Origin of the sequence: Sphingobacterium siyangense (assembly GCF_023277505.1) — a bacterium.
Lineage (GTDB): Bacteria > Bacteroidota > Bacteroidia > Sphingobacteriales > Sphingobacteriaceae > Sphingobacterium > Sphingobacterium siyangense.
On record NZ_CP080574.1, the window covers coordinates 1,670,676 to 2,593,421 of the forward strand.

Consider the following 922,746-nt stretch of genomic DNA (forward strand, 5'->3'; position numbering starts at 1 on the left):
AAATGAAATCAGGGTGAATTTTGTAGAAGATTTAATTGGTCATATTTCAACACACACACAGAAAATATTGCCACTGGACTTTGTTTACGGTTACGCTGATGAGGAGTTTGGAAAATATGATAGAGAAGTTGCGAAGAAAAATCTTAATGCTTTACTCGCAACAATCGCTAAATATTCTAGCCCTGAAGAGTTTCAGATTTCCTATACGATTAAAGATCATGGAGATTTAAAGAAAAATCTATTTATTCCTCTGGATGGGCAACAGAGGCTTACAACTCTGTTTTTGTTACACCTTTATGTAGCGTTAAAATTCCGTCCGGAGCAAATCTCACTACTGGAAGGGAAACTTACTTATAAAACCAGAAAATCTTCCGATGCTTTCCTTTCAAAATTGGTTGAAAATGCGAAATCTTTATCTCAAGAGCTCGCTATTGATGATGCTATTAAGGATGCAAGCTGGTTTTTAATTAGCTGGCTTAAAGATCCCACTGTTGAGGGGATGCTGGTTATGCTCCGGGAGATAGAAGATAGATTTGCTAGTCTGGAAAACAAAAATGAAAGTATCCAATTAGCATATGACAATTTATTTGTTTCTCCTAAAATTAAATTTGACTTTCTAGATCTGAATGAGCAGGGTATAACTGATGATATTTATTTGAAAATGAATTCAACAGGTAAGAGCTTGAGTGACTACGATAACTTTAAGTCATGGTTTGTAGGGAAAGTAGAGGCTCTCTTGGAGAAAAATAAATGTTTGAAAGAACAGTCTTGTTTTACCGATTGGAAGGATAAGTTAGATCAGGACTGGTACAATATCTTTTGGGAACACGATCAGCGTAGGTCGGATCAATTGATGTACAGTTTTATAAGAAGCGTTTTAAGTTATGCTATTGTTTTTTCAGATGAAGAAGAAAAAGATAAAAAATTAAAATTTGATAAATTAAACTCAGATACATTTTTGTCATTAAAATTTTTTGAAGAGAATGAATTAATAACTGAAGAAAATATATCTTTTCTGTTTAATTTACTGGAAGAGCTTGCTAATGAAAGCGAATCTTTGCTTGATATATCTGAACTATGGAATAGTACATTTACCAGTGAGGGAGAGTTTCGAAAGGTCGTAATTGATATACATGCTATCGAGTCTCTTTTACACAGAACCTTTATTTATGCTGCCTTTTTGTTAATGGTTCGCAGATCGTCTTTTAACAGACTGGAATTTAAAAAGTGGGTAAGAATATTTCGAAATATAGTTTATAATACCCGGATTGACGATTTTCCGAGATTTATACATTCAATTAAGGCTACGCATGACTTTCTATCAGGTGATCAACGACTTTACACTGATAATGAAAAATGGGTCGATTTTTTTTCAGAAAAACAGGTTAGAGAGGAGTTTCACAAATTTCAACTGGAAAACAATGATAACGAAACTATTGAAGCATTCGAAAAAGCTGAGGATCATTTTTATCTCTACGGTCAGATCGATTTTCTTATAAACTGGTCAAGAAACGAAAACGGGGAATTTGAACTTAATACGTTTCAAAGATTTCGGGAAAGATTTGAAAAATTGTTTTCGAAAGAGCATCTTGAAAGTAAGATTTTACAACAGGTTTTGTTAGTATTTGGTGATACGTGGATGCCAGATAAAGGGAGCTACAGATATTCCTTTTGTAAAAGTTCCTTTAATTCTGCAAGGGAGAGAGATGAAAACTGGCGTCAAGTTTTCAGTGACAAAGACTCTGGAATTCTAAATATATTAAATAGCAGTGAATGTGAAACTGAAGATTTAAAGGGTATTATTAGTACTCATATAAAAAACGTAAATGACTGGCGAAGATATATTTTAGAAGATGGATCGTTGATTGATCAATGTGGTCAGCGTCTGATCAATTGGTTAGGTGGTGGAAATTTTGTGCGATTACTTGATAAAACGAAGCTGAGCGGTTATCATACAGAATTGAGAACCTGGGTGTTGTTTAAAAAGCTCAAAGAGCGATTTGGTGACCATTTAGTTGAATACTCCTATGCTAATTCAGGTGAACGAGATTGTCGAATTTATTTTGTGACTTCTGGCTTTTTCCTCAGGTTTGATAGGCATTCAAGTTTATTCTGTTTTGAAATCTTAGATGAGGAAAATAACCAATATAACATCGTTGTGGAACCCGAAATAGAAAATGTGTATTTAGATTGTATTAGAGAATTTAATTTATATACTAAAGTTAATTTACCCGTAGAGGAGTAAGAACTAATTTAGTGATATGTATCATATCAGCTCCACAGCCGGATATAAAAATCCATCTGTGGAGATCTTATTTTTGAAGAATGGATAATTATTCCTCATAAAGTTCCCAATATAGATCATCAATAAAAGTGACAAACTCTTCACTGCTAAATATCTCTCGAAGATCCCCATCTTCGTCTTTAAGATAAAAGATTCCGTCTTTTTTTGTTACAGCATAATAGTTCATAGCCGCTTGAAAGGGATGTCCGAAATCATAAAATTTGCCTTCTTCAATGCAGACCTTATCAAGAACAGCATTTAAAAATAGTACGCGCGATTTGCGAAGCGTATCATTCATTTCTTCTATCACCTCGAGATAATATTTCGGCGTATTTAGCGATAGTATGTTAAAATCTTGCTTGAGTGGAGCTATATGGCCTGGATAGGAGTTTTGCTCGAAATTTTTGTTGATATGCTCTAGTTCTTGGCATAGATGATTTATTTCTTCTTTTGTCATTGTTAAAAATTACTTACATGGTAAGATAGGTTAAGTTATAAACTTAGTAAATCTTTTCTAAAATTAAAGAACCGGTTGTTCATAAGTGACCATCACCTATGCACATCCTTCGCACAGGTGGTGGATAATTTTGTCAAACAATTGCTGCTGGAGCGAACGTAAGTTTCTGTTCCGCAGCAATGATTTTAACACATTAAAAAGGCAAAATTATGAGACAGACAAAAGTTCACAACCTGATTATCTTGGACGAGAGTGGTTCCATGTCAAGCATCAAATCACAGGTGATTAGTGGTTTTAACCAGACGATCAACACCATCAGAGAAGCACAGCAAACTTTTTCTGATCAGGAGCATACGATTTCGATCATCAGCTTCAACGGCTTTGGTATCAAAATGCTCCATTTTTGCGATCCGGTAGCACAGGTTAGAGAGATCAATTCAAAACGTTATGCCCCAGCGGCAGCGACACCGCTCTATGACGCCATAGGATTTGCAGTCAGTAAGCTGAAACTGGTTGCCAGTCAGGACGAAAAATTTTACGTATTGGTTACCATTCTAACCGATGGTGAGGAAAATGCGTCGACAGAGTATTCTGCCCCCGCTATCCGGCAGATGATCGGGGAGCTCAGCGAATCCAATTGGACATTTACCTATATCGGCACCGATCACGATGTCTCCAAAGCCGCAGCTGACATAGCTGTAAAGAATAGCATCAGTTTTGAGAAAAATTGTGATGGCATTGAGACAATGTTCCGCGAAGAACGCAAAGTTCGGAAATCTATCTACCAGAAGATATTTGGTTAAGGAATATATTCTTTAAATATCCATTTAAATCGATGTTTTTTTAAGAAAATAAACATTACAGCACAAAAGATCAAAATAGTCTTACTATTTTGATCTTTTTATTTTTTATTGTGTGCCGATTGCAGCATCTTCGTATAGGAAAAGTGTCAAACAGAGTCCCGCAGCCATATGAAAGGAAATGAAGTAAACAAAGTCTTAAATACCATTATTGGATTTTATACCAGTAAGGGAGGTATAGATACCTCGGATTATTCGCTCACCCTCTATTTACTCTGCATTTTCAAAGATAAAATCGTAGATCATGGGGCAACCAAGGATGAAGTTGTTGCCAGACTATCTGCCGTGGAGACGTATGAGAATGGTCTTTATTCATTATTACCTTCTTTCTCTGTCGTCTCTGTTTTTGATACTGCTGAACTGAAATTTCTGTTGATGCAGTTTGAACAACTTCCAGGATCTTATTTCGAGTCGAATTTTGCTGAGCTATTCGAAACAATTTTTTTAACAATTACCGAATCCCTTTTTTATAAGAATCGAGGCAATATTTTACATCCTAAGATGGGGACATTAATATTGTCGACGGTCAATATCAATCCGTATGTTACCATCTATAATCCATTTGCAGGGAACGGGGATCTGATCCCGCTGATAGCGGATCATAAGAGATATTATGGACAGGAATACAGCGAAAAGCTTTGGCGCATTGCCCAGCTTCGTTTATATGTGTACAACAAATCGGACGAATTTATCTTACGGTGCGAAAACAGCTTGGACCATTGGCCGAGACGGGAGAAGTTTGATCTGTTGTTTTTAAATTTTACAGTCCCAAGCCAGTTTGAAGGAATAGATGAACATAGCTACGACCATGATGCCGAAACTTATTTTATAGATCTCGCAACCAATTCGATCAAGTTAAAGGGAAGAGCTATTATTTTGCTGAACAAGTCCTACATCATCAATCTCCTTGCTGATCCTGACGATGAGACTTTCTCTCGATTGATCTCACAAAATTATATTGAAAAGGTATTGCTCTTTCCATCAGGTGTATTCAGTCATACTGGCACCGAGGTTCTGGCGCTCGTTATCAACAAGCGTAAGATAGATGATCAGATTGCTATTGTGGATTTTAGAGAGGAGCTCAATGTTTACAAAAATCGAAGACAACAGGTTGACTGGAATAAAGTAGATATCGGACGCTATAAAGAGCAAAACCCATTAGGTCAAACTATCTGGGTCGACAATGGCGCATTGCTACGCAATCCGACGGCTTTGCTCGGTAATCACTTTTTTATAGAAAACCCAGAACTTGTATCACTGGCAGAGGTATTAGTTCCCACAACATTGCCTTTGGTCGATGATGATTTTCCCGAATATGTCATTCGTGTGTCTAACCTCGCAGGCAATAATATTTTCCCTTCAAAATTTGTTCCCGGCGTGATCGATAGACAACGTAACAGTTACTGTGTGGTTCGACGGGAAGGGTTGTTGCTTACCCTGCACGGCAGGCAGCTCCGCGCGAGCCATTTCAATGGTAGTTATACAAGCCTGCTTTCTCCCGTCATCTATCATTTCACCATTCAGCCGAAATCAAAATTTACCTATCGCTATCTGGTGGATGAACTGAAGCAGGATTATGTACTCAATCAGGTCAATGCTTTTTCGAGTTCATCGATGCACAAGCTTAGTCTTGAAAGCTTCTTGGCTATACGGATCCGAAAACCACGGTTGGAGAAGAGCCGTAATCTTTTTAAGCATCAAAAAGAAAGTTTTCTAACGAAAGAAATACAAATTGACGCAGCTGAACCACCTGATGACTTTGACGAATTCTACATTCTTGCCGACTCGCCTCCTCCTGGTAAAAAGCCTTCGGAGGAAGATCTCGCATTGAAAGAAAACAATGCTTTATTGCGCCACAAGATTGCTGGCTCCGTTTCCAATCTCGAGTTTTATGCGCAGAGCATCAAGGATATCCTGCAGCAGGGGATTAACAAGATCGTACCGGATCTATTCCAGACTAAGTCCAACGAAAAGCAGATTCTTAATCTAGGGCAATTGTTGGATCATCTGATGCTGGATGCCAAAAAGATCGGAAGAGAGCTGCGTAACCATACGCACGAATTTCAAGTGCACGAATACCACCTCTATGAGGTCAATTTGGTGGACTGGGTAGAAGAATATTTCAAAAGAGCCCAAAGCCTATATCCGAATATACAGATGAACCTACAGATCTCGGATGATATTTTCCAAGCGGATGTGGATGGCAAAATAACAAATTTGATTGTCAATGCCAACGAAGAGCTGCTGACGATCTTATTTGACAATATTTTCAGTAACATTCGCCAGCATGCCTTCAACTGGACGGAACTTGAAAACCGAAGGGTTGAATTACAGGTACGGCTCAATAATACCGACAATAAAGTGCTGGTTTATATTTCCAATACAGGCAAACCATTTCCAGCGAGCTTTAGCCTCACCGATTTTAAACAGCGCGGAGTCAAATTTGGTGAGACCAGTGGCAGTGGACTCGGTGGATATATTATTTCTACCATCATTGGTTACCTGAATGGCGATTGGTTTATCCTTGATGAGTCTAGTGACGAGGGATCAAAATATACAGATCTTGTGACGACCTTTGAAATATCCATACCCTATATTATTTAAGCTAAATATCTTATGGAAAATGTATATCGTGTATTTTGGGTGGATGATGAATGTGAACATCTGTTTAATATTCGCCAAAAGGCTATCGATGCTAATATAGAACTTGTGGCATTTACCAATTCCGAGGCGGCTATCCGTAATTTGGAACAACATTTTATGCATTATGACGCCGTCATTCTGGATGGGATATTTTACCAGAAGATAGGCGAGCAAGGCGACGTGACCAGTCAGGTCGGGTTGATGAAAGTCGTTGAAATACTGGACAGGATCAGCGTAAAGAAAAAGCTACCCTGGTACATTCTAACTGGGCAGGATAAGATCAAGCAAGATAACGACTTCCTTGATTCCAAAAATAAGCTAGGTGATATCTACGACAAGTTGGACGATCTACAGATTTTAGCCCTATTCAAACGATTGAAGGAAGACGCTGCCCTGCATATTGATACGCAGCTCAAGCATCGCTACGAAGCCGCATTCCAGATCTTCAATGAGATGCTCAGATTTGATGACTCGGTGCACCTCTTACAGATATTGCGATCATACCATTCCGATAAGACGGTTTTCTTCAATGAGTTTAATGCAATACGTACAATACTCGAACTGTTGGTCGACAAATTGAAGCACCTCCGGATTGTTTGCCCTAGCATACGTGAACTAAACAAAGTGGGGCTTTTTCTTAACAAACGCCATAGAGCCTATGAATATCATTGTGATATAGTTCACCCATTGATCGCTGAACTGTTTGTACAAACACTCAGAATAACGCAAGATGGATCCCATTATAATGAGGGGCTACAACTGCGGGTAATTGAATACACCAGCAATTATAAATCCAACTATCTGTCTACCTCCATTCTGAATAACCTGTTGGAGCTGTTGAGCTATTTTGGCAAGTACCTGTTTGAAAACCAGATCGTCGCGCACAATGAGCGCCGATGGACAAAGAAGAATCTTGTGGAGGGCATGATAACGATACTCCATGAGACCGGTGGGGCAACATTTGTGTCAACAGAACAAGCCGTGTATCATATACCTTATGGACTAGTACGTAAGCATCATTTGCAAGTAACTGATCGGGTTAGTGTACTGCTCAAGGAGCAAGATAACAAGATCAAAGATATCTTTAAGTAAAATCCGTTTTCAGCGTATAATTTTTTCCACTTTCCGGTGCATATCCAGTGCACCGATCCGTACTACTTTTGTTTCGACATCGGGTTAGAGCCTAGTGATGTTGGTTGTGCAAACAGTAAGTTTTGGTTCCCGCGCTTCCTTTTTTAACCGTTTAATTTTTGACCGCCACCGTGGGAATATGTGGCGTAACCGTATTGATTTATGAAAAGAAAAGTATTGATGTTTGCGACCGGTTTACTCTCCTGCATGATGAACCTAGCATTGGCACAGCACAAAGTAACCCTTTATTACGACGCCAATAACAAGGGGGTAGAATCTAAAAAGCAATGTACCTTCTACCGGGAAGTCAACTTCGATGATCAAAAAAAGCCGGTTGGCGAAATTCGGGATTATTGGAAAAATGGCAAACTACAGACCATTGCCACAGGTGCTTTGTATATTGATAAGAATGATGATGCCAATACGATATGGACGGGTAAAGTTGAGTTGTTTGATAAAAAAGAAAAAAGGATCGAAGAAATCAATTTTTCGGATTCAGGTTTAGCACACGGAACGAGTACAACATATGATGCAAAGGGACAACCCCTCACAGTGGCCGAATACGAAAATGGCCTGCCAGCGCACAATTGGTATATTAAATATCAAAAGGGAAGCCCTGTAAAAATATCCTACCTGAACCATTTGCCTTTGACCGCCCTAACTGAAGATAAAGTCATACATCCGTTGGTCGAGCGTAAAGTAATCTATGATGATGGTCGTGTGATTCAGTACTATTTCAATAATGGGGTATCTATTGCAGTACAGTTTACCGAAGAGAATCTATATGGAAAATACTATGCTAGTTATATCACTATTGAAAATGGAACGGACGAAGAGATCGTGCTCAATCCCGACAACTTTACGGTGGTGAGTCTCAAGGGGGGAAATGCCAAGAAAGAAGATATTATTCCCTATGCGAAGTATATGAAAAAAGTGAAGCGTAAGCAGGGCTGGAGTTCTTTCTTCAATGCGTTCGCCGAAGGACAGGCAGCCAGTCAGGCCGGATATTCGGCTTTGGCCTCATCAGGTGCGGTAGCTGCGGTAAACAATCGGGGAGGAGCGGCAGTTGCTTATGGCGAGCAGACATCGGTAGGTTATAGCGGAGCGGCTCAATATGCCGCCAATCAGCAAGCAAGGCAAAATGTACAGCAGTACGATAATGCGCAGTACAATATCCGTAATAGCATTTCGCAGGGATATCTAAAGATCAATACCGTAATGCCACATTCCAGAGTGATCGGCTATGTCAATGTCAAGAAATCAAAGATGGATGGCATGATCCTCAATATTCCAATCAGAGACAAGATCTATCAGTTTCAATGGTAACGAATATGTTATCATTGAATCGGTGACTACTAAATAAATATTTCTGTTTTTAGTGAATTAAATCTTAATTTGGCCTTCAGGATAATTATTGTGTTGTAGATTACATATTTTTCCTGAAGCCAGTTTTTGAAAGAACTATTATTGACTATTTTGATCGCGATTTTTTCATATTGAAGGCCTATGCCCAGAAAATCTGAATTTTTCTATCAAATTTATTTAATGTAATTAACTGGGATTGGAATGTAGATCATTTTATAACCTGTTAAATGCAAAAATATACGATTCAATGGCCACAAACAAACACGCTTTAATACGTTATAAATTGCTTGATAAATGTTTTTCCAATAAATGGAAGAGATATTTTATCGATGATCTTATTGCATATTGTACCGAGGAACTTACAACCTACGTTGGATCGGAAACCAAAGTATCTCGCCGCCAGCTTCTGGATGATATTACGTTTATGCGAAGCGAAGCAGGATATCAGGCTCCGATTGTTTCCATGAAAGAAGGAAAACGCGTGTTTTATCGTTACGATTCTACTGATTTCTCCATTCTTAAACAACCACTGAATGCCAGTGAACAGGAGCAGATACAACAGGCGTTGGAAACACTAGGCCGAATCAAGGGAATTCCACAATTGGAATGGCTGAATAGTGTCCAGGCAAAGCTAAGTTCGGGATTGAAACTCGATCAGCAACAAAAACCTGTGATCTCATTTGAAGAAAACGAATTTTTGAAAGGACTTGAACACCTCGAGCCACTTTATCAATTTATTATACACAAACGAATTTTGGATATTAAATATCAAGGATTCCGACAATTGGAACCGGTCGTGTACACTATTCATCCCTATTACCTTAAACAATACAATAACCGTTGGTTTTTATTCGGATTAAATGAGGGCAGTGGACAGATCCAGAATCTTGCGCTGGACCGTATCCAAGAAATAGCACAACTCGATTCGTTGCCTTATAAAAACTCAGCTATGGATTTTGACGATTATTTTTATGATATTGTTGGAGTAACCAATTCCGCTGAACGGGAAATCGAACAGGTAATTCTAAAATTTAGCATGGGCAGGCTACCCTATATATTATCTAAACCCATCCACGGATCACAGCGGTATAAAGACGGTGTGATTTATTTGAACCTCAGAATTAATAAAGAGTTGGAGAGTTTAGTATTATCTTTTGGTAGTGATGTTGAAGTTTTGGAACCTTCAACATTTAGACAGACAATAAAAGAAATTTTTGCCAATATTGGACAAATTTATAGCTAAACTCTTCAATATTTTTTGAATATGATAATTGTAAAAAGGAAAAGAGTCATGCACGCATGTGTAATGAGATAATCATAGACCGCTAAATAACTTTGTTTCTATTAAATATTTGTATTATGAAATTTATATTGTGCCTTCTTATGATAAGCGCTTTTCTAGCAGGCTGTAATCAAGAGCAGAAGGAAGGGAGCCAACAAAAAAGTAATGATGACCTTGCTATACAGCAAAATAATATTCAACCAGATCCTTATGAAAATTCTAGCTCCACTTATGGAAGTAACTCGACATCCAATGATGAGCCTGTAGCTAATAAAGATCCTCTGGCTCATTTGAGGCATGAGCCAGTTACGACAGAAGAAGAAATCCAAAACCTCGACGGTTCGACTACCATCCGTACTACAACAACCGATGGGGTGAATATCTCAACTTCTGAAAAGACCGTTACCGCAAATAGCTATGGCAGTAATTCATTGTCCAGTAGCGATAGATATGCCTTTGAAGAAGCTTACAATTATGCTCGCAAAGCCTATCGTGGACCAGATGATGTCGAAACAGCACAGAACTATTTAAAAAAAGCGATGAATTATTTCTCCGATGCAGAACGGTATGCGAACAATTTGCAATGTCAAAGAGCTGCCAGTAATACATCAGATGGATATTCATACGCTAAAAAAGGATATCATTCCGATTCGCCAGATGATATAGAATCATATGCAAAAAAGGCCATGAATTATGCAGAAACAGCTTTGAATGAATTGGAAGACTGTGCCTTGAAATTACAGCGTAAATAGAATTAATTCTAATTTGCAAAAATGTATCCGGTATAACTTCTGCACATTGAAAATTATAGTTAGAAAGAATATGAGTAAAGATATTAGAGTGTTTCCATCCCTTGGATATTTAAATAATACATTCGGGATTTTTAATGACCAAGATCTGGAATTAATATTACTTCGTGATGAGAAGGTAATTAAACCACTGCCCAGGAAGGCTGATGGCAATCAGTATTATTATTATAGACCTTCGAAACCGGGTTTATATCGAGTACAACGAGAGGATGGTGAATACTGTGATTTTGAGGTACGGGATTCCTATATTCTGGGGAGTTCCATTTATAAGTCTGCTTATCTATTTGATGACATACCTTTTATCTTTATTGTTAAAAAGGATCGCTGTATAATATACGATATTAACAATCCAACTAAGTTGGATTACTTTGAGTTTTCGCCTGATTCTTTAGTAAAATATTCAGATTCGAAATTGCTGGCAAAAATTAAGGATGACAATATGATTAGTCTTGCGGAATTATCTATTCCTTCATTCCGCTATAATCAATTGTATTCCGATCATCTTTTAATTTATGAAAATGAAAAAATACTTATCACCGAAGCTGATGATGTTATCCATGTGACACCATTGTCTGAAAATTTTAAAGAATATGAATATAGAGTCACTGGTGTTAAGCAATGCTCATTTCATTATGGAAAATATTTAGTGATAGAAGTATCTGACAAAGTTATCGTACAGAATATTGAGTCACCACATGATGAGTTAATCTTATCAAAAGATAGTTCTTTTGCAGTAAATTTAAAAGAAGGCTATTACATGTTAGCAGTCCAAGGTACAGTCCATATCCATACTTTTAGTGGCTATCATTTTTCCTTTGTACTTCCAGAAATATATTCTTTTAATCAAAATCTATATGAACAGCACAATAACTTTATTTTTTCGAAAGGTGAGATATGCCACGAGGAAAATTACAAACAAAGAGCAATTAACTATTTAAAGTCAAATACTTCAATCGGTCTTGGTGGGGAATTTAGCTTTCCGGTAGATCTATTGGTTAGAAAAGAAGGTGTCATAAAGATTGTACAGAGGGGGAACAACTGTAAAGTAATATTAACCATCAATGAAATTTATTTGAAATCCATATCTGGCAGAAAGACAAAACAGAGCAGTTTTTTAGACTCTAATGATATTCTTTGGCAATTTCAATTAAATGTCAATAAATCTGAACAAGACACAATATTATTGGCCGCTCAAAAAGAGGATTTGGAAGATATAGTTGAGATTTATTCGAATAAAAATTTGGTTATATGCTATGATCGGAATAAAAACCTTACGGAGATTTTTTGTCAGAACAAAAAAGTTGAAGAAATTGAATGTATAGAACAGCCTACTTTCTATAACAGACGTCATCTATTGGCCTTTAGAAATATAGATGGATCTTATCAGTTTTGTACGATAGGTAGAGAAAATGTGTTTTTTTACGCTAGTAATGATCATCCATTTAACTTTAGATATCTGGATCAATTTGCCAAAGTATTAAGTATTAGCAAAAATAATGTGTATAGTAGCATGATTGACATTAATGAAAAGAAGAGCTATGACATTGTTGATTTAGATAATTTAATGGGGAATTACGCTGCTGATAAAGCTGGGATGTTTACCCTGTCAGGAACCAAATTATATGGAAATTTCTTGATGAATGATGACGGTTTGATATATTCTATTAAAGATCATTGCGTTAAGTCAAGTATAATAAGTAATCAAGTGTTAGCCTCTGTAAGTAATTCACATCTAATATTAACATCTTCAGATCATGAGAATTATGTTTTATTTAGTTATAATATAAATGAACGTGTCTATTCCCGTATTGAATTAGTAGATGAAAAGATAAGTTTTGATAATAAGGATAGCAGATTGTTGCCAGGAGGAGAGAAGCTATTATTAAAGCGTAAAGATAGTGGCTGGTTACAGTTATACAATTTTCAAACCAATGAATACGAAGATTTTTTCGATGGTAATTTTGTTGAATTCTCGGATGATGGAAGTATCGTTGTGGAGGATCAGGAGACGAATAAGTTGATATTAGATCCATATACCTTTGCACGAGTTAAACCTACAAACTATCATTTTTATAAATTCAAAAGTCCCGATCAGAGATTTTCGACTGCATTAGCGACTGCGACGAGATATATAATACTATCGACCGGAGAATTCATTTCCAGAGAACAATATCAGAACATAGCGTCTGTTTTTAAGAAACATTATTACGAACAAGAAAGTAGATACCTTGATAGGATCAAAACGTATGGTGATGAATTGAGAAAAACATATTCACTTCCAAGTAACCATGTAATTCAAAAGCTTGATGATGTAGTACTACGATACCCAAGTATAGAAATCATTGATCACAGGAGAAATACTGTATTAGAAGTCCCAGTTTATGACTTGAATTACTATAATTATGCCGCATTCAGTTTTGATAATAAATATCTTGCGTATGTAGGCAAACCGGGTATACATAATGGTGGCTTTGGTATTGTAGAATTGGAGGAAATAGAAGGTAATATTGCAATCAAAGATAAACTATGGTATAGCTCTCCCGGTTATGCAACTTGGGTTTGTGGTATTTCAAAACTTGGCTTTTTTGCAACATATTCATCAGATACCAAGACGTATGTTTTAGATCTCAATAAACAGAATACTAACGATTCTAGCTTAAAATACATTGGACACGATTATAAAATTGGAGAAGCTCTGAACAAAGAGGTTACAGTCTTTCATGGAAGAAGTTACTTATGCTTCAACCATTCAGGTAATTTAATGGTTGCGTCTCAGAAAGGATATAGTTCAATAGCTAGAGGAGGTAGTGGTCATAAACACTCAGCGCTATTATTCGTGATCGATCTATTGGATAAGACGAAAAAACAGATGTCATTTTCCGAACATGCAGCGAGTGTTGTCAGTGCAGGCTTTAGTGCAGACGATACGAAGCTATTTTCAATTGATGCTGATGGAGTTATAATTGTAAGAAATTTATAATGTAATTTTTTGATTAAGTGTTTAAAAAAATTGGTATCAACACATTCTTGAAGTTTTTTTGTTTATAAAAACAATACAAATGAGAAATTAGAATGGAGGATCACCTGTGTACAGCCATCCCTCGTAGTTGTCTGAATTTTCCGGACAACTGCGAGGGATGGCAAAATTATGAAATTACTTACTTTAATCTGAAAGTCATTATCTAAGTAGGTTACCGGGTAAAGTGTTACCAGTCGCGACAATATTAAGTGAATATAGTACATCGTTTCTAGAGAAAAGTCCATTCAGGATATTACTTTTTACAGCATGTATTTACCACTGTTGTCAACTATAAAATTCGGATTTGCCTTGTCGAAGATTACTCCCAATTTCTTCATACTTGAAGTTACTTGTTTAATTAATTAACTTTTATTGTCATAAAGTTATTAATAGTTAAATATCATATACTAACCGTTAAGCCATACTTTTGATTATAAACTTATATGACTTCTTGCAGCAGCGCTGTAGGAATCGCCATCTATATTTAACTGTTAATCGTATGAAACAGCCGTTAGCAAACCAAAATCCGGTCTTGCAAGTCATTTTTAGTAATCAGCTTGAAACTCCCAAACTAGATGAGGCACTGTAAGAGTCCCAAAAAATCAAACAGCTTAAAACTGGACATAAATGTTTAGATTTAAGTAATAAAATGAAAAAAACACGTTTTACAGAAAGCCAGATTGTGCGAGCACTCAAAGAGGGCGAAGAAGGCAGAAAGACCGAAGACATCTGCCGTGAGCTGGAAATTAGCAAGGCCACATTTTATAACTGGAAGAGCCGTTACGGAGGCATGGAAGCCTCAGATGTCAAACGCCTAAAGGAACTTGAGGAAGAAAATGCACGTTTGAAAAAGATGTTTGCCGAACTGAGTATGAACCATGATATCCTAAAAGAAGTCATCACAAAAAAAGGTTGGGGCTCCGGCAGCAAAAACAGTTAACCCAGGAAATTGTCCTAGATCACGGTTTGAGTGTCACCGGAGCCTGTAAATTGACCGGTATGTGCCGTTCACAGTATTACTATGTTAGTAAGAAAGATGATAGTGCCGTTATAGCAGCATTAGATCAGCTGTCTTCCAAACATCCTGTATATGGATTTCGAAAACTATATGCCTACCTGCGCAGAGAAGGTAAGCCATGGAACCATAAAAAAGTATACAGGGTATATAAGCTGCTAAATATGAACAAGAAGCGACGTGGCAAACGTCGGCTACCTGCTCGGGAGAAACAACCTTTGGAACAACAGGTCAGCATTAATCAAAAATGGAGCATGGACTTTATGAGCGATAGCTTGGCCAGCGGAAACAGGTTTAGAACCTTTAATGTGATGGACGACTGTTCCCGTGAGATATTGTGCATCGAAATAGCTACTTCTATTTCTTCGTTAAGGGTAACTCGAACACTGGAACAAATCATAAACTGGCGGGGCAAACCGCTCTGTCTACGCGTAGATAATGGCCCCGAATTCACCAGTCATCATTTTGAGCTCTGGTGTAAAGACCAAGGCATCGCTATTCAATTTATCCAGCCCGGTAAGCCTATGCAGAACGGCTACATCGAACGGTTCAACCGAAGTTATCGCAAGGAAATTTTGGATGCTTATTTATTTTTCAGCTTGTCAGAAGTAAGAGAACATACCCAGGCGTGGATAGAAGAATATAATAACAACAGACCCCATGAAGGGCTTGGGAATCTCACACCAGCGGAATTATCAAAAAATATTAGACACCAACAACAAATAAATCAATTAGTAACGTAAATTAGAAAAGTCCAATCTCAGCTGTCGGAAAAATGGGGTACTTACAGCACTTCAATTATTAGATAATGAAGCCATTGTTGATTTTCAGGAATACATATTTGGAGATTCTATCATCAAATGACATTATCTTTATGGCAATAATATAACAGCTCGTTTTTCTTCCTGTTTTATAGGAGGTGAATTACCAGTATATTCTATTCCCGCACAGGTAGTAGTTATAGCTAACCCTGAGAGAATGGCATTCGTACCAAACTCTAAAAATGATTGGATTTTGAACATGTATACAGTGATTATTCAATAGACAAAAAGTTTTTGTGAAGTGGAGGGATTTATAAAACATTAAGTATGACAAACAGTGACGTTATAAATATGAAATTTTATGAAATAGGATTTCATATTTATGAAGTTTGGCATATTTTAGTGAAATAAATTCCGAAACCGAATGAAATATAACCTAAAAACTCCTTATATCAAGACTAATCAATAATGATAAAACTGATTAGCCTAGCTAATAGATAAGGTTAAAAGCTTATCTTTACCTCAAAATTGATAAAGAATAAATGAGGTTTATTGGAAATAAAGAATTAATAATTTCAGATATTAAAAATCTATTTGAAAAATTAGATTTACTTGATAAAGAGCTGACATTATTTGATGCTTTTTGTGGTACTGGAGCTGTTTCGGACTCTCTAAAAGATTCGTTCAATACTGTCTCAAATGACATGCTTAAATGGTGTACCATTTATACAAGAGGTCGGGTTTGTGCGAATAAGTGTACTTTTGAAAAATTAGCATTTGACCCTATATTATTTTTAAACACTAATAATAATATTATAAAAGGTTTTTTTTATCGTAATTATTCTCCAGCTGAATCTGAAAGGATGTATTTCACAATTGAAAATGCAGGAAGGATAGATTACTTTAGAGAAGTTATTGAAAATTGGAAAATAGACAATTTAATTACAGATGATGAATATGCGTATTTATTAGCATGTTTACTAGAATCAGTGTCTGTGGTTTCAAATACAGCTGGTGTATATGGTGCATTCCTCAAACATTGGGATTCTAGAGCATTAAAACCAATTGAATTCAAAAGAGTTCCTGCCAAAGATGTTCAACCCAAGAATACTGAATTTTCAAATTCCAGATTAGAGGATATTATTTCTGATATTGAATGTGATATTTTATATCTAGATCCACCATATACACAAAATCAATATGGTACTCAATATCATTTACTTGAAACTCTTATTTTGAATGATAATCCTAGTTTAAGCAAAATTACTGGCTCAAGACCCACAACTTCGATGAGGTCTGATTGGTCAAAAAACTATAAGTCTCATATTTTATTTGACAAAATATTGGCAAAAACAAAGGCTAAATATGTAGTTTTTAGTTATAGTAAAGATGGTTTTATGTCCAAAAGTTTTATTGAAGCTAGCATGAAACGCTACGGAAAGCCAGAAACATTTGTTTGTAAGAAATTAAACTATAAGAAATATACCAATTTTAAATCAAAGGAAGATAATGAGCATTTTGAATATTTGTTTTATATTGAAAAGAAATTAGTTGATCACATAAATTACGAATCTCCTCTTAATTACATTGGTAGTAAATCTAAAATGGCTTCTTTTATTAAGACAAATATGCCTCAGGGATTTAATAAGTTTATTGATGCTTTTGGTGGAGGATTTAATGTTGGGATTAACATAAATACTGATCATGTATTATATAACGATTTAAATCATTTTGTTTGTGGTCTTGTGGAATCTTTTAAAATAACTGATACATATCAATATATTCTTTATCTCAAGAAAATAATCAAAAAATTTGAACTCCAGGCTAAAAATGCTGAGAGTTATAATAAATTAAGAGATTATTATAATTCATTTCCAATTGCAAAACGAGATCCAAAGTTACTCTATAGCTTGATTTTATATGGATTTAATCAGCAAATTAGATTTAATGGAAATCATGATTTTAATAATCCTGTGGGAATGCGCTGGTTTAACGATAAAGTACTTGAAAAGATGATTAGTTTTTCAAGAGTGATCAAAGAAAAAAATGTATCTTTTGAAAGTAAAAATTATGAAGAATTAATTGGTGAAATAGATAATTTTACATTCACATATTTGGATCCACCGTATATGCTCACTAATGGATCTTATAATGATGGTAAAAGAGGTTTTTTGGGCTGGAATTCAATTACGGAAAATAAGTTATTTAACTTTGTCGATTGCTTAAGCTTGCAGCAGAAGCCATTTATGATTTCATATGTTTTAGAGCACAAAGGAGACTATAATTTACCATTAGATAAATGGGTTACCAAAAGAGGGTATAATGTTTTAAACGTTGATCCAATTCTTGGTAATAATAGAAAAGAAATATTAATTACAAATTATAATGCCGGCTATTTTCAAAATAAAGAGGAATTTTCAGAGATTAGAAATCACTTATGAAGATATCCTAAACAATGAAATTTTACTAGATATTTGTCAACGGCTTACTGGGCAAAGAGAGTTTGCTATTGAGTGGGATGATATTAGCTATAATAAAGGTCGTTTAGCAAAACTTGAATTTGAGGGGTGGATCCATTATATCTCATTCTCTTTTTCTGATATTGAAAATAGTGGTCGAAACTCGTATTTCCAAAGTTTTCCAACTGCATTAACTCAATATTTATTAGAAAGAAATCCTGATAAAAGTATTAATTTTTACTTTTTGCCATATCGCGGAAATATCGAAACAGTTTATTTTATTTTTATGTTTCGATTAATGAAAACAATAGGCATTAATTTTTTAAACCAAGATTTATATCTTACAGAGAATTATCATCGTTTTAATAGTATTTCGGATATTATTGTAAATAGAGATTTTAATAGAAAAAGAAACTCTGGTAATTGTTCAACATATGCCTCAATTGATGAAACTAATACACTTCAAATATTTGGAAAAACATATGGGGCTAACAAATATGAAACGATTCTTCTTTCATTAGCTTTCAATAATGTTTCACAATTGCCTATTGAAGTTTATGAGATTAGAGAAAGAAATTTATCTAGTTTACCTGAACCCGGTAGACGAATAATTATTGATTTAGGAATTAGAGTAATAACCTCTGATATAACTTTAGAAAGAAGCGAGTTTGTTACTAATGATAGTCTTAGATCACCTTCTTACTTATATAACTTGCTAGATAAGCTAGGATTTAAAAAGTGTTGTTTGTGTGATTGTGAAATACCTCAAATAATTCAAGGAGCACACATTTGGCCTGTTTCTAATATAAAGCAAGCCCAAGAAATTAATCTTGACAGAAAAATTGAACATGCTATTAATCGTGATAATGGATTATGGCTATGTAATAACCACCATAAACTTTTTGACTCAAATTTATTATTTATATCACCTGATGGTCGTTTAAAATACAAAACAAATATTGAAAGGAGTCATGAAATATACTTAAAAGCTGTTACAACTAATAGTCAAATATCAAATGGAATACTAACACCAACATTCCTAGAATACCTACAATTAAGGAACAGTAATTTAAATGAAGATCATTTTAGCTATATTGTAGATAGAGCCTAAACTTTAAATTATTATTAAAAACCAAACAAGCATAATATTGGAATTGTAACAATAATATTGATATTGGAAGCCTCCCAAAAACAGGTAAGGCTGACCTCTCCCCAAAAAACTGGAGCATTTAAAAGTATAGAATTCGGACTTGAATTACTAATTTTAAAAGGGAGGAAAAACGATGAAAAAATCAAAGTTTACCGAAGCACAGATTCCTTTGCGATCAAACAGTCCGAGACAGGTACCCGTATGGAAAAAGTCTGCAGAAAAATGGATATCAGCGAAGCTACGTTCTACAACTGGAAGAAGAAATACGGTGGCTTGGGGGTATCGGAGCTGCGTAAGCTCCGGCAATTGGAATAAGAAAATGCACAGCTGAAAAAGCTCGTGGCCGATCTTAGTCTGGACAAACAGATGATCCAGGATGTATTAAAAAAAAGTTTTAAAGCCTTCGCAGCGTAGAACCATGGTTACCGGACTCATTTCTGATTATCGAATTTCCCTACGCAGAGCGTGCGAGGTATCTCTGCTGAGCACCTCAGTTTGGTATTATAAACACCATAGACCAGATGACAGTCCATTACGCCTTCGCATAAAAAGCATTGCTGAAGCACGTTTCCGTTACGGCATAGAGCGGATCGTCGTTCTTTTGAAACGTGAAGGCTGGCGGGATAATCCAAAACGGATTTATCGAATTTATAAGGAAGAAGGCTTAAATCTACTGGTGAAAAGGCCCAGACGCTGTCGCGCCGCCGCTCATCGATCCGAGAGACTGGTTTTTTCCAATTTACATGACTGCTGGAGTATGGACTTTGTCGCTGATGCGCTGTTCTATTGCAGGAAAATCCGCGGCTTAACTATAGTGGATAACTATAGCCGTAAATGCCATGAAAACCAACAGATAATCCGTATATTGAATCATTCAATGGAAGTTTTCGGGACGAGTGCCTGAACGCGCATTGGTTCCTGTCATTGGAAGATGCGAAGGAAAAAATTGAAATCTGGAGGGAAGAGTACAACACCTTCAGACCCCACAGCTGTTTAGGGGATATGACACCTGAAATGTTTATCGAAAAACAGGTCAAAACAGCAGAATTTTCTACTTTAGAATACTCTTAAATTTGAGGAGAGGTCAATCGATTGGAATTATTTAGTTTTGGATATAGCTAGTTAGGGTGAGATTACACTATGACACAGTTGGTGTTACACTCCCGCTGGTATCGTTTGTTAATCCCAATGAGCAATCCCCAACACGTCATTTGAAACTTCTGAGAGCTTCCATGAGTGTTGAGGATTTATTTCAAATTTTCAATAAAATTTTTTATATACTCAGTTGTATTGTCATTCTTAATCACTTAAATAAAATTCTGAGCACTTCCATTTATCAAAATTATTCTTTCTTCCCCTTTATCTCTTTTTTTTGTTCTTCATAAACTAATTTATTCAATGACTGACTAAATGTAAAAATATTTACGACATTATAAATAATAAGAATACAACAATAATTGGTTAGTAAAATTGCTATTGTTAATAATATAGCATTAAATATTTCCACAAACCCATTTTCAGCTTTTAAATCAAGTTCAATAAAGAACTTAATTACTAAAAAAAATACTACTGTTGATACCAAAGTAAGGATTGCAAGTGCAAACAATGCAATACCATGTTGATAAAGCGAATATTTAGGAAGTTTTAAATTTGATTGTTCCCTTTCTAAATTTATTTTTATTCTATACCATTTTTCAATGGTACTTTTAAACACCCCGTAATTTAAGAATCCAACTACTAATGAATAAGCTGTCATCGTAAAACCACTAAAAGTAATAAATGCGGGTAAAAAAGTACCTATATATGCTTTTAAAATTGAGTAATAGCTATTATCGAAAAAAAAATTCTTAGTAAAAAAGAACACCGCATTGAAAATAATGATTAAAAATCCAGAAAAACAATATATCTTATTTTTATGTAATTTTCTTTCTGATATTATATTCCTCAAACCTTTAAAGGAGTTTTCAAATTCACTCATATTTTCATAATCTCCACTTCTTTAATGTTTGTTTGAGAATCGAAATAACTGGAAGCACATCCTTCTTTATCTGTAATGCGAATTCTTCAAATTTACTTTTTGTATTAACAACAACTTGATTGCCAAAATTATTCTCACCTGTGGCAACTAAATCTCCATTTTCTTTACTCAATTCTATTCCACCTTTAATTAACTGCGACTCCATATTTAAGGAATCATTCTTTTCCGCCTTAAACTCTCCTTTGTAAGTATTAGTATTTGCCTCTTTCAACAATAAATCCATGAATTGTTTTGCATCGTCTCCCAAATCATCATTTGTATAACTAACTGTTATTTCGATTTTTTTTAAAGATTCAAATTCATAAATTTTTTCAATTTCCTCTGTACTTTTAGCGATATCAATATTAAAAAATTCTGGTTTTTCATATATTTCTAAAAGCGCTTTTTCAAAAAAAAACGCTACCTGTTTAACAGTAACATTAGATTTAACTGGTAAAAAAAACCTATGTATTAATGGGACAAAATAAAAGGGAATTTGAATTGCATTAGGCTTATCAATAGAGTTAGGATCTCCGGGCTTTAGTTCTTTACTAATTGTATTATAATATTTGTCATTCTCGTCTTCGATCTTAAATTTAACGAATTCACCTGTAAATATATTAAAGCTACTTTGGCTTAATATTGAATATTCAACTCCTAGATCCTTTTTTGATAAATTTAATTTATCAAGTTTTTTTAAATCTAAGCCAAATTTAGTACCAATTTTTACATAAAAGCCATTGAGATTAAATACTTGCTCTATTAAATCAGAATAAAGCTTTTCTTTATCAACTTCATCTGAATGAATTTTTAAATTGATAATATAACATTTTAATTCATCGTATTCCTTTTTCTTAAATAGTGTATTGTTCATACTTTTCAGCTTTGATAGAAATTTTATTATTTATATAAATGATTACAGGTATATGGCATTCCGTTTCGGAATTTATACCATTAAGATACGCCAAACTTTATAAACATGAAACCCTATTTTATAAAATTTCATATTTATAGCTTCGCTGTTTGTCATATTAATGTTTTATAAATCCCTCCACTTCATAAAAGCACCCAAATCTTTTTAATAGTGCTACGCACCTATTAAAAATCTTCAAGGTTTTAGAGTTTGGCTCGCCTGCTATTCGCTCGGGCTGCGCTTTTGTCATATTTTTGATAGGCCTAGGTCACAAGCCCCTTTTTCAAAAATACCGTCAAGAAGCTTTGTCTATTTCATAGAGATCGTTGAATCGTGCTTCGCACTTTTCTTCGACGACCTTCGTTCAACTCGCAGGACGGCGAGCGATTAAAAAATAAAGAAATTCGAAACAAAAGTGAGACTCTTTGAGCAAAGAAGTAATTAATAGATTTTATAACTTTTCAATATGGCAAAAATGAAAAAAATGCTTTAAAGGTGCAAAAAAAGTCATCTTACTTACGTAAAACGGCTTTTTTGAAAGTGACCCCGCTGAGGCTCGAACTCAGGACCCACAGATTAAGAGTTTGTATTCCTTACTAAATCATTCCCCCTTCTTCTTAATTGGATACGCAGTTACAAATTTTTTAATCAATTCTCCTGTTTCTCTTCCCGTAGCTTTTTCGATAAGTATTAATTCATAAGGCTCAGGTAATCCACCATTGTAATAGATATCGGTTAACCTTTTCTTTTCAATTCCTGTTTTGTTCAAAATATAATCAAACATGTTCTTGCCTTGAACTTCAACTTCATCTCTCATGAAAATACCAAAGTTGGTTCTTTCTTCAATTTCTTCTCCAGTCTTTAGCTCTAAATTTCTATGTGTATATACGGCCTTGATAACATTTTCGATGATATCACCCGAGTATATAGCAATTTTATGGAAGGAGTGTACAGAAACACTTTTTCTCTGTTGATTTGTAATTTTACTAATTTCCCCCTTGGTCATATCAACCATCTTTGCAAAATTTTCAATTGGCAATCCAGATTCCGTTTTTCTTGCTAAAACATATTCTGCAAAATTTGCTATTTCTATAATTAGGAGTTCCTTCTCATCCATAATGTTAAAAATTTAATTGGTTTCCTTTATATTTATTTTGTTTTAATGGAAACCTATTCTTATATTTGTCTAGCGATTAGACAATAAGGCTATTAGCCATATTGAACGATGTTTTCTCGACCCACAAACGACTAAAATTCCATCGAGGGAACCGTTAAGATCGCCTCATGCTTAAAAAGTTTTACTACTTTTGTACATAAAGCATGTGGGTGGTCTTGCGTATACTTTAGATGGCTGAGTCAAAATGTCTCTCGAGACATAGACGAATGGGCTAGTCACCCGTGGGTCTAAAGTGCAAGCCACCCCTTGTATTTTATAAGGTGGTTTATACTTTCAGAGAAACGTTGTTCTTAAATAATCAAAAAATTATGAGAACGACATTTTTTAAATCCCTAACACACCGGTACCAGATCAAGGATCGACTTACTCGGTGTTCCGCTAAGCAACATTTCAAAAATTTAATCCGAGCGCCGGATTAGATGCAATTACAATACACAGTACGTAAGAGGGTAGGAGTCAAAAAAAACTGGCTCGGCAATGCCTGTTCAACAGAATAGCCAAATTCCCCTTTGCGTGTCTGCCACCGACCCAATACTTCAATATTTAAATAGAGAATAAAAGGCAATGAAGATGGCTTGTTCTAAATAATTGTTTGCACCATAAATTTAGGTAAACTTTTCTTCGAAGACAAATTTCTATCCCAAATATTGTTGTGATACAACAAAGGGTCGGTTCTTCCTATCATTGTGGATGTCCGTGACGAACATATATATAACCATTGACGAAAAGAGTAAAACGGCATTCTGAGGTTTAGTTAATAAATTTTTTAACAGTGTATCTGTATTGGGACTTTGGGCTCGATAGGGGAATGTTTTATCCTTTTTTCCAAAGAATCTATGCCGATATACGCCCTCAAAAGCCAAAAAAATGAAAGAGCTTTTAAAGAAACTAGTCGCCTTTGACCTGGCGATGTACGAGATCCATCATCTGGAGTATGATCCAGTAGCATGTATTAAAGATTTTTGGACTAAGTATGATATGGACAGTTGTCGTAATCATCTAGTAGAATTGCTTACGATTTATTTCGATCGAGAAAGGGGATTTAATCCTACTATCAGTACAGCGGATATACAAAGTTTCTCCGTCGCATTGTTTCGCATGGTAATGGCTTATTTTCTGATTCACTACAAAAAGATTAATCTGTCAGAGGTGGAAATTTCATTTCTCCGAAGCAACAGATTCATCGCTTGTGAACTCGAAAGTAGCAAGGAAATCTACGATTTTTTTTATCCGCTTTCTCAAAACCACTAATAAACTAAATAATGAATATCCTGAAATTTTTAGCCTTTTTAATGGGCTATATAACCTATATATTTCAAGTACCTGTGAAGCACTACTTAAGCACAGATATAGTACTAATTACGCAAAATTTGCGTAAGAAAATTAGACAAGGAAAAACGTACTTCAAAGGTACTTCGATCCTGCTAAAAAAGCGCTGTACGAATGGCGCTCAGAACCTTCTAAAAAAAGTAGATTCTTCGGGCAGCCTTCGGGTTTTGTTTGAGTATCCTTCGACAATGCGTCGTACCAGCGTCGCCTCATCTTCGGGAACGCTTCGACTGTTGTTCGACTGCGCTTCGGGTAGGAGTCGAAGCGTACTCGAAGCCCTGCCGAAGCCGAGTCGAAGAGCTCCCGAACATGTCTCGACCATGTCCCAAAGAAGTCTCGAAGCTGAGCCAAATGTCAGTCGACGAGCGGAAGAGGTATCACCTTCTTCGGACTTTTGCCTAACCAACTTCTCCCCGGCTTCTGCCTTTCATGCCATTGGCATCGAGTTTTCATCGGGATCTTATCGGGCTGCACCGATGAAAACCCGATGCGGACTCGATGAAAACCAGATGAAATGTAAAAATTCGGCAGGAATTACTCAAAAGATGGTCGAAGATTTTCAGCAGGTGGGAGATTTTAGATTGACGTATGGAGTAGAATCTGAACGATCTGTTTTAAGATTCTTTAAGTCGATCTGTAAGGCTTTTGTGTTTCGAGTCAACACTTTGCTTGGATTAATAGGTCCAGTTGTTCAGCGGGCTTTAAAATGTCTTCTATTCGATGCAGATTATAAGCGTGCCTATCGCATGGTATTGACATGCTTGTTTTTATGTTTAGTTTCTATGTTTAGTTTATCAGCTCAGACGCCTCGCAAGGACAGCGGGGCCGATGGGCTATCTCAGATCCGGGCGCTAAAGGCGGGCGATAAGATCCCGGATGCGGTATGGAACCAGCCGCTCGAACTCAATTATTTCAATGGGAAGAAGAAAAAAATCAAGTTCGCCGATCTGAAAGGGAAATTGATCTTGTTAGACTTCTGGTCAACAGGCTGCCCGAGCTGCATTGAAGGTATTCCGAAAATGGAATGGATACAAGAGCGTTTTACGGATAACATACAAGTCATAATGGTCAATAGTAAGCGGAATAAAGATACAGCAAAACGGATAAAGACTAGATTTGAGAAATTTAAAGCTGATTTTAATTTTACGCCTTCTTTACCCACAGTATTAGATGATACAGTGTTTACCGCTTTGTTTGCGCATAACACCCTGCCTGCATTGGCTGTGATTGATCCAAATGGTGCATTTATCGCCATGACCAGCTCGCATTCTTTGACGGACAAAAATATTCAGGCTTTGCTGGATGGAAATGCCGTGTTAAAGAACGAAGGCAATTATAAAAACCTCACTCGAAGTGCTGCTGAACCGCTATTGGATACTGTGGGGGTGCATTACATTTCTGCATTTGGGGGATATAGAAACCATTATTTGCCTGTTTACCCGAATCTGAATCATAAGAATGGGACAACGTTCCTTCAAATGGGCAATCAGAGTCTACAGTTTATGCTCTTTCAAGCCTATGGGCAGGCGCTCAAAGGATTCCGACAAAATGATCTGGTCATAGATGCTCGTCTCGGCAGACAGTTCAAAGAAAAGTTGTTGAATGTAAATAGCACCCAAAATAAGTATTGGTATCAGTTTTACACCGATGACTCGGTATCCCGCCCACAATTTGCGGATATTTTTTGTCGCGAATTTCAGAACTATTTTAAAATTGCTGTCGCGCGTAAAAGCGACAGCATCGAACTGTATAAAATACGATTCTCCGATAAGATCAAAACCATTCTTACCAGTGGAAAGGCTTCAATTGCACGGTTTCAAGGGATAGACGAAGAGGCTTTCTATCAGAATATTCCTATCGGTCTATTTCTGCAGAATCTCTTTTATGCTTTTGATCTTCCGACTGAACTAAAGGAGAAGGAAAATTTTAATATCGATATCACCATACCTGCTGGCTTTGTCCGGTGGACAGAACAAGAAAAGTTAACTTTTCTGAACGAAAGAGGGATAGTGTTTAGTGCTGTGAAAGAATACAGAACTTATCCTTTAGTTTATCCAATCTACTAGTCCGAAGTAATGAAAGTAGGATTATTAACGCTGCTATGCAGCGTAAGCATCTTGCTGGGCAAGGCTCAGCAGATGCAACGGATGGAGGTTAAAGGACGCGTACTAAATAGTACGGATAGATCTCCTGTGCCAAATGCCAATATTCGCGTGATGAATAAACAGCAGGTAACGCGTACTGATGGCAAGGGGCAGTTTGCTTTAATTGGTGTTGTCGATAGGGACTCGTTGGCAGTCAGTTCGGTGGGATATTACAGCCGCACCGTGGCCGGAGGTTATTTTAGAGATAATGCAGTGATATTGCTTCAAAAGGAAGAAAACTATTTGCAGGAGGTACAGGTAAATACCGGCTATCAGACGCTTCGGGCAAACGAAGTCACGGGGGCTATAAATGTAATTTCCCGAAAAATGTTGGATCAGCAGGTAGGGACCAATATCCTGCAGCGTCTTAACAATGTCGTTCCCGCTATTCGCTTTGACAATCAGCCGATCAAAAATGCTATGCAGCAGAAGCTAAATGTTTCTGTTCGGGGACTAAGTACCATTAACGGTAATCTTGATCCTTTAATTGTGCTGGATGGGTTTATCTATGAGGGTGATATTACCAACATAGACCCTGCGATGATTGAATCGGCTACGGTTTTGAAAGATGCTGCGGCGAGTGCTATATGGGGCGCCCGGGCAGGAAATGGTGTAATTGTACTGACCACCAAGAAAGGTATGATAGGTACAAATACCCGCAATAAAATTACGTTTGGAAGTACGATGATCGTTAAAGATCGCCCAAATCTGTCGCAGCTATATCAGGTTCCGAATGCTGATTTTATAGCTATTGAAAAGATGCTGTTCGATGGAGGACATTATGATGTTTTTCTACAATCATTTCCTTATGTAGCAATGACCCCCGTAATTGATATTTTGGACCGTACAAAAAATGGAAAGATTTCGTCATTGGATTCCACAGAGGCAATCAATAACCTTTTGGCGCAGGACGGTTTGAAGAATTATTCAGATGCTTTTTATAGATCACCGATGTCGATGCAGTATAACTTGCATATCGCCGGCGGCAATGCAAAAAACAGTTATGGGTTAGGATTAGGCTACACGAAAACAACAACTGAATTAGATAGCCGAAATAGAAAATGGAATCTGCTATTTTCAAATAGTTATCGTCCGATCGCAAACTTGCAGTTAGATCTGAATGTGAACTATACCGATCATAGGGATCAATCGGGGAGACCTGATTATTCCAGCCTGAGCTATGGTAGCAAATCGGTTCCCTATATGCAGTTCTTTGATAATGACGGTAAGGAAATATCGTTTGACGGGGATTTTAGAAGGTCGTATCTCGACCAGAATTTTGGTGCTAATTATTTAGACTGGTCTTACTATCCGCTATCGGAATATAACTATTCGAAGACTACCAAAAACTTGACCGAGCTCTTTGCATCGGCCGGTATATCTTATCAGATCTTGCCCTACCTCAAGTTAACCGCTTCAGGACAATATCAAAAGCAGGCTTCCAAGAGTGAGTTTTTAAGTGAAATGGAAAGTTATAGTGCTCGTCTGTTGATCAATAAATTTACACAGGTGGATCCGGTTACTGGAAAAGTAAGCTATCCGGTGCCGCGCGCTGGAATTAATAAAATTGGCGAAAGTGAGGGGCAGTCGTACACCGTGCGTAGTCAGCTCAATTTAGATAAACGATTGAGTGCGCATCACTTCATCGGCATCTTTGGTGCTGAGATGCGGCAGAATACACAGAGCGGAACAGTCTATACTGTGTATGGATACAATAGCATCCCCCTGACGTCGCAGGCTGTAGACTTTATAAACCTTTACCGCACCAGTCCCGATGCACTATTACAGACAATAGGGGGAAGTCCGGATTTCACAAAAACGGTCAATAGGTTTGTTTCGACATACATCAATTTTTCTGATATATGGAAGGAGAAATATGCCATTTCTTTCAGTTTTAGGCAGGATGGAGCCAATATATTTGGAGCCAATACAAATGATAAATGGTCACCCCTATGGTCTGTGGGTGGTTTTTGGGATCTCGGTAAAGAGCAGTTTATGGAGCTGTCTTGGTTGAATAATCTCAAGCTCAGAGCTACATTTGGTTACAGTGGTAACGTTGATCTGACCAGAACGCCCGAACCCATTGCAAATATTGAGACAGCCCGTTATACGAATTACCCCATGTTAAATATCCGAAACCTAAATGATCCTTCGCTCCGATGGGAGAAGGTCGGAACTTTCAATCTAGGACTGGATTATGCTTTACTTAAAAACCGGATCTCGGGCAGTGTTGACTATTATGTGAAAAATGGAAAAGACCTGTATGGTACCACAGATTATGATTATACAACCTGGGGAGCACAGGCAACAGTGGTCAAAAATGTCGGCGCCATGCGTGGTCATGGACTCGACCTCGCTTTGAATAGTATCAATACAATCAATAGGCTCAAATGGAGTACGAGTCTGGTATTAAGCCTGAATAAAAACAAAACGACCGCATATTATAGAAGCGTGAACCAAGGGCTCGGCAATTTTCTCGGCAATGGGAATGGCATCACGCCGATAGTAGGAAGACCTTTAAATGCAATAGCGGCTTATCGATGGGCTGGACTGAATGAACAGGGGCAGCCGCAGGGATACCTGAACGGTGAAGTCAGTACAGAATATCTCAAGATCAGAAATGCGTCCCTACAGAGCGCTTCGGATTCAGAAAGTATTGTCTTTATCGGCTCTTCCAAACCTCAGCTGTTTGGCAATCTCATCAATACCTTTGCGTGGAAAGCATTTTCGATGTCTTTTAACATGAGCTTTAAAGCTGATTATTATTTTCAAAAGCCGTCCACGTCTTACTACTCACTCTTCGAGCAGGGCGTGGCTTATCCCGATTTTGAAAATCGCTGGATGAAGCCTGGCGATGAAAAGCAGACCAGCATGCCTAAAATGGAATATCCGATAAATGATAATCTCAGTACATTTTATACCCAATCGGAAATTCATGTACTCAAAGGAGACCATATCCGCTTGGAATATATTAATGCCGCCTGGGAACATAGGCTACCCGGTAAGAACGAAATGAAATTTAGGCTGTATGGGAATATTGCTAACCTAGGTGTAATCTGGAGGACCAATAGGAAACATATTGATCCTGAATTTGCCTATCGTCTAACACCACCAAAAACATTTTCATTGGGAATTCAAATAGATTATTAAGAGATGAAAACAATAATTATAAGTATAACCCTGGGCTTTGCTACACTAATTTTCGGGGCTTGTGATAAATATTTAGATGTACAATCCAATAATAAATTGGTTGTACCCAAAGAACTGGATGACTTACAGAAACTTCTGGACAATGTACGTGTAATGAACAATAATTTTTGTTCACGTGGTGAAAAGGCCTGTGACGATTATTTTATTCCTGAGAGCAATTACAAAGCATTGAATGATGTGGAGAAGCTGGATTATATCTGGGAGGACTCCCAATATAATTTTTCCAACGATTGGTCGAGCATGTACAATGTTGTATATATAGCTAATCTCGTACTGGAGCGTCTTGATAAAATTGATAGAAATGAACAGAATGCTGCAAAATGGGACGGTATTAAAGGCGCTGCCCTATTTTTTCGTGCCAATAGTTATCTCAGTTTGTTATGGACCTATGCCAAGGCCTATGAGCAGAATACCGCTGAGACGGATCTAGGTATTGTTCTTCGGGAAACATCGGATTTTAATGTGAAATCCGTACGGGCCTCCGTGGATGATAGCTATAGAAAGGTGATCACAGATCTAGAAGCTTCGATTTCACTTTTGCCATTGGAATCGGATCATGTGGTACAGCCAAGTAAGCCAGCTGTATATGGGGTTTTGGCAAGAGCTTACCTTTCGATGCGTCAATATGATCTGGCATTAAAATATGTTGAGCTGTATTTGCAAGGGCGAAACGAGCTACTTGATTATAATAACAGCAATGAAGTGAAGTTGACGGCCTCTTTTCCCTTTAGTTTATTCAATAAAGAGACTACATTTTATATGGAACTGAAGGCAACGATATTGAGTAATGCGTATTCAAATATCGATTCTGCACTCTATCGCTCTTATGATTCCAATGACCTGCGAAAGCAAGCGTATTTTAAAGTGTTAAATAATGTAATCAATTTTAAAGGGCAGTACTCAGGAAGTGCGCTGTTATTTGGCGGCGTGGCTACAGATGAAATATACCTGATCCGGGCGGAGTGTCTGGCGCGAGCGGGCAAGTTGGTGGAAGCGCAAGCAGATCTTAATAAACTTTTGGCGACGCGATATAAAGCAGAAACCTATAAACCTTATCTTTTGACGGAGGCGAGGGAGGTGCTGAAAGTGATATTAAGCGAAAGACGGAAAGAGCTGGTCTATCGAGGGCTGAGGTGGATAGATATCAAACGATTAAATCTGGAAGGGCAGGAGATTGTTTTAAAAAGAGTAGTCGATGGGAAAGAATATAGGCTTGTGCCCAACGAAAACCGGTATGCATTACCTCTGCCGGCAGATATTGTGAGGATAGCAGGAATTCCTCAAAATCCACGTTAATTTACGATAATAGCGGCCCTGTATAGGGCCGCTATTAAATTAATGCAAGTCGAATCTCTAATTTCGATTAATCGGATTAAACTGCATAGGGTTAGACCCCGGCTCCAGCGATGGAATGTATCCAGAGCTGGTAGATGTCGCTTCGATCGCTATTTTGCTCGAGTCGAAAGATGTTCCAGAACTGTTAAGGTCTGTTGGATCAACCTGAACTGCACAAGCGAGCTCATCTTGGTTATTACAACTTTTGCCATTAGGAGATGTGCTCCATTGCGACAAATCTTCTACCTGTGTGGGATCTGTTGGAGTCCCATGAAAATAAACAGTTACAGGAGCTAAACTTTTTCCTGTATAAGCTTCAGCACCTTTAAATGCTGAGAATCCGATAATCATGGCTCCGCCTAATATCATGTAGCCATAATTGTTTAAAAATTTGGTTAGCATAATGCTACCCTCCTTTCTGTATTGCAAGCCAATAATTGATGAGTAAAGTTGTTGGCCTGCAAACTTTTGGTAAATAATTGTTGTCGGTAAGGTTCTGTGTACCGATCGTATCTGTATGCCAGGCTGCCTACTATAGGCCTACTGACGCTGTCATATACTGGAGCATGGTCTATGCTGTCTGGCATATACCAGATTTCATGTGTTGGTTTAATTGCTGCGTTTTTATAGTTTACAATTCCTGTTGCTAGAATAACCGTGAGAAAGAGGCCGACAGAAGTCTTGTTGCTTAAATTGCTTTGCTCGTGTAGCAAAACCTTACGGTTGAGTACTAATCCTGCTAGCGATAGACCAAGAATAACGAGATTAAAGATCAGATGCGCTGTCCAGGAGATATGACTGAGAAAGCTGGTACACATACACGGTTTCTTGTCATATACATCCAGGACGCCAAGGGCAATATAAATCGAAAATAAGGTGATCATGATAGTCGATGCTATCCAGCCCCAATGCTGTAGGCGGCGTGCAGGCAATCCAAGCAAAGCTCCGATGCTAATTTCCAGCAGCGGAAGCAGCCAAAAAAGTATTGGCGCAAGGATGCTAATGACCGGTTGTTGCTGCAGTGCAATATGAAATGCACTGAGCTGCCAGAGTTTTTCAATACCCACATAAACCCAAAAGAGGATCATCACCGCCCGAAGGACTTTATAAATCGTTGTATTGGTTTTGCTCGCTTCCATAGTTTTAATTATTTGTACAGCGTCACTTATTATTTTCTCCGCTGTTTTTTTCTTTCCAAAAACAGGGCGCCATACCTGTGCGCCCTGCTCGGGTACAGCGGCCTGCTACAGCGTCAACTTCTACCTTTCGTACGCTTCAAAACAAAGATAGATCGGATTTTAGCCGACTGCAGGGGTAGTAGATGGGGCATATTGAGCCAGCGAATACCCTTCTAAATAGCTGTATGAATGGGGGCGGGGAATTAGAGACGAAATAACTGCTATGGGCATGGCGGAGCAAAATAGCCGACAGAAATGATTTTAAACAAGATTTAAAACCTGATCAATTCTTTTAGCGCAGGGGTAACGTGGGAATACCCCTGCTTTTTAAAATTTGGATGTATTTTTATCCATTTAATTCGGGGAATTTTTCGTGCAATTCATTCAGCATCGTTTTCAATACTTTGCGTAGATGGACAGCAGCGGGAAATTCGCTGCCTCTATCCATCTTTGTGAGGCTGTGTATCGAAAGCAGTATGCCTTCCTTGGTTTTAACGAGTTTTGAAAATTCTTCCGCAGCTTCCTTTTTCTCGGACGAGCGCATGACTTTGGCCTTCACACATAAATGTAGCCAGAGTTTGAGCTCCTTGCCATTCAGATTGCTATGGATAAACCGATAGGGAACAGCACTGGATGACTTATCATCTGCCGTTTCCATTTCAATATACTGGCACATCAGCATGAGCAGCGTGCTGCGGTTGGGATCATAGGCAAAGCCCGGGATGGCGGAAAAATGCTGCGGATACCGCAATAGATTGTCGGTAGCGGCCGGGTCAGCTTCGTAGAACTCCTTCCAGCGATTTAAAAAGCCGATATGGTTAAAATTAAAATTGATCATCAAGATCAAAAAGCGGGAAGGCCAGTTTTTATGCTGACGCTCGTCCTGAGCCAGTTGCCTGAGTGCATCAATCAGCTGAACAAGGTAGTGCTGATGATGATATTGCAGGTAGGGTATTTTGCCCCGCTGGAAAAGGCTCTCAATGGCGGAATGCACTTCATCCAGATAAGCTTGGGGAATCTGTTTAAGCCTTAACCTCTCTAAGCTGTCTTCGAGGTGAAGATCTATATATTGCCTGATGCGTTTTTCATGATGCTGCGGTAGCGGTGTCAGAGGATTGATATCTTTCTTAAATAAAAATTCTACACTTTCCAGTAGTTCCTCCACCCGATGAAGCGCATTGAGTTCCTCAGAAATGGACCGATCGCAGCAGGTGTATAATACTTCATGCAGGCGAAGTAACTGCGTATGGTAGAGCTGTATGCCGCGGATCGCCTGATCGGCATGGGTATATTGCCGATGGAGGGCCAGGGCGTCGTTCAAATGTTCGGTACAGGCAGAAGCAATGGCTTCCAGTTGTTTGGTTCGGCTGGAAGGGCTGATATGGGCAAAGGTCTCTATTAAAAGCATCAGGGGATATAAGCTTGTGATCATTTGTACCTCCTTTTCATTTCTTTGTGATACCATGGCCAGCCATATACACCCGGATGCAGCGTCATGTTCAGCTTGCCGCCCTCTTTTGCCTGCTCAAAAGTCTTTGGATGTACCTCGACCGGAAATTGGTATTTCTCATCTTCATACGTAAATGACACCAATAATTCATGTATGTCGCAGCAGACTGGGCATTTCTGTACCACTTCGGCCTGAATATAGACTGCTTTGGGGCTATCGACATGTTTGCAATTGTTCATAATAAGGTTCATCCGGATATACCAGGTACAGGCAAGGAGCATCAGTGGAAATTGGAGGGCGTACAGCGTAATCAGGTTGGCACGTTTAAAGAAAATTAAATGGGCTACCGCACAGCTGCCAAGAGCGATAGGGAAGGCATGTTTAAATGCTGGCTTCAGCGGCTGCGAGCTGAGCAGCAGTTCATAGGGTAAGCGGTCATACACCGCTATACTGCAGATCTGAATACAAATAAAAAATAGAGCAAAAAGCTGGAGCACCACATGGTGGCTACGGATTTCCAAAAAAGGAATCAGCAGGACTAGGACACCGATACTATAAACCTTTAGGTAAAATGCCGACGCTAAAAAGGATCCATATACAGTCACCACGATCGCGATAAAAATCAGGATGTGATTTCGGCTGATCCGTCTGAAAAAATGCATGGGAGGTCTCATACGCAGGGCTGTTAAATCAATGATTTGATATCAAATTAAAATTACCTATAACGCATGCTATTTGGTTTGAATATTATCTTTATTTCAATAAGCGTATGTTTTTCGCATCGAACTCCCTTTTTCTGTAACGAAGCATTCATTTTATACAATAAAGAACGTGTTTATTAGCTAAAAAGGTGTGTTTCTGCGTATTTGGCAGGACACAAAAGGGTGGTTTATCGATCTGATGGTACTGTTTAAAAGAATTAATGGCTAAATTTAGTATATAGAAATTTTTTTAATAGGAGATTTTTGGAAAGCATTAGCCTCGCCTGCATTTATCTATCGATCAGTTCAAGGTTAATCGTTGAAATTAACAGTACATTATGGAAAGTAACCAACAGGTCAAGTATGCTAAAGATACGGAGATGCACGTATATTATCCAGATTTCATCTGGGTGTGGATCGCTTCGTTTCTTTTTGGCGGCATCTGTTGGTATATCGGTGCGGTAACAGCGCTGTCAGGTTGGTTTGATAGCAGACCACTGATTGTAAGTTATCTATTTAATGTAATTATCGCGGCATTGACACTCTTTTATATAAGATGGGGGATCAAGCTGTTGGACAAAAAGAAAAGCTGGCTGCTGCACATGGGCGATCGGCTGGGCACACAGTTCTTTTTCTGTGTACTGCTGCCAACCGTAGCCCTATTTGGTATCCTCAAGCCTGTTGCAGCACCTAAAAGTGAATGGATATGGCTGCCTTTATTGGTGATTTTTGTCTGTATACTGCTTTTTAATATGCTCTATATCACCTTTTTTTATTGGAGTATTTATCGGAAAAGGGAACGGTACCTGATCCGCTTGGAACGTACTTTACAAAGGCAGAATAGCATAGCTGTCAATGCGGATGCGCAAATTGAAGCACAAACTTTTGATTTGTATGATACTATAGATCCGGCATCGGCTGATGAGACCATCAAGGAAACAGATGCTGTGGAGGAAATCGATCTGACGCTGCTCAAATCGATAAATCCGGCACTGGAGGAGTTTGTGATCAACAACAAATACCTCACAAAAAAGATTATGTACACGGAGCTGGGGATATTTCTATTTGAGAAGACCAATAATACCCCTATCGTTAAGCTATACCTAAAAGAAGATATGGAAGATAGCAAAGGCTGTGAACAGCGTAGCCTGAACGAAATTGTGCGCGATACCCAGGGCTTTGTGCAGAAAATTGACCGGCATCACGCGATTCCATTGGACATGATCAAGGCCTGCTATCAAATAAAGGGCGGGCGGCTTCGGATCATTTTGCATGTACCGTTTGGTGCTATCGACAGTTTTGTGGTTTCGTCGACCATTTCCCGCAGGATAAAAGACTGGGTCATGCTGCAGGTACCTATTGAAAAAGAGAATACAATAAATAATAACCTTTAACAGATCGATTATGGAAAGCATGAAAAGCAATACTTGGAAATGCCGGGCCACTGGAAAGGTGGCATTTCCGTCCCGGATAGAGGCACAGTATGCGATGTTCTGTTTTAAATTACGTTCGCGTGTCAAAAATGTCACCAATGGTAAACGCATCAAACACCGGATGGGAAAACCGGCTTGCCGCAGAGCCTACTATTGCAGGCTCTGTAAAGGATACCATATCACCAAATGGAAAAGGGATGATTTTGAGCGTTATAAAAAAACGGTCATGACCTGGCATGTTTCGTCAAGCATAAGCGATTATTATTTGACAATCCTATAATTTACCCCAACCGTAATTCCCAAAGCCTGCACGCGATCATAATTTCTTCCCGATTGGAAAGGGATGAGGGAGTACATTTTGTAATTAGGCGACAGCAAGACAGCAAACTGTTGGGATAATGGAACCTTTGCGCCTAGTCCAATATGGAAACCTATGCCATGCTGCTTGTCTACATAACTATTTGCGTTCTGCTGGAAGTGTAACATCGGTCCCGCATTTGCGTAGAGATATTTCAAAAATTTTACCCTGGCATCTAAAGGGAATTCCCAAATAGAAAGTTCCGAGGAATATTGCATCCGCTCCACCGATGGATCGACTATTGCCGATGTTGTCGTGATGTTCTGATGGGAATAGCCCACACCTGCACCAAAAGACCATGTTTCATTATAGTGATAGCCTACGCGGAGCAATCCAGCGATATAATTCTTACTGTCGTCGCTACCGGCTCCCATAAGGCTTTTCCGAGGTCCAATAGTACTCTCAGCTAGGGGAGTAATAGAAAGTTCGATGTCATAACTGCCACTATTGTTTTGCTGCGCATAGAGGCCGGTTGCTGATAAAGTTAAAACGGAAAGAAATATCCTGGAAAGTAATTTGTTAAGCATATTGAATGTATGATGATAGATTTTATAATTGTTTTCTCTTTTTAATTGGCGCTAATTCTCACTAGAAATCTAACTGATAACGTGTAAAGCTTCCTTTTTCTGAATTAACAGTGGCGGCCTTGTCGAATTGTAAGGGGTTCGGTCCATTATAGCCTTGCCATTTTAATACAGATTCCATATCGGCAGGAATCGTTATCCTAACGATGGTATCCAAATCATGAGGGACAGGAGCGATAGAAAAACCAGTATTGGATTTCTCTGGACCATAGCTAACCGAAAGCATCTTCAAATCGAGCTTCTTGACATTTTTGAGATGCAACTCCATTTCACCCCTTTTAAAAAGCATTATTCGTTCATCGGTTGGCGTATCATATTTGAGCTCGTCCAAGTCATAATAAGCTACGCTTTGATAGGAATCTGGATGGTATGCATTAAGATAATAACCATTCTTTTTGACGCCAACTATAAAAAAGCCTTCTCGGGATAGGTATTTGCTGGCATCAAATCGAAAACTATATTTGCCTTTGGTATCTGTCTTTGTTTTCCCCAAACTTATAGATGGTTTAAGGAACGAACTGTAATATTGGAAAGAAATCCCTATTTCTACATCAGATAATAATTTGTTCGCAGGAGTATCCACAACAACTCCCGATAGTACAATACAATTCTGCGCACAGGTTGTGCCATCGCGCTCATCTTTTTCGCACCCAAATAGAAAGAATGGTAGGATAAAGAGCAACCATTGCCCTTTATTTACTTTTTGAAATATGTTCAGCATAATAATATAGAATAGGTCAGTAAGACGTATTAAAGGAAAATCAATAAAACTGCGCATTTCGTTAAAATAGGTCTTTTCATAATTTATTTTGATACTATACTATTGCCAACGGAAATAATATGCGTAATGCTACAAATTTAATAAATATAAGTTAATAGCTAACCCCGGATACTAAAAGCTGCAATTTGGTTACAAGTGATTGGGCATTTGCGAGAATAATGGCTCCCGATTGACCAATACATGATAAGCGATTGGAAAATTTATTGGAGCAGTGTAAAAGTTTTCCGCTTGTGTCACCTAGAAATCGAAAAATGAAATGATTGCTGGCCAGCTAAGGAATATTCTTTGAATTTTAATAAATTAGTAGGATGAGATATTTAATAGTCCTATTGTTAGGCTGGTTCACTTGTTATTCGGTCGCTGCACAAAACCAAGCGAAGGGAAATAGTGCCGGTAAAGATGAAAAGACCTATATATTGGTCGCTAATAAGATCAATACCGATTTTAATTACAAGTTACTGGATGATTTTGAGCAGTCTTTTTCAGCTTTGATCAAAGAAAACAACAGCCGCGAATTAGTATTTAATCCCATAAATGGCAAGTACCATTATTATAAGTTTATCGCCACCTATAAAGCAAGGGGTATCTCACCAGATAGCGATATGGCCAAGCCGGAGCAAACCTTCCACAATATCTTGATCATCAAAACAGATGACCAGCAAAAGATCGTAGATGGCTATCATTTTGTGCTGGAATGGAGCGAAAAGCCATTATCCTATCCATTATTTAGGATGAAAGCTGCCGATTTGCCCCTAAAAGAAGGCCTATCATTAAAGCAGCTGAACCTCAAAAGGGTGACCGATAATACGGATTTTGATAGCGATGGTAAGATCAAACTGTCGAGCTGGTAACGTTAAAAAAGAAGTTAAGAATATCTTTAGAACGATCTTATGGAACTGGATAGCCTTTATATTAGTATTCGAATAGAAAAATCGAGATTGAATGAGTTTTTTGCTTCTAAACCAATTTCCCCGAACAAAGATTGGTCGCAGTGGTGGGAGAGCCGGCAGATGTACAGCAAAACAACTTTGGAAATTATTCCTAGTTATTCACAGGCGCGCATTCGTGAAGTCTTCGATAATCTGCTCAAGGATCGATTTTATGGTGCAAAGGAGTATTACGATGAGGAAAAGCAACACTGGACATTCGCCGTACTGAACTTTAGTGAAAACTATCTTGAAATATTGCCGATGCTGGCTCTTTTAAAACAACTGGAGGGCTTTGTTTTGGAGGGGTATGCCCTGATTTTTGACTGGATGTGGGGTGGTGATACGGTGATGGCCTATGTTGACTTTACCGCGGGAAGTGCCTTGCTCGAAACGGTTACGGAATCTTATGCGGTCGAACTCAAACGATTTGAAGAAGCTAATCAAGGCTTACAATCGCTGGCTGAAGAGCTGGGGGCTGGCTAACAGCTAGTAGTGGCTGCATTCATGTGCAAATTATAACCAACTATCACCTTATTTTAACCTCTTTTAGTTAAGCTTTGTAATACTAAACTGGCTATTGTATATTTAATGTCATATTGACATTTATTTAAATCTAAATTGTTATGAAGCCAGTTCAATTTAAAGTTCCTGCCCCTCAGGATAAATCTATCTATATTCAAGAAGATGTACTGGATAAATTCTATCCGTATATGCATCGTCATGAGGAATATCAATTAATCTGGATTAAAGAAGGTATCGGCCAGCTACTCGTGGACGATAATGTACATGAGTTTCAGCCCGGCGACATTTTTCTATTGGGAACAAACCAGGCCCATGTGTTTAAAAGTTTCATCGCAGGAGTATCTGTGCGGTCTGTCTCACTATTTTTTAGCCCGAAAGGAGCACTGTCTACCATGGCCACCATGCCCGAACTTCGTAATCTGCTTGATTTTGTGCATAAATGCCAGCGGGGATTTAAGGTTCCGCCGAAACATCAGGGACAGGTATGCTATTATATTGAAATCCTGCAAAAGTCCGACTTTCTGGATCAGCTCGTCAATTTCTTTTATCTGTTAAAATCACTCAGCAAAGTATTCGCCGAATTGGAGCCGCTTTCTGGTGTTCAACTGGCCAAAAGGGAAATCTCCAAACCTTTCAGAATCGAAAAATTATGTAAATTTTTGGAAGAGCACTTTAAAGAGGATATCAGTTTGGATGAAATAGCCGAAAAGGCAAACCTTACGCCGCATGCCTTTTGCCGCTATTTTAAGAATTGCACCGGAAAAACTTTTGTCGCCTATTTAAATGAACTGCGTATCCGTGAAGCCTGTAAATTATTGGGTTTGGGTAGGCACGACTCGATCTCTTTAATCGCCTATGATGCCGGCTTTAATAGCATCACCAATTTCAACCGTGTGTTTCGAAGTATATTGGGGATATCGCCCAAAATATATGTGCGCAACTACCGAAATTATCTATACGATTAACAAACTTTTTAATCACTTTAGGCTATTTGATCCCATCTGGCAGAAGGTCGCTCAATTTCCTGCGCGATTTCGGCTCTGATTCAATTCCGTCTAACCATAACGGGGAAAATATTCCCGATAGGATTGGACGGAATTGCTGTTTTATGCACTATGCTGCAATCCTACAGCTCGCCAATAGGCCTCTTTTTCTTTTGTTAAAATGCTAGAATGAGTGGGTAAGATCTGACCGAAAACCGCTACTCCGAAGTACTAATTTTGTTACAGAAAGAAGAACTAATCAATTTTTTAACATGCTGTTACAGCCTTTTTTGCAAAAGGAATTCATTTATCCCAGGGATAGATGTGTCATTGACAGTATGCTAAACTGAACACCTGCTTAACGAAATTATGACTATGTATGAAAATCTTCCAAAAAAATGCTTAACGGGTATTTTTATGTTGCTGCTGTTGGTCTGTCAACAGCTATATGCGCAACACCAGAGAACGGTCACGGGGATCGTTAAAGACGAAAAAGGCATACCTTTGTCTGATCTGAGTATTTTAGAGAAAGGCATCCGCAATGCCACCAAAACAGATGCGGATGGAAAATTCAGCCTACCGCTTAAATCGGCAAATCCGACCTTGATTTTTAGTTACGTCGGTTATGTACGGCAGGAGAAACAGCTGCGTGCCGGCGAAAATACACTTCAGATAACGATGAAGGAAGATGGAACGGGGCTTGATGAGGTGGTCGTAATGGGCTATCAGGATGTGCAGCGGCGGAAGACGACAGGAGCTATTGCTACCGTAAAGGGGAAAGATTTTGAAAATACACCCTATGCAACCTTCGATGCCATGCTGCAGGGACGCGTGGCTGGTCTGACGGTGTTGAGTACTTCGGGCGAACCCGGTACCAATAACATTGTCAACATCCGTGGAACGAGCAACCTGGGGCTAGCAGACAACCAACTGCAGGCGCCCTTATATGTGATCGACAATATTATTTACGACGTGAGTGATATCCGGTCGGCTTACGGTAATGCAAGTCCTCTGCAGGCCATTAATCCCAACGACATCGAATCGGTTGATATCCTGAAAGATGCTTCGGCATCGGCTATTTATGGTGCCCGTGCTGCAAATGGGGTCATTATCATCAAAACCAAACGTCCGGCGCAGGGTAAACCCGAAATACGGATCTCGGCTTACAACGGAGTTTCCAGCCGTCCGGCAATGAAGCCCATCACCGTTGGTGCAGCCGAGCGCAGGCTGAAAATGAACTTGCTCTATCAGGGTGGATCGTACGACTGGTTCAATAATGGATCCATTAGCCCCATGTTAACAGATAGTTTAAATCCGGCCTTTAACAACAATACCGATTGGCAGGGGCTTTTTCTGCAGTCGGCCAACATCAACAATGTCAATGTGAGTATCGGTGCCACCATGGAGAAATTTTTATACCGTTTCTCGGCACAGCGTTATTATGAGCAGGGCGTAATGATGGGCTTTGAAAATGAAAACCTAACGCCGCGCCTGATGTTACAGGCTAACCCGACGGACAATTTCCAATTTGAAACAAATTTGTTCGCAGGTTTTACTAAAGCGAAACATGGTTCGGGTGACGATACAAAATATCCCTTTAGCACCTGGGGATTTCCTTCTTCTTTCTATCAGCTTACGGATGTAGACCAGCAGATCTATACGGGGCGCTACGATGGTTTGATGGATCGCGATAACTCCTTCAGCCTGAATGGAAACTTCGCGGGGACACTGAAGAAATTTCTGATCAATGGGCTGACCCTGCGCTCGCAGTTTTCGTTTAATGTCAATAATAATACACGCGATCTTTTTCGCCCCAAACTGCTTACGGGCTATAGAAACTTTGCACAGAATTGGGTGAACCAAAATAAGCGCTGGGAATGGGAAACCTATTTTAACTACATCAAGAGCATTCGCAATACCCATAATTTTAGTGCCGTTTTGGGTACTGGTATTGAACGCAATACGTCCAATGAAAATTATATGTATGGCTACAACGACAATGGAAATTATGTGAAAACCGTAACCGGTATCCCTTCCGGGCCTGATCTCTATGCAACGACTTCCATCAATGAGCGCTCGCGCGTATCGGTATTCGGTCGTTTTGGCTATGATTATAAGGACAAATACCTGCTTTCTGCAAGCTATAGGATGGACGCATCGTCGCGCTACAGCAAGGATAACCGCTGGGGTATTTTCCCATCCATATCTGCAGGCTGGGTGCTTTCGGAAGAACCGTTTTTCCAGGGAGTCAAAAACGCGATATCCTTTTTCAAAATAAGGGGTAGCTATGGTATTACGGGTCGTGATCCGGGCTCGTACTATGCGCGCTACACAGGACTGACTTTTGACGCATCTTATCCAGGGGCGGTGCTGGAAAATGGCATTGCTGGTTCGGTACTCTCGTATAACGGTAAGCCGACAGTATCTCCTAATTATGCGGCGGCGGCAACATCACCGACGATCCGATGGGAGCGTTCACCGCAGTTTAATGCCGGGTTCGATATGAACCTGCTGCACGACCGGGTTACGGTAACTGCTGATTTTTATGTGCGCGACTCCAAAGAGTTGGTATACGATCTGACGATGCCCGCTACTTCGGGATACAGCACGGTCTCCAACAATTTTATCAGTGTGAGAAACAGTGGTGTGGAAATGACGATTATCTCCCGAAATATGGCCCCTGGATCTGCTTTCCAGTGGACTACAAATTTCAATATGGCTTATAATAAAAATTATGTGACCAGCCTGCCTGACGGTGGAAAGGAAATACAAGTGGGACCACCCTGGATGCAACGCGCCCTGAATGTAGGCCAGCCTATTTTTCCATTCAAAGTATGGGATGTGGATGGCGTATATGCGACCAATGCTGACGTGCCTGTCGATCCATTGACGGGAAGAAGAATAGCGCACTTTAATCGATCGGTCCTTTATCAGGCTGGCGATCCGCGCAGAAGGGATGTCAATGGGGATTATGTGATCGACTATAACGATAAAATTGATATGGGAAATCCAAATCCCGACTTCGTGGGCGGTTTTATCAACCAATTTTCTTACAAGAATTTTAGCCTATCCACACTCGTGAGCTTTGTTTTCGGACGCTCTTTGTGGAATGGTTACCTGTCGGATAAATTACAGGATGCCGGTTCATCTGCCCTTTATTCGACCTGGGGTACCAATTCGGCTATTGCAGGCGATTTTAAACCCAGCGACTTCTGGATGAAAGACGGCGATCAGACCAAATACCCTACTTTGTTTCGCAATACGGTAGACAATTGGCACATCGCTAATAGTACTTTCGTGGAAAATGCCAGTTTTGTACGCCTGAAAAATATTCAGCTGAGCTACACATTCCCGCAGGCCATGATTAAGAAACTTAAGTTGAAAATGCTCCGCATTTATGGGGTCGTGGATAATGTGGCTGTTAAGTCCTGGTCTTCTGTGCCGGACCCTGAAGCAGTGGAAGCCAATGGTTATTCAACGGGCAACGGATATCCGATCCCGAAGAAATGGACAATAGGCTTGGATGTTACCTTTTAATCATGTCAGTTCCATCGGATAACGGTGGCTTAAAATTAGTTAGAGATGAAAAGAAAAATATTGTTTTTAATGCTGAGTGCTTTCATGTATCTCGCTTCAGGCTGCTCCAAGTTTCTGGACATTGAGCCTGTCAGTTCGGCAACCGACGAGAACTTCTGGAAAACGCAGGAAGATGCCAATAGCGCAACCAACGCCATGTATGCGCTGCTGCGCAAGGCCCTAAATCAAGGCAATGGGATGGCCTACTATGCCTATGGCGATTTGCTAACGGACGAAATTACTTCTTCGACCAACGCAGACTTTAATCCGATTGTCAATATGCAGCTCAATACGGCTGTAGCGGCTTCGGAAACCTGGCGGCCCGCGTATCAGCTGCGGCGCTATGATGTCTTCTATCAGGCCATAGACCAGGCCAACCGCGTGATCCAAAAGCTCCCTAAGATGGATGAAAATGCCTTTGACAATGTATCGACCAGGGATTACTATATCGGCGAAGCTTACTTTGTGCGTGCATTTGCCTATTTCTATATGGCGAGGGTATGGGGAACAGTGCCGATTATCACAGAATCTGTGGTGCCCATCAATGCTGTAAATCTCCCGGCAAGTAAAGAGAGTGATGTGCTGGATCAGAGCCAGGCCGATTTAACTAAAGCTTTGACTTTACTGAAATGGAGCAATATTGACCAAGATGATTTTGCCCTGCGTGCAAATACCGGAGCAGCGCTTGCCCTGCAGGCGCACCTGAGTGCATGGCGCGGCGAATATGCGGACTGCATCGAGGCGGCTAAATCGGTATTGGAAAGCGGCGAATATTCTTTTGTGGGAAGGGACAGTCTGAATTACCGCAGTATTTATCAGGGAAAATCCAATGAAGGTATTTTTGAGATTTCCCAAAATGGGGAAAACGAAGGTACAAACTCGGGGATAGGGTACTTCTCGCTAGCCGGGCCTTATTTTCGGACTTTAACAGATCCGATTCTAAGAATCAGTCAGGATTATATTAAAACGCTCTTTAAAGACAGTAACGACAAACGATTTAAAAGTGTGTTTGATATAGTTTATAACGGTAACTATGCGCTGTGTACGAAATATGCGAATGTTAAGTTTTCGAGTAATGCGTCAAATGCCAATGCGATATTTAAAAATAACATCATCATCTTTCGCTATTCTGATATTAAGCTGCTTATGGCAGAGGGATTGGCCGCAACAGGTAAAAATAGCTCCGCAGAAACCATCTTAAATGAAATCCGCACGCAAGCTGGACTGCCTGCCTACACAAATGAGGAACCGCTCATCGAGGCCATCTTTAGCGAAAGAGCGCGCGAGCTTTTTCTGGAAGGCCATCGCTATTACGATCTCGTGCGGTTGTATAAACACTTCAATGTCTATAAATTTCCGGAAGGCAAAATGAACCAGTCGCAATTTAATGCGAAGAAATACCTTTGGCCATTTGACCCATCGTTGTTGTCAACCAATCCGCTGCTGAATCAGACACCATACTGGGGAACCGTCAATATGTAAACCACTAAACCTGAAAAAAATGAAAACCTTATATCGATTTGCGTTGCTGCTGGCTTTTGGACTGACCGTGATCGGTTGCAAGAAAGCAGCTTATCTGACGGATGACGGCCTCCATACAGCCGAAGTCAATCTGTCTACTTACGATTACCTGGCGGCTCATCCCAATGGGATGTTTGATACCCTGCTGCTGGTGATTGACCATTTTAAACTCAAAGACGAAATCAACAAGGCGAAAACCTTTTGGGCGCCTTCGGATTATTCGGTCAACCGTTATTATAAGCAGAAGGCAGACTCGGTGAAGTATGTGGACGAAAATGCACAGTATTCTTTTGACCAGTTTCTCAACGAAATCCCTGTGGATTCGGTCAGGGCATACATCTACAACGATGCCCCTTACAATTTGGAAACGGCCAGTACAGCGTATACGACGATCAGCAATGCGTCCAATGTGGGTGGATTTTTCTATCATAGGCAAAAGCAGCCCAAAGCGGCCTGGTCTTCGCAGCCCGTTTATTATCTATATTATGTGAAAGTGCGTGGCGAGGCGGATCAGATCAGCCCTGACGGTATTGTTACGGTCAAAGAAGATGATCAGGCCGACATGCGTATATATTGTCAGACAACCGGGATTAAAACGGCTTCAGGAACCATGCTAAATGTATTGGCCAATACACATACGTTTATAGGCGATTTTGTGCCACGCTTCCTGACGGGGCCTAAAATCGTGGAAACCGGTTCTACGCTGACCTTTACATACGACCTGAGTATTAAATATGATGCAGCCGGTTATACAGGTACCACAGTGGACCTGCTGTTGCCACGTTTAGCGCGCTTTTATGGCGTGGAGAGCGGCGCAATATCCGCGCTGGTGGGTAAGGATATTACGTATTATGCTGTACAGCCCGATGGCAGCTTAAATGCAAACAGCACTGCCAACGCCCCCGGGCACTGGTTCGATACGAAAGGGCAAACCTGTTCATGGGGCACCGATGCACGCATTGTGTCTGAGCTGGCAACCTCAACGATGACCTTCAATATTCTGCAATATCCAGGGCAAACAACGGTGGGTAGTACCTATACGGTCCGCCAATCCCTCGTATACAAGTCGAAAACAAAGGGTGATTTGAATGCTGTTTTTGTATTCAACATTAAGATCAAATAAATTTTGAAACTAGCTGGATTGATTCCGCGGCAGTGCCGGATCAACCGGATAGCTTCATCACAAATGAAAAAATAAAACAGATGAAAAAACGAAGTTTTATAATCGGCTTAGCAGGTTTATCCCTATTGCTATTGGATTCCTGCAAGAGTGACCAAATAGGTTATTTAAGTGAAAATATACGCTATAATGTGGAGAATCTGCAAGTCAATCAGGGGACGGTGGTGTACACGGATGCCATTGTTGCCAATGGAAGCACAACCCCGCTGACCGTCAATCTGGTTGCGGTACGGAACAAGGAAACCGGCGAGCTCTCAACAGAATTTTCAAAAGAACATGAGATATCCACCTACCTTGCTGAAGTCACCTGGCGGGATACCACCCTGGATCTGTTGAAAGCGAAGATTGGCAAGGCCAAATATCCGCCGATGATGCTCAATGCGACCGGTGGTCGCGTGGGTTTTACACAGGCGACGCAATTTGTGACGCCGGGGCAGTACACGATCGATGTGGAGGTGAGCAATATCGCCGGACAGAAAAAATTTAATAATATACTGGACTTTAATGTTATCGGTGCCAAGAAGGAAGATATTTTATTTAAGTCGTGCACGAGTTCGGACTACGGTGCCGAATCTAATTTTTTGCCGTATACAGATTACGAGATCAGTGTAGAACATCAGGCTGAAGGGGAAAACAAAATTGTATATCAGTGGGAAGATAAAAACGGCAAGCCCTTCAATCCTAAAAAAGGCGAGATCATCAAGCGTGGCGACCGGCCGACATTCAAAAATTGGTCGCCTTACTATCCGGAGGAAGTTACCGATACGGGCTTGGTGTATCGCTATCCAGATGTTTCGGGGCTGGTGTATCCTATCATGAACGGTACGTATGTAGGCACAGAATTTTGGTCGGGGGATCCCATTTCTTATTACCGCATTGTGGGGACAGCGACTACGCTGGGGCGTAATCTCAATCCGGTATCGACCATCAAATTCTACAGAAGTGGTACCTACATCGTTCGCTTCCGTTTTTTGACCATCACACATAGTTGATCTCTACCTATTAAAAGCGCAAATGATGAAAAGTATAGTATTGCATAAAGTCCTGCTGATACTGGTTTCAGCACTTGTATTCCTTTCGCAGGGATGCAGCAAAAAAGTTGAACTTCCGGTCGAGGAAGAGGTCATCACGCCGCCCGTTACAGTGGGGACAGATTCTTTGAAGATTTATAAGCCAAAGGAATTTGAAGGGATGGATTATAACGATAAAGGGAGTAAATGGTCCTATTCGCGCAGCCGTCAGTCGGAGCATTTTATCGTGTTCTGGGGTGCAAGTTATGGGAAGAATGATCCCAATGCTGACACCGTCCCTGAAGAATACCGTGTCGATATTGATGATCTTTTGGCCAAGGCCGAACAGTTCTACGCATTGAACGTCGGCACGCTGAAGTTTGCAGAACGTAAAGTAAACCGATCCAATCTGGATAAGTATAAAATGATGATTTTTGTGCACTATACGACAGAATGGATGGCTTATGGTGGGGGGTACGACGATACGATCGGCGCATTGTGGATCAATCCGGCGACCTGTAAGCCAGTAGGTGCTGTGATTGCCCACGAGATCGGGCATAGTTTTCAATATCAGGTATTTGCCGATCTGAAAGGCGGACATGGATTTCGCTACGGTTTTGGCGGAACGAGCGGCAATGGGTTTTGGGAGCAGACAGCGCAATGGCAGGCCTACCAAACGTATCCCGCACAGGCATTTTCGGGCTCCGATTTTCCCGTCTATACCGAAAATTATCATCGCCATATTCATCACGAGAAATATCGTTATGCCAGCTATTTCATCCACTGGTATTGGACAAGTAAACATGGGATCGATATGATTGGCCGCATCTGGCGCGAAGCGTTAAAACCCGAAGATCCGGTGCAGGCCTATATGCGTATAACGGCTATCGATGTGAAACAATTCAACAATGAGATCTATGATGCGGCGACCCGGTTTGTGACCTGGGACCTGAACAGCATCCGGGATTATGGAAAGAATTATATCGGTAAGCTGACGACCAAATTTACGCGGCAATCCAACGGTAGTCTTCGCGTTGCCTATGATCGTTGTCCGGGTACTACGGGTTATAATGTGATTCCGCTGGACCTGCCGGCTGCAGGAACTAAGGTTTCGGTAGCTTTTAAAGGCCTACCAAATGCTGCCGGGTTCAATCAGGTGGATGCCAGCCGTGCCGGATGGCGCTATGGCTATGTAGCTTTATTGAAAGACGGCACGCGGGTATATGGTGACAGGACGGAGGGCACGGAGAATACGGTAGCGTTTACTGTTCCGGCCAATTGTAGCAACCTCTGGTTTGTTGTCGCTGGTGCCCCATCTATTTACCAGCCACATGCCTGGGATGATGACGACAGCAATGATGAGCAATGGCCTTACGAAATCAAAATTCAGGGTACAACGGCTACAGGATACAATGAGGTGAGCAGTCAGCCCAAAGATATCGCGTTGAATTATGACCTGAGCTTCCCGGCAGATGCCACAGGGTATTCGGGTGCGCAGGTAAGCGTCAATGCCGCTCAGCTAGGGGAGGCTTTGGCCATATCTTCGGCAGACCTGGCGGGTTTGATGAGCAGCGGGAAAATTAAGTTCTATGCCGTGGAACCAAATGGAAGTTTAAATCCCAACAATACGGCCACAGGTTACGGGCATTGGTTTACTGCAGCTGGGGCTGTCACCAATTGGGGCGCCAGTGCGGGCTTGTTTTCGGAATTTAACGCCAGTACGATAACGTTCTCCATCGGTCAATATCCGGGAGTTCTGGTAGCTGGAAAGAAATATACCATCAAGCAGGCACTGCTGTATACGTACGAAGGAACGAAAACCGTGCAGGCGACGTTTACATTTAATGTGAATATCAAATAAGAGCATGTTAAAACCACAAGATGAGGTGGTGGTTCATATGTTTATGTTTAGTTTAAGCCACGTCGGGAGATGTGGCTTTTTTGGTTTTTGTATTGTTGCTATTGTATCGATGCCTCTGGGCTCTGCGCTTAGCTGTGGTCATTCATCCCGAAAATCATACCGTTCGAATAAATTATTTAGGCAACCGCTGTTAGGCCTATACATTCGTATCAAATTAAAGAATACGAATAATGATCCGAAAATTAATCTATCTACAGTTGGCCACAATGCTGTTTGCTTGCCGTACCGCTTATGGGGAAACAGGCTGTTCGTTGCAGGATACCACCACCATTAAACCGATACGCTTGAATGAGGTACACGTGTCTGGACGGGTAAATCCCCTTAAAATCGCTCCCGGCAGGCTGACTTATCAGGTCGCTAAAGGCAGCGCCGGTTGTTCGGGTAGTGCGCTGGAGCTGTTGCGCAGAATGCCTGGTGTGAGCATTTTAGCAAATGGTAAGATCAGTTTAAACGGACAAGCGGGCATTCAATTGCTGGTCGACGGCAAAACAAATTTTATGGATGGCGAAAATCTGATCAATTTTTTGGCCTCCATGCCAGCCGCATCGCTCGATGTTGTCGAACTTATTACGCAACCAGATGCTACAATGGATGCCAATGGTGATGCCCGCTTTATCAATCTGAAACGGATCAACAGGACCGCCCCTGGCCTCAGTGTTTCTTTATCGACCAATGCCGAACAAGGGAAGTACAGCAGAACCTTCCAAAATAGCGCCGTGGCCGCCAACACCGCTAAGTTGGCGATGTCGCATACCTATTCTTATGGAGAAGGGACGGAATTAATTGATGTTAATTCGACCAGGTATATCAGCAAGGAGGGGGATAAGAGGGGCAATGCATTGCGATTGGATATGGACGCCGTTAGAGAGAGAAATTATCGAAATCATTATTACAACGGTACGCTCGATTATGCACCAAATGATCACGTGAAAATGGGGACTTATGTATTAATCAACAATCATGAGCGGACCAAACAGGAAGCTGTTCGTTCTAATTTCTTTAACAGCTCTTCACAGGTGGACTCCAGCATAGCAACAGGAAATGTGTTGGGGCATACCTTTAGGAACTTTAGTACCGGAGCCCATTTGACGGTTCAGTTTGGCGCTGGCTCCAAATGGGAAAATTATCTTGATCGGCAACAGTTTAACCAATCCGAAACCCAAGATCAACTGCTGGACAAATTTGGTGCTGATGGTTCAGTAACGGCCTTGCAGCAAAAACTCCGCGGTGAGACGGGAGGAAAGGTTACTATTACGACCGTGCAATCGAAATATATGCTCGACATCCGTCCAAATATGACGGCCTCTTTTGGTGGGAAATTGACGCAGGTTAATATGCGTACCAATTCATTTTATCAGCAAACTCATGACAACAGCTGGCAGGACCGCGCCGACCTGACCAATACATTCGGTCATGCGGAGCAGTTGAAAGCGCTATTTATACAGACGCGGTTTAGCCCTTCGGACCTCTTCCAAATCGATGTGGGGCTACGATTTGAGGATGCTGCATTTAAGAGCAGGACCGTCCATGATAAGGATACAGATTTTACCATGCTGAGATCCTATAAAAATTTGTTTCCGAACCTGACCGCGACCTATGCAATGGATGCGGAACAAAAGCTTTCGCTCAATTACCACAGGCGGGTCAATCGTCCCAATTTCAAAGACCTGAGCCCTTTTGTGGAGGTCAACGACCCCTATTTGTACGAGAAGGGAAACTCCGCATTGAAGCCCGAGTTTGTCCATACGACGGAACTGACCTGGTTGTTCAAAAACAGCTATTCGTTGCAGCTGCGCTATAACCTGCGGCAAAATGCGATCAGCAAGAGTTACAACCTGGACGAGCAAAGGCGGACTGTCGTTATGCCGATGAATCTGGAGCACGCATCCAATGTGGGGTTGCGGTTTAATGCAGCGAGTATTTCCCCCCTGAAAAAGTGGAACATACAGCTGAACGGGAACCTAAACTATACCTCTTTTGAATGGCGGACGGCAACTGATGTGCATCGCAACAGGCGGCTGGTTCCTTCTTTGCAGGTACGAAATACGGTAAGTCTGCCTTTTAAACTCAGTCTCGAGCTCAATGGCTTCTGGAATGGGGCTACTGCCGAGGGGCAGGCTACCATGGCTTCCCTCTGGTCTATGAATACTGCCGTACGCAAAACCATCTTGCAAGATAAATTAACTTTGTATATTTATGCCAATGACCTTTTCAGGACCAACAGGCCTAAAATAATTTTTAGCAGTGATGCTATGGAAGGGAAGTACAGGGAGTTGTACGACAGTAGAGCTATTGGGATCAACCTTTCATACCGATTACATCGCGGAATGAAAGGTAACCTAAAAAGCGATCGTACCAATGACCGATTGGAAGAAAATAGCCGGATTAATTACTGATATCATGAGAGCGAACATAGCAAAATTAAGCGTAAATCCTATACACTATCTAGGTCCGGCACTCTGGGGAATCGCTTCTTTCAATATTCTTCGTGTCGTGACAGATATAACCAAGAAAGATGAATTTTGGTCTGGCGGAATTAGGATCCATTCGGTTGGACTGCTTATCTCGGTGGTTTTTTGTTACGTCATAACACTGCTTTGGCGTCGGAGACTGGCGAGGATCTTTGCTGCAAAGCCCTCCATCAAACCAAATGTCGCAGTAGAGTATATCGTTGCTGTTGTACAAATCATGGGGATATTGAATCCAACGGTCTTCGTGTCCGAACGCCTGGGCTGGATCTATATGGGGGATGGTTATATTGATTACATCTTGGTTAATGCGATTTATGTTCCCTTGTTTCTGCTTTACTACATGTTTTTGCGGAACGAGCGCAGCGACAGGAATATGGCCGACAATCGCATCTATGTGGAGCAGATCAAAGCGGACAAGCTAAATACCGAATTGCAGTTATTGAAAAGTCAGTACCACCCGCATTTTCTCTTTAATGCGCTTAATACGGTCTATTTTCAAATTGATGAATCAAATACATTGGCAAAAAAAAGTGTCGAACAGCTTTCGGAACTGTTACGTTATCAGATTTATACGGTGGATGAAAAGGTATCGATGGAGCAGGAACTTGCATATTTAAAATCTTATATTGCGTTTCAGCAGCAGCGGTTGACAGCAAGATTGACCGTGCGCACAGACATTGACGTGGATTGGACAGACATCAGCATCTTTCCTTTGCTTTTTCAGCCTTTAATAGAAAATGCCTTTAAATATGTGCGCGGGCAGTACGAGATCGTAATCTGTCTCAAGCGTCGGGGTACTAACATATGCTTCAGCATTGCCAATAGCCTATCCGGAGCCGCGGCGGTTGAGGCGTCAATTCCCCGGGCTGAGGTAGCAGAGTCGGGGGCGGGACTTACCAATCTGAAAAAGAGATTGGCATTGCGCTATCCGCAGCGGCATACCTTGAATACGCATGCCGATACGAGGAATTTTTTTGCTGAGTTAATACTAGATTTATAATTGTTTATGAGAGAGATCAGATGTGCTATAGTGGACGATGAACCTTTTGCGCGCAAGGGAATCGCATCCTACATCGAGAAAATAGATTTTTTAAAACTTGTTGCGGAATGCGAAGATGCGATCGAGTTGAGCCAATATCTGCGTTTGCATCCCCTTGATCTTATCTTTCTTGATATTGAGATGCCCGAGATATCAGGCTTGGACTATATAGCGAGCCTGAGCAATCCGCCCAAGATAATCGTCGTCTCGGCGTATGAAAAATATGCATTGCGGGGGTATGAGCTGGACGTTGTCGATTATCTGTTAAAACCGGTGCCCTTCGAACGCTTCTTTAAGGCGGCCAATCGGGCATTTGATGTGCTCAGTAACGCTGCTCCATCTGCAGGTCTGTTGGCAACTTCTCCAGATGCGCATATTTTTCTGAAGGTGGACAAACAGTTAAAGAAGATTTTTCTGCACGATATCCTATTCGTGCAGAGTATGGGTAACTATGTGATCGTACAGACGATAGATTCGCAGGAAGTGACCTATTGCAGCCTACAGCAGATGATGAGTACGCTGCCAGCACACCAGTTTATCGCCTGCCATCGATCCTATCTTGTCAATAGGAATAGGATAGCAATCATAGAAGGGAATCAGTTACATGTTGGGGAATATAAAATTCCGATCGCCCGAAATTTAAGGGAGGACGTGATGACATCGATCTTAAATCGCAGTTGAGTGCGTACTGCAGTTTGATGATTATATCGGAATTTATAGACTTGTTGAAACAGATGAGCTGTTTTCAAAATAAAAGATTATAATATCTGGGTGTTCCACCGCTTTGAACAATGAGGTGCTGGAGAATTTAATCAGAAATTCCGCTCGCTAGGATGCAGTGCCCTAGCTTGAAGAGCGATCATCCTTGTTTCCAGGTTGCAGTCATAGTGAAGTTCTTTTTCTATCGTATCAGAGAGCACGTTGTTATGCAGCAGAACTTCTATGATATCTTTTCGGTGAAGTGCACAATTCATTTTGCTATACAGAACTTCAAGTGGTTTTTTACAGGATTTGGTTTTGTTTTCATTGAAAATATCTGTGTATATCCCTGCCAATCGCTCAATTTCGTGTTCATTTTTTGCCTTTTCGGCGATGTCGGTCAGTAGCTTCGAGTCGACACTTCTGTAATTAGAAATCAGCAATTCCAAATAGTCTATCAGATTTTTGGCAGTTTGTATTTTGTCCACGGCAAAATCTCTAATGGCTTTGCTTTTTAGATGTTTGAGTGCTTTAATGGCATTTTTAGCTATTCTGTTTTTGGCTGTTTCCTTTTGTTTAGCATAGTCTAAAATGAGTTGACTAGGGTAAGGAAATTTGTGAAAGTCAAAAATATCCAAAAGGCATTCAATTTTTGCCTGGTCTGTTTCTTTCAAAAGATGTTTTGCGATAGTGTTTATCTCTTCTTCTGTTAGCTTTCTCATTCTTGCAAAAGAAATACGGGCTTTACTATTTAAAACTTCATCAATGATGTCTTTGTATTTTTGGGGTTTTGTTCGCTGTGTATTCAGGCTTATTTCTGTCCGTTGTATGTTGTCAAGGTAAAGACGTATGAACTTATTGGTCCGGGCTTTCTTTTGAAGTTCTTCAGCAACCTGTATGTTTTGGTGTTCTGCTTGAAAATGCCGAATGATGCCATCGTCTTGCCAATCGTCAGGGTGTTGTTCAATGTATTTTCCAAATTTCTCGGCAACGTAAAATAAGCCATTTAGTCCGTCAAGTTCTAGTATTTCATAAGCGCCGGCCCAATCAGTGCCGGCGATCGGGTTGTTTAAAAAGCGGTCATAAATAGCTTGTTTTGCTTCGGTGTCATTTTGCTGCGCATAAAGTTTTGCCAGGGCAAACAAATGTGTCAAATTCCAGGTGTCATCCTGTTCCCTTGCCAAACCCTGCAAGACGGCTTTACGGATTTTGTCTTTTTGCTTTGAAATAGAAATAATATCAAAAATATAAGCTGCCCGGTCGCCTTCACATTGTCCGTCATAGGCGAAAATGTTTAATGCACCTTGTATAATTTGATTTGAAAAGTCAATTTTCTGATGCTCTTTTACGATCAGGTATGCTTCACCTGTTCCGCGTTTCAGGGCATGTAGAAATTGTCGTTTTAGGATTCTTAAATCGGGCATAATCGAAAGAATGGGGTTTAAACAACACTCAATGATAGGGGACGTGCCAGAATACTGCTTTTAATTTATCGATTATGATCTTCGGCAATGATTTCGTCGATATCATTAATAATACGGTTAATTGGTTTTGTAAAATAGCTCTGGGCCAGCTGTACCTTTTTTTCTTTCCCATTTTCATCCTTATAACGTGCGATCAGGGCGACGTTAATTGTGATAAAGCCATATTGTTTAAGCTTGTGGATACTAAAACCCTGTAGGCTCTCCAGCGGAATGGTCACTTCTTTACCCAAAAGTCCCTTACGTGTACGGATGTCCCTATTGTCCATATCAATGATAAAATAGGCTCTAAGCAGGGAAATCATCAAGATAACGACAATACCCAGCATCCACCATTTGAATGAGGAATCAGGCATTTTAATGAAACCTACTAGGGCCATAATGGAAAATATACCAACCAAAGGAACATAGGTTCCTAACTGGGGTTTCATTTTGTATTCATTTCCGTTTCTTTCGAAATTTTTCATGTGTTTATCTCTAATTTAGCTATATCAGTATTCTAATCTGCTGATGTGGTTATCTGGTATGTTAAATAATCGATTTAGAGAATATCATTATTGGGTGGTGCATTGCGCTAGATCTTCATTAAATGATTGTATTTTTTTAAGTCTCCAAGTAAATAAAGTTATAAATTTGCTTTAGAAAAAAAAAGGCCATAAAAACCACTACATTTTTTATTACGAGGTATCATTAACTGGGAAGAATGAATTCAGACAAAAAAATATGAAGGCATTTTATTTTATATTACTATTGCTAATTGTAAGTTGTACTTATCGTAGTGACCCAAATAGCTGTGAAGAAACTAAACAATATGCTGAAAGTTTCGAGGCTAATGTTGTTCTTTTAAAAAAAACTAAGATCAAGTATCAGGATTTTATCCTGGTTGGAGTTGATCCAACGACCAAGAGAGATACCGTACAATTGCTACCCGGTAGGTGGTTTTTTCAAGCGACTTCCTTTTGTGATTTAGGAGATACTATTGTTAAGCGGCAAGGGAGCGCATATAAACGCGCTATCTAATCGATACAAAAAATCAGATGCACGGATACTGATGGTATATATAAGGATACTGTATTGTTACGAACAAACTGTCGAAATTAGCTCGAGAAGAGAGCCAGATTTTCTATCAAAAGATGGGGTTCAAAAAGAGGGGATTAAAATAGTCGTTTTTTGGGGTTAAGCTCATTTATTGAACACTATAGTGTAATTAGGGCTTGATTGTATTCAAAATTAGTTGTCGGAAGTAATGAATCTGCAGTTAGAAGTGGAGCAGCAACTAGGTTTGCTGAAAAATTATTTTACCGATCAGGAATATAATGGGATGATCAAACAAAAGTTCCAATGGTACGTATTCATGTTGGTCTTTTTTCTGCTGGGCTGTTCCCAAGATCCTAATTTTGATAATACAGTGATGCGAGAATTTCAGCAATGTAAGTCAAATAATGGATGCATTCTGGATATGGAAAAAGCGTTTGATTTTGATTGGGACACCGTCTATTATTTTAGTGGAAAGTATTCTTTAGATGAAATAAATGAAATTTTAGGTTTTAACTTAAGGAGCTATACAGATGTTGGTGCCCGATTTATTTTTGTTTATAAGGGCAGGGATGTCTATTCTTATGAGTGGTTTCCGTCTTCTGACAATCTAAAAGAAAATGTATATATGCTAACAGATTTGGACTTGTTTAAGGTGGATCGGCATAATGCGAAATTTAGCATTGAAAAAATTGATCATAAAATTTTTGTTGAGCATTCTCCTTTTAGTAATGCAAGGGCCGAATTGTTGAAAATTAAAAATCAATAACTATGCTGATAGTGATAAGTTGATGTTGTGCTTTATTCGGATTACCTGATAAAGAAAAATACCAGAGCGAAAAGCTAATTATGAAAAACCTATTTAAAATTATAGCGTGCTTAGTCATCATTCTTCAGCTAATATTTTTGGTCGAAAAAGGCAATGATTTGATAAACTATGATGGATATTTAGGACTTCCAAAAGGTACCTACGGCTACCCCGTTCCATATCACAGTATAGTGTCAATATGCTGTCTAATCACATTATTTACTATAAATATGCTGATCTTAATAATTAAGAAGAGGCGTTTTTTTTATCATACCTCAATTGCGTTTACGACAATATATATGGTAATTATTGGATCTGATCTTTATTTGCATAGATACTCATATCCAGTCCTTTTTAAAGAAATCTTATGCGTTTCTTTAATAGCCTTGATTTTTACTTTATTGATCCCTAGATTTAACGATCTAAATGCAAAGTTAAATGTATATAAGCTAATCCTAATTCTAACGCTTACTTTTAGTATTTTGATGTTTTTGCTTTGGTTCCGAATTATAGGATAATATATCGCTATGATTATGGGGCTAGGTTTTATGATTCGGAGATATATCAGCTGTTTTAATTGCTTTTATATATAATATCATCTTTAGAATTGAATATTTTATCTTTTCCAGCAGAAGTTAAAGTGTAAGAGCTATCATTGTTGGTCGTGTAATATTTATAACTCGTATTCCATCGATCCTTTTTCCATTCTGCTCTTATAGGGTTGTTTCCGATAAGGGAATCTAGACTGCGAGGATAAGGCTTATCATCTTTTTTATAGCTTTCTAAAACTGCAGTAATTTCTGCACAATCACGGATTGTATATTTTTCTTTAAAATAGTTTTTAGTTGAAAGATATAAAGTAGTAAATATTATCATGCAGACAAATAAAACAATACCGGTTAAGCTGATAAGTCTTTTTATCGAATCAATATTAATCTTGATTGCTTTCCATTTTGCATATTTTGTTGAAACGATCAGGATTGCACCGAGAGCCATAAATAGTACATAAACAAGGCTGGGCCAAAGTCCAAAGAAGACCATTCCTATAGTTAAAACTAAGCCAATAGTGAACAGGATATTCCCTATTATAATTATTATTTTTTTTAATCTATTATCCATAGATACCCCGTTAAATATTCTCTTTTAGTTGAATTAAAAATAAAGGAAAATATTTGATTTTTTTCTTTAAATTCCTTAGCGGATGAGGCGTCTGTTAAGGAATAGATGTCGACCTATTAAGCATGGATAAAAAGCTGCTGTTGCAATTTCGGGACGCTAGATATCTTTTAGATAGTAGTAAAAAAGGTGTCGAGACAGATGTAGTTTGGTTGACAGTTTATAAAAAGTAAAAAGGTTATGAAATTTAAAGTTCGATTTCCAGCTCCTTATCAAGTTATCGATGTATATGATGATAACCTTGATGTCAACATTATTTTAGAGAATGATGAGGTTTATTTTGGAACATTGTTTACGTTGACTAATATCGATAAACTGATGGAGAAAAATCGTGAAATTTATTTTTGGTCTACAGATATGCTTATTGTAAAAGAGCTCTCTTACCGGGGGATTCATGCAGCTCTTCAAGCTATATTAAATGAGGGCTATTTTTTCTCCGTTTTCAGTAAGATAGGTGTGGTCAAGGATATTTATTCGCATTTGGAGTGGAAACATTTTTCGGATGTAGTATCGGAGATAAAGGCGCATTTCATTGAATGAAACTAATGAAACAAGGCCCAATGCTGATAGACGGGCTTTGCTATTTACTTCAGGTGGCCCTGTAAAAAAGAGGGTATTTATGTTTAATAATGATTTATCTACATTAACGCGGTAAAAGATGAAGAAAATTGTGCTAATAATTTTAAGTTTTTTTGTTTGCTTTATAGTTTATGGCCAAAGTAAGGACGAATATAAGAGAATGGTTGATACAGCAATTATATTACAAACAAAGTATCTTGATCAAAACCCATATAATGAAGATATTTATTTGATTGATGCCAATGATCGAGCATATTATCTTTCGTTGGATAATAAAAAGAATAAATTCAGCTCAATAGATGTAAATGATAAAAAAAATAAAGGCCGTTTAAAAAAAGGTATTCATGCTTGGAAGATTTTACCAATCCTAAATGGTAATAGATTGACCGTTAATATCGTTGACTTCCGTGTTAGATATAAAAATGATAATTACAGCTTTGCCAATACAGGAGGTGCTATCGTAATATTTGAATATCATTGTGCAACTGGAAAATGGGTACTTATGAAAACAACATGGTCGGGGATATAATCTTATCCTTACTTATATAAATATGAAATTAGAAGACCAAATTTTAGTCAATCGGTTTGGACAAGGTTTGATTGCAATTGATCAATTAACAACAGGTTTTAGATTACTTGAATTGATGACGAAAAAGAAATTTCTAAACGAACTTCTTTTTCTAATTATGCAGTCTAAACCGGAGGAAGGAGATATTGAACCCGCGATTATAAAAAGTGATTTAAAGTCCACTTTTATCCCCTGCGTTCTACTTAAAAAAGGGGTTGCAAACCATAATTTGAAAAAAATTATAAATCTGCCGGAATATGAGTTAACAAAGGCATTTGTGCTGCTTTTAAATTTATTTAAAGTAGCTTATGAGAGAAGATTTATTAATGAAAAAGATAATCCTCACAAATGGTGGTATTGGGATTTGTCTGATCATGAAAAGCTTGAGAGGGTAATGGTATCTTAAGGAAGAAGGGTATGACGTTGGGCTCGAATAAATCAGCCGAGGGTTATGTCTGTTCTATTAAAATTGGGAAAATAATGAGATTTATGAGAGGAAGCGCATTTATTTGCATGGTCGTCGTAATTTTTACAGTTTCTTGTAATAGTACCCCTAAAGATCATGTTTTGGCTGAGGCCGTAACAGTCAATAGTGATATGTTTGGTGCTTCGGATTACGCTATTGAAATACGAGAAGACTCCTCATATCGGGTAATTGATTATTCCCTAGGTCTTGATTCTGCTACGTTGGAATTAATCGATCCCACAGAAAATCCGCTATTGTTGGCAGAGAATACTATAACGGGTAGAACTAGAATAGATGGAAATACTTTCTTCTTTACTCCTGGTTTTAAACAGGTTAATAAGGCTTTATTACGAAATGGCTTTATGGATTTATATATAGGGGATAGTTTCTTCAGGAGACTACGGTTACAAAAAGGGAACACGTATAGTACAAATTATTTCGATCAAAAGAGGTTTCATGATTATGCAATTTTCAATGCTCCAAAGGATTCTGTTTTTGATAATAGTTATAATCTGAATCAAAGAGATTTAATTTTTATTGATTCTGTTCTAACATCAATTTTGAAAAATAAAGAGGGCAATAATGCATTTTACAAACAATTGAAAGTTTATAGTAATTCAGATAGTGTACTTGTTGACGTAAATATCTTCTTAAAGAATAATAAATCTCTTAAGGATTTTTTTAGGTACTATCCTATAATTTCTTTTGATTCGCCCACATATGAAGGTACCTATGGGAAATTAGAAATTAATCTTTCAAAACGCACTTTCTCCGAATTAATAATGTCTGATGACTTTTGATTTTTAAAATTCAAGGCGAATAAACTGTCAGACTAACATTGCTATTAAATTAAATGTCTGTAATATGGATTTTGAAGAAATAAATAGAATTTTGTTTTTTACATTAAATGATATTTGCCCGATTGGGACAAGTAGAATATCAATGATGTCAATAGATGATCGGTATGCGGGATACCCATTTCTACGTTTCAGATTTAAGGAAAAAGATAAAAATGATGTTATATATAGCAAAATCAGGGATGCTGTAAAAGATTTTAAAGGGCTATTGTCATGGGAAATGATAACCTTTAATGATGTGCCAAATTATTTAATTTTGCCTACTTATGTTTATAGTGAGGGAAGGCGAGCGAGCGGTGATTTAAATGAGCATTTAATAGCAAAATATGGAGAAAATTTATATCGAAAAATGATTGATCAAGCTATTGTTGATATTCCAAATTTAGCAAAGTCGATTAGAGATAAATTTCATGAACAATAATTGTATCGCGTGTAATTTGGAATGAATAATTTCGAATGTTAGCCCAAAAATTATCTTTTGGGCTAACTTTAAAAATGTTTAATCATTCATCTCATCATAATAGACATCCGTCTTGCTGAGGATCTGCTGTACCTGTTCGTACTGTTTTTTGCTAAGCCCTGTATCGTTCAAAAAGAAGAGACCGCTCCATTTTATTTTTTTGACAGAAGCCAAAAATGGTTCCCATTGCAGGGGATTATTCGTAAATGGTACAAACACCAGTTTGGGATTATTGTACAATGCGGCGGGGAAGCTTGTAAATTGATTGAAAGAAAAATTGGCCTTTTCTAGTTTTTTTAATGCAGCAATAGATTTTGGCAGTGTCGATAGCCCCGCATGTTCTATGCCGAGTTCTTTTAGTTCGGGCAACTGCTCAAATAGATCGGGCAGATCTGTCAGCTTGGTCTCACCTTTGTAATTGCCCGAAAGGTATAGGAAAGACAGCTTGTTCAAACTAAAAATTTCTTTGGGAAAAGTGCTGAACAGATTTCCGTTAAGCCCGAGCTGTTTTAAGTTTTTGAGTTGTGCAAAGGATGCCGGCAAACCCGTCAAGGGATTGTTGCAGTCGAATTCTTCCAACGCTGTCAGATTGGAAATACTTGCGGGAAGTACACTGAGATTATTTCTGCTTAACGCGATCTTTTTAAGTTTAGGATGGGCGGCTGTGATTTCAGGAAATGTGCTGATGTCTAGATTGCTAATTTCCAGTGACTCCATTTGATTGCCTTCGTCCATAATCTTTTGCAGGATTTCGCTGCTGAGCTTCTTTCCAGAGATGGAAGAACCCAGGAATAAGGTTTTTACCTGAGCTAGGTCTGTGCTTACCAATTCCTCCAGTTTCTCCAGATTGAATTCTTGCCCATCCGTCTTTTTGATGCGCACCTGATCTGCCGCCCGCATGGGCATGGATATTATAGCCGCAGGCATGCTTTCCGAAGTACCCGCCTGTTCGATCACCTTTGGTGGCTCGGGGATAGGTTTCACCACGGGTGGTGGGCCCTGTTTTTTCTTTTTCTTCTGCGCTGATACGCTTAACGTAAGTAAGGATAGACTGAATACGATAATATATTTTTTCATGTGTGTGCTTTGTCTTTTGTCGTTAAAGCAAAGATGCACATTTTAAGACTAGTCTTTTCTGTGGATTTATATCCGATCGCTTTGGCTTACGATTCGTCGCACCTGGATGAATAATGGTTTGGGTTTCGTTCTGAATCGTAAAAGCTCCCTGATAATTCAATAATCAGGGAGCTTATTGTTAAAGGGAGTAAGACCGTTTGTGAAATAGGCGCTGGGCTATTTCGTTTCGATCTTGTATACGTAAATCGGAATTTCTGGGTCTTTGACAGTGGGTAAAGACAGCTGTAGGCCATCTCTTCCTTGTGTCCATTTCACCTTTGAGGAATTGCCGAGAAGTGCTAAACTTTTGATGTCGAGGCTACTTTTTGCAAGCTCCGGGATGTCGATCGTAGCCGTTGAAGGACTACGCACAAAAAGATAAACACTTTTCCCTTTCTGCGTAAAGCGGTAGTCTGATACGATTTCTTTCGACGTTGCATCATTCACGGCATCTTTCATACTGGCTTTATCCTTTTCGGTTGCTTTATTGTCCGACGGCACGGTATGCAGCGCTTGTTTGACTCCGTTCCAGACCGTAGTACCGTAAATCGCTTCACCATTGGTCTTCATCCAGTGTCCAATGATGCGAAGATTTTCCTGACTTTCAACTGGCCAGGTACCATCTCCTTTGGGGCCTACATTGAGCAGCAGGTTGCCCCCCTTGCTCACGACTTCAATAAGGTTGCGGACCAGCAGCTCGGGGCTTTTCCATTCTGTGTCATGTCTATTGTAACCCCAGTTTTCACTCATCGTGATGCAGGCTTCCCAGTTCTTCCGTGTAGTAGAAACCAGCGACTGCTCAACAACAGCATAATCGCCAAGTCCATTGCCTATCCGGCTGTTGATGATACAATTGGGCTGAATGGAATGGATCAGATCTTTGATTTCCTGACTTTGTTTTTTGGTGATCAGCTCGGGAGTATCAAACCAGATAATGCCGATAGGACCGTATTGTGTCAGCAATTCGCGCAGCTGCGGTTTGACCTTGTTTTCCACGTATTTGTTGAGGTCTTTGGCATCTTCGTCGGGATAGTCCCAGGTATTGCTGCGCCCGGCTTTGGTAGGCCAGTTGGTAGGCACATCGGGGTTTTCCCAGTCGCGGCCAAGGGAATAATAGAAGCAGAGCTTGAGGCCATATTTCTTACAGGCCACCGCAAGCTCCTTCATCGGATCTTTTGCCCAAGGGGTGCGCTTGACGATATTATAGTCGCTGACTGCTGAGTTATACATCGCAAATCCATCATGGTGTTTGGCTGTGATCACCAGGTATTTCATGCCGGCATCGTGGGCTATCTGAGCCCAACGGTCGGCATCAAAGCCTGTTGGATTAAACTGATCGGCGATCTTTGCATAGGTCTTGACGGGTATGCGTTCGTAGAGCATAAAATGCTCGCCACCTTTGGTGGGATGGCCATTCCAGTCGCCCGCGGTCTGGGAATAGAGCCCCCAGTGCAGAAACAGACCAAATTTCCCGTCGGTAAACCAGGGAGTGGGCTGGCCCGACACTTTGAATGCCATTAAGGCGAATACCAGAGCCAGGAAGCTACTCGTGTTTCTTAAAAATAAGTTATGCATCGTATTTCCCAAGTTTTCTAACGGTTTTGTACTTTCATGGATGAAACCTTATCGTTAAAAGTCGAGAGATAGGAAGACGAAGAGGTGACAACAAGACTATCTCCCGTAAAATTGTTGCCGTTGTATAAAGTTACTTTAACATTGGCACCAACTTTAATAGAAGAGATGCTATTGTCTGTCACGCCTTTTGCTAATAAATCCGAAGTAGTATATTGCCCTTTGCCAAAGCTTCCTTTCACACCGGCATAGGACGCATTGGAATAGGTATACACCGAATCTTGATTGGTTGTCATGAGATCATTGACATAGTTAAATTCGTAAACATTAGAAGTTGTGTAGCCATTTTGCAATAATAATTTTAGCTTAAGTTCGTAAGGTGTATTGCCTTTGTAGTAAAGCTCATTCAGATCTATAGTCCCTTGGATGACTCCAGAGGAAACGGGGGCAAATTTCCAGGTAACTGCATTGTAATCTTTGTTGGCTCCTGTGCCTTCGTTGTTTACATTGGGATCCATATAAACCAATATCTCACTCACAGGCAAATTGGACGTATAATTTCCAGTAATAAAGATTTTTTGCTGACTGTTGTCAATGGCAAATTGAGGTTGTACCGAATATGTAGGTGCCTGATAAGGGCTAGCTGTCGTCACTGCAGGTTGAAAAACTTCATTTCTGTTGAGAATTGCTGCATCAGAGCCGGTTAGAAAAGTAGGCTGTCCCTTGCTAAAACTCACATTGCCGCTTCCCATCAATGATGTACCCAGTGTAGGTTCTTCACTGACATATTTAGCGCGGTTATGGGGTAAATTTAATCCATGGCCCAATTCATGTAACATGCCGCCGAGATAGTTTGAGCTAGGGTTTGGAATTCCATTGACAGACATGGAGGAATTATCTACTGCAAAGCAGTATTTCCCATAACCATAGAATGGTTGGCTGTTATCACCATCTGTTCTTGCTGGCAAAAGTACCAAATAGTGATTGTTGGATGAAAATTGGCTTGGATGGGCAGCTTTATATGTATTGATCTCATTTATAATTTTACCAGCGGATACGGCCGAGCTGTAGGGGTAGTCCGCTTGAGCTCCTGCGGCCGGAATTTCTATGATGTTAACTAGGCCTGCAGAATCTTTTGCCAGGCCCAGATAGCTGCTATAACCATAGCGACCCATCTCATTATGCAGCCAGTCCTGGAAATGGACAAATAGCTGGGATAACCGTGTTTTATAGTTAGGCAATGCTGGATTGTCTGTGGGTACAAACATGATTATATTGAGATTTACTGGATTAGTCACAAAGGTAAGGTTGGAAAGTGCGGTGTCTATGGCACCATTCGATGACGCTTTTAAACGTTGAGTTTCTGCTGCATTTTGCTCTACCAATGGCTTTGAACAGGCAAAAATAAGTGATAGGACCGCGGTGGACAATGCAAATCCTTTCATGATCTGCATCCGTCTTTTTGTTTGTTTTGTCATAATTTTTGAAGTAAATAATTTATAATTGTTAATGTATATTGGTGGCTATAGTAAAGATTATATTTTGGTTTACAGTGTTTTGTGTTTAAGTCAATCGTTTGCATAATTCGCGAAAACGTTTCAATTCATATATTTATTCAGAAGACTTGCGTGTTAGGATAGAGGCCTGTAATTCGATGTTCTGATATTGCGTTGTGATCTTGTGATCCGGACTGTCCAAAATTTTATTGAGAATAGCAAAAGCCTGAGATCCGATTTCACGCGAAGGCTGTACTACGCTTGATAATGAGGGTTGAAATATAGTTGTGTATTGAAAATTAGCAAAGCCTAGAAGAGCAATGCGCTCTGGTACAGTAATTCCGATTGCATGTAAAGCTTCTAACGTTAAATAGGTGAGCTGGTCGGATGCGGTAAAAATTGCCTCGGGCAAAGCTCTTGAATCAACGAGACCTGTGAGATGGTTTTTTAATTGATCCAGCACATCTACTCTTTTTCTATTCGTTTCTATCGACAGTAGATCATTTGAATTAAATGTGATGTCAAAATCCCGAAGACATTGAATATAACCACGCTGACGCTCTAGTGATGTGCCCCGCGATTGATTGGAAATAAATAGAATCTTCCTTTTGCCCTGATTGATTAACTGAGAAATCCCTTGGTAAACGACTTTGAAATTGTCTATTCCGATTTTATACGTGTTTATTTCGTAATTGGTTCGGTCAATAAGTACAATAGGTATACCTTTGTCAATTAATCGTTGAAGATACGTTAATGTCGTTTTATCGCCCGTTGCTGCAATCACGACGGCATCTGCTCCCTTTTTATATAACATTTCTAAATGTTTTAATTCAAGCCGGGGGTCGTCTACACTTTGCATAATGATTAGGTTGTAAGTCGTGTCTGACATCTCTCTTTCAATTCCTTCGAGAATCTGTGAGAAAAATGGATTGCCAATCGAAGGAACGATCATACCAATAATATTTGTTCGTCCCGTACGCAATAGTTTAGCGTATTGATTGGATTGATAACCATGCTCATCAGCAAATTTTTGAATTTCAACCTTCGTTATGGCACTGATTTCGTGACTATTTGAGAGCGCTTTAGAGACGGTGCCTATAGAGTATCCTAAAGCTTTGGCGATATCTTTTATAGTTATTTTTTTCATGTTGATGAATTGCCTTTTCGAAAAATCGGAATGGAGAAACTTCAAGTAAACATTGTTAATCGCTTTGATCCCTAGTATTTGTTGTCGGTTGCCTGTTTGACGTTTTTAGCTGTCATATTCCTTCGTCGATAAAACAAGACTATCAGGCAAAACTAAAAACGCCTGATAGTCTAAACTAAACACTAAACTAACAAATGGTCATCTCTTACCATTATTCTTTTGACTTGTTCATATGTCCGCTTTTATTTGGTTACATTGACAATATACCAAACATTGAGTTCGCCAGATCGTATGGTGATGGTATCCTTACCGACTGTTAAGCCGGTAACCAAGCCTGTATTACTATATGTTGCGATTTCTGGATGTTTGCTGGTATAGGTCGCCTCAGTGACGCTGCGGTTTCCCGGATTGACTGCAAGATTGATCTGAAGCGGCGTTCCGATTTTAACAGGAATCTGCATGAAACCTCCAGAAAGTACAGCTTCCCGAACAGTCAAGTTGTCTTTAATGGGCCCCAGGTCCTTTTTGCATGCGTTCAACCCCATAGTTACACATAGGAGGCTAATCGACAGGTAGATATATGCTTTAATTTTCATAATGTTATTTCTTTTTAATACGTATTATTTTGCACCCAGCCATCCCGGATTTTGAACCAGCTGATTACCATCTAAAGTCAGATCGTATAAAGGCAACGGCCAATAGTAGCGGTAGTCTGCCCATAAGGCGACACCATCAGCAATGTTGGCACTCCGCGGATAAGCGATGATAAATCCGTTATTATCTAAAAAGATGTCTTTATTGACTTCTTCTTTTAGGGCAATAACCGGTTTGGCGGTATGAGTACCGTCGTAGAGTTTTCCTTTTTCTGCTGTAAATTTCATACCCCGTAACGGAACCGTCATCAGGTTGCCGGCCTTCCATCGCATCAAGTCTTCATATCGACGGTCTTCCAGGACCATCTCGATACGGCGTTCCCTTCTTATTTCACGGATGATGGGGCTAACGGAATAATCAAGTTTTGCAGCATAGATTTCATCGAGCCTTGGATCGGCAGGGAGGTTGCCAAGCTCGAGTTTGCTGCTCGGATATTTCGCAAAGTCAAATCCCGCGCGTTGACGTAATAGATTGATTGTTTTATCTAGGTCGTTCTGCGTCAATGTACCTAAAATGGCTTTTGCTTCTGCTAACATCAGCAATACCTCTCCATAGCGGAATTCAATAGCCGTTTGTTGTCCGTTTGTTGTCGCTTCATTTTCGGTACGGTCACCCATCCAGTGCTTAATAGGTAAGTAACCGGTTACGGTGGTACCACCACTGACATTGTAAGATAGCCGAGGATAGGTGATGCCGTTTTTTTCGAGGCTGGTCGTCCCATCTGTTCGATTAAACAAGGAGCGATTTTCACCGGGATAATTAATGGTCTGTTTCAGACGTGGATCCCGGTTTTCGAGTTCAGACCAGAGGCCATCGTAACCTTTGAAAAGTGGGTTGGCAGTATAGCTGCCAGCGGATCCTGACGTATAGATCGGTTTACCGTCAATACACAGATATTCATCGATCAGGCCCCGTGTTGCACCTCCAGCAGGTCTTCCGCCCGAAATACTGTTGTTCTGATCCCAATAACGCTGCGTTGCGTGACCGACAACAGTGCCATCATAAACGCGGGCTAAGATAGCCTCTTTATTGCCGTCGGAATTTGGATCTTTCTTGAATGTAAACAATTTCCAGTAAGGAGTTTCACCCGTAGCATACAATTGATAGCGACCTGAGGCGATGATTTTTTCGCAAGCATCCACAGCTGCCTCCAAAAAAGGTTTTGCTGTGCTTTGTAGAGACAGCTCGTTGTGGTAGGTCCTAAAGGAGCCTTCGAAAAGGCCAATTCTCGCTTTTAAAAACAAGGCCATATCCTGATTGATACGTCCGTCTGGACGGCCAGTAATGCCTGCAAGACCTGTAATAGCAAGATCGATTGTCTTCATTAAAGAATCAGCAACCACTGTTCGCTTATCCCGAGGTTTGTAAAGGTCCTTGCTGTCGATATTGAGGTCGCTTGAAAACCAGGGCACATCTCCAAAAAGCATAAGCTTGCGGTAGTAATCCATCGACTTAAAAAAATAGGCCTCGCCCACATATTTGTTCAGTCTGCTGATGTCATTGTTGACGGCGGGCAAAGCATTGCTGTAGTTTTTGAGGAAATAATTTACCGAGCGTAGGTTTTCCCAGGTCCAGTCTACCGACGTACCTGCATTTGGTGGAATAAAGGTGTTGTCCATCATACTGCTGATATTGCCGTAGCGGACCATATTGTCGGTCATAAAGTCGGATGCCAACAAATGGCTGCCGCCGACAACATTGGGGTTTACTTTAGCATCGGCCCAGCCTGAACCGTGTCCTAGAATATAGCGGTTATAGAGATTATTGAGGTATAATGTCAACTCCGTTTCGGTATGTAAGGAGTTGTCCTTCGATAGATCGGTCTCGGGACTTAGCTGTAAAAATTTATCGTTACAAGATTGTGTCAGCAATAAGGAGGATGCTGCGGCAATGACGATTAATCTGGATATATTTTTTTTCATAGTAGTATTAGTTAGAAAACAATTTGGGCACCAAAAGCAATTGATCTCTTTTGTGGATAGTCTGCAGATATCTGGTCGACGTCAAAAATTGTAGGTATTTTTGTGAGCTCAAAAATGTTGTAACCGGCAAGCGTGAAACGCAGGCGCTCCACACCAAATCGTTTGGTCATCTCCTGCGGTAGGGTATAGCCCAATACCGCCTGTTTAAGTCTCAGATAAGCGCCATTGATCAAGTATCTGTCCTGGACATTGACCGAAGAACCGTACATTGGAAATTCAGCATCTGTGCGGTCTGGTGTCCAAGATCTCTCATACATCCATTTTGAGCCTGCTCCACCGCCCCAGTAAGAAGATAGTCCGGCCCAGATATCACGTTTCAGCACACCTTGGAACAAAAAGTCGAGATCGAAATGTTTATATTGGACATTTCCAGTGATACCAAATCGATAACGTGGTGTAGAGTTTCCAATAACGACCCGATCGCCTGGATTTGCCAAGGTGTTCAGTCCGGCATCTATCTTTCCATCAGGAATTCCCTCCGGTCCGCCAAGATCCTGGTACCAAATATAACCTGGATATAGCGTGCCCTGATAGGCCCCGTTGTAGATCCAGTTGCCATTGCTTGGATTACGACCTGCGAAATCACTTTCCTGTAGTATACCACCGGTACGGTAACCCCATATTTCGCCGATCGTTTTACCATCATACATCACCTCCCTGCCCGAAGAGTTGGTGATCATCATGCTGGTGTTGGCAGCGTAATGCTGTACTTTGGTGAGGTAGTCGGATAGGTTGAGGCCTACACGGTAGCGGAGGTCCGCATTGATCGTTTGCTTCCAAAGGAAAGAAAGTTCAAATCCTTTGGTTTCGAGTATACCTGAGTTTTCCAGTGGCGCAGCGGTTCCCAAAGTGGTTGGAAACGAGGCACTGCCATCGGTCAGGATATCGGTGGTCTTTCTATTGTAATATTCAAATGTTACATCGAGCCTGTTTTTGAGAAATGTTCCATCAAAACCGACGTTCCATGTTCTGGCTTTCTCAAACGTAAGGTATGGGGATACGAGTCCCGGAGGATCGATATAGACTATTTGCTGCCCGTTGATTAAGTAAGGCGCTTTGCCGGTATTCATGGTTGCCTGATAGGGATAGATGGATGAAGGCTGATTTCCTAATTTCCCCCAGCTTCCACGCAATTTGAGTTCGTTGAGCCAGCTCTTAGTTCCGGCCATAAAATTCTCCTGCGATATGCGCCAACCGGCAGAGAAGGATGGAAAAGTGACAAATCGGTCTTTTTCCGTAAACTTTGCACTTCCATCATAGCGGAGATTGCTCTCAACAAAGTACTTTTCTGCAAAGTTGTAACTGACACGCCCAAATAGTGCTCGTCCCGCAAGCGTGTAGGCATTTCGGGAGACCGTATGCAGAGATGGGTCCTCAGCGGCATCAGGGTTTTGTATATCTGGCGAGATCAACTTTCTGAATGTGTTCGTGATCTGATTATATTTTGTCTGCTCCTGATTGTAGCCGACTACAGTAGCGAAATTATGTTTCTCTGCCCAGGTTTTCTTATAATCAGCATAGATGTTGACCAGATATTTGTTGGTGTTATTATTGTCAAAATACGCTCTGTTTTCAGCCGCTTCGGCCTGTTGAGAGGTATACTGCCAGGAGTCTACGACTTGGTTGAATTTGGGACTGTATCGGCTCAAGCTATAGGACTGGGGCTGATAACTGAGGTCTGCCTTTAATTTCAGCGCATTCGGTATCAAGGTAAATTCGGGCGAAATCAACAAGGATACTCTTCTGTCCATGGACTGGTTGTTTGCACCATAGCTCAGCCAGGCAAGAATATTGTCTGTATAGGTATTGGGGAGCGGATCATTGGGACCGGTTTGGATAGGCATATTGATGTTTTTGTTCGTCTCACCCATCATAGCCGACCAGATGCTGCCTTTGCCCCCAACGATATAGGGGCTATTGAAATTTGTTTGGTCGAAACCTATTTTTCCAAAAACGCTGAACCAGTTATTCACTTTGGCGTTGATATTCATCAGGGCGTTATAGCGTTTCAGTTTATCGGTATTGATCTTGTACATACCCGATTGATTCTGCATACCACCCGAAATATAATAGTTAATGGACTCGGCTCCACCACTGAGGTTGAGCGTATGTTTTTGCATCGGCGTCCATTTTTTGACGGCTTCCTCAAATGGGTTAACGTTAGCTACCCAAATAATGCTGTTCCCTTCCTGATACCATGCATTTTCGGGAGTGGGATTGTCCATGTACTTTTGGATCATCTCCAGCTTTTTTTCATCGGAAGTACCTGGTTTGCCGTTGGTCCATAATGTCCTGTCCATGCCTGATTTTTGGATCTCATACGCGTTAAGGATATCAGGTAGCCCAGAGGGGGTATCAAAGTTGGAGTCGAAGTTGTAGGCGATCTTGCCTTTCTGATTGAATTCACCCCGCTTGGTACGTACCAGTATTACCCCATAGGCTGCTTTTGTACCATAGATTGCTGCAGCAGATGCATCTTTGATAAAAGACATGTCCATGATATCATTCGGGTTGAGCTGATTCAAGGCACCGGTAGAACTCTCTACGCCGTCTATAATCACCAAAGGGTCTCCGTTTACGGATTCGAATACTCCTGTATTGCCATTGTAATTCATGGAGGTACCACCCCGTAAGTTAAACCCAGGTGTGCTGTTTGGCGAACCATTTCCGAAGGTGATGTTTAGATTGGGAACAAGACCCTGTAAAGCCTGCCCGATATTGGCTACCGGTCGATTTTCAAAGGCCTCTTTGCCAACATGTGAAATGGCTCCTGTTAAGTTGACTTTCTTTTGTGTGCCGAATCCGACAACAACTACTTCCTCCAATGCACTGTCATTCTCCTCCAATGCTATTGTCAAAGCACTGGCTGTTGCACTGTTAAACCGCACAGTCTGTGGTTTGAAGGAAAGGTGCGAAATGGTCAGCGTACCTTCCGCCTGGACTGTTTGCAGGGAAAAGTTTCCTTTACTATCGGAAGAGGTCCTGCTGTTGCCGCCGTTGATGCTGATCGTTGCGTTTTCGATGGGCTTGCCATCTTTTTTTGCTACCAATTGCCCTTTGATGGTAGATTGCTGTTGCAGCGTTTGGGGCATACTCTTTGGCGCACTTGGCAATACAATAATATGGTTTTTGTGCATTTCAAACTGCAGGGGCAACTCGTCTGAAAGCTTTTTGAGAACGTTTTCCAGTTTTTGGTTGGAGACGTCTACATTTACCTGCTTGAGATCATTAAAGAGACTTTCGTCATAAAAGAAATGATATCCGGTCTGTTTTTTGATTTCTGTAAAGACCGATTTTAGATTTCCTTTATTGATATGCAGGGTAACCTGTTGGGCTTCGGTTTTACCGTAGACACCATAGGTAAATAGTAAACCCAGGAAAAGGGTGGCTTTCACCTTTTTGGAAAAGAGAGGTGCAAAGCTAGGTTCAGCCATTCGGTTCCCGAATAGGTAATCTTTACATTTGATAAAGTAATTCATATTTTCAGTAATAGGGTTGGTTTTTTGTTTAATTCACATATAGATGTTATTCAAGCACTGCCGAATAGAGTAATAGCAATGTTTGTTGGAGTAGGTAAATATTTAAATCATCTTTGGTCCTCCTTTGGTTTTTAAAAATTGGTTTATCTTTTTAGTTTTTGTTCTTTACGGTAACGGTTTTTCTGTCAATTTCAAATTCAAGGCCGGCCCCGCGTTTAATGAGTTCTAAGGCTTCGGCGAGGCTTACACTTCGGCTCATGCTCCCGCCAAACTTTTTCTTACTGATCGGTCCTTTGTAGATAACCTGGATATCATACCAGCGTGCCAGCTGTTCCATAATGTCCTGAATCTGGTCGTGTTCGAAATAGAAATAGCCATGTTGCCAGGCGGTTTCTTTTTCAATATTTGCCTGAGAGACGCGCATGGCGCTGCCGTCGAATTCGACTTTCTGTCCAGGTACGATTTGTTTGGTCGTATTATTTTTATTGGTCAGCTGGATACTTCCATTGATTAATGTGACATTGGAGGCCACATTGCTGTAGGCCGTCAGATTAAAGGCGGTCCCCAGTACTTTAATATCACCGTGTGTCGTGCTGACGATGAAGGGCCGATTTTTTTCGTGGGCCACTTCAAAGTAGGCTTCGCCCCGTAGTTCCACATTGCGGGTCGATTTACCAAAGGCCAAAGGATAGCTCAGCTCGGAAGCTGAATTGATCCAGACTTTGGTGCCATCGGGTAGGACCATCCGGTAGAAGCCCGATTCGGGTACTTTCAATGTGTTCTTTAGGCTTGCAAGTTCGGCCTGTCCGCTGTTTGGTTTGTAATGCAACTGGCCATCTACGATCTGAAGTTGTTCGCCATGCGTTTCCTCTATAGTCGTCTGCTTGTCAGAAAGAGCGACAGTTTTACCATTGGAGAGGGTAAGCGTGGCTTTCTGCCCGCCGGGTAATACATCGTTGTTATACCGATAGACTTGATCGGCGACAATTTGTTTGTCCTGAGGAGCAGAGTTTAGAAACCATGCGACACCTAAAAAGATGAGTAGGCTGGCTGCAAGACTTGCATAGATCTTTAGTTGGCGCATGCCGCGGGTATGTAATGGTCGTTTTGCTGGTTTGGCCGACGCATAGTGTAGTATCTTCGCTCTAGCCTGATCCAGGTCCAGTCTATCCCAGAACTCTGCATCGCTAGATCTGAGCCCCTGACTGGTATATCGTTCCCATTGTTCGCGTAGGGTCGGATCATCTTCAAAGATTTTTTGGAGAGCCTGCATATCTGCTTGACTCAATGTCCGGCTAAAGTGCTTGACTAAGAAATCTACGAGTATAAATTGGTGATCCATCATGTTGTTCAATTGGCTGTATAAAGAGAAGAGCCACGGGGGGCGCAAAAGGATGGAAGGAAAAAAAATAAAAATTATAAATAATTGTTATTCAGTGAGTAAAAATAACAAGAGGAGGAGTGCTCGTGCATCTAAACGTGATCTGAGAAGCTGTATCGCTCGTTTTTTCTGACTTTTGACGGTGTTGATGGAGATGGTCAGGTTGCCCGCAATTTCTTCGTTTGAGAGTTTGTCGAAGATGGCCATATGCAATACCTGTCTGCAGCCCTGAGGAAGTTGATGAATGGCTTCCATGAGCTGGTCTATGACTTCGGCCTGTATCATGGCATCCATGACTGTCTGCTCTTCGATCATATCTTTGTCAAGCTGATCGAAGTATTTACTTTTTATTTTTTCACTGCGGAAGTGTTTGAGGCAATTGTTTCGGATGGCAATGAAGAGATAACCTCGGCGTGTATTTTCATCATCGGGTAGGGTACTGCGTCCCTCGCAGAGCCCTGCGAAAAAGCTCTGAACAACATCTTCAGCCAAAGCTTCGTCGTGTAGGATATTGTTTGCAAAGAGACAAAGCTGTCGGTAGTATTGCTGAAAAAGAGATTCAATATCGTAAGGTAAAGCTATCTGCAAATTTTCCACCTTGTTTGATGATGTATAAAGAAATTGACATAACAGGAGCTCTGGGAGCACGGTATAAATATAGGGAAATATGCTTAGGTTTTGGATTTGAGGAAGGCAGCTGTTCTTATATTTCTTCGAAAACGTTTGAGTACCCGCTACTGTTCTGTTGCCGACATCGATCTGTTCCATAGGGAACGGCCATGATGTGGTAAAGTACCCTTTGTCTATCTGAAAAAGCGGCCTGCTCTTCGTAGATCGGCCGCTGTTTAGCTATCAAAGCTTTTTTTATCGGTATTTGTCTAGTGGCTTACGGGAACTGCTATTGCAGAGCTTTCTTTTTTTTATTAATTTTTTATATATAGAGTTAAATTCGTTGTGGTTTTTTGCCTGTATTTTATTAGCTTTATACATTCATTTTTGCTATTTAATTGTTCGCTTGGCCTCCCAATTCGATGTCTCTTGAATAGAAGAATTGAAACTTTTATCCAATTCTATAAATTATATCATAAGTTATTGCTAGTTAATTTTCATAGATAATGAATCATTTCAAGTTCCAATCTGCTGTATTCATATTTTTGTGTTGGGTGTTTGTTTACCCTGCAATAGCACAGCAGCAGACATTTCCGCAAAAAGAAGATTATTTACAGCTGCTGGAGCGCGCAGCAAAGGAAAATAAGCCGATGTTCTTGGTGGTTCATCAACGGGACGATCAGTTTATTCCTTTTAGAGGCTCTGTTTCAAAAAAAGCAAAAGATATCCTCAGTACGCAGTTTGTGTCGGGAATTGTTCAGGTGGATCGGGATGAATTTGACCATCCGTTGCAACGGGCTTTCTATTTGAACAAACCGATGTACCTTGTTACTGATAAAGATGGGATTCCTATTTTACGAATAGACAAGGCGGTTGATGGGGGAGATGAGCTGGAAAGACTCATAGACTCGGCAAATACGCTTGCAAAAGCTGAAACTCTCGGTAAGCTTATAGCAGAATATCGAAAGGGGATGCGTCAACAGTCCTTGTTGAGCAAAATACTTCGCTACAATCAGACATTTGATCAATATACAGACCAGCAGCTATTGAGTGACTATATAGCGCAGCTGACGATAGAGCAATTGAATAATTTTGAGACAGTTATATTTTTATTGAGCTGTGGCCCTGTATATAATAGTAAATCTTATTTACTGGCGCGTACCAATAACAAAATGGTGGATAGCCTCTATTCCTCTTTGCCATTGCCAGTTCGTAAAAAGATAAACAACAGGATTATACAGCGGACATTTCGGGAATCGCTCGACAAGAAAAACTTTTCTTTGGCCCAAGAAGTTGGTTATTTTGCCTATACGACATGGACGCCTAATTATTTGCGTGCATCTAATGCGCAAGCTTTTCATCCCTTGGAGTATAAGCGGCTTATGAAAGATAGCCTATCTTACATCCAGATGGCGCGGAACTATTACGATCAATCATTTTATCGGGTTGATCCTGATTCATTGTCCCGAATAGATTTTGCGCAGGATCGGCAGATCCAGTTTACACGAAACCGTCTTTTATTGGACAGTGCGCAAAACGCAGAATTCAAATCCCTAGTGGGGAAAGGGCGTAAATATTATCAGGATGACCAGGCAACTAATTTAAATTACGGTGCGCAACAGATCCTGGCTTTTGAAAAGAATAACCCGGAAGTTATATTTGATGCGATCCGTTGGCAAAAGAAAACAATAGAGCTCAAACCTGATGTGCCCGCATTCCGTTATACGATGGCTTTATTGTTGTATCGGGTTGGCTTTTATGCGCAGGCAGAAGAAGAACAACAGAGAGCTGTGAAATTATCGAAGTCAAATAAGCTCTATCAGGAGAAAATGAAGGCCGTATTGAAGCAGATGCAGTCCAGACTATTATGATCAAGGCTAATTTGGAGCGGGACCTGTATGTAAACGGATTGGAATGGTAAACTGCACACGTACAGGCATACCGTATTGATAACCCGGAGTCCATTTTTCGGCTTTCTTCAGTACTGCTATACCACTTGCTGCTGTTCCATAGCCGAGGTCATTAATCACTTCAAATTCATTTGCCAGACCATTTTTTTCAATGACAAAACTGATGAGAAGTTGTCCTGATACTTTTGCATTTAAAGCTTCTTTGGGATATTTATAATTGTGGGCAATAAAGATCATGAGGTTTTTTATCCCGCCAGGATATTCCGGTTGGACATCCCGCTGCGTATAGGGATGCACATTGCCCATACTATCTGTGCTGGTTCCTTTGCTTAATATGCCTTTTTCGTACCATTCCTCAAACTTATTTTTACCCTTTTTTAGAGTACCCTCCCAATGTCCTTGACGTAAACCATCGATATATTGGCCTTTTTCACTATTTATGCTGTCCTTAAATTCAAACTTGCCGTTTCCATTGACAATCTGTTGGCGGCCTGTTGAATCAGCATAATAGATTAGTCGGCTATGCTGGTCCTGAAAAAGAAATTCGTTGGGACTGGCTTCAGAACCGGAGAAAAATCTAATTTCTTTTAAAAGACCATTTTCGTAGTATCTTTTTAACGTATCGCTCAGTTTATTGTCTTTATATCCGGCTGATACCGCTAGGTTGCCATTGTTGTGATAACTTTCAATAATGCCTTCCAGATATAATCTTCGTGGATCAGCTACTTTGGTCCATCCATGTCTTTTTAAATTGCCATTTGGATAGTAATCGTTTACTTCGTAAAGTCCCAATTCATTTGCTGTTAACCGAATAATGTTCGTGTAAGCGGCTGAATCTTTTATAGCAGTAATACCACGATTTTTCTTCATATAAGTGACAATTGTTTCTTGCGCTTTTGCATGAATCACAAGGGCCGTAAAAAGGAGGAAAATAATGTATTTGTGTATATTTAAGGGATAATAGTGCATGATATGGTTAATTTTATTTAATCAAATATATATTTTTTAGGTGAAATAATCCGCAGCGTTGGACAAACTATTTCGAGTGGAATGATGTCCTCTAAGTAAAAGATTATGGATAAATCACCTATGCAGAAGATTGCACGAATTGGATTAGGAGCCTTTTTGGTGGTAGCCGGTATTGGACATCTGTCCTTCGCCCGCAAGGAATTTCAGGCTCAGGTGCCCGACTGGGTTCCGATCGCTAAAGATGATACGGTTGTATATTCCGGTATTGCGGAAATTGCTTTGGGTGCTGCACTGATTTTCGCGCCTGATAAACAGCGATCGAAAGTCGGAAAAATCGCAGCAGCGTTTTTTGCAGCTGTGTTTCCTGGAAATATTGCCCAATATAAAGACCATCGCGACGGCTTTGGATTGGATACGGATGGAAAGCGGCTTGCCCGTTTATTTTTTCAGCCTATATTGGTTGCATGGGCTTTGAAAAGTACATGCAAAAGTTGATCGGATGAAAACTGATGGAAACAAACTGATTTTTTGAGACACCAAACCTAAACGATCGACCCGATGGATGGCCGAGGAAAGAGCAGGTTTGTTCTTTATACCAAATTATACTTAATCACAATATTCAACCAATCTTTAGACAGTGCTTATTCAGTTTACACTGAGCAAGCACTGAATAAACGCTGTAACAAAGACTAATTTGGTCACTCTTCGATCCTGATTTTTAACACCTAAATATTAAATCTAACGGCTATTATTTTTCATTTTCTTCCTGTCCGTTTAAATAATTATATTCGCATCAAACATATAAAATAACTAACCTATAAAAGTACAGACCAGATGGAAGAAAAGAAATTAAATGAACTGAGCAATGAAGAGTTGTTGGTTCTCAAAAAGAAAGCTAAACCCACGAAAATAATCAATGCATCGATTATTGGCTTTTGTTTGGGGATCGCTGCCTACAGTGTATTCGTAGCCGGTTTAACCTGGCCTACAATTTTCCCATTAATATTGGCCATTTTGTTCTTTAAATATTTTGGGAAAAATGAGAAAGCACTGGATGCGGAGCTGAAAGCCCGAAATCTGAAATAGAAAAAGAAAACTATTGCAGCTGCGCTGTTGTTTATTTTAAAAAACAGCTTAAGATGAGAAGGGAACAAATAGAAGCATGGGTAGCGCAAGGTTACAATGTGCTGGAGCACAGGAAGCCCAAAGTTGTACAGGGCGATATCTGGTCGTATCTCAATCAGTGTGATGGCCATGGTACCGATGTATATGCGCTTTCTGAATTGCAGCAATGGTCGGATAGGGAACTTGCAGAAATGGAGCTGAAAAAATATGCCGATCAGTACGGACAGATGGGCGAGAAGCTGTTTCTGCGAAATGAAGCAATCCGAAATAAAGAATTTGATAAGTATGAAGCCTTCCTGTTGCTTTTTTTTCCGGACAGTGTCGAAAAAGAGCTGGAGGAAGCCCGGTTTTTGGCAGAGCGTGTGAAACGTGTTAGCAAGGAAGAAATGGAAAAATGGACGCTGGCCCACACAATCAATGTGCTTATATCTGATCTTCACTGCTTGGACTATGGATCCATTATGAGCGGGATGGTGATGCCATCCGAAGATGTGGTCACTTATACCGACGACGGGCTCAGTGATACCATTGATTGCCATGTTACGCCGATGGAGTTTTTCGCTCATACCAACCATGACTATTACTGGATCGATCCTGTCATAAGAAAATCCTAATGGAAGCCCTTATAAGAGCCTTTTAGGCTTACTTTTCATGCAGAATAAGGTAAAGCATCCCGATCGTGTTCGGGATGCTTTATTTTTTGAACTGTTTAAGCTACAATTTCTATCGAATTTCCCTCCGGATCAAGCACGACGCTTTCATAATAACCATCCCCCGTAGTACGGGGCTCGCTTTCGACGATATAACCATCCAACCGTAATTGCTCGGTCAAATCATCGACAGCATCCTTTCCACCGACGCTAATGGCCAGATGGGTATAGCCTTTGTTGAGGCTCCTATCAGCCGCGGCAGTAGTAATATCAATACGATTCATAATCTCCAAACGTGCGCCGGATTCGCGGAATTTAAGAAAATAGGATGAAAACCCTTTCTTCGGGTTATGGTACTTTTCTCCGCTTACAGTACCAAAGTATTTGGCGTAAAAAGCACGTGTTTTCTCAAGATCATCGACCCATAGGGCGAGGTGTTCTATTCGCATGGCAAATCTTTTTGTTTAATTATATTGCAATATTATGCAAATTTGCATAATATTGCAATATAAAATTTATCAGGTATGTTGAAAGAATCGATATTAAAGGCTAAGGTAGCGACACAGGTTATGTTTTTGGTATGTGGCCTCGCGTTATCAAGCTGGGCACCGATGGTACCTTTCGCCAAGGACCGTCTTGGTCTGAATGACGGAGAACTGGGGCTTTTACTGTTATGTTTGGGTGGTGGTGCACTATTAACGATGCCGCTTTCCGGATTTTTCATCGGGAAAGTTGGGAGCAGACAAGTGATTTTGATTTCAGGTTTGATAGCTGCCGTAGTGCTCCCTGTACTGTTGATGGTAACCAATAGCTATTTGATGGCCTGTGTTCTTTTTATATTTGGCTGCAGTATAGGTGGTATAGATGTGGCCATGAACGCACATGGTGTGCAGGTTCAAAATGCAATGGGTAAACCGATAATGTCATCTTTACATGGACTGTTCAGTGTAGGCGGGCTATTTGGATCGATCGGCTTGGGTTTTCTGATAAAGATGGGGTTAGTTCCTATTTATGCAGCCATTACTATAGCCATTCTTTTAATACTGCTACTGATCGTACAATATCGAAAGTTGCTGAGCTATCAAAAGGAAAAAGAAATCATTGTCCAGTTTTCCCACATTGATGAAACTCAGGTTTCAAAAAAAGGATTTCAATGGCTTAGGTGGAGTGTGCTGATACTTGGGCTGATGTGTTTCATTGCATTTTTGTCTGAGGGAGCGATGTTGGACTGGAGTGCGATTTTCTTGCGGGATCACAAAGGAGTATCTCCTGAGTTTACGGGAATTGGATATGCGGCCTTCTCCGTTGCGATGGCGGTCATGAGATTGCAGGGTGACCGATTAGTAAGTAAACTGAATAGTAAAGTTGTGGTGATAGGTGGTAGCTTATTGGCTTCATTGGGCATTTTGATCGTAGTGTGTAGTCCTTGGTTATCGCTAACGCTCATTGGATTTGTCCTTTTGGGACTGGGAGCCGCCAATATTGTTCCTGTATTTTTTAGCGAGGGTGGACGGATTGAAGGACTTTCGCCGACGGTAGCCATTCCGGTTATTTCAACAATGGGCTATGCCGGTCAGCTAGCGGGCCCCGCGCTTTTGGGGGCCATTGCGCAGCATTTTTCTTTGATCATTGCTTTCGAAACAATAGCTTTGCTTTTTCTAGTGGTAGCTCTTATCTATAAAATCAGAAAGTAATAGCATGTTAAAAGAAGAACGTTTTGAGATAATCCTCCGCGAATTAGCGGTCCGGAGGAAGGTGAAGTTTGAAGAGCTGGCGGTGTTGTTGGCGGTATCGGAAGATACTATCCGCCGTGATATAGACCTTCTCTATCGGAACGGCTTGCTTTCCAAGACCAGGGGTGGTGCTATACTGCGTGAAAAAGATCCGCTGACTTTCCAGGATAGGCAATCGTTTCTGACCAAAGAAAAAGACATTATTGCATTAAAAGTACAGCCGTTTCTGAAGGATGGTATGACCATTTTTGTGGATGGCGGCACCACGACATGGGCCGTAGTGAATGCGATGCCATTGGATATCCGGATTCGGATGGTTACAAATAATTTTTCCATCGTGCCGCTGCTCGAGAAGTTCAAAAATGTAGAACTTATTTTTTTGGGTGGTAATTTTGAACCCGATCTGGCTGTAACTTCAGGCATCACAACCTGTATGGAGGTTGCTAAGTATAATGCCGATATCTTTATCATGGGAACTTGTGCTGTAGATCCTGAGCTCGGCGTTTCCGCAGCGTCAGCTGCAGATGGCGAAACCAAAAAGATGATGGTTCAATGTGCAAAGAAAACAATAGCCTTAGCCAGCCAGAATAAGCTTTATCAAGGTGAACTGTTTAGGGTGTGTCCAATAGATTCGCTCACGGCATTGATCACCGACCTGGACTCAAATGATTCCGAATTGAATCTCTTTAGAAATATGGACCTGCAGATTGTCTAGCCAATTGACAGTGACAAATCTGACGAGATTTGGTAGATGATATAAAGCTTCCAAATAATAATATTAAAGTCTTCGCAGGTATTGATGACCTTTGTCTGTTTTAGTCTGGCAATAAAGTGGATAATAATAGGCTTTACTTATATTTCAAGTAATGCTATAATTGATCCTAAATAATGCGCCGCTGTTCGGCAGCAACTGTCAATGTTTGCTGCAGATCCACTACGTCGCCGATGATAATGATAGCTGGATGCCCTATCTGATGCTCCTTGCTTATTCTGACGAGATCTTTGACTTTGCAACGCACCTGTCTTTGTTGCGGCAAGCTTGCATGTTGTATAATTGCTGCGGCTGTTTCTCCTTTGCTGTGCAAAACATAGGTGCGTGCTATTTCATCGAGCTTACGCATTCCCATATAAATGACTACAGTAGATCTGCTCTGAACTGCCAGGGCCAGATCGGCAGATAGGGATCCGTCCTTTTTCATACCTGTTAATGCCCATACGCCTTCACTTACACCACGATGTGTCAGCGGAATATCATTGAGGCCGGCGCCTTGCATGCTGCTGATGCCCGGAATGTAGGTCATGTTAATTGATCTGTTTTGTACGGTAAGCCATTCTTCAAAGCCGCGCCCAAAAAGATAGGGATCGCCACCTTTAAGCCGTACCACTCTTTCGTATCTTTCGCAATAGTGAAGGATGAGCCTATTGATTTCTTCCTGGGGCACGTATTTTCCGTAAGGATGCTTGCCGACATAGTGTTTTAAACAGTTTTTATCTGCTATTTGAAGGATTTCTTTATTAATTAAGTTGTCATATAAGATCACTTGTGCATTTTCTATTGCTTTATAAGCTTTCAGGGTGAGTAATTCGGGGTCTCCAGGGCCAGATCCTACAATAAATAACGATGTTGTGCTTAATTTTTCCATGTTATTGTTGTTTTTGTTGTTGAATTATATGTAAATCTATTAAAAAATCTGATATAAATCATAAAAACTACAATTATTTATAGTTTTTTATTAAAAAAATATTACTAAAATCATATTTATTTTGATTTTTTAATTTTTTATTGCATAAATTAGTGTTGTTAAAATATTAAATTGAATTTTTATCATAAAAAATAGCAGTTATGGAAAGAAAAAAGGTTGTTATTGTTGGTAATGGTATGGTCGGTAATAAGTTTTGTGAAAAATTAAAGCAGAAAATAAACGATCTGGAAATAATTGTGTTTTCAGAAGAGCCGATACGAGCTTATGATCGTGTTCATTTGACAGATTACTTCAAAATTTCGTCTATTGACGAGCTTTTCTTGTTAAAAAATGAGTGGTATTTGGAAAATAATGTAAAAATTCATTTAGATGATCCAATTGTTGCTGTAAATCTATTAAAAAAAGAAGTGGAATCTCAAAAAGGTATCACAGTCAATTATGACTATCTGGTTTTTGCGACTGGTTCTGCTCCTTTTGTTCCACCAATTCCGGGCATTGAAAAGGAAGGGGTATTTCTATATCGTACCATCGAAGATCTGGATCTGATCAAAGCTTATGCGGCAAAAGCGAAGCGTGGTACAGTAATGGGCGGTGGACTTTTGGGACTCGAAGCTGCGAAAGCAATGGTGGATCTTGGTCTGGAAGAGACTGCCGTGATCGAATTTGCCCAACGCCTGATGCCGCGTCAAATTGATGATAGCGCCAGTATGTTGTTGCAAAACAAGTTGTCAGAACTGGGCTTGACCTGTTTATTGCAAAAGTCGACAAGCCAATTGCTGGGGGATGATCGCCTGACGGGGATTGCTTTTCAGGATGGTTCGTCGATAGAGACGGATTTATTGGTGATTTCAGCAGGTATACGTCCCCGTGATGAGCTGGCCAAGAAAATTGGACTGGATGTTGGTGAAAGGGGCGGAATATTGGTTAATGCGCAGATGCAGACTTCTGATCCTGTAGTTTATGCTATCGGTGAGTGTGCCTTAGTGAATGATATGATCTATGGTCTGGTAGCACCGGGCTATGAAATGGCTGAAATTGCGGCATCTCATATTGTGGGGGAAGAGAAATCCTTTAAGGGATTTGACATGAGCACCAAACTGAAACTGATGGGAGTTGATGTGGCTAGTTTTGGAGACGCTTTTATCAGCGAGCCTTATGCACGCACGATCTTATTGGAGGATCGTAATAAAGGTATTTATAAACGATTGAACGTAAGTAAAGATGGAACGCGTCTGCTGGGTGGGATACTTGTCGGGGAAGCGGCAAGTTACAACATGTTGCTTCAGATGGTTAATAATAGCCTGCCGTTGGCGGAACACCCTGAACTCCTTCTTTTTGGCCAGCAGAGCGAAAGTAAGTCGGCTTCTGCTGGTCTGGAGGCTCTTCCTGATGCGGCATTGATTTGCAGTTGCGAAGGTGTCACTAAAGCACAGATCTGTGATGCTGTGATAACTGGTCATTGTGAAAATGCAGATGCGGTAAAGAAATGTACCAAGGCTGGATCGGGATGTGGCGGCTGCGTGCCGATGGTCAAGGACCTGGTCAACTATACGATGAAACAGCAAGGGAAATATATCCGGAGTACCATCTGTGAACATTTCGATCTGAGCCGCCAGGAACTATATGACCTGATCAAGATCCATGAGCTGAAAAGTTACGATCATGTATTGGATGCGCTAGGCCGCGGACATGGCTGCGAAGTCTGTAAACCGTTGGTGTCTTCCTTGCTAGCGAGCCTTTGGAACGAAATGATTCTTGGCAAGGGTAATGATGTGGCTCAGGATAGTAATGACCGTTATTTGGCCAATATACAGAAGGGCGGGACCTATTCAGTTGTTCCGCGCATTCCGGGAGGTGAAATTACCCCAGATAAACTGATTGTTATCGGGGAAGTCGCTAAGAAGTACAGCCTATACACAAAAATTACGGGCGGACAGCGCATTGACCTATTTGGTGCACATCTCAATGATCTGCCGTTTATCTGGGAAGAACTTATTGCTGCCGGCTTTGAAAGCGGACATGCTTATGGCAAGGCACTACGGACTGTCAAAAGCTGTGTGGGCAGTACCTGGTGTCGGTTTGGGCTGCACGATAGTGTTTCTTTTGCGATACGGATAGAGGAACGTTACCGTGGTCTTCGTGCTCCACATAAGATAAAGTCGGCTGTTAGTGGTTGTATCCGCGAATGTGCCGAGGCGCAGAGTAAGGATTTTGGAATTATTGCGACGGAAAAAGGCTGGAACCTCTATGTGTGCGGTAATGGCGGAAGTAAGCCGCAGCATGCTTTGCTGCTTGCATCGGATATCGATAGTGAAACCTGTATCCGTTACATTGACCGTTTCCTGATGTTTTATATTCGCACTGCCGATCCGCTGACCCGGACTGCTACCTGGCTTAATAAAATGGAAGGTGGAATAGATTATTTAAGGAATGTCGTGGTAGAGGATGGCCTGGGTATGGGGGAGGCCTGGGAGCAGGATATGCAGCTGCTTGTCGATAGTTATCGCTGTGAATGGAAGGTAGCTGTAGAGAATCCGGAAATTCGCAAACGCTTTGTTCACTTTGTAAATGCACCCGAAGAGAAGGATGAAACTGTTCGCTTTGACAGTTTTCGCGGACAGAAAAAAGCTGCTGATTGGAACGTCAGTACTTATTAAATATATTAAATATAAAATCGCTAAACCTTTTAATTGAAATCATATGAATACGCAAATTGACATGAAATGGCTGAAGGCTTGTCGGATAGAAGATGCTATTGAAAATGGTGGAGTCTGTCTTAAATTGAATAACGAACAGGTGGCGCTGTTTTATTTCGCCCGCCGCAATGAGTGGTATGCCACACAAAATGAATGTCCGCACAAACGGCAGATGATTTTAAGCCGCGGCATGCTGGGCTCTTTGGGTGAAACGCCTAAAGTCGCCTGTCCGTTCCATAAGAAAACCTTTGCGTTGGATACAGGTGAATGTCTTTCGGGTGATGAATGTGCCATTAAGACTTATCCTGTGAAGGTGGAAAACGGAAGTGTTTTTATTGGGATGACTGCTTAGGAGAAATAAAAATAATTGAATCTAAAACCTTTTAAAACAAAAATACAATGGATTATATTAGCCCTAAAGAGGTAGCTGGTGCCATGATGAACACCGCTATCTACAAATCTTCGCTTCCGGTCAAAGATCTACTGATACGGGGAGCATTGTCAGGTGCCTTATTGGCAATTTCTGTTACACTCGCACTTTTGGCCACTTCGCAGACTGGATTGGGATTAGTCGGTGCATTCGTTTTTCCTGTAGGGTTTGTTATTATCGTCATCCTCGGTTTGGAATTGGTGACAGGCAGCTTCTCTCTCGTGCCTTTAGCCTGGTTTGAAGGTAAAATCAATTTTAAGGCTATGGCCAATAATTTATTCTGGGTTTTTCTAGGCAACTTGCTTGGGAGTGTCCTGTTTGCGATTTTATTTTGGGCAGCTAGTACAGAAACTGGACATTCGAGCCAGCTCGGAAACATCGAACAGAGCCTGATCCTGATCAGCGAAAAGAAAACGCTTGGATACAGCGCCCATGGTGCAGCAGGCTTGTTTTCGGCCTTTGTTAAAGCTATTTTGTGTAATTGGATGGTCTGTATGGGGGTGGTGATGTCCATGACTTCTAAGTCTACTCTTGGCAAAATACTGGCTGCAGGTATTCCGATCTTTATATTCTTTGCATTAGGCTATGAGCACGCAGTGGTCAATATGTTTGTGATTCCTGCCGGGATGATGTTCGGTGCAAAAGTGACTATCTCCGACTGGTGGCTGTGCAATCAGCTGATTGTAACAGCTGGAAATATTGTCGGCGGATTGCTGTTTACAGGGATGGCTATCTATTATACCTATCATCAAAAAGAAAGAGTGTCGACTTCACAAAACTAGATTTTTATGCATCAGATAAAACAATTATTCATGTTATTTCTATTGCTAGCTATTAGCATGGAGTCTTACAGTCAGGAAAAAACAGTCAAAGGGAGTTTGTTTGAGGGAATTGCCGTGGCAGGATATGCTGATCATGGTGCTTATATCAATTGTACTGGACCAGCGGTGAAATATATATTCAGCCCGAAAAGTTGCCTGTTGTTGGGTTTATTGCCGAGTTTAAAACTTAAAGAAGATAAGGTTGAAACAGGGAAGCCAAAGAATTCCTGGGTCACCCCGTCTCTAGGCTTTGGTCTGACGGCCGTATTCCGGCATATTGCTATTCAGCTGCCCGCATTTTACGCGGCGAAAACGGGTACTGCTGATGGCAAGTGGCGTTTGGGGGTCGGTTTAGGCTATAAATTTTAGTGTGATGTATTTTTAGGGAAGTATATGGATTGGGGAGTCGTTAGCCGTCTTAGACTGTTTCACTCCCCATATTTTCTTCCGAAAGATCATGCAAAAGCTGGAAGTTTTTAATAAAGATATTTTTTTTATCCATCGCTATCGCCTCTAGATCGATAAGTTCACCTAGCATGCGGTAGACGGTCTCGTAAGTAGTACCTACATAGGATGAAAGATCTTTTTTACTCAAGGTGAGACCGATATATCCGTCCATGTTTTCCTCGCCAAAAATACGGTAGAGTAACAATAAGCTCCAAGCAAGCCGGTTTTTAACAGGAAGCTGTGTCAGGTTGGTCATTTTTTGCTCAGAAAGATGTAGTTCGTCGGCAAAAAATAACATCAGCCGATAGCTCAATTCGGGATTTATGCGTAGCGTGGACAGAAAAAATGGCAGTTCCACGAAGCAGAGCTGCGTGACATCCAAGGTAGTTGCCGAAATGGGATAGACGGTTTGTTCAGTACTGATACCGCGATGGCCTACGATATCTCCCTTTTTTGCAAAACGAACAATGGTTTCCTTATCTCCAAGATTGCGGTGAACTTTGACAAGTCCAGACTGGACAAAATAAATACCCCGAACCGATTGCCCTTCGGTAATAAACTGCTCGCCTTTTTTCAATCTGATATTTGTTCGGTGCAGGTCGATTTGTCCAAGCCAGTCTTGTAGGACATAACGGCACATAAGGCAGGAGTGGTCGCAAGTATTTACTTTTTTCGATTTCATGAAGGCCTGATTCGTATAACGGACGGTGTGTTATCTGTCCAAAGTTATTATCTATTCGTTTAAATTCCTATTTTACCTTCTATAAAAACAGTATATCTTTTGATTTTAACTTATTAATGTGTGGAACTGGATGAAATTTTGCATCTCCATTATGGTTGGCATCTTGTTGATGCTGTCATTTGAAATCAGCATTTATTGTTTTCTTCGGTTTAGTGTAAAGACCAATAGTATGATGAAGCTAAGGATTTATTTAATTTTTGTTACTCTTTATTGTATGTTGACGCTGTTTTTATCCTGTGGTTCCAAAGAGAAACAGCGGGAAAAGGTATAATAAATTTAAAAATTCATCGAGAGAAAAAAATGAGGGTGATGAGTTTCTGTTAGTCCACCTTAAACCGTTTGGGATATTCGCCTGTGGTATCTAGGCTAAAAAAATCATCGAATTTTTCTTTAGGCGTATGGGCATAATAGTCGTTAAGTAGCCCTAAAAAACCTTCGAGGTTAGGTGCAATAACATTCCGGTCATTGTCTTTATTCCAGTATTCAATCAATTGACCTGCCTGTCCGGTAAAGATGCCACCTAGATCATAGCAGATATAACTTCCACCGCCGTTGTGGAATATAGGGATCCAACGTTCATTCCACCAGTTTTCGATTTCAAAGTCCATACCAATCATATTTGTCAATTCCTGCGCTGTATCCAGCGCCTCTTCTAGTGGGATGAAAGTCGAATTGTTAACAAAGGCTTCATAACTTGTATTGCGCTGCCCATTTTTCCAGCGATAGAGTGCTTTAAGATCATGAGGTATTTCAATATCATATTTCTGTTCAAGGGCCCTAAACTCTTCTGCCGATAACGGGGATTGTAGATCGGTATACAGTTCAGGTCTTAGATTTTGGATATAACTGTCTAATGTCGCTAGCGTCTGTTGCATAATCGTCGATTTTTGATGCATTCCTAAAGTTAGTCATAATTGGCTGAGTATGCGAATTATCATGTGCGCTAAGGATCGTAAGAAAAGTTAAAAATGTTAATAATTATTTAATGGGAATTAGTGTAAATTTATGTCAGCATAAAGCTGTAGCTATGTTCATCATTGGATAAAACGATAACGGATCTTCAAGTGTTATTTATGCAGGTATCCTTTTTATAATTTACTGAATACGGATGAAAAAGATCGAACTAGTCCCACTTGTTGGGATTCAAATTGAAGGTATTGGTCAGGTTAATCTCGGTGCGGGCCGTGCTGAAGTTCAAAATGTACTTGGTGCTCCTTCAGATGCGCTGGACGACCAATATTATTATGATGAACTCGAATTGAGACTTGATTTTAATGATCAGGGAACATTGGAATTTATAGAAAGCATCAATGGACCCTATCCAGAAAAAACTGAAATCAGTATCTATGGTGTTAATCCGTTTCAGGTCGAAGCGACCGAACTTGTAAGCATCCTGCGTGATAAAAATGCGGGTGAGGTTGATGATGCCGAAGCGGGATATTGCTATACATTTTTAAATAGCTCTGTTGGTGTCTGGAGACAGATTACTGAAGAGGATGTTCAGGAGGAGATTGAGGAAATCAAAGCCGATGGCGAATACGAAGACAATGCGGATATGCTGCTGGAGGACCTTAAAAAGTCAAAGTTCTTTTGGACGATTGGCATTGGCGTAGCGGGATATTACGCGGAATAAAGTAAGACGTGGAGCAGCTCAGTGCAGGTACCTACTACGGTGCTATAAATAGGAAATTTAATTCCAATGAACTACTTGTTTCAGATGCTATTTATACACTGGAAAAAGTGGACTGGCATTACCATGAAAACCCTTATTTCACGTTTATTTTGGAAGGGAATTTGCTTGAGGGGAGCAAAAAAGGGATTCATCATTGTACTGCTGGGGACCTGCTTTTTCATAATTGGCAAGACCCTCACTACAATAGAAAACCAGATGGCTGTACCCGGGGTTTTCATATTGAACTAAGTCCACACTGGCACTGGAACGAGATGGCGGCGCTGCATCTGCTGGAAGGCAATATGGATATTCATCTGCCGGAGGTAAGGCTGCTCTTCCATAAACTCTTTTGGGAATCTTTTGATCAGGATAATAGTTCGGGACTTGCAATGGACAGTTTGTTGTTACATGTGTTTTCTTTGTTGCATCGCGATCGGATAGTGAGCGAACGTAAAATTCCGCAATGGGTTTATACGTTGCGTGATTATTTGCGGGCGAATTTTAGCAGTGAGCTGAATCTGACGACTATCTCCCATACTGTCGATCTACATCCCGTTTATCTGTCCCGTGAATTTTCCCGGTATTTTGGTGTAACGATGGGTGATTATATCCGCAAATTGAAAGTGGAAAATGCGGTGCTGCTGCTGCGTGAACCGACTCTTTCGCTAACCGAAATAGGCTATCAATCAGGTTTTGCGGATCAAAGTCATTTTATACGTTGTTTTAAAAGTTTGTTTGGGTCCACACCTGGGGAATATCGCAACAAGATAAACGCTTAAAAAGTTAATTTCATTCTATTTTATTCATTTGGCTAATGCTATTTTTACACAAATAGACTGGAAAAAGCCTTATGAAATATCTTGCTTTATTTTTTTTATTCTGTTATCCGCTGTTGATTACTGCGCAACAACAATCGAAGCGGGATACTTTACAGGTTCACTTTGATCAGGAAATGCCTGGTGAAATTTTGTTCACAAGCTCGCGGGAGCGGTTGCAAAAAGAAGAGTTTATGCCTAATTATGTGCTCTCACCGAAAAGTGATCTGTTTTTTGCTATCAAACTTCAAAAGCCATTGCTCTATTATCAAAAGATCCTAGCGCCGAAGCTTACGGAGACCGAACTTTTTCAACAGGGTAATTTTCAGTTTACGTTATGGATAGATGGAAAAGTAATTTACAGAAGCAATTTATCTCCTGGCGCACCTCAGCAGGAGATACAGCAACAGGAGACGATCTTGAAACGTCCCCTGATCGATCAAATCAATGGACAGGGATCCTGGTCTGAATCTTTCTGGAATCGTTTTCTTTTTAATGGTGGTGAAAAGGCGTTAACGGATGGAAAACATCATCTTAAGATGGAAATCAGACCTTACGTAAATACTGATAATCTGGTTGTTGGTGGTATCATTGCAAGTGGTGAACTGCAGCTTTCTGTCAGCATGAACCCGGATATAAATCCGGATAAATATAGGCTACAGTTGCCGGAGTCTTATCCTGGGTTGAATTTATCAAAAGCAAAGTTTGACCGCCGTAGGATGCAGCAGCTAAAAGGAATGATTGAAGAGGGGATTTTTAAAAAGGTAAACGGAATTGTGGTATTGGAACATGGAAATCTGTTGATAGAAGAATATTTCAATGGTGAAAATAGGGATAGCCTGCATGATCCCCGGTCCGTCGGCAAAACCTTTGCATCGACTTTAACCGGGATGGCCATTGCGGATGGCTTTGTCAAGGACGAATATCAAACACTGGATCAATGCTATGATTTTACAAAATATCAACATCCTGATCCAGGTAAAAATAAAACAACCATTCGTGAATTGTTGACCATGAGTGCTGGCTTTGATGGTAACGATGAAGATCCCAATAGCCCCGGTAATGAGGAAAATATGTATCCTACAACAAATTGGGTAGACTTTACTTTAGATCTTCCTTTTCGAAAATCTCTGCAGCGACAATGGCATTATTTTACCGCCGGAGTCGTTGTATTGGGAGATCTGCTCCATAAACAAGTAGAAGGTGGATTGGAATCCTATGCAGACAAAAGACTGTTTGTTCCATTGGGAATACGGAAATACCGCTGGGAACACACCCCGCAAGGACTGCCAAATACTGCTGGTGGTATTCGTATGAATGCACTTGATTTTGCGAAGTACGGCCAGCTCTATAAGAACGGTGGGCGCTGGAATGGTAAGCAGATCCTTCCGCAAGCCTGGGTTCAAAAGAGCCTTTCGAAACAGCTTATGATTCCTAAAAGGGAGAAAGAATATTATGGTTATCTGTTTTGGAACAAGTGCTTTAATGTTGGAAATAAGGCGTATGAAGCATATTATTGTGCTGGCAATGGCGGGAATTACATTATTGTTATGAACGACATTCCATATGTGATCGTTATTACAGCTAGTGCCTATGGTCAAGCTTATGCGCATAGGCAGGTCGACCGGATCGTCAGCGAATTTTTGCTTCCAGCCTTAATTAATGCTGGTAATTGATCGCTTTACAAAGTAGCTTTTTTACTGAAACAGTTGCCTAAATTCCACGGGGCTTTGTTGGGTATTCTTTTTGAAGACCTTACTGAACGACTGTGGATGTTCGAACCCCAGTTCATAGGCGATTTCACTGATGGAGAGGGAACTTGTACTTAATCTTAATTTGGCATACTCGATCATTTTATGCTGAATATGCTGCTGGGTGTTTTGTTGTGTGTAGATACGCAGCAAACTGCCCAGATAGTTTGGTGATAAATTGAGCTGCTGCGCCAAAAAGCTGACGGTTGGTACGCCATGCTCCACAAGTATGTGTTGCTGAAACTGTGTTGACAGTATTTGCTCAAACTTGGTGACCAGCTCTTGGGTCGATCGTTTGCGAGTGATAAATTGACGCTCGTAAAATCGTTCGGCGTAAATCAGCAAGCGTTCAATCTGTTTGAGAATGAGTTCACGACTAAATTTATCGATATTAGACTGGTACTCTTTTTCGATATTCTGCAGAATATCGACAATGATGGCTTCTTCTTTGTCTGAAAGAAAAAGGGCTTCATTGACCTGATATTGGAAAAAATCGTAGGAGTGAATATGTTTTGCCAGTTCGCTGTTCCAAAGAAAATCAGGATGGATCAACAGGATCCAGCCGCTGGGTTGCGCCTGTACTTCCTGATTGATCTCCACTTTTAGAAATTGTAAGGGTGAGACAAAGGTGAGTATGCCCGAGTCGAAGTCGTAGTGCTGCTGTCCATAATTGAACCTGGCATTTACATTTCGCTTTAAACCGATCGAATAAAAATGTTGTATCCAATTCAATTTGCGATCATTCACAGGGTAATGTACTTGACTATAATCAACCAGGCTGATCAATGGATGTTCGGGTTTAGGTAGTCCGCAAAAGCTGTGGAATTCCGAAAGGGATTGAAAGCGAAATGTATTCTCCATGTTGTAAATTTACTGAATTTCTAATTTGATTATTGTGAAATATCCTTGGAAGCACCTTATGCTGAACTAAGCTGTTATACGGAATGCTCGAAACCTGTTGACACGGTATAACTTTTCCATTTTTCGATTTCTGCCCTAAGCATGTTGATCTTATTTTTGGCCAGTTCATACGCATCTTCGCCCATTAAAAAATGGACTGGAGGCTGCTCCAGCGTGCTAAGCTCGATTAATAGGGTTGCTGCTTTTTGGGGATCGTTTGCCTGATTCCCGTGGATCTGATGCAGATGGGTGGCTTCGTTTTCTCGGGCAGTTACATAAGCTGCGATCGGATTGGCTGCGGTATGTAAGGATCCTTCAGATAAAAAATCAGTTCTGAAATAGCCGGGATACACCAAGGTCGTGTGTACACCAAAAGGCTCCATTTCGACAGCGAGGGCTTCAGTAAAGCCTGCGACAGCAAATTTGGTGGAGCAATAAACACCAAAAGCTGGGTAATTTCCTGCGAGTCCGCCGATAGATGCTATATTGAAAATATGTCCCGATTGTTGGCGTCGCATATGGGGGGCGATATGCCGGATGGCATTAAGTGATCCAAAGACATTCACTTCAAAGTTGCGACGTGCTTCCAGGTCACTGAGCTCCTCTAGGGTTCCAGTTTGGCCATATCCGGCATTGTTGACCAGTACATCAATTCGTCCAAAATAATCAATGGCCGATAGTACTGCCCGGGCAACGTCTTTGTCATCGGTAATGTCTACTTCAAGCGGCAGAAAATTTTCCTGATCACCCATTTCATCTTCTAGGGCCTGTTTTGTTCGTGATGTGGCAACCACAAGATAACCTTGGGCGAGCAATTCTTTAACGAGACTGAGACCTAGCCCCTTGGAAGCGCCAGTGATGAACCATACCTTTTGTGATTTCATGTTTTTCTGTTTTTAAATAAATTGATGATACAAAGGTGGCCAATCGATCGATTTTGGATGTAGGCAGATCAACGGATCTTGTAGTCAGATCGTGGATGATAAACTCTTCAACGATCAAATATGCCTATTCAACGAAATTTCGCTTGCCTTTAGATCATTCTGCCGTACCTTTAAGACAGGAAAGAGTAATGGCGCAACGAATAAAATCAATTTATTATGGAAACTCAAGGTGCTTCTGCGGTAATAATACATCATATTTTGGATGGTAAAATTCTGGAATATGAAAAATGGCTTAACGAGATTACGCCGTTGACCAAACATGCAACAGGTTTCATTGATCTTCAGATCGTGAGGCCTATTCCTAAATTGACATTTGTCTATACAGTCATTATTCGTTTTGACACTGTAGAGAATCTACAAATGTGGTTAGAATCGGAGCAAAGAAAGCTATGGATCGAAAAAGCTGAGCCACTATTTCGTCGTCATGATCGCTATCAGATCCGGTCGGGTTTGGATTTTCTTTTTGAAGCCCCAGAGAATAGTGCAAAAATCCCTCCTCGCTGGAAACAATATCTTGTCACTTGGTCTGCTATTTATCCATTATCAATTTGTATACCCATGTTACTCGTGCCATTATTGCGCGCTTTAAATTTTCCCTTCAATCACTTTTCGGATGCACTCTTGATTTCTGGTACGATTGTGTTTTTGATGGTCTTTGTTGTCATGCCAAAATATACTAAGCTGATTTCTAAATGGCTAAATAAATAGTCTGAAGTTGACTGTGTTGAACGATAATTCTGTCTTTTCGAGGAATCCTAAATCTAAGAAATTTATGATGTATGAGGGGATACCTTAACATGATTTTGGATCGGAAATTCATTCCTCGAGGGGCTTCTGGAAAGTCAGATCTTTATCAAACCTGAAACTAAATAAAACAAATATTGCTGTTCAATACTTTACTTTATGTTATTACAGCTCATATAGATTGACTATTGAACTGAATTATCAAATAATGATTACATTTTAAAAACATTGCTATGTTAAAAAAAAATGATGTTGCCCCTGATTTTACCTTGTATGCGACCCCCGATCAGAAAATTAGCTTATCAGAATTCAAGGGGCATAATGTGATATTGGCATTTTACCCCGCAGATTGGAGTCCGGTATGCAGCGATCAGATGGCACTATATAATGAAATGCTCAAGTATTTTAAGAAATATGATGCCGAAATTATGGGTATTTCCGTTGACAGCAAATGGTGTCATATGGCGTTCGCTCAGTCCCGAAAACTACATTTTCCACTTCTAGCCGATTTTGAAGCTAAAGGAGATGTCGCCAAAAAATATGGTGTTTACGATGAAGAAGAAGGTGAGTGCAAGCGCGCACTCTTTGTAATTGATAAGGAAGGGGTTATCGCTTGGAGTTATCTATCTCCGACTGCGGTCAATCCAGGTGCAGACGGTATTATCGAAGCATTGGAGAATCTTAAATTAAAATAATTATGTCATTGAAACCGAAGGTCAGCAATGCTGACCATATATTGGGAAATGGCCAGGCCGATCTGACCATTGTTGAATATGGGGATTATCAATGTCCACATTGCGGTGCAGCCCATCCCATAATAAAAGAAATGATGGCCGAACTGGGAAGCCAGATCAGGTTTGTATTCCGCAATTTCCCACTTTCGGAAATGCATCCTTATGCTCAACCCGCAGCATTAGCGGCGGAGGCGGCGGCCTTGCAGGGAAAATTTTGGGAGATGCATGATGCCATTTTTGAAAACCAGAACTTGTTAAGTGCGAGATTACTGTTGGATATCGCCGAGCAACTGGATTTGGATATGTCGAAGTTCAAATCTGATATGCAGGACGAGGCGTTACAGGATCGGGTAGATGGCGATTTTGAAAGTGGTATGCTGAGTGGCGTTAATGGGACACCGACATTTTTTGTCAACGGACAGAAATTTGACGGTGGCGCGGAAGATCTGGTTCAAATATTAGGTGAAAACTGAATATATGATTACTATTTAAATACAGTTGAGCACACGGCGAGAAGCCTTTTGCAGGAAAATAGAACCTATCTTAAAAAACGGATGAACCGACTGTATAAATAACGATATATCGTTATTTATAAATTTACTTTTTGTTTTATAATGCGTTTAAATACAGTTATATATGTTTGTTGGACTATTAATTGCAATCCAATTAACATATCATGTAAATAATAAAATTCTTAAACTAATCATCATGGCAACATTCAAAGTTCAAGACGGAACAGAAATTTATTACAAAGACTGGGGAACAGGACAACCGATCGTATTTCATCATGGTTGGCCTCTATCCAGCGACGATTGGGACGCGCAGCTGATGTACTTCCTCGAAAAAGGGTACCGTGTGATCGCACACGATCGCCGGGGTCATGGTCGCTCGACACAGACGGCGACAGGAAATGAGATGGATACCTATGCGTCGGATATTGCACAATTGGTAGAAGCATTGGACTTAAAAGATGCCATCCATATTGGTCACTCAACAGGTGGTGGCGAGGTCGTCCGCTACATAACCAATCATGGTACTTCTCGGGTGTCAAAAGCTGTATTGATCAGTGCGGTTACCCCCACAATGGCTAAGAGTGCAACAAACCCTGATGGCGTACCTATGGAGGTCTTTGACGAAATAAGATTGAATACTGCAACACGTAGACAACAGTATTTTCAGGATTTTACCCTCGCTTTTTATGGTTATAACCGCGATGGAGCAAATGTACAACAAGGCGTGATGGATAACTGGTGGCGGCAAGGAATGATGGGCGGTATTAAGGCTCACTATGATTGTATCAAAGCTTTCTCTGAAACTGATTTTACGGAAGAACTTAAAAAAGTCGAGATTCCTGTCTTAGTATTGCATGGTGAAGATGATCAGATCGTACCGATTGATATAACGGGTAGAAGAGCTGCTGAGTTGGTCCAAAATGGCACTTTAATTACCTATCCTGGCTTTCCGCATGGAATGCCTACTACAGAAGCGGAGACCATCAATAAGGATATTTTGGATTTTATCGAGAAATAAGATTTCTGTTGATCTAAAAATAGTTTTTAAATAGTTGTATAAGCCATTTCCATAAACGGGAATGGCTTTTTTCATTTTATTCCTTGGAGTAAGAAAACTTTTTGCCAATGCCCAGCTTTTTCATTTTGGATTGAAGCGTTGTGGCTGGAATACCGAGTATGGTCGCCGCCCCATTTGGGCCAGAAATACGCGCTTTACAGTTGTGCAATACCCAAAGAATGTATTCTTTTTCAAAGTTTGCCAGGGTTTGTAGACGGAAATCCGGAACCTTGCTTTCTCCTACAAAATCAGCGTCAGGCAATAGCGCAATTTTTTTTATAGTTGAATCTTCAGTCAATAGAATCGAACGTGCAATAACATGTTCAAGTTCGCGAATATTGCCAGGCCAAGAATGTAGATGGAGGCGTTGCAATACCTTTTTACTCATTTGCTTAGGTGGTTTTTCTCCGGCATGTTTTAAGAGGAAGTGTTGGATTAAATGAGGGATATCTTCCCGTCGTTCACGAAGGGATGGAAGGGTAATTGGAAATGCACTGATCCGGTAATATAGATCGGATCGAAAGTTGCCGGCCTTCACTTCAGCTTGTAAGTCCTTGTGTGTGGCACAGATTATACGGACATCGATAGGAATATTTATATTTCCTCCCACGCGCTCAATTTCTTTTTCTTGCAACACACGGAGAAGTTTTGCCTGAAGTGTTAAAGGGAGATCCCCGATCTCGTCCAAAAAAAGTGTTCCGCCGTGGGCTTGTTCGAACTTGCCGATTTTACGCTTTACAGCACCGCTGAAACTACCTTTTTCATGTCCAAAAAGCTCACTTTCGATCAATGTGGGCGCAATAGCCGCGCAGTTGACTTTTATTAGGGGACGAGCCGATCTGAGTGAAAAATGATGTATAATTTGGGTTGCTACTTCTTTGCCAGTTCCGCTTTCACCTTGAATAAGCAGATTCATTTCTGATAGTGCTACCATTTTGAGCTGCGATTTTATGGCCTGTATCAGATTGCTTTCGCCAATCATCTGCGGCTCTGAGGCCTCTGATTTCTTACCATAACCCTCGTTCTGCTGGAGACTCTGAGGCTGTGCATTGAGCTGCGCTGGGCTGCTGGGCATGTTTGTTAAGGCTACATGTGTCGACCGTTCGTGCATCAGAATATTGCCGATGCTGATACCAAGCTGTGGGATAAAGTTGTTTATCCGATACTCAAGCTGAGGATCGATATGTTCCAGCCTTTTGTAGCCTAGACTTAAGATGGCCCAATAGTGGTCATGTACACGAAAAGCTTTGGATACAATTGTTTTATTTCCCTCTTGTACGGCAGAGATAAAGTTTGTCGGAAAGGATTTATCTGCTTTTAAAATTTCGCTGGCTCGGAATAGGGTTGGCTCAGCGGAAAGGATACATTCTTTAAAGAATGTATCTTTACAGCTACGTCTTTCTTCCTTGCCCGTTTTTGACTTATTTTTGGATTGAAAAAGAAGGCTATAATTAACTTCCTGATTATCCGCAATAAATAGCGAAAGCCAATTTTGTCCCAAAAAGATTTGGATTTCGTTTTGAAGCAAATCCAATGCGGCTAGGGTATGAATAGGAGCCATTTTCTGCTGAATAGCAATTTGAGCAAGCTGCTCTATTTCGCGTTGCTGGATGCGATTATAAATCGCTTGTGGATCTGATCCAACGGCTGTATGCTGCATGATGGTCATCTGCTATCTTGTTATCAATAAAAGTCGGATTTAATTCCGAATTTTTTCATTTTGCTATATAGACTGGATGAACTGATCTGTAAGATTTCTGTTGCTCCACCTGGGCCTGAAATTTTGCCCTTACATGATTCAAGTACACGCAAAATATGCTCTCGTTCAATTTCTTCAAGGGATGCTAATTTTTGAGATGAAAAATCTGAGATTTTACTTTCCAGGTGTTCAATAAATACCATGTCGTTGATGATAGGGTCTTTTGCAAGTAGAACCGTTCTTTCAATAAGATGCTGCATCTCCCGAATATTGCCCGGCCATGGATAAGCTTGCATATTGGCAAGTACATGAGCAGAAAAGGCTGTGACGTTTTTCTTGAGTTTCGTGGCGTAAAAGGCTAGAAAATAATTGGCCAACACCTCAATATCTCCAGTTCGCTCTCGAAGTGGCGGAATAGCAATTGGGAAGATGTTGAGCCGATAATATAGGTCCAGTCTAAAGTTGCCTAAGGCGACCTCCTGTTCCAGGTTGCGGTTAGTCGCCGCGATAATACGGACATTGATCTTGACCGGCAGCTCTCCACCTACACGGTCGATTTCTTGTTCTTGGAGCACACGGAGTAATTTGGTCTGCGCTTCTAACGGTAGTTCACCTATTTCGTCCAAAAAGATGGTTCCCCCGTCGGCAAGTTCAAATTTACCAATTCTTCTATTTTGCGCCCCTGTAAAGGCTCCTTTTTCATGACCAAATAATTCAGACTCCATAAGGGATAATGGTATGGCCGCACAATTGACTACAACCAAAGGCTGCTGATTGCGCAACGATAGCTGATGTAATGCCTGCGCAATCTTTTCTTTACCTGTGCCACTTTCGCCGAGGAGCAAGACGGAGGTGTCTGTAGGAGCAACCAATTCGACCTGTGAAAGTACCTCATTAAGGGCTGGGCTTGTACCGATGAGCTGATTTTTTAAGCTTCTGTTTTCAATGGACTTAATTTTCGGTTCCTCGGCTTTGTTTTCCGAATTGAGCCTTTCATTGGCAATATCGAGCATAATGAAAAGATCCTTTTCGCGAAATGGTTTTGTCAAAAAACCATAGGGCCTTGTCTCTTTAACTGCTTCTAAAATACCTTGGTTGGTATTGGCCGATATAAATAGGAATGGTAGCTCCAGCTTGTTCAGTTCGATAGCGAGGTCGATACCTGTTTCACTTCCCTTTAATAGGATATCGAGTAGGACCCAATTCGGTTTTGTTGTCGCGATAATTGTCTTGGCCTGCGACACAGAAGACGCTATACCGACGACCTCATAACCGTTTTTTTTGAGGATCATCCTGAGATCATTAGCGACGATAAATTCGTCTTCTACAATTAAGATCTTGTTTCCTTTTTGCATAAAATTCGTCTTAAATTTCGCCTTCTTTCTGTGAAAATTGAATAGTAATGAAAACACCTTGGTCAGATGTCAGTTTAAATTCCCCGTCAAGCTGGGAAGTTAGCCCTTGCATGAGATTCATGCCGAAGGAGTCACTATCACTACTGCTAAGATCTTTCTGTATTCCGATACCATTGTCGGCAATGCTGAGCAAGAGATCGTAAGGAGTAGCTTTGATTCGCCTGAAGCTGATAAAAACAGTTCCCTCCCTTTGAGCAAAAGCATGTTTGATTGCATTATTGATTGCTTCATTGAGAATAAGCCCAACTGGGACCGCCTGTGCAACATCCAGTGTAATCGGATCTACCTGAATCTCAAATTTAACTGATTTTTCGGATTGAAAGCTATCTTTGAGATATTCGGTCAGTTCCTGGATATACCATTTCATGTCAATGTGAGAAAGGTTGTCTGTTTGATATAGTTTTTGATGGATCAGAGACATCGCATGCATTCGATTTTGACTATTTTGAATTGCGCTGATGGCGTCTTCGTTTTCAAGATAAGCCGATTGTGTATTGAGCAGACTGATAATAATCTGCATGTTGTTTTTGACGCGATGGTGAATTTCTTTTAGTAGCCATTCTTTTTCAGCGATCAGCTGTTTTAGCTTTTCATTCTGGGCATTGATTTCTTCCTGTTTGAGCGTTAGTTTTGCATTACTTCTTTTTTTTATGGCATTTTGGATATACAAAAAGCCTGCGAAGATCAACAGGACAACGAAGCTGCCTATGAACACGTTTCGTATAATAGCCTCCCGTTCAAGCAGTGATTTTTGCAGCTGGCCTTTTTGTTTGAGGAGGACGATATCATGGTCTTTTTTTTCGGTATCATAATCTAGTTGTAATGCGGTAAGCTCCTTGGCCCGCTCTACACTGTTAATGGAATCGCTGATAGTTTTGAAAGCCGCCAAGTTTTTGAATGCGGATTTAAAATCACCGCGGGCGGAGTCGGCCAGATAATAGAGTTTCCGCAATTCGGAAGCACGGAGCAGACTGCTTTCTCTGGTCATTGATCGCTCTATTTCTTCGAGGTAAGGATACATCTGTTTGATCTGTCCATCTGCAAAAAGATAGCTAGCGATTCCAATCATCATGATATGCCTTTCCTGCCCAGTGATATTCCCGGTCTTGTAATAGGTTAAGAGTTCCTGATAATAGGGATAAGCTTTTTTTGTGTTTTTATTTCTTGTGTATAGCATGGTATACAGATAGGCATAGCGTATGGAATAGATATCGGACGCGTAATCTTTGGTGACATTATCAAGCAGATTCAGTGCATCTGAAACACGATTGAGACGCGATAGAATCGTCGCTAAATTGAGTGTGATCGTATGGATGCCATATCTGTCACCTTGACTTTTGGCGATTTCAAATGCCTTTTGATAATTTTCTAGGGCTTCTTTATTGGATTTGAGATCGTAATAGATCAATCCCACAATATTGTACACGGCAGCTAAATCATCTTTGGTTGTCGTTGTGTTTTCGTTTTCGACTACCCGACGGGCTTCGAGTGCATATTTTAAAGCTTCTTTGAGGCGCAGGAGCATCCGGAGATTGCCGGCAACGGACACAAGCTCCTGGCTGATATTTTTATCGCCGGTCTGTTTTTTTAATACAGCGGCTCGATGAGCAGTTGCTATGGCACCTTTATAATCCCCATAATTGGAAAGGAAGCTGGATTGTTCCATCAGGATTTTGGGCTCAAGTGATTTGTCACTTGTTTTTTTGGCTTGTTCTAACGCTTGCTGGAATAAGCTGGTCTTTTGATGAAAGTCCACATCTTTGATGTCGTTAGCCATAGACAGGTAAATCATGGCCGAGGCTTTAGCAAGCTGATGGGCGTTTGCAAAAAGTAAACTAGCCTTTTTCTGGCTTTTTGCAAGGTCAGGTTTACCCATTTCCTCTTGTATTCGGGCATCCAGAAGCATATTTAGCGCGGCTTCGGTTTTAAGGTTGACTGAGAGGTGCAGTTTTTGGGATGTTCCATTAAGCCATAAGGCACTGTCTAGGTCTTTTTTTGATTCACCTGGTTTTTCCAGATAACATTTAGCGGCTTCATAAAGTATACGAGCTTTTTGTCCGGGATCCTTTTCATGCGATATGCTGTCTAGCAGACGATGAATAGTCGTGTTGTCCTGACCGAATGTGTTAAAGATCGAAAGGATAAAAATGCTAAGTATTAGATAAATTCTCATTAAGGTGACATACGTTATAAGATAGAGCAAGCTATCTTTCTACTGGTAGCTTGCTCTATTTGCTTGATGCTTTTATCCTAATTATTGATCCTTGTCCTTCGAAAGGAAATAACAGACGAGCATCGCTATACCTGCAAATATAATAGAAGTTAATCCAAGTTGTTTACCAAAATAGGCTCCCGCCAAACATCCGATGAAAAAACCTGATAAGGTAATCAGCTGCTTCCCAAAGCTGACGTTGGTGTCTGGATTTTTGAATTTATTAGCGATAAGTACACAGAGGTCTAGAGACGCTTGGGTCACATTTCCGGTCATCATGGTTGTTGGCCCGTGAGTTGCTTTGGCAAATAGTTTTCCGAATGCATTTTGCATGCCCAAAGCGAATACGACGAGCATAACCAGGCTATACATCACGGTTTTGGAAGCCTCTACTGGAAGAACAATTGCCAGCAAACCTGCAATAACAAGTAATAGGGCTTCGACAAAGAGGACGGTATTTTTCTTATGGGAGCGTGAGGTAAGCCATCCGCCTGCCATCACTGCGGTGACGAATACAGGGAAGGTTGCTAATTTGATCCAGGCCGTGATATCTCCGCCATTGATAAGCTGATAGGCGAAGACGATAAAGTTCCCTGTCACATGGGCCGAGAATATTTTGTCAGCTGCGACAAAGGTAACAGTGTCACAATACCCCCCAACAAGTGTGAGAACAAGTGTCGTTATATGTGCTTTGTTTTGATTTTCCATGATTTTATGATAAATGCGCACGTAGCATCCAAGCCATTTTTTCGTGAGTTTCCAGAAGTCCTGTTGCGTAGTCGCTTGTTCCAATGTCCTTTAGTGCTACGGCAAAATGGTCGATGTTTTCGCGCAATGAAACAATAATGCTTTCGTGGTCCATTAATAATTCTTTGATATAAGCAGTACTGTCATTGCCTGACCTTTTCTGTTCGGTTAACTGTGTCAGCGCCAGAAACTGATTTAGGCTGGCAGGTGCATAATGCCCTAGGCTGCGGATGCGCTCAGCAAGACTGTCAATCAGCTCATCGAGTTCGTTGTACTGCGCTTCAAAAAAGATATGTTTGTTGTAAAAATCGGCTCCCTCAATGTTCCAATGTGCATTTCTCGTTTTCGTATAGAGCAGGTATTCATCGGCTAACAGTTTAGAAAGAATGTGTGCCGATTCAGCTAGATGATTTTCGTGTATTCCGATATGGGGTTTCATATGTTTATTTTGTGAGCAGTTGATAAATGTAATGATCGATTGAATAAGTTCCTGGGCCGGTGAGCAAGAGGAGCAAAAGGCATAGTGTGTACATAAATGGAATATCGCGCACTTCGCGTGAATCGTGACGATGGACGACAAAATAACCAACTGCGGTGACTCCTATTGTCGGTAGTAGCGCTAACCTTCCAAATAAGCCAAGTGCAATAAAAAAAGGAACAATAGTGTCTGCAAACTGGGCTACTGCGGCGTTTAGTTTTTCGGGTAGCTGCAAAGGATTTGGGATATGTTCAGGTTCAGCTTGTGGGCCTCTCTGAATTTTTTTGAGACCGTGCACGGTCAATAATTCCCAGGCAAATAGAACTCGAAAGATCAGTATGGCAATGTTATTGGCCGTATTGCCCAAATCGGTGTAAAAAAGTTTTTGAAGTATTTCCATCTTTCCAGTGTCTTAAAATGCAAAACATGAACAGCCTAGGGCTCCCCAGAATGCGGTGTAATTGTTTATCGCGATGTTACTCATTCGGGCTTGATTGTGATCGTGTGCATGTACCTGACAGCTGCCGCTACACAGATGGATGGAATTTACAATGCTACTTTGAGCTGTTGATGCAGTTGTACTGCTTTTTTGAGCTGTTTTCGAAACACTATAATAACCACCGTAGCTTTTTGTAGGTGACCAATCGGGTAGAATGGGGATCGGTGGGGGAGAGAAGGAACTGAAATCACCTTCCGCATAGACAATTTTGCCTGCTACGACAGTAAGTTCGGATTCGATCTCCTTAATAGCTTCATCTTCTACCGTAAAATAGTCATTGTTAAGTACCGTTAAATCAGCTAGCATTCCCACAGCAATATCTCCCTTTTTTTGTTGTTCTTGTGAAAACCAAGCACTGCCTTTGGTATAGAGCTGTAGCGCTGTCATGCGGTCAAGCTTGCTATCTTGGTATATCTGGAGTCCACCAACAGTTTTTCCTGCGGTAAGCCAGTACATGGACACCCAGGGATTGTAGCTGCTCACGCGGGTTGCATCGGATCCACCTCCTACAGGAACTTCCATGGCCAGCATTTTTTTGACAGGGGGTGTTTGTTCGGCCGCAGTAGCGCCATATCGATCTGCAAAATATTCACCTTGATAGGCCATGCGGCTTTGGATGGCAATACCACCACCTAGCGCTTTGGTTCGTTCAATATTACGTTCGTCTATTGTTTCGGCGTGGTCGAAAATCCAGGCCAATCCGTCAAACGGAATGTCGCGGTTGACTTTCTCAAATACATCCAAAAAGCGGCTGATACTTTCGTTGTATGTGGCATGTAATCTGAATGGCCATCGGTTACTCACGAGTAAGCGAACAACTTTTTCGAGTTCGGCTTCCATATTTTCACTGAGATCAGGTCTTGGCTGCAGAAAATCCTCAAAATCTGCTGCAGAAAAAACAAGCATTTCACCAGCGCCGTTGTGGCGGTACATGTCGTCGCCTTGGTGGAGAGGAACGCTGTCTATCCATTGCTGGAAATCTTCGTATTCGTGCTTGGGCTTTTGTGTAAAAAGGTTGTAGGCGATACGAACCGTAAGCTGGTCTTCGCTATGTAAATCACGGATGACTTTGTAGTCGTCGGGGTAGTTTTGAAAACCACCACCAGCATCGATAACGCTGGTAATTCCAAAGCGATTGAGTTCCTTCATGAAATGTCGGGTCGAATTAACCTGCTCTTCGTAGGGAAGTGTAGGTCCTTTTGCCAAGGTTGAATATAGGATCATGGCATTGGGCGATGCAATCAGCAATCCTGTGGGATTACCATGGCTGTCCCGTTCAATGGTTCCGCCTGGAGGAGCGGGTGTGTCTTTGGTGTAACCTACGGCACGCAGTGCCGCAGCATTTAGCAGTGCGCGGTCATAGAGATGAAGGATAAAAACGGGTGTATCGGGTGCTATGGCATTGATTTCAGCCAAAGTTGGCATACGACGTTCGGCAAATTGAAACTCGGACCAACCGCCCACTACGCGAACCCATTGGGGATGTGGCGTGCGGTCAACTTGCTCTTTGAGCATACGTAGTGCATCGGCTAATGATGGAACACCATCCCAGCGCAATTCAAGATTATAATTGAGTCCACCACGGATCAGGTGGATATGCGAATCGTTGATACCCGGTACAACACGTCTACCGCCTAGGTCAATCAATTTTGTCTGTGTGTTGGCAAGCTTAAGGACATCGCTATCCGAACCGATTGCAACAAATTTACCATCTTGGATCGCTACAGCAGTGACTGCTTCCTGGTTGTGGCCGAAATGGGTTATTTTTCCGTTATATAGAATAAGGTCTGCTTTCATCATCTGGTTTGTTTAATTGTTTAAGGAAGAAATCGCGTTTTTGATGCCTTCGCCAGCAGTTTCAAAAAATGCCGGTCCAGCTAATAACGTGATCTTGTTTAATACCGGTTGTTGATCCATATTTTTTTCGCCCAACCATTTTTGGGTTCTGAAGGCAGCGATACAACCGAGAACAACATTCTCTGCGACCAGAGCAGTCGGCGAATCCACACCCGCATCTTTGAGATCACTCGCAAAACTAAAATCTTTGACACCTAATCTAAGCGCTTCGCGCATGGCAACATGGGCTACATCCTTCATCAGTTCAGCATGGAAGTCCTCCCGTTTGCCAAGCCCAATCAACAACAGTTTTTTACTTGCGAGCGTGCCCTTTTGGCTTGGAGCTAAGAGGATGGTTTCAAGTGCATGTCCCTTAAATTTTCCTGTTTTACGTATTTCAGTTAACGTACCATGTAAAGCTTCATCTAAATGTACTAGACCATTCAATGCGGCAGGCAATGCCGGCGGGGAGATAAAGATATCGCCCTCGGTATATTCAAATACACAGGCTACCTGCAGATCACTTGCAGCAGCCGAAGGGCCTTGAACGAGACCTTCAATAGCAAGTCCATCGACATTTCCCCAGATGGTACTTGTGCCTATTGCTGTGGTTTTAATAGGAGCTGTCACCGTTGCTTGTGCATAGGATTGTATCGGAGTGACCGCCAGGGTGCCAAACAAGGCGATCAGTGCCCATTGACATGTTTTCTTTTGAAAGAGTCTCTTTATTGTTTTCATGATTTTAGAATTTAAAGGCGATCCTGCTATTGATGAAAATTCCATTTTTTGGTGTGCTAATGATGTCTTCAATGAAAGCGCCGGTTTTGAAATATTGAATACCTGTTACCAGCGACAATTGCTTACTGGCGGCGTAGGTAAAGTTGGCTAGATAAGCTGTGCCGATATAGCGTTTACGCGAAGCAGATCCAGGCAGGTTAAAAGATCCGCTTGGCCTGTATAAACCGTCTTGTAAGGTATGCCGCCAGTTGAAAACTACGTCAACCTGCATCTTGAGTTTGGGAAGAAGGTCTAGCGTGGCATAAGGGTGAATGTCAATCAAGTTGACGGGACCGATCTGTGGACTAAAACCGAAGTATCCGCCTTTGGGGTAAATGGGGTTGAAAGTTTGCAGATTGCCATCTCCAGCCTTTTTGTCCCCTGAAATATAGTCGTTACGTAGATTGATGGATGGTTTGAGTACCGTATTTTCAAAGAGGTAGCCGATATCGACGGAAGCAGTCCATGCCGATATCTTACCTTGGCCAAAAGATCCAAATTGATAAGCCCCTTCAAGGTTGTAAATAAATCCACCACCATATTTCCAGATCCGGGTTCCTATAGTATGGCGGGTTTCTTGTGCTATACCCTCCTCAAAAGCCGAACGATCGCGATAGATGCCGATGTAATATAAGTCGAGATTGGCCTGTTGAGGAATAATAAATTTACCGTAAGCTCCCCACAGGTTGACCTGTTTGGATGGTTTGTTATCAAATATGCCCGGTCTAATGGTATCTGCCGTCATGGCAAATGCTTCAATATTCACTTTACTGCTGTTGTAAGCTAGTTTTGCTCCGGTGAAATATCTTCTGGCATTTGGGCCTTCACCTACGGAAATTAAGCGGCCGGAGCCATAGTCAAGCTCCTGCCTGCCAAGGCGAATCAATACTGATTTATCATTTTGTTTGAACAGCGTTCCATCTATAAATAGGTTCTGTACATTCAATTGGTCTTCATCGATCTGGCGTGAACCATTTTTGCGGCCATGCTGCAGGGCTGAGCGAAGTTGAGTGAAAAGACGGAGACGCGTTCCGAAATGTAGATCGGCGTGAAGGCTATAGCGTTGCAGTAGAAAGTTGTTATGCCCAAGTTTTACACGTCCCCAGTCCTCATTGTTAAAATCGACATATTCCAACCGTGCCTCGCCACCCATCGAAAGCCATAATTTTCTGTCAGCAGTTAAAGGGCTATATTTGAGCTTTTGATAACCATGACGTGTACTGTCTGCGAGGGCGCTGTAATCTTCCTCGAAACGCATTAATTTGTAGGTTTGACCCTTGGAAAAATGCGGAAATAGGATGAGTATCGACAATACGACCACCGCTTGACGGATGTAGTTGAATATGGTCTGTTGCTGTTGCACGAGGTACGATTTTGAATGAGTATTTTTTTACAATTGAATTAACCGTGTTTTAGCATATTGTGGGCGTAATGAATCCCTAAGCCATAGCTGCCACCATGCTTTTTCATGAGATCTGTTACAGCCACATAGGTTTCCTGACGGGCCCAGTCGCGTTGTAATTCCAGAAGGTATTGTACAGCAGTGATCGGTTTTACACCCATATGAATCATTCGTTGCATAGCACGCTCATGTGCCTCTTGACTTACATCACCACAGGCATCGGCAATGACATAAACTTCATATCCCTCCGCTAGTGCAGATAAGGCTGGCCCAACAATACATACACCTGTCCATAGACCGGCCAGTACCAGTTTTTTCTTACCTGTGCCTGTTATGGCTTGATAAGCGGCCTCATCTTCCCAGGTATTCATACTGGTTCGGTCGATATAATCTGTACTGGCTTGTGGATAATATGTCTCAATTTCCGGAAAAACAGGACCTGAAAAGCTTTCTTCCGCGACTGTGGTTACGATGGTCGGCACATTGAAAATCTTGGAAGCACCGCAGATTACGGCGACATTATTACGGAGTTCTTCCATGGTAATGCTTTTTGTGGCAAATGCCATTTGGCCTTCGAAGTCGATCAATACCAATGCATGGTTGCTTGGCGACAATAGTTCTAGTGATGGTTTCATAAATATGAATTTTTTGTTGTTTGATAATTGTTGAGATTCAAATCTTTTACCTTTTTTCTTATTGTTTTGATTTTTAGTTTTCTATGGTGTTTTGTCGGTTTTTAAAATTGACGATATATCGTCAATTTGTTTTTCGTATTAAAATAATCTGATAAGTCAATGATCTATTCACCGCTTTGGAGTTGCTGTTATCCTTTAGAGATACCCAAAGCATTTGTTGTATACCCAAATTTAGGCGGGCTAATTTTGCTGTTCATTGAACTAGTTCAAGAAAGACAGGGAAAGAAAAAATGTACTAAACAATGGATCTTGCGGAATCCCTTCTCGGTCAATTAGTGTATTTCTGGATGATGAAAAATGGGACTTTAGGTTTTTGAATTGAATGGATTAACTTTTAGGTGTGTCAATACTTGTTTTTATGATTTATGTTATCTAAAAGATAAATTTTGATTATTTAATGGTATGCTAAACCTGTTTAGGTAGTAATGTTGTTGATATTAATTAAATATTTGTTAACATTACGGTAAATTATAAACCAAGTCAAAGCATCAACTTTGATGCAAAATTCTAAACCAGACTAAAAATGCAAAAAACATTACTAATCAGTATGGCATTGGGTCTCTCATACCCCACTTGGGCTAATGTAGAGCGCGATTATGTCAAATTGAATCAAGAGGTGCACAGTATTGCAGTTCAATCTACCGTGAAAGGGGTGGTAAAAGACAAAAACGGAACAACCTTGTCAGGAATTACCATTACCAATTTAACCAGCCAAAAAACAACCTCAACGAATGTAGCGGGTCAGTTCACGATTGAAGCCACTATAGGGCAAAGACTCAAATTGACAGGGATAGGCTACAGTGAAAAGATCGTCAGCGTGACGGGAGGGCAGATCGATATCATCATGGAATCCAAAGATACTGAACTGGAGGAAGTTGTGGTGGTCGGTTATGGTACGCAGAAAAAAGTGAATCTTACCGGTGCAGTAGACCAAGTGGGATCAGAAGCTTTTGAGGGACGTGTACTGGGTAATGCAAGCCAGATGCTCCAAGGTGTAATTCCTAACTTGAATGTAACCCCAGCAGATGGTAAGCCCAATCGGGCACCAAGTTTCAATATTCGTGGGACAACTTCCATTGGTCAGGGTGGAAGTGCACTTGTGCTTATCGATGGTGTCGAGGGTGACCTTTCGGCGATCAATCCCAATGATATTGAAAGTGTAACTACACTCAAAGATGCGGCTTCATCTGCGATTTACGGCTCCCGCGGTACCTTTGGGGTAGTTTTGGTTACAACGAAACGTGCCAAGTCCGGAAAAACTTCGATCAACTATTCAGGAAGTGGCTCCTTCCAAAAGCCTGTAACGTTGCCCAAATTCGTGACAGATGGTTACGAATATGCTTCGCATTTCTTTACAGCCTATAATGCCTGGAACAATTATTCTTCGATTCCGAGCAAGCTCAACAAGACACAGATCTTTACAACAGATTGGCTGGAAGAATTTAAGAGAAGAAAAGAACAGGGCATTACCGAACAGGTCACTGTCGACGATCAGGGTAATTATGTATACTACGGTAATGAAGATTATTACGGTACGTTGATCAAGGACAATACGTTTGTCCAGGATCACAACCTGTCCATCAGTGGCAATTCAGAAAAAATGGATTACTATATTTCTGGACGTGCTTACGACTACAATGGCCTGTACCGCTACAACAGTGATAAATATAAGACCTATAATACCCGTGCAAAAGCAGGACTTCAGGTCACCGACTGGTTACGGATAAGCAATAATATCGATTTTAATTATGCCAAATACAGAGACCCATCGACTGCTGGTGAAGGTGGAAATATCTGGCGCAATATTGCCGATGAGGGACACCCTTCTTCGCCGATCTTTAACCCTGATGGATCTATGAGCTTCTCTGCAGCCTATACAGTAGGGGATTTTATCTATGGTAAAAATGGTACGAATACGGCTAATCAGGATCTCCGCAATACAACTTCTTTCGAGACTAAGTTTTTCAACAATGCGTTCCGCATTAAAGGGGATCTGACTTTTAGAAATCGCGATTTTAATTCGGTAAGAGTCCGTGTGCCTGTTCCGTATAGCACACAGGAGGGAAAAATGTTGCGGTTGGAAACAAGTATGAACGACAATATTTATCAAGTAGACCAACGCTACCGTTACTTGTTTGGAAATCTCTACAGTGAATATGAACGCACAATAGGCGATCATTATTTTAAAGGTTTGCTCGGATACAATTATGAGCAGCGTACGTATAATTCAACCTATATTACCAAAACAGGTCTACTCAATGATGATGTTGAAAATATCAACCTGGCAGTAGGGCAGAATACCACAGCGACAGCGGGATATAACAAGTACCGTAATGTCGGGGTATTTATGCGTGCCAATTATATTTTCAAGGACCGTTACCTTTTTGAATTCAATGGCCGCTACGATGGTTCGTCCAAATTTCCGACAAACCAACGATGGGGATTATTCCCTTCCGCATCCGTGGGCTGGCGTATTTCTGAAGAGCCATTCTTCCAGGTGGACAAAAGAGCACTTTCTGATCTGAAGTTAAGAGCGTCCTATGGTTCATTGGGTAATGGTAATGTCGATCCGTATTCCTATTTGGATATTTACGAGATCAAGATTATGGATCGGGTATTGAACGGACAGAAGCCGGCATATACCTCGGTGCCTAAGGTGATCCCGGATAACTTAACTTGGGAAACAGCGCGCACGGCAAACTTAGGTCTTGATCTATCGTCTTTAAATGGAAAACTGACTTTTACGGGCGATATCTATCAACGCAAGACCTTAAATATGTATACCTTAGGTGTAGCTTTGCCTGACATCTTTGGTGCGGAGTCGCCGAAAGGAAACTATGCTGACATGACCACAAAAGGTTTTGAAGTGAGCCTGACTTATAAGGATAGATTCGATCTGAACGGTAGTCCTTTCAATTGGTCCGTAAGGGGTACTTTGGCTGATTATAGATCCAATATAGACCGTTACGAAAATAAGGAGGGTTTAATCAAAGATGGATCGTATTATGAAGGTCAGCGAATCGGCGAAATATGGGGCTATGTAACGCAGGGTTTATTTCAGAATCAGGCGGAGATTGATGGTGCCGCAAAACAAAAATTGATCAAATCGTCAAACAATGGTACAATATATCCAGGTGACGTACGTTTTGCGGATCTAAATGGAGATGGTGTAATCGATTATGGAAATAATACGATTTATAGCCATGGTGACAGAACTGTAATCGGTAATGCCGATCCACGATATATCTACAGTTTTAACCTTAATCTGGATTGGCAAGGTATTTATTTCTCATCTTTCTTCCAGGGGGTGGGTAAACAGAATTGGTACCCGAGCAATGAATCTATTTTTTGGGGACAATACAATCGACCTTACAACAACTTGCCGGAATGGCACCTCAACAATTATTGGACGGAAGAAAATCCAAACGGTTATTTTCCTCGCTATGCTGGGTACAATGAATCTATCAAAACAACGCCACAGACAAGATATCTTCAGAACGTTGCCTATATACGGATGAAAAATATACAGATCGGATATAGTTTTCCTAAATCTGTAACCAACAGGTTAAAAATTAGTAGTCTTCGGGCTGGACTTTCGGGCGAAAACTTATGGACCTGGTCGCCTCTTTACAAAAAAACGAAGGATCTCGATGTCGGTAATCTGGGCAAATCTGATCCGGAGATCGGAACGGGTTCTGGCGACGGATTTAACTATCCGATTATGAAGAGTGTTAGTTTTAATTTATCTATTGGCTTATAGTTTTTTATTATCATGAAAAAATTATTTTATATACCTATTGTTGCGCTTTTGTTCTCCTCCTGTGAACTAAACGAGCTGCCGAAGGCAGGTGCCACCGAGGAGGATATCTTCGGGAGCGAAAGTGGATTAAAAAATTACAGCAACTCATTCTATCGGAATATTACCTCTGGTAGTGACGCTTATAAAGGTGACGCTATGGCTGACTATTCGGCCGTAAATAGCCTCAATGATTTTATGGTCGGCGGCGCTTACAGTGCTGAGATCAGTTCGGGGTGGTCCTGGACTACCCTGCGTAATATCAACCAATTGATAGCTAAATGTAATAGTCCCAAATTGAGCGATGCCATCAAAAATAATTATATCGGCTTAGCCCGCTTTTTCAGAGCTTGGTTCTATTATGAGAAAGTAGTTCGTTTTGGCGATGTACCTTGGGTAGATCACCCTTTGGCGGTTGATGAGACGGATATTCTTAAAGCACCACGGGATTCGCGCGAAGTGGTCATGAAACACATCATGGAAGATCTGGACTTTGCCTACGCCAATATCACAAATACGGCGGGCGACGGTAGTACGGTTAATAAATGGACAGCACTGGGTTTGAAGACCCGAATCGCGCTGTTCGAAGGAACATTTCGTAAATACCAAAAGCTCAATTTGGCTACACAGCCGGAAGTATTTTTCCAGATGGCGGTAGACGCTAGCAAGATTTTAATGGAAAATGGTCCTTATGGGCTTAATATCTCCGCAGATCCTAAAACATCACAGCGACAGTTGTTTACCAGTAATACTCCAGTGACAAAAGAGGTTATGTTGGCCGTAACTTTCAGTAAAGATCTTGCGCTTTTGAACGACGCCAACTGGTGGTGGACATCTGCAACCTACGGTCCACGTTTAAGTTTGGTAAGGCCTTTTATCAATAGTTTTTTGAATGTTGACGGTACTCCTTATACGGATAGACCGAACTTTCAGACTGAGGAATTCTATGAGGAGTGTCAAAATCGCGACTTGCGCTTGGCGCAGTTGATCCGGACGCCAGGATATTCCCGTAATGGACAGCCTGCTCCCCCAAATTTTGCAAGTTTTACTTATACGGGGTATCAACCGATCAAGTATACTTTAGACGATCCCTATTACGACAATGGCGGTTACAATACTAATGCAGTTCCTTTAATGCGTTACGCTGAAATATTATTAAACTATGCTGAAGCGAAACAGGAACTAGGTACTTTCAATGATGCGGATTGGTCGAAAACTATTGGAGCATTACGTTCAAGGGCTGGAATAACAAGTGGAACGAATACACTGCCAACCAAAGTGGATACCTACTTGAAAAATACATTCTTCCCGGAAGTCAATAGCCCCGTGCTTTTAGAAATACGTCGTGAAAGACAGGTGGAATTAGCCCTGGAGGGTTTCCGTTTCAATGATTTGAAGCGATGGAAACTTGGACCGCTTATGGCAAATTTGCCTTGGACGGGAATTTATATCCCTGCTTTAGATAAGCTGATTGATATCGACCACAATGGAACTCCAGATGTTGTGTTCTATGATGGAAGTAAATCAGCTCCTTCGATAACTGTTCCTGCAGGAGTAGCCAAGGTGGCTATAGGGGGTAAAAGTACCAATTTCCAGACAATGACTTCGGACAATCACCTGGAATGGTTTAAAGCTGTGAAGCGTACTTGGGATGACAACAACAAGCAATACCTTTACCCAATTCCGTCTGCAGCGATTGTGCTGAACGGAAATCTGACACAAAACCCAGGTTGGAGTAAATAGGAATTTAACTTATTAGTCCCAATAAAAGAAGGCTCCTTGCATTGCAAGGAGCCTCTTTTTACTAATAAGGGTGTATTGTTCAGTTTGATGAAAGTTTTTTGGCTTGTTAGCGTCTTTCTTGGTAAACGCCGATTTCGTTTACGACCGCATGACCTTTTTCAGGTTTGATGCTGAAGCGTAATTTTTGTCCCAGTACTTCATCAAAGCGGAAGATCTTGATGCGGCCCTGTTGTACCGCTGTAACCGCGATAGGATGCCATTTTCCATCTTTCAGATAGGATAAGTTATACTGTGAAGGATTGTCTTTTCCTTCGGTAATAACAACACTATTGAAAGCTTTACTACGTTCAAAATCCAATTCATACCATACTTCATCTTTGACTGCCGGATTGGAGACCCAGGCACTACCAAAGTTATCGTCGTTGGCAAAATCCATAATGTTCATATCTTCGCTCCAGCTACTGTATGAAGGTACTTGTTTGGCCATATTGTGGTCGACTATTGGTGCCTGGTAACTTGGTAATGAGTTGTAGCTGGGTTTATTTTTGTATAATGTACCGATTGTCTTCAGTGCATCAAGCGCATTTTGATCCATCAGACCATCACTATTTGGTGCTACATTGAGCATAAAGTTGCAATACGCGTTGTTGTACGGAATTACAAATTTCTCGACCAATTCATTGACATTTTTAACTGGGGTGTTCGGAAACGATGTTTTCCAGAACCAATTTTGCTGTAAGGGAAGACAGGCCATTGCCGGCAATTTGTTATGCTCCTTGGAGATAAATTGACCCGCGCCTTGTTCGTACGATTTGATATCGGTGTAAAACAACGCATCACCGGGGTATTTTGCCGAATTGAGATCCATCAACAAACATTTCGGTTGGAGTGATTTGACAAGATAATAGATGTCATCGAAAGGAACATCATCGTACGAAATACGCGACCAAGGGGCGTCCCATCCATCAATGACCAAGGCGTCGATTTCTCCGTATTGGGTCAACAATTCCGTCAGCTGATCTTTGATCAATTGGATATGCGCTTTGGTAATGGTATGTGGACGTATGCCCTGATGCATATCCAAAATGGAATAATAAAGCATAACACGCAAACCATTTTTGCGGAAAGCATCCGTAAATTCTTTAACAACATCACGATGTAAAGGCGTGTTCATTACATTATAATCTGTTGTTTTGGTATTCCAGATCGGGAAGCCACTATGGTGCTTGGTGGTTAGGCAACCATAGCTCATATTCGCCGATTTGGCAGCTTTAGCCCATTGATCTGCGTTGAGCTTCGGAGATTTGAACAGTTCAAGTGCGGCGTTGGGATCGGACCAGTCTTGTTCCATAAAAGTTGGCATGCCATAATGGATGAACATACCGAATCCAAGATTGACAAAGTCGAGCTGACTCTGCTCAAGGACCTTCTTTGAAAAACCGGATTGTGCCAATAACGTGTTGCCCAGTAAAAGAAAAGATAGGCAGTAAAGTAGGGGCTGTAAAATTTTGGACATAATTTGCTAAGTTGTTATGTTGTAAAGATAGGTCAAGGTTGTGTTATTTAAGCCTAATGGAAACCTAACGAAAGCCTAATAAAAGCCTAATAGATATCTTGATTCGACAAATTGATGTTATTTTTAAACCATGAAGAGTACCGGCAAAAATATATATCCTTGGGCATTTGGAACAAGCTTCTTGATCTTGACGGGGTTGATCGGTTTTCTGATCTTCAATACGTATAAGCTTGAAGACAAGAATTATCAGATTGGACAGCTCAACCGGATCCAGAATGCTTATGGAGCTGTTATTATGGATGATAAGATATTCCCGGGGGGAGATGCCATATTCCAGACAACATTGGTACCCTGTTTGCCGAAATGGTATGAAAAAAAAATAAATAAGTCCGCAGACGCAGACCAGTACGGTAACCATTGTATGAATGGCTTTCTCGATCAGATGCGGAGGCAACAGTCGTTAGACCGTATTTTTCGTCGGATCGTACATCAGCAAGGGCTCGATACGACACTTGTTTACCTATTCCATTTTGATAAATTGGAAATATATAATGCAAGAGACCGTGCCTGGACGACTTTCTATGCGTTAGCAGCCGATGATTATGCAGGTCTAATTAGTGGCAAACTCAAGCGCGGAACAAATAATAATAGGGTATTCCAACTGTCTGTTAGTGACAAGAATCCTATTCCTTATCGTTTTACCTATAGCCTGTATGTTGATTATGAAAATAGGGACTGGCGTCTTGTCCAACGTATGGTGCCCGTGTTTTTACTCTCCTTAGCTTGTATTGTTGTGATCGTATTATTGAGTTATCGAACCTATCGTAATTGGATCAATCAACGTAAATTGGCGGACCTGAAAACGAGTTTTCTAAATCATATGCGCCATGAATTTAATACGCCACTGACGACAATTTTGATCAGTGCACATAGTTTGATCGATCGTGAAACAGGAAAAGACGATAAGGAGGTGGCACAACTTGGGCGCATCGTAGAAAGGCAAGCCAAACGACTTAAAGCTTATTTTGAACAGGTCATGGGATCTGTGGCATTACAGGAACAAGAGGCTAAAATTGTATCCGTTTCTATTGATCGGCTGACACAGCAAATATTGAAAGAACTTCATTTGCGCTACCGAGGTGAAATTGAAATTCAATATGAACCTTTAGCTGCCGATGTGGAGATGAGTCTTGATGAAGATTATTATTTTTCAATCTTAGATAACCTGGTATCCAATGCGATAAAATTTAACGATAATAGTAAGAAGACGATTCAGTTTAGCTGGGAGCAGCAAGGTCATCATTATAACCTCAAAATAGTGGATAATGGGGTTGGGATCGCTGTTGCAGATCAGGAAGTGATATTTACAGCATTTTATAGAGGGAAACTATCCGCTAATAAACCTGGACTAGGACTGGGGCTTTACTATGTCAAATCTTATTTGGACAGGCTGGGTTGGACGATCCGTGTAGCAGGCGGTAAGTCTGGTTCCGGTACAATTTTTTATATTTACATGAGTAATGTGGCATTCAATGGCAAAAGATAAGATTGACATCCTTTTGATTGAAGACGAACCTGATTTGGGCGAAGTTTTTTCACGTTATTTGCGATACAAAGGCTTTACGGTGCGCTGGGAAAGCACGGCGCAAGATGGCTGGGCGGCTTTTCAGTCCTGTGCCGTTAAATTACTAATTATTGATGTGCAGTTGCCCGATGGTAATGGTTTTGACCTGGCGCAACAAATGATACAATTGAATCCTGGGCAACCTATTTTCTTTTTGACAGCACTTCATGAACGCACATCGCGACTCAGAGGACTTAGTCTGGGTGCTGTTGATTACATTGCGAAACCTTTTGACATGGACGAAATACTGCTCAAGATTCGCAATTTATTGACCGTGGCAAATGCACCCGAAGTGCAGACGAATCCGGAAATCGAACTTGCTATCGGTTGTCTGTTGCTCAACATGGAACGCTATAGTCTGCGTGATGGAATGGGGAGCATACAAAAGCTCACAGTCCGTGAAGCTGAGTTGCTGCGGCATCTGGTCCTTCATAAAAATCTATTGGTCAATAAAAAAGATCTCCTGCTGCAGTTTTGGGGTAATACGGATTTTTTTAACGGTAAAAGCCTGGAGGTTTTTATCTCCCGACTTCGTAAATTGCTGCAGATGGATCGCAAACTTCAGATCGAAAGTATCTATGGAGCGGGTTATATTTTACACGAAAATGAAGGTGTTTAACGACCGGATCTAATTAAAGAAATACTATGCTATACGAAAATATTCTTAAAAATGTGTCCAAGTGCATTGCTTTGACAGCGGAAGAAACCGAACAGTTCACTGGTTTACTGACAGCAAAGAAGGTGCCCAAGAAAACGATGCTATTGGAGGAAGGGGAAATTTGTCAGTTTGAAGGATATCTTCAAAAAGGGTGTGTCCGGATTTATTATCTGGATGAAAATGGTTTTGAAGTAACGCTGGCATTTGCTGTCGAAGATTGGTGGATTAGTGATATTGCTTCATTTCATTATCATACACCATCTAGTTTATACATGGAAACATTAGAAGACAGTGAGTTTTTAATGTTAACACCAGAAACGAAAGAGAGATTATTAGAGACTGTTCCAAAATTTGAGCGGGTTTTTCGTATGTTGGTGCAACGTCGGCTCGCTGTTCTGCAAAATAGGCTGATCCATACAATGGCCAAACCAGCCGCCGATCGCTATCTGGAATTTATTGAACTATACCCGACTATTTCCCAAAGGGTACCGCAATACTATATTGCATCCTACTTGGGGGTTTCACCCGAATTTGTCAGTATTATACGTAAGCGGCTTGCTGCAAAGAAATAACAAGCAGTTCGAATGGCTCCATGTTGAAACACGTAGGTGATGACATGGGCCATTCGATTTAGAAAAAAGAAGGATGCTTTCCAAAAAGTGAATGTATTTATGCGTTGAGTTTTTCGGTAGCTTGATTTGAGCTGTGTACCAACTATATTTTGAGCTTTCGGACAACTAGACTTTGCAAAAGGTATGAGATATTTGCTACCTTTAGGCTGGGACTGATTTTAGCTATCGGTACCCATAATCGCAGAGCCGTTTAAAATAAATCGTATTGAGCATGGAAGAGAAAGATTTTGGGAATGCCTTTTTGTATTCCTGTTATGTCGAGAAAGCATTTGGGCACGAACAGTTCATTCCCGAACATGTCGTTTTTTTTCAGCTATCTGGTGAAACACATCTGGACCATCAGAAAGGAAAATTGGTGGCGACAGAAGGGCAGATTGTGGTTGCCCGTAGAAACCAACTGGCCAAAGCTTTTAAATATCCCGCGAAAAATAATATTTACAAATCTGTTTCAGTATTGCTGGGGGCTGATCGGCTGAAGCAATACGCGATGGACCATCACCTCAGTTCGGACAAAAAGTATCAGGGTGAGTCCAATGTTGTACTGGAAAGTAACCTGTTTATAAAAAGTTATTTTGAGTCATTGACCCCCTATGCGGAAGCCATCGACCGAGTGAGCCCGCAGATGGAAAATATCAAGATCTATGAATTGATCACCTTGTTGTTGGAAAGCTATCCACAGTTAAAAGACCTTCTTTTTGACTTTTCGGAGCCGCATAAGATTGATCTCGAGCAGTTTATGGTTAAAAACTATCGGTACAATGTGCCTTTAGAAAACTTTGCCAAACTAACTGGGCGGAGTTTAGCAAGCTTTAAACGTGATTTTGAGAAAATATTCCAGACCTCTCCCCGAAAATGGCTGCAAGAAAGACGTCTTTCTGAGGCTTATTATCTAATTGAAAATAAGCGACAAAAACCTGCAGATTTTTATCTTGATCTGGGTTTTGAAAACCTTTCTCATTTTTATGCTTCTTTCAAGGAGAAGTTTGGCATAACACCAGCGACTATCAATTCCGTTGCTTAACATTATTTCCGCCACCAGTAGCTAGGTGTTAAAGGGGGCTGATCGAGGTCGATGACCTGGCCGATCATGGGGGTAAGCATAGGCTGTTGTTGTCGTATTGCTTCCTTGGAAATACGTTCTAGAGGTTCATTCCAGGCATGATTGGCCAATACAAACTTGGACGAATGAACCGGAAACAGTAAGGAAGCTTTGAGATCATGTGCCGCTTGGACAACCTCCTCCGGCATCATGTGTATGTGTTTCCAACTGAGGTCGTATTGGCCATTCTCCAATATAGCCAGGTCAAAAGGGCCCAATTGATTACCTATCTCTTTGAAGTGGTTATCGTAGCCGCTGTCCCCGCCTAAATAGAGCCGCATGGAAGGTGTCTGGAGCGCATAGGATGCCCATAATGTGTTGGCAGTAAATATACTGCGGCCTGAAAAATGTCTGGCGGGCGCAACTGTTACACTGAAACCATCATCCAAGTTGATTTCGTCCCACCAATCTTTTTCGATGATCTGCTCAGGACGATATCCCCAATATTCAAGATGGGAGCCAACACCAAGGCCAACAATGACTTTTCCAACCCGGGGTTGTAGTGCCTTTAACGTCTTATAATCCATGTGATCATAATGGTCATGTGATATAAATAGATAGTCAATCGGCGGTAGAGCAGATACGGTAGAGACATCGGCTCCTTTAAACGCTTTTACACTTCCTGGAATAGGGGAAGCACTGCCACTAAGGACAGGATCGACGAGTATGTTCTTACCATCGAGACGAAGGAAATAAGAGGAGTGACCAAACCAAACAAGCCCATGAGGCTGACTTAACAACTTTTCCCAGTCGATATCCACTGTTGGTATAGTGTATTTGGGACTTGTTTCGTTCGAGCGCTTAAAAAAATAATCGTATAGGGCTACGGTCCAGGGCTGCGTGAGCTGTGGTGTAGGGCTGCTATTCTGGAATTTTCCGTCTTTAAACTGTTTCGATAGCTGTATGCGTTGAAGTCTTTCACCCGAGGGTCTTTTGCCGAATTGTGGATGCATCATATATAGTCCGATAAGAGCGATGAGAACTGCCAGTCCTAAGATTGTTCTTTTCAAAAATAGAAGCCACTTCTTCCTGTTGTTTCTTGTTGCCATCTGCATATTGTATAGCAACAAAGATAAGACTGCTGAGACAGATCTATTTTTGCTGATAGCTCAAATTTATGTGCTGTATGGCTCATTTCGGCGGATTCATCCGATCCACAATATAAAGAAAGTCTTAAAGCCCATAAAAATTCTTCTTTTACGCTCGGGAGTTGGTTGGATTATAGTTGGCTGGATATTAAAAAAAAGGGGGCTGTCCGATCTTTTTGGACGCCCCCTTTTTTTACCCTTTGTAAGGTTTTTTAGCGGCTTCGATGAGCTCTTTCATTTCTAATTTAATGTAATCTACATTTGGGGTAGATCCCGTAAGAAAATAACGTATATTTCCTTCCTTATCAATAATAAATTTTGCTGGAATTCCTTTGACTCCGAATTTCGCGGCCATAACTTCTCCGGTTTGTGGATCTTTTTGATCGTCATAGAGCACTTCAAAAGGATAATTATTCTTGGTGATAAAGGATATCACATTTTCCTTATAGTTCTTATCACGCTCCCAGGTATTCATGAATAAGAATTGTACATCCTTATCATCTGCATAAGAGTCCTGTGCTGCCTTCATTCCTGGGAATGAACGGATACATGGCTGACACCAAGTTGCCCAAAAATCCAATACCACAACTTTTCCCTTTAAACTGGCTAGGGATACTTTTTCGCCTTTAAGATTGAGTAATTCAAAATTAGGTGCAGGTTTAAAAGTTGCCATTTCTTTGATATGGTTGCGAATGTTTTGCGTTAACTCTATTTTTAAGGATGCATTAAAATTCTCGTAACCTTGAACAGATCCATTCAATTCAGTATATAATTTTTTAAGATCATTTTCGACCGCAAATTGTCCTTTAGCATATAACTTGGTGAGAATATTATATGCCTCAAGCTTTCTTCCTGTGCCCATTAAAGATTTGTAGTATACCATCGCTAGACCATCCGCTTGCTCTGGTGCTGCATTTAATGCATTTTCTATATAACCTAGTGCTTCTGTAAATTTTTTCTGTGAAACAAGTATATTGACATAAGCTGACATGGAGCTTGCATATCCCATGGCCGCAAACCGAGCCTTATTGTCTTTTTGATTCTCTGGAAGGGTTAAATAGTAATAACTATCATCCATAGCAGTTTTTAAGAGTGGTGCTGCAGTAGTCGTATCACCTGTCCTCAGGAGGATTTGACCAACAGGGATATATCCATTTCCGCGCCAGAATCGTTCTTTCATTTCTCCTAGATAATATATTGCTTTTTGTGCATTTCCATCGTTGGCAAAACTTTGTGCTAAATTAGCCAATACATAATCATAAGTCAGTGGTTCTTCCTTGAAGTTTTTAACTGGCCATTTTTTGATAAGGTCGTTATACGCTTTTTCTTTTTGTACTGGCGTACTTGCATTGTAAAAAATATCTGTGATAAAGGCATCACGGGTTAGTGATCCTTTTGGATATTTTTTCTTAGCCAGTACTTCTGCAGATGCCTGCAGATCTTCCTTCCCTAAAGAACGCAAAATGTTGATTGTAGTACGGTAGTCTTCTTCCGATTTATACGTCTTTAATTCGCTCATTAATACATTAGCAAGCGAATCCTTTTGTACCAACGTACCTTTTTCTATAATGGGGAGATACTGTTGGTATTTGTTTTTTGCTGGTTGTTGTGCAAAAGATGCTGTTAGCGAAAACACCAACGCAGCCGTTAAGATTTTTGTTTTCATTTTTTGTCTGTATGATTTTTTAAATTCATTAATCTTCGTATCCTGGATTCTGTGTCAGTTTATTGTTGATCAAAATCTGGGCTTGTGGAATAGGATACAAGACATCCGTGGCCTGCCAGTTTGATTTGATTGGAGACAATACAGCGGTAGCACGATCGGTCCGCTTGAGGTCGAGCCAACGATGGCCGAACTCACCGAAAAATTCGTGCAGGCGTTCCATTTCTATTGCAGATAGTAATTGTGTTTGGTTTAAGCTTGAATTAAGTCCTGCAAGTCCAGCGCGAGAACGGACAGCATCCACATCTGTTCGGGCTTCGGCAAGTTTTCCCAGTTTAGCCCTCGCTTCCGCGCGAATAAGATACTGCTCGGCTAAGCGAAGCATAATATGGTATTCGGAACCTGTTCCCGAGGATATTTTATATTTGGTTATGGCATAATAGATTTTGTTGGAGACCGTTTTTGAACTTGTCCAATTTGTTTTTCTTAAGTCAACCGTCGGAGATGTCTCAAAGCTATTATACACAGCGTCCGGTAGAGTGTAGCCGGGTGTAGCTGTAGCCGCGGTAATATAATTGGAGCCAAATGTCGTTACTCCCGTTTGATTGCCAAGTTGAAGAATAACCTCATTACTTGAGTTTACAAAATTTTTATCTGGTGTCGGCATGCCATAATCAGATGACTGTAATACTTTGGTCGCATAAGATTCGGCATTTTGATAATCCTTTTGGTAGAGATAAACTCTTGCCAATAGTGCGCTTGCAGCAGTTTTGTTAGCTCTTCCTCTCGGGCTTGCCGTTGCATCATAGGCCGTCGCCATCTTACTTTCCGCATCTTTTAGATCAGCAATAATCTGATCATATACTTGCTGTGCAGAAGTTCGCGGAAGAATTGCATCTTCAAAAGCGTGGAGGTCATCACGTAATTGCAATGGCACATCACCATAGAGGTTGACGAGATAGAAATAGGTATAAGCCCTAAAAAATTTCGCTTCGCCCAGGAGCTGATCTTTTACACTTGGGGTAAGGCTGGTGGATGCGTCGAGACCTGATATAGCATTGTTTGCATTCTTGATAAGTTGGTAGCAATTTGACCAGAAATTAGCGACATTCCCATTTGTGTTTAGCAGGTTATTGCTGGCGAATTCCGAGGTATTTGCATCAGCCGCATTGTATTGAAGGTCGTCTGCAGCGATTCCCGTATAAAAGGTTGAAGTCCCGGCAAGATTGATGCTTAATGTTGTGGTATACAATCCGCGTATGACACTATTTGCAGAAGCATCTGTGGAGAATGCTTCGCCAGCTACAACTTGTGTCGGTGGAGCGCCCAATTCCACAAATTTTTCGCAGGAGCTGGTCAAAAGAGTTCCACTGGTAATTGCTAATAATAGTATATTTTTATTGATGTTTAATTTCATGATCTCTAGTTTTAAAATTGACAGTTAAATCCAAATACAATCGTCCGCAATGGAGGCAATACCTGGGCAATCGTTCCAGTTCCTAAACCAGATGGACCGCCTTGCACGGTCGTTTCGGTATCCAGGACATATTTGTTCTTGGCCCAAGTAAAGAGATTTTGCCCTTGCATAAATACATTACAATTAGACATTTTTAATCTCGAAGTCCAGCTTTTGGGCAGGTTGTAAGATAAATTGACAGACCTCAATTTAATATAGGAAGCATCCCCATAGACAGCATCAGAGCTGGTATATTGATTATAAGAGTTGCTTAATGCAACTCCATCAGCTGAAGATGCCGGTACTGTCGGGATAATTGCTCCCGGGATATTGGTATTGCTGTTATTTGGTGTCCATCTGTCCAACCAGTAATCATTTTGGTTGAGCATAGCACCCGGTCTCGTGTTGAGGATTTTAGTTACTCCAAAGCGGTGGTTAAATTGAAAAAATACGCCGAGCTCGAAGCCTTTGTAGGAAAAAGTATTGTTAAATCCACCATAGAAAGGTGTACCTAAGTTAGCAACGTATCGGTCGTCGCCCGTTATAGCCCCATCGCCATTGCGGTCTTCGTATAACGCTCTTCCTGTTGTGGGGTCTACACCTTGATAGTGATACAAACGGACCATATTGAGCGGCTCACCAACTAGAAAGCTACTTGAATAAAATGTGTTTTCAATTCCAGGAAATTCGACAAGTTTGTTTTTATAAAACGTGAAATTAGCAGATGTTTTCCATGTAAAATTTTCATTTGTAATATTGGTGGTGTTCAACTCCAATTCCAAGCCTGTATTTTGGATCAATGCCGGTAGGTTTTCTTTGTAACTGTTGTAGCCCGTTTGAGTACTTAAAACTAAATCAGTTATCTGGTCAGAAGAACGATTTCTGAAAAAGTTTCCCGTAAACAAAATTCGATCTTTCAAGAAACCTAGATCTAAAGCAAACTCCAGTTTTTTGGTTGTTTCCCACTTGATATATTCATTTGGAAGTGTTCCAATATTCATGGAAGGATTATTCAGATATGCGGTTGTTGAAGAGTAGAGTGGAAGATAAAGGTAATTTGAAATTTGATCATTACCTGTAGTTCCATAGCTCGCTCTCAATTTACCAAAACTTAAAAACGTTAGATTATCTTGTATAAAATCCTCTTTTCCAAAGACCCATCCTAGCCCTATTGCTCCAAAATTTCCGAATCGGTTTTTAGGTCCAAAACGAGATGAGCCATCTCTTCTAAAAGTTCCATTAAACAAATATTTCTCTTTCCAGTCGTAATTTACTTTTCCGAATAGTGCATTGTATTTGTAATATACGAGGTTATTGCTGGCAGTGAATAATCCTGCGGCACTGAGCGAACCTAAAAGTGCATCGTTTGAATAATTAGAACCATTGGTTGTCTGTGAACGGGATGAATTTTGCTGAAAACTTGTTCCAATTAATGCCGTAAATTTACCTTCGCCGATACTTTTTACATAATCCAATGTCGGTTCAATAATCCAATTTTCGGCCTTTGTATTAGAGAAACTGGAAGATCCAAGCGGGTTGGAGACGGTGTTATTTAAGGAAGTAATTGGGCGTTGATTATTTTGGTTCAACTGTGTGATGGTATAGCCAAAATTTGCTTTTGCTGTCAGTCCAGGTAGAATTTTGTAACTCAGATTGGCGTTCGAGATCAGATTATTGGTATTACCAAAGTATTTCCGTTCGAGCAAGGCGATTGGGTTGTCAATAAAAGCTGATGACGGTAACCAATAGTATTTTCCATTGTCACCATAGATTGGATAATTGGGGGGCAAATTGTAGAGAGATGTGACATCAGAGGAAGGCATATCGGAATTGTCGTTGGCATAGCTAACTGATAAAGCGGCATTGAATTTTTTGTCAGAGGAGGTGTGATCCAAGTTTAACCGTGAGGTAAAGCGACTGTTTTTGCTATCTCCATAAAAAACAGTACTCTCGCGTCTATATCCCGAATTAAAGAAAAAACGGGTAGATTCGTTTCCACCAGACATATTCGCTTGAACGTCGGTAATATGTCCTTTGTTTCCAATCAGCATTTTCTGCCAATCTGTCGATTTGTTCTGATCCCATAACATAAGATCTGGAGCGTTATCGGCTGTAGGTGTAACTCCAGCATTAGCAAAAGCCTCTTTTCTTAGCGTGAGATATTGTTCTAGATTCAACATAGGGATAAAGTGGTTGACCTCGGTAAATCCGGTGTTAAAGTTTACACCAATGCGAGTACGACCTGCAGATCCTTTTTTTGTGGTGATCAATACGACACCATTTGCGCCCCGGCTACCATAGATCGCTGTAGCGTCGGCATCTTTCAAGACATCGATACGTTCAATATCCGCTGGATTAATCATGCTGAAGGGACTTAAGCCGCCTGAAGAAGCTGAGATACCAAATGAATTGAGGTTATCTGTTGCAGGTTGTCCGCCGTTAAAATTGGTAAATGGAACTCCATCAACCACGTATAGCGGTATTGAACCAGAGGTTGTTCCACTTAATGACGCTTGATTCCTAATCTGAATCTGAACAGCACTTCCGGGCACACCATTGTTTTGGGCGATCAATACACCGGACATTCTTCCCGATAGTGCGGCAAGGGGATTACTTACAGGTTGAGAGGTAATGTCCTTCGCTGTGATCGAAGCAACTGATCCCGTATTCAGTCTACGTGTTGTCGTACCGTAGCCAATAACAACCACTTCTTCTAAGCTTCCTTCTTCCGGTTTCAGTTTAATAGGAGTAGAATTGGCAATAAGCTGCTTTGCAGTGATATCAACCTTCTGATAACCAATAAAAGAAAAAGTAATAATGACATCGTCATTTGGAATACGCAGTCCCCATTGTCCATTGACATCCGTTGCGGTACTCGTTTGCATATTGCGGTATTCTGCTTTTTGCCAGTCCTTTATGATAACAGATACTCCTGCCAAAGGCGTTCCATTTTCATTGACTACTTGGCCCGCAATGTGTTGCTGATTCTCTTTTTTTTCTTTTATAGCGATAATGTCATTGTCCAATACTTCCCATGTTAGGTTGCTCCCGGCCAGAGACTGGGAAAGAAGATCTTTTACACTGATTTTCTTTCCAACAATATTGATTGTCGAGTTTGGGAGAGTCGATTTGCTAAAGAACATTTTGTATTTGCTCTTGTCATTGATTGTTTGAAATACATCTTCGAGTTTTCCTCCCTGGACGGAGACATCAATTTTTTCAGTTTGAGAATAGGCGAAGCTCTGTATATGCATGGCGCTAAGACAAATGAGCAGTAAAGCCAATCTCGACTCTTTTCTAAATTTGGGTTTTGTTTTGTTCATGTGAGTTATATAGGTTGATTGTTTTTAGAGTAGTTGTATTTGATTTTTCCCCGTTTTTTTAATTTGAAAGTAATTGACAGTTTGTAATGCTTTTAGGATATTTTCTAGTTGTTCGTTTTCGAATGTTGCTGAATAGCGTTGGTTAGCAACTGCTTTGTTTGTAATTTTAATTTCCACGCCATACATGCGTTCTAGTTTTAAGGCGATATCCAGTAATCTATCATCTTGAATGGTAATCCGATTTAATAACCATTCGGTTTCTAAAGCGGATCCGTCTTTTTCAGAGATGGAAAATGGCTGAATAGCTATTGCCATAGGAGCCGATGCGGTTTTAGTAGTTGTAGATGGGAATTCCTTTTCAACTCCATATACCTTTCTGATCACAAACTTTTCTTTGGGCTTTAATATAAATTTCTGATTGTCAGTTCCTTTTTTCCAGATGGATACTTTGCCACGTACCAAAGCTGTTTGGGCATTATTTTCTTCGGCATAATCGCGCACATTGAAAGCGGTTCCCAGTACGCTAATTTCCATTCTTGGTGTATGAATAAGGAAGGGCTTGGATGGATTTTTGGCGACATCGAAAAATGCTTCCCCAATCAAAGTAACTTCACGTGTGCTGGAATCTTTGAATGAGGCGGGATAGATTATTTTGCTCGAAGCATTAAGTGTAACTTTTGTACCATCTTCTAGAACAATTCGCTGCTGTTGTCCGTTTGTTAGCGTAATTTCTCGATTGTTTGGTTGCGCAATTTTGTAAAGATAAAGAGCTGTAAAAGCGATACAGAGGATAGCTGCAGCTGCTGCAATTCTAGGGAAATTGAATGTTTTCTGATTCCTCCGAGTCAGTTTCTTTATAATTCTGCCATGAATGCGTGCTTTGAGTGCTTTCTGTACATGATCGGGTAGTGTTTTGATTAAATTCGGTCGGGATGAAAATGAATCGAAAAAACGTTCCACGACGTCCATTTCTTCCGAATTGGCTTCGCCTTTTAAGTATTTGTCAATTAGCTTTTCGAGCTCTTGGTTAGGATATTGCATATGATTAGTACAATGTTCACTTAAATAGTGCCCCTAAAAAGAAAAAATGTACTAGTCTAAATTGGTGTTTATTTGTAATTTACTTATTTACAGTTGTATAAAATTATGAGTAGCGTCAAAAAATGTTGGATAACAAGTTTTTTTAATTTTTGAATTGATACTCCGAGGTGATTTTGAACTGTATTTTGGGAAGTTTCTGTCAAATCACTAATTTCTTTTGTGGTAAGTCCATCTAAGTATCTCATTTTAAAGATTTCTTTTCTTTTTTGTGGGAGATGGGCTACCCATTGTTCAATTAAAGATTTTAAATCCTTTTCGGCATACTGATCTCCTTCCAGAATTTCATAACTTCGATAAAGGTGATGATTTTCTTCGATAAGGATATTTCTGCGTTTGTTTTTCTTATAGGTTTCAAAGACTTTGTATTTCATGCATGCAATGAGGTAGGATTTCAGGTTGTGAATCTCTCTACTGGGACAGTGTTCCCAAAGTTCAATAAATACATCCTGAACAATCTCTTCACAGGAAGCTAAATCTTCGAGTCTTTTGTAAGATTCATCTAAAAGTAAAGACCAATATTTATCATACAAAATATTGAAAGCCTCTAAATCGCCTTCTCGGAGCCTAGCTAACAAGCTTGCATCATTATGAGCTGGATCTTTATCGTTTTTCATGATATGATAGTGTGAAGTTGAATTCCTTAGATTGGTAGGGTTGAGGAATGTAACTTTTTTTCAATATTACAGATTTTATTAAATAAGGTCAAGATCTGTACGTATTTTTTATTTTTTGTGTTTAATCTTTTGAAATTCATTAAACATTTGACATCATCATTTGGGCTTATATTCATAAGAAATTGGTTTTTGAGCCGTAATTAACTCAAAATTAGGTTGAATAAAATTAAAATAGAATTCACTTTTAATTTTTCGAATAAATAGTCAAAAGTACATTTGTTTTTGGATGAGTACTGAAATTTATCTTGTTTTATGCTTGCAGAGCCATAAAAAATTCGGTTTTTATTGTCAAGGTTTAATAATATTTTAAATTAATAAAAGACCCCTAATGTTCATTAAATTAGAAATGCGTGAACTGATTGAATCTGCAAAAAAAGAAAAAAAAGGATAGTTGTCAGGATAGCAACAGATTTTGCTAAATCGTATCTTCGAAGGAGAGGATAAACCAGCGAAGCCCCGATATGTACTTTCGGGGCTTCGTTGTATCGGGGCTTCGCTGTATAAGTCATCCAAGCAGGCCCCTTAATCCATCGGCTTAATTTGATCAGGATAGGGGATCTGCTGTCCCGTAGCTTTGTAGGTCGGCAACTGAGCCTTCCAAGTCCGGAGCTGATCAGAAAGTAATTTGCTGAGCTCGCTGGTTTTTCCTTTCATTTTTGGGGCAAGGTTGTTGAGTTCACCGATATCTTGCTGCAGGTTGTAAAGTTCAAGCTTCCCATTTTTCATGTCGTAAAGCAACTTATAATCTCCTTGTCTTATTGCCGAGAAAAAGTTGATTCCAGGGCCATCTGGCACTGTCCACTTGTTGGGGATATTCCATACCAATGGCCGGCTGTTCCAATTGTCGGACCTATTGCCTTCCATTAAGGGCAAAAGATTTTTTCCATCTGGTTTTTCCTGTACGAGCTGATAGTGATCTATTTTGGCTAAACTGAGAATCGTTGGAAAGAGATCTTCGACCATAACAGGGGTAGCATCTGTGCTTGCAGGGTGCTGCTTGGCCTGTTTGATCAACAGAGGAACCCGGATTCCACCTTCGTAAACCGACCCTTTCCCAGCTTTTAATGGTAGGTTCTGTGTATGGCTTGGTCCGGTGCGCATTGGGCTGAGGCTTAGTCCGCCATTGTCGCTAAGGAAAATAATGACGGTGTTATCGTATAGGTTTTTGTCTTTAAGAAATTGAACGATATCACCCATACTTTTGTCATAACCTTCGACCAGTGAAGCATAAGCTGCTTCAGTGGAATCTAAGCCGCGGTCGAGGTATTTTTGTACAAAACGTGGATCGGGTTGGATCGGGACATGCACCGCATAGTTGGAAAAATTAAGGAAAAAAGGCTCCTTACGGCGTATAGGTTCCTCCAGTGCCTTCAGCGCCTCCCGGGTTAAGGCTTCCGTTAGAAATGTGGATGTGCCATGATATTCCATAAGATCGGGAACCGCCTGATAACCTGCTTTGCCAGGAAGGTTACCGTAATTCTGCTCGCCATAGTAGTTTTGTGGGTGCCCGGCGGAGTGTCCTGCAATATTGACCATAAAACCCAAATTTAAAGGACTGGCACCAGGTGTTCCGGCAGATCCCCAATGTGCTTTACCTACATGAATGGTATAGTAACCATTCGCTTTAAGGATGCTTGGAAATGGAGTAGCATATATCGTATGTGGTATATTGGGCACAGGGCTTAGTCCGTTGATATTCCAATCCGGTGGATTCAACAATTCATCTTTGCTATCGGTCGGGGTGTCAGCCTTGGGATGGGTCCAATTGGTGACACGATGATGAGCAGCATTTAAACCGGTCAGAAAGCTCACCCGGGAAGGTGTGCACACCGGTGTTGCATACGCATTGGTAAATTTAATGGCTTCTTTGGCCAATGTTTCCAGATAGGGGGTATGAAACTTTTCGTTGATCGGCGTTTTGACCTTGTAAAATGGTTCGGACATGTCCTGCCAACCGAGGTCATCCACAAAAAACACGACAATATTGGGGCGTTCTGTTGTGGGACCAAGTTGTGCCTTGCTTTGGCTCTGCGCCTGCAGCAATAACCCCATATTTGTAAATAGGGTCGCTAATAGGATAAATTTGCTATTTTTCTTAGAAAGTATCATAAGCATTAAAAGTATGAATAATAGGTTGGCCAATGGCCTTATCTATTGTTAATTTAATTTGTGTACAGCGAATGGGGCCTTTCAATTGAATGATACATTTGTTACCAACGGACGAACCCGTAAATAGTGTTTGCCATCCCTGCTTTGTTTTCGCAGTAATGTGGAAAGCACGTATACGTTGTCCTTGATCAAGGCTTTCTTCAATCATTAACTGGGTAACAGCTTTCGCCTTTTTAAAGCGAATAAGCTCTTGTTTTGGGTCTAGATCCTTTATCGGACTACCATATTGACGTTTGATCTCACTTCCTAGTTCTTCTAATCGCCGCCGATCTATTTGCGGCACAAGCCCCAGGGTGTCGGGTGTAACTCCTAGGATCAAAGTTGCATTTCTGCCGACAGACTTTTGATACATATCCACAAGGTGGTTAAGAGAAAATACCGAATTTTCGTCATTTGGTTCCCAAAACCATTCGTGTCGACCGTTTGCTCCGCGGAGCGGGGCATCAGCCATTGCAGGCATAAAATAGGTTCCATCCGGATCACCGGTTTTTAAGAGTAAGAAATCGTTTGTGGAAATTGCCCTTGGACAACTCTCTCCTGCGCCGGTATAAGGAAAAGGAAACATAGACCAGCATGGATAATGTACTGTTCCAGACTCGGAACCGCCCCATCTTGCTTCTGCCAGTTCGTCGTTATGATAGAAAAGGCAATTAGGTTGATATTTTTTTACAATTGGGAGCACATTTGGAGCACCTTTCTCAGGGCTGCTGGCTCCACCATCAAACCAAATCTCAAACAGTGGACCGTACCATGTGCATAGCTCCTGTACCATTCCCTCGACCATTTTATTATAGTATTTTTGCCGTTCTATTTGCTGCTGTCCAGTACCGATTGCTTTAAAATCGTGAATACCAAGGTAAGCGTTCCAACGAATCCCTACATAAATACCTGGTTTTATCCCGTGTTTGATACAGGCTTTTATAAAATCACCAACAAGATCTTCTTTCCCGTTTTTCCACCCTAAAGCACTCGTGTTATAGGGATTGACTTTTGAGGGATAAAGGGCAAATCCAGTTTCATGAGTCGCGGTAATGAGTGCGAATTTAGCCCCGGCTAGTTTTGCGCTCAGCACCCATTGTTCGACATCCAGTTGTTGCGGCTGGAAAATGTGTATATCAGGAACCGGAACAATACGATTGGATTGCTGTTGATATGCCTTCCGGTCAAAGACATGCAGATCATAGTGAAAGATGATACCAAATTCGGCTCTCTGCCAAGCAAGCTGCTGTTTATTTGGGAGGGCGACAACTTGGGCATATATGCTTGGACAGGAAAGCCCAAGCATGATAATAAACAGCAATAAATCGTGGTATGGTTTAGTAACCCTCATTTTGCGTTAAATTTGGGTTTGCATCAATTTGTTGGAGCGGGATAGGATAAACGACCTGGTATTCTTTGGCTGCATAACCTCGCTCTTTGGCTGACTGGATAAATTTTCCATGTCGAATCAGGTCTTCGCGACGCAATCCTTCAGAAAAGAACTCTCGCCCACGTTCCGCCAGTAGAAAATCACGCAACAATAATTTGTTAGTATAGTCTGCTAATTTGAGCAAAGTTGTATTGGCACGTTGACGAACCTGATTGATGAGGTCGATACTCTCTTGATTAGGACCATTTAGCTCATTAAGTGCTTCAGCACGACTTAAAAGAACATCGGCATAACGTATGTAGACAATATCGTTACCCATATTTTCGCCCACACCGTTTGGATCTGGCCAGTATTTGAAGCTTCGTACATCATTGAGGGCTTTACCATTGTTATCCTCGAGCAATTCCACATTTTTACCAGAGATATCGGTATAGTTTCGTATGAGAAGTTCACGTCTTTTATCGTTCGATTCAAAGGTTTTGTAAAATGCACTATAGGTACGGAATTGTGCACCGAAATTGACCCAGTTGGTGAGAATAGGGTAGTTTGGCGGGAAAGCATGTGCCATGTAGTTATTTTGATAGCCTGCCTGCGCGATACAAGGTGCCCTAAAGATGTATTCTTTATTGCTTTCACCTTCAATGGCAAAAAGCCGTGGATAATTACTATACAGTTCATATTGATGAAGGTCTATAATTTCCTGAGTGACATCGGTCAGCTTTTTCCAATTTTTTTCTTTGAGATAAATCTTCATTAAATACCCAAGAGCGGCACCTTTTGTTGCCCTGCCTATTGGACTTTCTGTAAGCGGTAAATATTGTTTGGCAAATTCAAGGTCACTGATGATATAGTTGACAAAGACATCTCGGTCGGCTCTTTTGGCATTTTTTCCAATTTCTTCGATCTCTTGGGGACTGGCGCCGACGGGGATATCAATCAAGGGGGTAGGGCCGAATAAATTATAGAGGAAATAATAAGATGACGAGCGGATAAACTTGGCTTCGGCTTGTATTTTGTTGAGTTTGGCCGGGTCTAAGCCATTGAGCTGATTGGATAGAATGATAACCGAATTTGCACTGGCAATGGCTTTATACATTTTCTCCCAGAATGAATTTAAAAAACTATTATTGACAGACCAATTAAACTGGATAAATGGAGCGGCATCTTTTTCAAGGCCACCACCCGTTTCAAAGGCAATATCTGTGTTGAACTCATTCATCATATAGGTATAGTTACGATGATCATAAGCAATAATACGGGATTGCGCATAAGCTCCTGTAAGCAGTGCATCAATGCCAGTCTCATCGGCTAAGAATTTGTTGGGGTCGTATTCTGTATATACTTCTTCTTTCAAAAATGAATTGCAGCCTATCGTCGATAGGGACAGCAATAATATGGTGAGATATTTGAGTTTTAATGTTGTCATGTTAGTCGAATTTAGAGTGTAAGATTTAATCCCAATCGAATCGTGCGTGCTAAGGGGTAGCTATTGTAGCTCACTTTGGAAACGGCACTAGTTCCTGTCGCACTTGCGTCAGGATCATAACCTTTATATTTGGTCCAAGTTGCCAAATTCTCTAGTGCCAGAAATATATTGACGCGATTGACTGATTTTCCATTTTTCAATACCTCGTAGTTTAAATTGATATTTTTGAGTCTTAAAAACGATGCATCTCTTACAGTCATTGAATTGATAATATAGTCGCCACCATAGGCTGTAGGGTTTACGCCGCTCGGATATTGATTGGTTGGGTTTTCTGGTGTCCACCTATTCAGGTAGTATTCGGATAACCTGTTGCGATATTCGTTGGTAGGATAGAGGGTTTCGGTGATATTGGCGTCTAACATACTAATTCCGCCTACGTATTGAAGTAGGAAGTCCAGTGAAACATTTTTATACTTGAACGTATTGGAAAGGCTCAGATTGATGGAAGGGAAAGGTTTTCCTAAAATAGTTCGATCTTTTAAGTCTATTTTCCCATCTTGGTTCTGATCTTTAAAGCGAATATGCCCCGGCTTTGCTTCAGGTTGTGCTGAATTTTTTATCTCCGCATCGTTCTGAAATATTCCCTCCGTCTCATACCCATAGAAAGATAACATGGGTTGACCACGTTCTACAAGTTGATAGTTGGAGATAAAACTGGCAATAGATCCCGTAATAAGTTGTGGAATAAAATCTGGTAGCTCTTTGACTTCATTTTTTAGTAAGGCCAAATTAAATAGACTATTCCATTGCCATTGATCACGAATAATATTTTTACTGTTTAACTGAAAATCAATACCACGGTTTTCAACATTTCCAAAATTGACCATGTAATTGCTAAAGCCCACCACTGAAGAAATGGGTTTACTGAATAGTTGATCCTTAGTGTTACGTTTGTAAGCGTCGACAGACCCCGTAATTCGCCCACGCAGAAGCTCAAAATCTAATCCTAGATTTATTTCTTCCGTAGATTCCCACCGTAGATTTTTATTAGGTAGTCTCGCAGGGACAACACCCTGATAAATCTTATCACCAAAGACAGTATTTCCCGACGCGACCAAGGTGTTGATTGTTTGGTAATTGTCTATTCCTTGGTTTCCTAATCGTCCATATCCAAATCTCAGTTTAAGCGTCGTACCATTTTCTTTCAAATGGGAAAGAAAATCTTCATCCGTTAATTTCCAGGCAAAAGCTCCGGACGGAAAAAATGCAAACTTGTTTTCTTCCGAAAAGCGCGATGTACCATCTGAACGCAGAGAGGCTGTAATAAAATAACGATCGTTAAAATTATAATTGATACGGCCTAATACACCATTGAGTCTGTTTCGGCTTTTACTAGAACTTACATTGTCGCCTTTATCACCATCTCCACTCTGTAAAAGGTTGTAGGAAGTGACGTCAGATAAAAATTTCATTGAACTGGCTCCCACGCCTTCACTTTGAAACTCTTCAAATGTTGTTCCCAATAAGAAAGCCAATTGATGTTTTCCAATTTTTTTATTGTAGTTGAGTAAAAACTCGCCCAACCATTGGTGGCCACTTGACGCATTTTTTGAACCCAATCCGCCATTGGCAAGACCGTTTATGGTCGATCGGTCCGTATAACTGGAGTTCATCATGTTGGCGGTACTTCCGCCAACACGTAATGTTGCTGTAAAATCGGTAAAAGGTTTAATTTCTGCGGTAATCAATCCATAAAATGTATTGGAGATATTTCTATTCTCCTTACCATTGATTAGGGCCAGTGGATTGTCTAAAGCGATAAAATTATTAAGGTAGTATCGACCATGTTCATTGACGTATGCCGGTAGCGTGGGGTCAAATTGCAATGCGCTATTGAGCGGGCCTGCGGCTTCATTCACTCCATTGGATGTATAGATTGCTTGCTGGTTACCACGGGTATAATTTCCGTTTATATTGAATTTTATATAATCCTTTGGTCGAAATTCCAGATTTGTTCTGAAATTAATTTTAGCGTAGCCCGAGTTTTTTACTAGACCATCCTGGTTGAAATAATTTAGAGCGGTATAGAAATTACTCTTATCCCCACCGCCGGAAAAGCTAAGTTGATGATTCTGTACGACCGCATTTTTTCTAAATATTTCATTCTGCCAATTGGTTCCTTCTCCCATGTTGTTGATCTGGTCTTCCGTAAAAATGGCGTCTTTGTTTGCATCTTTTCGGATAGCATTCAGAACTTGCATGTATTGCTTTCCGTTAAGGACATCCAATTTTTTTGATACATTTTGAAACCCGATATAACTATCATATTTCGCTATAGCTGTGCCAGATTTTCCTTTTTTTGTTGTAATAAGCACTACACCGCTAGCCGCACGAGTACCATAAATAGCAGCTGCTGAGGCATCTTTTAAGATGTCTATTGATTCGATATCATCCGGACTTAAACTACTAGGGTCGATACCAGGTAGCCCATCTACCACAATCAGGGCATCATTACTACTGTTAATGGAACCTGCACCCCTGACCTGTATTTTGGTTCCTGCCCCAGGCGCCGAATTGGTTTGGCTGATGGTTACACCTGGTGCCTTACCATTGATCAACTGAAGGGCGTTGATATTGGATCCTTGTGTGAAATCCTTAGCTTGAACGGCAGAAATTGAACCTGTGAGGTCTGATTTTTTTTGAACACCATAGCCCACAACAACGACTTCTTCCATTTCATTGATTTGAGGCTCTAAAGTGATGACGAGCTGTTGGGACCGTTGGAAAGATATTGTTTTCTCTTTAAATCCAATAAAATTAATGCGAAGCTCACCACTGGGCGGAGTCTTGGCAAATTGAAAATCACCATGTTCGTCTGTCGCCACAGATCGTCCGGTGCCGACGAGCAGAATAGTGGCTCCGGCAATAGGCTTTCCAGTATTGTCTTTTAATTTGCCCCGAAGATCCTGTTGAAATGTGTTGTCTTTTCCAGCTGTGATTGAAGCAGAAGCATTGGGATGGATCAAAATTGCATTATTACGCACGCTATAGGTCAATTGCTGATCGGCTAGTAATATGCGTAGAGCTTCGGCTAAAGGCTTGTTGGTAATGCTGAGATTCATTTTTTTGTCTTCATCAATTTGTTGAGAATTGTAAAGAAAGTCTTTGCCACTCTGTTTTCTAATCTTTGTTAAAATAGATTTGAAGCTTTCCCCTTTCACATGTAGCGAAATGTTTTGTCCATAACTATTTGCACTGACATGGAACGTGGCTATTACTAGAAACAGGATAATCAGTTTCATAAAAATCATAGTTTTTACGATAATCCTGGTCGTAGGATATCGAAATGAATAAGAAGTTTTATACATTTGAACTGGATAAATTGATTAATAATTTTCGTTTTGTTGGTCGTTATCTAACTGCGGGAGTGTTGGAGCACTTCCGTTTTTTTATTTAAAGTTTATTTATTGGTTACATAAATGCCTCCTTCTTTTATGTTGAATCTCAGGTTGGAAACTTCCTCTAGATTTTTGAGTAGATCACTTAGATCATTGGTGCGTCGATAGGTTCCTGAAAATCTATCCTCGCTTTGTGAGTTGATCTTAATAAATTTAACATCATACCAGTCTCTAATTTGTTCGGTTAATTGATAAATATCCACATTCTCGAATTTAAAATAACCTTGCTGCCATGCCAGGATATCCGTTGTATCTATTTCGGTTTTTTTAGGTGTTGCAGTTTCTCCGTATGCTTGCTGCCCAGGAGAAAGGTGGATCACAGTCTTTGGACTACTAACCTTTACTTTCCCTTCCAGTAATGAAATCCTTTCTATACTATTTGGGTAACTTTGGATATTAAAATGTGTTCCCAGCACCTTGGTAGTATAATGTAAACCTTGTACAGAGAAGGGCTGTCGATCGAGATGAGTGACCTCAAAATACCCTTCGCCGACTAATTGTACCTGACGTTCCATTTCATTAAAGCTTCTCGGAAACGTAATCTGTGAATTGCTATTGATCCATACTTTTGAACCGTCAGGTAGAACAAGTGCTTGTGTTTGCCCTTTTTGGGTTTGAATAGTCAATTTCGTGTTGTTGGCTAAAACATGTTTGTCGTCTTGTCTAAAAACAAGAGTGCCTGCTGAATCCTTGACAATCCCATAGGTTTTGAACTCGGATTGCTTCAATGGGATGTTGTTGCCGTTAGTATTGTTGCTGGCGTAAATAAGACCGCTATGTTTTTTCAGAAAGATTTGATTTACTGTAGTGTCGTGTTGAGGGGTCTCATCCTTATTTTTGTCGGTAAGCGTAAATAAAAGTGCTGCAAGAGAAATTATACCAATGAAAATGGCTGCATAAGGGAGGAAGGTTTTCCAACGGCTATTTTTTATGGCACCGGTCTGATACGGGGTATCTTGAACTAAATGCGCGTGGATATTGGACCAAATCTTGTCTTTTTTATTTTTTTCTAGCGCGACTTCCTTGGAATATTTGAGGTAAAATTTGTCAAATTTAGCCAAAAGATCGGCACTAGGATTAGTGGTCAGTAGAACTATTAATTGTCGCTCCTGTTCTGGACTAAGCTTATTTTCGAGATAGTCTTTGACTAAGTTTTCAAACTCAGAATTGGTCATCATGATATTGGTCTTTATTATAAGAACAATATTGAGTTGGGCTAAGGACTAGTCGATGAAAAAAAAAGTAAAAAATAATAGGGGATAGATGATCGAAGAATCTCCTGGAGTACCCTTGAGTTCTTCTTTGATAAATTTTAAAGAAGACACCAAATGATTTTTTACGGTATTTGTCGAAATGGATAACTGTTGCGCTATTTCCTGATGTGATAGTCCCTCGAATCGACTCATACGAAATACGAGTTGCTGTTTTTTGGGTAGCTTTTGAACCAATTGTTCCAGTGCTTCGTTCACTTCTTTTTCCGCCAAAGGGTCTTGGTCAAAAATGCAATCATGAGATCCTTCGGAGCATAGGGGTTCGAAGAGGCTATGGTATCTTTTAAGCTGTTTGAGCCTATTGAAGCATTTATTTCGACTGATTACATAGATAAATGTTCGAATATTGCTGTCTATATCTATTTTTTCTCTTGAGTCCCAGAGCTGGAGAAAAGTATCCTGTACAATTTCTTCTGCAATGTGCTCATCCTTTAAAATATGAAGCGCAAATTGGTAAACCATTTGCGCATAGTTATCATAAAGTACCCTTAGGGCAATTTGATTACCCCGAGATAATTTGTGCAATATGGCAATGTTGTCTTTCAAATGCTGTTCTAAATGTTGTGTATAGCGTGCCTAGATAACCCGACTATTACACCTGGTTAGATGTTTGCTTTATTGAACGTAAGCTATTCTTTACGAAATTCGGCTGTTACGAACTTCGCAAAGAATATACTAAGATAGTAAAATCTCTATTGATCCAAGGTTTGTAAATCACTTTGTTTGCCATTTACCGTATTGTTTGAAATACTGCTATTTGCGACACGTTCAAAAAATAAGGGCTTTTTATTCCAATGAAAAGCAGGGTATTCCTTATTGGTCTTGATTTGGTTGTTGCGAAAGACCAATCCATTGACTGATTTGGCATAAAGAATAGGCTTATCGAAGGTTTCAAAGCGGTTGTCTTCGATGACGATATGGCTATGGAAGTATTTCTGCTGATTTTTTAAATCCGGAATTTCTGGATAGATCGATATAATCGCATTGGTAAATTGGAACATATTGGTCAAGGCATTGATGAAAGTATTGTTCCGGATGCGAATATCGTGACAGCTGCCAGTTTCATACCAACCATTGGCATCGCCACACAGGAGAATAGCTGTACCTGAAGTATGATCAAAGAGGTTGTTTTCTATCAGGGTCTTTTTGGGTGTACTGAATAAAGCACCTCGTGCTCTATTGTGGCGTACGGTATTGCCACTAAATAGTACACGTGGGGTCCACGTAAGGTTTTCGATGCCAATATCCATTTTTGTTGGGTCAATAGCAGGGTCCAAAGCATTACTTAAAGTAATCTTGAATTCGCGGATTGGATCTGAGGCTTTCTCGCGTAAAACGCTAATGGATTGGATCTTATTTTTTTTGTCCCAGAGTTCCATTGTACTGGATCGGATAAATTGGACCGTATCCCCCTGGTAGCCCCAGTCAAATCCGTAGGATTGATCGTGCATATAACGACCGATCAATGTTTTGTCATCTATTCGTTTGGTGATCTTCAGGTAGGTACCATGGATATTGATGGCATCATCCATCATATTTTCATAGAGTCCATTCTTCGATACAATGATGCCCTTGCAACCCGAAAAATGTGTTGCGTCAGCCTGAGCCGTAAAATAACGGGGATCCTGATCGCTGCGAAGTGCAATTCGGAAACCTTCCAATGTGATGTTGTCCGTTAATTGAGCTAACAAACCCATGCCTTCGGCGTAATGGACGGCGATATTTTCAAGTCGTATATTTTTTCCTTTATGGACAAATACGCCCGGGTTGGGACGAAATCCAGCGCGCATGGCAACGACGGTACCTGGTATAAGCTTGCTGTTCTTCCATTGCTGCGCTTGAATAATACCCGGAGAGAGCTCTTTCACTTTGGTTGTGCCTACGCGAATATCGCTTGTATTATAGACAATGCGTTTGGTCTTTTCTTCAAAGGCAATCCCCGATGTCGGTTTCAGTTGCCAACCTTCACCGGTATTGTAAAATATACTGTCTTTGATCGTATAGGTTACCCAAGGTGCAGTTTGATAAGTAATTGTACCGTTGATTGTATCGTTTTGTAAAATCTTGACCTGGCAGATCTGGGGACGCTCAAAATCGATGTGGATATTTTTCAAAGTGAGGTTTTTATTTTCAATCAATGCAATTGGTAACATGCGGCCATGATAGATAAAGTCTGATCCTTGTCCATCAATTGTGATATTGTCGCAATTTTCAAATGCCATACCTACGGTCTTGGGGTTGTCCTGATCGTGATTGGAGATGTAGTATTCGCGGATTATTGCCCCTTCTGGATGAAAGTCATAACGTCCCTTTTTGAATTTTAAAATAATAGGTTCTTTCTTGCCAATCTTGCTGAAGATGGATTGAATAGCTTTATTGACCAATGCAGTACTATTGTTGCCCATGTTGGGAACAACACCATAGGTGGAAAGATCGATAATCTTCGTTGCGGACTGCGCAAGGCAGTTAAAATACATGAATGGTAGGAGAAGGATAAGCAAATAAGGTTTTAGGATGTTCATGATGTCCTGCTATTGATAAATTGGTTTATATCGCACAATTTCCCTATGGGATTTGGCTTGTCGAATATAGGGATAATCGTTCAACATCCAAATTAAGTCGTGAAGCGTAGCGTTTTTTTTACGCATGTGAAAACATGGTTTTACTCATAAATGGAGGCAAAATACACGATGAAGAAGAAATTTGGTGTTAGGCAAAAGATCGCTACACCCCCTGAGGTAATAGTTGCAGAAATTTTAGATTTCTATTTAAAATTTTATATTTTTGAGATCAGGCTTAATCTAAATTGTGAAGAAAAAATCAAGACATCTTTTTCTGGTTTTATGGTTTGTACTGATCTGTCAGATTGGATCGGCGCAATATGGGTTAGAATTTGCCAGCCACAACATGGAAGCCGATAAGCGGACTAGCCTGCAGATCGGTACCAAGGAATCGATTTCTTTTCAACATAAACTGTCTGTTTCGTTCGATCTTTCCTTTTTGCCACTCCAACAGGATTATTTTGGTTATATCTTTCGACTGATTACGGATGATGGTGTCAATATCGATTTGATATACGATCGGCGGCTTGATCAGGACAAACATTTTAAATTGGTAGTGGGGGAGGACTTTACCCCGGTATCTTTCAATATCACAGCCTTACAGTTGTATTATAATTGGACGCCAATGCGCCTCGAGCTCGATATGGATAAAAAGGAGCTTTATTTTCAGGTTGGAACGGCCCGGTATTCCTATCGGCTCAATAAACAGTTTGCGCCTCAGTTTAAGCTCGTTTTTGGTGCAAATATGATGAAAAACTTCCAGACGATGGATGTTCCCCCCATGCGCTTAAAGGATATTCGAATTGCGGATAATAGCAAACTTAAATACTATTGGCCATTGAATGAGTCTTCAGGGACCAAGAGTTTAGATGAACAAAAAAAGAGTGCAGCGGAAATCGGTAATCCGATCTGGATCAAGCGGCAACGTAGTGAATGGAAAACACAGTCTTCTTTTACACTGGAAGGGCAAGCTAGTGTGGCCTTTGACAAAAATGAAGAAACACTGTTTTTTGTTGGAAATAAGCGTTTAATGATCAGTAAAATTGGTGGTAGTGATTTACGTTCGCAGGAATATGCCGATGGCAAGCTTTTGCTTGTCAATGGTAGCCAATCGCTTTTTGATCCGATCAAAAAGAACGTCCTGAATATCTCCATCGACCAAAAAATCGTTGCTGCTTATGATTCCACCAGTCGAACATGGAATAAACAATTTGATTTTCCTGCTGTAGGCACAAACTATTGGCTGTTCAACAAATATTTTAAGTCGTCCGACACGAGTATCTATATGATCGGGGGCTATGGACATTTTAAATACAAAGCGAGCGTATTGCGTTATCATCTGCCCACACAATCTTGGGATAGCATTCCTTTTACAGGTGATGAAATTTTTCCGCATTATCTTGCGGGAATGGGGCAGGGAAAGGATGGGGTATACCTGGCCGGTGGTTACGGCAGTTCCACAGGAGATCAAATGTTGAATCCCCGCATTTCAAATGATTTTCTTAAGCTTGATTTTAAAAACCACACGTCTCTAAAAGTTTACGAATTTTCATCTGCATTCGCTGATATGGTATGGGCCAATAGTCTGGTCGTTGAAGATAGTAGTGGACTGTTTTATGGATTGATTTTTCCGAACAATAAATTCAAAACACATTTACAACTGGTGGCAGGCAGCCTCAAAGGGACACAATACCAGTTTCTGGGGAGCAGTATACCCTTCGATTTTCATGACATCCGTTCTTTTGCCGATCTCTATTATGCGCCGAAATCTAAGTCCTTCGTTGCAGTTACCTTGTTTTATGATGATAAGACCGATTTGACTAAGGCAACGATTTATACTTTGCTGGCTCCCCCTTTACCGTCTGAACAGGGTATAATACCTTTGGCTAAGCCTGCGCTGCTTAAATACAGCCTTTATGCCCTCGCTGTAATGGGATTATCGCTCTTGATCTGGTGGTATCGAAAAAGAAGCAAGCAAAAAAAACAAACTATTTCCGTCATGGAAACTGATAAAATAGGAGAGCCGCACCTACAAGCAGCTCCCTTGAAGGAGACTGAACAAGATAAGAGCGGGCAATTGGTAGATCTTCCGCAACCCAAGAAAGTGGCCAAGGGATTTGAAACCCGACATGGCGCCGGAATCTACCTTTTCGGTGGCGACTTACAGATTGTGGATCTTGGTGGAAAAGAAATCACCAAGAAGTTTTCGCCATTGCTTAAAGAAATGCTGCTGATTTTTATTCTCTATACCGTACGATGGGAGCGGGGAATTAGCTCAGAGAAGCTGACTGAGCTATTTTGGTCCGATAAGAGCCAGTCCAGTGCGCGAAATAATCGATCAGTGAACATCGCCAAGCTCAATAGTTTACTCGAGCAATTGGGTGATTTTAGGGTGACCAAAAAAAGTGGTTACTGGTGCATTGAGCCAATGGATACAGTATATATCGATTACCTCCGCTTCAGCAGGATGGTATCCAATAAAAAATATTTTACAGAAACTGAAATTAGAGAATTACTCGATATAATTGACAAAGGTGGCTTCCTTTTCGAAGTGGACTATGAGTGGCTCGATAATTTTAAAAGTGAAATGTCTATTCTGGTGCTCACAACGTTGGGCAATTTTATTGAAAATCTGAATGTGCAGGATAATGCTGAACTGATTATTGAGATCTGCAATAAGATATTCTATTTTGATGAAATCAATGAGGAGGCGATGATTCATAAATGTCGTTCCTTGTTACAGCTGGGCTATCACAGCCTGGCCTTACAGTGCTATGAGAATTTCTGTCAGATCTACGCTCGTTTATATGGTGAAGCTTACCCCAAAAGTTTTAAAGACTGTCTAGATTAAGAAAAAATATTTAAAATTTTAATGTATTGATATACAGTTGTTAATGGTGTTTTTGGATGCCTGTTAATCTTCTGTTAATCTTCTATTATACCCCTCGCCAATATATTCGTTTTCATACTTAATAACCAATCAAATGAAAGCGAAAAATTATCTTCAACTCTTCCCTAGGGAATAGCGGTAATGGACTGTTTGTAGCAAACAGGTCCTCCCTAAATACATAAACCTAATACATAATTCAATAACCAATTTAAAACAATACATGAAAACAAACTTCATTTTTAATGAAAGGCCACTGCCGTGGAACAAGCTCCGTAGTTACCCTTGGCAGTGGGCATTGTCCTCGCTGCTGCTATTGTCTCCAATGGCAACCATCGCGCAGCAACAGCAGATCGAAGGTAAGGTGCAGACTTCAAAGGATAAGCCGATCGCTGGGGCTTCCATTACAGACCTCCGTACCGGGCATACCACATCGTCTGATGGTCAGGGACGCTTCAAGATTAGCGCATCGCCGGGAGATAAACTCGTGATCACTTTTGTCGGTTACCGCAAGACTGAAATGATCGTTGGGCAACAACGCCTCATGGATGTGTTGCTCAACGAAGATAATACAAGCTTGGAAGAGGTCGTGGTTGTGGGATATGGCACGCAGAAAAAGGCTTCGTTAACAGGGGCGATATCATCGGTGAACAATAAAGAAATCACAGTAACAAAAAATGAAAATGTGGTCAATATGTTAGCCGGTAAGATGCCCGGTGTCCGTATCAGCCAACAGTCGAGCCAACCGGGATCGTTTGAATCAAATATCGACATCCGCGGAATGGGTGAGCCCCTGATTGTGGTTGACGGAATCCCCCGTGATAAAGATTATCTGTCACGCATGGATGCCAATGAAATCGAAAGTGTATCCGTATTAAAGGATGCTTCAGCAGCTGTTTACGGTGTGCGCTCGGCGAATGGTGTTCTTTTGGTGACCACACGCCGGGGAAGCAATGAAGATGGAAACTTTGAAATAAACTATTCGTATAATCGTGCCTGGCAAAAGTTTCTTTATGTTCCCAATACGGTGGATGCCCTTGCCTATATGCAGCTTAAAAATGAACAGATAGGCCGCGATTTTAATAGTAATTATCCGGCGAAGATGCCTCATATTTTTGGACCGGCAGATTTTGAAGCGTATCAGAACGGCACAAAAAAGACATCCAATTATGTCGATGCGGCATTTGACAAAGTATCACCACAATATCAGCACAATCTTTCCATCAACGGTGGCGGCAAGAAAGTTAATTATTTCTTCAACCTGGGCCATATGGATCAGATGGGTGCTTACAAAAGCAAGAGTCTCAACTATAATCGCTGGAATTTTCGCTCCAACATTGATGCGCAGATCACAGATCGTCTGAAAGCGTCTTTGGATGTGGGCGGGTATGCCGATGAGACCAACCAACCACGTACGGATATCTGGGCCGTCTACAAACAGGCCTGGAGACAAAGACCTATTGTGCCGATCTATGTCAACGACAATCCCCTTTATCCGAATTTTGAGATGATCGATAACGAAAATCCGGTCGTGGTAACGGACTCCAAACAGACTGGCTATCGTAAATTTTTACGTAAGCAATTCAACGGTATTATCTCTTTAGACTATAAGGTACCCTTTGTGGAAGGCTTAAATGCGAAGGCAACCTATAATTATGATTTCAAGTACAGTGACAATACGGATTTCAAAAAGTCCTATTTTTTATATAGCTATACACCACCTGTCTATGATGGTAACGGCCAGATTATAACCCCTGAAAAGTATAATGCACATGAGAAAAATGCTCCTACGACCGTGAGGCGGAGTTCCTATCCGGATACGCATTCTCTGATGCAGTTCTCGTTGAATTATAACCGTCGTTTTGCCGAAAAACACCAGGTCTCCGGTTTGTTGCTTTTCGTCGAAGAATATAACAAATGGGATAGCTTCTATGCACAGCGGGAGATCATGGTCAATTCGGAATATCTATTTGCTGGTGAGGACAAGAACCAATTGGCAAATATGGAAGGTATTGGCGAACGTACAGCACGAGGTTTGGTCGGTAAGTTCAATTACGATTACTTAGGTAAATACATTGCCGAATTTAGTTTTCGTTATGATGGCTCATCTAAATTTCCAAAAGAATCACGCTGGGGATTTTTCCCGGCAGCCTCGGTGGGTTGGCGTATCAGCGAAGAAGGGTTTATTAAAAACAACTACAATTTTATCAATAACTTAAAAATAAGGGCATCCTATGGTAAGCTGGGGGATGACCGTTCGGCAGGTAATTACCCTTCAACCATCGTTGGTTATGCACTGGAACCCAATGAAACGGGGTGGATCTTTGGTGGAAACCTCGTGAATGGGGCCCTGCCTACTGCAATTCCCAACCCTAATCTCACTTGGTATACTTCCAAAACTGCTGACGTGGGTTTGGATATGGATCTATGGAACGGCAAGCTGGGCTTGACTTTTGATTATTTTAACCGTAATCGCTCAGGCCTTTTGGCGACAAGCCTTGACTTGATCCCTGGTACTGTTGGTGCCAACCTACCGCAGGAAAATCTGGAAAGCGATCGCACGTTCGGCTATGAGCTCTCTTTGACACATCGCAATAAGATCAATGATTTCAATTATTTTATTAATGCGCAGGTCTCTTCTACCAAGAGTCAATTTGTAAACCGCGTAGAATCAAAAGCGGGTAATTCGTATGACAACTGGCGTAACCGCTATTCTAATCGTAATAAGGATATCTGGTGGGGCAAGGAGTACGCCGGACAGTTTGGATCGTATGAACAGATTTATAACCACCCAACATTGGTAAGCAGCGGCACATTGCCTGGTGATTATTACTATCAGGACTGGAACGGCGATGGAGTGATCAACGATGCCGACAATCATCCTATTGCAACGTACAATATGCCTTTGGTCAACTATGGTTTTACGTTAGGAGGATCGTGGCGGGGTCTGGATCTAACGATGAATTTTCAGGGTGCTGCAAAAGTGTATGTACAATATAGTGAGGTACTGGCAGGACCACTGCAGTTTGACGGTGGTGCTTTGACGCAGTTTTTGGACCGTTGGAGACCAGTTGATGCCGGTGCCGATCTATTTAACCCAAGCACACAATGGCTTGCTGGATATTATCCTTCTACGGGCTCTGCCATGGCCGAAGGAACCCGGGCAGTTCAAAATGCCTCCTATCTGCGTCTGAAAACCTTAGAACTGGGTTATTCTCTCCCGCAACAATGGTTGAAGACACTAAAAATAAAAAATCTAAGGATCTATGCGAGTGCTTATAACCTGTTGACATGGACAGGTCTCAAATATACCGATCCCGAGCACCCAGGATCTGCCGGAGGTTCTTCATCGGGTGATATTGATGTGTACAAATATCCCATCAATAAAACCTACAACATTGGAGCATCCATTAAATTTTAATCTCAAAACGAACAAAACATGAAAAAATCAATCGCTATAGCAATCATTGGCCTTTTTCTGTGCTCGGGCATGCAATCCTGTAAAAAAATGGATCTGGATCCACTAGGGGTATTAGGTGAAGATGCGCTTTTTGGAAATGAGGCTGGAGCACGTAAATATGTCGCTGGAATGTACAGCTATCTACCCATAGAAGACTTTGTATATCATCCTGAAAGAGGATTTAGATGGGACAATTATTGGCAAAATTCGGAAACGCTTGCGGCCATGAGTGGCGAGATGACCGGACAATTTTGGGGGGTAGCTGGGGCACAGGGCTTTGGTTACTGGCCATATGATCGCATCCGGAATGTCAATACCCTGATTGCAGGCCTACCTAAATACAAAGCCAATTATACCGAGCAGGGGTACAACCAGATCTTTGGGGAAGCCCATTTCCTACGAGCTTTCTATTATTTTGCTTTGGTTAAGCGCTACGGTGGGGTACCTATTATAAAAGACGTGCAGGATCCAACAGCCGATAAAGAACAGCTCTTGGTTAGCAGAAATAAAGAATCTGAGGTTTATCATTTTATCAATGAAGACTTGCAGGTGGCTATTTCAATGATGTCTGGAAGCAGCGAACGTGGCCGCGCCAACAAATATGTGGCAGCAGCTCTACTTTCCCGCGCCATGTTGTATGCCGGTAGTATTGCTAAATATAGTTCGTATAGCAATCTCTCTGGCGATGCCACAGACAAGCAGTTGGTAGGTATCAAAAAGGAAGAAGCGGAATGGTTCTTCAAACAGGCTTATGATGCTGCAACAACCGTGCTGGCAGGACCGTACAGTCTGTACAATAAAAATGCACAGGATAAGGAACTCAACTACGTAAATTTGTTTTTGGACTTAGACAGCCCTGAGGATATTCTGATCAAGGAGTACAGTCTGACCGCACCGCACAACAACCGTCTCAAACATAGCTATGACGCTACGCATTTGCCCAATCCGACCTTTTCGAGTGACAATGAGTCTGCGGCATACCCCGTATTAAATGTCGTGGAGTTATTCGGTGAACTTCCAATCACTGATGCCGGTGGAAAACCAGTACGCTATACGGACCGTAAACAGCTGTATGCCGATTTGGAACCTCGTCAGCGGGCCACATTTTACTTCTCGGGAATGGAATTGCGCGAAGGCGCCGAAAGACGGAGTTTTGATATTCAGCGTGGACTCTATAAAACCTTTCCCGGTAAGGCTTCTGATGCACAGATGGGCGCGGGTACTGCGGCGATAAATAGCGAGTCAAATCGAATCTTGGCTGGCCCCAAGAATAGCCTGTTTGATTACAATGGTACGAAGATCAACATAACAGGCGAGCATGGCATGTGGAAAGATGGACATGCCAACAATACCCGAACTGGATTTTACATCCGTAAATACATTAACTATAAAATGTCTACCAAGGATGTGAAGTTATATAACAGTACACAACCCTGGAAGGTCTTTAGGCTCGCTGAGATACTTTTGAATAAGGCAGAAGCTGCTTATGAACTTGGCCTGATCAAAAATGATGATGCACTTAAACAGGAAGCATTTCAATACATCGCGCAGATCCGTAATCGTGCTGGTGCCAAGCCTTATCTCTATACAGCTGCTTCGGCAAACCTCTCCGGTAAATATGGTTATCCCTTGGATGGAAATCTGCAGTTTATACGTGAGGAGCGCGAACGTGAACTTTGCTTTGAAAATCACCATTGGTGGGATATGCGGAGATGGCGCATTGCAGATGTGGAACTCAACAACTTTGTACCCAATTCGCTGATGCCTTACCTTGTATTGGATGAACTGAAATATGCTCCGGGCGGCGAACGGATCAACTCCTTTATTTTTATTCGCGAAAAGGAACCTTGGAACAAGACGTTCAACTTTGAAAAGAAATGGTATTATGAACCTATTCCGGGTGGAGAACTGAACAAAAACCCTAATCTATATCCACAGAACCCTATTTACTAACCGAGCGGAAATGAGAACGATATATTTATTTACAGCATTGACAGGCTTGTTATTTTTAAATGCCTGTTCGAAAACAGATAATTACGATGGCCCGAATGCGAGTATGAAAGGGCAGGTCATTGATAAGGTAACGAATAAACCCTTCCTGACCGGACAGGGCGAATTTAGCATCCGTTTGCTAGAAACCAGTTGGAGCGACAATCCCGCACCGCAGGATATCGCCGTCAAGCAGGACGGATCGTATAACCATACAAAACTCTTTCAGGCAACGTATACGCTCCAGCCCTATGGTGGTGCATTTTGGCCAGCACAGAAGATCGAAGGTTACCAACTGGGTGCTAATGCAGAGCAAAACTTTGAGGTGACCCCCTACTTACAGATTAAAAATGTGAAGTGGACCCTAAAAGCCGAAAATAAACTGGAAATCTCCTGTACGCTTGCCGCACCTATTACGGGTGGATTGCCGCAAGTGATTGAGGTTCGCCCATTCCTGAGTCTGACACCATACTGTGGGGCTGGCAACCGTATTGATGCGTATTATAAGGATGAATATCGCGCATTGATCAATCAAAACTGGGAAAATATTGGCAATATGCAGACCGGAGAAGGGAAGGAAACTTACACGATCAAGGATATTCCATTGAAATCAGGGTACACCTATTATGTACGGATGGGTGCAAAAGTGCGCGACACCTACGAAAAATTCAATTATTCGGAAGTGGAGGTTATTAAAGTACCTTAAGTAAAGAATCTAAACAATAAGCGGGACTTGGTGCCCGCTACTACTACTCAATACTAAATAATTATTCGGATGAAACAATTTATTAAAGCAGGTTCCAGATGCCTATTGGGCATGACATTATTTTTTGCCACACACTTGCAGGCGCAAGATAATCCATTTATCAAACATATGTATACCGCAGACCCTTCGGCACGGGTATGGGCCGATGGCCGCCTGTATGTGTACGCTTCACATGATATTGCTCCGCCTCAAGGTTGCGATCTGATGGATCAGTATCATGTGTTTTCGACGGCGGATATGAAAACATGGACCGATCATGGCGAAATATTACGCGCCTCACAAGTCCCATGGGGTAGAAAAGAAGGTGGATTTATGTGGGCTCCGGATTGTGTCTATAAAAATGGTACTTATTATTTTTATTTTCCACACCCGAGTGGTACGGAGTGGAATAAGACCTGGAAAATAGGTGTAGCTACGAGTAAATCACCAGCAAAAGATTTTGTGGTACAGGGCTATGTAAAAGGTGCCGAAGCACTTATTGATCCGCACATCTTTATCGATGATAATGGACAGGCCTATTTTTATCAAGGGGGCGGTGGTGTCTGTAAAGCGGGTAAGCTCAAAGACAATATGATGGAGATTGATGGTGAATTGCAAAAGATGGAAGGTTTGGAAGATTTTCACGAAGCTTCATGGGTACACAAGTATAATGGGAAATATTATCTGTCCTATTCTGACAATCACGATGAGAACTGGAAAGATGGAGTAAAAGGAGATAACCGCATGCGCTATGCGGTAAGTGATAGCCCAATGGGACCATGGAAATCGATGGGCATCTATATGGATCCGACGAATAGCTATACAAACCATGGCTCCATTGTCAAGTTTAAAGGTAAATGGTACGCTTTTTACCATAACAGTGAATTGTCACAAAAAAATGGCGAATTCAACGATTGGCTTCGTTCCATCTGCGTAGACCGCTTGGAGTACAATAAGGACGGTAGTATCAAGAAGGTAAAGCAGACTGGATTATTGACAGGTCCCAAATAATCGATGGACACGAAGACGATATGTTGCCAAAAAAAATTAACTTTAGGGGCGGAACAACTGTTTCGCCCTTAAACCATCGAACACTTAATTGTTTAAAATGCTAACGAAGAATATCAAACGTAAAACCAATACATTGTTACGCACAATATGTTGCTGTTCTCTTCTTTCGGTCGGTATGCTAAAAGGTTTTTCCCAAGCTAAAATGACGAAAGATTATGTTGACTATGTCAATCCTTATATGGGAAACATCAGCCATTTATTGGTGCCAACCTACCCAACGGTCCACTTGCCAAACAGCCTTTTGCGCGTTTATCCTGAGCGGGGAGACTATACGTCAGACCGTCTGTTTGGTCTGCCGCTTATCGTTACCAGCCATCGTGGAAAATCGGCTTTCAATCTTAGTCCCATGATGAAATTGCCAAGCAGTTTGAAACCGGTACAACTGTATAGTTACGATCAGGAGGAAATACATCCGTATGCCTATTCGGTGCTATTGGATCAAGAGAATATTCAGGTAGACTATGCGCTGTCGCATCAGTCGGGGATGTATACCTTTACGTTTCCGACAACTTCGACAAAATACCTTCAGTTCAACTCACAGGAAGGGAAACTTCAATGGGATGGACAGGGACTTTCGGGGACACAGGATATTGGTAATGGTACGCACGTGTATATTTATGCTATTCCCGAATCCAAGCCTGTTGCGGTAAAGCGACTGCAAGGCCAACAACTGGAAAATGCAACAGAAACTGCCGGTAAGAATTCGTGTATGATATTGGAGTTTAATCAGGCAGGGACTAGCTTGCGCATGAAATATGGTGTTTCATTTATCGATGTCGCACAGGCAAAAGCCAATTTGAAACGTGAAATCAGCGATTTTGACCAAAAGAAGCTGGCTGAAAAAGGGCGTAAAATATGGAACGATGCTTTAGGTAAAATTGCTGTGGAAGACGACAATGAGTCCAATAAACATGTGTTTTATACCTCCTTATACCGCACCTACGAACGGCCAGTCAATATTTCTGAGGATGGACGTTATTATAGTGCGTTCGACGGTAAGGTACATCAGGACGAGGGCAAACCTTTTTTTACCGATGACTGGATCTGGGACTCCTACCGTGCACATCATCCATTGCGGGTACTGTTAGAGCCTGGCACAGAATCTTTGATCCTCAATTCTTTTGTCCGGATGTCTGAACAAATGGAGCAGCTTTGGTTGCCTACTTTTCCTGAGATTACCGGCGATAGTAGACGGATGAATTCCAATCATGGTGTAGCAACCTTGTTGGATGCTTACCGCAAAGGCGTGCGTAATTTTGATATCAAGAAAGCCTATCTGGCAGCAAAAGGTGCGATTACAGAAAAGACGCTGGCTCCTTGGTCGGGTAAAGCCGCGGGGAAATTAGACGAATTTTTTAAGGAGAAAGGCTATATTCCAGCATTGTACCCAGGTGAAAAAGAAACGATACCAGAAGTGAACGGTTTTGAACGGAGACAACCGGTCGCTGTAACCTTGGGTACCTCTTACGACTTATGGTGCTTGGCACAGCTTGCTCAAGAATTGGGTATTCAGGCTGATTATGATCTCTTTATGAAGCAATCTTTCAATTATCGAAATCTTTTCAACGAACAGACCAAATTTTTCCATCCCAAAGATGACAAGGGAAATTTCATCATGCCTTTTGATTATGTGTTTTCTGGCGGACAGGGAGCACGGGAGTATTATGGTGAAAATAATGCCTGGATCTATCGCTGGGATGTACAACACAACATTCCGGATCTGATCAAATTGATGGGGGGAAATGAATTGTTTGTCAAGTATCTCGATGAGATGTTTCAGCAGCCTTTGGGTCGGTCGAAATTTGATTTTTACGCACAGCTTCCAGATCATACAGGTAATGTTGGACAATTTTCCATGGCGAACGAGCCGGCTTTGCATATTCCTTATCTCTACAATTACGCCGGACAACCTTGGATGACACAGAAACGGATACATAAACTGATCGGTGAGTGGTTTAGAAACGATCTAATGGGGGTACCGGGTGATGAAGACGGTGGCGGGATGTCAGCTTTTGTGGTCTTTTCCCAAATGGGCTTCTATCCTGTAACACCAGGTCTGACTTCCTACCGCATCGGATCTCCATTTTTTCAGAAAGTGAGCATACAGCTTCCTAATGGCAAGTCTTTTGTAATTATCGGCAAGAATGCATCTGCAAAAAACAAATACATTCAATCGGCGAAATTAAATGGGCAGCCGCTGAACGTTCCACAGTTGACCCATGCCGATGTGCTGAAAGGTGGTACATTGGAATTTGTGATGGGGGATAGCGCAAATCGAAATTGGGGAAAGGGAAGCTAACAAAGCTTGCTTACCGGCATGTGTATGTCAGAAAGTAAAAAAGGTAAAAAGCGCTGTTGATCATCGATCAACAGCGCTTTTGTTTATGGATAGCTTTGTCCTATTGTCTATACGCGGTAGGATATTCGCCTTGCTTTAAATCGAATAACCAAAACTTTGATAAGCAGCTCAAATATGGATGCTCCCTTATTGAAACATATCGGGGGTAATCAAGACTGCTGTACCTTTTGTTCCATTCCGTTCGATCTGTTTACCTGCATAGCTGATACAGACCGGACCATTACTGCTGGGTAGGATTTCGGCTTTTTTAAGCTTACCGTTTTCCCATTGTATATTCACCGTACGATTACCTCTTGCTTTAAGTCCGGTTACGCTTCCCTGATCCATGTTGTGGCTTAAAGCGGGTAGCAGCTCGATCAGGTAATTGTTGTTTTTGTCCCTGACCTGGCTTTGCAGCAGCATTTCGGCAATCGCTGCGGTCGCGCCAAAGTTCCCGTCAATTTGGAAAGGTGGGTGATTATCGAACAGATTGGGCAGTGTCTTGTCACTGATCAGGTTATACAATAAGCGGTAGGCATGTTCTCCGTCATGCAATCTATTCCACATATTGATTTTCCAGGCTAGACTCCAACCTGTACCATGATCGCCCCGACTTAATAGCGTCTTTTTTGCAGCTTCGGCTAGTTCGGGCGTATTAACGATTGAAATCTGGTTGCTCGGATGCAAACCAAATAAATGTGAGGTATGCCTATGATTTACCTCTGTCTCTTTATAATCTTCGATCCATTCCATAATGCGGCCTGTTTCTTTGCTGATTTGTGTTGGAATAAGTTTGGTTAAGGCAGCTTGACAGCGTTGTCTGAAATCAGGATCGCAATCTAAGAGCTTTGTGGCTTCAACACAATTTTGCAGGAGGTCGCGGATAATCTGTGTATCCATGGTGGCACCGTAGGTAAAACTGGAAACTTCACCCGATGGTAGGATAAAACTATTCTCAGGGGAATGTGAAGGGTTGGTGGTCCAATAACCGGCAAATGATTTACCTTGGGGGATTTTGACCATAAAATCCAAAATAAATTCAGCCGCTCCTTTCATAATAGGATAAGCCTGGACTTTTAAAAATTCTCGGTCGCCAGTATAGTTATAATGTTCCCAGGGGTGCTGCGCCATCCAGGCCGATCCCATGGGCCAAATGCCCTGTACGCCATCGGCTGGAGCTGTGTAGCCCCAGGCATCGGTGAGATGATGTACCACCCAGCCTTTGGCTCCATAGAGCTTGCTTGCGGTACGCTCACCAAAAGGAATTAATGCCTTCGTCAGGTCAAATAGGGGCTTATGCAATTCAGAAAGATTGGTTACCTCGGCAGGCCAATAGTTCATTTGCAAATTAATATTGGTATGAAAATCAGCATTCCAAGGTGGATCCATCTGCCAAGCCCATAAGCCCTGCAAATTTGCCGGCATATGTCCTGGACGTGAACTGCTGATTAAAAGGTAACGACCAAACTGAAAGAATTTGTTGACTAAGGTATTAGGTATCTTTTGCAATTCTTTTGTCAACCGAATGAGTGAATCGGTGGGTAGTTTTGCGAGTTTATCTTGTTCTGGATCAGGAAGATTCAACTTGACCCGATTAAAATACTGTTGGTAATCTTCTATATGAGCTTGTTTTAACTGTTGATAATGCTGTTTGTTCAGGCTACTGATTACCTTGCGGCAGCTTGCAAGTGGATCAATATCCACCGGGGTTTGTGGATAGGCGATATGCTTCAATCCGGGATAATCCGTAGCAGCGGTGACGATGATGGTAATCTCATCTGCTCCGGTAATCGCTATGCGGCCGTCGGCATTGATAAGTTTACCGCCTTTAAGGATTACTTTTGCAATTGCGGCAAACTTTGTTCCGCGCTCATGGGCATGAGCAGATTGGCCAATCTGACCCTGAAGTAGCAATTGTGTGGGATCTGTCGGATCAGCCGTGCAACTGAAATCCTGGGCTCTTTTCCAGGTGAAGTTTAGATCGAGTGCCTGTTTCTTGTTTGCTGTATAATGGATGACCATCGCGTTGGCAGGAGCTGAAATGAATGACTCGCGAAAGAACTTGACGCCATTATACACGTAGCTTGTTTGTTGCAATGCACGCTCAAGATCAAGCGAGCGCATATACTGTTCAGCTTTAAGATGGGGCATATCAAACCATAGTTCGCCAAGCGACTGATAGGGTTTGATGTTTTTGGGTAAGCCCATCAAAGTTGTGTCTGCAAGGTCGATTGCTTCTTTATTTTTACCTTCAAAAAGAAGTTTTTGTATGCGGGGCAGATACATTTTCCCCTTGGGATTATTGGGATCCTGCGGATGACCGGCCCAAAGCGTACTTTCGTTCAGTTGGATGCGTTCATCGGCGACACCACCAAAAAACATAGCACCGAGCTGACCGTTACCGAGCGGTAGCGCTTCCTCCCAAACTCCTGCGGGGCGTGCATAGCATAACGTTAAAGGGCCTGCGGAAAGACTTGCTGCCGACTGAATCTGTGTGCGGTCTGTCCAGAATTGCGTGATCTTATGTTGCCGCTGACTAGATGGGGCATCTATTATTTTAGTGGACTGCTGTGCCTTAATTGTTGTTTTGCCCATCAGTAGCAGTGCGCAGTATAGGAGCGTTTTTATTTTCATCTTTTAGTTTCTTTTTGGTTGTTTTACGGGGACTGAGGTTTTGGTTTTTAGGTATTTGCTTGCCTGTCCGGTTAACCAAAGATAATGATCATTGGGAAGATTATCTTCAATACCGACAAATGAACCTGTTCCATTAAGTGGGACATCTTTTTGATGCAGTGTCTTGAATATGGCGGTACCTTCGTCGACTTCATCAAACATGGCGATGTAGAGCATTTGAGCACCAATTGAGAGGTTATACTGTAATTGTTTCCATAAGAAATTTCCGGAATCACGAGGGACAAAGGCACGTGAACTCCCAGTCATGTTCGTCCAGGAGAATCCAGGGAAGCAAAGTGGAGCATAATCGATTTGATGTTGTTTGCACCAGTCCATATCATCTTTGATCAGGGATTTGAACTGATCGAATCCGGCCTGATTATATCGACCAACAAACCAAGGCATAATGATATCTGATTTTTTGATGAGTTCATGCAAAAATGGATCGGATTCAGTATCCTGGCGTAATTCTCGCCAATAAGTCGGTACGCCAAGAAGTACGCTATAGCCGTTTTGTTTGAGGTAATTGACAATACGCTCGGCTGTTTTGAGATTATACTTGCGACCGTCGTTAAATCCGATACCCCAAACGGCAATCAGTGGTTTGCCATGATGAAAAAGATAGGTTTTGGCGCGATCACGCTTTTTGAGGTTCCATTCTTTTTCAAGGGCGGCTACATCGTCCATTAAGATTTTGTCGTCACCATCTTTAATGCCACTAAGGTCGTACATCACGCAGATTGCGCGGTCAAATTCATTGGCTGAATGAATAGCCGAAGTCAACACTGTGTTGAAGTGGTTGCGACCACTGGGGTTAGCGATCTCACCCACGAATCGTTGCATAAATACGCCATCGATTCCGTATTGTTGCATCCATTTAAAATGGAGGTTGACGGAAGAATAGTCATGTGCGCTATAGAGTTTAGCGGGCTTTCCCTCTTTTGTCATAAAAGGACTGTCATAGGTTATTTGATAGGCGCTGACGTCGGGCCAAAAATCGATATTTGTAGAACCGGGTTGGAATCCGTTTTTTCCACGGTAATGGTACCATCCGCGGTCTGCACCATCCGTAGGACTATTGAACCAGCCTTGGTAGCCGGCCATAACAAGGCCGCTATACGAGTCGTATTGTTTTTGTGCGAATAGTAAGCCTACCGAAAAAAGTAGACAGATGCCAAGAAGATGGAATTTGAGCGTTTTAGCTATCATATCGATTTATAATTAAGTTATGCCGCTAAATATCGATTAACCCAATTAATAGTCCATTAATAAAGTATTAATGGAACATATAAGTATTTGTTTTTAATATAACAACAGCGTTCCAGCTTGGATGCAGCCGGTTGCATTGTTTTCTATACTAAAAAAGTGACAAAGTGAATTTCAATAAATAGAAGTCAATCGATTGCGTTATTTACGCAATCGATTTCGTGACACCGTTGTTTTGTTCCCATAAAATATCCCTCTAATTTAACGGGCTGAACCAGTCAATCTAATACTAAACTGACAGACTCAATTTTACTAACTATTTAATTATGATTTCAAAATTTACAAGTAACCAAAAGGTAAGCCTGCTTGCTATTGCTCTTCTTGTTGCGTCTTCGCAAAGTTTGTGGGCCGCAGAAATGCCGATTGCATTTAAACATACAGCAAACAAGGCCGCTCAGAACCAAGTTACCGGGAAAGTAACCGCAGAAGATGGTCCTCTTGCGTCTGCGACTGTTTCGGTCAAAGGAACATCGGTATCGACATCTACAGATGCAAAGGGAACATTTGCAATTCGAGCTAAAGCTGGAGATATTTTGCTTGTTAGTAGCGTTGGCTACAAAACCAAAGAAGTGACAGTTACAGGAACGACCCTATCAATTCAGCTGGAAAGTAATAATGAGGCTTTGGAGGAAGTGGTCGTTGTGGGATTCGCTAAACAAAAGAAGGTAAATTTAACCGGTGCGGTACAAGCGATCACGTCAAAAGATCTACAGGATCGTCCGGTTACCAATGTATCTTCTGCGATCCAGGGTAAATTTTCGGGTGTAACGATTACCCAAAATTCAGGACAGCCCGGTAAAGACAACGGTACGATCCGTATTCGTGGGCTGGGTACCATCAATAATGCGAATCCGCTTGTTATTGTTGATGGAATAGAAAGCTCGATGAATAATATCAACCCCAACGATATTGAAAGTGTTTCGGTATTGAAAGACGGACCTAGTGCAGCAATTTACGGCTCTAAGGCTGCAAACGGGGTTATCTTGATTACGACCAAAAAGGGCGGTAGTGGCAAGCCGCAATTGAATTATACAGGCTATGCCGGTATTCAGGATCCAACACGTCTACCGGAATATATGAACTCTTATGACCATGCTGTTATCTTAAATGAGGCCCTTAAAAATGAAGGGAAGACACAGCGTTTTTCCCAGCAGGATCTTGAACTTTTCAAAAATGGATCTGATCCGGACGGTCATCCCAATACGGATTGGTTAGGACTGCTCTACAAGGGATCGGGCTTTCAACAATCGCATAATTTGCAAGTTACAGGTGGAACAGAAGATGTGCAATATATGGCTTCGGGAGGCTACTTAGGACAAAAAGGCGTTATCAAGGTAGCGAGCTCTGACCGTTATAATTTACGCACAAATGTTGGTGCAAAAGTATCTTCAAGACTTCGATTTGATCTAGGACTGGCGTATAATTATCAACGCATCACCGAACCCGTAAACCCCTATACCGGTGATATGGCGCAGATCTTTAGACAGGTAAACCGTATTCCTAGTTTTATTCCTTATAAATACAGCAATGGAGTATATGGTCGTGGTAGCGATGGTAACCCAATTGCATGGATGGATCTCGAAGCCAAGGATAATATGACCTATAAACATACACAGGTCAATTTCTCCGGTGAATTTCAGATTATGGATGGACTGAAGATCAAGCAGGTTGTAGGCTTTCAACCGATCGACAATATGTCTTCCAAATTTGTCAAAGACATCCAATACTACGCGCCAAATGGTGATTTGGGACCTAAACAAGGGGTGAATAATTTGACTGTTTATAACTTCCAATCTGAACGATTGACTTTTCAAACCTTGTTGACCTATGACAAAAAGATTGGTAACCATCAGATCAATGTTTTAGGCGGTTTTATGGATGAAACATTCCGTGCGGATTACTCCAGTGCTTATGCACAAGGTTTCTTAAATAATGATTTTTCGGAACTGAATTTGGGTAGCAAGGACGGAATGAAAGTCGATGGAGGAGCCAAAAAGCTAATATTACGCTCTTTCTTCGGTCGTATCAATTATGTGTTTGCAGATAAGTACCTATTGGAAGCCAATGTGAGACGTGATGGGACATCGCGATTCTTGGGAAGCAATCGTTGGAGTACATTCCCGTCGTTTTCAGCCGGCTGGCGTATTTCTCAGGAAGATTTCTTTAAAGAATCTTCTTTGTCCGATGTAATCTCAGAATTGAAATTAAGAGGCGGTTGGGGTAAACTAGGAAACCAACAATTAGCGGCAACATCAGACAATTCATATCCTTCTTCCGACGCTTATTATCCAGGCTTATTTACCATTTCTCCTGGTTATAACTATTCTTTTGGTGGTGAGATTAGTTCCGGTGGAGCCATTGTAGAGTCGGCAAACCCAATATTAAAATGGGAGTCAACGACAAGTACCAACATTGGTCTAGACCTGAACTTCAAAAATAATCTGGGCTTTGTATTTGAATACTTTGACCGTAAAACTGATGGGGTGTTGTTAAAACTGCCTGTATCGAACTTATATGGTCTTCCAGCGCCTTACCAAAATGCAGGAAAAGTGCAAAATAATGGGGTAGAGCTACAAGTCAACTATCAAAATAGTATCGGAGATTTCAAATATAGCATTGCCGCAAACGGTTCTTATATCAACAACCAGATTAAAAAATGGGCTAGTGACGAACCACAGGTCAATGGAACTTTCTATATCTATGAGCAGGGACGACCAATCCGTTCGTTTTATGGCTACGAAACTGCTGGAATCTATCGTTCGGACGAAGAGTATAAAAACAGTGGTATTCAAGGCGTGAACGGAACTGTAGGTGCTGGTGATATTATCTATAAAGATCAAAATGGCGATAAGAAAATAGATGGAAATGACCGTGTATATCTAGGTTCGCCCGATCCAAAATTTATCTTTGGTCTGACCTCCAATATGAGTTATAAAAACTTTGATCTGAGCCTATTCTTCCAAGGTGCGGCTAAAGTACAGGGATATCTTTGGGGCGAAGCCATTGGCGGGATCTCGGGATCGGATAAACCGACAACCATTTTTGCAGATCGTTTCAATGCAGAGACCAATCCAAACGGATCTATGCCGAGGGCGTTAACCAGTTGGTCACAAAATAGTCCTTCAGGCACTCCTTCCGATTTCTGGATCCAGAATGCAAGTTATGTCCGCTTGAAGAATATCACCTTCGGTTATACCTTACCAAAAACGTTTACGGATAGAATCGGTATTAAGGGGGCTAAAGTATACTATAGTGGACAAAATCTCTTGACTTTTACCGGATTTGCTAAAGGATTTGATCCAGAGGCTCCAGCGGATTCTAGAGGTAATTACTACCCCCAAGTGAAAACAAATGTGTTTGGTCTTAACGTAAACTTTTAATTGAAAATCATGAAACTTAGAAATATAACGATTGCATTGAGCGTAGCCACCTTACTGTTCTCTTGTCAAAAACTCGATCAGGAACCGTTGGATGCCTATAATGCCGATAATTTTTGGAAAACGGAAGCTGAAACCGATTTTGCTGTAACAGGTTTGTACAGCGGTACAAGGGGAAGCGACGGTAAGCTGGCCGAAGGATCTGCTTGGGAAGACGGTACCCAGATCTTTTACATGGACTGTACTTCGGATAACTCCAATAGTGATTTCCCTTGGGAAGGATTCCAGGCTTTAGGAAATGGCACCGCAACACCGACAAACGCTGGAAATGCAGAGGCACGCTATACGTACGAGCATATCCGTCGAGCCAATTACATCCTTGAAAATATTGAAAAATCGCCGGTTAATGCTGAAAAGAAGAAGCGGCTGACCGCCGAGGTACGCGTTATACGAGCATACAAGTATTTTGATATGGCAACCTTATTTGGGGGAGTACCTATCATTACGAAAACTTTGACGACAGAAAATTCGTTCGTACCTGCAAATACGCAAAAGGAAGTATTGGAATTTGTGGAAAAAGAATTGAAAGAAGCTGCTGCAGATTTGTCGTTTGCTAAGGGAGGCGGCCGTATGTCCAAAGGTGCTGCCCTTGGTTTATTGGCGCGCTGTTATGCTTTTGAGAAGAAATACCAGGATGTCATCAATACAACACAGGAGATCATTTCTTCGGCTAATTATAAATTATTCGATGATTATGCGACCTTATTTGAAGAGGCAAATGAAAATAACAGTGAGGTCATGATGAATATCGAATATTTGGTAAATATTCAAGGATATACTTCACTTGGTATTATGCTGCCCAATTCAATGGGGGGATGGGGGTCTATTGTACCAACACAGAGTCTGGTAGATGCTTACGAAACTGCCGATGGACAGACTATTGGCGAGTCAAAATCTTATGACCCTGCCAGTCCATATGAAAAAAGAGATCCACGCCTGGGCGCAACAATTGTTTACCCAGGAGCACTGTACAATGGTAAATATTTCGATCCATTAAATCCGAAATCGGAAGATTATCCATCTGGTCCAGATAATGCATCCAGCACAGCTTACAACTATAAAAAATATATCCAAAATCCGAGCAGTTATGCGAACATTTGGAACGTAGGTACCAACATTATTGTGATGCGTTATGCCGAAATGCTTTTGTTAAATGCGGAAGCAAAGATTGAATTGGGGATTATCGATAATACCGTATATGATAATATCGATCTAGTTCGCCAGCGCGCTAAGATGCCAAAAGTAGACAAAGCCGTATACAGTGGCCAGAGCAAACTGCGTGAATTGGTACGTCGTGAGCTGCGTGTAGAATTCGCCGGAGAAGGACGTCGTCGCTTTGATATTATTCGTTGGGGAATAGCCAAAGACGTAATGAATGGTCCTGTAAATGGCGCGCTGTCCAAAGGTACGGTGGATCCTAAAACAGGCAAGGTTACCTATACTTCGTTAACTGATCGTTTTTTCTCTGAAAATAGATCGTTCAAAGCTGGAAAAAATGAATTGTGGCCAATTCCACAAGCTGTCATCGATAATAGCAAAGGAACGTTGAAGCAAAATGTAGGGTATTAATTTTCTCCTGCTATATTTTTTACGAAGCAAGCAAGCAAGCAAGCAAGCAAGCAAGCAAGCAAGCAAGCAAGCAAGCAAGCAAGCAAGCAAGCAAGCAAGCAAGCAAGCAAGCAAGCAAGCAAGGCGGTTAAGTGTTATACTCACTTAACCGCCTTTTTATTGTCATGTTATATTTCTAATTTTTTTTGTGTAATTTTTTATGGAAAAAGAAAAAATGATCATCATATATTAAAATACGTCCTACTTTAGCGTAATACGCAGTAGATAGATCAATTATGAATTATATAAACTGAGATAAATGAGAAGTGTTCTATGCGCACTTGCGGTAACGATTATCTTAATCTTATCGTTTAATAAACTTGTTTATGATGATATGCCCGTAGCCAACGCTACGATAGTATTGACCGAAGTAAATCGTCATAAACAAGACGTCAAAAGTATCTTAATGACCGATAGTAATTTTTCGGATTTAAGTTTTTTTGATGCTATGCTAAAAAACAATAGAATCCTGATGTTGGGCGAAATGATGCACAATGATGGCGAAACTTTTAAAGCGAAAGCCAGGATCATTCGTTATCTCCACGAACAGCTGGATTATGATGTTGTTTTATATGAGGCAGGGCAGTATGATATGTGGATGATGAATGCACAGATGGATACCCTGATGGATAAGTCGCAGGAAAAAACGATCGGTGGTACTGGACTATTCGACTTCTGGTGGCAAAATCAGGAAAATCAGCCCCTCTTAACGTATTATAAAAAAACAAAATCAACAGAGCGTCCAATGATCCTCGGCGGATTTGATATCCAATTTTCAGGCAGGGGCTTATCAAATATACGCGTAAAATTATTGGAAGATTTCCTGCTTAAAAACGGGATAGATTCGACCAAATATCCGTTATTGAAAAAAAATAGCAACAGGCTGGAGTATCTAACTTATGAACCTTTTGCCAGTAAACGGCTCAATGCGAACGAAAAAAAACAGTTCCTGGCAGAACTGGATGAGTTGAACCGTAGGATCCTCAGCGGCGTAAAAGACTCGGAGCATCTGATCTATAGCCGATATCTGTCTGATATGAAGCACAACTTTGACAAATCTTGGCGCTATAAAACTGGGTCGATGCAGAGCATGCATTTTAGAGATTCACTGATGGCGGAAAATCTAACCTATCAGATCGATTCGCTTTACGCCGGCAAAAAGATTATCGTCTGGTGTGCCAATATCCATAGCTTTTCTGCGCCATACAATAAAGATTATCGGCCCCTCGGGACTTATCTAAAGCGTAAATACGGCGCTCAAGCGTATAGTCTGGATTTTACTTCCTATGGACGATATGATAAAACTGGCCGTGTTGTCGATAGAGTGGGTAAGTTGGCCGTGGAAAATGTATTTCATGCCACTAAATCACCCTATTTCTTTTTGGATCTTCGTCACTTGCCCAACAATAGCATGTTAAAACAACGTTTTAGTTCAGTCATTAATCAGGGGATTGATGAAGAAAGAAAATGGCACGAGTTTATCGATGGCATTTTCTATATCGATATCAATAAAGATCCAATTTACCGCTAACAGCATGGAAAGTATCTTAACACAACAACTTAGCTTTAAAATAGGCGCAAAAACAATCTTGGATAATATTAGCCTACAAGTCCCAAACAGGAGTATTTATGGATATCTCGGCCGAAACGGGGCGGGAAAATCCACAACAATCAAATTGCTTTTAGGTCTTTTGGAGGATCAGGCAGATACGATTTTTATTCAGGGAAATAGTCTAAAGGCACATCCCACAGGTGTTTATGCCAATGTTGGAAACTTGGTTGAGGCCCCATGCTATTATACGAAATTGACCGTTTTTGAAAATTTAAAGTACTTGGATATCATCCACAAAAAAGGCAACAAACGCATTGATGAAGTATTGGAAATGGTAGATCTTCATCGGGAAAAGAAGAAAAAAGCCAGTGCCCTGTCCATGGGGATGAAACAGCGGCTGGGAATAGCGATGGCGATTTTTCATGATCCGCAGTTGCTTATCCTGGACGAACCATTAAATGGTCTCGATCCACAGGGAATTGTCGAAATGCGCAATTTGTTTTGTCATCTCAACGAACAGGGAAAAACGATCTTTCTTTCGAGTCATATTTTGAGTGAGCTTGAAAAAATAGCGACACACATTGGTATCATTGAAGGTGGGAAAATGATTTTCCAGGGAACCAAACAGGAGCTGCTGGGACAGGTTGACCGAGAAGTGTACCTACGTACAGCCAGTCCCGAAGCAACAGCTTCGGTTTTGCGAAATAACGGGTTTTCTGGTGTTAAAACCGATGGAGAAAGCGTTGCCGTCACTATCGGCGATGATCTGCAATTTGGTCTTATGATCAAATCTTTGGTCGAAAAGCAGATTGATATTTATGGATTGGAATCCCGTAGTGCTGATCTTGAACAAATTTTTATAAACCTTATCACTCGTGTCAATGACTAATACATGCTATACCGCTTTCTTGTCGGAAAAGTACAAACTCCTACGCAATAGGGAGATTTTTGGGGTACTGATCGTCCCTATGGTGCTCGTTTTTGCGATTGCCGGTTATATTATTTATGATGTTATAGATTCAGGAGGGGCAGTGGCGGTTCCTAACCCTTGGAAACTTCTGCTTGGCAGATATGTTTTTCAGTTTTTTTACCTGCTCTATCCCATCCTTGTTGCTTTATTCGTCTATGCCTGTTGTGATGTCGAGTATAAGAATAATAATTATAAAATACTCTTTACCCTACCCATCAGTAAATCGAATATTTTCTTTTCCAAAGCCGTCTTTATCCTGTTGACCTTACTGTTTTCAATACTCTTTGCTTACGCTGCATTTCTGATCAGTGGTTATCTGCTCAGTCTGATTTACCCCGTACTGGGGTTTCAGAATTATGATTTTAGGGTCGTAATCTTTTATACGTTTTTGAAACTTTTTATTACGCTCTCAGCTATCGCTATGATTCAGCTTGCCCTGAGCCTATTGTTCAGAAGTTTTATCTACCCAATTGGAGTAGGCATGTTTATGTTGGTCTTTTCCGTGCTTGTCGCACAGAAAAGTTTTTCGGATTTTATCCCTTATACAGGTGCCTATAATGCGGTAATGAATATCTTATCTGAGAATGATTCCTTTGCACGGCTAGACTACAGCAACTTACTGATGCTCGTCATATTTCTATTGATCAGTTTTTACTTATTCAAGCGGAAAGGACAGTTTTAATTTGCAGGCGCACCTGATGGGCTATTTTTTGTCAAGTTCTTTTTTATAAGTACTCGGAGACTGGCCATATTTCTTTTTAAAGGCCGAAGCGAAATAGGATGCGGAGGAAAAACCGACACTGCTAAATATTTCGTTGATGTTTAGTCCTTCAGCCATAAGGCTTTTGGCTTTCTTTAATCTTCGTTCGATAATGTATTCATTGACGCTGCAGTCAAGTAACTGTTTGACTTTACGGTAGAGCTGCACGCGGGAGAGGTGAAGCTCGTTGGCAATGCCATCGACACTCAATCGCGGGTCTGATAATTTGGATTCGACAATCGCGGAAAAATTGTTCAGAAAACGTCTATCGTTATCATTGACCTGCTCCGCTTGAGCGCTATCAAACTGTTCCACATTGCTGCTGTATTTTTCTTTAAGCTGATGGCGTGACTGTAGGATGCTTGAAATCCGTGTCCGCAGTAATTCGGCATTGAATGGCTTAGTCATGTAGTCATCGGCCATCAATTTACTTCCTTCGAGCATCGTATCTTCATTGGCGAGTGCACTCAATAAGATGACGGGAATATGTGCGGTCTGATAAAATGCTTTGATGTCCTTTAGAATATCCAGACCGCTACCATCAGGAAGCATAATATCCGTAATGACTAGATCTGGAAAATGTGTCTTCAACATTCCATTGGCTTGTTGCACATCTTTTGCCAGGAAAAGATTGTAATCCCTTTCTAATAGGGAGCGGAGATAATCTCTGATTTCATCATTATCTTCGACGACCATAATACTTTTTGATTTGTTGGATCGAAAAGAAAGATTGTTGTCTACCATCTTTCGTGTTGCCTCCAATATGTCGTCTTGTTGAAACAGCGGTTTTTCTCCCTTGTCGAAATCGGCCAGTTCAGCAGGCTCGTAGTGACTATTTCCAATTGGCATACGTAGGGTGAATATCGATCCATGACCGGGTTTGCTACTCACAGTGATTTGGCCATGATGCAGTTCGATGATCTGTTTGGTGTAGGCGAGGCCGATTCCGGAGCCATTACGGCTACTGGCACCCTGATAAAAAGGATCAAAAATATGCTCAATATCACTTGGAGCAATCCCCAGGCCATTATCCAATACACGTAGATAGAAATAGTCTTTGAAATTGTTTTCTTCCAATATAATTTCAATTCTGCCACTTGCCGCCGTATGTTTGATCGCGTTGGACAATAAATTGGATAAGACCTGTTCCATGAGGTATTCGTCCATCCAAACCTCTTTCAAGCTTGTTTTGTTGACATAACTGACGGAGATCCTGTTTTTCTTAAACAAGGGTTTGAAACTACCTATTACCTGCTGAATAAATGGGTCAATGTAAACGATGGCCGCATGTAGCTTAATCTTGGATTTACTGATGCGATGGATATCAATGAGGTCGCTGACCAAACGTTGTAGTTTTTTTGCATTCCGTTTGATGCGCGACAACTGTTCTCTGACCTCTTCGCTAAGATCTTTTCGTAATTCAAGGTCCTCGATAGGCGCGATGATAAGGGTTAGCGGGGTTTTAAATTCATGCGAGATATTGGTGAAGAAATTATTTTTGATTTCTGCCGCTTGCTGAATTTGACTGTTCATCTCGACGATCTGTTTTTGTTGCGCAAGAATCTCGCTATTCTGGACTTCCAGATGTTTGTTCTTTTCCCAGTTGCTCCTGATCACGATAATAGAAATTCCCCCAAAGACAACAGCTAGCACCAAGCTAACGACCAATACATTAAGAACGGACTTTTGGCTTTGGTAAATCTTATTCTGTTCCGTAATAAACTCCTGCCTTTTGTCAATATCGAGCTGCTGTTGTTTTATTTTATCCGACTGCAGGGCAAGCAACTCCGCGTTGGTTTTATCGATGACAGAGGTTTCGAGTATATTCTCGCGGCGGTAGTTTTGGTGGTTGATGATAGCCAAGGCCGTTCGAATGGCTTCGGCCCCGCCAGTGGGGTAGAGTATGGAAGCAAACATTTTGCCCTGTATGATCTGTTCAAGGCCATTTCCGGGACCAGGAAGAGCATCAACACCAATGATCTTAATGTCCTTTTTGATCTGGGCTTCGTCCAATGCTTTTTTTACCCCCATGGCCATCTGATCATTGAATGTAAAGATAATATCACTCTGGCTCATGACGTTTATATGCTTACGCATTTCCAGATAGGCTTTATTTTTCTCCCAGCCCCCGTGAATGAGGCCGCTCACCTGAATCGCTGTGGCATCTCCAATTTGCTGGATAAAGCCTTTTTCACGCTCTATTGAAGCCGAGGTGCCCGATAGCCCTGTGACTAATCCGACCGAACCCTTTCCTTCTAAAATCGTGCGGCTATATTGACCGGCCAGTTTCCCGATGGCGAGATTGTCGGCGCCCACATAAGCATTATATTGGCCGGAGGAGGTCTTACGGTCTGTTACGATGACAGGTATATTGCGTTGGAATACAGAATCTACAATTGGCGTGAGTGGCTCGGCCTCATTTGGGGATACAATCAGAAGATCGATATCCTGTTTGACTAATTCGCGAATTTGATTGATCTGTACATTATTGTCGCCATGTGCGTCGCGATAAAGAAAGTCAATATCGGGATTGAAGGAAAGTTCCCTTTTCATTTCCTCGAGCATCGTTTGTCGCCAGGCATCGTTTCCGATACACTGCGAAAAAGCGATGACCTGCTTTTTCTTCCGGACCATTGGTTGACATCCACAAAAAAGAAGCAAGGTCAATAGGCCACTAAAAATGAAATATTTTCCCATGATTTTTTTCCCTTAAATATCCGAATATACATTATTTAGCTTTTTTTGGGTAACAGTGGTTGTGTTAGTGTATATTTTACACTAAAATAGGAGCCTTCAAAAATGTATCATTTTCTAAATTTTCTGTTTAAAAAGTGAAAGTTTTGAAAAGTAAAGTGAATGTAAGTGTTAGATTTTTAGTGTTTTAGTGTTTTTAAAAAAATGTTACATAAATAAATGTTTTTGCGAAGTCCAAATTTAAGTTAAGATGAAGCACGTGTTAAATTTGGATTAATCAATTATAGATCATCACATGAACAAAAACACGGTATTAGCTTGGTCCTTTGTAGTGGCTTTAGGCGGATTTTTATTTGGATTTGATACAGCGGTTATTTCGGGAGCAGAAAAGGCGGTTCAGGAGCACTGGCATTTAAGTGAGTTTCAGCATGGACTGACAATGGCCATCGCCTTGATAGGGACAGTTGTCGGCGCAGCATTAGGTGCACTGCCTTCCGATAAATTAGGCCGTAAAAATACCTTATTTGCTGTTGCAGCCCTTTACTTTATTTCAGCGATTGGTAGTGCACTGGCGAATGACTGGACGATATTTATTTTATTCCGCTTTTTGGGTGGCATAGGAGTTGGCGTCTCTTCGGTAACGGCACCAATCTATATATCAGAAATCTCCCCGGCAGCATCGCGAGGTAAGTTGGTAGGGCTTTTTCAATTCAACGTTGTATTAGGTATTTTGATAGCCTATTTGTCCAACTATTTTATCGGTCAGGTTGGCGAAGAGTCCTGGCGCTGGATGCTGGGGGTGCAGTGCTTTCCGTCGTTGTTATTCTTCTGTTTGATCTTCCTCATCCCGGAAAGTCCGAGATGGTTGCTGCTGCACCGAGGGAATTTGGCCGAGGCAACGCGGATTATGAAAAAAATTAATTCGGATGGTTACGAGCTGGAGATTTCAAAAATTCAGGAGTCCAAAAACAATTCCGCAGGAGAAGGCAAACTCTTCGTTCGCGAAAATGCCAAACCTATTTTATTGGCCTTTTGTTTTGCGCTGTTCAATCAAGTTTCAGGTATCAACGCGATTATATATTATGCGCCCCGCGTATTTGAAATGGCTGGTTTAGGCTCACAGAGTTCATTGCTTTCGACAGTTGGTATAGGGGTTGTCAATTTTATTTTTACGTTGCTGGCGATCAATTTCATCGATAAGGTGGGCAGAAGAAAATTAATGTTGGTGGGCTCGATCGGGCTGATTGTTTCATTGGCACTCGTTTCACATGCTTTTTATACCAACCAAACGACGGGTTTTGCGATCACAATCTATCTGATGAGTTTCATTGCCTTTTTCGCATTCTCGCAAGGTGCGGTGATTTGGGTATTTATTTCGGAAATTTTTCCGAACGACGTACGTGCCAAAGGGCAGACATTTGGTAGCTTGACACATTGGGTGATGGCGGCGATTATCACCTTTTGTTTCCCAGCCTTGACAGAAATGCTCGGTGGCGGGGGTACCTTCTTGATCTTTGCCCTATTTATGGTGCTGCAGCTTGTTTATGTGCTTAAGTTTATGCCGGAGACAAAAGGGAAATCATTGGAAGATCTTGGGCATACCATCAATCTACATTAGTCTTTAGCTGGACTACACCAATAGGTGTCGAAGTAGCCATGACGCGACTGGCGCCTATCGAAAGTTATTTAATCAAAGACAATGTGATAACATGTTGTGTGTATCTATTGTCAACATTGAATTTAAAGGGAAATATAATAATCAATTTGTTACTTGGTTTTTGGCGCTCGGCCGAAGCTTCGTATAAAAAGGAGAAAATATGAAAAACGGAGATAAATCAATACAGGGTATTTGTTTTGGCGAGGTTCTTTGGGACAATCTTCCTACAGGTAAAAAATTAGGCGGTGCGCCTTTGAATGTGGCTTATCACCTCAATAAATTGGGGGTTACGACGCGTATGCTAACGCGCATAGGGCGTGACGATAATGGTTACGAGTTGCGTAACGTATGTGAAGATCTGGGTATCCCGACCGATTTCTTCCAGTACGATGACCTGTTACCAACTTCAACAGTAGAGGTTTCGATCGATGCAAAACGCGACGTGCATTACGATATCGTTTATCCTGTAGCTTGGGATAGAATAGCGGTGGACAATGTTGTTCTTGAGGCAGTTGCAGCGGTGGATTTTTTGGTGTATGGTAGTCTAGCCTGTCGGGATGAAGTAAGTTTTCAAAGCTTGCTATTACTGCTGGAAAAAGCCCGCTTCCGGGTGATGGATGTCAACCTGCGTACACCTTATTTTGGTCCGGAAAAAATACATACACTGTTGGGCTACGCTGATTTTGTGAAAATGAATGCCGAGGAACTGCATGTTATTTCCGACTGGAATGGCGCAACGGATGCCTATACCGATCAGCAGCGTGTGGACTTGATCATGGAGCGTTTTGCAATTCAGGAGGCAATTGTAACCTATGGTGCAGATGGTGCGGTATATCATTATAAAAAAGACAATATCAGTTATCATTTTCCAGCCTTGAAAGTTCAGGTAGAAGATACCATCGGAAGTGGTGATTCTTTTTTGGCGGCTTTCCTGACCAAAAGGTTTCAGATGCAGGAAGGTGTTCAGCTGGAGGAAGTACTGGAATTTGCGGCCACCTTAAGTGGATTTGTGACACAGAGCCGGGGGGCTTGTCCTGAATATAACGATGAGGTCATCAATCGATTCCAATGGTTGCATCCGATCTTCAATGGAGCTCAGAAGCAACAGTAGGTAAACTGCTTCTTTACGAAGCAGTTTACCCGCTATCATAATCAAATAATCAATCTAAATCATTAACCATTTACTTATAACCAATTATGTTTACAAGACAGAAAGCAATGCTGCTCCCGTCTTTGGCACTTTTTTCTGTTGTCGCATTTGCGCAACAGACTGAAATCCGGGGAAGAATTACGGATAGTGGGACAGCAGCACCTATAGTAGGGGCATCTTTAGTGGTGAAGGGAACCACAATAGCCACCAAGACAAATGAAAAGGGAGAATTTGTCCTTCAGACTTCGGGCAATCAGGGTACATTGGAAATAAGCTATGTCGGCTATGCCTCCCAGACGATTGCTGTCGCAGGAAGAAAGTTCCTCGATATTCAGCTTGCACCTACCGAAAAAGGGCTCGATGAAGTGGTCGTTACAGGATATCAAACAGAACGGAAGAAGGATTTGACGGGTGCTGTGAGTGTTGTTAATGTTGCTGAGATGATGAAAGCTCCGGAAAATAACCCGATGAAAGCGCTGCAAGGACGGGTAGCTGGTATGACCGTAACTTCGGATGGTAGTCCGAGTGGAGCGGCAACAGTGCGTATGCGCGGAATCAGTTCCATCAACAGTAGTCAGGATCCCTTGTATGTCATTGATGGAACCCCCACACAGGGAGGAATGCATGAACTCAATTCGAATGATATCGAAAGTATTCAGGTTTTAAAGGACGCTTCTTCGGCGAGTATCTATGGCTCGCGCGCAGCGAATGGTGTTATTGTCATCACGACAAAAAAAGGAAAGATGGGTGCCCCTAAACTTACAGTAGACGCCTATGCCACCAGTACGCATTTTAATAATCGCATGAAAGTGCTGGATGCCCAACAATATGGTCGTGCATTGTGGCAGGCCACCATCAATAATGGCGGAAACCCCAACGGAAATAATATTGGTTATCAGTTTGAATGGAATAACGACGCAAATGGCGTACCTCAGCTCAATACTGTTTTTGTTTCCAAGTATATCGACCGTGAACATACCATGTACGCTTCCGATACCGATTGGTTTAAGGAAGTTTCAAAACCGGGATTGCAACAATCTTACAATGCGACATTAAGCTCCGGGACAGAAAAATCCAGTTCCTTTTTCTCCTTAGGTTATTTGCACAACAATGGGACACTCCGTTACACGGATTTCCAGCGGATATCTGCCCGGATGAATGCCGATTATAAATTGTTTGATGGACGCTTGGTGGTGGGCGAGAATTTTACGGTAAACAATACCGGTGAAGTGCAGGTACCGGGCGATGTGCTTGACCTTTCGTTAAAAGCATTGCCCATTATTCCTGTCCATACAGTAGATGGAATAGGATGGGGTGGACCAGCATTGGGAATGAACGACCGCCATAATCCCATGCGTGTACTTTATGATAACCGGAACAATAAATATAATTATTGGCGGTTGTTTGGAAATGCCTATGCGGATCTACAGCTTATAAAAGGTCTGCATGTCCGCACCAGTTACGGTTTGGACTATAGTAATTTTTACAAACGTAATTTGGAAGTATCCTATCGTTCGGGATTTATGAATAGCAGCCGGAGTGGGGTTAATATGGAACAGTCCCATGGAATGAAGTGGACTTGGTCCAATACGGCGACATATCGGAAACAGATTGATAAACATACCTTAGATGTGCTTGCCGGTATGGAAATGAACCGTCAGAATGATATCAATTTTAATGCCTATACTGCCGGAGATGGCGCCTTTGCCATAGAGACACCTGAGTATATGTGGCCAGGTGTGAGTACGGGCACAGCGGCAGTAGGCGGTGGCTCTACGGGATTCTCGCTGTTATCCTATTTTGGAAAGGCCAATTATTCCTATGATGACCGCTATCTAGCTTCCTTCACCGTGCGGCACGATGGTTCTTCCCGCTTCGGTAAAAATAACCGCTTTGCAACTTTCCCGGCGGTAACAGCGGGGTGGCGGATTTCGTCCGAGCGTTTTATGGCAAGTACGAAAAACTATATTTCGGACCTCAAGCTGCGTGTTGGATGGGGGCAGACAGGTAACCAAGGTATAGGTAATCTGGCTACCTATGCGCTTTTCGTTCCCGAATATGGTGTTGCTGATCCGACATGGAACATCGTGGATGGCACAGCATACGATCTCTCAGGCGCAGGAACGGGAAAATTACCGTCGGGATATCGCAAAATCCAAACAGAAAACAATGACCTGAAATGGGAAACCACAACGCAGACGAATATAGGCTTAGACTTTTCATTGTTTAATCAAAGTCTCTATGGTTCGATTGACTGGTATGTCAAAGCAACCAAAGATATGTTGATCAATCCAGCCTATATCGGTGTGGTTGGAGAGGGCGGTTACCGTTGGGCGAATGGTGCCTCCATGGAAAATAAAGGTTTGGACCTATCGGCTGGATATCGCAATAAAACATCGTTTGGACTGGATTATGATGTGATGGCTGTGTTCTCTACCTATAAAAACAAGGTGACACATTTGCCGGAAGCGGTAGAAAACTCCTATGGAGGTCGTCAGGGAGATAATATTATCGGCCGGCCGCTGGGATCATTCTATGGCTATGTCACCGACGGTATTTTTCAGAATCAGGACGAAGTGGATGCGCACGTCAATCAGACCGGTAAGGGGATAGGGCGTTTACGTTACGTCAACGTCTATGATGCGGACAAACAGATTACGGATATGGACCGTACCTGGATCGGTAGTCCACATCCTGATTTTTCCTATAGTCTCAATATTGTGCTGAAATATAAAGGGTTTGACCTGTCGGCATACTTTCAGGGGGTACAGGGGATAGATGTCGAAAACTGGCTGAAAAAACAAACAGACTTCTGGAGTGTGGATGACGTCAATTCCAACAAAGGCCTGCGGTTGCTGAATGCATGGACACCACAAAATCCAACGTCCACGATTCCGGCCTTACAAACGACAAACAACAATGACGAGGGCCGCCTGTCAAATTACTTTATCGAGAATGGATCTTATATGAAACTCCGGAATCTGTCTCTGGGCTATACCTTGCCAACAGCAACAGCCTCACGCCTGCGTATGAGCCGGCTAAGGATCTATGTCACAGGTCAGAACCTATTTACCGTTAAGTCAAAGAATTTTACAGGTGTAGATCCTGAAAATGTAGGTTGGGGGTATCCAATTCCAACGACCTGGACAGCTGGGGTAAATATTGGATTTTAAAAAGGGGAGAAATAAGGCTATACACTTATAAATAATTTATACGGATGAAAAAAATAACCACTAAAATAGCGATACTTATGGTTCTTGCTGGACTACTTCCAGGATGTACCAAATTTTTGGATCAAACACCCAATGGTGTACTGAGCTCCGATCAGGTTAAAGAGCCAGAACGATTATTGACAGCGACCTATGCCGCTTTGGGCAATGATCATTATGACGTCCCTTTTAGCTTATGGCCCTACGGTACGGTTCGGTCGGACGATGCTTATAAAGGCGGATCGGGGCCACAGGATATCCAGACCTTTCATTTTCTTGAGGTCTCAAATAACATTACAACCAATTTCGCGGAGTTGGATAAATTGTGGTTTCAGTTGTACGTTGCAATTTCGCGTGCCAATACAACAATCAAGACCGTACAGGAAATGGACAATTTCGATGGGAAAGAAGAAAAACTGGGTGAAGCACGCTTTCTTCGGGGGCATTTTTACTTTATGCTCAAGATCCTTTTCAAATATGTGCCTTATATCGATGAAAATGTACCAGTAGACAGCTATGAAACCGTATCGAATAGAGCTCTAAGCAACGATGCATTATGGCAAAAGATTGTGGCGGATTTTCAGTATGCGGTAGATCATCTTCCTGCTGTGCAAACGGAGGTCGGTCGGGCCAATCGTATCGCCGCTGCGGCTTATCTCGCCAAAGCCTACCTGTATAAGGGATACCGTCAAGACAATGCCGAACGTAATATGGTGACGGGTATCGATGCGGCAGATTTGGAAAAGGTTGTACAAAATACGGATATTGTGCTTTCATCGAACCATACGCTGGAAACCGACTTTGCATTTAACTTTTTGCCGGGCAAGTATGAAAATGGGACAGAAGCGCTCTTTTCAGTTCAATTTTCAAAAGATGACGGGACAAAATTTGGGCGTGTTAACTTTTCTGATGTACTATCTGTACCTATGGGGCTGGGCTGTTGTGATTTCAATAAACCGAGTCAAAGCCTTGTCAATGCGTTTCGCACAACGGGTAAAGGTCTACCTCTGGATAATTATAATGCGTTGAATAGCTTTAATACCTCCGAGAAGTACGACCCGAGGTTATTCCATACAGTTGCAATTCCGGGCTTACCGTACAAGTATAGTAGCAAAAGAACATACGAAGAAAGCTGGAATCGTAATCCGGCGGAGTATGCTGTTTACGCCTCGTTAAAAGAAAATGTTGATCCCGACTGTGATTGTTTTGTCCCCATGGTACCCTTCTATGCGAATACAAAGAATCGAATTGTATTGCGCTTTGCCGATGTGCTGTTGATGCGGGCAGAGGCGCTTATCGAGCTGCATCGTTCGATTGAAGCACTGCCATTGATCAATCAAGTGCGTACGCGCGCAAAAAATAGTACCTCACTTACGGGATATGCAAATGATAAAACGCTGATCGAAACGTACAAAAATGGAGATAATATTGTATGGACCGAAGAAAATGCCCGGAAGGCGTTACGTTGGGAAAGACGTTTGGAGCTTGCGATGGAAAATGGAAGATTCTTTGATCTGGTACGTTGGGGAATTGCAGACCAGGCCATGAATGCCTATTATGATGTAGAAAAGTCACGTCGATCTTATTATTCCTCGGCACATTTTACAGCAGATAGGAATGAATATCTGCCGATTCCCGAAGCACAGATCAGATTAAGTAAGTATCTGTACAAACAAAATCCAGGCTATTAAACAGGCATTTATTGTTGAACGATTAGTATAACCAATTATTCCAATGAACACATTAAATAATTATATAAAAGTAGGGATTACCATCCTGCTTATCGGGCTTCTCGCTGCCTGCAAGCGTGATGCGGATAGTACACTCAATTTGAGTGCAGATGTAGATGTACTTTCTTTCAAGGTCGGCAATACCATTGGGAAAGTAGATCAGGCAAAAGGTACCATTCTTGTTATGGTTCCTGAAGGTACAGATCTTTCGGCGGTGGCTCCGACAATTGAATTGCCCAGTAATGCAAAGGTTTCTCCAGCTTCAGGCATCGCCCAGAATTTTTCATTTTCTGGCACAACACCGATTACTTACCGCGTTTTTAATGGTAATCTATTTAATACCTACCAGGTAACCGTCAAAGAAATCAAAGCAGAAATAACGGCATTCCGCATCGGAGAAAAAGTAGGGATCATTGATCAGAAAAATAAAAGCATTAAAATTTACCTACCCCTGGGGACAGACCTAAAGAATCTATCACCTGCGATAGAATTTACAGCCGGAGCAAGCATAACGCCCAATCAGAGTGGGCCCGTAGATTTAAGTTCCCCCATAAAATACAGCCTTGCGTATATGGGGCAGACTTTCCAATACACGGTAACTGCCCTATTGGGTACAGAACCCAAACAAATCTTTATGATTTATAATGGTGAAACCAGCGTTCCACATTTCGACGGGTTAGGGGTGAGTACGGTAGATTCACCTTATCCCAATCCGAAAACCACTGGAATTAATGCAACACCCTTCTGTGCGTCTTTTGTACGGGACAATAAAACTGGTGAAGGCTGGCACGGTGGAGCGCTCTGGAATGCAAATAAAGTGACGATCAATCCGGCAGAATACGGGCGTTTCTCGATGATGGTATTGAAAGATGTAGCTGGTGATGTGCAATTGGAAATTCAATCGGATGGCGAACAGAATAAAGATTGGTTGCGTGCCAATTATTCGAAAGATCATGTCGGTGAGTGGCAAGAATTGGTTTTTCAGATTCCTGCCGGAAGAAAGGCTATCATTAACAATATACTGGTAATGCCACATGAGCATCCTAATGGACAGCCCGTGGCATTTCCTACCCAACGGATGTACTGGGACGAATTGAAGGCATTACCTAAAGAGTAATCGAATACAAACAAAACAAGTTATTATAAAAAGCAAAAATGATAGCTAATCCAGGGATTAATAGAAAGATTTAAATCATGAGACCAAAGATATATTTGCTTCCGACAGTATTCTTGCTAAGCTTGTTGACAAGTTGCAAGAATGGGGATGAGAGTTCGACAGGGCTGGATAGGCCCATGGAAATACTGCCTGTGGATAGTTCTACGGCTTGTATTTCGAGGCAGGAGGCGGGCCCCTATCAAAGGTTCTACAGACCCCAGCAGGGGTTTGTGGGCGATCCCATGCCTTACTACAATGCCAACGATAACAAGTTCTACTTGTTTTATCTGTATGAAAATGCCAACAGGCATCCGATTTATAGTACGCGGACAAGTGACTATGGAACATTTGAGGGCTATACCGAAGTCTTGTCGTCGGGTGCTGTGGGGAGTCAGGATGAATGGATCGGAACAGGAAGTTTTATTAAAAAAGGAACATTGTATTACTGTTTCTATACGGGGCATAACAATGTTTTTACGCCTGCGGAAAAGATTATGTTGGCTACGTCAACTGATTTAATGAATTGGACCAAGCAACCAGCAATGGCGCTGCAGGCTGCAGCGGGCTATGATCAAAATAATTTTCGTGATCCACAGGTTTATTGGGATGAAGGCCGCAATGCCTACGTCATGTTAGTCACGACACGAAAAGACGGAAAAGGAACGCTGGCACGTTATCAGTCGACAGATTTAAGCAGTTGGTCTATGATTGAACCGCTCGTTGCGACCACAGGGACAGTAGAGAAATATGGAATCGAAACAGATGCAGAACTATTGGAATGCCCGGATCTATTTAAAATGGGCAATAAATGGTATCTCTTGTTTTCGCGGATCAACCGGGATGAGCATCGCAAGACATTTTATCGTGTTGCGGATTCTCCGGATGGCCCTTGGACGATCTGTCGGGATAGCGAAGGACATCATGAAACCTTCGACGGACGCTATCTCTATGCGGGCAAAACGGCTAGCGACGGTACGACACGTTATCTTTCGGGATGGTGTTCAACCGGGCAAACAGTAAATAATAACAACGAACTGCCCTGGGCTGGAAATTTAATTTCACACCAGTTGGTTCAGGGAGCTTCAGGACGTTTATATCCTAAAATTCCGGAAGCCCTAAACAGTAAATTCAATAAGGAAGTCCCCTTTGAAAAACTGAGCAATGTTGGTCAAGTTTCCGAATCGAATAAAACCTATAGTTTGACAGCGCAATCGGGCGGAAGAAGTTATGCACAATTTAACCGGAACACTTCATCCGTGAAAGTGACAATGACCATTGATGCTTCCCAATCCAGCAAATTTGGTTTTTCATTTGGCGCATGTGATGATCCGACCGAAGTGTATAGCATTGCTTTTGATCTGACTTCATCCAATCGTTGGAATATGCCAGCACTGTTTATGAACAAGGAGGCACGCGATGGCGGCGGAAGCAAAACAGAACTCAATTTTACGCCACTTACAGTACCGACCAACCGGATTTTTAACGTGAAAATTATTATTGAAAAATCGATTGGTATCGTATATGTGAATGACCGTGTTGCTTTTACCAACCGGATCTATAAAATGGATCAAAACCCTTGGACTATTTTTGCGGATCAAGGAACAGTACAAGTGAATGGGTTGAAAATAGAAAAATCTTCCTAACAATTGAGACGATATTTGCCTATTGAAGCGAACAAGAACCTAATTAAAAATGTAAACAAAAGAAAAATGATAAAATTAAAGAAATACGGTGTTTTAATGCTCCTGCTAGGTGTTTTTGGTACAAGTCTGGCACAGACGGGACAGCATAAACAAGGAGATCCCGAAGAGAAGTATCGCCCACTTTACCATTTTACACCACAGCAGGGTTGGATGAACGATCCCAATGGACTGGTTTATCTGGACGGTAATTATCATCTTTTTTTTCAGCATAATCCCGAAAAACCCGTTTGGGGGCCTATGCATTGGGGCCATGCGATCAGTAAAGATTTAATCCATTGGGACGAGCAGAAGATCGCATTGTACCCCGATAGTTTGGGGACTATTTTCTCCGGTAGTGCTGTAATCGATAAAGATAACACGGCAGGTTTTGGAAAAGGTGCTATGGTCGCCATTTTTACCCATCACAATCATCAGGAAGAGGATCGAAAAACAGGATTGCATCAAAATCAAAGTTTGGCTTATAGTTTGGACAAGGGCCTTACCTGGACAAAGTATAAAGGCAATCCGGTATTGCCAAACCCTGGTATATGGGATTTCAGAGATCCAAAGGTGATGTGGCATGTGCATAGCCAGCGTTGGATTATGACCTTGGCTACAAAAGATTGTATTACTTTCTATTCTTCCAAAGATTTGAAAACATGGCAGAAGGAAAGTGAGTTTGGCAAAGAGGTGGGGGCCCATGGTGGTGTCTGGGAATGCCCTGATCTTATCCCCATGGATTACAAAGGAACTACAAAATGGGTTTTGTTGGTGAGCATCAATCCAGGTGGACCCAACGGTGGCTCGGTGACACAATATTTTGTGGGTGACTTTGATGGGCATCAGTTCCGAACAACGGATACTAAAATAAAGTGGTTGGATTGGGGACCCGATAACTATGCCGGCGTAACCTGGAGTAACCTAGGGGATAGGCAACTGATGATTGGCTGGATGAGCAACTGGCAATATGCCAATGTGGTTCCTACCACAAAATGGCGTTCTTCCTCAACCATACCCCGTGTTTTAACTTTAGGAAAAGTTGGACAGTCGTTCTACGTTGCGAGTACTGTGCCCAAAGAAATTGAAACCGCATTTCGTCCGCTAAAAAAATACCATGGCGGCGGAACGAAGGAAGTTTCATTCGAGCAACATCTCCCACAAGCGTACCGTTTGGACCTCAAGGATTTGAAGCGGCAGGCTTTTAAAGTCATCTTATCGAATGAATCTGGCGACGAATTGGTTATTGGGTATCGTGAAGACCAAAATGCCTATTATATCGATCGTTCTAAGTCCGGCGAAGTGTCTTTTAATGGAGAATTTCCAAAGACAGCTTTGGCACAAAGGCTGCTAAATAAGGGTGCACTTTCTTTCAGTTTGTATGTTGATGTGAGCTCTGTGGAACTTTTTGCAGACGAGGGGCTAACGGTAATGACCAGTTTATTTTTTCCGAACAAGCCGATAACCAAGCTGCGTATCGTGGGAGATAAAAAGTTGGAGTTTCAGGAAATCGGTATTTCTGCATTTAAGAGATAAGAGCTGGATTTTTGCCATTAAAGCGATCCTTGATAAGACAAGGATCGCTTTATGCTTCGCTACTTTGTCTTATTTTCGAGATGCAAGTGTGCTGGCGTTAGCGTGGGGAAAGTCCACGCAAAATGATTTTTTTTGTAAACTATTGGACGGTAAATTGAAAGATACGGATCAAATTTCGATGTATGATAAATATCCTTCATGGCCTCAAAGAGATTGGAGGGCCAAACTCCTGCTGTCCGGTCCAGGATGTCAACGTCCGGATTTTTAAACCAAGGCCATTCAGTTGGATGTTGATTGTAATAATATAAATAGTCAAGGGCCTGCGTGACCGATTTTCCGTCCTTCGTGGCGGTAAATAGGTTTTCTCCGGTGGCATTGTGTATGCACCACATGGAGGCTGTCAATGGTGCTAATGAAAAGTAGGTGTACCATAAACCTTTCTCACCCCGTTTTACTTCCTCAATAAGATGACCGTCAGCTGCGATCTTTTCAAAGAGATCAGCCTTGATTAAGGCTATTGTAAAAGAAAGCTCTTTTTGGTCATCAAGAAAGTTTGCCGAAAGTAGATTCGCAAACCTCGCCCAATCCGCAATATTATTGGATTTTTCGCGTAAGAAATGTGTCGCTTTTTGAAAGACATCGATGGTCCAGACCTTAAAATGATCATGATCTTTCTTCGCCCAAAGGGGATCGTTTTTAAGTAATTCGGCAGCAATCATCAATCCGGCTCCCGCATAAGAAAGCACAACTGGTCCGTCAAACTGACTGTATTTTTTATTGATTGTGGCCCAGGAGTTAATGAAATATAAGGCCTTGGATGCATATTTTTGCTCCCCGTTTAAGGTATAGACCAAGGCCGTACAATAGGCAGCAAAAGCATCCGCATGGAGCTTTTTTGCCATAGCACGTTGGCCTTCTTTATCGCTGTAAAAGCCGGGTACACTAAAATCTTCAACAGCATGATGGTCAGTCAATAAAAGAGAATCGGCCAGCCTAATCAACTGCGTGTATGCAGTATATACAGGTTCGGATTTTTTGTTGATTTGCGATTTCACATAATTGACCTGAGTAACTGGGTGCATTAAGGATTGCCCATGACCATGTGAAGGCCAAATAAATAGGCCGACTATAGACAAGGTCAATCCTATTTTTAAAAATTGAGTGGTTTGGGCCTGTAAGCCAAAAAATAGATATATGAAATTTTGCATGGTTCTAAATGGATACGTTTATCGATTGGTTTGATCGCTATGGGGGGATTAGCTACTGCAAATTAAGAAAAAAATAACATAAGTTTACTGGTGTTCAGAAATTTCATTTGAATTATTGCAGCGAAGTAATTAACTTCATGCCTAGAATAATCAATTATGGACATCAATCAAAATCTGCCTGAGAAGGAACTCTTGTGCCAACTCCATCATGGAGATATGCAGGCTTTTGATATCTTGTACCATCGTTATAGCCAGATTATCTATGCCAATATCCTTAAGTTTCTGAAAAATGAAACTAGTGCCGAAGATTTACTTCAGGATGTTTTTCTGCGTATCTGGGAAAATAGGTCAAAAATAGATCCTGAACAATCTTTTGCAGCATTTCTTTTTACCTGTTCGCGTAACATCACATTTAATTTCAAACGACGCCTGAAATTGGAGATGGAATCTGAAGTCCAACTCGCCTATGGTGCATTGGAATCTGAAAATACCATTGATAAGGTGCTCGATTCCAAGGAGGCCATGGTCCTGGTAGAAGACTTGTTGAGCAGATTGCCCAAACAACGCCAAAAAATATTTAGGTTATCTAAGCTTGAAGGTAAAAGCTATAAGGAGATTGCCGAAGAAATGGATATTTCTATTGCTACTGTTCGTGACCATATTGTTAAAGCAAATAAATTTATCCGACATGGTGCATTGCAAGACAATGGCTTCTCGGCCCTACTAATGATTCTGCTTCTGCATGCTGCAAATTAATTTTCTACATGCTGCAAATTATTTTTTTTCTGGAGCAGACCTTTATGCTACGAAGTGTGTATTTACTAGTAAAAATACAGCTCAGTGGAGACCAATAAATCTAAAATAGACCAATTACTTCAAAAATATAAAGAAGGGAACTGTTCGCTTGAAGAGATCGAATGGCTACAGCATGCGCTTTCTGCTACCGACATCGGGGATCAGGATGCCATCGATCAGGCTATAGTCACTAGTTTACTCCAGCCTTCTGCTGCAGGAAAAATGAGTGAATCCAGGCAAAAAATAGTGCTTGGAAATATCAAAAAGCAAATTCAGCAAGGCACAGAGGAGCGCGATAAACCTAAGTTTTCAATCGTTTGGCCCTATTGGGCTGCGGCGGCTTGCCTATTGCTCTTTATTTTTACAATGATATTCTGGCAGCAACAGACGAGTCCTGTTCAGGCAGACATTAACCTCGTTAGGCTGCAAGATACAACGGGTGTTGTTGTAAAGCCTGGTGGAAACAGTGCTACCCTTCGTTTAGCGAACGGCACACTTTTAGAACTCGATAAACAGGCATCGGGGATTGTGATGGGAGAAAGTATTACCTACGAAAATGGAAAATCTATCGCTGCTGCGGCATTAGATAAACAGGGGATGGCGGCAGATCCAAGTAAGGTTGTATTGGAGTTAGCCACTCCGCTAGGGGGGATATACCAGATTACTTTACCTGATGGCACAAAAGTATGGCTCAATGCGGGCTCTTCGCTAAAATATCCGATGAGCTTTGCAAAAAATGAACGAAGAGTTAGTTTGGAAGGCGAGGCCTTTTTTGAAGTGACGAAAGATAGCGCACGACCTTTCAAAGTGCTGAGTAAAGGACAGGAAATTGAGGTGCTCGGGACTGCCTTTAACGTCAATGCTTATCCCGATAATACCGTGATTAAAACGACTTTAGTCAATGGGAAGGTTAAATTATCGAACCATAAACGATATTCAGAAGCAATATACCTGCTACCAGGTCAGCAATCGACCAATTCCAATAACGGAAAAATACAACTCGCAAATGTGGATACAGCACCCTTTACCGCCTGGAAAGAAGGTTTGTTTTATTTTGACGAAACACCGCTTTCGGATGCACTGCAGCAGATTGGTCGCTGGTATAATGTCGAAGTGAAGTATAAAGGCGAGGTACCGCAAACACATTTCTATGGTCGTATAAAACGAAGCAAGCCGCTCCGCGACGTACTTGACGTATTGGAAGAAGGTGGGTTGCGTTTTGAGCTGAGCAAAAGCGATGAAAAGAATATCCTATATGTTAGACCGTTGTAATTAAAACCCTAAATAAAGATGAAAAAAGAAATGATCATGGATTCCACTTAATCCGGAAAAGGGTATAAGCAAAACAAAAAGGGCAGTGCTGGGGGGCACTGCCTTGAATTGGATGCATATACTTACAAGTGTTGCCCAAAGGCAAATTTTTGATAACCATTTATAAATAACATACAAACCGTACAAACATATGATTTTTTATCCATTTGTTAGGCTACACCCGTGGAGTTTAACTTTACGAAGTATACTGATTATGAAATTGATCGTACTCATTTCTTTACTGACCGCGATGCAGCTGTTTGCAGAGGGAAATGCGCAGACCATAAACTTAACCGCAAAGCACGTTACCTTAAATCAGGTGATGCGTGATATCCAAAAACAGAGTGGTGTTAATTTTTTCTTAACTGGCAAGTCATTGGCTCAGGCACGTTTGTCAGTCAATATACAGCATGCCAAATTGGAAGATGCATTAAATGCTATCGTAGCACCTTTGGATCTGGAGTGGATCAAAAAAGATGAGGTGATCGTGATAAAACCCAAAAGAAATCCGCCAAATACCGAACGCAAAGAAGTCCAGCAGCGGAGCATTGCTGGTAAAGTCGTTAATGGTAAAGGACAAGTCCTGGTAGGAACCACCATTACAGTGAAGGGAGCTAATATTTCCACGGTCACGGACCAGGATGGAAGGTTTACAATTCAGTTACCAACGCCAAATGGCACTTTGGTATTTTCAAACGTAGGCTATCAACGTTTGGAAAAAAGTGTCACTGGAAATGATGAATTAACCATTGTACTTCAGGAGGAGGTAAGTGGTCTGGATGAGGTGGTCGTCGTAGGGTATGGAAGCCAGAAACGCGCAAATGTAATTGGTGCCGTGTCAACCGTGAACGGCAGTTCGGTAGAGAATAGGTCAACCTCCACACTTAGCTCTTCATTGGCTGGACTCGCGGCGGGCGTTAACGTACAGGCCACAACGGGAAAACCAGGTGCAGACGGTGCTAGTATACTGATTCGTGGAAAAGGAACTTTAAACAATACGTCTCCCTTGGTTGTGATCGATGGTATTGTCGGATCTATGGATGCAGTTAATCCCAATGATGTGGAGTCAATTTCGATTTTAAAAGATGCGGCAACAGCAGCGATCTATGGATCCTTGGGGTCGAATGGCGTTATCTTAATTACGACAAAAAAGGGAGCCAAGGGAAAAAATAATGTGTCTTATACGGGAATGGTTTCGCTGTTGCGCCCCAATAATGTACCCGAATTTATTACCGATTACGCACAACATATGCGCCTTGTTAATGAAGGCTTCAAAAATTTAGGGCAAGCGGCTGTTTATACCGATGCAACAATCAACCTCTGGGAAGAAGCGAAGAAAAATCCAACAGGGTTAACAGAATTTGGTATTCCCAATGAAGTCGCTTATCCAAATACCAATTGGGGCGATGTGCTTTTTGGACAACGCAAACTTTTACAAAATCACAATCTTTCTCTAAATGGTGGCAGTGAGCATACGCAATACCTCTTTTCAGTGGGCTATTTCAACAATCCGGGGACGATGCCCGAAACTGGAGCAGACAAGATACGTCTGCGTATTAACTTACAGTCTAAAGTTGCCAAGTTTTTAACTGTGGGTACCCAGACCTTTGGCGATATGCAGAATTTGAGTGTCGCCGATGTGGTCACAGCATATTCTTACCTGACCCAAACCGTGCCAGGAGTTTATCCTTTCTACAACGGGGTCTATGGTTTCCCGGCTGCGGCCGAAGAATCGGCTACTGCAAACAATGCCCTGGCTTTTCTAAATGGGATGGGTGGAAAGAACCAGGTCAATCGATTCAATACCACAATATTTGCGAAGTTAAATCTCATGAAAGGCTTGGAGTTTGAATCCAGGGTAAATTATAACCATGCCTATACCGAAACGAATTCGCATCAGGTGCCTTATGAGAAATGGAATTTTGCAACCAACAAATTAAGTACTGCGGCGCTGTCTGCGGGACAAATAACCACCCAGTATGGGTTAACCAAGAGCTACAATGTGATCGTTGATAATGTATTGCGTTATTCAGGATCTTTTGGTAAACACGATGTGGGCGGCATCTTGGGGTATAATGAACAGTATTTTAACCAATATAATATCGGAGCGGCCAAACTTGGGCTTGTGCATCCAGACCTGACAACATTTAATTCGGCGACGACAATGAGTTCCATTACCGGTGATGAGCTTGACTACGGTTTGCGGTCCTTTTTTGGTCGTGCAAATTATGCTTACGCTAATAAATACCTTGCGGAAGCGGTGGTACGGTACGATGGGTCATCTCGATTTGGAACCGCCAAACGCTGGGGGCTCTTTCCGGCATTCTCTGCGGGATGGCGTATTTCGGAAGAATCTTTTATGAGTCCACTTAAATCTTTTGTGAATGATTTGCGAATAAGGGCCTCGTGGGGGAAAACCGGAAATAATGCCTCTCCGGGTAATTACGATCATCTTCCCTCGTATAGTACGGTAAACTATTCATTCAATAATCAGGCTGTTCGTGGTTTGGCACAGACTAAACTAGGAAACGATCTTTTACACTGGGAAACGACCACAACAACAAATGTAGGTTTTACAGCCACGGCATTGAAAAATAAATTAACGGTCGAATTTGATGCCTACCGTGCTTATACCGATGGAATCTTATATGTTCCGACCATTCCGGCGACAACTGGAACTGCTACTGCAGCAACCATGAATATTGCCGAAGTTAGCAAGCGGGGGATTGAATTGACGCTGGGATACCAAAATAAAATCAACGGTTTTAACTATGGAATTTCGGCCAACTTTGCCTACAATACCAATCGGGTGGAAAAATATAAAGGAGCATTGTCGGAGGGCTATGTAACGGATGCGGCGGGTAATCGTGTTTACCAGTCCAATATCGGTATGGTTTCCAACGGTGTCAACCAGCGTATTTTAGAAGGGCACGAAATCAATGAATTTTACTTGTACAATGTATACCGAGGTTCGGGAAGCCATTTTTTAGCGGATGGTTCTGTCGATAAAAATGGAGGGCCACGCGACGGTATGATCCGGACGGAACAGGATATGGAATGGTTGAAGGCTATGGTCGCTGCTGGCTATTCATTTCAGCCTGCCGATGGCATAGACCCTACCAAGATATGGTATGGTGACTTGATCTATTCGGATATGAACGATGATGGTATCTACGGGAACGTCTATGATCAAAAGTTTATGGGCAAAAGAGAAACTCCAGCATTCAATTACGGCCTCAGTATCAATATGGCCTATAAAGGATTTGATGCATCCATGATTTGGTCGGCTTCTTCAGGTATGTCGTATTACTGGAATGAACTCTATCTCAATTCATCCATCGTTGCGCAGGGAAAATCGGTACCGGCATTGGTCGCAAATGACCATTACTATTATAATGCCGCAAATCCTTCCGATCCCAACAACCGGATAGCTGGTTATTATCCACGCTTAAAAGGAGTGACAGATGCACAGAATGGACGTACCAGTGATTATTATTTGTATAACGCTTCTTTTGTGAAACTACGTAACCTACAATTGGGTTATTCGCTTCCAGAAAGCTTGGCAAACCGTCTATCAATTGCAAAATTACGGATCTATTTAGCGGGTGAAAACTTGCTGACATTTACGAAATATCCTGGTTTAGATCCTGAGATAGGTTCAACAACAAATTACCCTTCAATGCGGCAATATTCACTGGGTTTGAATCTTACCTTTTAATTCGAATGACAATGAAAATGATGAAAAAAATAATAGCAATTGTATTGCTAACAAGTATATTGGGTTGCAAAAAAGATCTTTTGGATACCTCCCCATATTCATCGGTCTCCACCGCAACGATGTGGACAACCGACAATTTAACTGATTTAGGGATTGCGGGGATCTATAGTTCCTTTCGACTCTTAATGGGGCATAGCGGACTGATCTCACCTTATGAACTTTATCAGTTTGACCGTTTCTCCTATACTGGGCAGGCACGTTTTGATGAACCCTTATTGACAGGTACCATCACCGCCGGCGATCCATTATTTGTGAATGTTTGGAAGATTCAATATGAAGGTATTCAACGAGCAAACGATGCCTTAAAGAATATTCCCCTAAAGTCACCTTCTACAGCAGAAAAGAAAGCGAAATATATTGCGGAAGCTAAATTTCTACGTGCTTACTTTTATTTTCGGCTCAATCAGCTTTACAAAGGGGTACCCATCTACCTTGAGCCGTTTACTGCAGCCGAAGCCGTCAAAGGACGTAGTTCGGAAGATGATGTCTGGAATCAAATCCTAGCTGATTTGAACGATTGTATCGCAGAAACTAATTTTCCTGATCGTTATCCTGCGGGGAATGCGAATTATGGACATGCAACAAAGGCAGCAGCTTATGCCTTACGGGGTAAAGTTTATCTTTATCGAAAAGATTGGACAAAAGCTTCGGCAGATTTTCAAAAAGTAAAAGATGCTGGCCACTCACTCTTCGGAGATTATAAAGCTTTGTTTAAAGAAGCTAATGAACAGTGTCCTGAGATGATTTTTTCTATTCAGCATCGGAGTGAATCAGGCTATGGAAATAATATGCAATTGTTTTGTGGCTGGCCCTCGGTCTATTCGCGTGGCTGGAATTATTACATGCCTTCACCACATTTGGTCGATCTCTATGAAAATAATGATGGTTCTAAGTTTGAATGGGATAAAATTATTCCAGGATACAGTAGTTTAACCGAAAATGAAAGGGAGGTGTTTTTTCTGCGCAACAATCTCACGGAGGCCGAGAAAGCTGCTGCAACGTTGAGAGGTGCAAAGATGAGTCTTTACCTACCGCAAGGCAATGAGGAGCGTATAAAAAAAGCCTATGAAAATCGTGATCCCCGTTTGCAGGCCAATGTCGTGACGCCTTATTCGACTTTTAGGGGTGCCTATAATTTTACGAATGTTGAAAGTCTTCAATTTATGCGCTGGCCATTTCGCGGGCAGGCACAGGTAGACGGCGATATTCAGAGCGATACACAGATCAATTTCTTCTATTTCTATCGAAAATTTGTCGCTGAAGGAGTCAATGAGATTGTGGATCGCAATTATGGTCCTATCGATTTTCCGATTTTCCGCTATGCTGATATTTTATTGATGTGGGCCGAGGCCTTGAATGAAGAGGGCAAACTAAATGAAGCTATAGCAAAAGTTAACGAAGTTCGTCAGCGTGCAGGTGTAGCACTTTTAAATGCTAATGCTTCAACTGCCGTCGGTGGGAAGGAAGACTTACGCCTGCGTATTCGTAATGAACGTCGGGTTGAGTTCCCGAATGAGGGAATCAATTACTTTGACGAATTGCGCTGGGGAACCTGGAAAGAGAAGGTGTTTCAAGCAGGCAATGGACGTAAGCAGGTTTGGGGGACAAATGTTGGGAATTATAGCTATAAGGGTGACTTTTTGAACGTATGGCCTATCCCGACCTCAGAAATACAGATGAACGTAAACCTGGTGCAGAACCCAGGTTGGATCGATTAGTTTTATGGATATAAAATGAACCTAAACATGATTTTTTTTAGATATAGCCTATACTTTATTTATTTTTTGAGCCTTTTTCATCCTTTTTTTCTACGTGCGGATACAAGCGATATGGTAAAAAAAGGATTTGATTTGGCTCAGCGACAGTACGCTTTGTTGTATAAAGATCATAGCGATCTGCGTAAGTATCCACGATCGGCAGATCCCAAGGGGAAAACAACTTTTACTGATATCCGGGACTGGACGGGTGGTTTTTGGCCAGGCTGCCTTTGGTATGTCTTTGAGTATACCGGCGAGGATCAGTGGCGGGACGCTGCACTAAAATGGACGAATTCATTGTGCCAAAATCAATATAATACACAGCACCATGATATTGGTTTCGTGATGAACTGCAGTTATGGAAATGCCTATCGGTTAACTGGTGATACTACATTCAAATCAATTTTAATCCAGAGCGCCAAATCGCTATTGACACGTTTCAATCCGAAGGTTGGTGCAATTAAGTCTTGGGATACCTTTTCCTCTTGGGATGGTAAACATACGTATGAATTCCCTGTCATTATCGACAACATGATGAATTTGGAACTTCTTTTTTTAGCTTCCAAATTATCTGGGGATTCTGTTTATCGTAATGCCGCTATTCGACATGCAGAAACGACGCTGAAAAATCAATATCGCGCAGATTACAGTTCTTATCATGTGGTTACCTATGACCCCAATACCGGTGCTGTATTGAGCCGGGAAACGGCACAGGGGTTTTCGGACAATTCAGCTTGGGCTAGAGGGCAAGCCTGGGGATTGTATGGGTTTGTCGTGATGTACCGTGAAACGAAGGACCCTAAGTTTTTACAGGCTGCACTAAAAATGGCAGAGTTCTATATAAAGCATCCGCGCCTGCCTCAAGATAAGGTGCCACAATGGGACTTCGATGTAAATCAAGCTGGATTTGTCCCAAACTGGAATTATCGCAAAGCAGATTTTGAGACTATTCCACGGGATGCGTCGGCAGCAGCGGTTACTGCTTCGGCATTGCTGGAACTGGTTGACTACATGGGAACTGGACAACAGCAGGAATATTTGGATGTTGCCGAAACGATCTTGCGTTCATTGGGGTCACCGCAGTACTCCAGTGAGGTCGGAGCAAATGGTTTGTTTGTGCTGAAGCATAGTGTGGGCAGTATTCCGCATAAAGGGGAGATTGACGTCCCGCTAGTGTACGCAGATTATTATTATCTAGAAGCATTAATGCGCTGGAATAAGCGAAACTATCAGCGTGCGCAATTGATGAACGAATGGCAGGAGATGAATAGACAGAAGGCAAAAGCATTAAAAGATTTTCAGCGGCAGAAATTTGGTCTATTTATCCATTGGGGACTGTATGCTATTCCAGCTGGGATGTGGAATGGGCAAAAAATGGAAGATTTGGGTAGTCCGAGTGTTGCTGAATGGATTCAACTGGTTGCAAAAATTCCTCGGTCTACTTATGCAAAATTGGCGGATCAATTCTCCCCGCAATCTTTTGATGCCGATAAAATTGTTAAAATGGCCAAGGGTGCAGGGATGAAGTATCTTGTTGTGACGAGTAAACATCACGACGGATTTGCCCTATATGGTTCAACGGTTAGTTCATTCAATAGCAAACAGGCTACGCCCTTTAAACGCGACATCATTCAGGAACTTTATGATGCTTGTCTTCGGCATAAACTCGATTTTGGTATCTATTATTCACAGAATATCGACTGGCGGGATGGTAGCGACGGGCAATATGCGGTAACAAAGGCACAGCATGATCTTGTTCATGCCAAAACCGATGCTTTCGGTGTCAATCTTTGGGATCCCAGCGAAAATTCTTTCGCTTCGTATCTCAACGAAAAAGCAATTCCTCAGGTAAAGGAAATTTTGACGCGGTTTAAACAGTTGAAATATATCTGGTTTGATATGCCGGGATTGATGACTGCAGAACAGAGCTTTCGGTTCTATAAAACTGTGTATGATTGTAATCCACGTGTTATTGTCTCCGAGCGAATTGGCAATGGTATGGGCGATTATGCCATTCCTGGGGATAATCGGATTCCTGACTCTTCTGAGCGTTTTACCAGACCTTGGGAAGCCATTGGAACATTCAACCATTCCTGGGGCTATAAATCTTATGACCACGATTGGAAAAATGTGGATGAATTAAGGTATTGGCTCCTTGAAATTGTCAGTAAAGGAGGAAATTATATGCTTAATATTGGTCCAGATGCACAAGGAAATGTAGCCACACCGGTAAAGAAAAATCTTGCTATCTTAGGGAAATGGTTGCGGCGCAATGCCGAAGCGGTTTATGGGACATCGCCTTGGACCATTTCGCATGAGGGACCAACAACAGTTCGGATAACAGATACCGAGCAACGGGAAAGGGAAGGATTTAAAGTATCTTTTACAGCCTTGGATTTTTGGTTTACACAGAAGAATGATTTTGTATATGCGATGGCTCTTGTAGTACCCAAAGATGGAATCGTCAACGTACAGTCCCTGAACCAAAATATGGCTAAAGTGAAATCAGTGGAAATTCTAGGGTTTGGTCGGATCGATTTCCAGCAGGATAACCATGGATTGCAATTGAAATTACCCAAGAAGATACAAAACAGCAGCTTGGGCTATGCGCTAAAAATAAAACTAAGCTAATCCCGCTATTAGCTTTATCAATTATAACGATGTTGAATCTATTATTAAAAACAAAAAAAATACGCTTTTTGCCATTATTGCTCTGCTTTAGTATATGGTATGTGCAAGCGGTTGGACAAAAAAAAACGGATAATTTTCGCTGGGACGATGGACAAAAAGTACTTTTTTTAGGCAATAGCATTACTTACGCGGGGCAATATGTCGCTATGACAGAAAGTCTATTCCTGAGCAGTCACCCGAAAAGGAAACCTCAGTTTATTAATTCGGGCTTACCAAGTGAGACCGTTTCTGGACTCAGTGAACCGAATCATGCCGATGGAAAATTTCCACGCCCCTGTCTATTTGATCGACTGGACAATGTGCTTGATAAAATAAAACCTGAGGTTGTTTTTGTTTGTTACGGTATGAATGACGGCATTTATCTCCCTTTTGATGTTATCCGTTTTGAAGCCTATAAAAATGGAATTATCCGTTTGCACAAACGTTTGGTCGATCAGGGCGTCAAACGCATCCTATGGATGACACCTCCAGTGCATGATGATCCGCAGCTTCGGCTCAATGGCTACAATAAAGTATTGGATCGTTATGCCGAATGGCTTATCGGCTATGCCAAGATGCAGTCCTGGGAAATCATAGACCTGCATTTTCCCATGCGTCGTTACTTGGAAGCTAAGATCGAGAAAGACGCTCAGTTTAAACTGGCCGCAGATGGGGTGCACCCCGGAGAGTTGGGGCATTGGCTAATGGCTAAGGAAATAGTACAGCACCTGATGCCTGATTTCCCGATTGAAAGCGCATGGGATGACAATTTGCGCAGTCAACCAAAACTTCGCCAGTTATATACGCTTGTTTTGAAAAGGCAGACGATGATGAAAGACGCATGGCTCACCTATACAGGTCATAAACGACCTGGACTATCCAAGGGAATTCCAGTAGAAGATGCAAGCAAAGCATATGCTGTTATTCAGGATGAAATTAAAGCGTTGGGTTTCTGATCGGCGATAGCTTGCAATCCGAATAAATGAACTTTTATGTATAAATCTATATCATGATGAAAATCAATTTTTTTAAATGGAAATGTGCAGCAGCTGTGGGAATGTTGCTGTGTATGACCGATGTTGCTATTTCACAGACCAAATCGCCACCGTATGAAGGTGTTGCAGGTTGGCAGGAGACGCAAGATAAACGTATGGAATGGTTTAAAGAGGCCCGTTTTGGGTTATTTATCCATTGGGGATTGTACAGTGCTGCAGGTGGTTCTTTTGAAGGGAAACAATATCCACAACATTATGCCGAATGGATACAAACCTGGGGGAAAATTCCCAGTAAGCAGTATGCCGAAGTACTGAAACCAAAATTTACTTTAGGTTCTTTTGACCCAAAGTCCTGGGCACGCCTTGCGAAAAAAACGGGAATGAAGTATATGGTACTGACCTCCCGACACCACGAAGGCTTTAGCCTGTTCAATAGCCAGCAACCTTATGCTTTGAAAAATGATGTTACGGGTACGGCAAATTTATCGCCGAAAGGAAGAGATCTTTACCGCGAAATTATGGATGCTTTCCGTCAGGAGGGAATGAAAGTAGGAGCTTATTATTCGCTCTTGGATTGGCAGCATCCCGATTCTTATGAAGCTTTTCAGCTGAACCCGAATGTGAATAAGCATCAGCCAGATCATGAACGTTACAAAGCCTATCTCTATGGGCAAATCAAGGAACTTGCACAAAACTATGGGCGGCTGGACGTGCTGTGGCCCGATTTCAGCAGTAAACAGCATGAGGGGGAAGCCTGGGGGACAAAGCATATTTTGACAGACCTGATCAAATGGCAGCCTAATATTATTATCAATAATCGATTTTGGAACGGACTCGAAAATAAGAACGGTGATATCGGAACTCCCGAAAAATATATTCCACCAACAGGTTTGCCGGGTATGTACTGGGAGGTAAGCCATACCATGAATGAAAGTTATGGGTATAGCGCCCATGACCAAAATTGGAAAAGCTTTCCCAAGATCATGCAATTATTTGTGGAAACGGTGAGTAAAGGGGGAAATTTCCTGTTAAATGTCGGACCCGATGGTGACGGAGCCATTCCTGAACCTGCGGTGCGGATTATGGAGCAAATCGGGGAATGGATGAAGGTCAATGGCGAATCTATTTACGGTACCACCGCGAGTCCTTTCCAAGCCTTGGATTGGGGGTATTGTACCCAAAAAAATGGGAAGCTGTATCTGCATGTTTTTGATCGTCCGGCCGATGGAAAAATAAATCTGCCCATCAAAAATAAAGTGACGGCTGTCTACGCCCTAGCTTCACCTAAAATGAACTTAAAATCCACTTTAGAAAACGGAAGACCAGCAATTCCTGTCGATATCTTCGACAATAAGAAAGGACCGAAGGTTATTGTGGTCGAAATCCAGGGAAAGCCAATTGTTGAGGAAAGCCTGACCCAAACACAGGCAGATGGACGTATCGTGATGAACGCAAATAATGCAAAATTACAGGAAGGAAAGGGATTAAAAATTATTGGTGCACATACCCATGATCCAAACCGCCCGAACGCCATTGGTCAATGGAAAGACCTTGCGGATAAAGTTTTTTGGGATATCAAAATTCAAAAACCAGGGAAGTATCGTGTGCTCGTCAATTATCTGGCGAATAGCAAGCAGCACGGAAAAATTGTACTCTCGATACTCGGGCAGCAGATCCAGTGGACATTCGTAGCTGAAAAAGAAGCTAAATTTAAGGAAGTGGCTATGGGGATCATTGAGGTATCCCAGCAAGTAATTGGTGAGCCCAGTACCAAGGTGATTTTGCAGGCTACAGCCATCGAAGGCGATACTTTGCCCGAGATTGCTTCGATTACTTTGGTTCCTATACAAGAATAAACTATCTTTAAGAAAACCTGAACAAATCATCCATACATAAACCATTTTGCCGCCAAGAAACGGATAAATACGTATAAGGCAAGCAGAAAAATAAACTATCCATAAAGAATGAAAAGAAGAGAATTTATAGCCAAGGGAATTGTATCCTCTTTGGCTTTTACAATTGTCCCGCGCGTTGTGTTGGGAGGCAATGGATTTCTTGCGCCAAGTGATCGTATCAATCTTGGATTTATTGGTGTCGGAAAACAATCCTATACCTTGATGAATGGCCTCAATCGCTGCAAGGAAATTGCAAGTCTGGCTGCCTGTGATGTAGACCGTAATAAGTTGGCAGCATTTATTGCTGCGACAACGAAAAAACAAACGGAATTGTCAAAAGCACAGACCGACATCAAGGCCTATCATCATTATCGGGAACTATTGGATCGGAAAGATATTGATGCTGTTGTCATTGCTACACCCGATCATTGGCATGCGCAGATTGCAGTTGATGCGGCTAAAGCTGGTAAAGATATTTATTGTGAGAAACCCCTTGCATTGACCATTGCCGAAGGTCGTGCAATGGTCGATGCAACCCGAAAATATAAACGTGTATTTCAGACGGGCAGCATGCAGCGTTCTTCCTATAATTTTAGACAGGCAGCAGAACTGGTTCTCAATGGCTATATCGGCAAAATCGAGGAAATCAATGTTTCTGTGGGCGAACCGGTCAAACAATGTGACCTTCCCTCCATGCCAGCCCCCGATTATCTCGATTGGGATATGTGGGTAGGACCTTCACCATATCGGGGTTATAATCCGATATTAAGCCCACCTTTAGAGGACGATAAATGGGCTTGGTGGCGTGGTTACCGCGATTTTGGTGGCGGTTACATCACCGATTGGGGTGCACATATGTTTGACATCGTGCAATGGGCCTTGGGTATGGATGAATCGGGCCCTGTTCAGTTTAATCCACCCAAGGAGGCCAACAGCAATAGCGGGCTCTCGTTTAGCTATGCCAATGGCGTTCGCGTAAACCATGTGCAGTGGGGAGTACATAATGCGATCCAATTTATCGGTGAAAAAGGTAAGATTGAAGTAAGCCGGGAATTTATCCGATCGAACCCGGAAAATTTGGCAAATCTTAAACTGACTGCTTCTGATCGTCGTTTGTATTATAGTGATAATCACTATCAGGACTGGGTTGATGCGATCAAAAAAAGAAGTAAGCCTATCTGTGATGTTGAAATAGGTCACCGGACGAGCTCAGTGTGCAATGCCATCAATATTGCGTATGAACTTCAAAAGGATTTAAAATGGAATCCACAAAAAGAACAGTTCGACAATGACTATGCTAATCTCATGCGCAGTCGCCCTTATCGCGGGGAATGGGATTTTAGAAAGTTCTAGTCTTTAATATAAGTTTTCGATACAGACCTGACAAGAATTTTTTGTCAGGTCTGTATGTTTATTGATCAATATATCTACAACAATTTAATCCCGAAAGACCCTGTTTTTGGCAGTAACAGGGTGTGGAAATCGAATCGCCTACTTGATAAGTTTGAGCTCCTATTTTCTTATAGTCAACTTCGTTATTTACTCGTTTTATAAACGGAATTTACTCGGAGCTTAGTCGGTATTTATTCGTTCACAACCGAAGAAGCACCGAAGAAGCACCGAGCAAGTACCGAAGAAGCACCGAATAAGTATCGAATAAAGTTATAATGTCTTATACTGAAATAGGTTTACATTTACCGAACAGATTACTATATAGATTTTACATCCTATTTTTTCTACTGGATTTGGTTGTCATTGTCCGTTTTCTGACTGTTATCGGTTGTCCTTTCCCTAACCACAGTTTCCCTAGTTTTGCTGCGGAACTTTTTTGACTCAGCGTTACGTCTTTGAAACATTTTGGGAACTTTTTGGTTCTGCAATTGCTGATGTGCCTGCTGGGGAGACATCATATTGCAGGACATATGTGGCCTAAAATGATTGTATATATTGACTGCCTTGACCAGCTGTGCAAGTGCCGTTTTGTAGTCTGGAAAGGTCTCAGCCATGCGATATTCGCTTTTTAGGATGCCATTTAGCCTTTCTGCCACGGCATTGTCGTACGGGCTTCCGGATTGTGTCATGCTTATTGTAATCCTATTTTCCTGCAATATAGTGACATAATTTGTACTGCAATACTGGATGCCGCGATCGGAGTGGTGGGTCAGATCGCTCTGTGGATACATTCTATGTGATATTGCCATCCTGAGCGCTGATATACAGGCCTGTGCTGTTGGCCTGTGCGTAAGTTTGTAGCCCACGATCTTTCGGGAATAGGCATCTGTGACCAGGCACAGGTAGATCCATTTGTCCCGGATGCGGATGTAGGTGATGTCACTTACCCATATCTGCTCGGGACGCAGGGCCTGCCTGCGCTGCACAAGGTCGGGCCACTTTTTGAAACGGTGGTCGGACTGGGTGGTGATGGCATACCTGCGTTTGCATTTGACCAAAAGGTCATTTTCGCGCAACAGTCTGAAGAAAGCGTCCCTTCCCAGTCCAACCATCGCACTACCCATTTCTTTGACCAATATGCTGCGGAGTTTAAGGGTACCCATGCGATGGGAGTCCTTCCGAATTTCACGTACCCGCGCCAGCACAAGCCCGCTGCGAACGGAGTATTCCTGTTCTCTGCCCATATATTTATAGTAGGATTGCCTTGTTCTGCCAAATAGTCCACAAAGTCTGGAGACCGAAACATTCTGGTAACACGACTTCATTTCTTGGACGATTTGGCCCCAGACTTTTTTACAAAATCAGCCCCATGGAGCTCCTCCGCTTTTTTGATCAACATCTCCAGGGCAGTAATTTTGAGGTTCGCCTGGAAGAGTTCATCCCTGAGATCCTGCTCATTTTTCACCCCAGTGTCTTCTGGCTCAACAGTCTGGGAAACTTCCAGCTCCAGATTGTTTTCCCACTGCTGGTACCATTTCATAAAATACCGCGGAGTGGCTTCCCCCGGAAGATTGTACTTCTGGGCAAGTTGCGAATAACTCAGCTTGCCCGCAAGGTATTCTCTGGAAACGAGGATCTTGAAGCTATCACTGTAAACTTGCTGTCCCCCTGATTTACGTTTTGTCATACGCTTTTTCATAATATTAAATTTAAGATTTTAATATTCGGTTTTTGTAAACCTTTTTCAGGAATGGACATAACTAAACCCGAAAAAGGTATCAAGTAAAACTAATTTTTTGACAGGCCGAAATTGGCATTCGAAGTTGCTACGAATCAGTCCTATTTAATCGAAATTGCTCCTGTTGTGACAAGTGATTTCAAGAACTTACCGGCAGGTAGGTATTTCTTCAATTAGGATGAAGAAGCTGCTTTTGAAATATTCAAATTGACGATTAAAGGGAAAGACGATATATTGGGCTTGATTTCATTTGAAAGAATCCCAAAGGAGATGCGGATCCATGTGAGGTTATTAACCGCATCAATAGAAAATGTAGGGGCAGCTAAAATTGCAGATTGAGGAGTACTTGAACTCCGGTGAAAGTGATATGGAACATCAGTTTACGTCATTTTTAAATGTCTATATAGATCAACGAAACAATGGCACATCAAGATGAGTGGCGAGAAGAACTTGAAAAGAAAATTTGCTATTCTGGACAGATAATTGCTTTATTTGTATCCAACAATTATTACATTCGAACAGCAAAGGGAATCTTGATATGTCGCAATTAACAATAGTAGATCTGGCCAAAAAACTCGGCTTGTCAAAATCGACCGTTTCCCGTGCATTTCGGGATAACGTGGACATTAATCCAGCGACAAAAGCTCGGATTTTGGCTATGGCCGAAGAAATCGGTTTTTCGCCAAATGTTTATGCGAGTAGTCTAAAGGCAAATAAAAGTCTGACGATTGCGATTATTATTCCCGAATTTGGTAATAAATTTTTCTCGCAAGCCATCAAAGGAATTGAGGCTGTGGCGCGCTCCAAGGGTTATCATACCTTGATTTATGTGACGGATCATCAGGTGCAAAATGAAGCCTCAATCGTACGTTCACTAGCCAATGGACGGGTGGATGGCGTTATCATTTCGGCTTCGGGTGAGGGTAAAGACCATTCGCATTTACAACTTTTGGCAGAGCGCGGCATTCCGGTCATGTTTTTTGACCGTGCATACGACGATTGGAAGGGGGGGTATATTACGGGTAATGACTTTGATTCAGCTTACCTGGCAACCAAACACCTGATCGATAATGCCTGTAAACGGATCGCTTACCTTGCGATTAATCCGAATGTCTCTATTGGTAAGGTGCGTAAGGATGGCTACGAAAAGGCGCTGCAGGAAGTGGGGATTCCGATCAGACCAGCGCTTATTTTGGATACGGTCAATGATGCTGATCAGAATATGAAAGATATCGCCGACTTGATCGAACAGGAGAAACCCGATGCCATATTTGCCTCGGTAGAACGTCTTGCTATTTCGAGTATACGGGTGGCCAAACAGCTCGAAATTCGTATTCCTGAAGATCTTAAAATCATTTGCTTTTCTTGTTTGGATATCGCCGATCTAATTGACCCGGCACTGAGCGTAGTGAAACAACCAGCCTATGAAATGGGGCAATTAGTAACAAAATACCTATTGGATAAGATGGAAGATCCCGAAAATACTAAGTTTGCTAATTCGGTTTACCTTGATTCCCAGCTTATTTTTCAAAAATCTAGCCTGAAATAAGAAAAAAAATATTTGTTTTTTGTAATCCCATTATTTAGCTTTGATTACTTTCGGGAACATTCCCGAAAGTATTTAAATAATCAATTTGTATAAAATATTGGATAGGGGAATCCAGCAATCGCCATAAGCGATTTCTTTTTACCTTGATTTCGGGAACGTTCCCAATTTCAGATTCCAAGTAAAGCTAATTATCGATGGGGAAGCATATCTCTCGTTTAATAGGGTATCTCTGGGTGATTGTCCTATTATCATCATGTGCAAATAAGAAAGATATCGTGGATGTCGAGCAACCTCCTGTTATAGAACAGCAGGGATCTGGTTTGCTCAATCTTTCCGACCCATTTATCTACTGGGATCAGGAAATTACTATTCAATTTGATTTTTCGAAAGGAAATGCGGCTTTAAAAGGAAGCACTACCGACCTGTACCTACACACCGGGTTGATTCCTGTCAATGGGGGCAGCTGGCAACATGTAGCAACAGATTGGTCTAAAAATGATAATGCCTATAAACTTAAATTTGTTTCTGCTGGTTTATATTCATTCACATTTACCCCCTCCAAATTTTTTAACCTGACTAATGGCGGAGAATTTGGTCAGATGGCACTTTTAGTCCGCAATGGTGATGGGTCGCTGGTCCAACGAAACAAAAATAATTCAGATCTATTTCTTCCTCTTGTAACGAGCAATACACAGGCCATTCGTTTTGTTTCGCCTACGCTGCAACCCACAGATCCAATTACCCTGGAACAGATGTACACCGTTGGGGATAATCTGAAGCTAAAAGTACAGGCAACGCAGTCCGGGAAAATCAGTATCTGGGATAATGGTTTATTGCTTGCTGAATCTTCTGCGGTACCGTCATTAGAAAAATCGCTCAGCCTACAGAGCAATGGCCTGCACGAGCTTGAAGCACGTCTTGAGGCCGGGGGTAAAATATATTCCAGTAAAGCCCAGTTATTTGTGGAGTCAAAACCTACCATCGCCGCACTCCCGATCGGCATCAATCCAAACGGAACAACGATAAACAGGGAAAAAGGGGAGGTCAGTTTTGCGCTCACAGCGCCATTAAAAACGAGTGTGTATGTCTTGGGCGATTTTAATAACTATAAAGCGTTACCAGCCTATGCGATGAGCCAGACACCAGATGGCAAAACCTGGTGGGTTACCGTATCGAATCTGGATTTCTCTAAAAAACAGACTTATCAGTTTTTGGTGGACGGTCAGCTGAATATCGCCGACCCCTATGCTGAGCTGATTCTTGATCCGCAAAACGACGCGGCACTCGGACTGACCGCGGCGGCTGTACCCACTTATCCCGCTGCTGCGCAGGGAGTAGTTGGTGTATTGGATCTCCCAGCCAAGTCTTACTCATGGAAAACCACGCTATTTAATAAGCCAGCTCAAGGTGATTTAGTTATTTACGAACTCTTGGTCCGTGATTTTATCAAACAACATCAATATACCACATTGAAAGACTCTTTGTCTTATTTAAAACGGCTGGGTGTAAATGCGGTAGAGCTTATGCCTGTACAGGAATCGGAGGGGAATTCGACCTGGGGTTATAATCCTTCTTTCCACCGCGCTTTGGATAAATATTATGGTTTGAAAAATGACTTGAAAGCCTACGTAGATGCTTGTCATGAAAATGGTATTGCCGTGATTTTGGATGTTGTTTTTAATCATGCTTTTGGTCAATCCCCGCTAGTACAGCTTTATTTTGAGCAGGGCAACGTAGCTGGCAATAGCCCTTGGTTCAATACGGTTGCCACGCATCCGTTCAATGTTGGCTTCGACTTTAACCATGAAAGTAGCTATACACAGACTTTTGTTAAGGATGTTTTGACCTATTGGATGCAGGAGTACAAGATTGATGGGTTCCGATTTGACTTGTCTAAAGGGTTTACACAGAAAAATTCGGGTACCTCAGAAAGTGATTTAAGTGCATGGAATGCTTACGATGCGTCACGTGTGGCTATCTTGAAGCAATACCAGCAGCATATTCGCAGCATCGATCCCTCGTGTTATATTATTCTCGAACATCTTGGCGGAGATCAGGAAGAGGCCGAACTTGCGCAATCGGGGATGTTGCTATGGAACAACATGAATGCGGTCTTCAATGAGGCCGCAATGGGCTGGAATGCCAACAACGGCTCGGATTTAGGCAGATTATTCCCTTCGGGCCATGGCATGACACAACCTTCGTTTGTGTCTTATATGGAAAGTCATGACGAACAGCGGCTGCTGTTCAAATGCCTGAATTACGGCAATTCGTCAGGTAGTTATAACATCAAGAACCTCAGCACGGCATTAAAACGTATGGAACAGGCCGCCGTGTTTTTATTGGCTTCGCCCGGGCCTAAGATGATCTGGCAGTTTGGTGAATACGGCTATGATGTATCTATCGATGAAAATGGACGCACAGGCGAAAAACCATTGTTGTGGAGTTATCTACAACAAGATGATCGCAAAAAACTCTTTGAGACCTACGCCAAACTCACGCGTTTCAAAACCAAAAATAGCATTTTCCAAAACGGGACGATTATGACATCGGCTATGAAAGATGCCGTTAAATATTTTGTTCTCGAAAAGGAGGGACAACAAGTAGGGGTACTTGGCAATTTTGGTGTAGAAAGTGTGGACTTTGCCTTGCCAGCAGCGTTGCAGGGGCAGTGGGTCGATAATTTTACAGGAAAAGAGCTCAATTGGTCTGGCCAGTCAAAATTGAGTCTCCTACCCGGGCAGTACCAATTGATAAGCAAAACAAAACTAAATAAATAAACAGTTATTTTATGAACAAACAGCTATCACGTCCATTTTGGGCTCTGAGCATGCTACTCGGTGTAAGTGCTTCGGCATTTGCGCAACAGGCAACGCTAAAAGGGCGAGTAATGGACCAGAAGGGGAGTTCCTTGGTCGGTGCTACACTGCGCTTCGAGGATATTCAAAAATCACTGTCTACCAATGCGAATGGGGATTTTAGCTTGGATAGACTACAAACAGGGAAATTACGTCTGAAAGTAAGTATGGTCGGATACGCGACCCTGGATACCTTGATCCAGGTCAACGATGGACATCAGCCGTTAAACCTTTACCTTAAATCCAATACCAGTGCACTGGAAGAGGTTGTGGTGATTGGTTATGGTACACAAAAGAAAAGTGATCTGACGGGTTCAATCAGCACAGTATCTGCAAAAGATTTTCAAAAAGGACAGATCTCCTCGCCGGAGCAACTCATTATGGGGAAAGTTCCAGGCGTACAGATTACAACAAGTGGTGGGCAGCCGGGTGCAGGAAGCACCATCCGTATCCGTACCGGAGCTTCATTGAACGCCAGTAACGATCCGTTAATTGTCGTAGATGGAATTCCATTGGCAGGTGGTTCTGTATCTGGGGTAGCTAACCCATTAAGTTTGATTAACCCAAATGATATCGAGACATTTACAATCTTGAAAGATGCCAATGCAACAGCCATCTATGGTTCGCGGGCGTCGAATGGGGTTATTTTGATCACGACAAAAAAAGGCAGTCGCTCAGGAACACAGATCAACTTCTCTACACAGAATTCATTGGCTACCGTAGCCAATAAAGTAAAGTTGCTCAACGCCGATCAAATCCGCGATTATGTCAATACAAATGGTAGTGATGCCATGAAAAAGTTGTTGGGAACAGCAAATACCGACTGGCAGGATGTGATTTATGGCAATGCATTTACAACGGATAATAACGTTAACATTGCTTCCAAAGCGGGCAATATGCCTTACCGTATATCTGCGGGCTATATGAACCAGGATGGGGTATTGAAAAATGATAACTTAAAACGAACTACTGCTGCATTGGCATTAACGCCAAAATTTCTGGATAACCATCTTTCATTGGATGTAAATGTCCGTGGTACCTGGTCAAAATCGAAATTTGCGACGCAAGACGCAATCGGAGCTGCCATTCAGTTCGACCCGACCCAACCTGTCTATGTGGATGATAAAAATAGTTTTGGCGGATATTATGAATGGATTCAAGGGGAGAAACCTAATCCCAATGCACCACGAAATCCTTTAGCCTTATTGGATTTACGCAAAGATAATGGCGATGTGTTTAGAAGTATCGGCAATGCAAAGGTGGATTATAGTTTTCATTTCCTGCCGGAGCTGCATGCCAACTTAAACGTGGGATACGATCTGGCGCGTTCGAAAGGGAACACATTTACACCAGCGATAGCTGCACGTAATTTTAATGAAGGGGGTGAAAGAACCCAATATAAAACCGATATCAACAATAAAACGCTGGAGTTTTATTTAAAGTATGATAAGGAATTACCTACAATCAAAAGTACGATAGACGCGACGTTGGGCTATGGCTACTATAAAAATAGCAGTAAGGTTTATAATTTTAACCGTACAAATGCGGAAGGTGATAAGATCCTAAATGAGCCAACGCGACCTTTTGATAAACCCGAAAACCTGTTGATCTCTTATTATGGGCGTCTGATTTATACCTATGACAACCGGTATGTTCTGTCGGGAACCTTGCGGTCGGATGGTTCTTCCCGTTTTAGTCCTGATAACCGTTGGGGATATTTTCCTTCTGTCGGATTCACCTGGCGCGCCAAAAATGAAGGCTTTTTAAAAGATATAGCTGCAGTGTCCGAACTGAAGCTCCGTTTAAGTTATGGAAAAACCGGGCAGCAAGATGGCATCGCCAACTACTCTTATTTGCCTAATTATACCATCAGCGGCAACGAGTCGATGTATCGCTTTGGTGATGAATACTACTATTTAAATTCACCTGTGGCCTACGATAAAGACATTCGTTGGGAAAATACAACAACCTATAATGCCGGAGTTGATTTTGGCTTTAGCAACAATCGGGTCTATGGTAGCGTGGATTATTACTCGAAAAAGACCAAAGACCTGCTCAGCACGATTCCCGTTCCTGTAGGCTCTAACTTTAGCAATTTCCTGTTGACCAACGTGGGTAACATGGAAAACCAGGGGCTGGAGTTTAATGTACACTTCGTCCCGCTAAAAACGGATAATTCGACCTTGGACATCGGTTTTAACCTAACTTATAATAAGAGTAAAGTAACCAATCTGACACAGAGTGATGATCCGAACTTTATTGTAGAGACCGGTGGTATCCGTGGTGGTACAGGCGGAAATATCCAGGCGCATAAGGTTAATTTCATGCCAAACAGTTTCAATGTTTTCCAACAGGTATATGATGAACAGGGGCATCCTGTCGAAGGTGTCTATGTTGACCGTAATGGAGATGGCGTTATCAGCGATAACGATCGCTATTTGTATAAATCACCGTTACCGAAATATCTTTTGGGTTTTACGGCGGCATACAGCTATAAAAAATGGTCGGCAACAACGGTATTGCGCGCAAATCTGGATAATTATGTCTACGACAATGTTTCCTCTAATTTGGGAAGCGGGGCAAATATCAACGATCAGGCCGTTTTGGTGATCAATAATGCACCTGTGGATTTCTTTAATACCAATTTTCTGCTCAAACAGCTAAGAAGTGATTACTACATCAAGAACGCTTCGTTTTTGAAAATGGATAATGTCAACCTGAGTTATAACCTTGGAAAATTTATCCGGAATAGTAACGCTTCAATGTCGATTTCTGCAACTGTACAAAATGTATTTACGATCACCAATTATAAAGGTGTTGACCCCGAGATATCGAACGGTATAGACGATCGCTTTTATCCGAGGCCAAGGACTTATGTATTGGGTGTAAATGTGAGTTTTTAAACGATATAACAATGAAAAAATTAAATAAATATATAGGTGTATGCTTGCTGGCTATAGCACTGAGCAGCTGCCATAAGGATTTGGATCTAAAACCGACCAACGACGTAACTGCAGATGTAGCCTACAGTGATTTTAAAGGCTATACCTCGTCTTTCGCAAGATTATATGGATCATTGACCTTAACCAGTACATCGGGGCCGAATAATTCTGATCTGGGAGGATTGGATGCCGGTACATCGGATTTTTTACGCCTCTTTTGGAACGCACAGGAACTTACGACCGATGAGGCCGCCTGTGCCTGGCTCAATGATTCGGGGATTAGCGGACTGGATTACCTCGATTTTGACGATAGCAATCCCATGCTCCGTGGTCTTTATACCCGCTGTGTCTATAGTGCCACACTTGTCAATGAATTTTTAAGAGAAAGTACAGATGCTAAATTGGCCGAACGCGGTATTTCAGATACCGATAAAAAAGAAATCGCTTATTATCGTGCCGAAGCAAGATTCTTACGTGCTTATAATTATTGGGTGCTGCTTGATTTGTTTGGAAATCCACCATTTGTAACCGAAGAAACTCCTGTCGGAAAAGTGTCGCCGCCCCAGATCAAACGACCTGAACTTTTTGCGTATGTAGAGAAAGAGCTGTTGGAAGTTGCAGGCCAGCTAAAAGGTGCCAAACAGAATGTATATGGTCGTGTCGATCAAGTTGCGGCATGGGGGCTGTTGGCTCGTTTATACCTCAATGCGGAAGTTTACCTGGGTGCTGGAAATAAGAAATATACCGAAGCGATTACATATGCAGAAAAAGTACTGAACTCGGGCTATAGTTTGGGGACAAATTATCGGGAGCTCTTTTACGCGGATAATGATGTGAACAACCCTGAATTTATTTTCTATCTGCCTTATGATGGTACCAAAACACAGAGCAAGGGTGGTACAACTTATCTGATCAATGCAGCTATTGACGCAACCATGGATCCCACTTCTTTCGGTGTACCCGGCGGCGGTTGGGCCGGAAATCGGACACGTGACAATATCGCAACGATTTTCGGAGACTACAGCGGAGCAACGGACAAGAGGGCAATGTTTCACTTAAATACAAGCGTTAAAATTGAAGATATCGCTGTCTATAAGCAAGGGCTGGCGGTTACCAAATTCCGCAATGTGAACAAGGACGGAAAAACTGCTCCTCCGGCAGCTGAAGGTTTCGTTGCTTCGGTGGATTTCCCGTTGATCCGTCTGGCAGAGATGAACTTGATCTATGCTGAGGCTACATTGCGTGGCGGCTCTGGCGGCAGCTTGGCCAAGGCGCTGGACTATGTCAATAAACTGCGTGTACGTGCCTATGGAAACAACAGTGGGAACTTAACGAATCTTTCTTTGGATGATATTCTCAATGAGCGTGTGAAAGAATTATACTGGGAAGGATTTAGACGTTCGGATTTAATCCGCTATGGCAAATTTACGGGTGATAATTACCTCTGGCCTTTTAAAGGTGGTGTACTTGCAGGTCAGGCCGTTGCGGGGTATAGGACGCTGTTCCCACTTCCTGCTTCGGATATTATTGCGAACTCCAATCTTGTACAGAATCCGGGCTATAATTAATCAGCATCGGACAGGAAGAACGGCGAGTCTCTTCCGGTCAATGTAGCCTTACCTGTAATAAGACAATTGTTGACAGATGAAACCGGGCAATATCTATTGTTCGACGCATTGGCGAATGGTCAGTTACCCGGGCTTTCATCAGCTATTGAAAACAAAAATTAAACAGATGAAAATTAGACACTATATCGGAATCATGCTGCTATTTATCGTGGCGTTCCAAAGTTGTAAAAAAGACGAGACGCGCGCTATATTGGCTAGCGGGGAGAGCATAAAGCCGGCGACTTTAAGCCTCGATAAAACGAATGTAACCTTGTCAAAAGATAACGCAAAGGATACGGTACTGCACCTTAATATGATTCAGCCTGACTTTGGTTTTCAGGCCGCAGTAACCAACGTCCTACAGTTTGGACTCAAAGGAGATAATTTTAAAACAGTAAAAGAGGTTGTCATTCCCAACGGCCGGACACGCCTTGGATTTACAGGCTATGAATTGAACGGCTATTTACTTTCTCTTGGTGTGCCGACGGGAACGGCTTCGGACTTTGATGTACGCCTCAAGTCGAGTATCAATACTAAAATTACGGTGGTGTTTTCTGCGTTAGCTAGTCTTAAAGCAATCCCTTTTGCTTCGACCAGCTATTTGTACGTTCCGGGAGCTTATCAGGGATGGGATCCGGCCACTGCTGAATCAATAGTCTCCCCAACAAGCAACGGCATCTATACGGGCATTATCTCCTTTCCGGAAGCGAATTCGGAATTTAAGATAACGACAGAGCGCAATTGGGCAAATTCCTATGGACAGACTGCAGATGGTAAACTAGCTTTTAATGGCGGTGGAAATATAAAAGCTCCACGTGCAGGAAATCTGGAAATAGAAGTCAATACGACGGCAAATACCATTTCATTTAAAGATCACAATTGGGGCATTATTGGTAGCGCCACGCCAAAGGGCTGGGATGCCGATACGGATATGAAATTCGACAATGCCAATCAGGTATGGAAGCTCACAGTGAGCTTAACTGCAGGCGAGATCAAATTCCGTAAAAACCACGATTGGGGAACAAATTTCGGCGGAGCTAACGGCAGTCTGATTGCCGGCGGGGCCAATATCGCGGTTGCGAATGCCGGTACGTATGATATCGTCGTGGATTTCAATGCAAATACATATACGTTGACAAAGAAATAAAAAACGATGTTTAAACTAAATAAAAAGATTACCACAGTATTCGTGGCACTAATGGTGTTTGGATGGAGCCCCCTAATGGGGCAATCCATCCAACGTGTAGAACCCCTAAACTGGTGGGTAGGAATGGAAAATCCGACTTTGCAGCTTGTCGTCTATGGACCTCAGATAGGGAAAAGCGAGGTACAGGTGGAGGATAAAGGGATAGAACTTGTCAAAGTCAATCGCGTAGAAAATCCCAACTACCTCTTTTTGGATGTCAAGGTGGCTGCTTCGGCCAAACCAGGATGGTCAACTTTTACGTTTAGTCAGGGAAAGAAAAAACTAACCTATCGTTATGAGTTGAAGCAAAGGGATCAAAAAGTAAAAGCACAGGGTGTGAACAATGCCGATTTGATCTACCTGATTATGCCCGATCGTTTTGCCAATGGAAATAGAGAAAATGATCAGGTGAAAGGCATGTTGGATATGAGTTTAAACCGAGACTCGATGTATCTGCGTCATGGCGGTGATCTGGAAGGCATTATCGGAAAGCTGGATTACCTACAAGATCTTGGGGTGACATCCTTGTGGCTGACTCCTGTGTTGACCAATGACATGCCCCAGGCTTCATATCATGGTTATGCCAACACCGAAACCTATCATATTGATCCCCGTTTTGGTAGCAACGATACCTATGTCCAATTGGGTGAACAGCTGCATAAACGTCAGATGAAACTGATTTTTGATGTGGTGCCCAATCATATCGGAAGTTATCATTGGACGGTAAAAGACAAGCCGATGGCCGACTGGCTCAATGAATGGCCTACCTATACGCAGACATCTTACAAAGACCAGGCAGTTTTTGATCCTTATGCCTCGGCAGATGACAAAAAGAAAATGGTCAAAGGCTGGTTTGTTCCCACAATGCCCGATATGAACGAACAAAACCCATACGTTCAAAATTATCTGACCCAAAGCCATATCTGGTGGATAGAGACTGCGGCAATAGATGGATTCCGAATTGATACCTATCCGTACAATGATCTTGATTTTATGGCCAAATGGACAGATCGCATTCTGCAGGAGTATCGAAAATTCACCTTTTTTGGTGAAACATGGGTACATGGTGTGGGGAACCAGGCCTATTTTCTGGGTGGAAAACGAGTTGGTCAGGAGGTCGATTCCAAGCTGATGGGTGTGACGGATTTTCAGCTTAATTATGCCATAGGTGATGCACTCAACCAAAAGACAGAATGGACCGCCGGAGCCAATAAATTGTATTCAACCCTCGCTTCAGACTTTCTGTACCCACATCCCGAGCAAAATGTGCTTTTTTTGGATAACCACGATAAAGATCGTTTTTTCTCCGTTGTCGGTGAAAATGTGCAGAAATATAAATCGGCAATGGCTTGGCTTATGACAACAAGGGGCATCCCACAATTGTACTACGGGGCTGAAATTCTGATGAAGAATTTCTCAAATCCAGATGGTTTATTACGGGAAGACTTTCAGGGTGGTTTCGCGGGTGACAAACTGAACAAGTTTACCGCAGGCGGAAGGACTAAGGCAGAGCAGGATATGTGGACTTTTGTTCAAACGCTAGCCAATTATCGTAAACGACATGCTGTATTACAAACTGGTAAAACGATGCAGTATGTGCCCGAAGATGGTGTGTATGTGTATTTCCGCTACAACGAGCAACAGACGGTTATGGTCGTGATGAATTGCAATGATTCGACGAAAGAGATCAAACTGGATCGTTTTAAGGAAAGAAACAGCAGGGTCAGATCCTATGTTGATATTATCCAAAAACAGGAAACCGCTCCAGCTGACAATACCTTGAAACTGGAAGCTTATGAGACTAAAGTTTTGGAGCTTAAGTTTTAATACAATTTAAAATTCTATAGAATTCATTTTTCAATGATTAATTATACTACTGTAAAAGCCGTAATATTTGATTTGGACGGTGTGTTGGTGGATACGGCAATCTACCATTTTCAAGCTTGGCATAGATTGGCCGAAGACTTGGGCTATTCGTTTTCCATTGTTGACAATGAGCAGCTGAAAGGTGTCAGCCGGATCGAATCCCTGGAGCTTATTTTAAAATGGGCCGGGGTGGAAAAGTCCGAAGCTGAAAAAGCGGATTTACTGGTGCTTAAAAACCAATGGTACCTGGAGTTGATTGAACAGCTGAGTCCTGACCACTTGCTTTCGGGTAGTTTGGAACTTTTGAAAAAACTACAGCAAAAAGGAATTAAGATTGGACTTGGTTCGGCCAGCAAGAATGCAATGGGTATCCTTGAAAAAACCGGAATTATACCCTATTTCGATGCGCTGATCGATGGGAATGTAGTGCAGCTTTCTAAACCCAACCCGGAAGTTTTCCTTAAGGGGGCCGAGGTGCTGGAGATTGCGCCGGCCCACTGCCTGGTGCTGGAAGATGCACAGGCTGGAATCGATGCAGCACGGGCAGCCGGTATGCAGGTAATAGGTATAGGCCTGAAAGAACATCTCAGGGGAGCGGATTTGGTCGTAGCAGATTTAGGGACCTTAGTCGATAAATTTTAAAATTTAGGAGAAATTCAATAGCGGAAAGCATGCTGTAGATGGTATCGGTAAATAGGGCAATCATTTATTTGCCTTCGATTCCGAGCATGCGGTGAAAAAAATAAAAAGATGAAAACATATATCAAACATAACCCTTGGCAAATTATCGAAGATACATTTCGCCCCGAACATAATGAATTTTCGGAAAGTATCTTCGCTATTGGTAATGGTCGGATGGGACAGAGGGCTAATTTTGAAGAACAATTCAGCGGGAAATCTTTGCAAGGGTCGTATTTGGCCGGTATTTATTATCCGGACAAAACACGTGTAGGCTGGTGGAAAAATGGCTATCCGGAATATTTTGCCAAGGTCATCAATTCCATCGATTGGATAGGCCTGGATATTCTGGTCAATGGGCAAGTGTTAGATCTGAATAAAGTTACGGTCAAATCTTTTGAACGCCGACTGGATATGCAGCATGGCGTTTTATACCGCAGTTTTGCCGTGGAAATGCCAGACGGAGCACAGCTTAAGGTAGAAGCAAGCCGGATGTATCATCTGTTTGCTTCCGAAACAGCTTCATTGCAGTACAACATCCAGGCGCTTTCTGGTCCAATTACATTGGAGATCAGGTCGCAGTTAAATGCTGAAGTCGTTAATCGTGATAGTAACTATGACGAGCAATTTTGGGAAAGTACAGCGCAGGGTAGGGATGGTGAAAGTACCTTTGTGGTGGCGCGCACCAAGAAAACGGGGTTTGAAGTCTATGCCATGCTTACAACGAGCGTAACTGGTCCAACAGCGGTCGTGGAAGTGCACGATACCGTCGCAAGTCCGGGCTGTATGACAGAGATCTATCAGACAGATCTTGCTGAATCTCAAATTTGTCGTGTTGAGAAGCGCGTTGCCATTGTCACCTCGCAGAATCACCTGCAAGCTCAGCTAAAAGAAGCTGCTTCGGTTAATCTACACCAATTGAATGGGCTGAGTTATGAGCAGTTAAAGGCTCAACAGGCAGCAGCCTGGCAAGCGATCTGGGCAGAAAGTGATATTGAAATTAGTGGTGATGTCGCAGCACAGCAGGCAATACGCTACAATATTTTCCAGCTTAACCAGACTTATACCGGCGAAGATGAGCGCCTCAATATTGGCCCTAAAGGTTTTACAGGTGAAAAATATGGTGGTGTCACGTATTGGGATACCGAAGCATATTGTATTCCATTTTACCTGGCAACACAGTCACCAAAGATTGCCCGTAATTTGTTGATTTATCGTCATCAGCAATTGGAAAAGGCAATCGAAAATGCGGCTAAACTCGGCTTTAATCGGGGCGCAGCACTCTATCCCATGGTTACGATTAATGGTGAGGAATGCCATAATGAATGGGAGATTACCTTTGAGGAGATTCATCGCAATGGAGCCATAGCATTTGCAATCTATAACTATGTCCGTTATACCGGAGATCAGGATTACATCTGGTCGCACGGATTGGAAGTTTTGGTTGCGATAAGCCGATTCTGGGCACAGCGTGTCAATTGGAGTGCCGAACGCCAGCAATATGTGATGTTGGGCGTGACGGGACCAAACGAGTATGAAAACAACGTGAACAACAATTGGTATACCAATCGGATTGCATCCTGGTGCCTGGAATATACACTGGACTGTTTAAACAAGCTGGCGCAGCTAAGCTCCAACAATGCTGACGCACTGAACACGAAGTTGGCCGTAGCATCGGAAGAACAACAAAAATGGCAGCACATTGTCGATAATATGTATTATCCTTTTGATGCGCAACGGAATGTATATTTGCAGCAAGATGGCTTTTTGGACAAAGAGCTGATTCCTGTGGCAGAACTTGATCCATCGCATCGCCCTATTAACCAGCATTGGAGTTGGGATAGGATTCTGCGTTCCTGTTATATCAAACAGGCCGATGTATTGCAAGGTTTTTACTTCCTTGAGGATCAATTTGACCTGGAGACCCTAGGTCGACATTATGAATTCTATGAGCCTTTTACGGTGCATGAAAGTTCGCTCTCTCCCTGCGTACATGCGATACTGGCCGCTAAATTGAACAAGCCGGAAAAAGCGTATGAATTCTATCTGCGCACCTCACGTTTGGATCTGGACGATTATAATAACGATACCGAAGACGGTTTACATATTACGTCGATGGCGGGTACCTGGATGACAATCGTAGAGGGCTTCGCAGGAATGCGGATTAAGGACGGGCAATTGTATTTAAATCCGATGTTGCCCAAAGAATGGGAAGGCTATAAATTCCGGGTGTTATTTCGTGGAGCGACTTTACTGATTGCAGTAGATGCCGATGGCTATACGATCGAAAATGTCAGTGATACTGCAGTCCATATCCAGACGGTAACCGAAGCTTTCGTGCTGCCTGGGCAAAGCAAAAAACAGGTGCTTCAGCTGAGATAAACCCTAGTTTTCAGCAGTGAAAGAACCTCTTATGCTGCTGAAAATAGGGGTTAAATGGTAATTAAATTGTATTTTGTCTTAAATTTTTATAGCCTATTATGGGAAATAAACCTGAATTAAGCATTAGCCAGGTCATCAATATGAGTTTTGGATTTCTGGGGATACAAATGGGTTTTGCTCTGCAAAATGGCAACGCCTCCCGTATTCTCCAAACATTTGGTGCCGATGTGGAGCATCTTTCACTTTTTTGGCTTGCTGCTCCTATTACGGGGATGATTGTACAGCCAATTATAGGCCATTATAGTGATCGAACCTGGAATAGATTGGGCCGGCGGCGACCTTATATTTTGGTGGGGGCGCTGTTGACTACCCTGACTTTATTTTTAATGCCCAATGCGGCATTATTGACAACATTATTGGCGCCACTTTGGATCGGTGCAGGCTTATTGATGTTTATGGATGCTTCCATCAATGTGACGATGGAGCCCTTTCGGGCGCTGATCGGTGACAATCTGCCGAGCAGTCAGCGGAGTTTGGGCTTCTCGGTACAGACCTTTTTAATCGGGATTGGCGCTGTTCTTGGCTCGCTACTTCCCTTTATGTTGACGAAGTATTTTCATGTAGCAGGGACTTCTGAAGCCGGGCAGGTACCGAGTAATGTTATCTACTCCTTTTATGTAGGCGGTTTTGTCCTGCTTCTAACAGTGTTATGGTCTGTGTTCAAAACAAAAGAGTACTCACCAACAGCGCTTCAGACTTTTTCGGATGCGGTTGCTATTGAACAGGATGCGGCACCAAAGTTTGGTTTGCGTTCTATCTTTAGTGATATCGGTAAGATGCCAGTGATCATGCGCAAATTGGGCTGGGTCCAGTTTTTCTCCTGGTTTGCCCTTTTTATGATGTGGGTGTATACAACTCCTGCTATTGCTGATTCGGTTTTTTACCTGCGGGAAGGAAATCGGCAGGATCTTTATATGGAGGCTGCCAATTGGGTAGGCGTGCTTTTTGGTATTTACAATGGAGTCTCGGCCTTGTATGCCTTGTTTATTCCGCGGATAGCTAAACATTTTGGGCGTGGAAAAACGCATGCTCTTGGGCTTTCCATTGGTGGGCTTTCGTTAATTTCATTATTTCTGATCAAAGATGCCAATCTACTGATTCTTCCTATGATCGGTATTGGTATCGCTTGGGGAAGCATTTTGGCAATGCCTTATGCAATTTTGAGCGATCATTTGCCTACGGGTAAAATGGGAGTTTATATGGGGCTATTTAATTTTTTCATTACCCTACCTCAGATTGTGTGTGGATTTTTTGGCGGAATGATCATCAAATATTTTTTTCATAGCCAATCCATTTACGGCTTGTTGTTGGCCGGCATATTTATGTTGCTGGCGGCATTCTTTGTTCCAAAGCGTAAGAATTAAGTGCGTGCCATTATCGTAGACGTAGGCTAAACCTTCTACGTCTACGTGTTTTTGCCTCGCTCGGGTTCCTCAATTGGATTTTCTTGGTCCCTTCTATTTGTCCCCGATTCTTTCTTTACCTAGGGACGGTTTCTATCTTTATCAGTGCCGATATTCTTTCGGCATCTCGGCAACAGTTTTTACGCCATTGGAATAATCTTTTTCCTGGTACTAGAACTGGTGTTCATCACTTGCTGTTTTCAAGAATATAGCTGCTTGGCGACATGCCATAGTGCTTATGAAAGTCCCTTGAAAAATTGGATTGTACGGTATAACCGACCATCGTTGATACCTGGGTGATGTTATATTCTTTTTGGGTGAGTAGTTCTGCCGCCTTTTTCAACCGTGAAATATTGATCAATTCATTGGGTGTGAGGTCGGAGAGTCCTTTGATTTTACGGTAAAGGGTTGGACGGCTCATATGCATCAATTTGGCCAGTTCATCCACATTGAGATCTATCGTTGAAATATTCTCATAAATAACCGTATTCAGCTGACTGATAAAATCTTTGTCGGGTGCTGAAACGTTAATATCCATTAAGTTGGAATTGGAAGAATTGGTCAGGTAATTCTTGATAATTTTACGGTTTTTGAGGATGTTGCGTATCTGTACCATGAGGAATTCAAGCGAAAAAGGTTTTTCGATATAGGCATCGGCACCATTTTTTAATCCCTGAATTTTTGAATCCAGCGCATTTTTTGCCGTTAGAAAAATAACGGGAATATGGCTATACAGAATATCTGTTTTGATGCGTTTGCATAGCGCCAGACCATCCATAATGGGCATCATTATATCTGTTAGTACAAGTTGTACATTCTCTTGGTCTAATATTTCAAGGGCCTCGGCACCATTCCCTGCCCGTAGAACAGTGTAGCTGGTTTTCAATTCTTTATTGAGGTAGGCCAGTATTTCTTTATTGTCCTCGACGAGCAGAATCACCGGCTTTTCTTCCTCCTGTTCATCGGATTTATCATGCAATACATGATCGTCGTTATCTTCCTGAAAAGATTTGATGTCGAGCGATTGTTCTTGAAAAATTGGGATCGATAGCAGGAAGATATTGCGGTTTTCCTCCAGATGTACAAGAGATAAGTTTCCTTGGTGCAATTCGACCAAGGAGCGGGATAAAGGAAGGCCAATGCCCGTCCCCGTATCTTTATCGGATTCATTTAAGCGATAAAATGGTTCAAATATTTTCTCTCTTTTATCAAAGGGAATGAGCTCACCATCATTCTTAAACTCGATATTGAACATAATATCATCGCTATTAAAAGGGAGGAGTTTGACATAGACTTCTTGATCCGCATATTTGATAGCGTTGTGGATCAGGTTGGTAAAGATTTTTCGAAGGGCTTCTTCATCCACATAAGCCGTGAGACTGATACGCGGGAGACTGAGGTCATAGTGCAACTGTTTATCTTTTGCAAAATAATTTAAATCGTGAAATACTTCGGATAGGAGTGCGTTGATATCCGTTTTAGTAAAAATAAGGCTCATATTGTTAGTTTCTGCTTTTCTAAAATCCAGTAATTGGTTGGTGAGGCGAATTAATCGCGCCGTGTTTTTTTCAATCAGCGCAAGGTCTTTGGCTGTGTCGCGATCGGTAAATTTATGGTTATTGATTATTTTCTCGAGGGGCATTTTGATCAGCGTGAGTGGCGTACGAATTTCGTGGGCCAGGTTGGTGAAGAATTCCAGCTTGAGGTTATATATTTCCTGTTCTTTTTTTCGTTCATAACTATCCATCTTTTGGGCGTTGTTGGCCTTTATAAGGAGAAAGTAATACCGTAATACGAGCAGTGCAATGGTGCCGAAGCTCAAAAAATAAAGGAAGTATGCCCAACCTGACTGCCACCAGGGTGGCGAAACGATGATGAGCAGTTTTTTTTCATCCGGATTCCAGACGCTGTTGTTATTTGCACCTCTGAACTTAAACGTATAAGTGCCCGGAGGAAGTTTATTGTAATAGATTTTTTGATTGCCTGTAATATCGGTCCAGTCTTTATCGTAACCTTCCATGATATAACGATAAGGATTGCTCTTTGGGGAAACAAAGCTCAAGGCGGCGATATTGAAGCTAATATTGGAATTGTCGTAGGTCAGTCGGATCTCTTCTGATAGGGAGATGGATTCTTTCAGTATGCCATTTTCACGAACCGGTACGCTCACATTGTTAATCTGAATGCCGCTGATGAATATAGGTGGAATAAAGCTGTTCTTAATGGATTTTGTCGGGTTGAAGCTTACCATCCCTTTGATAGTCCCGAAATATAAAGTCCCGTCGCTATCTTTATAAGCCGAATTATAATTAAACTGATCTGCGGGAAGCCCGTCTCTCGATGTATAGATGACCCTTCGAGGGACACCTTCATCCAGTCTGACCAGTCCACCTCCGGTAGATATCCAGATGCTCCTGTTGTCGTCTTCTAGGACCTTGAATACCTGATTGGAAGGTAAACCGGATTCGGTCAGATAATTGGTGAAGCGCCCATCGCGACGGTATTTTGAGAGGCCGCTTTCGGTGCAAAACCACAAGTTATTTTTACTGTCTTCAAATAGACCGTTGACGTAATTATTGACAAGTGTATTTTGTTTACCTTGTTCGGATAACAGATGCTGAATTTCTCCCGAACTGCGGTTATATTGGTAGACTCCACTACCGTAGGTGTTGATCCAAAGTATACCATATTCATCTTCATAAATGCCTTGTATCCATGCGGTAATTGGAAGGAGGTCAAAACTGTCGCTATTTTTGTTGTAGCGGTATAGTGCGCGGTCTGTCCCGACAAACATGCTGTTGTCTTTAGACTTATAGAGGCATACGGCAAAGCTGCTTTGTAAGGGGCCTTTGCCGATACGGTCATAGTGTTTTTTTAGTTTTCCGGTTTTTACGTCGAGAATGTCTAGTCCATGTGTTGTGGAGCCTACCCAAAGATCGTCGCCGATTGTTGCCAGGCCATGAACATTGTTATGCGCTATACTTCCTTTTTTTCCATTGGCAAGGAAATGCTGAATCTGTTGTGTTTGAGCATCTATTTTGTTCAGGCCGCCATCTTCTGTTCCTATCCAGAAATTTCCATAGCGATCTTTTTTGATATCGTGTACAATATTGCCTGATAGGGCCGATTTTCCGAACCCGGATAGATACTTTTTGAAATTGTCGAATTGGTTGCTGTATTGGTTAAAGCCGCCGAAAAATGTTCCAAACCAGATATTGTCTTCACGGTCCCGATAGAAATTCAGGACAGCATTGTCAGATATGGCAAATGGATTGAGCAGATCTTTTTTGATGTGCTGGCTCTGACCCGTGTGAATATCATAGGTATATATTCCAGTTTCTGTTCCGATCCAGTATATCGACTCCGTCTGTTGAATAATACAGTTTGCCTGGATGACTTTATTGGGGTAATGATTTGCAAATAGATTTTTTAACCGGCCATTTTTGAAATCAAACAAATAAGCCGAATTGATTGTCCCAACCATCAATAGGGAATCATTGATGGCGTAAACGGTTTTTGTATTTGCCAATGCTTTTCGATCGATCTTTTTAAGGTCAACTTCGACAAATTTGCTCGTATTTACCTGGTACCGTTGTATGGTACTGTTATTGTCCGTTGTCCACAACCCGCCTTTCTTGCTGCTGGTAATCGCTACAATGGTATTTTTGTTCTGATCAAATGGAATTATTTCTGTTGTATAAGAATTATAGCGATAAAGTTTTCCGTTCGAAAGCAGCCAGATAAAACCGGCGTATTCGTGTATGGCATTTACTTCACCGATTGGTACTCCCCTGAATGGTGTAAAATTTTCTTTAATAGGATCGTAACAATAGGTACCGCGTGTGGTTCCCACCCATAGTATTCCTTTGCTGTCTGTGAGAATACTTAAAATGGACGAACTTCCGATACTTGTAGAGTCTGAAGCATTGTGTCTAAATATCTTAAATTGATTGCCATCAAAGCGATTGAGGCCATTCCTTGTCCCTAACCATAGAAAACCCTGAACATCCTGTGTAATACATTTGACCGTGCTATTGGAGAGACCGTCGTGGGTTTGATAATTTTTAAAATAGATCGATTGTGCCTGCACGCTAATACATGCTAGCAAGATATATAAAAGGAGTATGGTGGTTATTCTTTTCAAAACTGATTACGTTGAACTAAAAATAGTCAATTAAAAGATAAAAAAGAGTTTTACTGATACGCTTTGATATAAAATTGAGACGCTCTGATTGGACTAGCTACAAGGATTTACGCATTTTTATAAAACAATAATAACCAAATATAAACGTATGTTTCGCCCTAGAATTATGACAGGTAAGTCCTGTATCCTTGTTTTTCAGTTTGTTAGGTTTTTGTTTTTACATGTGAGACATGATGTTCACGATGCTTTGGTTTTGAATTTTGGCTTTAAAGTCCTTGATACCGAGCGCTACGTCTTTGCCATTATTGGGGAAGGCTATACGCATTTCAAAAGGGCTTTGGAGCAAAAAAAATACCATTAAAATCACTTAGTATCATTTGTGTATCCTAGATGCATGATATAAAAATCAATTAAACCACCAATCAAAAAGCGTATGAAAAATAAACTACTTGCACAATGCGTAATGACGCTTACATTTTTGCTTGTATCTTTTATTGTAGTTGCCCAGACGAAAGTCTTGAAGGGAAAGGTTGTAGATGAGACTCAAGGTCCATTGGCAGGAGCTACAATTAAGGTAAAAGGGGGAACCGCGGCTACAACAACAGACACGGAAGGTTCCTTTACATTTACTGTTCCCAGTGAAGCGAAAACGCTGGAAGTATCCTTTATTGGATACACTTTAAAAGAAGTACCCATTGTGGGAAACGATATCACCGTAGCGCTGGCACCTAGTGCCGGTCAGGGTCTAGATGAGGTCGTTGTGATCGGTTATGGTACCGCCCGTAAAAAAGATCTCACGGGGTCTATGGTCACTATTGGAGCGAAAAACTTCAATAAGGGGATCATGACGAGTCCCGATCAATTAATACAAGGAAAGACACCAGGGGTTATGGTGATTAATAATACGGGGCAACCTGGCGGATCAACCACAGTACGTATCCGTGGAAACTCATCGATCCGTGCCAGTAACAACCCATTATTTGTGCTGGATGGTGTGCCTATGTCGGGTAATTCGCCTCTGCCTGAAGGAAGAGGAGGCTTTTCTTCCGACAGAGGAAATCCTTTGACTTACTTGAATCCGGGTGACATTGCTAGTATGGACATCCTTAAAGATGCATCGGCTACGGCAATTTATGGTTCACGTGGGGCAAATGGCGTTGTCATTATTTCGACGAAAAGAGGTAAAGTAGGGCAGCCCGAGGTTTCTGTAGGAGCCTCTGCAGGTGTTTCGACCATGCGGGAATATCCGGATGTGTTAGATGCTGCTCGATTTAGAGAAGCGTTGAAATATTATACACCATCTGAAGTCGCAAATGCTGATTTTGGTGGCAATGAGGATGCCTTTAAAGCGATCACAAGAAAAGCGATCACGCAAAATTACTATGCTGATGTAGCTGGCGGAACCGAGTATGGTAAGTATCGCCTTTCAGGTGGATATTTAAACCAAAACGGTATTATTCGTGGATCACAGCTGAAGAAATACACAGCCAATTTTAACGGGAATTTCCGTTTTCTGGAAAACAAACGATTGGGATTGGATTTTGCAGTCTTTTTGACGCAAATGGATAATAAATACGCACCGATCAATGCGATGGTAGGTTCGGAAGGAAATGTGATTTCCCAAGCCTTACAATGGAATCCGACACGACCATTACGGGACGATCAAGGCAATTTAACCTTTGTCAGTTCAACTACGCGAAACCCATTGACAAGTATTGATGCCTTTAAAGATTTAGCGACAACAAATACCATGGTAATCAACTTGGCGCCATACTATAAAATTACAGACGATTTGGAATATCGCTTTATCTATAGTGCAATGCGACAAACTGGAAACCGTGAAGGGATGTACCGCGCAGGACTTATTGATCCTTCAGCTGTGAACAATGAGCAGGCCTTTATTTCCAATAACGGAGAAACCAACTTGCAAATGACGCATATGCTCTCTTACAATAAACAAATCAATTCAGATTGGAGTGTCAATGCGGTAGCAGGTTACGAGTATTTGGATTATAACTACAACAACAACATTTCCTTTGGCGGTGGATTTCGTTATATGGGACTAGATTATTTTGACTATCTACAATATACACCTGTTTCCACGCGTGAAATATCGTCGTATAGAAGTCCAACCAACCAGTTGCAATCACTTTTCTTGCGTGGCGGATTCAATTACTTGGATCGCTACTTATTGACTGCAACAGTAAGAAGGGATGGCTCGACGAAATTTGGTTCAAACAACAAATACGCCATGTTCCCTTCATTGGCCGTAGCCTGGAATGTGAATCAGGAAGAGTTTTTGAAATCTACCGGTATTTTTGATCAGTTGAAAGTAAGGGTAGGCTGGGGAAAAACAGGTAACCAAGAATTCCCATCTGGGGCATCGTTAAATAGATTGGTTTTTGGTAACCAAAGTGTAAGCCAGGCAAACTATGGTAATCCTGATTTGAAATGGGAGACTTCGACCACGATCAATGCAGGTATTGATTTTGGAATTTGGGGTAACCGTCTGTATGGATCCATTGATTATTTTAATAAGAAGACCACAGATGCACTATTTGAGCAAACTCTTGCACAGCCAGCTCCAGCAGGGCGTATCTGGGTAAATTTGGATGGCGAGATTGTCAATAAAGGGGTAGAGGTCGCGTTGACCGGTACAATTATTAAAAATGACAATTGGACTTGGGATTTGACAGGTAATGCAACTTTCCTGAAAAACAGTGTAAGCGGTCTAGTGGGCTATTACGAAACAGGGGCATTGCGTGGACAAGGTTTTTCAGGTGTATTGGGACAACGTATGGTAAATGGGCAACCATTGAATGTTTGGTACCTGGCCGATTACCAAGGTATTGATCCGCAGACAGGCATGAGCATGTATCGCGGACAGGATGGTAGTATCAGTACGGCCAACGACCCTGCAATTAATAAATTCTATATGCACAGTCCAAATCCGACGACTTTATTGGGTATTTCTACCAACGTAAATTACAAACAGTTTTCTTTGGCTGCCAATATGAATGGTGCTTTTGGACATTATCTATTCAATAATACGGCCGCGACGACTTTGGGATTGAGTAATCTATCATCACGTAATATCGGTTCAGCATTCTTTAATACAGCTGTAAAAGAGTCTACTTCCAATTCGGCTGCGCCTTCGACGCGATTCCTTGAAAAAGGTGATTATCTAAAAATGGCCAATCTTACTTTAAGCTATCGTGTTGGAAATGTAGGTAGAACACTTAAGAATTTAAATGTATCCCTTACTGGACAGAATCTTTTCATCATCACGAAGTATACAGGATTTGATCCTGAGGTGAATACAGATGGTGCAACAAATGGTATTCCTTCGTTGGGTATCGAATATTTACCCTATCCACCGGCAAGAAATATCCTATTGGGGGTTAACTTCTCACTTTAAGCGTATACTGTAGATCATTAGATAATAAAAAGAGGAGAGCATCACGATGGATTTAAACGTATTAGTGAATGAATAAAAATGAATAAATCTGATCGCCTCATTACGAATGAAACACCAAAGGCAGTATGAATGCCTTACAGTCAAAATGGATGAATAAATAATCAAATTTAGACGGATGAAAAAGATGAAATTAAGAACTTTATTATATATCGGAATAATTGGCTCCATTGTAACAAGTACATTTTCTTGTACGAAACTAAAGGAGGAATTTAAAGGAGAATTAGAGGAAGGGACATCCAATGTGGATCCTGGAAGCTTGTTGATCACAGCTTACAATTCATTGAATACCCCTTATCAGCAGGAACAGCGCTGGGTGATGCAGGAAATATCAACGGACGCAGCCATGGCCCCTACACGGGGTGGCGACTGGGATGATAATGGTATGCATCGTGCGATCCATTTACATACCTGGAATGCAGATAATGGCTACATGAATAATACTTTTGTCAGTTTGGGTACAGCCATCTATAATGCGGGCAATGTGTTGCGGTATAATCCGAGTGCGCAGCAAGGCGCTGAAGCGAAGTTTATTCGTGCGTTGGTCATGTTTGATATGTTGGATCTCTATGGCGTAGTACCCGTTCGGGAAGGAGCCTCTTTTGAAGATTTTAGAATCGCACCAGAGGTGTTGCAGCCACAGGCGGCTATTGACTATATGGTGAAGGATCTCAACGAAATTATAGCGAGTTTGCCTGCAAACGGGCCGAGAGCGGCATATGTAGCCAATAAAAATGCGGCGAAAGCATTATTGATGAAGATTTATTTGAATAAGGGAACATTTTTAAATAGACAAGCTCCTTCTTTTGCTGCCGAGGATATGAATAAGGTAGTGACCTTAGCCAAAGAAATTACCGCTTCGGGATCCTATACGATTTCTGCGAAGGGCAAATACTTTGATAATTTTGCGCCGGATAACGACGAGAAGTCTACTGAAAATATTTTCACTTTATACAATAAAAATGGAGATAGAGGTGGAAATGTGGACCGTACCTGGAATACCGTTGCTCACTATAATATGAATCCAGGGGGTTGGAATGGCTGGTGTACCTTATCAGACTATTACGATAAATTTTCGGATACTGATGAGAGAAGGGGAATTTATTATAATTATCCAGCTGATACGACTTCTAACAGAACAAAAGAATTCAAACGTCAAAATGTTGGTTTTTTTGCTGGACAGCAATACAATTGGAGTACAAACAAACCTTTAATGGCGCGGAACCCAGCGAATGCGCCTTTGGTCTTTACGCGTGAAGTGACCATCCGTACCTCGGGTGCAACCCTGGAAACAGCTGGTATCCGTCCAATGAAGTATGCTTTTGATTATGCCGTCACTGGCCAACGAAACAACGACTGGGTTGTATTTCGTTATGCCGACGTATTGCTGATGCAAGCAGAGGCTATTCTGAGAGGTGGAACAGGAACAGCAACAGAGGCACTCGGTTTGGTCAATACTATTCGGACGAACCGTGGTGTTAATAACTTGACGGCATTGACGCTCGATAATTTATTGGATGAGCGTGCTCGCGAGTTATATTGGGAAGGCTGGAGAAGACAGGATTTGATTCGTTTTGGTAAATTTTTATTGGCCTGGCAAGAAAAGGCTGCGGATGCCGATCCCAAAACATTGGTTTATCCAATCCCGAGCCAACAGATTGCCGTCAATCCAAATTTGAAGCAAAATACGGGTTATTAATTTGCTGTATAAGGATCAGTAAAACAAGCAACTTCAAGAAGTTCGTTTTATTTTGAAAGGTATTTAGCTGATAGGAACTTACTCTTATCAGCTAAATACCTTCTTTTTTTGAAACAATTCGTTTCTTACAATTCGTTTCTTTTGACCGGAAAGAACCCGTAGTTTACTTTCACGACGGTTGGTTCTTGTGAGACCAAAAAGCTTTTAGGAAAGAAGGTGCTTAAAATAGAGATAGAAGCAATTGCTCTATTGAAAATATTGTCTTGTTTTTTTGATAAAAAATAATCACTTTAGAGGTGGATAACTAGCCAAAAAGCATGGGTCATTTTGATGGATCAAATTGAAATTCTGTCAGATACCAATTTCGATGTTCTTTGTGAAAAGGATAACAGCATTGAAACAAGACTATCTAAATGTAGATTATGATTAATAAAATCCTACAGCGGGCACCTACTAACGAAAAAGAGTTTTTTTTAGCTTATCGTTATTGGTACAGGAAATTATACTATTTTCTGTATCAGAAGACCCAATGTTCGAATCTTGCTGAAGATGTCGTCCAACAGACTTTTTTAATTGTTTGGGAACGCAAAAATAATGCGAATCAGCAAATCCAATTCAGTACCCAGCTCTTCCAAATTGCGCGCACAAAATTGATTGATGAATTGCGCCGGCGTGCATTGAATAGAAAATATGTAGCGTTTGAGAAACCATTTGTACTGACCCAATATGAAGATCTTGAACGACAAATTGCCTATAAAGGAGAGTTAGAATACGTAAAAGAGCTGATTACACAAATGCCTTTTATGCGGCAACAGGTGTTTTATCTTCATAAAATTGAAGAATTGAGTTATAAAGAAATTGCCGTCAAATTGTCCATCTCCCCGAAGACTGTAGAAAACCACGTTAGCATTGGCCTGAAATTTATTAAAAAATTTTTTAAGTTGTCTTAGGGGACAAGCCCATCACTATGCGTATAACAGTTATATACCTATCCCGCTAAAAGGATAGAAACTGTTATGAATCGCAAATCCTTATTAAATAAATTCCTGGCGAATGAATGTTCTGCTGAGGAAGCGAAACTTGTGTTCACCTGGCTGAATGACGATCCGACATTATTGGACGATCTCATTTCGGAAGATGATTGGGTATCCTATATCAATCAGGAAAATAAGTCAAAACGTGGTGGCGATAGCCTGTTGAGAATTATTACTGTATTTGTTCTGTTTGGTTTCCTGTTCGTTTTATCCAATCTTTTGAGCACATCAACCGATAAACCTATACAAACAGCAAGCTTCATTCATGAAATTTACTACAACCCTTCTGCTCAGCCTAAAGAAATTATTGCAGCAGACAATTCAATTTTAACCTTGGAACCCGGTGCACTGATTCAGCTAGGTATAAAACCGGATCTTGATTTTCGGCGGGTTAAACTATTCAGTGGAAGAGTCAATTTTAAAGTAGCAAAGGATCCTTCAAAACCTTTCATCGTCGAAAGCGGCACGTTGATGACCACAGCGCTGGGAACAGAATTCATTGTGGATTATAATGCGGCAGTTGAACATGTTTTGATCCGATTATTTGAGGGGAAAGTTCGCGTTGAATCTATAGAACCGTCCGTAGTAGAGACAAACATTTTGAAACCTGGCCAACAGATTTATTTTGGCGGGGCGAACAAGATGCTTGTTTCAAATTTCAGAGGTACGCCAAAAATGAGCGCGAGGGAAAGTCTACCAGCCCAGCTTATGCTTTCCGCGACGGAAAAACAATACCGCAATCCGGCAACAATTCACCAGAGCGCCAATTGGCTCCAATTGGAAGAAACCGCTGTATCTGATATTATTCAATATATCAATCATGAGCTTGATGTACCTATATCCTATGATTCATTAATCGTTAAAAACTATCGGATAAAGGGGCGGTTTAGCAAGAATCCAACAATGGATCTGAAAGACAAAACGGATCTTGCGGCGTCTATTCTGCAGTTGATTGTTGAGGTGAATCCGTTTATTCTTGAAAAACAACATAATACATATATACTCAAACCTAAAAAATAGAATCATGGTAAATTTCAACTTAACCAAGAAACCATTTTTTATTTTTCTTGTCTTGACACTGTTATCTTTTCGATGTCTAGCGGGAACAATAAATGGTGTAATCAAAAACTCGTCGGGGCAACGGCTGGCAGGGGTAAGTATAATTTTGAAAAATCCCGGCAGCAGTTTTTCAACAGCAGCCTCGAGTGCGAGTGATGGGAGTTTTCGTTTTGCTGATGTACCGAATGGAAAGGGGTATGAACTGACTTTTTCATACATCGGGTATCAAAGCTATGTAGAACGAAATGTGCAGGTTTCCGCTGATGGAGCCACCACTCTTTCCATTATTTTGGAGGATCAGGTGAATCAGCTAGAAGATGTTGTCGTGATCGGATACGGTAAACAAAAGAAAAGCGATCTGACAGGTGCCATTGCATCGCTTTCCAGCAACGAACTAACGAAAGGAGGAGCGGTGAGCAATGTAGGGCAGGCCCTACAGGGTAAAGCATCCGGTGTCGTTGTAACCCAGAATTCAAAGGCCCCGGGTGGTAGCACGTCTATTCGGATTCGCGGAACCAATTCGATTAGTGGAAGTAATGATCCACTCTATGTGATCGATGGATTTCCAACAAATAATGGAATCAACATCAATCCTGATGATATTGCTTCCATGGATATCTTAAAGGATGCTTCGGCAACGGCTATCTACGGTTCCAGAGGTGCCAATGGTGTTATTATCATTACCACAAAACGTGGACTTACGGATAAAAACAACATTACCTATAGTGGCTATGTGGGGACACAGAAGCCGATTATACCGTTCACCTTTCTCGACGGTAAGCAATATATGAATCTTGCCAATGCACTTTATAAGGAGATTCAGGGGCAAGAAAATCAGGAATATGCAGTCTACACCAAATCACAGCTCGAGTCTGATGTCAATACGGATTGGGTAAAGGAGACCATGCGGAACGGTATTTTGCAAAACCATAATTTACAGTTTTCCGGAGGTGGTGAGAAAACCAAAGTGTTGACGAGCATAGGTTATTTTGATCAAAAGGGTGTTTTGAAGACGACAGACTTTAATCGTATTTCGGGACGTATCAACGTGGATCAAAAGGTAAACGATTATATCCGCACTGGGGCGAGCCTATCCGCGCAACGGGAAAAATCGAATATGCAGGTGTATGACGGAAATATCCTGAATTCAAATGTTTTATACAGCATATTGACCTATGATCCGACGGTACCTGTTTACAATGCAGACGGTAGTTTTGGAAGACCTCCAGGAGGGCAGGGGGATAATCCCTTGGCCAACCTGATGTCACGGATCAATGATGTGCAAAGGGACAAGTTGAATGGAAATATTTTTCTTGAGGTAAATCCGATCAAGGAACTGACCTTGCGCATGGATGCAGGAACAGAAATAACACATGATCAATTGGGCAGTTATCTGACTCGAGACTCTTATCAGGGTGGGATAGATGATGGTGTGGCAAGTCAGGCCGATTATAATGAAACCCATAACCTGATTGATTTTTATGCTACCTATGCAAAGGTGTTTAATGAGAAACACAATTTGAGTGTGATGGGGGGCTATTCGTATGAGAAATACGTGCGCAACAATAAGGGGATCAATGTGAAAGGTTTTTCAACGGATCTGCTGGAATACAATAATTTAGGAATGGCCTCTAGTATTACGGGAGTAAATTCTGCTAAAGCAGAGAACTTGGTCATCTCTTTTTTCGGGCGGGTAAATTACGCCTATGCTGATAAGTACCTGTTGACTGCAACCTTACGTCGTGATGGATCATCGCGCTTTAGTCCCAACCATCGTTGGGGAACCTTTCCTTCAGCAGCTTTTGCATGGAAGGTCAACAATGAGGATTTCATGAAAGAGCAGCAGTTATTTTCGGATCTAAAATTTAGGTTGGGTTATGGACAGACGGGTAATGATCGCGTTGCGGATTATGCTTCTTATGGATTGATGGATAATGGGCACTATACGTTTGATGGTGTGACCAATTCGGGTGGCGTTAAACAAAACCCAACTTATCCTGAAAACGATAAATTAAAATGGGAATCCACGACGCAATATAACGTCGGACTTGATTTTTCATTTTTTAAGAATCGATTAGCCTTTACCGTAGATGCCTATTATAAGAAAACCAATGATCTTTTGATTAAGAGTATATTGCCTTATTACACCGGATATACCTCCGGACAGCGCAATCTAGGTACGATGAATAACAAAGGGTTGGAGTTTTCGGTAACCAGTAAGAATATGACAGGAGCGTTTACCTGGGAGACAAAATTGAATTTAACGATGAACCGCAATAAGGTGTCAAGCTTGGGTGGAGAGCCTGAACAATTGTTGACTTCGTCAAAACCAATGGGTAATGTTTCTGAAGAAGCTTATTCGGTTATTCGTGTCGGGGAATCGTTGGGCTCTTTATTTGGCTATAGATACCTGGGGGTTATTCAACAAGGAGAAAACTATGCGCCACAGCCAAATTCTAAACCTGGCGATCCGAAGTTCGCGGATGTGAACGGCGATGGTACAATCAATTCAGCGGACCGGACGATCATCGGTCGTGGTTATCCGAAGTTCAATTTTGGTATGACCAATACATTCGCGTATCAAAACTTTGATCTGACGGCCTTCATTTATGGGAATGTCGGAAACAATCTGCTCAATATGACACGTATGAATTTGGAGTGGAAACGTACCACAGAAGCTTTAAATAGATGGACTCCGACAAACACCAATACGGAGATTCCAAGAAACGGATTTTACTACATGAACTATGGTGGCTATATCAATGACCATTTTATTGAGAATGCTTCTTTTTTGCGGCTGCGTAATCTGACACTGGGTTATACCATTCCATTGAAAACAAAAGCGGTTCAATCGATACGGGTATATGGTATGGCGGAAAACTTATTTACGATTAGCAATTATTCTGGATGGGATCCTGAGGTGGATACCAAGGGATATGAAAATGATGCGCTGGTTAAAAATAGAGCTGGAAATAATCAGAGTGCCAATGCTGGGGTAGGTCTGGATTTTAATTCATATCCTTCGATGCGCTCGTTTACTTTTGGTGTAAGTGCAACATTTTAATAGCTAATATCTAAATCAGAAATGACATGAAGACGTTTAAAAATAATATAAAATATATCTTGGGAATGGCGGGTTTGGCCGCTGTTTTGGGACTCAGCTTGAATAGCTGTACCAAGCTTGACCCTAAATTATACAGTGATCTGACGACAAAAAATGCCTACTCAACAGAGAGTGATATCAATGCTGCCCTGACGGGTGTCTATACGAGTTTATCGCCTTATCCGGGGGATGCCTATTTATACTATGCGGGTTATTTGGTGATGATCACCGATTACGCAACGGATATAGGCTTTTCTACAGCGGCAGGTGATCCTACACGGATGAGTAACTTTACATATGATGATAATAACAGGTATTTTAAATTTAATTATCAGAATATGTACCAGGTGATCAGCAATGCCAATATGTTGATTGATCGTATTGAGAGTGTAACTATTCCCGACGATCGCAAGAAGAAAATTATCGCACAGGCCAGGTTCTTGCGGTCATTATCTTATATGGATCTTACAGATGCCTGGGGACCGGTACCACTGATAACGACAGTCAAGAATCCGACGGAAAGCTACAATGAACCCTTGGTTGCTGTAGAGAAAATTGATGCACAGATTGCTGAAGATTGTCAGTATGCAATCGATAATTTGCCGGAGAAATGGTCGGACGAACTGGGTATTGGCCGTGCTACAAAAGGCGCTGCGTTGACCTTAATGGGAAAGATGTATATGCGTTCGCACAATTATGAAAAAGCAAAAACGTATATCGATCAGGTTTTAGCGTTACGTGATAAAGGTGTATACACGCTGAATCCAGATTTTAAGAAGGAGTGGTCCGACAATAATAAAATGGATATGGGGCTGATATTTGGCATCTTGCATGAGCCTACATTAAATGGAGGCGAGATTACCAATCACTTTGGTCCGACTGACAACCCTGAAGTACCGGATAGATGGCAGTACTATGGTGTTTCCCTTGATTTTTGGCGAAAATATAGTGATCTCGATCCGCGTAAAAAGTTTTTCTATTATAATTACACCGGAAAGGCTGCACGGGACAAAAATACAAAGTATGGATTTTTTTACATGTTGCCTGCTAAAGGACAGACTACTCCGCCAAGTGATACCGTAAAATTCCTGCAAAATGTTGCGACGAAAAAGTATTCTTATGATATGGTCAATAACTCCTATCTGGATGGGCGCACGATTCAGGTTCTCCGTTTGGCGGATGTTATTTTATGCAAGGCTGAGATTGAAAATGCACTGAACGGACCCGCGGCAGCATTGCCTTATATCAATGAAGTCCGGAAGAGAGCTAGGGCACCTGAATATGGTAAGCATCCTGATTTCCCTAGTCCTGCAAGTAAGGAGGCAATGATTGATGCGCTTGTTGACGAACGTGGTTTTGAGCTTGTCTTTGAATACAAAAGACGTCAGGATCTGATCCGCCTGGGCCGCTATGAAAAAGTAAGCAATGCATATTTGAAAGGCCGCGGACTGAAAGAAAATGTCACTGAAGCCATGCGCTATTTCCCTTATCCATTGGAAGAAGCACGTTTGCATCAAGAAATGACGACGGCTAATCCATCGCGATTGCCTAAATAACCCAAACTAAAGCGCATTATAGTCGGTAATGCGCTTTGTTTGATAGACCAGTGGAATTGAAATTATTTACAGATGAAACCAATTAAAGCAATTATTGCACTGATTGTGGTGGCTATAGCAGTATTTGCTGCTTACTATTATTATGCACATCAGGTTGACATTGAAAATATTGAGGTGAGCTCACCCAATAATTTGCCGCTCAACGCTGCTATTCAGGTGAAACTAAATAAGGCAGAAGCCGTGTATGTGGAGTATTGGAAGGAGGGGGATAAACAGTCTTATAAAACAACTGTTTCAAATGCTGCTGTTCAGCATAACATTCCGTTAATGACGCTTGAACCAAATACAAGCTATAAATTTAGGGTTATCATAGACCGGATTATTCCCATAAAATCCAGCGAACAATCTTTTAAAACAAGAGCGCAATCGCCATGGATGGTGCACGACTGGATCAAGGCCGATCATCCACATGATGAAAAGGCCCTAGGTAATGGTATGGTATTATTATGTTATCGCGGATTTCCGGGCTACATGGCCATGGTGGACGGCAAGGGGACGATTCGTTGGTATTGGCAGGACGAAAAGCTGGGCGTGCGTCTTGCCTCTTTGACCCCAAGGGGTACTATCCTTGCCTTATTGGCTCCAGCGAGTAAAGATGAATTCAACAAACCCAATCAGCCAAGCAAGAAATCGACCAATGCAAGTTATTATTTAAGAAGTGGTCGTATCGGATTTGTCGGTGGGACTGTACTTGTTGAAATTGATCTTACGGGTAAAGAAATAGCACGTATCGATTTGGATAAAAAAGGGATCATCATGCACCATGATGTGCAGATGGATCACAATAATAATATTGTCGGTATCGTGCGGGATTTTAGGATCGACGATCGGCCCAACCATCCAAAAGATACCCTTTGGGGCGATGCTATTTTGACGATGGATATAAAAGGTAATATCTTGAAGAAATGGTCTCCCTGGGAAAAATGGGATATTCAGCAGGATAAAAAATTAGACAGCCTGAAGCATGACCGATTTCATTTTAATACCATTTCCTTCGATCGTGACAACAATTATTTGACTTCTTCACCAATTGAAAATCAGGTCTGGAAAATTGATGCTAAAACTGGTGATATTCTCTGGAAATTGGGAAAGGGTGGCGATTATAAATTAAAGGACCAGGAACTATTTTATTTCCAGCATGCACCGCATATCACAAAAACTGGTGAGCTGTTGCTTTTTGACAATGGTGATTTTTCTCCGCGTGACAGCACAACAGCCAATAAGCAATCACGGGCGATCGCTTTTAGGCTTGATCAAAAGAATAAAACGGCAACAGTAGCTTATGCGGCCCCAATTCCGAAAAAGCAGTTTACAGCAAGAATGGGCAGTGCCTATGAACTGGATAATGGTAATTTACTGCAGACTAGCTCGAAAACAGGTAGTGTACTGGTGACGGATAAATCGGGAAAAGTTCTTTGGGAATTAAACGCTTATTTTATTCCGTATCGCGCTATTTATGTGCCTGAGGAAACCTGGCATAAATACAGGCAAAACTAAGTTAAGATGTTAGGAATAAAACTTAATTTTAGTCCTCTTATTGACCAATAAAAGTAGCTGCACTACGGACTCATGTTGGGGAAGCAGTGCAGCTTGTAAATCGTATCAGGCTTATGGAAAAGCTTGGTAAAGACAAAAATATTTTGAATAAATACTATTCGCATGAAAAAAAGAACAGCCTCTTATAAGCTGGCAATTATCCTTGCCGTATCCTTATGCACAAACTCGGCCCGGGCGCAATTGACCTATCCTCCGGAAACACAAAAGTGGGATGCGGACCAGCTGGGTAATCATCGAGCAGTGCTGCAGGTAAACACGGATCAGAAGGAGGTGCAGGTTACTATTCCGTGGCGAAATCGCTGGGTTGAGGCAAATCAGCAAGTTATTATCGTCGACAGCGTCAGCAATAAGCAAATCGCACCCAGCTCTTATCTTTGGATGAATACGGAATCTGGTGGACTACGGTTTAAGCCGATTTCCGGGAAGGGCGTTTACTATGTCTATTATTTACCGTATCAGATGGGTGGCCGCAGCCGCAATTATCCGGATGCAATTTATCTTAAAAATGCCGTTTCAGCACCAGCGAAAGTAGCACAGCATGCGGCAGGGAACTCAAAAGGAGTTACTGTTGCACGCTTTGATGCCGTAGATAAATACAATAGTAACGATCCGATGGAACTGATCGCGAGTGCCGAAGAAGTGCGAGGCTTTGTGAACAGAAATGCGAATGCCGCTTATTATCTTTTTCCTGAATTGCGGGAGTTTCCGATTAAAATGGAAAGCAATCTTCCGCAACGCTGGCTTATGAAAGGTAAAGCCATGACTAAGTTGCAGGGCACAGGGCAGAAAGGTGAATTTTATGCATTTCAACTCGGGTTATGGTCTCCAAAGCAGGACCTCCATGAAATCCAAATTTCATTCTCGGATTTTAAAGCAAGTGATGGGGCTATTATTCCCGCGAATAGCCTGAATTGTATCAATACCCAAGGTACGGATTATACCGGAAAAGCAATGGCACTCCAGGTTGATATACCAAAAGATAAGGTTCAGGCCCTGTGGTGTGGTATACAGATTCCGGAGGTCACTGCAAGCGGAACTTACCATGGCGTGGTTACCGTAAAGCCAAAAAATGCGGTAGCGAAACAGGTCAATGTGGAAATAAGGGTTTCAGATGCTTCAGGTGATGTATCCGGTGTTGATCAACCTTGGAAAATGACGCGATTACCATGGCTCAATTCGACATTGGCTCAAAAAAATACAGTGGTCGCGCCTTATACAGCTATTGAATTAAAAGCAGATTCTACTTTGCATATTTTAGGCCGCGAGGTGACACTCCATGCGAGTGGTTTTCCAAAACAGATCAGTACGTTTTTTACGCCCGAATTGACTGAAATATCATCCAAGGCGAATAATCTCTTATTTGAACCGCTTCATTTTCATTTTTATAGTGCTTCAGACGGAAAGGAAATTCAACTTAAACCAAGCGGGATCCGATTTGAAACCAAAAGTGACGGTGAATATAGTTGGACGGCCAAAAATGAGTCTTCCGATCTGACAATGGAAGTAGAGGGTAAATTGGAATTTGATGGTTATATGCATTATGTGGTCAAGCTGACGGCGCTAAAGGACCTGTCATTAAAAGATGCCACGATGCATATCCCGATGATGCCCGATAAGACGGATTATTTTATGGGACTTGGGCAAAAGGGAGGAAAGAGGCCCGAACAGCTTACCTGGAAATGGGATGTAGCCCATAAAAATCAGGATGGTGGTTGGATAGGTGCTGTAGATGCCGGACTCCAGTTTTCACTCCGTGACGAGCATTATTCTCGGCCGCTCAATACGAATTTTTATCTTCAAAAGCCACTTGTGCTGCCACAGTCCTGGGGTAATGAAAATAAAGGGGGAATTGATATTGGCCTGAAAGGAAAATCGGTTTTGGTCAATAGTTACAGCGGAGCCCGTGAACTCAAAAAAGGCGATGTGCTTTATTTCAATTTTAACCTGCTAATTACCCCTTTTCACCCGATCAATACGGAAGCGCAATGGAATGAACGGTATTACCATGCCTATAAACCCGTTGATTCTGTTGTTGCAAGTGGATCTAATGTCATCAATATCCATCATGGAAATGAAATAAATCCATATATCAATTATCCGTTTATTGCGACAAAAGAAATGAAGCAATATATCGATCAGGCACATGATAAGGGGTTAAAGGTCAAGATCTACAATACCGTTCGTGAGGTTTCAAATCGGGTTTATGAGCTCTATCCATTGCGTAGCCTGGGCACTGAGGTGTTTTCACCTGGAAAAGGAGGCGGATATTCCTGGTTGCAGGAGCATGTGGGTAAAAATTATATCGCTGCATGGTATGTTCCCCAATTTAAAGACGCGGCTATTATCAATAGCGGAATGAATAGATGGCACAATTATTACGTGGAAGGCATGAATTGGCTGGTATATCATATCGGTATCGATGGGATTTATTTGGATGATGTTGCCTTCGATCGGGTAACCATGAAAAGAATAAAACGTGTACTGACAAAAAATGGCAAACCTGGTCTGATCGATTTGCATTCGGCAAATCAATATAATAAAAGTGATGGATTCAATAATAGCGCGAATCTGTATCTGGAGCATTTTCCGTACATCAATAGATTATGGTTTGGTGAATACTTTGACTACGAGAATAACCAACCCGATTTTTTCCTTACCGAGGTGAGCGGCATTCCGTTTGGTTTAATGGGTGAAATGCTACAGGATGGTGGAAATCCTTGGCGGGGTATGCTCTATGGCATGACCAATAGGATGCCTTACCAAAAATTGACACCTGCTGATCTATGGAGAGCGTGGGATCAATTTGGCATCAAAGGGAGTAAAATGATAGGTTATTGGTCGCCAAATATTCCTGTTAAAACCGATCATGATAAAGTTCTTACAACTGTTTATAGCCGTGCGGGCAAGGCAATGGTAGCTATCGCTAGCTGGGCGGATGGTGATGTGGATGTAAAATTGGCCATTGACTGGGAAAAATTGGGGATTGATTCTGGAAATGCAAAATTATCCGCACCATTAATTCCTAATTTTCAAAAGGGAGCGCAGTATAAATTAGGCGATGCGATTCCGGTAGAAAAGAATAAAGGACTTTTGTTGATTATTGAATAGCAGTACGATATTGCTACAAGGTGCAATTTATCATAGGCTTTTTGTTGATGCAAAGATGCAAATAACCTATGATAGATTCATTTATGTTGAAATTCGGTGAAGTAAAGGCTTACATGACGGATTTAATCAGATCGGACAAATCAACGATTTGGGGAATGCCATTAAAATTGTGAAATTTTTAAATTAAAATGCCAATGAAAAAGTGGATTATGTTATGGGCAATGGGCAGCTGTGTGCTCGGAGTTTTTGCACAGCATCCGGCAAAGGTTTCTGAGCTTAAGAAACGTTATGTAACCTATCCCTTTACGGATCCGGATCCCATAGCTTCAGCTCAAAAGTTGTATCCTTATTTCCGCTTTGACGGTTTTACAAATACGGCTATTGAAAAGGACTGGAAAACCGTTATCCTGGAAAACGATTATATTCGGGTACAGGTGATGCCAGAGATCGGTGGGAAAATTTGGTCGGCCTATGATAAGGTCAATAAGCGGGACTATATTTACAACAATGGCGTTGTGAAATTTAGGGATATTGCCATGCGGGGACCATGGACGAGTGGTGGTATCGAAGCTAATTATGGTATTATTGGACACACGCCCAATACGTCTACACCGGTCGATTACCTTACGCAGGAAAATGCGGATGGAAGCGTAAGTTGCTTTATCCACGCTTATGATATGCTGAGCCGTAGTAACTGGACCTTGGAGATCCGATTAGAAAAAGACAAAGGTTATTTTTCTACACGCTCCTTTTGGTATAATGCCAATGCGGTTGAACAACCTTATTATACCTGGATGAATCTGGGTGTTGCTGCGGGACAAGATCTGAAGTTTTTGTATCCCGGAAATCAATATATCGGTCATGATGGGGATGCGCATGCCTGGCCTATCGATAGCCAGGGACGGGATCTTTCTAACTATAGCGACAATGCTTTTGGCAGTTCTAAATCATATCATGTATTGGGCGCGCATAGTAATGCTTTCGGGGTTTACTATACAGATCATAATTATGGAATGGCCCGTTATGCCCTCCGTGAAGATAAATTAGGGAAAAAGATATTTCTTTGGTCGCAGGCTGGAGATGGCAAGATCTGGGAAAATTTACTGACTGATCAGAGTGGGCAATATGTGGAAATCCAAAGTGGACGCCTGTTCAATCAAAATGTTCCTTCCAGCAGCCAGACCCCCTTTAAACAACTTGGATTTGCTCCTTATCAAAGTGACAGTTGGACGGAATACTGGATGCCATTTTCAGGGATAGGAAAACCGAAGGAGATACAACTGTCAGCAGCAATTCAGATAAAACGTGAGAACAATAAGCTATTATTGGATCTTGATCCAAAGCGACCTTTAAAAGATAGTATATATGTGCTTGATAGCATAGGTACTGTATTAAATCGAAGTTTTATTGAAGCCCAATTGGGCGAACCTACCAAATTATCCTTGATGGTAGCAACCGACTCAAGACCTCGCTATCTGAAATTGGGACAGGATTATTTTAATCTCAGAACGGATACATCTTGGTCAAAACTGAATAGACCTACTGTAATTTCAACGGAAGTAAGCTTAGATACGGGGCAGACCAAATTATTGGAGATACGTGATCTCATTCGCTTTAGGCAATATACGCTTGCGGAAGTAAAATTAAAGGAACTGATCCAGCATGGCGCTACTTCGCAGACCTACCTTGAAATGGCCAAACTGGCCTGGTTTAAAATGGAATATCAGCAATGTTATGCCTATGCCCGGCAAGCATTGTCTATGGATACTTATGAAGCACAGGCAAATTATTACTATGGTTTGGCAGCGATTAAGCTAAAAAAAGATAACGATGCTTTAGATGGTTTTGAAGTCGCTTCATTAAATCCAACTTGGCGAAGTGCTTCCTTTGTGCAAATGGCCAAATATTACTATCGGATTAAACAATATGAACGTGCAGGGGATTATATCGCAAAAGCTGTGGTTGCCAATCCGCTAAATATAGATGCCTTGCAGATGGACGTGTTGGTTCAGCACAAAAAAGGAGCTGTAACAGATCGTCTTTCCCGTCAGACAATTCTCCAATATGATCCGTTTAATGCCTTTCTCCAATTTGAGGAAAAGAAGACATTTTCATCCCGGCAAGAGTTTGCCGCTGAAAAGCTGATGGAACTGGCGATATGGTATGCTGATCTTGGAGAGTTTGAATCGGCCACCGATCTACTCCGCTCGGGACAGAAGAATACGGAAGCTTTAATTTGGCTAGCTTGGCTGACACGATCGAATAAGTCGATCAGTCAGGAATGGTTAAATCAGGCAACGCAAAGTAAGCCAGCTTTTGTCTTCCCATTTCGAGAAGAAAGTAACCAGGTATTCCAATGGGCAAAAGAGAACAGTAAAAGTTGGACGATCGATTATCTGACTGCACTATTGTATCGTTTCAGGAATCAACCTCAAAAAGCAAGAGAAATTTTGTCGGCAGTAGCACAGGAGCCAACAGATTTTGCCGCCTATTATGCGCTGAAATCAAGTTTGCAAGATACGAGCCGTATAGATCTGGCGGTACAGATGATGCAGCAGGCAACCTTGATGGAACCACAAGAATGGCGATATGGGCTACATTTGGTGGAGCTCCTAAACAATAGTCAGTCTTATAAAGAAGCGCTTAAGGTGAGTACAGCATATCATCGCAAATTTCCGAAGAATTATATACTAACCTTGGCACAGGTACGTACATTGTTATTGGGGAAAGAATACGTGCGTGCTGAGAAAGAATTGGAAGAGGTGACTATACTTCCATTTGAAGGCGCAACTGAAGGCCATCGGTATTATGTACAGACCAAATTAATGTTGGCCTACCAATTTATCCTTGAAAAGAAATATAAAGAGGCAAAGTTGAAAATTGCGGAATCGAGATTATGGCCTATGAATTTGGGCGTTGGGGAGCCTTATGCCGATGAAAAAAATGAAATATTGGCCGACTGGCTTGAACTGCATTTGCAGCAAGGGAATAATCAGGGAAATCCAGATCTTTTGAAAAAAATTGCCCAGCGTAAACCTTCAAAAAACAGGTATGAACTGATGCTTCGAAAACTTGCAGAAGAACAATTAAAGCTGTCGAAAGGGGAAGGATCTGCCGCGAAGAAGGATGATTTAAAAGGAATGATTCCTTCGGATCAAGATCTTTTCATGCAGATTAAAGAAGGAACCCTTGTAAGTTATTGGCCTGTATTGATCCGAAAAATCTATTTTGAACAGGATCAACGGTTATTCTGATTCGTTGATTATTTAGCCCGTATCTGGTGATAATAATAAAAAGTGGTTGCTTTTGCGACCACTTTTAGTAGGATGTCCTGGACTATTCTAATCCTAAACGGATAGCCTGTTCGACTGGAGTATATCCTTCTGTGGAATCCGAGATTGCCAATTCCCCCCTCAACAGCAAGGGCGGTTGTGCCATAAATTTAGGCAGAGTTCCACTGTGTGGTTGAGCTGAATGGACTAGAAACGGATGGCAAAGATAAACTGTACCTGCTTTACCCGTTGCATACACCTCTTTCCTTTTGGGCAGCTCGTCCAACTTATTCGCAAGCTGCATAAATGAAAGACCAAACTCTCCCTCCTTCGCTAAGAGCTTTGCCACATCGATGTGAGAACCTTCATATATGATCGTAGGCGCATCATTTTCGCTTACGTCCGAATACAACACAAGCATTAATAAGGCTCGACCCTTTGATTTGACATTGACGCGCCACTCAAAATAATTGTTCGGGTCATGGCCAGCGAAACTTGCGTCGACGTGCTTACCCGTATCATTTGGTTTCTGGATAGATGGAAACCTTATAGGGAACGTACCCACATTTCGACAGGGGATCCACCTGTCTTTACCCACCAATTGATCAAAAATTAAATGTATTTTTTTTGTATTTAATGATTCGATAAAAGGTGGTTGAGTATACATACCCAAGCGTATAACTGGTTCGGTCCAAGTTTGCGGATTAGACCTTTCACAGGGAAGGTCATTCCATAGGATATCTAAAACTGCATCCGCTGTTTCTTTTGAAAATGCATTTTCAATGCGAACAAAGCCACTAAGAATGAACTGCTCTATTTCCTTTTTACTTAGTATTTCTGACATAATTCTTCTGATATATAACCTATTTAGGGACAATAATTGCGTATTGACCTATTTGTTTAGATAATGAATAAAATTTTAAAATAGAAATCTACGCTATGTGGATAGTACACAGCGCCTTGCTTAAGAACTAAGCTGAAAAAGGATATTATAACATTACCGTCATTTTCATAGTGCAAATGTAAAGAATTAATTTGAGATCGAAACACATCATACAGGCCGAGTAGTAGGTTTTGTTCCGGCTTAGATACAAAAAAGCTCTAACGGTCGTTAGAGCTTCTCTCGTCGGGATGGCCGGATTTGAACCGACGACCTCCAGCACCCCATGCTGGCGCGATACCGGGCTACGCTACATCCCGTTTATTCCAATTTGATCAAAAGTCCTATTTAAATAGGACGATTAGCTGGAATAATTTTTTGGTAGGGCTAAAATAATAATTATTGACAAAAAATAAAATGTAAATACGAAAAAACGCCATCCGATTTAGAATGGCGTTTTTCTTCGCTAATAGATGCTGATTAGAACTTGTAACCGACCATAATGCCGATTGTTTTATTTTTTGCGTCTAAGGTCTTGTCGATACTCGTAAAACCATGGCTGTAATAAGCATCTAATGTAAGGTGACTGATATCTACACCGATACCGACTCTACCATCAAATGAAAATTTCTTATAATCGGTATTTGCGCTGGACTTCACTGTTTTTACATCATAGTTTAACTGCGGCCCCAATAGCCCACGGAGGTTGAAGTCGCCATTTTCCAAAAATTTATAACCGACCTGTAATGGTAGATTTATTTGATAGAATTTAGGTGTTTTCTGTACATTTTCGAAGGTATATTCTTTACGCAACAGACTGGCACCGATTCCGGGCTGGAAGAAAATGCGATCTCCAATACGGGCAAATCCTGCTACAGATACGCCGACTTTGCCATTATTATCTTTGACAGACTTGTTGCCAAAGGAACTCATATGATAGTTGCTTCCGACCTGTAAACCATAAGTGATATCTTGCGCTTGTGTAGTACCTGCAATTCCTAATAATGTCAATCCCAACAGGGCTACTTTGAATGTTGTTTTCATTGTCAAATTATTTTTTGTGATCAATTGTATGTTGTTCTTTCCTTTATGACAATGGAAAATCCATATACCCTTAGAAAAAAAATATTTTATAAAATAGATGGCTTACCTTTAGTCGTCACAAAAGCCTTTTTATAAAGTTTTTTGGGTAAATATCATTGGCCGATGGGAGGATGTCATGTACTCGCCTGAGCATCTATACGAAAAGAATTACGAATAGGTATAAATAAGGGATTTGAAATTATATGGCGGATGTATCGAAGTTGATATTAAAAAAAGTGAAAAATTTGTAAGGGTAATAGTCTATTGGGGTGTCTTACTAATAAAGTGGATTATTTAAACAATAAGACAGATTTGATCAATGTCGGAAAATAAAGAAAAGAATTTTGAGCAGCTTTTTCGGGCGCACTACAAAGAGTTACATCGTTATGCCTACCGGTATCTAGGCGATAGTGATGTGGCGGAAGAGGTTGTGCAACAGGTGTTTTTGCGGCTTTGGGAACGCGATTGGGAGGAGCAGATACATACTTCATTAAAAGCGTATTTATATCGGGCTATTTATAATGAAAGTATGAATGTGCTGAAAAAAGAGCAACGTAAGCTAAAATATCAATCCCACGAACTGCATAGGCAGGATTTTGTACCTGCGGTTGATGAAAGTACGCGGGATTTGGACGAAAAGCTACAGGTCGCATTGGCGGAATTACCTGAAAAAAGCCGGACGGTCTTTGAGTTAAGCCGTTTTCAGGAAATGAAATATAAGGATATCGCAGTAACCCTGGATCTGTCGATTAAAACTGTTGAGGGACATATGAGCAAGGCATTGAAGCATTTGCGTATCGAACTTATGGATTATTTAACATTGATTATTTGCTTTCTTATCTATACGCTATGAATAAGGAACTGTTAGAAAGATATATCATTGGCGAGACCAATGAAGTAGAGAATATCATGATACACGATTGGTTAGAAGAAGACGCTAACAATAAGGAGGAGTACATAAAAATGAAAAAAATGTGGGATAGTTTGCCCAAACCCCTGGATGTTCCTGATGTGAACGTAGATAAGGCTTGGGCTGACTTCAAAGTTGTGCGAGATAAAAGAGCGGCAGAAGCTGCGGTAATCCCCCCAAAAAAGACTTCTGTAATTCAATGGAGCTGGTGGTTAGCAGCCAGTATCTTGGTCTTTTGTGCTGTAGGATTCTATGTGTTTGATCAATCTCATCGTGAGGAAATGTTTCTTTCGAGTATGGAGCAAGTGCGCCAAGATTCCCTACCTGATGGTTCGGTAGTTACCTTAAATAAAAATACGGAGCTGGCTTATTCAAGCAGGTGGACCAATAATAATAGAAATGTGGCATTGAAAAGAGGGGAAGTGTTTTTCCAGGTCCACAAGGATAAAAAACATCCCTTTGTCATTGAGACAGGGAAAACCAAAATTACGGTATTGGGCACCAGCTTTAATGTGCGCCGAACATCCGATGCGACGGAAGTTATTGTTGCTATAGGATTGGTTAAAGTCGGTTATGCAAAAAAGGAAGTCTTTTTGCGACCACAACAAATGATTACAATCCGGGATAGTGATACAATAAAAGTAGGAAAGGAACCTGTCAAGGATCAGTTTTATAAATATTATGTGGATCGTGTGTTTGATTTTGAGAATACCCCATTGCAGCGTGTTGTTGAGTTGCTAAATCAAGCTTATGCGTATAAGATTATTATTGACCATCCTGCTGATCAGAAATTATTATTGACAGCAAAATTCGAACAAAATAGTTTAACTGAAATTTTGAAAGTCATTTCTAGCACATTTGGATTAAACGTAAATGTGAAAGACAGAGAGATTCATCTGACGAGGTGAGCCAACAGATAGATATATTTTCAGAACAAAATTGTATAGAAAACAACATGATACTATTTTTTATAAAGAGGGTAGAGCTTTATCTCTTAATTTTAATGCTGTGTTCGTTCCATTTGGGAAGGGCACAGCAAAAGCTCGCTGCAACGATTCAAATACCAGCCTTTCCAGAGACTACTGTAGGTGAAGTTTTTCGTTTGTTGAAGGAGCAGCAGGATGTATTGTTCTCCTTTAATGGAAATATCCTACAGACAGACAGTGTGATTCATACTAAAGCCTTCAAAGGGAATTTGTATGATTATCTGGATCGGATTTTGGGCAAGGAATATAGTTTTAAAGAACTTGGACGGCATATTATTATTCAATATACACCTCAGCGGATGTCGGTGGAGTTTGAAGTGAAGACACCTAATAAAAACAAAGTTGTTATAGCGGGGTATATCAAAAATATTCGGACTAATAATCCGATTTCCAATGCCAGTATCTTTGATCGAAGTGCTTTATTGTCTACGTTGACGGACCGAAATGGCTACTTTGAGCTGGACGTAAAGAAAAAAAGTAATCTCATTGCAGTGAACGTTAGTAAGGAGGCTTTTCGGGACACCAGTGTTATGGTGATTTTTCCGATAGAAGCGCAAATTGGCGATAAGAAGAAGCGTGAATATGGCTATTTTGAAGGGTATGAAGAAGATCATGGTCTTTATCGATCTTTTTGGGGACGGGTATTTCTGTCTCCTGCCCAAAAGATCCAAAGTATGAATTTGGGCGGGATGTTTTTGTATAGCCCATACCAAATTTCGATGACACCGGGATTAAGTACACATGGTTTTATACAATCGCAAATTGTGAATAAATTTTCCATAAACATTATTGGTGGATCTACTGCGGGGGTAAAAGGTATTGAGCTTGGTGGCGTATTTAATATTAATCAATATGATATGCAAGGCTTGCAAATGGGCGGTGTTTTCAATGCCGTTGGGGGAAGTGTGCGTGGTGTACAACTTGCCGGTGTAGGAAACCGTGTGTTCGGAGAAATGAAAGGTTTGCAAGTGGCAGGCGTCTTCAATGGTGTAGGAGGAAATGTAAGTGGGGTACAGATCGCCGGTGTGGGAAACCATGTTTCCGGGGAAGTGAAAGGTCTGCAAATAGCGGGTGTTTTTAACAAAGCGGATACGGTTAGAGGTGTTCAAATCGCTGGTGTTGTAAATTTAGCCAATGAGGCTCCAGGAACGACACAGCTTGCTAGCATACTTAACAATAGCGAATCGACTGTTGGAAGTCAATTAGCAGGCATCGCTAATAAAGCTAAAAAAGTAAGCGGAGTTCAGGTGGCAGGTATCGTTAATATTGCCGATAGTAGTGATTATCCCATTGGTCTGCTTAATTTTATTAAAAATGGTGAGAAGAGTCTTTCAGTAGCGGTCAATGAGGATAGCTATCTCGGATTACAATTTCGTTCAGGTGGTCGTGTACTCTATAGTATATTATCGATCAATAGGGCACTCGATGGCAACAGACCGGATAAATATGCCTTTGAAGCAGGTTTAGGAGCAGTATTGATCAATAGGACCAAGTTTAGTCTGCGTACGGAAATAGCTACACGTAATTATCTGACAGAGAAATTTAAAAGCCTGGATAATCATCAGTCCTCGCTGCGGGTAATTCCGGCGTTTAAACTAAGTGAGCGCATGTCTATATTTGTGGCTCCCAGCTTGAACTATGCGGAAAGAGACGAGAATTCAATTTATGGTGGTAGTACATTGTGGAAAGCTTGGCGGAGAGACCGTACCCGAAATACGTTTTATGGAGGTGGAATGGCAGGTCTTATGCTAAAATTATAAAACTAAAAACTATTTGGCAATAGCATTGTTCTATAGATAGCTTTTAAACATTTAACATTTTACGTAAACGCCCTATATCAATCTGATAGCGGGCGTTTATCTTTGTATAGCTGAGAAAGAACAGTGTTTAAGCAACTGTCGCAGTCTTTAATACATTGCGGTAAGGATAAGAATGGAAGATGTGTCTACGGGCAAATCGACCTAAAGAATCTGCGTTGACAAATTTAATATAGTCATTCCGCTGAACACCGAAATATTCATATTGACTGCCGTCGTGAAAAGTGATTGTCAATATTTGTGCTTTCCAGTCAATATCCTGAATGCCAGAATTGGTAATTGTCTCCGTGTAGATCGGCAACTGTTGCTCTAATGTTTCTGGACAGATGCTTACCAGGAAATGGTAGGCTTCAATCATTTCCACACTTTTTTGCTCTGCAGCCAAACGACCTTCTTCATCATTGACAAATTTATCTGGATGACATTCTTTCATGATTGTCCGGTAGGTAGATTTTAGGGTTTTAAGATCCACAGATTTCTCTACGTTAAGTAACTTCCGGTAGTCGGCAATTTTTTTCATGGCGGCAAAGATATGCTTAATAATCAGATTATTCGTTATGAAATATGAAAAAAACTTATTTCTTCAACAAGGTTTTTACATAGAGCTGTTCGACCTTCTCTCTAGCCCAAGGTGTTTTCCTTAAGAAAGTTAGGGAGGATTTGACGCTCGGATTCTCATTGAAGCAACGGATGGATATGCGTTGTCCCAACTCTTCCCAACCATAATACTCCACTAAATATTCAATGATCGTGTCGAGCCTTTTTCCGTGTAATGGATTATTAATTTGTTCTTGCATGTCGTAAAGATAATAATCTTCAAATTATGGATTGCGCTAATTTTTATGGTTTGGATGAAAATGGAGCTGAATCTCGTGTGTATTAATCTTCTTTAAGTTGTGTTGCCAGCTTTTCTAGTTCTAAATTGAGCTGTTCGTCCCAAATTGCCCCAGTGGCATCCAGTTTCCCTTTGACTCCTTGTATCAGCAGATTTCGTTTTTCATCAATTTGAGCGCCCAGTCCCTGCAGGATACGTTGTAGTTCGATATGCGCTGTTTCGCCTTGCGCAGCAGCGGTAATGATACTAACGGGTTTATCGGTGAAAACCGTGGTTGCGGCGCACCATTCAAGTAGATTTTTTAATCCACTGGGTACACTGAAAATATATTCAGGGCTACTGATCAATACCAAATCGGCATCGTTGATTACCTGACGAAGTGCAATAATTTCGATTGGTGGATGGGTCTGGCTTTCTTCAGGATCAAAATGAGGCAGTTCTTTAAGACGGTCAAATAGCGTGAAATGGATATTGGCACTAATCTCCTGTTGGAGGTGACTTACAATATGATGATTGGATGAATGTGCACTGGCGCTACCTACAATGGCAAAAATAGTTTTCATGTGAGTTTAAATCTAGTCAACGGCTGTATACTGCTGTTGTGTTTTTACTTTTTATATCCTTAATGAAGGAACTAAATTACAATATTCAATTCAAACGATTTACTTTGTTCTTCGGTTCAATGTAATTTTTCGTTTCTTTCTCCTTTTACCGATTAAGTTTATACTTTTGGAACTGAGGACTTATATTAGCTTTTTTCGGATTATATGCTTTATTATGAGAAATAAAATGGGGTACCGCTTATTGTGGGAACGTATTCGTACAGGAGACGAGACGGCTTTCTTTGATCTATACGCGGCGCTCTATCAAGAGCTTGTCAATTTTGGAATACGCACTTGTGGCGACAGTGACTTGGCAAGTGAAGCAACCGATCAGGTATTTGTTAAAATTTGGGAGAAAAGAGAACAGCTAGATCGGGTAGAAAATGTACAGTCCTATCTCATTACTTTTTTAAAAAGACGTATTCTGCGTCTACTGGAGAAACAACATAAAATCAATACAGCCCTTCAAAATGTGAAAGCTGAAGATGATTGGGTGGAGATGCCCTATGAGGAGTTTGTCATCAAAGTACAGACGAATGAAATTATACAGATCCGTTTGAAGGAGGCGTTGGAGAAGTTGTCTTTTCGTCAGAAACAGCTGGTGAATCTGAAGTTTTTTGAGGGCTATTCCTATGAAAAAATAGCTGAAACAACGCAGATGTCCGTGAAAACTGCCTACAATACACTTTATGATGCTTTAAAGATTCTGAGGGAGGAATTAAAAGATATCTAAGTTTTGTGTCTGGCTTTTTATTTTAAGCCTTCAATAATAACATGCTCGTACGATGTTTGCAAAAGTAGGTGTGTTGATATTTTTTATTTAAAATAATTGATTGATTTTCAGTTGTTTGAAAAATAATTTAAATTTTCCTTAGGAAAAAGCCATGCTTTAGGGCACTATAGAGTAAATACTCAAAAGAATGAGCCAAAAAGATTATAAACAGTTAGAAGATTTTTTGATTGATGATACTTTTCAGAAGTATTGTTCGGGAGAAGATAAAAACTGTATTCTATACTGGCAACAATATAGCCTGAATCATCCAGAACAAGCGGAGACGATTCTGAAAGCCAAACGCCTATTTCAACTCTTGGTTGGTAACCGTAGACCTGTGAATGAGCAATTGGAAAAATTGAAGACAGATCTGCAGAATGCTCCAGTAGAACATCGCGTGTCCTATCGGTTTAACTGGCCTAAATGGGCAGCCATTGCCGCTGTATTTGTCGCTTTGGTATCGGGCGGTATCTGGTATTATGCTCAACCGGGCAAAGTTGATACGACATTACCAATAAGCGCAATTGGCCAGGTCTATCAAACAAAAAATGGTGAAAAAAAGACCTTCGAATTAAGTGACGGAAGTACAGTGACATTAAACTCTGCGAGTAAACTGGAGTTATCGGCAGATTTCAATCAGGAATTGCGTGTGGTGCGGCTTGCGGGTGAAGGTTATTTTCAGGTGGCCAAGAATAAGGAAAAACCTTTTGTGGTACAAGCATCTGATTTTGATATCAAGGTCCTGGGAACAACATTTAATGTGAAGAGTTATTCCGATGAACCTACAGCAGAAGCACTGCTTGTAGAAGGTTCGATTGAAATGACGAGCAAAGGACAGCGTGAAAATTCTGTGGTCATCAAGCCGAATCAAAAAATCACGATCTTTAAGAATCAAGCTGAAATAGCAGTCGCTCGTAAAACCAATAAACCAACCGCGAGCAAATTACCGATTAAGGAGATTGCCATAGAGAACATCCCTACAATAGAATCCAATACAGCTGAAATACCAGATATTGCATGGCGTGAAAATAGGTTAGAAATCGTGGACCAAGATTTTGAATCGCTTCGCCGGACATTAGAACGCTGGTATGATGTGGATATCCAAATCCAAAATGATCAATTAAAACAATACCGTTTTACGGCAACTTTTAGTAGGGAGAATATTGCTCAGGTACTGAGTGCTTTACAGAGCGTTGAACCTTTTAAATTTAATGTATATGGGAGAAAAATAACTATATCAGAAAAGTAAAAAGGATGGTGGACCAACACCATCCTTCATTGAAAAAATGATTAACCAAAAGCAGCAACATTGGGGCGTGCTGCTTAATATTAATTTTAACCAACACTAAAATATGATTAAAAATTGCTTATTGCAAATGCGCAATGGATATATTGTGCATTTTAGATTCATTATCCGGATGAAACTAGCCTTAATTATGACTACGTGTGCTGTTATGAATGTTTCGGCAAATGTATTTTCCCAACAAAAAGTCTCCTTGGATGTCCAAAAAACAAAACTGAGCAAGGTACTTAAAATGATCGAAGAGCAAAGTGATTATTACTTTGTTTATAATTCGACGAATGAAAATTTAAATAAAGAAGTGTCAGTCAATGCGAATAATACCAAGGTATTGGATGTGTTGGCTAAGCTTTTCAATAAAAGTGGATTGGTTTATTCCGTTTCTAAGGAAGGTCTTGTGGTTGTCAGTCAACAGCAGCAGGTGGCTGTCGCAGGTGTCGTCACTGACGATAAAGGCAATCCCTTAGCTGGTGCTACGGTACGTGTTAAGGGAACCGCGGTAGGACGTGCAACAGATATCAATGGACGCTTTATGATCGATGCGGCAACGGGAAACACCTTAATTATTTCTTTTGCAGGTTACACTTCGCAAGAAGTGGCCGTAACCAAAGAGGGTGATCTGAAAATTGTTTTATTGGAAGATAATCGGATGCTCAATGAGGTCGTTGTGACGGCATTGGGTATGAAGAAAGAGAAGCGCTCATTGGGGTATTCTGTTACGCAGGTTGCCGGTGAATCGCTAACCACAGCCCGTGAAAATAATGTGATGAATTCACTCGTAGGAAAGGTGGCCGGGTTGGATATCAGTTCTACTTCTGGCGGTGCCGGAGCTGCGTCCAATGTGACCATCCGCGGGGTATCGAGTTTGAATCAGACAAATCAACCATTATACGTAATTAACGGTATTCCTATGGAAAGTAAGCCGGTAGGTATCGGAAACGCCAATTCCAAAGGAAACTCAGGGAGCCAATGGGATAATGCACCCGATCTTGGCGATGCAATCGGCAATATCAACCCAGACGATATTGAAAGTATTTCGGTATTGAAAGGTGCTGCAGCATCTGCATTATATGGTTCAAGAGCCAAGGCAGGGGTTATCCTTATTACAACAAAATCAGGAAAAGGCAATTCGATCGATTTTAATAGTAACCTTGTTGCCGAGCAAATTATAGACAACACGAATTGGCAAACAGTCTATGGTCAGGGGGCAAACGGTGAGAAGCCAACGACCCAAGCAGGCGCAGCCCAAGTGGGAGGTTCAAGCTGGGGAGCTAAATTAGATGGAACACCCGTCGTACAATTCGATGGCGCATCAAGACCTTATTCATTACAAAAGGGAAATTTAGATCGGTTTTACCGCACTGGTTCGACATGGACTAATACATTAGCGTTAAATAAATCATTTGATGGAGGCTCTATTCGTCTGTCAGGGACAGATGTCAATAACAGATCTGTTGTTCCAAATTCGGGACTGAAAAGACAGTCGTTTAATTTGGTTGGACTTTTTGAGCCACTCAGAGGTTTGACGATTGATGCACGCTATAATATGATTCTGGAGCAAGTCAAAAATCGTCCAATGGTTTCTGACGGTGCTGGAAATGCCAATTACAACGTCATGTTTTTGCCAACGAGCATCAATGTAAACGATTTGAAGCCATGGAAAGATGACAATGGAAAAGAAATCCTTTATAATTCGGGGAATGTGTATGCAACCAACCCTTGGTTTGCAGCAAATGAGTTTATCAATAATACGAACCGGGATCGTTCGATCGCTTCCGTAACAGCAAAGTATACCATGGGTAATGGTTTGTTTGTTCAGGGAAGGGCAGGAAGAGATGGTTATACCGATCATTATAAGAATGTTGTTCCTTCTGGCACCGGCTATTATGAGAATGGTAAAATTGCAGAGCAAGAAACTAAATTTGCAGATATTAATGCCGATGTTTTGGTCGGTAAGTCATTCACTTTCGGAGATTATACCCTTACACCTAATCTTGGAGCGAGTTACCGAAATACTAAAATCAGACAGACGACCAATTTAGGTACCGACTTCGCGATATTTGGTGTGTATAATATTTTGAACGCAAAAAATAAGTCGGTAGCGTATCTCGAAAGTGAATCGGAGACACAGTCTACTTATGGTACCTTAGAATTTGCTTATAAAGATATAGCTTATTTGACTGGTAGTTTACGCTCTGACTGGTTTTCTACCTTAGCCACACCTGGAGTAGATAATAAATTAAACTCTGTTTATCCCGCAATCTCGGGTTCATTTATCTTTTCAGAATATCTAAAACCATCATGGTTGAGTTTTGGAAAGTTGAGAGCAGGTTTTGCTCAGGTAGGACAGGCAACAGATCCTTATCAAACCTTGTTAACCTATAATTTTAGAAGTGAGGTACTTAACGGACAACCTTTAGGGGTTATTAACAATGTGAATATTCCGAACTCTTCTTTAAAAGCTTCTACAGCAACAGAGTTGGAAATCGGAACGGAGTTGCGTCTTTTTAATGATCGTGTAAATTTGGATCTAACATGGTATAACAAAAAGTCGAAAGATGAGATTTCCTTTATCACAACGCCTTCCGCAAGCGGATATGCTGGTGCCGTACTCAATGCCGGTAAAATGCAAAATAAGGGATTTGAAGCATTGATTTCAGCCACAGTTGTCAAAACGGAAGATTTTAAATGGGTATCCTCATTGAATGGTTCTTACAACGACAATAAAGTGATTTCATTGGCTGAAGGAATGGACGAGCAGACGGTAGCGACTTCGCGTTCGGGTGTAGGTTACTTAATGAATAAAGTTGGTATGCCTGCTTTTCAGATCATGGCTTTCGATTATAAATACGATAGTAATGGTGAGATCGTAAAATTGGCCGATGGTTCTCCTGACCGGGGTGAGTTAAAGTCCTACGGTTCGGCAATGAATAAATGGTTTGCTGGCTGGAACAATGAGTTTAGCTACAAAAGGTTCAATTTTTCTTTCTTGGTTGATGGAAAATGGGGAGGAAAGCTTTTCTCGGGAACAGATTACTACGGTTATATTTTTGGATTACATCAGGAAACTGTGGCTGATCGTGAAAGCTTGGGCAGAACAGCTTCTACTTATTATACCAATACGGCAAATAATGTATCTAAGATATTTGTAAACAGCGCTGATTTTGTAAAATTGAGACAGGTCGTTATGGGCTATACTTTCCCATCCAATCTATTTAATAACAAAGTTAAGTCGATTACAGTAAGTGCTGTAGCGCGCAATCTCTGGACGATCATGAAGAAAACAAATAACATAGATCCAGAGTCGAGCTATAATGCAACTTTCCCGGGCCTAGAGCTTGGAGGTGTACCAGCTGTACGTACTTACGGTGTTAATTTAAGTGTTAAATTCTAATTGCAAACAATCATGAAAAGATATATTAAACCGGTAGTTATTAGTTTAATGGCAGCGACATTATTTATGGAAAGTAGCTGTACAAAAGATTTTGATAAGATAAATACAGATCCAGTTGCTTATGGTAAAGAAAATTGGGATCCAAATTATACATTGAGCTCTGCACAATTATTTTATACAGGAAGTTTTGATTTTGCATACGATACATGGCGTGGAAATCTAATTTACTCGTCGACAATGATGCAGGGTCTATCGACTGTAGTGAGTTATTGGGCCGGCGATAAATATATGCTGAATGAAAGCTATACCGCGGCGTATTGGGGTACGGGTACAGTTGGAGCCTATATTGAGCAGGTTCGTAATATTGTGGATGTGGTTGAGTTTACAAAAGACAAACCAAAATATGCAAATCTGTACAATGTCGCACGTATTTGGAAAGCTTTAATTTTTGCTCGCTTAACTGATTTGTATGGTGATGTCCCCTATTCGGAGGCGGGACTGGGGTTTTATACCAAAGTTTATAAACCGAAGTATGATAAGCAGCAGGACATCTATAACGATTTGCTAAAGGAACTTGAAACGGCTACTGCAGCATTAAAGGATGATGGTGATAAAGTCACTGGTGATGTTATTTATAAAGGTGATATTGCGAAATGGCGTAAATTTGGCAATTCTCTGCTCTTACGAACAGCGATGCGTTTGGTTAAAGTAGACGAATCTAAAGCGAAGGAATATGTACAGAAGGCTGTGGGTAAGACAATGGACAGTAATGCCGACAATGCATTTATTTTACATGATGAATCAGGATCTAGGGTTACTCAGAATAGAAATAGCCAGGTTTTATTGGGCGATGGTGGCCAAGAGAATTATTATGTAAAATGGTCTAAAACATTTATTGACTATCTAAAAAGCAATAATGATCCGAGGTTGCAAAAGGTTGCTGTTACAAAACTATATTTATCAGAAAAGGACAAAACACAGAACGGGAGTTTTATCACAGATCCAACCAAGCAAAAGGGGATGCCGAATGGAAAAGATTTGGGATCAAATGCACAGTATAACATTAGTAGCGACCCAAGTTATACGACATTTGCAGAATATTCTTCGCCCAATCCTAATATGATCAAGCGGACCGGTGCGACATTTATTTTGACCTATGGTGAATCCGAGTTGCTGTTGGCTGAGGCAGCCCAACGTTGGGGAATAGGTGGTAGTGCAAGCGATCATTATAAAAAAGGTGTGAAGGCAAGCATTACCTATCTGAATCAGTATGATGGTTCTTTGACAATAAGTGATGCAGATGCTGAGACTTATTTGGCTGCGAATCCATATAATGCTGCTGATGCCTTAAAACAGATCAATACCCAATACTGGGCACATACGATAACGATGATGGATTTTTATGAAACTTGGAGCAACTGGCGCAGAAGTGGGTATCCGGCGTTAACTCCTGTGAATTATCCAGGAAATGCTACTTCGGGGACTATTCCTAGAAGATTCCCTTATCCTTCTACTGAAGCGGCTATCAATGGCGAAAACTACAGAGCGGCTTCAGCCGCAGTACCTGGCGGAGATAAGTTGTCTGGTCGAGTTTGGTGGGATAAATAATTACAATGGTTTGTTTTTGATTGAGGCTGAACTTTCGTAGTTTGGCCTCTTTAAACCTTTTATAAAATATGATAAACCTAAAAAATCAACTGCTATTTGCGATTGCGATTTCCTGTCTTGTTTTTTCCTGTAAAAATACTACCGAAAAGAAAGATGTGGATGCAGTAAAAGCCAAGTCCTTGACCGGTACCTATAAGCTTATTGAAAGCAAAACAATCAAAGGGAAAGATACGGTGACTGCTTTTACGGACACGAGCAAAACCGAAATGTTTAAAATGTTCAATGATGACCATTTTTCCTTTTTTAACCACGATAAGGAAAAAGGTAAAGGTAAGGAACCGTTGTTTGTCGCAGGTGGGGGGACCTATTCTTTTGATGGTGTCAACTATCAAGAAAGATTACAATATTGTTCAATGCGCGATTGGGAAAGTAATAAGTTTGATTTTCAACTTACTTTAAAAGGAGATACATTGGTTCAGACAGGTGAGGAAAACTTACCTGAATTGGGAGTTAAACATACCATTGTGGAGACCTATCTAAAAGTTAAATAATCGATAATCTTATACCTGGAGTTTTAAAATCCTTATTAAGTTTATTTTATTAATGCAGACACTCAAGTTCATTCTTGAGTGTTTTTTGTTGAAAGGAGGCCCTTTAATGGGCTTTTGTGCATTTTTAGAATTATTTTAGAAAAAAAATAAAATTATATTGCAACATTTTCAGCAGAGCCCCGACTACATAGTAGAAACATAAGAATTAACAGTATTAATTTTAGAACGTGCAAAATCAGCTTAGCGATAAAGATTTATTAGCGATGTGCCAAACGGGCAATGAGTCTGGATTTGCACAGCTCTATCATCGGTATGCAAAAAAGATTTTTAATTCTATTTATCGGATTTTGTCCAATCAGGAAGAAAGTGAAGATATTTTACAGGAAACCTTTGTTGACTTTTTTTCAAGATCAGATAAATGGCATTTAGTTCTCAGTGTGGAAGCCTGGTTGAGAAGGATGGGGGTGAATAAGGCAATCTCACTGTTACGGAAGAATAAGCAATATTTTACGCCGGTGGATGATTTGGAAATTAAGGATGATGGCGAAGACGAATTGCTGGAAAAAGAATGGCGTGAATGTCGTTTGACAGATTTAGAGCATGTGATCGATCAATTGACAGGCGTACCTAAGATGGTTGTTAATCTTTACCTGTTTGAAAACATGAGCCATGATGAGGTTGCGGAAACATTGGGGATGACAGCGGTTGCTGTACGTAGTCAATATCACCGTGCTAAAAAGAAAATTTACGAAGAATTGAAGGAAAGGTATAATTATGCGGGATAATTTAAAAGATTTTGTGAACGCTAATCGGGAGGCATTTGATCAAAGAGAACCTTCGGCTGACTTATGGAATAAAATAAGACCACAAGTAGTTCCCCCTGTTCAGGAAAGAAAGATTAAGCCTTTATGGAAGTGGGCTAGTATTGCGGCAGCAGCTCTGTTAGTTGGGACAGCAACTTTTATTGCTTTTAATCAACAACGAGCAATAGAAGTAGAGAAGCCTGTGGCTGCGGTACATCCTATTACTATTCCGGAAAAAGAAGACAATGCAAAAGCAGTTGATGCTGAGGTGATGGGAATTCATACTGGTACCCAAGAGGCTTCAGCTCCCGTTAAGGCAATCGCCGGTATCGAAAGCAAAGGAAAACAATTGGCAAAAGTAAGCGTATCGGAAACTGCTCATCGTGAAATGGAAGAGAAAATGGATTACGTTCAGATGCTTCAGGATTCGAGTTCCGCAAGCACGCGTTTAAGTGCTGTCTTGGCGATGAAAGATGGGGGTAAGTTAGATCCGAATAGTGTGGGAGCTTTGGAAAAGACAGCTGTGTCAGATCAAAGTAGTAATGTCCGCATGGCTGCAATCGAAACCATATTAAGTGGACTTAGTCCAGAAGAACGTCAGCAGAAAGTTCAGGACTTCTTTGTGGAGCAAAATGACCCCACTTTACAAATGGAACTGATGCAAATGATGGCTCAACAGGAGGATCCGACGATGAAAGCAACAACAAAAGAAAAATTAAATGAAATTGTGGAAGATCCATTTACCCTGAAATTTGTGAAGGAGCAAGCATATGCGGTATTATTAAATCAATAATAGGATATATTAAGGTAGAAGTCAGATTGTGTAGGTTAATCTATGAAAAAGCTTAAAATGCATTATTTGACAAATAATGAAGATAAATTAAAACGAAATGAAAAAGATAAGGATAATGATGATTGGGGTCGCACTGATCTTTGCAAGTGTATTGCAGGCCCAAGTAAATGAAACTGTAGAAAGTGTGGCTGCGCCAAAGCCTCCTAATCCTCCTAAAAAGGCTAGAGCGGTTTCAGGAGTTGTTGTTAGTAATACTAATAATTTTACATACAGTTCTGCCGGATTCGGCCGTAAAAAGGGACCGAAAAACTGGAAAGAAATTAAAGTGCCCAACTTGGGGAATAAACTTTTACTAAAATTGGATAATGTTTATATTGAAGGTTATAAGGGAAACGATGTGCTGATTACAGCCAAGGTAGAGGAAAGTGAAGAAAATGACCGTGCAAAAGGCCTACGTGTGATCAATGGCTCGGGATTATCGGATAATTCAGGACTTGGTATGAACATCAAAACAGAAGGTGGAGTGACTGAAATAAGTATGGTTGGGATGCCCTTAGAAGATTCTATTCGTATCAAGATACCAATGGATTTACCTGTGACGATCAAAGGAGGGCGTGGGGCTATGTTTAATGCTGGAGTTATCGAATTAAAAGATATCCGGGCTGAGGTTGAAGTTGCTAGTACGATAGGCGACGTGAATTTATTGAATGTTACCGGGCCGATCAATGTAAAGGTTTCACAGGGAGATGTTACAGCCAAATTTGTTCAACCTGTCAAAGGACCGATTTCTTTAGTCGCTGCCATGGGCGCCGTAGATGTTGCCTTCCCAAAGAATTTCGGCGCTAATGTGGATGTAAAATCTGCTATGGGGAATATCTATGCTGCGGACGAATTTCAATTCGAAAAACCTGCCGAGGAAGCCAAATCAACTCCGATGGGTAACGCCGTGAAAGGCAAAATGAATGGTGGTGGACAGGATGTTATTTTAAAAACATCCATGGGAGATATCTATATAAGAACACAGAAATAATATATATAATAACATAGAAATAATAAAAAAAATAGCCTGTTATAAACAACAGGCTATTTTTTTAGTTCCATGCGGACGAGGTATTGATCATTCTCATCTTCATACAAAATTTGTACAACCCAACCCAGTTCGTGCGAAATTTTGATCAATAAATCCTGGTCTAAATAGAGCCATTTGAAAAGATTTCCTCGAGTCCCTTTGTACTCATACTGGTATTGAATTTCCCCAAAATAATGCGCTGGTTTTTTGATGTTGTAATCTTTGTACAAATAACTGATGTCTGAAGAGTCAAAAATCAGTTGGCCATTTTCAGTCAGTAACTCTTTACTATGCTGTAATAGTTTTCGAAAACCATCTACGTCACCGGCAAGACCTATTCCGTTCATTAAAAACAATAGCGTATCATATTTTTGGCCTTCGAATTTATAGAAATCTTCGCAGATAATATGTTGTACCCCGCGTTGTTGCATAATATGGCAAGCGGTTTGCGAGAGTTCCAGTGCATCTACTTCAAAACCTTTTTCTTGGAGATACAGGCTATGGCTGCCAACTCCTGCTCCAACATCCAGTACACGTCCATCACATAAGGATAGTCCAATAAATTCCAGTTCAGGAAAATCATCGGGTTCCCGAAAGAAAATCTCAACGGGCATTTCATCTTGGTCGCCATAACTTGTATGGAGTATTAAAGGGAACTTTTCTTCTTGATGTACAAAGTAATCATCTAAGGCCTCACCGTATACATCTCTATGCATTGTCATCATCAATCATTAATACTTTTTTTGCAATATATATGGAGTCCTCATCTCCTGTATGTTTCATTGGTTCGTCAGATAGCTTAATGACCGGGGTCCATTGATCATCTTCTGGTAAAGCGTCAGTCATCTTAATGACGATATTCATGGGTTTGAGCCCCACATCATTGGTGAAATTGGTGCCAACGCCAAAGGAATGCAATATTTTTCCCTCACAGTAGCTCGCGATTCTTTCGACCTTCTCATAGTCTAGGCCATCCGAGAATATGATTGTCTTTGAGAGGGGATTGATTCCATTTTTATTATAGTGTGCAATAACCTTATCTGTAAATTCAAGCGGGTCGCCGCTATCGTGGCGGACTCCATCAAATAATTTGGTTAACTTTTTGTCAAATTGCTGAAAGAAAACTTCCGTAGTATAGGTGTCCGATAGTGCTATTCCGAGGTCACCTCGGTAGACATCAGACCAATGTTCAAGACCAAGTAGATTGGCCATTTTATAACCGTATTTGGCGGCGTGAAACATAAACCATTCATGGGCGTGTGTGCCAATTGGTTTCGTCTCATATTTCATTGCCAAATGTACATTGCTGGTACCTATAAATGTTTTTTCGCCATATTGCTTCAGTGTGCGAACGACCATATCATGGACTTCATAAGAATGACGTCTGCGGGTGCCAAAATCAGCAATTGTGATATTGAGTTTTTTATATTTTTCGATTTTATCTTTGGCTGTGGCGATTACTTCTGCATCCGAGGCACGTTGTAGACCTTGGGATTCATAAAAAAGTTCACATATGAGCGACATCAACGGAACCTCCCAAAGAATAGTACGGTACCAGTACCCTTCGATAATGACTTCAAGGTCGGGGCCATCCTGGAATATTTTGATCTCTTCGGGATCGTAGCGATAACCTTGAAGAAAGTCAAAATAGGTTGGGTCTATATAAGGACATGTTCTAGCAAAAAATGCCTTTTCTGCTTTTGTTAACTTCAAATTAGCCATCTCATTGACGGCTTCCTTCAGGAGCACGTCAAAACCATCGGGAAATTTATGATGTCCGCGGTTAATAAAATGATAACGTGCCTTGGCCTTTGGAAACAACTTAACCACAGCATGCTGCATGGTGAATTTGTAAAAGTCATTATCTAATATAGAGGTAAATGAAGCCATCTTTATCGATCTGTTTTTTTGTTTGAAGCGGTAAATTTACTAATTAACGTGAAAATGTATGGATTGTTCATGATAAATATAAAAAGACATGCATATAAATAAAAGGCGGATAAAATTTTTCATTTTACCCGCCAGATATGAATTATTATTTTACTCGGCTGTCATTATCTTGTTCTAGATCTTTCTGATCCTTGTGAAGAACGTCCAGAGCTACGTTCACCGGAGCTTTCTGAAGACCTTGATCGCGATACGGACGATGAATTGTCTGTATTTGATCTACTTCTTGTGTTTTCGTAGCTCCGATTTTGAGTTGGTTGCGATACCGGTTGGCTCGAACGGGTTCTGCTGCCATCATAATTTCCATTTCGTTGTGGCGTTGTTGTCGGTTGAACTACTCGTGGAGGCACAGTCTGATTAGAGCTGCTTGCATTTGACCGCGAACGTGAATTATAATCTGCGTTTCTATTGTAGTCTGTACTTCTGCCGTTTACAACACCATTATTATCAACGGAGCCATTTTGTCTATTTCTACTGGTAGATGTAGGGTTGTTATTGTTTGAAGCATCCGATTGGCGACCTGATCGTGTTCTAAAATCATAGTTATTCGAATTAGGTTGTGTACCGTTCGTATTTCTATTTACAGTTCCATTGTCGCTGCTTCTCGTATTATTATTTGAACTACGACTCGAGCCACCGCTGTTGGCATCATTACGAGACCTTACAGAAGCATTTCCACTGTTATCGATATATAACTCACGACTTCCTGATCTTGAATCGATGTTGTCTCGATTGCTGATAACACGATTGGTACGATCTGAAATCTCACTATTGTTATTACGTGTTCGGGTAGATGCATCCACGACATTTGTAGGGCGTGCAGAAGATCTTGTATTACGGTCTACATTTGGACGGTACATACTGATTTCATTACTACGATTGCTGCTACTGCGGGCAGATCCAGGTCGATCGGCATTTGCGATTCTATTAACTGTTACGCTTCTTCCTGTCGAACGTTCGATGTCAGATCTTCGAGGGCCACCAACATAATAGTTGTTGTTAATTATCGTTGTATTGTTGATAATGGTGGTTCTGTTATAGATATTATTGTAATTTCTTCGATTAACATAATATCTATCCATATCCCTATTCATAAAGTGATTGACTCCCACAAATGTCCAAAAGTTCATTGGAATATTAACAGATACATTTATACTCATGCCCGGGCCCATTGGTGCCCAACCGTAGTAGTCGTTACTTTGACGCCAATTTACCCATGCTGGCCCCCATTCATAGTCAGGAACCCATCCCCATCCATAACGGTCATTGTAGTTCCAGCGACCATAGTGAAATGGAGCCCAACCCCAGTCATAGTTGGATACCCAGGTATTACCATAGTCGGTCATTGTCCAATAACCATTGGTTGCATAAGGCTGGAAGTTCGGGCCAACGTCCGGAATCCAGACATAACCATAATTGGGATCATTAACCCATTGTCCGTAAGGGGAGAGTTGATCATAGAACATCTGGAACGAAACTCCAGCATTGTTATAATTGTTATAACCATTATATCCACCCCGTTGGGCCATCGAAGTCGCGCAACTTGAAAAAGAAGCGATACCTATAAAACCAAGTACCCAATATTTTATGTTGCCTAAATTTTTCATGACTGTAATATTTAAAAGTGTGACAAAACTCTATTGTATTGTCTTTGTTATTATGACAGCATAACGTATAAAATGGTTTAATCGGTACACTGGAAATCTGATTTTTTTTATATAAAAGTCAAATTGATGATCTTTTTACATAAACGACAATTTTAGATACATATTTTTTATTTACCTTTACCGCTCGAATTGCTACGTGTTTGTTCAGCATAAGACGTGTTTTATGACACATTAATTTGAAATAGACATCATTTAAATGGCTAAAAAACTTCAGACTTTTTTTCTAGAATTCGCAAACATTCACCGTTTTTTGCTACGGTTTTGGCGCGAATTGGTAACTCCACCATATGAATTTAAAGAAATTGTCCGCCAGTGCTATGAAATAGGCTACAAATCTTTGCCTTTGATCAGTTTAACGGGGTTTATTGTTGGATTTGTCTTTACAAAACAATCGCGTCCTTCTTTGGAAGAATTCGGGGCGACTTCGATGTTGCCTTCGCTTATTTCGATTGCTATTGTTCGTGCTCTTGCACCGCTGGTGACAGCTTTAATAGCTTCGGGTAAAGTGGGCTCGCAAATCGGTGCGGAACTAAGTTCGATGAATGTCACGGAGCAAATCGATGCCATGGAAGTTTCGGGAACTAATCCATATAAGTATCTTATTGTAAGTAGAATATTAGCTACAACTATTGGGATTCCTGTACTATGTTTTTATGTAGCGGGTATAGGTCTTTTAGGCGGTTACCTAAGTATGATGAGTAAAGACGACTTAAGCTTTTTGAGTTTTTTTACGCAAGTATTTGAGACGATAGCATTTAAGGATTTAGGTGCTATGGTTTTGCGTGCGGTTATATTTGGTTTTACTATTGGAGCTGTAAGTTGTTATTGCGGTTATTTTTCTTCAAAGGGGACTGAAGGTGTGGGTAAGGCAGCCAATGCTGCCGTTGTAGCTTCGATGTTCCTTGTATTTATTGAGGAAATAATTATTGTTCAAGTTTTATCGTTCTTTGGATAGCGAGCTATGGAAAAGATTAAATCAACCATCGACCATTCGAAGCCGGTCATTGAAATTAGGGATGTTAGCAAGTCTTTCGGTGATAATCACGTCCTACGTGGTGTTAACCTGGATTTATATAAAGAAGAAAATCTCGTTGTGCTTGGGCGTTCTGGAACGGGGAAATCAGTGTTGATCAAATTGATTTCGGGTTTATTAAGACCGGATGAGGGGACGATCAATGTTTTGGGAGAGTCAGTTCTTGAATTAAATGATCGCGAACTGCGTGAATTACGCTTAAAAATAGGGTTTTCTTTTCAGAATAGTGCGCTTTATGATAGTATGACTGTGCGCGAAAATTTGGAATTTCCATTGGTTCGAAATAAACGGAACTTAACACGTTCGGAGATCAACTACGCTGTAGAAGAGGTTTTGGATGGAGTAGGGCTTTCGCAAGCTATCAATCAGATGCCATCGGAGTTGTCGGGTGGACAACGTAAACGAATTGGTATTGCGCGCACACTGATTCTTAGACCTGAAATCATGATGTACGATGAACCAACAGCAGGACTAGATCCGATCACTTGTTTGGAGATTAATGGATTGATTAATGAGGTTCAGGAGAGGTATAAAACAGCATCAATTATTATTACGCATGATTTAGCTTGTGCGAAAGAGGTGGGAGACCGTATTGTAATGTTGTTGGATGGCAAGTTTGAAAGACAGGGGTCTTTTGAAGAGATTTTTGATACAGATGACGCACGTGTAAGAGCGTTTTATAATTATAATTTTATTCTATAATATACATGAGTAAGGCAGAAAATAAAAGAGCAATCATTGTCGGTATTTTTGTTTTTTTAGGCGTATTGATTCTTTTAGCGGGTATTTTTATTTTGGGTAGCCAGCAAAAGAAATTTACTAGAAATATCGAAATTACGACTTCATTTCCCGATGTCGCTGGATTGAAAGTGGGAAGTAATGTGTGGTTTTCTGGGGTTAAGGTAGGGATCATTAAGAATATACATTTTAAAAGTGTGCAGGATGTTGAGGTGGTTTTGACAATCGAGGAGAAATCTGCCGAATATATTCGTAAAGATGCCGTAACAAAATTGGGCTCGGATGGTTTGATTGGGAACAAGATCGTAGTGATTTCTGGAGGGTCGCAAAATGCGCCAACAGTGGAGACAGGTGATTTCTTGCGTTCGGCGAAGACTGCGGACATGGAAGCAATGATGGAAACATTGCAGGTAAATAATGAAAACTTAGCAAAGATTACTACTGACTTTGTAGAAATATCCCGTGGATTGGCGGACGGAAAAGGAATGGTTGGAGCGATGTTGACCGATACTTCTATGGTTAATACATTGCGTGCTACATTATTGTCAATCAGTGCTGCAATGAATAATGCGAATAAAGCATCTGCTAATTTGGTTACCTTGACAAACTCTTTAAATAGCAATAAGGGCTTGATTCATGATTTAACGACTGATACCGCTATATTCTCTAACCTGCGTCAGTCTGCAGCGCAGTTGCAAGGAGTTTCTCAGACAGCAAATGCATTGATAAACAATTTGAATAATGCTTCAAGTCGATTGAATGATAAAGATAATGCGGTGGGTGTGTTATTGAATGACCCGGCATCGGCAAATCAAATAAAATCGGCAATTAATAATTTAAATTCGAGCACATCCAAACTGGACGAGAATATGGAGGCATTGCAGCATAATTTCTTGTTGCGTGGTTTCTTTAAAAAGAAGATGAAGGAGAATGCGAAAAAAGCTGAGTTGCTTAAAGCGGACACTGCAAAATAAGTTGTGTTAAAAAAGAACATAAGGAAAGGCTGTACGCTTGCGTAGGGCCTTTTTTAATAAATAATAGCACCATTATGGGATCCAACTGAACAGGTCTTAATACTGTATAGCATTTGGATAACCCTTTTAGATTTGAAAGAAATGAATCACAGCGAAATAACCGATAAAGACGTCATTTACGAAGACAATCATCTCATCGCTATAAATAAGAAAGCCGGGGATATTGTGCAGGTGGATGAAACAGGAGACCTATCTTTAGAAGATATGGTGAAAGTATATTTGAAAAAGAAATATGATAAGCCAAATGAAGCATTTGTCGGTGTTATTCATCGATTAGATAGACCTGTTAGTGGTATGATTTTGTTCGCCAAAACAAGCAAGGCGTTAGAGCGAATGAATAAATTTTTTCAGGATAGACATGTGAAAAAGACCTATTTGGCAATCGTTAGACAGCGTCCGCGAAAAACTGAGGGGAAACTTATCAATTGGCTGGTTCGGAATAGACAAACAAGGGTAACAAAGGCCTTTCCACGCGAGGTGAAAGGCGGAAGTTATGCCGAGTTGGATTATACATTGGTGGGTGAGTTGAATGGATTCTATTTGCTGCGCGTAGAGCCTTTAACAGGTCGTACACATCAGATTCGTGCGCAACTTGCAGCGATGGGATGTCCTATTGTTGGTGATAATAAGTATGGATATCCAAGAGGTAGTTCTTTGGGTAGTATTTGTTTACATTCTCGTTCATTGGCCTTTACGCATCCAATAAAAAAGGATAGGATGGAATTGATCGCTTCTTTGCCGAAAGATGGCTTCTGGGATAAATTTGAATCTTTGGCACGCTAATCGTTAAAATTTCAGTACCTTTGTGCTATGAAATGGTTTAAATATTTACTCCTAATATTTACCTTAAGCTGCTCGGCTGTGTCTGTTTCGTACGGACAGTGTGCGATGTGTACATTGAACGCTGAGAATTCTACGAAGGAAGGAAATATGCAGGGAAGAGGTCTGAATGACGGTATTTTGTTTCTATTGGTAATACCTTATCTAGCCGCGGCGGGCCTTGGTTATTTATGGTATAAAAAATACCGCAAGAAGAACCCTGTAACAAAGAAATTTTTAAACGAAATAAAATAGATTCTTAATGCCCACATCCAAATTCCATGCAATGATACATTCCAAATGTCCGAAGTGTCATATTGGTAATGTATTTGTAGGAAAGGTATACAGTTTACACAAGCAGCATATGAATGATACTTGCCCTTATTGTGGTGTCAAGTACGAGGTTGAGCCGGGGTATTTCTATGCTGCCATGTATGTGAGTTATGCTTTGTCTGTCGCTGAGATTGTTACTGTATCTGTTGCTATCGCAATTTTGACAGGAAGCGAGTCTCCTTGGTCTTATCTGATTGGTCTAGCTGTAACCATTTTGGTCTTCGCACCTTTTAATTTTAGATATGCCCGTTTGATTTTACTTCATTTTTTAACGCCAAAAATCAGTTATGATCCGCGCTATGAATTGGCGGCAGAGATAGGTGAAAAGAATAATAAGAACCTTGAAGAAGATGGTAACGATATTAATGAAATAAAAAAATAAAAGAGCTCCACAGAGCTCTTTTATTTTTTTAGATACTTCATGGTACTGTCGAAAAGGAACACCTTGTCTTTATATACTTCCGAAATGAGTTGTTGTAATGGAATTAGATGCACTTGCTGAAAATCTGCTATATGGTCTTCTGTAGGGAGTATAACCTGAATGCAGTAGGTCATACCTTCGTGTGGAGACTGTAGCATTTCCAGAAAATGCACTTGAAATTTTTGGGATTGCACGATATTATCCTGAATCCATGAAACGACCTCTTGATGGATTGTTTCTTCTGCTATAACGGAGACATTGTATAAAAACATATGCAAAAATACGCTATTTTTCTGCGATAAAAAAGATTCTAAAGGACAGAACCGAGATAAGTTTGAATATTACATTTAATTACTATATCTTGTAAAAATAAGGTTGCATTTCATGCAATTCCGTATTTAATTGCAATATTTGGAATAAATGATAAGGATGTATTTGGGATTATGAGGATGAAATTTTGGATAGGTTTGTTTTTTTCTGCCATGATCATGTTGGGGTGTCAACGACATAGTGTTGATCTTATTCCAATTAATCAATTTTTTTCTACACCTGAAAAATCAAATTTTAAGATTTCTCCAAATGGTCGATTCATAGCTTACATTGGCTTAGATAATCATTGCAAAAATATCTATTTAATAGATTTGATCAATAAGGATAGTTCCAAACAGCTTACTTATCAAAATGATATTAACGTAAAATCCTTCGCTTGGAACAATGATTCAAAAATTTCTTTTTTGACGGAACAATCTTCGCAGGACAGTTTACGTTTATATGCTGTGGACATCAACACAGAAAAGATTTGGCCATTGATTAAACCGGTACGAGGTCGGTTTCGATGGATTCATGCTATGGCGACGGGAGGTGATAGTTTTATAGCGGGAATCAACGATAGAGACTCTTCTTTTTTTGACCTTTATCGTATCTATTTAGATGGGAGGCCTCGGGAATTGGTTTTACAGAATCCGGGAAATATGAGCTCCTGGGTTATATCCAATGATGGGCAGGTACGATTGGCTGTGGCCAACGATTCTGTACAGCAATCTGTGCTCTATAGAAGCTCAGAAAAAGAACCATTTAAAGAGATTATACGATGTGATGTTGAAAGTAGTTTTTCTCCACTGGGTTATAAGGATAGTTCAAATGCCATCATTTATGCTTTATCCAATATAGACCGGGATAAACTGGCCTTGGTAAGTTATGATTTAGTAAATCAAAGAGAGCTGGGCGAGCTATATAGTCATAAGGATGTTGACGTGAGCCCTGGGGGGTATTTCACTGAACAGAATAAGCTGTTATTTGTCAATTATAGCACATCAAGACAGAACAGACATTTTTTTGATGAGGCTACCAAAAAGAAATATGATCAATTGTCGAAGCAGATTGATGGCTTTGAGTTTCAGGTATTGAATACTGATATTTCGGGGAACAAGGTCATTATCAAAACCTATACGGACGTAAATCCGGGCGGGATTTATTTTTATGATTTTTCGACTCAAAAATTAACGAAGCTAACAGATAATAATTCCGATCTAAAAGACAAAGAACTTTCTCCAAATGAGTATATCACTTATACCGCGAGAGATGGTATTCAGATTTCGGGTTATTTAACTTATCCCATTCATTCCAATCGCAAAAATCTGCCTATGGTTGTATTGCCCCATGATGGACCTAACGGACGGGAAGTTTGGGGATTCGATAACGAAGCGCAGTTTCTGGCGAACAGGGGCTATCTGGTTTTTCAGATGAACTATAGGGGATCGACCGGTTTCGGTAAGAAGTTTTGGACTGCGGGATTTAAGGAATGGGGTGGGAAGATTCAGGATGATATTACTGATGGGGTGAAATGGTTGATTAAAGAAGGAATTGCTGATCGGGAACGTGTCGCTATTGTAGGGAAAGGTTTCGGAGGCTATTCGGCGCTACACGCTGCTTGTTTTAATTCTGATCTTTATAAATGTGCCGTGTCTTATTCCGGCTATACCAATCTGTTCACTTACTTTAGAGATATACCGCCATATTTTAAATCGTATGTGCAGAAAATGTATCAAGTAGTTGGGAATCCGATTCGGGAGGCTGAGCTATTTAAAAATATTTCACCTGTATTTCATTCGGATAAAGTAAAGATACCGGTGCTATTGGTACAGGGAGGAAAGGATAGGTTTAGTTCGGTAACAGATGCAAATCAATTTGTACAGAAATTAAAGAATAATAATATTCCCGTACAATACATCCTAAAAGAGGACGAGGATAGAACTTTTAAACGGGACGAGAATGTCTTTGGGTACTATAATGAGTTGGAGCGGTTTTTGGCGAAATATCTTGTAGACTAAGGGCAGGAGATTATGAAAGCAGAGAAATATAGCTATCGAAAAAACTACGGATTATTGTTGATGTTTTTCATCGTGATTAGTGGTCTGTATATATTTGCCCTTTTTCTTTCGCGTAGTTATACAGAATCGCATATTAAGAACGAATTTACCAATCGAAAATCGGAGATATTTGATCAAACCTTAGTCCCTTTCAATGATTTTTTTCAGAATAGAATTCCTGAAGTATCTTTTTATCAAGGTTTTTTGGATTCAGTCCAGGCGGGAAAATATGCATATAGTATATTAAGTTCCTACCCATTCGTTAGAGAAATTGGTTTTTTTGATTTACAATTTAATAATGATCATAATTTGAACTATGGTTTTATTGTTAATAACCTTAGAATTCAACCGAAAACCATTACTTTTTTTACCGTTTCCAGGTCTGGCCTGAACAAAAATACGATTCGGGATCGTGGGCAGATGGGCTTGCATTCCGAAGAGATTAATAATATTGGTGTGAAGCTGGCAACTTATATTGATAAATTGCAACCGAATGCCAAGCTTTCTGATAAGGATATCCTGAAGGTTTTTTATACCATAAGACCTGGACAGATTACCTATCTGAATATTCCAAGGGTCAACGACTTAATAGTCTATAAGTCCATTATGGAAGGTAATTTGGATCATACTGTCGGATATGAACAGGATATGTTCAATTTTCAGATTGACCCAATGTATCTGGAAGTAAAAAATAGTTATTCAAATCTTTATGAGAAAGTAGAAATAGTCCCACTGGTTGGTGCTCCGATCACGCCGGAAAATGACGAGATTTCAACGGAGATGCCGTTACCTGGAGCCTTAGCAGACTACAAACTTCTTTTTAGGTCGAGTAAAAGTTTTCTGTCAAAAGAGATAAATCGCAGTTTTTGGCCGGTATTGGGAGGGGTATCCCTGATTTATATTATTTTGATTGCAATATTATATTTAATTTATAGAAATTTAGAAATTAACGGAAGACTTTTTAAATTGCAGTACGATTTCATCAATAATCTTACCCACGAGTTTAAGACGCCTGTGAGTGTTATTAAAATTGCTGGAAATAATATTAAGAGTGCGCAGGTACTCTCTGATGAAGAACGGAAAATGTATGGAAATATATTGGATCAGGAGGCAGACCGATTAAATAACTTGATGAATAAGCTGTTGTCTTTTAGTCAGATCGAAAATAAAACCATAAAATTAAATAAAGAAGAAGTTGATTTGGAGGAATTTACCGAAAATCTAGTAGCTTCGTCAAGAATAAAATATGCGGATTTCAAGATTAGCACAAAAATTGATGTAAGAACATCAATGCTTGCGGATCCGGTACTGTTAAGTAGTGTGTTTCAAAATATGATCGATAATGCCTATAAATATTCGAAAGCGGGGCATAAAATCTTAGATATTGCGATACAACAAAACAAGAAGAATTTTGTTATCACTTTTAAGGATGAAGGAATAGGTATTGAGAAGGCAGAGTTTAACAACATCTTCAAAAAGTTTTATAGAATAAAAAGTCAATATAATCAGCAAGGAAGTATCGGTTTGGGCTTGGCTTTCTGTAAAGAAATTACCGAATTTATAGGTGGTGATATTACAGTAAAAAGTCAATTGGGACAGGGGACCACCTTTACCTTGGTATTTCCGGTTTAAAAAATAAATTTAAATATGAATAAAGACATCACTGTTGCTGTTATTGAAGATGATGAGAACTTACGGTTCTTGGTAAAACATCGATTGGAATCCGAAGGCTATCAGGTCATTCAAAGTGGAAATGGGAATGAAGCGGAAAGTTTGATCTTGGAAAAGAGACCCGATGTGGTTTTGTTGGATTGGATGCTTCCAGGAAAAGAAGGCAACGAAATCTGTGAAGATGTCCGTAAAGCCGGATTTGAGAATATCATTATCATGATGACAGCGAAGTCTCAAGATGTGGACAAAATTGAAGCCTATAGCTTTGGTGTGACTGATTACATTAGTAAGCCATTCAATATGGATGTGCTTATTGCTATGATCGATAATAAGGTGAAATTTTTCTTGCCTAAGAACAGTCCCGAAGTATATAAATTTGGCCAAACGGAACATCATCCGAATATTCATTCCTTAATACGTGACGGAAGGAAAGTTGAGTTGACCATTTTGGAAAACCGAATTTTGCTTCATTTTTTACAAAACTTAGGCCGGGAGATTACACGCGAGGAGTTAATGGAGGTTGTCTGGGGTTATAGCTCAAATGTCAACACACGTACGTTGGATATGCATGTGGTTCGTTTAAGGAAAAAGATCGAAACAAATCCAGATAAGCCACATTATCTACAAACAGTTCGGGGGCTGGGGTATAAATTTGTTGATGAGGAAGAGATTTAATTTTATTTAACGGGTAAGAATTTGTTTTGTTGAAAACAATTATTATCTTCGTATAGATTCAAAGCAAGACCATGTTTCCTGACGAGGGAAATATGGTCTTGTTTCTTTTTTAAAAAGTAGAAAATAAGAAAAAAGATAAAATTATGGCAGAAGTAACTTATTTTACGGAAGAAGGATTGCGTAAGCTTAAAGAAGAATTGGCTTATCTGAAGACGGAAGGAAGGTCTAAAATTGCCAATGCTATTGCAGAGGCTAGAGACAAAGGAGATTTGTCAGAAAATGCAGAGTATGATGCTGCTAAAGAAGCTCAGGGGCTTCATGAAGCTAAAATTGCCAATTTGGAGAATACATTGGCTACAGCACGTTTAATTGATGAGTCCAAATTGGATACATCTAAAGTTTTGGCCTTATCGATTGTTAAGATCAAGAACAAGAAGAATGGTGCTGAAATGACTTATCAATTGGTGGCGGAGTCAGAAGCAGATTTGAAGTCGGGCAAGATTTCAGTTAAATCTCCTATTGCCCAGGGTTTGTTGGGAAAATCGAAAGGTGATACAGCTGTTATTGAAGTGCCTGCCGGTAAAATTGAATTCGAGATCGTAGAGATTTCAAGATAATATATGTCGGTTATGTGCGGTATGCCATAACCGCACATCCACAAATTAACTTTATATTAAGAAGGTCGTGATATAGTAATCGCGACCTTTTTTGTTTATATTTGTTGGCAGTAGAAAAACAGGGTGTGATAAAACTGCAGTTAAATTTTTAATTGTTAACATACCGAAGGCTTTGCATTTTAAAGTCTGTTTTTTGCTAATTATTGTTTAAAAGATTTATTCCAAGATTAGAATAATATGTCGACAATTTTTTCAAAAATCGTTGCTGGGGAGATCCCAGCTTACAAAGTTGCAGAAAGTAATGATTTTCTAGCTTTTTTGGATATCAGTCCATTGGCTAAGGGGCACGTTCTTGTGATCCCTAAGAAAGAGACCGATTACATTTTTGATATAGAAGATGATGAATATATGGCGCTTTGGGTCTTTGCTAAGATTGTTGCTCAAGGTATTAAAAAGGTAATTCCCTGTGTAAAAGTCGGTGTTGCAGTTGTTGGTTTAGAAGTGGCTCACGCACATATACATTTGGTGCCTATTAATAAAATTAGTGATTTAAACTTTGCTGGACCTAAATTGAGCTTGGCAGAGGACGAACTTCATGAAATTGCGACTACTATTCGCGAGTCTATCGTCAGTATAACTGCTCAAAATCAATAATTAGAAAGGATTATATTACACTTGATTTACGTTCGTTTTTTAGAAGAATGCTATATTTGTACCTTGTTGTTTCAAATTTGTACAGAGATAAGCGTGGGAGTTGTTCTAAAAAAGGAACGCAACATTGATTTTTACTAAAGGTTATGCATGAACTCTTGTTGTCATTTCAACAATTATTAAACCCGGAGGAACTATTGAGTTCAGGAGGGTTTTATTTGGTTATCTTAATTGTATTTGCTGAGACGGGCCTATTTTTTGGATTTTTTCTACCTGGGGATTATTTATTATTTCTTGCAGGATTATTTTGCGCGCTAAATAAAATTGACGTTAATATATACACGCTTTGTTTGGGCTTGTTTATAGCGGGAGTGTTAGGGAATTTTACAGGGTATTGGTTTGGTTATCGAGCGGGGCCGATGCTGTTTAAGCGAAAAGATAGTTTCATCTTTAAGCGAAAATATGTGGTCATGGCCGAAGAATTTTATCATAAATATGGTGGAACTGCTTTAATTATAGGAAGATTTGTTCCAATAGTTCGTACTTTTGCACCTATCTTTGCAGGTGTTGTAAAATTAGACTTTAAGAAGTTCGTTCTGTATAATGTTGCCGGAGCTGCCATTTGGGTACTTGTGTTGACCCTGTCTGGATATTTCCTTGGTATTGAGTTCCCTTGGATTATACATTATGTAGAATATGTTGTCGTTGGTATGATTGTGATCGCATTTTTACCAATTGCAATAACGTTGTTAAAAAAGCGTATAAAAGATAAAAGAAACAAACAAAATATACAGTAAAATAAAAAATGAGTAAACAAAACCCTTGGCACATGGTTTCTCCAGGTGAGAATGTTCCAAATGCCGTAAATGCTATCATTGAGATTACAAACGGATCCAAAGGAAAGTATGAATTAGACAAAGAAACTGGTTTGTTGCTTTTGGACAGAGTAATGAGTTCATCTGTCGTTTATCCTGCCAATTATGGTTTTATCCCACAGACTTATTGCGATGACAAAGATCCTTTGGATATTTTGGTCATTTGTTCAGTGGATATTTTACCATTAACATTGGTTGAAGCACAGGTCATTGGTGTGATGAATATGGTTGATGGTGGAGAACAAGATGATAAAATTATTGCGGTAGCTAAAAATGATCCCGTTTTTAATTACATTAAAGATATTGATCAGTTACCTCCGCATACCATGAAGGAGATTGTACAGTTCTTTGAGAGTTATAAAGCACTTGAAAAGAAGCATGTCATTGTTGAGGGTGTAAAAGGACGTGAAGAAGCACAAAGAATCTTGATCGAGGCTATCGATTTGTACAAAAAAGAATTTGTTAACAAATAACCCCAAGCATGGCGCTCGATATATTTTGGACATTGTTTTTAGTATTGGCCAACGGCTTTTTTGTCGCGGCAGAATTTGCTATTGTCAAGGTCCGAGTCTCCCAAATTGAAGTTCAGGCAAAAACAGGTAGCAAAGTTGCTACAATAGCCAAAAGTATAACGGAGCATTTGGATGGTTATTTGGCCGCTACACAATTGGGTATTACACTTTCTTCACTGGCCTTAGGTTGGGTAGGAGAGGCTGTAATGACCCAAATTGTGCAGGGGGTATTAGGTTTTTTCGGTGTTGAATTGACAGGTACAATCGCGACGAATGCAGGTCATGTATTGGCTTTTACGATTATTACCGTGTTACACATTGTATTTGGAGAGCTCGCTCCTAAATCAATTGCGATTCAAAAACCTGTTGCAACAACAATGAAAATTGCGGTTCCACTGCAATTTTTCTACTTTATCTTTAGACCATTTATTTGGATTTTAAATGGTTTCGCTAATTTTCTGTTGAAGATTTTAGGATTTGAAGTTACTAAAGGGGAATCTGCGCACTCTTCTGAAGAGTTGCAATATCTTTTGGATAAAGGTAAAGAGTCTGGTGCTTTGGATATTTCTGAGCACGAGTTGATCAAAAATGTATTTGATTTTAACGAACGTATCGTTAAGAATATTATGGTACCTCGTACCAAAATTGTGGCTGTGGAGGTCACGGCTGATGCCTCTGAGCTGATAGAAACCATGACTGAAGAAGGGTACTCTCGTCTGCCAATTTATGAGGATAATATTGATCAAATCGTTGGTATTGTCCATACGAAAGATATTTTACCCCTCTTAGCTAAAGGAAAAGAGGTTGTCATGAGAAATATCATGCGCAAACCTTATTTCATTCCTGAGACGAAGAAGATCAATGATCTAATGGCTGAGTTCCAGCAAAAGCGTCTACAGTTAGCGATTGTATTGGATGAATTTGGTGGAACTGCGGGTATGGTTACCCTGGAAGATATTGTTGAGGAACTTGTTGGTGAGATTCAGGATGAATACGATGAGGAAACTCCAGTTGTCGAACGTATTTCGGAAACGGAATATATGGTCGATGCAGGAGCTAGTATTCATGATGTGAATGAATTTCTCCCGATAGAATTACCCGAGAGTCAGGATTACGATACGATGTCGGGTCTGGTGAGCGAAATCTTTGATAAGATACCTGAAGTCGGTGAGCGTAAAGAAGAATATGGTTACGTATTCACTATTATCCGTAAGGCTCAGCAGAACATAGAGTTTGTCAAATTGGAATTGGTCGAATCGGCCGATGATGATACAGAAGAATAAAACAATAACGAAAGTACATGCAGTTATTTTTTACACCGGATTTAAACCCTTCATTAGAAAATTTTATCCTTAGTGAAGAAGAAAGTAAACATGCTATTCGTGTGCTTCGTATGGATACTGGTGATCGTTTACATCTCATAGACGGTCGCGGTGGTTTGTACGAAGCTCAAATTATTGACCCTCATCCCAAACGTACTGTTCTCACGATCTTAACTGTTGAGGAGGAGTTTCAGCGGCCAAAATATCATTTGCATATTGCTGTTGGTCCAACGAAGAATATTGATCGCATCGAATGGTTTTTGGAAAAGGCGACTGAGGTTGGAATTCAAGAAATAACTCCAGTTATCTGTGAGCATTCTGAGCGAAAAGAGGTGAAATTAGATCGTCTAAATAAGGTGGTTGTTGCAGCGATGAAACAATCGTTGAAAGCCTATCTTCCGAAGCTAAATCCAGCAGTATCGTTTAAACAGTTTTTGAGGGAAATCCCAACAGAAGGTGTTCAAAAGGCAATTGCACACTGTGTTGACGCTGAAAAGAAGTATTTAAACCAGGTTTTGGAGCCTGCCCAGCATTATATTATCCTCATTGGTCCGGAAGGAGATTTCTCTGAAGAGGAAATTGATTTGGCACTACAGATGGGGTTTCATCCGATTTCGTTGGGAGAAGCGCGTTTAAGAACCGAAACGGCTGCTTTAGCAGCTTGTATGGAAGTTTCCCTGCTGAATAGAGGGTAGGGGATAAAAGACGGACCCTGGCCCACTAAATGGGCTGTGAGAGATCTGCAAAGCCCATTTAATGGTTTAATAATAGACGCTAGTTTATTTTATTGGTTCTGCATCTACAATCTGGATTTCAGCATTTCCTTTAAGCGGATCTTTGGTAAAGATCATTTTCCCTTTTAATTTAATCGGATCTTCAGAGAATTTTATTGCATTGCCCTTTAATGTTACTTCAACCATTGGTGGTATTCCGTTGGATCCACAGAATTGGCATTGCATCACGGGTAATACAGACATCATAAAGTTTTTATGATTACGACCACTATGAAGAGGAACCATATAACCTGGTAATTCAACAATTTTATTTTCAAGCGCTTTAAGTTCCTTTGGGTAGAAAGGCGTATATACTTTCTTTGCTCCATTATAAGTTACTTTATAAGCCATTTTATCAATTGCTTCCCAAGTTTTGTTCATCATAGGTGTATGATCGGGAACATCCGGATTATTGCCTATTTGGGCTTGGGACTGTATGGTACAGAATAATATAAATAAGAATACTGTCAGTGTTTTTTTCATGTGTTATGCTATTGTTATGTATCGAATGTTATGTATCGAGAAGCTGTTCGAATGTATTTTCCGTTTTCCTGCCTAAAGGATAAGCTGCTCTTCTTATTGCGATCTTTTGTCGTTGTGTAATCTTAGTTAAACTTATTTATTTGATAGTGTTCCAGAAATACTTGTCCTGTAGGCCTTGATCGCCGGAATAAGTGCTGCGAAGATACCTATTAGACAAGCAACAAACAAGAAAATCAGTTCTTTCGGATGAAGTGTAAAGGCCTCTATAAAATCGGCGCTTTGACTTGTCTGATTACTGATATAGTAAAGCGCTAGATGTGCCATTATAAGCCCAATTAACCCACCAAGAATCGTAATGATTAGTCCTTCAAGGAGCACAATGGCAAAGAGTTTTCCTTTGGAGGCTCCAAGCGTACGCATGATGGCAAGGTCATATTTGCGTTGCTTTAATGCGTTATATAAATTAATAAAGACGCTTAAACCTGCAATAAACATAATTACATAAGCGAGTATCGATAAAGAATCTATCCCTACGCCTAATAACGCGAATAGACGAGTGCTTTCCATGGCGGGAGATGCGGCCTGCATGTCTGTTTGCTGATCAATGAATTTTGGCAAAATTCCGATCGCTGCAGGGGATTGATATTTTAGTAGAATGGCGGTTATTTCCAATCCATTCTGTTTTACCATGTCGGCACCTATTGACTTCACAAACATGCCTTCCTCTGCGTGCTCATGATGGTCTTCCTGCTCCTGATGCCCTTTTTCGTTCGTTTGGGCTGGAGCAGATGAATTTTCTGCTATATCTTCACCATGATGGTGCAGATGTGCTTTGAGGGTTTCCTCCCGGTCTTCTTGGCGTTCGCGTAATTCTTTCTCTACTGCTGTTTCTTGATGCTCATGTTTATGTGCAATGCCATGTACATCCCAAACACTTTCTAAGTTGGTTAGTATTAAGTTATCGGTAACGTTATTGTTATGTTTTAGAATACCAACAATGGTAAACGGATGTTCGTCATGATGATGTCCATCTTTGCTCAAGCCATGTGAACTATGGATCTGATCGCCAATTTTGAGCTGTTGTTTTTTTGCAACTTGATCACCAATGACTACTTCAAAATTATTTTGCCAGATACGGCCTTCAATTATTGCTGTTTCATAAATCGCTAAGAAAGATGAATCTGTTCCAACAATGCGATGGCCTTTGAAATTGTCGCCTAAAGATAGGGGCACTGCAAGCTGAACAAGGGGATTTTGGCGTAATGATTCCAGTTCGTCCAGTGGGATATTGCCGGTTGGATTGTCAATATGATAAATACTTGACAAGATCAATTGAAGGGGGCTTCCCTTGGCTCCAACAACCAAATCAATATTTTTACTGTTATTGTCAAGCTGCTTTTCAAAAGTTTCTCCGGTAATTGAAAGCACGGCAAGGATGGAAATTCCAAACGCCGTTAACAGAATGCTTAGAAAGACCGAGCCAAACTGCCTACTTAAATTTTTCCAAACCAATTGTATCGTGTTCATAACAAATTCTAAAAACTAAGGGTGACGCGTAAATTAAAGTAAAACAATTATTTTAAAAGGTACATTTTGGAGAACTGATCTTTTATTCTCTTGTCGTGTGTTGTTATCAATAAAGTCGATCCTGCAGTGTCAGCTATCGATAATAATAGTTCTAATACCCTGTAGGTATTGTTGTCATCTAGAGCGGCAGTTGGCTCGTCAGCAATAAGTAGAGCTGGTTTATTGATGATGCTGCGTGCAATAGCAGCACGTTGTAATTGGCCGCGACTCAATTCGTTCGGGTAGGCATCACTTTTTTGATCTAATTGCAGTTGCGTCAATATGAAATGTATTGCATTAAGGTCTATTCTTTTCCCTGCTAAAGACTGTGCCAACTTGATGTTTTCCAAAAGTGTTAAATTTCTTAGGAGGTGGGCTTCTTGGAATATAAATCCGATATATTGCGCACGAAACTGATCCAATTTGCTGTTTGATAATAAGGATAGGTCTTGGTTATTTATTTTGACCAGACCTGTCTCTGGTCGTGACAAACCTCCTAATATATTAAGTAACGTTGTTTTTCCAGAACCCGAATCTCCTAATAACAGCGTATGCTGACCTTTCTCGATGTGAATATCTGGAAATTCAATTGGCGTTGAATTAGGATACTGAAATGATAACTGTGTAGTCGATACGATTGGAGTGCTCATGAGGATCAGAAATTGAAAATATATTCAAACTTAGATAAATTGCTTTTTATATGCAATATAATTGCAATTATATTGCATATAAAAAGCAATTTACTGCAGTGAGTTAACAGTTGGCAATGGAAGATGATCGGTCTCTCTCAACTAGCAGTACCACTTATCTATATAAGGCCGTAAATGGCATTCATTAAAGTGTAATTTATAAAAATAACCTTATTGTGTTAATAAATTAAGTGCTTAATAATTTTATTACACTTCTTTAATATGTTGTCCCATTAAGGGGAGGAAATATTCGTATAAATTGGATAAACAGCTGTTTTTTGCTGAAAATCAAGAAAAATAGGAGGTGAGTAACATTAAATTAACAACTGATTGATGTAATGGTAATTTGTTGTTAATGTTAATCTAATATTCTGCTAATAGATTTGCAGAAACAAAAAACAAATAAATTGAAACCACAATTACAACTTAAAGGAATCGCTGCTGCCATGACGCTTGTAGTAGCTGCATCAACAACAGTTTATGCACAAAGTAGTGGGAAGTTAATGGGGACTATTACTAACAGTAAAACTGGTGAAACAATCACCGGAGTAACTGTTCGTATTTTAGGAACATCAAGAGGTGGAAGCTCTGATGTATCTGGAAAATACAGTATTCCAGCTTTACCGGCAGGTAAATATACTGTAGAATATATTTATATTGGTTACTCGAGGAAGCAAGTTACCGAGGTTGAGATTAAAGCGAATGATTTGACCAATTTGGATATCGTTCTTGATAATTCGGAAGGACAGGTGTTAGATCAAGTTGTGGTTACAGGATCTTTTAAGAAAGAATCTATTGGTGCATTATATTCGCAACAAAAAAATAGTGCATTGATTTCTGATGGTATTTCAAGTGAGCAGATTAGAAGATCGCCAGATAAAAATACATCCGAAGCATTACGTCGTGTCAGTGGTACGACAATTCAAGATAATAAGTTTGTCATCGTTCGCGGTTTGAGTGATCGTTATAACGTTGCTATGATGGACGGCTCGGTACTACCAAGTACAGAAGCCAATCGTCGCGCATTTTCATTTGATATTATTCCTTCGAATCTTATTGATAAAATAACGATCTCAAAAACAGCTACTCCAGATTTACCAGCAGATTTTGCAGGGGGAGCTGTACAGATTACAACAAAAGATATTCCTGATCAAAACTTCGTTTCTTTTGGTTTAGGCTATGGTTATAACACAGCCTCAACTTTTAAAGACTTTTTGCAAACCAAGAAGAATTTTCAAAACTATCTTGGTTTTGATGATGGATCTAGTCAGTTGGCCAAGAATTACCCTTCGCGAGAAGCATTCGCTGCTGGTTTATCGCAAAAGTGGCAACGTTTAACCATGAAATCATTGTCGAATGATTTTTCAGTTGAAAATAAGAAGGCGCTTCCCTCCCAAGCTTATCAATTTTCTTTGGGTCGAGTAAAGCAATATGAGAATAACAATAAGTTTGGGGCACTATTTTCTGTAAACTACCGAAATTCCCAAAATATTTTATCAAATATTGAACGTAAGTGGTATCAGTATGATTATAAAGATAATCAATATAAGTTTACAACGAATTTGGGAGCAATGGCTAATTTCGGTTATTCTTTTGGAAAGAATAAAATCTCTTGGAAGAACTTGTACAATCGAAATTATGATAACGTATATACTGAGCGGACAGGAACACATCTTGGAACGACATCAGTAAATAAATTCTATGCTTTTGATATTTTGCAAAAATCATTGTTCAAATCAACACTGGAAGGAGATCACGTACTTTCTGATCTAAATGATAGAATTAAATGGACAGCATCCTATAGCAACATTAAAAACAATCAACCGAATCAGATGAAAATCAATTATGCAAAAGCGATTGACAAAGAAAATGATTCTACAGTTCCTTATTTGGCCAACATTACAAGCCCTAGTAAAGAGAATACGCGTTTGTTTTCTGATCTTAATGAAAATGTTTTCTCTGGAGAGTTAAACTATGCTAGACCAATGAATTTTCTATCTGCACCAAGTACATTGAAAGTTGGTGCTGGAGCAAATTATCGTCATCGTGATTTTGATGCACGTTTTGTTGGACTGGTCTTAGATGTAATTAAGATGGATTCAAAATTAGCTGACCAAATACGTGAACTTTCTCCAGATAAAATATTTGCTGCAGATTTGATCGATAAAAACTATTTTAAATACGATGAAATTCAAATGCCTGGTGATTTCTATACAGCAAAATCAATGACAGGATTTGGCTACGCCATGATGGACCAAAAGTTTATGGATAAGTTTCGCGTAGTGTATGGCTTGCGTGTTGAAAACTATAATGTTCAAATTGACACAGACAAAAAGGACGTTGATGATACAAAATTAGACTTTTTGCCTTCAATTAATATGACTTATAGTTTAAATAGTAAAACAAATCTTAGAGCTTCCTATTATAGAACAATTGCTCGTCCAGAGTTACGAGAATTAGCACCATTTAGTTTTTATGATTACGAGCAATTTGGAACTATTTCAGGGAATACAAAACTAAAAAGAAGCGCGATCAATAATGCGGATTTGAGATTTGAAATATATCCTAAGGCTGGCGAAATCTTTTCTATCTCTGCATTCTATAAACAGTTTACAGATGCTATTGAAGCATCTCGCTATGATGTGAATTCGACAGTTGATGTTTCCTATTTCAATACACCAAAAGCAACATTATATGGAGCTGAGTTAGAGGCAAGAAAGAAATTGGATTTTATCAATGAAAATAAATTGTTTTCTAACACAACTGCATATTTAAATCTTTCTTATGTGCATTCGAAGGTGACTAATCCAACTGATCAAGATTATAAAGAGAAAACTCGACCTATGGTTGGACAATCTCCCTATACGATCAATGCGGGATTGCAGCATAGCGCATTGGATAATAAATTGAATGTCAATGTCCTTTTTAACCGTATTGGTAAGCGGATAGCACAAGCAGGAGGAATTACCTTTGCGAGTGCTTACGAAGCACCTCGTAATGTATTAGATGCACAAGTTGGCTACAAATTGATGAAGAATAAAGCGGAGGTAAAGGTTAATTTGGGTGATATTTTGAATAATCCTGTAAACGTATATTTTGATAATGAAGCTAAGGAAATTCTATATCGCTATAAGACCGGCGGAAATTATTCAGTATCATTTAATTATACATTTTAGTAGTAATATAAACTTAATATTACTTTAAATGTAAAGACATACTTAAAGTGTTTTTTTGTATCAAGATTTTAAAGCTTAAAAAATGAAAAAAAGATTTTTATTCTTCTCACTAGCAGCGTTATTATTTGCTGGAGCATGTAAGGAAACAACAATTACGGATGAAGGTGGCGGTACTGAAACTCCAACAAATCCTGAAAATCAAAATGTCGTAGAGATCTCAGGTGAGATAACAACTAATACAACTTGGACATCAGATAAAATCTATGTTTTAAAAGGTTTCGTATATGTAAGTAATGGCGCCACTTTAACAATTGAACCTGGAACTATTATTAAAGGTGATAAAGCTTCAAAAGCTACATTAACAATTACGAGGGGGGCTAAAATTAATGCAATAGGAACAGCAGACAAACCAATTGTATTTACATCTAATTTGGCGGCTGGAGCTCGTTCCCAAGGAGATTGGGGCGGAGTAATCCTTTTAGGCAAGGCTCCTGTTAACCAAGGTACAGATGTTAAGATCGAAGGTGGTCTTGCCGCACCAATAGGCAAGGAAGAAAAAAATTATATTTATTATGGAGGAACTGATGCTGCAGACAACTCAGGAACTTTAAAATATGTTCGTATTGAGTTTGCTGGTATTGCGTATTCTGTAGACAATGAAATTAATGGATTAACAATGGGCGGTGTTGGAAATGGTACAACATTGGAATATATCCAAGTCTACCGTTCAGGTGATGATGCATTTGAATGGTTCGGTGGTACAGTAAATGCAAAACATCTTTTGGCCGTAGGTACTTGGGATGATGATTTTGATACAGATTTTGGGTATTCTGGTAATGTCCAATTTGCATTAGCACAACGTGTACCTACAGTTGCAGATCAGTCGGGTTCGAATGGATATGAATCTGATAATAATGCTACAGGAACAGTTCAAACGCCAAAAACATCAGCAGTATTTTCTAATGTAACTGTTCTTGGTCCTATTCAAAAAGCTGGTGGATCTTTTAATGCAAATTATCAACATGGTGCACAAATTCGTAGAAATTCCTCTATTAGCATCTTAAATTCTGTTATATCAGGTTTCCCGTTAGCAGGTCTGTATATCGATGATACAAAGGTTGCTGTAGCTAATTCAACTTCAAATAACTTTCTAACTGGCTCTGCTGTGTTTGAAAATAACTTGGTATACGGTTCTAAAGATGCAGATTTGAAAGTTAGTTCAACGGACAACGCTGCCGCTATATCAACACTTATAAGGGCGAAGAATGTTTTCGATAATAGTAAATATGCTTCTGAGTTGTTCGTAGCACCTTATAATTTTGGTTCAGATTTCTCTAATACAAGTGCTACTCCAGATTTTAAAGTTTTATCAGGATCTGCAGCTGCTAGTGGTGCGATTTTTACCAACGCTAAGGTTTCGGGAAGTTTCTTCGAGAAAGTGGCCTATAAAGGTGCTTTTGGCACGACAGATTGGACAAGTGGTTGGGCTCATTATGATCCACAGAACTTGGCATATACAACTCCTGGGCAAGTAAAATAATTATAGTTTAGTTAAATAGATAGAAAATCCTGCCTTGTGCGGGATTTTTTTTGTAGCATATATGTTAAATAATTCGTTATTGAAAATAATAAACTAAACTTTAAAATATGAAAAGAACGATCTATCTAGTGGTACTAAGTGTTACCTTACTATTTGTTGCCTGTAAGAAATCAGATGATAAAACTGATTCAGAAACTAAAGGTCTTCATGTAGAAATAAAAGGAATTTCTGGCTGGTGGGGTGAATTTGTAAATATCAGTGTAGATCAAAATAAGACAGAAGTAAAATATGCTCCGGGAACTACTGGTGATACTCAAACTGTAAAAGATAAAAGTTATAAGACAAGTGAAGACACGTTTAGAAAGTTGTCCTCTTATGTCGAAACCTATAACTTAATGGAGGCTAAAATTCAGGAATGCGCACGTTGTGCAGATGGAACAGATTATGTGATCACAATAAAATCTAGTGGGAAGGCAAATACGGTAACCATTGCAGCATACCGAACCGATGGTAAATACGCCGATGTGCTTGATTTTATAAACAAGCTTTAGATCAAACAAAAGCGCTGTGGAGGATTAATTCTTCTTCTGCAAAATGACGATTTTCACCTAGATTCTGTGATATAAAGCGAATGTGAAACCTCGATATAATGTGATACTATCTCGGCTCGTAGTGATAAACAATCTGGTAGGACTGATTTTTAAGCTCCTCAGACAATTGACCTATATCTAGCGTTTGCGCTTGTGGTGTAGGTTCACAGACAGAATAATATTTTCCATTGTACAAAATAGCATCACCGATAGGATGTTCAAATTGGACGGCCATCGTTACATGAGTGGGATAGAGCAGGGTGATCATAGGAAGATTGTAGATTTCCTTTACCAGATAAAAAAACAGGGCAACACGGTCATCACAGTCACTGTATTTATTCAATAGCGTTTGTTCTGCAGAAAGGCGCTTTTCGGATCCGAAATTCTCTTCGTCATTTTCGTATAAGAATGCATATCGCGTAAACCGCATTAAATAATCGACACCTTCCTGCTGATTTTTTCCTTTTAAATTTTCCTTGAGCGCAGGAATCAGTGATTGATAAGTCTCTTTGCTAAGTGGAATATTGAAATAAGTTTCAAAATCTACGCCAGGATAATTTTTAAAAAGATCACTGATATCTTCATTCAACTTGACATTAAAATGGTAGGCTTTATGACCATAATTGAACTCAATTTGCTTCTCCTTATAATTTGCTGGTACAAAATCAGGTAATTTTGTGATTTTATAGCTAAAATCTCCAACGGCTTCTGGTACTTTGATTTTAACGGGAATATAGGTGTCTGCGCGTTGAAAGAGCTTTCCATAGTCATGGAAGTTTAAACAGGTGTATTTCTTGCCATCAATTTCAAAAAAAGGAATATCAGAGATATCTTCTTTGTTCTGAATGAAAAATATGATCTGATTATTACCCACAGCCAAGCGGGCATCATAACCAGATTTACACATTAAAAACCATTTATATAAAGTATAGCGTGTATAATTTTCAGCTTTCGGGGCAATCTGCTGTGCGGTGCGGCGAATCAGCTGATAATAGACCCAATCATTCAAATGATGTTCATCTTTGTATTCGAGCAAACTGTTTACAAGTTGTATGTAATCGGTTTGATCAGCTATTTGATAGAATTTTTGTACATGAGCTATCGTTAAGCTGTCTTTGAATGGAATATTAAAGGAGGGGGGGACATCAATAGACACTTTCCCATCATAAAAATCGAAATCATGATGTTGCGCCCAGAGCTGCTGTGAAGCACAGGTTAACCAAATGAGTATGGTCAAAAACATTCGATATATTTCCCTTAATTTCAATTATTAACAATTTGATAACATTGTAGTAATATAAAATTAATGATAAAATTTGCTTTTTTTGTGCATTGAAGGAATTATTATTAAAAAATTACAATCTATTTTTAGGTTTTAGATTCTCCTTTTTCATTTTTAAAATCCGTATCTTCGTGCAATGGATAATTTTATTGTTTCTGCACGTAAATACCGCCCGATTACCTTTGATTCGGTTGTAGGTCAGCAACACATTACTGGTACCTTAAAGAATGCGATACACAACAATCAGTTGGCGCAGGCATTTTTGTTTTGTGGTCCCCGCGGTGTGGGGAAAACTACCTGTGCACGTATTTTAGCTAAAACAATAAATTGTGAAAATATCTTAGCAGGCACCGAACCTTGTGGCACATGTGATAGCTGTAAGTCTTTCCAAAATGGAAATTCTTTCAGTATTCATGAACTGGATGCTGCATCCAATAATTCCGTAGATGATATCCGCAACCTGATTGATCAAGTACGCATACCACCACAGGCTGGAAAATATAAAATCTATATCATAGATGAGGTGCATATGCTTTCTCAAGCGGCTTTCAATGCTTTTTTGAAGACATTGGAGGAACCTCCTTCCTATGCTATCTTTATCCTGGCGACCACTGAAAAACATAAGATTTTACCAACGATTCTTTCGCGCTGTCAGATTTTTGATTTTAACCGGATCAAAGTGGAAGATATGGCCAGTCATTTGGCCCGTATCGCTGACAGGGAAGGTATTGCTTATGATCAGGACGGATTACATATCATTGCCCAAAAGGCCGATGGTGGCCTTCGGGATGCCTTGTCGATGTTCGATCAGATCGTCAGTTTTTCCAATAAAAATGTCACCTATCAAGCTGTAATCGATAATTTGAATATCTTGGATTACGATTATTATTTTAAGCTAACGGATGCTATTTTAACGGAGGATGCAGCACAAACTTTATTGATTTTCAATGAGATTTTAAATCACGGGTTTGATGGCAGTCATTTCATAGCCGGTCTGTCTGCGCATTTTAGAAATTTGCTGGTTGCTAAAGAGCCAACTACGCTAAAATTATTGGAAGTCAGTGATAGTATTCGTCAAAAGTATCTGCAGCAGTCCCAAAAAGCTTCTCCAGGATTTTTGTTATCTGCATTGAATATTTCCAATCAATGTGAGATCAACTATAAAACAAGTAAAAATCAACGCCTGCAAGTTGAACTTTCACTCCTCAAGACATGTCATATCGCAAGTGCGATTAAATTGAGCCAGCTTGGATCCGTACAGATTCCTTCGGCAACCGAGGGCGTAAAAAAAAAACTTCCTGAGCCAGTAGTTGGACAAGCGCAACAAACCTCGGTAGTCCCTACTCCGCAAGCGACTTCTCCAGCGAATGCTCCTGTCGTTGAAAATCCTGTGACACCGCGTTCGCAAGCTAACCCCGTAAATTACCAGGCTTCCGAGACTAAGGAAGAGGTGAAAAAAGATCCTATTTCCAACGTGCCTCCTAAAGTAAAAAAAGGCGGATGGGGAGCATCTACTGCAGCAATTATTCCGTCTTTGCCGGATTTGAATACCATATACGATAACAATGCGGTTGCCAAAGAAGGTGATGAGCCAGAATTAATACGTGGAAGCGAACAACGTGATGTTTCATTCGGTCAATTTATTGCTGTTTGGAACAGTTATGCTGAACAGCTGAAAGCGGAAAACAAGATTAACTTGTATACCATGATGACGGCTATGCAACCGCGGTTAAATGGGGTATTGATTGAAATTGATGTCGAAAATGGTGTTCAGATGGATGTATTGCAAAGTGCAAAGGTTGATGTGCTGAACTACTTACGTGTGAAACTCCAGAATTTTTCGCTGGATCTGCAGGGGGTGATGATGGAACATACGATTTCACGCAAACCCTATACTTCCCAGGAGAAGTATCAAGCAATGGTCAACAAAAACCCGCTTTTAGATACTTTGCGGAAGGAGTTTAACTTGGGGCTAAGCTAATTCAAACACGCTAGTTGTTTTTTATTTTTGTACATTTGCAAACTCTTCCATGAAGAGGGAAATATTTAGTATTTATTATGCAAGGAAATTTTCAGAGACGTGATCGCGACCACGGGGAAAGACGTGAAGTGAATCAGATGGTATTTGGTATTCGTGCTGTCATCGAAGCAATCGATAGTGGTAAAGAGATCGAGTCATTATTTATACAACGCGGTTTGAGCGGCAGTTTGATTCTAGAATTGAAAGCCTTGTTAAAGGAACATAATATCGCTTCTCAACAGGTGCCAATTGAAAAATTAAACCGCATAACACGTAAAAATCATCAAGGTGTAATTGCGGTTATTTCTCCAATTACCTATCATGATATAGAAGAACTTCTCCCTCAGATTTATGAAAAAGGTGAAACTCCTTTACTTCTGATGTTGGATGGAGTGACAGATGTGCGCAATTTGGGTGCTATTGCACGTACAGCGGAATGTTCTGGAGTACATGCCATCATTGTCCCTAAAAAGGGCTCAGCTGAGGTTAACCCTGATGCCATTAAAACATCTGCTGGAGCACTCTATAAAATCCCTGTCTGTCGCCATGATAGCTTGTCCAAAGTTGGTAAATTTTTGATTGATTCAGGTGTGCAGTTAGTTGCCAGTACAGAAAAAACAACCTCGAGCATTTACGATGTGGATTATACAGCTCCAACCTGTGTAATTATGGGGGCAGAGGACGTTGGTGTTTCCAATGACCTAATTCGTATTGCCGACCACCTGGCCAAGATACCAATGTACGGTGAAATAGGTTCGTTAAATGTATCTGTGTCGGCCGCAGTAGTGATCTATGAAGCGATTCGTCAACGGATTGTTAAAAAATAAAGAATATAATTTAGTTGATTACAAAAAGCCTTTGTTTTTGACAAAGGCTTTTTTGTAGACTAGTTTTGATAAATATCTTCAATCTCTTGTTCGTATTTTTGCAAGATAACTTTTCTTTTCATTTTTAACGTCGGTGTCAATTCACCGGTTTCAACGGTCATTTCGTCGGGGACTATGATGAACTTCTTGATCTGTTCCCAGCTGCCAAAATTTTGATTAATACGGTTGAGTTCCGATCCCATTTTCTGTTTCAGTTCTAGGCTATTTAGAAAATCTAGTCTAGAAAGATTGGCAAGGGCGGGAAAAGCACTTCTTGACCATTCTAGAAGATTATTATAGTTGGGAACAATCAACGCCGCAGGAAATTTGCGGCCTTCTCCAAGTACCATAGCCTGTTCGATAAATGAAGATTCGACCAGTTTAGATTCGATCTGCTGCGGAACGATATATTTTCCTCCAGAAGTCTTGAACATCTCTTTCTTTCGGTCTATAATTTTAAGAAATTTACCGTCTACCCATTGGCCAATGTCCCCAGTATAAAGCCAGCCATCCTTGATCGCTTCTGCTGTTGCCTCTGGATTTTTATAATAGCCAATCATATTATTCTCGCCTTTAGTCAATATTTCTCCATCGTTAGCAAGCTTTATTTCGATATTAATTAACGGTAAGCCTACAGTACCAATTTTCATACCTCGTTTATAGCAATTTACAGCGATACATGGTCCCGCCTCAGTGAGGCCATAACCTTCATATATTGGAATCCCTGCTGCCATATACAGACGGATTAATCTTTCCTGTAAAGCAGCACTCCCGGAGGCAATCCCTTTGATGTCACCACCTAATGCTTCGCGCCATTTTGAAAAAACTAATTTACGGGCAATGTTCAGTTGAAAGTCATACCACCATGTACGTCCCTCCAGTTTGTATTGTTCGCCGACGCTCAAGGACCAGAAGAATAGCTTACGCTTGACTCCTGTTAATTGCTCTCCTGTAGCCATAATCTTCTCATAAACTTTCTCCAATACACGAGGTACAGCGGAAAAAATATGTGGTTTAACGGATTTAAAATCTTCACCTATCGTATCCATCGATTGAGCAAAGAAGATTGTCAAACCTTTGTACATATATACATATTGGAATACGCGTTCATAGGCATGACAAACTGGAAGAAAGGAGAGGGCACGATCACCCCGTTCGACAGGAAAGGAATATTCACTACTCAACGTATCTGCCAATAAATTTTTATGAGACAACATAACACCTTTGGGATTTCCTGTTGTGCCAGAGGTGTAAATGATGGATGCCAATGTATCGGTTTTTATACCATCACGTAGTTGGTTTAGCGTTTCATCTGTAATGATCTCGCCCTTGGAAACGAAGTCATGCCAATGGTTTAGACCATCCTCTTTGTCTAGACTGTAAATAGCATTTAGTTGCGGACAATTATCTTGTATCGTTAATATCTTTGTGTATAGTGTCTTTGAACTAACAATACACTTCCTGATTTCGGCATGATTGAAGATATACGTGTAATCTAAGGTTGAAATATTAGGGTAGATGGCGACTACTACAGCTCCAATTTGTTGAATGGCAAAATCAAGGATATTCCACTCGATGCGGTTCTCACTAATTAATGCTACTTTCTCTCCAGGCTGAACGCCTAATGCGATCAAACCTTTAGATGTCTCGTTGATCTGTTCAATAAATTGAGTATTGCTTACTTGTACCCATTCGTTATCTTTTCTGAAAGAAAACATTGGGAAATCCGGGGCAATACTATATTGCAGGTATGCTAAATCAAATAATCTTGTTGCTACTATTGGCATGTTAGAAGTCCAGTTCGTATAATACAGCTAATTTACGCTTTTTTATAGAGACTATTATATTGGCAGGAGATATTAGTGCCTGTACTGTTAGGAGAGGGAAAATAAAAGAAAAGACTCTGGCATCTCAAGCTGATCGCTTTTGTGCCAGAGTCTTTAACTCTTATGCTAAGTACTAATAATTAGTATTTGCTTTTTGATTCTTTACGTTTTCCAGAGAAATCACGGAAGCCACCGCCATTGCTGCTACGCTCACCACGATCACGACGCTCACCACTGAATCCGCCTTCACGTCTTCCGCTGCGTTCGCCGCCACCATATCCACCTTCACGTCTTCCACCGCGATCACCACCACGGTATCCACCTTCACGTCTTCCGCCACGATCACCACCACGGCTTCTTCCGCCACGGTCGCTACGACCTTCACCTCTTGCTTCACCAGATACTTCGATACGTACTTGACGACCGTTGTAATCTACACCTTGGAATCCTTGGAATACTTTTTCTACTTCTGCATCTTGAACTTCGAAGAATGTGAACACGCCTTTCAAATCAATTTTACCGATTGATTTTCCTGAAATATTCGCATTGTTACAGATGAAGCCCAACATATCTCCACGAGAGAATTCGTCTACTGAACCTAAATTCATAAATAAACGCGTGTAGCCTTTTGAACCTTCACGTGAACGACCATCACGTCTATCACCGCGGTCTTCACGACCACCGTCACGCGCTTCGATATTTAAATCAGGTGCATTTTTGTAATAATCCAAGAAACGGTTGAACTCAAGAGAAGCGAATCTTTTGATGATATCTTCTTTTGAAAGTGACTCCAAATTTTCCATAATTGCAGGCAAGAATGGGCTGATTTGTTCGTCGTTTACTTCAACATTTTCAATCTTTTTAACGATAGAAAATAATTGTTTTTCGCAAACTTCAGCACCTTGAGGTACTTGTTTTTTCTCAAAAGGCTTACCGATGATCTTTTCAAGATGACGGATTTTGCTTAGTTCTTTTACGTTTACCAAAGAAAGTGAAATACCAGTTTTACCTGCACGGGCTGTACGGCCTGAACGGTGTGTATAGTTTTCTGTTTCATCAGGTAAAGAGAAGTTAATAACGTGAGTTACATCACTTACATCAATACCACGAGCGGCTACGTCTGTTGCGATCAACAATTGTAAACTACGGTCACGGTAACGTTTCATTACTTTATCACGTTGTTGTTGTGATAAGTCACCATGTAATGAATCTGCATTGTAACCATCTTTAATCAACGCTTCAGCGATATCCTGTGTTTCGATTTTTGTACGACAAAATACGATACCAAAGATATCAGGGTTTGAATCCACAATACGTTTGAACGCAGCATATTTATCTTTTGCTTTGATCAAATAATAGTGGTGTTCAATGTTGGCATTACCGGTGTTTTTTGTACCTACAGTAAGCTCAACTGGATCGGTCATATAATTCTTTGCGATACGACGTACCTCAGAAGGCATTGTCGCCGAAAATAACCAAGTTTTTTTCTCGTCAGGAGTTTCTGACAAAATGTTGTTGATGTCTTCTTTGAAGCCCATATTGAGCATCTCATCCGCTTCATCCAATACAACATATTTTACATTTGAAAAATCAATCGCATTTCTGCCGATGATATCCAACATACGACCTGGGGTCGCTACTACAATTTGCACTCCACGTCTAATTTGACGTAGCTGGTCTGAGATATTTGCACCTCCATATACAGCAACAACATGTACGTTGTCAACGTATTTAGCAAATTTTTCTAAATCTTTTGAGATTTGTAAACATAATTCCCGAGTAGGGCAAAGGATTAATGCCTGTGGGTGTTTTTGAGAAAAGTCTAATTGCTCTAATAATGGAAGACCAAATGCCGCGGTCTTTCCTGTGCCAGTTTGGGCTAATCCGACAAAATCGTCGTTACCAGTCAATAAAACAGGAATGGCTTTTTCCTGAATTTCAGAAGGTTTTTCGAAACCTAATTCTGAGATGGCATTAACAACTTCCTCACGGATTCCCAGTTCTAAAAATGGGTTCATGAAATATTTTATACAATAGGCACTATTGCCTAAGGCGTTGCAAAGGTAAGAATAATATTGGAATAAACAAATAATTTAAATAATTGATTTTTAAGGGAATCTGATTCTTTTATACCAGGTGATAATAAATTGAGCGCTGTTATATAGATTTAGCTCACTTTGAAAAGTATTATTTCGAATGTGAAACTATTTTATATACCTACAGTTTCTTTATTCATTTATTAATAGAAACTTAATATCTCAACCTTAATTTTGGTATTAGCATGAATCAAGGACCAGTTGTACATCAGCGTTGGCTACAAGCTATTAAAGAGTTTAACGATACTTCTGCTTATGAGGAATTGTATCGCTATTGCTGGAAAGATCTTTATCAGCACGCTGCCCGTCGGATCCTAGACCGACAGGATGTGGAGGATATTCTACAGGAACTGTTTGTCCAATTTTGGGAAAGGCGGCATACAATCGACATCCAAATGAATCTTCCAGCCTATTTGAAAGGGATGCTCAAATATAAAATTATAGATTTCTTTAATTCCAATAAGGCCAAAGACAGATTGTTGGAGCACTGGAGTAAACATATATTCGACTATGTGCAGCAACATCCAGAGGATCTCAACACGTATTTAGCCCTTGAGAAGTTGTTGGAGGAAGAGCTGGAAATTATGCCACAGAATATGCGGCAAGCGCTTTTATTAAAATGGGAACATTTATCCATTCGAGAGATAGCCATGCGTACGGGGCTGTCTGAGCAAACGGTCAAAAATAATCTTACGGAAGCATCCAAACGACTACGGAAAGCTATTTTGGGCTATCAACATGTTCAAAACGGTAGTTTTAGCCTTCTTTTGGTCTTTATGATAGACGAGCTCGCTAAGTAGCTTACCCACCTTGCCATATTCCTATTTTCTGAACTTTGATCCTTTAACAATTCTTTCATACAACATTAACTATTTCTTGAAGTACTTTGGGGCTTTTTTGCAGACTTGTATATAAACAGCAGGCATAAAAAGTGAAAAGAAGAATTTTTGAATCCTTAATCTATAGATACCAGCATAATAATGCGAACAAGGCTGAGAGGTCCCTGATTGATCGCTGGTATGATACGCTTGATCGGGAAGAACTTTCTGAAGGGGAGATAGATGAGGTTCGATTATGGAATAATATACAGCAACGTATTGGAAGTACTGCGTCTAAAAAATCAGTGGGTCGGAGCATAATCTACTGGAGCGGAGCGGTTGCGGCAAGTCTACTGTTATGTGTTGGCGTTTTATTTTGGACAAAACAGCATGATCTGAATTTCTCCCAAAGAGAAGCGAATTTAAAACCCGGTTACCGGATTTTTGAAACAGGGGCCTCACAACGTAAGCGGATATTTTTGGCCGACGGATCAACCGTTGTAATGAACGCATATTCCAAAATTAAATTGGATACCATCTCTTACAATAGGCGTGATCGAGTTGTGGAACTTATGGCTGGAGAGGCCTATTTTGAGATCAAGAAAGATTCCTCAAAAGCTTTTGTGGTGAATGCCCGACAAATACAGACAAGGGTGCTGGGGACCTCCTTTACCGTGAAAAACTATGCGGAATTGGATGAGATATCGGTGTCCGTATTTACAGGTAAAGTGCAGGTTACTGCCAATAACAATCCGCTGGGTGTACTGACCCGTGGCGAACAGATCCGTTATACCAAAAATAACCACAATAGTCATCAGGAGACTTTTGATCTGACGACACGGAATAGCTGGATTGAGGGAAGAGTTTATCTTAAGCAAAGCAGTTTTGCAGAATTGGCACTGGCGGTCAAAAGTATCTATGATGTGGATATTAAAACTGACGATCAGCGGATTGCCCAACAACGGTATAGTATGCCGATATCAAAGCAGCTGTCCTGGACGGCAACCCTGGAAAGTATCAAAGCAATTCATCACAACAAATCAAGGAAGGAGGGCAGGATAGTGCATATTTACTAATTCGGGAATAAAAAAAGAGAGCTGACGACGGCCATCGTCAACTCTGCATCATGTACCATTTGGAGATGGTATAAATAACATATACAACAACTTAAGAGATATTATATACGCATACAAATTTATGAAATTTAAGCAATACGTTACGCAAAACGATATTAAGTTTATGATAAGGACATCGTTGGTAGGTCTATTTCTTTCGATCGTGTCGGCCGAAATGCTCTTAGCTTCGGGCGCATACGGGCAGTTACTCGATAAAAAGATTACAGTTTCTTTTAGTGAATCTAATATTCCGGCGGCTTTCGAACGTTTGGAATCCCAAAATATACATATCGCTTTCGATGCAGCGAAATATAATCTGGCAGAGAAAAAGGTAAATGCCAAAATTTTTAAAAGTAATAGTGTCCGCGATGTCATGCGTTATCTGCTCAGGGAGACTGACCTAATGGCTCAAGACAACAGTGTCTATATTACATTAGTCGAAAAACCGGTACAGCAGAATGGGTATATTTCAGGTAAAGTTATTGATGATCGCGGTCAGCCTTTGGCTAATGCCAGCATCAAACTGATCGGTACCAATAAATCAACACAGAGCGGTATCGATGGGAGCTATCTTTTGAATGCTGAACCGGGAACCTACATATTGGAAGTCAGTTACCTCTCTTACCAGACCCAACGTATTGAAGGGGTCAAAATACAGTCCGGACAACGGACAGGGTTAAACATTGCTATGAAGACGCAGGTAAATGCGCTAGAGACGGCAGTTGTCAATGTATCGTTTAAAAAAGCTTCCGTAGCAGGTCTGTATGCGGCGCAAAAAAATGCAGCGTCGGTGACGGACGGAATATCCGCCGAACAGATCGCGCGTACACCGGACAATGATATGGGGCAGGTTTTAAAACGTGTTACCGGATTGACCACTGTTAATAACCGGAACGTCATTGTGCGGGGGATGTCCGACCGCTACAATCAGGCCATGTTGGACGGTGTGGTGATTCCGAGTACTTCGCAGAATAGACGGGATTTTTCCTTTGATATTATACCGACAGAAATGGTGAGCTCGGTGGTGGTCAATAAAACGGCAACACCGGATGTATCCGCTGAATTTTCGGGCGGACAGGTTTCGGTGAATACGATTGATATTCCCGATAAGGATTTTATGACAATACAATATGGGATTGGTGGTAATTCCCGCACAACTGGCAAAGACTTTTATCGGCTGGGGGAGCGGAAAGCATCGGAATTTTTTGGTTTTAATCATTCTTCTTCAAAACAACCTGAGGGGATATTGCCTTGGTATTGGAATGGTGAAGCCCGACGTCTGGATGCCCCCCCTGGGTATGTACTGGACGATCCAAAGTTAAATGAAGAATTTTTAATGCCGGGTTCAGATGTCAAGTATAATGACATTGATGCAATATCCCAATCTAAACAGGTCAATGCAGACGCTATGAAACTATATCGTTATAAAGCCAATCCCAACCAAAATTTTCGGTTTGCATTGGGGCGACGATATAATCTTTCAAATGGATTATTGTTTGGTTTCTCTGCTTCTGCGAATATTCGAAATGAACAAAATATTGTAGCCTTCAATAATGTGAGAGGATCCGCTATTAATGGAGCACACTATATTGACAGTACAGGAGTCGGTTTAAATGGAGCGGGTACTTCTTATCGTTTTAATAGTAGTAGTGGGTTAGTTGCGAATTTTGGGTTACAAGGGCAGGATTTTAAGCTCGCATTCAAAAATATATATGCCCGTACTTATAACAACTCCTATAATGAAAATATTCGAGCGGCCTTTGCAGACCTAAGTAATGCTCCAACAAAAAATCAGTATCAGCTGCCTGAAGCAATGTCTTTACAACAGCATCAATTAAGCGGCGAATATAAATTGCCTTGGAAAATTAAAGCGGAAGGCATGTTTGCCTATAATAAAATCAAACAACAGATTTTAGATGAGCGGAAATTGAGATATAGATTGACTACTGTATTCGATGATCAACATCTATTTCAGACTCCAAATTTGTTAAATCTTTCAGGATGGTCAAATTCATCTGTGCTGGGAAAAGATTCCCGTATGTGGACACAGATCAATGAGGATGATTATAATTGGGCAATGGCATTTTCCCGCATTTTTGGAGAAGGACGATCTGTCAGTACTTTGGTTAAAGTTGGTTATCAGGGCTGGTCTAAGAAGCGAGATTTATCCATATTTCGTTTGTTGCCTTTTACGCGTTCCTATATGCCTAATGATCCGTCAACCGCAGCGCCTGCTATCGAAGCGCCTTATGATGTGTTGTTTTCGTCGGAAAATATTGGCAACGGCATTGGTCAGGCTTATTATTATCCCGAGCTTATTGGCGGAAATGTATATGACGGAAGTATGCAATCGCACGGAGGATATTTTATGTTGGATCAGAAATTATGGAATAAATTGCGCTTGGTGTATGGTGTTCGTGCTGAATATTATAACCTAAAAAATCGTCAGGACGAAATGTTTAGAAAACAGAATGGTGATCCGAATGATGACAAAAATAAATTTATAGCATATAAATTGCTTGTGCGTGAAAATAATTGGAAATTTTTACCATCCATTAATGCCACTTATAGTGTTACTAATACCTTTAATGTTCGAGGTAGCTATTCAAAAACTGCAATCCGTCCAGATTTTCGAGAAACAGGTTTTTTTGGATTTTATGACTTTGAACTGGATGCGATTATTTCAGGGGATAATGTGGAATCGACCTTTATTGATAATGTAGATCTGCGGTTGGAATGGTACCCAAGTCCGGGAGAAATTATATCATTAACGGGATTTTATAAATATCTGGATAAACCCATTGAACTGGTCGAAGATGAATCATTTACGGGTGGGGCCTATTATGTCTTTAATAATATGGAATCTGCTAAAAATAATGGGTTAGAATTTGAAATTCGTAAAAATTTAAGTTTTATAGGTGATAAAGATTGGTTAACAAATTTTTTTATCTCAGCGAATGCAACGCTTTTAAGCTCCAAAGTAAATGTATTGAGTTCGTGGAAGTATAAGATTGTTGACGGAAAGGAGTTGCCTGAGCGGATTAAAGATCGTTCTCCCGGTCAGGATCGTCCTTTGATCGGTCAATCACCATGGTTGTTGAATTTGGGAATTGGCTATTGGGGAAATTCATTCGGAACGACGGTTAGTTATAACCATAGAGGATACAGAACGAATATTACTTCCATTGATCCCAATAGAGTGGAATATGAATTAGCGCCTAAGCAACTGGACCTGCAGATATATAAACGTTTTCTCAACAATAAATTAGAAGCTAAGTTGAATATGGCGAACCTATTAGATGATTGGACTCGCTATTATCAGAATACAGAGGGATACAGTGTCGGAAATGAAAATGGAATTTATACAATCAAAAAATTTAAAGGGGACAATAGATACAATAAAGCTGATGGGGATATTATAACCTATCGAAAAAAAGATGGAAGAAGATTTAATCTTTCATTGACATACAATTTTTAATAAGATAAAACTATCTGCGCGAGGCAGTTTCATATCACTCCTCAATAATGTACATAAGTTCCGGGTTTGTCCAAGTCGCACAACAGGGAAGTAAAATAGAAAAATACAGAAAACGGGTGATTGAAAACAACTATGCAACCTTATGAAATGCTATCCCATAGGGATGCATAGTCTAAAAAATGATCTTGTGATGGCAAAACTAGTAATTATTTAACACAAAATGAAAAAAATCTTAACAGTAGCAAGCGTATGCGCAATCGCATTGGCTTCTTGTAACAAAGACAACGTAGGACCTAATTCAGATTTGAATGCTGGTTTGCCAAACAAACCTCAGGCAACGATTCCAACAGATGCTGCCGGTATTATTACTAAAACTACGCTTTCTGCAGATACCGTATGGAAAATTGATGGAGTTGCTTTCGTAAAACCGGGTGCGACATTGACGATTCAAGCGGGTACTTACATTACTTCTGGTGTAACTAAAGCATACGATGACCAAATCACCGGAATAACTCAAAATATCAAAGGCGTTTTGGTTGTACCTAAAACAGCGAAATTAATCGCTAACGGTACTGCTTCAGCACCAATCGTATTCACTTCTCCAAATGCGGCAGGATCTCGTAACCCTGGTGATTTCGGAGGTGTCGTCTTGTTGGGTAGCGCAACTACCAATCAAGCTGCCACACGGAGAATCGAAGGGATTCCTCAACCTGTGGGTGTAGATGTTACTTATGGAGGTACAAACGCTGCAGATAATTCAGGCTCATTGAAATATGTACGTATTGAATTTGCGGGTTACAACTTAACTGCTGATAATGAGATCAACGGACTAACTTTAGGTGGTGTTGGTACTGGTACCACCTTGGAAAATATTCAGGTATCTTGGGGTAAAGATGATGGTTTCGAGTTCTTTGGCGGTACTGTAAATGCGAAATACCTGGTAGCCTTATCGAATGATGATGATGACTTTGATTTCGATCATGGATACACCGGAACAATTCAGTATGCCTTATCATTAAAGGATCCTAATTCAACAAATAGCACATCAAGTGGTAGTTCGGATTCAAACGGTTTGGAATCGGATAACGAAGGTACAGCGCCATATGCAGCGACACCAAAGACTCGCCCAGTACTGAAAAATTTTACATTCTTGGGAATTAAGGATGCTACTGTAGCTGGTACAAAACTGAAATTTGGTAACCGTTGGAGAAGAGCTTCACAGTATGATATTCAAAATTCGATTATCGCTGGTTATGCAACAGGTGCAGCATTTCAGGATGGTGCAACAGGTACTTTTACAGGTAATGTTGTACATGCTTATACTGCGGCATTCAGTGGTGCTACACCAACAGGAAACCAAACAAATGTGTCAACAGATGCAACGACATATTTGAATTTAGCAGGAGCTGGAAATATTTTTTATCCAACAACATCTACATTTAATCCTGCTTTTTTAAGACCATTGTCAACTTCACCTGCATATGGTGATGGAAGTACAACTTATAAAGGTGCATTCCATCCGACAACTGCTCCTTGGACTGCAAACTGGACTCAATTTGCTCCAAAAACTTATTAATATTGATTATTTAATTGAGTGAGCCATACAATGGCTCACTTCTTTATCCTTTATAGATGATTAAAAATTTATTTCTCTGTTTTATAGCCCTTTGGATTGGATCCCTATTGTCTTCCTGTCAAAAAGGTGAACCTATTGTAGAAACTGAAGAACTGGCCCGGATTGCTTTTAGATCTTATAGCACTGCGTCGGTGGATGTAAAAAGAGTAACGATAGATGGAAAAGTTGCTAATCCAAGCGATGCTAATTTTATTTTTATACGAAATAAAGATGCCGATTCTTCATCGGTCGTTGCATATAATAGTAATGATCAGGTCGTCCTAGAGCAACGGCTTCCGCTCAAATCAGGATTAAATACCTTTGGTGTACATAGTAAAAGTCCCATTGATCCGTCACTCGTTGTTGGGCCAAATCCCTTAGGAGATAATGTCGAATCGATTCCGGGTGTGAGGCAAGTAAAGATCTTAAATTATAATAAAACAATTTCACCTAATGGTGAGCCAATTCGATTGGCGGTTTATCAAGGTAAGCCTGTCTATGATGAAAGTTGGGGAATGGATATGGTCAAGTATGACGAAAATCCAATCCTGATTACCGACTTGATATCAGATAAAATTCCCGAAGAATTTATCAAAATACCGATTGACGCTACTTTTGTGCCAAAGGCGCAAGTATTAGATAAGGATTTAAAACCGATCCTTATAGATGGACAAAAAGTCTTTTTGTTTTTTAATTTTTCGGTAGATATCGGTATTGTATATCTCCCTCAAAAAGAATCCGATGCATATTTTGATGTTGATGCATTCTCAGAAATTGGAGGGATAGGCTATGGTTTGGATAATATCTGGCTACAGAAATAAAACTCATTACAAAACAAACACAGATACCCGTCAACACTTACATCAATGGTAAACCATTAATTCAAAAAAATAGTCATTATGAAAGGCATCAATGCTATAAAACATCGCAATTTATTCGCTATCTCCCTGAGAATTCAGGGAGATGTAGATCAGTCTGTTGATGCGGCTGCGCTGCTAGCCTTAAGGAATGAAATGGCGGAGCTGAATGAACTTTATCGGCAATATTTGGAAAAGTTGCAGCAGCTGGAAGACATCGTACAGGACTATGAATCGAAGGAGCGAACCATTCGTTCGGAAATCTTGTCGCCTTCTCTTCGCAAATTAGCCAAAAATGGACAGACTGGAGCCGATCTACGTATGATCATCACCTCGTTAAATTCTTGTGCACACTGATAAAATTATTTTTCGGTCTTATCCTGTGTACTCACTTCGATAGGTATTACCTGATAAGTACTTCCTCTATATTTGGGGGATAAAATGTTCGTCTTTTCTGTTGTATTGATAGTGCCCTTGACTCTGGTGTTTTTATCACTAATTGTTCGTAACACTTCCCGGATCAATGGATCTCTGGTGTCACCTATTGGGGTCAAAGGTAAAAAGGCAAACTCGTCGATCTTGGTAGAAGGAGTAATCCCGTTGCTATAATCTCCCTGTCCCATTTTATTGTATATTTTATAGATCATGGGAATCAAATGCCAAGCACGTTCAGTGCCATGAATTTCCTCAGGTGTAGATAGCGTTGTCGATGCCATGTCTTTTCCATAGGTTTTATCGCCAACCTGTACAACCTGTACATAGGGATGTAATCCATTAATTAACATTTCGGACGCGGATGCCGTGTTTGGTCCTGTGAGTATATAAATTCTTTTTAAATGTAAACCTTGTTTTAAAACATCTTTTGCTGAAAATGAATAGCCATCGGGCTGACCTTGCAGTGCTGCTGCGAAGCTGTCTTCTCTATTTTTGATGTTTTTGTTGCCTTGGTATTTGGCAAAAATGTCGTTTTCCTTGATGTCTGCCAATAAGAGTGCGCAAAATGAGGCGAAAGCAACCTGTCCACCGGGGTTATAACGTAAATCGACAATAAGTTCTTGTACCTGCTGGGACTTGAAATTTTGGACCGCTTCCAATAATGAATATGCCCCACTAAAGTCAAATTGACTTAAAAATATATAGCCTACCGTGGGGGAGGAGGAGATGAGTTTAGCGGTATAGAGGACAGGCTGGGAAATATAGGAAGAAGGCAGATGAAAGATTTTGCCATCGTTTCGCGTCAAATGCATTGCCGGTAAAATCAAGGATTTGCTTAGTAGCGATTTCAGGTTGCTGTGGTCGATAGGCTCGTTGTTGATGTGGCTTATGCTGTCTCCCCGTTTGAGTCCCATTAAATCTCCTTCGCTGAAGGGAACAATCTGGGTGATCAGTTGGATGGTTTTACCTGTTGTTTGGAGTTGTACCATATCAAATCCAAAAGTATTTGTTAGCGTATTTCCATAGGTATCACTATTTAGGGTTTGTAAGATAGTGGAAAAATGATCTTCGGGGTATAGGATATTTTTGAAAAATAAATCTGGACTTTGTTGGTAATCTTGGGTTGATCCAATTTTATCATTCCAGTAGTAATAGCGTTTCATTTGGTCTAATGCCCACTGGTTGATGGTTTCATTTGAGCCGGGTTCGTGAAGTGGTGGATCCTTTTCACAAGAGGAAAAGATCAACGAAAAGAAAGCCAATACAAGAGCATGGGGTCTACGCATTTTTTAAATTTTGCTTTATTAAAAATACGTGTTATGTTGTTTGTTCGGAAGTTATCTTTTTGTTGCTCAAATGTTTATTTACTTTAAATAGGGTGATCTTTTTACGTTTACCTTATCAAAGAATAAGATTTCGATAAGAAAAGGAGTAATAAAAAAGGCATCACGTGAAGTGATGCCTTTGGCTTGTATAAATCAAAGAATATCGATTAATAAAGCGTGAACTCTACGCGACGGTTTTGTTGACGACCATCAGCGGTTTTGTTTGATGCGATCGGTTGGTCAGGGCCATAACCTGTCGCTTCAATACGTGATGCATTAGCACCTTGAGATACTAAATAGGCTTTTACCGATTCAGCGCGTTCTTTTGATAAACGCATGTTCAATTCACGTGAACCTGTATTATCGGTGTGACCAGCTAGTTTTAAGCTAAAATTTTTCTCGATTAACAGTTCGGCTACTTTATTTAATGTCGCGTATGACGTAGGACGTATGGTTGCTTTTCCTAAATCGAATTCCAGGTTTTTGATTGCGTCAGCAACAACTTTCCGGTCAGCCTCTGTTACAACAACCTTCTCAACCACTCTTGTTTCGTTTTTAACAACAATTGGACATCCTGCACCGTCTACCTGAACACCTGAAGGTGTGCCTGGGCATTTGTCATATTTGTTAGCTACACCATCACCATCATCATCTTTCAGGTCACTGTTTAGGCCATCCAATTGATTTTGTAGTGCTTGGTTTTTAGCATTTAAAGCATCATTTTGTGCTTTAAGATCATCATATTTCAATGTGTAGTCGTTAACTAAGGTCGCTACTGGATTTGAATTGTTCAAAGCTGGTTTGCTACCATTACCCAATGCAAATTCTAAACCACCATGGATGTAAGTAAACAAGTCATTCTTATATTGACCACCTTGAATACCGTCAAAGTTTTGGTTAACCCAATTTAACTGATAACCCAACTCGAAGTTGATCCCTTTGGCAACAGCAAATTTAAGTCCCATGTCCAATGGTACGTAAATTTTGGAAATGCCATCCGCTTCTTGGGAAGTTGTTCCTGTCGTCAACGTAGTTTTGCTGTTCATCACACCAACACCTATTGATGCATAAGGTTTGATGAAACTGTTAAAGAATCTCCAGTTGGTATTGGCTGCTTGGAACTCTCCAGATAAGGCTAGTGACCAAGGGGTCTTTGCCTCGAATGACTGATCTGCTGTTTTCGTTAAGAAAGCACCTCCTGTTTTACCTCCGAAATAACTTCCTTTAATACCGAACGAAGGAGAAATTTGTTTTTTAATATAGGCACTGTAACCAAGGTTCCATGCCAAGTCTTCATAACCTGCACGATTGAAACCAGCAATATTGGTTTGATTAGTCACCCCTGCACCGATACCAATAGACCATGTTCTGTATTGCGTAACCGGACCAAATGGTGTTGTTCCTTCAATGGATGATCCCTTCGCATTTTGGGCAATTGCATTATTGGCAAATAAGCCCGCTGATGCTAGAGCAAATACTAATTGTAATTTTAGTTTCATATAATTTGTGTTTGTATAAACCGATGCAAAAGTAATAAGTTATAAATTAAATTCACTATAGGTTTGTAGTTGAAATATGACATTTGGTAAATAAAAAGGTGTTTCTGTTTAAAAAACACCTTTTTATTAGTGTAATTTGTTAGTTATTAATAAAGTGTAAATTCAACACGGCGATTCTGTTGACGGCCCGCTGCGTTTTTATTGGATGCAATCGGTTGGTCTGGACCATATCCAGTTGCTTCGATGCGCGACGCGTTAGCACCCTGAGATACTAAATATGCTTTTACAGACTCTGCACGCTCTTTAGATAAACGCATATTTAATTCACGTGAACCTGTATTGTCGGTGTGACCTGCGAGTTTTAAACTAAAATTCTTCTCGATCAATAATGCAGCAACTTTATTCAATGTTGCATACGAAGTGGAGCGAATCGTTGCTTTACCTAAATCGAATTCTAAGTTTTTGATCGCTTCAGCAACAACTTTTCGATCGGCTTCAGTAACCACTACTTTTTCAACAACTTTGGTCTCGTTTTTTACAACAATTGGACAACCTGATCCATCCACTTGCACACCTGAAGGTGTACCTGGACATTTATCATATTTATTGGCCACACCGTCACCGTCGTCATCTTTTAGATCATTGTTTAGACCATCCAATTGACCTTGCAAAGCTTGGTTTTTAGCATTCAATGCGTCATTTTGAGCTTTCAGATCATCGTATTTTACGGTATAGTCATTCACAAGGGTTGCTACAGGATTTGAATTATTCAACGCAGGTTTGCTGCTGCTGCCTAAGGCAAACTCTAAGCCGGCATGTGCGTAAGTAAATAAGTCATTTTTATATTGTTGATCAACTGTTCTATTGTCAAATCTTTGGTTTGCCCAATTCAATTGGTATCCCAATTCAAAGTTAATACCTTTGGCAACAGCGAATTTCAAACCAAAATCTGCGGGAACATAGATCTTAGAATAAGAATCTCCATATTCACCTTTGTTACCACCAGCGATTGCAGCAGTTTCAGCATTCATTACCCCAACACCAATCGATGCATAAGGTTTAATAAAACTGTTGAAAAATCTCCAATTCGTGTTGGCCGCTAAAAACTCACCAGATAAGGCAACTGACCAAGGAGTTTTGGTTTCGAATCCAGTTTGCTTGTCGCTGTTATCATAACCAGCTGTCTTTCCGCCAAAATAAGTTGCTTTTAATCCGAATGATGGCGAGATTTGTTTCTTGATATAAGCACTATATCCTAAATTCCAGTCTAGTTTGTCATAACCACCATTGTTAAACTTGGCGATATTCTGCAAACTTGTTACACCGGCCCCTACACCGATAGACCAGGTTCTATATTGTGTTGCCGAACCTAATGGAGTTGTGCCTTCGATTGATGCTTCTTTTGTGCTTTGCGCAAAGGATGCGGTGGATAAAATTCCTGCCGCAACAAGTAATCCTGATTTTTTAAGGCTAATTTTCATAATGCGTGTTTGTAAAATTATCTACTATAATACTGTTGTTAAATTAACTCACTGAACACTCTTGCAATAAATTTGCCAAAAATTATTTGGTTACTCTACACGCCCAAAAAAGTTTGGCACCTCAATTTCAAAAGCCAGATGCTTAACAATATTTTCAGTAAAAATGTTTTGGAAAAAAGTTTTTCTGCTTTTTGTGATCAAAATAACATCGACATCTTCATCCCGGATAATCGTATGAATGCCGTTAGCGATATTCTCTCGAGCACCGGCAAAATAACTTGGCGACTTGATGATATAGGAAATATCCTCGATGCCGGTCTCAGCAATGATCTGTTCAATCCAATTTTCAAGTTTTTCTCCTAATGCATTGATATCTAGGTTGTTTTTGTTGATGTGGATAAGCTGTAAATGGAAATTTTTCCCATATAATGGTATCGCTTGTTTAAGCACTTCAAGTTCACCGGGTTTGAAATTTGTCAATAGAGCGATGTTGTCATTTTTGAATTTTGTCACGTTTTTCGGGATGGCCAGAACAGGGATCTTCGACTCTTTAATGACATCATATGTATTGCTTCCAATCAATACAGATTCAAGTCCGGTCACTCCTTTTGTACCCATAATCACCGTTTGATAGACCTCTTTTATCTCTTGTTTATCCAGTGTTTCAGCCAAAATACCGTTGGCAAATAAGGTAGAAATTTTAAGCGAAGGATATTCCTGTAGAAGTTCAGCTACAAGTTTTTCCATCTGACGGCGAGCTTCTCCCTCGCTGGGGTCTACTAAATGCTTCGCATTTGCAAATTTGTTGATATGCGAAGTGAACGAATGAAAGAGTGTAATCTCATCATTTGTTGTCGTCGCGATTTGAGCTGCATAAAATGCGGCAACTCGTGCGTTTTCGGAATAATCTACTGGTATTAATAGTTTAGACATGGCTATAAGGTTATGCTTTAGTAAAAAATATTGGAACTAAGGGATGACTAAATAATGCTTTTGCAACGGAACGCGTAAAAACACGTTCAAAGAACGATTTCCTCGATCGTGTCACCAGTAATATTTTAATCTTTTCCTCATGGATCATCTCATTAATCACTTCCGGAACCGTATCTAAGTCCTCAATGTCGCCTTGTATTGAATCCACTTCTATAGCAATATTGGTCACACCAATATATTTTTTGATCTTATATTTCCATACTTCAAGCTTGTCTTCGATTCTGTTTTCTGATGAATGATCGTAATGAACATGCATAAGTTTTAGTTCAAAGTCTTTGCCGATGATGTTGACAAAATCTTGGACGGTCTGGACCTCTTCTTCTTTAAAATTAGACAGTAAGCCAACTTTGTCAATAGGTGTAAAGGACGCTTCAGTGGGGATGGCCAAGACAGGTATTTTGGCTTTTTTGCTAATGACATAGGTCGTGCTGCCAATAAGTTGGCTATCGTCATTGGTGATGCCTTTAGTCCCCATGATGACAAAATCGAATCGACTAGGAGTGGCGAGCTCCGGTAGTGTTTCTGTAATCATACCGCGCTCACATTGGGTGGTTATTTCAAACGCAGGATGCTTTAATTTTATTGATTCTGCCAGATTTTTAATAAGGATATCAGCTTTGAATGTTGGAGAATTAGTCTCATTACGGCCATTTTCGTCCTCAAACACAGCAGAAGCCGAAGTATAATTGTGGTAAAGATGGATAGAATACCCCTTTTCGAGGGCAAGGTCCACTGCGTAATTTACAGCATTATTAGAATGAGCCGAAAAATCTACCGGTAGTAGAATGTTTTTTTTCATTAGAAGGAATTTAATCTACAAAATCTAATCTTATTTATTTTGCATTTAGGGAATGTGCGTGAAAGTGTACTCGATTCCCTATTTTACTATCAAATGTAATAAAACAAATGTAATTGTGAATGACCTTAAGTCAAATAGTTTTTGTTGTTTTACGTGTTGAATTTGACGCGCTTTAGACAAATATGAATAACTAATAACAGTTTTAAAATGTTGTATTTAATATCAGTTTGTGATTTCTGTCACATCTAAAATAAGTGTACCCTAATTGTCTGTATGTTATCTCCTGATTTTTTTGTTTGAAAAGTCAATATTGATTTTTGGTCGTTTAGAGAAAACAGTCGTTTCAAGGTCAATATATGGAATTCTACATTGCATAACCTACCAATTTTGAGTAAGTTTGCACATATTTTTAGATAATTAAATGACAAGTAGAGAAATTCGTCAAGCCTTTCTGGACTTTTTTAAAAGTAAAGGGCATCAGATAGTACCTTCAGCACCAGTAGTTGTAAAAAATGACCCGACATTAATGTTTACCAATGCGGGGATGAATCAATTCAAAGATTTGTTTCTTGGTGAAGCACCCATCAAATTTCCGCGTGTTGCCGATACGCAACGTTGTTTGCGTGTTTCCGGAAAGCACAATGATTTGGAAGAAGTCGGGATCGATACCTACCACCATACGTTGTTTGAGATGTTGGGAAATTGGAGCTTTGGTGATTACTTTAAGAAAGAAGCTATTGCTTGGGCTTGGGAGCTGTTGACAGAAGTTTATAAATTAGACAAAGATCGTTTATACGTCACTATTTTTGAGGGGGATGCAAAAGAAGGCTTAGAACGTGATATGGAAGCTTTCGATTTCTGGAAAGAATGGATTGGTGAAGATAGAATTCTCCTTGGTAACAAAAAAGATAATTTCTGGGAAATGGGCGAGACAGGGCCTTGTGGACCTTGTTCCGAAATCCATTTCGATATGCGTAGTCCGGAAGAGCGCGTACAGACTTCAGGGCAGAGTTTGGTCAACGCAGACCACCCTCAAGTAATTGAGATCTGGAACCTTGTCTTCATGCAATTTAATCGGTTGAAAGATGGTTCACTTCAGTCATTACCAGCTAAACATGTGGATACGGGAATGGGCTTTGAGCGTTTGGTGCGATGTATACAGGGGAAGACCTCCAATTATGATACAGATGTATTTACGCCTACCATTGATTTTATTGCTGAGAAGTCAGGTATAAAATACGGTATAGATGAAAAGTCTGATATTGCCATGCGGGTAGTGTCTGATCATATTCGTGCGGTTAGTTTTGCAATTTCCGATGGTCAACTGCCATCCAACAATAAAGCTGGCTACGTGATCCGTCGTATTTTACGTCGTGCAGTACGTTATGCGTATACATTTTTAGGTTTTAAGGCTCCTTTTATCAATGAACTTGTACCTGTATTGGCAGCTCAGTTCGCCGGAGTATTTGACGAATTGATCCAGCAGCAGGATTTTGTGCAGAAAGTAATCTTGGAAGAGGAGGTTTCATTCTTAAGAACGTTGTCTACGGGCGTCCAACGTTTTGAAAATTATGTGGAGGACCACACCGTAATTAATGGGGATTTTGCTTTTGAATTATACGATACTTATGGATTCCCGATCGATTTGACGGAATTGCTAGCGCGCGAAAAAGGTTTAACAGTTGATATGGAAGGTTTCAACCAAGCTCTTCAAATTCAGAAAGATCGTTCTCGTGCTGCCACTGCTATAGATACGGGTGATTGGGTTGTGGTAAATGATGATGATGGATTTGAATTTGTAGGCTATGATACGTTAACTGCCGTTACTGAAGTTATTAAATACCGTAAAGTTGTTGCGAAAAATAAAGAGCAATTCCAATTGGTGCTTTCTGTTAGTCCTTTTTATGCCGAAGGTGGTGGCCAGGTCGGCGACTCTGGAGAATTGGTTTCCGAAGAAACTGGAGAAAAGATTTATATCACAGATACGAAAAAGGAAAACGGTCTATTTGTACATTTTACAAACAAATTGCCGCTGGAATTGAAAGGAACATTTGTTGCGCAGGTCGATAAAACTAAAAGAATCGATACTGAAAACAATCACTCCGCAACACATTTGCTGCATGCTGCACTTAAGCAGGTGTTGGGAAGTCACGTGAATCAAAAGGGATCATTGGTCAACGCTGATATTTTGCGCTTTGATATCTCTCATTTTGCAAAAATGACAGAAGAAGAGATCAAACAGGTGGAAGATATTGTCAATGCCAAAATTCGTGAAAATATTCCATTGAAGGAGGAACGAAATGTACCTTATCAACAAGCATTGGATTCGGGCGTAACAGCACTATTTGGTGAGAAGTATGGCGATTTTGTTCGTGTAATCACCTTCGAGGATCAATATTCTAAAGAATTGTGCGGTGGTACACATGTTAAAGCAACGGGGCAAATAGGTTTTTTCAAAATTGTTTCTGAATCTGCTGTAGCAGCTGGTGTACGTCGTATAGAAGCGATCACTGGAACTCGCTCTGCAGCTGTTATACGCGAGCATTTCGAATTGGTTCACCACCTGAAAGAGCTCATGAATAATCCGAAAGATTTTGTTTCTGCACTGGGTAAAATCATCGATGAGAATGGTGCTTTGAAAAAAGAGGTAGAGAAAAGTATTACAGAAAAATCCTTAGCGTTAAAGTCAGATCTGGAAGCAAAGATCCAGCAGGTCGGCGAGATTAATTTCTTGTCCACAATCGTCGATCTACCGAGTGCAGAGGCGGTGAAAACCTTGGCTTATGCGGTAAAGGGGGCTGTTAATAACTTGTTCCTGGTGATCGGTGCTGAATTTGATGGTAAGCCAAGTTTGACCGTTGTCATATCAGACGAATTGGCCAAAGAAAAAGGGTTGAACGCAAGTAATATTGTGCGTGATTTGGCTAAGGATATCCAAGGTGGCGGCGGTGGTCAGCCGTTCTTCGCAACAGCTGGAGGTAAGAACCCAGCCGGATTAAAAGGTGCAATTGAGCGAGCAATAGATTTCTTGAAATAAATTTTAGGGGTAGTTGAACAGGCTACTTAGCTGAACTAGGATGTAAATAGATGATTTTATTTCCTAAATATACAATACGAAACCATCAGATTTATTCGACTTCTTCCTTGGAAGATCCGAATAAATCTGATCGTTTTCACGATTCTTTAAGCTGCGACATGTAGCGTGAATCAAACAGAGCAAAGCCATTTGCGTAATTGGGAATAGGTACTTAACAAATAAAAATAAACGGATGAAAAAGGCAGTTTTTTTAGCAGTAGGGATCGTTGGTTTGATGATGGGTTGCCAAAATAAAGAACAGTTTACCATCGCTGGAAATGTCGAAAATCCTGGCAATATCAAAGTTATTTCATTGTATGAAGGTGATACCAAGCTGGATTCTATGTTTTTTGGCGATAATAACAAATTTCAGTTTGTACGACCTGCTAGCCAATCCAGATTGTTGTCCTTGCGTGTCGGTAAAAATCGGTACGATTTAATTGCTTCTCCGGGGGAGACAATTACATTTAAGACAGATTTGCATAAAGATGTAAATGATTACCAGGTTGATGGTTCTGAATTGTCAAAGACTATACAGCCTTTTGCCAAAGAGCGAAATTATCGCGATTATCTACAGGACTCATTGCAGACGGTGTTTTCAAAGCTAACGGCCAATTCCACAGCAGCTGAGATCGAAAAGATTCGTGCTGAATATAAATCAAAGTTTGCAGCAGAATTGCGTGCATATACAAAAAAAGCAGTCGATTTCTCGAATAAGCACAATGATCTTGCAGGTTTTTATGCAATCTCTACCTTAGATCCTGAAGTAGCCGAAAATGAAATCATTACCTATGCAGATAAAATAAAAAATGAATTTACGGAGAACAGATATGTAACACAGTTTAAAGAGGAGACCCAAAAACTGAAAAAAATGGCAATTGGGCAACCTGCTCCTGAGTTGACTTCTTTTACACCATCAAACAAAGAAGTTAAATTATCGAGTTTTAAAGGGAAATATACTTTGGTGGATTTTTGGGCTTCATGGTGTATGCCCTGTCGCCAGGAAAACCCTAATCTCGTTAGGTTGTACAATACCTATCATGGTAAAGGCTTTGATATACTCTCCGTTTCATTTGATGATAATCCTGGTTCCTGGATGCGTGCTATCGAAGATGACAAGTTAACTTGGACACATGTGTCAGATTTGAAGGCTTGGAGCTCACCGGTTGTCATTGATTACCGTGTGAAAGCCTTGCCTACCTCATACATTCTCGATCCGAACGGCATTATTATAGCAAAGAACTTGCGTGGAGAGGAGCTGGAGGCATTTTTGAAGAAAACAATTAAGTAATCAATGTGTTATTGTTAAATATTATATTACTTAATAATTTGGTAACATTAGATTAACTGATTGTTATCATTTTGTTTATAATTTAGCAAAAAAAATAAGACAAATGAGTTCTTCGAAACAAAAGATTTTAATTGTTGATGACGAAAAGGATATCTTGGATTTAATTGCATTCAACTTAAATCGTGAAGGTTATCAGGTCTCTACAGCGCAAAATGGGGAAGAGGCAATCAACGTTGCTAAACAAGTAAATCCTGATCTTATCATCTTGGATGTGATGATGCCAAAGATGGACGGAATTGAAGCTTGTCGCATCATGCGCGCAATGCCTGAATTCAAAAGTACATTCATGGTATTTTTGACTGCTAGAAGCGAAGAGTATTCGGAGATCGCAGGATTTCATGTCGGTGCAGACGACTATATAGCAAAGCCAATTAAGCCGCGTGCTTTAATGAGCCGCATCAATGCTATCTTAAGAAGAAATGCTTCCGAAGAGTCAGATGCCTCTGTTCAGGATAAAATTGAAATTGCCGACTTGGTCATTGATCGAGATTCTTTCTTGGTATATAAAGGGGAACAAAAGATCGTTCTAGCAAAGAAAGAGTTTGAACTATTGTATTTATTGGCATCAAAACCGAACAAGGTGTTTACACGCGAACAGATCTTAAAGAGTATTTGGGAAGATTCTGTTGTGGTAACCAATCGTACAATTGACGTCCATATCCGCAAGCTGCGCGAAAAGATAGGTGACGATTATGTAACCACTGTAAAAGGAGTAGGATACAAATTCGATAAAGAATAAAAAAAGAGGCTAAAGCCTCTTTTTTTATGCGATTAACTTTCCGGAGTTGAGATTTAATGCAATTCGTTTTGCGCCAAATCTAGACAAATACGAGTAGGATATTTCAAATTTGACATAGGAGGAAGGAGAGAATTTAAGGAAAAATTTGTCCTCCATATAGGCAACTCTTTATCGAGATAACTTGATATCACCACAACAAATCTTTACTTTTGACCTAAAGCAAAGTAAAAATTTCAACATGTCATCTATTCTTATAAAATCTGCGCAACTTGTCAATGAAGGTAAAGTTGAGGTTGCTGATGTATATATCAGCAATGGTCGAATCGAAATGATTGCTCAGGAAATTAATCATCCTGCTGATCGGGAAATAAATGCTGAGGGGCTACACTTGCTACCTGGACTTATTGATGACCAGGTTCACTTTAGAGAACCCGGTTTAACTTATAAAGCGGATATATGGCATGAGAGTCGCGCCGCAGTTGCCGGTGGGACAACCTCCTTTATGGAAATGCCTAACACTGTTCCTAATACGTTGACCCAACAATTGCTTCAAGATAAATATGATATAGCGGCAAAAAATGCGCTGGCCAATTATTCATTCTTTATGGGGGCAGCTAATGATAATCTTGAGGAGGTACTTAAAACGAATCCAAGAAATGTCTGTGGTATAAAAGTTTTTATGGGCTCCTCTACTGGCAATATGCTGGTTGATAATGAAAAAGCGTTGGAAGGTATTTTTGCGAATGCTCCGACCTTGGTGGCTACGCACTGTGAAGATGAGGCAACGATAAAGGCGAATTTGGCCCTATTTAAGGAAAAATATGGCGAGGATGGATTAAAAATTGAGATGCATCCATTGATTCGTTCCGAGGAAGCTTGTTATTTGTCTTCGTCGAAAGCTGTCGAGCTGGCAAAAAAGCACAATACACGCTTGCATATCCTTCATATCTCAACCGCCAAAGAAATTGCATTATTTAATAATGATATTCCACTAAAGGATAAAAAAATAACTGCTGAAGCCTGTATTCATCACCTTTGGTTTTCGGATCAGGATTATGCCTCAAAAGGTAATTTTATCAAATGGAACCCAGCGGTAAAAACTGCCAATGATCGCGATCAGATTTTAAAAGCTGTACTGGATGGACATATCGATGTGATAGCGACAGATCACGCTCCGCATACAATTGAGGAGAAATCTCAACCCTATACTTCAGCACCAAGTGGAGGGCCTCTTGTACAACATGCGTTGCAAGCCTTGTTAGATATGGTCAAAGCAGGAAAAATGACCCTGGAACAATTAGTGCAAAAATCTGCGCACAATACGGCTACATTGTTTCAAATCGAAGATAGAGGATACATTCGTGAGGGATATTGGGCGGATCTTGTGTTGGTCGATCTCAATAAACCTTATACGGTATCGAAAGCGAATATCCTGTCGAAATGTGGCTGGTCACCATTTGAGGGGCACACGTTTAGTTCAACGATTGAACATACTCTCGTATCAGGTAAACTTGCTTTCTCCAACGGACAACTTATTGAAAAGGGTGCTGGTGAACGTCTGTTGTTCAACCGATAGTATTTAGCAATGGAAAAAAGAGCCTTTCTAAAATCGATTGCTTTAAGCGTGTTGTCTATTCCTGTACTGGGAATGGGGCAGCCAACCAGAGATAGAGACGAATTGTACGGTCAGGCTGTTTTGCTTGCAACGAGGTTAAAATTGGGGGATACCATAGGTTTAATAACGCCCGCAGGTGTATTGGATGATGAAGAATCAATTAGTATTGCACGTGAGATATTTGAGACCTTAGGTTTTAAAGTAAAAGAAGGTAAACATATACGCAGCCGCTACGGTAATTTGGCCGGTACAGATCAGGAGCGTATTGCAGACATTCATGATATGTTTGCAGACAAGACCGTCAAAGCGATTGTTTGCATCAGAGGAGGTTCGGGTACATCACGTCTTTTAGATCGATTAGATTACAGACTGATCGCCAATAACCCCAAAATTTTATTGGGATATTCAGATATAACAGCATTAATTTTGGCATTATATGCCAAGACAGGGCTTATAACGTTTCATGGTGCAGTGGGTATCAGTACCTGGACTAAGAAGCTTGCAGAGGCTTTCAATGCCCAATTTGTAGCCAATCAGCCAGCAATATTTGAAAACCCCAAGTCCAAAGGTGATAGCATTGTGCAGACCAAAGACCGAATTGCCACAATTCATCCTGGTATAGTAGATGGGGTATTGCTGGGTGGAAATATGACCGTGTTGACCGGCTTATGTGGTTCACCTTATCTGCCAGATTTTAACGATAAAATTCTTTTTCTTGAAGAGGTCGACGAAGATATGGAACGTGTTGACCGTATGTTCTGTCAATTGAAAAATGCGGGTGTACTGGGTGCGATTAAGGGTTTTATTTTTGGCAAGTGCACCAATTGTAAACCATCCGGTGGCTATGGATCCGTAACACTTGACCAATTGTTCAATGATTATATCAAACCGTTAAAAATACCTGCTTATACAGGGGCTGTCGTTGGGCATATTGCCGAACAGTTTATTTTGCCCGTAGGAGCAAAAGTCCGTGTAGATGCTTCGCAAGGAACGATTGCTTTAATGGAGCCTGCATTAAAAGATTAATATGAAATTAGTAAAAGTTGATTTCATCAAAGCCTTTTCTTTATATGAAGAAAAGGCTTTGATGCATAGAAGATTTAAACATGCTGATATTTTACCGTTATTAGAAAATATCCGGAGCTATGGACGTTTCACTGTAGCGGAAATTGGGAAGTCCACTGAAGATCGTTCGATCTTTCGACTACAATACGGACAAGGGCCAATCAAGATACTTTTATGGTCACAAATGCATGGTGATGAACCTACGGCGACAATGGCCCTGTTTGATCTATTTAATTTTTTCAACGGGAAAAATGATGATTTTGATGCCTTTAGAGATGACATCGCATCAAAAATGACCCTATATTTTATTCCGATGCTAAATCCTGATGGAACCGAAAGGTTTCAGCGTAGGACAGCCATGGATGTGGATATGAACAGAGATGCAAGGGCAGCAGCAACAGTGGAAGGAGCCTTATTGAAGGCGCAAGCCATGTTGCTAAAACCTGATTTTGCTTTTAACCTGCATAACCAAAACAATTACTACAACATTCCCGGAACAAATACGCCAGTGACAATTTCCTTATTGGCGCCTGCTTATGACTATGCGCGGAGTATCAATAAAACTCGGGGAGATGCGATGCGGGTGATTGTCGGAATAAACAAGATCCTTCAGGAATTTGTTCCAAATGCAGTGGCAAAGTATGACGATGAGCATACACCGCGCGGTTTCGGTGATAATTTTCAAAAATGGGGCGCCAGGACGATTTTAATTGAATCAGGAGCTTATGTTGGTGATACCGAAAAAATGCTGGTCCGAAAATATAATTTCGTGGCTTTGTTAAAAGCATTTGAGGAAATTGCTGACCAATCCTTTAAACAGCATTCGATTACCGATTACGATGCAATTCCCTTCAATGATGAAAAGCTCCATGATGTGTTGCTGAGAAATTTGACCATTGAGCGGAGTGGAAAAACATTGCTTGTCGATGTTGCCATTCGGCAGAATGAAAAGACAATTGGATCAGACTATTACGTAGAGGGTATTGTTGAAGATATTGGCGATCTGCAAGATTTTTATGGTTATGTAGATATTGATGTTGCAGGAATGGAGTTTGGCCCAGCCAAGATGTATATGGAGCCATTTGCTTCGTTGGCAGATTTAGATGATGCCGTCGTGATGGGATTACTTGAAAAAGGCTATGCCGCTGTTATGATTGAAAATGTGATCCCGGGAGAAGTTTTGCATAACCTTCCAATTCGTGTATTAACTAAAAAAGCTATAGAATTTTCACAACAATTAGCTCTCGGAGCTCAGGCGGATTTTTTCCTTCGGAAAGAAGGTAAGATCATTTACGCCGTAGTTAATGGTTGGGTGGTCGATTTGAAAAAACCAAGGCAACAGCAGTATAAAAATCAGATAAGTTAGGAATGCTTAATATAGCTCAAAAAAGAAAAAAGGTCACAGCATAGGCTGTGACCTTTTTTCTTTTTTGAGACTACTAGTAGCCGGTATTCTGTTGATTTGCTATAGCTGGGTTTGCATTCATCTCATCCAGTGAAATAGGAAGAATGGTTTTAAAGAAGGTTCTATCGATCGTTTTTTGTCTATTTGTTGTGCTTATATTTCCTAAATCATCGTCAAAAGTTATCGATTTGTTCCAGCGCATCATATCAAAGAAGCGATGACCTTCTCCAAGGAGCTCTTTGCTTCTCTCATCGGCAATCATATCTAAAGTAATCGTGCCTGAGGTCGCGACATCTAATTTTGGAGAACGTTGGCGTATTGCATTCAGGTAATTTGCTGCAAGGACCTTGTCAGGAGATGATTTTAGTAGAGCAGCTTCAGCAGCGATAAGATATACTTCGGACAAACGGATGACCTTAATATTGACAGCGGTACTATTTGCTGTTGAATTTTTATCACCGGCAAGCGTGGTGCTACCGCTATATTTATAAACCGCTCCTAAATGGGTGGTGCCGACTTCATCATACGCCATAACACCCCATCTGACATCTGTCTCGTCTTTCTTAAGTTTGGCCAAGAATGGATCTGCGGCTATAAAGTTTCCCAATATGGCTGTACTGCCATGTCCTTTTCTGCGGAACATCGCACCCAGTGAACTAGTCCCTGCATCAGCTTCATTCGGATAAACACCCAATTCTAGAATAGATTCAGTTCCAAACATACCTGTCCAGGATTTTACCCAGTTTTCATTGCTATACAATGTGTAGACTTTGGAGTCTATGACTTCCTGTGCTGATTTTAACGAGTTATCATAATCATTCATATAGAGGTACACACGAGCTTGCAGTGCTTTATTGGCGAAAAAACTGAAATATCCATCCGATTTGGATTTTGGCAATAAGCTTTCTGCATCCTTTAGATCCTGTACTATTTGTTTGTAGTTTTCCTCAACGGAGATACGTTTTTCCTGCGTACTATATTCGAGGACTTTTGTCACATTAGGAATACCAAGGGCAGATTTTTCCATGTTGTAGGGTTTGCCATACAACCTGACAAGATCAAAATTGATGAGGGCTCTTGCGGTCAATGCTTGTCCTTTATACGTATTAAAATTTTCTGTCGAACCGGCAGCGATTAGTTTATCGATATTTGTCAAAAGATTATTGATCTGCACGAGTGTATGAAACCCTTGTGTCCAGATGCCTGAATAGGGATTGGAAGAGGCGGAATGATTGAATACATAAAGATAGTCATAACCGCGGCCTTGGGATGCAATCGTAAAGTCACCCCCTTTGGCATCAGCATAGAGCGGAAAATTTCGTCCATAGTAGGCCACATTTGCCATTTTACTCATTAATCCATTCATAATAACCTTTGCGTCAGCAGCAGTTTGGATGGAGGTATTGGAGTCCCCCATATTGGTCGGTGTGACATCCAAAAAATTGCTACAAGAGCTGATTGCTAATGATATTGTTATGCACGAGGCAATAAAAAGCTTTTTCATAATACTGTTTTTTTTCGTTAAAAACTAAATTCAACACCGAAAGTGTACGTTTTTGCCAATGGTGTTTCCCAGCCCCGCGTACCAAATTGGTTAACTTCTGGATCCATATACTTGTATTTCGAAACAGTCAATAAATTGCTTCCATTGAAAAATACCCTTGCATTGGAGATGCCAGCTCGTTTTAAAAATTCATTTGGTAATCTATAGCTCAACGAAATGTTCTTTAATCTAAGATATGACGCGTCAAACAGTTGTCTACTGCTGATCTGGTTCACATCTTCCAGATCTCTTCCAGTAACCATTGGGTAAGTTCCTTCCGTATTTGAAGGTGACCAGCTATTTTCTGTAAAATAAGCGGCATGAATTCGTTCCCAATAATAGCCGTCATCGGCAACATCTTTGGATGTCGCATCATAAAGTTTGCCGCCAATTTTATAAGCAAAGTTCAATCCCAATGAAAAGTTTTTATAATCGATGTCAGAATTTATACCGCCATATAGTTTAGGATTAGCATTTCCGATGATGGTTTGTTTAGCTTTTTTGTAATCATAACTTGCAGCTTTTCCGTTGAACAAAAAATCGCCATCAGTACCATCGTTAGTATACCAGACGTTTTTGCCATTGGTTTGATCGGTACCAGCCCATTCTAAACCAAAGAATGATAAAGACGATTCTCCTTCACGATAAATAAATCGAGCTCTATCGTCTCCACCTGTGGGATCATACCAGACGATATCACGTCCACCATATAATTTTGTAATCTTGGATTTGATGATTGCTGCATTTGCACTTAATGTCCATTTCCAATTTTCATTTTTAACAATATCTGAGCCCAGTTCAATCTCTATACCTTTATTGTTCATTTCGCCAACATTTCGCAATATGGAACCGAAACCGGTAATTGTCGAGATCGGAACATTCTGTAAAAGATCCTTCGAGTCTCTGTTAAAATATTCAATTGTACCGAATAGTTTATTGTGGAACAGACCAAATTCCAAAGCGATGTTTGTGGAGTAATTTTTCTCCCAAGCTACATCCGGATTGCCTAAATTATTAAGCCCACCACCTGGCTGCGTCATATATTTGTTGGAATAACTTGTTAAATTGCGCCAAGCAAAAAGATCCGTAGGTAATGTTCCATTTACCCCATAGGAACCTCTAATTCTTAGGTTATTGATTTCCTCGATCTGTTTAATAAAAGATTCCTTGGCTAAATTCCAGGAAGCTGCTAAAGACCAAAAGTTGCCCCAACGAGGACCTGGTGCCAAGCGGGATGAACCGTCCCTTCTAAAAGATGCTGAGGCAAAATAACGTTCATCGTAGTTATATTCCGCCCGCGATAGTACAGACATCATATTATTGCCCCAGGAATAGGCCGACGCATCCAATATACCTGCAGTGGCGACGGTATGAAGTGATGAGGATGGTAAATCTTTACCTGTAGCACGGATAAAATCAGTCGTGTTTTTTTCAGCTTCGAAACCAGCTAATAACCCAATATTATGCAAGCCAAAGCTCTTGTTGTAATTGGCTGTTGTGGATGATACCAATTTTTCAATAGACGTAGACACCTCTGTGACCCGGCCATTGTCTGCCATACCGTTATAATGTTTAGCGCTATAATAGATATGATCTTTGACCTCGGTTCTGTCATAGGAGAAAATGGTCTTCAATGTAAGTTCAGGTAACAGCTTTAATGATAAAGATTCTATAGCTGATAATTTGCTTGTTTTCGAAGAGTTTTCCCATTCCTTGTTGTAATACAATGGATTATAAGCGAGACTGCCATAACGAGCTGTATATTCGTTACCTGTTTTATAATCAGTTGGCCAATACATCTGCCATAATAAATTACTCGCTTGATACAGGTAATTTGTTCCTGTATTCCTGGTGTCATTCATCCCGATAAGCTTGTTTTTAGCGTAGTTGACGTTTGAGCCAAATTCAAGATATTTGCCAATCTTTTGTGTTAAATTAATCCGACCATTGATTCTGTCGAAGTTATTCTCAATAATCCTGCTTTTGTCTTGCGTGTATCCTAAAGACGCATAGTAATTGGTTTTTTCTGTTGCTCCGCTTACCGAGATATCGTTGCTGTTGAATATCCCGGTTCTAAACAATGCTTTGTTCCAGTCATAATACTTACCATCTCGATTCTCTACACCATCTGTTTTTCCTGAGATATGTACGTTTTCCCATTGTGAGGTTCCATCCGTGCTGAATTGATAGCCATGAATACCAAAACCATAAGAAGAAGTTGGTTTACCGTAATTTGCCGAATTTGGATTCCAGTCCAAAGAATTTAAGCGGAATAAGGTGTTTTTATTCGCCTGTTCAGCCGTTTGACCAGCTGCTATTCTAGAGTCGTATAAAACACTATAAAGCATATTGATTTGATCCTGTACCGAAGCAGGTTCATTATTTTTGGTTGCCCAGGAAGGACTAATGCCGATAGAGGACTTGACATTGATCTTCGGATCTCCGTTTTTTCCCTTTTTTGTGGTGATGATGATGACACCATTTGCCGCGCGGGACCCATAAAGGGATGAGGCGGCAGCATCCTTAAGCACAGAAATAGATTCGATATCGCTGGGATTTAATGTGCTCATGACGTTGTTGGTATTGACAATATAGTCGCCCATCTGTCCGACACTACCCGAAATGACTGGAACACCGTCAATGACATAGAGTGGCTCATTCGACGCGTTCATGGATCCTATGCCTCGAATGCGTATAGCTGAAGTTGCACCTGCCTGACCAGATCCATTTGACATTTGCAGACCTGCAACACGGCCAGTAAGAGCTTTTTCAAAAGAAGTGACAGGTTGTTTATCAATGGCATCTGATTTTACTTGTGCTGCCGAACCTGTATAGGTACTCTTTTTAGCCGTTCCATAGGCAACGACAATGACTTCGTCCAATGCCTGCTCATCACTGTTGAGTGAAATACTGATGGTTTTGCGGCCATTGACCTGCACTTCTTGTGGTTGATAGCCTACGGCAGATATACTTAAGGTTGCGTTGGTGTTTGCGTTTAGCGTAAACAGGCCATTTTCATTTGTTGAGGTTCCTTGGTTAGCGCCTTTTACATTTATTGTAACTCCGCTAATTGGTTTTCCGTTGATGTCCGTTATCTTACCAGCAATTTGGATCTGTTGTGCATATAAAGACTGCATCGAACTACAGGCTATGAGACACAACGTTGTGAGCACATGTTGTTTCATAAAAGTGTGAATTGATTAATTTAGTTGTTAATATTTTGGTGCTGTCGAGTGTTGGTCAAACTTGCGATAGCAATTCAGTGCAATCTTTTCTTTAAGAAAAAAACATTGCACTGAATATAGGGTTATTTTCTTACAATTCCAATTCCCGGACGGTCGGGGAGAAGGCAACTGCCATTTACCACGGTCATGCCGTCGTAGATATCATTTCCAATTAATAAAGCACCGTCTAGATCTGCCCAGTCTGTTAATGGTGCAAGTTGTGCAGCTGCACTGATCGCGCAGGAAGTTTCGGTCATACAGCCGATCATAACTTTCATTTCCAAAGAACGAGCAAGTTCTGCCATTTGTTTAGCTTCACGCATGCCCGTGCATTTCATCAGTTTGATGTTGATCCCCGAGTATACACCCTTTAATGCCGGAACATCCACAAGGCGTTGGCATCCTTCATCGGCAATAGTAGGGATAGGACTATGCTCAGTAAGCCAGGCGTTGTCGTCTATCTGCTCCTTGGGCATCGGTTGTTCCAAGAAAGAAACATTTCTTTCTGCAAGCCAGTGTGCCATTTCCAAAGCCTCTTCACGCGTTTTCCAACCTTGATTGACATCGGCACACAAAGGACGATCGGTAACCTGACGGATGGTGTCTATGATCATTTTATCCGTATCAAGACCCAGTTTCACCTTTAAAATTTTAAACTGATCAGCTTCGGCGACTTTTTGGCGGATCATTTCTTCTGTATCGATTCCGATGGTGTAGGACGTCGGTGGGATAAGGTCAGGATTTAATCCCCATATCTTATAATAGGGTTGATTCATAATTTTACCAAGGATATCATGTAGAGCAATATCAATGGAGGCTTTTGCAGCCGTGTTTTTCAAAGCAAGCTGATCGATATAATGCAGGAGCTCTTCGGTTTGAAAAGGAGAGTTGAAGCCTGTCAGATCAATCTGACTGAGGAATGATAAGACACTTTCCTGCGATTCGCCTAGATAGGGTGGCATACTCGCTTCACCATAACCGATAATGCCATCATACTCTAGTTCGGTCAATACAACCGGTGTTGTGCTTCGGCTAAAGGAAGCTACTGTAAAGACATGGCGCAAAGTTAGCGTGTAAGGTCTAAATCTCAATTTAAAGGCCCCAAAATCTTTACTAATCCATTCAGATTGATTGCTCATCGCTATGTTTATTTATTGTTGTAATAATTGCTTTCGACGACTTTCTGTATTGCGCTATCGTGGGTCCCGAGGTAACGGCGTGCAGCAACCACGGTTCGGGTTTGGAAATCATCGTAGTTTGCAGCGTCCTTAAGCATACTGTTGATCCGGACTAATCCAGCAGCGTGAATAAAAGTTCCATTGCCGATATAGAGTGCAACATGTGTTACACGCGCATTAGGATTGCTGTTTTTGCCTGCCGCAAAGAACAGTAAGTCTGCCGGTTTTAGATTTTTGAGTGCTTTCTCAGGGTCGAAATGTCCTTCTTGATCTAAAATGTCGATTTTTTCACCTGCGAGTACTTGTTGCGATGCATCTCTCGGAATCACGAAGCCGTTCATGAAAAAGCTTGTTTTGGTAAAACCGCTGCAGTCTACACCTTTCACCGATGTTCCCCCCCATAAATAGGGCAGGCCCAACATTGTTTTTGCACTGGCGATAATATTTTCCGCCGTAGGCTGGCGCGTTTCAAACCAATTTTTTAAGGTGAGACTTTCTGATTTTTTAATATAACCTAAACGTCCATCCGGATATGCTATTTCATAAAAGTTGCCTTTCTGTCCTTTTAACTGAAGGATGTCACCATATACGAGATCAGACACTCGTTGGCTTTTTTCATTGGGTTCAGAATATGATTTTCCAAACTCCGCTGTATAGATAACTTTTTCTGCTTGCCGCCAATTTGTCAGCATGGTTTTGTCCATCGCTTCAATGGACGAACTTGGTACCCATGCTATATAGCCGTCCGGCGTGCGGACACGGTAGTCACCGCTCTTTTTCTGCAGAAGATCCACTTGCGTTCCCAATAAAACCTGGCTGGTCAGCTCCGCAGCATTATCTGGAAAAGTGCGCATATTTGCAACGGAGAGTCTGATGACTCCAGTAGTTTTTTCACCTACACTTGCATCAGGCAAGAGCTGTACTTGAATATTGGCTGATATATCTTTTGCCTTTTGCTCCAAAACGAACTTAGCATCTTTTTCAGTTGTTTCAAGCACATATTGGTTCTGTGCGATATCCGCTTTTTGGATTGCTACGATCTTGGTTCTTTTATCGGGAGCGAATTCACGTTTTACGTTTTCTTGCAACTCTTTGATCTTGAAATAAGTCGTGGAATCTAGCTGCTGCGCCTGACTGCTTTCAACACCTATAAGGCTTGCATAAGCTAAAATAGCGAATTTAAGAGTGTTTTTCATGCGAATTAGTTTGTTTCTAAAGATAGGATTAATTCATAATATAAGTCAATTTTTATTGTCGATTTTTAAGTGATTTTGATGTTATGTTGCTAAAAAACGAATGTTTGGGTTTAATTTTAATTAAATTATCTAATTGCTAAAACCATTTTGTAATATTGCTTATTGATTGTGAAGTCAATATCCTTCTTCAGTTTAACACGAAGCTGTAAAAATGTGGAACAGCATTTTCCTGCGTATATCGATGAAGTAGATTGGGGATGTGACGTAAGGTCGTGCAATACACTAGAAAGAAAGCGATGCCTTTGTGCAGTCAATGATGAAAATTTTTTGTATTCGGTAGACTGAAGGCAATTTTAATGATTGTTTTTTGCTGGATTAATCAATAGCGATAGTTTTATAAAATATTAATAAGGAAATGAGTTCAAGACGTGATTTTATTAGACAAGGTTTGATTGCTGCGACGGCAATGGGGACATTGACAGCATTTGATGCGAAAGGATTGACGATTGCAGCAAAGGGCAGTGTTAAAAAATATCCTATTGTAATTTCAACTTGGGACTTTGGGATCGCAGCAAATAAAGCCGCTTGGGAAATATTGTCCAAAGGAGGCAAGGCATTGGACGCGGTGGAACAAGGTGTGCGTGTGCCCGAGGCCGATCTCAAAAATATGACAGTTGGTAAAGGTGGTTATCCAGATCGCGATGGTCACGTCACACTTGATGCTTGTATCATGGATGCGGATGGTAATTGTGGTGCTGTTGCTGGAATGGAAAAAATTGGACATCCAATATCAGTAGCGCGGATGGTCATGGAAAAAACACCCCACGTGATGCTGGTAGGCGAAGGCGCATTGCAATTTGCGTTAGAAAATGGTTTTAAGGAAGAAAATCTACTGACCCCAGAAGGTGAAAAAGCGTGGAAGGAATGGTTGAAGGAGAAAAAATACAAACCTGTAGCCAATATTGAAAACCAATCTTTTGCAGCAGAACGTTTGCCGGGAAACCAATATAACCACGATACGATCGGTATGCTGGCATTGGATGCCAATGGGAACATTTCTGGAGCTTGTACAACCAGTGGTATGGCTTTCAAGATGCATGGTCGGGTAGGAGATAGCCCTATTATTGGAGCCGGACTTTATGTCGATAATGAAGTGGGCGGAGCTACATCGACCGGAGTTGGCGAAGAAGTCATACGGAATGTAGGTAGTTTCTTGGTTGTCGAATTGATGCGTCAGGGTTATTCTCCGGAAGATGCCTGTAAGGAAGCCGTTATGCGTATCGTGAAGAAGAAACCTGCTATTGCGAAGGAAATTCAAGTGGGATTCTTAGCAATAAATAAAAAAGGTGAATATGGTGCTTATGCGCTGCAACAAGGTTTTTCCTATGCGGTTTGTGATAGTAAACAACAAGATTTATTGATCAAAGGAAAACACTACTATTAGTAAAATAGGGTGAGCGGGGTGCGAGTATTTCATTCTCAGGTGGTGAGTAGAACGTAAACTGATATTTTTCGTGATGATAGCAGGGTATATCATTTCCGATTAATAATTATATTTGTCTAAACATTTTTCGCCGTAGCTATTAAGTCGGCTATAATGTTTGAAAAAAGTAAGTTTAAAATACGTAAGATTATAAAAAGTATGAAAGCAACATTTGGAGGAGGATGTTTTTGGTGTACAGAAGTTATTTTCCAAAACACGGAAGGGGTAACATCGGTATTGCCTGGTTATATGGGAGGGCATGTAGATAAGCCAACTTATGAGCAGGTCTGTACGGGTACAACTGATCATGTTGAGGTTGTCGAGCTAGAATATGACGAAGAGCTGGTGAACTATGAAGACCTATTGAAAATCTTTTTTAAGACACATAACCCGACGACATTAAACCGTCAAGGTAACGACGTGGGGACGCAGTATAGATCAGTTGTTTTTTATCATAATGAAGAACAGGAGATCTTAGCGCAGAATTTTATCGACGAATTGGAAAATGAGGATGTTTATGAGGACGCTATTGTCACAACGGTAGAACCAGCTGTGACATTTTGGTTAGCAGAAGATTATCATCATAATTATTTTAATGATCATCCTGAAAATCCATTTTGTTCAGTAGTCATTGCTCCAAAACTTCAAAAATTCCTAAAAGAATTTAAAGCTTAAAGGACAATACTTAAGGTGTTGTATCCTACACAAAAAAGGCTCGAATATTTATTCGAGCCTTTTTTGTGTATTGAATACGAGTTAGAACATTTCCATCTGTCCTTTATCGTCGATTTGGATGTCATTTGGATTAGTGATTTCCAATTTGATATCGTCATTTTTATCGGTTGACTCTACCTCCTTCTCCTTCACGGAACTGTCCACCGCCGTTATGGTACTATCAACCGTTGTTTCTGTGATATCAGTACTCGTTTCGGCTGCTTTTTCTTTACCTTTTTGACTTAAATCTTCATCCGCTGTTGTTAGCGTAACCGATTTTACGGTATGGAAAGACAGGCGGTTTCCTTGTGCTTTTATTCCTTTTACGTCAATAATTTCAGTCAAAGGCTGATCAAGAGTTTCTTCCGTTTGGGATTTACCTTTTAAAATCTCCAATTTGACCATCGGTTCAGCCGCATTACTCATCAATACCAATTTAGATCCTGCATCTTCATTAATAAAGGAAATGCGTTTTCCAATAGGTTGATCGTCAAATTTAAAACGTTTGACAAAGTACGTTCCGCTCTTGCCGTCCTGATGCACAACTGTATAGATATGGTCTGGATAGTATTTTTCGATCCGGATCATTTTCTCGTCAAAGTGGTTGCTTAGATCAAAGTTTGATAATTCGTAGCTACCATCTGAAAGCACCACCAATATCTTATCATCACCGTCGAATTCACCAAGGTATTGGCCACGCTCATCAGCGTTCAAACGTTTCATGATGGTGTCATACCATATTTTTCGTCCTGCCAGCGTGGAGACACCGGAACTTTTAAAGCTGATTTTTTTGACGGGGTATTTCGATACAATATTTCCTTGTGAAGCACGGCCCTTGATTGCAATCTCGGCAAAGTCCATGTCAAAATTTAGCTTGCGCAACTTTGTGTGCGGTTTAAGCTGTATGTTGACTACTTCTGCTTCACCGTTTGGATTGGCTGTGAAATACAGGATTTTAGATCCTTTGGAACCTTTGGATACATCATATTCCTTATCCCGTGTGACACCTACCACAGAGAAACGTTTGATGTAACTGGTGCCAGTTTCGCCTTCTTTGTAGATTGCGTTATAGATTGTACGTTCATCACCTTTTTTGAAAACAGCAACATGGATAATTCCTTTTCCAACGAATACTTTATCCTGGATTTTACTAACAACATATTTGCCATCCTCGCGGAATACAATAATGTCATCGATATCCGAGCAGTCGCATACAAACTCATCTTTCTTCATGCCTGAGCCAATAAATCCTTCCTCACGATTGACATATAGTTTGGCATTTGCTAGGGCAACTTGGGTCGCTTCTACTTTATCGAATATACGCAGTTCGGTTTTACGCTCGCGGTCTTTACTATATTTCTCACGCAATTTCTCAAACCATGCAATGGCATATTCTGTCAATTGACGTAGATGACGCTTGACTTCCTTGATCTCATTTTCGAGTGTTTTCATCATTTCGTCCGCTTTTTTAACGTCGAAACGTGTAATACTACTCATTGGTTTATCGATCAATTTTTTGTAATCTTCTGGTCGTATCTCACGATAAAATTGATCGAAGAAAGGTTCAAACAAACGATTCAGAACCTGCACCACGACCTCAAAGTCACCTGCATTTTCATAATCCGGATGTTTGTACATCCCCTCTTGAATAAATATTTTTAATAAACTACTGAAGAAGATTTTTTCTTGAAGATCGTTTAAGCGAATCTCCAATTCTCGTTTCAATAAATTTTTTGTGTTTATTGTGTTTTCCGTTAGAATGTCATTGACACTCATAAAGTGAGGTTTCTCATCTTTGATAACACAAGTGTTAGGTGAGATAGAGACTTCACAGGCGGTAAAGGCATATAAAGCATCAATCGTTACATCAGGAGAAATTCCAGGAGCCAAATGCACAATGATCTCTACATTTCCTGCTGTATTGTCCTCGATTTTTTTGATCTTAATTTTTCCCTTATCGTTTGCTGTAACCACACTTTCAATCAGACCGCCCGTCGTAGTTCCAAATGGAATTTCTGTAATTGCGAGCGTCTTTTTGTCGCGTTCTTCAATTTTCGCACGTACGCGGATTTTACCGCCACGTTGACCCTCATTATAATTTGAAACGTCGGCCATACCACCCGTAGGGAAGTCTGGGAAGATATTCGGACGTTCACCGTTTAATACCTGAATAGATCCGTCAATTAACTCAATGAAATTGTGCGGCATAATCTTGGTTGCTAAACCAACAGCAATACCTTCGGCACCTTGAGCCAATAATAATGGAAATTTTACCGGAAGTGTGACAGGTTCGCGATTCCGTCCATCATAACTCAATTGCCACTCAGTTGTTTCGGGATTGAAGACAACGTCGTTTGCAAATTTGGATAATCTTCCCTCGATGTACCGTGGAGCAGCAGCAGAGTCGCCCGTAATTGGGAAGCCCCAGTTACCTTGACAGTCAATCAGGAGATCCTTTTGGCCCAATTGTACCATGGCATCACCGATAGAAGCATCACCATGTGGGTGATATTTCATCGTGTTACCAATGACATTGGCAGCTTTATTATATCGTCCATCATCCATTTCCTTCAAGGAATGGAGGATACGACGTTGTACGGGTTTCAAACCGTCATTGATATGTGGAACGGCTCTGTCCAAGATAACATAGGATGCATAGTCCAAAAACCAGTTTTCGTATAGTCCTGATAAAGGTATCGTCTGACTTCCGTTTTCTGTTTTTCCTGATCCCAGCTCTTCTTGATTATCTTCCGTTGGGAAGTTCGTTTCGTCACTCATTTACTCAGCAATAGATTAAATTGTACAATACAGAAATGTTCGAAATAATATTTTATTCGAACGTGTAAAAATACAAAACCATTTTGTTTTATCCCAGTGAAACTATGAAAAGTTAAAAAAATTAGTTTTTAAAACTAATATAATTAGTTTGTTGATTGGTCAATGGCTAGATCATACCAATAACACGGAATATTCCATAGATCGAAATGAAATTCTTCAGTTACCTGAAATCCTACTTTTTCCAAGACATGCCTTGATCCCAGGTTTGCTGTATGCGTGATGGCATGTACTTCAAAATGGGTCAGCTGTTCGCTGTAATATTGCATGCAGGCTAGTGCGGCTTCTGTCGCATAGCCTTTTCCCCAAGATTCCTTTCTGAAACGATAACCAAGGTCTAAAAATCCAATACGTCCGTTCTCCAATTCGTCAATATACTTAAATCCCGTCCAGCCTATCCATTGATTGCTTGATTTCTCAATGACCCCTAGACGGCCTATACCGTATTTTTCATATTGTTGCTGAATATGCGCGATGGCTTTTTTCATTTCTTCAACAGATTGAACAGGTTCGTTATTCAAAAAGGTATGAACCTCCGGCTGTGAATCCATTGCGAAAAAATAAGCTGCATCATCCATCTGTATTGGACGGATAATTAAACGTTCAGTTTCCAGTATAGGTAAGTGTTTTTCCATAGTGTTTATCTCAAGTGTTACGGCATGCTAAAGCCACAATTTATCGATATCTTTTTGTAGTATTTTTTCTTTCATTTCCTCTTCAAAGTCGCCGAACTGCTCTTTTTTTACAGATTTACTAATTCTGCCATTTTCGAGTACCAAGATTTCATCGCAGGTATCTTTTAGCGTGGAAAAGATATGGGACGAAATCAGGATCGTTTTACCCATCGCTTTTAAACGAAGAATAATCTCCGTAAGAATAATACTACTTTGTAGATCGATGCCATTAAAAGGTTCGTCAAGGATATAATAATTATTGTCCTGAAGTAAAGTAGCTGTCAGGGCAAGTTTTTTTTTCATTCCCGTGGAATAGGCGCTCGCATACTCCTTTAAGGGCAACTCGAAAATATTTCTCTCACTGAGGTTTTTGATCTGTTTACCGCGTGCATCCGTCAGTAGATAAATATACTCTTCGCCGGTGAGCTTTGAAAGGAAATACGGATCCGAGGTGAGGTAACCTAAATTGTTTTTCAGCGGTTCTAAATCAGATTTTAAACTTCCCGAGGCGGTTTCTAGTCCAGCAATACAACGAAACAGCGTTGTCTTTCCAGCGCCATTTTCACCGACGATACCATATACTTTTCCGCTATCAAAGAGGTAAGTAACCTCGTGGAGTACTTGATGCTGTCCAAAGGACTTATTGATATTCGTAAGCTCGATCATAAGTGATTTTTTAGATTGTTGATTGCTTTGATATAATAAAAAGGCAAGAGCGCTAGAATCAAAGGGTAAAAGCTAAAACAAAGTGCCAAAGCAAAACCTTCGGGGAAATTGATCTCCCGTGGGTAAGCGACGTATTTCAATGTGATTGCAAAAGGAAGTAAAAGTAATATTCCGCCCAATACAATACAGGCATTAAATAAATCCGATGGAAAGATGACAACATACAGAAAAAGAAGGGGCAGTACCAAGAGCAGACACTGAAAAATTCCCCTTTTAAACTTTCGCATCAGAAAGACTGTTGGTGTATGATGGTGATTCCAGAGGTAAAAAATAGGCTCCGGCAATTGATAATAGAAAACGCAGGTGAGCGCAATGCAAACGACGCAAAATAAAACAAGATTGGAATTGGCTACATAAAAACCGATTCCAGCCAATAGATATACTACAAGCAAAAGCAAGTAGCTCCGTCGGAACCCGATGATAAATTCAAAAGGTTTTTTTGTAAAAGGTGTTGGAATAGATTTTCCGAAAGCCCTAAACGTCAAAAATGTAAAAACAACAGCCAAAGTAATTAATAACAATGCATAGGGCCATTGGCTGTGGAGAAAAAGAATGACGAAGGACGGCAGCGTCAATAGGGCATTCTCTACTATTCTGATCTGATGAAAATCTCGTTTACTGTATGTGTTTTTGAGAAAATCATTTCTATTTTTTTCAGTGAGGAGAAAAAGCAGTTGAAAATTGCCTAGTATCACGGCATAACAGCCAAAAATAGGGTATTGAAACAAAAAGTAATAGATCAAATAGCATAACCCAAACAACAGGAAATATGCGATCGGAACGGGTAGTCCTGTAGCCTTGATATGGCGAGCTAGTAATCTGTATTGAAGCTTTAAATAATTGCTTACCATGATAATCAAACTTAGATAAATTACCTTTTATATGCAATATATTGCATACTATTTCTAAAACCTGTTACTTGGGTGCCTGTTCAGGCATATCGTTCGTGGATTCTATTCCGATAAGCGTGTAGGGTTAATATTTTGAAGAAAGGGAACAAGGAAGCGATGATTTTTAGACGCAACAAAGGGATATTAAATGGAGTCCAGATTCTCCATTTAGACAATGCTTGTTCAGTGCTTGTTCAGTGATTGTTCAGTGCTTGCTCAGTGTAGACTGAATCAGCACTGATTGATCACTGTCTAAACATTAAATAAAAATTGATATTAGCTCCTTCTTGGTAGACGTATGTGTCCGTTTTAATATTTATCTTGATTATCCCAGCAATAAGGCTGCTATCGGGAAATCAACGATGCAATTCAACCCCAAAATCAAATAGCTATATTTTAAATCGAACGCAGACTAGCGGGCTTGTGCTTTCTCTGCCAGCTCAGCATATAGGTCAGCGCCAGTAGCAAAACTACCGCATTGGCATACATAATGACTGGAATCCGAAGGATAACATCACTATAGTATAATCCAGCAAGCAGTGCGCCAAGCCCTATTCCAGCTTCAAGTGAGATATACATGGTTGCTACTGCCTTACCCCGATGTTCAGGTAGGCTAAGGTCGATCGTCCAGGCATTGACGGCAGGGGAGAGTATACCTGTGCCCACACCATAGATACTTGCGCCGATCATCATTCCAATGAAACTATTGCCCAAACCGATAGCAACGAGTGCAATAGCAATAATGACCAATCCGACAACAATGACCTTAGGTCTTCCATAACGGTCGGAAACTTTGCCCGATACGAAACGTATCAGCACCGATGCGATTGTAAATGCCAGAAAAAATAGTCCTTTATTTTTAAGTCCCAGGTATTCACTCCAATCGGGAATTAAAGTTAAAATGACCCCATAGGCGGTATAAGATAAAAACGTGACGATTCCAGCTGGAAGGGCACGCCATTCAATAATATCCTTGCGGTTTATTTTGAGCATGGAAAGATTGAATTTTTCTTTTTTCGCCAGTGTTTCTTTCATGTTAATGACGATAAGAATAGACAGAAGTGCCATGAAAGAAGAACAATAAAACATAACATTGATACCAAAGGCCTCGAAAATGGCACTCCCAATTGCTGGGCCAACAGCTGTACCGACGCTAAAAGCCAGTCCATGCATGCCAAGAGCCTCACCCCATCTTTTTTGAGGAACCAGATCGGCGACATACGCAGAAGTTGAGGTAGGTTTAAAACCGGTGGAAAAACCATGTATCAATCGTAAGAATAGGAAGCCCGCGACTGATGTTAAAATGGGATAAAGAAAACCACAGATGAAACAGACGATAGATCCAATTGCCATGACCGGTACACGTCCCCACCGATCGGTCAATTTACCACTAAAAGGCCGCGAAATTCCAGCAGTCAAAGTAAACAATGCTATGATTAGCCCTTTGTACTCCGCACCCCCCAAACTGCTCAGATAATTGGGTAGTTCTGGGATAATCATATTGAAACTGGAAGAAAATAGGAGCGAGCTTAAGCAAAGTAAAATAAATTGTAACGTATAGATGGATTTCTGTTCAGCGGGCATGGTGTAATTTTATCGTGTGTGAATATTCAAAAAAGAACATGGATAGCGGTATCGATCCGTCTTTCAATTGAACTGTTCAAATGTACAGTTTTTGGAGCGATTAAGCTTTTTCTTTTGACAAAAATTAATCGAATCTTTTAAACGAATAGAAAAATGTCGCGACGGGGCTTTTTCTCTATTAAAATTGATATTTTTGATGAAGATCAGAGTTTAAATATGGAAGGGTATATCCAGCCACCTTTCATACCGACTTGGGCTTTGCCGTGGCAGAAACTGAAGATTTGGAAGGAAACAGGATTGGATTACATCAAAAGCTCTAAGCGAAGCATCAAATAGAATCTGTTTTAGGTCAGTTTTTGTCTGGAAATCTCACTACAGAAGATCGTTGTTGCTACGGCTACATTCAATGATTCGGCTTGCCCTAGGCGAGGTATAGTGACAGCTTGATCGATCAAAGCTATTATTTCGTCGCTGATGCCATTTCCTTCGTTACCCATAACAATTAGCCCCTCTTTAGCCCATACAGTCTGATAAATGGATTGACCATCAAGCAGGGCGCCATATACTTTCAATCCAGTAGCCGGAATAAAATCAGTTAAATCAGTATAGTGGATCTGCAGTCTTGCCAATGAGCCCATAGTTGCTTGCACTACTTTAGGATTGTAGGCGTCTACAGTGCCAATGGAACAGATAATATGTTCGATTCCAAACCACTCCGCCGTGCGGATAATTGTCCCAAGATTGCCTGGATCCTGCACATCATCGAGTACAAGGCTAAACTTATTTTTTAAATTACTTGGAACAATTTTTTGCTGTAAAGGAAGTTTGACCAAAGCGAGTATACCTTGTGGCGATTTCAGTGCACTAATCTTTTGGAATTCAGTTTCCGTTAGTTCATGGGATTTTATATTATGCGAGATTTTACCCACTTTTGTGTTGGCGTCGTCCGTGTAGAAAATAGACTCAACCTCATAACTTGATGAAATAAATTCCATCACGGATTTTATACCCTCAACGATAAACAGGCCGTGTTGTTTTCTATACTTTTTATTTTGTAGAGACGTTATTAGACTGATTTGCGCTTTTGACAACATTTTTATTGATGATTAAGTATACTCGTTTTATCGGATTTGCAAGTATAACGCTTTTAGTGTTATTTTTTGCATCATGCCGGTCTTCAAAATATCTTGACGATGACCAAGCTCTGGTTACAAAAGTACAGATTTCTGGTGTCACCCCTGCATTGAAAGAATCATCCGAAACGTATATTTCCAATCAAATAAGACCTAATTCAAGGGTAAATCTATTTATTTACAATACGTTCAATACTAAAAACGGACGCTATAAAACCAAGAAAATTAGGAATGTCGGCGAACCACCTCACTTGCTGGATTCGGCAATGGTAGATTTGTCTGCCAATCAAATCCGGCGTTTTCTATTTTCAAAAGGTTACTTTAAAGCTAAGGTCGAACCTACGATTTCAGTTTCCAAAAAGCGAGCACATATCGATTTTAAAGTGGATGAAGGTGTTCCTTATCAAGTTAGAAATATAGATCGAAAATTTGAGGATGAAGATATAAAGGCAATATTTGAACGGGAGGTACTTCCTAAAACTTCCGTAAAATCCAATACCCAGTACGATGCCGCAAAGTTGCTCGATGAGCGGGAGAAACTTTATGTTTCGATGCGTAACAATGGGTATTACGATTATGTAAGGCAATATATGCGTGCTGGGGTCGATTCAACTATCGATGGACCTTTGATCGACTTGAAAATTAATGTCGAAAATCCATCTGACTCTACGATACATAAAAAGTATCAAATAGACAGTGTTTATATGACGATAAGGAATTATGGAACAATGTCGAAGAAGGAGCCACGTCGTATCCTAGATTCTGCAAAACGCCTTTTATTTGTTGATGAAACGAATAGTTTCAGATGGAAACCTTTGGAACGTTATATGTATTTACGCTCAGGTCAGTACTATTCCTTGCGGGAGGAAAATAAATCCTATGACCGATTGTACGAGATGAATGGTTTTCGTTCTGTCAAAATGCAGTTTGTCAAAAAAGATTCCAATAAACTCGATGTGCACTATGATTTCGTTCCAAGACCTCGTATGGGAAACCAGATAGAGGGGGAGTATACTTTTAGTTCAGGTATGAGCGGCTTCAATATTGGAAATACATTCTCACAACGTAATATCTTTGGTGGTTCGGAGCAATTGGAAGTGAAATTACGTTATGGCGTATTGTTTGATCCGCGTTTAGCAGGAGGGCTTTCCAGCAAAATATTCAATAACGATTTTCAAGCGGGCGTAAATTTGGTTATTCCTCGTCTGATGGTACCCTTTCATATTAACCCAGGGGGGAAGTTTGGTTTGCCCAAAACGACCTACTCGATGACATTGCAGTTGTTCGATCAAGATAAAACCTATTCAAACCGCTATTTTATCACATCGCTGAATTACTCTTGGTATGAAACAGAAAATAAGTACCATAGTTTTACGCCTATCGTTTTGGAGTATCGGGATGGACGCTTGGATTCCAATTTTCGGAACAAGCTTGTACAGGAAGGCTACCAGCTGTATGTACGTAGCAACGATCGCCAGTATTTTGGTTTAGGAACACAATATACCTTTATCCTGAATGGCAAGAAATTGAATAGCAAGGAGGATTTTCAATATTTCAGAGGAACATTGGACGTGAGTGGAAACGTGCTGGACCTTATTAGCTCCTTGGCAAAATTGCCGAAGAATGCTGACGGTGAGAAAAAAATATTTGGTGTGCCCTTTCTTCAATACGCCAAGACAGAATTTGATTATCGTTTATACCGAAATCTTGGTGGAAATAGGCAGTTTGTCTTCCGTTTTAATCCAGGGATAGCGATTCCTTATGGTAATAACTCTAAACTGTTGATTTTTGAAAAGAGCTTTTATAGTGGGGGGATGAATGGTATACGCGCTTGGCAGGCGCGTACCCTGGGACCAGGTGCCTATAACCGGCAGAGTCTTAGTGAGGATTTGCGTTTAAACCTGCGTAATTTGGATCAGTTGGGGGAGATTAAGCTGGAAGCGAATGCGGAGTATCGATTCAGATTACTTAATAACTTCCTGGGCGCGAAGATGAATGGAGCGACATTTGTGGATATGGGAAATGTTTGGCGACTGAAGAAGGATGAAGAACTAAATCCGGGTGGAGAGTTTAAATTCAATAAATTCCTTGGGCAAGTCGCCATCGGTACCGGTTTCGGACTTCGTTTCGATTCGGACTATTTTGTGATTCGCTTAGATGCCGGGCTTAAACTAAAAGATCCACAATTCTCAGGTGCTGATCAATGGGTTATCAAGCACTTCTTTGATTCCAAGGAATTTAAGGCTCAATATTATGAAACCCATAGACCCGACAGATACAATTTTATTCAATACAATTTTGGAATCGGTATGCCGTTCTAATGTACAATCGTTTTGTTATGATTTACTTTGATCACATCAATTGATAGGATTTCCCGAGAGATCGTGTTGTCAACCGATGAGATTTTTGAGACTTGAAAATATAGATTCAAAAATTTTACTCAAGTCTAAACCCTGTGAATGGTTGAATAAAAAGAAAACTATAGCCAGTGCGATCGCTGTCATAATCACTTTTTTAAACATGTAAGCTATTCCTAATACAATGGCCGGGATAATCAAAAACATCAATCCGCTAATGGCAAAAGGAGAGAGTCCGCTATCGCTCTTATAGATATAAAATAAGCGACCTTTGGAAGTTTGTTGATTCTTATGGCTAAAGAATACAAATGTTGATGACTCAATTTTCTGATTAGGGACAGCGACACCCTCATGAAATTGTAGTGCTTGCGAGAAACCATTGATTGTAAATAGGTAATTGCCATGGATGTTTTCATTGGTGTTTCCTAGCGAATCCAATGCAACTACAGCCAATTTTCCATTTTTGGAGAGGTTTTCTTTTACGATAAAGTTTTGGATATTTTGCTCTTGAGCAGCCGCCCAAAAAGGTATCAGTAATAGAAAAAATATAATCTTTTTCATCGTTTTATTTTTATTCAACTCGCTATTTCCCTTTTTAGGGCCTATTTCCGTAGCGTCAATATCGTTTGGAAGATCAGTAGCATTAATATGCTGAATCCGATTTCCTTGAAATGAGACTGCAATTTTAGGGATTTTAATTTTCTTTTGAAAATCTTTAACTATACGAATGTTGAAACCTTTGTAAATACGCTCGAGGGTTTTTCATTATTCCTCAGAAGAAGGTACGATCTCCTGCTTCAGTTAATCCTACTTTTATTTTCTTCTATGGGTAAATTAAGTATTATCCTCCTTGGGTAAAGCATACGAATTGCTTTTATCTGTGTCGTTTGTTAATATCATATTTTGGAAATATCTAATATCAGGCTCCCCCAAAAACTTGTTTATTTTTCCCATCGTTTGATCATCGCACCAGTTACCGTTCTGATCTTGGACTTGTAGTACCCATTTATAAGGTCGTTTGTTGTTGGAAAATTCCTTTATCCTAATAACCCCAAATAAGGCATAGGTAATCTGATTTAACATTTCATCTATTTCCTCTTCTGTATTATCATAATGCCAATGGAAGTGGTCAAAAAAGAGCATATTTTCTCTTACGTCAATACATAATGTAATATCAAAACCCTGAGTGGGAGTGCCTAATATTTGAAGTTCGTTCGCGTTTGGTCTTCGGTATGAGATTTCAGGGTGTTTTGTTAGTTCATCTATAATTAAATCGATAATATTTTGGTCCATCGTAATGTTGGATTATTCACTTATAAAATAGGCTAATTTCCAGAAAAATTTAGTTCTTTGAAAGTTCTTGGATCAATTGCAATTTCACTGCGTCATTTAGAACACCTTTTGGATCATCAATAGTTATTTTTCCAAGGATATCTTTCTTGACGGAAGCCCGATTTCCTTTATTGTCACTCGCATCATAATTTCCTAAAATATCCTTTCTAACTGAAACTCGATTTCCGCTATTGTCTTCAATCGTTTTACCACCTAGAATATCAGTTCTCACTGTGGTACGTTGACCATCACTATTTTCGATAGTGCGATTATCAAGAATATCTTTTGTTATCCGGCTTGAATTACCTTTGTTGTCTCGAATTTCCAGATTGCCGAAGATATCTTTCGATATCGTTGAGCTATTGCCTTGATTATCTCGGATGTCGAGACCTCCAGAAATATTTTTTGATACAGTTTTTACATTTCCTTTTTCATCACGTGTTTCTAAATTACCGTGTATATTTTTTAAAACTGTAGATGAACTTCTGTCTAGATCGGGGATATCAAAATCGCCGCTGCTATTTTTTCTGATAGTAGTTTTATCTCCATCCTCATCTTTTACGACAATATTTCCTGAAAAATCTTCTTTTATGGTCAGTTTAATACCACTCTTATTGACAGTTGTATATTCACCCAGGCTACCCCGTCTAAATTTAATGGTATTTCTCCATGTGTCTGAAAGAATAACTTCTCCCCAGCTATCGGTTTCTATTTTTATAGAGTTTTTATCTAGCCCATCTGAAATTGCCATTTTAATCATGTACTTTTTTATATTGTTAGAAGGGGGATCGGACCATATTCGGGTATACTCTTCCGCTGTTGAAATTTTGGCTTCTGACGTTAAAGTAACTAATAGTAGTGAAAAACTGAATAAGAAATATATACGCATGATCTGTCTGTGATTTAATGTCAATATACGTTTTTTTCGCTACTTTCGTTATATTTAAACAGTAAGCGAAATAATTGATATTACAGTTATAAATAATGTTTAAGCACTTAAAATACATAGACGGTACATCGGATAAATTTTGGGAAATACAAACTTCGGGAGCAACCCATACAATCACCTACGGACGGAACGGAACCGCTGGGCAAAGTAAAAGTAAAACCTTTGATTCCGAGGAAGCCTGTCTAAAGGATGCTGAAAAACTAATTGCGGAGAAGACTAAAAAAGGCTATTCTGAAGATGGTGCTGTAGATGCAGATAGCAAGGAAAAAGGATCCGCTGTTTGACAGCCAACGGCTGCCAGCCAGTTATTGAATTAGTCTAAGATCTCTTCGTATGTCAATGTATTTTTATGATTGGATACACAGATTTTTATAAATGTTGGAGTGATGCCTTTGCCATTTGGACGATACATGGAATAGGTATAGGAATCATTGTCATGATAATTGGCGCGTAGCGTGTCACCTTCATATCTGTCTACCGCAGAGCTATGAACTTCTATTCTTTCATCCATTTTGTCACTCCAAGTTCGTTGATTGATAAAAGATTGTTTGTCTTTTTCGGAAATAGATAGTTCAAATTGATGTGTGTAATCTCTTAAGCCACCACTTTGATTGGAAATAATTTTAAAATCATCGTTTAGCGTGATATGGTGTTCGCTGAGTAGTTGTCTTGCATCAGATTTAGAGAATAATAGATCATCAAATAGTAGGTATAGCGTGAGCATAAGAAAAGGCAATATTAAAACAATCGAGACGATAGTTCCCAACTTTTTACGGCCAGATTTTTTTAGAATCCAGTACATTAAATAGATGAATAGGCCTGGAATGCCAAACCATATCAAAAAAATTAGCGCATATAGCGTATACATTTGTTAATCGTTATAATCCTAAAGCTCCTAATCCACTAATAATGTCTAAGTAGATTTGTGGTATATGTACATTCCCAATATTGTTACGGGTGATATCAGTAATACCAGCATGCGAGATACCCTGAGAAGCATGTATATGTTTAAAGTTGGCTCCCCACATTGCACTTTCTAATGGGACCATCCCATCATTTTTACCTGCCAGTCCCGTTAGGTATTTAAAACTCAATGCGTACAATAAATCATCCTGTGGCTTATTCATTGTCGAAGCAAAGCTCTGATAAAATACATTGTCCATATTGGGGTTGAGCTGGTTGAAAGCACGCATTTTTTTTACACTGAGATCTCGGATTAATTCGATTGGGGCGGGAGATTGCCCTCCAAATAAAAAAGAAATACGTTGGATCAGTTTTTTTGTAACAGAATCCCCGGATAGATGTTTTTCTATTAGATAATCTGCTATTGGTGTTCCGAAGTGTGGCGTGGTTATTGTGCTTAAGGAGGCCACCATTTGATGGCCTTTTAGCGTTGAAATAAAATAGCGAGCGTCGATCCCACCTTTAGAATGCGCGATGAGATTAAATTTAGTGACACCTGTTTTTTCTGCAAGATCTGACAGATTTCTTTTCAGCATCTGTGCATTGTTAGCAACGGTGCCCCATCCATCGGTCTTACCATAAAAAAATGAAATATTGTTTTTTTTGAAAGTCTTGGGAATCCTGCCCCAAAACAAACTACTATCTCCAGCTGCAGTACCATGGATCAATATAATAGGATATCTTAATTTAAAGGCATTCATTGGTTTTTTTATACGTTTTAATCCATCCAATAGATTTTTTAAATTAGCTTTATCGCATTTATAAAAATATCTGTTTTCCTTGCACCATGTTTAATCTGTTCAAAATGATTCCAGGTTTCTTCGTTACCATTGTCATATTATCCTTTCTTTAAACCAGATAAATAATTGTCAGCTATTTTCATTTACTTTTCTTCTTGTCAGTGAAGTTAGCCAAACTTTATGATAGAATAAAAGTAAATTCTCGCGTATCTCCTATTCTGTTGATTTTAAAAAGGAACTGAAATTTAAAAGTATAGAAAAGAATCATTTTAGCTAATAATTCTTGAATAGGGTAATTAAATTTGATGTGCAGGGAATTATTTGCTAAAATAATTAGTATTTAAATTATTTATAGTTATCTTTGTATTATTCATTTACAGAGGTAATACCAAGAAAATAAACAATTATGTTGTCCGATCAAACTTTAGTATCCGATATAAAGGCAATTATTGTGCAGTCCAAGGAAAATGCTGTGCGTGCTGTCGATCATCAACGCACATTAATGTACTGGCACATAGGTAAACGTATTTTTGAGCAGGAACAGCAAGGTAAAGATAGGGCCGATTATGGGAAATATCTGACCCAATATCTTGCTAAGGCCTTGGAACCTGAATTTGGGAGTGGATTCTCGCGAAGGCAAATTGAATTGTTCCGGCAGTTTTACCGGGTATTTCCAATTGCGAACGCACTGCGTTCGCAATTGAGCTGGACGCAATATCGATTGTTAATGCGACTTGACTTGGACGAACAAAGAGAATTCTATACGGCTGAAACAATCAAAAATAACTGGACATCACGACAGCTCGAAAGACAAGTTTTTAGTAATTTATACGAACGCCTGTTGCTTAGCAACGATAAAGAAAGTGTGTTGGCTGTAGCGAAAAAGGAAAAGATGCCTTCCGATGCGAAGGAGATTATCAAAGATCCGATGGTGCTGGAATTTTTGGGTTTGAAACGGGAAAGCGCTTACTATGAGAAAGATCTTGAGGGCGCCATTATTGCCCATCTTCAAGAGTTCTTATTAGAATTAGGGAATGGCTTTTCATTTGTCGCTAGACAAAAACGTATTCATATCGAAGGCGATGAGTTTTTTGTTGATTTGGTCTTTTACAACCGTTTGTTGCAAAGTTTTGTGATCATTGAGATTAAGACCCATAAATTAACGCATCAAGACATCGGTCAGCTGCAAATGTATGTCAATTACTACGATCGTATCGAAAAGCTCCCGCATGAACATCCGACGGTTGGCATCTTACTATGTGCGAGTAAAAACGATGCGGTCGTCAAATTTACGCTCCCTGAGGGACAAAAACAGATTGTTGCCAGTCAATACGACCTTTACCTGCCTACAGAGCAACAGTTGCTGGATGAGGTGAATAAAGAGTTGAATAGTTTTGTAGGTAAAAGTGACGCTGAGTAGAACTTTCAAGCGTTTATATGGCGCCATTTAAGGGAATTTTAAACGCGCTAAACCGAGTTAATTTATAAGCATTGGGAGATGAAAGCCCTGAGTTTCCGCTTTTTTCATTTTTATTTTTCTAACATAGATTATTTTGTACATTTGTATCGAATAAAATCGAAATTGAAATGGCAGAAACTGTACAACCAAGAGGTCCAAAGACAACTGATAATAATGCGAACCAAACTCATTACTACAAAACATTGGTAGTAGCGATCGCTTTAGGTTTAATAGGTACATTTATCCGTTTTGTACCGGATGTATGTGCGGCAATGGGTCAACAAACTTTTTTGTTTTCCGCAATAGCTAACATCTCCATGATCGTAGGTGCACTTATCGCATTCAAAACCGTTTTCGGAATTTTGGGATTTGGAAAAAACCGTGACTAATTAAAAGTCAACACTAAGATATTTGAAAGCCCCAGTTTACTGGGGCTTTTATATTTTAATCCTTTTTTCTAACTCAGTTCATCGTGGACGATCCCGTCCCGTTATGCTTCCATGATCTACAAGATACAAAAAAAGGCCTCACGATAGTGAGGCCTTTTTTTGTATGATTATCGCAGACTATGCGAAAAGTGACCAAGTAGACCAAGGAATACGAGCAAGCATCAAGATCAAACCGATGATATAGAAAATAACAACCGTTTGGTTTGCTTTTCTGGCATTTTCAATCTTTTTAGCTTTAGAGTAACCAATTGTGATCAATACAATAGCAATGATCATAGTTAATGGGTGTTCGATGATTTTAAAACGTAATGTCGGATCTTTCATTACGGCGCCAGAGATCATCGATGGATACTTTAAATAAAAGAATAAGATCAATCCCACCAATAATTGAATATGCGATGCGATAAAACCCAATAAAGCAATTTTACGGTTGTACGGTTTGTTGCCTAAATAGTTTGATAGGGTGATCACGATCGATATCACCAGGGCTAGCAATAATACAATTGCTATAGTCGAGTGTAAGTGTAACATAAAAGCTCTCTTTAATTATTTCCTAAGTTAGCAAAGATAAAAATATAATGAATGTATTTGTCAAAAATCATTGTTCTAGCAGAAATACCTCCGCTATTGGATTGAATAAGTACATGCGTTTGCTGTTCAATTCCATGCACTTATAGCGTTTTCTTATCTTTTCAATGCGTTGAAATGAACGACCATTTTTTAGTTTAAAGAAATGGCCATCCTCCAAAGATTCCACCGTAAGGGCACTGGTTTTGACGGTATCGTATGATTTTAAGGTGCGAAACAGGTGAAGGTCCGTGCAGCTTGAAGCCGCGGGGTTTTCCATGTAGCGATGAATGGCACTGCTAATATCGATTGGAAAAATATTTAATTTAAGGAAGGGCTCCATCAGTTCCTTGAAATTATTTTTCCACTCAGTACCATGTGGCTTGACACGATGCTGGTGTTTGTTCCAGGTTTGTAAATGGGCAAATTCATGGATCGTCGTAATCAGAAATGAATAGGAATTTAAGTCATGGTTGACTGAGATGCGGTGTGGGCTTCCTTTAAACGGTGCACGGTAATCTCCCAGTTTGGTACTCCTTGAACGAGAGATCTTAAATAAGCAGCGGGTATGATTAATCCAGTTGGATATAATCGGCGCAGCTTCTTCAGGCATGTATTTTTTAAGCGTAGCACTATAATCTTGCATGCCATAAAAATAGGGATTTATTCATGTCAATAGTGCTAAATGAGAACATTCTTTTGTCAAAAATAAAAGCAGTTTACTAAAAATAGTAGTTTTTAATTTGGAAAAATGATATTATTTTTAGTATTTAGTACCTAAGAATATTAAAAGTGGGCATGTTATTAAAGCAGAGTAGCTGTTTTTTTAAATAAAATATATTGAAATCGCCTGAGTTTTAGGTAAATTACCTACAGAAAGGTTCATGAAACATAGGATCCGATTGAGGAACGGTATTTCCTCTAAACTGTAATTAGACCTTCAAGAATATGCTAGATACCTTACATATTAGAAATTATGCGCTCATCAACGAATTGGAAATCCAATTTGATAAAGGTTTGAATATGATTACCGGTGAAACCGGTGCCGGTAAATCTATTATCATGGGAGCATTATCGTTGATCTTAGGAAATAGAGCAGAAGGCAAGCATTTTTTCGACCCAACCAAGAAATGTGTGATTGAAGGGGAATTTAAAATTGGTTCTTACCAGCTACTTCGTTTTTTTGAGGAAAATGATCTCGATTACGCGGACCATACGATTATTCGAAGAGAGATATCTCCCGATGGTAAATCCCGGGCATTTATTAATGATTCTCCCGTCACCCTGGCTATCCTTAAAGCTTTAGGCGAGCAGTTGATTGATGTGCATTCTCAACATGCAACATTGCAGATTAATACAGAAGATTTTCAGTTTTTGGTAGTGGATAGTGTAGCAGGCTCTTTCGGACTGAAGCAAAGCTATCGAGAGAGCTTCTTCGCTTATAAGAAAGCAAAAAAAGAACTCGAAGAATTTAAGGATCTGGTAAAAAAAGCTGCAATAGAACAGGATTATTTTCAGTTTCAATTTGATGAACTTGACGCCGCCCGATTGGTCGCAGATGAACAGGGACAACTCGAAGTACAACAGCGGCAGTTGGAAAATGCAGAAGATATCAAACGTGCACTAACTGGGGCATCAAATCTATTGGAAAATGAAGATACGGCAGTTTTAAGCCGTTTAAAAGAGACGATGAGCCAGGTGGAAGGCATTGCCTCATTTCTGCCTGAGGCTGCAGATTTGGCTGCACGATTAAAGAGCACATGGATTGAGCTGAAGGATGTCGCAGCAGAGCTGAGCTCTCTTGAGGAGGATACCCAAATCGACGAAGGTACTTTATTGGAAATAAATGAGCGCTTGAGTTTATTGTATTCCTTACAGAAAAAACATCATGTGGACTCCGTTGAGGAGCTGATCAAATTACGTGATGATCTTGAATCCAAACTGTTTGCTATAAATTCTTCGGATGAGCAATTGGAGCGATTGGAAAAAGAGGTTGTGGCTAAATTAGCCATTGCCCAGAAAAACGCAAAGGAACTATCAGCAGCCAGAAGAAAGGTACTGGAGATGATCGCAAAGGATGTGCAAGCGACCTTGTCAAATGTAGGTATGCCGAATGCACGACTTCAAATTAATCTGGAACCATTAAAGGAAGGGGATATGCGGGAATCGGGGATGGATTCAATACAGTTTTTATTTTCGGCCAATAAAGGACAGGCATTGCAATCCATTCATAAGGTTGCATCGGGAGGAGAGCTTTCTCGTGTTATGTTGGCCATTAAATCCTTAGTTGCTAAAACTTCTGCATTACCTACTATTATTTTTGATGAGATCGATACAGGAATCTCTGGAGAGGTTGCGCTACGCGTAGGAGAGGTGATGGAAAGTCTTGCTGAGAATATGCAGGTTATTGCTATTTCCCATTTACCGCAAATTGCCGCTAAAGGTGCTGCGCATTATAAAGTATATAAGGAAGACAAAGCCAACCGAACCATATCTAACATTGTTCGTTTAGATCAAGAGGGGAGAGTCAAGGAAATCGCTCAGATGCTTAGTGGGGCCAATCCCACAGATGCAGCATTGGAACATGCGGAGTTGTTACTGAAAGGATAGTTAACATAAAAAAATGCCCCAAAAAGAATTCAACTTTTGAGGCATTTTAATTTTTCACGATCTTTTTACTAGTTTCCTATAGTGGCATCTGTTAAAACAACTTTAACGATCATATTGTCCGGTGCAGCTGGAGCTCCCCCACTTACGTCGTTAGCGTAAATACGTACGACGCCAATAGAATAGTTGTACGAAAACTGATATCCATATAGTTCTGAAGGAATCGCTTCATATCTATCAGGAGTAGCGTCCACATTTATGGCCACGCTAACATGACCGTCTTCATAATAACGTTTATCTAAATCTTTGATGGCGATATCTTTTCTATAAGTATTAGTACCCTCTTTGACCCATTCAGTTGATTTTACGGGAAATACATAACTTGTGCCGTCTAAAACGTTCACTTCTTGAGTAATATATTCCTTCTTACAAGAAGAAAATGAAACCAGGGCTGCGGTTCCAATTAATGCTGCGAATAAAAGTCTTTTCATATTGTTTGTGTTATTTGTGATAATTTTTTTATTATAGGACGATAAAATAGTGCGAAAGTTTAACGCCAAATTCATATACAACAAAAAATGCACCATAAAGGTGCATTTTATTGAAATTATTTTTAAAGATGGCTGAAGCTTACTTCTCAGCTGTATCTTTTGAAGACTTAGAATCTGAGCTAGAAACCTCAATATCTTTGGTTTCAGGATTAATGCTCACGGTCAAAACTGAACCAGTTTGCACATTTCCTTTGAGGATCTCTTCTGCAATCGGATCTTCAAGATATTTTTGGATTGCTCGTTTTAATGGACGTGCACCAAAATTACTGTCATAACCTTTGTCTGCGATGAAATCTTTTGCCTCATCGGTTAAATTGATGGTATAACCCAAATCAGCGATACGTTTGAACAATGACCTTAATTCAATATCAATGATTTTGAAGATATTCTCTTTTGTCAATGAGTTGAATACAATCACATCATCGATACGGTTCAAAAATTCAGGAGCGAAAGCTCTTTTCAAAGCGGTTTCAATAACTCCACGTGAATGCGCATCAGATTGTTGTGATTTTGCTGCAGTGGTGAAACCAACACCCTGACCAAATTCCTTCAATTGGCGTGCCCCAATATTTGAAGTCATAATGATTATGGTATTTCTGAAATCTACTTTACGGCCCAAACTATCTGTCAATTGGCCTTCGTCCAACACCTGTAACATGAGATTAAATACATCCGGGTGAGCTTTCTCAATCTCATCCAATAAGACAACCGCATAAGGTTTACGACGTACTTTTTCAGTCAATTGACCACCTTCTTCATAACCAACATATCCTGGAGGCGCTCCAACAAGGCGAGATACCGCAAATTTCTCCATGTATTCGCTCATGTCAATTTGGATCAGTGCATCTTCTGTATCAAACATAAATCGCGCTAATTCTTTAGCCAACTCTGTTTTACCAACCCCAGTAGGACCCAAGAAGATAAATGACCCGATTGGTTTTTTAGGATCCTTCAAGCCCGCACGTGTACGTTGAATAGCTTTCACCAATTTACCTACAGCGTCATCTTGACCAATGATTCTTCCCTTCATCAACTCAGCCATATTCAACAGTTTTTGACTGTCTGTTTGACTAACACGTTGTACTGGAATACCTGTCATCATGGCCACTACTTCAGCAACATTTTCTTCTGAAACAGTATAGCGTTTAGATTTTGTCTCTTCTTCCCAAGCGATTTTTTCTTTCTCGAGCTCTTCGATCAATTTTTTCTCCGTATCACGCAATTTGGCAGCCTCTTCGTATTTTTGACTACGAACGACTTTGTTCTTTTCCAATTTGACCTCTTCAATTTTATTTTCAATGTCAATAATGGACTGCGGTACATGAATATTGTTTAAGTGCACGCGAGAGCCTGCCTCATCCAAAGCATCAATAGCCTTATCTGGTAAGAATCTGTCTGTAATATAACGTGTTGTTAATGACACACAGGCTTCGATCGCTTCGGGAGTGTAGGTCACATTGTGGTGATCCTCATATTTCTCCTTGATACGATTCAATATCTCAACCGTTTCATCATGCGTTGCCGGCTCAATTGTTACCCGTTGGAAACGACGGTCCAAAGCACCATCTTTTTCAATGTATTGACGATATTCGTCCAATGTGGTTGCACCAATACATTGGATTTCTCCTCTTGCCAAGGCTGGTTTGAACATATTGGAAGCATCTAACGATCCTGAAGCGCCACCTGCACCAACGATGGTGTGAATCTCATCGATAAATAAGATGACATCCGGTGATTTCTCCAGTTCATTCATGACCGCTTTCATACGTTCTTCAAATTGACCTCGGTATTTTGTTCCAGCAACCAATGAAGCCAGATCCAATGTGACTACACGCTTATTGAATAATACACGTGATACCTTGCGTTGAACAATACGAAGAGCAAGTCCCTCCGCAATAGCTGATTTACCAACTCCCGGTTCACCGATCAACAAAGGATTGTTCTTCTTGCGTCGGGATAAAATTTGAGATACACGCTCAATTTCTTTTTCGCGACCCACAATAGGATCCAATTTACCCTCTTCGGCAGCTTTGGTCAAATCACGGCCAAAGTTGTCCAATACCGGAGTTTTGGATTTGATATCCGAAACTTTTTTAGGTTGGATATATTGATCATCCTCAGCAAAATCATCGTCGCCGGTAGGAGAGCCCGGAGCTTCATCCTTGATGGTCGTTCTATTTTGCTCAACTTCAGATTTGAAGATGTCGTAAGTCACATTGTATTGTTGTAAAATCTGAGAAGCAATATTATCTTCATCTCGTAAGATAGCCAATAATAGATGCTCCGTTCCGATGATGTCCGATTTGAATATTTTAGCTTCCAAATAAGTGATCTTCAAAACTTTTTCAGCCTGTTTTGTTAATGGCATATTGCCAATAGGAGCGCGTGAAACCGATGCCCCCTTCACTGCGTCCTCCACAGATTGACGTAGTGCTGTCGTGTCAATGCCTATGTTTTTAAGGATCTTTATCGCCATACCATCGCCTTCACGAATCAATCCGAGCAATAAATGCTCCGTTCCTATATAATCGTGACGCAATCTCAAAGCTTCCTCTCTACTGTACGATATGACATCCTTTACGCGCGGTGAAAATTTTGCTTCCATTGAATACCTTTCTGTTTTATATTAAGGATATATAAATGTAGTAAATTCTGCATTTCAAACCTTAAAATTATTTTAAATAATGTCATCAACAATTAAGCCATGACCGTTATACGTCCAAAATGTCAGTATAAAAGATTACATTTGTATGTTAATATAATAAGAGTTTTCGAATTTTTTTAAATTTTATGTCAGACGAGAAGATCATTTTTTCGATGGCGGGTGTCAACAAAATCTATCCGCCTCAAAAACAAGTGTTAAAAAATATCTATTTATCTTTTTTCTATGGCGCGAAGATCGGCGTGATCGGTTTAAACGGATCAGGTAAATCTTCCCTATTAAAAATTATCGCTGGATTGGATAAGTCCTACCAAGGCGAGGTGGTGTTCTCCCCAGGTTACTCTGTGGGTTATTTAGCACAAGAACCTCAATTGGATCTTGAAAAGACTGTTCTTGAAGTCGTTCAGGAAGGTGTCGCTGAAATTACAGCCATCTTACAGGAATACGAAGAAATCAACGAAAAATTTGGCTTGCCAGAGGTGTATGAAAATGCCGATGAGATGGACAAATTGTTGGCTAGACAAGGGGAACTTCAGGATATCATTGATGCCACTAACGCTTGGGAAATCGATTCGAAATTGGAAAGAGCAATGGATGCTTTACGTTGCCCCGAACCAGATGCGAAGATTGTCAATTTGTCAGGTGGCGAGCGCAGACGTGTAGCATTATGTCGCTTATTGTTGCAGGAACCTGATGTATTACTCCTAGATGAGCCGACCAACCACTTGGACGCCGAGTCGATTGATTGGTTAGAACAACATTTAAAACAATATAAAGGAACGGTCATTGCCGTTACCCACGACCGTTATTTCTTGGATAATGTAGCTGGATGGATTCTTGAATTGGATCGCGGAGAGGGTATTCCTTGGAAAGGAAATTATTCTTCTTGGTTAGATCAAAAAGCAAAACGCTTGGCACAGGAAGAAAAACAGGAAACCAAACGTCAAAAAACCTTGGAACGTGAGCTGGAATGGGTGCGTATGGCACCGAAAGCACGCCACGCCAAATCGAAAGCTCGTTTGCATAACTATGAAAAATTAGCTTCTGAGGAAACGAAAGAACGCGAAGAAAAATTGGAATTGTTTATTCCACCGGGACCACGTTTAGGTAATTCGGTCATTGAGGCAACTAATATTTCCAAAGCGTATGGCGATCGTATCTTGTTTGAAAACTTGAGTTTCATGTTGCCGCCTGCGGGTATCGTAGGGATTATTGGACCCAACGGTGCGGGTAAAACAACCTTATTCCGTCTGATTACAGGTCAGGAAACACCTGACACGGGTTCGTTCAAGGTCGGAGAAACAGTAAAATTGGGTTACGTAGACCAAATGCACCACGACCTCGATCCTGAAAAATCGGTTTGGGAAAATATTACGGGTGGCAGCGACAATATGATGCTGGGCAATCGCTCGGTAAACTCAAGAGCTTACGTTTCCAAATTTAATTTTAACGGTGCTGATCAACAAAAGAAAGTAGGTGTACTTTCTGGTGGAGAACGTAACCGTGTTCACTTGGCTATTACACTCAAAGAAGGCTCAAATGTGCTCTTACTTGATGAGCCGACCAATGATATTGATGTAAATACCTTACGGGCACTGGAAGAAGGCTTGGAGAATTTCGGTGGTTGTGCCGTTGTGATCTCCCACGATAGATGGTTCCTGGATCGTATCTGTACACATATCCTTGCTTTTGAAGGGGATTCACAGGTTTATTTCTTTGAAGGTAACTACACTGAATATGAAGAAAACCGTAAAAAACGTGTTGGTGACGTGACACCGCACCGTATTAAATACAAGAAACTGGTAAAATAAGCAACGATCATGGACGGTGGAAGGCTTTTAGCTGCTATAATAGATCACGCTATTGATGGAATAATTACCATAGACAACAGGGGGAATGTGGAAAGCATTAACCCTGCTGCCTTGGAATTGTTCGGTTATCAGGCTGAAGAAGTGATCGGACACAATATCTCCATGTTAATGCCTGAACCTGATCGTGGTAATCACGATGGTTATCTGCATAATTACCAAACCACAGGTCACAAGAAAATTATCGGAATCGGCCGTGAAGTGATGGGCTTAAAGAAAAATGGAGAAACATTTCCATTCCGCTTGGCAGTCAGTGAGGTTTGGTTAAAAGATAAGAATATCTTTACCGGCTTTATTCACGATTTATCGCGTGAGAAAGCTGCCGAGGATATGCTCAAGCAACATGCAGCCGAACTTGAACATAAAGTCAGTGAGCGTACACGCGACCTGATCTCTCTGGTATCTGAACTTGAAAAAGCGAAAGCAGAAGTCTCAAAGTCTTTGGAAAAAGAAATTGAACTTAACCAGCTGAAATCACGGTTTGTGTCCATGGCCTCGCATGAGTTCCGGACACCTTTAAGCTCGGTTCAGCTTTCGGCTTCTCTGATTGAAAAGTATTCCGAACGACCGGATGATAAGGCTAATATCATTAAACATACCAATAAAATTAAAAGTGCAGTTCAATTGCTCACAAGTATCCTGAACGACTTTCTGTCACTTGAAAAATTGGAAGCGGGTATTGTTGTGATGAATAAGAAGTACATCAATCTCGTTGAGCTGGCAGAAGAGATCACCGAAGAAATGCAATTGATCTGTAAGAAAAATCAGCATATTGTATACCAACATACCGGAGAAATTGGGCATTTCACCCTAGATCCAAATTTGTTGAAAAATGCATTGGTCAACTTAATCTCCAACGCGATCAAATATTCCGGAGAAGATACCTTGATCGAATTCACAACTTGTATCGACGACGAAGGCTGCTTAATATCCGTGAAAGACAATGGTATTGGTATACCCGAGGAAGATCAGGTACATTTGTTTGAGCCTTTTTTTAGAGCACATAATACAGGTAATATCCCTGGTACAGGATTAGGTTTGAATATTGTAAAACGATACATCGAATTGATGGCGGGGCAGATGGAATTTGAATCGGAAGTACACAAAGGAACTTCATTCAGAGTAAGCTTTAAATAAAGGTGAACTTGCAGATTCGCATAACTGAATAAATAATTGCAGATGAGAAATAAAAAGACAATTCTAATTATTGAAGATAATATCGATATCCGAGAAGGGACTACCGAAATATTGGAGTTGACAGGAAGGTATGATGTCATTACAGCCGAAAATGGGCGCGTTGGCGTCGACCTGGCGACAAGACATATTCCTGATTTGATTCTCTGTGATATCATGATGCCTGAATTGGATGGTTACGGAGTCTTATTTATGTTAAGCAAAATTGAGAGTACAACCAAAATTCCGTTCATTTTTCTGACTGCCAAAGCGGAACGCGCAGATATGCGCAAAGCGATGGAAATGGGGGCGGATGATTATTTGACGAAACCTTTTGATGATGTTGAATTGATGAATGCAATAGATGTTCGCCTCAAAAGACATGAGCAGCTTGCAGCAGATATCCCTCAGGAAGAAGATTTGAGTTTGAGCGCCGAAGAGCAGGTATTGTTGCTAAAAGAGCTAATTGCCAATTCACGGGTGAAAACAGTGAAGAAAAAACAGTCTATTTATGAAAAAGATGATTCGCCAACGTACGTCTATTTTGTGAAATCTGGTCAGGTGCGCAGCTTTAAGTCCTATAAAGATGGACGTGAGCTGTCTACGGGGATTTTTATTAAAGGAAATTACTTTGGTTATGCCTCGATTTTGCTGAATGATAATTATGAAGACTACGCCGAAGCTGTTGAACAAAGTGAAATTGTATTGATTCCAAAGGATAGTTTTTTGGAGCTGTTATGGAAAAAACCTGCAATAGCCAGTAAATTTATAAAGCTTCTTTCTGTCGATTTACGGGAAAAAGAAGAGCAATTGCTGGGTTTTGCCTATCATTCTGTCCGCAAGCGTGTCGCCAATGCGTTGATTAGCGTTGCTGAAAAAAGTGGAGTTAATATCAATGAGGCTGATGCATGCTCAATTGATGTGACACGAGACGGCCTAGCTTCAATTGCAGGGACAGCCAATGAAACTGTTTCCCGTATGCTCTCCGACTTTAAAGAAGAAAAACTGATTTCGAAAGAAAAAGGGAAGATATACATCAATTCTATCAAGAACCTGCGGGATGTGAAGCAGTAGCGATCAGCAGCTAAGATTTAAAAATCAATTTACTAAAAAAGGCGTGTTCAGTTTTTCTGAACACGCTTTTTTTCTGATAGCCTATGTTTACTGATTTGTGTCTTTTCATTAAAGTATCAATGCGAGTTCGCTATGCCGTTTTATTGAACTAGTTTGGTTTCATTGGTTTCAATGAACGTATAGTACGCGATTATTGGCCATATAATAGCTTTCGGTTGACTTTTACAGCTGTTGATGTTAGCGAAATCATGCAAGTTTTTGTGAATTGTGATAAATATCATTTTAAGGTGTGGTGCTATATCATCTTTTTGCCCATATGCATGATTTACTTTTGTTCTTAGGATAAACCTTAATTGGTGATTGTAGAATCAGAATGAAAGTAGTAGTATATAATGTAAGGTCATTTGAAAAAGAGTTTTGGGCATTGGCAAATGCCAAACAACATGATTTGACTTTGATTTCAAATGGATTAAATGCGGAGACACAGAATTACGCGCGTGGAAAAGATGCGGTAGTTATTTCCGTGAGCGATATGTTGGACGAGAGCATGCTACTTAATTTAAAAGGGTTAGGGATCAATAAGATTATGACCCGCAGTAAGGATACTGCTCATATCGATCTGGTAAAGGCTGGAGATTTGAATATTCAGATTGCCAATGCGCCATTTGAAGATCAGAGTCCAAAAGGACTGGCAGAGCAGACGGTCCGGAATCTCAACTTATGGGGATTAGAAAAATGTGTGGGTAAAGCTTGTTGTTGTCTAAACGACTGTGCTAAAAAAATAAAATAAAATGATTACATCGCAGGTTACAATGGAAGAATTGGTGCAAAAATATAATGTTGCCGCACCGCGCTATACAAGCTATCCTACTGTTCCCTTTTGGGATAATGAAGCATTTTCCCGGGCAGCTTGGACTAATCAAGTCTACCAAACTTTCCAGCAGTCGAAAGAAAAAGGTATCAGCTTATATATTCACCTTCCTTTTTGTGAAAGCCTATGTACGTATTGTGGTTGCAATACGCGCATTACAAAAAACCATCGCGTTGAAGAACCTTATATTGCCGCTCTTTTGAAAGAATGGGAAATGTATGTCGCTTTATTTAAGGGAGAAAGACCGTTATTGGCGGAAATACATTTGGGTGGTGGTACTCCGACCTTTTTCCATCCGGATAATTTGAAGGTACTGATTGAGGGGATCCTTAAACACGCAGACCTGGCTCCTGACCGTTCATTCTCTTTTGAAGCTCACCCTGCTAATACAACCGTCACACATTTAGAAACCTTATTTGACTTGGGGTTTCGGCGCTTGAGCCTGGGAATACAGGATTTTGATCCACTTGTGCAGTTTGTGATCAACCGACATCAAACATCGGCGGAAGTGAAAGAAGTGATGCTGAATGCGCGGAAAATTGGATTTGAGTCGATCAACTTCGATTTGATCTATGGATTGCCTAAGCAAACATTGGCTTCGGTGGAAGATACGATCCAAAAAGCGATGCTGCTCGGTCCAGACCGGATCTCTTTCTATAGCTATGCCCACGTGCCTTGGATAAAACCCGGTCAACGGCATTATACTGAAGCAGATCTACCTCATGGCGCAGCCAAACTCGCCTTGTATAACCTTGGAAAAAAAATGATTTTGGCCCATGGCTATGAAGATGTCGGTATGGATCATTTTGCGAAAAGAGAGGACGAGTTATTTGTCGCTTTTCAACAAGAAAGATTACATCGCAATTTTATGGGGTATGCCGATCGATTTAGTCCCTTGTTAATCGGTATCGGAGTCTCTTCGATCAGCGATGCCTGGGGGGCTTTTGCTCAAAATGTGAAGACCGTAGAAGAATACCATAAACTTATTGATGCGGGGGTATTGCCCGTTATAAAAGGACATATACTCAACGAGGAGGATCTTCTTGTAAGGCGTTATATCCTCGATATGATGTGTAAAGGCAAAGTGCAGTTGCCGACAGGTGCGCCGTTGAATGAGCAGATTATCGACGAATTGTCTGAACTTGTTGCAGATGGTTTAGTCTCCATTACCGGCGACCTAATTCAATGTACTGCTATTGGACGCTCTTTTTTAAGAAATATCTGTATGGCCTTTGATCAGCGATTATTGCGTTCAAAAGCACAAAATCAATTATTTAGTCAGGCAATTTAGAACGAAGGTATGGCAGAGCTAAGGGATGAAATACAACTTGCAGAAAAATGTTTCCATTGCGGCGATAAAATTGAGGAAACGGGTTATCAGCTCGATCATCACGATTTTTGCTGTCTGGGGTGTCAGACCGTTTACCAAGTCCTGAACGATAGTGGTATGCAGCAATATTATCGCTATAATCAGCACCCGGGTAAATCAAATAAATCCAAGCAAGAAGATTTTTCTTATCTGGATGAACCACAGATTGCCGATAAATTAGTGGATTATAAAGATGATAAGATGACCATCATCACCTTTTATATTCCGGCTATTCACTGTAGCTCTTGTATCTGGTTGCTGGAAAATTTATATAAACTCAATCCCAATGTACTGCAGTCGCGCGTGGACTTTATGAAGAAACAAGCGAGCATTACATTCAATCACAATGGGCTGCCATTGAAAGACCTGGTTTATCTTTTGGTCCATATCGGTTATGACCCTAAAATCACTTTGCAGGATGTTGTAAAGGAAGGGAATAGAAATAATCTGAATCCTTTGGTCGCAAAAATTGCTGTTGCCGGTTTCTGTTTTGGAAATTCTATGTTATTCAGTTTCCCTGATTATTTTGGAATGGGGAGTTTTGAAAAGGAATATGCCAATTTCTTTGGTTATATAAACCTTGCCTTTGGTCTCCCTGTTTTATTGTATTGTGCGTCGGATTATTTCAAATCGGCCTATTGGAGTCTGAAACAAAAGCGGTTGAATCTGGATGTGCCATTAGCTCTGGGAATCCTCGTGTTATTTTTGCGTTCCGCGTTTGAGGTGATCACGCAGACAGGAGCTGGTTTTACGGATACACTCTGTAGTCTTGTATTTTTTATATTGATCGGAAAATGGGTACAACAACGTACCTATTATCACATCTCATTTGAACGGGATTACCGGAGTTATTTTCCGGTGGCTGTAACAGTATTGACCGAATCGGGGGATAAACCTGTACAATTAGCTGACGTTCATATAGGTGACCGTATCTTGGTTCGGAACAATGAAATTATACCGGCCGATGCTATGCTTTTAAAAGGTGATGCTGCGATAGATTTTAGCTTTGTAACGGGAGAATCAAGTCCGGTCAGTAAGACCTTAGGCGAAATTATCTATGCCGGCGGACGCCAGACGGGGGAAGCGATAGAACTTGAAGTGGTCAAACCGATTTCACAGTCCTATTTGACCAAATTATGGAATAATGAGAATTATAAAGATTACGACAAACATTTTCAGACTTTTGTCAACTTTATAAGTAAATATTTTACTGTTGTTTTATTGGCTATTGCACTATTGGCTGCCTTATTTTGGGCCGTTGATGGGAGTGCAAGCCGGGCTTGGGGAGCTTTTACGGCGGTATTAATTATTGCATGTCCATGTGCGTTGGCGTTGAGCTCTCCATTTACCCTTTCTGCAGCGCTAAGTATTTTTGATCGAAATAAGTTCTATGTGAAAAATACGGCTGCTATTGAGCAGATGGCGAGGATTGATACTCTGGTGTTCGATAAAACTGGCACAATATCGTCGCCTAAAGCAACCTCAATTTATTTTGAAGGTAGCCTTTCGGCAGTTGACAAAAAGCTACTGAATGCGGTATGTAGAAACTCTAGCCATCCGTTGAGCCGTGAAATCGTCAAGTGGCTGAATGTCTCTTCTGCTATTTCGATACAGGATTTTAAGGAATTTCCGGGAAAGGGGATGCAGGCTAATGTAAGTGGTAAGGAAATTAAAATCGGTAGTGCTAACTTTTTGAATATCGGTAATATTAAAACAGATGGTTCTGTGGTTTTTATTCGTATAGGTGAGGAGTTAAAGGGGTATTTTACCATGGAGCAATCCTGGAGGGATGGCCTTTCGGCTTTGATTGAAGAATTTAAAGTCGAATACGACCTTCATTTAATCTCAGGGGATAACGATAGACGTCTGGATGCACTCCAGTTAATTTTTCCCTCGAATGCAAGTTTGCTTTTTAATCAATCACCAATGGAAAAACTGGAAACCATTCAAAATTTTCAGGTAGCAGGAAAGCATGTCTGCATGATTGGTGATGGCCTTAATGATGCGGGGGCATTGCGTAAAGCAGATTTGGGCATCGCCGTGAGTGATGATATCAATAACTTCTCTCCCGGCTGCGATGCGATACTGGATGGGGAGTCATTTTCAAAAATGCCGGATTTCTTTGCTTTTAGCAAAGATGCGGTGAAAGTAATACATATGAGCTTTGGTATATCTCTTTTATATAATGTAATTGGATTGAGCTTTGCCGTGCAAGGTATTATGTCGCCGTTATTTGCGGCGATTCTAATGCCAATAAGTACGGTAACGATCATCTCCTTTACAAGTCTCATGACGAGGTGGTATGCCAAACGCCGTAAACTCTAGTTGTTATGGAAATAATGTATATTTTGATCGGTTGTAGTGTTTTGTTGGCTTTGGTTTTCCTATGTGCTTTTTTCTGGGCAAATAAAACCGGTCAGCATAACGATACCTATACACCTTCTATACGGATTCTGTTTGATGATGAAACGACAGAAGGGGAAGATAAAGAAGGTGACGTAACTAAAACGTTATCGTAATTAAATCAATTACTTTTTTTTGTAATTAAGGTTATTATCAATAAAATTGGGGGTAAATACCAATTTGAAATAAAAATACATGCATAATAATCCATTTTCATTAAAAGATAAGGTAGTTGTAATTACGGGAGGTACAGGGATTTTAGGCGAAGCATTTGTTGAGGCTTTGGCCGAGGCAGAAGCCAAAGTCGCAATCCTTGGACGTAATGGACAAATCGGAGCGGAGCGTGTCCAGCAGGTAGAGTCTGTTGGTGGCGAAGCTATATTTATTGAAGTTGACATCATGAACGAACAGGATGTCACTCGGGCGAAAGATGAAGTTTTGCAAAAGTGGGGTAGGATAGACGCTTTAGTAAACGCCGTTGGAGGCAACATTCCAGGTGCAACAATTGGTGCCGATCAAGATTTATTTGCGAGCAATATTCAGGATACCATTAAAGCAATAGAGCTTAATTTGTATGGTACAATGATTCCTACGCATATTATTGGTCGTGTGATTGCTGAAAGCGGAAAAGGTGTCATCATCAATATATCTTCTCTTACAGCCAGTCGTCCTTTTACACGTGTTTTGGGCTATACTGTTGCAAAACACGGTATCGATGGGTATACAAAATGGATGGCCACCGAACTCGCTCAGCGTTATGGTGATCAAGTTCGTGTCAATGCAATCGCTCCCGGTGTATTCTTAACCAAACAAAACAAAAACTTATTGATCAATCCAGACGGTACTTATAGCGACCGTACCAAACGTATTCTTAACGGAACTCCCTATAACCGTTTGGGTGACCCTCGTGAGTTAAAAGGAACTTTAATCTATCTATTGAGCGATGCATCGGCCTTTGTGACAGGGGAGACGGTTTTTGTCGATGGTGGTTTTAATGCATGGTGTGGCGTTTAATTAAACTTTAAGATGAGAAAATTAGAACAAACCTGGCGTTGGTATGGTCCCAATGACCCGGTATCTTTACAAGATATCAAACAGGCTGGAGCTACTGGTATTGTTACGGCATTACATCATATTCCACACGGTGAGGTATGGCCACTTGCCGATATTCAAGAAAGAAAACGCATTATAGAAGATGCTGGCCTTACTTGGTCTGTTGTGGAAAGTGTGACAGTACACGAGGAGATTAAGACAAAAGGTGCTAGGGTCGATGAATACCTCCAGAAATATAATGAGACTTTAACCAATCTTGCACAATGCGGCATCAAAACAATTTGTTATAATTTTATGCCGGTGCTGGACTGGACACGTACACAATTGGATTTAACCATGGCGGATGGTTCAAAAGCATTGTATTTTGACTGGATTGATTTGGCACTGTTTGATATTTTTATATTGAAACGTGATGAGGCACAGACAGCGTATCCAGAGGATGTTGTTAAACGTGCGACTTTACGATTTGATGAAATTTCCGAACAGCAAAAAGAAGAATTGGCAAATGTTGTCTTAATGGGGATCCCCGGAGAGAAAAATGTGGAATTGGATGCCTTAAAGGCGAGCATTGATACCTATAAACATATTGGGAAAGATGGTTTACGCGATAATTTGGTTTATTTCCTTCAGGGAATTGCGGCAACTTGTGAGGAGAACGGTATATGTATGACCATTCATCCCGATGATCCACCGTATCCTATTTTAGGTTTGCCCCGCATCGCCAGTAATGGTGCAGATTTCGATTATTTTTTGAATGCGGTTCCACAACGATTTAATGGTGTCTGCTTTTGTACAGGATCTTTGGGGGCCAGTCAGACAAACGATCTGCCGGCTATCTTAGAAAATATTAAAGGACGGGTAAACTTTGTTCACTTACGGAATGTGAGGAAAGATGCGATCGGAAGCTTTTATGAGGCAGACCATTTGGATGGGGATGTCAATATGTATAAAATCATGAAAATCCTGGTTGCTGAAAATCAATTGCGATCAACAGCGATCCCATTCAGACCAGATCACGGCCATCAGATGCTGGATGATCTGAATAAAGTAACAAATCCAGGGTATTCTGCCATTGGAAGATTGAGAGGGCTTGCGGAATTACGGGGCCTAGAGTATGGTATTGTTGGTGAATGATACCAATAATTCGGGCGAAGATTAGAGATTATGACCTGTAATAGAGGTCGCATAAAGACAGTCGGGAAATAGGAGAGCTAACTTCTTATTTCCCGACTGTTTTGTTTTAAGTATGTCGGCGAGATTATAATCAAAAGAATTATAAGGAAGATTTGCGAATGATGAGCTGTGTTGGAAGCTCAATCGTTTCAAATTCATGTATTGGTCTTGTTTGGTTAATGGTGGCGATTAATTTATTTGTCGCCAGTTCCCCAATTTCTGTTGCCGGTTGTACAATTGTGGATAGTGCCGGATTTAAGGAAGCTGCTATCTGTGTGTTTGAAAAACCAATAACCGCGACCTCGGAAGGGACTTGAATCTGAAGCTCAGCCAAAATACCTAGTGTTCGAGTTGTAATAACATCCGTAGCACCGAAAATTGCATCTATACTTTTATGTTCAAGATATTCTTTGCGCAAAATCTCCCGAATTGTTTCGTCTATATCGGTGGTATTATTAAAACTACATTCGATATAATGTCTAGTATCAAAAGGAATCCCCGCATCTGATAAAGCAGATTTGAAGCCATTTAATCGTTCGGCTGCCACACCTAAGTTCTTTCCGGTGATATGCAAAATATTCTTTTTACCTTGTTCGATGAGATGCTTTGTGGCATTATATGAACCCTGGAAATTATTGACACCAACCTTGAATGTGTCGAGCTGGTGATTGATACGATCAAAAATAACGACGGGGATCTGCGATTTTATCAATGCTTTTAGCTCTTCAATATTTGAATCGGAAGAAACCGGAGATATCATTAAGCCATCAATACCGCGCATGCGTAAGACGTCAATACAATTTTTTTCGATCCGTTCGTCTTCCCGGCTTTGCATGAAAATAACGTCATAGACCGTCTGTTGAGAGGCTATTTGAATTCCATCGAGGATTTGTGAAACGAATGTATTGCTAATGTTGGATACAATAACCCCTATTGTATTGGATTTTCCTATTTTTAAGCTCCGTGCCAACTTATTTGGGTGGAAATTATGCTTTTTGGCATATTCCTGAACCATCTTTTTAGTCGCTTCACTTATTTCGTAGCTGTCTGATAATGCTTTGGAAACCGTCGAAACAGAAATATTGAGTGCCAACGCTATATCTTTCAGGGTAGTTCTGCTCATCGCTCTGGTGGTTATTTTAAGAAGATAAATCTACATAAAAAAATGTATAAATGCGTTTTTATCTTCATAATTAGCCATTATCTATGGTCGGTTGGGATTTAGTCAATGGATTTGATTGGCAGGATTTCCTGTGTGTTTTTGAGATAATTTTTATCTTGGAGCTTTTCCGGCACTCCTTTTTTTCTGAAATCCCCTTTTTATCCTTTTTCCAATCCCTCTTCAATGCAAGACGAAGGCTAGCTGGGGATGGGTAGCGAATGAAAAGCAACTTCAAAAGTTCTAATAGATGAGGTAATAGAAAGAAATTAGTAACTAGAAAAAAAGGTTTCCCTAGCTACTAATTTTCTGAGGTAGTTGTCCTATCTTTCTTTATATAAAGAATATAGAAAAAAATTGAGCCTGAAATGACGTATGGTATAAGTGGTGATAAATCAGCAAATTTCAATTGATGAGTGTCTCTATAGATATGAGTTATATCATTGACCCCTAAACCTAAAAAAAACAGGCATACTACAAAAGCGATAAAGATTACCTTTTTATTTATTTTGAACATATCATTATAATTTATCGACAAGCTTCTCCCCATTGAGCACTTGCATATATAAATCCTACAGCACCATACCAGCTCCAACGACAGAAGCTCCACTAGCAGCTAATCCAACAAAAGCTAAGGCAAGGCCAACAGATGCACCAGCACATGATGATAAAAAGCTTTTTGTCAATTTGTTATTTGATGCTGATTTAACAAATATATTTTTTCTCTTAAAGATAAAAATTCTGGGTGAACTTCTGCAGTATATGTTAATGCTAAAAATACACTTTCGTATTTACTGTATATTCCGTTCTCTTTTAAAATACCACTGTATTTATTGAGTGTTTGTTGTGGAGCCGCAGAATAATAAAGTTCATTGGATAAATTAATAAATATTTCTTTTTCCTTCTCGTTTATCACATTATTTTGAGAAAGAATATTGATAATATCAGTACTATTTGTTTTTGTTGATATTTCTTCTAAAAGATTGATTCTATCTTGTTGTATAGAAGATGAGATATTTTTATTCGCTTGTATAGCTAGATCTATTGTAGATAAGTTATTGCTTTTACTTTTTAAGGCTATGATGTTTTGAATATTTGAATTCATCGAAGTCCTCAAAGCACTAGATAGTTCAATTTTGCTGCTACCTTCATTTAAAACATTGGGCTGTTTACTACAAGATGTTGAAATACTACACAATTGTGTATAAAAATAAGATAAATCAAAGTAAGACGAAGGATAGCCGGGATATGGGAAGCGAATGAAAAGTTTTTCGGCTTATGTATCCTATGCTAGTCCGAGTGTTTGTTGTTTTTTGGTTATTCTTTGTTATTTCTAGGGCAGGGGGTCGGATCCAGTTCGACTTGTTTTCGGCTGCGGTGCGACTCATGTTTGACTCTGAAAGAGCCTGGACAGGGTTTAGATAGGTCTTAGGTTCGCCCTGTGAGCAAGGTGTGTCTATCGTGAGCGGGTTCTGTCTCCATGTCGGGGTCGGACGGAACACGGACTCAACACGGACAAAACACGGAGTCAGTGCAAATCTTCCCCGAACATGGCACGAAGCCGACGGGGAGAGCGGAACAGGAGGTTCCCGCAGACCCTGCGCGGCAGCCGGAGGCCTACCTCCGAGCAGACCCCTAGTTACCCTCTCGATAAAAATAATTCTGAACTTCTTATTCTTTAGTTTAGCTTTTGTTTATACTTAGCTTAGCATTAAGTTAGGTTTTGATTAGCTTATACCTATACTATACCTAAACTAACCCTAACTAAACCCTAAACTAACCCTAAGTAAACAGGTAAGAAAGTGTTGCTTATGTTTGCCCCTGCCGCCGGTGCTGAAATCCCTCCGTTAAACCTCGGGGGAGCCCATTTCACGGTACCTTGGACTTCCCTGTCCCCATTTCGGGTGCAGGATCAGCTGTTTTTCGCCTCCCTCTGCAGCTTCCGTCGCTAAAATGAAAAAGAATCTCGCACCGTTACAGGTAGTTAGGGACAAAATGAAATAAATAAGAACAAAAGGCTTGGAAGTCTGCCCGAAAACTCCCTATCTTTGCACCACTCCGCAAGGGAGGGACGGTTACCCCGAAAGAGGGAATCATGAAAAAAGAAGGGTTTAAGAGAAGCCTGGCAGGATCAAAAATCCCGCCCGGTTTAAGTTTAAACGCGGAAATCGAAAAAAGGGAAAAGAAAAAAAACTTCAAAAAGTTTTTGGAAGTTCAGAAAAGATTTCTACCTTTGCAGTCCCAACGGAAACGAAGGGAAAAACAAAAAAAGAAAAAGACGGCGCAATGCCATCGGAATATAGCGGATACGGAAGTTGAAGCGACAAAAGTTCTTTAAGAAAACACAATCATGTAAGCGTGACGAGTAGACAAACGAAAGTCATGAACAAATTCAAGTAATTCGTTCAATTCGATCCAAGATCAGAGATATAAAAAAAGAATTCTGATTATTATAAATAGTTGGAATCAAAAACTTCATTTTACAATGGAGAGTTTGATCCTGGCTCAGGATGAACGCTAGCGGCAGGCCTAATACATGCAAGTCGGACGGGATCCATCGGAGAGCTTGCTCGAAGATGGTGAGAGTGGCGCACGGGTGCGTAACGCGTGAGCAACCTACCTCTATCAGGGGGATAGCCTCTCGAAAGAGAGATTAACACCGCATAATATAATTTCCCGGCATCGAGGAATTATTAAATATTTATAGGATAGAGATGGGCTCGCGTGACATTAGCTAGTTGGTAGGGTAACGGCTTACCAAGGCGACGATGTCTAGGGGCTCTGAGAGGAGAATCCCCCACACTGGTACTGAGACACGGACCAGACTCCTACGGGAGGCAGCAGTAAGGAATATTGGTCAATGGGCGGAAGCCTGAACCAGCCATGCCGCGTGCAGGAAGACTGCCCTATGGGTTGTAAACTGCTTTTGTCCAGGAATAAACCTAGATACGTGTATCTAGCTGAATGTACTGGAAGAATAAGGATCGGCTAACTCCGTGCCAGCAGCCGCGGTAATACGGAGGATCCGAGCGTTATCCGGATTTATTGGGTTTAAAGGGTGCGTAGGCGGCCTATTAAGTCAGGGGTGAAATACGGTGGCTCAACCATCGCAGTGCCTTTGATACTGATGGGCTTGAATCCATTTGAAGTGGGCGGAATAAGACAAGTAGCGGTGAAATGCATAGATATGTCTTAGAACTCCGATTGCGAAGGCAGCTCACTAAGCTGGTATTGACGCTGATGCACGAAAGCGTGGGGATCGAACAGGATTAGATACCCTGGTAGTCCACGCCCTAAACGATGATAACTCGATGTTGGCGATAGACAGCCAGCGTCCCAGCGAAAGCGTTAAGTTATCCACCTGGGGAGTACGCCCGCAAGGGTGAAACTCAAAGGAATTGACGGGGGCCCGCACAAGCGGAGGAGCATGTGGTTTAATTCGATGATACGCGAGGAACCTTACCCGGGCTTGAAAGTTAGTGAAGAGTGCAGAGACGCACTCGTCCTTCGGGACACGAAACTAGGTGCTGCATGGCTGTCGTCAGCTCGTGCCGTGAGGTGTTGGGTTAAGTCCCGCAACGAGCGCAACCCCTATGTTTAGTTGCCAGCATTTAAGGTGGGGACTCTAAACAGACTGCCTGTGCAAACAGAGAGGAAGGTGGGGACGACGTCAAGTCATCATGGCCCTTACGTCCGGGGCTACACACGTGCTACAATGGATGGTACAGCGGGCAGCTACATAGCAATATGATGCTAATCTCTAAAAGCCATTCACAGTTCGGATTGGGGTCTGCAACTCGACCCCATGAAGTTGGATTCGCTAGTAATCGCGTATCAGCAATGACGCGGTGAATACGTTCCCGGGCCTTGTACACACCGCCCGTCAAGCCATGAAAGTTGGGGGTACCTAAAGCATGTTACCGAAAGGAGCGTGTTAGGGTAAAACCGATAATTGGGGCTAAGTCGTAACAAGGTAGCCGTACCGGAAGGTGCGGCTGGAATACCTCCTTTCTAGAGTATCGAAGATCGGTGCTCGTCACGTTACATATGATTGCAAGAAGAAAAAACATCAGAAGAAAGTGCCCGCCCCGAAAGGAGCAGGACCGAGAGAAAGAGATGAACAAGATAAGCTAGTCCCGTAGCTCAGTTGGTTAGAGCACTACACTGATAATGTAGGGGTCAGCAGTTCAAATCTGCTCGGGACTACGAAAAAAAGAGGGGAATTAGCTCAGCTGGCTAGAGCACCTGCCTTGCACGCAGGGGGTCAACGGTTCGAATCCGTTATTCTCCACATCACCGGTGAAGTGTATAGCGATATACTTCAGGATACCGGAAAAAGAGTTCTTTGACATATTGAAAGAGAAAAAAAATTACAAGAGAAGACAACAGTATAGAGACAATACGTGTATGTGTTTGAAGTAAGGGAGAGGCCCTCGGTGAATGCCGAACGATCCCGAACCTAGCATACGGGTATATATATCAAAAGCAGCCGCATAGTAGCAAAAGGCTATGCCGGTGAAGAAAGTAAATAAGGGCACACGGGGGATGCCTAGGCTCTCAGAGGCGAAGAAGGACGTGATAAGCTGCGATAAGCTTTGGGGATTGGCAAATGCGACTTGATCCAGAGATTTCCGAATGGGGCAACCTGACTATTTGAAGAATAGTCGTATAAAACGCGAACGCGCTGAACTGAAACATCTAAGTAGGCGTAGGAGAAGAAAATAACAATGATTTCCCAAGTAGTGGCGAGCGAACGGGAAAGAGCCCAAACCGATCATGTTACGGCATGGTCGGGGTTGTAGGACCACGAGATTGTACAGCGCTATGAACTGGAAGCAGGTGGGAAACTGCGCGACAAGGGTGAGAGCCCCGTACAGGTAAAGAATGTTGACATAGTGGTATCCTGAGTACCGCGGGACCGGAGAAATCCTGTGGGAATCCACCAGCACCATCTGGTAAGGCTAAATACTCCTGAGAGACCGATAGTGAACCAGTACCGTGAGGGAAAGGTGAAAAGAACCCCGAACAGGGGAGTGAAAAGAACCTGAAACCGTGTGCTTACAAGCGGTTGGAGCAGGCAGGTCCTGTGACAGCGTGCCTTTTGCATAATGAGCCTACGAGTTACTCTTGTCTGGCAAGGTTAAGTCCTTCAGGGACGCAGCCGAAGCGAAAGCGAGTCTTAATAGGGCGCATAGTCAGATGAGGTAGACGCGAAACCTTGTGATCTACCCTTGGGCAGGTTGAAGTTGCAGTAACATGTAATGGAGGACCGAACCGATAAACGTTGAAAAGTTTCCGGATGACCTGAGGGTAGGGGTGAAAGGCCAATCAAACTGGGAAATAGCTCGTACTCCCCGAAATGTTTTTAGGAACAGCGTCGGCGTAGAGTTTGATAGAGGTAGAGCTACCGATTGGGTGCGGGGGAGTCAAATCCTACCAAATCCAGACGAACTCCGAATGCTATCAAATATAGCCGGCAGTGAGGCTTTGGGTGCTAAGGTCCAAGGCCGAGAGGGAAAGAACCCAGACCATCAGCTAAGGTCCCCAAATTCGTTCTAAGTTGAACTAACGAGGTCCGGTTGCCCAGACAGCTAGGATGTTGGCTTGGAAGCAGCCATTCATTTAAAGAGTGCGTAACAGCTCACTAGTCGAGCGGCCGGGCGTGGATAATAAACGGGCATCAAGAACGGTACCGAAGCTATGGATTTGCATTGAAAGATATGCATCTGGTAGGGGAGCATTCCATCGCCGGGGAAGCAGTTTGGCAATGAACTGTGGAGGTTATGGAAAAGCAAATGTAGGCATAAGTAACGATAAGGCGGGTGAGAAACCCGCCCACCGAAAGACCAAGGTTTCCTGATCAACGTTAATCGGATCAGGGTCAGTCGGGACCTAAGGCGCACCCGAAGGGGGCAAGCCGATGGACAACTGGTTAATATTCCAGTACTCTTCATAACTGCGATGTGGTGACGGAGTAGTGACACTGCCGCGAACTGACGGAATAGTTCGTTGAAAGGCGTAGGTATAGGGACGGTAGGCAAATCCGCCGACCCTGCTGAAACCCAATAGTACAGCAAAGCTCCGGTGGCGCTGATAGAGCAGGTAAACAGACTTCCAAGAAAACCCGCTAAGCTTCAGGTTATGAAGACCCGTACCGCAAACCGACACAGGTGGTCGAGGAGAGAATCCTAAGGTGCTCGAGTGAGTCATGGCTAAGGAACTCGGCAAAATGGCCCTGTAACTTCGGGAGAAGGGGCGCTGTCTCGTAAGAGCAGCCGCAGTGAAAAGGCCCAGGCGACTGTTTAACAAAAACATATGGCTTTGCAAAATCGCAAGATGAAGTATAAGGCCTGACACCTGCCCGGTGCTGGAAGGTTAAGAGGGGATGTCATCGCAAGAGAAGCATTGAATCGAAGCCCCAGTAAACGGCGGCCGTAACTATAACGGTCCTAAGGTAGCGAAATTCCTTGTCGGGTAAGTTCCGACCTGCACGAATGGTGTAACGATCTGGGCGCTGTCTCAGCCATGAGCTCGGTGAAATTGTGGTATCGGTGAAGACGCCGATTACCCGCAACGGGACGGAAAGACCCCATGCACCTTCACTATAGCTTAACATTGAGATTGGGTACAGGATGTGTAGGATAGGCGGGAGATGTTGAAGTGGCTTCGCCAGGAGTCATGGAATCAACCTTGAAATACCGCCCTTTCTGTATTCGGTTTCTAACTCCCTTATGGGGAGGACATTGTTTGGTGGGTAGTTTGACTGGGGTGGTCGCCTCCAAAAAGGTAACGGAGGCTTTCAAAGGTAAGCTCAGTACGCTTGGTAACCGTACGTGGAGTGCAATGGCATAAGCTTGCTTGACTGTGAGACCGACAAGTCGAACAGGGTCGAAAGACGGACATAGTGATCCGGTGGTTCTGTATGGAAGGGCCATCGCTCAAAGGATAAAAGGTACGCTGGGGATAACAGGCTGATCTCCCCCAAGAGCTCATATCGACGGGGAGGTTTGGCACCTCGATGTCGGCTCGTCACATCCTGGGGCTGGAGAAGGTCCCAAGGGTTGGGCTGTTCGCCCATTAAAGTGGCACGCGAGCTGGGTTCAGAACGTCGCGAGACAGTTCGGTCCCTATCTGTTGTGGGCGTTGGAAGTTTGAGTGGATCTGACCTTAGTACGAGAGGACCGGGTTGGACAGACCTCTGGTGAACCTGTTATGCCGCCAGGTGTACGGCAGGGTAGCTACGTCTGGAATAGATAAGCGCTGAAAGCATCTAAGTGCGAAACTAGCCACGAGATGAGACTTCCTTATAGGGTCGTAGAAGATGACTACGTTGATAGGCCATAGGTGTAAAGGTTGAGAGACCAAAGCCAAGTGGTACTAATAGCCCGAAGCTTTCTCAAGCAGACAGACACTGTTGTCTTCCTCTTTAATTTTTAAGAAACAAACAGGAAACGAACCTCTTTCAATACATATGTCATTTGGCATGAATCACATGATAAGAATATCATAGATCATCCAATAAAGATTTTTAGGTGCCTATATCGGCGGTGTCTACCTCTTCCCATTCCGAACAGAGCAGTCAAGCCCGCCAGAGCCGATGGTATTGCCGTAACAGGTGGGAGAGTAGGTCGGTGCCTTTTTTTACACGGAAGCCCTTGCTGGAAACAGTCAAGGGCTTCTTTCGTTTGGATACTTCCGTATTTCGCTGTACAGGCCATTGCCTATCCTCCGCCTATCGGTTATCGCAGCACAGGACCGTCGGTGAGCCCGGCCATCGGTAGCTGTTCCGCAAACGGTAGCAGTCCTGCAATCTGCACTGACCGTGTCAAATCCTATTACTTTTTACCTGTATGCTATAGCTGCATATCAATTGGCCTTGCAGTAGCTACTTGTAATGCTATATATGCTATTCGGTTGGGAAGTATACAGGTAAAATGGTACCAGTCATAGCAGGAGCAGGCGGTCATGCAGTCATCACTGTGCTCCGCTGCTATGCTGCACTGTCGTAGCCAAGGGGTATTACAAAACTCAGGCTGAGCCCATATTCTTTTAATAAGTGGCTTTTCTACAGTGGTTAACTAAATTATGCTATAACAGTACACAGAAGCCAGTTCAAGCTAATCCCACCACTAATCTGTTACGAATCTTTAACTCCCTTGCTACCGGCGAATAGTGAAATAAGTCTGCAGATTAAGGTTTGCTACTTTGATGAGGTTTGATGCGCTATAGTTACAATTCATTTCGTGCCGATAGTCTCGATGTTTGTGGAATAAATTCGTGTGTATGGGACAGTGATTTTAACTCATATTGCCATTGAAACAGGGTATTAAACTGCAGGAAATGTGACTGCGGTCACTATTGATGTCTGATTTAATTGTAAAAAGTATCTTTCAAGATCTCTATTTTCCCTAAGTCATTTACAACCAATGGTCGAAATTGCTAACTAACCCTTTTAATCGGTTAATAAAAAAGTGACGTACATCACTTTTGTACGCATTGTCCATCATTAGATTGTCATAAATTGCTGCTTATTTTTGAATCAGAATCAACAATTTAAGTAATGCAGTTAGAGCAATTTAATTACGACAACAAGATTGTCAGGAATTTCGGAATCGCTACCATTATTTGGGGGATAGTTGGTATGACCATAGGATTGCTTGTGGCAACGCAGCTTGTTTGGCCCCAGATGAACTTTGGATTGCAATTTACAACATTTGGCCGTGTACGTCCTGTGCATACCAATGCGGTGATTTTTGCTTTCGTAGGTAATGGTATTTTTATGGGAGTGTATTACTCCTTACAGCGGGTGCTTAAAGCAAGAATGTTCAGTGATGCTTTGAGTAAGCTCCATTTTTGGGGTTGGCAATTAATTATTGTTGCCTCGGCTATTACACTCCCACTCGGTCTTACTTCAAGCCATGAGTATGCCGAAATGGAATGGCCTATTGATATCGCAATTACCCTCATTTGGGTCGTATTCGGAATCAATATGTTCGGTACTATTATCAAACGACGCGAACGTCACATGTATGTCGCTGTTTGGTTCTATATTGCCACATTTGTTACAGTAGCGGTATTACATATTGTTAACTCCATCCAATTACCTGTAGCTGGATGGAAAAGCTATTATGTCTACAAAGGCGTACAGGATGCGCTGGTACAATGGTGGTATGGTCACAATGCAGTTGCTTTTTTCTTGACAACTCCTTATTTGGGAATGATGTATTATTTCCTTCCTAAGATGGCCAACCGTCCAGTTTACTCTTACAAGTTAAGTATTCTTCACTTTTGGTCTTTAATCTTTATTTATATCTGGGCAGGTCCTCACCATTTGCTCTATACGGCGCTACCTGGTTGGGTACAGTCTTTAGGGGTTGTATTCTCCATTATGTTGATTGCTCCGAGTTGGGGCGGTATGATCAATGGCTTGTTGACCTTACGTGGTGCCTGGGATAAGGTGCGGACAGAGCCTATGTTAAAATTCATGGTCGTGGCCCTTACTTGTTATGGTATGGCGACTTTCGAAGGCCCTATGCTATCTTTAAAGCAGGTGAATGCAATTGCTCACTTTACCGACTGGATCGTAGCACACGTACACGTAGGTGCATTGGGATGGAACGGCTTTATGACATTCGGTATTCTGTACTGGTTGATACCACGTATTTATAAAACGGAGTTATATTCTAAAAAATTGGCATCAACGCACTTTTGGATAGGTACCTTGGGTATTTTGTTCTATGCGATCCCGATGTATTGGGCAGCTGTAGTACAAGGCTTGATGTGGAAAGAATTTACACCGGAAGGGGTTTTGAAATATCCCAACTTCCTTGCGACAACATTGGAAATTTTGCCAATGCACATGATGCGTGCACTAGGTGGTGCACTTTATCTATCGGGCGTGTTCCTAATGACGTTCAACTTGATCAAAACTATGCAAAAAGGGAAGCTTTTGGCCAATGAGCCTGCAGAAGCTCCTGCATTATTGCCGGTTCAAGTAAACGAACAGTCTCAACACCGTCGCCTTGAACGTAAGCCAATTTTATTTATGGTACTGGCTCTTATTGCGATCCTCATCGGGGGTATGGTGGAGATGGTGCCGACTTTTACAATTTCTAAAAACGTTCCAACGATTGCGAGTGTAAAACCTTATACAGCATTGGAACTGCAGGGAAGGGATCTCTACGTGAGAGAAGGTTGTGTAAACTGTCACACGCAAACTATTCGTCCATTTAGATCCGAAACTGCCCGTTACGGAGAGTATAGTAAGGCGGGAGAGTTTGTTTACGATACACCGTTTTTATGGGGTTCGAAGCGGACGGGACCAGATCTGCATCGAATCGGTGGAAAATACCCAAATAAATGGCACTTTGATCACCTGTTGGATCCGACGATTACCTCGCCAGGAAGTATTATGCCAACATATCCTTGGTTGATCGATCAGAAGCTAGATAATTCTATTCTGCAAGATAAAATGAAAGCGTTACGGAAATTGGGAATTCCCTATACCGATGCGGAAATTGAACATGCTGAGCAGGATCTTACCAAACAGGCACAAAAAATTGCTGATGATCTAAAACAAAATCAAGTGAATGTGTTAGCTGACCGTGAGATTGTAGCTGTAATTGCATACTTACAGCGATTAGGAACAGATATAAAAGCAGCTCCAAAAGTAGCTGATAATGTTAACGCAAATCAATAAAGCCATGTTTAAGCAAATAACAAATCTAAACGGCAGTGAGCTTTATCTAATTGCATCACTTTGGATCTTCTTGGTGTTCTTCATTTCAGTAGCAATAATGTTGTTTCGAATGAAAAAAGACTATGTTACTTATATGAAGGAATTGCCTTTGGAAGAAGATGAAACAGAAAAGGAACTGAATCATTCACCTGAAAGTCTATAATATATGAGTTTATTATTGGATACTGCACCAGCTACCGCAGAAGTTGTTCAATCTACGATAGGATTCGGTACAGATAATTTATACACAGATATCTTAATTGTTGTATTGATCGTTGTGATGCTGGCTCTTCTTGCTTCGGCATTGATGGTCAATCGCGCGATGAAATCCATCATTAAGATTACCATGCCTGAATTGGCCAAGGAGGAAAAACTCAAAAAGGCGGCGAATAAGGGCTGGATGAAAAGGTCGTGGAACAAGATCATGGGGATCAGACCGATTTCAGAAGAAAAGGATATTGTTATAGACCATGAGTATGATGGTATCCGCGAATTGGATAATCCGATTCCGATCTGGTTTAATTTTCTTTTTTATGGAACGATTTTTTTCGGCCTTGTTTACTTATTTGTTTATCAGGTGTCGGGCATCGGAATGAACCAGGACCAGGAGTATGAACATGAGATGGTCGTTGCCGAGAAAGAGCGTCAGGCTTATCTTACTGCTTCTGCGAGCAATGTAGACGAAAGTAGCGTGGAGTTTCAGCCGGAAATGGCAGCTGATGGAAAAGCGATCTTTACCGCAAACTGTGTCGCTTGCCACGGTGGTAGTGGCGAGGGAGGCATCGGACCTAACTTGACCGATAAGTTTTGGCTTCATGGTGGCGAGATTAAAGATATCTTCAAAACCATTAAGTATGGTGTTCCTGATAAAGGAATGGTGCCATGGGAACAAACCTTAAGTCCTGCACAAATTGCACAGGTTGCCAGTTATATTATCACCTTAAGGGATACACACCCCGCTAATCCAAAAGCTCCGCAAGGTGAAGAGGTAACCTATGGCGGTGGCCAGGCTGCAAGTGGAGAGAAGCCGGCGGATGAGAGCAAAGCCGATCAGGCTGAAACAGAAAAAAAAGCAGAGTAGTAAATTGAAATAGCAATGAGTACAGTAGTCGTGAATAATGCCAATAACGGTGGATCTAAGTCAAAAAAAAGACAATGGATTTATGCCAAAAAACCGCAGGGAGAGCTTTACAAAAAGAGACAGTGGGTTGGGTATTCACTACTGCTGTTCTTGTTTGTAGTTCCTTTTATCAAAATAAATGGTGAACCGTTTCTCATGTTCAACATTATTGAGCGAAAGTTTTCCATCTTAGGAAATCTGTTCTATCCACAGGATCTCTACATATTCGTATTCGGCATGTTAATCGTGATGGTATGTGTGGTTTTGTTTACTGTTGTCTTTGGACGGGTATGGTGCGGATGGACTTGCCCCCAGACCATTTTTTTGGAATTAATATTTAGACGAATTGAATATTGGATCGAAGGTGATTGGCAACAACAAAAGAAATTGGATGCTGGACCCAATACGGATCAAAAACAATTGAAAAAGTTTTTGAAACATGGTATATTCCTGATCATATCATTTTTCATTTCAAATATCTTTTTGTCTTATATCATCGGTGTTGATGCACTGATGAAGATTGTCACTGATCCATTGGACCAACATATCGGTGGATTGATCTCAATAATCATCTTTACATTGGTTTTCTATGGTGTGTTTGCGTACGTCAGGGAGATTGTATGTATTGCAATTTGCCCTTATGGCAGATTGCAGGGCGTACTCCTCGATGACCAAAGTATCACTGTTGCATATGATCATGGACGTGGAGAGCCAAGAGGAAAACAGCAAAAGGATGCAATGACGACACATGGAGATTGTGTAGACTGCAAACTCTGTGTACATGTATGCCCCACAGGAATTGATATTCGAAATGGTCTGCAATTAGAATGTGTAAGCTGTACGGCCTGTATTGATGCCTGTGATGCTGTCATGGACAAAATTGGAAAGCCTAAAAAGTTAATTGGCTTTTATCCAATGGGTGAGATTGAAGGAACACTGAAGAAAAAAAGCAATACGAGGGCAATAGCCTATTCTATCGTGTTGGTTGCATTAATGTCGGTCTTTAGTTTTCTGTTGTTCAATCGTTCTCAGGTGGATGGAAGATTGCTTCGGGCAAAGGGAAGCACCTACCAGCTTCGTGATGATAAGACAATAAGCAACCTGTATTCTTTGGAATTGATTAATAAGTCTGGTAAAGAAATGCCTTTTAAATTGGTCTGTGATGATCCGCGTTTAACGATTCAACTGGTCAATCCTATTCAAAAATTGAGTAAAGATGGGCATGCGACACTGAGCTTTTTTCTAATTATCGCGAATAAGGATGTGGAGACCTATAAAAGTAATGTAAAATTAGCTATCTATTCGGGAGATAAGAAAGTGGAAAGTTTAACAACCACTTTTATTGCGCCTCCGGGTATGAATTAAAATGAAAAACAATGAATTGGGGTACAAAGATTTTTTTAACCTTGGCGGTATTTATGTTGTGTATAGTCGGAGCAGGAATATACATGGTGAGTCACGATTCGGATAGTCTGGAAGAAGATGACTATTACGAGCAGGGACTGAATTATGATCAAGCTTACGATAAAAAGCAAAATGTATTGATTATGAAGGAATCACCGACGATAGAAATCAGGCAAGATACCTTGTATATTCATTTTGTCTCCAAAGTAAATAAAGGGAAATTGCTGTTTCGAAAACCTTCGGATAACCGATTGGATAAAGAATTACCATTTCAGACAACCAGTAATTTATATACACTGCCCATTTCCACGTTCGATAAAGGAATGTGGAATTTGTATATTGACTGGAAGAGTGTAGGTAAAGATTTTTTGTTTGAAGAGCATATTTTATTTTAGGGAAATGAGCTATACCTATTTTGCATTTTTCATGGGATTGTTTGGAAGCATACATTGTGCGGTAATGTGTGGTCCATTAATTTTTGCTATTGAAGGAAGGCAGGGTTTTGGTTGGAACGTTTTTTTAAATAAAATACTGTATCAATCCGGAAGGGTACTGACTTATGGTTGTTTAGGACTTTTACTCGGTACGATCGGAACATTTGCGCAGATTCAAGGTTGGCAGCGAAGTTTGAGCTGGGCCACAGGTATTATTTTGATCGGAATTGCTTTATTCCAGCTTATTGGTAAGCATAATCGGAAAATCGCTAGCTGGCAGACGAAGGCTGTGCAGCCAATTGTACGCTTATTATCGAAATGGCTCTATAAACCGGGGGGGAGTTTTATTGCTGGCGTACTGAATGGCTTATTGCCCTGTGGTATGGTCTACATGGCACTCATGTCGTCCATAAATGCAGACAGTCCACAGCAAAGTTTCTTTTTTATGTTGTGTTTTGGCTTAGGAACTATCCCGCTGTTGTTTGCGTTTTCTTTTCTGGGAAATTTCTCCAGATCTTTCAAAATCGGATTTTCGAAATGGGTTCCCTTTCTCTATTTCTTATTGGGAATTTGGTTTATACTCCGGGGTGCCAATTTAGACATTCCTTATTTAAGTCCATTCATTCATGTCGATGGTGCAATAAACTGTGTTTAACGACAAACAATATGTCGATGCTAAGTATTATATTTCCTCAATAAATAAATTTCTCAATAAGCAGAGGAGAGATCGATAAATTACTTATATATGCTAGGCAATTAAATTGCATATAAAAGGTAATTTATCTAAGTTTGGTAAAACCCTTAGCAAACAATATGGAGGTACTTCATCATATTTTACAGATTGCATTAACATACTATTGGATCCCCTTACTCATCCTTTATATTGGTGTAATCGGAACGATCCTGATCGAAAACCGTAACCCTTCCAAGACCATTGCCTGGATTATGGTCATTGTTTTCTTACCTGTCATTGGATTACTCAGTTACTATTTCTTTGGACAAAAATTTAAAAAGGTCAAAAGAATGAAACGTGTGTATCGTGAGCAGTCCAAAAAACTCATGGATGCCTGGCGTAAGGAATCTGAAATTATGGAGGAACATATCGATACCTTAAACGAGCGAATCGGTAGTTTGGCCATGGTATACCGCTATCTTAAAAATCAAAAGATCTCTACATTTTCCCTCAACAACGATGTAACCCTGTTTATCAATGGGGAAGAAAAGTTTCCGGTACTTATTGATCGTCTTAAAGCTGCGCAGCATTCCATTCACATGGAATATTATATCTGGGACATGGATGAAATAGGGCAGGAGATCTTACATATTCTAGAAGAAAAAGCAAAAGCTGGGGTCACCGTACGTCTGATATTGGATAGTTTTGGTTCTCCTGATGTAATTAAATATTTACGGAGGCATAAACCCGATTTTGTGTTTCAAGCTTTCCTTCCAGTAACCTTTAGTTCCTTGGCGAATAGCAACTACCGAAATCACCGCAAGATAGCGGTGATCGATGGGAAAATAGGTTTTGTCGGCGGAATCAATATTTCAGATCGGTATATCAATAATGGAAAAAATGAGGTTTATTGGCGGGATACAGCTATGATGGTTGTCGGCGCGGCTGTAAATACGTTGCAAATCCAGTTTTGGAACAGCTGGAACCAGACAGATGGGGAATCGTTTGAATTGGGCCGAGGTTATTTAAACCGATTTCCTCTTACCGATGAAGATGCGAGTGGAGTAGGATTTACAGCCAGTGATCCTGGATCGCCAGCGCCTTTCAATATGGAAGCAATTATTGCCGGTATCAACGAAGCAAAAGAATATGTACAGTTGTGTACGCCATATTTTATTCCCAGCGATCAATTGACGACCGCTTTAATGCTCGCGGTATCTTCAGGAGTCCGTGTGGACTTGATGTTGCCGGCCCGGTCTGATTCGTTTTTTGTACAGCACGCCTCATTCTCGTTTATAAAACCACTGTTGGAAAGAGGAGTCAACGTATACCTTTATACAAAGGGATTTCTGCATGCCAAAACCATCTGTATTGATGGGAAGCTTGCCTATATCGGTACGACAAACTTAGATATCAGAAGTTTTTACATCAATTTTGAAATCTCGGGAATTGTCTCGGATAAAGCGCTTTGCGACCGTCTTAATGCGCAATTTTTGGCTGATATTGAGGCCTCAGATCTGATTACAATCCGAAAATGGATGCAACGAAGCCGCTGGAAAAGAGGAGTTGATTCCATCTGTAGGCTTTTGGCTCCATTGCTTTAAATTACCTTTAAAGAGTCGGTAATGACCCTATGGATAGGTATAATAAATGTTAAAAATACCCCAATGAGGTTGGTCTTTGCTCAAAATTGAATATATTTAGCTATTCATTTTTTATTCTAAGACTTTCAATGAAGCACATAAAACTATTGATTTAATTAACGACATTTTAATATATTTGAACCGCTTTAAACATGTTTTAAGGCGGTTTTTTTATTTCCTTTCAATTTGATGACGTATGATTTTACAGCAATAAATAAATCTAAATCATTGTTCAATTTATATTACACCAATAGAATAAAGGAGCTGATCGATAACAATTTGACAGTGTTGGAAGTTGAAATTTATCTTACAAAAGAAGAGGTTGAAGAGTTGGATTTTACTAAGCCAATCTATGTGGAAAATGAAGATGGTAATACATACTTTAAGCTACTAGAGGTGAACTATAGTAACAATACCTTACTATCAAAGTGCAAATTGCAGAAGATTATTATTTAATATATATTTACAGGATGAAAAAATCTTTATTATTACTGTTACTTATGTTAGGGCTGACGACAACCATACTAACAAGTTGTGAGGGGGATAAAGACCCTTACCAATATGAACATACTATTAAAAAAGGATATTCCAAGGAAGAACTTATTGCCAATCTAGAGGGAGCTTATAAGGAAATATATGGGAAAGATTTTTTGTACGAATTGGAAAAAATTCAGAACAACAAAAATGAAACATATAGAATTAGTGTAAAACCAGACGGTCTTATAGATTTTAATTTTGAAAGTGGTAAATTAAATAATTATCTCTTGATTCGAAATGATAATAAACGTCTTGATTGGATGTTCAATATAATAAAAGGTGTCGAAGCTACAAAAGCTGAATATTAAAATACATAATACCGTACATATTACCTACCAGAGTATGTACAATGATGGCTATCCAATTGGGTAGCTTTTTTGTTTCCACCCTTTGCCACGGAGCCAATAATTATCTAAAAAATTATGGCTATTAAAGGCAATTCAAATAAAGAAGAAATAGTATTAGGCGTATCTGTCGATGTTGAGGAAGCGCAAAAAAGGGTGAAAGTTTTAGAAAAAAACTTGATGCTCTTCAAGGGATCAAATTAAAAGTCAAAACTTCGAGATGAGCAACGCACAACTAAAGACCCTTTACGTTTACAGCAACTAGCTAACGAAACTAAGAGCCTAACGTTACAAATATCTGCAATGGAGGATGGATATAAGGACGAGGATGAGTTGTATTCCCTATCAGTGAGTAACCAGCAAAATAGTGAAGAGTTCGCCACTAAAGAATTGTTTGATGAGTTGGTGCTTATCAACCGTCAAATAATGTTAAAAAATGAATTGTTGAATAATATAAAATGGAAATAATTATATTTGGAATATGACTGCAATTGAACATGAAACTCTGATTTTTGATAAACTCAAGAGTGTAGTGAACCAAAAGGAATTTATTGAAACACTAGAGAATCAACTCATCTTAATCAATAGTACTAAAGATGCTGTAACGCAAATTTCTAATCTAGGTAATGAAGTTATTAATGACTTGGAGAATAAACTAGAAAAAAAGACTAGTGCAAAAGAAATCGCTAAAGAGGTGTATAATGAATTATTTATTAATAATACGAAAGTGAGAGCCGAGAATTTAGGTCAAAGCGAAAAGGAAATTAAGTTTAATTTGAAACTTCAAAAACAATACGCTAAAAAAAGTGGGCTGAAATATTAAGGACACAATTTAGGATACATTGAATAATTAAATCACTAATAATTAGATGCTTAAGTTAAATACTGTAAAACTGTTGACTTTATCGATAGGACTGTTAGGAATGGGGAAGGCTTATGCCCAGACGACACCTACGTTGCCTATTAATACGATCGTAGAACGAGTTCAGAAATATTTTCAGGTCTACCCAGTTGAAAAGGTACATTTACATTTCGATAAACCATATTATGCGGTGGGGGATACCCTCTGGTTTTCGACCTATTTATCCCGCAATTTGGCCGAATATGAGCCGAGTAAAATAGCTTATGTGGAAGTACTGAACAGTCGTGATTCCCTGATTCAGACACTAAAAATTCCATTGGATAAAGGGGTAGGAAATGGGCAGATTGTACTTGATCCTCAATTTATGTCGCAGGACAATTATCGATTTAGGGCTTACACAAAATGGATGGCCAACTTTGATAATGCCTACTTCTTTAATAAAGTGGTGCCAATCGGTGATGTTATCAATAAGAAATTGATTACAAACATTGAATTTCAAAATAACATTGGTGGCAATAAAACCCAAGCTGTCATACAGTTCCGCGATCGTACGGGAAAACCGATGATCAATTCAAAAATCAATTGGGAGTTTGTCTCGGGATGGGAAACGTTCGACAAGGGTAAAGGTGAGACGGATGGTCTAGGGAAAGTAACGATAAATTTGTCTGCAAAGGAAAAAGCAAATTTGGAGAAAGGACAACTGAAGATTAGCATTCAGGAGAATAAAAATGAAAAACCTTTGTCTAGTTCTTTCTTGCTCAAAAATGCCTTATGGGATGCAGACGTGCAATTCTTTCCTGAAGGGGGAGATATTATCGCCGGATTGGCAAAAAAAGTGGCATTTAAAGCCCTCGGATCCGATGGGAAAGGGCTAAAGGTAAAAGGAAGTATTTTAGATTCAAAGGGCAAGTCTGTAGCGGAGTTTGCGGACTTCGGAACTGGAATGGGCTATTTTTCTCTTCTGCCGCTCGCGGGAGAAAATTATCAAGCTGTTGTGAAGTTTGAGAATGGACAGGAACGCAAATACAAATTGCCGGCTGTTGTCAATGACAAGGCAAATGTTGTTTTTGTAAAACAGGATGCTACGAATGCTGAGTTTGCCGTGGTAACCAGTGAAGAGAATTTTTCAAAAAACCAAGGGCAATCCTATTATGTTTTGGTTCAGTCGAATGGACATCTCTGTTTTGGCGCGCAGGTGAATTTGAAATCTTCATCCGCATTGGTCAATATTCCGAAAGAGCGTTTACCAAATGGTATTGTCCAGGTTACCTTATTGAGTCCTGACGGAAAGCCTATCAGTGAACGCTTGGCATTTGTTCAAAGCGAAAAGCTTTTAAATATTCAGGTTACCAGCGATAAGCAAAGTTATAAGGCTAAAGACTTGGTCAATCTTAAACTTGCTGTAGACAACAATGGGCAGAAGTTCCCGGGAAGCTATTCAGTAGCTGTAATAGACGAATCCAAAGTTCCCTATAATGATCAGGCAGATCTATCGATTGTGAGCAACTTTTTGTTGACTTCGGACCTCAAAGGAAATGTAGAGAACCCAAATTCATATTTTGATGAAAAAAATCCCAATCGGGATAAAGCTTTGGATGCTTTATTAATGACGCAGGGATTTCGCCGATTTGACTACCCGACGCTCATAGCGGAGAAGTTGCCGCAGATCAGTTTTCTTCCTGAACAGGGAATCGAATTGTCCGGTATCCTGCGGATGAATACGGGACGTCCTTATCCAAACGGTGGATTACTTTTGACGATACCTTCCCGCAACATTAAGAAGGATGTGTATACAGATCAAAATGGACGTTTCGCCTTTAAGGATCTTGTGTTCCCGGATTCGTCCAAAGTAACGGTTAATGCCCGATCGAATGACAATTACCGAAGCTTGGTTATCAATATGGACCAGAGCTTTTACCCCGAGATCGATAAGAATAATGGCTATAAGAGTTATTTTGTACCTAATATAGACCAGGCTTTTGCTCCTTATTTGGCGAATAGCCGAAAAGAGTATCGAAAATCGATTCTCTTGGATGAGGTCGAAGTGACGGCTGTAGTGAAGAAAGTAATCACCAATAAAGATTTCCCTTCTATTTCGGGACTGTCCATGCCGGAACACCGTATTGAACCCGAACGTTTGACCGGTTGTAACGTGTTGACTATGTGTCTTCAAACGGTATTGACGGGCATTACCTATGATCCACAGACATTGAAATATTATGTTTCTCGTGATTATAATGCGGGTGGGCGTACACCTGTTCAATTCTTTCTGAACGGTATGGCTATTGATGAGCCCGGATTGAATAGCATCAATGTCGCCGATATCGAAGGTATCGAAATCTTCTTACGTGATGAATTGGGTACAGTCTCCAGAATGTATCAAAATAATGGTGTTGTGTCAATCTATACGAAGAAAGTGGAAGCGAAGAAACCACGGATGTCATTGAGTGAGATTGAAAGCTTATTGCCTAAATCAAATGTAATCGATATGTATCCATTGGGGTATATTAAAGAGCGGAAGTTCTATGTTCCGAAATATGATACGCCGGAAAGAAAGGCTGCAAACGATTTGAGAACGACCATTTACTGGAATCCTAAAGTCTCGATCACAGAGACCGGGGAGGCGGCTATTCAGTTTTATAATGCCGACGGAAATGGAAATTACAAGGTAATCGTCGAGGGAATGGATCAAACAGGGAATATTGGCCGTAAGGTAATAAACTACGGTGTTCAGCCTTAAACCTTGTATATAGGAGTTGATCAAAAAAAGAACGCTGTTCTCAGTCAAAGAGAGCAGCGTTCTTTTTTTATTAAAAAAACACCTCCTTGATGGGCAAGGAGGTGCTAACTAACCAATTATAAACCTAAATTATGAAAAGTATTTTGTCGCTATTAATAGCGCTAATCTTCTTATTTATAAAGTATATTTCAAATCTTATGCCAAATAGTTTTTATAGCACTTTTGGCAGATTTTTAGTTGACTTTTTTGATCAGGCTATTTATTCAAATGGAAATAACAGGGTCTACAACGTGGTTCATAAGCGTCTTTTTCACCTAAAAGTACGGTTTCCGTATCCTTGGTCAGGCGATAGGAATAATTCGCTGGAGCGCCACATTGCATGCAAACCGCATGTACTTTCGTAACGTGTTCGGCTACTGCCATTAGATTGGGAATTGGGCCAAATGGTTGCCCTTGAAAATCCATATCGAGCCCGGCAACAATTACCCGGATACCACTATTTGCCAATTTGACACACACCTCTGTCAAACCGTCATCAAAAAATTGTGCCTCATCGATTCCGACAACTTGGGTAGATGAACTCAAAAGTAGGATCGCTGAAGAATGATCAACGGGTGTTGACGGGATGCTATTACTATCGTGAGAAACGACCAACTTTTCATCGTATCGTTTGTCAACAGATGGTTTAAAGATTTCGACATTCAAACGTGCATATTGTGCTCGTTTGAGCCTGCGAATCAATTCTTCTGTCTTGCCTGAGAACATCGAGCCACAGACAATTTCAATGCTACCATATTGAGCGGGGCGCAAAGCCAAATTATGTTCGGAAAAAAGCATTTGATTAATTTAATTTTGTCGGAAGGTCTGCAAATAAGGTGATTTTTGTAAAATGACCTCCCATTATATTCTGTTTTTGACACTGCTAATATCAGAATTAAATATTAAATTTGGGTAGCAAAAAAGTGAACGTAAATCCAAATATTTCTAAATCAAAGGATTGAGTTTTCCACTTTTCGGTCGGTTGAAGGTATAAGTATTATAAATGATTAATTGGTGATTTCAAATAGAACTATGGGTACTAAAGAGGAAATTTTTAATAAGATAGGCGATTTATTACAGGATTTAAATGGACAGTATTTAAGCTTGTCAGAGCAGGGGAGTTTGTCCGAAATTAACGAATTAGTAACACTGGAAGCGAAAGCACAGGCTGTAGCGGCTTACATAACTTTACTCAAGACCAAGGCTGTTCTTCAGGAAGGTCAATCGCAGCATGCTTTAAGTAATGCAGCCTTGGACAGTAAGAAGATTGCTTTCAACGATTATTTTACCCCACCTTCTACCATTAGAACATCAGCGCAGCAAGTTGTTGCTGAACAGCCCCAAAAAGAGGTTCAAGAAGCTCAACCAGTTGAAGATTTCAGCCGTGAAAATGAAGAAGCGATCGTGGAGGAAAAAGAGACCCCATTTGTCTTTGAAAGTGAACCTGTAAAATCGAAAGAGCCAGAAACTCCATTTGTTTCTGAAAGTGAACCTTTACAATCGGAGGAGCCTAGTCCTGCAATTGCTGAACCTGTCGGTCCGCCAGTTGTTGCAACTCCGCCGGTTTTTGAAGCTGCTCCAGTGGAGGAATTAGCTTATCAGGCAGAAAAGGAAGTTAAAGCGCAAGTTGAAGAACCTACTGTCTTCGTTACAGAAGTAATCGAAGAACCAAAAGAGGTCGTTATTGAACAGCCGCAAGAAGTTCTTATTCAGGAGGAAATCAATACGGTCATTGAGGAAGCTCCAGCGAGACCATTGACCTTAAATGAAATTATCTCTCAACAGAAACAAGCTGGTGTACAGAATCGTGTTTATCAGGTGAATCAATCTGGACAGAGCGATAAACTCACGGATATTAAAGCAGGGATAAGTTTAAATGATAAGCTCTTATTTATTAAGGATTTGTTTAATGGGTATAGTTTAGCATATAGTGAGGCTGTCGAATTGTTGAATAGGTTTACAAGCTACGCGGAAGCGGATGCATTTTTGCAGACAAATTATGCTATTAAAAATAAATGGGCAGATAAGCCGCATACCGTTGAAAAATTATACAATGTCCTGCGCAGAAGATATAACTAAAATTATAAAACATAAAAAACAGCTCTCGTTCTACCGGAGCTGTTTTTTTATGCCAATATTTTGGTTCTTTAGCTTAGTTGAAATTGTAGCCAATCGTTCCCTTCATGACCATAAACGAAATACTTTGGTTGAAGAATTTCGGCTAAGGATTCGAGTTCGCTCAAATAATTGTATCCGGGAATTTGTGCAAATTGTTCACTGGTCATAATAAAGACCTGATCAAGCTCGATAGCTTTGGATGAAGCGATAGCTGCCGTATTCAACAATTGTGGAATTTGGATAAATGTCTGTTCCCCATTGCCGATGACGATGATTTTATCGGCATCATGTTCTGTCGTAACTGGAATACCACCTGCAATTTTTATGGCTTCCTGCAGATAGGCAGAACGGTTTATTTCAAGGGGCTGTATTTGGTCCAGCACCAGTACTTTGGGCCTGTCAGTGGCCGAAATAAACTTAAGCTTGTGGATTAGAATACTTGTTTCGTCTTCAATTTTTTCAACCAGTTCAACTGTTTTATCGATGGCATCGAGATCAGTCCCGATACGTTTGATATAGGAGATCATATCATCGATGTCGACAAGTTGAGGGCGATCTGAAATCAATGTGTCGTAGGTTTCAGCTGGAATAGCTGCCGGATTTAGGTCCAACTGGTCCAAAATATGGGCGACTAGTTTTTCTTGATTGCTTTGCATGGTGCAAAAATACAAAACCTTCATGACTTCGAAGACACCAAGCGCAATGAAAGCGAACTGAAGGTTCTTTCTGGTCAATAAGACCAGTCACTTTCAGAAAAAAAGGAGGCATTGGCGAAAGTAAATTAGCAATAGTAGGTATGCGCAGATTTTTGTAAATTGGCCTGAAATAAATGATATAAATATGTTTGACAAATTATTTCAAGCCCAGCAAAAGGCGGAGGAAATCAAGAAAAGATTGGATTCAATTTCTGTGTCTGGTGAAGTGGAAGGTGGTTTAATCCGTGTGGTAGCGACAGCAAACAAAGAGATAAAAGAGGTTACCATCGATCCTGTATTTTTATCAAACGCAGATAAGGAAGAATTGGAGGAGTTGCTTGTGGTTGCTCTGAATAAGGCAATTGCTCAAGCTGAGAATATCAGCCAGGCTGAAATGCAGGCAGCAAGCAAGGATATGTTGGGTGGACTAGGAGGACTAAGCGGATTATTTAATCAATAGCGATATTATCATGAAAGCAACTTATTACGGACAATCATGTGTGGAGTTTGATTTTGACGGAACGAAGGTTCTTTTAGATCCATTTGTTACGTATAATCCACTTGCAAAAGAAATCGATGTAAATACAATTAAACCGGATTATATCTTTTTAAGTCATGGACATCAGGACCATGTGGCAGATATGGCGACGATTCAAAAAAACAGCGGTGCCACTGTTTTAGCGATTGTTGAAACGGCAGGCTGGGTGAGAAGACAGGGAGTACCTGATGATAAAGTTATCGAGTTTAACTTGGGCGGAACGGTTCAACTACCTTTTGGTTCGGTAAAGATGGTATATGCCGCACATACCAATAGTACACCTGATGGTCAATACGGTGGGTTTCCTGTAGGTTTTGTCTTTAATGTAAAAGGCAAGCGAATTTATTTTGCTGGAGATACGGCATTAACCATGGAAATGAAATTGCTGGCAGACATGAAGCTGGATTGGGCATTTTTGCCTATTGGTGGGCATTATACAATGGATGTGGATGATGCAATTAAAGCCGCTGAATTTGTGAATTGTGCTCGGGTAGTTGGGATTCATTACGATTCATTTCCGCCAATAACGATCGATAAACAACAAGCTTTGGATAAATTCCAAAATGAGGATATTTCATTGTCATTGCCGGAAATCGGTTCAACATTTGAGTTATAAACAATACAACAAAAAGCCGAGCTAGCTCGGCTTTTTGTTGTATTGTTTTCTTGATTTTATGCAGATCTGCGTTGTGTTCATTAAGATATGACAATCTTTTTAAGATCTTCCAGGCTGAAAAGAGGGATATCGATGATTTTATTCTTCAGGATTTGTTCTTTGTTTTCTTCAAAATAGAACAGCTTCCATTCCCCATTTTTATATTCTAAACTACTGAGATTTTCAATCCAGTCCCCTGAGTTCATATAGGTGCAGGTTCCTTTTCGCGTTATAACTTCTTTGATTTGAGGTTGATGGATGTGTCCACAGATAACGAAGTCGTAATTTTTTTCAATCGCTAGTTCAGTAGCTGTATGTTCAAAATCCGATATATACGTGACGGCCTTTTTAACCGAGTTTTTGATCTTTTTAGAAAGAGAATATTTCTCCTTACCCATTTTATCTAGGCAGTAATTAATGATATTATTGAGCTGTATAAGTTTGTCATAGCCCCATCCACCCAGCTTGGCCAACCATTTAGAATGATGAATGGATGCGTCGAAAACGTCCCCATGAAAGATCCAAACTTTTTGATTATTGAGTGAGAGAAGGAGTTTATTGCTCAGCTTGATATTACCTAATTTTAGATCGGTAAATTTTCGCAGCATTTCATCGTGATTGCCCGTGATGTAATGCACCTCTGTGCCCGAAGAGCTCATGTCAATGATTTTTTTGATGACTTTGAGATGTTCCTGTGGGAAATAACTTTTTTTAAATTGCCAAATGTCTACGATGTCTCCATTGAGTATCAGTATTTTGGGAGATACGGATTCTAGGTAAAGTAAAAGCTCTTTAGCTCTACTACCGTAGGTACCTAGGTGTAAATCTGAGATTACAAGTATATCAAGGCTTCTTTTCATTTGCAATAAATTTGTTTATTCATCTATGTCTACAAAGATGTCTCAACCTTTGTTGATTTTGTTGTTTGCCCCGCTGTTGAGGACTATAGTTCACCTTTGACGGATTTGCCTGAAATGAATCGATCATGAGCGGTCTATTTTACCGTTTTTTGTATTATTGCATGCCACGATTTTTCATTCAATAAATCTGTTATCTTCTTTTACAAAAAAAGGATACTTTTATTTTGTACCGATGAAATTCCTGTTATTAAATCATTAAAATGTCTTGTAAAACGGTATGAATTAGTTTATTGGAAATTAATATTAGCGGGGGATTTTCATGGAGGAGAAGACCATAAAGTCAAGAGAGTGGGGGAAGAGCAACAAAAAAAGGTATCCAATTTTATTGAATACCTTTCATTATGTTAAAGATTATTTTTCTTTTTTATTTGGCAGTTGCTGCCGCTCTATCGATGTGGAATTGTACTAAATCGTCGATAGGAGAACGTAAGATCTTGCCTACTTTCATTCCATATTGCTCAGCTTTTTCAGCCAAAACATTTCTGAAATTATAACCTACCGAACCGATACAGTTGAAAGTATAGCTTTGATAATTAGGGTATTTGCTAACAAGATTTCTGAAAAATGCTTCAAAAGCTTCATCAACGATATTACGTGTATATTCGATATTTACGTTGTTGTCATAAACAAATTTGCTAAAGCTAGCACAAAAACGATTTGGCATAGGTTTGGTATAAACCGCGTCCATAATTTCGTCTTTTGTCATTTTATACGTGTTATAGAATACTTCTTTAACATCTTTAGGCATCAAATTACGAACATAGTCTGCCAATAATTTTTTACCAATATAACTACCAGAACCTTCATCACCTAAAATGTAAGCACCTGAGTCGATGTTTAATGTGATTTCTTTGCCGTCATAGAGACAAGAGTTTGTTCCTGTTCCTAAGATTGCAGCAAACCCGGCTTGAGTTCCTAATAATGCTCTTGCTGCTGCAAGAAGATCGTGTCCTACTTCAACTTCAGCTGTAGTAAATACTTGTTTTAAGGCATCAACTACAATTTGTGCTTTTTCCTTGTTATGAACACCTGCACCATAATAGTTTACTTCTGAGATTTTTTCAAAAGGTAAATCTTGCGGTAGTCCTTTTTTTAGGGAGTTTACAATGTATTCACTATCAACAAAATAAGGGTTATATCCTTCTGTGTTGAAGTAGATTTTTTTATTCGAATCGTCTAACAAACACCAGTTTGTTTTTGTTGATCCCCCGTCAGCAATGATTATCATTATTGAGTAGTTTTAATTGTGTTTATCGTTATAAAATGAGTAATCAATTCATTAATCAATTCCCCGAAAATACATTTTTTAATTTTAAATATCATAATTTATCCACGTATTTTTCAAAAAATAAATTTTTGTACTTTGGTGACTATATAAAAAAACTGGCTTAACGATATTGTTAAGCCAGTTTTTGAGCTGTGTAATAAAATTGTTTAAATAGTGTACTATTTACAATTAGTGAGGGGTATTAATGGCCCCCTTCAGCCTCTATTTCGTCAATATTGATTCCTTGTTTTGTTAATATTCCCTTAACAAATATCGCAAAGAAAACAACATAACAAAATCCGATTAACGGTAGAATATACGAGTTATGGATGCCGATAATATCCGCTAATTTTCCTTGAATCGGAGGAAGAACTCCACCACCAAGAATCATCATGACAAGAAATGCCGAACCTTGAGCGGTATATTTACCTAAACCTACAATCGATAAACTGAAAATCGAGGACCACATAATTGAACATGCAAGACCGCCTGATAAGAAAGCGTAGATTGCGATAGTACCCGATGAGAATAGGCCAATTAACATCGCTATGATTCCAAATAATCCGAAAATAATCAATGTACGAGCAGGTTTTTCTTTACTTAGATAGAATGCTACAATTTGAAGAAGAATACATACTACGTAATAATAGAGATGTGACATTTCAAATCCTGCAAGCGTATTTACTCCGATGATAATGGAGAATGCAATCAGAGGAACGATAATTAATAATCCATTTTTAGCCGATTTACTCAAGTTAAAGGCTGTAATTGCACCGGCCCAACGACCAATCATCATACTCCCCCAATACATAGATACATAAGGTGTAATTTGCGATGATTGCAAATGACCAAATTCCTTCAATGTCAATAATTCCCCGAGGTTACTACCGATAGCAACTTCGATACCGACATAGATAAATAGGGCGAGCATACCCAAAGCCAATTGTGGATATTTCATCGCACCCCAGCCTTCTGGATTTTTTTGTGCACTCTTATTGGAGAACAATAAACCGCCGATCACAACGACCAATGCTCCGGCCAACCATAGCATACGTTGCATTTCGAGTGGTTTGGCAACTTCTTTAATGTGCAATTTGAGTTGGTCAATCTGAACCTGATCTGTTAAACTTGAAACCTGCTTATGTAACTGCTCTACCTGCAAGGCTAAATCGCTCTTATAGCTTAGAAAAACCGGTGTGAACATACCAAAAAGTAGTACGGTCATAATGATCAATGTACGTAAAGCTTTATTAGCCTTTTCCATTGGTTCATCACTAATGCCGGCAGGGACTTTTTTACTGAAATTAAATAATGCTGCAGCAAGTAGGAACAATAGACCAACACCTATGTAAAGATAAACCACCTTGTTTAGAGGAAGGTTGGCGATCTCGGAGTCAGAAATAGGCTCAAAAGTTCCGAATAAGGAAAATCCGATAACAAGAGGTCCTATTGTTGTACCAAATGAGTTGATACCACCACCTAGGTTAACACGGGAAGCACCTGTTTTTGGATCGCCCAATAAAACGGCAAATGGATTTGCTGCAGTCTGTTGTAATGAAAAACCAAGGGCTACAACGAATAGTCCCAACAACATACCAACATACAAGTTTACTTCGACAGCAACAATCATGGCTGCTGCACCCAAGGCCGAGAAAAGTAAACCGTAAACGATACTCTTTTTATATCCCCATTTTCCAACCAGGTCCTTTCCTCCGATTGAACTGAAGATAAATAGTAACAATGCACCAATATAATAGGCTGTATAAAAAGCAAAGTCTATTAACTGGGATTGAAACTGGTCTAAATGAAAGTAATTTTTGCAGAACGGTATAAAAACACTGTTCCCTGCCGCAATGAACCCCCAAAAGAAAAACACAATAATCAATGTGTAGAGTGCGGGGTAATTGGTTTTAGTTTGTTGCTGTTCCATATAAGGGATCTAAAAACTTAAATTTTGAAAGGTACGAACTTATGAAAAAAAATATAAAATTCAATCTAAAAATGTTGTTAAATCGTTTTACTAGCTACAATAGTAAATATTTTTTTTGAAATATTTTGAAATAACAAAATTTGTTTTTTTCTTTGTCTAGGTTCTCAATATTTAATCCACTTCGGGTTTAAAAGAAATCATTAAGTTCTTCATCACATTTAATCATGGAAACTTGTTTAAGTGTGTAATCAGAATTCAGAAAAAAGCTCAAAAAAAAATCCAAAAATCATACACAACACATTAATGGATATTAACGAATTAAACGCTAAACTCGTATCGGAATTGCGCGAGATTGCTAAGTTGATCGGTATCGCAGATGCTGATAAATTGCGTAAACAAGAATTAATCGAAAGAATTAGCAATACTGGTGGGGAAGAGGAAGCAGCTCCAGCGCCAGCTGAAAAAGCAGCTAAAGTAGAGGAAGATAACCAGGAACATGCTGAACGTACACGTAAACGTGTGCGGACCGTAAAGACTGCGGAACCTGTCACGGTAAGAAAACGTGAAGTTTCTGAGCAAGACGAAACCCCGGTTGCAACCGAAGACGCACCATCAGCAGATAAAGGTCCCCAACCTGAAAAAGCAACACAAACTCCTAAAGCAGAAAACACTTCTTCAAGTACAGATTTCGATAATGTGATCGTTAATGAGGGTGTATTGGAGATTATGCCTGATGGTTACGGCTTCTTACGTTCATCAGATTACAACTATTTGACTTCTCCTGATGATATTTATGTATCACAATCTCAGATCAAATTATTTGGTTTGAAAACTGGTGATACGGTACGTGGTAGTATTCGTCCTCCTAAAGAGGGTGAAAAATACTTTCCTTTGGTAAGGGTTGAAGCTATCAATGGGCAAAATCCTGCTGAGGTACGGGATCGTGTGCCATTTGATTATTTGACACCATTATTCCCTGATGAGCGTTTAAATTTGGATATGGGTGTTGGAAACTATTCGACACGTATCATGGATTTATTCACGCCAATAGGTAAAGGTCAACGTGGGTTAATCGTTGCTCAACCGAAAACGGGTAAAACAAACTTGTTGAAAGAGGTTGCAAATGCTATTGCAAAGAATCACCCAGAAGTTTATTTGATTATCTTATTAATTGATGAGCGTCCTGAGGAGGTTACTGATATGGCGAGAAGTGTGCGCGCTGAAGTTGTTTCTTCAACATTTGATGAGCCGGCTGACCGCCACGTGAAAATCGCTAATATCGTGCTTGAGAAAGCGAAACGTATGGTAGAGTGTGGACATGATGTCGTTATTTTGTTAGACTCAATCACAAGATTGGCTCGTGCATATAACACAGTTGCGCCTGCGTCAGGTAAAATTTTGTCAGGTGGTGTGGACGCTAACGCTTTACATAAGCCAAAACGTTTCTTTGGTGCTGCCCGGAATATCGAAAACGGTGGTTCATTGACAATTTTAGCAACAGCATTAACAGATACAGGTTCTAAAATGGATGAAGTTATCTTTGAAGAATTCAAAGGTACAGGTAATATGGAATTACAGTTGGATCGTAAGTTGGCGAACAAACGTATCTTCCCTGCGATCGATATCACAGCTTCCAGTACACGTCGCGATGATCTATTGACTGACAAAGAAACATTACAACGTATTTGGGTACTTCGTAATCACTTATCTGATATGAATTCTACAGAGGCCATGGAATTTTTACAAGGTCAATTGCGTGGAACTAAATCAAATGAAGAATTTTTGATCAGTATGAATGGGTAATCCCATCAAATTTTGATATTTTAGCCATCATTTTTAATCGAATGATGGCTTTTTTTATAAAATAGATCCTGTAAATGAAAAAACATATCCCAAATCTACTGACTTGCCTAAATTTATTTAGTGGCTGTATCGCTGTATTGATGGCATTGCAAGGCAATATTCAAGTGGTTACTATTTGTGTTTTTGCGTCCGGGATATTCGATTTTTTTGACGGAATGGTGGCGCGGCTTCTTCATGTTAAATCACCAATCGGAAAAGAGCTTGATTCGTTGGCCGATATGGTCAGTTTCGGGTTTTTACCTGGGACAATCATGTTTACCCTATTGACAAAGGTATTTCCTGATGGCTCTCTGTTGCCTTATCTAGGGTTTATCATTACTGTTTTCTCGGCCTTACGTTTAGCAAAGTTCAACCTGGATGAGCGTCAAACTTCTGATTTCATTGGCTTGAATACGCCAATGAATACATTTTATGTACTTTCACTGCCTTATATTGCAGACAAGTACCCGCAATTGGTTTTAAATCCGATTGTATTAATCGTTAGTATTCTTCTAACCAGTTATCTATTGGTGAGTGAAATTAGGTTGTTTTCGATGAAATTTAGTTCGATGGACTGGAAAACGAATAAGTTTCGCTTTATATTTTTGATCATGACGTTGATCTTGTTTGTTGTTGGTCAATTTATGGCTTTACCGATTATTTTAGTTTTATATTTCCTATTATCGGCATTGCATTTCAATAAAAAAAACGATCTGGTTTAGATCGTTTTTTCATATTGTTCCAATTCAAACAGGAGCTCTTTCATTTCGATATCTATAATATCGAAGGTGGCCTGAAGGCCCTCGAGAGACTCTTCATATTTTGCATTGGTCTCTAATTCCTCAAATTTTTCTTTTAAGTGAAAGGCACCGATATAGTCCATTGTCGGTTTGATATGATGGGCTGTATCACCAATCTTTTGAAGATCACCTTCAGCTACCGCTTGTCGGAGCTTGTCGAGATCCACAGGTGTTTGGATAAGATACATGGATACAAATTGTTTGATTAATTCGTGGTTGTCAAACATGTTTTGGCGGATCAGTTCAATGTCGATATGGTTCATCGTCGCTAATTTTCTTTACGGGTAAGTCGTCTTTGCATTTATCCATTAAATATACGTTATTTTTTTTGTAAACGGGATGGATATAGCCCGGAGCTATTTCTACCAATGGTTCGAGTGTGAACCTCCGTTCGGCGATATAAGGGTGTGGAATCTGCAGTGCGGGCAAGTCGATGATTTCCTGATTAAAGTAGAGTATATCGATGTCAATTACTCTTTCACCCCATTTTTTTATACGGATACGTCCTAATTCCTGTTCGATATGTTGTGTTAGATTTAAACATGCCAAAGGCTGTAACTCGGACGCTACTAAAACGACCTGATTCAAAAAGGCTGGTTGGTCCTCGACTCCCCAGGCCGCTGTTTCATAAATCGAAGAAACTTCAATAATTTCTCCAACGCGTGTTTCAAGTTGTTTTCTCGCTAGATCAAGCTGTTGAAAACGGTCTCCGAGGTTAGTGCCCAAAAGTATATAAATCTTATTCATAATGCTAAATTAAGCTTTTGGGGAACTTAGTTGTTTGAATTTCGGCTATTTCTTTGGATTTAGGGTATTGATGATCTTTGGATAGGTAGATTTCTTTCAGGCTAGGCTCCTTAATTTCGCGAATAAAATGTGGTGTAGATGAAATAAAAGACTGGGTGAATAAAAAATATTGCCTTACCTTTAGTGAAAAATAGGTCTTTCTCTTGGAAGATATCTTATGGATCGGATTTAATTACAAAATATGAAATCATTTTTTAAGTACGTACTGGCAACAATTACGGGGATTGTGATCTCTTTTGTTGTGTTGTTTATTGTTTTGATGGGGATAATTGGGGCGATTATCAGCTCGGCGTCCTCTGATCAGGAGATTGTTGTTAAAAGCAACTCGGTTTTATACCTATCTTTTGATTATGATATTACAGAGCGAAGTGAAGCGAATCCTTTGGGTAGTCTCAATCTTCCAGGTTATTCTACTAAAAATATTGGGTTGGACGATATTTTGGCGAGGATCAAGTATGCAGCTACGGATGGGAATATTAAAGGGGTCTATTTAGATGCTAGTCATATCGGAGTTGGTTTTGCGAGCTTAAAGGAAGTCAGGGACGAACTTTTGGCCTTTAAGAAAACCGGGAAATTTGTTGTTGCTTATAATGCCGGGTATGACCAAAAGGCCTATTATGTAGCGAGCACCGCCGATAAAGTATATGTTAATCCACAAGGCACGATTGATTTCAGAGGCTTGGCAAGTTCTACTATGTTCTATAAAGACCTCTTGGATAAGGTTGGAGTAGAGATGCAGATTGTGAAGGTGGGTACATTTAAAAGTGCCGTTGAACCTTACTTTTTGAATAAAATGAGTGATCCCAATCGTTTGCAGGTAACATCATATTTGGGAAGTATATATAATACTTTTATTAATGAAATAGCAGCGAGCAGAAATATTGCTGCCGATTCATTACGGGCTATAGCAAATGACTATCGCGTTCGGGATGCGGACGATGCGGTAAAATATAAGCTTGCGGATGCCAAGCTGTATAAAGACGAACTTTTGTCAGACTTGAGAAAACGTTTGAAAATTTCGGAAAAAGATGAAATATCGTTTGTCTCCTTATTGGATTATAATAAAAAGATAAAAGACGATGCGAGTGGATCTGAAGTTGCGGTTCTTTATGCTGCCGGAGAAATTGTTGACGGTGAAGGAACGGGACCTGGCCAAATCGGCGGTGATAAATTCTCCCGCGAACTACGAAAATTAAGAGAAGACGATGCGGTTAAAGCTGTTGTTTTGCGCGTCAATTCACCCGGTGGATCTGCTTTGGCTTCAGATATTATTTGGCGGGAGGTTATCTTGACCAAGAAAGTGAAGCCTGTCATTGTTTCCATGGGAGATTTAGCTGCATCGGGGGGGTATTATATCTCAGCGGCAGCGGATTCGATATTTGCCGAACCTACTACGATTACAGGATCTATTGGCGTATTTGGCGTGATTCCTAATTTCCAAAATCTGATGAACAATAAGATTGGAGTACATTACGATGGTGTAAAAACGGGTAAGTTTGCCGATTTGATGACTTCTTTTGATCGCCCGTTGACAGCGGAAGAAAGGGATATCATCCAGCGGGAAGTTGATAAAGTATATGGTACATTTACGAAAGTTGTTGCAGACGGCCGTAAATTATCCATTGCTGATGTTGATAGTATTGGGCAGGGAAGAGTTTGGACCGGTGCGCAAGGACTGAATAATAAATTGGTTGACCGTCTCGGAAACTTGGATGCCGCTATTCAGGCTGCCGCTAAAAAGGCCAACTTAAGCAAATACAAAGTGTCCCAGTATCCGGAGAAAGAAGATCCTTTTACCTCAATATTGAATAATTCAAAAGAAAAAGTACAAGTTTGGGTTGCAAAAGAGCAAATGGGCGAATACTATCGTTATTTTGATGTCATGAAAAAAGCTACTGCACAGACGGGTGTGCAGGCGAGATTGCCTTATAGCGTTGAGATTCACTAGCAATTGATTCGCAAAGCGAGTCCAATCGTCGGATGGTTGTAGATTATTATGATTTATGACGATGTAGGTAATTCTTACGTTGTGTGACGAGTAGTTCGATCCAAGGTAAGAATTGCCATTAATAAATAATTATTTCTAATGAAAGCAAATGCTTTTTTTTATATTTAGCTGTTCGTTTGACAAAACGACCTAATCCCAAATCAATAAAGTTACATAATGAAAACAGTAGACGATTTAAATTTTGCAGGTAAAAAAGCCTTGGTACGTGTGGATTTCAACGTGCCTTTGGATGAAAATTTCAATATTACGGATGATAATCGTATCCAGGGAGCGGCTCCAACAATAAAGAAGATTTTGAATGATGGTGGAAGCGTGATATTGATGTCCCACTTAGGAAGGCCAAAAGATGGTCCTACTGATAAGTATTCATTAAAACATATTGTTGCTCATCTTTCACAGGTTTTAGGTACTGATGTTCAGTTTGCCAATGACTGTATCGGCACGGAGGCTGTAGAAAAGGCTGCAGCTTTACAAGCTGGCCAGGTTTTATTGCTAGAAAACCTTCGCTTCTATAAAGAAGAAGAAAAGGGAGATGTTGAGTTTGCAGAAAAGTTGTCAAAATTAGGTGATATCTATGTAAACGATGCTTTCGGCACAGCGCACAGGGCTCATGCTTCGACAGCAATTGTTGCACAATTTTTCCCGGGAGCTAAATATAGCGGTTACTTGATGGCAGCAGAAGTTGGAAATGCGGAGAAAGTATTGAATAATCCGGTTAGACCTTTTACAGCAATCATGGGTGGTGCAAAAGTTTCTGATAAAATTCAGTTAATTGAGGCCTTATTGGATAAAGTTGATAATCTTTTGATCGGTGGAGGCATGGCTTATACGTTTATCAAAGCTAGAGGCGGTGAAATTGGTCAATCATTGGTTGAAATCGATAAACTTGATTTAGCGAATGAGTTGGTAAAAAAAGCGAAGGAAAAAGGTGTAAACCTGGTTATTCCTACGGATGCTCAGATTGCAGATGCATTTTCAAACGATGCCAATGTGTATGATGGACCAAATGATAAAATTCCTGCAGATTTGCAAGGTCTTGATATCGGACAGGAGTCTGCAGCAAATTTCGCAGCGATCATCAAAAATTCTAAGACAGTTCTTTGGAATGGTCCGATGGGTGTTTTTGAATTTGATACCTTTGCGAAGGGTACCAAAGCTGTTGCTGATGCTGTTGTGGAAGCAACGAAGAATGGTGCATTCTCTTTAATAGGGGGTGGTGATTCAGCTGCTGCGGTAAGTAAATTTGGTATGTCTGAGGATGTAAGTTACGTCAGTACCGGTGGTGGTGCGCTTTTGGAATACATGGAAGGAAAAGTTCTTCCAGGTGTGAAGGCACTTGAAGATTAATATAAATCAAATTTTAGGTAAAGGGATGACGGAACGTTGTCCCTTTTTTGTTTAAAAAATGCTGTATCGCGCGGTGAACTATTGATGTAATGTCAGATTAAATCAATTATCTGTTAAATGTTTGTGTAGTACTGGTGAGTTTTTATTGTATTTGCTAAATTTATCATGACGTGGTTATATATGCAGATATTGATGGATGCTAATAAAAGTAAAGAAAAAGGTAATTCTGGTTTTTTTTCGGTATTGACGTATAATGTCGCGGGTTTGCCCGGGATTATTTCTTCTGCGATTACAGGTAGAAGTAGAAGTATTGCTGAAATTGGAAAGAAGATCAATCCTTTTGATATTGTTAATGTACAGGAGGATTTCAATTATAATAGAAGTTTATATTGGGGTGGGAATTCACATCCCTATCGCACGAAAACCAAGGGACGTGTTCCCTTTGGTGATGGTCTCAATACCTTGTCTCATTTTCCAATGACCGATGTTGTTCGCGTGCCCTGGAAGAAACGTACGGGAGCAGATTTTCTAACACCGAAGGGCTTTACCTTAGTTCAGATAGAAATCGTTCCTGAAGTCTGGTTGGATGTTTATAACGTTCATGCGAATGCGCAGAATAGCAGGAAAGCTTCAAGCGCACGTCGGGATAATCTCAATCAGTTACGTGATTATATCGGAGAACATTCGAGCGATAAGCCGCTTATTGTCATGGGTGATTTTAATGCACATTATAGTTTTTGTGATGATAACCTGCATGATTTTATGGATTCCACAGCTTTGGTTGACAGCTGGGTTGAGCTCGAAAATGGAGGTTTAGTGCCAGAGGTGCGACATGAGTTTAAGCCTCCACATATGTTGTCTATCGGTAATCAAAGCGAATCTATCGATAAGATTCTTTACCGGAGCAGCAGTCACCTAAGTCTTGCTGCCCGGGATTATAATATAGAAAATAACCTATTCACCAATATGAAAGGGCTGCCTCTGTCGGATCATTATGCCTTGGCACTGAATTTTAACTGGGCTATTCATCCCTAATAAGTGTAGTTTAAACTGAATGTTGGAACAACACGTTGCGTTGCCGTGTTGTCATTGATATAGGTGGCCTTAACGACGAATTCGAAATCTGGAAGAGGGTATCTGAATGCATTGAAATCAAGCGATAGATAGGCTCCAAAACTTTTTGGTGAAATCTCCCTGTGTTTGTGTATGTTTTGATAATCGGCAAATATTCCACCTTTTACGCGTTTAATATAAGCTAAGGATCCTAAACCAAGGTCGGGATAAGCTATGGGGAAACGATAGTTGACCAATAACGTATTTTTTATTTTTTCATATTTGTAGTAGCTAAATCCACTCACTAAAGGGATATCGTTGATATATTGATAAATTCCTGATCCTGTTTGGGCGCTCAGTCTGATTTGAAAGCCGTGATTGCTCATGAATCCAGGTAGATAAAATACTGTTCGTGCTGATAAAATTTCACCTTTTGCATTGTTTTCGAAGGGGGTATGCCGATAGGTGACGCTAAAATTTTGCCCCCATCTTGGGTAGAGATCCATACTGGCCATACGCGCATTGCGATTGAGGTAAAGCTGGTATGTTAATGGAAATGCAGTCTCGTAATTAAAGTTTTTGACATCTGTTCGGCTAAGATCATAGCGCCTTAGATAAGCTGTTGCGAGGTTGAATCCAGTGGAATAGACGTAGTCTCTTCTGTAAAAGGAGAGTGGGATGGAGATCTGTGAGGATATATAATGCTCGCGCCAGTCGAAACGGATGCTACTGTCCGGTTTATTGGGGATGCTTGCTGCTGCGATTTGCCCTCTGTTTTCATAACGTAGTGAGAATTTTGGGAAGTACTTGTTGTAGGTCAGTTCTGCCGAGTATACTCCTTTTCGAATGTCGGTGTCATATTCATATCCCAGTGCAATTTGTGTGGTGTTTAAGATATTGTTTGATAACCAGAAGACGCCGGGTTTAAAATTGTCGAAGCTTTCAAAATTGCTGCTACTTAGCGAAAGACTATGAAAATTGAAGGTTCTACCTAGTCCACGATAGGGAACAATTTGGTAGTGTTGGCTAGTATCAACTGAGACTGAAGCGATATTTTTTACGCTGTCTTTCATTAGTGCTGTGCTATAGTAATGCGAAAAATAATCTGTTTCGGGACGGATATCAAATGTTGTGTCTATGGATGTTTGGGCGATTTTGTAGCCATTGTATTGGTAATCGTTGAAGAATAATTGCCTTGTGTCCTTGTCGTAAAAAGGGTTGAACGCGCCAAACTGTGCCTTTGTCAGCAGCTGTTTTTTACCAGATAAGAGATCAATAGTGTAGATATTATCGATACCATTGAAGTTAGCTTTTGTGATAATCTTCATACCTGAAAGGTATTGCGGTCTTTCATATTGTTGGTTACCCCATGGTGTCAGGTTGGTGATTTTGTTATTATTCAGGTCAATTTCACATAATGCGGTTCCATATTGGGATAATCGTATACCTATTATTTTATCTCCTTGGGGGTTGAAAGCTGGGTGTTGGAGCTGTTCGGCATTACCTATTTTAATCCGTTTGATGATACTGTTGTTTTTAAGGTTTATAAGCGTCAGATAGCTGTCGTTGGATAAATCTACCTCAACACAGGCGATGGTTTCGTCTAGTGGGCTAAAAATAGGTGAATAATATCTCGTCTGTTTGCTGAGCTGGTTAATTTTCCCTGTTTTGAGATTCATGATATTGATGACGCTGTATGTTCTCTTGTTGAAACGCGGATCTTTATGCAGCTCATCCCATAAGATGTAATTGCTGTTTACGTCAAAATGTGGCGTCAACTGTATGCCGGTTTTGACGAGCCTATTTTCTGTGTTTGTTGCCGTATCATAGGTGTAAATTGCATTGGTCTTTTGTGGATTCTGTTTAATAAAATAGATCAGACCATTCTTGTGTTTCGGCAATAAATTACTGTTGTAATAATTGTTGTTTTTTTTGTTTATTTCTGTGTACTTCTGGTATTGATAATCGCTTGTTTTTTTATTCCATATGGCATCTAAATTTGCTATTGTTTTCTTGTATAAATAGGCACTATTTCCACCTATTTTTTTCTTTAAAACGCGATTGATATTATAGGGGTATAGCGGTTTTTTGTTAAGCTCTGAAAAGAGGTCGGCTTCATAATTCGAGGGTAATTCTGATTTTAAAGTGGAGGTCATCAGATAGCCGATTGTATAGTAACTCGGGACAATATCTTTATAGGATCCCAGTAAATATTTATTAAAACTATAGTTGTGATTCGATTGAAAGTTTGCTTTGATTGGCATTTCAAAAGCGGGTAATCTTCCTCTTCCTCCCTCCGAATATATCGTTTCTGTTAGCGTTGCATCCCCTTCGAAATACCAAGAAGGGACGGTCAGTCCATAGTAGGCTAGGGCTAATTGTTCAAAAAATGGAGCGCGTAGTTTGCCTGTCAATTTGTCAAATTGACTTACGTGTCTTGACTCATGCAGGATCAAATTGGGTAGCCAGGTCTGATTGTCTGGCTCTGCTCCGGCGGTGCTGTACAGTTCAGATTTACGTGGAGACAACTGTACAAAACCATTCGTTTGTAGATTCGTGTTATGGATAATGAATGGAATTTTCCGTGGTGTTATTTTGTAGTTTCTAGAAGTTGTACGCAGCGATCGGTTAACCTGGTCAGCTAGGGTAGGGGCCTTGCTCTTCATTTCTTCGGGGAAAATAAGTTGAAAATTCTTCGTTTCAATCTTATACCATTTTTGGCTTAAAGGGGCTTGGCTGTCTTCAAAAAATTGAGCCGAACTTTTTTGTGAATATATTATTAATGACAATAATGATAATGTATTGATAATTATGTTTTTATGTCTCATTAATTTCTGTATATCGTGTGTTTGCTATTTTTTTTAGTTTTATTATTCCTGTTTATATGAATTTTAGGTTCTGTTTTAAATTGTTTTTTCTTTGAATATTAGGTCTTTATGTTTTTTATGTTTTGCTTTTTTTATCCTGTTTTTTCTTTAAAATAACCTGATAATAATGGGTTGTTCTGAAAAAATGCGCTATATTGAACAGGTTAAAGCATACGGCGAATATACTTAAATAATTGGCGATTCTAAGACTGTGTTTGGAAAATTTGTTTGCTTTTTTTGTATAAAAATCTGACGACCGTGGGTTGTTGCTTTTGGGGGCGCTGTTGGTGAGTTGGGTGTCGTCTGATTTATTTTATTCGATAAAAAAATGGATCGGTGATTAGACGATAAATTTCGTCGTCTTTCTTTTGTCTAGACCTGTTGAAGTTATTGGCGAGAACGGTTTTCTCTTTAATTTTTGTTGATGACAAACTGTCTTGTTTTTGATTTGAGCATTGAACGTTGTGCGGGGGTATTTATCCCAATTACAGCGACAGGCAGCAGGTTTTTATTATTTATTTTTTTATGCAGAATTTACTTTAAAAAAGCGATTTTTGTAACATATAAATTTTGTGTAGATGTAGGATTTTTAAATTGATAGGAGATATGGAAGAACTGGAAATGCAGGTGAATCAAATAGAGCAATTGATAGCAAGTGGAGATCTTGTTGGGCTGGAAGAATTTTTGAATGAATTAAATATTTCAGAAGTAGAGGAGCTGATTGATGAGTTGCCCGAACATGGCTCACTATTTATTGAATCATTAAATTTGAATCGCGCAGTTAACGTTTTTCGTATTCTGGATTTTCCTACTCAAAACAGGATTTTTAAGAAGCTTTCTAAAGCGAAAATTAGCGCACTAATTAACGAGTTACCCCCCGACGATCGGACTTCTTTTTTTTCAGAAATGAAGGACGATATTAAGCATTTAATTTTACTATTACCACCCAAAGATCGTGTTGAAGCATTGGCGTTGTTGGGCTATCCAGAAGATAGCGTTGGGCGTCTAATGACCCCCGATTATATTACCGTAAAAGAGCACTGGAGTATTGAACGAATATTGGGACATATTAGACGTTATGGCAGAGATTCGGAGACGATAGATGTACTCTATGTGATTGATGGAAATGGGAAGCTGGTAGATGATATTCGGATTAAAGATGTGCTGATGGCGGAGCCAGATAGAGTCGTTGGCGAACTGATCGATCATCGTCTGATTTCGCTTAATGCTTACGATCCCCAGGAGGAAGCAATCAACATCTTCCGGATGAATAACCGAGTGGCCTTGCCTGTTGTCGACGAACAGGGGGTTATGTTGGGGATAGTGACTGTCGATGATATTCTTTGGGTAGCAAACGAGGAGTACACGGAAGATATGCAGCGTATCGGGGGAACGGAGGCTTTGGACGAGCCTTACCTGGATGTGTCTATTAAGAACTTGGTCAAGAAAAGAGCTGGTTGGCTTATTGTGCTTTTTTTGGGGCAACTTTTGACCGCTACAGTTATTGAGCACTTCGAGGAGCAAATGGCAAGTGCGATTATGTTGTTTGCGCTGATGCCTGTTATTATTTCCAGTGGTGGGAATAGCGGTTCGCAAGCGTCAACATTAATTATTCAGGCGATGGCCTTGGGGGAAGTTACCTTGGGGGACTGGTGGCGTGTGATGCGAAGAGAGATTCTGTCGGGTTTACTGCTGGGACTTATTTTGGGAGCGCTGGGTTTTATAAGGATTATGGCATGGCAGTCTTTTGCGCATAGCTATGGTGAGTATTGGGTGTTGGTTGCATTGGTTATTTCTTTGTCCTTGGTGGGTGTTGTCCTCTGGGGGTCGTTGACGGGGTCTATGTTGCCTTTTGTTATGAAACGGCTTGGGGCCGACCCTGCGAGTTCTTCAGCGCCTTTTGTGTCGACATTAGTCGATGTAACAGGTTTGCTGATTTATTTTAGTGTAGCGACGCTTATTTTGAAAGGCGTGCTACTATAATCGTACTGAATTTACAATATTGCCATTGATCAGCTAATAACTATTGAAGGTAAAAGAAGGATAATGTTGGTTTAAGTGCTGAAAAGGGGATTTTGTGGAGCAGTATGAAAAATAAAAATAAATTATTCTAATTGGAATTTAGGAAGTTGTAAAAAATGTGCTCAAAAAATTTGTAGTATTCTAATAATCTTCCGATACTTGCATCACGGAAACGCGATAGGGTCTCCGGAAAAATTGAAAAACACTCCTGAATAGCTCAGCAGGTTAGAGCATCTGACTGTTAATCAGAGGGTCGCTGGTTCGAGCCCAGCTTCAGGAGCAGTTTAATAACTTACATAACCGGGGTTTTTAAAATATTCAATTTTTCATTCCTGAATAGCTCAGCCGGTTAGAGCATCTGACTGTTAATCAGAGGGTCGCTGGTTCGAGCCCAGCTTCAGGAGCAACAATGCAAATATTTTATTTGCAAATAAAATTAAAATGTACTACTTTTGTACACTCTATGAGAAAGGAATTTCTCGAAAAATAAATTCCTGAATAGCTCAGCAGGTTAGAGCATCTGACTGTTAATCAGAGGGTCGCTGGTTCGAGCCCAGCTTCAGGAGCAATATTGAAACCGGCTTTACGCCGGTTTTTTTGTTTACCATGCTTATTAAAAAACTATGAGTTTAGTAATTATTGGTACGGTGGCTTTCGATACAATAGAAACACCGTTCGGTAAAACTGACAAAATTCTGGGTGGTGCCGGTACATTTGCTAGTCTGGCGGCATCATATCTATGTGATCAAATCAAATTGGTCAGTGTTGTTGGGGAGGATTTTGGAAATGACAATCTCGATCTTATCAGGAACCGTGGTATAGATGTTACGGGTGTCCAGGTGATTACTGGTGGGCAAACTTTTTCTTGGTCAGGCAGATATCATAACGATATGAATAGCCGTGATACCCTGGCGACAGACTTAAATGTATTGGCTGATTTTGATCCAATTATTCCTGAAAGTTATCAGGATTGTGAGTATCTTCTCTTGGGTAATCTTACACCTCAAATACAATTAACAACGTTGGAGCGCTTGGTACACAAACCTAAGCTTGTGGTTCTGGATACGATGAACTACTGGATGAATGTTGCCATGGATGACCTAAGAAAGGTTCTTCTAAAGGTTGATGTGTTAGCCATCAATGATTCAGAGGCGAGACAGCTATCGGGAGAGTATTCTCTGGTTAAAGCTGCAAAAGTCATTTTAGCAATGGGACCTAAATATTTAATTATCAAAAAAGGTGAACACGGTGCGCTTCTTTTTGGAGAGAATCAGATTTTTTCTGCGCCAGCTCTACCATTAGCAGATGTGTTTGATCCAACGGGCGCGGGGGATTCCTTTGCGGGAGGTTTCATTGGCTATCTTGCCAAAGTAAAAAGTATAAACTTTACAAATATGAAGAATGCGTTGATTTTTGGTTCTGCGCTAGCTTCATTCTGTGTAGAGAAATTTGGAACAGATCGTTTGGTTGATCTTACCGAAGAGGACATACAAAAGCGTTTGAATGCTTTTGTTGCCCTATCTCAGTTTAATTTATAATCATTGATCTTTCAGTTTTCCGACGATCTGAAATTTTGAAAATACAGATGCTGAATGAGGGGCTTCTTGGAGCTCCTCAGTTAGATCTTGTCCGGCCCAATGCTCGTAATGCATCCCGTCTTTCCACAGTCTACTTTCTCCGACATCATAGATAAATCCGCGATAGGCAACCCAGATCTGTGGTTTGTCCTGACCATTACGTAAAGCCAGTTGGCTTTTGCTGTATTCCGATAATTCTTCTGCCATTCGTAATTGTAAAAAGGCGAAGATAGAAAAACTAGGCTACTTTATATGCCGATAGTGATCTTTTCATTAATTTTCTAGCGACATGTATTCTTGTTTTTACCGTTCCGATAGGGATATTTAAATGTTCAGATATCTCGTGGTATTTAAACCCTTCAAAGTACAGTGAAAATGGGATGTAGTATTCTTCGGAAAGACTAGATAAAGCTTCATGGATGTCTTCCATTACAAATTTGCTTTCGCCCTGATTTGAGGAGGCGGATAATAGGAGGTTAGAGTTAGAAATATCCTCGTCTTTCGTAATGAAAGAATTGGTTTTCACAATACGTCTATAGTTATTAATAAACGTATTTTTCATGATGGTGTAAAGCCATCCTTTCAAATTGGTTCCTTCTTTGAAATTTTTAAAATAGGTCACAGCTTTCAGGATAGTGTCCTGAACGAGATCGTTGGCATCTTCGTAATCACTGGTAAAATTTCTGGCGTAGAGTTTTAATGAGTCCGATTGCTCAATAACCATGGTGTCAAATTCATTCTTTGTCATAGCTTAATGAATTATAACTGTTCTTTTTACAAAACAGTACGTTTATAAAATGCGGTTCATTAAGTATGAGGCAAATAATGCGCCAAAAATAGCAAAATTAGATTTGTTAATATAATTTTAAGATTATTTTAAGCAGAGCAAACGTTTGCGCAGGCTAACTTTAAGTAAATAAAATTAGCTCAAAGTGATGTTTTACTAAAGTGAAGCCTGTTTTTCTTTCACTTTCAGATTTAAAAAAAATATTTTTACTTTTTTTAAATCTTTACAGTAAATTAACTTCACGCTCCAGCTTAATGCCAAATTTGTTGGCTACATCACTTATGATTTGTTCCGATAGATTATAAATTTCCTGTCCTGTAGCGTTTTGTCTATTTATTAGTACAAGTGCCTGATTTTTCCATACACCTGCTTGTCCATATTCTTTTCCTTTCCAACCGCATTGTTCTATTAACCATCCAGCAGCCAATTTTGTTTCATTATTAGGCATTGGATAATGCGGTATTGTGGGGTATTCTTTCTGAAGAGGCTCAAAAGTCGATGCTGTAACTACGGGGTTCTTAAAGAAACTTCCGGCATTTCCCACTGTACTTGGGTCAGGGAGCTTTTCTACACGGATTTTGGAGACAATGGTTGCGATATCGGCAATACTTGGGTTCGTTATATTTTCTTTAGCGAGTTCGGCTTCTATTGCACCATAAGTTGTATTGATATGAGCTGTTCGGCTAAGCTTATAGGTTACCTGGGTAATGATAAACCGTCCTTTATGAGCTGTTTTAAAGATGCTGTCACGGTAGGAGAAATTGCAATCTTCTTTTTTGAATGTGGCAAAGTTGCCGGTATGCGTATCGAAAGCCTGACATTCGTGAAAGACATACATTAACTCCGCACCATAGGCACCGATGTTTTGCACGGGTGAAGCCCCGACAGTGCCGGGAATCAGGGCCATGTTTTCAATGCCAGCGTAATTATGTTCGATACAGTACCAAACGAAGTCATTCCAGATCTCTCCAGCTTGCGCTGTGACATAGACATCGTCGCCATCTAACTTTGCTTGTATACCCTTGCTGTTCATTCGAATAATATATCCTTCGAATGCTTTGGTGAAAAGGACATTGCTACCAGCTCCAAGAACAAAAAAGTTCTCTTTAAAAATATCATTTTTAAAAATTTCGGTCAATGTTTCATTGTCATTCACTTCGATTAGAAAATTTGTCTTTTCTTCGATTCCAAACGTATTGAAAGCTTTTAAAGATATATTCGATTGAATGTTTAATTTCATATTGACTTTAGTTTTCAGAAATTCAAAAAAATCAGCTATCTTTAGCATGATAATCGGTAAAGATAGTATAAACCGTTTATTTAACGATAAAAAATATAAGTTTAATGGGTAATGCAGATGTAAAAAGAATCAAAATTCTAGAAGCTGCGACGAGGCGCTTTGCACATTTTGGAATGGCTAAGACAACGATGTCGGAAATAGCCAAAGATCTCAATTTCTCAAAAGCATTGCTGTATTATTATTTTCCCGATAAGAATAGCTTATATTCTGCAGTTTTCGAATACGTTATTGATAAAATGATCGAGGATATCGAGGATGTCATTGCGCAGGGAGGCGACTTTGAGGAGATCATGATGTATTCTATTGATATGCGGGTCAAGATTATCAATCAATATTATAATTTATTTGAATACACCATGAAGATGGTGAAAGAGCTTCCGGATGAGTTGGAGCAGGTGTTCAAAGAATCTTATCTACGTGAAGTAGAAATTATTGAGAAGATTCTCAATATTGGTATCGATGCTGGGGAGATACAGGTTGAAGATATCAATGAAACTGCGCGGATTCTTCTGTATTCACTATTCGGTATGCGTATGGGCATATTAAAGGATATGAAAAACATGTTGTTCCCAACAAAAGAAGAATTCGATCATATTCTCAGTTTACAGAAGAAAATGATGAAAATCTTCTTAAATGGTTTACGTTTTCAAGTCGTTAAATAAGTGTTGAGCGAACATGTTCGATAATCTGTTTGGCATGAATTCGTGAATTTTCAATAAACCAAAGGTGGGTATTTAAGCCACCACAAACGACGCCTGCCAAATAAATCCCGGCTATATTTGTTTCCATTGTTTCTTCATTATGGCTAGGAATGCAAGGTGCCTCTTGGGGAATATCAATTCCGATCTTTTTCAAAAAATCAAAATTCGGGCGATAGCCGGTTAAAGCCAGTACAAAATCATTATCGAGTTCGACGATACCGTTTGGTGTTTGGATATGTGCAGTAGTTGGAGTAACTTCTGTTAAGTGGCTATTATAATACACATCGATTTCACCAGCAGCAATTCGATTTTCAATATCAGGTTTAACCCAATATTTTACCCGACGGCTGATTTCGCTACCACGGATCACCAAAGAAACTTGCGCTCCTTTTCGGTAGGTTTCAAGCGCTGCATCAATGGATGAATTACTGGCGCCGACAACGATCACCTTCTGGCTGCTATAATAATGTGGATCATCGTAGTAATGCCTAACTTTGGGAAGTTCTTCGCCCGGGATATTGAGCAACATCGGTATGTCATAAAAACCTGTGGCGATGATGACTTTTTTGGTCAGGTACATGCTTTTGTTGCTACTGACCAGGAACTCCGTATCCTCTTTCTTAATTTCCAGTACTTCTTCAAAAAGATGGGTATTCAGTGCGAACTTTTGCTGTATACGTCGGTAATATTCCAAAGCCTCCATGCGTTTTGGCTTGGGGTTGGTTGTGACAAAGGGAATATCACCTATTTCTAATCTTTCGGAAGAAGAGAAGAAGGTCATATTTTGGGGGTAATTATACAGTGAGTTGACTAAACAGCCTTTTTCAAGAATAAGATAGCTTAAATTTGCTTCTTTGGCTTCTAAGGCGCAAGCTAAGCCAATTGGCCCGCCGCCAACTATAATCAGGTCGTACCGTGTTATCGTATCGCTCATGGTATAAATGTCGAGAATTTTAAAGAATAAATCAGCTTAAAGCTTTAGACAGTTCAATTTCTGACATTGCTGTGCTTTTAGCATGAAGGTCCTGAACTATTTTATGCAGGTCCTGCGCAATTTTATTGAGAAAGTCCAGCTGTTCGGTCAATAGCTGCCCATCAACCGAACTGACATCTGTATTATCAAATTGGTCGTTGGGAATTTCGATCGCCAAAGGAATAAATGCATTGACGCTATCGTCAGAATGTAGCAGTTGAATGGACTGCTCCAAGGAGCTTAATATTTTTCGGATCGTCCGGACATGGTCCTTATTGATATAATTATTGTCCATTTCGTCGAGATGGTTCATTAATGTCACCGAAAAAGAAGCTAAAATATGGTTGAATATGACGAATTTATTGACTTCCTTACTATATTTTTGACGTTTCTTGGGTTCGGTAAGCATGCGCTGGAACGTCGAACCCATATTGGCCGTTTCGACGTAGACTGCCTTGCGGGTTAGTTTGTAATCCGTGATGGAAGGCGCTTGGCCTGCAATTTCTTTCAATGCCTGAAAGATGTAATTGTAGTTGGCAATGAGTAGCTTTCGCATGGACTCTTTGACTTGCATGCTTTCCCAGTTTGGGAAAATAATATAACTGGATAAGAATGCAATCATGCCTCCGATAAAGGTGTCCAATATGCGTTCCTTCGTGACGTCCAGGGTATTGGCGCTGACGAAGCTCAGCATTATTAATACATAGGGTGTCATAAAAAGTACGGCAATAACATAGTTGACGCGGAATAAACTATATGCCGTCAGAAAAAAGAATACCAAGAGAACAAATAGTATAGTTGGGTCATGGATGGTTAACAGGATGAGGGCTCCGATGAGGCCACCTATCGTTGTGCCGATGAGACGCTGGATATTTCTCTCCTTTGTGAGTCCGAAGCCAGGTTTTAGGATAACCATGATGGTGAGGAGGATCCAATATACATTATTGGTGATATTGGTGACCTCAAACACGTAATAGGTGACCGACATGACAATCGCCATACGGCAGGCATGTCGAAAGATGGTGGATTTTAGGGTAAGATTTTCGCGGAACTTTTTAAAATCAATTGCAGAGCTTTGAACAAAGCGTTTTGCGTCATCAATTTCTTTTCGTTTGACATCGTCAGGTTGTAGATGCGAGTAACCATAGATATTTTTAATCCGGCGAACCAGGTCACGCAAATTAATCAACACCTTGCGTAAAGCAAATGTACTATATTGTTGATTTTTATCCAGTTGATCGATTTTAGTGTGAAGACGACTGAGATCCGAGTCGAAATCATACAGTGGTTTTGGCTGTGTATTTGTATTAAGCTGATAGGCTAAATTGTCAAGCTCATTGGTATATTTTAAAATCACATTTTTGAAATCTTCCAAGATTCCTGTAGGTCCAAAGCGTTCGCTGATGGTATTGTAATCATAGTGCGCCGCCATACTTTGCTCAAAGAGATCGACGATATCGTTGAAAACGAGGGTTAAATAACGTCCTACCTTTGTGGTGTCTTTTATCGATCGTTTACTTTGAAACAATACATCCCGTAGGTTTTCCTGATGCTGATTGACTTCAACTTGTTTGTCGATCAGTTTGAGGTAGTTTTTATCATTATCAATTTTAGCATCGTAAAAATTAGCTTTTAGCCGGATGTAATCAGCAACATAGCGAATTGTTTCTGATAGTTCCTGTTCGGCCAGCCTGTAAGGACGTGCTTGGGTGATGGAAAGACTAATGGCGATATACCATAAACCACCTAAAGTATAGAAACCTAAATAGTTGATGGCCTCTGCAAGAGGGTAGTGAATCTGCACATGGATCAACATCATCAGGATGCACATGAGACCTACGTTGGCGGCTCTTCCATTGAAAACCGCAAACATGGCAAATATAAAGCAGGCTACGCCGATAAAAATTGCTAATAGATATACATTTTGATTGACTATATTGGTTAAAATAAAAGTTAAAGTAGTTAATATCGCACCCGCAATCATTCCTTTCCTTCTATGGCTAGGGGCACCGGGGGTATCCGATAAGCCTACTAAAAGCGCTCCCAGAGAGACAATGGTTCCATTGGTAAATTGCCCGATGGTTGCAAAGATCAGGACAGGCACGATACATCCGATGGTAATTCGGAGTCCATCTGCAAAATATTGGCTATAGAAAAAACTTTTTATTTCTTGTGTCTGTTTCATAATGTGTATAGTACAAACTTAGATAAATTGCTTTTCATATTAAAAACAATTGTTCTGCTATGTTTGCTCTTTTTTGTACGGATGATAGCGATATAGCTGGTTGGTTTCTGTCTGACCAAGAAAGGTTCATTTTGTAGCCGGGATTTATGAACTAAGGGATCGACACTGGTCGTTTCCATATTGTACTATGTTAATGTGTTAAAAATGAAAAATTACTAAAATTTGTTAGTATGTTTTTAAAATTTTAATTGTTTTTTTGATTAATTTATATTTTTTTATTTGTTTAGCTATAATATTGTTATATTTGGAGCCATAGGGTAATTTCAGAGACATTACAAAATTCAAGAGTCACCTAAACTCTCTTGACCACTTTCAAAGATTTAAATATGAAGCAAAGTAAAAATGAAGCCGTCTTTCAGGACGAGGTATTGACACGCTTTGAGCTTTTCAAAAGTTTGTTTTTAACATTGCCATTTCAACGTGTTAAAGATACCGGTACTTTATTACCATTTTTTGCAAAGCAATGTGAAAAGGGTGTGGATCAGCATTTAACTCCTGATGAGATCATAAAGAGTTTCTTCGATCAGCATGAGGAATTTTCTTCGGAAGAGCAACGTATTGATTTGTTATTTCGATTTGTTCAATATATAGAGCGTCAGGTTGTTTTATTTGATGCGATCGAAGACTCGTCATTTCAGATGGTGGGTCGTGGCGATGATGAAAATGTCTTAGGGGCATTAATTAAAAACGCCGAAGGTAGCGAAGATATGCGCCGTAAGATTGTGTCAAAATTGAAGGATTTTTCTGTACGTCTTGTATTGACTGCACATCCTACTCAATTTTATCCGGGACCGGTATTGGGTATTATCAACGACCTGATCGATGCAATCAAGACCAACGATATTCATAGTATTCACCTGCTGTTACAGCAATTGGGGAAAACGCCTTTCATCAATAAAAATAAACCGACTCCAGTTGATGAGGCAGCGAGCTTAGCTTGGTTTTTGGAAAACGTGTTTTATAAAGTGGCATCGGAGATTCAGTCGTTCATTGATGATGAATTGGATGTCGATACCGAAGAGGTAAAACAATTGATTGAGCTTGGTTTTTGGCCGGGGGGTGACCGAGACGGGAATCCTAACGTAAGTGTTGATAGCACCAAGAAAGTTGCCGCATTGCTACGTACTATCTTATTTAGATGTTACTATAGAGATTTCCGTATCGTTAGACGACGCATCACATTTAGAGGTGTGGAGGAGTATATGGAAAATCTGCAGACATTGTTCTACGAAAATAGTTTTAACCCGGTCGAACATCCTGCTGACGAAACCGATAATATCATCACGAATCTAAAAGCAATCAAAAATGTTTTGGAGGAATATCACAACGGGCTTTTTGTAGAGATCGTTGATGATCTACTCCGTAAAGTGATGACTTTTGGTTGTTTCTTTACCACATTGGATATCAGACAAGACAGCCGCATATTACGTGAGGCTACCAATTATCTGATTCAGCACAACCAGGAAAAGACTGGAATGCCATTGGATTATCTGGAGCTTAGTGAAAGTGATAAGCAAAAAGCATTAAAATTCAAAGAACTTGACTTAACGGTGGGAGAGGATGCGGATCCGTTAACGAAAGATACTTCGGGCGTGATAAAATTATTAAAGGAGATTCAACGTTCCGGTTCTGAGCGAGCTGCACAACGCTTTATCATCAGTAATTGCCAGCAAGCAAGTGATATTTTGGGACTGCGTCAATTATTTTTATGGTCTGGATGGAAGAAGGATGCTTTAACGATCGATTTTGTGCCCTTGTTTGAGACCGTTGATGACTTGACGAGAGCAGCGGACGTGATGAAAACCTTGTACAGTAATAAGGAGTACAAGGCACATTTGAAACGAAGAGGAAACAAACAGACGATTATGTTGGGTTATTCTGATAGTACCAAAGACGGTGGATATCTGATGGCGAACTGGTCGATCTATCGTGCAAAAATCGAACTTACGGCGATATCACGCGAATACGATGTTGATTTGGTATTTTTTGATGGTCGCGGTGGGCCTCCAGCACGTGGTGGTGGTAAAACGCAACGTTTTTATGCATCTATGGGTAAGGAGATTGCCAACGATCATATTCAATTGACGATTCAGGGACAAACAATCAGTAGCCAGTACGGATCTTTAGATACAGCGCGGTTTAATATTGAGCAACTTTTGCATGCCGGCATTATTTCAGATTTAAAACAACGTGTGGGCGATACTTTAACCAAACATCAACAGGAGATCATTGATAAGCTAGCTGAGTTGAGTCACCATAAGTTTATGGATCTACGCACGAATGAATTGTTTTTACCATATTTGGAGACGATGTCGCCATTGAAAGCGTTATCCTCGATCAATATTTCAAGTAGACCTGTAAAACGTAACTCAGGCCGTGAATTGCGACTGGAAGATTTGCGGGCGATTAGTTTTGTAACTTCATGGAGCCAGTTGAAGCAAAATATTCCCGGATTTTATGGTGTCGGAACAGCATTGCAATGGGCTGAAAAAAATAACCTCTGGAAGGACGTACAGCAATTATATGTTTCATCGGGATTTTTCCAGACATTGATCGACAACTGTATGATGTCGATGACAAAGTCAAACTTTGATATTACAGCATATATGAAAGATGATCCTATTTATGGTGATTTTTGGAAAACTTTATATGCCGAGTACCAGATAACAAAAGAATATTTGTTAAAATTGAGCGGAACCTCAAAATTGATGGAGAACTATCCTGTGGATCGTGAGTCTATTTTAGCGCGCGAGGGAATTGTATTACCGTTATTGGTTATACAGCATTTTGCGATTCGTGCATTGAATTCGGATCAGCTGACTGATGCACAACGTGAAGATTATTCGAAGTTAATAGCGCGTACAATCTTTGGCGTGGTGAATGCCGGAAGAAATGTTGCGTAATTTTTCTTTCTTTTCACGGATAGGGTTTCGGAGAACATATATTTTATCTACTTTTGTATAGTTAACAAAATTGATATGAAGATTAATAAGTTATTTATTGTTGCGGCTTGTGCGGGTACATTATTTGCATCTTGTGGTCAAACAGCTGCAGATAGACAGCGTCAATACTCTAATGCATCCTTAGCGGATGGTGATGCCTTTGCAATGATTAAATTCGTTGGCGAAAATGGAAACTATTTGGTAAATCTTGCCGATGTAGCTGCAAAACAATCTACCTCAGCAGAGGTGAAAAATGTAGCTGCAAAGATTAAAGAAGCTTACGCAACAGTGTTGCCAGAATTAGACAATTTAGCAAAAGAATTGCATGTTGGCGATGCGCAACGTGGTGTACCTGCATTTCAAGTTCCGGCTTCAATTGGTTCGGACAGTACAGCGGCATTCAACGATAAAGCATTTTTAGCACTAGTGGTTGAAAAACAAGGTGAGATCAATACAAGATTGTCTCATGAAGAACACAATACAAACAAAGACGTTATCCACCTTTCAGAAGAGTCTTTGAAAAAAGTGGAAGAGATCTATAAGTTAGCTGGTGGTAAAGTTGAAGAACACCATCACTAAGAAATAAGGTAAATAGAAGGAAAGGAGTATTCATTAAAATGAATATTCCTTTTTTTATGAGTTTTTTGCTGGCAATAATGGATTTTCTGTATGGAATTGAACCAGGTACTTCATTTCGATAGGATGTGCTACCTGTATCCTGAGTCGGTTGATTGTCAGCGAGATGAATTTATCGGGAAATGAGGTCATATTTTTGATCAAACCGGAATTTTAGTTGTTATAAGACTATATCAGGTGTTTTATGCGCAAGAATTCCTTGTAATAATCGTTTGTTATTTGTTAAATTAATGATAACTTAACATTTGTATAACATAGTTTTTAATAACTGTGTTTATTTTAGCGTAATTTAATGAAATCGTATATAAAGTGAGATACGCCGCAATAGATATAGGCTCCAATGCAGTCCGTCTTTTGATAGCTGACATTATAGGACAGAAAGATCAATATAATTTTAAGAAAAATACACTGTTACGTGTTCCACTCCGTTTGGGAGATGATGCGTTTATTCATCAGGAAATTTCACCAAGGAAAGCCGAGAGTTTGATCAAAACGATGAAGGCTTTTCGGGAGTTGATGGATGTGTATCACGTGGAGGATTATATGGCCTGTGCGACGTCGGCCATGCGTGATGCACGAAATGGGGCCGACATTGTTGCGGAAGTCAAGAAAAATGGTATAAACATCGATATTATCGAAGGGGCAAAAGAGGCTGAGATTATTTATAATAGTCATTGGGATAATAAGATGGAGAAAGATAAAGTTTATCTTTACATTGATGTTGGTGGTGGTAGTACTGAATTATCGTTATTCGCCAATGGTGTCTTGGTAAACTCTAGATCTTTCAACTTAGGGACGATCCGTATTTTGGACAATCAGGATAAGACAGAAACCTGGGATGAATTGAAAGAATGGGTGCGAAGCAATACGCACATGTATAAGCAAGTGGTTGGGATCGGTACTGGCGGAAATATTAATAAGCTTGCGCGTCTTTCCAATGAAAAATTGGATAAACCATTATCTTATGCCAAATTGAAAGCGGTATATGAGCATTTATCTTCCTTTTCTTTGAAAGAGCGTATTATTTTATTGGGTTTGAACGAAGATCGTGCGGATGTAATTATACCAGCAAGTGAGATTTTCCTGACGATTATGAAGCACGGCCGCCTAAAACAAATCATTGTTCCACGGGTTGGACTTGTCGACGGTGTAATTAGAACCTTGATCAATAGGAATTTAGTAAAATAATGCTGTAAAAAGCGATTTTCGACTTGTAAAAGAGCGAAAAATCTTTATTTTTGTGATACCAAAGGTGAATATGAGCCCAGGTGGCGAAATTGGTAGACGCACCATCTTGAGGGGGTGGCGCTCGCATGGGCGTGGCAGTTCGAATCTGCTCCTGGGCACTTAAGGAGACACTAGTCAATAGTAGTCTCCTTTTTTTATGAACAAAAATATATCTCACATCCAAGGCATATGATAAATTTGATAATAATAAAGCATTATTGGTTTATTTGGATAAAAATTTACACCGGGGCCGGTTCGAAGTTTATGGACCTAGTCTTATAAGAAGCTATTCTATAATTTATTCGTGGTATTTATCTTGTATAGATAGGTTTTCCGGGAAACCAATTAGCGCCATTACCACCACAGGTAAATAGAAAATAGAGTAGGATAACGATATAGGCGAGTATAGTAATGCGCCAAATGATGTGTAAGCCGCGAGAGCCTTTATCGCTTTGTTTTCTTTTTTTGTACCTTATCTTTCTGCTTTCTCTATTATTTTCCATTTTCTTATAAAAAGCAATATTTACGGTTCGCTATTCTAATTTTTTAACCCCATTTGCGCTAGTATATTTGGGCATTGTTAACGAATTTGTCCGATGCTGTAATAATTGGGCCGCTGAACTGTAGTTTATTTTGAATCAGACCCCTAAAAATACAAATAATGCTGGAGACATACAATGTATAAAAATAAGACTCGCTGTAATGATTAACCTATACAGTACAAACAGTCGTATTGCAAATAATAGACTATCAACCACGAATAATGAAGGGGCTATAGCAAATAATAAATCACCGTAAAATTAGTTAAAGACGTTTCTATTTTTACTTCCATAAAATAATGGCCTGCTTCAAAAGCATGTCATAGTTTAACAAAAAAATAGAAACAATGAAAAAATTAATGATGAGTTTGATGGCGGTTGCGCTGCTATCTACAGTGGCTTCTGCAAAGACAACAGAAAAGGCTCCAAAAGAAAATGTCAATGTTAAAACGACGACTTACCGCCTTCCTAAAACGAACACCCTCGCGAAGGTCACCGAAGAGGTCAAAGAAAGTAAGGGCCAATTAACGCATTGTGTTTTTGTATTGAGTTTTTATGACTATGATACGGCACAATTGGTCGGTACACATACTTCAGACACCTATACGAGTGGTGGTTGTGGATCGTTCTTTAGAGCGTGTAGAGCTTTTTGGGGTGTTTAATGCAGTCGCTCGCTCTTGATTTCAACCAGCTGAGAGGCTTCTGCATTTTCACGGTGTTACAAAAGATTAATTCTAAGCGGGGTGAAAATCCCCGCTTTTTTTGTTTTGGACTGATGAAAAAAAATGTTACCTTCGATTATTATATTTAATTTATCAGATAAAAAAGCACACGTGATCCCTGTTTTTAATGATAACAGAATTTGAAACCGAAGAACTTCAATATGCACACTAGAAATTTTTTACTTCTTCTTAGCTCACTGATATGGCTAAGTTGTACAAAAGATCCCATCGAGCCAACGATAGAGCCCCCAGAAGTGGTCCCCACGGATACCACCAAAAATAAACCAACCGTCCCTACAGATAAGTACGAAATTCGAAAAGTAGAGTTTCAGATGAATAAACTGTTCGCCGATGACTATATTGATGAAAAGGTTTTTCTGGGTGGACTTTGGAGCCTCAAAGATACCCTTGATGGTCCGCGACTAGAAAGCCTGGAAACAAAAGCAAAAAAAGTTAAATTCCATTTTTTGTCTTACAACGATTTCTCCGTAGATATGGGGTTCTTTGAACCAAGCTATGCGAATGGCCTTGCTTATGCCAATAAGTTCGAAAAATCGAAACAGGCGAGCAGCATAAATTTCTCCTCTAGCACTTTTGAAGATTACGCCGAAATACAGGGATTTCTTGGTAATTCGAAGGATGTAAAGAAGGCCTTATCCCTTGTGAGACATGCCGACTCGACGACGATCAGTAAACCCAATAGTATGCTTCGGATAGGCAATGTCAATAAGCTTACAATTTATATTGATCACACGGAATATTTTGACGCCTACCCCGAATCGGAGGTTGCGGTTTTAACTAAAGCCGGCTATTCTCCTTATGTGCTTGCTTCGGTGACTTATGGTACTCATATGATTCTGATGGGAGAAACTGATTCAACACGGGCAAGACTCAATACAGCGATAGACAAAATATTGGAAAAGCAAGCACTGGATGATATAGATACCAAAGTCCTCGATTGCAGTAATTTGCTGATCTACTATCGTGGTGGCGGGAAGAACAGTTTTATTCAGTATCCAAAAGGAGCCCAGGCTATTGGGACAGCACTCCGCGATATGCTCCTTTATGTGAGCCAGACTGAAAATATCTTTAATTATCCACTTACTTATGACTTCATGAGTCTGAAGGACTATAGTACCTTAAAGTATTATAATATATTCGATATTAGGGTTAAAAAACAACAGTAAACGAGCAAAAGAAGGCATCCGTTAAATACAAAAACGGCATCTAAATCTAGATGCCGTTTTTGTATTTAACCGACAAGCTGCTGACCTGTGTATTGATATCGCAAAGCTATTCAATACCTAGGGGTATTTTACTTATTCCGTTTCACTAATTTCCTTTAGCAGTTGCAAAGCATCTGGCCAAGCCTCATTAAAGTAATCGATGTATTCGTCGTTTGTATCGACATCTACTTTCAATTCAGTATATCCATCGATTGCTGTAAATGAATAGTTTTCTAATGCTCCTGCCCAATCTTCGACGGCCGGTCCGGATAAAATTTCCTGGCCCTTATCTAAGATGCCAAGGTGGCGAATAGATACATATGAATTTGGAATATATTCAGCAATCTCTGCTACCATTCCGCCTTTTTCACCATTTTCATTGACGCCGGTAAAATGAATTCTTTGTCCCTTTTCCCAAACGCCTTCGAAATCAGAACTCGGATTGAACGCACTGGTCCATTGTTTGTACGTTTCTTTATCGAGCATTGTTTTAAAAACTCGCGACACAGGAGCATCAATCTTAATTTGATAGGTCAATTTTTTCATCTTTCTATTGTTTTGGAAAATTGGGATCGGCTTTTATTTCAGCGATCTGTTTGGTATGACGTGCACAATGTGCAGCAATAAACATCAGGGCTTGGTAACCATCAATTGGACCGGTTGGGGAGTCGCTGACATGATTTCTAAGATCTTCCGCATCAGCTTTTTTGATATAATCAAGTACTGGCTGACGCGCGGCATTGAAATCAGCGAGTGCCGTTTTCACATTTTTATAAATGCCCTCTGGTTGGAGTTCCTTGGGGGCCTGATATTTGTGACTCCTGTCTGTGAGTGCATTCTTGAGATTGTCGTCGGTCATCTTGATCTCTTTCCGCCTTTCAGGTTGTGGATCTTGATCCAGACCTTTTTTTGCCATGTCAAATATCATTCGTTCTGAACGAATGATATGTTCAAGGCATTGACTGATAGACCATTTGTCAGGCGCTGGTTTAAATTGGAGCTGCGCTTCGCTTAACCCCGCAACCTGCTTTTCAAGTTCTGCAGTTGTTTGATTAAAGTATTGTAATAGCGAGTCGGTTCCCACATAATTACGTTTTAAGGCCTGTTTTTTTAATATCAGTGCAATGTTTTGGTTCTTTTGCTCGAGCAATAATCGTGATTTAGCTGACAATGGAGCTAAGGAAGCAGTTGCTATACTTGCAATTGCTATCATGTTCATAATTAGATTCATAGTTTAATGCGTATTAAAATCGTAAAAATAAATGTCACTACTTCTTTACAATTATAACACATTTTTGTTTTCTATATCTTTCCATAAGGCAAGAAAAGGCGGGAGGGCAGGCTCCCTAACAAGAAGGTCATAATTCCTTAGATAGTGGCATCAAGTGCTGGATAAGTGACGTATTGTATGATAAGTGTTTTTTATACATTTATTAAAATAAAACCTTATCTTTAACAGCATAACTAACCTACTATTTGAGTTAATCTATGTTAAATCACAATTATACGCGCTATTTTAGACGTTTACCATTAAAACCTTATGTTTTAGTATGTATCGTGTCTTTATTGGGCACAATTGCTGTAGCACAGCAGACATCGGTATCTAGTCCTGATGGAACTTTGATCGTTAAGTTGGATATAAAAAACGGCAATCTATTTTATAAGGTTGAACTGGAAGGGAAAACGATGTTGGAAGCTTCTCCGCTTGGGCTACAAAGCAAGACGATAAATTTAAGTGATAATTTACATCCAATAGCAGAAAAAAGAGCTGAAATTTCGACTAATTATAACGAATCAAAAATCAAACGCAGTCAGGTAGCGTATAAAGCGAATGAATTGCGTTATTTGTTGGAGAATGCTTCAAAGCAACAGATTGAGGTTACTTTCCGTGTTAGCAACAACAATATTGCCTTCCGATATTATGTGCCTCAGGTAGGCGAGCCGGCCAACTTTGCATTAATAAAGGAGGAGAGTGGCTTTAAATTTCCACTTATTACAACAACATTTTTAACAGCCCAAGCTTCCCCGATGATAGGCTGGATGAAAACAAAACCAAGTTATGAAGAGGAGTATCAGGCAGATCAGGCCTTAGGGGTACCTTCGAAGTATGGTGTTGGATATACTTTTCCTGCGCTCTTTCATGTTGGGGATCGTGGATGGGTACTTATTTCGGAAACGGGTGTATCAAGTGCTTATTGTGCATCCAAGTTAAGCGAAGGCACCAAGGACGGTCTTTATAGTATTGCTTTCCCGGAAGAAGGGGAGAACAATGGCATTGGACGTGCAGCTCCCACAATTTCATTACCCGGTTATACACCTTGGCGTACACTGACTATCGGGAGCAATCTAAAACCCATTGTGGAGACGACCATTCCTTTCGATGTTGTTGAGCCGCAATATCCGGCGTCGAAGGAATACGAATTCGGACGGGCAACGTGGAGTTGGCTGGAATGGCAGGATGGTAGTATTAATTTTGAAGACCAAAAGAAGTTTATTGATCTGTCAGCTTCAATGGGGTATGAATTTGTATTGATCGACAATTGGTGGGATACTAAGATCGGCCATGAAAAAATTGAACAATTGGTGGCTTATGGAAAGGAGCGGGGCGTAGGTATTTGCCTGTGGTATAATTCGAACGGATTCTGGAACGACGCACCGCAAACCCCAAAAAATAAAATGAATACTTCGATCGCACGTAAAGCCGAGATGCAATGGATGCAGCGTGTGGGCATTAAAGGAATCAAAGTTGATTTTTTTGGAGGTGATAAACAGGAAACACTTAAGCTTTACGAAGATATTCTTTCGGATGCAAATGATTATGGATTAACAGTTATATTTCATGGATGTACTTTACCGCGGGGTTGGGAGCGTATGTATCCGAATTTCGTGGGTAGCGAAGCTGTATTGGCCTCCGAAAACTTGATTTTCACACAACATGCAAATGATACAGAGGCCTTTAATGCGACTTTACACCCATTTATTCGCAATGCCGTGGCGGCAATGGATTTTGGTCCGGTTTTGCTGAACAAACGTCATAACCGTGAGAATAACGGTGGTACTATTCGCAAAACGACAGAAACATTTCAATTGGCAACCGCGATTTTATTTCAGACTCCAGTGCAAAATTTTGGATTAACACCCAATAATTTACAGGAAATGCCAGCCCATGTGATTGATTTTATGAAACAGGTACCTACAACCTGGGATGAAACAATTTTTATTGATGGTTATCCAGGTAAATATGTCATACTTGCCCGGAGAAAGAGTGATACATGGTATATAGCGGGTATAAATGCCGAGGGCAAAGAAAAGACAGTATCGGTGAATTTGCCCATGTTGAGTACGGATGCGGTACAGCTTATCGACGATAACATCGCCCGGGAATCAAAACAGAAACAAATTCGACTTTCCAAAACAAAGACCATCAAATTGACATTACAACCGGATGGCGCAGTTGTTTTAATCGGAAAATAAATAACAGCGCTCTTCTGACGAACTGAATCGTTCTTGATTAACTCAGTTAATCAAGACTAAGTGAATCCCCCATGACTAGTGGAAACTTTTTCAAAGCTTCCACTAGTCAGGACGAAGAGTTCGGATTTCTAGGATCTTGTGACTTGTAGATCCTGCCCCAGCCTTAATTTTTAGTTCTATTTTGGTTTTCCCTGTACCATCATTGGGAAGCTGTATACGGATTGTTTTAATGGTTGACTTCTCATCCTTGTCTTCCAGTGTGCTGATGGTTTTACCATCGACCATAACCTCCGTTACCCTTGATGAGTTGTCTGCCAACAATTTGATTGCTATCAGTTGGGTCTCGGGCGTTACTTTCATTACATAACTAAACCAGTCTTTTGTATCGCGCCAGCGTGTATCGCCGAATGCCCCAGCATTGCTATTTTGCTCGCGAAAAAAGTGATCTGATTCCGGTTGTTGCTCTCCAGCGACGACCTTATCGACTGTTTTGGCAGCTAGCGCCAAGCTTTCTATTTCATCACTGTTCATTTTCTCCTGTAACGCCTGTAGTTCCTTTTCTGTTGCTTGAGGCCAATAGATCATATAACGGGAATCATGAATACCGAAAAAGGGTTCTAGTTCCATTTGAATACCTTTTTTTCCCAAATAAAGATCTGAGAGCGTAAAGTGTAGGAGCTTTGATGCTATTGGTTTTACAAGTGCCGGAATATTGTTCGGCTCAGCTTTAAGAATTGGGAGATCACGTAAAGGGATTTGTTTTCCCGATGCAATGTGCCCCATTCGGCTGTCATCGGCCTGAAGTCCCAAAAGATCTTCCTGTCCAGTACGGGCACCCAAAACAAGAGGTCCATATAAAATACTATAATAATTACTTTTATCAGGCAACTGCTCAGTATGTATCCCCATAGGCAATTCAAGACTGACGATATCCCCCTTTCGCCATGTACGTTTGATTTGGATATGCTCATTCGTTGAACTGAAATTGTGGTAAGGCTTTCCATTGATCAACACATGTGGAGCTGCGGTCAGCCAGTTGGGTTTACGAATAAACAAGCTGAATGAAGTTGGTTTTTTGGGGTTGATTCGAATGCTTGTTTTGGCTTCTGTCGGAAAGTTCGTTTCTTGAATGACTTCGGTGTTTTTCTCTTTCCAGTCCAAGCGTGAAGGAATAAACAAATTGACGAATAAGTCATTGTTGCGTTGTGCATAGATCATTTCACCATATTTGGCGTGGTTTTCCATCCCTGATCCAACGCAGCACCACATACTTGTCTGTGTTTGTGAATAAACGCGATAATGCCCCGGACGGATTTGTGTGAAATAAACTAATCCACCATGTTCGGGATGTTGTGTCGATAAGATGTGGTTGTAAAGAGCACGTTCATAAAAATCGAGGTATTTTCCTTGCGGATCAGTTTGGTAGAGCATTTTTGTGAGCCGTAACATATTGTACGTATTGCAGGTTTCAGGTCCCTCAATGCTGTATAACATTTTTGAAAAATCGTCTGTTGGGTTAAAATGCTCACTCACACTATTTCCACCAATGGCAATCGAGCGATGTTCGACAACATTATCCCAAAAGTACCGAACAGCCTCAGCCCATTTTTCGTTGTGGGAAAGGTCGGCGATGCGTTTAAAACCGAGAACTTTTGGAATTTGTGTATTTGCGTGCAATCCTGTTAAATGATCTTGATGCGCTAATAAGGGCTCAAGTATGGATTGATGACTGAATTTACGAGCCAGCTCGAGATAAGTTGGGTTTTGGGTAATTGCAGCGACATCAGCAAAGGTTTCGTTCAGTCCACCGTGTTCACTTCGTAACATCTCCTGTATTTGAGCTTCGGAAAGCTGGTCAACCAACTTAAGCGCCCAATCAGTCATCTGAATAAGCATGTCTTTCGCAGATTCATTGCCTGTCAACAAGTAGGCATCTCGCAGGCCAGCATAGGTTTTATGTATATTATATAGCGGTACCCATTTTCCATTCAGGTTAAAGCTACCGGCGTTGATCCGGCCCTGTTGAATCTCTGTCCAAGTAATTTTACCCCCAGGTACCCCGCCAATGTATCCGTTTGCATTTGCTTCCTGACAACGTTTCAAGTTGGCCAGCATGTAATCCAGGCGGTCCTTGATGCGAAGATCTCCTGTAGCGGCATACATATGAGCAAGCGCAGATAGATAATGACCTCCGATATGGCCATCTAATCCTGTATTTTCCCAATTGGTATAAGAGTCTTTTTTAAGCGGTAAATTGGCTTCGCGTAAAAATGGAGCCAACAATCGGTCCGGGTCCATTTCCAATAAATAAGTGATGTCCAGGTCTTCAGCATGTTTAAAAACACCAGGTAACAACCTTACATCTCTTAAATCGAAATAATTTAATTGAGGAGTTGTTTGAGCAGATAGCGCCAGACTAAATAAGCTTAAAAGAGCACTGTGCAAAAATTTGTTTTTGAAGATCATATGGACTGAAATTATCATTTGTTATTAACAAGATCTGATGAGCTTGTCTGGTTAGCCGTTATGTATAAAAAAGACCGGTAAATCAAAGATATTAAATGTGTTATTTATTTTAAGTGTTTTTTTTACATTTATCTATGCGAGAGAAAAAGGATGGATAGTTTTAAGTTGTATTTGTCTGATAGTTAGTGTTTTGCTTATTTTTTGTTTAGGAAGGTAAAATCCTGGCCTGCTGATAAGATCGCTATAAAAAAGAGCTGATCCGTTTATTTTTAGCTATACTTGTATATGAATAAAATTAATAGTATTGTTATTTTTTGCGCTTCCAGTTTAGGGAATTCGGCCGTATATGAAGAGCAAGCCTCCTATGTGGGAAAGGTTTTGGCTGAATACGGTATCCGTTTGGTTTATGGTGGTGGAAGGGTTGGCCTAATGGGGGCTGTTGCGAATGGAGCTCTTGCGCACGGAGGTGAAGTAATAGGTGTGATTCCCGATTTTTTGAATTCGAAAGAAAGAGAGCATAGGGGTGTAACCAAACTGATTACTGTAGATACCATGCATGATCGTAAACGAATTATGAGCGATTATGCCGAAGGGGTTATTGCGCTGCCGGGCGGTTTTGGTACATTGGAAGAACTTTTTGAAATGATTACATGGGCTCAATTGGGTTTACATAAAAAGCCAGTTGGTTTATTAAACATCAATGGATTTTATAATCATCTAATTCAATTTATTGATCACATGGTCGAAGAGGGGCTTCTTAAGCAGGAAAATCGAGCAATGCTATTGGTCGCTGATACGATTGAAGAGCTGATCGAGAAGATGCAACAGTATGAAGCACCACTGGTTCCAAAATGGATTGAGAAGGATGAAATTTAGGACTTCAATAAATTCTTATGTCATCTTAATCCCGCTCTTAATTTATGACTAATAGCATTCTTATCGCTTTTTAATTTCGATTTAGAGATTTGTAACAGAATTTCTTATTCCTCCATATGTTACAATCTCGGTTTTTTTAGCCTGTATTTTTATCGTTTCTCCGTTTGGGCTTATTGCTCAAACAGTATCTCAGGATACCATGAAATCGTTCAGAATTGACGAAGTCGAAATTAGTTCGAAGTATTATAAAAGATATAATCCGAAACAACTGTCGGAAGCATTGTGGCTAAAAGCCTCATTGTTAAATATACCACAGCATATTCAAGTGGTGAACAGCGAGATTTTTAGGGATCAAGCGGTACTCAACCTCAATGAAAGTGCTACCCGGAACAGCAGTGGTACATTTCGTGAGGCACTGCACAATGGTATATCTCCAGATATCTATTCCCGTGCCGGCGATATCAGCGCGCAGCGTAATGGTGTTGATATGCGTCCACTGGGAAAAGGGCCTAAATATCATTTTTTTTCAATGGTTAATTTTTGAACAACATTTTGGAAGAAATGAACAACAATCAATCGAATTAGAGGTGATACCTTTGTTATGGCTAGATGTTAGAGTTGTTTGATCAGCATAAATACAGCGCTGATCTTCGATTCGGGGGAATCCCCTATATTTTAACCGGCTTTGGGATTCCTCTAATTTAAGCGTGGACAGGAGATATTCTTCTCCCTACACAAAAGGCCCGATCGTATGATCGGGCCTCTTTTATTTCGTAATTAATGTAATTTACAATTGATTTGCTCGGGCAGTAATTTCCGCAATGTCCAAAACCTCAATCTCTGATTCTTTTTCTTTTATTTTTACGCCATCTTTTAACATCGTCATATAGAAAGGACATGCTGCAGCGACAACTTGAGGCTGTGCATCGATGACTTCTTCGATACGTTCGATGTTAATGTCTTTTGCTCCAGGCTCTGGTTCTTTGAATATTTGTCCGCCCCCAGCACCACAGCAAAGTCCATTGCTCTTACAACTTATAGGCTTAATGGTAAAGAAAAGGCGGACAGAATTATAAATCTATTGTAATGAGCTATCGAATGACCACTTATGAGATAAAGCACGTGCTATCTAACGCGACTAGAAAGATGCTTTTAGGTTTGTTACTTAGTTGAATGGCTGGAAATAAATATCATTTTTTTTCAATGGTTAATTTTTGAACAACATTTTAGAAGAAATGAACAACAATCAATCGAATTAGAGGTGATACCTTTGTTATGGCTAGATGTTAGAGTTGTTTGATCAGCATAAATACAGCGCTGATCTTCGATTCGGGGGAATCCCCTATATTTTAACCGGCTTTGGGATTCCCCTAATTTAAGCGTGGACAGGAGATATTCTTCTCCCTACACAAAAGGCCCGATCGTATGATCGGGCCTCTTTTATTTCGTAATTAATGTAATTTACAATTGATTTGCTCGGGCAGTTATTTCCGCAATGTCCAACACCTCAATCTCTGATTCTTTTTCTTTTATTTTTACGCCATCTTTTAACATCGTCATATAGAAAGGACATGCTGCAGCGACAACTTGAGGCTGTTCATCGATGACTTCTTCGATATGTTCGATGTTAATGTCTTTTGCTCTAGGCTCTGGTTCTTTGAATATTTGTCCGCCCCCAGCACCACAGCAAAGTCCATTGCTCTTACAACTTATAGGCTTAATGGTAAAGAAAAGGCGGACAGAATTATAAATCTATTGTAATGAGCTATCGAATGACCACTTATGAGATAAAGCACGTGCTATCTAACGCGACTAGAAAGATGCTTTTAGGTTTGTTACTTAGTTGAATGGCTGGAAATAAATATCATTTTTTTTCAATGGTTAATTTTTGAACAACATTTTAGAAGAAATGAACAACAATCAATCGAATTAGAGGTGATACCTTTGTTATGGCTAGATGTTAGAGTTGTTTGATCAGCATAAATACAGCGCTGATCTTCGATTCGGGGGAATCCCCTATATTTTAACCGGCTTTGGGATTCCCCTAATTTAAGCGTGGACAGGAGATATTCTTCTCCCTACACAAAAGGCCCGATCGTATGATCGGGCCTCTTTTATTTCGTAATTAATGTAATTTACAATTGATTTGCTCGGGCAGTTATTTCCGCAATGTCCAACACCTCAATCTCTGATTCTTTTTCTTTTATTTTTACGCCATCTTTTAACATCGTCATACAGAAAGGACATGCTGCAGCGACAACTTGAGGCTTTGCATCGATGACTTCTTCGATACGTTCGATGTTAATGTCTTTTGCTCCGGGCTCTGGTTCTTTGAACATTTGTCCGCCCCCAGCACCGCAGCAAAGTCCATTGCTCTTACAACGTTTCAGTTCGATCAACTGGGCATCCAAGCTTTCCAATACTTTTCTCGGTGCCTCATAGACCTCATTTGCACGGCCAAGATAACAGGGATCATGATAGGTTATCTTCTTTCCTTTGAATACGTTGTTATCCGCTGGTTTTAATTTTCCTTCATCGATCAGGTTTTGGATCAATTGTGTATGATGAATGACCTCATAGTTGCCACCTAGGGATGGATACTCATTTTTCAAAGTATTGAAACAGTGTGGGCAAGCCGTTACTATTTTTTTGATTTCATAGCCATTGAGTACTTCGATGTTCATCATGGCCTGCATTTGAAATAGAAATTCGTTTCCACTTCTTTTCGCAGGATCGCCCGTACAACTTTCTTCTGTACCTAAGATGGCATATTTTAAACCGACATGTTGTAATATTCTGCAGATATCGCGCGTAATTTTCTGTGCACGTTCGTCAAAACTCCCTGCACAACCTACCCAAAATAGTATATCAGGAGTTTCTCCTTTGGCCAACAGTTCTGCAACTGTGGGAACTTTTAATTCATTTTCCATCATAAAACTATTGTTGTTGAGTCCAATTGGCGCGGTCCAATTGCGCATATTTCCATGGGGCACCATTGTTCTCAATATTTCCAAACATATTATTTATACTCGCAGGAGCTTGTGATTCTTCCATAACAGCAAAGCGGCGTAGCTCAATAATAATATCCAAAGGATTAATATTGACCGGGCATTGTTCTACACATGCATTACAGCTGGTACAGGCCCATAACTCTTCTCGACTGATGTAAGTGTCAATGAGAGATTTTCCGTCATCCTGAAAGCTTCCATTTGTTTTGATATTCGTACCAACTTCAGTGAGTCGATCCCGTGTATCCATGATGATTTTTCGTGGGGACAGCAGCTTTCCCGTTATATTTGCGGGGCAAGAAGATGTACAACGTCCACATTCAGTACAGGTATATGCATCCAATAGGCTCTTCCAGGTTAAATCCTGGACATCTTTGGCTCCAAAACGTGCATTTGCATCTGCTGGAGGCGGGGTGAAACTCGGATCAAGCATTGCCTTAACCTCATTGGTCACAGCTGGCATATTGGATAGTTTGCCTTTCGCGTTCAGATTAGAAAAATAGGTGTTCGGAAAAGCCAAAATAATATGCAGGTGCTTGGAATAGGGGAGGTAGTTCAAGAAGGCAAGTACACCTAGGATATGAAACCACCAACAAGACCGCTCTATTAAAAATAAGGCCTCCGTCGAAGTAGGAAGGTACGGAAGAAGATAATGGCTTACTGGAAAGGAACCTACCGATTTAAAATGTGCAAAGCCATAGAGTTGCAATTTAAGATCAGAAGCGTTCATCAGCAGGAAAGCCGACATTAAAAGAATCTCTGTGATTAAAATAATATTTGCATCCGTCTTGGGCCAATGTTTCAATTCCGCGCTATTTAAGCGAGCTACTTTAGCGATATTTCTCCGAATTAAAAAGATGACACAGGATACCAGTACACCCAGCGCAAGCCACTCAAATGCCCCAATCAGAAAATTATAAAAACTCCCTAAAAATGAAAAGATACGATGTGTACCAAAAAGCCCGTCTATGACAATCTCCAACATCTCAATATTGATGATGACAAATCCAAGGTATACAAATAAATGTAGGACTGCGGGGAAAATTCGCTTAAACATTTTCTTTTGTCCAAAGGCGACGAGGAGCATCATTTTCCAACGCTCCGCGGATCTGTCCGAACGATCTGTCGGTCTGCCTAGCTTGATATTACGATAAATCTGTTGTGCATTTTTGCTAAAAAGAAACAATGCTACAGCGAAACAAACCGCAAATATTAGTTGACCTATCATATGCTTGTATCTTGGTTATAAACAAATATACTATATTATTTTGTTATGCTAACATAGTAAAAATAAATCGAAAATGAGGACCTAACACGATAAATTATTGGAAATTTTTAATGGTGAATTTAGGCTGTAATGAAAAACGTCCAAGAAGGAAATATTTCTTCTTGGACGTTTTCTTTAGTTGTATCTGAGAGACTACAGCTCAACATCAGAAAATGTCTGTTCTAATATTTTACGCATCGTTTTCTGAATCCGTTCTTTTCCTGCTTCGGTATTTACATCAATACCACAAAATGTACTACCTGTAGATTTTGCCTGAAGGCTCAAATAATAAATTGAACTGACTAAAATCGCTAATGTCGCTCTAAGGTCGTTTTCGGAGTTTTCGAATTTTGAATCGACATGCTTAAATAGTTCTTCGCCGAGCAATTCTCTTCTTTCGGCTATATTTTTAAGCGCTTTTGTCTTTTCGCCCAGTCCCCAATGGATAACTTTTTGTTTCGTCTTATCCTTCAAAAAAGTGTTAAATTGAGATTTAAGCAATTCTTCTATCAAGGAAATGCTGATGGAGCCCGGGTTTGTGATCATTTGTTCCAATACGCCCTTGTCTCCGATTTGCCAAAAATCTTTTTGTGTTAGGTAAGCTTCCACCAGTTGATCGAGACCGCCAAAATAATTCCATATTAATGCTTTGTTCAGTCCACATTCCAAAGCAATATTAGGCCCATTCAATGCATGGTATCCTTTTTTCTGAATTACCTTTCCGACAGCAGCGATCATTCGCGCCTTGGTGCGTTCCTTGTCGCGAATAGGACCGGAAGTTACCTTTCTTTCTTTTTTAGGATTATCCTCAATTACTTTCTTTTTCATGCGAATAAAATCATTTTAACGACGAAGCGTTCCTGGGTACCTTATATTCGTCAGTTAATGAACAAATTTGGGACCATGAAGTTTTCATTAGGGTAGATATGTTTGTTTTCCGAACCAATATCTACAATTTAGCTGGTAAATGCAAGAAAATCAAGCAGCAGATTTTTATTTACACTATAATTTGACTGATTCGATAAGCTTTTGAGTTTACCTTATTCTTTTGGCTGTAGAACTAGAACGTATTTGGTGCTGTCGGCGCTGTACGCTGATTGCGATTCACTTGCCATTGGGAAAATAGATAGGCAATAAAAAAGGGATTATCGATATCGATAATCCCTTTTTTATTGCCTTGCCTACTGGTTTATTTTCTTGCTGGAGCAGCAGGAGCAGCTGTAGCTGAAATACCTAATTTTGTTTTAACAGCAGCAGTTAAGTCTTCTCCACCTTGGAAATAAGGAATATTTGTACTAGAAATATCAAATACATAAGCCATGCCTTTTTCTTTAGAAACAGCATTTACAGCTTCACCAACTTTTCTGTGTATAGGTGCAATTAATTCTTCTTCTTTTTTGTTTAAGTCTTCTTGAGCAGCTTGTTGTGCTGTCTGAATACGCGCTTGGATATCTTGTAATTCTTGACCTATTTTGTTGATTTCTGGATCAACAGTTTCTTTATTTGCTTCACTTCTGTTACGCAATTTATCGTTTGCATCTTTTTGTTTTGTTTGATAGATGGTAACCATATCTTGAATTTCTTTGGTTTTACCATCGCTCAATGTTTTCAACTGCCCTTCAGCTGCTTTAAATTCAGATGTAGACTGAATAATTTCAGCAAAATTGATATGACCAATTTTTTGCTGCGCATTTGCGAATTGAGTTGAGAAAAATACTGCCACTAAAGCAACCGCACCCTTTAATAAATTTTTCATGCTTTTCATTTTAATCTAATGAGCCATCTTTATGGCAATCTTTTAGTTTTCTAATTAATTACTACTATTACTATTTGTGTCCACAATGATAATAAACTCCCGCTTAGTTTGCAAGACTCGGATTGGGTTTATATCCTAATTTTGTAATGACATCATTACTTTTATTCAATTTTGGATTGGCATAGAGAAAAGTAGACTCATTGCCCTTGTCCATAATAAAATCAATTCCCTGCGCCGAAGCAACATCTTGGATAGCTTTTGCTACACGGTCTTGAATAGGCTTCATCAATTGAGTACGTCTTTTAAAGAGGTCGCCTTCAAATCCAAACTTTTGTTTTTGATAGTCTTTTACTTCTTTTTCTCTTGTCACGATTTCATCCTCACGGCGACGACGCATATCTTCATTTAATAAGACCTGGTCCTTTTGATAAGCCTGATATAGTTTTTCAATCTCAGCATATTTCTGATCCACTTCTTCCTGCCATTGCTTAGAAAGGTCATCTAACTGTTTCTGTGCAGTCGTATATTCAGGAATATGTTTTAGGATATATTCTGAATCAGCATATGCAAGTTGTTGGGCAAATGTCGCTGTAGCACTAACGACTACAAAAGCTATAACTAACAATATTTTTTTCATATTTCCTGTAAGTTTTTATAGACTATACTTTTTATTATTTAACACTAATTTACCTTATGACTTCGGATAATCCCAAAAGTTTAATTCGAGAAAACCGCTCTACGTAAATTTACGGCTCAAAAATAAGAAAAAAGAAGCAATCTAACAGATATTTCTCGGGTTTAACACTATTTAACTTGTTGAAGAATGCTCCAATGCTAGTTGCCTGAGTGCTGTTTATGGCTTCTTTTTTCGGTGATCATAACCGCACTCAATATAAGAAATTTATAAGATATATAGGGTTATTTGGCATTTAATCCGATCGGGTGGAAATGAAAGAAAAATGCATGATTTACTGGAAAATAATCTTAAAACAAAAAAGCTATCTACAATTTCTTGCGATAGCTTTTTATTCTATTTCGATAGGATTGGATCAACAAAGATTAGAATCCACCCATATTTTGCATGATACTAAATGTAAAGTTTTGTTTCCATGTACTGCTCGGTAAACCCGGGATAGGGTCGAATGCATGGCCGTAATCTATTCCTAGCATACCGAAGATCGGTAAGAAGATACGGGCACCAACACCTGCAGAACGACGTACTTTAAATGGATTGTATTCGGTGAACTTGTTCCAGGTATTTGCCGCTTCAGCGAAAGCCAATACGTACACTGTTGCCTGATCATTTAACATCACCGGGTGACGTAATTCCATTTGATATTTCGTATAGATTGGACTACCTGAATTTCGTGCCACATTCACATTCTGTGTTCCTTCAGGAATGATTACACCATTTGCATAACCACGTAATGCAACAATTTCAGATCCTTGTAGGTAATCAAACCCTTGCATACCATCCCCACCGACTTTGAAACGCTCGAAAGTTGATATTTCAGTTTTGCTGGAGTATTTACCCAAGAAACCAAATTGAGCTTGTGCTTTGAAAACAAGTTTTCCCGCAATTTTTGCATACCATTGCGAGTCAAATTTCCATTTGTGGTACTCTGTCCAACGGTAGCGTTCCTGAGCCGAACCATTTTTATAATCAATGTTGTTGAACAATGAATATGGAGGCGTCAATTGCACCGAGAATTTGATGTTTGAACCCGAAGTAGGATAGATAGGAGCATCGATCGAATTACGGCTAAACTCTTGCGTCAAGTTGATGTTATAGGCTGTACCATTATCAAATAGGAAGTAATTTCCATAATTCTGAAGCTTATAACGTTGGAATGACAAGGAAGTATTTGCCTGGAACCAGTTGTCTGGCCATTGTAAGCGTTTACCTAATGTTGCGGTAATACCAGTCATCCAAATACGGTTCAACTCGGAATCCTTAACAATTTGCTCGCCAGTATAGTAGTTAAACCCACCATATGATGAACTCGAAGTATAGGCGCTCAAACCAAAATAAATTGGTTTTTTACCACCTAACCAAGGCTCGGAGAAAGAGAAACTATACGATTGATAACGTTTACCCGAAGTTTGACCACGGACACTCAACTTCTGTCCATCTCCACGTGGTAGCGGTTTCCAGGAACTTTTGTCAAAGAAATTGCTGGTAGAGAAGTTGTTAAATGTTAAACCTAAGGTACCGATGATCTGACCGGCACCATAACCACCCGAAAGTTCGACCTGATCCGAAGGTTTCTCAGTAACATTATAAACAATGTCCACTGTACCATCCGCATAATTTAGATTTGTCGGTACTGGGTTTGTCTTTTGCTCATCAAAATTTCCCAACTGCGCAATCTCACGCACACTGCGCATAATTTGTTCTTTTGAGAATTTTTGACCAGGTTTTGTATAAATAGAACGTAATACAACACGGTCGTTGGTTACATCATTACCTTTAACAATAACGTTATTGATGGTATATTGAGCACCTTCATATACACGTAAATTCAAATCGATGGTATCGTTGTAAATACGCGTTTGTTCGGGGTCTACTGAGAACGTAAGATAACCATCGTTCATATAGATTGAAGAGATGTCATCACTATTTTTTGTAGGACCCATCAATTTTGCTGTTAATTTTTCTTCCGAAAAAACATCACCACGTTTGATACCTAAAATTTTATTTAGTAAGGTGTCAGAATACTTCGCATTACCTGTCCAAACAATATTACCTACATAATATTTAGGACCTTCATAGATGTCAAAATTAACCAACACATTTTTTTCACCCTCGCGAATAACCGTATCTTTCAAGAGCGTCGCATCACGATAGCCTTTGGCTGCCATTTTCTTGATTAGGTTTTCTTTACCTTCTTTGTATTTTTCTTCCTTGAATTTTCCAGGACCGAAAATACGGTACCACATTTTTTGCTTGATTGGCTTGGCCATTTTTCTCAATTCTTTTTGAGAAAAATGTTCATTCCCTGTAAAAGTCATTTTTTTGACTCTTACCTTATGTTTTTTATCCACATCGGCAATAAGTATTTCATTATTAGCCTGTGCCGAGTCTTTCACTGTTTTTAGGGTGATCTCCGGATATAAAAAAGCTTTTTCTTTTAAGAACCTTTGGATTGTAGCACGTGTGGTGTTCATCAAGTTTTCGTTGACAATCTTACCAGTGTTGCTATTTAAACGTTTGCGAACTTCTTCGGTCTGGCTTTTACTTAGACCGTTGATATCAATACGAGTTAAACGAGGACGTTCTACTACACGGATGGTCAAAAATATATTTTCACCTTCAATTTTATCTGCCCATAATTCGACATCATCAAAGAGGCCTTGAGCCATCATATCCTTCACTACTTTTGCAGTCGCCTCACTTGGAACTTCCAAATATTGACCTACTGACAATTTAGAGATCGTAATTAATACATTTTTATCTAAAAATTGTGTTCCAGTTATATCAATAGCACTAATTACATAGTTTTTAGGATTGAGATAGCTGATTTTTTCTGGGTCATTTAAATTGAAAGCACCTTTGTCTTGTCCGTAGACAAGCTGCATTGATGAGAGACCAAAAAATAGTATTACGGGTAGTATACGCTTCATTTATCTATAATTATTGGCGCTAAAGTACACCAATCGTTTGTTAATTTTTGTTAATTAAGAAAATTTAACCAGCTTGCTTTTTTTCAAATCAGTTGTCAAATTTAATAAAATCTTTATAACTGTTCACTTGTTTTTCCAAACCTTCTTTCGCGTTGCTGATAATCGACGATGGATTTAAATAAATCTTCTTTCGTAAACTCAGGCCACATCTTATCTAGGAAGCATAATTCTGAATAGGCAATTTGCCAAAGTAGGAAGTTACTTATTCTCAATTCTCCGCTGGTACGTATCAGAAGGTCAGGATCGGGTAGATTTTGTGTATAGAGGTTTGCAGCGAATAATTCATCGTTAATTTCGTCTGCATTGAGTTTTCCATCTTTTACTTGTTGGGCTAGATTTCGGGCAGCGTCCACAATTTCTTGTCGGGAACTGTAGCTCAAAGCCAATGTCAATGTACAGTGTGTATTTTCTTTCGTTGCTTCAATGGTTTCCTGCAGCTTTCTTTGTGCATTTGAGGGTAATTTGGTGATATCACCAATAACATTCAAGCGGACGCCATTCTCCTGAAAAGTTTTGATTTCTTTTTTAAGGGAAGTAACCAATAGTTCCATCAGTGCCATCACCTCAAGTTTAGGTCGATTCCAGTTTTCTGCAGAAAATGCATAAAGTGTCAGAAATTTAATATTGGCTTTTACACATCCTTCTAATGCTTCTCGTACCGCTTTTACACCATTTTGATGCCCAAATACACGAAGTTTCCCCTTCTGCTTTGCCCAACGGCCATTGCCATCCATGATGATGGCTATATGCTGTGGCAATTTAATAGTATCTATCTGATCTAAAAAACTCATTTTTGCTGTTTTCAATAAAATTAACACCTTAGCCATAAATGCTATTTTGGCGTTTTAAAACCTATTTTTGGTTTCCTGTATTGCTATCAATGATTATTGTTTGTTTAACGCACTTTTCATTGATTAATTATTGCACCTGGATTTCTATTATGGATATTCTTATTCCGTCTTCCTTTATTTCTTCCAAATATCGATTTTTAATTGGAAATTCAGAAGTACAATATGTAGAAAGATTGTTTGAAACATCTTCATCTAGCAGATTATCTCTTTTCCTGCGTGCAAAGCGAGGCTGTGCGAAGCTATTAATAGCCTAATAGTTTCTGACATCGATACCCCAAAGTAATTTTTCCCGCAGCGTGCTGAAAAAGCTTTCATGCGGGAGCCTAATGAGATTAATGGTAAATGGAGCCTGTTTAATGGTTAATTTTACAGATGTATCAATGGATTCGTTTTTGGAATCACAGCTAAGGATGTATTGATTGCTTCGACTCTCTATTTCCAATTCAAGGGTAAACTGATTTGAGATGACAATGGGTCTCACATTGAGGTTGTGCGGAGAGATGGGGGTAATGACAAAATTGCCGCTTTCTGGCATAATAATAGGTCCGCCGCAACTCAATGAATAGGCTGTGGATCCGGTAGGTGTAGCGATAATTAGTCCATCTGCCCAGTATGAATTCAGTAGTTCGCCATTGATGCGTGCATTGACCGTAATCATGGCCGAGCTGTCATAACGAAATACGGTAATATCATTGAGCGCATAGTGATTGCCTTGGAACAAATTAACCTGTTCAGATTCAACAGAGAGCAACACGCGCTTCTGTATCGTAAAACGTTGGTTCAGTATAGCGTCGATAGCATCCTCAAAATCATTTTTATTGATGGAAGCTAAAAAACCGAGGCGTCCAAAGTTTATCCCTGCAATTGGAATTCCGGAGTCTTTAATCAAGGAAACAGCAGATAACATGGTTCCATCTCCGCCCAGACTCAACATAATGTCAATATCGTCTTTGATTTCTTGATAGGTATTGTATGTTGAGAAATTAAAGGCACATTCAAATTGTGACAGCAGAAATTCATGAAATGGATCATAGACCCAGATCTCAATATTTTTATCGACAAGATATTCAAATAAGTGTTTCACATGTGGTATAACAGAGGGCTGAAACTCTCTTCCATATATTGCGATTCTCATATTGTTTTCAATTTATGGGGCAAAGATGAGAAAAAACTAATCCTAATCAAATGTTAATATAATTCATAAGCTGCTGATAACGGTCGGCAGTGTCGTCAAATGCAGCTATGGTATTATGGGTTTCAAGAACTAAATAGTTGTGTCTTAGGAATGAATTCAGTAATGCATTAATGTTTGACTTGTCGACTTTAAGGGTAACTTCAATATGGTCACTTTCCAAATTTATTTTGGTCGCACAATTAAGTATTCTGCAATTGTCACTTTCAACAAGGTGCGCAATCTGTGAAAGTGAAAAATCATGTAAGCCAATTGCCAACACAATAATAGCCCCAGATTCATTTTGCGATTGAATTGAACTTATTGCCTTTAATATATCTAATTGCGTTGACACACCAATATATTTGTTGTCTTGATCTAAAACAGGAATGATTGTACTATTATATACAGTTATCATCACCAAGGCATCGTAGGGGTGTTGATTAAACTTCAGCTGTATGGGGGCTGTATTTATTTTTATGGATGAAAGGGGAGCGTCTTCATCTTCCGCATCCAATAAGATGGTTTCATTAACCAGGCCAATATAGTCGTCACCATTTAAAACGACTAATTCTTTACAAAGCATATCTTGCAGCTTCTCTAGCGCTTGTTGTATTGAATCAGCATTTTGAATACTGAAATCAGCATTTGAAAGAAATTGACTTATTAGCATACTCAAACTTAATAAAAAAAGTAGGTGAAAAGAAATTTTACAGATCAGATTTATGCTTAATTCATTGATTGCTTGTAATACCTAAAATACGAAGAACAGCGAAAGATTACATAATTGCAAATAAGTACAATTTTAAAGTTTAAAATTGTACTTTTATTACCATTCTGTTATTATTTTTGTCAACGAATTGGAATAGGCATAAAACGGGGGCCTAAATGGAGGAGAAGTATTTTTAATTGGAACAGTAAGATTGATGATCACAGGCGAGAGTAAAAAGTTTATTGATATACGTGAAGTTATTCACAAAAAAAATGCGGGGCTTGCTAAATGGATTCCGTCTTTTTTACTTAATTATTTAAAAAGGACAATTCATGAAGACGAGATAAATGATATTATGACGCGCTTTGCAGATCTTCAAGGCTTGGATTTTGTTGATGCATTGATCAACGATCTGGATGTCAAGGTCAATTTGTATGGGGCAGAAAATATTCCCGTATCCGATCCGGTTATTTTTGCGTCCAATCACCCTTTGGGAGGATTGGACGGTATTGCATTTATGCACGCTATAGGTAAGTATAGACGCGATGTGAAGTTCTTGGTTAATGATATTCTTTTAAATATAGGTAATTTGAGGCCTTTGTTTGTCGGTGTCAATAAGTTAGGGGGGCAAGGGAAACAGGCGATCTCTGCGATTGAGGAGGCCTATGGAGCGGACGATGCGCTACTGGTATTTCCTGCAGGTTTGGTTTCCAGAAAACAAAACGATGGTCGTATAGAAGACCTCGAATGGAAAAAAAGTTTTATTAGCAAATCAAAAAAATATAAAAAAGATGTCATTCCGGTGTTGATTGACGGTAAAAACTCTAAGTTTTTTTATAATTTTGCAAGGCTTAGACAGAAATTGGGTCTCAAGGTAAACATTGAAATGTTATATTTACCGGATGAAATGTTTGCCCAACGCGGACATACCGTCAATATTATAATAGGAGAAAGAATCCCTTATACAGCGTTTGATCAATCAAAAAACGAAAAAACTTGGGCTGAGGAAGTGAAAAGAAGGGTTTATGGATTGGCTCAAGAAAAATAGAATTTATGCAAGAAATTATACCTCCAGTTGATAGAGAATTATTGAAGACCGAATTGAATAAAGACGTCTTCTTACGATATACCAACAATGGAAATAACGAGATATATTTAATCAACTATCATAATTCGCCAAATGTCATGCGTGAAATTGGGCGTTTGCGAGAGTTGACTTTTCGTGGAGCAGGGGGAGGTACAGGACTTTCAATTGATATCGATGAAAATGATACATGCGAAGATTGTTACGATCAGTTGATCGCATGGAATCCCGAAGATGAAGAAGTGGTTGCCGGTTATCGGGTAATCAAATGTGCTGAGGCTGGTGAAGTAAATGGTATACCCAATTTATCGACAGCACATTATTTTCAGTTTTCCGAATTGTTCACGAACGAATATCTACCTTACACCATAGAATTGGGAAGATCGTTTGTACAACCTAAATACCAACCGGCCATCGACAATAGAAAAGGAATTTTTTCTTTGGACAATCTTTGGGACGGTTTAGGGGCTTTGGTGATGCTTAACCCTGAAATTAAATACCTCTTTGGTAAAGTGACCATGTATCCACATTACAATAAAGATGCACGGGATATGTTGCTTTATTTTATGGATTACTATTTTCCTGATCATGATAAATTGGTGCTTCCTCTTCCGGAATTGGAAATCAAAAATGATTACGAACGTTTTGTAGGGGTGTTTGATGGACTGGATTATAAAGAAGGATATAAGGTGTTAAATAGTCATGTGAGAGCATTAGGCGAGAATATTCCACCGTTGATAAATACCTATATGAACCTATCGCCTACGATGAAATCATTTGGCACTGCGCGTAATGACGAGTTTGGTACGGTAGAAGAAAAAGGTATACTGATTGTAATTGATGATGTGTATCCTGTGAAAAAGGAGCGTCATATGAATACGTTTGATCGGGATCGTGAATACGGTCATAGAAAACCCAAGCGTGGATAACAAAATAAAGGGGGATTCGATTATTGAATCCCCCTTTATTTTGTAGGCACAGCGACCTTGATTAGGCCGGTTTTATACAAGTATAAAATGCAAAGGCTAAAATGGCGCCCAAGATCGGTCCTAGGATTGGAATCCAGGCATAAGACCAGTCGGAGCTTCCTTTTCCTTTGATTGGCCAAAGGGCATGAAATAAGCGCGGCCCCAAATCCCGGGCTGGATTGATGGCATATCCCGTAGTTCCACCCAGCGAGAGGCCGATCGCCCATACGAGAAATGCGACGGGTATAGCACCAAGAGAGCCCATGCCAATTGGAGCTGTTTTTCCGTCGACGGTCACATCTTGTCCTGTTATGAAGAAAATGACAAAAATCAAAACAAAGGTTCCAATAATTTCACTTGCCAGATTTGTTGACGTATTACGAATGTTGGGTATCGTCGCGAAAACACCAAGTTTGGTGGTTGGGTCTGCCGTTGCATCGAAATGGTCTTTGTGCATGATGTAGGTTAACATGGCGCCACAGAAACCACCGGCAATTTGCGCGAGAATATAGCCGGGTACTTCCATCCAAGGGAGACCATGATTGAGAGCGACGGCAATGGTTACCGCAGGATTGAGGTGGGCTCCGGTATAGGGGCCAGCAAATACAACACCGACATAGACTGCAAGTGCCCATGCGGTGGTGATTACAATCCATCCTCCATTTTCTCCCTTTGTTCCTTTCAAGATAACGTTGGCCACAACCCCATTACCTAAAAGAAGGAGGAGGGTTGTGCCGATAAATTCTGCTAAATAATGGTTCATGCTTGTTGGTTAGTTTTCCGTCCAGTACTGTAATGCTTTGACACCCTTGGTCCAGAGCTTAATGATCTTTTTTGTTTGCTCTTCTTGCTCTGCTTCAGGTTCAAATATACGATCCTGTGCCCAAAACTTTGATATCTCGTCCTCATTTTTCCAGAATCCCACGGCCAGCCCTGCGAGGTATGCTGCCCCCAAAGCTGTAGTTTCTGTGATTTTAGGGCGTACAACTTTGCTGTTAAGTACATTGGCTTGAATCTGCATGAGTAGGTTATTTGCCGTTGCGCCGCCATCTACACGTAGTTCTTTGATCGGTATGCCACTATCCGCTTCCATGGCCTGCAGTACATCACGTGTCTGGAGGGAGATTGCCTCTAGTGAGGCGCGTGCTATATGCCCATTGGTGGTTGCACGCGTCAGGCCAAATAGCGTCCCTTGTGCACGGGCATTCCAGTACGGCGCTCCTAGTCCAGCAAAGGTAGGGATGAATGTGAGGCCGCCGTTATCCTTCTCTGTAAGTGCTAATTGCTCTACGTCCGCCGATTTGTAGATGATGTTGAGATTGTCGCGTAGCCATTGGACCAGTGCGCCACCGATAAAGATGCTTCCCTCCAGGGCATATTCTGTTTTCCCGTTGATTTTCCAGGCGACAGTAGTTAAAAGATTGTTTTTTGAACGGATTGGTTTATCACCGATGTTCATTAACATAAAGCATCCTGTACCATAGGTGTTTTTGACCATTCCTTTTTCAATACATTGCTGTCCGAAAAGTGCTGCCTGCTGGTCGCCGGCAATTCCTGCAATCTTGACTTTGTGTGCAAAAATGGTTGTCCGGGATTCTCCATATACTTCACTGCTTTCTTTTACTTCGGGCAGCATAGCAGCGGGGATGTCAAATAATTCGAGTAGCTCCTTATCCCATTCCATGCTATGGATGTTAAAGAGTAAGGTGCGGGAAGCGTTCGTTACATCTGTGATGTGTGCATCGCCACGCGTGAGGTTCCAGACGAGCCAAGTGTCTATGGTTCCACAGATTAATTCCCCGTTTTGTGCTTTTTCCCGTGCACCCTCCACGTTATCCAGAATCCATTTTATTTTGGTTGCAGAAAAATAGGGGTCTAATATCAGACCTGTTTTCTCCTGGATTAGCTCATGTTTTCCGGAGCTACGTAACTCGTCGCAATAATCTGCGGTGCGTTTATCTTGCCATACAATGGCATTGTAAATGGGCCTTCCTGTTTCTTTGTCCCAAACGACCACAGTTTCGCGTTGATTGGTAATACCAATGGCGGCAATATTTTTGCCGTTTAATCCTGCCTTTGTGGTTGCTTCCGCTGTGACACCTGCCTGCGTTGACCAGATTTCATGTGGATCATGTTCGACCCATCCCGGTTGTGGGAATATTTGTGTAAATTCCTTCTGGGCAACGGAGACTATATTTCTGTCCTTATCAAAAATTATAGCCCTGGAGCTAGTGGTGCCTTGATCCATTGCCAAGATGTATTGTTGTTCCATAATTGAGTAATTGAGTATTGCTGGTTATTTTTTTGTATTACTTTAAGATATAATTTTTTGCAACTTTTTGAAAATGCGCTATTTGATCATTTTGCCAATTTTGATCTTTTTCCAGCTCCTGTGCGAGTATTTTTGCGACTTCAGGAGCAGCTTCAATTGCAGCTTTCGCATCAAGAAATAGTATCCGTACTCGACGGGATAGGACATCTTCCACAGTTCTGGCAAGTTCATTGCGTGCCGCCCAAACAACTTCAGCCTTTTTGAATTCAAGATGTGCTATTAATTTTTCGTTCCATTCCGGATTTTCCTGCGCCAATGCGTTGATCGCTTCTTGGTCGGCGCCATAAATATACATATGATTGCTTCTGTCTGATGTCGGAATGGCGCTATAAATCTTTTGAGTGGTAGACCGGCTTTCTTTTTGTGGTAAACAACCGATTTTTATCGCTTTGTCGATGGTGTCTTGGCCCATTCGACGGAATGTTGTCCACTTTCCACCCGTTAAAGTAAGTAATTTGGAGTCGCTGACGATAACCTTGTGGCTTCGTGAGATCTCTTTGGTTTTGTTGGAGTTGCCTGTAGGAGCTGCTAGCGGACGTAGGCCGGCGAATACGGCCAATGCATCCGCTCTTGTTGGTTGTTTTGTCAGGTAGCGTCCCGCAGTTTTCAGAATAAAATCGATCTCCTGCTCCAAAGCTACCGGTTCAAGGCTATGCTCGTCTATTGGTGTGTCCGTTGTTCCCACAATGACCCGATTGTGCCAGGGTACCAGGAAAAGGACCCGTCCATCATCCGTTTTTGGAATCATAATGGCATCGTCGCCAGGAAGAAACGATTTATCAAATACCAGGTGAACCCCTTGGCTGGGGCGTACCATTTGTTTTGCTTCCGGTCTGTCCATTTTTAGGATGTCATCGACAAATATTCCTGTAGCATTGATAATAGCCTTGCCTTGTATGGTGAAAACTTCCCCCGTTTCGGTATCATTAGCGATGACACCATTTATTCGTCCATCGCTGTCTTTGGTGAGGTTATTGACTCTTACGTAATTCAGCGCGACGCCGCCCATTTGTATACAGGTTTGCGCAACGTTGAGCGCAAGTCTTGAGTCGTCAAATTGTCCGTCTTGATAAACCACGCCGCCATATAGCCCTTTAGGTCTAACGGTGCTTATGCGGTTAAGGGTTTCTTCTTTGTTAATATGAATGGATTTTCCCAAGCTTAATTTACCTGCCAGCAGGTCATATATTTTCATTCCTATGGTATAGAATGGGCCATCGAACCAACTGTAATTGGGGATGATAAAGGACTGGTTTTTGACAAGATGGGGAGCGTTTTTTTGAAGTAGACCTCTTTCGTGAAGCGCTTCTTTAACCAGGGCGATGTCGCCCTGAGCCAAGTAACGTACACCACCGTGAACAAGCTTCGTTGCTTTGCTCGAAGTTCCTTTTGCAAAATCAACCTGCTCCAACAAAATTGTTTTGAACCCTCGGCTTAAGGCATCTAATGCAACACCCAATCCGCTGGCACCGCCACCTATGACGATAACATCCCATGCGCTCGTATCTCTTATTTTTTCTATCAGTTTTGACCTTTTGAATTCTTGGTGTTTCATTTTGTTTCGTTTTGGATTTTTGTAGTGAATCTTCTGTACTTGTTTTACTACTTCCTTTATACTAAGTTATGCTATATTTGTTGAATTTTAAAGGAAATTAAATAATATTTATGTTAAGGTAAGGTGTTTGTTTTTGTTTTGTTTTGTTTTTATTTTAGCAAAAGAAAGTCTTTGTGGTTTTTACCAGTGCCAGGATATGGGGCATCAATAGGTTATTTTTTTACTTCTCCCCAATGGAGTTGTCTTTAATATTGACTGTATTCTGACCGCCTAAGCTAATGTGTGTACGACTTAATCGCGTTTTTATAAATCCGCTGAAATAAGGTCTGTTGTGATCTTGGGTGTTTTTTTTCATGGTCAATAGCTATATAATGTTTAACCATTATGTGCTGCTTATGTTTTGGTTTGGGAAAATGATTTTGTAATTTTAGATCACTATTTAATTTATTTATGATGAGAAATATAAGATTATTACTGTGTGGAGCTATTGTGTTTTTTGGGGCGGTACTCGTACAGTCCAAAGCGTTCTCACAGCAGCTTACTACAGCTCAGGATGTTTCAAAGCCTTACAATCCAGACGCTAATGCACAGAATGATATTGATCAACTATTGGTTCAGGCAAAGAAAGAAAAGAAAAATATCATCATCCAGGCTGGTGGGAATTGGTGTGTCTGGTGTTTACGGTTTAATGATTATATCCATAATACGGCGAGTGTCGACAAGTTGTTAAAGAGTCATTTCCTCTATTATCACCTCAATTATTCAAAAGAGAATAAAAATGAGGCTGTGTTTCAAAAATATGCTCCTGAAGGGAATAAACTAGGTTATCCATTTTTTATTGTTTTGGATAGAAATGGAAAAACATTGCATGTACAGGAGAGTGGCAGCCTGGAAAAAGGGAAGGGCTATGATGAAGAAAAAGTGCTTAATTTCTTTAAAGCTTGGGTCGCAAAATAGCAATTGTCGACTTCGGGATTTCTAGCTGCGCTAAAGAAGAAATACCCCGCACTTCTTTCCTGCATGGCGATATAACATAATCTGAAGGATTAGTACCTCTGCTTCGTACCTGCTTCGTACCTGCTTCGGACGATCAACAGATCTTGTACAAATGTTGTACAACTATTGAACAGTCTCTGAACAGAAAAAGTCTGCACAGTACTTGGTCAACAGCTGTAGCCGAATTGGGGAGCTCCGAACGTGGTCCGAAGCAGGTACGAACACAATACGAATAAAAGCCAGCTGCCGTGGCCATTGTCTTATACTGAAATAGGTTTACATTTACCGAACAGATTACTATATAGATTTTACATCCTATTTTTTCTACTGGATTTGGTTGTCATTGTCCGTTTTCTGACTGTTATCGGTTGTCCTTTCCCTAACCACAGTTTCCCTAGTTTTGCTGCGGAACTTTTTTGACTCAGCGTTACGTCTTTGAAACATTTTGGGAACTTTTTGGTTCTGCAATTGCTGATGTGCCTGCTGGGGAGACATCATATTGCAGGACATATGTGGCCTAAAATGATTGTATATATTGACTGCCTTGACCAGCTGTGCAAGTGCCGTTTTGTAGTCTGGAAAGGTCTCAGCCATGCGATATTCGCTTTTTAGGATGCCATTTAGCCTTTCTGCCACGGCATTGTCGTACGGGCTTCCGGATTGTGTCATGCTTATTGTAATCCTATTTTCCTGCAATATAGTGACATAATTTGTACTGCAATACTGGATGCCGCGATCGGAGTGGTGGGTCAGATCGCTCTGTGGATACATTCTATGTGATATTGCCATCCTGAGCGCTGATATACAGGCCTGTGCTGTTGGCCTGTGCGTAAGTTTGTAGCCCACGATCTTTCGGGAATAGGCATCTGTGACCAGGCACAGGTAGATCCATTTGTCCCGGATGCGGATGTAGGTGATGTCACTTACCCATATCTGCTCGGGACGCAGGGCCTGCCTGCGCTGCACAAGGTCGGGCCACTTTTTGAAACGGTGGTCGGACTGGGTGGTGATGGCATACCTGCGTTTGCATTTGACCAAAAGGTCATTTTCGCGCAACAGTCTGAAGAAAGCGTCCCTTCCCAGTCCAACCATCGCACTACCCATTTCTTTGACCAATATGCTGCGGAGTTTAAGGGTACCCATGCGATGGGAGTCCTTCCGAATTTCACGTACCCGCGCCAGCACAAGCCCGCTGCGAACGGAGTATTCCTGTTCTCTGCCCATATATTTATAGTAGGATTGCCTTGTTCTGCCAAATAGTCCACAAAGTCTGGAGACCGAAACATTCTGGTAACACGACTTCATTTCTTGGACGATTTGGCCCCAGACTTTTTTACAAAATCAGCCCCATGGAGCTCCTCCGCTTTTTTGATCAACATCTCCAGGGCAGTAATTTTGAGGTTCGCCTGGAAGAGTTCATCCCTGAGATCCTGCTCATTTTTCACCCCAGTGTCTTCTGGCTCAACAGTCTGGGAAACTTCCAGCTCAAGATTGTTTTCCCACTGCTGGTACCATTTCATAAAATACCGCGGAGTGGCTTCCCCCGGAAGATTGTACTTCTGGGCAAGTTGCGAATAACTCAGCTTGCCCGCAAGGTATTCTCTGGAAACGAGGATCTTGAAGCTATCACTGTAAACTTGCTGTCCCCCTGATTTACGTTTTGTCATACGCTTTTTCATAATATTAAATTTAAGATTTTAATATTCGGTTTTTGTAAACCTTTTTCAGGAATGGACACATGTTCAGCATCGTTTGCGTCGTCTCCTTAACGATGTTGTCTTTGTCTGTGGTTTTGGCTTTAATTTACGTCCGATTGTAAATAATGAGGGATAGGCTGAAAATAAAAAGGTCTCGTTCCTACGATCGAGACCTTTTATATGGGCTTAAAACCATTCTTTTTCTACAAGGATATTGTAATCCCGCAGTTAAAAAGAGGTCTTGCTCCTGTAGAATATCTTATTGATAGCCTAATAATTTCATGACTTGTTTGGAGTTTTGCTCCTCACCAAACACCTCATAGTTGAATGTTTCATCTCTATTGCGGCGTACAAGCACATGTTTGGGTGAAGGGAGTAAGCAGTGGTGGATTCCACCATATCCGCTTAATACATCTTGATATGCTCCTGTATGAAAGAAGCCCAAGTATTGTACCTTACGGGTCTTCGGCATAAATACCGAGTTCATGTGTGCCTCCTGATTGTAGTAATCCTGTCCATCGCATGTGATTCCACCTAAATTGACGCGTTCATATTCTGAATCCCAGTTATTGATCGGCAATAGAATATATTTTTGATTCAATGCCCATACATCCGGTAAATTTGTAATGAATGAACCGTCAATCATAAACCAACGTTCGCGATCGTTTTGTTGCTTGCGTCCCAAGACTTTATAGAGAATACCTGATGCTTCAGCAACAGTATATTTGCCAAATTCAGTAATAATATCTGGTTCCATTACCTCATGGTGCGCACAGATTTGTTTGATACGATTGACAATCTCATTGACCATATACTCGTAATCAAAGTCGTGTACCAGTGAATCCTTAAATGGCATTCCACCACCGATATCTAGGGTATCTAAATCCGGATTTACTTTCTTGAATTTACAATATAAAGTAACGTATTTCTCTAATTCGTTCCAGTAATACGGGGTGTCCGAGATACCTGAATTAATGAAAAAGTGAAGTAACTTTACTTTAAAGTTTGGATTGTCGGCGATCTTGTTGTTATAGAATTCAACGACGTCTTCTTGGCGAATCCCTAGGCGAGATGTATAGAATTGAGAATCTGGCTGCTCCTCGGAAGCAACACGGATACCTAAAGCACAAGGCTCATCCAATTCGATTTCATCATCATAAAGGTTAAACTCCTCTTTGTTATCCAGTACCGGTATAATGTTTTTATATCCGTCGTGGATCATATCGACAATATATTGTTTGTACTGGTAGGTTTTGAATCCATTACAGATCACTGTAATATCTTTCGTTACTGTGCCCTGTCTTTCCAATGAATCGATCATCGGCATATCAAATGCAGATGAAGTTTCCAGGTGGATATCATTTTTCAAAGCTTCCTCTACGATGTGCTTGAAATGGGATGATTTGGTACAATAACAATATTTGTAAGATCCGCGATAGTTGTGTTTCAGAATTGCGGTCTGAAAGAGGATTTTCGCTTGCTGAATTTTTTTGCTGACGATAGGCAAATAGGTAAAACGTAACGGCGTACCGTACGTTTCTATCATTTCCATTAAATTCAAATCGTGGAAATACAATTCGTCGTCGATGATTTCGAATCCGTCTTGCGGAAAACCAACACTTAAGTCAAGAAATTCCTGATAGCTCTGCATTTTTTATTATTTTTGCAAAGATATACTTTAATGGTGAATACCTAAATAAGGAATGTTATTTATTTCCAATTCACTATCAGGAAGTTGTAAAAATTACAAAATCATTAAATGGCAAATTCTATTCAAAAGCGACTTGTTGAAGTCACTGTACAAGCAGTAAAAGAGCTTTACAATGCAGATATTTTAGAAAATCAAATTGCTTTACAAGCTACCCGAAAGGAGTTTGAAGGACAAATTACAATCGTAACTTTTCCCGTAACGCGCTTTTCGAAATCTTCTCCGGAACAAACCGGAAAGGAAATCGGTGCATATTTGCAACAGCATATTGCTGAAATATCGGATTTCAATGTGATAAAAGGCTTTTTGAATATTGTTCTTTCCGATGCTTACTGGATCACGTTGTTGAATCAGACCATAACGGCGAAGGACTTTGGTGTATTTCCTGCGAATGGAAAAAAACTGATGGTTGAATATTCTTCTCCAAATACCAATAAACCGCTGCATTTGGGACATATCCGTAATAATTTATTAGGATATTCTGTTGCGGAAATCCTAAAAGCTTATGGTTATGATGTGATCAAAGCAAATTTGGTGAACGATCGCGGTATCCATATTTGTAAGTCGATGTTGGCTTGGCAAAAATTTGGTAACGGTGAGACTCCCGAGTCTACTGGACTTAAAGGAGACCACCTTGTCGGAAAATATTACGTTGTCTTTGACAAAGCATATAAACAGGAAATCGAGGCATTGAAGGCTGAAGGGCAGACCGAAGATGAGGCAAAGAAAAATGCACCTTTGATGAAGGAGGCACAAGCGATGTTGCAACAATGGGAAGCAGGTAATGAAGAGGTGATCTCCCTTTGGAAAACCATGAACAGCTGGGTGTACGCCGGGTTTGAAAGGACCTACAAACAATTAGGCGTCGATTTCGATAAATACTACTATGAATCCAATACATACTTGCTGGGTAAAGATATTATTCAGGAAGGTTTAGATAAAGGGGTTTTCTTTAAAAAAGAGGATAACTCCGTATGGATTGATCTAACAGACGAAGGATTGGATCAGAAGCTTGTGCTTCGTGGCGACGGTACTTCTGTCTATATTACACAAGATTTGGGGACAGCACAATTGAAATATGATGAATTCAAAATGAATGATTCTATTTATGTTGTCGGTAACGAACAGGATTACCATTTCAAGGTATTGTTCTTAATCTTAAAAAAACTTGGTAAAGCTTGGGCCGATGGATTGTTCCATTTATCGTATGGGATGGTCGATCTTCCTTCAGGTAAAATGAAATCACGGGAGGGAACAGTTGTTGATGCGGATGATTTAATGGCTGAGATGCTTAAAACCGCTCAAGAACGTACTGAGGAGCTTGGCAAGACTGAAGGATTGGACGAGGAATCAAAAGCCGTTCTTTACGATACAATTGGAATGGGCGCACTTAAATATTTTCTATTGAAGGTGGATCCTAAAAAACGTCTCTTGTTTGATCCAAATGAATCTGTCGATTTTCAAGGTCATACCGGACCGTTTATTCAATACACACATGCCCGTATCAAATCTGTTTTGAGTAAGGCTGAATTCGATTTTGACAGTGCTGTGTCTGTGCCGGCGACGATTTCCTCTTACGAACGTGATTTAATTCAACAACTGGGTGCATTTCCGGAGATTATTGAAGCTTCTGCGCAAGAGTTCAGTCCCGCACAATTGGCAAATTACATCTATGAGGTAGCCAAGTTTTATAATAAATTCTATCATGAAGAAACCATCTTGAAAGCGGAAGATCATGATGTGAAAAACTTTAGATTGCACCTTTCAGCTTCTGCGGCAAAGGTTATTGCCAAAGGGATGAACTTATTGGGTATTCGGGTACCTGAAAGAATGTAATGCTATGAAGAAAATTCGCGTAGGACTTATTGGCTTTGGAATTTCAGGTCAGGTTTTTCACGCTCCCGTGATGCGTTCAATAGCTGAGCTGGATCTTGTTAAAGTGACCGCTCGGAAAGCAGATCAACAAAGTTTGCTAAAGGAACGCTATCCACAGGCAGAAATAGCTTTGTCTGCGGATGATATTTTTAATGATGTAACCATTGATTTAGTCGTGATTGCAACTTCCAATGAAATGCATTATCCTTTCGCAAAACGTGCACTGGAAGCCGGAAAACACGTTGTCGTAGAAAAACCCTTTACCAATAGCGTAGAGCAGGCCGATGAGCTTATCGCTCTGGCTAAGGAGAAAAATCTGATCTTGGCACCTTACCATAATTTAAGGTTCAACTCAGACTATCGGACCCTGGAGAAAGTGGTCAAAAGTGGAAGGTTGGGACGGATTGTCAATTTGGAATCCCGGTTTGATCGTTTTCGTAATTATTTGCGACCTAACGCATGGCGAGAGGAAAATTTACCGGGTTCGGGCATATTTTATGACCTGGGACCACATCTCATCGACCAGGCTTTGCAGTTATTTGGAAAGCCAGATGCTGTCTTTGCCGATTTGGCTGTCCAACGAGATCATGCCAAAACCATTGACAATTTCGACTGCCTATTGTACTATGATAATTTGAGGGTATCCCTAAAAGGGTCTATGCTTGCAAAAGAACCCACAGCACGTTATCGTGTCTTTGGAATGAACGGAAATTTTGTAAAATATGGTGTCGACCCACAGGAAGCTTTACTGCGTGATGGCAAATTTCCTGATGAGGATCCAACCTGGGGACAAGAAGACCCAAGTCTATACGGCAAGCTCAATATTGTTGAACAGGGGAATGACATTGAAGAAATGGTTCCTTCTGAAATAGGTTCTTATCCTGATTTTTATCAGAACGTTGCGGATAGTATATTGGGCAAAACTACCTTGATCGCGTCGGCAGAGCAGGCACGCGATGTCATTAAGATTATTGAATTGGGATATCAGAGTCAATTGGAACGAAGAGTTGTTTCTGTTGAAAATACATTGATTGCTTATTAGATTGTTGCTGTGAGTATACTATACGATGCTATCATTATTGGGGGCGGAGCCTGTGGTTTGATGTGTGCAGCCCAAGCAGGGCTGATTGGAAAGAAGACCTTGGTGCTTGAACGAAACGATAAGGTCGGCGCGAAGATCTTGATTTCCGGAGGTGGACGCTGTAATTATACAAATATCGGTAATAGTCCCGCCAATTTCATTTCTGAAAATCCAGATTTTTTACATGGTATATTCAAACAATGGACAGTGGATGATACCATTACATTTTTTGAACAATATGGTATTGTAGGGCATGAAAAAACACTGGGCCAGTTGTTTCCAGAGACCAATAAAGCAAAAGATATCGTTGCTGTATTTTCAAAAATTTTATACGAGACAGGGCAGGATATTGCATTGAATACCTTGGTGAAATCGGTAGAAAAAAACGATAAGGACTTTGTGGTGACGGTAGAAAATGCAAAAGGTGAGTCCCGATATCATGCACATAAAGTTGTTATTTCTTCCGGTGGGCTTCCGGTCCAAAAACTCGGCGCTTCGGACTTTGGATTACGCTTAGCCAAACAATTTGGTTTGCATGTCGTCGGTACAGCCCCTGCATTGGTCCCTTTGACAATAACTGGAAAAGATGCTGATTGGTATAGTTCTTTGGCTGGAAATTCGGTGTTCTCGAAAGTTTCTGTTGCCGGAATGTCTTTTGAAGAGAATATTCTCTTTACACACTGGGGATTAAGCGGACCTGCAATTCTTCAGATATCAAGTTATTGGAGACCTGGACAGGAGATTAAGATTGATCTACTGCCTAATTTTAATTTAGATAATCTGATTAAACAGGAGCGGCAATACGGCGGGAAACGACTTGTTTCACAATTGCTAAACGATTATTTCAGCAGAAAATTGGTCGATGCTCTTGGAAAATTTCTAGCATTGGATACCAAAATTGCCTCACTTAGTAAAGCTGATGCGAAAATGATTGTCGATACTATCCATCGCTTCAAGGTAAAACCTGCGGGAGATAAGGGGTATGATAAAGCGGAGGTTATGCGTGGAGGAGTTTCAACGGAAGAACTACACCCCAAGACCTTAATGTCTAAAAAAGTTGAAGGCCTTTATTTTGGAGGGGAGACTGTTGATATTACGGGATGGCTTGGCGGTTATAATTTCCAATGGGCTTGGGCTAGCGGTTATGCCATCGCCCAAGATATTTAGGCATTTTGGAGAGGTAGCGAGAGGGCTTGAATTTTACTTTTTATCGACAGATTTCTCAGCATAGAGTTGTGTCGCAGCAGCCAAGCGCTGTTTTATTCTCGTTTGTAAATTTCTTGGGGAGAGTACTTTAATGGATTCGCCAAAACCTAAAATTTCTCTTTCCAGTTCAAAGTTAAGTACAACATCGATACGAATTAAGATTGAACCATCCTCCTTTTTGTCTAAAATCTGCTGTGACGCATGTAAGGGTTTTGTTGCTACATAAGGTGCATTTTTTGCATTGACTTGCAATATCACCCGGTGTCCGCGGTCCTTTTGTGTCTTCGTTACGCCTATGGTATCCGAAAAGTAACGTTCGAAATCGACCCCTGTATATTCCCTGTATGAATTTTTACCCATTTCCTCAATGGCATTGATCCGATCGAGCGCTAGTGTCATCAATCCTTCACTCTTTTTATGGTGACCAATTAGAAACCATCGATTACGATATTCTTTTAAGAGATAGGGGGAGAAAATAAGATCCTGCTGTTGTGTTGCTTTGAACGATTGGTAGCTGATCAGGAGTGGCGTTTTTTCACGAATGGCTTGATGCAGTGGACTGATAAAAGAAAGGCCTTTTAGCAGATTGTTGCTTTCCATTTGTATAATAGAAGGTGAATTGTCCTTTTTTGTATGGATGCTATCTTCAAGTCGTGCGACGATATCGCTCATTTCATCAAAGCTGGAGAAACCGCTCACATGCTTAAGTACCTCTACAGCCTCCTTCATTTTTTGCATGTCACCGACGGAAATCGGTGAATTGCTAATGCTATAGTTGGGATCTTCATAGGTGTAGAATTTGCGGTGCGAGACGACAATAGGGGCATTGTAGCCGAGCTTATTGCTACGCATGAGTTGAATATCACCTTGTATGGTGCGTTTACTTATCCCATTTTTGATTCCTTCAAATTCATAGAGTGCATCGGAAACCTTTTCCATAAGATCTTCCAAGGTCCATTTCCGATGTCGTAAACGAAGACAATGGTCAATCGTTTTATAACGTATAAGAGCTAGTTTATTGAGTGCCATGCTTTTTTTTGATAGATTGAAAATACAAAAACTTTCTTTATCTGCGCAAGGTAATTGCGTAGATTTTTATGCCTGTGATTCAAAATGAATGGTCTTTTCGAAATTGAAAAGAAATTCGGGTTTATCCGAGTAAAATAGCTACTTTTGCGCAGAAGCAAACTGGTTCTATCGCTGCTCTTTTTTGGGAGGAGAGGAAAGTCCGGGCAACATAGAGCAACACGCTTCCTAACGGGAAGGCTGCTATGAAAATAGTAGACAGAAAGTGCCACAGAAAATATACCGCTTTTCGGAGTAAGGGTGAAAACGTAAGGTAAGAGCTTACGGTCTTATATGGTGACATATATTACGGTAAACCTCGTGTGTTGAAAGACCAAATAGGTTGCGAAATTCGAAGGCTGCTCGTCTTCTTTCAATTTATTGGAATTCGTAATGGGTAGGTTGATTGAGTTTGTCAGCGATGGCAAATCTAGATAAATGATAGAAATTCCACTTCGGTGGTCTACAGAACCCGGCTTACAAGGTTTGCTTCTTTTTCGCTAATTGCCAAAAAAACATTATATTGATTCCCATAATTGAAAAAATAGCATAACTCTCGATTTATGAGTACAATTTTAATCATTGATGATGAGCGCGCCATCAGAAGTTCGTTGCGTGATATCTTGGAATATGAAGATTATACGATTTTGGATGTCGACAATGGTCGGGATGGATTAGATATTTTAAAAAAGGAAAAAATAGATCTTGTCCTTTGTGATATCAAAATGAATACGATGGATGGGATGGAAGTTTTGGCGGAAGCACACCAAAGCAGCCCGGATATTCCGTTTATTATGATCTCCGGACATGGTACGATTGAAACAGCTGTTGAAGCAGCGAAAAAAGGAGCATTTGACTTTTTAGAAAAACCGCTGGACCTGAATAGATTATTGATCACGGTTCGTAATGCACTGGATAAAAGTTCTCTAGTCACAGAAACCAAGGTCCTGAAACGAAAAGTTAGCAGCTCGAAAACAAAAGATATACTGGGTGAATCGGGGGCCATCAAACGTATTAAGGAAACAATTGACCGAGTTGCACCAACAGAAGCCCGTGTATTGATTACCGGGGCGAATGGCTCGGGAAAGGAATTGGTTGCACGCTGGTTACATGAAAAGTCAAATCGTGGACAAGGCCCATTGATCGAAGTGAACTGTGCCGCAATACCTTCTGAATTAATCGAATCAGAATTATTCGGGCATGAAAAAGGATCCTTCACGTCGGCTATTAAACAACGTATCGGGAAGTTTGAACAAGCTAGCGGTGGAACATTGTTCTTGGATGAGATCGGTGATATGAGCCTTTCAGCGCAAGCTAAAGTGCTAAGGGCATTACAAGAGCATAAAATCACGCGAGTGGGGGGCGACAAAGAAATTGACGTCAATGTCAGGGTAGTAGCTGCGACCAATAAGGATTTATTGAAAGAGATAGAAGATGGTAATTTCAGAATGGACTTGTATCACCGTCTATCTGTCATATTGATCCATGTGCCAGCGTTAACTGATCGTGTCGATGACATTCCTTTATTGTCCACAAACTTCTGTGAAGAGATCTGTATGGAATACGGGATACCTGTAAAGGAAATTACTACTGCTGCAATGCGGGAATTGAGTCATCTTCCTTGGACAGGTAATATTCGGGAATTGCGCAATATGATTGAACGTTTAATCATTTTGAGCGACAGGTCGATTACCGATAAAGATGTTGTTGCCTTTGCTAATCCTTCCCGCGAACCTGTGAATGGCATAGCTCATGAAAAAGGTACAGCAAATTACGGATTGGATATGGACTCCTTTGATTCGTTTCAAGATTATAAGGACCATGCGGAGAAAGAATTTATAAAATATAAATTGGAAAAGAATAATTGGAACGTCTCCAAGACGGCCGATGATCTTGATATTCAACGTAGTCACCTGTATAGTAAAATAGAGAAGTTCGGTCTAAAAAGGGATTAACCGTTTAGTGAAATTTTAGTCTAGCAGCTGTGAGCGAAAATTGCAGTTCGCTTGGACAAAGCGATAAAAAAAAGAGATTCCTTAAGAAATCTCTTTTTTTTATCGTCGTCAACCCCTCAACCGGGTTACAATTCTTGTGTTTTTAAAATGGCCTTTATATTGGCAACTGATATTTCTGTATAATTATTTATATAATCATTACTTGCAGGTAATTCTTCTTTTTTATGGGTTGAAAGTACGGCGACAACTTTCATTTCAGCATTTTTCGCCGCGGTAATACCCGAAAAAGAATCTTCAAAAACAATACAGCGGTCAACAGAAATTTGCAGATTCTCTGCAGATTTTAGGTAAACCTCAGGATGTGGCTTATGGAGTTTTACATCTTCGCTGCTTAGTGTGGAAGAGAATAAATGACGTATGTTCAATTCATCCAAAATTAAGTCCATATTCTCTCGGGGAGCAGATGTCGCCACAGCAAGCTTAAAACCGTTATTTTTTAATTCCGTTAGAAACTCAATTAAGCCCTTAATAGGGGCAACGTGTTCTTTATAGATCACTCTAAAAAGCTGCTCTTTTTCAAATTCAAGCGTTCGCAGTTCCTCAGGGGATATCGGACGCTGAAAGAAATGCTGCATAATGTAACTATTATGCTTACCATACATATGCTGCTCAAATTCCTCTTCTGTAGCCTGTTGTACATTGTGGTTTTTAAAAAAAGCTCTAAAAGCTTCCGCATGGAAAGGGTTGGTGTGGCTTATGACACCGTCCATGTCAAATATCGCTGCGTATTCTGTCATTGAGCTAATATACAATAATTGCCTTATTTGATCGATTTTACTCATTCATATTCTGGTAAATATTTTCTTCCGACTAGAGAAAGCTGAGATTAAAGCGTCCCTTGTCGCAGCTGCTTACCTCATTATGAAATTGGAAAAAGTCTTCATAAGTATTGGCAGGATAGCTGCCTTCAAATAGTTCCAGTTTTCTGTAGGTGAATAGTTTATTGTCTTTTATTTCTGACCTAAATTCATACTTTCCAAATGGTTTCTCAATAATTTTCTTTTCAGGAGTTATGTTTTTGAGCATATTTTCCGGGAGGGCAATGCTAATGCTATCGATATCAGCGTAACCTCTTTCAATGAAAATATCTTCGGTTCTATTTCTACTTTCTGCAATATTGGAATGTGTGTTGAATAAATTAGGCTGGATCAAAAGTTTATTACCATTTTTCACAGCGTAGTTTTTGATAAAAATATTCAGGTTCTCCTCAATAAATGGATTTTCCTCCTTGTGTTCAATATAGTTTACCTGATTGAAATTGATATTGTCGATATTGTAATATTCTGTGAGAAGCTTATTCTTATCATTATTGCTGGCTAAAAGCACGTCCATATGGTTCTCGTATTGAGTTCCATAGAACTTGGTGTTTAGGGTGCCCTGAATGCTTCCGTCTTCCGAAAGTTTTAGGTCGGCATGGCGAAGTTGGAGGTTGGTCGAGTTAATGTATTTCGGTGTATGCATGATAACTCCACCATTTTCCGTGCAGGCGACAACATCTCGATCGTCGGTAAAGTCGCTAAGAAAGCCAAATGGAAGGTTTTGGCTGGTGCATTCCAGCCAGGTTGTATCGTTTTTAAATGGAATACATAAAATGACGTGATTTCCGTCCTGGGCATTTGCAAAGGTTTTGTGAAAACTTTCTTTGCGTCTGCCTGCTTCGACAATACAGTAATAGGAAGGGATATTGACGGCCGACAACATGCTTCGCATGTAATTCGCCAGTGCTTTACAATCACCGTAGCCCAAGCGGTCTACCTCAGAAGCCGGAAATGGTTCTAAGCCTCCAATGCCGATTTGAATACTGATGTAACGTGTGTTTTTTTGTAAATAATTGTATAGAATCTTTGCTTTGTCTTTATCTGAGCTGGCGTCTTTTGTTAATGCTATAAATTTTTGTTTAGACGCTTCCGTCAAATCTTCTTTTTTGTTCAACAGGCTATTGGATACCCATTGGCCAAATTCTTTCCAATCCCCGAAATTTCCAGTCTTACCATAATAAATAAAATTTTTGGGAACGATGAGTACATTTATTCTTTTCAGGTTAGGATTGGGGCTATAAGATTCATCCTTTTTTGCAGCGATCTGTTCAGTATTCCATGTCTTACTTTCAGTCTTGTCATTTTTCTCTTCTTTGATACTTCCTTTATAGTTCGTTGTTTCAATTCGGCATTCAGTGCCAATTGGTGCAATAAATTGAAAGCTGCTTTTCTCTACGGATACATTATTTGAGACCTCAGGAGTCCAAGATGGAATGATCAAGTTTTGTTTACTTCTAACTTCGTATTGGTATTCGACGGTATAGGGATAGCTGTGATAGTCAGGTACATATAATTTTACCCGAGAATCTGCAAACATCGTACTGTTGTCCACAGCGCTAATATCTTTGAAATCTTTCGTTGCAATTTTCTTTTGCAATATCCCCATTTCGTTATAGATGGCGCCCTTAAGGCTTTTGATTTCGCTAGATTTATTATAATAGACCGGAAGTGAAGCATAGCGGTCCCCATTTTTATTGTAAACTGTGATAGCACACGTTATGGTTGTGATGACCTGTTCGGGAGACTTCATTTCTACCACGGTTTTATCATTGCGTACAGTTGCTACTGCTCTGCTCTTTAATGCACTTGGAATATTGGCTACGTCGTAGTTATCTTGTCCAATTGCGAGGATCGGAAGCAGGATGTATAGTAAGTTGATGAATACGATTTTCATTTTTTACCGATTAATTTTATGTCTAGCTTTTGTTGTTGAATAATACGTGAATACAATTCTTTGAGTGAAAAATATTCATCGACCGAAAAGATGGGTTTGTTAAACGCGAGGCTCTGTAGTATTTCAAGTTGATTGCCATTGACCTGCGTTACATATCTATATTTTGCAGTTGACTCCGGGAGTGCTAACGATGCATTCTGAGGCTTCTCAGCAATTTCATAATGATCAGGAATGGTCAATTTAACGGAGTACAATGTTTTGGATTTAAAACCCATATCAACCGGATAAGTTCTTTCCTGTGCTTTAAATGGATTATAGGAAATCCTGTCAATAATATTGGGGGTCAATAATAATAGGTCTTGTCCCATCTGTTTGGTGACATCTACGATGACATCAAATTCCTCTATTAATAGCTGATCAATTTCTTCTAGGTTTTGGATACTCGATTTTGTTAAAGTTACATTGGGCATTTCTTCGTCCAGTTTTTCCCAGTATTCCTCCAAAGAATTGAATTTGGCGATATGTTGGCGTTTTAAAAAGGCTTTGTTACCCCTGCTACTTATGGTGAGTTTTCCCTTAATTTTAGCTTGTTCATCTAAAGCTCCCTCCAATAGATAGCTTACATCGGAAGATTCTTCTACTGTAAGCGGAAACCAGTCTGAGCTCTTTTTGGAGTAGATAATTCTTCCTCGTTCATTTAGACATTGTAAGGGCAGCTCTCCAAAAGGTAAGTATGAATTGGAGGCATCAAGTTTATATTTTACGCCATCTACGTCTACGCAAGCGATGACATAGTCGAAGTCAGATAATACGGGAAATAAGGCATTGGGAGTCCCATTCCGTCGTGTTGAAAGAATAATAGGGTAGGCCTCCAGATCTGCCGCTAATAGCGCGGTTACTAACGCTAAATTGATGTCGCCAATATTGCCGGTTCGTTTTTCCAAAGCTTTTTCAATGCCAGATTCAGCATATTTGCCTAAGTAGTTATTCCATTTTATTTGTTTGTTGATATAGTTATAGATCTTCTTTGCTTTTTCTAATTTGGTGTCAGTAGGAGATACAATCGTTGCTAAATTGGCTTTGAATAAGTCTGTTTTTTTTAATTGACCTCCAAAAGCCTTTTCATTCATGAGGTCTGTATCTACGTCTTTCCAGGTTTTGCTAAATGTCTTCTTGCTCCCTGTACTCGGATAAAAGATTGATTCAAGCTCATAATAGATCGCAGATTTGAAATTGGTTGGCGAAGTCATGTAGTCCTCTTCAACAAATGCCGGAATGTTCTTCATTGTATAGGTCAATTTTGAACAATCCATTCGCAGTCCATCCAGGAAAATATATTCTTTCAATGCTTCGGCTTTTTGATCGGTAAGCTTGTACGGACCACGTAAAACTACATTGTAGGCGAAAGAAGCAGGAATAATAGCGATATATTGGCTTTGTATTTTGGGAATATCATCTTGAAATTCCCATGTCTTGAAATTAAATAAATCCTGCTCTAGTGTCCGATAGGACACTTCAATAATAGAGCCTTCTTTAATATTTGGAAGGGTGAATTTATTAAGGTCCAGATAGGCCGAGTAATTTTCCCTGAAAACTTTCTTATTTTCAAGCTCCGTTTTCTCTATTCTGCCATTTTCTAAGTTATATGTAACAGCTTTGAGTTCGTCAAAATAGTCTCGTATATAACTTCCGCGTTTATACGAGGGAATTTCAAAATTAGCTTTTTTAAACCCTTCTTTGTTATTGATCCGGATAAGTACATGGTATTCATGTTGAAGTTTTATACGATTATCATAATCATCAACAAAAACAGAACTCCGTCCAAACTCATTGAGCACGATTGCATTGGCATTACTATCCAGGTCTGTTTTCGAGAAATCCGAAATAGAAACTTTACCAAAGTCAAAAGTTTGGGCTATACTATTTGTATAAATAGAAAATATTAAAAATAGCGTTAAAAACTGGCGCATAACTATAGGTGTAATAATTCACGAATATAAGTTTTTAGCCAAAATTAAACGATACTTCAGAATAATTATTTGTCTAGTTGCAAAAGATTATTAATAATTTCGGTGATGGTATCGATATCTTCACCATCTTCCAGCATAGAGAATGCAAGATAGGTGGCATAGATTTCAGGACTGAATTTTACGTGCTTATCAGCGATAAACCGATCGATCTGCTCTTCATTGCATTCAAAATGAATACTTTGTAGTTCGTTGAAAAGATTGGTTGAAATGGTCTGATGGTTTTCACCACAGGCAAATCCTGCAATAATATGGAATAGAAACTTATCGGTTATTTCGTCATCTTCCCTTTTGAACATCGCACGAATATGCTTATAATCGAATTTAGTTTTTGCGCTATTCACAATAGTGTCCCAAATCTGATATTCTGCTTTTGTCTCCATAGCTCGCTTTAAATTTATATTGGTATAACCAATATAGCAAAAATAATTTGATTTTTGGCAAGGATAATGAAACTTATTGGCCTACTCAAAGGAGCTACAATAAGCGGATTATCTGTAGGTATAAAATTCAGCAGATCGTCAGGTAAAGGACGGGGATGTCAATCATGATGAAGAACTTAGGCTTGTAATAAAGTGAAAACAATTTCGCCTAAGAAGCAGCCTAATATAACGCCAAATAGAATCGACAAAATCACTTTTAACCATACTGGGCTTGTTGCTAAAATTAGTTTCATGCCGCAAAATTGCTTTAAAAATATACTGGAATGAAGACTTTTCTCTTATTTAAAGCTAGCTGTGGCGATACAATGACATGAATTTTTGGCTTTGTGGTATGATAATTGAAAATTAATAGTTGAATTCGATTTTTTTAGTAATTTAAGTCGGAAAATGAAATTGTTGAAATAGCCTGATTTATAATTATGATAACACGAATAGTATTGACAATTGCTCTATTTACGATAACAAAAGTTGGACTTGGCCAACAGGTGAATATTGATAAAATTCGAAAAGAATATGCGGAGGCCGTGAAGGACGAAGATCTATGTGAACATAATTTGGAGGTGCTGACGGAAGGTGCCAAATCACCGACCGAGAAAGTATACCTGGCCGCTTATCAAATACTTCTAGCGAAACATATCGGCAATCCTTTTAAGAAAGTTGGGCAGTTCAAAGAGGGCAAAAAGCATTTGGAACAAGTGATTAAGGAAAATCCAAATCATATTGAAGCACGGTTTATACGTTGGAGCGTACAGGTGCATGCGCCTTCTTTTTTGGGATATAACAATAATATCCTTGAGGATAAAAATTTCCTTGTTAAAAATCTTTATAAATTACCCAATGAAGAGGCTAAATCAATTATTTATAATTATCTCAAAGGCGCAAATCCCTATCTTAAAGGTGGGCAAGTATTTAGCGCTACAGAGCTGAAGGAGCTAGCCCAATAGGACGTTAAAGGTTGTTAATTTGACAAGACTGTGGGGTATTTTGGCTAGAATATTGCGTATCTTGTTCTATGAATTAATTCAACATCTACAAAAAGAGTATATCATGAAGAATTTAGTTTTTCCAATGACTGTATTAACGGCCAGTTTGTTTGTTATCGGATGTGGTGTCAGCAAAAAGCAATATGCTGGTTTACAGTCCGACTATAGTAAATTACAAACGGAGCACAGTCAATTGACCAAACAATATCAGGATGGACAGCTTCAATTGGCTGAAGGTCGGACACGGATCAAGAGTTTAGAAGATCAGTTGGCCTCCGAACGACAAAATAATGCGGATCTCCGATCGGCTTATGCTGCTTTGCAGAAATCGCTAGATAACAGTATTAATCAGAATTCACAGGGAAATATTAATATTTCCAAGTTGGTTGATGAAATTAACGCTTCAAATAAATATATTAAGCATCTCGTTGAGACGAAAAACAAATCCGATTCCTTGAATCTGGTATTGACCAATAATTTGACAAGATCGCTTAGCCGTGAGGAATTGCAGGAAGTTGATGTACAGGTATTAAAAGGGGTAGTTTATATCTCACTTGCTGATAATATGCTTTACAAATCCGGTAGCTATGAAATTAATGATAGAGCCGATCAGACATTAAGTAAAATTGCGAAAATTATCCAGGATTACAGAGATTATGAGGTATTGATTGAAGGTAATACCGATACCGATCCAATTTCTAAACCTAATATTCGGAATAACTGGGATTTAAGTACCTTACGGGCTTCTTCTGTGGTGCAGGCTTTACAAAATAAATATGGTGTGGATCCTAAACGCTTAACTGCAGGTGGTAGGGGAGAATATAATCCAATTGCAGATAATACGACCGCGCTAGGTAAGCAACGGAATAGAAGAACGCAGATTATTATCACCCCTAAATTGGATCAATTTATGGAGTTGATTGATAAGGCTCCGGAGGCTACTGAGGTACCATCGGCACAATAGATTTTAATGAGGTAAATAAAAAATCCTTTCCGTTTTCGGAAAGGATTTTTTTATTATCCAAAGAATTTAGTCGGGTCAAAACCGTGCTCTTTCAACACATCATCTGGTACACCATTCCAGACTCCAGGTTTATTTCCGGCATAGCCGATATCTTTCACACCCATTTCACTCGTGTAAAACCCTGAGGAAGTCAGATTGCGCATCAATGAAAAGAAGGCGGCACCTTGTTTCATTTCCGGTTTTGCCAAATCAGGGTAGGCAATATCATCTACCAATGCAAGTTGATCTTTTGTGCCGCATTTGATAAATACTGTTCCGTAACGCTTTTTGGACTGGAGGTCGAGCCAACGAAGTCCGCCGCGCATAGGGATTTTATTATCAGGCAAATCTTTTACGATAAATTCGATGAAATCGGGCACTCCCGCTTCCGAAGCACTTCCTGAAATGTTATCCTTAGGAATAATAATATCTGCCAAAACAGTGATTGTAGCCATTTCATGTTCGTCAAAAAACTTTTCGGCATATAATTGTTCCGTGCGTTCGTACTCAAAATCCTGGACTCCAGGTAATTTTTTGCTATTGTCTGCTACTGCATTTTTAGCATCTTTTGAATTGCAAGCTGCGGTTAAAAGACCAGATCCAGCTGCAATTAATCCTAATGCTCTTAATGATTCTCTTCTATTCATGGCTTTTAACCGTTTAATTTTTTCTTTTCTTGAAGGATATATTCTGCTGTCCGCATTGATAAGGCGAGTATTGTCCAGGTCAGATTTTTGTCACCTTGTTGTACAAATGGTCCCGCATCCACGACGTAGAGATTTTTACAATCGTGCGCTTGTCCCCATTTGTTCAAAACAGAGGTTTTAGGGTCATTTCCCATTCTTGTGGTACCACCTTCATGAATAATTTTTCCGGGAGCTTCCAGTCCATACAATGTATCTGCTCCTGGTATTTTAGAAGTAATTACAGCGCCCATTTCGTGCATAATAGACTGAAATGTCTCTTGCATATGTTTGGCTTGTGCTATTTCTTCATTAGCCCATTTGTAGTTGAAACGTAGCACAGGAATTCCAAATTTGTCGACTTTATCGGGATCAATTTCACAGTAATTGTCTTTTCTTGCCAATGCCGTTCCCCGGCCTGCCATACCTACATTTGCACCATAATAGCTACGGAAATCTTCTTTTAATGCAGTACCATAACCGCCTTTGGCTTTTGACTTCCCATCCGAATTTTTCGCAAGGTCATTAACTTTCGGTACCCAATTCAAAAATCCATAAGAGGGCATATGTAAACCACCACCATATTCGATGTGGTAACCTCTTGGGAAATTCAACTTGGCATTATCTTCCCACCATGGTGAATAAATATGGACACTTCCAACACCATCCTCATTATAACGCTTCCGGTCAAGTAATTGTGGTAAAAAGCCCGATAAACTGGCCCCTGTAGAATCGTGGAGATATTTTCCGACTAAGCCGCTGCTATTACCGACACCCCCAGGATGCGATTTTGATTTGGAATTTAACATGATCCGCGCGCTTTCACAGGCACTAGCACCCAAAATAACGGTTTTCCCTTTAACGGTATATTCCTGCAAATCCTTGGTGTTTACATAAGAAACACCAATTGCAATTCCTTCATCATTTGTAATGACTTCTCTTACCATTGCATTGTCTATTACCTTTAGGTTACCTGTTTTCATCGCTGGAATAACCAGACAAGAAGAAGAAGAAAAGTCCCCATAAACTTTACATGCACGACCACATTGGCCACAGTAGAAACAGGTACCTCGATCTTTAATATCTTTTGATACTTCGGTTAGCACGGCTCCTCTTCCGGGAATCACTGGAACTCCAGCTTTTTTTGCACCTTTTGCAATATATAATTCGTTTAAGCGTGGCTTAGGTGGTTTCATAAAAATACCATCGGGTTCGTTATGAATACCTTCTGCCGTGCCATATATTCCGATCATTCGATCTACACGGTCATAAAATGGCTTAACTTCTTCATAAGTGATAGGCCATTCGTCTGTTACTCCATCCTTTGGCTTGAAATCGTCAGGTCCCATGCGCAATGAAATTCGACCCCAGTGGTTGGTTCTGCCGCCCAGCATACGTGCTCTAAACCATTCAAATTCAGTTCCCGCTACCTTGCTGTAGGGTTCACCTTCGATTTGCCAGCCACCGAAGGCGGCGTCAAAATCCCCGAATGGTCTTGTGGTACCGGCACCTCTTCTTGGAGATTCCCAAGGCCAGCGTAGTTGTAACGAATCTTTTGCTGGGTCATAAAAAGGACCTGCTTCCAGCATCAATACTTTAAGCCCCGCATGTGCAAGTATATAACCTGCCATACCACCACCTGCGCCGGAACCAACTACGATGGCGTCAAATAATTCGGGATTTTCTTTAATTTGATAATCTGACATAATTAAATGAAGTAATTAATTGAGAGGCCTGTGCGATACATCTGCCCTAAGGCTGCTATGTAAATGAGAAGGTTCAATTAATTTAATGGTTATTGTTTCATGTTTAAAATCATCGTGAATATATCGATAAAAATTCTTTTTTTTTAATTTAATTTATCGATTTAGCAGATTTTAAATAAAGAATATGGGATTGTTACAAAAAATACCGTGTTTTATTAAAATTTTATGGAGGGCAGTCATTGAATACTGCGTTTATTCCGTTGCAACGAAATAAACGCAGTTGTCATTTACAGGTCTTTTAGTTTGATGACTTTGTTGATATGGATTTCCTGTAGAAAGACCGCATCATGTGAAATGACGAGTAGCGTACCTTTATAAAGCTGAATCGCTCTGGTTAGAATCCGGATATTTTGAAGATCTAAATTGTTTGTTGGTTCATCAAGAATAATTAAATCTGGAGACTGTTGATGAATGGTGAGGCAACATAATATCAGACGCATTTTTTCACCACCACTCAATAGTTGGCAGGGCTTGTCCCAATCGTCTTTTCCAAATAAGAACCGATTAAGCCTAATTTTGATCTCATGTTCAGGTAGTGCGTCGCTATTAAATTGCTGGGCCTGCTCATAAATACTTAGATGCGAAGACAAAATGGAGTATGTTTGATCTAAATAGATCGAACGAAATGATTGACGTTCAATTTTTCCTTGTACAGGTGTCAATTGGCCGAGTAGAAGTCTGACCAATGTCGTTTTACCAGATCCATTCTGTCCTTGTAGTGCGATACGATCTCCACTGAATAATTGAAAGTTGATATTAGCTGGCCAGAGCCCTTGCGAGTTATACTTGAAATTGACATTTTCGACTTTGACCATACTCTTTCCGGTTGGAAAGGCACTGTTTCCTAAATCTATTTTAATCTCATCCAGTGCAGATTGCGAACCTCGGAGTTCCTGTAGATCGGATTTGATATCTCCAATTTTGTCCTGATGCACACTTTTTATTTTGGCGGTACTTTTTTCAGCATTGTTGCGCAGTGTATTCATCATGATGCGCGCTACACCTGCCTTTTCCTGTTTTTTTTGACCGCGGTTGTTTAATCTATTTTGGCGTTCGATTGTTTCTCTTTCTTTCTCCTTTGCAATTTTGATCGCCCTTTCCTTGTGATGAATATCTTGTTGTAACGCATGGCGCTCGGTCTCTTTTTGAGTTTCGTAAAAGGCATAATTTCCCCCATACCGCTTGATACCTTTTGGGGTCATTTCGGCCATGTCATCCAATAAATTAAGTAAGGTTCTATCGTGGCTAACAATAATCACTGTGTTTTTGCTTGATTGAATCCAATCGTATAGTAGTGTTTTGCTATCCATATCCAAATGGTTGCTGGGTTCATCAAGAAGAATAAGTTCGGCTCGGTGAATGTGGATTCCGGCCAATAAGACTTTTGTTTTTTGTCCACCACTAAGGGACGACATCTTCTGTGTCAACTGGATATCGGGCAGATCCCATTGCTCGAAAGCTTCTTGGCTGCGTTCCTCCAAGGTCCAATCATCTTGAAGTCTATTGAAATTTTCTTCAGACGCATCGCCAGCTAATATGGCGTGGAGTGCATTTAATTTTTCGGCAATGCCAAGTGCTTCGGCGACTGTCTTATCCTCAAATTGTCCCACAACTTGAGGGACATAATAGGTGCTGGTACTGACTTGTACGCTGCCACTGGAAGGTGATAGTTCTTTGGCAATCAGTCGCAATAAAGTTGATTTACCAACACCATTGTGGCCGATGAGCGCTATTTTCTCTTGCGCATTGATGTGTAGATTTATGTTCCCAAACAATAAATCTTTATTCGGATGTATATAAGAAAGTTGTTGTAATGAAAGCATGTTGAAATTCTTTAAATGTTAGAAAAGACCATTTGGACAGGTATTGTCAATGGATGGTATTTATTTCGTTCTAAAGAATTTTAATCTTACATGCAGTTTTAAGGATGTTGAGAGAAGCAAATATAGTGTTTTTATTTTGATGACGGGAAAGTTTTTGAGGAATAGTCAAATTGTTTATTTTTCTACTATTTGCTTCGGACAAATTGTACTTTTGAAAAAACGAATATTGTGAATAGAGTTCTCCTTATAGATGACGAAGAGAAACTTCGGAAATTGATGGCCAAAATTATTAGCCTGGAAGGTTTTGATGTGATTGAAGCTGCTGATATTAAATCGGGGTTGAAAAAGCTTGAAGTCAGTGATGTAGACGTTGTACTTTGTGATGTCAAACTGCCTGACGGTAATGGGGTAGAAACGGCCAAATTAATTAAAGAACGGTATCCAATTGTAGAGATTATTCTATTGACAGCATACGGGAATATCCCGGACGGTGTTCGGGCGATAAAAAATGGTGCTTTTGAATATATTACCAAAGGAGATGATAATAATCGCATTATACCCCTACTTTATAAAGCCAGTGAAAAGGTTGCATTGGCAAGAAGGGTACAACAGTTAGAAAAGCGATTAGGAGATAAACTTTCTTTCGATAAAATTATTGGAAAATCTAATGCAATAAAGGCTGCCATTGGCATGGCACAAAAAGTTGCCGTTACAAATACAACGGTCTTGCTAACAGGCGAGACTGGTACCGGTAAGGAGGTTTTTGCACAGGCAATCCATCAGGCGAGTTCCAGGAGAGCGCGTAGTTTTGTGGCCATTAACTGTGCCGCATTTACAAAAGATCTGCTGGAAAACGAGCTGTTTGGTCATAAATCCGGTGCCTTTACCGGTGCTACTAAAGATCAGCGGGGTTTGTTTGAAGAGGCACATTTGGGGACTATTTTTCTGGATGAAGTCGGGGAGATGGCCGTGGAACTTCAGGCCAAAATTCTTCGCGTTTTGGAAACCGGCGAGTTTTTAAAAGTTGGGGACTCCAAACCAACGAAAGTGGATGTACGTATCATAGCCGCGACCAACAGAAATCTCGAAACCGAAATTGCATCTGACCATTTCAGGAGTGATCTATTTTATAGGTTGTCTGTTTTCACGATTGAATTGCCCCCACTGCGTGAGCGTATTGAAGATATAGCAACTTTGGCACAATACTACGCAGATATTTTTGCTTTAAAATCCAACTTGAAACCTTTGCGGATGACCCCTGAGTTTGTGCAGGCATTGGAAAATAACCTATGGCGGGGAAATATCCGTGAACTGAAGAATGTGATTGAACGCAGTGTGATTTTGAGTGAGGGTGGCATATTAGGTGTTGAGGGCCTTCCTTTTGGTGAACGTGAGTATAGAGAAGGGGCAAGCGTCTTATCAAACTTTTCAATGTCCAATATGGAGAGGCAACATATACAACGTGTATTGAAACATACGAATGGAAATAAAGCTGAAGCTGCTCGATTGTTAGAAATCGGCATAGCTACCTTGTATCGAAAAATTGAAGAATATAAAATCCAATGAAACTTAAAGCAAAGCTGACATTTGGGGTAGGATTTTTATTTTTTATGATCTTACTGCTTGCAATAGTGAGTGGGTATTATGTTTATCGATTAAAAAAAGATACCAATAATATTTTAGTCGACAATTATAATACGCTGCATTATTCCAGAAATATGCTGTTGGCCTTGGAAGATCTTCATAAGAATGGGAAGAGCATGGCGCTATTTGAACATAATTTGAGCCTCCAAAAGCGCAATGTAACTGAGCCTGGAGAACGGGCGGTGACCGAACGTGTAGATCATCACTTTTTGAGTTTAAAGAAAAAGGTGAAAGATACCACAATTGCTGCTGACTTACACAAAGATATATTTCAGCTAATGTATCTTAATATGCAGGCAATTGAAAACAAAAATAATATCGCCAATGCAACAGCTGAAAAAGCTATTTTGGCGATCTCCATTGTGGGTGCGATCTGTTTTATGATTGCGTTTGTATTACTTGTCAATCTCCCCCTAGCGATTGCTGGTCCAATTGTACAATTAACCGATAGTATTAAACAGATTGCTGCTGGGAATTATAAAAGGAGACTTCATTTTAAGCGGAAGGATGAATTTGGAGAAGTGGCGCAATCGTTCAATACAATGGCTCAAAAACTCGAGGAATATACGGAAAGTAAATTGGGTAAGATCTTGCAGCATAAAAAGAGAATTGAAGCGCTTATTGATAATATGCATGATGCCGTTATAGGGACAGATGAGGAAAAAAGAGTGCTCTTTGCAAATGAACCCGCTTGTTTGCTCTCGGGGTTAAAACACGCAGAATTTGAAGGGCAAAAATTAGTGGAAATAGCTTCTTCCAATGATTTGATTCGTAAGCTTCTCGATAGGATCAACGCTTTAAACCAGCAATCCGAGCATCTTGGTTTGGTTCAGATCTTTGCCTATGGAAAAGATAACTACTTTGAACTGGAGGTTATCGACATTAATGTTGTACCAACGGGAGAGGAGAGTTCGCAGTTTATTGGACAATTTATTTTGTTGAAGAACGTGACAAGTTTTAAGGAACGTGATGTCGCAAAAACAAATTTTATTGGAACGGTATCTCATGAACTGAAGACACCAATCGCATCAATACGCATGGGGATCCAATTGCTCGAGAATAAGCGGATTGGAGAGTTGAATGAAGAACAAAAAGACTTGCTTGAAGGAATTGCTGATGATACAGAGCGGCTTCTGAAAATTACGGGAGAACTTTTGGATATTGCACAAGTGGAGAGCGGTACCATTCAGATGAAGCTGAATCCGGCGACAATCGGACCGATTATAGATTATGCCCTTTTAGCCAATCGTTCAATGCTTGACCAAAAGAAAATCCAACTACAGGTTGAACTGGAAGAGGAACTGCCGATGGTTTTTATTGATAACGAGAAGACCGCATGGGTATTGACGAATCTACTGTCCAATGCAATTCGTTATTCCGATGAAGGGGGGGGGATTTGTCTTGCTGTCAAAAGAATGGGCGCCAGGGTGCTTTTGCGTGTTGAAGATCAGGGACAAGGAATCCCGGTACAATATTTAGCGAAGATTTTTGATCGGTATTTCCGTGTTCCAGGGGATACAAAGGAAGGAACAGGCTTGGGGTTAAGCATAAGCAAGGAATTTATCGAAAGCATGGGGGGAGAGATTGATGTGCAAAGTGTTTTTGGTACTGGAAGTGCATTTTTCGTTTACCTTCCTATTGCACCACCTAAACAATCCACTTAAAAAAAGGAAGAGCACCATGAAAAGCTCTTCCTTTTTTGCTTTACGAGAGATTGAAAGATCCTGCAGCTTGCTACGCAGAGGCTGCAGGATCGGCACCCGCTAAAGTTTTATTTCATTGTCATCGATAAGTTTTGCATCACGTGTATTTTTTTGTACTGCGATAGCTGAAAAAATACTCAATGAGAAGGACATTGCATAGAATCCTTTTTCACTTAACAGCAGATCCGCGTTCCATAGTCCTACAGTTAATAGCACGACGGCAGCAATTGTTGCAAACCAGCTTAAACCATAGTACAATTCGGTAACAGCTAGTCCTTCTGCTTTATCTCTTACACTTTTTTGAACAGAGATAACCGCAAATAGCGCAAATAGTAAAATTGTAAAATAATACCCTTTTTCATTTAATGCCATTGTTGCATTCCATAAGCCTACACAATAGCCTACGGTACCAACCAATAACGCAGTCCATGAGGCTCCAATAAATGCTCCTGTTGGTTTAAATGGGTTTCTTTTGTCTAAATTTCTTTCAGCCTTTTTTTCTTCAATCATGTTTTTTAGCGGTTCCATAATTTTCTTGTTTTAGTTTTAATTTGTTGTTGTTTTATGATTCAAATATCGATAGGAACTAATTATTTTAAAACTTGAATTTATAATAATACTGACGATATAATTTTGTTTAATATATTTGTTTAATTCTAAATTTAAGCTATGGCGGACGCGATATCGGATCTACTATTATTATTGAATAAAGATGATATTAGGGATTTTAAAACCTTTTTGAAACAAAAGAATAAGCGAAATGATGTGAAAAATATCAAGTTACTTGAGATTATAGAAACTGATGATATAAATAAGCTAAAAAAGTTATATGATCCCATTAAAAACCGGGATGCTTATCACGCATTGAGGAAAAGGCTTCATGATAGTCTTTTGTTTTTTCTTTCAAATAAGGTTTTTGAACGAGACAACAGTGAAGCCCACGAAGCGTTGAGATTATTTGTTGTGGGTCGTTTTCTATTGGAAAGTCAGTTCATTAAGATTGGATTCAAATGCCTTCAACGGGCTGAGGACAAGGCTCTTGTTCTGGATCAGTTTAGTTTGCTGAACGAAATCTTGCAAATCAGACTACAATATGCACATTTAGATTTGAATGTCAATTTGGAATTGCTTATCGATCGTTTTACCGAAAATCAGCAAAAACTGCAGCAAGAAGCAAAATTTCAGATTGCTTATGCGCTATTGCGCTCAGCATTGCAGGATATTCATTTGAAAGCAAAAATAATTGATATCAATAAGTTGATTTTGAGTGTGCTGAGTAAATACAGTATTTCTTTGGATGATCTCTTATCATTTAAATCACTCTATCAACTTCTGTATATTGCAAATGAGTATGCCGCAATACATCAAAACTATACACTGGTTCGTTCTTTTTTAAAAACAGCAGATAATTTTTTGATGAAGTACGATGAACAATCAGCGCATCAGCTATTTTACTATCTTCATATTTTGTATTATCTGGCCAATTTTAATTTGAGGAACGGATTCTTTAATGAGAGCATCGGGTATTTAGAACGCTTGAATGAAGTTTTATCTCAAGGAAATACGGTTTTTCGAGTCCAGTTTCAGCTGCGGTGCCATTTGTTGATGGCATTGAATTTCCATTACCTTGGCGATGGAGTAAAAGGTCTTTCCGTGTTAAGGGCAGGGATTAAACAAGCCTCACCAAAATCAAGTGAGGTTGATCTTGCGGATCTACAGTTGTGTTTGGTGATGTTTTTAACGCAATTTGAAGATAAAACAGCATTGATTGAACTTCGACAGTTGATTCGAACAGATGCTTGGTACGAGAAGAAAATGGGCATGTTGTGGACGATTCGGAAGAGTCTGCTTGAAATTCTGATCCATATTCAATTCGATCACATCGATTTGGCAACCTTGAAATTAAAAAGCTTTGTCGGTAGGTATAAAAAATACTTGCTGAATGTCAAGGAAAACAGAGTGATTGATTTTGCCAAATTGGTAGAGAAATATCTTTTAAATCCAGCAGTTATTCAAGGGAAATCCTTTCGGGCAGCTGTTCAAACTATGGCGGAGGACAAAGAAAATAAAGATTTATTTATTATGGGATTTATTGCTTGGTTGAAAGCTCTTAGTGTATCTCAAAGTCCGTATCAGGTTTTATTGAATTTGATCAAAGAAGATAGCCGGCGATCAATAATGAAGGTGATCAATAATAAATATGTAAGACGATTTGTTTCTTTGAAGAGTCAATCAAGTTCTGTAGTCTTTTGTAGAATTCGACGTTTACCATAGGACAGCCTTCACTGAGACATACTGGATCTACTTGTTCATCGTAAGGCATGCGGTCATATTTGTGTAGAACGATGTTTCTAGCATATGCATTGCTATTGGAGCTATCTAAGCCATATAATTTATATGCTTTTCCAAATTTACCGTTATACGAGCTGCCGATAGCGTAACTACCTAGCGATGTCGCATGAGAGTTATCCGTATTACTAAATTGCAAAAGATTCTTTTTTCCGGTTTCGGAGCCGGATCCATGTGCCACTAGCCCTTGATCTAGAATCCGATCTGTTTTTAGATCTACGACAAAAAAACGATTTCTTCCCGATGGTCTTTTCATATCCAAGAGAAAGGATATGTCACTATTATACTTTTTGTTGTTTATGATGCGTTTTTTTACGTTCTTTATTGCCATCGTATAGCGAAAGGCGTCTGAAGGAGTATTTTCTTCCTTATCAACAACGGCTAAAAGCGTGTTTTTTTGAATGGTTTTGTATGTGATAAGGCCAATTCCAAGGATAATAACCAAAAGAATGATTTTATTCATGTAAATAAAGCATATTTTATAAAGTACTTTTATTGAAACTTATGTCTGCTGTTCGAGAGACCTATTCTATTTGTTTATAAAATCGTTCGAAGGTTTTCCAGTATTTATCTTTGTAGATGCTATAATCAATTTGGAGATTGTCCCTGTATTCTTCGATTAATCGATCAATCGTGCGTGAGGCTTTTCGGAATTCTGTACAAGCCAAGTAAATTTCCCTGAGGTTATCGGCAGTTTCTCTTCCGATATTAAGAAATCCAATATCATTTGGAAGACTGTCCATTAATTCTTCTTCAAATTTATCCATTAAATCGTAAGTCTCCTGATCGGGCATGCCATTGGTTGCTGTTCCGTCATAATTAATCTTTAATGTAACTATCCAAGGGTGAGAAGCTTTTCCGTCCCAGTCTAATAACGTCGTATTGATGATAGCAAAGATAGGTAAGTCGTTCTCCAGGATACCCTCAAAAGCAGTGTATGTGTCATCTGCGGCCCGGTGCCTAACGTCGGTATATTTTTCCACAAATTCCTTTTCCCGCCAGATCAAATAGTCTTTTAATTTAAGTAGAGGAATAAGCTCTTCTGTTGCAAGCTCTTTTGAGGTTACATTCAAGTTATCTATGGCTATGATCGAGTTCAATTCACCAATGTAATTGTCGAGAAATATTTCTATCCCATGGGAAATATTGGCTTTGTTCTCTTCCGTAAAATCGGGGTGAACAATAACAATATCGACTTCATCCGGATGGTATTTATGTTGAATGGGGTAAAAAAACATATCCTTGATGTCAAAAGTGAATCCATACATCGTGATTTTGAATTTTTCCATATCCGCAATAGCGGGTTTTAATGCAGTAAATTTCCAATGCGCTAATGCTGGAGCAGAAGCAATCAGATGCTCCACGAACGCAACGTTTTTGATGACACCATCTGGGGTAACTACAAGTTCTGCAGTGTCATCATCGTACATTCCCGTTAAGAAATAAAGTTCCTTGCGAAGAGCATCGATCTTCGGCGAAAGTTTGCTGAAAAAATTCTGATCAATTTGTTCTCCAGTCTTGACGATTTGAAAAAATGCGTGTTCGTTTTTTGTAAACCAATCCCAAAAATCCGCTATACTGTCCTTTTTATTTTCTTTTTTACCAAAAATATTGTTCAAAAATCCCATAATTAATAGCTGTTTGATTGAATCATCAAAGTGCGTATCTGTTACTTAAAGCGTTTTTATAACCACAGAGGATTAAATGATCCGAATGAAACAATCATGAATACCTCTGTTCCTAAATTTAATTATATAATTATAATCCGGCAAGGGAATTTAAGTTTAAAAATAATTGGACAAACAATTGCGTATGGAGTTTGTTAGGATTATTGTTGAATTATAAATTAAAATTGGTCTTATGAAATTTAGCAAATTAACATTTTGTCTATTGGCAACTACAGTTGTGCTTTCCTTTACGGCTTGCAAATCAGGCTTATCTGATGAGAAGTTGGAAGAAAAGATCGAAAATGCACTTACCGGTCGTAAAACCGTGGACGTCGACGTTAAAAAAGGGGAAGTTATCTTAAGTGGCACGGTTGCTTCCGAAGAAGAAAAGCAACAAGTGGAGTCTATTGCTAAAACAGCAGGCGATAAGGACATCAAGTCTATTCAAAACAATATTATCGTTAGCGCCCCAGTGTCGTCGACTCCAGCTCCTATTGAGGTATCCAATAATGATGCGGTGCTTGGAGCAGCAGTGAATACGTTTATGAAGGATTTTCCTACGGTACAGGCAAGTGTAAAGGATGGTGTGATCGCTGTTACAGGTACTTTGGAGCAGCCTAAGATAATCACCTTAAAACAAGGTTTGGATAACTTAAATCCAAAAAAAGTGGATCTAAGCGGTATTGTTGTCAAAAAATAAAATAGTGAAATTATGTCATTGCAGGAAAAATATAAGGTTCTTTTAGATACGGCACAATCTTCAGGTGTAAATGACCTGAACTACGCCGAAATGGATGGAGTATTGCAAATTCGTGGTACAGCACCAACAGCAGATGTGAAAAATAAGCTCTGGGAAATCTACGGTAATATAGATCCTAATTTCCAAACCGGAGATGTGGTGTTAAATGTAGATGTGGCTACGGAAGTGCCCGGAAGCCAGGTGAAAGTTATAACAGAAAATAGCAATTTGAACATTAGAAAAGGCCCTGGTACAGACCAGCCTATCGTCGGAAAAGCAGCTAAAGGAGAAATCATCACATTGATTAGTAAGGCTAATGATCAATGGTGGTTGGTCAGAACCAAAGATAATGAAGAAGGGTATTGTTATGCACAATATTTAGAGTCTGTTTAGTTCTCGAATGTTCTCGCATGATGGGTACAAGTACCAATTGGCTTTGAAAAAAGGGGAGTTATGCATAAATAACTCCCCTTTTTTCATTTCACGATTAAGCTTGTCTGTTCTGTAATATGGAGGTACTACAGCATCTATCGTATTGGGGAATTATTTGGAAAATCAACCGAATTTTAATTTTTGGTGTAATAATTGTATTACTATGATTGCAACAATTTTATTACATTATGTCGAAATCACGTTTTATCATATCATTATGCTTGTGTTTAGCTGTTCAGTTGGGAGTTGCGCAAGAGTATGTTCGCTTGGACAAAGATCGTTATCAATTGCATTTGTCGGAATATCCAAAAGATACAATCCGGGTACTTGAAAAAGGTAAAGAAACGAAGTTGAAACAGGGTAAATATATTCTGCAAAAGAATCAATTTATGGGACTTTCCAATGCATTTATTACGATTAATCAGGATGGCATCGTCGATGGTGATTTTAAAATTGAAAAAGATGGGCGTACCGGTGATGTTATCGTAAGACATGGTGTATTGCAGCAAATGACTGTGAAATCTGCTGCATTGCCAGACTTTCAATATACCATAACGGATAGTTCAAGTGTGCAGCGCAATTTTAAGAATGGGAAAATCAGTCAGGAAAAAACGGTATTCTACCGAGCTGCAAATAGTGGTAAAAAAGTGACAAAAGTCTTCTTTGATAATTACTATACGGTTGAGAATGATTTTGACCATACCCGAGCTGACTACCGATTAGACAATACCTTAATGTACAGCGCCAAATTGAATTGTGGTGGGCAGATACAGGAATCAAAGTCATTTGATGCCAATGGTCAATTACTAAAACATACCTATCGGAAAGCTAAAATTGATTACACTGATCTGTATCAGAATAATAATCTCGTTGAGCGGAAATATAACCTTAATAACTGCTTTTACCATGAGTATTTTAAGAATTCATTGTTAGTGCAAAAGGTCGTGGAGAAAAAGGATAAAGGGAATACAGAAAAGTATGTTTATAATGGAGCCGGAAAATTGATAAATAAAAATACCGGCGGATAATTTAAAAATGCATCTTGAATCAAGTATGGATGCCAATATTTTTGCATTTTAAAAATATAGCACTACCTTTGTCAAGCAATGAAGAAAATGAACAACATATTACGTCTTCCATTTTTCTTTAATTATTATCGCCCGATAATCGTTCGGGACCCCTATGCCTATTAAATTAAGAAATTCAAATTATTATTTATAGCTAAGCCCGAACATAACGTTCGGGCTTTTTTTATTTTATATAACATCATGTTAAAAGAGTTAGAAGAAAATATCGAAATTATTTTACCGAAGGAGGGGCTTGCATCGAAGTTGAAGGAGTCTGAAGAAAAGAACCGACCATTGATTATAAAACTTGGTTTTGATCCAACAGCACCGGATCTTCATTTAGGGCACGCTGTAGTGTTAAAGAAACTACGCCAGTTTCAGCAGCTGGGGCACGAAGTCGTGATTCTCGTTGGTAGTTTTACAGCTCGGATCGGTGATCCTACAGGAAAAAATAAAGCCCGTAAACCTTTATGTCAGGATGCGATAGCGCACAATGCGGCAACTTACATTGCGCAACTGTCTAAAATTATTGATGTTTCAAAAGCGAAAGTTGTTTTTAATGGAGACTGGTTGGATCAACTAAATTTTACAGAAGTTATCCAGCTGGTATCGAAAGTAACCGTCGCTCAATTGATGCAGCGGCATGATTTTAATAAACGTTTTAACGAAAACCAATCAATAGCCATGCATGAATTGCTTTACCCGATATTGCAGGGCTTTGACTCTGTACATGTCAATAGTGATATTGAAATGGGGGGAACGGACCAACTGTTTAATTGCGCGATGGGCCGGCAGCTACAGGAATCTTTTGGACAGGATCCACAAATAGTACTGTGTATGCCCTTGTTGCGCGGGCTGGACGGAAAAGAAAAAATGAGCAAATCATTAAACAATACGATCGGTCTTTTGGATGAACCGAATGAAATGTTTGGTAAAACCATGTCTATTCCTGATCATTTAATTCCAGAATATATTGGCTTGACAACTGATTTCAATCAGGAAACCAAACTTGGCATGAAGACCCGTATTGAAATGGGCGAAAATCCAATGGAAATTAAGAAACTTATTGCACATAATCTAGTTGCTCAATACCATGGCGACGAGTTTGCGGCCAGTGCGGTTGATTTTTTTGTGAAGCAGTTTCAGAGCAAGAAATTAGAAGAAAAGGCTTTTGAGGAGGTGTCGGGTCAAACATTGCGCGAACAGTTTGGTGAACAGATTAAACTGGTCGATCTATGTCATTTCCTAAAGGGGGCAACAAAGTCGGCGATGCGAAGATTGATTATAGGCGGTGCAGTGCAGATCGATTCAATAAAACAGCTGAATCCGGAGCTGATGCTTGATTTGAATACTTGTTTTAAAATTAAATTAGGTAAAAGGGCTTATTTTAGAGTTATCTAGTAAGGTTTGTGAGGGTATACTTTTTTAATGTTTTGCTAAAAGTAGTAAAATAACATCGTGGTCCTTTCTTAAACCATAAATAATTTCTACCTTCATATAGGAGTCTCATACTTTATTTTCATACCAATTATAGATGGAAACATATAATAATATTGTTTTGGAGCGGTTGCCCAAACATTTGAAACGCTATGTAGTAGCCCAACGATATGAACGTTATACCGCGCTGGATCAAGCATTGTGGCGTTATGTCATGCGTCAGAATTATTCTTTCTTGAAAGATGTAGCCTACTACCCTTATATTCCGGGATTGAAGAAAGCAGGATTATCCATCGCGACCATCCCGAACCTACAGGACATGAACGATAGTCTAAAATTAATTGGCTGGGGGGCTGTGACTGTGGATGGATTTATTCCGCCGGCTGCTTTTATGGAATTTCAGGCGCACCGCGTACTAGTTATTGCTGCAGACATACGTCAATTGGAACATATCGAATATACACCGGCACCAGATATTATTCACGAATCTTCAGGACATGCACCTATAATCGGTGAGCCAGATTACGCTACATATTTGCAGTACTTTGGGGAGGTTGGTACGAAAGCACTTTCTTCGGGCAAAGATTTTGAACTCTACGAAGCTATTCGCCACCTATCTATTTTAAAAGAACACGCTACAACAACGGCGGCTGAGTTGGCGGAAGCAGAGAAAAATTTGCAGATCATTCAAGATAATATGGGCGAGCCTTCGGAGATGGCATTGTTGAGCAGGTTGCATTGGTGGACTGTGGAATACGGACTTATTGGAGATCTTCATAACCCCAAAATTTATGGAGCTGGTTTACTGTCTTCTATTGGAGAAAGCGCAAGCTGCATGCAGGAAGATGTGCCTAAGTTGGCGTATGGTTTAAATGCAATCGAATATCCTTATGATATTACCAAACCACAACCACAGCTATTTGTTACACCGGATTTTGAACACCTAAAGCTCGTATTGGATAAATTTGCTGATACCATGGCTTTTCGCGTAGGGGGCAAACAGAGCCTTGACAAGGCAATAGACTGTAGAGCTGTTTGCACTGTGGAATATAGTTCCGGTTTGCAGGTGTCGGGCGTTTTTAAGCTGGCCAACGCAGATAAAAATCTCTCTTATATTCAAACACATGGACCTACAGCTTTGGCGGTAGCAGGTAAACAGCTTGAAGGCCACGGTATCATTTATCATAGCGAAGGGTTTGGCTCCCCTGTAGGACACTTGCGCGGTGCAGATAGTGACTTAGCCGATTTTGATGAAGCAACATTGATTCAATATGTTGTAGTGGAAGGGCAGCAGTGTTCGTTAAACTTTGCTTCAGGGATTATTGTATCGGGAATTGTTCAAAAGATTGTACGTCAATTTGGCAAGATTGTTTTGATTTCATTTATAGGATGCGAGGTATACCGTAGCGATAGGGAAGAGGTGTATTTTAAACCTGAATGGGGAACATACGATATGGCTGTCGGAGCGGAAATAGTATCTGTATTTGCAGGCGCTGCGGATAAAGATGCCTATGATGCGCTGGAGGAGCATTTGGATAAGGATCTATCTTCAATACCTGCCGAAACGGAAGATGTAAAACTAGTGAATTGTCATGCTGCGATACGGAATTTGCGGGACAACGGTTTTGATCAGAAAGTATGGCTGGAGATTTTCAGTCAATTGGGACCGGAAAATGCAGATCATTGGTTAGGTTTGGTTGAATTATTTGAAATTGCCCAGGCTAATGATGGAGGGGAATTAACTACTCAGGCCGAACAGAGGCTCTTGGAATTTATTATCCGATATCCAAATTTGAAAAAACTGATTGATGATGGATTGCGTGTTGCTAAGGAGGAAGATTTAAATAACCACTAAAAAGTATTATATGTGAAATTGGCTGTAAAAAAGGCGATATAAAAAAAGAGAGCTATTAAATCTATGTAGAGCTCTCCTTTTTTACTGTCTATTTAAGCTATGCCTGCAAAAGTATTTGCCAGGCTTCATTAAGTTTGCCCGCGTCTAATAGTTGGGCAGCATATTCGTGAATTTTTTGTGTGAACTTTGATGGGCTGTCTTCAAAGTTTAGCTTCAGATAGTTGAAGTACTTATCTTCTTGCTGTGGGTCTTTTAATGTTGGTCGTGTTTCTACGTTGGCCAGCAACCCCAGGTGATTTCCGGTTAATACATTCGAAAATCTAATTTTTTCTGGAAGTTGGTCTATGCCAATTCCCAGGTTACGGAGGGGCTTCGGTACAATAAATAAGTTTTCGTCGGTTACACGACAATACCAATCACCACCGAGCCGGGCTACCAGATCCAAATCTTTTTGTTGAATGGTATTGTTCTTGCCCAACAAGTGTTTATGGACATGCATATAGAGGATCTCGGCAATAACGAGATTTCCAGCTCCTGGCTCATCGCTTAATGCGACAACCTCTCTGACCCGACATTCCAGCTGGACTGGGGATTCGGCTACACGAGGTGGTGCGACTCGAATAGAGGGAATAGGCGTAAAACCCGACTTATCAAATTCATTTATTTCCTTGCCATATTCGGTACTGGCAAGTGATTGTTGCTGGACCATATCGTAGTTAACAATATTGATGACAACTTCATTAACCTCCTGTATATTATCCAATGTATGTTTGGTACTACCATCACGCATGCGTCGCAAGGGAGAGAAAACACAGATTGGCGGCTGATGGGACATCAGGTTAAAATAGCTGAAGGGGCTTAAATTTATGTTTCCATTGCTATCGATCGTGCTTGCAAAGCAAATTGGCCGCGGTGCAACAGCATACTTAATTAAATTATCTATAATAGCTTTGTCTTTAACAGATTCAAAGGTGATGGTTTCAAAGGAAGAGGTCATATCCGTAGATTTATGAATGGTATAATACAATAGAATTGGAAAGTTTTCCGAGCGCCGTGATTTCTAATTCAATCTCATCGCCAAGGTCGAGCCATTGGTCTTTATGATTAGGATCCGCTATGCGTGCTGTACCATTGAGCTCAAGAAAGCAGCCTGTTCCGACTGTCCCAGAACCGATTATATCACCAGGGGAAATTTGTACACCATAGGAAACACGTTCAATAATTTCTGCAAAAGTCCAGTGCATACTCGCAAAATTACCCGCTGAGACTTGCGTGCCGTTTACTTTACAAGTCATATTGAGCTCATAACAGTCGCCAATATGTCCTGCTGCAGGTTGAACCTTATAAGGTTCCAATTCATCCTTTGTCACCAAGTAAGGTCCAATTGCTGTTGCAAAATCTTTGCCCTTGGCAGGGCCCAAACTCAATTTCATTTCCTCCATTTGGAGTTTTCTGGCACTAAAATCATTCATAATCATATAGCCAGCAATATACTCATCTGCCTGAGCGGCGGGGATATTGATTCCTGGTTTGTTGATGACTATTGCAATTTCTAGTTCGAAATCCAGTTGATTTAAATGTAGGGGCATGCATTGAACGGGACCAGGTCCCTGTATGGACTGATGGTTGGAGAAATAAAAAACGGGAAATTCATCAAATTCAGGGATCATAGCTAATCCGCGGTTTCTTCTCGAGGTTGCGACATGCTGTCGAAAAGCGTAAGCATCACGAAAAGATGTTGGCTGTGGCACGGGGGCGATGAGTTGGATATCGTCTAGTAGACGATAGGGCCTGTTCATAGCTCCTTGACGCAAAGCTGTTTCAAAGATTTGTAGCTGATTCATGGTCTCTTCGCCACCTTTGAGGAAGTCCGACATCGTTGTGGGAAGGTTTTGATCGATGACTGAGCAACTATAAAAGCGGTCGTCTATAACAATGCCCAATTCTTGTTGACCATTTTTAGTGCTAGTGACAATTCTCATATATGAAGTGTTCTATTTGGTTATTCAATGTTGTTAGCATTCGACACAAATATATTGTATAAGATTTGAAAAAAATATTTCTTCTCTTGAAAATAGAAAAATATTCTTACCTTTATTAAAGCATTATAAACTATAAAAAATGATCAATCGTGGTGTACATCGCTTTGCGTCCTCCATGCCCTATGTTGCTTTTAATAAAGCAATCATAGCTGATATCGTTTTTGCACAATACTAATCTTCTCTTTTACTACTTGCCGATAGTTCTATTGGCAATTTGGATATTCATTTAATTTTATAACCGTTTAAATCGTAGAATTATGCCATTTTATGTTAAACAAGGGCAAATTCCAATGCAGCGACATACTGTTTTTAGAAAGCCCGATAACACGCTTTATGCCGAGGAATTAGTATCCACACATGGTTTTTCCAGTCTTTATTCCTTAGTGTACCATTGTCATCCACCCACACTCGTTAAACAAATAAGAGAGCCTTATGATGTGTCTCCCCGGATTGCCCGCGACAAACATCTTAAACATACCAGTCTGAAGGGATTTCAGGTACAGGCAAAAGATGACTACCTCGAAAGCAGGACACCTGTGTTGGTTAATCAGGACTTACATATATCCTTAGCAGCTCCCCGTCGGTCGATGGATGACTATTTTTATAAAAATAGCCAGGCAGATGAGATTGTCTTCATCCATCAGGGGATGGGGAAACTCAAGACTGGATATGGGAGTATCCCCTTCAAGTATGGAGATTATTTGGTAATCCCCCGAGGAACGATTTATCAAATGGAATTTGAACAGGAAGATAATCGACTGTTTATTGTTGAATCATTCTCTCCCGTACGTACGCCCAAACGTTATCGCAATGAATTTGGTCAATTGATGGAACATGCGCCCTTTTTTGAGCGGGACATTCGGGTACCTCAAAATTTGGAAACTTTTGATGAACTGGGTGACTTTGAAGTGAAGATCAAGAAGCAAGGGATGATTTATCCGTATGTTTATGGGAGCCATCCATTTGATTTTGTTGGTTGGGATGGCTATCATTTTCCATGGGCATTTTCGATTCATGATTTCATGCCGATAACAGGTAAATTGCATCAACCGCCACCCATTCACCAGACCTTTGAAACAGATAATTTTGTATTATGCAGTTTTTGCCCTCGTATGTATGATTATCATCCTCATTCGATTCCAGCACCATATAACCATAGTAATGTAGATTCAGATGAAGTCCTATATTATGTGGATGGCGATTTTATGAGTCGAAAATCCGTGGAAAGGGGACAGATAACGTTACATCCAGGTGGTATACCGCATGGACCTCATCCAGGGACGGTGGAAAAAAGCATTGGGCAAGTGAAAACCGAGGAGCTGGCCGTGATGATCGATCCTTTTCGACCACTGATGTTGACCCAAGAAGCACTCGATATAGAAGATCCAGATTATTATAAATCTTGGATGAGTTAGGAAAAATAAAAGAATAACCTTTATATAAATTATGGCAAATACATTTGCAGAAAAGATTGCCCAAGCGCAAGATTTTCTACCTATTAATGGCACAGATTATATTGAATTTTATGTTGGCAATGCCAAACAGGCCGCACATTATTACAAAACAGCTTTTGGTTTCCAGTCGGATGCGTATGCCGGACCGGAAACAGGCGTTCGAGACCGGGTATCTTACGTGTTAAAACAAAATAAAATACGTTTAGTGCTTACCACAGCGTTGAAATCTGACCACCCTATAACAGAACATGTTAAAAAACATGGTGATGGTGTCAAAATATTGGCTCTTTGGGTAGATGATGCACGAAAATCATTTGAAGAAACAACAAATAGAGGGGCGAAAGTCTATCAGGAACCACAATTTCTGAAGGATGAAAATGGGGAAGTTTGGACCGCAGGAATTTATACCTATGGCGAAACGGTCCACATGTTTGTTGAACGCCGCAATTATGCTGGTCCATTTATGCCAGGATATGAAAAATGGAAAAGCGATTACAATCCAACGGAAACTGGACTGCTTTATGTTGATCATTGTGTGGGTAATGTTGGATGGAATAAGATGAATGAAACCGTAAAATGGTATCAGGATGTGATGGGGTTTGTCAATATTTTATCTTTTGATGACAAGCAAATTAATACAGAATATTCGGCTTTGATGAGTAAAGTGATGAGCAATGGAAATGGTTTTGTTAAGTTTCCAATTAATGAGCCTGCCGAAGGAAAGAAAAAATCGCAGATAGAAGAATACCTTGAATTTTATGAGGGTGAAGGTGTTCAGCATGCGGCTCTAGCAACCAAAGATATTGTGGCCACCGTGCGGGAACTTAAAGCAAGGGGAGTAGAATTTTTGGGTGCTCCTCCCGAAGCATATTACGATATGTTGCCTGAACGAGTTGGAAAAATTGATGAAGAGATACGGATCATCCAAGAACTGGGTATTCTAGTTGATCGTGATGAAGAAGGTTATTTGCTGCAAATTTTTACAAAACCGGTAGAGGATAGACCGACTCTATTTTATGAAATCATCCAACGTAAGGGGGCACAAAGTTTTGGCGCAGGAAATTTTAAGGCTCTTTTTGAAGCAATAGAACGTGAACAAGAACGCCGAGGAAACTTATAGGAGTATGGAAGGGATGAAGGAATTATTGCGGGCTTTTGAGCACAAAAGTCCGGAAATTGTTTTCGAATGGAAAGATAGTGAAACTGATGCCAGGGGATGGATTGTTATCAATTCCTTACGTGGAGGTGCTGCTGGCGGGGGTACCCGAATGCGGGCTGGATTGGATAGGCATGAGGTAGAATCTTTGGCAAAAACAATGGAGGTCAAATTTACGGTATCTGGCCCTGCAATAGGGGGGGCAAAATCTGGAATTGATTTCGACCCACATGACCCAAGGAAAAATGAAGTTTTAGAACGTTGGTTTAAAGTTGTCACACCGCTATTGAAAAACTATTATGGGACAGGTGGAGATTTGAATATCGATGAAATTCATGATGTAATCCCGTTGACGGAAGAATATGGACTATGGCATCCACAAGAAGGCATTTTGAATGGTCACTTTAAGGTGAATGAAAGCAATCGTATTCATCAAATTGGACAATTGCGTTATGGGGTTTCCAAAGTATTGGAAGATAGCTCCTACAGCCCGGATCTGAAGCGCAAGTACAAAGTGGCAGATATGATCACGGGATATGGCGTGTCAGAGTCAATTCGTCATTATTATGAACTTTTTGGCGAAAATTGCTTTGGGAAGCGAGCGGTAATTCAAGGTTGGGGTAATGTTGCTGCCGCAGCGGCATTTTATCTGTCTAAACTTGGTGTAAAAATAGTTGGTATAATTGATCGAGTCGGCGGACTGATCAATCCGGAAGGATTTGAAGAGGAAGATATTACCCGTTTGTTTTTAGAGCGCAAAGGCAATGAGCTTTGTTCTCCGGATCTGATTCCTTTTGATCAGATACAGAAAGAAATATGGAGCCTGGAAACGGATATTTTTGTGCCTGCTGCGGCCTCCCGCTTAGTGTCAAAAGATCAGATCCAGCACATGATAAATCATGGGCTTGAGGTGATCGCTTCAGGTGCCAATGTGCCATTTGCAGATCAAGAAATATTTTATGGGCCTGTTATGGAGTTCGCAGATCAGCATGTTGCGGTCATACCTGACTTTATTGCGAATTGTGGTATGGCGAGAGTATTTGCTTATTTAATGCAACGTAATATCGAAATTAGTGATGAAGCAATTTTTTCGGATGTTTCCAGTGTGATTTTTGAAGCATTAAAGAAAATTAGGACCGTTTCTTCTAAAAAGACACATATATCATCGAGAGCATATGAAATTGCATTAAAACAGTTGGTGGAAACCGGTAACGAACAACAAGAGGCTAAACTCTAATTTATTTCTGCTATAATGCTATAAAAAAAACACTTGAAGCGGGGAACTTCAAGTGTTTTTAACTAACCAATTATTAACCTAAATTTATGAATGCTTAAAACAATGCAATACCTATGCCAAAACTTATTTTCCTAGCATGAACATATTGTCATTTTTTTGTTATTAAAATTTCTGCCTGAAATTTGATTTTTTGAAGTTTTGTTGAAAGATCAAAACGGGGTAGACTAAAAACAAATTTCATTGTATAGTTTTCAAATACTGGTCCGCTTGATGATTTTTTTTGTTTTTTATTTTCCTTAAAGTGCTGATAAACAAAAACTCCCGAAGCGGGGAGCAACAGGAGTTTTCCTAACCAATTATTAACCTAAATTTATGAAAAGTACCTATATAACGTAGTAAGTTCAAGAAATGTTTCAACTGATTGGAGTTTTTTTTACTTTTTAACATTTTTTGACTATTTGCTATTGATTTCCAATAAAATATACTACTATTTATTTTGTTTTCTTTTTAGGGGAAATAAAAAACCTGTTAGCGGGGACTAACAGGTTTTTTATAAACTAACTAAATTATTAACCTAAATTTATGAAACTACTTAACAATATTCAACAAAGATGCCAATGTACTAAATCCGTTAGCTGTTTAACGATTTTTAACAGCCTCGTTTCGGATAAGAAGGGGAGCCCCTAATTCTCAAGACAATCCAGTTAATTTTCAAACCTTTTGTTGCTCATAAGCGTTTATCTAAACAAAAAGGTCAGCAATCAATGCTGTCTATTTGACGTAAACTGTTTAAAAAAAGGTACATGTCTTTAACATATCGCTATCAATTTGAAAATTACGATAGCCCATTTTGGGCTTTTGCCATTCATGATGGCCATCAGGTCGATGCGCATTTGATGCCCTACATAAATATTTCAGACGAGGAACGATTACGCGAAGAGGATCCTTATACGGCTATTTTGGCTGAATTACCCTGTAATCGATTTGTATCTGGAACTTCCAGGTTTCAACTGGATCTTAATCGAAAACGAGAAGATGCTATTTATCTTACACCTGAGCAAGCTTGGGGGATGCGGGTATGGCGAACAGATCTACCCAATGAGCTAAAAGATCAGCTGTATGCAGCCTATGATAGCATATATGAGGAAATAAGCCAAGCAATTCAGCACACGATTGATCATTATGGCTATTTTATCGTGTATGATATTCATAGTTATAATATGCGTCGCGGGGGGGCTGAAACTAGTTTAAATAATGAAACCGACCCTCAGATTAATATTGGGACGCAACATAATCACAAAAAATGGCGAACGCTGACTGATCAGGTTTTGGAAGCACTACGGACTGGAAAAGATGGACAAGTTTACGACGTCCGTGAGAATGTCAAGTTTAAGGGCGGATTCCTTTCTGCGTATTTGAATGATAAGTTTGGTGATAAAGGCTGTATTTTTTCTGTCGAATTTCGGAAAGACTTTATGGACGAATGGACTGGGGAAGTATATCCACAAAAGCTTCAGGAGTATAAACAACTTCTCTTACACAGCATTGGAACACTGGAAAATTATTTTGCCTATGAAAGATAATGCGAAACAACTTGCTGGCATTTTAAAAATGATCAAAAATAAGGAGGTTTTCCACGTACAGATTCCGCCAAAAAACAAACTGGTATTTAATCAAGTTGTTCCTTATCTGTTTTTATACAGACAGTTTTTTAGTCAAGATCCTATGCTGGCAGAGTTGGTTAAATCAGAACCAGCTTACTTTAGGGTAAGAGATCCACAGATGAATGTTTCTGAATGGATCGCTCCAATCCTCAATCAACTTGTCGAAGAGTTTGGTGCCTGTTTGATTATTGAGGCTTGGGCAGCAGATTCCGCACAGGAGGAAGATATTCAAATTCATATTGCGCGGAAAAATGTACAGGCTATCGCTCAGTATCTAGGTAAGCAACTGACAACAGAGGAATCGATTTCCAAAGTGGAGATACTGACAGATTCCAAAACAAATGCAACGCAAAGTTTATCCCCTTCGAGTGTACAGTTGGATAATCTGAACACCAATATATTTTACATGGGGCTGGAGATAAAACCGAAATACCTTTTAGGGGTAGATCAGCAAATTTTACCGATCGATCTGCGTCATTTCCGTGAAGCCATATCCAGGAGTCTGTCGAAAACATTCTTTGAATTCATACGTATACATACCTTATCTAAACCTACGGCATTTAAAATAAGCCAGCCTAAAAAGATGCTTCCTTTAGCTTGGGAGATTGATCAGAAGTTAGCGCGGGAAAGTCAACGATTTGATTTTTTATTATTGGTTACACCAACAAATTCTTACGATGCCTGGCAGCAATTTAAGAAGGGGAATTACCGAAAAACTCCTGTGTTTCGATATAGGCCCATGCCTATTGATCCAGATATTATCAAGAGAAACCTCTATAACTTGCATATCGAAGATTTATTTGATCCTTCCATTGCTTATTTGTTTCGTGATAAACGCAAGGAGCTTGATCAGATGATGACCATGTTGAGTGAGCGGGGAAAAGAAGGATTTTTGTTGGGCAGTATGCAGGTTTTTGGTACTGTCAATGAAAAATTGTTGGAAAAGGCTCAGGCAATTTTGACCATTACGACAACGGATCGAGAAGTGAGAACGAAAGAAGAGGAAATTGTCTATGCCGAAGAGTTCGCTAAGCTCGCCCAGGAAGAATTGGATTATCTGAAAAACCAAGATCCAAGCTTTGGCACCACAGTGCGGCTACGGGATGATATTTATGGCGTGATGGTAAATCAAGGCGTACTCAATATAAGTAAGCAGTATAGTTTGCCAAGGAATAGGGTAAAGGCATTGATTCAACATGAGGTCGGTACACATATTGTTACTTACTATAATGGGAAGCAACAGCCGTTCAGTCTCTTTAGATTAGGGGTTCCCGGTTATGAAAAACTGCAGGAAGGCCTCGCTGTACTTGCTGAGTATTTGGTGGGGGGCCTGACAAATAATAGACTACGTATTCTGGCAGGCAGAGTTATCGCTGTCCATCATATGCAGCAGGGCGGTTCATTTATTGATACATTTTCAGTATTGGTAGACAAGTACCAATTTTTGACCGAAACAGCTTTTCAAATGACAATGCGGGTCTATCGAAGTGGTGGGCTTACCAAAGATGCATTATACTTGAGTGGTTTAATCGAATTGACTAATTATATCAAGAGCGGGCGAGATCTATCCCTGTTGACGATGGGTAAAATCCGCGAAGATTATATCCCAATCGTTGAAGAACTCATGTTAAAGGGTGTCTTGAAGGCTCCAGTCCTGACACCAAGGTATCTAATGGACCCATACAAGGATGCCTTGTTACAGCTCAAAAAAAGTAATGGAATATTTCAAATGATTCAGTAATCAGATATTTTATATGAAGATAGCATTCGTGATCAACCAAACCCATAAAGAAACTGCTCGTTTCACGACGACTGTTTTGGCATTGAAAGCCCATCAAATGGGACATGAAATTTATTATATTGGCTTGGCCGATTTCTACTATGAGTCGGCCCATATTGCCGCCCATGTGCGAAAAGTGCTCCCTGATCAGATGCTTACTTCTACCAATAGCCTCATGGAAGTATTGCGCGCGACAGAAAAAACGAAGATGATGTTGGAAGAAATGGATGTGGTCTGGCTACGATTTGATCCAGTCCTGGATATGGTTAGCCGACCTTGGGCTGCTGCTTCAGCCCTACAATTTGCCGCTCTACTAAAAGAAAAAGGTGTATTGGTTATCAATGATCCCGATAGCCTTAGTCGGGCCAGTAATAAGTTGTATCTCGAGGGATTTGATGAATCTATTCGACCTAAAACAATTGTAACCCGAAACTATGCCGATGTCATTGAATTTTTTGAACAACAGAATAAGCTTATTATTTTGAAACCCTTAAAGGGGTCCGGCGGTAAAAACGTGTTTTTAATCAATAAGGATAATCAGCAAAACCTCAAACAAACTGTAGAGGCTATTGCCCGAGATGGTTATGTAATTGGCCAGGAATATCTTCCGGAAGCTGCCCGCGGTGATATTAGATTCTTTTTACTAAATGGAGAGCCTATTTCGATCAATGGAAAATATGCTGCTGTTCATCGCGTGCAACAAGGTGATGAGATTCGGAGCAATGTGCATCAAGGCGCAAAGACCCAAGCAGCTATTATTTCACCGGAGTTATTGCTTATGGTCGATAAGATCCGGAATAAATTAGTTCAAGACGGAATGTATTTTGTCGGTTTGGATGTGGTGGGAGATCGTATTATGGAAATCAACGTATTTAGTCCGGGTGCATTATGCCAGACGGAAGAAATTGTAAAAGAGGATTTTTCGGCGCTTATTATTGAAAAATTAGCGGAGAAAGTTGCTTTCAGAAAACGAGGTTGATGACAGTTGTATCGATGAAAATTGATGTTGTTGAAATCGCTACGGGAGTGCTAAGCTAGATGATTTGCGGTAATTATGAATTTGAAATGAATTACAGGAATTAAATTCTTGTTATTTTTGAAAAAAGAAAAATATGCTGATTATCGATTCTCCATCCCGCAACGCCTATTTTAACATCGCTTCAGAGGAGTATTTATTGGGTAAATTTCCTGAAGAGGATATTTTTTTACTCTATGTAAATGACCCTTCAATTATCGTGGGTAAATTTCAGAATACCTTGTCCGAAATCAATCTTGATTATGTCAACGAGCATCAGATTAAGGTTGTGCGACGAATGTCTGGCGGTGGTGCTGTTTATCATGATGCTGGAAACTTAAATTTTTCTTTTCATACCTTATTGGGAAATCATGATTTTATGGATTTTTCTACCTTTACACAGCCGATTGTACATATTTTGAACAAATTGGATATCCCTGCAAAATTAGAAGGAAGAAATGACCTCCTGGTAGATGGGAAGAAGTTTAGTGGAAATGCCAAGCTTGCAAAAAATGGGAAGATGATTCAACATGGTACGATATTGATTGATTCGCAGATGCAGGTATTAAGCGATGCTTTAAAGGTCAATCCATTGAAGTTTGTAGATAAGGCTGTAAAATCGAATCGCGCACGTGTCACAAACTTAATTGAATATCTACCTGCTGGTTTTACGACTGGAGATTTTAAGGAATTGTTGATTGAAGAAATAAAACGTGAGAATCCGGCAGCCAAAATGATTGAGTTTACCGCTTCGGATATTAAAAATATAGAAAAATTGGTTGAAGAGAAGTATGAAACATGGGATTGGAACTTCGGTTTTTCACCAAATTATAACTTTAAAAAAGCAATTAAGATCCCTGCGGGATTCATCGAGTTGCATTTGGATGTACATAAAGGATACATTGAACGGGCTAAAATTTTCGGTGATTTTTTTGCATCCCGATCAATTCATGAACTTGAAAATTTATTGATTGGTGAAAAGCATGAAGTAGGAGAGATTGATACCTTACTGAAATCAATTGATTTGACGACGTATTTTGGAAAAGTTGAACCCGCAGAAATTCTTACTTTGTTTAAATAGAAAATGTAGTACTGCCCTATACGGGTGTTAATTAATAAATATATGCCTTGGAATCCAGCTATATACAATCAATTTAAAGATGTCCGTTTTAAACCGTTTTATGATTTATCTGAACTAATTACTACCGATAAAATGGAACATGCCGTCGATTTAGGTTGCGGTACAGGTGAACAGACAGCTATCTTAAGCGAACAATTCTCTCAAGCGACCTTTCTTGGGATAGATTCTTCTGCGGAAATGCTTTCTAAAAGCCATAAGTTGGAAACGGAACGTCTGAAATTTAGGCAAAGTTCCGTTGAGAACTTCATTGCAGAGCCAAAAACCTGGGATCTTATATTCAGTAATGCTGCTTTACAATGGCTGGAAGATCATCAGGCTCTTTTCCCTCAAATTATTTCTAAGCTTAATGTTGGCGGGCAATTGGCGATACAAATGCCTTATCAGCCCGAAAATATACTCAATAAAATTCTATTTGAATTGGCGACGGAAGAACCCTATCGATCCTATTTAAGGGGCTGGAATAGGCCTTCTTCGGTATTGGATATGGATACTTATGCGCAATTGTTATTTGATAATGGCCTGGATCAATTAAACCTTTCTCTTCGTGTATATCCGCTCATTGCTGCTGATGCAGACATGCTTTACAATTTTATCGCTGGGTCTGCTTTGATTCCTTACATGGAACAATTGGAGGAAGATAAGAAGTCTGTGTTTGTAACTGAATTTAAAACACGTATCGAAAAACATTTCACTAAATTTCCAGCGATCTATTCTTTCAAGCGCATTTTATTATATGGGCGTAAAGGGTAATTCACATATCGATCAAATCGGACCAATGGGCAGCTGTGATCGTAGCCAGGTCTGTTGGGGCTAAAATAATCTGAAGCCCCCTTTTTCCTGCGCTTACCGAAATCGCTGTCTCCAATTGTGCGGCCTCTTCAATAAAGGTTGGGAACTGTTTTTTCATGCCAATAGGTGAACAGCCACCACGAATATAGCCGGTCACCGTTAAAAGGTCTTTCATTGGGAGCATTTCGCAGTTTTTATTCCCAGAGGCCTTCGCTATTTTTTTAAGGTCGAGCTGTGCGTTTCCGGGAATTACGGCAACAATATAAGGATCTTTGTTGCCTTTTAAGACCAGGGTTTTATAAAGCGTTTCGGGTGACAAACCTAGGGTTTCGGCGACATGCTCAGCACTGACGTCCTGTTCGTCTACCTCATATGCTCTGAGTTCATACTTAATTTTTGCTGTGTCCAACAGCCGAACAGCATTTGTTTTACTCGACATACCCTAGCCTTGTTTTTTCTTATTAAAATAGGTCGTTATGGCATCTAGCGCGTATGCATTCAAACAGTTGCTTGCCTGCAAACCACCCTTTTGCGCCACCAATACACCATATTGCATATCGTGCAATCCCTCTGTACGATGGGCATCGGGATTGATGGAAAGTAAAACTCCTTTCTCTACTGCATAACGGTGCCATCTCCAATCCAGATCTAATCGTAAAGGATTTGCATTTATCTCAATGACAACGCCATTTGCCGCACAAGCATCGATTACCCGTTTAAAATCTAAGGGATATCCGGCTCTACTTAATAATAGTCTTCCTGTTGGATGGCCTAAGATTGTTGTATACGGATTTTCGATCGCTTTGATTAGTCTTGTTGTGGCTTTGTCTTCGTCCATTTTCAGATTGGAGTGTACGGAGGCGACAACGAAGTCAAACTTAGCCAACACCTCATCGGGATAGTCTAATGAACCGTCAGCTAGAATATCAGATTCAATTCCCCTGAAAATCTTGAATGGAGCCAATTTTTCGTTTAATGTCGCAATCTCATTCCACTGCTGCTCCAATCGCTCAATGGAGAGGCCGTTGGCATAAACTGCCGTTCGCGAGTGATCGCATATACCCAAATATTCTAGCCCCAGGACATCTTTACAATGTAATGCCATTTGCTCGAGGCTATGTACGCCGTCACTATAGGTGGAGTGATTGTGGAGTGTTCCCCTGAGATCTTTGTATTGAATCAGCTTTGGCAGTGAATGCGTTTGAGCCTGCACTATTTCATTCAACCCCTCTCGTAATTCGGGTTCAATATAATCTAAACCCAAGTTACGGTAAATGGCCTCTTCACTGGAAAGTGAAGGAAGATCCGGTAGAATATTAAATAGAAGATCGAGATGTGCAGTGGATCCAGTACTAAGAACCAGGTCGCGATAAAAATCATTGATATTACTACTGAATACTTTGAAAGTAAACCCCAATTCATCGGTCAGTTCTATGGAGTTTTCTGTTTTTTCCACTAAAGTAAATCCATCGAGGAATTTTTCGACGTTGTCTATACTTTCCGATATTAAAAGATCTACGGTACTCAAAACCTCGCATTTTCTTCTGAAATCTCCTGTATATGACAGCAGCGAAGAAGGGAAATGCAATTTCAATTCGTTGAAAAATTTTTCTGCCAGTGGAAGTACTTTTGCATATAAAAACCATCCCTTGTTGGAAATAGAAAACTCAATGGATTTTTTGATGTCTTCCTGCGTTTTAAGACCAAACCCTTTTGCTTCTACGAGACGGTTTTCATTACAGGCGTAAAGTAATTCGCCCACACTTTCAATCTCGAGTTCTTTCCAGATAATTTGAATCTTTTTAGGGCCAAGGCCCTTAATATTTAACATTTCAATAATACCGGATGGTGTGTTTTCAATAAGATCCTCAAGCTCTTTGAAAGTTCCTGTAGCGGCAACTTCTTTGGCTTTTTCAGCCGTACTTTTTCCTATTCCTGGCTGTGCACTCAAATCTTCAAGACTGGCCTCTTCAATACGGAAAGGTAGCTTGTCCAACTTAAAAGAGGCACTTGCAATGGATTTTGTTCGAAAAGGATTTTCGTTGTGAAGCTCCATCAATTGGCTACATAATTTGAAAATTTTTGAGATCGCTTTATTGTCCATCGTATTTGAATTGTTAAGCTACAAATATCTTAAATTTTAGGTCAAAATAACAATTCAAATACGGATATTATAGCGTTAAATAATGTAAAAAAGCTACTTTAAATGCCTGTTTTTCTCTATTTCTTGAAATTAACAACAAAGTGACAAATGCATGTGTGCTTAACCAAACATTTTGGCTATGTTTGCCGTTTTTGGGTGTTAAAATTGTGGTTATTTTGAGCATATCTTATAAAAACAACCCTATTAAATAGTAAAATATCATGATAGCAGACATTAGTGACAAAGAAATCAGTGGGCTTTATAAAACAGGTATTATTCAACAAACTGCTTATTGGTCTGCAGTAAAAAAAATGCAAGGTATACAATCCAAGGCATTTAATTTTAAATCCAAACAATCCGATCTGTATGTTGGGGTCGAAGACGATACCTATTTTATCGGCGATCTATTAATTATCATACAAGCCATAGATCAGGAACATAGCATTGCCTATGTACCTTATGGGCCTGAGATTGAACCTTCAGATGAAAACCAGGGCTATTTTTTAGAACAGTTATCGGAGAGCTTACGTTCCCATCTGCCACCAAATTGTATAATGATACGCTATGATCTATCTTGGGAATCACATTGGGCTAAAGAGGATGATTGTTATGATCTTCATGGTAACTGGCTAGGGGTACCGGAGAAACGTATTCAGGAAATGCGCTTTAATTTTAATACAGAAAACTGGAACTTTCATAAAGCCAATACAGATATACTGCCTTCCAATACTATTTTTATGGATCTTAGAAAGGGTGAGGATATGTTGCTTGGAAATATGAAATCTAAGACGAGATATAATATCAATTTAGCAGAGCGAAAAGGAGTACGTGTGCGTTCGCTGGGGCTTGAAAGTTTGGCGGTTTGGTATGAGCTTTATCGGCAGACAGCTCTTCGAAACAACTTTTTTTTACATGATATAAGCTATTTTAAGATCGTTCTTTCTGCAAGGGCAAGTGATACATTATCTCCCGCAGATGTATATCTTTTAGTAGCCGAAGTGGATAACCAGCCTTTGGCCGCTATGTTTTTGGTAATTGCGGCAAATCGGGGGACTTATCTATATGGAGCTTCTGCTTCCGAAAATCGTAATTATATGGCGACATACGCTTTGCAATGGCGTGCGATGCAGCTTGCGAAAGAAAAAGGCTGTACGGAATATGATTTTTTTGGAGTATCGCCACAGGCAGATCCTTCACACCCTTTATATGGCCTTTATCGTTTCAAAACAGGATTTGGTGGTGAAATCTACCATCGTATGGGCTGTTGGGATTATCCCTTGGACAATAGGAAATATCAGTACTATGCGTCAATGGAGTTTAAAAACCAGCGCTATCATTTAAGTTAGAAATTAGAAGACCTCACCCAAGGTGAGCCTAACGCCGCGGTGATTCTTACTGATACCATAGTCGATTCCAATGTTGGTGCCCGAGTTTTTGTTAAATTTAATTCGTGCACCAGCACCAGTGCCGACGTTCCAGTCTTCGAACATGGAATTCTTTGGTCCGTTTAATGTGGTAAAGTTCATAAATGCAACAAATCCAAATAAGCCATTTTGGGTGATATCACGACGATATTCCGTTTCTAAATAGTAAAGTGATTTGCCACGAAAGCGGCTGACTGGAAAGCCTCTTCCCGAACTATTGTATGGATCCCATCCTAAATTCGGAAGATCAAGATAGGGCGCTTTACTATTAAATACCGTCCAGAAGAAACTCCTTATGGCAATCATATTTTGGCGATTTCTGTCTTGGGTAAGCCTATGGTATCGTCTAACTTCGAGAAATAGCGATTTCCAGTTCTGATCGCTTCCTAAAAATGTCGGATTTACACGGAACTGTAAATTGGCATAGTTACCCGACCAGGTATTGATCGAATTGGCGCGCGTATCGTAAATTAAATTGAAGCTGACTCCTGAAGACATGGTATTGTCTTTTAAATCTGTTCCATAAGGGTAGGAAGTGTAGTCTTCGAGCTTGGTATTGCTCGTAGACTTAATATTCATTCTATAATCCAGGTCATAACCAATGCCCATAAAAAGGCCTCCATGAATTCTTTTTAATGCATGTTGGTATAAACGAAAGTAGGTGTAATCTAAATTAATCTGCTGATCACCATGATGCTCTTTGCCAATTCCCCAAGTTTCGTGCGGATATTTTAGTAGACGGATATCCCCATCAATCACCCATGTATTCTCTTTTAACCAGATGTAAGAACGGATTGGCAGGCCAAATCGTTTTCCAAAATTTGTGTAGGGCGTAAATGTCATTTTGGACATATAGGTATCGGAACGATCTCCTAAATAAAAGCCTGCGGTTGTACTTGTAATTAAAGCATGCCCTCCTCCAGGAACATTTGTTGAAAAGGGTAAAAAGGAAAAATAGATTTTCTTTCCTGTACTATCGACTGTTTGGGGTGGCTTGATATGTAATATTTCTTTTCCAATATCAATCAGGTCCCGTTGTTTACTTGTATCAGCGAGATGTTTGGTAGTTTCTATTTCATTGACGGGACGTTGTGCATATGCAGTATCGGCAAGTACAAGTAGAACCATCAAAATAGAACATTTAATATAAAAAATATATGCGCTATCGTAGTGTGTCATGAAAGAATGCAATCTAGCAGGAAATAGATAGAATAACAATATTCAAACCAATAATTTATTCATTCTGTCACGTTTTGGCTATAAAGAGAATTGATTGGAAATTTCATTCGCCTAGAAAAAAATATCATTTACCGATTTTAATGTAATGTTAATCTAAATGTAATGAAATCAATATATGCGTTGTCTTAACTTTGAATCAGAAAATAAATAAAAAAAGTACGCAACAAATTTATATAGTAAGCGACAATAAAATAAGAAAATATACTAATACATTATAAAATTGAAAAAGATATGAAAACTTTAGTAAAAACATTTGTAGCAGCGGCAATGATTGCAATCTCTACTTGCTCAATGGCTTCAGTTAAACCAGAAGAACGCAATTTAATTACTGCTGATTTAGCCATCGATGAATACGTTGGAGCAATGACCGAAGGTCAGGTAGCTAATTTGGACAAGCTTTTTACAGCTGATTTTGACCAGAAAATTTGCGGTAAACAAGATTTGAAACATAGCCGTCATGAGATGATTGAATTTTTGAAAAAACAAAAAGGAATCAAGATGAACTGCAGAACAACAACACAGATCGTTGAAGAATTACCTGATTATGCAATAGCGAAAGTTACGATGCAATTTGATGGTTTTGCTAAAACAGATCTGATCACACTTGTTAAAGAAAACGGAACCTGGAAAATTTCTAAATCTGTAAACTCTTATAAATAAGAATTTGCTGTCAAAATTGGTCGATTAAAAATAAAAAAAGGGTACTTAAGTACCCTTTTTTTGTGGAGCATATCAGATTCGAACTGATCACCTCTTCACTGCCAGCGAAGCGCTCTAGCCAAATGAGCTAATGCCCCTGCTTTATTTGGTGTCGCTAAGATAGTACTTTTTTGGATAAACTAAGCCTCTTTTTTATTTTTCTACTGTTTTTTGTAGATCTGTTATCTAGTTGCTTTTTTTTGACGATCTAAATGCATTATAATCAATGGTTTTATCTATTTGGTTCCTTAAAGATATTTTTATCCTATTGAAAAACAAGAGAGTTTACAGGCGTACTGGAGGATATGAACAATGTATTAGTGTCCTCCTGTAAGCAGCGCTTCGGTTCGCTTTATCTGACCTTTATCTTTCCAGGCATCGTGCCCAGGAATAACCATATTAATTTCGGGATATTTTGCCAATAACCTCGCTAGGGATGGCTTCCAGGATTTTATATCCCCATCTGCCGTAAATCCTAGATCTTGGGCTTCGGAGCTTTTTATAAAACAACCACCGTCTAGGATCTTATATTTGGGAAACCAGACAACAACATTGTCCATGGAGTGTCCGGCACCAAAAAAGTTCAAAACAAAAGATTGTCCGCCGACGCTGTAGGTTTTATTGGTGGAAACAAGATGAGTGGCCTGGGCTTTGTGATTTGTTTTTAGCAGTTCGTTCGTCATTTTTGTTGCATAGGTTGGAATTCCAATGCGGTTGTAATAAGCAAAGCCACCTGCCCGGTCTTCGTGCCAGTGTGTCGCGTAAACAGCAATGACGGGTAAATTATGTTTCTGTTTGATACTGTCCAATAAGGGTTGATATTGTGTGGAATCCCATGGTGTATCAAAAAGGATAACGCCTTTTTTTGTAATTAGGTATACCGCATTGGCAGCATATTTGGTCCCTTCAAATGTATTAAAGGTCGTGTAAAGATACAGTTGCGGATTTATCTTCTCTATTAAAAGAGGCTTTTCTTGCGCTTGTAGAGATGGGGAAAGACCGAGTAAACCAATGCTCAGGCATACACCAGCAAATGTTGCGCGAATATGAGGAGAAAGAAGTGAGATCATATTTTTGAATGTTATTGCATTAACGTTAGAGCAAAATGATTATTATTTTTTCAAGACCTTATTAATACATTTTTTAGGTAGACTGAACAAAGTCTTCGCGATAAGGAGTGAACGAATCGATCAGTTCTCCTTCTTCAAGACATTCACATCCATGAATCAATTGTGAATAAATGATACAAGAGTCGCCTGCAGTTAGGATGCTTTCGACACCATCAATATGGTATCGGAATTTTCCCGCACTCACATAAGAAATCTGTGTGTGGGGGTGTTGATGAAGTGTACCGATGGCCCCTTTTTTAAAACGAACTTTCATGAGCATGAGTTCATCATTAAAAACGAGTATTTTTCGCATAACGCCTTCGCCCAGGTCTGTCCATTGCTGCTCGCTGTCGTGTAAGAATATTTCGCTCATCTAATTGTTGATTTATGGATGTTTTGATTGGAAAACGCTCTCTTTCCCAATTATAGTAAAAAAATACGAATTTACGGCCAGATCCATTGCTTCTTTTGAAGCATATCAATTTGCTTTATAAAATTTGACAAAAGATGGGATGAATTAAAAACCAAATGGTCCAAATACGTAAAAAAACAGTTATTTTGTGCTTGAGCAATATGTATATTACACGATGAATTATTTCGACGAGCTTATTACTTTATTACAAGAAGAGCAGCAATTTGATCGATTACAACATGAAAACTTGTTGTTGAAAAGTAGTTTGAATGAACGAAGAATGCAAGGTGTCACCTGGTTTCCGATTCAGATAACAGATACGGAGCTCGGAAGAGGAGACTATTTGTCCGTTAATTTAAATCGAACAAATCATTATGAGGTCGAACATAAGTTTCGCTTTGGTATGCCAGTTTGTCTGTTCTCAAATCACGATCCCGACCGAGATCGAATAGAGGGCATCATATCTTCGATCAATAGGGATGGGATGCGAATTTCATTTCGTGTCGATGAACTTCCAGAATGGAGCAGAAGAGGAAAGCTTGGTGTTGATTTGTTATTTGATGAGTATTCCTATCGGCAGATGTTCAATGCATTGGAGAAAGGAAAGGAATTGAGCCGTGATGCAAAGCAAGGTGGTTTTGTGAGAAGATTAATCGGTGAAGAGGTGATTCCAACTGAATCTATTGGAAAATTCTTTGAGCATCCCAACTTAAATACAGGGCAAAATAAAGCCATCCAACAGCTATTGGAAGCAAGTACTGTGGCTCTTTTGCATGGGCCGCCGGGGACAGGGAAAACAACAACATTGGTTCAGGCCGTGAGCGCATTGCTAAAACAATACAACAAGCAAGTATTGGTTGTTGCGCCGAGCAATACGGCCGTTGATCTGTTAACCGAACGTTTAGACGCTGCTGGAATTGCAGTAACAAGAATAGGAAACCCTGTTAAGGTTTCGGAACATCTTCAAGAGTTGACACTCGATGCAAAGATTGATCGACATCCCGCAAATAAGGATATTAAAACACTTCAAAAACAAGTGCGGACGTATACAGAGATGGCTCAAAAATATAAACGTAATTTTGGGAAGGCTGAGCGGGAGCAAAGAAAAGCATTGTTTGATGAGGCCCATCGAATCAGAAAAGATGTCGATAAGATTCAAGATTTTATCAGTGCAGATGTTTTGGATAAATCGCAGGTAATCACTGCAACTTTGGTTGGATCGAATCATGAGGTTATTCGCAATCGTAGCTATGAAACAGTCATTATTGATGAGGCCGCACAAGCATTGGAGCCTGCTTGCTGGATACCGATATTAAAGGCACATCGGCTTGTTTTGGCCGGTGATCACAATCAATTACCTCCAACAGTAAAATCTAGTAGGGTATCTCACCATGGCCTGAGCCATACATTATTCGAAAAATTGGTGGACCATAATCCGCAATTAGTTTCTTTGTTAGATGTGCAGTATCGCATGAATGAACAAATTATGGAATACCCGTCCGCAGCCTTGTATAATGGTTTGTTGAGAGCAGATAGTACAGTGGCACAGTGGAGCTTAGCAGTGGATACCGAACCGGTCTTATTTATCGATACAGCGGGAGCGGGGTTTGAAGAAACGGAAAGTGACGGCGCAATCTTCAATATTGGAGAAGCTCATTTTATTAAAGCCCATCTGAACGACCATATTGGGGCTTGGAAAGCTTCCTTGAGCCTAAATGAAAGCCTGAGCATCGGGGTGATTGCACCTTATCGAAAGCAGGCCACTTTATTGAAGGAGATATTGGATGGGGAAGAAGCGCTACGACCTTTTAACGACTTGATTAAAATACAGACAATAGACAGTTTTCAAGGACAGGAGAAGGATGTTATTTATATCAGTTTGACAAGAAGTAACGCTGAACAGCAGATTGGTTTTTTGTCTGATGTTCGCCGGATGAATGTGGCAATGACTAGGGCTAAGAAGAAATTGGTTGTTATTGGAGATAGTGCTACAATAGGTTCACATCCGTTTTACCGAGAATTTATTGCCTATACCGAGTCGATAGGGCACTATCATAGTGTGTGGGAATGGGATATTTCAGCAATAACGTAAGAGGCCACTTCATAGGAAGTGGCCTCTTACGTTATTGCTGAAACTTACTGACTAGATTGATTCCTGTAATCTCTCCTTATTAAGAAGTGAACTTCATCCAATCTGTGTTATCGTCATAGTTCATAAGTGGTTCGGCATTATTATTATTTGATAATTGGCCTACCAACATATAAATATCCATGCTCACGTGTTGACGTGTTATTTCTGTCATCTTATCATTGAAGCCGGCGTTGTTAATTTGTAAAACATACTGAAAACAAATGACGCGGGCGATTATCTTTCCAAGTGTAACCAGTTCACGTTGTTTCGGCTGTAGCGGAAAGTCAAAATTCAAGATTGATGAGAAAAATGGTGCTGCAAATTCAGTTGAGCTATATTTTTTTAGGAAAGACAATAAGTTGCTTTCTTTGGTTTTGCGCATAAGTTTACCGATCGCTTCAGCAACTTGAGAATAAAGCATTTCATTTGACCCCTCAAAGATTTGAAAAGGTCTACTGTCTATGAGGCCACGACCGGCAACATGGTCTAACCTGTAGCCATTAGCACCGGATAATTGCACACATATTTGCGCGGCTTCATGCATTAAGTCTGTCACAAATGCTTTCACACTATTGGCATCTACACTATAGGCCGAAAGGTCATTATGGATAGAGCTGATCGAGACACTGTATGAACACATTGCAGAACACAAGGTAAAGGCAGCCTGTATGCGCGACAACTGAAATTTAACAGCGTCTAATTCATTTAAACTAATACCCGCTACACGACGTTCGGAACAATGTGTCATGGCCTCATCCAACATCCGTTTTATAAAACCCATGCCCATTCCAGGGAACTGTAATCTGCTGCGGTGGAGGGTATCTAACATCAATTTAATTCCTGTACTTTCCGGGTTTAGTTTGTGATCAGCGGGTACATTAATGTCGATGTTGTTCACACCATAAGGAATCGCATACAGCCCAAGGCTATTGTATTTCTTTGTAACAACAATCTTTTGTTCTTCGACGGCATTTTCTGTGACAAAGAAATCTATATCCCGCACCAGTTCTCCATTTTCATTTTTCTTGCGTGCTGTCACGAGCCAAAAGTCTGCAGCTCCAGTAAGACCTTGCCAGTGTTTTTCACCTTTTATATAGTACTTATCGTCCTTTTGTTCGTAAGATGTTCGCATATTGAGTGCGTCACTGCCGTAAGCCTGTTCGGTAATCATTAATCCTCCCATTGCCTGGTTTTCCAAAAATTGATGGAATACCCGCTCTTGAAGTAAGGTGTTGCCGTATTTGGCAAAAGGTTCCAAAAATAGCGCAATATTAATCCCGAAGATTAGCGATAAAGATAGTGATTCATAAGAAGCAGCTGCCAGTACACCCAAACATTCTTTTACATGAAGTCCCCGGCCACCGTGGTGTTCTGGGATAGCAACCGACAAGGGTTGCATTTTCATGATCTCAGCTAAAAACTCAGGCGGTAGCCCACGCGTTAAACTGAGCGAGTTATAATCATACTCTTTATTAAATAAGCTTGATAGCCTAGTTTTAAAATCCGCAATAAACAAATCGAAATCTTGGGTTATATTGTTGTGTTCTGAAACCTTAAGCATCTTTAAATATGTAATTAAATGATGGAACAATGTAAATCGAAACATGAAGAAGAACTGCCCGTTGACCAAAAAATTCTCTTTTGCTTCAATCACTTACACAAAAATAACTCCAATCAATTTGATTCTCTTGTGTACTTCAGTATAAAAGATAGGACAAATCGTGCATATTGAAAACCTAAGTTGCTCTGTTTCGATAAGAAGTAGGAGAAACGCCAACTATTTTTTTGAAAAGCCGTGAGAAATAAGAGGGATCAGAAAAATCCAATTCATAACAGATATCTGCAATGCTTTTAGTGGATTCAAACAATAGAAATTGACTGTGCATAATCAGCACTTCAAGAATGAGTTCCTTCGACGATTTTTTGAATACAGAAAATACGCACCGATTAAGGTAGTTTGTAGATACCGCGAGTTTATCCGCGTAGAATGAAATATTTTTTTGCTTTTTGAAGTTTTTGTGCACAAGCTGTTTGAACATCATAGCAATTTCCTGTCTCCGATTGAGCGCTAGGTTGGATGAAGATAGCTTGATAATTTTTAGAATTGCAGATTTTAATAAATTTTCAAATAGTTCTTTATAAGGTAATTCCGAAAGCAATTCATCATAAAGTAATCTGAAAAGCTCTTGAAGATCGCTGCTGTCTCGCGCCGTTAAGTTCAGTAAGGGTGAGATATTAAAGATATTCAAAATCTCCTGTTCCCGGAATATGGAAGTCATTGCATTGTCGTTTATTAAAACGCAATGGCCTTTCGCAGATTTATCGACCGACTTTATTGTTGAGATATTGCCGTAATTGCTGATAAGAATTGCTGGAGCTGTTACGACATATTCCTTAGCTCCAATTTGATGTTTAAAATAACCCTCAGTGATATGAACGAGCAGGTTATAGCCCAAGAAAATAGGTGGGGTAGGGAATTTAATATAAGGAGCGATTTCACTGAGCTGGAATATCTTGATCGGCGATTGCTGGTAGCGAAGATGCTCCAAACTACCTGTCATAAAACGATCTACAAATTCACCCGCATTTACCTGCTTTTCCATTATCAATTATTATTATAAAATTTAGTATGCCACAGCTTCTGAATGTCATCTATTGTTTCATGTGCAAATCATGCTCCCAATAATATTCCAAAGGTAGCTGGATAAAACTTGTTTATCAATTTTAACAAATGATTTGCTAAAATAAAGCTTTATCCTTAGTTTAGTTTTTGCAATCAGATAAATAGCCTGATGCTCAGGGGCTATATTTTAATATTATAAACCAAATGAATATGAAACTAGTGCTCATTTCTATCTTGACTCTATTCCTGTTCAGAAATGTAACTGCACAGATCTCGTTGAATTATTGTAATGATCGTATACAAACTGGAGCAGAACAAACCGAGCGTTATCTTCCTTATTTAATGAATAAACGTATTGCAATATTGGGAAATCCATCTACGGTTATTAAAGGGAGACACCTTGTTGATAGTCTACTCGCGCGCGGGGTTCAGATTGTGAGAATTTTTGGACCTGAGCACGGATTTCGAGGCAATGCAAGTAATGGAACTGAAGTGGGGGACGAAATCGATCCGACAACCAAAATTCCTATTGTCTCTTTATACGGGAATAAGAAAAAGCCAACAGCGAAGGATCTAAAAGATATCGATCTGTTTATTTATGATGTGCAGGATATGGGGGTGAGATTTTATACTAACATTAATACCCTTCGGGATATTATGGAAGCTTGCGCCGAAAATGATAAGGAGCTCTTGATCTTAGACAGGCCCAATCCCAATGCCTATCTAATTGATGGTCCTATTTTGGAGGAAGAATATAAGTCGGGTATTGGGCAATTCCCTGTGCCTATTGCGCATGGGATGACTACAGCTGAATTTGCCCAGATGATCAATGGAGAAGGTTGGATGAATACTAAAAAGAAGTGTAAATTGAAGATTATTCCTGTAACAGATTATGATCATAGTATGCTTTATAAGTTACCAGTCAATCCTTCGCCCAATTTAAATACGGAACAAAGCATACTCTTATATCCAAGTACCTGCCTCTTCGAAGGTGTGAAAGTAAATCATGGCAGAGGCACCGATTATCCCTTTGTTGTGATCGGTAGTCCAATCTATAAGGGTATATATGACTTCTCATTTGTTCCCGTCAGTAAAAAAGGGATGAGTGAATCGCCACTGTTTATGAATGAAGAATGTTATGGAATAGACCTGCGTAAATATGATCTGCAGCAGCTTGTCAATAGCAAAAAAATAAACCTATCCTGGATGATAGCGCTTTATCGGAATTCTCCGGAAAAAGACAAGTTTTTTGATCAATCATTTTCGAAACAGATTGGCAGTATCGAAAAGCTCGTGGGCGTAGGTTTATTTCGCAAGCAAATTGAAGCCGGTGTTTCGGAAGAAGAAATCCGAAAAAGCTGGGAGCCGGGCCTAAGTAATTATAGAAAGACTAGGGAAAAATACCTTATCTATCAATAATATAACCTGAATAAAAGTAAATCGATGTTTGGACTAAAATATGATTGGCGCCCAATTATTATCCTATTTATTGCAGTGGGATGTTTTTGTCAATTACGGGCGCAGCAGCTGGCTAAAGGCCTAGATCGCCAAAATTATACAGCACAATCCAACATTAGGTTAAATCCCGCGTTGAAATGGAAATTCAAAACAAAGGGAAGGTTGTTTTCTTCGCCCGTCGTTTGGAAGGATATCGTTTTTGTCGGGTCTTGCGACAGTAATCTTTACGCATTGAATAAAACGAGCGGTAATATACTTTGGAAGTATAAAACTACCGGTGAAATTCGGTCGACTGTTGCCATTGATGGCGGAACAGTGTATTTTTTAAGCACTGATGGCTACTTGTATGCCCTGGATGTCCAAACAGGTCGAAAATTATGGCAGTTTTCAACCGATGGTGAAAAGAGTTATGATGTATGGGACTATTTCCTCTCATCTCCTGCGGTTGCAGATGATGTAGTTTATTTTGGGTCTGGAGATCATCATGTTTATGCCGTAGATGCTAAATCGGGAAAACTTGTTTGGAAATTCCTGACTGGAGGTATTGTGCATGCAGCCCCAACGTTGACAAAACAGCGTGTTTTCATTGGTAGTTTTGATGGTTATTTTTATTGTTTGAAAAAAGATGGTACCCTTCATTGGAAGTTTAAAACGGTTGGCGAACGTTATTTTCCAAAAGGCGAGATTCAGTTCCATGCAGCAGTCGCCGACAGTACAGTCTATTTTGGTGCTCGTGACTTTAATGTATATGCGCTTAATACCGCGAATGGAAGTGGTTTTTGGGTATATCATCAACCAGGGAGCTGGACGAGTGTTCCTAGTATTTTTGACGATAAGCTTGTCGTAACCATGTCGGATTCCTATAGTATACTTGTTTTAAATAGAATGGACGGTGTGAAAATAACTGAACCTAAAGTACCTTTAAATACATTTAGCAGTGCCTCTATCGTAGGTAATGAGGCTTTTTTTGGAACGCTGGATGGTGTAATTTATAGATTGGATATAAAAAACGGAGAAGTTGTGCCTGTTTTTCAAACGGAGTCGAGTAAAAAGAACAGGCCGTTGTTTATAAATGATGAAAATGTGCTCCGCGCTGATCTGCAACAAAAATATGAGGATGATATTACAAGACTGTTTGCAGACTACCAGCAGATGGGAAGTATCTTTTCAACAATATGGATTGATGAAAATCGGCTTTATTTTAGTTCCGCTGATGGTGCCATCTATGCATTGGAATAGTAAGTACGCGCTATTTACAAATCGTAGCAGGGCTTACTTTCTCAAAATTTTTTCCATGGATCTACCTTTGGCCAGTTCATCAATTAATTTATCGAGATAACGAACCTTCTGAACCAGCTGATCTTCAATATCCTCAATGCGATAGCCACAGATTACACCAGAGATCTTTGAAACATTCGGGTTTAAGCAAGGTGCTTCTTTAAAGAAATGTTCAAAGTCAATTTTATCGTCAATCGTTTGCTGTAACGATATGGGGTTATAGCCGGTAAGCCAGAAAATGATTTCGTCGACCTCTTCTTTTGTGCGTCCTTTTCTTTCGGCCTTTTGTATATAAAGCGGGTATACACCAGCAAATGACATGCGATATATTCTTGTATTATCCATTTTTACATGTTGATTTTATTAAAGGTATTCATTTTGAATGAAAATAGAAACAAAGGATAGTTGGCTAAATTAAGCAGGATCATTGCTAATTGCTGCTACGTAACTATAAAATTTACTTAGCAATTTCTTTAATAATAATATAAATTATAATTCTATCTTTATGTGATACAAAATTATTGAAAGATTAGATATGGATTTGAGGTATATTCGAAATAACATACATATTAAAGAAGAGGATCAACAACGTATCAAAGACTTTCCTGTGCTGATAGGAGGGTGTGGAATAGGTAGTTACATCGCAGAGTGCTTACTGCGTATGGGTTTCGAAAATTTGACAATTGCCGATGGAGATGTTGTCGAATTGACAAATCTAAACAGACAAAATTACACAAACAAGGATATTGGTATTAAGAAAGTATTTGCTTTGCAGGAACGTTTACATTCAATTAACCCACAAGCCAAAATAACCGTGTTTTCTGAATTTATTAACAAAGATAATCTATATAATATCGATATTAACCATAAGGTTGCTATTAATGCGTTGGATTTTTCTTCTGATATTCCTTTTGTTTTTGACCAGTATATGGCAGAGAGAAATATACCGGTAGTACATCCTTATAATTTGGGCTGGGCAGGATTTTTAACAGTTCTTCCACCTGAAGGTCTTAATTTACATTCATTAGAAAAGGCTCACAAGACATTTGAATTAAATGTCGGTAAATTTATTGTAGACAGTTTAAAAACAAAGGGTATAGAAACGAAATGGTTTGAGGAATTTTTGGTAGAATATGGTAAAATAGCGCTGAAGTCTTCTCCTCCGCAGTTATCATTGGGTCTGTATTTATTATCGGGAATGGTTAATCATATCGTATTTAATTTAGCGACATCTAAACCTGTAAAATTCTTTCCAGATTCCTATTATTTATCAATGATTAGTTGAACTTAATATAATTGAAAAAAATATTCGTTCCATTACACTTTTGTGTAGTAAATTTGTCTCTGTGGGAATTTAAACGAAAAGTCTTTATTTTTATAATTGCATATCGAATAACATTTGCATGAACTGGACGCCTGAAAATTATTATTTTACCAAGCTTAATAAAAACGAACTTCCTGAACTTATTCATTTTTATTTAGTAACGACTCAGCAGCATTACAAACTGGATAGTTATTCCGAAGAGGAATATGCGTTCGACTTTGAGTCATTGATAGGAGAGGATCAGATTTTTTTTGATCGTTCCATTTATTATGTGCTTCGAAGTAAGCTTGATGACTGTATTCAGGCATCCATTAGAATTACATTTTGGGATAAGGAAACGAGTTTGCCGATTCAGAAATTATTTGATATCGAGACAGAAAGTTTGTTAATTCCGCATGTAAAGAATTTTTGGCACATTGGGCGTTTCGTAATTTCTGGAAAGATAATAGGTAATCGGATCAATATTCTGAAAAAGATGCTTTTTGACGCATTTTATGGCCCTTATAGCCTTGGTAGCGGACTAGTCATTGCGGAATGTGATCGAAAGGTGGTAAATACGCTTCGAAAATTAGAAATAGAATCTTTTGAACTTGGTGATCCAATTATCTACCTCTATTCTGAGACATTACCGATCTATATTAAATCAGAATGGCTGGACACTTTTATTGAGAAAAATAAATATTCCCAATTTAGTATGGGAAACCAGGTTGATATTCAAAAATTTGTTGAGATGTCTAAACTAATGCTGTTATGTTCAAAAAATAGTGAATAACATTAGAAAAGAGATAGTTCAATTGCTAATGCTGTAGCTTCTGTAATGCTTTTAACTTTCAGTTTTGAAAATATTTGTTTTTTATGAAATTTTACTGTATCAATTGATACATAAAGTCGATCTGCTATTTGATCCATAGTAAGACCCTGTGCGGAAAAAAGAAGAATATCCTTTTCACGGGGTTTCAATTTAATGCGAGGAGTTTCTACCCAAATATCTTTATCCAAATCATATTCAAACTGTTTCCCATCCTCATCAGATTTAAATCTAATGTTTCCCGAGTTTGCATGTGAAGATATAGAAACCAAGCAGAGCGCGATCCAGGGGTTAGAAAATTTATCCAGGAGCAGAGGTTTTAGTTTATGGTTTACTAATAGTGGTTTATTTCCAGGTTGTTTTAAATGAAAATCGTAAGATATCGAGAATTTTAAGCGATCTTCGGCATCCAAATCTCCAAAAAAGTCAAAACCAACGTCGTTGATCTTTTTTAGTAAATGTAAATCGCTCTCAGGGACATTATTCACATAGTGGTAATAGCCTTCCCGCATGACTTCCGCAGGAGTGCTTCCACACAAAAAGATTGGGTTATCAGAAACAAATAAAAAGCTTTTCTTTGAATAGTCAATTAAATATATACTTTGGTAGGTTAACCTGCTTAAGGATTTGGCAAAATTTATAAAGGCTTCGACAATCTCATAATCATCTTTGCTAAAGTCGTCTTTAACTTGTACCGGCTTGAAAAAATCTTCAATCTTAATTTTCATAGTGTAAATTACAAAGATGATCCGCAATCGCTTTTGAATACCACGTAAAATCGATGTTGTCCTGGCGTGCAAGTTACAAAAATAAGGGCATAATCTCAATTTATACGCTAGTAATAGGCTTTTTTACGTTCCTATCCTTACTTTGTAATCATCGTCAACGTTAATAGTTGAACTTGTTTAAAATATTAAATCTCTATCCAGCAATGAAATAAGTTTCTACACAAATGTGTAGAATATTGTTTATAATGATAATACAAAAGATAATACTCTTATCTTTAAGGTCTCAAAGCAAATAATTGTATAAATATAACTTATTAGATCCAAATAGCCAATAGTAATTATTGCTTTACTTGAGTTTTGACAAAGTTTTAATCCTAGAATAATGAACTCTAGGTAAATTATTGCCATGTGCACCCTTTTATTAAGCTTTTTTATCATAAATAATCTGTAGAAACACTTTTCTAAGTAAAGACAATTTTTCCACCGAAAACTAGGAAACAGGATCGATATGGCGCAAACTACAAATTGACCTAACTTTCCTATCCAAGAATCAAAACCTTTCATTTTTCCAGCTTGTGTCAATTAGATTCAGTTCATTTTTTTTCTTTCAGTATGTATATACATTTTAATTTTATTCATTTGATATTTGTTTTTTTTGTAGTAATATTGTGCTTAAAGTTTTGCTTTTAAACGTTTTTTTAGATTATTAATGTATGTACAATGTGATGTGTTTTGTGAATTGTTTCGTGCATTTTATGAGGAAAGCAACTGATGTAATTAAAAATTATAAAATCTGATACTTATGAAATTACGTTTCTCACTTTCTTTTGCCACCGGTCTGTTGTTCATGTGTGTTCAGTCTGTTGTTGGTCAGGAGCACGCAATTTGGCAATTGGGGAATTCAGACGGTTCAAGCAGCGAATTTGCCTTGTCCCCGAATGGATATAAGAAATTTTTGGAACATGATTTTGGTTATGAAGACAATGCGTTTATCATCGGTCAATCTTCTTTAACAAAGGATTTACCCTATGTATTGCCCGGTCCGGCCAATGAATGGGGCGGGACTGGAGGAACCTCTGGTCTGAGAACACATTTTTTAAATCTATACTATGTGTTAAACAATAGTATAAAAAATGGTCAGTGCATACTCCAGGTTAAATTGGCCAATAGTGACCCTAAAAATAAACCTACACTACAGATCGCAATCAATGGCAAGCCCTATAATTTTGAGGTGGAGCGGGGAGAAGGAAATGGTGAGCCACTAGAGAATCCTTTAAAATCTGGAAATTCTACGATAAATATACCATTACCAGCTGATCTCATTAAGAAAGGCGGAAATCAGATTACCATGACTGTCATAAAGGGAGGTTGGGTTGAATTTGATTCCTTTAAACTGCTTGGTCCACAGCAAGTAAAGTTAATAGCCAATCGTTCTGTAATTGTTAAAAATGTACAGCAAGCTGAATTTGAGATCTTAAATGCAGGGAAACCCGTCCAAAATATGTTGGTTGATCTCTTGAAATTGAAAGATGATGAACAGTTGAAAGTAGTCTTAGATGGAAAGAAAATTTATGAGAAAACACATGAAAAAGGTGCAGCGAAATTGGAAATACCAATGCCTTATGTCGCTAAGGATATATGGAGTAAGTATGAAATTTATTGTAATGGACAATTAATACAGTCTTCAACGATCAAACGGGGCCCAAAAAGACTAGGTGGAGTTTCAGATTATGTGAACACGATGATGGGTGCAGCACATTCCAGATGGATGATAGCCCCGGGACCATGGATGCCTTTTGGCATGGTAAAGATAAGTCCAGATAACCAAAATATTGGCTGGCAGGCAGGTTATGAACCTTCTATCGAATCTATTGGTACATTTAGCCATATTCACGAATGGACAATGGCTGGATTGGGTACATTTCCGACAGCAGGTCAATTGAAAACTCGGGTCGGAGATCAGTACAGTACAAATTCAGGATATCGATCAGCAATAGATAAAACCAGCGAAAAGGCTCCATTGGGATATTATGCTGTTCATCTCCTTGATCACGATATCGACGTAAAATTGACGGCTGGTACACGTTCCAGTTTTCAAAAATATACCTATCATAAGTCGGACACAGGACGTATCATGATTGATCTCAAGGTTAACGGAGAATATGATTATAAAATTAAAGATTTCTCGCTGAAAAAGGTTTCTGACTATAAGGTTGTGGGATACAGTAATCAATTATCTGAAAACGTTTGGTCCACGGATGCAAAACAGGATTATGTCGTATACTTTGTGATGGAGTTTGATAAACCTATCATAAACTATGGTACATGGCATAATGATAGGTTGACTGAACGGGTTGATTTGGTTGCTGATAGCGCTCAATTTGCGGGAATGTACGTGGAATTTGATGTGCATAAAGATAAGGCTGTACAACTGCGCACAGGGATTTCTTATGTGAGCTTAGCGAATGCAGAGGAGAATCTAAAAACGGAACTGTCGGAGCCATTCGGATGGTCCATTGATCGGGCTGTGGAAAATCAACATAAAGTTTGGGATGAACTTTTAAGTAGATTGACGATAAAGTCTTCAGACTATTTTGAAAAAGAGAAATTCTATACCAATATGTATCGCACTTTGGCAAGCCGAAACACATTTAGTGATGTGAATGGCCAATGGAGGTCTTCGGATGAAGTGATACGAACTTTAGCCCATAAAGGGGATCTCGCTTTAGGTTGTGATGCTTTCTGGAATACCTTTTGGAATTTAAATCAGTTTTGGAACTTGGTTACGCCGGAATGGTCCAATAAATGGGTTAGATCGCAACTTGCGATGTATGACGCAAATGGCTGGTTGGCGAAAGGGCCGGCTGGAATGGAGTATATTCCCGTCATGGTTGCTGAACATGAAATACCGTTAATTGTCGGGGCATACCAGATGGGGATTAGAGACTACGATACTGAAAAGGCATTTGAAGCTGTTAAAAAAATGCAGACAACAAGTCCATTGAAATTTGAAGGTGGTTTTGCAGGTAACAGGGATTTGGATGTCTATTTAAAATATAAGTACGTTCCTTATGATTTGGGCCGGTTTTCCAATTCAATGGAATATAGTTTTGACGACTGGACAGTTGGGCAGTTCGCAAAATCGTTAGGAAAGGAGCAGGAGTACAACTATTTTAATGATCGCGGAAACTGGTGGAGAAACGCGATAGATGTCAGTAGTGGCTATGCCCGGATGAAGGATTCAAAAGGAGAATGGTATAAAGATTTTGATCCTTTTAAATCGGGAGCTAACCATCATTATGTAGAAGGAAATGCATGGCAACTGACTTTTTTTGTGCCACAGGATATTCCTGGGTTAGTTAAAATGATCGGACAGGATGTGTTTTTAAAACGATTGGAATGGGGATTTCCAGAAAGTGAAAAATGGCGCTATAATGGCCCTAATGATCAATATTGGGATTATCCTGTTGTTCAGGGAAATCAGCAATCAATGCATTTTGCCTATATTTTTAATTGGTTGAATAAGCCCTGGTTGACACAAAAATGGAGCCGCTCTATAGGTGAGCGCTATTATGGCCAAGGGGTTTCGAATGCTTATCTCGGCGATGAAGACCAGGGGCAAATGAGTGCTTGGTATATCATGAATGCTATTGGTTTATTTCAGATAGATGGCGGAACAAGGGTCAAACCAATTTATGAAATAGGAAGCCCACTTTTTGAGGAGGTTAAGATTAGATTGGATGGTAAATATGGAAGAGGTGAACAGTTTATTATCAAAGCGAAAAATGCGAATAAGAAAAATATATATGTGCAACGCGCAACGTTAAATGGAAAACCGCTCAATACCTTTTATTTTGATGCTTCCGAATTGCTAAAAGGAGGGGAGCTTGTCTTGGAAATGGGCGCTACACCGAATAAACAATGGGGACTGTATCAATAAAAAATATGTTTACTGCTGGATTAAAATAGAGCGAGTTGAACTATAACAATGATTTGTTAAAATTTGGTTAAACTAAGAGGCCTGATATAAGAAACTCGTTTTTGATGACGTTATATCAGTAGTTTCATAATTTAGGTTAATAATTGGTTAGTTAGTAAAAGCCTGAAGTTCCCCACTTCAGGCTTTTGTTGTTATTGACAATCATAAATCTCTTTGCTTAACATGTATAGTTTTGCTAAATCCTATTAACAAACGTAAAATCATCGATATAACCATTTATAAGATTTGTAAATCTTTGCGATTATCTGTAGTATTGTAGGTACACGCTAAAATGCGCGGCCTATGGTGTTTGCTTGAATGAAAGCAATTAACAATGTCGTCTATCAAGATTATATGATCAAATCTATTCGTTTTTTACTTTTAGGATTATTTCTTTGGGAGAACGTTTCTGCCCAAAAGCTTCCTACAGACTATGTCAACCCGTTTATCGGTACCAGCAATTATGGAACAACTAATCCGGGTGCTCAGGTTCCCAACGGCTTGATGAATGTTTCTCCGTTTAATGTAATGGGATCATCACTTAATGCATTTGATAAGGATGCAAGATGGTGGTCTACTCCATATGAACATAGCAACAGTTATTTTACAGGTTTTTCTCATGTTAATTTAAGTGGGGTAGGATGTCCAGACATGGGAAGTCTGTTGTTGATGCCAACCTCAGGTAAATTAGAGGTTGATTATCATCAATATGGAAGTACCTATACGCAGGAGGTTGCCCATCCGGGGTATTATAGCAATGTGTTAAAGAAATATGGTATCAAGACCGAAGTTTCAGCGACAACCCGTGTAGGTGTTTCTAAATTTACTTTTCCAAAAGGACAGGCAAATATCCTGCTTAATTTGGGCGAAGGTTTAACAAATGAAACAGGAGCAACAGTTCGTTATGTAAGTGATACCGAAATAGAAGGTTCTAAATTGTTGGGCTCCTTCTGTTACACGAACAATCAGGCTGTTTATCCAATCTTCTTTGTTATGCGTGTCAATAAAAAACCGTCAAAAAGAGGATATTGGAAATTCCAGCGTGCCGGAGAGAAATGGGAAAACGATTGGAATAAAGATGCCGGAAAATATAAAATTTTTACGGACTATACCGATCAGCTTTCCGGCGACGATCTTGGCGCATATTTTAGTTTTGATGTCAAAGAAAATGAAAGCTTAGAAGTACAGCTTGCCGTATCATTTGTGAGCGTTGAGAATGCACGTAAAAATCTAGATGCTGAGCAAGCAGACTTTAGCTTTGAAAAAACACAAAAGAATGCAGCTTCGCTTTGGAACAATGCATTGTCAAAGATACAGGTAGAAGGTGGTACAGAGGACCAAAAAACAGTGTTCTATACGGCATTATATCATGCTATGATTCATCCAAATATCTTGCAGGATGTAAACGGAGAATATCCGGCAATGGAAAGTCGGAAAACACTTGTTGCAGATCACAATCGTTACACCGTGTTTTCGCTATGGGATACGTACCGAAATGTTCAGCCTTTAATGTCACTGGTTTATCCCGATAAGCAGGTGGGCATGATACGTTCCATGATCGATATTTATAAGGAAAGTGGTTGGATGCCCAAATGGGAGTTGTATAGCCGAGAAAGCTATACCATGGATGGCGATCCGGCAGTTCCAGTGATCGTTGATGCATGGATGAAAGGCATTCGGGATTTTGACGTTAATACAGCTTATGAAGCGTTTCTGAAATCGGCTATGACTACGGACTCCACGAATAAAATTAGACCAGACAATGCGGACTATGTGAAGTATGGGTATGTTCCACTGCGCGATTCATTCGATAATTCGGTATCTCATGCCATTGAATATTATGTTGCAGATTGGAATCTAGCGCAGTTGGCCGGTTCATTGGGGAAAACCAAAGATGCCCAGCTTTTTGCAAAGCGAGCACAGGGATATAAACATTATTATTCTTCGGAGTATGGGACTTTTAGACCTATTCTTCCTAACGGCGAGTTTTTAAGTCCGTTTAGCCCATTGATGGGGGCCAATTTTGAACCTAATCATGGTTTCCATGAGGGTAACGCTTGGAACTATAGCTTTGCCATTCCATTTGATATCCCTGGTTTGGTGAAATTAATGGGCGGAAAGCAAAAATTTGTGGATAGACTGCAGGCAACGTTTGATAAAGGGTATTTTGATGTTACCAACGAACCAGATATGCTGTATCCACATGTGTTTTCAGAAATCAAAGGAGAAGAATGGCGTACCCAGAAGCTAGTCAAAGAAATTTTAGAAAAGCATTTTACGAACAGCCCTGGGGGGATACCGGGAAATGACGATACTGGAACAATGTCTACATGGGCTTTAATGAACATGATTGGAATCTATCCTTTTTGTCCAGGTAGACCAGATTATACCGTTGTAACACCTGTATTCGACAAAGTGACCATCCAACTCGATAAGAAATATTATCCAAACGGCGACAAAGTGACGATAAGACGTCAAAGAGAGGGTGCTAGTGATTATATCAAAAAGATCGTTATCGATGGAAAACCATTCAATGGATTTAAAATCAACCATCAAACTTTGGTCAACAGTAAAGATATTCTAATCGTTACTGGAAATAGATAATTAGGCAAACTAAATTGAAAAACTGATCTACACGATGAAATATATTAATTATGCGGTCTGTGCAGGCCTTTTGTCCTTAATTGGTTGCGCTTCACTAAAAAACTCCAATGAGACTTCTTATGTAGGATATGTAAATCCTTTTATCGGAACGGATTTTACGGGCAATACGTATCCTGGAGCACAGTCGCCTTTTGGGATGGTGCAGCTCAGCCCAGATAATGGACTACCCGGCTGGGACCGTATTTCCGGATACTTTTATCCCGACAGTACGATTTCCGGCTTTAGCCATACACATCTAAGTGGAACTGGTGCCGGTGACTTGTACGACATATCTTTTATGCCGGTTACCTTACCATATCATGAAGCCGCGGCTCCCTTAGGTATACATTCCAAATTTTCGCATAAAGACGAAAAGGCTCACGCCGGATACTATCAGGTAAAACTTATTGATTACGATATAAATGTGGAGCTGACAGCAACGGCACGCTGCGGTATTCAACGTTATACCTTTCCAAAAGCTGAGTCTGCTGTATTTTTAGACTTAAAGAAAGCAATGAATTGGGATGCTACCACGGATTCGCACATCGAAGTGATTGATTCTGTCACTATTCGTGGTTATCGTTTTTCGGAGGGCTGGGCAAGAGGCCAACGCGTTTATTTTGAAACTCGGTTTTCTAAGCCTTTTATGGCCGTTCATATCGATAGTTCAGCAATATTATCCAGCGCTGATACAACGGCAAAAAGTGCAAAACGAATTGGTACAGCATTCAAAGCACGTTTTGATTTCAAGACAGCAGCTGGAGAACAAGTGACTTTAAGTACGGCCCTTTCGGGTGTTAGTATGGAAGGCGCTTCCAAGAACTTAAAAGCAGAAGTTCCAAAAGATGACTTTGATTATTATTTAAAGGAGGCCGAGCAAAATTGGGATCATGAATTGGGTAGGGTAGCGATCGAGACCAAAGACAAAGAGGAGCAGGTTAAGTTCTATACAGCGTTATATCATTCCATGTTAGCACCGACGATTTTCGGTGATGTTGATGGTGCGTATATGGGGGCTGACCGGAAGGTACATCAGGCCGAAGGTTGGACTAATTATAGCACATTCTCACTTTGGGACACTTATAGAGCTTCGCATCCATTATTTACGTATATCGACCCTAGTCGAGTAAATGATATGATTAAATCCTTCATCGCCTTTTATGAACAGCACGGCAGATTACCGGTATGGAATATTTATGGGAGTGAAACGGATATGATGATTGGGAATCATGCTATTCCTGTCATTGTAGATGCATATTTAAAAGGAATCGGTGATTTTGATGCATCAAAAGCGTTAGAAGCTTGTGTTGCCACAGCTAATATTGACAATTACCGGGGCATAGGTCTGTATAAAAAGCTAGGCTATGTGCCTTATGATGTCAAAGATGAATACAATGCCGAGAACTGGTCCCTATCAAGAACGCTTGAATATGCCTATGACGATCATTGCATCGCAATGATGGCCGATAAGATGGGAAAGAAAGAGATTGCGGGAACATTTTTTGCAAGAGCTCAAAATTATAAAAATGTATATAATCCGGCTACTTCATTTATGCAACCTCGAGATAGCCATGGTAAGTTTATTACCCCATTTGATGCGGAGGAATATAGTGCGCATATTTGTGAAAGTAATGCATGGCAATATTTTTGGTCTGTGCAACATGATATCCCTGGATTGATTAAACTCGTTGGTGGACAAGAGCGCTTTGGACAGAAGTTAGATAGCATGTTTACATTTCATCCTTCTGACACCAGCAAACTGCCAATTTTTAGTACAGGAATGATTGGACAGTATGCGCATGGTAACGAGCCAAGCCATCATGCACTCTATTTATTTAATGCGGTTGGACAGCCTTGGAAAACGCAGCAATATGCAGCGGAGGTAATGAACAAGCTTTACTTGAATACACCTTCTGGATTAAGTGGAAATGATGACTGCGGGCAGATGTCGGCTTGGTATGTATTCAGCTCATTGGGATTTTATCCTGTAGATCCCATAAGTGGAAAATACGAAATCGGTACACCTTTATTTGAAAAAGCTGAATTGAAGTTGTCCAATGGAAAGAAATTTACCGTGAAAGCTAACCATGTCAGTAAATCCAATATTTATATACAAGCCATTACGATCGATGGTAGGCCTCTTGAAACAAGTTATATCACACATGAACAAATTATGTCTGGAGCGACATTGGTGCTAGAAATGGGCGAAAAACCGGGACCGGTATGGTACAAAAATAAATAGGATCAATAGGTCTATAGGGCTTCTTAAGTGAAGCCTTCAAATAATTAAGAGAAGCCTCCAAATGAATATTTAATTATTTTGGGGGCTTTTTTATTTTGCCGGCATAATTAAGCTTTTGTAAAAGTATGTCGTGCTACACCATGTTCCATTCGGGAAGAGCGCATAATTTGGGATATCTCCGACTATCGTCCAGCCACATTTTTGATACATAATATAAGCCGGGCTATCGGTTACAGTATCTAGTACCAGTAGTGTCTTATTTAGATCAATCGCTATATTTTCAATGTGTTGAAGTAAATTTTGTGCAATACCCATTCTTCGAAATTCAGTATGGACTAACATTTTGGCTACATCTGCACGATGTGTCTGATTTGGTGGGAGGTCGATTTGCAGTTGAACAGTGCCTGCGATTCGATTTGTAAAAGTATTTTTAGCGACAATTAATACTGTTTTCTGTAGTTTGACTTTGTTCAGTACCTCAGTCCAAAATTTCCTTGCCTGCTCAACTGTTAGATCTTCCATAAAACCTACGGAGGCGCCTCCTTGGACAATATTAAATGTCAGGTCTACTAGTTCGGAAATTAAGTTAATGCTAGATTCTTTGACTTCTTCGATGACAAAATCTGTATGGGAAATAGGGGAGGAACTCATGTGTTTGATTGGGGACGAGATATAGAATAGATATTGATAGCGATGTTATGTAAGAAAAGACATTCTGGTAATGATCGGCTTGGCTCTTCTGGTGAGAATCATATTTAAGAATCGTTACTCGTTGCGGGTGAATGCAAAATAGATGACATATAGCCAGCCAAGTATTCCATGAATTAAAGCCCAGAGTAGGGATTTATTGCGATCCCATGAGGTGACAACGGCAATTACAGAGCCGAGTCCAATACCCGATTATGTGATCGTCTGTGTCGTTGATTTACTAATCTCTTGACCAAATGCGATATCCGCGATGAAAATAAAGAATACGAATAATGAGAGGTGTTTCATGACGAATTTATTGAGCTCCTCTTATTTTGAGTTCTTCATTGATTTCTTTTATTCTTTTAAAATTCAGAATAACAATGGGAGATAAGGCGAAAGGAATGGCCATCAGTGCACTGAATCCTTTGCTAATTGAGGTGTAAATTCCCATACCTAATAGGATAAAAAGCATGGTTGTTAGCATCCAAGTAATTACCAAAGCAGTTTTTTTGTTGGTTTGAAGCTCTTCGTCAGTCATTCCGTTTAAAGGTCTATTATTCATATTTCGGTGGTTTATAGTCTCTAAGTTCCGTAATTCTTTTTAAGAAACAAAGTTTTCTGCGTTAAATGATGTGTGAATCTTGTTAAATATAACGTTTTTCTTGTTTTTCTTAAAAAAAGATTAATCAAATGGCTAATATAGTAGGTTTTGAAGGAGCTTTTTTCTTAATAACACAGCATAAGGTGATTATTATGGATTCCATTTTTTAAAAGAGCAACTTTCTCAACTTTCTGGGTAACGAACAGTTTGTGTAAAGTAGGTATAAGCGTATTGTTTTGAGCAAGTGGATTGTGCGGAAAATAACGAATCTTAAAACAAAGACCACGAATATTAAACGAGACGGAAATACTGTTTTAAAAAGCTGTTATTTGTGAAAAAAATCAAGAAATGAGAATGCTAGCTTTAATCTTTATGCTATTTACCATGTGTTCCTGTAGGGGTAATTTGGAATCGGGGTACAACGAGAAAATGGCTAAGCTCTTTCATAGCTGTCGAGAAAAAATGGATGAGAGCTATGGAAAATTGCTGGAAGGGGAATATGATGTCGATAAATCAGACTATTCCTATCACATGAAATTGAATGAGGCACGTGCTTTGAGTAGTTACATAAAAGGAATAAAATGCGAAGCTTCTCAATTGAAATACAGTAAAACTGCCGAAAGTTTTCACATCGCTACAATTGGTTATATGACGGAGATCGTTGATGGATATGGTGTTTTATTAATTAAATATATTGATGAACAGAAAAAAGGGACTCGGAAAAGTCTGTTGCGGGAGATTACTGATGAAAAAGAGAAAATTGCAGCCTTAGCTGAGTCGTGTTTAGGACATCAAATAGCCTTCTTGAATCGAGCTGGAATAAAAGTAGATAGTCAAAAAGGAAAGTAGTTGAAATATATTTTAATTTTATAACAATGTTAACACTAAAAAATAAGTGGTATTTGCTTATCATTTTACCTATGATGGCATTGTCCTGTAAGAGCAAAATAGCTGCGCATCAGCCAATACCCCCGTATTCATTGGCTGATACTGTGAAACCCGATTGGTATCGCGAATCCTATGGTCAGGTTGTGATGATCGACAATGATTTTGTGACTCAGAAAAACGGCAGTTATTTAATAGATCTTCCTTTGCAGATCGTGCCAGATTCAACTTACATTTTCTTTTTGAGTACTAGAATTCCAGTGGAGTTACTAAAAAGGTCAACTGAATTCTATCCCGATCTTCAACATTTTGTACTGATTGTCCCCGATTGGAAGTATTATGATGAGGTCGCCAAAGAAGCCTCGAAAAACGGAATGTGTATAGAACCTGCGACGACCAATTTTTATTATTCCATAAAAAGAGAGGATGGTGCGGTTAAAGTCGACAGTATCCGGCTTTCTGGTGAAGATAACGCGAGGTTTGATTTTGTTAAACCAATTTCACCTAAAGGCATGCTTACCGTTTATCGAAGAGAAAGTTACGGATCGGTTTGTTGCCCGCGTGACCCCAAGTGGGATAACGTCGATAAAGATGAGCTCTTTATACGTGAGTTTGAACACCGCAGTCACCTGAACGTGACCAAAGGGAGGTATGTGCAGATGGAAGGGAAAGAAGGCGAAAAAAGTATCTATTATACTTTACCAGGATTATCTTCAGCACAGCGATTGGAATTTTTAGCAGATAAATATACGGAATGGGGGGGCAATAAAGATATGGAGGCAAAGACGTTTATGCCACAGTTATTTACACCGCAAATTGTACCTATGGTAACCGAAGGTTTTAACAAAATGAAAGAATTACCATAAAGTTAGCGATACCGAAATTTGAATGTCTCCATAACAATACGCTATTTTTAAATGGAGATAAAGCTATTCTGTTAGCTTTATCTCGAACATTTTATCCCAGTTTTTACCGGTAACAAAGAAAGTGTTTGATCTTTTATTGTAGGCGATACCATTTAATACATCTAAATCCACATGTTGTGTTACATGTTCACGTAATTTAGATAGATCGACTAAAGCCTCCACTGCACCTGTTTTAGGGTCGATCCGTCCAATGACATCCTCCATAAAGAAATTTGCATAGATTTTTCCTTTTACCCATTCCAGTTCATTGATTTGATCCACCATGGCTGTGTTCGTTGCTGCACGGATATAATCCATTTTTGAGAAGTCATTTGGATTCAGCGTATAGATATAATCAGAACCATTGGACATGTATAAGTTTTTACCGTCAGAAGTTAAACCCCAGCCTTCCATTGGCTGAAAGTAAGGAAGTGTTTTAATAACAGAAAGGCTATTTATATCATATAGGTAGGCTAGATTGTTTTTATAAGTCAACTGATATAATTTTCCATTTAGGACGGTGGCACCTTCGCCAAAAATTGAATCGTCCAATTCAATTTTTTTGGTGGGTTGACCCGTTTTTGGATTAACAATACGAACACTCGATTTACCCTTATTTCCGCTCGGACCAACCCCATTCCCGGTACTTTCGATCAAATTATCCCCGTAGAACTCCAATCCCTGTGTGAAAGCTTTGATATCATGGGGGGAAATATTCACAATGCTATAGCTTAGCAAAAGCGGAGGAGTGGACGCGAATAGATCGATGTTGACTGAATTTTCTTCTCGTTTTCCAGCACTAAATACGACAGCTTTAATAATCTGCTTGCCAAATTTCTCCTGTTTTAATGAATAACGGAAAGGTTCATTTCCGATTACTTGACCAATCTTTTTATCGTTTATAGTGTAAATAACAGAGTCTATTTTGGACGTTTTTTCGCTGTCCATCTTTAAAATCAGATCCTCGCCCTGTGTATAGCTCTGTTTGATGTTGTTAAAGGTAAATGTCGGATTTTCATCGGCATATTCGGGCTGAGAGCTTGAAGTTGTATTTGTATTGTTACTTTTATTTCCGGTACAACTGCCCAAAATGGTGCCAATAACGAAAAAAATGAGGTAAGATTTTTTGTGCATTGATAGAGGGTGCTTGATTAATTATCCGCTAATAAACTAGAAAACGAGTTGAGTATACATAGCTGTTGCTGTAATACTCGTTTCTCAAACTTAGATAAATTGTTTTTTATATGCAATTTAATTGCTGATCAATACAAAAGATAATTTGTCTGTGAAAGAAAAAAATGAACAATTACATGCTAGCCGATTGTTATAAAGGTATGGAAAGATTATATTTTACTGGAACGAGCGGTATCCTTTTGCCTTACAAGAATAAAAGCTACTATCCTGAGGAGTTTCAGGATAAAAGTCGATTGGCTGTATATAGCTTATTATTTAATTCATTGGAAGTAAACAGTTCTTTTTATAAAATCCCCAGAGAAGAAACCGTCAGAAGATGGTCCGAAGAAACGACCGATGACTTTCGTTTTACGTTTAAACTATGGAAAGGAATTACACATCAAAAAGAACTCAAATTTGATCCACAGGATGTCGCTAGATTTCTATCCGTTATTGACGCTGTCGGCCAAAAGAAAGGGTGTTTGCTCATACAATTACCACCATCTTTTAAATTTGCTTCTATTGGATTGCTTGCTGAATTGCTGGATTGTATTGCTCAGGACAAGAGAAGTGAAGGGTGGCCGATCTGTGTAGAATTTAGGGATCCAGTTTGGTATAGGGAAGAAACTTCTGAACTTTTAAAATCTTATAATATGAATCTGGTTATTCATGATAAGAATATGCAAGGTATGCGTCTTCAATACGCAGATGCAAATGCAAACATAATCTATATGCGATTCCATGGCCCAAATGGTGACTATAAAGGAAGCTATACGGACAACATATTGTTTGAATACAGCACCTATATTAACGACTGGATTGCAGAGGGAAAAGAAGTCTATACTTATTTTAATAATACAATCGGAGCGGCACTTTCTAATCTGAATACATTAGCCAAGTATATCACAGCGCGCAAAATATCTCCTGCTTAAAAACTGTCTTTTTTAAAGTGCACTGCCACGGATATATTCCGTTCCCATGTAGCCGTCCCAGCCTTCATGTTCACGCATAATCCGCTGATAAGCTGCGGTCAATGCCTGAACCTTCGTAAATAAGGGAATACCTCTCCGGATGCAGTCGTGATCAGCGTAAGTCCCGGCATTATCGTACCATTGTAGCCACGCAAGTAATTCCTGTCTCTTCATAAGCGTTAATCTATCGAATAGCGTCTTATCTTTTAAACTCATGAGCTGATAACGCCAATCCTTGCGATGCGATTCCATGGCTAGAATTTTTGGAAGCTGATGCGCTATGATCTGTTTAATAAGAGATTCCATAATTTGAAATTTTAGTTGTTAAAGATGAGTTGTGCATGTGTATTCGAAAAGTCATTATATCTTCTTTTCATGTGGATACGCAGGATTTCTTTATGTATATACGCGACAGCCTTTAATTTGGAAAGCTGCTGCACGCCATTTTCAATACATTTGCGATCTGTATAGTTTCCTTTTGGATCATGCCATTGCAGCCAATCAAGGAGTATTTCTCTTTCTAGTTTCTCGAGTCTCTGATGTAAGCCGACTAATTCACTTTCCCGAAGTTGTTCTCGCCAGTCAGACCAGATCGGACCTGACACTATACCTCGTTTCTCTTTGAACTTGTTTTCCATATTTTACGTCGAATTTGAAGATCTAAAATTTGTTAGATGACTAGCTTACTGATAATAGCATTGCCAAGTTTACTTTTCATAAATAGCTCAATTTGTTTCAGCAATTCTGGACTTACTTCGGAGACTCTTTCTAAATCTCGTATAAACCACTTCTGAATAACAGGCGTTTGTTTGGAACTTTGGTCAAATTTTACGACTTCAGCCCGTGATGATTTTCCTGTAGGATCATAGTATGACCACAGTACAATGAAAATCGTATTCGGATCTTCATCGGGATAAGGAGTATGAAAGCGAACGATGTCACCTACGTGTAATTCCTTATTGTCATATGCTGCGCTGTGTTCCATAAAAGCGTTGTCTAAAACTGATATTCAAATATACTAAAAATATTAGTATTAAAAAGTTTTTGCTAAAAATTTTATACTTTATCTAAGAGGCCGTTGTTTTTTATAATTGGAGGCATGTCTCGGTGATTTGTTCTTTTACTTCGATTTTATTTTTTTTATTAAGTTGAATTTCAGTATCTTATCTTGTGACTGAGGAAAGTGGACAAATATAAAGGGGAACTATTTGAAGGGAATTTTGTTAAGGCTGCGCATGGGATAATACCTAGGTAAAAAGTAGATGTGTTAGCGCGAGTTTTATGCTTCAGCACGTCACTTATTGTAACATTCTTTTCAAAATTTCGGTAATTTGACTTTAAAGACATAATATGGCAACTCTACCTTATCAATTCCTTTATTCCATTGCGGGTCTTTAAAGAGCTGAGCACAGGAGAAATAAAGGTATCCATCTCCGCTGATGCCCATAGAATCGGGCCAAAGTATTCGGGAGTCCTGTACCAGGGTATTCACATTTCCATCAGGATTTAAATACTTAATACTATAATCTATTGACGATGTTAGGTAAATATTTCCAACGCTATCTGCGAGTAAGCCATGTGTAATTCCGACTTCCCCTTTGTCTTCTACTTTTTCTTCCAATTCTTGATCCGTCAGCCTTGCGTCCGCTAAAAATTCTGTTGCAATACAATACAGATGGGTTTGATTGATCGGTTTGAAATATAGATATTTAAAATCGTGACTTATTGCTATGCCATTCACGTTGGAAGAAAATGGTTTTCCATTATCATTACGCATATCATTACCGTTATAGCTTAATATTACTTCAGGATCAGCCAGCGTAAAACGGCTTCCAGTTAAAGCCTTTCTAGTCTGTCCAGTTTTGAGGTCTAAAATAATGATGGCCGCTTGGCCGGGATCGGAGAGATAGGCTAAATTTCGCTTCTGGTCAATGCGCATATCATTTAGACCTGATTTGGTTTTATCAAGGTCACCGAAACGATAAATATGTTCAATTTTGTTTTTTTTTGTATCGATTTTTAACAATTTAAATTGGCCTTGAGTTGATTTTTCATCTTTTCCAAAAATTGATCCGGCAGAAGATGGTTTAGAATCCAATACCCAGAGATTGTCCTCGGTATCGACAAATATATCCTGGACATTTACAAAGTGGGAATTCTCTTTTCCTTTTAAATTCCATTCTTCATTTGGATAAGGAACAGGTTTTCCATTGATGATTTCAGTAAGTGCATACTGATAATTTTTCGCTTGTTTTGGGAAGGAAACAAATAGTCGATTGTTGGAGGTAACGCTCACACCGATCGGACGGTACGGACCTAAGGCTGCTGCGACCTCCAGTTTCGGGGCTGTAGTATTATTGACTTGTGCCAGCATAGTGAGAAAAAAGATGTGACAGAATAAAAAACTTAATATGAGCCGTGTTCGCATATTCTTGTTATAATTTAACCTAACTATATTGCTTTTGACTGTTCCCACTAAGTAATAAAGGGGGATTTTTAGCTTCCATAAAGAGACCGCGCTCTTATAGAAGAACCTTCTATTCTCAATTATTGTTTGTCCTTTTCTCCAAATAATACTTTTTTACACTGATCAGCATGTCGTGCGACTAATGCCGATACGAATCCACGTGGATTTAATTTTCTGAGCGACTAGAAAAGTTGGGATTGGTCTCGGTGATTAAAAGTTGGTGATTTACGAACAAATTTCTCGTAAAAGCTTTTCAACTTCCTGTGCATGTGTCACCGTCATAAAATGTCCCGCCCCCTTAATGATAAAGTTGGGCTTTACATTTTTGATGGGGATAATACGATCGCTACTACCGTGTACATGAATTAAATTGTCCGGAACCGAATTGTTTTTCCATTGTAGAATTTGATGTATTGCCCAGGCCATAAAGATTGGATCTGTATCCTTTAGGATTTGTTTTAGCAGTAAAGAATCTTCTTTGCAGCCTATACCAAAAAAATAATCCGAAAGAAAGCTATGGGTCTTGAGCAATGAATTAGGGACAAATACGTTCAGCTTGAGTCTACCCGCCAATCGATACAGTACAGGTAATTCATACCGTCCTTTGGCCGAAGCTAGCAGAATAACTCGTTGAACAGTTATAATTTTGGCAATTTCCATTGCAAGCATTCCTCCGAAAGAAAGCCCAATGAGGATGGGTTGCGCTGCGGTAATTTTAGCAGATATTCTTTTTGCATAAATAGATAATGGTTCATTGGGGCTTGGTGTAATCCAATCCAGATAGGTTATATCAAGCGAGCCAAAGTCTATCTTGCTGAATACACGTTGATCTACACCCAATCCGCTGATGACATATATTTTGCTTGCGGTGATTTTCATTTAATCAAGTGTTTGTATCCATTTGTGGAGACAAGTTACTGAATTATCGCTATAAAACAGGGGCAAAAAATTGATTCGAAAATCAATTTTTTGCCCCTGTTTATAATATTGAATAACGCAATTTTAATCCACCTAATTGCGCCGGCTTACTAAGATAAGCTCGCCAAGCTCTTAGCTTCAAAAGTAGACAGTTCGTCGTATTTTTCGGCTTGCACTTTCTTCACCCAATTGGGGTCTTGTAAGATGGCCCTGCCTACTGCTACAAGGTCAAAATCGCCACGTTCATAACGACGAACCAGTTCGTCCAGTGAAGCGGGAGAGGACTTGAATTCAGAATTTGTAAATACTTCACCAAAGTCTTTGTCAAGACCTACAGATCCAACCGTGATTGTGGGCTGTCCTGAAATCTTTTTGAGCCATCCAGCAAAATTTAAGTCACTGCCTTCAAATTCCGGCTCCCAATAACGACGTTGGCTTCCATGAAAAATGTCGACACCGGCATCCGTCAATGGTAGGATCCAATCTTCCATCGCTGTAGGGGTAGGGGCTAGCTTGGCTGTATAGTCCTGCTGTTTCCATTGTGATAAACGTAGAATAATCACAAAATCAGGTCCGACCGCTTTTCGCATTGCTTTTACGACCTCAACAGCGAATTTGGAACGCTCCTTAATTGTTTTTCCACCAAATTCGTCTGTTCTGTGGTTCATTCCTTCCCAGAAAAATTGGTCGATCAGATAACCATGTGCCCCATGGATTTCAAAAGCATCAAAACCGAGGTCTTTTGCAGATTTTGCAGCGTCAGCGTAAGCCTGTATTGTAGCCTCTATATCCGCTAATGTCATTGTATCTGGGCTTTCAAACGCAGCAGGCGGAGTCCATTGCATTGGGGTATAACCAACATGCCATAGCTGAGGGGCTATTTTTCCTCCTTTTTCGTGCACAGCATCGACGATATTTTTCCAGCCGCCCAATGCTTGGTCACCGTAAAAGTTTGGAATATCCTTTAAATTCTTTGATGAAGGTCTTTCAATAACTGTACCTTCCGTCAAAATTAAACCGACATCCCCCGCGGCACGACGCTCGTAATAACCCGCTACAGCGCTGTCGGGAACCCCATCCTTAGAAAATGCTCGCGTCATTGGCGCCATTACAAAGCGGTTTTTGAGTGTTAAGTTTTTGTACTCAAATGGATTAAAAAGTGTTTGTATGCTCATTTTTCTTGTTTTAAATCGTGAATCTTCACAAAGATATTTTAAATAGTGTATATTTGTAACTATTATTGGTATAAACTAGTTACCTTTGCGTAACTATTTTGAATATATTCAAATGAAAAGGACTGAATTTAAAAGTTGTTCCTGCGCCATGCAGCGTTCTATGGCAATTTTAGGTACCCGATGGAAGCCCGTGATTATCTATACTTTGCGCGATCGAAAAGCCCGATTTGGCCAATTGGATGCGCTTATCGAAAACATTTCTCGGAAAGTCCTGACCAGTTCATTAAAAGAATTGGAAGAGGATGGTGTAATTTTGAGAGAAGAGTACAGGGAGCTTCCGCCACGTGTAGAGTATTCTTTGACAGAAAAAGGCAAGGCATTAATACCTATTATGTGCCAATTGGCAAAATGGAATGAAGCCTACTATCAAGAGCCTGTGTCAACAGAATTGATCGCGTAGAAATTACAATCTAAATACATATATCTTGCGTAGCATTTACGCCAATCGCTGCCGGATGGAATAGTATCGTGTCAACCGGTTTGGCCTGTACGTTTTCTATCGCTTGCCAGCGCAGGATTGTTGATCACAATAAATGAAATTTTCATATTTATTTAAAATTTAAGTAATATTGAATTGTGAAAAACAAGGTAAACCAAGAATTTAACCAACGCAAGTCATGTTATTTTATTCCAAAGATGGGACTTCCTTCTTTAATCGCAAAGGTGGACCGATGGAGCGTCTCACATTTTATGTAGACCCTCGGGAACCCAATACGCAAATCACTGTTCAAAGTCCTTTTGAGTCTTCCCTGATACAAGGCGGGAAACTACAGGTAGCCTATAAGCAGTATCAAGACTATCTAAAGCTCTTATGAGAAGAAGCTCATGGTTCAGCAATCTAAAAGAACTGATCTGTATCAAGCAAAAAATCGTGATGAAAGTGCACTCAACCAAATTGGGCTAGAAATAGACAAGATCGAAACAGAGCGTAAGAAGGCACAACGAAATTTTATAGTCAATAATCCAGACAATTACTTCAGTTTATTGGCCTTGCAGGAAGTTGCCGGCTACGATGATAATGTGGTTACCACTGAACCTATGTTTTTCAATTTGTCATCAAGATTAAGGCAGACAGCAATCGGGAAAAAATTAGAAGCAGATATTCAACTGGCAAAAAAGCTAGGAATTGGACAGCCAGCTTTAGACTTTGCACAAGTAACTCCTGAAGGTAAAGAGTTAAAACCCTCAGATTTTAAAGGTAAATACCTGCTATAGGATTTTTGTGCGTCATGGTGTGGTCCTTGCCGTGCTGAGAACCCTAATTTGGTTAAAGCTTATCAAAAGTTTAAAGGATCAAGATTTGAGATACTGGGTGTTTCACTAGATAAACCCGGGAAGAAAGATAACTGGATGAAAGCAATTGAACAAGATGAATTAACCTGGCCTCAGGTGTCGGACCTGAATGGCTGGCAAAATCAAGCCGCTCAATTGTACGGTATTCAGGCTATCTCGCAAAATTACCTCATCTCTCCCGAAGGTAAGATTGTTGGAATCAACTTAAAAGGAGTAAAGTTGATAGAGAAACTCGAAGAGCTTCTTAAATAAATTTTAAGGAGGGGCAAATCGCCCCTCCTTAATTATGAACCTTTAATAGCTGCTATCGCTATGGGGTCAGTTTTCTGTTATAGCGCTGCTCTTTGGGGGACTAAGGTAAGAGCTTGCAGCTTATTCGCCATTTCTCTGCTATTCCGTTGGTGTTTCTCTGCTATTTCTTTGGTGTTTTTCTGCCGTTTCTCTGCCGTTTCTTCGCTATTCCTTTGGGATTGCTAGGGGGCTGATTCGCTTCTTCTTTGCTATTTCTTTGTCGTTTTATTGGTGTTTTATTGGTGTTTCTTTGCTTTCAAAGCAAAGAAAAGGTAAGCAAAAAGTAAATAATATGCAAAGTAATATGTACTCAATGCATCGGCATAAGTTATGCAGAATGCACGAAAAGGCAAATAGATTTTTAGCGGAATGCCACTAGGAGGAAATCTGTTGCTTAAAATCCGCTATTTTTTCCTTCAGACTATTGAGGTGTTCGGGACTGATTACGCCATTATCCTGATCAAAATTTTCGTAAAATTTGGGAAGCGAAAATGTTTCTTTAATGATTGCTCCAAACTGCGGGAAAAATTTCTGCGCTTCGGCCATCACATTTCCACCACCATAACCTCCTGGTGAAGTTGTCATAAGCAACATGGGTTTATCCTGGAAAACTTTAACATTTATTCTAGATGCCCAGTCAAATACATTTTTAAATGCTACGCTATAGGAGCGATTATTCTCGGCGAGGGAGCAAATGATCATGTCACTGGAGGCTATATGATCGAGGAAAAGCTGTGCTTCCTGTGGGAATCCATTCTTTTCTAGGTCTACAGAAAAGACAGGCATGTTATAGTCATTCAGGTCGATCAAATTAATCTCGTGCCCCTCGAAGCTTTTAAGTACAAATTTGACCAATTGTTTGTTAATTGATGTGGAAGAATTACTCCCAGCGAATGCAAATATTTTCATGTTTTATCCTTTATGATTATCGGTTACTTAAATTTAGTCAATTTTATAATGAAAAATCCAATTCAAGAAATAGAAACCACTCACCATTATTTTAATTTCGCGACTCCATTCCGATCCTGAGGTAACACATCGAGTAGCGAGAAAGAAAGGGGTGTACAGTTATCAATTGTATTGTTCGCGGAAAAAACTATTTGCACTGTCTACTTTTAGGGGATTTTTCATAAACCAATTTGTAAAATCAGTCCATTTTTCTTCATTATTTGCTAGCCATTTCTCGAAACGGTCTTCATCTCCTTTCATCAATATCCAATGATTGTATGCTTCACTATAACCTAGATCGATGATTTTCTTTTGATAATTGAATAGAACATTTGGAAATATCTTGTCGTGTTTATTTTTGAAGTAGTTGTTTATGAAGTTGGTCCTTATCGTGTCAAGCGTATTGATATTTATTGAATTTAAACCAATCATTGACAACGCTAATGTCGTCTCGTAAACTCCAATACCAAAAGGTAACTTTATTTGGTTGGGATCGGCTGCTGGCCCTTCCTGGATAAACGCATTTTTACTGAAGCTGACTGAAATTCCAGTGTCGCCTTTAAATTTAATCTGGTTATTGTACTGATTATAAATAAGCTCACTTATTTCGGCTGTTCTTTTGCTATTTCGTTCTAAATTCATAAATATCTCACCGTAAATCATTCCCCAAACTTTTTCATCCGAAATACAGAATAACTTTGATGCCCAATAGTAATTGGAAGAAAATCCCGGATCTACCTGAATCCCCTTTTCATAAAAGCCTAATGCCTTTTCCAAATCTCCTTTTACTCTTTGGATTGCCCCCATCTCCAAATAGAGGTGACCTGATTTAGGAAACAATTTTAATCCACTCTCGTAGATGCCCACTGCGCTATCACTTTCGCCAAGCATATCATAGGCATTTCCCAGCAGTTGATATACCCTATCATTAACAGTCTTTTCATTTTTAATGTTTTCCAGGAACTTTATTGTGCTTTTATAATCTTTTTTTAGATAATAGGCATAACCAAGCTCATAAGGGTATGTGATATTGGCTGGATCGAGATTTTGGGCTTCCTTCAGTAATAGGATACTTTCATCCACTTTTCCGCTGTCCATGAGTTGAATGGCTTCCTTTCCCTTTAAAGAAGCTTTTTCACGATTTTTTTCTTGCCCAAAAACGGTTTGCCCAATGAAAAAGAAGAAAACGAAGCTAATATATCCAATATTGTTTTTCATTTTTATTATTGAGTTAAAGGATTGAATTCTTATTTCAGAACGTATTATTTGTGATAATGGAGCCATAGATCTTAAAAAACTAAACCAATTCCGATTTAAAAATAGCGTATAATGGGATATCGTAATAGCGGCCGTCTTTCTTTAGATGTTGTTTTAACAGGGCCTCTTTTTTCATTCCTATTTTTTCCATGACTTTTCCCGATGCTGGATTATGAGGGAAGTAGGTCGCAAAGATTTTGTTAAAGTTTAATTCTTTAAATCCAAAATCAATGATTGCTTTTGCAGCTTCAGTGACATAACCTTTATTCCAGTAAGGAATAGCTATCCAGTATCCCAACTCAGCCTTATCCGAGCCTTCATCATGCAGACCAATAGCTCCGATCAGTTTTTTATCTTTATTTCGAATAGCAAAAGTGAATCCTTTACGATTGGCAAATGCTTCTTCCGCTAATTTAAGCCAGTATTCAGCATCCTCCTTTCGGTAAGGATAGGGGATATTTGATGTGAAGTCCGAATAGACCTTGTCTTGCAGATAGTCTACAATCTGCGGAATATCAGTCGGGTCTATTGCGTTAAGAATAAGTCGTTCTGTCTCTAATTGTGGGAAATCTTTCATCTGATTAAATCTTCAGTATGGCTAAAATGAAATTAGGGGTTACTTAGTTTTTATAAATGTAAGGAAGTTTTACGAGATTCTTTTCCTTATATTTTTTCGGGTGTAATAACTATAAATTCCAGTAATTGCGATTAAGATCAAAGTTATCAATAGGCCTATATATACATTGAAGAACATATGGACCAGTGTAAAACCAATGAGTCCAATTAGGCTTTCTAAAAAAGCTTCCTTTATACGGGACGGAGGATTTGAGTTCTCAAGGTATCTGGTATACTCTTCTACACTTGGTCGATCGGTATCGGTCCAATCAAAATGCGATAGTTCTACAGAGGGGACCCAAATTGCTTGGACATATTCTAGCATGGCAACTTCGCCAGAAGAAAAGGTGCAGAGAACAGGATAGCGGCAAAGTGCCGGACTTTTATGGCCTTGTTGCGTCATCTCTAAGGGCCTTCCGACAAGGATATCTATACTTAGCTCTTCCCTGATTTTGAGCGACAAATTTGCTTTCGTTGGCAGGTGGGACTCGGTTATGCGACCAGGAAATTCCCACTTTAAGGCATGCTTCACCGATGGCGGGCGCTTACAAATGAGTACCTTATCGTCCTTCCTTATAATCGCACAAGTCAAATAATGCATAACGGTTTAAAGATAGACATTAGGAACTAGATTCTTTACTTTCAATTTGATGACTTTCAAACAGCTCGATGCGGCCTTCAATAATCAACAAATAAAAGTTTTCAAAACAATCCTGATAGATCTTTTGTTCCAATGATTTTATTTCTTCAAAGAGACGTTCCTTCGCTACTGCAGCGTAACATAGCTCATTTTTTGATGTTGTCATCGTTTCTTGGCAGGGGGTGTCGTGAAACTGTTTGTACAGGTCGCCTAAATCTGAAATGTCTTCACTACGGTGGTAGGAGGGATGAAACCATACCCAAAAGTCTTCTTGATTTTTATAGGGATGCGGTAATAATTGAACGCATGTATTTCTGAATAGATCTCCCGGATGCTTTTTATAACGGAAATGAGTGGCTGTGGTCTTTAAACTATTCATAAAGTTAATTTGTTTGTAGGTTTACAAAAAATAATTCAAGAATAAAGATGTCATCTTAAATATAGGTATTTTTTTTAGTATTAAAAATTTACAGTTGACGTTAGCGCTAATTAGATCGCGATAGGATACAGAATACCACAGTCACAAAGCTGCACTCGAGCTGTTCCGCTAAAAAATGTAAATCGTATTCATTTTATGTTATCATCCCCAGAGCATTTTGATGAGAACGGATATTGTGAATACGAATAATCCGATATAGAATATATTTGTCCCATGTTTTCTGTCATGATCCGAATAGGAAAATATCCGTTCGCCATTCGGTAGGCTCTTTTTGGAACTAAACAGCATATACCCGATTGCAATTCCTAAAAGTCCACCTAGAAGGGCTGAAATATAGCCGAAAATAACCCAATACTTCTGCTGCGGTTCCGGTTCCCGTAGTTGCATGAGTCGCTCCTGTTTCAAAAGATTAAGCTTTTCCTGATCAATCTCTTTCCCTCTTTTTAATAAAATTTCTCTAGCCAGTGCGTAGTCTAATTTGTTCCATTCATCGGATTTTTGAAGAATTTCTAAGAGCTCTTCGTCGGAAAACTGATACAGGTAATGGTCGTCTTCAACCAAAGGGAGAGACTGCATTTCCTGCTCTTCTAAAATAGATTCTGCATTTGCGAAATTGGCAGGGTCTATTTGAACCTCATATTGATATCCAACCGTGTTTCCAGAAAATGTAATATCCACGGGGGGGACATTATCTGCCAACCGCGTTGTTACACCTTTTTCCGAAAGTAGTTTATGACATTCTTGAGCTTCTTCTAAACTAGAGAACCTTTTTAACACGATATATGTATCCATGTGATCAATTATTTTTTAATACCTGTATTTATGATCATTTGACAGTCCAATGCTGTGTGCAATCTTGGCTATTTGCCTTAACACCGCAAAATAGGACGTGAATGTGTAAATAGCGGATTAATTATGTAGTGTCTTTTTTGAATAAAGTTAATAAAGCTGGTTTGATACTTTTCAGCTTAAAGATAGTAAAATCAAATTCTATTTTATAGAAACAACAATAGAATCCCAGCTATAAGATGAAGAAACATTTGATTCATCACATTTTTGGTGGTATTCGTCACATTTTTCCGTTTTATGTTTTCATTTCAATTAATATTGCCTCATCAAAACCAATAACATGAAACTGAAAGACGTAAGAAAAATAGAATTTTGGATGGCAACTGTCGTATTTGTCGCTGTTGTTTATGCTTTGCTTGTTGATACAAACAATCGGGATGATAGCGGTATGCATAACTATTTCCTTCACCAAAAAATAAGCTACTCCTATTTCTTTAACTTTTTTGTGCCAAATTTTATCATTGATTTGCTTCTATATGTGATGTTTCTCCTTTTAAATTTTGTCCTTATTCCTTCCCTCATCAACAGAAAACGGGAGCTGCTGAATTATTCATTACTAGCTGCTTTGATCTTGGTATCCGGACTGATTTTAGGTGTATGCCGGACCTATAGCCACGCCTACGAATTGAAGGATTATGACAGTATTCAAAGAAGCTATAATAGTATATTTTTTAAGGCTTTTGCGCAAGCTATTTTATTAACAATTATAATTTCTTTATACACCTGTGCGCAATATCTGATCAGCTATTTGCTTAAAAGCAAGGCAGAAAATCTGACCCTGCAAAAGCAGCTAAAAATGGATTTATCCTTTGGAATTGGTTGCTGGTTTATTGGATTGTTTTTTTTGATTACATCGCGATCCCATTCACAACTTTCGGTATTATGGACTTTGGTTGTGTTGTCTGCAGTCGGTATTGTAATCTATTCCTTATACTATTTGTTGCCAAAATTACAGGAAAAACAGAAGAAATTCCGTGATTTCTTCTGGACTATCTTTGCTATTAGCTTGATTTCAGTCCTGCCATTAAGTGTGCCGGCGCTATTTTTCTTTAATCAGACAAACGAAGTGATCTTTATAGTTGCTATGTTTCATTTACCCACGCAATTATTGGTTAGCATTCCGCTGTCCTGGTTTCTCTTTAAAAAACGTCTCATGCGTCAAAACGAAATAGCCTCCCTACGCACGGAGCTCGGGCAGTCGGATGCGAATCTGACCTTTCTAAAATCTCAAATAAATCCACATTTTTTATTTAATGCCTTAAATACATTGTATGGCACGGCCCTGCAGGAAAATGCAGAACGGACGGGGGAGGGAATTCAACGCTTGGGTGATATGATGCGGTTTATGCTACATGAAAATACACAAGATAAGATTTCGTTGATGCGTGAAGTTGAATATTTGAATAATTACATCGCCTTACAAACGCTCCGGACTTCAATGTCAGACAAGATTACCCTTATAACCGAAATAGAAGAACAGTTTGAAAATTATGACATTACACCTATGTTGCTTATCCCTTTCGTTGAGAATGCATTTAAGCATGGGATAAGCCTTCAGAAATCGTCTTATATTAAAATCTCTTTGCAAGTGCGGGACCAAGTCCTGTTTTTCGATGTAAGCAATAGCATTAATCCAAAAAGTGATAACGATCCCGAAAAACTAAAAAGCGGCGTAGGCTTGGAAAATGTAAGACAACGCCTGTCATTACTGTATAGAGATCGGCATGGATTGATGATACATGAAAATGCCAATGAGTTTTTTGTCCATTTAACATTACATCTTTAGATCAGGATAGTTCCACTATTTTTCAATCCATTATTTATCTGATTTATTGGTTCCTTAATTAACAGCAATGAAAAAAATACTTGTTTTTTTGCTTATGACCTTGTTTTGTCTAAGCAGTCATGCTCAGTTTAAATTGAGTGGTAAGATTTGGAATTATGATCCAAACAAGACATTGGAAATCAATATTCCTCTTGTTTTCGGTTTTTATAAAGAAAATTCGCAACGGGTAACCGTTGCCGGCGATGGTACATTTGAGGTCGTGCTGCCAGTAACAGCTCGAAAATCCGCGACACTAATTTACAGCGGTGTAGTTCAAACCTTGTTATTAAGCCCTGGTAAGAATCTTATCGCCAATTTAACGGATAGTACGATCGTATTTGTAGCCGGTAGTGCTTTAACAGAAAATAAAACTATTCAGCAAATAAAACTGGATGAAGTGCCGTTTTTTATGAAAGCCCCAGCCTTAAACAATCTTGCTAAACGCTCTTTGGCTGAATTGAGACAGCAGCTGTTAATTCCCTTTTTTTCAGATTGCAATCAAATGAATGAAGTGATCCAAACTACTTCATTGCCCAGCCAACTAAAAGACTATATCCGTACTGAGCTTTACGCGCAAAGAATTAACCATCTGAACGATTTTGCCCGTGTAGCTGAATTGCCAAAACCGACCTCAGATAGTTTAGTGCTAGAGCTGTTTGGAAAAGTATCGATTAATTTACAGGATGATTTTGGAGGCCCCTCTTTCTATTCTTTCCTTGACAATTACCTGCGTTATTTGGAAACGAAAGCATTTGGTAAGATTCGGTCGGAGAAGATCCCTTCAAGCGAGCCGATCCCTTATTTCGGTATAAGCCTAGACAGTGCAAATAGATTAATGAATAGCTATAGTAAAGATTATTGGCGGTTGATTGGTGCTTTAAATAATTTTCCCAAAACTATCGTCGAAAAATACAATTTTCAGCAACTGGTCAATCTATATCATGACAGGGACTTACCGCATTTAAAAGCATTGGCGGGAGCACATTGGAAGATATTTCCAACGGATAAGCATAGGCCGCTCGTTGAACGCTATATTGCCGATCTTGACTCTCTTTTGATAGCGAATAAACAGAACAAACAGATCCGGTTGATTGAGGATGATCGACCTATTTCATCGATCTACGACCTGATTGCTAAATTGAAGGGTAAAGTGGTCTATTTGGATGTTTGGGGTACCTGGTGCGGTCCTTGTAAATTTGAATTGAAATATACACCTGAACTGAAGAAAAGATACATGGATAAAGATATTGCCTTCGTTTATTTGGATATGGATGAAGACCATCGTGATCAGGACTGGAAAGACTTTATACGCGTCAACAATTTAACCGGAATCCATATACGTAAAAATAGGAAACAGATTGAGCCCTTTTGGAAGGAATTACTGCTAAATGCAAAAGACAAAGCCGAATATTATCCGCAATATTTTATATTTGATAAAACAGGAAAATTAGTTGTAGAAAAGGCTCTTCGACCAAGTAATGGAAAACAACTGTATGACCAAATAGATCAGATTTTAAATCAATAATTGTTATGATAGCCATCGCGATAGATGATGAACCTGTGGCATTGCAGGTTATTGAACACCATATAGCTAAAGTCCCTTTTATTGAATTAAAAAGTACATTTACGGATGCGTTTATGGCGATTGATTATCTCCAGAAGGAGCAGGTGGACCTTATCTTTTTAGATATAAAAATGCCCGATATTTCAGGCATAGAGTTTCTGCGGAGTTTGAATACTTCGCCAATGGTGATTTTTACGACGGCTTATTCTGAGCATGCGCTATTGAGTTTCGAGCTCGATGCCATCGATTACTTGCTTAAACCATTTTCTATGAGCAGGTTTTTGAAAGCCTGCAACAAGGCGAACGAATTGTATAGCCTTCGGGCAAAAAAGCTACAGCATAACAAAGACTATCTGTTCGTGAAAGATGGCTATGAACATGTTAAAGTTGAAATTGATCGTATCCTTTATATTGAAGCATCAGGTAATTACACCCAGATACATTTGAGCGATAAATGTATTAGCTCCAGAATTACCATTAGCGAGCTGCTGGAACTGCTCCCGAAGAACGAATTTGTTCGTTGCCATAGAGCATTTATCGTCGCACGAAGTAAAATGATTAAGTTCGACAAAACCCAAATTTGGGTAACAGACCGGGTTATTCCCATTGGAACAACGTATACTGAATTGAAATTATATTAATGCTAAATACGCATTTTTTGATAAGTCAGGGCTGATTAGAAAGTAGGGAAGGGGTTGCGCTGTCAAAAGGTTAAGGGAACGTGTTTATGTTTTTAAGATAAATTTAATACTTTTGTAGCAATAGATCATTAGTGTTGTCAATTTTTAAAATTTAAAGTCATGTAATGCATTGTCGATATTTAGGAAGAAAGTAAACAACGGGATGTACCCGATTTGTTTATCCTATACCTATATCTTCAATTTTTTAGTATGGATTTAAATTTTAAAAATGGAATCAACAAAATATGGTCGTACCTATCATTTCCCATTTTCGCCAGGGACAAGCAGCGACGATCGTTTTAATCAACATTATTGGAAGGATATACAATCTTTCCATAAACTGTTATTTACAGAAAAATTAGACGGTGAAAATAATTGCCTTTCACGGCGTGGAGTATTTGCACGATCCCATGCAGCTCCAACCACGTCGCCATGGACGGCTCAGCTTCGGGAGCATTGGTCTAGATTAAAAAACGATCTGGATGATTTAGAGTTTTTTGGTGAAAATCTTTATGCTGTGCATTCTATCGAATATGTGCAACTTGAGCACTATTATTATGTTTTTGCTGCTCGAATTAAAGATCAGTGGCTTTCATGGGAAGAAGTTACTTTTTATGCCAGTTTATTTGATTTTCCTACTGTACCTGTTTTAAAACTCGAAATTGTAAAGGATTTGACTGAGTTGGAACTTCGGCGTTCAGTCGAAAATTTGGCCATGCAGTCTTCTATATTCGGATCGTTTGACCCTAAAACTGAAGAAGCATGTACGATGGAAGGGTTAGTCTGCAGGAATGCTGATGCATATGCCGTCAGCGAATTCCAGCACAATGTTTTTAAATATGTTAGAAAAGGGCATGTGCAGACCGACGAACATTGGACAAAATCATGGCGAAGAACAAAAATGATTTGGGAAAGGAGGGATTTCTAATGGAATGGACAATAGCATTAAATAAGAATTGGTCGGCTTTAGAGAAGCAATTTTCTTGGGTCAGGGATATGGAACAGGTACAACAAGACCCTTTACATCATGCCGAAGGGAATGTTGCGATTCATACCCAAATGGTATTACAGCAGCTGGAAGCATTGCCTGAATACCGGAATCTGGATTACCAAAAGCAGGAGCTCCTCTGGGCTTCCGCTTTATTGCATGATGTCGAGAAGAGATCGACGACAATTGTCGCTGCAGATGGTCGTATCAGCTCTCCAAATCATGCTAAAAGAGGAGCGCAGACCACACGGGAGATTTTATTTCGTGATGTGGAGACCCCTTTTGCATTACGGGAGGAAATTGTCGCATTGGTACGCTATCATGGATTGCCATTGTGGTTGATGGAAAAAGTCGACCCAATGAAGAGCGCCTTGGAGGCGTCACTGAGTGTCAATATGGGTCAGCTTAAGTTGTTGGCCGAAGCAGATGCTAAAGGAAGGTACTGTGCCGATTTGGATGCTTTGCTCTACGCATTGGATATGTTCGAACTGTATAGTAAAGAGATTGGCTGCTGGGATGCCACGCGTTCTTTTTTGTCTGAAAATGCACGATTTACATATTTTAATGGAAACAATAGTTATGTTGATTATGTGCCTTTTGATACATTCAAATCCACGGTGACTGTACTTTCAGGTTTGCCGGGAATGGGCAAAGATTATCAGATTTTAGCCATGAATACCGACCTTCCTGTTATTAGTTTGGATGACATCAGACGCAAATATCGCATTGATCCTACTGATAAAAAGAGAAACGGATGGGTTGTACAGGAAGCAAAAGAGCAGGCAAAAAAATACTTACGCTGTGGACAGGATTTTATCTGGAATGCCACCAATATAACTTCCCAGATGCGAAAACAATTGATCGATCTTTTCGTAAGCTATCAAGCTTATGTGAAATTGTTGTACGTTGAAAAACCCTATAAGATTTGGCGCGCGCAGAATAGCGATAGGGAGTACCCACTGCCAGAAGTTGTCTTGGATAAAATGTTTCATAATTTGGAAGTTCCGCAGTTGACAGAGGCGCATGAGGTTCACTACATTACGGCATAGCGGATGCTTTTAAGTAGGGGGTATTTAAGCAGGACTGTGCTGCATCTTTGATTGATTTTGCGAATCAGCCCACTTATTTGGATAGGGGGCTGATTTTTTTATATAGTACCTTTTTTCGGAGAGAGAGGCAATTTTTAGCTACTTTTTCAATCGCTGTAGCAACATAGATAAAAGCTCCTTTTCCTTGATATCGATGACATCCATGTCGATCCAAAAAGATGCAGGTTTTGTTGATAGATTGCGGTCAATAAAGCTTAATAAATAAATTAGACCGCTTGTTTTTTCTTTTTTTAACGATGAAAGGTCATTTAATTTTATAAAAATAGAATTTGTCCGATATAAACCAGTAACAAAATAATCGATATCCGTCCAAGGGATTTGCTGCGGTTTCAAAACGCTGTTGTTTAGTAATGTATGCTCATCTATCGTGAGTGCGGCCTCTCCTCTTCGATAGCGGTTCAGCTGTTGTAGTCGAAGATAAAAAACCGTTGCCGCAACGAGTATCCATATCGTCGAGGTTAGCTTAAAAATGAGATCATAGTATAACCAAGCATGCAACCCAATGACTGCTGGAAGAAAACATAGCAGCATGCTGATGATAATTTTTCCTTTGCTAAAATTAATTTTGATCATTGCTTTCTCTTTTTTCAAAAAGTACAAACTCCGCAAAAAATGGAGGCTGCCATTTTCATCATAGCTCCAATCTGTTAATCATATTATTGGAGCGCCTGTTATAAAGATAGGGGGTAAAGGCCATTGAAACTATTCCGATTTATGATTCGTGCTTATTCGTATTACTTGAATTTATCTTGCCATCCCTTCCGTATTGCGCTTAATTGAAATGGTACCGCGTGTCTTTTTTTTGATAAAAGGAATGAGTAGCTTTGTTTGTATAATAAAGTGATGGACTGTTGGAAAAACTTAAAGAACATTTAAAGAAATTTATCGATGTCGATCCGATCGAATTAGAAGAAATATTGCTTTACTTTAAGACGAAAACGGTCGCGAAAAAAGAAAATATACTGGAGGAGGGCCAAGTGTGCAGATACCATTTTTTTGTATTGAAAGGTATTCTCCGTAAATTCTTTGTTAATGAAAAGGGAGTGGAACAAACGACTGAATTCGCAATAGAAAATTGGTGGATTACAGACAATATGGCTTTCGAACATAAGCTTGTTACGTCATTTTACATTCAGGCCGTAGAGACTTCAGATTTAGTTTATATCAGTCAAGAAAATCAAGAGAAATTGGTTGCTGCATTTCCGATCATGGAGCGTTATTTTCGCTTTGTCTATCAAAGGGCTTATGCTGCTGCGCAAATGCGGGTTAAATATCTATTCTCTAAATCTAAAGAGGAATTCTACCATGATATGCTCCGTAAATATCCTCAGTTTGTAAAACGTGTTCCGCAATACCTGATTGCTTCATATCTGGGATTTACTCCAGAATATTTAAGTGAAATCCGTAAAAAAATACTTCCCTGAATCTGCTGCTATAATCTCGTTGCAATTGAAGGTTAGTAGCATTGGTCCGAATCTGCAATGCGAAAAGGGCTAATTTGAAATTCAAGTTTGTGTTCTTTTGCATAGTCTTGTGCCAATTTTTCGAATTTTTCCATTGCCTTATTCTCAGAAGCAGCAAAACAGTGCAGGTTTAATTCCAAAGGTTTCTCTGAGGTGGCAGGATCGATACGCAATTGTTCAACTTCGGAGAGGACAACAGCAAAAGAAGTTTTACAGATTTCAACTTCTAGATACGGCCCCATTAATTGAGATGAAATGCTATAATAAGAATCGTTATTTTGGATTTCTTCCTGAAAGGGGTCTAAATAGGTCGTAACAATAGATCGATAACCATATTTAGCATTACCAAAAAAGTGATCAATATATTCCTGTGCTTTTTCATATGTTGAGAAGACACCTTCCAGATTGGTGAATAAATCTGGATCTTCTTTTACTTCTTTTGAAACTACTGTATATACCTTAATGGGGTTGGTTGTCATATTTTGTATGCTACTGTTTGTACATTAAGTAAAAGTAAGTTTTTCTGCAAAAAAACTAATTTAGACTTTTATCTATGAGCGATTCTAAGATAAAATCCTCGTTTTAAAATAAAAAATTTCCTTTGTTAATTTGTAGCCTGTTTAGAGCAGGTGTTTGTGCTTTAAAGTTGTATATAATTTTCGTATTCTCCAAATTTTTTACTGATTGTTTTTATTTGCTTTTCTAAAATAATACGAATTGAACATATAATCCTATTCTCGAGCTCGCTTTATTACCAACGTGTTACCAAGCTCCTCCTGCAAGTAGTCTGGGCCTAGGTTAAGTCTACTTTTTTAGCTGATTTCAATGTGGAGCCACCTTGTTTACACGGTTGGGGCAGGGCGATGTTGGACAAGGGCAATAAACCAATTGCTTCTGACGCCGAATGATGAAAACCTGTTTTGACAAACTCATCAGAAATATGCTGTTGTTCCCAAGTCGTATTTTTTCATTTGACTGGACATAGACAATGCATGCGATCTTTGTTTTTCTTGCTAAGGAAAACTTCTCGGTCATTTCGGTCTTGTGTCTAATTAAGTGTGTGTTATTTATTTCGTTAAATTAAATTTATTTAAATTTAAAAGATAGTGAAATTATAATTGAAAAAGATGTCATTTTGTGTCAAAACTATGCTCTTTTGTCTCAATTTATTTTTAAATTTTATTTGCTTTAAAAGCCTGTTGAGGGCTTTTTTTGTTCGTATAATGTTTTTTTTGGACTTAAGTAGCACCTGTCCTCTTTCTCTTGTCGGAATCCAGCGATTTGTTTTTTATAGTCATTCAAACGTTTTCGTAAATAAATGGATTAAAAAGATTTGATTGTATTTTCTTAATTAATACTATTGTTTTGTGTTAATTAAATAATAACCAATTGATATTAACGACTAAAAGGCCTTGTTTTTGGGCTTTTTATAGTTTTATTTATTAATAACCAATAAATCTTAATCTATGAGAAAATTTAATCGTTTGATTTTCGTTAGTTTTTCTTTTTTGTGTATGCTATTGCTGTCTACAGGAATTGTTTATTCACAGGGAACTGGAAAAGAACTAAAGGGTATCGTCAAAACAAATGATGGGCGTTTTTTGGAGAAAGTTACCGTTTTGGTAAAGGGAACTTCAACGGGTACATTAACAGATAGCTACGGTCGCTTTAGTTTAAAATTGCAGCAAAGTACTGCTAAAGTTACTTTAAGTTTTACCCATACGGGATACTCGTCCAAGGAACTTGACGTAGAAGTGGGTAGGGAAATAGAGATCACCCTTTCTGAATCTACTGAGAATCTAGATGAAGTCGTCGTTATTGGATACGGAACTGCCAAACGTAAGGATGTGACGGGCGCAATTGTTTCGGTGCAGACCGAAAAGCTTGAAAAGGAAGCGCCCAGGTCTGTTCAGGATCTATTAAGGGGGAATGCCGCCGGCTTAATCATTGGCCAGGGTAATTCTGCTAAAGGGGATGCTAGCCTACAGGTAAGGGGAAAAGGAACATTAAAGGCGGGAAGTAGCCCATTAAATGTCGTGGATGGCGTTATATTCGATGGAACATTTGCAGATCTTAATCCCAATGATATTCAGTCTATTGATGTTTTGAAAGATGCGAGTGCTACTGCTGTGTACGGTGCAAAGGCCGCCAACGGTGTTATCTTAATAACGACAAAAAAAGGGAAAAAAGGGAAGCCGAGCATTACTTTCAATGGAAATTTTGGTATGGTTGAAAGCGCAGGGATGCCACGCGTAATGACCGCTGATGAGTTTTTGAAATATCGCTATGACTTTGAAGTAGGCCGAAGAACCGCCGACTATCTTAAAGCGCACCCCGAAATGTTTGTGGACCCAAGACTGCTCAGTGGAACCAATCAGTTGGACTGGTATAATTACGATCAAAAGACCCCCGTTACAAATGTAACAGAGGATCAGTTGATTAGGTCTTGGCTTTCTCGATTGGAGCTAAAGACTCCGGAAATTGAAAATTACATGAACAATAAGATTACGGATTGGCAGGATTTGGTTTTTCAAAAGGGGATCCAGCAGGATTATACTGTTGCAATATCGAATAGTAGTGAGAATGCTAACTATTATTTTTCCTTAAACCATGTTGACCGGGAGGGAGTAGTGGTCGGAAGTCGGTTTAAAAATTTCAGAACACGACTAAATCTCGAAACTAAAATTACATCCTATCTAAAAGTCGGGGCGAATACAAACTTTGCAGTTCGAAATGAGGGCTTTCTAAAATCCGATTGGAAACAGTCTGCGGTGATTTCTCCCTTTGGATCAAATAATCTTGATGATCCTTCCAGTATCTATCAAAGACTGCCGACAGGCGATGTTACTCCGGTAAACCCGTTCTTTGATAATCAATTTAGGGATCGAAAGGATCATTATAACACTTTGAATTCGAGTCTGTATGGTGTAATTACCTTGCCCTTTGGAATTGAATTACAGTCCAATTTTACACCTTCTTTCAGTTGGCGGGAGTATTATAATCATGATTCGTCAAAAAATCCTGAATGGAAAGCGAGAGGTGGAAGTAGCGAAAGAACTTTTAAAAAAGTATATAATTGGCAGCTAGATAACGTGCTACGTTGGAAGCGACGTTTTGATGTACATAATTTTGAAGTGACCCTATTACAAAATGCGGAGAAAGGGCAGTCTTGGGAAACTAAAGCCAAAACTTCACAATTTGTACCATCAGATGTGCTTGGTTGGCATCGATTACAGGCCGGTACAATTCCATTGAACGAAAGCGAAGACACCTATCAAACCGGAGATGCCTTAATGGCTCGCTTGTTTTATTCCTTTAAAGATCGTTATATGTTGACAGCTTCTGTGCGACGTGATGGGTATTCAGCCTTTGGCGCTCAAAATCCAAGAGCAACCTTTCCAGCCTTGGCTTTTGCCTGGGATTTTACAGCAGAAGATTTTATGAAAAATACCAAATCCTGGTTGGATTATGGCAAGCTACGGCTTTCTTGGGGAAGAAATGGTAATCGTGATATTGAGCGCTACGAAGCTCTTTCCGACATGACCTCTGGGTTACATCCCTATATTGATGCGAGTGGAAACCTGTATCTTTCATCTCAGTTATATGTGAATAGAATGGCCAATTTGGGCTTAAAATGGGAGAGTAAAAGTTCGTATAATGCCGGTTTGGACTTTTCAATCTTCCATGGCCGTCTGAGTGGTGCACTGGATTTTTATACGGCAACAACCCAGGATTTATTGGTAGATCGTGCATTGCCAGAAATTATCGGATTTAGCAGTGTTGCTGCCAATCTTGGTGAGCTCTCAAATAAAGGTTTTGATATTTCCTTGAATAGTAACATCATGAATAGGGGCGATTTTAGTTGGAATGCTACGGCGATCTTTATGTTGAATCGGAGAAAAATCGTGAAGTTGTATGGCGATATGGTGGACGTAAAAGATAGTGAGGGAAATATCGTCGGCCAAAAGGAAGCGGACGATGTTAAAAATAGATGGTTTATTGGACAGGATCCCGACCGGATATGGGCTTACAAACGAAATGGCATCTGGCAATTAGGGGAAGAGGAAATGGCAGCAAAATACGGCAACCAACCTGGCGATTTTAAATATATAGATCAAAATGGAGATGGGGTCTTAACGGATGCCGATCGTGTATTTCAGGGGTATACAACACCGCGTTTTCGCTGGTCGTTTCGAAATGAATTGCGTTATAAAGAGCTGAGTTTTTCATTTTTAATTTATTCCAATTGGGGGCATTATGGGGACTTTAACCAGGCAGCAAACAATAGTAATTTTGCGGATCGCAGTACGGACTATGCGCTAGATCGCTGGACGCCAGATAATCCGATCAACGATTATGCGCGTATTGGATCAAAAAATAATGGTACAAACTATGTCAACATGTCCTTTATGCGTTTGGACAATATGGTGCTTTCCTATAATCTGCCGAAATCATTGTTGCAATCGTTAAGAATCCAGCAGCTTCGTATTTCAGCTTCCGTTAGAAATGTAGCCTATTTGACAAAAGATTTTAAATTTGGCGACCCCGAAAGAAGCTGGAAAAGTGACGCATTGGCAGATGTAGGTGACCCAGCTCCCCGTACCTATAATCTTAGTTTAAACCTTACCCTTTAATTTTTAGATCATGAAATTGAAAAAAAATATAATATTTAGTTTATGTATTGGTTCAATGGCTGTTTTTACATTTTCTTGTAGTAAGGATTGGCTTAAACCGAAACCTTTGTCTTTCTATGAACCTGATGTTGCACTAGCCGATGCGCAGGGTATGTACTCCGCTTTAACGGCCTGTGAAAGAAATATGCGGCATGAATTTTTTGACGATGCTGCACCAATTTTGACCGAGATTATTCAATCTGAAGTAGCCGTAGAAGGTACGACAGATAAAGCTGGTCCACAAATGGATATGGATATTGCACTGCTTCCCGATGCAGACCTCAATCACAACGATAAAACTAAAGTCGGTTGGTATTGGTACGAGGGATTTAAGGGGGTAAAATATGCCAATCTTATTATTTCAAGAATAGATGCAGGAACTTTTAAAGACCAAAATGAAAAAAACGCGATTTTAGGAGCTGCTTATTTTCAACGTGCCTATCGTTATTTTAAATTGGTGCACCAGTTCGGTGATGTGCCCTTCATTGACAAAGAGATAAATGAACCAAAATATGATTTCTATAGTTACGATCGTTGGAGCATTCTCGAAAAATTACGTAAAGATCTGGAATTTGCCTACCAATGGGTACCCGAAAAAGTAGATCGTGGACGTACCTCCAAATCTGCTTGTGGTATATTGTTGATGAAGGTATGCATGGCTTTGGCAGATTTTGATCGGGCAATCGCTATTGGAAAAGAAATTGTCGCTATTCATCCACTTATGAAAAGCAGATTTACGGTGAATAAAAGTAAACCAAATACCAATCTGATGTTTGATCTTCATAGTGTTGAGGCAAAATTAGATGGGGCCAATACCGAAGGTTTAATGTATGTAGTTTCTTATCCTGGAGTTGATGGCTCTGCACGCATAAGAACAATGCGTAATGGCGTTCCTTTCTGGAACAACGGCGGTATAAAAACACCGGACGGAAAAACGGGGACAGGCCTATCATTAGCAGCGGATGAAACTGATCTTTCATTGGATTTAAATAAGAACTATGGTCGTGGTATAGGACGATTGCGTCCAACTTGGTATTTTACAAATCAGATTTGGAGATCTGGGAAAGAAGATAATGATTTGCGGGGGATTTTTAATCGGGATAGTTGGAGAAAGATGGAAGATTTGAAATATAATGAGCCCAACTTAAAAAAGACCGGCAATCCCTGGTATGGAAAAAATCTGGTTAAACCGGCAGGGATGAGTGTTGAGGATTCAATTCGTCTATGGTTCTCTTGGCCGCATTATAAATTATTTGTACCGGACCCATTGCAAACACAATGGGAGGGCGGGGAAACTCCATGGTATATTTATCGTTCTGCGGAAGTCTATTTATTGTTGGCAGAAAGTTACTATTGGAAAAATGATCTTGGTCAGGCTGCCATTGCCATTAACGAAGTCCGTCAACGCGCCGGTGCGTCACAGCTGACAGCAGGCGAAATCAATATCGGTGAGCTATTAGATGAGCGTGCACGTGAGTTGTATTATGAAGAAAACAGGCATATTGAGCTTGTAAGGATTGCCTATATTTACGCAAAAACCCGAAAACCATGTGAAATATTTGGTGGCCGTGTTTATGATTTAAAACAGATTAGTGGTCCAGGAGGAACGAATGCGAATATTAAACAAGCTGGAGTTAATTTCTGGTACGATAGAGTGGTTGCAAAAAGTAATTTCTATAACAAAGGGGTCAAACATAAATGGGCCGAATATAAAATTAGTGTGCACCATATCTTATGGCCTGTGCCTGCCAATGCAATTAATACAAATATCAAAGGTGTTATCAATCAAAATATAGGTTATCCGGGAGCCGAGAAAAATAAAACGCCGTTATTGGTTGAAGATAAGTAACAAGTGTTTTCAAACGTTTTCGTAAATAAATCACATCATTTGATTCATTTCACTTATATTAATTAATATCTTGTTTTATTAAGTCAATTGAATCAATAGCCAATAAGTAAATGGGGGCCGAGTTGGCTTGAAAGTGAAGTGTAGTATCGTCTCCTGGCTTTCGCTAGTATGGTCTCTAACTTGTTATGATTGACAAACCAATGATGAATAAATAAACCGGGTCGATAGACTCAAGATCAAATTTTACAATGAAAAGAAATACACTATTTAAATCTGTTGTGATGGCAGCGATCGTTAGCAATGCTGTATTATCGTATGCCCAGACAGATAAAAGTAATGAGAAAGGTTGGACAAACCTTTTTGATGGAAAAACGCTGAATGGCTGGAAATCCGTCGGAGGAAAAGCTCCCTATTCTATTGAAGGTGATGCTATTGTCGGCAGAATGACAAAAGGTACGCCCAATTCTTTTTTGATCACTGAAAAAGAATATGGTGATTTCATATTGGAACTGGATGTTAAACTTGAAGGCAACGAAACAAACTCAGGTATTCAGACACGGAGCCATCTTGATCCAAAGGCTAATGATGGGCGCGGACGCGTATATGGAAGGCAAGTTGAAATAGACCCCTCTTCACGTGCATGGACGGGTGGAATCTATGATGAGGCGCGTCGTGGATGGATTTATCCACTCGATTTAAATGAAAATGCTAAAAAAGCCTATAAAGTAGAGGAATTCAATCATATTCGAATTGAAGCCATTGGTGATGAACTGCGTACTTGGATCAATGATATTCCTGTAGCTTATGTCGTTGATACGATCGATAGGTCTGGTTTTATCGGCTTGCAGGTGCATGGTATTCCACCTAAACTGGACGGAAAGAAAGTGTACTTTAAGAATATTAAAATAAAAACAACCGACCTCAAATCAAAAGGTTTTCCAAAAGACCTTTATATCGTGAACTTGAAGCCAAATGACTTGACTGATGCTGAAAAGAAGAAGGGTGTTAAGCTTTTGTTTGACGGTAAAACCAATAAGGGCTGGCGGAGTATACATGGCGATAAATTTCCGGAACGTGGCTGGGAAGTTAAGGATGGACAAATGACTGTTCTGAAATCCGACGGTGGAGAATCAACCAATGGTGGTGATATCGTCACAAAAGATAAATACGCTGTGTTTGATCTTTCATTTGAATTTAAGCTTAGTCCGGGAGCAAATAGTGGTGTTAAGTATTTTGTGACTTTAAAAGAAAAATCAAAAGGATCCGCTATTGGTTTGGAATATCAAGTACTGGATGATGCTTTACACCCTGATGCGAAATTGGGACGAGACGGAAATCGTACATTGGCATCGCTTTACGATCTCATCACATCCAATCGTGACGAGCGTGCGCGCAGACCCATCGGTGAGTGGAATAGAGGTAGAGTTGTGGTCACAGCAGATAACAAAGTGGAACATTATTTAAATGGAATTAAGATGTTGTCTTATGAGCGGGGCTCCAAAGCGTTTAAAGATTTGGTTCAGATCAGCAAATATAAAGATTGGGAGAACTTTGGGGAAGCTAAGGAAGGCTTTATTCTTTTGCAGGATCATGGTGATCGGGTTTCTTTTCGCAGTATAAAAATCAATACACCCAATTAAGCTTATCTCTTATGAATCATTATTTATCGCGCAGAAGCTTTGTTAAACAGTCTGTTATCGCTGCAGGAGCGGTTATGCTATCCAATAGTGTATTGGGAAATGTCAGTTTGGCTAAACCAAATGAGCGTGTCAACTTAGCTTGTGTAGGCTTAGGAAATAGGGCCGCAGAAATCATTAAAGAGCTGTATAAAACAGGACTCTGTAATATTGTCGCGCTATGTGATGTAGATCTTGGCGCGAAACATACACAGGAAATTTTGGGCTTGTTTCCTGATGCACCTAAGTTTAAGGATTTTAGAGTGATGTTTGACAAAATGGGAAATCAGATCGATGCTGTAAGTGTCGGAACTCCCGATTTCTCACACTTTGCCATAACAATGCTTGCACTGGACTTGGGTAAACATGTTTACGTGGAAAAACCAATGGCGAGAACATTCCTTGAAGTTGAACTGATGGCAAATAAAGCTCGGAAAAACCCTAAACTTGCTACCCAAATGGGAAATCAAGGGCACTCCGAAGCAAATTACTTTCAGTTTAAAGCCTGGAAAGATGCCGGTATTATTAAGGATGTGACGCGCATCGATGCGCACATGAATATGCCGCGTAGATGGCATGGCTGGGATGTGAATATGAAGGGTTTTCCTGCCGCTGAAATGGTGCCCGAAACATTAGATTGGGATCTTTGGCAAATGCAGACCATAGGCCATAATTATAATAAGGATTTTGTGAATGGTCAATGGCGCTGTTGGTATGATTTTGGAATGGGGGCATTGGGTGATTGGGGTGCACATATATTGGATACAGCGCATGAATTTTTAGATTTGGGGCTGCCTACAGAAGTGTCCGCTGTGAAGCTCGATGGGTATAATTCCTATTTTTTCCCCATGTCTTCGACCTTGAAATTTCATTTTCCAAAAAGGAAAAAGATGCCAGCAGTAGATATCAATTGGTATGATGGACTGGATAATTTGCCACCTATACCGGAAGGCTACGGTGTATCCGGACTGGATCCTAATATTCCTGCACCAAGTACAGGGAAATTGGAACCCGCCAAATTAAATCCTGGGAAAATTATCTATAGCAAGGATTTGATATTTAAAGGTGGTTCTCATGCTAGTACCTTGCAGATTATTCCAGCAGCGAAAGCCAAGGAAATGGAGTCTCGGTTACCGGAAGTGCCACAATCACCGTCAAATCACTTTGCTAATTTCTTAAAAGGTTGTAAAGGTGAAGAAAAGACCCGCTCGGCTTTTGAAATTGCAGGTCCTCTGAGCCAAGTATTTTGTTTGGGTGTAATTGCACAACGCTTAAACAGTAAATTGATCTTGAATACACAGACAAAAGAAGTGACTAATGATAAGTTTGCCAATGCACTCTTAGCTGGACCTCCACCTGCGAGAGGCTGGGAGCAGTATTATAAGATGTAATGCACCAGTAACTGGGCATAGAAAGTAAAGGGCAATGTGAACATTGCCCTTTTTGTTTTTGAAATGAAAAGTCTTTCCTGAAATATACGATTTGCTTGCTCATTATATAAAAGAGTTGGAAAGAGCATGATAATCCCAAACAAATTGAGACAAATCAGCGCTATTTTGATCAGCCCTAGTAGAGTGTAATTCTCTTCCCTTAGGTATATTTGTGATGCAGCAATTCAATTTTTTAAACCTTAACGTCATGTATAAAGTATCCCTGCTCTTTATAGGCATCGTAGCATTGATCCTTAATGCCAATGGTCAAAATTCATCAACCCAATCTTTTCAGGCAACCCATCGGTATCTTAAAATTCCAATTAAAAATGGTGCTCCCAAACGTCATGTGGAGGTATGGCTGGGAAATGATAAAGTAAGGTGGTTTGATGCCGAACTGGCTGATAGTACCTATGATTGGATAGCCTATCTTGATATGGGGAAGTGGAAGGGACAGCAGCTTAAGGTGGTGGCAAATACATCAGACAAAGAAATTCCTTTGTTTAATCCTATTGCACAGAGTGATACCGATGATAACGATAAGGTCTATGCTGAAGACCGGAGGGGACAATTTCATTTTTCGGCCAAGAGAGGTTGGTTGAACGATCCGAATGGTCTGGTCTTTTTTAATGGACAATATCACTTATTTTTTCAACATAATCCCTATGGAACCAATTGGGGCAATATGCATTGGGGGCATGCCGTGTCCTCCGATCTGTTACATTGGAAGGAATTGGGAGAGGCTTTATATCCAGACGAATCTGGCGTCATGTTTAGCGGTGGAGCTGTCGTGGATAGTAACAATACCGCTGGTTTTGGAAAAAATGGTGTAACAAGCCCTATGATCCTGTTTTATACGGCTGCGGAAAAATCATGGGGGCAGGGTTTGGCATATAGTCTGGACGGTCAGAAATTTGAGAAAATGCCAAACCATATTTTGGATAAAATAACAGCAGGAAACCGAGATCCGAAGGTAATTTGGCATGCCCCCTCAAAGCAATGGGTACTTGTACTTTATGTTGAAGAGGACCAGGAACAACACACGATGCAGATTTTTACCTCAAAGGATTTGAAAATGTGGACATTTGCGAGCAAAATAAAAGGCGGGCGGGGTAATGACCGTTATTTATTTGAGTGTCCCGAATTCTTTGAATTAGCGGTAGACGGTAACCCGAACAATAAAAAATGGGTTTTGACGGGGGCTAATAGCCAATATGCGATCGGAGAGTTTGATGGAAAATCTTTTCATCCTGAAATCGAGCGCCTGTTTAGTCAATATGGTCGTGATTATTATGCCGCGCAAACTTTTAGCAATGAACCGAAGAAGCGACGTATTGAAATCGGCTGGTGGCGCACACATACAAATCAAGGGAACTCCGCTTTTAATCAATCCATGAGTATTCCAATGGAACTCAATTTGAAAAGTACGGAAAAGGGTATTCGCCTTTTTCGGGAGCCGGTGACAGAATTGCAAAAATTAAGAAAAGAAAAACTCAGCATCAGCCGAAAGAAAATTAGTTCGAACGATTCAAGTTTGTTTCAGCAGTTCAACGCTGAAATTGCTGAATTGGATTTGGTCATCGATCCACAACAAGCCAAAAATATTCAGATCAATGTGAGGGGCTTGGCAATTAATTATAACGTTTCGACCGAAGAGCTCCTTGTTGATAATGTAAGGGCCCAGGTACCGCTGCGAAATAAAAAACTCGCATTGAAGTTGCTTGTCGATCGGACAGGACTCGAGCTTTTCGCACAAAATGGCGAAGTTTATATGCCCATAAATTATAATTTTGATCGGAATAATTTAACTTATGAACTCGTCACTTTTAATGGTGAAGCCGTATTGGAATCTGCTGACCTCTATGCGCTTGACAGTATATGGTTTAAATAAGACTTTTATGATATAGCGATAATGGAGAGACTGTTTTTGTTAATTCGTTAGGATGATAAAAATTGTGCTGGAAGACTATATTTTTTTGTTCATTTATAAAAAAAAAGGTTTTCAAACGGGGAGAATGAAAACCTTAAATAACCAATTATAAACCTAAATTATGATGATACAAAGATAAGTGTATTTCCTACACTATGCAAATTTATTTTAAAAAATAATTTAATCTTCTTTAAACAAGCTATTGGAAGTACCTATTTTTATAGGAGTAAACTGTATTTTTTAACGAAAACGGACTGTTCGCTGTATTCTTTTTGCACGCTTTGGCTTCGTGGACTTTAAAAAGCATCAGTTGTAGACAATTAGCTATTTTAGAAACATGGAAAATTTAGAAGTATGGATGCGTGGACCTATTGAAGGGATTCCCGCTCTTCTCCAACCTGTTGCTCATGCACTCTTGCAAGTTGATGAGGATATTTTAAAGTATACTAAGCAGCTGTCCTCAGCGCATCTCTGGACAAAACCGGGGGGCAATGCCAGTATAGGTTTTCACCTGCAACATATTCGTGGGGTGATCGATCGCATGTTTACTTATGCCGAAAATAAACCCTTGTCGGATGAGCAATTTGACGACCTCTATAAGGAAGGTATAGAAAATAGCGATGTGAGCGTAACAGCGCTTGTAGAAAACTTACACCGACAGATTCAGCAATCCGTGCAAAAACTAGCGTTAATTGATCCGGAAACCTTGACGGAAGTGCGTTTTTTGGGTAGAAAACGGATCCCTACGACCTTGATTGGTTTGTTGTTCCACGCTGCTGAGCATGCACAGCGCCATGTTGGCCAATTACTGGTAACGGCACGATGTATCAATTAAAAACAAACTATATTTTTGTCCGCTAGACGTTATGATTTTTGAACTTGTTGTAACTTTTCTCCCCATTTCCCAAGTTCTTGAATAATTGGTTTGAGTTCATAACCCAGCGCAGTCAGCTCATAGAGTACACGTGCCGGTACCTCTGCATATACAGTACGTTTTATAATGTTATCCTCTTCCAGCTTTCGCAATTGTAGGGTGAGCATACGCTCAGTGATACCAGGTAAACATTTTTTGATTTCAGAATAACGTAGCGCGCCATTGATGAGATAACAACAAATGGCTAGCGCCCATTGACCGCCAATCACATTAGCGGCAAAGACTTCGGGGCAATTACGCTCAAGTTGCTTTTTATTTGAAAAGTTAGTGGAACTCGTCTTGATTTTAGTCATACGCACATTTTTTATAGTACCTAACATTGGGTTACGGATAGGGCAAAATAAGAATTATGTCGCTACTTTTAAATCACAGTCATGTCGTTTATTAAAATTGCCGCAATGAATTGGCTAGACCTGGTGACTTGTGCATAGATACATAAATAAAAATATGAAAACATTAATAGTCGTTATTCACCCTAATTTTGCCACCTCCCTCGTGAATAAAAGTTGGGTTGAGGCATTGGAAAACCAATCCGATCGTTATGATATCCATCAGTTGCACCAAGTCTATGTGGATGGTAAAATTGATGTCGTGGCAGAACAGCAGATGATGGAGAAATATGATAAAATTGTATTTCAATTCCCCTTTTATTGGTTTAACTGTCCGCCTTTTTTTAAGCAGTGGTTGGATGAGGTGCTTACCTACGGGTGGGCTTACGGTAAAAAAAGTGGGTATAAACTGGAAGGAAAGAAAATCGCATTAGCGATTTCGGCTGGGATTGACGAGCAGGAGTATGGGGTTACGGGTAAGTATAAATATAGCATAGAGCAATTAACAAGTCCGTTTGAAATTACTTTTGACTATGTTAAAGCGAATTATCAAAAGCCTTTCGTCTTTTACGGAATAGAAAAAGAGTCATCCAAAGAATGGATAGCGCAAAGTGTTTCGCAGTATCTCAGTTTTTTGGAGCAGTTTTAGTCCATAAATATGAAGGCAAAATTATCGTTATTGGCGAATCCTTCAAAAAGATGTTTACCTAGAAAGCATCCTTTTCAGGATGCTTTCTCTTTTTGTTCTAGCGTGTTGTATAACCACCATTGGCAAATATTGTCTGCCCCGTTATCCACCAGCCATCGGTGACCAAAAACTCCACCAAGGGGGCAATGTCTTTTATGTCTGTTAGTCCGCCCAATGCTGATGCAGATTTGTGGTAGGCAACAGCATCCTCGCTTTCCTGTCCGTAGAAAAAAGGCGTATCCATTGGCCCCGGGGCCACAGCTGTAACCGAGATTCCTCGTTCACCAAATTCTTTTGATGCAGCTCTGGTAAAATGCTCTACTGGAGCCTTCAGTCCTTCATAAGTAGAGTATAATCCTGTATAGGCTGCCAATAATGAGGTTACAATAGTACAGATTTTGCCATTTGCATTCAGTTTTTTACCCGCTTCCCGAATAAAAAAATAGGCAACTTTTGAATTGATATCGCTCATGCTGTCATATTCTTCGACTGTGGTATCCACAATTGGCTTTTTCAAGACTTTACCAACGGTATTTATTGCAATATCTACACCACCAAACTGTTCAATAGCAACATCAAAAAGTTTCGTGATATGTTCAATTTTGGTCAGGTCAGCTTGGACTAATATTGCTTCTGCACCTGCGGATTTTACCGCTTCCAGTGTTTGATCAGCGTCTGCTTTGGTGTTCTCACTGTTGTAATGGATCACCAGTTTTGCCCCTTTAGCTGCAAAATCCCGACTTAATAATCCACCAAGATTTTTTGCACCTCCTGCAATGAGGATAATTTTTCCTTTTACATCATTTCTTGCCATAATAATTTAAATTTTGATTATAGCAAATTTCACAAATGTTAAGGGCTCCGTTATGGTGAACTTTTCGCTTTTTGCAATTGACGAAATTGTGAAGGGGACATGCCCTCATATTTTTTGAAAAATTTGGTGAAGTTGGAAGGGTCATAGGTCAGCCTTTGTGCGATCTCCGATATGGTTAACTCGTTATTAGCGAGTAGGCTCTTGGTGCAGGTCAATATTTTTTGTACATAAAAATGACAAGGGTGATTCCCTGACGTTTCCTGTATTATCTTGATGAGATGCTTTTGTGAGATACAAAGTATGTTTGCGATGTCCTGAAGCTCCAGCATTTCTATACTGACTCCGCTGATCAATTCCGCCAGATGACGATCCAGTAACTCAAAATATTGTATCGTAATTTCTTCACGTCTTTTCTTATTGGGAGGCAATACTGTATTCATCTTAATCTTTTTCGAGTTGTTAGGTTAAATATAACCAATTTGGACTATACGAAATAGTTTATCCAAAATAGATTCGTGTTGATTGGATGTATGTCTAAAAATTAGCTTAGAGGATTTATGGAGAAGGGGGCTGTGGATTACCGGACGATTAAATTGTAAATTCGTATACTTGTAGAATTCCGGGAGGAATTCGCAATTTTTATAATCCCGCATAAAAATAAACAGCGTATAATATGCAGATACTTTTAGTAGAGGACGATCGCCGGATTAGCAGCTTTGTGGTGAAAGGTCTGGAAGAAATGGGGCATCAGGTCATTTTAGTTGAATCTGCGGAATCTGCACGTGAATGGATCAATGCAGATTCTTTGGATATTATTGTACTTGATATCATGTTGCCCGGAATTGATGGTATCCAGTTTACGAAGATGGTCAGGTATCGAAAAAATCATATTCCGATATTGATTTTGAGCGCCTTAGGGGAGATTGAAGATAAGGTCGAGGCCTTGGAAAGTGGTGCCGATGACTATCTCGTCAAGCCGTTTTCCTTTAAGGAATTGGTGAGTCGTATCAAAGCCCTGGTACGCCGGGACAATTATAAAAACGTGCCAAAGGACAGTAGCGTAGAAATTCGTGATTTAAAAGTGGATCTTGAACGTTATGAAGTTCATAAGAATGGTAAAAATGTCGATCTCTCTCCTAAAGAATTTAAACTATTTAAGTATCTGATCGAAAATCGAAATAAGACGCTTTCACGGACTGCAATCTTGCAGGCCGTTTGGGGAATCGATTTTGATAACAGCACCAATGTCGTCGATGTGTACGTTTCTTATCTAAGAGGCAAGGTTGATGAAGGGAGCGATACTTCCATTATCAAAACGGTGAAAGGAGTCGGTTATATGCTTACAACGGACTGACAATGAATTTAAAAATTCGGCTTACACTCTTTTCTACGCTGGTATTCACCATTATTTTTGGGCTTGCAACGCTAGTCATCTACTGGATATTTTATAATTCCTCGGAACGACATCTGATCAGTTCCCTCGAAAAAAATGCGAAAATAGCTGGTATATATTACCTCGAGGCAGATGAGCAGAGCCCACTAAAGCATTTGGAATCTAAAAATCAATATGAAAGCCTGGTTAAACGTGCCATGGTAGCAGTTTATAACGCCGAAGGAAAAGTAAGTTATGGCGGTATGCGTTTTGATAGTCAAATTAATAAGGATTTGCTGAGCCAGCTGAAATCAGACAAAACGATTTATTTTAAAACAGAAGATAGCTTTTATTTTGGTTTGTATTATCCAGACAATCAGGGCGATTTTTTTGTGTTTGTCAAAGAGTCGAGCGCAGATTTTGATCATCAGTTGAATCGTTTGCTCATTACGCTTGTCTTTGTTTTTCTCGTTGCATTGATCAGTATTGCCTTGCTGTCCGTTTGGCTGAGTAAATATGCTTATCTCCCCATTCGTAAAGTGATCCAAGAAATTCAGCATAAGGATTTAAGCACGATTCAGGAGCCCCTGACGACTATAAAAACGAAGGACGAACTACAAGATCTTATTGAAAGTTATAATGCGCTCCTACGTCGGATCAGCGAAAATATGATTATTAGAAAGAACTTTGTCAGCTATGTTTCACACGAGTTTCGAACACCTTTGGCGGGAATCCTGGGCTCAATGGAGGTCTTCGGTACAAAGGTCAGAAGTGAAGAAGAATATCATGAATTGGCCGAAACCATTACTGAGCATGTGAATTTTCTGAATCAGCTTATTGGTAATTTTCTATTGCTGACCGAAGATCAGGCCCTGAAACGTTCACTGGAAACCTTTCGCATAGACGAGATCGTATGGGATCTTGTACCTAAGTTTTCGAGATCATTTGCCGTGCCCTTGAAAGTCGATATACAGGTCGATGAACCGCGATACTTTAATTTTCGGGGCAATAAGATGCTCGTCAGTCTGTCTATTTCCAATTTAATCGAAAATGCACTTAAATATGCAAATGGGCAGGAAGTTCTTGTCCGAATGACAGGTGTAAATGGCAGGCTGTCTTTGCAAATCATAGACCATGGTATTGGTATCCCACAAGCCGAGCTGGAGTCTGTGAAACAGACTTTCTATCGTGGATCAAATGTTGGTAAAGTTAAGGGCAGCGGCATCGGTCTCTCTTTTGCGCAGATTGTATTTAAGGATCAAGGGGTAGACTTTGATATTCGTTCAAATGATCTAGGTACAACGGTATCGCTATTATTCCCCCAGTTCTAATCATTTTCTAATCCCTTCTAATCAAACTTTAATTTAACCTAAAGTTGCCTGTAATCCCTGTCATTTAGTTTTGTGGAAATTCAAAATTAAGTGAGAAAACTACGTATTACATTATTTTTACTTCTTGGCCTGAATAGCAAGCTATTTTCGCAGGAGGCGGTTGAAAACCGTTTGCGAAAGGCGGAGATCGAGCAGATATTCCTTACCCATAACCTGACCTTAATGGCGCAGCGTTTTCATATGCAGCAAGCCGAAGCTGCTGTGCTTCAGGCAAAGTTGTGGCCCAATCCAACGATTTCCATCTCCGAAGTCAATCTTTGGAAAAACCCTTCCAGCGAATCCTTTCCAGCGCTGATCGGAAATTACGGTAAGTATCAGCAGGTGGCGATCGAGCTGGAACAGACCATCGAAATGGCTGGCAAACGAAAAAAGAGAGTGCAATTGCAGCTTCTCGAAAAAGAAAATGCCCAGCTTCAATTTGAGGAATTGCTGCGGAACCTAAAATATGATCTCCGGAGCCAATGTCTCGAATTACAGATTCTGCAGGAAAAGGAGAAGTTATACAATAGTCAGGTGGATATCTTTCAGACGTTGGCAAAATCATACCAAAATCAGTGGAAAGAAGGCAATGTAAGTGAGATGGACTACCTCAGGATTCAAAGCGAGTCTATCGCATTTGGTAACAAACTGAATGAAATCCAACAGGAAAAAATTACAAAAATGAATGAGGTTGCGCGCTATCTCGGAGACAAAGGGACCGCACTCACTATATCAGATACGATCGGCATTCTGCATTTTCTCCAGGGAAAAAAACAAGAATGGAAAATGATGGCGCTCGACAATCGCAGCGACTATAAGATCATCCATAACGAATTGAAGAAAAGTGATGCTCAGCTGAAAATAGAAAAGGCCGAACGTATACCAGATTTGCAGGTCTCCATGAATTACGACCGTGGTGGAAATATCATGCGCGATTTTATAGGGCTGGGGGTTGCTATGGATCTTCCTCTATTTAACCGGAACCAGGGGAATATCAAAATCGCTAAGCTGGAACTTGAGAAAAATAAAGTGGAAATCGAGCAATTTCGTATCGACATCGAACGGGAGATCGACTTCCTTTCGGAGCGGCTTAGCAACCTTGAAACGAGTTTGAAGACAACGGATATCGGCTTTGATGGTAAATTGGACGTAGCGCTAGAACGCTATGTGCGCAATTTCCAACAACGGAGACTGACCATCGTTGAATTTATAGATTTTATCAATAATTATATGGAAAACAAAGAATCAATATTGGAACGCAGGGCGAAATATCTTCAGTATAAGGAGGAACTGATGTACTTGATCGGAAAGGATATTTTCTCATGAAAAGTAATTTTTTAACGCCATTGACACTGCTGTCTATTTGTTTAGTGTGGAGCTGTCAGCCGGCGAAAAATGAAGAGCAGCCTATTCCAGCTGCTAAAGGCTTTTGTCTTAGCGCCGACTTTAAAAACCAAATTAAAATTGATTCGATACAGAAGCGAACAGTATTTGAACAGATCGCTTTAAATGGGGTCATTCAATACGATCAGGATGAACTTGCAGCGCTAAAGAGCCCTATACCTGGTATCGTGCAGTCTGTTTCGGTCAAGATGGGCGATTATGTAGAAAAAGGACAGATTCTGGTATCGCTTAAAGGTACCTCGGTCAATGATTTAGGAAAGGAACTGCGGGAACTTGAAAATAGCAAGCGGTTGACGGAGAGTAAATTGCTTAACCTGCGTAGCCTGCTGAAAGATGGTATGGCTTCCCAGCGGGAGCTGGAAGAGATGGAAAGTGAATTGAAAGCCGTGCAGATTGGAATCCGCCATGTGAAAGCGAACATGAGTTTGCTGAATGGCTCCTCGGAAAATGGTGTGTTTTACATCCGTGCGCCCAAAGCTGGCTATATCGTAGATAAAAAGGTGAGTCCTGGTATGACTGTTGGCGATGACGCCGATTTGCTGTCGGTCAGTAAGCTGAATGAGGTATGGGTTTCGGTCAATATCTATGCAAATAATTTACCTTTTGTCAAAAACGGGGCTCCTGTCAAGATCACTACACTGGCTTATAAAGGTGAAACTTTTGACGGTTATATTGATCAGGTCGCCAACTTCTTTGATCCGGAAGAACGTGTGGTCAAAGCGCGCGTGAAGTTGTTGAATAAAGACCTGAGATTGAAGCCAGGCATGAGCGTGGATGTGCTGGTCGAAAAGGCCGTTTCGGGACAGGAAGAGCGTATGCTGGCAATTCCGAAAGATGCCATTATCCTCCATAACAATCAGAATTTCGTTGTACGCTATAAAAATGACTGTGACCTGTCGGTTAAAGCTGTTGATATTGTCGCTGAGAATGAAACATACGCTTTTGTCAAATCTGGTGTAGTCGAGGGAGATCAGGTGCTGACGGAGAATGAGCTGATCGTATTTGATGAACTGATAAATAGATAGGATGAAGAAAGTTGTACAAAATATTGTTTCATTCTCATTGAAACATTCCTTGGTCGTCCTGTTTTTTACGCTGGCATTATTGTTCGGCGGGATATATGCCTACCTCCATACACCGATTGAGGCTTTCCCCGATGTGACCAACACACGGGTCAGGATTATCACACAGTGGCCCGGGCGCAGTGCTGAAGAAATAGAAAAGTTCGTTACACTGCCTGTTACCAAAGAAATGAATACCATTCCAAAGAAAACGGATGTTCGTTCCATCTCCTTGTTTGGGTTATCTGTTGTAACGATTCAATTTGAGGATGGGGTAGCGGATTTCTATGCGCAGCAATATGCGGGTAATAAGATGCGCTCCATTGATTTACCGGAAGGTGCTGAAAGCTCCATCGAACCACCATCTGGTGCGACAGGAGAAATTTTTCGTTATGTTATCAAGAGTAATCTTCCGATCAAGGAAGTCTCCGCTATTCAGGATTGGGTGATTGAACGGGAGCTTGTCGGTGTGCCCGGCGTGGCGGATGTCGTCAGTTTCGGGGGCGAGGAAAAGATCTACGAAATAAAGATCAATCCAACAGAATTGGCCAATTATAACCTATCGCCACTGGATGTTTATGAAGCCGTTTCGCGTTCGAATATCAATGTGGGGGGCGATGTGATCCAAAAAGGAAATCAGGCTTATGTTGTACGTGGGGTAGGCCTATTGGATAAGATTGACGATATCGGTAATATTTTGATCAAGGTGGTCGGCAATACACCGATTTTAGTCAAGCATGTTGCAGAAATAGAATTAGGCGCAAAACCGCGACTCGGACAGGTGGGACTCAACCAGGAAGATGATCTTGTCCAGGGAATCGTCATTATGCTCAGGGGAGAAAATCCATCTGCAGTTGTGACAAAGTTAAAAGAAAAAATAGCGGAGCTGAATGAACGTATTTTACCTGCAAATGTGAAGATTGAACCCGTTATTGATCGCACAAAACTGGTAAATAATACCGTGCATACGGTTTCCAAAAACCTGATAGAAGGGGTTCTTCTGGTTTCGATTATTGTCTTTATCTTTTTAAACAACTGGAAGACAACCTTTATCGTTGCATCGGTGATCCCATTGGCCTTCCTATTTGCGATTATTTGTTTGAAAATACAGGGGCTCCCTGCAAATTTGATTTCCATGGGGGCATTGGACTTTGGATTGTTGCTCGAAGGAACGCTGGTCATCGTGGAGACTGTTTTTGTCTCTTTGGAAAAAGAGGCTCATCGGCTCGGGACGGAACGCTTTAATAAAATCTCCAAACTAGGGATCATTAAGAAAAGTGCCGGCTCTGTAGCAGGCTATATCTTTTTTGCCCTATTGATCTTGATTGTCGCATTGACTCCGATTTTCTCTTTTCAAAAGGTGGAAGGAAAGATGTTCTCACCATTGGCCTTTACGCTCGGCTATGCCTTGTTGGGGTCCTTGATCCTGAGTTTGACCTATGTGCCCGCGATGTGTAAATACTTATTGAAAAAGAATATCAAAGAAGATGAGAATAAGATCACTAAGGTCAGCCGCAATGCCATTTTTAAAGGTTTTAGGAAAGCTTTCGACCATCCAAAATGGACATTGTCGATTTTTATTGCTGCTTTGCTCGTCTGTATTTTTCGGTTTAGCCATTATGGCTCAGAGTTTCTTCCGAAACTGAATGAAGGTGCAATTTATGTCCGCGCAACCTTACCCAATAGTGTCAACCTAGAAGAATCTGTGAAGCTGACCAAAACCATGAAAGCAAAATTGATGAAGCAGTTTGACGAGATTGATTTTATCATGACGCAAACAGGCCGCCCCAATGATGGTACAGATCCAACCGGTTTTTTCAATATTGAATTCAATATTGAATTGAAGCCCGAAGGTGAGTGGAAAAGAAAACTGTCAAAAGAGAAATTGATTGGTCAGATGCGGGATAGTCTACAGACTTTTCCGGGAATAAATTTTGGTTTTAGCCAGCCGATCCAGGATAATGTAGAGGAGTATGTAGCCGGAGTAAAAAGTCCGCTGGTCATCAAAATTTTTGGTGAGAATTTACAAGATTTAGAAAATAAAGCCAATAAGTTTGCCGAATCACTTAAAAAGGTGAACGGTATTACGGACATCAATGTTTTCAAAAATATCGGTTTGCCTGAACTAAGGATTCAGCTGCATGATTCGAAAATGGCCAAATATGGTGTTTCGACCAAGGATGTGCAATCTGTGATCGAAATGACTATTGGCGGGCAATCTGTGACACATTTCTATGAAAACGAGCGCATCTTTGATGTACGTCTCCGCTTCCAAAAATCGTATCGTGACAATCCTGAGAAGATCGGAAATATCATCATTCCCACGATGAATGATCAAAAAGTACCACTACGGGAGATCGCAACAATAGATTATCATACCGGTCCGGCATTTATTTACAGAGAGGGCAATTCCCGTTATATCGGTGTTGGCTTCAACATTGAAGGGCGGGATTTGGGAAGTACAATTGCCGATGCAAAAAAACAGATAGAAAAAGATATTAAACTGCCCAAATCTTATAAGGTCGTGTGGGCCGGAGAATTCGAAAGTAAAGAACGGGCTACAAAACAGCTGATGAATGTTGTGCCAATTTCTCTTATTTTGATTTTACTCTTGTTGTATGCCAATTTTGGCAACGTCAAAGATACGTTGATTTCTTCGCTGACACTGGCATTTGCATTTATAGGCGGTTTTGTATCGCTGTGGGTTACTGGGACGACATTTGGAATTTCGGCAGGTATCGGATTTATTATTCTCTTTGGTGTAGCCACGATTGACGGCATTGTTTTAATAGGGATAATGAAAGAAAATCTGTTGAATAAAATGAGCTTGAAACCCGCTATTTATGAAGCTGTAAAAAGCCGGATCAGACCCATCCTAATGATTGCGTTAATGGGGGCAATGGGGTTATTGCCGGCCGCACTTTCAAACGGAATGGGATCTGAAATCCAAAAACCCTTGGCTATTATGATTGTCGGCGGATTGATTATTTGTATGATTCTATCGTTTTCCGTACTGCCAATTGTTTTTTACTTCTCTTATAAAAAGGAGAACCGCGATTAGTTACCCATTTTTAATTATTATATACGATACAAAGGTTGCCTGTCAGACAGTGCAGCCTTTGTTATTTCTAATCTGCAGCTATACATTCCATAATAGCTGTCAAAATTTTACGCCGATAAACATGTATATATATCTTTTACATGCTATTTTTTGTAAATCTTGTTATAAATGTTGAACTTACATTTAAGTTACTGAAGTCAAATTTCAACTTTAAAGGCACTAATCTGAAGTTTTGCTGAAATAAGTTATAAATCTGTATTTAAAATTAGAAAGCCATTCTTCCGCTTCTTCATGAGTTGTATTTACTAGAAAAGGTCAATATTAGGTCAGTGTTGATTAATTCATAAGAAGATTGACCTCGCTATTCCAAATAGATTTGTGATAAAGAAATATTAAAATAATACGCTATGGCACAATTTAAATGGGAAGGAATTTATCCTGCAATGTTATCACCATTTGATGAAAATGGAAATTTGGATTTTGATATGTTTGGTAAAAACATTGAAGCACAATTGGATGGAGGTGTTCACGGTTTGATTATCGCTGGATCATTGGGTGAAGCAAGTGTTTTGAGTACGGAAGAAAAGTATGATTTATTGACATATGCGTTGAAGGTTGTCGCTGGGCGTGTACCGGTGTTGTTGAATATTGCAGAAAATACAACTGCTGCAGCGATCAAAGTGGCTCAAACGAGTGAAGAATTGGGCGCAGACGGTTTGATGTTATTGCCACCGATGCGCTATAGAGCTGATGATAGAGAAGCCGTCGCTTATTTTCGTGCTGTTGCACAAAGCACCAAATTGCCAATCTTAATCTATAACAACCCTGTTGACTATAGTACTTATGTGTCGCTAGATATGTTTGAGGAACTCTTATTGGAACCAAATATACAGGCAGTGAAAGAGTCTACACGAGATTTAACAAATATCACGCGTTTGAAAAATCGTTTTGGTGATCGATTAAAGATTATGGCTGGCGTAGATACCTTAGGACTCGAGTCTTTGATGTTAGGAGCTGATGGTTTAGTTGCTGGACTGGTCGACGCATTTCCAAGAGAAACTGTGGCCATGTACGATCTTGTAAAGGCTGGTGATTACAGCAAAGCTGTAGAAATATACCGTTGGTTTATGCCTTTATTGGAATTGGATATTCATCCTAAGTTGGTCCAATATATTAAATTGGCAGCGACAGCCGAAGGAATTTCAACACCTTATACACGCGCTCCCAGATTGCCATTGATCGGCGAGGAAGAACAACGCGTTAAAAAAATTATTGCAGATTCAATCGCAACTAGACCACAATTATAGGAAATTTTCTGAACTTTCTGGACGAAAGTTCAGAAAATTTCCTTTTTAGGACCGGGTAAAAATAGGCGAAAAGGACCTTCTTATTATATGTAAAGCCGCAAGGAATGAAGATATCGGGAAGGTTTTTATTGATTTTTGAAGATAGATACTTACAAAAAAACAAAAGGAATGGATAGAAACGAAAATGAGATTGATTACGTCGTAAAACAGGCGGAGGCTGGGTTTCAGTTTCTTCAAAAAACTGATGTAATTGACAGGGCGGAATTGATGTATGCCATTGCCGCTGAAATTGAGGCATTGGGAGACGTCCTGATTGAAACGGCCCATCTGGAAACGGCCCTTCCTTTGGGAAGACTGCAAGGTGAAAAAGCGAGAACGGTCAATCAGTGGCGTCGATATGCCGATGCTGTGCGAACTGGTTTATACAGTGAAGCACGCATTGATCGAGACCCAAATGGTCAATTTGATTTACGGAAGTATAATAAAGGGCTTGGTCCTGTTGTGGTTTTTGGCGCAAGTAATTTCCCTTTTGCTTTTTCAACAGCAGGCGGAGATACAGCCAGTGCCATTGGTGCGGGCTGTTCAGTTATCGTAAAAGCGCATCCCGCTCATCTTAAAACCTCGCAATTAATGGCTGACGCTATTGATCGGGCGATTTCAAAACAAGGAGCTCCAACTGGGGTTTTTAATCATGTGCTGTCGGATTCATTTGCTGCTGGACAACAATTGGTCCGCCACAGATTCGTAAAAGCAGTCGCATTTACAGGTTCTTTCCGTGGTGGGAAAGCTTTATTTGACCTGGGCCAGTCAAGACCTGATCCTATTCCTGTATTTGCCGAAATGGGGAGCGTAAATCCGGTTTTTCTTTTACCGGACTACCTAGCTAGCAATCTGGAACCTTTTGCTAAGCAGTATATTGCCTCATTGCTTTTAGGTGTTGGTCAATTTTGTACCAATCCAGGTGTTTTAGTAAGTATCGGCGGCGAACAGCTGGATCTACTTAAAGCGGCGTTGAAGAAGGAACTTCAAGCTGCGGCTACCGGCAAAATGCTGCACGCAGGAATATTGGAGAGCTATAACCGTTTAAAAGGGGAAATGGTACAATACGATGGTGTCAGTATATTGGAAGAAGGGCAGGATAATACAGGGCAAGATTTTGCGCAGGCCCTGCTTGCTGAGGCGGAAGCAAGCCAGGTTTTGGCTAATCCTAAGTTATTGGAAGAGGTTTTTGGACCTTTTGGGCTAATTATATCTTGTGCGGACCTCAATGAAATGAAAAATGTAATGGAGCAGCTCGAAGGACAGATAACCATCACTTTTGCGGCATCGGCGCAGGATATCCGCGAATGCCAGGCACTCTTTTCAATTGCACAGGACAAATGCGGAAGGCTTTTGTTTCAGGGTATGCCAACAGGGGTTGAAGTACAGTATGCTATGCAGCATGGCGGACCTTATCCGGCAACCACAGATGCGCGTTTCACTTCTGTAGGGCCCGACGCAGTAAAGCGTTTTATTCGCCCCATTAGTTTTCAAAATTGGCCAAATGAATTTTTGCCTAAAGAACTGCAGGACGGAAACCCACTACAAATTGACCGTTTGGTCAACCAGCAATGGACTAAAGCATGATAGAAACAAATGACCATATAAACAAGTGATCAGAAATGAAGAAGACTTTTTTTTGTATTGATTCGCATACCTGTGGATGTCCCGTGCGATTGGTGGCAGGAGGAGCCCCATTATTACAGGGGAATTCCATGATGGAGCGCAGGTTGCATTTTATACGTGAGTACGATTGGATCCGTATGGGATTGATGTTTGAACCAAGAGGGCATGACATGATGAGCGGCAGTATGCTTTATCCGCCCTTTGATCCGCAAAATGATATTGGTGTCCTTTACATTGAAACCAGCGGCTGCCTGCCGATGTGTGGACATGGAACGATCGGTACGGTGACGATTGCCATTGAGGAGGGGCTCGTTCAACCTAAAGTTCCCGGAAAATTAAGGTTGGAAACTCCGGCTGGACTTGTACATATCGATTATGTTCAAGAGGGACCTAAGGTGAAAAGCGTAAAGCTTACCAACGTCAAGTCATTTTTATATGCTGAAGCCTTAACGGTCGATTGCCCGGATCTAGGCAACATCAGCGTTGACGTTGCCTACGGTGGAAACTTTTACGGCATTATTGACCCGCAGACTAATTTTCAAGATATCAGTTCCTATTCAGCCAGCCAGCTCATTCATTATGGAAAAATAATCCGGCAGCTGCTGAACGAAAAATATTCTTTTGTTCATCCCGAAGATGCTAATATACATGGATTGACTCACATCCAATGGACAGGGGATCCTAAACTCCCCAACTCGTCGGGACGCAATGCGGTACTGGTTGGCGACAATGCATTGGATCGTTCACCATGCGGTACAGGAACTTCGGCCCGTATGGCGCAATGGTATGCTAAAGGGAAACTCAAGAAAGGGATGGAGTTTGTACATGAAAGTTACATCGGTTCACAATTTACCGGTAAAATTGAAGCTGAAACAACCTTCGATGGTAAACCGGCCATTGTCCCATCCATCGAAGGCTGGGCACGGATAACAGGTTATAATACCATTTTTTTGGATGATGAGGATCCTTATTTTGGCGGTTTTCAGGTGATTTAATAGTTCAGGTGATTTAAAAAATTAATAAGAGAAGAGCAACGTGAAAGAAAATAATAGAGGTACGGTTGTCGTCGTTGGTGCAGGAATTGCAGGACTTGCCTCCGCCTATTACCTTGTAAGAGACGGATGGGATGTGAAAATCCTCGAAAAAAATACCTTGGACAATAACTGTTCTTATGGCAATGCCGGCATGATTGTCCCCAGTCATTTTACGCCCTTGGCTGCCCCCGGTATTGTAGCGCAGGGGATAAAGTGGATGTTCAATAGTAAAAGCCCTTTTTATGTACGGCCTTCGCTCAATCCACGAATGATCAATTGGGGATTGAAGTTTTTAAAACATGCTAATCGCTCACACGTAGAACAGCATGCGACTGCAATACGTGATTTGAATCTCTACAGCAGCAGATTATATGATGAATTGGCGCAGGAAGAAGGGTTTGATTTTGAACTGAAGCAGAACGGGATCCTGATGATGTATAAATCCAAGGAACTGAAGCATGAAGAAATTGAATTGGCTCATCGTGCTCAGGATCTTGGACTTGATGTCGATATTCTGGAGGGAAATGCCGTTCAAGAGCTGGAACCTAATCTGAAGCTGGATGTTTTAGGTGCTATACTTTATCGCTGTGACGGAAAATTATATCCACCAAAGTTAATGCGGCAATTGATTCAATATTTGAAAGCTGCAGGGGTCGCTTTTTTCGAAGAAACTGAGGTCAGTAAATTTATAACAGCCGGAAATAAGGTGAAAGAGGCGGTCAGCAACAAAGGAAGTTTTCAGGCGGATGCTTTTGTCTTGACTGGTGGCGCTTATTTGCCGCAGCTCACATCAAAGTTGCACGTAAATACGCCGCTTATGCCAGGAAAAGGGTATTCTTTTATGTATCAGCCCGAGAAAGAGAACACATTGAATCATGCGGCATTATTACTGGAGGCTCGTGTTGCTGTAACACCCATGAACGGCCAGATCAGATTCAGTGGAACGATGGAATTGGGACCAGCAAATGACAAAATTTATGAAAATCGTGTCCGCGGAATTGTAGAATCCATCCCAAAATATTATCCGGAATTGAAGGTTGATTATCCGAGCGAAAAAATATGGTATGGTTACAGACCCTGCTCGCCTGATGGATTGCCCTATCTGGGAAGATTGAAAAAATTTGAAAATGTCCTAGTTGCCGGTGGGGGTGGTATGATGGGCTTGAGCTTGGGCCCTGCCTATGGGAAAGTTGTTGCAGATTTATTGGCAGGACAGAAAATAGAGTCTGAAATCACTGGTTTTAGGCCTGATCGTTTCGACTGATAAAATTATGATATAAACCAACACCCGAATTATGAATCGTTCTTTTTCTTTTAAAGCCCCCAAAACCTTGTTTTATGGACTACTCTTTCTATTCCCCGTTTCCATGTATGCACAAAAGATGAAATTATACGACCATACAACCCCTATAGAGCCTTATATTGTACAATATGGGCATGATGTTGAGGCGATCAACTATTTTTATGGCCCTATGCCCAAAGGCTGGGGTAATCAGCAGGCTGCCGCTTCGCCCGAACAAGTAGCACGTCTCCAGCGTTTGGATAACGAATATTTGAATAAGCTGGACAAGTTCCCCTATGAAGAACTCGAAACATCGGGGCAGGTCGATTTTATCTTATTGAAGCGCAAATTAAAAAGTGATCTCCTTTCATTGAAAGAAGATGAGTCGAATTACAACCGCTTATCCGTGTATTTACCTTTCGCACAGCGAATTTTTGCACTTGAAAAGGAACGCCGTAGGGGGAAGCGTCTGGCAGGAGAAGATGTTGCGAAAGAGCTGACGCTTGTTGCCGGTGAAATCGATCGGTCAATAGCTGCTCTACAGGAAAAGACCAATATTCCTTATTCAGATGTTAACTTTCTGGTTGCCTTATTAAATTCACTGGACTTAAGGATCACCAGCACCTTCGATTTTTATAATGGATACGACCCTGAATTTACATGGTGGGTACCCACCATATTTCAGCAAGTGAAAAGCAAGCTCTCGGATTATAAGGACAAATTGGCTGCAAAAAGTGATTGGAAAGTGTTTGATGACGGTAGTCAGATTGCTGGTTGGCCTATTGGGGAAAAAGAGATAAACCGAAGACTCAAAGCAGAAATGATCAGTTATACCGCTGCCGATCTTTTAAAATTGGCCGATCAGGAGTTTAAATGGTGTGAGGCCGAGTTATTGAAAGCGAGCCGTGAAATGGGGTTCGGCGATGATTGGCGGGCTGCACAGGAAAAGGTTAAAAACTCCTACGTACCCATTGGACAACAGCCGGAGCTCATCATGAGATTGTATAACGATGCGCAGCAATTTATTGAACAAAATAAACTCATGAATATTCCTGAGCTGGCAGACGAGACTTGGGGTATGATCATGATGACACCTGAACGGCAGCGGGTCAACCCTTTTTTTACAGGCGGACGGGAAATTAGCATATCCTATCCGACAAACACGATGGATCAGCAGGCGAAATTGATGAGTATGCGTGGCAATAATCCTTATTTCTCCCGTGGGACAGTCCAGCATGAATTGATTCCTGGTCATCATCTGCAATATTTTATGAATAGGCGTTACAAGCCTTACCGCGAAGAGGCATTTAATACGCCATTTTGGACGGAAGGATGGACATTGTACTGGGAACTGCTGTTGTATAGCAAGGGATTTGCAAAAACTCCAGAGGAGCGGATCGGGATGTTATTTTGGCGCATGCACCGCTGTGCAAGAATAACCTTTAGTATTAAATTTCATTTAGGGGAGTGGACGCCGCAGCAATGCATAGATTACCTGGTAAACCGCGTGGGATTTGAGTCGGCTAATGCGCATGGTGAAGTAAAGAGATCGTTTGAAGGTTCCTATGATCCTTTATATCAGTTGGCCTATCTCGTAGGCGGCTTGCAATTGATGCGGATCAAAGAGGAGGTCGTAGATCAAGGGAAAATGTCATTTGCGGAATTCCATGACCGTGTGATCAAAGAAAATTATCTGCCGATGGAAATGTTGAGAGCGATTATCAAGGGCGAGAAGTTAAAGCCCGATTACGAGACAAATTGGAAGTTTTATCATTTTAATAACTAGGTGTTTATGAGTGAGTCGAAACAAGCTTTTCAAAAGTCCCTCGGGTTGCTGGATGCCACTATGCTGGTGGTTGGAAGTATGATCGGTTCTGGGATTTTTATTGTATCTGCGGATATCGCTCGTAACACGGGTTCTGCGGGTTGGATGATGGTGGTATGGCTGATATGTGGTTTTATGACATTGACTGCAGCGTTGAGCTATGGTGAATTGAGTGCGATGTTTCCAAAGGCAGGAGGGCAATACATCTACCTTCGGGAGGCTTATGGGCCTGTGTTGAGTTTTGTATTTGGCTGGACATTTTTTGCCGTTATACAAACTGCGACAATAGCTGCTGTGGGGGTTGCTTTTGCGAAATTTACAGCCTATCTCTTCCCTTTTATGGATGAAGATGTTTACCTGCTAGAATGGTCAGATTATCGGGTATCGGCAGCGCAGCTGCTGGCAATTGCCGTCATTATTGTATTAACCTATATTAATTCAAGAGGCGTAAATAGCGGAAAGCGTGTACAGACATCCATCACATTGATCAAGATCGGGAGTCTGTTGCTCTTGTTGCTCTTTGGCTTCCTGGCTTTGAAACATGAAGTTTGGACTTGGAACTGGGACAATATATCACTTTGGTCAATGCGCCGTTTAAATACGGATGGAACGTACGCATCTTATGATGGATTTTCAGCAATGGGCGCTTTTTCTGCGGCTATGGTCGGTGCGCTCTTCAGCAGCGATTCCTGGCACTCATCTTCCGCAGTAGCCGGCGAAATTAAAAATCCACAACGTAATATCGGCTTGAGTCTTGCATTAGGGACTTTACTGGTTACCGTAATCTATCTTCTGACTAATTTGATGTACACCGGCATATTGCCTTTGGAAGCTATGGTCAATGCACCAAAAGATCGTGTAGCCATGAGTGTCGCTCAAGAAGTTTTTGGCCCATTTGGGATAACTATTATAGCTATTATGATCATGATCAGCACCTTTGGCTGTAATAATGGGATCATCCTGGCAGGAGCGAGGGTGTATTATTCGATGGCCAAAGATGGTTTGTTTTTTAAAAGGGCAGGTAAGCTCAATGCGCATGCGGTACCTGCCTGGGCACTCTGGATACAATGTGTCGCTGCGTCAATATGGTGTTTAAGCGGAAAATATGGTGATTTATTGGACATGATTACCTGTGTGGTCGTTATATTTTATGTACTCGCGATTGCGGGTATTATTCGTCTCCGTATCACACGTCCAGATTTGAACAGACCCTATAAAGCATTTGGCTATCCTTTTCTTCCCATTCTTTATATTCTGATGGGACTTGCCTTTATTGGGTTGATGGTGATTTTCAAACCCAATTATACCTGGCCGGGCATTATCATTGCACTATTGGGTATCCCTATCTATTATTTAATCAATCCTAAGCGAAGAAAGCATGAAGTTTCTTAGTACAGCGGTTTTGTTGTTGTCGGCACAGTTTCTGTTTGGTCAGGGAACTTTGGCAGATTATACACGTGCACAAAACTTAAAAAAACAATTGACCAACAAAATTGAAAATCTGCCCGGCCAGTTTTATTGGAATGATAAGGGAGATCTCTTTTGGTATGATCGAAATACGTTGCAGGGAAAAGAGTATATTTTGGTCAATCCCCAGGCAAAAACAAAAGAACAGCTGTTCGATCTGACGAAAGTATTTTCGTTAGTGGATGAAAAACTGGGGCGGAAAATCGAAAATCGTGTTATTTCCAATGATCAGATAAAATTGCTGGACCAGGATCAAGTGTCGCTCGATATCGCGGGCTACCTGTGGATCTGGAACCGCCGTTCCTCGCAATTAAGCCAGGGCGCTGCAAGTGGAAATAAAGAACGAAATATGCGATATTGGGGGCAGCGTGAGCAGGGAAATGCCTATCGGGAAGTCGAATCTCCAGATAAAAAATATGTGGCATTTATCCGCAATAATAATGTATTCCTGGCAAAAAAGGGAAATACAAACGAGGCGCGACAAATTACCTTGGATGGCAACACGGCAAATTATTATAGCAATGATATTCAATGGGCACCAGATAGTCGTAAGCTGGCTACAGTAAAAACTCAAAAAATAGAGATCAGGCAACTGACGCTTATTGAATCTTCTCCCAAAGATCAGCTGCAGCCTAAAATTCAGACACGCGATTACGTGAAGCCCGGAGATGAGCTTGCGCAAAAACTACCCATTTTATATGATCTTGAAAAAGACCGACTGTCGGTGTTTGATGCTGCGCTCATACCAAATCAATTTTACCTTTCGGATCTTTCCTGGCGCGATGACAGCAGAGCATTTACCTTCGAGTATAACAAACGGGGGCATCAAGTCTATGGCGTTATGCAGATGGATGCAAATAGCGGTACCTCGAGTTTTCTGATTCAGGAGCAGAATAAGACCTTTATTGATTATAGCGGTAAGAAATACCGGGAGGATCTGGCCGATGGAAAGGAGATTGTATGGGCCTCTGAGCGTGATGGATGGAACCACCTGTATCTCTATGATGGAATTACTGGTAAAGTAAAGAACCAGATAACGAAAGGAAACTGGGTTGTTCGGAAAGTTGTGCATGTTGATGCTGAAAAACGAACGGTTATTTTCGAAGGCAGCGGAGTGAATGCTGCAGAAGATCCCTATTTGGTCCACTATTACGCTATCGGTTTAGACGGAAAGGGCTTAAAACTGCTGACCGAAGAAAATGCAAATCATCAAGCTTTTTTCAATAAAGACTATTCGCAGTTTGTGGATACGTATTCCCGGGTCGATCAGCCGCCAATTTCAGTATTGCGCGACAAAAATGGCGGTATTATCATGGAGTTGGAGAAAACAAACAGTAGTCTGCTCGAAACTACAGGGTGGCGTGCACCGGAGGTTTTTAAAGCCAAGGGACGTGATGGCGCAACGGATATCTGGGGGATTATTATTCGGCCGACGAATTTTGATCCCGCTAAAAGCTACCCTGTCATCGAATACATTTATGCGGGACCGCATAGTTCTTTCGTACCAAAATCATTTTACAGCAACCCGAGCGGGATGTATGAACTCGCTGAATTGGGCTTTATTGTGGTGCAGATCGACGGGATGGGGACCTCAAATCGTTCGAAGGCTTTCCATGATGTCTGTTGGAAAAACCTGAAAGATGCGGGCTTTCCGGATCGAATTGCCTGGATGCAGGCCGCGTCAAAACACTATAAATACATGGATACCGGCAGGGTAGGGATCTATGGCACATCTGCTGGGGGGCAAAGTTCAACCGGAGCGCTGTTATTCCATCCCGAGTTTTATAAAGTTGGCGTTTCCTCCTGTGGTTGTCACGATAACCGAATGGATAAAATATGGTGGAACGAGCAATGGATGGGCTGGCCTGTCGGTCCTGAATATGCGGCTAGCTCCAATATTGAAAATGCCGCTAAGCTGGAAGGAAATCTTTTGCTGATTGTTGGAGAACTTGATGACAATGTGGATCCTTCATCCACTTTCCAATTGGTTGATGCTTTGATCAAAGCGCGTAAGAATCATGATTTTATCATGGTTCCTGGAATGGGGCATTCTTCCGGGGGAGATTATGGTGAACGAAAAAGAAGGGACTATTTTGTAAAACATCTTCTTGGCGTAGATCCGCCTGCCTGGAATCAGTATTGATCTTTTATCGGAACAATGATCCGCTAATGTAGGCCTATTACCTGTTTTTCCTGAAAGTGTCTGATCGTATTGGTCAGAAAGAACTTTCTGCTTCTACTGCTGTTAGTGTCTGCGAAGCCATAGAGGTTTTATTCCAAATGGGGAATATATATGAAACGATAAGAACGGTTCAAAAATACAGCGCCCCGGAAAGTAAATTGCTTTCTGGGGCGCTGTGTTTATTTCATGTTGGTAACATTGAAGCTGTTTTTATTCGACCAATACGCCGACATAATAGTTAAACGTATCAATATCGATATTCTCTTTCGTTAAACCGGCTACTTTAATCGGTCTGAAACGTTGGTCCAACTGGATAAGTTCTCTTTTTTGACCTTTTACGCCAATATGTATGGGCATATGGAAGCCTTTGACTTCGCTGATCCAGCGGCCTAATATTCTGCCTGAAGGATCTTGTTTGATTTCTAGTGTAGGAATGGCAGCATGTTTTACATACTGTTCAAACACTTTCAACAGGTCTAGACCGGACTGCTGGCTTACGTAGTTGACAATATCATTATAATCGACTTGTTGATGATAAAACTTGCTGTTTAATCCGCGGAGAATATTCCGCCACTTTTCATCATTGTCGATCATCGTACGGATCATGTTAAGCATAACACCGCCCTTGGGATACATATCCCCAGATCCTTCTTTATTTACGTGGTAGGGGCCCTGGATGGGGCTATCATTTTGGATCCCGCTCCGGATACCATGGGTGTAAGCCTGGCTGGCTTCCTTACCATAGAAATAGTCGATAAATAAGCCTTCGGAATAATTAGTGAAGCTTTCGTGAATCCACATATCGGCCAGATCAGCTGAAGTAATATTGTTGCCAAACCATTCGTGACCAGATTCGTGGACCACAATAAAATCCCATTTATGTCCCCAGCCGGTTCCAGACGCATCCCCGCCGCGATAGCCATTCTGGTAATGGTTACCGTAGGCGATGGCACTCTGGTGTTCCATGCCGGTATGGTAGGTTTCAACAAGCTTATAGCCATCTTCATAGAATGGATATGGACCAAACCAATGTTCAAAGGCTTCTAAGGTCTGTTTGGCGTTTTTTTGAAGATGGGCTTTTTTTTCTGCCGTATCGTTTTCGCGCAAAATATAGTAGTCTATATCCAATGGTCCTTTTTCACCTTTGTATTTTTCCTTGAAATGAACGTAGTCGCCGATGTTGATGGCGACATTGTAGTTGTTGATCGGATTGGCAACTTTCCAGTGATATTTGGTGTAACCATCCTTCATCTTTTCTACCTTGACCAAACGTCCATTGGATACATTCATCACCTCTTTTGGGACAGCGATCGAAATCAGCATACTATCCACTTCATCGGATTGATGGTCTTTGTTTGGCCACCAGACACTCGCACCCATACCCTGGCAGGCCGTGGCCACCCATGGCTTTCCATTGCTATCTTTTTTCCAGTCAAAGCCGCCGTCCCAGGGAGCTTTGACCGCTTCTGTAGGATGGCCTTCGTAATATACCGTAAACTCTTCCTGTATTCCTTTCTTGATAGTTGCAGGAAATTCGACAAAGACAGCATTGTGTTCTCTGGTAAAGGAAAGTTCTTTCCCCTTATATACGACTTTGTCTACGTTGAGATTTGCAAAAAGATCAAATTGCAGGCGATTAAAATCAGTTGTGGCCTTGAAACGGAAAAGGTTTGAACCCGAAATAAACTTATTGTCTATATCTACCTTAACATCCAAATGATAGTATTGGATATCGTAGCAGGTTCGCAGCGGCGACAGGTATCCGCGCAGTGAATCCGCTCTTGTGAATTCATTTTTTTCTTTCATCAGCTGGGCCGCCGATTGCTGTATGCCTGCGGTCAGCAGACCACAGGTTCCCAATGCATATAATAATATTCTTTTCATCTGTAAATGATAACTATTCGGTCTATCTTCCACCCGGAGGGCAATGTAATTTTAGATAGTTTGTAAATAATGTTTTTAAATGCTCATGCGTACCTTGTCCCTCGCTGATCGAATGGCTGCGGTTGGGGTAAGACATCAACTGGAACTGCACATTATTTTTGATCAGTTCATTGATCAGGACTTCTGCATTTTGATAATGCACATTGTCGTCTCCGGTTCCATGGATATAGAGTAAATTACCTTTGATGTTTTTTGCATATTTCAGCGGAGAGCCGTTTTCAAAGTCTGCAAGATTTTCTTGGGGGAGGCCCATGTAGCGTTCCTGGTATACGTTGTCGTAAAGTAACTGATTTGCTACAGCTGCAATAGCAATACCCGTTTTATAGATTTGAGGATATTGTCCCAGTAGGTTAAGCGTGCTTGATCCGCCACCGCTCCAGCCCCAGACGGCCACACGTGAACTGTCGACAAAAGGCCATTTCAGGATTTCTTGTGTTGCCGAAGCCTGGTCGCGAATATTGAGCTGCCCGATATTGCGGTAGATGCTTTTTCGCCACAAGCTGCCTTTAGGAGCAGGAGTTCCGCGATTATCCAAAGAAATATAAATGTAGCCATCCTGCGCCATATTTCCTTTATATAAACTGTTATAACCTGCACCAAAATTGTCTAATACAGTTTGTGATGCTGGTTCGCCGTAGACCATAAAGACGACAGGATACTTTTTATTGGGATCGAAATCAAGTGGTTTTACCATCCAGCCGTCTAACTCAATACCGTCGGTTGTTTTAACTTTAAAAAACTCGGCAATACCATCGCTGACTTTTTTTTCACGTTTAAAATCAAAGTCTACGAGTACTTTGTGTGTTGGTAACTCAATAACGGCATTGTGTTTTAAGGTTGCCCGGTTGCTAAAGCTGAAGATGGCAATTTTACCGTCTTTTGAAATATCATAATCGCAGGTGCCTTCGTATGAGGCCGGGGTCAGTCTTTTTGGAATTCCGCCTTTCGTTGATACACTATACAGATACTTCTGCGTTGCATTGCTTGGAGAGGCGGTAAAATAAATCGTTTCATTTTTCGGATCGAAAAAGTCAAGATTGATCATATCATAGTCCGCTTTCATAACCAGCTTCTCGTTGCCCGATAAATCAATCTGATAGATTTTGCGCCATCCGTCCTTTTCCGAGACCCAGATGAAGGCCTTGCCACCTTGAACCCAGTCCCATCCCGAAGGATCGTTGTTGTTCCATCGTGCTTTGATATCAATCCACGAGTCGCTTTGCTCCTGATGTATGTTTTGCGCTTTATTATCGGAGAGAGCGACGGTATAGATTTTGCTCTCATTCTGTTTTCTGTTGAGTTGCTCTAAGATAACCTGCTTGCTATCAAGACACCATTCCATGCGAGGGATATAGTGCTGGTTGGGATCTCCCGGGATATTCAGCATGGTATTTTTTCCAGTGGCGATTTCATAGGTCCATATCGAACAGGCACTCGGCGATTGTCCAACTTTAGGATACTCTACAGGAATGGTATAGGAGTAGAGACTATCTGTATTGTTGATCATCAGAAAATTACGGATGTTGCGGGCATCAAGCTTCCAATAAGCAATGGAAGTACCGTCCGGCGACCAGCGGAAACCATCTTTACAGCCAAATTCTTCCTCGTAAACCCAATCGAAAGTACCATTGATTAAACGGTCTGTTCCATCTTTGGTAACGGAAACGATGCTGCCACTGGTGAGATCTTCCACGTAAACATTATGGTCGGCTTTATTGACGTAGGCGACCTTATCTGCTTGCGGGTTAAACTTCGCAAACATCAGTTGTGATGCCGGGAATTTTTGGCCTAGTTGCTGCAGCTGATTGGTCTTTTTGTTGTAAACCCAATAATCGCCTCTTGTATTCTCGCGCCATACTCTTTTGCTATTGGTATAGATCAAAATAAGCTCCTTGTTTTTGGAAATGGAAAAATTTTCGACTTTCAAGGCTGCTGTTGCGCCTTTCGGAATAAGCGATTGCTGTGAAAGGAAGATGGAGCGCACCCCATTTTTGGGGTTGACCATTTCTATTCCCTTGTCGGAAAATTCATAATATTGATCACCATGATCTGTCCAGAGTCGCTGCGCAAAAAGGGAAGCTGGAACCTGAAAAATCAGTATTAGAATAATAAAGATCGACTGTTTAATGCTGTTCATTTGTTTATCTGTTTGAGTTACCCCAAAAGAATTTAAGTTTACTTTTTGGGTTTATCATTATGTGAGTTGTTCGTTAATTAATCAATTGGATTGTCTTTGAGTTGATAGATCTCCTGAATCTCGCGTTCAAGGTATTTTCCTAAACGACGGTATCCATCTGTTTCAATAAGATAATTATCTTCAATACGAACCCCGCCGAAATCGAGATGTTTTTTTAAGAAATCATAATTGATAAAGTCCCTGTGTAAATTTTGCTGTTCCCAAAGCTGCGTTAATTCAGGAATAATATAGATGCCGGGTTCAACGGTTAGCACGTTGCCAGCCTCCAATTTCTTACCTAGCCGCAGCGATTTGATTCCAAAAGTCTCGGTATCTTTTGGCTCAGCTTCAGTATAGCCAACATATTGTTCACCAAGATCCTCCATATCATGCACATCAAGACCGAGCATATGGCCTAGTCCACATTGAAAGAAAAGCGCATGCGCGTGATTCATGACCGCATCCTGTGCGTTGCCTTTCATGAAGCCGGTTTGTATAAGTCCGTCTACAAGCGCTTCACAGGCTTTTAAATGTATTTCTTTAAAACGTATTCCGGATGTCAGCAGCTGCTCTGCAGATTTAAACGCATGTAAGACAATCTGGTAAATTTCCTCCTGTAAAGCCGTAAAACGTTTTCCTACGGGAAAGGTTCTGGTCAGGTCCGAAGCATAGCCCATGGCCGTTTCTACGCCCGAATCATTGAGCAGGAGATCACCTTCATAAAGCTGGTGAAATTGCATATGATTGTGCAAAATTTCACCCCGTTTTGTGACTATCGGCGGATAGGAGAAGGAGGTTCCTTGATCTTGCGCAAAATGTTGCATGGCATTGCTGATCTGATATTCGTAAAGATCAGGTTTTGTCATTCGCATAGCAATGCGGTGCATATCAACAGCAATATCTACGGCTTTTTCTAATTCGATAATTTCTTCTGCCGTTTTGATACTTCTCTGGGCAACGACAGCTTTAATCAAAGCCACAGAGGGCTGGAGCTGATTTGCAGGACGGCCGGTTAGCTGCTCAAGTAATAACTTATTATGCGACTGATAAGGAGGAAGGTAGTGAACATCTTCCTGTTTTCCTTTGTTAAGATAGTCGAAGAGTTGATTGAAAGGCAGGATTTTGCTGATACCCGAAAGGTCAGCCTTTTCAGCTAAAGTCTGCTGTTGGCCCATCCACACAATATCGTCAATGGTCATTTCATCACCAAATAGTATGGTCTCGTTTTTTTCAGTGTCCAATACAGCCGCCAAACGTGGGCTTTTGATACCGATATAATATAAAAAGCTACTGTCTTGACGGAAGGGATAGGTATTGTGCTCAAAATTGATCGGATTTTCAATGCTGCCTAGCAAAAGAATTTTGCCAGTTGTGATCTTTGATAACAGATTATTTCGGCGATTAAGATATATTTCTTTTTTGAACATAAGTTTTGGGAATTATTTGAAGTTGGATTGTCTACTTAGGTGCCTATTGTCTGATACGAATATCGTAAAATTTATGTGCTTCAAAATGATTTATTTAAAAGGTCTCTCTTTAATGTGTAGTGTTTGTTCTTGTTACAAATGATATGCTTTTCGTTTTTACACTAATAAGGATCAAAAACGAAATTTAATAAAGTTCAATCTTTCTATTGAATAATAATTATCACAATTTATCAAAGTCTAATTGTATTTTAACCCATTTTTTCACTATAAATGGATTTTTTTTGTGAATTCTCAGTTTTGTGTGGAGTATTATTAAAGGATTATTAAATATTGTCGAATTCTAAACATATTTTGGTATAGTATTTTTATGTTTTATTTGAAAGTAGTGTTGTTGCTTTGGAGTTGTTATATTTATGTTAACTAAGCAGTAACATAAACTAAACAAACCTATGAAAACGCTCCAATTTAATGTGCCGACCATGCGAGGACAAAGTCTGACAATACAAGAAGATGTTTTAGAAACTTTTTATCCTCATTTTCATCGACATCAAGAAGCTCAATTAATGTGGATAAAACAAGGTAAGGGAGTTTTGATTGTGGAAGATACCTTACATCCTTTTAAAGAAAATGATATTTTCTTTTTGGGGGCGAATCAACCACATGTATTTAAGTCAGCCTCCCAGGACGGGTTTTCAAATGAATCTCGCTCTGTTTCCATTTTTTTCGACCCAAATGGAAAGCTTAAATCCCTATTTTCTTTGGAGGAATTTGAATCGCTGAATCAGTTTATTTATAATAACGCGAGAGGGTTTAAGGTCCCCGATTCATATTTTCCCCAAATAGCAGAGCGGGTTTGTTTATTAAAATCTGCGGACCAAATGGACAAATTGATGCATTTTTTCTATCTATTGCGATCTTTGGCAAATATATCCCGCGAAACAGAGGCACTCTGTAATGAGAGAGTAGAGGTGATTTTTGATGGAATTCATGCTTCAAATCGAATTAATATTATCTGTAACTATATCCGGGAACATTATCGGGATGAACTTACCTTGGAAGATGTTGCTGACCATGCCAATCTTACGCCACAGGCATTTTGTCGATATTTTAAAAAGCATTGCGGTGTTACCTTTGTCACCTACCTCAATAGAATAAGAGTCAAGGAGGTTTGTAACCAGTTAAATGAGGATCACTTGGATAGCGTTTCTTTTATTGCCTACAACTGTGGGTTCAATAGCATCACTAATTTTAATCGGGTTTTTAAACAAATCGTAGGCTGCAACCCGAAAGAGTACGTGCAGCAGTATAAACAAACACTTTACTCTGTTATTTAGTATAGGAAATTCCAATGAGGGTTTAGGCCTGGCAATAAAGTGGAACAGGGCTACTACCGATTTGGAAGCTGTTAAAGTGAAAGATCTGGTTTGCAGCGAGGCAACTTCGGTTGTCTCGCTGTTTTTTATAGCCCTTAAATCGCATCAGGAAATCGATATTTTGTTTACTACATTTTGAATTCAAATGTGCGTTTAAGACAGTTAGAATGTCTTCTCTTGTTGCCGACCAATAGTGGATCCCGTTCCATACACTGCAGACCTTTTGCAGGTAGCTAACTACCAGTTAACTCCACGACCAAGCTTAGGAATACCAAAGAGATCTGTAACATGCAAGAATGGTAGGACTGAATTAATATAATTTTTTCGACGCAACTATGAATCAAATAGGTACTAATTTATCTCTTTTGACAGTGCTTGTTCAGTGCTCGTTCAGTGCTCGTTCAGTGCTTGTTCAGTGATGACTCAGTGTAGACTGAATAATCAATGACTAATCACTGTCTAAAAATTGATTGAAAATTGTGAATAGTTATACGTTGGTATACGTATGTATCTGCTCTAGTGTTTATCTTAATTATCTATAAGCACAGGACCGTGGCAATGGTTAAAAAGACGGTATCTTTTATTCCACGGAATATGCTCTCCAGTTTGCTGTTCTCGTAATGCGAGGAAGCGGGATTAAGCTCATCTAAATACATGTGAGATTGTTGTCTAGCGATCTACTTCCAAAAATAAGGTTAAAGTACTTCGGGTATCAACAAGGACGGTGATCCAAAAAAGCAGACATACAAATAGCATTGGACGAAAAAATGGGCATAAAAAAAGGTTTTCAAACGGGGAGAATGAAAACCTTAAATAACCAATTATAAACCTAAATTATGATAGTACAAAGATAGTGTGTTTATTACACTTTGTCAAGAGTTATTTCAAAAAAAATTAAATCTTTTTGAAAATGATACTCGAATTGTGCCCGCCGAAACCAAAAGCATTGCTCATTGCGGTCTGAACTGTTTTTTCCAGCGGTTGATTGACGACAATGTGAATTCCCTCGGGAATCTCGGGATCGATATTTTCGATATTAATTGTTGCCGGAAGTACATTATTGTTGATGGATTTTATGGCAATGATCGCTTCGATAGCGCCGGCTGCCCCAAGTAAATGTCCTGTCATTGATTTTGTAGAACTGACCCATAGATTATTTAGATTTCCAAAAGCTCGTTGTACGGCTTTAAGTTCGGCGATATCTCCAACTGGCGTTGAAGTCGCGTGGAGATTTAAATAGTCGAGCTCATCGGTATTAATTTTAGCCTCCTCCAAAGCCAGAGACATGGCTTTTGCTGCGGCTATCCCTTCGGGATGGGGTGAGGTCATATGGTAAGCATCTGCGGTCATCGAAGCTCCGACAAGCTCCGCATAAATTTTTGCGCCTCTTTGCTTGGCATGTTCGTATTCTTCCAAGATGAGTGCTCCGGCTCCCTCACCCATAACAAAACCATCACGATCACGGTCAAAGGGTCTGCTTGCAGTCTGGGGGCTATCATGCCGGCTCGACATGGCTTTCATGGCAGAAAAGCCGCCAACTGAAGCCGGGGTAATGGGGGCTTCGGAACCGCCGCTTATAAAGACTTTGGCTTTGCCGAGCCTAATGTAATTAAAAGCGTCCATAAAGGCCGTATTGGATGTGGCGCAAGCCGATACGGTGGTGTAATTGATTCCTTTTAAACCATACTTCATTGAAATCATGCCAGAAGCCATATTGACGATAAGTCTAGGAACAAAGAAAGGGCTGAATCTTGGTTTGTAATCTCCTGTTACGTAGCCTTCTACCTCTTTTTCGAAAGTTTCCATACCGCCCTGGCCAACACCCCAGATGACACCGATATCAAATGGATCTATAGCATCGAGATCTAGTCCCGAATCTTCCATTGCTTGCGCTGCACTGTATAAAGCATATTGCGTAAAGAGATCACTTCTTTTAATCTCATTTCTATCTAAGTATTTTTCAGGTTGAAAGTGTTTAATTTCACTTGCAATCTGTGTTCGAAACAACGAAGCATCAAAACGGCTAATAACCGTTGTGTGGTTTTCGCCCCGCAAAATGTTATCCCAGAATATGTCTATGTTTTCTCCCAGCGGGTTAATTGTTCCCATGCCAGTTATTACAACTCTTTTCATCTCTTTTTATTTTAATATAAACTTATAAATATACCAATTGGTATTTGTTTTTGTAAAAAAAATTAAGCCGTGATCTCCCGATCCACCATTTCCTTCATTTTATCCAATACAATGGCAAGATCTTTTCCTCTGCCTGAAATCTTGGAAAGCAAGATTCCGCCTTCGACCATCGCCATAAAGGTGATGGCATAATTTTCAGCAGAAATATGCTGTTTAAATTCGCCGTTGGCAACTCCTTCTTCAAGAATTAGGATTAGCCGCTGCCTCCAAAGGTCAAACGAACGTCTGACTTTGGGGGTTAAAAAAGATAGCGAATCATCGGCCTCTACGGCCGCATTCATCATCGGACAGCCTCCTGAAGCTGCGATGTTTTTGAAATTATCTTTGTAAAAATCAAAAAAAGACAATAGCTTCTTTAAGGATGTTTTTTGTTGAGTAATCTGTTGATTAACAGCTTCTGATATTTTTCTGCTCTGATAGGTGTAGACATGGGTAGCTAGGTCATCTTTGTCTTTGAAATTACCATAAATACTTCCTTTTGTTAAGCCTGTTGCGGTAGTGATGTCCGAGAGCGAAGTTGCAAAGTAGCCTTTTTTATTAAAGATGGGCGCAGTCTTTTCAATGATATATTGTCGTGTCTGTTCTGCTTTTGACATGTAATTCCTGTTCTTTTAATGCAAATATAAAAAATACTTTTTGGTATATTAATAATTTCTGCAGGAATGCCTTAGAAATCGGTTTTATTTCGCCTTTGAAATGCGATAGGTACAGCGGGGGGCATTTTCGATGATGTATTCTGTTCTACAGATACGATATGCCGGACCGATGAGTTGCTGAAAATTATTCAGTTCTGAACGGCAAAATCCCTGACATTCGGTTGCTGCTGCACATATCGGACAATGATTTTCAATGAGAAGATAATCGTCAGCCTCTTTTTTCCATTCTGCCATATAACCTTCCTCCGTTCTTTTTGCGGCTATAACTTCAAGTTTTTTTTCGATGGATTCAATATCCGATAGTGCGTCAGTATATTTTTGATATACTTTAGACTCCCGATCACTGATAAGTAGATCCAAAGCATTCTCGCCAAGCACTTGTTTAATCGACTGCAACAATTGTACTGTAATGTCGGCGTGACTATCTGGAAATCGTGCAATGCCCTGCGGTGACAGACTGTAATAAGTCGAAGGGCGGCCTATACCTTCGCTCCGGGCATTGGAGACGATCAGGTTTTGATTCGCGAGGTTCAATAAATGTTTACGGGCCCCTTCTTTTGTTATAGCCAACTCTGTTGCAATCAAAGCTGCAGTGGCTTCTCGGCGCATTTTTAATAACATTAATATTCGATCAGCTGGATTCTTCTGCATTTGACAATAAAAAAGTTGTTTTATAGAACATCAGCAAAGATAGTGTTTTTATTTTTTGTTCTAAAATGTATTTAAAACATAGGTTTATTCTTTTTGATCTAATTTTATGACTTTAATAAAACAACTTTTTAGTTGTTTTATTAAAGTTGATTCTCTAGTTTTGACTTATCATAAAAACAATAAAACTATGCACAAATTTCAATTACCCCAGTTGGGATATGCCTATTCGGCGCTTGAACCATATTTTGATCGCGAGACCATGACGATTCATCATCAAAAGCATCATCAAGCTTATGTTGACAATCTAAATAAGGCATTGGAAGGAACAGCAAGCGAAGCTGACGATCTATTGGATATATTAACAAGCGTAAGTAAATATGGCCCAGCAGTCCGCAATAACGGCGGCGGTCACTTTAACCATACGCTATTTTGGGAAATTTTATCGCCCAATCCAAAAACGGTCCCCACAGGGAAGTTAGCCGATGAGATAAACGCCGCCTTTGGTTCTTTGGAAGAGCTCAAAGCCAAGATCAAAAATGCTGGACTTGGGCAGTTTGGTTCGGGCTGGTCTTGGCTGTATGTAAAACATTCTGGTGCCTTAGCTATCGTAGCTACTCCCAATCAGGATAATCCGTTGATGGATACACAATCGATCGGCAGAGGTTTCCCTATTTTGGGGGTCGATGTTTGGGAGCATGCGTATTATTTGAAATATCAAAATAAAAGAGCCGATTATTTGGATGCATTTTGGTCGCTTTTGGATTGGTCTGTTGTTGAACAAAAATACGATGCTGTGATTGCAGGTTTGGTTTGATATGTTTATCAATAAAGTTGAAAACACGGGTATATTGGCTTTAGATCTAATTGATTTTAAGACCGATCTTGCTATCCTAAGTTTTGACATCAAAACATTGTTGTATAAGGAAGCAATCGTTAAAGAAAAAGAATTCAGAGAAGCTTTGGCGGCGGTGGACTGGTCTGCTTTTCGAAATAAGGCGGTTGCCATTAGCTGTTCTGTGGACGCAATTATCCCGCCTTGGGTCTATATGGCCCTGGCGGAAAAACTTCATCCTGTTGCAGCGTATTACGATTTTAAGGCGATGGAGGATTTGGAAATAGACCTATGGATGCAGGCTTTACAAGCGATAGATTTGTCGCATTTTCAGCAGCAAAAAGTTGTCATAAGGGCCCGTCCTAATATTCCGGCGTCACTTTATATGTTAGCGACAGAACGATTGATTCCTATTGTCCAGACGTTGATGTATGGTGAGGTTGGTATGCCAAAAGTTGTTTTTAAAAAAGGGAAAGTATAATGAAAGCATTAATATTCAATGGTGCCTTGGAAAGAAGGCAAGAATCTACATCGGGAAAATTGTCACACTATTTTTCCGACCAACTGAACCAAAGGGGGGTTGAAAATACTATTTTTAATTTGGCTGATAGCGGAATACCCTTATTTGATTTGAGTCTCAATCGGGTGCCCAATGCGGTCAAGATTATGAATAACTTATTTCTTGAGGCAGATATACATTTTTGGTTGTCTCCGCTTTATCATGGAAGTATTCCCGGTGTCATGAAAAATTGTTTGGATTGGCTTGAAGTCAGTGCTAAAAATAAACCGGCTTACCTGACGGATAAACATATCGGACTGGTTTGTTGGGCCGATGGTGTGCATGCACTACAGGGTATTAATGCAATGGATGCTATCGCGAAGTCGCTCCGCGCCTGGACATTGCCCTTTAGTGTGCCCATCATGAAATCTGGGCTTTTTGAGTCCGACAATCCAAATGTGCTGTCTTCGGCTTACCAGTGTAAGCTGGACTTGCTGATCGATATTGCTACGAAAAAGAGTAGTGAATCTCGTTGATAAAAAGGCCTCTCGGTAATTCGAGAGGCTTTTTTATCAACGAGAGATGTTTTAGCCTATATTTAAATAGATTAGCCAAACCCTATATGGAAAATTAATTTCAAAAAAGTAGAAGAATATCTTTAGCAATTCATCGCGGAGATATATCTTTGTTTTTTGGACCCGCCATTTGATTACGCGGTTTTCCGACCTATATTTTCTATTGTCGACTTTGAAGAAGCCTCATCGACGGCAAATTTAGAGGTAGAGAGAAGTCTTTGACCACCATAAGACTTTCTTGTTACATATTATGAAACCATTGGCTGAAAAGGCCCCATTTAGTTTAATTGTTTAAATGATTAAGATATTGGATTAATGATGTTTCAGTTGAAAGAGTTAACGAAGATAATTGCCTTTTTTATAGCATACTTTACTGTACATGTTGTAGCTGCACAGAGTTTTTTGCCATTGGATGAAAATAAATATCGATCTGACGCGGAAAAGTTATTGCTGTCGAGTTCGGAGGACAGTGTGAAAGCAATGCAGCATTTTTATTTGGCAGATTACTATAGATTTAGAGATACGACCAAATTTTGGGATCATATGCAACAGGGGGAGCGGTTAGCCAAACCGTTCAGGAGCTTACAGGCGATGGGGGCACTTTACAAAAGCTTTTATTATGGGCAATTTCTGGATAGTAAAAATGCAGGAGTTGAAGCCCAACGATGTGTAGACCTCCTTGGAAATGCACAAAAGCCTTTTCAGCAGGGGCTTTTGGCCAAAGCTTGGTATAATCTAGGCTTAATTCGATTTCCTAAAAAAGGATTTGCTGATTTTCTGGATATCCTTAACGGGAAGTGTCTGCCTTATGCGAAAGCACATGATCCCATCATGGAAGGTAGTATAAATACGATGATCGGCATGACGTTTATGTCGTCCAATCAGCTTGCAAAAGCTGATGAATACCATCAATCGGCCATAAAACAGCTCGAGCAGCAACCGCCGAGTGCTGCACTTGTGGTGGCTTATCTCAATACAGTCAGTAATTATTGCTATCAGGTGAAATCCAAAGAAGCAAGAGTACTGTTGGACAAAGTCAAACAGCTCCTGAACGATTACCCGAATTCTTCTCAATTACCCAACTACTATTACAATGAAGCGCTTTATTTTACCACAAAGCAACAGACTGATGAAGCCCTTCGCCTGTTGGATATCGGTTTGGATTGGTCGGTGAAAATGAACAATTGGAAATTATTTCAGATGATGCGGTTCAGAAAGTTTAATGTGTATCTCTTGCAGAAAAAATATGCTGATGCTAAACTGCAGTTGGAGGAAATCGTGAAAAATGGATTATTAACGCGAGATCTTTACAACAGTAAAATTGTGTACAGTCAACTGGCGGGTGTGAATGAGCTAATGGGTAATTATCAGGATGCGCTGAAGATGTCCAATATGGCAAATAAACTATCCGATAGCATTCAGAAGGTCCAATTGCTGGAAAAAATGAATGAGATGGAGACAAAATATAAGACCGTTGAAAAAGAAAAAGAAATTTTGAATCTACGCGCAGAAAAGGAGCGTAACCAATTTCGGATTTTTCTCGTTTTGGGTATCGCCGTTTTGCTTTTTTGTATTGTGCTTTTTATTGCTTTTTTCTATCGAAAACAACGGAAGCTCAATACACAGATTCAGCTCAACCACGAAATCGTGTTGGACAAATTGGAAAAGGAAAAACAGCTGCAAATTTCGGAATCGATGCTCAAGGGGGAGGAGCAGGAACGTCAGCGTATTGCCCAAGATTTGCATGATAGCATAGGTGGTATGTTGACCGGTTTAAAATTTAAGATTGCCGGCGATGTAGCAAAGAGTACACTCTTGACGGATGAAGTGCCGCAGAAGTTGAATGATATTTTAGGCGAAGTAAGGCGGATATCCCATAATCTAATGCCCGAATCGTTGCGTCAGTTTGGATTGATAGCAGCATTGGAGCAATTGTGTATGGCAATGAAAAATAGTCATGTTTCGATCCAATTTGAAAACTACGAACCTGAATTGAAGGTGGATTTTCAAAAAGGATTGGCCATATATCGAATTGTTCAAGAGGCTATTTCAAATGCGCTAAAGTATGCAAACGCAGATGCAATTATCGTTCAGGTAAGTAAATCGGACGAAGTACTGCATATCCTCGTTGAGGATAATGGCAAAGGCTTTGATTCCGCTGTGTTAAATTATGGATTGGGTTTAAATAATATGGTCAATCGGGTGAAATGGATCAATGGATCAATTGATATTCAGAGTAAGCTTGGATCCGGAACTCAAATCGAAATTGGTGTTACTGTTTAAAATAGGCTGAGTCATGAAGATAATTGCAGTGTTAGACGATCATCCTTTATTGTTGGAAGGTGTTGCCTCTTTTCTCAATAATCAGGATGGGTATCTTGTATATCCCTTTTTGGAAGAGATTGCGTTAATTGAATTTTTAAAGGTCACGAAAGCGGATCTGTTGTTGCTGGATATGCAACTTTTGAATACCAGTGGAGTGGAGGTATGTGTGCGGGTAAGGAAGTTGTTCCCTATGACCCCTATTGTCGCATTAAGTAACTTGGCAGATGGCAATCTCATTTTTCAGTTTATGCAGGCTGGTGGAAATGGCTATATCTTAAAGGATGTTAGCAACGAAGAATTTCTGGGCTGTGTACAGCTCGGACTGGACGGCAAAGAAGCAATTTGTGATCGGGCGAAAGAACTTTATCGTGGTGCAATTGCTACGATCAGCAGTTTGCCCAGGCTTACACAGCGTGAAAAAGAGATTTTGACGTTGATCTCCAATGGACTTACCACGAACCAAATCGCCGAGCAGTTATTTTTAAGTCCAGTTACTGTGGAGACGCATCGGCGCAATCTCCTGACTAAATTTAAAGTTAAAAATATGATTGAACTTGTACAGCTTGCGATGAAACATAAGTTGTTGGGACTCGAATAGAGACCGCTCTTAGTGTTCACCGTAACCGACGTCATCAAGCTTACCTTTGAAGACCCTAAATTGGATAATAAAATATGCAACCACCAGAATTGCTGCAAACATAAACCAGCCTAAACCTACTGAAAGACCATATTCGTGCGCTGCTGCATTTTGAATCGTCAAGGAAGGATTGACCTCATTCGTTGAAGGCAATAATATAGGGAACATGGAAGCAACGGTCGTGGCAAAGCTCCCCAATATGAACAGGGATGAAAATAGGAAGCCAATACCATCTTTCTTAAAGGTCTTAATCCAAAATTGTCCAACTAATCCAACGGCAGCAATCAAAGGAAATATCCACAGCCAATAATGATTTTGAAGATTGTTTAAGGAGATGGGTTTCACATAATGCCATACATAGGCCGATAGTAGGACGAGAATAAGCAAGACAACGTTGAGTTTAAAAACAATATTCTTTAATCTGGTATTTAGTGTGCTGGATGTTTTCAGAATGACCCAGCCTGCGCCGTGGATTGTTAATGTAACGACGGCAACTAAACCTAATATGATGGTGAACCAGTCTATAATGCCTTGATGTTGGGCTAATGGGTCAAATGTCGGATTCCAAAGTGCTAAAAAGAAATAATGTGGCTCTTGGGTCGATACACCATTTTCTACCATACCTAGGTTTACTCCGCGAACGACATTGCCTAGGGCAGCGCCAAAGAAAAGTGCCAGCAACAGGCTTGCTAGACCAAAAGCTTTATCCCATAAAGCCTCCCAAAGCCGATGGTGAACCTGACCTCTGAGTTCAAGACTTATCGCTCTAAAAATGAGCAGCCATAATACAAGCATGAGCGGTAAGTAAAATCCACTGAAAGAGGAGGCATAAAGTGTTGGAAAAGCAAAGAACAGGACACCGCCGGAAGCGATGAGCCAGACTTCATTGGCATCCCAAAACGGCCCAATCGCGTTAGTAACAGCTTTTTTCTCCTGTTCGGTTTTAGCAAAGAATAGATGGACAATTCCCGCCCCAAAATCGTACCCATCGAGTACGATATAAATTCCCAGCATGAAAGTTAATACGATAAACCAGAATATTTCCATAGCTAATTAGGTTAATGCAACTGTCATTTCAGGACCTTTTCTAATGATCTTCAAGACTAACATCAGAAATAACAAACCCAAAAGAATGTATAAACCGACGAAGCCGAGAAAGGTAAATAATGTATTTCCAGAAGATACGGTAGGTGATACACCGTCTACCATGCGCATGAGATTATAAACTAGCCAAGGTTGTCGTCCCAGTTCCGCCGTATACCAGCCAGCAGTATTCGCGATGTAGGGGAAAGGAATCATAAACATAATGATCCACAACAACCATTTCGTTTGATACAACCTGTTCCGCCAGAGCAGTAGTGCTCCAAGGACCATAATACCAATGAATATGGTACCCAAACCTACCATGATGTGGTAACTGTAATACAGTCCGGGCACGTTGGTTGGATGTAAGGACTGGTCAAATTCATTTAATCCCTTAATTTCTGCATCCCAGCGCTGGTAGGTCAGGAAGCTCAATACATTCGGTACGGCTATCTTATTGTCCAATTTTTTGTTTTCCATGTCCGGTTGACCGATCAGAATAATCTCTGATCCGCCTTTCTCAGTTTTGAAAATTCCCTCCATGCCAGCAAAGGCTGCTGGCTGATATTTGACTACGTTTTTGGCTGCAAGGTCTCCTGTAGGAAACGCCAGCATAACGGAGGAAATAGCGCCAAAAATAACACCGCTTTTAACGAATATCTTTCCAAACTTACTATGCCTGTCACTTAACAGATAGAAGGCTCCAATAGAAGCAACGAAAAACGAGCTGGTCACCAATGAAGCGGCTTGATTATGTAGATAAGATGGCCATAACCATGGATTACTGAATAATGCACTAAAATTGTTCAGTACAAATTTGCCATTTTCAAGAATCTCATACCCAACAGGATGCTGCATCCAGGAATGCGTGGCGATAATCAGGAAACCACTGGCCCAAGATCCAATAAAGACCATGAGTCCAGATAAAAAATGGAGCTTATGCCCCAGCAACTTTTCTCCAAAAAGAAACATCCCCAGAAATGAAGATTCCAGGAAAAAGGAAAACATACCTTCCATGGCTAAGGTCTGTCCGATAATACCACCGGTAAGTTCAGAAAATTTGGCCCAGTTAGTACCAAACTGAAATTCCATGGGAATGCCTGTCACAACGCCCATGGTGAAATTAAGCGCAAAGATTTTCATCCAAAACTTGGAAGCATGGTTGTAGTCTTCATTTTTTGTTTGCAGAAATTTCCATTTGAAATAGACGATCATTAAGGATAAACCCATGGTCAATTGAGGGAATAAATAATGGAATGTAATTGTAAATGCGAACTGAAGTCGATTATAGAGAATCATATCTTCCATGTAGCCGAAGTTTTGGTTAAAAGACAGTTAAATATAGCCATTTTATTTGCGTATATATCCATGAAACTGTTTTATTTTTTGATAAAATAACTGGTTTTTTATTGTTTTCTGTCCTAAGTGTAAAATCTGAAACTCAACACAAGGCATCCACCGCAGTAATCTCTTTTTTATCTTATCTTCGTCCGAATTTAAGATAACGGTGGAAGGGTAGAAGAGCATTAGGGAAATGAAGAAAGTGCTAATTTTGATGGGTGTTTTATTGATCCCCATACTTTTTATTATACTGAATAATACGGGCCGGGGAACAGTCGCTAAAGATAATATTGTGTTTCGGGATAAATTATCTGATTACAATTTATTCAAGGGCAAAATTGCTGATCTTGTTCCAAATGACCAGGGGGTCTCTTATGAATTAGCTTCGGCCCTATTTACAGACTATACCGATAAAAAGCGTGTCATCTTTCTTCCTAAGGGAGGAAAAATGATCGCCACAGACGATGGTTTGCCCAGCTTCCCCGATGGTACCATCATTGCCAAAACTTTTTTTTATCCTCCGAGAGATGCGGTAGGGGACTCGAGACAGCGGCTGCTTGAAACGCGGCTTTTGATTCATAAAGACGGACAGTGGAACGCAGCTACCTATCAATGGAATGCGGCCCAAGAGGAAGCTTTTCTGTTGATGGACAGTGCTTCCGTGCATGTCTCCTTTTTGGACAACAAAGGTGTTGAGCGACAAACAAATTATATTATTCCTTCCCGAAAGGATTGTATGGCATGCCATCGACAAGGAAATCATTTGCTCCCGATAGGTCCGAAGATCAGAAATCTAAACCGTATAATCGTTCACGATCGTGACAGCATCCAGCAACTGGTCCGGTTGACCCAGATGGAGGCTCTTGATCTGAAATCGTTCAAAGTTTCCAATAGTTTGCCCGGTTATGAGGATATTGGTCAATCGACTGCAAATCGTGCCCGAGCTTATCTCGAGATCAATTGCGCCCATTGTCACAACCCTAAAGGAACGGCCTATATGACCATGCTGGATCTGAGGTATGAAAGCCCGTTGAATGAAACTGGGATTTGGTTAAAACAAGCTAAGATTATTGGACGGATGTCTACATTGGGAGAGATGCATATGCCTCAAAAGGGGACTACTGTACTTCATGATGAAGGAATACTGCTGATTAAAACTTATTTAAAAACACTACAATAGAAGCTTATTGCTTATCCCTATCGACAATCTTTTAAGCCTGCCAGCTCGCTTTTATAGCCCCGCTGCATATCCTATTTATTTCTTTTAATAAAATCTATAGAATTAGTAGATTATATTAAAATTACTTCTATATTTGTGAGAAGATAACAGGTCGCGAATGAAAACATGTATTACTTTTCAGCGTGGCGAATTAACACATTATTATGGAACATATCAATATTAGTAAAAGCACATTTTTCGTAAGTATTACTGCAAAGTCTTTGAAGGCTAAATCCCCAGATGTAAGAAAGATGCGAATGTGCCATATAGGATAATTTCCCTTATCTTTTCTCAAACTGACAGCAGGGGAGGCGCTCGCTTCCCCCCATGTCTTCAAAATAAAAACAAGTTTTCGATTGGCGTTGGCACTTGTTCGTATTCACCATTAACACTTTATCTATGAAAAATCTTAGGGTACTCCGGTATTCTACCTTGTCGCTATGTTTACTATTATCTGGCGTTGGGCATCAGGTATATGCGCAAACAGATGTCAGACCGATTATCAATGCATCCTTATCGGGATATGTATATGATAGTCAGCTTAAACAACCTCTTGAAGGCGTAACCATTCAACTCGAAGCCGTAACTCACGTTGTTACAACAGATCAAAAAGGTTTTTTTCAAATTGTAACGGGACAGAAATTACCCTTTTCGATTACACTCTCGCGCATTGGTTACAAAAAAAAGACCGTGTTAGTTGCCGAATCTCCCACGAAAATAGAATTGGATCCAGTTACACAGGACCTTGATGAGGTGGTCGTTGTTGGCTATGGCACACAGAAAAAAATCTCATTGACCAATTCAATCGCCAGTATTGATGGTGATAAACTGACGAAAAGACCGGTTTCGAATACCCAGCAAGCTTTACAGGGCCTGCTGCCAGGGGTAACCGTACAGGACCTTGGTGGAAAACCAGGGCAATCGGCGGCCAATATTCGAATCAGAGGATTGACTACATTTAATACCAACTCGAGCAGCACCAGTGGCTACGATCTCAGCAAGAATAATGCTTTGGTCATCGTGGATGGAATTGAACAACCCTGGTCCAAGTTAAACCCCAATGATATCGCCTCAATTTCAGTCCTAAAGGATGCGGCTTCCACGGCGATATATGGATCGCGCGCGACCAATGGTGTAATTATTGTGACCACCAAAAGTGCAAAATCTGGACATGTTGTGATTGATTATAATGGTTATTACGCTTTACAGAAATCAATTAATAAGCCCAAGCAAATGGATGCTGTATCCTACCTCCAATTGCAACAGGACGCCTACCGTAATGCGGGACTGGCGGTGCCAGCACGATTTAGTGATGAATCGATTACGGCTTACCAAACGGCGACGGATCGTGAAAAATATCCTTTACCAAATACCTGGTTTGACACGTTGTTGAAAACGGCTCCTCAACAAGACCATGCCTTGTCATTCACTGGTGGAAATGAGATCCTGCGCTCTAGATTGGCCGTTCGTTATAACAAGCAGGATGGTATTATTGAGCATTATGGTGCTGAATTGGCGGATATCCGGCTAAACAACGATTACAAAGCAACCTCTTGGCTTAATTTTACGGGAAGTATAAACTACCGATATAGCAAAGCCGCCGAGCCCGGACGTGATCCGATCAATAATTTTCTCCATGGCTCGATGTGGGTGGTGCCTAAATATGATGATGGTACCTACGGATTAAGTACGCAAGGAAATAATCCTTTAATGTTGATTGAAAAAAGTGGTTTTAAAAAGGTAAATGAAAACTACCTAAGCTCCATCGTTAAAACAGACATTCAATTAGTGAAAAATTTGTTGTTTACTTCCCAATTTGGTGTTAGGGTAAACTTCAACAACAGCAAAACCTTTTTGAACGCTTTTGACAATAAAGACCGAAATACAGGGATAGTAAAGAGTTTTCCGATCAATTCGTTAACCGAAATTCGTGATAATAGCAGCGAGTATACATGGAACAACCTGTTGACCTATCAGTTGACGACCGGGCCAAATCATATCAAGGCATTAGCTGGGTATTCACAGATTCACAATTACCAAAATTATCTTACGGCCTATCGCGAACGATTCTACAACAATGACATTACCTCTATTGGACAGGGGGCTGACGACGCTACAAAAAATAATAGCGGTTATGATGTGCAGTATGGCTTGCGTTCTTTTTTTGGTCGGATAAACTACGATTGGAGGGGCAAGTACCTGCTTGAAGTGAATGGCCGCTATGATGGTTCATCCCGTTTTACGGGAGACAAACAATACGGTTTTTTCCCTTCGGCATCAGCTGGATGGCTACTATCCAAGGAAGAGTTTTGGAAACCCATAGGGAATTGGTTGAACGAATTCAAGTTGCGTGCTTCCTGGGGAAAGACGGGAAACCAATCTGTCGACTTGTATAGTTATTATTCGGCCTTAATTGCAGCAGGATATGATTTTGGGGGTAAATCTGTACAGGGGTATCGGCTGGACAGTTATGCCAATCAGCAATTGGGTTGGGAGTCTACGACACAGTATGACTTGGGTTTGGATGCCGCTTTCCTAAACAATCGCTTGACGTTTACCTTGGATTATTATAACAAGGTTACCGACGATATTTTACTGAATCTGGATATTCCTGCCGTTTTGGGATTAAAACCTTCACCCCAAAATGCTGGTACGGTACTGAATCGTGGCTGGGAATTTAGTGCAAATTATCAGAAAAGACCAAGCGCTCCTGGGGCTTTTGCTTATCAATTAAATGCAAATTTTAGTATCAACCATAATGAAGTAACAGATTTAAAAGGTACAGGACCCTATATCGCGGGGTCGGATATCGACCCAAGGTATATCATTGCCAAAGGGCTACCTATCAATACCCTTTGGGGATATAAGACCGACGGTATCTTCCAGTCTGCGGAGGAAATTAAAGCTTACGGTGCTACGTATGCCACCAATACGAAGCCTGGAGATGTGAAATATGTGGATTTGAATGGCGACGGTATAATCAATGCAAATGACATGGCCGCTATCGGAAATTCCTTTCCCAAATATACCTTTGGAATTAATGGGAGTTTCAGTTTTAAAAATTTTGATCTTGATCTCCTTTTTCAAGGAGCAGCGAAAGTCGATACGCGTTTGTCGGGAGCTTTGGCAGAAATGGGTAATCAGGAAGGATTTACACATGAAATATTTACAGGCAATTATTGGACACCGACACATACCGATGCACGCTTTCCGCGTGTGGTCAAATATGATTTGCGCAATGTCGCAACGTCGGACCGTTTAGTGGTCAATGGTTCTTATCTGCGTTTGAAAAATATACAGGTTGGGTATACAATACCCCTAGAGGCAATCGGAAAGACAGCAATCAACAAACTACGGGTATACCTATCGGCGACAAATTTATGGACAATTTCAAAATTGAATGAATGGAATTTGGATCCCGAAGCGGAATCTGGACGGGCAGTATATTATCCGCAAACTGGACTTTATACACTGGGCGTGAATTTGACCCTGTAGTGTGATTGTTACTATACTATTTAATTGAAAACTCATGAATTTTTACAAATATCTATATCAAAAAGGAAACTGGATTTTCAGTTTCGGACTGTTTTCGCTTATGCTGATGGGCTGTGATAAGAATCTGTTGGATGCCGTGCCAACTGATCGCCTGTCGGAAAATATATTTTGGAAGAGCCAAGCCGATGCGGAGCTTGCTGTAAATGCGCTCTACAATGATCTTGATGGAGCAGAAATCTTCTATTCGGATGCATTGACGGACATAGCGCATGTCAATCAGCCTTTCGCTGTGGATGCGTATATCGAGCTTGGTACTTATGACGCTTCAAGCTCCCGATTGTACAATACCTGGAGTAACGCCTATAAAGGAATCGGGGCGGCCAATTATTTTTTGGCGAATGTTGGTAAGATCGAGGGCAGCCGGGATGAAACCCTAATCGCCAGATTTATCGGCGAAGCTCGTGTGTTAAGAGCCTATCAATATATCAAATTGGCCTATTTATTTGGCGGGGTACCTTTGGTAAAAGCGCCGCTGACTTTGGAAGAGGGAAGGGCGGTACAACGCGCTGACCTTAAAGAAATTTACGATTTTATTGACACCGAATTGGAACTGGCCGCGGCAAGTTTGCCTGAAAGCTACTCCAGTAACGATATCGGGCGCATAACCCGTTGGGCCGCATTGGGCCTGAAAGCACGGTCAGATTTATATGCAGGACGATTTGCAGCAGCAGCAAAAGACGCAAAAACAATTATCGATAGCAAACGATTCGAGCTTTACCCCCTGTATGCAAATCTCTTTACGTATGCGGCTGAAAATAACAAAGAGGTGCTGTTGGATAAGCAATTTCTGGAAAATATATACACACAAAGTGTTTTTAACCTCTTAGCCCCCTATAGCCAGCAAAATGGGCAGAGTACCTATGTGCCTACCAAAGCCTTGACAGATAGTTACGAGACTTCCGGTGGGTTGGTAATTACGGATGCCAATAGTGGTTATGATCCCAAAAATCCCTCTGAAAATCGCGACCCGAGGCTTGCTTTGTCAATTTTTTTGGATGGCGATCCGCTTCCAAATGGAGCTATTTTTCATCCTGCACCCAATAGTGGGACTGCTGATGCTGTGGGGAGTACTTATATTGCTTCCACAACAGGTTTCAATATAAAGAAATATATCGATAAAAAAGATTTGGCAAACCCCTCAAAAAGTGGGTTGAATATCATGCTACTGCGTTATGCCGAAATATTATTGACCTATGCGGAAGCAAAGATTGAGCTCGGCGAAATTGATGGCAGTGTTTACGATGCCATTAACCAAATTAGAAATTCACGCACTGATGTAAAACTTCCAATAATAAGTAATCAAGTAAATCAGGAACAACTTCGCCAGTTGGTTCGTCGCGAGCGTACAGTGGAACTGGCATTTGAGGGTTTACATCTCGCGGATATAAGACGATGGAAAACGGCCGAAAAGGTTGTTCCTGGTAAAGTGTATGGCATCACGTATCAAAATAACAACGGAGAGGCAGTTGTCGTTGAAGCAGCCTCGGAAAGCCGTGTTTTTGATGCGAAAAAGCATTATCTCTGGCCCATTCCACAACGGGAAATTAACCTCAATCCGAATCTAAAACAGAATTCAAATTGGTAAAAATTGTTATCTTGTGGCACGATTCCAATTAACTCATGCAAATATGATGCGATACACTAAACTTATGACCTCTATGGCTTTATTTTTACTGGTGGCTTTTGCCAATGCCCAGCAAAAAAAGCCTAATATTATCTTGATTCTGACCGATGATCTTGGTTATAGCGACATTGGTTGTTATGGAAGTCCGAATATCTCAACCCCTTTTTTGGACTCGATCGCCAGTAAGGGCGTGAGAGCAACAAACTTTATGGTTTCTACGCCCTCGTGTACACCGTCAAGAGCTTCTTTATTAACCGGAAGATATGCTTCACGTGATAATCTTCCCGCACCGATCGGTCCAGGCTCCAATTTAGGCCTGCCTGACGATGAGGAAACGATTGCCGAATTATTAAAAAAGGTAGGCTATAGAACTGCGTTAATCGGGAAGTGGCATTTAGGGGATAAACAGACTTACCATCATCCTAATCAACAAGGCTTCGATTCTTTTTATGGCATGCTGTATAGCCATGATTATCGCGATCCTTATGTAAAAACAGACTCTGTCATTAAGATCTTTAGGAATCGGAAACCTGAAGTCGTTGCGCCTGATGATTCGGACCTGAGCTCACTTTATCACAAAGAAACAGTGAAGTTCATAGAAGACCAAGATAAAGATCATCCATTCTTTTTATACTATGCGCATAATTTCCCGCATCTTCCTTTGGCATTTGCCAACAAAAAGAACCGATTTGCAGATCAGCAAAATGCAGGCCCACTTGGTGCGGTGATGCAGGAGTTAGATCATAATTTTTCGGAGCTCTGGAAAATGGTTGAGCGAAAAGGCCTTGCCGATAATACCATTTTGATTTTTTCAAGCGATAATGGCCCCTGGATATCCTATCCATCGCGGATGTCTGACGATCATGCCACAAAAAATTGGCATGTGGGTACTGCTGGAGTCTTCAAAGGTTCGAAAGCCGAAACAACAGAAGGTGGTGTCCGTGTACCTTTCATTGTTTATGGCAAAGGCTATGCACAAGAAGGAAAAGTTATTCGGCAGGCAATTAGCAACTTGGATGTATTGCCTACGATAGCCAAATGGACTGGTGCATCCTTGCCGAAGAAATCCATTGATGGCCAAGCGATCGATTCTTTGTTGAATGGGAAATCGGAAGATTTAAAAACAGCACACAGACCGATATTTTTGGTGAATTATGGACATGTTGAGGCTGTTCGGTCAGGCGACTGGAAGTATCGGCGGATAGCAGCCGGAGTCAATCAGATTTCGGGCAAACCCTATGATGCTATTGAAGAATTACATAACATTGCCTGGGATCCGAGCGAAAGAACCAATATTTTAAAGGATTATCCAGAAAAAGCGGCGGAATTGCGCGTATTGTTTGAAAGCTTTGATGGGAATATGAAATAGGTAGGCGTAACGACAGCCTAACATAAACAAGGCGGACCTTATTTCCTAAGGTCCGCCTTGTTTTTTATACAGTTGCAATAGATTTAAAGCAATTCAAATTCTTTTTCTTTGACATCGCGACTGTTCGGACCAATATAGACTTTGAAATTCCCTGGTTCGGCAACATAATTGAGGTTGTTGTCGAAGAATTTAAGATCGTCTACTTTGATGTTAAAGTTTACGGTTTTTTGTTCTCCTTTTTTGAGAAATATTTTTTGAAACCCTTTTAATTCTTTTACGGGACGAGTGACAGAGCCAACTAAGTCCTGGATATAGAGTTGCACCGTTTCTTCCGCATCATAATTTCCGGTATTACTGATGTCGATACTTGCTTGAAGAGTACCTTTATCGTCGATTGTGTTGCGGTCAAGACGGATGTCACTATAGGTAAAAGTTGTATAACTTAATCCGTAACCAAAAGGGTAGAGCGGGGAATTGCTTACATCCAGGTAATTTGATTTGAATTTTTCAAAATCACCCGAGTTTCCATAAGGTCTGCCGGTATTTTTGTGTGCATAATAGATCGGAATCTGACCAACATTGCGTGGGAAAGTGGCCGTAATCTTTCCTGAAGGAACGACATCCCCAAATAAAACATCGGCTACTGCTTTTCCTGTTTCCGTTCCGCCAAACCAAACGTTTAATATTGCGGGTACGTGAGCATCTTCCCAGGTGAGCGTTAGCGGCCTACCTGTAAACAATACCAGTACAACTGGTTTTCCTGTTGCTAATAGTGCTTTTAACAGATTTTGTTGATTTTTCGGAATATCCAGTTCTGAGCGACTGGAGCTTTCACCTGACATTTCAGACGCTTCACCAAGTGCGGCCACAACGACGTCGGATTGTTGGGCAACTTTCAGGGCATCAGCAATGATCTCTTCTTCTTTTCGGGAATCGCGTGCGATGGTACGGCCGAACATGGTTGCGTGGTTTTGGTAAATCGGATCCTCCAACAGATTACTTCCGAGATGGGTGAGAATATTTACTTTGTTGCCTAACACGGCCTTCATTCCCTCAACTAAAGAGGCTGTTTTGTCCAATTCAGCACTGACACTCCAGGTTCCGGGCATATTTGGACCTGAATTGGCTAATGGGCCAATGACAGCAACTGTTCCTGTTTTTTTTAATGGAAGCACTTGGTTTTCGTTTTTCAACAAAACAAATGACTTTGCTGCAATTTCCCGGGCTTTGGCATGATTGGCAGCCGATCCGATCACAGTTTTTGCCCGTTTTTCGTCACAATAGCGATAAGGATCGTCAAATAAGCCTAATTTATACTTGGCCTCCAAAACAAAACGGCAAGCCCTGTCAATATCTGCAATCTTGACTTTTCCAGCATCCAAAGATTTTTTTAGTGTTGTCAGAAATCCTTCACCGACCATATCCATATCAACCCCAGCATTGAGGCTTAAGGCAGAAACCTGCTGGAGGTCACCGAGGCCGTGTGCCGTTAATTCGTTTACCGCAGTGTAATCGGTTACGACCAATCCTTTAAAGCCCCATTGCTTCCGTAAGACATCAGTCATTAACCATTTGTTTGCCGACGCAGGGACACCATTGATATCGTTAAAAGAAGTCATAATACTTCCCGCTCCAGCGTCTATAGCCGCTTTGTAAGGCGGTAAATATTCATTGTACATGCGGTGGAGGCTCATATCTGTGCTATTGTAATCACGGCCACCTTCAGCGGCACCATATAAGGCAAAATGTTTAACACAGGCCATCATGGTGTTGTGTGCTGCCAGGTTATCCCCTTGGAAGCCATGAACGATAGCTTCGGCTACCCGAGAGCTTAGATAGGTATCTTCACCTGCACCTTCGGAAATACGGCCCCAGCGTGGATCGCGCGAGATATCTACCATGGGCGAAAATGCCCAATTAATTCCATCGGCGGTCGCTTCTTCGGCTGCTATACGTGCAGATTGTTGAATCAAGTTCATGTCCCAGGTAGCGGCAAGACCTAAAGGAATTGGGAACACCGTACGATACCCGTGAATAACATCCATCCCAAAAATGATGGGTATTTTTAACCGGGATTGCTTGATCGCTATTTCCTGTGTTTTGCGGATTTTCGCTGGTGTACTCATGCTGAAAATCCCACCGATTTGACCATTTTTAATTTTCGCTTCTACACCGGTGGATACCGTGGTTCCAGTGGTCGCTTCACCACCGGTTACCAAGTTAAGTTGTCCAATCTTTTCGTCGACAGTCATCTTAGCCATAAGCTGATTAATGAACGTGTCCATTTTCTGATTGGATTGCGCTGGACTTGTATGCCAGGCGAGCAATGCAAGAAGGAAAGTACCTACTACTTTTTTCATCGTATTATTTTTTTGTGCGCATGGATTTTGCTTCCCTCGCTACATGGTAAGTTTATGTAAAGCGCTCAAGATGACTCTTGAAGCTCTTTTATGGGATGTCCTGTTGTTTTCGTGGAAGGAACCATTCTCAACGTGTGACGGATTGAAAATGATTCCACAGACCACTATTTTAAATAAGGACTTGTAAAACCGAGTTTTTTTAGTCCTTGTTGAATTTCTGGGGCCTGCATAAATAGCTCCCAGATTTTGCCTGTTCTATAGTTTTCGATCATGACAATAATAGGCCCCTGATCGATGGCTAGATAACGTTGTGGATACCAATTTGCCGTTTCACTGTAGGCATCATAGTAGCCATATTTACCCCAGACTTTATTGCCGAGTTGTTTGTCTAGGTATTGTGCAAACTGAATGCTTTCATGCGGTGTGTAAGGCATGGATGACAAAGCTGCTGTCGGCGAGATCACGCCAGGGTCGTTGTCTGGGTGATGTGCATCGTAGCCGTTAATGGAATAGCTGGCCGTCCAGCCCCAGCCTTTATCCGAACCGTAACCTTTATAACCTTTTGGGTTTAGATCTGCATAAGCCAAATTTATCTTGGCATGGTTGCTTGTCGCTTCCCAATAATCTGCATATTGGTCTTTTAATCCTTTGGGACTCAATCCTAAATAGGAGTAATGTTCCCAGAATAGCGGCCCCACTTCACCTTCTTTGGCATTGTGCTTGAGTACGAGTGGAATATCGTATTTTTTAGCGGAGCTTTTAATTGCACCAGATCTTGCCCAACCCTCATGATACACTTGTGGTGCAATAGGGTAGGTAGGAGAGGAGGCTGCTAAAATATAGGTAATCAAACATTCGTCGTATCCTCTGACGGGGTGATTTTGCTGGAAGTTAAATTTAGGACTCCAATGCCAATAAATAACATTTTGTCCATTTGTGTAATGATTCCAATTGATTTCTTTCCATAGTTTATCTGCTTTTTGGGCAACGAGTTGGGCAGAATCACCTTTGTCTTTTAGATATTCCCGAATGGCGATTAGGCCTTGGGCTAAGAATGCTGTTTCAACGATGTCACCGCCATTATCTTTTTCACTAAAGGGTTTCGCTGTACCCAGTTCTCCATCGTACCAGTGTGCCCAGGCTCCTTTAAACCGTTCGATTTTGCCTAGATAATCCATGATGTGATCCAGCTTTTGAACACCTTGTTCCTGACTGATAAACCCACGTTCCATGGCGACAATCATACCCATGAGCCCGAAGCCACTACCACCTATGGTCACGACATTACGGTCATTTTGAGGGTAAACACCATCCATATGGATGCGTTCCCTGGCGAGACCGGAAGTAGGTTCGGCACCTTCCCAAAAATATTGAAATGTATGTTGCTGAATAGTTGTTAATAGCGAATCTTCATTGATTTTGCTTCCATCGGTTGAATCAATCTTTGAGGGACTGTCTGGACTGCTGTTAGTAGCGTTTTGGCACGAACTGCTGAGAATAAGCGCCAAAGCTATACCGCTAAGTGCTGGATATGCTATTCGTTTTCTCATGGATATGTTGTTTAATTCTTAAAAAAATGTTCAAACGACCTATGGTCGTTTGAACGGAGTTATTTTACTTATATAGTTACCAACCGGTATTTTGCGGCATTTCTGGTGTTTGGATACGTTGATTTTCCGGAATTGGAAAAAGCATCATTTTATCCTGGAACGTTTTTCCATTGGCTGCCATGGCAGTTTTTCCCTGTTTTGTACGAATTAAATCAAACCAGCGGTCATGCTCAAAAGCTAATTCAAGACGTCTTTCTTTCCAGATCAACTGGCGGAGCTGTGCTTGGTCGGTTGTCGTTACATTGGCTAATTTTACGCGTGTACGTACCATATTCAATGCATTCAGTGCTTCGCTGCTATTGCCAACCTCATTCGCAGCTTCGGCTAGGATAAGATAAATTTCACCTAGACGGAGATAACGTACGTTCTTATCACCATCAGCGGCACCTCCATTTGCAGACGAATACGCTTTTTCATTATACATGGGATTTTCTACACCATTGTCAATAAGGCGGCCATCGTACAGGGTTTCGCCTCTGAAAATAATCGTTGCATCGCGACGGATATTGTCTTTTTCGGCATTGAAGGCATCCAGTAAGTTTTGGCTTGGGATATTAAAACCCCAGCCTAAGTTGACCGCTCCTCCACGAGGAGCCTGTACTTGACTATATTGTTGGATACCATGCGCGATAGAGGTACCCCTTGCTTGAAATTCAAATAATGATTCGGGACCATTTTCCCCCGCTAAGCGCCAAATTGTTGCATAATCTGGTTCGAGACTGTATCCTCCAGATGTGATGACAGTTTTCGCCATATCAGCAGCTTGTTGCCATTTGCTTTGATACAAATAGACTTTTGACATTAATCCTTGTGCAGCACCTTTGGTTGCTCTACCTAAGTCTTTTGCAGCATAAGCAGATTTGACTGGAAGATTGTCGATAGCAAATTGTAAATCAGCTTCAATATAAGCGTAAACCTCAGCTGCGGGTTCTCTTTTTATTAAATCACGTTCTTGAATAGGAACATCACCCCATCCACGCACAAGATAGAAGTAGTTCAATGCACGTAGAAAACGGGCTTCGGCAATCAATCTGTTTTTATAAGCTTCGTCTGTCAATCCAAATTTTTCCGTGTATTCAATAGCTTGCGTAGCCCGCCCAATGGATTTATACCAACGTGTCCACATGGAAAGAAAGGAACCTGTTGTTGAAGTGTAAGTCAACTCGTCTAAACTTAGTTTATCACCACCGGCATCTGTAGCTGAACTACCTTTATCCGCATTATCGGAAAGCATGTCCGTGATACCAATGTAAGAGAAAGAATAATCCCAGTCAGTAAACATTCCATATACACCATTGACAAATTGCTCGGGTGTGTAGATTTCTTCACTGTCTTCGGCTTCAACATATTCTTTAGAAGGTACATCTAAGAAGTTGTTGTCTTTGCAGCCTTGTAATGCAATGCCCCCACTAAGAAGAATTGCTATATAAAGTTTGTTAATTTTCATTGTCTTCAAAACTAAGGTGATTAAAATTGCATGTTAAGTCCAAATAAGAAATTACGTGTCGTTGGATAAGCCGAAAGCTCAATACCAGAAGTTAAATTTGGACTACCGTCGCCTGCAAGTTCAGGAGAGAAACCACTATAATTCGTAAATATAAATGGATTCTGTGCAGTAACATATAATCTTAGTTTAGATCTCGAGCTATATAAGTTGTTGAAAGTGTATCCTACGGTGATATTATTGATACGGAAATAAGCGCCCGATTCAAGGAAATAACTCGAAGCCCAATATGCTCTTTCTGCACCAGGATGCTCATTGGTTGAACCTGCGCCAGTCCAGCGATTTTCAAAAGTTGACAACGCGATATTCTCACCCGCATTGGAACGAACACTATTTAGACCATTGTAAACCTTATTGCCTGCAACACCATATCCAGAGACATTAAAATCAATAGCTTTGTAATTAACACCAACATTGATACCATATGTTGAAGTCGGTAAAAATGATCCAAAGAAAACCTTGTCGCGGGAATCGATGACACCATCTTCATTTTGATCCTTGTACTTCAGATAGCCAGGTTTTGCCGCGCCAAACGATGGGTAATTTTTTACATCTTCAGCGTCTTGAAAGACACCATTTGCTTCAAACATCCACCAGCCATAGATCGGTTGTCCGACACGGAGTTGTTTGGTAATCTCCCCATTATTTAAACTACCTCCAGTAGCACGGTCATAGGCAGGAACCACTTCTGTTACTTTGTTTTTGTTGTAGGCATAATTGACGCCGACGGTATAACTGAATTCAGGATTAATGCTTTTGTTCCAATTTAAAGCTACTTCAACTCCTTGATTCAGCACTTTGGCACCATGCGCATAGAAATTTTTCTCTGAAGGAGAAGTGTAAGTTGGCGTTACATCAAGAATAGTATTGGTATTCAGCTTATGATAGTAGTCAATGGATCCTGAAAGCTGATTGTTTAGAAATGCAAAGTCTACGCCAGCGCCTGTTTCTCTGGTTACTTCCCAGGTTAGATTCACGGCAGGAGTGCCATAAGCACTACCATACACCATATTCTGTTCAGGACCGAAAACGTAGTTATAATTTGAACTTTCTGGACTTGTTAAAATTGTGGATACATTTAACGGGATATCTTGGTTACCTAATTTACCCCAGTTTCCGCGCACTTTCAATAAATTAATCCAGCTGGCATCTTTCATAAAGCTTTCATTGGTTACCGTCCAGCCTAATCCCACCGATGGGAAGGTACCCCAATATTTTCCTGTATTACGGAAAACACTTGATCCATCTCTACGCAATGTTGCCGTTAAATAATATTTGCTATCGTAATTGTACTGTAATCGTCCGAAATAAGAAGCTAAGGCCCTCGGAGTATAAGACGTTTGCAGCGCAACAATACCATAATTGGTTGTTCCTTTTGCAAGATTAATATTCCAGTATTGTTCTTGTTCAGGCACATTATAACCCGTTTGGCTGCTCATGCTGTTAATGTCGTATTTCTCACGTGACATCCCCACAACCGCCTCAATATGATGCTTGTCAAAATTCTTGTTGAAGGTTAAGAAATTCTCGATAGACCAACGGAATTGTTCCAGATTTTCATATTTCAGACTATTGTCTACATAGTCAAGGGCTTTTGGATTGTTTTCCTTTAATTTGATGAAATCAGATTCATTCAATAACGTATTTGCATTTAACCATTGATCTTTTACATTATTAAAAATCCGTTGTTTCGAATAAAATTTATTCCCGCCAATACGCGAATTGATTTTCAGATAATCGGTTATTTTGAATTCTCCCTCAAAACTTCCCTGTAGGCGGAGCGTATTTGTTCTTTCATTTTGACGTAAAACCTCATATACTGGATTTCCAATGGAATTTAGGTTTCCGATGGCTTGCCCAGGAGCTGCCTCAATACCGGCAACACCAGTTGTTGTATTTACACGACCTAAACCGTAACGGCCATTATCAAACATCACGGGAGCCAGCGGTGACTGACGATAAGCCGTGGTGAAAGCACTATAGGGCTTGGGCGTTGCGTTTGTTAATGTAAGATTTAAATTTTGACTGAACTTTAGGCGATTGTTTAAAAATTTATATACGTTGTTATTGCGTATGGTATTTCTTACAAATTTGGAGCCATCAAGAATACCATTTTCGGTATAATTGTTTGCGGATACGAAGTAATCAACTTTATCAGTTCCGCCAGAAATATTAACGGCATTATTAAATACAGAACCTGTACGTAATAATTCGTCATACCAATCTGTATTATATTTTTGATTCTCTGCTAAACGGTACGATCCATTGGTCGAGGTTAGGTATTCATTTGCAAATGTTCTAAACTGGTCAGCGTTTGCCATTTTCACACGATTGAGGACATTTTTTATACCTGCAAAGCTTTCATAATTGATGTTTGTCGTCCCCGTTTTACCTTTCTTCGTGGTCACGATAATAACACCATTTGCAGCCCGAAGACCGTAAATAGATGCAGAGGATGCATCCTTCAAAACATCCATAGATTCAATATCTGATGGATTGATATTATTAATATCTGTTTGTGCAATTCCGTCGACAATATAGAGTGGATTCCGTCCTGATAATGCCGTTCCTAAGCCCCTGATAATTACATTAGGTGAGGAACCGGGGGCTTCATTTGCAATAATATTGATACCTGCGGCTTTACCTTGGATGGATTGCATCGCTGACATGGCAGGTTGCTTCGTGATATCAGATGATTTCAAGGAGCTGATCGATCCCGTCAGATCCGCTTTCTTTTGTGTACCATAACCGATAACCACAACCTCTTCTAATGCTTGGTTTTGATTTTCTAAGAATACATTGAGTTGCGTTTGATTGCCAATGTAGACGGTTTGTGTGCGATAACCCAGAAAGTTAAAGACCAATGAGTCGGTTGGAGAGGCGTTGATTTGAAATTTCCCCGTTGCATCGGTTTTTGTAGCTACTGCTTTCCCTTTAATACTGATGGTGACGCCTGGCATGGAGATCATGCTTGAGCCATCTTTGACCACTCCTTGTATGGAAGTTTGTCCATAGGCAACAGATACGACCATGGATGTCAAAAATAATGCGGATAGATTCCTCATATCGTTAATTTTTGGTGTTTGTTTAAAATACGTTGGTTATTTCCCTGAAGCAAATATGTTGATGTAGTACAACTTTGCCAAAATTTAACATTTTCACATCACTACTACATGAAATTTTAGCTTGCTCAGCTTACCTTTTTTTGTATTTTATGTTTTTGATAGTCAGTTTTTTAGATTGTATTTTTAAACGAAATAACACGAGCTTTAGTGTGTTTTATACACTAAAGTTCGTGTGTGGTAATGATGTAGTGTTTGTGATGGGAATTTAACGTTCCATCAGGAATTCAGAGAGGTTTTTGTCTGTGGGAATGCCTAACTTTTTACGTAATCGATAGCGTCTAATCTCGACACCGCGCGTACTAATGTTAAGTAATGAGGCAATTTCCTTACTTGACATATTGAGCCTTAAATAGGCACATAGTTTAAGATCATTGGGGACAAGATCAGGAAACTCTTGTTTCAATTTCTTGAAAAAATTTTCATGAGATTCGTTAAAGCTTCTTTCAAAAATATGCCAGTCACGATCGTCATTATGGGCATCATCGATGAGCTTGTTTATTTTTTTCAATTCATCCGAACTCAGTTTGTTGCCATCAGCATCTTTAAGCTGTTTAAGTTCGTCGTGTAAATTGTTCAACATCTCATTTTTGTAAACGATATTGAGTGCCGCATTGGCCAGTTCTTTATTTTTTAATTGAAGCTGATCTTCTAATTGCTGGTTTTTAAGTTTGATCCAGTCCTTTTCTTTTTGCTCGGTTTCGCGTTCCAAGGCAATCTTTTTCTCTTCTAACCATTTTCGCCGTATTTGAAACTGACGCTTACGCTCCCGCTGAAGACTAAATATATATGCTAAATAGATGAGTGTTATCAGCACCAGTGTATAAAATACCTTTGCCCACCAAGAAAGGTACCATGGATACCGAATAGTAAAGGAAAACGTTTGAATTTCCGAAACCAAGCCCATATTGTCCTTCGCCCTTATTTTAATTTGAAATTTTCCATAAGGTAGATTCGTGAAATCTTGATAGGCAGTTTCACTCCATTCGGACCAATTGTCCGAGTAACCTTCGAGATAATATTGGTATTGAATCGGTGAAGACGAATAATATGGACTTGAAAAGCTAATTCTAAGATTATTGTCCGATGACGATAGTTTAAACGCTGAATCTGGAATAATAATCTGTCCTGTTGTCAAGTTGACGAGTTGTGCTATTTGTGGAAGTGGCAACCGATATTTTTGCGATTTATCGGAATGACGATAGATCGCAAATCCATCATCTAAACCGATGAGATAGTATTGGTTTTCAATAGAGAGGATGTTTTCATAGTTATTCATCATTCGATCCTGTAAGGGACTGAGCAGATTGGAGTCAATATGAAGTTTGCCCTTACTGTCAAAATCTACTTTAGCAATTTTTGTCTTCTGAATAAACCAGTAGCTGTTTGTATTGATCGGTATGACCTTATTTGAATTTTTATAGGTGCCTAACGCTGTGTTTAATTCATCGGCATAGCTGAATCTTTTTACAATATTGTCGAACTGGAGAAATCCGCTGTCCGTCGCAAATACAAGATTATTTTCTAATGTATAAATCCCTGTAAATTGCCTCTTTGAAGCGATACTGTCCTGTTTGGAGGAAAATAAAATATTTGCCTGTTGGAAATTCGCATCAAATCCGAGCAGTTGTATCTGTCCCCAATCGCCAATCCAAAAGGTATGGTTATCTTTTTGCGCCAAAAATCGAACTGGTTCTTTAACGCCCGCGAATTGCTGTACGAACTGGAGTTTAATGCCATCGAAAGTGAATTTCGAAAGGCCTGTATAGTTGCCTTGAAGGATGTTTTTCGTACCAAATATAGGCTTGAATATCCAGCCGCCAGTGATCTGTGAAATCTTCTCAAGTCGCCCATTAACCAATTTGAAGGTTCCATCATTATGTCCACAAATCAACTCATCACCAAATAGCGCTAATGTCCAAACCTGACCATTAGAATTTGGAATCTGGGAGAAATTCAATGAATTATAATTGTTTAATCCTTTCCATTCACTTGAAAATAATCCCTTATTGGTTCCAAGATAGATTTTTCCCTGATAGATAATTGATGTATAAACCGTCCCAATTTTTCCGACAAAATCTGTGTAAAATGATAAAGGGGAGTTAATTTCAATGCGGTCTATACCATTATCCAGTCCCACCCAGATATTCTTCTGATTGTCCTTCACAATACTGAGTACGGTATTGTTTTGGAGACCATTGTTTTTATTGATATGCTGAATGACCTGACCATTTTTATTGATGACAATAACACCGTTTTGGATGGTGCCAAAAGCGTATTGTCCGTCATAGAGGTATAAGCCATTGTTGATTTGTGATTGGCTCAAGAGCTGGTTTGCCGGAACAGGCCAGGGTAGGATGGAACCATCGGCTTTCATCAGGTAAAGACCGTTTCGCGAAGTGGCAATAAGCGAGGTCGTTGCGTCGAAAGGTAAGATGGCAAGTACATTTTTATCTTTCAAGACATCTTTTCCTTTTAAAGGGATAAGTTTATCCTGTTTAAATTCATGCAGACCACTTGGCAGCTGTTCGAAAAATAACTTGTTATCGAGCTGATGCGGAAATAAAAAGGGTTCACCTTTGGCGGTTAGCTGCCGTATACGATTGTTTTCCCAAATATAAGATTTGGAAAATGTATGAAAAAATACCCGTTGGTCCTCAACAATGATTTTCCAGATTTCTTCGTTTGGAAAATAGGTCTTGTCCTGCACAAGTTTACAGAGACTATGATAGGTCAAGTTTCCGAAAGGTTTGGAAGTCCAATAGCCAAATTCACCTCTTCCGCCTGTATAAATTTTTCCGTCTTTACCAATCGCAACACTTCGGACTGTTGAATGATTTGGCAGCGGAAAGATACGCCAGTATTGTCCATCAAATTGTAACAGCCCCTCGGTATTTGCACTGTAAATGCGACCATCTTTATCGACTGCCAAAGACCAGTTCTGATTTCCAGCCTTGTATTGGTCTTTTTTGTATTGTTTTACAAAAGGTGTTCCTGTAGGTATGATTGTCTGGCAATAGCCAGGGTGCATTAAAAAAAATAAAATGCTGCAAAACCAAAAGATATAGATGTTACTATATTTTTTTGTTATCATCGACTCCCTCACTTTAAACTGATTTTGGGGACAATATATCGATTTTATCGCAGAATTGATAATCTCCCTCGGCGTACGGAGTTCTGGGAGCTCCGACAGATCGCCTTCTTATTTTGGAGCTGAACCGATGGAACCATTTAATCGTGTTGAAAATCAGGAATGAAGCTATTTATTCCACCTATTTGAACAAAAAATACTCCTTTTGCTGTGAACGATTTTTGATATTTGAGTTCATTTACTTCGTTAAATAACCAAATAAACCAAAACAACTATGATAACACCGATAACCAAAACGGTAGGGAAGGGGTTACTTTTATTTTCGTTGATGAGCATGTCTGCACCAGTGGTGCTTGCCCAATCGCAAATAAAGATATCTGGAAAAGTAAGCTCCTCAACAGGCGAGCCTCTTGCGGGGGTTACAGTACAGATAAAGGGGGTGAAAAACGGCACTGTAACCGATGGGGCCGGCAATTATCAAATTCTTGCGCGAGATATTGATGTCCTGATATTTTCGCTTGTAGGCAAAGAGAAGGCTGAAGTCCAGGTCAATAAGAAAGATCACATTAATCTCGTTCTCCAGGAGTCCAGTAGCCTGATTGATGAAGTGGTTGTCGTAGGCTATGGTACCCAGAAAAAAAGTAATTTAACCGGTGCTGTTGCCGCTGTCGATGGAAAGGTGCTTAACAAACGTATCGCTACAAATCCAACACAATTACTTCAAGGTCGCATGCCCGGCCTTCGTGTTACGCAAGGATCAGGAGAAGCAGGGAATGAAAATGTGAATCTCCAAGTAAGGGGATTGGGTTCCTACGGCGCCTCTTCCGCTCCACTGGTTATCGTAGATGGTATCCCCGGGAGTTTGGAAAATTTAAATCCTCAAGCAATCGAGAATATCACTGTATTAAAAGATGCTGCATCGGCTGCTATCTATGGGGCAAGAGCAGCAAATGGTGTTATTCTCGTAACGACAAAACAGGGTAAAGCTGGAAAAACACAACTGAGCTACGATTATAATGTCGGAATTACCAAAGCCTCAGCTCTTCCAGACCTCGTGTATAATTCCGTCGATTATATGAACCTGTATAATCAGGCAAATAAAAACTCCGGTGTCACAAATCCAAATGCTTCTTTTAGCCAGGAGATGATTGATGCCTACAAAAATGCAACAGATAAAAAATTATATCCCGATTTTAACTGGTTGGATGCTGTCTTTAGAACAGTCCCGGTACAGACGCACAATTTAAGCTTAAGCGGTGGTGCCGGAGGAACAAATTACAACGTTATTTTGGGCTACGTCAATCAGCCTGATATTATGATCGGGACTTCTTTTAAAAAGTATAATCTACAGCTTAACCTAGGCTCTAAAATCAATGAACGGATAAGTTTTGGTTCAAGCATTACCTTGAATTATGGCGATCGGAAATACCCTAGAAATGGTAGTGAAGATCAGTTTTTGTCTACCATTAGTCAATCACCACTTTATGGACCTGTATTACCAGATGGTAGTGGTCGTTATACGTCCAGGGCATATCCTTTTCAGTCTCCAAATAAAAACCCTGTTGCAGTTGCTGAAAATGCATTTACAAGACTGAACAATTATTTTATGCAAGGCAATATTTTTTTAAATGTGAAAATATTGGATGGGCTGGATTGGAAGACTAGCGGCGGGTTGACCTATGGCTTTACAAAAAACTATACCAACAAACCTGTGATTAATCAATACATGTGGTTCGCCAAACCCGATGATCTACCCGCCAGACAACTTGATGTGGGTGGTCAAGGGCTAGAAGTAACGGACGACAACAATGTGTACCCGGTGGGCTATACACAATTGACTTACGATAAGTCTTTTGGAAATCATAACATGAAAGTACTGGCAGGAACCCAGGCAGAATATAATAAAACACAAAAATTGTTCGGAAGTAGGTTGCAATTTCCCAACAATGATTTGCTTGAGCTTGATGGTGGCGGAGCTGGCCAACAGTCTAATAGCGGTGTAACCAATGAATGGGCATTAAGGTCTTACTATGGTCGATTAAACTATGACTACAAAGGCAAGTATCTACTGGAAGGTAATGCGCGTTACGACGCCTCTTCACGTTTTCCTGAAAATAGAAAATGGGCATTTTTCCCTTCATTATCCGGAGGTTGGAAAGTTTCAGACGAGACGTTTTATGGGCCTAAATTGAAAGAAGTTGTTAATGAACTAAAATTAAGAGCCTCTATTGGAACACTGGGTAATCAGAATATTGGTAACTATCCTTATCAGATTGTTTACAATTCTTCTTTTGCTTATCCTTTTGATGAAACACTCCAACAGGGGGCTCGCCAGGTAGCCATGGCTAATGACAGGATCAAATGGGAGAGTACCAAAGTCCTGGATTTTGGTGTGGACTTCGGGCTATGGAACAACAAATTGACCGCTTCTTTCGATTGGTATAACAAAGTAACATCAGATATTTTATCCGCATCTACGGCTTTCCCTTCTTATATTGGGCTGACTGCACCGACCGTAAATTATGGTGAATTGCGTAACAGAGGTATAGAGCTCGGTCTTCAGTACCGTGATAAAATTGGAGAGGTATCGCTGACCCTCAATGGAAATATTCAGGCCAATCGCAATAAGGTGATGAAATATGGAGCCGAACGTATCTCGGGCAATACCATTATCCGGGAAGGTTTACCTTATGGTAGTTTTTATCTTTTGGAGAACACGGGGATATTCCGTTCGAAGGAAGAGGTGGCAGCCTCTTCGGTGCAACAGATTCCAGCACAACCGGGTTATCTGAAATTTGCCGATGTAAATGGCGATAAAGTTGTGGACAATAATGATCGTATTGTCGTGCCGGGCGCTTATCCAGATTTCGATTATTCCTTTAATGCGACGGCTGTTTGGAAGAATTTTGATTTTACAGCCTTTTTCTTCGGTTCTCAGGGACAAAAAATATTTGTAAGTGAGTGGGGAATAGTTCCTTTCAGGCAAGGTGGTACGTTCACCCGCGACTGGATGGACGCTTGGACTCCAGAAAACCCCAATGCATCGCTTCCAATAGTTGGTGCTGAAAATACCCCTGCCGCAAATAACGTACGGACTGCATCGACTTTCTTTTTAAAAGATGGATCGTTCCTGCGTCTTAAAAATATTCAGGTAGGCTATTCTATTCCACAGAGCACCTTGTCCAAAGCTGGTATTTCTGGCCTTCGCATCTATTTTGCGGCGGATAACCTGGTCACATTCTCCAAGTTCCCCGGTTTAGATCCCGAACGTGGCGTTTCATCAAGCGGTGGTGCAACTTCAGGGCGTTATGTGACTCATCCTCAGAATAAAGTATTCGCATTTGGAGCGAGCATCACATTCTAATCTAGTGGTAACTAAAAAAAATTAAAGATGAAAAATAGTGTAAAAAAAACATATCTATACCTAAGCTTAGCTGCCCTAGCTTCACTAGGTAGTTGTACAAAAGATTTTTTAAATAAAAACCCAACGGATAAAATTTCGGAATCAACCTTTTGGAAAACGCAGACTGATGCTGATTTGGCACTATCGGGCTGTTATGAATTTCTTTGCCGAGGATACAATTCGACGTCTTCATCCAATGCACGCGGTGGTTGGGGTGGAGCAAGTATGTTTTGGGATGGGCTTTCAGACGATGCCTTTGTGTCCAGTACCTCCAATAACTTCAATATTATTTCGCGATCTGGAATCTCCTCGACAACAGGCGGAATGCAATCTGAGGGGTATGAGATTTCGTATCAGGCCATTGCTGCATGTAATAAATTGATTGCCAATATTGACCGCATTACAAGCATGAGCCAGCAGGACCGTGACCGATATAAAGCAGAGGCTCGTTTTATCCGGGCCCATTACTACTTTTTGTTGACCAATCTGTACGGTGATGTGCCATTGACTTTAGAACCCCTAGGTATGGACGATGCGAGTATTCGGTTGGGTAGAACACCTAAAACCAACGTTATCGAAGCGATTTTAGCAGATTTAGATTACGCGAGTGAAAAACTGCCAAATACAGGATATAAGGGGCATGCTGTGAGGGGAGCTGCATTAGGCTACAAAACAAAGGTGTTGTTGACTTCAAAAAAATGGGCCGAGGCAGCGGCAACAGCGAAGATTGTTATGGATGAAAACAAGTTTTCGATCTATCAGGGTGGTTACCGTGATCTGTTCCGAAAACCTGGACAAAATAACAATCCCGAAATCATGTTCTCCGCTCGATTTTTACCGCCCAATATGTATAGCCCAGCAGATATGATGTATTCTTATCTGAAGACAATACAACCGTTGGGGTATCTGGTGGATTCTTATTATGCCATCGATGGAAAAGATATTAAGGAATCGACGGTTTACGATGCTAAAAATCCTTACGAAAATAGAGATCCACGGTTGAAGTCGACAATCATGTACCGCGGTGTATGGAGAGGTACCACTACATCTTCAGCTTTTGATCCGGTTGCCGAAGGGGTTTTGGGTGGTTTTTTACCGAGAAAATATATCAACGAATCGAAATGGCCAACCAGTTACGCGACACAAAGTGATCAGGATTGGGTATTCTTACGTTATGCAGATATTTTATTGATGTACGCAGAAGCGAAAAATGAAAGTGCCGGGCCTGATCAGACAGCTGTAGACGCGTTGAATAAGGTAAGATCCAGGGCTGATGTGAAAATGCCGCTCTTAGAGTTTAGCGGTTCCTTGACAAAAAATGAATTCCGCGATATTATCCGTCATGAACGGAGGATTGAATTGGCTTTGGAAGGGCAACGTTATTTTGACTTGAAACGCTGGGGGATGATCAAAGAGGTGATGGATAAAACCAAGGATCCCGATGGAGCTTCACGGTTATTCATGGCAAGAGATACCTTATGGCCAGTACCTCAATCTGAGGTAGATATGGCCAAAAGTTTAGGCAATGACAATTTTAAGCAAACACCAGGTTTCTAAATTAAGAAAAAGAAAAATTCAGGTATGAAAGCTATATATAATATGTTCTTGTCAATTGTCCTCATCATGGTGATAGGTAGGGGATCATTGACTGGGCAAGTGAACCGCTTGCCCGATAGTGTACGCATGAAATGGTGGGAGGAAGCCCGGTTTGGCATGTTTATCCATTGGGGAGTATATGCGCAGTTTGGCGGCGTTTATAAGGGGCACGAACAGGCACGTGGTGGAGCAGAATGGATTATGAACCGCTCTAAAATTCCGGTTGATGAATATCAGGCGATGGCAAAGCAATTTAACCCCACGCAGTATAATGCAGACGAATGGGTACGCATGGCGAAAGATGCCGGGATGAAATATTTGATTATCACGGCCAAACACCACGATGGTTTTGCGCTCTTTGAAACAACAGCGAGTAAGTGGAATATGGTGGATGCGACGCCCTACGGTAAAGATGTTTTGAAACCTTTGGCCGAAGCCTGCCGAAAATATGGCCTGAAACTTGGCTTTTATTACTCACAGGCACAGGATTGGAATAACCCTGGTGGATCGGCTGCTCGTAAATTAATGCGAGAAGGCTGGCCTAATCCAGATTCAACCCGCATAGATGATTACACACTAGCACATCATGGCCATTGGGATCCCAAACAAGAAACAGCGAGTTTTAGTGACTATATCAAAAACGTATCTGTGCCTCAGGTCAAAGAATTGTTGAGTAACTATGGGGATATTGCTGTGCTATGGTGGGATACACCAACCAATATGACCGACGAAGCCGCAAATATGCTTCAGGACCAATTGGCATTACAACCCAATATTATCACAAATGATCGATTGAAACGGCCTAATTTCCCCGGCGATACCAAAACGCCGGAGCAAAAAATTCCAGATTGGAGTGAACTCGAAGGCAAACATTGGGAAACTTGTATGACCATGAATGGCACTTGGGGCTACCGCACATCAGATCATAAATGGAAGTCTGCCGAAACCTTGATCCGCAATCTCGTTGATATTGCTTCCAAAGGTGGAAATTACTTGTTGAACGTTGGTCCAAAACCCGATGGATCCTTTCCACAGGAGAGTATAGAACGTTTGGCTGTAATTGGCAAATGGATGAAAGCCAATAGTGAAGCAGTCTACGCGACCAAGAGTAGTCCTTTACAGCCATTTGAATGGGGGAGATGTACCATGAAGGAAGATGGAAAGCGGACTTATTTGTATGTCTCTGTATTTGACTGGCCAAAAAATGGCATAGTCGAACTTCCGATTGAAAATAAAGTTTTAAAAGCTAGTCTTTTAGCCAATAATCAAGTGTTAAAGGTAAAATCGAATGCCAATGGTATTCAGATTGCCGTGCCTGAGCAGCCCATTGATGCTGTTGCTACAGTGATTAAGATCGAAGTGGCTGGCAAATTTAAGCGCGAAAAAGGGCCCCGAGCAAAGAACATGAAAACTGGAGCTTTGGACGAGTAAGGCCAATAAGATGAAAAGCAGATACTAAAATAGCATAATGAAGAAAAGTAGATTGAATAAAATAGTTGCGTTGTTGTTGACTTTTGGAGTTGCTCAGCTCCACGCTCAGGAAGTTAAGCGGATTGATCAAGGCTGGGATTTCTTAAAGAGCGATCTGGGGGGAATCTGGGAAGCTGTAAGACCGGTGGGAGCCGGTAATCCCGAGTCTGTTCCACTTTGGGAGCAGATAAATCTGCCGCACTGTTATAATGCGCTGGACGCTGTTGATCCAGCTATCAATTATTATCAGGGACCAAGCTGGTACAGAAAATCGCTGGAGATCGATAACCCCTATTTAAATGGTCACACCCTTCTTCATTTTGAAGGAGCCGGACAAAAGACAGCTGTTTATATCCATACAATTAAAGTTGGGGAGCACGTTGGCGGATACGACGAATGGACTGTGGACATTACAGATGCCGTTGAAAAGTTTAAAAAAACAGCTGCTTTTAAAAAACAGTTTAAGGGCAAAATACCGCTTTCAATTCGTGTGGATAATTCACGTGATCTCGAAATGATCCCTTCTGATCTGTCTGATTTTAACGTCTATGGAGGTATTTACAGACATCTAAACCTCAAATATGTTCCGCAGACAGCTTTGGAGCGTGTGTTTGTTGAGGCGTCGGTAGGGGCCGATGGTAAGCAGGGAGTGGTCAACGTCCGCGGACGGTTGATGCCATTTTCGGCTCAGACAAATTTTGAAGTCGAAACGCAGCTCTATGACCCCGCTGGAAAAATCGTGCAAACCCAGCAACCACAGGTAAATAGGGGGACGTTGAATCTTGAATTTGGACAATTCCTGGTCAAGAAGCCACAGCTTTGGAGTCCTGATCAACCGGCTTTATACCGTTTAGTTACGACAATCAAAAGCAATGGACAAGTATTTAAAGAAGAGAGTGTCTTTGGCTTTAGACATGTAGCGTTTAAAGAAAAAGGTCCTTTTCTGCTGAACGGGAAAAGGCTTTTGCTTCGTGGTACCCATCGTCATGAAGACCATGCCGGCGTTGCTGCAGCAATGACTGATGATCAGATTCTACAAGAGATGACCCTGATGAAAGAGATGGGCGTAAACTTTATACGCTTGGGACATTATCAGCAGAGTCGTAAAGTGCTTGAGGCCTGTGATAGTCTAGGCATTTTGGTTTGGGAAGAGATTCCATGGTGCAGAGGTGGATTAGGTGGGGAGGTCTATCAACTTCAGGGAAAACGGATGTTAACCAATATGATTGAACAGCATTATAATCATCCGTCGGTCATTATCTGGGGGCTTGGTAATGAAAATGATTGGCCCGGTGATTTTACGGAGTTTGATCAGGCAAAGATAAGGGCTTATATGAGTGAACTCAATGATTTAGCTCATCAATTGGACCCGAGTCGGAAAACAGCAATACGACGTTGTGATTTCTGTAAAGATATTGTTGATGTTTATTCGCCTTCTATTTGGGCGGGTTGGTATAGAGGTGTTTATACCGACTATAAAACAGCGTCCGAAGAAGAAATGAAAAAGGTAAAACATTTCCTTCATGTGGAGTGGGGCGGGGATAGTCATGCAAGACGACATGCAGAAGACCCTGATCGCGCTTTAGCTAAAATCAAAGGTGATGGCACAACAGATGAACGGGCAGGCGATGCGTCGCTCATTGGTGGTGCAGCACGGGTTTCTAAAGATGGCGATTGGAGTGAAAGCTACATCTGTAATCTCATCGATTGGCACTTAAAGGAACAAGAAACAATACCTTGGCTCACGGGAACAGCCTATTGGCCATTTAAAGATTTTTCAACTCCGGTACGGCCAGACAATCCTGTGCCTTATGTCAATCAGAAGGGTGTTGTTGAACGGGATTTTACCAAAAAAGAATCGTACTACGTATTCCAGTCGTATTGGACAGCGAAACCAATGCTGCATATTTATGGCCATACTTGGCCGATCCGTTGGGGTGAAAAAGAGGAGTCGAAAATGATAAAGGTATATTCCAATGCCAGTGAGGTTGAGCTTTTTGTCAATGGAGAAAGTCAAGGATTAAAGAAAAGGAATAGCCAAGATTTTCCAGCGGCAGGTTTGCGCTGGATGGTGAAACTGAACGAAGGAAACAATCAGATTAAAGCTGTCGCGAAAAACGGACGGGAAATTCTAGTGGATGAAATTGAACAGCAATATCAGACAAAAAAATGGGGTAAACCTGCCAAATTACTTGTCGAACAGATTGCTGCGGAAGGCGAAGTAATCACTGTGCAAGCCCAAATTGTGGACGATACCAATACCCCCTGTCTCGATGCAAAGGACTGGATCTATTTTGGTTCAACCGGCGATGGTCAGTTGATCGTTGATCAAGGCACTTCTACGGGGTCGAAAAAAGTACAGGCCTACAATGGTCGTGCATTGATTAAACTTCGACTGCCTTCGGGAACAGCCGTGGTATCAGGCAGGATGGAAGGATCAAAGAGTACCTTGTTAACAATAGAAAAATAGTACAAGATGTTAAAAGCAACGAATCATTTGAACTTCTTTTTACTGCTTGGCCTCCTGGGGACGATTGCTCCATGCCGTGCACAAAGCAATTCGCCGCAGCTGAAGCTTTGGTATAATCAGCCGGCCTCACTGTGGGAAGAAGCACTGCCACTTGGAAATGGCACAACAGGAGCGATGGTCTTTGGAGGGCTAAGTAAAGATCGGTTTCAAATTAACGATAATACGCTGTGGTCGGGTGAACCCGATGCGGGCAATAATCCAAACGGCCCGCAGGTTTTACCCCAGGTGCGACAAGCCATCTTTGCTGGAAAATATGAGGACGCAGCAGTTCTTTGGAAGAAAATGCAAGGACCTTATTCTGCTCGGTATCTACCCATGGGCGATTTATGGTTGGATTTTCATCAGGACGAAAAAAAGGTCAAAGATTATAAACGGGAGCTGGATCTTGAACGAGCGATCAATCAGGTGAGCTATTCGTATCAAGGTGTTCGATACCAAAGGGAAAGTTTTGTCAGCTTTCCGGATAAAGCATTGGTGGTTCGATTGAAAGCGGACAAGAAAAAATCAATTACCTTGGATCTTTCTTTGACCAGTAAGCTCCGATATAGCGTTTCGACCCAAGGGGATAATCAACTGACCCTTCAGGGTAAGGCGCCGAGTTTTGTCGCCAATAGGGATTATGAACCCCAACAGGTGCTGTACGATAGTGTTGGCGGAAAAGGGATGACCTTCGCGATGCAGGTCAGTGTAAAAACTACCGGTGGTGTGGTGAAAAAAGAGCAGGATAAACTTAAAATTATAGGCGCTGATGAGGTGATTTTATTTTTGACAGAAGCGACAAGTTTTAACGGTTTTGATAAGTCTCCGAGTCAGGAAGGTAAAGATGCCACACTGCTCGCAAAAAACCGCATGAATACGGTCTCCAAAAAGAATTTTCATACCTTACTTGCAAACCATCAAAGGGATTATCAAACGCTCTTCAATCGTGTAGCCTTTAAGCTGACCGGTACCTCTGCACATGATAAATTACCTACAGACCAGCGTGTCATGCAGTTTTCCAAAGGAACGGCCGATTTGGGACTTCTGACGCTGTATTATCATTTTGGACGCTACTTATTGATTGCCAGTTCCAGACAAGGAGGAAGGCCTGCAAATTTACAGGGGATCTGGAATGATCATGTGCAGCCACCGTGGGGAAGTAATTATACGACCAATATCAATACAGAAATGAATTATTGGCTTGCGGAAAATACCAATCTTGCAGAATGTCATCAGCCTTTGTTTGATTTTATCGATGAGCTGGCGATCAACGGGGCTAAAACAGCATCGGTAAATTATCATATCGATAAGGGCTGGGTTGTGCATCATAATTCCGATCTATGGGCTAAAACCTCCCCTCCGGGCGGATATGATTGGGATCCCAAAGGAATGCCACGCTGGTCGGCATGGCCTATGGCAGGTGCCTGGTTGAGCACACATCTATGGGAACACTATCGTTTTACGGGTGACAAAACTTTCTTGAAGGAGAAGGCCTACCCATTGATGAAAGGGGCGGCCCAATTTATGCTGCAATGGCTGATTGCTGATCCTGGAAATAAATATCTCGTGACCAATCCTTCCACTTCACCTGAAAATACAATTAAAATAGCAGGTAAAGAATATCAATTGACTATGGCCTCTACCATGGATATGGCGATCATTCGTGAGCTTTTTACAGCTGTTATTCGTTCATGTACGATATTGAGTATTGATCCTGAATTTAAATCGGCTCTAGAAGAAGCGAAGGAAAAGCTTTATCCCTATCAGGTGGGCCAATACGGACAATTACAAGAGTGGTTTAAAGATTGGGATGATCCAAAAGATCAGCATCGGCATATTTCCCACTTATTTGGTTTATACCCGGGCAATCAGATCAGCCTTGCGGAAAACAAGGCTTTGGCTGCGGCCGCCAAGCGTTCATTGCTTTTAAGGGGCGATGTCAGTACCGGCTGGTCGATGGCTTGGAAGACAAATTGGTGGGCGAGGCTTCAGGATGGAAATCATGCCTATAAAATCCTCAAGGATGCCTTAAATTTTATCGATCCTAAATTGGATCGTGCTCAGATGAGCGGTGGTGGAGCCTATCCGAATTTATTTGATGCACACCCACCTTTTCAGATTGACGGTAATTTTGGAGCCACGGCCGGAATGACTGAAATGTTGCTGCAGAGTCACGATGGTGCTGTTCATTTATTGCCGGCTCTGCCTGATGAATGGTCTGCTGGGACGATTAAAGGGATTAAGGCCAGGGGGAACTTTACCGTAGACATTGCCTGGAAAAATAACGTATTGACCGAAGCAATGATCGTATCCAATATTGGAGGTGTTTGTCGTTTGCGTACACCTTTACCCGTTAAAGTTGTCGGCATCGAATCAGATCAGGCAGTTGTCACAGACAATACGCTATTATATAAACCGGAACAACTACCGTATACGATCGCTGATCCGTCCAAATTGCCATCGTTAGCAGCTACGAAAACGTTCGAAGTTCAATTTGAGACCATAAAAGGTAAACGGTATCGTATTGTTCCGCTATAGATCAAAATACAGGAAAAATGAAATCTAAATCAATTGTTCGCATTATGGGCTGTCTTCTCGGGATCGCAATTTCCCCCTTATTTTTGAAGGCAAAAATTAAGGAAGGTGTTTTTGAGCAGGAGATCATCCAGACGCTGCGTCCTGTTATCCTAAAGCAGTCCAAATGGGCGATGAAGCAGAAACCATTGACGGTGACAGCATATAGCGCGGTCCGGAGTGCCGGGGGTATTCATGATTTTTATTCTGAAGGCGATTATTGGTGGCCCGATCCCAAAGATCCAGCTGCGCCCTATATCCAACGGGATGGGATGACTAATCCGGCCAATTTCGTTGAACATCGTAAAGCAATGATCCGCTTCAGCCGAATCGTGGGTGCACTGGCCTCAGCCTATCGTTTGAATCCGGATAAAAAATATGTACAGCAGGCACTTCGTCATTTAAAGGCTTGGTTCGTTGATGCAGAAACGATGATGAATCCGAATCTTCTTTATGCACAGGCTATACAAGGGCGTTTTACAGGGCGCGGAATAGGCATTATTGATACCATTCATCTGATGGAAGTTGCACAGGGCGTAAAGATATTTGAAAACGACCCCAATTTTCCACAGGCAGCCAAGGATGCCATACATCGCTGGTTTGCGGCCTATTTACGCTGGCTTACAACGCATCAATATGGTATTGATGAAATGAATGCCGCCAACAACCATGGTACATGTTGGGTGATGCAGGTAGCCGCATTTTCGAGTTTAGTGCAAGACACTGTATTACTCAATACATGTGCAGATCGTTATGCGCATGTGCTGCTGCCGAATCAAATGGAAGCTAATGGAAGCTTCCCGAGAGAATTGCAGCGGACAAAACCTTATGGATACGCGTTGTTTAATCTGGATGCGATGACCATGATCTGCCAGATTTTGTCCAAGACCAATACCTCCCTTTGGCAGTATACATTGTCTGATGGGCGGACCATAAAAACGGGGATTGATTTTATGGTCCCCTATATTGCCGCTAAAGAAAAATGGCCTTATCAGCAAGATGTCATGTATTGGGATCAATGGCCAATTGCACATCCGGCACTTGTCTTTTCGGCAGTGGCTTTTCAGAATAAAGACTATCTGCAGCTTTGGGAAAAGCTTGATCATGCACCCGAACAAGAAGAGGTTATTCGAAATTTACCGATTCGCAACCCAATGATATGGCTTTGATTTTCCTAGCCCCCTTATAAAATAACTTAACCGTTTCACCTTAAAAACCTACAGATAACATGAATGTTAATGCTACGTCTTTGCGAAGATATACCCTCTTTTTGCGCTTTCGAAATTTAAAAAGGTCATCTATTGCCAAAGCACTCTTTTTGACTGGAATTTTGTGTGCTTTTCAACATGTTGAGGCACAGAGTACAAAGCAGCTGCAAAAAGCTTGGGGGCTTGCAGATCAACAAGCTCAGCTAATTTATAAAGAATTGCAGCTCTTGAAAAAAAGTGATTCATCCTTGGTATCGCCACGTACGCTTTCCTCAGATAACGAACTTGTTGCCGTGAAAAGGGGGGACTGGACCAGTGGTTTTTTTCCTGGCGTCCTGTGGTATCTCTACGAAAAATCGGGAAAACAAAAATGGAAGGATCTTGCTTCAGAAACGACAAGGTCGATCGAAGCGGAGCAATTTAATGGAAAGACCCATGATATGGGCTTTAAGATCTACTGTAGTGTAGGAAACGGTTATCGGTTAACCGCAAATCCACAGTATCGGGAGGTGCTTGTTCAGGCAGCCAAAACGCTGGCAACCCGCTTCAATCCGACAGTCGGCTGTATACGTTCGTGGGATCACAATAGCCACCGCTGGGATTTTCCGGTCATCATCGATAATATGCTCAATCTAGAATTGCTGTTTGAAGCAGCCAAACTTACGGGAGATTCTACTTATTATCATATTGCGGTGAGCCACGCCAATACAACGCTAAAAAATCATTTTAGGCCAGATTACAGCACCTACCATGTAATAGACTACAATCCGAAAACAGGAGCTGTGCAGCATAAAAACACCCATCAGGGCTTAAGTGATGAATCGACATGGTCGCGGGGAGAGGCCTGGGCACTGTATGGCTATACGATGTGTTACAGAGAAACAGGAGATCCGAAATATCTGCAGCAAGCCGAAAAAGTTGCGCATTGGCTGTTTGCACATCCCAATATGCCGAAAGACCTGATCCCTTATTGGGATTTCGATGCGCCTCATATTCCAAATGAACCAAGGGATGTGTCGGCAGCGACAGTCATAGCGTCGGGGCTGTTGGAATTAAGCACGTATAGCAACCAAGGGAAAGATTATCGTGCAAAAGCGCAGACCATATTGGCGAACCTGATAGACAATTACATGTCGCCGCCAAATAAAAGTAAAGGTTTTATATTATTACACAGTACAGGATCGAAACCTTCCAATACTGAAGTGGATAAACCCTTGAGTTATGCCGATTATTATTTTTTGGAAGCACTGCATCGGCAAGAAGATCTACAGTCCGGAAAAGTTCAATCGGATCTGGTCCGGAAAAATCCAGCGGGACAACTGATCTATTTTCCAGATGCACAGGGAAACGTAATCCCCGACTTTAGCCATGTGGGCTATCATCAAGGTGATCAAAAGCTGCCCAATGTTCCTGTTGTGATTACTGTAAAACCCAGCGTAAATGGCGATGATCAACAAATTATACAACAAGCCATCGATGCTGTATCTGCAAAACCACTTGATAAAAATGGTTTTAGAGGTGCTATTTTGTTAAAAAAAGGCCTGTACAATATACCTGGAAGCCTGGAAATTCATGCCAGCGGTGTCGTGTTGAGAGGGGAGGGTGATGCAATAGGGCAAACCCTGCTTAAAGCCACAGGCCAGCACCAACGCAGCTTATTGAAGATTTCGGGTACGGGCAGCTATTCAGTGGACCAAGCTAGAAAACAGTTTGTTAAGAATGGGTATGGACCTGTAGGGGCTAAATATGTCCTAATCGATCATGCGAAGGAAAGGAAAGTGGGCGAGCACGTACTGCTCTCGTATGAGATGAACGACGCCTGGATCGAAGCGCTTCGAATGAACCAAATTGAAAAAAGAGAAGGGACGAAACAATGGACAGCGCAGGAATATAAGCTAAATTTTGAACGTACTATTTTGGCCATTAAAGGTGACTCCGTATTTTTTGATAATCCCTTGGTGATGGCGATTGATCCGAGGTATGGAAAAGTGGCTGTCATTCCTTACACCTTTGACGGACGTATAAGTGAAGTTGGAATCGAAAATATAGGTTTCGAATCCGATTTTGTAAGTGATGAAGACGAAAACCACGGCTGGATTGCAATTGATATGGATAAAATAGCGAATGGTTGGGTGCGCAATATCACCGCACGTTATTTTGGCTATGCAGCGGTGAGCCTTGGCGCTTTTGCCAAACAGATTACAGTAATGAAGTCGCGGTGTCTGGATGGAAAATCTCAAATTACAGGTGGCCGAAGGTATTCATTCAATAATGACGGTCAGCTTAATTTATTTAAAGAACTTTATACCACGGAAGGACGCCATGATTACGTAACAGGGGCTAGGACCCTCGGTCCAAACGTTTTTAGCCTTTCTAGCGCGGAGCGAACACATGCGGATATCGGTCCACATCATCGATGGGCTGTTGGCACCTTATACGATCAAATCGTAACGGATGGTGAAATTAATGTTCAAGACCGGGGTAACTGGGGAAGTGGACATGGCTGGGCCGGGGTGACACAAGTCTTATGGAATTGTACGGTCAAAAGTGCTGCAGTACAACAGCCCTGGGCTTCCGGACAAAATTTTGCCATAGGAGTAAAGGGAGAAAAAGTAGCTGGAAGATTGAAAAATAGAAATGCTGGTTACTGGGAAAATCAAAACAGCATAATGTCGATCAGCTCACTTTATGAGCAACAATTAAAAGATCGATTAAAGTGATTCTTGTTCGTGTTTATTCAATGGAATGATTATTTTTATCATCCATTTCAATTATATACCTTATGATGCCATTACGTGTTTTTATGCGCTGTTTTTGCTGTGCGTTAGCTTTAATTTCTGTTTTGCATGCGCAGGAAAAAAACTATCGTTTTTTACACTTGGATGTCAACGAAGGTTTGTCTCAAGGCAGCGTTTTCGCTATAGCCCAAGATCATTTGGGTTTTATGTGGATCGGTACCCGTGATGGCTTAAATAAATACGACGCCCGAAAGTTTACGATTTATCGCAGTAATCCGCAAGATAGCCTTTCCTTAGAGCACAACTTTATTCAAGCAATTACGGAAGATAACAAAAGGCGGCTTTGGATAGGGACAATGACAGGTCTGAATTTATACAATCGAGAATCAGACAATTTTATCCGTATACCATTACCTACGGTAGAGAGTAGCAGTGGGAAAATGGATGTCAACGTTCACCAGATTTTTCAGGATTCCAATGGAAAGATTTGGATTGCGACAAATATAGGCTTGTATAAGATTAAAGAGGGCCGGCATCCTGAAGCGGAATTGGTCTTCAATGAGATTACCGTTGAAAGAAGCCAGGAAAAAGAATACTATCGTAATTTTCGAACCATGTATGAGGATCGCCGCAAGCGATTATGGTTTTGTACTGATGATGCCATTGTACTCATGCAAGCCGCATCGAAAGATGGAAATAGCTTAAAGGTGCTAAGGACTTACTTCAAAGAGAAATCGGTAGATAATAAGATTAATCAACGGTTTCAGGCTGTTTTGGAGGTTAGTCCAGGTATATTTTGGGTAGGTACAAAATATAATGGTATTCGGATTATCAATGAGAATACAGACGAAATATCCTCGTTAACCGAAGAGGGCAATCATACAGGTTTGGCCAATCAAGATGTGCGGTCCTTAAAAAAAACAGATGATGGAAAGATTTGGATTGGAACATTCAATGGCCTATATGTTTATCAAAACGGAAAATTGCTTTTTATCCAGGCAGACGATGGAAATCCCAATAGCTTAAGCAATAATTCCATTCGCCCTATATTTCAAGATAAGCGGGGGTCTATTTGGATTGGAACCTATTTTGGAGGGGTTAATATTTATGACAAGGATATTCCTAATTTTCAGAATTTTACCCATCAATCTAAGCGCAATAGCCTAAGTTACAATGTGGTGAGTGCATTTGTTGAAAATGCTATGGGAGAACTTATGATTGGAACTGAGGGGGGCGGACTGAATTATTTTAATCGGCATACGAATTCGTTTTATAGTGAACGTCACGATAAAAATAACCTGAATGGATTAAGTCATAATAATGTGAAGTCTATCTGTTTGGATAGGGAAGGGAATTTATGGGTGGGTACTTATGATGGTGGGTTGAATTTAAGGCGAAAGGGGCAGCAAGGCTATGAACATTTTCGTTTCGATCCCAATGTAAGTAATGGCCTGGCAAATAATAATGTGTATGCGATCTTAGAGGATCGTAATGGCGATATTTGGATTGGTACTTTCGGCGGAGGACTACAGGTACTTCGTAAAAACCAGAAAGTAGGAACTTTCCAGACATTTAACGTTGCAAGAAAGCAGTTGAGTTCCAATATGGTGCGCACTTTACTAGAGGATTCAAAAGGTAATCTATGGATTGGTACTTCAAATGGTTTAAATCTAAAATTAGCGGGGACCAATAAATTTGTTTCCTTTCTAAATGACAAGAAAGATTCCCTTTCAATTAGCGGAAATGATATTGTGAGTATCCATGAAGATCGGAAAGGACATATTTGGATCGGTACGTATATGGGCGGGCTGAATCTTTATCTTCCAGAGAAGAAAGCGTTCAAAAGGTTTAATGAGCGAAACGGATTACCGATCAACAATGTTTTTGCTATTCTAAGTGATCTGAAAAACAAATTGTGGTTGAGCACAAATACGGGGATTTCTTGTTTCGATCCCCTATCTGGTCATGTGCGAACCTATACGAAGATCGATGGTCTTCCTGGTAACGAATATATTCAAAATGCAGCAGCAATGTTGCGGGATGGAAAACTTGCCTTTGGAAGCTTCTCGGGCTTCACCCTATTTAATCCGGATAGTTTAAGTGTCAATAATTATATTCCCCCCATTCAGTTTACGGAGTTGAAATTATTCAATAAAACAGTTCTTCCGGGCCTCGATGGTGTTATCCCTAAAGATATATCCATGATGGATGAATTAACTCTTGATCACAATCAAAATGTTTTTAGTTTGGAATTCAGTGTATTGAATTATGTTCATCCGGAGAAAAATCAATATGCTTATTATCTAAAAGGCTTTGACCAAGACTGGAATTATGTGAGCAATCCCGTGGCTACTTATACCAATTTAGACCCCGGTACTTACGAGCTTTGGGTAAAAGGGGCCAACAACGACGGGGTATGGAACGAAAAGGCAACGGTTTTGAAGATTAAAGTGCTGCCAGCGCCATGGAGGACATGGTGGGCTTATAGCGGCTATTTTCTTCTTTTTGCTGCGGCCAGTTTTTTGGTTATCCGATTTTTCCACGGTAGAAACAAATTGAAACAAGACCTTTTGATTCGGAAAATAGATTCGGAAAAACAGGAGGAGCTTCATGAAGCAAAACTGAATTTCTTTACCAATATCTCCCATGAATTCCGTACGCCATTGTCATTAATTATTGGACCGTTAAATCAATTAAAAGACGATCGCTCGCTTTCAGCATATGCACAGGAGCACCTCGGTTATGCAACAAGAAATGCGGATCGCTTGATGAATCTGGTTAATCAGCTGCTTGATTTCAGAAAACATGAAGGCGGAAAGATGAAATTGTTTTGCCAAAAGGTTCATGTTGCTGCGTATTTGGAAAACATTCGCCAGAATTTTTACTTTATTGCCGAGAAAAATAATATTCAGTTTTTCCTGGATAATAGGGTAAGCCCTGATTATGTTGGAGGTTTTGATCCGGAGCAATTTGAAAAAGTCCTTGTCAATTTGATTTATAATGCGTTTAAATTTACGGACAAGGGGGGTAAAATAAAGATACAGGTTGAGCTAGAAGGAGAAGGCGAGTTGGAGAAACTGCTTGTTTCCGTTTGGGATTCTGGGCGTGGAATCCCAGCCAAAGATATACCATTTGTATTTGAACAATTTTATCAGGCCAATGCAAAAGGCCTATCGGCTACAAATGGCGGAATAGGTTTGGCACTCTGTCGTTCGATCATACATTTGCACGGCGGAAACCTCACTGTTGAAAGTAATATGGCACAGGAGCCTGCAGAATTCAATACGGTATTTCGGATCAGCCTGCCACAGGAGAATGTCCGCATCGAAGAGCTCATGGTTTTGGACGGTACTGCAGCCACAGTATGCTCAGACTCTTTAGATGCCGATATGCCACATGTGGGTGCTACAAAAACAGAAATAGAGCCTTCTGTATCGGATGAAGATAAGCCAATCATACTTGTTGCCGAGGACAATGTGGAGCTTCGTTGTTTTCTATGTGAAAACTTACGAAAAAAATATATTGTTTTAGAAGCTAATGATGGTATTGAGGCGCTGGAATTGGTACAAGCAAGACAGCCCGATATTATCATTTCAGATGTAACGATGCCCAACTGTGATGGAATCACACTTTTGCAGCAGATTAAAAACGATAGTAGTTCAAATCATATTCCTGTGATTCTTTTGACAGCCCGTACAGCTGATCCTTATATCACAGAGGCGTTTGAAATCGGTACAGATGATTACATTACCAAGCCCTTCAGTATGCCACATCTCATTCAGAAAATTTCAAATATCATACAGACGCGGAAACGATTGGAGGAAAAATTTGTACAGAATTATCTTCTTGGAGCACAGGGAACAGATCTGCCCGAAAGAACTCGTTTCTTGGATCAGGTATTGAAGGTTGTCGAAGAAAATCTGGGCTGTGAAGATTTTGGAGTGCAGGATCTTACAAAAGCCATCGGCGTGAGCCGCTCTGTTTTGTACCGCAAGATTAAGCAGCAAACAGGACTGAATTTGGTTGAATTTATTAATATGGTACGTCTTAAGAAAGCAGCCTATATTTTAGTGAACGATACTGGTTTGAGTATCAGTGAAGTGGCTTATCAGGTCGGGTTCAATGATCCAAAGTATTTTAGCAAAACATTTAAGAAATTCTATAAGGAGAGTCCACGTACCTATGTTGAAAAATTCGGTATCAAGGAAAGCAGCAATTAAAAAATAAGCAAAGGTCTTCCTAATTTGGTAAGCATAAGCAGCCCTAAAAGCAGACCGAAGTTTTTTTTGCAGGCAAAAAAAAAGGTTTTCAAACGGGGAGAATGAAAACCTTCAATAACCAATTATAAACCTAAATTATGATGCTACAAATATAGTTGTTTTTAATACTATTTTAAAAATAATTCACCTTTTAAAAACTGTTTTGTGGCTGGTCAGCTACAGGCTGTTGTTGCGCTGTCGCTGGAAGAACCAGCGCATAGCTTATACGCTTTTGACCAGCTTATGAATAACGTATAAAATGGTCAATCCCAACAGCGCAAATATGCCATAACCTAATCCAATTTGAAACTGCGAAGAAGGGTTTACCAAGCTTACGGTGATGTAACTGAGTGAAGAAGTAAGGAGGTAGGTAATTCCGCCAACCAATCCACCGGCAATACCTGCCGACAATGGAAACCTACCTAAACAGTAGCTGAAATAATTGTTAAAAATAAATCCTGCAGTGCAATGTACGGCAAATGCGAAAAATGTTAATGTATATAAGTTTGACAGGTAAGGTGAAACGATCAGCATACAGACAATCAGACTGATCTGAATAAAATTGGCGATTCTCAACTTTGGAACCAAGGCTCTTTTAATAAGGGCTTTACCAATAAAACCACCACACATCCAAGCTAAGCCCATAATAAGTGAGGTATAGCCGGTTGTAATCGCACTATATCCCAGTTGATGTTCAATAAAAAAAGGACCACTGAGATTGTAGAACATGACGAGACCGTAGGATATGCCGCACATGAGTATACCGAACGTAAAATCGTTGCTTTTAAGCATCATTTTAAATTCGCCGATCAGGTAGTTGATATGGAGTGGTTTTTTCTGTTTGATTGTTTCGCCGGAAAAGATCAGTTCAAGGATGAAAAGTACGGCACTGTAAACGGCCAGAACCATAAAGTTAGAACGCCAACCAAATTGTGTTTGGAGGTAGCCGCCAATAAAAGGAGCGACAATCGGCCCGATCGACCAGACGATGGTCATAATGCTGAGGTAGTGTTTGCGCTGCTCGCCTTCATAGACATCCACAAAATAGGCTCGTTTTGATATGACCACAAATGCCGATAAGATTCCCTGAAGGATGCGCATCAGGTAAATAACCCAAATATCTTGCGTGCTTGCTGTGATCCAGAAACTGACAATGAAAAGGAAAAGAGATATCAGGTTGATGCGATATCTTCCCCAAGCGTCAACTAATGCTCCTGTAAAGAACTGAGCAACACCATAGCTGATTAGAAAAAGCGAAAGTGTTAACTGGATTTTGCTTTCGTTCAAGCCAAGCTCCTGGGCCATTTGTGGCATTGACGGAAGATAAATGTCGGTGGCAAGTCCCGTAATCGGAACAAGTGCAAATGCTAGTATCGTCGGGATAAAAGATTGCTGTGGTTTAGTGTTTTTTTCCATCCTTTAATTTTTTAAATTACCCGTCTCTATGGACGTTTACGTTGCCAGCCACTTTTTCTCTTTGGCCCTGTAAATATGATGTCGACAAAAGTAGCTTCATTGCCTGTTTCGAAAGATATAGAATTCAAACAAATTATTGTGAAAATCAAACAGACTTATTGCGGAAGGCTAAAGGTGGTACACCAGCATGTTTTTTGAAATAATTACTGAAGTTCGCCGGTTCTTCAAAACCTAAGGCATAAGCGATTTCATTGATGTTCCAGCTGCTATGTTGAAGGAGTGCCTTTGCTTCCTGTGTGATGCGCAGTGCGATGAGTTCTTGCGTAGTTTTTCCTGTATTTTGTTTCAAAGCCCTGTTTAGCGAATTGACATGGATGTTGAGCTGTTGCGCGTAATCCGTTGCATTTTTAAAACGAAGTAAATTTTCGGTGTCAATCGGAAATTGGCGTTCCAAGAGTTCTAGGAAAAGATGGGAAATACGCTGATTTGCGTTTTGGTAAGGTGATATGCCCTCATTTGGCGCTAGTTTTAACGTTTCTAAAACGAGTAATTGTAACTGATTACGGATAATTTCATATTTAAACGAAAAATCAGATCGTAGTTCCGTATTCATACGCTGAAAAATGTGATCGAAAAGATCGACCTGCTCTTCCGTTAAGAAATAGACGGGACTACCACTCGGGTTGAAAAAATGACTTTCGAGAATGTTATGGTTATAATGTTTGTCTTCCTGAATGAACTTTTGTGTAAAAAGACAGAACCATCCCTTTTGATCAGGATTGTCTGTTTCCCAAGAGTAGGGAACGAGTGGACTTGAAAATACAAGTGCGGGACGGTCAATAGGGATCCACTGATCACCATAGTGCAATTGACCCTGGCCGATCATGAGGGATATTTTGAAGTAATCTTTTCTATTGTAAGGTGATTTTAAGGGACAATGCTCACGTGAAAATAAGTTAAAATGAGAAATTTGTTCGGGCGAGGAGCCAATTGGGTAATTGGATTCTCGAAATACCCGTTGATAGAAATCAATAATATTTTCGGAAGTTGTCATGATGCAAAGTTATAAAAATCAAACATTTCATGTTGGATACTGTTTCTCTTAGTCGGTCATTGATTCGTAAAATATGAATTGGAACAAAAAGAAAGGTCCCATCACGTCGTCAGCCATGACTAGCCCGAGTGATGAGACCTTATAAAAGGAAGCGATTATTAGGATCTCGATTTTAAAAATTCCTTGACAAATTCATCGTCGTTTAAGTCTGGGTAGTCTTTATATACACGATCAATTTCTTCTTGCTGTCCGATGGATAGATTTTCGTCGGGGTTTAGACACCAGATACCCTTCATCAGACCTTGTCTGCGGAGCACCTCATGTAAGCCTGGTATACAGCCATGGAATGCATTTGCTGGGTCAAAAAAAGCTGCATTACTGTCTGTTACAGCAATCGCTTTGCTTAGGAGGTGACTCGCATGAAGGTTATTGGGGTCCTGTTTGTATGTTTTTATTTCCTGAAGGAGTTCAACAGCTTTTGCCGTCCAAACAGCCCAGTGGCCTAATAGTCCGCCTTTAAATTCTATGGCGACGTTTTCTCCCGCTACAGGGAAATTATACACGCTCATCAGATCGTTGACAATATTGTCATCATTGCCCGTGTACATGGCAATTTGATTTCGCCGGCTGGAGTTGGCTATAGCACGCATAACGTCTAATGTCTGGTAGCGGTTGAACGACGCACATTTGATAGCGACGACGTTGTCGATTTCGGCAAACTGCTGCCAAAAGGAATAGGAGAAAATACGGCCACCAACGGCGGGTTGAAGATAGAATCCAAAGACAGGAATAATGGCTGCTATTGCTCTGACTCGATCTAATATCGCATTTTCAGTCCAGCTCTGCAGGCCGCCCATACTCAAAAGTCCGATATCATAACCGTATTTAAGTGCAGTTGTTGCCTCCTGTGCCGCTTGATCTGTGGCACCGCAGATGCCTGCAATTTTGATAAATGGTCGTTGGAGTTCCGCTTTCTCGACTTCTTCGCTAGCCCATCTCAATACAGTTTCAAAAAGGTTGATCTCGGGGTCACGGATTTCGAATTGGGTTGAATGTACAGCTACGGCGATTCCGCCGGCTCCACTGGCTATGTAATATTGAGTCAGGAGCCGTTGATGTGCCTCGTCAATGCTGCGGTCCTCATTTAAGGCAAGGGGGTGTGCCGGAATTACCGTCCCTTCCCAAAGCAACTGTTGTAATTTGTTGTCTAAAGTTTTCATTAGAATTTTCCTTTTCGTTCTTGAAAATGCGTGTCCTTATTCCATAGTTCGCCGCCTTGGGTCAACCATTTGGCTGTAATGTCTATCGCTTCGCGTATGGTTGTTTTCGGATAGCCAAACAAACGATGGCATTCGGACGCATTGTTGAGTAAAGCGGTTCCGGCGGGTTCATTTACAAATATTGGCCTTGTGTTGAAATGCTCGGCAAACCGCTCTGCGATCCATCGTGTAGAAAGGATTTCAGGTCCCGTGACATTCAGTATTTTGGCTGGAGACTGACAGTGCAGTAATGATCTTAAGGCAATTTCGTTGGCATCTCCCTGCCAGATAACGTTGACGTTTTCGGTTGTCAAATCTATTGGGAGCTGCCCTTTGACCGATTTGGCAATTTCTACGAGCACACCGTAGCGAAAATCCACCGCATAATTCAATCGGTAGATCAGGGTAGGTGTACCGTTTTTCTTCGAAAAATACTCGAATATACGCTCTCTCCCCAAACAGGATTGCGCGTATTCGCCGACAGGCTCCGGAGTTCTTTCCTCAGAAACGCCGCCATTGCTTATCGGTACAAATGGAAGTACGTTACCCGAAGAAAAAGCAACAATGTTGGAATCTTGAAAATGAGAAGCCACCATTCCGGGAAGATAGGTATTCATCGCCCAGGTAAAATCTTCATTTCCCGTGGTGCCGAATTTATGTCCTGCGAGGTAAATGACATTCGGAACCTGCGGGATCTTTTTGAGTTCTTCCTCATTCAGTAGGTCACAGGCGATTGTCTTTATGCCTAGATCCTCCAGTTCCTGCTGAAGTTCCTTGGTTGAAAAACGCGAAACACCAATGACCTTTTTGTCTATTCCTGCAGCTTGAATAGCCCGCATGGCTAGCTTTGCCATGCTTGGCCCCATTTTTCCGCCAATACCTAGGAAAAGGATATCACCTTGTATCTTTTTTATATCTTCAATTAGATCTAATGATGGTGCAAGCAGCTGCTGTTCCAATTCCGCTAAATTGTTATGGTCCATGTCTGAATTATTTGATTAAATTATAGAGATTACTAAAAGCAAGAAAAACGAGTAATATGAGTCCGAGTATAGCCCATAATCGCGTTAAGGGGCTGTTTCTGAGCGTACCCATAATTTCTTTGTCGTTCGCGATCAGAAAGAGGATAATACCAATAAAGGGAACTAAAAAAATGGTGATGCTTTGCGCAAAAACAATAAGCTCCAAGGGAAGATTTCCGAAGATAAGCGCGATGGCAGATCCAAAAATCATGACCAAAGAAATAAAGAGTTTCACTTTAGGGTGATTGAGATCGTTGCCGAAGCCAAAGGTGTCACCCAGTAAGGATCCGCCTAATACGGCATTGCCGATCAAGGAGGAAAAGGAGGCACCGAAGAGACCGATAAAAAAGAGGTGTGAAGCATAGGTTCCCAAAAGCGGTTCCAATGCACGGCCCATCTCAGCGGCAGAATTTAACTTGATCCCTTGGGGATGAAGCGTATTTGCCGCACAGACCATAACGGCTGCGCTCATGATGCCAAGAATAATAATGCCTATTCGGCTGCCGATTATCTGTCGTTCTGTACGCTGTTTGTTGACCGATAATTTTCTTCTTGATTGAACAAGATAACTTTGATAAAATGCACCCACAATCGAAAAGCAAGAAGCCGTAAAAGCAATTATTAAGCCTACTGATGAAGGAGGGATGCTGGGAATAAAACCTGAGAAAAAGTCCTGTGCGGGTGTCTTTATCATAATCGCGGTGGAAAGAAAGGCAAATAACATCAGGATGATAAGTCCAAGCATAAGCTTTTCCAATAGCGCGTAGAAAGACTTGAAGAACAACAGTAGGATACCGATGACATTAAAAACGATGATCCATATTTTGGGGTTTGTCCCCGTGGCTTCCGAAACGGAAATAGAGACACCTGTTGCATTCCCCGATTGAAAACAGGTTGCAACGAGGAAAATTCCGAGGCCAATGATGATGGACGTTGTTTTACCAAATTTCTGGCGAATTAAAACAAGTAAAGATTCGTCTCTCGCGATACCGATACGTGCCGCCATATTGGTGAAAACCATCATAAAAAAGATGGCGACGACGACAACCCATAATAGAGAGAAGCCATAGTCTGCACCCATTTTTGATGTGATGGTCATTTTGCTGGGCCCGAAAACCAGGGCGGCGGTAATGATGCCGGGACCCAAGATGGATAGCCAACTTTTCAATAAAGAGGGTTTTGGCTCGAGGTTATTTTCCATGATATTTATCGTAATGAGGTTAAATGCTGTTGGTTGATTTTAGGAGCAGAATTTCCAAAGTGTGTGCGGATATAATTGGTGATTTCAATGACCTCTTCATTTTTCAGGAATGAAAAAGATGGCATTGCACTTTCGTATTTGACTTTGTTTATTGTTTTGTCTTTCAGTCCATGGAGGATAACCTGCAAGAGAGGTGCTGGGTCGCCTTTGACAAGAGATGAATTGGCTAATGGAGGAAAGGTATTTGTAAGTCCTTTTCCATCTGCTTTATGACAAGATGCGCAATAGGCTTCGTATAATGCCTGACCACTTTTGGCAGGGGAGTTGGCCATGTTGGCTGCAAGGGGTTTAATCATTGGTGCAGAAGCTTTATCGGTAATACGGAGACGGTAGATAACATCGTCATCGGGTTTTGGAAATCCCTTTTGCGGATTCCAGTCACGGTTGCTCGAACAGAAATAAATGTCTCCATTGGGTAAGGTTAATACCGATCTTAGCCGGCCAAGTTGATCTTTGAATAGGATCTTCTCATCGACGATCTGTTGACCATCGGCGGATAATTTTAGGATACGTAAAGACTGATTTTTTAAAGTCGCGAGCAATAGACTATGTTGCCATTCAGGGATAACATTTGAACCGTAATACGCCATTCCGGATGGTGCAACGACTGGGGTCCACGATTTAATGGGCTCCTGTCTTGGGGAGTTTTTGGCAATAGCTTTTTCCTTTTCCGTGTCAATCATACCTTCGATCTGCGGCCAGCCATAATTTTTTAGAGGTTGGATCAGGTTGATTTCGTCCTCGATGGCATCGCCATGTTCGGAGGTGTAAATTAAGCCTTTTGGATCATGGGTAAGTCCCTGCATGTTCCGAAATCCCCATGCATAGACATAGCTATTTGCAATTGGATTGTCTTTTGGGATGCTCCCGTCGAGATTGAGGCGTAAGATTTTGCCATTTAATGAGGTGCTGTCTTGTGCAAAGGTATCACTTGCGGCATCTCCTGTAGCCCAATACACTTTTTTGTCTGTCGAAACAATAACCCTGGAACCGTTGTGTCCCGTGTTTCCAGGAATCTGTAAAAGCAATTTTGGGTTTGACAACGTGCCTGTCGTATTATAATCGTAACGATATAAATTAGAGAAAATGAGACTGTCCTTTTTGCTGGTGTAAGAAAGGTAAAGATAGGCCTGTTGCTGTTCGGGTTGATACAGCGCCATTCCCAACAGTCCCAACGTGCGCTGGTGGTAAACGTCGGTGAGGCTGTCCACCAAAGTAACAGCTTTTGTTTTTGTATCCAGTCTTCGTATACTTCCTCCGATTTCAGAAAACAGAATGGCATCGTTGATCCGGTCATATTGTAAATCCCATGGCACATGGAGTTTTGTAGCTTCTTTTGATAGCGATAGTATGCTGTGCTCCAGTTGGATGTTATTTATTGGCTTACTTTCTCTTTCCGTCTCGGAAGAACAGGAGGATAGTAGCGGGACCAGCGATACAAGCCAAATATAGGTTTGTTTTTTCATATAGGATCTACGGTTATTCCTTTGATTTATTTGGTTAGTCAAATGTAGTTGAATAAAAATAAATATACAAAAAATAAGTAAAATTGTATACAAAAATATTTTATCAGCCTAAAGTAAATACGATTTAGTTTATAATTACACAGCTAAAAGAGCGGTGTTTTGGAATTGTAAAGAATGTGTTAGCCACCCTATTTTTGTAAAAAAGTAAAAAAAATATTGAATTGTATACAAAAAATATATATTATTGTATTCACTATGATAATTAAGGAAATGCAATTTAGACCATATTAGGGTCGAGTGTTATGTTTCCTGAAAAAATACCAATAAACTAAAGAGCTTATAAATCATTTATTTAACCACTTTAACCTGAGTATTCATGATACTAAAGCAGATTAAAATCCGGGATGTAATAAACAGGAGTTGCCTTTTGGTGGGGCTACCTTTTATTTCGATGGCTGCATTGGCAAATGTACCTTCTTCCCTTAACAATGGAAAGATTCCGATCTCGGATGTTTTAAACCCTTCGTCGGGTTTAGCTAAATTTCAGCAGCAGCTTGTCGGGCAGGTGCTGGACGCCAAAGGGCAGCCACTGTCCGGTGTGGAAGTGCGTAACCTTAAAAATGCAACTGTTACCGTTACGGATCAAGAAGGTCGTTTTAAATTAACGGGGTCCGTTTCAGATCAGATTCAATTTCGGTTAATCGGTTTTAATACAAAAGTGGTGTCGGGGAAAGATGTGCAGGCTTTGGTGCTTGATGCGAGCGAAAATGCACTGGATGAGGTTGTTGTGGTGGGGTATGGTAAGCAGAAAAAAGGCAACTTGACCGGTGCTGTGGCCAGTGTTAATTTTGATCAATCGACCTCGAGTCGGGGTCTTTCCAATGCCTCGCAGGCATTGCAAGGTGTTATTCCTGGTTTGGCCGTAAGTCAAAACTCCGGAATGGCCGGAAATAATGCAGCGGATCTTTTGATCCGGGGATTGGGGACGGTCAACAGTGCTGGACCGCTGATCGTGGTCGATGGAATGCCCGATGTCAATATGAACCGTGTAAATGTGAATGATATTGAAAGTGTGACCGTACTAAAAGATGCTTCTTCCGCTGCAGTATACGGTTCCAGAGCGGCCAATGGGGTTGTATTGATCACGACAAAGTCTGGTAAAAGAAACAGTAGGACGGCTATTTCCTTTAGTGCCAACAAATCGCTGGTGAAACCTACCCGCTCTTTTGATTTTGTCAATAATTATGCGAAAGCAATGACGGCTACTCAAAGGGCACAAGCCTATAATACGGCCGCATCTGCATTCAATTTTAAGAATGGAACCATCGACGAATGGTTGGCTTTAAGTATGATCGACCCAAGATTATATCCAAGTACCGATTGGTGGGATGTTATTCTCCGCAATGGTCAAAGTGGGAATTATAATGTTTCCATTAATGGAGGAACTGAAAATAATAATTACTATTTCTCTGTCGGTATGCTGGATGAGAAGGGGATACAGATCAATAATGATTTTAAACGTTATAACGCTGCATTTAACTTCGAAACAAAAGTAACCAATACCATCGGTGCTGGGGTGCGGTTCTCCGGAAACTGGTCCGATTACCGTTATAACTACGAAGACGGTATGACTGCCAACTCGACAAGTGGGATGGACCTGTTTACCTCACCAGCAGGTATATTGCCTTATGATCCTATTACCGGTTTTTATGGCGGTGCAATGTCTTACAATGAAAGTCCGCAGGCCAATAATATCTATGCCGATTACATGACGCGCAACCAAAACCACATGAATCAAAAGCAGGCTTTGGTGAATGGTTATTTAAACTGGAAGCCATTTAAAGGATTTGAGGCTAAAGTGGATTATGCCCTAAATTATGATACGCGTTTTCAATGGAAGGCAGATATGCCGACAAAATTATATAACATCCGGACGGGATTGTCTATCCGGGATCTTGTACCGACAAATGATGGGATATATAATACAGACCGGAACAATTACAAAACCCAGCTGAATTTCAAATTGAGTTACGATCATAAGTTTGGCGCTAACCATGATTTCTCTGCTTTGGCCGTGTATTCAGAAGAATATTGGAATAATCGTGTTTTAGCAGGTAGTCGCTTAGATCGTTTGCACCCTAGTCTACATGAAATTGATGGCGCTTCTGAAGACGTGCAAAATGTGTCGGGATCATCATCGGCAGAAGGTTTGCGTTCTTATATTGGACGATTAAATTATACGGCCTTCGGAAAGTATATGTTTGAAGGGAACTTCCGGGTAGATGGTTCTTCACGTTTCTTGCCGGGTGATCAATATGGTTTTTTCCCGTCTGCGGCAGTGGGCTGGCGGATCTCAGACGAGGTATTTATGTCGGCATTTAAGGAAAAGATCAGGATGAGTTCGGCCAAATTTAGAGCTTCTTATGGTTCTTTGGGAAATAATAGTGGTGTCGGATTGTATGAGCAGAAGCAATCTTTGGTCTCTAGTCCTTATTATTTGATTGACAATAGTACAGGGACAGGGTCTGTTGTCAAAGGGTTGATCAATAAGAAACTGATCAACTATGACCTTACTTGGGAAAAGACACGCGTGTTTAATTTGGGTTTGGATCTTGGATTCTTTAAAAATAAACTGACTGCGGAGCTGGATTATTACGAAAGAAAGACGATCGGTATGAACAGGCCTTCGGATGTATCTATGCATCTGACGGGTTTATTCACTGCCCCCCGACGTAATATTGGTGATATGATGAATAAAGGGCTGGAAGCAAATGTTACCTGGAATGACCGAAAGGGAGATGTGGGTTACATGTTGAACTTTAATGTTGGGTATAACAAGAACAAGCTGCTGTCCTGGAATGAGCAGTTGCAAAGAGGTTCGGTATTTATTAATATGCCTTATAATTTTATCTATGCTTTCGAATCGTTGGGCATTGCTCAGTCTTGGGAGGATGTCTATAATGCTGTTCCTCAGGGCGCTTCTCCGGGAGATATTTTGTTGAAAGATGTCAATGGTGATGGCAAATTGGATGCGAATGACCGTGTGGCATATCCAGCTTATCAACTGGGTAGACCAAAGGTGAATTACGGATTTAGAGGTTCGGTGGACTACAAAGGTTTTGATTTTTCTTTCCTGTTGCAGGCTGCCACAGGAAGAAAGGAATTTTGGATGAACAAAGCGAATTCAAACTTTTTAGGAACGGCAAATCAGGCTATAACTGAGGACCAGTGGAATAATATGTGGAGCCTGGACAATCGCGATGCTGATTATCCTAAGCTGCTTCCAAGTACATTAGGATCAACGAGTCCAAATGCGTATTTGAGCACATTTTGGCTGCAAAACATGTCTTATTTAAGGGTGAAAAATCTGCAGCTTGGCTATACTTTTAAGAAAGAATTACTGATGAAGCTGGGTATCCAGAAGTTACGTGTATTTGGTTCGGTCGATAATTTAGCGGTATTGACGAGCTTTAAAGGCTTAGATCCGGAGAAAAGTACCTATACCAATGATGCTTATCCGATGACGAAGAGTTTTGTGGTTGGACTGAATGTAGACTTATAATATTTGAACTTATGAAATCGATATATAACATATTGTTTATTTCTTCTTTGCTGCTTCTTGGTTTGTCCGCGTGCCGCAAAGATTTGTTGAATCAGAATCCAACAACAACGCCAAGCTCCGAAACGTTCTGGGTGGACGAAAATGACGCGCTTGCTGCGTTAATGGCGAACTATTCCATATTTAGGCCTTGTTTTGATCGCGACTATCATTTTGATGGACATGGAGATTTCCTTAAAATGTACAATACTGGTGCGGCGCCTATTTCATTAACGGTCAATAGTCCGATGAATTATGGCTCCGGTGCATCGGCAATGTATAGAGCATTGTATGGATCTATATTCAGTTCTAACTTTGTGATCGAAAATACCAATGCGCGTTTGTTGCCCGTAGCAAAAACTGATGCTGTAAAACAAACCCTGGAAACTATCGTGGCGGAGGCCAAGTTGTTGCGCGCCATTGCATACTTTAGATTGATTTCCCTATGGGGTGATGTGCCTTATTTTTATAAATCGGCGCCAGCTCCCATAGAGGCTGATACGGTGCGGAGAATGCCTATTGCACAGCTGAAGGATTCTATTATGGCTGATTTGAACTATGCGGTGGACAAATTGCCCAACAAGGGGTCTGCAATTGGTCGTGCCGGTAAGCCTGCTGCATTGGCCTTTCGTGGTAAGTTTCAACTGTATTGGGGTTCGTGGAAGAAAAATGGATGGCCTGAATTGGATGGATTTGTACAATCTGCTGCAGAGGCTAAAACGGCATATACTGCGGCCGCTGCGGATTTTAAACGTGTGATCAATGATTTTGGAATCAAAATGTTTAGAAATGGTGATCCGGGTCAATGGGGTGAATTGGGGAAGGCTGATGTGCTCCCAAATTATTACTACATGTTTATACCTTCTACGGGCAACTTGAGCCAAGATGAGGAAATGGTCATGGTACTGACGCATGGTGGTGTGGGAACAAAACAAAGTGAGGAATACCAGCGGGTATGGACGGGGCCATTGGTGTCTTTAGGACAGAATCAGGCGATTCCGCGCTATGAATTGGCCGACCGTTACCAATCTACCATTACGGGAGATTTCTTGCCAAAGATGGTTCAGCTAGATCCAGTGAAAAATCCTGCAGCACGTACTACGGCAAATTCAGCGGTGAACCCTGAATCGTACCGAAATCGCGATTATCGCATGAAAGCGACTTTGTTGTGGGATTACGAATTGATTATGAGTATGAGCCCTACGGAGACCACAGGTTATATTCCCTTTGTCTACAAAACTTGGGGAGCTGCGGTGACAGTCAACGGTGTCTCCTACAAAACTTCCTTTACCGATAATACCACAAATCTCTCGGGATTGCAATCGCGTAAATTTGTGCGCAATTATGGTGGTGTGGCGCGTAGTGATGGAAATTACAATTGGCCTTTGATGCGCATTGCTGACGTATACCTGATGTATGCTGAAGCAACCAATGAGATTGGTGGTCCACAGGCGGATGCAATTGATTTGGTTAATAAGGTTAGGCGTCGTGGTAACCTACCTGCACTTGCTGGAGCTAAAACCTCGTCTCGTGATGCATTTTTTGATGCCATCGAGCAGGAAAGAATTGTTGAGTTGTTTGGCGAAGGACAGCGCGCATTTGACTTGAGGAGATGGCGTAAACTGGAAACGGTGTTTGGCAAACCTTATGGTGATGGAAAATGGTTCCAGGATAGTTTTGGAAATAATTGGGAACGCTTTTTCTTCAATGAGTCTGAATTGACTTATCAAAAGTGTTATATCTATCAAATTCCGGAAACAGAACGTTCGCGGAATCCGAATTTAACACAAAATATACCTTGGAAATAATATGGTAACACTTGACTGTAATAAAATGAAATATACATTATTTTTAATCGGTATGCTGTTCGTTAGCTTGTCCGGTTGTAAGGATGATTATCCAATGGATGAGGATGGTTTGTTGATCACGACCAGGTCGGAATGTTATGTCAGTAGCTTTGAGCTGTTGGGCGCCGACTTTCAGACGGTGCGTACCAAAGCTGCGTTGGTAGATACCGTTGAACAAACCATAAAGGTGGAGGTGCTCTTTGGTACCGATTTGAAAAATCTATACCCACAGTTTTCTCTGGTCACCGATGCGGTTTTAGATCCCAAAATTTTAGGAAAAGAAGATTTTTCCAATTTGGATACGCCACGTGAATGGACTGTCGTGTCTGGAAATAGAAAGGTTCGTAAGACGTATAAAGTTTATTTGACAGTACAAAAATAAGTAAGCTGATGAAAACAAATTATTTAAAAATAGGGCTGTTGTCCATCGGATTTGGGCTCTTGTTGTTCGGTTCTTGTAAAGAAGAAGCTTATGAAATTCCAAAAGCAAAAGATGGTTTGCAAAACGATATTATTAAGCGCTCTTTAGGGCCAAATGTGGTTGGGGCTACCATAGACTTTGCATATGCTGCGGCGATTTTGCCAGATCAGGGGAAGCTTACATCCATTTCTGTAGAAGCCAGTATTGCCGGTGATGAAGGTACCATGCTTGAAAACAAGTCGTACTATACCAGTAGTACAGGGACAGATGTAGGTGTTGTCGTTGGTGATCCTGCGATTATAAATGGGAATAGTATGGAAGTGAAATTTACGAAAGATACCTCCGCTTCAACGCTGCGTTATAGCTACAAAATACCGGCAGTAGCAAAAGGTAAATCGGTCACTTTTACGTTCAGGGCGAGGTCCAGTAATGGACAGGAAATTGCCTTGAAGACCGAAGCTTATGCGGTTCGTAATATGGATATGGCCTTGGACCTGATCGGGAAAGACGGCGAGGCCTGCTTTTTTTCTGTGGCCGACTTAAAATGGTATACCGCTACCGAAGCGGCAGCAAACCCGGATAAGATTGATTTGGTCTATTTGTATCGGGCGTTGCCAACGGTGACTTACGCACATTCTTTGGTTGCTCCCACGACGGATGCCAGTTATTTGCCGAGCTTCACCTTACCTGCGGGACTGACAAATAAAACGAAGATCGTGAAGGCTTGGACGGTGCGCGATCAACAATTGGCGCGATTGCAATACAGTGTATTTGTGGACGATGTGGATTTGAAAGATAAATCGTTCGTAGATGCGCCAGATTTTGCGATTAATTTAAAAGCTGAATCGGGAATATGGCTGCAAACGGCTGATGGTAAATACAATGCTTATGTATTTGTCAATAGCGTAAATAATACGACAAAAGAAATGAAGATCAGTGTAAAAAGGCTGCAAGTAAAATAAAGATATGGGTGCAAGGATATGGCTAAAAGTTAAAGGTACTATGCTGGGGATCGCTTTTATGGCGATCCTTGGAACGTCCTATGGGCAGCAGGCAAAGGTTACTTCGATAAAAGGAAATGGACAGCGCCTGCAGGTGCAGGTGGATGTTCCGACGGCTGGTGTCTATACCTTGGTTTCTGAAGGTGAGGTTACCGATTTGGATAAAATTAAGGCGGCAGATAAAACAGGTATGATGACGCTGTATGCGATGATTGATGTTCGCGCTGCACGATCGACGAAACGGATCGTATTTGACAGCTTTAAAGGTGCGAAGCAAGATCTTGGTAAATTTTATTTTGAGAAAGGGAAGCAGACGGTCGGTATGCAATTGCCAGCTTATTTTAAGATTAAAGCTGTTTCGATCAATGCCTTTGTACCTCCGGTTGCGCCAGCTGCAGCAGAAAATTATAAACCAAAGATTGTTCCTCCTACAGGTCACCCGAGGCTATGGGTTAATAAAGAATCATTGCCGGTCGTTAAGGGGCGGTTGGAAGAAGCGGAGCATCTGGAAGCTTGGGGGAAAGTGAAAACACTTGCGCAACAACCTGTTCAATTTATTTTTGATCCGAATAAGGAAATGTTTTACGACGAAAAGCTCGAGCGTGCGATTGAATCAAAAGCGTTTTATTACCTCATGTCCGGTGACGAAAAAATAGGCAGGGAGGCAGTCAGGCTGGCCGATCAATACTTGACGATGTTGGAGTTCGGGAATGTTTCCTATGGTGATATTACACGCGAGTTGGGGCGTGCAATTTATACGGGTGCACTGGTGTATGACTGGTGTTATGCATTATTGGATGTGCACCTTAAGACCAGTCTGCATAAAAATATGATGCGTCTGGCGCAAGATATGGAAATTGGCTGGCCTCCCTTTTTTGGTATCGAAAGTATTATCAATGGGCATGGCAATGAGGCGCAGGTGTCGCGCGATCTGCTGGCAATGAGTATTGCTTTATATGACGAGGATCCGGTACCTTACAAGTATACTTCGTATTCTATTTTGGAAGAGTTGGTGCCCATGCGCAAGTTTGAGTATCAGTCTCCGCGCCATAATCAAGGTGTTGATTACGGTGGCTATCGCTTTGGGTGGGAAATGCATGGAGCCTGGTTGTATTATCGCATGCTCGGTTATCCGGTTTTTGACGATAATATCAAGAATATGCCCTATTATTGGCTGTATATGCGCACGCCTGACGGAAAAATGTTACGCGACGGCGATATGTTCAATGTAAAGTACAACAGTAGTGCTGATTTTTATTGGAAAAATCCACAGACCATGCTGCTTTGTTATGCCTATTCAGGCAATCCGGTAATTAAGGCTGAGTTTGTCAAGCAGGGCGGTTTGCCCGACAATCCAATCTTGTTTCTCCTCTTGGATGATCCAAAATTGAAGCCTGATTTTGACCGTGAGAAAATGCCGTTGACGAAAGATTTTGGACCTATTTTAGGGTCTATGGTTGCCCGGACAGGGTGGAGCGAAGAGAACGGAAGTTCCGATGTGGTTGCAGAAATTAAGGGGGGCGGTTATCATTTCGGCAATCATCAGCATGCCGATGCAGGTGCACTGCAGATTTATCATCATGGTATTCAGGTTGGTGATCTTGGGCTGTATCTTTCGTATGGTTCCCCTTATGATTTTAACTTTAATAAGCGGTCGGTTGCGCACAGTATGCTGTTGGTGCGTGATCCTGCGGAACCGCTTTTATTCAGGACCAAAACAAACGATGGTGGGACTCGGTTTAGCCAGCGTTTTCCGCGCACGGTTGACGAGGTGTTAAATGATTCCTGGTACCATACCGGAGGGATCAGGGCATCCGCATTTGGTAACGATCCCATTCAGCCGAGCTATAGCTATTTCAATATGGATCTAACGGCGGCATATACGGCTAAAGTAAAATCCTATGCAAAAAGTTTCCTGTTTTTGAATTTGAAAAGAAAGGATGTGCCTGCTGTCATTGTCTTATTGGATGAGCTTAAGACCAATGATAAGAAATTCGAACCCTATTGGCAGATCAATACGCTTGAAAAGCCTGTACGAAGTGGAACAGGTTTTGTGTTGAGCAGTAAATTTAAAAACGCAGCCGGTTCTACTTATGTTGATTTGCTGAAGCCACAGTTAAAAGAGTGTGCGGTGAAGTTGTATTCGGGTGATTCGACTGCTTTTGTTTTTGGTGAACTTTATCAGGTCAAGTCTCCATGGCCAGAAGCTAGGGGAACACGGATTATGGTTTCACCCAAGCAGGAAAGTGATCAGGCCAGTTACGCTTCGGTTTTTCAGATGACGGAGAGTGGTTCTTCAAAATTACCGGTGTATTCGGAGGAAAAGGCGAATTATTACCTCATAAGAGTGGCTGATCGTTTACTGGTGGTGGCCAAACCAAATCAATATCTTGATGAGCCCATTGAATTTGTGGTACCGGGAGATCAACAGTATGAAGTTGTTGTGGTCGGTTTGAAAGATGGTTTCTGGAATATGAAAAGTTCATTAAAAAATAGTAGCTTTAATATAAATGTCCTGAAAGGGAATCATACAACCAGTTGGAAATCTAAAGCCGAAACTATTTATTTGTCGCCGGGAAGACAGTATGGAGCCCAAGAGGGAAAGATTAATTAAAGAATACATTGTTTAAATTTTTTTAATGATTTTGTATTCTTATTTTTGCATAAAATTGTATACAATATGAAAGAGGATTCGCTTGCCTATAAAGTTTATTTAGAAGTACGTAAGAAAATTTTGTCTAGTCAGCTGGCTGGCGGGGCAAGATTGGTGGAGAGTGCTTGGGCGGATAAGATGGCGGTGAGTAGAGTGGCTGTTCGTGAGGCTTTTATGCGTTTAGCAGGGGAGAGTCTGGTTGAGTTTGGTGAAAAAGGTGGCTGCTTTGTGAAGAAAATGACGGTCGAAGATGTGAAGGACATTCGTGAGTTGCGTGAGCTGTTGGAGATAGGTGCATTAAAGATTCTGTTTTCAAAGAAAAGTAAAGAGCTTATCGAAGATTTGGAACTGATCTGCAACGATTTTTCCGACATGGTCAGTAAAGGCTATTATGGTGGTGCTTGCGAGGCGGATGTTCGTTTTCATGAGCGGATTATTGAGGGAACTTGCAATTCAAGGTTGATTGCTATTTACAAGAATAGTAACATCCCCTTATTCCATATGAAGCTTGGGGCTATTATGGGGCAGATGGAAGATTACCTGGATACGGAGAAGGAGCATCGCGCTATTGTTGATGCGCTGAAAGCGGATGACTGGAATAAAGCTTATACCACCTTGGTTCATCATTTGGATCGGGGCGAGCAAGAAGCCTTGGAACTGGTTTAATGTTTTTTTGATTTTTATAAAGGGTCTATTGTTTACAATAGACCCTTTTTTGTGCTGTCCCACTGCAACAATTGCCCTTTTTCAGCTTCTGTAATCATAAGTCCCTGAATGCCTTTTGGGTCTAAAGCACAATTTGTTGGATTCTTCCCCGGCGTAGGTATTTTCTCGATCGTCTTGTTTTTGGTGTCAATGGATAGGATATGTTGCGATCCATAAATCGCTGCAAAAAGATAATTGTCGTTCGTGAGAGCTATGCCGTCCGGGCCGATACTACCGCCTGTTTCTATGAATTTTTCGATGTTTTCTACCTGTTGTGTCAAGCTGTTCCAGTGCATTTTCCAGATCCATTTTGTGCCTGTTTCAGCGACAAAAAGCGTACGGTTGTCTGCTGCAAAGGCCAATCCGTTTGGGTAAAAAAGGCCTGTGTGGATCTTCGTAAGCGCACCATGTTTATGTAGACAGCAGATGTAGCCTGTGCCATCTTCCAGGTCACTTCCAGGGCAGGAAAATAGGAGGTTCTCTTCGGTATCAAAACATAAGTCGTTGGGCATTTTTAATGGCTTCCCTGCGATTTCCGTGACTATTGTCGTCGTGGTTTTGTTGAAGGGATCATAGCAACGGATGCTGTTTTGTTTTGAGTCGCAAAACCATATTATGCCGTTTTTGTCGATTGCAATTCCGTTGGGATGTCCATTCACAGCTATTCTGCTATACTGATTGTCTTTGTAATAGATCAAGTTTCCTGCTTCTTTCTCCACAAGCCATAGGCCACCCTCCCGGTCGAAAGCGGGGCCTTCTGGAAAAAGAAGTCCTTCAATGAGAATATTCATTTTTAAAAATTTTAAAATTTATTTTAAATGTATACAAAAATATTGTAATTTGGTATACATAAAATAAGGTATATTAAAATACAAATTATTGATGACTGCGACATGTGTGGCGGTGATCGTCCAATTATAACAATAACAAATAGCAAAACTTTTAATAGGCATGCAAGAAAATGAAAAATCAGCCGCGATACTGCGGGAGAATGCAAGATGGATACCTGGTGGAGTGGTATCGTTAAATCGGAAGTCAGATCCGAATATCTGCTTCGTCAAAGGGAATGGTAGTTTGGTCGAAGATATTGACGGGAACAGCTACATCGATTATCAGGCTGGATTTGCAGCATCCTTTCTGGGGCATAATGATCCTGATGTGAACGCCGCAGTGTTACAGACATTGCAGGAGCAGCAGGTATTGATGGGGGCTGGGCCAACGTTACTGGAAGGTGAGTTTGCGGAGCTTTTTTGTCAGTCCGTTCCTTCGGTGGAGAGCGTTCAGATTACAACGACAGGGTCGGAAGCGACCTACCATGCGATCCGTATTGCCCGTGCAGTAACAGGGCGTGATCATGTGATTGTTATGCAGGGGGGCTACAATGGCTGGCATAACGATGTGGCCTGCAATGTGATCAGTCAGCGTGCAGATGTTGGCTCATATCAAAGCCCGGGGGAATATCCATTCGATTCATTAAGTGCTGGTGTTCCCAAAAATCACAGCGATTTAGTACACATTGTCAACTACAACGATTTGGAAAGTGTGCTGTATGTGGTTCAAAAATACGATGTTGCCTGTATTTTGTTGGAGCCTATTCTTCAGAATATCGGTATTGTAAAGCCAAAGGAAGGTTACCTGGAAGGCTTACGCAAGATGGCTGACGAGCATGGATTTCTGTTGATCTTTGATGAAGTGAAAACTGGATTTAGACATGCGCTGGGGGGCTATCAGTCGATCTGTGGTATTCAGCCGGATCTTTCAACTTTCGGAAAGGCGGTTGCAAACGGCTACCCATTGGGTGTTATTGCAGGCAAGAAAAAATATATGGATTACTTTGTGGATCCTGATAAGTCGAAGCGGGTGATGATTGCCGGTACTTTTAATGCCTTTCCTTTAACGACGGCGGCGGCGATAGCAACATTGAAAAAATTAGGCAGCTCTGAGCATCGAGTTTATGAGCACGTAGAAGCACTTGGTGCGCGTTTGGAGCAGGGATATAACGAAATATTTCCTAAATTAGGGGTACCATTTTATGTCGCACGTCAAGGATCTGCCTTCTGTACATATTTTATGGACCATGCGCCAGTCAATTTTCATGATATTTTGGATAACCACAACTTTGAACTGGATACCCAATATCGTAAAAAGCTTATTAAAGAAGGGATTTTCAATTTCCCGGCACCAATTAAACAAGGAAGTATCTCCTTTGCGCATACGGAGGATGATATAGACAGAACGTTGGAGGCAACTGAACGCGTAATAAAAAGTTTGTAAACCCTAACTATGAAAATAACCGCTATTGAAACCTTTGTGTGCCATGCGCGCATGCGAAATTGGATTTTTGTCAAAATTATTACCGATCAGCCCGGACTTTGGGGCTGGGGCGAAGCCACCTTGGAATGGCATACGCAAAGTGTGGTCGGAGCAATCAAAGATATTTCTCAATTGTTGATCGGTGAAGATCCGCGTCGTATTGAATATCTGTGGCAGATGATGTATAGACAACACTTCTGGCATGGAAACGGGATCGTTCGTGGTACGGCCATCAGTGGTATCGACATCGCCTTATGGGATATTCTAGGTAAAATTCACAATGTCCCTTGTCACGAGTTGTGGGGAGGCCGTGTGCGTGATTATATCCGTTTGTATTGTCATTTAGGTGGAGGTCGCATGGAGGATTTTTATGAGACTGCTCCGGATGATGCCAAACGATTTGGTGATCTTGCGCTAAAAGCTGTTGATGAGGGGTTTACCGCTTTTAAATCGATGGCTGTCCCAGAGACCATGTCGTTGGAAGGTCTTCGTCCAATTAAATATGCTGAAGCTTGCGTGAAGGCGATGCGTGACGCTGTCGGCGACGATATCGATATTATGGTGGATTGCCATGCACGGCCAAGCCCACGTATGGGGATGCAATTTGCGAAAGCATTGGAGCCTTATGGCCTGTATTTCTTTGAAGAGCCATGTTGGCCAGAGTCCATGGAAGATATTGCCTTGATTCAACGGGCGGTGACGACACCTATAGCTTCAGGCGAACGTTTGATCGGAGTGCATGCATTTCGGGATATGCTCGAGAAGCGGGCAGTGAGTGTGATTCAACCTGATATTACCCATTGTGGCGGTCTCTCTGAAGCGCGTAAGATCGCAGCTTTGGCTGATGCTTACCGTGTCTCTATGGCGCCACATAACCCTCAGGGACCTGTGAGTACGGCCGCCTCCATTGAGCTGGGATTTGCAACACCATCCTATATTATTTGCGAAAGTGTGCATAAGGACGTTGAATGGCGCCAGGACGTGGTTACCGAAGGGTTTACAGTTCAAGAGAAAGGACGCATTGTTCTGCCGAATAAGCGCGCCGGTTTGGGTATTGAAATCAATGAAGAAGAGGTAAAGAAGCATCCTTTTCAACAGGAAATTTTGCAGCGAACCTTCTATAAAGACGGTAGTGTAGGGGATTGGTAGTCTAAAAATAGCGATAATGGAGGAATATAAGAATAAAGTCGTATTGATCAGTGGGGGACTTGGTGATATCGGAAGGGCTATGGCTGAAGCATTTTTGAACCAGCAGGCAATTGTATGCATCTCGGATCGGTTTGAACCACAGGCGGCGAGAGCGCAGTGGTCCTTGTTGGATGATGCTGGAGCACGTTTGTTTTATGATCAGGTCGATGTTGCAGACGCCAGACAGGTTGACGCCTGGGTACAACGCATAAGGCAGGAGTTGGGCGCAATATCCATCTGTATCGCGAATGCCGCATGTGTCACTATTAAAGACTTCAGCACGTTAAGCAATGCCGAATGGAAGAATGAAATGGCCGTTAATCTCGACGGTTCATTCTTCCTGGCGAATGCCTGTGCGAAGTCATTTGTGGAGACTGAGCTTGCGGGCTCGATCATTTTTATGGGTAGCTGGGCTGCACATGCCGTACATCAAAATTTACCGGCCTATAGTGTCTCGAAGGCGGGCCTGCGTATGCTTTGCCAGGCCATGGCTCTTGAATATGCAGCGTACGGAATTCGTGTCAACGAAATTGCACCAGGCTATGTCAATGCCGGGTTGAGTAAAGTGGTCTGGTCATCAAACGCCGAACTTCAAATGAAAGCAAAGGCTGTGGTGCCACTTGGCCAGATTATAGAAGCAGAAGAGGTTGCTAAACAGGTGCTATGGATCTGTTCGGACAATTGTAAACATATGACTGGTACCGCAATTGTGATGGATGGTGGACTGTCTTTGATTAGACCTTAACGTATGAAACAGAAAGACCTCTTGAAAGAAACGGCGGGTAGTTTGTACGGACGATTTGGACTTAGCCAATGTGATATTACTCCACCGATCGGCATCTATTCCCGTAATTGGGGGGCGGCTGCATTTGACCAGGGAACGGCTGTTCATCAACCTTTGATGATGCATTGTCTATATATGCAATCCTGCGATGGCTTGCCTGCAATCCTGCTAACCGCTGATTTAGGCTGGTGGAAAAATGCAGCTGATGAACAAAATTTACGATTAGCATTGCTCAGTCATTTTAATCTGGCTGAATCGCAGCTGATTTTTGCGCTATCGCATACCCATGCGGGGCCTAGCATCTGTTCGACAGATGCAGCGCAACCTGGAGGTGAACTGATTTTGCCGTACCTTGAATTCCTCAAACAACAGGCGATATCTTGTGTTGAAATGGCACAAAGTGGTTTATTTAAGGGGAGTCTAACCTGGAACTATGGTGTATGTGATTTGGCAAGCAACCGCGATCTGGAAGTGGATTCTCATTATCTGATTGGTTACAATCCATTGAAAGAAGCAGATACAACCTTGTTGGTCGGACGGCTGTATGATGAAACTGAAAGCTTAAAAGCGGTTATTTGTAATTATGCCTGCCACCCAACCAGCTTTGCTCACGAGAACGATCTGCTCTCACCCGATTTTGTGGGCGAAATGCGAAATACAGTAGAGCGCTCCTTATCCGTGCCTTGTCTTTTTTTACAGGGCGCGTCAGGTGATTTAGCTCCACGGAGACAATATGTAAAGGATCCAGCACTGGTGGAAGCCAACGGAAAGCAGTTGGGTTATGCTGTTCTCGCGACGCTGGCCCAGGAACAGCATGGTCATAAAAACTGGGTTTTTAAGGAATCCCTGATTTCGGGGGCTCCACTGGCCTGTTGGGGATTTCGGGAACAGACTGCTTCAATCGATCTTAAGCAAAGGGTATTATCCGTCAAAGTGCCTTACAAAAAGCTGCCTAGTCCCGAAGCAATTTTGAGTGAATACGAACGCTGTACGGATCGTGTTATGAAAGATCGCCTTTGGCGGAAATATAATACCCGTAAATCCATTGGAGATCAACAAGAAGCTATTATTCCGGTGTGGATCTGGAAAATGGGAGATGCCGTGTTGGTGGCGCAGGCCAATGAAGCCTATTCCTGTTATCAAATTGAAGTGAGAGCCCAATTTCCAGATCATACGATCGTTTTTATCAATATCGCGAATGGCTATGTGGGGTATCTCGCACCGAAGGAGCTTTATGATAAGGATATTTATGCCGTGTGGCAGAGCCCCTATGCCAGCGGCGGTCTTGAAATACTTATTGAACAAACTAAATTAGGAATTCAAACATTATTGACCGATGAAACTCGATTGGATTGATGTCGTTATTTTTGCCGTATATATTATTGGTATAGTGGTATTGGGCTTATACGCTTCGAAAAAAAACTCCGCCTCTAAGCGGGATTATTTTCTTGCGGGTGATAAGCTGCCCTGGTGGATGATTGGCGGAAGTATCATCGCCGCAAATATCAGTAGCCATCATCTCGTTGGCGCTATGGGGGCTGCTTATAGTCGCGGTTTTGTCGCGATTACCCTGGAATGGGGAGCGATTCTAATCGGTTTTAATGCATTATTATGGATATTTCTCCCTTTTTATATCCGCAATGGTTTCTATACGATTCCTGAATACCTCGAAAAAAGATATGGCAACGCTACCCGCGTGTTGTACGCTATTTTGATCCTGTTTACCTATGTTTTTGTGGAGATTGGGGCCGTTCTTTATTTGGGCGGTCTGTCGTTGCACGCTTTATTCGGCATTCCTATTTTATACAGTATTTTTGGAATGGCAATTTTGACCGGTTTATATACCGTTTTAGGCGGTCTAAAAGCGGTGATATGGACGGAAATGGTACAGCTTGTCATTTTGGTGCTGGGCGGAATAGTATTAACTTTTGCCACCATTGATGCGGCAGGAGGTTTTCAGTCTGTGGTAGAATCCTCCAAGGATTGGAAAATGTTTTATCCCGCATCTGATCCTGACTTTCCCTGGACCATGTATTTAGGCGGACTGTTGTGTATCAGCGTGTTTTATTGTGCTACGAACCAATTTATTGTGCAGCGCGTATTGGCGGCAAAAAATGAATGGCATGGGCGCATGGGTGTCATCTTTGGTGACTATCTTAAATTTTTGGTTCCCTTGATTATTACTATTCCGGCATTGGTGGCTCCAAAATTCCTGCCGCATCTCGATCAGCCCGATTTACTGTTTGCGACACTCGTGGAAACCTTATTGCCCAAAGGTCTGGTTGGTTTGGTGATGGCAGGGTTAATTTCGGCTATCATGTCCCATATTTCAGGAGCGATCAATTCCTGTACAACGATTCTGACCGTCGATATCTATAGCCAGTATATTAATAAAAATGCAAGTGACTACGAAGCAGTCCGTTTTGGTAAGCGCGCCGGAGTCGCTATTATCGTGCTCGGAATCATGAGTGCGGTTGTACTGATCAGTTATTCGGATAAACCAGTTTTCCTTTATTTGATGAATCTATACGGTCTTTTTACACCAGGCATTGCAACGATGTTTTTAATGGGGGTTTTTTGGAAAAGAACCACATCGCAGGGTGCTTTGACAGCAGGTTTACTGACAATTCCCCTTTCTTTACTTTTGGAATATGCCTTACCTGAAATGCCATTTTTTAATAGAACAGGTATTGTATTCTGGACTTGTATGATTGCTTGCGCCGTGGTCAGTTTGTTGACACCTGCGGTCTCAGAAGCAAGGTTAAAAAATCTTGTGTTGACGGGCGATTCTTTTCAGGTGCCGGATCAAGATAAAGCCGCTTACCGTGGATTTCGAAATCCGACCTTATGGTGGATAATTATAACGGTGTTGGTGCTCTATTTTTATGTACGTTATTTTTAGCTTAACTTGTTGAAGTGTTAAACTTTTAAAACTTATCCAGATGATCGAGCCAATACTGAAAGAATTAAATACCAAGATAGAGAACATTTTTCCGAAAATCGTTGCAATACGCCGACATATCCATCAGCATCCTGAATTGTCTTTCCAAGAATACGAGACAAGTGCCTATATTCAGCAACAACTCGGAGAATTGGGTATACCATTTGAGATTGTCGCTCAAACAGGTGTTGTGGCTGTGCTGACCGGTCAAAAATCGGCAAGTGATGATATTGTGGTATTACGGGCCGATATTGATGCTTTACCGATAGACGAGCAAAATGATGTGGGATATAAATCGAAGAATAGTGGTGTCATGCATGCTTGTGGCCATGATTTTCATACGGCTAATCTATTGGGGGCAGCATCTATATTAAATGATTATAAAACGGAGTTTTCCGGTAAAATTGTTTTGCTATTTCAGCCTGCTGAGGAAAAGATTCCTGGCGGAGCGATTCAGGTTTTGGAATCCGGGATTCTGGAATCTTTCGGTGGAACGATTAAAGCTGTGCTGGGTTTACATGTAAGTCCCCGTGTTTCTGTAGGAAAAGTCGGTTTACGTTCCGGGCGATTTATGGCCTCGAGCGACGAGTTCTATTTTACCATTAAGGGACGCGGTGGCCATGCTGCGGAGCCACATCGGGCTGTTGATCCCATTATGATCGGCGCGCAGTTACTCACCACCTTACAGCAAGTTGTCAGTCGGAAAGCCAACCCTGATGTACCATCTGTATTGACCTTTGGTCGTTTTATTGGAGATGGCGCGGCCAATGTTATTCCCGAGGAAGTCAAATTAGCCGGAACATTTCGTACAATGGATGAGGTGTGGCGCAAGGAGGCGCTGGAAATGGTTGCTGAAATAGCGGCGACGCTTCCCGTATCGCTTGGTGCAAAGGTAGAAGTTGAAGTCCGGCATGGTTATCCCGCGCTTTATAATGATCCCGCGTTAACGCAAAAAGTCAAAACTATTATCGCGGAGACGATGGGGAATAGTGTGCCACAAGATCTCGAAATCTGGATGGCGGCCGAGGATTTTGCTTATTATTCTTATCGTTATCCCGCCTTGTTTATGTTGATAGGCACAAATAATGACGATTCTGCCACACAATATGGTCTTCATAATCCACAGTTCAATCTGGATGAAAAGGCTTTCGAAACATCAATCGCTGTTTTAGTCAATGCAGCTATTTCCCTTTTGAATGAATCAAATGAATAGAAAAAAATTCTTGATGTCCTCCTTTGCATTTGGATTATCCTATGCCGTTAATGCGAATAATAAGGTGTTCTCAGAGCATGATAACGTAAAAAAGATAGGGATCATTGGGCTAGATATTACACACGCTGTTGCTTTTACAAGAGCGATTAATACGGCTGCTAGCAATCATCCCTACGGAAAATACAGGGTTGTTGCGGCTTATCCCTACGGAAGCAAAACAATTCCCTTAAGTATCGAGCGTATTCCGAAAATTACAGCGGAAGTGCAGCAGCTCGGTGTTTCGATTGTATCAAGTATTGCCGAGCTATTGAAAAAAGTAAACTATGTGTTTTTGGAGACAAATGATGGAAATCTTCATCTGGAGCAGGCACTTCAAGTAATCGAAGCTAAAAAACCTTTATTTATCGATAAACCAATAGCGAATTCCTATAAGGACGCTTTCCAAATTTTTCAATCAGCAAAAAACTACGATTGCCCTGTTTTTTCATCAAGCTCCTTGCGTTATATTACCGGTCTTCAGGAGTTGGATAGGACTAAGGTAATAGGCGCAGATGTCTATTGTCCGGCAGTAACGGAACCTTCGCATAAGGATCTGTATTGGTATGGCATCCATGGGGTCGAAATGTTATTTGCATTGATGGGACCGGGATGCCGCTCGGTAAAGACTATTCAGGAACAGGGTACCTCGTTTTATGTTGGAGAGTGGGCGGATGGAAGAATTGCCTCACTTCGGGGCATTCGCGAGGGAAAGGATGATTTTGGCGGTACGGTTTTTTTGAAAGATCAGATTGTCCATTTGGGACAATTTATGGGATACGGTCCATTGTTGGATAAGATCCTTCCGTTTTTCGAAACGGGTGTAAGTCCGGTTGACGAAAAGGAAACCCTGGCAATATGCGCATTTATAGATGCAGCCGAAGAAAGTAAATTAAATGGCGGAAATGTTGTTCAGCTTCAAAAATAGCGGGCGAGCCTGTTTAATAATTACTCTTCACCGTAATCAACAATGGACTATTAAAAATTGAGGCGGGTGATATGACCGTTTCATTCAGCGGAACGCTGTTACCATAACGCTCTTTCAGCTTAGCTTTCACTTCGGGGCTGCTTAAATCAAAATCTTTCAGTTTCTCAAGTTTCCCAACTTCGATGCCTGCTCCACGCTGGTATATTTTCCAGATCAATTCCGAGCAATAGATCTTATCGTCTGACCATTCGAATGTCGCGTCGTAATTTTTGCCGATAAAATCTTTGCCGATTGCTTTCATTTTGGCCAGTTTCGAATTGGTCAGTACCTGGTCTGCATTTTTGAGGCGTTTGACCGCGTAATGCTGCTTTTCGCCACGCACAATCCAGTGTTCTAACTTAGTTACAGTTACGGGCTGTACGGCTTCCAGTACATAAGGTTTACCGTTCTCATAAAAAATAATCCCACAATGGGAATACGGAGAACGCGTTGCTAATTGGATGGCCTTGCATTGCGGTGAAATAGAAGACTGAAAGATCATATCGCCATCGTTGAACTGGGGTAGTTTTGAATTAGCTTTCGATTGCTTGGGAACCACTGGCTTTTTTTGCCCATGAACTGGCAGTGTCAGCGCCGCGAAGATCAGAAGATAACTAACAAGAGATATCAGGTAAATAAGTGTCTTTTTCATTGTTTTATTTATGATTTACTGAAATAGTTTAATGATTTTCTTTGATTTGCTCCTTTCGGCGAGTTGAAAAGCAGATAATACGTCGGATTCATATTGATATACTTTCTCCGTGGTGGCACCTTTTTGCAAAAGATAATCTATGGCAATGTTGTTTTTCATTAAGATCGCTTTTCCAAGTAATGTACATTGTGTGAAGCTATAATCCGCTTTAACTTCATCTATACCCAGACGGTTCAGACTATTTAAAGAGGTTTTACGGATAAAATCCATATCGTTTTTTTCTATTGCCGCCTTCAGTACTTCGAAATCATCGACTTGTCTGTTTCTCGTCAGAAATAAGTGATGAAATTGTTTGGCAATAGCATACTGATCCTTTTCTAAAATCCGATGAATGGCATTGCTGCTAAATTCCTCTACCGTGGAAAATCCATGCAGATGACTAAAAAATAAAAGTATATTTTCAAAAGGGAGCTTGGTTGCCTCCAGCTGCGTTAGGCCGCCCAAATCGTTCGTGTCGAATAAGTTCTCCATGTGTCTGAGGCTGTCCAAAGCGATGAATTGAAATTCAGGTTGGTAGTCTGCGAGCCAATTGGAGGATTTGGATATGACAAAGTTGTTATCAGTAACCCTATAGTTGATGGCGGTAGCCGGTTCGGCATAGTTGATTATTGTTATTGTGCTATCTGATAGTTCATAATATTTTGAACGAAGATGCTCTGCCGTTGCGGTCGGGAAAAGTCTGTTGAGATCGATCTGTATAGCGTATACGCCCATCGTGTCCACAGGCAAATTATAACAAAGCGTCCCTTGGTCCGTAATGTAAAAAGGTAGTCTGTTTCCTGGCTGCTGTTGTGACTGAAAAGAGATCTTGTTTTGATATGCAAACAACGATGTTGCAAGACCGGCTAGTAAGTAAAGAAGGCAAAGACCTGTTTTTAACCCTAAGCGATTCATTGGATAAAATGTTAGCATGACTAATCGTGGTATTGTTCTAAAAACTGATTGATCTGATTGGTTAATCCAAACGATTCGGTTTCCAATAAATTGATCTCAGCTTGTATCTCAAGTGTAGTCGGCGATAAAGTTTGTTTTTGGTAGACCTGAATGTCCAGTTCCAAAACCGCTAATTGTAATGCTAGGAGCTGTTTACCTTCTGTCGTATGGAGTTGTAGTTCATTAAAAGCATGTTTTAATCGTTCCAATTCAGCGATTGATTTTTGGATGTCATTTTCATCGGCCTTGCCAAAGTTTGGATAGGCTTCTCCCAGCGTACGAAAAGCATCGAGGTATTCTTCCTCGGACATTTCATAAATATTCGAATAGAGCATATTGTACGCATCAATGGCGTCATAGGTATCCGCATCCATTAAGTCTTCGCGATAGTCCTCGACCAATTGTTTGATGTCTTGAGATTCAATCTGTAAAATTGACTCAATATCCTGTTTGATAAGATTGGCTAATTCCATGCTTTATGCTTAAGTAATTCAAATTCTTTGCTAGCACATTTGTGGGCTGACAAAGAATTTTGTGACTTTGGTATAGACAAAGATCATGTTTTATCGCAAAATTTCAATCCCTATAATCAGCTAATTTTTATTGGAATTGTCTCTCAGCGGTTTTTTATCACCTGAACATCTCCTATAGGCCTGTGTAGTCAATATTTCCATCACATTTTTTTGTCTTGTCGGACGTGTTTTTCTTTCTGCCCGTTAATCAAACAAAGAGCGGGAAGCCGTCGTACCAAAAAGGGATCAGAGCGATATCAAATTCGACATTTTTACATTGTTTGTTCAGTGCTTGTTCAGTGATCGTTCAGTGCTTGTTCAGTGATGACTCAGTGTAGACTGTATAATCAGTGACTAATGACTGTCTAAATACTGATTAAAAATTGTTTTTAGATATGACTTGATATCCATATGTTTCGATTTAATACTTATCTTGATCAGCTATACGCTAATCAGGAAATCAGTTTCATGTTTACTATTTAGAAATGGGGGATGAATTTTTCGCTACGCTGTTTTATTTAAATTATTTTACTGATATACAGTGTTATATGTATTTTTGTTTGATTTTATGAGTAAAAAGTACTCAATATATTTTGCAAGCTTAAATTTAATCTTCATATTTGTTGAGTAAAAAGTACTCAATAGTAGAAAGCAAAATTAAAAGCTATGATTGTATTAAATAAGCATCAGATAGTCACAGAGCAATTTCCAAATGGGGAGACAAAAGTGAAAGATTTTGATCAGTTGATCTTAAAGAACAATCTCATTGAATTTACTTATCAGGAGGATGGAGATTTAATCCGCTTGCTTTTTGTCAAAAAGCGATTGGATGAAATACCTACCGAATCTTGCAGATTACTGATCCGTTATATGCCCTATAGCCGTATGGATCGCAAAATTGAAGGTGATTTGTTTACATTGAAATATGTGTCGGAGTTTATCAATAGTTTGCAATTTGATGCAGTATCTGTTGTCGAGCCGCATTCCAATGTGACGCTGGAGCTACTGGCGAACAGTGTAGGGATTTATCCGGCATTGGACTGGTTGCCACAATTAATGGAAAAACTTGAGTTTTCGGAATCAGATCGGATTGTTTTTCCGGATAAAGGAGCTGCCGCACGTTACATCAACAGCGGCTATGAAAATAGCTGTATTTTTGAGAAAAAGCGGAATCCACAAACAGGCCGGATCGAAGGGATGGAACTTAAGGCCGGAGATATTCCGCTCGGCGCAAAATGTATTATTGTCGATGACCTGTGTTCGGCAGGGGGAACATTTCTTTGGGCAGGGAAAATATTGAAAGAAATGGGAGCCAGTGCAGTCTATCTTTTGGTCACGCATTGCGAACCCCGAATTTTTAAAGGGAACCTGCTGGATGATGATTCACCGATAACCAATGTCTTTACCACCAATTCTATGATGGATACCAAGCACCCCAAAATAAATTATATCAACTTAACGACTGAAAGCTATGTTTAAATCAATGAGCATGAATCCAATACTTTGGACAGATGGTTATAAATTGTGCCATAAGGATCAATACCCTGCACATACGCAATGGGTTTATGAGACTTGGACGCCGCGCATGTCCCGCATAGAAGGCATTAGTCATGTTGTATTTTTTGGATTGCAGGGGGCCTTGGCCGAAATCACGAATTCATTTGATGCAAACTTTTTTGCTCAACCGGAAGAGGAGGTCGTGGCGGCTTACGAAGAGGCAATAGCAGCTGTTTTTGAAAATACAAACACGAAGTTCGCATCGATGCATGAATCGAAACATATTCGCGATCTACATCGACTGGGGTACCTTCCAATCAAAGTAAATGCTTTGCCTGAAGGCAGCCTGGTGCCTATTGGCGTGCCAATGTTTACCATTGAAAATACACATCCCAATTTTTTCTGGCTTCCGGGTTATCTGGAAACACAATTATCGGCCTATATCTGGTCACCGATGACAGCAGCGACAATTGCAGATCGCTATAAAAGATTATTGACGGGTTTTGCCGAGAAAACGGGCGACGTCAATAAAGTCTTTACCCAAGCCGGTGATTTTTCCATGCGTGGCATGGGCTCTCCTGAAACGGCTTATCGTACAGCTGGGGGGCATCTGTTGAGCTTCGGTGTCTCAGCTACGCTTTCCGTTAGGGAGTATCTGAAATCCTACTATCATGCAAAAAGTGATGTAATGATGTATACCCCGTCTACGGAGCACAGTGTGATGTGTTCTTATGGTGAGGATGAAGTGGAAGCATTTCGGCATCTGATCACCAAGGTATACCCAAGTGGAAATATTTCCATTGTGTCGGATACATATGACCTCTGGAATGTAGTTGACAACGTATTGCCGAAACTGAAAGATCTTATTATGGCTAGGGAAGGAAAAGTTGTTATTCGCCCCGATAGTGGCGATCCTGTAAAAATTATCTGTGGTGATGTGGCATCTGATCGCAGTACCGTTCGGAAAGGTATCGTCGAACGTTTATTTGAACTTTTTGGCGGTACAACCAACAGCAAGGGATTTAAGGAGCTGGATCCACATATCGGAGTGGTTTATGGTGATTCCATTACAGTGGATAGAGCCGATAAAATATGTCAAGGTTTGCTCGATAAGGGCTTTGCTTCCACCAATACCATATTGGGAATAGGCTCTTATACCTATCAATATGTTACACGCGATACTTTTGGTTTTGCGTTAAAAGGAACTGCCGAAATTGTCAATGGAGAATTTAAAGCAATTCAGAAACGTCCGGCTACAGATACCGGAAACTTTAAGAAGTCACAAAAGGGTATGGTGGCTGTGGTATTCGAAAATGATGAATTTCGTTTAATAGATAACCTGAATCCAAAAACTATAGCTGAACTGGAAAGTAGAAACCTACTCCAAACCTGTTATTTGGATGGTGAATTTACACACACAACGCGTTTTGAAGAAATAAGGAATAGATTGAAAACTGAAACAATTCGAGTATATGGAAAATAGCGTAAACAAACCGTTTTTCATCCAGGATGAAAACGTTGCACAGTATGCACAATTGATGGCATCCTGGATTGCTCAGCAAGTGAAATCTGCAGGCCGTCAGGGACTTGTATTGGGAATGAGCGGTGGTATCGACTGCAGTGTTGTGGCCTGCTTATGCCGTCTGGCACAAGTAGATGTTCACTTGGTCATGATGCCCTATGGCAGCGATATGAATAATAGTAAAAGTCATCAGCATGCGATGGAGCTTATTCAGAAGTTTGATTTTCCGTTTCATGTGTTTGACATTCAGTCTGCTGTGGATGCGTTGGCAATTCATCAAGAACAATTTGTCGCGGAAGCCACAGCCGCTAACCGCGCCTTGAGCCTTGCAAATATTCGCCCACGTGTTCGCATGACATATTTGTATCAGTTTGCGCAACTGGGCAGCAGATTTGTTATTGGTACGGGGAATATGGCCGAAGCTACGGTAGGTTATTTTACGAAATGGGGCGACGGCGCCTACGATCTGAATCCGTTGGCAATGGTTACCAAACAGGAAGTATATACCTTGGCAAAATACCTGGGCGTACCCGAATCTATTCAGTATAAAAGTCCGTCTGCCGGCCTTTGGGAAGGACAGACAGATGAAGATGAACTGGGAATGACTTATGCGCAAATCGATGGGTTTATTTTGAAAGGTACATCGGGCAACCCGGTTATAGATGAACTTATTCGTAAACGTATACAACAATCTGCGCACAAGTTTGCAGCAGTGCCTACGTTCAAGGGTTAATTTTAACTAGTTACGGCAATTGGCTAGTTATGGCAATCGACGCAAGCACTTCATAGCAGCTAACAAGAGACAAAAACTATGCTTTAATGAAGATGATTTTTAATTGGAGGAAAAGTTTAATGGCCTCATCGTTTTGCGTAATAAATGCGGCGTTGAAATAAATATTGATGAAAGAAAATGAATAGCATGATAACACCATTTGATCAGATTGTCGATGTGCAGCATATTGCCAGCGGCAAAAGGGATAATATACCGGCAATGCTGGCATTGGCAGAAAAGGAGCAGGTCAGGCCTGCAGCTTCGGACCTGAAACGGACGCTGCTTTTGGCAATAGATGTTCAGAACGATTTTATGGAATCTATTGGGAGTCTTGCGGTCAATGGTTCCAAAGCAGATGTTCAGCGTCTAACACAATGGATGTACCGTAATTTGGGCTCGCTGACACAAGTGATGTGCAGTCTTGATTGTCATTCGATGATGCAGATTTTCCATGCCGATTGGTGGCTAGATACGGAAGGAAATCATCCGGAGCCATTTACCATCATTCGCTATGCTGATGTCCGCGATGGTATCTGGCGTGCTGTGAATGGCCATACAGCCTTAGCGCTGGATTATCTTCAGCATTTGGAAGCTGAGGGAAAAAAACAATTGTGTATCTGGCCATATCACTGTTTGGAGGGGACCTCTGGCGCACAGCTTGAGAGTCAATTTACGAATATGCTCTATTTTCATAGTGCTGTGCGTCAGGTAAAACCAGTCTTGGTTTACAAAGGACAGGATCCGAATACGGAAATGTATGGTATTATTAAAGCCGAATATGATGGTCATAAATTCGTAAACCATGCTGTACTTGAAGCAATACGGGCACACGATGCCATTTATATCGCGGGAGAGGCATCAAGCCATTGCGTATTGGCTTCGGCGGTGCAGATTTTGGAGTATTTTGAACATGATCGGTCCATCACCTCCCGTATTACCTTATTGATAGACTGCATGTCGCCGATTGCCGGATTTGAAGAGCAAACCTTCCTGCAGTTTGATGCTTTAAAAGAAAAATATGGGATACAGATCAAATTGTCAACCGAAGTAAATTTGTAGTACATGGCAAGCTCAGCAAAAAAATATGTATATGAATATCCGAGGCCTGCAGTAACGGTTGACTGTGTGATTTTCGGTTTTGATAAAAACCAGCTTAAGGTATTATTGACCAAACGTGCAATAGAACCTTTCTTGGGAAAATGGGCTTTTCCAGGTGGTTTTATTCAGGAAGAAGAAACCGCCGACGACTGTGCGCTTCGTAAACTGCAGGAGGAGGCCGGTCTCAAGGATATTTTCCTTGAACAGCTTTATACATTTTCAGACTTAGCGCGTGATCCGCGCGGAAGAGTGATCAGCATTGCTTATTATGCGCTTGTCAAGCCTGAAACGTATATTTTGGAAGCGGGTGCGGATATTGAAGCTGTAAAATGGTTTGGCATTGCTGAAAATAAAGACCTCGCTTTTGACCATAAACAGATCTTGAATACCGCCATCGAAAGGCTCAAAGGGAAAATACGTTATCAGCCGATCGGTTTTGAGCTTCTGCCCGAACAGTTTACCTTGCCCGATTTGCACAATTTGTATGAAACTGTTTTGCAACGGTCAATTGACCGTGGGAATTTTCGAAAAAAAATCCTCAGCATGGGTTTATTGATCGACCACAGCGATAAGCAGAAAGATCGGCGTGCCAGGGCTGCGAAAATTTATAGTTTTGACAGGGTAAAATATAAAGAACTTACTGAATCGGGGTTTTATTTTGAAGTATAAGTAGAACAGGTGGAGCAGGCAGAAATGAAATAATTCGTATAAGGTCATTTATTAATAATCGGGATTGTTTTATTCTCCTGATCTGTTGCTATTCGTGAATACCAACGAAATCAAGCCGGTGCTAACCCTGAAAATCACCACAATCATGTACTTCAAATTGATCGATCAAAGATTTCTGGGTGTAGTATTTTGCGATACGTTTATTCTTTAGCAACAACGAATCCCCCTTGATTTGTAATTCGAAAATAGGCTCTTTCTCTACTCGCTTGAAGATAAATTCATTGTGCTGGGTCTTTATGATTAGGCCTGTGTCGTTGCTGATAGCGGTAAATTCTTTAATCTGATAGATTTCATTGGAATCACAGACATTGACCAAAAGCAGCTGTTTTTTATTTATTTTGATTTCTGCAAGATCACAGGCATAACATATTCCTGAAAATTCGATACCATATTTCTTGAAACTATTTTTGCTCTCCGGCTGAAGAATATCAATCGGATAGAGCTGATTAAAAAGAGCCAGGTCATCATTGGGTGTGGATTTCATCGCCTCCTTTTTCTGTAAAGTGTCTATACTGGCTGGGGTACTAACTGCAATGGCTGTTTTTTGAGCCTCATTCTTTTGTTGGCAGCTAAAAAGCAATGCTATACAGGGTAGAAAAATAGTTTTTATAGTGAACTTCATGGTTGTTTTAGGTTAGTTGTACTTTTTTGAAATTGGTTATACATGTTTTTTATTCGATCTCGACCCATTTTTTTTCGAAATAGATCGTGCATACCGGTATATCGGTCGAATCGATGAATTTAGCTTGCACAAAATCACCCTTTGTGTCCACATATTTTAGTTTTGAGCCTTTACTGTCTAAGCCAGAGGTATCGTAATATGCACCCAGTTTGAGTTGAAATGGATTGTGTTCCACATCGTTGGTAAAGATGGAAAATAAAAGTAGTTTTTTTGAGCCTATATCTGCCTGCTCATAGCCAAAGAAGCGATGGTCTAAACGTATATTCGAATGTAGGCGTATGATGCTGTCTTGAGAAGCTAGGTTTACATAAGCTGTGGTGACTTCATCAGATTCCAGTACACTTTGCGCATTGGCATGGTCAATGCTATCCAGTTTGGCGTGTTTTGGCAATGCGGTGTCTTTTAAGACGGTATCTTTGACTGGTCTTTCCGTCGTTTTTGCGGGTGCTAGGTGTGCTTCCTGTGGCTTTGATTTTTCCTGACAGGCAATTTGCAATGAAAGAAGTATCAATGCGCCGATATAATAACTGTATTTGACATGATTCATTGTTCTTTCCGTTACAAAATCCAAACCAAAGTTGCCTAAAATAGGCTGAGAAAAAAATCCCTGTTTTCCGCTAATCGAAAAAATCGATAAATACGGTATTTTTACAGCATTCGCATGATTCTTGTCATATGGAATGGATTACTGCGATATAACGACAAACAGAAAAATTCGCGCATGGCACATCGTATTTATATCTATAATGTAAATCTCAAGACCAAAGAAACATATCCTTCTTATCTGGCCGAATGGAATTATGAAATTCCTTTCCTGATGCTACCTTTATTTTCCGCCAATATCCGGTCCAAAGGCAGCCAGCTTTATGCAAACAAGGAAGATGGGATCGCACGACTGCGCTATTTTTATGCGTTGTTGGCTGATAGGTATCAATTGCATTATAAAAAAATATATTTTGAGCCTGTCAATAGGATGTTTGAATTTTTGGAGGCTTTGCCTTTCGATACTTTTCAAATCGATGGACGCGATGTTTTTACCATGAATGAAGAAAATGGCGCGGAGCAGGCCAAAGATTGGGTGGCGGAAATAAGAATGAAGGCCGCTTTGTATGAACAAGCGGTCGAAGAACAGTCCTTAGATCCGCTGGACCCGCTTGTGAAAGAGTCTGGTTATACTTCATTTTTAGATGCTCTTCAAACCGATTGGATTGATTATGGCTTGGGCTTATGGGCAGAAGAGGTGTTGAAAGGACCAGGAACGGAAGTTTTTGAATTAGAGGGAAAGCAAGGATTAAAAAATGCTAAAGGTGATATTTTGCTTGACGCGATTTATGATGAGATATTTGAATTCAACGATCAGGGGATTGCGGTAGTTCAATCAAATGGACAATATGGTTATATCAATGCTAGCGGCGCTGAGCTGCTGTCCTGTCAATATAGCGACGCTTTCGATGCGCGGCATATCAATGGTAACAATTACGCTGAAGTAGAAGTGGCAGGAAAACGTGGGGTACTGCATATAGATGCCAAACAGCTGAGCATACCTGCAATCTATGATGAACTCGACTGGATCGCCTATGGATTTATAAACGCAAGACAAGGGGATAGCCACAGTCTCCTTTCGGCTGAAGGACGATTGATTATTTCAGATCCTGCACCCGAGCCGTTTATGTATGACTATAACAAGCTGTTCTATAACCGGCAAAAAGGAACGATAAAAAGGAAATATTACCGAATGGACGGTCAGTATTTAGGGACTTTTCTGGAAGGTAGTCTGGAGCCGCTAGCCAATGGATATTTTTGGATTAAACCCAATAAGCTACAGCCCAAAATTGCCGTCATTCAACCCGATGGTAATATTTTGGATGAAGGAATTGATCGGATTATAGTCTTGGATGGCTATCAAAGTATTGCCTATCTCAAAAATAAAAGATGGCAGATTTACTCGCTTGAACAGGGGGTATTTCGACTGATGGATAGCCTGATAGATAAAGTAGCTGTAGATAGCATACAGCAATACCGCAAAGATATTTTTGTCGTAAGCTGTGTTCAAGGACAGGGGATTTATGATGCTCATCGGGGGGAATGGTTACTTGAACCTGCTATTACCCATCAGAAAATCGAACATTGCTTTTTGGATTTTATGCGCATACACTGTCCTGTGGGAATGCGCTATTTCGATACGAAGCTTAACTTTTGCAGTGAGCTTTACGATTATATTTGTTCGCCTTTTCATTATCCAGCACCTGAGGCAATCTCAGGCGAACTCCTGTTGCTTTTTAAGGGAGAGAAGATCTTTCATCTCGACCTAAACCGGAATGTGATAGAGATACCCGAAACAGCATTCGGGCATTTATATACAGAACGTTATCAGCTACAGGGGCGTGATCAAAGCTATTTTGTGCAGTTTTATCAAGTCTGGACGAAACGCAAGGGTGATGGATATGAACAGTATTTCGATAATGAAACACTGCTTGAAAGGGGGAAGAAGCTCGATGCTGAAGGGAAGGTCTCCGAAGCCATTCGGCTGCTCAAAATCGCGGCCGATCGGGGCAGTGCAGACTGCCAATATTTCCTTGGAAATATATATACAGATGCAGGCTACGATGGAATGGATATCGCAAAGGGAAAGTTCTTCTATGAACAGGCAATGGCGCAGAACCATGCTCAGGCATGGAATAACTGGGCCTTTCTATATGCGACAGCGCATGGTGTTGAATTGGATATTTCGAAGGCCTTAAAAGGGTATCAGCAAGCTGTTGCGCTTGGAGAGGCGCAAGCCATGACCAACTTAGGGAATTGGTATTACGAAGGAGCCTATGTGGAACAGGACTATGCCTTAGCCTTAGATTACTTTAAACAAGCTGAAAAAGCGGGTATCCCCAACGATGCGCAAATGGCAGAAATCTATTATCAAAAACAAGATTACGCGAACTTATTGCGTTATTTAAAAAGGGATACCACAAATCAATTTGCCGCTATTTATTATGGGATTTTGTATGAGGAAGGACTGGGCGTTAAACAAAGTTTGCCAAAAGCGATCCGTTACTATGAGCAAGCCAATGAAGAAAACGTGTATGCCTATGCTGTCAATCGTTTGCTGCAGCTGTATGCTGCGCATGGAGCTGCAGCAAACGTGGATAAATACGAGTTTTGGTTAAATTTTGCTAAAGAAAATGCTGTTGAAATTGATCAATAGTAAGAGAATTATTATCGCATAGAAAATGGCTCATCGCATATATATTTACAATACAGATAAGAAGGATCAAGATTACTTTCCGCATTATTTAGGGGAATGGAACTATGTGATTCCGCCGCTTTTTTTACCCTTATTTGCTGCTAATCCGAAGGCAAAAGGTACCTTAGTTTATTCCGAAAAGGAGCCTGGAATCCGTAAGCTTCGCGCTTTTTATGATTTGCTCATTCGTGAATATAGGTTAAATTCAGATGCGTTGGCCATGGCAGCTATCGGGAAACTGTTCGATTTTTTGGACGGTTTGCCCTTTGATTACTTCCAGCTGAACGCGAGTGATGTATTTAACATGAGCGATGTTAAACATAGTCAACAGGCAAAAGATTTTGCATTTGAAGTCTATGAGAAGAATTTGCCCTATGAAAAAGCAATCGAAAAACAGTCCATAGCTGAGCTCGAATCTATTTTGCTTCCCGCTGGTTATACTTCTTTTTTAGCGATGCTCGAGCTGGAATGGGGCAACTATGGCTTGGGCTGGTGGAATAGCGAAGCGATTGATAGTCTGGATAATCAATTTTTTGAAGACCAGGGGCTTTGGGGGATACGCAATGCAAAAGGGGAGGTGAAGGTCGAAGCAAGCTATCAGGAAATTGGTGATTTTGACTATGAAGGGATCGCTGTCATAAAGAAAAATGACCTGTTCGGTTATTTGAATAGGGGCGGAGAAGAAACTATTCCCTGTATTTATTCATCGGCAGCACCAGCCCAATATGGAGTTGGATCAACCGTTGGTAAGGTGAGCTTAGCTAAAAAATACGGATTGATCAACGTCGGGAACGGAGAAATAATCATACCACTTGAATATGATGAACTCGAAGATTTTGCTTTCGGTTATTACCAGGGAAAGAAAGATCAGCAATACTACATTATCGACGCCCAAGGTCAGTTCTTCAATGTTTTTGGTACAGACAAGCCGTTTGACATAGATTATGATGGATTTATCTATCAAGATATTCCCGAAAATAAACTGCGTCATTATTATTCCAGCAGAGGCATTTTACTTGGTGCTTTTGCCAGTGGTACACTGAGCGAACTGCTGTTTGATTTTTATGCGGTCAATTTGAATAGCAAAAAGAAAAAATCTGTTTTGTCTCCCGATGGAACTTTCTTGGTCAAAGATGTTGATATACTCAATGCTGGAAACGGTCGAGCTGCATTGTTCTTTGCCAATTCCGGTAGCATTCGTTTGTTTGATCTGGAAGCCCGGGCCTATGTACTGCAAGACTTGGTAATGCAATCCATTCAAGGGGGGACTGATTTCGGTAATGGTGCCTGGGATTGCTATATCATCGAAACAGCTGCCGGAAGTGGGATCTATCAGGCCGCTGAAAAGGCCTGGCTGATCCCGATCTCAACGCACTATGTGAAGATTGTTTATGCTGCGGTGATGGATTATTTTATTCTGAAAGACCATGCGGGAAGATATTACTATTTTGACGCAGTGCAAAGGGCCGTCAGCTCCGCCTATGATTATGTCTGTGCAAGCGTTAATCACTATCAGGATCTGATGTTATTGCAAGGTGACCGCTTGTATAAAAAAGGCTACGATGGTGTGGAAGTAATTCAGGAAGAACAATATGGCCAATTTCTGAAGAAGCTGGATCAATTGTCAGGAGAAGATTTTGATGTATGTAGTCGTTTTTTTGAACGACGGAAGACTGCAAAGGGCGATAATTTTGAATCCAGCTATGATAGTTATACCTTGTATCATATGGCCTTAGACTGCTACCGGCAGGGCGATGTTGAAAAGGCGATGCGCTATTTTACCTTTTCTGCCGACCAGGGAAATGAAAGCAGCATGCATGAACTTGGGAATATCTTTACGGATACCGATAGCGAAGACAATCGTTTTTTAGATTTGGACAGGGGAATTCAATATTATGAACAGGCCGCCCAAAAAGAATATGCCCCTGCCTGGAATGCAATTGGCTACCTCTTTCAGTATGGAATCGGCTATAACAAAGACTTGAAAAAGTCATTTGATGCTTACATGAAAGGAGCCGAGTTGGGGAATGGCTATGCTTTGTCCAATTTAGGTTACTTTTATTCAAGTGGGATCTATGTTGAAGAAGATCTGGAAAAAGCCCTCACTTATTATCAGAAAGCGGAATTAAAATTAGTTGAAAACAACAGCAATATGGCCTCTATCTATTACAGTTTGGAAGATTACGATCGTCTATTGGTTTACTTGAAAAGAGATAAGGAAAATAGTTATTCCAATATTTATTATGGATTGCTCTATGATCAGGGACTGAAATTTAAAAAGGACAGTAAAAAAGCGATCCACTATTTTGAGCGTGCCAATGACTACGGCGTTTACGAAAGTGCCACAGCGCGCTTATTGGATTATTACAAGAATGATCCTACATTTAGAAATCAGGAAAAATTTGTCCATTGGTTAGGTTTTGCAAAAATCAATGAACTGGATATCGAACAGGATTTATTGCAATGGGATAATCAGTCCGATGATTCAAATGCAAGTTCTTCCTTTTTTAGTAAACTATTTAAAAAGAAAAAGTAAATCATGTTATCATCAGCAAATATAGATTTTAGTGGCATTCTGATCGACTTGATCATGATTGTTTTTTTTGGATTTGGAACGATTTATACGTTAACGGTAGGTATTGTTCATATCGTAAAGAAAAAAACACGAACCGCGGGGTATTATTTTCTGTCGTTTTTTCTGTCGGGTTTTATTGGACTCCTGATTGCAGGATTGCTAGCCTTTTTTTGGGCGATGTCATTGTCGTAAAGTGAAGGCAATAAAGTGAATTTAGCACAATGATCTTTTGACTGGCAGTCAAAAGATCATTGTGCTATGTAATTCCATCAATGGTTTTTGGCGTTGACAATATGCATGAGGTGGTGGTTACAATGCCATGCATACAGGCCTATATTGACCTTTAAAGAAATTAGTCTTTTGGTAACGGGGTGAATAAAACCCCTTTCAAGTTGTTCGGCTGAAAGGCTTTTCAGCAGTATGACCCAACGTTCATGTAGACCTTCAAGCAATTTTACCGAACTTTCTATGGGAATTATTTTGGCGTCGGGAAGTTCGGCCCACAATTTTTCTTCATATAATTTGATGGTTGGATCTTCTTCCGTTAGGGCCAATTTGAACCGGACAAAGCTATTCATATGGCTGTCGGCACAATGGTGAACGACCTGACGTATAGTCCATCCGTCAGGACGGTAACGCTTCTCTAGCGCACTGTCCGTAAGGTCGCCGACTTCGGATTTTAACCGAGCCGGAAAATCTGCAATTGTCTTGATCCAGTCATTCAACAGGGAGCTGTCAATTACATCGGGTATCGCGAAACGACCTATGGGGTATCTGAGTTTTTCTAATTCATGTTGCATAACCTAAAATTACTTAAAATAGATGCAAGGTTCCTAATCTTTATGTTCATGTTTTCGATGAATATTTTTTTTCGATACGTTCTTGTGCAAGCTGTAATTTGGATGCGATAAAGAATTGTGTTAATTTCGGCAAAAATGCTAATATCAATGATCCTCCCGTTTTTGTGGAGGATCATTGATATTAGCATATAAAAGCACAAGAAATGAAAAGTCTAAAAGAACTGATTGATACAAGTAATTCGGGATGGAAGCTGGTTGAGGGCTGGTTGAAGGAAGCGACAAATTCATATGAAGTGCTTCCTCAAAACCCTAAGCGGGCTGATGAGGAACTTTTAAGGGCACAAATTACGACGAAATCTCCGATGGGGGCCATTATTCATCAAAGCGGTGGTATACTGATCGATGGTGGCTGGTTGCGAATTTTAGGCTCCGGTTCGCCAAAGCTGAACCGCGGAATTATGGAGTGGAATAAGGGCAAAAGTTTTGACAAGGAAGGCGAAAAAGGAGGATTTCTTCTTATAGCTGACGATGTTTTGGGTGGTTATTTTGCCATCAATGCCGGCGCTCTGGGAGATGCTATTGGACAGGTCTATTATTTTGCTCAAGATACCTTGCAATGGGAAAGTTTGGAATGTGGCTATTCGGACTTTGTTTTTTGGGCTTTGAAAGGGGATATCAGACAGTTTTATGAAACATTTAAATGGAAAGACTGGAGTGAAGACGTCAAATCGTTGAATGGTAATCAAGTTTTTTCGTTTTATCCTTTTCTATGGACTGAAGAAGCACGGGATTTTCGTAAAGTAGATCGCAAGCCAATGGCAATCGATGAGAACTACCATTTTACGATGGAATTTGCTGGCAGACGCTAATCGTTATTTTAATACGACAAACCCTTCAGCTTAATGCTTTAATAGGGTGATAGGACAATATGTATATTGTCCTATCACCCTATTAAAGCGAGAAAAATAACCCTGAATAAGATTTAAACGGATTTATTTTGAAGGCTAAAGCTAACTTCATTCAGTTTGATCAGTTGTATTTGTATTCCTTCTGCAAGACCAAGCTGCGTAGCGGCTTCTTTTCCCAGTTTAAGTACATGAAATCCTCTGCCTCGGTAGGTAAAATTGCATTCATATTCTCCGGCATTGATCATAATCCTTAATTTTTGGGATTTAGTGGGAAATAAAGGTTTAAATTCTTTTGTAATCCTTATTTGCGATTTCTTAACGTCATCTGCAGTAATCTTGTTGCCCTCCGAAGGAAAAAGCATGTTTGTCGGTGGTGTCTGTACTGCGGAGGCTTGGGACTCGGCGTTTTGCTCCTGAATTTCCTGAGCTTTTGGAGACTCATTTTGTATCGGTTCAGAACTTGTTTTATCCTGACGTTTCTTCTCTTGGCGCCCTTTCTTTCTATTGTTTTGATTTGCAGTTTTTGCCGCAGTTTCTGTAGGAGGTACGGAAGGAGTAGGAGTAGAAGGAGTTTTGTGCTCGGTTTCCGCTGCTGTAGCCAGACTAGTCATTGCTAAAGGCCGTTTAATGATATTGCGGATGTAGTAGTGTTTTATGCGCGATTTGTCGGTGTTCCGCTCTTCAATTTCAAAATCTTCCCTGTAGGCTTTAAAAAGGTGGGACATCTTGTCGTATCCGTAATTTCGCGCATCAAAATCAGGTTTCCTTTTATTGAAAAGACTTCCGATTTCACCTAGGAAAGCCCAGCCATTTTCATCAGCTGTATCATCGACAGTGTCTTTTAAAAGTTCCAGGGTTTCTTCATCTAGTACTGCTATACTTGCCGGGTTTTCAACCGGGGCAGGTTTGGGTTGATTTTGCTGTTTTTTCTTTGTGACTGTTTCTTTCTTTTGATTTTTCTCGAAAATTTCCACATAGATAAACTTGTCACAGGAGGCGATAAAAGGCTTAGGTGTCTTTTTCTCACCAATACCGATTACGAGTTTGCCTGATTCCCGGAGGCGCGTGGCCAAGCGGGTGAAGTCGCTGTCGCTCGATACAATACAAAATCCGTCCACTCTGTCCGAATGCAGAATATCCATGGCGTCAATAATTAATGCGGAATCAGTAGAATTTTTGCCTTGGGTATAACTGTATTGTTGTATGGGGGTAATCGCGTGGGTAAGAAGTTTGTCCTTCCATTTTTCAACATAAGGGTTGGTCCAGTCTCCGTAGATGCGTTTGATGGTTGGAATCCCGTATCTTTTGACTTCATTCAAAATCTCTTCGATCTTTCGATAAGATACATTATCCGCATCGATTAGTATTGCGATTTGCAAATCCCCATGTTCTGCCATATATGTTTAGATTATTTTTTCAATATTTGAACTCTTTTCTATTCGTGTGACCTTTCTGATCTGAATATATTCGTTAAAAATACAGTATTGTTAAAGAATTTCTTGAATTTTTTAGAATTAATTTGAATGCTATTTTTTTAGAACATGCGATCAGCTGCTTTTGTTTGGGTGTAGGGGGGGATTTATTATGTTTGTGGAGCGGTGAAATGATTTGAGGGACGGTGAAAATAAAAAAAGGTTTTCAAACGGGGAGAATGAAAACCTTAAATAACCAATTATAAACCTAAATTATGATGATACAAAGATAGTGTAAATATTACACCTGTGCAACTATTCATTACTATTTTTTTAAACGTTCTGAATTTTGTAGCTGTTCAGCTACAAGTTGCCTGTAGCTGTGCTGAAACTAGTCCATCATGAAGCTCGAAGGTCTATATTTCATCACAGCATAAAAGCTATTGGTGAACGCTTGTACGCTTTTATAACCGACTTTATATGCAATTTGGGAGATGGTGAATTGTTTTGTGCTAAGAAGTTCCAAACTCTTGATAATGCGGAGTAACTGCTGATATTTCGCAAGTGTCATTCCGGTTTCCTTTTTAAAAAGGCGCTCAATAGTTCGGAGCGAAAGATTGGACAATAGGGCGATCTCGTCTAAGGTGCAGGCTTCTGTGTAATGGTCATGGAGGTGATTTAAGACGGCTTGAAGTCTATTTTCCTGAGGAAGGGTGATCCCAAGTTGGAGCAATTGTGCGGCGAAATAGGGGAGTTCATGGAGTAAAGCACCCAGGAAAACTTTTTCATGTTTATCTTCTTCAATCAATTTCGACCATTTTTCACAATACAAAATCATTTCCCGTAATACTTTAGGCGCCGAAAATAGCTGCACCTGACTGAAAAACAACTGGTCTTGTGCGCTGTCGAATTGTGGAGTATCAAAAAAAAGCACCATAAGCTTGATGCGCTCAGAGTGGGAGTTGGTCTTATGTAATGCACCAGAGGGAATCCAGGCAACGTGATTTTGGGGGAGTAAATACATTTTTCCTGCGACGGTAAGGTATTGGAAACCCTGTTCGACATAAATCAACTGGCCTTTGCGATGACTGTGCAGCTCGTTGTCGTGTATCCAGTTTTCTTCAAACCAGACAAAGGTTGATTTCTGGATGCGTTCAATTGTCAATGTATGATTTGTTTGATCCATGTCGTTTTAAATTAAATTAATGGCAAATTTAATTAAAATTTCAGGTATATCTTTGCAGGCGATCATTACATGTATAGCGCGATTTTATTATGAAAGAAAATATAAAAGTATCCACAGCTGTTTCTTGGACCTGGTTATCCATATTGGTTGTTGTTATGGTCTCAACCAATCTGCGGTCGCCAATTACAGCCGTTGGCCCGGTACTGGGGCAAATCAGTGAAGATTTACAATTAAATAGTTTTCAAAGCAGCCTATTGACGGCAATTCCCCTTTTTATGTTTGCGAGCTGTTCTGTCGCAGTAAGTCGATATTCGCATAAACTGGGCATGCATCGTTTTTTATTGTTTGGTTTAATGCTGTTGAGTGTAGGGATTGTGCTTCGGGTCTGGGGCAATATGCCAACGCTGTTTGTGGGATCTTTTTTAATTGGACTTGGGATCTGTGTGGGCAATGTCGTTACACCTGGCTATATAAAAACCAGTTTTCCAAAGCAGATTGGGCTGATGACAGGGATTTTTGCGGTAGCAATGAACCTGACTGCGGCTTTTGCTTCGGGTTTTAGTTTACGATTGGGTGAATGGACTGGTCTTGGGTGGCAAGGCTCACTGGGTGTTTGGGTGATTTTAGCCTTGTTATCACTTATAGTTGTTTTTTTTGATGGTTTAGGCCGAAAGAAGGCTCCAGGTATTACTGAAAATAGACAAGCGACAAGTGGAATCGGGTATATCTTTAGGTCAAGATTGGCCTGGTATATCAGCCTATTCATGGGTATTCAGTCCCTGATTTACTACAGCTTGATTTCTTGGTTGCCCAACGTATTGGTCGATTATGGTATGCCAAAGGAGGATACGGGCTGGTTGCTGTTTTTGATCCAAATTGCCATGATTCCCATTATGTTCATTGGACCTATTTTGGCTCATCGGATGAAGGATCAACGTTTAATGGCAACTGCTGTTGCGATAGGCATGCTTGGAAGTATCTTTATATTTTGGCATTACAAGCTTCAGGGAATTTATGTTGCCGCCGTATTGTTGGGACTTTCCAATGGACTGTCTTTCAGTTTGTCTATTCTCTTCTTTACCCTGCGGGCTAGATCAACGGCAAATGCAATCAAAATATCGGGCATGGCGCAGTCTGTTGGCTATTTTATTGCGGCTTTTGGTCCGCCGGTCTTTGGTAGGCTGCACGAAATAGATGCTACCTGGAATTACTCGTTCTACTTTTTGGCGGGGAGTATCGTACTTTTATTATTTGCGGGATGGAAGGCCGGAGAAGCTACGTATGTAGCGGAAGATTAAAGATAAGGCTACATCAGGCATAGGTGTTTAGCTGATGTAGCCTTATTCAATTAGCTTTTAAGCGCTGGCTTTCGAATTGACCTGTTAATCTTTGAGGACAGAAAATTCGATGTATGTGGCATTGTTCACATCGTGAAAAATACGTTGGGTAGCTTTACGGAAGTCAGCTTTGGTGGCTGTATAAGACGGTAAAAATACCTGTGGATTTCGTTCTGCCAACGGAAACCATGAGTTTTGTACCTGAACCATAATGCGATGTCCTTTTTTGAAGGTATGCGCAACGTCTGGCATTTCAAAATTAACCTTTTCGACCATACCTGGAGTCAAGGCCTGTGCTTTATCAAAACCATTTCGGTATTTCCCCGCCATGATCTCACCACGTACCATCATTTGATATCCAGCCATTGTTTTTCCTTGATAACTTGCAGCATCGTTCGGGTATACATCAATCAGTTTGACAACATAGTCCGCGTCTGTTCCTGTTGAGGAGACTTTGAGGAAGTTTTTGATTGGGCCTACTATCGTCAGATCCTCCGTCAACGGTTCCGTTTGATAAACCATGACATCAGGGCGACTAGCTGCGAAACGCTGATCATCTACCATATACTCCCGTGTTCGGTTTTGAATTAACCCACCTTGATGCGGAACAGGTTTATTAGGGTCTGTTACATATTCATCCCAGGAATCTGTACGTTGAACTTTGTCAAATCCAAGTTTCCCCTGAGGTTGGAAGTATAGTTTTTTTGTCTCTACATTTTTTGGCGGCCATTGTTCGAAATGTTTCCATTCGTTGCTGCCTGAGACAAAAATGTTAGCTTCGGAAGGGGCGAAGTTTCCTTCATCTTTTAGGTAATATTTGAAAAACGGTTGTTCAAATTGCTCCTGATAAGTAATACTGGTTTTTTTCTCAAATTGGATATCACCTAAATAGTTTCCTTCTGCACGAACCCAGCCGCCATGATACCAAGGTCCCGCGACTAAAATCGAGTTGTTTTTTTTGCTTTTATCCTCAATCGATTGGTAAGTCTTAAATGTTCCATAAGCATCTTCCGCGTCAAAGAAACCACCAACCACCATCACAGCTGGTTTTACCTCCTGTAAAGAATTGGTGATCACACGCGATTTCCAAAAATCATCATAGTCGGGATGTTTAAACAGGTCATTCCAAAATTGTACGGAGTCACCAAAATACTTTTCTTTGAGTTCCCGCGCTGTTCCTGCTTCTGCAAAAAAGTTATATTTATCGGCTTCTTTGATCTGAATTTTGCCCTTAAATTGATCCGGTGTAATGGGTTTTGGACGAGGGACACCAAAGGTTGACATGAATGTAAATGCATCCTGAAGAAACAATACGCCATTATGGTGGAAGTCGTCGCCGATAAACCAGTCTGTTACGGGAGCCTGTGGGGAGACTGCCTTCAAGCTCGGGTGTGTTTTGACCAATCCGACGGTAGAATAGAAGCCTGGATAGGAAATCCCATAGAGCCCGGCTTTGCCATTATAGTTTTTGAGATTTTTCTGTAACCATTCAAGCGCATCATAGGTATCCGTACTTTCATCGATTGCTTTTTTATCTTTGCTGTAGGTGGTCGGACGAATATCTTCAAAATCACCTTCGCTCATCCACTTGCCACGGACATCCTGATAAACGAAAATATAACCTTCACGCATCATTTGGGGAAAGTTTCCCAAGCTTTTTTTGTATTCGTTCTGCCCATAAGGAGAAACCGTGTAGGGTGTTCTATTGAGTAAAACTGGATATTTCTTGGATTTGTCTTTTGGACTGTAGATCGCAGTAAATAATTTCTTCCCATCTCGCATGGGAATTGCTACTTCGGTCTTTTCATAATGATCTCTAACATAAGCCGAGTCGGCAGCTGTTTGAGCATGTAACTGGCTTGCGCTTAAAAGCGCTAAAGTTAGGCACGAAATTGTATTTTTCATTCAGATAATTATTTGTTCAGTACATTCTTTGGTGTAAATTATAATTTTACACTTGGGTTCATTTTTTGCAATGCTATGGATACTCTTATGCACCTTGGGCGCTATGCGATACAGTTAAATTTGTCATCGCGTTATCGTTTGGCAGACCATTTCTCCAGCTACAATGAGCGGATCAACAGCTGCAGGTTTATAAATTGAACGATAGATTCATTGCGTGTATTTAGATTTTAGGCTAAAGTTAGTGCTACTAAAACCATTTTCCAATTTTATTGTCATATTTATAGCGAATAGAAAAAGAAAAATTGACCAATTTTTGAGAAAGAAAAACTTTTTTTGGATTGAATTTGGATTAGTTTTCGAATCTTAATATATTGAGTAAAATTAAGGAGAATTATTTTTTGGGTTAACAGCTTTAGCTAAAAACGTTAAATTTCAATCAGATGGATTAGTAGAACACTAAATAATAATTCATTTTCAGATTATTTTTTTAGGTTTCGAATGGGGTTTGTATTGGTATTTGTCACGATTTTATAAATTAAGTGGGCAGTGGTATGAAATATGTTTTTTTAAGCTAATTTTAAGAATTATTTTATCATAATACATCAATTAAATAACAATTTAAGTATATAGAATTAATATGGGACAACAAGTGAAAGATGCCAATGGAAAATTGGGTATTCTTATTCCGGGATTAGGTGCTGTGGCTACAACATTAATCGCTGGTGTGGCATCTATAAACAAAGGTTTTTCAAAACCAATCGGATCTGTTTCTCAATTGAGCAGAATCCGTCTGGGTAAACGCACTGAGAACAGAAATCCATTAATTAAAGATTTCGTCCCTTTAGCAAAATTGGAAGATGTTGTTTTTGGTGGATGGGACGTATATGAGGATAACGTATACGAGGCTGCATCAAATGCACAGGTATTGGAGCAAGGCCAATTGGATGCTGTTAAGGCTGAATTGGAGGCAATCCAACCGATGAAGGCTGTGTTTGACCGTAATTTTGTGAAAAATTTGGACGGAACGCACATCAAATCTGAAAAAACTCGCCGTGAATTGGCAGATGCCGTACAACGTGATATTCGTGAATTTAAAGAGAAAAACGGATTAGACCGTGTTGTATTGGTATGGTGTGGATCTACTGAGCGTTATATTGAAACAAACGAAGCTTTTTCAACTTTAGCTAAATTAGAGGAAGCATTAGACAATGATGATCAACGTATTCCACCAAGTATGATCTATTGTTATGCGGCATTGAAAGAGGGAGCTCCTTATGTAAATGGTGCACCAAATTTAACATGTGACGTTCCTGCTATTGTTGAGTTGGCGCATGAAAACGGTGTGGCAATTGCAGGTAAAGATTTTAAAACAGGTCAAACATTGATGAAAACAATTGTGGCACCTGGTCTTCAAGCGAGAGCTTTGGGTGTTGAAGGTTGGTTTTCGACGAATATCTTAGGTAACCGGGATGGATTAGTATTAGATGATCCTGAAAATTTCAAAACAAAAGAGGTCTCTAAATTATCGGTATTGGAAGAAATTCTGGATGCGAAAAAGAACCCTGAGTTATACGGTGATCTTTATCATAAAGTACGTATCAACTATTATCCTCCACACGGCGATAATAAAGAATCTTGGGATAACATCGATATCTTCGGTTGGTTGGGTTACAAAATGCAGATTAAGATCAATTTCTTGTGTCGCGATTCAATTTTAGCTGCTCCGGTTGCGTTGGATTTGGCTTTGTTTATTGATTTGGCTCAACGTGCGGGTATGTCTGGTATTCAAGAGTGGTTATCATTTTACTTGAAATCTCCTCAAACCGCTCCGGGATTACCTCCTGAACACGATATCTTCAAACAATTGATGAAATTGCAAAATACATTGCGCCACATTATGGGTGAAGATTTAATCACACATTTGGGATTGGATTATTACCAGGAGCTAGTAGATAGTATTCAATAAATTACCTTAATAAGAGAGGGGAAACAATTGTTTAAAAACAATTTTTCCCCTTTTTCTTCAAAATCCTTACGATATTGAAGATTTGTGATATAACCCTCTGTAGACTTTTGCGCTTACGAACGCTGAGATAGTGACGGGGGTTTTGCTTTTTTATAAATGATTTTATTTTGCAATTAAAAGAAATGGAATTTGCAATTATAGCGGCGGGAGAAGGTTCTCGATTGCGAAAAGAGGGATTTAATTTACCGAAACCCTTGCTACCATTACATGGAGTTCCATTAATTGAGCGATTGATTCGCGTGTTTGTTAAAGAAGGGGCGCAAAGAGTTCATGTTATCATCAATAAACAATCTCCGGAACTGAAATTGTTTTTGGAAAAAACAACGTTTGAATTACCTATTGTACTTATAGAGGAAGATACTGCAAGTTCATTGCATAGTTTTGCCTTGCTTGTCAAAAATAACCCCGATTGGTCGTCCTGTTGTCTGACAACAACAGATACGGTTTTTAGACCACATGAATTTCATGCCTATTTGGAGGCATTCCAGCAACATCAACATGCCGATGCTTTTATGGCAGTCACTCCTTTTGTCGACGATGAGAGTCCGCTCTATGTGAACACAAATTCACAGCTTCGGGTGGAAGCTTTTCTGGATACAGCGACCGCAGAAACGAAGTATGTTTCTGGCGGAATTTATTGCTTCCGAAAAGCAGCTATGGATTGTGCATTAAGCTCCGTTGAAGCCGGTAATTCCAGAATGCGTAATTTTCAGCGTGCTTTATTGAAAAACGATTTACAAGTAGAAGCATTTGTATTTGACAAGGTGGTCGATATTGATCATTTAAAAGATCGTGTCGTCGCGGAACAATTTTTGAGTGAGGAGGTTAGTTAGTAAAATGAGCGATATGATTTCTATTTTAGGCGTAACTCGAAAAAATCGCTTTTCACCCAACCATGTGGGGAATGATGCCGCTATATTTAATGAAGTAGTTTTAAAACTGACTGAAAAAGGTGCTTCGGTGGAGGTGTGTAATGAAGATGAATTTTTGTCTTCATCATCCCTGAAGCAGGATAATATTCTGACTATGGGGAGAACAAAGACTTTAGTGAAAAAGTTGCAATCTCTTCAAAATAATGGGATCAATGTCTTGAATTCAGGATTTGGAATTGAAAATTGCTTTCGGAAAAACATGACCCTTAAGCTTTTAGAAGGTGGAGTTCCTTATCCGAAGAGTATCGTGATCTCTACCGTTGCAGATATCCAATCTATTTTTGAAAAACTGAAAGGAAAGGGTGTATGGATCAAACGTGGCGATTTTCATGCGATTCATAAGGAAGATGTTACCTTTGCTGCAAGTCTGAAAGAAGCGCAACATATCTTGAATGAATATGCACTTCGTGGGATTAAAGAGGCTGTAATTTCTGAACATCTTGCCGGAGACTTACTCAAGTTTTATGCAGTGCGGGGAACGGATTTTTTCTTTTATTTCTACCCATATGAACACAATCATCACAAATATGATTTGTATGAACAAATTAATGACGAGGTAGTGCATTTTCCTTTTGATCTCGACAATCTAAAAGAAGTTGCCAATCGTGCTGCGGAAGTCCTGGATGTACATATCTATGGCGGCGATGTGATTATTGATGCAAATGGAGACTTCCATATTATTGACTTAAACGACTGGCCAAGTTTTGCGCCATGTCGGGCAGAGGCTGCTGAGGCCATTGCTCAAATGGTTTACCATAAATTTACTGAAAAGAACCACAATGCAGAAAGAACAAGTTAATGTAATCGAAGAAGATAATTTGAGTGCATTCGAACAATCTTTAAAATCTAATGATACAGAAGAGCGAATTGATATTTGGTTTTATCGACCTATAGGTTATCGTATCGCGCAAGTCTGTGCCAAAATTGGTATTACACCCAACGCTGTGACAATTATTAGTATTTTCTTTGGCGTTGCGGCGGGTATTTTATTCTATTACCCTGCATTATGGATTAATGTGATTGGCATGCTTTTATTGGTTTTTGCCAATTCTTTAGATAGTGCCGATGGACAGCTGGCAAGAATGACAGACAATAAAAGTCGCTTTGGTCGTATCTTGGATGGTTTTGCCGGAGATTTTTGGTTTGCTTCTATTCATATTGCGATCTGTTTACGCAGTATTAATGAAGGATGGCCACAATGGCTATGGGTATTCTGTGTACTTGCAGGTGTATCGCATATGCTTCAGTCGGCAATGGCTGACTATTATCGTAATGTACATTTGTATTTTATAAAAGGTAAAGCTGGAAGTGAGCTGGACAATACACGTGATTTGAAAGTTGACTATGATGCCTTGTCTTGGCGCAAGAATTTTTTCAGCAAATTTGTGCTGAATGGCTACATGGGCTATACACGTAACCAGGAAAAGCTTTCTCCAAAACTGCAAAAGCTGCTGCATATTGTGAAGAGTCGTTATAAAGATGAATTGCCAAAACAATTGATGGTCGACTTTAGAACTCAAAATAAACCATTGATGAAGTATACAAATATTGTACAGTTCAATACAAGGGTGATTTTCCTATTTGTTTGGTTGTTTATCGGTCAGCCTTGGATTTACTTTTTCTTTGACATGTTTGTCCTAAATCCGATATTGATATACATGTGTAACCGACAAGAAAAAGTAAGCGGTTATTTTGTTGATAAATTAACAAATGATCCAACCTATGGGTAGTAAGATCTATAAAGTACTCTTTATGCTAATCGGTATAGGTACACTGGCCTATATGATTCAAGCAATGGGAATTGATGAGATTTGGAACAACCTCGAAAAAATAGGCTGGTGGTTTTTGCCCGTCCTCGGTAGCTGGGCAGTACTCTACTGGATGAACGCAATGGCATTTAAGGCAATTATTCAGGAACCCGAATTGCCACAGACGGACGTACCCTTTTGGAAGGTCTTACAGTTGACAATATCGGGGTATGCCATTAATTATATAACGCCATTTGTGGCGTTAGGTGGTGAGCCTTATCGTATCATGGAGCTTAAAAACTATGTCGGTGGTTCAAAGGCAGGTTCTTCCGTGCTGTTATACGGTGTCATGCACATTTTGTCGCATATTTTATTTTGGGTCGCTTCTGTTTTTCTAATTCTTTGGTTCGTACCGGCAAGTACAATGGTTGATGTGGCCTGTGCTGTGATTTTTGTGATGGCTATCATTTGTACTTGGCTATTTACGAAATTTTATAAGAAGGGAATTACAGTTTCACTATTGAAGGCTTTGTCTAAACTACCTTTGGTAGGCAAAAAAGTTGGTCATTTACTGGAGACGAAGTATGAAACGTTGAATGACGTCGATCAGCAGGTGAAAAACCTCTTTCAAAATCGTCGCGATCGCTTCTATACGGCCCTTTTTTGGGAATTTGTCGCACGTGTTGTGGGCTGTTTTGAGATTTATTTTATTGGTTTAGCCTTAGATATCAATATTGATTTTATTGATGCTATGATCATTAGCTCGGGATCTTCTTTATTTGCCAATCTTGTTTTTTTCTTTCCAATGCAATTGGGAACGCGGGAAGGTGGATTAGCAATGGCTGTGATGAGTATAGGATTGCCTGCGAAAGTCGGTATTTTTATGGGTGTTGTGACACGAATTAGGGAAATTGTCTGGATTATGATCGGTTTGGGGTGGATGAGTTTAGTAAAAAAGAAATAACATGAATAAGTTTAATATTAAAGGGATTATTTTTGATTATGGTGGAACCTTAGACACTAACGGGGGCCACTGGGGAGCTGTTATCTGGTCGGGTTATGAAAAATATCAGGTTCCTGTAAATTTGAACGCTTTTCAGGAGGCCTATACCTACGCGGAACGTCAGATGGCTTTACAGCCTATCATTAAGCCGCAGTTTAATTTTTTAGAAGTACTTGAGGCAAAGCTCAATGTACAATTTGATTATCTTATTGCTGCAGGGTACGACCTAGATCGCTCATTAGCTCATAAAATAGCCTTTGACGGTTATTCGCTGGCAAAGAATACCGTTGAGGAGGTAAAACCACTGTTAAATTCACTTCATGTAAAATATCCAATTGTCATGGTGTCCAATTTTTATGGTAATTTAAAATCAGTACTTGACGATTTTGGTATCCTGCCTTATTTTCAGTCTGTTGTGGAGTCTGCTGTCGTTGGTGTACGCAAACCTGATCCTGCAATTTATGCTTTAGGTGTGACTGAAATAGGTCTTCCTGCGCAAGAGGTATTGGTTGTGGGTGATTCCTATAGTAAAGATATGGTACCTGCCAAAGCCGTTGGCTGCCAGACCTTATGGTTGAAAGGGCAGACTTGGGGCGAGGATAAATTGCAAGATACTTCAGCTGCAGACCAACAATTTACAAGTATCTTTGATTTAATCGACTTTGTTTAAATAAAGATTCTGACGAAATTCTTTAGGCGAGATTCCAACATTTCGCTTAAAGAATTTACCAAAAAAGGATTGATCCGAGAAGTGCAATTTCATCGCAATTTCTCCGATGGAAAGCCCCTGGCAAAGTAACGATTTTGCTTCCTCCACTAAGACGTTCTGAATAAGTTCTATTGCTGATTTTCCGGTTAGTTCTTTCGTAATTACGGATAGGTGTTTTGCTGTGATACCAAGTTCCATCGCATAAAATTGCACCATGTGTTCTTTATGAAACGACTTTTTTAGGAGCAAATGGAAATTGGCAAGTATCTCTCTTTTTCGAGAGGGAATAGCTGGTGTATTTCGCATATTTTGGCTTCCTAGACGGGCTATTTCGCAAAATAATATTTCCGTTAATGACTTTATGATCTGATTCTTGAAAAGATAGCTAGCCCCTTGTCGATCGTAATGAATAAACTGTTTAAATAAGTTGGATAAGTTCGTCGAATCTTGGTTCGATAGCGACCAGATGTAGCTGTCATTTAAGGCAAGAGACTTCTTGGTGACCTCGAAGAAATCCTCCTGAAAATCCAGTTTGAAGCTAAAATCCAGCGTAAAGAAAATCAAATAAACCTCACAATCCCAAGATTTGACGACCGAAGAGCCATTAACTCGCGAAGAAGGATTGGTCAACAATAGATGATTTTGAGCAACTTGTACCCGTTCATTATTAATGATGAAGGAAGTTTCACCTTTTTTTATTAAACAGAGCGAATAGAGCTCACCTTTTGATAAAATGTGCTGCTGCTCGGAACTAAAGACGGGTTTTGATTTGTTGCCTTTAAAATGAAAGACATAAAAGCCCTTGTGTTCAATGGAAGTTTCCTTTACAGACATGTTTATTTTACGATAAAATCAAAATAGGTTTTACGATAGGGTTCATCTTGCAAGGTGTAATGCCACCATTCCTTATCATAAGCTTTAAAGCCAAATTTAGCCATCGCTTCTTTTAAGATCTTTCGGTTCTCTTTCTGTTGGGCTGTCAGATTCGCGTACTGATGATGTGAGACTGCGCCGAAAAAATCAAAAGGTCCACCCATGTCAATCTCTTTTTGATCTTTTAAGCTAATGAGCGTTAGATCTACTGTACTGCCCCGGCTGTGGCCCGATTTGGAGGCAATAAAGCCTAGATTGAACAAATTTTTCTTATTGATAAGCGGGTAGAATTCTTTTTTTGCGATCGTATCATTGGTGTTTAAGGACCATGTTTTAAAGTTGTCAACAGCACGTTGCGGGCGGTAGGCGTCGAATATTTTCAAGCCAAGACCTTTTTTATTTAAATGGTTCTCGACCTGCTGTAGTGCTAGCGCTGCGCGTTTAGTTAAAATAGCGACTGGTTTTTCATAACCTTTAATCGGCCTTCCGGTGAAGTTGTGACTGCCGAAATAACGCATTTCTAAGCTTATCGTGGGGATAATGTCCTTGACGTATACAAAATCTGAAGGCATGATCTTTTCCTGCCCACGGAGGCAAAGTGTGAAAAGGCTTAAGCCACATGTAAGACACAAGTTGAATTTCATGGAATGAAGATACAACTTGTGTCTTAATTAATATAATAAAAACGGTGATTCTCGTCTGTATCAATAGGTATAAAACCCAGTTGGGTTTATTGAGCAATTTGCTACCAGTCCGATAGACATGCGCTTAGTGATCAGCTAATTTTTTTTTCAGATAATTGTATATTTCTATCTGTGAACGACATGGTGCCTCTTTATTCTCGACGTAATGATTGCTCAGGGAATTATTGAGTATCCGCGCTTTGACATTATCTTTGAGCTGGATTTGAAGCATTTCTTTTAAATCCTCCTTGATTTTTTTACTTGTTATTTTTACTGCGGCTTCGATACGATGATCCAAGTTTCTTGTCATCCAGTCCGCTGAGGAAATAAATAGTTGCTCTCGACCAGCATTATAAAAATACATCACACGTGCATGCTCCAAATATTCATCTACGATTGAAATGGCGTTCATTTGCAATTTAAACGTTTTTTGATTTGTTGCACAGTAGATTCCCCGGATAATAAGATCTATTTTGACACCAGCTGTTGCTGCGTCATAGAGCTTTTTAATCATCTCTTTATCGCTGAGCGAATTTACCTTGACAATGATGTATGCTTTTCGGCCAGCCTTTGCTTCGGTAATTTCCTGGTCGATGTAGTGTAGAAGTTCTCTACGCATATCCGTTGGGCATATCAAAAGGCTTTTGCAATTTTTGATAATTTCAGCCGGATTTGATTTGGGACGTCTTAGGTAATTGAAAACCTTATTTATATCGGCAATAACGTCCCTATTACTCGTTAAGAGGCAATAGTCTCCGTATAATTTCGCCGTTTTTTCGTTGATATTTCCTGTGCTGACAAAACCATATTGGATCGTTTTCATCCCAATACGTTTTTTTATCACACATAGTTTTGCATGGACCTTTTTATTTGGGATACCGGTAAGTACTTTAATGCCTTCGAGTTCAAGTTTCTCTTTCCAGTCCAAATTGTTTTCTTCATCAAATCTTGCACGAAGTTCAAGCATCACAGTGACTTCCTTTCCATTGCGGGCTGCATTAATCAAGGCATTTGCAATTTTGGAATTGGAAGCTAAGCGATATGCTGTAATTTGGATCGTTTTTACATCGGGATCCATTGCTGCTTCCCGAAGTAAATCGATGATCGGTCTAAACTCATGATATGGAAAGGAGAGCAGCACATCTTTTTTTAATATAGTATCCGTTACACGTTCGTAGTTTTTGAAATAAGGATGTGGAAAGGAGGTTCGTTCCAAGGGCTGATTGTAGGATTTAAACACATTGGGAAAATCCATGAAGTGTTTGAAGTTGTGTATTTTTTGTCCTGGAATGATGCTGTCTTTTTTTGAAAGGTTAAGTTTCTTGATCAGGAATTCTACCAATTTATGGTCCATCTCTTGATCAAAAATAAACCGGGTCGGTTTACCTTTTCTTCTGTTTTTTACCCCTTTGCTTATCTTCTCAACCAGCGTCGTGTTGATATCATTGTCAATGTCAAATTCGGCGTCTTTTGTTACTTTAAAGACATGTGCATTGAATACATCAAAACCGAAATAGGAAAATATTAATGGAAGATTAAACTTGATAACATCCTCCAAAAGTATAATATGCTTTTCATCTTTTGGCGAAGGTAATTGTACGAAGCGTCCATTTTGACTGGTCGGGATTTCGATGAGTGCAAATTTGGTTTCATACTGCCATTCCTGTTTTCCCATGGCAATACCCAAGTAAAGGCTCTTATCCCGAATATAGGGCATAGGTCTTACATCGTCCAATATCAAAGGAATGACGTTCGATTCCACCTCATCCTGATAATAGTCGCTCACAAACTTTTGTTGTTCGGGATTCAGTTCCTCACTGGTCTTAATATAGACATTCTGTTTGGCCATATCTTTTTGGATACGATTCCACGTACTATCAAATTTCTTTTGCTGCTTGATTACCCGGATATTGAGCTCTTCCAATATGAGCTGTGGGTCTTCGTAGAAGGATTGGTTGGCACTTTTGTCTTTCAGGTCTATAGCCCGTTTTAGACCTGCAACACGTACACGGAAAAATTCATCGAGGTTATTGGAAAATATACCTAAAAATTTGATTCTTAAGGGTAAAGGGACAGTCTCGTCCGCAGCTTCCTGAAGTACTCTGCCATTAAAGCTCAACCAACTAACGTCTCTAGGAATAAATTTTTTCGCCATAGCTAAATATACGTAAATTTAAAAAGCAAAACTATAGCTCTACAGGGGATAATCGAACTTTTTTGTGTTAAAGAATTATTAAGTTATTTTTTGTTCATGTGTGTAGATCGTAGTTTTAAAGGTGCATTTTTGCCACTGCTCTTCTTCTCTGGAAATAACCGCTACAAGGTGTTGCACTGCATGGTAAAAAAAATCCCCCAAAGGTCTATTCAGACTTTGAGGGATATGTCATTATGTTTGGTTTCGTCTATTTCTTCTTTCCGTACTTTTTGGAAATTTGAATCGCTTTGTATTTCGTCGTGTCAAAATGTGGCGTGTCAATTGACAAGCTTGTCGGATAAGGAGCACTTCGATCGAAGAAATACACGGTTGTTGTACTTCCGTAATCATTAACAGGCATTAAATCAAGACAGGCAGAATAATCCGCATTCAACAGGTCGCCTACAGTAACGGCATAAATGCGTATGATACCACCTTTATTTTGTTCATTTCTGACGAAAGCGACTTCCTTAAAACCTCCCGGTAGATCTTCAATACTTTTTTGATTGAAGCTATCTTTTAAAATAAAACCCAACAGCACTAAAATCGGTATGACCAAAAGCCATAGCCTTTTATTCTTCTTCATTAAAAATACTTAAATTGTAATTGTTATACCTAATAATTTGTAAAACTCTTTTAAAATTGCCTGGTGTCCTGGCCAAGCAGGAGAGGTGACCAAATTGCCGTCTACCACCGCTTGATCCGCAGGGATGTTTTTCCATGTGCCGCCCGCTAGTTCAATGTCGGGACCCACAGCAACATAAGCTGTCAATGTGCGACCTGCGAGTACTTTTGCAGCTGTCAGTACTTGGATGCCATGACATATTGCTGCCACAGGTTTATTGTGCTCAAAGAAGTGTCTCGTAATTTCCAAAACACGTTTGTTGAGTCGAATATATTCTGCCGATCGTCCTCCAGCAATATATAAACCGTCATAATCTTCGACATTGACCTGGTCGAAATCTTTATTGATTGCGAAATTGTGCCCGCGCAGTTCTTTATACGTCTGGTCACCAGTGAAATCATGCACTGCTGTGGGAACTACATCTCCGCTTTTGCGGTCCGGAGCAATTGCATCTACCGTTAATCCTATTGAACCCATTGCTTGAAATGGAACCATTGCTTCGTAATCTTCTACAAAGTCTCCTACAAGTAGTAATATTTTTTTTGCCATATCAAAAAACCTCTTTTAATAGGTTTTCAATTTACATATTAAAAGAGGTATTCGCAACGATTATTTGTTAATCTTTTGTTAACCTTGCACGGATAATTTTTCGGCAAGCGCACGTTTTGTTTTACGTACTTTAGCTTCTAATTGACTTCTTAAAGTGGGATCGATAATACCTTTACCTTCTTCAAAGTTTTTGTGGAATTCAGGAAGAGAGAAGGAGTCTAATATATCGGCGCCATCCCAAGTTATCCGGTTCACTGCGGTGTTCAATACCGTGGCACCTCCCATCGGACCAGGTGCAGTAGCCAATAAGAAAACAGGCTTGCCATTGAATAATTTGCGGTTAGGAATACGCGAAACCCAGTCAACAATATTTTTGTAAGCTGTAGTATATGACCCATTGTGTTCGGCCAAAGAAATCAAAAGGAAATCTGCTGCGTCCATTTTAGCAGCAAAGTCATGCGCCAATTGTGGAATGCCCAACTCAACTTCTTTGTCGTAAGAATAGATAGGCATTTCAAAATGGTTTAAGTCTAGCAATTCGATGATATCGTCTGCTTCTTTATAGTATTTGGAAGTACTTGTGACGAATGTTTTGTTGATTGAATTTTTGTTGCTTGTTCCTGCAAATGCTAATATTTTCATCTTTATATCATTAATTTATGAGGTGTTGAATAGGGGCAAAACTACCCCATACTGACCTCGTTGTTACCTTTAGAAAATCATGATTTTCGCATGTTTTCGCTATGTTTTATTTTAAAATCTGGTCAAACTTACGATATAATTGCTGAATAAATGTCAATCAAATGTCTCTGTACGGCGTTCTAGCGTATTTATTGATGTAGATCAATAAAATTGAAACGTTCGTACATACCAAGCAGGCCTGTAAGTCCGCCAGTATGAATAACTAGCACCTGATCTGCGGGGGTAAAGTAGTCCTTTTTGATCAGATCATCTACGGCATAAAGTAATTTGCCGGTATAGGTGGGTTCAATCATGATTCCTGTAGCCGCTATAAAATGCTGAACAAAGGCGAGTAAGTCTGTATTGGATTTTGCATAACCACCAAAATGATAATCAAGATGTAAAATAGGAGGGGTGATGTCGGGGTAAAGTTGATCGACTTCCTCCTGAATAAAACCTCCATTTTTTAAAACAGGTATGCCGTGTACGCGGGTAAATAGATCTCGTTTTTCTATCGCATTGGCTATTCCAGCTAATGTTGTTCCTGTGCCGCAGGCGGTAAAAATATGCTGGTATTCATGTTGGAGTTCATCAACGAGTTCGGAGCAACCTTTTGCTCCTAGCATGCCGTAACCACCCTCGTGTATATAGAACGTCGTTGGATTCTGACCAAAATAGGTGTTGTATAAATTTTCTTTATCTCGGTAAGATTCGCGGTCGACGTAAATGAGCTGCATCCCAAAAAGGCGGCACATTGCTAAAACAGGGTTGTTAACCCCTTCTTCACCTCGAACAAAAGCGGTTGTTTTAAACTTAAAGGTAGCTCCGGCGCAAGCGGTAGCTAAAAGATGGTTGCTCCATGCTCCGCCAAATGTAACAAGATGATTTTTCTGAAGCTGCAGCGCTTCTTCCAGATTATATTTTAACTTTCGCCATTTATTGCCTGAAATAAACGGATGTATGAGGTCATCGCGCTTAAGTGTTACTTTAATATGCTTCTTCTCCCAGGCTGGGAGGCACAATTCAGTTTCGGGGCTATGGATTTTGAAGGGCAACATAACATTAAATGAAAACAAATTTAACGAAAATTGTTTCATTTGGTTTATTTTTGTAGCATGACAGAACAAATTGGATCGCAAGATCAGGAAGAACAAGAATTATTTGAGCATCTACGTATTGAGGTGGATAAGGGACAAGCATTACTCCGCATTGACAAATACCTGATGAACAGGGTGGAAAATGCGACGCGGAGCAAAATTCAGCATGCTATTGAAGCAGGTTCTGTCATGGTTAACGGTAAGGAGATCAAGGCGAGCTATAAGGTTAGACCTGATGATGTGATTACATTGGTGCTACCTGATCCACCACGGGATAACGAAGTTTATCCAGAAAACATTCCATTGGATATCAAATACGAGGATGACGACGTGCTGATTGTGAATAAAGAGGCGGGTATGGTCGTGCATCCAGGATATAATAATTATACGGGAACCTTGGTAAATGCATTAACGTATCATATCCAGCAGCTGCCGCAGTTACCAGGAAACTCCGATCGCCCAGGTTTAGTGCATCGAATCGATAAAGACACTTCCGGACTATTGGTTATTGCTAAAAATGAAAAATCAATGGCCTTTTTGGCAAAACAGTTTTTCGATCACAGCATTACCCGTAAATATATTGCATTAGTTTGGGGTGATTTAAAGGAGGACGGAACAATTACAGGTTATATTGGACGTCATCTAAAAGACAGACGCATCATGGCGATGTATGATGGTGAAGACAAAGGGCGTTGGTCAGTGACACATTACAGCGTTTTGGAGCGATTGGGCTATGTTACTTTAATTGAATGTCAGTTAGAAACAGGGCGTACACACCAAATTCGTACGCATATGCAGTCTATTGGTCATCCGCTATTTAATGATGCAATGTATGGTGGAGATAAGATTTTAAAAGGTACCGTGTTTTCAAAGTACAAGCAGTTTGTGGATAACTGTTTTTCATTACTGCCGCGACAAGCACTTCATGCGCAGGTATTGGGATTTATCCATCCTACGACAAAAGAAAATATGTATTTCGAGGTACCATTTCCAGAAGATTTTCGTTTAGCTTTAGAAAAGTGGCGCGGATATGCGGCAAATTCAATGGCTATAGAAAATGATTAAAATTTAGAACAAAATTGAGATGCCAACAAACTATATCAATTTCAATGGCAGTGTAGTGCCGGAAGATCAGGAAATATTTAGCATTGAGAATAGAGGTTTCCGTTATGGGGATGGATTATTCGAAACGATGCTGTATAAGGATGGTGATATCCGCTTTCTAAATTTTCATGTCGAGCGTTTACAGAAAGGAATGGAGTTGATTCATTTGGATGATGCGAATCTATTCGATGAATTTTTTATTCGTTCGAGATCCGAAGAATTAATCCGTAAAAACAATATGTTGGGGCAGCAGGTTCGTATCCGATTGATCGTGTTTAGATCTGGAGGCGGATTGTATAGTCCAACGACTAATAAACCTGGTTTTGTTTTGCAGGTGCAGCGCATAGAACCTAATCTTCGCGATAAGAAGGTCGGTTTGATTGTAGGACTTTACAATGAATTCAAAAAACCGTATAGCGATCTTTCAAAGATTAAATCTTTAAATGCGCAGATTTACGTGTTAGCTGGCATCTATAAAAAGAAAATGGCTTTTGATGATGTATTGATTCTAAATCAGGAAGGCTATCTATGTGAATCCTTGATTTCAAATATCTTTGTCTATTATGAAAAGGTACTTTATACACCAGCGTTATCCGAAGGATGTATTGAAGGAGTAATGCGCCGGGTAGTCATGGACATGGCACAGGATGAAGGTATAGAGGTGGTTGAGGCACAGATAAGCCCCGAAATCATGAAACGGGCGGATGAGATTTTCTGTACCAATGCTGTACAGGGCGTACAATGGGTAATGGGCTATAAGCAAAAGCGCTATTTCAATAAGATATCGCGGATCTTGCAGGAAAAATTACAACATTGGAACTATGACGTCAGTGATGAACAGGACTAGAATAATTTGATTATACATACAAAAGGTCAGGATTTAATCCTGACCTTTTGTATGTATAATTCGCTCAGCCCATTGCTCAAAGGCATTTTTAAAGCTGCGAAGAAAATCTTTGGTTTTTTGTGATTCAATAGCCCCGTTGGGTCCAATACATGTTGTTATATTGCCCAAATAAGCTTCGGGTTGCTGCATGGTTAAGACATTGACGAAGACCAGCGATTGACGTAAATGGTGGTTGGCGCCAAAGCCACCGTAAACTCCCGTTGATGAAGAAATTATTGCGCCAGGTTTACCATCCCATTTATTTTTTCCATAGGGTCTTGAACCCACGTCAATCGCATTTTTTAAAACTGCAGGAATGGAACGATTATACTCTGCAGTAATAAAAAGTACAGCATCTAGGGACGCGACCTCTTTCCGAAATCGCACGTAGTTCGGAGGAGGATTTCCTACATCGTCAAAGTCCTGATTATATAAGGGAAGCTCGCTGATATCGATTATGCGATAGCCAAATTTAGATTCCTCTTGCTCAAGAATAAACTGCGCAATTTTTTTGTTGTAAGATTCCTTTCGTAAGCTACCAACCAATATTCCTACGTTATATATACTCATTGTGATTAGTTCATTAAAGTCTGTATGATCTGAACAATTGATCCTATTAAAAAGTTTGCGGTTTTTTATCAATCATATCGTAATTAACCTGTTTAAAATGAGGTTCTTATTGCTGTGTTAACAAAAATTAACATTTGAACATTAATCTTTTGCACACTGTTTGTTGTCGTATTGTAAAGAAGAAATTACAAACTAGAGGGAGGAGCTACTTATGAAAAAATTGTTTTACGCGGCGGCGATTATTGCAGGCCTTTTTACAGCGGGAGCTGCACAAGCGCAAGTCAGTATTAGTGTCAATATTGGGAGTCAGCCAAGCTGGGGGCCAGCAGGGTATGATTATGCCCGCTATTATTATATTCCAGAATACAATATGTATTACGATGTACCAGCGAGATGTTACGTTTATTATGATAATGGCGGCTGGATAAGAAGAGCAAGTTTACCGAGGAGATATAGACATTACGATTTTTATCGGGCTCATAAAGTGGTTATTAACGATCGCACACCATGGCATCACCACGATCGGTATAGAAGCCGTTATGGCGGTTACCGTGGAAGACAAGTATCTATCCGTGACAACCACCACGGTGGTAGCGGGTATTCATTTGCCAGCGAGCGTAGGGTAAGGCGTGAACATTCATGGGGAGAAAGCCGTCGATACGATAGGGGAAATGGACATGGCAATAACCAGGGGCATGGAAACGGACATGGGCGTGGTAAGGGTCACGGAGGAAGACATAGAGATTAATCGAGTAGTTGAATAACATGATAAAAAAGGAATCTATATACATATAGGTTCCTTTTTTTTGGCCAGAAATAACACGTTGTTTGCATTCGTAGCTTTGGGTGCTTGCAGAATCATAAAGCTTTTAGTGTACATGCACAATAAATTAAATAACATAACAGCTTGATTAATGAAAAATATATTAATTTTGCGCTACACGGGACTGAGATCAGCTTATTTTAGGTGATTTTGAGTTTATGGGAAATAATTGTAATGTGTAAGTTAATTTTTGTGATGAGAAAACTGGTTAATTCGGGTGTTGTATGGGTAGGGTTAAGTATATCTATTTTTGGATTTTACTCCTGTAATCAAAGTGGGACAAATAAGGTGCAAAATGTGGGAGCTGTTGACTCTATGCCGCCAAAAAAGGATAGTTTGCTTGCTGTACAAGATTCGATAAGTAAAGTGGATTCGCTGCGTAAAGACACCATTACAAAAATGGAAGAAAATGTGGACTACAAAGGGACTAAAGATACGACCGTATTGTTGACTGATACTGTCTCTCCACGTTATATTTATCTCACTTTTGACGATGGCCCACTGAATGGAAGCCAGCACCTTGATTCCATTGCGACAGCGAAAGGCATCAAAATTAATGCTTTTCTGATTGGCAATCATGATAAAATGAGTAAAAAATTACACAGTTTTACAGAACGTTATAAGAATAATCCTTTAGTGGATTGTTACAACCACAGTTACTGGCATGCGCACAATAAATACAGTACTTTCTATTCGAATCCGCAGACGGCTTTTGAAGATTTTGAACTTGCTGAGCAATCGCTGGGATTAACACATAAAATAGTTCGCTTGCCGGGACGAAATATCTGGTATATCGGAGACCGTAAAAAGGTTGATTTGAAAAGTGGGGCTTCGACTGCCGAGTTACTACACCAGAATGGTTACAAAGTAATTGGTTGGGATTGTGAGTGGAAAATAAATGGTGTTACAGGGAAGCCAGACCTATCGGTGAATCAGTTGTATACCCAAATGAAGAATTTACTCCGTAAAGGTACCTCTTATACGAAAAACAATGTTGTGCTATTGACACATGACAATATGTATCAAACGAAAAAAGGACAGCGGTTGTTATCGGATTTGATCGATAGTCTTAAACAACATCCAAACTATCGTTTTGAATTTGTACGGAATTATCCGCAATAGTGATAGCTATCTCTCTAAATAATAAAGGCTTAAACAGGAGTGAACCCAAGTTTAAGCCTTTATTATTTAGACGAAAAGTCTAGTTTAATTTTGTTTACGGAGATATTTGGTCAGTATAACGATTGTTTGACCTTCAATCTTTCCTTCAATTTGTTCGATATTGTCTGCTACTAGTCGAATATTCTTAACCACGGTGCCTAAAGTCGCTTTTAAGGAGGAACCTTTCACGTCAAGCGTTTTTGTCAGAACAACAGTATCGCCCTCCAACAGTCGTTGCCCGATGCTATCTTCATGAAAAGAAACATAGCCATCATTTTCATGATCTCCAGTTTTCTTAGCTTCCAATAGTGTTTCATCGTCGAGATAGAGGATATCCAGTGCTTCAGACGCCCAGCCTTCATTTTTTAATCGGTTTAACATACGCCAGCATACAATTTGCACCGATGGATTTTCGGACCACATCGCATTTGGAAGGAATTTCCAGTCGTCTGGATTTAATTGCTCCGTTTTGTTGAGCTGATTGACCAATGTTTCTGAAATCAGTAAAGTATTGTCCAAATTTGATGTTATTTCCGGTGGTAATGTGTAGGCAATTAAAGTAGCATCTTCGCCTGTCAGCTCACATTTCCCGCCAGCTCTCGCTTGTAATTGTTCTTCTAATTTCATGTCAGTTTTTTTGAAAGCCCAAACTTAGCCAAATTTGCTTTGATGTGCAATGACGAATATCACGACTTAAGGAAATAATTCCCGTTTTTACTCTTATAAAGCATTGTTTTTGCTTATGACTTTCATTTGTTTGCCGGTAAATTTATTTATGGGATGCGGGCTATGAGGTAAAGTGAAGTAGATTTTTTCTTCAAATAAATTTACTTCATGTAGAACATTGGTACCGAATTTGTGTTTAACCAACATTAGAAAAGATTATTAACTGTAATATAGAAATACTATGAAATGGCAAGGAGGCAAGCAAAGTGGTAATTTTGAGGACCGTCGTGGAATGTCGGGGGGAGGAAAAATTGCTTTAGGAGGAATTGGTGGAATTATTGTTTTGGTCATTGGATTTTTGATGGGTGGAGATCCGATGCAACTCTTACAGCAAGCCCAAAATATGGGGGTGCAAACTGAACAGTCGGGACAGCCGCGTGAGTTAAATCCGGAGGAAAAAAGACTAACTGAATTTTCATTAACTGTGCTTCAGAGTACCGAGGATGTTTGGGCAAAGCTCTTTAAAGAGCAGATGCAGAAAAATTATACTCCTACAACACTCGTATTTTACGATGGGGGAACACAAACGGATGGTTGTGGTATGGGGCAGGCTTCTTACGGACCTTTTTATTGTCCGGGTGATCAAAAGATTTACCTGGATCTGAGCTTTAGTAAAGAACTGTCGGATAAATTCGGTGCAAAAGGAGAGTTTGCCATGGCGTATGTAATTGCGCATGAAGTCGGACATCATATCCAACAATTGGTGGGATTATTGCCAAAGACCAATCAAGCCCGTGGGAAACTGAGCGAGCGTGAAAATAACAGGATCTCCGTTATGACCGAGCTGCAAGCGGATTTTTATGCTGGTGTATGGGCGCATTACATCAATGAATTAACCGATATAAAAATTGATTATAATGATATAATGGACGGGATGAAAGCTGCAGCTGCTGTTGGTGATGATAAATTACAGACTGAAGCACAGGGCTATGCTGTTCCTGAGTCATTTACGCATGGTACATCCGCGCAACGTATGGAATGGTTTAAAAAAGGATATGATTCGGGGGATATGCGATCGGGCAATACCTTTGAAGATTCGAGTCTGAAATAAGGATCGTAATTCGAATGAAAAAACACCTGGCCCTGCATCATGTCCGGGTGTTTTTTTGTGGTATAGGCAATTTGCCTTTAGGGAACCAAGCCGTTTGGCAAATGCCGCGCTGGTCATATCAGATCATTACTGAACCAACAGATTACAACCACGAATATCACTTTGGTCAAAACGTCCCAATATTTCAAAAGAGCCGTCCTGATATACTTTACCTAAATCTTGGGTGGCTATAAATGAACAGGAGTAGCGATTGGCGAGGTCGATTACATTGATGCCGCCAGTTTTATTCAACGGAATCAGGCTTAAAGGATCATTAGTATCTCGGATCAGGATTTTCATCCATTTGGGAAGATAGAATATTCCCTGACCTGAAGAGTAGCCTTGTGAGAGTAATTCTGTCATGCCATATTCAGAATGGATACCATGCACAGAAAAGGCTTCTTCCAGGAGTTTATGGATTTCCTGTTTCACCATTTCCTTACGCTTACCTTTCATTCCGCCGGTTTCCATAATGATCAGTTCAGGAAATTCAAAGGCATATTGTTCAATGAAGTCGAGTAGGGCATACGTTACGCCAAAGAGGATGGTCTTTGTGCCTTTATTTTTGAGTTTAATAAGTGTATCGTAAAGCTCTTGGTGGTTATAGAGAAAATAATTGCTTTCCGGTTGCTCACTTTGCTTCATGAGATCATCAATCATATAGATCAGCGACGAACCACTTCGCTCTAGGTAGGATGGGAGCAATGCAAGGACGGCGATGTTGCCGAGCGGACCATAAAAACTTTCGAAAATCTTCCGAAAAGTTCGCTCATATATACTTCGGTCAGCGACCAGATGTTTTGAGGTGACCATACCTGTTGTACCCGAACTCGAGAATACGATTTCAGCCTCCATCCCTTCAGCAATAACCTGTTGGGTCTTAAAAAATTCGATGGGCATGAAAGGAATATCGGTATAGTGCTGAATAAGGTGTTTTTCTCGTCCAAGGAGCCTGATATAGTCACGATAAACTTTGCAATGCTGGCTTTGGAATTGGTAGGTATCTAAACAATGCTGATTAAAATCATCCTCGGTTTTAATGTCAAAAAAATCCTTCCAGTTCGTCATAGCATTTAAAAATTTGATGGACAAAATTAACTAAAATTTGGAAAAGAAAACCGTTAATTGTGGCGTGCATAGGTGTTTCGTAGAAATAGATCAGGATAGGCCGTGAAATAGAACTAGAGAACAGGCTTAGGTCAAGTTTTCTTAACTCAACCTAAGCCTGTTTATTTTATAACATACCACCATCAACGGGAAGAACCTGTCCGGTTACGTATGCTGATAAATCAGATGCTAAATAAAGACATGCATTGGCAACGTCTTCTGGTTCGCCAGCACGTTTCAAAGGAATTCCGGCTTCCCATCCAGCCACAACTTTAGGATCCAGTACGTCAGTCATTTCGGTACGTATAAAACCTGGAGCAACTACGTTTGCACGGATATTACGAGAACCTAATTCTTTAGCGATAGATTTTGTGAACCCGATAATACCAGCTTTTGATGCGGCATAATTTGCCTGACCAGCATTTCCTTGAACTCCAACAACTGAAGACATATTGATAAATGAACCTTTACGGTTTTTCATCATAATTTTCGAAGCGGCTTTTGTAACGTTAAAGACAGATTTTAAGTTGACATTTAATACATCATCCCAATTCTCTTCGGTCATACGCATTAACAAGCCGTCTTTTGTGATACCGGCATTATTTACAACGATATCTAATCCTCCAAAATCGGCAACGATCGCGTTGATTAATTGTTCTGCTTCTTCGAATTTTGAAGCGTCAGAGCGATAACCAATCACTTTGGTGCCGAAAGCCTGAAGCTCCTGTTCCAGTGCCTGTCCTTTTTCGACAGAAGAAAGATATGTAAAAGCGACGTTAGCACCATGTTGTGCAAACACTTCCGCAATTTTCCTTCCGATTCCTTTTGATGCTCCTGTTACTAAAGCAATTTTTCCTTCAAGTATTTTCATCTGTATAAGTTATTTGTTCTTCAATTATGCACACTTAGGCATTTATGTCCATTTTCCACGCGCTGTCTTTCTCTCACAGCCCGTCTGTTACTGGAATTCAATACGAAACATGAACTCGTTTCCATTTGGTTTATCTTGGTTATGGCACAGTGCTTATGTTTTTTCGATGCCGTCGTATTAGCGAATAAATGATCTTGTTTTTTAGCTATTGTGTACACTAATGCCTTTCGATGTTCTGCAAAAATGTTAAAACTATATTATAACACAAAATCTTTCGATAAATAACGGTTTAAAATAGAAAAACATTGTGTGCTGACCTTGTGTTTATCTTGGAGTGGAGGAGTATTTTCAGGAAGCAATTTTAGAATTTTACGGTAAGCGATCGCTCACTTAGGATTATTTTAATAAATCAATGGTATTTTTGAATAAGTGGTTCTAAAAAGTACAGTTTTTTGACAAAAGACTTGGACGTTTACCAAAAACTATATTAAATTTGCATCAATCACAAAAACATGAGCAAAAAATCAAATAAAGAAGTTGACGTTGTTCTGATCGGCGCCGGTATTATGAGTGCTACTTTGGGTACTCTAATCAATGAATTAAGCCCAGACGTTAATATTGAAATTCTTGAGCGTTTGGATGTTGTGGCTGCTGAAAGTTCTGACGCTTGGAATAATGCTGGCACGGGTCACTCTGCCTTATGCGAGTTAAATTATACCCCCGAACAGAAAGATGGTTCTGTAAAGATTGATAAAGCAGTTAAAATTGCTGAGCAATTTGAAGTGTCTAAGCAATTTTGGTCCTACCTCGTTGATAAAGGCATTATTGCCCAACCTGAAAATTTTATCCGTAGTATTCCACACATGAGTGCGGTTTTTGGTGAAAAAGATGCTAAATTCCTAAAGACAAGATGGGAAACATTGACGACCCAAAACTTGTTCAAAGGGATGGAGTATACCGAAGATACGGCATTGTTGAAATCGTGGATTCCATTGATGATGGAAGGACGCGAGGCCGACGAAAAAATCGCTGCAACAAAAATGGATCTGGGCACTGATGTTAATTTTGGGTCGTTGACACGTGATTTGATCGCTAATCTCGAAAATAAAGAAAATATTTCGATCTCCTTAAACCATGAAGTAATCGACATCGAACGTGAAGACGATGGCCGTTGGGAAGTGGAGGTCAAAGATTTAAAGACAGGAACAAAGAGAGAAATAAAAGCAAAGTTTGTATTTATTGGGGCCGGGGGCCACTCGTTGTTGTTGTTGGAAAAATCTGGAATACCCGAAGCGAAAGGCTATGGCGGATTTCCTGTAGGGGGCCAATGGCTACGTTGTGTAAATGAAGAGATCATTAATACACATCATGCGAAAGTGTATGGAAAAGCTTCTGTTGGAGCTCCTCCAATGTCTGTACCGCACTTAGATACACGTTATATTGATGGCAAACAAGCGTTATTGTTTGGACCATATGCAGGTTTCTCAACTAAATTCTTAAAACAAGGGTCTTACTTCGATTTACCTGCTTCTATCAAATTGTCCAATATCCGCCCGATGTTATCAGCCGGACTTGACAACTTACCTTTGACGAAGTATCTTATTACTGAAGTCATGAAGTCACCAAAAGATAAACTAGAGTCTTTAAAACAATTTATGCCTACAGCTAAATTGGAGGACTGGGTTATCGAGAAAGCAGGACAACGTGTTCAGGTCATCAAGAAAGATGAGAAGAAAGGTGGAATTTTAGAATTTGGTACAGAGGTCGTTTCTAGTGCAGATGGTTCTATTGCTGCGCTATTAGGAGCTTCTCCTGGAGCTTCGACTTCAGTTGCTATCATGATCAGCCTATTGAAGAGATGTTTCCCTGAACGTGCGAAATCAGATGAATACCGTAAAAAACTACGTGAAATGATTCCTTCACACGGGAAATCATTGAACGATGATGCGCAACTATGTAAAGAAACGCGTACGCGTACGCACAAAGCGTTGAAATTGATTGATATAGAATAATCAATTCGACAGAAAATATACTTATGGGGTGCTTGGAATGACCATGGTCATTCTCGGCTGAGATTATACCCAATAAAAGCGATTGTACCTCCTTGTACGATCGCTTTTATATACCTGATCCAGGTAATGCTGGCGTAGGGATTTAATTTCAATAAAAACGTCCGTTTTTCTCCCATAGGTTTATTATGAATTACACGAAATAATAAACAAGGCGATGACTTCTGAAACAATTTTCGAAGCTTTTATAAAACAGATTCAACAGGCCACCATCGCGGAATGGCTAGGGGTATCCTTTGGTGTTTTACAGGTTTGGTTTTCCCGGCAAAATAAATCGATCAATTACATTTTTGGGATTATTGGTATCTTAATTTCTGTTTACGTATTATTCCATGCGAAACTATATGCAGAAATATTACTACATCTCTATTATTTGGTCATGAGCATCTATGGCTGGATCTATTGGAAATATAGTAGCGATGTTGCAGCTCCCATAACGCATTGTGAGCCGAAAGAATGGTGGATAGTAGGGGGAATCTGCGCTCTCGGTTTTCTGTTGTTTTATTTCGGATTGGTCCATTTAACGGATTCTGATGTACCGCTTTGGGACTCTGCAGTTTCCTGTACAGCTTGGGCAGGGATGTGGTTATTGGCAAAACGGAAGATAGAAAATTGGATATTGTTGAATATCAGTAATCTGATGGCAATTCCTTTACTGATCCATAAAGGGTTATTTCTTTATTCGGGCTTGACTTTGTTTTTATTTGTTATGGCATTTAGTGGATATTTTAATTGGAGGAGAATAATAAGTGAAGAAAGATATGCAACTCAGTAGCGAAGATATCGCCATTCTGAAAGATAATCAGGCTAAGGGAATCCATCAGAAAACATTGTCGGATGGACAACTGGACCTTATTTTTCTTCGGAAATGGTTTAAGATTTGGGTTCCACCTGCATTGGGTGGATTGGGGTTAAGTCTACCTGAAGGGCTCAATTTATTGGCTGATCTAGCTTATTGGGATGGGGGATTAGCTTGGACAGTAACGTTATGCTCAGGAGCAAATCTCTTTGTCGGTTTTATTGATCCGGTTTTAGGAGATCAGATTTTCAAAACGGATCGGGTTTGTTTTGGCGGCAGTGGACAGGCATCAGGTACAGCTACACGTGAAGGTGAACATTATCGGCTCCGCGGTTTTTGGAGATATGCTACTGGAGCTCCTCATTTAACCCATTTTACCTTAAATGCTGCAATTCAGGAGGCAGGAAAACCCTTGTTGGACGAAAAAGGTGAACCACTGATAAAATCATTTTTTGTGGATCGTGACCATGTACTGGTGCATTACGACTGGGATACATTTGGATTGGAGGCTACAGCTTCGCATTCCTTTTCGCTGGAAGACATACTCGTTGATGGTAGGCAGTCTTTTGAGATTGATGCGGCAAAAAGTACACGTAGCGAGCTGTTGTATCAATATCCCTTTATGCCTTTTGCGGAATTGACTTTACTGGCCAACTTTACGGGAATGTATAAGCGCTTTTTGGATTTAATCGAAAAACTATTTGTGTTAAAAAGCAATCAATCCAAATGGGAGAAGACTGAAAGTAAAGAAGCATTTAGGGTACTCGATGACTTTCAGCAAGATTATGTTAATCGGAGGGAAGCAATAATGAATTTGGCCGCTCGTTCTTGGGTAAATCTTCATGATGGCAATGATAATGCAGCAATTTATGAACAGATAGGGATACAAAGTCGAGATTTTGTGGAATCTATCTTGACAAATACAATAAGACTCTATCCACATACCGGAATTTCGGGGGCCGCCATTGATCATGAAATCAATATAATCTTCCGGAATATTTTTACGGCTTCGCAGCATAAGTTACTACAGAAGAGTTTATAACAAAAAAGACTATCATTTGATAGTCTTTTTTGTTATAAAAGAACGTGTAGATCGCCAGACTTGGTTAGAAGTTTTGCTACCGTAAATAATTTCTTGTCTTGTTGCTTGAAATAACCAATTGTATGCATAAGAGAAGTTTGTGTTTGATTAAAAGTTTATTTGTAATATTATTGTTTAATTTTTTTTGTCAGGTGCTAATGGCACAGCAACGGCTTACACTTTTAAAATCAATTTTTCAGGAGCTTAAAAATAATTCAATCCATAAGAATAAGATAAATTGGTCCAATATGGATCTTATTACTATTAGGTTGCCATATATACTTAGATTGGGCAATACCTGCATATCATATTTTTGAGATCGTTTGCGTAGAAAATATAAAGTAATACGTGAATAAAAAGCTACTTTTAGGTAGTAACCAAATTTTCAAAAAGAGAGGGGTAAATCTAATCTTCATTATGATAAAATTTAGTGGTTCGTGGATATTTTTATTAGCGGTAGTATTCGCTTATATACCCACCGTTCTAGGTCAGGAAAGTTTTAGATTGGATCATTTTGGCGGAGATAAAGGTCTTTCTCATGGTAATCTGACAGGACTATTGAAGGATAAGGATGGTTTTATCTGGATTGGCACATGGAACGGAATTAACCGGTACGATGGTCAGCATTTCAAAACCTATAATTCTACAGAATCCAAGAAGTATGATGTCGCAAGTCGTCGAGTTATTCAGATGATCGATGGTAATAAAAACGACATCTGGTTTCTTACTTATGATATGAAACTTTATCGTTTTGACAAGGCTACCGAAGAGTTTTGTTCGATATCGGAAAAGGTGGAAGCTACACAAAAAAAATCAGTACAGTTTAACAAAATTTTAGCAATTGATGCACAATCTATATGGGTAGGCAGCACAGACGACGGTTTATTTTGTATAGATACGAAAAGTGAAAATTCTGACTATTCAATCTTTAGCTCAGACAATAAAGCTGTAGATAATCATCTATCGTCAAATCAATTGACTTTCTTCCATAGGAATGTCGAAGGACAGGTATGGATTGGGACAAAAGATGGTCTTCATTTGCTTCAATTATCTTCAAAAAAAGGGAATAAGCCACATGTTATTCAATCTTTTGAATTGACTTCAAATGGTATCTTTAAGATTGCTGAATCTTCTGATTTCATGTTTTTTTCTACCGAAAAAAACAACCTTTTGGTGTATAATAAACAAGGGCGGAACTTGCAGAAGTTATCGGTAACAAAAGGACGGATCAATGAAATGCGTATGTCACGCGATCAAAAGCAGCTTTTCCTGTCGACCTCCTTGGGTGAACTTATTGCATTTGATGTCGTAAGGCATACAATACAGAAACTATATCAATTTCGAACTAGCCTTACTGGAATTTATGAAGATAGTAAGCGACGATTGTGGCTTGAACCAGAAGGAAATGGCGTGGTCCTGCTGAATTTGAACGATCTTAAAAGCAACTATTTTAGTTCTCCTTTCTTTAAAAAGAGTTCAACCGTGAGTTTTAAATGTTTTGAGGATGCATCGCAAAGAGTCTGGATCAGTATGCGAGGGGGCGGATTCGGTTTTTTTGATGAACAGAATGCCCAGCTCAGCTTTTCTTTCAAATCAATCAATGGTCAACAGATAGACTTTCCACGCTTTGTCCATGATATTCTATATGACCCTGCTGGTGTAATTTGGTTTGCCGTAGAGGGGGAGGGAATGGCACGGATAGTCTTTTACAATAAAGGGGTGTCATTCCAACCTTTTGGTAACGAAGAGGTGAAAGCAACGGACCCTGAAGTTCGTAGCCTTCTATTTGATCAGTTGGGAAGGTTTTGGGTTGGCAAAAAATTGGGCCGCATATCAGTTTTTGATCAGGGGAAAATTTTGCCAATTTCTTTTAGTGGCGTGGATTCAGAAGCACTTTCGTCAGTCTATAGTCTACTGGAGGATCGTAAAGGAACAATGTGGATGGGCACTAAGAAGCATGGGCTGTTAAAGGCTGTACCACAAAATAAGGAGCGAACTTCATATAGACTTGAACAATTTAATACGATAAACAAAAAATTAATTAGCAACCAAGTTTATTCGTTATTGCAGGATAAACAGGGGGCTATTTGGATAGGAACTTATGGAGCGGGTTTACTTCGAGCTACTGAAACTAATGGAGTAACGAAATTTGAACAAATAGCATTGCATAAATCTGGTTTGCGGAAGGATGTATTTAACAGAGTTCGGCAATTAACTCTCGATGATAAGGGAATGGTTTGGGTAGCGACAACCCATGGTGTTCTAGTTGTTAATCCAATCAATAAAAAGGATAATTTTTATTTTGTGTATTATGATGGAGATCATATTGGCGATAATGATGTGCAATATCTGTACAAAGATCATTATGGAGCCATGTGGATATGTACGTCAGGGGGGGGATTGACAAAATGCAGTGGCGATCCTTTTAATGCTCTTCGATTTGAACATTATACCGCCAACGAAGGACTTTTTAATGATTATGTTTTAAGTTGTATCTCAGATGAAGAACATAACCTTTGGTTAGCAACAGAAGGTGGATTGTCGAAGTTTGATCGTCAAAAAAAGAGGTTCGTAAATTTTAATGCAAGTGACGGTTTTGGTAATATGCGATTTTCAGAAAAGACGGTAGTACAGAGAAAGCAAGGAGTGATTTTTTTTGGTACAACAAAAGGAGTACTTTGTCTCGACACCAAAGCCTTTCAACAGAAATACAGCAAACCGAATCTTCTGCTGACTGGACTTTTGATTAACAATAAGGAATTTGTAATTAATAGCCAAAAAAAAGGACAACAAGTCGGAGTACAATATACTGATCGGCTTATATTAAACCATAATCAAAATAACCTATCTTTTGATGTAACAGTTTCGGATCCGCGTTATATGCACCCTAATTTTCAATATCGTATAAGACAGATTGATACTAGCTGGCATCTTAATAACCAGATTACACGCATTACCTACACCAATTTAAATCCCGGCGATTACACCCTTGAGATAAGGGGGGAAGATGATCTTTATGAAGGAATCCCTTATAGAAAGGTTGAATTTATGATTAATCCACCATGGTGGAAGACACATATGGCATATATAGTCTACGGTTTTTTGATTCTCGGGATTTCCTATGCAGTTTTTAAAATATGTCTGCAAATGATACATTTAAAACAGAAAGTACTTCTCGAACAGCATCTTGGTGCACTTAAAATGGAGTTTTTTACTAATATTTCTCATGAATTGCGAACACCATTGACACTTATTATAAGCCCGGTCAAGAAATTGATACGTGAAGAGACCGATTCAAAAAAAAAGGTATATATGGATATTATTCATCGGAATGCTGCGCGAATGGAGCTTTTTGTCAATCAATTGTTAGACTTGCGAAAGGTACAGGAAAGTAAGCATCAATTGCATCTTACGCAATTCGACATCGTGGTGTTGATCTCTGACGTATTGTTCGCGTTTATTGCATCTGCCGAAGCAAAACAGGTGAATCTTAAATTTGTTACAGCTTTTAAAGAACTGATTGTTCAACTAGATCAGACGAAAATTGAGATAATCCTTTTCAACTTGTTGTCAAATGCACTCAATTATGCACCCGAAGGAAGTAGCGTGGAAATCCAGTTAAACCTGGAGCAAGAGAAAATGTATATCCATATCATTGATGAGGGACCTGGGGTTCCAAGTGCAACAATGCCTTATATTTTTGAATTATTTTACACAGAAAATAACCCTAAAGTGCATAAAAGAAAAGGTACGGGAGTAGGCTTAGCGCTTTCAAAAGAATTTACATTATTACACGACGGAAACATTTATGCAAAAAACAGGGAAACCCAAGGACTCCATGTTAGCGTTGAAATTCCAATTCACAATAATGCAAATGTACCGCAAAATGTTCAAGAATTCCGTAATTTTAATTCTTTTGACCTTCCTCCGTATTCCGATCCCAATAAGCATAGCATGGTATCTTTCGATACAGACAAAAATGAAACTTTATTGTTAGTTGAAGACAATGCGGATTTACGAATATTTTTAAAGGGGCAATTAGACGCTCATTATCACGTTGAAATAGCTACAAACGGTAAAGAAGGGTTGGAAAAGATTCACTCCATGATGCCTGATTTTATATTAAGCGATCTGATGATGCCAGTAATGGATGGCATTGAAATGTTGAAAGAAGTTCGGCGGGATGCGCGGGTTTGCCATATTCCTTTTGTGTTGTTGAGTGCTAAACACGCTGTTGAAACGCAAATTGAAGGATTGCATTATGGCGCTGATTATTATATCACAAAGCCATTCGAACCTGCTTTTCTATTAACAGCTATTCATAATTTACTTCAAAAAAGAAGATCCTATTTTAAACAGGTTACTGAGCGGAATGCTCCTGTAATTCAGGTATCAGAAGTTCAAATTGACGACAAGGATAAGAAATTCTTGGATACGGTAGTTGAGGTGGTGGAACAGCATATGAACCAATCTGACTTTAATATTGATTTGATTGCCGGACAGCTGAATTTGGCCCGCAATACCTTTTACAAAAAATTTAAGAGCCTGACAAATATAGCTCCAGTTGAATTCGTTCGGGAGTTGCGCCTGAAAAAGGCTAAATTATATTTTGATGCGGGGCTGGAAAACGTATCCGATGTAGCTTATCGCGTAGGATTTAATAATCCCAAATATTTCAGTACTAGTTTCAAGGAAATGTTCGGGATCTCTCCAAAAGAATATACTATGCGAAATAAAAATAAATCATCTTTATCATAATTTTTAAATATAAATCACTGATAATTAATTTTTTATAAAAATTAAACCTTTTTTGTCAATTATTGAACCTTTAATTTGTTGTGCTCCATTAGCTTTGATTATTGCTGACGACAGTCTTGCAAACTTAATGTTAAACGAACCAATTATAGACTTCTAATGATTAGACAAATTCTTGTATCTATTCTATTGACCTATGTTCAATTTTGTAGTCCCTTTTTTTGCTGTGCCAGCATAATTAAAACGATAGCACTAGAGGGAGGTCACAATGTGGTCGTGTCAGCCGATGGGACCGGTGATTATAAAACTATACAAAAGGCAATTGATAGTGCGCCAAAACATTGCGGTGAACCTTACCGGATTTATGTGAAAAATGGAGACTATAATGAAGTAATCACAGTACCCATAGAAAAAAGATTCATCCATTTAATTGGTCAAGATAAGCAGCAAACACGTGTTCATTTTAAGTTAAACGTACAGTCTTTACCTAAGCCGGATTCTAAATGGTATCAAACGGACACTGCAGCTTGGGAATTTTCCGTTCACAATCCCAAAGCAGCGGTTTATCGCTATCCCGGGGCAGTGGTGTCAATCTATGGGGATGATTTTTATGCCGAAAATATCAGTTTTATAAATGATTGGGGACTTGAACGGCAAAGCGGCCCACAGGCTTTGGCAATACGTATCCACGCGGATAGGGTAGCATTTAGTGGTTGCATATTCAGATCTTTTCAAGATACCTGGATGACTAGTACACGCAAGCCCAATGATCGGCTATATGTATACAATTGCTGGATAGAAGGGGCTGTGGATTATTTTTATGGGGGCGGTAATGCATATGTTGAGCATTGCACCTTGTATAATGTTCGTAGCGGATCGGTGATTGTGGCTCCGAGCCATAAGGAGGAAACTAAATGGGGTTACGTGTTTAAATATTGTACAATCGATGGAAATACCGCTGCCGCAGATGGAAAAGTAAAATTAGGACGACCATGGCACGATCAGCCTAAAGCTGTTTTTCTTTACACACGAATGAATATCCCGGTGGCCAAAGAAGGATGGACAGATATGGGGGGAATTCCCAAAATATTTGCCGATTACAAGAGTATAGATGCGTCAGGAAATGCGATAGGCACCGACAATCGTAAGACACGATTTAAAAACAGCAATAATGAGATGGGTGTGTCAAAAGCAATACTAACTGATGCGGAAGCTGCTAGTTATACTTATGATACGGTTATTGTGGGGAATGATCAATGGAATCCTCGCAAATTTATCTGCACTAAACCCCAAGTATGGAAGTGATTTCGCAGAAATCGAGCGATATAGCCAAGCAATTATAAATCAAATCTTATGAGAAATAACAAATTGAAACCATTTGACGGAATAAAGTTTTCTTTGTTTCGTTCTACGCAGCTGCGTAAAAATTTGTTGCATTCAGATGGTGTTAGGGATGTACCTTATTACAATTGGCGGAGCCGGGTGAATATTGGCTTCTTGCTGGTGTTCGTTTCAACTACCATTCAGGCAAACGATAGTTATGCGACCACGACAGTGCTTTTGGATAGCCCCCGTAAGCAGGTTCGATGGATATCTCAAAAGTCTATTGCTGTCGTAGGCAAGGTGTTGGATGAAAAAGGAATTCCGATAAAAGGGGTAACTGTGCGAATAAAATCAAGCAGTATGGTGACATCAACTGATCAGTCGGGAAGTTATGCATTTAAGGATGTTCCCGAAAATGCTGTTCTTGTATTTGCTTTTGTTGGAAAAAAAAGCCAAGAAGTTCAGGTCAATGGACGTATGAAAATAGATGTTGTTCTTGCAGATAATACGTTAATGATGGATGAAGTTGTAGCCATCGGCTATGGTACTACAAAACGGAAAGATCTGACAGGTTCAGTAGCCTCTATTAACGCCGAACAATTGAAAGATCTACCCACAGTATCTGTCCTTCAAGCCATATCCGGTCGTTTACCGGGGGTCAATGTCACCATAACGGAAGGTTCGCCTGATGCCCAGATAAAAGTCCGTGTCCGCGGTGGAAGTTCCATTACCCAGGACAATTCGCCCTTATATATTGTCGATGGATTTCGTGTAGCCAATATCAACGATATTCCGATGGCAGATATTGAAAATATAGATGTACTGAAAGATGCGGCCTCAACTGCAATATATGGTTCTGAAGGAGCCAATGGGGTTATCTTGATTACGACTAAATCTGGGAAAGGCGGAAATCCAAAAATTACTTTCAACTCCTATCTGGCAGCAAGTAAAGTGTACAACCTTACTGAGGTACTGTCCCCCTATGAGTATGTATACTGGCAGCGGGAGCTCGATCCTTCTATGGCTGCGAATAACAGTTTTAATTCCATGTATGGACTCTGGGAAGATGTGGATATCTATAAGTCCAAAGATGGACTTAATTGGCAGGATAAATTATATGGTAATACGGGGCTGCAGCAAAACTATAGCTTGGGAATGACGGGAGGTGACAAAGATGGAAGTCTGACCTATAACTTAAACTATACACACGACAATGAGGATTATATTATGTTAAACTCGGCTTACCAGCGGGATTATGTGAGCGCAAAGCTCAATAAAAAGATTAGTCCTAAGCTTTCCTTTGAGTTTAACTCGCGGATGTCAAACACAAAAATCACGGGCCCCAGTATCTCTGACGGGCGCAAGTTGCGGGAAGCTGTAAAATATGCGCCCGTTCGCAGTCTTGCATCGCTGACCGAAGGAGCCCTTGGTGGAGCGGAAGATATTACTTCAGCTGAAGCGCTGAGCTCACTCAACGACCCCGTTGTAAATGTTGTGAATGAGTATAAAGATCAAAATCGCTTTAATTTAATTTTTAATGCCGGGCTGAATTGGAAAATCGCCAGAGGATTGAGTTTTAATGCCAAAGGTTCTTATGGTTTCAATAAAAATTTTACGGATAATATCTGGATAAATGGTACGGGGCAGTCCAGCGCTAACGGTGGTCAACCCGTAGCGCGGCGAGAAGATCAAAAAGGGGCGCTGTGGTCATTCCAAAATGTGCTGACCTACGATTTCAAACTGCAAGAAAATAAACATCGTTTTACAATCGTTGGGGGGCAGGAGATGACAAATAGCGAGCAAAACGATATGCTGTTGGAGTCTAAATTTTATCCCAAAGATTTCTCAACCGATGACGTGTTAGCGATGTGGAATTATGGTATTCCATCGCCTACCTACACCACCATTCGCGAACCGTCACGGACGACCTCCTTCTTCTCGAGGGTTAACTATACTTTTAGCGATCGCTATATTCTGACATTGACGGGTAGGGCAGATGGTAAAAATGTATTTGCGCCCGGCAATCAATGGGGATTTTTTCCAGGTGCGGCTTTTGCCTGGAGATTTTCGGATGAGTCTTTCATGTCAGGTACCAAAGCTTGGCTTTCTGATGCAAAATTGCGCTTGAGCCACGGCTCTGTCGGTAACGCGCGCGTGGGATCTTATTGGCGGCAGGACTATGATTTTATTAATGCGGCAAATCAATTGTATTATATTGGAGAAACTCCACAGAGTGCGTTACGTACGAAGACCACGCTGAAGAACGAAAATCTAACATGGGAAAGCACAGTTTCTAGCAATATAGGTTTGGATCTTTCCTTGTTTAAGAACCGGTTGAACCTTACTGTTGATGCTTATAATAATATTACAAACGATTTAATCCTTCAGGTACCGTTGCCGTCGAGCTCGGGATATGCCAACCAGTATCAGAATGTAGGTAGTACTTCCAATAGGGGAATTGAGTTTTCGGCATCTGCAGTATTGGTGGAAAAAAAAGATTTTCGTTTATCAGCAGACTTTAACATTGCTTTTAATCGCAATAAGATTCGTAAGCTGATTGATGGTCTGAATGAAATGACAACGCCAGCCTCTCCATGGCTGGATTTTGGACGTGATGATTTTAGGGCCATTGTTGGACAGCCACTGGGATTGATGTATGGTTTTAAACAAGATGGTTTCTATTCTTTTGATGATTTTACTTTTGATGGTACGCAAAATAGATGGCTATTAAATGAAGGAGTGGTGGATGCTTCGAAAGTAATGTCCAGAGGGGGGAATTATTTTGGCCCAGGTCATATTAAACTTGAGAAGTTGGGCGGAGAAGGTCAGGTAATTACATTGGAGGATGACAGAGCGGTGATTGGCCAAGCACAACCAAAACACACAGGTGGTTTGATGTTGAATGTGCAGTACAAAAGCTTTGATCTGGCGGGTATGTTTAACTGGTCTTACGGCAACGACATATATAATGCAGATAAAATAGATTTCATGGCTTATGAAGGTTCTAAACGGTATCAGAATATCAGTAATGATATGAGGCTTTCACAACGTTTTACCACGATAAACCCTGCCACTGGTGCCAATATCATGTTTGGAAATGATGCCAATCCCGAGCTTTTCCGTGCGCTCAATGAAGGAAAGACGATGTGGAATCCTATGGCAGCAAATGGTCGTATTTTAACCGATTGGGCCATCGAAGACGGCTCCTTTCTCAGACTGAGCAATGTGACACTAGGCTACACCTTGCCGACACATATTGCTAAGCGGCTTCTTATGCAGAATTTACGCATTTATGTCGCTGGCTATAACCTGCATGTCTGGACAAAATATAGTGGACAGGATCCAGAGGTTGACACACAACGTAATCCATTGACTCCCGGGGTAGGATACTCTGCCTATCCGAAAGCGAGAAAGGTGTTGTTTGGATTAAATGTTACATTTTAAACACAAGAACATGAAAAATATAATCATCATTGCTGTTGTCATACTGGCCTGTATGAGTTCATGCAAAAAATATCTTGAAACCAGTTCTCCTTCTTCCCTAAGTGGAGAGACTGTATTTAAGACAAGTTCTATGACTAAAGCTGCGGTTATGGGACTGTATGGGAAAATGACCGATACCTATATCTATGGGCAGAAATTATCGGTCAACTGGCAAGGAGTATCGGATACGGAATCCAATGGGTCATTTAGCGAAACCGGATATATCTCTCAGACAGACGATTTTGGCGCCGGAAATTATTTCGGACACGCCAACAATTCTACGACAAGGTGGCAACGTTTGTTCGAGTTTGCAGAAATGGCAACCGCAGTCGTCGATGGTATCCGCAATTCACCGATTCTCGCGAGTGAAGCAAATAGCATGAAACCTCTTCTGGGAGAAGCGCTCACACTTAAATCGCTCGCATTTTTTGAGCTTGCGCGGTATTGGGGTGATATTCCGTATAAAAAAGAAGCTTCCAAGTCCGACCTGTCTAATGTGTACTTGCCAAAATCCGATAAGGATACGGTGTATCATTATTTGGTAAAGGACTTGGAAGAAGCACAGTCCTATCTTCCATACAAAGGCGGAAATAGTGAGTATGGTACAGTAGAACGTGTAACCAAAGGTTTCGCAAAAGGGCTGTTGGCACGTGTCGCATTATTTGCTGGCGGCTGGTCTCTCAGAGACAGTAAAGCATTTCCTAATTCAACTGCTGAGAAGCATCCGACAATACCTTCCAACAATGGCTATTATGTAGGTCGGCCTCAAAACTGGAAAGAATATTACCGTATCGCAGCAGAACAGGCCGCAGAATTGATCGGATCAGCAGATAACCCGCATCGTTTGGATCCAGATTTTGAGAATATATGGTCTTCCGTATGTGGTAATCGTCCAAATGCTTCAAATGAAAATTTGTTTGAAGTAGCATTTGGCATGGGTAACAATGGAGATATTGGCTCCTTGATGGGCTATGCTGTGGATGGAAATTCAAAGTATGGCTCCCGTGGATTCGGTGGTAGTTATGTAACCTCAACCGCATATTATTTTTATTCCTTCGACAGAGAAGATAAAAGGCGTGACGTGACGCTTAGCTGGATTGGCTATGGAGCTGACAATAAAGAGAAGGTGAGTAATAATCCGAATGATGTAAAATTTGGTAAATGGAGGATTTACTGGATGTCTAATTCCTATCTTGCTATGCACAAGACCGCGACAGGGCGTATCGCTACTGGAGTCAATTGGATACTAATGCGATACTCCGATATTTATCTCATGTATGCCGAAGCTCAAAGTCAGATTGAAAATCCTGATGCAGTACATGAAATGGCCAAAATATCACCGAGACAGGCTTTGGAAAAAGTTCGTGAAAGAGCATTTGGCGTCGGGTCTTCCAAAATACATGCGTATGATGCTAACTTTTTAGATGCAGTAATTAATGAACGTGCTTGGGAGTTTGGCGGTGAGTCTGTCCGTAAACAAGATCTGATTCGTTGGGGATTGCTTTATAAAAAAATTGAGGATATGAAAATGGCGCTATGTATTATGTATGATCATAGCAAACCAGTGAAAATATTTGATAAAACCTATCAGCCAGCACAATTTCCTTCGACAGTTTATTTCCGTTATAAAGATAACGAATATATTGATAAGGCTTCATTAAATTATTACGGTGATTTGCCTGCGGCTCCAGGTGGGGACTACATTTCTGTCAGATGGTTTCCTCAAGATGCTGCCAAGCCAGAAAAAGTAGAATCCGGAAAAGTATACAATTATACAATTTGGCCGATCAGAACATTATTGGCTGGAACAGGATTGATGGCTACGTACAATTATTCGGAATTTTTATCCACGTTGACCTATGGCGCGGAAATTCAAGCGCAGCTTAACCAGTATAAAATGGGCAATGGCGTCTGTAATTATCGGTACGTTTATCCGATATATATCGACGATATTCGGGAAGCAAGGGGCTACCTGAGTAATGCCTACGGTTATTAATATCAAGCAAATAGTTTTATGAAAAAGATACTTTTAAATAGCATAATGTTGCTGGCTCTGGTTTTAAACCTCTTTAGTTGTAAGAAAGCTAACGATTGGGAGGTGGATGCTTCACATCAGCGGCTTTTTAAATCACTAAAGTTTACTACTGGTGTAGTCGGTGCAACTTCAGTGGAAATTAACTATACAAAAACAGTAGCTGCGCAGAAATATATTTTTGAATTTAGTAAGGATAGTTTGCAGTTTGCCGAAATTGTTAAGACAGTGGAAATATTAGCTGATACGTTGACTCCCTTCGCACCATCCACCATTCCTGCAAGGGTTGAATATCGGACTTTATTTGATAATCTGGATGGCCTTACGGAGTATTCTGTCAGGATGAAAGGAGTAAATACAGAAACAGGTGAAGAATCAAATTATTCGCAATTATATTTTAAGACAGCTGCAGAGCAGTTATTTAGTAAACTGAATATTGGTGTGGATCATATTGAGCTCTATTGGCCTGTAACAGATCGTGTAACTCATGTTAGTGTTTTTGAACCAGTAAAGAATACTGAACTGCAGAAGATAACTTTGTCCCCTACTAATAAAGCCGATGGTCATCTCAAGATTGAAGGTTTACGGCCAGGAACAAGCTATCGTGTCGCAATTTTTAACGAGGAAAACGAGCGAGGAGCAAAGACAGTTAAAACCTTAGGTATAGCTGGAGGAGAGATGATAACAGTAAACCCTGGAGACGATATCCCTACGCTGATAAGCTCAGCTGTTGCCCAAGGAAAAACCAATATCGTGCTGGTATTTACAGGTGGTAAGACTTACGATTTGGCCAATTTACTGATACCTGCAGGAATCAGTAACCTAAATCTGACCGGCACCTCAGATGCCGGCGGCAATTATCCTAAGTTAAATCTTTTGGGGCTGCAATTGACCGATCTTGTCTTGGGTGAGGTCGTGTTTGAAAATCTCGAAATTTATGCAAACGGTAGCTCTTTTTTGATCTCTCAGGATAAAAATGGTGCAAGTGTAGCTGCCTACACTTTTAAAAATTGTTATATAGAAAGACTAGGTAGTGGGGTGGTACGCCTTAACAATGCTGTGACCGTGAAAGGGATAAACTTTGATCATTGTAGAGTCGATAAAATCGGAGGATATGGTGTGGTAAATATCGGTGGTAGCACCGCAAGTGTGGATTCGATCTCAATAACCAACAGTACCTTCACCGATCTGACAACGCAGTTGATGGACGTTCGCGTCGCTGTCGGAAAGATAGTTGTTGGCAATTGTACTTTTTATAATCAAAATGCAGCAATGACTCAATTGCTCCGCTTTGATACCGCTCGATTGCCTTTTTCCTTTGTTGGAAGCAACAATATTATTGCCGGAACGAACAGTGGTGGGCGTATAAACGCAACGAGCTACGATCATGCTGGTTTTGCGCTTAACGTATCGTTTGCTGGGAGCTATCGTACAAATGAATTGCAGATAGAGCGTACTTCCCGGGATTTTTCGGAGATCACTATTTTCAGCGGAACCGCGGAAGACTTATTTGTAAATCCGATGAATAAAGACTTTCGTATTAAAGCTGGTAATGGATTTGGTGGACGTGGTACTGCTGGAGATCCACGTTGGTTTGAATAGATTGAAATATGCATAATGTTAAATCAGGAAAGGTAAGTATGAACAAACTGATATGGTGCGGAATGTTGTGTTTGATATTTTATAACACACGAGTTTCTGCTCAGCATATTGCAGCTTTTCCGGGAGCTGAAGGCGGCGGAATGTTTACAAAAGGAGGTCGGGCTGGTACAGTCTATTATGTGAATACATTGCGTGATGACGACCAGGGTGATGCACAACTAAAAGAAGGCTCGTTACGCTGGTGCCTACGACAAGATGGGGCAAAAACAATTTTGTTTAAAGTAGGGGGGACAATATGGCTCCAACAACGATTGTCAATAAACAAGGGTGATTTGACGATAGCTGGGCAATCTGCTCCCGGTGAAGGAATTACGTTAGCGGGAAATCCTGTTTCAGTAGATGCGGATAATATAGTTATCCGATTTCTGCGTTTCCGTATGGGGGATCTGCAGCTCGCTGGCCGCGATGCTGACGGAGCGGATGCTCTTGGAGGACGCCAAAGGCAGCATATCATCATCGACCATTGCTCCATTAGCTGGAGTACGGATGAATGTGCTTCATTCTATGACAATAAAAATTTCACGATGCAATGGTGCATTATTTCTGAGAGTCTGCGTCTTTCTGGACATTCCAAAGGTCCACATGGTTATGGTGCTATTTGGGGGGGAGTTCATGCAACCTTTCACCACAACCTCCTTGCTCATCATGATAGTAGAAGCCCTCGATTGGGCCCAGGAGCCCTTTACGCAGGAAGCGATACGACAGATATTCGTAATAATGTAATTTACAATTGGAATGGCAATGGAGTATATGGCGGTGAAGCCATGTATGTTAATATCGTTAATAATTTGTATAAACCTGGGCCTGCTACGAATAGTAACATTAAGGATAGAATTATAGCCATTAATGCCAAAACAGAAGAGCACCCTTTTCCAAAGATCAAAGATGTATGGGGTAAATATTTTGTGAGCGGTAATCTACTGACCCACAATTCCAGCATTTCCGCAGATAATTGGCAGGGTGTGCGGATCGTCGGCGAACAGATTCAGTCGGGAATCAGATTAGATAAGGAGATACCTCTACAAGGAACGATCCATACCCACGACGCACAAACAGCTTACGAAAAAGTACTGACATATGCAGGTAACTCCTATGTACGTGATGCTGTCGATCAGCGCATCATTAACGAAACACGTAGTGGGAGTGCTACTTTTCAAGGAAAGAGCCCTCACAATGGCGAAGGGGGAAAATGGAAAAGCCTACAGTATCCCCGTAAAGGTTTGATCGATTCACAGCAGGATATTAATCCAGATCCTGTGGGTAATCGATATGGGGCCTGGCCATCGTTGGAGGCTGGCACAGCCATTCAAGATCATGACCGGGATGGAATACCAGATGGCTGGCTTAAAAAGAATTACCCCGAAAAACAAGCAACCGATCTAACCAAATCAGGCTATACATACCTAGAGGTGTATCTCAATAAATTGGTAGCTTCCATAACAGAGGGGCAGATCTGATATTTTATAGATTTTGTATAACAGATGAGTAAAACTAAAATAGATGTTTAAAAAAAATAAGAAAAAAGGGCTAAAGCTGGCATGCTTTTGTTTAGCACTCGGAGTATGCCAGCATATTAGCGCTCAGTCGGTAGATAGTCCATATCATTGGAATAATCTTCCTGAGGTGGAACGACCTCAATTTCGAAATGATACGATTAGTATCGAGAGGTTTGGAGCGAAGGGAGACGGCTATACCTTAAACACAAGTAGTATAAATGCGGCTATTCGTTCTAGTAGCAAAAGCGGTGGCGGTGTTGTCTTGGTGCCGGCCGGCTATTGGCTTTCAGGGCCAATAATATTACAGAGCAATGTGAACCTTCATTTGGAAGAAAACGCTTTTTTGCAGTTTACAGATGACTTCAACCAGTACAAAATTGTAGCAGGAAATTATGAAGGAAAAGTTTCGGCACGAAACGAATCACCCATCAGCGGTACAGAACTTGAGAATATTGCTATAACAGGCAAAGGTATTATCGATGGCAATGGAGATGCTTGGAGGATGGTTGGTAAAGGAGCATTGACAGAAAGCGAATGGAAAACTAAAGTTGCGTCCGGTGGTTTAATCAGTGCAGACGGCAAAACATGGTACCCCAGTGTCAAATCGAAGCTTGCGCATGAAGAAAGACGTTCTTTCTTGTTAGCTGAGGGCAAAAAATTGACTGACTTCGAGGATATCAAAGATTATTTAAGGCCTAACTTGTTAGTTTTGACCAAATGTAAGAATGTATTACTTGAAGGTGTGACCTTCCAAAATTCACCTGCCTGGAATTTACATCCCCTTATGACGCAGCATCTGACCATAAGAGATGTGAAAATCACAAACCCGGATTATGCCCAGAATGGAGACGGTATTGACATCGAATCATGTTCGAATGTACTAATAGAGCATTGCGTCCTGGATGTGGGTGACGATGCGATTTGTATTAAATCAGGTAAAGATGAAGAAGGACGCAAACGTGGGATTGCGACCGAACGCGTTATTATTCGCCATAATAAAGTCTATAAAGGACACGGTGGCTTTGTGGTGGGTAGTGAGATGTCCGGTGGCGCACGAGATATTTTTGTAGAAGACTGCACTTTTATGGGGACTGACAAAGGCTTGCGTTTTAAGACCACACGTGGTCGAGGCGGGATAGTGGAAAATATCCACATCCGCAATATCAATATGAATAATATTGTGCAGGAGGCTATATATTTTGATATGTACTATTGGACGAAGCCTCCACAGGCCAACGAAGTTCAAGAGGTCCCGCATGTAAGTATTGAAACCCCACGATTCCGTAATATATCAATCGATGCAATTACATGTAGGGGGGCTCAAGTTGGCATCTTTGTTCGGGGGTTGCCAGAGATGCCCGTGCAGCAGGTTAGCATGACCAATCTAAACATTGTTGCCAACAAAGTGATTGAGCTTAAAGATGCAATGGGTATTGTTGTGAAAAATGCATTCTTGCACTCGAAAGATGCTAAGATACCAACTATTTATATTGAAAATGCTTCTAACTTACGGTTTGAAGGTTTGAGATTTGACAAGAACATCTCTCCAGAATTAGAAGTAAATGGACTCAACTCAACGAATATTGTATTTAATAATTCGAACATAGATAAAAAGAAATTAAGTTTTAAACATGGCGCAAAAACTAATGCTGTCAAAATTAATTAGTCTATGAGATTGTGTAGAGATTTGAAGTACTGGATGTACAGACCTAACATTAATTTTTTGACTTAAATCTCCGTGTAAATGAAAAAGTTATTGACAATTCTCTTATCTTTTGCATATCTACTGACCCAGGGTCAAGAATCAATTCTGTTATACGATACAACAATGCCAAATAGTAAAGGGTTGAAGCTTTTAGATAGTATTGCTAACGAACGCGTGTATCAAGTTGCTGAGCCTCGGATTATTCCTTTTTTTGTTTCAAAACAAGAAAATTCAGGAACTGCAGTATTGATTATTCCTGGAGGAGGTTACGCCCGTTTGGCTTATGTGATCAGTGGCACACAGTTGGCCAAATGGTTTAATACAATTGGTATCAATGCGTTTGTGTTGCTTCATCGTTTGCCAAACTCGCCTGATGTGATCGATCGCTCGCTGGCTCCCTTGCAGGATGTACAGCGGGCAATCCGTGTTATTCGGTCTAAGACGGCTGAATGGCATATCGATCCCGGTCGTATTGGTGTGATGGGCTGTTCGGCCGGAGGACATCTTGCTGCTTCCTTATCGAGCATAGAACGGCCGATCAAAGTTCTGGGTGATGCGATAGATCAATTAAGCAGTAAACCCAATTTCAGCGTTTTGGTGTCACCCGTAATTACAATGAAGGGTGATCATGCCCATCAGGGAAGCGTGGATAATCTATTGGGTAAGGTCGCTGATGATTCTCAAAAAGAGCTGTTTAGTTTGCAGGCTCAGGTGACAGAGCGTACGCCGCCCACATTTTTGGTGCATGCTCAAAACGATAAGACTGTTTCTGTACAAAATAGCCTTTTATATTATCAAGCTTTACTAGAACATAAGATTACAGCCTCTTTGCATATTTTTCCACAGGGAGGACATGCCATCGCACTGGTCAACAATCCAGGGTCGACAGCAACTTGGCCAAGCATATTGGCAGCTTGGCTTCATGAAATTAAAATGATTAAACCATAAATCTATATCTTGATATGAATATCAAATATCTTATATTTTCTAGTGTTCTATTGCTGTTTTGGAAGTTTAGTTCATCGCAAGAATTGAAGTTACACTATGATAAAGCGGCTAGTAACTGGAACGAAGCATTGCCTTTGGGGAATGGGCGTATCGGTGCCATGGTATACGGTGGAGTTTCCCAAGAAGAGATTCAACTGAATGAAGAAACGATCTGGGCCGGACGCCCTGGAAACAATGTGCCTGAAGGCAAATACACGGATATTGTAAAGATTCGTCAGTTTTTAGTTGAGGGCAGGAATAAAGAAGCGCAGGAACTGTCGAATCTCGCTTTTCCAAGAGCTGCACCAGCAGGATTGGACTATGGCATGCCTTACCAAACTTTCGGTAGTCTATTGCTTGGATTTCCGACTCACCGTCACCCTGTTCAATATCGACGGGAGTTGGATTTAAATAAAGCGATAAGTACTGTTTCTTATCAAGTCGATGGCGTCCATTATCGAAGGGAAATGTTTACGTCACTGGTCGACAGTTTGCTGTTGATCCGCATCACTGCTGATAAAGCGAAAAGTATTTCAATGGATCTAAACTGGAAAAGTCCACATCAAAATATTGGCCTAGGCATAAATAATGGAGCATTATTTCTGCGGGGAAAAGGAGGTACGGTGGATTCTAAAGAAGGGCAGGTGGCATTCTATGGATTTGTTTATCCGCAGGTTAAAGGTGGTCAAATTAATCATCATGGTGAGCAGATTACAATTAAAAATGCAGATGAAGTAATTCTTTATGTATCCATTGGAACAAACTTCAAAAATTACAAGGATCTCTCCATCGATCCTGAACGAAAGGCCATACGAATTTTTGAAAAATCAAAAGGAATTTCTTACGCGAAAGCATTGGAGCAGCATGTGAGAAAATACCAGCAGTTCTTCAGTCGGGTGAAATTGGACCTTGGTAACAATGCGCAGGCAAAAAAAACAACGGATGTGCGGATTCGGGAATTTGCGACAAATTTTGATCCACAATTAGTTGCTCTTTATTTTCAATTTGGTCGTTATTTGTTGATTTCTTCTTCACAACCTGGAGGCCAGCCTGCCAATTTACAGGGGATTTGGAATGCCAAACTTTCTCCTCCTTGGGATAGTAAGTATACGATAAACATCAATACTGAAATGAACTATTGGCCGGCCGAGGTAGGGAATTTAAGTGAAATGCACGAACCATTGTTTAGTATGTTAAATGATCTTGCTGTTACAGGTCAAGAGAGTGCACAGAAAATGTACCATGCCAGAGGGTGGAATGCTCATCATAACACTGATTTATGGCGCATTACGGGGGTTGTAGATGGCGGTTTTTACGGTATGTGGCCAATGGGCGGAGCTTGGTTGAGCCAACACATTTGGCAACATTATCTGTATAAAGGAGACATGCAATTTTTGAAGGATTATTATCATGTATTGAAAGGAGCGGCTTTATTTTACCTGGATGTTTTGACGAAGGATCCATCTGGGAAATGGCTGGTCGTAAGTCCTTCCATCAGTCCTGAAAATAGCTATGAAGCAGGTAGTGTTGGGGTTTCAGCAGGCACGACAATGGATAATCAACTTGTGTTTGATGTCTTTAATAATTTTATCCGTGCATCCTACATTGTGGATGCTGATGTCGTATTGCGGGATTCTGTCAAACAAAGTCTGGCACAGTTGCCACCAATGCAAGTTGGTCAACATGGTCAGCTTCAGGAGTGGCTTAAAGATTTGGATAGAAAAAATGATCGTCACCGTCATATATCGCATCTATACGGATTGTTTCCATCTGGTCAGATTTCACCTTTTCGCAACCCTGAACTTGCTCAGGCAGCAAAAAACTCATTGATCTACCGCGGAGATAAGTCGACTGGTTGGTCTATGGGCTGGAAAGTAAATTGGTGGGCACGTTTGCTGGACGGTAATCAATCGTATAAATTGATCAAAGATCAATTGAGCCCAGCCCCAGAGGAACGGAAAGGACAACATGGTGGTACCTATCCTAATTTACTGGACGCCCATCCACCTTTTCAGATTGATGGTAATTTTGGCTGTACATCTGGAATCGCAGAGATGTTGGTGCAATCATATGATGGGAGCATATTTTTATTACCTGCTTGGCCAGATGAGCTACCGAATGGCGAAGTGAACGGTTTAGTCACTAGAGGTGGATTTATTATAGATATGAGCTGGAAAAATCGAAAGTTAACGAAATTAAAGGTCAACTCGACCTTAGGAGGCAATTGCCGTATTCGTATTAACTCTGGGAGTACACTCTATTTAGAAGGGAAGCGGTTGAAAAAAGCGAATGGAAAAAATACTAACTCCTTTTTTGACCTAGATGAAATCAAAAAACCATTGGTAATAACACAAAATAGTTCATTTGAAATTCCCGAAACAGTGCTTTATGATCTTTCTACCACGAAAGGTAAAGTTTATGAAATTGTTGTGAAATAAAACTTAAAATTCGAATTTATGCTAAATACCGATAAAAAAAAATGGAAATATGTTTGCCTGATGACCATTATGAGCTTCTGTAGTTCTTCATTGACTTTCGGACAAAATTATAATTCTCAGGTCTGGAGCCCGGATCTTGGAAATGGAAAATTCAAAAACCCTATCATCAATGCAGATTATTCCGATCCCGATGCTATCCGTGTAGGTGAAGATTATTATATGATTGCCTCAAGTTTTAATCACAGTCCAGGCCTGCCCATTCTACATTCTAAAGATATGATCAACTGGACGATTATAGGACATGCGTTGCAAAGGCAGTTACCGGAAGAGGTGTTCAATAAAGTGCAACACGGAGGTGGTGTATGGGCGCCTTCCATACGGTATCACGATGGAGAGTTTTATATTTATTATCCCGATCCGGATTTTGGGATTTATCAGATAAAGACCAAGAATATTCGGGGGCCATGGTCTGCTCCTACGTTGGTTTTCCAAGGGAAAGGATTGATCGATCCTTGTCCTTTTTGGGATGAAGATGGTCAGGCTTATTTAGCTTATGCCTATGCGGGGAGCAGAGCAGGCTTGAAAAGCGTGCTCGCTATCGCCAAGATGAGTACCGATGGAACTTCTGTATTGGACAGAGGTACGATCGTTTATGATGGACATGAATTGGATCCTACAATTGAAGGCCCCAAAGTATATAAGCGGAATGGATATTATTATTTGTTTGCACCAGCAGGTGGCGTATCAACGGGCTGGCAATTGATTTTGCGTTCGAAAAGTATTTATGGACCTTATGAACGCAAGGTGGCTATGGCCCAGAACAAGTCGACAGTTAATGGTCCACATCAGGGAGCATGGGTAGACACACCCTCAGGAGAAAACTGGTTCTTCCACTTTCAGGATAAAGAAGCCATGGGGCGTGTGGTCCATCTGCAGCCTATGGTTTGGAAAGCCGATTGGCCCATTATAGGCGTGGACATCGATGGAAATGGAGTAGGGACACCCGTGATGAGCTATAAAAAACCTAATGTAGGAAACCAGGTTATTGCTCTGATGAATCCTCAGGAATCGGATGAGTTTGATTCTCCTCATTTAGGACTGCAGTGGCAATGGCAGGCAAATCCGGATGGAAACTGGCTTATGCCATCACACGAAGGCAAACTTCGGCTTTATAGCCAGCAGCTTCCTGAAGGAAGTAAAAATCTGATGGCAGCGCCAAATATACTGACGCAAAAATTCCCTGCCGAAAATTTCAGTGCGACAGCAAAAATACGACTGCGTCCTAGCGAGAAGGAACTTGGTGAAAAAGCAGGATTGGTGGTGGTCGGCGAAGATTATAGTCAGTTTTTTATCCGTAAGGAAAAGGGCCACTTTCAACTTTATTATGGTAGTTGTGTCAATGCCTATTCGGGAGCTGAAGAGCAGGTCAGGCGCATCGCTACTTTGCCAGAAGACTTTGTCTACCTTCGTGTACAAGTTAAAAATGGAAAGACCTGCAGCTGGACGTATAGCTTGGATGGTAAAAAATATACAGTCGTGGAAAATGGCTTCCAAGCGAAACCTGGCAAATGGATAGGAGCCACATTAGGACTCTATGCCAGCCGCGAAAAGCATATCAATGATAGTGGCTATGCAGAAGTGGATTGGTTTCGAATAGATCAATAACATAGTTTTGACCCTTTAATAACTATGAAATTATTGGAATATTTTAAAGTTATGAATAAAGTTTATATATAAATATATTAGTTTGATAATGCAATTATTTTCTGATTTATGAGACGGATAAAATTAATTAAGATCTTGGTGGCAGTTTATCTAGTTGTTAGCCTGTCATTGTTAGGATCGGGATTGCGAGCGGCCAGCCTTGAAGTGATCACTGTAGACCAACACGGAAAAGGTGATTTCACAAGTATACAGGCAGCCGTGAATTCCGTTCGTGCTTTTCGTGCAGAACATGCGGTTCGGATTTGGATCAGGAAGGGAATTTATCACGAGAAAATAGTTATCCCAACTTATGTCGAAAATGTCCAGCTTGTTGGTGAGGATGCTGCCAATACCAAGATTATTTTTGATGATTATGCAGGTAAGTTGGTTGATTGTCCGGATGAGACAGGGCAGCCTAAGCTTGGGACTTTTAGTAGTTATACGCTATTGGTACGTGCAAATAGGGTGCTTATCAAGGATATAACTATCGAAAATGCAGCCGGACCAGTAGGGCAGGCCGTAGCACTTCATCTAGAAGGGGATCAGATAGCACTGGTTAATTGCCGTCTTTTGGGATTTCAGGACACCTTGTATCTGGGTAAAAGCGGTGCAAGAAGCTATTTTTCTGATTGCAGTATTAGCGGCACGACGGATTTTATCTTCGGGCCAGGCATTGCATTCTTTAAGAGTTGCCGACTGATTTCTTTGCGGAATTCGTATGTCACAGCAGCTTCTACGCCGCAGGGGCAATTTTATGGTTACGTTTTCGACCAATGTGATTTTGTAGCTGCAGATGAGTCTGTCGATAAAGTATTTCTTGGCAGGCCATGGCGTCCTTATGCAAATACGGTTCTGGTAGATTGTAACCTAGGAGCTCATATTATTCCTGAAGGCTGGAATGAATGGAAGGGAGATGTATTATTTCCAGATAAGGATAAGACCGTATTTTACGCCGAGTTGGGATCTAAGGGAGCAGGGGCATCGGAACTCTCAAAGCGAGTGACTTGGTCACATCAGTTGCCGGAAGATAAACGGGATGTTTATAAACTCGAAAAAGTAATGGAGGATTGGAAAGTTAAAGAAATGCTCGATGAAATGGAAAAATAAATATCGCTCACAGGCTCTTTTCTGGAGTACATTATTATTGTTTATGTTTTGCGATTCGGTGTGGGCCCAGAATCGAGACATTCCGAAAGATACGACTTATAATACGATGCGTGTATGGCGGCAGATCAAGAAAAGCTATCCCCATGCACGACCGGCTATGGACAGCCTAGGAGGAGATCTAAAGGTCGTACGTAATCTGGTATATGCACATCTAGCTCGAACCGATTTTGGCCCTCGGGATCTACATCTCGATGTTATCCGGCCAAATGACCAGCGAAAACATGCGGCAGTGATATGGATCCATGGTGGTGGATGGCGTTCTGGGCAGAAGGAAATGGATGTACCCATGGCACAGTTGCTGGCGAGAAAAGGGTATGTCTGCATTCCAGTGGAGTATCAATTATCTTTGGAGGCAAAATATCCCAATGCCTTACTCAATATCAAATCGGCAATTTTGTGGCTTAAAAATCATGCCGATCAGTACGATATCGACAGTAGCCGTATCGTGGTGGCGGGAAGTTCCGCAGGAGGTCACCTAGCGAGTCTGGTTGGATTGACAGGTAATGTGCCCGAATTTGAATCATTTCTTGAGTCTAAACACAGTACGCAGATTCAGGCTATTATTAATTTGGATGGAGTGGTGGATTTCATGGCTCCGCTTTCACTCAATTTAGAACGAAAGCCCGATTCTCCTGATGCCTTCTGGCTTGGAGGAACCTTTGCCGAAAAACCGTTAATATGGAAGGAGGCTTCGCCTATATTTTGGGCCAGAGAGGAACAGAAAATTCCGATGTTATTCATAAATAGCGGTCTTCCTAGATTCCATGCCGGACAAGATGAATTGGTCGGTATGCTAAAGCGTTGGGGGACGGCACATCAAGTGTATACATTTGATGTACAGGTTCACCCTTTCTGGCTTTTCCATCCTTGGGTGGATAAGTGCGTCGATGTTATTGACGAATTTTTAAAGAATAATTTAATAAATCCAGAGCGCTTTTAGTTTGAAAGTTTTTGATCAAAGAATTGAGTCTGCTCATATTGTAATTTTTCTGGGCAAGCTATATAGGTTAGTTGGCATTTTAGGCGTTGTGAAGTGAAATTTAAAAATAAACCCTACTTTAAATTAATTTAAAGTGGGGTTTATTTTTAAATGTGTCCCCGACGAGATTCGAACTCATATCGTCAGAACCGGAATCTGAAATTCTATCCATTGAACTACGGGGACCTGTCGCAAAGATATACTATTTTCTAGATCTTACAAATAATCTTTGCGATAAAATTCAATCTTTTAGCAGACTATTTTTAATGCCTTTTGTCGACAGCATTTTTATGTTTAACATTCGCTAATTCCCTATTTTTTTATTCGTGGGCTAATGATTTGTATATGAATGCATAGCATCTGGTTGATAGTATTGTAAGCTACTTACTATTCCCTTTTATCCACCAGATAAATGGGTTTTCTGCTGAGCGGATTATAAATCCGGCTGATCAAAATTTCTTCGCGTTCGAACTCCACATTGGGAATTACGCGCAGTTTCGCCTGAAAACTATCTTTGATTTCTTTTAATAATGCGCTGTTTTGTTGTTTGGAGGATATTAGAATCCGAATGTCGTCTGTACCGACTGCAGTGCTGGAGATCTCGATCTGATAATGTTCAATTGCGGTGTAGCTGGCCAATACATCAAACATAGCCGGGGGAAACAGCGTCGTACCCTTATACTTAATCATCTGCTGTTTTCGGCCTTCAACAGGGCCTATTCTATAGGAGTTCCGACCACATGTGCAAGGGCCAGTATGTCGTCTGACCATATCGCCAGTTTTATAGCGCAAAACGGGCATAGCCTCTATTCCTAAGGTTGTGACAACTAATTCTCCCAGTTGACCATCGGATACAGGATGGTCATTATCGTCCAATATTTCAGTAATGATTAATGCTGGATGTTGGTGACCACCGGCAAAAGCTTCACATTCTGTGAATGCTGAGCTCATTTCGGTGGAAGCATAAGTGGAGTAGAGGGCAATATTCCATTTTTCATGAATTCGTTTTGCCAGTTGGTTGTCCTGCAGTTCAGCGGTTCTAAGATTTTCACCGATACAAATGGCGACCTTTACAGAGCTGCTGTTGTAGTCGATGTTGTGTTCTTCTGCATAAGCAATCATTTTGAGCAGGAAGGAGGGGACGACAACAAGAAATTTGGGTTTAAACTGCTGGATTGAATCCCATTGCATTTGTGGTATGCCAGCGCCAATACGTAGTATTCCGGCTCCAATTTTACGGAGTCCAAGAAAGTAAGCTAATCCCGCCATAAAACGACGATCCAGGGTCGTCATAATTTGTACCCGGTCGCCTTTTTTAATACCTACCCGTTGGAACGAAATCATCTCATTATAAGCGAGACGCTCCAGGTCCGCGTCTGTTAATCCAAATACAACAGGTGTCCCCAGTGTACCGGAAGTTGTGGAGAAGTCGACAATCTCCTCTTCGGGGACGCACAGAAAATCCCAGTTAAACTGCTGCAGCTGTTCTTTGGAAGTCGTCGGCAGAAGGGGGAGATCCTGAACACCGCGGATGCGTTGTAAGTCAACTCCTTCACGTTGAAAAAGACTTTTGTAGTAAGTTGAATGTGTATTCAAATAGTTTAAAACATATCTTAGCTTTTCATCTTGATAATGGGTTATTTCTTCAAGACTGGCTTGTTCTATCGTTGGGATCATCGATTATCTCCTTTCTTCTCAATTTTATGAATATATGAAGCAATGTTTTTGCGGTCAACCAAAGTGGTCACTTCGCAGGAGTCGGCCTGTTGCAATTGCTTTAGTGCTTCGTCATAGCGCTTTCGCTCAAAATAATATGTTCCTCTCTTGTAATAGACTGCCCAAAACAGGGGATTGAGTTTTTGATATTCCTGCCATTCCGATTCAGTAATTTCTTGGTCAGACTTCAGTTTATGGTCTATTATTCGATCTCGTTTACGGTAATCCTCATAATCGCGGTAGGCTTTACTATTCAAAAATGTATCTTGGGGAATATTCAATGCTGTATTGGCCAATGTAGAAGCAGGCTGATGTGCCTTGTTGTCGAAGATTTTATTTAAATCATAACAGACAAATTCCCCAAGCTGATAGGGGTTGGCTGAGATCCATACAAGGCGTTTTTTTGGTTGAAAAATGACGCCATGATGAGCCAAGAGCTGATTTAAGGCCTTTTCATTGCCATAGCCTATTTCCTTATTTTTTAATCCATTGCGATCTCTTAGTATAGCCGCAACTTTAGGGGCAGTAAGCTTATCCTGCTGTTGCAACTGCTCTGTCAGCAGTTGGTGTCGATAAACACTGTGGCTTTCTTCAATCTGTTTTTGATTGCGCTTATCGGATTGATAGGTACTGCTCTGAAAATGATTTGTGCATAGCAGGTAATTTGCATTGTCTGATTCAAAAACAGCAAATTTATGTGGAGACATCTCAATTAAGATGGCACGGTCTTCATCTGCAGACCCGATCATAAGTGATTCTGAAATAAAAATAGGATGTTTTTTTGCAATGGCGATGGCTTCCTTAAAATTTCGGGCATATTGGAGTATTTCTCGAGCAACAATAGATATAGGCGTTTTTGCGGCCCAGGGAATAGACGATTTTCCTGCATTGAGTGTAACTGTCAGGCCAGCACTGTTCATGCCGGAGACGACACCAATCATGCCTGCCCAGCCTACAGAAAGAAAGGAATAACCAGAATCGGGTTTCACAATAGTGATTAATTTGTTGTGACTAAAATCGTCGCCCGCATAAAAGTCAAAATTTCGCCCGATAATGAGCTCGCCATCTGCAGACTTTGGTCCCCATGCTGCTAAGGAAGAACAGCCAACCAAAGCGAGGTCCTGGAAAGCATGACCCAAGTCATGGGCGCCATGAAGAAAAAGATTCCGCTGATAGGGATCCATAAGGGAGTCGTAGCGAGGAGAAGCATACCGTGACAATCCAAAAATCTCTTTTCTATACGCTATCGGGATATATTTATGGATGTTTCGATTATAGACTTTAGTCAATTTCATCATCCATTTCTGCTTGCGCTGAGAAGGGATAAACTCTTGAATTTTAGAAAAGAAAGCCTTCTCTTGGTAGGCATAAAGCGATTGTGTCAGTATACCCGTTTTTAATCCAAGTTCCATCGGGTTACCGCTGACGTAGAGTTCCCATAAACCTTGTGCGTTATGAAATAGGAAGTTACTGTCTATACTGAGATAATTGTCCGTAGAGTCGGCCAACCTTAATGTCGGAATCGCCTGCTGGTCGAATTTAGCTTTTTCTTTCAGGGCGCCATTTAGCGCACAAGAGCTAAATAGTGATGCTATCCAAATCGCCAACCAATACTTTTTCATCATTCTCTTTAAATAGATCATCTTCAAATTCTTTTCCAAGCATCATTAAGCAACAGGAGAAGGCTGTAATTGTAACCCCCAATACACCGTGCATCTTGACATTTTGACCTGTCAGAAACAAATTCTTAACTTTTGTCTTCGTGGAAATTAAGCTATTCAACGGATGCTTGTATTCTTTCAAATAGCCATACATATTACCTTCCTCGGCCCCGATAAAATCACGGTAGCTTAATGGACTGGACGTGTGAACAGATTGAGCGGCAGCTTTAATATTCGGAAACAAGTGTTGGAGTTCTTCGATAATTTCTGCAGCCTTCGCAGCTTTAAAGGCTTCATACTTTTCACCACGGCTACTTAACTGCTGGATAATGGACCGATTGAAAGTCTCATTCCACTGTTGCACTTCGTCCGCAGTCATATAACACATCACGGTCATCGTGCTACAATAGCGTTGATTTTCGCTGTTACAGCTCATGGAAACGACTAAGGGAGATTGCTCCTGATTATACCAAACGGAAGCGATGTTTTTATAATGGTAAATATTATAATTTTGATAGGGGATATAACCTTCTTTACAAACTATGTAAACGGAAAAAACCGAAGGGCTCAACGGTAAGCCTTGTATACGCTTGACATAAGCTTGCTTTTGAAATCTTTCAGGCAGCATGGCAAAGGTATGCCGGAGATTGATATTCGAAACAAACTCCTTTGCATAAATCAGCTGCTGGTCATCGGTGCGTACTGCTTTGATCAGCTGATCGTCCATTTCTACAGCAATGACTTCTTTATTTTTGATGATGTCACCACCATATTTACGCAATTGGCGGATCAATAACTTGGCAATTTGGCTACCGCCGTTTATACAACGCCAAGCGGACTGAATATAGGAGTTTATGGTAAGCGCATGTACATAGAGTGGTGTACTTTCTGCTTTTGCAACATAAAGGAAGTTCGAACCGACAAGTACAGCCTTAAGGAGTTCGTTATCGGTGAGCTCATCTAAAAATGATTTTAATGAGATACCAAGAACGCTTTCATTAAAACCGAAACTCTTGCGAAGGTTATACATCGGAAAAGAGTTGCAAATTTCCTGTATTTTTTCGCAGTAACTTGTAAGCGCTTGTTTTTCTGCTGGGAAATGATGCAGTAGCTGATTGATAAAATTTGCATAGCCCTGCGCATGCGGGTAATTGATGGGGTTTCCTTCAAATGAAATTCGATCATATTCATCAACGCCCATGCGCTGGATTGAAAGATCTTTCATAATCCCAAGATAGTCGAAATATTTATACAGATTTTCGCCTTCACCCAAGCCGCCAATGTAATGAACACCGGTGTCTAAGATCTCTTTATCCCGCACAAAAGTTTGTAAATTACCCCCATATTGATTGTTTTTTTCAACGACACATACTTTGCGTCCAAATTTAGCAAGGAGAACTGCGGTAACAAGGCCTCCTAGCCCTGAACCAATGATGACGCTATCGTAGACTTTATCCATTCGTTCTTCTTTTTAATACGCAACTGTATTGATCTTTAAATACTTCTTCAAAACCAATGTAATGCGGCTTTTCTATGAAATCATAACAAACAATAGTATGTATCGAATCGCTGATTTCAACCTTTTCATCGTTGCTGCCCCAGATCAGTACATCGAAACGTAATGTGGTTTCGGTCAGCTGATTTAGATAAGTCAATTTACGTTTATGCTTTAGATACGTATTACCCGCAATAGCACGTTTTTCAGGATCACGGATATAGCTTTCTATATGTCGCTGTGCCTGTTGCAAGGTCAACAAAAAATCAATATGACCAAAATCGTTTCCAATATGCAAAATTTTTGCATTTGCTGCAATGAAATTATTCCAGGTTGCATAAGACTCCTGATGAAGGTCAAAATCATTTAGGCTTAATTTTTCGATTTCCGTTTCTTTATACCGATAGTTTAAGCTTATTTTTTCTCTAAAGTAAGTCGGACCCTCAAATTGCTTTCTGATTTCAGCGAACTGTTGTTTGAATAATCGACTGATCGTTTTACAGCGTGCAGAATAATTATCCCCAAACTGTTGGTCGGTAGGTCGAATTCTTTCGCCTATGACTGTACTGAGCGTTCCATCATAAATGACAAAATCTCCTTTTGGACAAACGTCGGCAGCACCGTGTATATAAATAGGGAGGATATCTAACCGCAGCTGTTCGGCAATATAGAATGCGCCTTTGTGGAACCGTTGTACATCATTTGTTGCCGATCGTGTTCCTTCCGGAAAAATAGCAATCGAATACCCTGCATCGATACGTTGCTTTAAGATGTTTTTCGATTTTTCTAAATCGTCGTCGAGCATTAAAAAACCTGCACGCCTAACCACACGGCCAAAGACCGGTGATTTATAGACCCATTCGTTCGTAACAAATACGCACTTTGGCAATAAACGCCCAATAAGAAGTGTATCTAATAACGAATTGTGATTGGCTATAATAATCGCGGGTTTTTTGAAGTCTTCGTCGTGCGGGTTGAATTGCTGTTTCTTGACAAAAGGGTTGGACTTCAATACAGAGTCTCCAAAACGAGACATTACGCGTGTCATCCAAGCTCTATTAGAGATCAAACTAAAGAGAAGGCCTGAAAGCATACTTCCGATGATATAGTAACTGAACGAAAACGCTGAAATCAAGCGCAGACGCAAACTAAGCGGAGATAAGCCTTTGGAAGGCCTGCGGCGAAATACAAACCTAAAAACGAGCGGATAAAGAACAAAAGTGTTTAAAACTGCTGCTGTAACACCGAGTAGGGAAACTGCTGAAATGGACCTTAATGCCGGGTGTTTAGCGAAAATTAAGGCACCGATGGCTAAAATTGTCGTTAATACGGCAAGCAGAATAGACGTGCGGTACGTAGGCATTTCATCTTTACCGGTACTGTATTCTTTTTGCAGGGCTGCGGTCATAAATATGGCAAAGTCTACACCGTGACTGAATACAAGTGTGCAGACAATGGTACTGAAAATATTAAATTCGAGGTGAAACAGGCCCATGAGGCCCCCCGTAACCAAACCTGTTAACACAATAGGTACCATGCTGATCAATGTCAGCTCGATGCGGCGAAATGACAACCAAAGAATAACAAATATGGCTACAAAGCTATAATTGACCAAGGTATTGAAGTCATTGACCAGCTGTCCCAAAAAGGTTTCATTCATTTCTTTGCGATCAATGACAGCGATACTGCCATTATTGAACTGCTTCATCAATTTTTCCCGGTTTCCTTCTGCCGTTTTTACAATGGTATTTGCGGTGAAAAAGCCATCTTTGGAACTGATATACTCGCTCAATATTCCATTGTTGAGTTTCTGATAATCATCCCATGTGACGCTCGAAAATTTTTGATCCAAAAGGGAGAAGAAAGCTTGATAAGCAGTTGGTTTGAAACCAAAAGCAGCACTAGAACGGATAAGATTCTCGCGGATTTCCATTTTACGGACATCTGTCCAAAAGGAATTCCACTGGGCAATTTTCGCCTCCTGATCCTTTTTCGATAGGACAATTTCACCAATGGAATTGATAGCGATCATACCTGTATCTTGTTGTAATCTGCTATACAATACAGAATTAGCCGAAAGAACCTGGTCGATATTGTTACCATAGTTTATCAGAAATAGCGACTTATTTTGTTGTTGTGCTGAATTTTCAAGTTTGTATTCGGCTTCTTGCAGTTCTTTTGGGAAGAAATTTAGTGCAGATAAATCTTTGTTGAATCCGACTTTCCAAAAAGTAAACAAGCTCACTATTAACAATAGGTAGCTGAATATTTGTAAGGGTTTATTCCGTTCAAAACTGAATGCGGAAATCCGATCGATGAGATGGTTTTTATCATCCGAGGTTTTTATATTCGGTTTATAGATATGCGGGATAAGAATCAAAGAGAATATTCCCGAGAACAGGATGGCAATGAACGCAAATATTCCCAAATCTTTTAAGGCCTCCGAATTGACGAAGAGCAGGCAAAGAAAAGATACCGCTGTAGTGCCCGCACTCATCAATATTGGCTTAGTGATTTCTTTATAGAGGTGTTTTATATCCTGGGTTTGCTTGAAATGCGTCATGATATGCAGCGCATAGTCTATGGTAATGCCAATTAATACTGCAGCAATGGAGATTGAAATAGCAGATATTGTACCCCGCAGAAAGTAAAGAAATGCGAGTGCTAGTAAAGCCCCAAAAAGTGAGGGAATAAAGATGATGACCGGAATTTGCACTTTCTTGTAAAAGAGAATCAAAATAAGCATCAATAAACTCATCGAAATAAGGATGGTCGTTTGGATATCTGTTTTGATTTGCTTTGCATTGGCGACAGCAACCAAAGATGATCCGAAGTAGCTGAGTTTGGTTTTTTTTAAGTAGACCTTGTTTAACTCATTTTTCATTTTGTCAAGCCTGTCGACGAAAATCGCATTATGCGCTGTTTCCGAGCCTGAATATTTGGGATTAATAAACAACAACAGCTTGCTTGAATCTTTTGTAATAATGTAGCCATTGTAAAGTTGAAAATCGCCGGCAATACTGAGCTTTTGGAATTTTTTAAGCGCCATAAAGCCAATCCCTAGGGGATCCCGTTGTATAAAAGATTTTGCAACGATACTCGTAGGCGAAATTAATGCAGCATAATTGGCTTCAACTACTTGTGCTATGCTATCACTTGGCAGGTGGCTTGCTATGGTTTTGTAATCGTTCTCGTCCAATAATGTCGGCAAATGCTGGTAAACAAACTGCAGGGTACTTTCCATTTCCGCATCACTAATTTGCCCTTGTATACTATGATAGTAGGGGGCAAGCGATACGATGCTATCGGAAAAGGAATTAGCCATTTCAACCATATCGTCAATTGAAGCATCTTTTTCCCGTTCAATAATGACACTTATTTTATCCGAAAATTTAAGTTGGGTCAATATTTTGGCAACCTCATTTGTCCGTTCATTTTGAGGTATAATCCGTGTAATATCTTCTTCAAATTTTAGTTTTAGCGCGAAATATCCTGTTGCGACCAAAAAGAGCAGGGCAACTAACCAGGCGATATAAGGTTTCTTCTTGAAAAATAGATAAAGCTGATAAAAATAATGCTGCATATTAACGTCGTTGATTAAACCGCAATAGTGTAAAAGAGGAAAGTCCAAACAGGACTGCTGCCACTAAAGCCAAAGCGAGACTACCCAGTACATATTGTAAAAAATGTTCGGATATAGCTTGAAAATCGATGTGGCTATAATCCAACAAAGGTTTGGCACTGGATATAAATAACTTTCCTGTTTGTATCGACCCCCAAATAATCAATGGGATCATAGGGGGGATACTGACATTCGAAAAGGCAAAACAAAGACCTTTATTAAGCCTAAAGACAGAGGCGAGAAAAATTGATAAAAAAGACTGAAATCCCCATAAGGGGGCAATCCCAATAAACACACCCAATGCAATCGAAATGGATTTAATAAAATCTGAATCGTGCGTTCCCAGAATATCTTCTTTTAGAAAATCTTTAAAGCTTTTTTTTTTGAAACTTCGAAAAGCGTTTCTTGGAAATATATAGAGTAGACTAATCAAAACTAAGAAGGTGTTAAGGATGCTAATTCGTGTGAAGTCCTTAAATGGTCTAAAATGCGAAACTCGCTCTGTCGGATCGTAAAGTATCTTGATCGGTACATTCTTCACGACAATGTCTTTCCATGCTGAGCGTACAATTACTTCAATTTCTAGCTCGAATTTATTGGTATATAGTTTTTTAGGTATGCGGTCAAGAGGGTAGAGTCTGTATCCTGATTGCGTGTCAGCAAGTTTTATCCCTGTTTCAAACCAAAACCAAAAATTGGAAAACTTATTACCGAAACTGCTCTTTTTTGGTATACCGGCTTGGTCCATTTGGCGCTCACCAATCAATAAAATATTTCCGTCACTTGGGTTGAGTGCGTCTATAAAAGTTGGAATGTCATCGGGAAAATGTTGCCCATCCGAATCGATGGTGATTGCATACTGAAACCCCTGTTTTCTTGCCGTATCAAACCCTATTCGTAAAGCTTTGCCCTTACCTGAATTCTTTTCCAGGTGCAGCACTGTAATGGAAGGGTAATTTGCTAAAATCTCTGCTGTTGCATCCGTCGAACCATCATTGACTACAATAACCTGTGTGGTATAGGCCAAAACCCCATCTAAAACTCTTTTTAGCGTTTTAGCATTGTTGTAGGTGGGGATAAGTACACATACAGCTGTAGGAATAATAGATTGGCTGAAGTTTGGCGAATTGATCATGGTTATACAACAGGATAAGTGCGGCTAAAATTGAGTTCCATTTTAAGTGCAAGGGTATCATCGAAAGAACAATTGGCCTTGATCTGTATGGTTTCGGTTTCTTGAACCGCCAATTCCAATGTTAGGATGGGATGAACGGAAGGATCTATAATGGCATAAAAACGAATGTTTTTGGCAGACCGCATACGGAGTTTTGTCTGCAGTAAATCTTCGGTTATATTTTTTATGATCTGTAACATACATACACCTGGTGTTACTGGTCGCCCTGGAAAATGCCCGTTAAAAATCGGATGATCGGGATGAATACCTATCTCCATCAAATATTTCCCATCTTCACGCACCTGACTATTGTGTATCGTATAAAAGTCTGCTAAAACCATGTTTCAAACTTAGATAAATTACCTTTTATATGCAATATAATAGCGGAGCATAATAAAAGTAATTGAAGAACTTACTATAGCGGAAATACGGCTTTGTTTATTTTTTTATAGCTAGCCTTATGTATCATGTCGCTTAAAATGGAATATTTACAAAATCCATTTTTAGCTTGATACCACGATGTTTTATATTAAAGCTGTCAAGTTTCCCCAAAGAATCTGGTTTGAATTGAATTTCAAAAGCTCTTTTGTACTTGGATGCCATTTCGATTTTGGTTAAGGTTCCTTGGTCATCTATCTTAAGAAAATATCGTTTTCCGTTATAGATACTTAAAAATTGACTGGCTATTAGGTTTTGATAATCAGCTTTATAAGTTGTTTGTGTTAAAGCTCTGAAATCTCTCACTAAGGTGTGAAGGATTATCTTTCTGTCGAGATCTTGCATGACATAATTGACCAGATGTTGGTCTTTGGAAATCGTTATATCAAATAAGGTATTCCCAAGATCAGAGGTAAGTACAATCCGATGATCGTCCTGACTGATTCTTTTGGCGACAAACATTCCTGTCATCTCTTTTCCATAAAAGCGAATTGTAGCCCGATATAAGCGCTCTTCATTTAACCCGGCAAAATAGGGGTTTTGAACGAGAGTGTCGATTGCACCATAGTTTTGTTTACCATTTGGGTAGTAAACCTTACATCCTGTCAGAAGAATTAAAAGTAACAGACTAAAAACTGAATAACGCATCGCTGATTGGTTGGTTGATCTGCTTGTTTTTGAAAACTATTTTTGTATAATCTTTAGAGGGTTCTATCAACTGGACTTCCGAAACTGTAGATTGTTGATCATTAAAATACAATACGATCGTTTGAATATAAGCCGATAGCTCTTTTGTTTTAGGTGAAAGCTTCGCTATGCGTTGATTTCGATTTTTGTGAAAGGTGATCGTAAAGTCGTCGGCAGCAAAAAGATCTCCACTGATGCTGCCAATAATCATTTTATTGATTTTCTCGAATTTTTTATTGTTGCCAAGGTCGACCTTATTTTTTTTACCTTGATCATTTACCAATACTTTATTGTCTTTAAAAAGAATACCATATTGGATCGGTGTATTGTATTTCCAAAGCAGCTTGTTTGGGTTTTTCAATAACATGGATCCACTGGACGTAATCTCTTTAGAAAGAAAATCCAAGTGCTTATACTGGACAAAATCTGTTTTTAAGGTTTTTATTTTTTGTGCTTCCGCTACGACGGTTTGTTTAAAACTAGTTATTTCAGCGCTTGACATAGCTGTTTCTTGTGCTTTGGTCAGCGCAATGTGAAATACAGAAACAAGGAGTAGAATGAGCTTAGTTTTCATATACTTTTTGATTTAAGAAATCTTCCAAATTTACGGCTTCTAATTTGTTAACCTTTAATGCTATTAATAAACTTTTAACGACATGTACTGTTTTCTCCGATGTATCATGTAAGAGAATAATACTGCCGGGACTTAGTTTTTTTGCAATGCGTGCAAAAATCTGATCTTCAGTTAGACTTAAAGTATCCAAGGAGCGGATGTTCCAACCAACGGATTTCAACTTGCAATCGTGCAATGCTTTTGCAATATGTGGATTGCTGACACCAAATGGAGGCCTGTAAAGCAATACTTTTTTTCCTGTTGCTGTTTCAATGACATGATTAGCTTCATTTATCTCTGCAACAACTTGTCTGCTTGGCAGAAACCCCATCTTATTGGGATGATTCATGCTATGATTGGCAATTACATGGCCCCTTTCAATAATTTGCTTCGCTATCATGGGATACTTGACGACCTGTGTGCCAATACAAAAAAAACTGGCTTTTGCTTGATATTGATCCAGTAAGTCTAGTATTTCCAAGGTAAAAGGCGTAGGACCGTCATCAAAAGTGATCGCAACTTGCCGCACATTTTTTCTTACGCATGTTGTCGATTGCATAAAGAAATTTAGACGGAGGTCAAATGCTCCCCAGGAAACTATTCCAACATACAGAATCAGCACAATAATCAAAGGAGAATACAGTTGATCGTTTTTCCAGATGAATACCGTCATCAGAAAAAGGGCAAGACTCACGTATGTTGTGTTTTTAAAATTTAGCATCTCGATAACAGCATTAGACTGTTTTGGTCTCCAAAATTACAAATCAGTATATGTTGAAAAGCACCGATCTTATTTCCAGTTGGACTCTCCATCGATCGAAAGGTTTGATTATTCAATTGCTTTAAAGCGAAATCGAATGCAAACACAACATCTGTGTCAAAGTATCCTATCTGCGATTGATAGTTTATTTTAGCTAAGTCGTTGAAGGCCTCAGCCTCCATTTCTGATGGGGTTTCCGGCTTTGCCGAACCATAAATGACCAAGTCAAGCTGCTCGGCAGATAGCTTGTTTTTTTTAAGAAATGCAGCTAGTTGGGTTTCTGGCCGTCGCTCTTCTGTTGGATGATAAATTACCATGTCAACCAATTCGCCAAGGGTATGTTGATTCTTTTGATTGGAGAAAATAAAGAAACCGGCACCTTCTGTCCGCGGGATTCCTGTTGTTGTCGGTTGATCTGTTGTATTGGCTATGCTCTCGCTGATGTCGATACTGATGTCTGAAAGCTCGTCAACGGCACCGACCAATAAAGTTTTCCGTTCGTTCAGCACAAGTTGTAGGTAGGCATCAAATACGGTCGATTCAAATGATACACGGCCCTGTGAATAGGTCATATTATAACCCGTATTTTTGATTAAAAGGGCAATTTGACCGGCAACGGTATTGTGCGTCGACTGGATAAATGCAGTCGGTGATAAAAACTCTTCTTCTTGAGCAACAATGGACTGTAAGAATTTATCGGAGTCTATTAGACAGCCTTTTCCACTTCCAACGAGGATACCGTCCAGCTCACTGCGATCAATCTGTTGCAGTACTTCCATAGCGCATATAATTCCCATTTTTACAGCTTTGGACATTCGCCTTGCACTGTTGGGCGATAGGATCTTACTGTCTATTTTAGGCAGATCAACCTTAGCCCAATTTTCTGGACTATTTGTTAGGCTAAGGTTGTTAACGCATATGCTTGCGGTATTAATATATACTTTATGCATGCGAAAAAATTAAGCTTGAACAATTGCCACCAAATCCAAAGGAATTGCTGAGTACATGCCGGATATTCATACGCTGATGTTCAGCGAGCGGCGGAAACGCTGGCTGTTCCATGGTATTTTCAAATCTTAAATTAGCAAAGGCCAGTTGATGCTGAATGGCGAGTAGTGCATATATTGCCTCAATACCGGCTGAAGCTCCCAATGTGTGTCCAGTATATGATTTGGTTGAACTAAAGGGCGGTATCGTATCGTTAAATAATCGCTGTATCGCTGTTGCTTCTGTTCGATCATTATTTTCGGTCGCCGTTCCGTGCGCATTGATATAATCAATTTCGCTCGGTATCAACTCTGCCATTTTTAGAGCCTCTTGCATAGCGAGATAAGCACCTTCACCGTTATCTGAAGTTGAGGTTTGATGAAAAGCATCATTAGCGTTGCTAAAAGCGTTCAGGTAACCTAATATGGGTTTCTTTGTGTTTTTTAAGGATCTTGTAGATTCAAGTACTAAAAAACCTGCACCTTCACCCAAGTTTAACCCCTTTCTATTGCTGTCAAAGGGGCGATTAAGTTGGTCGGACAGGAGCATTAAGCTGTCAAATCCATTGATTGTAAATTTTGATAGCGCATCCGATCCGCCTACTAAAACCCGATCTGCGCGTCCCGAGCGCAAAAGTCGAGCCCCAAAGCCTATGGCATTAGCTGCCGAGGAACATGCTGTACTAATAGCCGTCACATAGCCATTGCTGCCCAATATTTTGGCCAATATGGCACTTGAATCCCCAACATCCCGGCGTTGTATGAGTGTGCCGGTCTGTTGTAAATGCGGGAAATGTTGTTCAAAAATATCCATTCCCGCAACGGAAGTCCCTAGAACAATTGGCATATCAGCTGCTGCTGTAATACCAGCCTGAGACATGGCTTCTTTTGCAGCAATTGCGGCAAGTAGGCTGGTTCGGGAACAAAAGGCGGGTACTTCAGTACCTAATTTTTCAATTAATGCTTCGTTCGTTAACGACACTTCACCAACAAGCGTGTGATGTTGATGTTTTCCCGAGATATGTTGAAGCGGTTTGATACCATGCTGTTTCTGGAGCAAAGAATGATAGTTTTGCGCGACATCATTTCCAATGGCGGTAATCATGCCCATTCCAGTAACAGCAATAGCATTTTTCATGTTTTATTTCGTTCTATTTTCTGAAATATAGGTTGCCAATGTTTCAATGGATTGAAAAATAGTCTTTCCGATTTTTGGGTCAGTAACTTTAATACCATAATCCTTATCCAATAAAACAGTCAGCTCCAATGCATCAATAGAGTCTAGTCCTAGGCCATCTCCAAATAATGGCGCCTGATCTTCAATTTCATCTACAGTGACTTCTTCTAAGTTTAAGGCTTCAATGATTTTCGTTTTTAATTCCGATTTCAACTCTTCCATTCTTTATTGTGTTAGTTGTCTTACGACATTTAAATGATGTGCTAAAATGCCTGTTTTTTCCACAAGATACAAAACCAATTTATAGTTTCCTTCCGTATAATTGACCCAACCGCATAGTACCTTTTCCACTCTGCTGGAATTTAAAAGGTAATTGCAGTAATTTACTGCAAGTTGACTGTCGAATTGCGCTGAAACAAAAAAGATATTTTCCGTTTGCAGGTTATGCCTAATCGCAATTTCACCCATACAGACATTGGGCAGGGTATATACAAATATAGCAGGACTGGGATAGTACTGCTCCTTGTCTGCGATGGTATTAAGGTGCTTTAAGTCGGTATCAAGGCTACTGTGCCTATTCGACAAGACAATGCCGATATTCTTTGTTTTTTCCTCTTTCAATAGTAATTCAGCTCCTAGCCAAGCTAATTTGCTGAGGTTATCCATCTTGAAAAACTTCGGGTAAGTCGTTTCTAATGAATAGTAAAATGCTTTTGAAAAAGTAGCAAAATCTGAGGATATTGCTGCTGAGATCTGTTCACCATTAACATATACGCCTTGTGTATCGATGCGGCAATGCCTGCTGATTTGATAGTGTTGTTCCATGCTTATCGTAACTCCCTTTCAAATAATACGGCTGTATTTGTGCCAGCAAATCCCGATGCTGTTTTTAAGCAGCGAATAAGTGGTTGGGGTTGTTCCAATAGTTCAGTGACAACCGCTAGAGGTAATGAAGTACCTTGTTTTTGATAGCCTAAACTGGGGAGTAGTACATTATTTCGTAAGCATTCCAAGGAAATAATACTCTCGATGAGCCCTGCGGTTCCCAAGGTATGACCGAAGTACCCTTTTAAGCTATTGATCGGTTTAGTGGCTAATCCGGAATGATGTATGGCCACAGCTTCCATTTCATCGTTGTAAATTGTGGCTGTTCCATGTGCACAAATAAAATCAACAGATTTTGGTTCTAATTTGGCTTCGGCCAATGCAGATGCGATGCTAAGTCTCAGTCCTTCGCCTGTACGTGATGGTCCTGAAATGTGATTTGCGTCGTTGATTGAGGCTTCGCCGGCGATAAAGAATTCTTGATCTGTTAATTGTTGGCCGGTGACATGAATTGCTGCCGCTGCTTCGCCGAGATTTAAGCCCTGTCTAGACTCGTCATAGGGTTTACAGACCGTGTTACTTAGGGCCTGAAAAGACTTAAATCCTGAAACGACAAATTCACTGACCAGGTCTCCAGCAACGATAATGGCATCTTTACAATAATCCATCTGTATAAGTCGTTTAGCGGTCGAGATGGCCTGTAGACCCGATACACAGGCATTGCTAATGATTATCGGAGGCCGTTTAAAACCAAAAAAATCGGCTATTCTTTGAGCCAGTACGGGAAGGCTTGCTGCAACAATATCGTTTGCTCCGCCTGTGCATTGCGCGATATTGCCCTTGGTTGTTGATACGATTAATTCAGTCTCTTGTGTAATAACAACTGCTTTGACAAGAGGTACTAATGCGGATATCATGAGCTTTTCTAGTTTTGAGAATGCCGCATCGAAGGGGAGCTGTGTGTTCTGTAGCAACTTGTTTAAATGCTGATCCAGTTGTTCTTCTTCAACAATAGCGGCGTAAACGTCTCCATGTAATTCAGCGAAGTCGGTCAACTTGATTCCTGATTTGCCGCTAACAAGGGCATTCCAGGTGTCTGTCAGATTATTACCTATGGGGGATACACAATTGTATGGGCCTAAATACACCTTTTTCATTTGCTGACAAAATCAAGCCGATTTTTCCATTGCTGAAAAAAGTCCGGAGTATACAATTGTAAGTTTCCTGAAGAATCTAAAAATACCTGGATCGTTTCACCTAGGCAGACAACCTGATTGTTGTCATTTAGGATGCGGTAACGATAAATAATCTTTGCTGCTTTGGTATCCAATAGGGATGTTTCAATACGTGCATTGTCACCATATTTTAATGGGAGTTTATGTTCGCAGGTACTCTTCACGATCGGTGTTGTATAACCATGGCCATGAATATCTAGATAGGTCAGTCCATGTTCCATGCCGAAAGATTCTCGGCCATCTTCAAAATAACTGATGTAATGGCCATGCCAAACTATCCCCAACGAATCGACTTCATTGAAACGTATACGTAAGGGGCTTGTCCAAGTAATCTGATTAACTTGTTCAGTTCGTTTATTTTTTGCCATAATCATGAAGAAGCTATTACACTTTTTATTTCAGCTTGAGCGATCTGTCGATCTCCTACAAAGCTTTCTACGGAAACGAGTGTAACCCCCATAAACTCTTGTAGAATCGTTGCTTTGGTCAGCAATTTTTCTCCGACCTGAGGGAAGGAATCTATTGAAATACTTTTTATTGTACCGAGATAACCTATAGGTGCAGTTTGTTGTTTAATATAAAAGCTATAGCCAGTATGTAAAGCAATGGATTGCGCCATGTGTTCAATAATACCCGCTTCCAATAATACACCATCTTCCATAAAAATATTATCTTCTTGAATAGTTAAACCTGCTGCCACTGTCTTTTCGGTGAAATCGTACAGGCAGTCAATCATAACCATCGGAGCACGATGAGGTAATAAATTCTGTAAAAATATGTTATCGACTATTGGAAATGGGGCAGCTGTCATTTGTCTAAAAAAGTTCACCCAAAGGTACTAATTAAAAGATAAAATCATAGGTTTCAAGTAGCGCAAAATTGCTTTTGATCGGTTTTAGCACAGCGCCTCTGCTGTGTTTTTTTTGTTTCTTCAGATAAATAATGTAAACAGAACTGTGGATGTTTATTGGGAATAGTCCTTCCAGAAATCGTAGAAGTTAAACCACTGCATTGGATATTTTTTGATCATATAGGTTAGCGACTGACAATAGGTTTGTAGCAAGCCTTGAGCGTCACGGTGTTTCACTTCCACTTCGCGTGCATAGAGATGATAGTGGAGCTTAGGTTCTTTCATGACATAGACAAAAATAACAGGAACCTTGAGCCTGGAAGCGATTAAAAATGGACCAGCTGGAAATTGTGTGTTTTTGCCCAGTAAATCTGCTGAAAGAGTTTTTGTGCCATCTAGATAGCGATCACCTGTAAAGACAATTAGTTCATTGTTTGTAAGTGCTTCATTGATGGCAAATACGTGGGAGAGGTCTTCTTGGATAACGATGAATTTTACGGTCGATTTACGCGATACTTTTGCCAAGTATGATTTGATGGCTTGATGTTCGCGGTCCGAAATAACCAGATTAATCTGATTTTCGATATTGATGTCCTCCAGGAAATAAGAGGCGATTTCAAAGTTACCGATATGTGCTGATAACAGGATACCACCGTTTTTTTTCTCCAAGGCGGATTTTAAAATCGCAATACCGTCAAATTCATAGCTGAATCTGTTGCGCATACCCGCAGCTATGGCTGTTTTATCGATCAGGATTTGACCGAAAGTAAAGTAACTCCGGTAAAATCCAATGAGCGTTGAAGGAAGTGAATATTTTAGTCGATATCTTAGGTAATAATAGATAGAACGGTTGCTACTCCAAGAAGTCAGGAAATAATAAAAAGCTACAAATACCAGCAGCAGATAAGCTGTACGGATTCCTAGCTTTTGAATACAGAATACAAAGATTCGATATCCTAAGACACTACCTTTCGATTGTCCTTTCCACTGACTCATTGGTAAACATTGACTTAGTTATGAGCTGTCTTACGTTTGATGAGGTCATAAAAATCTTGGAAGGTTTGGATATTTGTGAAATCGGCTTCGACCAATTTGACACCAAAATTGGACTCAATGATAACGACAAGATCGACATAATCCAAACTGTCTAAATTTAATGTATCTTTTAAATTTAGATTCGGTTGGATTAAATTAACATCCACTTCAAACTCATCAACAAGTATTTCGTTAATCTTTTCAGAAATCATTTTTATAAGTTAATCGTTTATTTTTTTAATGACTAATGCAGAGTTTGTTCCCCCAAAGCCAAAAGAATTGGACAAATATAGGTCAAATTCTTTAAATACGGTTTGTTTAACGATATTTAATTTGGCTGAATGTTCATCCGGATTTTCAAAATTAATGTTTGGAGCCATAAAACCATTTAACATCATGATGTTGGAATAGATGATCTCACTGGCGCCTGCCATCCAACATTCATGGCCTGTCATAGATTTTGTGGAGCTGACAAAAGGTTGGCTTTCACCGAATACCTGCAAGATAGCCTGTGCTTCATTGGCATCGCCTACAGGGGTGGATGTGGCATGTGCGTTGATGTAGGCAATATCGGAGGGTTTAACGCCAGCTTGTTTAATTGCGCGTTCCATGGCCAAGGCCGGTCCTTCGACATTTGGTGTAGAAATATGCCCTCCATTGGATGAAAATCCATAACCTACAATTTCCGCTAGGATAGGGGCTCCTCTACGTACCGCGGATTCATAACTTTCTATAATTATTGTAGCGGCGCCGCCAGAAGGTACCAATCCGGACCGATCTTTGTCAAAGGGACGTGATACTGTTGTAGCCGGCAGGGTATCATCTCCAAAAACACCTAAACCATCAAAACTGGCCATGGCATATTTATTGATCTCTTGCGCTCCACCACAGATAATCATATCTTGCATGCCACTTTTAATCAGGTTAAATCCAAGCCCTAGAGAATGGGATCCGGAGGCACAGGCGGCGGATATCGTCATGTTAATGCCTTTTAAACGGAATATCGTGGAGAGATTCATGGTTACCGTGGAGTTCATTGATTTAAAAATCGCTCCAGAACCTATCAGGCTGGTATCCTTTTTCTCGCGTACAATATCAACAGCTTCAATAATGGCTTTGGAGACCGAATCATTTCCATAGAGAATACCAATTTCATGTTCATCGAGAAAAGTATCGTCAATGGCTGCATTTTTTAAGGCTTCCATCGTAGCCAAATATGCATATTCTGTTTCTTCGCCAATGGATATTCGCTGACGGCGGTTCAATTCATGTTTTAAATTTGGTTGTGGAACGGCACCGGTTAATGCGGAACGAAATCCAAAAGTTTTTCGTTCTTCATCGAAGATAATCCCTGATTTTCCTTGTTGCAGAGAATCTTTTACTTCTTCCAATGATGTCCCCAAGCAGGAATATATTCCCATCCCCGTGATCACTACTCTTTGCTCCATAAATTTACGAATAAATTCCTCCATTTATATTAATTACTTCCCCCGTAATATAGCCAGCTTTTGAAGAAGCTAAAAAGGTGACGAGGTCAGCGACTTCCTCAGGTTCTCCAAATCTATTGGCCGGAATCAATTTTTTTAGTTCCTTTTCGTCCATATCGGCAGTCATGTCACTGTGAATAAATCCAGGTGCCACAGCATTGACGGTGATATTCCGTTTGGCAACCTCCTGAGCCAGCGCTTTAGTGGCACCTAGCAAAGCCGCTTTGGCCGCCGAATAGTTGGTTTGACCAGCTGTACCTTTCACACCGGATACGGAAATCATATTGATGATACGACCATAACGCTGGCGTAACAGTTTCTGTATAAAAAATTGGGTAACATGATAGAAACCATTGACAGTTGTGTTGATTACCGAGGACCAATCTTCAGCTGGCATCCACATAAACAAGCCATCTTTGGCTATACCGGCATTGTTGACGATAACCTCAAGCTGAGCTTCGGGATGGCTCGATTCCCAGGTAGATAAGGCCTTGTCGACTGCGGATTTATCTGCGACGTCGAATTTTAGAAGCGAACCACTACCGCCCTTTGCTTCTATAGCAGCAAGTGTTTCTAATGCTGCAGTTTCATTATGCTGAAAGTTGATCAACACATGATAGCCCAATTCTTGAGCCAGTTTAAGACAAATTGCCCTGCCAATTCCCCTTGATCCTCCTGTAACTAAAGCGCATTTCATCCTACAATATGTATATTAATTTTGAAATAATTCTGCATTATCAAACCATTTGTTCCCTAAAAGGTTTCCTTTGGTGTCAATAAATCCCCATTTGCCATTGAGTTTAACTCGCGCTAAACCATCGATAAATCCCTTCTCCTGTTTCTTAAACGTTAGCGCCGCAGTAATCTCATATTGAAAGGGGATGATAACTTTGGCATTTTTATCGATGAATCCCCATTTACTGTTTTTAACTGCAGCGAGGCCCTCCGGAGAAAATGAAAGGGCATCCTGATAGGCCGTAGGGATGACCATTTTACCTGTAGTATCAATATATCCCCATTTCCCATTTAATTTCACGGGCGCTAGACCTTCCTGAAAATTTCGCGCATCATCATAAGTTGCAGGTATCACCCATTTGCCATCCGATGCCATAAAACCGATTTTATTTCCTTGCTGAACAAGGATAAAGTCGGGGTTGTCAATATTTTCAATTTTTGAAATACCGGGGAGAGCAATTTCTTTTTGACCAGATACGAGAAACCAGTTGTTCTGTTTTTTTGCCCATACCAATCCAACATTAAAATCGCCGATATCATCATAATTTGGAGCGACGACCTCTTTTCCCTGATTGTCAATGACACCCCATTTTTTATTTTTGGCGACTTTAGCGTAGCCATCCTTAAATGGACGGATGACATCATAAGTTGGTGGAAGCACAACCTCTTGTTTGTTGTTGATGAGACCGACTAAATTGGTCGCATCACGATAAAAAGCAACACCATCATTGAATTCATAAACCCGCTTGCTAGAGATCGACTTCAATTCCTGCCCGAGAGAGTCGATGTAAAGCCAACCGCTTGCAGATTTCACCATCGCCATTCCCTGACTGAAGGATTTGGCATTGACGTATTGAGGTTGAATAATATAATTCGCATCTTTATCTACAAATCCCCACCTGCTACCATCATAAACAGCAATCTTTCCTTCGGATTGATCTTGAGCATTTTTGAATTGAGGTGTAATCTGAAACGATCCATCTTTATTGATAAATCCGACAAGTCCCTTTTCTTGTACCCGCGCCAATTGTTGCGCAGATGCGAAGGTGCATGATAGTATAAATAATCCGCCGAATGTGAGCCTTTTAATCATGATTTTTATTGATTAAGTATTCTTTTACTTTTTTAATAATCGGATACATTACTTGATCCTCGGCAAAGGCCGGAAACAAATTACGGAGGTCCGTATACCAAGATAGTGTTTCTTTGGCTAATTTTTCCTGACAACCTAAATGGTCAATTGCCTGCGCTAAAGTAATAAATTCTATCGCCAGCACTTCAAAGGAATTTTCGATGATCTGACTGCATGACATTGCTGCATTCGTACCCATGCTAACAATATCTTGGTTGTCATTATTGTTGGGAATGCTATGGATGTAGAGCGAAGTGCTTAGCGCTTGGGATTCCGCTGTTGTGGAAGTTGCCGTAAATTGGACACCCTGCATGCCAAAATTTAGTCCTAATGTGCCTAAATTTACGAAAGGCGGGAAAATCTCATTGATCTTGCTGTTGAGTAGATAATTCAATTGTCTTTCCGCAAGCATTGTCATCTTGGTCATAACCAATTTAAGTTTATCCATTTCCAGTGAAATATAGTCGCCATGAAAATTGCCGCCATGATACACATGTTGATCGTTTAGATCAATGATGGGATTGTCGTTGGCTGAATTTAGTTCATGCTCAAGCACGGTGCCTGCATTGTTAATGGTATCCGAAACCGGACCCAATATTTGCGGAACACAACGGACGGAATAATATTCCTGTACTTTGTCTTTGAAAATATCCTCTTGATTTTCACCGGTATACAGGTGGTCCTCGCGTTTTCGAATCAACTTACTGCTTGCAAGGTGACTGCGCATTTTTTTGGCAATAGCTTGTTGTCCAGGATGCTTTTTGCTTTGATTTAACGCTTCCGAAAAATGATCGTCATAAGCTTGAACGATTTCATTGATTGCACAGGCTGCTTTGATGGACCAAGATAAGGCCTTTTGCGCATGGTTCCAGTTTAGTATCCCAATCCCGGTCATGACCGAAGTTCCATTGATCAGTGCCAAACCCTCACGTAGAACAATCTGAAGAGGGGCCAGGCCTTCGGCATCAAAAGCCTGTTTGGTTGGAATTCGTTCGTTTTTATACATTACCTCACCCTCACCAATTAATACGAGGGCCAAATGTGCGAGCTGTACGAGATCACCACTGGCACCGACACCACCGTGTGCAAAAATAACTGGATAAATATCGCGGTTGATCAATTCTCTCATCAAAGCAATGGTGGATTTATGGACTCCTGAATAACCGAGAGTTAATGTATTTAAGCGTGCTAAAATCGTGCTTTTTACCTGAAGCGGATCAAGAAGTCGTCCTGTTCCTGAGGCGTGGCTGCGAATTAGGTTGTATTGAAGTTTAGTGCGGTCTTCGTCTTTAATTCGATATTGAGCCATGGGGCCAAAACCGGTATTGACACCATAAATTACTTTGTTTTCAGCAAATTTCTGAAGAAAATTGTGGCTAGCGTCTACTTTTTCCCAAATATCGTCATCGATATCCAATTTTTCGTTTCCGTAGGTTATTTGGATAAACTGTTTTAAATCTAAATGGTTGGTGAGTAAGCTCATGATTTATGGGGTAGCAATTTTGAAAAACTCTCGAAATTGTTTTTTTTATTTTATTTTTTGTGAATAGATTTGGCAATTATTAATCAGGCACGAAATTAATATTTTTTTCTTTTAATCAAAGCGTATAATGAACGTTGAACAGGTTGACATTTTGATCATCGGGGCGGGACCTTCCGGTTCGGTTGCTGCTGGGTATTTACAAAAACAGGGGGCAAGGGTAAAGGTTGTTGAAAAAAGCCAGTTTCCGAGAATCGTGGTAGGAGAGAGTCTGATACCGCGCGTGATGGATCATTTTGATGAAGCCGGGCTGTTTGATGCGTTGGATGCGCAAGGTTTCGAAAAGAAATTTGGAGCGCGGTTTATACGCGGGAAAGAAGTCTGTATTTTCGATTTTTCAGACAAATTTTCTGAAGGTTGGGATTGGACCTGGCAGATACCGAGAGCTGATTTCGATCAGGAAATGGCGAATGAGCTTATACGTAAAGAAGTAGATCTTTCCTTCGGTACAGAAGTAACTGACGTACAATTTGATGGTGCAAAATCGATCACTACGGTATGCGATAGCCAAGGTGTTGAAACAAAAATAGAGGCAAACTTTCTGATCGATTGTTCAGGTTATGGTCGAGTTTTGCCCCGCATGTTAAATTTGGACCAACCCTCACGTTTAAGCCCTCATTCGGCGATATTCAGCCATGTCAATGATGTTAATCGACCGCTAGGGCAAGAAGGTAGTCTGATTTCTTTTGATATATTGGAAACGCAGGTTTGGTTGTGGGTAATTCCATTTTCCAATGGCAATACTTCTGTTGGAATTGTGGGGCCAACTTCGTTCATCGAAAGTCTGGGGGAAGATACGACTACAGCGCTAAATAAGGCTATTCAACTGTCCGATTACTATGTTAAGCGGTTTGGTGATGTCCCTTTTGTTTTTGAACCCCGTAAGTTGAGTAATTATTCTACCGCGGTGAGCAAAATGTATGGGCCAGGGTATGCCTTAACCGGTAATAGTTCCGAATTCCTGGACCCTGTTTTTTCTTCCGGTGTGTGTTTCGCTACAGAATCTGGTATTTTGGCGGCGAAGTTAGCTTTAAGGCAGATCGAGGGTGAAACAGTGGATTGGCAGTCAGAATTTGAAGACTATATGAAAGATGGGATTGCAGTTTTTACAACATATATACAGGAATGGTATACAGGCAATCTGCAGGAGTTATTTTATCATCAACCCGAAAACCCGGAGGTGAAACGTAGCATTTGTGCAATATTAGCGGGATACGTGTGGGATAAAAACAATCCATTCGTTTTGAAACACGATCGTGTGGTGAAAAATTTGGCACATCTTATCCGAATGTCCAAGCAGGAGAAATCGATATAGTTAAGATCTGGGGTGATATTGCGTAATAATGGAATGAAGGTAGTCCCTATCGATGTGTGTATATATTTCGGTCGTGGTGATACTTTCATGACCGAGCATATCTTGTACAGCTCTTAAGTCGGCACCGCCTTCCACAAGGTGTGATGCAAAGCTATGTCTAAAGGTATGTGGGCTGATGGTTTTTTGTAACCCGATTTTTGCGGCAAGTTCCTTAATGATCAAGAAGATCATAACCCGCGATAATGCGGCGCCTCTTCTGTTGAGGAATACAATATCTTCATTTCCGGCCTTAATCTTGATATGAGGTCTGACCGTTTCTAAGTAGATGCGAAGGTGTTTAATGGCGTGTTGGCCAATTGGAATTAGGCGTTCTTTGCTTCCTTTGCCCTCAACTTTGATAAATTCTACATCTAAAAAAAGGTTTGATATTTTGAGGTTGACAAGTTCGGAAACACGGAGACCACATCCGTATAAGATTTCGATGATCGTTTTATTACGTTCACCTTCGGGTGAAGAAAGATCGATTGCCGAGATTAATTGATCGATCTCCTGTATGCTCAAAACGCTGGGCAGCTTGCGTGCCAAGCGTGGCGCCTGAAGGAGATCGGTCGGATTGTTGACGAATTCATGCTCGATCATCAAAAAGCTAAAGAAAGTCTTAAGGCCAGATATCAACCTGGATTGTGTGAAGGGCGAAATATTAAATTCCTGCAACCAAGCCAAAAACTCCTGTATATTCTTTCTCGTTACGGTGTTTAAAACCAAATGATTGTCTTCACAGTAGATCTGAAATTTGGATACATCATTTAAGTATGCATCAATTGAATTAATGCTCAAGCCTCTTTCGAACTTTAAGAATTGTTCGAATTCCTTTTTTATATCACTCCAGTTTTCAAAATCCATTTGCAACAAAATTACAATTAACTGTTGTTCTTTTCGAAAGTTATTCTGTATTTTTAGCTGGAATTTTTACAGATTATAAGTAACACAAAGAGACGTTCCCTAATGGAGGGACCCGGTTCCTCCTTGGATAATGAAAAAAGTATTGATCTGTATTTTACTATTTATCGGGACAATTGATCTCCAGTTCCGTTTACCCTAATATAAAACAATTAGCAAAAATAACTGACTAAAAAAAAAGACATTTTTTTGTATGAAATTCATTAAACCACTTGCATTAGCTTTTCTGTTACCGGCGACATTCTATATTGCAGAAGCAAAAAAGCCAACTACGTTAACCGCGGAAGCACGGGCAATTCTATCCCAAGATAGTTTGGCCCTGAATCAAAAATTACCCTTCGACAACGAAGTCATCACGGGGAAGCTGAAAAATGGATTTACATACTTCATTCGTAAAAATAGCGAGCCTAAGGGGCGTGTCACCATGTATTTGGGCATGAAGGCCGGCTCTATTCTGGAAAATGAAAAACAGCTTGGTTTGGCACATTTTTTAGAGCATATGAACTTCAATGGCCTGAAGCATTTTCCAAAGAATGAATTGGTTAACTACTTGCAAAAGGCAGGAGTTCGATTTGGCTCGGATCTGAATGCCTATACGAGCTTTGATCAGACAGTTTATCAGCTACCAATTCCTTCTGATGATCCTGAACTTTTAAAAAATGGTTTGCAGGTGATGCGCGACTGGGCTCAGGATGCTTTGTTGGATGGCGAAGAAATTGATAAAGAGCGGGGCGTTATCCTCGAAGAAAAACGTGGTGGAAGAGGAGTGCAGCAGCGTTTACAGGATCAATACTTTCCGATGTTGCTCAATGGATCCCTTTACTCCAAACGTTTGCCTATCGGAACTGAACAGATCCTGAAAACATTTCCTTATACAGAAATACGAAAATTCCACCAGGATTGGTATCGCCCAGATTTACAGGCTCTAATCATTGTTGGCGATATTGATCCTAAGGAAATGGAAGAAAGGGTGAAAGTTTTGTTTTCCGATATGAAAATGCCAAAAAAAGCATTGGAGCGTAAAAAATATCGTGTTGATTTGTTAAACAAGAACCAGTTCTTGGCAATTTCAGATCCGGAACTGCCTTATACCGTCGCGCAGATTTTGATCAAAAGTGAAAAAGAAAAAGTTTCCACCGTAGGAGATTATAGAAACGAGTTGTTGAAGAGTGTTTTCAATCAGATGATCGCAGGTCGTTTTTCTGAATTGATGCAGCAACCGAACCCTCCTTTTATGCAGGCAGGTGGAAGTATCAGTGATTTTGTTGCTAACCTCAATACTTTTTCATTGCTGGTGGTCCCAAAACCGGGCGAGTTGGAATCCGGATTTAAAGCGATGCTAACAGAATTTGAGCGCATTCAAAAATACGGTTTTACACAGACGGAGTTGGATCGTGCCATCGCAGATATGAAAAAAGGTAACGAGATGTCTTTTATCGAGCGTGATAAAAAGAAATCGGATAGTTACGTCAATCGTTATCTAAATTATTTTATTGATGATGAACCCGCTTTAAGTAATGAAAATGCTTATCGTTTGACTAAACAGCTGTTACCAACGTTGAAGCTGTCAGAAGTAAATGGCTTGGTGAAAAAATATTATACCGATCTGAACCGCGATGTTTTGGTTATGGGGCCAGAGAAGGATAAGGCCAGTTTACCGGCTGAGTCTACCGTAATGAGCTGGGTAAAAGCAGTTGAAGAGACTCCTGTGACAGCTTATGAAGATAAAGTGTCCAATCTTCCCTTGCTTTCAAAAGAACCGGTGAAAGGCGCTGTTGTATCGTCAAGAAATATTGACGCCGTTCGAGCGAAAGAATTGACCTTAAGCAATGGTGTTAAAGTGATCTTAAAGCCTACGGACTTTAAAAATGATGAGATACAGATTATGGCGTATAGCCCCGGTGGAACATCAGGCTATAACGATGCTGATTACTTTTCGGCCTCCAATGCATCCTCTTTAATTGATGCAAGCGGCGTTGGACAAATGAATAACGTTGAGCTTACGAAGTATCTTTCGGGAAAAGATGTTTCGATCTCTCCGTACATTTCTGAACGCTACGAAGGTATCTCAGGTAGTACAGATAAAGAAGGATTGAAGAATGCTTTTGAATTGATTTATGGTTATTTTACTGAACCTCGCTTGGACGAGGATATTTTCCAGAGTACCATGACCCGGGCAAAAGGATCTTTGGAAAATAGATTGAGCAATCCAAATAATGTATTCTCGGATAAAGTGAAAGAAGTGCTTTATGGCAACAATGTCCGTCGGCAAAACCCAACGGTAGAAACGATCAATAAAATTGATCGGGAGCGTGCTTTGGCAATCTACAAAGAACGATTTGCGGATGCTTCGGATTTTGTGTTTACAATTGTGGGGTCATTTGACGAAAATCAGATCAAGCCTTATTTAGAAACCTATCTTGCCTCATTGCCGGCCCTTAAAAGAGGGGAGAGCTATAAGGATTTAAATATTCTGGAGCCGAGCAAGGGAGAGCGCGTGGTTGTTCATAAGGGAAAAGAAGAAAAGGCAAGTACGCAATTGGCCTACTATGGGGACTATACCTATAATGAAACTGAAAATGTTAATATGGAAGCATTGGAGAGTGTTTTGACGATCAAATTGCTTGAAAGACTCCGTGAAAAAGAAGGTGGTGTTTATGGAGTGGGCGCTCGGGCTAGTTTTAGTAAGCTGCCAAAAGCGCGTTATGCTTTCTCCATTGGTTTTGGTTCCGCAGTAGATAAGGCTGATGCTTTAATCGCTTCGGCATTGGATGAGGTAAAAAAGATTCAGGAACAGGGCCCCGAAAATGGAGATATTGAGAAGTTCCTAGCAGAACAACAGCGACAAAATGAATTAAATCTTCGTGAAAATGGCTATTGGCTGAATTACATATCAAGTTCATATCAGAATGATCTTGATCTTACGCGATATACACGAAGAATAGACAATTTGAAGAAGGTAACTTCAAAGTCGGTGCAGGACGTTGCCGGGAAATATTTGAAAAGAGATCGACTTTTTGAATTTATTTTGATGCCGGATTCTAAATAACAGGTGTCTTGGAAAATAGAAAAAGGGTTGCCTGCTCAGTAGGCAACCCTTTTTCTATTGGACAAAAAATTATGGACAAAAAAATCCCAACCATTTCTGATTGGGATTGCCAAAATGTTTAATAAGTATCTCTTGTTAACCCAAATAGGATTTTAAGATTTTGCTTCTTGAAGTGTGTCTCAAACGCTGAAGAGCTTTATCTTTGATCTGACGAACACGTTCACGTGTCAAATTGAATTTCTCTCCGATTTCCTCTAACGACAATTGGTGATTGGAACCTAAGCCAAAGAAAAGTACGATAATTTCACGTTCTCTTTCTGTCAATGTTGCCAATGATCGTTTGATTTCTTCTGATAGAGATTCATCAATCAAAGAACTGTCTGTGTCTGGATCATGGTTCTCCAAAACGTCCAAAAGTGTGTTTTCTTCACCTTGAACAAAGGGAGCGTCCATAGATACGTGACGGCCAGAGTTGCTTAGGGTATCCGAAACCTTGTCTACTGTGGTTTCAAGGATATCCGCCAATTCTTCTGGAGATGGTTCCCGTTCGTATTCTTGTTCTAGTTTTGAGAAAGCCTTACTGATTTTGCTCAATGAACCGACTTGGTTCAATGGCAGACGTACGATACGCGATTGTTCAGCAATTGCTTGAAGAATAGATTGGCGAATCCACCAAACGGCATAAGAAATGAATTTAAACCCCTTTGTCTCGTCAAAACGTTTAGCTGCTTTAATTAAGCCCAGGTTACCTTCATTGATTAAATCACCTAAGGTTAAACCTTGATTTTGATATTGTTTTGCTACTGATACTACGAAACGAAGGTTGGTTTTAGTCAATTTTTCCAAGGCAACTTGATCGCCTTCGCGGATACGCTGTGCTAATTCTACTTCTTCTTCTGCTGTAATTAAGTCTACTTTACCAATTTCGTGTAAGTATTTGTCCAAAGACTGTGACTCACGATTGGTGATAGATTGTGTAATTTTGAGCTGTCTCATTAATTTTTATTAATTCTCCTCTCTAAGAAATGTTTGCGAAAATACGAAAAATTTTTGAATTATTAATGGAAAATTGATTATCTAGCCACTCATATTTAATGAGTTAGGTTTTTTTGAGTTTCAATTTTTAATCATCAAAAACTATTCCATTTTAATATTTTTTTTCTTCTTATCTGTTGCTGTAATATTCAACTGTTTGATATTTAAAGTGCTAAAGGGTTTAATTTTTTTTTCTTATTCTAGACAATTTAACTCGACGGTAGCTGATTTATTATGCAATATGCATTCCTCAAATTTATTTTAAAATGATAATTTTATGATAAAACAAAAAGATGGATCTTTTGTTTTATTAGTGACATTAAATAAATTTAAAAGAATAAAAATTATATTATGCCAATCTTAATTCACTTGGATAAAATAATGAAAGAGAAAAAAATGTCGCTTAACCAATTGAGTGACAATGTCGGAATTACCCTTTCCAATCTTTCAATCATCAAGAATCAAAAGGCGAAGGCATTGCGATTAGATACCCTTGAAGCGATATGCAAAGCGCTAGACTGTCAGCCTGGTGATCTGCTGCAATATTATGATGGTGGTGATGAAAAAGGCTAAAATCGATAGCCTTTTAAAAAATCGACTACATTCATTCTTTTCTTCCCTTCGAGTTGAAGGTCAGAAATGACAATATAGCCGTCTTGCGCCGCAATTTTTAAGAAACTTTTCTTGTCAGTTTCTATGGTTCCCGGTATTGTAGCTGTATTGACAAGTTCTTTTTCTGTACTATAGATTTTTAGGACCTTATCATTTAAGAGGGTAAATGCCGCTGGATAGGGGCTTAAACCGCGAATGAAGTTATACACTTGTGCCGTGGGCTGATCCCAGTTTATTTTACAGTCTTCTTTGAAAATTTTTGGAGCATGTTTGAGTGGCTCCGTTGTTAGAAGGACTTCCTGAGGTTTTGGCTGCAGGGTTCCAGCCTTTAATTGCTGGATGGTTTGCAGAAGAGTTTCTGCTCCGGCCACCATGAGATTATCGTGAAGATCGCCCGCGTTGTCCGTTTCTTTGATCGCAACTTTTTTCGACAATAAGATGTTTCCTGTATCGATTTCGTGCTGTAGTAAAAATGTCGTTACGCCCGATTCTTTCTCTCCATTGATGATTGCATGATTTATCGGTGCTGCGCCCCGGTATTGCGGAAGGAGTGAGGCGTGGACATTGATTGTTCCAAATTTAGGCATATTCCAGACGATCTCGGGAAGCATGCGGAATGCTACCACAACCTGTAGATCCGCCTGAAAACTTTTCAGTTCATCTAAAAATGCCTCATCACGGAGTTTCACTGGTTGAAGAACTGGGATATTATGTTGCGTAGCAAATATTTTCACAGCAGATTCATGTATTTTTTGTCCACGTCCTGCAGGTTTGTCCGGTACCGTAACCACAGCGACAACTTGTTCGCCAGACTGAATCAGTGCTTTAAGTGAAGCTACAGCAAAATCGGGAGTACCCATGAAAATAATACGCATAATACTTGTAATTTATATAAAACTCTTTAAACCAGTACAGGGGCCTCCTCGTTGAATAGCCTACTGAAAAAACGCCTAATTATTTGTCATTTCAGTTTTGTAAATAACAAATTTTTATAACTTTGCGAAGTTACATAAATATATTGAAAGCTTGAATTTTCCTTATTTTTTAGCAAATCGGATCGCATTTTCTGGAAAAAGAACGTTCTCAAAATTGATCGTTCGGGTGACTATTGGTGCAATTGCTCTTGCTATTGCAGCGATTATCATATCTATTGCGGTATTGCGCGGATTTAAGGGAGAGATTATCAGTAAGCAACGGAGTTTTTTTGCCGATGTATTGGTTTTACGTTACGACCTGAATAAGTCTTATGAAAATTCACCCATAACACTTACACCGGAGGTTCGTAAGTCCATATTGGCGATTCCCCAAGTCAACTCAATCAGTTCCTTTGCGACCAAGGCCGGGATTATTAACGTCAACGATGAAGTTGAAGGAGTGGTTCTTAAAGGTATTGATTCCTTGTATAATCAGCAGCCCTTTCAACGTATGCTGGTGGAAGGAAGTATGATAGACTTTAAATCGGATAATGCGGATAATCAGATTTTGGTGTCCAAGTATCTCGCAGATCGACTGCTCCTAAAAGTCGGTGACGATTTTATTATGTATTTCGTGCAGGATCCTATACGTAAACGTAAATTTGTCATTAAGGGTATTTTTAATACAGGCTCCGAAGAATTAGATAAGGTCTATGTGATCGGGTCTCTCAATGTCATTCGTAAACTGAGCAACCTCGATGATCATGAAGTAGGGGGCTATGAGGTTCGGATTAAAGATTTTAGTCAGCTCGAACAGACAACGAACAAGGTTGAAGATCTGTTGCCCATCGATATGCAGGCAATCAATATCAAGGATCAGGTCCCTGATATTTTTCAATGGCTGGAATTGCTTGATATGAACACCAAAATCATTTTTATACTGATGACGGTCGTTGCTATTATCAATATGATCTCCGCCTTGCTGATCACCATTCTTGAGCGGACTTCAATGATAGGCATCTTAAAGGCGTTGGGGTACCACAATGCCGGGATTCGCCGCGTCTTCATGTACAGTGCCTTGTATCTCATCGGTCTGGGATTATTAATCGGTAATCTTATTGGCTTAGGTTTTTACTTTTTTCAGGATTTTACCCATTTCTTTAAATTGGATGAGAAGACTTACTATATCTCTTATGTGGCCGTTCAACTTCAATGGTCTGATGTGATTTTGGTCAATTTGGCTGTCGTGTTTATCGGAATGATCTCATTATTTATTCCGTCAATGCTAATTACCAAGATTAGTCCGATCAAAGCCATTTCTTTTAAGTAACACTACTTTTAGGCTTCGCTTTCTTGAAAAAATCGTATTTTTAGTGCTGTTAACTATTTTTCGAGCTGTATAGAAAAATAAGTATATACATATTACGGCTAGTATACAAGCACTTATGAATAAAACTTTTGAGCATATTTCCCACGCTTTCGAAGCGCCTTTACAAAATCCTGTACTTATATTTTCGCTGGTACTTTTTATTATCCTGTTGTCACCGATCGTATTGCGACCGATTAAGGTTCCGGGTATTATTGGATTGATTATATCTGGCGTTATTATTGGACCACATGGACTCAACTGGTTGGAAAAAAACTCGGCTATCACACTGTTTTCAACAATAGGCCTGCTCTATATCATGTTTATCGCTGGTTTGGAGTTAGATATGAATGAGTTTAAAAAGACCAAGAATAAGAGTTTACTTTTTGGCTTTTTAACATTTATTGTTCCGATCAGTATTGGCTATCCCGTTTGTCATTTTTTATTGGGCTACGGTGTTTTACCGAGTTTGTTGATATCAAGCATGTTTGCTACCCATACGCTGGTTTCTTATCCCATCGTAAATAGCTATGGTATTTCTAAAATGGAGGCTGTTGCGATCACGATAGGTGGAACAATCCTGACGGATACGGCCGTGTTGATAATTCTTGCGGTGATTACCGGCGTTTCCCAGGGAAATATTGGCAATGAATTTTGGATTACCCTGACGATTTCCTTTGCTATTTTCCTGTTTATCATGTTTGGTGTTATTCCCAGGATTGCAAAATGGTTTTTTGAACGCTTGGGGAGTGAGAAGACATCCAATTATATCTTCGTGCTCTCCGTCGTGTTTTTTGCTGCATTTTTAGCGGAAATTGCCGGCCTTGAGCCGATTATTGGGGCTTTCGTTGCGGGTCTGGCCCTCAATAAACTGATACCACACTCTTCCGCTTTGATGAACCGAATTGAGTTTATCGGCAATGCGATTTTTATTCCTTTCTTCTTGATATCTGTGGGGATGATTGTCGATGTCAGCGTGATTTTGAAGGGGCCGCAGGCACTTATTATTGCTGGAACACTGACCGTTGTGGCTATCGTCGGTAAATATGTGGCCGCATGGTTGACGCAGCTCGTTTTTAAATATAGCCGTGGTCAGCGCAATCTGATATTTGGTTTAAGTAGTGCTCATGCTGCTGCAACACTAGCTGTAATCATGGTTGGACATAAGAACGGTATTATCGATGAGAATGTGCTTAATGGTACGATTCTGTTGATTTTGGTTACCTGTATTGTCGCTACAGTGGTTACCGGAAATGCCTCGCGTAAAGTGGTTATGGATGGTGAACAGGACGAAGAACATACAGATGTGGTGAAGGAAAAAGATGAAAACATCTTGATATCTATCGCTAACATGGATAATATGGAGCCTATTTTGGATTTTTCAACCTATATTAAAAGTAAGAAATGTTCCTATCCAGTCAATATCGTGTCCGTTGTGAAGGATAATGAGCAGGCTCAATTAAACATGTCCAAAGCACGGAAGAACCTGGATAACATGGTCAGGTATGCTTCGGGTAGTGAAACAAACGTTAATATCAGTGCCACAATAGATTTAAACATTGCTAGCGGGGTTGCACGGTCGGCAAAAGAAGTTTCTGCCAATTGTATTGTTTTGGGCTGGCCGAGTGCGGCCAATTTTATGGATAAGTTTGTTGGAGAAAAAACGGAAAGTATCTTAAACAGAACCTCGGCTAATGTGATGTTATGTCATTTTAAAAAACCTTTTATTTCTAATAAATCCATTGTCGTTTTTGCACCACCCATGTGCGAGGCAGAATTTGGGTTCGAGTATTGGCTGGAGAAGGTTGTTAAACTGGCGCAGGAGCTATCCGTTCCGGTAACATTTGTTGTTGATGAACGCTCTGCTGCCGCCATTAAAGAACATCTTGTTGAGCTGAAAAATTCTGTTCCTGTTACCTTTGAACATTACGATGCCTGGGACAATTTGCAGGGCCTTAAAGCGTTTAAGGAAGAAGATGCGATGTTTATTTTTGTTTCGGCCAGAAATGGAGAAGTTTCCTATCGTGATTCTCTGGATGGGGTAGCAAAGAAATTAGATCGTATTTATGCAAACGAAAATCTTGTTTTAGTGTTTCCTAGTAGAGTGGAAAATGCACACATCGACGAGTATGAAGATGTCGAAGCAGCTCCAATCTTTAGAAAAATTAGCAAAGAGATCGGAAATATGTTTAATAAGGGATAGTAATTGTCCGTTAAAATTGAAGGTTATGTCAAATAAGATTACAATGTCAAGTGAAGGAACTTTACAGGTTCCAGATTTTCCAACAATTCCTTTTATTATCGGCGACGGTATTGGTCCTGATCTTTGGCATGCGGCAGTGCGTGTTTTTGATCAAGCGGTGGAGAAAGCGTATGATGGAAAACGGAAAATAACATGGAAGGAGGTGCTGGCAGGTGAAAAAGCTTTTAACGAAACAGGCGAATGGCTGCCAAAAGATACCCTAAATGTACTAAAAGAATACCTCGTTGGAATTAAAGGGCCACTAACCACGCCAGTAGGTGGCGGAATCCGTTCTTTGAATGTTGCTTTGCGTAAGGATTTGGATCTCTATGTATGTCAAAGGCCGACAAAATGGTTTGTGGGCGTACCTTCGCCAGTCAAACATCCGGAATATGTGGATATGGTGATTTTTCGTGAAAATACGGAGGATATTTATGCTGGAATAGAGTTTCAGGCGGGAACAGCTGAAGCCAACAGGTTCCAGGATTTCTTGCATGACGAGCTTAATATTGATTATAATTTCTCGGCCACGACAGGAGTTGGTGTCAAGCTGGTTTCTGAGGAAGGGTCGAAAAGACTGGTCCGTGCGGCAATAGAGCATGCTATTCATCACAATTTACCTTCAGTGACGATTGTTCACAAAGGAAATATCATGAAATTTACGGAGGGTGCTTTTAAGATTTGGGGGTATGAGGTTGCTGAAACGGAATTTGCCGACAAAACGTATACCTGGGGACAATGGGAGCGAACGAAAGCAGAAAAAGGTGCGGAGGTTGCTAATCAGGAACAAAAAGCCGCCTTGGATTCAGGTAAAATTTTGATTAAAGATATTATTGCCGACAATTTTTTACAGCAGATCTTACTTAATCCACGGGATTTTTCTGTTGTGGCAACTTTAAATCTGAACGGTGATTATATTTCTGATGCGCTGGCCGCAATGGTTGGCGGTATAGGGATCGCACCGGGAGCTAATATCAATTTTAAAACAGGGCATGCTGTTTTTGAAGCTACTCACGGTACAGCACCTCGTTTTGCAAATACCAATACCATGAATCCTTCGTCGGTTATTTTAAGCGGTGTTATGCTACTCGAATACCTTGGATGGACAGAAGCAGCGGCGGCAATTGTTAAGGCCTTGGGCGAAACTATAATTGCCAGGACCGTGACCGTAGATTTTTACAATTTAATGGATGATGCTACATTAGTCAAAACAAGTGAATTTGCCGATCGAATTATCGAAAAAATATAAGAATTTTATTTTCTGAGATATTAAGCAGAAATTTGAATAAAATTTCTGCTTTTTTATGGATTACAATCAGCTTCCTCCTTTTATAAGGGAATCGAATATTTTTACGGAAAACGAGAAAATTAGGTTGGCTCAGATCGAACGTTTACCCACTCCACATGAGGTAGATGATATAACTAGTCTCCCTGAAATTTACGAATTGCTAAATGCCTTTATTGGCGATCAATCCGCCCGTAATACCCATCTTCAACTTAAAGCTAAGGAGTATTTGCAAGATAATCAGATAGATATGGCTTGGAAAGTACTGCTTATTTGATGTTTTTTGCATTGAATTAGGTGTTTGTTGTGCGATCTTTTTATTGAAATCATTTAGAATTTTATAAATTTTCAATAAAAAAACAGATTAGTTGAAAAATATATAATTTTATTTTACCTTTGGTTTTTAAACAACGGATTGCTTAGCTAGGGTTAAAGAATAGCAATCAAACAAACTATAACATCAATGAAACATAATTTTGGAGCAGGTCCATGTATTCTGCCAAAGGAAGTATTTCAACAAGCCTCAGAAGCTGTAATTGATTTTAACAACACCGGTTTATCAATTTTAGAGATCTCTCACCGTTCCAAAGAGTTTGAAGCAGTGATAGATGAGGCCACACAATTAGTACGCGAGTTATTGTCAGTACCTCAGGGATATTCGATTCTTTTCCTTCAAGGAGGGGCTAGTTTGCAATTTGCAATGGCGCCGTTGAATCTTTTACCTGAAGGAGGTAAGGCTGCTTATTTGGATACTGGTGTCTGGGCTACAAAAGCATTAAAAGAAGCTAAAAAATTCGGTACAGTAGATGTTGTAGCTTCGTCGATTGATAAAAATTATTCCTACATCCCTAAGGGATATGCCATCCCAACAGATGCTGCATATTTTCATTATACAGCTAACAATACCATTTACGGTACTGAGGTTTTTGATAAGCCTGAAACAGCATTGCCAGTGGTTGTTGATATGTCTTCTGATATTTTCTCACGTGAGATCAATGTTGCTGACTATGATTTGATCTATGCTGGTGCTCAAAAAAATATGGGCCCTGCAGGTGTTACACTCGTGATTGTTAAAGATGACATCTTAGGTAAATCAGGACGTATTCTTCCGTCGATGTTGGATTATCAATTGCATATCAATGGTGGTTCAATGTACAATACTCCTCCGGTATATTCGATCTTTGTTTCGATGTTAAACCTTCGTTGGTTAAAAGCAAAGGGCGGTGTTTCTGTATTAGAGCAAGAGAATATCATCAAAGCACGTGCTTTATACGATGAAATCGACCGTAACCCATTGTTCAAAGGTACTGCAGCTGTTGAAGATCGTTCACGCATGAATGTTACTTTTGTAATGGATACACCAGAGTTGGAGGCTGAATTTTTGGCTTTGGCAAAAGAGCGTAATTTGATCGGAATCAAAGGTCACCGTTCTGTAGGTGGATTTAGAGCTTCGATTTACAATGCTTTACCATTAAGCAGCGTAAATGCGTTGATTGATGCAATGAAAGAATTTGAGGACACGCATACGGCATAAGGCAGTGTGCATGTTGCTGAAATTTAGCAGTTGACAAACAGATAATTAGTTAGATTAAGAATTATAGAGGTCGTATCGTATTCACCTGGTTGGATCTTCTGATGAGTTGAACGGCACTGATACCTTTAAAAACGAATTATAAAGATGAAAATATTAGCGAATGACGGTATCGATCCACTAGGAAAGAAAATGTTGGAAGATGCAGGTCATAGTGTAGATACAACTCATATTCCGCAAGAAGAGCTTCCAGAAAAGCTCCTTGCTTATGACGCAATCACGGTACGTAGTGCAACTAAAGTACGTCAGGCCCTGATTGATGACTGCCCTAACTTGAAAGTTATCGGCCGTGGTGGAGTAGGCATGGATAATATTGACGTAGACTACGCCCGTTCAAAAGGGATTGCTGTTGTCAATACCCCTGCAGCATCTTCTTTATCAGTGGCTGAGCTGGTTTTTGCCCACCTATTGAATGGTGTACGTTTCTTATACGATTCTAATAGAAAAATGCCTGTTGAGGGTAATACAAAATTTGGCGCCCTTAAAAAAGCTTATGGAGCTGGTACTGAGCTTCGTGGTAAGACGATCGGTATCGTTGGATTTGGTCGTATCGGTCGCGAAGTTGCCAAAATCGCCATTGGTCTGGGGATGGATGTTGTTTACACGGATTTGTTCGAAGGACCAAAAACATTGACCATAACACTTTCAGGTGGTATCCAAGTTGAGGTACCTATTCAACAAGTGGAGATGGACAACTTATTTAAAGTTTCAGATTTTATTTCTTTACACGTTCCATTTTTGGATAAACCAGCTATCGGAGCTGCAGAGTTCCCATTATTGAAAGATGGTGTTGGCTTAGTTAATGCCTCGAGAGGTGGCGTTATTGATGAATTGGAATTAGTGAAAGCATTGGATTCAGGCAAAGTTGCATTCGCCGGTTTAGATGTATTCGATAATGAGCCTACTCCACGCGAAGAGATCTTAAAACATCCAAAAATTTCGTTGACGCCACATATTGGGGCGGCAACCAATGAAGCTCAAGAAAGAATCGGCGAAGAATTGGCCGGTCTACTGATCGAAAACTTGAAGAAGTAATTCTTCCGCATAACATATAAGATATGCGGCACAAAACTTTCATGATTTTGTGCCGCATTTTTTTTAATATAAATTCATGAATTGCCTATATTGGCACACAGAAATTTAATAATTGTAACTTCAGTATGAAAGTTTTAAAATTTGGTGGTACTTCCGTGGGAAGTGCAGCACGTATCAAAGGGTTGTTGGATATTGTAAACCCTGCTGAACGTCAGATCGTCGTATTGTCCGCAGTTGCTGGAACGACAAATGCTTTGGTTGAAATAGGTCAAGCTTACACAGCAGGTAAGAAGGACGAAGCTAAAGATTTGGTCAAGAAGCATAAGGATAAGTACGAAGACCTTATTAAAGAACTTTTCAGTACTGAACAAGGTTATAAAAATGGTAAAGAATTGATCGATTACCATTTTAATCTGATTTCTACCTTAGCCAATGAATTATTTACACCTATTGAAGAAAAAGTTATTCTGGCGCAGGGTGAATTGATGTCTACTGCTTTATGGCATTTCTATTTGAACGAAATCGGTATAAAATCCGTGTTGTTGCCAGCCCTGGATTTTATGAAAATTGATGAGGATAATGAGCCTATGGTGGAATACATTGGCGAAAAACTAAGTCATATTCTGGCACAGAGCCCAGAAAATACCTTATTTATCACACAAGGTTTTATTTGCCGAAATTCATTTGGTGAAATCGATAATTTGCGCCGTGGTGGTTCAGATTATACGGCTTCATTGATCGGTGCAGCAATCCGTGCGGAGGAAGTTCAGATCTGGACGGACATCGATGGGATGCACAACAATGATCCTCGTGTTGTCAAAGGAACAACACCGATTGCACATCTAAGCTTTGATGAAGCTGCGGAGCTGGCTTATTTTGGTGCTAAAATTTTACATCCACAATCGGTATTCCCGGCGCAAAAATATAATGTTCCAGTTCGTTTGTTGAACACGATGGAACCCAATGCAAAAGGGACTTTGATCAGTAAGGACGGTGCTCAGAAAGGTTGTATTCGCGCCATTGCCGCGAAAGACGGTATCACGGCAATTCACATCCATTCATCGCGTATGCTACTTGCCTATGGTTTCCTACGTCGTGTTTTTGAAATATTCGAACGTTATAAAACACCAATCGATATGATCACAACTTCGGAAGTGGCGGTATCGTTGACCATCGATGATACAACCAATTTGGCTGATATTATCAAAGAAGTGGAGGATTTTGGTTCTGTAACAGTAGATGGTGATCAGACCATTGTATGCGTTGTAGGCGATTTCGGTTTGAATAGCCACGGTTATGCTGCTCGCGTACTTGACGCCGTAAAACACCTTCCAGTTCGTATGATTTCTTACGGTGGTTCAGACTTTAACGTGTCGATTCTATTGAATTCAGATCATAAAACAGAAGCATTACGTTCATTGCACAATCGTTTATTTTAAGAAGTAGGTTTTTATATGATAAATACAGGTATCGCGGCGAAGTTTGCAGAGAAAGAAACGCCGTTTTATTATTATGATCTGAATGTGTTAAACAAGACCCTGGAGGCTGCGCATGCTGCGTCCCACAAACGGGGATTTCATGTTCACTATGCATTAAAGGCCAATTTTAATGACGAGTTATTGAAGGCGATTCAAGAGATCGGCTTTGGTGCGGATTGCGTGAGTGGCAATGAGGTAAAGAAAGCCATTGAATGTGGCTTTGATTCCAAGAAAGTCACTTTTGCGGGAGTTGGTAAATCCGATAAGGAAATCAATTATTCGCTCGATCAAAATATTTTTGCTTTTAATGTGGAATCCATTCAGGAGCTTGAAGTCATCAATGAGCTTGCCTCAAAGAAAGGTGTAAAAGCAAATGTGGCTTTACGGATCAACCCAAATGTGGATGCACACACCCATCATTATATTACAACAGGGCTTGATGAAAACAAATTTGGTGTGCCCAATGCCGATTTGGAAAAATGTGCAGCCGTGCTTAAAAAATGTGAATCTATTGAATTGGTTGGTCTTCATTTTCACGTAGGTTCACAGATTACGGATATGACCGTATTCAAAAGCCTGTGCGTGAAGGTCAATGAATGGAAAAACTGGTTTGAAGAACGCGGTACACAAATCCGTGTATTGAATGTCGGTGGCGGATTGGGGATTGATTATAAAAATCCTGATGGAAATACAATTCCTGATTTTGAAGCCTATTTTGATATTTTCGACCGCTTTCTGGAGCGTACAGCACAGCAGGAAGTACACTTTGAATTGGGGCGGGCTTTGGTCGCACAATGCGGAAGCCTTGTTAGCCGCGTGTTGTATGTCAAAAATGGTGTCAAGAAAAATTTCTTGGTATTGGATGCTGGAATGACTGAATTAATGCGCCCGGCCTTGTATCAGGCCTATCATAAAATTGAAAATATCAGCGCGACAGACAGCGCCGAATCCATTAACTACGATGTGGTTGGGCCAATCTGTGAATCGTCCGACTGCTTTGGTAAGGAAGTACCACTTCCCGTTTCAAAACGTGGCGACTTAATTGCCATTCGTTCCGCAGGAGCTTATGGCGAAGTGATGGCCTCGCGTTATAACCTACGTGAGGAAATCCGATTTGTGTATAGCAATCAGCTATAAGCTCCCGTTTTTAAAATATTTATTTAAAAGCCAGTCTGTTCTTCAGACTGGCTTTTTGGTTTTAATAATTTTGTCCTATATGCAGAAACTTTTGTTTATCATTTTCTTGATCGTCTTTCGTATACTTGTTTATGCTTATGGCGATTGAATTTCCGGTTACGATAGATTTGTTTGGAAAAACATTTCTCTTACATCCTTTTATGGAAGGATTGGGGATGTTTATTGGTATGCGTTATTATCAGTTGCTCAAATGGAAGGATCAGGAAAGTTTAGGGCATACCAATTCCCTTCTTATTGTTATTGCTGCCGGCCTAGGGGCTTTGGTCGGCTCACATGTCATCGGTTCGCTCGAGCGTCCGGCTGAATTGCTCAATGCGACACATAAATGGGCTTACATCTGGGTGAATAATACGATAATCGGTGGTTTGGCGGGAGGTTTGGTTGCCGTGGAAGGGATGAAAAAGATCATGGGTAAAAAAGAAAGTACCGGTGATCGGATGGTCTTTCCCCTGATTAGTGCAATTTCCATTGGTAGGGTAGGTTGTTTTTATACGGGTGTATTCGAGCAGACCTATGGTTTACCCACAACATCTCCATTGGGGATGTATTTGGGGGATGCCTATAAACGGCATCCGGTAGCGCTGTATGAAATCGCATTTTTACTGCTCTTATTTGTAGGACTCCAGCTTTTTAAACGGCGATACAATTATCGAAATGGTGTGTTGTTTCAGCTTTTTATGCTTAGTTATTTTAGTTTTCGTTTCCTGTTGGACTTTATTAAGCCACGGGCAATTATACTTTTGGGGCTAAGTACCATACAAATTACCTGCATCGTGGTGATAATTTATTATATTTATTTATTAAAAAATGAACGTTTAATCAAAAAATAGAAATTATGTATTTGCTTGAGGGGTCATTTGGATCGGAAAGTACCGCGATGTTGGGACTTTTTCTACTTACTATAGGTGCTATTGTGATCGGTATTGCACTTTTGGTTATTATTATCGGCTCGATTATTAAAGCTGGAAATAAAGAATCCAAATTCAATGTCAATCCCTGGCTTAAAGTATTGTTGGGCGGAATTGGAGCAATGTTGGCAGGGGGACTTGCCTGTGGACTTACCTTTATGAACTAGAGATCAGCTTTATGCCAGTTAGAAACTATACATACTACGATTACACCATCAGCCTATGTCCAACATGCCTTTCGCGTGTTGGTGCCAAGATTATTATCGAGGATGAACAGGTATTTATGACGAAAAACTGTCCTGATCATGGCTTTTTCAAAACACTGATAGCAACTGATGTTGACTATTATAAGAACATTCGGAATTATAATAAAGCCTCAGAAACACCTTTGAAATTTGATAATGAAGTACATTATGGCTGTCCCTATGATTGTGGCTTATGCGTCGATCATGAACAGCACAGTTGCCTTTCTATCATCGAAGTGACCGACCGCTGTAATTTGACCTGTCCAACCTGCTATGCCATGTCATCGCCCCATTATGGACGACATCGCTCGCTGGAAGAAATTGAACGGATGTTTGACAAAATCGTCGAAAGTGAAGGTGAACCGGATGTGGTTCAGATCAGTGGTGGAGAGCCAACCATACACCCTGATTTTTTTAAAATTTTAGACATTGCGAAGACAAAGCCTATTAAGCATCTCATGCTCAATACGAATGGGATCAGAATTGCAAATGATCCTGGTTTTGCTGAGCAACTCGCGACTTATGCGCCTGAATTTGAAATCTATCTCCAGTTCGATTCCTTTCGCCCATCGGTGCTTGAGAAATTCCGGGGCAAAGATCTTACGGATATCCGAAAAAAGGCCATAGACAAATTAAATGCACTCAATCTAAGTACAACCTTGGTCGTTGTCCTGGAAAAAGGAACCAACGATGATGAAATAGGGGAAATATTGGATTACGCCTTACAACAGCGATGTGTACGAGGGGTAACCTTTCAACCGGTGGAAATTGCCGGTCGAAATGCGGCCGATGCACAACAACATAAAATGACATTAACGGAGGTACGTCAGGAAATCCTGAATCAATATCCACTATTGGACCCACATGATATTATTCCTGTTCCTTGTAATCCTGATGCTTTGGCGATGGGCTATATACTGAAAATAGGAGCGGAGCGTATACCTTTGACCCGACATATTGATCCTGCTATTTTGTTAAATAGCCAATCGCGCAACACCATTGTATATGAACAAGACAAAGGTGTTCAGATGCAATTGCTGGATATATTTAGCACGGGAATTTCTGTGGATAAGGTAAAGCCAAAAGTAAACCAGTTGCTTTGCTGTTTACCCGAAGTCTGCGCACCTGATCTTGACTACGACAATCTTTTCCGAATTATCATTATGAATTTTATGGATGCCTACGATTTTGACGTTCGTGCAGTCAAAAAATCATGTGTCCATATCGTCAACAAAGACTTGAAATTAATTCCTTTTGAGACGATGAATTTATTTTATCGTGATGATAAAATAAAACGGCTGGAAGAACTAAAACTATCGGATGCTATTCGATTTTAACAGGAGATAAGTTATTTTTGTCGAAGAAATACCTTTGGTCCTTTCTTTGCAAAATGTAGTGTTCATTGCATTTGGCTACACATTGCCAGGTAAGGAAATCAACGAAATTAGAAGTATGAAATTGGGCATTGTTAAGCGTTTTATTTTTGTCTTAAGTCTCTTGGCTTTTCAGTTGCATGTGTCTGCACAGGATTCAGTTCAGGTTAGAAAAAATCAAAGTAACGATCGAACCGCGGCACATGTTGGCTTCAATAAAAGGTCAGCTGTGGATTCCACACGTGTTGGCAATGACTCCTTACGTAATGACCTGAAGAAGGTCAATTTGACTTTTCTTGCTAATATTCGAACAGGTTCAATGGCGGATTTCGTTGCACAACTGAATGAGAAATCCAATACGTATACTGCGACCAATACAGGATCGGCCAAAGACAGTATTGCCGCAATTAAAAATAGTATTCACGAGGAAATTAAACAGCTGAAGTCTATCAAGGGCAGTATCAGTAATTATTCAAACAGTCTTACTATTACCCAGGATCAGATCAGGAATTTGGTCAACCGGTATGATATTAGTACCAGTAATCATAGTCGCGCGTACCAATACCTTGATAATGCTCAGCTCAAGCTGTCGGCAAAAATGGATTCTCTGGAGGCCATCAACCGTACGATAGATGAACTTATCGCCAAGAACCAACGCCATTTGCTGCGTCTGGATGCTGTGCATGAGGTGAAAAATGTAAGTAAAAAGGCCGATTCTACATCGAGCAAAAGTTCGATCTGGAAAGCGAATACGGCCGCAATTTCAAAAGATGTCTTATTAAATAATATCCGTACAAATTATAGTAATAATAAATCGATTGACAAATATGTTAATCGGACCGATTGGGCGAGTCGTATCCTATTGATTGTATTGGGATTGGGCTATTGCTACTGGATTGTGCGGGTGTCCTATATCCTTCGACAGAATGATTCTGAACATAAACTTGCGATTGATGCTATCGTTGGGAAAACAATTATTTTCCTCTTGACACTGTTGCCTTTTGTAAACTTCTTTACACCAAGTTTCATTCTGCAGGCTTCCCAATTGGTCATTATGTTAATCTTCATGTTTTTGCTAAGGCATCGCATGAGCGGGTTACAGCGTAAAATTGCCATTATCCTCATTGTATTCTATCTCCTGGATGTATTTGTCAATATGATCGTAAGCGATGACCTCTTTTTAAGGATCGTTTGTATCGCCTTTAATCTGATCGCACTGGGACTTGTTAGCTACACAAAGCGACGAATCAAAAATGCAGATAGTCCGGGGTATATCAGCAATTTTATATATGTCGTTTTCGCTATCCTCAATATCACGGCAATTACCTTGAATGTGATTGGCCATGTTGAGCACTCGCGGAGCTTTAGTATTGCCTGCGCCGTTGGTTTAGTCCAATCCTTTACGTTGCAGTATTTTGCAGACATGATTAAGGCCGATGTACGTAATCAGTTTAAAAAAGATCGACTGACTGCAGGATTCTGGATGCGTTTTAACGAACAGCGTACATTGGCTATCATCACCGAAATCCTTCGGATCGTATGTGTACTTTTGGCTATTATTGTGTTGGCAAACAACTTACAGTTTATAGAAACACTATTGGCAGCGAGCGGAGTCTTTTTTGGCAAAGTGCGCAGCATTGGAAGCATATCTTTTACACTCGGCAACCTTGTTGTGGCTGTTTTACTGCTTCTGGTGGCCAACTGGTTTCAAAAAAATATCAGTTTGATTGTTCTTGGCGGTGAAGATGGTCAGCTTAGCCAGGTCTATAATCAGAAGATGACCCTATTTCCGCTATTTCGTTTAGCGATTATTCTGATTGGTTTTTTTATGGCAATCTCTGCCCTGGGAATGAGTTTGGATAAACTTACCGTTGTCATCGGAGCACTGAGTGTTGGTATTGGTCTGGGCATGCAGAATATCATCAATAATTTTGTGTCTGGTATTATTTTAGTTTTTGACAAGCCATTTCGGGTGGGTGACCAAATTGAGCTTGCCGACAAAAAAGGGCGGGTCAAAGAAATCGGTATACGTGCCAGTGTCCTAAAAACTGCAGATGGTGCGGATGTTATCATCCCAAATGGCGATTTACTCTCTGGAAGAGTCGTCAATTGGACTTTATCACAGGAGTACAGCAAAACAAGCTTTGTACTCCATATCGATCGACAGGCTGATTTGGACAAAGCGAAAGAATGGATTAAAGATGCGATGATGGCGAGCCCATATTACATCCAGGAAAGAGACAGCGGGATCAGCATACAGGATATCAGTGCGGAAATGATCTATCTAAGTGTTTACTGCTGGGTAAACGCGGCGGGCAATGCCTCGTCGCTTAAAAACGATGTGCTGCTTGTATTATACAAAAAGTTTGAAGCGGAGGGGTTGAAATTTTATAGTGTCATTCCTCCCAAAAATTAATTTATCAATTGACTTTTTCTGACCAGTATGCATCATGGATTATGGTCAAGGCTTATTATTTAGTCAAATGAGTTCGGAAATATAAGGGGCTGAATCCCTTGGCCCGTTTGTAGAAATGTGAAAGATGGCTCTCGTCGGTAAATCCGAGTTCTGCAGCAATTTGTTTCAAGGTATAATCTTTGGATTTAAGTCTGTTTTCGATGAGTTCGATCCTGTAGCTGTTAATATAGGCTCTTAAACTGGTGCCGAAGTTCTTCTTAAAATAGATTCCAAAATAGGATGGAGCAATATTAAATTTCTGAGCCAGCAGGTTGACCTGAAGTTTTTCGGGCGAAAAAATATAGCGATGAATATAAGCCGAAATCGATCGGTCAACATATAGTTCATGCTGCTGGGGTAAGCGTTGCGCTTCTGATATTTCTTTATAGAGCCCAAAGATCGCAACGAGTTGGTCAAATAGCCAATCAGAACGCTCGTTGACAGTGGCATTAATATACAGTCGGACAGCTTCCAGGATATGTGAATAAATCAGGCGATGGTGCTCGTCCATATACAGTTTGCGTTCCTTTAATCCTTTATCGTTCATTAGCTCCATAATCCAGGCATAGCGCTTTAGATTACGTTTATTCTGCAGGAAGTAGGTGTCTGTAAATAAAATAAACAAAAAATGGGTCTTTTCTTCAATGTTAAAATAATGCTTGTCTTCCGGACTAATTAAGAACACATCGCCAGGTTCATAATTCAGTTCAAATTTGTTGATCACATGGGTTCCTTTGCCCGAACGAATATAAACAAGCTCATAATAATTTTGCTCGTGTGGAGGCAAATGAAAACTATCCTCAATAAATTCACTGATCCGTAAAGGTTCAAACTGTTTTTTGCGCATTGCTCTCCTGATATATATATCTTTAAATGTACATAAAAATAATGTATTTGTACATGTTATTGCCTGCTCTACTATCGCACCTTTGTGTCGTATAAAATGATAAGAAAACATGATTAATTTTATAATGATTGCATTTTGCATCGCAGCGGGGATGTTGTTAAGGCGAACAAATTTAATTCATTCCGAAGCACATAAAGGGATCAATACCTGGATTCTTTATTTTGCCCTGCCGGCGGTGTCTTTCAAATATATTCCGAAGATCGTATGGTCATCAGAATTACTGTTTCCCGTGTTTTCGGCAATCCTCGTTTGGGCAGGTAGTTGGTTATTTATGGAAGTATACTGTCGGCGTAAAAATTATAAGCAACGCTCCCGCAGTAGCTTGGAATTGGCAGCAGGTTATAGCAATACGTCCTTTATAGGCTTTCCATTGATCATAGCTTATTTTGGTGAAGCCCAGTTGCCGATTGCAATTATTTGCGACCAAACTACATTTATTCTACTTTCTACAGCCGGAATCATCAATGCACTAAAAGCGAATGTCCAGGATGGCGAAACGATCGATGTCAAATTTATGCTTCGAAAGTTAGTTAGCTTTCCACCCCTGATCGGTTGTATAACAGCCTTAATGCTGTCTCAATTTGTTGACCTTTCAGTTGCTGAGCCTTTTTTCGATAAGTTGGTGGCCACCGTTGGGCCCTTGGCCTTATTTTCTATTGGTTTACAGTTGAAGTTTGATGGTTGGCGACAACAGATTTCGCAGATCAGTACAGCGATGAGTTATAAATTGATTCTTGCCCCAGCATTGGTATTACTATTTGCATTACTACTTGGTGTGAAGGGAGCTGTTGCGCGGATCAGTATATTCGAAGCAGCTATGCCAACCTTGGTCACTTCGGGGATCATTGCCGAACAATACCATCTGAATACCAAGCTGGTCAATCTGGTTATCGGTTTTAGTATTGTTGTGGGGCTGCTAACAACTGCATTTTGGGATTTTGTTATTCGACTTTTTTTCTCCTAGCCTACGGTTGCATTGATTGATTGATTGATTGATTGATTGATTGATTGATTGATTGATTGATTGATTGATTGATTGATTGATTGATTGATTGATTGATTGATTTTGAAAACAGCGTAGGCCTAATTTGGCAGCGATTAGTCTTATCCGAAGTATTGTGTAGGCGTGGGGATGTATTCACTTCGTAACATTTTGATAGTGAATCATCTCATGCGAACAACTTTTTTGCTGTTCAACTGTTATTAGGCTATAACCATCTATAAAAAGGAGGTATGTTATGAACCTGATACACAAAATTGAACATTGGGGCGATGCTCATCACCCACAATGGATTGATTACCTAAGAATAGCCTTAGGGGTCGTGATTTTTGCCAAAGGTGTAAGTTTCGTAAATGATAGGGATGTTGTTCAACATATGATTGAGCAAAGTAGTTTCCACTTATCATCATGGGGTGCTGTTCACTATGTGGTTTTTACCCATTTGGTGGGAGGGTTGTTCCTAATTTTAGGTTTTCAAACCCGTTTGGCCTCACTACTGCTATTTCCGGTACTGGTAGGGGCTGTATTTTTTGTTAATATCACCCACGGGTTTAGTTATTTGAATTCCGAATTGTGGCTTTCTATAGTCGTATTCTTTTTGCTGATCTTTTTTATGGTCATGGGCTCTGGAAAATACTCCCTAGATCAAATGATGAACAAACCAGGATACAAAAGGGATATCTAAAAAAAAGCTCCTTCATATATGAAGGAGCTTTTCTTTTTTATTTGCCTTGCTCGTCAATCCATTGGCGTGCATTAACGAATGCTTCAATCCAAGGAGAAACTTCGTCCTGACGACCTTTTGGATAATTTGCCCAATGCCATTGGAACACCGAACGCTCAATATGTGGCATAGTAGCCAAGTGGCGTCCAGTCTTATCGCAAACCATTGCTGTATTATAGTCCGAACCATTTGGGTTATGCGGATATTGCTCATACGCATATTTTGCAACGATATTGTATTGCTCTTCAGCATATGGAAGGTTGAATTTTCCCTCCCCATGTGAGATCCAAACACCCAATGTACTTCCCGCTAGTGTCGATAACATGACGGAATTGTTTTCCTGAACTTTTACAGATACAAAGTTTGACTCGTGTTTTCCGGAAGTATTGTGTAGCATTTTTCCGTGGATTTCATGCTCAGGATTGATCATCTCAAGTTCCATAAATAGCTGACAGCCATTACAGATACCAACCGAAAGTGTATCCGGACGAGCAAAGAAATCGGTTAGGGCTTTTTTCGCTTTTTCATTGTAAAGGAAAGCGCCAGCCCAACCTTTTGCCGAACCCAATACATCTGAGTTCGAGAAACCACCTACAGCACCGATAAATTGGATGTCTTCCAATGTCTCACGACCCGCGATCAAATCGGTCATGTGAACATCTTTTACATCAAAGCCAGCCAAGAACATGGCGTTAGCCATTTCGCGTTCGGAGTTGGAACCTTTCTCACGAAGGATCGCAGCTTTCGGACGTGGTTTAGTTCCGTCGATTACTGGTTTCTTACCATCAAAATGACTTGGGAAAGTAAAGGCTAGGGGTTGATTTTTATAATTATCGAAACGTTGTTGTGCTGTTCCATTTTTAGACTGCTTTGAATCCAAAAGGAATGATGTTGTAGACCATACATCACGTGTTGCTGCAACATCAAAGCTGAATACCGCTTCTTGATTTTTAATCGTTACCGTATTACCTTCGATCACCTGGCCGATTTTAACCGCGTCCACAGCAGCTTCTTTGACAATCGCTTCAAAAGCAGCGTCGTCTTTCGCTTGCAGGACAAGTGCAATATTCTCATTAAAGAAGGCTTTTACGCTATCAGATTCATTTAATGCTGAAAGGTCATAGTTGGCGCCGAGATTAACATCGGCAAAGGTCATTTCCAATAAGGTGGTAATCAAGCCCCCCGATCCGACATCGTGACCAGCTTCGATCTGTCCTTCGTTAATTAATTGTTGTACGGTATTGAATGCTGTTTTGAAATAAGCAGCATCTTGAATGGTCGGTACTTCAGTACCTAATTTATTGATGATCTGCGCAAATGACGAACCGCCTAATTTGAACTGATCTTTTGATAAGTTGATGTAATAGATCGATCCGGCCTTTTTGTTCAGCACAGGTTCTACCACTTTTGTGATATCCGTACAATTTCCTGCGGCAGAAATGATCAATGTGCCTGGGGCAATGACGTTTTCGCCGTTTGGATATTTTTGTTTCATCGACAAAGAATCTTTTCCCGTTGGGATATTGATTCCCAATGCAATGGCAAAATCCGAGCAGGCTTTAACAGCTTGGTATAAGCGGGCATCTTCCCCCTCATTATTGGCCGCCCACATCCAGTTGGCCGATAGGGAGATTCCTGCGAGGCCATTTTTGATTGGCGCAAATACGATGTTGGAAAGCGATTCGGCAATAGCCGTTCTACTTGCCGCCGCCGGATCCACCAAGGCAGCAACAGGGGAGTGACCTATTGTTGTCGCAATACCTTCTTTACCTTTATAGTCAAGTGCCATAACACCGACGTTGTTCAACGCCAATTGCAATGGACCTGCACATTGTTGTTTGGCAACACGGCCACCAACACAACGGTCTACTTTATTGGTTAACCAATCTTTCGAAGCAACAGCTTCCAATTGTAATACTTGGTTTAAGTAGTTTGGAATGTCGGTTGCATCATAAGCAAGATCCGCATAATTGCGAACCACGGTTTTATCGCGCATGAAAGTTTTTGGCGATGAACCAAAGAAATCTTCAAGGGCATAATCCATTGGTTTTTCACCTGTACTTTTCGATTCGAAAGTAAAGCGGTGGTCGCCAGTGACATCACCTACAGTGTACATTGGTGCACGTTCGCGATCTGCAACACGTTTTAACGTGTCAATATCATCTTCAGCGATCACAAGTCCCATACGTTCTTGCGATTCATTACCGATAATTTCTTTTGCCGATAGTGTAGGATCTCCTACAGGAAGTGCATCCAGGTCAATTAAACCTCCGGTCTCTTCAACAAGTTCAGATAAACAGTTTAAGTGGCCGCCTGCACCATGATCATGGATCGAGACAATTGGGTTATGATCTGACTCTACTAAGCCACGAACAGCATTCGCTGCACGTTTTTGCATTTCGGGATTGGAACGTTGAATCGCATTAAGCTCAATTCCAGAACCAAATGCTCCTGTATCTGCAGATGATACAGCGGCTCCACCCATTCCGATGCGGTAATTTTCACCACCTAGGATAACGACTTTATCACCAGTTTTCGGCGTATGTTTTTTCGCTTGATCTAGTTTTCCATAGCCAACACCACCAGCTTGCATAATGACTTTGTCGTAACCAAGTTTACGGCCATCCTCTTCATGCTCAAAGGTCAATACAGAACCTGTAATGAGGGGCTGACCAAACTTATTACCGAAGTCAGAAGCACCGTTGGAAGCTTTGATCAGGATGTCAACTGGGGTTTGGTATAACCATTGACGCTCTTGCATCGCATTTTCCCACGGGCGAGTTTTGTTGAGTTCCTTTGCCGGCTCAGTTAATGTTCCTGCCTGAAGGTCCAATTTATTTTGTTCCAATCGCGAATAAGCAGTCATATATACGGCTGTACCCGCCAATGGAATCGCTCCTTGGCCACCGGCCATACGGTCGCGGATTTCACCACCTGACCCAGTAGCAGCTCCCGAAAATGGTTCTACAGTAGTAGGGAAATTGTGTGTTTCCGCTTTTACTGATAAAACCGAATCAAATGCTTTCTCTTCGTAAAAATCAGGTTTGTCTGCAGATTTAGGTGCAAATTGTGTGACACGTGGACCTTTAACAAAGGCAACGTTATCTTTATAAGCAGAAACAATCTCGTTCGGATTGGTTTCAGAAGTCTTTTTGATTAATTTAAATAAGGAAGTGGGCTGCTCTTCGCCATCGATGATAAAGGTACCATTGAAAATCTTGTGTCTACAGTGTTCAGAATTTGCTTGTGAAAAAGCGAATACTTCTGAGTCTGTAAGCAGACGACCCAATTTGGTCGAGAGATTATTGAGGTAGTCTACTTCTTCTGGATTTAGCGCAAGGCCCTCAGATTTGTTGTAGGCCTCGATGTCTTCAATTTCCAATATCGGTTCAGGTGTGATGTTGACGGTATACATGTCCTGTGTCAACATACTGAACTTTTGTGAAATCATTGGATCGAAGTCATTGAAATCCGCTGGTACCGGTTGAAATTCTTCTATACGAACAATTCCTGCAATGCCCATATTTTGTGTGATTTCTACGGCATTGGTACTCCAGGGAGTAACCATCGCAGCGCGGGGTCCAACAAAGTAGTGGTTAAGGTTTTGGTCGTCTAGTTTTTTGGCGTTGCCGAATAGCCAGTTGAGTTTAGTAATGTCTTCTTGTGATAAAGAGTTTACGCTTTGAACACCATATACAGTGTTCGATGGGTTCTCAAAGAAATGAATCATTATAAATGTTTGTTTTGAACGTTCTTCAAATTAAAGCACAAAGTTACATATTTATTTTGATGGAAAGGCTTGAATTTTCATTAAAAAATAGGCTCAGGTTGCGTTTACTGGAAAAGGCCAAAATTGCTGTTTTGTGTAAATAAGTGTAAAGTTATGTTAATTCATGTAAATAAAAGTTATAATTAATAATTGCATTCGTTTCGTTCGGGGAAAGCCCCTACATTCGCAGCATTCATCACCTATGAATAAATATGATTATCCTTGGGAAGGGGTTTATGAACTCCTTCATACGATCTTTTCCTTCGGTATAAATCTAAGGTCCAAATAACTACCTTGGTTCTATCGTATCAACTTTCAAAAAAGATAAAATCGCTTGCTGCCTAGCCTAATGAAGTCTTTTGAGGAGCCTACCTACCGCATTAAATTCAGACCAACTGTTGATGAAGGGTAAATTGACGTTGGATATAAACTCAAATTTATCTAAGTTTGTGCATCAAATCAAATTCGAGATGAATATTTCATATAATTGGTTAAAACAACACGTTAATATAGATTCGACACCGGAGGAACTATCGCTTATCTTGACAAATACAGGATTGGAAGTAGAAGCTTTGGATGTTGTGCAGAGTATCCCAGGTGGATTGGATGGTTTGGTTGTTGGTGAAGTGAAAACTTGTGAACAGCATCCTAATGCCGATAAATTAAGAGTAACTACCGTTGATGTCGGTGGACCGGAGTTATTGCACATTGTATGTGGCGCACCGAACTGTCGTACAGGATTGAAAGTCATTGTTGCTACAGTGGGCACGACATGCCATCCGCTTACAGGAGAGCCTTTTAAAATTACCAAATCTAAAATTCGTGGTGAAGTTTCCGAAGGTATGTTGTGTGGAGAAGATGAAATCGGTTTAGGAACATCCCATGCCGGTATCGTTGAATTACCAGCTGATGTTGCCGTGGGGACCTTAGTGAAAGATCATTTCAATATCCAGGATGATTACCGTTATGAAATTGGTTTAACACCAAATCGTGCAGATGCAGCTTCGCATTTAGGCGTTGCAAGAGATATTGCGGCACATTTTCGTACACAATTGTTAAAAGCAGATGTTTCTGCATTCAAGGCTGCTGAGGCTGAGGGAACGACAGTGGTCGTTGCGGACGCACAGGCGAGCCCACGTTATAGTGGTATCAATATTACTGGTGTTCGCGTTGGCGAATCTCCAGATTGGTTAAAAGAGAAATTAAATGTTATCGGTGTTCGTCCGATCAATAATATTGTCGACGTCACCAATTATATATTACACGATTTAGGTCAGCCATTGCATGCTTTTGATGCTGATAAAATTGCGGGAAACAAAGTCCTTGTTCGTCTTGCGACTGAGGGCGAGAAATTTGTTACTCTGGATGGTGTGGAGCGTACCTTGTCTGCAGAGGACTTGGTGATTGCCGATGCTGAAAAACCGATGTGTATTGCGGGGGTTTTTGGTGGAGCACATTCTGGTGTATCAGCCGAAACGACCAATGTATTTTTGGAGTCAGCTTATTTTAATGCTGTTTCTGTACGGAAGACTTCCAAAAGACATGGTTTAAAAACAGATGCTTCTTTCCGTTTCGAACGGGGTACCGATCCAAATATTACGGTTGAAGCATTGAAGCGCGCTGCTTTATTGATTCAAGAAATTGCAGGTGGAACGATTTCATCTACCCTAAAGGATGAGTATCCTGTTGTGATTAAACCGTTTTCATTTCACGTGAGCTATGCGAATGTGGTTCGTTTGATCGGTCAGGCGATTCCAAATGAAGAAATTAAATCCATTATTGTCGCTCTTGGCATTGAAGTCACTTCAGAAACTGAAACGGGCCTTGATGTGTTGGTGCCGGCATATCGTGTCGATGTCACACGTGAGGTAGACGTTGTGGAGGAAGTGTTGCGTATTTATGGTTATAACAATATTGAGTTGAAGTCACAAATTAAGGCCTCTTTAAATACGGTTGAAAAGCCAGATAAGGAAGTTGTCTTAAATCAATTGGCAGATCTATTGATTGCAAATGGATTTCGTGAGATTCTGTCCAACTCCCTAACAAAGCTGGACTATGCGGATGATAGCGAAACGGCGGTTAAATTGTATAATCCATTGAGTTCGGATTTGGATACGATGCGTCAAAATATGGTTTTTTCTGTTTTGAGTGCGATTGAATATAACCAAAAACGAAGAAACTTTGATCTGAAATTCTTTGAATTCGGTAAGACATATGCGCTGGATGGTGAAGGCTATAAAGAAACGCAACACCTAGTTTTTGCTATGGCGGGTAAAAATGAAGCTGAGCAATGGAATAGCAAAAAAGACGCAGTTAATTTCTATAACCTAAAAGCAGCCGTAGATACTGTTATCAAAAGGCTGAAAATTGAAGGGGTTCAGATACAAGATGCTGCAAGTTCACATTTTGCCTATGGTTTGAACTATATGAAAGGGCAGAAATGTTTGGTTTCATTTGGTGCAATTGCAAACGCAGATTTGAAAAAAGCAGATGTTGAAGGTCAGGTTTTCTTTGCTGATTTTGACTGGGATGTTTTGATGAAAATCATTCGTAAGAATAGCATTCAATATAAAGAAGTTTCCAAATTCCCGGCTGTACGCAGAGATTTGTCGCTCTTGATCGACGAAAATGTAAGCTTCGATAAGTTACAATTTGTTGCTCAAAAGACCGAACGCAAGCTTTTAAAGGAGGTAAATGTGTTTGACGTGTATAAAGGTGATAAAATTCCGGAAGGGAAAAAGTCTTATGCTCTGAGCTTTATCTTGCAGGATGAAGAAAAAACACTTACTGATAAGCAAATTGATGCGATAGTTCAAAAATTAATTGTTAATTTTGAGAAGGAACTAGGCGCGGAAGTGCGTGGTTAATTAGAGATACAACATTAATTGGTAATATTCAATTTATATTATGGCAACATTGTCTTCACAAATGAATCTGATCGTTGAGAAAACGAAAAATTTAATTCAATTGTGCGAAGTCTTGCAAGAAGAAAATGATTTGCTTAAATTAGAGGTACAATCCTTAAAAGTGGCTTTCGATGCGAGCAACGATAAGAGCAAGCAATTGGAAGAGAAGGTCAAAGCGTTGGCAGTTGCCCGTACGTTAGATTCTGAAACGGATAAGGAAGCAATTAATGAAAAAATACTTGACACAAAACAAAAAATTAACGATTTTGTGCGGGAAATAGACAAGTGTATTAGTTTGTTGAAATAGTTGGGAGAAGTGTTATCGGATTCAAACTAATACAACGTTAAAAAGCTCAAAGAAATGGGAGAGATTTCCATAAAAATAAATATCGCAGATCGTGTTTATCCCCTTCGGGTGGAGAGCGCGGAAGAAGAAGTAATTCGACACGCTGCGAAATTGATAAATGAAAAAGTAAAGGAATTGCAGGAAAACTATACTGTGAGAGATAAGCAGGATTTGTTATCCATGTGTGTATTGCAATTTGCGACGCGTATGCTTAATGCAGAGCGGCAGTCTCAAAACCACGAAGTGGGTTTGGAAAATTCAGTACAGGAACTTGATCAGTTGTTGACGGATTTCTTTAAAAAATAAATTTACGTTCTTTATATTTAGAGCTTAAACGACGAATTTGCCGCAATTAAATTCGGGTTGTCACTATTTTAAACTTAACGCTTCAATATTACAGGCGCAAAAAGATATAGGCCATTTTGCGAAAGCCATCTGGGTCATAATCTAAGCCTAATTATGTAATCACGAAGTTTAATAATACATGAGACCTGTTTAAATTTAATTGCGGTTTTTTTTTGTCATGAAGTCCTGATGCACTTATCCGGATCGCTATTGACTTGGCGCATACCAAAGGTAAGGGAAAAGGCTGATTGATGATTTTACTGGAATTTGAATATAATTAATAAAAACAAACATAAATAATACAATTATACATACATGGACATCGCAATTTATAGCATAATTTCTCTGATTGTTGGTGTTGTTATAGGTCGTTATCTATTGGTTCTGTTATTTAAGAAACAAGAGCAGGAAGCCAAGGATAAGGTAAATAGCATACTGAAAGATGCAGAGCAGGAAGGGGAACACATTAAAAAGAAACGCCTGTTAGAGGCCAAAGAAAAGTTCCTTCAATTAAAATCTGAACACGAAAAGGAAGTCAATCAACGTAATAATACCATCAACCAAAAGGAAAATACGTTAAGACAAAAAGAACAGTCAATTAACCAAAAGCTGGAAAACATCAATCGCGATAAGCAAGAGGTGGATACCAAAAAAAAGCAATTGGATAAGTTGGTTGAACTAAATGAAAAGAAATCTGAAGAAGTAGAAACGCTCAAATTACAACAGATTAAGCAATTGGAAAGTATCGCTGGCGTAACTGCTGACGAAGCAAAAAATCAATTGGTGGACTCGTTGCGCGAAGAAGCCCGCTCACAAGCGATGATTCAAATCAAAGATATTGTGGATGAGGCCAAATTGACGGCGACTAAAGAGGCGAAAAAGGTTGTTATTCAGACCATCCAACGCACTGCTACGGAATCTGCGATCGAAAATACCGTCTCAATTTTCAATATCGAAAATGATGAAATCAAAGGTCGTATTATTGGTCGCGAAGGTCGTAATATTCGTGCATTGGAAGCTGCAACAGGCGTAGAAATCATCGTAGACGATACACCTGAAGCAATTATCCTATCTGGTTTCGATCCCGTACGTCGCGAAATAGCGCGTTTGGCTTTACACCGTTTGGTAACAGATGGTCGTATTCACCCGGCACGTATTGAAGAGGTTGTTGCTAAGACGCGGACGCAAATAGAGGATGAAATCGTTGAAATTGGTGAACGTACCGCGATCGATTTGGGAATCCATGGTTTGCACCCTGAATTGATTCGTATGGTAGGGCGCATGCGTTACCGCTCGTCTTACGGACAGAATCTTTTACAACACTCGCGTGAGGTAGCTAATTTTGCAGCAACAATGGCGGCAGAACTAGGTCTGAATGTTAAACATGCGAAACGTGCTGGATTACTACACGATATAGGTAAAGTGCCTGATGATAATCCGGAGTTGCCACACGCTATTTTAGGTATGCAACTTGCCGAGAAATACAAGGAACACCCTGATGTATGTAATGCAATTGGTGCTCACCATGATGAGATCGAAATGACTGCCTTAATATCTCCGGTCGTTCAGGCTTGTGACGCGATCTCTGGTGCACGCCCGGGCGCACGTCGTGAGGTTGTGGAAAGTTATATCAAGCGCCTAAAAGAGTTGGAAGATTTGGCTTTATCGTATCCTGGGGTTGAGAAAACCTTCGCGATACAAGCTGGCCGTGAGCTACGTGTCATCGTTGAGAGTGAGAAGGTGTCTGATGCACAGTCGGAAATACTAGCTGCTGATATCTCTAACCGTATTCAAACGGAAATGACTTATCCAGGGCAAATTAAAGTAACTGTAATTCGTGAGACAAGGTCAGTGTCTTACGCAAAATAGATCCTAAGGATCTATTATAAAAAAAGCTCCAAACATTTTGTTTGGAGCTTTTTTTATGCAATTCTACACGTTTTTCCTTCAACTTCATCATTTCAGCCATTCCATTCTCCAAAGGAGACTTAATATCGGAAAAATTCTATCAGATCTGTCACTGTAGCCAATAGATAGGTCGGATCTTCCTGTTCTAGTTCGGCTTGGCTACCATAGCCATACAATACACCAACAGCATCCATGCCTGTTTCTCGGGCACCAATCAGATCATGTTTGCGATCTCCGATCATGAGGCAGTCTTGTGGACGTGTTAGCTTGGCCTGTTCCATGACATATTGGATGACACTGGTTTTGGTCGGTCTGGAATCGTCCAAAGCGCTTCCGCCCGCAAAATCAAAATAGGTATTTATTGCAAAGTGCTGTAATATCTTGTGGGCGAAAATTTCGGGTTTGGAGGTCGCAAGGTAGATACTGTATCCTTTTGTTTTCAGCAATGCTAAAAGCTCAGGTATGCGATCAAACAGGATATTCTCATATAGCCCTATGGTTGAAAAGCGTTCTCGATATTTTTCTACACAGGCAATTGCTTCGCTTTCCTCAAATCCAAAGGTATGTATGAAAGAATCTTTAAGGGGTGGGCCGATCAAGGGTTTGAGGCTATTCAGATCTGCTGTATGGATGCCTTTGGATTCCAAGGCATAGGCAATACATTTGGTAATCCCTTCTGCGGGGTCGGTCAGGGTTCCATCCAGATCAAATAAGATATGTTTGTAAGACTTCATGTTGCAATATTACGGAATAGAATAGGAGTAAGCGAGTTTGTATGCGCTGAAAGCATATAATGACGTGCAGCAGACCAAAAAATAAGGGATATTATCATTTTTAAGGCCTAAGGCATGCTCAATATTTGTTAAATTTGCCGAATGAAACAAAAGAAGAAAGTTCAAGAAGTCGAACCTTTACGTCCCGTAGATAAGTATTTTGCGGAGCTTGATGCTAATTTTCAGGATCCGACCAATCGTCTGATTCAAGCCATCTTTTTACCATTATTGTTTTTTGGTATCATGGGCTGCATCTGGATGATCCCATTTCCACAGTTCGAGTTCTTGGTCAAACTCAATTGGCATACTTTTTTGAATTGGGGGTCTTTCTTCATCGCTATTGTCATTTATTATTATTTAAAGCTGTCTGCAACGTTGTCCTATGCGATATTATTCTCTATCGGGGGAATGAGTTTCTTTATTGTGCAATTGGAATACGCGCAAAAGAATGGCGGCCCAGCTGTCATCTGGGTGTGTTTGGGGATCGCATTGCTAGCTATTGTCGCGCTGTTTATCGGTAAGGGAAAGGAAAAGAAGAAAATAACAGGACAGCAGTTTCTACAGTTTTTACTTGTAGGACCGATATGGTTGTGGCATTTTGTCTTTAAAAAATTGAATTTAAGATATTAACTGAGCTGTTTTTAGGTGCTTATCTTACTATTTATGATTGTAGCCTAATCGGGATGCTTGTATATAAAAGAAAAGGGGCTGTCCAAAAAAAAGGTTGGATAGCCCCTTGTTTCTTGATATTTTAACGTCTACCCATACAGGAACTTTTCAAATATCCAATTCTCAGAGGTTTTTTTTTACTTTTTAGACACCCCCTTTTTATGTTGTTGTCGTTATGTGCAGCTGGTTCAGAATACGATTAGCCTTTGTAATTGAACCATTTGATAATTTCTTTGAGACTTGCTTTTTTACCATAGATCAAAATACCGACACGGTAGATACGGGCAGCGACCCAGGTTACCAATAAGAAGGTTAGTATGAGCAAGGTTAACGAGGTCAGGATCTGCCATAGGGGTACACCAAAAGGTATGCGAACGAGCATAGCGATGGGTGAGGTGAATGGAATAAAGCTTAACCATGTTGCAATCGGTCCATTGGGATCATTGATAATGACGCCGAACGAGAGAATATAGGTCAATAGCAAGGGCATGGTAATAGGCATGGAAAACTGATTGGCCTCTGTTTCGTTGTCGACAGCTGAGCCTGCAGCGGCAAAAATAGCACTATACAACAGGTATCCGGCAATAAAAAACAGAAAGAAGAAAATGATGACCTCCGTGAAGTTAAAGCTTTGGATCGACGTAAGGATCGAAGCAGAATCATTCTGGGCCATTGCTTTTGATACGGTACTCATATTGCCCGCCCCAGGTTGGCTTGCGGCAACCTCCTGCATATCCTGAGGGTTGACAAATAGGAGCGTTGCTGTGATAAATAGGCCTCCTGTAAGCACGAGCCACATGACAAATTGTGTCAGTCCAACCATACCAATCCCAACAATTTTACCCATCATGAGCTGAAAGGGTTTGACCGAGGAAATAATGACTTCGATGATACGGTTGCTTTTTTCTTCGATAATACCACGCATTACCTGGGCACCATAGAGAAACAGCGATAGGTATACTAAGATAGCCAAAGCGACACCAAGACCCATTGCAATGGCTGTATTGCTGTTCTTTTCTTCACCGTCTGCTGTTATTTCTTTTGCATCGATGGTGACTTTAGGCTTAATGGACTGGATAATCTGCAGGTCGATTCCCTTGGCTTTATATTCCTTTTCACGGATGATTTCTTCCAGCTGGCCGCTAATGATCTCCTGTATGACAAAACTTGTCTTGCCGCCGGTAATCAGTTCGGCTCTTTCGCTTGTTAAAATATCTTTTGGAATATAAAGGATCGACTGTTTTCCTTCGCTTTGTGTAAGCTGCGCTTTTTGGGCCTGAAGGTCCAATTTGGATACCGTATAACTTACATTTTTATTGCTTTGGAGTTTGCTGGCAAAATCGCCTTGCTCATCTAAAATAAAGACTTCGGTGTGCGAATCTTTGAAGCTCTTTTTTGTCAGATAAAACATGCCTGCATACAGTGCGAAAAAGAACAGGGGCACGGCAAAAGTCATGACAATAAAAGATTTTTTCTTGACACGTGATAGGTATTCCCTTTGGATGATGAGTAATATTTTATGCATGATCGTTAGCTGTAGGTGAGACTTGTGTTACTTTTTGGATGAAAATATCCGCCATGGAGGGAACGATTTCAATGAGTTGATTGAGCTGTATTTGGGGGATGAAACGCATTAATACATCATTGATATGAATGTTGTTATTTAACTGAATTGTAGTAATGTATGTTTTTTCATGCTTACTTGACGTGATGACCTTAAATAGGGTGTCGTCGGACAGAAGAAAATTATCTTCGCTGGCTGTATATTCCAATCGATAGGTTTGATTTCGGTATTCTTTTTTAATCGCTTGTACAGAACCATCCAGTATTTTTTTTGATCGGTTGATGAGGGCAATATTATCGCAGAGCTCTTCCACAGTCTCCATGCGGTGTGTGGAAAATATAATGGTCGCACCTTCTTGATTTAAGCGGAGAATCTGTTCTTTTATGATATTGGCATTTACGGGATCAAATCCCGAAAAGGGCTCATCTAAGATAATCAATTGTGGTTGGTGGATGACTGTAGCGACAAATTGTACTTTTTGCTGCATACCTTTACTGAGATCTTCTATTTTTTTGTCCAACCAGGATGTGATGTCCAGGCGCTGGCACCAATCTCGGATGCGTGCTAAGGCTTCTCGCTTGGAAAGTCCCTTAAGTTGTGCCAAATACAACATTTGATCGCCAATTTTCATTTTTTTGTACAAACCCCGCTCTTCGGGTAAATAGCCGATTTGAGCAATATGCTGTGGGCCCAAGGGTTCGCCATTAAACAGAATGTCGCCGGAATCGGGAGCAGTAATTTGGTTAATAATACGGATCAGGGATGTTTTTCCAGCCCCGTTTGGCCCCAATAGCCCAAAAATCTTACCCTTTGGGATTTGAATGGATACATCGTCCAATGCACGGTGATTGGCGTAATCTTTGGTGACATGATTGATTTCGAGTAACATCTATTTTAAGGTTTAATTTATTCGTGCTTTGGGTTTGTAAGAACATGGCTTTTTTTCCAAAGACTGACGTTTATTTATGTAGTTAGTATCTTGTACAGCTGAATTGTTACAGCATCCCTGAAAAATTTTATGCAAGGTGATGTTTCCATTCTTCGCACTGGCCATCTTTTATTATGCGCAGGCCTCTTTTATATTCATACAGGTCTTCTTATTACATGCAGGACTTCTTTTATTTGGTTAATACTACATCGTTTTCCGATTGCATAACGCCGCTTCGGAATGCGCTTATTCGTTTGACTAATCGTTTGTAGTGAAAGTTAAAAATAATTAGGGACATTTTATTATCCTGCCCATAAAATCGGAGGTCAAGCTTTTTTATGGAATAGAAGCGGTACAAATCTTGTCAAAGGGATTCATTTAACGTACCTTTGTTTCATGGAAGTGAAAAAAGCCGAATTCGTGTGCAGTAACACGAGAGTTGACAAATTACCTGCACCTAATTTGCCGGAATATGCGTTTATCGGACGTTCAAATGTCGGTAAATCATCGTTGATCAATGCGATGACCAACAAGAAAGGACTTGCCAAGACCTCCCAAAAACCTGGTAAGACGCAATTGATCAATCATTTTATCATCGACGATACATGGTATTTGGTGGATTTGCCAGGTTATGGTTTTGCTAAGGCCTCTAAAACAAGTCGCAACGAATGGGAAAAGTTCATCCGTCGATATCTTACCCATCGGGACAATTTGCAATGCGTTTTTGTGTTGGTGGATAGCCGTCATGAACCACAAAAGATTGATCTTGATTTTTGCTATTGGTTGGGTGAATGCGGTTTACCATTTATGTTGGTTTTCACCAAAGCCGATAAGCAATCGGCTGTTAAATCCGATGCAAATATTGCGAAATTTAAAAAATCATTGCTCCAATGGTTTGAGGAGGTGCCGCCGATTTTCCTAACGTCTGCGGAGAAGAAAATGGGCCATGAACCTATTTTAGAAGCTATCGGTGAAGTTAATGGCCGATTTGTTCGCCCTGAACTCGACGGAAACGAACAGTTTTAGCTAGATTTTAAGTTAGATGAAAAAATACCTGTCTTTAGTTTTATTTGCCCATAGTGTATTTGCGCTGCCATTTGCCTTTATTGGCTTCTTTTTGGCCTTGCACACAACGGACTATGTCTTTTCGTGGAAATTATTGGTGTTAATGCTCGTTTGTATGGTGACGGCCCGTAATGCTGCCATGGCATTCAATCGTTATCTGGATAGAGATATTGATGCCATTAATCCAAGAACGGCCATGCGTGATATTCCTGCCGGAAAAATTTCCGCTAAAAATGCGCTGGTTTTTACGCTGGTAAATTGTCTGATTTTTATTGCTGCGACGTATTTTATCAATTCTCTTTGTTTTATGTTGTCGCCCATTGCACTTTTTGTTGTGCTTTTTTACTCCTATACAAAGCGCATAACGCCCTTATGTCATCTTGTATTGGGAGCAGGGCTAGGATTGGCTCCAATAGGCGCATATATGGTTATTACAGGACAATTTGCGACCGTTCCGGTACTTTATGGTTTCGCGGTGTTGACTTGGGTGAGTGGCTTCGATATTATTTACGCTTTGCAGGACGAAGCCTTTGATCGGGCAAATCAGCTAAATTCTATACCCGTGTGGTTAGGAACGAAGGGAGCTATGCGCGTTTCGGAATGCCTGCATGTGCTTTCTTTTATATTTATTTTAATACCAGCATTTTTGATGCCTGTAGGTTGGATTTATTATTTAGGTGTGGTCTTTTATGGGGCGCTGCTGATTTACCAGCATACCCTGTTTTCATCGACCAATCTAAGTCGGGTCAATCGCGACTTTATGACAACCAATGGTTATGCCTCGGTGATTTTTGCGGTATTTTACCTCTTGGATATCTGGTTGATCAAATAAACGTTTTAGCATAAAATAAGAAAGGCTTTAGGAATTCCTAAAGCCTTTCTTATTTTTGCATCTAAACCAATACACATGCTATGAAGAAAAGTATTCTTTTTACGTCTATTTTATGTTTGTCATTGTCTTCGCAGGCGCAAAAGTTGGCGAATTATGTGATTCAATATAATCAAAGTTTCAATGGGAATACAGCGGCCAATCAAAGTGCCATTCTGGTCTATGCCAATGAAAAGGAGACTTTTGTTAGTTCGGCAAAAGAAATGAACGGACAGTTGGCGCCGCCATACGAACGGGTTGTGGTGGAGCGTGCTGGAGGCAATGCCTTACTTAAAATTGCTAAACTCAAAGACGGATCAATCATTCTGACCAAAGATTCGCTCGCGCTTTCGAAGCAAAAATTTAACGCCACAAACGAGACCAAAACAATCTTGGGTTATCCCTGTAAAAAAGTGGAGACGAGCATCAATTCCAATAAAATAGAAGTTTGGTATACCGATAAATTAGGGGTAAAAGGCGCACCCACAGAGCTTGGTCAGGACCTTGGTCTGGTACTCGAGGTAATCCGCAATGGGAATACACGTACCTTTGCCACCAAAGTAGAAAAGGTAAAGACTATACCGGATCAACTGAGGCTAAGAGGAACTGAAAAACCTTACGATGAACTTTCTTATAAAGATCTTATCTGGAAGAACCGTTTTATCCAAATACCTGTCTTCCGGAAGGAGCGTATACGTTTTTCGGATGGTGTAAAGTCGGATTCTATTTTGCGTTTTGCTAATGGGACAGTTTTGGTAAAAAAGGTGAAAATCCCCAAAATAAAAGCAAGCGACAATGTATTTGTGCAGTTGGTCGAACAATCGAAAGGTGATGCCTATGATCGCACGGGATCAGTTTTTATCATCCCGACCAACAAGGCGCAGAGCTTTTTGGATGGCATGAAAAATGGTATGGGTACCCTTCCCAAGTATGAAAATGGTAATGGTAAGACCTATCAAGGGGTTGTGAAAACAGCATCCTTTGAGCCTATTGTTGAGTTAATGCGTTTCTTTACACCTTTTGGTGTTAAGCAGTTTAACTATCTTCAGTTAAAGGATAAGGTTTGGCAAGACTCGGTGCTGTACCGTCAGGACGTAACCGAATTGGCGGGTATGTTGAGCGAGCAGGAAGTCTATGTGGGGGCCTTCATTGGTAACTATGATAAAAATGGACATGAGGTGAGCGTGGAGCTGACGATACATCCGGGCTTCGATGCCGAGTCAAAAGGCAGTCTGAAAAAGACGATGTCTTTATTTACGACGACCAATGTCATGGAAATGAGCGGTCAGGAGTACGGATCTATGTTTGACAAGGAGAAAGGTCTTACTGTTTCATTTCATTTGGACCAGGATGCTAAAAACGTGCAATTACGCTATATTACCACCGGGCATGGAGGCTGGGGTAATGGTGATGAGTTTGTACCTAAAGAAAACCGCATTTTCCTAAACGATTCATTGCGCTTTAAATACACACCTTGGCGCAATGATTGTGGTTCTTATCGTTTGTCGAACCCAGCTTCAGGCAATTTTGCTACAGGGTTGTCTTCATCCGACCTGAGTCGCTCCAATTGGTGTCCAGGTACAGTAACGCCACCGATCTATATTGATTTGGGGAATTTAAAAGCAGGCGATTACACCATGCAGGTACAGATCCCACAGGGAGCGCCTGAAGGAACGAGTTTCAGTAGCTGGAACGTGACGGGTACCTTGTTATTCGATTAATTATTTTTTTATTGCTATCATGTACAATAGTGCTATTGCACATGATAGCGATATCCCTTCGTTTTTTAAGACAAAAATTAAAGGGGATAAGCCGTCTCGCTTTTTGTCTCCGATAATACAAAGTAGGTCTGTACGGTGTTTACTTGCGGTAATACAGCCAGTCGATGCCGAAGAAAAATATGATAAGCATCCATATCTTTGGTTGCTATACGTAACATAAAGTCGTAAGAACCCGCCATTTGGTAGCATTCCATCACCTCAGGAAATTTAGCCACCTCTTTTTCAAATTCATTCAAGACTTCAAAAGTATGTGCCTTGAGAAAAACCTGGGAAAATGAAATTAACCCAATGCCTATCTTGTGGCGGTCCAAAATTGCCACCGTTTTTTTGATGTAACCCAACCGCTTTAGCTTTCTAACACGTTCATGAACAGCTGCGATAGATTTGTTGAGTTCAAAGGAAAGCGCTTTATTGCTCATGGAGGCATCTTGCTGTAGGAGGCGCAATAATTTTACATCGATATCATCCAATTCCATAATCTGAATATTTCCGGTACGGGTGTAAAAATACACTATTGTTCTGAATTATTTATTGGTTTTTATGTCTTTTAATTTAATTTTTATTGAAATTATGGTGGTGTATTGAATATTATCTTGTCATTGGTCAATTTTGCAACAGAATAATCATTTATAAGAAATGGCTGAACAAGAATTATTAAGTGCGTGTTTGTCACCTGCATTGGACAAGAGATTCAAACATCTGTGGCGATTAGTCGGAAATACGCCGATGTTGGAACTACAGTTTACTTACAAAGGTAAACCGGGGCGAATTTTCGTGAAATGTGAGAACTACAACCTGACGGGTAGCATTAAGGATAGAATGGCACTCTATATTCTATACAAAGCGTATATGAATTGTCAGATTCGCCCGACTGATGTTGTTATTGAAGCCACGAGTGGAAATACAGGGATTGCTTTTTCAGCAATCGGCAAAGCGCTTGGTCATCAAGTAAAGATTATTATGCCCAACTGGCTGAGTAAGGAGCGTACCGATATTATTCGAAGTATGGGAGCGGATATTCAGTTGATAAGCAAAGAAGAAGGTGGTTTTTTAGGAAGTATTCGTTTAAGTGAAGAGCTTGCTGCGAAAGGCGGTGTTTTTCTTCCACGACAATTTGAGAATCAATATAATGCCGAAGCGCATGAGAAAACTACAGGTTACGAGATTGTAAAGCAATTGGAGGAACAGGGCTTAGTTGCTGATGCTTTTGTCGCTGGCGTGGGAACCGGTGGCACGGTAATGGGTGTAGGGAGAAGCTTAAGAAAGGTAAACCCAAATGTCCGTGTCCATCCACTGGAGCCGGCAGAAAGTCCAACCTTGACTACAGGACATAAAGTAGGTTCACACCGTATTCAGGGAATATCAGATGAGTTTATTCCTGCTATTGTGGATTTAGATGAACTCGATACAGTGGTTTGTGCGAATGATGGTGATTCCATTATTATGGCGCAGAAACTATCGCGCCAGTTGGGATTGGCTGTTGGTATCTCTTCCGGAGCAAATGTAATCGGAGCGATTAAATTACAACAGGAGCTGGGTGATGAGGCTATCGTGGTGACGCTACTTTGTGATGATAACAAAAAATACCTAAGTACTGATTTGGTGAAAGAGGAACCGGTAAAAGAAGGATATCTTTCTACAGACGTTGATTTTTCGGGTTTTCAACCTATTTGCAGATTGGCAAATCCAGTATTTGGAGCCTAAAAAGATTTAGTTTCATATGTTTATAGTTAACTCGGGGAGTCTCTAGCTCCTCGGGTTTCATTTATTCAAAAACCAATATATACCTAAGAATAACACAAAATGAAAGTCAATTTCAAATTATTTATCCTTCTCATGTTGCTGATAGCGCCTGTGTCCATGTTTGCCCAAGCAGATACAACAACAAACAAGTTGGAGGGGCTTGAGTTTACGGATGGTACGATCAGTCCCGATTCACTATCTTTTGAGGAATCTCCGGATACCTCTACCGTAAAGGCCGACTCGAACAAGACCACAGTAGCGGCAGTAGCAACAGGTGAAAAAGCTGCTGGGGCAGAAAAGAAATCATTGTGGAGTATCTTTATTGCAGGCCTTATAGGCGGTTTTGCAGCATTATTGATGCCTTGTATTTTTCCGATGCTACCCCTGACGGTGAGTTATTTTACGAAACAGTCGGGAAGTCGTGCCAGTGGTATCAGTAAAGCCCTGTTGTATGGATTATTTATTATTGTGATTTATGTTGCTTTGGGGATGATTATCACGATCGCATTCGGATCTGATGCACTCAATGCGCTTTCGACTAACGGTATATTCAACTTCATTTTCTTTTTGTTGTTGGTTGGATTTGCGGCATCTTTTTTTGGTGCATTTGAAATTACTTTACCAAGCTCCTTTGTCAATAAAATGGATGCCAAATCAGATAAAGGTGGTTTGGTCGGCTTGTTCTTTATGGCCTTCAGCTTGTCATTGGTTTCATTTTCTTGTACAGGACCGATTATTGGGACGTTGTTGGTTGAGGCAGCTTCGAAAGGGGAAAGATTAGGTCCAGCAATTGGGATGTTGGGATTCTCCATTGCCCTGGCCATTCCTTTTGGTTTGTTCGCCATGTTTCCTTCCATGCTTAAATCCTTGCCGAAATCCGGTGGTTGGCTGAATAGTGTAAAAGTAGTATTGGGATTTTTGGAACTCGCTTTAGCATTGAAATTTTTATCCAATGTCGACTTAGCTTATCACTGGAATTGGTTGGATAGAGAGGTGTTCCTGTCGCTATGGATTGCTATTTTTGCTTTGATGGGTCTATACTTGATTGGCAAGATAAAGTTCTCCCATGACAGTGAGCTGAAATTCCTATCTGTTCCCAGAACGATCTTGGCAATTGTTGTTTTTTCTTTTGTGGTCTATATGGTGCCCGGTTTATGGGGAGCACCTTTAAAATCGATTTCTGCTTTTTTACCACCATCGGCAACACAAGACTTTGATCTTTCTTCGGGTGTAAGCTCTGGTGCTGCTGCACATTCAGACGGGAAGGTGAAAAAATATGCTGAAATTTTTCATGAAAGAGGCACGCCAAAAGGATTTGATCCTTATTATGATTACGACCAGGCATTAGCTACGGCTAAAGAATTAAACAAGCCCGTTTTAATCGATTTTACGGGTTGGAATTGTGTCAATTGTCGTAAAATGGAAGCGAATGTTTGGACAGACCAAGCGGTGGCCAAATTATTAAAAGAAGAGTTTGTTATGGCCGAGCTTTTTGTGGATGATAAGACCGAGCTGGCTGCCAATGAACAATTTGTTTCCAAATATAGCGGCAAAAAGATCAATACAATCGGTAAGAAAAATAGCGATTTTCAAGCTGCCACATTCGATAGCAATTCACAGCCACTGTATGTAATTGTCGATCCGACGGGCAAAAAACTGGTGCCTCAGAGCGGTGCCAACTACAATGTAGAAGAGTACAAGGCATTCCTGCAAAGTGGTGTGGATGCATTTAAACATAAAAACTAACCATCGTCATATGCTAATTTTATCCTCCTTGTTATGTGCAAGGGGGATTTTTTTTGATAAAATATCGCTTTTTTGTCTCCAGGGCTTATGCAGTGGGGCTGTCTTCGTATTGTCTTCGTATTGTGTTCGTACCAGCTTCGGACGGGGACAATCTTGCAACATATATTGACCAAACCCTGACCAGATATTTCCTGTTCGGGGTCTGTTCAACAACTGTACAGCACCTGTTCAATATCTGTTGCTTGTCCGAAGCAGGTACGAAGCAGGTACGAATCTTTCCCCGAACCCTACCTGAGGTGAATGTGCCGCCCCCACCAAGTAATCCAGGTTTTCAACCGTCACGGGATTCATATCCATCACTACCATTTTATCTTCCTACTTATCCTCCAGGTGGCGATGGTGGCGGGGGAGCCGATGTTTCGGAAGCATAAGGCAAAAAAAGAAGCCCTGTCATTTGTATGAACAGGGCTTCAAATTATACTATAAATTTATGGAAACTATTAGAAGTCAAATCTGACCCGTGCACGAATACCCCAGGCTGGTGCATCGACGTGATCAAGATAGTTTAGACGTTTTACGTAGTCTACACGTAAGATTTTAAAGATGTTGGATAAACCGATACTCGCTTCCATATAAGGTTCTGAACCGAACGTATAGGAGCTTTGTATGCCATCCGCGTTGTGCTGCCAAGTGAATACCTTTGAACCATAATTAGGGTCGTCAGGATTGTTTTCTTTACGCAGTCCACCGTATACCCCTTTGAAGCTAAATACTTCGCGTAATTTAAGTTTTTTGATCAACGGAATCTTGTTCAAAAGGAAGCCGTTCATATAATATTGCACGTTCAATGAGGCATTATGGTCACTCACAAACTCAAGGAAGTTCATCAAGTTATACGAGTTCAATTGATAAGCATAGGTCTGGTTGGCGCGGTGGATTGTCAAGAAAGGGAATGGGATCTCTTTCCCTGCAATATAGTTACCCTCAGCTGTCACGTCAGCAAATCCAAATTGACTAAAATAAAAGCGCTTGAACGCACCAACATTAAAGTTGTGGTAATTGTATTCACCCTTCGCTAATCCTTTGATTCCAGCGGTATAATTGAACGTGAAGATCGGATATTGGTTGAATATAGGTGTCCGGTAAATCTTTCCTTGATAAAACTCTTCATGTGGAGCATATCTGAAATTTACAGATACTTCGGTCGAGTTCAATTCATTGAACAGTCTACTTTCATTGTTGGCATCGACCATTTGGTAAGTCAGACTTCCTGCAGGTGTTTGTCTGTTGATATTGAAAGCAGCGCCAATAGCCAGGTGATTTAAAAATTCTTTTTTATACTCTAAGCCATAATTTGTCTCATAGATGTAACGGTCATTATCTCCGCGTTTGAAAGATAGCAAGAAGTTGTCTTCCTGAATAAATTCCAGTTTTTGTCCCGGAATCTTCGTATCCTTTTTATAAGAGGCCCTGATGTAGTGCATCGGGAAGGAGTATACTGATTTGTTGTTGAACGCATAGGTGCCGCTGAAAAAGTATTTCCACTTCTGATCTTTAAAACCATAGGCCGCATAAGTTTCAGCATAGAAGCGTTTGCTTAACGATTCTGTCGTACGTCCGCCGACACGTAAACGGAAACCTTCTACGGGATTAAAGCTATAGAATGTATTGACAGGGCCGATTTCAACTGGACCAGCCTGTTTGTATCCCGATAACAGCAAGGCGGCGATATCCATGAAGGTACGGAATGAAGGAATCTTTTGTAATGTATCTATATTATGATAGATGTTCAGTTCGTTTTGTGCAAGGGCAAGCGGACGTTGTGTTTCAAATAAGGATTTTGTCGCTTTCTTATTTTCGACGTTATAGGCAATAACCGTGGACGGGCCGTCATAGATGCTGTCCGGTTGCTGGATGCCAACTTTGTAATTGTTGTAATCTACAGTTCGGCTACCGCGTATACCCATACCTTTCTCTGTTAAAGAAAAATCGATGCCTAGTGTACTTGTTTTTAGGTAGAATCGACTTTTGCTGTCTTTCTCAAATTTAAGCTGTATCTGAAGGTCACGGACAAAGTTTAGATTAATATCATCAGCAACAGTCATATTGGCGCCCTGCACGGCATAATTGCCGTCTAAAGTAACGTACAGTTGACCTTTGAATAACATGTCCGCTTTGTTGCGCGGAAAGAAGCTTAATTCGACCAACCAAGGTTGTACAGTCTTAATCGTATCCGTAATAAAAAACTTATAAAAAGTAGGAGCGGAGTTTGCAATCGGACTTAAAAACTGATTAGTAACCAATGAAATGTTGTTGTCATAGATATCAACTTGTTCGTACAGTTTATTGAAATAGGCTGTGAGACCATCGTTGTCAATAAATTTAGGGTCAAACTGTGCACGTTGGTCACCAAGGATATACTGTTTGGTTTTGCTTGGATCTTTACGGTAATATACCTTGGACATTTTTTCTTCAATGAAAGCAGGCAAAACATATTTGTTGGCAGTTTTAGCAGAGTCGTCCGTTTCAAAAAGAAATTGATAGTTTTTGAATATTTTTTTATTGACAAATTTCTCCGACAGATTGCTTAATCCTAAAGACATCTTCTCGTATTGGTCAAATTCAGCATATTGTTGCCCTGAAAGTCTGTTTTTTTCCTTATTCTCGATGACTTTTCGGATCAATGCGACAGCAGGATTATCTTTGTTGCTGTATTTTTTCTTTTTGGCCTTGACGACAACTTCTTCCAGCATGTTGTCCTGTTGATCCATCAGAATTTCTTTTGTTTGCGTGGCATCATTCGTAACAAAAGCGTCTTTGCTGTCATAACCAATGTAACTTGCTCTGATTTTTACATAAGATGTTGGAAAGACAAGTTTGTATTCACCATTTGCATTGGTCGATGTTGTGGTTCCAGCAGAAGCTGGTGCGCCAACAACGGCTACGGTAGCATAGGGTATAGGATTCTTGGTCTTTGCATCTCTAACTGTGCCGGTTACGGTTTTGTTTTGGGCAAAAGCCATGGAGACCGTTAGCACGAGCGTTATCGAAAAAAAGAGTTTAGTTATGAAGGTTGTTGCGTTTATTTTAGCTCTCATTATATTGCTATAATCTTGAAAATTCAAAATTGTTTTCCTGTTTCTACTTTATTTTTGACTTTATAGGTATTAAAATCAAAAAATCAGTGAACAAAGGAAACAAAAAATTAAGAATAATTAAAATTTTATTGTAATGTAATAAAGGAAAGTAATTGAATTATATTTCTTTGTAAATAGCTGTTTATTAGTTTTTTATGTTAAATTATTGATTTGGGTCAATAAATTTTACATTACATTTTGACTTGGGGATGATTTTCCGCCGCTTTATTTACTGACTTTTGTAACGATATAGTCAGCGCTATCAAAAATCTGGCTCGATTTCGAAGGTCATTTCTTGCTTGGAACGAGGATGAATAAAGGTAATTGAAGCTGCGTGGAGGTGTAATCTATTGGCTTTTCTGCCATAGAGATCGTCACCAACAATAGGTGTATTTAGGCCATTTGGATGAACGGCATGCATGCGAAGCTGGTGGGTGCGGCCAGTCAGGGGGTAAAACCTGACCCTCGTTTGATTATTCGCTATCGCAATTTTTTCCCATTTTGTCTGCGCTGGCTTGCCATAAGTGTAGCAGACCATTTGCCGGGGTCTATCATCCAGATCTACGCGAAGTGGGAGGTCGATCATACCTGATGCGGCTTCGATAATACCATCCAGTAAGGCAATGTATGTTTTTTTGATGGTATGTTGTATAAATTGATCTTGAATAAATTTATGGGCCTCTTTGTTTTTGGCAACAACCAACAAGCCGGATGTAGACATGTCGAGGCGGTGGATAATAATCGGTCCCGCATTTGGGTAGCGTTGAAGAATACGGTTGTAGACCGAATCCTTTACATATATTCCGGGGACAGACAGAAATTCGGCCGGTTTGTTGATGATAATAATATCCTCATCTTCGTAAATTTGAGGAAGTGCTATATCCAAAGTCATTTCCTGTTGCATTGGATTGGGATCTACGACCAAGCCTTCGAGCATATACCCTAAAATCGGTTCACATTTTTTGCGGCAGGCAGGGTAGTAGTTTTTGTGCCTGCGTATTTCAGATGCAGGTGAGCAGCCCCACCAAAATTCGGCCAAAGCAAGGGGTGTTAACTGGTTTTCATAAGCATATTGCAGCAATTTTGGCGCTGCGCATTCCCCCGATCCGGCAGGCGGTGTTGTGCGGTCAAATTCATCGAATATGCCGACTACATTTTTGTGTTGCCCTTTTGCATTGCGAAAATTATATTGTTCGAAAAGCTGTTTTTGAAGATTTCCCGAGCGCATTTTGCGTTCCTCTTTTAGCGCAGTAATCGTTGATAGCAACTGGTGTAAATGGTTACTTTCTGTCTCCAGGGCCAAATGCATTTCATATTGAAAACGTTGAAGCTGTTGTTTGTCTTTTAAACTCTGGCTCCGCATGTCTTCCATCAATAATTCATACTCCGCATCCGATAAACTGACCTTTAATTTTGTGCGGGTTTCTTTGCGTTCCTTCTTTTGAATTCTCAATTTCGATTTTAGCTCATCGAGTGATTTATCCCATCCGTTTTTTAATAGACCAAGATTACGTTGAGCATGTGCTAGCTCTTCACTTGTTTCAAGATTTTCTATTTTTCGGTTCAGCGCATTGAGATGCACCTCTTCGTTTAGGAAAAAACTGTTTTCTTCCAACATATCGAAGATGGGGGGTACAAAATGCCGGTGTTTGTTGCTCCCGGCCAGTTTTCCCGAAACAGCGGCAAGGTAGCCAAGCTCATTGTGTTGGTTTTTGACAACCAGAACACCGAACATTTTTCCAATAGCGAGTCCCTCCACGGCGGCGTCTAGGCCAAAATTGTGGGTCCAATCGTCTTGGGTTTCGATGTAGTGTTGGAGTTTTTGTGCGGCGGTGACGGCAAGGGGATGCGGTTCATAGCAAAATGGAAAAGTAAATCGTGTCGGAAGTTCAATAGCTGAAATATCCTGTTTGAATTGATGAAAATATGTATTGTTGTCCATTTTGTCCGCAGCGCTCCCTCAAAATAAAGATGTTCGCAAAAATACAACATTATGTGCTTTAAATAATAGCTTGATCGATTTTTGTTTAAAATGTTTCGTGCATAAGGCACTGTCTGGGTTTTATTGCGGTCAACAAAGATCAAGGTATGTGCAGCTTCGGTATTTTCATTTTTCGGCATAGCAAACCTTTTGCAGCTATACGAAATGCAAGTCGGTTTTGGTATAGTGAGTTGAGGTAATTATTGTGAATTTGAGTGGCTTTTTATTTGGTTTTTACTGCATTATTAGGTAAATTTAACTAAGCATTTAAAACATATAGTTAACAAAGGAATATACATATGAAAACTTCAATTGGAATTAAAGATGCAGACTTGAAAAAAGTTGCAAAGTTGCTAAATGTGCTGTTGGCAGATGAACACATTATCTACATGAAAACGCGCAACGCGCATTGGAATGTGGAAGGTGCGGATTTTCATGCTGCTCACTTATTTTTGGAATCACAATACGATGAACTAGCTGAAGTGATCGATGAAGTCGCAGAACGTGTACGTACTTTAGGGCATTATGCGGTAGGTACCTTTGATAAATATTTGAAATTGACTCGTTTAACGGAGTCTACTTCAGAAAAAACCGACAGTCAGTCCTATTATAAGGAATTGTTGGCTGATCATGAATCCATAGCGATGTCAATTCGCGCCGATCTTTCCGTAGTTGAAGGAACGGCGGATAATGGTACGGAGGACTTTTTGGTCGGATTATTAGAAAAGCATGAGAAGATGGCTTGGATGCTTCGTGCGCATTTCATTAAGTAAGCTGTAGAAGTTTATCCACAGGTATTGAAAAAAATTCCGTCTATCCCAATAGGCGGGATTTTTTTTTGTGTTTTGTTGTCAGCGCAGGATTAATTTTCTATCTTAAAGAGGAATTAAGCCTTCAGAAACTTTTTAACATATTACAACTATGCTTGAAGACGACAACCTAAATCAAACCACACTAAATGAGGAGGAAAATGATGGTACTTTGGAGAGTATGCATCATGTGAATAATCCGGTATTGGATTTACCTAAAATTGAAAAGAAATACCTTGAAACCATAGTAGCCCACAATCAAAACGATAAGTCCTATTATTTTTCTGACGGCAAAGCCAAGGTAGAAATTAAGATCGTCACGGACGAGATCGTCAGGGTGCGGCTGGCTCCACAAGGAACTTTTTTGGAGGATTTTTCTTATGCCTTAGCCAAGAAAGATCACCGTGTTAGTATACATCAATGCAAGGAAGAGGCAGACCATTATCTGGTTCATACGAATACAATTTCTTGTAAGATCAATAAGAGTGACTTTTTGATTTCTTTTTCGGACCGTTCAGGGAAGCTATTTAACGCTGATTTGGCACCGATGCACTGGGAGGAAAATCCCGATTTTGGAGGTTACTATGTATATAACACGAAAGTGGCCTTTGAAAATGAAGCTTTTTATGGACTAGGGGACAAGGCCACTAAATTGAATCTGAGAGGTAAAAGACTTAAAAACTGGAATTCAGATACTTATGCTTTTGCTTACGATCAGGATCCACTTTATAAAACTATTCCGTTTTATATTGGTTTAAAAGATGGTGAAGCGTACGGCATATTCTTTGACAATACTTTTAAAACGTATTTTGATTTCGCTGCGGAAGATCCGGGAAAAACAAGCTTTTGGTCCGAAGGCGGGGAACTGCAGTACTACTATATACACGGGCCGCATATTATCGATGTTATCCGTCGTTATCATACGTTGACAGGTACGCATTACCTGCCACCCTTGTGGGCAATTGGTTACCACCAGTGTCGTTGGAGCTACTATCCCGAAGCGAATGTCCGCAAGGTTGCTGAGGAGTTTCGGAAGCGACAGATTCCATGTGATGCTATTTATCTTGATATCGATTATATGGAAGGATACCGCTGTTTTACCTGGAATAAGCAGTATTTCCCCAATCCTAAAAATATGATCAGCGATTTGGCCAATGATGGTTTTAAAACCGTGGTGATGATCGATCCGGGTATTAAGGTTGATGAGAACTACTGGGTGTTCAGGGAAGGGAAAGAAAATAGGTATTTTTGTCGTCGAGGGGACGATTATTTTATGGAAGGATTTGTGTGGCCCGGACGTTGTCAATTTCCTGATTTTACCAATCCGGAGGTTCGTCAATGGTGGGGTACATTATACCAGGGGCTTGTGGAAGATGGTGTTGCAGGCTTCTGGAACGATATGAATGAGCCGGCGGTATTTGGCCGCGGAACATTCCCCGACGATGTACGTCACCAGTACGATGGCCATCGGGGTTCACATCGCAAGGCACACAATGTTTATGGCATGCAGATGGTTCGGGCAACGTATGATGGCTTAAAGAAATTATATAAAAACAAGCGCCCATTCACCATTACCCGAGCGGCTTATGCGGGTACACAACGCTATTCTTCGGTTTGGACTGGCGACAATCTGGCGAGTTGGGAACACCTCAAGCTGGGGACCTTGCAATTACAGCGTCTATCCACTTCGGGTATGTCCTTCTGCGGCACGGATATCGGTGGATTTACGGGCGAACCGGACGGTGAATTATTTACGCGATGGATGCAATTTGGCGTTTTCTCGCCCTTTATGCGTGTGCATTCTGCCGGCGATACCCGCGATCGTGAGCCCTGGAGTTTTGGGGAGGATTGGGAAAAGATCAATCGGAAATTTATCGAACTCCGGTATAAGTTGTTGCCGTATATCTATACCTGTTTTTGGGAGCAGACCAAGTATGGTTTTCCAATATTACGTCCGATTTCCATGGTCGAGCAGCATATACCGACCAACTGGCAACGTGAGGAGGAATTCTGTTTTGGGGATAAAATATTGGTGTCGCCGGTATTGCAGCCAGGACAAAAAAGCAAGATTGTCTATCTACCTGAGGGAACTTGGTTCTATTATTTCAATAATGAAATCTACGTGGGCGGTAAGGAACATACCATCGCTACGCCGATTGATGAAATGCCGATTTTCATTCGCGGGGGATCTGTTATCCCTGAATATCCGGTGATGCAATATACTGGTGAAAAGAAAATTGAGGAGCTACAGCTCAATGTTTACTTCGCTGAAGGTGTAACCCGTTCGTATGTGTATTCAGATCATGGCGACACCTTTGCGTATGAACAAGATATCTATCTTGAAAAATGTTTTACGGTTTCAGGGCTCAAAGAATCCTTGTCGATCAAACAAACCAGAGATGGGCTTTTTACAGAGCGATACGAAGAATATAAACTACAGTTGATCGGCCTGCCTTTTCAAGTGAAGAAGGTGAAGACCGATGGTATTGATACAAAAGTACAAGTAGATGAAAAGGGGCGGTATTGGATTAATGTCGCACGAGAATTTGATAACATATTGATAGAAGGTTAAACATGGCCAATGAAGTAATTCCGCATAGTCTCTTTTCTGAATTTGATGTCGCCTTATTCCAGTCGGGTAAGCACTTCAAATTATACGAAAAGTTCGGTTCGCATGAACTGGAAGTCAACGGTGAAAAAGGCGTTTATTTTGCGGTTTGGGCTCCAAATGCAAAATCCGTCTCCGTAACCGGCAACTTCAATTTTTGGGATAAGGAGCATCACGCGCTCTTTGTGCGCTGGGATGGTAGCGGAATCTGGGAAGGGTTTATTCCGGGGCTTGGCAATGGAGAGACATATAAGTATGTTATCCAGACCTATACTGGTGAGCAACTCGAGAAAGGTGATCCTTTTGCCTTTCGGTGGGAAGTTGCCCCAAAGACTGCTTCCGTTGTTCATTCGACCTGGTATGAGTGGCAGGATAAGCAATGGATGCAGGAGCGTGCCGTTAAAAATAGGCTGGATCAACCCTGGTCGGTCTATGAGGTACATTTAGGGTCCTGGTCGCGGGATCCCGAAAGTCCGGATACGTTGCTCAACTACCGCGAAATCGCCGTGGCACTTGTATCTTACGTGAAGGAAATGAATTTCACGCATGTGGAGTTTATGCCTTTAATGGAGCATCCCTATTATCCTTCTTGGGGATATCAGATAACAGGTTATTTTGCGGCAAGTTCGCGTTATGGTTCGGCACAAGATCTCATGTATCTGATTGAGGAGCTGCATGCCGCCGGGATAGGCGTATTGTTGGATTGGGTTCCTTCGCATTTTCCGGGTGATGCACATGGTCTTTATCGTTTTGATGGGACGGGCTTATACGAGCATGAAGATCCCAGGAAAGGGTTTCATCCCGATTGGCAATCCTATATTTTTAACTATGGGCGAAATGAAGTACGTTCTTTTTTGATCAGTAATGCATTTTATTGGTTGGATCGTTTTCATATCGATGGACTTCGGGTCGATGCGGTAGCTTCTATGTTGTATTTGGATTATAGTCGAAATGCAGGCGAGTGGATTCCCAATGAATTTGGAGGAAATGAGAATCTCGAAGCGGTACAATTTTTAAAAGAGCTGAACGAAGCCGTTTACGGACATTTTCCACATGTGCAGACAATCGCCGAAGAATCTACTTCTTGGCCGAGTGTCAGTCGGCCAACGTATGCTGGTGGATTGGGCTTCGGAATGAAATGGATGATGGGCTGGATGCATGATACGTTGGATTACTTTAAAGAGGATCCGATTAACCGCAGTTATCATCATGATCGACTCACCTTTGCGACAGTATATGCTTTCCATGAAAATTTTATGCTGCCCTTGTCACATGATGAGGTCGTTTACGGAAAGCAGTCCCTAATTTATAAAATGCCAGGCGATGAATGGCAAAAGTTTGCCAACTTGCGCGCATTGTATCTCTTTATGTATACTTTTTCGGGAACAAAATTGCTGTTTATGGGCGGTGAATTTGGGCAGACTTCGGAGTGGAATGTAAACCAATCGCTTGATTGGCATCTTCTGGAGTTTGCGCCTCATCAGGGTATGAAAAGATTTGTAGCCGATCTGAACGCGGTTTATAAAGCTCAACCAAGTCTTTACCAAAAGGCTTTCGATGCTGCAGGTTTCGAATGGATAGATGCCGGTGATCGTGAAAATTCGATTGTGGTCTATTGGCGAAAGGGATTTGACTCCTGGGATGATACGGTTGTTGTACTTAACTTAACGCCTGTTGTTCGGGAACATTTCCGTATTGGTTTACCTTACGCCGGTGAATGGGAAGTGTTGCTGAATTCGGATGATTTGACCTATTTCGGTTCCGGAATACATAATCTGCATATCCATAGTGAGCACTTGCATTGGATGAACCAAGTACAGTCTGCACAACTTCATTTGCCTCCTCTAGGAGGCTATATCCTCAAAAGGAAGAAGGAACTAAAGGATGTAAATCCGGTGAAGCAGGGAGAACGTACACCTGTATAATATGTTTCTCGAAAATTTGATGATGCACAAGAATAAGTTGAGTTATAAAATATGGATCTGGCCTCAATTTTCAGGTTCGGTAAATTTGTTGTAATAAATAGTAGGAAGGTTGCTTTTTGCCTTTGAAAGAGATAAAATATAGAACTTATTCGAATGAAAGTATTTCACTTGAGTGTTGAATGTTATCCGGTCGCCAAAGTTGGTGGCCTTGCGGATGTCGTTGGGGCATTGCCCAAATATCAGACCAAACTCGGTTGGGAAGCGGCTGTTGTCATGCCCTGGTATGACCGACCATTTGTTCGGGACCATACTTTTACTGTCGTTCACGAGGGTACTTTTTATCAAGGATCTGAATTGTTGAACTATGTTGTTTATAAGGAAGCAGACAATATACTGGGATTTGAGCTTTATTTAGTCAAGATTCCAGGAAAACTCGATCGGCAGGAGGTGTATTGTTATCCCGATGAAGGTGAACAGTTTATCGCCTTTCAACATGCTGTATTGGCTTGGTTTAAGGATAAAGCTATAGTCCCCGATATTGTGCATTGCCATGACCATCATGTCGGTTTGATGCCTTTTTTGATGAAGTATAGCAATGACTATAATTTTCTTGCCGATGTTAAAACGGTAGCCACCGTGCACAATGGGCAATATCAGGGTTGGACACATTGGAGCAAAGCCATTCTGTTGCCTGCTTTCGATAGCTGGAAATGGGGATTATTGGACTGGGATGGTTTAATTAACCCACTTGCGGCCCTAATTAAATGTTGCGATGCTTACACAACTGTATCCGAAGGCTATCTGGAAGAGCTTTATGTGGAAGCAAATGGCTTACAGCATCTATTTTATGATGAGCGAAATAAATCTGTCGGTATTGTCAATGGAATTGACTGGGAAATCTGGGATCCCAACATTGATTATACCTTGTTCGAAAACTATGATGTTGTACAAGCTTTTTCCGGCAAATTGAAAAATAAGGAGGCTTTGGCGAAGCAGTATAAAATCAATCCAGATCGACCACTGCTTGTTTTTATAGGCCGATTTGCAACAGAAAAAGGAGCGGATTTACTACCGGAGATAATTTTGGATTTGACGGAGAAATATCGCGATAGATTAAGTATATTTATACTGGGTGCCGGAGACCCAGCGATCCAGTCGCGTGTGAAATCACTCGTCGATGATGGAATTGATAATTTTGATGTGTTCTTTGGTTATGATGAAAGCCTTGCCCATTGGCTTTATGCCAGTGCGGATTTTCTTTTAATGCCTTCCCGCGTTGAGCCCTGTGGCCTTAATCAGCTCTATGCGATGAAGTACGGTACATTGCCGATCGTGCATCAGGTGGGGGGATTGAAAGATACGGTAATCGATCTGAAAAATGATGGCTACGGTATAGGTTTTGATAGTTTGACAACCACTGAAATTAGTGCAGCGATTGTTCGGGCTATAAATTTTTACGACAGTAAAAAGCAGTTTGAGGAGAATCAACGTAAAATGATGCAGTTGGATTTTTCTTGGGATAAATCTGCAGCGAAGTATATAAGTCTATATAACCAAATAATGTAATTTGATATGTCACGTCATAATGTAGTAGCTATCGTCTTGGGCGGAGGAAGGGGCTCACGTCTGTATCCATTGACCGATCAACGGTCTAAGCCGGCGGTTCCCATTGCCGGGAAATATCGCTTGGTGGACATTCCCATCTCGAATTGTCTTAATTCGGGTTTTAACAAGATTTTTGTGTTGACACAATTCAATTCTTCGTCACTCAACTCCCACATTAAGAATACCTACAACTTTAGTATTTTTAGTAAGGGCTTTGTTGATATCCTGGCTGCCGAACAGACCAATGATGGCGATAAATGGTTCGAAGGTACGGCAGATGCCGTACGGCGATCGTTTCGGAAGCTGGCTAGTATTGATTATGACTATGTACTGATTTTATCGGGGGATCAGCTGTATCAAATGGATTTTGATGCACTGGTTGACTTTCATGTCGAAAACGAAGGCGACCTGACCATTGCGACTATTCCAGTAAACGCCAAAGATGCCACTGGTTTTGGAATACTGAAATCAGATGAAAAGAATCACATTACCTCTTTTATTGAGAAGCCGAATAGTGAGCAGCTGGTAGACTGGAGTTCAGAAGTGAGCGACCATTTAAAGGGTGAGGGTAGGGAATACCTGGCTTCTATGGGTATTTATGTTTTTTCAAAAGGCGTCCTGAAACGTATGCTGGAAGAGAATCGCGGAATGGATTTTGGAAAAGAAATTATTCCCGATGCAATTGATACGAATAGGGTGCTTAGCTATCAATTTGAGGGCTATTGGACAGATATCGGAACCATAGGTTCTTTCTATGAGGCCAACATTGGTTTGACTGATAATATTCCGGCCTTTAATCTGTTTGATAAAAATACGGTTTTCACCCGTCCAAGGATGTTGCCGCCTTCTAAAATTTCGGGTACAACATTGATCAATTCTGTCATTTCGGATGGCTGCATTATCCAAGCGGATAAAATAGACCGTTCCGTCGTGGGAGTTCGTTCGCGGATTGGTACAGGATCTGTGGTGCGCGGGACATATATGATGGGGTCTGACTATTATGAGGATCTCGTCGATATGGAGGATGCAAAGCGGAAAAATATACCTGTGGTGGGTGTTGGAGAACGCTGTTATATTGAGAATGCTATTTTGGATAAAAATTGTCGTATCGGTAACGATGTCCGGATCAATGGCGGACCTCATTTGCTGAATGCCAATCATCCTACCTATACCATTTGTGACGGCATTGTTGTTATCAAAAAAAATGCGGTTATTCCAAACGGAACAACAATAGGATTGACAAGCCTATAAAATTTATAGAACAAGGGAGATAATATATTGTTATCATTGCAAGTTATTCTAATGGAAGTACCGGGAAATACGGCTAATCTACAGGTTCAATTTACGGGTAGGTAGTAAAATAATTGCTTCATGGTACTGTCTTTGCTAGCAAAGAACATTTTAATATAATGAAATCGTATGCAATTGAGACAGGTTATCTCCCTTTTTTTGACGGTATTTGCCCTACTGGGCTGCGAAACTTCATTGATGGTTCAAGGTAGTGGTGTCTTACGTGATGCCTCGCGTAGATTTGAACTTCGTAACGGCAATCGAACAGTCGTTTACATTCCAATGCGGCATCTGGGTACACGTGTGTACTATGATCAAATCCAGCGTGCTGTAGATTCTCTTCAACATTTGGGCTATGTTGTTTTTTATGAAAGCATCGCTTATCAGGTGGATAGTGCGGCACAACGTGATCTATATGACCGCAAATTTAGAAAGCTTACAGGGAATCGGCTAGGGTTGCAGCAATGTATTGAAATACCGGGCGATACCTCCCGGGTTCTTCGGGCGCCCATGTACCGTAAACTGGGGCAGCGAATCATTAGTCAGCCCGATTATTCCTTTTTTCTGGTGAATTATGAAACGGCGGTAAATGCGGATATTCCCAAAAATAAATTGCTTGACGAGTTTGAATACCTGTATGGTGCGATCAACCTGGATGATTGTGATTACAAAACACCGCTCCAGGAACCTTATTCCTGCAAACCTATAAAAGCGGCATTAAAAAACAAATTTGATAAAGAATTTGTCATGAAAAAAAGGGAAGAGAACCTGGCTTCGTTAGTTGCTGACGCTCCACAGCAAAAGATTTTAATCTTATTTGGAACCTCACATTTTAAAGGCTTTTTGCGTAATTTGCAGGCTCGGGATCCCAAATGGATACAGATCAAATAATATGCTAGGAAAACTATTCATTGTACTGCTTATACCAGTAACCATTTATGTTGTTTATTACCTGTTAAATCGTACGGCCAAAAATAGCAAAGCCATTAAACGTGTATTAAGCGACGAAGGCAAAGAAATTCTAGAAAAAGAAGTTGCCTATTACCGCAATCTGTCCACTGCGGACAAAGCGGAATTTGAAACCCGCTGTTTAAAATTTTTGGATACGGTCAAGATTGAAGGTGTGGGTGTAGCGGTTGAGCTGAAAGATTATATGATGATTGCCGCCAGTGCAATTATTCCAATATTTGCCTTTAAGAAATGGACTTATCCCAATTTGACCAATATTATGGTTTATCCTTCCCAATTCAATACAGCCTATGAATTTGAAGGCCATGCTGACCGCAATATTATGGGTATGGTGGGTGAGGGAGCCATGAATGGACAAATGATATTGTCTAAATCGGCACTGGAGTATGGCTTTAAGAATCCAAACGATGGACAGAATACAGCGATACACGAATTTGTGCACTTGATCGATAAAACCGATGGCACAGTGGATGGCATTCCCACACATTTGATGGATAAGGCTTCAGTCATTCCTTTTATGAATCTGATACGGGAAGAAATTACCAAGATAAAAGAAAATAAATCTGATATTGATGTATACGGCATGACCAATCCAGCTGAGTTTTTTGCGGTTGCCTCGGAGTATTTTTTTGAGAATCCAGAAAAATTTAAGCAGAATCATCCCGATCTCTATACCGCACTTTCTGAAATTTTTGAACAAAGTTAGTTATCGATAAATAAAATTTTAGTATTTTTAAGGCAAACAGAAGTTGTTTGCCTTTTTTCTTTGAGCACCCGCTCCTAGGCGGAAAAAAGAACGATGCGATTGTGAATCCATCGCTGCTGGCAGCTTCGCTAAAGTTTTGTTAATTATAACTGTTATGCCTAAAACTACAATTTATTCTTCTATTGCCCTGGCTTATATGCTATTTTGTGGCAGTAATCCGGGATTTTCCCAGCAGCGTTTTGCTACAGGGACAACATTTACTGAAATGGCCGATCCCACAAAGGATACTTTATCCAACTGGTCGAATGTTAAAGCCGGTCTACATGCTTCGTTTGTATCGATAGACAAACGTTATCCCAAATCTGTTAATCCAAATCTGACAACACAACGTACGGCGGCTGTGGATGCCTGGAAAGGTGAGCAAGTATCGGCACAAGTATTGTTATGGACCAGTGCTGCCGCAGCAGATGTTGCTGTATCGGCAAGTGAATTAAAGTCTACCACAGGCAAGGTGATCGGTAGCGATGCGGTACAAGCGCGTTTTGTTCGTTATGTCATGACTGATGAATTTGCAAGTGGTTGTGGCCATCGTAAACCAGAAGATTTTAAAGCTTCTCTGTCGGCAGATATGTTGGATGATCTGAAAAGCTATGACCTTGAAGCTAAGAAAGTCCGTCCTGTATGGATTACAGTAAAGGTTCCCAAGGAAGCTGCTGCTGGACAATATAAAACGACAATTTCAGTTAAGCAAAATGGTCAGGTAAAGGAACAGTTACAACTTACGGTCAATGTGCAAAATCATGTGCTGCCACCTGCATCCCAGTGGACTTATCATTTGGATCAATGGCAACACCCTTCGGCAGTTGCCCGCGTCAATAATGTGAAGATGTGGAGCGATGAGCATTTTGAAGCGTTGAAGCCTACCATGAAACAACTTGCAGCTGCAGGGCAAAAAGTGATTACTGCGACTTTAAATAAGGATGCCTGGAACGTGCAGACCTATGATCCTTATGCGGATATGATTATCTGGAAGAAGGCAAAAGACGGTTCCTGGACCTATGATTATACTGTTTTTGATCGGTGGGTAAACTTTATGATGGATCTGGGGATCAACAAACAGATCAATTGCTATTCGCTTTTACCATGGAATAACGAGGTACATTATTTTGATGAAAGTAAAAATGAACTGGTCAATGTAATTGCTAAACCGGGAACGCCGATATTCGAAGAATTATGGACGCCTTTCCTAAAGGATTTTAGCAAACATGTCAACGCAAAGGGCTGGTTGAAGATTACCAATATCGCCATGGATGAAAGAGGTCGTGAAGAAATGGATCCAGCCATAGCATTGTTGGAAAAAGTAGTGCCTGAGTTTGGGGTTGCTTTTGCAGATAATCACAAAAGCTACCAACGTTATCATAAAAGTACCGATATCAGCGTTGCCGCCGGAGATCCATTTGACCAAAATGATTTGATTGAACGACGCAAAAAAGGATATATTACGACATTTTATGTTTGCTGTTCAGACGAATTCCCAAATCAATTCACGTTCTCGGATCCAGCAGAATCCACCTATATGGCTTGGTATGCGCTAGCGGCAGGCTTCGATGGAGCATTGCGTTGGGCATTTAACTCCTGGGTCAAAGATCCGCTGCATGATTCAAGGTTCCGTACCTGGCCAGCGGGAGATACTTATATTGTTTATCCACAAGGAAGAAGCTCTATCCGTTATGAACGTATGTTGGAAGGTATTCAAGATTATACCAAAGTCGGCATTCTTAAAGCAAAGTTGGAGAAGTCAAAAGATCAAGCTAACCTAGCGAAGCTAAATGCAAAAATTGCAAAATTGAATACCGCTAAACGCTATGCGGACTGGAATAAAGATCTCAATGATGCAAAGCGTTTTGTCGATGAATTGTCGCGACAAATCAACTAAGGATTTATTAAGTCTATAATTTTAAAAAAGCTGCTTCAATCAATTTGAAGCGGCTTTTTTCTTGATTATAATCTTTTTCTATTTTAAGTGCAGCGGATTGTTGGCTGAAATTTTCGGCGCAGTGTATCCTTGCTTCCCGTTGAGGCTATCCTTGCACATGCGATCATTTTATATGCTTGGGTAATACAGTATTGTTCAGGTAATATCCCAAACCATTACGCTAAATTATTGTTGTTATTAAGTGGCGATAACATAATTTGCATAAGGTCGCTGTCACAAAATCTTAAATTATAGTATAGGTATGAAAAATGTAGCACACCAGATTGTGGGTCTTTTAAAGGATGCGGGAATTCAGCGTATTTATGCCGTAACGGGCGATAGTTTAAATTTTTTCAACGAAGCTGTTCATGCAGATGGAACGATGCAATGGATCCATGTAAGACATGAGGAAGTGGGGGCATTTGCCGCAACGGCAGAGGCCTATTTGCACGGGATCGCCTGTTGTGCGGGAAGCAGTGGACCAGGACATGTGCATCTGATCAATGGTGTTTATGAAGCACACAAGACACGGGTACCCATGCTTGTGATCGCATCAACATGTGCTACATACGAATTTGGAACCGATTATTTTCAAGAAACCAATCCAATCAAATTGTTTGATGATTGTTCTTGCTACAATCAAATGATCACTCGGCCAGAACAGGTGCAACGTATGGTGCAAAATGCATTACAACAGGCTATCTCTAAACGGGATGTGGCGGTTATCGGTTTGCCTGGTGATGTATCAGAAATGGAAGCGGTTCAAATGAATACCTCAACGAAGGTGTTTTTCACTGAACCTCAGGTGAGGCCTTCGGATATGGAAATCGGGCGCCTGGCGCAGTATATCAACCAGGCTGAAAAGATAACCTTGTTCTGTGGTGTGGGAGCCAAGAAAGCACAGGAGCAAATTGTAGCGTTATCACAAAAGATCCATGCGCCAGTAGGTTATTCATTTAAAGCAAAGTTGGATATTCAACGCGACAATCCCAATGAAATCGGTATGACCGGACTTTTGGGCATGGCGTCGGCATTTCAAAGCATGCATCATTCGGATCTTATTTTACTTTTGGGGACTGATTTCCCTTATAAAGATTTTATACCGACGAATAAAACCATTGTTCAGATTGATATTGAAGGCGAAAAGCTCGGGCGCAGATCCATCGTAGATTATGGGCTAGTGGGCGATATCAAGCATACCTTAAAAGCGGTATTGCCCTTTGTGGAAGCGCGTTCGGATACAAAATTTCTGGAGAAGCAGCTTGCTTCTTATGCAAAGGTCAAGGAAGATCTCATGACTTATGTGGACGATTCGGGCAGTGAATGCGCGATACAGCCTGAATTTGTAGCGCATACCATTGATCAAAAAGCCAGTGATGATGCGATTTTTCTACTTGATACCGGGATGTGCTGTGTGTGGGGAGCACGTTATATTAATCAGCGAAAGGATCGTATCATGCTGGGGTCTTTTAACCATGGGTCTATGGCTAATGCCATGCCAATGGCTATTGGAGCGGCATTGACACATCCTGAACGTCAGGTTATTGCTTTTTGTGGTGACGGGGGACTATCCATGTTGTTGGGGGATCTCGCAACAATAAAACAATATAACTTACCGATTAAAATCATCGTCTTTAACAACCGTGCACTTGGTATGGTTAAATTGGAAATGCAGGTGTCAGGTCTGAAAGATCAGGAAACCAATATGGTCAATCCAGATTTTGCGATGATCGCGCAAGCGATGGGAATACGCGCATTTACGGTGACTCAGCCCCAAGAAGTGGATGCTGTTATCACTGAAGCTCTTGGTATGACGGATGAGCCTGTCCTGATCGATATATATACCAATCCCAATGCATTGGCTATGCCGCCCAAGATATCCTTCAGTCAAATGAAAGGGATGACAGAAAGTATGGCAAAATTAATGTTGTCGGGTAATTTCGAAGAAGTATGGGATACCATTAAGTCGAACTATAAACATTTGAAATCGCTTTAATAACTTGTGATATTCGAATTGTTAAACATATTAAAAGCCCCTCGAAGCATAACAGCGGAGGGGCTTGTTTTGTGTTAAAAGTGACTTGAATGTGTGGCTGTCAGACCATAATATGCTGATCAGCGGATAGTCGAAATTTGGAGGAAAATGTTATCTCAACATTGACGTTGAACAAACCAAAGACTTTTAAGTAATTCTTCTTTACAGCGTCTGAGTTTTTCAACTTTGGATTCGGAAGAAATGGTAACTTGCTCTTTAACAATAATAGCCAAGTCTGTTTCAATGGACAATTTTGTGAGTGATGTACATCCACTATCAAATTTCTTAAAGCTTACATCTTTCATACTAATATTGGTTAAGAATTCCTGAATTTTATAGCGTACAATTTACTAATAAAAATTAGCTTTACAATAAGCTAGCAATAATTTTATTGTTACTAAATTGTTTATTTTTAATAGCTTATATCGTGCTAAAATAGCCGAGTGCTATCTAACTTATAAACAATATTTGCTTGCTTTTTGTTTTCTGAATTTTAAATTTTTAAATGTTAGTTATTTAAAACAAAATTTCTTTTGAATTGCTATCTATACTATCAAACAAAAAAACACGATGAGAATAATAAATTTTGGATTTATAGTGTTGCTGTGTTGTGCTGCTTGCCATCAGCAACAAAAAAAACAGGATGCTTCCACGAAACTCAATGACACTGTTCAGAGTACTCAACCTTTGGATGCTGAGAGGTTTCTTACTGGAAAGAGTACGTATCAATACCTTAAAAATGGCGATACCATTTCATTATCAATCACTGTTGATGGAGAAAAGGTAAAGGGTGATCTAAGCTATGCCTGGAAGGAAAAAGATCGTAATAAGGGACATATTGATGGTGTATTGAAGGGGGATATTTTAACTGCCGATTATACTTTTTCTTCTGAGGGACAGGAATCCGTCCGCCAGGTAATATTTAAATTATCCAAGGAGCGTGCACTGGAAGGTTATGGTGCGATGGAAGAGAAGGCTGGAAAAATGACTTTTGCCGATCCTAAAAAGATAGCTTTTGATGAGAAATTTGCCTTAGAAAATTTAACGAAGGGCCAATGAGATCAGCTTGGGAATAAAAATTAAGAGGCCGATCAATAGTGCAGTGATGCTGCTGATCATCACTGCCGCTGCGGCAATATCTTTAATTTTTTTTATGTTTGGATTATTTTCATGACAGATAAAGTCGGCTATATTTTCCAATGCGGTATTTAACAATTCACAGACAAATACAAAACCAATGGAAAAGAGTACAGCAATCCATTCGTGGGTACTTATGTGAAGCACAAATGACAGGGTAATGGCAATAATGGCCGCTATACAATGCACCCTGAAATTATGTTCTTCCTGCCAGGCTGTTTTTAGCCCACTGAACGCATAGTGAAAACTCTTTAATCTAGCACGAAATGAAAAGTTATTTTTGGCCATAGTTGTCCTACTATTTTCTGTAAAGATAGCGCTTTCTGCTTATCTAGGCATACTGGATTTTTTATTGTATTTAGTCTGAGCTATTCCTTGGCCATATCCATCTGATCCGCTTTCTTGTTCATCCTTTTTACTTTATGGGGCTTTTATTACAAATGCAGCCTAATTTTGAGTAAATTGCTGTATGATCTATAATTTTGATAAAACGATTGTTCGTCGTGGTACCGATTCGGTCAAATGGAATCAACATGATTATGACGATTTGATTCCACTCTGGGTTGCGGATATGGACTTTCCAGCAGCACAACCTGTTGTGGATGCGCTTGCGCAGCGGGTTCAACATGCTGTATATGGGTATGCTACTATTCCAGCTACTTTTTACAGCGCGGTTATGAGCTGGTCTTCGCAGCGGCATAAATTTGTACTTCAGCCGGAATGGATACTTCCTGTGATCGGTGTGGTACCGGCGCTTTCAGCTTTGGTTAGCGCATTTACCTCACCGGGTGATAAGGTTTTGGTTCAAGAGCCTGTATATCATTGTTTTTTTTCCTCAATAGAACGCAATCAAGCCGAGGTGGTTTCCAATGACTTGATTTACCGCAATGGTGAGTATGCTATTGATTTTGAAGATTTTGAATATAAAGCAAGTGATCCGAAAGTCAAGTTATTTATTTTATGTAGTCCACATAATCCCGCTGGCCGTGTTTGGACTAGAGCTGAGCTTGAGCGTCTCGGTGAAATCTGTTTGCGGCATCAGGTCTTAGTCATTTCGGATGAAATTCATTGCGATCTGGTATTTGAGGGCCATACACATATTCCTTTTGGGAGCATCAGTGCAGCCTTTTTGGCGAATTCGATTACCTGTGTAGCACCGAGTAAAACCTTTAATTTGGCAGGACTCCAGGTCGCTACGGTCTTCGTAGCCGATCCTGAACTCAGAAGGAAAGTGCAGCAGGCTTTCTTAGCCAACGAGATAAGTAGCATAAGTCCCTTTGCCATTACAGGCCTGATCGCTGCGTATGAGTCGGGTGGGGAATGGTTGGATCAAGCTTTAAGCTACATTCGTGCGAATTATGTTTATTTGAAAGGCTTTATGGCTGAATACCTGCCTGCTTTGCATGTCCTTCCTTTGGAGGGTACTTATCTGGTATGGGTAGATTGCGCCGCTTTGGGGATTTCAAGTCGAAAATTGGGGCAGCTCTTATTGGACGAGGCACATGTACAGGTCAATGTCGGTGCGATGTATGGCAAGGAGAGTGACGCCTTTATTCGCCTCAACATTGCTTGTTCAAGGGAAGTCTTGACAACAGGCTTGTCGCGTTTGAAGATTGTTTTCTCCTCTTTACTGCAAGGAGCAAAATAGTATACGGATAAATCCTAAGTGAGGAGTTGAATAGGTTCTGATATACGGCGAGTTTTCGGCTCATAGTATCGTGGATCATAGTATCTTCCCGCTTAGCGAAAAGAAAATAGCGTAATGAACAAAAAATCCGCTGTATCTCTCGATGCAGCGGATTTTTTGAGGTTTGTTTTAGCCCCGATTAAATCCCCATTTCTTTCAGAATGAAATGCGCGTTGTCGATTTTATCGGCAACCCAGAGGACATAACGAATGTCGACTCCGATGGATCTGCTGTAACTCTCGTTCCAGGCGAAATCATTAATTGTTGCATCATAAGCACGGTCAAAATTTACACCGATTAATTCACCATTGGCATTCATTATTGGAGATCCTGAATTTCCACCTGTAGTATCCATATCATATAAGATATTGACCGGCACAGATCCCAGATCTTTTTGAAGATAAGGGCCAAAATTTTTATTGAGGTAAGCTGTCTTGATTTCTTGTGGATAGTCAAATTCTGCTAAACCAAGATTTCCTTTTTGAATGATTCCTTCGATTGTCGTGAATGGCTTCATATAAGTTGCATCAGCAGGAGAGTAGCCTTTGATGTGCCCATAGGTCAGACGTAAGGTTGAGTTTGCATCAGGAATAAAGTTTTTGGCCTGAAAAATTTCCTTGACGGCGACATAATCGCCCATTAATTTGTTCAGTACCCCTTCACGTCTTTTTTGTTCAGCAGCGAACTGGACAATATCATTGTTCAATTTGCCCTGGAAATCCAATAATTTGTCGTCAAATTTCTGAAGTGCATCGGCATTGGCCAAGATAGTATTTAGTATGTAATTTTGATCGCCAAGTTTACTGTTCTGAATAATCTCTGTTGCAAATTCTTGTGCGGTACCCGTATTAAATTGCAATTTCTGAATGGAAGCCAATTGATTTTTACCTTGGAATGCGATGGCATCTTCCAACATTCTGGAGAAAATACGCTGATCAGCCTGCTTATTGTAGCTTTCGTAGGTTTCTTTAACAGCGATTTTTAATTTTTCGATATTCAGATCGAAAAGCTGCTTGGCAGCTTGGGAGGATTTTTCCTTTGCCAAGTTGGTTTTCAGAACGTTTAGGTCGCGGGCTACTTTCAATAAGCTCGTACTATTGTAAATATTATTGATCCAAAGTTCTTTCAGGGCATCTTGATCACTCAGCTGATAATAGGCGTCAATATCAGTGAGTAGACTTCCATATTTGTTTTTCAGTTCGGGTTTACTTAAGATAAAAGCCGCCAGTGCTTCGTCTTCTTGTTTTTTTGTCGATAGCAAGTCGATTCCTCGTAAACCCTTGAGTTTACCACGATAGTTTTTCAATACATTCGCATTACGTTTTATGCGTGTTGCCAAGGACAAGGCGATATCGGTATTATCTTTTCCTGCTTCCTCCATCTGTTTGTTTTGGAAATCATACAGATTGGATACGTAAGGCAAAAGGTATTCCTGTTGATATTGAATATATTGTGCTGGTCGGTGTCGGAATGTTTTTCCGGGATAACCAAGGATAAAGGTGAAATCATTTTCCCGTACACCATTTGGATTGACTTTAAGGTGTTTTTTGGGCTGGTAAGGAACGTTGTCTTTAGAATAAGGTGCAGATTTTCCGTTTTTGCCGACATAAGCTCTCAAAAAAGAATAATCTCCCGTGTGGCGTGGCCATACCCAGTTGTCTGTCTCTCCACCAAATTCACCAATGTTTTGACGTGGAATATAAACTAAACGAACGTCTTCGATTGTTTTATAACGGAATAGGACATAACTTTTACCGATAAACATTTCCGATACTTCAGCTTTAATCGTGGGATCTTCTTTTTCCGCTTGTTTAACCAGTTCTTGTTGTTTACGTTTAATCGTATTGATACGCTCTACCGGGTCACTGATGTTGGCGACAGCATTTAATATTTTAGCGGAAACATCCTCATAAGAATCGGTAATTCTTATTTTTAATCCTTTTGCCTCAATTTCCTGTTCTTGATTTTGGGCGACAAAACCGTTTTTTAGGTAATTGTTGATTGCTGTACTGGCAAGTTGAACGGCAGAAAAAGCGCAGTGGTGATTGGTAATGATCAAACCACGGTTTGAGACAAACGACCCAGTACATCCACTGACTTGAACCAGGGCATCTACCAGTCCGACCTGACCGGGATTGTAGATATCTTTCTCACTGATCTTTAACCCAGCTTTCTTCAATCCAGCTCTATTTAATTCACTCAATGGAAACATTCCCTCATCGGGATTTGCCTTGCTATAAGGACTGTTTGCCATGGTTAAGAATAGAGCTAGTGCAATTGTCGTGCGATTTATAAACTTCATAGGATTTTAACTATCAACTGTTGTAAATCTCCAAATTTAAGAAAAGCATTTTGATGAAATCGATTTTTTATGTGAACTAATGTAACAATAGTGGATATACTGGACCTTTTTGGCAAGGTATTTATTGTATAATCGGCAGGCCAAATACTCCTGTTGACTTTAATTATAAAGGATTTGACATTGGTTTACGACAGGATTCGTAATTTTGTGCTTTAAAGATAGTAAGATGACCTTAATCCAACTGGAATATATTATAGCTGTTGATACCTACCGAAGTTTTGTTGCAGCTGCAGAAAAATGTTTTGTCACGCAACCTACGTTGAGCATGCAAATACAAAAACTTGAAGAGTCTTTAGGAGCAAAAATCTTCGACCGGAGCCGTCAGCCTGTTGTTCCTACAGAAATCGGCGAGAAAATTATTCTTCAAGCTCGATTGGTATTGACGGAAAGCCGAAAGATCAATGAGATCGTACAGGATAAAAAAGGGGAAATTGAGGGTACACTACGGGTCGGTGTTATTCCGACAATCGCACCTTATTTACTTCCGAATGTGCTGACCACATTTATGGAGAAATATCCGAAACTACAATTGCAGATATGGGAATATACGACAGAACGGATTGTGCATGAATTGAAGGTCGGACTTCTGGACTGTGGTGTGCTATCTACTCCCTTAAATGACCCCGGGATTTTGGAATCACCCTTATTTTACGAAAATTTTGTCGCTTATATTTCAGCCAATAGTCCACTGTTTCCTAAAAAGATACTAAGTGGTGATGATATTGCCGATGATAAACTATGGTTGCTCAATGAAGGTCATTGTATGCGCGGGCAGGTGCTTAATATTTGTCATCATAAACATAATCAAGATCTTACAGGACGATTTGAGTATAATACGGGTAGCGTAGAGACCCTAAAACGTATGGTAGACATCAACGACGGAATCACGATATTGCCTGAGTTGTCGATTTGGGATTATTCCGATGAACAATTGGATAGGATCCGTTATTTCAAATCACCGGAACCAGTACGGGAGATATCATTGGTGACGACGCAAAATTATGTAAAGAGACATGCAATTCAGGCCTTAGAAAAAGAAATATTGGCCGTAGTACCCGATAAATTCAAAACAAAAAAGAAAAAGGAAGTGTTGAGCTTTCAATAGGACGATATGAGAAACCTCAAAAGACGTTTTTTTAAAAAAATAGACCAGATCAATCAATGGCGGATGAAGAAAGTTTCTAACCGGAACTTTATCATTATACTCGCATTTTTGGTTGGAATTGTTGGTGGTATTATGGCATCTGTGCTAAAAAGATTAACCCATTTTATTGCGACGACTATACAGGATGATATCGATTGGAAAGTAAAATACTCGGTTTACTTGATTTTTCCATTGATAGGGATTTTGCTCAGCGTGTTTTTTGTTCGCAAATTTTTGAAAGGGAAGAAGATGGAGCATGGGATTACCCCGATTATTTATGCCATCAGTCGGAAGGGCAGCCGATTGGATCCCAGCAATATTTATTCTCAGGTGGTGACATCGGCTATTACCGTTGGCTTTGGCGGGTCCTGTGGTTTGGAAGCTCCTGTTGCTTTGGGTGGTTCTTCGATCGGTTCTAATATCGCCCGTTTTTTTGGATTGCAGTATAAGGAAGTTACCATGTTATTGGCTTGTGGTGCAGCAGCAGGAATTTCAGGTGCTTTCAACAGCCCTTTGGCAGGAATGATTTTTGCTATCGAGATCTTGCTTCCCGAATTTTCCATTCCAGTGTTCATTCCTTTGCTGATCTCATCGGCATTGGCTTCTGTAGTCTCTCGGGTGCTTTATAATGAACCCTTATTCAGTACATTCAATTCCGATTGGCAAGTTTCGGCATTGTTGTTTTATTTGCTATTAGCTGTGCTGATTGGGCTTTATACGATTTACTTTGCACGTGTTTCTAGGAGTGTGGGGAAATGGTTTTCTAAGATTAAAAATCCCTATAATAAAGTGTGGGTCAGTGGTATTGCCTTAGGTCTGATGATTTTTGTATTTCCAGCGCTGTATGGTGAGGGCTATATTACCATTCAGCAGATTCTCAATGGTCAGTTTAACTCGATTGTTAAGAACAGCTTGTTCTCAGACTACAAGGATATGGGATTAGTAGTCCTGGGCTATACGATATTGACCTTATTTGGAAAATCCCTTGCTGCGTTATTTACATTAAATGGCGGTGGAAATGGTGGGGTATTTGGACCAAGTTTAGTGATGGGAGGTCTGTTGGGCTTTGCATTTTCTTATGGTGTAAATTTGACCGGAATTGCCGAGCTAAATGTACCCAATTTTGTGGTAGCGGGGATGGCCGGTGCGTTGAGCGGCATTATGCACGCGCCATTGACAGGTATATTTTTGATTGCAGAAGTGACCGGAGGTTATACCTTGATGGTTCCATTGATGCTGGTTTGTTCCATTTCCTATTTGATTAATCGGTCGGTTTTAAAGCATTCCATTTACACCAAGGTATTGGCGGAGTCTGGCGATCTGATTTCTTATGAAGACAAGGATCGATCCGTGTTAAGTATGATGCGGATAAAATATGTATTGGAAACTAATTTTGTGATCTTACGCCCCGACGAAACACCAAAAGGTCGACAAACCGACATCATCCATAGTAAACGCAATATCTTTCCGGTGGTGGATTACGAAGGCAAATTTATGGGGCTTCTTTATAGCGAGTTTCTATTCTCAGTATTATTGGGTGAAGTGGATGGGGGGGATACGACTTTCGAAAAGTTAGCTCAGAAGCCAAATGATACGGTAGGTATCAATGAAAACATGGAAATCGTGATGGCTAAAATGAATAAGGACGACACGTGGATACTTCCAGTTTTGGGGGATGAAAATAAGTATATGGGCTTTGTTTCCAAATCGAGTGTTTTCAACAAATATCGCGCGTTATTGATACGTCAGGGACACTATTTGGAATAAACTGAGTATACATTGTTAGAACGCGAAACGAAGTGTGTTCGGATATGCTCCCTTGGGTCGGCTTTAAACCCGAGGAAGCATAGCAAATTTTTTAAGCGCGTAAAGCCATTATCTTTGTGACATATTTTCCGATAATATCAAACTCCAAGTTGACTGTGCTACCCACCTCAACTTGTTGCAAGTTGGTATGCTCTAGTGTATACGGAATGATAGCAACTGAAAACTGATCGTCTTTAGAGTCTACTACTGTCAAGCTGATACCATTTACGGTAATGGATCCTTTTTCTACGGTGATATTTTGTTTGGAAACATCATATTGAAAGGTAAAAATAAAACTACCATTTTCATCTTTCTTTTGGATACAACGCGCAGTCTGATCCACATGTCCCTGGACGATATGTCCATCAAATCTTCCTCCTGCCAAAGTACAACGTTCCAAATTGATCAGGTCGCCCATCCTTAATTGAGCGAGATTTGTCTTTTGCAAGGTTTCATCAATTGCCGTCACTTTATGCTGATCATTGTTCAATCCGACAACAGTAAGGCAAACGCCATTATGACTTACACTCTGGTCTATTTTAAGTTCATTGGAAATAGCAGAACTGACGTAAAAATGGATATTGCTTTTTTCCTGTTCGATATTTTCTATTTTTCCTAGGGTTTCTATGATTCCAGTAAACATGATATTTTTTTTGATTGATTCCAAAGTTACTAAATAATTAAATGAAATATCGATGTTTAGATCGCACAAATGTGGTAGATAAGAGCTCATGGTGATTACATCTGAAGTCAGACTTCACCACCAAATTAAGTTGAATGGCAAACTTGAAAGTTAAGGGGCAATCAACAATTGTGGTCTGTATTGACGTGTAGGGTATATTTATGGATGCAATTGAGTGCGTAAAGATAAAAGTGATAGATAAAATGAGGGCAGGAGATGACCGGTCATTCTGTTGTAAAGATAAATAATGCAAGGGTTAAATACTGTGGCTGGGACTAGTTGAGTGAAGCAACCAAAAAAATAATCTGTTGAAAAATGCAAAAAGATTGTAGTGTACATTGTACACTTACTATTCCTTTTGTGATTGCTATGCTAAAACAAATTTATGGGAGTTGAAAAAAAATATAACAAAATTTTTGTTTATATCATTTGAACCACTATCTTTGTCCTAGGTTTAGGTTGATTGCCTCTTACAAAGAGGTATTTATAAAAGCTTAGCAGGTCGCCCGACCGAATGCTAAGCTTTTTTTTGTGATCGTTTTTTTTTGATTATTACTCCACTAAACACTTAATAACAAGCTGTTTACTTTCTTTTATAAATTTCTGGGAGGAGGATGAGGGCTGTGTGGTAGCCGTTAACTTTTGAAGGTATACCATGCTGTCAGCATTAGGATGGTGAGATATTCAAATTTTTTCGATTTGAAACGTTCTTTTAACGCATGCAATGCTTTGGATCTCGCATAATAGATGGTTGATGCGGTTGTGTTCAATGTTTCACAAATTTCATCTGTATTCAAGCCTTCCAAAAAACTGAGCTTGCAGATCTGAGCTTGTTGTTTGGGAAGCAAATTGATTTCAGCAAGTAACAACTCGCTGAGTTCTGTTCGGAATATTTTCTTGAGTACATCTTCATCCGGAACTGACATATGCTGCAGAATATCGAGTTCCTCTTTCCGTATTTTGAATTGAGTAGTTCTTTGCATATCGATACAGGCATTTTTAGTAGCGATAAAAAGAAAGGCTTTGAGGCTTTCATAATGCTCTACCTTTTGTCTATTATTCCAGAGTTTAACAAAAACATCTGAGACAATTTCCTCGGCATCGGTTTTGTTGCGGAGATAAGAAAAGGCAAAATAGCGTAAAGAATGACCAAAATGATCCATAAAAAAGCATAAGGCCATTTCATCACCTTCTTTCAGTGTATTGATGTATGATTCTATTTGCCGCATACTTGGTTATTGATCGTTTTACGTTGGCCTTCGGGATATGTTGTGCTCCTTATGGTCAATACATCATTCAATAGGTAAATTCACATTCGAGCCCCGCTATGGATTGCTTGGCTAAATTACATAAAAAACTTGGGTTGTCATGATTCAATCCGGACAACCCAAGTTTTTTAAGATTAAAAAATTAAGAAAGAAATCGATTTATTTTTTAATCATCTTATTCGCTACAATCTCCCATTCCTGTATATGAGCAGGCTGGTGTTCATTATTGACAATTTCATCGAAATGCTGCAGCATTTGTGGGTGCTGTGCCGCGATATCTTTTTCTTCCCAAGGGTCTGTTGCTAAATCATATAATTGCCATTTTGCTTTAGGGTTTTTCTTCAGATCGAGTTTGACGGCCTTCCAGCGTCCTTCGCGTATGGCGATCTGGCCGCCCTTTTCTGGATATTCGAAATAGAGATATTGATGTTTTTGTTGGTTCTTTTGACCCAGCCAGGTTGGAAGGAGGGAGAGCCCATTGCTGTGGCCGGGCCTTTGTTGAACCAGCTGAGCGAAGGTAGCCATGAGATCGTATTGGGCCGAAATCAAGTCTGTTTCGGAATTCGCTTTGATGCGGTTGGGCCACCTGACAATTAACGGAACTTTGATACCGCCTTCAAAAACATCCATTTTCAATCCCCGAAGTGAATCGACACTGCGGAAAAAACGATAATCTATGCCCCCATTAAAGCCAGTTCCGTTGTCACTGGAGAATAGAATAATAGTATTGTCATCTATTCCCAATGATTTGATATGCTTCATAATCGTGCCGACCTGGTCATCCAGATAGGTGATCATACCGGCATAGGTTGCTCTTGGATAGGGGGTAGCCGTATAGCCGTCCTGTCCGTAATAAGGTTTGTCATGGAAGAGGTCCTTATATTTATCTACATATTCCTGTGGAACTTGTAGTGATAAGTGCGGCAATGTATAAGGAAGGTATAAGAAAAAAGGTTTGCGTTGGTTTTTGTCGATAAAAGCCAGTGCTTTCTCAGTCATTAGTTCAGGTGCATATTCCTTACCGTCAAACTGTTTGAAGTCCTCCGCCGTGGCCTTACTGGAATCTAAAGGAGAATGGACAAATTTTTCCTTGTTTTGAAGGGGATATTTTGTTTCATTTTCCCAAAGATGTGTTGGGTAATAATTGTGTGCCTGTTTTTGGTCCAGGTAACCGAAGAAATAGTCAAATCCCTGTTTATTGGGGCTTCCGGTGGAATTATTCATTCCAAGTCCCCACTTTCCAATGGCAGCGGTCTGATAACCGGCTTTTTTAAATAGGTGAGCCATGGTATACGTTCCTTCAGGTAGTGGCATCTGGCCACCCTCGAGACTATCTGCGAAACCGCCCAATTCATAATTTCCACGAATATAAGATTGGCCACCATGCTTGCCCGTTAATAACATGCAACGGGCTGGGGCGCATACTGGAGTACTTGTATAGTGGTTTATAAAGCGTAAACCTTCATGTGCCAGCTGCTGGATATGTGGTGTTTTGATCAATCGTTGTCCATAGGGCTCAGTTTCGGCATAACCTAAATCGTCTGCATAAAAAAATATGATATTGGGCAATTTATGCTGCTTTTTCTTTTGTTGTGCAAAAAGAGTCCCCCATCCGAGGAGGATGAGGGAAAGTCCAACTTTTAGTTTCATTTTTTACGTTCTCCTTCCAATAATTGCTTGAGTTCAGCGACCTTTTCTGGATATTTTGAAGCCACATTATTCTTTTCGCCGATATCATTTTTAAGATCGTATAACTGATCTTCCGGAAGACTTCCTGTTTCTGTATCGGTTAATTTCATGTAGGGGGAACCTTTGCTTGGCGCAATATATTTCCATTCATCCTTTACGATGGCAAGTGTCTGTGCGTGCTGAACCATACTACTACGTCCCTTATTATCTTGACCGGTTAAGGTTTTCAAGAGCGGCGCGCTATCTTTTGCTTCATCTGCCTTTAGTGGAACATCCAATAATTGGGCACTTGTTGCCAAGAGATCTATTTGGCTGATCAATGCATTGGAAACTTTCCCCTGTGCAACACCTTTGCCGTTCACGATAAAGGGTACGCGAGTTCCACCCTCGAAGATACTATATTTGCCACCGCGTAGTGGACCTGCAGGTAAATGACCATTTTGCAGGGCCACAGCGCCATCCATATACCCGTCGTCGAGAACGGGGCCGTTGTCGCTGCTGAAAATTATAATTGTGTTTTTGTCAAGTCCCAAAAGTTGCAATTGCTGTTGAATTTGTCCGACGGTCCAATCTAACTGCAGAATAGCATCGCCGCGGTAGCCGAGTTTGCTTTTACCTTTAAATTGTGTTGCTGGCATGCGAGGGACGTGTGGTTCTGTCAAGCAGAAGTAGAGAAAGAACGGTTTGTTTTGGTGTTGTGAAATAAAGTCCTGGGCTTTGTGAAGAAATGTTGTGGAAACTTCTTCGTCTACCCATCTGGCACGTGTTCCACCGCTCATGTAACCGATTCTTCCGATACCGTTGACAATAGTCTGATTATGTCCCTGGCCAGGTGAAGAATGCATTTTGAGCAGTTCGGGATGCTCTTTTCCTGTGGGGTCGTTACCTATTTTCTTTTCATAGTCGACCAGGATTGGATCATTGGCCTCTGCAGCCACGACCTGATCATTTTCAAGGAACACTGTTGGGACGCGATCTGCTGTTGCAGGAAAAATGAATGAATAGTCAAAACCTACATCGTTAGGCCCGGGTTTTATGGGGGCATTCCAGTCTTTTTGGACCTGATTTCCGAGTCCCATATGCCATTTGCCAACAATGGCAGTAGCGTAGCCCGCATGTTTAAATACTTTGGGTAAGGTGATTTTATCAGTAGGAACAATTAGCTTGGCATCTCCGGGCAGAATGCCTGTACCTTCCTGACGCCAGGGATACGTACCGGTCATCAATGCAAAACGGGAAGGGGTACAAGTTGCCGAAGTACTATGAGCATTGGTAAATCGTACGCCGCTTTGGGCGAGCTTATCCAGGTTGGGGGTTTCGATCTGTTTGGCACCATAGCTGCTTAAATCACCAAAACCAAGGTCGTCTGCATAAATATAGATCACATTTGGTTTACTAGCCTTTTGGGCAAAACTAACCGTGGGGAGCGCTGCGAAAAGGCTCGAGGAGAGTAATAACGTTAGGGATAGTGGCTTCTTCATATACGTTAAGTTTTGTTTAAAGGGTATCGTTTGACAATTGACGATACCCAAGATACTATTTTAAATTTGGATTGATATTAACTTCATTTTGCGGAATCGGCCAATGTTCATCTTGGCCAGCCCGGAAGGATTTGCTGGTCACATACCATCGGCTATAAGGGTCTTTACTTCCACCGGATTTTATTCGAAGATTTTTCGCATTTGGAAATGGGGCGCCATAAAAGTCACCTTTCAGTACATCCTTTGCGATACCCCAACGTAGTAAATCCCAATAACGAAGTCCTTCCAATGCGAGTTCCACACGTCTTTCGTTGCGTAACGTCGTGCGCAAGGAGGTACTACTTTGGACGTTAATGGCTGGCATATTAACGCTGCTTCTTTTTCTGACAGCGTTGATGGTTTTGTCGAGTAAGTCGCTGGTAATAGGATCTCCATTTTCGAGTTTGGCTTCAAGGTAACTCAGGAGAACTTCGGCGTAGCGTACAATAGGAACGTCGGCTCCAGAGTTTTGTAAGTTTCCACTAAACCCTTCGTCGTTGAACTTGCGTAATCCGTAGCCCGTACGAGTGGCCTGTTTTGTTGTGGTCAATTGGTCGATAGATAGGGTGGAGTCGGGGTGAGATGTATATTTAAGGTTTTTGAAACGATCACCATTCGTTATCACGGTGAAGGCTAAACGCGGATCCCGGTTTTTGCTGATGTCTTGCGGATTATAGCGCGCATCATCATACGAAAATGCCGTTCCATCGGTGAAACCATAGCTTTCTACAAGACTACCGAGCGGACAGTGAAGATGCCAGCCGCCTGCGATTGCCGGAAAATTGTGCTGAAACATACCGTTTCCGGCAAGATCAACCAAGTACTGCGTGGCAAAAATAATCTCTTTACTCGTTTCGTTGGTTCCATTAAATAAGCCTGAATAGTTAGGATCTATGTTATTTTCATTGGCATTGATGATCTGCTCATAGCTTTTGATAGCGTCGGCGTAAGATTTTTCTGCCAGTTGGATGCGTCCAAGGAAAGCGAGGGCTGCCTGTTTGCTTGCGCGGCCCCTTTCTGCGGTAGTCAATTTGCCATAACTAGGTAAGTCGTTTGCCGCTTCCTGCAATTCACGCGCGACAAACGTAACCAATTCCTGTTTTTTCGCTTTGGAAACCTGATTCGCTTCACTGGGCGTTAAAGTTTTGGTAACTAAAGGGGCATCACCCCAGTATTGGGACAGGTAGAAATATTGGCAAGCACGAATAAACCGGGCTTCTGCTTTAAATCGTGCGAGTAGATCTGCTGAAATAGGAGTTTTATCTATATTTTCAAGAAAATAATTTACACGGGCGATTTTCTTGTAGGTATACATCCAATAATTGTCTAAGTTGCTATTATTGCTCGTTAAGGTGCCATCGGATAGTTTGTTGAAAACCGAATTATCACCACGTCTATCGTAGGCATTGTCCGAAGCAAACTCCAGGTAAAGCAGACCGTTATAGGACCACCAATCTGTGGGGCTGAATTCGGCTAGGGAGTTCATTTGTATTTCCGCTTTGTATAATCCTGTCAGCGCTGCTCGAGCATTCGTTTCGTTTGTCCAAAAGGTTTCGTTGGCAAATTTATCCAGTGGATTGGTTTCCAGTTGTTTTTTGCAACTGGTACTTAGGCTTGATGCAAAAAGAATGCATAAGGCCAATTTTATAGGTTTATATGAGATATGTATCATGGTTTTTTATCGATTGGTTAAAAACTAAGGTTAACCCCAAATGTAAAATTGCGCATAATAGGGTAGTAGGCTCCGCTTGAATTGATTTCGGGATCCCATCCTTTTCTATAGTTGCTTTTCGTGAATAGGTTTTCGGCATTTGCGTAAACCCTTAGACCCGACAATTTCCATTTGTTAAGGATGTGCTTAGGAATGGTATAACCCAATTGGATGTTCTTGAGCCGCAGGTAGCTTGCGTCCAGTAACCAGTAGTCCGATAGCAGGGTATTTGGTGTGCCGGTATTCGGCAATTGTTCAATTCTTGGATATATGGCATTTCGATCGGGATTGGCTGCAGTCCATCTGCCATCAGCTTGCCAGCGTTGGATATTGCCGTTTTGTGTCAGCGCAAATCCAGCATAATTGTCCAATAAGCCTTTAACACCGCTTACACCTTGGAGAAGTATTCCTATGTCAAACCCTTTGTAGTTCATTCCGATATTTATCCCGTAGGTGTATTTGGGGATGCGTGATCCAATCACAGTTCGGTCGTACGTAGCGTCTACTTTTCCATCAGGTACACCGTCGGGGCCACTGATGTCCTTGTATCGGATATCACCCGGTTGAGGTTTGGGGTTGATGCTGGTTTGATTGGCATAGCTTGCAATATCGGCTGCATCAATAAACAAGCCATCGGCCTGGTAGCCGTAGTAGGCTTGAATCGGGTAACCGATAAACAGGGTGGAACCATTTCCCACTAAGCCATTCGGTTGATTGATATTGCCGACACCCAAATCGACGACCCTATTTTTGACCGTAGAGAAGTTCAGATTTACGTTGTAAGAAAAATCATTTAATTTTTTTTGATGCCCTAGTGTAAATTCCCAGCCTGTATTTCGAAGTTTTCCAGAATTTTGTACACCTACTTCAAAACCCAAAATTTTGGAAACACTAGAACCTGGGCTCACCAAAATATCGTAAGTATATCGGTTGTAATAGGTACTGCTGAATGTCAGTAAATTTTTAAATAAAGCCACTTCCACGCCCGCATCTGCCGTTCGGGTCGATTCCCAGCGTAGCATAGGGTCAACAATTGTTGTTCGGGCGACCCCTGGAGAAATAGTGTTTCCAAAGGGGTAATTGTAACCCGGATTTAACACATCCTGGTATGGGTAGTTAGAGACAACGCGCTGTTGGACATTATTGACAATATTTTGGTTACCGAGAACTCCATAAGATCCTTTGATTTTCAATTCGTCTATCCAGCTATAGTGGTCCTTTATAAACGATTCTTCACTCAGTAGCCAACCTACTGCAATTGAAGGAAAAGTGGCATACTTTTTATCGGTTGGAAAACGGGAAGATCCATCGTATCGAACAACACCTTCGACCAGGTATTTCTTGGCATAGTTATATTGTATGCGTGCAAATAACGATTCCAATGCCCACTCAGTAGCTGTACCAGTATTTTGTTGTCCATCTGGTGAACCTACATTTAACTCGGTAAGATCATTGCTGGGAAAATTCTGGCGGTAAGCGCTTAAACCTTCGCTGTAGCCTTTCTCGAAAGAATAACCGCCCAATATTTTCAGGGAATGTTCCCCGATCGTTTTATTATAGTCTGCTAAGGCCTGAAACGTTTTATATGTTTCATAAGGAGCAGTTTGATTGAGGCTAGAAGGTCCGAGCGTAATGGAATTGTTGATCCGTTGTGATGCTCTAAAAAGTTTTGTGCGGCCATTCGTCTGCGTATAGCCCCCAATAGCGGACAAGGTCAGATCTGAAATCGGTTTCCAGTCGAGTCTTGCGTTTCCGGAGATATTAGACACTTTTTCTTTGTAGAAAGATTCGCTCTCGAGGAAAGATACTGGTGTCCCCTTCAGGTTATTCCCTGCGCCCCAGTCGCCGTTGCTCAGGCGGATCGGGTATATGGCGGGATAGCGAATCACCTGAGAAATGATATCCGTCATGCTGGAGAAGTCAAGCGTTGCCGGTGCTGCGGGTTCGTCTGTTTCGGTCTGAATTGCTGCTACCCGCGTCGTTAATTTGAGCTTGTCATTGAGGTTTGATATGAGATTGAGGCGGACATTGTATTTGTCAAAATTGTTTTTGATGACAATACCTTTTTGATTGAGAAAGCCCGCAGATAAGGTGTATTGTATTTTATCTGTGGTATTGGATATATTTAAGTTGTGGCCTGTTTGCGCCGCTTGGGACTTGAATGAACTGGTCAAGTAATTACTATTTGGGTAGTTGTCGGGATCCGAGCCATCTTTAAATTTTTGGATCTCCTCTGCGGTGTAGCCTCCGCCGCCACTTGTGGTTTCATTGAGCAAGGAAGCGTACTCCCAAGAGTTGACAAATTCGGGGAACGCTGTTGGTTTCTGGATACCGTAATAGCCATTGTAATTGACCGTTAATTTTCCACCTGTTGCCCCGGTTTTTGTTGTAACCAGAATAACACCGTTGGCGGCTCTAGCTCCATATATCGCAGCGGAGGAAGCGTCTTTCAGTACCGAGATAGATGCAACATCATTTGGATCGATATCATTGAAGGAATTGGTGGGTATACCGTCGACTAAAATAAGCGCGTCGGTACTTGCACCGAACGAACCCACACCACGGATCTGTATGGTATTGTTTGCTGCACCAGGCTGACCAGATCGCTGTATGACGGTCACACCGGGCATTTGACCTGTGAGGGCTTGCGCAAGCTGGGGAACGGAGCGTTTGGCTAGTTGTTTCCCATCAACTTGGGAAACCGAACCGATTAATTCTTTCTTTTTTGTCGTACCGTAGCCTACGACGACGACTTCTTCCAAAGCATCGACCTGTTGGCTAAGTTCAATATTCAGGTAAAGCTGGTTGGATAATGGGATTTCTTTGGTTTGGTAGCCGATCATTTTAATCACGAGTACGGCATTATTATTTGCTTCGATCTGAAAGTTACCACTTTCATCTGTCGTGGTTGCCCTTGTCGAACCTTTTATTATAATCGTCGCGCCCTGAAGCATTGTTCCTTTGCTATCGTGAACATTTCCTTTGAATGTGCGGGTTTGTTGTACTAACGTGTAGTTATTTGGAAGCTCATAAGTCGGATAATTTGTTTTTAACTTCGTTACGACAAGCATATTGTCCTGAAAACTCCAATCGACAGGTTGGTCTTTTAAGAGAACCTGTATGGCTTTTTCTAAAGGCATATTACGAACCTGCGCCTCAATTTTAATGTCGGCAAGTTCTTTACCATTCAACAGAAAGGGGACGCCACTCTGTTTTTGGATGGTACGTAATACCTGCACCAAAGACATTTTTTTGGCGTTAATAGTAATTGATTGTGCGTAGCTAGCTGCAGACAGCTTAACAACACATGCAAGGGTAAAAAAGGCACTAAGCTTCATTTTGGTCTTCCATTGCTTGGGTATGTTCACAGCAATTCGATTTCTATGAACAAGAAAATTAAAATTCATAAATTTGTTGAATTAGGGATATAATCTATTATTAAACTGATTGGGTAAATCGGTCAAAAATGGAGATCGCTATTATGGCCGATTAATGTTCGTAGCATTGGTCGGCTTTTTTAGTATCTCGTTTGGTCTCGTTAGGTTGGTTTTCTCATAATTGTTGTTTTTGGGTTATTTCATGGATAATTGGTTAGTTTGAAACAAAGAGTTTACGAACTCCATTTTCTTGTATCAAGTCAAATTTAATATGGCTACGCTCCAGGATCTTTAGGACTGCCGCGAGACTTTTCGTGCGTTTAATTTCGCCATATAAAAGTGTTTCTTTTATCGGTTGCGTGTAGATGATTTGCAGGTCATACCATTGGCCGATCAGTTGTAGAGCAGTATGGAGGTCCGTTTCATTAAAATAAAATTTATTGTCGAGCCATGCGATGTAATTAGCGGGATCGACCACTTTTTTAGATAGTTGACCCGAAGCTAAGAGCGCTTGCTGATTGGGCTTGAGCTGTAACGTTTGCCCTTGCGCCGATAGATTGATACTCCCCTCTATAAGCGTTGTACTACTTTGGGATTTTGAATAGGTATTTACGTTGAATTCAGTGCCCGTGACTTCAATTTGTTGCCCGTTGGAAAGAACATGGAAGGGTACCTTTTTATTTTTTGCAATTTTAAAATAGGCTTCACCGTCCACTTCAACAACACGTTTGTTTTTTGCAAAATGAAGCGGGTATTTGAGTGTTGTTTTTGCATTGAGCGTAATCTCCGATCCATCTTCCAGTTGGAGTTGCAGCATCGTGCCAGCAGGGGTGTTGACGGTGGCCATCAGATCTCCTTTTAAAGATGCGTTTTGAAGGATAGTACCGTCTTCGTAGGTTAAATTGTCTCCTGAAACCAAGGCTCCTTTCTGACTCGATACCTGGAGCACTTTGCCGTTCGAAAGCCGTATTTCTGCCTGGTTGCTCTGTGCTTCTACGTCATTTAAGACGATTCGATTACTGACCGGTGCAACTTGTTTTCTAACCATGAAATACATCAAACCTCCTAAGATTATGCTTATTAAAGCTGCTGCGTAGGGAAGCAGGTGTTTTATGTTTCTGATAGGAGATGGTTTAACGGCAGAGGTCCGAATAGTTTCTAGGGTCTTTGCTTTTAACCTTTCGTTCCAATCCATTGTATCTGAAGCCTGAAGCTCGCTCCATTGATTCAGGTCGTTTATCAAATCATGGTTATCCAGGAGGTCTTCAAAAAAAACACGATGTTCTGCTGATTCATCCATCCATAACTTTAAATCGGTCTTTTCATCGGACGTTAAGTTGTCGCCGATGTACTTTATGATTAGTTGCTTGATATCATCAGTCAATCTCATGGTATATAATTTTAGATAGATACGGAACAGGGAGGATAAACCTTAGTAAAAAAGTAAAAAAATAATCAGGTGTAGCACGTCGACAAATATTAAGCTCCAACAGACCAATATCGTCAATACCACGTCCAATATTGCTTTGGCATTTATCTTAACGAATTAATTCGCATCTTTAAAGAAGATTATTGTTTTTACTTAAAGCTTGATGGTTAAAGGGATTTATCAGCTGTAACTTGTAAAAGGTCGGCGTTGAAATCAGTTTTGGGATTGCCGCTCCCCGCAGGAACTGGTCGAAATGTATTAAAGGGAATAGGAGGGAACGAGGAGTTCAGGCCTATTCGCCGCTTTGTTTATTTATTTTAAAATATTGTGCTGATGAAAAGGAAGCTAAGTTTTATTTTCCTGCGAATTATAGGGTTTAGTGTATTGACTACCTTTGTCCTTACAGCCATACTTCAGGCAAATAATGCGGCTGCAAAAAGAGCACGTTGCTACATGCCCTTTTTTACAGAATTGTTGCTTTCATTCGTGGCACTTTGTATTGCGATTGGTACGATATCTATTTTTCTAAATCTAAATAAGCAATTCAGAAGCAGTAGGCTCGCACGGGTACTATCCTTTGTTTTATTGCCCGCCGCTATTAACCTATTGTTTTCGTCCTTTCTGATCCAAGCTGGCGGAGCATCCAATATATTTGAAATGCTCCACATGGCTGCAACCATAGTTCCGGTATGGGGACTGATCTTATGGCAATATAATAGATTTAATCATTGGCTGACTACTACGGCTTACCAACATTAATTATAATGACAGCCATTAAAATCAGGAGTATGCCAAACCATTGGAATCCCGATACAACTTCCTGTAGAACCAACATGGCAGATAAGGTTGAAACAGGGATCTCCAGACTTGAAATAATATTTCCCATCGCTATGCCGGTTTTTGGGATTCCTTTTGTAAATAGTAAGGGTGGAAGAATCGTTCCAAAAATGGCAATCAATAATCCCCACGCTAATGCATTAGGTTGCATATACCGAATAATATCAATGTTCCAAAATGCTACGATGAGCAGCAGTCCGCCTAAGACCAAGAATTGGCTACGTATCGGACTCGGCAGCTCTTTTTCCACTGTGCTTGAAGCATAAATTGCCAGCGCATAACTTATTCCCGCTCCGAAACCCAGTATTATTCCTCTGTAGTCAAGGTCATTATTGTTTTGGAAGAGATTGGTTGCTAAGGTCGTGCCGAGCAAAACAATAATAACTCCTGTTATCTTGCCTTTTGACGGAAACTTTTTCAACAGCACTGCTTCTGCAACCAAACTTATCCAAATGGATTGCATCAGTAAAATAATTCCAACGGATACAGGGATATATTGGATGGAGAGATAGTAAAGTGTTGTTGTTAGACCAAGGGAAATGCCCCAGACCATCAGTTTAATTTTTGATGAAAATTTGATGGCGTTATGTTCTTCTACATTACGCTTTGACAACAGATTAAAGGCCAACAGAAAGAGAAAACCAAACATAAACTGCAGAAAGGTCAACAGACTTGTATGTATCCCTAAATGGTTTGCATATTTCACAATTGTTGCGAGCAGTCCATAGCTGCAAGCGCCGGCAGCAACATAGAGCGTCGATTTATAGTCCTTCATGTTGAAAGTAGTTTTGAAATAAAGCCAACTGTTGTGATAGTGATTTGCTCCAATAAGCAGTGTCGTGTCCTCCTTTTGATTCGATGTAAAGATGCTCGATGTTTTTGTTGGTCAGATGCTTGTGGAATGTACGGTTCATTTCCAGCATTTGCAGGTCTTCAGTTCCACAATCGAGGATATAGCGTTGTTTATTGTGCTTCATTTTATCTTCGTTGCTGTAGATGCGGTCTACATCGTTCAGATTTTTGAAATCGCCTAATACCTTGTCTACCTGATATTGCTGGTAAGCTTGTCCGAAGCGGTCGAAATCAAGAGCACCGCATGAACTCCCGACGATCGAAAATGTCTGTGGATAGGCTATGCCGATGTGCAATGCTCCGTAGCCACCCATGCTCCAGCCCAGTATTCCGCGCGCATTTCGGTTTTGTTGCGTCGGGTAGTGATGATCGATGTAACTTACTAGTTCATTTCCTATAAAAGTGGTGTATTGTGCATGTGGATCGATGGGACTATCTACGTACCAAGAATTGAAATTTCCATCTGGTAGTACATAGATCGTCTGAAATGTTTTTGCTTTTTGGATTAAGTCCGGAATGTCTTCTTGCACGGTACGGGTGGGGTTGCCGCTATAACCATGGAGAATAAAAACTGTTTTATAATTGATCCCGTCTTGCATGTCGGGCGTAATTATAATGGTTTCAATGTTTTTGTCCATTTTGGCACTATGGATTTTTGTCTTAACGACTTTTTGTGCCGCCAGTGGTAGGCTAAGGGCAGAAAATAGGAGTGTGCATACTGTTTTCATAGCTTAAAATTTTGTCTCTATAAGGCAAAATTCAACAGTATAATCTTTAAAAACGTATACACATGTTGATGGAATTATTTTTTTAATTCCTTACGGATGCGACTTAATTGCGTGGGAGTTACACCAAGATAGGAGGCGATATGATGCTGCTTGAGGCGTTTGAAAAGCACCTGATTCTTATGAAGTTCAAGATAACGTTCCTTTGCAGATTCCCACTTGAGCTCGATTTCAAGTGGTTCTTTTTTGACCACCCAATTCTTTTCCAGGTAGGCTATCTGAAAGAGCGCCAAATCATGCTTTGTGCGGACAAGCTCACGGAAAGCCTTGGCTGAATATTGAATTAACTCCACATCTTCGAGTGCAATGATGTTGAAGGTGCTCGGTGTTTCTTCAATGATGGCGGCGGTGGAAGCACAAAAGCTATTTTCTTCAAAAAACATTTTGTAGATAATATTGCCATCAGCGTTTGATTTATAATAACCTAATAATCCTTTGCATATAAAATAATAGTACTTAGCATATTCTCCAGCACGTAGAATATGTTCATTTTTTTTGAACTGCTTGACCTGAAAGATAGTTTTCAAAATTTCTGTCGTAGCTGGGCTAAGCGCAGCATAAGTATTCATTTCGAAGAGGAGTTTTTCTATCATCAGTAGGTAACTGTTTTGTAAATGACCGATCTATCTATTTAACAAAGTTAGTGAAATGATCGCTTCAATTGTACCTTAACGGATTGTAACTTGGAAACTAACGATTTTTACACTAGTCTTTGATGTAGTACTCGGTTCCATTCAGACCGACAAATATTTCCTTGTCGAGGTCACCGCGATAGCCAATAAACAGCGGATACTGCTGTTCACGTAATGGATTATTATAAAGCTCCTCAATATTTGCATATTTTGCTTTTACAATGATTTGATTGGTCTCACTATTTTTTATTCCCTTCAACAAAGTGTGCTCACTGGTAAAATCTACGTAAGGTATTTCTTTTCTTTTGGGGCGGAAAATCAATTTAACTCCTTCCTCAATCAACGCCTTATTTTTTATGCGAAATTCCTGAATGGATTGCTCTTCCGGAAATATTTGTTTTCCGCTCTGGTTGTCTTTGATATGTTGAAAGAGTGTGTTTTGATCTATGCTGTCGCTATAATAAACAGTTGAATTTTTGTACAGATAAATTGTTGTTTCACCTGTTTTAAAATCGGCGGCATTGTATTTATATACTCGTGTTCCCTTTTTATCGATACGGTAGCGTTCGCCATTAAATAGTACCCAAGCATAGTCTTCTGTTCCATATTTAATGATCTCGGGATTATTTACATGGAAAAGTTGGAAATTGTAATCAGCTTCGAATAGTTCTGCTTTTTCAAAAAGTGCCTTTATTTTAACGTTTAGTGATTTGTCACAGTAGCCAAATAAGCTGTTCTGCATGAGTGTCGGAATTAAATCAGGATACACCAAATCCGTTAAAGCTAATTTATCTTGGGCATGAGTAGGTATACTTAAGAAGGTTAAAAGTAGTAAAACAAAATTTTTCATCCGTTGTGCTATTTAATGTGCATAACAAAACTATCAAATTAGATCTGTTAAAAAATCAATGAAAATAGTGATTTTTAATCGGGGGAATATTAGTGCCAATTCCTCGTTAAAAATTAATCCAAATTTTCTATCTTTGTGGTCTGTTATACTATATCTAACATATTATCTAGTCTTACTCGAAAGACAACTCTAAAAACAGAGTGATTAATGCATTGAAATCTTGTGGTTTTTAATGTACAGATAATCCTATCGACTTATTTCTTAATCTTAAACAAAACAAACGATTATCAAATCGATTGCATTATCACTTTTGCGGTGTATTCAACATTTCAAAATGTGGTGACATGATGAATAAAAATGAATAGTAAACAGTTAATAAGTAGAGATATAGAGCTATTTTACAATAGAGCATCCGAAGAAACTCGACTTGACAAAGGAATGGGCATATTTGAATTTGAAAGAATTAAATCACTCGTAGAAAAATATATACCAACTTCATCTTCAAAAATAATAGACATTGGTGGTGGTACGGGAAAGTATTCGGAATGGCTTGCTAAAAAAGGACATCAAGTTCATTTGGTAGAGCCAGTTGCAAAACATATACAAATAGCCCAAAACAGAGCGAATAGATTAAAGAACAGGTTTTCTGTACATTTAGGAGAAGCTCGAAAATTGGAATTTCCAGATAATTATGCGGACCTAATAATACTGCACGGCCCTCTTTATCATCTTCAAAAAAAGGAGGATAGAGATTTAGCCATTTGCGAAGCTAAACGTATTTTAAAGAATGATGGGATTATTTTGGGATTTGCCATCAATTATACGGCATCAACATTGGTTGGTCTTTTAAACGGCTTAATTCACAAAAAGCCATTTTTTGACATGTGCAAAGAAGAATTAATAAGGGGGATGCACAATCCGCCCGATGATTTCCCTTGGCTTTTAGCAGAAGCATTTTATCATAAGCCACAACAGCTAAAAGATGAATTTATAAATCAAGGCTTAGCCTATCTAAATACTTATGCGGTTGAGGGTATGGCATGGTTGGATAAAGAATACTTTGCCAATATGCTGAATAATAAAAAGCGAAGAACATTAATGGAACTTATTCAAGTTACTGAAAACAACAGCTATCTTTTACCCTTTAGTCCACACATGATGATAGCTGTGCAAAAAAAATATAATTATGGAAAATAAAGAAAAATATTACATAGCATTAATAGAAAATGACGGTCAACTCAATGAAATTGACCTCGGGAAAAAAATAGGACTTAATGAAGATGAAACAAACGAAATAATTGTACAGCTTCTAGCTGAATATAAAATTGAATATGCAGAAAAAAGAGCGTGTAATTATAGTCTAATGAAAAGGGTAAGAAAGAAAAATAACAGTAGGTAATGATAGCTAAATTTTACAATGAAACATTGTCTAAACTGGAAACGGCAATCAACGAATTGGAAATTGAAACCGATTGCGCTGTACAACGGATGGAGGCTGTTATACACTTTATCCTTGAAGCACAGCCCTGAGCTTCCATTGGATCGAACCCGGCCGCCCCTTCTTTCGAATCCTAATAGCTTTAAAACAAGAAAAGCTAATCTTTCGATTAGCTCTTTTCTTTGTGATCCCGCTGGGATTCGAACCCAGGACCCATACATTAAAAGTGTATTGCTCTACCAGCTGAGCTACGGAATCTTACTTCTTTGTTTTTGAACTACCGTTCCTTGTTTGAAGTGATGCAAAGATAGGGTTAATCCCTATTCCACGCAAGTATTTGTGCGATAAAAATGCGCTACGGCCGTTTAGCGCTTCATTTTTAGTGATTTATTTTTTTATTTAGGATAGAAATTCCCGGTCTTCATCCGATAATTGGGACTTTCTGTCGCTGTTTTCTTCTTCCGATTCGTCTATTTCTTCCTCTTCATACGCCCGCTGTTTCTTTTTTCCGATTTTCAATAGAGATACAAATACAATTCCCGCGATAAAAAAGGCCAATAATAGCTTCCATAGCGCCACCTGTGATTCCCCAAGAAAATTGAGCTGCACCGATTGCGGATTTTTGACACACACAACTGTGATGATAACCGTTATCAAGATTAAAAAGATATTACGCATGTTACTGTAAACTATATGTCGTTATTCTAACAGCGAATATAGGGAATATCTGTTTTTAATCGATATCGATCTTTGCACGATTTAAGCGTAAAGAATTCAAGATAACCGAAACGGAACTGAAACTCATTGCAGCGGCAGCAATCATCGGGGACAGGAGAATTCCGAGAGTAGGATATAGAAGTCCGGCAGCCAATGGAATCCCGAGTATATTATAGACGAAAGCAAAACCCAGGTTCTCCTTAATATTACGGAGTAGTTTTTGGCTCAGTACCTTTGCTTTGGCTATTCCGATAAGGTCTCCTTTCAGCAAAGTGAGTGAAGCGCTTTGTATGGCAACATCGGTACCTGTGCCCATGGCAATGCCGATATCGGCTTGAGCAAGGGCAGGGGCATCATTGATACCATCACCAGCCATAGCCACCACATGTCTTTTTTGCTGTAACGTGTGAATTTCCTGCAATTTATCTTTGGGCAAGGCATTGGCTTTGAAATGCTTGATGCCAACTTGATCCGCCACAGCCCTTGCCGTATGGATATTATCTCCCGTCAGCATAACGACATCGACTTTATGCTGTATAAGATATTGGATTGCACGCTTCGAAGAGGCTTTTATTTGATCTGAAATACTAAAATACCCCAATAAGCTACTGTCTTTTGCAAGGAAGGATACCGTCTTTCCATGGGATTGAGCAGTTTCGGCCATCTGCTTCATATCATGAGGAATTGTTATGCCGATAGACTCCATCAACAATTGATTGCCCAGTGCTATGCTATGTCCAGCTATGTTTCCCTTGATTCCTTGCCCAGCAACATTTTCAAAATCGGAAACTGCAAGGTCCGTTTTACTATTTTCCTTTTTTGCCCTTTCAATAATAGCATGGCCCAAAGGATGTGTGCTATTGGCGTTTAAAGCGGCAGCCAAAGACAATATCTCGTCTTTGCTGCTTGACGAGTTTGGCTGAATATCATCAACGGTGGGTTTTCCTTCGGTGATGGTACCTGTTTTGTCTGTTAGTACCACATCTACTTGGTTCATTTTTTCCAGCGCACTTGCATCTTTGATCAGGATCCCATGTTTGGCTCCCTTGCCGACGCCCACCATGACAGACATCGGCGTCGCAAGTCCCAAGGCACAGGGGCAGGCGACAATAAGTACGGCAAGTGCATTGGCAAAGCCGAATGCTAAGGAAGCGGAAGGAACCCAAAGCCACCAGGTAAGAAATGTCAAAATTGCAATGATTATGACAATCGGGACAAATATCTCGGATACTTTATCCGTTAATCGTTGAATGGGTGCCTTGCTTCTGCTCGCATCATTGACGAGTTGAATGATCTGAGCCAAAAGTGTGTCCGAACCGATACGTTCTGCCTTCATGAGGAAACTGCGGTCGCCATTGATTGTTCCTGAACTGACATGATCTCCTGTTTGCTTTTCTACGGGAATAGGTTCACCCGTCAGCATGGATTCATCAATGTTACTGTTGCCATCCGTAATCTGCCCGTCAACGGGGATTTTGTCCCCGGGTTTTACTTTGAGTATATCTCCGAGTTGAATTTGATCTATGCCGATCTTTTTATCTATTCCATTTTCTACGCGTGTAGCTTCGGAAGGGCTCAGCTTGATCAGCTCTTTGATTGCCGAATTGGTTTTGGAATGTGCTTTGGCCTCCATCACCTGGCCTAATAATACCAAAGTCAATATGACGGTAACGGATTCGAAGTAAAGTGCAATGTAGCCATGGTGATTTTTTAATTCAGCAGGGAACACCTGCGGAAAAAATAGGCCAACCAAACTATAGACAAACGCAGCTCCGGCACCAAGTGCAATCAGGCTAAACATATTAAGGCGCCAGGTTTTGAAAGATACCCAGCCCCGTTGAAAAAAAGACCAACAGGTATAAAAAACAACCGGCAGGGATAAAGCCAGCTGAACCCAACCAGACCAACTCGGCGAAATGATTTTACCTATTGGATTACCGGGAAGCATTTCACCCATGGAAAGTATAAAGATCGGGACCGTAAATAGGATAGAGACCCATAATTTCATGCGTAGATCACGATATGTGTGATCGACGGCCTCATCATTCCCATTGGCAATAGGCACAAGGTCCATACCGCATATAGGGCAATTTCCAGGATGATCTTGTACAATCTCAGGATGCATAGGACAGGTATATTGATGGTCTGTCTTTAGCATGGGGACCTTTTCCAGGTTCATGCCGCATACCGGACAGTTTCCGGGTTCGTTATAGCGTTTGTCGCCCTCACAATGCATCGGACAATCGTATTGATCAGCGGACGTATGACCATGTGCTTTGTCAGGTGTAGATATTGTCTGTGATTGATGTACCGTGGCATTTGACTGAGCGGAATGATTGTGTTGCTGTTCGTGTTGGATATGCGAGGTCGCTGCATGCTCAGTTTGTAGCTTATTTTTAATTGCTGTTTCTGCATCGAGCTTCACCAAATGCATACCACAGATCGGACAGTTTCCTGGTTGGCTGTACGTTTTTTCACCTTCGCAATGCATGGGACAGCCATATCTCTCCGAAGCTTGTGCTACAGTGTGTTGATCGGACTGTAAATTACCCTGATGCTTATGTATTTCGCTGAGCTGATAAGGACCTAATTTTGATATGATTTCCTGTAATTGCTGTAACGGAATATGTTTCTGGGATGTTACTGTCATGCTTGGCGGGTTTAAAGTTACCTCGGCATGAACCCCAGGAAGCTCATTCAATGCATGTTCGATTGTGGTTCTACATCCATCACAGGACATTCCCGAAAGTGTATAGTGGTGTTGCATAGCGTTGTCTTTGTTGCCTAAATTTAAACGTTATATCGAGGTGATTTTTACACTTTTACCGGGTTTTCTTGTAAAATTTCCCGTTGATAATATGTGCTTCCGGTTTGCTCTCATTTTCTAGGTCGAACCAGCGTTATAGTCTTCCGGAAACGAAATATGGTGTAAAAAAAACAGCGAAACTACGCTATGGTAAACACAACCGAACTATGTTTTGTTTGCTCTGGGGATAGGTATGGGATAGGGGAATTTCCCTTTGATTAAGCCAGTAGCATTACTTGGGGATGTTTTATCAATGTATTGATGGTTACTTGTTCTTTCAGAACTGCTTCGTGAAAAGGCGCCGGGATCATCAATTTAAATGTTTTTCGGGCGGTTTTTACTAGGAAAAGAGCACCGTGAATCACTTGCTTATCGTCGATGATCAACGTGTGCTGTGTTGCCGGCTGATTGCCTAATTTTTCCTTTTCGATGAGTTGTATTAGTTGTTGCATTGTATCAGAATATTTAGCCAAAATTACCAAATACTTAGCATTTATTGTTTTTTTTCTAATCGTTGCTATTTGAAATTTATCCACTGCTTTCAACCTTTTTTTATTTTTTTAATAGCTAATAATCGTTTTAGCAAAGAAGAGATTTCAAAACATAGCGCAATCGATTGCGTATTTATTCTGCTAAAATGCTAAATATGAGAAGGATGTATTTGCTAAAGTTTGTTTAACTTTTTTAGCTTTGTGCAACAAATATCCAATAAAACAACATTATGAGTGGTATAACTACACTAGGTCAATTTATCATTGAAAAACAGGCCGATTTTCCGTATGCTAAAGGCGAGCTTTCCAGACTACTGCGCGATATTGGAATCGCAGCAAAAATTGTAAATAGAGAGGTTAATAAAGCGGGATTGGTTGATATTTTAGGCGATGCAGGACAGGTCAATGTGCAGGGCGAGGGACAAAAGAAACTGGATGTTTATGCCGATGAGCAGTTTATCAAAGCGCTTCAAAGTGGGGGAGAATGCTGTGTAGTTGCCTCAGAGGAACATGAAAATCCAGTGTATATCCAATCAGGGGTTTCCAAAAATGCGAAATATATTTTGTGTATTGACCCGCTGGATGGCTCAAGCAATATCGATGTTAATGTATCTGTGGGGACGATTTTTTCCATTTATCGACGAATTTCTGATACGGGTGTTTCTTGTAATAGCAATGATATTTTACAGCATGGAACGAAACAGGTCGCTGCAGGTTATGTAATCTATGGTAGTTCAACTATGTTGGTGTACACAACAGGAAAGGGCGTAAACGGATTCACATTGGATCCTTCGATCGGCGAGTTTTGTTTATCCCATCCCGATATGAAAATTCCGGCTTCGGGTCAAATTTATTCGATTAACGAAGGAAATTATTCCAAATTTCCAAACGGCGTTAAGCAATATATCAAATATTGCCAAATGGAGGACAGTGCAACGCAACGCCCCTATGCATCGCGGTATATCGGCTCAATGGTCGCCGATATACACCGCAATCTCCTCAAAGGGGGCATCTTTCTTTATCCAACGACTTCTGCGCACCCTAATGGTAAACTAAGATTGATGTATGAGTGCAATCCAATTGCCTTCATCATTGAGCAGGCAGGGGGTAAAGCTTCGAATGGATCTCAGCGTATACTAGATATTGAGCCAAAAACTTTGCATCAGCGATCAGCAGCTTTTTTGGGTAATACCGATATGGTGGAATTGCTGGAAGATTTCCTGGAAAAATACAGTGATTGATTCTGTAGTGATTCAATGACAGGTAAGATTCTTTAGACAATAAGAATTATTTATCTTTGTCCTCAGAAAATGGCTTCATTATTGCGAAGCCATTTCTTTTTCACGATTTGTAATATGTTACGATTTTTAGTTTTTATTTCATTTGTTTCAGTAGTATTTTTTTCTTGTAAAGATAATCCTCCGACTTATGGCGATGTGTTGGCGAAAGAGTTTGAAAATAAGTCCTATAAGGATTTTGACACAGCAGCTTATGTAAAAGTCTTCCGTGAAGTGTATGGCAAGGAAAAACCTCAATTGGTTAATCCGAGCTGGATGAAGGAATTATCGGATTCTACTGAAGGGATGACTTTAATTGCCGAACACCTTTTTGACGGTAGTATCGACACCATGTTAACGTACTTTGAACGAAGCGATGCGCATGGTATTCGAACTAGTTATTTCCATACGGCTGCGATTAAGGAAACATTATCTTCGCTTCGAAAACTGAAAACCAAAGATGTTGCTGAAGTTTATCCCTTATTGGCCAAACTTGACTTATTGAGTACTGATGGGCTGGTGGCTTATATTAGCAGCATAAAATATGGTGTGGTCAACCCCAAACGCCTTTATGGACGATATTTCGTTCCTCAAAAGCGTATGAGCTATGGCAAAGTTGTACAAATGCTGGATAGTGTAAAAATTGGAACTGTGTTGACCGATATCCAACCTAAAAATCAGTATTACACCAGGTTTCAGGATCTATTGGAAAACGGGAACCTAAACAGTGCACAACGAAGCCAGGTGTTAATGGTATTGGAAAAATTGCGCTGGATGGGAGATGCTTTTCCGGAGAAATATGTATTTGTGAACATACCTGAACAACGGTTACATATTATGGAAGAAGGGAAGACAAGTCAACTGATGAATGTGTGTGTAGGTGAAACTGATAATCCCGCCTATACGCGGAAAGGTGAGAATCATGAGACGCCTGTCATGCAAGGGGTGTTGGATGCCATGCAAGTAAATCCTGTATGGAATATTCCAAGCAGTATTGTCAAGAAAGAGTTATTGTCAAGCGTTCGAAATAATCCAAACTATCTGGCATCGCGCAATATGGTGGCTTATTACAAAGGAAAACAAGTGGACCCTGCAACGGTCAACTGGAATTCGGATTCTGTGGAGAATTTTCGTTTTAAACAAAATCCTGGTTCGGATAATTCATTGGGGAATGTGAAGTTTTTGTTTGAGAACCCCTATTCCATTTATCTGCACGATACGCCTGCAAAACAAATGTTTGGGCAGAGCAATCGCGCCGTCAGCCACGGTTGTGTGCGTGTTGAAAAACCCGTTGATTTGGCGTCATACCTTGTCAATAATGAAAAACAGGCCGAAAAAATTGCAAAAGAAATTACCACAGATTCGATCTCAAAATCACGTTGGGTAACACTTAAACGGCAGATGCCAGTTTATATCACCTACTATACAACCTGGTTGGATGACGAAGGGAAAATCGTTACTTATCCGGATATATATGGTTATGATCCGCGTTTGAAGGAAGCGTTAAAGAAATATTGGACAAATTAATCAAAAAGGCTTAACTCATTTAGTTAAGCCTTTTTTATCGCTAGTATTCAGAGTTGTAGGCTAGTGCTATCCGGACAAAAGGATAGTCTTTGTTGACATTGTTATGGTCTTGATAATGACCTTCCAATCTAAAGTAACCGGAGTAAAGATTGACACCGAAATTTTTCCAGATACGCATTGAAGCACTCGTGGATGCCGTATGTAGAAAATGGTGGGATTTGTTGCCACTGATTGTGACAAAATATCCGCCACGATAATCTACACCAAATTTAAAGCGGTTTAATGTGCTCAATGTGGCTGAAGCCCTAACATCGGCTCCGGGGCCATAATCGTATGTGCGGCTTTCACCAAAATGGAGATAAGGATCGGGTACAGCGGCCAGTACCACTGGACCACCACCAAGGATGGTTGTCAGCTTGGTACGGCTACCAATATTGAAGTTTGAAAAGACATTGTAATTGATACTCTGTGACCCATAGTAAAAGGCTTCATTGCGTAGAAAGTCGAAATGCGCAGACACGATAACACGATGACGTCCTGTCAAATTGGATAAAATACGGTTACCGTATAACGAGGCATACACATTGACCGCATTGACGATGGAACTATCATCTGATCCAAGTTCCAAATTGAGGAAGAAGTCATCAAAGGGTTTCTTTTTGTCTAGATCATCGTTGGTGTAAATCAGTTTGATACGCGCATAGATGTCATTCTTTCCTTTATTCAAGATGTCATGTTCCTTGGCATCAAACCGTCTTAGCCCCAATTCAACTTCGGTGTGTACTAAAGAACTGTCGACCACCGCACCTTTTACCTTATCTCCCCAGCGCCCGTCGAGCAGACGGTTGAGTCCGTTTATCGGATTGATCAGCATGGCCAATAGTTCTTTTTTATTACGTTGTCCTTTGGTCAGACTCGGGCGCGAAAGAATATGATGCGATAGTCTATGGGTCATTTCACCTAAAATAGTACCACCAAAACTTGTGTTGATGATATCATTGATGGATGGTGGTTCTGTTTCACCTGCAGTTTCCCAGATATAGCTACCAGCTACGGTTGCTACTGTCGATTGTAGAAAACTATAGTTGTTGGATCGGAACGAATTGAAATAAAACTGACCGTGATAAGGGTGCGCCATTTGATTTGTGGCAAAGAGATTGTCGTCCCAGGTCCAGGCAGACAGTTTTAAATGGCTAAAGAAGTTTTTAAAGGAAATATGCGAAACAGGATCTTTTCGAATGAAGTAATTAACCGACGCAGGAATAGCTTGGATGGAAAACCACTCAATTCCCGCCCTTAAGAAGTTCTTCTTTTGGTAGTCGAATAGACTGTCTGTTTGTTTTACGTTGATAAGATGATTGTTCCAAAGTCGTGGTTGCTTATCGTGGTACATGGGATATTTTTCGACAGGTTTCGCTCGAAATAGGCTATCTGAAGTCATTAAGGAATCTCTAGCTGGTAGGAATGCAGCCTTACTAGGTTCTATACTCCCGAGCTGGACAAGCAACAAAAAGATACATATTAAGAGACTATAATGACGTTGGTTAATGCATTGTTTGATCGAAATGAACATACTGTTTTGCGATAAAATTTGTAAAGAATAACAAATATAGGGGAAAAGTGTTTGTGTGATTAGTACCTTTGCGGCAATTATCCTGTTCTAGTAATTTAAAAATGAACCATACCTTTGAAATATTCAATATAAAATCGATTAATCTTAAGAATGAGTTGTTTGCAGGATTAACGGTCGCAATGACAATGATTCCGGAATCACTCTCATTTGCAATTTTAGCCGGGCTACCACCGTTGACCGGACTTTACGCAGCATTTTTAATGGGTTTGATCACTTCCGTTTTGGGAGGTAGGCCAGGGATGGTCTCGGGAGGTGCTGGCGCAACAGTAATTGTATTGATGGCCCTGGCGGCAAGTCACGGTATTGATTACCTGTTTGCTGCTGTCGTCTTGGCGGGGCTCCTGCAATTTTTAGTCGGGCTTTTTAAATGGGGGAAATTTGTACGCTTGATTCCACAGCCTGTTATGTACGGTTTTTTAAATGGACTGGCCATTATCATTTTTATGGCTCAAGTAGTCCAATTTAAGGTGAATACCGGGCAGGGGGCGGAGTGGATGTCGGGAAGTACCTTATACATCATGGGGGGATTGACTCTGCTGACGATGTTGATTGTGATTGTATTTCCTCGGATAACGAAGGCTGTTCCGGCCTCTTTAATCGCTATTCTGGTTGTATTTGGCCTGGTTTCTCTTTTAGGTATTGATACCAAAAAAGTAGTAGATATTGCCTCTGTTAGTGGGACATTGCCCCATCTACATTTACCTAATGTACCGCTGAGCTGGGAAACATTGCAGCTGATTTTTCCGTATTCTTTGGTGATGGCTGGAGTAGGGTTGGTGGAGTCGCTTTTGACACTGAACATGGTGGACGAAATAACGGCGAGTAAAGGAAATGCAAACCGCGAATCCATGGCGCAGGGGATAGCCAATACAATCAATGGATTTTTTGGGGGAATGGGTGGATGTGCCATGGTTGCTCAAACACTGGTCAATTTAAATGCTGGTGCACGCACGCGGCTTTCTTCTTTTATTGGAGCGATGACCATCTTAGTGATTATTTTGGTAGGTGCTCCTTTTATTGAGCAGATACCCATGGCCGCGCTGGTCGGTGTGATGATGATGGTAGCCATTGGAACCTTCCAATGGGTGAGCTTACGTATTGTGAATAAATTTCCCAAATCAGATATTTTCGTTGGGATTATTGTTGCCGGAATTACCGTGGTTTTACATAATTTGGCACTTGCGGTGCTTATTGGTGTAGTGGTATCGGCACTTGTATTTGCCTGGGATAATGCGAAGCGCATTCGGGCAAGAAAATATTTGGATGCCGAGGGCATCAAGCATTATGAAATCTATGGCCCTCTTTTCTTTGGTTCGACAGCTAATTTTTTGGATAAATTTGATGTTTTGGAAGATCCCGAGCGCGTGATTTTAGATTTTAAGGAAAGTCGTGTGGTGGATATGTCCGCCGTGGATGCACTCAACAAAATTACCGAACGCTACGCTGCACAAGGGAAAAAAATCGAATTGTGGCACCTCAGTGAAGATTGTCGCTCTTTGTTAAAAAATGCTGCGGGCATTGTGAAGGTCAATATCACGGAAGATCCAACCTATCGGGTCATGCCGGGCAAGTAGACTATTTTTTGCGCAGCTCAAAAAACAGTTCATTTCCCTGTCTTTGGGGAATACTATTTGTTGAATCTGTCAGGTGTAAAATGTCAAATTGCGATGCGAATAATTGTTGATATTCCGTTTGATCTCCACCGAAAGGTGGTCCCTGTTGTGCAAATTCCCGTTTAAACAATAAGCCCATCAGAATACCCTGCTGCTTGAGCAAAGTATGCATTTGTTGTACATAGCTGGGGCGTAATGAAGGATCCAGTGCACAAAAAAATGTTTGCTCAATTATATAGTCGTACTGACCCTGATGCTGGAAGAAATCTTGACATACAATTTGGATCTGAGGGCTATTGGCAAACTCCTTTCTTACCTTCGCAACGAGGGTCGGAGCGATATCAAGTAAGGTAATTTGATGGAACCCCATGTCAAGTAGAGCCTTTGCTTCATAAGCATTTCCACAACCGGGAATTAGAATAGATGCATCTTTCGCAATAGACTCCGCTGCATAGTTGATAATAGCAGGAGAGGCATAGCCAATATCCCAGCCTGTTGCTTTGTTCTTATAACGTTCATCCCAATAGTTTCGATCCAATAGTGAAGAATTCATAGCTGTTTTTGTTCTATATGCTTTAGCAATTTACATAAATATTAGGTCAATAGGGTGCTTCTCTTTGCTGAAAATTGCTTTTAGCTATCCGCTCGGAAGTTGATTTTATTTAGTTGATTTGCACTATTGTGGTCGAAGTTCGATTGCAAGAAGTAGCATCTGGGAGAAATGTTGAAATTCAGTTGAATACCATACGATATTAAAATTTTTAGCGTTCAATTACTCTAGTAGGGATAATCCCCTAATGTTTTTAGATGAATTATATTAAAGTAGTTTTATTTATTGTTTTATTTCTAATTGTTGGTCTTGCCTACGCTAATCAAGATTGGAATGGTTTGGAGAGTGTGCATCACTATATCGGTTATTTGTTGTTATCATTGTATCTATCGGGCTCAACACTGTTTATGTATAAGCCTCTTCAAGGGGATAGAAAACTAAAACGACATTTTTTTATTCGATTTTCTGTAGTCTGCATCGCCTTTCTGCTACTTCTTGTCCCATATTTGATTCTTAAACAACAAAATGATGGTTTGGGGGCTGGATATTTACTCTATTTTATGACCGTCAGTCTTGCAGCACCGTTGTCCATTTATGCCTTCATTGAGATCCTATGGTTATTTACCCAAAAGAAATATCCGCAAATAGGTGTTAACCTATTACTTGTTGGCTATATCTACTGCCTTTTTTTATTCACTGGTCTATTTGGATATTAACCCTATGGGAGACACGGACTTGTCATCATCGTCTTTTAATCGGTTAAAATTAAGCATGTTTCTGCTCGTTTTTCGAAAATTATTTTTTTTGTAAAAAGAATGATTGATCAAAATTGTTGTTTGCTTCTTATCCGGAAAATTGCTAATTTAATAAGGATTCTTAAACCTGAATTTAAAGAATCTCGAGACTAAACCTGATCAGGTCCTTGTTCTTGAAGATAACAATTTTATAACCAATTAATGGATTGAGGTATGATACACAAAGTAGTTTCCCTTGTATTGGGAGGAGGTCGAGGGTCGCGCCTTTTCCCATTGACACAGCAACGGTCGAAACCAGCGGTTCCAATAGCTGGAAAATATCGTTTGGTCGATATTCCGATTTCGAACTGTTTGAATTCTGGCTATAATAAGATCTTCGTACTGACGCAGTTCAATTCAGCCTCTTTGAACACACACATCAAAAATTCTTACAATTTCAGTATTTTCAGTAAGGGCTTTGTTGACATCTTGGCTGCTGAACAGACCAATGAGGGCGATCGTTGGTTTGAGGGCACGGCTGATGCTGTTAGGCGAACGCAGAAACATCTCCTGAATGTAGATTACGACTACATTCTTGTCTTGTCTGGTGATCAGTTATACCAAATGGATTATTCGAAGCTGATTGACTTCCATGTTGAAAATGGGGGTGATGTTACCATTGCGACTATACCGGTCAATGGTAAGGATGCTACAGGATTTGGTATTTTAAAAGCGAATGAAGCGAATGAAATTACCGCTTTTGTCGAAAAGCCCGATAAGGACGAAGTATTAAATTGGACCTCAGAGGTCTCCGAGGTTTTGCATAAGCAGGGAAGGCATTATTTGGCATCTATGGGGATCTATGTTTTCTCAAAAAACATCTTGCGCAACCTTTTAATTGCCAACCCGGGGATGGATTTTGGCAAGGAAATTATACCGGATGCCATTGAAGCACTTCGGGTATTGAGCTACCAATTTGAGGGGTATTGGACCGATATCGGGACCATCAAATCTTTTTTTGATGCCAATATCGGATTAACGGATGACATTCCGGATTTCAATTTGTTTAATGAGACCGTATATACACGTGCGCGGATGCTTCCGCCTTCGAAAATTTCAGGAACGACTTTAAATAATACGGTAATTGCCGATGGATGTATTTTAAATGGAGATAAACTGGAAAGGTCTGTTATTGGGATACGCTCCCGTATTGGTGAAGGGACGGTTATTAAATCGACCTACATGATGGGAACAGATTACTATGAGCAATTGGAAGAAGTACTGGAATTGGGAAATACACAAAAACCACCACCAGTAGGCGTCGGTAAACGTTGTTATATTGAAAACGCAATCCTGGATAAGAACTGCCGTATTGGAGATGACGTTCGTATCATTGGTGGACCGGGCTTGAATGATGGCGATTTTGATACGCATATGATCTGTGACGGTATCGTTGTTGTTAAAAAAGATGCTATCATTGCCAACGGTGTTACGATAGGATTTTGATCATTTGTATATGTTGAAGTTAAAGTCTGCTGTTTATATAAATTGCGTAAACAGCAGACTTTCGTTGCTTTCTCCTTTGTTTTAATGATAAAATGGAGATTGATGCCCAATATTGTCGTGCTGTATGGAGTAATACTGTCAAAGAGCTAGTTTATAAATATTATCTTTGCGCATTATAAAATTTTTTAAGGCTAAAATGATCGATTACAGGAAACAGATTGTTTTTTATTGTATGCTGGTTTTACTTTTTGTAATGCCGGTTACCTCATTTGCGCAGATCCAGTTGGAACAACCTTCGGATTCGAGCAGCGGATCTCATTTTTTTAAGAAAATTCCTTACAAAGAACTGGCTGTTCCTGTAGGATTGATCACCTATGGTATCGTTGCCAAAGGGAATCCCTTTTTAAAAGGGATAGATGAAGACATTAGAGACGGCGTTTCGAGAGGGAACAATCAAAAAATTAAGTTGGACGATTTCACCCGTTTTGCTGGAACTGCCGGAGTTTTTGTGCTGGATGCGGTTGGGGTACCTGCGAAACATAACCTTAAACAACGCCTGTTCACAACAACAGTTTCCAATATTATCATGACTTCAACCGTGAGAATTATGAAATCGACCATTCCTGTATGGCGACCGGATAGTTCAGCGAACAATTCCTTTCCTTCAGGGCATGCTGCCACTGCATTTGTTGGTGCGGAACTGCTTTGGCAGGAATACAGACAGGAGTCAATTTGGTACGGAATAGCGGGGTATGCTGTTGCCGCAGGTACCGGTTATCTGCGGATGCACAATGATAAGCACTGGTTCTCGGATATCGCTATGGGAGCTGGAGTTGGTATCTTAAGTACTAAAATCGCCTATTGGTTGCTACCGCTGGTAGACAGTCGATTGCAGAATTCAAAAAAGAGTTATGTGGTATTACCAACCTATAATGGGCGGCAATTTTGTCTAAATGCCAGCTTACAGTTTTAGGCTCTTATTTTTTAAGCCCCATTAGGAGCCTCTACATTGCTCGTACTCGGCTCACCTGAAAATAAAATTTCCTAGATATTATTCGTACAGGGATATAAATCCACTTTAAATCCCTGTGTTCACTACAGTTTTTAGGTGTTCAACCTGAAGATCGGGACTGCTATGCCAGGCATTTCCATTCCTTATTTAAGCATGTAACGTTTCTGTGAATTTTAGATTAAAAAATCATATTAATTTCGTTAATATGATTTTGTTTTTTAAATTTAATAGGCAATCTAATCCACTTTTGCTGTTTTTTATAAAAAGAGAGGCATGCAAAGTCAATAAACCAAAGTTGAACCCCACGGTTCTTTATTATTTTAAACCAATTTGTAATTATGATGAGAAATTTTTTTCTTCATGGAAAGGCGAGACCCATTAGCCTTTTGGGGCTCTGCCTGCTGTTTAGTCAGCCTGATTCTTACGCGCTGAATCTGGATCCGATCAATGCTATTGTCGATCAAGATCAGGTTACAGGGATCATCAAAGATGAGAAAGGTCAGGTATTAGCCGGTGCTACCATCACCGTCAAAGGAACATCCATTCAAACGTCCTCCAATCAACAAGGTATTTTTTCTATTCGCGCAAAGCGCGGTGATGTCTTGGTCGTGAACTACCAAGGATTTACAAAACAGGAGGTGGCCGTTTCCACAGGCAACGTCAATGTCGTCATGGTTTCGAGTGATCAAGCACTTGAAGAGGTCGTAATCATTGGCTATGGTAAGCAGCGGAAAGGGAATATCACCGGTTCGGTCGCTACCGTCAATGCAGAACAGTTAAAAAACATCCCCAGTTCAAATCTTTCCAATTCACTTGCCGGTAGAGCCGCGGGTGTCAATGTCACCAATACTTCGGGGATGGCCGGAGCATCGTCGAGCTTGCGTATACGGGGGAGTTTTGCCGAGCCACTCTATGTAATTGATGGCGTGGTTCGTGATAAAGCTGCATTCGATGTGCTTGAAGCGAACGAGGTTGACCAAATGACCTTCTTAAAAGATGCTGCAACTGCCGCAGTGTATGGCACCCGGGCCGGTAACGGTGTAGTGGTGGTTACGACAAAAAAAGGAACAGCGCAAGCACCTGTTTTTAATGTACAAAGTAATTATACTTTCAATACGCCAACACAGGAGCTCCTTGCTAATTTAACGACTGCGAAAGATGAACTCACCTATCAAAACCGGGTCGCCGAATTTCGTGGTCTTTCCATCCCAAATGGACAAAAAGAGTTTGATTATTTCAAGGACAAAAATTACAATGCCAATGACGTTATCTGGCGCAACCCGTTTACACATCGACAATCGATATCGGTTAATGGAGGTGGCGACAAAATTACTTATTATAGCTTGCTGAGCTACCGTAAAGAAAATGGATCTTATAAATCTTTAGATCATGAGAAATTTAACCTAAGGAGCAATATCTCCGCGCAGATTACCGAAGATTTCAGCATGGATTTTAATATTTCAGCCAACCAGACGAATTCGAAGCGCTTTTTTTGGCCATTCAGTACATCTTCGAACGATGATGATTTTGATGTATCCGATTTCTACCGCGTTACATTCAACTGGCCAAAGATGTATCCTTTTTACCTGAATGCAGACGGGACACCGAGCAATACACCAACGGCTTATCCTGTACAGACGCCTATGGGAAGCTGGCAAGCTTGGAATGTGATCGATCAGGTCATCGGGGATCGCTATATAGACCGTAAAGTGCGGCAGGTCAATCCTATTATGACCCTAAACTTGAAGCTGGATAAATTGGTACAGGGCCTTTCGACAAAAGTTGTCGGAAGTTACATTGCTCAAGACTATATGCGCAAGCGTTATATGAGTTTTCAAAAGAACTATACCTTTACCTCTTTAAACCCGAATGACAACCGCTTTATACCAGCTCCGCCATCGGAAGCTAATATTAATATTTTTACTTTTAGTCAGAGCCAGCCTTTCATGGATTACAGCCCACAACGATTGTGGGAATATCAGGTAAACTGGTTTTTAAACTATAACCGCAAGTTTGGTAAACATTCCGTAGACGGAACATTGGTTTATGAACAGTCCAAAAAAGGAGGGACTTATGTCACTTCACGGGCAGAAAATCCAATTACAGCCCTGGATCAAATGTTTATTTATCCTACAGATCGTAACTTTAGGTCGACAACTGCCAATGAAACGATCGATTCGAGACGTGGTATCATCGGGCGTGCCAACTACAATTATGCGGATAAATATATTGCGGAGTTTTCTTTTCGTTACGATGGTTCACCATTATTTCCGACGGATAAGCGCTGGGGATTTTTTCCTTCAGTATCAGCAGCCTGGCGTGTATCGGACGAAAACTTCTTTACGGATATAAAAAATACCATATCGGATTTGAAGTTCCGAGCTTCTTATGGTACAACGGGTAATGATTTGGATGTCAATGCCAATCGAATCGGGCAATTTGGTTATTTAGAAAAGTATACCACCTCGGGCGGCTATATGTTTGGTGACCGCTATTATAATGGTATTGCATATGGTGCAACCCCAACACAAAATCTAACCTGGACAACTTCTAAGAGTGTCAACTTGGGTTTAGATTTTGGATTTGTTAATAATAAGCTGACCGGTAGCCTTGATCTGTTTTCACGCAAGGAAACCAATATTCTTGGTCCAAGATCGCTGAAGGTTCCTGACAATTACGGTCGTGCACTTGCTCCTGAAAACTATGCGGCGAGAAGTTATAAAGGCGGCGAGATTTCTTTTAATTGGAATGACAAGGTTGGTGAAGTGGCTTATGGTCTCAATGCCAATCTGGGGTATGCCAAAGACCGTTGGGACATCATTGACGAAGAACCTTCTTATGCATCGGGCCAACCGCAGAACTTTCGCTCCAGAATTGGACGACCTGAGAATAGAATAATCGGCTTAGAATCCCTTGGTTTGGTTAGGACACAGGCTGAAGCTGATGCGTTGAAAGCAAAAGGATTTAAGACCTACGGAAGGGATCCTTTTCCTGGGATGATCTTATATAAAGACATTCAGGGGGCGAACTATTCAGGTGGCCCGGATGGGAAAATTGATGATAACGATTTGCAGTTATTGTCGGACAATAATTCTCCGCGCATCAATTATGGGTTTGGATTCAATGCGAGCTGGAAGGGCTTTTATGTCTCGGCTTTATTTCAGGGAGTTCTTGCTTACGATCGCATGATCAGTAATCAAGAAGGCGGTGGAATGCGCCAGCACGGCGATACTTTCCGTCCATATTATCCAATTTGGGCTTCCGATGTCTGGACACCGGATAATACCGACGCCAAATATCCGCGACCAACAGGATACTCTGGCTGGGCCGAATCCGGTGCAGCCCCATCGTCATTCTGGATAAGAAATGGAGCCTATTTGCGCTTACGTGACATTAATGTTTCTTATCGATTGCCGAAAAGCATGACAGAGAAATTGCGTGTGAAAGATGTCAATCTGTTTTTTAATGGGACCAATTTGTTTGTTTTTTCGCCAATGAAAGAGTTTCATGATCCCGAACAAAAGCTGTATGATTCTTATCCAGTCATGAAAACCTTTACGTTTGGACTTGATGTTAAATTTTAAAATGAAAAAAAGATGAAAAAAATATATTATCCTTTAATTGCATTGGCCTTGTGCATGTCCTCCTGTAAAAATGTATTGGACATTGAGGACCTCAATTCGCTGGATGAGGCTAAGGTATGGGCTGATCCAAATCTAGTGAACGGCTATCTTGCCAATTTATATCCACTATTTGGTAACTGGAATTCTGGTGCGGACGGAAATTCGGAACAACTAATCGGCATCGCTTTTCCATTGGATGCGGTTACCGTCAACAATGGTTCTTACAAATCATGGGATTATACAACCATCCGGAAAATCAATACGGCCATACAGAAAGTCAATGAAAGTAGTTCGTTAAAAGATGATTTTAAAAAAACGGTGATTGGCCAAGCGTTGTTTATGCGTGCCTTTATGTATTTTAACATGGTCAGGATCCACGGCGGTGTTCCTTATATTACTGTGCCGCAAGACCTAAAAAATGATGATCTTAATGTCCCCCGCAATTCGACAAAAGAATGTTTTGAGCTGATCGTTAAAGATCTAGATCAGGCTATTTCACAATTGCCAAAAACAATTGCAAAAGGAACGGCAGATTATGGGAAAATTGATGGTGATTTTGCAGCCGCTCTTAAAGCAAAGGTATTGTTGTATAAGGCTTCTCCACAGTTTAACCCTTCCAATCCTTATGGAAATGCCTATTGGCAGGAGGCCAATACCGCAAATAAATTAGCTTATGATCAGCTGAAGGCGGATGGCTATAGTTTGACTTCAGATTATTCCAACATTGCCCTGGTAGAAAAGGGTCCAGAGGTTGTTTTTGCTGTGATTAATACCTATCCAAATAAAGTTGCCAATTGGGATAATGGTGTACGTCCGGGATCTGAAAGTAGGGGGCCGGCAGGTTCCGTTCCATCCTGGGAATTTGTAAAAGCTTTTCCAATGAAAGATGGAAAGTTATATTCCGATCAAGCGGGTAAATACCATAAAACAGAAGATCAATTTTTACAATCCTATTGGGAAAACCGCGATCCACGTTTTGACAAGTCTATTGTATGGAATGCCAAAATCTATGAAGTTTCCGGCAAGACCGGCAAAAGACAATATACTTCTGTCGGTATTGCTCCGGCTTTAGATGACTTTGGCATTAACCCGAACGCAAAAACTCCATCGTCCAATTTGGATCGATATAGCGGGTTTTTTATCTTAAAAAATTCTAAACTGTCATTAAAGCAAACCGAAGTGGAAACTCAGTATGATGTCGACTTTGTGTTGATGCGCTATGCCGAGGTCCTATTGAATTATGCTGAAACGGCAAATGAAACAGGAGATTTTGCGACGGCCTTAGACCTGGTTACGCAAATTAGGAAAAGAGCGGGAATCGAGCCGGGCGCAGACAATAAATATGGCATAACGGCAACCACGAAGGAGCAAATGCGTGAAGCTATTTTGGCAGAGCGTAATATTGAGTTCTGCTTTGAGGGACATCGTTTTTGGGATTTAAGAAGGTTACGTAAGCTCAATATACTGAACAATACAACCAAACATGGAGTTGAAGCGATAGCAATAAATTCAAATGGAACCGAGATGAATCTGGATGATGCCAATGCATTGGCCAAAACATATACGTTGAAAGAAAATCAGTTTAAATATAGCGTCTTGCAGGTGCCTAGTACAGGAAATAAAGTGAATTTGGTGCCCGATACCTATTATTTCTTTCCCGTCGCGCAGTCGGTCATTGACAAGAACCCAAATATCAAGCAGAATAAAGATTGGGGCGGAACATTTAATCCAACCATGGAATAGCATTTTTGTCTAAACCCATTCAATAAAAAACACCCGCAACGGCTTTAGCTGCTGCGGGTGTTTTATTTAAATCTCATTTATGGTGAGTTTATTAATCACCCGATTGAGCCCTATTTGGATGATAATTTAAAAACTCTTGAACTGAGTCTACCCTGGCCTTTGATTTTGATTTCTTTCGGATAGAGTTCCAAAAGTCCATAGGCATTGCTGGTAGCTGTTTCGATCATACCTTCCATGGTTACAAAAGGAATATTATTTGCCATTACATAATTGCCTTTATGATTATGACCGGAAAGTACCAGCTTAACTTCGGGGAATTGGTATAGTATATCAAGAACCTCCCGGTTATTGAGTGTTTCATAGCCGTTTTCTGGCAATAAAGGATGATGTGTCAATACGATCACATGCGCTTTGTTTTTCCGCGCTTGGGCAAGTTCGTTTTGTAACCATTCGAGTTGTTTACGGTCAACTCCGCCATTCCAGGGTTGCGTATTTTTCCTTCCGCTTGTCTGTAGGCTATCCACCAGGGTTTTCCATTCACTTCTGTGTTGATTGTAATTTTTTAAGGACTTATTATTTGAAACGAAATGCAAAAATAAATACGTATGATAAAGAAAATCCTGATTAGCTTGACTTTAATTACCATTATTGGCTGTTGCTGTTTTTTTTACGCTATTCGACGCTATCGACTTGGCGCCTACGAAAAATAATCATTTGGCGAGTGAGGAAAAATGGAAAATAGAGCAGCGGGCTGATATTGTCAATAGGACAAGCTGGTCGTTGTTGTTCTGCAAAACATGGATGACTAGTATTCAGAAAAAACGTATTTTCACAAAAGACAAATTTTATCCATACCAGTAAGGACTAAAAAACTATATCAATGATCAAACGGAATTCTGCGGAGAGAATCACTATTTACCTGAATACAAAGGAAGAGTGGCGATTTTGGCTTGAAAACAATCATCACATAACACAATCAATTTGGGTGATCTGTAATACTAAAAAATCAAATTTACCGGTGGTCAACTGGACTGAACTTGTGGATGAAGCATTGTGTTTTGGCTGGATTGATAGCACACGGAGGCCGATTGATGCCTATTCATTCATGCAGTTATTTAGCCGAAGAAAACCCAATAGTACCTGGTCTAAAATTAACAAAGAAAAAGTTAAAAAACTAATCGATGCGAATCTGATGACTCCAGCGGGGCATGAGGTTATAAAAATAGCGCAAGAAAATGGCTCTTGGTCAATTTTGGACAGTGTGGAAGAATTAATTATTCCCGAGGATTTGGATGAAGCATTTCAACATTACGCTGGTTCAAAAGATTATTTTCTTGGATTGAGTAAATCCGTCAAAAAAATGATGTTGCAATGGATTGTTCTCGCCAAAAGACCAGATACCCGCAAAAAACGCATTGATGAGATTGCCGCAAGAGCAGCAGAAAAAGACAGGCCTAAGCAATTTCAGTAAGTTTCCAGTATTTTGAACTGCTATTTCGAGTGGTGAATAAAGGATTTTTAGTCAGATCTAAACATCTGGTGTTAGGAATTCTATTGCCTAATAGGGCTGTTTAAATAGTGCTATTTTCATGGCTATTTAATAGCAATCTTTTGGAAGCGCTTCATTGTAAAACTGATTTTCAATTTTTCCTACAAAACGTATTAATTAATTTATACCAGTTCTACTATTAGCAGGGGTTTAACAAGGGGATAACAGGGGGTTAACAGGGGTATAACAGGGGTAAACCCTTGCTAACACCCTGTTAATCCCCTGTAAAAATGGTATTATTCCGGTTTAACTTACGAACGTGATCGCAATGTGGTAACTTGGTTAGCGGATAAAGAATAGCTGTCTCAATAATGCCATTTTTATATTGGGAATATGATAAGAGGTGATAGTGCGTGTTGTATAATGATGAAACGATCAAAAGACCATGTCAAAGCTTATATTAATAGCAACTTGATTTGCTGTATTTGATCAATTTTTGTATCATTGGGGAGATGATAACCAATGCAGCAGCTTAAGTCTTTTTTATACGCGTATCTCCAACTCTTTCTTCTCCTTTTGTTAGGTCAATCGCCAGTTTGGAGCCAGGTCAATACGTATGCGTTTAAAACCTTAACTTCTGACCAGGGCCTGGTCCATAATCATGTCAATTGCGCACTCAGGGATAAGTACAATTACCTCTGGTTTGGTACCGAATCTGGCCTGAGCCGATTTGATGGGGCGCAATTCACAAATTTTCGCTATTCCGCCAATAAACGTACCGGGCTGAGTGGAAATTCGATTTCCGCAATCTTTGAGGGACCAGAAGGAAATGTATGGATCCGTACCAGCAACCGGATGAATGTGTATGATCAGCATTCAGGCATTATCGTCCAGCAGCTTGATTCCATACTGACCCGCTTAAAGTTGCCCGTCAAAGACGTACATACGATAAGACAGCTGGAAGGGCAGACCTTTGCACTATTGTATAGCGATCGTTCGCTGATCTTGTACGATAGCCTAAAGAAAACCTATCGTACTGTACCGCAGTTGACCAAAAACAACCGAATAGCCGATGTGATAGCTGGGCAAGGGCAGACGATCTGGGTAATCTACGAAAATGGCCTGCTGGGTCACATTGATACGAAATCACTGCGAAATACCAAAACTAGCTTATTGCCGATCAGCAATAAGCTGGTAAATTATAATCTATTTGCCGATCAGGACGGGGCGATATGGATCTTCTCAAAGGATATTCCAATCGGTGTATACTGGCTTGATCCGAAAGATGGATCAATTCAACATCTCCAAAAAGAACTATCCAATCCTTTTGTAGGCAATATCGTGCAAGATGATAAAGGGCATCTCTGGCTAGGAACTGACCATGGTGGGATCAATGTTTATGATAAAAAAACAAAAAGTGTACAAATCATCGGTAACGATAAATATGATTTACGGAGCCTACCTTACAATAGCATAACGGCTTTATATCGGGATAAGTCAGGTATTATCTGGACGGGAACATACAAAGGCGGCATCAGTTATTATCATCCCAACTTGTTATTATTCTCCTTAGTCAAGAACTATCCTGATCCTGGACTTCCCAAATCACTTCCCTTTGACGACGTCAATAAGTTTGTACAGGATCGAAAGGGTAATCTCTGGATTGGGACAAATGGCGGGGGATTGCTCTATTATGATCTCAGTCAGAAAACCTTTACGCAATACCTGCATGATCCTCAGGATCCCAATAGTTTGAGCAGCAACGTGATTGTTTCCTTATTGCTGGATGCGGAAGACAGGCTATGGATAGGAACTTATCGAGGTGGTATGTGTCGATTTGACGGCAAAAGTTTTAAGGTTTTCCACCGTGACGCGGCCCCCGGGAAATTGAATGACGATAGTGTATGGGAGATCTATGAAGATAGTCAACATCGGTTTTGGATAGGAACGCTAAGTACCGGCCTGTACCTGTTTGATAAAAAAACAGAACAGTTTTCGAAAACATATACACGGCAGGGCCAAACCATCAACAGCAATTATATCTCTGTCTTATTTGAGGATTCAAAAAAACGTCTCTGGATCGGCACAGCTACAGGATTGGCATTGTTGGCCCCCGACGACAAGATTACTTATATCAATACATCCAGTTCGCCTATGAAACTCATGAATGATCTAATTTATGATATCAAAGAGGATAAAACTGGTCGTATTTGGGTAGCGACACAAGAGGGACTGCATGTAATCGATGGTGCGAAAATAAGCTATCTTACACAGCAAGATGGGCTTAGCGACGATGCAATCCTGGCGCTCTTGATAGATGATCAAGGTGATATTTGGGCTTCCACAAACAAAGGCCTGTCGACGATTGTCGGTACAGGGCAGGCAGAGAAGTTTATCATCCGCAATTTTACGCAGGAATTGGGCCTTCAGGGTAATGTATTCAATGAAAACGCTGCTTTAAAAATGCGGGACGGAAGACTTGTTTTTGGTGGGCCAAAGGGGTTCAATTTTATTGATCCTGCGAAAATTAGCCGCGAAAGTGAACTGATCTTGCCGCTTTTGTCCAATCTCTATTTATTCAATAAGCGGGTCGCCGTAGGTGAAGAATTTTCGGGCCGGGTCATTTACGATCAAGCCCTGAATAATCTTAAGGAACTGAGGCTTCCGTACAACCTCAATGCCATTTCGCTGGAGTTCTCGACCTTTGACTACCTACAGCAACATAATGGACTCTATCAATATCAGCTTGCTGGTCTAAGTGATGAATGGTTTGATTTTGAACCGGGAACCATGCGGGCCAGTTTTACCAATCTGGACACGCGCAGCTACAGCTTGTATATTCGGCATGCTATCGATTCAAGTAGCTGGTCAGATGGTGTACTACTTTTGACAATCGATATACAGCCACCGTTTTGGCGTTCAACAATGGCCTTTCTTTTTTATGCCTGTTTGATATTAGTCGTCCTATGGGCTTATTTTTATTTGACAAAACTGCGTGTCAGGACGCGTAATCAACTCTATCTCGCACAAGAGCAAGCTGCACAGGCAAAGGAATTGGATGCGTTGAAAACACGTTTCTTTACCAATATAAGCCATGAATTCAGGACTCCGATCAGTTTGATTCTAACTCCAGCACAGCAGCTGCTGGATGAAGAGCAGCATCCGGAAAAAAAAGCCGACCTAAACTTGATCAAGAAGAATGCAGACCGTCTGCTTAAATTGGTCAACCAGCTGCTGGACTTTAGAAAATTGGAGAAAAGTGAACTTGAACTGAACGAAGAATATGGGGACCTCATGGGATTTATCCGCGAACAGCTTGATGCCTTTGCCGGGATAGCTCAAAGCAATCAGATCTCGCTGCAGGTCAATATCGCTCCAGACACATATCTGTCCTGGTTTGACAAAAACAAATTGGAAAGCATTATTTTCAATCTGATGTCAAATGCGGTCAAATTTAGCCCAGTATCCGGTATTGTGACATTCAATGCCGAAATCACTGAACAAGAAACAGAAAAGATACTGTGTATTGAAGTTCAAAATCAGGGTATAGCGATTCCCGAAAATTTACAAGCCCGCGTTTTTGAACGTTACATACAACTGGATGTGCCAAATGGAAAACTGAATCAGGGTACAGGCATCGGGCTTTCTATTGTCAAAGACTATGTCGAATTCTTGAGTGGAAATATCAGGCTGAGCAGCAATGCGCACTGGACGACATTTAATGTTCAGTTGCCCATAAATAAGGCCATAGCGAGCGCCGATCCCGTCGAAAGCAGTAAGCAGGATAAACCCGCTATTTTATTGGTGGAAGATGATATTGACTTCCTTCATTACTTGGAGCGGACCCTGAGTTCGGTCTACCTAATTTACGCTGTACAAAGTATTAATGATGCAAAATTGACCCTAAGCAAGCAGCAGGTCGATCTTGTCATCACCGATCTCAGCCTGCCTGGAGAGAGCGGACTGGATTTTTGCCGCTTTATAAAAGCCCAGGCTAAGCTGGTCCATATCCCTGTGCTGATTGTAACTGCGGTAGTCAATCAGAAGATCGAACTGGAGGCCTTACAGGCCGGTGCAACAGATTATATCAACAAACCTTTTAATATCAGTCTGCTGCGTTCAAAATTGGCGCAGATACTCCATCAGCAGCAGACGTTAGTAAAACGGTATAAAAAACAGATCAACGTTAATCTGGCGCAGCCCGATATCGAATCTGCTGATGAACAGTTTATCCGTGTGCTTGTAAAGGAAATTGAGCAGGATCTCAGTGACTCTTCGCTTTCTGTCGAACTGCTAGCCAAAAGAATGAACCTCACCCGCGTAGGGCTTTATAAAAAGGTGCTTGCAATCACAGGCTATTCACCGATGGAATACATCCGACATATTCGGCTCAAGCGTGCCATGCATCTGGTTCAGAACTCGAAATTATCGATGGCTGAAATTGCTTATGAAGTAGGATTCGGAAATCCGAAACAATTCAGCAAATATTTTAAATCTGCATTCGGTAACCTGCCGTCTTTTTATCGAAAAAGCTTGTAAATAAGTGAATTATCGATAGTGTTGCCCGCGAGTATTCCCGCATAAGTTAACAAAATAACCCCTAAAAGTTAACAAAACATACCCCTTATACAACCGGTTGCATTCTATATTTGATCTGTTCTTTCAATAGGAAAGGACGTGTAATAACCAAGGGAATATAATAACCAATAAATCTTATTTAAATGCGCAACTTAACGTACGCTTTAAGTGGTTTGATGCTCTTCGCAATCGTGCAGCAGGGATTTAGCCAAGCCAATAAAGCTCATTATGAAAAAATGCCTTCCGGTATTAAGGTCAGCTTCAAAAATTCGGAGACCTCCATTGATCAGGATATTTATTTGGATGTCGTAACCGACAAGATTGTGCGTGTCACAGCTGTTCCGGCTGGTGCAGTCTTACCGGGACAAACAAGCTTAGTGATCGTCGATTCACTGCGCCGGCAAGTAAAATCACTCGCGGTAAGCTCGACAGACTCGACGGTAAATGTACAAACGGCCAATATGCAGGCAGTTGTTTCCTTGATGAATGGTAACGTGGAATTTTTTGATCTTAAGGGGCAATCCATCCTTAAAGAAGCAAAGCGGAATTCAAGTTCTTTCTTAGCCAATAGTTATCAAGGTGATGCATTTTATCACATTAACCAAGACTTTATTGTCAATGCTGAAGAAGGGATCTACGGACTCGGCCAACATCAGAATGCGGTGATGAACTATAACCGTGGAAAACAGGTTTCGCTGCTGCAATATAATACAGAAATCGGAATCCCCTTTTTACTGTCCACCAATAACTATGGTATTTTATGGCACAATTACTCCATCACAAAAGCGGGCGACGTGAGACCGTTATTGCCCTTAAATGCTTTTAAACTACAGTCAAAAGAAGGTGAACCGGGCTGGCTCACAGCAACCTATGTAAATCGGAACAAGGGCGAAGAGGTTTATCTATCCCGACCGGAATCGATCATTGACTATGGCTACCTAACAGATCAGCACAAGTTTCCAAAAGGCGTAAATCTGGCCGAAAGCAAAGTCATCTATGCCGGAAGTTTCTCTTCGCCCTACACAGGCAAACATGTGCTGCATTTTAAATATTCGGGTTATATGAAAGTCTGGATTGATGGGGAGCTGGTCGCCGACCGCTGGCGGCAATCCTGGAATGCAGGTACCTTTGAGATTGAGAGAGACCTCCAGAAAGATAAGACCCACCAGATCCGCATGGAATGGATACCAGATGGAGGGGAGTCTTATTTTACCTTAAACTGGCAGAGTCCTATCCCGGAAGTGCGTAAAAACGTATTTTCCTTTAATTCGGAAGCTGGCGATGCCATAGATTATTACTTTGTTCAGGGCGCATCAATGGATGAGGTCATTGCAGGTTATCGCCACTTGTCCGGCAAGGCACCGATTATGCCGCTTTGGAGCTTCGGATTTTGGCAGAGCAGAGAACGCTACAAGACGCAAGCGGAAATTGAAGCGGTCGCAGCTGAATTTCGCAAACGTAAGATTCCAATCGACAATATTGTGCAGGATTGGTCTTACTGGGCTGAAAATGACTGGGGGAGCCAGAAATTTGATGTAAAGCGTTTCCCAGATCCTCAGGCCATGGTGAAGAAGCTGCATGATCAGCACTTTAAGATCATGATTTCGGCCTGGCCCAAAATCAATGAAGAGTCTTCCGTATACCAAGAATTTAAAGCCAACAAATGGATCTATCCACGAAATATTTATGATGGCAGAAAAGACTGGATCGGAAAGGGCTATACCTCGACATTTTATGATCCTTTCAACAAAGCGGCACGCGATGGGTTCTGGAAATTGTTGGACAACAACCTGTTCAAAATTGGGATCGATGCTTGGTGGATGGATGCCAGCGAACCAGATATTCACTCCAATATTGATCTGGATGAGCGTAAATCGGTTTTTCAGCCGAGTATAGGGTCATCTGTTCGCTATTATAATGCGTTCCCTTTGCAAAATGCCAAGGGTATCTATGAGGGCCAGCGTGAAACAGATCCTAACAAACGGGTATTTATTCTGACGCGATCTTTTTTTGCAGGGCAGCAGCGCTATGCTGCGGCGGCCTGGAGCGGCGATATTGCTTCGAGATGGCATGACATGAAAGATCAGATTGCCGGGGGCATCAATTTCTCGATGTCCGGGACACCTTACTGGACCATGGATGCGGGTGGCTTTTTGGTTGAAAATAGGTTTCACAAACCTAATGCGGCGGACTTGGAGGAGTGGCGCGAGCTGAATAGCCGCTGGTACCAATATGGGGCATTCTTGCCTTTGTTCAGGGCGCATGGACAATATCCCTACCGCGAACCGTACAATATCGCTCCTGTGGATCATCCGGCCTATAAAAGCATGACTTATGCGATCAATCTGCGGTATAAATTACTGGCCTATAATTACAGTCTTGCCGCAAAGACTTTTTTTGAGGACTATTCGATGATACGTGGACTTGCCATGGATTTCCCGCAGGACAAAGATGGATTCGACAGCAACGACCAATACCTTTGGGGGCCATCCTTGCTCGTCAGTCCAGTCACAGAAAAAGGAGCAACCTCACGCAAGATACACTTTCCAAAAGGAGCCAGCTGGTATGATCTATACAGTGGCAAGATGGTAGCAGGCGGGCAGGATCTGCTTATTGCAGCACCATACGAACGTATCCCTGTTTATGTCAGGGCCGGAGCAATCGTGCCCATTGGGCCGGTCATGCAGTATACGGCCGAGAAAAAGCTGGATGTACTGGATATTTATATCTATGCCGGAGCAGACGGTCAGTTTTCACTCTATGAAGACGAAGGGAGCAATTATAATTATGAAAAAGGGAAATATAGCCGAATTGATTTCAGCTACGACAATTCTGCACAGACGCTGTCTTTGGCCAGCCGTCAGGGAGATTTCGACGGCATGCTGACCAAAAGAAAGTTCAATATCATTTTTGTCAGCGACAGGAATGCCGTCGGACTGGATGTTTCATCAGCAAAATCTACAGTGGTAACCTATGCAGGTAAAGCCTTGCAGGTCAAATTAAAATAATAAAAACCAATTTATAAATCAAGACATATGATAAGCAAACAATTGTTGAGCAGGGGCATGGCCGTCGTTGTCATGACCAGCGTGACCTCTTTGGTCTGGGCACAATCCTTCACCGGATCGGTTGTTTCGGCTGATTCAGGATTGCCGATCGGGGGTGCGAGTATCAGCGTAAAGAATCAGAAGATTTCAACGAGCAGCGATGAATCGGGCAAGTTTTCTATTGCAGCCAGCACAGGGACTGTATTGACCATTACTTACGTAGGGTACAAAACGGAGGAAGTTAAAATTACTGGTCCCAATATGGTGATCCGCCTACAGCCGCAAGCTTCCGATCTCGAAGAGGTGGTAGTCATTGGCTACGGTGTACAAAAGAAAAAACTGAATACAGGAGCCAATTTGAAGGTGGAGGGTGAAGAACTGCAGAAGCGCAATCAATTGAACCCGCTGCAGTCGCTTCAGGGACAAGCACCGGGTGTATCCATTACATCAACTTCCGGTCAGCCGGGAGCAGATATGAAGGTCGTCGTCCGGGGGTTGGGAACAATCGGTAATTCGGGCCCCTTGTACGTCATCGACGGCGTTCCGGGAGGGGATATTTCGGTCTTGAATGCGGCCGATATCCAATCTATCGACGTACTGAAAGACGCAGCTTCGGCCGCCATCTATGGTTCGCAGGCTGCCAACGGGGTTATCCTGGTCACCACCAAAATGGGCGCTGCGGGAAAAAACGTGCTGTCGTTTGATGGCTATACGGGCATTCAGAACGTTTCGCGTAAAGCAAAATTGCTGGATGCAGATCAGTACAAGCTGATCATGAATGAGCAATCGCTGAATTCGGGGGCCGCGCTGATTGATTTTAACGGCATGGACGGTCTAGCCAATACCAATTGGATGGATTATATGTTCAAGGATAATGCAAAAATGGACAATTACAATGTTGCCCTGACTGGCGGCAGTGAAAAATCCACCTACGCCTTATCGATGAATTATATTGGTCAGGAGGGGATTGTCGGTGGTAAAGACGTTTCCAACTATCAGCGTTATGGTTTCCGGACGAATTCGGAACATAAACTCTTCGATAACTTTGTGAAAATAGGTCAGCACCTCAACTTTAACTACATCAAAAATCGAGGCATCAGTGTGGGCAATCAGTACAGCAATACGCTGCGCGGTGCGTTTGCCACTTCGCCTTTGTCACCGGTGTATTCAGACAACGGCCTGTATGGAAGTCCTTTCAATGATACTTCCAATTCACCTTGGTACAATGGGGACAGCAATCCATATGGGGTGATGATGACCAATTCGAACAACGCCAATGATGGCCAAAAACTATTAGCCGATATCTTTGCGGAAATCGAACCGATCAAAGGCTTGAAGGTCAGGTCATTGCTGGGATTCAACTATTATGCTTCAGAATACAGAAGTTTTACGCCCTTATACCGCTTCTCCATCTACACCTACAACCAAGATCATACAACAACCTCGCAGAATATGAGCAAAGGTCATACGCTGACCTGGACAAATACAGCTTCTTATGACTTTGATATCAATACGGATCATCGCTTTTCGGCCATGGTCGGTATGGAATCGCTACGTTACCAGGGAACTTACCTTTCGGGGTCCAACTGGAATCTGCTTTCGCAGTTCAATGATTTTGCACATGCTTACCTAGACAATACTACAGGCCAGGCACACCTGGATGAAAAAGGAAACGTCGTCGAAACGCGTACGGTGTCAGGAAAACCTGAGAACATCACCCGTAGGGTCTCGTACTTTGGACGGCTGGGCTACAATTATAAGGAAAAGTACCTGTTGAATGCTACATTGCGTGCAGATGGATCCTCTAAATTTTCGCGCAGCAACCGTTGGGGATATTTCCCTTCGGTATCGGCAGGCTGGGTAATTTCTTCGGAAGAGTTTTTTAAAGAACATTTAGCGGCTGTAAACTTCTTTAAACTCCGCGCTTCATGGGGGCAAGTGGGTAATCAGGATATCGCTGATTTTCAATATGCGGCACCCATCAGTACCTCAACAGGCATTACATCGTCCAACCCCGGCGCACATTATGTCTTTGGAACGAGCAACAATAATATTGCCGGGGCTTATCCGAGCCGCTTATCCAATCCGAATCTGACCTGGGAAACTTCCGAACAGACCAATATCGGATTTGATGCCAAATTTGCGAACAGCCGTCTGGATGTTGTCGCCGACTTTTATGTCAAAAAAACGAAAAACTGGCTGGTTACAGCGCCTGTTTTGGCGACAACCGGAACGTTGCCCCCTTTTATCAATGGCGGTGACGTGAAGAATACAGGGGTGGAACTGGGACTAAATTGGGCGGATAAGATCAATGAAGTCAAGTATCGCCTTGGGGTAAATGGTGCCTATAACAAAAATAAGGTGGGACAGATACCAACTGAAGATGGTATTATTCACGGACAGACAGCCATGTTATACGATAACTCGGAAGAATTTTACCGTGCCGCAAACGGCCTGCCCATTGGCTACTTCTGGGGGTATAAAACAGACGGGCTATTCCAGAACCAAGCCGAGATCGACGCCTGGAAAACAGGCGGGAAAGGTATCCTTCAAGCGGATGTAAAACCGGGCGATGTAAAATATGTAGATCAGAATAACGATGGTATTATCAATGCCTCGGATAAGACAAATCTAGGTGTTGGCATGCCTAATTTTACCTATGGATTTAATATTGGACTGGATTATAAAGGATTTGATTTCTCGGTGAATGCCTATGGTTCCCTTGGAAACAAAATTGTACAGTCTTACCGCAATCATGCCAATAAACAAGCAAACTATACCACAAGAATATTAGACCGATGGACCGGAGAAGGTACTTCCAATACGATCCCCCGTGTTACGGAAACTAATGTCAATTGGCAGTTTTCAGACCTCTATATTCAGGATGGAGACTTTCTTCGGATCAGCAATGTGACCTTAGGTTATGATCTGTCGAAGCTGATCAAATGGAAGTATGCTAATCAGATCCGGTTCTACGTACAAGGTCAAAATCTGTTTACGTTCACCAAATATGATGGGATGGATCCCGAGATCGGCTATGGAACAGATGGTTGGGTATCGGGTATCGACCTCGGTTACTATCCAAGGCCAAGGACTGTATTATTTGGCCTAAATGTTAAATTCTAAACACAAGAAATCATGAAAAAAACGAGCTATATCTATCATTCCATGTTATTTGGATCCTTAATCTTAGGATCATGTTCATCCAGTTTTTTGGATGTCGAACCGATGACAAGCGTTTTGGAAAGCAATTTTTATAAAACCGTAGCCGATGCTGACATGGCTCTGGTCGGTTGTTATGATGGTTATCAACGGACGACCTCCAATGGGAGCCAGTCTTTCTATATGACAGCAGAGGTGGCCGCCGACAATTGTTTTGGCGGAACAGGTACAACAGACGGTCGCTCATTTCAGGCAATAGACCGTTTTGATATTGCGCAGTCCCAATCGGACAATAATATCTTTGATGGTACCTGGTCTGATTACTACGCGGGAATTTTTCGCTGCAACACGCTATTGGGAAAATTGGACGGTACTGATTTTTCAGGCAACACAACAGCGCGGGCACGTATCGAAGGGGAAACGAAATTCCTGCGGGCCACCATGTACTTTGATCTCGTCCGTCTATTCGAAAACATCCCTTTGCTAACGAGCCCAACCAATGAGAATATTCCACAGTCGGACCCCAAAGCGATTTATCAACTGATTGTTTCAGACCTTAAATTTGCGGCTACCAATATCCCAGCAACAGCTTACCCCAAGTCAGCTGCGGCAACCAATGATGGTCGGGCAACTCCATTTGCTGCTAAAGCGCTACTGGCCCGTGTTTATCTATTTTATGCAGGCTACTATGGCGGCGAAGATATCGGTGTCTCCAAAGCCGAAGCCCTGGCGGGACTCGAAGAAGTTATCAGCAGCGGCCAGTTTGCGCTGGTGGCAGATTTTAAAAATCTGTGGCCGGCAGCGAGTTATATCCCCAATGCAAGCAATAATACGCTAGATATTTCCAAATATGCCGGCAAGGGAAATGCTGAGGTTGTATTTGCACAGAAATTCAACAATACATCGAACTACAACGGTTATGTTGATGGCAACCGCTGGGTCGTCTTTCTGGGCTTGCGCGGTAAAAATTGGTCACCTTATGGCCAAGGATGGGGGGCATGTACGGTAAGCAAAAAGTTCTTCAATGAGTTTGACAACATGGATACACGCAAAACTGCCTCAATTATTGATATCGATGGCGAGAATATCACGGGATTTGACCTGAAAGACCAGCGTGAGTATACAGGTTACACCATCAAAAAATACGCCCCCACAGCATTGCCGGACGGCACCACCAATACCGGAGGGGATAAGGATATGCAACTGTCCCAAGACCAGGATTACTTTGTCATCCGCTACGCTGATGTCTTGCTTATGGCGGCAGAACTCGGTTCCGCAAACGCACAGAAATACTTTGACGAGGTAAGGAAAAGAGCTTACAAGGCCAATTTTGTGCCGCTAGCAGTTTCAAAAAACAATATTCTGAAGGAAAGAAAATTTGAATTTGCGTTTGAAGGTATCCGCTATTGGGATGTATTGCGGCAGGGGCTGAATAACGCCGCCGCTACACTGGAAACAACCGAAGATGTGCTCAGTGGATCTGTGCCGGAGAAGGTCACTGTGACTAAAGAGCGTTTTTTGACAACGAAAGGATTTATGCAAATACCCAACAAGCAGATTACCCTATCCAATGGTGTACTGAAACAAAATGCTGGATGGAACTAAACACAGGTATATTAGGACTTACTATTGGTTGAATTATAACTAGACAAACATGAAAAAGATATTCACATATGCCATCTGCTTTTTTGCGGCGATGGTATTCTTTGGAGCCTGTTCTCCCGAGAATTATACACTGGGAGACATCGATGTCACTTCGACGCAGTTGGAGAAGGGAAAGGCCTTTACCGTTGAACATGATGCCAGTAATCCCAATATTGTGTATTTAACCAGCTTGATGGATTCAAAATATACCCCATTGTGGGAACATCCACAAGGACGGAGTCAGGAGAAAAAGGTAACCCTGAGGATGCCTTTTCCCGGTGAGTACACCGTTAAATTTGGTGTCGAGACGCGTGGTGGCATCGTCTACGGCGAGCCAGTGACATTTAAAATCGATCAGATGTATGCCGAGTTTATCAGTGACGAGACCTGGACCTTATTGACGGGCGGGGCAGGGGAAGAGAAAACCTGGTATCTCGATCTGGATGCTGAGGGCATTTCCCGCTACTTTAAAGGTCCAATGTATTTTTACGGCACCGGTGACTGGTGGGGAAGCATCAATAAAACAGCCGCGCCTTTAAATAGCGATAGCTGGAGTTGGGAACCCGATTGGAAAGGCAATAGCTGGCTTATGCCTGCCGGTGATTATGGAAGTATGACTTTTGATCTGAAAGGCGGTGCAAACATCAACGTGAATCATGCTATGCTGGGCAAAGTCCAAAAGGGGACTTTTAATATCGATACCGAAAAGAAAACCATCCGTATGACTGGGGCTTCGCCTTTACATGGAAAGCCACAAGATGGGATCGTTGTCGACTGGGGCGATGTACGAATTATGTCGCTGACCGAGAATACGATGCAACTGGCGGTATTGCGGGATCCCGTACTTTCGAACGACGGAGCAGCTATGCTGACCTTCAATTTTATCAGCAAGGCCTACAAGGAGAGTTTGACCGAAAATGCCTCGGATACCAATAAGACTAAATAAGCCTATGTTGAAGCGACTATTTCAAACAGGATATAGCCGAATGATGATCCTGCTCTTCCTGTTATTGGGGGCGACGGTCTCCTTAAGTGGACAGTCCAGAAAGGTTATTGATTTTAATGGGGGCTGGTGGTTTAAACTGGATAGCAGCCAGCAATATAGCAATGGGCGAAAAGGAGAGGGCTGGCGAAAGCTCGATCTACCACATGATTGGAGTATCGAAATGCCATTTAGAGAAAACAGCCCCGCAGGTAGCGGGGCTGCTTACCTCGATGGTGGCGTAGGATGGTATCAAAAAACGTTTAAGCTGGCTCAGGCTGAGCAAGGGCAACGGATATTTATTGCATTCGAAGGTGTATACGAAAACAGTGAAGTCTGGATCAATGGGCATTTCTTAGGAAAAAGACCCAATGGTTATATCGGATTTGAATATGAGCTTTCCCCTTATTTATACTGGGATGGTAGTGAAAACCTGCTTTCAGTAAAAGTAAACAATAAGAATCAGCCCAATTCGCGTTTCTATTCGGGGTCGGGGATCTATCGGGATGTCAAATTAATCAGCCGGAATCCAGTCAGCATAGGAACGAACAGCACCTTCATAAGAGCTGGGCAGGTCAGTGAGAAACGTGCTGTCGTGGATCTCTCCCTGGAAATAGAGCATAACCCTGAGGAATCAAAAAAGATTACGCTACTGACAGAGGTTCTTTCGGCTCAAGGTGCTGTTGTCGCAAGCGAACGTACCACGTTGAGCGCTGTCAAAGCAGGTCTGCACTCCATCGCTCAGCAGATAATCCTCGAAAATCCCATCTTATGGGGTATTGAAAATCCCTATCAATATACTGCAAAAATTAAACTTATTGTTGATGGTCGGGTTTTAGATGAACAGCTTACGAAATTTGGCTTACGTAATTTTAGCTTCGATCAGCAACGGGGCTTTATACTGAATGGGAGGCAGCTTAAAATCCGCGGTGTCTGTTTACATAGTGATCTCGGCGCTTTGGGCATGGCATTCAATACGTCGGCAGCATTACGTCAGCTCCGCATCATGAAAGCAATGGGGGTCAATGGGATACGCACCTCACACAACCCTGCGGCTCCAGCGTTTTTGGACCTTTGCGACAGCTTGGGTTTTGTCGTGATGAGTGAAACTTTCGATGTCTGGAAAGGGCATAAAAACCCTTATGACTATCATTTATACTGGGACGAATGGTACAAGCGGGACTTTGTTGACCATGTCAAAAGGGATCGGAATCATCCGTCGCTGTTTATTTGGTGCCTGGGCAATGAAGCGCAGGAGCAATGGCATTCCAAAGCTGATGGTACAGCGATTCCGATCGCGCTGGCAGCAATCGTCGATAGTCTAGATGGCACACGTCCGACCACCATTGCTAATAATGAGCTTTCCAAAGCAAATCCGGTGCTGATGAGTTCGGCGGTAGATCTGATTGGCTACAACTATAACCATAAGAAATGGGCAAGCTTCCCACAGGATCACCCCGGAAAGAAGTTTATCGTAACGGAAAGCACTTCGGCGTTGGAAAGCCGCGGAACGTATGATTTGGTTCCTTATGATTCTAGCCGCATGTGGCCTGAACGATGGGATATTCCTTTTTCTGGCGGGAATGAAGACAGGAACATATCGGCTTACGACAATGTATTTACACCATGGGGTTCAAATCATCAGACAAGCTTGAGGTTGATGGAAAGGTATGACCATATTGCTGGGATGTATGTATGGACGGGATTTGATTATCTCGGCGAACCCACACCGTACACCTGGCCGGCACGAAGTTCGTACTTTGGTATTGTGGATCTAGCCGGGTTTCCGAAAGATGTCTACTATCTGTATCAAAGCGTATGGACAGAAAAGCCGATCTTACATGTATTGCCTCATTGGAATTGGAAGCAAGGTGACCGGGTAGATATCGTCGTGTATTTTAATCAGGCTGACCGGGTGGAGCTTTATCTGAACGGTAAAAAGATAGGGGAGCAGTCCAGAGACCCAGACCGGTACGACCTTGTATTTAAGGCCGTTGAATTTGAACCAGGGGAGATTGAAGTAATATCGTTTCAAGGTGGCAAGAAACTGCTAAGTAAAACGATCCGTACGGCAGCAAAAGCGCATCGTATACAATTGTCTTCAGAAAACCTGACTTTCAATTCGGCAAACAAAGAACTTTCCTTTGTGCATGCCTATATCGTGGACGAGTTTGGTACGATCGTTCCTGATGCAGACGATAAAATCGAATTTGAGGTGAAGGGAGACGGTGCAAAAATTGTGGCGACAGACAATGGCAATACGACGGATCTGACAAGCTTCCAATCAGCTTCGCGCAATGCTTTTCATGGTAAAGCCTTGGCGATTGTCACGAGCAAAAACAAAGGTAAAATACGGGTAAGGGCAAAAAGTGAAGGACTAATTTCGGGGGTTATTCAGCTTGAAGCCAATTAGTTCTTGGCTCTGGTCTGCGCTGGATCTGTATGTTTTTTGTTCACTAATAAGAGCAAGGTTTTACCATGGTAGGACCTTGTCTTTTTGTTGTATCGTGCTATCGGCAATTTGTTAAAGACGTTGTTTCTCCATTATTACCGATAAAAGACTGTGGTAAGTACAATATATCCTAAAAAGGAAATAATTTGATAAATGTTCGTGAAGATATTTATATTTGATCAGAAGCCATTATTAGCAAATGATACCTGTATCGCTGACACAACAAGAAAACTTACAAGGTATTATTAAGTATTTTATCATAGGATCTTAATTAAAAATAGCATGAAAGAAAAAGAATTAAGCGAACTATCGGACCAAGAATTATTAAAAAAACGGAAAGATTTGCTGATCTTCAAAAGGTTCTCTGTAATATTAACCGTATTGTGCCTTCCGGTTGTGGTTTATAGTATTGTGAAAAAATAACTTTTCCTGTTTAAGAAGAACAAAGAGTAAATTAGGTGAACATTTTGTGATATATTTGTATTCTATCCCTAACAAAGCAAAGGAAAAATGGATTATGATCAAAGTATTGTTGTCAGCACTTCTTTATTTTTCACTAGTATTCTCCGTATTTGCTCAAAAAGCTTCTAAACCGATCTTCGGTACGTATGGGGAATATTCGACCCGTCTGACTCTAAATCTAGACAGCACATTTGAGCTTATTGAAGCAGATCCTATTTTCCCCTATACATTTGAATCCTATACGAATAGAGGAGATTGGGAAGTAAAGGGAGATACAGTAATTTTAAATCCACACCTGGAAAAAAGATTACCCAGGGTATCGGTACGGGAAAAGTCAGTCCAAAAAGATAACGATTCTATTTCAGTAACGATCAACTATTATTTGGAAACTTATGAGAAAAACGAGATGAGCAGTAGAACTCCGTTTTACTTCGAATTACTTTCCATATATATTAACAAAAAGAAAAATTATCGAAATATTGTCCATGTTCCGCAATATAGACATTGCATGTTTTCTTCCAGACTAAGAAAACAAATCGTTATTGATTCAACGAAAACATTTAATTTTCCGAGACAGGACGTTTACAAGTTAGGTGTATATTCGTACGGCTTTGAAAAAGCTATCGAAATTAAAGTCAATAATACCCAGGCCAACCATTACGAGATCACTGTTATACAACCCGTGGACAAAGAGCGGATGCCTAGGAGCAAGAAGGTTATTATCAAAAGGAGGCAAGCCTACTACTATGAATGGAATGGAAAGATCTCCAGTGGAATTTTCTCTTTGTCTCCTTTGGAGCGTTTAAATTAGTCTGTAAGAATAAATGTAAGTAACCAGTAAGGTTGTCAAAATCACTCCCGTGCTTTAATTTATCCATTTTAGGTACATAAAAACCACTAAATGCATTATTGTAATTGAATCTATAACTAGAGAAGTTATTTAAAGTATATTTGACCGATAAAAGGAAGTTATATAGTATATGCAGTAAGCAACTGTAAATAAATCCATATGGAGCTCTAGCATATTCTAGGATCCAACCCCTTGAAAAATAGAAAGCCAATAAAAATGGGATTAATAATAGGTTTTCAAAAGTCATATTGTAGCGCTTATAGTGAAGTATTGCAAATATTATCGCAGACAAAATGAATATTCTACGTTGATTATATGTCCAAAATTTATTTAATGCATCCTGATTTTTAGAGTATGCGATACCGTAATAAAAATTAATATCGAAAAAAGTGAATCTTCAATAGTTGTTTTTTATAATCATAGCACTACGGCAAGTCCAGTCCATGTAGCTGTGAGAAATTCTAATGGACAGTATAGCTGGAAAGTAGGTGGGTTTAATTTTGAAGAAAACCAGGACTATTCAGTTTTATTTGAGCGGTAATACATTTTAAAGATAAACATTAATAATAAAAAAAAATCACTTAAAATGTTTATTTTAAGTGATTTATAATCAATGGTGGTTATTGTTTATTATCGTTAATTAAGATTTACTTTCCGATGCAAAACTTGGAAAAGATATTATCCAATAAATCGTCTGTAGAAACACTTCCGGTGATTTCACCAAGATGATATAAGGCTTGGCGTATATCCATCGCTAGGAAATCAGAAGTGACAGGATTGTCAATCCCATATATTACGCGTTCCAGTGAATCTGCTGTTTTTTGTAGCGCTTCTACGTGACGTATGTTGGTGACCATGACATCGTCGGTATTTAAATTTCCTAAATGTACACGATTGATCAATTCGTCTTTCAGTTCCTCGACACCGATTTGTTCTTTCGCTGAAATGTAAAGCGGATTAAGGACATTGTAAACCTCTTTTTGCGCCTCAGAAAGCAAATCTGATTTATTGATAATGGTGACAAATGGAATTTGTAGGCGCTCGATTTCAGGTAATTGCGCTTGTACTTCCTCGACTTTGTCCTGTGTAGGGTCAAATAGGTAAATGATCAATCTCGCCTGTTTCATCTTTTCACGGGTACGCTCAACACCTTTTGCTTCAATAACATCTGCCGTCTCACGTATACCTGCTGTGTCAATAAATCGGAACGTGACGCCATGAATATTAATTTCATCTTCAATGGTATCGCGCGTTGTTCCTGCAATATCTGAAACAATGGCACGTTCTTCGTTTAAAAAAGCGTTCAATAGGGTTGATTTTCCTACATTAGGTTTCCCGGCAATAACAACAGGAACACCATTTTTTAGGACGTTACCCTGTTCAAAAGACTGCACTAATTTTTGAACAATAACCTGTATTTTATTGATTAGATTTTTTAGCTGATCTCTGTTGGCAAATTCCACATCTTCTTCCGAAAAATCAAGCTCTAATTCAATCAGTGAAGCAAAGTGAATGAGATCTTCACGAAGGGATTTAAGCTGATTGGAAAAGCCGCCACGCATCTGCTGCATCGCCACTTGATGTGAGGCTGCAGAATTAGATGCAATTAAATCGGCAACTGCTTCTGCTTGGGATAAATCCATTCCGCCATTGAGAAATGCACGTAGGGTAAATTCTCCCGGACGGGCGGCACGTGCTCCTTTTTTGATGAGTAAATTTACAACGCGCTCGATAATATATTTGGAGTTATGCGTTGATATTTCCACCGAATTTTCTCTCGTATAGGAGTTCGGAGCTACAAATAAGGAGACCAATACTTCGTCAATGATCTCTTCGCCATCGCGTATGGTTCCAAAATGGATGGTATGTGATGCTTGTTGAAGTAGGTTCTTTCCTTTAAATATTTCGTTCGTAATTTTTATGGCATTTTGGCCCGAAACGCGTATGACAGCAATAGCGCCATTTGTTCCGGAAGATGTCGCTAATGCAACAATGGTATCTTCAGTGATATATCCCGTATTTGACATGGTACAAAGATACGTTAAATTGAAGTAATGGATTCTATATATTGCAGCACAAATTAAATTCATCTTGATCGATTAAACCTTTGTTCAAACATTGAAGTCATACCCATAGAAACGCTTGTAAAAAAGAATGGAACACAGGCAGAGTGGAATTGATTTTTAAATTTAAATTATACTGTTATGAGAAAGATGATATACTTCGCGTTGGCAATTGGAGGGCTGGTTTTAATCGCTCCTCAACAATCTTCGGCTCAACATCGTGGACATGAACGTGAATGGAAACAGGACAAAGAGCGTAGAAAATATGAAGAGAAAAGGGATAAGGAATATCGAAAATATTTAGAAAAACGCGAAAAAGAAGACCGTAAGTATCATAAAGAAGTAGCTAAGTCATACCGAAAAGGATACCGTCATGGAGCACCGGCCTGGGCAAGTGCACATCGTTACGATAGTAGACACCATGTATACTTTAGAGATTACAAAACATTCTACGATCCTTACAGAGGAGGTTACGTGTATATGCGCAATGGTCGTTGGAATTTTTCAGCAAACGTACCTTCTTTTATGTTGAATGTCAACTTGGGAGCAGCCAATATCCGGATTGTAAAAGATGTTGCAATTAGCAGACATCCTGAAGATTTTTACAACGACTACCGTTGGGATTAGAAAGAATTTATCTTGTTGTTTGAATAAAAAAGCCTCAATCTTTAGGAAGATGAGGCTTTTCTTTTTGCTATTCTTCTTCGAAACTGACTTTATTCACTTCAAGCGACTTTATCCGCGCTAACGATTCAATTCTTAAATCGGGCAATTCTCTTAATCTTTTGCCACCTTCCTGGAAGGATTTTTCGATAATAAATCCCATGCCCAATACTGAAGCCCCCGATTGTTTAACGAGATCGAGCATACCAAAAGCGGCATTCCCATTGGCCAAAAAATCGTCTATAAAAAGAACATTGTCGCTCGGCGTAAGAAACTCTTTGCTGACACAGATGTCATAAGTTCGGTTCTTGGTAAATGAATGTACCTGGCTTACATACATATCGGCCATGGTGGTCGGTTTTGCTTTTTTTACAAATACAACCGGTAATTCCAAAAGGTAGCCAAGCATGATCGCTGGGGCTATTCCGCTTGCTTCAATTGTAATGATTTTATTGATCGGGAGGTCTGCAAAACGACGGACAAATTCCACCGCAATAGATTTCATCAATACGGGGTCCATCTGGTGATTGATGAAGTTGTCTACTTTAAGTATGCCTCCTGCAAGACTTTTACCGTCATGAAGGATTCTATCCTTTAATAATTTCATGTTTTACTCGTATAAATATAGCGCGCTATGTCAAAATTTTGATTTGTTAATCCTTAATCCATCTCCATCTGATAGAGGCTATTGAACTCTTCTTGATGATGTTCGAGAATTACCTTTCGTTTCATTTTCAAGGTTGGTGTTAACTCTCCATTTTCAATAGTAAATTCATCTGTTAAAATAATTGGTTTTTTAATCTGCTCCCAGTTACCAAAGTGCTGGTTCGCACGACGTACTTCCTGATTGACTTTTTTTACGATGGCAGGGTCAGTCAGAAAATCATTCTTTGTCATGGTTGCAAGTTCAGGAGCATCTGTTCTGGCCCAATCCAACAAATGGGCATAGTTTGGTACAATAAAGGCAGAAGCAAACTTCATCCCGTCACCGATAACCATTGCCTGTTCAATAAATTTAGATTCAACGAGCTTGGTTTCTATTGGCTGTGGTATGACGTACTTCCCGCCCGAAATTTTGAACATCTCTTTTTTTCGGTCAATGATTTTCAAGAATTTTTCATCTTCCCACTTTCCAATATCTCCGGTATGCAGCCATCCATCAATGATCGTTTTATCCGTTTCGGCCTTGTTCTTATAGTATCCCATCATGACATTAGGGCCTTTTACTAATATTTCTCCGTCTTCAGCAAGTTTTATTTCAACAAAACGGACAGGAAGGCCAACAGTACCTATGCGTATTCCTTTGATATAGTGATTGACCGAAATGAGTGGGGAGGCTTCGGTCATGCCGTAACCCTCATATAATGGAATTCCTGCGGCTAAGAAAGCGCGTGTTAGTTTACCATGAAGAGAAGCTGATCCAGAGGCAACAGTAAGTAATTCGCCACCCAATGCTTCATACCATTTGTTAAGGACAAGTTTCTTGGCTAGCTTTAGTTTGAGATTATAGGATAGACTTCTTTTCTCAGGATTTGGATCATATTCTTCTGCAACTGAAACAGCCCAATCAAATACTTTGCGTTTGAAACCACTGAGATCATGACCTGTTTTCATAATTTTCTCATAGACTTTTTCAAGAATACGAGGGACAACGGTCATGATATGAGGTTTTACTTCCTTCAGATTATCACCAATCTTGTCAAAAGATTCTGCGATATAGATCGTAAAGCCAAGATACATATAGGTATATAAAACCATACGCTCGTAGGCGTGACAAGGAGGGAGGAAGGTCAGTCCGCGGTCATAAGCTTTACAAGGGGTAATTTCTGCTGCGCCCAATACATTGGAAAAGATATTATTGTGCGACAACATGACGCCTTTTGGTTTGCCCGTTGTACCGGAAGTGTAAATCAGGGTAGCGAGATCTTCAGGTTTAACCTGGTCACGTAGTGCTGCTAGTTTTTCTAAGGAGCAATTGGAGCCTATATCATTAAGTTCTTTCCAGCTACGTGTGCCTTCCTGATCTGCGATACAAAAAATATACTTCAATGTATAGATTGAATCGGTTAGATTCATCAGGCGATCGTACAGGCTTTTGTTGCTGACGATGCAAACCCTGATTTCGGCATCATTAAAGATATATTGATAGTCTGTATCCGTAATATTTGGATAGATGGCCACCACCACTGCACCAATTTGCTGGATTGCAAAGTCAATCAAATGCCATTCCATACTGCTGCCGGCAATGAGACCAACTTTTTCGTTGGGTTTCACGCCAAGTTCAATCAGCCCTTTGGAGAGGCTGTCTACTTGTTCAAGAAAATCTGCTGTTTTGATATAATTCCACTTGCCGTCCACTTTGTGTGCAAACATATCAAGATCGGGGTATTTGCCCATCTGTTGACGTGCAAGATCAAATAATCTAAGTTTTTCTTCCATTTCAAATCGTATTCTTTTAAGCTCCGGGGGAGCACCCTTCCAGTATGAACTTTGTTTTAAGGGAAAAGTTTGCAAACATAAATAATAGTTTCAAGAATATGGAATGATTTTGTAATTAGCTTGTTTCAAAAGGATGAAGGGGAGGCGAGTGATAGGTAAAGTGCTTTTGTGCTTTTCAAAAGTAGGGTGTTTCTTGGAGACCATTTGAGCATAGTTCCTTGAGTAGATGGACTTGATGCCCGCCAATTATAAAAAAAGCTAGTCGTTATCGACTAGCTTTTCTTCTTTGTTTTTCTTTGATCAAAAGCCCGAGCTCCCGACCTGTCGCTCCTGCGACGGAAGTATTTTCTTGTGCTCTACGGAAAAGATATGGCATCACCGCTTTAACCGGTCCATAAGGCATGTATTTAGCAACATTATAGCCATGTGCCGCTAAGTTAAAGCTCAGGTTGTCAGACATACCTAATAATTGCGCAAAGAAGATGCGATCGGTGGATCTATCGATACCACGTCTGTCAATTTCCTTCGCCAATAACATACTACTGTCCTCGTTATGTGTACCCGCCATTAGCCCAAAGCTGTCCAGGTGGTCCAAGATAAATTCAATAGCTTCATTATAATCTCTATCGGAAGCTTCTTTATTTGGCTGGATGGGATCGGAATAACCTTTTTGTGCAGCACGAGCACGTTCGATCTCCATGTAGGCACCACGAACGATCTTAGCACCCATGTGAAAGCCTCTAACTTTTGCGTATTCAAAGTCGGCTTTCAAAGATGCCAACTTATCACTACGGTACAATTGATAAGTATTATATACAATTGGTTTCTCCATATTGTATTTTTCCATCATTTCACGTGCAATATCATCGATCGCATCTTGAATCCATGAATGTTCAGCATCCACTAAAACTTTTACACCGGCGGCATGACATGCTTTACAGATACGGTCAGTACGATCCAACATGCGTTGGTATTCTCCTTGTTCTGCTTCTGTTAAAGTTTCTTTGGCGTTGACCTTTTCAAATAACTCAAAACGTCCTAATCCAGTTGGTTTAAATACTGAAAATGGAATGTACTTGTTTTTACTGGCCGCAACTACGGTACGTAATACCTCTTCGCAGCAGGCGTCAAATGCACTTTCTGTTTCTTCTCCTTCAACGGAATAATCCAAAATCGTCCCTACACCATTCTCTCCCAATTCGTTGATTGCTGCTTCGCAACCCGCGATGGTCTCTCCACCACAAAAATGTTTGAAGATTGTTTTACGGATGATGCCTTGGATAGGCAGTCCTATGTTCAGGGCAAAGTTGGTCATTGACGGACCTACTTTTGTCAAGAAGTTATTCGCTATTATTTTGAATAACCAATACGCTCTTTCCAAATCCTTATCGCTTTTACTTTTAAAAGCAATCTCTGTATTATCAAAGGATAATGTCTTGGGCTCAGAATTCTCAATCATAATCTTTATTTGCAATAAGGCAAATGTAGCAATTTAGTAAGCATTAAAACGATGATAATTCTTGTATTCCTCAGTGAAACCACTATTTTTGTGAAATGCAAGAATTTAAAATCGAGGGCGAATATATCCAGCTTATACAGTTACTTAAAGCTTTAAATTGGGTAGAGCATGGTGCTATGGCTCAATGGGTTGTGGCAGAAGGGTATGTGAAGTATAATGGGCAGGTTGATTACCGGAAAAGACTCAAATTAAGACCAGGAGATGTTGTTGAATTTGATGGGATGGAAATAAAATTGGTGTAATATTAAACAATATTGGTAAATAGAAAACTTAAACCTTAAAGAATCATAGAATGGAAGTCATAGAAAGTTTGGGCTATCAGGTATATTTTGATGATACGTTGGCCTCTTTAGAGGCGTTTTTAGCTGAGCGCAATTACTCAAAGATCATCGTATTGGTGGATACCAATACTTTGGATAATTGTTTGCCGCTATTTCAGCAAGCTTTACCCAATTTAGCGAATTATGATGTGATAGAAGTAGATCCGGGCGAAGAAAATAAAAATATTGATTTCTGTATTGGTGTATGGCATAATATGCTCGATTTCGGAGCTGATAGACATTCATTGATGATTAATCTTGGTGGTGGTGTGGTGACCGATATGGGTGGATTTGCAGCATCAACATTCAAAAGAGGAATGGATTTTATTCAAATTCCGACGACTTTACTTTCCCAGGTAGATGCATCAGTAGGGGGTAAAACCGGTATTGATATGGGAAGTGTGAAAAATATTATTGGAACTTTTGCACAACCCCAGGCTGTTTTTATTTCAAGCCAGTTTTTGAAAACTTTAGATCAACGTCAGTTAATCTCAGGTTTTGCTGAAGTAATCAAACATGGCCTGATCTTCGATCGGGCTTATTATGAGCGAGTGAAAACATTGGAGATCGATCAAATCGATAATTCTTTGGTCAAACATTCTGTTTCGATCAAAAACCGTGTTATCCTTGAGGATCCGAAAGAAAAAGGACTGCGTAAAATTTTAAACTTTGGCCATACAATTGGTCATGCTATTGAGGGATACTCTTTGTTGAACGATGCTTCACCTTTATTACATGGAGAAGCTATTGCAGTAGGAATGATTTGTGAGGGGTATCTATCGCATAAATTGAATGGTTTGCCTTTGGATGAATTAAACGATTTGATCCAAACTTTTAGAAAATATTTCAACGATTACACATTTGATTCATCCATTGATACAGCCTTGTTGGATCTGATGCGAAATGATAAGAAAAACCTGTCCAATCAGATCGGTTTCGCATTGCTTGACCAAATTGGCAGTTGTCAATATGATATCTACGTTTCTGAGGATGATATTATAGAAAGTCTTGATTTTTACCGTGAGCTAATCACACAATAATAAAACAGAAAAGCCGTGTATCGGGAGAATGCGCGGCATTTCTGTACAGCTATTTTTATCGCGATTTCGTTGCGGAAAATAGTAAACCTAAACTTAAATCATCATAATAACCATTTATATCATGAATAGAATCTTCATTTTTCTGTTTCTCCTGTTGGGGATATCAGCTGCTGTTCAGGCACAAAGGCAAGTATTGATCTTTAGCAAGACAAAAGGGTTTAGACACGGAAGCATCGAAAAGGGCGCACAGGTACTTAAACAATTGCTAGATAAAGAAAAGATAAAATCTGATCATTCGGAGGATGCTGCTCTGTTTACAGATCAGGGATTGAAAAAATATGACGCTGTTATCTTTCTGAGTACAACTGGCGATATTCTCGATATTGCGCAACAGGAAGCTTTTGTGCGGTATATCCAATCAGGAAAAGGGTTTGTGGGTATCCATGCCGCGACGGATACTGAGTTTGATTGGCCCTGGTATAACGGCCTTGTAGGGGCATATTTTGCGTCCCATCCTGCCGTACAAAAAGCCAAAATTGACGTATTGGACAGAAAACATGCGGCCACCAAGCACCTCGATCCGATCTGGTGGCACAAAGATGAATGGTATAATTTCAAGGACGTGAAGGACGGATTGCATGTGTTGATGAATTTGGATGAAAAAAGCTACCAAGGTGGAAAAATGGGGGATCAACATCCAATCTCCTGGACCCAGACCTACGACGGAGGGAAAGTCTTCTATACCGGGCTTGGACATACCGATGAGTCCTATGACGAACCCGAGTTTCAAAAACATTTAATTGGGGGAATTTTATCTGTTCTTCCCAAGAAAAAGTAACTTATTTTATAGTTGGCGTTTTCTTAACTAGGGCATGGTACATGCTTCTATGTGTCAATAGCACAATGAAAAGTCCCAAATGGTCATTCCATTTGGGACTTTTTTATAATTGATGGGAAAAGGGAAGAGAACCGATTTTGCCATTTGATCGGGTTTAATAGTTCAGTTTATATTTTGCGCCGATACTAAACCAACGACCGGGCATTGGAACGGCGGCAGCTTCTATATAACTCTTGTCAAATATATTCTGAACATCCACAAAGATGTTTAAGTCGTGGAGTTGGTACGATCCTCTTACGTCAGCGATGAAATAAGATTTGTAACTGATACGCTCATTAAAGCGGTTTGCAGAAGTTAACATCCAGTTCTTGTGGTTTATGGTAAAGTTGGCAATAACTTGATGCCTTAAGCTTTCAATAGCATATTTGGATAGTATCCCGTCTGCTAATGTTATGCTTGGGTTGAGATAATTATAACTTAGCGTTGTAAAGTATCGTGTCGTTGCGCTGGGATCATTGATATTATATCGGAATGAAGCATTGAATCCATCAATTTTATTTTTTCCAATATTTATTGGTTTCCAGGGAATGATCGTTCCGCTTCCTGTAGTGGCATCCTCTTTTTGCCAGTCTATGAAATCGCTTATCCTTCGATGGAAATAGCCCGCTTGAGAAATAATCCGATTGGATAAGTATTTTATACCACTTTCGATCTGATAGGCATTTTCAGAGCTCAGTGTGGGGTTTCCGACGTTGGCTGTCTGATTGGTGTAAAGATCCGTAAAGGAAGGGATCCGCTGGCTAGAACCTGCGTTGACTACAATCTTCCAATGTTCGGTAATATCATATCCCAAATCTAGACCCGGGAATACCTGCCAGCCAAATTTTGAGTTGTAATTGATGTAGGCACCAGAGTTGATCATCAGTTTTTTGATCGCCTCTGTTTTGAATTCAAGGTATCCGCCGTAATTCTCCCGGTTATGGTCGCCAATACTGGTGCTATTGATGCGTTCAAATCGACTTTCTAATCCTAAGCCAAATGTACCATAACTTTGCTCCAATGTAGCATTGATTTCTGCTCCGAAGACGTTGCTGTAATGTTTGGATCTACCTTTGGTTGTTTCTCGGCCTAAATACCAATATTCATCTTCGTTGTAGCGATTACTGAGACGTGGACTGATGGAAAATGCCTGTGTTAATTGATGCTTGGACTGCAGGGAAGCGAAAGCTGTCTTAACCTGTTCATAAGCTTCCTTGTCACTCGGTGCAGCATAGTAACCATTGGCTCCAAATTGATTGTTGATATAGCCAACATTGGCTTTTATCATATTGGCTGTATTCGGTTGATATGTACCGTCATAATAGAGTTTATTATTGTTGGCGGCTGTATTATAGCGTTGTCCATTCGAATCTTCGTGGCCAAAATATAAACCGTGGCTTGTTTGCTTGGTTAAGAACTGTGAGCCAAGCTGAACACCTTTACCATAATACTTGCCTGCACTTGTCTGCTCATTATCTTTGAATGAAGAACCACTATATACCTGGGCGCTAATTTGATTTGATTCAATTTTCTTTGTTACGATGTTAATGGCACCGGTTAGTGCATTAATACCGAAAATCCGTGAAGCCGGCCCCCGAATTATTTCGATGCGCTCGATGGCCTCCAGAGGAACCGGAAGGTTCATATTGTGATGGGCACTCTGTGGATCGGTGATTTTAACACCATTGAGTAGGATCGCCGTCTGTTCAAAAGACCCACCGTCGATACTTATATCTGCCTGCGAACCAAATGGTCCACGTTGGCGAATATCAACGCCTGGGATATTGCTAAGCAACTCGTTGATTGATCGATTTGGTAGTCTCTGTATATCTTCCTGCGTCAATATTTGGATATTTTTGCTCTGTTTTGAAAAAGGGATCTGTAAGCGATTTTGATTAATGATGACTTCGCCCAAAGTGGTTGTGTCTTTAATCTGAGCAGTCGCAGCTCCAATACTCAGCACTAATGCAACGTTTGTTAACGTAATATTCTTATTCAACATGCTTTCCTAGATTTTACGCTGCAAAAGTAGCTTAGCTGACTAAAAAATAAATAGTCCGGCGTGAATAATACTGGTAGTCCGGATGATATTTTGTAACCTTCTTACATCCATTCTTCTCGGCCGATACGCTTTTTCCCCGTTATATCGATGTGATCTTGCTTGTCGCTGCTTTTTATTTTTTCGATGTTAGTCAAGTCGGGTTGGCCGGATTCGAGCCAGGCTGAATACCAATAGGAAGCAACGCGTAAAATGGTTTTTTGCATTCTCCTTTCAACCATACCGTTCATGGCTTCATGATAAGCTCTAGCATAACTGTCGGAATAGGTCCATACCAATTGATTGTTTCGCTCAATAAAAGATTTTTTTTGAGATGCCTTAAATTGACGATTAAGCCGGGCTTCAATGCTCAATACAGAATCCACAAGGCGATTGCTTTCACGGACGATACCCCAGGCTTCCGCTAAGGGATCTTTGATATAGTTGGCTTTTCCAACGCGAAGGTTGTATTTTTCTGAAAACATTTCCGGTAAGCGGCTCTCCCAGAATGCGTGTATACCGAGTTGATTCGTCAGCTGTCCATTATAATTTTTAGTCGTGTGCAATGGAACATGGGCATCAGCAATATAATGGCCGAGTTCTGCTGAGTGTTTGATGATCCGTTTATAATCTTTTGCTTGAAAGGCCTTAACAAGCTTTTGATAAGTAAGATTGATTTGCCAGGGCACAATACCATTTTTTAACAATTGCCTTTCTTGAAATTTCTCTTTGGCCTGTGACCAATGTATCGGCATGGAGTCAACTGTACTTTCCTTGCGGTAGTCCTCTAAATCTATAAAATGTCTTGGGCCTTCAGCGCTGTCTGTGAAGCAGCGTTTATCTGGATCAACAGCTTTTTCGGTAATAAGGTCAATATTGGATTTATAAAACTTAGCCAACTGAGCAGGGAGCGCAAAGACGGCATAATGATTAATTTTTTTATGAGCAAAAAATCCCCACGATGTTAAAATTAGCATGGAGACTATGCAAAGCATTCTATAAAATAGAGACTTCATGGGGTATCAAACTGGCTATTAATTAATTGTTGATATTAAATATACGTAAAGGAAAATTAAAAATGGATTAACAACTTTTTTTATTGATGTTAATTTATATTTTCTTAACATAACTAAACAATAAAATAATATTGATACTCGTTAAAATTGATTAATTTGCCGACACAAAATACAGTCGTTATGAAGATATTGTATGCCGTACAAGGGACAGGAAATGGACATCTGAGCCGGGCAATGGATATTGTCCCCTGTTTGAGGGAGTTAGGGGAAGTCGATGTTTTGGTTAGTGGAATTCAAGCAGATCTATCATTACCTTTCGAAGTGAAATACCGTTTTCACGGGTTGAGTTTTATCTTTGGAAAATCCGGCGGAGTAGATCTGTGGAAAACATTTATGAGTTCGACGATTCGTAAATTTACGAATGAAATTAAGAGCTTGCCCATAGAAAACTATGATTTGGTGATCAATGATTTTGAACCAATTTCTGCTTGGGCTTGTCATTCAAAAGATTTGGAATGCATTGGGTTGAGCCATCAGATTGCTGCCTTAGATCCATCGAGTCCTAAGCCAGAAGATAGTGATATGTTGGGCAAATTTATTATGAAAAATTATGCCCCGTCTACCCATTCCTATGGTTTCCATTTTAAGCGGTACGCCAAGAATATTTACCAACCGGTTATCCGTAATGCTGTTCGTGAATTGAATGTGACAGAGCAGGGACATTATACGGTTTACCTCCCGGCATATGACGATGCGCATCTTTTAAAGCATTTGATGAAGTTTCCAGATGTGAAGTGGGATGTTTTTAGCAAACATAATTCGAAGGCATTTGACATGAAAAATGTAACGATAAGACCGATCAATAACCAATCTTTTATTGATAGTATGGCATCTTCTTCTGGAGTTTTATGTGGGGCAGGTTTTGAAACACCGGCAGAAGCGTTATATTTGAAAAAGAAACTGTTAGTTATCCCGATGAAAAACCAATATGAGCAGCATTTGAATGCAGCGTCATTGGAGGAGATGGGGGTGCCTGTAATTTCGAGCTTAAAACAGAAAAACATGCTGGCGATAGAAGCCTGGCTCAACAGTAAATCTAGGGTTGAAGTTGATTACCCTAATATCACGCAGGAAATTATAAATGAAATCGTGCAGAAGCACCGTTAAACAAACATGAAGTATATTGCATTAGCCCTATTATCCTTGACAACAGTCACAGGATTTGCCCAACAAAAAAAAACGAACATGACGGCGAAGAAGAAGGTCGTCACAACTAAATCAAGTACAACAAATCAACTGAAAACGAAGGCCGATTCTGTGTCTTATGCGTTTGGTGCCGATATCGGAAATTCATTAAAATCTATTGAGATCGATTACTTGAAGTCAGATGTTATTGCAAAAGCAATTTCGGATGTCTTGAAAGGGGAGAAATCGCTATTGGAAGAAGGCCAAGGAAGAGCTGTTATCCAGCAGGCGATCATGGATGTTCGTGCTAAAAAAGAGGCTGCTAGCCGTGCTGAAGAAGATAAATTTTTTGCCGAAAATGCAAAGGTTGTTGGGATGAAATCTACAGCTGAAGGAATTCAATATCTTGTTCTAAATGAGGCGGAAGGTCCAAAACCAAAAAGTGACGATGAGGTAACAGTGCATTATAAAGGTACCTTACTCAATGGAAAGCAATTTGATAGCTCATACGATCGTAAGGAGCCATTGAAACTATCCTTGGGTCAGGTGATCAAGGGTTGGCAGATTGGAATCCCGTTAATGTCGAAAGGTGCAAAGTATAAATTTTTTATACCTAGTAGATTAGCCTATGGCGAACGGGCAACAGGTGAAATTCCTGCAAACAGCACATTGGTATTTGAGGTAGAATTGCTTGATATTGGTGCAGATGGAACAACGTAAATTAGGTAATACAAGCTTAATCGTTTCGGAAATAGGTTTGGGCTGTATGTCTTTAAAAAGCAATCAGTCCAAACAATCCAAAGATATTATCCAAAAAGCTTACGAGAAAGGGATCACTTTCTTCGATACCGCTGATCTCTACGATAAAGGCCTAAACGAGATGATCGTCGGGGAGAGTGTGCAAAGCTTTCGCAAGCATATTGTTTTGGCGTCGAAAGTTGGTAACCTTTGGCGTGCAGATGGATCCGGTTGGGATTGGAAGGCTTCGAAGGACTATATTATCAAGGCTGTGGAAGGTTCGTTGTCACGTTTAAAAACGGATTACATCGACCTCTATCAGTTACATGGTGGTACAATAGAAGATCCGATAGAGGAGATTGTTGAAGCGTTTGAGTTGTTGAAGAAACAAGGGAAAATCCGTGCTTATGGCATTTCATCAATTCGCCCAAACGTTATCAAGGCATTTTTGTCCAAATCTGACATTGCCTCAGTAATGATGCAATACAGTCTATTGGATAGAAGACCAGAAGAAGAAATCAGTGGCTTGTTGGAAGAACGGGGTGTAAGTATCGTCGTACGCGGTGTATTAGCCAAAGGTGTTCTCATCAACAAACCTATTGAACCTTTTCTTCAGTATAGTTCGGGAGAGGTGGCCCATATCGTGAGAAACTTGGCAAATCTTTCCAAACGTATCGGAAAAGACAATATGATTGTTGCACTATCTTATGTGCTTTCTAACGCAGCTGTTGGTACAGCACTCGTTGGTGTGAGTACCAAATTGCAATTGGATGAATTGATCAGAGCAAAAGCGCAGATGATCAAATTAAGTGATTCGGATAAGCAGGTACTATTGGAAGGTGTCCGGTCGTTATGCTATACCGAACACCGGTAAGCTTTACTATTTATTAAAAAATAGTTTTAATATTTTAGCGAGATCTTCTTTTGTATCCACGGCGACCGTTTCATGCGTTGTAATTGCCGTTTGAATGGCGTAACCGTTTTCTAACCAGCGCAGCTGTTCCAATGCCTCTGCTTCTTCTAGCATAGAAATGGGAAGTTGTGTCAGGGCTTTTAATGTATCTACCTGGTAAGCATATATTCCGATATGTTTATAGAATGTTTGCTTTTGTAACCATTGGTCTTTTTCCACACCTCTTAAAAAAGGAATGGTCTGCCTACTAAAGTAGATTGCTTCTCCTTTGCTGTTTCGGACAACTTTAGGGATGTTTACATTGAATAGTTCCTCCTCCGCTGTAATTTCTTTGACTAGGGTCGCTATCTGCGTAGTGGTGTCTTCAAAACAATGTGCTAAAAGATCAATTTGCGCGGGGTCAATAAAGGGTTCGTCACCCTGTATATTGATGGCAACATCATAACCTTCTATATCCGTTATAACTTCGGCGCAACGATCTGTGCCCGATTGGTGGTGCTCTGCTGTCATGACGACTTTGCCACCAAAGGAAAGTACAGTTTGTGCTATGCGTTGATCGTCGGTTGCGACAACCACTTCGTTTAATTTTGTTGATTTTTTGACCTGTTCGTAGACACGCTGGATCATCGTTTTTCCTTCGATGTCGATCAGGGGTTTTCCAGGGAATCTGCTCGATGCATATCGAGCAGGGATAATACCTAAAAATTTCATCTTTTATTTTTTATCAATGGATGGGCAATTGGAAGTTATCAAAAAGCCTGTAAAATAACGTTATTTTACAGGCTTTTTAATTCGCTGATTATTCGAACAATCCGAATAATTCGGCTTCGATTTTTTGAATGATATTGCCGAGGTCCTCTGGGTTTGTGGTGAAATCCAGGTTGTCCTTGTCCAGAATCATGACCTTACCTTCTTTGTAATTATTGATCCATTTATCATATTTATCGTTCAGTTTCGACAGATAATCCAAGCGAATTGCGGATTCATAGTCACGCCCCCTTTTTTGGATATTATTCACCAGGGTAGGGACAGAGGCTTTGAGGTAAATCAATAAATCTGGCGGTTTGATATAATGGATAATGCTTTGAAAAATATTACTATAGTTTTCAAAATCACGTGCGCTCATTAAACCCATATCATACAAGTTTTCGGCAAAGATATAAGCATCTTCATAAATGGTACGATCCTGAATCATATCAATGCCAGTTTCCTGCAATTTTACAATATGTCTAAAGCGACTGTTGAGGAAAAAAATCTGAAGATTGAATGCCCAGCGTTTCATGTCCGAATAAAAATCTTCCAGATAAGGATTGTTGTCTACAGCTTCAAACTGAGGTTCAAATTTAAAGTGACTGGCCAACATTTCGGTCAATGTTGTTTTGCCGGCACCTATATTTCCAACGATAGCGATGTGCATATTATTTCTAGCTTAATAAAATCTTTTAATACCAATAATCTCACGAACTTCTTTCAGCGTCTTGTGCGCGGATTCGCTTGCTTTTTCAGCGCCCATTTTTGCAACTTTAGCAATGTATGCATCATCGTTTGATATATCCTCTATACGGGAGCGTACATCGTTGGTTGCAAGGACCATATCTTCTGCCAATTGTTTTTTGAAATCACCATAACGAATTTCGCATTTGTTATAGAGTTCATCAAAATGCTGTAACGTATCTGCAGTAGATACGACCTTCATTAAATCAAAAAGATTTTGGATAGCTTCAGGCTTAGGCTGGTTCATTTCCGTCGGACCAGAATCGGATACAGCGCGCATCACTTTTTTACGAATTACGGTTTCACTGTCCGATAGATAAATACAATCTGCTTCACCATTGGATTTACCCATTTTTCCCTGGCCTGAAAGTCCGGGAACTTTCACCAATTTGTCAGCGTAGGAGAACGCAAACGCTTCTTTAAAATAATCTACGTTGTATAAGCGATTGAAGCGATTTCCAAAAGTCCGCGTCATCTCCAAATGCTGTTCCTGATCTTTACCTACGGGCACTTTTGTGCCATGGTGAATCAATATATCAGAGGCCATCAAGACCGGATAGGTCAATAAACCTGCGTTAACATTATCTGGACTGCTTCTAACTTTATCTTTAAATGCTGTAGCGCGTTCTAGCTCGCCGAGATAGGCGTTCATATTCATATATAGATAGAGTTCCGCAACTTCTGGAACATCTGATTGAACGTAAATAGTCGATTTTTCGGGGTCTATTCCTGCAGCTAAATATTCAACAATAACTTGACGAACCGTTCCCTGAAGTCCATGAGGAGTGGGGTGGGTCGTTAGTGAATGTAAATCCGCAATGAAAAAAAAGCAATTATATTCGTTTTGCATTTTCACAAAATTGCTCAATGCGCCGTAGTAATTTCCTAAATGTAATTTTCCGGTACTTCTGATACCGCTAACAACTGTTTCCATATTCCTGCGAATTTACGCATAAATTTGACAAAGTCGAATTAAATTCGGTCCGTGACTCCCTTTTTAGGGATTGCGTTATTTTTTTAATTTTTTAGCTTCATTCCAATAAACGTCCATTTCTTCTAGACTCATTTCCTGCAGTTGTTGCTTATTTTCAGCGGCTTTTTGTTCTAAATAGGTAAACCGTTCAATGAATTTTTTGTTGGTGCGTTCAAGTGCATTTTCAGGGTTTATGCCAATATGCCGTGCATAATTTATTAAGGAGAATAAAAGGTCGCCAAATTCCCCTTCTGCTTTTTCCTGATCCATTGGAAGCGCTGTCTCCAGATTAAATTCGGCTTTAAATTCGGCAAGCTCTTCCTCTACTTTTTCCCATACTTGTTTCTTATCTTCCCAGTCAAAGCCGACACCGCGAACTTTATCTTGGATACGATAGGCCTTTACCAAAGCGGGTAGGCCTTTTGGGACACCAGCAAGAACAGATGTATTGCCTTCTTTGAGCTTGATTGTTTCCCAATTGGACTTGACTTGATCTTCTGTATCAGCACTGGTGTCGCCATAGATGTGGGGATGGCGCGTAATCAATTTATCACAGATTGCATTGAGTACATCTACGATGTTGAAATGTCCTTCTTCTTCGGCAATGCGGGTATAGAATACCAGATGCATCAAGACGTCACCAAGTTCTTTTTTGATTTCTGGATAATCTTTTTCCAAAATGGCGTCGGTTAATTCATACATTTCCTCCATAGTCAAATGTCGAAGGGATTCCATAGTCTGTTTTTTATCCCAGGGACATTCAACCCGTAAGGTATATAAGACATCGAGTAATCGTTGAAAAGCGAGTTGAGGTGTATGCTGATACGCTGGTGCTGCTAGATTTGCCATATTTCATCGTGTTTGGTAGCACAAAAGTAGAAATATGATTTTGAATAAACTATTTCAAATTGCGGAAAACAAAACCCTTTTGTCAATCGTTTTATAATAAAAATTAGAATTTAGATCGGATTTAGAACAATCAACTATGGAAAGAATGCATGGGTACTCCTCTGCAAGTGTTGCTTTGGAAAAGTTAAACGACTTAGGCTATACAATAGACTATAATATTGAATTTGACGATTTGTTGGCTGATGCAGATCAGTACAGAATTGACTATTTATTTCGCTACGAAGGTGCATCAGATCCTGACGATGAATCATCAGTGTATGGTATTAGCAAAAATTCGGGACAGAAAGGTGTTTTTGTTGCGGGCAATTTGTCTTTAATCGAAGGTAAGAAACGGGATATTCTATTGCAATTGGAACTCAAAGAGCGGCAGCGATAGTCTTATGGAAAAAAATGGAATGGAAACAACAGAACGGCTTGAGGAGCTTAAGCTTTGGGCCTTGAAACGTGATGGTAAAGAGGTAGAGACGGAATATCATGATCTAGCTTCGGATCGTTGGTTGCAGGTTTATAGAAATGAAGCATTAAACCTCATGAAAGCGGGGTTCTACAATAAAGGTTCGGCTTTGTTTGAGTCTTATGTTGAGGTTCATTATCCACATGAACTGGAAAAATTGATTGGCAAATTGGAACGTAGTTATGACAGTTTACAGCGTTTTAGTCCGGGATTGCTTGAAGATGGTTTTTATAATCTCGTTTTAGGCGATATCCCTTTGCTCATGGCTGGTACGATCGTTGTTTTGCTTAGGGCCAAAGAGTCTGATTTTCCATCCATTTACAATAATGATGCGGATGCCGACATGCGAAGCTCTCCAAATTGGCTTATACAGCAGTCAAACAATGATATTTGGGTTGATATGCACCAGACTGCTTTAAATAATATTCACTACCCGGATAAAATTCTTTAGTCTGGCAAAATTTTTGTAGTCGATCGTACCAGAAAGAGGAAACCTGAATAGGTTGTTCACTTTTTGGACTTTTTATTGAATTATAAACCCATTCTAAATTTTATTTTATGATGTTGTACATTGGTATTTTTGCCGTTATCGTTGTGGCTTGCGTATTCATTTCTCTTATGATGATGAAAAAGCAAAAGGAGACGGCCAAAAAGTATGAAGGTGAATCCGGGATTGCCTTAGCTCCTGCCGTAAAGGGTGAATTGTTGAATGATGAATTTAGTGAATTAAGAAAACAATTGAACGGTGCTCCAATTGATGCCTTTACGCAATGTGCGTATATAGCAACGGTGGGGGACAAAGTTGCTTCAGCTGCAGCTACGGCAGCCAAGACTGTTGCCTGGGCGGCTGTAGGTGTAAAGGCTCGTTATAATGAGCGGGATAACGCTTCTTATCTGGTGCTGAGCAACAACGAGTTGCATTACATATTTTTCGATGATGGGGAGGTGAGAGACCATTTGGTTTTTGATCATGAAACCTTGCTCGATGCGCGAACTGCGCAGATTACTAATTCTGAAAAAGTAACACGCATGGGCTCTGTCATGGGCTTGAAACCTAAGAAAATGCATCTTGACGTCAATGGAAATGGGCTCGATATTATTTATTATGGTACTGTTCAGCGTATGCCACATGGTATTATTTCTCCAGGTTCAGGTATGTTTGAAACACAGGCGAGGCTTCAGTTGATGGGGCGTTTGTTTTTGGACAGATTATATAAAAAATATCCACAGCTGCAGGGTTAACTTTTCAAGTAATGTCATTTTAGTTTCGTTTTAATTGAAGTAAATCGCCCTTTTCGCTTGATTCCACGTTGCTTTTAGTAAATTGTATCTATCATAAAATTTATATCATATGAAAATTTTAGCAGATAAAGTAGCTTTAGTAACAGGTGCGGGTTCGGGGATCGGACTGGCAGTTGCATTGGCTTATGGTAAAGAAGGTGCAAAGGTCGTTGTCTCGGATATCAACGAGCAAGCGGGGAATGAAACCGTAAAACAAATTGAATCTCTAGGAGGCGAAGCTGTGTTTTTCAAAGCAGATAGCTCATCTCCCGCTGACAATGAAGCCTTGGTTGGTTACGCCGTCAAGACATTTGGCCGCCTTGATATTGCATGCAATAATGCTGGTATTGGTGGAGAGGCTGCACTAACGGGAGATTACAGTCTCGATGGATGGAAAAAAGTAATTGATATTAATTTCAATGGCGTATTTTATGGATGTAAATATCAGATAGAGGCCATGGAGCGGAACGGAGGTGGTGTTATTGTCAATATGGCTTCTATTCATGGTACCGTGGCTGCGCCTATGTCAAGTGCTTATACTTCAGCCAAACATGCTGTAGTGGGACTGACAAAGAACATCGGCGCAGAATATGGTCAAAAAAATATTCGTTGTAATGCGGTTGGACCTGGTTATATTGATACACCGTTATTGGCTAAGTTGGATAAAGAGCATATCAATGCGTTAATCAGTAAACACCCTATTGGACGTTTGGGAAAGGCAGAGGAAGTCGCTGAGCTGGTTCTTTTCCTAAGTTCGGATAAATCGTCTTTTATGACCGGAGGGTATTACTTAGTTGATGGTGGTTATACTGCTGTTTAACAGATCAGTTATAGTGCAAAAAAAAGGGATCCAAATGTGTCGTGTTGGATCCCTTTTTTTGCACTATAACTGTGCTGCCGGACGTATTTCAGTCCCTTCCATGTTATTTAATCCGTCACCCAGCGTGCGACGATATTTATCTGCTACCTGTTGGAGTTGTTTGACAATTTCGGGATATTGATCTTTTAGATCTCTATCTTCACCGGGATCAATTGCAAGATTATATAATGCCAAGGGGACTTTTACTGTAGCATATTTTCCTGGATACCGATCGCCGCCTATGGTTGCAGGTGCTTCGTATGTTTCGGTTTCAGCAGGAAAAACAAGCTTCCATTTTCCTTTTCGGATTGCTTTCAAATTGTTTTTATTATGATAATAAGCGAGTTCATCTCGTGGAGTACTTTGGGGATTACCCAATAGAAGCTCTGTAAAATCAATCCCATCGATTTTCTTTGTTGGCTTGGCTGCCTGGGTAATATTGACAATCGTTGGTAGTAAGTCCATATTGGTCAAAAGCTGGTTACTTACAGTTGCAGGTTTAACATGACCGGGCCAGCTTATAATGCAAGGTACTTTTAATCCACCATCAAATATAGTTGCTTTACCCTCTCTGAGCCCTCCTGTCGAACCGGCGTGGTTTCCAAACGTGAGCCATGGACCATTGTCACTCGTGAAAATAACAATAGTGTTTTCGAGCAGATGATTTTGTTCCAACGTCTTCATCACTTCGCCTACGGACCAGTCTACTTCTTCCATAACATCCCCAAACATACCGGCACCGCTTTTGCCTTTAAATTTTTCGGAAACGCCAAGTGGGACATGAACCATGGCATGGGCTAAATAGAGAAAGAAAGGGTTGTTTTTATTACGTGTGATAAAAGAGACCGCTCGGTTTGTATAATCGGTGGTCAATTGATCCTGACCATCAAAAGAATCGATAATTTTAACTGTTTTGTTGCCTTCGATTAAGGGAAGTGGGGGGTATTGGGCCCGCCAAAAAGTTGAATCTTTCCATTTTTTTCCTTCATAATCGTAGGCCCACATATCATTGGAGTAGGGAAGTCCATAGAACTCGTCAAAGCCATTTTGAAGGGGAAGGTAAGGTTCTTTATGTCCAAGATGCCATTTTCCGACCATGCCGGTTTTATATCCCTTGCTTTTCAATAGTTCGGCGATCGTTTGTTCATCGGGGTTAAGTGCAAATTTGGCATTATGGTCAATCGCGCCGCTAATGCCAATTCGCGTAGGGTAGCAGCCAGTTAATAGGGCACTTCGGGAAGCTGTACAGATTGGCTGCGCGGCATAAAAATCGGTGAAACGAAGACCTTGTGCTGCGAGTTTATCGATATTTGGCGTTTGGTAAGGGCCACCACCATAGCAGACTGGGTCGGCATAGCCCATATCATCCATTAAAATTATAATGATGTTTGGGGGTGGAGCTGGTTTATTCTCATCCGTAATAGAAGCTGCTGAAGCTCCAAGGTTAAATAAGAATGATATAAAAGAAAATATATACTTCAAATCCATCGTTTGCATTTAATTATTTAACGATTAAGTATTCTTGTTTGAGAACCTGCTGAAAAGCTGCCCTTGTTGCATCATCATCGCCCGCTTCAGCTTTAAGTTTAGCCAACTTTTTCTTCAACCTGGCAATTTCTTTGACATATTTTTTGTCTAGAATGGCATTGTGTGTTTCCATGGGATCTTGCTGCAGGTCATAGAATTCCCAAGCAGGAGCTGTTGTTTTGGAGTCGCTGCCCGTCATTTCTAATGGCTGTCCATAGAAATAGATCAGTTTGTAGCGTTCATCACGGACTCCAAGATGCGCCGGGCGTATTGGTGCATGTTGCCAGTAACGGTAATACATGGCAGACCGCCATGCTTTGGATGTATTTCCTTTGAGGTTATTCCGGAAGCTTTCGCCTTGGATGTAGGCGGGTTTTTTGATGCCGGCATAGTCTGCAAATAGTGCAGCGAAATCGATATTTAGAATCATGTCGTCTAATCGACTACCAGCTTTGATTTCTTTGGGGTAGCTGATCACAAAAGGCATGCGCAGTGATTCTTCGTACATCAATCGTTTATCCATAAAATTGTGTTCTCCTAAGAAGTATCCTTGGTCGGAAGCCAGGATCACAACGGTATTTTCGTCCAAATTTGCCGTTGTAAGATAGCGCATAATTTTCCCTAGATTATCATCGATTCCAGCGACGCAACGCAGATAATCTTTGAGGAACTTTTGGTAGATCTTTTTGCGGGCTTCCAAAGGGGCCATTCCTTTTGTTGAAAACGGAAGCTCAGGATAAGATGTCCAAAAAGGGCCTACCGAAGCTTGCTCATAACGGTGGCCAAGCTCCTCCAAGGGCTGCCCTTCAAAAGAGCGTCCAGTTGTGATTGCTCCTGAATCCAAAAATGTTGGGGGATAAGGAAACTCCACATCTTTGTAGTAATCTTTGAATCGCTCGGCAAAATCAAAGGGTTCATGCGTCGCTTTGTAATGACACATTAAGAAGAAGGGTTTATCGGGGTTGCGTGATTTTAACCAATCCAGACTCATCGTTGTGGTGATATCATCTACATAGCCTTCGTAAGGTGTACCGGCCTCTTCCTTATCATTCCAGTTGTCTTTAGAGAGGTAAGTCGGGTTATGATAAACACCGTGTCCAGGAAGAACTTTAAAATCGTCAAATCCACTTGGCCTTTTTTTTAGATGCCATTTCCCAAACACAGCAGTTTGGTAGCCCGCATTGTGCAGATCCTTGGCGATATTTTCCTTATCGGGATCCAACGCATCTTCCAGTGTGTAGACTTGGTTTTTATTACTGTACTGTCCTGTCAGTATGCTTGCACGGCTAGGGGTGCAAATTGCATTGGTACAGAATGTATTATTGAGTACCGCCCCCTGACTGGCTAATTTTTCAATATTCGGATTTTTGACAAAATCTTTTAAAATACCGCCATATACGCCCCATGCTTGGGCTGTGAAATCGTCCGTTAGGATAAAGACGATATTGGGGCGTTGTGTTGCGTTGTTCTTTTTCTGTGCTTGTGAAAAAATGGGCAATAGGCCGCAGATGAGCAATACAAATTTTTTATTCATGTGAATTCAGCTATATATTAGTCGACGAATTGACTATATCGGATTGCAATAATAGTTATAATCGTTCGTCTTGGTCTGGTTCTGTCTATTTGATTGTAGACAAATCTACTCTTTATAGACAAATATATAACGGATAAACTGTAATAAATATGTTAGTCATCGATACCTTTTCCATCTAGAATATGCTGGTAATATTTTTCGATTCTCGCCTCACGTGTTTTCTCTTGTTTTGCCTGGTTAAAGTAGAATAGATACCCTTTTTGTCGACCTGGTGTAAGTGATTGAAAAGCTTTTTGAAGTAAAGGGTCTTCAAGTAAGGCACGCTTAAATTCTTCCGCTACAGGGTAATCGGCAGCTTTTCGCATGTCAACTTTCTTGCCTGATTTTTCAATTTCGATGGCCTCCTGAATATATGTCGATATCACTTCTCGCAATGATTCTATCTGCTCAATAGTGGTGAATCTAAGCTGTCTGGCTGACTGAACATTTTCGGTTTGCTGGATCAGTATATTTTTGGGATCTTTTAATAATGCACCTTTATGGAATAGCAGCGCACAGTATTCTTTAAACCCGTGTATCAATACGACATTTTTACCTTCAAATGTATAACAAGGATGCATCCATTTATAATCCTCTTGCAGTGTTTTATTGCCACGGACAATTTCTCTCAACAGATTGAATTCTTCATTCCATCTTGTCGCATTTTCAAAAAAATGTTCAATTTTTAGATTCATCATGTAGTGCTTTAGGTAAGTTTAGCAAGAATTTCTTGTAATCTGTTGTGCGCCATATTGATTCCTCGCGCAAAAGGCATCTGTAACAGCTGGTTCCGAAATGCGACCGACTGAAATATTATATGGATGTGAAGCCTGCTGCGTTCTGCACTTATTTTTTCAAATGTTAAATATTCCAACTGTACGGGAAATGTGCTGTTTTCCATTTCAAAAGTCCGTGTGATGCGTTGATTGGGGAGGAATTCGTGTATCGCTCCATTTGCTTTGAACATGACCTGGCCGTTGTGCGAAGTTTCAAAGGCATAGGAGCCATGCTTTTTATTTTCCAATTTCAGGACTTTGGTTCCCATCCACTGCTCGAAAATTTCGGGATCCTCATATGCTTTGAAGAGCAGTTCAATAGGCAAATCGAATTCCCTTGTAATGACAATCTCCTGTTTATTATCCTCCGCCTGGACGTTAGTTTTTGGCTCCATATTATTTGTCTTTGTAGTTTAGCATAATAGCTTCCAATTTATTGAATCTGTCGTCCCACATTTGACGGAAAGGTTCAATAAAATCCGCAATTTCTTTCATCTTCGATGGGTTGAGTTGATAATATATCTCGCGTCCATTTTGTTGAAACTTTAATAATTCACATTCCGTCAATATTTGCAAATGTTTTGAAACGGTCGGTCTTGCCGTATTGAAATTGGCTGCAATTGCACCAGCAGTCATGGCTTGTGAGGCTAGAAGAAGTAAGATCGCTCTTCTGGTTGGGTCTGCTATAGCTTGGAAAACATCTCGTCTTAAGTTCATATTGATTTATTTGACTACTAATATAAGTGTAGTTATTTGGCTACGCAAATTTTTTATAAATTATTTGTAACGGAATAGCTGGGGGTGGAGCTAACGTGGATCAACGAATAAAAATTTTTTCCTGGCGAATTTAAAATGAAAGCGATCGGGAATTAAACCTATGGATCAATGTTTGGTGAATAATGTTAAATTAGCGTAATTAATTATAGCAGGATGAAAACACAGTTATCGTATTTAAAAAAATTAAGCGTATTGGGAACGAAAACCTTAGTCAAATATTATTTGCTGGCTATTGTTTCGACTTTACTGTATTTGGTGGTTGGCAGTTTTCAGTTTAAGGCTAGTCATGAAGCTTTCTTTTCGACGGTCAGTCCTGCGCAAGCCGCAGCTAAATTCATTTGGCTGATTGGACTGATCCTGCTACCTGTACTACTTTTTATTTTTAGCAACAAATATGTATTTTCAAAGATTGCAAGTCTTGTTGTAGAAGAAAGGCAGGATGATCTCATTCTTCCGGCATTTGATAAAGTATTATTAATTTTTCAATCGAATCAGCCCGATGTAATACAAAATGTCGCTGATTATTCTTTTGCAAAACTTAAATTGATCAATGACGTGAAAAATAATAAAATCGAGAGCCCTTGGGTGCGACGAATTGTCATTTTTGGTCTGAATAAAGTGAGATTTGATGCCCTCGATTTAGACAAAAACGATAGCTTTTATGCGATCGTACGATCGAAGTTTATCCAGGTACTCGAAATCTTAACAGAACCAAGTAGCAAACCATTTTGGCTATGTATTCTTGCGCAATGGCTTATTCTACTTTTTGTGTGGCTGGCCAACTAAATGTGTTGATCACTGCAAGTAAGCAAGCAAGCAAGCAAGCAAGCAAGCAAGCAAGCAAGCAAGTGCTGAAATAACAGAATATCACGACGGTATAAGTTTTATTTTGTATTTTAACTGTAAGAATAAAAACCATAGAGTTTTAAATGGATGTTATGATGAAAAATATTTTTTTTACTGTTGTTCAGCTTTTGGTTGCATCATTTGTTTTCGCACAAATGCCTCAGGTAAAGGTTGAGGAGGGGGTACTAGAAGGAATTACCTTGTCAAGCGGGGTAGAGTCTTTTCGAGGGATTCCTTTTGCAAAACCGCCAGTAGGCGACCTGAGGTGGAAAGAACCGCAAGCTGCTGAACATTGGTCTGGTATTCGTAAGGCAGATCATTTTGGTTATTCTCCGATGCAGAAACCGATCTATGGGGACATGCGATTTCGGTCACCAGGGATCAGTGAAGACTGTCTCTACCTGAATGTATGGCGTCCAAAGACTCTTGGTTCGGGCAAACTTCCTGTTTTAGTTTATTTTTACGGCGGAGGTTTCAATGCTGGTGATGGATCGGAAAATCGCTATGATGGTGAAAGTTTTGCCAAAGAAGGTCTTATTGTCGTTACTGTCAACTATCGCCTTGGTATCTTTGGCTTTTTTGCGCATCCAGCATTAACCGAGGAATCTCCGAAACATGCTTCCGGAAATTATGGACTGCTGGATCAACATGCAGCTTTGGTTTGGGTCAAGAAAAATATTGCTGCATTTGGTGGGGATCCCGATGCCGTCACCATCGGTGGTGAGTCGGCAGGGAGTATGTCGGTTTCTGCCCAGATGACGAGTCCGTTGTCCAAAGGACTATTTAAACGTGCTATCGGTCAGAGCGGAAGTGTTTTTAACTTGCGGTATGGCACTGCCTCTATTACGGAGCAAGAGCAACAGGGGACTGCGTTTGCAACGCGCATAAATGCCGAAGGGCTTGATCAACTGCGTAAAATTCCTGCGGCCGAACTCCTTGATAAAGCCAGCGAGCCAGGGGCCTTTGCGACCCGTTTGATTGTTGACGGCTATTTTCTGCCTAAATCTCCTTTGGCTATTTTTGAGGCAGGGGAACAGTCTAAAGTCCCGCTACTTGCAGGCTGGACGTCTACGGAAGCTCCATATACCGCCTACATGGGTAAATTGTATCCATCTCCGGAGAATTATGAAAAATTAGTAAGAGCACAATATGACCTTAAGGCTGACGAAGTGCTCAAGCTTTATCCTGGAAAGACAGAGGCGGAAGTCATTCGGTCAGCAACTGCCTTAGGTAGCGATAATTTTATCGTTTATAGTACCTGGAAATGGCTTGATCTGCAACGAAAGAATAGCGGTCAGCCAGTCTACGTTTATATATTCGGTAAACCGCGACCACCCATGCAACCGGCATACCGCGATGCTCAAACCGGGCTTGCCGGCGGAATTACCAAGAAATCTGCGCAGGAAGCTAAGGAAAAAAGCCCACAGCCCCTACCGGGTGCTTTCCATGCGAGTGATATTGAATATTTATTGGGAAATCTGCAGAGCAATGATGTCTTTGCATGGACGGAAGACGATTACAAGGTATCAAAACTTGGTCAGCAGTACTTTATTAATTTTATCAAGACGGGCGATCCAAATGGAAAAGGGCTCGCAACCTGGCCGAAAACAACAGCAAAAGATAAACGCATGAATATTCTGAATTTGAATATTGAGGTGAAGGCGTCTGCTGAAGAATTTCGGAACAGATATCTTTTTCTGGATAAATTGTTTGTCGACCGTGAAGATAAATTCAGGTAGACGCCTTCTTTACTCAACTTACCGCAGTGGTTAAGCCGGTTGTCTATCAGGTAAATTAAAGTGCTTTTTATTTTACACCCAAATAAAAACTATTTATCGCAAAGGGCTGTTATCAGATAGACTTTTGATAAAAGCGTATGGACGATATTGCCCTATGCAGGGAGATGTTAGACCGAGGACAGGTTTATCAAGAATCGTTTGTTGAATAGCGAGGGGCAACCAATTTAGGAAACTGAAGTACGATTTATGGCGTTTATTTTTGTAAATGATACGCATATAGAGCAAACTTGGATATATGACAATAAATCCTGATGTGATTATTATAGGCGGTGGTTTGGCCGGACTTACAAGTGCATTGCATCTGTCTAAACAAGGATTCAACGTGACGTTAATCGAAAAACATGATTTTCCTCGTCATAAGGTTTGCGGCGAATATGTTTCGAATGAAATTTTGGCCTACCTACATTGGCTGCAAGTGGATGTTGAATCGCTATATCCAACACACATTCAGGAGCTTGAGTTCACAACAGAAGGCGGGCAGATGAATAGGGTCAGGTTACCCTTGGGTGGGATTGGTATCAGTCGTTACGCGTTGGATGATCTGTTATATCAGCAAGCAAAAAGTAATGGCTGTACAATTGTTATTGCTACTGTAACAGGTATATCCTTTAGCGCTGATACATTTACTGTTTCGTTTCAAGATCAGGTATTAAGATCAAAAATTGTACTGGGCGCGTATGGAAAACGCAGCAATATCGATCAGCTCTTATCCCGTGATTTTATAACGAAAACCTCTCCTTGGATGGCTGTTAAGGCACACTATTCGGGCGATTTTCCGAATGACCTAATTGCCTTGCATCATTTTGAAGGAGGCTATTGTGGGATTTCCAAGGTCGAAGATGAGCGGATAAATTTATGTTATCTTGCCGATGTAAAAACGTTCAAGAGATACAAAAACATAGGTGATTATCAGAAGTATGTTTTGTCTAAAAACAGACATCTTAAGTATTTTTTTGAGCACAATAGGCTACTTTTTGAAAAACCGCTCACGATCAGTCAATTTTCATTTGATAAGAAATCAACGGTAGAAAACCATATTCTTATGATTGGTGATACAGCCGGTCTTATTCATCCATTGTGCGGAAATGGGATTGCGATGGCGATACACAGTGCAAAAATAGCTTCTGAGCTTGTCCTGGAATATTACCGGGGTCATATTCATTCACGAAAGCAATTGGAAAAGGCTTATGTCAAGCAATGGAATCGAACGTTTAAAAGACGCCTCTTATTCGGACGACTTCTGTCGCGGCTGTTAAGCTATAAAATAGGGACCGCAGTTTTAATGAAGACTGCCTCATTTTTTCCGAAAATGCTCAGCTGGATTATTAAACAAACTCATGGAAATGCAAGGTCAATAAAATGGGAATAAACACAAAACAGAGAACATCGGAGCATGAGATCATGGACGATTTTCTGCTCGAAGGAGAAGAACTTCGGACCACATTAGACAGGATAGCAAAGATTAATCGTTTTTTAGGCGGAAATAGCATTACGCTGAACGGTGTAAAAAAATTGCTTTCAACCAGCTGCAAGAATGAAACAATAACGATTGTGGATATCGGTTGTGGCAATGGGGACATGCTTCGCATGTTGAGCGATTATGGCAATAGACATCATATTAAGCTTTCAATGCTCGGTATAGATGCCAACCCCTATACAATAAATTATGCGGGGGATTTGTCTAAAGATTATACCAATATATCCTATTTGTGTGCGGATATCTTTGAAGAGAATTTTGAAGATGTCAAGTATGACATTGTTCTGTGTACGCTTACCATACATCATTTTGACGATGAAGAGATCCTTCGTTTGCTAGGTAGTCTGGTCAACGTATCAAAATTAGGGGTCGTCATTAACGATTTACAAAGGAGTAAAATTGCTTACCGGCTTTTTCAAACCATTGCTGTTCTTTTTAGGTTAAATAGAATGACAAAAGTGGACGGGCTTGTTTCTATACTGCGTGGGTTTAAAAAAGAGGAACTTACACAATTTTCCAATAAACTGAAACTAGAAAATTATAGCATCCAATGGAAATGGGCCTTTCGTTACCAGTGGATAATTTCCAATATATGAATGTTAAAATAATAACTGTTGCGAAGCAACTCCCTAGATACTCTTGTGCTACCGTTGATATCCTTCCGCTATTGGATATTTGGCTCCATGGACAAGAGCCTCGCTTTATTAAGAAGATCAAGAAACTTTTCGAAGGTTCCGCTGTGGAAAGACGATATGCTATTATGGATCCGAGAGAGGTCTTCACTGCGACGTCTTTTGAAGAAAAAAATAATGTGTACTGCCGGGAGGCAACGGTCCTAGGGGAGCAAGCACTTCGTAAGGCCCTTGAACAGACCAGATGGGATCCGCAGTCTCTGGATTATATCATTACAGTGAGTTGTACTGGAATTATGATCCCTTCCCTAGACGCGTATCTCATCAATAAGATGAAACTCCGACAGGATACTGTGCGGTTACCAGTTACCGAAATGGGCTGTGTTGCCGGTGTTTCAGGTATTATTTATGCTAAAAATTTTCTTCAGGCTAATCCAGGCAAACGTGCTGCGGTCATAGCCGTCGAAGCGCCAACAGCAACTTTTCAGCTGGAAGATTTCTCCATGTCAAATATGGTCAGTGCCGCAATATTTGGTGATGGTGCAGCTTGCTGTCTGCTTTCCTCCGACGAGTCAGACAATGGTCCGGTGATTATCGATCAGGAGATGTACCATTTTTACGATGCGGAAGATATTATGGGATTTAAGCTGACAAACAGCGGTATGCAGATGATACTGGATGTTGAAGTGCCGAATGTGATCGCGTCTCATTTTGACGCTGTTATACATCCATTTTTGAAGAAGAACCAGCTTAAAATTAAAGATGTTGATTACATGATTTTTCATCCAGGTGGAAAAAAGATTGTAGCTACAATCGAAGATATTTTTGCTGAATTTGATAAAGATATTGAGGATACTAAGGCTGTGCTGGCACAGTATGGTAATATGTCGAGCGCTACGGTGTTATATGTCCTCGAACGTATTATGAAACGTAGTCCTCAGGTCGGTGAATTAGGGCTGATGCTGAGTTTCGGTCCTGGATTTTCGGCGCAGCGCGTTTTATTACAGTGGTAACCTACAAAATTTGAATGATGGATCTGAATTCTATACTAGCGAAATTGCCTTACAGTGCCCCGTTTTTATTTGTCGATGCGTTGACCCATGTCGATGAGGAAGGTGTTGCAGGTACCTATACCTTTGATGAAAATTTGGATTTTTATAGAGGACATTTTAATGAAAAAGCGATCACTCCAGGAGTTATTCTGATCGAAACGATGGCCCAAATAGGTTTAGCTTGTTTGGGAATTTTTCTGCTCAATAAAGACTTGAAAAAGGGTTCTTCTATTGCGTTGACTTCTACTGAAATACAATTTTTAAAACCCGTGTATCCGAAGGAAAAAGTTACGGTAATTTCAAAAAAAATATATTTTAGGTTTGGAAAGTTAAAGTGTACAGTTACAATGAAAAATGAAGCTGGCCAGGAGGTTTGTAAGGGAATATTGGCAGGTATGATTACTGAGGAGCTATGAAGAGAGTTGTTATTACTGGATTAGGGGTCGTTGCACCCAATGGAGTGGGAGTACCGGCCTTTACACAGGCGCTAAAAGAGGGTGTCTCCGGTGTTAGACATGATGTGCAGTTGGAAAAATTGCAATTTTCCTGTCAGATTGCTGGAATGCCACAAGTATCGGATGATCTCAAAAGACAATATTTCACGGAACTTGAGCTCAGGGGTTTTAACAGTACAGGCATATTATATGGTGTCATAGCAGGAATGGAGGCTTGGACAAATGCAGGTTTTCCTATTGCCTTAAATTCGGTCCCCGATTGGGATAGCGGAACAGTATTTGGTTCAGGCACCTCAGGTATCGATAAGTTTCGGGAGAGTATTTATAAAATTGATGAGCTGCAAACACGTAGGCTAGGCAGTACAGTCGTTGCCCAAACGATGAACAGTGGTGTCAGTGCATATTTAGGTGGGAAATTAGGGCTCGGAAATCAGGTAACCACCAATTCCTCTGCCTGTGCTACCGGAACCGAAGCAATTCTAATGGCATATGACCGGATTAGGTCCGGAAGAGCAAAGCGCATGCTAGCAGGTAGTACTGGAGATAGTGGACCTTATATTTGGGGTGGTTTTGATGCACTGCGTGTCTGTAGTTCGCAACATAATGACCGCCCTTCGGAAGGTTCTCGCCCAATGAGTGCAACAGCCGCAGGATTCGTCCCGGGTAGTGGAGCTGGAGCCCTGCTATTGGAGGATTTGGAAAGTGCCATAGAACGCAAGGCCATGATATATGGCGAATTATTGGGCGGTCAAGTAAATTCTGGAGGGCAACAGGGAACGGGCAGTATGACAGCTCCAAATGCTGATGCTGTACGCCGATGCATTGCGGAAGCCCTAAAAAATTCGGGTGTCTCCGGATGGGATGTCGATGCCATAAACGGTCATTTAACGGCAACGGCCAAAGATGCTTTTGAAATAGAAAACTGGACTGAGGCCCTTGGACGTACAGGGAAAGATTTTCCATTGATAAACTCGCTAAAAGGAATGACTGGGCATTGTCTCAGTGCGGCAGGTAGCATAGAATGCGTGGCCACAGTTTTGCAGTTATATCATGGATTTGTATTTGGGAACATTAATTGTACTGATTTACATCCTGAGATTGCAGCAATGATTGATCCATCAAGGGTACCATTACATCAAGTTGATGTCAAACCTCATATTATAGCCAAAGCGAGTTTCGGATTTGGGGATGTAAATGCCTGTTTAATATTTAAAAAATTTGATAACTAAACCTATGAACAGAGAAGAATTGATCGGGGCTTTAAAGCCAATTATAGCACCTTACACAACAAACGAAGAAGCATTTGGAAAGCTTACTGAAAAGACTGATTTTATGCGTGATCTACAAATCAATTCAGCAAATTTGGTTGATATTGTCCTGGATATCGAAGATCAATTTGGGATCGTTATTGAAAATTCCGATATGGAACGTATGCTTAATGTCGGAGCTGCAGTCGAAATAATCGAAAGCAAGTTACAAGAAAAATGATTGGTAATGACGTTATCGACCTGGTTCAGTCCAGAAAAGATAGTAATTGGAGACGTAGGGGCTTTGTTTCAAAGCTATTTAATGAGCATGAACAACTGTTGATTGTGAACAGTCCAGATCCAGAAATTGTTGTTTGGCTCTTATGGAGCATGAAAGAGGCTGCCTATAAAATATGGAATAGACAGACAGGAATTCGGAAATATATACCTAAAGGGTTGCTATGTTCAGTTACTGAACGGTCTTCTTGCAACGCAACGGGAGAAGTCATCTGCGAAGGGAAGAGGTATTACACTAAGACCATTGTTTGCCCTGATTTTATACATACCATCGCAGTTGGCGAATTGGTTCATTTAGGCAATATTGTAGAAATCGGAAAAGGTGAAATTGTTAAAGATGCTCAGGGGATACCAAGCATCATTCTGAAAGATAGCGGCACACACTTACCCGTTTCTGTAAGTAACCATGGCCGTTTTGAGAGAATAGTTGCGATTACATGAAAAAGTTAGTGTCATTAACCTTTATGTTTTATGTAACTATATGTCATTAGTTGTACTATTCCAATTTATATGTTTAATGTTTTTTTTAATAGCGGCATTATACGATTGAGTTTTTTCCTGCAGCCTCCTAGTTGCATTGCATAACTAGGAGAGCCTGATGACAGCAGCTACTTTTCAATTCATAAGATAGCTAGCTAGGGTAGATCTGAAAGAAAAATTCCAAGAACCACGTATAGCTTATCAACTTAGTCAGACGAGCAAACACCTTATTGCACTTGGATTGATTCTTCCCGAAGCATCTGTTTGAATTTGGGATCTCGTATATAACGACTAAAATCATGGCTTGACATTCCTGTGAAATCAGTCATAGAAAAGATGCTGTAATTTTTCTTAAGGGCGTTATAACTTTCCTCTTTGTATCCAAGATCAGTTGGATTAAGTTTGTTCGATAAGAATCCAAAAAACTTCTTCAACATCTTGTCCGTTCCGTTGATCGTGATGTGTATTTTCTTGACTTGTGAGCTGAGATTCACAAATTTTTTTGTGTTACTCGCCGTATCTGTATATTGAAACTCGGAAAGTCCTATCGCTGGAGCCAGCATAATGCAGGTAATTCTATTTTTGTTTTCTAACAATGGCTTTGCCCGCTCGATATCAACATTGTGAACGTCTTTTGCTTGTGCTGAAAATGAGCTATTGTATTCAGGATTTGAAATAGCGCTCATAACCACAGATGCTCCACGACTATGTGATATGATGAAGACATCCTTATCGGCCATATTGTTCAGTATACGTCTTAATCCAAATTCACCAGCCATCTGGCTAAAAGAGGCCGCTGAAAACCAGTTTTTGGCGGAACGAAAAGGGGAGGTAGATCGTAGACCATCCCAATAAAATCGAATGATTTCATCGTTTTTAGGGTTTGTAACGATATGATCGGAAATATATTTATATTGTTTTACAACAGATTCTTCATCAGCATTGAAGCCATGGACTAAAATGAACACACGTTTTTTTGGAGCAATACGTTTTGACAGACGCAGCATGTTACTGCGTTCAAAAGCGAGTAATTGTTCACGGTCACCTCTGTCGGTGGCAATTTTCATAAGCGAATAGGGATCTCGAGCCGCTTTATTGGAAGGAATGCCATAGTTTTTCTTCCAATTGTCGGGGTAGAAATTACCATTTTGATCCACAAATGAGTACCACAGGTTAGGATCTACGCCGGTATTGGGGGAAGCCGAATCGGGAAGATTATGGATAAGGCCACACGAAGTGAACAAGCTGATAACGATGATAATATAGAAAAAATACCTTTTGTTCATATGATTTATTTCCTACTATTCCAGAATTTAATTTTTAACTAGGATCCAATGGCTGCTAAATTGGATATATTTTCACAAAAAAGCGATTTGTTCTAATATAGTCATTATTTTGGACAGCGAAAAGTAGGTTTGTATTTTGAACACTTCATGTTTGCCGAAATTTAGCGACACCAAGCTACAAATCACTTCTTTGTGATTAAATAAAGTTTATTGCGTTGGTTGGTGAAAAGTTGATAATTTAAAGCTGGATTTGCATAAAAGCCATATGCATTAAATTGGTCGGTATTCTCAAAGGTTAGTGTGCCGATGTTTTTATTGTTGATGTCTACTTGAGACCAATGCCATTTTTCGTCCAGGTATAAGCTGTCTTTAAATCTTAAGGTGTCATTTTCGACAATAAGCTGTGAGAATAGGCAGCCTTGCCAAAGGTCTCCTTTTTCATATTTCCCCGTTTTGAGGTCATGTCTATTGCGAACACGTTTGATTTTCTGATAATAAACTGATCTAATGTTAGGGGGAGTAGTATTCGTTACCCATTCATTCTTATCCCAGTGACCGAAAAGATCATTTACGGTACGGCCCTTAGATGAGCTTTGTGGGACTAAATTATTATCATCCGATATGTTTTCGTAGAATACATACCAGTTATCGTCTATAAAATAAGTTCGCTTCGTATAGCTTTTCGAATTGCTTTGATCGGAATGATAGATTTTCTCTGACAGCAGATAAATGGCTTTACTTTCAATATCATTTAGTTTTTGGCCTTGTTGATCTGCGGGCCAGTTGAGATTTGCGTTGAATACTTCAATTGTTTTTTTTGTAGTATCTCCGTTCAATGGCCAGCTGCGAAAGTAATGTTTGGAAACGTTGATCAAATACCCTTCAAATAAAACTTCTGAATCCTCATCCTTATCCTGCTTAAAGGAGTATTCATCAATCTGATCGCCATCTTTATCCAGTTTATAGAATGTATGAATAACTGTTGATGGACTGTCAGTGTGGGGTGCATCGGTTAAACAATGAATGATTAATTCATTGTTTTTAGTCAAGAACTGATCTATAGGGCGGTCACTTGCCTTGAAGAGTATGATTTCATGTTTCCCAAACTGGTTTTTTAGCTTGTTAATGTCATCATATTTGCTGTATTCATTTGGCAGTTTTGAGGAGTGGAAAAAGTTTTGAAGCCTAATATCGATATCAAAAATACCATTTGTATAAATAATAGTGCATGCGATCAGGGCACATCCCAGTAAGTAGTACTTCAAATTGCGTGTATCCTTTACCAGCAAAAAGAAATGGAAAAATATCCAGCTCAGTACGCAAACAAAAGGTGAAAAAATAATATAACTCAACTTTTCACTGCTGCTTAGATCAAAAACGAAAAAACTGATGAGATATGCCGTCATAAAGATTAGGCATAATATAAAAGACTTCGATAACAGTTTCTTTTTGGCTTTCTTCGGTTCCTGATCTATCTGTTGCAATATCTTATAATTTAGTTTACGCTATATCCGATCTAACGCTGGACCGATATAGGTGTAATTTAACTTTTTTCTTTAAGGTTTCAAATAATAGATTAAAATCGTTATTCCAGCAGCATGCATAGCGTTTCATTCATTTCTATTGGATCGTGGGAAAACTTCCTTAACTCCACCTTTTGTTAAAATAATGGAATTGTAGCCATCTGTTTTGTCTTCAACAAATTCGATCGTCCTGTCGTTGTCGTCTGCTCTGAAAAATTTTGTTTTAGACTCGGGAATGAGTTCAATATCCGCATCATTATAATAGAGTTTGCCACCAATTTTTAATATCCGTATTTTTCCATACTCACCCACATAGTTATTGTATATGGTTGTATCTATTTTGGCGCGATGATGTTTGTAGGGGATTTCCACTTCTTTACCAAAGGCAATTGCTGAAAGGCCGTAACCTATGATATGGGAGGCTGAGCCGTTATTAGAAAGGACAGTGACAAAGAGTTTGTCGTCAGTAAATCGATTAAAAGAAGTCATTGTGCCAAAGAATCCGCCGTCATGTGCAATCAAATAATGTCCGTGATTATAAAATGGATTGATGATAAATCCATAGCCCCAATTTTCGGAGTTATATGGTGTAAACATTTTTTCCTTCATCGCGGCTGATAGGATTGTTGTTCCATAAAGTGTTTGGTCCCAAATGGCTAGATCTTCCACGGTTGAATAAATACCGTCGTGACCTAGGTTGATCTCCCAGTTGATATAGGGGTTATGGATAAAACCTTCGCCATTATGATAATATACTTTTGCTTTTTTCGGCACGATGGATTCATTGTTACTAACTCCGGTGTTATTCATCCCAGCTTTATCAAATATATTTTTCTTTAAAAAAGTAGCGTAATGCTCACCGGAGACTTTTTCAATAATCTTTGCTAACAAATAATAACCGATATTACTATAGGCGCTCTTTGCTCCCGGTGAGAATTCGAAAGGAATTTTCTTGATGGCGGCATAAGCAGAATCGCGACTTATGCTGCTTAACGCGATTTCTTTGAAGCCCATAGCAAGTCCGGAGCTGTGTGACAGCAACATGTGGATGCTGATACTATCGGCTTTTGGATAATCGGGGAAAAATTTACTGAGTTTATCATATAGGGACAATCGCCCACTGTCGACGAGCTGTAAAATAGCGGCTGCGGTAAATTGTTTTGTGACCGATGCCAACTGGAATTTAGTGTCTAACGTGTTTTTTATATTCCATTCATAATCTGCCAAACCATAGGCTTTTTTTAATAAAATAGCACCATTTTTCATGACAAGAACTGTTCCACTAAAATTATTTACATCAGCTTGTGCCTGCATATAGGCTGCAAGCTTAGCTGATGTTTTTTCTTGGGCCACAAGAAAAACTGGACAAAGCATAAGTAGGATTAAAAGCTTCATAACGTATTGTATAAATAATTATGGAGCAATGTTACTGTTTAATAACATAGTGTGATTGTATTTTTGTAAACCCGCTAAATAAAAATCCATTTTATCTGGCTCCGTTCAAGATTAGCTATTTTGGAAAAGAAAATTTTTGGTGTAAATCCTGTTAATTTTTTAAAATCTCTAATCATGTGGGACTGATCGAAATAATCCAGGTTATAAGACAGACCTATTTTGTTTCTATCTTCGAGGTGGCTTTGAATTGCAGCTCGAAATCTGATGATTTTTTTAAATTGAGAGGGTGTTTTACAGATATGTTGATCAAATTGTTTATTTATGGTTGTTCTCGATCTTCTTGTTTTTAGCGAAAACTCTGACATCGATTGATTGACGTTGCTTGTATCTAACATTTCGGTAATTATGTTTTCGAGCAACGCATTTTCAAATGGCCAAAATTTTGATATCCAATAGTGTTCTAATGCCTTGATTCGCTCGTCCTGGTCATCTATGGACAGGATGGATCTCATAGCATCTTTATAATCCAGGTGTGGGTTAAAATCGGGAAATGTTCCGCTGTTATAATCGCTTAAATCATTGGGTATAAAAGCATTTATCCCAAGAGGTTTGAAGTAAGTGGTAATTTCATTTATTTTCCCCTCGTAACACACTAAAACAGGTTCATTAAAATTGCATACAAGGTTTGTTTCTATCGAATTGGATGGAAAATGCTTCGTAATCACCATATTTAAGCTTACCATCGTTTGGGTCTGCTCACTTATCGTCACAATGGTGTAAATACTCGGAAATGTAAAATATACCGTCGCTTTTTCTTCGTCAGTTTTCTCAAGTATATAGAAGCATTCAATATATTTTTTTAGGAGTAAGCTCTCTGGTCTATATATTTTTATCGTCATCTCTTTTCTTCATATAAATAGGCTTTGTTCTTGCCTCATCCTTTTAAATTTGAAAGTATTTGATAATCGATTTAAATATAGACAACCTTTATGATAATTTTCACCAAGCTTTATTTCTTAAAACACTTATTTTTAGATTGAGGAAAGGATGAATCCGATAGAAATTAATTTTTATTGTACTTTAGTAGCTAATTAACCGTTTAATTAAAAAACAAAATGAACGATTTGAACCCGGAAGAGAATTACATCGCAATAAACAAACACTCGTGGAATAACAGAACGGATACGCATTTAAAATCAGATTTTTACAATCTAACAGGATTTTTAAAAGGGGAGACTTCGCTGAATTCAATTGAGTTAGCATTATTGGGTGATATCAGTGGGAAAAAAATATTACACTTACAATGTCATTTTGGACAGGATACAATTTCTTTGAGTAGACTTGGCGCAAAAGTTACTGGTGTTGACCTATCTGACAAGGCTATAGAAAGTGCGCGCGAAATTGCGAAAGATACGCATGCTGATGTGCAGTTTATCTGTTGTGATCTATATGAGCTTGAGAATCATCTTGATGAACAATTTGATCTAGTCTTTACAAGTTACGGAACGATTACTTGGTTACCTGATTTAGATAAATGGGCGAAAGTAATTTCACGTTTCTTGAAACCGAAAGGGAAGTTTATTTTTGTCGAGTTTCATCCAGTTGTTTGGATGTTTGATGACAATTTTGATAAAATTGGTTATAATTATTTTAATATTGCTCCAATTGTTGAAACAGAGCAGGGAACCTATGCCGATAAAGATGCCGCTATTTCGCAGTCCTATGTCACCTGGAATCATAGTATGAGTGAGGTCGTTGGTGCTTTACTTCATAATGGGCTGAACATTCAAGACCTGAACGAATTTGACTATTCACCTTATCCCATTTTTAAAAACATGACAGAGCTAGATCCTAAAAAATTCAGAATAGCCCATTTGGGAAATAAGATTCCGATGGTCTATGCAATTGTTGCGCGTAAAAGCGAATAAATAAAATTCTGGGAATCGACCTGGTACTTATTTCTTTTTCAAATAACGATTTATCATGGGGCTAAAATCTATTTTGGAAGAAACCTGAATATGTTCGGCCAATACTGAGGCGGGAAATTCATCCAAAGTTTTGAAATTAATACAGCCTTTTTGAAACTTGGCCTTTGGTATTTTTAATTTTAGTTCTTCCATTAATTCGGGGTTAGTATAGATGACCAAGGAATGGAATGAAATATAATTCTTCGCGACTGTTAACCCGTATTTAAATACGCCTTGTTCATTAAAGCTGATTGCATTAGGGTTTGACATGAATTTTCCAAAGTTTTCCGAAACGGTATTGTCATTTTCTGATATTGCTTTCCGAAATTGACGAATTATTTGTTGCTCAGTGTCTGAAAGTGTATCAATATATTGATCTATTTCCATTAATTTTTTATTGTCCATAAAAGCTGTAGTTGTTCGCTAAAAATATTAAATTTTCTTTTATATCGATGTAGGCCAGCAGAAAAAGATTCGACGGGTTATGGCTAAGGATTGCTTAAAAGAAATTATTCAGGATTTTCTCGCGTTGGTATGATTCTGTGGCTACCCTAATATCGTGTTGTGAACGTATTTTGTATCGATTCGGACCTATTGTTGTACTATGACACTTAGTAGGAAGTTCCGTTTAGATTTTATATATTGCATCTATCAATTTTAAACCAACATTTAATTTCTCAACAATATAAATCTTCAGTTATGTGCAATAGTAGTCTTGAGGATCTTTTTCTTTTGGTGAAAGAGTCGAATGAAGATGCATTTGACGAACTTTATCATCGAACTTGGAAAAAATTGTATGAAATTGCTCTCAGACGCCTGCAACATGAAAACACAGCAAAAGAAGTTATTCAGGATCTTTACATTGATTTATGGGAGAAGCGGCATCGCAAAACAATTCAAGATGTCGATCATTACCTTTGCCAAGCCGTCCGTTTTAAAGTGATTGACAGGTTTCGAAAGGAAAAGAGGTATTTTGAAGAATTAGAAACAATGGTTGAAGAGCTAAGCGATGGATCAACCGCCGATGGCAACTATATTCAAACTGAATTAGAATCTATGCTGCATAACTGGATTGCACGTATGCCACAAAAACGCAGAGAAATATTCTTGCTTCGCTACAATGAGGATAAAACTGTTAAGGAAATTGCTAAATTATTAGGGTTGTCGACGAAAACTGTTCAAAATCAATTGCTTAATACAACAAATGCACTTAAGCTTCTAATCCAAAAAATTCTTTTTATGTTTTTTTAATTTTTTTTGGGAATTATCATTAGTCACAACGACATATAAGAAAGGAACCAATATAAACCATCTTATATGTCTGAAAGGAAACGTCATGTTCGCACAGTTTTAAAAGATCTTCTCGATCGGTATATTTCGGGAGATACCAATCCTGAAGAACGACAATTTGTTGAATACCTGTACGATGCAATGGACAGGGAGGGAGAGGTGCAAAATGATATGGACCGCATCGGAGAGGAGATTAAAGAAAAGGTTCATCATCGTATTAAAAAGCGTACTTTAAGTTTTCATATACCCAAAATAGGGTATGCTGCAGCAAGCATTATGATCCTTTTTGGGATATTTATATCCTATAGGCTCATCGATAGTTCAAAAACAAGCGAAAAAGTTCTTCATGTCACTAATCATAATCCGTCGTTAATAATCGGGAAAGAGAAACGGTTTGATTTGTTAGATACCTTGCCACAAGGAGCTCATTACACAACCATCAATGATGAAAAAGTACTAGCATTAAGTTCGGTTGCCAATGGGACAGATTTAGGGAAACTGCGCATAGAAAATCCTTCGAGAAATGTATTTTCTGTTTTACTGAACGATAGCACACAAGTATGGCTTAATTACTTGGCAACAATTGAACTTGAACCTGATTTTAATAAGAATAACCGTTCTGTCCATATTACTGGGGAGGTTTATTTTGATGTTCATAAACAATATTCTGCAGGTAAAAGGATTCCGTTTTCAGTCCGCTCTGCCTTGCAGACCATTGAGGTATTGGGAACAAAATTCAATGTAAATACATCGGGCAATTCCGAAGAAAATGTATTGCTTACAGAAGGGAGTATTCGTCTTACGCATAATCGCTATGGAACACAGGTGCTTATTAAGCCGGGACAGCAGGCTTTTCTGGAAAAAGATAAACCTAAAATCTTACTTATTCAATCTGAAAATATCGAAAAAGCAAATGCCTGGCGTAAAGGTTTGTTTTATTTTGATAATGAGAAGCTCGCTGAAGTTGCTCTCGAATTTGAACAATGGTACGGAATTCCAATTGTTATAGATTCAAAAATTGCAGGACTTCCCATTACAGGAATGATCAGCAGATATGAAAATATCAGCGAGGTTTTGGCGATCATTAAGATGACCAATAATATAAACTATATAGAAAGGAAAGGAACAATATATGTAACAGAAGCAAATCCATAAAAAATTAGGAATGCTGCTACATTCCTAATCGCGCCTTAACGGCTTTTGGTAATGATCAATTATTAATCAATTTTCAAATGTATAAATTACTTATGACATCCCGCAAACAAAATAAGTTTGCACGCAATTTTTTGTGCCTTTTTTTTGGCAGCCTTGTCTGGTTATTTAGTTCGGCCAAGCCAATCTTTGATGTACAGAAAAACATAACAATCGATTTTAATAATATTCCGGTTAAGCAGGTCTTTAAAGAGTTAAATAGTAAAACCGGTTTAAAATTTATTTATTCCCCAAATGACATCGACGACTCGAAACGTATATCCATGACATTTAGAGAGCAGCCGATAAAGACTGTTCTAGATAAGATTTTTTCAAGTTTAAAGATTTCTTACACGTTAAATGACAATACAATTATTGTGAAGCGTGGCCTTCAACAAGCTTCAATACAAGAAGGCCGCGTCATTACGGGTCGGGTTCTTAATAAGCGACAGACGGCCCTGGCAAATGCTACTGTCGCGACAGGCCTTGGCAAGAATAGCACATCGACAGATGACCAAGGTCAGTTTACACTCAAGCTAGACCCGCAGGACAGTTATTTCATGGTTAGTCTTATCGGTTATGTAAGTCAGCGTGTACCACTTAAGACAAACGGAGAATATACGGTGATATTAGCTGATAGTATCAGCGCACTGGACGAGGTCGTTGTTGTCGGTTTTGGTACCCAAAGGCGTGCCTCTGTAGTAGGTGCGATCACGACGATCGAACCCAAACGCTTGCAAATAGGAACATCTCGCTCTATGAGTAACAATCTTGCGGGACAGCTTGCAGGTATTATTGCCGTACAGCGATCTGGAGAACCGGGGTACGATAATTCAAACTTTTGGATACGTGGTATCAGTACTTTCGGTGGAAGCAGAAGCCCATTGATTCTTGTGGACGGCGTTGAGCGATCTTTGGATAATATGGATCCCGAAGAAATCGAGTCGTTTTCGATATTGAAGGACGCGGCAGCGAGTGCAGTTTATGGTGTAAGGGGGGCAAACGGAGTGATTTTGATCAATACAAAGAGAGGAAAGGTGGGTAAGCCCAATGTTTCTGCTCGTTTTGAGCAGGGGATCACATCACCAGTACAGCTGCCTAAATTTGTTGGTGCAGCTGATTATTTGGAGGTAATGAATAGTATTCGGGAGGAACGTGGGGAGCAAGGCTTATATTCGAAAGAGCGGATCGAAAACATCCGTAATCATACGGATCCAGACCTTTATCCTGATGTCAATTGGTTGGATGCAGTACTTCGGGACCAAGCTGGAAATTCACGGGCGAATGTTAGTGTCAATGGAGGATCTGATATTTTGCGTTATTCCTTAGTAACTTCATATTATCGGGAAGGTGGGTTGATTGAACGCGATGAAAAACAGGCTTGGAATTCATCTTCACGGTTAAACCGTTATAATGTACGTTCCAATGTAGATATCAATGTTAGTCCAACCACTCTCTTCCGGTTGAATATTGGCGGATATCTCCAGGATAGGACAAGAGCTCCCCAAAGTGTTGATGAACTATTTCAGGAGGCTTTCACTATTCCTCCCTATGTACATCCTACCATCTATTCCTCTGGTGAAATACCTAGGACACCCCAGCGGACAAACCCCTGGGCATTGGCGACTCAACGCGGATATGAACGTATTAGCGCAAGTAAAATCGAATCTTTATTTGCGGTAGAACAGGACTTATCGTTTTGGTTGAAGGGATTAAAGGCTCGTGGGCTGTTTTCCTTTGATAGATACTCTAATACGTCTGTCGTTAGGAGTAAAAGCCCAGATTACTATAATCCAGCTATCGGAAGGGACGAAAATGGAAAATTAAAGTTAGTCATTGATAGTTATGGACAGGAATTCTTAGGCTATGAAAAAAATTCAGACTGGGGCGATAAAAGCATGTATCTTGAGGGAGCGATTAATTATGTTCAATCTTTTGGTGGCCATAACGTAGAGGGAATGTTTTTATACAATCAGCGAAATTATGATAATGGAGATCTTTTGCCTTATCGGAATCAAGGAATCGCAGGTAGATTTTCATACAATTATAGCAACAGATATATTGGGGAATTTAATTTTGGTTATAATGGATCCGAAAACTTTGCTCCAGGAAAACGTTATGGGTTCTTTCCTTCCTTTGCATTAGGCTGGTATATTTCCGAAGAGCCTTTTATGGAACATCTAAAAAGTACATTTTCCAAAATCAAACTGCGCGGATCTTATGGATTGGTGGGGAACGATAAGTTAGATGGTCGTCGGTTTGCCTATATCACAACCATTAATGAGACCGGTGGATATTCATGGGGCTTAAATAACGATTTTAAACGTAGTGGTCGTATGGAAGGTGATCAAGGTAATAGTGGACTTACTTGGGAAACAGTTGCTAAATCCAATATCGGTTTCGAATTAGGCTTATGGAAAACGCTGGAATTTCAGCTTGACCTATTTAATGAGGACCGGAAAAATATATTTATGCAACGTCGTTCTATACCCGGTTCGAGTGGTTTTACCAATGCGCCCTGGGCAAATTTTGGACGCGTAAACAATAAAGGCATCGATATGTCGCTTGAATTGAACCGGCAATTAAATCCAAACCTATTTCTTTCTGTTCGTAGCACATTTACTTATGCCCTAAACAAGATTTTAGAACAGGACGAACCTAGCGCAGTGATCGGTACCTCAAGGTCTTCTACCGGAAAGCCGATCGGACAATTGTTTGGCTTTATTGACGAGGGCCTATTTACGGACGCAGATTTTTCAGATATTGCTAACGGTACTCTTCGATCAGATATACCAAGACATACTTTTGGACCGGTGCGTCCAGGTGATATCAGATATCGGGATTTGAATGGTGATGGTGTGGTAGATGCCCTCGATAGAACTGCTATCGGTGGAACGGAAGATCCACAGATTGTATTTGGCTTCGGATCCAACCTAAGGTACAAAGCTGTTGATTTCGGTTTCTTTTTTCAGGGTGTCTCTCGTACATACAGGATCATTGGTGGTTCAAATTTTATTCCCGGAAGTGCCAATGGAGCAATGGGAAATATTTTCGACAATGTTTCCGATCGATGGACCTTGGATAATCCTAGGCAGGACGTCTTCTATCCGCGGCTTTCTGATTATCAAAGTGCGAATAATAATTTGGCCTCCACTTGGTGGCTTAGGGACATGAG

700 protein-coding genes, 10 tRNA genes, 3 rRNA genes, 1 other RNA gene and 4 pseudogenes (2 of these 718 running past the window's edge) are annotated in these 922,746 nt (G+C 40.4%); 423 read left to right on the top strand and 295 right to left on the bottom strand.

Going from position 1 to position 922,746, the window contains the following annotated elements:
* Positions 1–2,245: the 3' portion of a GmrSD restriction endonuclease domain-containing protein gene (locus tag K2F45_RS06855; protein ID WP_248933213.1), read on the top strand. The gene continues 107 nt to the left of window position 1, outside the view; only the last 2,245 of its 2,352 coding nucleotides appear in the window; the start codon falls outside the window, past its left edge; its stop codon occupies positions 2,243–2,245.
* A gap of 88 nt (positions 2,246–2,333) precedes the next feature.
* Here the strand turns inward: K2F45_RS06855 and K2F45_RS06860 are convergent, their stop codons facing one another.
* Positions 2,334–2,741, bottom strand: coding sequence for a hypothetical protein (locus K2F45_RS06860; protein WP_248933214.1), 408 nt, complete (start codon positions 2,739–2,741; stop codon positions 2,334–2,336).
* A 209-nt stretch (positions 2,742–2,950) separates the two neighbouring features.
* Here K2F45_RS06860 and K2F45_RS06865 point away from each other — a divergent pair, with 209 nt between their 5' ends.
* From K2F45_RS06865 to K2F45_RS06915, 11 genes and pseudogenes are all read left to right on the top strand, one after another.
* A complete protein-coding gene (locus tag K2F45_RS06865) occupies positions 2,951–3,544 on the top strand; it encodes a vWA domain-containing protein (RefSeq protein WP_248933215.1) in 594 nt (197 codons plus the stop codon).
* 168 nt (positions 3,545–3,712) lie between these two features.
* Positions 3,713–6,205, top strand: a complete 2,493-nt coding sequence (locus tag K2F45_RS06870; protein WP_248933216.1) for an N-6 DNA methylase — start codon at positions 3,713–3,715, stop codon at positions 6,203–6,205.
* Positions 6,206–6,217: 12 nt separating this feature from the next.
* Positions 6,218–7,336 carry a hypothetical protein gene (locus K2F45_RS06875; RefSeq protein ID WP_248933217.1) on the top strand — a complete coding sequence of 373 codons (1,119 nt, stop codon included), beginning with the start codon at positions 6,218–6,220 and terminating at the stop codon, positions 7,334–7,336.
* A 201-nt stretch (positions 7,337–7,537) separates the two neighbouring features.
* A complete protein-coding gene (locus K2F45_RS06880) occupies positions 7,538–8,701 on the top strand; it encodes a toxin-antitoxin system YwqK family antitoxin (protein WP_248933218.1) in 1,164 nt (387 codons plus the stop codon).
* Between the two features lie 286 nt (positions 8,702–8,987).
* The gene (locus K2F45_RS06885) at positions 8,988–9,983 is read left to right on the top strand and encodes a helix-turn-helix transcriptional regulator (protein WP_248933219.1); all 996 of its coding nucleotides are present in this window, start codon (positions 8,988–8,990) and stop codon (positions 9,981–9,983) included.
* Between the two features lie 116 nt (positions 9,984–10,099).
* Positions 10,100–10,774, top strand: coding sequence for a hypothetical protein (locus tag K2F45_RS06890; RefSeq protein ID WP_248933220.1), 675 nt, complete (start codon positions 10,100–10,102; stop codon positions 10,772–10,774).
* Positions 10,775–10,844: 70 nt separating this feature from the next.
* Positions 10,845–13,811, top strand: coding sequence for a hypothetical protein (locus tag K2F45_RS06895; RefSeq protein WP_248933221.1), 2,967 nt, complete (start codon positions 10,845–10,847; stop codon positions 13,809–13,811).
* A 688-nt stretch (positions 13,812–14,499) separates the two neighbouring features.
* A protein-coding gene (locus tag K2F45_RS06900) for an IS3 family transposase (protein WP_420833019.1) occupies positions 14,500–15,608 on the top strand; the annotation gives its coding sequence in 2 pieces (ribosomal slippage) (positions 14,500–14,766 and positions 14,769–15,608; 1,107 coding nt in all).
* A 560-nt stretch (positions 15,609–16,168) separates the two neighbouring features.
* Positions 16,169–18,067, top strand: coding sequence for a DNA adenine methylase (locus tag K2F45_RS06905; protein WP_248933223.1), 1,899 nt, complete (start codon positions 16,169–16,171; stop codon positions 18,065–18,067).
* Positions 18,012–19,196, top strand: a complete 1,185-nt coding sequence (locus K2F45_RS06910; protein ID WP_248933224.1) for an HNH endonuclease signature motif containing protein — start codon at positions 18,012–18,014, stop codon at positions 19,194–19,196. Before K2F45_RS06905 ends, K2F45_RS06910 begins: the two co-directional genes overlap by 56 nt.
* A gap of 172 nt (positions 19,197–19,368) precedes the next feature.
* Positions 19,369–20,306 (top strand): annotated as a pseudogene (locus K2F45_RS06915) (integrase core domain-containing protein).
* A gap of 271 nt (positions 20,307–20,577) precedes the next feature.
* On the opposite strand, the gene K2F45_RS06920 reads toward K2F45_RS06915, so the two are convergent.
* The 3 genes from K2F45_RS06920 to K2F45_RS06930 all read right to left on the bottom strand — a co-directional run bounded on the left by K2F45_RS06920 (position 20,578) and on the right by K2F45_RS06930 (position 23,282).
* Positions 20,578–21,213 carry a hypothetical protein gene (locus tag K2F45_RS06920; protein WP_248933225.1) on the bottom strand — a complete coding sequence of 212 codons (636 nt, stop codon included), beginning with the start codon at positions 21,211–21,213 and terminating at the stop codon, positions 20,578–20,580.
* Positions 21,214–21,217: 4 nt separating this feature from the next.
* Positions 21,218–22,126, bottom strand: coding sequence for a DUF4747 family protein (locus K2F45_RS06925; RefSeq protein ID WP_248933226.1), 909 nt, complete (start codon positions 22,124–22,126; stop codon positions 21,218–21,220).
* 640 nt (positions 22,127–22,766) lie between these two features.
* Positions 22,767–23,282, bottom strand: a complete 516-nt coding sequence (locus tag K2F45_RS06930; protein WP_248933227.1) for a hypothetical protein — start codon at positions 23,280–23,282, stop codon at positions 22,767–22,769.
* Positions 23,283–24,209: 927 nt separating this feature from the next.
* On the opposite strand from K2F45_RS06930, the gene K2F45_RS06935 reads away from it, so the two are divergent.
* From K2F45_RS06935 to K2F45_RS06950, 4 genes are read left to right on the top strand one after another with little or no spacing between them, the layout of a single operon-like run.
* Positions 24,210–24,593, top strand: a complete 384-nt coding sequence (locus K2F45_RS06935) for a hypothetical protein (protein ID WP_248933228.1) — start codon at positions 24,210–24,212, stop codon at positions 24,591–24,593.
* Between the two features lie 11 nt (positions 24,594–24,604).
* A complete protein-coding gene (locus tag K2F45_RS06940; RefSeq protein WP_248933229.1) occupies positions 24,605–26,737 on the top strand; it encodes a TlpA family protein disulfide reductase in 2,133 nt (710 codons plus the stop codon).
* Positions 26,738–26,746: 9 nt separating this feature from the next.
* The gene (locus K2F45_RS06945) at positions 26,747–29,965 is read left to right on the top strand and encodes a SusC/RagA family TonB-linked outer membrane protein (RefSeq protein ID WP_248933230.1); all 3,219 of its coding nucleotides are present in this window, start codon (positions 26,747–26,749) and stop codon (positions 29,963–29,965) included.
* 3 nt (positions 29,966–29,968) lie between these two features.
* Positions 29,969–31,321 (top strand): RagB/SusD family nutrient uptake outer membrane protein, encoded by a 1,353-nt coding sequence (locus K2F45_RS06950; RefSeq protein ID WP_248933231.1) that lies wholly within the window; start codon positions 29,969–29,971, stop codon positions 31,319–31,321.
* A 57-nt stretch (positions 31,322–31,378) separates the two neighbouring features.
* Here the strand turns inward: K2F45_RS06950 and K2F45_RS06955 are convergent, their stop codons facing one another.
* The 4 genes from K2F45_RS06955 to K2F45_RS06970 form a co-directional block, all read right to left on the bottom strand.
* Positions 31,379–31,762, bottom strand: a complete 384-nt coding sequence (locus K2F45_RS06955; RefSeq protein ID WP_182982556.1) for a hypothetical protein — start codon at positions 31,760–31,762, stop codon at positions 31,379–31,381.
* The gene (locus K2F45_RS06960; RefSeq protein ID WP_248933232.1) at positions 31,756–32,499 is read right to left on the bottom strand and encodes a MauE/DoxX family redox-associated membrane protein; all 744 of its coding nucleotides are present in this window, start codon (positions 32,497–32,499) and stop codon (positions 31,756–31,758) included. The genes K2F45_RS06955 and K2F45_RS06960 overlap by 7 nt, the downstream gene beginning before the upstream one ends.
* A 385-nt stretch (positions 32,500–32,884) precedes the next feature.
* Entirely contained in the window at positions 32,885–33,970 is a 1,086-nt protein-coding gene (locus K2F45_RS06965; protein WP_075991524.1) for a hypothetical protein, read from the bottom strand.
* Complete coding sequence (locus tag K2F45_RS06970) at positions 33,967–34,662, bottom strand: hypothetical protein (RefSeq protein ID WP_157625956.1); 696 nt, start codon at positions 34,660–34,662, stop codon at positions 33,967–33,969. The genes K2F45_RS06965 and K2F45_RS06970 overlap by 4 nt, the downstream gene beginning before the upstream one ends.
* A gap of 365 nt (positions 34,663–35,027) precedes the next feature.
* Here K2F45_RS06970 and K2F45_RS06975 point away from each other — a divergent pair, with 365 nt between their 5' ends.
* Both K2F45_RS06975 and K2F45_RS06980 read left to right on the top strand, forming a co-directional pair.
* Positions 35,028–36,083, top strand: a complete 1,056-nt coding sequence (locus K2F45_RS06975) for a hypothetical protein (RefSeq protein ID WP_075991526.1) — start codon at positions 35,028–35,030, stop codon at positions 36,081–36,083.
* A 10-nt stretch (positions 36,084–36,093) separates the two neighbouring features.
* Complete coding sequence (locus K2F45_RS06980; protein ID WP_248933233.1) at positions 36,094–36,402, top strand: hypothetical protein; 309 nt, start codon at positions 36,094–36,096, stop codon at positions 36,400–36,402.
* On the opposite strand, the gene K2F45_RS06985 is transcribed toward K2F45_RS06980, so the two are convergent.
* Both K2F45_RS06985 and K2F45_RS06990 read right to left on the bottom strand, forming a co-directional pair.
* The gene (locus K2F45_RS06985) at positions 36,384–37,007 is read right to left on the bottom strand and encodes an outer membrane beta-barrel protein (RefSeq protein WP_248933234.1); all 624 of its coding nucleotides are present in this window, start codon (positions 37,005–37,007) and stop codon (positions 36,384–36,386) included. The two genes, K2F45_RS06980 and K2F45_RS06985, sit on opposite strands and share 19 nt — an antisense overlap.
* A gap of 61 nt (positions 37,008–37,068) precedes the next feature.
* Positions 37,069–37,785, bottom strand: coding sequence for a hypothetical protein (locus K2F45_RS06990; protein ID WP_157625958.1), 717 nt, complete (start codon positions 37,783–37,785; stop codon positions 37,069–37,071).
* Between the two features lie 368 nt (positions 37,786–38,153).
* Here K2F45_RS06990 and K2F45_RS06995 point away from each other — a divergent pair, with 368 nt between their 5' ends.
* From K2F45_RS06995 to K2F45_RS07045, 11 genes are all read left to right on the top strand, one after another.
* Complete coding sequence (locus K2F45_RS06995; RefSeq protein ID WP_248933235.1) at positions 38,154–38,696, top strand: hypothetical protein; 543 nt, start codon at positions 38,154–38,156, stop codon at positions 38,694–38,696.
* Positions 38,697–38,735: 39 nt separating this feature from the next.
* On the top strand, positions 38,736–39,257 hold the full coding sequence (locus K2F45_RS07000) for a hypothetical protein (RefSeq protein ID WP_248933236.1): 522 nt from the start codon (positions 38,736–38,738) through the stop codon (positions 39,255–39,257).
* Between the two features lie 140 nt (positions 39,258–39,397).
* Entirely contained in the window at positions 39,398–40,261 is an 864-nt protein-coding gene (locus tag K2F45_RS07005; protein WP_112373465.1) for an AraC family transcriptional regulator, read from the top strand.
* Between the two features lie 393 nt (positions 40,262–40,654).
* The gene (locus K2F45_RS07010) at positions 40,655–43,816 is read left to right on the top strand and encodes a SusC/RagA family TonB-linked outer membrane protein (protein ID WP_248933237.1); all 3,162 of its coding nucleotides are present in this window, start codon (positions 40,655–40,657) and stop codon (positions 43,814–43,816) included.
* A gap of 45 nt (positions 43,817–43,861) precedes the next feature.
* A complete protein-coding gene (locus K2F45_RS07015; protein WP_083663519.1) occupies positions 43,862–45,337 on the top strand; it encodes a RagB/SusD family nutrient uptake outer membrane protein in 1,476 nt (491 codons plus the stop codon).
* A gap of 19 nt (positions 45,338–45,356) precedes the next feature.
* Positions 45,357–46,499, top strand: coding sequence for a DUF4859 domain-containing protein (locus K2F45_RS07020; RefSeq protein WP_075991535.1), 1,143 nt, complete (start codon positions 45,357–45,359; stop codon positions 46,497–46,499).
* Positions 46,500–46,579: 80 nt separating this feature from the next.
* Complete coding sequence (locus tag K2F45_RS07025; RefSeq protein ID WP_248933238.1) at positions 46,580–47,548, top strand: hypothetical protein; 969 nt, start codon at positions 46,580–46,582, stop codon at positions 47,546–47,548.
* 22 nt (positions 47,549–47,570) lie between these two features.
* The gene (locus tag K2F45_RS07030; protein ID WP_248933239.1) at positions 47,571–49,427 is read left to right on the top strand and encodes a DUF4859 domain-containing protein; all 1,857 of its coding nucleotides are present in this window, start codon (positions 47,571–47,573) and stop codon (positions 49,425–49,427) included.
* Positions 49,428–49,657: 230 nt separating this feature from the next.
* On the top strand, positions 49,658–51,883 hold the full coding sequence (locus K2F45_RS07035; protein ID WP_248933240.1) for a TonB-dependent receptor domain-containing protein: 2,226 nt from the start codon (positions 49,658–49,660) through the stop codon (positions 51,881–51,883).
* Between the two features lie 4 nt (positions 51,884–51,887).
* Complete coding sequence (locus K2F45_RS07040) at positions 51,888–52,958, top strand: sensor histidine kinase (RefSeq protein WP_248933241.1); 1,071 nt, start codon at positions 51,888–51,890, stop codon at positions 52,956–52,958.
* A 6-nt stretch (positions 52,959–52,964) separates the two neighbouring features.
* A complete protein-coding gene (locus tag K2F45_RS07045; RefSeq protein ID WP_120336724.1) occupies positions 52,965–53,678 on the top strand; it encodes a LytR/AlgR family response regulator transcription factor in 714 nt (237 codons plus the stop codon).
* Between the two features lie 131 nt (positions 53,679–53,809).
* Here K2F45_RS07045 and K2F45_RS07050 read toward each other — a convergent pair whose 3' ends face one another.
* Together K2F45_RS07050 and K2F45_RS07055 are read right to left on the bottom strand one after the other, a co-directional pair.
* On the bottom strand, positions 53,810–55,120 hold the full coding sequence (locus K2F45_RS07050; RefSeq protein ID WP_248933242.1) for a hypothetical protein: 1,311 nt from the start codon (positions 55,118–55,120) through the stop codon (positions 53,810–53,812).
* A gap of 65 nt (positions 55,121–55,185) precedes the next feature.
* Entirely contained in the window at positions 55,186–55,644 is a 459-nt protein-coding gene (locus tag K2F45_RS07055; protein WP_248933243.1) for a YdbT family protein, read from the bottom strand.
* 779 nt (positions 55,645–56,423) lie between these two features.
* On the opposite strand from K2F45_RS07055, the gene K2F45_RS07060 reads away from it, so the two are divergent.
* Positions 56,424–56,981, top strand: coding sequence for a hypothetical protein (locus K2F45_RS07060; RefSeq protein ID WP_248933244.1), 558 nt, complete (start codon positions 56,424–56,426; stop codon positions 56,979–56,981).
* A gap of 612 nt (positions 56,982–57,593) precedes the next feature.
* Here K2F45_RS07060 and K2F45_RS07065 read toward each other — a convergent pair.
* The gene (locus K2F45_RS07065) at positions 57,594–58,139 is read right to left on the bottom strand and encodes a type II secretion system protein GspG (protein ID WP_157625962.1); all 546 of its coding nucleotides are present in this window, start codon (positions 58,137–58,139) and stop codon (positions 57,594–57,596) included.
* Between the two features lie 237 nt (positions 58,140–58,376).
* Here K2F45_RS07065 and K2F45_RS07070 point away from each other — a divergent pair, with 237 nt between their 5' ends.
* The 5 genes from K2F45_RS07070 to K2F45_RS07090 all read left to right on the top strand — a co-directional run bounded on the left by K2F45_RS07070 (position 58,377) and on the right by K2F45_RS07090 (position 61,087).
* Positions 58,377–58,736 (top strand): hypothetical protein, encoded by a 360-nt coding sequence (locus tag K2F45_RS07070; protein WP_248933245.1) that lies wholly within the window; start codon positions 58,377–58,379, stop codon positions 58,734–58,736.
* A gap of 118 nt (positions 58,737–58,854) precedes the next feature.
* The gene (locus K2F45_RS07075) at positions 58,855–59,304 is read left to right on the top strand and encodes a hypothetical protein (RefSeq protein ID WP_157625964.1); all 450 of its coding nucleotides are present in this window, start codon (positions 58,855–58,857) and stop codon (positions 59,302–59,304) included.
* Positions 59,305–59,326: 22 nt separating this feature from the next.
* Positions 59,327–59,749, top strand: a complete 423-nt coding sequence (locus K2F45_RS07080) for a DUF5958 family protein (RefSeq protein WP_075991548.1) — start codon at positions 59,327–59,329, stop codon at positions 59,747–59,749.
* An 83-nt stretch (positions 59,750–59,832) separates the two neighbouring features.
* Positions 59,833–60,609, top strand: a complete 777-nt coding sequence (locus tag K2F45_RS07085; RefSeq protein WP_157625966.1) for a hypothetical protein — start codon at positions 59,833–59,835, stop codon at positions 60,607–60,609.
* Positions 60,610–60,673: 64 nt separating this feature from the next.
* The gene (locus K2F45_RS07090) at positions 60,674–61,087 is read left to right on the top strand and encodes a hypothetical protein (protein ID WP_075991550.1); all 414 of its coding nucleotides are present in this window, start codon (positions 60,674–60,676) and stop codon (positions 61,085–61,087) included.
* Between the two features lie 78 nt (positions 61,088–61,165).
* On the opposite strand, the gene K2F45_RS07095 is transcribed toward K2F45_RS07090, so the two are convergent.
* The 9 genes from K2F45_RS07095 to K2F45_RS07135 all read right to left on the bottom strand — a co-directional run bounded on the left by K2F45_RS07095 (position 61,166) and on the right by K2F45_RS07135 (position 74,721).
* Positions 61,166–62,203 (bottom strand): leucine-rich repeat domain-containing protein, encoded by a 1,038-nt coding sequence (locus K2F45_RS07095; protein WP_075991551.1) that lies wholly within the window; start codon positions 62,201–62,203, stop codon positions 61,166–61,168.
* 216 nt (positions 62,204–62,419) lie between these two features.
* Positions 62,420–63,817: an alpha-L-fucosidase gene (locus K2F45_RS07100; RefSeq protein ID WP_216640450.1), complete on the bottom strand. Its 1,398-nt coding sequence runs from the start codon at positions 63,815–63,817 to the stop codon at positions 62,420–62,422.
* Positions 63,818–63,834: 17 nt separating this feature from the next.
* Entirely contained in the window at positions 63,835–65,292 is a 1,458-nt protein-coding gene (locus tag K2F45_RS07105) for a hypothetical protein (RefSeq protein WP_075991553.1), read from the bottom strand.
* Positions 65,293–65,425: 133 nt separating this feature from the next.
* Positions 65,426–66,457, bottom strand: coding sequence for a LacI family DNA-binding transcriptional regulator (locus K2F45_RS07110; protein ID WP_075991554.1), 1,032 nt, complete (start codon positions 66,455–66,457; stop codon positions 65,426–65,428).
* A 242-nt stretch (positions 66,458–66,699) separates the two neighbouring features.
* Complete coding sequence (locus K2F45_RS07115; RefSeq protein WP_182982500.1) at positions 66,700–67,053, bottom strand: Ig-like domain-containing protein; 354 nt, start codon at positions 67,051–67,053, stop codon at positions 66,700–66,702.
* A 24-nt stretch (positions 67,054–67,077) separates the two neighbouring features.
* Complete coding sequence (locus K2F45_RS07120) at positions 67,078–69,033, bottom strand: RagB/SusD family nutrient uptake outer membrane protein (RefSeq protein ID WP_248933246.1); 1,956 nt, start codon at positions 69,031–69,033, stop codon at positions 67,078–67,080.
* A gap of 11 nt (positions 69,034–69,044) precedes the next feature.
* Positions 69,045–72,527 (bottom strand): SusC/RagA family TonB-linked outer membrane protein, encoded by a 3,483-nt coding sequence (locus K2F45_RS07125; protein ID WP_248933247.1) that lies wholly within the window; start codon positions 72,525–72,527, stop codon positions 69,045–69,047.
* Positions 72,528–72,723: 196 nt separating this feature from the next.
* The gene (locus tag K2F45_RS07130; RefSeq protein ID WP_075991558.1) at positions 72,724–73,917 is read right to left on the bottom strand and encodes a FecR family protein; all 1,194 of its coding nucleotides are present in this window, start codon (positions 73,915–73,917) and stop codon (positions 72,724–72,726) included.
* Between the two features lie 84 nt (positions 73,918–74,001).
* Positions 74,002–74,721: an RNA polymerase sigma factor gene (locus K2F45_RS07135; protein ID WP_248933248.1), complete on the bottom strand. Its 720-nt coding sequence runs from the start codon at positions 74,719–74,721 to the stop codon at positions 74,002–74,004.
* Between the two features lie 347 nt (positions 74,722–75,068).
* Between K2F45_RS07135 and K2F45_RS07140 the strand changes: the two genes are divergently transcribed.
* Positions 75,069–76,433 carry a tetratricopeptide repeat protein gene (locus K2F45_RS07140; RefSeq protein ID WP_075991560.1) on the top strand — a complete coding sequence of 455 codons (1,365 nt, stop codon included), beginning with the start codon at positions 75,069–75,071 and terminating at the stop codon, positions 76,431–76,433.
* A gap of 6 nt (positions 76,434–76,439) precedes the next feature.
* On the opposite strand, the gene K2F45_RS07145 is transcribed toward K2F45_RS07140, so the two are convergent.
* Positions 76,440–77,342, bottom strand: coding sequence for an energy transducer TonB (locus K2F45_RS07145; protein ID WP_248933249.1), 903 nt, complete (start codon positions 77,340–77,342; stop codon positions 76,440–76,442).
* Positions 77,343–77,546: 204 nt separating this feature from the next.
* Between K2F45_RS07145 and K2F45_RS07150 the strand changes: the two genes are divergently transcribed.
* From K2F45_RS07150 to K2F45_RS07160, 3 genes are all read left to right on the top strand, one after another.
* The gene (locus K2F45_RS07150) at positions 77,547–77,936 is read left to right on the top strand and encodes a DoxX family protein (RefSeq protein ID WP_075991562.1); all 390 of its coding nucleotides are present in this window, start codon (positions 77,547–77,549) and stop codon (positions 77,934–77,936) included.
* Between the two features lie 339 nt (positions 77,937–78,275).
* The gene (locus tag K2F45_RS07155; RefSeq protein WP_075991563.1) at positions 78,276–78,527 is read left to right on the top strand and encodes a hypothetical protein; all 252 of its coding nucleotides are present in this window, start codon (positions 78,276–78,278) and stop codon (positions 78,525–78,527) included.
* A 53-nt stretch (positions 78,528–78,580) separates the two neighbouring features.
* Positions 78,581–79,180, top strand: a complete 600-nt coding sequence (locus tag K2F45_RS07160) for a hypothetical protein (protein WP_075991564.1) — start codon at positions 78,581–78,583, stop codon at positions 79,178–79,180.
* Between the two features lie 95 nt (positions 79,181–79,275).
* Here K2F45_RS07160 and K2F45_RS07165 read toward each other — a convergent pair whose 3' ends face one another.
* Complete coding sequence (locus K2F45_RS07165) at positions 79,276–79,665, bottom strand: VOC family protein (protein WP_075991565.1); 390 nt, start codon at positions 79,663–79,665, stop codon at positions 79,276–79,278.
* 75 nt (positions 79,666–79,740) lie between these two features.
* On the opposite strand from K2F45_RS07165, the gene K2F45_RS07170 reads away from it, so the two are divergent.
* Together K2F45_RS07170 and K2F45_RS07175 are read left to right on the top strand one after the other, a co-directional pair.
* Complete coding sequence (locus K2F45_RS07170) at positions 79,741–80,910, top strand: MFS transporter (protein WP_075991566.1); 1,170 nt, start codon at positions 79,741–79,743, stop codon at positions 80,908–80,910.
* Between the two features lie 4 nt (positions 80,911–80,914).
* Complete coding sequence (locus K2F45_RS07175; RefSeq protein ID WP_248933250.1) at positions 80,915–81,664, top strand: DeoR/GlpR family DNA-binding transcription regulator; 750 nt, start codon at positions 80,915–80,917, stop codon at positions 81,662–81,664.
* Between the two features lie 166 nt (positions 81,665–81,830).
* Here K2F45_RS07175 and cobA read toward each other — a convergent pair whose 3' ends face one another.
* A complete protein-coding gene (gene cobA, locus K2F45_RS07180) occupies positions 81,831–82,592 on the bottom strand; it encodes a uroporphyrinogen-III C-methyltransferase (protein WP_070567494.1) in 762 nt (253 codons plus the stop codon).
* A 200-nt stretch (positions 82,593–82,792) separates the two neighbouring features.
* Here cobA and nirB point away from each other — a divergent pair, with 200 nt between their 5' ends.
* Genes nirB through K2F45_RS07200 form a run of 4 tightly spaced genes read left to right on the top strand, consistent with a single transcriptional unit; the run spans position 82,793 to position 86,968 of the window.
* Positions 82,793–85,309: a nitrite reductase large subunit NirB gene (gene nirB / locus K2F45_RS07185; RefSeq protein ID WP_075991569.1), complete on the top strand. Its 2,517-nt coding sequence runs from the start codon at positions 82,793–82,795 to the stop codon at positions 85,307–85,309.
* 43 nt (positions 85,310–85,352) lie between these two features.
* A complete protein-coding gene (nirD, locus tag K2F45_RS07190; RefSeq protein WP_070567492.1) occupies positions 85,353–85,700 on the top strand; it encodes a nitrite reductase small subunit NirD in 348 nt (115 codons plus the stop codon).
* Between the two features lie 47 nt (positions 85,701–85,747).
* The gene (locus tag K2F45_RS07195) at positions 85,748–86,560 is read left to right on the top strand and encodes a formate/nitrite transporter family protein (RefSeq protein WP_248933251.1); all 813 of its coding nucleotides are present in this window, start codon (positions 85,748–85,750) and stop codon (positions 86,558–86,560) included.
* 6 nt (positions 86,561–86,566) lie between these two features.
* Complete coding sequence (locus K2F45_RS07200; protein WP_075991571.1) at positions 86,567–86,968, top strand: hypothetical protein; 402 nt, start codon at positions 86,567–86,569, stop codon at positions 86,966–86,968.
* A gap of 49 nt (positions 86,969–87,017) precedes the next feature.
* On the opposite strand, the gene K2F45_RS07205 is transcribed toward K2F45_RS07200, so the two are convergent.
* Positions 87,018–87,728, bottom strand: coding sequence for a Crp/Fnr family transcriptional regulator (locus K2F45_RS07205; protein ID WP_075991572.1), 711 nt, complete (start codon positions 87,726–87,728; stop codon positions 87,018–87,020).
* A 380-nt stretch (positions 87,729–88,108) separates the two neighbouring features.
* The gene (locus K2F45_RS07210) at positions 88,109–88,663 is read right to left on the bottom strand and encodes an SMI1/KNR4 family protein (protein WP_153845107.1); all 555 of its coding nucleotides are present in this window, start codon (positions 88,661–88,663) and stop codon (positions 88,109–88,111) included.
* Between the two features lie 233 nt (positions 88,664–88,896).
* On the opposite strand from K2F45_RS07210, the gene K2F45_RS07215 reads away from it, so the two are divergent.
* The 3 genes from K2F45_RS07215 to K2F45_RS07225 all read left to right on the top strand — a co-directional run bounded on the left by K2F45_RS07215 (position 88,897) and on the right by K2F45_RS07225 (position 91,951).
* A complete protein-coding gene (locus tag K2F45_RS07215) occupies positions 88,897–89,421 on the top strand; it encodes a hypothetical protein (RefSeq protein ID WP_070567484.1) in 525 nt (174 codons plus the stop codon).
* Positions 89,422–89,429: 8 nt separating this feature from the next.
* Positions 89,430–90,239, top strand: a complete 810-nt coding sequence (locus K2F45_RS07220; RefSeq protein WP_248933252.1) for a helix-turn-helix transcriptional regulator — start codon at positions 89,430–89,432, stop codon at positions 90,237–90,239.
* A 71-nt stretch (positions 90,240–90,310) separates the two neighbouring features.
* Positions 90,311–91,951: a serine hydrolase domain-containing protein gene (locus K2F45_RS07225; RefSeq protein ID WP_248933253.1), complete on the top strand. Its 1,641-nt coding sequence runs from the start codon at positions 90,311–90,313 to the stop codon at positions 91,949–91,951.
* 21 nt (positions 91,952–91,972) lie between these two features.
* On the opposite strand, the gene K2F45_RS07230 is transcribed toward K2F45_RS07225, so the two are convergent.
* Positions 91,973–92,887 carry a helix-turn-helix domain-containing protein gene (locus K2F45_RS07230; RefSeq protein WP_070567478.1) on the bottom strand — a complete coding sequence of 305 codons (915 nt, stop codon included), beginning with the start codon at positions 92,885–92,887 and terminating at the stop codon, positions 91,973–91,975.
* A 74-nt stretch (positions 92,888–92,961) separates the two neighbouring features.
* Positions 92,962–93,810, bottom strand: a complete 849-nt coding sequence (locus K2F45_RS07235) for an SDR family NAD(P)-dependent oxidoreductase (protein ID WP_075991576.1) — start codon at positions 93,808–93,810, stop codon at positions 92,962–92,964.
* Between the two features lie 216 nt (positions 93,811–94,026).
* Here K2F45_RS07235 and K2F45_RS07240 point away from each other — a divergent pair, with 216 nt between their 5' ends.
* The 4 genes from K2F45_RS07240 to K2F45_RS07255 all read left to right on the top strand — a co-directional run bounded on the left by K2F45_RS07240 (position 94,027) and on the right by K2F45_RS07255 (position 96,878).
* Complete coding sequence (locus tag K2F45_RS07240; RefSeq protein WP_248933254.1) at positions 94,027–94,578, top strand: putative antibiotic biosynthesis monooxygenase; 552 nt, start codon at positions 94,027–94,029, stop codon at positions 94,576–94,578.
* Between the two features lie 269 nt (positions 94,579–94,847).
* Positions 94,848–95,309: a redoxin domain-containing protein gene (locus K2F45_RS07245; RefSeq protein ID WP_070567472.1), complete on the top strand. Its 462-nt coding sequence runs from the start codon at positions 94,848–94,850 to the stop codon at positions 95,307–95,309.
* A 2-nt stretch (positions 95,310–95,311) separates the two neighbouring features.
* Positions 95,312–95,821, top strand: a complete 510-nt coding sequence (locus K2F45_RS07250; RefSeq protein ID WP_070567469.1) for a DsbA family protein — start codon at positions 95,312–95,314, stop codon at positions 95,819–95,821.
* Positions 95,822–96,056: 235 nt separating this feature from the next.
* The gene (locus tag K2F45_RS07255) at positions 96,057–96,878 is read left to right on the top strand and encodes an alpha/beta fold hydrolase (RefSeq protein ID WP_070567467.1); all 822 of its coding nucleotides are present in this window, start codon (positions 96,057–96,059) and stop codon (positions 96,876–96,878) included.
* A 76-nt stretch (positions 96,879–96,954) separates the two neighbouring features.
* Here the strand turns inward: K2F45_RS07255 and K2F45_RS07260 are convergent, their stop codons facing one another.
* The 10 genes from K2F45_RS07260 to K2F45_RS07305 all read right to left on the bottom strand — a co-directional run bounded on the left by K2F45_RS07260 (position 96,955) and on the right by K2F45_RS07305 (position 108,617).
* Entirely contained in the window at positions 96,955–98,586 is a 1,632-nt protein-coding gene (locus K2F45_RS07260) for a sigma-54 interaction domain-containing protein (RefSeq protein WP_248933255.1), read from the bottom strand.
* A gap of 14 nt (positions 98,587–98,600) precedes the next feature.
* Entirely contained in the window at positions 98,601–99,971 is a 1,371-nt protein-coding gene (locus K2F45_RS07265; protein WP_248933256.1) for a sigma-54-dependent transcriptional regulator, read from the bottom strand.
* 10 nt (positions 99,972–99,981) lie between these two features.
* Positions 99,982–102,204 (bottom strand): tetratricopeptide repeat-containing sensor histidine kinase, encoded by a 2,223-nt coding sequence (locus tag K2F45_RS07270; protein WP_248933257.1) that lies wholly within the window; start codon positions 102,202–102,204, stop codon positions 99,982–99,984.
* 81 nt (positions 102,205–102,285) lie between these two features.
* Positions 102,286–102,951: a YoaK family protein gene (locus K2F45_RS07275; protein WP_153845095.1), complete on the bottom strand. Its 666-nt coding sequence runs from the start codon at positions 102,949–102,951 to the stop codon at positions 102,286–102,288.
* A 4-nt stretch (positions 102,952–102,955) separates the two neighbouring features.
* Positions 102,956–103,429 carry a Dps family protein gene (locus tag K2F45_RS07280; RefSeq protein WP_248933258.1) on the bottom strand — a complete coding sequence of 158 codons (474 nt, stop codon included), beginning with the start codon at positions 103,427–103,429 and terminating at the stop codon, positions 102,956–102,958.
* Between the two features lie 4 nt (positions 103,430–103,433).
* Positions 103,434–103,868: a DoxX family protein gene (locus K2F45_RS07285; RefSeq protein ID WP_248933259.1), complete on the bottom strand. Its 435-nt coding sequence runs from the start codon at positions 103,866–103,868 to the stop codon at positions 103,434–103,436.
* Positions 103,869–103,880: 12 nt separating this feature from the next.
* Positions 103,881–105,767, bottom strand: a complete 1,887-nt coding sequence (locus tag K2F45_RS07290; RefSeq protein WP_237242028.1) for an amidohydrolase — start codon at positions 105,765–105,767, stop codon at positions 103,881–103,883.
* 9 nt (positions 105,768–105,776) lie between these two features.
* On the bottom strand, positions 105,777–106,541 hold the full coding sequence (locus tag K2F45_RS07295) for a M17 family peptidase N-terminal domain-containing protein (RefSeq protein WP_248933260.1): 765 nt from the start codon (positions 106,539–106,541) through the stop codon (positions 105,777–105,779).
* A gap of 4 nt (positions 106,542–106,545) precedes the next feature.
* On the bottom strand, positions 106,546–107,943 hold the full coding sequence (locus tag K2F45_RS07300; protein WP_248933261.1) for an alginate export family protein: 1,398 nt from the start codon (positions 107,941–107,943) through the stop codon (positions 106,546–106,548).
* 38 nt (positions 107,944–107,981) lie between these two features.
* Positions 107,982–108,617: a hydrolase gene (locus K2F45_RS07305; protein ID WP_075991584.1), complete on the bottom strand. Its 636-nt coding sequence runs from the start codon at positions 108,615–108,617 to the stop codon at positions 107,982–107,984.
* Between the two features lie 583 nt (positions 108,618–109,200).
* Here K2F45_RS07305 and K2F45_RS07310 point away from each other — a divergent pair.
* A complete protein-coding gene (locus tag K2F45_RS07310) occupies positions 109,201–112,437 on the top strand; it encodes a SusC/RagA family TonB-linked outer membrane protein (RefSeq protein ID WP_248933262.1) in 3,237 nt (1,078 codons plus the stop codon).
* Positions 112,438–112,449: 12 nt separating this feature from the next.
* Positions 112,450–114,216, top strand: coding sequence for a RagB/SusD family nutrient uptake outer membrane protein (locus K2F45_RS07315; protein ID WP_075991585.1), 1,767 nt, complete (start codon positions 112,450–112,452; stop codon positions 114,214–114,216).
* Between the two features lie 106 nt (positions 114,217–114,322).
* On the opposite strand, the gene K2F45_RS07320 is transcribed toward K2F45_RS07315, so the two are convergent.
* Positions 114,323–115,732 (bottom strand): alpha-L-fucosidase, encoded by a 1,410-nt coding sequence (locus K2F45_RS07320; RefSeq protein ID WP_083663523.1) that lies wholly within the window; start codon positions 115,730–115,732, stop codon positions 114,323–114,325.
* A gap of 130 nt (positions 115,733–115,862) precedes the next feature.
* On the opposite strand from K2F45_RS07320, the gene K2F45_RS07325 reads away from it, so the two are divergent.
* The 4 genes from K2F45_RS07325 to K2F45_RS07340 all read left to right on the top strand — a co-directional run bounded on the left by K2F45_RS07325 (position 115,863) and on the right by K2F45_RS07340 (position 119,667).
* Positions 115,863–117,278 carry a sensor histidine kinase gene (locus tag K2F45_RS07325; protein WP_248933263.1) on the top strand — a complete coding sequence of 472 codons (1,416 nt, stop codon included), beginning with the start codon at positions 115,863–115,865 and terminating at the stop codon, positions 117,276–117,278.
* Positions 117,265–117,975 carry a response regulator transcription factor gene (locus K2F45_RS07330; RefSeq protein WP_075991588.1) on the top strand — a complete coding sequence of 237 codons (711 nt, stop codon included), beginning with the start codon at positions 117,265–117,267 and terminating at the stop codon, positions 117,973–117,975. Before K2F45_RS07325 ends, K2F45_RS07330 begins: the two co-directional genes overlap by 14 nt.
* A 26-nt stretch (positions 117,976–118,001) precedes the next feature.
* Complete coding sequence (locus K2F45_RS07335; RefSeq protein ID WP_075991589.1) at positions 118,002–118,586, top strand: Crp/Fnr family transcriptional regulator; 585 nt, start codon at positions 118,002–118,004, stop codon at positions 118,584–118,586.
* A gap of 271 nt (positions 118,587–118,857) precedes the next feature.
* On the top strand, positions 118,858–119,667 hold the full coding sequence (locus K2F45_RS07340) for a helix-turn-helix domain-containing protein (RefSeq protein ID WP_070567440.1): 810 nt from the start codon (positions 118,858–118,860) through the stop codon (positions 119,665–119,667).
* Between the two features lie 2 nt (positions 119,668–119,669).
* Here K2F45_RS07340 and K2F45_RS07345 read toward each other — a convergent pair whose 3' ends face one another.
* The 13 genes from K2F45_RS07345 to K2F45_RS07405 form a co-directional block, all read right to left on the bottom strand.
* Positions 119,670–120,794 carry an MBL fold metallo-hydrolase gene (locus K2F45_RS07345; protein ID WP_075994680.1) on the bottom strand — a complete coding sequence of 375 codons (1,125 nt, stop codon included), beginning with the start codon at positions 120,792–120,794 and terminating at the stop codon, positions 119,670–119,672.
* Positions 120,795–121,026: 232 nt separating this feature from the next.
* On the bottom strand, positions 121,027–122,499 hold the full coding sequence (locus K2F45_RS07350; RefSeq protein ID WP_075991590.1) for a TlpA disulfide reductase family protein: 1,473 nt from the start codon (positions 122,497–122,499) through the stop codon (positions 121,027–121,029).
* Positions 122,500–122,527: 28 nt separating this feature from the next.
* Positions 122,528–123,913: a RagB/SusD family nutrient uptake outer membrane protein gene (locus K2F45_RS07355; protein ID WP_083663526.1), complete on the bottom strand. Its 1,386-nt coding sequence runs from the start codon at positions 123,911–123,913 to the stop codon at positions 122,528–122,530.
* Positions 123,914–123,924: 11 nt separating this feature from the next.
* Entirely contained in the window at positions 123,925–127,275 is a 3,351-nt protein-coding gene (locus K2F45_RS07360) for a SusC/RagA family TonB-linked outer membrane protein (RefSeq protein WP_083663527.1), read from the bottom strand.
* A gap of 24 nt (positions 127,276–127,299) precedes the next feature.
* Positions 127,300–128,316, bottom strand: a complete 1,017-nt coding sequence (locus tag K2F45_RS07365; RefSeq protein WP_075991592.1) for a FecR family protein — start codon at positions 128,314–128,316, stop codon at positions 127,300–127,302.
* Between the two features lie 83 nt (positions 128,317–128,399).
* On the bottom strand, positions 128,400–128,990 hold the full coding sequence (locus K2F45_RS07370; protein WP_075991593.1) for an RNA polymerase sigma factor: 591 nt from the start codon (positions 128,988–128,990) through the stop codon (positions 128,400–128,402).
* Between the two features lie 582 nt (positions 128,991–129,572).
* Positions 129,573–131,159 (bottom strand): sulfatase, encoded by a 1,587-nt coding sequence (locus K2F45_RS07375; protein WP_157625972.1) that lies wholly within the window; start codon positions 131,157–131,159, stop codon positions 129,573–129,575.
* Positions 131,146–132,549, bottom strand: coding sequence for an alpha-L-fucosidase (locus tag K2F45_RS07380; protein WP_075991594.1), 1,404 nt, complete (start codon positions 132,547–132,549; stop codon positions 131,146–131,148). Before K2F45_RS07380 ends, K2F45_RS07375 begins: the two co-directional genes overlap by 14 nt.
* Positions 132,536–134,014, bottom strand: coding sequence for a RagB/SusD family nutrient uptake outer membrane protein (locus tag K2F45_RS07385; RefSeq protein WP_075991595.1), 1,479 nt, complete (start codon positions 134,012–134,014; stop codon positions 132,536–132,538). The genes K2F45_RS07380 and K2F45_RS07385 overlap by 14 nt, the downstream gene beginning before the upstream one ends.
* Before the next feature lie 11 nt (positions 134,015–134,025).
* Positions 134,026–137,316 (bottom strand): TonB-dependent receptor, encoded by a 3,291-nt coding sequence (locus tag K2F45_RS07390; protein WP_248933264.1) that lies wholly within the window; start codon positions 137,314–137,316, stop codon positions 134,026–134,028.
* A 158-nt stretch (positions 137,317–137,474) separates the two neighbouring features.
* Entirely contained in the window at positions 137,475–138,650 is a 1,176-nt protein-coding gene (locus tag K2F45_RS07395) for a FecR family protein (RefSeq protein WP_248933265.1), read from the bottom strand.
* A gap of 45 nt (positions 138,651–138,695) precedes the next feature.
* Positions 138,696–139,289 (bottom strand): RNA polymerase sigma factor, encoded by a 594-nt coding sequence (locus tag K2F45_RS07400; RefSeq protein WP_248933266.1) that lies wholly within the window; start codon positions 139,287–139,289, stop codon positions 138,696–138,698.
* 146 nt (positions 139,290–139,435) lie between these two features.
* Complete coding sequence (locus K2F45_RS07405) at positions 139,436–141,265, bottom strand: right-handed parallel beta-helix repeat-containing protein (RefSeq protein WP_075991598.1); 1,830 nt, start codon at positions 141,263–141,265, stop codon at positions 139,436–139,438.
* A gap of 286 nt (positions 141,266–141,551) precedes the next feature.
* On the opposite strand from K2F45_RS07405, the gene K2F45_RS07410 reads away from it, so the two are divergent.
* The 6 genes from K2F45_RS07410 (at position 141,552) to K2F45_RS07435 (ending at position 153,755) form a co-directional block, all read left to right on the top strand.
* Positions 141,552–144,155 carry an AfsR/SARP family transcriptional regulator gene (locus K2F45_RS07410; protein ID WP_248933267.1) on the top strand — a complete coding sequence of 868 codons (2,604 nt, stop codon included), beginning with the start codon at positions 141,552–141,554 and terminating at the stop codon, positions 144,153–144,155.
* Between the two features lie 259 nt (positions 144,156–144,414).
* The gene (locus K2F45_RS07415) at positions 144,415–147,612 is read left to right on the top strand and encodes a SusC/RagA family TonB-linked outer membrane protein (protein WP_248933268.1); all 3,198 of its coding nucleotides are present in this window, start codon (positions 144,415–144,417) and stop codon (positions 147,610–147,612) included.
* An 18-nt stretch (positions 147,613–147,630) separates the two neighbouring features.
* Entirely contained in the window at positions 147,631–149,604 is a 1,974-nt protein-coding gene (locus K2F45_RS07420; RefSeq protein ID WP_248933269.1) for a RagB/SusD family nutrient uptake outer membrane protein, read from the top strand.
* Between the two features lie 10 nt (positions 149,605–149,614).
* Positions 149,615–150,346, top strand: a complete 732-nt coding sequence (locus K2F45_RS07425) for a DUF3823 domain-containing protein (protein WP_075991603.1) — start codon at positions 149,615–149,617, stop codon at positions 150,344–150,346.
* A gap of 69 nt (positions 150,347–150,415) precedes the next feature.
* On the top strand, positions 150,416–151,396 hold the full coding sequence (locus tag K2F45_RS07430; RefSeq protein ID WP_120336608.1) for a family 43 glycosylhydrolase: 981 nt from the start codon (positions 150,416–150,418) through the stop codon (positions 151,394–151,396).
* Positions 151,397–151,493: 97 nt separating this feature from the next.
* Positions 151,494–153,755 carry a GH92 family glycosyl hydrolase gene (locus tag K2F45_RS07435; RefSeq protein ID WP_248933270.1) on the top strand — a complete coding sequence of 754 codons (2,262 nt, stop codon included), beginning with the start codon at positions 151,494–151,496 and terminating at the stop codon, positions 153,753–153,755.
* A gap of 186 nt (positions 153,756–153,941) precedes the next feature.
* Here the strand turns inward: K2F45_RS07435 and K2F45_RS07440 are convergent, their stop codons facing one another.
* A complete protein-coding gene (locus tag K2F45_RS07440) occupies positions 153,942–156,428 on the bottom strand; it encodes a glycoside hydrolase family 95 protein (protein ID WP_248933271.1) in 2,487 nt (828 codons plus the stop codon).
* A 3-nt stretch (positions 156,429–156,431) separates the two neighbouring features.
* Positions 156,432–157,676 carry a glycoside hydrolase family 99 protein gene (locus K2F45_RS07445; RefSeq protein WP_075991606.1) on the bottom strand — a complete coding sequence of 415 codons (1,245 nt, stop codon included), beginning with the start codon at positions 157,674–157,676 and terminating at the stop codon, positions 156,432–156,434.
* Positions 157,677–157,999: 323 nt separating this feature from the next.
* On the opposite strand from K2F45_RS07445, the gene K2F45_RS07450 reads away from it, so the two are divergent.
* The 5 genes from K2F45_RS07450 to K2F45_RS07470 all read left to right on the top strand — a co-directional run bounded on the left by K2F45_RS07450 (position 158,000) and on the right by K2F45_RS07470 (position 165,982).
* Positions 158,000–161,113 (top strand): SusC/RagA family TonB-linked outer membrane protein, encoded by a 3,114-nt coding sequence (locus tag K2F45_RS07450; protein ID WP_075991607.1) that lies wholly within the window; start codon positions 158,000–158,002, stop codon positions 161,111–161,113.
* Between the two features lie 9 nt (positions 161,114–161,122).
* Positions 161,123–162,739, top strand: a complete 1,617-nt coding sequence (locus K2F45_RS07455) for a RagB/SusD family nutrient uptake outer membrane protein (protein ID WP_075991608.1) — start codon at positions 161,123–161,125, stop codon at positions 162,737–162,739.
* A 298-nt stretch (positions 162,740–163,037) separates the two neighbouring features.
* A complete protein-coding gene (locus K2F45_RS07460) occupies positions 163,038–164,309 on the top strand; it encodes an erythromycin esterase family protein (protein ID WP_248933272.1) in 1,272 nt (423 codons plus the stop codon).
* Positions 164,310–164,313: 4 nt separating this feature from the next.
* On the top strand, positions 164,314–165,219 hold the full coding sequence (locus tag K2F45_RS07465; RefSeq protein ID WP_075991611.1) for an ABC transporter ATP-binding protein: 906 nt from the start codon (positions 164,314–164,316) through the stop codon (positions 165,217–165,219).
* Positions 165,212–165,982 (top strand): ABC transporter permease, encoded by a 771-nt coding sequence (locus K2F45_RS07470; RefSeq protein WP_075991612.1) that lies wholly within the window; start codon positions 165,212–165,214, stop codon positions 165,980–165,982. Before K2F45_RS07465 ends, K2F45_RS07470 begins: the two co-directional genes overlap by 8 nt.
* A 21-nt stretch (positions 165,983–166,003) precedes the next feature.
* Here the strand turns inward: K2F45_RS07470 and K2F45_RS07475 are convergent, their stop codons facing one another.
* Complete coding sequence (locus K2F45_RS07475) at positions 166,004–168,757, bottom strand: hybrid sensor histidine kinase/response regulator transcription factor (protein WP_075991613.1); 2,754 nt, start codon at positions 168,755–168,757, stop codon at positions 166,004–166,006.
* Positions 168,758–169,049: 292 nt separating this feature from the next.
* On the opposite strand from K2F45_RS07475, the gene K2F45_RS07480 reads away from it, so the two are divergent.
* The 7 genes from K2F45_RS07480 (at position 169,050) to K2F45_RS07510 (ending at position 180,871) form a co-directional block, all read left to right on the top strand.
* Positions 169,050–170,372 carry a sugar porter family MFS transporter gene (locus K2F45_RS07480; RefSeq protein ID WP_075991614.1) on the top strand — a complete coding sequence of 441 codons (1,323 nt, stop codon included), beginning with the start codon at positions 169,050–169,052 and terminating at the stop codon, positions 170,370–170,372.
* Between the two features lie 199 nt (positions 170,373–170,571).
* Complete coding sequence (locus tag K2F45_RS07485) at positions 170,572–171,522, top strand: carbohydrate kinase family protein (RefSeq protein ID WP_075991615.1); 951 nt, start codon at positions 170,572–170,574, stop codon at positions 171,520–171,522.
* Between the two features lie 86 nt (positions 171,523–171,608).
* Positions 171,609–174,734: a SusC/RagA family TonB-linked outer membrane protein gene (locus K2F45_RS07490; protein ID WP_075991616.1), complete on the top strand. Its 3,126-nt coding sequence runs from the start codon at positions 171,609–171,611 to the stop codon at positions 174,732–174,734.
* Between the two features lie 44 nt (positions 174,735–174,778).
* Positions 174,779–176,461: a RagB/SusD family nutrient uptake outer membrane protein gene (locus K2F45_RS07495; protein ID WP_075991617.1), complete on the top strand. Its 1,683-nt coding sequence runs from the start codon at positions 174,779–174,781 to the stop codon at positions 176,459–176,461.
* A gap of 43 nt (positions 176,462–176,504) precedes the next feature.
* Entirely contained in the window at positions 176,505–177,617 is a 1,113-nt protein-coding gene (locus K2F45_RS07500; protein ID WP_075991618.1) for a hypothetical protein, read from the top strand.
* 77 nt (positions 177,618–177,694) lie between these two features.
* The gene (locus tag K2F45_RS07505) at positions 177,695–179,299 is read left to right on the top strand and encodes a glycoside hydrolase family 32 protein (RefSeq protein ID WP_075991619.1); all 1,605 of its coding nucleotides are present in this window, start codon (positions 177,695–177,697) and stop codon (positions 179,297–179,299) included.
* A gap of 66 nt (positions 179,300–179,365) precedes the next feature.
* Positions 179,366–180,871 (top strand): glycoside hydrolase family 32 protein, encoded by a 1,506-nt coding sequence (locus tag K2F45_RS07510; RefSeq protein WP_248933273.1) that lies wholly within the window; start codon positions 179,366–179,368, stop codon positions 180,869–180,871.
* A gap of 59 nt (positions 180,872–180,930) precedes the next feature.
* Here K2F45_RS07510 and K2F45_RS07515 read toward each other — a convergent pair whose 3' ends face one another.
* Positions 180,931–182,079, bottom strand: a complete 1,149-nt coding sequence (locus tag K2F45_RS07515; RefSeq protein ID WP_083663532.1) for an alginate lyase family protein — start codon at positions 182,077–182,079, stop codon at positions 180,931–180,933.
* Between the two features lie 156 nt (positions 182,080–182,235).
* On the opposite strand from K2F45_RS07515, the gene K2F45_RS07520 reads away from it, so the two are divergent.
* The 8 genes from K2F45_RS07520 to K2F45_RS07555 all read left to right on the top strand — a co-directional run bounded on the left by K2F45_RS07520 (position 182,236) and on the right by K2F45_RS07555 (position 196,633).
* Positions 182,236–182,835 (top strand): RNA polymerase sigma-70 factor, encoded by a 600-nt coding sequence (locus tag K2F45_RS07520; RefSeq protein WP_075991620.1) that lies wholly within the window; start codon positions 182,236–182,238, stop codon positions 182,833–182,835.
* Positions 182,836–182,919: 84 nt separating this feature from the next.
* On the top strand, positions 182,920–184,146 hold the full coding sequence (locus K2F45_RS07525; RefSeq protein ID WP_075991621.1) for a FecR family protein: 1,227 nt from the start codon (positions 182,920–182,922) through the stop codon (positions 184,144–184,146).
* A 253-nt stretch (positions 184,147–184,399) separates the two neighbouring features.
* Positions 184,400–187,903 (top strand): SusC/RagA family TonB-linked outer membrane protein, encoded by a 3,504-nt coding sequence (locus tag K2F45_RS07530; protein WP_248933274.1) that lies wholly within the window; start codon positions 184,400–184,402, stop codon positions 187,901–187,903.
* A gap of 11 nt (positions 187,904–187,914) precedes the next feature.
* Positions 187,915–189,681, top strand: coding sequence for a RagB/SusD family nutrient uptake outer membrane protein (locus K2F45_RS07535; protein WP_070567644.1), 1,767 nt, complete (start codon positions 187,915–187,917; stop codon positions 189,679–189,681).
* A gap of 27 nt (positions 189,682–189,708) precedes the next feature.
* On the top strand, positions 189,709–192,351 hold the full coding sequence (locus tag K2F45_RS07540) for an alpha-L-fucosidase (RefSeq protein WP_248933275.1): 2,643 nt from the start codon (positions 189,709–189,711) through the stop codon (positions 192,349–192,351).
* A 29-nt stretch (positions 192,352–192,380) separates the two neighbouring features.
* Positions 192,381–193,346, top strand: a complete 966-nt coding sequence (locus K2F45_RS07545; RefSeq protein WP_075991623.1) for an SGNH/GDSL hydrolase family protein — start codon at positions 192,381–192,383, stop codon at positions 193,344–193,346.
* Positions 193,347–193,399: 53 nt separating this feature from the next.
* Positions 193,400–195,241, top strand: a complete 1,842-nt coding sequence (locus K2F45_RS07550; RefSeq protein WP_083663536.1) for an alpha-L-fucosidase — start codon at positions 193,400–193,402, stop codon at positions 195,239–195,241.
* 108 nt (positions 195,242–195,349) lie between these two features.
* Positions 195,350–196,633: a Gfo/Idh/MocA family protein gene (locus K2F45_RS07555; protein ID WP_075991625.1), complete on the top strand. Its 1,284-nt coding sequence runs from the start codon at positions 195,350–195,352 to the stop codon at positions 196,631–196,633.
* Positions 196,634–197,016: 383 nt separating this feature from the next.
* Here K2F45_RS07555 and K2F45_RS07560 read toward each other — a convergent pair whose 3' ends face one another.
* Both K2F45_RS07560 and K2F45_RS07565 read right to left on the bottom strand, forming a co-directional pair.
* Positions 197,017–197,997: an IS3 family transposase gene (locus K2F45_RS07560; RefSeq protein ID WP_157698357.1), complete on the bottom strand. Its 981-nt coding sequence runs from the start codon at positions 197,995–197,997 to the stop codon at positions 197,017–197,019.
* A complete protein-coding gene (locus K2F45_RS07565) occupies positions 197,994–198,371 on the bottom strand; it encodes a hypothetical protein (RefSeq protein WP_075993755.1) in 378 nt (125 codons plus the stop codon). Before K2F45_RS07565 ends, K2F45_RS07560 begins: the two co-directional genes overlap by 4 nt.
* 577 nt (positions 198,372–198,948) lie before the next feature.
* Here K2F45_RS07565 and K2F45_RS07570 point away from each other — a divergent pair.
* The 9 genes from K2F45_RS07570 (at position 198,949) to K2F45_RS07610 (ending at position 214,902) form a co-directional block, all read left to right on the top strand.
* Positions 198,949–199,959 carry a LacI family DNA-binding transcriptional regulator gene (locus tag K2F45_RS07570; protein ID WP_075991626.1) on the top strand — a complete coding sequence of 337 codons (1,011 nt, stop codon included), beginning with the start codon at positions 198,949–198,951 and terminating at the stop codon, positions 199,957–199,959.
* Between the two features lie 194 nt (positions 199,960–200,153).
* Positions 200,154–202,739, top strand: a complete 2,586-nt coding sequence (locus K2F45_RS07575) for an alpha-amylase family glycosyl hydrolase (RefSeq protein ID WP_248933276.1) — start codon at positions 200,154–200,156, stop codon at positions 202,737–202,739.
* 11 nt (positions 202,740–202,750) lie between these two features.
* Positions 202,751–205,720, top strand: a complete 2,970-nt coding sequence (locus K2F45_RS07580) for a SusC/RagA family TonB-linked outer membrane protein (RefSeq protein WP_075991628.1) — start codon at positions 202,751–202,753, stop codon at positions 205,718–205,720.
* 11 nt (positions 205,721–205,731) lie between these two features.
* Positions 205,732–207,327 (top strand): RagB/SusD family nutrient uptake outer membrane protein, encoded by a 1,596-nt coding sequence (locus K2F45_RS07585; protein ID WP_075991629.1) that lies wholly within the window; start codon positions 205,732–205,734, stop codon positions 207,325–207,327.
* A gap of 166 nt (positions 207,328–207,493) precedes the next feature.
* Positions 207,494–208,513 (top strand): SusE domain-containing protein, encoded by a 1,020-nt coding sequence (locus K2F45_RS07590; RefSeq protein WP_172840659.1) that lies wholly within the window; start codon positions 207,494–207,496, stop codon positions 208,511–208,513.
* A gap of 6 nt (positions 208,514–208,519) precedes the next feature.
* Positions 208,520–210,379: a glycoside hydrolase family 13 protein gene (locus tag K2F45_RS07595; protein ID WP_248933277.1), complete on the top strand. Its 1,860-nt coding sequence runs from the start codon at positions 208,520–208,522 to the stop codon at positions 210,377–210,379.
* A gap of 33 nt (positions 210,380–210,412) precedes the next feature.
* Positions 210,413–211,060 (top strand): beta-phosphoglucomutase, encoded by a 648-nt coding sequence (gene pgmB / locus K2F45_RS07600; protein ID WP_075991631.1) that lies wholly within the window; start codon positions 210,413–210,415, stop codon positions 211,058–211,060.
* 108 nt (positions 211,061–211,168) lie between these two features.
* Positions 211,169–213,478: a family 65 glycosyl hydrolase domain-containing protein gene (locus K2F45_RS07605; RefSeq protein ID WP_248933278.1), complete on the top strand. Its 2,310-nt coding sequence runs from the start codon at positions 211,169–211,171 to the stop codon at positions 213,476–213,478.
* 98 nt (positions 213,479–213,576) lie between these two features.
* Positions 213,577–214,902 (top strand): MFS transporter, encoded by a 1,326-nt coding sequence (locus K2F45_RS07610; protein ID WP_075991633.1) that lies wholly within the window; start codon positions 213,577–213,579, stop codon positions 214,900–214,902.
* Between the two features lie 226 nt (positions 214,903–215,128).
* Here K2F45_RS07610 and K2F45_RS07615 read toward each other — a convergent pair whose 3' ends face one another.
* Positions 215,129–219,085, bottom strand: a complete 3,957-nt coding sequence (locus tag K2F45_RS07615) for a hybrid sensor histidine kinase/response regulator transcription factor (protein WP_248933279.1) — start codon at positions 219,083–219,085, stop codon at positions 215,129–215,131.
* Between the two features lie 433 nt (positions 219,086–219,518).
* On the opposite strand from K2F45_RS07615, the gene K2F45_RS07620 reads away from it, so the two are divergent.
* The 9 genes from K2F45_RS07620 to K2F45_RS07660 all read left to right on the top strand — a co-directional run bounded on the left by K2F45_RS07620 (position 219,519) and on the right by K2F45_RS07660 (position 238,990).
* The gene (locus K2F45_RS07620) at positions 219,519–222,503 is read left to right on the top strand and encodes a SusC/RagA family TonB-linked outer membrane protein (RefSeq protein WP_075991635.1); all 2,985 of its coding nucleotides are present in this window, start codon (positions 219,519–219,521) and stop codon (positions 222,501–222,503) included.
* A 175-nt stretch (positions 222,504–222,678) separates the two neighbouring features.
* Positions 222,679–224,259, top strand: a complete 1,581-nt coding sequence (locus K2F45_RS07625; RefSeq protein WP_237242035.1) for a RagB/SusD family nutrient uptake outer membrane protein — start codon at positions 222,679–222,681, stop codon at positions 224,257–224,259.
* A gap of 422 nt (positions 224,260–224,681) precedes the next feature.
* A complete protein-coding gene (locus tag K2F45_RS07630; RefSeq protein ID WP_075991636.1) occupies positions 224,682–225,209 on the top strand; it encodes an RNA polymerase sigma factor in 528 nt (175 codons plus the stop codon).
* Positions 225,210–225,275: 66 nt separating this feature from the next.
* A complete protein-coding gene (locus tag K2F45_RS07635; RefSeq protein WP_075991637.1) occupies positions 225,276–226,313 on the top strand; it encodes a FecR family protein in 1,038 nt (345 codons plus the stop codon).
* A 4-nt stretch (positions 226,314–226,317) separates the two neighbouring features.
* Positions 226,318–229,416, top strand: coding sequence for a SusC/RagA family TonB-linked outer membrane protein (locus K2F45_RS07640; protein WP_075991638.1), 3,099 nt, complete (start codon positions 226,318–226,320; stop codon positions 229,414–229,416).
* 26 nt (positions 229,417–229,442) lie between these two features.
* Entirely contained in the window at positions 229,443–231,011 is a 1,569-nt protein-coding gene (locus K2F45_RS07645) for a RagB/SusD family nutrient uptake outer membrane protein (protein WP_216640451.1), read from the top strand.
* Positions 231,012–231,083: 72 nt separating this feature from the next.
* Entirely contained in the window at positions 231,084–232,568 is a 1,485-nt protein-coding gene (locus tag K2F45_RS07650) for an aryl-sulfate sulfotransferase (RefSeq protein WP_075991639.1), read from the top strand.
* Between the two features lie 162 nt (positions 232,569–232,730).
* Positions 232,731–235,736, top strand: coding sequence for a glycoside hydrolase domain-containing protein (locus K2F45_RS07655; protein ID WP_248933280.1), 3,006 nt, complete (start codon positions 232,731–232,733; stop codon positions 235,734–235,736).
* A 194-nt stretch (positions 235,737–235,930) separates the two neighbouring features.
* The gene (locus K2F45_RS07660) at positions 235,931–238,990 is read left to right on the top strand and encodes a DUF5107 domain-containing protein (RefSeq protein ID WP_248933281.1); all 3,060 of its coding nucleotides are present in this window, start codon (positions 235,931–235,933) and stop codon (positions 238,988–238,990) included.
* A gap of 82 nt (positions 238,991–239,072) precedes the next feature.
* On the opposite strand, the gene K2F45_RS07665 is transcribed toward K2F45_RS07660, so the two are convergent.
* The 3 genes from K2F45_RS07665 to K2F45_RS07675 all read right to left on the bottom strand — a co-directional run bounded on the left by K2F45_RS07665 (position 239,073) and on the right by K2F45_RS07675 (position 240,932).
* Complete coding sequence (locus K2F45_RS07665) at positions 239,073–239,852, bottom strand: phytanoyl-CoA dioxygenase family protein (RefSeq protein WP_075991643.1); 780 nt, start codon at positions 239,850–239,852, stop codon at positions 239,073–239,075.
* A 282-nt stretch (positions 239,853–240,134) separates the two neighbouring features.
* Positions 240,135–240,208: transfer RNA gene (locus K2F45_RS07670), tRNA-Pro, on the bottom strand.
* Between the two features lie 160 nt (positions 240,209–240,368).
* On the bottom strand, positions 240,369–240,932 hold the full coding sequence (locus K2F45_RS07675) for a porin family protein (RefSeq protein ID WP_075991644.1): 564 nt from the start codon (positions 240,930–240,932) through the stop codon (positions 240,369–240,371).
* Between the two features lie 358 nt (positions 240,933–241,290).
* Here K2F45_RS07675 and K2F45_RS07680 point away from each other — a divergent pair, with 358 nt between their 5' ends.
* From K2F45_RS07680 to K2F45_RS07690, 3 genes are read left to right on the top strand one after another with little or no spacing between them, the layout of a single operon-like run.
* On the top strand, positions 241,291–241,824 hold the full coding sequence (locus K2F45_RS07680) for an RNA polymerase sigma-70 factor (protein ID WP_075991645.1): 534 nt from the start codon (positions 241,291–241,293) through the stop codon (positions 241,822–241,824).
* Positions 241,821–242,789, top strand: a complete 969-nt coding sequence (locus tag K2F45_RS07685) for a FecR family protein (protein ID WP_075991646.1) — start codon at positions 241,821–241,823, stop codon at positions 242,787–242,789. The genes K2F45_RS07680 and K2F45_RS07685 overlap by 4 nt, the downstream gene beginning before the upstream one ends.
* 47 nt (positions 242,790–242,836) lie before the next feature.
* Complete coding sequence (locus tag K2F45_RS07690) at positions 242,837–244,627, top strand: hypothetical protein (protein WP_248933282.1); 1,791 nt, start codon at positions 242,837–242,839, stop codon at positions 244,625–244,627.
* A gap of 127 nt (positions 244,628–244,754) precedes the next feature.
* Here K2F45_RS07690 and K2F45_RS07695 read toward each other — a convergent pair whose 3' ends face one another.
* The 3 genes from K2F45_RS07695 to K2F45_RS07705 form a co-directional block, all read right to left on the bottom strand.
* Positions 244,755–245,204 (bottom strand): KTSC domain-containing protein, encoded by a 450-nt coding sequence (locus K2F45_RS07695; protein ID WP_075991648.1) that lies wholly within the window; start codon positions 245,202–245,204, stop codon positions 244,755–244,757.
* Positions 245,205–245,259: 55 nt separating this feature from the next.
* Positions 245,260–245,481 carry a VF530 family protein gene (locus tag K2F45_RS07700; RefSeq protein ID WP_046674232.1) on the bottom strand — a complete coding sequence of 74 codons (222 nt, stop codon included), beginning with the start codon at positions 245,479–245,481 and terminating at the stop codon, positions 245,260–245,262.
* An 82-nt stretch (positions 245,482–245,563) separates the two neighbouring features.
* Entirely contained in the window at positions 245,564–246,082 is a 519-nt protein-coding gene (locus K2F45_RS07705) for an NADPH-dependent FMN reductase (RefSeq protein ID WP_075991649.1), read from the bottom strand.
* A gap of 214 nt (positions 246,083–246,296) precedes the next feature.
* Between K2F45_RS07705 and K2F45_RS07710 the strand changes: the two genes are divergently transcribed.
* The 8 genes from K2F45_RS07710 (at position 246,297) to K2F45_RS07745 (ending at position 256,372) form a co-directional block, all read left to right on the top strand.
* Entirely contained in the window at positions 246,297–246,854 is a 558-nt protein-coding gene (locus tag K2F45_RS07710; protein WP_075991650.1) for an RNA polymerase sigma factor, read from the top strand.
* Between the two features lie 187 nt (positions 246,855–247,041).
* On the top strand, positions 247,042–248,142 hold the full coding sequence (locus tag K2F45_RS07715) for a FecR family protein (protein WP_075991651.1): 1,101 nt from the start codon (positions 247,042–247,044) through the stop codon (positions 248,140–248,142).
* A gap of 169 nt (positions 248,143–248,311) precedes the next feature.
* A complete protein-coding gene (locus K2F45_RS07720) occupies positions 248,312–251,587 on the top strand; it encodes a SusC/RagA family TonB-linked outer membrane protein (protein ID WP_237242038.1) in 3,276 nt (1,091 codons plus the stop codon).
* 12 nt (positions 251,588–251,599) lie between these two features.
* Entirely contained in the window at positions 251,600–253,195 is a 1,596-nt protein-coding gene (locus K2F45_RS07725) for a SusD/RagB family nutrient-binding outer membrane lipoprotein (protein WP_075991652.1), read from the top strand.
* A 68-nt stretch (positions 253,196–253,263) separates the two neighbouring features.
* The gene (locus K2F45_RS07730) at positions 253,264–253,746 is read left to right on the top strand and encodes a hypothetical protein (RefSeq protein WP_075991653.1); all 483 of its coding nucleotides are present in this window, start codon (positions 253,264–253,266) and stop codon (positions 253,744–253,746) included.
* 227 nt (positions 253,747–253,973) lie between these two features.
* Positions 253,974–254,531, top strand: a complete 558-nt coding sequence (locus tag K2F45_RS07735) for an RNA polymerase sigma factor (protein ID WP_075991654.1) — start codon at positions 253,974–253,976, stop codon at positions 254,529–254,531.
* Entirely contained in the window at positions 254,521–255,342 is an 822-nt protein-coding gene (locus K2F45_RS07740; RefSeq protein ID WP_075991655.1) for a HEAT repeat domain-containing protein, read from the top strand. The genes K2F45_RS07735 and K2F45_RS07740 overlap by 11 nt, the downstream gene beginning before the upstream one ends.
* 97 nt (positions 255,343–255,439) lie before the next feature.
* Positions 255,440–256,372: a DUF4097 family beta strand repeat-containing protein gene (locus tag K2F45_RS07745; RefSeq protein WP_083663539.1), complete on the top strand. Its 933-nt coding sequence runs from the start codon at positions 255,440–255,442 to the stop codon at positions 256,370–256,372.
* A 53-nt stretch (positions 256,373–256,425) separates the two neighbouring features.
* On the opposite strand, the gene K2F45_RS07750 is transcribed toward K2F45_RS07745, so the two are convergent.
* The 3 genes from K2F45_RS07750 to K2F45_RS07760 all read right to left on the bottom strand — a co-directional run bounded on the left by K2F45_RS07750 (position 256,426) and on the right by K2F45_RS07760 (position 259,965).
* Entirely contained in the window at positions 256,426–257,136 is a 711-nt protein-coding gene (locus tag K2F45_RS07750; RefSeq protein WP_237242040.1) for a class I SAM-dependent methyltransferase, read from the bottom strand.
* The gene (pncB, locus tag K2F45_RS07755; RefSeq protein ID WP_088160660.1) at positions 257,120–258,301 is read right to left on the bottom strand and encodes a nicotinate phosphoribosyltransferase; all 1,182 of its coding nucleotides are present in this window, start codon (positions 258,299–258,301) and stop codon (positions 257,120–257,122) included. Before pncB ends, K2F45_RS07750 begins: the two co-directional genes overlap by 17 nt.
* 164 nt (positions 258,302–258,465) lie before the next feature.
* The gene (locus K2F45_RS07760) at positions 258,466–259,965 is read right to left on the bottom strand and encodes a DUF6600 domain-containing protein (protein ID WP_248933283.1); all 1,500 of its coding nucleotides are present in this window, start codon (positions 259,963–259,965) and stop codon (positions 258,466–258,468) included.
* Between the two features lie 256 nt (positions 259,966–260,221).
* Between K2F45_RS07760 and K2F45_RS07765 the strand changes: the two genes are divergently transcribed.
* The 6 genes from K2F45_RS07765 to K2F45_RS07790 all read left to right on the top strand — a co-directional run bounded on the left by K2F45_RS07765 (position 260,222) and on the right by K2F45_RS07790 (position 264,364).
* Positions 260,222–260,980 carry an MlaE family ABC transporter permease gene (locus K2F45_RS07765; protein WP_075991659.1) on the top strand — a complete coding sequence of 253 codons (759 nt, stop codon included), beginning with the start codon at positions 260,222–260,224 and terminating at the stop codon, positions 260,978–260,980.
* Positions 260,981–260,986: 6 nt separating this feature from the next.
* Positions 260,987–261,760: an ABC transporter ATP-binding protein gene (locus K2F45_RS07770; protein ID WP_075991660.1), complete on the top strand. Its 774-nt coding sequence runs from the start codon at positions 260,987–260,989 to the stop codon at positions 261,758–261,760.
* Between the two features lie 5 nt (positions 261,761–261,765).
* Positions 261,766–262,770, top strand: coding sequence for an MlaD family protein (locus K2F45_RS07775; protein ID WP_248933284.1), 1,005 nt, complete (start codon positions 261,766–261,768; stop codon positions 262,768–262,770).
* A gap of 141 nt (positions 262,771–262,911) precedes the next feature.
* Positions 262,912–263,613, top strand: a complete 702-nt coding sequence (locus tag K2F45_RS07780; protein ID WP_075991661.1) for an RluA family pseudouridine synthase — start codon at positions 262,912–262,914, stop codon at positions 263,611–263,613.
* Positions 263,614–263,640: 27 nt separating this feature from the next.
* Positions 263,641–263,904: a hypothetical protein gene (locus K2F45_RS07785; RefSeq protein WP_070567322.1), complete on the top strand. Its 264-nt coding sequence runs from the start codon at positions 263,641–263,643 to the stop codon at positions 263,902–263,904.
* A gap of 109 nt (positions 263,905–264,013) precedes the next feature.
* Positions 264,014–264,364: a DUF983 domain-containing protein gene (locus tag K2F45_RS07790; protein WP_075991662.1), complete on the top strand. Its 351-nt coding sequence runs from the start codon at positions 264,014–264,016 to the stop codon at positions 264,362–264,364.
* A gap of 20 nt (positions 264,365–264,384) precedes the next feature.
* On the opposite strand, the gene K2F45_RS07795 is transcribed toward K2F45_RS07790, so the two are convergent.
* Positions 264,385–264,675, bottom strand: a complete 291-nt coding sequence (locus tag K2F45_RS07795; protein WP_070567317.1) for a DUF4286 family protein — start codon at positions 264,673–264,675, stop codon at positions 264,385–264,387.
* Positions 264,676–264,852: 177 nt separating this feature from the next.
* Between K2F45_RS07795 and K2F45_RS07800 the strand changes: the two genes are divergently transcribed.
* The 9 genes from K2F45_RS07800 (at position 264,853) to K2F45_RS07840 (ending at position 273,790) form a co-directional block, all read left to right on the top strand.
* The gene (locus K2F45_RS07800) at positions 264,853–266,733 is read left to right on the top strand and encodes an alpha/beta hydrolase family protein (RefSeq protein ID WP_075991663.1); all 1,881 of its coding nucleotides are present in this window, start codon (positions 264,853–264,855) and stop codon (positions 266,731–266,733) included.
* A 12-nt stretch (positions 266,734–266,745) separates the two neighbouring features.
* The gene (locus K2F45_RS07805; RefSeq protein ID WP_075991664.1) at positions 266,746–268,404 is read left to right on the top strand and encodes a sensor histidine kinase; all 1,659 of its coding nucleotides are present in this window, start codon (positions 266,746–266,748) and stop codon (positions 268,402–268,404) included.
* Between the two features lie 15 nt (positions 268,405–268,419).
* Positions 268,420–269,118 carry a response regulator transcription factor gene (locus tag K2F45_RS07810; RefSeq protein WP_046674214.1) on the top strand — a complete coding sequence of 233 codons (699 nt, stop codon included), beginning with the start codon at positions 268,420–268,422 and terminating at the stop codon, positions 269,116–269,118.
* Between the two features lie 143 nt (positions 269,119–269,261).
* Positions 269,262–269,735 (top strand): transcription elongation factor GreA, encoded by a 474-nt coding sequence (greA, locus tag K2F45_RS07815; RefSeq protein WP_046674213.1) that lies wholly within the window; start codon positions 269,262–269,264, stop codon positions 269,733–269,735.
* A 237-nt stretch (positions 269,736–269,972) separates the two neighbouring features.
* Positions 269,973–270,389, top strand: a complete 417-nt coding sequence (locus tag K2F45_RS07820) for an HIT family protein (RefSeq protein ID WP_075991665.1) — start codon at positions 269,973–269,975, stop codon at positions 270,387–270,389.
* Positions 270,390–270,532: 143 nt separating this feature from the next.
* Positions 270,533–271,183: a DedA family protein gene (locus tag K2F45_RS07825; RefSeq protein WP_075991666.1), complete on the top strand. Its 651-nt coding sequence runs from the start codon at positions 270,533–270,535 to the stop codon at positions 271,181–271,183.
* An 8-nt stretch (positions 271,184–271,191) separates the two neighbouring features.
* Entirely contained in the window at positions 271,192–271,734 is a 543-nt protein-coding gene (locus K2F45_RS07830; protein WP_075991667.1) for an inorganic diphosphatase, read from the top strand.
* Between the two features lie 8 nt (positions 271,735–271,742).
* Positions 271,743–273,056 carry a hemolysin family protein gene (locus tag K2F45_RS07835; protein WP_070567307.1) on the top strand — a complete coding sequence of 438 codons (1,314 nt, stop codon included), beginning with the start codon at positions 271,743–271,745 and terminating at the stop codon, positions 273,054–273,056.
* A gap of 17 nt (positions 273,057–273,073) precedes the next feature.
* Complete coding sequence (locus tag K2F45_RS07840) at positions 273,074–273,790, top strand: 16S rRNA (uracil(1498)-N(3))-methyltransferase (protein ID WP_075991668.1); 717 nt, start codon at positions 273,074–273,076, stop codon at positions 273,788–273,790.
* 84 nt (positions 273,791–273,874) lie between these two features.
* On the opposite strand, the gene K2F45_RS07845 is transcribed toward K2F45_RS07840, so the two are convergent.
* The 3 genes from K2F45_RS07845 to K2F45_RS07855 all read right to left on the bottom strand — a co-directional run bounded on the left by K2F45_RS07845 (position 273,875) and on the right by K2F45_RS07855 (position 276,567).
* The gene (locus K2F45_RS07845) at positions 273,875–274,351 is read right to left on the bottom strand and encodes a hypothetical protein (RefSeq protein ID WP_070567302.1); all 477 of its coding nucleotides are present in this window, start codon (positions 274,349–274,351) and stop codon (positions 273,875–273,877) included.
* A gap of 132 nt (positions 274,352–274,483) precedes the next feature.
* The gene (locus tag K2F45_RS07850) at positions 274,484–275,878 is read right to left on the bottom strand and encodes an ABC transporter permease (RefSeq protein ID WP_075991669.1); all 1,395 of its coding nucleotides are present in this window, start codon (positions 275,876–275,878) and stop codon (positions 274,484–274,486) included.
* 47 nt (positions 275,879–275,925) lie between these two features.
* Positions 275,926–276,567, bottom strand: coding sequence for an ABC transporter ATP-binding protein (locus tag K2F45_RS07855; protein ID WP_070567298.1), 642 nt, complete (start codon positions 276,565–276,567; stop codon positions 275,926–275,928).
* 446 nt (positions 276,568–277,013) lie between these two features.
* Between K2F45_RS07855 and K2F45_RS07860 the strand changes: the two genes are divergently transcribed.
* The 3 genes from K2F45_RS07860 (at position 277,014) to K2F45_RS07870 (ending at position 281,873) form a co-directional block, all read left to right on the top strand.
* Positions 277,014–279,782 carry a TonB-dependent receptor gene (locus K2F45_RS07860; RefSeq protein WP_237242042.1) on the top strand — a complete coding sequence of 923 codons (2,769 nt, stop codon included), beginning with the start codon at positions 277,014–277,016 and terminating at the stop codon, positions 279,780–279,782.
* Positions 279,783–279,864: 82 nt separating this feature from the next.
* Positions 279,865–281,322, top strand: a complete 1,458-nt coding sequence (locus tag K2F45_RS07865; protein ID WP_182983204.1) for a hypothetical protein — start codon at positions 279,865–279,867, stop codon at positions 281,320–281,322.
* Positions 281,323–281,429: 107 nt separating this feature from the next.
* A complete protein-coding gene (locus tag K2F45_RS07870) occupies positions 281,430–281,873 on the top strand; it encodes a hypothetical protein (protein ID WP_075991670.1) in 444 nt (147 codons plus the stop codon).
* Between the two features lie 106 nt (positions 281,874–281,979).
* Here the strand turns inward: K2F45_RS07870 and K2F45_RS07875 are convergent, their stop codons facing one another.
* On the bottom strand, positions 281,980–283,155 hold the full coding sequence (locus K2F45_RS07875) for a hypothetical protein (RefSeq protein ID WP_075991671.1): 1,176 nt from the start codon (positions 283,153–283,155) through the stop codon (positions 281,980–281,982).
* A gap of 175 nt (positions 283,156–283,330) precedes the next feature.
* Here K2F45_RS07875 and K2F45_RS07880 point away from each other — a divergent pair, with 175 nt between their 5' ends.
* Both K2F45_RS07880 and rlmB read left to right on the top strand, forming a co-directional pair.
* Entirely contained in the window at positions 283,331–285,175 is a 1,845-nt protein-coding gene (locus K2F45_RS07880) for a DNA polymerase III subunit gamma/tau (protein ID WP_145327589.1), read from the top strand.
* A gap of 77 nt (positions 285,176–285,252) precedes the next feature.
* Positions 285,253–286,041 (top strand): 23S rRNA (guanosine(2251)-2'-O)-methyltransferase RlmB, encoded by a 789-nt coding sequence (rlmB, locus tag K2F45_RS07885; RefSeq protein WP_046672182.1) that lies wholly within the window; start codon positions 285,253–285,255, stop codon positions 286,039–286,041.
* A 59-nt stretch (positions 286,042–286,100) separates the two neighbouring features.
* Here the strand turns inward: rlmB and K2F45_RS07890 are convergent, their stop codons facing one another.
* Together K2F45_RS07890 and K2F45_RS07895 are read right to left on the bottom strand one after the other, a co-directional pair.
* A complete protein-coding gene (locus tag K2F45_RS07890; protein WP_075991674.1) occupies positions 286,101–287,867 on the bottom strand; it encodes an AMP-dependent synthetase/ligase in 1,767 nt (588 codons plus the stop codon).
* A gap of 179 nt (positions 287,868–288,046) precedes the next feature.
* A complete protein-coding gene (locus K2F45_RS07895; protein ID WP_075991675.1) occupies positions 288,047–289,924 on the bottom strand; it encodes a DEAD/DEAH box helicase in 1,878 nt (625 codons plus the stop codon).
* A gap of 263 nt (positions 289,925–290,187) precedes the next feature.
* On the opposite strand from K2F45_RS07895, the gene K2F45_RS07900 reads away from it, so the two are divergent.
* The 6 genes from K2F45_RS07900 (at position 290,188) to K2F45_RS07925 (ending at position 298,242) form a co-directional block, all read left to right on the top strand.
* Positions 290,188–290,802, top strand: a complete 615-nt coding sequence (locus K2F45_RS07900) for an RNA polymerase sigma factor (protein WP_075991676.1) — start codon at positions 290,188–290,190, stop codon at positions 290,800–290,802.
* A 131-nt stretch (positions 290,803–290,933) separates the two neighbouring features.
* Complete coding sequence (locus K2F45_RS07905) at positions 290,934–291,896, top strand: FecR family protein (protein ID WP_075991677.1); 963 nt, start codon at positions 290,934–290,936, stop codon at positions 291,894–291,896.
* A 163-nt stretch (positions 291,897–292,059) separates the two neighbouring features.
* Positions 292,060–295,413 (top strand): TonB-dependent receptor, encoded by a 3,354-nt coding sequence (locus K2F45_RS07910; RefSeq protein WP_248933285.1) that lies wholly within the window; start codon positions 292,060–292,062, stop codon positions 295,411–295,413.
* 220 nt (positions 295,414–295,633) lie between these two features.
* The gene (locus K2F45_RS07915; protein ID WP_075991678.1) at positions 295,634–296,989 is read left to right on the top strand and encodes a hypothetical protein; all 1,356 of its coding nucleotides are present in this window, start codon (positions 295,634–295,636) and stop codon (positions 296,987–296,989) included.
* Positions 296,990–297,045: 56 nt separating this feature from the next.
* Entirely contained in the window at positions 297,046–297,849 is an 804-nt protein-coding gene (locus tag K2F45_RS07920; protein ID WP_075991679.1) for a hypothetical protein, read from the top strand.
* Between the two features lie 78 nt (positions 297,850–297,927).
* A complete protein-coding gene (locus K2F45_RS07925) occupies positions 297,928–298,242 on the top strand; it encodes a hypothetical protein (protein ID WP_075991680.1) in 315 nt (104 codons plus the stop codon).
* A 5-nt stretch (positions 298,243–298,247) separates the two neighbouring features.
* Here the strand turns inward: K2F45_RS07925 and K2F45_RS07930 are convergent, their stop codons facing one another.
* The 5 genes from K2F45_RS07930 to K2F45_RS07950 all read right to left on the bottom strand — a co-directional run bounded on the left by K2F45_RS07930 (position 298,248) and on the right by K2F45_RS07950 (position 304,417).
* Entirely contained in the window at positions 298,248–299,606 is a 1,359-nt protein-coding gene (locus K2F45_RS07930; RefSeq protein WP_248933286.1) for a S41 family peptidase, read from the bottom strand.
* A gap of 206 nt (positions 299,607–299,812) precedes the next feature.
* Complete coding sequence (locus K2F45_RS07935) at positions 299,813–301,144, bottom strand: OmpA family protein (RefSeq protein WP_075991682.1); 1,332 nt, start codon at positions 301,142–301,144, stop codon at positions 299,813–299,815.
* Positions 301,145–301,290: 146 nt separating this feature from the next.
* Positions 301,291–302,625 (bottom strand): OmpA family protein, encoded by a 1,335-nt coding sequence (locus K2F45_RS07940; RefSeq protein ID WP_075991683.1) that lies wholly within the window; start codon positions 302,623–302,625, stop codon positions 301,291–301,293.
* Positions 302,626–302,715: 90 nt separating this feature from the next.
* On the bottom strand, positions 302,716–303,558 hold the full coding sequence (locus K2F45_RS07945) for a universal stress protein (RefSeq protein ID WP_075991684.1): 843 nt from the start codon (positions 303,556–303,558) through the stop codon (positions 302,716–302,718).
* 10 nt (positions 303,559–303,568) lie between these two features.
* On the bottom strand, positions 303,569–304,417 hold the full coding sequence (locus K2F45_RS07950; RefSeq protein ID WP_075991685.1) for a universal stress protein: 849 nt from the start codon (positions 304,415–304,417) through the stop codon (positions 303,569–303,571).
* A 421-nt stretch (positions 304,418–304,838) separates the two neighbouring features.
* On the opposite strand from K2F45_RS07950, the gene alaS reads away from it, so the two are divergent.
* The 6 genes from alaS (at position 304,839) to K2F45_RS07980 (ending at position 313,629) form a co-directional block, all read left to right on the top strand.
* Entirely contained in the window at positions 304,839–307,454 is a 2,616-nt protein-coding gene (alaS, locus tag K2F45_RS07955) for an alanine--tRNA ligase (protein ID WP_075991686.1), read from the top strand.
* A gap of 232 nt (positions 307,455–307,686) precedes the next feature.
* A complete protein-coding gene (locus K2F45_RS07960; protein WP_075991687.1) occupies positions 307,687–308,784 on the top strand; it encodes a TlpA family protein disulfide reductase in 1,098 nt (365 codons plus the stop codon).
* Between the two features lie 103 nt (positions 308,785–308,887).
* Complete coding sequence (locus K2F45_RS07965; RefSeq protein WP_075991688.1) at positions 308,888–309,583, top strand: response regulator transcription factor; 696 nt, start codon at positions 308,888–308,890, stop codon at positions 309,581–309,583.
* A gap of 238 nt (positions 309,584–309,821) precedes the next feature.
* Positions 309,822–311,159: a dihydroorotase gene (locus K2F45_RS07970; RefSeq protein WP_075991689.1), complete on the top strand. Its 1,338-nt coding sequence runs from the start codon at positions 309,822–309,824 to the stop codon at positions 311,157–311,159.
* 9 nt (positions 311,160–311,168) lie between these two features.
* The gene (locus K2F45_RS07975) at positions 311,169–312,224 is read left to right on the top strand and encodes a S66 peptidase family protein (protein WP_075991690.1); all 1,056 of its coding nucleotides are present in this window, start codon (positions 311,169–311,171) and stop codon (positions 312,222–312,224) included.
* Position 312,225: 1 nt separating this feature from the next.
* On the top strand, positions 312,226–313,629 hold the full coding sequence (locus K2F45_RS07980; RefSeq protein WP_083663540.1) for a M14 family zinc carboxypeptidase: 1,404 nt from the start codon (positions 312,226–312,228) through the stop codon (positions 313,627–313,629).
* Between the two features lie 73 nt (positions 313,630–313,702).
* On the opposite strand, the gene K2F45_RS07985 is transcribed toward K2F45_RS07980, so the two are convergent.
* From K2F45_RS07985 to K2F45_RS08000, 4 genes are all read right to left on the bottom strand, one after another.
* Positions 313,703–315,172, bottom strand: coding sequence for a RagB/SusD family nutrient uptake outer membrane protein (locus K2F45_RS07985; RefSeq protein WP_075991692.1), 1,470 nt, complete (start codon positions 315,170–315,172; stop codon positions 313,703–313,705).
* A 17-nt stretch (positions 315,173–315,189) separates the two neighbouring features.
* The gene (locus K2F45_RS07990; RefSeq protein ID WP_075991693.1) at positions 315,190–318,396 is read right to left on the bottom strand and encodes a SusC/RagA family TonB-linked outer membrane protein; all 3,207 of its coding nucleotides are present in this window, start codon (positions 318,394–318,396) and stop codon (positions 315,190–315,192) included.
* A gap of 122 nt (positions 318,397–318,518) precedes the next feature.
* On the bottom strand, positions 318,519–319,574 hold the full coding sequence (locus K2F45_RS07995) for a dipeptide epimerase (RefSeq protein ID WP_075991694.1): 1,056 nt from the start codon (positions 319,572–319,574) through the stop codon (positions 318,519–318,521).
* Between the two features lie 8 nt (positions 319,575–319,582).
* Positions 319,583–320,809 carry a C40 family peptidase gene (locus K2F45_RS08000; protein ID WP_075991695.1) on the bottom strand — a complete coding sequence of 409 codons (1,227 nt, stop codon included), beginning with the start codon at positions 320,807–320,809 and terminating at the stop codon, positions 319,583–319,585.
* A 415-nt stretch (positions 320,810–321,224) separates the two neighbouring features.
* On the opposite strand from K2F45_RS08000, the gene K2F45_RS08005 reads away from it, so the two are divergent.
* Positions 321,225–322,253: a glycosylasparaginase gene (locus K2F45_RS08005; protein ID WP_120336530.1), complete on the top strand. Its 1,029-nt coding sequence runs from the start codon at positions 321,225–321,227 to the stop codon at positions 322,251–322,253.
* A gap of 198 nt (positions 322,254–322,451) precedes the next feature.
* Positions 322,452–322,967, top strand: coding sequence for a peptide-methionine (S)-S-oxide reductase MsrA (msrA, locus tag K2F45_RS08010; RefSeq protein WP_083663801.1), 516 nt, complete (start codon positions 322,452–322,454; stop codon positions 322,965–322,967).
* An 81-nt stretch (positions 322,968–323,048) separates the two neighbouring features.
* Here the strand turns inward: msrA and K2F45_RS08015 are convergent, their stop codons facing one another.
* From K2F45_RS08015 to K2F45_RS08040, 6 genes are all read right to left on the bottom strand, one after another.
* Entirely contained in the window at positions 323,049–325,784 is a 2,736-nt protein-coding gene (locus tag K2F45_RS08015) for a DNA gyrase/topoisomerase IV subunit A (protein ID WP_075991697.1), read from the bottom strand.
* A 143-nt stretch (positions 325,785–325,927) separates the two neighbouring features.
* Positions 325,928–326,476 (bottom strand): GNAT family N-acetyltransferase, encoded by a 549-nt coding sequence (locus K2F45_RS08020; RefSeq protein WP_248933287.1) that lies wholly within the window; start codon positions 326,474–326,476, stop codon positions 325,928–325,930.
* A gap of 27 nt (positions 326,477–326,503) precedes the next feature.
* Positions 326,504–327,181 (bottom strand): ABC transporter ATP-binding protein, encoded by a 678-nt coding sequence (locus tag K2F45_RS08025; RefSeq protein ID WP_248933288.1) that lies wholly within the window; start codon positions 327,179–327,181, stop codon positions 326,504–326,506.
* On the bottom strand, positions 327,178–328,092 hold the full coding sequence (locus K2F45_RS08030; protein WP_248933289.1) for a hypothetical protein: 915 nt from the start codon (positions 328,090–328,092) through the stop codon (positions 327,178–327,180). Before K2F45_RS08030 ends, K2F45_RS08025 begins: the two co-directional genes overlap by 4 nt.
* A 435-nt stretch (positions 328,093–328,527) precedes the next feature.
* A complete protein-coding gene (locus K2F45_RS08035; RefSeq protein ID WP_248933290.1) occupies positions 328,528–329,715 on the bottom strand; it encodes an MFS transporter in 1,188 nt (395 codons plus the stop codon).
* 344 nt (positions 329,716–330,059) lie between these two features.
* On the bottom strand, positions 330,060–330,809 hold the full coding sequence (locus K2F45_RS08040; RefSeq protein ID WP_075991703.1) for a TrmH family RNA methyltransferase: 750 nt from the start codon (positions 330,807–330,809) through the stop codon (positions 330,060–330,062).
* 8 nt (positions 330,810–330,817) lie between these two features.
* Here K2F45_RS08040 and tamL point away from each other — a divergent pair, with 8 nt between their 5' ends.
* Positions 330,818–333,169, top strand: coding sequence for a translocation and assembly module lipoprotein TamL (gene tamL, locus K2F45_RS08045; protein ID WP_120336523.1), 2,352 nt, complete (start codon positions 330,818–330,820; stop codon positions 333,167–333,169).
* A 69-nt stretch (positions 333,170–333,238) separates the two neighbouring features.
* Here the strand turns inward: tamL and K2F45_RS08050 are convergent, their stop codons facing one another.
* The 3 genes from K2F45_RS08050 to K2F45_RS08060 form a co-directional block, all read right to left on the bottom strand.
* Positions 333,239–333,766 carry a hypothetical protein gene (locus K2F45_RS08050; protein WP_075991705.1) on the bottom strand — a complete coding sequence of 176 codons (528 nt, stop codon included), beginning with the start codon at positions 333,764–333,766 and terminating at the stop codon, positions 333,239–333,241.
* A 273-nt stretch (positions 333,767–334,039) separates the two neighbouring features.
* Positions 334,040–334,498, bottom strand: coding sequence for a hypothetical protein (locus K2F45_RS08055; protein WP_075991706.1), 459 nt, complete (start codon positions 334,496–334,498; stop codon positions 334,040–334,042).
* 49 nt (positions 334,499–334,547) lie between these two features.
* Positions 334,548–335,288 carry a hypothetical protein gene (locus K2F45_RS08060; protein ID WP_157625982.1) on the bottom strand — a complete coding sequence of 247 codons (741 nt, stop codon included), beginning with the start codon at positions 335,286–335,288 and terminating at the stop codon, positions 334,548–334,550.
* 233 nt (positions 335,289–335,521) lie between these two features.
* Here K2F45_RS08060 and K2F45_RS08065 point away from each other — a divergent pair, with 233 nt between their 5' ends.
* Positions 335,522–335,770 carry a WGR domain-containing protein gene (locus tag K2F45_RS08065; RefSeq protein WP_075991708.1) on the top strand — a complete coding sequence of 83 codons (249 nt, stop codon included), beginning with the start codon at positions 335,522–335,524 and terminating at the stop codon, positions 335,768–335,770.
* 29 nt (positions 335,771–335,799) lie between these two features.
* On the opposite strand, the gene K2F45_RS08070 is transcribed toward K2F45_RS08065, so the two are convergent.
* Positions 335,800–336,288 carry a hypothetical protein gene (locus tag K2F45_RS08070; RefSeq protein WP_157625984.1) on the bottom strand — a complete coding sequence of 163 codons (489 nt, stop codon included), beginning with the start codon at positions 336,286–336,288 and terminating at the stop codon, positions 335,800–335,802.
* Positions 336,289–336,364: 76 nt separating this feature from the next.
* The gene (locus K2F45_RS08075; protein WP_075991710.1) at positions 336,365–337,150 is read right to left on the bottom strand and encodes an alpha/beta hydrolase; all 786 of its coding nucleotides are present in this window, start codon (positions 337,148–337,150) and stop codon (positions 336,365–336,367) included.
* Between the two features lie 445 nt (positions 337,151–337,595).
* Here K2F45_RS08075 and K2F45_RS08080 point away from each other — a divergent pair, with 445 nt between their 5' ends.
* Positions 337,596–338,609: a PDDEXK nuclease domain-containing protein gene (locus K2F45_RS08080; RefSeq protein ID WP_075991711.1), complete on the top strand. Its 1,014-nt coding sequence runs from the start codon at positions 337,596–337,598 to the stop codon at positions 338,607–338,609.
* A 167-nt stretch (positions 338,610–338,776) separates the two neighbouring features.
* Positions 338,777–339,037: a hypothetical protein gene (locus tag K2F45_RS08085; protein ID WP_075991712.1), complete on the top strand. Its 261-nt coding sequence runs from the start codon at positions 338,777–338,779 to the stop codon at positions 339,035–339,037.
* 177 nt (positions 339,038–339,214) lie between these two features.
* Here K2F45_RS08085 and K2F45_RS08090 read toward each other — a convergent pair whose 3' ends face one another.
* Positions 339,215–339,628 (bottom strand): hypothetical protein, encoded by a 414-nt coding sequence (locus K2F45_RS08090; protein WP_075991713.1) that lies wholly within the window; start codon positions 339,626–339,628, stop codon positions 339,215–339,217.
* A gap of 67 nt (positions 339,629–339,695) precedes the next feature.
* Positions 339,696–340,310, bottom strand: coding sequence for a SprT-like domain-containing protein (locus tag K2F45_RS08095; RefSeq protein WP_075991714.1), 615 nt, complete (start codon positions 340,308–340,310; stop codon positions 339,696–339,698).
* A 302-nt stretch (positions 340,311–340,612) separates the two neighbouring features.
* On the opposite strand from K2F45_RS08095, the gene recN reads away from it, so the two are divergent.
* Complete coding sequence (gene recN / locus K2F45_RS08100; protein ID WP_075991715.1) at positions 340,613–342,274, top strand: DNA repair protein RecN; 1,662 nt, start codon at positions 340,613–340,615, stop codon at positions 342,272–342,274.
* Between the two features lie 68 nt (positions 342,275–342,342).
* Here recN and K2F45_RS08105 read toward each other — a convergent pair whose 3' ends face one another.
* Positions 342,343–342,762 (bottom strand): hypothetical protein, encoded by a 420-nt coding sequence (locus K2F45_RS08105; protein ID WP_075994693.1) that lies wholly within the window; start codon positions 342,760–342,762, stop codon positions 342,343–342,345.
* Positions 342,763–342,901: 139 nt separating this feature from the next.
* On the bottom strand, positions 342,902–345,427 hold the full coding sequence (locus K2F45_RS08110) for an ATP-dependent Clp protease ATP-binding subunit (RefSeq protein WP_075991716.1): 2,526 nt from the start codon (positions 345,425–345,427) through the stop codon (positions 342,902–342,904).
* A gap of 185 nt (positions 345,428–345,612) precedes the next feature.
* Here K2F45_RS08110 and ettA point away from each other — a divergent pair, with 185 nt between their 5' ends.
* The 9 genes from ettA to uxuA all read left to right on the top strand — a co-directional run bounded on the left by ettA (position 345,613) and on the right by uxuA (position 356,429).
* Positions 345,613–347,295: an energy-dependent translational throttle protein EttA gene (gene ettA / locus K2F45_RS08115; protein WP_046672222.1), complete on the top strand. Its 1,683-nt coding sequence runs from the start codon at positions 345,613–345,615 to the stop codon at positions 347,293–347,295.
* Between the two features lie 9 nt (positions 347,296–347,304).
* The gene (locus K2F45_RS08120) at positions 347,305–348,489 is read left to right on the top strand and encodes a PAS domain-containing sensor histidine kinase (protein ID WP_075991717.1); all 1,185 of its coding nucleotides are present in this window, start codon (positions 347,305–347,307) and stop codon (positions 348,487–348,489) included.
* A gap of 42 nt (positions 348,490–348,531) precedes the next feature.
* Positions 348,532–349,599, top strand: a complete 1,068-nt coding sequence (locus K2F45_RS08125; RefSeq protein WP_248933291.1) for a response regulator — start codon at positions 348,532–348,534, stop codon at positions 349,597–349,599.
* 373 nt (positions 349,600–349,972) lie between these two features.
* Positions 349,973–350,389, top strand: a complete 417-nt coding sequence (locus tag K2F45_RS08130; RefSeq protein WP_070567181.1) for a Rossmann-fold NAD(P)-binding domain-containing protein — start codon at positions 349,973–349,975, stop codon at positions 350,387–350,389.
* 1 nt (position 350,390) lies between these two features.
* Positions 350,391–351,761, top strand: a complete 1,371-nt coding sequence (hemN, locus tag K2F45_RS08135) for an oxygen-independent coproporphyrinogen III oxidase (RefSeq protein WP_172840661.1) — start codon at positions 350,391–350,393, stop codon at positions 351,759–351,761.
* A 9-nt stretch (positions 351,762–351,770) separates the two neighbouring features.
* Positions 351,771–354,164, top strand: coding sequence for a heavy metal translocating P-type ATPase (locus K2F45_RS08140; protein WP_075991719.1), 2,394 nt, complete (start codon positions 351,771–351,773; stop codon positions 354,162–354,164).
* 5 nt (positions 354,165–354,169) lie between these two features.
* Positions 354,170–354,358 carry a cbb3-type cytochrome oxidase assembly protein CcoS gene (gene ccoS / locus K2F45_RS08145; protein ID WP_075991720.1) on the top strand — a complete coding sequence of 63 codons (189 nt, stop codon included), beginning with the start codon at positions 354,170–354,172 and terminating at the stop codon, positions 354,356–354,358.
* A 79-nt stretch (positions 354,359–354,437) separates the two neighbouring features.
* A complete protein-coding gene (locus tag K2F45_RS08150; protein WP_070567614.1) occupies positions 354,438–355,256 on the top strand; it encodes an SDR family oxidoreductase in 819 nt (272 codons plus the stop codon).
* A 12-nt stretch (positions 355,257–355,268) separates the two neighbouring features.
* A complete protein-coding gene (uxuA, locus tag K2F45_RS08155) occupies positions 355,269–356,429 on the top strand; it encodes a mannonate dehydratase (RefSeq protein WP_075991721.1) in 1,161 nt (386 codons plus the stop codon).
* 139 nt (positions 356,430–356,568) lie between these two features.
* On the opposite strand, the gene K2F45_RS08160 is transcribed toward uxuA, so the two are convergent.
* Both K2F45_RS08160 and K2F45_RS08165 read right to left on the bottom strand, forming a co-directional pair.
* Complete coding sequence (locus tag K2F45_RS08160) at positions 356,569–357,591, bottom strand: LacI family DNA-binding transcriptional regulator (protein WP_070567173.1); 1,023 nt, start codon at positions 357,589–357,591, stop codon at positions 356,569–356,571.
* 718 nt (positions 357,592–358,309) lie between these two features.
* Complete coding sequence (locus tag K2F45_RS08165; protein WP_075991723.1) at positions 358,310–358,732, bottom strand: hypothetical protein; 423 nt, start codon at positions 358,730–358,732, stop codon at positions 358,310–358,312.
* A gap of 990 nt (positions 358,733–359,722) precedes the next feature.
* On the opposite strand from K2F45_RS08165, the gene K2F45_RS08170 reads away from it, so the two are divergent.
* From K2F45_RS08170 to K2F45_RS08255, 19 genes are all read left to right on the top strand, one after another.
* Positions 359,723–359,965 (top strand): hypothetical protein, encoded by a 243-nt coding sequence (locus K2F45_RS08170; protein WP_248933292.1) that lies wholly within the window; start codon positions 359,723–359,725, stop codon positions 359,963–359,965.
* A 144-nt stretch (positions 359,966–360,109) separates the two neighbouring features.
* Positions 360,110–361,638 (top strand): 16S ribosomal RNA (locus K2F45_RS08175).
* A gap of 121 nt (positions 361,639–361,759) precedes the next feature.
* Positions 361,760–361,833, top strand: a tRNA-Ile gene (locus tag K2F45_RS08180).
* 11 nt (positions 361,834–361,844) lie between these two features.
* Positions 361,845–361,918, top strand: a tRNA-Ala gene (locus K2F45_RS08185).
* 227 nt (positions 361,919–362,145) lie between these two features.
* Positions 362,146–365,027: ribosomal RNA gene (locus K2F45_RS08190) — 23S ribosomal RNA — on the top strand.
* Between the two features lie 128 nt (positions 365,028–365,155).
* A 5S ribosomal RNA gene (gene rrf / locus K2F45_RS08195) occupies positions 365,156–365,267 on the top strand.
* Together the 16S, 23S and 5S rRNA genes with 2 tRNA genes alongside form the textbook arrangement of a ribosomal RNA operon.
* A 920-nt stretch (positions 365,268–366,187) precedes the next feature.
* Positions 366,188–368,326 carry a cytochrome-c oxidase, cbb3-type subunit I gene (ccoN, locus tag K2F45_RS08200; protein ID WP_088160744.1) on the top strand — a complete coding sequence of 713 codons (2,139 nt, stop codon included), beginning with the start codon at positions 366,188–366,190 and terminating at the stop codon, positions 368,324–368,326.
* A 4-nt stretch (positions 368,327–368,330) separates the two neighbouring features.
* Positions 368,331–368,528, top strand: a complete 198-nt coding sequence (locus tag K2F45_RS08205) for a hypothetical protein (protein WP_046671935.1) — start codon at positions 368,331–368,333, stop codon at positions 368,526–368,528.
* A gap of 3 nt (positions 368,529–368,531) precedes the next feature.
* Positions 368,532–369,446, top strand: a complete 915-nt coding sequence (locus K2F45_RS08210; RefSeq protein WP_075991725.1) for a cbb3-type cytochrome c oxidase N-terminal domain-containing protein — start codon at positions 368,532–368,534, stop codon at positions 369,444–369,446.
* 15 nt (positions 369,447–369,461) lie between these two features.
* Complete coding sequence (gene ccoG, locus K2F45_RS08215; protein ID WP_248933293.1) at positions 369,462–370,850, top strand: cytochrome c oxidase accessory protein CcoG; 1,389 nt, start codon at positions 369,462–369,464, stop codon at positions 370,848–370,850.
* Between the two features lie 11 nt (positions 370,851–370,861).
* A complete protein-coding gene (locus tag K2F45_RS08220; protein WP_075991727.1) occupies positions 370,862–371,284 on the top strand; it encodes a FixH family protein in 423 nt (140 codons plus the stop codon).
* Positions 371,262–371,978, top strand: coding sequence for a sulfite exporter TauE/SafE family protein (locus K2F45_RS08225; RefSeq protein WP_237242052.1), 717 nt, complete (start codon positions 371,262–371,264; stop codon positions 371,976–371,978). Before K2F45_RS08220 ends, K2F45_RS08225 begins: the two co-directional genes overlap by 23 nt.
* Before the next feature lie 158 nt (positions 371,979–372,136).
* Positions 372,137–373,600: a cardiolipin synthase gene (gene cls / locus K2F45_RS08230; protein ID WP_248933294.1), complete on the top strand. Its 1,464-nt coding sequence runs from the start codon at positions 372,137–372,139 to the stop codon at positions 373,598–373,600.
* Positions 373,601–373,867: 267 nt separating this feature from the next.
* On the top strand, positions 373,868–374,095 hold the full coding sequence (locus tag K2F45_RS08235; protein WP_157625986.1) for a hypothetical protein: 228 nt from the start codon (positions 373,868–373,870) through the stop codon (positions 374,093–374,095).
* A gap of 14 nt (positions 374,096–374,109) precedes the next feature.
* On the top strand, positions 374,110–374,484 hold the full coding sequence (locus tag K2F45_RS08240; protein WP_075991731.1) for a hypothetical protein: 375 nt from the start codon (positions 374,110–374,112) through the stop codon (positions 374,482–374,484).
* Between the two features lie 114 nt (positions 374,485–374,598).
* Positions 374,599–374,724, top strand: coding sequence for a hypothetical protein (locus K2F45_RS27345; RefSeq protein WP_276521442.1), 126 nt, complete (start codon positions 374,599–374,601; stop codon positions 374,722–374,724).
* 99 nt (positions 374,725–374,823) lie between these two features.
* Positions 374,824–374,988: a hypothetical protein gene (locus K2F45_RS08245; RefSeq protein ID WP_157625990.1), complete on the top strand. Its 165-nt coding sequence runs from the start codon at positions 374,824–374,826 to the stop codon at positions 374,986–374,988.
* 13 nt (positions 374,989–375,001) lie between these two features.
* Positions 375,002–375,343 carry a hypothetical protein gene (locus tag K2F45_RS08250; protein ID WP_248933295.1) on the top strand — a complete coding sequence of 114 codons (342 nt, stop codon included), beginning with the start codon at positions 375,002–375,004 and terminating at the stop codon, positions 375,341–375,343.
* 46 nt (positions 375,344–375,389) lie between these two features.
* Positions 375,390–378,122, top strand: coding sequence for a carboxypeptidase regulatory-like domain-containing protein (locus K2F45_RS08255; protein ID WP_248933296.1), 2,733 nt, complete (start codon positions 375,390–375,392; stop codon positions 378,120–378,122).
* A gap of 255 nt (positions 378,123–378,377) precedes the next feature.
* Here K2F45_RS08255 and K2F45_RS08260 read toward each other — a convergent pair whose 3' ends face one another.
* Positions 378,378–378,959, bottom strand: coding sequence for a thymidine kinase (locus K2F45_RS08260; protein WP_075991734.1), 582 nt, complete (start codon positions 378,957–378,959; stop codon positions 378,378–378,380).
* A 234-nt stretch (positions 378,960–379,193) separates the two neighbouring features.
* On the opposite strand from K2F45_RS08260, the gene K2F45_RS08265 reads away from it, so the two are divergent.
* Positions 379,194–380,240 carry a hypothetical protein gene (locus tag K2F45_RS08265; protein ID WP_248933297.1) on the top strand — a complete coding sequence of 349 codons (1,047 nt, stop codon included), beginning with the start codon at positions 379,194–379,196 and terminating at the stop codon, positions 380,238–380,240.
* 68 nt (positions 380,241–380,308) lie between these two features.
* Here K2F45_RS08265 and K2F45_RS08270 read toward each other — a convergent pair whose 3' ends face one another.
* Positions 380,309–380,935: a substrate-binding domain-containing protein gene (locus K2F45_RS08270; RefSeq protein WP_075991736.1), complete on the bottom strand. Its 627-nt coding sequence runs from the start codon at positions 380,933–380,935 to the stop codon at positions 380,309–380,311.
* A 184-nt stretch (positions 380,936–381,119) separates the two neighbouring features.
* On the opposite strand from K2F45_RS08270, the gene K2F45_RS08275 reads away from it, so the two are divergent.
* Both K2F45_RS08275 and K2F45_RS08280 read left to right on the top strand, forming a co-directional pair.
* Positions 381,120–381,434, top strand: coding sequence for a YbaB/EbfC family nucleoid-associated protein (locus K2F45_RS08275; protein WP_075991737.1), 315 nt, complete (start codon positions 381,120–381,122; stop codon positions 381,432–381,434).
* Positions 381,435–381,444: 10 nt separating this feature from the next.
* On the top strand, positions 381,445–382,128 hold the full coding sequence (locus tag K2F45_RS08280; protein WP_075991738.1) for a metal-dependent hydrolase: 684 nt from the start codon (positions 381,445–381,447) through the stop codon (positions 382,126–382,128).
* Positions 382,129–382,208: 80 nt separating this feature from the next.
* On the opposite strand, the gene K2F45_RS08285 is transcribed toward K2F45_RS08280, so the two are convergent.
* From K2F45_RS08285 to K2F45_RS08295, 3 genes are all read right to left on the bottom strand, one after another.
* Complete coding sequence (locus K2F45_RS08285) at positions 382,209–383,027, bottom strand: UDP-2,3-diacylglucosamine diphosphatase (RefSeq protein WP_248933298.1); 819 nt, start codon at positions 383,025–383,027, stop codon at positions 382,209–382,211.
* A 424-nt stretch (positions 383,028–383,451) separates the two neighbouring features.
* Positions 383,452–384,315 carry an N-acetylglucosamine kinase gene (locus K2F45_RS08290; protein ID WP_046671899.1) on the bottom strand — a complete coding sequence of 288 codons (864 nt, stop codon included), beginning with the start codon at positions 384,313–384,315 and terminating at the stop codon, positions 383,452–383,454.
* 241 nt (positions 384,316–384,556) lie between these two features.
* On the bottom strand, positions 384,557–386,284 hold the full coding sequence (locus tag K2F45_RS08295; protein ID WP_075991739.1) for an MFS transporter: 1,728 nt from the start codon (positions 386,282–386,284) through the stop codon (positions 384,557–384,559).
* Positions 386,285–386,587: 303 nt separating this feature from the next.
* Between K2F45_RS08295 and rho the strand changes: the two genes are divergently transcribed.
* Positions 386,588–388,087: a transcription termination factor Rho gene (gene rho, locus K2F45_RS08300; RefSeq protein WP_075994695.1), complete on the top strand. Its 1,500-nt coding sequence runs from the start codon at positions 386,588–386,590 to the stop codon at positions 388,085–388,087.
* Positions 388,088–388,161: 74 nt separating this feature from the next.
* On the top strand, positions 388,162–388,848 hold the full coding sequence (gene pssA / locus K2F45_RS08305; protein WP_248933299.1) for a CDP-diacylglycerol--serine O-phosphatidyltransferase: 687 nt from the start codon (positions 388,162–388,164) through the stop codon (positions 388,846–388,848).
* Here pssA and K2F45_RS08310 read toward each other — a convergent pair.
* Both K2F45_RS08310 and folK read right to left on the bottom strand, forming a co-directional pair.
* Positions 388,845–389,189 carry an Hpt domain-containing protein gene (locus K2F45_RS08310; protein ID WP_075991741.1) on the bottom strand — a complete coding sequence of 115 codons (345 nt, stop codon included), beginning with the start codon at positions 389,187–389,189 and terminating at the stop codon, positions 388,845–388,847. The two genes, pssA and K2F45_RS08310, sit on opposite strands and share 4 nt — an antisense overlap.
* On the bottom strand, positions 389,170–389,673 hold the full coding sequence (folK, locus tag K2F45_RS08315; protein WP_248933300.1) for a 2-amino-4-hydroxy-6-hydroxymethyldihydropteridine diphosphokinase: 504 nt from the start codon (positions 389,671–389,673) through the stop codon (positions 389,170–389,172). The genes K2F45_RS08310 and folK overlap by 20 nt, the downstream gene beginning before the upstream one ends.
* A gap of 241 nt (positions 389,674–389,914) precedes the next feature.
* Here folK and sppA point away from each other — a divergent pair, with 241 nt between their 5' ends.
* The 3 genes from sppA (at position 389,915) to K2F45_RS08330 (ending at position 394,123) form a co-directional block, all read left to right on the top strand.
* Positions 389,915–391,681: a signal peptide peptidase SppA gene (sppA, locus tag K2F45_RS08320; RefSeq protein WP_248933301.1), complete on the top strand. Its 1,767-nt coding sequence runs from the start codon at positions 389,915–389,917 to the stop codon at positions 391,679–391,681.
* A 216-nt stretch (positions 391,682–391,897) separates the two neighbouring features.
* Positions 391,898–393,088 (top strand): phosphoglycerate kinase, encoded by a 1,191-nt coding sequence (locus K2F45_RS08325; protein WP_248933302.1) that lies wholly within the window; start codon positions 391,898–391,900, stop codon positions 393,086–393,088.
* A gap of 165 nt (positions 393,089–393,253) precedes the next feature.
* Complete coding sequence (locus K2F45_RS08330; RefSeq protein WP_083663543.1) at positions 393,254–394,123, top strand: endonuclease/exonuclease/phosphatase family protein; 870 nt, start codon at positions 393,254–393,256, stop codon at positions 394,121–394,123.
* Here K2F45_RS08330 and K2F45_RS08335 read toward each other — a convergent pair.
* Complete coding sequence (locus K2F45_RS08335; RefSeq protein ID WP_248933303.1) at positions 394,120–396,807, bottom strand: TolB-like translocation protein; 2,688 nt, start codon at positions 396,805–396,807, stop codon at positions 394,120–394,122. The two genes, K2F45_RS08330 and K2F45_RS08335, sit on opposite strands and share 4 nt — an antisense overlap.
* 807 nt (positions 396,808–397,614) lie before the next feature.
* Here K2F45_RS08335 and mgtE point away from each other — a divergent pair.
* The 5 genes from mgtE (at position 397,615) to K2F45_RS08360 (ending at position 400,568) form a co-directional block, all read left to right on the top strand.
* A complete protein-coding gene (gene mgtE, locus K2F45_RS08340) occupies positions 397,615–398,991 on the top strand; it encodes a magnesium transporter (RefSeq protein ID WP_075991745.1) in 1,377 nt (458 codons plus the stop codon).
* A gap of 245 nt (positions 398,992–399,236) precedes the next feature.
* Positions 399,237–399,310, top strand: a tRNA-Asn gene (locus K2F45_RS08345).
* A 50-nt stretch (positions 399,311–399,360) separates the two neighbouring features.
* Positions 399,361–399,434, top strand: a tRNA-Asn gene (locus K2F45_RS08350).
* 88 nt (positions 399,435–399,522) lie between these two features.
* Positions 399,523–399,596 (top strand) — tRNA-Asn (locus tag K2F45_RS08355).
* A gap of 57 nt (positions 399,597–399,653) precedes the next feature.
* Complete coding sequence (locus K2F45_RS08360) at positions 399,654–400,568, top strand: PfkB family carbohydrate kinase (RefSeq protein WP_075991746.1); 915 nt, start codon at positions 399,654–399,656, stop codon at positions 400,566–400,568.
* On the opposite strand, the gene K2F45_RS08365 is transcribed toward K2F45_RS08360, so the two are convergent.
* The 3 genes from K2F45_RS08365 to murB form a co-directional block, all read right to left on the bottom strand.
* Complete coding sequence (locus tag K2F45_RS08365; RefSeq protein WP_075991747.1) at positions 400,569–400,814, bottom strand: cytochrome b5 domain-containing protein; 246 nt, start codon at positions 400,812–400,814, stop codon at positions 400,569–400,571. It abuts the gene before it with no gap.
* Between the two features lie 31 nt (positions 400,815–400,845).
* Positions 400,846–401,355, bottom strand: a complete 510-nt coding sequence (locus K2F45_RS08370) for an RNA polymerase sigma factor (RefSeq protein ID WP_075991748.1) — start codon at positions 401,353–401,355, stop codon at positions 400,846–400,848.
* A gap of 262 nt (positions 401,356–401,617) precedes the next feature.
* Positions 401,618–402,634 carry a UDP-N-acetylmuramate dehydrogenase gene (gene murB, locus K2F45_RS08375; RefSeq protein WP_088163488.1) on the bottom strand — a complete coding sequence of 339 codons (1,017 nt, stop codon included), beginning with the start codon at positions 402,632–402,634 and terminating at the stop codon, positions 401,618–401,620.
* 104 nt (positions 402,635–402,738) lie between these two features.
* On the opposite strand from murB, the gene K2F45_RS08380 reads away from it, so the two are divergent.
* Positions 402,739–403,356: a TetR/AcrR family transcriptional regulator gene (locus tag K2F45_RS08380; RefSeq protein ID WP_075991750.1), complete on the top strand. Its 618-nt coding sequence runs from the start codon at positions 402,739–402,741 to the stop codon at positions 403,354–403,356.
* Here K2F45_RS08380 and K2F45_RS08385 read toward each other — a convergent pair.
* Together K2F45_RS08385 and K2F45_RS08390 are read right to left on the bottom strand one after the other, a co-directional pair.
* A complete protein-coding gene (locus K2F45_RS08385; protein ID WP_075991751.1) occupies positions 403,349–404,329 on the bottom strand; it encodes a YpdA family putative bacillithiol disulfide reductase in 981 nt (326 codons plus the stop codon). The genes K2F45_RS08380 and K2F45_RS08385 overlap by 8 nt on opposite strands.
* 31 nt (positions 404,330–404,360) lie before the next feature.
* Complete coding sequence (locus tag K2F45_RS08390) at positions 404,361–406,553, bottom strand: FUSC family protein (RefSeq protein WP_248933304.1); 2,193 nt, start codon at positions 406,551–406,553, stop codon at positions 404,361–404,363.
* A 386-nt stretch (positions 406,554–406,939) separates the two neighbouring features.
* Between K2F45_RS08390 and K2F45_RS08395 the strand changes: the two genes are divergently transcribed.
* The 6 genes from K2F45_RS08395 (at position 406,940) to K2F45_RS08420 (ending at position 413,866) form a co-directional block, all read left to right on the top strand.
* Positions 406,940–409,516 (top strand): phosphoenolpyruvate carboxylase, encoded by a 2,577-nt coding sequence (locus K2F45_RS08395; RefSeq protein WP_075991754.1) that lies wholly within the window; start codon positions 406,940–406,942, stop codon positions 409,514–409,516.
* Positions 409,517–409,591: 75 nt separating this feature from the next.
* On the top strand, positions 409,592–410,134 hold the full coding sequence (locus K2F45_RS08400) for a hypothetical protein (protein WP_070570475.1): 543 nt from the start codon (positions 409,592–409,594) through the stop codon (positions 410,132–410,134).
* Between the two features lie 366 nt (positions 410,135–410,500).
* The gene (locus K2F45_RS08405; protein ID WP_075991755.1) at positions 410,501–411,379 is read left to right on the top strand and encodes a Ppx/GppA phosphatase family protein; all 879 of its coding nucleotides are present in this window, start codon (positions 410,501–410,503) and stop codon (positions 411,377–411,379) included.
* Positions 411,380–411,453: 74 nt separating this feature from the next.
* A tRNA-Leu gene (locus tag K2F45_RS08410) sits at positions 411,454–411,537 on the top strand.
* A 767-nt stretch (positions 411,538–412,304) separates the two neighbouring features.
* On the top strand, positions 412,305–412,619 hold the full coding sequence (locus K2F45_RS08415; RefSeq protein ID WP_157698410.1) for a hypothetical protein: 315 nt from the start codon (positions 412,305–412,307) through the stop codon (positions 412,617–412,619).
* A gap of 221 nt (positions 412,620–412,840) precedes the next feature.
* The gene (locus tag K2F45_RS08420; protein WP_075991757.1) at positions 412,841–413,866 is read left to right on the top strand and encodes a hypothetical protein; all 1,026 of its coding nucleotides are present in this window, start codon (positions 412,841–412,843) and stop codon (positions 413,864–413,866) included.
* 132 nt (positions 413,867–413,998) lie between these two features.
* On the opposite strand, the gene K2F45_RS08425 is transcribed toward K2F45_RS08420, so the two are convergent.
* Both K2F45_RS08425 and K2F45_RS08430 read right to left on the bottom strand, forming a co-directional pair.
* Positions 413,999–414,451 carry an SRPBCC family protein gene (locus K2F45_RS08425; protein WP_075991758.1) on the bottom strand — a complete coding sequence of 151 codons (453 nt, stop codon included), beginning with the start codon at positions 414,449–414,451 and terminating at the stop codon, positions 413,999–414,001.
* A gap of 4 nt (positions 414,452–414,455) precedes the next feature.
* A complete protein-coding gene (locus tag K2F45_RS08430) occupies positions 414,456–415,124 on the bottom strand; it encodes a DinB family protein (RefSeq protein ID WP_075994696.1) in 669 nt (222 codons plus the stop codon).
* Between the two features lie 269 nt (positions 415,125–415,393).
* On the opposite strand from K2F45_RS08430, the gene K2F45_RS08435 reads away from it, so the two are divergent.
* The gene (locus K2F45_RS08435) at positions 415,394–417,379 is read left to right on the top strand and encodes a glycoside hydrolase family 97 protein (protein WP_083663546.1); all 1,986 of its coding nucleotides are present in this window, start codon (positions 415,394–415,396) and stop codon (positions 417,377–417,379) included.
* Positions 417,380–417,481: 102 nt separating this feature from the next.
* Here the strand turns inward: K2F45_RS08435 and K2F45_RS08440 are convergent, their stop codons facing one another.
* Positions 417,482–419,845, bottom strand: coding sequence for a glycoside hydrolase family 127 protein (locus K2F45_RS08440; protein WP_075991759.1), 2,364 nt, complete (start codon positions 419,843–419,845; stop codon positions 417,482–417,484).
* Between the two features lie 285 nt (positions 419,846–420,130).
* Between K2F45_RS08440 and K2F45_RS08445 the strand changes: the two genes are divergently transcribed.
* Together K2F45_RS08445 and K2F45_RS08450 are read left to right on the top strand one after the other, a co-directional pair.
* Positions 420,131–420,721 (top strand): LOG family protein, encoded by a 591-nt coding sequence (locus K2F45_RS08445; protein ID WP_075991760.1) that lies wholly within the window; start codon positions 420,131–420,133, stop codon positions 420,719–420,721.
* 199 nt (positions 420,722–420,920) lie between these two features.
* Positions 420,921–421,265, top strand: coding sequence for a hypothetical protein (locus K2F45_RS08450; RefSeq protein ID WP_075991761.1), 345 nt, complete (start codon positions 420,921–420,923; stop codon positions 421,263–421,265).
* A 243-nt stretch (positions 421,266–421,508) separates the two neighbouring features.
* On the opposite strand, the pseudogene K2F45_RS08455 reads toward K2F45_RS08450, so the two are convergent.
* From K2F45_RS08455 to K2F45_RS08505, 11 genes and pseudogenes are all read right to left on the bottom strand, one after another.
* Positions 421,509–421,754: pseudogene (locus K2F45_RS08455) on the bottom strand (heterodisulfide reductase-related iron-sulfur binding cluster); the annotation flags it as partial.
* Between the two features lie 428 nt (positions 421,755–422,182).
* Positions 422,183–422,428: pseudogene (locus K2F45_RS08460) on the bottom strand (heterodisulfide reductase-related iron-sulfur binding cluster); the annotation flags it as partial.
* Positions 422,429–422,856: 428 nt separating this feature from the next.
* Entirely contained in the window at positions 422,857–423,651 is a 795-nt protein-coding gene (locus K2F45_RS08465) for a (Fe-S)-binding protein (protein WP_075994698.1), read from the bottom strand.
* Between the two features lie 7 nt (positions 423,652–423,658).
* Entirely contained in the window at positions 423,659–424,957 is a 1,299-nt protein-coding gene (locus K2F45_RS08470) for a 4Fe-4S dicluster domain-containing protein (protein WP_248933305.1), read from the bottom strand.
* Between the two features lie 192 nt (positions 424,958–425,149).
* Positions 425,150–425,824: a TetR/AcrR family transcriptional regulator gene (locus tag K2F45_RS08475; RefSeq protein WP_075991763.1), complete on the bottom strand. Its 675-nt coding sequence runs from the start codon at positions 425,822–425,824 to the stop codon at positions 425,150–425,152.
* Between the two features lie 361 nt (positions 425,825–426,185).
* Positions 426,186–426,752, bottom strand: a complete 567-nt coding sequence (locus K2F45_RS08480; protein ID WP_248933306.1) for an OmpH/Skp family outer membrane protein — start codon at positions 426,750–426,752, stop codon at positions 426,186–426,188.
* Positions 426,753–426,855: 103 nt separating this feature from the next.
* Positions 426,856–427,389, bottom strand: coding sequence for an OmpH/Skp family outer membrane protein (locus K2F45_RS08485; RefSeq protein WP_046671928.1), 534 nt, complete (start codon positions 427,387–427,389; stop codon positions 426,856–426,858).
* 422 nt (positions 427,390–427,811) lie between these two features.
* Complete coding sequence (bamA, locus tag K2F45_RS08490) at positions 427,812–430,376, bottom strand: outer membrane protein assembly factor BamA (RefSeq protein ID WP_075991764.1); 2,565 nt, start codon at positions 430,374–430,376, stop codon at positions 427,812–427,814.
* A gap of 113 nt (positions 430,377–430,489) precedes the next feature.
* The gene (locus K2F45_RS08495) at positions 430,490–431,227 is read right to left on the bottom strand and encodes an isoprenyl transferase (RefSeq protein ID WP_075994699.1); all 738 of its coding nucleotides are present in this window, start codon (positions 431,225–431,227) and stop codon (positions 430,490–430,492) included.
* A 310-nt stretch (positions 431,228–431,537) separates the two neighbouring features.
* The gene (locus K2F45_RS08500; protein ID WP_248933307.1) at positions 431,538–432,422 is read right to left on the bottom strand and encodes an NAD kinase; all 885 of its coding nucleotides are present in this window, start codon (positions 432,420–432,422) and stop codon (positions 431,538–431,540) included.
* Positions 432,423–432,468: 46 nt separating this feature from the next.
* Complete coding sequence (locus K2F45_RS08505) at positions 432,469–433,131, bottom strand: CBS domain-containing protein (protein ID WP_075991767.1); 663 nt, start codon at positions 433,129–433,131, stop codon at positions 432,469–432,471.
* Positions 433,132–433,384: 253 nt separating this feature from the next.
* Between K2F45_RS08505 and glsA the strand changes: the two genes are divergently transcribed.
* On the top strand, positions 433,385–434,218 hold the full coding sequence (gene glsA / locus K2F45_RS08510) for a lyso-glycine lipid O-acyltransferase GlsA (protein ID WP_075991768.1): 834 nt from the start codon (positions 433,385–433,387) through the stop codon (positions 434,216–434,218).
* Positions 434,219–434,223: 5 nt separating this feature from the next.
* Positions 434,224–435,183 carry a glycine N(alpha)-acyltransferase GlsB gene (gene glsB, locus K2F45_RS08515; protein ID WP_075991769.1) on the top strand — a complete coding sequence of 320 codons (960 nt, stop codon included), beginning with the start codon at positions 434,224–434,226 and terminating at the stop codon, positions 435,181–435,183.
* Positions 435,184–435,244: 61 nt separating this feature from the next.
* On the opposite strand, the gene K2F45_RS08520 is transcribed toward glsB, so the two are convergent.
* From K2F45_RS08520 to K2F45_RS27350, 4 genes are all read right to left on the bottom strand, one after another.
* On the bottom strand, positions 435,245–435,985 hold the full coding sequence (locus tag K2F45_RS08520; RefSeq protein ID WP_075991770.1) for an MIP/aquaporin family protein: 741 nt from the start codon (positions 435,983–435,985) through the stop codon (positions 435,245–435,247).
* Between the two features lie 9 nt (positions 435,986–435,994).
* Positions 435,995–437,494: a glycerol kinase GlpK gene (gene glpK / locus K2F45_RS08525; protein ID WP_248933308.1), complete on the bottom strand. Its 1,500-nt coding sequence runs from the start codon at positions 437,492–437,494 to the stop codon at positions 435,995–435,997.
* A 37-nt stretch (positions 437,495–437,531) separates the two neighbouring features.
* Positions 437,532–439,109 (bottom strand): glycerol-3-phosphate dehydrogenase/oxidase, encoded by a 1,578-nt coding sequence (locus K2F45_RS08530; protein ID WP_075991772.1) that lies wholly within the window; start codon positions 439,107–439,109, stop codon positions 437,532–437,534.
* Positions 439,110–439,329: 220 nt separating this feature from the next.
* Positions 439,330–439,464 (bottom strand): hypothetical protein, encoded by a 135-nt coding sequence (locus tag K2F45_RS27350; RefSeq protein ID WP_257787017.1) that lies wholly within the window; start codon positions 439,462–439,464, stop codon positions 439,330–439,332.
* 95 nt (positions 439,465–439,559) lie between these two features.
* Between K2F45_RS27350 and K2F45_RS08535 the strand changes: the two genes are divergently transcribed.
* Positions 439,560–440,066 (top strand): thioredoxin family protein, encoded by a 507-nt coding sequence (locus K2F45_RS08535; RefSeq protein ID WP_237242063.1) that lies wholly within the window; start codon positions 439,560–439,562, stop codon positions 440,064–440,066.
* 363 nt (positions 440,067–440,429) lie between these two features.
* Here K2F45_RS08535 and K2F45_RS08540 read toward each other — a convergent pair whose 3' ends face one another.
* The 3 genes from K2F45_RS08540 to K2F45_RS08550 all read right to left on the bottom strand — a co-directional run bounded on the left by K2F45_RS08540 (position 440,430) and on the right by K2F45_RS08550 (position 443,453).
* A complete protein-coding gene (locus K2F45_RS08540) occupies positions 440,430–441,410 on the bottom strand; it encodes an IS3 family transposase (protein ID WP_157698357.1) in 981 nt (326 codons plus the stop codon).
* Complete coding sequence (locus tag K2F45_RS08545; protein WP_075993755.1) at positions 441,407–441,784, bottom strand: hypothetical protein; 378 nt, start codon at positions 441,782–441,784, stop codon at positions 441,407–441,409. Before K2F45_RS08545 ends, K2F45_RS08540 begins: the two co-directional genes overlap by 4 nt.
* A 277-nt stretch (positions 441,785–442,061) precedes the next feature.
* Positions 442,062–443,453: an arginine decarboxylase gene (locus K2F45_RS08550; protein WP_046675638.1), complete on the bottom strand. Its 1,392-nt coding sequence runs from the start codon at positions 443,451–443,453 to the stop codon at positions 442,062–442,064.
* A 108-nt stretch (positions 443,454–443,561) separates the two neighbouring features.
* Here K2F45_RS08550 and argS point away from each other — a divergent pair, with 108 nt between their 5' ends.
* Genes argS through K2F45_RS08565 form a run of 3 tightly spaced genes read left to right on the top strand, consistent with a single transcriptional unit; the run spans position 443,562 to position 447,633 of the window.
* Complete coding sequence (argS, locus tag K2F45_RS08555) at positions 443,562–445,346, top strand: arginine--tRNA ligase (RefSeq protein WP_248933309.1); 1,785 nt, start codon at positions 443,562–443,564, stop codon at positions 445,344–445,346.
* A 4-nt stretch (positions 445,347–445,350) separates the two neighbouring features.
* Positions 445,351–446,427 carry an oxidoreductase gene (locus K2F45_RS08560; protein ID WP_248933310.1) on the top strand — a complete coding sequence of 359 codons (1,077 nt, stop codon included), beginning with the start codon at positions 445,351–445,353 and terminating at the stop codon, positions 446,425–446,427.
* A gap of 15 nt (positions 446,428–446,442) precedes the next feature.
* A complete protein-coding gene (locus K2F45_RS08565) occupies positions 446,443–447,633 on the top strand; it encodes a BaiN/RdsA family NAD(P)/FAD-dependent oxidoreductase (RefSeq protein WP_248933804.1) in 1,191 nt (396 codons plus the stop codon).
* Positions 447,634–447,666: 33 nt separating this feature from the next.
* On the opposite strand, the gene K2F45_RS08570 is transcribed toward K2F45_RS08565, so the two are convergent.
* A complete protein-coding gene (locus tag K2F45_RS08570; protein ID WP_075991778.1) occupies positions 447,667–448,701 on the bottom strand; it encodes a helix-turn-helix transcriptional regulator in 1,035 nt (344 codons plus the stop codon).
* 152 nt (positions 448,702–448,853) lie between these two features.
* Between K2F45_RS08570 and rnpB the strand changes: the two genes are divergently transcribed.
* Positions 448,854–449,233: RNase P RNA component class A (gene rnpB / locus K2F45_RS08575), an RNA gene on the top strand.
* A gap of 67 nt (positions 449,234–449,300) precedes the next feature.
* Positions 449,301–450,692 (top strand): sigma-54-dependent transcriptional regulator, encoded by a 1,392-nt coding sequence (locus K2F45_RS08580; RefSeq protein WP_075991779.1) that lies wholly within the window; start codon positions 449,301–449,303, stop codon positions 450,690–450,692.
* A 125-nt stretch (positions 450,693–450,817) separates the two neighbouring features.
* Here the strand turns inward: K2F45_RS08580 and K2F45_RS08585 are convergent, their stop codons facing one another.
* The 4 genes from K2F45_RS08585 to K2F45_RS08600 form a co-directional block, all read right to left on the bottom strand.
* A complete protein-coding gene (locus tag K2F45_RS08585; RefSeq protein ID WP_248933311.1) occupies positions 450,818–451,489 on the bottom strand; it encodes an HAD family hydrolase in 672 nt (223 codons plus the stop codon).
* Between the two features lie 73 nt (positions 451,490–451,562).
* A complete protein-coding gene (locus tag K2F45_RS08590) occupies positions 451,563–453,464 on the bottom strand; it encodes a DUF3857 domain-containing protein (RefSeq protein WP_248933312.1) in 1,902 nt (633 codons plus the stop codon).
* The gene (locus tag K2F45_RS08595; RefSeq protein ID WP_248933313.1) at positions 453,461–455,434 is read right to left on the bottom strand and encodes a transglutaminase domain-containing protein; all 1,974 of its coding nucleotides are present in this window, start codon (positions 455,432–455,434) and stop codon (positions 453,461–453,463) included. The genes K2F45_RS08590 and K2F45_RS08595 overlap by 4 nt, the downstream gene beginning before the upstream one ends.
* 65 nt (positions 455,435–455,499) lie before the next feature.
* Entirely contained in the window at positions 455,500–455,874 is a 375-nt protein-coding gene (locus tag K2F45_RS08600) for a hypothetical protein (RefSeq protein ID WP_075991781.1), read from the bottom strand.
* A 479-nt stretch (positions 455,875–456,353) separates the two neighbouring features.
* Between K2F45_RS08600 and K2F45_RS08605 the strand changes: the two genes are divergently transcribed.
* Complete coding sequence (locus tag K2F45_RS08605; protein WP_248933314.1) at positions 456,354–456,878, top strand: hypothetical protein; 525 nt, start codon at positions 456,354–456,356, stop codon at positions 456,876–456,878.
* 103 nt (positions 456,879–456,981) lie between these two features.
* A complete protein-coding gene (locus K2F45_RS08610) occupies positions 456,982–457,881 on the top strand; it encodes an OmpA/MotB family protein (RefSeq protein ID WP_075994703.1) in 900 nt (299 codons plus the stop codon).
* A gap of 53 nt (positions 457,882–457,934) precedes the next feature.
* On the opposite strand, the gene K2F45_RS08615 is transcribed toward K2F45_RS08610, so the two are convergent.
* The 3 genes from K2F45_RS08615 to K2F45_RS08625 all read right to left on the bottom strand — a co-directional run bounded on the left by K2F45_RS08615 (position 457,935) and on the right by K2F45_RS08625 (position 462,192).
* Positions 457,935–458,567, bottom strand: a complete 633-nt coding sequence (locus K2F45_RS08615; protein WP_075991782.1) for a gluconate 2-dehydrogenase subunit 3 family protein — start codon at positions 458,565–458,567, stop codon at positions 457,935–457,937.
* Positions 458,568–458,572: 5 nt separating this feature from the next.
* The gene (locus K2F45_RS08620) at positions 458,573–460,309 is read right to left on the bottom strand and encodes a GMC family oxidoreductase (RefSeq protein ID WP_075991783.1); all 1,737 of its coding nucleotides are present in this window, start codon (positions 460,307–460,309) and stop codon (positions 458,573–458,575) included.
* Positions 460,310–460,596: 287 nt separating this feature from the next.
* Entirely contained in the window at positions 460,597–462,192 is a 1,596-nt protein-coding gene (locus tag K2F45_RS08625; protein ID WP_248933315.1) for an ABC-F family ATP-binding cassette domain-containing protein, read from the bottom strand.
* A 228-nt stretch (positions 462,193–462,420) separates the two neighbouring features.
* Here K2F45_RS08625 and K2F45_RS08630 point away from each other — a divergent pair, with 228 nt between their 5' ends.
* Both K2F45_RS08630 and K2F45_RS08635 read left to right on the top strand, forming a co-directional pair.
* Positions 462,421–463,758, top strand: coding sequence for a sigma-54-dependent transcriptional regulator (locus tag K2F45_RS08630; protein WP_075991785.1), 1,338 nt, complete (start codon positions 462,421–462,423; stop codon positions 463,756–463,758).
* Entirely contained in the window at positions 463,755–465,500 is a 1,746-nt protein-coding gene (locus tag K2F45_RS08635) for a sensor histidine kinase (protein ID WP_248933316.1), read from the top strand. The genes K2F45_RS08630 and K2F45_RS08635 overlap by 4 nt, the downstream gene beginning before the upstream one ends.
* 99 nt (positions 465,501–465,599) lie before the next feature.
* Here the strand turns inward: K2F45_RS08635 and yiaA are convergent, their stop codons facing one another.
* Entirely contained in the window at positions 465,600–466,067 is a 468-nt protein-coding gene (gene yiaA, locus K2F45_RS08640) for an inner membrane protein YiaA (RefSeq protein WP_046675653.1), read from the bottom strand.
* A gap of 141 nt (positions 466,068–466,208) precedes the next feature.
* On the opposite strand from yiaA, the gene K2F45_RS08645 reads away from it, so the two are divergent.
* Positions 466,209–467,813: a hypothetical protein gene (locus K2F45_RS08645; RefSeq protein WP_248933317.1), complete on the top strand. Its 1,605-nt coding sequence runs from the start codon at positions 466,209–466,211 to the stop codon at positions 467,811–467,813.
* On the opposite strand, the gene K2F45_RS08650 is transcribed toward K2F45_RS08645, so the two are convergent.
* Both K2F45_RS08650 and K2F45_RS08655 read right to left on the bottom strand, forming a co-directional pair.
* A complete protein-coding gene (locus K2F45_RS08650; RefSeq protein WP_248933318.1) occupies positions 467,728–468,351 on the bottom strand; it encodes a murein L,D-transpeptidase catalytic domain-containing protein in 624 nt (207 codons plus the stop codon). The genes K2F45_RS08645 and K2F45_RS08650 overlap by 86 nt on opposite strands.
* Positions 468,352–468,412: 61 nt before the next feature.
* Positions 468,413–469,516 (bottom strand): DUF695 domain-containing protein, encoded by a 1,104-nt coding sequence (locus tag K2F45_RS08655; RefSeq protein ID WP_075991789.1) that lies wholly within the window; start codon positions 469,514–469,516, stop codon positions 468,413–468,415.
* A gap of 232 nt (positions 469,517–469,748) precedes the next feature.
* Here K2F45_RS08655 and K2F45_RS08660 point away from each other — a divergent pair, with 232 nt between their 5' ends.
* From K2F45_RS08660 to K2F45_RS08680, 5 genes are all read left to right on the top strand, one after another.
* The gene (locus tag K2F45_RS08660; protein WP_088160876.1) at positions 469,749–470,255 is read left to right on the top strand and encodes a BON domain-containing protein; all 507 of its coding nucleotides are present in this window, start codon (positions 469,749–469,751) and stop codon (positions 470,253–470,255) included.
* Between the two features lie 12 nt (positions 470,256–470,267).
* On the top strand, positions 470,268–470,687 hold the full coding sequence (locus K2F45_RS08665) for an SH3 domain-containing protein (RefSeq protein WP_046675658.1): 420 nt from the start codon (positions 470,268–470,270) through the stop codon (positions 470,685–470,687).
* Between the two features lie 227 nt (positions 470,688–470,914).
* The gene (locus tag K2F45_RS08670) at positions 470,915–471,754 is read left to right on the top strand and encodes a hypothetical protein (RefSeq protein ID WP_075991791.1); all 840 of its coding nucleotides are present in this window, start codon (positions 470,915–470,917) and stop codon (positions 471,752–471,754) included.
* A gap of 240 nt (positions 471,755–471,994) precedes the next feature.
* Positions 471,995–473,194 (top strand): tyrosine--tRNA ligase, encoded by a 1,200-nt coding sequence (gene tyrS, locus K2F45_RS08675; RefSeq protein ID WP_248933319.1) that lies wholly within the window; start codon positions 471,995–471,997, stop codon positions 473,192–473,194.
* Positions 473,195–473,327: 133 nt separating this feature from the next.
* On the top strand, positions 473,328–475,085 hold the full coding sequence (locus tag K2F45_RS08680) for an aromatic amino acid hydroxylase (RefSeq protein ID WP_075991793.1): 1,758 nt from the start codon (positions 473,328–473,330) through the stop codon (positions 475,083–475,085).
* A 97-nt stretch (positions 475,086–475,182) separates the two neighbouring features.
* Here K2F45_RS08680 and K2F45_RS08685 read toward each other — a convergent pair whose 3' ends face one another.
* Both K2F45_RS08685 and K2F45_RS08690 read right to left on the bottom strand, forming a co-directional pair.
* Positions 475,183–476,082 carry a flavin reductase family protein gene (locus tag K2F45_RS08685; RefSeq protein ID WP_075991794.1) on the bottom strand — a complete coding sequence of 300 codons (900 nt, stop codon included), beginning with the start codon at positions 476,080–476,082 and terminating at the stop codon, positions 475,183–475,185.
* A gap of 10 nt (positions 476,083–476,092) precedes the next feature.
* Positions 476,093–477,067, bottom strand: coding sequence for a fumarylacetoacetate hydrolase family protein (locus K2F45_RS08690; protein ID WP_075991795.1), 975 nt, complete (start codon positions 477,065–477,067; stop codon positions 476,093–476,095).
* Between the two features lie 317 nt (positions 477,068–477,384).
* On the opposite strand from K2F45_RS08690, the gene K2F45_RS08695 reads away from it, so the two are divergent.
* The 8 genes from K2F45_RS08695 (at position 477,385) to K2F45_RS08730 (ending at position 487,324) form a co-directional block, all read left to right on the top strand.
* Positions 477,385–478,542 carry a homogentisate 1,2-dioxygenase gene (locus K2F45_RS08695; protein ID WP_248933320.1) on the top strand — a complete coding sequence of 386 codons (1,158 nt, stop codon included), beginning with the start codon at positions 477,385–477,387 and terminating at the stop codon, positions 478,540–478,542.
* Positions 478,543–478,573: 31 nt separating this feature from the next.
* Positions 478,574–479,701 (top strand): 4-hydroxyphenylpyruvate dioxygenase, encoded by a 1,128-nt coding sequence (hppD, locus tag K2F45_RS08700; RefSeq protein WP_248933321.1) that lies wholly within the window; start codon positions 478,574–478,576, stop codon positions 479,699–479,701.
* Positions 479,673–480,974, top strand: a complete 1,302-nt coding sequence (locus K2F45_RS08705) for a Glu/Leu/Phe/Val dehydrogenase dimerization domain-containing protein (protein WP_237242073.1) — start codon at positions 479,673–479,675, stop codon at positions 480,972–480,974. Before hppD ends, K2F45_RS08705 begins: the two co-directional genes overlap by 29 nt.
* Positions 480,975–481,777: 803 nt before the next feature.
* Entirely contained in the window at positions 481,778–482,557 is a 780-nt protein-coding gene (locus K2F45_RS08710; RefSeq protein ID WP_248933322.1) for an N-formylglutamate amidohydrolase, read from the top strand.
* Positions 482,547–484,379 (top strand): peptidase MATCAP family protein, encoded by a 1,833-nt coding sequence (locus K2F45_RS08715; RefSeq protein WP_088160887.1) that lies wholly within the window; start codon positions 482,547–482,549, stop codon positions 484,377–484,379. Before K2F45_RS08710 ends, K2F45_RS08715 begins: the two co-directional genes overlap by 11 nt.
* A gap of 13 nt (positions 484,380–484,392) precedes the next feature.
* Positions 484,393–485,397, top strand: a complete 1,005-nt coding sequence (locus K2F45_RS08720; protein WP_075991800.1) for an ATP-grasp domain-containing protein — start codon at positions 484,393–484,395, stop codon at positions 485,395–485,397.
* A gap of 133 nt (positions 485,398–485,530) precedes the next feature.
* On the top strand, positions 485,531–486,514 hold the full coding sequence (locus K2F45_RS08725) for a lipoate--protein ligase (RefSeq protein ID WP_070569302.1): 984 nt from the start codon (positions 485,531–485,533) through the stop codon (positions 486,512–486,514).
* Between the two features lie 42 nt (positions 486,515–486,556).
* Positions 486,557–487,324 carry a methyltransferase domain-containing protein gene (locus K2F45_RS08730; protein ID WP_075991802.1) on the top strand — a complete coding sequence of 256 codons (768 nt, stop codon included), beginning with the start codon at positions 486,557–486,559 and terminating at the stop codon, positions 487,322–487,324.
* Between the two features lies 1 nt (position 487,325).
* Here the strand turns inward: K2F45_RS08730 and ybaK are convergent, their stop codons facing one another.
* Positions 487,326–487,802, bottom strand: coding sequence for a Cys-tRNA(Pro) deacylase (ybaK, locus tag K2F45_RS08735; RefSeq protein WP_075991803.1), 477 nt, complete (start codon positions 487,800–487,802; stop codon positions 487,326–487,328).
* Positions 487,803–487,805: 3 nt separating this feature from the next.
* Positions 487,806–489,467: a DNA polymerase/3'-5' exonuclease PolX gene (locus K2F45_RS08740; protein ID WP_075991804.1), complete on the bottom strand. Its 1,662-nt coding sequence runs from the start codon at positions 489,465–489,467 to the stop codon at positions 487,806–487,808.
* A 260-nt stretch (positions 489,468–489,727) separates the two neighbouring features.
* Between K2F45_RS08740 and K2F45_RS08745 the strand changes: the two genes are divergently transcribed.
* Complete coding sequence (locus K2F45_RS08745) at positions 489,728–490,852, top strand: lipid II:glycine glycyltransferase FemX (RefSeq protein WP_088160892.1); 1,125 nt, start codon at positions 489,728–489,730, stop codon at positions 490,850–490,852.
* 3 nt (positions 490,853–490,855) lie between these two features.
* Here the strand turns inward: K2F45_RS08745 and K2F45_RS08750 are convergent, their stop codons facing one another.
* Positions 490,856–492,058 (bottom strand): BamA/TamA family outer membrane protein, encoded by a 1,203-nt coding sequence (locus K2F45_RS08750; protein WP_232475793.1) that lies wholly within the window; start codon positions 492,056–492,058, stop codon positions 490,856–490,858.
* Between the two features lie 342 nt (positions 492,059–492,400).
* Here K2F45_RS08750 and K2F45_RS08755 point away from each other — a divergent pair, with 342 nt between their 5' ends.
* Positions 492,401–492,829, top strand: coding sequence for a nuclear transport factor 2 family protein (locus K2F45_RS08755; RefSeq protein ID WP_083663549.1), 429 nt, complete (start codon positions 492,401–492,403; stop codon positions 492,827–492,829).
* Positions 492,830–492,892: 63 nt separating this feature from the next.
* On the opposite strand, the gene K2F45_RS08760 is transcribed toward K2F45_RS08755, so the two are convergent.
* From K2F45_RS08760 to K2F45_RS08770, 3 genes are all read right to left on the bottom strand, one after another.
* Positions 492,893–492,966, bottom strand: a tRNA-Ala gene (locus K2F45_RS08760).
* Between the two features lie 219 nt (positions 492,967–493,185).
* On the bottom strand, positions 493,186–493,938 hold the full coding sequence (gene bla / locus K2F45_RS08765; RefSeq protein ID WP_088160893.1) for a BlaB/IND/MUS family subclass B1 metallo-beta-lactamase: 753 nt from the start codon (positions 493,936–493,938) through the stop codon (positions 493,186–493,188).
* Positions 493,939–494,011: 73 nt separating this feature from the next.
* Positions 494,012–494,350: a cupin domain-containing protein gene (locus tag K2F45_RS08770; RefSeq protein WP_075991807.1), complete on the bottom strand. Its 339-nt coding sequence runs from the start codon at positions 494,348–494,350 to the stop codon at positions 494,012–494,014.
* 187 nt (positions 494,351–494,537) lie between these two features.
* Here K2F45_RS08770 and K2F45_RS08775 point away from each other — a divergent pair, with 187 nt between their 5' ends.
* The gene (locus tag K2F45_RS08775; RefSeq protein ID WP_248933323.1) at positions 494,538–496,481 is read left to right on the top strand and encodes an IGHMBP2 family helicase; all 1,944 of its coding nucleotides are present in this window, start codon (positions 494,538–494,540) and stop codon (positions 496,479–496,481) included.
* Positions 496,482–496,560: 79 nt separating this feature from the next.
* Here K2F45_RS08775 and K2F45_RS08780 read toward each other — a convergent pair whose 3' ends face one another.
* Both K2F45_RS08780 and K2F45_RS08785 read right to left on the bottom strand, forming a co-directional pair.
* Positions 496,561–498,081, bottom strand: coding sequence for an acyl-CoA dehydrogenase family protein (locus K2F45_RS08780; RefSeq protein ID WP_248933324.1), 1,521 nt, complete (start codon positions 498,079–498,081; stop codon positions 496,561–496,563).
* Between the two features lie 175 nt (positions 498,082–498,256).
* The gene (locus K2F45_RS08785; protein WP_172840662.1) at positions 498,257–499,123 is read right to left on the bottom strand and encodes a helix-turn-helix domain-containing protein; all 867 of its coding nucleotides are present in this window, start codon (positions 499,121–499,123) and stop codon (positions 498,257–498,259) included.
* Between the two features lie 230 nt (positions 499,124–499,353).
* Between K2F45_RS08785 and K2F45_RS08790 the strand changes: the two genes are divergently transcribed.
* Entirely contained in the window at positions 499,354–500,562 is a 1,209-nt protein-coding gene (locus tag K2F45_RS08790; protein ID WP_248933325.1) for an exo-beta-N-acetylmuramidase NamZ family protein, read from the top strand.
* Between the two features lie 24 nt (positions 500,563–500,586).
* Positions 500,587–501,840: a beta-alanine-activating enzyme beta-propeller domain-containing protein gene (locus K2F45_RS08795; RefSeq protein WP_248933326.1), complete on the top strand. Its 1,254-nt coding sequence runs from the start codon at positions 500,587–500,589 to the stop codon at positions 501,838–501,840.
* A gap of 33 nt (positions 501,841–501,873) precedes the next feature.
* On the opposite strand, the gene K2F45_RS08800 is transcribed toward K2F45_RS08795, so the two are convergent.
* Positions 501,874–502,224 (bottom strand): DUF2200 domain-containing protein, encoded by a 351-nt coding sequence (locus K2F45_RS08800; protein ID WP_075991811.1) that lies wholly within the window; start codon positions 502,222–502,224, stop codon positions 501,874–501,876.
* Between the two features lie 190 nt (positions 502,225–502,414).
* Here K2F45_RS08800 and K2F45_RS08805 point away from each other — a divergent pair, with 190 nt between their 5' ends.
* Together K2F45_RS08805 and K2F45_RS08810 are read left to right on the top strand one after the other, a co-directional pair.
* Entirely contained in the window at positions 502,415–503,164 is a 750-nt protein-coding gene (locus K2F45_RS08805) for a ThiF family adenylyltransferase (protein ID WP_248933327.1), read from the top strand.
* A gap of 118 nt (positions 503,165–503,282) precedes the next feature.
* The gene (locus K2F45_RS08810; RefSeq protein WP_088160898.1) at positions 503,283–503,975 is read left to right on the top strand and encodes a hypothetical protein; all 693 of its coding nucleotides are present in this window, start codon (positions 503,283–503,285) and stop codon (positions 503,973–503,975) included.
* A 2-nt stretch (positions 503,976–503,977) separates the two neighbouring features.
* Here the strand turns inward: K2F45_RS08810 and K2F45_RS08815 are convergent, their stop codons facing one another.
* Complete coding sequence (locus K2F45_RS08815) at positions 503,978–504,739, bottom strand: response regulator transcription factor (RefSeq protein ID WP_075991814.1); 762 nt, start codon at positions 504,737–504,739, stop codon at positions 503,978–503,980.
* Between the two features lie 802 nt (positions 504,740–505,541).
* Between K2F45_RS08815 and K2F45_RS08820 the strand changes: the two genes are divergently transcribed.
* From K2F45_RS08820 to K2F45_RS08830, 3 genes are all read left to right on the top strand, one after another.
* Complete coding sequence (locus K2F45_RS08820) at positions 505,542–508,679, top strand: GH92 family glycosyl hydrolase (protein WP_248933328.1); 3,138 nt, start codon at positions 505,542–505,544, stop codon at positions 508,677–508,679.
* A gap of 357 nt (positions 508,680–509,036) precedes the next feature.
* A complete protein-coding gene (locus K2F45_RS08825; protein ID WP_248933329.1) occupies positions 509,037–511,322 on the top strand; it encodes a GH92 family glycosyl hydrolase in 2,286 nt (761 codons plus the stop codon).
* A gap of 34 nt (positions 511,323–511,356) precedes the next feature.
* Positions 511,357–513,603 (top strand): GH92 family glycosyl hydrolase, encoded by a 2,247-nt coding sequence (locus K2F45_RS08830; protein ID WP_248933330.1) that lies wholly within the window; start codon positions 511,357–511,359, stop codon positions 513,601–513,603.
* A 90-nt stretch (positions 513,604–513,693) separates the two neighbouring features.
* Here K2F45_RS08830 and K2F45_RS08835 read toward each other — a convergent pair whose 3' ends face one another.
* Entirely contained in the window at positions 513,694–514,254 is a 561-nt protein-coding gene (locus tag K2F45_RS08835; protein WP_248933331.1) for a GNAT family N-acetyltransferase, read from the bottom strand.
* A 352-nt stretch (positions 514,255–514,606) separates the two neighbouring features.
* Positions 514,607–514,855 carry a redox-active disulfide protein 2 gene (locus tag K2F45_RS08840; protein ID WP_088160902.1) on the bottom strand — a complete coding sequence of 83 codons (249 nt, stop codon included), beginning with the start codon at positions 514,853–514,855 and terminating at the stop codon, positions 514,607–514,609.
* Between the two features lie 387 nt (positions 514,856–515,242).
* Here K2F45_RS08840 and K2F45_RS08845 point away from each other — a divergent pair, with 387 nt between their 5' ends.
* Both K2F45_RS08845 and K2F45_RS08850 read left to right on the top strand, forming a co-directional pair.
* A complete protein-coding gene (locus tag K2F45_RS08845; RefSeq protein ID WP_248933332.1) occupies positions 515,243–515,743 on the top strand; it encodes a hypothetical protein in 501 nt (166 codons plus the stop codon).
* A gap of 26 nt (positions 515,744–515,769) precedes the next feature.
* Entirely contained in the window at positions 515,770–516,645 is an 876-nt protein-coding gene (locus K2F45_RS08850) for a hypothetical protein (RefSeq protein WP_083663551.1), read from the top strand.
* A gap of 63 nt (positions 516,646–516,708) precedes the next feature.
* Here K2F45_RS08850 and K2F45_RS08855 read toward each other — a convergent pair whose 3' ends face one another.
* Positions 516,709–517,818 carry a glutaminyl-peptide cyclotransferase gene (locus K2F45_RS08855; RefSeq protein WP_248933333.1) on the bottom strand — a complete coding sequence of 370 codons (1,110 nt, stop codon included), beginning with the start codon at positions 517,816–517,818 and terminating at the stop codon, positions 516,709–516,711.
* A 200-nt stretch (positions 517,819–518,018) separates the two neighbouring features.
* On the opposite strand from K2F45_RS08855, the gene K2F45_RS08860 reads away from it, so the two are divergent.
* Entirely contained in the window at positions 518,019–518,789 is a 771-nt protein-coding gene (locus K2F45_RS08860; RefSeq protein ID WP_075994709.1) for a DUF72 domain-containing protein, read from the top strand.
* Between the two features lie 12 nt (positions 518,790–518,801).
* Here the strand turns inward: K2F45_RS08860 and K2F45_RS08865 are convergent, their stop codons facing one another.
* The 6 genes from K2F45_RS08865 to K2F45_RS08890 all read right to left on the bottom strand — a co-directional run bounded on the left by K2F45_RS08865 (position 518,802) and on the right by K2F45_RS08890 (position 523,388).
* Positions 518,802–519,134 (bottom strand): hypothetical protein, encoded by a 333-nt coding sequence (locus tag K2F45_RS08865; RefSeq protein WP_088160906.1) that lies wholly within the window; start codon positions 519,132–519,134, stop codon positions 518,802–518,804.
* Positions 519,135–519,145: 11 nt separating this feature from the next.
* Positions 519,146–519,466 carry a hypothetical protein gene (locus tag K2F45_RS08870; RefSeq protein ID WP_075991822.1) on the bottom strand — a complete coding sequence of 107 codons (321 nt, stop codon included), beginning with the start codon at positions 519,464–519,466 and terminating at the stop codon, positions 519,146–519,148.
* Positions 519,467–519,498: 32 nt separating this feature from the next.
* Complete coding sequence (locus tag K2F45_RS08875; RefSeq protein WP_088160908.1) at positions 519,499–519,813, bottom strand: hypothetical protein; 315 nt, start codon at positions 519,811–519,813, stop codon at positions 519,499–519,501.
* Between the two features lie 330 nt (positions 519,814–520,143).
* Positions 520,144–521,202, bottom strand: a complete 1,059-nt coding sequence (locus K2F45_RS08880; protein ID WP_232475732.1) for a major royal jelly family protein — start codon at positions 521,200–521,202, stop codon at positions 520,144–520,146.
* A gap of 318 nt (positions 521,203–521,520) precedes the next feature.
* Positions 521,521–522,174: an alpha/beta fold hydrolase gene (locus K2F45_RS08885; protein ID WP_248933334.1), complete on the bottom strand. Its 654-nt coding sequence runs from the start codon at positions 522,172–522,174 to the stop codon at positions 521,521–521,523.
* A 149-nt stretch (positions 522,175–522,323) separates the two neighbouring features.
* Positions 522,324–523,388 (bottom strand): NADH:flavin oxidoreductase, encoded by a 1,065-nt coding sequence (locus K2F45_RS08890; RefSeq protein WP_075991826.1) that lies wholly within the window; start codon positions 523,386–523,388, stop codon positions 522,324–522,326.
* Positions 523,389–523,500: 112 nt separating this feature from the next.
* Here K2F45_RS08890 and K2F45_RS08895 point away from each other — a divergent pair, with 112 nt between their 5' ends.
* The 4 genes and pseudogenes from K2F45_RS08895 to K2F45_RS08910 all read left to right on the top strand — a co-directional run.
* Positions 523,501–523,848 carry a winged helix-turn-helix transcriptional regulator gene (locus tag K2F45_RS08895; protein ID WP_075991827.1) on the top strand — a complete coding sequence of 116 codons (348 nt, stop codon included), beginning with the start codon at positions 523,501–523,503 and terminating at the stop codon, positions 523,846–523,848.
* Between the two features lie 217 nt (positions 523,849–524,065).
* Positions 524,066–524,263 (top strand): hypothetical protein, encoded by a 198-nt coding sequence (locus K2F45_RS08900; protein ID WP_248933335.1) that lies wholly within the window; start codon positions 524,066–524,068, stop codon positions 524,261–524,263.
* A 10-nt stretch (positions 524,264–524,273) separates the two neighbouring features.
* Positions 524,274–524,663, top strand: a complete 390-nt coding sequence (locus K2F45_RS08905; protein WP_248933336.1) for a hypothetical protein — start codon at positions 524,274–524,276, stop codon at positions 524,661–524,663.
* 12 nt (positions 524,664–524,675) lie between these two features.
* A pseudogene (locus K2F45_RS08910) lies at positions 524,676–524,993 on the top strand (peroxiredoxin family protein); the annotation flags it as partial.
* Between the two features lie 414 nt (positions 524,994–525,407).
* Here K2F45_RS08910 and K2F45_RS08915 read toward each other — a convergent pair.
* The 6 genes from K2F45_RS08915 to K2F45_RS08940 form a co-directional block, all read right to left on the bottom strand.
* Positions 525,408–525,941, bottom strand: a complete 534-nt coding sequence (locus tag K2F45_RS08915; RefSeq protein ID WP_075991829.1) for an NADPH-dependent FMN reductase — start codon at positions 525,939–525,941, stop codon at positions 525,408–525,410.
* 162 nt (positions 525,942–526,103) lie between these two features.
* Positions 526,104–527,198, bottom strand: a complete 1,095-nt coding sequence (locus K2F45_RS08920; protein ID WP_248933338.1) for a tetratricopeptide repeat protein — start codon at positions 527,196–527,198, stop codon at positions 526,104–526,106.
* Between the two features lie 79 nt (positions 527,199–527,277).
* Positions 527,278–527,814 carry a GNAT family N-acetyltransferase gene (locus K2F45_RS08925; RefSeq protein ID WP_075991830.1) on the bottom strand — a complete coding sequence of 179 codons (537 nt, stop codon included), beginning with the start codon at positions 527,812–527,814 and terminating at the stop codon, positions 527,278–527,280.
* 69 nt (positions 527,815–527,883) lie between these two features.
* On the bottom strand, positions 527,884–528,453 hold the full coding sequence (locus K2F45_RS08930; protein ID WP_075991831.1) for an NUDIX hydrolase: 570 nt from the start codon (positions 528,451–528,453) through the stop codon (positions 527,884–527,886).
* 19 nt (positions 528,454–528,472) lie between these two features.
* Positions 528,473–528,871, bottom strand: coding sequence for a hypothetical protein (locus tag K2F45_RS08935; RefSeq protein WP_075991832.1), 399 nt, complete (start codon positions 528,869–528,871; stop codon positions 528,473–528,475).
* 201 nt (positions 528,872–529,072) lie between these two features.
* Positions 529,073–529,723 (bottom strand): hypothetical protein, encoded by a 651-nt coding sequence (locus tag K2F45_RS08940; RefSeq protein WP_075991833.1) that lies wholly within the window; start codon positions 529,721–529,723, stop codon positions 529,073–529,075.
* Positions 529,724–530,060: 337 nt separating this feature from the next.
* Here K2F45_RS08940 and K2F45_RS08945 point away from each other — a divergent pair, with 337 nt between their 5' ends.
* From K2F45_RS08945 to K2F45_RS08965, 5 genes are all read left to right on the top strand, one after another.
* A complete protein-coding gene (locus K2F45_RS08945) occupies positions 530,061–531,566 on the top strand; it encodes a sensor histidine kinase (protein ID WP_075991834.1) in 1,506 nt (501 codons plus the stop codon).
* Positions 531,567–531,633: 67 nt separating this feature from the next.
* Positions 531,634–533,130: a TlpA family protein disulfide reductase gene (locus K2F45_RS08950; RefSeq protein ID WP_248933339.1), complete on the top strand. Its 1,497-nt coding sequence runs from the start codon at positions 531,634–531,636 to the stop codon at positions 533,128–533,130.
* Positions 533,131–533,135: 5 nt separating this feature from the next.
* On the top strand, positions 533,136–533,810 hold the full coding sequence (locus K2F45_RS08955; RefSeq protein ID WP_075991836.1) for a LytR/AlgR family response regulator transcription factor: 675 nt from the start codon (positions 533,136–533,138) through the stop codon (positions 533,808–533,810).
* 268 nt (positions 533,811–534,078) lie between these two features.
* Complete coding sequence (locus K2F45_RS08960; RefSeq protein ID WP_075991837.1) at positions 534,079–534,777, top strand: RNA ligase family protein; 699 nt, start codon at positions 534,079–534,081, stop codon at positions 534,775–534,777.
* A complete protein-coding gene (locus K2F45_RS08965; protein ID WP_237242082.1) occupies positions 534,735–535,886 on the top strand; it encodes an AAA family ATPase in 1,152 nt (383 codons plus the stop codon). The genes K2F45_RS08960 and K2F45_RS08965 overlap by 43 nt, the downstream gene beginning before the upstream one ends.
* A 138-nt stretch (positions 535,887–536,024) precedes the next feature.
* Here the strand turns inward: K2F45_RS08965 and K2F45_RS08970 are convergent, their stop codons facing one another.
* Positions 536,025–536,519, bottom strand: a complete 495-nt coding sequence (locus K2F45_RS08970) for an STM3941 family protein (protein ID WP_075991839.1) — start codon at positions 536,517–536,519, stop codon at positions 536,025–536,027.
* A gap of 278 nt (positions 536,520–536,797) precedes the next feature.
* Between K2F45_RS08970 and K2F45_RS08975 the strand changes: the two genes are divergently transcribed.
* Complete coding sequence (locus K2F45_RS08975) at positions 536,798–537,370, top strand: Crp/Fnr family transcriptional regulator (protein ID WP_237242084.1); 573 nt, start codon at positions 536,798–536,800, stop codon at positions 537,368–537,370.
* 32 nt (positions 537,371–537,402) lie between these two features.
* Here K2F45_RS08975 and K2F45_RS08980 read toward each other — a convergent pair whose 3' ends face one another.
* Positions 537,403–537,888, bottom strand: coding sequence for a hypothetical protein (locus K2F45_RS08980; RefSeq protein ID WP_075991841.1), 486 nt, complete (start codon positions 537,886–537,888; stop codon positions 537,403–537,405).
* Between the two features lie 987 nt (positions 537,889–538,875).
* On the opposite strand from K2F45_RS08980, the gene K2F45_RS08985 reads away from it, so the two are divergent.
* The 6 genes from K2F45_RS08985 to K2F45_RS09010 all read left to right on the top strand — a co-directional run bounded on the left by K2F45_RS08985 (position 538,876) and on the right by K2F45_RS09010 (position 549,802).
* On the top strand, positions 538,876–542,043 hold the full coding sequence (locus tag K2F45_RS08985) for a SusC/RagA family TonB-linked outer membrane protein (protein ID WP_075991842.1): 3,168 nt from the start codon (positions 538,876–538,878) through the stop codon (positions 542,041–542,043).
* 10 nt (positions 542,044–542,053) lie between these two features.
* Positions 542,054–543,931 (top strand): RagB/SusD family nutrient uptake outer membrane protein, encoded by a 1,878-nt coding sequence (locus K2F45_RS08990; RefSeq protein WP_248933340.1) that lies wholly within the window; start codon positions 542,054–542,056, stop codon positions 543,929–543,931.
* A 248-nt stretch (positions 543,932–544,179) separates the two neighbouring features.
* Entirely contained in the window at positions 544,180–545,571 is a 1,392-nt protein-coding gene (locus K2F45_RS08995) for a 3-keto-disaccharide hydrolase (protein WP_248933341.1), read from the top strand.
* 11 nt (positions 545,572–545,582) lie between these two features.
* Positions 545,583–546,998, top strand: coding sequence for a Gfo/Idh/MocA family protein (locus K2F45_RS09000; protein WP_075991845.1), 1,416 nt, complete (start codon positions 545,583–545,585; stop codon positions 546,996–546,998).
* Positions 546,999–547,245: 247 nt separating this feature from the next.
* Positions 547,246–548,928 carry a glycoside hydrolase family 32 protein gene (locus tag K2F45_RS09005; protein WP_248933342.1) on the top strand — a complete coding sequence of 561 codons (1,683 nt, stop codon included), beginning with the start codon at positions 547,246–547,248 and terminating at the stop codon, positions 548,926–548,928.
* A 376-nt stretch (positions 548,929–549,304) separates the two neighbouring features.
* On the top strand, positions 549,305–549,802 hold the full coding sequence (locus K2F45_RS09010) for a DinB family protein (protein ID WP_248933343.1): 498 nt from the start codon (positions 549,305–549,307) through the stop codon (positions 549,800–549,802).
* A 29-nt stretch (positions 549,803–549,831) separates the two neighbouring features.
* Here the strand turns inward: K2F45_RS09010 and K2F45_RS09015 are convergent, their stop codons facing one another.
* Positions 549,832–550,194: a winged helix-turn-helix transcriptional regulator gene (locus tag K2F45_RS09015; protein WP_075994710.1), complete on the bottom strand. Its 363-nt coding sequence runs from the start codon at positions 550,192–550,194 to the stop codon at positions 549,832–549,834.
* Positions 550,195–550,348: 154 nt separating this feature from the next.
* Between K2F45_RS09015 and K2F45_RS09020 the strand changes: the two genes are divergently transcribed.
* Entirely contained in the window at positions 550,349–550,879 is a 531-nt protein-coding gene (locus tag K2F45_RS09020) for an NAD(P)H-dependent oxidoreductase (protein WP_248933344.1), read from the top strand.
* A 97-nt stretch (positions 550,880–550,976) separates the two neighbouring features.
* Here K2F45_RS09020 and K2F45_RS09025 read toward each other — a convergent pair whose 3' ends face one another.
* Together K2F45_RS09025 and K2F45_RS09030 are read right to left on the bottom strand one after the other, a co-directional pair.
* A complete protein-coding gene (locus K2F45_RS09025) occupies positions 550,977–551,732 on the bottom strand; it encodes an SDR family oxidoreductase (RefSeq protein WP_248933345.1) in 756 nt (251 codons plus the stop codon).
* Positions 551,733–551,782: 50 nt separating this feature from the next.
* Positions 551,783–552,172 (bottom strand): helix-turn-helix domain-containing protein, encoded by a 390-nt coding sequence (locus K2F45_RS09030; protein ID WP_248933346.1) that lies wholly within the window; start codon positions 552,170–552,172, stop codon positions 551,783–551,785.
* A 233-nt stretch (positions 552,173–552,405) separates the two neighbouring features.
* Between K2F45_RS09030 and K2F45_RS09035 the strand changes: the two genes are divergently transcribed.
* The 12 genes from K2F45_RS09035 to K2F45_RS09090 all read left to right on the top strand — a co-directional run bounded on the left by K2F45_RS09035 (position 552,406) and on the right by K2F45_RS09090 (position 570,723).
* Positions 552,406–553,086 carry a response regulator transcription factor gene (locus K2F45_RS09035; RefSeq protein ID WP_075991851.1) on the top strand — a complete coding sequence of 227 codons (681 nt, stop codon included), beginning with the start codon at positions 552,406–552,408 and terminating at the stop codon, positions 553,084–553,086.
* Positions 553,087–553,088: 2 nt separating this feature from the next.
* Complete coding sequence (locus tag K2F45_RS09040; RefSeq protein WP_075991852.1) at positions 553,089–554,435, top strand: sensor histidine kinase; 1,347 nt, start codon at positions 553,089–553,091, stop codon at positions 554,433–554,435.
* A gap of 90 nt (positions 554,436–554,525) precedes the next feature.
* Entirely contained in the window at positions 554,526–555,800 is a 1,275-nt protein-coding gene (locus K2F45_RS09045; protein WP_248933347.1) for a TolC family protein, read from the top strand.
* Positions 555,797–556,903, top strand: a complete 1,107-nt coding sequence (locus tag K2F45_RS09050; protein ID WP_075991853.1) for an efflux RND transporter periplasmic adaptor subunit — start codon at positions 555,797–555,799, stop codon at positions 556,901–556,903. Before K2F45_RS09045 ends, K2F45_RS09050 begins: the two co-directional genes overlap by 4 nt.
* A gap of 1 nt (position 556,904) precedes the next feature.
* Entirely contained in the window at positions 556,905–560,000 is a 3,096-nt protein-coding gene (locus K2F45_RS09055; protein ID WP_248933348.1) for an efflux RND transporter permease subunit, read from the top strand.
* Between the two features lie 407 nt (positions 560,001–560,407).
* Positions 560,408–561,307, top strand: coding sequence for a dihydrodipicolinate synthase family protein (locus tag K2F45_RS09060; RefSeq protein WP_153848567.1), 900 nt, complete (start codon positions 560,408–560,410; stop codon positions 561,305–561,307).
* A 168-nt stretch (positions 561,308–561,475) separates the two neighbouring features.
* Positions 561,476–562,933, top strand: a complete 1,458-nt coding sequence (locus tag K2F45_RS09065) for an aldehyde dehydrogenase (NADP(+)) (protein ID WP_248933349.1) — start codon at positions 561,476–561,478, stop codon at positions 562,931–562,933.
* 35 nt (positions 562,934–562,968) lie between these two features.
* Positions 562,969–563,967 (top strand): 4-hydroxyproline epimerase, encoded by a 999-nt coding sequence (locus K2F45_RS09070; RefSeq protein WP_248933350.1) that lies wholly within the window; start codon positions 562,969–562,971, stop codon positions 563,965–563,967.
* 40 nt (positions 563,968–564,007) lie between these two features.
* The gene (locus tag K2F45_RS09075; protein ID WP_248933351.1) at positions 564,008–565,270 is read left to right on the top strand and encodes an NAD(P)/FAD-dependent oxidoreductase; all 1,263 of its coding nucleotides are present in this window, start codon (positions 564,008–564,010) and stop codon (positions 565,268–565,270) included.
* Positions 565,271–565,301: 31 nt separating this feature from the next.
* Entirely contained in the window at positions 565,302–567,074 is a 1,773-nt protein-coding gene (locus tag K2F45_RS09080) for a DUF885 family protein (protein ID WP_216640452.1), read from the top strand.
* A 6-nt stretch (positions 567,075–567,080) separates the two neighbouring features.
* Positions 567,081–568,505, top strand: a complete 1,425-nt coding sequence (locus tag K2F45_RS09085; RefSeq protein WP_075991859.1) for an APC family permease — start codon at positions 567,081–567,083, stop codon at positions 568,503–568,505.
* Complete coding sequence (locus K2F45_RS09090; protein ID WP_248933352.1) at positions 568,492–570,723, top strand: S9 family peptidase; 2,232 nt, start codon at positions 568,492–568,494, stop codon at positions 570,721–570,723. The genes K2F45_RS09085 and K2F45_RS09090 overlap by 14 nt, the downstream gene beginning before the upstream one ends.
* A gap of 249 nt (positions 570,724–570,972) precedes the next feature.
* Here the strand turns inward: K2F45_RS09090 and K2F45_RS09095 are convergent, their stop codons facing one another.
* The 3 genes from K2F45_RS09095 to K2F45_RS09105 all read right to left on the bottom strand — a co-directional run bounded on the left by K2F45_RS09095 (position 570,973) and on the right by K2F45_RS09105 (position 576,309).
* Positions 570,973–572,646: a M1 family metallopeptidase gene (locus K2F45_RS09095; RefSeq protein WP_248933353.1), complete on the bottom strand. Its 1,674-nt coding sequence runs from the start codon at positions 572,644–572,646 to the stop codon at positions 570,973–570,975.
* A 22-nt stretch (positions 572,647–572,668) separates the two neighbouring features.
* Complete coding sequence (locus tag K2F45_RS09100) at positions 572,669–574,843, bottom strand: S9 family peptidase (protein WP_248933354.1); 2,175 nt, start codon at positions 574,841–574,843, stop codon at positions 572,669–572,671.
* Between the two features lie 77 nt (positions 574,844–574,920).
* A complete protein-coding gene (locus tag K2F45_RS09105; RefSeq protein ID WP_248933355.1) occupies positions 574,921–576,309 on the bottom strand; it encodes an aminopeptidase P family protein in 1,389 nt (462 codons plus the stop codon).
* A gap of 449 nt (positions 576,310–576,758) precedes the next feature.
* Here K2F45_RS09105 and K2F45_RS09110 point away from each other — a divergent pair, with 449 nt between their 5' ends.
* Positions 576,759–577,643, top strand: coding sequence for an AraC family transcriptional regulator (locus K2F45_RS09110; protein ID WP_075991864.1), 885 nt, complete (start codon positions 576,759–576,761; stop codon positions 577,641–577,643).
* Positions 577,644–578,576: 933 nt separating this feature from the next.
* On the opposite strand, the gene fabF is transcribed toward K2F45_RS09110, so the two are convergent.
* From fabF to K2F45_RS09125, 3 genes are all read right to left on the bottom strand, one after another.
* Positions 578,577–579,815, bottom strand: a complete 1,239-nt coding sequence (gene fabF / locus K2F45_RS09115; protein ID WP_248933356.1) for a beta-ketoacyl-ACP synthase II — start codon at positions 579,813–579,815, stop codon at positions 578,577–578,579.
* Between the two features lie 62 nt (positions 579,816–579,877).
* Complete coding sequence (locus K2F45_RS09120) at positions 579,878–580,471, bottom strand: TetR/AcrR family transcriptional regulator (protein WP_248933357.1); 594 nt, start codon at positions 580,469–580,471, stop codon at positions 579,878–579,880.
* 84 nt (positions 580,472–580,555) lie between these two features.
* Positions 580,556–581,140 carry a helix-turn-helix transcriptional regulator gene (locus K2F45_RS09125; protein WP_248933358.1) on the bottom strand — a complete coding sequence of 195 codons (585 nt, stop codon included), beginning with the start codon at positions 581,138–581,140 and terminating at the stop codon, positions 580,556–580,558.
* Between the two features lie 229 nt (positions 581,141–581,369).
* Here K2F45_RS09125 and K2F45_RS09130 point away from each other — a divergent pair, with 229 nt between their 5' ends.
* The 5 genes from K2F45_RS09130 to K2F45_RS09150 all read left to right on the top strand — a co-directional run bounded on the left by K2F45_RS09130 (position 581,370) and on the right by K2F45_RS09150 (position 586,011).
* Positions 581,370–581,996, top strand: a complete 627-nt coding sequence (locus K2F45_RS09130; protein ID WP_248933359.1) for a superoxide dismutase — start codon at positions 581,370–581,372, stop codon at positions 581,994–581,996.
* A 1-nt stretch (position 581,997) separates the two neighbouring features.
* A complete protein-coding gene (locus K2F45_RS09135; RefSeq protein WP_248933360.1) occupies positions 581,998–582,495 on the top strand; it encodes a DUF2480 family protein in 498 nt (165 codons plus the stop codon).
* Positions 582,495–583,049 carry an NADPH-dependent FMN reductase gene (locus K2F45_RS09140; RefSeq protein WP_248933361.1) on the top strand — a complete coding sequence of 185 codons (555 nt, stop codon included), beginning with the start codon at positions 582,495–582,497 and terminating at the stop codon, positions 583,047–583,049. Before K2F45_RS09135 ends, K2F45_RS09140 begins: the two co-directional genes overlap by 1 nt.
* 354 nt (positions 583,050–583,403) lie before the next feature.
* Positions 583,404–585,371 (top strand): sensor histidine kinase, encoded by a 1,968-nt coding sequence (locus K2F45_RS09145; protein ID WP_248933362.1) that lies wholly within the window; start codon positions 583,404–583,406, stop codon positions 585,369–585,371.
* Between the two features lie 13 nt (positions 585,372–585,384).
* Positions 585,385–586,011 (top strand): response regulator transcription factor, encoded by a 627-nt coding sequence (locus K2F45_RS09150; protein ID WP_248933363.1) that lies wholly within the window; start codon positions 585,385–585,387, stop codon positions 586,009–586,011.
* Between the two features lie 9 nt (positions 586,012–586,020).
* Here K2F45_RS09150 and cydB read toward each other — a convergent pair whose 3' ends face one another.
* The gene (gene cydB / locus K2F45_RS09155) at positions 586,021–587,097 is read right to left on the bottom strand and encodes a cytochrome d ubiquinol oxidase subunit II (protein WP_248933364.1); all 1,077 of its coding nucleotides are present in this window, start codon (positions 587,095–587,097) and stop codon (positions 586,021–586,023) included.
* A gap of 6 nt (positions 587,098–587,103) precedes the next feature.
* On the bottom strand, positions 587,104–588,441 hold the full coding sequence (locus K2F45_RS09160) for a cytochrome ubiquinol oxidase subunit I (RefSeq protein ID WP_248933365.1): 1,338 nt from the start codon (positions 588,439–588,441) through the stop codon (positions 587,104–587,106).
* A 226-nt stretch (positions 588,442–588,667) separates the two neighbouring features.
* Between K2F45_RS09160 and K2F45_RS09165 the strand changes: the two genes are divergently transcribed.
* The 4 genes from K2F45_RS09165 to K2F45_RS09180 all read left to right on the top strand — a co-directional run bounded on the left by K2F45_RS09165 (position 588,668) and on the right by K2F45_RS09180 (position 596,241).
* Positions 588,668–589,654 carry a hypothetical protein gene (locus K2F45_RS09165; protein ID WP_248933366.1) on the top strand — a complete coding sequence of 329 codons (987 nt, stop codon included), beginning with the start codon at positions 588,668–588,670 and terminating at the stop codon, positions 589,652–589,654.
* Positions 589,655–590,092: 438 nt separating this feature from the next.
* On the top strand, positions 590,093–593,188 hold the full coding sequence (locus K2F45_RS09170) for a SusC/RagA family TonB-linked outer membrane protein (RefSeq protein ID WP_248933367.1): 3,096 nt from the start codon (positions 590,093–590,095) through the stop codon (positions 593,186–593,188).
* 34 nt (positions 593,189–593,222) lie between these two features.
* Complete coding sequence (locus K2F45_RS09175; protein ID WP_248933368.1) at positions 593,223–594,833, top strand: RagB/SusD family nutrient uptake outer membrane protein; 1,611 nt, start codon at positions 593,223–593,225, stop codon at positions 594,831–594,833.
* A gap of 73 nt (positions 594,834–594,906) precedes the next feature.
* The gene (locus K2F45_RS09180) at positions 594,907–596,241 is read left to right on the top strand and encodes a sulfatase-like hydrolase/transferase (RefSeq protein WP_248933369.1); all 1,335 of its coding nucleotides are present in this window, start codon (positions 594,907–594,909) and stop codon (positions 596,239–596,241) included.
* An 83-nt stretch (positions 596,242–596,324) separates the two neighbouring features.
* Here the strand turns inward: K2F45_RS09180 and bglX are convergent, their stop codons facing one another.
* The 5 genes from bglX to K2F45_RS09205 all read right to left on the bottom strand — a co-directional run bounded on the left by bglX (position 596,325) and on the right by K2F45_RS09205 (position 607,931).
* A complete protein-coding gene (bglX, locus tag K2F45_RS09185) occupies positions 596,325–598,601 on the bottom strand; it encodes a beta-glucosidase BglX (protein WP_248933370.1) in 2,277 nt (758 codons plus the stop codon).
* A gap of 164 nt (positions 598,602–598,765) precedes the next feature.
* The gene (locus K2F45_RS09190) at positions 598,766–600,151 is read right to left on the bottom strand and encodes a glucoamylase family protein (RefSeq protein WP_248933371.1); all 1,386 of its coding nucleotides are present in this window, start codon (positions 600,149–600,151) and stop codon (positions 598,766–598,768) included.
* Positions 600,152–600,227: 76 nt separating this feature from the next.
* Positions 600,228–601,658, bottom strand: a complete 1,431-nt coding sequence (locus K2F45_RS09195) for a RagB/SusD family nutrient uptake outer membrane protein (protein ID WP_248933372.1) — start codon at positions 601,656–601,658, stop codon at positions 600,228–600,230.
* A 20-nt stretch (positions 601,659–601,678) separates the two neighbouring features.
* A complete protein-coding gene (locus K2F45_RS09200; RefSeq protein ID WP_248933373.1) occupies positions 601,679–604,780 on the bottom strand; it encodes a SusC/RagA family TonB-linked outer membrane protein in 3,102 nt (1,033 codons plus the stop codon).
* Positions 604,781–605,045: 265 nt separating this feature from the next.
* Positions 605,046–607,931 (bottom strand): helix-turn-helix and ligand-binding sensor domain-containing protein, encoded by a 2,886-nt coding sequence (locus tag K2F45_RS09205; protein WP_248933374.1) that lies wholly within the window; start codon positions 607,929–607,931, stop codon positions 605,046–605,048.
* Between the two features lie 271 nt (positions 607,932–608,202).
* Here K2F45_RS09205 and K2F45_RS09210 point away from each other — a divergent pair, with 271 nt between their 5' ends.
* The 8 genes from K2F45_RS09210 to K2F45_RS09245 all read left to right on the top strand — a co-directional run bounded on the left by K2F45_RS09210 (position 608,203) and on the right by K2F45_RS09245 (position 627,646).
* Positions 608,203–611,292, top strand: a complete 3,090-nt coding sequence (locus K2F45_RS09210) for a SusC/RagA family TonB-linked outer membrane protein (RefSeq protein ID WP_248933375.1) — start codon at positions 608,203–608,205, stop codon at positions 611,290–611,292.
* 27 nt (positions 611,293–611,319) lie between these two features.
* Complete coding sequence (locus K2F45_RS09215; RefSeq protein WP_248933376.1) at positions 611,320–612,888, top strand: RagB/SusD family nutrient uptake outer membrane protein; 1,569 nt, start codon at positions 611,320–611,322, stop codon at positions 612,886–612,888.
* Positions 612,889–612,912: 24 nt separating this feature from the next.
* Positions 612,913–614,358: an alpha-L-fucosidase gene (locus tag K2F45_RS09220; RefSeq protein ID WP_075991882.1), complete on the top strand. Its 1,446-nt coding sequence runs from the start codon at positions 612,913–612,915 to the stop codon at positions 614,356–614,358.
* Between the two features lie 37 nt (positions 614,359–614,395).
* Positions 614,396–616,867, top strand: coding sequence for a glycoside hydrolase family 2 TIM barrel-domain containing protein (locus K2F45_RS09225; RefSeq protein WP_248933377.1), 2,472 nt, complete (start codon positions 614,396–614,398; stop codon positions 616,865–616,867).
* A 6-nt stretch (positions 616,868–616,873) separates the two neighbouring features.
* Positions 616,874–619,444: a glycoside hydrolase family 95 protein gene (locus K2F45_RS09230; RefSeq protein WP_248933378.1), complete on the top strand. Its 2,571-nt coding sequence runs from the start codon at positions 616,874–616,876 to the stop codon at positions 619,442–619,444.
* A gap of 17 nt (positions 619,445–619,461) precedes the next feature.
* Positions 619,462–620,649, top strand: a complete 1,188-nt coding sequence (locus K2F45_RS09235) for an alginate lyase family protein (protein ID WP_075991884.1) — start codon at positions 619,462–619,464, stop codon at positions 620,647–620,649.
* Between the two features lie 59 nt (positions 620,650–620,708).
* Complete coding sequence (locus K2F45_RS27390; protein WP_338055426.1) at positions 620,709–623,408, top strand: glycoside hydrolase family 88 protein; 2,700 nt, start codon at positions 620,709–620,711, stop codon at positions 623,406–623,408.
* Between the two features lie 62 nt (positions 623,409–623,470).
* Complete coding sequence (locus K2F45_RS09245; RefSeq protein WP_248933379.1) at positions 623,471–627,646, top strand: hybrid sensor histidine kinase/response regulator transcription factor; 4,176 nt, start codon at positions 623,471–623,473, stop codon at positions 627,644–627,646.
* Positions 627,647–627,907: 261 nt separating this feature from the next.
* Here K2F45_RS09245 and K2F45_RS09250 read toward each other — a convergent pair whose 3' ends face one another.
* The 6 genes from K2F45_RS09250 to K2F45_RS09275 form a co-directional block, all read right to left on the bottom strand.
* On the bottom strand, positions 627,908–629,101 hold the full coding sequence (locus tag K2F45_RS09250) for an MFS transporter (RefSeq protein ID WP_075991888.1): 1,194 nt from the start codon (positions 629,099–629,101) through the stop codon (positions 627,908–627,910).
* Positions 629,102–629,246: 145 nt separating this feature from the next.
* Positions 629,247–630,155: a helix-turn-helix domain-containing protein gene (locus K2F45_RS09255; protein ID WP_201664996.1), complete on the bottom strand. Its 909-nt coding sequence runs from the start codon at positions 630,153–630,155 to the stop codon at positions 629,247–629,249.
* Positions 630,156–630,313: 158 nt separating this feature from the next.
* Positions 630,314–631,375 carry a dihydrodipicolinate synthase family protein gene (locus K2F45_RS09260; RefSeq protein WP_248933380.1) on the bottom strand — a complete coding sequence of 354 codons (1,062 nt, stop codon included), beginning with the start codon at positions 631,373–631,375 and terminating at the stop codon, positions 630,314–630,316.
* On the bottom strand, positions 631,375–632,397 hold the full coding sequence (locus tag K2F45_RS09265; protein ID WP_075991891.1) for an NAD-dependent epimerase/dehydratase family protein: 1,023 nt from the start codon (positions 632,395–632,397) through the stop codon (positions 631,375–631,377). The genes K2F45_RS09260 and K2F45_RS09265 overlap by 1 nt, the downstream gene beginning before the upstream one ends.
* 7 nt (positions 632,398–632,404) lie before the next feature.
* Positions 632,405–633,637 carry an Nramp family divalent metal transporter gene (locus K2F45_RS09270; RefSeq protein WP_248933381.1) on the bottom strand — a complete coding sequence of 411 codons (1,233 nt, stop codon included), beginning with the start codon at positions 633,635–633,637 and terminating at the stop codon, positions 632,405–632,407.
* A gap of 5 nt (positions 633,638–633,642) precedes the next feature.
* Positions 633,643–635,163, bottom strand: coding sequence for a PQQ-dependent sugar dehydrogenase (locus tag K2F45_RS09275; RefSeq protein WP_248933382.1), 1,521 nt, complete (start codon positions 635,161–635,163; stop codon positions 633,643–633,645).
* Positions 635,164–635,539: 376 nt separating this feature from the next.
* On the opposite strand from K2F45_RS09275, the gene K2F45_RS09280 reads away from it, so the two are divergent.
* From K2F45_RS09280 to K2F45_RS09305, 6 genes are all read left to right on the top strand, one after another.
* Positions 635,540–638,725, top strand: coding sequence for a SusC/RagA family TonB-linked outer membrane protein (locus tag K2F45_RS09280; RefSeq protein ID WP_248933383.1), 3,186 nt, complete (start codon positions 635,540–635,542; stop codon positions 638,723–638,725).
* An 11-nt stretch (positions 638,726–638,736) separates the two neighbouring features.
* Positions 638,737–640,569 carry a RagB/SusD family nutrient uptake outer membrane protein gene (locus tag K2F45_RS09285; RefSeq protein WP_075991895.1) on the top strand — a complete coding sequence of 611 codons (1,833 nt, stop codon included), beginning with the start codon at positions 638,737–638,739 and terminating at the stop codon, positions 640,567–640,569.
* A 25-nt stretch (positions 640,570–640,594) separates the two neighbouring features.
* Positions 640,595–640,990, top strand: coding sequence for a hypothetical protein (locus tag K2F45_RS09290; protein WP_075994715.1), 396 nt, complete (start codon positions 640,595–640,597; stop codon positions 640,988–640,990).
* Positions 640,991–640,998: 8 nt separating this feature from the next.
* A complete protein-coding gene (locus K2F45_RS09295) occupies positions 640,999–641,991 on the top strand; it encodes a DUF4466 family protein (RefSeq protein ID WP_248933384.1) in 993 nt (330 codons plus the stop codon).
* Between the two features lie 4 nt (positions 641,992–641,995).
* A complete protein-coding gene (locus tag K2F45_RS09300) occupies positions 641,996–644,644 on the top strand; it encodes a hypothetical protein (protein WP_248933385.1) in 2,649 nt (882 codons plus the stop codon).
* Positions 644,645–644,710: 66 nt separating this feature from the next.
* On the top strand, positions 644,711–645,349 hold the full coding sequence (locus K2F45_RS09305; protein WP_201670606.1) for a GntR family transcriptional regulator: 639 nt from the start codon (positions 644,711–644,713) through the stop codon (positions 645,347–645,349).
* Between the two features lie 32 nt (positions 645,350–645,381).
* On the opposite strand, the gene K2F45_RS09310 is transcribed toward K2F45_RS09305, so the two are convergent.
* Positions 645,382–646,179, bottom strand: a complete 798-nt coding sequence (locus K2F45_RS09310; RefSeq protein WP_248933386.1) for an SMP-30/gluconolactonase/LRE family protein — start codon at positions 646,177–646,179, stop codon at positions 645,382–645,384.
* Positions 646,180–646,339: 160 nt separating this feature from the next.
* On the opposite strand from K2F45_RS09310, the gene K2F45_RS09315 reads away from it, so the two are divergent.
* The 7 genes from K2F45_RS09315 to K2F45_RS09345 are packed head-to-tail and all read left to right on the top strand — an operon-like array spanning position 646,340 to position 654,791.
* Entirely contained in the window at positions 646,340–647,662 is a 1,323-nt protein-coding gene (locus tag K2F45_RS09315) for an aspartate aminotransferase family protein (protein ID WP_075991900.1), read from the top strand.
* A 9-nt stretch (positions 647,663–647,671) separates the two neighbouring features.
* A complete protein-coding gene (gene dgoD, locus K2F45_RS09320; RefSeq protein ID WP_088160977.1) occupies positions 647,672–648,850 on the top strand; it encodes a galactonate dehydratase in 1,179 nt (392 codons plus the stop codon).
* A 16-nt stretch (positions 648,851–648,866) separates the two neighbouring features.
* A complete protein-coding gene (locus K2F45_RS09325) occupies positions 648,867–649,634 on the top strand; it encodes an SDR family NAD(P)-dependent oxidoreductase (RefSeq protein ID WP_237242087.1) in 768 nt (255 codons plus the stop codon).
* A gap of 3 nt (positions 649,635–649,637) precedes the next feature.
* Entirely contained in the window at positions 649,638–651,029 is a 1,392-nt protein-coding gene (locus K2F45_RS09330) for a hypothetical protein (protein WP_075991903.1), read from the top strand.
* Positions 651,010–652,575 carry an SLC5 family protein gene (locus tag K2F45_RS09335; protein ID WP_088160980.1) on the top strand — a complete coding sequence of 522 codons (1,566 nt, stop codon included), beginning with the start codon at positions 651,010–651,012 and terminating at the stop codon, positions 652,573–652,575. Before K2F45_RS09330 ends, K2F45_RS09335 begins: the two co-directional genes overlap by 20 nt.
* A 40-nt stretch (positions 652,576–652,615) precedes the next feature.
* Complete coding sequence (locus tag K2F45_RS09340) at positions 652,616–653,827, top strand: M20 metallopeptidase family protein (RefSeq protein ID WP_075991904.1); 1,212 nt, start codon at positions 652,616–652,618, stop codon at positions 653,825–653,827.
* On the top strand, positions 653,820–654,791 hold the full coding sequence (locus tag K2F45_RS09345; RefSeq protein ID WP_248933387.1) for a Gfo/Idh/MocA family oxidoreductase: 972 nt from the start codon (positions 653,820–653,822) through the stop codon (positions 654,789–654,791). The genes K2F45_RS09340 and K2F45_RS09345 overlap by 8 nt, the downstream gene beginning before the upstream one ends.
* Before the next feature lie 13 nt (positions 654,792–654,804).
* Here the strand turns inward: K2F45_RS09345 and K2F45_RS09350 are convergent, their stop codons facing one another.
* The 3 genes from K2F45_RS09350 to K2F45_RS09360 are packed head-to-tail and all read right to left on the bottom strand — an operon-like array spanning position 654,805 to position 656,948.
* A complete protein-coding gene (locus K2F45_RS09350) occupies positions 654,805–655,482 on the bottom strand; it encodes a YiiX family permuted papain-like enzyme (RefSeq protein WP_075991906.1) in 678 nt (225 codons plus the stop codon).
* A gap of 15 nt (positions 655,483–655,497) precedes the next feature.
* Positions 655,498–656,436, bottom strand: a complete 939-nt coding sequence (locus K2F45_RS09355) for a hypothetical protein (RefSeq protein ID WP_157626007.1) — start codon at positions 656,434–656,436, stop codon at positions 655,498–655,500.
* A 20-nt stretch (positions 656,437–656,456) separates the two neighbouring features.
* Positions 656,457–656,948, bottom strand: a complete 492-nt coding sequence (locus tag K2F45_RS09360; protein ID WP_075991908.1) for a hypothetical protein — start codon at positions 656,946–656,948, stop codon at positions 656,457–656,459.
* Positions 656,949–657,653: 705 nt separating this feature from the next.
* On the opposite strand from K2F45_RS09360, the gene K2F45_RS09365 reads away from it, so the two are divergent.
* The 5 genes from K2F45_RS09365 (at position 657,654) to K2F45_RS09385 (ending at position 662,545) form a co-directional block, all read left to right on the top strand.
* A complete protein-coding gene (locus tag K2F45_RS09365; protein WP_248933388.1) occupies positions 657,654–658,466 on the top strand; it encodes a hypothetical protein in 813 nt (270 codons plus the stop codon).
* Positions 658,467–658,476: 10 nt separating this feature from the next.
* Positions 658,477–659,967 (top strand): nicotinate phosphoribosyltransferase, encoded by a 1,491-nt coding sequence (locus tag K2F45_RS09370; protein ID WP_198386073.1) that lies wholly within the window; start codon positions 658,477–658,479, stop codon positions 659,965–659,967.
* A complete protein-coding gene (gene nadE / locus K2F45_RS09375; RefSeq protein ID WP_075991911.1) occupies positions 659,957–660,739 on the top strand; it encodes an NAD(+) synthase in 783 nt (260 codons plus the stop codon). The genes K2F45_RS09370 and nadE overlap by 11 nt, the downstream gene beginning before the upstream one ends.
* Positions 660,740–660,925: 186 nt before the next feature.
* Entirely contained in the window at positions 660,926–661,837 is a 912-nt protein-coding gene (locus tag K2F45_RS09380; RefSeq protein ID WP_248933389.1) for a cysteine hydrolase family protein, read from the top strand.
* Positions 661,838–661,840: 3 nt separating this feature from the next.
* On the top strand, positions 661,841–662,545 hold the full coding sequence (locus K2F45_RS09385) for an NUDIX hydrolase (RefSeq protein ID WP_075991913.1): 705 nt from the start codon (positions 661,841–661,843) through the stop codon (positions 662,543–662,545).
* A 121-nt stretch (positions 662,546–662,666) separates the two neighbouring features.
* Here the strand turns inward: K2F45_RS09385 and K2F45_RS09390 are convergent, their stop codons facing one another.
* Positions 662,667–663,227, bottom strand: coding sequence for a hypothetical protein (locus K2F45_RS09390; RefSeq protein ID WP_088160988.1), 561 nt, complete (start codon positions 663,225–663,227; stop codon positions 662,667–662,669).
* 49 nt (positions 663,228–663,276) lie between these two features.
* Positions 663,277–663,834 (bottom strand): hypothetical protein, encoded by a 558-nt coding sequence (locus K2F45_RS09395; protein WP_088160989.1) that lies wholly within the window; start codon positions 663,832–663,834, stop codon positions 663,277–663,279.
* 114 nt (positions 663,835–663,948) lie between these two features.
* Here K2F45_RS09395 and K2F45_RS09400 point away from each other — a divergent pair, with 114 nt between their 5' ends.
* Genes K2F45_RS09400 through K2F45_RS09410 form a run of 3 tightly spaced genes read left to right on the top strand, consistent with a single transcriptional unit; the run spans position 663,949 to position 669,292 of the window.
* Positions 663,949–666,486: an SEL1-like repeat protein gene (locus tag K2F45_RS09400; protein ID WP_248933390.1), complete on the top strand. Its 2,538-nt coding sequence runs from the start codon at positions 663,949–663,951 to the stop codon at positions 666,484–666,486.
* A 25-nt stretch (positions 666,487–666,511) separates the two neighbouring features.
* Positions 666,512–669,061, top strand: a complete 2,550-nt coding sequence (locus K2F45_RS09405) for an SEL1-like repeat protein (RefSeq protein WP_248933391.1) — start codon at positions 666,512–666,514, stop codon at positions 669,059–669,061.
* A gap of 3 nt (positions 669,062–669,064) precedes the next feature.
* Positions 669,065–669,292: a hypothetical protein gene (locus tag K2F45_RS09410; RefSeq protein WP_075991917.1), complete on the top strand. Its 228-nt coding sequence runs from the start codon at positions 669,065–669,067 to the stop codon at positions 669,290–669,292.
* Positions 669,293–669,369: 77 nt separating this feature from the next.
* Here the strand turns inward: K2F45_RS09410 and K2F45_RS09415 are convergent, their stop codons facing one another.
* The gene (locus K2F45_RS09415; protein WP_075991918.1) at positions 669,370–669,900 is read right to left on the bottom strand and encodes a YfiT family bacillithiol transferase; all 531 of its coding nucleotides are present in this window, start codon (positions 669,898–669,900) and stop codon (positions 669,370–669,372) included.
* 203 nt (positions 669,901–670,103) lie between these two features.
* Here K2F45_RS09415 and K2F45_RS09420 point away from each other — a divergent pair, with 203 nt between their 5' ends.
* Positions 670,104–670,769, top strand: a complete 666-nt coding sequence (locus K2F45_RS09420; RefSeq protein WP_075991919.1) for a DUF2625 domain-containing protein — start codon at positions 670,104–670,106, stop codon at positions 670,767–670,769.
* Between the two features lie 113 nt (positions 670,770–670,882).
* Here K2F45_RS09420 and K2F45_RS09425 read toward each other — a convergent pair whose 3' ends face one another.
* Positions 670,883–672,205: an NYN domain-containing protein gene (locus K2F45_RS09425; RefSeq protein ID WP_248933392.1), complete on the bottom strand. Its 1,323-nt coding sequence runs from the start codon at positions 672,203–672,205 to the stop codon at positions 670,883–670,885.
* A gap of 406 nt (positions 672,206–672,611) precedes the next feature.
* On the bottom strand, positions 672,612–673,406 hold the full coding sequence (locus K2F45_RS09430) for a helix-turn-helix domain-containing protein (protein ID WP_145328588.1): 795 nt from the start codon (positions 673,404–673,406) through the stop codon (positions 672,612–672,614).
* Positions 673,407–673,495: 89 nt separating this feature from the next.
* Between K2F45_RS09430 and K2F45_RS09435 the strand changes: the two genes are divergently transcribed.
* Positions 673,496–674,704, top strand: coding sequence for a CynX/NimT family MFS transporter (locus tag K2F45_RS09435; protein ID WP_248933393.1), 1,209 nt, complete (start codon positions 673,496–673,498; stop codon positions 674,702–674,704).
* Positions 674,705–674,788: 84 nt separating this feature from the next.
* Here K2F45_RS09435 and K2F45_RS09440 read toward each other — a convergent pair whose 3' ends face one another.
* Complete coding sequence (locus K2F45_RS09440; protein ID WP_075991922.1) at positions 674,789–676,648, bottom strand: CocE/NonD family hydrolase; 1,860 nt, start codon at positions 676,646–676,648, stop codon at positions 674,789–674,791.
* Between the two features lie 637 nt (positions 676,649–677,285).
* On the opposite strand from K2F45_RS09440, the gene K2F45_RS09445 reads away from it, so the two are divergent.
* The 6 genes from K2F45_RS09445 to K2F45_RS09470 all read left to right on the top strand — a co-directional run bounded on the left by K2F45_RS09445 (position 677,286) and on the right by K2F45_RS09470 (position 683,027).
* Positions 677,286–678,614, top strand: coding sequence for an inositol-3-phosphate synthase (locus K2F45_RS09445; protein ID WP_075991923.1), 1,329 nt, complete (start codon positions 677,286–677,288; stop codon positions 678,612–678,614).
* 182 nt (positions 678,615–678,796) lie between these two features.
* A complete protein-coding gene (locus K2F45_RS09450; protein WP_088160995.1) occupies positions 678,797–679,507 on the top strand; it encodes a nucleotidyltransferase family protein in 711 nt (236 codons plus the stop codon).
* Between the two features lie 13 nt (positions 679,508–679,520).
* Positions 679,521–680,405 carry an ATP-grasp domain-containing protein gene (locus K2F45_RS09455; protein ID WP_232475744.1) on the top strand — a complete coding sequence of 295 codons (885 nt, stop codon included), beginning with the start codon at positions 679,521–679,523 and terminating at the stop codon, positions 680,403–680,405.
* Positions 680,386–681,336: a CDP-alcohol phosphatidyltransferase family protein gene (locus tag K2F45_RS09460; protein WP_075991926.1), complete on the top strand. Its 951-nt coding sequence runs from the start codon at positions 680,386–680,388 to the stop codon at positions 681,334–681,336. Before K2F45_RS09455 ends, K2F45_RS09460 begins: the two co-directional genes overlap by 20 nt.
* Positions 681,317–682,318, top strand: a complete 1,002-nt coding sequence (locus K2F45_RS09465; protein ID WP_248933394.1) for a lysylphosphatidylglycerol synthase transmembrane domain-containing protein — start codon at positions 681,317–681,319, stop codon at positions 682,316–682,318. Before K2F45_RS09460 ends, K2F45_RS09465 begins: the two co-directional genes overlap by 20 nt.
* A gap of 1 nt (position 682,319) precedes the next feature.
* Positions 682,320–683,027, top strand: a complete 708-nt coding sequence (locus K2F45_RS09470; RefSeq protein WP_248933395.1) for an HAD family hydrolase — start codon at positions 682,320–682,322, stop codon at positions 683,025–683,027.
* On the opposite strand, the gene K2F45_RS09475 is transcribed toward K2F45_RS09470, so the two are convergent.
* The 7 genes from K2F45_RS09475 to K2F45_RS09505 all read right to left on the bottom strand — a co-directional run bounded on the left by K2F45_RS09475 (position 683,010) and on the right by K2F45_RS09505 (position 689,768).
* Positions 683,010–683,900, bottom strand: coding sequence for an AraC family transcriptional regulator (locus tag K2F45_RS09475; protein WP_075991929.1), 891 nt, complete (start codon positions 683,898–683,900; stop codon positions 683,010–683,012). The two genes, K2F45_RS09470 and K2F45_RS09475, sit on opposite strands and share 18 nt — an antisense overlap.
* Positions 683,901–683,902: 2 nt before the next feature.
* On the bottom strand, positions 683,903–684,511 hold the full coding sequence (locus tag K2F45_RS09480; protein ID WP_075991930.1) for a M15 family metallopeptidase: 609 nt from the start codon (positions 684,509–684,511) through the stop codon (positions 683,903–683,905).
* 196 nt (positions 684,512–684,707) lie between these two features.
* Entirely contained in the window at positions 684,708–686,777 is a 2,070-nt protein-coding gene (gene ppk1, locus K2F45_RS09485) for a polyphosphate kinase 1 (protein ID WP_248933396.1), read from the bottom strand.
* A gap of 247 nt (positions 686,778–687,024) precedes the next feature.
* Positions 687,025–687,402 carry a hypothetical protein gene (locus K2F45_RS09490; protein ID WP_075991931.1) on the bottom strand — a complete coding sequence of 126 codons (378 nt, stop codon included), beginning with the start codon at positions 687,400–687,402 and terminating at the stop codon, positions 687,025–687,027.
* A gap of 9 nt (positions 687,403–687,411) precedes the next feature.
* Positions 687,412–687,990: a DJ-1/PfpI family protein gene (locus tag K2F45_RS09495; protein ID WP_075991932.1), complete on the bottom strand. Its 579-nt coding sequence runs from the start codon at positions 687,988–687,990 to the stop codon at positions 687,412–687,414.
* A 78-nt stretch (positions 687,991–688,068) separates the two neighbouring features.
* Positions 688,069–688,632, bottom strand: coding sequence for an NADPH-dependent FMN reductase (locus tag K2F45_RS09500; protein ID WP_075991933.1), 564 nt, complete (start codon positions 688,630–688,632; stop codon positions 688,069–688,071).
* A 188-nt stretch (positions 688,633–688,820) separates the two neighbouring features.
* Complete coding sequence (locus K2F45_RS09505) at positions 688,821–689,768, bottom strand: 1-aminocyclopropane-1-carboxylate deaminase/D-cysteine desulfhydrase (RefSeq protein ID WP_248933397.1); 948 nt, start codon at positions 689,766–689,768, stop codon at positions 688,821–688,823.
* 18 nt (positions 689,769–689,786) lie between these two features.
* Between K2F45_RS09505 and K2F45_RS09510 the strand changes: the two genes are divergently transcribed.
* On the top strand, positions 689,787–690,833 hold the full coding sequence (locus tag K2F45_RS09510) for an RluA family pseudouridine synthase (protein WP_248933398.1): 1,047 nt from the start codon (positions 689,787–689,789) through the stop codon (positions 690,831–690,833).
* A 19-nt stretch (positions 690,834–690,852) separates the two neighbouring features.
* Positions 690,853–691,719: an aminotransferase class IV gene (locus K2F45_RS09515; protein ID WP_075991936.1), complete on the top strand. Its 867-nt coding sequence runs from the start codon at positions 690,853–690,855 to the stop codon at positions 691,717–691,719.
* A 33-nt stretch (positions 691,720–691,752) separates the two neighbouring features.
* Here the strand turns inward: K2F45_RS09515 and K2F45_RS09520 are convergent, their stop codons facing one another.
* Entirely contained in the window at positions 691,753–692,328 is a 576-nt protein-coding gene (locus K2F45_RS09520) for an NADPH-dependent FMN reductase (RefSeq protein ID WP_248933399.1), read from the bottom strand.
* Positions 692,329–692,539: 211 nt separating this feature from the next.
* Here K2F45_RS09520 and K2F45_RS09525 point away from each other — a divergent pair, with 211 nt between their 5' ends.
* Together K2F45_RS09525 and K2F45_RS09530 are read left to right on the top strand one after the other, a co-directional pair.
* On the top strand, positions 692,540–693,076 hold the full coding sequence (locus K2F45_RS09525) for a hypothetical protein (RefSeq protein WP_075991937.1): 537 nt from the start codon (positions 692,540–692,542) through the stop codon (positions 693,074–693,076).
* 270 nt (positions 693,077–693,346) lie between these two features.
* Positions 693,347–694,273 (top strand): polysaccharide deacetylase family protein, encoded by a 927-nt coding sequence (locus tag K2F45_RS09530; RefSeq protein ID WP_075991938.1) that lies wholly within the window; start codon positions 693,347–693,349, stop codon positions 694,271–694,273.
* An 84-nt stretch (positions 694,274–694,357) separates the two neighbouring features.
* Here the strand turns inward: K2F45_RS09530 and K2F45_RS09535 are convergent, their stop codons facing one another.
* Positions 694,358–694,939, bottom strand: a complete 582-nt coding sequence (locus tag K2F45_RS09535; protein ID WP_075991939.1) for a PhnA domain-containing protein — start codon at positions 694,937–694,939, stop codon at positions 694,358–694,360.
* A gap of 280 nt (positions 694,940–695,219) precedes the next feature.
* On the opposite strand from K2F45_RS09535, the gene ypfJ reads away from it, so the two are divergent.
* Positions 695,220–696,089 (top strand): KPN_02809 family neutral zinc metallopeptidase, encoded by an 870-nt coding sequence (ypfJ, locus tag K2F45_RS09540; RefSeq protein ID WP_075991940.1) that lies wholly within the window; start codon positions 695,220–695,222, stop codon positions 696,087–696,089.
* Between the two features lie 126 nt (positions 696,090–696,215).
* Here the strand turns inward: ypfJ and K2F45_RS09545 are convergent, their stop codons facing one another.
* On the bottom strand, positions 696,216–697,196 hold the full coding sequence (locus tag K2F45_RS09545; protein ID WP_075991941.1) for a long-chain-fatty-acid--protein ligase: 981 nt from the start codon (positions 697,194–697,196) through the stop codon (positions 696,216–696,218).
* 166 nt (positions 697,197–697,362) lie between these two features.
* A complete protein-coding gene (fabG, locus tag K2F45_RS09550; RefSeq protein WP_075991942.1) occupies positions 697,363–698,106 on the bottom strand; it encodes a 3-oxoacyl-[acyl-carrier-protein] reductase in 744 nt (247 codons plus the stop codon).
* 512 nt (positions 698,107–698,618) lie between these two features.
* Here fabG and K2F45_RS09555 point away from each other — a divergent pair.
* The 15 genes from K2F45_RS09555 to K2F45_RS09625 all read left to right on the top strand — a co-directional run bounded on the left by K2F45_RS09555 (position 698,619) and on the right by K2F45_RS09625 (position 725,747).
* Positions 698,619–700,118, top strand: a complete 1,500-nt coding sequence (locus tag K2F45_RS09555; RefSeq protein WP_075991943.1) for a malate:quinone oxidoreductase — start codon at positions 698,619–698,621, stop codon at positions 700,116–700,118.
* 214 nt (positions 700,119–700,332) lie between these two features.
* Positions 700,333–700,950, top strand: a complete 618-nt coding sequence (gene pnuC / locus K2F45_RS09560) for a nicotinamide riboside transporter PnuC (RefSeq protein ID WP_157626009.1) — start codon at positions 700,333–700,335, stop codon at positions 700,948–700,950.
* The gene (locus K2F45_RS09565; protein WP_075991944.1) at positions 700,937–702,016 is read left to right on the top strand and encodes an acyl-CoA dehydrogenase family protein; all 1,080 of its coding nucleotides are present in this window, start codon (positions 700,937–700,939) and stop codon (positions 702,014–702,016) included. The genes pnuC and K2F45_RS09565 overlap by 14 nt, the downstream gene beginning before the upstream one ends.
* 456 nt (positions 702,017–702,472) lie before the next feature.
* Positions 702,473–706,813: a two-component regulator propeller domain-containing protein gene (locus K2F45_RS09570; RefSeq protein ID WP_248933400.1), complete on the top strand. Its 4,341-nt coding sequence runs from the start codon at positions 702,473–702,475 to the stop codon at positions 706,811–706,813.
* Between the two features lie 156 nt (positions 706,814–706,969).
* Complete coding sequence (locus K2F45_RS09575) at positions 706,970–708,115, top strand: pectinesterase family protein (RefSeq protein ID WP_075991948.1); 1,146 nt, start codon at positions 706,970–706,972, stop codon at positions 708,113–708,115.
* A 48-nt stretch (positions 708,116–708,163) separates the two neighbouring features.
* Positions 708,164–711,577, top strand: coding sequence for a SusC/RagA family TonB-linked outer membrane protein (locus K2F45_RS09580; protein WP_248933401.1), 3,414 nt, complete (start codon positions 708,164–708,166; stop codon positions 711,575–711,577).
* A gap of 10 nt (positions 711,578–711,587) precedes the next feature.
* Positions 711,588–713,612: a RagB/SusD family nutrient uptake outer membrane protein gene (locus K2F45_RS09585; RefSeq protein WP_075994718.1), complete on the top strand. Its 2,025-nt coding sequence runs from the start codon at positions 711,588–711,590 to the stop codon at positions 713,610–713,612.
* A gap of 18 nt (positions 713,613–713,630) precedes the next feature.
* Entirely contained in the window at positions 713,631–715,250 is a 1,620-nt protein-coding gene (locus K2F45_RS09590; RefSeq protein WP_248933402.1) for a DUF5123 domain-containing protein, read from the top strand.
* A 38-nt stretch (positions 715,251–715,288) separates the two neighbouring features.
* A complete protein-coding gene (locus tag K2F45_RS09595) occupies positions 715,289–716,767 on the top strand; it encodes a pectate lyase family protein (RefSeq protein WP_157626011.1) in 1,479 nt (492 codons plus the stop codon).
* A gap of 166 nt (positions 716,768–716,933) precedes the next feature.
* Entirely contained in the window at positions 716,934–718,472 is a 1,539-nt protein-coding gene (locus K2F45_RS09600; RefSeq protein ID WP_248933403.1) for a glycoside hydrolase family 28 protein, read from the top strand.
* Positions 718,473–718,550: 78 nt separating this feature from the next.
* A complete protein-coding gene (locus tag K2F45_RS09605; protein WP_075991953.1) occupies positions 718,551–719,459 on the top strand; it encodes an alpha/beta hydrolase in 909 nt (302 codons plus the stop codon).
* A 14-nt stretch (positions 719,460–719,473) separates the two neighbouring features.
* The gene (locus K2F45_RS09610) at positions 719,474–721,936 is read left to right on the top strand and encodes a glycoside hydrolase family 95 protein (RefSeq protein WP_075991954.1); all 2,463 of its coding nucleotides are present in this window, start codon (positions 719,474–719,476) and stop codon (positions 721,934–721,936) included.
* Positions 721,937–721,954: 18 nt separating this feature from the next.
* A complete protein-coding gene (locus K2F45_RS09615; RefSeq protein ID WP_248933404.1) occupies positions 721,955–723,601 on the top strand; it encodes a glycoside hydrolase family 43 protein in 1,647 nt (548 codons plus the stop codon).
* Positions 723,602–723,709: 108 nt separating this feature from the next.
* Positions 723,710–724,747, top strand: coding sequence for a pectinesterase family protein (locus K2F45_RS09620; RefSeq protein ID WP_088161020.1), 1,038 nt, complete (start codon positions 723,710–723,712; stop codon positions 724,745–724,747).
* Positions 724,731–725,747, top strand: a complete 1,017-nt coding sequence (locus K2F45_RS09625) for an alpha/beta hydrolase (protein ID WP_075991955.1) — start codon at positions 724,731–724,733, stop codon at positions 725,745–725,747. The genes K2F45_RS09620 and K2F45_RS09625 overlap by 17 nt, the downstream gene beginning before the upstream one ends.
* Positions 725,748–725,900: 153 nt before the next feature.
* Here K2F45_RS09625 and K2F45_RS09630 read toward each other — a convergent pair.
* The 23 genes from K2F45_RS09630 to flxA form a co-directional block, all read right to left on the bottom strand.
* A tRNA-Arg gene (locus K2F45_RS09630) sits at positions 725,901–725,972 on the bottom strand.
* A 201-nt stretch (positions 725,973–726,173) separates the two neighbouring features.
* Positions 726,174–727,463 carry a flexirubin biosynthesis putative acyl-CoA ligase FlxY gene (flxY, locus tag K2F45_RS09635; protein WP_248933405.1) on the bottom strand — a complete coding sequence of 430 codons (1,290 nt, stop codon included), beginning with the start codon at positions 727,461–727,463 and terminating at the stop codon, positions 726,174–726,176.
* Positions 727,460–729,127 carry a C45 family autoproteolytic acyltransferase/hydrolase gene (locus K2F45_RS09640; RefSeq protein WP_216640459.1) on the bottom strand — a complete coding sequence of 556 codons (1,668 nt, stop codon included), beginning with the start codon at positions 729,125–729,127 and terminating at the stop codon, positions 727,460–727,462. Before K2F45_RS09640 ends, flxY begins: the two co-directional genes overlap by 4 nt.
* Complete coding sequence (locus K2F45_RS09645; RefSeq protein ID WP_075991958.1) at positions 729,081–730,622, bottom strand: phytoene desaturase family protein; 1,542 nt, start codon at positions 730,620–730,622, stop codon at positions 729,081–729,083. Before K2F45_RS09645 ends, K2F45_RS09640 begins: the two co-directional genes overlap by 47 nt.
* Positions 730,615–734,241: a 1-acyl-sn-glycerol-3-phosphate acyltransferase gene (locus K2F45_RS09650; RefSeq protein WP_248933406.1), complete on the bottom strand. Its 3,627-nt coding sequence runs from the start codon at positions 734,239–734,241 to the stop codon at positions 730,615–730,617. The genes K2F45_RS09645 and K2F45_RS09650 overlap by 8 nt, the downstream gene beginning before the upstream one ends.
* 1 nt (position 734,242) lies before the next feature.
* Positions 734,243–735,415, bottom strand: coding sequence for a DUF2062 domain-containing protein (locus K2F45_RS09655; protein ID WP_248933407.1), 1,173 nt, complete (start codon positions 735,413–735,415; stop codon positions 734,243–734,245).
* 2 nt (positions 735,416–735,417) lie between these two features.
* Entirely contained in the window at positions 735,418–735,795 is a 378-nt protein-coding gene (locus K2F45_RS09660; RefSeq protein WP_248933408.1) for an ApeI family dehydratase, read from the bottom strand.
* Between the two features lie 133 nt (positions 735,796–735,928).
* Positions 735,929–736,540, bottom strand: a complete 612-nt coding sequence (gene lolB2 / locus K2F45_RS09665) for a flexirubin biosynthesis protein LolB2 (RefSeq protein ID WP_248933409.1) — start codon at positions 736,538–736,540, stop codon at positions 735,929–735,931.
* Entirely contained in the window at positions 736,521–737,153 is a 633-nt protein-coding gene (gene lolA2 / locus K2F45_RS09670; RefSeq protein WP_075991961.1) for a flexirubin biosynthesis/transport protein LolA2, read from the bottom strand. The genes lolB2 and lolA2 overlap by 20 nt, the downstream gene beginning before the upstream one ends.
* Entirely contained in the window at positions 737,143–737,913 is a 771-nt protein-coding gene (locus K2F45_RS09675; RefSeq protein ID WP_075991962.1) for a polysaccharide deacetylase family protein, read from the bottom strand. Before K2F45_RS09675 ends, lolA2 begins: the two co-directional genes overlap by 11 nt.
* The gene (locus K2F45_RS09680) at positions 737,907–738,902 is read right to left on the bottom strand and encodes a beta-ketoacyl synthase chain length factor (protein ID WP_248933410.1); all 996 of its coding nucleotides are present in this window, start codon (positions 738,900–738,902) and stop codon (positions 737,907–737,909) included. Before K2F45_RS09680 ends, K2F45_RS09675 begins: the two co-directional genes overlap by 7 nt.
* Complete coding sequence (locus tag K2F45_RS09685) at positions 738,895–740,076, bottom strand: beta-ketoacyl-[acyl-carrier-protein] synthase family protein (protein ID WP_075991964.1); 1,182 nt, start codon at positions 740,074–740,076, stop codon at positions 738,895–738,897. Before K2F45_RS09685 ends, K2F45_RS09680 begins: the two co-directional genes overlap by 8 nt.
* Positions 740,077–740,079: 3 nt before the next feature.
* Complete coding sequence (locus K2F45_RS09690; protein ID WP_075991965.1) at positions 740,080–740,337, bottom strand: phosphopantetheine-binding protein; 258 nt, start codon at positions 740,335–740,337, stop codon at positions 740,080–740,082.
* A 3-nt stretch (positions 740,338–740,340) separates the two neighbouring features.
* A complete protein-coding gene (locus tag K2F45_RS09695) occupies positions 740,341–740,940 on the bottom strand; it encodes a beta-ketoacyl-[acyl-carrier-protein] synthase family protein (protein WP_075991966.1) in 600 nt (199 codons plus the stop codon).
* 2 nt (positions 740,941–740,942) lie between these two features.
* Positions 740,943–742,097 (bottom strand): beta-ketoacyl synthase N-terminal-like domain-containing protein, encoded by a 1,155-nt coding sequence (locus K2F45_RS09700; RefSeq protein WP_248933411.1) that lies wholly within the window; start codon positions 742,095–742,097, stop codon positions 740,943–740,945.
* On the bottom strand, positions 742,094–742,543 hold the full coding sequence (locus tag K2F45_RS09705) for an acyl-CoA thioesterase (RefSeq protein ID WP_083663564.1): 450 nt from the start codon (positions 742,541–742,543) through the stop codon (positions 742,094–742,096). Before K2F45_RS09705 ends, K2F45_RS09700 begins: the two co-directional genes overlap by 4 nt.
* 2 nt (positions 742,544–742,545) lie before the next feature.
* Positions 742,546–743,004 (bottom strand): hotdog family protein, encoded by a 459-nt coding sequence (locus tag K2F45_RS09710; RefSeq protein ID WP_248933412.1) that lies wholly within the window; start codon positions 743,002–743,004, stop codon positions 742,546–742,548.
* A gap of 135 nt (positions 743,005–743,139) precedes the next feature.
* Positions 743,140–744,021 (bottom strand): LpxL/LpxP family acyltransferase, encoded by an 882-nt coding sequence (locus tag K2F45_RS09715; protein ID WP_088161037.1) that lies wholly within the window; start codon positions 744,019–744,021, stop codon positions 743,140–743,142.
* A gap of 14 nt (positions 744,022–744,035) precedes the next feature.
* On the bottom strand, positions 744,036–744,272 hold the full coding sequence (locus K2F45_RS09720) for an acyl carrier protein (RefSeq protein WP_248933413.1): 237 nt from the start codon (positions 744,270–744,272) through the stop codon (positions 744,036–744,038).
* Between the two features lie 9 nt (positions 744,273–744,281).
* Positions 744,282–745,508: a beta-ketoacyl-[acyl-carrier-protein] synthase family protein gene (locus K2F45_RS09725; RefSeq protein WP_120334948.1), complete on the bottom strand. Its 1,227-nt coding sequence runs from the start codon at positions 745,506–745,508 to the stop codon at positions 744,282–744,284.
* A gap of 4 nt (positions 745,509–745,512) precedes the next feature.
* On the bottom strand, positions 745,513–746,244 hold the full coding sequence (gene flxB / locus K2F45_RS09730; RefSeq protein ID WP_248933414.1) for a flexirubin biosynthesis SDR family reductase FlxB: 732 nt from the start codon (positions 746,242–746,244) through the stop codon (positions 745,513–745,515).
* Between the two features lie 15 nt (positions 746,245–746,259).
* On the bottom strand, positions 746,260–747,375 hold the full coding sequence (locus K2F45_RS09735; protein ID WP_248933415.1) for a WG repeat-containing protein: 1,116 nt from the start codon (positions 747,373–747,375) through the stop codon (positions 746,260–746,262).
* On the bottom strand, positions 747,368–748,897 hold the full coding sequence (flxA, locus tag K2F45_RS09740; protein ID WP_248933416.1) for a flexirubin biosynthesis tyrosine ammonia-lyase FlxA: 1,530 nt from the start codon (positions 748,895–748,897) through the stop codon (positions 747,368–747,370). The genes K2F45_RS09735 and flxA overlap by 8 nt, the downstream gene beginning before the upstream one ends.
* A gap of 127 nt (positions 748,898–749,024) precedes the next feature.
* Between flxA and K2F45_RS09745 the strand changes: the two genes are divergently transcribed.
* A complete protein-coding gene (locus tag K2F45_RS09745; protein ID WP_248933417.1) occupies positions 749,025–750,269 on the top strand; it encodes an NAD(P)/FAD-dependent oxidoreductase in 1,245 nt (414 codons plus the stop codon).
* Here the strand turns inward: K2F45_RS09745 and xerD are convergent, their stop codons facing one another.
* Entirely contained in the window at positions 750,270–751,172 is a 903-nt protein-coding gene (xerD, locus tag K2F45_RS09750; RefSeq protein ID WP_248933418.1) for a site-specific tyrosine recombinase XerD, read from the bottom strand.
* Between the two features lie 250 nt (positions 751,173–751,422).
* Here xerD and K2F45_RS09755 point away from each other — a divergent pair, with 250 nt between their 5' ends.
* Positions 751,423–754,278 (top strand): M16 family metallopeptidase, encoded by a 2,856-nt coding sequence (locus K2F45_RS09755; protein ID WP_248933419.1) that lies wholly within the window; start codon positions 751,423–751,425, stop codon positions 754,276–754,278.
* Between the two features lie 135 nt (positions 754,279–754,413).
* Here K2F45_RS09755 and K2F45_RS09760 read toward each other — a convergent pair whose 3' ends face one another.
* Complete coding sequence (locus K2F45_RS09760; protein ID WP_028068906.1) at positions 754,414–755,274, bottom strand: sigma-70 family RNA polymerase sigma factor; 861 nt, start codon at positions 755,272–755,274, stop codon at positions 754,414–754,416.
* 390 nt (positions 755,275–755,664) lie between these two features.
* On the opposite strand from K2F45_RS09760, the gene K2F45_RS09765 reads away from it, so the two are divergent.
* Positions 755,665–755,886 (top strand): helix-turn-helix domain-containing protein, encoded by a 222-nt coding sequence (locus K2F45_RS09765; RefSeq protein ID WP_046675813.1) that lies wholly within the window; start codon positions 755,665–755,667, stop codon positions 755,884–755,886.
* Here the strand turns inward: K2F45_RS09765 and fmt are convergent.
* Positions 755,883–756,800: a methionyl-tRNA formyltransferase gene (gene fmt, locus K2F45_RS09770; protein ID WP_248933420.1), complete on the bottom strand. Its 918-nt coding sequence runs from the start codon at positions 756,798–756,800 to the stop codon at positions 755,883–755,885. The genes K2F45_RS09765 and fmt overlap by 4 nt on opposite strands.
* A gap of 151 nt (positions 756,801–756,951) precedes the next feature.
* On the opposite strand from fmt, the gene K2F45_RS09775 reads away from it, so the two are divergent.
* The 12 genes from K2F45_RS09775 to K2F45_RS09830 all read left to right on the top strand — a co-directional run bounded on the left by K2F45_RS09775 (position 756,952) and on the right by K2F45_RS09830 (position 771,975).
* Complete coding sequence (locus K2F45_RS09775) at positions 756,952–758,169, top strand: ABC transporter permease (protein ID WP_248933421.1); 1,218 nt, start codon at positions 756,952–756,954, stop codon at positions 758,167–758,169.
* 115 nt (positions 758,170–758,284) lie between these two features.
* A complete protein-coding gene (locus K2F45_RS09780; protein ID WP_153847450.1) occupies positions 758,285–760,408 on the top strand; it encodes a cation:proton antiporter in 2,124 nt (707 codons plus the stop codon).
* Between the two features lie 25 nt (positions 760,409–760,433).
* Complete coding sequence (gene icd, locus K2F45_RS09785) at positions 760,434–761,696, top strand: NADP-dependent isocitrate dehydrogenase (protein ID WP_248933422.1); 1,263 nt, start codon at positions 760,434–760,436, stop codon at positions 761,694–761,696.
* A gap of 55 nt (positions 761,697–761,751) precedes the next feature.
* Complete coding sequence (locus tag K2F45_RS09790; RefSeq protein WP_075991983.1) at positions 761,752–762,009, top strand: hypothetical protein; 258 nt, start codon at positions 761,752–761,754, stop codon at positions 762,007–762,009.
* Between the two features lie 186 nt (positions 762,010–762,195).
* Positions 762,196–763,266, top strand: coding sequence for a 3-phosphoserine/phosphohydroxythreonine transaminase (gene serC / locus K2F45_RS09795; RefSeq protein ID WP_075991984.1), 1,071 nt, complete (start codon positions 762,196–762,198; stop codon positions 763,264–763,266).
* A 144-nt stretch (positions 763,267–763,410) separates the two neighbouring features.
* Positions 763,411–764,358 (top strand): D-2-hydroxyacid dehydrogenase, encoded by a 948-nt coding sequence (locus tag K2F45_RS09800; RefSeq protein ID WP_248933423.1) that lies wholly within the window; start codon positions 763,411–763,413, stop codon positions 764,356–764,358.
* 125 nt (positions 764,359–764,483) lie between these two features.
* On the top strand, positions 764,484–765,797 hold the full coding sequence (locus K2F45_RS09805) for an aspartate kinase (RefSeq protein WP_088161047.1): 1,314 nt from the start codon (positions 764,484–764,486) through the stop codon (positions 765,795–765,797).
* Positions 765,798–765,812: 15 nt separating this feature from the next.
* A complete protein-coding gene (gene lysA, locus K2F45_RS09810; protein WP_248933424.1) occupies positions 765,813–766,973 on the top strand; it encodes a diaminopimelate decarboxylase in 1,161 nt (386 codons plus the stop codon).
* A 137-nt stretch (positions 766,974–767,110) separates the two neighbouring features.
* Complete coding sequence (locus K2F45_RS09815; RefSeq protein ID WP_075994722.1) at positions 767,111–767,863, top strand: prolipoprotein diacylglyceryl transferase; 753 nt, start codon at positions 767,111–767,113, stop codon at positions 767,861–767,863.
* Between the two features lie 5 nt (positions 767,864–767,868).
* Complete coding sequence (locus tag K2F45_RS09820) at positions 767,869–768,108, top strand: hypothetical protein (RefSeq protein WP_046675824.1); 240 nt, start codon at positions 767,869–767,871, stop codon at positions 768,106–768,108.
* A gap of 11 nt (positions 768,109–768,119) precedes the next feature.
* Positions 768,120–769,523, top strand: a complete 1,404-nt coding sequence (locus K2F45_RS09825; RefSeq protein ID WP_248933425.1) for a radical SAM protein — start codon at positions 768,120–768,122, stop codon at positions 769,521–769,523.
* Positions 769,524–769,638: 115 nt separating this feature from the next.
* Positions 769,639–771,975 carry a mechanosensitive ion channel family protein gene (locus K2F45_RS09830; protein WP_083663806.1) on the top strand — a complete coding sequence of 779 codons (2,337 nt, stop codon included), beginning with the start codon at positions 769,639–769,641 and terminating at the stop codon, positions 771,973–771,975.
* A 55-nt stretch (positions 771,976–772,030) separates the two neighbouring features.
* On the opposite strand, the gene K2F45_RS09835 is transcribed toward K2F45_RS09830, so the two are convergent.
* On the bottom strand, positions 772,031–772,861 hold the full coding sequence (locus tag K2F45_RS09835) for an AraC family transcriptional regulator (RefSeq protein ID WP_248933426.1): 831 nt from the start codon (positions 772,859–772,861) through the stop codon (positions 772,031–772,033).
* A 109-nt stretch (positions 772,862–772,970) separates the two neighbouring features.
* On the opposite strand from K2F45_RS09835, the gene K2F45_RS09840 reads away from it, so the two are divergent.
* Together K2F45_RS09840 and K2F45_RS09845 are read left to right on the top strand one after the other, a co-directional pair.
* On the top strand, positions 772,971–773,885 hold the full coding sequence (locus K2F45_RS09840; protein WP_248933427.1) for an AEC family transporter: 915 nt from the start codon (positions 772,971–772,973) through the stop codon (positions 773,883–773,885).
* A 274-nt stretch (positions 773,886–774,159) separates the two neighbouring features.
* Positions 774,160–774,606 carry a DoxX family protein gene (locus tag K2F45_RS09845; RefSeq protein WP_075991990.1) on the top strand — a complete coding sequence of 149 codons (447 nt, stop codon included), beginning with the start codon at positions 774,160–774,162 and terminating at the stop codon, positions 774,604–774,606.
* Positions 774,607–774,643: 37 nt separating this feature from the next.
* Here the strand turns inward: K2F45_RS09845 and purL are convergent, their stop codons facing one another.
* A complete protein-coding gene (gene purL / locus K2F45_RS09850; RefSeq protein ID WP_248933428.1) occupies positions 774,644–778,375 on the bottom strand; it encodes a phosphoribosylformylglycinamidine synthase in 3,732 nt (1,243 codons plus the stop codon).
* Between the two features lie 509 nt (positions 778,376–778,884).
* Here purL and pheT point away from each other — a divergent pair.
* The 4 genes from pheT (at position 778,885) to rny (ending at position 783,880) form a co-directional block, all read left to right on the top strand.
* Entirely contained in the window at positions 778,885–781,281 is a 2,397-nt protein-coding gene (pheT, locus tag K2F45_RS09855; RefSeq protein ID WP_075994724.1) for a phenylalanine--tRNA ligase subunit beta, read from the top strand.
* A gap of 40 nt (positions 781,282–781,321) precedes the next feature.
* Positions 781,322–781,627 (top strand): hypothetical protein, encoded by a 306-nt coding sequence (locus tag K2F45_RS09860; RefSeq protein WP_046675830.1) that lies wholly within the window; start codon positions 781,322–781,324, stop codon positions 781,625–781,627.
* A gap of 54 nt (positions 781,628–781,681) precedes the next feature.
* Positions 781,682–781,972 carry a cell division protein ZapA gene (locus tag K2F45_RS09865; protein WP_046675831.1) on the top strand — a complete coding sequence of 97 codons (291 nt, stop codon included), beginning with the start codon at positions 781,682–781,684 and terminating at the stop codon, positions 781,970–781,972.
* A gap of 354 nt (positions 781,973–782,326) precedes the next feature.
* Positions 782,327–783,880 (top strand): ribonuclease Y, encoded by a 1,554-nt coding sequence (rny, locus tag K2F45_RS09870; protein WP_075991992.1) that lies wholly within the window; start codon positions 782,327–782,329, stop codon positions 783,878–783,880.
* A gap of 119 nt (positions 783,881–783,999) precedes the next feature.
* Here rny and K2F45_RS09875 read toward each other — a convergent pair whose 3' ends face one another.
* The gene (locus K2F45_RS09875) at positions 784,000–784,653 is read right to left on the bottom strand and encodes an HAD-IA family hydrolase (RefSeq protein WP_248933429.1); all 654 of its coding nucleotides are present in this window, start codon (positions 784,651–784,653) and stop codon (positions 784,000–784,002) included.
* Between the two features lie 141 nt (positions 784,654–784,794).
* On the opposite strand from K2F45_RS09875, the gene K2F45_RS09880 reads away from it, so the two are divergent.
* On the top strand, positions 784,795–785,322 hold the full coding sequence (locus K2F45_RS09880) for a DUF962 domain-containing protein (protein ID WP_075991994.1): 528 nt from the start codon (positions 784,795–784,797) through the stop codon (positions 785,320–785,322).
* Positions 785,323–785,560: 238 nt separating this feature from the next.
* On the opposite strand, the gene K2F45_RS09885 is transcribed toward K2F45_RS09880, so the two are convergent.
* Entirely contained in the window at positions 785,561–786,886 is a 1,326-nt protein-coding gene (locus K2F45_RS09885; RefSeq protein ID WP_248933430.1) for an ABC transporter permease, read from the bottom strand.
* Positions 786,879–787,814, bottom strand: a complete 936-nt coding sequence (locus K2F45_RS09890) for an ABC transporter ATP-binding protein (protein ID WP_248933431.1) — start codon at positions 787,812–787,814, stop codon at positions 786,879–786,881. The genes K2F45_RS09885 and K2F45_RS09890 overlap by 8 nt, the downstream gene beginning before the upstream one ends.
* A gap of 435 nt (positions 787,815–788,249) precedes the next feature.
* Here K2F45_RS09890 and yihA point away from each other — a divergent pair, with 435 nt between their 5' ends.
* The 3 genes from yihA to K2F45_RS09905 all read left to right on the top strand — a co-directional run bounded on the left by yihA (position 788,250) and on the right by K2F45_RS09905 (position 791,507).
* Complete coding sequence (gene yihA / locus K2F45_RS09895; protein WP_248933432.1) at positions 788,250–788,879, top strand: ribosome biogenesis GTP-binding protein YihA/YsxC; 630 nt, start codon at positions 788,250–788,252, stop codon at positions 788,877–788,879.
* Positions 788,880–788,895: 16 nt separating this feature from the next.
* Complete coding sequence (locus K2F45_RS09900) at positions 788,896–789,750, top strand: UbiA-like polyprenyltransferase (protein WP_248933433.1); 855 nt, start codon at positions 788,896–788,898, stop codon at positions 789,748–789,750.
* A gap of 80 nt (positions 789,751–789,830) precedes the next feature.
* Positions 789,831–791,507 carry a PNGase F N-terminal domain-containing protein gene (locus tag K2F45_RS09905; protein WP_248933434.1) on the top strand — a complete coding sequence of 559 codons (1,677 nt, stop codon included), beginning with the start codon at positions 789,831–789,833 and terminating at the stop codon, positions 791,505–791,507.
* 77 nt (positions 791,508–791,584) lie between these two features.
* Here K2F45_RS09905 and K2F45_RS09910 read toward each other — a convergent pair whose 3' ends face one another.
* Positions 791,585–792,046 carry an Lrp/AsnC family transcriptional regulator gene (locus K2F45_RS09910; RefSeq protein WP_248933805.1) on the bottom strand — a complete coding sequence of 154 codons (462 nt, stop codon included), beginning with the start codon at positions 792,044–792,046 and terminating at the stop codon, positions 791,585–791,587.
* Between the two features lie 157 nt (positions 792,047–792,203).
* Here K2F45_RS09910 and K2F45_RS09915 point away from each other — a divergent pair, with 157 nt between their 5' ends.
* From K2F45_RS09915 to K2F45_RS09925, 3 genes are all read left to right on the top strand, one after another.
* Entirely contained in the window at positions 792,204–793,271 is a 1,068-nt protein-coding gene (locus K2F45_RS09915) for a PLP-dependent cysteine synthase family protein (protein ID WP_248933435.1), read from the top strand.
* A 99-nt stretch (positions 793,272–793,370) separates the two neighbouring features.
* Positions 793,371–795,056: a protein-disulfide reductase DsbD family protein gene (locus K2F45_RS09920; protein WP_248933436.1), complete on the top strand. Its 1,686-nt coding sequence runs from the start codon at positions 793,371–793,373 to the stop codon at positions 795,054–795,056.
* 53 nt (positions 795,057–795,109) lie between these two features.
* Positions 795,110–795,487, top strand: a complete 378-nt coding sequence (locus tag K2F45_RS09925) for a hypothetical protein (RefSeq protein WP_248933437.1) — start codon at positions 795,110–795,112, stop codon at positions 795,485–795,487.
* 69 nt (positions 795,488–795,556) lie between these two features.
* Here K2F45_RS09925 and K2F45_RS09930 read toward each other — a convergent pair whose 3' ends face one another.
* Complete coding sequence (locus tag K2F45_RS09930; protein ID WP_075992002.1) at positions 795,557–798,154, bottom strand: DUF5686 and carboxypeptidase-like regulatory domain-containing protein; 2,598 nt, start codon at positions 798,152–798,154, stop codon at positions 795,557–795,559.
* Positions 798,155–798,455: 301 nt separating this feature from the next.
* Entirely contained in the window at positions 798,456–800,135 is a 1,680-nt protein-coding gene (locus K2F45_RS09935; RefSeq protein WP_248933438.1) for an RluA family pseudouridine synthase, read from the bottom strand.
* A 338-nt stretch (positions 800,136–800,473) separates the two neighbouring features.
* Here K2F45_RS09935 and K2F45_RS09940 point away from each other — a divergent pair, with 338 nt between their 5' ends.
* The 9 genes from K2F45_RS09940 (at position 800,474) to K2F45_RS09980 (ending at position 814,057) form a co-directional block, all read left to right on the top strand.
* Positions 800,474–800,947: a Dps family protein gene (locus tag K2F45_RS09940; protein ID WP_153846887.1), complete on the top strand. Its 474-nt coding sequence runs from the start codon at positions 800,474–800,476 to the stop codon at positions 800,945–800,947.
* Positions 800,948–801,095: 148 nt separating this feature from the next.
* Positions 801,096–803,555 (top strand): glycoside hydrolase family 31 protein, encoded by a 2,460-nt coding sequence (locus K2F45_RS09945; protein WP_075992005.1) that lies wholly within the window; start codon positions 801,096–801,098, stop codon positions 803,553–803,555.
* Between the two features lie 2 nt (positions 803,556–803,557).
* On the top strand, positions 803,558–805,516 hold the full coding sequence (gene glgB / locus K2F45_RS09950) for a 1,4-alpha-glucan branching protein GlgB (RefSeq protein ID WP_075992006.1): 1,959 nt from the start codon (positions 803,558–803,560) through the stop codon (positions 805,514–805,516).
* 153 nt (positions 805,517–805,669) lie between these two features.
* Positions 805,670–807,082 (top strand): glycogen synthase, encoded by a 1,413-nt coding sequence (locus tag K2F45_RS09955; protein WP_075992007.1) that lies wholly within the window; start codon positions 805,670–805,672, stop codon positions 807,080–807,082.
* A 6-nt stretch (positions 807,083–807,088) separates the two neighbouring features.
* Positions 807,089–808,372 carry a glucose-1-phosphate adenylyltransferase gene (locus tag K2F45_RS09960; protein WP_075992008.1) on the top strand — a complete coding sequence of 428 codons (1,284 nt, stop codon included), beginning with the start codon at positions 807,089–807,091 and terminating at the stop codon, positions 808,370–808,372.
* 168 nt (positions 808,373–808,540) lie between these two features.
* Positions 808,541–809,302 carry a hypothetical protein gene (locus K2F45_RS09965; RefSeq protein ID WP_248933439.1) on the top strand — a complete coding sequence of 254 codons (762 nt, stop codon included), beginning with the start codon at positions 808,541–808,543 and terminating at the stop codon, positions 809,300–809,302.
* 1 nt (position 809,303) lies between these two features.
* On the top strand, positions 809,304–810,086 hold the full coding sequence (locus K2F45_RS09970; protein ID WP_075992010.1) for a M90 family metallopeptidase: 783 nt from the start codon (positions 809,304–809,306) through the stop codon (positions 810,084–810,086).
* Positions 810,087–810,240: 154 nt separating this feature from the next.
* Complete coding sequence (locus K2F45_RS09975; protein ID WP_248933440.1) at positions 810,241–812,022, top strand: DUF4091 domain-containing protein; 1,782 nt, start codon at positions 810,241–810,243, stop codon at positions 812,020–812,022.
* A 301-nt stretch (positions 812,023–812,323) separates the two neighbouring features.
* The gene (locus tag K2F45_RS09980) at positions 812,324–814,057 is read left to right on the top strand and encodes a thiamine pyrophosphate-dependent enzyme (protein ID WP_248933441.1); all 1,734 of its coding nucleotides are present in this window, start codon (positions 812,324–812,326) and stop codon (positions 814,055–814,057) included.
* A gap of 155 nt (positions 814,058–814,212) precedes the next feature.
* On the opposite strand, the gene K2F45_RS09985 is transcribed toward K2F45_RS09980, so the two are convergent.
* Positions 814,213–814,401 carry a hypothetical protein gene (locus K2F45_RS09985; RefSeq protein WP_075992013.1) on the bottom strand — a complete coding sequence of 63 codons (189 nt, stop codon included), beginning with the start codon at positions 814,399–814,401 and terminating at the stop codon, positions 814,213–814,215.
* A 265-nt stretch (positions 814,402–814,666) separates the two neighbouring features.
* Between K2F45_RS09985 and K2F45_RS09990 the strand changes: the two genes are divergently transcribed.
* Positions 814,667–815,155 carry a hypothetical protein gene (locus K2F45_RS09990; protein ID WP_248933442.1) on the top strand — a complete coding sequence of 163 codons (489 nt, stop codon included), beginning with the start codon at positions 814,667–814,669 and terminating at the stop codon, positions 815,153–815,155.
* On the opposite strand, the gene K2F45_RS09995 is transcribed toward K2F45_RS09990, so the two are convergent.
* Positions 815,138–815,521 carry a diacylglycerol kinase gene (locus K2F45_RS09995; RefSeq protein ID WP_248933443.1) on the bottom strand — a complete coding sequence of 128 codons (384 nt, stop codon included), beginning with the start codon at positions 815,519–815,521 and terminating at the stop codon, positions 815,138–815,140. The genes K2F45_RS09990 and K2F45_RS09995 overlap by 18 nt on opposite strands.
* A gap of 181 nt (positions 815,522–815,702) precedes the next feature.
* Between K2F45_RS09995 and K2F45_RS10000 the strand changes: the two genes are divergently transcribed.
* On the top strand, positions 815,703–816,881 hold the full coding sequence (locus tag K2F45_RS10000; RefSeq protein WP_248933444.1) for a MalY/PatB family protein: 1,179 nt from the start codon (positions 815,703–815,705) through the stop codon (positions 816,879–816,881).
* Positions 816,882–817,059: 178 nt separating this feature from the next.
* Here K2F45_RS10000 and K2F45_RS10005 read toward each other — a convergent pair whose 3' ends face one another.
* Complete coding sequence (locus tag K2F45_RS10005) at positions 817,060–819,222, bottom strand: S46 family peptidase (RefSeq protein ID WP_248933445.1); 2,163 nt, start codon at positions 819,220–819,222, stop codon at positions 817,060–817,062.
* Between the two features lie 226 nt (positions 819,223–819,448).
* Between K2F45_RS10005 and K2F45_RS10010 the strand changes: the two genes are divergently transcribed.
* Positions 819,449–820,387, top strand: a complete 939-nt coding sequence (locus K2F45_RS10010; protein ID WP_120334676.1) for a hydrogen peroxide-inducible genes activator — start codon at positions 819,449–819,451, stop codon at positions 820,385–820,387.
* A 6-nt stretch (positions 820,388–820,393) separates the two neighbouring features.
* A complete protein-coding gene (locus tag K2F45_RS10015) occupies positions 820,394–822,193 on the top strand; it encodes a chloride channel protein (protein ID WP_075992018.1) in 1,800 nt (599 codons plus the stop codon).
* Positions 822,194–822,284: 91 nt separating this feature from the next.
* Here the strand turns inward: K2F45_RS10015 and K2F45_RS10020 are convergent, their stop codons facing one another.
* From K2F45_RS10020 to K2F45_RS10050, 7 genes are all read right to left on the bottom strand, one after another.
* Positions 822,285–822,875, bottom strand: a complete 591-nt coding sequence (locus tag K2F45_RS10020; RefSeq protein ID WP_248933446.1) for a riboflavin synthase — start codon at positions 822,873–822,875, stop codon at positions 822,285–822,287.
* Between the two features lie 674 nt (positions 822,876–823,549).
* The gene (locus K2F45_RS10025) at positions 823,550–824,143 is read right to left on the bottom strand and encodes an RNA polymerase sigma factor (RefSeq protein WP_075992019.1); all 594 of its coding nucleotides are present in this window, start codon (positions 824,141–824,143) and stop codon (positions 823,550–823,552) included.
* Between the two features lie 198 nt (positions 824,144–824,341).
* On the bottom strand, positions 824,342–825,832 hold the full coding sequence (locus K2F45_RS10030; RefSeq protein WP_248933447.1) for an arylsulfatase: 1,491 nt from the start codon (positions 825,830–825,832) through the stop codon (positions 824,342–824,344).
* The gene (locus tag K2F45_RS10035; protein WP_248933448.1) at positions 825,829–827,352 is read right to left on the bottom strand and encodes a sulfatase family protein; all 1,524 of its coding nucleotides are present in this window, start codon (positions 827,350–827,352) and stop codon (positions 825,829–825,831) included. Before K2F45_RS10035 ends, K2F45_RS10030 begins: the two co-directional genes overlap by 4 nt.
* A 55-nt stretch (positions 827,353–827,407) precedes the next feature.
* A complete protein-coding gene (locus K2F45_RS10040) occupies positions 827,408–829,063 on the bottom strand; it encodes a RagB/SusD family nutrient uptake outer membrane protein (protein ID WP_248933449.1) in 1,656 nt (551 codons plus the stop codon).
* Between the two features lie 17 nt (positions 829,064–829,080).
* The gene (locus tag K2F45_RS10045) at positions 829,081–832,509 is read right to left on the bottom strand and encodes a SusC/RagA family TonB-linked outer membrane protein (RefSeq protein WP_083663566.1); all 3,429 of its coding nucleotides are present in this window, start codon (positions 832,507–832,509) and stop codon (positions 829,081–829,083) included.
* Positions 832,510–832,693: 184 nt separating this feature from the next.
* Positions 832,694–833,869, bottom strand: a complete 1,176-nt coding sequence (locus tag K2F45_RS10050; protein ID WP_075992022.1) for a FecR family protein — start codon at positions 833,867–833,869, stop codon at positions 832,694–832,696.
* Between the two features lie 372 nt (positions 833,870–834,241).
* Between K2F45_RS10050 and K2F45_RS10055 the strand changes: the two genes are divergently transcribed.
* On the top strand, positions 834,242–834,667 hold the full coding sequence (locus K2F45_RS10055; RefSeq protein WP_248933450.1) for a hypothetical protein: 426 nt from the start codon (positions 834,242–834,244) through the stop codon (positions 834,665–834,667).
* Here K2F45_RS10055 and K2F45_RS10060 read toward each other — a convergent pair.
* The 4 genes from K2F45_RS10060 to K2F45_RS10075 form a co-directional block, all read right to left on the bottom strand.
* Complete coding sequence (locus tag K2F45_RS10060) at positions 834,648–835,520, bottom strand: EamA family transporter (RefSeq protein ID WP_248933451.1); 873 nt, start codon at positions 835,518–835,520, stop codon at positions 834,648–834,650. The two genes, K2F45_RS10055 and K2F45_RS10060, sit on opposite strands and share 20 nt — an antisense overlap.
* Positions 835,507–836,325, bottom strand: coding sequence for an alpha/beta hydrolase (locus K2F45_RS10065; protein WP_075992025.1), 819 nt, complete (start codon positions 836,323–836,325; stop codon positions 835,507–835,509). Before K2F45_RS10065 ends, K2F45_RS10060 begins: the two co-directional genes overlap by 14 nt.
* A 74-nt stretch (positions 836,326–836,399) precedes the next feature.
* Positions 836,400–836,975: a Crp/Fnr family transcriptional regulator gene (locus tag K2F45_RS10070; RefSeq protein ID WP_248933452.1), complete on the bottom strand. Its 576-nt coding sequence runs from the start codon at positions 836,973–836,975 to the stop codon at positions 836,400–836,402.
* 112 nt (positions 836,976–837,087) lie between these two features.
* Positions 837,088–837,864 (bottom strand): hypothetical protein, encoded by a 777-nt coding sequence (locus tag K2F45_RS10075; RefSeq protein WP_248933453.1) that lies wholly within the window; start codon positions 837,862–837,864, stop codon positions 837,088–837,090.
* Between the two features lie 357 nt (positions 837,865–838,221).
* Here K2F45_RS10075 and K2F45_RS10080 point away from each other — a divergent pair, with 357 nt between their 5' ends.
* Genes K2F45_RS10080 through K2F45_RS27355 form a run of 3 tightly spaced genes read left to right on the top strand, consistent with a single transcriptional unit; the run spans position 838,222 to position 839,394 of the window.
* Positions 838,222–839,061, top strand: a complete 840-nt coding sequence (locus K2F45_RS10080; RefSeq protein ID WP_248933454.1) for a class I SAM-dependent methyltransferase — start codon at positions 838,222–838,224, stop codon at positions 839,059–839,061.
* Positions 839,051–839,263 carry a hypothetical protein gene (locus K2F45_RS10085; RefSeq protein ID WP_248933455.1) on the top strand — a complete coding sequence of 71 codons (213 nt, stop codon included), beginning with the start codon at positions 839,051–839,053 and terminating at the stop codon, positions 839,261–839,263. The genes K2F45_RS10080 and K2F45_RS10085 overlap by 11 nt, the downstream gene beginning before the upstream one ends.
* Entirely contained in the window at positions 839,263–839,394 is a 132-nt protein-coding gene (locus tag K2F45_RS27355) for a hypothetical protein (protein WP_257787019.1), read from the top strand. Before K2F45_RS10085 ends, K2F45_RS27355 begins: the two co-directional genes overlap by 1 nt.
* Positions 839,395–839,487: 93 nt before the next feature.
* Here K2F45_RS27355 and K2F45_RS10090 read toward each other — a convergent pair.
* The 4 genes from K2F45_RS10090 to K2F45_RS10105 all read right to left on the bottom strand — a co-directional run bounded on the left by K2F45_RS10090 (position 839,488) and on the right by K2F45_RS10105 (position 843,277).
* Positions 839,488–839,560, bottom strand: a tRNA-Lys gene (locus K2F45_RS10090).
* Between the two features lie 141 nt (positions 839,561–839,701).
* On the bottom strand, positions 839,702–839,980 hold the full coding sequence (locus K2F45_RS10095; protein WP_182981140.1) for a lipopolysaccharide assembly protein LapA domain-containing protein: 279 nt from the start codon (positions 839,978–839,980) through the stop codon (positions 839,702–839,704).
* A 55-nt stretch (positions 839,981–840,035) separates the two neighbouring features.
* Positions 840,036–842,786, bottom strand: a complete 2,751-nt coding sequence (locus K2F45_RS10100; protein WP_248933456.1) for a heavy metal translocating P-type ATPase — start codon at positions 842,784–842,786, stop codon at positions 840,036–840,038.
* Between the two features lie 257 nt (positions 842,787–843,043).
* Positions 843,044–843,277, bottom strand: coding sequence for a hypothetical protein (locus K2F45_RS10105; RefSeq protein WP_248933457.1), 234 nt, complete (start codon positions 843,275–843,277; stop codon positions 843,044–843,046).
* A gap of 269 nt (positions 843,278–843,546) precedes the next feature.
* Here K2F45_RS10105 and fbp point away from each other — a divergent pair, with 269 nt between their 5' ends.
* Positions 843,547–844,557: a class 1 fructose-bisphosphatase gene (gene fbp, locus K2F45_RS10110; RefSeq protein ID WP_248933458.1), complete on the top strand. Its 1,011-nt coding sequence runs from the start codon at positions 843,547–843,549 to the stop codon at positions 844,555–844,557.
* Positions 844,558–844,671: 114 nt separating this feature from the next.
* A complete protein-coding gene (locus K2F45_RS10115) occupies positions 844,672–846,120 on the top strand; it encodes a L,D-transpeptidase family protein (RefSeq protein ID WP_248933459.1) in 1,449 nt (482 codons plus the stop codon).
* 40 nt (positions 846,121–846,160) lie between these two features.
* Here K2F45_RS10115 and K2F45_RS10120 read toward each other — a convergent pair whose 3' ends face one another.
* Positions 846,161–847,561 (bottom strand): DUF3943 domain-containing protein, encoded by a 1,401-nt coding sequence (locus K2F45_RS10120; protein WP_248933460.1) that lies wholly within the window; start codon positions 847,559–847,561, stop codon positions 846,161–846,163.
* 233 nt (positions 847,562–847,794) lie between these two features.
* Between K2F45_RS10120 and K2F45_RS10125 the strand changes: the two genes are divergently transcribed.
* Positions 847,795–849,327, top strand: coding sequence for a SulP family inorganic anion transporter (locus K2F45_RS10125; RefSeq protein ID WP_248933461.1), 1,533 nt, complete (start codon positions 847,795–847,797; stop codon positions 849,325–849,327).
* 1 nt (position 849,328) lies between these two features.
* Here K2F45_RS10125 and K2F45_RS10130 read toward each other — a convergent pair whose 3' ends face one another.
* Positions 849,329–849,919, bottom strand: coding sequence for a methyltransferase domain-containing protein (locus K2F45_RS10130; protein ID WP_248933462.1), 591 nt, complete (start codon positions 849,917–849,919; stop codon positions 849,329–849,331).
* A gap of 254 nt (positions 849,920–850,173) precedes the next feature.
* Here K2F45_RS10130 and K2F45_RS10135 point away from each other — a divergent pair, with 254 nt between their 5' ends.
* From K2F45_RS10135 to K2F45_RS10155, 5 genes are all read left to right on the top strand, one after another.
* The gene (locus K2F45_RS10135; RefSeq protein WP_248933463.1) at positions 850,174–850,632 is read left to right on the top strand and encodes a hypothetical protein; all 459 of its coding nucleotides are present in this window, start codon (positions 850,174–850,176) and stop codon (positions 850,630–850,632) included.
* A gap of 252 nt (positions 850,633–850,884) precedes the next feature.
* Complete coding sequence (locus K2F45_RS10140) at positions 850,885–852,156, top strand: glucose-1-phosphate adenylyltransferase (protein ID WP_075992039.1); 1,272 nt, start codon at positions 850,885–850,887, stop codon at positions 852,154–852,156.
* Positions 852,157–852,388: 232 nt separating this feature from the next.
* The gene (locus tag K2F45_RS10145) at positions 852,389–853,129 is read left to right on the top strand and encodes a phosphatase PAP2 family protein (RefSeq protein ID WP_075994728.1); all 741 of its coding nucleotides are present in this window, start codon (positions 852,389–852,391) and stop codon (positions 853,127–853,129) included.
* 377 nt (positions 853,130–853,506) lie between these two features.
* Positions 853,507–856,752 (top strand): SusC/RagA family TonB-linked outer membrane protein, encoded by a 3,246-nt coding sequence (locus K2F45_RS10150; protein WP_248933464.1) that lies wholly within the window; start codon positions 853,507–853,509, stop codon positions 856,750–856,752.
* Between the two features lie 12 nt (positions 856,753–856,764).
* Complete coding sequence (locus tag K2F45_RS10155) at positions 856,765–858,534, top strand: RagB/SusD family nutrient uptake outer membrane protein (RefSeq protein WP_248933465.1); 1,770 nt, start codon at positions 856,765–856,767, stop codon at positions 858,532–858,534.
* Between the two features lie 110 nt (positions 858,535–858,644).
* On the opposite strand, the gene K2F45_RS10160 is transcribed toward K2F45_RS10155, so the two are convergent.
* Complete coding sequence (locus K2F45_RS10160; protein ID WP_248933466.1) at positions 858,645–859,058, bottom strand: metallophosphoesterase; 414 nt, start codon at positions 859,056–859,058, stop codon at positions 858,645–858,647.
* 356 nt (positions 859,059–859,414) lie between these two features.
* Here K2F45_RS10160 and K2F45_RS10165 point away from each other — a divergent pair, with 356 nt between their 5' ends.
* The 8 genes from K2F45_RS10165 to K2F45_RS10200 all read left to right on the top strand — a co-directional run bounded on the left by K2F45_RS10165 (position 859,415) and on the right by K2F45_RS10200 (position 877,161).
* A complete protein-coding gene (locus tag K2F45_RS10165) occupies positions 859,415–860,005 on the top strand; it encodes a YdeI/OmpD-associated family protein (RefSeq protein ID WP_248933467.1) in 591 nt (196 codons plus the stop codon).
* A gap of 540 nt (positions 860,006–860,545) precedes the next feature.
* Positions 860,546–864,562: a hybrid sensor histidine kinase/response regulator transcription factor gene (locus tag K2F45_RS10170; RefSeq protein ID WP_248933468.1), complete on the top strand. Its 4,017-nt coding sequence runs from the start codon at positions 860,546–860,548 to the stop codon at positions 864,560–864,562.
* Positions 864,563–864,744: 182 nt separating this feature from the next.
* Positions 864,745–867,609, top strand: coding sequence for a glycoside hydrolase family 31 protein (locus tag K2F45_RS10175; RefSeq protein ID WP_248933469.1), 2,865 nt, complete (start codon positions 864,745–864,747; stop codon positions 867,607–867,609).
* Positions 867,610–867,636: 27 nt separating this feature from the next.
* Positions 867,637–870,774 (top strand): SusC/RagA family TonB-linked outer membrane protein, encoded by a 3,138-nt coding sequence (locus K2F45_RS10180; RefSeq protein ID WP_248933470.1) that lies wholly within the window; start codon positions 867,637–867,639, stop codon positions 870,772–870,774.
* Between the two features lie 12 nt (positions 870,775–870,786).
* Positions 870,787–872,415, top strand: a complete 1,629-nt coding sequence (locus tag K2F45_RS10185; RefSeq protein ID WP_248933471.1) for a RagB/SusD family nutrient uptake outer membrane protein — start codon at positions 870,787–870,789, stop codon at positions 872,413–872,415.
* Positions 872,416–872,464: 49 nt separating this feature from the next.
* The gene (locus K2F45_RS10190; protein WP_248933472.1) at positions 872,465–873,400 is read left to right on the top strand and encodes a hypothetical protein; all 936 of its coding nucleotides are present in this window, start codon (positions 872,465–872,467) and stop codon (positions 873,398–873,400) included.
* 4 nt (positions 873,401–873,404) lie between these two features.
* Positions 873,405–875,849: a glycoside hydrolase family 2 TIM barrel-domain containing protein gene (locus K2F45_RS10195; protein ID WP_248933473.1), complete on the top strand. Its 2,445-nt coding sequence runs from the start codon at positions 873,405–873,407 to the stop codon at positions 875,847–875,849.
* Positions 875,850–876,405: 556 nt separating this feature from the next.
* Complete coding sequence (locus tag K2F45_RS10200) at positions 876,406–877,161, top strand: copper resistance protein NlpE (RefSeq protein ID WP_145327425.1); 756 nt, start codon at positions 876,406–876,408, stop codon at positions 877,159–877,161.
* Here the strand turns inward: K2F45_RS10200 and K2F45_RS27425 are convergent.
* Both K2F45_RS27425 and mnmE read right to left on the bottom strand, forming a co-directional pair.
* Positions 877,073–877,579: a CPBP family glutamic-type intramembrane protease gene (locus K2F45_RS27425; RefSeq protein WP_083663570.1), complete on the bottom strand. Its 507-nt coding sequence runs from the start codon at positions 877,577–877,579 to the stop codon at positions 877,073–877,075. The two genes, K2F45_RS10200 and K2F45_RS27425, sit on opposite strands and share 89 nt — an antisense overlap.
* A gap of 268 nt (positions 877,580–877,847) precedes the next feature.
* Positions 877,848–879,227, bottom strand: coding sequence for a tRNA uridine-5-carboxymethylaminomethyl(34) synthesis GTPase MnmE (gene mnmE / locus K2F45_RS10205; protein ID WP_120334635.1), 1,380 nt, complete (start codon positions 879,225–879,227; stop codon positions 877,848–877,850).
* 177 nt (positions 879,228–879,404) lie between these two features.
* Here mnmE and K2F45_RS10210 point away from each other — a divergent pair, with 177 nt between their 5' ends.
* On the top strand, positions 879,405–879,890 hold the full coding sequence (locus tag K2F45_RS10210; RefSeq protein WP_120334634.1) for a hypothetical protein: 486 nt from the start codon (positions 879,405–879,407) through the stop codon (positions 879,888–879,890).
* 67 nt (positions 879,891–879,957) lie between these two features.
* Here K2F45_RS10210 and xpt read toward each other — a convergent pair whose 3' ends face one another.
* From xpt to K2F45_RS10225, 3 genes are all read right to left on the bottom strand, one after another.
* A complete protein-coding gene (gene xpt, locus K2F45_RS10215; protein WP_088161115.1) occupies positions 879,958–880,533 on the bottom strand; it encodes a xanthine phosphoribosyltransferase in 576 nt (191 codons plus the stop codon).
* A gap of 53 nt (positions 880,534–880,586) precedes the next feature.
* The gene (locus K2F45_RS10220; protein WP_248933474.1) at positions 880,587–882,365 is read right to left on the bottom strand and encodes an AMP-dependent synthetase/ligase; all 1,779 of its coding nucleotides are present in this window, start codon (positions 882,363–882,365) and stop codon (positions 880,587–880,589) included.
* Between the two features lie 265 nt (positions 882,366–882,630).
* On the bottom strand, positions 882,631–883,824 hold the full coding sequence (locus K2F45_RS10225; protein ID WP_248933475.1) for a proline dehydrogenase family protein: 1,194 nt from the start codon (positions 883,822–883,824) through the stop codon (positions 882,631–882,633).
* A 95-nt stretch (positions 883,825–883,919) separates the two neighbouring features.
* Between K2F45_RS10225 and K2F45_RS10230 the strand changes: the two genes are divergently transcribed.
* The 3 genes from K2F45_RS10230 to K2F45_RS10240 all read left to right on the top strand — a co-directional run bounded on the left by K2F45_RS10230 (position 883,920) and on the right by K2F45_RS10240 (position 886,082).
* Positions 883,920–884,126 carry an RNA-binding S4 domain-containing protein gene (locus K2F45_RS10230; protein ID WP_088161117.1) on the top strand — a complete coding sequence of 69 codons (207 nt, stop codon included), beginning with the start codon at positions 883,920–883,922 and terminating at the stop codon, positions 884,124–884,126.
* A 50-nt stretch (positions 884,127–884,176) separates the two neighbouring features.
* Complete coding sequence (gene aroB, locus K2F45_RS10235; protein ID WP_088161118.1) at positions 884,177–885,244, top strand: 3-dehydroquinate synthase; 1,068 nt, start codon at positions 884,177–884,179, stop codon at positions 885,242–885,244.
* 121 nt (positions 885,245–885,365) lie between these two features.
* Positions 885,366–886,082, top strand: coding sequence for a ThuA domain-containing protein (locus tag K2F45_RS10240; RefSeq protein WP_248933476.1), 717 nt, complete (start codon positions 885,366–885,368; stop codon positions 886,080–886,082).
* A 154-nt stretch (positions 886,083–886,236) separates the two neighbouring features.
* On the opposite strand, the gene K2F45_RS10245 is transcribed toward K2F45_RS10240, so the two are convergent.
* On the bottom strand, positions 886,237–888,123 hold the full coding sequence (locus K2F45_RS10245) for a TonB-dependent receptor plug domain-containing protein (protein WP_248933477.1): 1,887 nt from the start codon (positions 888,121–888,123) through the stop codon (positions 886,237–886,239).
* 101 nt (positions 888,124–888,224) lie between these two features.
* A complete protein-coding gene (locus tag K2F45_RS10250; RefSeq protein ID WP_232475749.1) occupies positions 888,225–889,136 on the bottom strand; it encodes a zinc dependent phospholipase C family protein in 912 nt (303 codons plus the stop codon).
* Between the two features lie 219 nt (positions 889,137–889,355).
* Between K2F45_RS10250 and K2F45_RS10255 the strand changes: the two genes are divergently transcribed.
* Genes K2F45_RS10255 through K2F45_RS10265 form a run of 3 tightly spaced genes read left to right on the top strand, consistent with a single transcriptional unit; the run spans position 889,356 to position 891,972 of the window.
* On the top strand, positions 889,356–890,342 hold the full coding sequence (locus K2F45_RS10255; RefSeq protein WP_145327421.1) for a glycosyltransferase family protein: 987 nt from the start codon (positions 889,356–889,358) through the stop codon (positions 890,340–890,342).
* A 6-nt stretch (positions 890,343–890,348) separates the two neighbouring features.
* A complete protein-coding gene (locus tag K2F45_RS10260; protein ID WP_075992061.1) occupies positions 890,349–891,080 on the top strand; it encodes an FKBP-type peptidyl-prolyl cis-trans isomerase in 732 nt (243 codons plus the stop codon).
* Positions 891,067–891,972, top strand: a complete 906-nt coding sequence (locus K2F45_RS10265; protein ID WP_248933478.1) for an aldo/keto reductase — start codon at positions 891,067–891,069, stop codon at positions 891,970–891,972. The genes K2F45_RS10260 and K2F45_RS10265 overlap by 14 nt, the downstream gene beginning before the upstream one ends.
* Positions 891,973–891,978: 6 nt before the next feature.
* On the opposite strand, the gene kdsB is transcribed toward K2F45_RS10265, so the two are convergent.
* From kdsB to mazG, 4 genes are all read right to left on the bottom strand, one after another.
* A complete protein-coding gene (gene kdsB / locus K2F45_RS10270; RefSeq protein WP_075992063.1) occupies positions 891,979–892,722 on the bottom strand; it encodes a 3-deoxy-manno-octulosonate cytidylyltransferase in 744 nt (247 codons plus the stop codon).
* An 88-nt stretch (positions 892,723–892,810) separates the two neighbouring features.
* Complete coding sequence (locus K2F45_RS10275; protein WP_248933479.1) at positions 892,811–893,428, bottom strand: deoxynucleoside kinase; 618 nt, start codon at positions 893,426–893,428, stop codon at positions 892,811–892,813.
* A gap of 12 nt (positions 893,429–893,440) precedes the next feature.
* Positions 893,441–894,439 (bottom strand): tryptophan--tRNA ligase, encoded by a 999-nt coding sequence (gene trpS, locus K2F45_RS10280; RefSeq protein ID WP_145327417.1) that lies wholly within the window; start codon positions 894,437–894,439, stop codon positions 893,441–893,443.
* Positions 894,440–894,514: 75 nt separating this feature from the next.
* The gene (gene mazG / locus K2F45_RS10285) at positions 894,515–895,327 is read right to left on the bottom strand and encodes a nucleoside triphosphate pyrophosphohydrolase (RefSeq protein ID WP_145327416.1); all 813 of its coding nucleotides are present in this window, start codon (positions 895,325–895,327) and stop codon (positions 894,515–894,517) included.
* A gap of 136 nt (positions 895,328–895,463) precedes the next feature.
* On the opposite strand from mazG, the gene K2F45_RS10290 reads away from it, so the two are divergent.
* The 4 genes from K2F45_RS10290 (at position 895,464) to K2F45_RS10305 (ending at position 897,942) form a co-directional block, all read left to right on the top strand.
* Positions 895,464–895,763: a hypothetical protein gene (locus K2F45_RS10290; RefSeq protein WP_075992067.1), complete on the top strand. Its 300-nt coding sequence runs from the start codon at positions 895,464–895,466 to the stop codon at positions 895,761–895,763.
* Positions 895,764–895,782: 19 nt separating this feature from the next.
* Positions 895,783–896,292 carry a hypothetical protein gene (locus tag K2F45_RS10295; protein ID WP_248933480.1) on the top strand — a complete coding sequence of 170 codons (510 nt, stop codon included), beginning with the start codon at positions 895,783–895,785 and terminating at the stop codon, positions 896,290–896,292.
* Positions 896,293–896,399: 107 nt separating this feature from the next.
* Positions 896,400–897,083 (top strand): hypothetical protein, encoded by a 684-nt coding sequence (locus K2F45_RS10300; RefSeq protein ID WP_075992069.1) that lies wholly within the window; start codon positions 896,400–896,402, stop codon positions 897,081–897,083.
* A 109-nt stretch (positions 897,084–897,192) separates the two neighbouring features.
* Entirely contained in the window at positions 897,193–897,942 is a 750-nt protein-coding gene (locus K2F45_RS10305) for an SDR family NAD(P)-dependent oxidoreductase (RefSeq protein WP_075992070.1), read from the top strand.
* Between the two features lie 63 nt (positions 897,943–898,005).
* On the opposite strand, the gene K2F45_RS10310 is transcribed toward K2F45_RS10305, so the two are convergent.
* From K2F45_RS10310 to K2F45_RS10330, 5 genes are all read right to left on the bottom strand, one after another.
* Positions 898,006–899,469 (bottom strand): sulfatase family protein, encoded by a 1,464-nt coding sequence (locus K2F45_RS10310; protein ID WP_248933481.1) that lies wholly within the window; start codon positions 899,467–899,469, stop codon positions 898,006–898,008.
* A 13-nt stretch (positions 899,470–899,482) separates the two neighbouring features.
* Positions 899,483–901,042 (bottom strand): sulfatase family protein, encoded by a 1,560-nt coding sequence (locus K2F45_RS10315; protein WP_248933482.1) that lies wholly within the window; start codon positions 901,040–901,042, stop codon positions 899,483–899,485.
* A gap of 152 nt (positions 901,043–901,194) precedes the next feature.
* Positions 901,195–901,779 (bottom strand): YdeI/OmpD-associated family protein, encoded by a 585-nt coding sequence (locus K2F45_RS10320; protein WP_248933483.1) that lies wholly within the window; start codon positions 901,777–901,779, stop codon positions 901,195–901,197.
* 8 nt (positions 901,780–901,787) lie between these two features.
* Positions 901,788–902,252 (bottom strand): SRPBCC domain-containing protein, encoded by a 465-nt coding sequence (locus K2F45_RS10325; RefSeq protein ID WP_248933484.1) that lies wholly within the window; start codon positions 902,250–902,252, stop codon positions 901,788–901,790.
* A 1-nt stretch (position 902,253) separates the two neighbouring features.
* Positions 902,254–902,574, bottom strand: a complete 321-nt coding sequence (locus K2F45_RS10330; protein ID WP_248933485.1) for an ArsR/SmtB family transcription factor — start codon at positions 902,572–902,574, stop codon at positions 902,254–902,256.
* A gap of 213 nt (positions 902,575–902,787) precedes the next feature.
* Between K2F45_RS10330 and K2F45_RS10335 the strand changes: the two genes are divergently transcribed.
* The 9 genes from K2F45_RS10335 (at position 902,788) to K2F45_RS10375 (ending at position 910,880) form a co-directional block, all read left to right on the top strand.
* Positions 902,788–903,420 (top strand): hypothetical protein, encoded by a 633-nt coding sequence (locus K2F45_RS10335; RefSeq protein WP_248933486.1) that lies wholly within the window; start codon positions 902,788–902,790, stop codon positions 903,418–903,420.
* Positions 903,421–903,572: 152 nt separating this feature from the next.
* Positions 903,573–905,219, top strand: coding sequence for a carboxylesterase/lipase family protein (locus K2F45_RS10340; RefSeq protein WP_248933487.1), 1,647 nt, complete (start codon positions 903,573–903,575; stop codon positions 905,217–905,219).
* 295 nt (positions 905,220–905,514) lie between these two features.
* Positions 905,515–906,648 (top strand): NAD(P)/FAD-dependent oxidoreductase, encoded by a 1,134-nt coding sequence (locus K2F45_RS10345; protein ID WP_248933488.1) that lies wholly within the window; start codon positions 905,515–905,517, stop codon positions 906,646–906,648.
* The gene (locus K2F45_RS10350) at positions 906,639–907,352 is read left to right on the top strand and encodes a methyltransferase domain-containing protein (RefSeq protein ID WP_248933489.1); all 714 of its coding nucleotides are present in this window, start codon (positions 906,639–906,641) and stop codon (positions 907,350–907,352) included. The genes K2F45_RS10345 and K2F45_RS10350 overlap by 10 nt, the downstream gene beginning before the upstream one ends.
* Positions 907,349–908,401 carry a type III polyketide synthase gene (locus tag K2F45_RS10355; RefSeq protein WP_248933490.1) on the top strand — a complete coding sequence of 351 codons (1,053 nt, stop codon included), beginning with the start codon at positions 907,349–907,351 and terminating at the stop codon, positions 908,399–908,401. The genes K2F45_RS10350 and K2F45_RS10355 overlap by 4 nt, the downstream gene beginning before the upstream one ends.
* Positions 908,402–908,415: 14 nt before the next feature.
* On the top strand, positions 908,416–908,856 hold the full coding sequence (locus K2F45_RS10360) for a 3-hydroxyacyl-ACP dehydratase FabZ family protein (protein WP_232475751.1): 441 nt from the start codon (positions 908,416–908,418) through the stop codon (positions 908,854–908,856).
* Positions 908,853–910,124: a beta-ketoacyl-[acyl-carrier-protein] synthase family protein gene (locus tag K2F45_RS10365; protein ID WP_248933491.1), complete on the top strand. Its 1,272-nt coding sequence runs from the start codon at positions 908,853–908,855 to the stop codon at positions 910,122–910,124. The genes K2F45_RS10360 and K2F45_RS10365 overlap by 4 nt, the downstream gene beginning before the upstream one ends.
* 4 nt (positions 910,125–910,128) lie before the next feature.
* The gene (locus K2F45_RS10370; protein WP_075992081.1) at positions 910,129–910,383 is read left to right on the top strand and encodes an acyl carrier protein; all 255 of its coding nucleotides are present in this window, start codon (positions 910,129–910,131) and stop codon (positions 910,381–910,383) included.
* Positions 910,380–910,880 (top strand): 4'-phosphopantetheinyl transferase family protein, encoded by a 501-nt coding sequence (locus tag K2F45_RS10375; protein ID WP_248933492.1) that lies wholly within the window; start codon positions 910,380–910,382, stop codon positions 910,878–910,880. Before K2F45_RS10370 ends, K2F45_RS10375 begins: the two co-directional genes overlap by 4 nt.
* A 266-nt stretch (positions 910,881–911,146) precedes the next feature.
* Here the strand turns inward: K2F45_RS10375 and K2F45_RS10380 are convergent, their stop codons facing one another.
* The 4 genes from K2F45_RS10380 to K2F45_RS10395 form a co-directional block, all read right to left on the bottom strand.
* Entirely contained in the window at positions 911,147–912,205 is a 1,059-nt protein-coding gene (locus tag K2F45_RS10380; protein WP_248933493.1) for an alpha/beta hydrolase, read from the bottom strand.
* A 182-nt stretch (positions 912,206–912,387) separates the two neighbouring features.
* The gene (locus tag K2F45_RS10385; protein WP_145327404.1) at positions 912,388–913,611 is read right to left on the bottom strand and encodes a hypothetical protein; all 1,224 of its coding nucleotides are present in this window, start codon (positions 913,609–913,611) and stop codon (positions 912,388–912,390) included.
* A 204-nt stretch (positions 913,612–913,815) separates the two neighbouring features.
* Positions 913,816–915,123 (bottom strand): serine hydrolase domain-containing protein, encoded by a 1,308-nt coding sequence (locus K2F45_RS10390; protein WP_248933494.1) that lies wholly within the window; start codon positions 915,121–915,123, stop codon positions 913,816–913,818.
* A 74-nt stretch (positions 915,124–915,197) separates the two neighbouring features.
* Positions 915,198–916,022, bottom strand: coding sequence for a helix-turn-helix domain-containing protein (locus tag K2F45_RS10395; protein ID WP_248933495.1), 825 nt, complete (start codon positions 916,020–916,022; stop codon positions 915,198–915,200).
* 216 nt (positions 916,023–916,238) lie between these two features.
* Here K2F45_RS10395 and K2F45_RS10400 point away from each other — a divergent pair, with 216 nt between their 5' ends.
* Positions 916,239–917,051, top strand: a complete 813-nt coding sequence (locus tag K2F45_RS10400; protein ID WP_248933496.1) for a class I SAM-dependent methyltransferase — start codon at positions 916,239–916,241, stop codon at positions 917,049–917,051.
* Between the two features lie 27 nt (positions 917,052–917,078).
* Here K2F45_RS10400 and K2F45_RS10405 read toward each other — a convergent pair whose 3' ends face one another.
* Positions 917,079–917,495, bottom strand: coding sequence for a hypothetical protein (locus K2F45_RS10405; RefSeq protein ID WP_248933497.1), 417 nt, complete (start codon positions 917,493–917,495; stop codon positions 917,079–917,081).
* Positions 917,496–917,732: 237 nt separating this feature from the next.
* Between K2F45_RS10405 and K2F45_RS10410 the strand changes: the two genes are divergently transcribed.
* From K2F45_RS10410 to K2F45_RS10420, 3 genes are all read left to right on the top strand, one after another.
* Positions 917,733–918,341 carry an RNA polymerase sigma factor gene (locus tag K2F45_RS10410; protein ID WP_157626019.1) on the top strand — a complete coding sequence of 203 codons (609 nt, stop codon included), beginning with the start codon at positions 917,733–917,735 and terminating at the stop codon, positions 918,339–918,341.
* Between the two features lie 66 nt (positions 918,342–918,407).
* Complete coding sequence (locus K2F45_RS10415) at positions 918,408–919,535, top strand: FecR family protein (RefSeq protein ID WP_248933498.1); 1,128 nt, start codon at positions 918,408–918,410, stop codon at positions 919,533–919,535.
* A gap of 77 nt (positions 919,536–919,612) precedes the next feature.
* Positions 919,613–922,746, top strand: partial view of a SusC/RagA family TonB-linked outer membrane protein gene (locus K2F45_RS10420; RefSeq protein ID WP_248933499.1) — the 5' portion only. 217 nt of this gene lie beyond the right edge of the window; the window shows 3,134 of its 3,351 coding nt (coding positions 1–3,134); its start codon is at positions 919,613–919,615; the stop codon falls past the right edge of the window.

What these genes read in the sequence shown, in the direction of transcription:
- K2F45_RS06860 (WP_248933214.1), bottom strand. Translation starts at nt 2,741, where the DNA reads ATGACAAAAGAAGAAATAAATCATCTATGCCAAGAACTAGAGCATATC.
- K2F45_RS06865 (WP_248933215.1), top strand. Translation starts at nt 2,951, where the DNA reads ATGAGACAGACAAAAGTTCACAACCTGATTATCTTGGACGAGAGTGGT.
- K2F45_RS06870 (WP_248933216.1), top strand. Translation starts at nt 3,713, where the DNA reads ATGAAAGGAAATGAAGTAAACAAAGTCTTAAATACCATTATTGGATTT.
- K2F45_RS06875 (WP_248933217.1), top strand. Translation starts at nt 6,218, where the DNA reads ATGGAAAATGTATATCGTGTATTTTGGGTGGATGATGAATGTGAACAT.
- K2F45_RS06880 (WP_248933218.1), top strand. Translation starts at nt 7,538, where the DNA reads ATGAAAAGAAAAGTATTGATGTTTGCGACCGGTTTACTCTCCTGCATG.
- K2F45_RS06885 (WP_248933219.1), top strand. Translation starts at nt 8,988, where the DNA reads ATGGCCACAAACAAACACGCTTTAATACGTTATAAATTGCTTGATAAA.
- K2F45_RS06890 (WP_248933220.1), top strand. Translation starts at nt 10,100, where the DNA reads ATGAAATTTATATTGTGCCTTCTTATGATAAGCGCTTTTCTAGCAGGC.
- K2F45_RS06895 (WP_248933221.1), top strand. Translation starts at nt 10,845, where the DNA reads ATGAGTAAAGATATTAGAGTGTTTCCATCCCTTGGATATTTAAATAAT.
- K2F45_RS06905 (WP_248933223.1), top strand. Translation starts at nt 16,169, where the DNA reads ATGAGGTTTATTGGAAATAAAGAATTAATAATTTCAGATATTAAAAAT.
- K2F45_RS06910 (WP_248933224.1), top strand. Translation starts at nt 18,012, where the DNA reads ATGCCGGCTATTTTCAAAATAAAGAGGAATTTTCAGAGATTAGAAATC.
- K2F45_RS06920 (WP_248933225.1), bottom strand. Translation starts at nt 21,213, where the DNA reads ATGAGTGAATTTGAAAACTCCTTTAAAGGTTTGAGGAATATAATATCA.
- K2F45_RS06925 (WP_248933226.1), bottom strand. Translation starts at nt 22,126, where the DNA reads ATGAACAATACACTATTTAAGAAAAAGGAATACGATGAATTAAAATGT.
- K2F45_RS06930 (WP_248933227.1), bottom strand. Translation starts at nt 23,282, where the DNA reads ATGGATGAGAAGGAACTCCTAATTATAGAAATAGCAAATTTTGCAGAA.
- K2F45_RS06935 (WP_248933228.1), top strand. Translation starts at nt 24,210, where the DNA reads ATGAAAGAGCTTTTAAAGAAACTAGTCGCCTTTGACCTGGCGATGTAC.
- K2F45_RS06940 (WP_248933229.1), top strand. Translation starts at nt 24,605, where the DNA reads ATGAATATCCTGAAATTTTTAGCCTTTTTAATGGGCTATATAACCTAT.
- K2F45_RS06945 (WP_248933230.1), top strand. Translation starts at nt 26,747, where the DNA reads ATGAAAGTAGGATTATTAACGCTGCTATGCAGCGTAAGCATCTTGCTG.
- K2F45_RS06950 (WP_248933231.1), top strand. Translation starts at nt 29,969, where the DNA reads ATGAAAACAATAATTATAAGTATAACCCTGGGCTTTGCTACACTAATT.
- K2F45_RS06955 (WP_182982556.1), bottom strand. Translation starts at nt 31,762, where the DNA reads ATGCTAACCAAATTTTTAAACAATTATGGCTACATGATATTAGGCGGA.
- K2F45_RS06960 (WP_248933232.1), bottom strand. Translation starts at nt 32,499, where the DNA reads ATGGAAGCGAGCAAAACCAATACAACGATTTATAAAGTCCTTCGGGCG.
- K2F45_RS06965 (WP_075991524.1), bottom strand. Translation starts at nt 33,970, where the DNA reads ATGATCACAAGCTTATATCCCCTGATGCTTTTAATAGAGACCTTTGCC.
- K2F45_RS06970 (WP_157625956.1), bottom strand. Translation starts at nt 34,662, where the DNA reads ATGAGACCTCCCATGCATTTTTTCAGACGGATCAGCCGAAATCACATC.
- K2F45_RS06975 (WP_075991526.1), top strand. Translation starts at nt 35,028, where the DNA reads ATGGAAAGTAACCAACAGGTCAAGTATGCTAAAGATACGGAGATGCAC.
- K2F45_RS06980 (WP_248933233.1), top strand. Translation starts at nt 36,094, where the DNA reads ATGGAAAGCATGAAAAGCAATACTTGGAAATGCCGGGCCACTGGAAAG.
- K2F45_RS06985 (WP_248933234.1), bottom strand. Translation starts at nt 37,007, where the DNA reads ATGCTTAACAAATTACTTTCCAGGATATTTCTTTCCGTTTTAACTTTA.
- K2F45_RS06990 (WP_157625958.1), bottom strand. Translation starts at nt 37,785, where the DNA reads ATGCTGAACATATTTCAAAAAGTAAATAAAGGGCAATGGTTGCTCTTT.
- K2F45_RS06995 (WP_248933235.1), top strand. Translation starts at nt 38,154, where the DNA reads ATGAGATATTTAATAGTCCTATTGTTAGGCTGGTTCACTTGTTATTCG.
- K2F45_RS07000 (WP_248933236.1), top strand. Translation starts at nt 38,736, where the DNA reads ATGGAACTGGATAGCCTTTATATTAGTATTCGAATAGAAAAATCGAGA.
- K2F45_RS07005 (WP_112373465.1), top strand. Translation starts at nt 39,398, where the DNA reads ATGAAGCCAGTTCAATTTAAAGTTCCTGCCCCTCAGGATAAATCTATC.
- K2F45_RS07010 (WP_248933237.1), top strand. Translation starts at nt 40,655, where the DNA reads ATGTATGAAAATCTTCCAAAAAAATGCTTAACGGGTATTTTTATGTTG.
- K2F45_RS07015 (WP_083663519.1), top strand. Translation starts at nt 43,862, where the DNA reads ATGAAAAGAAAAATATTGTTTTTAATGCTGAGTGCTTTCATGTATCTC.
- K2F45_RS07020 (WP_075991535.1), top strand. Translation starts at nt 45,357, where the DNA reads ATGAAAACCTTATATCGATTTGCGTTGCTGCTGGCTTTTGGACTGACC.
- K2F45_RS07025 (WP_248933238.1), top strand. Translation starts at nt 46,580, where the DNA reads ATGAAAAAACGAAGTTTTATAATCGGCTTAGCAGGTTTATCCCTATTG.
- K2F45_RS07030 (WP_248933239.1), top strand. Translation starts at nt 47,571, where the DNA reads ATGATGAAAAGTATAGTATTGCATAAAGTCCTGCTGATACTGGTTTCA.
- K2F45_RS07035 (WP_248933240.1), top strand. Translation starts at nt 49,658, where the DNA reads ATGATCCGAAAATTAATCTATCTACAGTTGGCCACAATGCTGTTTGCT.
- K2F45_RS07040 (WP_248933241.1), top strand. Translation starts at nt 51,888, where the DNA reads ATGAGAGCGAACATAGCAAAATTAAGCGTAAATCCTATACACTATCTA.
- K2F45_RS07045 (WP_120336724.1), top strand. Translation starts at nt 52,965, where the DNA reads ATGAGAGAGATCAGATGTGCTATAGTGGACGATGAACCTTTTGCGCGC.
- K2F45_RS07050 (WP_248933242.1), bottom strand. Translation starts at nt 55,120, where the DNA reads ATGCCCGATTTAAGAATCCTAAAACGACAATTTCTACATGCCCTGAAA.
- K2F45_RS07055 (WP_248933243.1), bottom strand. Translation starts at nt 55,644, where the DNA reads ATGAAAAATTTCGAAAGAAACGGAAATGAATACAAAATGAAACCCCAG.
- K2F45_RS07060 (WP_248933244.1), top strand. Translation starts at nt 56,424, where the DNA reads ATGAATCTGCAGTTAGAAGTGGAGCAGCAACTAGGTTTGCTGAAAAAT.
- K2F45_RS07065 (WP_157625962.1), bottom strand. Translation starts at nt 58,139, where the DNA reads ATGGATAATAGATTAAAAAAAATAATAATTATAATAGGGAATATCCTG.
- K2F45_RS07070 (WP_248933245.1), top strand. Translation starts at nt 58,377, where the DNA reads ATGAAATTTAAAGTTCGATTTCCAGCTCCTTATCAAGTTATCGATGTA.
- K2F45_RS07075 (WP_157625964.1), top strand. Translation starts at nt 58,855, where the DNA reads ATGAAGAAAATTGTGCTAATAATTTTAAGTTTTTTTGTTTGCTTTATA.
- K2F45_RS07080 (WP_075991548.1), top strand. Translation starts at nt 59,327, where the DNA reads ATGAAATTAGAAGACCAAATTTTAGTCAATCGGTTTGGACAAGGTTTG.
- K2F45_RS07085 (WP_157625966.1), top strand. Translation starts at nt 59,833, where the DNA reads ATGAGAGGAAGCGCATTTATTTGCATGGTCGTCGTAATTTTTACAGTT.
- K2F45_RS07090 (WP_075991550.1), top strand. Translation starts at nt 60,674, where the DNA reads ATGGATTTTGAAGAAATAAATAGAATTTTGTTTTTTACATTAAATGAT.
- K2F45_RS07095 (WP_075991551.1), bottom strand. Translation starts at nt 62,203, where the DNA reads ATGAAAAAATATATTATCGTATTCAGTCTATCCTTACTTACGTTAAGC.
- K2F45_RS07100 (WP_216640450.1), bottom strand. Translation starts at nt 63,817, where the DNA reads ATGCATAACTTATTTTTAAGAAACACGAGTAGCTTCCTGGCTCTGGTA.
- K2F45_RS07105 (WP_075991553.1), bottom strand. Translation starts at nt 65,292, where the DNA reads ATGACAAAACAAACAAAAAGACGGATGCAGATCATGAAAGGATTTGCA.
- K2F45_RS07110 (WP_075991554.1), bottom strand. Translation starts at nt 66,457, where the DNA reads ATGAAAAAAATAACTATAAAAGATATCGCCAAAGCTTTAGGATACTCT.
- K2F45_RS07115 (WP_182982500.1), bottom strand. Translation starts at nt 67,053, where the DNA reads ATGAAAATTAAAGCATATATCTACCTGTCGATTAGCCTCCTATGTGTA.
- K2F45_RS07120 (WP_248933246.1), bottom strand. Translation starts at nt 69,033, where the DNA reads ATGAAAAAAAATATATCCAGATTAATCGTCATTGCCGCAGCATCCTCC.
- K2F45_RS07125 (WP_248933247.1), bottom strand. Translation starts at nt 72,527, where the DNA reads ATGGCTGAACCTAGCTTTGCACCTCTCTTTTCCAAAAAGGTGAAAGCC.
- K2F45_RS07130 (WP_075991558.1), bottom strand. Translation starts at nt 73,917, where the DNA reads ATGATGGATCACCAATTTATACTCGTAGATTTCTTAGTCAAGCACTTT.
- K2F45_RS07135 (WP_248933248.1), bottom strand. Translation starts at nt 74,721, where the DNA reads ATGGAACAGATCGATGTCGGCAACAGAACAGTAGCGGGTACTCAAACG.
- K2F45_RS07140 (WP_075991560.1), top strand. Translation starts at nt 75,069, where the DNA reads ATGAATCATTTCAAGTTCCAATCTGCTGTATTCATATTTTTGTGTTGG.
- K2F45_RS07145 (WP_248933249.1), bottom strand. Translation starts at nt 77,342, where the DNA reads ATGAAGAAAAATCGTGGTATTACTGCTATAAAAGATTCAGCCGCTTAC.
- K2F45_RS07150 (WP_075991562.1), top strand. Translation starts at nt 77,547, where the DNA reads ATGGATAAATCACCTATGCAGAAGATTGCACGAATTGGATTAGGAGCC.
- K2F45_RS07155 (WP_075991563.1), top strand. Translation starts at nt 78,276, where the DNA reads ATGGAAGAAAAGAAATTAAATGAACTGAGCAATGAAGAGTTGTTGGTT.
- K2F45_RS07160 (WP_075991564.1), top strand. Translation starts at nt 78,581, where the DNA reads ATGAGAAGGGAACAAATAGAAGCATGGGTAGCGCAAGGTTACAATGTG.
- K2F45_RS07165 (WP_075991565.1), bottom strand. Translation starts at nt 79,665, where the DNA reads ATGCGAATAGAACACCTCGCCCTATGGGTCGATGATCTTGAGAAAACA.
- K2F45_RS07170 (WP_075991566.1), top strand. Translation starts at nt 79,741, where the DNA reads ATGTTGAAAGAATCGATATTAAAGGCTAAGGTAGCGACACAGGTTATG.
- K2F45_RS07175 (WP_248933250.1), top strand. Translation starts at nt 80,915, where the DNA reads ATGTTAAAAGAAGAACGTTTTGAGATAATCCTCCGCGAATTAGCGGTC.
- cobA (WP_070567494.1), bottom strand. Translation starts at nt 82,592, where the DNA reads ATGGAAAAATTAAGCACAACATCGTTATTTATTGTAGGATCTGGCCCT.
- nirB (WP_075991569.1), top strand. Translation starts at nt 82,793, where the DNA reads ATGGAAAGAAAAAAGGTTGTTATTGTTGGTAATGGTATGGTCGGTAAT.
- nirD (WP_070567492.1), top strand. Translation starts at nt 85,353, where the DNA reads ATGAATACGCAAATTGACATGAAATGGCTGAAGGCTTGTCGGATAGAA.
- K2F45_RS07195 (WP_248933251.1), top strand. Translation starts at nt 85,748, where the DNA reads ATGGATTATATTAGCCCTAAAGAGGTAGCTGGTGCCATGATGAACACC.
- K2F45_RS07200 (WP_075991571.1), top strand. Translation starts at nt 86,567, where the DNA reads ATGCATCAGATAAAACAATTATTCATGTTATTTCTATTGCTAGCTATT.
- K2F45_RS07205 (WP_075991572.1), bottom strand. Translation starts at nt 87,728, where the DNA reads ATGAAATCGAAAAAAGTAAATACTTGCGACCACTCCTGCCTTATGTGC.
- K2F45_RS07210 (WP_153845107.1), bottom strand. Translation starts at nt 88,663, where the DNA reads ATGCAACAGACGCTAGCGACATTAGACAGTTATATCCAAAATCTAAGA.
- K2F45_RS07215 (WP_070567484.1), top strand. Translation starts at nt 88,897, where the DNA reads ATGAAAAAGATCGAACTAGTCCCACTTGTTGGGATTCAAATTGAAGGT.
- K2F45_RS07225 (WP_248933253.1), top strand. Translation starts at nt 90,311, where the DNA reads ATGAAATATCTTGCTTTATTTTTTTTATTCTGTTATCCGCTGTTGATT.
- K2F45_RS07230 (WP_070567478.1), bottom strand. Translation starts at nt 92,887, where the DNA reads ATGGAGAATACATTTCGCTTTCAATCCCTTTCGGAATTCCACAGCTTT.
- K2F45_RS07235 (WP_075991576.1), bottom strand. Translation starts at nt 93,810, where the DNA reads ATGAAATCACAAAAGGTATGGTTCATCACTGGCGCTTCCAAGGGGCTA.
- K2F45_RS07240 (WP_248933254.1), top strand. Translation starts at nt 94,027, where the DNA reads ATGGAAACTCAAGGTGCTTCTGCGGTAATAATACATCATATTTTGGAT.
- K2F45_RS07245 (WP_070567472.1), top strand. Translation starts at nt 94,848, where the DNA reads ATGTTAAAAAAAAATGATGTTGCCCCTGATTTTACCTTGTATGCGACC.
- K2F45_RS07250 (WP_070567469.1), top strand. Translation starts at nt 95,312, where the DNA reads ATGTCATTGAAACCGAAGGTCAGCAATGCTGACCATATATTGGGAAAT.
- K2F45_RS07255 (WP_070567467.1), top strand. Translation starts at nt 96,057, where the DNA reads ATGGCAACATTCAAAGTTCAAGACGGAACAGAAATTTATTACAAAGAC.
- K2F45_RS07260 (WP_248933255.1), bottom strand. Translation starts at nt 98,586, where the DNA reads ATGACCATCATGCAGCATACAGCCGTTGGATCAGATCCACAAGCGATT.
- K2F45_RS07265 (WP_248933256.1), bottom strand. Translation starts at nt 99,971, where the DNA reads ATGCAAAAAGGAAACAAGATCTTAATTGTAGAAGACGAATTTATCGTC.
- K2F45_RS07270 (WP_248933257.1), bottom strand. Translation starts at nt 102,204, where the DNA reads ATGAGAATTTATCTAATACTTAGCATTTTTATCCTTTCGATCTTTAAC.
- K2F45_RS07275 (WP_153845095.1), bottom strand. Translation starts at nt 102,951, where the DNA reads ATGGAAAATCAAAACAAAGCACATATAACGACACTTGTTCTCACACTT.
- K2F45_RS07280 (WP_248933258.1), bottom strand. Translation starts at nt 103,429, where the DNA reads ATGAAACCCCATATCGGAATACACGAAAATCATCTAGCTGAATCGGCA.
- K2F45_RS07285 (WP_248933259.1), bottom strand. Translation starts at nt 103,868, where the DNA reads ATGGAAATACTTCAAAAACTTTTTTACACCGATTTGGGCAATACGGCC.
- K2F45_RS07290 (WP_237242028.1), bottom strand. Translation starts at nt 105,767, where the DNA reads ATGATGAAAGCAGACCTTATTCTATATAACGGAAAAATAACCCATTTC.
- K2F45_RS07295 (WP_248933260.1), bottom strand. Translation starts at nt 106,541, where the DNA reads ATGAAAACAATAAAGAGACTCTTTCAAAAGAAAACATGTCAATGGGCA.
- K2F45_RS07305 (WP_075991584.1), bottom strand. Translation starts at nt 108,617, where the DNA reads ATGAAACCATCACTAGAACTATTGTCGCCAAGCAACCATGCATTGGTA.
- K2F45_RS07310 (WP_248933262.1), top strand. Translation starts at nt 109,201, where the DNA reads ATGCAAAAAACATTACTAATCAGTATGGCATTGGGTCTCTCATACCCC.
- K2F45_RS07315 (WP_075991585.1), top strand. Translation starts at nt 112,450, where the DNA reads ATGAAAAAATTATTTTATATACCTATTGTTGCGCTTTTGTTCTCCTCC.
- K2F45_RS07320 (WP_083663523.1), bottom strand. Translation starts at nt 115,732, where the DNA reads ATGTCCAAAATTTTACAGCCCCTACTTTACTGCCTATCTTTTCTTTTA.
- K2F45_RS07325 (WP_248933263.1), top strand. Translation starts at nt 115,863, where the DNA reads ATGAAGAGTACCGGCAAAAATATATATCCTTGGGCATTTGGAACAAGC.
- K2F45_RS07330 (WP_075991588.1), top strand. Translation starts at nt 117,265, where the DNA reads ATGGCAAAAGATAAGATTGACATCCTTTTGATTGAAGACGAACCTGAT.
- K2F45_RS07335 (WP_075991589.1), top strand. Translation starts at nt 118,002, where the DNA reads ATGCTATACGAAAATATTCTTAAAAATGTGTCCAAGTGCATTGCTTTG.
- K2F45_RS07340 (WP_070567440.1), top strand. Translation starts at nt 118,858, where the DNA reads ATGGAAGAGAAAGATTTTGGGAATGCCTTTTTGTATTCCTGTTATGTC.
- K2F45_RS07345 (WP_075994680.1), bottom strand. Translation starts at nt 120,794, where the DNA reads ATGGCAACAAGAAACAACAGGAAGAAGTGGCTTCTATTTTTGAAAAGA.
- K2F45_RS07350 (WP_075991590.1), bottom strand. Translation starts at nt 122,499, where the DNA reads ATGAAAACAAAAATCTTAACGGCTGCGTTGGTGTTTTCGCTAACAGCA.
- K2F45_RS07355 (WP_083663526.1), bottom strand. Translation starts at nt 123,913, where the DNA reads ATGAAATTAAACATCAATAAAAATATACTATTATTAGCAATTACCAGT.
- K2F45_RS07360 (WP_083663527.1), bottom strand. Translation starts at nt 127,275, where the DNA reads ATGAACAAAACAAAACCCAAATTTAGAAAAGAGTCGAGATTGGCTTTA.
- K2F45_RS07365 (WP_075991592.1), bottom strand. Translation starts at nt 128,316, where the DNA reads ATGCAATATCCTAACCAAGAGCTCGAAAAGCTAATTGACAAATACTTA.
- K2F45_RS07370 (WP_075991593.1), bottom strand. Translation starts at nt 128,990, where the DNA reads ATGAAAAACGATAAAGATCCAGCTCATAATGATGCAAGCTTGTTAGCT.
- K2F45_RS07375 (WP_157625972.1), bottom strand. Translation starts at nt 131,159, where the DNA reads ATGATACTTTCTAAGAAAAATAGCAAATTTATCCTATTAGCGACCCTA.
- K2F45_RS07380 (WP_075991594.1), bottom strand. Translation starts at nt 132,549, where the DNA reads ATGAGGGTTACTAAACCATACCACGATTTATTGCTGTTTATTATCATG.
- K2F45_RS07385 (WP_075991595.1), bottom strand. Translation starts at nt 134,014, where the DNA reads ATGACAACATTAAAACTCAAATATCTCACCATATTATTGCTGTCCCTA.
- K2F45_RS07390 (WP_248933264.1), bottom strand. Translation starts at nt 137,316, where the DNA reads ATGAAACTGATTATCCTGTTTCTAGTAATAGCCACGTTCCATGTCAGT.
- K2F45_RS07395 (WP_248933265.1), bottom strand. Translation starts at nt 138,650, where the DNA reads ATGATGACCAATTCTGAGTTTGAAAACTTAGTCAAAGACTATCTCGAA.
- K2F45_RS07405 (WP_075991598.1), bottom strand. Translation starts at nt 141,265, where the DNA reads ATGAACATCCTAAAACCTTATTTGCTTATCCTTCTCCTACCATTCATG.
- K2F45_RS07415 (WP_248933268.1), top strand. Translation starts at nt 144,415, where the DNA reads ATGAAAACAAACTTCATTTTTAATGAAAGGCCACTGCCGTGGAACAAG.
- K2F45_RS07420 (WP_248933269.1), top strand. Translation starts at nt 147,631, where the DNA reads ATGAAAAAATCAATCGCTATAGCAATCATTGGCCTTTTTCTGTGCTCG.
- K2F45_RS07425 (WP_075991603.1), top strand. Translation starts at nt 149,615, where the DNA reads ATGAGAACGATATATTTATTTACAGCATTGACAGGCTTGTTATTTTTA.
- K2F45_RS07430 (WP_120336608.1), top strand. Translation starts at nt 150,416, where the DNA reads ATGAAACAATTTATTAAAGCAGGTTCCAGATGCCTATTGGGCATGACA.
- K2F45_RS07435 (WP_248933270.1), top strand. Translation starts at nt 151,494, where the DNA reads ATGCTAACGAAGAATATCAAACGTAAAACCAATACATTGTTACGCACA.
- K2F45_RS07440 (WP_248933271.1), bottom strand. Translation starts at nt 156,428, where the DNA reads ATGAAAATAAAAACGCTCCTATACTGCGCACTGCTACTGATGGGCAAA.
- K2F45_RS07445 (WP_075991606.1), bottom strand. Translation starts at nt 157,676, where the DNA reads ATGATAGCTAAAACGCTCAAATTCCATCTTCTTGGCATCTGTCTACTT.
- K2F45_RS07450 (WP_075991607.1), top strand. Translation starts at nt 158,000, where the DNA reads ATGATTTCAAAATTTACAAGTAACCAAAAGGTAAGCCTGCTTGCTATT.
- K2F45_RS07455 (WP_075991608.1), top strand. Translation starts at nt 161,123, where the DNA reads ATGAAACTTAGAAATATAACGATTGCATTGAGCGTAGCCACCTTACTG.
- K2F45_RS07460 (WP_248933272.1), top strand. Translation starts at nt 163,038, where the DNA reads ATGAGAAGTGTTCTATGCGCACTTGCGGTAACGATTATCTTAATCTTA.
- K2F45_RS07465 (WP_075991611.1), top strand. Translation starts at nt 164,314, where the DNA reads ATGGAAAGTATCTTAACACAACAACTTAGCTTTAAAATAGGCGCAAAA.
- K2F45_RS07470 (WP_075991612.1), top strand. Translation starts at nt 165,212, where the DNA reads ATGACTAATACATGCTATACCGCTTTCTTGTCGGAAAAGTACAAACTC.
- K2F45_RS07475 (WP_075991613.1), bottom strand. Translation starts at nt 168,757, where the DNA reads ATGGGAAAATATTTCATTTTTAGTGGCCTATTGACCTTGCTTCTTTTT.
- K2F45_RS07480 (WP_075991614.1), top strand. Translation starts at nt 169,050, where the DNA reads ATGAACAAAAACACGGTATTAGCTTGGTCCTTTGTAGTGGCTTTAGGC.
- K2F45_RS07485 (WP_075991615.1), top strand. Translation starts at nt 170,572, where the DNA reads ATGAAAAACGGAGATAAATCAATACAGGGTATTTGTTTTGGCGAGGTT.
- K2F45_RS07490 (WP_075991616.1), top strand. Translation starts at nt 171,609, where the DNA reads ATGTTTACAAGACAGAAAGCAATGCTGCTCCCGTCTTTGGCACTTTTT.
- K2F45_RS07495 (WP_075991617.1), top strand. Translation starts at nt 174,779, where the DNA reads ATGAAAAAAATAACCACTAAAATAGCGATACTTATGGTTCTTGCTGGA.
- K2F45_RS07500 (WP_075991618.1), top strand. Translation starts at nt 176,505, where the DNA reads ATGAACACATTAAATAATTATATAAAAGTAGGGATTACCATCCTGCTT.
- K2F45_RS07505 (WP_075991619.1), top strand. Translation starts at nt 177,695, where the DNA reads ATGAGACCAAAGATATATTTGCTTCCGACAGTATTCTTGCTAAGCTTG.
- K2F45_RS07510 (WP_248933273.1), top strand. Translation starts at nt 179,366, where the DNA reads ATGATAAAATTAAAGAAATACGGTGTTTTAATGCTCCTGCTAGGTGTT.
- K2F45_RS07515 (WP_083663532.1), bottom strand. Translation starts at nt 182,079, where the DNA reads ATGCAAAATTTCATATATCTATTTTTTGGCTTACAGGCCCAAACCACT.
- K2F45_RS07520 (WP_075991620.1), top strand. Translation starts at nt 182,236, where the DNA reads ATGGACATCAATCAAAATCTGCCTGAGAAGGAACTCTTGTGCCAACTC.
- K2F45_RS07530 (WP_248933274.1), top strand. Translation starts at nt 184,400, where the DNA reads ATGAAATTGATCGTACTCATTTCTTTACTGACCGCGATGCAGCTGTTT.
- K2F45_RS07535 (WP_070567644.1), top strand. Translation starts at nt 187,915, where the DNA reads ATGAAAATGATGAAAAAAATAATAGCAATTGTATTGCTAACAAGTATA.
- K2F45_RS07540 (WP_248933275.1), top strand. Translation starts at nt 189,709, where the DNA reads ATGATTTTTTTTAGATATAGCCTATACTTTATTTATTTTTTGAGCCTT.
- K2F45_RS07545 (WP_075991623.1), top strand. Translation starts at nt 192,381, where the DNA reads ATGTTGAATCTATTATTAAAAACAAAAAAAATACGCTTTTTGCCATTA.
- K2F45_RS07550 (WP_083663536.1), top strand. Translation starts at nt 193,400, where the DNA reads ATGATGAAAATCAATTTTTTTAAATGGAAATGTGCAGCAGCTGTGGGA.
- K2F45_RS07555 (WP_075991625.1), top strand. Translation starts at nt 195,350, where the DNA reads ATGAAAAGAAGAGAATTTATAGCCAAGGGAATTGTATCCTCTTTGGCT.
- K2F45_RS07560 (WP_157698357.1), bottom strand. Translation starts at nt 197,997, where the DNA reads ATGAAGTCGTGTTACCAGAATGTTTCGGTCTCCAGACTTTGTGGACTA.
- K2F45_RS07565 (WP_075993755.1), bottom strand. Translation starts at nt 198,371, where the DNA reads ATGAAAAAGCGTATGACAAAACGTAAATCAGGGGGACAGCAAGTTTAC.
- K2F45_RS07570 (WP_075991626.1), top strand. Translation starts at nt 198,949, where the DNA reads ATGTCGCAATTAACAATAGTAGATCTGGCCAAAAAACTCGGCTTGTCA.
- K2F45_RS07575 (WP_248933276.1), top strand. Translation starts at nt 200,154, where the DNA reads ATGGGGAAGCATATCTCTCGTTTAATAGGGTATCTCTGGGTGATTGTC.
- K2F45_RS07580 (WP_075991628.1), top strand. Translation starts at nt 202,751, where the DNA reads ATGAACAAACAGCTATCACGTCCATTTTGGGCTCTGAGCATGCTACTC.
- K2F45_RS07585 (WP_075991629.1), top strand. Translation starts at nt 205,732, where the DNA reads ATGAAAAAATTAAATAAATATATAGGTGTATGCTTGCTGGCTATAGCA.
- K2F45_RS07590 (WP_172840659.1), top strand. Translation starts at nt 207,494, where the DNA reads ATGAAAATTAGACACTATATCGGAATCATGCTGCTATTTATCGTGGCG.
- K2F45_RS07595 (WP_248933277.1), top strand. Translation starts at nt 208,520, where the DNA reads ATGTTTAAACTAAATAAAAAGATTACCACAGTATTCGTGGCACTAATG.
- pgmB (WP_075991631.1), top strand. Translation starts at nt 210,413, where the DNA reads ATGATTAATTATACTACTGTAAAAGCCGTAATATTTGATTTGGACGGT.
- K2F45_RS07605 (WP_248933278.1), top strand. Translation starts at nt 211,169, where the DNA reads ATGAAAACATATATCAAACATAACCCTTGGCAAATTATCGAAGATACA.
- K2F45_RS07610 (WP_075991633.1), top strand. Translation starts at nt 213,577, where the DNA reads ATGGGAAATAAACCTGAATTAAGCATTAGCCAGGTCATCAATATGAGT.
- K2F45_RS07620 (WP_075991635.1), top strand. Translation starts at nt 219,519, where the DNA reads ATGAAAAATAAACTACTTGCACAATGCGTAATGACGCTTACATTTTTG.
- K2F45_RS07625 (WP_237242035.1), top strand. Translation starts at nt 222,679, where the DNA reads ATGAAAAAGATGAAATTAAGAACTTTATTATATATCGGAATAATTGGC.
- K2F45_RS07630 (WP_075991636.1), top strand. Translation starts at nt 224,682, where the DNA reads ATGATTAATAAAATCCTACAGCGGGCACCTACTAACGAAAAAGAGTTT.
- K2F45_RS07635 (WP_075991637.1), top strand. Translation starts at nt 225,276, where the DNA reads ATGAATCGCAAATCCTTATTAAATAAATTCCTGGCGAATGAATGTTCT.
- K2F45_RS07640 (WP_075991638.1), top strand. Translation starts at nt 226,318, where the DNA reads ATGGTAAATTTCAACTTAACCAAGAAACCATTTTTTATTTTTCTTGTC.
- K2F45_RS07645 (WP_216640451.1), top strand. Translation starts at nt 229,443, where the DNA reads ATGAAGACGTTTAAAAATAATATAAAATATATCTTGGGAATGGCGGGT.
- K2F45_RS07650 (WP_075991639.1), top strand. Translation starts at nt 231,084, where the DNA reads ATGAAACCAATTAAAGCAATTATTGCACTGATTGTGGTGGCTATAGCA.
- K2F45_RS07655 (WP_248933280.1), top strand. Translation starts at nt 232,731, where the DNA reads ATGAAAAAAAGAACAGCCTCTTATAAGCTGGCAATTATCCTTGCCGTA.
- K2F45_RS07660 (WP_248933281.1), top strand. Translation starts at nt 235,931, where the DNA reads ATGAAAAAGTGGATTATGTTATGGGCAATGGGCAGCTGTGTGCTCGGA.
- K2F45_RS07665 (WP_075991643.1), bottom strand. Translation starts at nt 239,852, where the DNA reads ATGTCAGAAATACTAAGTAAAAAGGAAATAGAGCAGTTCATTCTTAGT.
- K2F45_RS07675 (WP_075991644.1), bottom strand. Translation starts at nt 240,932, where the DNA reads ATGAAAACAACATTCAAAGTAGCCCTGTTGGGATTGACATTATTAGGA.
- K2F45_RS07680 (WP_075991645.1), top strand. Translation starts at nt 241,291, where the DNA reads ATGTCGGAAAATAAAGAAAAGAATTTTGAGCAGCTTTTTCGGGCGCAC.
- K2F45_RS07685 (WP_075991646.1), top strand. Translation starts at nt 241,821, where the DNA reads ATGAATAAGGAACTGTTAGAAAGATATATCATTGGCGAGACCAATGAA.
- K2F45_RS07690 (WP_248933282.1), top strand. Translation starts at nt 242,837, where the DNA reads ATGATACTATTTTTTATAAAGAGGGTAGAGCTTTATCTCTTAATTTTA.
- K2F45_RS07695 (WP_075991648.1), bottom strand. Translation starts at nt 245,204, where the DNA reads ATGAAAAAAATTGCCGACTACCGGAAGTTACTTAACGTAGAGAAATCT.
- K2F45_RS07700 (WP_046674232.1), bottom strand. Translation starts at nt 245,481, where the DNA reads ATGCAAGAACAAATTAATAATCCATTACACGGAAAAAGGCTCGACACG.
- K2F45_RS07705 (WP_075991649.1), bottom strand. Translation starts at nt 246,082, where the DNA reads ATGAAAACTATTTTTGCCATTGTAGGTAGCGCCAGTGCACATTCATCC.
- K2F45_RS07710 (WP_075991650.1), top strand. Translation starts at nt 246,297, where the DNA reads ATGAGAAATAAAATGGGGTACCGCTTATTGTGGGAACGTATTCGTACA.
- K2F45_RS07715 (WP_075991651.1), top strand. Translation starts at nt 247,042, where the DNA reads ATGAGCCAAAAAGATTATAAACAGTTAGAAGATTTTTTGATTGATGAT.
- K2F45_RS07720 (WP_237242038.1), top strand. Translation starts at nt 248,312, where the DNA reads ATGAAACTAGCCTTAATTATGACTACGTGTGCTGTTATGAATGTTTCG.
- K2F45_RS07725 (WP_075991652.1), top strand. Translation starts at nt 251,600, where the DNA reads ATGAAAAGATATATTAAACCGGTAGTTATTAGTTTAATGGCAGCGACA.
- K2F45_RS07730 (WP_075991653.1), top strand. Translation starts at nt 253,264, where the DNA reads ATGATAAACCTAAAAAATCAACTGCTATTTGCGATTGCGATTTCCTGT.
- K2F45_RS07740 (WP_075991655.1), top strand. Translation starts at nt 254,521, where the DNA reads ATGCGGGATAATTTAAAAGATTTTGTGAACGCTAATCGGGAGGCATTT.
- K2F45_RS07745 (WP_083663539.1), top strand. Translation starts at nt 255,440, where the DNA reads ATGAAAAAGATAAGGATAATGATGATTGGGGTCGCACTGATCTTTGCA.
- K2F45_RS07750 (WP_237242040.1), bottom strand. Translation starts at nt 257,136, where the DNA reads ATGATGACAATGCATAGAGATGTATACGGTGAGGCCTTAGATGATTAC.
- pncB (WP_088160660.1), bottom strand. Translation starts at nt 258,301, where the DNA reads ATGGCTTCATTTACCTCTATATTAGATAATGACTTTTACAAATTCACC.
- K2F45_RS07760 (WP_248933283.1), bottom strand. Translation starts at nt 259,965, where the DNA reads ATGAAAAATTTAGGCAACATAAAATATTGGGTACTTGGTTTTATAGGT.
- K2F45_RS07765 (WP_075991659.1), top strand. Translation starts at nt 260,222, where the DNA reads ATGGCTAAAAAACTTCAGACTTTTTTTCTAGAATTCGCAAACATTCAC.
- K2F45_RS07770 (WP_075991660.1), top strand. Translation starts at nt 260,987, where the DNA reads ATGGAAAAGATTAAATCAACCATCGACCATTCGAAGCCGGTCATTGAA.
- K2F45_RS07775 (WP_248933284.1), top strand. Translation starts at nt 261,766, where the DNA reads ATGAGTAAGGCAGAAAATAAAAGAGCAATCATTGTCGGTATTTTTGTT.
- K2F45_RS07780 (WP_075991661.1), top strand. Translation starts at nt 262,912, where the DNA reads ATGAATCACAGCGAAATAACCGATAAAGACGTCATTTACGAAGACAAT.
- K2F45_RS07785 (WP_070567322.1), top strand. Translation starts at nt 263,641, where the DNA reads ATGAAATGGTTTAAATATTTACTCCTAATATTTACCTTAAGCTGCTCG.
- K2F45_RS07790 (WP_075991662.1), top strand. Translation starts at nt 264,014, where the DNA reads ATGAATGATACTTGCCCTTATTGTGGTGTCAAGTACGAGGTTGAGCCG.
- K2F45_RS07795 (WP_070567317.1), bottom strand. Translation starts at nt 264,675, where the DNA reads ATGTTTTTATACAATGTCTCCGTTATAGCAGAAGAAACAATCCATCAA.
- K2F45_RS07800 (WP_075991663.1), top strand. Translation starts at nt 264,853, where the DNA reads ATGAAATTTTGGATAGGTTTGTTTTTTTCTGCCATGATCATGTTGGGG.
- K2F45_RS07805 (WP_075991664.1), top strand. Translation starts at nt 266,746, where the DNA reads ATGAAAGCAGAGAAATATAGCTATCGAAAAAACTACGGATTATTGTTG.
- K2F45_RS07810 (WP_046674214.1), top strand. Translation starts at nt 268,420, where the DNA reads ATGAATAAAGACATCACTGTTGCTGTTATTGAAGATGATGAGAACTTA.
- greA (WP_046674213.1), top strand. Translation starts at nt 269,262, where the DNA reads ATGGCAGAAGTAACTTATTTTACGGAAGAAGGATTGCGTAAGCTTAAA.
- K2F45_RS07820 (WP_075991665.1), top strand. Translation starts at nt 269,973, where the DNA reads ATGTCGACAATTTTTTCAAAAATCGTTGCTGGGGAGATCCCAGCTTAC.
- K2F45_RS07825 (WP_075991666.1), top strand. Translation starts at nt 270,533, where the DNA reads ATGCATGAACTCTTGTTGTCATTTCAACAATTATTAAACCCGGAGGAA.
- K2F45_RS07830 (WP_075991667.1), top strand. Translation starts at nt 271,192, where the DNA reads ATGAGTAAACAAAACCCTTGGCACATGGTTTCTCCAGGTGAGAATGTT.
- K2F45_RS07835 (WP_070567307.1), top strand. Translation starts at nt 271,743, where the DNA reads ATGGCGCTCGATATATTTTGGACATTGTTTTTAGTATTGGCCAACGGC.
- K2F45_RS07840 (WP_075991668.1), top strand. Translation starts at nt 273,074, where the DNA reads ATGCAGTTATTTTTTACACCGGATTTAAACCCTTCATTAGAAAATTTT.
- K2F45_RS07845 (WP_070567302.1), bottom strand. Translation starts at nt 274,351, where the DNA reads ATGAAAAAAACACTGACAGTATTCTTATTTATATTATTCTGTACCATA.
- K2F45_RS07850 (WP_075991669.1), bottom strand. Translation starts at nt 275,878, where the DNA reads ATGAACACGATACAATTGGTTTGGAAAAATTTAAGTAGGCAGTTTGGC.
- K2F45_RS07855 (WP_070567298.1), bottom strand. Translation starts at nt 276,567, where the DNA reads ATGAGCACTCCAATCGTATCGACTACACAGTTATCATTTCAGTATCCT.
- K2F45_RS07865 (WP_182983204.1), top strand. Translation starts at nt 279,865, where the DNA reads ATGAAAAAAAGATTTTTATTCTTCTCACTAGCAGCGTTATTATTTGCT.
- K2F45_RS07870 (WP_075991670.1), top strand. Translation starts at nt 281,430, where the DNA reads ATGAAAAGAACGATCTATCTAGTGGTACTAAGTGTTACCTTACTATTT.
- K2F45_RS07875 (WP_075991671.1), bottom strand. Translation starts at nt 283,155, where the DNA reads ATGTTTTTGACCATACTCATTTGGTTAACCTGTGCTTCACAGCAGCTC.
- K2F45_RS07880 (WP_145327589.1), top strand. Translation starts at nt 283,331, where the DNA reads ATGGATAATTTTATTGTTTCTGCACGTAAATACCGCCCGATTACCTTT.
- rlmB (WP_046672182.1), top strand. Translation starts at nt 285,253, where the DNA reads ATGCAAGGAAATTTTCAGAGACGTGATCGCGACCACGGGGAAAGACGT.
- K2F45_RS07890 (WP_075991674.1), bottom strand. Translation starts at nt 287,867, where the DNA reads ATGCCAATAGTAGCAACAAGATTATTTGATTTAGCATACCTGCAATAT.
- K2F45_RS07895 (WP_075991675.1), bottom strand. Translation starts at nt 289,924, where the DNA reads ATGAACCCATTTTTAGAACTGGGAATCCGTGAGGAAGTTGTTAATGCC.
- K2F45_RS07900 (WP_075991676.1), top strand. Translation starts at nt 290,188, where the DNA reads ATGAATCAAGGACCAGTTGTACATCAGCGTTGGCTACAAGCTATTAAA.
- K2F45_RS07910 (WP_248933285.1), top strand. Translation starts at nt 292,060, where the DNA reads ATGATAAGGACATCGTTGGTAGGTCTATTTCTTTCGATCGTGTCGGCC.
- K2F45_RS07915 (WP_075991678.1), top strand. Translation starts at nt 295,634, where the DNA reads ATGAAAAAAATCTTAACAGTAGCAAGCGTATGCGCAATCGCATTGGCT.
- K2F45_RS07920 (WP_075991679.1), top strand. Translation starts at nt 297,046, where the DNA reads ATGATTAAAAATTTATTTCTCTGTTTTATAGCCCTTTGGATTGGATCC.
- K2F45_RS07925 (WP_075991680.1), top strand. Translation starts at nt 297,928, where the DNA reads ATGAAAGGCATCAATGCTATAAAACATCGCAATTTATTCGCTATCTCC.
- K2F45_RS07930 (WP_248933286.1), bottom strand. Translation starts at nt 299,606, where the DNA reads ATGCGTAGACCCCATGCTCTTGTATTGGCTTTCTTTTCGTTGATCTTT.
- K2F45_RS07935 (WP_075991682.1), bottom strand. Translation starts at nt 301,144, where the DNA reads ATGAAACTAAAATTACAATTAGTATTTGCTCTAGCATCAGCGGGCTTA.
- K2F45_RS07940 (WP_075991683.1), bottom strand. Translation starts at nt 302,625, where the DNA reads ATGAAAATTAGCCTTAAAAAATCAGGATTACTTGTTGCGGCAGGAATT.
- K2F45_RS07945 (WP_075991684.1), bottom strand. Translation starts at nt 303,558, where the DNA reads ATGTCTAAACTATTAATACCAGTAGATTATTCCGAAAACGCACGAGTT.
- K2F45_RS07950 (WP_075991685.1), bottom strand. Translation starts at nt 304,417, where the DNA reads ATGAAAAAAAACATTCTACTACCGGTAGATTTTTCGGCTCATTCTAAT.
- alaS (WP_075991686.1), top strand. Translation starts at nt 304,839, where the DNA reads ATGACAAGTAGAGAAATTCGTCAAGCCTTTCTGGACTTTTTTAAAAGT.
- K2F45_RS07960 (WP_075991687.1), top strand. Translation starts at nt 307,687, where the DNA reads ATGAAAAAGGCAGTTTTTTTAGCAGTAGGGATCGTTGGTTTGATGATG.
- K2F45_RS07965 (WP_075991688.1), top strand. Translation starts at nt 308,888, where the DNA reads ATGAGTTCTTCGAAACAAAAGATTTTAATTGTTGATGACGAAAAGGAT.
- K2F45_RS07970 (WP_075991689.1), top strand. Translation starts at nt 309,822, where the DNA reads ATGTCATCTATTCTTATAAAATCTGCGCAACTTGTCAATGAAGGTAAA.
- K2F45_RS07975 (WP_075991690.1), top strand. Translation starts at nt 311,169, where the DNA reads ATGGAAAAAAGAGCCTTTCTAAAATCGATTGCTTTAAGCGTGTTGTCT.
- K2F45_RS07980 (WP_083663540.1), top strand. Translation starts at nt 312,226, where the DNA reads ATGAAATTAGTAAAAGTTGATTTCATCAAAGCCTTTTCTTTATATGAA.
- K2F45_RS07985 (WP_075991692.1), bottom strand. Translation starts at nt 315,172, where the DNA reads ATGAAAAAGCTTTTTATTGCCTCGTGCATAACAATATCATTAGCAATC.
- K2F45_RS07990 (WP_075991693.1), bottom strand. Translation starts at nt 318,396, where the DNA reads ATGAAACAACATGTGCTCACAACGTTGTGTCTCATAGCCTGTAGTTCG.
- K2F45_RS07995 (WP_075991694.1), bottom strand. Translation starts at nt 319,574, where the DNA reads ATGAGCAATCAATCTGAATGGATTAGTAAAGATTTTGGGGCCTTTAAA.
- K2F45_RS08000 (WP_075991695.1), bottom strand. Translation starts at nt 320,809, where the DNA reads ATGAAAAACACTCTTAAATTCGCTATTTTAGCTTATGCAAGCCTTATA.
- K2F45_RS08005 (WP_120336530.1), top strand. Translation starts at nt 321,225, where the DNA reads ATGAGTTCAAGACGTGATTTTATTAGACAAGGTTTGATTGCTGCGACG.
- msrA (WP_083663801.1), top strand. Translation starts at nt 322,452, where the DNA reads ATGAAAGCAACATTTGGAGGAGGATGTTTTTGGTGTACAGAAGTTATT.
- K2F45_RS08015 (WP_075991697.1), bottom strand. Translation starts at nt 325,784, where the DNA reads ATGAGTGACGAAACGAACTTCCCAACGGAAGATAATCAAGAAGAGCTG.
- K2F45_RS08020 (WP_248933287.1), bottom strand. Translation starts at nt 326,476, where the DNA reads ATGGAAAAACACTTACCTATACTGGAAACTGAACGTTTAATTATCCGT.
- K2F45_RS08025 (WP_248933288.1), bottom strand. Translation starts at nt 327,181, where the DNA reads ATGATCGAGCTTACGAATATCAATAAGTCCTTTGGACAGCATCAAGTA.
- K2F45_RS08030 (WP_248933289.1), bottom strand. Translation starts at nt 328,092, where the DNA reads ATGGTAAGCAATTATTTAAAGCTTCAATACAGATTACTAGCTCGCCAT.
- K2F45_RS08035 (WP_248933290.1), bottom strand. Translation starts at nt 329,715, where the DNA reads ATGCCCGCTGAACAGAAATCCATCTATACGTTACAATTTATTTTACTT.
- K2F45_RS08040 (WP_075991703.1), bottom strand. Translation starts at nt 330,809, where the DNA reads ATGTTGTCAAAAGCGCAAATCAGTCTAATAACGTCTCTACAAAATAAA.
- tamL (WP_120336523.1), top strand. Translation starts at nt 330,818, where the DNA reads ATGATTAAGTATACTCGTTTTATCGGATTTGCAAGTATAACGCTTTTA.
- K2F45_RS08050 (WP_075991705.1), bottom strand. Translation starts at nt 333,766, where the DNA reads ATGAAAAAGATTATATTTTTTCTATTACTGATACCTTTTTGGGCGGCT.
- K2F45_RS08055 (WP_075991706.1), bottom strand. Translation starts at nt 334,498, where the DNA reads ATGGACCAAAATATTATCGATTTAATTATAGATGAACTAACAAAACAC.
- K2F45_RS08060 (WP_157625982.1), bottom strand. Translation starts at nt 335,288, where the DNA reads ATGGCAATTTCAGATGGGCTAGATAAAAACTCTATAAAAATAGAAACC.
- K2F45_RS08065 (WP_075991708.1), top strand. Translation starts at nt 335,522, where the DNA reads ATGTTTAAGCACTTAAAATACATAGACGGTACATCGGATAAATTTTGG.
- K2F45_RS08070 (WP_157625984.1), bottom strand. Translation starts at nt 336,288, where the DNA reads ATGTACTGGATTCTAAAAAAATCTGGCCGTAAAAAGTTGGGAACTATC.
- K2F45_RS08075 (WP_075991710.1), bottom strand. Translation starts at nt 337,150, where the DNA reads ATGAATGCCTTTAAATTAAGATATCCTATTATATTGATCCATGGTACT.
- K2F45_RS08080 (WP_075991711.1), top strand. Translation starts at nt 337,596, where the DNA reads ATGTTGTCCGATCAAACTTTAGTATCCGATATAAAGGCAATTATTGTG.
- K2F45_RS08085 (WP_075991712.1), top strand. Translation starts at nt 338,777, where the DNA reads ATGGCAGAAACTGTACAACCAAGAGGTCCAAAGACAACTGATAATAAT.
- K2F45_RS08090 (WP_075991713.1), bottom strand. Translation starts at nt 339,628, where the DNA reads ATGTTACACTTACACTCGACTATAGCAATTGTATTATTGCTAGCCCTG.
- K2F45_RS08095 (WP_075991714.1), bottom strand. Translation starts at nt 340,310, where the DNA reads ATGCAAGATTATAGTGCTACGCTTAAAAAATACATGCCTGAAGAAGCT.
- recN (WP_075991715.1), top strand. Translation starts at nt 340,613, where the DNA reads ATGCTAGATACCTTACATATTAGAAATTATGCGCTCATCAACGAATTG.
- K2F45_RS08105 (WP_075994693.1), bottom strand. Translation starts at nt 342,762, where the DNA reads ATGAAAAGACTTTTATTCGCAGCATTAATTGGAACCGCAGCCCTGGTT.
- K2F45_RS08110 (WP_075991716.1), bottom strand. Translation starts at nt 345,427, where the DNA reads ATGGAAGCAAAATTTTCACCGCGCGTAAAGGATGTCATATCGTACAGT.
- ettA (WP_046672222.1), top strand. Translation starts at nt 345,613, where the DNA reads ATGTCAGACGAGAAGATCATTTTTTCGATGGCGGGTGTCAACAAAATC.
- K2F45_RS08120 (WP_075991717.1), top strand. Translation starts at nt 347,305, where the DNA reads ATGGACGGTGGAAGGCTTTTAGCTGCTATAATAGATCACGCTATTGAT.
- K2F45_RS08125 (WP_248933291.1), top strand. Translation starts at nt 348,532, where the DNA reads ATGAGAAATAAAAAGACAATTCTAATTATTGAAGATAATATCGATATC.
- K2F45_RS08130 (WP_070567181.1), top strand. Translation starts at nt 349,973, where the DNA reads ATGAAAGTAGTAGTATATAATGTAAGGTCATTTGAAAAAGAGTTTTGG.
- hemN (WP_172840661.1), top strand. Translation starts at nt 350,391, where the DNA reads ATGATTACATCGCAGGTTACAATGGAAGAATTGGTGCAAAAATATAAT.
- K2F45_RS08140 (WP_075991719.1), top strand. Translation starts at nt 351,771, where the DNA reads ATGGCAGAGCTAAGGGATGAAATACAACTTGCAGAAAAATGTTTCCAT.
- ccoS (WP_075991720.1), top strand. Translation starts at nt 354,170, where the DNA reads ATGGAAATAATGTATATTTTGATCGGTTGTAGTGTTTTGTTGGCTTTG.
- K2F45_RS08150 (WP_070567614.1), top strand. Translation starts at nt 354,438, where the DNA reads ATGCATAATAATCCATTTTCATTAAAAGATAAGGTAGTTGTAATTACG.
- uxuA (WP_075991721.1), top strand. Translation starts at nt 355,269, where the DNA reads ATGAGAAAATTAGAACAAACCTGGCGTTGGTATGGTCCCAATGACCCG.
- K2F45_RS08160 (WP_070567173.1), bottom strand. Translation starts at nt 357,591, where the DNA reads ATGAGCAGAACTACCCTGAAAGATATAGCGTTGGCACTCAATATTTCT.
- K2F45_RS08165 (WP_075991723.1), bottom strand. Translation starts at nt 358,732, where the DNA reads ATGAATTCAAATATTCAAAACATCATAGCCTTAAAAAGTAAAAGCAAT.
- K2F45_RS08170 (WP_248933292.1), top strand. Translation starts at nt 359,723, where the DNA reads ATGAAAAAAGAAGGGTTTAAGAGAAGCCTGGCAGGATCAAAAATCCCG.
- ccoN (WP_088160744.1), top strand. Translation starts at nt 366,188, where the DNA reads ATGCAGTTAGAGCAATTTAATTACGACAACAAGATTGTCAGGAATTTC.
- K2F45_RS08205 (WP_046671935.1), top strand. Translation starts at nt 368,331, where the DNA reads ATGTTTAAGCAAATAACAAATCTAAACGGCAGTGAGCTTTATCTAATT.
- K2F45_RS08210 (WP_075991725.1), top strand. Translation starts at nt 368,532, where the DNA reads ATGAGTTTATTATTGGATACTGCACCAGCTACCGCAGAAGTTGTTCAA.
- ccoG (WP_248933293.1), top strand. Translation starts at nt 369,462, where the DNA reads ATGAGTACAGTAGTCGTGAATAATGCCAATAACGGTGGATCTAAGTCA.
- K2F45_RS08220 (WP_075991727.1), top strand. Translation starts at nt 370,862, where the DNA reads ATGAATTGGGGTACAAAGATTTTTTTAACCTTGGCGGTATTTATGTTG.
- cls (WP_248933294.1), top strand. Translation starts at nt 372,137, where the DNA reads ATGGAGGTACTTCATCATATTTTACAGATTGCATTAACATACTATTGG.
- K2F45_RS08240 (WP_075991731.1), top strand. Translation starts at nt 374,110, where the DNA reads ATGAAAAAATCTTTATTATTACTGTTACTTATGTTAGGGCTGACGACA.
- K2F45_RS27345 (WP_276521442.1), top strand. Translation starts at nt 374,599, where the DNA reads ATGGCTATTAAAGGCAATTCAAATAAAGAAGAAATAGTATTAGGCGTA.
- K2F45_RS08245 (WP_157625990.1), top strand. Translation starts at nt 374,824, where the DNA reads ATGGAGGATGGATATAAGGACGAGGATGAGTTGTATTCCCTATCAGTG.
- K2F45_RS08250 (WP_248933295.1), top strand. Translation starts at nt 375,002, where the DNA reads ATGACTGCAATTGAACATGAAACTCTGATTTTTGATAAACTCAAGAGT.
- K2F45_RS08255 (WP_248933296.1), top strand. Translation starts at nt 375,390, where the DNA reads ATGCTTAAGTTAAATACTGTAAAACTGTTGACTTTATCGATAGGACTG.
- K2F45_RS08260 (WP_075991734.1), bottom strand. Translation starts at nt 378,959, where the DNA reads ATGCTTTTTTCCGAACATAATTTGGCTTTGCGCCCCGCTCAATATGGT.
- K2F45_RS08265 (WP_248933297.1), top strand. Translation starts at nt 379,194, where the DNA reads ATGGGTACTAAAGAGGAAATTTTTAATAAGATAGGCGATTTATTACAG.
- K2F45_RS08270 (WP_075991736.1), bottom strand. Translation starts at nt 380,935, where the DNA reads ATGCAAAGCAATCAAGAAAAACTAGTCGCCCATATTTTGGACCAGTTG.
- K2F45_RS08275 (WP_075991737.1), top strand. Translation starts at nt 381,120, where the DNA reads ATGTTTGACAAATTATTTCAAGCCCAGCAAAAGGCGGAGGAAATCAAG.
- K2F45_RS08280 (WP_075991738.1), top strand. Translation starts at nt 381,445, where the DNA reads ATGAAAGCAACTTATTACGGACAATCATGTGTGGAGTTTGATTTTGAC.
- K2F45_RS08285 (WP_248933298.1), bottom strand. Translation starts at nt 383,027, where the DNA reads ATGAAAAGAAGCCTTGATATACTTGTAATCTCAGATTTACACCTAGGT.
- K2F45_RS08290 (WP_046671899.1), bottom strand. Translation starts at nt 384,315, where the DNA reads ATGATAATCATTGCTGACGGGGGATCAACAAAAACAAACTGGTGTTTG.
- K2F45_RS08295 (WP_075991739.1), bottom strand. Translation starts at nt 386,284, where the DNA reads ATGGAACAGCAACAAACTAAAACCAATTACCCCGCACTCTACACATTG.
- rho (WP_075994695.1), top strand. Translation starts at nt 386,588, where the DNA reads ATGGATATTAACGAATTAAACGCTAAACTCGTATCGGAATTGCGCGAG.
- pssA (WP_248933299.1), top strand. Translation starts at nt 388,162, where the DNA reads ATGAAAAAACATATCCCAAATCTACTGACTTGCCTAAATTTATTTAGT.
- K2F45_RS08310 (WP_075991741.1), bottom strand. Translation starts at nt 389,189, where the DNA reads ATGAACCATATCGACATTGAACTGATCCGCCAAAACATGTTTGACAAC.
- folK (WP_248933300.1), bottom strand. Translation starts at nt 389,673, where the DNA reads ATGAATAAGATTTATATACTTTTGGGCACTAACCTCGGAGACCGTTTT.
- sppA (WP_248933301.1), top strand. Translation starts at nt 389,915, where the DNA reads ATGAAATCATTTTTTAAGTACGTACTGGCAACAATTACGGGGATTGTG.
- K2F45_RS08325 (WP_248933302.1), top strand. Translation starts at nt 391,898, where the DNA reads ATGAAAACAGTAGACGATTTAAATTTTGCAGGTAAAAAAGCCTTGGTA.
- K2F45_RS08330 (WP_083663543.1), top strand. Translation starts at nt 393,254, where the DNA reads ATGACGTGGTTATATATGCAGATATTGATGGATGCTAATAAAAGTAAA.
- K2F45_RS08335 (WP_248933303.1), bottom strand. Translation starts at nt 396,807, where the DNA reads ATGAAGAGCAAGGCCCCTACCCTAGCTGACCAGGTTAACCGATCGCTG.
- mgtE (WP_075991745.1), top strand. Translation starts at nt 397,615, where the DNA reads ATGGAAGAACTGGAAATGCAGGTGAATCAAATAGAGCAATTGATAGCA.
- K2F45_RS08360 (WP_075991746.1), top strand. Translation starts at nt 399,654, where the DNA reads ATGAGTTTAGTAATTATTGGTACGGTGGCTTTCGATACAATAGAAACA.
- K2F45_RS08365 (WP_075991747.1), bottom strand. Translation starts at nt 400,814, where the DNA reads ATGGCAGAAGAATTATCGGAATACAGCAAAAGCCAACTGGCTTTACGT.
- K2F45_RS08370 (WP_075991748.1), bottom strand. Translation starts at nt 401,355, where the DNA reads ATGACAAAGAATGAATTTGACACCATGGTTATTGAGCAATCGGACTCA.
- murB (WP_088163488.1), bottom strand. Translation starts at nt 402,634, where the DNA reads ATGAAATTAAACATTCAATCGAATATATCTTTAAAAGCTTTCAATACG.
- K2F45_RS08380 (WP_075991750.1), top strand. Translation starts at nt 402,739, where the DNA reads ATGGGTAATGCAGATGTAAAAAGAATCAAAATTCTAGAAGCTGCGACG.
- K2F45_RS08385 (WP_075991751.1), bottom strand. Translation starts at nt 404,329, where the DNA reads ATGAGCGATACGATAACACGGTACGACCTGATTATAGTTGGCGGCGGG.
- K2F45_RS08390 (WP_248933304.1), bottom strand. Translation starts at nt 406,553, where the DNA reads ATGAAACAGACACAAGAAATAAAAAGTTTTTTCTATAGCCAATATTTT.
- K2F45_RS08395 (WP_075991754.1), top strand. Translation starts at nt 406,940, where the DNA reads ATGAAGCAAAGTAAAAATGAAGCCGTCTTTCAGGACGAGGTATTGACA.
- K2F45_RS08400 (WP_070570475.1), top strand. Translation starts at nt 409,592, where the DNA reads ATGAAGATTAATAAGTTATTTATTGTTGCGGCTTGTGCGGGTACATTA.
- K2F45_RS08415 (WP_157698410.1), top strand. Translation starts at nt 412,305, where the DNA reads ATGAAAAAATTAATGATGAGTTTGATGGCGGTTGCGCTGCTATCTACA.
- K2F45_RS08420 (WP_075991757.1), top strand. Translation starts at nt 412,841, where the DNA reads ATGCACACTAGAAATTTTTTACTTCTTCTTAGCTCACTGATATGGCTA.
- K2F45_RS08425 (WP_075991758.1), bottom strand. Translation starts at nt 414,451, where the DNA reads ATGAAAAAATTGACCTATCAAATTAAGATTGATGCTCCTGTGTCGCGA.
- K2F45_RS08430 (WP_075994696.1), bottom strand. Translation starts at nt 415,124, where the DNA reads ATGAACATGATAGCAATTGCAAGTATAGCAACTGCTTCCTTAGCTCCA.
- K2F45_RS08435 (WP_083663546.1), top strand. Translation starts at nt 415,394, where the DNA reads ATGTTAAATCACAATTATACGCGCTATTTTAGACGTTTACCATTAAAA.
- K2F45_RS08440 (WP_075991759.1), bottom strand. Translation starts at nt 419,845, where the DNA reads ATGATCTTCAAAAACAAATTTTTGCACAGTGCTCTTTTAAGCTTATTT.
- K2F45_RS08445 (WP_075991760.1), top strand. Translation starts at nt 420,131, where the DNA reads ATGAATAAAATTAATAGTATTGTTATTTTTTGCGCTTCCAGTTTAGGG.
- K2F45_RS08450 (WP_075991761.1), top strand. Translation starts at nt 420,921, where the DNA reads ATGAAATCGTTCAGAATTGACGAAGTCGAAATTAGTTCGAAGTATTAT.
- K2F45_RS08465 (WP_075994698.1), bottom strand. Translation starts at nt 423,651, where the DNA reads ATGGAAAATGAATTAAAAGTTCCCACAGTTGCAGAACTGTTGGCCAAA.
- K2F45_RS08470 (WP_248933305.1), bottom strand. Translation starts at nt 424,957, where the DNA reads ATGATAGGTCAACTAATATTTGCGGTTTGTTTCGCTGTAGCATTGTTT.
- K2F45_RS08475 (WP_075991763.1), bottom strand. Translation starts at nt 425,824, where the DNA reads ATGAAAAAGAAAGTAATTGAGGATAATCCTAAAAAAGAAAGAAAGGTA.
- K2F45_RS08480 (WP_248933306.1), bottom strand. Translation starts at nt 426,752, where the DNA reads ATGAAAAATTTATTAAAGGGTGCGGTTGCTTTAGTGGCAGTATTTTTC.
- K2F45_RS08485 (WP_046671928.1), bottom strand. Translation starts at nt 427,389, where the DNA reads ATGAAAAAAATATTGTTAGTTATAGCTTTTGTAGTCGTTAGTGCTACA.
- bamA (WP_075991764.1), bottom strand. Translation starts at nt 430,376, where the DNA reads ATGAAGCGTATACTACCCGTAATACTATTTTTTGGTCTCTCATCAATG.
- K2F45_RS08495 (WP_075994699.1), bottom strand. Translation starts at nt 431,227, where the DNA reads ATGAGTTTTTTAGATCAGATAGATACTATTAAATTGCCACAGCATATA.
- K2F45_RS08500 (WP_248933307.1), bottom strand. Translation starts at nt 432,422, where the DNA reads ATGAGAATCGCAATATATGGAAGAGAGTTTCAGCCCTCTGTTATACCA.
- K2F45_RS08505 (WP_075991767.1), bottom strand. Translation starts at nt 433,131, where the DNA reads ATGCTAATAAGTCAATTTCTTTCAAATGCTGATTTCAGTATTCAAAAT.
- glsA (WP_075991768.1), top strand. Translation starts at nt 433,385, where the DNA reads ATGATCACAGGCGAGAGTAAAAAGTTTATTGATATACGTGAAGTTATT.
- glsB (WP_075991769.1), top strand. Translation starts at nt 434,224, where the DNA reads ATGCAAGAAATTATACCTCCAGTTGATAGAGAATTATTGAAGACCGAA.
- K2F45_RS08520 (WP_075991770.1), bottom strand. Translation starts at nt 435,985, where the DNA reads ATGAACCATTATTTAGCAGAATTTATCGGCACAACCCTCCTCCTTCTT.
- glpK (WP_248933308.1), bottom strand. Translation starts at nt 437,494, where the DNA reads ATGGAACAACAATACATCTTGGCAATGGATCAAGGCACCACTAGCTCC.
- K2F45_RS08530 (WP_075991772.1), bottom strand. Translation starts at nt 439,109, where the DNA reads ATGAAACACCAAGAATTCAAAAGGTCAAAACTGATAGAAAAAATAAGA.
- K2F45_RS27350 (WP_257787017.1), bottom strand. Translation starts at nt 439,464, where the DNA reads ATGAAAAAAAACACCCAAGATCACAACAGACCTTATTTCAGCGGATTT.
- K2F45_RS08535 (WP_237242063.1), top strand. Translation starts at nt 439,560, where the DNA reads ATGATGAGAAATATAAGATTATTACTGTGTGGAGCTATTGTGTTTTTT.
- K2F45_RS08540 (WP_157698357.1), bottom strand. Translation starts at nt 441,410, where the DNA reads ATGAAGTCGTGTTACCAGAATGTTTCGGTCTCCAGACTTTGTGGACTA.
- K2F45_RS08545 (WP_075993755.1), bottom strand. Translation starts at nt 441,784, where the DNA reads ATGAAAAAGCGTATGACAAAACGTAAATCAGGGGGACAGCAAGTTTAC.
- K2F45_RS08550 (WP_046675638.1), bottom strand. Translation starts at nt 443,453, where the DNA reads ATGCAGAGCTATCAGGAATTTCTTGACTTAAGTGTTGGTTTTCCGCAA.
- argS (WP_248933309.1), top strand. Translation starts at nt 443,562, where the DNA reads ATGGCAAATTCTATTCAAAAGCGACTTGTTGAAGTCACTGTACAAGCA.
- K2F45_RS08560 (WP_248933310.1), top strand. Translation starts at nt 445,351, where the DNA reads ATGAAGAAAATTCGCGTAGGACTTATTGGCTTTGGAATTTCAGGTCAG.
- K2F45_RS08570 (WP_075991778.1), bottom strand. Translation starts at nt 448,701, where the DNA reads ATGGCACTCAATAAACTAGCTCTTATACGTTATAAAACGATTGACCAT.
- K2F45_RS08580 (WP_075991779.1), top strand. Translation starts at nt 449,301, where the DNA reads ATGAGTACAATTTTAATCATTGATGATGAGCGCGCCATCAGAAGTTCG.
- K2F45_RS08585 (WP_248933311.1), bottom strand. Translation starts at nt 451,489, where the DNA reads ATGACAGAATACGCAGCGATATTTGACATGGACGGTGTCATAAGCCAC.
- K2F45_RS08590 (WP_248933312.1), bottom strand. Translation starts at nt 453,464, where the DNA reads ATGAAAATCGTATTCATCAACTTACTATACATCCTGCTTCCGATCCTC.
- K2F45_RS08595 (WP_248933313.1), bottom strand. Translation starts at nt 455,434, where the DNA reads ATGCGCCAGTTTTTAACGCTATTTTTAATATTTTCTATTTATACAAAT.
- K2F45_RS08600 (WP_075991781.1), bottom strand. Translation starts at nt 455,874, where the DNA reads ATGGAGACAAAAGCAGAATATCAGATTTGGGACACTATTGTGAATAGC.
- K2F45_RS08605 (WP_248933314.1), top strand. Translation starts at nt 456,354, where the DNA reads ATGATAACACGAATAGTATTGACAATTGCTCTATTTACGATAACAAAA.
- K2F45_RS08610 (WP_075994703.1), top strand. Translation starts at nt 456,982, where the DNA reads ATGAAGAATTTAGTTTTTCCAATGACTGTATTAACGGCCAGTTTGTTT.
- K2F45_RS08615 (WP_075991782.1), bottom strand. Translation starts at nt 458,567, where the DNA reads ATGAATAGAAGAGAATCATTAAGAGCATTAGGATTAATTGCAGCTGGA.
- K2F45_RS08620 (WP_075991783.1), bottom strand. Translation starts at nt 460,309, where the DNA reads ATGTCAGATTATCAAATTAAAGAAAATCCCGAATTATTTGACGCCATC.
- K2F45_RS08625 (WP_248933315.1), bottom strand. Translation starts at nt 462,192, where the DNA reads ATGCTTTCATTACAACAACTTTCTTATATACATCCGAATAAAGATTTA.
- K2F45_RS08635 (WP_248933316.1), top strand. Translation starts at nt 463,755, where the DNA reads ATGAAACTTAAAGCAAAGCTGACATTTGGGGTAGGATTTTTATTTTTT.
- yiaA (WP_046675653.1), bottom strand. Translation starts at nt 466,067, where the DNA reads ATGGAACCGCTAAAAAACATGATTGAAGAAAAAAAGGCTGAAAGAAAT.
- K2F45_RS08645 (WP_248933317.1), top strand. Translation starts at nt 466,209, where the DNA reads ATGGCGGACGCGATATCGGATCTACTATTATTATTGAATAAAGATGAT.
- K2F45_RS08650 (WP_248933318.1), bottom strand. Translation starts at nt 468,351, where the DNA reads ATGAATAAAATCATTCTTTTGGTTATTATCCTTGGAATTGGCCTTATC.
- K2F45_RS08655 (WP_075991789.1), bottom strand. Translation starts at nt 469,516, where the DNA reads ATGGGATTTTTGAACAATATTTTTGGTAAAAAAGAAAATAAAAAGGAC.
- K2F45_RS08660 (WP_088160876.1), top strand. Translation starts at nt 469,749, where the DNA reads ATGAAATTTAGCAAATTAACATTTTGTCTATTGGCAACTACAGTTGTG.
- K2F45_RS08665 (WP_046675658.1), top strand. Translation starts at nt 470,268, where the DNA reads ATGTCATTGCAGGAAAAATATAAGGTTCTTTTAGATACGGCACAATCT.
- K2F45_RS08670 (WP_075991791.1), top strand. Translation starts at nt 470,915, where the DNA reads ATGTCGAAATCACGTTTTATCATATCATTATGCTTGTGTTTAGCTGTT.
- tyrS (WP_248933319.1), top strand. Translation starts at nt 471,995, where the DNA reads ATGTTAAAAGAGTTAGAAGAAAATATCGAAATTATTTTACCGAAGGAG.
- K2F45_RS08680 (WP_075991793.1), top strand. Translation starts at nt 473,328, where the DNA reads ATGGAAACATATAATAATATTGTTTTGGAGCGGTTGCCCAAACATTTG.
- K2F45_RS08685 (WP_075991794.1), bottom strand. Translation starts at nt 476,082, where the DNA reads ATGACCTCTTCCTTTGAAACCATCACCTTTGAATCTGTTAAAGACAAA.
- K2F45_RS08690 (WP_075991795.1), bottom strand. Translation starts at nt 477,067, where the DNA reads ATGAGAATTGTCACTAGCACTAAAAATGGTCAACAAGAATTGGGCATT.
- K2F45_RS08695 (WP_248933320.1), top strand. Translation starts at nt 477,385, where the DNA reads ATGCCATTTTATGTTAAACAAGGGCAAATTCCAATGCAGCGACATACT.
- hppD (WP_248933321.1), top strand. Translation starts at nt 478,574, where the DNA reads ATGGCAAATACATTTGCAGAAAAGATTGCCCAAGCGCAAGATTTTCTA.
- K2F45_RS08710 (WP_248933322.1), top strand. Translation starts at nt 481,778, where the DNA reads ATGTCTTTAACATATCGCTATCAATTTGAAAATTACGATAGCCCATTT.
- K2F45_RS08715 (WP_088160887.1), top strand. Translation starts at nt 482,547, where the DNA reads ATGAAAGATAATGCGAAACAACTTGCTGGCATTTTAAAAATGATCAAA.
- K2F45_RS08720 (WP_075991800.1), top strand. Translation starts at nt 484,393, where the DNA reads ATGAAGATAGCATTCGTGATCAACCAAACCCATAAAGAAACTGCTCGT.
- K2F45_RS08725 (WP_070569302.1), top strand. Translation starts at nt 485,531, where the DNA reads ATGCTGATTATCGATTCTCCATCCCGCAACGCCTATTTTAACATCGCT.
- K2F45_RS08730 (WP_075991802.1), top strand. Translation starts at nt 486,557, where the DNA reads ATGCCTTGGAATCCAGCTATATACAATCAATTTAAAGATGTCCGTTTT.
- ybaK (WP_075991803.1), bottom strand. Translation starts at nt 487,802, where the DNA reads ATGTCGAGTAAAACAAATGCTGTTCGGCTGTTGGACACAGCAAAAATT.
- K2F45_RS08740 (WP_075991804.1), bottom strand. Translation starts at nt 489,467, where the DNA reads ATGGACAATAAAGCGATCTCAAAAATTTTCAAATTATGTAGCCAATTG.
- K2F45_RS08745 (WP_088160892.1), top strand. Translation starts at nt 489,728, where the DNA reads ATGATAGCAGACATTAGTGACAAAGAAATCAGTGGGCTTTATAAAACA.
- K2F45_RS08750 (WP_232475793.1), bottom strand. Translation starts at nt 492,058, where the DNA reads ATGGTTCTACTTGTACTTGCCGATACTGCATATGCACAACGTCCCGTC.
- K2F45_RS08755 (WP_083663549.1), top strand. Translation starts at nt 492,401, where the DNA reads ATGAAAACTTTAGTAAAAACATTTGTAGCAGCGGCAATGATTGCAATC.
- bla (WP_088160893.1), bottom strand. Translation starts at nt 493,938, where the DNA reads ATGATCTCACTTCTTTCTCCTCATATTCGCGCAACATTTGCTGGTGTA.
- K2F45_RS08770 (WP_075991807.1), bottom strand. Translation starts at nt 494,350, where the DNA reads ATGAGCGAAATATTCTTACACGACAGCGAGCAGCAATGGACAGACCTG.
- K2F45_RS08780 (WP_248933324.1), bottom strand. Translation starts at nt 498,081, where the DNA reads ATGCTTAAGGTTTCAGAACACAACAATATAACCCAAGATTTCGATTTG.
- K2F45_RS08785 (WP_172840662.1), bottom strand. Translation starts at nt 499,123, where the DNA reads ATGGAAAAGCAGGTAAATGCGGGTGAATTTGTAGATCGTTTTATGACA.
- K2F45_RS08790 (WP_248933325.1), top strand. Translation starts at nt 499,354, where the DNA reads ATGAAACTAGTGCTCATTTCTATCTTGACTCTATTCCTGTTCAGAAAT.
- K2F45_RS08795 (WP_248933326.1), top strand. Translation starts at nt 500,587, where the DNA reads ATGTTTGGACTAAAATATGATTGGCGCCCAATTATTATCCTATTTATT.
- K2F45_RS08800 (WP_075991811.1), bottom strand. Translation starts at nt 502,224, where the DNA reads ATGGATAATACAAGAATATATCGCATGTCATTTGCTGGTGTATACCCG.
- K2F45_RS08805 (WP_248933327.1), top strand. Translation starts at nt 502,415, where the DNA reads ATGGATTTGAGGTATATTCGAAATAACATACATATTAAAGAAGAGGAT.
- K2F45_RS08810 (WP_088160898.1), top strand. Translation starts at nt 503,283, where the DNA reads ATGAACTGGACGCCTGAAAATTATTATTTTACCAAGCTTAATAAAAAC.
- K2F45_RS08815 (WP_075991814.1), bottom strand. Translation starts at nt 504,739, where the DNA reads ATGAAAATTAAGATTGAAGATTTTTTCAAGCCGGTACAAGTTAAAGAC.
- K2F45_RS08820 (WP_248933328.1), top strand. Translation starts at nt 505,542, where the DNA reads ATGAAATTACGTTTCTCACTTTCTTTTGCCACCGGTCTGTTGTTCATG.
- K2F45_RS08825 (WP_248933329.1), top strand. Translation starts at nt 509,037, where the DNA reads ATGAAAGCAATTAACAATGTCGTCTATCAAGATTATATGATCAAATCT.
- K2F45_RS08830 (WP_248933330.1), top strand. Translation starts at nt 511,357, where the DNA reads ATGAAATATATTAATTATGCGGTCTGTGCAGGCCTTTTGTCCTTAATT.
- K2F45_RS08835 (WP_248933331.1), bottom strand. Translation starts at nt 514,254, where the DNA reads ATGAGTTCCTCCCCTATTTCCCATACAGATTTTGTCATCGAAGAAGTC.
- K2F45_RS08840 (WP_088160902.1), bottom strand. Translation starts at nt 514,855, where the DNA reads ATGAATAATAGACCTTTAAACGGAATGACTGACGAAGAGCTTCAAACC.
- K2F45_RS08845 (WP_248933332.1), top strand. Translation starts at nt 515,243, where the DNA reads ATGAGAATGCTAGCTTTAATCTTTATGCTATTTACCATGTGTTCCTGT.
- K2F45_RS08850 (WP_083663551.1), top strand. Translation starts at nt 515,770, where the DNA reads ATGTTAACACTAAAAAATAAGTGGTATTTGCTTATCATTTTACCTATG.
- K2F45_RS08855 (WP_248933333.1), bottom strand. Translation starts at nt 517,818, where the DNA reads ATGCACAAAAAATCTTACCTCATTTTTTTCGTTATTGGCACCATTTTG.
- K2F45_RS08860 (WP_075994709.1), top strand. Translation starts at nt 518,019, where the DNA reads ATGGAAAGATTATATTTTACTGGAACGAGCGGTATCCTTTTGCCTTAC.
- K2F45_RS08865 (WP_088160906.1), bottom strand. Translation starts at nt 519,134, where the DNA reads ATGGAATCTCTTATTAAACAGATCATAGCGCATCAGCTTCCAAAAATT.
- K2F45_RS08870 (WP_075991822.1), bottom strand. Translation starts at nt 519,466, where the DNA reads ATGGAAAACAAGTTCAAAGAGAAACGAGGTATAGTGTCAGGTCCGATC.
- K2F45_RS08875 (WP_088160908.1), bottom strand. Translation starts at nt 519,813, where the DNA reads ATGGAACACAGCGCAGCATATGACAATAAGGAATTACACGTAGGTGAC.
- K2F45_RS08880 (WP_232475732.1), bottom strand. Translation starts at nt 521,202, where the DNA reads ATGCTGGCACAAGTCAATAATACTACAGCCCCGAAACTGGAGGTCGCA.
- K2F45_RS08885 (WP_248933334.1), bottom strand. Translation starts at nt 522,174, where the DNA reads ATGAAAATCACCGCAAGCAAAATATATGTCATCAGCGGATTGGGTGTA.
- K2F45_RS08890 (WP_075991826.1), bottom strand. Translation starts at nt 523,388, where the DNA reads ATGAGCATACAAACACTTTTTAATCCATTTGAGTACAAAAACTTAACA.
- K2F45_RS08895 (WP_075991827.1), top strand. Translation starts at nt 523,501, where the DNA reads ATGAAAAGGACTGAATTTAAAAGTTGTTCCTGCGCCATGCAGCGTTCT.
- K2F45_RS08900 (WP_248933335.1), top strand. Translation starts at nt 524,066, where the DNA reads ATGTTATTTTATTCCAAAGATGGGACTTCCTTCTTTAATCGCAAAGGT.
- K2F45_RS08905 (WP_248933336.1), top strand. Translation starts at nt 524,274, where the DNA reads ATGGTTCAGCAATCTAAAAGAACTGATCTGTATCAAGCAAAAAATCGT.
- K2F45_RS08915 (WP_075991829.1), bottom strand. Translation starts at nt 525,941, where the DNA reads ATGAAAATATTTGCATTCGCTGGGAGTAATTCTTCCACATCAATTAAC.
- K2F45_RS08920 (WP_248933338.1), bottom strand. Translation starts at nt 527,198, where the DNA reads ATGAAAAACAATATTGGATATATTAGCTTCGTTTTCTTCTTTTTCATT.
- K2F45_RS08925 (WP_075991830.1), bottom strand. Translation starts at nt 527,814, where the DNA reads ATGAAAGATTTCCCACAATTAGAGACAGAACGACTTATTCTTAACGCA.
- K2F45_RS08930 (WP_075991831.1), bottom strand. Translation starts at nt 528,453, where the DNA reads ATGCATTATTTGACTTGTGCGATTATAAGGAAGGACGATAAGGTACTC.
- K2F45_RS08935 (WP_075991832.1), bottom strand. Translation starts at nt 528,871, where the DNA reads ATGAATAGTTTAAAGACCACAGCCACTCATTTCCGTTATAAAAAGCAT.
- K2F45_RS08940 (WP_075991833.1), bottom strand. Translation starts at nt 529,723, where the DNA reads ATGGATACATATATCGTGTTAAAAAGGTTCTCTAGTTTAGAAGAAGCT.
- K2F45_RS08945 (WP_075991834.1), top strand. Translation starts at nt 530,061, where the DNA reads ATGAAACTGAAAGACGTAAGAAAAATAGAATTTTGGATGGCAACTGTC.
- K2F45_RS08950 (WP_248933339.1), top strand. Translation starts at nt 531,634, where the DNA reads ATGAAAAAAATACTTGTTTTTTTGCTTATGACCTTGTTTTGTCTAAGC.
- K2F45_RS08955 (WP_075991836.1), top strand. Translation starts at nt 533,136, where the DNA reads ATGATAGCCATCGCGATAGATGATGAACCTGTGGCATTGCAGGTTATT.
- K2F45_RS08960 (WP_075991837.1), top strand. Translation starts at nt 534,079, where the DNA reads ATGGAATCAACAAAATATGGTCGTACCTATCATTTCCCATTTTCGCCA.
- K2F45_RS08965 (WP_237242082.1), top strand. Translation starts at nt 534,735, where the DNA reads ATGGCGAAGAACAAAAATGATTTGGGAAAGGAGGGATTTCTAATGGAA.
- K2F45_RS08970 (WP_075991839.1), bottom strand. Translation starts at nt 536,519, where the DNA reads ATGATCAAAATTAATTTTAGCAAAGGAAAAATTATCATCAGCATGCTG.
- K2F45_RS08980 (WP_075991841.1), bottom strand. Translation starts at nt 537,888, where the DNA reads ATGACAACCAACCCCATTAAGGTATATACAGTAGTTTCAAAAGAAGTA.
- K2F45_RS08985 (WP_075991842.1), top strand. Translation starts at nt 538,876, where the DNA reads ATGAGAAAATTTAATCGTTTGATTTTCGTTAGTTTTTCTTTTTTGTGT.
- K2F45_RS08990 (WP_248933340.1), top strand. Translation starts at nt 542,054, where the DNA reads ATGAAATTGAAAAAAAATATAATATTTAGTTTATGTATTGGTTCAATG.
- K2F45_RS08995 (WP_248933341.1), top strand. Translation starts at nt 544,180, where the DNA reads ATGAAAAGAAATACACTATTTAAATCTGTTGTGATGGCAGCGATCGTT.
- K2F45_RS09000 (WP_075991845.1), top strand. Translation starts at nt 545,583, where the DNA reads ATGAATCATTATTTATCGCGCAGAAGCTTTGTTAAACAGTCTGTTATC.
- K2F45_RS09005 (WP_248933342.1), top strand. Translation starts at nt 547,246, where the DNA reads ATGTATAAAGTATCCCTGCTCTTTATAGGCATCGTAGCATTGATCCTT.
- K2F45_RS09010 (WP_248933343.1), top strand. Translation starts at nt 549,305, where the DNA reads ATGGAAAATTTAGAAGTATGGATGCGTGGACCTATTGAAGGGATTCCC.
- K2F45_RS09015 (WP_075994710.1), bottom strand. Translation starts at nt 550,194, where the DNA reads ATGACTAAAATCAAGACGAGTTCCACTAACTTTTCAAATAAAAAGCAA.
- K2F45_RS09020 (WP_248933344.1), top strand. Translation starts at nt 550,349, where the DNA reads ATGAAAACATTAATAGTCGTTATTCACCCTAATTTTGCCACCTCCCTC.
- K2F45_RS09025 (WP_248933345.1), bottom strand. Translation starts at nt 551,732, where the DNA reads ATGGCAAGAAATGATGTAAAAGGAAAAATTATCCTCATTGCAGGAGGT.
- K2F45_RS09030 (WP_248933346.1), bottom strand. Translation starts at nt 552,172, where the DNA reads ATGAATACAGTATTGCCTCCCAATAAGAAAAGACGTGAAGAAATTACG.
- K2F45_RS09035 (WP_075991851.1), top strand. Translation starts at nt 552,406, where the DNA reads ATGCAGATACTTTTAGTAGAGGACGATCGCCGGATTAGCAGCTTTGTG.
- K2F45_RS09040 (WP_075991852.1), top strand. Translation starts at nt 553,089, where the DNA reads ATGAATTTAAAAATTCGGCTTACACTCTTTTCTACGCTGGTATTCACC.
- K2F45_RS09050 (WP_075991853.1), top strand. Translation starts at nt 555,797, where the DNA reads ATGAAAAGTAATTTTTTAACGCCATTGACACTGCTGTCTATTTGTTTA.
- K2F45_RS09055 (WP_248933348.1), top strand. Translation starts at nt 556,905, where the DNA reads ATGAAGAAAGTTGTACAAAATATTGTTTCATTCTCATTGAAACATTCC.
- K2F45_RS09060 (WP_153848567.1), top strand. Translation starts at nt 560,408, where the DNA reads ATGGCACAATTTAAATGGGAAGGAATTTATCCTGCAATGTTATCACCA.
- K2F45_RS09065 (WP_248933349.1), top strand. Translation starts at nt 561,476, where the DNA reads ATGGATAGAAACGAAAATGAGATTGATTACGTCGTAAAACAGGCGGAG.
- K2F45_RS09070 (WP_248933350.1), top strand. Translation starts at nt 562,969, where the DNA reads ATGAAGAAGACTTTTTTTTGTATTGATTCGCATACCTGTGGATGTCCC.
- K2F45_RS09080 (WP_216640452.1), top strand. Translation starts at nt 565,302, where the DNA reads ATGAATCGTTCTTTTTCTTTTAAAGCCCCCAAAACCTTGTTTTATGGA.
- K2F45_RS09085 (WP_075991859.1), top strand. Translation starts at nt 567,081, where the DNA reads ATGAGTGAGTCGAAACAAGCTTTTCAAAAGTCCCTCGGGTTGCTGGAT.
- K2F45_RS09090 (WP_248933352.1), top strand. Translation starts at nt 568,492, where the DNA reads ATGAAGTTTCTTAGTACAGCGGTTTTGTTGTTGTCGGCACAGTTTCTG.
- K2F45_RS09095 (WP_248933353.1), bottom strand. Translation starts at nt 572,646, where the DNA reads ATGAAAAGAATATTATTATATGCATTGGGAACCTGTGGTCTGCTGACC.
- K2F45_RS09100 (WP_248933354.1), bottom strand. Translation starts at nt 574,843, where the DNA reads ATGAACAGCATTAAACAGTCGATCTTTATTATTCTAATACTGATTTTT.
- K2F45_RS09105 (WP_248933355.1), bottom strand. Translation starts at nt 576,309, where the DNA reads ATGTTCAAAAAAGAAATATATCTTAATCGCCGAAATAATCTGTTATCA.
- K2F45_RS09110 (WP_075991864.1), top strand. Translation starts at nt 576,759, where the DNA reads ATGAAAACGCTCCAATTTAATGTGCCGACCATGCGAGGACAAAGTCTG.
- fabF (WP_248933356.1), bottom strand. Translation starts at nt 579,815, where the DNA reads ATGAAAAGAGTTGTAATAACTGGCATGGGAACAATTAACCCGCTGGGA.
- K2F45_RS09120 (WP_248933357.1), bottom strand. Translation starts at nt 580,471, where the DNA reads ATGTCAAAAGCAGAACAGACACGACAATATATCATTGAAAAGACTGCG.
- K2F45_RS09125 (WP_248933358.1), bottom strand. Translation starts at nt 581,140, where the DNA reads ATGCGCCGAGAAGCCACTGCAGCTTTGATTGCAACAGAGTTGGCTATA.
- K2F45_RS09130 (WP_248933359.1), top strand. Translation starts at nt 581,370, where the DNA reads ATGCACAAATTTCAATTACCCCAGTTGGGATATGCCTATTCGGCGCTT.
- K2F45_RS09135 (WP_248933360.1), top strand. Translation starts at nt 581,998, where the DNA reads ATGTTTATCAATAAAGTTGAAAACACGGGTATATTGGCTTTAGATCTA.
- K2F45_RS09140 (WP_248933361.1), top strand. Translation starts at nt 582,495, where the DNA reads ATGAAAGCATTAATATTCAATGGTGCCTTGGAAAGAAGGCAAGAATCT.
- K2F45_RS09145 (WP_248933362.1), top strand. Translation starts at nt 583,404, where the DNA reads ATGATGTTTCAGTTGAAAGAGTTAACGAAGATAATTGCCTTTTTTATA.
- K2F45_RS09150 (WP_248933363.1), top strand. Translation starts at nt 585,385, where the DNA reads ATGAAGATAATTGCAGTGTTAGACGATCATCCTTTATTGTTGGAAGGT.
- cydB (WP_248933364.1), bottom strand. Translation starts at nt 587,097, where the DNA reads ATGGAAATATTCTGGTTTATCGTATTAACTTTCATGCTGGGAATTTAT.
- K2F45_RS09160 (WP_248933365.1), bottom strand. Translation starts at nt 588,441, where the DNA reads ATGGAAGATATGATTCTCTATAATCGACTTCAGTTCGCATTTACAATT.
- K2F45_RS09165 (WP_248933366.1), top strand. Translation starts at nt 588,668, where the DNA reads ATGAAGAAAGTGCTAATTTTGATGGGTGTTTTATTGATCCCCATACTT.
- K2F45_RS09170 (WP_248933367.1), top strand. Translation starts at nt 590,093, where the DNA reads ATGAAAAATCTTAGGGTACTCCGGTATTCTACCTTGTCGCTATGTTTA.
- K2F45_RS09175 (WP_248933368.1), top strand. Translation starts at nt 593,223, where the DNA reads ATGAATTTTTACAAATATCTATATCAAAAAGGAAACTGGATTTTCAGT.
- K2F45_RS09180 (WP_248933369.1), top strand. Translation starts at nt 594,907, where the DNA reads ATGGCTTTATTTTTACTGGTGGCTTTTGCCAATGCCCAGCAAAAAAAG.
- bglX (WP_248933370.1), bottom strand. Translation starts at nt 598,601, where the DNA reads ATGAAAAAAGTAGTAGGTACTTTCCTTCTTGCATTGCTCGCCTGGCAT.
- K2F45_RS09190 (WP_248933371.1), bottom strand. Translation starts at nt 600,151, where the DNA reads ATGAGAAAACGAATAGCATATCCAGCACTTAGCGGTATAGCTTTGGCG.
- K2F45_RS09195 (WP_248933372.1), bottom strand. Translation starts at nt 601,658, where the DNA reads ATGAAAATTAACAAACTTTATATAGCAATTCTTCTTAGTGGGGGCATT.
- K2F45_RS09200 (WP_248933373.1), bottom strand. Translation starts at nt 604,780, where the DNA reads ATGAGGAATCTATCCGCATTATTTTTGACATCCATGGTCGTATCTGTT.
- K2F45_RS09205 (WP_248933374.1), bottom strand. Translation starts at nt 607,931, where the DNA reads ATGATAACAAAAAAATATAGTAACATCTATATCTTTTGGTTTTGCAGC.
- K2F45_RS09210 (WP_248933375.1), top strand. Translation starts at nt 608,203, where the DNA reads ATGATAACACCGATAACCAAAACGGTAGGGAAGGGGTTACTTTTATTT.
- K2F45_RS09215 (WP_248933376.1), top strand. Translation starts at nt 611,320, where the DNA reads ATGAAAAATAGTGTAAAAAAAACATATCTATACCTAAGCTTAGCTGCC.
- K2F45_RS09220 (WP_075991882.1), top strand. Translation starts at nt 612,913, where the DNA reads ATGAAAGCTATATATAATATGTTCTTGTCAATTGTCCTCATCATGGTG.
- K2F45_RS09225 (WP_248933377.1), top strand. Translation starts at nt 614,396, where the DNA reads ATGAAGAAAAGTAGATTGAATAAAATAGTTGCGTTGTTGTTGACTTTT.
- K2F45_RS09230 (WP_248933378.1), top strand. Translation starts at nt 616,874, where the DNA reads ATGTTAAAAGCAACGAATCATTTGAACTTCTTTTTACTGCTTGGCCTC.
- K2F45_RS09235 (WP_075991884.1), top strand. Translation starts at nt 619,462, where the DNA reads ATGAAATCTAAATCAATTGTTCGCATTATGGGCTGTCTTCTCGGGATC.
- K2F45_RS27390 (WP_338055426.1), top strand. Translation starts at nt 620,709, where the DNA reads ATGAATGTTAATGCTACGTCTTTGCGAAGATATACCCTCTTTTTGCGC.
- K2F45_RS09245 (WP_248933379.1), top strand. Translation starts at nt 623,471, where the DNA reads ATGATGCCATTACGTGTTTTTATGCGCTGTTTTTGCTGTGCGTTAGCT.
- K2F45_RS09250 (WP_075991888.1), bottom strand. Translation starts at nt 629,101, where the DNA reads ATGGAAAAAAACACTAAACCACAGCAATCTTTTATCCCGACGATACTA.
- K2F45_RS09255 (WP_201664996.1), bottom strand. Translation starts at nt 630,155, where the DNA reads ATGACAACTTCCGAAAATATTATTGATTTCTATCAACGGGTATTTCGA.
- K2F45_RS09260 (WP_248933380.1), bottom strand. Translation starts at nt 631,375, where the DNA reads ATGAAAACTTTAGACAACAAATTACAACAGTTGCTTTGGGAAGGGACG.
- K2F45_RS09265 (WP_075991891.1), bottom strand. Translation starts at nt 632,397, where the DNA reads ATGGACCATAACAATTTAGCGGAATTGGAACAGCAGCTGCTTGCACCA.
- K2F45_RS09270 (WP_248933381.1), bottom strand. Translation starts at nt 633,637, where the DNA reads ATGGAAAATAACCTCGAGCCAAAACCCTCTTTATTGAAAAGTTGGCTA.
- K2F45_RS09275 (WP_248933382.1), bottom strand. Translation starts at nt 635,163, where the DNA reads ATGAAAAAACAAACCTATATTTGGCTTGTATCGCTGGTCCCGCTACTA.
- K2F45_RS09280 (WP_248933383.1), top strand. Translation starts at nt 635,540, where the DNA reads ATGATACTAAAGCAGATTAAAATCCGGGATGTAATAAACAGGAGTTGC.
- K2F45_RS09285 (WP_075991895.1), top strand. Translation starts at nt 638,737, where the DNA reads ATGAAATCGATATATAACATATTGTTTATTTCTTCTTTGCTGCTTCTT.
- K2F45_RS09290 (WP_075994715.1), top strand. Translation starts at nt 640,595, where the DNA reads ATGAAATATACATTATTTTTAATCGGTATGCTGTTCGTTAGCTTGTCC.
- K2F45_RS09295 (WP_248933384.1), top strand. Translation starts at nt 640,999, where the DNA reads ATGAAAACAAATTATTTAAAAATAGGGCTGTTGTCCATCGGATTTGGG.
- K2F45_RS09300 (WP_248933385.1), top strand. Translation starts at nt 641,996, where the DNA reads ATGGGTGCAAGGATATGGCTAAAAGTTAAAGGTACTATGCTGGGGATC.
- K2F45_RS09305 (WP_201670606.1), top strand. Translation starts at nt 644,711, where the DNA reads ATGAAAGAGGATTCGCTTGCCTATAAAGTTTATTTAGAAGTACGTAAG.
- K2F45_RS09310 (WP_248933386.1), bottom strand. Translation starts at nt 646,179, where the DNA reads ATGAATATTCTCATTGAAGGACTTCTTTTTCCAGAAGGCCCCGCTTTC.
- K2F45_RS09315 (WP_075991900.1), top strand. Translation starts at nt 646,340, where the DNA reads ATGCAAGAAAATGAAAAATCAGCCGCGATACTGCGGGAGAATGCAAGA.
- dgoD (WP_088160977.1), top strand. Translation starts at nt 647,672, where the DNA reads ATGAAAATAACCGCTATTGAAACCTTTGTGTGCCATGCGCGCATGCGA.
- K2F45_RS09325 (WP_237242087.1), top strand. Translation starts at nt 648,867, where the DNA reads ATGGAGGAATATAAGAATAAAGTCGTATTGATCAGTGGGGGACTTGGT.
- K2F45_RS09330 (WP_075991903.1), top strand. Translation starts at nt 649,638, where the DNA reads ATGAAACAGAAAGACCTCTTGAAAGAAACGGCGGGTAGTTTGTACGGA.
- K2F45_RS09335 (WP_088160980.1), top strand. Translation starts at nt 651,010, where the DNA reads ATGAAACTCGATTGGATTGATGTCGTTATTTTTGCCGTATATATTATT.
- K2F45_RS09340 (WP_075991904.1), top strand. Translation starts at nt 652,616, where the DNA reads ATGATCGAGCCAATACTGAAAGAATTAAATACCAAGATAGAGAACATT.
- K2F45_RS09345 (WP_248933387.1), top strand. Translation starts at nt 653,820, where the DNA reads ATGAATAGAAAAAAATTCTTGATGTCCTCCTTTGCATTTGGATTATCC.
- K2F45_RS09350 (WP_075991906.1), bottom strand. Translation starts at nt 655,482, where the DNA reads ATGAAAAAGACACTTATTTACCTGATATCTCTTGTTAGTTATCTTCTG.
- K2F45_RS09355 (WP_157626007.1), bottom strand. Translation starts at nt 656,436, where the DNA reads ATGAATCGCTTAGGGTTAAAAACAGGTCTTTGCCTTCTTTACTTACTA.
- K2F45_RS09360 (WP_075991908.1), bottom strand. Translation starts at nt 656,948, where the DNA reads ATGGAATTAGCCAATCTTATCAAACAGGATATTGAGTCAATTTTACAG.
- K2F45_RS09365 (WP_248933388.1), top strand. Translation starts at nt 657,654, where the DNA reads ATGATTGTATTAAATAAGCATCAGATAGTCACAGAGCAATTTCCAAAT.
- K2F45_RS09370 (WP_198386073.1), top strand. Translation starts at nt 658,477, where the DNA reads ATGAATCCAATACTTTGGACAGATGGTTATAAATTGTGCCATAAGGAT.
- nadE (WP_075991911.1), top strand. Translation starts at nt 659,957, where the DNA reads ATGGAAAATAGCGTAAACAAACCGTTTTTCATCCAGGATGAAAACGTT.
- K2F45_RS09380 (WP_248933389.1), top strand. Translation starts at nt 660,926, where the DNA reads ATGATAACACCATTTGATCAGATTGTCGATGTGCAGCATATTGCCAGC.
- K2F45_RS09385 (WP_075991913.1), top strand. Translation starts at nt 661,841, where the DNA reads ATGGCAAGCTCAGCAAAAAAATATGTATATGAATATCCGAGGCCTGCA.
- K2F45_RS09390 (WP_088160988.1), bottom strand. Translation starts at nt 663,227, where the DNA reads ATGAAGTTCACTATAAAAACTATTTTTCTACCCTGTATAGCATTGCTT.
- K2F45_RS09395 (WP_088160989.1), bottom strand. Translation starts at nt 663,834, where the DNA reads ATGAATCATGTCAAATACAGTTATTATATCGGCGCATTGATACTTCTT.
- K2F45_RS09400 (WP_248933390.1), top strand. Translation starts at nt 663,949, where the DNA reads ATGATTCTTGTCATATGGAATGGATTACTGCGATATAACGACAAACAG.
- K2F45_RS09405 (WP_248933391.1), top strand. Translation starts at nt 666,512, where the DNA reads ATGGCTCATCGCATATATATTTACAATACAGATAAGAAGGATCAAGAT.
- K2F45_RS09410 (WP_075991917.1), top strand. Translation starts at nt 669,065, where the DNA reads ATGTTATCATCAGCAAATATAGATTTTAGTGGCATTCTGATCGACTTG.
- K2F45_RS09415 (WP_075991918.1), bottom strand. Translation starts at nt 669,900, where the DNA reads ATGCAACATGAATTAGAAAAACTCAGATACCCCATAGGTCGTTTCGCG.
- K2F45_RS09420 (WP_075991919.1), top strand. Translation starts at nt 670,104, where the DNA reads ATGAAAAGTCTAAAAGAACTGATTGATACAAGTAATTCGGGATGGAAG.
- K2F45_RS09425 (WP_248933392.1), bottom strand. Translation starts at nt 672,205, where the DNA reads ATGGCAGAACATGGGGATTTGCAAATCGCAATACTAATCGATGCGGAT.
- K2F45_RS09430 (WP_145328588.1), bottom strand. Translation starts at nt 673,406, where the DNA reads ATGGATCAAACAAATCATACATTGACAATTGAACGCATCCAGAAATCA.
- K2F45_RS09435 (WP_248933393.1), top strand. Translation starts at nt 673,496, where the DNA reads ATGAAAGAAAATATAAAAGTATCCACAGCTGTTTCTTGGACCTGGTTA.
- K2F45_RS09440 (WP_075991922.1), bottom strand. Translation starts at nt 676,648, where the DNA reads ATGAAAAATACAATTTCGTGCCTAACTTTAGCGCTTTTAAGCGCAAGC.
- K2F45_RS09445 (WP_075991923.1), top strand. Translation starts at nt 677,286, where the DNA reads ATGGGACAACAAGTGAAAGATGCCAATGGAAAATTGGGTATTCTTATT.
- K2F45_RS09450 (WP_088160995.1), top strand. Translation starts at nt 678,797, where the DNA reads ATGGAATTTGCAATTATAGCGGCGGGAGAAGGTTCTCGATTGCGAAAA.
- K2F45_RS09455 (WP_232475744.1), top strand. Translation starts at nt 679,521, where the DNA reads ATGATTTCTATTTTAGGCGTAACTCGAAAAAATCGCTTTTCACCCAAC.
- K2F45_RS09460 (WP_075991926.1), top strand. Translation starts at nt 680,386, where the DNA reads ATGCAGAAAGAACAAGTTAATGTAATCGAAGAAGATAATTTGAGTGCA.
- K2F45_RS09465 (WP_248933394.1), top strand. Translation starts at nt 681,317, where the DNA reads ATGATCCAACCTATGGGTAGTAAGATCTATAAAGTACTCTTTATGCTA.
- K2F45_RS09470 (WP_248933395.1), top strand. Translation starts at nt 682,320, where the DNA reads ATGAATAAGTTTAATATTAAAGGGATTATTTTTGATTATGGTGGAACC.
- K2F45_RS09475 (WP_075991929.1), bottom strand. Translation starts at nt 683,900, where the DNA reads ATGTCTGTAAAGGAAACTTCCATTGAACACAAGGGCTTTTATGTCTTT.
- K2F45_RS09480 (WP_075991930.1), bottom strand. Translation starts at nt 684,511, where the DNA reads ATGCCTTCAGATTTTGTATACGTCAAGGACATTATCCCCACGATAAGC.
- ppk1 (WP_248933396.1), bottom strand. Translation starts at nt 686,777, where the DNA reads ATGGCGAAAAAATTTATTCCTAGAGACGTTAGTTGGTTGAGCTTTAAT.
- K2F45_RS09490 (WP_075991931.1), bottom strand. Translation starts at nt 687,402, where the DNA reads ATGAAGAAGAATAAAAGGCTATGGCTTTTGGTCATACCGATTTTAGTG.
- K2F45_RS09495 (WP_075991932.1), bottom strand. Translation starts at nt 687,990, where the DNA reads ATGGCAAAAAAAATATTACTACTTGTAGGAGACTTTGTAGAAGATTAC.
- K2F45_RS09500 (WP_075991933.1), bottom strand. Translation starts at nt 688,632, where the DNA reads ATGAAAATATTAGCATTTGCAGGAACAAGCAACAAAAATTCAATCAAC.
- K2F45_RS09505 (WP_248933397.1), bottom strand. Translation starts at nt 689,768, where the DNA reads ATGAAACAATTTTCGTTAAATTTGTTTTCATTTAATGTTATGTTGCCC.
- K2F45_RS09510 (WP_248933398.1), top strand. Translation starts at nt 689,787, where the DNA reads ATGACAGAACAAATTGGATCGCAAGATCAGGAAGAACAAGAATTATTT.
- K2F45_RS09515 (WP_075991936.1), top strand. Translation starts at nt 690,853, where the DNA reads ATGCCAACAAACTATATCAATTTCAATGGCAGTGTAGTGCCGGAAGAT.
- K2F45_RS09520 (WP_248933399.1), bottom strand. Translation starts at nt 692,328, where the DNA reads ATGAGTATATATAACGTAGGAATATTGGTTGGTAGCTTACGAAAGGAA.
- K2F45_RS09525 (WP_075991937.1), top strand. Translation starts at nt 692,540, where the DNA reads ATGAAAAAATTGTTTTACGCGGCGGCGATTATTGCAGGCCTTTTTACA.
- K2F45_RS09530 (WP_075991938.1), top strand. Translation starts at nt 693,347, where the DNA reads ATGAGAAAACTGGTTAATTCGGGTGTTGTATGGGTAGGGTTAAGTATA.
- K2F45_RS09535 (WP_075991939.1), bottom strand. Translation starts at nt 694,939, where the DNA reads ATGAAATTAGAAGAACAATTACAAGCGAGAGCTGGCGGGAAATGTGAG.
- ypfJ (WP_075991940.1), top strand. Translation starts at nt 695,220, where the DNA reads ATGAAATGGCAAGGAGGCAAGCAAAGTGGTAATTTTGAGGACCGTCGT.
- K2F45_RS09545 (WP_075991941.1), bottom strand. Translation starts at nt 697,196, where the DNA reads ATGACGAACTGGAAGGATTTTTTTGACATTAAAACCGAGGATGATTTT.
- fabG (WP_075991942.1), bottom strand. Translation starts at nt 698,106, where the DNA reads ATGAAAATACTTGAAGGAAAAATTGCTTTAGTAACAGGAGCATCAAAA.
- K2F45_RS09555 (WP_075991943.1), top strand. Translation starts at nt 698,619, where the DNA reads ATGAGCAAAAAATCAAATAAAGAAGTTGACGTTGTTCTGATCGGCGCC.
- pnuC (WP_157626009.1), top strand. Translation starts at nt 700,333, where the DNA reads ATGACTTCTGAAACAATTTTCGAAGCTTTTATAAAACAGATTCAACAG.
- K2F45_RS09565 (WP_075991944.1), top strand. Translation starts at nt 700,937, where the DNA reads ATGCAACTCAGTAGCGAAGATATCGCCATTCTGAAAGATAATCAGGCT.
- K2F45_RS09570 (WP_248933400.1), top strand. Translation starts at nt 702,473, where the DNA reads ATGATAAAATTTAGTGGTTCGTGGATATTTTTATTAGCGGTAGTATTC.
- K2F45_RS09575 (WP_075991948.1), top strand. Translation starts at nt 706,970, where the DNA reads ATGATTAGACAAATTCTTGTATCTATTCTATTGACCTATGTTCAATTT.
- K2F45_RS09580 (WP_248933401.1), top strand. Translation starts at nt 708,164, where the DNA reads ATGAGAAATAACAAATTGAAACCATTTGACGGAATAAAGTTTTCTTTG.
- K2F45_RS09585 (WP_075994718.1), top strand. Translation starts at nt 711,588, where the DNA reads ATGAAAAATATAATCATCATTGCTGTTGTCATACTGGCCTGTATGAGT.
- K2F45_RS09590 (WP_248933402.1), top strand. Translation starts at nt 713,631, where the DNA reads ATGAAAAAGATACTTTTAAATAGCATAATGTTGCTGGCTCTGGTTTTA.
- K2F45_RS09595 (WP_157626011.1), top strand. Translation starts at nt 715,289, where the DNA reads ATGAACAAACTGATATGGTGCGGAATGTTGTGTTTGATATTTTATAAC.
- K2F45_RS09605 (WP_075991953.1), top strand. Translation starts at nt 718,551, where the DNA reads ATGAAAAAGTTATTGACAATTCTCTTATCTTTTGCATATCTACTGACC.
- K2F45_RS09610 (WP_075991954.1), top strand. Translation starts at nt 719,474, where the DNA reads ATGAATATCAAATATCTTATATTTTCTAGTGTTCTATTGCTGTTTTGG.
- K2F45_RS09615 (WP_248933404.1), top strand. Translation starts at nt 721,955, where the DNA reads ATGCTAAATACCGATAAAAAAAAATGGAAATATGTTTGCCTGATGACC.
- K2F45_RS09620 (WP_088161020.1), top strand. Translation starts at nt 723,710, where the DNA reads ATGAGACGGATAAAATTAATTAAGATCTTGGTGGCAGTTTATCTAGTT.
- K2F45_RS09625 (WP_075991955.1), top strand. Translation starts at nt 724,731, where the DNA reads ATGAAATGGAAAAATAAATATCGCTCACAGGCTCTTTTCTGGAGTACA.
- flxY (WP_248933405.1), bottom strand. Translation starts at nt 727,463, where the DNA reads ATGATCCCAACGATAGAACAAGCCAGTCTTGAAGAAATAACCCATTAT.
- K2F45_RS09640 (WP_216640459.1), bottom strand. Translation starts at nt 729,127, where the DNA reads ATGATGAAAAAGTATTGGTTGGCGATTTGGATAGCATCACTATTTAGC.
- K2F45_RS09645 (WP_075991958.1), bottom strand. Translation starts at nt 730,622, where the DNA reads ATGGATAAAGTCTACGATAGCGTCATCATTGGTTCAGGGCTAGGAGGC.
- K2F45_RS09650 (WP_248933406.1), bottom strand. Translation starts at nt 734,241, where the DNA reads ATGCAGCATTATTTTTATCAGCTTTATCTATTTTTCAAGAAGAAACCT.
- K2F45_RS09655 (WP_248933407.1), bottom strand. Translation starts at nt 735,415, where the DNA reads ATGATCAATTCGCCAAACTTCAGCCAATCTATTATTCCTACAGCTGTA.
- K2F45_RS09660 (WP_248933408.1), bottom strand. Translation starts at nt 735,795, where the DNA reads ATGGTTTTAGCAGACTTTTATACGATACACAATAGTCAGGTGCGTGAA.
- lolB2 (WP_248933409.1), bottom strand. Translation starts at nt 736,540, where the DNA reads ATGCGTTATTCAGTTTTTAGTCTGTTACTTTTAATTCTTCTGACAGGA.
- lolA2 (WP_075991961.1), bottom strand. Translation starts at nt 737,153, where the DNA reads ATGAAAACTAAGCTCATTCTACTCCTTGTTTCTGTATTTCACATTGCG.
- K2F45_RS09675 (WP_075991962.1), bottom strand. Translation starts at nt 737,913, where the DNA reads ATGCTAAATTTTAAAAACACAACATACGTGAGTCTTGCCCTTTTTCTG.
- K2F45_RS09680 (WP_248933410.1), bottom strand. Translation starts at nt 738,902, where the DNA reads ATGCATAAAGTATATATTAATACCGCAAGCATATGCGTTAACAACCTT.
- K2F45_RS09685 (WP_075991964.1), bottom strand. Translation starts at nt 740,076, where the DNA reads ATGAAAAATGCTATTGCTGTTACTGGAATGGGCATGATTACCGCCATT.
- K2F45_RS09690 (WP_075991965.1), bottom strand. Translation starts at nt 740,337, where the DNA reads ATGGAAGAGTTGAAATCGGAATTAAAAACGAAAATCATTGAAGCCTTA.
- K2F45_RS09695 (WP_075991966.1), bottom strand. Translation starts at nt 740,940, where the DNA reads ATGGAACAACACTATCAAATCAGCAGGCATTGCCGCATCGATACACAA.
- K2F45_RS09700 (WP_248933411.1), bottom strand. Translation starts at nt 742,097, where the DNA reads ATGAAAAAGGTGTATTTAGGCCCATACAATTGTGTATCCCCCATAGGT.
- K2F45_RS09705 (WP_083663564.1), bottom strand. Translation starts at nt 742,543, where the DNA reads ATGGCAAAAAATAAACGAACTGAACAAGTTAATCAGATTACTTGGACA.
- K2F45_RS09715 (WP_088161037.1), bottom strand. Translation starts at nt 744,021, where the DNA reads ATGAGTCAGTGGAAAGGACAATCGAAAGGTAGTGTCTTAGGATATCGA.
- K2F45_RS09720 (WP_248933413.1), bottom strand. Translation starts at nt 744,272, where the DNA reads ATGATTTCTGAAAAGATTAACGAAATACTTGTTGATGAGTTTGAAGTG.
- K2F45_RS09725 (WP_120334948.1), bottom strand. Translation starts at nt 745,508, where the DNA reads ATGGAGCAAAGAGTAGTGATCACGGGGATGGGAATATATTCCTGCTTG.
- flxB (WP_248933414.1), bottom strand. Translation starts at nt 746,244, where the DNA reads ATGAAATGCGCTTTAGTTACAGGAGGATCAAGGGGAATTGGCAGGGCA.
- K2F45_RS09735 (WP_248933415.1), bottom strand. Translation starts at nt 747,375, where the DNA reads ATGATTAAAAGGCTCACATTCGGCGGATTATTTATACTATCATGCACC.
- flxA (WP_248933416.1), bottom strand. Translation starts at nt 748,897, where the DNA reads ATGAGCTTACTCACCAACCATTTAGATTTAAAACAGTTTATCCAAATA.
- K2F45_RS09745 (WP_248933417.1), top strand. Translation starts at nt 749,025, where the DNA reads ATGAACGTTGAACAGGTTGACATTTTGATCATCGGGGCGGGACCTTCC.
- xerD (WP_248933418.1), bottom strand. Translation starts at nt 751,172, where the DNA reads ATGGATTTTGAAAACTGGAGTGATATAAAAAAGGAATTCGAACAATTC.
- K2F45_RS09755 (WP_248933419.1), top strand. Translation starts at nt 751,423, where the DNA reads ATGAAATTCATTAAACCACTTGCATTAGCTTTTCTGTTACCGGCGACA.
- K2F45_RS09760 (WP_028068906.1), bottom strand. Translation starts at nt 755,274, where the DNA reads ATGAGACAGCTCAAAATTACACAATCTATCACCAATCGTGAGTCACAG.
- K2F45_RS09765 (WP_046675813.1), top strand. Translation starts at nt 755,665, where the DNA reads ATGCCAATCTTAATTCACTTGGATAAAATAATGAAAGAGAAAAAAATG.
- fmt (WP_248933420.1), bottom strand. Translation starts at nt 756,800, where the DNA reads ATGCGTATTATTTTCATGGGTACTCCCGATTTTGCTGTAGCTTCACTT.
- K2F45_RS09780 (WP_153847450.1), top strand. Translation starts at nt 758,285, where the DNA reads ATGAATAAAACTTTTGAGCATATTTCCCACGCTTTCGAAGCGCCTTTA.
- icd (WP_248933422.1), top strand. Translation starts at nt 760,434, where the DNA reads ATGTCAAATAAGATTACAATGTCAAGTGAAGGAACTTTACAGGTTCCA.
- K2F45_RS09790 (WP_075991983.1), top strand. Translation starts at nt 761,752, where the DNA reads ATGGATTACAATCAGCTTCCTCCTTTTATAAGGGAATCGAATATTTTT.
- serC (WP_075991984.1), top strand. Translation starts at nt 762,196, where the DNA reads ATGAAACATAATTTTGGAGCAGGTCCATGTATTCTGCCAAAGGAAGTA.
- K2F45_RS09800 (WP_248933423.1), top strand. Translation starts at nt 763,411, where the DNA reads ATGAAAATATTAGCGAATGACGGTATCGATCCACTAGGAAAGAAAATG.
- K2F45_RS09805 (WP_088161047.1), top strand. Translation starts at nt 764,484, where the DNA reads ATGAAAGTTTTAAAATTTGGTGGTACTTCCGTGGGAAGTGCAGCACGT.
- lysA (WP_248933424.1), top strand. Translation starts at nt 765,813, where the DNA reads ATGATAAATACAGGTATCGCGGCGAAGTTTGCAGAGAAAGAAACGCCG.
- K2F45_RS09815 (WP_075994722.1), top strand. Translation starts at nt 767,111, where the DNA reads ATGGCGATTGAATTTCCGGTTACGATAGATTTGTTTGGAAAAACATTT.
- K2F45_RS09820 (WP_046675824.1), top strand. Translation starts at nt 767,869, where the DNA reads ATGTATTTGCTTGAGGGGTCATTTGGATCGGAAAGTACCGCGATGTTG.
- K2F45_RS09825 (WP_248933425.1), top strand. Translation starts at nt 768,120, where the DNA reads ATGCCAGTTAGAAACTATACATACTACGATTACACCATCAGCCTATGT.
- K2F45_RS09830 (WP_083663806.1), top strand. Translation starts at nt 769,639, where the DNA reads ATGAAATTGGGCATTGTTAAGCGTTTTATTTTTGTCTTAAGTCTCTTG.
- K2F45_RS09835 (WP_248933426.1), bottom strand. Translation starts at nt 772,861, where the DNA reads ATGCGCAAAAAACAGTTTGAACCTTTACGGATCAGTGAATTTATTGAG.
- K2F45_RS09840 (WP_248933427.1), top strand. Translation starts at nt 772,971, where the DNA reads ATGATTAATTTTATAATGATTGCATTTTGCATCGCAGCGGGGATGTTG.
- K2F45_RS09845 (WP_075991990.1), top strand. Translation starts at nt 774,160, where the DNA reads ATGAACCTGATACACAAAATTGAACATTGGGGCGATGCTCATCACCCA.
- purL (WP_248933428.1), bottom strand. Translation starts at nt 778,375, where the DNA reads ATGATTCATTTCTTTGAGAACCCATCGAACACTGTATATGGTGTTCAA.
- pheT (WP_075994724.1), top strand. Translation starts at nt 778,885, where the DNA reads ATGAATATTTCATATAATTGGTTAAAACAACACGTTAATATAGATTCG.
- K2F45_RS09860 (WP_046675830.1), top strand. Translation starts at nt 781,322, where the DNA reads ATGGCAACATTGTCTTCACAAATGAATCTGATCGTTGAGAAAACGAAA.
- K2F45_RS09865 (WP_046675831.1), top strand. Translation starts at nt 781,682, where the DNA reads ATGGGAGAGATTTCCATAAAAATAAATATCGCAGATCGTGTTTATCCC.
- rny (WP_075991992.1), top strand. Translation starts at nt 782,327, where the DNA reads ATGGACATCGCAATTTATAGCATAATTTCTCTGATTGTTGGTGTTGTT.
- K2F45_RS09875 (WP_248933429.1), bottom strand. Translation starts at nt 784,653, where the DNA reads ATGAAGTCTTACAAACATATCTTATTTGATCTGGATGGAACCCTGACC.
- K2F45_RS09880 (WP_075991994.1), top strand. Translation starts at nt 784,795, where the DNA reads ATGAAACAAAAGAAGAAAGTTCAAGAAGTCGAACCTTTACGTCCCGTA.
- K2F45_RS09885 (WP_248933430.1), bottom strand. Translation starts at nt 786,886, where the DNA reads ATGCATAAAATATTACTCATCATCCAAAGGGAATACCTATCACGTGTC.
- K2F45_RS09890 (WP_248933431.1), bottom strand. Translation starts at nt 787,814, where the DNA reads ATGTTACTCGAAATCAATCATGTCACCAAAGATTACGCCAATCACCGT.
- yihA (WP_248933432.1), top strand. Translation starts at nt 788,250, where the DNA reads ATGGAAGTGAAAAAAGCCGAATTCGTGTGCAGTAACACGAGAGTTGAC.
- K2F45_RS09900 (WP_248933433.1), top strand. Translation starts at nt 788,896, where the DNA reads ATGAAAAAATACCTGTCTTTAGTTTTATTTGCCCATAGTGTATTTGCG.
- K2F45_RS09905 (WP_248933434.1), top strand. Translation starts at nt 789,831, where the DNA reads ATGAAGAAAAGTATTCTTTTTACGTCTATTTTATGTTTGTCATTGTCT.
- K2F45_RS09915 (WP_248933435.1), top strand. Translation starts at nt 792,204, where the DNA reads ATGGCTGAACAAGAATTATTAAGTGCGTGTTTGTCACCTGCATTGGAC.
- K2F45_RS09920 (WP_248933436.1), top strand. Translation starts at nt 793,371, where the DNA reads ATGAAAGTCAATTTCAAATTATTTATCCTTCTCATGTTGCTGATAGCG.
- K2F45_RS09930 (WP_075992002.1), bottom strand. Translation starts at nt 798,154, where the DNA reads ATGAGAGCTAAAATAAACGCAACAACCTTCATAACTAAACTCTTTTTT.
- K2F45_RS09935 (WP_248933438.1), bottom strand. Translation starts at nt 800,135, where the DNA reads ATGGACAACAATACATATTTTCATCAATTCAAACAGGATATTTCAGCT.
- K2F45_RS09940 (WP_153846887.1), top strand. Translation starts at nt 800,474, where the DNA reads ATGAAAACTTCAATTGGAATTAAAGATGCAGACTTGAAAAAAGTTGCA.
- K2F45_RS09945 (WP_075992005.1), top strand. Translation starts at nt 801,096, where the DNA reads ATGCTTGAAGACGACAACCTAAATCAAACCACACTAAATGAGGAGGAA.
- glgB (WP_075992006.1), top strand. Translation starts at nt 803,558, where the DNA reads ATGGCCAATGAAGTAATTCCGCATAGTCTCTTTTCTGAATTTGATGTC.
- K2F45_RS09955 (WP_075992007.1), top strand. Translation starts at nt 805,670, where the DNA reads ATGAAAGTATTTCACTTGAGTGTTGAATGTTATCCGGTCGCCAAAGTT.
- K2F45_RS09960 (WP_075992008.1), top strand. Translation starts at nt 807,089, where the DNA reads ATGTCACGTCATAATGTAGTAGCTATCGTCTTGGGCGGAGGAAGGGGC.
- K2F45_RS09965 (WP_248933439.1), top strand. Translation starts at nt 808,541, where the DNA reads ATGCAATTGAGACAGGTTATCTCCCTTTTTTTGACGGTATTTGCCCTA.
- K2F45_RS09970 (WP_075992010.1), top strand. Translation starts at nt 809,304, where the DNA reads ATGCTAGGAAAACTATTCATTGTACTGCTTATACCAGTAACCATTTAT.
- K2F45_RS09975 (WP_248933440.1), top strand. Translation starts at nt 810,241, where the DNA reads ATGCCTAAAACTACAATTTATTCTTCTATTGCCCTGGCTTATATGCTA.
- K2F45_RS09980 (WP_248933441.1), top strand. Translation starts at nt 812,324, where the DNA reads ATGAAAAATGTAGCACACCAGATTGTGGGTCTTTTAAAGGATGCGGGA.
- K2F45_RS09985 (WP_075992013.1), bottom strand. Translation starts at nt 814,401, where the DNA reads ATGAAAGATGTAAGCTTTAAGAAATTTGATAGTGGATGTACATCACTC.
- K2F45_RS09990 (WP_248933442.1), top strand. Translation starts at nt 814,667, where the DNA reads ATGAGAATAATAAATTTTGGATTTATAGTGTTGCTGTGTTGTGCTGCT.
- K2F45_RS09995 (WP_248933443.1), bottom strand. Translation starts at nt 815,521, where the DNA reads ATGGCCAAAAATAACTTTTCATTTCGTGCTAGATTAAAGAGTTTTCAC.
- K2F45_RS10000 (WP_248933444.1), top strand. Translation starts at nt 815,703, where the DNA reads ATGATCTATAATTTTGATAAAACGATTGTTCGTCGTGGTACCGATTCG.
- K2F45_RS10005 (WP_248933445.1), bottom strand. Translation starts at nt 819,222, where the DNA reads ATGAAGTTTATAAATCGCACGACAATTGCACTAGCTCTATTCTTAACC.
- K2F45_RS10010 (WP_120334676.1), top strand. Translation starts at nt 819,449, where the DNA reads ATGACCTTAATCCAACTGGAATATATTATAGCTGTTGATACCTACCGA.
- K2F45_RS10015 (WP_075992018.1), top strand. Translation starts at nt 820,394, where the DNA reads ATGAGAAACCTCAAAAGACGTTTTTTTAAAAAAATAGACCAGATCAAT.
- K2F45_RS10020 (WP_248933446.1), bottom strand. Translation starts at nt 822,875, where the DNA reads ATGTTTACTGGAATCATAGAAACCCTAGGAAAAATAGAAAATATCGAA.
- K2F45_RS10025 (WP_075992019.1), bottom strand. Translation starts at nt 824,143, where the DNA reads ATGCGGCAAATAGAATCATACATCAATACACTGAAAGAAGGTGATGAA.
- K2F45_RS10030 (WP_248933447.1), bottom strand. Translation starts at nt 825,832, where the DNA reads ATGAAACTAAAAGTTGGACTTTCCCTCATCCTCCTCGGATGGGGGACT.
- K2F45_RS10035 (WP_248933448.1), bottom strand. Translation starts at nt 827,352, where the DNA reads ATGAAGAAGCCACTATCCCTAACGTTATTACTCTCCTCGAGCCTTTTC.
- K2F45_RS10040 (WP_248933449.1), bottom strand. Translation starts at nt 829,063, where the DNA reads ATGATACATATCTCATATAAACCTATAAAATTGGCCTTATGCATTCTT.
- K2F45_RS10045 (WP_083663566.1), bottom strand. Translation starts at nt 832,509, where the DNA reads ATGAATTTTAATTTTCTTGTTCATAGAAATCGAATTGCTGTGAACATA.
- K2F45_RS10050 (WP_075992022.1), bottom strand. Translation starts at nt 833,869, where the DNA reads ATGAGATTGACTGATGATATCAAGCAACTAATCATAAAGTACATCGGC.
- K2F45_RS10055 (WP_248933450.1), top strand. Translation starts at nt 834,242, where the DNA reads ATGAAAAGGAAGCTAAGTTTTATTTTCCTGCGAATTATAGGGTTTAGT.
- K2F45_RS10060 (WP_248933451.1), bottom strand. Translation starts at nt 835,520, where the DNA reads ATGAAGGACTATAAATCGACGCTCTATGTTGCTGCCGGCGCTTGCAGC.
- K2F45_RS10065 (WP_075992025.1), bottom strand. Translation starts at nt 836,325, where the DNA reads ATGAAAACAGTATGCACACTCCTATTTTCTGCCCTTAGCCTACCACTG.
- K2F45_RS10070 (WP_248933452.1), bottom strand. Translation starts at nt 836,975, where the DNA reads ATGATAGAAAAACTCCTCTTCGAAATGAATACTTATGCTGCGCTTAGC.
- K2F45_RS10075 (WP_248933453.1), bottom strand. Translation starts at nt 837,864, where the DNA reads ATGAAAAATTTTGTTTTACTACTTTTAACCTTCTTAAGTATACCTACT.
- K2F45_RS10080 (WP_248933454.1), top strand. Translation starts at nt 838,222, where the DNA reads ATGAATAGTAAACAGTTAATAAGTAGAGATATAGAGCTATTTTACAAT.
- K2F45_RS10085 (WP_248933455.1), top strand. Translation starts at nt 839,051, where the DNA reads ATGGAAAATAAAGAAAAATATTACATAGCATTAATAGAAAATGACGGT.
- K2F45_RS27355 (WP_257787019.1), top strand. Translation starts at nt 839,263, where the DNA reads ATGATAGCTAAATTTTACAATGAAACATTGTCTAAACTGGAAACGGCA.
- K2F45_RS10095 (WP_182981140.1), bottom strand. Translation starts at nt 839,980, where the DNA reads ATGCGTAATATCTTTTTAATCTTGATAACGGTTATCATCACAGTTGTG.
- K2F45_RS10100 (WP_248933456.1), bottom strand. Translation starts at nt 842,786, where the DNA reads ATGCAACACCACTATACACTTTCGGGAATGTCCTGTGATGGATGTAGA.
- K2F45_RS10105 (WP_248933457.1), bottom strand. Translation starts at nt 843,277, where the DNA reads ATGCAACAACTAATACAACTCATCGAAAAGGAAAAATTAGGCAATCAG.
- fbp (WP_248933458.1), top strand. Translation starts at nt 843,547, where the DNA reads ATGAGTGGTATAACTACACTAGGTCAATTTATCATTGAAAAACAGGCC.
- K2F45_RS10115 (WP_248933459.1), top strand. Translation starts at nt 844,672, where the DNA reads ATGTTACGATTTTTAGTTTTTATTTCATTTGTTTCAGTAGTATTTTTT.
- K2F45_RS10120 (WP_248933460.1), bottom strand. Translation starts at nt 847,561, where the DNA reads ATGACTTCAGATAGCCTATTTCGAGCGAAACCTGTCGAAAAATATCCC.
- K2F45_RS10125 (WP_248933461.1), top strand. Translation starts at nt 847,795, where the DNA reads ATGAACCATACCTTTGAAATATTCAATATAAAATCGATTAATCTTAAG.
- K2F45_RS10130 (WP_248933462.1), bottom strand. Translation starts at nt 849,919, where the DNA reads ATGAATTCTTCACTATTGGATCGAAACTATTGGGATGAACGTTATAAG.
- K2F45_RS10135 (WP_248933463.1), top strand. Translation starts at nt 850,174, where the DNA reads ATGAATTATATTAAAGTAGTTTTATTTATTGTTTTATTTCTAATTGTT.
- K2F45_RS10140 (WP_075992039.1), top strand. Translation starts at nt 850,885, where the DNA reads ATGATACACAAAGTAGTTTCCCTTGTATTGGGAGGAGGTCGAGGGTCG.
- K2F45_RS10145 (WP_075994728.1), top strand. Translation starts at nt 852,389, where the DNA reads ATGCTGGTTTTACTTTTTGTAATGCCGGTTACCTCATTTGCGCAGATC.
- K2F45_RS10150 (WP_248933464.1), top strand. Translation starts at nt 853,507, where the DNA reads ATGATGAGAAATTTTTTTCTTCATGGAAAGGCGAGACCCATTAGCCTT.
- K2F45_RS10155 (WP_248933465.1), top strand. Translation starts at nt 856,765, where the DNA reads ATGAAAAAAATATATTATCCTTTAATTGCATTGGCCTTGTGCATGTCC.
- K2F45_RS10165 (WP_248933467.1), top strand. Translation starts at nt 859,415, where the DNA reads ATGATCAAACGGAATTCTGCGGAGAGAATCACTATTTACCTGAATACA.
- K2F45_RS10170 (WP_248933468.1), top strand. Translation starts at nt 860,546, where the DNA reads ATGCAGCAGCTTAAGTCTTTTTTATACGCGTATCTCCAACTCTTTCTT.
- K2F45_RS10175 (WP_248933469.1), top strand. Translation starts at nt 864,745, where the DNA reads ATGCGCAACTTAACGTACGCTTTAAGTGGTTTGATGCTCTTCGCAATC.
- K2F45_RS10180 (WP_248933470.1), top strand. Translation starts at nt 867,637, where the DNA reads ATGATAAGCAAACAATTGTTGAGCAGGGGCATGGCCGTCGTTGTCATG.
- K2F45_RS10185 (WP_248933471.1), top strand. Translation starts at nt 870,787, where the DNA reads ATGAAAAAAACGAGCTATATCTATCATTCCATGTTATTTGGATCCTTA.
- K2F45_RS10190 (WP_248933472.1), top strand. Translation starts at nt 872,465, where the DNA reads ATGAAAAAGATATTCACATATGCCATCTGCTTTTTTGCGGCGATGGTA.
- K2F45_RS10195 (WP_248933473.1), top strand. Translation starts at nt 873,405, where the DNA reads ATGTTGAAGCGACTATTTCAAACAGGATATAGCCGAATGATGATCCTG.
- K2F45_RS10200 (WP_145327425.1), top strand. Translation starts at nt 876,406, where the DNA reads ATGATCAAAGTATTGTTGTCAGCACTTCTTTATTTTTCACTAGTATTC.
- mnmE (WP_120334635.1), bottom strand. Translation starts at nt 879,227, where the DNA reads ATGTCAAATACGGGATATATCACTGAAGATACCATTGTTGCATTAGCG.
- K2F45_RS10210 (WP_120334634.1), top strand. Translation starts at nt 879,405, where the DNA reads ATGAGAAAGATGATATACTTCGCGTTGGCAATTGGAGGGCTGGTTTTA.
- xpt (WP_088161115.1), bottom strand. Translation starts at nt 880,533, where the DNA reads ATGAAATTATTAAAGGATAGAATCCTTCATGACGGTAAAAGTCTTGCA.
- K2F45_RS10220 (WP_248933474.1), bottom strand. Translation starts at nt 882,365, where the DNA reads ATGGAAGAAAAACTTAGATTATTTGATCTTGCACGTCAACAGATGGGC.
- K2F45_RS10225 (WP_248933475.1), bottom strand. Translation starts at nt 883,824, where the DNA reads ATGATTGAGAATTCTGAGCCCAAGACATTATCCTTTGATAATACAGAG.
- K2F45_RS10230 (WP_088161117.1), top strand. Translation starts at nt 883,920, where the DNA reads ATGCAAGAATTTAAAATCGAGGGCGAATATATCCAGCTTATACAGTTA.
- aroB (WP_088161118.1), top strand. Translation starts at nt 884,177, where the DNA reads ATGGAAGTCATAGAAAGTTTGGGCTATCAGGTATATTTTGATGATACG.
- K2F45_RS10240 (WP_248933476.1), top strand. Translation starts at nt 885,366, where the DNA reads ATGAATAGAATCTTCATTTTTCTGTTTCTCCTGTTGGGGATATCAGCT.
- K2F45_RS10245 (WP_248933477.1), bottom strand. Translation starts at nt 888,123, where the DNA reads ATGTTGAATAAGAATATTACGTTAACAAACGTTGCATTAGTGCTGAGT.
- K2F45_RS10250 (WP_232475749.1), bottom strand. Translation starts at nt 889,136, where the DNA reads ATGCTAATTTTAACATCGTGGGGATTTTTTGCTCATAAAAAAATTAAT.
- K2F45_RS10255 (WP_145327421.1), top strand. Translation starts at nt 889,356, where the DNA reads ATGAAGATATTGTATGCCGTACAAGGGACAGGAAATGGACATCTGAGC.
- K2F45_RS10260 (WP_075992061.1), top strand. Translation starts at nt 890,349, where the DNA reads ATGAAGTATATTGCATTAGCCCTATTATCCTTGACAACAGTCACAGGA.
- K2F45_RS10265 (WP_248933478.1), top strand. Translation starts at nt 891,067, where the DNA reads ATGGAACAACGTAAATTAGGTAATACAAGCTTAATCGTTTCGGAAATA.
- kdsB (WP_075992063.1), bottom strand. Translation starts at nt 892,722, where the DNA reads ATGAAATTTTTAGGTATTATCCCTGCTCGATATGCATCGAGCAGATTC.
- K2F45_RS10275 (WP_248933479.1), bottom strand. Translation starts at nt 893,428, where the DNA reads ATGCACATCGCTATCGTTGGAAATATAGGTGCCGGCAAAACAACATTG.
- trpS (WP_145327417.1), bottom strand. Translation starts at nt 894,439, where the DNA reads ATGGAAACAGTTGTTAGCGGTATCAGAAGTACCGGAAAATTACATTTA.
- mazG (WP_145327416.1), bottom strand. Translation starts at nt 895,327, where the DNA reads ATGGCAAATCTAGCAGCACCAGCGTATCAGCATACACCTCAACTCGCT.
- K2F45_RS10290 (WP_075992067.1), top strand. Translation starts at nt 895,464, where the DNA reads ATGGAAAGAATGCATGGGTACTCCTCTGCAAGTGTTGCTTTGGAAAAG.
- K2F45_RS10295 (WP_248933480.1), top strand. Translation starts at nt 895,783, where the DNA reads ATGGAAACAACAGAACGGCTTGAGGAGCTTAAGCTTTGGGCCTTGAAA.
- K2F45_RS10300 (WP_075992069.1), top strand. Translation starts at nt 896,400, where the DNA reads ATGATGTTGTACATTGGTATTTTTGCCGTTATCGTTGTGGCTTGCGTA.
- K2F45_RS10305 (WP_075992070.1), top strand. Translation starts at nt 897,193, where the DNA reads ATGAAAATTTTAGCAGATAAAGTAGCTTTAGTAACAGGTGCGGGTTCG.
- K2F45_RS10310 (WP_248933481.1), bottom strand. Translation starts at nt 899,469, where the DNA reads ATGGATTTGAAGTATATATTTTCTTTTATATCATTCTTATTTAACCTT.
- K2F45_RS10315 (WP_248933482.1), bottom strand. Translation starts at nt 901,042, where the DNA reads ATGAATAAAAAATTTGTATTGCTCATCTGCGGCCTATTGCCCATTTTT.
- K2F45_RS10320 (WP_248933483.1), bottom strand. Translation starts at nt 901,779, where the DNA reads ATGATGAATCTAAAAATTGAACATTTTTTTGAAAATGCGACAAGATGG.
- K2F45_RS10325 (WP_248933484.1), bottom strand. Translation starts at nt 902,252, where the DNA reads ATGGAGCCAAAAACTAACGTCCAGGCGGAGGATAATAAACAGGAGATT.
- K2F45_RS10330 (WP_248933485.1), bottom strand. Translation starts at nt 902,574, where the DNA reads ATGAACTTAAGACGAGATGTTTTCCAAGCTATAGCAGACCCAACCAGA.
- K2F45_RS10335 (WP_248933486.1), top strand. Translation starts at nt 902,788, where the DNA reads ATGAAAACACAGTTATCGTATTTAAAAAAATTAAGCGTATTGGGAACG.
- K2F45_RS10340 (WP_248933487.1), top strand. Translation starts at nt 903,573, where the DNA reads ATGATGAAAAATATTTTTTTTACTGTTGTTCAGCTTTTGGTTGCATCA.
- K2F45_RS10345 (WP_248933488.1), top strand. Translation starts at nt 905,515, where the DNA reads ATGACAATAAATCCTGATGTGATTATTATAGGCGGTGGTTTGGCCGGA.
- K2F45_RS10350 (WP_248933489.1), top strand. Translation starts at nt 906,639, where the DNA reads ATGGGAATAAACACAAAACAGAGAACATCGGAGCATGAGATCATGGAC.
- K2F45_RS10355 (WP_248933490.1), top strand. Translation starts at nt 907,349, where the DNA reads ATGAATGTTAAAATAATAACTGTTGCGAAGCAACTCCCTAGATACTCT.
- K2F45_RS10360 (WP_232475751.1), top strand. Translation starts at nt 908,416, where the DNA reads ATGATGGATCTGAATTCTATACTAGCGAAATTGCCTTACAGTGCCCCG.
- K2F45_RS10365 (WP_248933491.1), top strand. Translation starts at nt 908,853, where the DNA reads ATGAAGAGAGTTGTTATTACTGGATTAGGGGTCGTTGCACCCAATGGA.
- K2F45_RS10370 (WP_075992081.1), top strand. Translation starts at nt 910,129, where the DNA reads ATGAACAGAGAAGAATTGATCGGGGCTTTAAAGCCAATTATAGCACCT.
- K2F45_RS10375 (WP_248933492.1), top strand. Translation starts at nt 910,380, where the DNA reads ATGATTGGTAATGACGTTATCGACCTGGTTCAGTCCAGAAAAGATAGT.
- K2F45_RS10380 (WP_248933493.1), bottom strand. Translation starts at nt 912,205, where the DNA reads ATGAACAAAAGGTATTTTTTCTATATTATCATCGTTATCAGCTTGTTC.
- K2F45_RS10385 (WP_145327404.1), bottom strand. Translation starts at nt 913,611, where the DNA reads ATGACGGCATATCTCATCAGTTTTTTCGTTTTTGATCTAAGCAGCAGT.
- K2F45_RS10390 (WP_248933494.1), bottom strand. Translation starts at nt 915,123, where the DNA reads ATGAAGCTTTTAATCCTACTTATGCTTTGTCCAGTTTTTCTTGTGGCC.
- K2F45_RS10395 (WP_248933495.1), bottom strand. Translation starts at nt 916,022, where the DNA reads ATGACGATAAAAATATATAGACCAGAGAGCTTACTCCTAAAAAAATAT.
- K2F45_RS10400 (WP_248933496.1), top strand. Translation starts at nt 916,239, where the DNA reads ATGAACGATTTGAACCCGGAAGAGAATTACATCGCAATAAACAAACAC.
- K2F45_RS10405 (WP_248933497.1), bottom strand. Translation starts at nt 917,495, where the DNA reads ATGGACAATAAAAAATTAATGGAAATAGATCAATATATTGATACACTT.
- K2F45_RS10415 (WP_248933498.1), top strand. Translation starts at nt 918,408, where the DNA reads ATGTCTGAAAGGAAACGTCATGTTCGCACAGTTTTAAAAGATCTTCTC.